General features: G+C 70.0%; 779 protein-coding genes, 5 tRNA genes, 14 pseudogenes and 1 riboswitch (2 of these 799 cut by a window edge). Of the genes and pseudogenes, 358 read left to right on the forward strand and 440 right to left on the reverse strand.

Translation table 11 applies throughout. From position 1 onward, the window contains the following. The 3 genes in view from ACQHII_RS05875 to ACQHII_RS05885 are tightly spaced (at most 36 nt apart) and all read right to left on the reverse strand, a layout consistent with a single transcriptional unit that may run on beyond the window. Nucleotides 1-1,038, reverse strand: the 5' portion of a protein-coding gene (locus ACQHII_RS05875) for a hypothetical protein (protein ID WP_427918218.1). The gene continues 357 nt to the left of window position 1, outside the view; only the first 1,038 of its 1,395 coding nucleotides appear in the window; it begins with the start codon at nt 1,036-1,038; its stop codon lies off the left edge, out of view. Nucleotides 1,039-1,059: 21 nt separating this feature from the next. Further along, nucleotides 1,060-2,334 carry an SGNH/GDSL hydrolase family protein gene (locus ACQHII_RS05880; RefSeq protein ID WP_427918219.1) on the reverse strand — a complete coding sequence of 425 codons (1,275 nt, stop codon included), beginning with the start codon at nt 2,332-2,334 and terminating at the stop codon, nt 1,060-1,062. A gap of 36 nt (nt 2,335-2,370) precedes the next feature. Beyond that, on the reverse strand, nt 2,371-3,699 hold the full coding sequence (locus ACQHII_RS05885; RefSeq protein ID WP_427918220.1) for an extracellular catalytic domain type 1 short-chain-length polyhydroxyalkanoate depolymerase: 1,329 nt from the start codon (nt 3,697-3,699) through the stop codon (nt 2,371-2,373). Between the two features lie 238 nt (nt 3,700-3,937). Between ACQHII_RS05885 and ACQHII_RS05890 the strand changes: the two genes are divergently transcribed. Then, nucleotides 3,938-4,888: a pectate lyase family protein gene (locus ACQHII_RS05890; RefSeq protein ID WP_427918221.1), complete on the forward strand. Its 951-nt coding sequence runs from the start codon at nt 3,938-3,940 to the stop codon at nt 4,886-4,888. 32 nt (nt 4,889-4,920) lie between these two features. After that, complete coding sequence (locus ACQHII_RS05895; RefSeq protein WP_427918222.1) at nt 4,921-5,715, forward strand: pectate lyase; 795 nt, start codon at nt 4,921-4,923, stop codon at nt 5,713-5,715. Nucleotides 5,716-5,835: 120 nt separating this feature from the next. Here the strand turns inward: ACQHII_RS05895 and ACQHII_RS05900 are convergent, their stop codons facing one another. Further along, the gene (locus ACQHII_RS05900; RefSeq protein ID WP_427918223.1) at nt 5,836-6,042 is read right to left on the reverse strand and encodes a hypothetical protein; all 207 of its coding nucleotides are present in this window, start codon (nt 6,040-6,042) and stop codon (nt 5,836-5,838) included. Between the two features lie 22 nt (nt 6,043-6,064). Then, entirely contained in the window at nt 6,065-6,904 is an 840-nt protein-coding gene (locus ACQHII_RS05905; protein ID WP_427918224.1) for a PaaX family transcriptional regulator C-terminal domain-containing protein, read from the reverse strand. A 74-nt stretch (nt 6,905-6,978) separates the two neighbouring features. Between ACQHII_RS05905 and ACQHII_RS05910 the strand changes: the two genes are divergently transcribed. Both ACQHII_RS05910 and ACQHII_RS05915 read left to right on the forward strand, forming a co-directional pair. Continuing rightward, nucleotides 6,979-8,646, forward strand: a complete 1,668-nt coding sequence (locus ACQHII_RS05910) for an acyl-CoA dehydrogenase family protein (protein WP_427918225.1) — start codon at nt 6,979-6,981, stop codon at nt 8,644-8,646. Between the two features lie 86 nt (nt 8,647-8,732). Further along, the gene (locus tag ACQHII_RS05915; protein ID WP_427918226.1) at nt 8,733-10,742 is read left to right on the forward strand and encodes a HEAT repeat domain-containing protein; all 2,010 of its coding nucleotides are present in this window, start codon (nt 8,733-8,735) and stop codon (nt 10,740-10,742) included. A gap of 310 nt (nt 10,743-11,052) precedes the next feature. Here ACQHII_RS05915 and ACQHII_RS05920 read toward each other — a convergent pair whose 3' ends face one another. Beyond that, nucleotides 11,053-11,637 carry an Rv1733c family protein gene (locus tag ACQHII_RS05920; protein WP_427918227.1) on the reverse strand — a complete coding sequence of 195 codons (585 nt, stop codon included), beginning with the start codon at nt 11,635-11,637 and terminating at the stop codon, nt 11,053-11,055. A gap of 215 nt (nt 11,638-11,852) precedes the next feature. Between ACQHII_RS05920 and ACQHII_RS05925 the strand changes: the two genes are divergently transcribed. From ACQHII_RS05925 to ACQHII_RS05940, 4 genes are all read left to right on the forward strand, one after another. After that, nucleotides 11,853-13,004: a WD40/YVTN/BNR-like repeat-containing protein gene (locus ACQHII_RS05925; protein ID WP_427918228.1), complete on the forward strand. Its 1,152-nt coding sequence runs from the start codon at nt 11,853-11,855 to the stop codon at nt 13,002-13,004. Between the two features lie 172 nt (nt 13,005-13,176). Beyond that, entirely contained in the window at nt 13,177-13,854 is a 678-nt protein-coding gene (locus tag ACQHII_RS05930) for a uracil-DNA glycosylase (protein WP_398997443.1), read from the forward strand. Between the two features lie 494 nt (nt 13,855-14,348). Further along, nucleotides 14,349-15,311: an N-acetylglucosamine kinase gene (locus tag ACQHII_RS05935; RefSeq protein WP_427918229.1), complete on the forward strand. Its 963-nt coding sequence runs from the start codon at nt 14,349-14,351 to the stop codon at nt 15,309-15,311. A gap of 95 nt (nt 15,312-15,406) precedes the next feature. Beyond that, nucleotides 15,407-16,330, forward strand: a complete 924-nt coding sequence (locus ACQHII_RS05940) for a sirohydrochlorin chelatase (RefSeq protein ID WP_427918230.1) — start codon at nt 15,407-15,409, stop codon at nt 16,328-16,330. Nucleotides 16,331-16,447: 117 nt separating this feature from the next. Here the strand turns inward: ACQHII_RS05940 and ACQHII_RS05945 are convergent, their stop codons facing one another. Next, nucleotides 16,448-17,485, reverse strand: coding sequence for a lactonase family protein (locus tag ACQHII_RS05945; protein ID WP_427918231.1), 1,038 nt, complete (start codon nt 17,483-17,485; stop codon nt 16,448-16,450). Between the two features lie 459 nt (nt 17,486-17,944). Further along, a complete protein-coding gene (locus ACQHII_RS05950; protein ID WP_427918232.1) occupies nt 17,945-19,438 on the reverse strand; it encodes an FUSC family protein in 1,494 nt (497 codons plus the stop codon). 169 nt (nt 19,439-19,607) lie between these two features. Between ACQHII_RS05950 and ACQHII_RS05955 the strand changes: the two genes are divergently transcribed. The 5 genes from ACQHII_RS05955 (at nt 19,608) to ACQHII_RS05975 (ending at nt 25,825) form a co-directional block, all read left to right on the forward strand. After that, complete coding sequence (locus tag ACQHII_RS05955; RefSeq protein ID WP_427918233.1) at nt 19,608-20,084, forward strand: Lrp/AsnC family transcriptional regulator; 477 nt, start codon at nt 19,608-19,610, stop codon at nt 20,082-20,084. Between the two features lie 50 nt (nt 20,085-20,134). Continuing rightward, a complete protein-coding gene (locus ACQHII_RS05960; protein ID WP_427918234.1) occupies nt 20,135-20,812 on the forward strand; it encodes an HAD family hydrolase in 678 nt (225 codons plus the stop codon). Between the two features lie 72 nt (nt 20,813-20,884). Further along, entirely contained in the window at nt 20,885-23,059 is a 2,175-nt protein-coding gene (locus tag ACQHII_RS05965; protein ID WP_427918235.1) for a hypothetical protein, read from the forward strand. Nucleotides 23,060-23,268: 209 nt separating this feature from the next. Further along, nucleotides 23,269-23,949: a class I SAM-dependent DNA methyltransferase gene (locus ACQHII_RS05970; protein WP_427918236.1), complete on the forward strand. Its 681-nt coding sequence runs from the start codon at nt 23,269-23,271 to the stop codon at nt 23,947-23,949. Nucleotides 23,950-24,001: 52 nt separating this feature from the next. Then, nucleotides 24,002-25,825: a SpoIIE family protein phosphatase gene (locus ACQHII_RS05975; protein ID WP_427918237.1), complete on the forward strand. Its 1,824-nt coding sequence runs from the start codon at nt 24,002-24,004 to the stop codon at nt 25,823-25,825. Between the two features lie 31 nt (nt 25,826-25,856). Here ACQHII_RS05975 and ACQHII_RS05980 read toward each other — a convergent pair whose 3' ends face one another. Then, the gene (locus tag ACQHII_RS05980) at nt 25,857-27,338 is read right to left on the reverse strand and encodes an MFS transporter (RefSeq protein WP_427925237.1); all 1,482 of its coding nucleotides are present in this window, start codon (nt 27,336-27,338) and stop codon (nt 25,857-25,859) included. 279 nt (nt 27,339-27,617) lie between these two features. Here ACQHII_RS05980 and ACQHII_RS05985 point away from each other — a divergent pair, with 279 nt between their 5' ends. Further along, nucleotides 27,618-28,517 (forward strand): amidohydrolase, encoded by a 900-nt coding sequence (locus ACQHII_RS05985; RefSeq protein ID WP_427918238.1) that lies wholly within the window; start codon nt 27,618-27,620, stop codon nt 28,515-28,517. 20 nt (nt 28,518-28,537) lie between these two features. Here the strand turns inward: ACQHII_RS05985 and ACQHII_RS05990 are convergent, their stop codons facing one another. Further along, nucleotides 28,538-31,966: a BTAD domain-containing putative transcriptional regulator gene (locus ACQHII_RS05990; protein WP_427918239.1), complete on the reverse strand. Its 3,429-nt coding sequence runs from the start codon at nt 31,964-31,966 to the stop codon at nt 28,538-28,540. Between the two features lie 167 nt (nt 31,967-32,133). On the opposite strand from ACQHII_RS05990, the gene ACQHII_RS05995 reads away from it, so the two are divergent. Beyond that, nucleotides 32,134-32,832 (forward strand): hemerythrin domain-containing protein, encoded by a 699-nt coding sequence (locus ACQHII_RS05995; RefSeq protein ID WP_427918240.1) that lies wholly within the window; start codon nt 32,134-32,136, stop codon nt 32,830-32,832. Further along, nucleotides 32,829-33,746: a pyridoxamine 5'-phosphate oxidase family protein gene (locus ACQHII_RS06000; protein ID WP_427918241.1), complete on the forward strand. Its 918-nt coding sequence runs from the start codon at nt 32,829-32,831 to the stop codon at nt 33,744-33,746. The genes ACQHII_RS05995 and ACQHII_RS06000 overlap by 4 nt, the downstream gene beginning before the upstream one ends. 7 nt (nt 33,747-33,753) lie before the next feature. On the opposite strand, the gene ACQHII_RS06005 is transcribed toward ACQHII_RS06000, so the two are convergent. Then, nucleotides 33,754-35,214 carry a glycoside hydrolase family 76 protein gene (locus ACQHII_RS06005; RefSeq protein WP_427918242.1) on the reverse strand — a complete coding sequence of 487 codons (1,461 nt, stop codon included), beginning with the start codon at nt 35,212-35,214 and terminating at the stop codon, nt 33,754-33,756. 33 nt (nt 35,215-35,247) lie between these two features. Further along, the gene (locus ACQHII_RS06010) at nt 35,248-36,861 is read right to left on the reverse strand and encodes a glycoside hydrolase family 27 protein (RefSeq protein ID WP_427918243.1); all 1,614 of its coding nucleotides are present in this window, start codon (nt 36,859-36,861) and stop codon (nt 35,248-35,250) included. 204 nt (nt 36,862-37,065) lie between these two features. Between ACQHII_RS06010 and ACQHII_RS06015 the strand changes: the two genes are divergently transcribed. After that, nucleotides 37,066-38,235 carry a glycoside hydrolase family 76 protein gene (locus tag ACQHII_RS06015; protein WP_427918244.1) on the forward strand — a complete coding sequence of 390 codons (1,170 nt, stop codon included), beginning with the start codon at nt 37,066-37,068 and terminating at the stop codon, nt 38,233-38,235. Nucleotides 38,236-38,237: 2 nt separating this feature from the next. Here ACQHII_RS06015 and ACQHII_RS06020 read toward each other — a convergent pair whose 3' ends face one another. Continuing rightward, nucleotides 38,238-39,725, reverse strand: a complete 1,488-nt coding sequence (locus ACQHII_RS06020; protein WP_427918245.1) for a substrate-binding domain-containing protein — start codon at nt 39,723-39,725, stop codon at nt 38,238-38,240. Between the two features lie 182 nt (nt 39,726-39,907). On the opposite strand from ACQHII_RS06020, the gene ACQHII_RS06025 reads away from it, so the two are divergent. Beyond that, nucleotides 39,908-40,474, forward strand: a complete 567-nt coding sequence (locus ACQHII_RS06025) for a dihydrofolate reductase family protein (RefSeq protein WP_427918246.1) — start codon at nt 39,908-39,910, stop codon at nt 40,472-40,474. 12 nt (nt 40,475-40,486) lie between these two features. Here ACQHII_RS06025 and ACQHII_RS06030 read toward each other — a convergent pair whose 3' ends face one another. Then, nucleotides 40,487-40,720: a hypothetical protein gene (locus tag ACQHII_RS06030; protein WP_427918247.1), complete on the reverse strand. Its 234-nt coding sequence runs from the start codon at nt 40,718-40,720 to the stop codon at nt 40,487-40,489. 146 nt (nt 40,721-40,866) lie between these two features. Here ACQHII_RS06030 and ACQHII_RS06035 point away from each other — a divergent pair, with 146 nt between their 5' ends. The 6 genes from ACQHII_RS06035 (at nt 40,867) to ACQHII_RS06060 (ending at nt 51,404) form a co-directional block, all read left to right on the forward strand. Next, entirely contained in the window at nt 40,867-42,441 is a 1,575-nt protein-coding gene (locus tag ACQHII_RS06035; protein WP_427918248.1) for an acyl-CoA carboxylase subunit beta, read from the forward strand. A 69-nt stretch (nt 42,442-42,510) separates the two neighbouring features. Next, a complete protein-coding gene (locus ACQHII_RS06040) occupies nt 42,511-44,253 on the forward strand; it encodes a fatty acyl-AMP ligase (protein WP_427918249.1) in 1,743 nt (580 codons plus the stop codon). Continuing rightward, nucleotides 44,250-48,254: an acyltransferase domain-containing protein gene (locus ACQHII_RS06045; protein WP_427918250.1), complete on the forward strand. Its 4,005-nt coding sequence runs from the start codon at nt 44,250-44,252 to the stop codon at nt 48,252-48,254. Before ACQHII_RS06040 ends, ACQHII_RS06045 begins: the two co-directional genes overlap by 4 nt. 113 nt (nt 48,255-48,367) lie before the next feature. Further along, nucleotides 48,368-49,291, forward strand: coding sequence for an alpha/beta hydrolase (locus ACQHII_RS06050; protein ID WP_427925238.1), 924 nt, complete (start codon nt 48,368-48,370; stop codon nt 49,289-49,291). A gap of 122 nt (nt 49,292-49,413) precedes the next feature. Further along, entirely contained in the window at nt 49,414-50,667 is a 1,254-nt protein-coding gene (locus tag ACQHII_RS06055; protein WP_427918251.1) for a PucR family transcriptional regulator, read from the forward strand. 95 nt (nt 50,668-50,762) lie between these two features. After that, the gene (locus ACQHII_RS06060) at nt 50,763-51,404 is read left to right on the forward strand and encodes a cutinase family protein (RefSeq protein WP_427918252.1); all 642 of its coding nucleotides are present in this window, start codon (nt 50,763-50,765) and stop codon (nt 51,402-51,404) included. Between the two features lie 58 nt (nt 51,405-51,462). Here ACQHII_RS06060 and ACQHII_RS06065 read toward each other — a convergent pair whose 3' ends face one another. The 4 genes from ACQHII_RS06065 to ACQHII_RS06080 form a co-directional block, all read right to left on the reverse strand. Next, nucleotides 51,463-53,196 (reverse strand): hypothetical protein, encoded by a 1,734-nt coding sequence (locus tag ACQHII_RS06065; protein ID WP_427918253.1) that lies wholly within the window; start codon nt 53,194-53,196, stop codon nt 51,463-51,465. Between the two features lie 113 nt (nt 53,197-53,309). Beyond that, entirely contained in the window at nt 53,310-53,744 is a 435-nt protein-coding gene (locus tag ACQHII_RS06070; protein WP_427918254.1) for an OsmC family protein, read from the reverse strand. 66 nt (nt 53,745-53,810) lie between these two features. Continuing rightward, nucleotides 53,811-55,721 (reverse strand): trypsin-like serine peptidase, encoded by a 1,911-nt coding sequence (locus tag ACQHII_RS06075; protein ID WP_427918255.1) that lies wholly within the window; start codon nt 55,719-55,721, stop codon nt 53,811-53,813. A 103-nt stretch (nt 55,722-55,824) separates the two neighbouring features. Beyond that, nucleotides 55,825-57,513 (reverse strand): peroxidase family protein, encoded by a 1,689-nt coding sequence (locus tag ACQHII_RS06080; RefSeq protein WP_427918256.1) that lies wholly within the window; start codon nt 57,511-57,513, stop codon nt 55,825-55,827. A 336-nt stretch (nt 57,514-57,849) separates the two neighbouring features. On the opposite strand from ACQHII_RS06080, the gene ACQHII_RS06085 reads away from it, so the two are divergent. Next, nucleotides 57,850-60,735 carry an AAA family ATPase gene (locus ACQHII_RS06085; protein ID WP_427918257.1) on the forward strand — a complete coding sequence of 962 codons (2,886 nt, stop codon included), beginning with the start codon at nt 57,850-57,852 and terminating at the stop codon, nt 60,733-60,735. A gap of 24 nt (nt 60,736-60,759) precedes the next feature. Here the strand turns inward: ACQHII_RS06085 and ACQHII_RS06090 are convergent, their stop codons facing one another. Continuing rightward, nucleotides 60,760-62,607, reverse strand: coding sequence for an N-acetylmuramoyl-L-alanine amidase (locus ACQHII_RS06090; RefSeq protein WP_427918258.1), 1,848 nt, complete (start codon nt 62,605-62,607; stop codon nt 60,760-60,762). A 419-nt stretch (nt 62,608-63,026) separates the two neighbouring features. On the opposite strand from ACQHII_RS06090, the gene ACQHII_RS06095 reads away from it, so the two are divergent. From ACQHII_RS06095 to ACQHII_RS06105, 3 genes are all read left to right on the forward strand, one after another. Next, nucleotides 63,027-63,680, forward strand: a complete 654-nt coding sequence (locus tag ACQHII_RS06095) for a DUF2975 domain-containing protein (protein WP_427918259.1) — start codon at nt 63,027-63,029, stop codon at nt 63,678-63,680. Then, nucleotides 63,680-63,913, forward strand: a complete 234-nt coding sequence (locus tag ACQHII_RS06100; protein ID WP_427918260.1) for a helix-turn-helix domain-containing protein — start codon at nt 63,680-63,682, stop codon at nt 63,911-63,913. Before ACQHII_RS06095 ends, ACQHII_RS06100 begins: the two co-directional genes overlap by 1 nt. A 344-nt stretch (nt 63,914-64,257) precedes the next feature. Next, nucleotides 64,258-68,529: a discoidin domain-containing protein gene (locus tag ACQHII_RS06105; protein WP_427918261.1), complete on the forward strand. Its 4,272-nt coding sequence runs from the start codon at nt 64,258-64,260 to the stop codon at nt 68,527-68,529. Between the two features lie 73 nt (nt 68,530-68,602). Here the strand turns inward: ACQHII_RS06105 and ACQHII_RS06110 are convergent, their stop codons facing one another. Beyond that, complete coding sequence (locus ACQHII_RS06110) at nt 68,603-69,955, reverse strand: beta-1,3-glucanase family protein (RefSeq protein ID WP_427918262.1); 1,353 nt, start codon at nt 69,953-69,955, stop codon at nt 68,603-68,605. A gap of 284 nt (nt 69,956-70,239) precedes the next feature. Here ACQHII_RS06110 and ACQHII_RS06115 point away from each other — a divergent pair, with 284 nt between their 5' ends. Beyond that, a complete protein-coding gene (locus ACQHII_RS06115) occupies nt 70,240-71,001 on the forward strand; it encodes a class I SAM-dependent methyltransferase (protein WP_427925239.1) in 762 nt (253 codons plus the stop codon). 53 nt (nt 71,002-71,054) lie between these two features. Here the strand turns inward: ACQHII_RS06115 and ACQHII_RS06120 are convergent. From ACQHII_RS06120 to ACQHII_RS06135, 4 genes and pseudogenes are all read right to left on the reverse strand, one after another. Continuing rightward, nucleotides 71,055-71,795 (reverse strand): annotated as a pseudogene (locus tag ACQHII_RS06120) (phosphotransferase family protein); the annotation flags it as partial. A gap of 57 nt (nt 71,796-71,852) precedes the next feature. Continuing rightward, complete coding sequence (locus ACQHII_RS06125; RefSeq protein WP_427918263.1) at nt 71,853-72,995, reverse strand: ARPP-2 domain-containing protein; 1,143 nt, start codon at nt 72,993-72,995, stop codon at nt 71,853-71,855. Then, nucleotides 72,992-74,416: a hypothetical protein gene (locus ACQHII_RS06130; protein WP_427918264.1), complete on the reverse strand. Its 1,425-nt coding sequence runs from the start codon at nt 74,414-74,416 to the stop codon at nt 72,992-72,994. Before ACQHII_RS06130 ends, ACQHII_RS06125 begins: the two co-directional genes overlap by 4 nt. 219 nt (nt 74,417-74,635) lie before the next feature. Continuing rightward, on the reverse strand, nt 74,636-75,058 hold the full coding sequence (locus tag ACQHII_RS06135) for a secondary thiamine-phosphate synthase enzyme YjbQ (RefSeq protein WP_019069363.1): 423 nt from the start codon (nt 75,056-75,058) through the stop codon (nt 74,636-74,638). A 122-nt stretch (nt 75,059-75,180) separates the two neighbouring features. Between ACQHII_RS06135 and ACQHII_RS06140 the strand changes: the two genes are divergently transcribed. From ACQHII_RS06140 to ACQHII_RS06165, 6 genes are all read left to right on the forward strand, one after another. Then, nucleotides 75,181-75,264 (forward strand): putative leader peptide, encoded by an 84-nt coding sequence (locus ACQHII_RS06140; RefSeq protein ID WP_315986669.1) that lies wholly within the window; start codon nt 75,181-75,183, stop codon nt 75,262-75,264. A 151-nt stretch (nt 75,265-75,415) separates the two neighbouring features. After that, the gene (locus ACQHII_RS06145) at nt 75,416-76,321 is read left to right on the forward strand and encodes an ABC transporter permease (protein ID WP_427918265.1); all 906 of its coding nucleotides are present in this window, start codon (nt 75,416-75,418) and stop codon (nt 76,319-76,321) included. Further along, nucleotides 76,294-77,046 (forward strand): ABC transporter ATP-binding protein, encoded by a 753-nt coding sequence (locus ACQHII_RS06150; RefSeq protein WP_427918266.1) that lies wholly within the window; start codon nt 76,294-76,296, stop codon nt 77,044-77,046. Before ACQHII_RS06145 ends, ACQHII_RS06150 begins: the two co-directional genes overlap by 28 nt. 42 nt (nt 77,047-77,088) lie before the next feature. Next, on the forward strand, nt 77,089-78,114 hold the full coding sequence (locus tag ACQHII_RS06155; RefSeq protein ID WP_427918267.1) for an ABC transporter substrate-binding protein: 1,026 nt from the start codon (nt 77,089-77,091) through the stop codon (nt 78,112-78,114). A 1-nt stretch (nt 78,115) separates the two neighbouring features. Beyond that, nucleotides 78,116-79,258, forward strand: a complete 1,143-nt coding sequence (locus tag ACQHII_RS06160) for an LLM class flavin-dependent oxidoreductase (RefSeq protein ID WP_427918268.1) — start codon at nt 78,116-78,118, stop codon at nt 79,256-79,258. Between the two features lie 42 nt (nt 79,259-79,300). After that, a complete protein-coding gene (locus ACQHII_RS06165) occupies nt 79,301-80,377 on the forward strand; it encodes an NAD(P)-binding domain-containing protein (RefSeq protein ID WP_427918269.1) in 1,077 nt (358 codons plus the stop codon). A 294-nt stretch (nt 80,378-80,671) separates the two neighbouring features. On the opposite strand, the gene mltG is transcribed toward ACQHII_RS06165, so the two are convergent. After that, entirely contained in the window at nt 80,672-81,517 is an 846-nt protein-coding gene (gene mltG, locus ACQHII_RS06170; RefSeq protein WP_427918270.1) for an endolytic transglycosylase MltG, read from the reverse strand. 43 nt (nt 81,518-81,560) lie between these two features. Beyond that, entirely contained in the window at nt 81,561-83,363 is a 1,803-nt protein-coding gene (locus tag ACQHII_RS06175) for an ABC transporter ATP-binding protein (protein WP_427918271.1), read from the reverse strand. 130 nt (nt 83,364-83,493) lie between these two features. Here ACQHII_RS06175 and ACQHII_RS06180 point away from each other — a divergent pair, with 130 nt between their 5' ends. Beyond that, nucleotides 83,494-83,961, forward strand: coding sequence for a MarR family winged helix-turn-helix transcriptional regulator (locus ACQHII_RS06180; RefSeq protein WP_427918272.1), 468 nt, complete (start codon nt 83,494-83,496; stop codon nt 83,959-83,961). 85 nt (nt 83,962-84,046) lie between these two features. Here ACQHII_RS06180 and ACQHII_RS06185 read toward each other — a convergent pair whose 3' ends face one another. Beyond that, nucleotides 84,047-84,685: an HD domain-containing protein gene (locus ACQHII_RS06185; RefSeq protein ID WP_427918273.1), complete on the reverse strand. Its 639-nt coding sequence runs from the start codon at nt 84,683-84,685 to the stop codon at nt 84,047-84,049. 96 nt (nt 84,686-84,781) lie between these two features. Between ACQHII_RS06185 and ACQHII_RS06190 the strand changes: the two genes are divergently transcribed. Beyond that, complete coding sequence (locus ACQHII_RS06190) at nt 84,782-85,762, forward strand: GlxA family transcriptional regulator (protein ID WP_427918274.1); 981 nt, start codon at nt 84,782-84,784, stop codon at nt 85,760-85,762. Between the two features lie 10 nt (nt 85,763-85,772). Here the strand turns inward: ACQHII_RS06190 and ACQHII_RS06195 are convergent, their stop codons facing one another. Beyond that, nucleotides 85,773-86,432: a TetR/AcrR family transcriptional regulator gene (locus tag ACQHII_RS06195; protein WP_427918275.1), complete on the reverse strand. Its 660-nt coding sequence runs from the start codon at nt 86,430-86,432 to the stop codon at nt 85,773-85,775. Nucleotides 86,433-86,491: 59 nt separating this feature from the next. On the opposite strand from ACQHII_RS06195, the gene ACQHII_RS06200 reads away from it, so the two are divergent. Next, nucleotides 86,492-87,352, forward strand: coding sequence for an SDR family NAD(P)-dependent oxidoreductase (locus ACQHII_RS06200; RefSeq protein ID WP_427918276.1), 861 nt, complete (start codon nt 86,492-86,494; stop codon nt 87,350-87,352). 64 nt (nt 87,353-87,416) lie between these two features. Here the strand turns inward: ACQHII_RS06200 and ACQHII_RS06205 are convergent, their stop codons facing one another. The 3 genes from ACQHII_RS06205 to ACQHII_RS06215 all read right to left on the reverse strand — a co-directional run bounded on the left by ACQHII_RS06205 (nt 87,417) and on the right by ACQHII_RS06215 (nt 91,357). Continuing rightward, complete coding sequence (locus ACQHII_RS06205) at nt 87,417-88,823, reverse strand: cation:dicarboxylate symporter family transporter (RefSeq protein ID WP_427918277.1); 1,407 nt, start codon at nt 88,821-88,823, stop codon at nt 87,417-87,419. 175 nt (nt 88,824-88,998) lie between these two features. Further along, entirely contained in the window at nt 88,999-90,618 is a 1,620-nt protein-coding gene (locus ACQHII_RS06210) for a peptide-N4-asparagine amidase (protein ID WP_427918278.1), read from the reverse strand. Nucleotides 90,619-90,628: 10 nt separating this feature from the next. Continuing rightward, a complete protein-coding gene (locus ACQHII_RS06215; RefSeq protein ID WP_427925240.1) occupies nt 90,629-91,357 on the reverse strand; it encodes a L,D-transpeptidase family protein in 729 nt (242 codons plus the stop codon). A 222-nt stretch (nt 91,358-91,579) separates the two neighbouring features. Here ACQHII_RS06215 and ACQHII_RS06220 point away from each other — a divergent pair, with 222 nt between their 5' ends. The 4 genes from ACQHII_RS06220 to ACQHII_RS06235 all read left to right on the forward strand — a co-directional run bounded on the left by ACQHII_RS06220 (nt 91,580) and on the right by ACQHII_RS06235 (nt 96,396). Continuing rightward, nucleotides 91,580-93,451 (forward strand): ABC transporter ATP-binding protein, encoded by a 1,872-nt coding sequence (locus tag ACQHII_RS06220; RefSeq protein ID WP_427918279.1) that lies wholly within the window; start codon nt 91,580-91,582, stop codon nt 93,449-93,451. After that, entirely contained in the window at nt 93,448-95,229 is a 1,782-nt protein-coding gene (locus tag ACQHII_RS06225; protein WP_427918280.1) for an ABC transporter ATP-binding protein, read from the forward strand. Before ACQHII_RS06220 ends, ACQHII_RS06225 begins: the two co-directional genes overlap by 4 nt. Nucleotides 95,230-95,595: 366 nt before the next feature. Further along, entirely contained in the window at nt 95,596-96,072 is a 477-nt protein-coding gene (locus ACQHII_RS06230) for a DUF5709 domain-containing protein (RefSeq protein WP_427918281.1), read from the forward strand. Between the two features lie 51 nt (nt 96,073-96,123). Further along, nucleotides 96,124-96,396, forward strand: a complete 273-nt coding sequence (locus tag ACQHII_RS06235) for a type B 50S ribosomal protein L31 (protein ID WP_427918282.1) — start codon at nt 96,124-96,126, stop codon at nt 96,394-96,396. A gap of 44 nt (nt 96,397-96,440) precedes the next feature. On the opposite strand, the gene ACQHII_RS06240 is transcribed toward ACQHII_RS06235, so the two are convergent. Then, nucleotides 96,441-97,232 (reverse strand): metal-dependent hydrolase, encoded by a 792-nt coding sequence (locus ACQHII_RS06240; RefSeq protein ID WP_359612795.1) that lies wholly within the window; start codon nt 97,230-97,232, stop codon nt 96,441-96,443. Nucleotides 97,233-97,377: 145 nt separating this feature from the next. On the opposite strand from ACQHII_RS06240, the gene ACQHII_RS06245 reads away from it, so the two are divergent. Then, a complete protein-coding gene (locus ACQHII_RS06245) occupies nt 97,378-99,891 on the forward strand; it encodes a DUF3516 domain-containing protein (protein WP_427918283.1) in 2,514 nt (837 codons plus the stop codon). Between the two features lie 19 nt (nt 99,892-99,910). Next, nucleotides 99,911-100,774 carry an acyl-CoA thioesterase gene (locus ACQHII_RS06250; protein WP_427918284.1) on the forward strand — a complete coding sequence of 288 codons (864 nt, stop codon included), beginning with the start codon at nt 99,911-99,913 and terminating at the stop codon, nt 100,772-100,774. Between the two features lie 21 nt (nt 100,775-100,795). Here ACQHII_RS06250 and ACQHII_RS06255 read toward each other — a convergent pair whose 3' ends face one another. Together ACQHII_RS06255 and ACQHII_RS06260 are read right to left on the reverse strand one after the other, a co-directional pair. Then, entirely contained in the window at nt 100,796-101,722 is a 927-nt protein-coding gene (locus ACQHII_RS06255; RefSeq protein ID WP_427918285.1) for a DUF6397 family protein, read from the reverse strand. Between the two features lie 126 nt (nt 101,723-101,848). Further along, the gene (locus ACQHII_RS06260; RefSeq protein WP_019062680.1) at nt 101,849-102,262 is read right to left on the reverse strand and encodes a roadblock/LC7 domain-containing protein; all 414 of its coding nucleotides are present in this window, start codon (nt 102,260-102,262) and stop codon (nt 101,849-101,851) included. Nucleotides 102,263-102,354: 92 nt separating this feature from the next. Between ACQHII_RS06260 and ACQHII_RS06265 the strand changes: the two genes are divergently transcribed. Further along, nucleotides 102,355-102,783 carry a PPOX class F420-dependent oxidoreductase gene (locus tag ACQHII_RS06265; RefSeq protein ID WP_200708986.1) on the forward strand — a complete coding sequence of 143 codons (429 nt, stop codon included), beginning with the start codon at nt 102,355-102,357 and terminating at the stop codon, nt 102,781-102,783. Between the two features lie 9 nt (nt 102,784-102,792). Here ACQHII_RS06265 and ACQHII_RS06270 read toward each other — a convergent pair whose 3' ends face one another. From ACQHII_RS06270 to ACQHII_RS06290, 5 genes are all read right to left on the reverse strand, one after another. Beyond that, the gene (locus ACQHII_RS06270) at nt 102,793-103,398 is read right to left on the reverse strand and encodes a GTP-binding protein (RefSeq protein ID WP_427918286.1); all 606 of its coding nucleotides are present in this window, start codon (nt 103,396-103,398) and stop codon (nt 102,793-102,795) included. 182 nt (nt 103,399-103,580) lie between these two features. Then, the gene (locus ACQHII_RS06275; protein WP_427918287.1) at nt 103,581-103,994 is read right to left on the reverse strand and encodes a DUF742 domain-containing protein; all 414 of its coding nucleotides are present in this window, start codon (nt 103,992-103,994) and stop codon (nt 103,581-103,583) included. 22 nt (nt 103,995-104,016) lie between these two features. After that, nucleotides 104,017-104,454, reverse strand: coding sequence for a roadblock/LC7 domain-containing protein (locus ACQHII_RS06280; protein WP_019069336.1), 438 nt, complete (start codon nt 104,452-104,454; stop codon nt 104,017-104,019). Next, nucleotides 104,451-106,979 (reverse strand): sensor histidine kinase, encoded by a 2,529-nt coding sequence (locus tag ACQHII_RS06285; protein WP_427918288.1) that lies wholly within the window; start codon nt 106,977-106,979, stop codon nt 104,451-104,453. The genes ACQHII_RS06280 and ACQHII_RS06285 overlap by 4 nt, the downstream gene beginning before the upstream one ends. A 63-nt stretch (nt 106,980-107,042) precedes the next feature. Then, on the reverse strand, nt 107,043-107,816 hold the full coding sequence (locus ACQHII_RS06290; RefSeq protein ID WP_427918289.1) for an MHYT domain-containing protein: 774 nt from the start codon (nt 107,814-107,816) through the stop codon (nt 107,043-107,045). Between the two features lie 152 nt (nt 107,817-107,968). On the opposite strand from ACQHII_RS06290, the gene ACQHII_RS06295 reads away from it, so the two are divergent. The 3 genes from ACQHII_RS06295 to ACQHII_RS06305 all read left to right on the forward strand — a co-directional run bounded on the left by ACQHII_RS06295 (nt 107,969) and on the right by ACQHII_RS06305 (nt 110,025). Beyond that, nucleotides 107,969-108,568 carry a class I SAM-dependent methyltransferase gene (locus tag ACQHII_RS06295; protein WP_427918290.1) on the forward strand — a complete coding sequence of 200 codons (600 nt, stop codon included), beginning with the start codon at nt 107,969-107,971 and terminating at the stop codon, nt 108,566-108,568. Between the two features lie 134 nt (nt 108,569-108,702). Continuing rightward, a complete protein-coding gene (locus tag ACQHII_RS06300) occupies nt 108,703-108,999 on the forward strand; it encodes a hypothetical protein (protein WP_427918291.1) in 297 nt (98 codons plus the stop codon). A 135-nt stretch (nt 109,000-109,134) separates the two neighbouring features. Next, a complete protein-coding gene (locus tag ACQHII_RS06305; protein WP_427918292.1) occupies nt 109,135-110,025 on the forward strand; it encodes a hypothetical protein in 891 nt (296 codons plus the stop codon). A gap of 131 nt (nt 110,026-110,156) precedes the next feature. Here the strand turns inward: ACQHII_RS06305 and ACQHII_RS06310 are convergent, their stop codons facing one another. Continuing rightward, nucleotides 110,157-110,339: a hypothetical protein gene (locus ACQHII_RS06310; protein WP_019069330.1), complete on the reverse strand. Its 183-nt coding sequence runs from the start codon at nt 110,337-110,339 to the stop codon at nt 110,157-110,159. Nucleotides 110,340-110,492: 153 nt separating this feature from the next. Further along, entirely contained in the window at nt 110,493-111,557 is a 1,065-nt protein-coding gene (locus ACQHII_RS06315; RefSeq protein WP_427918293.1) for a fatty acid desaturase family protein, read from the reverse strand. A gap of 377 nt (nt 111,558-111,934) precedes the next feature. Between ACQHII_RS06315 and rox the strand changes: the two genes are divergently transcribed. Continuing rightward, nucleotides 111,935-113,365 carry a rifampin monooxygenase gene (gene rox, locus ACQHII_RS06320; RefSeq protein ID WP_427925241.1) on the forward strand — a complete coding sequence of 477 codons (1,431 nt, stop codon included), beginning with the start codon at nt 111,935-111,937 and terminating at the stop codon, nt 113,363-113,365. 127 nt (nt 113,366-113,492) lie between these two features. Continuing rightward, a pseudogene (locus ACQHII_RS06325) lies at nt 113,493-114,838 on the forward strand (esterase-like activity of phytase family protein). Nucleotides 114,839-114,860: 22 nt separating this feature from the next. On the opposite strand, the gene ACQHII_RS06330 reads toward ACQHII_RS06325, so the two are convergent. Both ACQHII_RS06330 and xylA read right to left on the reverse strand, forming a co-directional pair. Beyond that, the gene (locus ACQHII_RS06330) at nt 114,861-115,280 is read right to left on the reverse strand and encodes a hypothetical protein (RefSeq protein WP_427918294.1); all 420 of its coding nucleotides are present in this window, start codon (nt 115,278-115,280) and stop codon (nt 114,861-114,863) included. A 187-nt stretch (nt 115,281-115,467) separates the two neighbouring features. Continuing rightward, nucleotides 115,468-116,634, reverse strand: coding sequence for a xylose isomerase (xylA, locus tag ACQHII_RS06335; RefSeq protein WP_427918295.1), 1,167 nt, complete (start codon nt 116,632-116,634; stop codon nt 115,468-115,470). A gap of 132 nt (nt 116,635-116,766) precedes the next feature. Here xylA and xylB point away from each other — a divergent pair, with 132 nt between their 5' ends. From xylB to exaC, 7 genes are all read left to right on the forward strand, one after another. Further along, on the forward strand, nt 116,767-118,212 hold the full coding sequence (xylB, locus tag ACQHII_RS06340; RefSeq protein WP_427918296.1) for a xylulokinase: 1,446 nt from the start codon (nt 116,767-116,769) through the stop codon (nt 118,210-118,212). A 42-nt stretch (nt 118,213-118,254) separates the two neighbouring features. After that, complete coding sequence (locus tag ACQHII_RS06345; protein WP_427918297.1) at nt 118,255-119,496, forward strand: ROK family protein; 1,242 nt, start codon at nt 118,255-118,257, stop codon at nt 119,494-119,496. Between the two features lie 187 nt (nt 119,497-119,683). Beyond that, on the forward strand, nt 119,684-121,168 hold the full coding sequence (locus tag ACQHII_RS06350; RefSeq protein ID WP_427918298.1) for an APC family permease: 1,485 nt from the start codon (nt 119,684-119,686) through the stop codon (nt 121,166-121,168). Further along, a complete protein-coding gene (locus tag ACQHII_RS06355) occupies nt 121,165-122,178 on the forward strand; it encodes an acetamidase/formamidase family protein (protein ID WP_427918299.1) in 1,014 nt (337 codons plus the stop codon). The genes ACQHII_RS06350 and ACQHII_RS06355 overlap by 4 nt, the downstream gene beginning before the upstream one ends. Before the next feature lie 19 nt (nt 122,179-122,197). Continuing rightward, nucleotides 122,198-122,797 carry an N-acetylmuramoyl-L-alanine amidase gene (locus tag ACQHII_RS06360; RefSeq protein WP_427918300.1) on the forward strand — a complete coding sequence of 200 codons (600 nt, stop codon included), beginning with the start codon at nt 122,198-122,200 and terminating at the stop codon, nt 122,795-122,797. Nucleotides 122,798-123,106: 309 nt separating this feature from the next. Continuing rightward, complete coding sequence (locus ACQHII_RS06365) at nt 123,107-124,384, forward strand: GAF domain-containing protein (protein WP_427918301.1); 1,278 nt, start codon at nt 123,107-123,109, stop codon at nt 124,382-124,384. Nucleotides 124,385-124,504: 120 nt separating this feature from the next. Further along, the gene (gene exaC, locus ACQHII_RS06370) at nt 124,505-126,028 is read left to right on the forward strand and encodes an acetaldehyde dehydrogenase ExaC (RefSeq protein WP_093630451.1); all 1,524 of its coding nucleotides are present in this window, start codon (nt 124,505-124,507) and stop codon (nt 126,026-126,028) included. Nucleotides 126,029-126,248: 220 nt separating this feature from the next. Here exaC and ACQHII_RS06375 read toward each other — a convergent pair. Next, nucleotides 126,249-126,996, reverse strand: a pseudogene (locus tag ACQHII_RS06375) (transposase family protein). Between the two features lie 234 nt (nt 126,997-127,230). Between ACQHII_RS06375 and ACQHII_RS06380 the strand changes: the two are divergent. The 4 genes and pseudogenes from ACQHII_RS06380 to ACQHII_RS06395 all read left to right on the forward strand — a co-directional run bounded on the left by ACQHII_RS06380 (nt 127,231) and on the right by ACQHII_RS06395 (nt 131,226). Beyond that, nucleotides 127,231-127,978: pseudogene (locus tag ACQHII_RS06380) on the forward strand (transposase). 286 nt (nt 127,979-128,264) lie between these two features. Next, nucleotides 128,265-129,179, forward strand: coding sequence for a helix-turn-helix domain-containing protein (locus tag ACQHII_RS06385; RefSeq protein WP_427918302.1), 915 nt, complete (start codon nt 128,265-128,267; stop codon nt 129,177-129,179). Nucleotides 129,180-129,805: 626 nt separating this feature from the next. After that, nucleotides 129,806-131,035, forward strand: coding sequence for a cytochrome P450 (locus ACQHII_RS06390; RefSeq protein WP_427918303.1), 1,230 nt, complete (start codon nt 129,806-129,808; stop codon nt 131,033-131,035). Further along, nucleotides 131,032-131,226 carry a ferredoxin gene (locus ACQHII_RS06395; protein ID WP_427918304.1) on the forward strand — a complete coding sequence of 65 codons (195 nt, stop codon included), beginning with the start codon at nt 131,032-131,034 and terminating at the stop codon, nt 131,224-131,226. The genes ACQHII_RS06390 and ACQHII_RS06395 overlap by 4 nt, the downstream gene beginning before the upstream one ends. Nucleotides 131,227-131,250: 24 nt before the next feature. Here ACQHII_RS06395 and ACQHII_RS06400 read toward each other — a convergent pair. Then, a pseudogene (locus tag ACQHII_RS06400) lies at nt 131,251-131,999 on the reverse strand (transposase family protein). A 373-nt stretch (nt 132,000-132,372) separates the two neighbouring features. Here ACQHII_RS06400 and ACQHII_RS06405 point away from each other — a divergent pair. From ACQHII_RS06405 to ACQHII_RS06430, 6 genes are read left to right on the forward strand one after another with little or no spacing between them, the layout of a single operon-like run. Beyond that, entirely contained in the window at nt 132,373-133,872 is a 1,500-nt protein-coding gene (locus ACQHII_RS06405; protein WP_427918305.1) for an NAD(P)/FAD-dependent oxidoreductase, read from the forward strand. Nucleotides 133,873-133,931: 59 nt separating this feature from the next. Further along, entirely contained in the window at nt 133,932-135,053 is a 1,122-nt protein-coding gene (locus ACQHII_RS06410) for an aminotransferase class I/II-fold pyridoxal phosphate-dependent enzyme (protein WP_427918306.1), read from the forward strand. Continuing rightward, nucleotides 135,050-136,132 carry a cupin domain-containing protein gene (locus ACQHII_RS06415; protein ID WP_427918307.1) on the forward strand — a complete coding sequence of 361 codons (1,083 nt, stop codon included), beginning with the start codon at nt 135,050-135,052 and terminating at the stop codon, nt 136,130-136,132. Before ACQHII_RS06410 ends, ACQHII_RS06415 begins: the two co-directional genes overlap by 4 nt. A 29-nt stretch (nt 136,133-136,161) precedes the next feature. Further along, nucleotides 136,162-138,006: a pyridoxal phosphate-dependent decarboxylase family protein gene (locus ACQHII_RS06420; RefSeq protein WP_427918308.1), complete on the forward strand. Its 1,845-nt coding sequence runs from the start codon at nt 136,162-136,164 to the stop codon at nt 138,004-138,006. Beyond that, on the forward strand, nt 138,003-138,833 hold the full coding sequence (locus tag ACQHII_RS06425) for a methyltransferase domain-containing protein (protein WP_427918309.1): 831 nt from the start codon (nt 138,003-138,005) through the stop codon (nt 138,831-138,833). Before ACQHII_RS06420 ends, ACQHII_RS06425 begins: the two co-directional genes overlap by 4 nt. 52 nt (nt 138,834-138,885) lie before the next feature. After that, nucleotides 138,886-140,373, forward strand: a complete 1,488-nt coding sequence (locus ACQHII_RS06430; protein WP_427918310.1) for an APC family permease — start codon at nt 138,886-138,888, stop codon at nt 140,371-140,373. A gap of 166 nt (nt 140,374-140,539) precedes the next feature. On the opposite strand, the pseudogene ACQHII_RS06435 reads toward ACQHII_RS06430, so the two are convergent. Then, nucleotides 140,540-141,619, reverse strand: a pseudogene (locus ACQHII_RS06435) (IS110 family transposase); the annotation flags it as partial. A gap of 58 nt (nt 141,620-141,677) precedes the next feature. Here ACQHII_RS06435 and ACQHII_RS06440 point away from each other — a divergent pair. Further along, nucleotides 141,678-141,968, forward strand: a complete 291-nt coding sequence (locus ACQHII_RS06440; protein WP_427918311.1) for a hypothetical protein — start codon at nt 141,678-141,680, stop codon at nt 141,966-141,968. A 17-nt stretch (nt 141,969-141,985) separates the two neighbouring features. Here the strand turns inward: ACQHII_RS06440 and dmpG are convergent, their stop codons facing one another. Genes dmpG through ACQHII_RS06465 form a run of 5 tightly spaced genes read right to left on the reverse strand, consistent with a single transcriptional unit; the run spans nt 141,986 to nt 146,785 of the window. After that, nucleotides 141,986-143,029, reverse strand: coding sequence for a 4-hydroxy-2-oxovalerate aldolase (gene dmpG, locus ACQHII_RS06445; RefSeq protein ID WP_427918312.1), 1,044 nt, complete (start codon nt 143,027-143,029; stop codon nt 141,986-141,988). Further along, entirely contained in the window at nt 143,026-143,994 is a 969-nt protein-coding gene (locus ACQHII_RS06450; protein ID WP_427918313.1) for an acetaldehyde dehydrogenase (acetylating), read from the reverse strand. Before ACQHII_RS06450 ends, dmpG begins: the two co-directional genes overlap by 4 nt. Next, the gene (locus tag ACQHII_RS06455) at nt 143,991-144,827 is read right to left on the reverse strand and encodes a 2-keto-4-pentenoate hydratase (RefSeq protein WP_427918314.1); all 837 of its coding nucleotides are present in this window, start codon (nt 144,825-144,827) and stop codon (nt 143,991-143,993) included. Before ACQHII_RS06455 ends, ACQHII_RS06450 begins: the two co-directional genes overlap by 4 nt. 8 nt (nt 144,828-144,835) lie before the next feature. Next, a complete protein-coding gene (locus tag ACQHII_RS06460) occupies nt 144,836-145,774 on the reverse strand; it encodes a 3-carboxyethylcatechol 2,3-dioxygenase (protein ID WP_427918315.1) in 939 nt (312 codons plus the stop codon). 9 nt (nt 145,775-145,783) lie between these two features. Continuing rightward, the gene (locus ACQHII_RS06465; RefSeq protein WP_427918316.1) at nt 145,784-146,785 is read right to left on the reverse strand and encodes a zinc-binding dehydrogenase; all 1,002 of its coding nucleotides are present in this window, start codon (nt 146,783-146,785) and stop codon (nt 145,784-145,786) included. A gap of 122 nt (nt 146,786-146,907) precedes the next feature. Here ACQHII_RS06465 and ACQHII_RS06470 point away from each other — a divergent pair, with 122 nt between their 5' ends. After that, a complete protein-coding gene (locus ACQHII_RS06470; protein WP_427918317.1) occupies nt 146,908-148,605 on the forward strand; it encodes a sigma-54-dependent Fis family transcriptional regulator in 1,698 nt (565 codons plus the stop codon). Between the two features lie 13 nt (nt 148,606-148,618). On the opposite strand, the gene ACQHII_RS06475 is transcribed toward ACQHII_RS06470, so the two are convergent. From ACQHII_RS06475 to ACQHII_RS06510, 8 genes are all read right to left on the reverse strand, one after another. Further along, nucleotides 148,619-149,083 (reverse strand): GNAT family N-acetyltransferase, encoded by a 465-nt coding sequence (locus ACQHII_RS06475; RefSeq protein ID WP_427918318.1) that lies wholly within the window; start codon nt 149,081-149,083, stop codon nt 148,619-148,621. A gap of 8 nt (nt 149,084-149,091) precedes the next feature. Beyond that, nucleotides 149,092-150,678 (reverse strand): acyl-CoA synthetase, encoded by a 1,587-nt coding sequence (locus ACQHII_RS06480; RefSeq protein ID WP_427918319.1) that lies wholly within the window; start codon nt 150,676-150,678, stop codon nt 149,092-149,094. Nucleotides 150,679-150,738: 60 nt separating this feature from the next. Further along, entirely contained in the window at nt 150,739-151,581 is an 843-nt protein-coding gene (hcaB, locus tag ACQHII_RS06485; protein WP_427918320.1) for a 3-(cis-5,6-dihydroxycyclohexa-1,3-dien-1-yl)propanoate dehydrogenase, read from the reverse strand. Next, nucleotides 151,581-152,432 (reverse strand): alpha/beta fold hydrolase, encoded by an 852-nt coding sequence (locus ACQHII_RS06490; RefSeq protein WP_427918321.1) that lies wholly within the window; start codon nt 152,430-152,432, stop codon nt 151,581-151,583. Before ACQHII_RS06490 ends, hcaB begins: the two co-directional genes overlap by 1 nt. 41 nt (nt 152,433-152,473) lie before the next feature. Further along, entirely contained in the window at nt 152,474-153,058 is a 585-nt protein-coding gene (locus tag ACQHII_RS06495; protein ID WP_427918322.1) for a 3-phenylpropionate/cinnamic acid dioxygenase subunit beta, read from the reverse strand. A 107-nt stretch (nt 153,059-153,165) separates the two neighbouring features. Next, a complete protein-coding gene (locus ACQHII_RS06500; protein ID WP_427918323.1) occupies nt 153,166-154,386 on the reverse strand; it encodes an NAD(P)/FAD-dependent oxidoreductase in 1,221 nt (406 codons plus the stop codon). Further along, nucleotides 154,383-154,730: a bifunctional 3-phenylpropionate/cinnamic acid dioxygenase ferredoxin subunit gene (locus tag ACQHII_RS06505; protein ID WP_427918324.1), complete on the reverse strand. Its 348-nt coding sequence runs from the start codon at nt 154,728-154,730 to the stop codon at nt 154,383-154,385. The genes ACQHII_RS06500 and ACQHII_RS06505 overlap by 4 nt, the downstream gene beginning before the upstream one ends. Further along, nucleotides 154,727-156,076, reverse strand: coding sequence for an aromatic ring-hydroxylating dioxygenase subunit alpha (locus ACQHII_RS06510; protein ID WP_427918325.1), 1,350 nt, complete (start codon nt 156,074-156,076; stop codon nt 154,727-154,729). The genes ACQHII_RS06505 and ACQHII_RS06510 overlap by 4 nt, the downstream gene beginning before the upstream one ends. 262 nt (nt 156,077-156,338) lie before the next feature. Between ACQHII_RS06510 and ACQHII_RS06515 the strand changes: the two genes are divergently transcribed. Beyond that, nucleotides 156,339-157,223, forward strand: coding sequence for an IclR family transcriptional regulator (locus tag ACQHII_RS06515; RefSeq protein WP_427918326.1), 885 nt, complete (start codon nt 156,339-156,341; stop codon nt 157,221-157,223). A gap of 192 nt (nt 157,224-157,415) precedes the next feature. Here ACQHII_RS06515 and ACQHII_RS06520 read toward each other — a convergent pair whose 3' ends face one another. Further along, entirely contained in the window at nt 157,416-158,354 is a 939-nt protein-coding gene (locus ACQHII_RS06520; protein WP_427918327.1) for a zinc-binding dehydrogenase, read from the reverse strand. A 124-nt stretch (nt 158,355-158,478) separates the two neighbouring features. On the opposite strand from ACQHII_RS06520, the gene ACQHII_RS06525 reads away from it, so the two are divergent. Further along, complete coding sequence (locus ACQHII_RS06525) at nt 158,479-159,102, forward strand: TetR family transcriptional regulator (RefSeq protein WP_427918328.1); 624 nt, start codon at nt 158,479-158,481, stop codon at nt 159,100-159,102. Nucleotides 159,103-159,196: 94 nt separating this feature from the next. On the opposite strand, the gene ACQHII_RS06530 is transcribed toward ACQHII_RS06525, so the two are convergent. Beyond that, complete coding sequence (locus tag ACQHII_RS06530) at nt 159,197-159,958, reverse strand: SDR family oxidoreductase (RefSeq protein WP_427918329.1); 762 nt, start codon at nt 159,956-159,958, stop codon at nt 159,197-159,199. Between the two features lie 232 nt (nt 159,959-160,190). On the opposite strand from ACQHII_RS06530, the gene ACQHII_RS06535 reads away from it, so the two are divergent. After that, on the forward strand, nt 160,191-161,093 hold the full coding sequence (locus ACQHII_RS06535) for a helix-turn-helix domain-containing protein (RefSeq protein WP_427918330.1): 903 nt from the start codon (nt 160,191-160,193) through the stop codon (nt 161,091-161,093). A 16-nt stretch (nt 161,094-161,109) separates the two neighbouring features. Here the strand turns inward: ACQHII_RS06535 and ACQHII_RS06540 are convergent, their stop codons facing one another. Continuing rightward, entirely contained in the window at nt 161,110-161,691 is a 582-nt protein-coding gene (locus ACQHII_RS06540) for a helix-turn-helix domain-containing protein (RefSeq protein WP_427918331.1), read from the reverse strand. 90 nt (nt 161,692-161,781) lie between these two features. Further along, nucleotides 161,782-162,198: a MarR family winged helix-turn-helix transcriptional regulator gene (locus tag ACQHII_RS06545; protein WP_427918332.1), complete on the reverse strand. Its 417-nt coding sequence runs from the start codon at nt 162,196-162,198 to the stop codon at nt 161,782-161,784. A gap of 239 nt (nt 162,199-162,437) precedes the next feature. Here ACQHII_RS06545 and ACQHII_RS06550 point away from each other — a divergent pair, with 239 nt between their 5' ends. The 3 genes from ACQHII_RS06550 to ACQHII_RS06560 all read left to right on the forward strand — a co-directional run bounded on the left by ACQHII_RS06550 (nt 162,438) and on the right by ACQHII_RS06560 (nt 166,122). Then, nucleotides 162,438-163,562, forward strand: coding sequence for an NAD(P)-dependent alcohol dehydrogenase (locus ACQHII_RS06550; protein WP_427918333.1), 1,125 nt, complete (start codon nt 162,438-162,440; stop codon nt 163,560-163,562). Continuing rightward, nucleotides 163,562-165,007, forward strand: coding sequence for an aldehyde dehydrogenase (locus ACQHII_RS06555; RefSeq protein ID WP_427918334.1), 1,446 nt, complete (start codon nt 163,562-163,564; stop codon nt 165,005-165,007). The genes ACQHII_RS06550 and ACQHII_RS06555 overlap by 1 nt, the downstream gene beginning before the upstream one ends. A gap of 128 nt (nt 165,008-165,135) precedes the next feature. Further along, nucleotides 165,136-166,122, forward strand: coding sequence for an aldo/keto reductase (locus ACQHII_RS06560; protein WP_427918335.1), 987 nt, complete (start codon nt 165,136-165,138; stop codon nt 166,120-166,122). An 18-nt stretch (nt 166,123-166,140) separates the two neighbouring features. On the opposite strand, the gene ACQHII_RS06565 is transcribed toward ACQHII_RS06560, so the two are convergent. From ACQHII_RS06565 to ACQHII_RS06625, 13 genes are all read right to left on the reverse strand, one after another. Beyond that, the gene (locus ACQHII_RS06565) at nt 166,141-167,049 is read right to left on the reverse strand and encodes an alpha/beta hydrolase (protein WP_427918336.1); all 909 of its coding nucleotides are present in this window, start codon (nt 167,047-167,049) and stop codon (nt 166,141-166,143) included. Between the two features lie 142 nt (nt 167,050-167,191). Next, the gene (locus ACQHII_RS06570) at nt 167,192-168,655 is read right to left on the reverse strand and encodes a UbiD family decarboxylase (protein WP_427918337.1); all 1,464 of its coding nucleotides are present in this window, start codon (nt 168,653-168,655) and stop codon (nt 167,192-167,194) included. Between the two features lie 78 nt (nt 168,656-168,733). Continuing rightward, nucleotides 168,734-169,387 (reverse strand): non-oxidative hydroxyarylic acid decarboxylases subunit B, encoded by a 654-nt coding sequence (locus tag ACQHII_RS06575; protein ID WP_427918338.1) that lies wholly within the window; start codon nt 169,385-169,387, stop codon nt 168,734-168,736. A 209-nt stretch (nt 169,388-169,596) separates the two neighbouring features. Then, nucleotides 169,597-171,192 carry a sodium:solute symporter family transporter gene (locus ACQHII_RS06580; RefSeq protein ID WP_427918339.1) on the reverse strand — a complete coding sequence of 532 codons (1,596 nt, stop codon included), beginning with the start codon at nt 171,190-171,192 and terminating at the stop codon, nt 169,597-169,599. Further along, on the reverse strand, nt 171,189-171,362 hold the full coding sequence (locus ACQHII_RS06585; protein ID WP_427918340.1) for a hypothetical protein: 174 nt from the start codon (nt 171,360-171,362) through the stop codon (nt 171,189-171,191). The genes ACQHII_RS06580 and ACQHII_RS06585 overlap by 4 nt, the downstream gene beginning before the upstream one ends. 1,530 nt (nt 171,363-172,892) lie before the next feature. Continuing rightward, entirely contained in the window at nt 172,893-173,981 is a 1,089-nt protein-coding gene (locus ACQHII_RS06590; protein ID WP_427918341.1) for an aldo/keto reductase, read from the reverse strand. Nucleotides 173,982-174,040: 59 nt separating this feature from the next. After that, entirely contained in the window at nt 174,041-175,012 is a 972-nt protein-coding gene (locus ACQHII_RS06595; protein WP_427918342.1) for an aldo/keto reductase, read from the reverse strand. Nucleotides 175,013-175,039: 27 nt separating this feature from the next. After that, nucleotides 175,040-175,414 carry a DUF2255 family protein gene (locus tag ACQHII_RS06600; RefSeq protein WP_427918343.1) on the reverse strand — a complete coding sequence of 125 codons (375 nt, stop codon included), beginning with the start codon at nt 175,412-175,414 and terminating at the stop codon, nt 175,040-175,042. A gap of 46 nt (nt 175,415-175,460) precedes the next feature. Then, nucleotides 175,461-176,858, reverse strand: coding sequence for an MFS transporter (locus ACQHII_RS06605; protein ID WP_427918344.1), 1,398 nt, complete (start codon nt 176,856-176,858; stop codon nt 175,461-175,463). 120 nt (nt 176,859-176,978) lie between these two features. Continuing rightward, a complete protein-coding gene (locus tag ACQHII_RS06610; RefSeq protein ID WP_427918345.1) occupies nt 176,979-177,746 on the reverse strand; it encodes a glucose 1-dehydrogenase in 768 nt (255 codons plus the stop codon). Nucleotides 177,747-177,783: 37 nt separating this feature from the next. Then, nucleotides 177,784-178,800, reverse strand: coding sequence for a zinc-dependent alcohol dehydrogenase family protein (locus tag ACQHII_RS06615; protein ID WP_427918346.1), 1,017 nt, complete (start codon nt 178,798-178,800; stop codon nt 177,784-177,786). A 267-nt stretch (nt 178,801-179,067) separates the two neighbouring features. Further along, nucleotides 179,068-179,475: a (R)-mandelonitrile lyase gene (locus ACQHII_RS06620; protein ID WP_427918347.1), complete on the reverse strand. Its 408-nt coding sequence runs from the start codon at nt 179,473-179,475 to the stop codon at nt 179,068-179,070. A gap of 64 nt (nt 179,476-179,539) precedes the next feature. Continuing rightward, the gene (locus ACQHII_RS06625; protein WP_427918348.1) at nt 179,540-179,866 is read right to left on the reverse strand and encodes a carboxymuconolactone decarboxylase family protein; all 327 of its coding nucleotides are present in this window, start codon (nt 179,864-179,866) and stop codon (nt 179,540-179,542) included. A gap of 150 nt (nt 179,867-180,016) precedes the next feature. Between ACQHII_RS06625 and ACQHII_RS06630 the strand changes: the two genes are divergently transcribed. Further along, nucleotides 180,017-180,901 carry a helix-turn-helix transcriptional regulator gene (locus ACQHII_RS06630; RefSeq protein ID WP_427918349.1) on the forward strand — a complete coding sequence of 295 codons (885 nt, stop codon included), beginning with the start codon at nt 180,017-180,019 and terminating at the stop codon, nt 180,899-180,901. Nucleotides 180,902-181,173: 272 nt separating this feature from the next. Next, entirely contained in the window at nt 181,174-182,784 is a 1,611-nt protein-coding gene (locus ACQHII_RS06635; RefSeq protein ID WP_427918350.1) for a tannase/feruloyl esterase family alpha/beta hydrolase, read from the forward strand. A 53-nt stretch (nt 182,785-182,837) separates the two neighbouring features. Here the strand turns inward: ACQHII_RS06635 and ACQHII_RS06640 are convergent, their stop codons facing one another. The 5 genes from ACQHII_RS06640 to benA form a co-directional block, all read right to left on the reverse strand. Beyond that, a complete protein-coding gene (locus ACQHII_RS06640; RefSeq protein ID WP_427918351.1) occupies nt 182,838-185,630 on the reverse strand; it encodes a helix-turn-helix transcriptional regulator in 2,793 nt (930 codons plus the stop codon). A gap of 93 nt (nt 185,631-185,723) precedes the next feature. Next, on the reverse strand, nt 185,724-186,497 hold the full coding sequence (locus ACQHII_RS06645) for a 1,6-dihydroxycyclohexa-2,4-diene-1-carboxylate dehydrogenase (RefSeq protein WP_427918352.1): 774 nt from the start codon (nt 186,495-186,497) through the stop codon (nt 185,724-185,726). After that, nucleotides 186,497-187,540, reverse strand: a complete 1,044-nt coding sequence (benC, locus tag ACQHII_RS06650; RefSeq protein ID WP_427918353.1) for a benzoate 1,2-dioxygenase electron transfer component BenC — start codon at nt 187,538-187,540, stop codon at nt 186,497-186,499. The genes ACQHII_RS06645 and benC overlap by 1 nt, the downstream gene beginning before the upstream one ends. A gap of 1 nt (nt 187,541) precedes the next feature. Next, the gene (gene benB, locus ACQHII_RS06655) at nt 187,542-188,048 is read right to left on the reverse strand and encodes a benzoate 1,2-dioxygenase small subunit (protein WP_427918354.1); all 507 of its coding nucleotides are present in this window, start codon (nt 188,046-188,048) and stop codon (nt 187,542-187,544) included. Next, the gene (gene benA / locus ACQHII_RS06660; protein WP_427918355.1) at nt 188,045-189,391 is read right to left on the reverse strand and encodes a benzoate 1,2-dioxygenase large subunit; all 1,347 of its coding nucleotides are present in this window, start codon (nt 189,389-189,391) and stop codon (nt 188,045-188,047) included. Before benA ends, benB begins: the two co-directional genes overlap by 4 nt. A gap of 235 nt (nt 189,392-189,626) precedes the next feature. Here benA and ACQHII_RS06665 point away from each other — a divergent pair, with 235 nt between their 5' ends. The 8 genes from ACQHII_RS06665 (at nt 189,627) to ACQHII_RS06700 (ending at nt 195,189) form a co-directional block, all read left to right on the forward strand. Continuing rightward, a complete protein-coding gene (locus ACQHII_RS06665) occupies nt 189,627-190,535 on the forward strand; it encodes a LysR substrate-binding domain-containing protein (protein WP_427918356.1) in 909 nt (302 codons plus the stop codon). After that, on the forward strand, nt 190,532-191,635 hold the full coding sequence (locus ACQHII_RS06670; protein ID WP_427918357.1) for a mandelate racemase/muconate lactonizing enzyme family protein: 1,104 nt from the start codon (nt 190,532-190,534) through the stop codon (nt 191,633-191,635). Before ACQHII_RS06665 ends, ACQHII_RS06670 begins: the two co-directional genes overlap by 4 nt. Nucleotides 191,636-191,686: 51 nt before the next feature. After that, nucleotides 191,687-192,541, forward strand: coding sequence for a catechol 1,2-dioxygenase (gene catA, locus ACQHII_RS06675; protein ID WP_427918358.1), 855 nt, complete (start codon nt 191,687-191,689; stop codon nt 192,539-192,541). A gap of 6 nt (nt 192,542-192,547) precedes the next feature. Beyond that, on the forward strand, nt 192,548-192,844 hold the full coding sequence (gene catC / locus ACQHII_RS06680; protein ID WP_427918359.1) for a muconolactone Delta-isomerase: 297 nt from the start codon (nt 192,548-192,550) through the stop codon (nt 192,842-192,844). Next, entirely contained in the window at nt 192,841-193,278 is a 438-nt protein-coding gene (locus tag ACQHII_RS06685; protein WP_427918360.1) for a hypothetical protein, read from the forward strand. The genes catC and ACQHII_RS06685 overlap by 4 nt, the downstream gene beginning before the upstream one ends. Nucleotides 193,279-193,915: 637 nt before the next feature. Further along, on the forward strand, nt 193,916-194,326 hold the full coding sequence (locus ACQHII_RS06690) for a hypothetical protein (RefSeq protein ID WP_427918361.1): 411 nt from the start codon (nt 193,916-193,918) through the stop codon (nt 194,324-194,326). Between the two features lie 75 nt (nt 194,327-194,401). Then, nucleotides 194,402-194,788, forward strand: coding sequence for a hypothetical protein (locus tag ACQHII_RS06695; RefSeq protein ID WP_427918362.1), 387 nt, complete (start codon nt 194,402-194,404; stop codon nt 194,786-194,788). A 29-nt stretch (nt 194,789-194,817) separates the two neighbouring features. Further along, nucleotides 194,818-195,189, forward strand: coding sequence for a hypothetical protein (locus ACQHII_RS06700; protein WP_427918363.1), 372 nt, complete (start codon nt 194,818-194,820; stop codon nt 195,187-195,189). A gap of 124 nt (nt 195,190-195,313) precedes the next feature. Here ACQHII_RS06700 and ACQHII_RS06705 read toward each other — a convergent pair whose 3' ends face one another. Both ACQHII_RS06705 and ACQHII_RS06710 read right to left on the reverse strand, forming a co-directional pair. Continuing rightward, nucleotides 195,314-196,483, reverse strand: a complete 1,170-nt coding sequence (locus ACQHII_RS06705) for a hypothetical protein (protein WP_427918364.1) — start codon at nt 196,481-196,483, stop codon at nt 195,314-195,316. 83 nt (nt 196,484-196,566) lie between these two features. Further along, a complete protein-coding gene (locus ACQHII_RS06710; protein WP_427918365.1) occupies nt 196,567-197,016 on the reverse strand; it encodes a hypothetical protein in 450 nt (149 codons plus the stop codon). A gap of 247 nt (nt 197,017-197,263) precedes the next feature. Between ACQHII_RS06710 and ACQHII_RS06715 the strand changes: the two genes are divergently transcribed. The 3 genes from ACQHII_RS06715 to ACQHII_RS06725 all read left to right on the forward strand — a co-directional run bounded on the left by ACQHII_RS06715 (nt 197,264) and on the right by ACQHII_RS06725 (nt 200,597). After that, nucleotides 197,264-197,749, forward strand: coding sequence for a hypothetical protein (locus ACQHII_RS06715; protein ID WP_427918366.1), 486 nt, complete (start codon nt 197,264-197,266; stop codon nt 197,747-197,749). Between the two features lie 464 nt (nt 197,750-198,213). After that, nucleotides 198,214-199,845, forward strand: a complete 1,632-nt coding sequence (locus ACQHII_RS06720; RefSeq protein ID WP_427918367.1) for a serine/threonine-protein kinase — start codon at nt 198,214-198,216, stop codon at nt 199,843-199,845. Beyond that, nucleotides 199,842-200,597 carry a hypothetical protein gene (locus ACQHII_RS06725; protein ID WP_427918368.1) on the forward strand — a complete coding sequence of 252 codons (756 nt, stop codon included), beginning with the start codon at nt 199,842-199,844 and terminating at the stop codon, nt 200,595-200,597. Before ACQHII_RS06720 ends, ACQHII_RS06725 begins: the two co-directional genes overlap by 4 nt. A 27-nt stretch (nt 200,598-200,624) precedes the next feature. On the opposite strand, the gene ACQHII_RS06730 is transcribed toward ACQHII_RS06725, so the two are convergent. Then, on the reverse strand, nt 200,625-201,110 hold the full coding sequence (locus ACQHII_RS06730; protein WP_427925242.1) for a cytochrome P450: 486 nt from the start codon (nt 201,108-201,110) through the stop codon (nt 200,625-200,627). 101 nt (nt 201,111-201,211) lie between these two features. Between ACQHII_RS06730 and ACQHII_RS06735 the strand changes: the two genes are divergently transcribed. The 4 genes from ACQHII_RS06735 to ACQHII_RS06750 all read left to right on the forward strand — a co-directional run bounded on the left by ACQHII_RS06735 (nt 201,212) and on the right by ACQHII_RS06750 (nt 204,390). After that, nucleotides 201,212-202,243 (forward strand): cation diffusion facilitator family transporter, encoded by a 1,032-nt coding sequence (locus ACQHII_RS06735; RefSeq protein ID WP_427918369.1) that lies wholly within the window; start codon nt 201,212-201,214, stop codon nt 202,241-202,243. 65 nt (nt 202,244-202,308) lie between these two features. Continuing rightward, complete coding sequence (locus ACQHII_RS06740; protein ID WP_427918370.1) at nt 202,309-202,644, forward strand: ArsR/SmtB family transcription factor; 336 nt, start codon at nt 202,309-202,311, stop codon at nt 202,642-202,644. Beyond that, nucleotides 202,644-203,366: a cation transporter gene (locus ACQHII_RS06745; protein ID WP_427918371.1), complete on the forward strand. Its 723-nt coding sequence runs from the start codon at nt 202,644-202,646 to the stop codon at nt 203,364-203,366. The genes ACQHII_RS06740 and ACQHII_RS06745 overlap by 1 nt, the downstream gene beginning before the upstream one ends. 73 nt (nt 203,367-203,439) lie before the next feature. Next, on the forward strand, nt 203,440-204,390 hold the full coding sequence (locus ACQHII_RS06750; RefSeq protein WP_427918372.1) for an alpha/beta hydrolase: 951 nt from the start codon (nt 203,440-203,442) through the stop codon (nt 204,388-204,390). Here the strand turns inward: ACQHII_RS06750 and ACQHII_RS06755 are convergent. After that, nucleotides 204,356-205,174: a helix-turn-helix domain-containing protein gene (locus ACQHII_RS06755; RefSeq protein WP_427918373.1), complete on the reverse strand. Its 819-nt coding sequence runs from the start codon at nt 205,172-205,174 to the stop codon at nt 204,356-204,358. The two genes, ACQHII_RS06750 and ACQHII_RS06755, sit on opposite strands and share 35 nt — an antisense overlap. Nucleotides 205,175-205,414: 240 nt before the next feature. On the opposite strand from ACQHII_RS06755, the gene ACQHII_RS06760 reads away from it, so the two are divergent. Beyond that, complete coding sequence (locus ACQHII_RS06760; protein WP_427918374.1) at nt 205,415-206,080, forward strand: DUF4097 family beta strand repeat-containing protein; 666 nt, start codon at nt 205,415-205,417, stop codon at nt 206,078-206,080. A 59-nt stretch (nt 206,081-206,139) separates the two neighbouring features. After that, nucleotides 206,140-206,958 carry an alpha/beta fold hydrolase gene (locus ACQHII_RS06765; RefSeq protein ID WP_427918375.1) on the forward strand — a complete coding sequence of 273 codons (819 nt, stop codon included), beginning with the start codon at nt 206,140-206,142 and terminating at the stop codon, nt 206,956-206,958. 54 nt (nt 206,959-207,012) lie between these two features. Here the strand turns inward: ACQHII_RS06765 and ACQHII_RS06770 are convergent, their stop codons facing one another. The 3 genes from ACQHII_RS06770 to ACQHII_RS06780 all read right to left on the reverse strand — a co-directional run bounded on the left by ACQHII_RS06770 (nt 207,013) and on the right by ACQHII_RS06780 (nt 210,010). Next, entirely contained in the window at nt 207,013-208,965 is a 1,953-nt protein-coding gene (locus ACQHII_RS06770) for a potassium transporter Kup (RefSeq protein ID WP_427918376.1), read from the reverse strand. A gap of 78 nt (nt 208,966-209,043) precedes the next feature. Then, nucleotides 209,044-209,577, reverse strand: coding sequence for a hypothetical protein (locus ACQHII_RS06775; RefSeq protein WP_427918377.1), 534 nt, complete (start codon nt 209,575-209,577; stop codon nt 209,044-209,046). A 199-nt stretch (nt 209,578-209,776) separates the two neighbouring features. After that, nucleotides 209,777-210,010 (reverse strand): hypothetical protein, encoded by a 234-nt coding sequence (locus tag ACQHII_RS06780; protein WP_427918378.1) that lies wholly within the window; start codon nt 210,008-210,010, stop codon nt 209,777-209,779. Nucleotides 210,011-210,263: 253 nt separating this feature from the next. Here ACQHII_RS06780 and ACQHII_RS06785 point away from each other — a divergent pair, with 253 nt between their 5' ends. After that, nucleotides 210,264-211,010 (forward strand): IclR family transcriptional regulator, encoded by a 747-nt coding sequence (locus ACQHII_RS06785; RefSeq protein ID WP_427925243.1) that lies wholly within the window; start codon nt 210,264-210,266, stop codon nt 211,008-211,010. A gap of 16 nt (nt 211,011-211,026) precedes the next feature. Here the strand turns inward: ACQHII_RS06785 and ACQHII_RS06790 are convergent, their stop codons facing one another. The 4 genes from ACQHII_RS06790 to ACQHII_RS06805 all read right to left on the reverse strand — a co-directional run bounded on the left by ACQHII_RS06790 (nt 211,027) and on the right by ACQHII_RS06805 (nt 214,865). After that, nucleotides 211,027-212,157, reverse strand: a complete 1,131-nt coding sequence (locus tag ACQHII_RS06790; protein ID WP_427918379.1) for an aromatic ring-hydroxylating oxygenase subunit alpha — start codon at nt 212,155-212,157, stop codon at nt 211,027-211,029. 77 nt (nt 212,158-212,234) lie between these two features. Then, complete coding sequence (locus tag ACQHII_RS06795) at nt 212,235-213,404, reverse strand: NAD(P)/FAD-dependent oxidoreductase (protein ID WP_427918380.1); 1,170 nt, start codon at nt 213,402-213,404, stop codon at nt 212,235-212,237. Beyond that, the gene (locus tag ACQHII_RS06800; RefSeq protein ID WP_427918381.1) at nt 213,401-213,763 is read right to left on the reverse strand and encodes a bifunctional 3-phenylpropionate/cinnamic acid dioxygenase ferredoxin subunit; all 363 of its coding nucleotides are present in this window, start codon (nt 213,761-213,763) and stop codon (nt 213,401-213,403) included. Before ACQHII_RS06800 ends, ACQHII_RS06795 begins: the two co-directional genes overlap by 4 nt. A gap of 481 nt (nt 213,764-214,244) precedes the next feature. Beyond that, nucleotides 214,245-214,865, reverse strand: a complete 621-nt coding sequence (locus ACQHII_RS06805; RefSeq protein WP_427918382.1) for a hypothetical protein — start codon at nt 214,863-214,865, stop codon at nt 214,245-214,247. Nucleotides 214,866-215,123: 258 nt separating this feature from the next. On the opposite strand from ACQHII_RS06805, the gene ACQHII_RS06810 reads away from it, so the two are divergent. Continuing rightward, nucleotides 215,124-215,825: a phosphatase PAP2 family protein gene (locus tag ACQHII_RS06810; protein ID WP_427918383.1), complete on the forward strand. Its 702-nt coding sequence runs from the start codon at nt 215,124-215,126 to the stop codon at nt 215,823-215,825. A 12-nt stretch (nt 215,826-215,837) separates the two neighbouring features. Here ACQHII_RS06810 and ACQHII_RS06815 read toward each other — a convergent pair whose 3' ends face one another. The 23 genes from ACQHII_RS06815 to ACQHII_RS06925 all read right to left on the reverse strand — a co-directional run bounded on the left by ACQHII_RS06815 (nt 215,838) and on the right by ACQHII_RS06925 (nt 245,342). Then, nucleotides 215,838-217,166 carry a glutamate-1-semialdehyde 2,1-aminomutase gene (locus ACQHII_RS06815; protein WP_427918384.1) on the reverse strand — a complete coding sequence of 443 codons (1,329 nt, stop codon included), beginning with the start codon at nt 217,164-217,166 and terminating at the stop codon, nt 215,838-215,840. 7 nt (nt 217,167-217,173) lie between these two features. After that, nucleotides 217,174-217,725 (reverse strand): dTDP-4-dehydrorhamnose 3,5-epimerase, encoded by a 552-nt coding sequence (gene rfbC, locus ACQHII_RS06820; RefSeq protein WP_427918385.1) that lies wholly within the window; start codon nt 217,723-217,725, stop codon nt 217,174-217,176. Continuing rightward, nucleotides 217,722-218,960 (reverse strand): polysaccharide pyruvyl transferase family protein, encoded by a 1,239-nt coding sequence (locus tag ACQHII_RS06825; protein ID WP_427918386.1) that lies wholly within the window; start codon nt 218,958-218,960, stop codon nt 217,722-217,724. The genes rfbC and ACQHII_RS06825 overlap by 4 nt, the downstream gene beginning before the upstream one ends. Then, on the reverse strand, nt 218,957-219,904 hold the full coding sequence (locus ACQHII_RS06830) for a glycosyltransferase family 2 protein (protein ID WP_427918387.1): 948 nt from the start codon (nt 219,902-219,904) through the stop codon (nt 218,957-218,959). Before ACQHII_RS06830 ends, ACQHII_RS06825 begins: the two co-directional genes overlap by 4 nt. Then, entirely contained in the window at nt 219,901-221,196 is a 1,296-nt protein-coding gene (locus ACQHII_RS06835; protein WP_427918388.1) for a hypothetical protein, read from the reverse strand. Before ACQHII_RS06835 ends, ACQHII_RS06830 begins: the two co-directional genes overlap by 4 nt. Further along, nucleotides 221,193-222,467, reverse strand: a complete 1,275-nt coding sequence (locus tag ACQHII_RS06840; RefSeq protein WP_427918389.1) for a DUF4910 domain-containing protein — start codon at nt 222,465-222,467, stop codon at nt 221,193-221,195. The genes ACQHII_RS06835 and ACQHII_RS06840 overlap by 4 nt, the downstream gene beginning before the upstream one ends. After that, nucleotides 222,464-223,489: an NAD-dependent epimerase/dehydratase family protein gene (locus ACQHII_RS06845; protein ID WP_201049288.1), complete on the reverse strand. Its 1,026-nt coding sequence runs from the start codon at nt 223,487-223,489 to the stop codon at nt 222,464-222,466. Before ACQHII_RS06845 ends, ACQHII_RS06840 begins: the two co-directional genes overlap by 4 nt. Before the next feature lie 5 nt (nt 223,490-223,494). After that, on the reverse strand, nt 223,495-224,142 hold the full coding sequence (locus ACQHII_RS06850; RefSeq protein ID WP_427918390.1) for a PIG-L deacetylase family protein: 648 nt from the start codon (nt 224,140-224,142) through the stop codon (nt 223,495-223,497). Then, on the reverse strand, nt 224,139-224,933 hold the full coding sequence (locus tag ACQHII_RS06855) for a sugar phosphate nucleotidyltransferase (RefSeq protein WP_427918391.1): 795 nt from the start codon (nt 224,931-224,933) through the stop codon (nt 224,139-224,141). Before ACQHII_RS06855 ends, ACQHII_RS06850 begins: the two co-directional genes overlap by 4 nt. Then, nucleotides 224,930-226,183, reverse strand: a complete 1,254-nt coding sequence (locus ACQHII_RS06860) for a class I SAM-dependent methyltransferase (RefSeq protein ID WP_427918392.1) — start codon at nt 226,181-226,183, stop codon at nt 224,930-224,932. Before ACQHII_RS06860 ends, ACQHII_RS06855 begins: the two co-directional genes overlap by 4 nt. Next, nucleotides 226,180-227,421: a glycosyltransferase family 4 protein gene (locus ACQHII_RS06865; protein ID WP_427918393.1), complete on the reverse strand. Its 1,242-nt coding sequence runs from the start codon at nt 227,419-227,421 to the stop codon at nt 226,180-226,182. Before ACQHII_RS06865 ends, ACQHII_RS06860 begins: the two co-directional genes overlap by 4 nt. Nucleotides 227,422-227,423: 2 nt before the next feature. After that, nucleotides 227,424-228,761, reverse strand: coding sequence for an O-antigen ligase domain-containing protein (locus tag ACQHII_RS06870; RefSeq protein WP_427918394.1), 1,338 nt, complete (start codon nt 228,759-228,761; stop codon nt 227,424-227,426). A gap of 1 nt (nt 228,762) precedes the next feature. Next, nucleotides 228,763-230,298 carry a right-handed parallel beta-helix repeat-containing protein gene (locus ACQHII_RS06875; RefSeq protein ID WP_427925244.1) on the reverse strand — a complete coding sequence of 512 codons (1,536 nt, stop codon included), beginning with the start codon at nt 230,296-230,298 and terminating at the stop codon, nt 228,763-228,765. Beyond that, nucleotides 230,295-232,262 (reverse strand): alginate lyase family protein, encoded by a 1,968-nt coding sequence (locus ACQHII_RS06880; RefSeq protein WP_427918395.1) that lies wholly within the window; start codon nt 232,260-232,262, stop codon nt 230,295-230,297. Before ACQHII_RS06880 ends, ACQHII_RS06875 begins: the two co-directional genes overlap by 4 nt. Next, a complete protein-coding gene (locus ACQHII_RS06885; RefSeq protein ID WP_427918396.1) occupies nt 232,259-234,448 on the reverse strand; it encodes a bi-domain-containing oxidoreductase in 2,190 nt (729 codons plus the stop codon). The genes ACQHII_RS06880 and ACQHII_RS06885 overlap by 4 nt, the downstream gene beginning before the upstream one ends. Before the next feature lie 15 nt (nt 234,449-234,463). Continuing rightward, entirely contained in the window at nt 234,464-236,398 is a 1,935-nt protein-coding gene (gene asnB / locus ACQHII_RS06890) for an asparagine synthase (glutamine-hydrolyzing) (RefSeq protein WP_427918397.1), read from the reverse strand. Between the two features lie 2 nt (nt 236,399-236,400). Further along, entirely contained in the window at nt 236,401-237,921 is a 1,521-nt protein-coding gene (locus ACQHII_RS06895) for a Wzz/FepE/Etk N-terminal domain-containing protein (protein WP_427918398.1), read from the reverse strand. After that, entirely contained in the window at nt 237,918-239,288 is a 1,371-nt protein-coding gene (locus ACQHII_RS06900; protein ID WP_427918399.1) for a Wzz/FepE/Etk N-terminal domain-containing protein, read from the reverse strand. The genes ACQHII_RS06895 and ACQHII_RS06900 overlap by 4 nt, the downstream gene beginning before the upstream one ends. Continuing rightward, a complete protein-coding gene (locus ACQHII_RS06905) occupies nt 239,285-240,550 on the reverse strand; it encodes a glycosyltransferase family 4 protein (protein WP_427918400.1) in 1,266 nt (421 codons plus the stop codon). The genes ACQHII_RS06900 and ACQHII_RS06905 overlap by 4 nt, the downstream gene beginning before the upstream one ends. Next, nucleotides 240,540-241,856 carry a nucleotide sugar dehydrogenase gene (locus ACQHII_RS06910; protein ID WP_427918401.1) on the reverse strand — a complete coding sequence of 439 codons (1,317 nt, stop codon included), beginning with the start codon at nt 241,854-241,856 and terminating at the stop codon, nt 240,540-240,542. The genes ACQHII_RS06905 and ACQHII_RS06910 overlap by 11 nt, the downstream gene beginning before the upstream one ends. Nucleotides 241,857-241,926: 70 nt before the next feature. Beyond that, complete coding sequence (locus ACQHII_RS06915) at nt 241,927-243,426, reverse strand: sugar transferase (RefSeq protein ID WP_427918402.1); 1,500 nt, start codon at nt 243,424-243,426, stop codon at nt 241,927-241,929. A gap of 785 nt (nt 243,427-244,211) precedes the next feature. Beyond that, a complete protein-coding gene (locus tag ACQHII_RS06920) occupies nt 244,212-245,165 on the reverse strand; it encodes an ornithine cyclodeaminase family protein (RefSeq protein WP_427918403.1) in 954 nt (317 codons plus the stop codon). Nucleotides 245,166-245,268: 103 nt separating this feature from the next. Continuing rightward, a tRNA-Pro gene (locus ACQHII_RS06925) sits at nt 245,269-245,342 on the reverse strand. A 158-nt stretch (nt 245,343-245,500) separates the two neighbouring features. Between ACQHII_RS06925 and ACQHII_RS06930 the strand changes: the two genes are divergently transcribed. Continuing rightward, a complete protein-coding gene (locus ACQHII_RS06930; RefSeq protein WP_427918404.1) occupies nt 245,501-246,208 on the forward strand; it encodes a transketolase in 708 nt (235 codons plus the stop codon). Nucleotides 246,209-246,263: 55 nt separating this feature from the next. Next, entirely contained in the window at nt 246,264-247,184 is a 921-nt protein-coding gene (locus ACQHII_RS06935; RefSeq protein ID WP_427918405.1) for a transketolase family protein, read from the forward strand. Between the two features lie 31 nt (nt 247,185-247,215). On the opposite strand, the gene ACQHII_RS06940 is transcribed toward ACQHII_RS06935, so the two are convergent. The 9 genes from ACQHII_RS06940 to ACQHII_RS06980 form a co-directional block, all read right to left on the reverse strand. Continuing rightward, nucleotides 247,216-247,575, reverse strand: a complete 360-nt coding sequence (locus tag ACQHII_RS06940; protein WP_427918406.1) for an MmcQ/YjbR family DNA-binding protein — start codon at nt 247,573-247,575, stop codon at nt 247,216-247,218. Between the two features lie 30 nt (nt 247,576-247,605). Then, a complete protein-coding gene (locus ACQHII_RS06945) occupies nt 247,606-248,145 on the reverse strand; it encodes an N-acetyltransferase family protein (RefSeq protein WP_427918407.1) in 540 nt (179 codons plus the stop codon). Continuing rightward, on the reverse strand, nt 248,142-248,720 hold the full coding sequence (locus tag ACQHII_RS06950) for a helix-turn-helix domain-containing protein (protein ID WP_427918408.1): 579 nt from the start codon (nt 248,718-248,720) through the stop codon (nt 248,142-248,144). Before ACQHII_RS06950 ends, ACQHII_RS06945 begins: the two co-directional genes overlap by 4 nt. A gap of 35 nt (nt 248,721-248,755) precedes the next feature. Continuing rightward, the gene (locus tag ACQHII_RS06955; protein WP_427918409.1) at nt 248,756-249,658 is read right to left on the reverse strand and encodes a LysR family transcriptional regulator; all 903 of its coding nucleotides are present in this window, start codon (nt 249,656-249,658) and stop codon (nt 248,756-248,758) included. 48 nt (nt 249,659-249,706) lie between these two features. Continuing rightward, on the reverse strand, nt 249,707-250,900 hold the full coding sequence (locus ACQHII_RS06960) for a glycine C-acetyltransferase (RefSeq protein ID WP_427918410.1): 1,194 nt from the start codon (nt 250,898-250,900) through the stop codon (nt 249,707-249,709). A gap of 11 nt (nt 250,901-250,911) precedes the next feature. Continuing rightward, nucleotides 250,912-251,943, reverse strand: a complete 1,032-nt coding sequence (gene tdh / locus ACQHII_RS06965) for an L-threonine 3-dehydrogenase (RefSeq protein ID WP_427918411.1) — start codon at nt 251,941-251,943, stop codon at nt 250,912-250,914. Between the two features lie 164 nt (nt 251,944-252,107). Beyond that, entirely contained in the window at nt 252,108-252,482 is a 375-nt protein-coding gene (locus tag ACQHII_RS06970) for a YybH family protein (protein ID WP_427918412.1), read from the reverse strand. Nucleotides 252,483-252,497: 15 nt separating this feature from the next. Further along, complete coding sequence (locus ACQHII_RS06975; protein WP_427918413.1) at nt 252,498-253,211, reverse strand: SDR family NAD(P)-dependent oxidoreductase; 714 nt, start codon at nt 253,209-253,211, stop codon at nt 252,498-252,500. A gap of 177 nt (nt 253,212-253,388) precedes the next feature. Further along, nucleotides 253,389-254,309, reverse strand: coding sequence for a LysR family transcriptional regulator (locus tag ACQHII_RS06980; RefSeq protein ID WP_427918415.1), 921 nt, complete (start codon nt 254,307-254,309; stop codon nt 253,389-253,391). Between the two features lie 138 nt (nt 254,310-254,447). On the opposite strand from ACQHII_RS06980, the gene ACQHII_RS06985 reads away from it, so the two are divergent. Beyond that, a complete protein-coding gene (locus ACQHII_RS06985) occupies nt 254,448-254,741 on the forward strand; it encodes a muconolactone Delta-isomerase family protein (RefSeq protein ID WP_427918416.1) in 294 nt (97 codons plus the stop codon). Between the two features lie 191 nt (nt 254,742-254,932). Then, entirely contained in the window at nt 254,933-256,318 is a 1,386-nt protein-coding gene (locus ACQHII_RS06990; protein WP_427918417.1) for a YbfB/YjiJ family MFS transporter, read from the forward strand. Nucleotides 256,319-256,644: 326 nt separating this feature from the next. On the opposite strand, the gene ACQHII_RS06995 is transcribed toward ACQHII_RS06990, so the two are convergent. From ACQHII_RS06995 to ACQHII_RS07020, 6 genes are all read right to left on the reverse strand, one after another. Then, complete coding sequence (locus ACQHII_RS06995) at nt 256,645-257,244, reverse strand: TetR/AcrR family transcriptional regulator (protein WP_427918418.1); 600 nt, start codon at nt 257,242-257,244, stop codon at nt 256,645-256,647. A gap of 23 nt (nt 257,245-257,267) precedes the next feature. Further along, the gene (locus tag ACQHII_RS07000) at nt 257,268-257,843 is read right to left on the reverse strand and encodes a GAF domain-containing protein (RefSeq protein ID WP_427918419.1); all 576 of its coding nucleotides are present in this window, start codon (nt 257,841-257,843) and stop codon (nt 257,268-257,270) included. A gap of 61 nt (nt 257,844-257,904) precedes the next feature. Continuing rightward, complete coding sequence (locus tag ACQHII_RS07005) at nt 257,905-258,522, reverse strand: GTP-binding protein (RefSeq protein ID WP_355920057.1); 618 nt, start codon at nt 258,520-258,522, stop codon at nt 257,905-257,907. Further along, nucleotides 258,500-258,871 carry a DUF742 domain-containing protein gene (locus ACQHII_RS07010; protein ID WP_019062160.1) on the reverse strand — a complete coding sequence of 124 codons (372 nt, stop codon included), beginning with the start codon at nt 258,869-258,871 and terminating at the stop codon, nt 258,500-258,502. The genes ACQHII_RS07005 and ACQHII_RS07010 overlap by 23 nt, the downstream gene beginning before the upstream one ends. A 2-nt stretch (nt 258,872-258,873) precedes the next feature. Beyond that, on the reverse strand, nt 258,874-259,308 hold the full coding sequence (locus tag ACQHII_RS07015; protein ID WP_019069670.1) for a roadblock/LC7 domain-containing protein: 435 nt from the start codon (nt 259,306-259,308) through the stop codon (nt 258,874-258,876). A gap of 119 nt (nt 259,309-259,427) precedes the next feature. Next, nucleotides 259,428-261,575: a sensor histidine kinase gene (locus tag ACQHII_RS07020; RefSeq protein ID WP_427918420.1), complete on the reverse strand. Its 2,148-nt coding sequence runs from the start codon at nt 261,573-261,575 to the stop codon at nt 259,428-259,430. A 530-nt stretch (nt 261,576-262,105) separates the two neighbouring features. Between ACQHII_RS07020 and ACQHII_RS07025 the strand changes: the two genes are divergently transcribed. Continuing rightward, nucleotides 262,106-262,510: a hypothetical protein gene (locus tag ACQHII_RS07025; RefSeq protein ID WP_427918421.1), complete on the forward strand. Its 405-nt coding sequence runs from the start codon at nt 262,106-262,108 to the stop codon at nt 262,508-262,510. Between the two features lie 63 nt (nt 262,511-262,573). Here the strand turns inward: ACQHII_RS07025 and ACQHII_RS07030 are convergent, their stop codons facing one another. Then, entirely contained in the window at nt 262,574-263,788 is a 1,215-nt protein-coding gene (locus tag ACQHII_RS07030; protein ID WP_427918422.1) for an MBL fold metallo-hydrolase, read from the reverse strand. A gap of 255 nt (nt 263,789-264,043) precedes the next feature. Between ACQHII_RS07030 and ACQHII_RS07035 the strand changes: the two genes are divergently transcribed. Beyond that, on the forward strand, nt 264,044-265,222 hold the full coding sequence (locus tag ACQHII_RS07035) for a Glu/Leu/Phe/Val dehydrogenase dimerization domain-containing protein (protein ID WP_427918423.1): 1,179 nt from the start codon (nt 264,044-264,046) through the stop codon (nt 265,220-265,222). 44 nt (nt 265,223-265,266) lie between these two features. After that, on the forward strand, nt 265,267-265,881 hold the full coding sequence (locus tag ACQHII_RS07040) for a TetR/AcrR family transcriptional regulator (protein WP_427918424.1): 615 nt from the start codon (nt 265,267-265,269) through the stop codon (nt 265,879-265,881). A 238-nt stretch (nt 265,882-266,119) separates the two neighbouring features. On the opposite strand, the gene ACQHII_RS07045 is transcribed toward ACQHII_RS07040, so the two are convergent. The 6 genes from ACQHII_RS07045 to ACQHII_RS07070 form a co-directional block, all read right to left on the reverse strand. Next, on the reverse strand, nt 266,120-266,905 hold the full coding sequence (locus ACQHII_RS07045; protein WP_427918425.1) for an SGNH/GDSL hydrolase family protein: 786 nt from the start codon (nt 266,903-266,905) through the stop codon (nt 266,120-266,122). Nucleotides 266,906-267,094: 189 nt separating this feature from the next. Beyond that, nucleotides 267,095-268,009 carry a M23 family metallopeptidase gene (locus ACQHII_RS07050; RefSeq protein WP_427918426.1) on the reverse strand — a complete coding sequence of 305 codons (915 nt, stop codon included), beginning with the start codon at nt 268,007-268,009 and terminating at the stop codon, nt 267,095-267,097. A gap of 4 nt (nt 268,010-268,013) precedes the next feature. After that, nucleotides 268,014-268,176: riboswitch (cyclic di-AMP (ydaO/yuaA leader) on the reverse strand. A 301-nt stretch (nt 268,177-268,477) separates the two neighbouring features. After that, nucleotides 268,478-270,550: an alpha-galactosidase gene (locus tag ACQHII_RS07055; protein WP_427918427.1), complete on the reverse strand. Its 2,073-nt coding sequence runs from the start codon at nt 270,548-270,550 to the stop codon at nt 268,478-268,480. 46 nt (nt 270,551-270,596) lie between these two features. Beyond that, entirely contained in the window at nt 270,597-271,283 is a 687-nt protein-coding gene (locus ACQHII_RS07060) for a hypothetical protein (RefSeq protein ID WP_427918428.1), read from the reverse strand. A gap of 114 nt (nt 271,284-271,397) precedes the next feature. After that, entirely contained in the window at nt 271,398-272,366 is a 969-nt protein-coding gene (locus ACQHII_RS07065; RefSeq protein WP_427918429.1) for an ISL3 family transposase, read from the reverse strand. Between the two features lie 120 nt (nt 272,367-272,486). Beyond that, on the reverse strand, nt 272,487-273,206 hold the full coding sequence (locus tag ACQHII_RS07070) for a TetR/AcrR family transcriptional regulator (protein WP_427918430.1): 720 nt from the start codon (nt 273,204-273,206) through the stop codon (nt 272,487-272,489). Nucleotides 273,207-273,320: 114 nt separating this feature from the next. Here ACQHII_RS07070 and ACQHII_RS07075 point away from each other — a divergent pair, with 114 nt between their 5' ends. The 5 genes from ACQHII_RS07075 to ACQHII_RS07095 all read left to right on the forward strand — a co-directional run bounded on the left by ACQHII_RS07075 (nt 273,321) and on the right by ACQHII_RS07095 (nt 277,303). Continuing rightward, complete coding sequence (locus tag ACQHII_RS07075; protein WP_427918431.1) at nt 273,321-274,022, forward strand: NAD(P)-dependent oxidoreductase; 702 nt, start codon at nt 273,321-273,323, stop codon at nt 274,020-274,022. A gap of 449 nt (nt 274,023-274,471) precedes the next feature. Next, on the forward strand, nt 274,472-274,765 hold the full coding sequence (locus ACQHII_RS07080; RefSeq protein ID WP_427925245.1) for a winged helix-turn-helix transcriptional regulator: 294 nt from the start codon (nt 274,472-274,474) through the stop codon (nt 274,763-274,765). Nucleotides 274,766-274,888: 123 nt separating this feature from the next. Further along, nucleotides 274,889-275,917, forward strand: a complete 1,029-nt coding sequence (locus ACQHII_RS07085) for a zinc-binding alcohol dehydrogenase family protein (protein WP_427918432.1) — start codon at nt 274,889-274,891, stop codon at nt 275,915-275,917. Nucleotides 275,918-276,003: 86 nt separating this feature from the next. Then, nucleotides 276,004-276,231, forward strand: a complete 228-nt coding sequence (locus ACQHII_RS07090; RefSeq protein WP_427918433.1) for a hypothetical protein — start codon at nt 276,004-276,006, stop codon at nt 276,229-276,231. Between the two features lie 274 nt (nt 276,232-276,505). Further along, nucleotides 276,506-277,303: a tyrosine-protein phosphatase gene (locus ACQHII_RS07095; RefSeq protein ID WP_427918434.1), complete on the forward strand. Its 798-nt coding sequence runs from the start codon at nt 276,506-276,508 to the stop codon at nt 277,301-277,303. 18 nt (nt 277,304-277,321) lie between these two features. Here the strand turns inward: ACQHII_RS07095 and ACQHII_RS07100 are convergent, their stop codons facing one another. From ACQHII_RS07100 to ACQHII_RS07195, 20 genes are all read right to left on the reverse strand, one after another. Further along, nucleotides 277,322-277,447 (reverse strand): DUF6126 family protein, encoded by a 126-nt coding sequence (locus tag ACQHII_RS07100; RefSeq protein WP_019069690.1) that lies wholly within the window; start codon nt 277,445-277,447, stop codon nt 277,322-277,324. Continuing rightward, nucleotides 277,444-278,088 (reverse strand): helix-turn-helix domain-containing protein, encoded by a 645-nt coding sequence (locus ACQHII_RS07105; RefSeq protein ID WP_427918435.1) that lies wholly within the window; start codon nt 278,086-278,088, stop codon nt 277,444-277,446. Before ACQHII_RS07105 ends, ACQHII_RS07100 begins: the two co-directional genes overlap by 4 nt. Before the next feature lie 74 nt (nt 278,089-278,162). Continuing rightward, nucleotides 278,163-279,548 carry an aspartate aminotransferase family protein gene (locus ACQHII_RS07110; protein ID WP_427918436.1) on the reverse strand — a complete coding sequence of 462 codons (1,386 nt, stop codon included), beginning with the start codon at nt 279,546-279,548 and terminating at the stop codon, nt 278,163-278,165. Further along, nucleotides 279,545-281,452 carry a 1-deoxy-D-xylulose-5-phosphate synthase gene (gene dxs, locus ACQHII_RS07115; protein WP_359613727.1) on the reverse strand — a complete coding sequence of 636 codons (1,908 nt, stop codon included), beginning with the start codon at nt 281,450-281,452 and terminating at the stop codon, nt 279,545-279,547. Before dxs ends, ACQHII_RS07110 begins: the two co-directional genes overlap by 4 nt. Before the next feature lie 26 nt (nt 281,453-281,478). Continuing rightward, nucleotides 281,479-282,636: a flavodoxin-dependent (E)-4-hydroxy-3-methylbut-2-enyl-diphosphate synthase gene (gene ispG, locus ACQHII_RS07120; RefSeq protein ID WP_427918437.1), complete on the reverse strand. Its 1,158-nt coding sequence runs from the start codon at nt 282,634-282,636 to the stop codon at nt 281,479-281,481. A gap of 4 nt (nt 282,637-282,640) precedes the next feature. Next, nucleotides 282,641-283,663 carry an adenosyl-hopene transferase HpnH gene (hpnH, locus tag ACQHII_RS07125; protein WP_427918438.1) on the reverse strand — a complete coding sequence of 341 codons (1,023 nt, stop codon included), beginning with the start codon at nt 283,661-283,663 and terminating at the stop codon, nt 282,641-282,643. A 5-nt stretch (nt 283,664-283,668) separates the two neighbouring features. Beyond that, a complete protein-coding gene (locus ACQHII_RS07130) occupies nt 283,669-284,310 on the reverse strand; it encodes a 1-hydroxy-2-methyl-2-butenyl 4-diphosphate reductase (protein WP_427918439.1) in 642 nt (213 codons plus the stop codon). Further along, nucleotides 284,310-286,325, reverse strand: coding sequence for a squalene--hopene cyclase (gene shc, locus ACQHII_RS07135; RefSeq protein WP_427918440.1), 2,016 nt, complete (start codon nt 286,323-286,325; stop codon nt 284,310-284,312). The genes ACQHII_RS07130 and shc overlap by 1 nt, the downstream gene beginning before the upstream one ends. 112 nt (nt 286,326-286,437) lie before the next feature. Continuing rightward, on the reverse strand, nt 286,438-287,571 hold the full coding sequence (locus tag ACQHII_RS07140) for a polyprenyl synthetase family protein (RefSeq protein ID WP_427918441.1): 1,134 nt from the start codon (nt 287,569-287,571) through the stop codon (nt 286,438-286,440). Further along, nucleotides 287,571-289,004: a hydroxysqualene dehydroxylase HpnE gene (gene hpnE / locus ACQHII_RS07145; protein ID WP_427918442.1), complete on the reverse strand. Its 1,434-nt coding sequence runs from the start codon at nt 289,002-289,004 to the stop codon at nt 287,571-287,573. The genes ACQHII_RS07140 and hpnE overlap by 1 nt, the downstream gene beginning before the upstream one ends. Next, nucleotides 289,001-289,123, reverse strand: a complete 123-nt coding sequence (locus ACQHII_RS07150) for a DUF6380 family protein (RefSeq protein ID WP_427918443.1) — start codon at nt 289,121-289,123, stop codon at nt 289,001-289,003. The genes hpnE and ACQHII_RS07150 overlap by 4 nt, the downstream gene beginning before the upstream one ends. Beyond that, nucleotides 289,123-290,073, reverse strand: a complete 951-nt coding sequence (hpnD, locus tag ACQHII_RS07155) for a presqualene diphosphate synthase HpnD (protein WP_427918444.1) — start codon at nt 290,071-290,073, stop codon at nt 289,123-289,125. The genes ACQHII_RS07150 and hpnD overlap by 1 nt, the downstream gene beginning before the upstream one ends. Then, nucleotides 290,070-290,972 (reverse strand): squalene synthase HpnC, encoded by a 903-nt coding sequence (hpnC, locus tag ACQHII_RS07160; RefSeq protein ID WP_427918445.1) that lies wholly within the window; start codon nt 290,970-290,972, stop codon nt 290,070-290,072. Before hpnC ends, hpnD begins: the two co-directional genes overlap by 4 nt. 386 nt (nt 290,973-291,358) lie before the next feature. Then, nucleotides 291,359-292,165 (reverse strand): ABC transporter ATP-binding protein, encoded by an 807-nt coding sequence (locus tag ACQHII_RS07165; protein ID WP_427918446.1) that lies wholly within the window; start codon nt 292,163-292,165, stop codon nt 291,359-291,361. Beyond that, a complete protein-coding gene (locus ACQHII_RS07170) occupies nt 292,158-293,087 on the reverse strand; it encodes an ABC transporter permease (protein WP_427918447.1) in 930 nt (309 codons plus the stop codon). The genes ACQHII_RS07165 and ACQHII_RS07170 overlap by 8 nt, the downstream gene beginning before the upstream one ends. A gap of 152 nt (nt 293,088-293,239) precedes the next feature. Further along, entirely contained in the window at nt 293,240-294,112 is an 873-nt protein-coding gene (locus tag ACQHII_RS07175) for a glycosyltransferase family 2 protein (protein WP_427925246.1), read from the reverse strand. Nucleotides 294,113-294,117: 5 nt separating this feature from the next. Then, a complete protein-coding gene (locus ACQHII_RS07180) occupies nt 294,118-294,897 on the reverse strand; it encodes a CDP-alcohol phosphatidyltransferase family protein (protein ID WP_427918448.1) in 780 nt (259 codons plus the stop codon). Continuing rightward, complete coding sequence (locus ACQHII_RS07185; protein ID WP_427918449.1) at nt 294,875-295,936, reverse strand: iron-containing alcohol dehydrogenase family protein; 1,062 nt, start codon at nt 295,934-295,936, stop codon at nt 294,875-294,877. Before ACQHII_RS07185 ends, ACQHII_RS07180 begins: the two co-directional genes overlap by 23 nt. Continuing rightward, nucleotides 295,924-296,676 carry a sugar phosphate nucleotidyltransferase gene (locus ACQHII_RS07190; RefSeq protein ID WP_427918450.1) on the reverse strand — a complete coding sequence of 251 codons (753 nt, stop codon included), beginning with the start codon at nt 296,674-296,676 and terminating at the stop codon, nt 295,924-295,926. Before ACQHII_RS07190 ends, ACQHII_RS07185 begins: the two co-directional genes overlap by 13 nt. Continuing rightward, nucleotides 296,673-298,457: a DUF5941 domain-containing protein gene (locus tag ACQHII_RS07195; RefSeq protein ID WP_427918451.1), complete on the reverse strand. Its 1,785-nt coding sequence runs from the start codon at nt 298,455-298,457 to the stop codon at nt 296,673-296,675. The genes ACQHII_RS07190 and ACQHII_RS07195 overlap by 4 nt, the downstream gene beginning before the upstream one ends. A 445-nt stretch (nt 298,458-298,902) precedes the next feature. Between ACQHII_RS07195 and ACQHII_RS07200 the strand changes: the two genes are divergently transcribed. Then, complete coding sequence (locus tag ACQHII_RS07200; protein WP_427918452.1) at nt 298,903-299,847, forward strand: cation diffusion facilitator family transporter; 945 nt, start codon at nt 298,903-298,905, stop codon at nt 299,845-299,847. A 200-nt stretch (nt 299,848-300,047) separates the two neighbouring features. Beyond that, nucleotides 300,048-300,641: an isopentenyl-diphosphate Delta-isomerase gene (idi, locus tag ACQHII_RS07205; protein ID WP_427918453.1), complete on the forward strand. Its 594-nt coding sequence runs from the start codon at nt 300,048-300,050 to the stop codon at nt 300,639-300,641. Nucleotides 300,642-300,650: 9 nt separating this feature from the next. Here idi and ACQHII_RS07210 read toward each other — a convergent pair whose 3' ends face one another. Further along, a complete protein-coding gene (locus ACQHII_RS07210) occupies nt 300,651-301,163 on the reverse strand; it encodes an ATP-binding protein (RefSeq protein ID WP_427925247.1) in 513 nt (170 codons plus the stop codon). 204 nt (nt 301,164-301,367) lie between these two features. Here ACQHII_RS07210 and ACQHII_RS07215 point away from each other — a divergent pair, with 204 nt between their 5' ends. Then, nucleotides 301,368-302,111 (forward strand): enoyl-CoA hydratase/isomerase family protein, encoded by a 744-nt coding sequence (locus tag ACQHII_RS07215; protein WP_427918454.1) that lies wholly within the window; start codon nt 301,368-301,370, stop codon nt 302,109-302,111. Here the strand turns inward: ACQHII_RS07215 and ACQHII_RS07220 are convergent. Together ACQHII_RS07220 and ACQHII_RS07225 are read right to left on the reverse strand one after the other, a co-directional pair. Beyond that, complete coding sequence (locus tag ACQHII_RS07220) at nt 302,104-302,739, reverse strand: DJ-1/PfpI family protein (RefSeq protein WP_427918455.1); 636 nt, start codon at nt 302,737-302,739, stop codon at nt 302,104-302,106. The genes ACQHII_RS07215 and ACQHII_RS07220 overlap by 8 nt on opposite strands. Before the next feature lie 19 nt (nt 302,740-302,758). Further along, entirely contained in the window at nt 302,759-303,715 is a 957-nt protein-coding gene (locus ACQHII_RS07225; RefSeq protein WP_427918456.1) for a GlxA family transcriptional regulator, read from the reverse strand. A 113-nt stretch (nt 303,716-303,828) separates the two neighbouring features. On the opposite strand from ACQHII_RS07225, the gene ACQHII_RS07230 reads away from it, so the two are divergent. Further along, a complete protein-coding gene (locus ACQHII_RS07230) occupies nt 303,829-304,698 on the forward strand; it encodes an SCO6745 family protein (protein ID WP_427918457.1) in 870 nt (289 codons plus the stop codon). 36 nt (nt 304,699-304,734) lie between these two features. Here the strand turns inward: ACQHII_RS07230 and ACQHII_RS07235 are convergent, their stop codons facing one another. Further along, a complete protein-coding gene (locus ACQHII_RS07235; protein ID WP_427918458.1) occupies nt 304,735-305,469 on the reverse strand; it encodes a DUF6585 family protein in 735 nt (244 codons plus the stop codon). Between the two features lie 197 nt (nt 305,470-305,666). On the opposite strand from ACQHII_RS07235, the gene ACQHII_RS07240 reads away from it, so the two are divergent. Then, nucleotides 305,667-308,054, forward strand: coding sequence for a Tex family protein (locus tag ACQHII_RS07240; protein ID WP_427918459.1), 2,388 nt, complete (start codon nt 305,667-305,669; stop codon nt 308,052-308,054). A gap of 92 nt (nt 308,055-308,146) precedes the next feature. Then, nucleotides 308,147-308,770, forward strand: coding sequence for a DinB family protein (locus tag ACQHII_RS07245; RefSeq protein WP_427918460.1), 624 nt, complete (start codon nt 308,147-308,149; stop codon nt 308,768-308,770). Nucleotides 308,771-308,786: 16 nt separating this feature from the next. On the opposite strand, the gene ACQHII_RS07250 is transcribed toward ACQHII_RS07245, so the two are convergent. Next, entirely contained in the window at nt 308,787-310,430 is a 1,644-nt protein-coding gene (locus tag ACQHII_RS07250) for an ABC-F family ATP-binding cassette domain-containing protein (RefSeq protein ID WP_427918461.1), read from the reverse strand. 48 nt (nt 310,431-310,478) lie between these two features. After that, nucleotides 310,479-311,504, reverse strand: coding sequence for an oxidoreductase (locus tag ACQHII_RS07255; RefSeq protein WP_427925248.1), 1,026 nt, complete (start codon nt 311,502-311,504; stop codon nt 310,479-310,481). Nucleotides 311,505-311,588: 84 nt separating this feature from the next. Between ACQHII_RS07255 and ACQHII_RS07260 the strand changes: the two genes are divergently transcribed. After that, nucleotides 311,589-312,542, forward strand: coding sequence for an FAD-dependent oxidoreductase (locus tag ACQHII_RS07260; RefSeq protein WP_427918462.1), 954 nt, complete (start codon nt 311,589-311,591; stop codon nt 312,540-312,542). A gap of 67 nt (nt 312,543-312,609) precedes the next feature. Here ACQHII_RS07260 and ACQHII_RS07265 read toward each other — a convergent pair whose 3' ends face one another. After that, entirely contained in the window at nt 312,610-314,562 is a 1,953-nt protein-coding gene (locus ACQHII_RS07265) for a Xaa-Pro dipeptidyl-peptidase (RefSeq protein ID WP_427918463.1), read from the reverse strand. Between the two features lie 249 nt (nt 314,563-314,811). Between ACQHII_RS07265 and ACQHII_RS07270 the strand changes: the two genes are divergently transcribed. After that, complete coding sequence (locus ACQHII_RS07270; protein ID WP_427918464.1) at nt 314,812-316,299, forward strand: M1 family metallopeptidase; 1,488 nt, start codon at nt 314,812-314,814, stop codon at nt 316,297-316,299. Between the two features lie 69 nt (nt 316,300-316,368). On the opposite strand, the gene ACQHII_RS07275 is transcribed toward ACQHII_RS07270, so the two are convergent. Then, nucleotides 316,369-317,280, reverse strand: a complete 912-nt coding sequence (locus ACQHII_RS07275) for a PfkB family carbohydrate kinase (protein WP_427918465.1) — start codon at nt 317,278-317,280, stop codon at nt 316,369-316,371. An 81-nt stretch (nt 317,281-317,361) separates the two neighbouring features. Next, on the reverse strand, nt 317,362-317,841 hold the full coding sequence (locus ACQHII_RS07280) for a macro domain-containing protein (protein ID WP_427918466.1): 480 nt from the start codon (nt 317,839-317,841) through the stop codon (nt 317,362-317,364). Nucleotides 317,842-317,938: 97 nt separating this feature from the next. Here ACQHII_RS07280 and ACQHII_RS07285 point away from each other — a divergent pair, with 97 nt between their 5' ends. Beyond that, nucleotides 317,939-318,652 (forward strand): MerR family transcriptional regulator, encoded by a 714-nt coding sequence (locus tag ACQHII_RS07285; RefSeq protein ID WP_427918467.1) that lies wholly within the window; start codon nt 317,939-317,941, stop codon nt 318,650-318,652. Here ACQHII_RS07285 and ACQHII_RS07290 read toward each other — a convergent pair. Then, nucleotides 318,629-319,354, reverse strand: coding sequence for an SDR family NAD(P)-dependent oxidoreductase (locus ACQHII_RS07290; RefSeq protein WP_427918468.1), 726 nt, complete (start codon nt 319,352-319,354; stop codon nt 318,629-318,631). The genes ACQHII_RS07285 and ACQHII_RS07290 overlap by 24 nt on opposite strands. Before the next feature lie 135 nt (nt 319,355-319,489). Here ACQHII_RS07290 and ACQHII_RS07295 point away from each other — a divergent pair, with 135 nt between their 5' ends. The 3 genes from ACQHII_RS07295 to ACQHII_RS07305 all read left to right on the forward strand — a co-directional run bounded on the left by ACQHII_RS07295 (nt 319,490) and on the right by ACQHII_RS07305 (nt 323,181). After that, a complete protein-coding gene (locus ACQHII_RS07295; protein WP_427918469.1) occupies nt 319,490-320,536 on the forward strand; it encodes an ABC transporter permease in 1,047 nt (348 codons plus the stop codon). 106 nt (nt 320,537-320,642) lie between these two features. Then, complete coding sequence (locus ACQHII_RS07300) at nt 320,643-321,707, forward strand: sugar ABC transporter substrate-binding protein (RefSeq protein ID WP_427918470.1); 1,065 nt, start codon at nt 320,643-320,645, stop codon at nt 321,705-321,707. 1 nt (nt 321,708) lies between these two features. Then, nucleotides 321,709-323,181 carry a sugar ABC transporter ATP-binding protein gene (locus ACQHII_RS07305; protein ID WP_427918471.1) on the forward strand — a complete coding sequence of 491 codons (1,473 nt, stop codon included), beginning with the start codon at nt 321,709-321,711 and terminating at the stop codon, nt 323,179-323,181. A 171-nt stretch (nt 323,182-323,352) separates the two neighbouring features. Here the strand turns inward: ACQHII_RS07305 and ACQHII_RS07310 are convergent, their stop codons facing one another. From ACQHII_RS07310 to ACQHII_RS07335, 6 genes and pseudogenes are all read right to left on the reverse strand, one after another. Continuing rightward, complete coding sequence (locus ACQHII_RS07310; RefSeq protein WP_427918472.1) at nt 323,353-324,093, reverse strand: IclR family transcriptional regulator; 741 nt, start codon at nt 324,091-324,093, stop codon at nt 323,353-323,355. Nucleotides 324,094-324,173: 80 nt separating this feature from the next. After that, nucleotides 324,174-325,805, reverse strand: coding sequence for a thiamine pyrophosphate-binding protein (locus tag ACQHII_RS07315; protein WP_427918473.1), 1,632 nt, complete (start codon nt 325,803-325,805; stop codon nt 324,174-324,176). Between the two features lie 105 nt (nt 325,806-325,910). Further along, the gene (locus ACQHII_RS07320; protein WP_427918474.1) at nt 325,911-328,088 is read right to left on the reverse strand and encodes a 3-hydroxyacyl-CoA dehydrogenase NAD-binding domain-containing protein; all 2,178 of its coding nucleotides are present in this window, start codon (nt 328,086-328,088) and stop codon (nt 325,911-325,913) included. Nucleotides 328,089-328,168: 80 nt separating this feature from the next. Next, on the reverse strand, nt 328,169-329,383 hold the full coding sequence (locus ACQHII_RS07325; protein WP_427918475.1) for an acetyl-CoA C-acetyltransferase: 1,215 nt from the start codon (nt 329,381-329,383) through the stop codon (nt 328,169-328,171). A gap of 11 nt (nt 329,384-329,394) precedes the next feature. Then, nucleotides 329,395-330,576, reverse strand: coding sequence for a CaiB/BaiF CoA transferase family protein (locus tag ACQHII_RS07330; RefSeq protein ID WP_427918476.1), 1,182 nt, complete (start codon nt 330,574-330,576; stop codon nt 329,395-329,397). Nucleotides 330,577-330,691: 115 nt separating this feature from the next. After that, a pseudogene (locus ACQHII_RS07335) lies at nt 330,692-330,984 on the reverse strand (hypothetical protein). A 91-nt stretch (nt 330,985-331,075) separates the two neighbouring features. Between ACQHII_RS07335 and ACQHII_RS07340 the strand changes: the two are divergent. Together ACQHII_RS07340 and ACQHII_RS07345 are read left to right on the forward strand one after the other, a co-directional pair. Continuing rightward, nucleotides 331,076-332,254 carry a saccharopine dehydrogenase family protein gene (locus tag ACQHII_RS07340; RefSeq protein ID WP_427918477.1) on the forward strand — a complete coding sequence of 393 codons (1,179 nt, stop codon included), beginning with the start codon at nt 331,076-331,078 and terminating at the stop codon, nt 332,252-332,254. A 146-nt stretch (nt 332,255-332,400) separates the two neighbouring features. After that, complete coding sequence (locus ACQHII_RS07345) at nt 332,401-332,616, forward strand: hypothetical protein (RefSeq protein WP_427918478.1); 216 nt, start codon at nt 332,401-332,403, stop codon at nt 332,614-332,616. Nucleotides 332,617-332,837: 221 nt separating this feature from the next. Here ACQHII_RS07345 and mmpA read toward each other — a convergent pair whose 3' ends face one another. The 3 genes from mmpA to ACQHII_RS07360 all read right to left on the reverse strand — a co-directional run bounded on the left by mmpA (nt 332,838) and on the right by ACQHII_RS07360 (nt 334,901). Next, on the reverse strand, nt 332,838-332,975 hold the full coding sequence (mmpA, locus tag ACQHII_RS07350; RefSeq protein ID WP_200709604.1) for a morphogenic membrane protein MmpA: 138 nt from the start codon (nt 332,973-332,975) through the stop codon (nt 332,838-332,840). 86 nt (nt 332,976-333,061) lie between these two features. Then, complete coding sequence (locus ACQHII_RS07355) at nt 333,062-333,751, reverse strand: endonuclease V (protein ID WP_427918479.1); 690 nt, start codon at nt 333,749-333,751, stop codon at nt 333,062-333,064. A 55-nt stretch (nt 333,752-333,806) separates the two neighbouring features. Then, nucleotides 333,807-334,901 carry a WD40/YVTN/BNR-like repeat-containing protein gene (locus tag ACQHII_RS07360; RefSeq protein WP_427918480.1) on the reverse strand — a complete coding sequence of 365 codons (1,095 nt, stop codon included), beginning with the start codon at nt 334,899-334,901 and terminating at the stop codon, nt 333,807-333,809. Nucleotides 334,902-335,143: 242 nt separating this feature from the next. Between ACQHII_RS07360 and ACQHII_RS07365 the strand changes: the two genes are divergently transcribed. Then, nucleotides 335,144-335,560, forward strand: a complete 417-nt coding sequence (locus ACQHII_RS07365; protein ID WP_427918481.1) for an SsgA family sporulation/cell division regulator — start codon at nt 335,144-335,146, stop codon at nt 335,558-335,560. A 10-nt stretch (nt 335,561-335,570) separates the two neighbouring features. On the opposite strand, the gene ACQHII_RS07370 is transcribed toward ACQHII_RS07365, so the two are convergent. Further along, a complete protein-coding gene (locus tag ACQHII_RS07370; RefSeq protein ID WP_427918482.1) occupies nt 335,571-336,395 on the reverse strand; it encodes an isocitrate lyase/PEP mutase family protein in 825 nt (274 codons plus the stop codon). Between the two features lie 338 nt (nt 336,396-336,733). Between ACQHII_RS07370 and ACQHII_RS07375 the strand changes: the two genes are divergently transcribed. From ACQHII_RS07375 to ACQHII_RS07390, 4 genes are all read left to right on the forward strand, one after another. Continuing rightward, nucleotides 336,734-338,356: an ABC-F family ATP-binding cassette domain-containing protein gene (locus ACQHII_RS07375; protein WP_427918483.1), complete on the forward strand. Its 1,623-nt coding sequence runs from the start codon at nt 336,734-336,736 to the stop codon at nt 338,354-338,356. A gap of 135 nt (nt 338,357-338,491) precedes the next feature. Continuing rightward, nucleotides 338,492-339,268 carry a dimethylargininase gene (ddaH, locus tag ACQHII_RS07380; protein WP_427918484.1) on the forward strand — a complete coding sequence of 259 codons (777 nt, stop codon included), beginning with the start codon at nt 338,492-338,494 and terminating at the stop codon, nt 339,266-339,268. A gap of 215 nt (nt 339,269-339,483) precedes the next feature. Beyond that, entirely contained in the window at nt 339,484-340,458 is a 975-nt protein-coding gene (locus ACQHII_RS07385; protein ID WP_427918485.1) for an acyl-ACP desaturase, read from the forward strand. A 69-nt stretch (nt 340,459-340,527) separates the two neighbouring features. After that, on the forward strand, nt 340,528-341,370 hold the full coding sequence (locus tag ACQHII_RS07390) for a hypothetical protein (protein ID WP_427918486.1): 843 nt from the start codon (nt 340,528-340,530) through the stop codon (nt 341,368-341,370). Nucleotides 341,371-341,386: 16 nt separating this feature from the next. Here the strand turns inward: ACQHII_RS07390 and ACQHII_RS07395 are convergent. Then, nucleotides 341,387-341,462, reverse strand: a tRNA-Trp gene (locus ACQHII_RS07395). Nucleotides 341,463-341,553: 91 nt separating this feature from the next. Between ACQHII_RS07395 and ACQHII_RS07400 the strand changes: the two genes are divergently transcribed. Continuing rightward, nucleotides 341,554-342,957 (forward strand): DUF2201 family putative metallopeptidase, encoded by a 1,404-nt coding sequence (locus tag ACQHII_RS07400; protein ID WP_427918487.1) that lies wholly within the window; start codon nt 341,554-341,556, stop codon nt 342,955-342,957. Continuing rightward, entirely contained in the window at nt 342,958-344,784 is a 1,827-nt protein-coding gene (locus ACQHII_RS07405; RefSeq protein ID WP_427918488.1) for an AAA family ATPase, read from the forward strand. It abuts the gene before it with no gap. On the opposite strand, the gene ACQHII_RS07410 is transcribed toward ACQHII_RS07405, so the two are convergent. From ACQHII_RS07410 to ACQHII_RS07430, 5 genes are all read right to left on the reverse strand, one after another. Next, nucleotides 344,762-345,985: a ribonuclease inhibitor gene (locus ACQHII_RS07410; protein WP_427918489.1), complete on the reverse strand. Its 1,224-nt coding sequence runs from the start codon at nt 345,983-345,985 to the stop codon at nt 344,762-344,764. The genes ACQHII_RS07405 and ACQHII_RS07410 overlap by 23 nt on opposite strands. After that, nucleotides 345,982-347,334: an SDR family NAD(P)-dependent oxidoreductase gene (locus ACQHII_RS07415; RefSeq protein ID WP_427918490.1), complete on the reverse strand. Its 1,353-nt coding sequence runs from the start codon at nt 347,332-347,334 to the stop codon at nt 345,982-345,984. The genes ACQHII_RS07410 and ACQHII_RS07415 overlap by 4 nt, the downstream gene beginning before the upstream one ends. Before the next feature lie 28 nt (nt 347,335-347,362). After that, a tRNA-Asp gene (locus tag ACQHII_RS07420) sits at nt 347,363-347,434 on the reverse strand. 10 nt (nt 347,435-347,444) lie between these two features. Further along, nucleotides 347,445-347,516 (reverse strand) — tRNA-Ala (locus ACQHII_RS07425). Nucleotides 347,517-347,580: 64 nt separating this feature from the next. Continuing rightward, the gene (locus ACQHII_RS07430) at nt 347,581-347,826 is read right to left on the reverse strand and encodes a WhiB family transcriptional regulator (protein WP_427918491.1); all 246 of its coding nucleotides are present in this window, start codon (nt 347,824-347,826) and stop codon (nt 347,581-347,583) included. Nucleotides 347,827-348,114: 288 nt separating this feature from the next. Here ACQHII_RS07430 and ACQHII_RS07435 point away from each other — a divergent pair, with 288 nt between their 5' ends. After that, nucleotides 348,115-348,906 (forward strand): VOC family protein, encoded by a 792-nt coding sequence (locus ACQHII_RS07435; RefSeq protein ID WP_427918492.1) that lies wholly within the window; start codon nt 348,115-348,117, stop codon nt 348,904-348,906. A gap of 21 nt (nt 348,907-348,927) precedes the next feature. Here the strand turns inward: ACQHII_RS07435 and ACQHII_RS07440 are convergent, their stop codons facing one another. The 3 genes from ACQHII_RS07440 to ligD all read right to left on the reverse strand — a co-directional run bounded on the left by ACQHII_RS07440 (nt 348,928) and on the right by ligD (nt 351,977). Beyond that, complete coding sequence (locus tag ACQHII_RS07440; protein WP_427918493.1) at nt 348,928-349,974, reverse strand: LacI family DNA-binding transcriptional regulator; 1,047 nt, start codon at nt 349,972-349,974, stop codon at nt 348,928-348,930. A gap of 89 nt (nt 349,975-350,063) precedes the next feature. Continuing rightward, on the reverse strand, nt 350,064-350,951 hold the full coding sequence (locus tag ACQHII_RS07445; protein WP_427918494.1) for an ornithine cyclodeaminase family protein: 888 nt from the start codon (nt 350,949-350,951) through the stop codon (nt 350,064-350,066). Nucleotides 350,952-350,954: 3 nt separating this feature from the next. Beyond that, complete coding sequence (gene ligD, locus ACQHII_RS07450) at nt 350,955-351,977, reverse strand: non-homologous end-joining DNA ligase (RefSeq protein ID WP_427918495.1); 1,023 nt, start codon at nt 351,975-351,977, stop codon at nt 350,955-350,957. A gap of 75 nt (nt 351,978-352,052) precedes the next feature. On the opposite strand from ligD, the gene ACQHII_RS07455 reads away from it, so the two are divergent. Next, nucleotides 352,053-353,123: an ATP-dependent DNA ligase gene (locus tag ACQHII_RS07455; protein ID WP_427918496.1), complete on the forward strand. Its 1,071-nt coding sequence runs from the start codon at nt 352,053-352,055 to the stop codon at nt 353,121-353,123. Between the two features lie 126 nt (nt 353,124-353,249). Further along, nucleotides 353,250-354,245: a DUF3048 domain-containing protein gene (locus ACQHII_RS07460; protein WP_427918497.1), complete on the forward strand. Its 996-nt coding sequence runs from the start codon at nt 353,250-353,252 to the stop codon at nt 354,243-354,245. 17 nt (nt 354,246-354,262) lie between these two features. On the opposite strand, the gene ACQHII_RS07465 is transcribed toward ACQHII_RS07460, so the two are convergent. Continuing rightward, complete coding sequence (locus tag ACQHII_RS07465) at nt 354,263-354,727, reverse strand: MarR family winged helix-turn-helix transcriptional regulator (RefSeq protein ID WP_427918498.1); 465 nt, start codon at nt 354,725-354,727, stop codon at nt 354,263-354,265. A 234-nt stretch (nt 354,728-354,961) separates the two neighbouring features. On the opposite strand from ACQHII_RS07465, the gene ACQHII_RS07470 reads away from it, so the two are divergent. The 7 genes from ACQHII_RS07470 to pcaD are packed head-to-tail and all read left to right on the forward strand — an operon-like array spanning nt 354,962 to nt 361,406. Then, nucleotides 354,962-355,723: a CoA transferase subunit A gene (locus ACQHII_RS07470; RefSeq protein ID WP_427918499.1), complete on the forward strand. Its 762-nt coding sequence runs from the start codon at nt 354,962-354,964 to the stop codon at nt 355,721-355,723. Then, nucleotides 355,723-356,367, forward strand: a complete 645-nt coding sequence (locus ACQHII_RS07475) for a CoA transferase subunit B (protein ID WP_427918500.1) — start codon at nt 355,723-355,725, stop codon at nt 356,365-356,367. Before ACQHII_RS07470 ends, ACQHII_RS07475 begins: the two co-directional genes overlap by 1 nt. Continuing rightward, nucleotides 356,364-357,566: a thiolase family protein gene (locus ACQHII_RS07480; RefSeq protein WP_427918501.1), complete on the forward strand. Its 1,203-nt coding sequence runs from the start codon at nt 356,364-356,366 to the stop codon at nt 357,564-357,566. The genes ACQHII_RS07475 and ACQHII_RS07480 overlap by 4 nt, the downstream gene beginning before the upstream one ends. A gap of 8 nt (nt 357,567-357,574) precedes the next feature. After that, nucleotides 357,575-358,348 (forward strand): protocatechuate 3,4-dioxygenase subunit beta, encoded by a 774-nt coding sequence (gene pcaH, locus ACQHII_RS07485; protein WP_093630328.1) that lies wholly within the window; start codon nt 357,575-357,577, stop codon nt 358,346-358,348. Nucleotides 358,349-358,354: 6 nt separating this feature from the next. Continuing rightward, nucleotides 358,355-358,960, forward strand: a complete 606-nt coding sequence (pcaG, locus tag ACQHII_RS07490) for a protocatechuate 3,4-dioxygenase subunit alpha (protein WP_427918502.1) — start codon at nt 358,355-358,357, stop codon at nt 358,958-358,960. Then, nucleotides 358,957-360,291: a 3-carboxy-cis,cis-muconate cycloisomerase gene (pcaB, locus tag ACQHII_RS07495; RefSeq protein WP_427918503.1), complete on the forward strand. Its 1,335-nt coding sequence runs from the start codon at nt 358,957-358,959 to the stop codon at nt 360,289-360,291. Before pcaG ends, pcaB begins: the two co-directional genes overlap by 4 nt. Then, complete coding sequence (gene pcaD / locus ACQHII_RS07500; RefSeq protein WP_427918504.1) at nt 360,288-361,406, forward strand: 3-oxoadipate enol-lactonase; 1,119 nt, start codon at nt 360,288-360,290, stop codon at nt 361,404-361,406. The genes pcaB and pcaD overlap by 4 nt, the downstream gene beginning before the upstream one ends. 193 nt (nt 361,407-361,599) lie before the next feature. Here the strand turns inward: pcaD and ACQHII_RS07505 are convergent, their stop codons facing one another. Next, nucleotides 361,600-364,284, reverse strand: a complete 2,685-nt coding sequence (locus ACQHII_RS07505) for an ATP-binding protein (RefSeq protein ID WP_427918505.1) — start codon at nt 364,282-364,284, stop codon at nt 361,600-361,602. A 331-nt stretch (nt 364,285-364,615) separates the two neighbouring features. Here ACQHII_RS07505 and ACQHII_RS07510 point away from each other — a divergent pair, with 331 nt between their 5' ends. Next, nucleotides 364,616-365,635, forward strand: a complete 1,020-nt coding sequence (locus ACQHII_RS07510; protein ID WP_427918506.1) for a DUF2510 domain-containing protein — start codon at nt 364,616-364,618, stop codon at nt 365,633-365,635. A 151-nt stretch (nt 365,636-365,786) separates the two neighbouring features. On the opposite strand, the gene ACQHII_RS07515 is transcribed toward ACQHII_RS07510, so the two are convergent. After that, on the reverse strand, nt 365,787-366,410 hold the full coding sequence (locus ACQHII_RS07515) for a TetR/AcrR family transcriptional regulator C-terminal ligand-binding domain-containing protein (protein WP_427918507.1): 624 nt from the start codon (nt 366,408-366,410) through the stop codon (nt 365,787-365,789). 224 nt (nt 366,411-366,634) lie between these two features. Here ACQHII_RS07515 and ACQHII_RS07520 point away from each other — a divergent pair, with 224 nt between their 5' ends. Continuing rightward, on the forward strand, nt 366,635-367,432 hold the full coding sequence (locus tag ACQHII_RS07520; RefSeq protein ID WP_427918508.1) for a phosphatase PAP2 family protein: 798 nt from the start codon (nt 366,635-366,637) through the stop codon (nt 367,430-367,432). After that, a complete protein-coding gene (locus tag ACQHII_RS07525; RefSeq protein WP_427918509.1) occupies nt 367,429-368,394 on the forward strand; it encodes a hypothetical protein in 966 nt (321 codons plus the stop codon). The genes ACQHII_RS07520 and ACQHII_RS07525 overlap by 4 nt, the downstream gene beginning before the upstream one ends. Before the next feature lie 6 nt (nt 368,395-368,400). Here the strand turns inward: ACQHII_RS07525 and ACQHII_RS07530 are convergent, their stop codons facing one another. The 6 genes from ACQHII_RS07530 to ACQHII_RS07555 form a co-directional block, all read right to left on the reverse strand. Then, nucleotides 368,401-369,219 (reverse strand): phospholipid scramblase-related protein, encoded by an 819-nt coding sequence (locus ACQHII_RS07530; RefSeq protein WP_427918510.1) that lies wholly within the window; start codon nt 369,217-369,219, stop codon nt 368,401-368,403. 52 nt (nt 369,220-369,271) lie between these two features. Beyond that, nucleotides 369,272-371,326, reverse strand: coding sequence for a phosphocholine-specific phospholipase C (locus tag ACQHII_RS07535; protein WP_427918511.1), 2,055 nt, complete (start codon nt 371,324-371,326; stop codon nt 369,272-369,274). A gap of 171 nt (nt 371,327-371,497) precedes the next feature. Further along, a complete protein-coding gene (locus ACQHII_RS07540; RefSeq protein ID WP_427918512.1) occupies nt 371,498-372,739 on the reverse strand; it encodes an ABC transporter permease in 1,242 nt (413 codons plus the stop codon). Continuing rightward, the gene (locus ACQHII_RS07545; protein ID WP_427925249.1) at nt 372,736-373,512 is read right to left on the reverse strand and encodes an ABC transporter ATP-binding protein; all 777 of its coding nucleotides are present in this window, start codon (nt 373,510-373,512) and stop codon (nt 372,736-372,738) included. Before ACQHII_RS07545 ends, ACQHII_RS07540 begins: the two co-directional genes overlap by 4 nt. 35 nt (nt 373,513-373,547) lie before the next feature. Next, nucleotides 373,548-374,789, reverse strand: coding sequence for a hypothetical protein (locus ACQHII_RS07550; protein ID WP_427918513.1), 1,242 nt, complete (start codon nt 374,787-374,789; stop codon nt 373,548-373,550). After that, nucleotides 374,786-375,376 (reverse strand): hypothetical protein, encoded by a 591-nt coding sequence (locus tag ACQHII_RS07555; protein ID WP_427918514.1) that lies wholly within the window; start codon nt 375,374-375,376, stop codon nt 374,786-374,788. The genes ACQHII_RS07550 and ACQHII_RS07555 overlap by 4 nt, the downstream gene beginning before the upstream one ends. A 91-nt stretch (nt 375,377-375,467) precedes the next feature. On the opposite strand from ACQHII_RS07555, the gene ACQHII_RS07560 reads away from it, so the two are divergent. Both ACQHII_RS07560 and ACQHII_RS07565 read left to right on the forward strand, forming a co-directional pair. After that, on the forward strand, nt 375,468-376,166 hold the full coding sequence (locus tag ACQHII_RS07560) for a response regulator transcription factor (RefSeq protein WP_427918515.1): 699 nt from the start codon (nt 375,468-375,470) through the stop codon (nt 376,164-376,166). 49 nt (nt 376,167-376,215) lie between these two features. Then, a complete protein-coding gene (locus tag ACQHII_RS07565; RefSeq protein WP_427918516.1) occupies nt 376,216-377,964 on the forward strand; it encodes a sensor histidine kinase in 1,749 nt (582 codons plus the stop codon). Between the two features lie 35 nt (nt 377,965-377,999). On the opposite strand, the gene ACQHII_RS07570 is transcribed toward ACQHII_RS07565, so the two are convergent. Together ACQHII_RS07570 and ACQHII_RS07575 are read right to left on the reverse strand one after the other, a co-directional pair. Next, entirely contained in the window at nt 378,000-379,064 is a 1,065-nt protein-coding gene (locus tag ACQHII_RS07570) for an NAD(+)/NADH kinase (protein WP_427918517.1), read from the reverse strand. A gap of 169 nt (nt 379,065-379,233) precedes the next feature. Further along, on the reverse strand, nt 379,234-379,524 hold the full coding sequence (locus ACQHII_RS07575; RefSeq protein ID WP_427918518.1) for a hypothetical protein: 291 nt from the start codon (nt 379,522-379,524) through the stop codon (nt 379,234-379,236). 183 nt (nt 379,525-379,707) lie between these two features. Between ACQHII_RS07575 and ACQHII_RS07580 the strand changes: the two genes are divergently transcribed. Further along, on the forward strand, nt 379,708-380,043 hold the full coding sequence (locus ACQHII_RS07580; protein WP_427918519.1) for a hypothetical protein: 336 nt from the start codon (nt 379,708-379,710) through the stop codon (nt 380,041-380,043). 53 nt (nt 380,044-380,096) lie between these two features. Here ACQHII_RS07580 and ACQHII_RS07585 read toward each other — a convergent pair whose 3' ends face one another. After that, nucleotides 380,097-382,979, reverse strand: coding sequence for an MGH1-like glycoside hydrolase domain-containing protein (locus tag ACQHII_RS07585; protein WP_427918520.1), 2,883 nt, complete (start codon nt 382,977-382,979; stop codon nt 380,097-380,099). Nucleotides 382,980-383,320: 341 nt separating this feature from the next. On the opposite strand from ACQHII_RS07585, the gene ACQHII_RS07590 reads away from it, so the two are divergent. The 4 genes from ACQHII_RS07590 (at nt 383,321) to ACQHII_RS07605 (ending at nt 388,047) form a co-directional block, all read left to right on the forward strand. Further along, entirely contained in the window at nt 383,321-385,195 is a 1,875-nt protein-coding gene (locus ACQHII_RS07590; protein ID WP_427918521.1) for a glycoside hydrolase family 76 protein, read from the forward strand. Between the two features lie 310 nt (nt 385,196-385,505). Beyond that, the gene (locus ACQHII_RS07595) at nt 385,506-386,450 is read left to right on the forward strand and encodes a LysR family transcriptional regulator (protein WP_427918522.1); all 945 of its coding nucleotides are present in this window, start codon (nt 385,506-385,508) and stop codon (nt 386,448-386,450) included. A 95-nt stretch (nt 386,451-386,545) separates the two neighbouring features. Then, a complete protein-coding gene (locus ACQHII_RS07600) occupies nt 386,546-387,283 on the forward strand; it encodes a YoaK family protein (RefSeq protein WP_427918523.1) in 738 nt (245 codons plus the stop codon). After that, nucleotides 387,280-388,047: an MIP/aquaporin family protein gene (locus ACQHII_RS07605; protein ID WP_427918524.1), complete on the forward strand. Its 768-nt coding sequence runs from the start codon at nt 387,280-387,282 to the stop codon at nt 388,045-388,047. Before ACQHII_RS07600 ends, ACQHII_RS07605 begins: the two co-directional genes overlap by 4 nt. Before the next feature lie 294 nt (nt 388,048-388,341). Here ACQHII_RS07605 and ACQHII_RS07610 read toward each other — a convergent pair whose 3' ends face one another. Continuing rightward, nucleotides 388,342-388,968: a TetR/AcrR family transcriptional regulator gene (locus ACQHII_RS07610; protein ID WP_427918525.1), complete on the reverse strand. Its 627-nt coding sequence runs from the start codon at nt 388,966-388,968 to the stop codon at nt 388,342-388,344. Nucleotides 388,969-389,080: 112 nt separating this feature from the next. Here ACQHII_RS07610 and ACQHII_RS07615 point away from each other — a divergent pair, with 112 nt between their 5' ends. The 3 genes and pseudogenes from ACQHII_RS07615 to ACQHII_RS07625 all read left to right on the forward strand — a co-directional run bounded on the left by ACQHII_RS07615 (nt 389,081) and on the right by ACQHII_RS07625 (nt 392,767). Then, complete coding sequence (locus tag ACQHII_RS07615) at nt 389,081-389,815, forward strand: SDR family NAD(P)-dependent oxidoreductase (RefSeq protein WP_427918526.1); 735 nt, start codon at nt 389,081-389,083, stop codon at nt 389,813-389,815. 476 nt (nt 389,816-390,291) lie between these two features. Continuing rightward, nucleotides 390,292-390,507: pseudogene (locus ACQHII_RS07620) on the forward strand (IS110 family transposase); the annotation flags it as partial. Nucleotides 390,508-390,667: 160 nt separating this feature from the next. After that, nucleotides 390,668-392,767, forward strand: coding sequence for a pentapeptide repeat-containing protein (locus tag ACQHII_RS07625; RefSeq protein ID WP_427918527.1), 2,100 nt, complete (start codon nt 390,668-390,670; stop codon nt 392,765-392,767). 510 nt (nt 392,768-393,277) lie between these two features. On the opposite strand, the gene ACQHII_RS07630 is transcribed toward ACQHII_RS07625, so the two are convergent. The 4 genes from ACQHII_RS07630 to ACQHII_RS07645 all read right to left on the reverse strand — a co-directional run bounded on the left by ACQHII_RS07630 (nt 393,278) and on the right by ACQHII_RS07645 (nt 397,873). Next, nucleotides 393,278-394,201: a hypothetical protein gene (locus tag ACQHII_RS07630; protein WP_427918528.1), complete on the reverse strand. Its 924-nt coding sequence runs from the start codon at nt 394,199-394,201 to the stop codon at nt 393,278-393,280. Nucleotides 394,202-394,256: 55 nt separating this feature from the next. Further along, complete coding sequence (locus ACQHII_RS07635; protein WP_427918529.1) at nt 394,257-394,619, reverse strand: hypothetical protein; 363 nt, start codon at nt 394,617-394,619, stop codon at nt 394,257-394,259. After that, on the reverse strand, nt 394,616-396,409 hold the full coding sequence (locus ACQHII_RS07640; protein WP_427918530.1) for a hypothetical protein: 1,794 nt from the start codon (nt 396,407-396,409) through the stop codon (nt 394,616-394,618). Before ACQHII_RS07640 ends, ACQHII_RS07635 begins: the two co-directional genes overlap by 4 nt. A gap of 765 nt (nt 396,410-397,174) precedes the next feature. Beyond that, entirely contained in the window at nt 397,175-397,873 is a 699-nt protein-coding gene (locus ACQHII_RS07645) for a TetR/AcrR family transcriptional regulator (RefSeq protein WP_427918531.1), read from the reverse strand. Nucleotides 397,874-397,976: 103 nt separating this feature from the next. Here ACQHII_RS07645 and ACQHII_RS07650 point away from each other — a divergent pair, with 103 nt between their 5' ends. The 4 genes from ACQHII_RS07650 (at nt 397,977) to ACQHII_RS07665 (ending at nt 401,432) form a co-directional block, all read left to right on the forward strand. Next, nucleotides 397,977-398,534 (forward strand): hypothetical protein, encoded by a 558-nt coding sequence (locus ACQHII_RS07650; RefSeq protein ID WP_427918532.1) that lies wholly within the window; start codon nt 397,977-397,979, stop codon nt 398,532-398,534. Nucleotides 398,535-399,220: 686 nt separating this feature from the next. Next, nucleotides 399,221-400,285, forward strand: a complete 1,065-nt coding sequence (locus ACQHII_RS07655) for a Rieske 2Fe-2S domain-containing protein (RefSeq protein ID WP_427918533.1) — start codon at nt 399,221-399,223, stop codon at nt 400,283-400,285. Next, nucleotides 400,282-400,461: a hypothetical protein gene (locus ACQHII_RS07660; RefSeq protein WP_200715902.1), complete on the forward strand. Its 180-nt coding sequence runs from the start codon at nt 400,282-400,284 to the stop codon at nt 400,459-400,461. The genes ACQHII_RS07655 and ACQHII_RS07660 overlap by 4 nt, the downstream gene beginning before the upstream one ends. After that, nucleotides 400,458-401,432 (forward strand): PDR/VanB family oxidoreductase, encoded by a 975-nt coding sequence (locus ACQHII_RS07665; RefSeq protein WP_427918534.1) that lies wholly within the window; start codon nt 400,458-400,460, stop codon nt 401,430-401,432. The genes ACQHII_RS07660 and ACQHII_RS07665 overlap by 4 nt, the downstream gene beginning before the upstream one ends. Here the strand turns inward: ACQHII_RS07665 and ACQHII_RS07670 are convergent. Beyond that, complete coding sequence (locus ACQHII_RS07670) at nt 401,383-402,156, reverse strand: IclR family transcriptional regulator domain-containing protein (RefSeq protein WP_427918535.1); 774 nt, start codon at nt 402,154-402,156, stop codon at nt 401,383-401,385. The two genes, ACQHII_RS07665 and ACQHII_RS07670, sit on opposite strands and share 50 nt — an antisense overlap. 202 nt (nt 402,157-402,358) lie before the next feature. On the opposite strand from ACQHII_RS07670, the gene ACQHII_RS07675 reads away from it, so the two are divergent. Genes ACQHII_RS07675 through ACQHII_RS07690 form a run of 4 tightly spaced genes read left to right on the forward strand, consistent with a single transcriptional unit; the run spans nt 402,359 to nt 405,712 of the window. Continuing rightward, on the forward strand, nt 402,359-403,327 hold the full coding sequence (locus tag ACQHII_RS07675; RefSeq protein ID WP_427918536.1) for an ABC transporter substrate-binding protein: 969 nt from the start codon (nt 402,359-402,361) through the stop codon (nt 403,325-403,327). After that, a complete protein-coding gene (locus ACQHII_RS07680; protein WP_427918537.1) occupies nt 403,324-404,097 on the forward strand; it encodes an ABC transporter permease in 774 nt (257 codons plus the stop codon). Before ACQHII_RS07675 ends, ACQHII_RS07680 begins: the two co-directional genes overlap by 4 nt. After that, nucleotides 404,094-404,873, forward strand: a complete 780-nt coding sequence (locus ACQHII_RS07685; RefSeq protein WP_427918538.1) for an ABC transporter permease — start codon at nt 404,094-404,096, stop codon at nt 404,871-404,873. The genes ACQHII_RS07680 and ACQHII_RS07685 overlap by 4 nt, the downstream gene beginning before the upstream one ends. Nucleotides 404,874-404,893: 20 nt before the next feature. Continuing rightward, nucleotides 404,894-405,712: an ABC transporter ATP-binding protein gene (locus ACQHII_RS07690; RefSeq protein WP_427918539.1), complete on the forward strand. Its 819-nt coding sequence runs from the start codon at nt 404,894-404,896 to the stop codon at nt 405,710-405,712. On the opposite strand, the pseudogene ACQHII_RS07695 reads toward ACQHII_RS07690, so the two are convergent. The 17 genes and pseudogenes from ACQHII_RS07695 to ACQHII_RS07775 form a co-directional block, all read right to left on the reverse strand. After that, nucleotides 405,681-406,148, reverse strand: a pseudogene (locus ACQHII_RS07695) (discoidin domain-containing protein); the annotation flags it as partial. The gene ACQHII_RS07690 and the pseudogene ACQHII_RS07695 overlap by 32 nt on opposite strands. Before the next feature lie 282 nt (nt 406,149-406,430). Then, on the reverse strand, nt 406,431-408,032 hold the full coding sequence (locus ACQHII_RS07700; protein WP_427918540.1) for a glycoside hydrolase family 13 protein: 1,602 nt from the start codon (nt 408,030-408,032) through the stop codon (nt 406,431-406,433). 39 nt (nt 408,033-408,071) lie between these two features. Then, nucleotides 408,072-408,947, reverse strand: a complete 876-nt coding sequence (locus ACQHII_RS07705) for a carbohydrate ABC transporter permease (RefSeq protein WP_427918541.1) — start codon at nt 408,945-408,947, stop codon at nt 408,072-408,074. Beyond that, nucleotides 408,944-409,900, reverse strand: coding sequence for a carbohydrate ABC transporter permease (locus tag ACQHII_RS07710; protein ID WP_427918542.1), 957 nt, complete (start codon nt 409,898-409,900; stop codon nt 408,944-408,946). The genes ACQHII_RS07705 and ACQHII_RS07710 overlap by 4 nt, the downstream gene beginning before the upstream one ends. Nucleotides 409,901-409,904: 4 nt before the next feature. Continuing rightward, nucleotides 409,905-411,251: an ABC transporter substrate-binding protein gene (locus ACQHII_RS07715; protein ID WP_427918543.1), complete on the reverse strand. Its 1,347-nt coding sequence runs from the start codon at nt 411,249-411,251 to the stop codon at nt 409,905-409,907. Between the two features lie 109 nt (nt 411,252-411,360). Beyond that, nucleotides 411,361-412,359: a LacI family DNA-binding transcriptional regulator gene (locus ACQHII_RS07720; protein WP_427918544.1), complete on the reverse strand. Its 999-nt coding sequence runs from the start codon at nt 412,357-412,359 to the stop codon at nt 411,361-411,363. A gap of 86 nt (nt 412,360-412,445) precedes the next feature. Continuing rightward, entirely contained in the window at nt 412,446-413,138 is a 693-nt protein-coding gene (locus ACQHII_RS07725) for a GntR family transcriptional regulator (RefSeq protein ID WP_427918545.1), read from the reverse strand. A gap of 58 nt (nt 413,139-413,196) precedes the next feature. After that, nucleotides 413,197-414,198: a proline racemase family protein gene (locus tag ACQHII_RS07730; protein ID WP_427918546.1), complete on the reverse strand. Its 1,002-nt coding sequence runs from the start codon at nt 414,196-414,198 to the stop codon at nt 413,197-413,199. 36 nt (nt 414,199-414,234) lie between these two features. Then, nucleotides 414,235-415,131 carry a dihydrodipicolinate synthase family protein gene (locus ACQHII_RS07735; protein ID WP_427918547.1) on the reverse strand — a complete coding sequence of 299 codons (897 nt, stop codon included), beginning with the start codon at nt 415,129-415,131 and terminating at the stop codon, nt 414,235-414,237. 31 nt (nt 415,132-415,162) lie between these two features. Then, nucleotides 415,163-416,569, reverse strand: a complete 1,407-nt coding sequence (locus ACQHII_RS07740; RefSeq protein ID WP_427918548.1) for an FAD-dependent oxidoreductase — start codon at nt 416,567-416,569, stop codon at nt 415,163-415,165. Further along, complete coding sequence (locus ACQHII_RS07745; protein ID WP_427918549.1) at nt 416,562-416,870, reverse strand: (2Fe-2S)-binding protein; 309 nt, start codon at nt 416,868-416,870, stop codon at nt 416,562-416,564. Before ACQHII_RS07745 ends, ACQHII_RS07740 begins: the two co-directional genes overlap by 8 nt. After that, complete coding sequence (locus ACQHII_RS07750; protein ID WP_427918550.1) at nt 416,867-418,027, reverse strand: NAD(P)/FAD-dependent oxidoreductase; 1,161 nt, start codon at nt 418,025-418,027, stop codon at nt 416,867-416,869. The genes ACQHII_RS07745 and ACQHII_RS07750 overlap by 4 nt, the downstream gene beginning before the upstream one ends. 109 nt (nt 418,028-418,136) lie before the next feature. Continuing rightward, entirely contained in the window at nt 418,137-418,490 is a 354-nt protein-coding gene (locus ACQHII_RS07755; RefSeq protein WP_427918551.1) for a VOC family protein, read from the reverse strand. Between the two features lie 49 nt (nt 418,491-418,539). Then, nucleotides 418,540-419,355, reverse strand: a complete 816-nt coding sequence (locus tag ACQHII_RS07760) for an ABC transporter permease (protein WP_427918552.1) — start codon at nt 419,353-419,355, stop codon at nt 418,540-418,542. A 36-nt stretch (nt 419,356-419,391) separates the two neighbouring features. Beyond that, on the reverse strand, nt 419,392-420,255 hold the full coding sequence (locus ACQHII_RS07765) for an ABC transporter permease (RefSeq protein ID WP_427918553.1): 864 nt from the start codon (nt 420,253-420,255) through the stop codon (nt 419,392-419,394). A 4-nt stretch (nt 420,256-420,259) separates the two neighbouring features. After that, entirely contained in the window at nt 420,260-421,453 is a 1,194-nt protein-coding gene (locus tag ACQHII_RS07770) for an ABC transporter substrate-binding protein (protein ID WP_427918554.1), read from the reverse strand. A 72-nt stretch (nt 421,454-421,525) separates the two neighbouring features. Continuing rightward, a complete protein-coding gene (locus ACQHII_RS07775; RefSeq protein ID WP_427918555.1) occupies nt 421,526-422,563 on the reverse strand; it encodes an ABC transporter ATP-binding protein in 1,038 nt (345 codons plus the stop codon). 113 nt (nt 422,564-422,676) lie between these two features. On the opposite strand from ACQHII_RS07775, the gene ACQHII_RS07780 reads away from it, so the two are divergent. Together ACQHII_RS07780 and ACQHII_RS07785 are read left to right on the forward strand one after the other, a co-directional pair. Next, nucleotides 422,677-423,420, forward strand: coding sequence for a FadR/GntR family transcriptional regulator (locus ACQHII_RS07780; RefSeq protein WP_427918556.1), 744 nt, complete (start codon nt 422,677-422,679; stop codon nt 423,418-423,420). 39 nt (nt 423,421-423,459) lie between these two features. Beyond that, entirely contained in the window at nt 423,460-424,221 is a 762-nt protein-coding gene (locus ACQHII_RS07785) for a cache domain-containing protein (protein WP_427918557.1), read from the forward strand. A gap of 190 nt (nt 424,222-424,411) precedes the next feature. Here the strand turns inward: ACQHII_RS07785 and ACQHII_RS07790 are convergent, their stop codons facing one another. Beyond that, nucleotides 424,412-425,074 (reverse strand): hypothetical protein, encoded by a 663-nt coding sequence (locus tag ACQHII_RS07790; RefSeq protein WP_427918558.1) that lies wholly within the window; start codon nt 425,072-425,074, stop codon nt 424,412-424,414. Between the two features lie 223 nt (nt 425,075-425,297). Here ACQHII_RS07790 and ACQHII_RS07795 point away from each other — a divergent pair, with 223 nt between their 5' ends. After that, nucleotides 425,298-425,954 (forward strand): helix-turn-helix domain-containing protein, encoded by a 657-nt coding sequence (locus ACQHII_RS07795; protein WP_427918559.1) that lies wholly within the window; start codon nt 425,298-425,300, stop codon nt 425,952-425,954. Nucleotides 425,955-425,987: 33 nt separating this feature from the next. Here ACQHII_RS07795 and ACQHII_RS07800 read toward each other — a convergent pair whose 3' ends face one another. Beyond that, nucleotides 425,988-427,013 (reverse strand): alpha/beta fold hydrolase, encoded by a 1,026-nt coding sequence (locus tag ACQHII_RS07800; RefSeq protein WP_427918560.1) that lies wholly within the window; start codon nt 427,011-427,013, stop codon nt 425,988-425,990. 218 nt (nt 427,014-427,231) lie between these two features. On the opposite strand from ACQHII_RS07800, the gene ACQHII_RS07805 reads away from it, so the two are divergent. Beyond that, a complete protein-coding gene (locus ACQHII_RS07805; RefSeq protein WP_427918561.1) occupies nt 427,232-427,459 on the forward strand; it encodes a hypothetical protein in 228 nt (75 codons plus the stop codon). 40 nt (nt 427,460-427,499) lie between these two features. On the opposite strand, the gene ACQHII_RS07810 is transcribed toward ACQHII_RS07805, so the two are convergent. Beyond that, nucleotides 427,500-428,180, reverse strand: coding sequence for a 4'-phosphopantetheinyl transferase family protein (locus ACQHII_RS07810; protein ID WP_427918562.1), 681 nt, complete (start codon nt 428,178-428,180; stop codon nt 427,500-427,502). Further along, complete coding sequence (locus ACQHII_RS07815) at nt 428,128-429,036, reverse strand: metallophosphoesterase family protein (RefSeq protein WP_427918563.1); 909 nt, start codon at nt 429,034-429,036, stop codon at nt 428,128-428,130. Before ACQHII_RS07815 ends, ACQHII_RS07810 begins: the two co-directional genes overlap by 53 nt. A gap of 325 nt (nt 429,037-429,361) precedes the next feature. Between ACQHII_RS07815 and ACQHII_RS07820 the strand changes: the two genes are divergently transcribed. After that, nucleotides 429,362-430,510 carry an ATP-grasp domain-containing protein gene (locus tag ACQHII_RS07820; protein ID WP_427918564.1) on the forward strand — a complete coding sequence of 383 codons (1,149 nt, stop codon included), beginning with the start codon at nt 429,362-429,364 and terminating at the stop codon, nt 430,508-430,510. Nucleotides 430,511-430,664: 154 nt separating this feature from the next. After that, on the forward strand, nt 430,665-432,350 hold the full coding sequence (locus ACQHII_RS07825; protein ID WP_427918565.1) for a carbohydrate binding domain-containing protein: 1,686 nt from the start codon (nt 430,665-430,667) through the stop codon (nt 432,348-432,350). Between the two features lie 3 nt (nt 432,351-432,353). Here the strand turns inward: ACQHII_RS07825 and ACQHII_RS07830 are convergent, their stop codons facing one another. The 5 genes from ACQHII_RS07830 to ACQHII_RS07850 form a co-directional block, all read right to left on the reverse strand. Next, on the reverse strand, nt 432,354-433,238 hold the full coding sequence (locus ACQHII_RS07830; RefSeq protein WP_427918566.1) for a sulfotransferase family protein: 885 nt from the start codon (nt 433,236-433,238) through the stop codon (nt 432,354-432,356). A gap of 177 nt (nt 433,239-433,415) precedes the next feature. Continuing rightward, complete coding sequence (locus ACQHII_RS07835; protein WP_427918567.1) at nt 433,416-434,666, reverse strand: alpha-L-fucosidase; 1,251 nt, start codon at nt 434,664-434,666, stop codon at nt 433,416-433,418. An 88-nt stretch (nt 434,667-434,754) separates the two neighbouring features. Next, nucleotides 434,755-437,814 (reverse strand): alpha-mannosidase, encoded by a 3,060-nt coding sequence (locus tag ACQHII_RS07840; protein ID WP_427918568.1) that lies wholly within the window; start codon nt 437,812-437,814, stop codon nt 434,755-434,757. A 102-nt stretch (nt 437,815-437,916) separates the two neighbouring features. Beyond that, nucleotides 437,917-439,254 (reverse strand): 6-phospho-beta-glucosidase, encoded by a 1,338-nt coding sequence (locus tag ACQHII_RS07845; protein WP_427918569.1) that lies wholly within the window; start codon nt 439,252-439,254, stop codon nt 437,917-437,919. Then, the gene (locus ACQHII_RS07850; protein ID WP_427918570.1) at nt 439,251-440,015 is read right to left on the reverse strand and encodes a DeoR/GlpR family DNA-binding transcription regulator; all 765 of its coding nucleotides are present in this window, start codon (nt 440,013-440,015) and stop codon (nt 439,251-439,253) included. Before ACQHII_RS07850 ends, ACQHII_RS07845 begins: the two co-directional genes overlap by 4 nt. Before the next feature lie 128 nt (nt 440,016-440,143). Between ACQHII_RS07850 and ACQHII_RS07855 the strand changes: the two genes are divergently transcribed. From ACQHII_RS07855 to ACQHII_RS07895, 9 genes are all read left to right on the forward strand, one after another. Then, entirely contained in the window at nt 440,144-441,163 is a 1,020-nt protein-coding gene (locus ACQHII_RS07855; protein WP_427918571.1) for a carbohydrate kinase family protein, read from the forward strand. Between the two features lie 107 nt (nt 441,164-441,270). Next, nucleotides 441,271-442,548, forward strand: a complete 1,278-nt coding sequence (locus ACQHII_RS07860) for an ABC transporter substrate-binding protein (protein ID WP_427918572.1) — start codon at nt 441,271-441,273, stop codon at nt 442,546-442,548. 124 nt (nt 442,549-442,672) lie between these two features. Next, nucleotides 442,673-443,557 (forward strand): carbohydrate ABC transporter permease, encoded by an 885-nt coding sequence (locus ACQHII_RS07865; RefSeq protein ID WP_427925250.1) that lies wholly within the window; start codon nt 442,673-442,675, stop codon nt 443,555-443,557. 104 nt (nt 443,558-443,661) lie between these two features. After that, a complete protein-coding gene (locus ACQHII_RS07870) occupies nt 443,662-444,447 on the forward strand; it encodes a carbohydrate ABC transporter permease (RefSeq protein ID WP_234469063.1) in 786 nt (261 codons plus the stop codon). A gap of 157 nt (nt 444,448-444,604) precedes the next feature. After that, complete coding sequence (locus tag ACQHII_RS07875; protein ID WP_427925251.1) at nt 444,605-445,531, forward strand: alkaline phosphatase family protein; 927 nt, start codon at nt 444,605-444,607, stop codon at nt 445,529-445,531. Continuing rightward, the gene (locus ACQHII_RS07880) at nt 445,528-448,479 is read left to right on the forward strand and encodes a glycoside hydrolase family 2 TIM barrel-domain containing protein (RefSeq protein ID WP_427918573.1); all 2,952 of its coding nucleotides are present in this window, start codon (nt 445,528-445,530) and stop codon (nt 448,477-448,479) included. Before ACQHII_RS07875 ends, ACQHII_RS07880 begins: the two co-directional genes overlap by 4 nt. Before the next feature lie 69 nt (nt 448,480-448,548). Continuing rightward, nucleotides 448,549-450,402 carry a LamG-like jellyroll fold domain-containing protein gene (locus ACQHII_RS07885; RefSeq protein WP_427918574.1) on the forward strand — a complete coding sequence of 618 codons (1,854 nt, stop codon included), beginning with the start codon at nt 448,549-448,551 and terminating at the stop codon, nt 450,400-450,402. 27 nt (nt 450,403-450,429) lie between these two features. After that, complete coding sequence (locus ACQHII_RS07890) at nt 450,430-452,103, forward strand: PHP domain-containing protein (RefSeq protein ID WP_427918575.1); 1,674 nt, start codon at nt 450,430-450,432, stop codon at nt 452,101-452,103. After that, a complete protein-coding gene (locus ACQHII_RS07895; RefSeq protein ID WP_427918576.1) occupies nt 452,103-452,945 on the forward strand; it encodes a hypothetical protein in 843 nt (280 codons plus the stop codon). The genes ACQHII_RS07890 and ACQHII_RS07895 overlap by 1 nt, the downstream gene beginning before the upstream one ends. Before the next feature lie 37 nt (nt 452,946-452,982). Here the strand turns inward: ACQHII_RS07895 and ACQHII_RS07900 are convergent, their stop codons facing one another. Genes ACQHII_RS07900 through ACQHII_RS07915 form a run of 4 tightly spaced genes read right to left on the reverse strand, consistent with a single transcriptional unit; the run spans nt 452,983 to nt 456,767 of the window. Then, on the reverse strand, nt 452,983-453,438 hold the full coding sequence (locus tag ACQHII_RS07900) for a MaoC family dehydratase (protein ID WP_427918577.1): 456 nt from the start codon (nt 453,436-453,438) through the stop codon (nt 452,983-452,985). Between the two features lie 14 nt (nt 453,439-453,452). Next, nucleotides 453,453-454,958, reverse strand: coding sequence for an acyl-CoA synthetase (locus tag ACQHII_RS07905; protein ID WP_427918578.1), 1,506 nt, complete (start codon nt 454,956-454,958; stop codon nt 453,453-453,455). 10 nt (nt 454,959-454,968) lie between these two features. Continuing rightward, complete coding sequence (locus tag ACQHII_RS07910; RefSeq protein ID WP_019069873.1) at nt 454,969-455,838, reverse strand: 4-hydroxyphenyl-beta-ketoacyl-CoA hydrolase; 870 nt, start codon at nt 455,836-455,838, stop codon at nt 454,969-454,971. An 11-nt stretch (nt 455,839-455,849) separates the two neighbouring features. Then, nucleotides 455,850-456,767 carry an SDR family NAD(P)-dependent oxidoreductase gene (locus ACQHII_RS07915; RefSeq protein ID WP_427918579.1) on the reverse strand — a complete coding sequence of 306 codons (918 nt, stop codon included), beginning with the start codon at nt 456,765-456,767 and terminating at the stop codon, nt 455,850-455,852. 252 nt (nt 456,768-457,019) lie between these two features. Between ACQHII_RS07915 and ACQHII_RS07920 the strand changes: the two genes are divergently transcribed. The 3 genes and pseudogenes from ACQHII_RS07920 to ACQHII_RS07930 form a co-directional block, all read left to right on the forward strand. After that, nucleotides 457,020-457,445, forward strand: coding sequence for a MarR family winged helix-turn-helix transcriptional regulator (locus ACQHII_RS07920; RefSeq protein ID WP_427918580.1), 426 nt, complete (start codon nt 457,020-457,022; stop codon nt 457,443-457,445). A gap of 22 nt (nt 457,446-457,467) precedes the next feature. Next, nucleotides 457,468-458,238 carry an IclR family transcriptional regulator gene (locus ACQHII_RS07925; RefSeq protein WP_427918581.1) on the forward strand — a complete coding sequence of 257 codons (771 nt, stop codon included), beginning with the start codon at nt 457,468-457,470 and terminating at the stop codon, nt 458,236-458,238. Between the two features lie 17 nt (nt 458,239-458,255). Next, nucleotides 458,256-458,540 (forward strand): annotated as a pseudogene (locus tag ACQHII_RS07930) (MMPL family transporter); the annotation flags it as partial. A 46-nt stretch (nt 458,541-458,586) separates the two neighbouring features. On the opposite strand, the gene ACQHII_RS07935 reads toward ACQHII_RS07930, so the two are convergent. Beyond that, entirely contained in the window at nt 458,587-461,289 is a 2,703-nt protein-coding gene (locus tag ACQHII_RS07935) for an FAD/NAD(P)-binding protein (RefSeq protein WP_427918582.1), read from the reverse strand. Nucleotides 461,290-461,630: 341 nt separating this feature from the next. Here ACQHII_RS07935 and ACQHII_RS07940 point away from each other — a divergent pair, with 341 nt between their 5' ends. Continuing rightward, entirely contained in the window at nt 461,631-462,875 is a 1,245-nt protein-coding gene (locus ACQHII_RS07940; protein WP_427918583.1) for a L,D-transpeptidase, read from the forward strand. Between the two features lie 19 nt (nt 462,876-462,894). Here ACQHII_RS07940 and ACQHII_RS07945 read toward each other — a convergent pair whose 3' ends face one another. Next, on the reverse strand, nt 462,895-463,047 hold the full coding sequence (locus tag ACQHII_RS07945; RefSeq protein ID WP_427918584.1) for a hypothetical protein: 153 nt from the start codon (nt 463,045-463,047) through the stop codon (nt 462,895-462,897). A 351-nt stretch (nt 463,048-463,398) separates the two neighbouring features. Between ACQHII_RS07945 and ACQHII_RS07950 the strand changes: the two genes are divergently transcribed. Continuing rightward, complete coding sequence (locus ACQHII_RS07950) at nt 463,399-464,802, forward strand: glycoside hydrolase family 16 protein (protein WP_427918585.1); 1,404 nt, start codon at nt 463,399-463,401, stop codon at nt 464,800-464,802. 29 nt (nt 464,803-464,831) lie between these two features. Here ACQHII_RS07950 and ACQHII_RS07955 read toward each other — a convergent pair whose 3' ends face one another. Together ACQHII_RS07955 and ACQHII_RS07960 are read right to left on the reverse strand one after the other, a co-directional pair. Then, nucleotides 464,832-465,941, reverse strand: a complete 1,110-nt coding sequence (locus ACQHII_RS07955; protein ID WP_427918586.1) for a hypothetical protein — start codon at nt 465,939-465,941, stop codon at nt 464,832-464,834. A 3-nt stretch (nt 465,942-465,944) separates the two neighbouring features. Continuing rightward, nucleotides 465,945-466,844, reverse strand: coding sequence for a helix-turn-helix domain-containing protein (locus ACQHII_RS07960; protein ID WP_427918587.1), 900 nt, complete (start codon nt 466,842-466,844; stop codon nt 465,945-465,947). Nucleotides 466,845-466,990: 146 nt separating this feature from the next. Here ACQHII_RS07960 and tkt point away from each other — a divergent pair, with 146 nt between their 5' ends. From tkt to ACQHII_RS08000, 8 genes are all read left to right on the forward strand, one after another. Next, nucleotides 466,991-469,084: a transketolase gene (gene tkt, locus ACQHII_RS07965; protein WP_427918588.1), complete on the forward strand. Its 2,094-nt coding sequence runs from the start codon at nt 466,991-466,993 to the stop codon at nt 469,082-469,084. Between the two features lie 19 nt (nt 469,085-469,103). Beyond that, nucleotides 469,104-470,249: a transaldolase gene (tal, locus tag ACQHII_RS07970; protein ID WP_427918589.1), complete on the forward strand. Its 1,146-nt coding sequence runs from the start codon at nt 469,104-469,106 to the stop codon at nt 470,247-470,249. Beyond that, nucleotides 470,246-471,859, forward strand: coding sequence for a glucose-6-phosphate dehydrogenase (gene zwf, locus ACQHII_RS07975; RefSeq protein ID WP_427918590.1), 1,614 nt, complete (start codon nt 470,246-470,248; stop codon nt 471,857-471,859). Before tal ends, zwf begins: the two co-directional genes overlap by 4 nt. Continuing rightward, nucleotides 471,856-472,791: a glucose-6-phosphate dehydrogenase assembly protein OpcA gene (gene opcA, locus ACQHII_RS07980; protein WP_427918591.1), complete on the forward strand. Its 936-nt coding sequence runs from the start codon at nt 471,856-471,858 to the stop codon at nt 472,789-472,791. Before zwf ends, opcA begins: the two co-directional genes overlap by 4 nt. Continuing rightward, a complete protein-coding gene (gene pgi / locus ACQHII_RS07985; RefSeq protein WP_427918592.1) occupies nt 472,784-474,430 on the forward strand; it encodes a glucose-6-phosphate isomerase in 1,647 nt (548 codons plus the stop codon). The genes opcA and pgi overlap by 8 nt, the downstream gene beginning before the upstream one ends. 6 nt (nt 474,431-474,436) lie before the next feature. Further along, nucleotides 474,437-475,312, forward strand: a complete 876-nt coding sequence (gene gnd / locus ACQHII_RS07990; protein WP_427918593.1) for a phosphogluconate dehydrogenase (NAD(+)-dependent, decarboxylating) — start codon at nt 474,437-474,439, stop codon at nt 475,310-475,312. A 7-nt stretch (nt 475,313-475,319) separates the two neighbouring features. Continuing rightward, nucleotides 475,320-475,907, forward strand: a complete 588-nt coding sequence (locus ACQHII_RS07995) for a histidine phosphatase family protein (RefSeq protein ID WP_427918594.1) — start codon at nt 475,320-475,322, stop codon at nt 475,905-475,907. Nucleotides 475,908-476,004: 97 nt separating this feature from the next. Then, nucleotides 476,005-477,468 (forward strand): membrane-associated oxidoreductase, encoded by a 1,464-nt coding sequence (locus ACQHII_RS08000; RefSeq protein WP_427918595.1) that lies wholly within the window; start codon nt 476,005-476,007, stop codon nt 477,466-477,468. Here ACQHII_RS08000 and ACQHII_RS08005 read toward each other — a convergent pair. Continuing rightward, on the reverse strand, nt 477,455-479,254 hold the full coding sequence (locus ACQHII_RS08005) for a bifunctional sugar phosphate isomerase/epimerase/4-hydroxyphenylpyruvate dioxygenase family protein (protein WP_427918596.1): 1,800 nt from the start codon (nt 479,252-479,254) through the stop codon (nt 477,455-477,457). The two genes, ACQHII_RS08000 and ACQHII_RS08005, sit on opposite strands and share 14 nt — an antisense overlap. A gap of 233 nt (nt 479,255-479,487) precedes the next feature. Further along, on the reverse strand, nt 479,488-480,411 hold the full coding sequence (locus ACQHII_RS08010) for a shikimate dehydrogenase (RefSeq protein ID WP_427918597.1): 924 nt from the start codon (nt 480,409-480,411) through the stop codon (nt 479,488-479,490). Nucleotides 480,412-480,588: 177 nt separating this feature from the next. On the opposite strand from ACQHII_RS08010, the gene ACQHII_RS08015 reads away from it, so the two are divergent. The 3 genes from ACQHII_RS08015 to ACQHII_RS08025 all read left to right on the forward strand — a co-directional run bounded on the left by ACQHII_RS08015 (nt 480,589) and on the right by ACQHII_RS08025 (nt 484,928). After that, complete coding sequence (locus ACQHII_RS08015; RefSeq protein ID WP_427918598.1) at nt 480,589-481,254, forward strand: TetR family transcriptional regulator; 666 nt, start codon at nt 480,589-480,591, stop codon at nt 481,252-481,254. A 217-nt stretch (nt 481,255-481,471) separates the two neighbouring features. Beyond that, entirely contained in the window at nt 481,472-482,812 is a 1,341-nt protein-coding gene (locus ACQHII_RS08020) for an MFS transporter (RefSeq protein WP_427918599.1), read from the forward strand. Nucleotides 482,813-483,773: 961 nt separating this feature from the next. Beyond that, nucleotides 483,774-484,928, forward strand: a complete 1,155-nt coding sequence (locus ACQHII_RS08025; RefSeq protein WP_427925252.1) for a hypothetical protein — start codon at nt 483,774-483,776, stop codon at nt 484,926-484,928. Here the strand turns inward: ACQHII_RS08025 and ACQHII_RS08030 are convergent. Continuing rightward, complete coding sequence (locus ACQHII_RS08030; RefSeq protein WP_427918600.1) at nt 484,925-487,009, reverse strand: tetratricopeptide repeat protein; 2,085 nt, start codon at nt 487,007-487,009, stop codon at nt 484,925-484,927. The genes ACQHII_RS08025 and ACQHII_RS08030 overlap by 4 nt on opposite strands. Nucleotides 487,010-487,087: 78 nt before the next feature. Beyond that, complete coding sequence (locus ACQHII_RS08035) at nt 487,088-487,531, reverse strand: PPOX class F420-dependent oxidoreductase (protein WP_427918601.1); 444 nt, start codon at nt 487,529-487,531, stop codon at nt 487,088-487,090. Between the two features lie 75 nt (nt 487,532-487,606). Here ACQHII_RS08035 and ACQHII_RS08040 point away from each other — a divergent pair, with 75 nt between their 5' ends. From ACQHII_RS08040 to ACQHII_RS08050, 3 genes are all read left to right on the forward strand, one after another. Then, complete coding sequence (locus ACQHII_RS08040) at nt 487,607-488,191, forward strand: TetR/AcrR family transcriptional regulator (protein WP_427918602.1); 585 nt, start codon at nt 487,607-487,609, stop codon at nt 488,189-488,191. Continuing rightward, complete coding sequence (locus ACQHII_RS08045) at nt 488,188-489,546, forward strand: MFS transporter (protein WP_427918603.1); 1,359 nt, start codon at nt 488,188-488,190, stop codon at nt 489,544-489,546. Before ACQHII_RS08040 ends, ACQHII_RS08045 begins: the two co-directional genes overlap by 4 nt. A gap of 65 nt (nt 489,547-489,611) precedes the next feature. Further along, nucleotides 489,612-490,841 (forward strand): serine hydrolase domain-containing protein, encoded by a 1,230-nt coding sequence (locus tag ACQHII_RS08050; protein WP_427918604.1) that lies wholly within the window; start codon nt 489,612-489,614, stop codon nt 490,839-490,841. Between the two features lie 15 nt (nt 490,842-490,856). Here the strand turns inward: ACQHII_RS08050 and ACQHII_RS08055 are convergent, their stop codons facing one another. From ACQHII_RS08055 to ribA, 5 genes are read right to left on the reverse strand one after another with little or no spacing between them, the layout of a single operon-like run. Then, nucleotides 490,857-492,011 carry a saccharopine dehydrogenase family protein gene (locus ACQHII_RS08055; RefSeq protein ID WP_427918605.1) on the reverse strand — a complete coding sequence of 385 codons (1,155 nt, stop codon included), beginning with the start codon at nt 492,009-492,011 and terminating at the stop codon, nt 490,857-490,859. Further along, nucleotides 492,004-493,071, reverse strand: coding sequence for a saccharopine dehydrogenase (locus ACQHII_RS08060; protein WP_427918606.1), 1,068 nt, complete (start codon nt 493,069-493,071; stop codon nt 492,004-492,006). Before ACQHII_RS08060 ends, ACQHII_RS08055 begins: the two co-directional genes overlap by 8 nt. After that, nucleotides 493,068-494,213 (reverse strand): NAD(P)/FAD-dependent oxidoreductase, encoded by a 1,146-nt coding sequence (locus ACQHII_RS08065; RefSeq protein WP_427918607.1) that lies wholly within the window; start codon nt 494,211-494,213, stop codon nt 493,068-493,070. The genes ACQHII_RS08060 and ACQHII_RS08065 overlap by 4 nt, the downstream gene beginning before the upstream one ends. Beyond that, nucleotides 494,210-494,347, reverse strand: coding sequence for a hypothetical protein (locus ACQHII_RS08070; protein ID WP_427918608.1), 138 nt, complete (start codon nt 494,345-494,347; stop codon nt 494,210-494,212). The genes ACQHII_RS08065 and ACQHII_RS08070 overlap by 4 nt, the downstream gene beginning before the upstream one ends. A gap of 33 nt (nt 494,348-494,380) precedes the next feature. Further along, a complete protein-coding gene (gene ribA, locus ACQHII_RS08075; protein ID WP_019073012.1) occupies nt 494,381-495,043 on the reverse strand; it encodes a GTP cyclohydrolase II in 663 nt (220 codons plus the stop codon). Nucleotides 495,044-495,081: 38 nt separating this feature from the next. Between ribA and ACQHII_RS08080 the strand changes: the two genes are divergently transcribed. Further along, nucleotides 495,082-495,837, forward strand: a complete 756-nt coding sequence (locus tag ACQHII_RS08080; RefSeq protein ID WP_026179207.1) for a creatininase family protein — start codon at nt 495,082-495,084, stop codon at nt 495,835-495,837. A 152-nt stretch (nt 495,838-495,989) separates the two neighbouring features. Here the strand turns inward: ACQHII_RS08080 and ACQHII_RS08085 are convergent. The 5 genes and pseudogenes from ACQHII_RS08085 to ACQHII_RS08105 all read right to left on the reverse strand — a co-directional run. Next, a pseudogene (locus ACQHII_RS08085) lies at nt 495,990-497,066 on the reverse strand (lysylphosphatidylglycerol synthase transmembrane domain-containing protein); the annotation flags it as partial. Further along, nucleotides 497,063-498,019 (reverse strand): trans-aconitate methyltransferase, encoded by a 957-nt coding sequence (locus ACQHII_RS08090; protein ID WP_427925253.1) that lies wholly within the window; start codon nt 498,017-498,019, stop codon nt 497,063-497,065. The gene ACQHII_RS08090 and the pseudogene ACQHII_RS08085, both read right to left, overlap by 4 nt. Before the next feature lie 116 nt (nt 498,020-498,135). Continuing rightward, nucleotides 498,136-499,320 carry a glycosyltransferase family 4 protein gene (locus ACQHII_RS08095; RefSeq protein WP_427918609.1) on the reverse strand — a complete coding sequence of 395 codons (1,185 nt, stop codon included), beginning with the start codon at nt 499,318-499,320 and terminating at the stop codon, nt 498,136-498,138. Continuing rightward, entirely contained in the window at nt 499,317-499,715 is a 399-nt protein-coding gene (locus tag ACQHII_RS08100) for a 6-pyruvoyl trahydropterin synthase family protein (protein WP_019073017.1), read from the reverse strand. Before ACQHII_RS08100 ends, ACQHII_RS08095 begins: the two co-directional genes overlap by 4 nt. Nucleotides 499,716-499,865: 150 nt before the next feature. Then, nucleotides 499,866-500,846 (reverse strand): zinc-dependent alcohol dehydrogenase, encoded by a 981-nt coding sequence (locus ACQHII_RS08105; protein WP_427918610.1) that lies wholly within the window; start codon nt 500,844-500,846, stop codon nt 499,866-499,868. 105 nt (nt 500,847-500,951) lie between these two features. Here ACQHII_RS08105 and ACQHII_RS08110 point away from each other — a divergent pair, with 105 nt between their 5' ends. Next, entirely contained in the window at nt 500,952-501,722 is a 771-nt protein-coding gene (locus ACQHII_RS08110) for a CDP-alcohol phosphatidyltransferase family protein (protein ID WP_093630208.1), read from the forward strand. A gap of 93 nt (nt 501,723-501,815) precedes the next feature. Here the strand turns inward: ACQHII_RS08110 and ACQHII_RS08115 are convergent, their stop codons facing one another. From ACQHII_RS08115 to ACQHII_RS08140, 6 genes are all read right to left on the reverse strand, one after another. Further along, on the reverse strand, nt 501,816-502,562 hold the full coding sequence (locus tag ACQHII_RS08115) for a YcnI family protein (protein ID WP_427918611.1): 747 nt from the start codon (nt 502,560-502,562) through the stop codon (nt 501,816-501,818). 39 nt (nt 502,563-502,601) lie between these two features. Then, nucleotides 502,602-503,204, reverse strand: a complete 603-nt coding sequence (locus ACQHII_RS08120; protein WP_427918612.1) for a hypothetical protein — start codon at nt 503,202-503,204, stop codon at nt 502,602-502,604. 172 nt (nt 503,205-503,376) lie between these two features. Next, a complete protein-coding gene (locus ACQHII_RS08125; protein ID WP_427918613.1) occupies nt 503,377-504,606 on the reverse strand; it encodes an MDR family MFS transporter in 1,230 nt (409 codons plus the stop codon). Next, entirely contained in the window at nt 504,603-506,681 is a 2,079-nt protein-coding gene (locus ACQHII_RS08130; protein ID WP_427918614.1) for an ABC transporter permease subunit, read from the reverse strand. Before ACQHII_RS08130 ends, ACQHII_RS08125 begins: the two co-directional genes overlap by 4 nt. A 3-nt stretch (nt 506,682-506,684) precedes the next feature. Continuing rightward, complete coding sequence (locus ACQHII_RS08135; protein ID WP_427918615.1) at nt 506,685-508,211, reverse strand: ABC transporter substrate-binding protein; 1,527 nt, start codon at nt 508,209-508,211, stop codon at nt 506,685-506,687. Beyond that, on the reverse strand, nt 508,208-508,744 hold the full coding sequence (locus ACQHII_RS08140) for a GNAT family N-acetyltransferase (RefSeq protein WP_427918616.1): 537 nt from the start codon (nt 508,742-508,744) through the stop codon (nt 508,208-508,210). Before ACQHII_RS08140 ends, ACQHII_RS08135 begins: the two co-directional genes overlap by 4 nt. 163 nt (nt 508,745-508,907) lie before the next feature. On the opposite strand from ACQHII_RS08140, the gene ACQHII_RS08145 reads away from it, so the two are divergent. Both ACQHII_RS08145 and ACQHII_RS08150 read left to right on the forward strand, forming a co-directional pair. Then, entirely contained in the window at nt 508,908-509,855 is a 948-nt protein-coding gene (locus ACQHII_RS08145) for an ATP-binding protein (protein ID WP_427918617.1), read from the forward strand. Between the two features lie 65 nt (nt 509,856-509,920). Next, nucleotides 509,921-510,313, forward strand: coding sequence for an SCO5389 family protein (locus ACQHII_RS08150; protein WP_427918618.1), 393 nt, complete (start codon nt 509,921-509,923; stop codon nt 510,311-510,313). On the opposite strand, the gene ACQHII_RS08155 is transcribed toward ACQHII_RS08150, so the two are convergent. From ACQHII_RS08155 to ACQHII_RS08180, 6 genes are all read right to left on the reverse strand, one after another. Continuing rightward, nucleotides 510,300-511,142 (reverse strand): alpha/beta fold hydrolase, encoded by an 843-nt coding sequence (locus tag ACQHII_RS08155; RefSeq protein ID WP_427918619.1) that lies wholly within the window; start codon nt 511,140-511,142, stop codon nt 510,300-510,302. The two genes, ACQHII_RS08150 and ACQHII_RS08155, sit on opposite strands and share 14 nt — an antisense overlap. Before the next feature lie 125 nt (nt 511,143-511,267). Continuing rightward, nucleotides 511,268-513,139: a discoidin domain-containing protein gene (locus tag ACQHII_RS08160; protein WP_427918620.1), complete on the reverse strand. Its 1,872-nt coding sequence runs from the start codon at nt 513,137-513,139 to the stop codon at nt 511,268-511,270. Nucleotides 513,140-513,294: 155 nt separating this feature from the next. Further along, entirely contained in the window at nt 513,295-514,653 is a 1,359-nt protein-coding gene (locus tag ACQHII_RS08165; protein ID WP_427918621.1) for a GH1 family beta-glucosidase, read from the reverse strand. Nucleotides 514,654-514,715: 62 nt separating this feature from the next. Further along, entirely contained in the window at nt 514,716-515,576 is an 861-nt protein-coding gene (locus ACQHII_RS08170; protein WP_078532652.1) for a carbohydrate ABC transporter permease, read from the reverse strand. Next, nucleotides 515,569-516,564: a carbohydrate ABC transporter permease gene (locus tag ACQHII_RS08175; protein WP_427918622.1), complete on the reverse strand. Its 996-nt coding sequence runs from the start codon at nt 516,562-516,564 to the stop codon at nt 515,569-515,571. Before ACQHII_RS08175 ends, ACQHII_RS08170 begins: the two co-directional genes overlap by 8 nt. An 8-nt stretch (nt 516,565-516,572) precedes the next feature. Beyond that, nucleotides 516,573-517,889 carry an ABC transporter substrate-binding protein gene (locus ACQHII_RS08180; RefSeq protein ID WP_427918623.1) on the reverse strand — a complete coding sequence of 439 codons (1,317 nt, stop codon included), beginning with the start codon at nt 517,887-517,889 and terminating at the stop codon, nt 516,573-516,575. 210 nt (nt 517,890-518,099) lie between these two features. Between ACQHII_RS08180 and ACQHII_RS08185 the strand changes: the two genes are divergently transcribed. After that, nucleotides 518,100-519,875: a coagulation factor 5/8 type domain-containing protein gene (locus tag ACQHII_RS08185; RefSeq protein ID WP_427918624.1), complete on the forward strand. Its 1,776-nt coding sequence runs from the start codon at nt 518,100-518,102 to the stop codon at nt 519,873-519,875. Nucleotides 519,876-519,927: 52 nt separating this feature from the next. Here ACQHII_RS08185 and ACQHII_RS08190 read toward each other — a convergent pair whose 3' ends face one another. The 7 genes from ACQHII_RS08190 to ACQHII_RS08220 all read right to left on the reverse strand — a co-directional run bounded on the left by ACQHII_RS08190 (nt 519,928) and on the right by ACQHII_RS08220 (nt 528,157). Continuing rightward, complete coding sequence (locus ACQHII_RS08190) at nt 519,928-520,254, reverse strand: putative quinol monooxygenase (RefSeq protein ID WP_427918625.1); 327 nt, start codon at nt 520,252-520,254, stop codon at nt 519,928-519,930. 305 nt (nt 520,255-520,559) lie between these two features. After that, nucleotides 520,560-522,617 carry an elongation factor G gene (fusA, locus tag ACQHII_RS08195; RefSeq protein WP_427918626.1) on the reverse strand — a complete coding sequence of 686 codons (2,058 nt, stop codon included), beginning with the start codon at nt 522,615-522,617 and terminating at the stop codon, nt 520,560-520,562. A gap of 360 nt (nt 522,618-522,977) precedes the next feature. Further along, a complete protein-coding gene (locus tag ACQHII_RS08200; protein ID WP_427918627.1) occupies nt 522,978-524,117 on the reverse strand; it encodes a lactonase family protein in 1,140 nt (379 codons plus the stop codon). A 153-nt stretch (nt 524,118-524,270) separates the two neighbouring features. After that, nucleotides 524,271-524,963, reverse strand: a complete 693-nt coding sequence (locus ACQHII_RS08205; RefSeq protein ID WP_427918628.1) for a response regulator — start codon at nt 524,961-524,963, stop codon at nt 524,271-524,273. Further along, the gene (locus tag ACQHII_RS08210) at nt 524,960-526,276 is read right to left on the reverse strand and encodes a sensor histidine kinase (RefSeq protein WP_427918629.1); all 1,317 of its coding nucleotides are present in this window, start codon (nt 526,274-526,276) and stop codon (nt 524,960-524,962) included. The genes ACQHII_RS08205 and ACQHII_RS08210 overlap by 4 nt, the downstream gene beginning before the upstream one ends. 103 nt (nt 526,277-526,379) lie before the next feature. Then, a complete protein-coding gene (locus ACQHII_RS08215) occupies nt 526,380-527,225 on the reverse strand; it encodes an ABC transporter permease (protein WP_427918630.1) in 846 nt (281 codons plus the stop codon). After that, nucleotides 527,222-528,157, reverse strand: a complete 936-nt coding sequence (locus ACQHII_RS08220; protein WP_427925254.1) for an ABC transporter ATP-binding protein — start codon at nt 528,155-528,157, stop codon at nt 527,222-527,224. Before ACQHII_RS08220 ends, ACQHII_RS08215 begins: the two co-directional genes overlap by 4 nt. A 300-nt stretch (nt 528,158-528,457) precedes the next feature. Between ACQHII_RS08220 and ACQHII_RS08225 the strand changes: the two genes are divergently transcribed. Next, nucleotides 528,458-529,570 (forward strand): glycoside hydrolase family 53 protein, encoded by a 1,113-nt coding sequence (locus tag ACQHII_RS08225; protein ID WP_427918631.1) that lies wholly within the window; start codon nt 528,458-528,460, stop codon nt 529,568-529,570. 110 nt (nt 529,571-529,680) lie between these two features. On the opposite strand, the gene ACQHII_RS08230 is transcribed toward ACQHII_RS08225, so the two are convergent. From ACQHII_RS08230 to ACQHII_RS08250, 5 genes are all read right to left on the reverse strand, one after another. Continuing rightward, nucleotides 529,681-530,694: a glycoside hydrolase family 26 protein gene (locus tag ACQHII_RS08230; RefSeq protein ID WP_427918632.1), complete on the reverse strand. Its 1,014-nt coding sequence runs from the start codon at nt 530,692-530,694 to the stop codon at nt 529,681-529,683. 182 nt (nt 530,695-530,876) lie between these two features. Beyond that, the gene (locus ACQHII_RS08235) at nt 530,877-531,332 is read right to left on the reverse strand and encodes an alpha/beta fold hydrolase (RefSeq protein WP_427918633.1); all 456 of its coding nucleotides are present in this window, start codon (nt 531,330-531,332) and stop codon (nt 530,877-530,879) included. Between the two features lie 13 nt (nt 531,333-531,345). Then, a complete protein-coding gene (locus tag ACQHII_RS08240; RefSeq protein WP_427918634.1) occupies nt 531,346-532,695 on the reverse strand; it encodes an MATE family efflux transporter in 1,350 nt (449 codons plus the stop codon). A gap of 43 nt (nt 532,696-532,738) precedes the next feature. Beyond that, nucleotides 532,739-533,725: a dipeptidase gene (locus tag ACQHII_RS08245; RefSeq protein ID WP_427918635.1), complete on the reverse strand. Its 987-nt coding sequence runs from the start codon at nt 533,723-533,725 to the stop codon at nt 532,739-532,741. A gap of 25 nt (nt 533,726-533,750) precedes the next feature. Then, complete coding sequence (locus ACQHII_RS08250) at nt 533,751-534,755, reverse strand: LacI family DNA-binding transcriptional regulator (protein ID WP_427918636.1); 1,005 nt, start codon at nt 534,753-534,755, stop codon at nt 533,751-533,753. A 150-nt stretch (nt 534,756-534,905) separates the two neighbouring features. Here ACQHII_RS08250 and ACQHII_RS08255 point away from each other — a divergent pair, with 150 nt between their 5' ends. Continuing rightward, nucleotides 534,906-536,060 carry a Gfo/Idh/MocA family protein gene (locus tag ACQHII_RS08255; RefSeq protein WP_427918637.1) on the forward strand — a complete coding sequence of 385 codons (1,155 nt, stop codon included), beginning with the start codon at nt 534,906-534,908 and terminating at the stop codon, nt 536,058-536,060. Between the two features lie 175 nt (nt 536,061-536,235). Beyond that, nucleotides 536,236-538,554 carry a LuxR C-terminal-related transcriptional regulator gene (locus ACQHII_RS08260; protein WP_427918638.1) on the forward strand — a complete coding sequence of 773 codons (2,319 nt, stop codon included), beginning with the start codon at nt 536,236-536,238 and terminating at the stop codon, nt 538,552-538,554. Nucleotides 538,555-539,090: 536 nt separating this feature from the next. Here the strand turns inward: ACQHII_RS08260 and ACQHII_RS08265 are convergent. The 5 genes from ACQHII_RS08265 to ACQHII_RS08285 all read right to left on the reverse strand — a co-directional run bounded on the left by ACQHII_RS08265 (nt 539,091) and on the right by ACQHII_RS08285 (nt 544,684). Then, a complete protein-coding gene (locus ACQHII_RS08265) occupies nt 539,091-539,981 on the reverse strand; it encodes a glycoside hydrolase family 19 protein (RefSeq protein WP_427918639.1) in 891 nt (296 codons plus the stop codon). Between the two features lie 228 nt (nt 539,982-540,209). Further along, the gene (locus ACQHII_RS08270) at nt 540,210-542,534 is read right to left on the reverse strand and encodes a penicillin acylase family protein (protein WP_427918640.1); all 2,325 of its coding nucleotides are present in this window, start codon (nt 542,532-542,534) and stop codon (nt 540,210-540,212) included. A gap of 246 nt (nt 542,535-542,780) precedes the next feature. After that, complete coding sequence (locus ACQHII_RS08275; protein WP_019073061.1) at nt 542,781-543,800, reverse strand: DNA-directed RNA polymerase subunit alpha; 1,020 nt, start codon at nt 543,798-543,800, stop codon at nt 542,781-542,783. Between the two features lie 174 nt (nt 543,801-543,974). Then, nucleotides 543,975-544,062 (reverse strand) — tRNA-Leu (locus ACQHII_RS08280). 157 nt (nt 544,063-544,219) lie between these two features. After that, complete coding sequence (locus ACQHII_RS08285) at nt 544,220-544,684, reverse strand: MarR family winged helix-turn-helix transcriptional regulator (RefSeq protein WP_427918641.1); 465 nt, start codon at nt 544,682-544,684, stop codon at nt 544,220-544,222. 73 nt (nt 544,685-544,757) lie between these two features. Here ACQHII_RS08285 and ACQHII_RS08290 point away from each other — a divergent pair, with 73 nt between their 5' ends. Then, entirely contained in the window at nt 544,758-545,705 is a 948-nt protein-coding gene (locus ACQHII_RS08290; protein WP_427918642.1) for an LLM class flavin-dependent oxidoreductase, read from the forward strand. A gap of 15 nt (nt 545,706-545,720) precedes the next feature. Here the strand turns inward: ACQHII_RS08290 and ACQHII_RS08295 are convergent, their stop codons facing one another. From ACQHII_RS08295 to sucC, 3 genes are all read right to left on the reverse strand, one after another. Then, a complete protein-coding gene (locus ACQHII_RS08295; protein ID WP_427918643.1) occupies nt 545,721-547,295 on the reverse strand; it encodes an aldehyde dehydrogenase family protein in 1,575 nt (524 codons plus the stop codon). A 118-nt stretch (nt 547,296-547,413) separates the two neighbouring features. Beyond that, nucleotides 547,414-548,325 (reverse strand): succinate--CoA ligase subunit alpha, encoded by a 912-nt coding sequence (gene sucD, locus ACQHII_RS08300; protein WP_427918644.1) that lies wholly within the window; start codon nt 548,323-548,325, stop codon nt 547,414-547,416. 11 nt (nt 548,326-548,336) lie between these two features. Continuing rightward, nucleotides 548,337-549,467, reverse strand: a complete 1,131-nt coding sequence (sucC, locus tag ACQHII_RS08305; protein ID WP_427918645.1) for an ADP-forming succinate--CoA ligase subunit beta — start codon at nt 549,465-549,467, stop codon at nt 548,337-548,339. A gap of 154 nt (nt 549,468-549,621) precedes the next feature. Here sucC and ACQHII_RS08310 point away from each other — a divergent pair, with 154 nt between their 5' ends. The 5 genes from ACQHII_RS08310 to ACQHII_RS08330 all read left to right on the forward strand — a co-directional run bounded on the left by ACQHII_RS08310 (nt 549,622) and on the right by ACQHII_RS08330 (nt 557,605). Continuing rightward, nucleotides 549,622-551,304, forward strand: a complete 1,683-nt coding sequence (locus ACQHII_RS08310) for a thiamine pyrophosphate-binding protein (RefSeq protein ID WP_427918646.1) — start codon at nt 549,622-549,624, stop codon at nt 551,302-551,304. 11 nt (nt 551,305-551,315) lie between these two features. Beyond that, complete coding sequence (gene frc / locus ACQHII_RS08315; RefSeq protein WP_427918647.1) at nt 551,316-552,548, forward strand: formyl-CoA transferase; 1,233 nt, start codon at nt 551,316-551,318, stop codon at nt 552,546-552,548. A gap of 4 nt (nt 552,549-552,552) precedes the next feature. Then, on the forward strand, nt 552,553-554,697 hold the full coding sequence (locus ACQHII_RS08320) for an acetate--CoA ligase family protein (RefSeq protein WP_427918648.1): 2,145 nt from the start codon (nt 552,553-552,555) through the stop codon (nt 554,695-554,697). Nucleotides 554,698-554,817: 120 nt separating this feature from the next. Beyond that, the gene (locus ACQHII_RS08325) at nt 554,818-556,206 is read left to right on the forward strand and encodes an OFA family MFS transporter (RefSeq protein ID WP_427918649.1); all 1,389 of its coding nucleotides are present in this window, start codon (nt 554,818-554,820) and stop codon (nt 556,204-556,206) included. Between the two features lies 1 nt (nt 556,207). Beyond that, on the forward strand, nt 556,208-557,605 hold the full coding sequence (locus ACQHII_RS08330) for an OFA family MFS transporter (RefSeq protein ID WP_427918650.1): 1,398 nt from the start codon (nt 556,208-556,210) through the stop codon (nt 557,603-557,605). Between the two features lie 111 nt (nt 557,606-557,716). On the opposite strand, the gene ACQHII_RS08335 is transcribed toward ACQHII_RS08330, so the two are convergent. From ACQHII_RS08335 to ACQHII_RS08350, 4 genes are all read right to left on the reverse strand, one after another. Continuing rightward, on the reverse strand, nt 557,717-558,394 hold the full coding sequence (locus ACQHII_RS08335) for a GntR family transcriptional regulator (protein ID WP_427918651.1): 678 nt from the start codon (nt 558,392-558,394) through the stop codon (nt 557,717-557,719). Between the two features lie 181 nt (nt 558,395-558,575). Then, on the reverse strand, nt 558,576-559,514 hold the full coding sequence (locus tag ACQHII_RS08340) for a beta-ketoacyl-ACP synthase III (protein WP_427918652.1): 939 nt from the start codon (nt 559,512-559,514) through the stop codon (nt 558,576-558,578). Nucleotides 559,515-559,663: 149 nt separating this feature from the next. Next, nucleotides 559,664-559,798 carry an MFS transporter small subunit gene (locus tag ACQHII_RS08345; RefSeq protein ID WP_019073074.1) on the reverse strand — a complete coding sequence of 45 codons (135 nt, stop codon included), beginning with the start codon at nt 559,796-559,798 and terminating at the stop codon, nt 559,664-559,666. Then, nucleotides 559,767-561,104, reverse strand: a complete 1,338-nt coding sequence (locus tag ACQHII_RS08350) for an OFA family MFS transporter (RefSeq protein WP_427918653.1) — start codon at nt 561,102-561,104, stop codon at nt 559,767-559,769. The genes ACQHII_RS08345 and ACQHII_RS08350 overlap by 32 nt, the downstream gene beginning before the upstream one ends. Nucleotides 561,105-561,383: 279 nt before the next feature. Between ACQHII_RS08350 and ACQHII_RS08355 the strand changes: the two genes are divergently transcribed. Further along, complete coding sequence (locus ACQHII_RS08355) at nt 561,384-562,355, forward strand: 2-dehydropantoate 2-reductase (protein WP_427918654.1); 972 nt, start codon at nt 561,384-561,386, stop codon at nt 562,353-562,355. A gap of 165 nt (nt 562,356-562,520) precedes the next feature. Further along, nucleotides 562,521-563,369 carry a formate dehydrogenase accessory sulfurtransferase FdhD gene (gene fdhD, locus ACQHII_RS08360; protein ID WP_427918655.1) on the forward strand — a complete coding sequence of 283 codons (849 nt, stop codon included), beginning with the start codon at nt 562,521-562,523 and terminating at the stop codon, nt 563,367-563,369. Between the two features lie 73 nt (nt 563,370-563,442). Here the strand turns inward: fdhD and ACQHII_RS08365 are convergent, their stop codons facing one another. Then, nucleotides 563,443-564,273, reverse strand: a complete 831-nt coding sequence (locus tag ACQHII_RS08365; protein ID WP_427918656.1) for a LysR family transcriptional regulator — start codon at nt 564,271-564,273, stop codon at nt 563,443-563,445. Between the two features lie 141 nt (nt 564,274-564,414). Here ACQHII_RS08365 and ACQHII_RS08370 point away from each other — a divergent pair, with 141 nt between their 5' ends. Beyond that, nucleotides 564,415-565,134 carry an SDR family oxidoreductase gene (locus ACQHII_RS08370; RefSeq protein WP_427918657.1) on the forward strand — a complete coding sequence of 240 codons (720 nt, stop codon included), beginning with the start codon at nt 564,415-564,417 and terminating at the stop codon, nt 565,132-565,134. 42 nt (nt 565,135-565,176) lie between these two features. Here the strand turns inward: ACQHII_RS08370 and ACQHII_RS08375 are convergent, their stop codons facing one another. Together ACQHII_RS08375 and ACQHII_RS08380 are read right to left on the reverse strand one after the other, a co-directional pair. Next, nucleotides 565,177-565,725: an isochorismatase family protein gene (locus ACQHII_RS08375; RefSeq protein ID WP_427918658.1), complete on the reverse strand. Its 549-nt coding sequence runs from the start codon at nt 565,723-565,725 to the stop codon at nt 565,177-565,179. 19 nt (nt 565,726-565,744) lie between these two features. Continuing rightward, nucleotides 565,745-566,182 (reverse strand): MarR family winged helix-turn-helix transcriptional regulator, encoded by a 438-nt coding sequence (locus tag ACQHII_RS08380; RefSeq protein ID WP_427918659.1) that lies wholly within the window; start codon nt 566,180-566,182, stop codon nt 565,745-565,747. Between the two features lie 83 nt (nt 566,183-566,265). Here ACQHII_RS08380 and ACQHII_RS08385 point away from each other — a divergent pair, with 83 nt between their 5' ends. From ACQHII_RS08385 to ACQHII_RS08395, 3 genes are all read left to right on the forward strand, one after another. Next, nucleotides 566,266-567,183 (forward strand): quinone oxidoreductase family protein, encoded by a 918-nt coding sequence (locus tag ACQHII_RS08385; protein WP_427918660.1) that lies wholly within the window; start codon nt 566,266-566,268, stop codon nt 567,181-567,183. 156 nt (nt 567,184-567,339) lie between these two features. Continuing rightward, nucleotides 567,340-569,211: an exo-alpha-sialidase gene (locus ACQHII_RS08390; RefSeq protein ID WP_427918661.1), complete on the forward strand. Its 1,872-nt coding sequence runs from the start codon at nt 567,340-567,342 to the stop codon at nt 569,209-569,211. Nucleotides 569,212-569,221: 10 nt separating this feature from the next. Then, nucleotides 569,222-570,460 (forward strand): DUF4185 domain-containing protein, encoded by a 1,239-nt coding sequence (locus tag ACQHII_RS08395; protein ID WP_427918662.1) that lies wholly within the window; start codon nt 569,222-569,224, stop codon nt 570,458-570,460. Here the strand turns inward: ACQHII_RS08395 and ACQHII_RS08400 are convergent. Beyond that, nucleotides 570,393-571,409 carry a bile acid:sodium symporter family protein gene (locus ACQHII_RS08400; RefSeq protein WP_200812202.1) on the reverse strand — a complete coding sequence of 339 codons (1,017 nt, stop codon included), beginning with the start codon at nt 571,407-571,409 and terminating at the stop codon, nt 570,393-570,395. The genes ACQHII_RS08395 and ACQHII_RS08400 overlap by 68 nt on opposite strands. A gap of 184 nt (nt 571,410-571,593) precedes the next feature. On the opposite strand from ACQHII_RS08400, the gene ACQHII_RS08405 reads away from it, so the two are divergent. Further along, nucleotides 571,594-572,463, forward strand: coding sequence for a LysR substrate-binding domain-containing protein (locus tag ACQHII_RS08405; RefSeq protein WP_427925255.1), 870 nt, complete (start codon nt 571,594-571,596; stop codon nt 572,461-572,463). Between the two features lie 134 nt (nt 572,464-572,597). On the opposite strand, the gene ACQHII_RS08410 is transcribed toward ACQHII_RS08405, so the two are convergent. Both ACQHII_RS08410 and ACQHII_RS08415 read right to left on the reverse strand, forming a co-directional pair. Then, nucleotides 572,598-573,752 (reverse strand): DUF3500 domain-containing protein, encoded by a 1,155-nt coding sequence (locus ACQHII_RS08410; protein WP_427918663.1) that lies wholly within the window; start codon nt 573,750-573,752, stop codon nt 572,598-572,600. Nucleotides 573,753-573,977: 225 nt separating this feature from the next. Continuing rightward, the gene (locus ACQHII_RS08415) at nt 573,978-574,982 is read right to left on the reverse strand and encodes an Lrp/AsnC family transcriptional regulator (protein WP_427925256.1); all 1,005 of its coding nucleotides are present in this window, start codon (nt 574,980-574,982) and stop codon (nt 573,978-573,980) included. Between the two features lie 117 nt (nt 574,983-575,099). On the opposite strand from ACQHII_RS08415, the gene ACQHII_RS08420 reads away from it, so the two are divergent. Both ACQHII_RS08420 and ACQHII_RS08425 read left to right on the forward strand, forming a co-directional pair. Beyond that, on the forward strand, nt 575,100-576,635 hold the full coding sequence (locus ACQHII_RS08420; RefSeq protein ID WP_427918664.1) for an MFS transporter: 1,536 nt from the start codon (nt 575,100-575,102) through the stop codon (nt 576,633-576,635). Between the two features lie 240 nt (nt 576,636-576,875). Beyond that, on the forward strand, nt 576,876-578,702 hold the full coding sequence (locus ACQHII_RS08425) for an AMP-dependent synthetase/ligase (RefSeq protein WP_427918665.1): 1,827 nt from the start codon (nt 576,876-576,878) through the stop codon (nt 578,700-578,702). 12 nt (nt 578,703-578,714) lie between these two features. Here the strand turns inward: ACQHII_RS08425 and ACQHII_RS08430 are convergent, their stop codons facing one another. Genes ACQHII_RS08430 through ACQHII_RS08445 form a run of 4 tightly spaced genes read right to left on the reverse strand, consistent with a single transcriptional unit; the run spans nt 578,715 to nt 587,426 of the window. Continuing rightward, nucleotides 578,715-580,781: a PQQ-dependent sugar dehydrogenase gene (locus ACQHII_RS08430; protein ID WP_427918666.1), complete on the reverse strand. Its 2,067-nt coding sequence runs from the start codon at nt 580,779-580,781 to the stop codon at nt 578,715-578,717. Then, nucleotides 580,781-585,391, reverse strand: a complete 4,611-nt coding sequence (locus tag ACQHII_RS08435) for a glycosyl hydrolase family 28 protein (RefSeq protein WP_427918667.1) — start codon at nt 585,389-585,391, stop codon at nt 580,781-580,783. The genes ACQHII_RS08430 and ACQHII_RS08435 overlap by 1 nt, the downstream gene beginning before the upstream one ends. Nucleotides 585,392-585,403: 12 nt before the next feature. Further along, nucleotides 585,404-586,246, reverse strand: a complete 843-nt coding sequence (locus ACQHII_RS08440; RefSeq protein WP_427918668.1) for a Tat pathway signal sequence domain protein — start codon at nt 586,244-586,246, stop codon at nt 585,404-585,406. Nucleotides 586,247-586,250: 4 nt separating this feature from the next. Further along, nucleotides 586,251-587,426, reverse strand: coding sequence for a glycoside hydrolase family 88/105 protein (locus tag ACQHII_RS08445; protein ID WP_427918669.1), 1,176 nt, complete (start codon nt 587,424-587,426; stop codon nt 586,251-586,253). A gap of 510 nt (nt 587,427-587,936) precedes the next feature. Between ACQHII_RS08445 and ACQHII_RS08450 the strand changes: the two genes are divergently transcribed. Together ACQHII_RS08450 and ACQHII_RS08455 are read left to right on the forward strand one after the other, a co-directional pair. After that, complete coding sequence (locus tag ACQHII_RS08450) at nt 587,937-588,773, forward strand: aldo/keto reductase (RefSeq protein WP_427918670.1); 837 nt, start codon at nt 587,937-587,939, stop codon at nt 588,771-588,773. Between the two features lie 232 nt (nt 588,774-589,005). Continuing rightward, entirely contained in the window at nt 589,006-589,701 is a 696-nt protein-coding gene (locus ACQHII_RS08455) for a glycoside hydrolase family 75 protein (RefSeq protein WP_427918671.1), read from the forward strand. 94 nt (nt 589,702-589,795) lie between these two features. On the opposite strand, the gene ACQHII_RS08460 is transcribed toward ACQHII_RS08455, so the two are convergent. Continuing rightward, nucleotides 589,796-590,500, reverse strand: a complete 705-nt coding sequence (locus ACQHII_RS08460; RefSeq protein WP_427918672.1) for an SDR family oxidoreductase — start codon at nt 590,498-590,500, stop codon at nt 589,796-589,798. 119 nt (nt 590,501-590,619) lie between these two features. After that, entirely contained in the window at nt 590,620-591,528 is a 909-nt protein-coding gene (locus ACQHII_RS08465) for a class I SAM-dependent methyltransferase (RefSeq protein ID WP_427918673.1), read from the reverse strand. A gap of 151 nt (nt 591,529-591,679) precedes the next feature. Between ACQHII_RS08465 and ACQHII_RS08470 the strand changes: the two genes are divergently transcribed. Continuing rightward, nucleotides 591,680-592,459: a phytanoyl-CoA dioxygenase family protein gene (locus tag ACQHII_RS08470; protein WP_427918674.1), complete on the forward strand. Its 780-nt coding sequence runs from the start codon at nt 591,680-591,682 to the stop codon at nt 592,457-592,459. 82 nt (nt 592,460-592,541) lie between these two features. Here ACQHII_RS08470 and ACQHII_RS08475 read toward each other — a convergent pair whose 3' ends face one another. Next, nucleotides 592,542-594,257 (reverse strand): glycoside hydrolase family 6 protein, encoded by a 1,716-nt coding sequence (locus tag ACQHII_RS08475; protein ID WP_427918675.1) that lies wholly within the window; start codon nt 594,255-594,257, stop codon nt 592,542-592,544. A gap of 85 nt (nt 594,258-594,342) precedes the next feature. Then, nucleotides 594,343-595,824: a cellulase family glycosylhydrolase gene (locus ACQHII_RS08480; RefSeq protein ID WP_427918676.1), complete on the reverse strand. Its 1,482-nt coding sequence runs from the start codon at nt 595,822-595,824 to the stop codon at nt 594,343-594,345. 277 nt (nt 595,825-596,101) lie between these two features. Between ACQHII_RS08480 and ACQHII_RS08485 the strand changes: the two genes are divergently transcribed. The 15 genes from ACQHII_RS08485 to ACQHII_RS08555 all read left to right on the forward strand — a co-directional run bounded on the left by ACQHII_RS08485 (nt 596,102) and on the right by ACQHII_RS08555 (nt 608,825). Continuing rightward, on the forward strand, nt 596,102-597,943 hold the full coding sequence (locus ACQHII_RS08485) for a glycoside hydrolase family 48 protein (protein WP_427918677.1): 1,842 nt from the start codon (nt 596,102-596,104) through the stop codon (nt 597,941-597,943). Between the two features lie 407 nt (nt 597,944-598,350). Further along, a complete protein-coding gene (locus ACQHII_RS08490) occupies nt 598,351-599,856 on the forward strand; it encodes a helix-turn-helix domain-containing protein (RefSeq protein WP_427918678.1) in 1,506 nt (501 codons plus the stop codon). Next, a complete protein-coding gene (locus ACQHII_RS08495; protein ID WP_427918679.1) occupies nt 599,853-600,422 on the forward strand; it encodes a helix-turn-helix domain-containing protein in 570 nt (189 codons plus the stop codon). The genes ACQHII_RS08490 and ACQHII_RS08495 overlap by 4 nt, the downstream gene beginning before the upstream one ends. A gap of 169 nt (nt 600,423-600,591) precedes the next feature. Then, nucleotides 600,592-601,308, forward strand: coding sequence for a ParA family protein (locus tag ACQHII_RS08500; RefSeq protein WP_427918680.1), 717 nt, complete (start codon nt 600,592-600,594; stop codon nt 601,306-601,308). Further along, nucleotides 601,305-602,156 (forward strand): hypothetical protein, encoded by an 852-nt coding sequence (locus ACQHII_RS08505; RefSeq protein ID WP_427918681.1) that lies wholly within the window; start codon nt 601,305-601,307, stop codon nt 602,154-602,156. The genes ACQHII_RS08500 and ACQHII_RS08505 overlap by 4 nt, the downstream gene beginning before the upstream one ends. A gap of 126 nt (nt 602,157-602,282) precedes the next feature. After that, the gene (locus tag ACQHII_RS08510; RefSeq protein ID WP_427918682.1) at nt 602,283-602,594 is read left to right on the forward strand and encodes a hypothetical protein; all 312 of its coding nucleotides are present in this window, start codon (nt 602,283-602,285) and stop codon (nt 602,592-602,594) included. 414 nt (nt 602,595-603,008) lie between these two features. Further along, nucleotides 603,009-603,248, forward strand: coding sequence for a hypothetical protein (locus ACQHII_RS08515; protein WP_427918683.1), 240 nt, complete (start codon nt 603,009-603,011; stop codon nt 603,246-603,248). Beyond that, on the forward strand, nt 603,226-603,801 hold the full coding sequence (locus ACQHII_RS08520; protein ID WP_427918684.1) for an RNA polymerase sigma factor: 576 nt from the start codon (nt 603,226-603,228) through the stop codon (nt 603,799-603,801). Before ACQHII_RS08515 ends, ACQHII_RS08520 begins: the two co-directional genes overlap by 23 nt. Next, the gene (locus ACQHII_RS08525) at nt 603,798-604,787 is read left to right on the forward strand and encodes a hypothetical protein (protein ID WP_427918685.1); all 990 of its coding nucleotides are present in this window, start codon (nt 603,798-603,800) and stop codon (nt 604,785-604,787) included. Before ACQHII_RS08520 ends, ACQHII_RS08525 begins: the two co-directional genes overlap by 4 nt. Nucleotides 604,788-605,097: 310 nt before the next feature. Continuing rightward, on the forward strand, nt 605,098-605,421 hold the full coding sequence (locus ACQHII_RS08530) for a helix-turn-helix domain-containing protein (protein WP_427918686.1): 324 nt from the start codon (nt 605,098-605,100) through the stop codon (nt 605,419-605,421). Further along, nucleotides 605,408-605,926 (forward strand): ImmA/IrrE family metallo-endopeptidase, encoded by a 519-nt coding sequence (locus ACQHII_RS08535; RefSeq protein ID WP_427918687.1) that lies wholly within the window; start codon nt 605,408-605,410, stop codon nt 605,924-605,926. The genes ACQHII_RS08530 and ACQHII_RS08535 overlap by 14 nt, the downstream gene beginning before the upstream one ends. Nucleotides 605,927-606,156: 230 nt before the next feature. Continuing rightward, a complete protein-coding gene (locus ACQHII_RS08540) occupies nt 606,157-606,450 on the forward strand; it encodes a hypothetical protein (protein WP_427918688.1) in 294 nt (97 codons plus the stop codon). Nucleotide 606,451: 1 nt separating this feature from the next. Beyond that, entirely contained in the window at nt 606,452-606,928 is a 477-nt protein-coding gene (locus ACQHII_RS08545; RefSeq protein ID WP_427918689.1) for a hypothetical protein, read from the forward strand. Continuing rightward, the gene (locus ACQHII_RS08550) at nt 606,925-607,455 is read left to right on the forward strand and encodes a Mov34/MPN/PAD-1 family protein (RefSeq protein WP_427918690.1); all 531 of its coding nucleotides are present in this window, start codon (nt 606,925-606,927) and stop codon (nt 607,453-607,455) included. The genes ACQHII_RS08545 and ACQHII_RS08550 overlap by 4 nt, the downstream gene beginning before the upstream one ends. Beyond that, nucleotides 607,452-608,825: a hypothetical protein gene (locus ACQHII_RS08555; protein WP_427918691.1), complete on the forward strand. Its 1,374-nt coding sequence runs from the start codon at nt 607,452-607,454 to the stop codon at nt 608,823-608,825. The genes ACQHII_RS08550 and ACQHII_RS08555 overlap by 4 nt, the downstream gene beginning before the upstream one ends. A gap of 31 nt (nt 608,826-608,856) precedes the next feature. Here the strand turns inward: ACQHII_RS08555 and ACQHII_RS08560 are convergent, their stop codons facing one another. The 10 genes and pseudogenes from ACQHII_RS08560 to ACQHII_RS08605 form a co-directional block, all read right to left on the reverse strand. Then, nucleotides 608,857-609,543: a citrate/2-methylcitrate synthase gene (locus ACQHII_RS08560; RefSeq protein WP_427918692.1), complete on the reverse strand. Its 687-nt coding sequence runs from the start codon at nt 609,541-609,543 to the stop codon at nt 608,857-608,859. A 53-nt stretch (nt 609,544-609,596) separates the two neighbouring features. Next, on the reverse strand, nt 609,597-609,791 hold the full coding sequence (locus ACQHII_RS08565; RefSeq protein WP_427918693.1) for a hypothetical protein: 195 nt from the start codon (nt 609,789-609,791) through the stop codon (nt 609,597-609,599). Next, entirely contained in the window at nt 609,788-610,576 is a 789-nt protein-coding gene (locus ACQHII_RS08570; RefSeq protein WP_427918694.1) for a hypothetical protein, read from the reverse strand. Before ACQHII_RS08570 ends, ACQHII_RS08565 begins: the two co-directional genes overlap by 4 nt. Beyond that, nucleotides 610,573-612,483, reverse strand: a complete 1,911-nt coding sequence (locus tag ACQHII_RS08575) for a hypothetical protein (RefSeq protein WP_427918695.1) — start codon at nt 612,481-612,483, stop codon at nt 610,573-610,575. The genes ACQHII_RS08570 and ACQHII_RS08575 overlap by 4 nt, the downstream gene beginning before the upstream one ends. 155 nt (nt 612,484-612,638) lie before the next feature. Continuing rightward, nucleotides 612,639-613,424: a hypothetical protein gene (locus ACQHII_RS08580; RefSeq protein ID WP_427918696.1), complete on the reverse strand. Its 786-nt coding sequence runs from the start codon at nt 613,422-613,424 to the stop codon at nt 612,639-612,641. Nucleotides 613,425-613,542: 118 nt separating this feature from the next. Continuing rightward, nucleotides 613,543-614,271, reverse strand: coding sequence for a Crp/Fnr family transcriptional regulator (locus ACQHII_RS08585; RefSeq protein ID WP_427918697.1), 729 nt, complete (start codon nt 614,269-614,271; stop codon nt 613,543-613,545). After that, nucleotides 614,268-614,762: a Pycsar system effector family protein gene (locus ACQHII_RS08590; RefSeq protein ID WP_427918698.1), complete on the reverse strand. Its 495-nt coding sequence runs from the start codon at nt 614,760-614,762 to the stop codon at nt 614,268-614,270. Before ACQHII_RS08590 ends, ACQHII_RS08585 begins: the two co-directional genes overlap by 4 nt. 311 nt (nt 614,763-615,073) lie before the next feature. After that, complete coding sequence (locus ACQHII_RS08595) at nt 615,074-615,643, reverse strand: hypothetical protein (protein WP_427918699.1); 570 nt, start codon at nt 615,641-615,643, stop codon at nt 615,074-615,076. Nucleotides 615,644-615,828: 185 nt separating this feature from the next. Beyond that, nucleotides 615,829-616,995, reverse strand: a pseudogene (locus tag ACQHII_RS08600) (citrate synthase). A 371-nt stretch (nt 616,996-617,366) separates the two neighbouring features. Then, on the reverse strand, nt 617,367-617,585 hold the full coding sequence (locus tag ACQHII_RS08605; RefSeq protein ID WP_427918700.1) for a helix-turn-helix domain-containing protein: 219 nt from the start codon (nt 617,583-617,585) through the stop codon (nt 617,367-617,369). A 529-nt stretch (nt 617,586-618,114) separates the two neighbouring features. On the opposite strand from ACQHII_RS08605, the gene ACQHII_RS08610 reads away from it, so the two are divergent. After that, nucleotides 618,115-619,071, forward strand: coding sequence for a tyrosine-type recombinase/integrase (locus ACQHII_RS08610; protein WP_427918701.1), 957 nt, complete (start codon nt 618,115-618,117; stop codon nt 619,069-619,071). A 48-nt stretch (nt 619,072-619,119) separates the two neighbouring features. On the opposite strand, the gene ACQHII_RS08615 is transcribed toward ACQHII_RS08610, so the two are convergent. Then, nucleotides 619,120-621,909 (reverse strand): transcriptional regulator, encoded by a 2,790-nt coding sequence (locus tag ACQHII_RS08615; RefSeq protein ID WP_427918702.1) that lies wholly within the window; start codon nt 621,907-621,909, stop codon nt 619,120-619,122. Between the two features lie 172 nt (nt 621,910-622,081). On the opposite strand from ACQHII_RS08615, the gene ACQHII_RS08620 reads away from it, so the two are divergent. Both ACQHII_RS08620 and ACQHII_RS08625 read left to right on the forward strand, forming a co-directional pair. Continuing rightward, entirely contained in the window at nt 622,082-622,246 is a 165-nt protein-coding gene (locus ACQHII_RS08620; protein WP_427918703.1) for a hypothetical protein, read from the forward strand. Between the two features lie 240 nt (nt 622,247-622,486). After that, a protein-coding gene (locus ACQHII_RS08625; RefSeq protein WP_427925257.1) for an IS5 family transposase occupies nt 622,487-623,316 on the forward strand; the annotation gives its coding sequence in 2 pieces (ribosomal slippage) (nt 622,487-622,792 and nt 622,795-623,316; 828 coding nt in all). Nucleotides 623,317-623,323: 7 nt separating this feature from the next. Here ACQHII_RS08625 and ACQHII_RS08630 read toward each other — a convergent pair. Further along, complete coding sequence (locus tag ACQHII_RS08630; RefSeq protein ID WP_307783011.1) at nt 623,324-623,701, reverse strand: hypothetical protein; 378 nt, start codon at nt 623,699-623,701, stop codon at nt 623,324-623,326. A 197-nt stretch (nt 623,702-623,898) separates the two neighbouring features. Then, nucleotides 623,899-624,129: a hypothetical protein gene (locus ACQHII_RS08635; protein WP_427918704.1), complete on the reverse strand. Its 231-nt coding sequence runs from the start codon at nt 624,127-624,129 to the stop codon at nt 623,899-623,901. Between the two features lie 259 nt (nt 624,130-624,388). Between ACQHII_RS08635 and ACQHII_RS08640 the strand changes: the two genes are divergently transcribed. Together ACQHII_RS08640 and ACQHII_RS08645 are read left to right on the forward strand one after the other, a co-directional pair. After that, on the forward strand, nt 624,389-624,736 hold the full coding sequence (locus ACQHII_RS08640) for a hypothetical protein (protein ID WP_427918705.1): 348 nt from the start codon (nt 624,389-624,391) through the stop codon (nt 624,734-624,736). A gap of 135 nt (nt 624,737-624,871) precedes the next feature. Next, nucleotides 624,872-625,468: a hypothetical protein gene (locus ACQHII_RS08645; RefSeq protein WP_427918706.1), complete on the forward strand. Its 597-nt coding sequence runs from the start codon at nt 624,872-624,874 to the stop codon at nt 625,466-625,468. 33 nt (nt 625,469-625,501) lie between these two features. Here the strand turns inward: ACQHII_RS08645 and istB are convergent, their stop codons facing one another. From istB to ACQHII_RS08690, 9 genes are all read right to left on the reverse strand, one after another. Then, on the reverse strand, nt 625,502-626,284 hold the full coding sequence (istB, locus tag ACQHII_RS08650; RefSeq protein WP_427918707.1) for an IS21-like element helper ATPase IstB: 783 nt from the start codon (nt 626,282-626,284) through the stop codon (nt 625,502-625,504). Further along, the gene (istA, locus tag ACQHII_RS08655) at nt 626,281-627,912 is read right to left on the reverse strand and encodes an IS21 family transposase (RefSeq protein WP_427925258.1); all 1,632 of its coding nucleotides are present in this window, start codon (nt 627,910-627,912) and stop codon (nt 626,281-626,283) included. Before istA ends, istB begins: the two co-directional genes overlap by 4 nt. Before the next feature lie 637 nt (nt 627,913-628,549). Further along, complete coding sequence (locus tag ACQHII_RS08660) at nt 628,550-629,584, reverse strand: LLM class flavin-dependent oxidoreductase (RefSeq protein ID WP_427918708.1); 1,035 nt, start codon at nt 629,582-629,584, stop codon at nt 628,550-628,552. Between the two features lie 59 nt (nt 629,585-629,643). Next, entirely contained in the window at nt 629,644-629,979 is a 336-nt protein-coding gene (locus ACQHII_RS08665; protein ID WP_427918709.1) for a hypothetical protein, read from the reverse strand. Nucleotides 629,980-629,983: 4 nt separating this feature from the next. Continuing rightward, on the reverse strand, nt 629,984-631,246 hold the full coding sequence (locus ACQHII_RS08670) for an aromatic ring-hydroxylating oxygenase subunit alpha (protein ID WP_427918710.1): 1,263 nt from the start codon (nt 631,244-631,246) through the stop codon (nt 629,984-629,986). A 32-nt stretch (nt 631,247-631,278) separates the two neighbouring features. Continuing rightward, on the reverse strand, nt 631,279-631,599 hold the full coding sequence (locus ACQHII_RS08675; RefSeq protein WP_427918711.1) for a hypothetical protein: 321 nt from the start codon (nt 631,597-631,599) through the stop codon (nt 631,279-631,281). Beyond that, nucleotides 631,586-632,848 carry an aromatic ring-hydroxylating oxygenase subunit alpha gene (locus tag ACQHII_RS08680; protein ID WP_427918712.1) on the reverse strand — a complete coding sequence of 421 codons (1,263 nt, stop codon included), beginning with the start codon at nt 632,846-632,848 and terminating at the stop codon, nt 631,586-631,588. The genes ACQHII_RS08675 and ACQHII_RS08680 overlap by 14 nt, the downstream gene beginning before the upstream one ends. A gap of 150 nt (nt 632,849-632,998) precedes the next feature. Further along, nucleotides 632,999-633,871 (reverse strand): hypothetical protein, encoded by an 873-nt coding sequence (locus ACQHII_RS08685; protein WP_427918713.1) that lies wholly within the window; start codon nt 633,869-633,871, stop codon nt 632,999-633,001. 125 nt (nt 633,872-633,996) lie between these two features. Further along, the gene (locus ACQHII_RS08690) at nt 633,997-634,950 is read right to left on the reverse strand and encodes a LysR family transcriptional regulator (protein ID WP_427918714.1); all 954 of its coding nucleotides are present in this window, start codon (nt 634,948-634,950) and stop codon (nt 633,997-633,999) included. A gap of 157 nt (nt 634,951-635,107) precedes the next feature. Here ACQHII_RS08690 and ACQHII_RS08695 point away from each other — a divergent pair, with 157 nt between their 5' ends. Further along, nucleotides 635,108-636,301, forward strand: coding sequence for a CaiB/BaiF CoA transferase family protein (locus tag ACQHII_RS08695; RefSeq protein WP_427918715.1), 1,194 nt, complete (start codon nt 635,108-635,110; stop codon nt 636,299-636,301). Nucleotides 636,302-636,352: 51 nt separating this feature from the next. Next, nucleotides 636,353-637,519 (forward strand): acyl-CoA dehydrogenase family protein, encoded by a 1,167-nt coding sequence (locus ACQHII_RS08700; protein WP_427918716.1) that lies wholly within the window; start codon nt 636,353-636,355, stop codon nt 637,517-637,519. 349 nt (nt 637,520-637,868) lie between these two features. Here ACQHII_RS08700 and ACQHII_RS08705 read toward each other — a convergent pair whose 3' ends face one another. Continuing rightward, nucleotides 637,869-638,117, reverse strand: coding sequence for a hypothetical protein (locus tag ACQHII_RS08705; RefSeq protein WP_427925259.1), 249 nt, complete (start codon nt 638,115-638,117; stop codon nt 637,869-637,871). A gap of 215 nt (nt 638,118-638,332) precedes the next feature. Between ACQHII_RS08705 and ACQHII_RS08710 the strand changes: the two genes are divergently transcribed. Beyond that, nucleotides 638,333-638,605, forward strand: a complete 273-nt coding sequence (locus ACQHII_RS08710; protein ID WP_427918717.1) for a TetR/AcrR family transcriptional regulator — start codon at nt 638,333-638,335, stop codon at nt 638,603-638,605. A gap of 859 nt (nt 638,606-639,464) precedes the next feature. On the opposite strand, the gene ACQHII_RS08715 is transcribed toward ACQHII_RS08710, so the two are convergent. The 10 genes from ACQHII_RS08715 to ACQHII_RS08760 all read right to left on the reverse strand — a co-directional run bounded on the left by ACQHII_RS08715 (nt 639,465) and on the right by ACQHII_RS08760 (nt 649,987). Further along, complete coding sequence (locus tag ACQHII_RS08715; protein WP_427918718.1) at nt 639,465-640,841, reverse strand: aldehyde dehydrogenase family protein; 1,377 nt, start codon at nt 640,839-640,841, stop codon at nt 639,465-639,467. After that, nucleotides 640,838-641,710 (reverse strand): fumarylacetoacetate hydrolase family protein, encoded by an 873-nt coding sequence (locus tag ACQHII_RS08720; protein ID WP_427918719.1) that lies wholly within the window; start codon nt 641,708-641,710, stop codon nt 640,838-640,840. The genes ACQHII_RS08715 and ACQHII_RS08720 overlap by 4 nt, the downstream gene beginning before the upstream one ends. A 120-nt stretch (nt 641,711-641,830) precedes the next feature. Next, nucleotides 641,831-642,121: a putative quinol monooxygenase gene (locus tag ACQHII_RS08725; RefSeq protein WP_427918720.1), complete on the reverse strand. Its 291-nt coding sequence runs from the start codon at nt 642,119-642,121 to the stop codon at nt 641,831-641,833. 41 nt (nt 642,122-642,162) lie between these two features. Beyond that, nucleotides 642,163-643,107 carry a 3-hydroxyacyl-CoA dehydrogenase NAD-binding domain-containing protein gene (locus ACQHII_RS08730; RefSeq protein ID WP_427918721.1) on the reverse strand — a complete coding sequence of 315 codons (945 nt, stop codon included), beginning with the start codon at nt 643,105-643,107 and terminating at the stop codon, nt 642,163-642,165. Then, nucleotides 643,104-645,056 (reverse strand): acetoacetate--CoA ligase, encoded by a 1,953-nt coding sequence (locus ACQHII_RS08735; protein WP_427918722.1) that lies wholly within the window; start codon nt 645,054-645,056, stop codon nt 643,104-643,106. The genes ACQHII_RS08730 and ACQHII_RS08735 overlap by 4 nt, the downstream gene beginning before the upstream one ends. A gap of 29 nt (nt 645,057-645,085) precedes the next feature. Further along, nucleotides 645,086-645,889, reverse strand: a complete 804-nt coding sequence (locus ACQHII_RS08740) for a crotonase/enoyl-CoA hydratase family protein (protein WP_427918723.1) — start codon at nt 645,887-645,889, stop codon at nt 645,086-645,088. A 2-nt stretch (nt 645,890-645,891) separates the two neighbouring features. Beyond that, nucleotides 645,892-647,280 (reverse strand): MFS transporter, encoded by a 1,389-nt coding sequence (locus ACQHII_RS08745; RefSeq protein ID WP_427918724.1) that lies wholly within the window; start codon nt 647,278-647,280, stop codon nt 645,892-645,894. Between the two features lie 11 nt (nt 647,281-647,291). Then, a complete protein-coding gene (locus ACQHII_RS08750) occupies nt 647,292-648,233 on the reverse strand; it encodes a VOC family protein (protein WP_427918725.1) in 942 nt (313 codons plus the stop codon). A gap of 14 nt (nt 648,234-648,247) precedes the next feature. Beyond that, nucleotides 648,248-649,108, reverse strand: a complete 861-nt coding sequence (locus tag ACQHII_RS08755; RefSeq protein WP_427918726.1) for a fumarylacetoacetate hydrolase family protein — start codon at nt 649,106-649,108, stop codon at nt 648,248-648,250. Between the two features lie 207 nt (nt 649,109-649,315). Beyond that, complete coding sequence (locus ACQHII_RS08760; RefSeq protein ID WP_427918727.1) at nt 649,316-649,987, reverse strand: GntR family transcriptional regulator; 672 nt, start codon at nt 649,985-649,987, stop codon at nt 649,316-649,318. Between the two features lie 145 nt (nt 649,988-650,132). On the opposite strand from ACQHII_RS08760, the gene ACQHII_RS08765 reads away from it, so the two are divergent. Further along, the gene (locus ACQHII_RS08765; protein WP_427918728.1) at nt 650,133-650,855 is read left to right on the forward strand and encodes an SDR family NAD(P)-dependent oxidoreductase; all 723 of its coding nucleotides are present in this window, start codon (nt 650,133-650,135) and stop codon (nt 650,853-650,855) included. A gap of 369 nt (nt 650,856-651,224) precedes the next feature. On the opposite strand, the gene ACQHII_RS08770 is transcribed toward ACQHII_RS08765, so the two are convergent. From ACQHII_RS08770 to ACQHII_RS08785, 4 genes are all read right to left on the reverse strand, one after another. Continuing rightward, nucleotides 651,225-651,917: an NADPH-dependent FMN reductase gene (locus tag ACQHII_RS08770; RefSeq protein WP_427918729.1), complete on the reverse strand. Its 693-nt coding sequence runs from the start codon at nt 651,915-651,917 to the stop codon at nt 651,225-651,227. Then, nucleotides 651,914-652,489 carry a flavin reductase family protein gene (locus ACQHII_RS08775; protein WP_427918730.1) on the reverse strand — a complete coding sequence of 192 codons (576 nt, stop codon included), beginning with the start codon at nt 652,487-652,489 and terminating at the stop codon, nt 651,914-651,916. Before ACQHII_RS08775 ends, ACQHII_RS08770 begins: the two co-directional genes overlap by 4 nt. Before the next feature lie 105 nt (nt 652,490-652,594). After that, entirely contained in the window at nt 652,595-653,254 is a 660-nt protein-coding gene (locus ACQHII_RS08780) for a nuclear transport factor 2 family protein (RefSeq protein WP_427918731.1), read from the reverse strand. A gap of 117 nt (nt 653,255-653,371) precedes the next feature. Next, complete coding sequence (locus tag ACQHII_RS08785; RefSeq protein WP_427918732.1) at nt 653,372-654,496, reverse strand: hypothetical protein; 1,125 nt, start codon at nt 654,494-654,496, stop codon at nt 653,372-653,374. Between the two features lie 493 nt (nt 654,497-654,989). Between ACQHII_RS08785 and ACQHII_RS08790 the strand changes: the two genes are divergently transcribed. The 8 genes from ACQHII_RS08790 (at nt 654,990) to ACQHII_RS08825 (ending at nt 663,634) form a co-directional block, all read left to right on the forward strand. Next, on the forward strand, nt 654,990-656,453 hold the full coding sequence (locus ACQHII_RS08790; protein WP_427918733.1) for an ABC transporter substrate-binding protein: 1,464 nt from the start codon (nt 654,990-654,992) through the stop codon (nt 656,451-656,453). Beyond that, a complete protein-coding gene (locus ACQHII_RS08795) occupies nt 656,446-657,288 on the forward strand; it encodes a nuclear transport factor 2 family protein (RefSeq protein ID WP_427918734.1) in 843 nt (280 codons plus the stop codon). The genes ACQHII_RS08790 and ACQHII_RS08795 overlap by 8 nt, the downstream gene beginning before the upstream one ends. Before the next feature lie 103 nt (nt 657,289-657,391). Beyond that, the gene (locus tag ACQHII_RS08800; protein WP_427918735.1) at nt 657,392-658,678 is read left to right on the forward strand and encodes an acyl-CoA dehydrogenase family protein; all 1,287 of its coding nucleotides are present in this window, start codon (nt 657,392-657,394) and stop codon (nt 658,676-658,678) included. Between the two features lie 17 nt (nt 658,679-658,695). Next, entirely contained in the window at nt 658,696-659,637 is a 942-nt protein-coding gene (locus tag ACQHII_RS08805) for an ABC transporter permease (protein WP_427918736.1), read from the forward strand. Next, nucleotides 659,634-661,580, forward strand: a complete 1,947-nt coding sequence (locus ACQHII_RS08810) for a dipeptide/oligopeptide/nickel ABC transporter permease/ATP-binding protein (RefSeq protein WP_427918737.1) — start codon at nt 659,634-659,636, stop codon at nt 661,578-661,580. Before ACQHII_RS08805 ends, ACQHII_RS08810 begins: the two co-directional genes overlap by 4 nt. Beyond that, nucleotides 661,573-662,526 carry an ABC transporter ATP-binding protein gene (locus ACQHII_RS08815; protein WP_427918738.1) on the forward strand — a complete coding sequence of 318 codons (954 nt, stop codon included), beginning with the start codon at nt 661,573-661,575 and terminating at the stop codon, nt 662,524-662,526. The genes ACQHII_RS08810 and ACQHII_RS08815 overlap by 8 nt, the downstream gene beginning before the upstream one ends. Nucleotides 662,527-662,588: 62 nt before the next feature. Next, a complete protein-coding gene (locus tag ACQHII_RS08820; protein ID WP_427918739.1) occupies nt 662,589-663,203 on the forward strand; it encodes a TetR/AcrR family transcriptional regulator in 615 nt (204 codons plus the stop codon). Between the two features lie 77 nt (nt 663,204-663,280). After that, nucleotides 663,281-663,634 (forward strand): hypothetical protein, encoded by a 354-nt coding sequence (locus ACQHII_RS08825; protein WP_427918740.1) that lies wholly within the window; start codon nt 663,281-663,283, stop codon nt 663,632-663,634. Nucleotides 663,635-663,936: 302 nt separating this feature from the next. On the opposite strand, the gene ACQHII_RS08830 is transcribed toward ACQHII_RS08825, so the two are convergent. Next, nucleotides 663,937-665,550, reverse strand: coding sequence for a subtype B tannase (locus ACQHII_RS08830; protein WP_427925260.1), 1,614 nt, complete (start codon nt 665,548-665,550; stop codon nt 663,937-663,939). 373 nt (nt 665,551-665,923) lie between these two features. Further along, the gene (locus ACQHII_RS08835) at nt 665,924-667,438 is read right to left on the reverse strand and encodes a carboxylesterase/lipase family protein (RefSeq protein ID WP_427918741.1); all 1,515 of its coding nucleotides are present in this window, start codon (nt 667,436-667,438) and stop codon (nt 665,924-665,926) included. 737 nt (nt 667,439-668,175) lie between these two features. On the opposite strand from ACQHII_RS08835, the gene ACQHII_RS08840 reads away from it, so the two are divergent. From ACQHII_RS08840 to ACQHII_RS08850, 3 genes are all read left to right on the forward strand, one after another. Next, nucleotides 668,176-669,450, forward strand: a complete 1,275-nt coding sequence (locus ACQHII_RS08840; RefSeq protein WP_427918742.1) for an MFS transporter — start codon at nt 668,176-668,178, stop codon at nt 669,448-669,450. Nucleotides 669,451-669,588: 138 nt separating this feature from the next. Next, nucleotides 669,589-672,036: a beta-glucosidase family protein gene (locus ACQHII_RS08845; RefSeq protein WP_427918743.1), complete on the forward strand. Its 2,448-nt coding sequence runs from the start codon at nt 669,589-669,591 to the stop codon at nt 672,034-672,036. Between the two features lie 121 nt (nt 672,037-672,157). Continuing rightward, nucleotides 672,158-672,979, forward strand: a complete 822-nt coding sequence (locus ACQHII_RS08850) for a GntR family transcriptional regulator (protein ID WP_427918744.1) — start codon at nt 672,158-672,160, stop codon at nt 672,977-672,979. Nucleotides 672,980-672,988: 9 nt separating this feature from the next. On the opposite strand, the gene ACQHII_RS08855 is transcribed toward ACQHII_RS08850, so the two are convergent. Genes ACQHII_RS08855 through ACQHII_RS08865 form a run of 3 tightly spaced genes read right to left on the reverse strand, consistent with a single transcriptional unit; the run spans nt 672,989 to nt 675,693 of the window. Next, a complete protein-coding gene (locus ACQHII_RS08855) occupies nt 672,989-674,221 on the reverse strand; it encodes a hypothetical protein (protein ID WP_427918745.1) in 1,233 nt (410 codons plus the stop codon). Beyond that, a complete protein-coding gene (locus ACQHII_RS08860) occupies nt 674,218-674,802 on the reverse strand; it encodes a carboxymuconolactone decarboxylase family protein (RefSeq protein ID WP_427918746.1) in 585 nt (194 codons plus the stop codon). Before ACQHII_RS08860 ends, ACQHII_RS08855 begins: the two co-directional genes overlap by 4 nt. A 39-nt stretch (nt 674,803-674,841) precedes the next feature. Beyond that, nucleotides 674,842-675,693 (reverse strand): alpha/beta hydrolase, encoded by an 852-nt coding sequence (locus ACQHII_RS08865; RefSeq protein ID WP_427918747.1) that lies wholly within the window; start codon nt 675,691-675,693, stop codon nt 674,842-674,844. A gap of 232 nt (nt 675,694-675,925) precedes the next feature. Here ACQHII_RS08865 and ACQHII_RS08870 point away from each other — a divergent pair, with 232 nt between their 5' ends. The 3 genes from ACQHII_RS08870 to ACQHII_RS08880 all read left to right on the forward strand — a co-directional run bounded on the left by ACQHII_RS08870 (nt 675,926) and on the right by ACQHII_RS08880 (nt 678,159). Then, complete coding sequence (locus tag ACQHII_RS08870) at nt 675,926-676,765, forward strand: alpha/beta hydrolase (RefSeq protein WP_427918748.1); 840 nt, start codon at nt 675,926-675,928, stop codon at nt 676,763-676,765. 77 nt (nt 676,766-676,842) lie between these two features. Then, nucleotides 676,843-677,262, forward strand: coding sequence for a GlcG/HbpS family heme-binding protein (locus ACQHII_RS08875; protein WP_427918749.1), 420 nt, complete (start codon nt 676,843-676,845; stop codon nt 677,260-677,262). 66 nt (nt 677,263-677,328) lie between these two features. Next, on the forward strand, nt 677,329-678,159 hold the full coding sequence (locus ACQHII_RS08880) for an aldo/keto reductase (protein WP_427925261.1): 831 nt from the start codon (nt 677,329-677,331) through the stop codon (nt 678,157-678,159). Nucleotides 678,160-678,452: 293 nt separating this feature from the next. Here the strand turns inward: ACQHII_RS08880 and ACQHII_RS08885 are convergent, their stop codons facing one another. Together ACQHII_RS08885 and ACQHII_RS08890 are read right to left on the reverse strand one after the other, a co-directional pair. Continuing rightward, nucleotides 678,453-679,241 carry a hypothetical protein gene (locus ACQHII_RS08885; protein WP_427918750.1) on the reverse strand — a complete coding sequence of 263 codons (789 nt, stop codon included), beginning with the start codon at nt 679,239-679,241 and terminating at the stop codon, nt 678,453-678,455. Between the two features lie 142 nt (nt 679,242-679,383). Next, nucleotides 679,384-679,764, reverse strand: a complete 381-nt coding sequence (locus ACQHII_RS08890; protein ID WP_427918751.1) for an iron-containing alcohol dehydrogenase — start codon at nt 679,762-679,764, stop codon at nt 679,384-679,386. 413 nt (nt 679,765-680,177) lie between these two features. Here ACQHII_RS08890 and ACQHII_RS08895 point away from each other — a divergent pair, with 413 nt between their 5' ends. Next, nucleotides 680,178-680,327, forward strand: coding sequence for a hypothetical protein (locus tag ACQHII_RS08895; protein WP_427925565.1), 150 nt, complete (start codon nt 680,178-680,180; stop codon nt 680,325-680,327). Nucleotides 680,328-680,353: 26 nt separating this feature from the next. On the opposite strand, the gene ACQHII_RS08900 is transcribed toward ACQHII_RS08895, so the two are convergent. The 11 genes from ACQHII_RS08900 to ACQHII_RS08950 all read right to left on the reverse strand — a co-directional run bounded on the left by ACQHII_RS08900 (nt 680,354) and on the right by ACQHII_RS08950 (nt 696,805). Beyond that, nucleotides 680,354-681,361: a ribosome-inactivating family protein gene (locus ACQHII_RS08900; RefSeq protein WP_427918752.1), complete on the reverse strand. Its 1,008-nt coding sequence runs from the start codon at nt 681,359-681,361 to the stop codon at nt 680,354-680,356. Nucleotides 681,362-681,506: 145 nt separating this feature from the next. Further along, complete coding sequence (locus ACQHII_RS08905; protein ID WP_427918753.1) at nt 681,507-682,712, reverse strand: ATP-binding protein; 1,206 nt, start codon at nt 682,710-682,712, stop codon at nt 681,507-681,509. Between the two features lie 4 nt (nt 682,713-682,716). Then, on the reverse strand, nt 682,717-683,394 hold the full coding sequence (cseB, locus tag ACQHII_RS08910) for a two-component system response regulator CseB (RefSeq protein ID WP_427918754.1): 678 nt from the start codon (nt 683,392-683,394) through the stop codon (nt 682,717-682,719). A gap of 32 nt (nt 683,395-683,426) precedes the next feature. Beyond that, nucleotides 683,427-683,888, reverse strand: a complete 462-nt coding sequence (locus ACQHII_RS08915) for a hypothetical protein (RefSeq protein ID WP_427918755.1) — start codon at nt 683,886-683,888, stop codon at nt 683,427-683,429. Between the two features lie 220 nt (nt 683,889-684,108). Next, nucleotides 684,109-685,044: a glycosyl hydrolase gene (locus ACQHII_RS08920; RefSeq protein WP_427918756.1), complete on the reverse strand. Its 936-nt coding sequence runs from the start codon at nt 685,042-685,044 to the stop codon at nt 684,109-684,111. A 127-nt stretch (nt 685,045-685,171) separates the two neighbouring features. Next, a complete protein-coding gene (locus tag ACQHII_RS08925; RefSeq protein ID WP_427918757.1) occupies nt 685,172-686,176 on the reverse strand; it encodes a LacI family DNA-binding transcriptional regulator in 1,005 nt (334 codons plus the stop codon). A gap of 107 nt (nt 686,177-686,283) precedes the next feature. Next, nucleotides 686,284-688,716, reverse strand: a complete 2,433-nt coding sequence (locus ACQHII_RS08930; protein ID WP_427918758.1) for an alpha-L-arabinofuranosidase C-terminal domain-containing protein — start codon at nt 688,714-688,716, stop codon at nt 686,284-686,286. A 52-nt stretch (nt 688,717-688,768) separates the two neighbouring features. After that, a complete protein-coding gene (locus ACQHII_RS08935) occupies nt 688,769-690,037 on the reverse strand; it encodes an alginate lyase family protein (protein WP_427918759.1) in 1,269 nt (422 codons plus the stop codon). 32 nt (nt 690,038-690,069) lie between these two features. Continuing rightward, the gene (locus ACQHII_RS08940) at nt 690,070-693,411 is read right to left on the reverse strand and encodes an alginate lyase family protein (protein WP_427918760.1); all 3,342 of its coding nucleotides are present in this window, start codon (nt 693,409-693,411) and stop codon (nt 690,070-690,072) included. Further along, nucleotides 693,408-694,937, reverse strand: coding sequence for a glycosyl hydrolase family 28 protein (locus tag ACQHII_RS08945; RefSeq protein ID WP_427918761.1), 1,530 nt, complete (start codon nt 694,935-694,937; stop codon nt 693,408-693,410). The genes ACQHII_RS08940 and ACQHII_RS08945 overlap by 4 nt, the downstream gene beginning before the upstream one ends. 350 nt (nt 694,938-695,287) lie before the next feature. Continuing rightward, nucleotides 695,288-696,805: an alpha-N-arabinofuranosidase gene (locus ACQHII_RS08950; protein ID WP_427918762.1), complete on the reverse strand. Its 1,518-nt coding sequence runs from the start codon at nt 696,803-696,805 to the stop codon at nt 695,288-695,290. Nucleotides 696,806-697,379: 574 nt separating this feature from the next. Here ACQHII_RS08950 and ACQHII_RS08955 point away from each other — a divergent pair. From ACQHII_RS08955 to ACQHII_RS08970, 4 genes are read left to right on the forward strand one after another with little or no spacing between them, the layout of a single operon-like run. Continuing rightward, nucleotides 697,380-698,729, forward strand: a complete 1,350-nt coding sequence (locus tag ACQHII_RS08955; RefSeq protein WP_427918763.1) for an extracellular solute-binding protein — start codon at nt 697,380-697,382, stop codon at nt 698,727-698,729. Then, nucleotides 698,726-699,766 carry a carbohydrate ABC transporter permease gene (locus tag ACQHII_RS08960; protein WP_427918764.1) on the forward strand — a complete coding sequence of 347 codons (1,041 nt, stop codon included), beginning with the start codon at nt 698,726-698,728 and terminating at the stop codon, nt 699,764-699,766. The genes ACQHII_RS08955 and ACQHII_RS08960 overlap by 4 nt, the downstream gene beginning before the upstream one ends. After that, nucleotides 699,766-700,587: a carbohydrate ABC transporter permease gene (locus ACQHII_RS08965; RefSeq protein ID WP_427918765.1), complete on the forward strand. Its 822-nt coding sequence runs from the start codon at nt 699,766-699,768 to the stop codon at nt 700,585-700,587. The genes ACQHII_RS08960 and ACQHII_RS08965 overlap by 1 nt, the downstream gene beginning before the upstream one ends. A 58-nt stretch (nt 700,588-700,645) precedes the next feature. Continuing rightward, a complete protein-coding gene (locus ACQHII_RS08970; protein ID WP_427918766.1) occupies nt 700,646-702,655 on the forward strand; it encodes a beta-galactosidase in 2,010 nt (669 codons plus the stop codon). 299 nt (nt 702,656-702,954) lie between these two features. Here ACQHII_RS08970 and ACQHII_RS08975 read toward each other — a convergent pair whose 3' ends face one another. After that, entirely contained in the window at nt 702,955-703,113 is a 159-nt protein-coding gene (locus ACQHII_RS08975) for an SDR family oxidoreductase (protein WP_427925262.1), read from the reverse strand. After that, nucleotides 703,077-703,592, reverse strand: a complete 516-nt coding sequence (locus tag ACQHII_RS08980; RefSeq protein ID WP_427925263.1) for an SDR family NAD(P)-dependent oxidoreductase — start codon at nt 703,590-703,592, stop codon at nt 703,077-703,079. The genes ACQHII_RS08975 and ACQHII_RS08980 overlap by 37 nt, the downstream gene beginning before the upstream one ends. Before the next feature lie 400 nt (nt 703,593-703,992). Here ACQHII_RS08980 and dctA point away from each other — a divergent pair, with 400 nt between their 5' ends. From dctA to ACQHII_RS09000, 4 genes are all read left to right on the forward strand, one after another. Next, nucleotides 703,993-705,393: a C4-dicarboxylate transporter DctA gene (gene dctA / locus ACQHII_RS08985; RefSeq protein ID WP_427918767.1), complete on the forward strand. Its 1,401-nt coding sequence runs from the start codon at nt 703,993-703,995 to the stop codon at nt 705,391-705,393. After that, a complete protein-coding gene (locus ACQHII_RS08990; protein WP_427918768.1) occupies nt 705,393-706,544 on the forward strand; it encodes a glycerate kinase in 1,152 nt (383 codons plus the stop codon). Before dctA ends, ACQHII_RS08990 begins: the two co-directional genes overlap by 1 nt. A 70-nt stretch (nt 706,545-706,614) precedes the next feature. Further along, nucleotides 706,615-707,514 carry a LysR family transcriptional regulator gene (locus tag ACQHII_RS08995; protein WP_427918769.1) on the forward strand — a complete coding sequence of 300 codons (900 nt, stop codon included), beginning with the start codon at nt 706,615-706,617 and terminating at the stop codon, nt 707,512-707,514. 119 nt (nt 707,515-707,633) lie between these two features. Continuing rightward, complete coding sequence (locus ACQHII_RS09000; RefSeq protein WP_427918770.1) at nt 707,634-708,716, forward strand: tartrate dehydrogenase; 1,083 nt, start codon at nt 707,634-707,636, stop codon at nt 708,714-708,716. An 806-nt stretch (nt 708,717-709,522) separates the two neighbouring features. Here ACQHII_RS09000 and ACQHII_RS09005 read toward each other — a convergent pair. The 4 genes from ACQHII_RS09005 to ACQHII_RS09020 form a co-directional block, all read right to left on the reverse strand. Next, nucleotides 709,523-709,651: a hypothetical protein gene (locus ACQHII_RS09005; protein ID WP_427918771.1), complete on the reverse strand. Its 129-nt coding sequence runs from the start codon at nt 709,649-709,651 to the stop codon at nt 709,523-709,525. 364 nt (nt 709,652-710,015) lie between these two features. Then, complete coding sequence (locus tag ACQHII_RS09010; RefSeq protein ID WP_427918772.1) at nt 710,016-711,410, reverse strand: MFS transporter; 1,395 nt, start codon at nt 711,408-711,410, stop codon at nt 710,016-710,018. 29 nt (nt 711,411-711,439) lie between these two features. After that, nucleotides 711,440-712,738: an acyl-CoA dehydrogenase family protein gene (locus ACQHII_RS09015; RefSeq protein WP_427918773.1), complete on the reverse strand. Its 1,299-nt coding sequence runs from the start codon at nt 712,736-712,738 to the stop codon at nt 711,440-711,442. A gap of 53 nt (nt 712,739-712,791) precedes the next feature. Then, nucleotides 712,792-713,298, reverse strand: coding sequence for a nuclear transport factor 2 family protein (locus tag ACQHII_RS09020; RefSeq protein WP_427918774.1), 507 nt, complete (start codon nt 713,296-713,298; stop codon nt 712,792-712,794). Between the two features lie 398 nt (nt 713,299-713,696). Here ACQHII_RS09020 and ACQHII_RS09025 point away from each other — a divergent pair, with 398 nt between their 5' ends. From ACQHII_RS09025 to ACQHII_RS09075, 11 genes are all read left to right on the forward strand, one after another. Further along, nucleotides 713,697-714,080, forward strand: coding sequence for a nuclear transport factor 2 family protein (locus ACQHII_RS09025; RefSeq protein WP_427918775.1), 384 nt, complete (start codon nt 713,697-713,699; stop codon nt 714,078-714,080). Nucleotides 714,081-714,972: 892 nt separating this feature from the next. Continuing rightward, nucleotides 714,973-716,493, forward strand: coding sequence for a carboxylesterase/lipase family protein (locus ACQHII_RS09030; protein WP_427918776.1), 1,521 nt, complete (start codon nt 714,973-714,975; stop codon nt 716,491-716,493). Between the two features lie 83 nt (nt 716,494-716,576). Then, nucleotides 716,577-717,953 carry an MFS transporter gene (locus ACQHII_RS09035; RefSeq protein ID WP_427918777.1) on the forward strand — a complete coding sequence of 459 codons (1,377 nt, stop codon included), beginning with the start codon at nt 716,577-716,579 and terminating at the stop codon, nt 717,951-717,953. Nucleotides 717,954-717,975: 22 nt separating this feature from the next. Then, complete coding sequence (locus ACQHII_RS09040; protein ID WP_427918778.1) at nt 717,976-718,911, forward strand: aldo/keto reductase; 936 nt, start codon at nt 717,976-717,978, stop codon at nt 718,909-718,911. Next, nucleotides 718,908-719,288 (forward strand): nuclear transport factor 2 family protein, encoded by a 381-nt coding sequence (locus ACQHII_RS09045; protein WP_427918779.1) that lies wholly within the window; start codon nt 718,908-718,910, stop codon nt 719,286-719,288. Before ACQHII_RS09040 ends, ACQHII_RS09045 begins: the two co-directional genes overlap by 4 nt. Nucleotides 719,289-719,323: 35 nt before the next feature. Continuing rightward, nucleotides 719,324-720,646: an ABC transporter substrate-binding protein gene (locus ACQHII_RS09050; protein ID WP_427918780.1), complete on the forward strand. Its 1,323-nt coding sequence runs from the start codon at nt 719,324-719,326 to the stop codon at nt 720,644-720,646. A gap of 20 nt (nt 720,647-720,666) precedes the next feature. Continuing rightward, nucleotides 720,667-721,641, forward strand: a complete 975-nt coding sequence (locus ACQHII_RS09055) for a carbohydrate ABC transporter permease (RefSeq protein WP_427918781.1) — start codon at nt 720,667-720,669, stop codon at nt 721,639-721,641. Beyond that, nucleotides 721,638-722,501: a carbohydrate ABC transporter permease gene (locus tag ACQHII_RS09060; protein WP_427918782.1), complete on the forward strand. Its 864-nt coding sequence runs from the start codon at nt 721,638-721,640 to the stop codon at nt 722,499-722,501. Before ACQHII_RS09055 ends, ACQHII_RS09060 begins: the two co-directional genes overlap by 4 nt. 65 nt (nt 722,502-722,566) lie before the next feature. Then, on the forward strand, nt 722,567-723,121 hold the full coding sequence (locus tag ACQHII_RS09065; protein WP_427918783.1) for an isochorismatase family protein: 555 nt from the start codon (nt 722,567-722,569) through the stop codon (nt 723,119-723,121). 94 nt (nt 723,122-723,215) lie between these two features. Next, a complete protein-coding gene (locus ACQHII_RS09070) occupies nt 723,216-723,782 on the forward strand; it encodes a carboxymuconolactone decarboxylase family protein (RefSeq protein WP_427918784.1) in 567 nt (188 codons plus the stop codon). Beyond that, nucleotides 723,779-725,092, forward strand: coding sequence for a hypothetical protein (locus tag ACQHII_RS09075; RefSeq protein WP_427918785.1), 1,314 nt, complete (start codon nt 723,779-723,781; stop codon nt 725,090-725,092). Before ACQHII_RS09070 ends, ACQHII_RS09075 begins: the two co-directional genes overlap by 4 nt. A gap of 21 nt (nt 725,093-725,113) precedes the next feature. Here the strand turns inward: ACQHII_RS09075 and ACQHII_RS09080 are convergent, their stop codons facing one another. From ACQHII_RS09080 to ACQHII_RS09095, 4 genes are read right to left on the reverse strand one after another with little or no spacing between them, the layout of a single operon-like run. After that, nucleotides 725,114-725,908 carry an IclR family transcriptional regulator gene (locus ACQHII_RS09080; protein ID WP_427918786.1) on the reverse strand — a complete coding sequence of 265 codons (795 nt, stop codon included), beginning with the start codon at nt 725,906-725,908 and terminating at the stop codon, nt 725,114-725,116. 51 nt (nt 725,909-725,959) lie between these two features. Next, on the reverse strand, nt 725,960-726,805 hold the full coding sequence (locus ACQHII_RS09085) for a fumarylacetoacetate hydrolase family protein (RefSeq protein ID WP_427918787.1): 846 nt from the start codon (nt 726,803-726,805) through the stop codon (nt 725,960-725,962). Continuing rightward, entirely contained in the window at nt 726,802-728,535 is a 1,734-nt protein-coding gene (locus ACQHII_RS09090; protein ID WP_427918788.1) for a bifunctional 3-(3-hydroxy-phenyl)propionate/3-hydroxycinnamic acid hydroxylase, read from the reverse strand. The genes ACQHII_RS09085 and ACQHII_RS09090 overlap by 4 nt, the downstream gene beginning before the upstream one ends. Nucleotides 728,536-728,580: 45 nt before the next feature. Continuing rightward, complete coding sequence (locus ACQHII_RS09095) at nt 728,581-729,075, reverse strand: VOC family protein (protein WP_427918789.1); 495 nt, start codon at nt 729,073-729,075, stop codon at nt 728,581-728,583. Nucleotides 729,076-729,285: 210 nt separating this feature from the next. Between ACQHII_RS09095 and ACQHII_RS09100 the strand changes: the two genes are divergently transcribed. Both ACQHII_RS09100 and ACQHII_RS09105 read left to right on the forward strand, forming a co-directional pair. Next, on the forward strand, nt 729,286-730,749 hold the full coding sequence (locus tag ACQHII_RS09100; RefSeq protein ID WP_427918790.1) for an aldehyde dehydrogenase family protein: 1,464 nt from the start codon (nt 729,286-729,288) through the stop codon (nt 730,747-730,749). Between the two features lie 104 nt (nt 730,750-730,853). Further along, complete coding sequence (locus ACQHII_RS09105) at nt 730,854-732,413, forward strand: carotenoid oxygenase family protein (RefSeq protein WP_427918791.1); 1,560 nt, start codon at nt 730,854-730,856, stop codon at nt 732,411-732,413. Nucleotides 732,414-732,492: 79 nt separating this feature from the next. On the opposite strand, the gene ACQHII_RS09110 is transcribed toward ACQHII_RS09105, so the two are convergent. The 4 genes from ACQHII_RS09110 to ACQHII_RS09125 all read right to left on the reverse strand — a co-directional run bounded on the left by ACQHII_RS09110 (nt 732,493) and on the right by ACQHII_RS09125 (nt 735,963). After that, complete coding sequence (locus tag ACQHII_RS09110) at nt 732,493-733,098, reverse strand: NADPH-dependent FMN reductase (protein ID WP_427918792.1); 606 nt, start codon at nt 733,096-733,098, stop codon at nt 732,493-732,495. A 51-nt stretch (nt 733,099-733,149) separates the two neighbouring features. Next, nucleotides 733,150-734,007, reverse strand: coding sequence for a nuclear transport factor 2 family protein (locus ACQHII_RS09115; protein ID WP_427918793.1), 858 nt, complete (start codon nt 734,005-734,007; stop codon nt 733,150-733,152). Between the two features lie 71 nt (nt 734,008-734,078). After that, entirely contained in the window at nt 734,079-734,651 is a 573-nt protein-coding gene (locus ACQHII_RS09120) for a flavin reductase family protein (RefSeq protein WP_427918794.1), read from the reverse strand. A 37-nt stretch (nt 734,652-734,688) separates the two neighbouring features. Beyond that, nucleotides 734,689-735,963 (reverse strand): acyl-CoA dehydrogenase family protein, encoded by a 1,275-nt coding sequence (locus ACQHII_RS09125; protein WP_427918795.1) that lies wholly within the window; start codon nt 735,961-735,963, stop codon nt 734,689-734,691. A gap of 158 nt (nt 735,964-736,121) precedes the next feature. Between ACQHII_RS09125 and ACQHII_RS09130 the strand changes: the two genes are divergently transcribed. From ACQHII_RS09130 to ACQHII_RS09145, 4 genes are all read left to right on the forward strand, one after another. Further along, entirely contained in the window at nt 736,122-736,832 is a 711-nt protein-coding gene (locus tag ACQHII_RS09130) for a TetR/AcrR family transcriptional regulator (RefSeq protein ID WP_427918796.1), read from the forward strand. Between the two features lie 456 nt (nt 736,833-737,288). After that, nucleotides 737,289-738,548 carry an MFS transporter gene (locus ACQHII_RS09135; RefSeq protein ID WP_427918797.1) on the forward strand — a complete coding sequence of 420 codons (1,260 nt, stop codon included), beginning with the start codon at nt 737,289-737,291 and terminating at the stop codon, nt 738,546-738,548. Nucleotides 738,549-738,628: 80 nt separating this feature from the next. Continuing rightward, entirely contained in the window at nt 738,629-738,991 is a 363-nt protein-coding gene (locus ACQHII_RS09140) for a hypothetical protein (protein WP_427918798.1), read from the forward strand. Between the two features lie 56 nt (nt 738,992-739,047). Beyond that, entirely contained in the window at nt 739,048-740,655 is a 1,608-nt protein-coding gene (locus ACQHII_RS09145) for a sodium:solute symporter family transporter (RefSeq protein ID WP_427918799.1), read from the forward strand. A 68-nt stretch (nt 740,656-740,723) separates the two neighbouring features. On the opposite strand, the gene ACQHII_RS09150 is transcribed toward ACQHII_RS09145, so the two are convergent. The 12 genes from ACQHII_RS09150 to ACQHII_RS09205 form a co-directional block, all read right to left on the reverse strand. Beyond that, complete coding sequence (locus ACQHII_RS09150) at nt 740,724-742,250, reverse strand: sensor histidine kinase (RefSeq protein ID WP_427918800.1); 1,527 nt, start codon at nt 742,248-742,250, stop codon at nt 740,724-740,726. An 8-nt stretch (nt 742,251-742,258) separates the two neighbouring features. Next, the gene (locus tag ACQHII_RS09155) at nt 742,259-743,002 is read right to left on the reverse strand and encodes a response regulator transcription factor (protein WP_427918801.1); all 744 of its coding nucleotides are present in this window, start codon (nt 743,000-743,002) and stop codon (nt 742,259-742,261) included. A gap of 53 nt (nt 743,003-743,055) precedes the next feature. Next, entirely contained in the window at nt 743,056-745,305 is a 2,250-nt protein-coding gene (locus ACQHII_RS09160) for a glycosyltransferase family 39 protein (protein WP_427918802.1), read from the reverse strand. Between the two features lie 17 nt (nt 745,306-745,322). After that, nucleotides 745,323-746,612 carry a glycosyltransferase gene (locus ACQHII_RS09165; RefSeq protein ID WP_427918803.1) on the reverse strand — a complete coding sequence of 430 codons (1,290 nt, stop codon included), beginning with the start codon at nt 746,610-746,612 and terminating at the stop codon, nt 745,323-745,325. A 152-nt stretch (nt 746,613-746,764) separates the two neighbouring features. After that, a complete protein-coding gene (locus tag ACQHII_RS09170; protein ID WP_427918804.1) occupies nt 746,765-747,601 on the reverse strand; it encodes a fumarylacetoacetate hydrolase family protein in 837 nt (278 codons plus the stop codon). Nucleotides 747,602-747,655: 54 nt separating this feature from the next. Further along, nucleotides 747,656-749,251, reverse strand: a complete 1,596-nt coding sequence (locus ACQHII_RS09175) for a sensor histidine kinase (protein WP_427918805.1) — start codon at nt 749,249-749,251, stop codon at nt 747,656-747,658. Next, a complete protein-coding gene (locus ACQHII_RS09180; RefSeq protein ID WP_427918806.1) occupies nt 749,248-749,994 on the reverse strand; it encodes a response regulator transcription factor in 747 nt (248 codons plus the stop codon). The genes ACQHII_RS09175 and ACQHII_RS09180 overlap by 4 nt, the downstream gene beginning before the upstream one ends. 87 nt (nt 749,995-750,081) lie before the next feature. Continuing rightward, nucleotides 750,082-751,773, reverse strand: coding sequence for a CotH kinase family protein (locus ACQHII_RS09185; RefSeq protein WP_427918807.1), 1,692 nt, complete (start codon nt 751,771-751,773; stop codon nt 750,082-750,084). Next, entirely contained in the window at nt 751,773-752,450 is a 678-nt protein-coding gene (locus ACQHII_RS09190; protein ID WP_427918808.1) for a DUF4956 domain-containing protein, read from the reverse strand. Before ACQHII_RS09190 ends, ACQHII_RS09185 begins: the two co-directional genes overlap by 1 nt. Next, nucleotides 752,447-753,286, reverse strand: coding sequence for a polyphosphate polymerase domain-containing protein (locus tag ACQHII_RS09195; protein WP_427925264.1), 840 nt, complete (start codon nt 753,284-753,286; stop codon nt 752,447-752,449). The genes ACQHII_RS09190 and ACQHII_RS09195 overlap by 4 nt, the downstream gene beginning before the upstream one ends. Before the next feature lie 767 nt (nt 753,287-754,053). Further along, nucleotides 754,054-755,664 (reverse strand): MDR family MFS transporter, encoded by a 1,611-nt coding sequence (locus ACQHII_RS09200; protein ID WP_427918809.1) that lies wholly within the window; start codon nt 755,662-755,664, stop codon nt 754,054-754,056. Between the two features lie 44 nt (nt 755,665-755,708). Further along, on the reverse strand, nt 755,709-756,299 hold the full coding sequence (locus ACQHII_RS09205; protein ID WP_427918810.1) for a TetR family transcriptional regulator: 591 nt from the start codon (nt 756,297-756,299) through the stop codon (nt 755,709-755,711). A 175-nt stretch (nt 756,300-756,474) separates the two neighbouring features. Between ACQHII_RS09205 and ACQHII_RS09210 the strand changes: the two genes are divergently transcribed. From ACQHII_RS09210 to ACQHII_RS09220, 3 genes are all read left to right on the forward strand, one after another. Next, the gene (locus ACQHII_RS09210; protein WP_427918811.1) at nt 756,475-757,692 is read left to right on the forward strand and encodes a sensor histidine kinase; all 1,218 of its coding nucleotides are present in this window, start codon (nt 756,475-756,477) and stop codon (nt 757,690-757,692) included. Then, nucleotides 757,689-758,363: a response regulator gene (locus tag ACQHII_RS09215; protein WP_427918812.1), complete on the forward strand. Its 675-nt coding sequence runs from the start codon at nt 757,689-757,691 to the stop codon at nt 758,361-758,363. The genes ACQHII_RS09210 and ACQHII_RS09215 overlap by 4 nt, the downstream gene beginning before the upstream one ends. Nucleotides 758,364-758,558: 195 nt before the next feature. Further along, on the forward strand, nt 758,559-761,768 hold the full coding sequence (locus ACQHII_RS09220) for an efflux RND transporter permease subunit (protein WP_427918813.1): 3,210 nt from the start codon (nt 758,559-758,561) through the stop codon (nt 761,766-761,768). Between the two features lie 407 nt (nt 761,769-762,175). On the opposite strand, the gene ACQHII_RS09225 is transcribed toward ACQHII_RS09220, so the two are convergent. Both ACQHII_RS09225 and ACQHII_RS09230 read right to left on the reverse strand, forming a co-directional pair. Next, on the reverse strand, nt 762,176-763,801 hold the full coding sequence (locus ACQHII_RS09225; protein ID WP_427918814.1) for an MFS transporter: 1,626 nt from the start codon (nt 763,799-763,801) through the stop codon (nt 762,176-762,178). 88 nt (nt 763,802-763,889) lie between these two features. Continuing rightward, the gene (locus tag ACQHII_RS09230; protein ID WP_427925265.1) at nt 763,890-765,776 is read right to left on the reverse strand and encodes an amidohydrolase; all 1,887 of its coding nucleotides are present in this window, start codon (nt 765,774-765,776) and stop codon (nt 763,890-763,892) included. A 143-nt stretch (nt 765,777-765,919) separates the two neighbouring features. Here ACQHII_RS09230 and ACQHII_RS09235 point away from each other — a divergent pair, with 143 nt between their 5' ends. The 3 genes from ACQHII_RS09235 to ACQHII_RS09245 all read left to right on the forward strand — a co-directional run bounded on the left by ACQHII_RS09235 (nt 765,920) and on the right by ACQHII_RS09245 (nt 768,500). Further along, nucleotides 765,920-766,846: a LysR family transcriptional regulator gene (locus ACQHII_RS09235; RefSeq protein ID WP_427918815.1), complete on the forward strand. Its 927-nt coding sequence runs from the start codon at nt 765,920-765,922 to the stop codon at nt 766,844-766,846. A gap of 143 nt (nt 766,847-766,989) precedes the next feature. Then, nucleotides 766,990-767,727, forward strand: coding sequence for a DUF1275 family protein (locus ACQHII_RS09240; RefSeq protein WP_427918816.1), 738 nt, complete (start codon nt 766,990-766,992; stop codon nt 767,725-767,727). Continuing rightward, nucleotides 767,724-768,500, forward strand: a complete 777-nt coding sequence (locus tag ACQHII_RS09245; protein WP_427918817.1) for an aquaporin — start codon at nt 767,724-767,726, stop codon at nt 768,498-768,500. The genes ACQHII_RS09240 and ACQHII_RS09245 overlap by 4 nt, the downstream gene beginning before the upstream one ends. 205 nt (nt 768,501-768,705) lie before the next feature. On the opposite strand, the gene ACQHII_RS09250 is transcribed toward ACQHII_RS09245, so the two are convergent. Together ACQHII_RS09250 and ACQHII_RS09255 are read right to left on the reverse strand one after the other, a co-directional pair. Further along, nucleotides 768,706-769,755 (reverse strand): LysR family transcriptional regulator, encoded by a 1,050-nt coding sequence (locus tag ACQHII_RS09250; protein WP_427918818.1) that lies wholly within the window; start codon nt 769,753-769,755, stop codon nt 768,706-768,708. Nucleotides 769,756-769,860: 105 nt separating this feature from the next. Beyond that, entirely contained in the window at nt 769,861-771,255 is a 1,395-nt protein-coding gene (locus ACQHII_RS09255; RefSeq protein WP_427918819.1) for a CapA family protein, read from the reverse strand. A gap of 416 nt (nt 771,256-771,671) precedes the next feature. On the opposite strand from ACQHII_RS09255, the gene ACQHII_RS09260 reads away from it, so the two are divergent. The 10 genes from ACQHII_RS09260 to ACQHII_RS09305 all read left to right on the forward strand — a co-directional run bounded on the left by ACQHII_RS09260 (nt 771,672) and on the right by ACQHII_RS09305 (nt 784,127). Continuing rightward, nucleotides 771,672-772,766: an ABC transporter substrate-binding protein gene (locus ACQHII_RS09260; protein ID WP_427918820.1), complete on the forward strand. Its 1,095-nt coding sequence runs from the start codon at nt 771,672-771,674 to the stop codon at nt 772,764-772,766. Next, on the forward strand, nt 772,763-774,505 hold the full coding sequence (locus ACQHII_RS09265; RefSeq protein WP_427918821.1) for an ABC transporter permease: 1,743 nt from the start codon (nt 772,763-772,765) through the stop codon (nt 774,503-774,505). Before ACQHII_RS09260 ends, ACQHII_RS09265 begins: the two co-directional genes overlap by 4 nt. Beyond that, nucleotides 774,502-775,641, forward strand: coding sequence for an ABC transporter ATP-binding protein (locus tag ACQHII_RS09270; protein WP_427918822.1), 1,140 nt, complete (start codon nt 774,502-774,504; stop codon nt 775,639-775,641). Before ACQHII_RS09265 ends, ACQHII_RS09270 begins: the two co-directional genes overlap by 4 nt. Nucleotides 775,642-775,690: 49 nt before the next feature. Further along, entirely contained in the window at nt 775,691-776,440 is a 750-nt protein-coding gene (locus ACQHII_RS09275) for an SDR family NAD(P)-dependent oxidoreductase (protein WP_427918823.1), read from the forward strand. Between the two features lie 49 nt (nt 776,441-776,489). Continuing rightward, nucleotides 776,490-778,178, forward strand: a complete 1,689-nt coding sequence (locus ACQHII_RS09280; RefSeq protein WP_427918824.1) for a thiamine pyrophosphate-binding protein — start codon at nt 776,490-776,492, stop codon at nt 778,176-778,178. Continuing rightward, nucleotides 778,168-778,650: a ribonuclease E activity regulator RraA gene (gene rraA, locus ACQHII_RS09285; RefSeq protein WP_427918825.1), complete on the forward strand. Its 483-nt coding sequence runs from the start codon at nt 778,168-778,170 to the stop codon at nt 778,648-778,650. The genes ACQHII_RS09280 and rraA overlap by 11 nt, the downstream gene beginning before the upstream one ends. Nucleotides 778,651-778,780: 130 nt before the next feature. After that, on the forward strand, nt 778,781-780,421 hold the full coding sequence (locus ACQHII_RS09290; RefSeq protein WP_427918826.1) for a carboxylesterase/lipase family protein: 1,641 nt from the start codon (nt 778,781-778,783) through the stop codon (nt 780,419-780,421). Between the two features lie 54 nt (nt 780,422-780,475). After that, the gene (locus ACQHII_RS09295) at nt 780,476-781,558 is read left to right on the forward strand and encodes a 4-oxalomesaconate tautomerase (RefSeq protein ID WP_427918827.1); all 1,083 of its coding nucleotides are present in this window, start codon (nt 780,476-780,478) and stop codon (nt 781,556-781,558) included. 180 nt (nt 781,559-781,738) lie between these two features. Then, entirely contained in the window at nt 781,739-782,785 is a 1,047-nt protein-coding gene (locus ACQHII_RS09300) for a hypothetical protein (protein WP_427918828.1), read from the forward strand. 127 nt (nt 782,786-782,912) lie between these two features. Next, nucleotides 782,913-784,127, forward strand: a complete 1,215-nt coding sequence (locus tag ACQHII_RS09305; RefSeq protein ID WP_427918829.1) for an MFS transporter — start codon at nt 782,913-782,915, stop codon at nt 784,125-784,127. Between the two features lie 293 nt (nt 784,128-784,420). Here ACQHII_RS09305 and ACQHII_RS09310 read toward each other — a convergent pair whose 3' ends face one another. The 3 genes from ACQHII_RS09310 to ACQHII_RS09320 all read right to left on the reverse strand — a co-directional run bounded on the left by ACQHII_RS09310 (nt 784,421) and on the right by ACQHII_RS09320 (nt 789,410). Further along, a complete protein-coding gene (locus ACQHII_RS09310) occupies nt 784,421-785,815 on the reverse strand; it encodes an alpha/beta hydrolase-fold protein (RefSeq protein WP_427918830.1) in 1,395 nt (464 codons plus the stop codon). Between the two features lie 106 nt (nt 785,816-785,921). Then, nucleotides 785,922-787,562 carry a carboxylesterase/lipase family protein gene (locus ACQHII_RS09315; protein ID WP_427918831.1) on the reverse strand — a complete coding sequence of 547 codons (1,641 nt, stop codon included), beginning with the start codon at nt 787,560-787,562 and terminating at the stop codon, nt 785,922-785,924. Between the two features lie 210 nt (nt 787,563-787,772). Next, nucleotides 787,773-789,410, reverse strand: coding sequence for a carboxylesterase/lipase family protein (locus tag ACQHII_RS09320; protein WP_427918832.1), 1,638 nt, complete (start codon nt 789,408-789,410; stop codon nt 787,773-787,775). A 775-nt stretch (nt 789,411-790,185) separates the two neighbouring features. On the opposite strand from ACQHII_RS09320, the gene ACQHII_RS09325 reads away from it, so the two are divergent. From ACQHII_RS09325 to ACQHII_RS09345, 5 genes and pseudogenes are all read left to right on the forward strand, one after another. After that, nucleotides 790,186-791,745 (forward strand): alpha/beta hydrolase-fold protein, encoded by a 1,560-nt coding sequence (locus tag ACQHII_RS09325; protein ID WP_427918833.1) that lies wholly within the window; start codon nt 790,186-790,188, stop codon nt 791,743-791,745. Between the two features lie 73 nt (nt 791,746-791,818). Beyond that, complete coding sequence (locus ACQHII_RS09330; protein WP_427918834.1) at nt 791,819-793,804, forward strand: hypothetical protein; 1,986 nt, start codon at nt 791,819-791,821, stop codon at nt 793,802-793,804. Nucleotides 793,805-793,881: 77 nt separating this feature from the next. Beyond that, nucleotides 793,882-794,751, forward strand: a pseudogene (locus tag ACQHII_RS09335) (IS5 family transposase). Nucleotides 794,752-795,114: 363 nt separating this feature from the next. Continuing rightward, nucleotides 795,115-796,200: pseudogene (locus ACQHII_RS09340) on the forward strand (glycoside hydrolase family 48 protein); the annotation flags it as partial. Between the two features lie 169 nt (nt 796,201-796,369). Beyond that, complete coding sequence (locus ACQHII_RS09345) at nt 796,370-799,036, forward strand: cellulose binding domain-containing protein (RefSeq protein WP_427918835.1); 2,667 nt, start codon at nt 796,370-796,372, stop codon at nt 799,034-799,036. A 78-nt stretch (nt 799,037-799,114) separates the two neighbouring features. Here ACQHII_RS09345 and ACQHII_RS09350 read toward each other — a convergent pair whose 3' ends face one another. Together ACQHII_RS09350 and ACQHII_RS09355 are read right to left on the reverse strand one after the other, a co-directional pair. Further along, complete coding sequence (locus ACQHII_RS09350) at nt 799,115-801,004, reverse strand: rhamnogalacturonan lyase (protein ID WP_427918836.1); 1,890 nt, start codon at nt 801,002-801,004, stop codon at nt 799,115-799,117. 38 nt (nt 801,005-801,042) lie between these two features. Then, nucleotides 801,043-802,023 carry a helix-turn-helix transcriptional regulator gene (locus ACQHII_RS09355; RefSeq protein WP_427918837.1) on the reverse strand — a complete coding sequence of 327 codons (981 nt, stop codon included), beginning with the start codon at nt 802,021-802,023 and terminating at the stop codon, nt 801,043-801,045. 39 nt (nt 802,024-802,062) lie between these two features. Between ACQHII_RS09355 and ACQHII_RS09360 the strand changes: the two genes are divergently transcribed. Both ACQHII_RS09360 and ACQHII_RS09365 read left to right on the forward strand, forming a co-directional pair. Then, a complete protein-coding gene (locus ACQHII_RS09360; protein WP_427918838.1) occupies nt 802,063-802,542 on the forward strand; it encodes a hypothetical protein in 480 nt (159 codons plus the stop codon). Next, on the forward strand, nt 802,539-803,006 hold the full coding sequence (locus ACQHII_RS09365; RefSeq protein WP_427918839.1) for a hypothetical protein: 468 nt from the start codon (nt 802,539-802,541) through the stop codon (nt 803,004-803,006). Before ACQHII_RS09360 ends, ACQHII_RS09365 begins: the two co-directional genes overlap by 4 nt. On the opposite strand, the gene ACQHII_RS09370 is transcribed toward ACQHII_RS09365, so the two are convergent. Both ACQHII_RS09370 and ACQHII_RS09375 read right to left on the reverse strand, forming a co-directional pair. Further along, nucleotides 802,984-803,733: a class I SAM-dependent methyltransferase gene (locus tag ACQHII_RS09370; protein WP_427918840.1), complete on the reverse strand. Its 750-nt coding sequence runs from the start codon at nt 803,731-803,733 to the stop codon at nt 802,984-802,986. The two genes, ACQHII_RS09365 and ACQHII_RS09370, sit on opposite strands and share 23 nt — an antisense overlap. 28 nt (nt 803,734-803,761) lie before the next feature. After that, nucleotides 803,762-804,067, reverse strand: coding sequence for a 4a-hydroxytetrahydrobiopterin dehydratase (locus ACQHII_RS09375; protein WP_427918841.1), 306 nt, complete (start codon nt 804,065-804,067; stop codon nt 803,762-803,764). A gap of 172 nt (nt 804,068-804,239) precedes the next feature. Here ACQHII_RS09375 and ACQHII_RS09380 point away from each other — a divergent pair, with 172 nt between their 5' ends. The 7 genes from ACQHII_RS09380 to narI all read left to right on the forward strand — a co-directional run bounded on the left by ACQHII_RS09380 (nt 804,240) and on the right by narI (nt 813,561). Then, nucleotides 804,240-805,061, forward strand: coding sequence for a helix-turn-helix domain-containing protein (locus ACQHII_RS09380; protein ID WP_427918842.1), 822 nt, complete (start codon nt 804,240-804,242; stop codon nt 805,059-805,061). Nucleotides 805,062-805,146: 85 nt separating this feature from the next. Further along, nucleotides 805,147-806,010 carry a helix-turn-helix domain-containing protein gene (locus ACQHII_RS09385; protein WP_427918843.1) on the forward strand — a complete coding sequence of 288 codons (864 nt, stop codon included), beginning with the start codon at nt 805,147-805,149 and terminating at the stop codon, nt 806,008-806,010. Between the two features lie 78 nt (nt 806,011-806,088). After that, nucleotides 806,089-806,904, forward strand: a complete 816-nt coding sequence (locus tag ACQHII_RS09390; protein ID WP_427918844.1) for an SAM-dependent methyltransferase — start codon at nt 806,089-806,091, stop codon at nt 806,902-806,904. Between the two features lie 141 nt (nt 806,905-807,045). Beyond that, nucleotides 807,046-810,732 (forward strand): nitrate reductase subunit alpha, encoded by a 3,687-nt coding sequence (locus ACQHII_RS09395; RefSeq protein ID WP_427918845.1) that lies wholly within the window; start codon nt 807,046-807,048, stop codon nt 810,730-810,732. After that, nucleotides 810,732-812,348 (forward strand): nitrate reductase subunit beta, encoded by a 1,617-nt coding sequence (gene narH, locus ACQHII_RS09400; RefSeq protein ID WP_427918846.1) that lies wholly within the window; start codon nt 810,732-810,734, stop codon nt 812,346-812,348. Before ACQHII_RS09395 ends, narH begins: the two co-directional genes overlap by 1 nt. Beyond that, nucleotides 812,348-812,842, forward strand: a complete 495-nt coding sequence (narJ, locus tag ACQHII_RS09405; protein WP_427918847.1) for a nitrate reductase molybdenum cofactor assembly chaperone — start codon at nt 812,348-812,350, stop codon at nt 812,840-812,842. The genes narH and narJ overlap by 1 nt, the downstream gene beginning before the upstream one ends. Next, the gene (gene narI, locus ACQHII_RS09410) at nt 812,839-813,561 is read left to right on the forward strand and encodes a respiratory nitrate reductase subunit gamma (protein WP_427918848.1); all 723 of its coding nucleotides are present in this window, start codon (nt 812,839-812,841) and stop codon (nt 813,559-813,561) included. Before narJ ends, narI begins: the two co-directional genes overlap by 4 nt. On the opposite strand, the gene dnaK is transcribed toward narI, so the two are convergent. From dnaK to ACQHII_RS09440, 6 genes are all read right to left on the reverse strand, one after another. Further along, nucleotides 813,558-815,432, reverse strand: coding sequence for a molecular chaperone DnaK (gene dnaK, locus ACQHII_RS09415; protein ID WP_427918849.1), 1,875 nt, complete (start codon nt 815,430-815,432; stop codon nt 813,558-813,560). The genes narI and dnaK overlap by 4 nt on opposite strands. 115 nt (nt 815,433-815,547) lie before the next feature. Then, complete coding sequence (locus tag ACQHII_RS09420; protein WP_200710184.1) at nt 815,548-815,973, reverse strand: OsmC family peroxiredoxin; 426 nt, start codon at nt 815,971-815,973, stop codon at nt 815,548-815,550. A 53-nt stretch (nt 815,974-816,026) separates the two neighbouring features. Next, a complete protein-coding gene (locus tag ACQHII_RS09425; RefSeq protein ID WP_427918850.1) occupies nt 816,027-817,832 on the reverse strand; it encodes a vWA domain-containing protein in 1,806 nt (601 codons plus the stop codon). Nucleotides 817,833-817,953: 121 nt separating this feature from the next. Further along, complete coding sequence (locus ACQHII_RS09430; protein WP_427918851.1) at nt 817,954-819,015, reverse strand: ATP-binding protein; 1,062 nt, start codon at nt 819,013-819,015, stop codon at nt 817,954-817,956. A gap of 79 nt (nt 819,016-819,094) precedes the next feature. After that, on the reverse strand, nt 819,095-821,170 hold the full coding sequence (locus ACQHII_RS09435) for a phage holin family protein (protein WP_427918852.1): 2,076 nt from the start codon (nt 821,168-821,170) through the stop codon (nt 819,095-819,097). Nucleotides 821,171-821,252: 82 nt separating this feature from the next. Next, nucleotides 821,253-821,684, reverse strand: coding sequence for a hypothetical protein (locus tag ACQHII_RS09440; protein ID WP_427918853.1), 432 nt, complete (start codon nt 821,682-821,684; stop codon nt 821,253-821,255). An 85-nt stretch (nt 821,685-821,769) separates the two neighbouring features. Between ACQHII_RS09440 and ACQHII_RS09445 the strand changes: the two genes are divergently transcribed. Both ACQHII_RS09445 and ACQHII_RS09450 read left to right on the forward strand, forming a co-directional pair. Next, complete coding sequence (locus ACQHII_RS09445) at nt 821,770-822,543, forward strand: MBL fold metallo-hydrolase (RefSeq protein WP_427918854.1); 774 nt, start codon at nt 821,770-821,772, stop codon at nt 822,541-822,543. Beyond that, nucleotides 822,540-823,175, forward strand: a complete 636-nt coding sequence (locus tag ACQHII_RS09450; protein WP_427918855.1) for a DedA family protein — start codon at nt 822,540-822,542, stop codon at nt 823,173-823,175. The genes ACQHII_RS09445 and ACQHII_RS09450 overlap by 4 nt, the downstream gene beginning before the upstream one ends. Here the strand turns inward: ACQHII_RS09450 and ACQHII_RS09455 are convergent. The 7 genes from ACQHII_RS09455 to ACQHII_RS09485 form a co-directional block, all read right to left on the reverse strand. Then, on the reverse strand, nt 823,172-824,230 hold the full coding sequence (locus tag ACQHII_RS09455) for an MBL fold metallo-hydrolase (protein WP_427918856.1): 1,059 nt from the start codon (nt 824,228-824,230) through the stop codon (nt 823,172-823,174). The genes ACQHII_RS09450 and ACQHII_RS09455 overlap by 4 nt on opposite strands. After that, nucleotides 824,227-825,474: an aminotransferase class I/II-fold pyridoxal phosphate-dependent enzyme gene (locus ACQHII_RS09460; RefSeq protein WP_427925266.1), complete on the reverse strand. Its 1,248-nt coding sequence runs from the start codon at nt 825,472-825,474 to the stop codon at nt 824,227-824,229. The genes ACQHII_RS09455 and ACQHII_RS09460 overlap by 4 nt, the downstream gene beginning before the upstream one ends. Nucleotides 825,475-825,542: 68 nt before the next feature. Continuing rightward, the gene (locus tag ACQHII_RS09465) at nt 825,543-826,130 is read right to left on the reverse strand and encodes a hypothetical protein (RefSeq protein WP_427918857.1); all 588 of its coding nucleotides are present in this window, start codon (nt 826,128-826,130) and stop codon (nt 825,543-825,545) included. A 182-nt stretch (nt 826,131-826,312) separates the two neighbouring features. Then, nucleotides 826,313-827,107, reverse strand: a complete 795-nt coding sequence (locus ACQHII_RS09470) for an RNA polymerase sigma factor SigF (protein ID WP_427918858.1) — start codon at nt 827,105-827,107, stop codon at nt 826,313-826,315. Nucleotides 827,108-827,221: 114 nt separating this feature from the next. Further along, the gene (locus ACQHII_RS09475) at nt 827,222-827,494 is read right to left on the reverse strand and encodes a DUF6158 family protein (protein WP_427918859.1); all 273 of its coding nucleotides are present in this window, start codon (nt 827,492-827,494) and stop codon (nt 827,222-827,224) included. 40 nt (nt 827,495-827,534) lie between these two features. After that, entirely contained in the window at nt 827,535-829,154 is a 1,620-nt protein-coding gene (locus ACQHII_RS09480) for an ABC-F family ATP-binding cassette domain-containing protein (RefSeq protein WP_427918860.1), read from the reverse strand. 65 nt (nt 829,155-829,219) lie between these two features. Beyond that, nucleotides 829,220-829,891, reverse strand: a complete 672-nt coding sequence (locus ACQHII_RS09485) for a histidine phosphatase family protein (RefSeq protein WP_427918861.1) — start codon at nt 829,889-829,891, stop codon at nt 829,220-829,222. A 310-nt stretch (nt 829,892-830,201) separates the two neighbouring features. On the opposite strand from ACQHII_RS09485, the gene ACQHII_RS09490 reads away from it, so the two are divergent. Both ACQHII_RS09490 and ACQHII_RS09495 read left to right on the forward strand, forming a co-directional pair. After that, nucleotides 830,202-831,023, forward strand: a complete 822-nt coding sequence (locus ACQHII_RS09490; RefSeq protein ID WP_427918862.1) for a class I SAM-dependent methyltransferase — start codon at nt 830,202-830,204, stop codon at nt 831,021-831,023. A gap of 81 nt (nt 831,024-831,104) precedes the next feature. Continuing rightward, nucleotides 831,105-831,452 carry a VOC family protein gene (locus tag ACQHII_RS09495; protein WP_019071338.1) on the forward strand — a complete coding sequence of 116 codons (348 nt, stop codon included), beginning with the start codon at nt 831,105-831,107 and terminating at the stop codon, nt 831,450-831,452. A 42-nt stretch (nt 831,453-831,494) separates the two neighbouring features. Here ACQHII_RS09495 and ACQHII_RS09500 read toward each other — a convergent pair whose 3' ends face one another. Further along, nucleotides 831,495-833,456 carry a DUF5107 domain-containing protein gene (locus tag ACQHII_RS09500; protein ID WP_427918863.1) on the reverse strand — a complete coding sequence of 654 codons (1,962 nt, stop codon included), beginning with the start codon at nt 833,454-833,456 and terminating at the stop codon, nt 831,495-831,497. A gap of 146 nt (nt 833,457-833,602) precedes the next feature. On the opposite strand from ACQHII_RS09500, the gene ACQHII_RS09505 reads away from it, so the two are divergent. After that, on the forward strand, nt 833,603-833,950 hold the full coding sequence (locus tag ACQHII_RS09505) for a DUF6204 family protein (protein ID WP_427918864.1): 348 nt from the start codon (nt 833,603-833,605) through the stop codon (nt 833,948-833,950). On the opposite strand, the gene ACQHII_RS09510 is transcribed toward ACQHII_RS09505, so the two are convergent. From ACQHII_RS09510 to ACQHII_RS09540, 7 genes are all read right to left on the reverse strand, one after another. Beyond that, on the reverse strand, nt 833,922-834,473 hold the full coding sequence (locus tag ACQHII_RS09510) for a GNAT family N-acetyltransferase (RefSeq protein ID WP_427918865.1): 552 nt from the start codon (nt 834,471-834,473) through the stop codon (nt 833,922-833,924). The genes ACQHII_RS09505 and ACQHII_RS09510 overlap by 29 nt on opposite strands. A 13-nt stretch (nt 834,474-834,486) precedes the next feature. After that, the gene (locus tag ACQHII_RS09515) at nt 834,487-834,735 is read right to left on the reverse strand and encodes a DUF1049 domain-containing protein (RefSeq protein WP_427918866.1); all 249 of its coding nucleotides are present in this window, start codon (nt 834,733-834,735) and stop codon (nt 834,487-834,489) included. Nucleotides 834,736-834,778: 43 nt separating this feature from the next. Further along, a complete protein-coding gene (locus ACQHII_RS09520; protein ID WP_427918867.1) occupies nt 834,779-836,560 on the reverse strand; it encodes a CocE/NonD family hydrolase in 1,782 nt (593 codons plus the stop codon). A 79-nt stretch (nt 836,561-836,639) separates the two neighbouring features. Further along, the gene (locus ACQHII_RS09525) at nt 836,640-837,572 is read right to left on the reverse strand and encodes a S66 peptidase family protein (RefSeq protein ID WP_427918868.1); all 933 of its coding nucleotides are present in this window, start codon (nt 837,570-837,572) and stop codon (nt 836,640-836,642) included. Continuing rightward, the gene (locus tag ACQHII_RS09530; RefSeq protein ID WP_427918869.1) at nt 837,569-839,521 is read right to left on the reverse strand and encodes a prolyl oligopeptidase family serine peptidase; all 1,953 of its coding nucleotides are present in this window, start codon (nt 839,519-839,521) and stop codon (nt 837,569-837,571) included. Before ACQHII_RS09530 ends, ACQHII_RS09525 begins: the two co-directional genes overlap by 4 nt. 15 nt (nt 839,522-839,536) lie before the next feature. Continuing rightward, entirely contained in the window at nt 839,537-840,856 is a 1,320-nt protein-coding gene (locus ACQHII_RS09535; RefSeq protein WP_427918870.1) for a M20/M25/M40 family metallo-hydrolase, read from the reverse strand. Continuing rightward, nucleotides 840,849-841,682 carry a M55 family metallopeptidase gene (locus tag ACQHII_RS09540; RefSeq protein ID WP_093630121.1) on the reverse strand — a complete coding sequence of 278 codons (834 nt, stop codon included), beginning with the start codon at nt 841,680-841,682 and terminating at the stop codon, nt 840,849-840,851. Before ACQHII_RS09540 ends, ACQHII_RS09535 begins: the two co-directional genes overlap by 8 nt. A gap of 200 nt (nt 841,683-841,882) precedes the next feature. Between ACQHII_RS09540 and ACQHII_RS09545 the strand changes: the two genes are divergently transcribed. Beyond that, nucleotides 841,883-842,284 carry a hypothetical protein gene (locus tag ACQHII_RS09545; protein ID WP_427918871.1) on the forward strand — a complete coding sequence of 134 codons (402 nt, stop codon included), beginning with the start codon at nt 841,883-841,885 and terminating at the stop codon, nt 842,282-842,284. A 49-nt stretch (nt 842,285-842,333) separates the two neighbouring features. Here the strand turns inward: ACQHII_RS09545 and ACQHII_RS09550 are convergent, their stop codons facing one another. The 3 genes from ACQHII_RS09550 to ACQHII_RS09560 all read right to left on the reverse strand — a co-directional run bounded on the left by ACQHII_RS09550 (nt 842,334) and on the right by ACQHII_RS09560 (nt 847,613). After that, a complete protein-coding gene (locus ACQHII_RS09550; RefSeq protein ID WP_427918872.1) occupies nt 842,334-845,099 on the reverse strand; it encodes a helix-turn-helix transcriptional regulator in 2,766 nt (921 codons plus the stop codon). A 195-nt stretch (nt 845,100-845,294) separates the two neighbouring features. Then, nucleotides 845,295-846,074 (reverse strand): SDR family NAD(P)-dependent oxidoreductase, encoded by a 780-nt coding sequence (locus ACQHII_RS09555; protein ID WP_427918873.1) that lies wholly within the window; start codon nt 846,072-846,074, stop codon nt 845,295-845,297. A gap of 3 nt (nt 846,075-846,077) precedes the next feature. Continuing rightward, complete coding sequence (locus ACQHII_RS09560) at nt 846,078-847,613, reverse strand: acyl-CoA synthetase (RefSeq protein ID WP_427918874.1); 1,536 nt, start codon at nt 847,611-847,613, stop codon at nt 846,078-846,080. A 231-nt stretch (nt 847,614-847,844) separates the two neighbouring features. Between ACQHII_RS09560 and ACQHII_RS09565 the strand changes: the two genes are divergently transcribed. The 3 genes from ACQHII_RS09565 (at nt 847,845) to ACQHII_RS09575 (ending at nt 850,900) form a co-directional block, all read left to right on the forward strand. Further along, nucleotides 847,845-848,600 (forward strand): enoyl-CoA hydratase/isomerase family protein, encoded by a 756-nt coding sequence (locus tag ACQHII_RS09565; RefSeq protein WP_427925267.1) that lies wholly within the window; start codon nt 847,845-847,847, stop codon nt 848,598-848,600. Between the two features lie 85 nt (nt 848,601-848,685). Beyond that, entirely contained in the window at nt 848,686-849,744 is a 1,059-nt protein-coding gene (locus ACQHII_RS09570; RefSeq protein ID WP_427918875.1) for a 2,3-butanediol dehydrogenase, read from the forward strand. Between the two features lies 1 nt (nt 849,745). Then, nucleotides 849,746-850,900, forward strand: coding sequence for an acyl-CoA dehydrogenase family protein (locus tag ACQHII_RS09575; RefSeq protein ID WP_427918876.1), 1,155 nt, complete (start codon nt 849,746-849,748; stop codon nt 850,898-850,900). A gap of 49 nt (nt 850,901-850,949) precedes the next feature. Here the strand turns inward: ACQHII_RS09575 and ACQHII_RS09580 are convergent, their stop codons facing one another. Next, a complete protein-coding gene (locus ACQHII_RS09580; protein ID WP_427918877.1) occupies nt 850,950-851,663 on the reverse strand; it encodes a TetR/AcrR family transcriptional regulator in 714 nt (237 codons plus the stop codon). 141 nt (nt 851,664-851,804) lie between these two features. On the opposite strand from ACQHII_RS09580, the gene ACQHII_RS09585 reads away from it, so the two are divergent. Next, nucleotides 851,805-853,793: an alpha-ketoacid dehydrogenase subunit alpha/beta gene (locus ACQHII_RS09585; protein ID WP_427918878.1), complete on the forward strand. Its 1,989-nt coding sequence runs from the start codon at nt 851,805-851,807 to the stop codon at nt 853,791-853,793. Nucleotides 853,794-853,859: 66 nt separating this feature from the next. On the opposite strand, the gene ACQHII_RS09590 is transcribed toward ACQHII_RS09585, so the two are convergent. After that, nucleotides 853,860-854,906, reverse strand: coding sequence for a cyclase family protein (locus ACQHII_RS09590; protein ID WP_427918879.1), 1,047 nt, complete (start codon nt 854,904-854,906; stop codon nt 853,860-853,862). Nucleotides 854,907-855,062: 156 nt separating this feature from the next. Here ACQHII_RS09590 and ACQHII_RS09595 point away from each other — a divergent pair, with 156 nt between their 5' ends. Together ACQHII_RS09595 and ACQHII_RS09600 are read left to right on the forward strand one after the other, a co-directional pair. Beyond that, nucleotides 855,063-855,461, forward strand: coding sequence for a nuclear transport factor 2 family protein (locus ACQHII_RS09595; protein WP_427918880.1), 399 nt, complete (start codon nt 855,063-855,065; stop codon nt 855,459-855,461). Between the two features lie 46 nt (nt 855,462-855,507). Then, nucleotides 855,508-855,906, forward strand: a complete 399-nt coding sequence (locus ACQHII_RS09600; protein ID WP_427918881.1) for a nuclear transport factor 2 family protein — start codon at nt 855,508-855,510, stop codon at nt 855,904-855,906. A gap of 60 nt (nt 855,907-855,966) precedes the next feature. Here the strand turns inward: ACQHII_RS09600 and ACQHII_RS09605 are convergent, their stop codons facing one another. Beyond that, nucleotides 855,967-857,595, reverse strand: coding sequence for a flavin-containing monooxygenase (locus tag ACQHII_RS09605; RefSeq protein WP_427918882.1), 1,629 nt, complete (start codon nt 857,593-857,595; stop codon nt 855,967-855,969). Nucleotides 857,596-857,823: 228 nt separating this feature from the next. Between ACQHII_RS09605 and ACQHII_RS09610 the strand changes: the two genes are divergently transcribed. The 6 genes from ACQHII_RS09610 to ACQHII_RS09635 are packed head-to-tail and all read left to right on the forward strand — an operon-like array spanning nt 857,824 to nt 862,758. Further along, nucleotides 857,824-858,234 carry a carboxymuconolactone decarboxylase family protein gene (locus ACQHII_RS09610; protein ID WP_427918883.1) on the forward strand — a complete coding sequence of 137 codons (411 nt, stop codon included), beginning with the start codon at nt 857,824-857,826 and terminating at the stop codon, nt 858,232-858,234. Between the two features lie 54 nt (nt 858,235-858,288). Beyond that, a complete protein-coding gene (locus tag ACQHII_RS09615) occupies nt 858,289-859,029 on the forward strand; it encodes an SDR family NAD(P)-dependent oxidoreductase (RefSeq protein WP_427918884.1) in 741 nt (246 codons plus the stop codon). Nucleotides 859,030-859,073: 44 nt separating this feature from the next. Further along, nucleotides 859,074-860,291 carry an NAD(P)/FAD-dependent oxidoreductase gene (locus tag ACQHII_RS09620; RefSeq protein WP_427918885.1) on the forward strand — a complete coding sequence of 406 codons (1,218 nt, stop codon included), beginning with the start codon at nt 859,074-859,076 and terminating at the stop codon, nt 860,289-860,291. Nucleotides 860,292-860,308: 17 nt separating this feature from the next. Beyond that, nucleotides 860,309-860,503: a ferredoxin gene (locus tag ACQHII_RS09625; RefSeq protein WP_427918886.1), complete on the forward strand. Its 195-nt coding sequence runs from the start codon at nt 860,309-860,311 to the stop codon at nt 860,501-860,503. A gap of 58 nt (nt 860,504-860,561) precedes the next feature. After that, nucleotides 860,562-861,803 carry a cytochrome P450 gene (locus ACQHII_RS09630; RefSeq protein WP_427918887.1) on the forward strand — a complete coding sequence of 414 codons (1,242 nt, stop codon included), beginning with the start codon at nt 860,562-860,564 and terminating at the stop codon, nt 861,801-861,803. Nucleotides 861,804-861,840: 37 nt separating this feature from the next. After that, nucleotides 861,841-862,758 (forward strand): SDR family NAD(P)-dependent oxidoreductase, encoded by a 918-nt coding sequence (locus tag ACQHII_RS09635; RefSeq protein ID WP_427918888.1) that lies wholly within the window; start codon nt 861,841-861,843, stop codon nt 862,756-862,758. A 46-nt stretch (nt 862,759-862,804) separates the two neighbouring features. Here the strand turns inward: ACQHII_RS09635 and ACQHII_RS09640 are convergent, their stop codons facing one another. The 4 genes from ACQHII_RS09640 to ACQHII_RS09655 all read right to left on the reverse strand — a co-directional run bounded on the left by ACQHII_RS09640 (nt 862,805) and on the right by ACQHII_RS09655 (nt 869,331). After that, nucleotides 862,805-863,533 (reverse strand): class I SAM-dependent methyltransferase, encoded by a 729-nt coding sequence (locus ACQHII_RS09640; protein ID WP_427918889.1) that lies wholly within the window; start codon nt 863,531-863,533, stop codon nt 862,805-862,807. Between the two features lie 181 nt (nt 863,534-863,714). Further along, nucleotides 863,715-866,180: a SpoIIE family protein phosphatase gene (locus ACQHII_RS09645; protein WP_427918890.1), complete on the reverse strand. Its 2,466-nt coding sequence runs from the start codon at nt 866,178-866,180 to the stop codon at nt 863,715-863,717. Nucleotides 866,181-866,330: 150 nt separating this feature from the next. Next, nucleotides 866,331-868,721, reverse strand: a complete 2,391-nt coding sequence (locus ACQHII_RS09650; protein WP_427918891.1) for an MFS transporter — start codon at nt 868,719-868,721, stop codon at nt 866,331-866,333. 166 nt (nt 868,722-868,887) lie between these two features. Continuing rightward, nucleotides 868,888-869,331 carry an SRPBCC family protein gene (locus tag ACQHII_RS09655; protein WP_200711535.1) on the reverse strand — a complete coding sequence of 148 codons (444 nt, stop codon included), beginning with the start codon at nt 869,329-869,331 and terminating at the stop codon, nt 868,888-868,890. A gap of 168 nt (nt 869,332-869,499) precedes the next feature. Between ACQHII_RS09655 and ACQHII_RS09660 the strand changes: the two genes are divergently transcribed. The 4 genes from ACQHII_RS09660 (at nt 869,500) to ACQHII_RS09675 (ending at nt 873,321) form a co-directional block, all read left to right on the forward strand. After that, the gene (locus ACQHII_RS09660) at nt 869,500-870,546 is read left to right on the forward strand and encodes an Rv2578c family radical SAM protein (protein ID WP_427918892.1); all 1,047 of its coding nucleotides are present in this window, start codon (nt 869,500-869,502) and stop codon (nt 870,544-870,546) included. A gap of 139 nt (nt 870,547-870,685) precedes the next feature. After that, a complete protein-coding gene (locus ACQHII_RS09665) occupies nt 870,686-872,266 on the forward strand; it encodes an alpha/beta hydrolase (protein WP_427918893.1) in 1,581 nt (526 codons plus the stop codon). A 66-nt stretch (nt 872,267-872,332) separates the two neighbouring features. After that, the gene (locus ACQHII_RS09670; protein ID WP_427918894.1) at nt 872,333-872,731 is read left to right on the forward strand and encodes a RidA family protein; all 399 of its coding nucleotides are present in this window, start codon (nt 872,333-872,335) and stop codon (nt 872,729-872,731) included. Between the two features lie 56 nt (nt 872,732-872,787). Continuing rightward, nucleotides 872,788-873,321 (forward strand): N-acetyltransferase family protein, encoded by a 534-nt coding sequence (locus ACQHII_RS09675; protein WP_427918895.1) that lies wholly within the window; start codon nt 872,788-872,790, stop codon nt 873,319-873,321. A gap of 18 nt (nt 873,322-873,339) precedes the next feature. Here the strand turns inward: ACQHII_RS09675 and ACQHII_RS09680 are convergent, their stop codons facing one another. Further along, nucleotides 873,340-873,915 (reverse strand): adenylosuccinate lyase, encoded by a 576-nt coding sequence (locus tag ACQHII_RS09680; RefSeq protein WP_427918896.1) that lies wholly within the window; start codon nt 873,913-873,915, stop codon nt 873,340-873,342. A gap of 339 nt (nt 873,916-874,254) precedes the next feature. Here ACQHII_RS09680 and ACQHII_RS09685 point away from each other — a divergent pair, with 339 nt between their 5' ends. From ACQHII_RS09685 to pssA, 9 genes are all read left to right on the forward strand, one after another. Then, nucleotides 874,255-876,060, forward strand: coding sequence for a 3-hydroxyacyl-CoA dehydrogenase family protein (locus ACQHII_RS09685; protein ID WP_427918897.1), 1,806 nt, complete (start codon nt 874,255-874,257; stop codon nt 876,058-876,060). Between the two features lie 136 nt (nt 876,061-876,196). Next, nucleotides 876,197-877,006, forward strand: a complete 810-nt coding sequence (locus ACQHII_RS09690; protein ID WP_200711542.1) for a TetR family transcriptional regulator — start codon at nt 876,197-876,199, stop codon at nt 877,004-877,006. 424 nt (nt 877,007-877,430) lie between these two features. Next, complete coding sequence (gene ccrA, locus ACQHII_RS09695) at nt 877,431-878,768, forward strand: crotonyl-CoA carboxylase/reductase (protein ID WP_427925268.1); 1,338 nt, start codon at nt 877,431-877,433, stop codon at nt 878,766-878,768. Nucleotides 878,769-878,778: 10 nt separating this feature from the next. Continuing rightward, the gene (locus ACQHII_RS09700) at nt 878,779-880,806 is read left to right on the forward strand and encodes a protein meaA (protein WP_427918898.1); all 2,028 of its coding nucleotides are present in this window, start codon (nt 878,779-878,781) and stop codon (nt 880,804-880,806) included. Further along, nucleotides 880,803-881,774 carry an HpcH/HpaI aldolase/citrate lyase family protein gene (locus tag ACQHII_RS09705; protein WP_427918899.1) on the forward strand — a complete coding sequence of 324 codons (972 nt, stop codon included), beginning with the start codon at nt 880,803-880,805 and terminating at the stop codon, nt 881,772-881,774. Before ACQHII_RS09700 ends, ACQHII_RS09705 begins: the two co-directional genes overlap by 4 nt. A gap of 2 nt (nt 881,775-881,776) precedes the next feature. Then, nucleotides 881,777-882,289 carry a MaoC family dehydratase gene (locus tag ACQHII_RS09710; RefSeq protein WP_319200831.1) on the forward strand — a complete coding sequence of 171 codons (513 nt, stop codon included), beginning with the start codon at nt 881,777-881,779 and terminating at the stop codon, nt 882,287-882,289. Between the two features lie 2 nt (nt 882,290-882,291). Beyond that, complete coding sequence (locus ACQHII_RS09715) at nt 882,292-883,497, forward strand: acyl-CoA dehydrogenase family protein (protein ID WP_427918900.1); 1,206 nt, start codon at nt 882,292-882,294, stop codon at nt 883,495-883,497. 169 nt (nt 883,498-883,666) lie between these two features. Then, complete coding sequence (locus ACQHII_RS09720; protein ID WP_427918901.1) at nt 883,667-884,323, forward strand: phosphatidylserine decarboxylase; 657 nt, start codon at nt 883,667-883,669, stop codon at nt 884,321-884,323. A gap of 22 nt (nt 884,324-884,345) precedes the next feature. Further along, nucleotides 884,346-885,167 (forward strand): CDP-diacylglycerol--serine O-phosphatidyltransferase, encoded by an 822-nt coding sequence (gene pssA, locus ACQHII_RS09725; RefSeq protein WP_362984266.1) that lies wholly within the window; start codon nt 884,346-884,348, stop codon nt 885,165-885,167. A 250-nt stretch (nt 885,168-885,417) separates the two neighbouring features. On the opposite strand, the gene ACQHII_RS09730 is transcribed toward pssA, so the two are convergent. Next, a complete protein-coding gene (locus tag ACQHII_RS09730; protein ID WP_427925269.1) occupies nt 885,418-886,536 on the reverse strand; it encodes a glycerate kinase in 1,119 nt (372 codons plus the stop codon). Nucleotides 886,537-886,734: 198 nt separating this feature from the next. Here ACQHII_RS09730 and ACQHII_RS09735 point away from each other — a divergent pair, with 198 nt between their 5' ends. Continuing rightward, on the forward strand, nt 886,735-887,808 hold the full coding sequence (locus ACQHII_RS09735; RefSeq protein WP_427918902.1) for an ADP-ribosylglycohydrolase family protein: 1,074 nt from the start codon (nt 886,735-886,737) through the stop codon (nt 887,806-887,808). 214 nt (nt 887,809-888,022) lie between these two features. Here ACQHII_RS09735 and ACQHII_RS09740 read toward each other — a convergent pair whose 3' ends face one another. Then, nucleotides 888,023-888,913 (reverse strand): SDR family NAD(P)-dependent oxidoreductase, encoded by an 891-nt coding sequence (locus tag ACQHII_RS09740; protein ID WP_427918903.1) that lies wholly within the window; start codon nt 888,911-888,913, stop codon nt 888,023-888,025. 101 nt (nt 888,914-889,014) lie between these two features. On the opposite strand from ACQHII_RS09740, the gene ACQHII_RS09745 reads away from it, so the two are divergent. From ACQHII_RS09745 to ACQHII_RS09760, 4 genes are all read left to right on the forward strand, one after another. Further along, nucleotides 889,015-889,872, forward strand: a complete 858-nt coding sequence (locus ACQHII_RS09745; protein ID WP_427918904.1) for a helix-turn-helix transcriptional regulator — start codon at nt 889,015-889,017, stop codon at nt 889,870-889,872. Continuing rightward, nucleotides 889,869-890,366, forward strand: coding sequence for an NUDIX domain-containing protein (locus ACQHII_RS09750; protein WP_427918905.1), 498 nt, complete (start codon nt 889,869-889,871; stop codon nt 890,364-890,366). Before ACQHII_RS09745 ends, ACQHII_RS09750 begins: the two co-directional genes overlap by 4 nt. Nucleotides 890,367-890,567: 201 nt before the next feature. Beyond that, nucleotides 890,568-890,879: a hypothetical protein gene (locus tag ACQHII_RS09755; RefSeq protein WP_427918906.1), complete on the forward strand. Its 312-nt coding sequence runs from the start codon at nt 890,568-890,570 to the stop codon at nt 890,877-890,879. 43 nt (nt 890,880-890,922) lie between these two features. Continuing rightward, complete coding sequence (locus tag ACQHII_RS09760) at nt 890,923-891,660, forward strand: SIR2 family NAD-dependent protein deacylase (protein ID WP_427918907.1); 738 nt, start codon at nt 890,923-890,925, stop codon at nt 891,658-891,660. Here the strand turns inward: ACQHII_RS09760 and ACQHII_RS09765 are convergent. From ACQHII_RS09765 to ACQHII_RS09775, 3 genes are all read right to left on the reverse strand, one after another. After that, nucleotides 891,657-892,448, reverse strand: a complete 792-nt coding sequence (locus ACQHII_RS09765) for a DeoR/GlpR family DNA-binding transcription regulator (protein WP_427918908.1) — start codon at nt 892,446-892,448, stop codon at nt 891,657-891,659. The genes ACQHII_RS09760 and ACQHII_RS09765 overlap by 4 nt on opposite strands. 95 nt (nt 892,449-892,543) lie before the next feature. Further along, the gene (locus tag ACQHII_RS09770) at nt 892,544-893,032 is read right to left on the reverse strand and encodes a methylated-DNA--[protein]-cysteine S-methyltransferase (protein ID WP_427918909.1); all 489 of its coding nucleotides are present in this window, start codon (nt 893,030-893,032) and stop codon (nt 892,544-892,546) included. Nucleotides 893,033-893,044: 12 nt separating this feature from the next. Beyond that, complete coding sequence (locus ACQHII_RS09775; RefSeq protein WP_427918910.1) at nt 893,045-894,523, reverse strand: AlkA N-terminal domain-containing protein; 1,479 nt, start codon at nt 894,521-894,523, stop codon at nt 893,045-893,047. 147 nt (nt 894,524-894,670) lie between these two features. On the opposite strand from ACQHII_RS09775, the gene ACQHII_RS09780 reads away from it, so the two are divergent. Both ACQHII_RS09780 and ACQHII_RS09785 read left to right on the forward strand, forming a co-directional pair. Then, nucleotides 894,671-895,957 (forward strand): aminotransferase class I/II-fold pyridoxal phosphate-dependent enzyme, encoded by a 1,287-nt coding sequence (locus ACQHII_RS09780; protein ID WP_427918911.1) that lies wholly within the window; start codon nt 894,671-894,673, stop codon nt 895,955-895,957. Nucleotides 895,958-896,070: 113 nt separating this feature from the next. Next, entirely contained in the window at nt 896,071-896,457 is a 387-nt protein-coding gene (locus ACQHII_RS09785) for a luciferase family protein (RefSeq protein ID WP_019071279.1), read from the forward strand. Nucleotides 896,458-896,481: 24 nt separating this feature from the next. Here ACQHII_RS09785 and ppk2 read toward each other — a convergent pair whose 3' ends face one another. The 3 genes from ppk2 to ACQHII_RS09800 are packed head-to-tail and all read right to left on the reverse strand — an operon-like array spanning nt 896,482 to nt 898,817. Continuing rightward, nucleotides 896,482-897,372 (reverse strand): polyphosphate kinase 2, encoded by an 891-nt coding sequence (gene ppk2, locus ACQHII_RS09790; RefSeq protein ID WP_427918912.1) that lies wholly within the window; start codon nt 897,370-897,372, stop codon nt 896,482-896,484. A 39-nt stretch (nt 897,373-897,411) separates the two neighbouring features. Further along, entirely contained in the window at nt 897,412-897,645 is a 234-nt protein-coding gene (locus tag ACQHII_RS09795) for a hypothetical protein (RefSeq protein WP_362984257.1), read from the reverse strand. Nucleotides 897,646-897,662: 17 nt separating this feature from the next. Then, entirely contained in the window at nt 897,663-898,817 is a 1,155-nt protein-coding gene (locus ACQHII_RS09800; protein WP_427918913.1) for an inorganic phosphate transporter, read from the reverse strand. A 293-nt stretch (nt 898,818-899,110) separates the two neighbouring features. Between ACQHII_RS09800 and ACQHII_RS09805 the strand changes: the two genes are divergently transcribed. Beyond that, nucleotides 899,111-900,973, forward strand: coding sequence for a M1 family aminopeptidase (locus tag ACQHII_RS09805; RefSeq protein ID WP_427918914.1), 1,863 nt, complete (start codon nt 899,111-899,113; stop codon nt 900,971-900,973). Between the two features lie 82 nt (nt 900,974-901,055). Here ACQHII_RS09805 and ACQHII_RS09810 read toward each other — a convergent pair whose 3' ends face one another. Both ACQHII_RS09810 and ACQHII_RS09815 read right to left on the reverse strand, forming a co-directional pair. Further along, nucleotides 901,056-906,968, reverse strand: coding sequence for an Hsp70 family protein (locus tag ACQHII_RS09810; protein ID WP_427918915.1), 5,913 nt, complete (start codon nt 906,966-906,968; stop codon nt 901,056-901,058). 207 nt (nt 906,969-907,175) lie between these two features. Next, nucleotides 907,176-908,321 (reverse strand): FHA domain-containing protein, encoded by a 1,146-nt coding sequence (locus ACQHII_RS09815; protein ID WP_427918916.1) that lies wholly within the window; start codon nt 908,319-908,321, stop codon nt 907,176-907,178. Nucleotides 908,322-908,523: 202 nt separating this feature from the next. Here ACQHII_RS09815 and ACQHII_RS09820 point away from each other — a divergent pair, with 202 nt between their 5' ends. The 5 genes from ACQHII_RS09820 (at nt 908,524) to ACQHII_RS09840 (ending at nt 915,670) form a co-directional block, all read left to right on the forward strand. Continuing rightward, nucleotides 908,524-910,251 (forward strand): serine/threonine-protein kinase, encoded by a 1,728-nt coding sequence (locus ACQHII_RS09820; protein WP_427925270.1) that lies wholly within the window; start codon nt 908,524-908,526, stop codon nt 910,249-910,251. A 109-nt stretch (nt 910,252-910,360) separates the two neighbouring features. Next, nucleotides 910,361-911,146, forward strand: coding sequence for an IclR family transcriptional regulator (locus ACQHII_RS09825; RefSeq protein WP_427918917.1), 786 nt, complete (start codon nt 910,361-910,363; stop codon nt 911,144-911,146). 134 nt (nt 911,147-911,280) lie between these two features. Then, nucleotides 911,281-913,335, forward strand: a complete 2,055-nt coding sequence (locus tag ACQHII_RS09830) for an FAD-dependent oxidoreductase (RefSeq protein WP_427918918.1) — start codon at nt 911,281-911,283, stop codon at nt 913,333-913,335. 50 nt (nt 913,336-913,385) lie between these two features. Beyond that, the gene (locus ACQHII_RS09835; protein WP_427918919.1) at nt 913,386-914,639 is read left to right on the forward strand and encodes an aromatic ring-hydroxylating oxygenase subunit alpha; all 1,254 of its coding nucleotides are present in this window, start codon (nt 913,386-913,388) and stop codon (nt 914,637-914,639) included. After that, nucleotides 914,636-915,670 (forward strand): 2Fe-2S iron-sulfur cluster-binding protein, encoded by a 1,035-nt coding sequence (locus ACQHII_RS09840; protein WP_427918920.1) that lies wholly within the window; start codon nt 914,636-914,638, stop codon nt 915,668-915,670. Before ACQHII_RS09835 ends, ACQHII_RS09840 begins: the two co-directional genes overlap by 4 nt. A 21-nt stretch (nt 915,671-915,691) precedes the next feature. Here ACQHII_RS09840 and ACQHII_RS09845 read toward each other — a convergent pair whose 3' ends face one another. From ACQHII_RS09845 to ACQHII_RS09860, 4 genes are all read right to left on the reverse strand, one after another. Continuing rightward, nucleotides 915,692-916,213 (reverse strand): O-acetyl-ADP-ribose deacetylase, encoded by a 522-nt coding sequence (locus ACQHII_RS09845; protein ID WP_427918921.1) that lies wholly within the window; start codon nt 916,211-916,213, stop codon nt 915,692-915,694. Next, nucleotides 916,210-917,619: a phytoene desaturase family protein gene (locus ACQHII_RS09850; RefSeq protein WP_427918922.1), complete on the reverse strand. Its 1,410-nt coding sequence runs from the start codon at nt 917,617-917,619 to the stop codon at nt 916,210-916,212. Before ACQHII_RS09850 ends, ACQHII_RS09845 begins: the two co-directional genes overlap by 4 nt. A 109-nt stretch (nt 917,620-917,728) precedes the next feature. Next, nucleotides 917,729-918,571, reverse strand: a complete 843-nt coding sequence (locus ACQHII_RS09855) for an inositol monophosphatase family protein (RefSeq protein ID WP_427918923.1) — start codon at nt 918,569-918,571, stop codon at nt 917,729-917,731. A gap of 121 nt (nt 918,572-918,692) precedes the next feature. Beyond that, a protein-coding gene (locus tag ACQHII_RS09860; RefSeq protein WP_427918924.1) for a gamma-glutamyltransferase family protein crosses the window boundary here: on the reverse strand, nt 918,693-920,040 show its 3' portion. Its footprint extends 455 nt past the window's final position; only the last 1,348 of its 1,803 coding nucleotides appear in the window; its start codon lies beyond the right edge, outside the window — the gene reads right to left on this strand; the stop codon is at nt 918,693-918,695.

The following is a 920,040-nucleotide window of genomic DNA, read 5'->3' on the forward strand; positions in this document are numbered from 1 at the left end:
CGCCGTGGCCCGGTCGGCTCGCAGCCCGTCCAGCGGTGTACCGACCTGGGTGACTTCGGTGGGAGTCACCAGCCGCCCGTGCAGAGCCGCCGTCGCCCCGCCCACGAGTCCCAGGGACAGGCCGAAGGAAAGACCGGTCAGGAGGGCACCCCCGAAGAGCACGCCGGGGGTGCCCCTCAGCAGCCACTCCCCGGCGGCGAGCGGCATTGCGTTCTCCGGATCGAAGCTCTCCGCGAAGGTGCCGCCCGGGAGCTTGACCAGCAGGTCCTCGTCGCCGGGGCGCAGCTCCAGCTCGACCGGGCTGTGAAAGGTCTCGCACCAGGCGTCGCACGGCTCGTCGAGGGTCTGGGCGTAGACGGAACCGTCGGACCGCCGGTCGACTCTCCAGTCCGTCGCCGCGGCGGCGATGGCGACGCGGGTCCCGTCCGGCAGCCGGGCGTGTTTCCAGCCGTCGGGCGTCACCAGTACGGAACGCCGGTCCGTGTTGACGTCCCACACCCCACCCGGCGGGGACTCCGGGGAGGCCGCCGAGCGACCCGCGAGGGTGACGGCGAGCGCGGTGCCGAACACCATGCCCCGCAGGAGTCCGGCCGCCAGTCCGCGCGCCATCGCCCGGCCCGGGACGCCGAACGGACGTGGCCCGCGCGGGCCACGGGTCGGCGCGTCCCGCCCCTGAGCATGACCGGCGACACCCGGGTACCGCCGGACCGCGAGCGCCGCGCCGAGTCCGCCGGCCACCCCGCACACAATGCTGACCTGGACGGGCAGCAAGAAGGCCACGGGAATCAGCACACCGAGCGCCGCAGCCAGGAGCACCAGCAGAATTCCCAGGACCCACCGCCAGGAACGGCCCCCTCGGCCGGCCCGCATCGGCACGATGACGGGTACCGGCCTGCCGAGCAGGCCCGGCACCGCGAGCACGGTGGCCAGTGCCGGCCCGCTGACCAGGGCGATCGCGATCGTCGACAGATGTTCGAACCGTATCGGCGTGGTGGTGAACTCCCGCCCGTCCAGGGTGCTGGAATCGACCCGGCACACGCGCGTCCGCGCCAGCGCTTTTCAGCGCGACAGCAGTCCTGTCGGCACCGCCCCCGCCAGCACCTTGTACCCCGCCGGATTCAGATGCAGCCAGTCGCCGACCTGGAGGGACGCGAGCAGGCGGCGCGGGTCGGCGGGGTCGCGTACGGCGCGGTCGAAGTCGAGGACCGCGTCGAAGTGGCCGGAGGTTCGGATCCAGGTGTTGACCGTCCGGCGGGAGGACTCTCGTACGCCGGCCGGGTCGTCGTAGGAGTTGCCGCCGAAGGGGAGCAGCGTCGCGCCGTAGACGCGGATGCCCTGCGCGTGGGCGCGGACCACGATCTGATCGTAGGCGGCCAACAGGTCTTCGGTGAGGCGGAGTTGGGCGGCGGGAGTCGCGTCGGCGGTGCCGATGTCGTTGACGCCCTCGAAGACGATGAGGCGGGTGACTCCGCTGCGGGAGAGGACGTCGCGGTCGAGGCGGGCGAGGACGTTGGGGCCGAGTCCGTCGTTGAGGACCCGGTTTCCGCCCGCCGCCTGGTTCAGGATCGCTACGGCGGCGGTCGCGGGGTGGGCCCGGAGGCGGTCGTGGAGCTGGTCGGGCCAGCGGTCGTTGCCGTTGGTCGTGGAGCCGCGCCCGTCGGTGAGCGAGTCGCCCAGGATCGCCACGGCCGTGGTGGTGCGCGGGGCCAGCACCTCGACGTCGCTCAGCAGGTACCAGTGGTCGACCGGGGTCGCACCGGGCAGGTCCTCGTCCCGTGTGTGGTCGCCGAGTTGGAGATACGACGTCGTGCGCGAGCCCGGGTGCGAGGTGAGCGCTAGTGATGGCTGGCCCGTCGCCAGGTAGGTCGTCACGGTCAGGACGGAGGCTGCGGGCAGGTCCAAGTCCAGCGGATCCGAGACCAGTTGGGCACCGACCGGCACGGCCGCCGAGCCGCGCCCGGCGAAGGTGACCGGCCTGCCGCTGCCGGGCACTATCGCGCTCGCGCCCGTCCTGCCGTCCAGCGGGAGAGCCACCGTCACCGCGGTGAGCGGCAGCGGGGTGTCGCCGTAGGCGTTGGAGAAGCGCAGGCGCAGGGTGCGGCCTCCGGTGGTGATGCGGAGCGTCTGACGGAGTGTGGTGTCGACCAGGACGGACCTGGTCCCGGTGAAGGGCGCGGGCGGCAGGTTGCCGGGCTCGGTGAGCTGGGGCATCGCCGTCCAGGTGTTCACCCAGTGCGAGCCGGGGCGGGCCGAACCGGCCTCGGCACGCAGCGAGTTGGGGGCTGTCAGCGCCGAGGTCGTGGCGCCGATCACGGTCCGTCTCGTGAGGTGCACGGAATCCGCCTTCCTCGAAAAGGAGTGGGGTGCGGGTCAACCGACCGTGCAGGCGGTCCCGTTGAGCGCGTAGGCGGTGGGCGCGGCGCTGTTGCCGGTGTGGTTCGCCTGGTAGCCGATGGTCACGCTCGCGTTCGGGGCGATCGTGCCGTCGTACGACGCGTTGGTGGCCGTCACCGTGCCCGAGGCCGGGGCGTAGGCGGCGCCCCAGCCGTTGGTGATGGTCTGGCCGGCGGGCAGGGTGAAGCCGAGCTGCCAGCCGTTCACCGTGCTCGTGCCGGTGTTGGTGATCGTCACGGAGGCGGTGAGGCCGGTGTTCCAGGCGCTGGTCGTGACCGTCACCTTGCAGGGACCGGTCGAGGGCGGGGGCGTGGTGCCGCCGCCGGACAGGCCGAAGAAGGTGAGGACGCGGGCACCCATGCCGTAGGTGTAGAGGTTGTGGGTGACGCCCTGGAGGCTGATCGCCTCGACGGGGGCCTGGTCACCGGTGGCGCCGTAGCGGGTGCGGGTCCAGCCGGTGGCCGGGGAGTCGGTGGCGGCCGGGGTCTGGCTGACGCCCAGCACGTTCGTCCACTGTTTGATCTCCTCGCCGAAGTTCGGGTAGCGCAGGGTGTCGTCGGCGGTGCCGTGCCAGAGCTGCATGCGGGGGCGGGGGCCGGTGTAGCCCGGGTCGGCGCCGCGCACCAAGTCGCCCCACTGCTGCGGGGTTTGGACGACCGTGCCATTGGCGCAGGCGGTGTTCCACTCGGAGCCGTCGGTGGTGGCGAAGCAGCCGAACGGCACACCGGCGAAGGCGGCGCCGGCCGCGAAGACGTCGGGATAGTCGCCGAGCAGGACGTTCGTCATCATCGCGCCGGAGGAGATGCCCAGGGCGAAGACGCGGCCCGGGTCGGCGGAGTAGGTGCTCTTCACCCAGTCGACCATGGACTTGATGCCGACCGGGTCGCTGCCGCCGTCGCGGTGCAGCGCCTGGGGCGAGGAGACGTCGAAGCATTTGCTGGCGCGGGTGACCGACGGGTAGACGACGATGAATCCCAACTGGTCGGCCAGCGAGGCGCATTCGGTGCCGGAGTACATCGCCGGGCCCGATCCCCCGCAGTAGTGCACGGCCACGACGACCGCCGGGTGGGCGGTGACGGCGGCCGGGACGTAGACGTACATCTGGAGGTTGCTGGGGTTGGTGCCGAAGCCGGTGACCTCGGTGAGGGTCGCGGTGGGGACGGCCTCGGCGCGGGCGGCGGCCGGGGGCGCCAGCAGGGTCAGGGCCGCGAGCAACGGCACCAGCGCTCCGAAGAGGGCGACGAGTACCGAACGGGGCTTCTTCCGGGCGGACTTGGGGGTGTGGGCGGCGGCTGTGGGGCGCACGTCATCGTCCCTTCCTGATCGCGGCTCGTGGGGCATCGTTCAGGGCGAACAATCGGCATCGTGACATGCACATGAGCGGCATGGAATCGCTCCCACACTCCGAATACTTTCGCGCGGGTCGTTGACTAGAAAGCGCTTGCACTCTACGTTCCGTTCAGAAGTGTGACCGCGCGGTCCTTCATGGCGTACATCGTTCACGTATCCGATCACCCATGCCCTCCCGAAGGGACGCACCCGCATGCGTACTCGTAGATCAGCCCTGACGGCGGTCGCGCTCGCCGCGACGGCCGTGCTCGCACTCCCCCACTCCGCCGCCGCGGCCGACACCTCACCGGTCGGCTTCGGCGCCGGCACGACCGGCGGCGGCAGCGCCACGGCGGTCACGGTGTCGACGCTGGACGCCTTCAAGTCGGCTGTCACCGGCAGCACTTCGAAGGTGGTGAAGGTCAACGGCCTGATCCCGCTGAGCGGTCAGGTCGACATCGGGTCCAACACGACCGTCCTGGGCGTGGGTTCGGCGTCCGGGTTCACCGGCGGCGGGCTGCGCCTGAAGAAGGTGACGAACGTCGTCGTGCGCAACCTGAACATCAGCAAGCCGGTCGCGCCCGCCGACGGCATCACCGTGCAGGCCTCGACGAAGGTATGGATCGACCACAACGCCTTCTCGTCCGACCTCGACCACGGCAAGGACTACTACGACGGCCTGCTCGACATCACGCACGCCTCCGACTACGTCACCGTCTCCTGGAACACCTTCAAGAACCACTACAAGGGTTCGCTCGTCGGCCACAGCGACAACAACGCGAGCGAGGACACCGGGCATCTGCGGGTGACGTACCACCACAACTGGTTCGACCAGGTCAACTCCCGTATCCCCAGCCTGCGTTTCGGCACCGGGCACTTCTACGACAACTACGTCGTCGGCGCCGAGACCGCCGTGCACTCGCGCATGGGCGCCCAGATGTTCGTCCAGAACAACGTCTTCCGCGACACGGAGGTCGCCGTCACCACGAACCGGGACAGCGACGTGGACGGCTACGCCAACCTCAGCGGCAACGACCTCGGCGGAGCCGCCACCGAGATCTCGCAGGTCGGCACGTTCACCAGCCCGCCGTACAGCTACACCGCCGAGCCCGCCTCGACCGTCGTCGCCTCGGTGACGTCCGGCGCGGGCACCGGAAAGCTCTGACCACCCCCCCAACTCGGAGAAGGAATCGGGACATGACTTCTTCCCTACGGCCACGCGCGCTCACCGGTGCGGCGACGGCCTTCGGACTCTCACTTGGCATGATCATGGCATCCGGCGCGCTCTCGCCGGCCAGTGCCGCCACCTGGCCCACCGCGAGCGGCAGCCAGGCCGTCACCTCGACCATCTCGGTCTCGGGCACCAAGGACTACGGGATGCTGCGCCTGTACGGCAGCGGTGACCTGGGCACGGGCAGCCAGGACGAGGACCAGGGGCCGATCCTGGAGCTGGCCGCCGGTGCCGTCGTCAAGAACGTCATCATCGGCTCCCCCGCCGCCGACGGCATCCACTGCCTGGGCGCCTGCACGCTGCAGAACGTGTGGTGGGAGGACGTCGGTGAGGACGCGGCGACCTTCCTGGGCTCCGCGTCGTCCAACGTGTACACCGTCAACGGCGGTGGCGCGAAGGAGGCCAGCGACAAGGTGTTCCAGTTCAACGGCGCCGGCACGCTGAACGTCTCCAACTTCGCGGCGCAGACCTTCGGCACGTTCGTCCGCTCGTGCGGCAACTGCAAGACGCAGTACAAGCGCACGATCAACCTCAACACCATCGAGGCGACCTACAAGGGCAGCCGGATCGTCGGCATCAACACCAACTACGGCGACAGCGCGACCCTGAAGGCGATCACGATCGTCGGGGACACCAGCAAGAAGATGATCCCCTGTCAGAAGTACATCGGGAACAACACGGGCGCGGAGCCGACGACCAACGGCACGGGCGCGGACGGCACTTACTGCAAGTACGCGACCTCGGACATCACCTACAAGTGAGCCCACCGCGGTGACGGCGGCCGCCCGAAGCGTCCCCGCACGGCGCTTCGCACGGCCGCCGTCACCGTACGGGCCGACCGGCAAGGTCACCGGTTCCGTCGCGGCGGCCGGGAACGAGGGCTACGGCCTGGCGATCTCTTGCCGGAGCCGATGCGTGAAGCGACGCAACAGGTCCGGCGTCTCCCGGAATTCGGCCCGATGGTCGGCCTTGCCGTCGGCGGGCCGGGTGCTCCAGACCCGACGTGCGAGAGCGTCGGCGAGATCGACGGTCTCGGCGGCACAGAGCGGGTGGAGGGCCGAGCGCGCCTCCTGCACCCGGTTCGCCAACTCGTCGGCTCCGGGACCGTCGTCACTCAGCTGTGGGTCCTTCAGATGGTCCGGCAGCTGAACCAGGGCTGTGTTGACGCGGATTCCGGCTTTCAGCTTCTTGTCGACTCCCCGGATTCCCCAGCACCGTCGCGATCAACTCCCGCCTGTGGCTGGTGTATCCGGCGCGCAGGGCGGGGCCCGGCCAGTCCGCGGGCAGGAGTTCGGGGGGCAGGACCGGGTCGGCGAGCAAGTGGCGTACGACGGCGGCGAGTACGGTGAATCGGTCGGCCGGACGGTCGGCGGTGGCGTCGATCCGGGCGAGCAGCGCCTCGGCCGTCTTCGCCCAGGGCTCAAGTGGCCACAGGTTCCCGGCCAGTTGGCGGGCCGACTCCTCCGGCCGGGTGGTGAAGTGCCGGGCGACCGCTCCGAGTTCGTCCGGTCGGGGTCGTAGCAGATTGGCCGGGCGGAGCCAGACTCCCTCGCGGAGTTCCGCGAGCCGCAGGGCGGTCAACCTGGCGCGCAGTTCGGCGCGTTCGGCGGGGCCGCGGCCGGTCGCGGTGACGACGGTCATCTCCCAGTCGCCGTCCCAGGGGCGGGTCTCGGGGTGTACGGCGATGTCCTGGCGGCGCTGGCGTTCCAGCAGGCGGTCACTGAGCCGGTAGACGGCGTCCGTGCTCCGCAGGTCTCCGGCCGCGACCATCCGGCTGAGCGCGGCCCGCAGGGTGGATCCGGCCACACCGAGCGGCTCGACGGCCCGCAGCAGATCCCGTACGGACAGCTCGGGCGGATGCGTGCCCAGCAGCAGACTGAGGACGACCGAGCGCGCGGACAACGGACGCAGGTCCACCTCACCGGGCCCTTCCGACTCGTTCATCCGCATGGCCTCGTACTCTACGGGGCAGCCATCGTGTTACATCATTGATGCGACCGCAGGAATAGTGCAACACTGCCCGTATGGCCCAGACACTCGCGCACACACCGCCGCAGCCCGGGAACGCCACGCACGACGTCACCAACCAGCCCCCGCCCCTGACCCCGTACGACGCCTCCCAGGACACGGCCCTGCTCGAAGGGCTGCGTCGGGAGGGCGCCGGCTGGGCCGAGGAGGACGTACGGCGGCTCGGCCGGGCGGCGGGCAGTGCGGAGGCGCAGGAGTGGGGTGAGCAGGCGAACCGGCACGAGCCGGAACTGCGCACGCACGACCGGTACGGCAACCGGATCGACGAGGTCGAGTTCCACCCGAGCTGGCACCGGCTGATGGGCGTCGCCGTCGCCGAGGGGCTGGCGGGCGCACCGTGGGCGGACGAGCGGCCCGGCGCCCATGTGGCCCGTACGGCGGGCGGGTTGGTGTGGGGACACACCGAGGCGGGCCATGGATGCCCGACGTCGATGACGTACGCCGCTGTTCCCGCACTGCGCGCCCAGCCCGAACTGGCCGCGGTCTACGAGCCGTTGCTCACCAGCCGGGTGTACGAACCGGGCCTGCGCGTCCCGACCGAGAAGCGCGGGCTGCTGGCCGGGATGGGGATGACGGAGAAGCAGGGCGGCTCCGACGTCCGTACGAACACCACGGCGGCCACCCCGACCGCCGAACCCGGGGTGTACACGCTGCGCGGGCACAAGTGGTTCACGTCGGCGCCGATGTGCGACGTGTTCCTCGTGCTGGCGCAGGCTCCGGGCGGGCTGTCGTGCTTCCTGGTGCCCCGCGTGCTGCCCGACGGCAGCCGGAACGCGTTCCGCATCCAGCGGCTGAAGGACAAGCTGGGCAACCGGTCCAACGCGTCCTCGGAGCCCGAGTTCGACGGGACCGTCGCCTGGCTGGTCGGCCCCGAGGGGCGTGGCGTCAAGACCATCATCGAGATGGTCAACTGCACGCGTCTGGACTGCGTGATGATGTCGGCGACGCTGATGCGCAAGACGCTCGTCGAGGCGGGCCACCATGTGCGCCACCGCAGTGCGTTCGGCGCGCGGCTGCTCGAACAGCCGCTGATGCGCAACGTGTTGGCCGATCTGGCGCTGGAGTCCGAGGCCGCGACGACCCTGACCCTGCGGCTGGCGGGAGCGGCGGACCGTGCGGTGCGCGGGGACGACGCCGAGTCCGCGTTCCGCCGGATCGCCACCGCCGTGGGCAAGTACTGGGTGACCAAGCGCGGCCCGGCCTACACGGCGGAGGCCCTGGAGTGCCTCGGCGGCAACGGCTACGTCGAGGACTCTGGCATGCCCCGCCACTACCGCGAGGCACCCCTCCTCTCCATCTGGGAGGGCTCGGGGAACGTCAACGCCCTTGACGTACTGCGGGCGTTGAGCCGGGACCCCGGCCCGGCGGAGGCCCTGTTCGCCGAACTCGCCCTGGCGCGGGGCGCGGACGCCCGCCTGGACGCGGCGGTGAGCCGGTTGAAGGGCACGTTGAGCGAGGCGACGGAGACGGGCGCGCGCCGCCTCGTCGAACAGATGGCGCTCACCCTCCAGGCGTCCCTCCTCGTGCGACACGCCCCGTCCGCCGTCGCCGACGCCTTCTGCGCGACCCGGCTGAGCGGCGACTGGGGGCACGCCTTCGGCACACTCCCCGACTCCGCCGACCTCGACGCGATCGTCGCCCGCGCCCTGCCCGACGGGGACTGACCCTCGGTCACCTCCCGATTCCGCTTCGTTGTCAGTGGCGTGGTGCAGACTCGCGATCAGTTGGCACTTCGTCTGGGGAGGGCAACGTGTTCACGGGGATCGACGAGGTCGACTGGGCCTCGCTGCGGCATGCGTACGGCAGTGCGGAGGACGTGCCCGCACTGCTCAGGGGACTGGCCTCCACGGACCCCGTCGAGCGGGCGGGAGCACTCGACGGGATGTACGGCGCGGTGCACCACCAGGGGACGGTGTACGACTCGACACTCGCCTGCGTTCCGTTTCTGTTCGCGCTCGCCGTCGAGGAAGGAGTCGCGGAGCGCGGCGAGTTGGTGGCGCTTCTGGTCAGCATCGGCCGGGGGCGCGGGCCGGCGGAAGCCGCCTTACGGGCGCTGTCCCAGGCCTTCGTCGTGCTCGTCGGCGACCGGGACCCCGGCGTGCGCCGGGCCGCGGCCGAGGGGCTGGTCCGGTTCCTCGACCAACCCGCGCGCGTGCTGGGCCTGTTGCGGGAGCGGATCACGGTCGAGCGCGACGACCGGGTTCTGCTCGCCCTCACCGAGAGCCTCGGTCTGTTCGTACGGCGGTATCCGGCCCACACCTCCGAGGCGCTGGACACCCTGCTGGCCCTCGGCGCTCCGCCGTACGACCCCGGGCTACGGCTCGCCGCACTCGGCCAACTGGCGTGCTGCGCACCGGATCTGCTCCCCGCCGACCTGGTCCCGAGGGTCGTGGGCCTGCTCGGGGAGCGGTCCGAGCTGCGGCGGTCGGCCCTCCGCGAACGGGACGACACCGACTGCGCGGACACGCTCGCCGGGCGGTTACGGCGACTTCGCCCCTCGGACGAGGAGGGCGCGCAGCTCGTGCGCACGCTGCACACCGCGCTGGGCGGGCGCCTGGCCAACCGGATCGCCCTGCTGGAAGGGCAGTTGGCCACTCCGGACCCCACGGACCGGTGCAACGGGGTGTGGATGTCGGCCGGACTGTTCCGCGAGTGGCGGGCCGACCACTCGGCGCTCGTCGCGCTGGTCGGTGAGCAACTGGGCACGGAGGCCGACCGGTTGCGCGATGCCGCGTCGTCTGTCCTGGGGGAACTCTTCCACCTGGCCGCGCCGGCCGCCGATCACCTGCACGCGCTGGTGATCGCGCGCCCCGACCTGTGGACGCAGCGCTGGGAGCCTGGGACGCCGGCCCTGGGCGGCGCGCTCAAGGCCCTTGCCCGCAGCGGCGATTCACGGGCGGTGACGGTACTGGCCGAGATGCTCGCGCGGCCGGTCGTACCCGACGACCTGGGCCGGGTGATCGTCCACCTTGGCCGCTCGGCCGCACCGCTCGCCCCGGCGTTGCGGCACCGGCTCGGCCGTCTGCCCCTCGACTCCCCCGAGATGTCCGACCGTGCCGTACCGCTGCTGTCTGCCCTGACCGCGCTCGCCGACCGGGAGGCCGTGCCGGAGGTGCTGCGGCTGTTGCGCGGGGTGCCGGACGGGATGCGGTCCGGGCAGCGGGTCGTGGCGTCGGCGGTGCGGGCGCTCGAAGCGTTCGGGGTCGGGGCGGAGGGCGTCGTACCGGTGCTGCGGGGGCTGTTGGAGTCCGAGTGTGCGGGCGTCGCGGCGGGTGCGTTGTGGTCGGTGGAGGGGGATGCGTCTGCCGTACTGCCTTCCCTGTTACGGGATTTGGCGAGTTCGGACGGAGAGCGGCGCCGGGTGGCGGCGGACGTGCTGGCGCGGGTGGGAGTGGCCGCGCGGGTCGCGGCGGACGTGCTGGCGCGGATGGTCGGGGCGGAGCGCGTGGAGGAGCGGGTCGCGGGGGCGCGGGCGCTGTGGCGGGTTACCGGGGATGCGGAGAGGGCGCTTCCTGCGCTGCGGTCGGCTTGGACCGGGCATCCGGGTGTGCGGGTCGCTGTCGCCGCGTGCCTGGCCGACATGGGGGCCGCCGGGGCACCCCTGCATGACCTGGTGACGGCGGAACTCGCCGCGCCACGACGGCACTTGGCACGGAGCGGCGGACATGGGAGCCGGGACGTACTGGAGGACGAGCGGCTGTTGGCGGTATGCCGGGAGACGGTGGCGAGTGGTGGCGCCGCGTGCGGCGGGGAGGCGTGACGTGCGGTCGTACGGCGTGCGGCGGGAAGCGGTGACGGGCGGTGACTCCGCGTCCGGTACGGAAAGGCGACGGGCGGTCGCACCGCGTACGGCGGGAGACGGCGACGGGCAGTCGCACCGCGTCCGGCGCCGAAAGGCGACGGACGGTCATGCGTGCGGCGCGGAAGGACGGCCGGCGGTGGCGCCGCTCGTGGCGCGGAGAGGTGACGGGCACAACGAGGGCCCCCGCAGCGGCCTGCGTGCTGGGGCGCTCATGTCGTGCGGGCGGTCGGGCCCGTCTTCCCTCAAGCGGGCGGTCGGCCCGTCCTGCTCAGCCTGTCTTGCGGCTCCACAGCGGGCCGAAACGTGCCCATTCCTCGTCCCACTGGTCCATGCGCCGGCGTTCCAGCCGGATGCGGAGGGCGCGCGCGCTGATGAAGGGGACGGCCGCCGCGCCCATTCCCAGCAGGGTGCCGATCAGTGCGGCCCGCAGCTGGGCCTGGGACGCGGTGGCGGGCTTGGTGACCAGATGGCCCCGCGGGTCGGTCCAGATCGTCACCGGAGTGCCGATGCCGCTGCCGGAGGGAACGCGGATCTGGCCGGTGTGCGAGGAGCCGTCCACGGCCGTCCAGCGGACCTTCGCCCAGACGAGCTCGCTGTTCGTTCTCCCGGAGTTGGCCGCGGAGGGGCCGGGCGCGTCCTGGGTCACCAGTGCCACCACGGGTTTCCACTCGACGCGCTCCTGGGCCAGTTCGTGTTCGACGGACCGGGTCGCCGTCAGACCGGCCAGCACGCCTGCCAGGACGGTGATCAGCCAGGCACCGAGCACGATCCACGACTCCACCGCATCGGCGCGGCGCTTGAGCGGATTGCGCCGCCACCGCCACAGCCACACCTTCGGACCTCGGAACGCCATCGAAGGCATCCTCCTCATGAACGCACTGACATGCCGAACCGACCTCCCATACGGGAGACGTCCCCTCGATGCTCACGACGAATACCCCGACTCGACAGTCCCATGGCGGACGAGGTGTGCGCGGGCTTTTCGTGAGAGGCGTCCCCGGCAGCTGCCCGTCGGGCCGGGATCATGGCTCTGAGCTGCGGTGATGCCAGCTCCAGGGGTGACTGTCAGTGGCGGGGTGCAGACTGGCGGGTGAGGGGGGCGAAGTGGCCAAAATCGTGGTGGAGGTGATCGTCATGACCGAGGTGCTGCTCGCGGTGGGCACGCGAAAAGGCCTGTTCATCGGGCGCAGGCGGGGTGGAGTCTGGGAGTTCGACGAGAGTCCGTACTTCAACGCGCAGGCGCTGTATTCGGTCGCCGTCGACACACGGGGCCACATTCCGAGACTGCTGGCCGGTGGTGACAGCGCCCACTGGGGTCCGTCCGTGTTCCACTCCGACGACCTGGGGCGTACGTGGGTCGAGCCGGAGCGGCCGGCCGTCAAGTTCCCCAAGGACACCGGGGCTTCGCTGGAGCGGGTGTGGCAGCTGCACCCGGCCGCGGCGGAACCGGACGTGGTGTACGCGGGTACGGAACCGGCCGCGCTGTACCGCTCCGAGGACCGCGGCGAGAGCTTCGACCTCGTCCGTCCCCTCTGGGAGCACCCCACCCGCTCGCGCTGGGTGCCGGGCGGCGGTGGAGAGGGGCTGCACACCGTCCTCACCGACGAGCGCGACCCGAAGGCGGTGACGGTCGCCGTCTCGACTGCGGGTGTTTTCCGCACCCGTGACGGGGGCGCGAGCTGGGAGCCGTCCAACTCCGGTGTCTCCGCGGTGTTCCTGCCGGATCCGAACCCGGAGTTCGGCCAGTGCGTGCACAAGATCGCGCAGGACGCGGCAACCCCGGACCGGCTGTATCTGCAGAACCACTGGGGGGTGTACCGAAGCGACGACGCGGGAGCGCACTGGACGGACATCGGCGAGGGACTGCCGTCCACGTTCGGCTTCGCGGCGGCGGCCCATCCCCATCGCGGAGACACCGCCTATGTGTTCCCGATCAACGCGGACGCGGACCGGGTGCCCGCCGGGCACCGGTGCCGGGTCTTCCGTACGGCCGACGCGGGCAGAAGCTGGGAGGGCCTGTCGGCGGGGCTGCCGGCCGAGGACCACTACGGCACGGTGCTGCGCGACGCGATGTGCACGGACGGCGCGGACCCGGCGGGCGTGTACTTCGGCAATCGCAACGGCGAGGTGTACGCGTCGGACGACGACGGGGACAGCTGGCGGCAGTTGGCGTCCCATCTCCCCGATGTGCTGTGCGTGCGGGCCGCGGTGGTCGCATGAGGACGGCAACTCCCCCGCGCGCGACGGCCGCTGCCCCGGGGGCCGGAACCGTCCGGTGGGCAACTGCCTTATGGGGAGGGTTCGTTCACGCGGGCCCACAGTCCGGTCGTTCTCGGTCGGGCTCGGGCCACCGGTTGATCGTCGAGCCGTTTGCGGCAGTAGGGTGACGCCCGTGGCACCACGACCGTTGCATGAGATTGTCGAACCGGGCTGGGCGAAAGCCCTGGAACCCGTGGCCGGACGCGTCGCCGGGATGGGGGACTTCCTGCGCGCGGAGATCGCCGCCGGACGCACCTATCTACCGGCCGGGCCGAATGTCCTGCGGGCCTTCCAGCAGCCCTTCGACGACGTCCGCGTCCTGATCGTCGGACAGGATCCGTACCCGACCCCGGGGCACGCCGTGGGGCTGTCCTTCTCGGTGGCCCCCGACGTACGTCCGCTGCCGCCGAGCCTGCTCAACATCTACCGCGAGCTGAACACGGACCTGGGGCTGCCCCAGCCGTCCAACGGCGATCTGACGCCGTGGAGTCAGCAGGGGGTGCTGCTGCTCAACAGAGCGCTGACCACTGCCCCGCGCAGCCCGGCCGCCCATCGCGGCAAGGGCTGGGAGGAGGTCACCGAGCAGGCGATACGGGCGCTGGCCGCGCGCGGCAAGCCGCTGGTGTCGATCCTGTGGGGCCGTGACGCCCGGAACCTGCGCCCGCTCCTCGGCGACCTGCCCTCGGTGGAGTCCTCCCACCCGTCCCCGATGTCGGCCGACCGCGGCTTCTTCGGCTCCCGCCCCTTCAGCCGCGCCAACGACCTGCTGGTCCGCCAGGGAGGACAACCGGTGGACTGGCGCCTGCCGTGACGACCGGTCCGGGGGACACCGGTTCGGCTGGGGCGGCGGAATCAGCGGGGGCGCCGCGCGGACCGGTTTCCGCGGGCGGGGCTGTCGGGTTCAGCGGTGCTGCCGGCATCAGAGGTAACGCCGAGGGGACTTCGGAGGGGCCGTTTTCCGTCGGCCCGTCCACCGAGACCAGAAACATCGCCACGAGAACTTCGGACGGATCGGTGTCCTTGGCCCGGTCCGCCGCGGCCGCCGGGGCCGGGGCCGGTGCTCCGGACGGGACCGTGACCTTCGGCCGGACCTCCGATGCCGGAAGTAGCGATGAGGGGATTCCCGGCGGTCAACTGTCCTCTCCCGACACGGCCGAGGCGGGCGCCGCCGAGGCCAGTACCGCCGCCGGGAGGTCGTCGGGCAGGCCCCCCGAGCCGGTTCGCTCCGCGATTCGCTCCGCGTTCCCTTCCGCGGTGCCTCCATCGGCACCCCCCGCACAGGACACCCGCGCCAGGTTTCTCGCCGTGGACTCCGGAGGTTCCGGGGTGCGGGTCGTCGTAGGGGAAGTCGGGCGTCCGGTGTCCGTGACGCTCGCGTCCGGGGAGCCGGTGCGGACCGGTGCGCGAGGGATCGATGCCGGGCATTTCATGGGGCAACTGGTGCCCATGGTGCGGGAGTTGGCCGGTGATGCCGGGCGTGCTGAGTGGGGTACGGCCGTGATCGGGGCCACCGGGCTCGCCACCCTCGGGGACGGGTTGCGGGAGGAGTTGCCGGGGGCGCTGGCGCGGGAGTTCGGGGTGCGGACGGTCGCGCTCGTCGCCGATGCCGTCACCGCCTATGTCGGCGCCCTCGGGATACGGCCCGGTGCCGTGGTCGCGGCCGGTACGGGACTCATCGCGGTCGGCACCGACCTCACCGGCTGGCGGCGGGCGGACGGCTGGGGACATCTGCTGGGCGACTGCGGCGGCGGGGCGTGGATCGGGCGGGCCGGGCTGGAGGCGGCGCTGCGGGCGTTCGACGGGCGGGACGGCGGTTCGGGGCCGCTGCTGGCCTGCGCGGAGGAGCAGTTCGGGCCGATGCCGGGACTGCCCGGCAAGCTGTATCCGCGGCCGGATCGGCCCGCCGTGCTCGCCTCCTTCGCGCCCCGTGTCGCCGAGTGCGCGCCGGACGACCCGGTGGCGGCGGGCATTCTTCGTGCCGCGGCGCGGCACATGGCCGAGTCGGCCGCCGCGGTCTGTCCGACGGCCGGCGAGCCGCAGATCGCGCTCACCGGTGGCCTGTTCCGGATGGGCGACCCGCTTCTCGTACCCGTGGGCGAGGAGTTGGCGAAACGGCTGCCGCACGCCCGACCGGTCGCGGCGGCGGGCGATCCGCTGGACGGTGCCGTGCGGATCGCGCGCGACCTCGCGGCGGGCGCGCTCGCCCTGCCGGCCGACGGCGTGATGGTGCACGTGGTGGACGTGGCGGACCCAGGTGATCACTTCTGATCCGTACGTAACTCATCCGACAAAACAGGACGGATACCGCTCACCTGCACCCTCCCCGAACAGGGGAGCCCAAGAAGCCAGTAACATGCGTCGCCATGAGCTCCCCCACTGGGCCCGCGTCCGGCCTGCCAGTACGAATGCCGCGACCTCGCCAGCCCGGGCGGCACCGCCGACCCGAGCCGCTGGCGGCTCCCGAGGGCGCGCCCGCGCTGGTGCTCGCCGTGCCGGGCACGCCCAGCGCCGCCACGCGCAGCCTCGCCGAGGAGGTCGTGAGCATCGCGCGCTCCGAGCTGCCCGGTCTGGACGGCCGCATCGGTTATCTCGACGGGGACGACGCCGAGTTCCCCACGCTGACCTCCGTGCTCGCGCACGCGGCCGAGGAACGCACCGCCCGCTTCGAGCAGGCCAGGGCCGCCGGTGCCGACGTCAAGGAGCCCGACGGTCCCGTGGCCGTCGTCGTGCCGCTGCTCGCCGGTCCGGACAGCGCGCTGCTGCGCCAGGTCCGCCAGGCCGTCATGGACAGCCGGGTCGCGGCCGACCTGACCGATTCGCTCGGCCCGCACCCGCTGCTCGCCGAGGCGCTGCACGTACGGCTCTCCGAGGCGGGTCTCGCCCGTGCCGACCGGGCCCGGCTGTTCACCGTGGCGACCGCCGCGGACGGCATCATCCTCGCGTCCGTGGGCGGCGAGGAGGCGGTGCAGGCGGCCGGTATCACGGGCATGCTGCTCGCCGCGCGTCTCGCCGTGCCGGTGATGGCGGCGGCGCTGGACCAGGAGGGTTCGATCGCGGCCATCGCGGAGCAGCTGCGCGGGTCCGGTTCGCAGCAGCTGGCGCTGGCGCCGTATCTGATCGGGCCCGAGATCGACCCGGGTCTGCTCCAGGCCGCGGCCGCCGAGGCGGGCTGTTCGGCCGCCGAGGCGCTCGGCCCGTACCCGGCGATCGGCAAGCTCGCGCTCGCCAAGTACACGACGGCGCTGGGTATCGCGCCGCCGCAGCAGCAGGGCGCACCGGTCCGCTGACCCGGTCCGGTCCGTACCGGCGTGGCCTGGCCTGGCACGTGTAACGCCGTAGCGCCGAAAGGGCCCCTCCTCACGCGGGAGCGGGCCCTTCGGCATGCCGTGGAAACGGCCGCGGGGTCAGTCGAACACCACGCAGGACGCGGCGGTCACATCGATCGAGCCGCCGGGGCGCGGGACGCCGGTGGCGGGGTCGACGGCGAACCAGGTCACGTCGCCCGACCGCTCGTTCGCCACATACAGGTACCCCCCGGCCTCGGCGAGGGCGCGCGGCCAGTGTCCCCCGCAGGGCACCGTCCCGATCAGGCGCAGCCCCTCCCCCTCGACGGCGAGCACGGACAGCACGTCCTCGCCGCGGGTCGCCGTCCAGACGAAGCGGCCGTCCGGTGAGGTCACGATGCCGGAGGGGTAGGCGGCGTCGCCGGCCGGGGCGCCCGGCAGTACCGGGGTCTCGGCCAGCGGTTTCAGTGCACCGCGCCCGGCGTCCCAGCGGCAGACGGTGACGGTCGGGGTGAGTTCGTTGAGGACGTACGCGCGGTCGCCGTCGGGATGGAAGGCCAGGTGACGGGGGCCCGAGCCGGGCCGGAGGGCGATCTCGCGGTGCAGTACGGGGCGTCCGTCGTCCAGCGTGCACACCAGCACGGAGTCGGTGCCGAGGTCGATGCCGACGGCCCAGCGGCCGCTGGGGTCGGGCTGGATCTGGTGGGCGTGCGGCCCCTGTTGACGTCGTTCGTGCGGGCCCGAGCCGGTGTGCCGGAGCTGTCCGGAGGGGCGGTCCGCCAGGGTGCCGTCGGGGCGGACCGGGACGGCGGTGACGCTGCCGGAGCCGTAGTCGGCGGTCAGGACGTGCCCCGCGTACAGGCTCAGGTACGTCGGTCCGGCGCTGCCGAGGCGCACCGGCGGACCGAGCGGTTCGGGCTTGTCGCCGTTGACGCGGTACGCGGCCACCGCGCCCTCGTCCGTCTCGCTGACCGCGTAGAGGGTGTCCCCCTCGGGCGCCAGGGCCAGATACGAGGGGTCGGGGACGCCGTCGACGCTGCTCAGGACGGTCAGCGCGCCGCTGTGCGCGTCCACGGCCGCCGCGACGACACCAGGACCGCCCGCCGCCGTGAACGACCCGATGAAGGCCCGCCGTTGCCGCCTGCCGCCGTCTGTCACCGCTGTCCCCTCTCGGTTCAGTGCTGTCCGGGGTGACGGTAGCAGTCGATCATGAACGGTCTAGACCAAAGTGCGGAGCCTGTTGCAGCGAGGTGTGCCGGACCGCGCGCAAGGCTGGGCAAGTCCCGCACGGGCCGTTCCAGCCGGTACCGATGGGCCGACGCGGGTTGGCCGGCCAGAGGCCTCGTGCCGCGGGCGCTACTCCCGCCGGGCCGAGCCCACTCAAACCCCGACGAGCCCCGAACCGGACCGCGCCCGCAGCGGGCCCGCGAGTTCCGCGAGCGCACGCTCCAGCCCCCGCAGATCGGCCGGCGCAGGTTCGCAGGTTCCACCGGCAGCCCGGCCGACGTGGCGCCGAGCGGCGACATCACGCCGTCAGCGAGGGCCTCAACCGTGCTCCCGACGCGGTGACCGGGCAAGCTCGGCGCGCAAGGCCCACCCCCGCCGGGCCCAACCCGCTCAAGCCCCCACGAGCCCCGAACCCGACCGCACCCGCAGCGGACCCGCCAGTTCCGCGAGCGCACGCTCCAACCCGTGGAGGTGAGCCAGCGCGGGTTCCGCCGGTGGACCGCCCGCAGTCGCCGTGAGCGGTGACGCCCCGCCTCCGGTGAGTGCCTCGACCGCGGTCTCGACGCGGTGGCAGGCGGTGGCGAGGCGGGTGTCGTGGGAGGCCTGCGGGTCGGCGGCCACCGTGGCCAGGCCGCGGATCTCGTGGGCGCAGTCGTCGAGCAGCGCCAGCACCCGGCGGGCCCGGCGCTTGCGGCCGAGCATCGGGTTCAACGGGTGCACGAGGGGTGCGACGGAGAGCCGTACCCGGCCCAGGAGTTGTTCGAGTTCGGTGATGCGTTCGGCGGGGTCTGCGCGGCCGGAGCCGGCGAGGCGGGCGGTGGCCTCGGCGGTGCAGGTGCGGACGCAGCGCAGGGCGCGTTGGATCCAGGCGTCCGTGGTGGTGTGGGTGGTCACGGGGAGCACCAGCAGGACGGCCAGTACGGCGCCGAGCGCGCCGACGCCGGTCTCCGCGAACCGCAGCGCCAGCAGGCCGGGGGTCAGGACGCCGAGGAGGCCGTAGAGGAGTTCTGCCATCAAGGTCACCGAGAGCATCATCCAGGTGTAGGAGACGGCGGCCGAGTAGAAGATCCCGAAGACGCACGCGGCCACCAGGATCGCGGTCACGACGGGGGCGCCCGCGACCGGCACGGCGACGAGCAGGCCCAGGCCGATGCCCAGGACCGTGCCGAGGACGCGGCGGAAGCCCCGGACCACGGTCTCGCCGCGTGAGGCGGTGTTGACGAAGATCCACCAGGTCGCGCCCACGGCCCAGTACCAGCGCTGGCCTGACACCAACTGGCCCACCACGAGCGCGAATCCGGCGCCCGTCGTCGCCTGGACCGCCTGGCGGGTGGTCACCCGGGCCAGGCCTCGGCCGGGCGGCGGGGCGGGTGCGGCGGGCGGGGGCAGCCGGCGTTCGTAGCACCACAGGCCGAAGCGGACCGTGGCCGCCGTGAGCACGGAGAGGGCCACGGCGGCGTAGAGCGCGGGCAGTTGGGCGGTGGTCGCGTGCAGGAACTGGGCCACGAAGAAGGTCATGAACGCGAACACACCGAGGCTGTGGCCGCGCGGTCCCCAGCGGCGGGCGTAGACGCCGGCGCCGACCACGGCGAGGAAGGTGAGGTCCCGGGCCACGGGGTGGGCGTGCAGTTCGGCGGCTGCGGTCAGCACCGGGAGGCCCACGCAGGGCAGGAGCGCGGTGGTGACGGCCTGTCCGCGCACCGTGGCGTCCGTGACCGTGAACAGGGTGAGCAGCGCGGCGAGGCCGCCGGTGACGGCGCCCGCGAGGGACTGCCCGGTCAGGCCGCAGACGACCACCGCCAGGCCGATGCCGAGGACGGCCCGCGCGGCGAACCGCAGCCGTATCCGCCCCGGGTCCGGAGCCACGAACATCCGCTTCAGCACTGCTTCCCCGCCCCTTGCGCACGCCCGCACGAAAAAGGCGCCGCGGAGGTCCGCAGCGCCATCGACGCGCCCATCACAACATCACCTGGGATGCTGGCTCAAGTGACCCCTGAACTGCTGGTCCATTGGCACAGGGCACTGCGATTGGGCCGTTGGTACAGTCGTGCCCATGAGCGTGGACGAACTCGACACCCGCATCCTGCGGCTCCTCCTGGAGCAGCCGCGTACCAGCGTGCGTGAGTACGCCCGGATTCTCGGCGTCGCCCGGGGCACCCTCCAGGCCAGGCTGGACCGGATGGAGCGGGACGGGGTGATCACCGGCACAGGGCCCTTCCTGTCCCCGGCCGCTCTCGGCCACCCGGTGCTCGCGTTCGTGCACATCGAGGTGACGCAGGGCCATCTCGACGAGGTGGGGGACGCGCTGGCCGCCGTACCGGAGATCGTGGAGGCGTTCTCGATCACCGGTGGCGGGGATCTGCTCACCCGGGTCGTGGCGCGGGACAACGGTCATCTGGAGGACGTGATCCAGCGGCTGATCAGCCTGCCGGGGGTGGTCCGCACGCGGACCGAGATGGTGTTGCGCGAGCGGGTCCCGCACCGGTTGCTTCCGCTGGTGGAGGCGGTCGGCCGTGCGGCCGGGAAGTGAGCACTCGGCGCCCCTCGGCATCCCTCGCCACCCCTTGGCATCCTGATCCCATGAGCAACCTCGGCGGCCTCTCGGTCATCTTCGATCTCGACGGAACGCTCGTGGACAGCGAGCCGAACTACTACGAAGCCACCCGGCAGACCCTCGCCGAGCACGGCGTCCCGGACTTCACCTGGGCGCAGCACGAGCGCTTCGTCGGGATCAGCACCCAGGAGACCCTCGCCCTCCTCAAGGAGCGCCACGGTCTGAAGGCGCCGGTGGAGGAGCTGCTCGCGGAGACGAACGGCCGCTATCTGGCGCTGGCCCGGACCGCCACGCACGCGTATCCGGAGATGCGGAAGTTCGTGGAGCTGCTGGCCGCCGAGGGGGTGCCGATGGCCGTGGCCTCGGGTTCGTCGCCGGAGGCGATCGAGGCGATCCTGACGGGGACCGGGCTCGACGCGGTGCTGCGGACGGTGGTCTCGGCGGACGAGGTGGCCCACGGCAAGCCCGCGCCGGACGTCTTCCTGGAGGCCGCGCGCAGGCTCGGGGCGGCTCCGGCCGACTGCGTGGTCCTGGAGGACGCGGCTCCGGGCGCGGCGGCGGCGCACGCGGCCGGTATGCGCTGCATCGCGATCCCGTACGTGACCGCGCAGGCCGACGCCCCCGAGTTCGCCACGGCGGGACTGCTACTGCGGGGCGGCCAGGCGGAGTTCAGCGCGCAGGGGGCGTACGACTGGCTGACCTGAGGCCAGGGCCGCACAAAAGGTCTGCGAGAAACCCGAATGCGCCCGCTTGTTCGGTTCTGGGAGCATGCCGGAATGATCGACCGACTCGAACCGCTGGTCATCCGGCACACGCTCCGCGTCCCCACGCCCACGGGTCCCGTGGGTGAAGGCGCCACCGTCGCGCGGCAGTTCGACGCCGCGCTGCTGTCCGTGGGCTTCAAGCTCTCCCCGGAGCTGCTGGAACGGCTGTCGGGGCTGTCCGGGGAGACGGTCGTCGGGATCGCCGGCCGCACCCTGCGGACCGTCCGCGCGATGGTCGGCGACCACGTTCAGCACAACGTCTACTTCATCAACTTCCCGGCCAATGTGCCCGACACCGTGGACTTCTGGATGTCGTGCGTCGCCGACGCGCTCCGCGACGAGGAGACCTCGTCCGCGACCCTCAAGCGGTTGCGGACCGGCGTGCTGAACCTGCTCGACCTGCCGGCCTACGGCCGGTACCAGCACACGTACGCCGAAATGCTGGCCGCCCAGGACGAGTTGATCGCGGCGGCGGGCGACCGGATCACGGTGCTGCACCCGGGCGGCGAGCCGGCCGACGAACTCACCGCGCTCTACCTGGCGTTGGCGGGCAGCGAGACACCGCTCGGCGAGGAGCACCGGCGTGATCTGCGGGCGCTGGCCGAGCGGTGCGCCGACGGGCCGCAGCCCGAGGCGATCCCGGTCCGGGAGAACCGGGCGATCGTCAACCAGGCCCGCCTGCAAGCGGGTTCGAGCCTGCTGCTGGACACCGTCACCGATGTGCTGCGGCTGGCCTGCGCGCTGTCGGACGGCGATGTGGCGCTGGCGGAGCCGACCCGCTTCCGGTCGCTGTCCCGGCCGGTACGGCGGGCGCTGCTCGCGGGTCTTGACTCGGTGGTCGCCGCGGCGCCCGCCAAGCTCGCCGACGTGGCCGCGCACCGCGAGGAGTGGAAGCGGCTCGGCGAGCGGCTGCACCCGCACGAGTACCCGCGGTGGCCGCACGCCGCCGACGTGTTCGCGGTCGCGCGGGGTGAGCTGAAGGTGCGGTCGTTCGACGGCCGGGTGGAGGAACTCCTCGCGGAGAACGACCTGTTGGGGGCGGTGAAGCTGCTGAGGTCCGCGCCCGGCAAGCTGTTCCGCGCGCTGGACCGGCTGCTGCGCACGGCGGTCACGCAGGAGGAGCGGGACGCCGTGGTGGCCGCCGCCGAGGAGGTCGCGCCCGAGGTGTCCGGCCGGGTGGTGCTGTCGGTGCGCGAGCATCTGCACAACAGGGCCCGGGAGACCGGGGAGTTGCGGGTGTTCGTGAACCGGCGCGGCCGTGCCTGGGTGACCGACGACGAGCGGACGGTCGTACGGCCGGCGGAGCGGGCGCGGTTGATCGCCGCGCTCGACGACGAGACGCGGCGCCGACTGCCTTCTCCGGAGCGGCTGTTGATCGACCCGGAGGTGCTCGACGTGGCGCTGCCGCTGAGCGGGAAGGCGACGGCGGCGGGGCTCGGGGTGCTGCCGCGCGGGTCCGTGTCGGCGGTGGAGGGCGAGTTGCTGCGCTTCTTCGTGTACTGGAAGGAGTCCGAGCGGCGGACCGACTTCGATCTGTCGGCGCTGATGCTCGACGCGGACTACTCGACGAACACCTGGTTGTCGTACACCTCGCTCAGCGGTGTCGAGGGTGAGCACTCCGGTGACATCACCGAAGCGCCGGACGGGGCCTCGGAGTTCATCAATCTGCGGCTGGGGGCCGTGCGCGGGGCGTTCGTCGTGCCGCAGGTCAACATCTTCGCGGGCGAGGGCTTCGAGGAGGTCGAGGAGTCGTTCTTCGGGTTCATGCTGCGCGAGGGCGAGCAGAAGGGGCGGCCGTTCGAGCCGCGTACCGTGCGGATGAAGTCGGAGCTGCGCGGCGCGGGGCGGGTGGCGCTGCCGCTGGTGTTCCTGCGCGGGGAGGACGACCGCTGGCGGGCGAAGTGGCTGCACCTGTACCTCAAGGGCAGCCCGTCGGCGAACCGGGTGGAGGAGAACCGGGTGACGGTGGCGAACCTGCTGCGCGGGATCGTGGAGCGCGATCAGCTCACCGTGTGGCATCTCGTGGACCTGATGAGCAGAGGGGCGACGGAGTTGACGTTCTGGGACGGCGGGGCGGTGCCGGACGACGGTCCGGTGACGTACATCGGTCTGCGCCGCCCGGACGGGCTGCCCGAGGGTTCGCGGATCGTGACCCTGGAAAATCTGCGCGACCTGATCCCCGCCTGACTGCTAACGTCAGCCGTGGCGAGGCCATGAACGGGCTTCCTTCTCCATCCTTTATTGCCTTCTGGCAAAGAATCCAGTCCGTTCGCTTTCCTCGCCCTCGACGTCCCATGAGGGGTGCCCCAGGGCACCCCTCATGGCGTTCTCCCACTTGAAACGCGCTTTCCCCACTTGTGGGACAATCCTCTATGCGCGGATGAAAGGCCACTTCAGTGAGCAGAGCGAACGACGGGGCCGACTACGGCAGCCTGCGGCTCGACCGCTCGGGTCAGGCCGAGGCCTTCGACGCCATCGGGGACCGCTACGACGAGGCCTTCCCGCACAAGGAGGGCCAGATCGCCGCCGGTGACTGGCTGGTCGAGTCCCTCGCCCCGGGCTCCCGGGTGCTGGACCTCGGCAGCGGTACGGGCGTGCCGACCGCCCGGCAGCTGACGGCGGCGGGTTTCGAGCTGGTGGGCGTGGACCTGTCCCGGCGGATGGTGGAGCTGGCCCGGAAGTACGTCCCGGACGGCACGTTCCACCAGCTGGACCTGGCCGACCTGCGCCCGGGCGGCCCCACCGACCTGGGCCGGTTCGACGCCGTCGCCGCGTTCTTCTCCCTGCTGATGCTGCCGCGCGCGGAGATCCCCCTCGCCCTGCGCACGATCCACCACCTGCTGACCCCGGGCGGGCTGTTCGCCCTGTCGATGGTGGAGGCGCATGTGGACGACTTCGCGATCCCCTTCCTCGGCAACACGATCAGGGTCTCCGGCTACCTCCTCGACGACCTGCGCAAGCTCCTGGACGACGCGGGCTTCGAGACCGTGAAGGAGACCTCCTACACCTACGCCCCGGCGGTCGCCGACGTGCCGCCCGAGGAACAGGTCTTCCTCTGCTGCCGACGGCGCGACTGACGCCGTAGCACCGACCCGGCGGCCCAGGCCGCACCAGTGGACGGGACGAAGCGTGACGGAGCCACACAGCCCCCGCGAAGGCCCCGCCGGAACCGCCCGGCGAGGCGGTCCGGCGAGCGGCCCGGCCCCCGTCCCGCCGCCGGACCCGGGATGGGACCGGGCGCCTCTCGCACCCGAGCCGCAGACCGACCGGCTCCAGTACCTGGACGTGGCGACCCGGCGGATCGCCCGCGGGATGGACCTGGACGAGACGCTGCGGGAGCTGCGGTGGGCGGCGGTGCCCGCGTTCGCCGACGCGATCGTCATCCACCTGCACGATCCGCTGCCCGTCGGGGACGAGAAGTCGGCCGCGCCCGTGGTCCTTCAGCTGCACAGCATCGACCGGGCGCCGGAGGCGCGGACCGCGCTGCTGATGCCGCACGCCGAGTACACGGACGTGACCGAGCGGGTGCAGCCGGTGCTCGACGGCCGGCTCGCGAAGCTGCTGCTGGCCGGGCAGCCGGCCTTCGGCGACGCGGACGACATCGGGCCCGCGGTGGCCGAGCTGCTGGGACCGGCGGCGAGCGCGCCGGGGACGCTGCCGCAGGGCCGGAGGCTGATCATCGCCCCGCTGCACGGCCGCCACCACGTCATGGGCACGGTCGTCCTGCTGCGCCGCCCCGAGCGTTCCGTGTTCACCGGCGACGACCTGCTCGTCGCCTCCCAGCTGGCCACCCACACCGCGATCGGCGTCCAGAAGGCGGTGATGTACGGCCACGAGGCCTCCGTCGCGGACACCCTCCAGCACACGATGCTCCCGTCCTCGCTGCCGGAGCCGACCGGTGTGCAGCTGGCCAGCCGCTATCTGCCCGCGTCGAAGACCGCGCAGGTCGGCGGCGACTGGTACGACGCGATACCGCTGCCCGGCAACCGGGTCGCGCTGATCGTCGGCGACGTCATGGGCCACTCCATGACCTCGGCCGCGATCATGGGCCAGCTGCGCACCATCGTGCAGACCCTCGCCGGTCTCGACCTGCCCCCGCACGAGGTGCTGCACCACCTCGACGAACAGGCCCAGCGGCTCGGCAGCGACCACATCGCGACCTGTCTGTACGCGATCTACGACCCGATCTCGCACCGTCTCCTCATGGCCAACGCCGGCCACCCGCCCGCCGTCCTGCTGCGCCCGAGCGGCCACGCGGAGGTCCTGCGGGTGCCGCCGGGCGCCCCGATCGGCGTCGGCGGAGTCGTCTTCGAGTCGGTGGAGATGCCCGCGCCCACCGGCACCACCCTGGTGCTCTACACCGACGGCCTGGTCGAGTCCCGGGACGTGGACGTGGGGACGGGCGTCGAGGCCCTGCGCACCCACCTCCAGTCGACCCGGCACGGACACCGCCTGTCCTCGCTGGAGCGCCTGTGCGACCGCATCCTCGCCGCACTGGCGCCGGGTCCGCGCGACGACGACATCGCGCTGCTCACCGCCCGCTTCGAGGGCTTCCCGCCGGACAGCGTCGGCTACTGGCACCTCGACCCGCACCCGCTCACCGCGGGCCAGGCCCGCCGGCTGACCCGCCGGGTGCTGCGCCGCTGGGGCCTGGACGCCCTGCTCGACTCCACGGAACTCATGGTCAGCGAGATCGTCACCAACGCCGTACGGTACGCCTCGCGCCCGATCTCCCTACGGCTGCTGCGCACCGACGTGCTGCGCTGCGAGGTGACCGACGACTCGCCGCAGGTGCCCCGGATGCGGGAGGCGGGGCCGGGCGACGAGGGCGGTCGGGGACTGTTCCTCGTGGACCGGCTCGCGCAGCGCTGGGGGGCGACGCGGCTGAGCACGGGCAAGGTGGTGTGGTTCGAGCAGCGGATCCCGAAGGAGCCGCCGTATCACGGGAGTTGACGAACAGCCGGACGGAGTAAGGGATTTGCTCTCAGACCGGCCCGACTCCCGTGCCGCCCTTGAGGCGTTCCAGGTCGGAGGGACGGACCTGGATGACGACCACGGCGATCAGCGCGGCGACCACGGTGAAGATCGCGGCCATCACGAAGGCGGCCGACGCTCCGGAGGTGAGGACCTGGTCGCCCCAGATGCCCGGGAGCTGCCCGGTGCGCTCGAAGCGGAGCCGCTCGGCCGGGGTCGCCTGGGACAGGAACGCGCTGATCTGGTCCTTCGCCTCGTTCCTGCTGGCCGTCCCGAACATCGTCACCAGGATGGACAGTCCGAGTGAACCGCCCACCTGCTGCATGGCGTTGAGGAGCCCGGAGGCCGCGCCGGTCTCCTGGACGGGCACGTCGGAGAGCGCCATCAGGGTCAGCGAGACGAACTCCATGCCCATGCCCAGGCTGAACACCAGCATCGGGCCGAGCACACTGCCCGCATAGGTGGAGTGGACGTCCGTCAGCGTCAGCCAGGACAGGCCGCCGGCGGCGAGGATCGCGCCCACCACCATGAACGGCTTGGGCCCGTACGTCGGCAGGAACCGCGAGGCCAGGCCCGCGCCGACCGCGATCACCGCGCTGACCGGCAGGAAGGCGATGCCGGCCATGAGCGGGCTGAAGCCCAGCACGTCCTGCACGAAGAGGGTGAGGAAGAAGAACATGCCGAAGATCGCCGCGGAGAGGCAGAGCATGATGCCGTACGTCCCGGCCCGGTTGCGGTCGCGGAACATGTGCAGCGGGGTGATCGGCTGCCGGGAGCGCCGCTCGACCAGGACGAACGCGGCGAGGACGACGACGGCCGCGCCGAACGAGGCCAGGGTGAGCCAGTCCCGCCAGCCCTCCTGCGCGGCCCGGATGAAGCCGTAGACCAGCAGCACCATGCCCACGGTGGAGGTCAGCGCGCCGGTGATGTCGAAGTGGCCGGGGTGGCGTTCGGACTCGCGGATCCAGCGCGGGGTGGCGAGGACGATGAGCAGTCCGATGGGCACGTTGACGAAGAGGACCCAGCGCCAGTTCAGCCACTCGACGAGGATCCCGCCCATCAGCAGCCCGATCGCGCCGCCGCCCGCCGAGACACCGGCGAAGACGCCGAACGCCCGGTTGCGCTCCGGCCCTTCGCGGAAGGTCGTACTGATGAGGGCGAGGGAGGTCGGCGAGGCGATGGCACCGCCGACGCCCTGGAGGGCACGGGCAGCGAGGAGTTCGCCGGAGTTCTGGGAGAGCCCGCCGAGCAGGGACGCGATCACGAAGAGCAGCACGCCGAACACGAACACGCGCCGCCGGCCGAGGATGTCGCCCGCCCTGCCGCCGAGGAGCAGCAGACCGCCGAAGGTGAGGGTGTAGGCGTTGACGACCCAGGCGAGGCTGGTGGTGGAGAACCCCAGCGCGCTCTGGATGTGCGGGAGCGCGATGTTCACGATGGTGATGTCGAGGACCACCATCAGCTGACAGGAGGCGATCACCAGCAGCGCCATGGTGCTTCCGCCACCGCCCGTGTCCCGGGTGGTGGCGGTCCGCGCTGGGGAGTCCTGCCGAGGGCCGCTGCTCATGGTGCTTCGCACTCGCGAGGGGTCGGTGGACGGTCACGCCCACCGGATGCTCACCGTTCGACGGTACGCCCGGCCCCCGCTCCCCACCACTCGATCATCGGCGGTCCAGCGGCTAGGTTCACACATGACAGGACATGGGGAGAGACCATGGGTGACCGTGGTCGTCGTCGACGGCACACCCAACGCCCCGGCGGGAGAAGCGACATGACCAACGTCGACGTGCACCAGCACCTGTGGACCCCTTCACTGGTGACGGCTCTGCGCGCCCGCCGCGAACCGCCGTATCTGGACGGCTGGACCCTGTTCCTGGACGGTGAACCGCCCTTCGGGATATCGCCGGCCGACCACGACATCGCCCGGCGCGCGGAACTCGCCGCCGCCGACGGTCTCGACCGGGTGCTCGTCTCGCTGTCGGCCCCGATCGGGGTGGAGTGGCTGCCCGCGGCCGAGGCCCGGCCGCTGCTCGACGCCTACCACGACGGCGCGGCGGCGCTGCCCGAGCCGTTCGGGGCCTGGGCCGCGGCCTGTGTGCGGGACATCGACGCGAGTGCGACCGCCAAGGACCTGGACCGCGGCTTCGCCGGCCTCCAACTGCCCGCCAACTCCCTTGGTGACGCGGCCGGTTACGACCGCTGCGCCCCGCTCCTCGACCTGCTCGAGGAACGCGACCTCCCACTCCTCGTCCACCCGGGGCCCGCGGTGGGTTCCCCGGCGGACCCCGGCTGGTGGCCCGCGATGGTGCCGTACGTCCAGCAGATGCACGCCGCCTGGTACGCCTTCCACGCCTTCGGCCGGCCGCGCCATCCGCGCCTGCGGGTGTGCTTCGCCCTGCTGGCCGGGCTCGCCCCGCTGCACGGGGAGCGGCTCGCCGCCCGGGGCGGCGGACCCGCACGGGCCGACCTCGGCGTGTTCGTCGAGACGTCGTCCTACGGCCCGACCGCCGTCGAGGCGACCGTCCGCGCGCTCGGTGTGAACGCCGTGGTCCAGGGCTCGGACCGGCCGTACGCCGAGCCGCCGCGGCATCCGGGGCACGGGCTGGGCGGAGCGGCGGCGTACGCCTTCCGCATCGCCAATCCGCGCAGGCTGCTGACCGGACAGGGGTGAAGGGCCCGCTCCTGGTCCCCCTAGGTCGCGAACGTCCGGCGGCGCGCCCGTGCCGCCGCCAGGGCCGCCGTCGCCTCGCGGGCCCGGTCCGCCAGGTGGGCCGAGCCCCAGGCGAGGGCGGTGTGCTCGGCCAGGGTGTAGTTGTCGGCCGCCTGATCGTCCTCGCCCAGGAGCCGGTACAGGTCGGCGAGGGCGTGGGCGAGGGGGCGGGTCGCGTAGGCGGCTCCGGCCGCGCCGGCCAGCTGGTCACGGACCGGCAGCAGCTGCGGGACCAATGCCGACGCCAGGTCCGAGTCGCCGTGCAGCACCGCGAGTTGGGAGCGGAAGTCGAGCTCAAGTCCGTACAGGTGGTCCGTCACGGGTTCCGGCGGGCAGCGCACCGCGAGTGACTCGTCGAGTCTGCCGAGGCGGGCCAGGATGAGGGCGAGCGCCACTCCGCAGGGCGCGCCGACGGTCTCGTACACCTTCCGCATCACCGGTTCGATCTCGGCCACCCGGTCCTGGGCGAGCCGGACGGTGGTCAGTCCCAGCGTGCCCAGGCCGCTGGCGTGGTGCGAGCCGACGCGGCGCAGCAGGACGTCGGCCTCGGCGTACCCGGCCTCGGCCGCGTCGAAGCGGCCGGCGACCGTCGCCAGCATGGCCGAGGTCGCGACGCCCAGGCCCTGCGCCCACACCATGCGGTAGCGGTGGGCGAGTTCGAGCCCCCGCTGGGTGTGCCGGCGTACCGCGGCGGGGTCGTTGAGCGTGCCTGCGGTCATGCCGTCGAGGTGTTCGGGGACCCAGCGGTAGGCGGGCAGGTCGTGGGCGTGGACGAGTCGGCGGAGTTCGGCGACCAGCGGGGTCCGCGCGGCGGCCTGGGTCTCCAGCGGCAGGAGCCTGGCCGAGGTCATCAACGCGGCGGCGAGCAGGCGTGGTTCGCCGTTGGCGCGGGCCAGCGCGAGTTGCGTGCGGGCCGCTTCCAGGGCCCGGGGCGCGTTCTCGGCCGCCACCGCTTCGACGCAGACCTGCAACACCCGTGCGCGGGTGGGGTCGTCGAGGCCGGGATCGGCCGCGAGCCGTTCCAGGCGCTCCAGGGTGGTCCGGTCACTGAAGCCCTCCAGTCTGCTGCGCCAGGGCGAGGGTTCGGTCCAGGCGCCGTAGACCGCGGCCACCAGGTCGCCCCGGTCGGCCTGTTCGGCGAGTTCGACGGCGCGCTGCCGGGTGCGGCGGGCCGCTTCGGTGGAACCGGCCCTGAGCTGCGCGCCCAGCAGTCGCACCAACAGGCTTACGGTGTCGTCGAGTTGGGTCGGTTCGGCGGCCGGTCCGGTGGCTGCGGCGCGGGCCTCGATCGCCTGCTGGATGAGGTCCACGGCGACGTCGTGGGCGTAGCGCCGTTCGGCCGCCTCGGCGGCGCGGAGCGCGTAGTCGACGGCGAGGGGTGCGTGCGCGGTGCTGCCGGAGTGGGCGAAGTGGTGGGCCAGCGCGGCGAGTTCGTGCGGCCGGTGGTGGCGCAGCGCGTGCGCGACGCGGGCGTGCAGCCGGGCCCGGCGTACGCCGGACAGGTCGGTGTACACGGTGTCGCGGACCAGCGCGTGCACGAACCGGACGCGTCCGGGGCCGGATTCGGTCAGCAGGTCCGCCGCGAGGGCCGCGTCGAGGCCCTCCAGCACCGTGTCCTCGTCGGTGTCGGCCGCGTCGACGAGGACGGCCGCGTCGGCCTCCAGGCCCACGACGGCCGTGAGCCGCAGGGCCGCGCGGGCGGTGGCGGGCAGCAGGGCGAGCCGTCTGCGCAGCACGTCGCGTACGCCCTGCGGGACCTCGGACACGGCGACGAGGGCGCCCTCGCTGGCCAGCAGCCGCGCACTCTCCAGGACGTAGAAGGGGTTGCCGCCGGTCCGTTCGGCGAGGGCCGTGACCGTCCAGGGGTCCACGGTTTCACCGCACACGGCGTCGACGACGGTGGCGACGTCGTGCGCGGCCAGGCCGCTCAGCGCGACGCGGCGCGGTGCGACGGGCGCGAGATGGGCGAGGGTCTTGCCCAGGTCCTCCCCCGCCTCGGCGGGCCGGTAGCTGGCGACGGTGAGCAGGGGTACGCCGGTGACGGCGGCCGCGGCTTCGAGCAGGGCGAGGGTCTCGCCGTCGGCCCGGTGCAGGTCCTCCAGGACGACGGCGAGGGGGAACTCACCGGCCGCCGCGCGGAGCCAGGCGGCGAAGGCGCGGTGCATCCGGAAACGGCCGGCGGTCGCCTCGTCCCGGGTCGTGACGGCCGCGCTGTCCTGTTCGCGCAGCAGTACGGCGAGTTCGGCGGGGCGGGTGGGCGGCAGTTCGCGGGCCAGCGCGCCGAGTGCCTCCGCCCAGGCCCAGGCGGGCGGCGCGCCCTCGTACTGGGGGCACCGCCCGACCACCACGGTCCATCCGGCCGAGCGCAGCCGTCCCTCGACCCGCCCGAGCAGTGCCGACTTGCCCACCCCGGCCTCGCCGGTGACCAGCACGACACCGCCCCGCCTCCGGGCGGCCCGCGCGGCGGTGTCCACCGCGTGCAGTTCGCTGTCCCGGCCCACGAAGAGGCCGGCTCCGGCGCGCGGTTCACCGCTGCGGCTCGGGACGAGGCCGGTTTCGCCGCCGAACCCGCCGGTCGCGGGCCGGTGTTCACTGTGCCTGGCGGCCAACGCGCCTGCGTCTGGGCGCAGTTCGACACGGCGCGGCGCCTGGGCGCGCAGTACGTCGAACCGTCCGTTCAGTACCGCCTGTTCCAGTTCGGCCAGTGCCGGGCCGGGGTCGCAGCCGAGTTCCTCGCGCAGCACCCGGGTCGCGCCCCGCAGCGCGGCGAGGGCGTCGGCCTGTCGTCCGCAGGCCCACTGGGCGAGGGCGAGCAGCCGCCAGCCCTCCTCCCGCAACGGGCTCTCCCGTACGAGGAGTTCGGCGGCCGGTACCGCCTCGGCCGGGCGGCCGGTGCCCAGGTCGGCGGCGACGGCGAGTTCGCGGGCCTCGGCGCGCAGAGCGGTCAGGCGGGTCACCTCCGGCTCGGCCCAGGCCTCGTCGGCGTGTTCCGCGAAGGCCGGGCCCTGCCACCAGGCGAGCGCCTCGGCGAGCAGTGCGCGGGCCTCCTCGGCCGGTGCCTGCCGGGCGCGGGCGACCGAGATCTCGAAGCGCCAGGCGTCCACCGCGTCCTCGGGCAGCCGCAGGGCGTAGCCGGGAGGCGAGGTGACCAGCACGGTCGCCGGGGTGCGTGGCGGCCGGCCCGGTTCGAGGGCGCGGCGCAGGTGGGACACGTAGGTGTGCAGGGAGACCATGGCGCGGTTCGGCGGTGCCCCGCGCCACAGCGCGTCCGTGATCCGGTCGACGGGCACGACGGTGCCGCGGGCCGCGATCAGCAGCGCCAGCACGGCCCGTTGGCGTGGAGCGCCGAGTTCCACCGGTCGCCCCTCGTCATCGGCGCCCAACGAACCCAGGACTCGAATACGCAGCACGGCGCGGGAATCTACCCGAGCCGTGTCGAAGCCCGGTCAACGGACGATAAACGCCCTTCCCACAGGCCTGCGGAGAGCACCGCGGCCGACCGCGCCAAGTGGACGCCAAGAGGGCCGCACCACCCTGGGAGGCTGTTGCCGATATCCGATCGTTGGAGCAAGCAAGCGTGTCACCCACCAGCACGACGGACGACCTTCCCACGGCCGAGCGTCCGTACACCCACGAGATGATCGTGGTCCACCGCGTCTTCCGCCGCGAGTCGGCGTATCTGCCCCGCCTGGTACGGGCCGTTCCCGACGGCGACACGGCCCGGGCCACGAAGGTCGCGGACCATCTGCGCGAGTACGTCGCGGGGCTGCACAGCCACCACTCCGTCGAGGACGACCTCATCTGGCCGCACCTCCAGAGCCGGGCGCCGGACGGCGAGTTGGTGGCCCGTATGGGGGAGCAGCACCAGCGCGTCGACGTGAGCCTGACGGTCGTGACGGAGTGGACGGCCGCGTGGGAGCGGGCGGCGGACACCGTCGCCGGCGAGGAGTTGGCGCTCGCGCTGGAGCAGCACGTGGCCGTGCTGCTCGAACACCTCGACGACGAGGAGCAGTCGGTGCTGCCCCTGGTCGCGGAACACCTCTCGGTCGAGGAATGGGACCTGGTCGGGCGCCGCGGTCTTGAACGGATCCCCAGGAACAGGCTGTTGATCGCGCTCGGCGCGATCCTGGAGGACGCCACACCCGAGGAGCAGGCGTACTTCCTCGACCGGACCCCGCTGGTCGGCCGGCTGCTCTGGAAGGCCGTCGGCCGCCGCCAGTACGCCGCCGCCTGCCGGGCGATACGCGCTCCGCTGGACGGGGAGCAGAGCCGATGACCCTTCTCGACTCCGCGCCGCTCGACGTCCTGGACGCCTACCGCACCTGCGAGTTCGTCACCCTCGGCCGCGACGGGACACCGCCGGCCTGGCCGACCGCCGTGCGGCGGCGGAAGGACGGCACGCTCCTGCTGAGCACGTCCCTGGCCTTCGCGCAGAAGGCGCTGAACATCCGCCGGGACGGCCGCGTCGCCCTCCTCTTCTCCGACCCCACCGGCAGCGGCCTCGACCACGCCCCGCAGATATTCGTCGGCGGCCGTGCCGAGTGCCCCGACGAGATCATGACGGGTCCTCAGGGAGCAGAGGACTACTGGCGGATGCTCTTCGAACGGCAGCCGCACAGCAGGGCGTACGTCTCTCCTCCCCTGCGACGGTTGATGGACTGGTACTACCTCCGGCTGCTGATCACCGTCACCCCGGACCAGATCGTCGTACGACCGCCGCTCCCCGCGGCGGACCAACAGGCCCCGGAGGCCTTGTCCTTGCTGCCGGGCGCGGCCCAACTCGCCCGTTTCTCCTCGGCGGTGCTCGCCGCGCGCGACGCGTCCGGGGCACCGGTGCTCGCCCGGACCCGGCCCGTACCGGCCGGGGACGGCTTCGCGGTGGAGGTGCCCGCCGACTGCGCGGCGACCGAGGGCCCGGCCTCGCTCCTGGTGCACCGGCACGACGAGCAGCTGAACAACATGCACAACACCCTTGTCCGGGGCACCCTGAAGGCCGCGGACGACGGCTGGCTGCTGATCCCCGTCAAGGTGGTGGAGCCCATGGGTACGGGCCGCCCGACCGACGCGATCCGCGTCCTGCGCGACACCCGCCGCGCCACCGCCCGCTATCTGGAACGGCGCGGCCTGACCCGTCCCCGGGTGCGCTGGGACGAGTTCAAGGCCTTGGCGGCATCCGCGAAACGGAAGTGACGGATCGTCAGTTCGCCGCGTTCATCAGGTCGAGCGCGCTCTGTTGCCGGGCCGCGTCGGTGGAGTCCGGCGGCCCGGCCCAGTGCAGCCCGTACGCGTCGAGGGCGTTGCGGTCGTTCGCGTAGGCGGTGGTGGCCTGCCGCGCGATGTAGGAGGCGTAAGGGCGGTCGGACAGACGGGAGTTGAAGGCACTCAGCCCCCGGATGTACGCCCCCTTGAACGACGGCCCGTCACCACCGCAGCCGCTCGCCTCGCACGGTTCCCGAAGAATCCCACCGGAGTTGAGGTCCGCCGACGTGGTCGAGGCGTCGCCGATCTGGCGGCCGGTGGCCAGGAGGGCGGAGTCACCGGTCGCCCGGTACAGCTCCGAGAGACCACCGAGCAGCACGCCCTGGTTGTACGACCACGTCGTGTCGCCGTTGTTGCCGCAGGTCGCCAGGTCGATGCCGTCGTTGACCAGGTGGGAGCCGTTGATCATGCCGGTGCCCTTGAACCAGGACCACTCGGCGTCGGCGCGCCCGAGGTACGTCGTGTCGCCCGCGATGCGGTTGTGCAGGGCCGCGTTCAGCTCCAGGTAGAGGGAGTTGGCGATCGCGTTCTTGTAGGTCCTGGCGGTGCTCCACCACACGCCACCACCGCAGGTGGAGTCCCAGTAGCGGGCCATGTAGTCGGCGTCCGCGCGGGCGGTGTCGAGGTAGCGGGAGTCGCCGGTGAGGTCGTACGCGTCGACCCAGGCCAGTCCCCACCAGCCGGTGTCGTCGATGTAGTCGTTGGTGAAGTTGCCGCCCTGGGCGGAGAGGTTGCGGTCGTAGGTGTTGGCGATGGCGTACTGGTAGCTGCCCATTCCGGTGACGCGGATGTTGTCGATGACGGCGGTCAGGGCGTTGGCGGAGTTCCACCAGCCGGTGGTGTCGAACAGGCCGGTGCCCAGGTTGTAGGACTGCATCAGCGCGGTGGCGGCGGCAGTTGCGCGGCTGCCGGCGTTCCAGGTCGTCCGGGCCCACTGCGTGCAGGCGATCTCGGCCCGGTCACCGGCCTTGCCGCAGGCGCGCAGGGCGCCGACGCCCAGGGCGTTCCAGTCGTCCACGTTGTACATCAGGGTGCGCCAACCCCCTTGCCCCGTAGGGATGGTGGTGTCGCCGAGCTTGCTGCCCGAGCTCCAGGTGCGGCCGCCGTCGAAGGAGCGGTCGAGCCAGACCTCGTCACCGGGGCTGCCGTTGGTGATCGAGGCCCAGCCCATCGCGTCGGTGTCGTCGAAGTGCAGGGTGAGGGTGCGGGAGTAGATGGTGGCCGAGACCGGCTGCCGGTCTCCCGGGGAGAGGGCGGGGTCGCGGGCGTCGCAGTACTTGTTGCAGATCGTCGCCTCGGCTGCGGCGCTCGCGACACCGGTGGAGACCGGCACGAACAGGGCCAGGGCGGCGATCAGACCGGTCCCGACCCGCCTGATTCGTCTAGCTGTTGATGTCATGCCGACTCCGTGGGTGTGGGGGGATGCGGGCGGTCAGCCCAGGCGCCACTGCTGGTTGGCGCCGCCGTTGCAGGACCAGAGTTCCAGGGCGATGCCGTTGACGTTGCCCGCGGGCTGGTCGCCGCCGGTGACGTCGAGGCAGAGGCCTGACTGGGTGCCGGTGACGGTGCCGTTGGGGTTGAGGCTCCACTTCTGGTTGGCGCCGCCGTTGCAGGTGTAGAGCTGCACCTTGGTGCCGTTGCCGGTCTGGTTGTTGTAGGCGTCCAGGCACTGGGTGCCGCCGTAGAGCCGGAGTTCACCGGCGGCGGTGATGGTCACGGCCTGGTTGGTGCCGCCGCCGCAGTCCCAGATCTCGATCTTGGTGCCGGGGGTGGTCTCGCCGTTGTAGGCGTCGAGACAGCGGTTGGAGGAGGCTCCGATCAGGGGGTGCGTGGTGCCGACGCTGGTGCCGCTGCCCGCGGAGACCCGGTACATGACCGAGCCGTGGCCGGGGACGCTCGCCGAGATGGTGCCGGTGGTGGAGCTGATCACGTGCGACCAGAGGTTGTTGAGCCGGTACGAGGACGCCGAGGGAAGGCCGGCGGCCGTCGCGGAGGTGGTGATGGTGGCGGCGGAGGAGTTCTCGTTGAAGAGGACCACCGAGACGTCACCGTTGGCGAGCGGCTTCGAAAGGACGTGCAGGCCACCGGAGTTGGAGATCTCGGTCCCCTGCTTGCCCAGGGAGTCCTGGTCGACGGCGACGACGTCCTTGTTGCCGTAGAGGGAGAGCGTGGCGGCGGTGGCCTTGCGCAGGTCGGTGCCGGCGATCAGGGGTGCGGCCATCTCCGACCAGAGGCTGAAGTGGGAGCGGTCCTCGGTGAACGACATGCCGTTGCCGACCTCCAGCATGTCGGGGTCGTTCCAGGCGCCCGGCTCGGCGTACGCGGCGAGTTTGACGTCGGCCTTGTAGATGGACACCACGGTCGAGAAGTTGACGTTGATGTCGCCGGTGGTGCGCCAGCTGTTGCCGACGCCCGCGCCCCAGGTCCACACGTCGGCGAGGCCCCAGCTGCAGAGGCTGTAGACGATCGGGCGGCCGGTTGCCGCGAGGGCGTCGCGCATCGCGGTGTAGCGCTGCTGGTCGGGCACGTTCTGGTGGTTGCAGTTGTCGTACTTGAGGTAGTCGACGCCCCAGGCGGCGAAGCTGTCGGCGTCGGTCTGCTCGTGGCCGAGGCTGCCGGGGTAGCCGGCGCAGGTGGCGGTGCCGGCGCTCTCGTAGATGCCGAGCTTGAGACCCCTGCTGTGGACGTAGGCGGCGGTACCGCTGATGCCGTCGGGAAACTTGACCGGATCGGGGACGAGTTGGCCCGCCGCGTTGCGGGCCGAGGTCATCCAGCAGTCGTCGATGTTGACGTACTGGTAGCCGGCATCCTTCAGCCCGGAGGAGACGAGGCGGTCGGCGGTCTGCTCGACGAGCTGCTCGGTCACGTCGCAACCGAAGGCGTTCCAGTCGTTCCAGCCCATCGGGGGCGTCCGGGCGAGGCCGTTGTCGAGGGCATGTGCGGGCGGTGCGGCGCGCAGTACCAGCAGGGCCGGGACGAGGGCCAGCAGCAGCGCCATGGTGAGGGCGGCGCTCAGACGTCTCCTGAACGGTGCCGGAACGGTCATGTCGAGGTCTCCTGCTTCGCCGTGGGGGGCTGCACGAACTCACCGTTGGAAACGTAACCATCGCGAGGGTTCCACCCGCCGGCTTCGGCCGTCAATGGTCCGGACCAGAATGAACCGGGAGTGAACTGCCCGTGCCGTCAGAGGCGTTGACGGTCTCCTGAGTCGATGACAACGTTTTCATCACCCGCACCCTTGGAGGCCATCATGTCCCTGCGCCCCTCCCGGCGAGTGATGATCGGTTCCGGTCTGGCCGCACTGACGGCGACGGCCGTCACACCGGCGGACGCGGCCGAACGGCCCGGCTCCGCAAAGGCGTTGTCCCGCGCGAGAAACGCGTACTCCGCGCTGAAAAGACACTTCGACACCACCGACGGCTCCGGGCTCGTCCGCGAGCAGCTCCCGGCGGCGGCCGGCGACAACCCGTACTCGTACGAATGGCCCTTCTCGCAGGTGCACATCGCCGCCCTCGATCTCGCCGCCGTGGATCGGGAGTTCGAGCCGGAACTGGCCCGACGGGCGGCAGCGCAGGAGCACTACTGGAAGCCCGGCGGAGGCACCACCGGCCTCCCCGGCTACGCCTCCTACCCGGTCGCGCCGTTCGGCTCGGGCGGGGACATGTTCTACGACGACAACGAATGGGTCGGCCTGGCCAAGATCCAGCGGTATCTCCAGACCGGGGACACCGCCGCGCTGGCCCGCGCGAAGGAGATCTTCACCCTGGTCAGGTCCGGCTGGGACACCGACAGCGGGCATGCCGCGCCGGGCGGGGTCTTCTGGACGCAGGCCGACTGGAGCCACGACCGCAACACCGTCTCGAACATGCCGGGCGCCCAACTCGCCCTGCGGCTGCACCAGATCACCGGCGAAGCCGACTACCTGGACTGGGCGAAGCGCTTCCACGACTGGACGAACACACACCTCCAGAGCCCAAGTGGCCTGTACTGGGACCACCTTGACCTCCAGGGGACCGTGGAGAAGACGTTCTGGTCCTACAACCAGGGCGTGCCGGTCGGTGTGGCGGTGCTGCTGTACCAGGTCACCCGGGACCGCGCCCATCTGCGCCGGGCGGAGCGGGTTGCCGCCGCCGCGTACGCCTACTACGTCACGCAGGGGCGGCTGTTCACGCAGCCCGTGTTCTTCAACTCGATCTTCTTCAAGAACCTGCTGCTCCTGGAGTCGGTGACCGGGAAGGACACCTACCACCGGGCGATGTCCGACTATGCCGACCAGGTGTGGGACACGATGCGCGATCCCGCCACCGGGCTCGTGCACTTCGACACGGCCGGTGGCACCCAGGCGATCCAGCAAGCGGCACTGGCGCAGCTCTACGCCGTGCTCGCCTGGCCGCGTGCCAAGTGGCGGACACTGTACTGACGTTACGGGTGCCCGATCTCCCCCGTGCCGCGCGCGATCAACTCGACCGGGAGGACGGTGCGTCGGGAGGGGGAGTCGTCGCCGTCGATACGGTCCAGCAGGATATGGGCGGCCCTGCGGCCGAGTTCCTCGGTGTCGGAGGTGACGACCGTGACCGGGGTGGGCAGCATGTCGGCGAGCTTGAAGTCGTCGAACCCCACTACCGCCGGAGAGACTTGGAGCTCACGGCAGGCGCGCAGGACGCCCTCGGTGAGGAAGCCCGTGGTGGAGAAGACCGCGGTGGGCGGGTTCGCGGAGGTGAGCAGGGTGCGGGTGGCGGCCTCGGCCTCCTCCGTGGTGCCGGCGCGCAGGGTGACGACCAGGTCCTTGCCGGGCTCGATGCCGCTGCGGCGCAGCGCCTTGCGGTAGCCGCGCAGCCGGCGTCCGGTGCTGTAGTAGGAGGGCGCGACGAGGATCGCGATCCGCTGGTGGCCCTGGTCGACGAGGTGCTGGGTGGCCCTGCGTCCGCCCTCCTCGTTGTCGACGAGGACGACATCGGCCTCGGCGCCGGTGGCCGGGCGGTCGACGAAGACGATGGGCACGTGGTCGTGGCCGTTGATCTCGTCGAGGAAGGCGTGGTCGCCCTGGTCGGGGACGATGATGAGCCCGGCGACCCGGCGTCCGATCAGCTCGCCGACGGCCCGGCGCTCCACCTCGGGGTCCTCGTCGGCGGTGCTCAACAGCACTGCGTAGCCAGCCTCGTTGGCGACCTCGACGGCGGCCTTGGCGAGGGAGGCGTAGAACGGGTTGGTGAGGTCGCCGAGCAGCAGACCGATGGTCATGGAGTTCTGGCCGGGGCGCAGGGAGCGCGCGATCTCGTTCCGCTGGTAGCCGATGGCGGTGATCGCCGCGTTCACGCGCTCGGCCGTCTCCTCCCGGACCGTGCCGACGCCGTTGACGACGCGGGAGACGGTGACGACGGCGACTCCGGCCCGCTCCGCGACGTCGCGCATCGTGGGCCTGGTGTTCTGGCTGTGCGGGGGACGACTTCTCACGTGGGTTGAAGACCAACCTTCCATCGCGTACCAGGGGCCGGGACCGCGCCCAGGATACGTTTCCGGTCCCGGCCCGCCGCTCGGCCTACGGCCCCAACCGTTGCTCCTGATCACATCGTTGATCTTGCCGGTCATCGTCTGAAGGTCGGACAGCGGCTCCTTGCCGTTGAGGATGTCCGGCCAGTAGGCGGTGATCAAGTCGTGCGAATAGCGGGAGAGTTGGGCCGGGGCCGCGACCGGGGAGTCGGGCAGTACCTTGCTCCACACGGTGGAGTCGAGGTGCTTGAGGACCTTGAAGGTGGCGTCCGCGTTCTGCCTGTACGACTGGGTGCAGATGCCGACCGCGTCGTAGAGGGTGGCCGCCTTGGTCTGCTGGGGAAGCGGGGCGAAGCCGTACTTGGTCTTCGGCTTGTCGCTGAGGAAGCCGGCGGCCAGCCACTGGCCGCTCCACAGCATCGGGATTTCTCGGCAGCGTGTCGATCTGCGGATCCCCCGTTCGACGGGTGGGTGGAGGCGCGGCCCGCGAGGCGGGATCCGGGCGGGCCGCGGCTCCGTGATCAGCAAGTACTGTCCATTCGTCGACGAGAGGTTCGGGGTGCCGAGCGTATGGCCGGCCGCCGGACGCCCGAGGAGAAGACATGCAGATCCGTGCCCGTATGAGCATGAGTGCCGATGGCTATGTGACCACGCCGAACGGGTGGCCCGCCCAGACCGCCGACCCCGCGTTCGTCTCCGGTGAGAGCCACGGGATCAGGGAGTTCCTCGAAGGCTGCGAGGCGGCGCTGATGGGCCGCACCACGTTCGAGCCCGCGCTCTCCAACAGCCGCTGGCCGTGGCCGGAGCTCGACGTGTTCGTGCTCGGCTCGCACCGTCCGGACGGCACCCCTGACCATGTCGTCGCCGACAGTGACCCGGCGCGGCTGCTGGCGAAGCTCCGCTCGGCCAACCGGGGCGGCGACGTCCACCTCATCGGGGGCCCGCGGACGATCGGGACGTTCCACGCCCTCGGGGCACTGGACACCCTCGAACTGGTCGTACTGCCGATGCTGTTCGGTGGTGGGATGCAGCTGACGCCCATGCTCAGTCCCGACACCGGGCTGGTCTTCGAACGCCAGCGTGCCCTCCCCGGTGGTTCGGTGGAGATCGTGTACTCGTGCAAGGGCAGTCGCGCCGAACTGCCCAGCAAGCCTGCCGGCCAACGCTGATCCCGGCCGGCCTCACGGCGTGATCGTCAGGCCGTCGTGGTCCGACAGGTCGGTGAGGTTGAGTTGGGTCGGGGGCGTTGCCCCGGTCGTCGTTCCCGGCATCACTATGTGGCTCAGGCTGATGTCTGAAATGGGGGCGCCCGGGAGGCCGTTGATGCGGGCGGCGGTCGTACCGGCGTTGCGGACGCGGACGTTGGAGATCGTGACGCCGGTGACCGGGCCGATGCCCGCCGTGTTGCCGGTCATCGGGGCGAGCCGGCTGCGGTTGCCGTCGCCGATCCGTTGTCACCTCAGGACGAACCTCCGTCGCCCGGGACTCAACTCCCGCAAACAGAACGGCGATCCTCCGGTCCCTCGCCGAATCGCTGCCATATTCGAGAACCACTTCGGAGGTGGCTGTGACGCTAGAGGCGACGACATCCCTGACGGCAGTGACACCCTCGGCGGACCGCACCGCCGGCCGCATCGCCGACCTGGAAGAGCGACGGGCGCGGGCGGTGGTCACGGGCGTGCCGAGAAGACACGGGGCGCTAGGTGCGCGGGAGCGGATCCAACGGCTGCTGGACGCGGGCTCGTTCGCGGAGACCGGTGTGTTCGTGCGGGCGAGATCGGTGGGGGACGGTGCCGGGCGGCCGTACGGCGACGGGGTCGTCACCGGGTACGGCACGGTCGACGGACGGCCGGTCTGTGTGTTCGCGCAGGACTCCACGGTCTTCGGCGGCAGCTTGGGCGAGGCCTTCGGCGAGAAGACCGTGGCGCTCATGGACCTCGCCCTGAAGACCGGGTGTCCGGTCGTGGGGCTCAACGACTCCGGGGGCGCCCGCATCCAGGAGGGCGTCAACTCCCTCGCTCTGTACGCCGAGTTGGTGCGGCGGAACGTCAAGGCGTCCGGGGTGATCCCGCAGATCTCCGTCGTCCTGGGCCCGTGTGCGGGCGGCGCCGCCTACTCCCCCGCCATCACCGACTTCACCGTCATGGTGGACGGCGCCTCGCACATGTTCGTCACCGGTCCCGACGTCATCGAGGCGGTCACCGGCGAACGCACCACCGCCGAGGAACTCGGCGGCGCCCGCACCAGCAACTCCGTGAACGGCAACGCCCACTTCCTCGCCGCCGACGAGGAGGACGCGCTCGACACCGTACGCGACCTGCTGTCGTACCTTCCCGCCAACAACCTGGAGCGGCCCCCGGAGTACGCGCCCGGAGCGGTCGCCGCCGGGGACCCGCTCGACGAGGTCGTCCCGGACCGGCTCGGGCACGCCTACGACATGCGGGACATCCTGCGCGCGGTCGTCGACGACGGTGAACTCCTCTACGTCCAGGAGCTGTTCGCGCCGAACATCGTCTGTGCGCTGGCCCGGGTCGAGGGGGCGAGTGTCGGGGTCGTCGCCAATCAGCCGCTGCACTCGGCGGGAGTCCTCGACATCGACGCCTCCGAGAAGGCCGCGCGGTTCGTGCGGTTCTGCGACGCGTTCGGCATCCCGCTGCTCACCTTCGCCGACGTCCCCGGCTATCTCTCGGGCGTGAGCCAGGAGCGGGGCGGCATCATCCGGCGCGGCGCCAAACTCCTGTACGCGTACGCCGAGGCGACCGTCCCCAAGGTCACCGTGGTGGTGCGCAAGGCGTACGGCGGCGGCTATGCGGTGATGGGCTCCAAGCATCTCGGCGCCGACCTGAACCTCGCGTGGCCGACCGCGCGGATCGCCGTCATGGGCGCGGAGGGCGCCGTGGGGGTGCTGCACCGGCGTCAACTCGCCGCGGCGGACGACCCGGAGGCGCTGCGGGCCGACCTGGTCGCCACGTACGAGGCCACGCACGGGACTCCGTACCTCGCCGCCGAGCGCGGGTACGTCGACGACGTCATCGCGCCGCGCGACACCCGCGTCCACGTCGGCCGGGCCCTGCGCGCGCTGCGGGGCAAGCGCGCCCCGATGCCGGAGCGGCGGCACGGCAACATCCCGCTCTGACCGCCGAGTTCAGCCCGTGCACACCACTCCCCCTGCCGCTCTCCCTGCTGTTCGTGAGGAGCCCGTCCGATGGACAGTCGCCGCCCGCCGCTCGCGCCCGCGTACCGGACCCTGCCCGAGTACGTGCGGCACTGGGCCGAACTCACCCCGCACCGACGGGCGTTCACCTTCGTCGACCATCCCACCCCCAACTCCCGTGGCGTACACCGCACGTTGACCTGGCAGCGCCTCGATCTGCGCGTACGGGCGCTGGCCGCCCAACTCGCCGAGCAGGCCGAACCCGGGGCGCGGGTCGCCCTGTTGTGCCCGCAGGGGACGGAGTACATCACCGGGTTCCTGGCGGCGCTGGCCGCCGGGATGGTCGCCGTACCGCTGTATCCGCCCGGTCTGCCGGGGCAGGGCGACCGGCTCGTCGGGGTGTTGGGGGACGCGCGCCCCGCGGTCGTGGTGACCACCGGCCGGGTGCTGACCGAGGTGACGGACTTCTGCGAGCGCGCGGAGGTGCCGGTCCTCGCGGCGGACCGGGTGCCCGACACCGCCGCCCTCGACTGGCGGGCGCCGGAGCCGGATTCGGACGCGACCGCCTATCTCCAGTACACCTCCGGGTCGACCCGGGCCCCGGCCGGCGTGGAGATCACCCACGCCAACGTCGTCGCCAACGCCCGCCAGGCGCTTGCCGCCTACGGCGCCGACGCGCATCCGGTGACCTGTGTGGGCTGGCTGCCGCTCTACCACGACATGGGGCTGGTGCTGAGCGTGGCGGCCCCCGTCGTACGCGGGCTGCCGTCGGTCCTCATGGACCCGGCCGCGTTCCTGCACGAACCGGCGCGCTGGCTCAGGCTGTTGGCCGCGCATCCGCGCGCGCTGAGTGCCGCGCCGAACTTCGCCTACGACTACTGCGCCTCCGCCGTCACCGAGGCGCAGAAGGAGGGGCTGCGGCTGGACGGGGTCGCCGCGCTGATCAACGGCAGCGAACCCGTCCGGCCCGGCACCGCCGACCGTTTCCACGCCGCGTTCGCCGCACAGGGGTTGGCGGCGGAGGCGCACTGTCCGTCGTACGGGCTCGCCGAGGCCACCGTGTTCGTCAGCGCCGCCCGGCCCGGCCGGCCGCTCGGCCGGTTCGCCCTCGACCGGGACGCCCTCGCCGCCGGGAAGGCGCTGCCCGCGCGCCCCGAGGATCCGCGCGCCGTGCTCCTCGCGGGGTGCGGAACTCCGGTCGGGCAGCGGGTGCGCATCGTCGATCCGGTCGCCCAAGCCCTGCTGGCCGAGGGGGAGGTCGGGGAGATCTGGGTGCAGGGCGCCAATGTGGGGCGCGGCTACTGGAACAACTCCGCACAGACCCGGCGGGTGTTCGGCGCCTCGCTCGGCGCGGACGCACCGGGCGGCTGGCTGCGCACGGGTGACCTCGGGACCGTCCTGGACGGGCAGTTGATCGTCACCGGCCGGCTCAAGGACCTCATCGTCGTCGACGGCCGCAACCACTATCCGCAGGACGTCGAGGCCACCGCCCAGGACGCGCACCAGGCCGTACGGCGGGACCGGCTCGCCGCGTTCGGGGTGCCGGGCGGCGCGGGCGAGCGGGTGGTGGTCGTCGCCGAACACACGCGCGCCACCAGCCTCGGCGACCTCGACGTACCGGCCCTGACGCGTGCCGTGCGCGCGGCCGTGTCCGCACGGCACGGGCTGCGGCTCGCCGATGTCGTCCTGGTCGCTCCCGGCACCGTGCCCCGCACCTCCAGCGGCAAGGTGTCACGGGCCCTGACCCGCGCCCGGTACCTGGAGGGCGACTACGCCACGGAGAGCGCGGGATGACGGCCGTCGACGGGAGCGGGACGGGGGAACGGACGACGGCCGCCGACGAGAACGCGCTGCGGCTGCGGATCGTGGAACGGGTGGCCGAGTGGTGCGGCACGCCGGCGCATGACGTGACGACGGACCGGCCGCTGGCCGAACTCGGCATGTCCTCGCGGGACGCGGTCGTATTGGCAGGCGAGTTGTCGCTGCTCACAGGGCACGACCTGCCGGCGACGCTGCTGTGGGAGGCACCGACGGTCGACGCCCTGGTGGCGCGGTTGTGCGGCACGGACTCCCGGCCCTCCCCGCTCGGCGTTCCCGCACCTGCCGTGCGGGCAGCGCCGGGTGAGCCCGTCGCGGTGATCGGCGTCGGCTGTCGGCTGCCCGGCGGAGTCCACGGCCCGGACGGCTACTGGCAGTTGCTGATCGACGGCGTCGACGCGATCAGACGAGTACCCGAGGACAGATGGGGCGACTTCACGCCGTTCCCGCCCGCCGAAACTCCTTTGTACGGCGGCTACTTGGACGACATCGCCGGGTTCGACGCCGACTTCTTCCGGATCAGTCCGCGCGAGGCCGCGGTGATGGACCCGCAGCAGCGGATCCTCCTTGAGGTCGTGCGCGAGACACTCGACCACGCCGCCGTCCCGGCCGCGGCCCTCGCGGGCACGGCCACCGGCATCTACGTGGGCGTCTCGGCCCCGGAGTACGGCCGCCTCACCGGTGCCGACCCGCACGCCGTCGACCCCTGGGCCCCGGCGGGCGCGGCGCTCAGTGTGGCGTCGGGCCGGCTGGCGTACGTCCTGGACACCCACGGTCCCAACATGGCGGTGGACACGGCCTGTTCGTCCTCCCTGGTCGCTCTTCACCAGGCCTGCGTGAGCCTGCGCGACGGCGAGACCGACACGGCGATCGCCGCCGGGGTGAACGTCCTGCTCTCCCCCGCCGTCGACGTCGCCTTCGCCCGGGCGGGGGCGCTCGCGCCGGACGGCCGCTGCAAGCCGTTCGCCACGACGGCCGACGGCATCGGACGCGGCGAGGGCTGCGCGGCGGTACTGCTGAAACGGCTGTCCGACGCCGAGCGCGACGGCGACCGCGTCCTCGCGGTGATCCGCGCCACCGCCGTCAACTCCGACGGCCGCTCGGGCGGCCTGCTGGCCCCCAACCCGGCCGCGCAGCAGGCCCTGTTGGCGACGGCGTACGGGCGCGCCGGACTCGCCCCGGCCCACGTGGACTACGTGGAGGCACACGGCACCGGCACTCCGCTGGGCGACCCGATCGAGGCGGGCGCGCTCGGCGCGGTGCTGGGCGACGGCCGTGACCGCGAACAGCCCTTGCTGCTCGGCTCGGTGAAGGGCAACCTCGGTCATCTGGAGTGCGCGGCCGGTCTCGCCGGTCTGGTGAAGACGGTCCTCGCCCTCCACCACGACCTCGTCCCGCCGTCGCTGCACGGGACCTCACTCCCCGACGCACGACTGCGCCTCGTCACCGAGCCCGAACCCTGGCCCCGCTACGGCGGCACGGCCACCGCAGGCGTCTCGGGCTTCGGCTTCGGTGGCACCAACGCCCATGCGGTGCTGGAGGAATGGCGGCCGACCGCGCCTCCGGCCCAGGGAGCCGGGGAGCCGGCCGCCCGCCTCCATCTCCTCTCCGACCTCGACACCGAGCGGGTCCGCGACACCGCCGCCCGGCTCGCCGCGTGGTTGCGCACGCCCGTCGGCAGCGCGGCCCGTCCCGCCGACGTGGCCCGCACGCTCGCGGGACGTACCGGGCGCGGGCCCGTGCGCGCCGCCGTCGTCGCCCGCGACGGACACGAACTGGCCGACGCGCTGGACGCGTTGGCGCAGGGCACCCCGGACCCTCGGGTGGTCACCGACGACCGCGACCGGGTGGGGCGCGGCGGTCCGGTGTGGGTGTTCTCCGGCTACGGCAGCCAGTGGACCGGCATGGGACGCCAACTTCTCGCGGAGGAACCGGCCTTCGCCGCCGCCGTCGAGAAACTCGACGCCCAGCTCGCCGACGTCTTCGGCTTCTCCCTCCGCGCACACCTCGCCTCGGCCGACCCCCTCGACCGCCTCGACGTGTCCCAACCCGTGCTCTTCGGAACCCAGTTGGCATTCGCTGAGCTGTGGCGGTCCTACGGCGTCGAACCCGCCGCCGTGATCGGTCACTCCCTGGGCGAGGTGGCCGCCGCGGTGTGCGCGGACGCGCTGGACGTGGTGGACGCGGCTCGGGTCGTCGCCGTACGGGCCCGGTTGCTTGGTGGGCTGCGCGGGGGCGCGATGGCCGTCGTGGACCTGGAGGACGGTGAACTGACCGACCTGGAAGGGGAGTTCCCCGGTGTGCAGGTCGCCGTGCACTCCTCGCCCCGGCAGAAGGTCGTCACCGGTGACGAGGTGGCGGTCGCCCGGCTGGTGCGGCGGCTTGAGCGGCGGGGGCGTGCCGCGCGGGCCATGCGGGTTGTCGGCGCCGGACATTCGCCCCAGGTGGACCCGCTGTTACCGGAACTGGTCGAGGCCCTCGCGGACCTCCGGGGACGGTCACCGCGCATCCCCGTCTACTCCACCGTCCTCGACGACCCGCGCGGCGCCTGCGAGTACGGCGCCGAGCACTGGGCCGCCAACCTGCGCCGGCCGGTGCGACTGGACCGGGCCCTCGCTGCGGCCGCGGCGGACGGTCGTACCGCCTTCGTCGAGATCTCGCCACATCCGGTCCTGGCCCGGGCCGTCGCCGACACCGTGCCCGGCGCACTCACCGTGGGCACGCTGCGTCGCTACGCGGCCGGATCCGCCGCGTTTCTCGGGGAGTTGGGCGCCTTGTACGCGGCGGGGCTGTCGTTGCCGGTACCGGCCGGCCGGGTCGTCGACCTTCCGCTGCCGCGCTGGCGGCATGCCCGGTACTGGTGGACGGACGGGCGGGGACGCGTAACACCTGATCGGTCGCCGGGACCCACCGCTGTCGTGGAGTCCCCACCCGCTTCGGTGGTCGCCCGCGTCGGTCACCACATCGCCGCCGTCACCGGCCATCCCACGGCCCGTATCACCCCCACCACCGCGTTGGCCGACCTCGGCCTGGATTCCCTGCTGGCCGTCCGGATCCGTACCGCCCTGGACCGCGAGTTCGGCATCGAGCTGCAACTGCGTGACTTGTTCGCCGCCACGACGATCGACGAAGTGGCGGACCGGATAAGGCAGTTGACCGATGAACCGCCCCCGCTCCGCACACTGCGCGCAGGCGGCTCGCACGCCCCGCTCTTCCTCTTCCACGCCGCCGGCGGCACCACCGACGTCTATCGCACACTCGCCCAACACCTGGGCGACGAACGACCGGTGCACGGTCTCGACCGGATCGAGGACGCCCGTACGGTGTCGGAGAAGGCGCGGCGCTACGCCGAGCAGATCACGGCTTTTCATCCCAACGGGCGCTGTGTGCTGGCCGGTTGGTCCTTCGGCGGGTTCCTCGCCCAGGAGACGGCACGGCTCCTCGTCGCCGCCGGGCTGGACGTCGAACTCGTCGCGCTCATCGATTCCGTACGCCCGCTCCACCGGCCCGGCCGTGTCCGCGCCCATCTCACCGGTTTCGCCCGGCACGTCGCCGATACGTACGGAGTACAACTGTCCTTGCCATACGACGAGTTGGTGGCCATGGACGACGACCGCGCACGCATCGACGCCGTGCTGCGCACTCTGCGCGGGGCCGCGCGGGTGCCGCCCGCCGTGCTGGAGCACCAGCGTGCCTCGTACCTGGATCTGCGGATCGGCGAGGCACACCGGCCGGGCCGGTACGAGGGCCCGGTGGTGCTGTACCGGGCCACGGAACCGGCGCCGCACACCGTGCGCGACCCGGCGTACGAACGGGACGACGACGCGCTCGGCTGGGACGAGGTGTGCCCGCGCCTGACGGTCGTACCGGTGTCGGGGCACCACCTCTCGCTGCTCGACCCGCCGCACGTCGACGAGATCGCCGCCCATCTGCGGCGGGTGCTGGCCTCACCGGGCGAATCCACCGCACCGGCCTGAGGACCCGCCGTTCCTACCGAGGAGCCGCCATGCCGCACCACCGCCCCGCCACACCGCAGCACCCCGTCGGAATCCCCCCACGCGCCGCCCTCCCGCAGCCCCCTTCCGGCGGGATGTCCCGCCGCGCCGCCACGCGGGTCGCCGCGGCCACCGGGCTCGCCGTCCTGTTCGGTGCGACGGGCGGCGTGGGACGGGCCAGGGCCGCGACGCGGCTCTCGGCGCGGACCTTCGACGTGTCCGTGTCCTCGCCCGCGTTGGGCCGCAGTGCTCCGGTGCGGCTGATCCTGCCGTCGGACTTCGCCGCGCAGCCCGGTCGGACGTATCCCGTGCTGTATCTGCTGCACGGGGCGCACGACGACTACACGTCCTGGACGCGGGAGACGGACATCGAGGCCTTCACCGAGGGGCGCGAGCTGATTGTCGCGATGCCGGACGCGGGGCCCACCGGCATCCCCAGTGTCTGGCGCGAGGGACCCGACTACGAGACGTTCCAACTCCTGGAGGTTCCGGCGCTGTTGGCCCGGGACTACCGGGCGTCCGGTGTGCGGGCGGTCGCCGGGGTATCCACCGGGGGCTACGGCGCGATGGCGCACGCGGCCCGCCATCCGGGCGCGTTCACCGCCGCCGCGTCCTACAGCGGGATCCTCGACACCACGGCGCCCGGAGTGCCCTCCCTGGTGGACACCATTGTGGCCCGCGAGAACCTGTCGCCCCTCACGCTGTGGGGCAACCCCCTGCTGAACGGGCTGACTTGGCGGGCCTTCAATCCGCGCGCCCAGGCCGGCGGGCTGCGCGGCACACCGCTGTACGTGTCCAACGGCAGTGGCGTGGCCGGGGGTTCGGGCGACTGGCTGCCCGAGGCGCTGGAGAGTCTGCTGTGGCCGTCCGCGCACAGTTTCACCGGTGTGCTCGCGCTGCTCGGCATTCCGGTCACCACCCACTTCTATCCGGGCGGAGGGCACAGCTGGGCCTACTGGAAAGGGGAGTTCACCGCCTCGTGGCCGATGCTCGCCGCCGCGCTGGGGCTGCCGGAGTGATGTCGGTGCAGCCGGGGCACGGAACGGAGCGCAGGGGACGGCCGTCCAACACGGGACGTCCCCCTCGTCCCACGGGCAACGGTCCGTGGGTGAGCCGCCTCCGGGGGAAAGGAGTGTCCGTCGTGGCCGTCCCCACCCCGCGCGGAGTACCCGCCGATCCCGCAGCCGCCCCGGTCCCGCCCGAACTGGCCGAGCTGCTGCGTGCCCAACTCCCGCGCGTGGCCGACGAGGTGGAGGAAGAGGTCCGCAGACAGGTGCCCGAGTACGGGCTGCCGTCGGGTGCCGTCTACCGCGAGAACCTGCGGGCCGGTGTGGTGCAGGCGCTCACCCTGTTCATCGACCACATCGCGGACCCGCGCGACCAGCGGTCCGCGATGGCCACGACGTACTACGAGATCGGGCGCGGTGTGGCGTTGGACGGCCGCAGCCTGGACGCGGTGCAGTCCGCGTTACGGGTCGGCGGGCTGCACGCCTGGCGGCTGATGGGGCGCACGGCGGAGGAACTCGGTCTGGATTCACAAGTCGTGGCCGTGCTGGGTGAGTTGGCGTTCCAGACCGTGCACGAGGTCGCCGAGGCGGCGGCCGCCGGTTACGCGGACGCACGGTCGCACAGCGCGGACGAGCTGGAGCGGCGGCGCGGACGGCTGCTCGATCTGCTGCTGGGCGACGGGCCGGTGTCCGCAGAGGAGGTGCAGGACCTGGCGCACGGCGCGCGGTGGCGGGTGCCTTCACGGGTCGCCGTCATCGCACTGGCCGCGCCCGCGGACCCGCGCGCCGAGGACCGGCCGCCGGCGATGCCCGGCGCGCTGGCCGACATGGAGTCACGGCCGCCGCGTGTGCTGGTACCGGACCCGGAGGGTTACGGCCGGTTCGGCGGGCGGTCGTTCGTGCTCGGCCTGGGCGGCCGTCCGGCGGCGGTCGGTCCCACGGTCCCGGTGTCGGAGGCCGCGCGGTCGCTGCGCTGGGCCACGCGGGCGCTGGGGCTGATGGGACGCGGAGTGCTGCCCCGGCAGGGCGTGGTGCTGTGCGCCGACCATCTCTCGACGCTGCTGCTGCACGGCGACGAGCCGCTGCTCGCGCAGTTGGAGACCCGGGTGCTGGCTCCGCTCGACGCGGCTTCCGAGGGCCAACGCGCCCGGCTGGCCGAGACCTTGCTCGCCTGGCTGCTCAGCGGCAGCAACGTCCCCGATGTGGCCGCCCGGCTCCATATCCACCCGCAGACGGTCCGCTACCGCCTGCGCCAGCTGGAGAAGCTCTTCGGTGAGTCCCTGCACGACCCGGGCGCTCGCCTGGATCTGATTCTCGCGCTGCGCTCGGCTGCGTCGCGGGAGGGCGAGCGCGACTCACGCGCCGACAAAAACAGGGACGGTTTCTGAATTCCCGTCCATAACACCCGGTGAAACAACGCGAATACCTTCGAGGTGTCCTTTCCACAGGCGCGTGGCACGCGCCCCACCCTCAAAGGATTCTCATGCGTATTCGCTTGTGCCTGGCCGCGCTCTCGCTGCTCGGCGGAGCCGGTCTCGCCACTCTCACCGCGCCCACGGCGTCGGCCGCCACCTGCGCGGACCTCGACGTCGTGGCGGCTCGCGGCACCTTCGAGCCGGGGACTCTCGGTCTGATCGTCGGCGACCCGGTGTTCTCCGCGCTCCAGCAGAAAATCACCGGAAAGACCCTCTCCAGCTATGCGGTGAACTATCCCGCCGACCTTTCCCCGACGTCCGCCGCGACGGGGAATCTCGATGTGGTGAACCACGTCGACGCGCAGGCGGCGGCCTGTCCTAATCAGCGTTTCATTCTCGTCGGCTATTCGCAGGGCGCGAATGTCGTCGACAATTCCATGGGGATCAGCAGCGACGGCGCGGTGGTCGGCAGCCCGATCGTGGCGACGATCCCGGCGGCCGTCGAGCCGAGGGTCGCCGCGGTGCTGCTGTTCGGCAACCCGATCCGTGCCCTCGGCAAGAGCGTCACCGGCATCTATCAGAGCCGCACCATCGACTTCTGCGCCGCCGGTGACCCGATCTGTCAGAACGGCGGGACGGACGTGCTGGCCCACCTCGGCTACACCTCGGACGCCGGTGCGGCGGCGACGTTCGCGGCGGGCAAGGTCTGAGCCGCAACAGCGCTGTGGGGCCCGGGAGTTGATACTCCCGGGCCCCTGTCGCCGTCGGCTACTTGGGCGACGCGGCGAACCCCGCGAGGCTGCTGGAGACGATCTCGGGCCTGCCGTTGTTCTGCGCGGGTGCCGCCGTCAGGACGTCCAAGTGCTGGTATCCGGGGGCGATCACCGGGTGCAGGTCGGTCGGGATGCGGCCCGCGAGGAGTCCGTCGCCCGCGAGCACGGTGAGCGTCGGGTTGGCCGTCAACCCGCCCGGGTGGACGACGAGTTGCTTGACCTGGGGTGAGGTGGCCAGCTCGATGTCGGTGACCAGCTTGGTCGGGAAGTACTGCTCGGTGAAGTCCAGCGGCTGCTCCCCCATGCTGCGGGCCAGCTCGTGGATGTCGGTGACCTCCTTGGAGGCGTTGGTGAAGGGGGTGCCGTCGGCCGAGCGGTACCCGGGGTCGTCGGCGGCGCCGGCCCGGTCGTAGTTCCGCCAGGTGTAGAGCGGGCCGTGCGGCTGTGCCGGAATCGCCTTGTACTCGACGCCGAACAGCTGCGACTGCCCCGAACTGCCGTTGGCGGCGGGGAAGTTCTTGTCGGTGAGGGGGCCGCCGTCGAAGAGGCCCACGCTGCTCTGCAGGAACGCCAGCGGTTCGGAGTTGTCGTCCATGAGCGCGCCGAGCACGGCGTCGTTGGTGAGCCGGAAGTCCTTCACGGCGGGTGAGCCGGTGAGGAAGGTGGCGGTGTCCTTGGAGAACAGGAACCGGTTCGTGGCCTCGATGTTGACGTTGGAGGGCAGATCGGCGGGCAGGTCCGACTCACCCTCCGGGTCGCGTGCGGCGCCCAGGCCCGCGATGGCGAGCAGGGTCATCGTCTCGGGGTTGAGCAGCACCGGCGCGGACAGCGAGCGCGACAGCACCCCGCTGTCGAGCCCCGCCTGCACGACGGCGTAACCGAGCCCGATATCAGGCAGGTTGGTGTCGTCGGGGATGCTGCCGCTCAGGTCGGCGAGCGAGGTGGAGATCGTGGTGTCGAGGGCGAAGTAGCCGGCGCACTGGTTCTGTCCGGCGTCGGCCAGGGTGGCGGGGTTGCCGTCGAAGTCGGCCGCCGCGAAGTACCCGGTGATCACCCCGCCGAGCGAGTGCCCGCCGCACAGCACCTTGCTCCTGCGCGTGCCCTGGTCGGGCAACTCGGCGACGAGCAGGTCGTATTCGTCCCGTACGGTCTGCTCGATACCGAGTCCCGCCATCCAGCCGAGCCGGTCGTTGCCGACGAACCCGGCGAAGGTCCGGCCGTCGACGGCCCTGCCGCGGTAGTAGTAGTCGACGGCCGTGTGCTGGTCGCCGGAGGCGATACCGGTGGGATCCTCAAGGCAGTTGGAGCGCCGGTCCAGGGCCCAGAACTCGACGTGCCGTCCCTGGGCGGCGGCTTGGGCGACCGTGTTACGGGCGACGCTGTCGAAGGCTCCGGCCCCTTCGAGGATGCCGGGCTGGGCCACGAGGATCCGGTCGGCGTCGGCCGAGGCGCGCGGCCCGTCGGCGGAGCGGTAGCGCAGATACGACAGCCAGTCGCACGCCGCCGGGCGGGCGCCGAACGACTGCGGTAACGGCACTTTCACCCGCACCACCGACTCGACCACCCCGTCGGCGGGATGCGTCGACGCGACCGGGGTCTCGGTGCGCGCGCTCTCGCCCTGCGCCTGCGGGGCGGCGGCGGTGACCGTCCCGGCGGTCACCAGTACCGCCAGCGCGGCACCGCGCCACGTCCTTGCCCTTGTCCGTCCTGTGCTGCGACTCGTCTTCATGGCCGGACCGTAGGGCGCTCGCGCCCCGGGGATCGGGCAGTGCTCACAAGAACGCAGCGCCCGGCGAGCCCCTTGTCACCGGCCCGCAGAGAACAGGGGGCCTTCCGTGTCCGTCAGGCGTCCTTGATCGTCGCGGTGACGGGCGTGCCGGTCTCCACCGTGCGGCTGACCGTGCACAGCCGGTCGTGGGAGACGGTGACCGCCCGGGGCAGGATGGCGCGGGCCCGGTCCCCCGCCTCGCCCTCCGGGAAGGACACGGCGAAGGTGACCGCGAGGTCGGTCATCCGGTTGCCGAGGTCGTCGCTGACCTTGTTGCCGGTCACCGTGACCGTGAAGCCGTCGGGCTCCGCGTGCCGGGTGGTGGCCACGTCGACGTCGGCCGCGGTGCAGCCCCCGATCGCGGCGAGCAGCAGCTCGACGGGGGTGAACTCGGTGCCGCCGCCGTTCGCGGTGCCGAACTCGACGGTGCCGCCGCGGGCGTTGGTGGCGGTGAACCGGCCGGGGCCGGTGCGGTCGACGGTGACGAGGCGCAGGGAGTTTTCGCTCATGCCGGAGATCCTTCCAGAGAACCCGGCCGGATCCCCCGCCGCGCGCCGCCGACCCGCGTCGCCGGACTACGGGCGGACCGCGTGGCCGATCTCGGCCGCGACGGGAGCGTGGGACAGGTACTGCGTGATGTCGTGCGCCCGGTCCTTGCGGTTGGGGCACACCACGTCGCGGACCTGAGGCCAGTCGTCGTGGAGCGGACAGCCGATGGCGACGGCGTCCGCGGCCGCCCACGCGTTGGTCCACACGTCGACCTGACCGGGGCGGACCGGTCCGCCGACGAGCAACCGCCTGTACACGGCGTCGAGTCCGAGCGGGCTGCCCGCGGTCACCAGCAGGGGGACCGAGGTCCGGGCGGGCAGCCTGGTGAACAGGTCGAGCGCGACGACGGTGCCGAGGCTGTGGCTGACCAGCACGAACTCGCCGTTCTCGGGCAGCCCGGCCAGCACCGCCTCCAGCACGGCGTCGCGTACCGACTTGTTGCCGAGGTAGGCCGCGACATCGCGGAACACCGTCGCGATCACGACGTCGTCGAGCCCGCTGCGCGCCGCGATCCAGGACAGCGGCCGTTGCAGCGCGGCGATCGCCCCGCCGAGCAGGCCCGACTCCTGCGCGGCGTCGGACGCCCGCTCCGACGCGGGCATCCCGGTGGTGTCGGCGGCTTCGGTCAGCAGCGCGGAGTACACCGCGCGGGCGGCCGAGTCGACGGGCACATACGCCTCGGCCGTGGTCGTCGCCGTACCGGGGGCGACGCTCTCGCGGGTGACCGAGGCGGCGGCCAGCGCGTCGCCGTAGAAGGGGAACCAGACGTCGGCGGGGTCCAGCGGCGCGAGGCCCGCCGCCGTGAGGCCGGTGGCCAGGCCGCCGCACCAACTGGTGCGCAGGTCGGCGGGGTTGTGGCCCTGCTGCCCGCGGCCGTGCAGGAACACGACGGGTCGGCCGTGGCCGGTCCGCCCGGTCACTCCGCTCCGCTCCTGGACGCCGGCGCCTCCGGCCGGCGGGACGGGGCGCTCGTCCGGCACCGCTTCCCTCGGCACCGCCTGGGGGCCCAACTCGGCGAGCAGCGCCCGCTGTTCGGGGGGCGGCTCCGCTGCGGCGAGGTGCCGCAGGATGGCGCTGACCCGGGTTCCTTCGTTGGCGATCCAGCCCGAGCCGTCGGGATCGGGCACCCCGGCGTGGTGCAGCGCGACGACTTCCCACTGGTCGTTGAACACGGGTGAGCCGGAGTTTCCGGGCTCAGTGTCCGTGCGGTAGTGGAGGAACTCCGGTAGCTGGTTGAGGAGTTCGTTGGCGCGGACCGCGATCTCCTTCGGCCGGCCGTCCGGGTGGCCGACGATGTTCACCGGCTCGCCGATGACGATCTTCCCCTGCTGCGCGATCAGCTTCAGCCGGCCGTGGGCCGTGCCGGGCCACGTCCCGGCGGCGCCCGATCCGACGGCGACGAGTGTGTAGTCGAGCGCGGGGTCCGTGACGAACAGGACGTCCGGGGCGAGATCGTAGGAGTCGACCGGTTTGGCCGTGCCGTCGACGTCGGATTCGAGGTCGAACTCCGCGAAGGACCCGGTCGCCGTGGCCGCGTCGGGCAGCACGTGGTTGTTGGTGAGCAACAGGCGCTCCCCCACGAGGAACCCGGTGCCGAACCCGGCCCTCCGGCCGTCCTCGATGATCGAGACACGTGCGACCGCACGGGCCGCGCGCTCCCCGCGGGCAAGGAAGTTGACGCTCTGCAGTTCGCTCGCGGCGCCGAGGATCCGTTCGAACACGACGGCCGGACGCACCGGCTCCCCGTCGGACGGCAGGGCACCCGGATCGACCTCCCCCTTCCGCAACAGCCGCTCCGCGCGGGCGCGCAGCTGCTCCTCGCTGTCGGCGGCGAAGGGCGTGCCGGTCTCCGCCTGCCGACGCCGGATGTCCTCGCGTTGGGCCACCGTGTCCCGGTAGCGCCGCGCCATGTTCTGCTGCTGTTGTCGTAGGTCCATGGGCGCATGCTCCGAGGAGGGGGACGCAGGACGCTTCGGGGAACTCCCTACGGCGCACGGCGCCCCCGCCGGAGCAACTGCCCGGCGGGGGCGTGTCATCGGGTCACAGGACGCCGGCGAACCGGAGGAAGTCCGGGATCGTGCGCACCGGCCGGCCGTTCGGGAGCAGAACACCCTGGGCGGGGCTCCAGCTCGTCCTGTTGACGTAGGAACCGGGGTCGTTGCGGAGCTGGCCGATGAGGGTCTCGGCGACGATGCGGCTGCCGACCTCGCCGAGGCGTCGGCCCAGCTCCCGCACCTCGGCCTCCTTCAGGATGTAGAACCACAGCGGGGTCCTGTCGAAGAGACCGCCCGCCTCCAGGGCGTCCTTGACCGGGTCGCTGCTGTCCTGCTCCAGTTCCGCGCGGGTGAGGGGCGCGACGCCGAGCGCTTCGGCGACCGCCTGCCCGGTGGGGGCGGCGAGGCGGTAGCCGCGCAGGAGGTTGCGCTGGGCCAGGTGCTTGAGCAGTTCCTTGATCCGCTCGGGCAGGCTCGGGTCGTTGCCCTCGTTGCGCAGGTCGGCGAGCGGGGGCGCGAGCCTGGTGTCGATGAGCCGTGCGAAGCGGTTGCCGAACGGGCTGTTCTTGTCGACCATCCGGTCCCATTCGGCCGGCCAGTTCGACGGGAGCGTCGTCAGCGGGCCGACGAAACCGCCCCTGCCGGTGAACTGGAAGAGCTGGTCGAGGGTGGACACGGGGGCCCGGTCGCCGGGGCGGCCGAAGTTGCGGTTCCAGTCGTAGGCGCCGCGCACCATGCTGTGGCCGAAGCGGAAGGCCGCCACCGAGAACTCGATCGGCATGTAGGTGCCGCGCCGGTCCAGGTCGAGCAGGTTCCCCTCGGAGGTGTCGACGAGATCGACGACGTCGGGGCGGGCCACGGTGCGCAGATAGTCGTGGACGCTCAGCCACTGGTAGGTCCACCGGGTGAGGTCCCTGGCCCGGCGGAAGACCTCGGCGTCCGACTCGAACTCGGGCTCGTTCTCGCGCACCCAGTCGACGGCCGCGTTGTGGAACCGCAGGAAGGCGACGTGCAGTTGGGCCACCACGAGGTTCTCGTCGTTGCGTGTGTCGCCGACGAGCGGGGTGCGGTCGGTCTTGCGCGGCAGGTCCCGCTGCGTGTCGTCGACCGGGGGGATGAGCGCGCCCACCGTGGCGGGAACCGGCGAGAGCAGGCCCAGCCGGAGCTTGATCCCGTCGTAGGGCACGGCGTCGGTGCCCGCCACCCGCGGTGCGAACGGCCCGTCGCCGTAGACCGAGTCGAGGTTCAGCGTCGGGATGCGCAGGTTCGCCAGCTTCTCGATCACCTCGTCCGGTGGCACGGGCGGCAGGGGATCGTCGGTGATGTTGATGACCAGGTCGCGGTCGGTCGCGGCCGTCAGATCGTGGTCGACGAACTGGCCCCAGTAGGTGTAGATCGGCGGAATGGGCGAGTTGAGATCCGGGTCGCGCACCTCGTCCGGGGTCTCCACCATCGCCGTGCCCAGTGCGAGCAGGGCTGTGGCGACCTTCACGACGTCGTCGTTCGGCAGGTGGTTGTCCGGGAACTTCTTCGCCAGGTCGGGGAACAGGTAGTCGAAATCAGTGGTACCCACGTGCGCCGCATCGTCGGTGGACTCCTGAACCACCGTGCCGCGCGTGCTGAGACTCTCCTGGGTCCGGGCGGCCTGCACCGCTCCGTCCGCACTGTCGAGAATCGCGTGTCCACCGTGCGTGAGGTTCGTGATCACTCGCCGGAACTGTCCCTGCTCAGTCATCCCGTGTCCCTTTCCGGTCTGGGAACACGCGAGCATTCCCGAACACCCGCAGCCCGGCTTCGGGGAACTCCCTGCCTCCGCCCGGGAGATACGGTCCCGCGACGCCGAGCAGCGTGGCCGCCGGAGCTCCTACGCCATCTGCCGCGCCGCCGGCGCCGGATGCACCCGGCAGGTCCTACGCCCTGTGCGTCCACCGCGGGGACGACGCCGTACGGAGGCCGTCGTAGGACCGTTCCAACCTCTGCCGCCGATCGCCCTTCCGGGGGCACCCTGGAGCCATGACGGACCGCCGCTGGGGAGTGGCGGAGGTACGGGGGCGTCATGGAGGAACCAGCGATGACGGGTATGCCGGCGGGTGCGGCGGCATGCGATCGGGTCCACGCGGCGGGCGGCTCGGAGGTGCGCGGGCCGTCGTCGGGCGCGGCGCACGAGCCGTACTGCGTCCTGACTCCCGACGAGGTGCCGGGACCCGCTGCCCTGGTCGGCCGGCGGGCCGAACAGGATCTGGTGAACGGCCTGGTGGACGATCTGCCGCAGCGGGGCGGCGCGCTGCTGCTGAGCGGTGAGCCGGGGATCGGCAAGACCATGGTGCTGCGGCACGCGGCCGAGCGCGGCCAGGGCGCCCGGGTGCTGTGGGCCTGCGGGGTCGAGTCGGAGGCCGTGCTGCCGTACGCGGTGATCGCCGATGTGCTGCTGCCGCTCCGCCACCACTTCGGCGATGTGCCGTCGGCGCAGCGCAGGGCCGTCGAGGGGTGTCTCGCGCTCACGGACGTGGCCGAGTCGAACCCGTACGCGGTGTGCGCGGGGGCGCTCGGCGTGCTGGCCGCGGCCGGGGAGGAGTGGCCGCTGCTGATTCTCGTCGACGACGTGCACTGGGCCGATCCCTCCTCGCGCCAGGTCCTTCAGTTCGTGGCGCGGCGGCTGGCGACGGAGCGGGTGGCCCTGATGATGGCGGCGCGCCGGGGGCATGAGGAGGACGGGATCCGGGAGAGCGTGCCGCACACCACGCTGGGGCCGCTGACGGACGACGAGTGCTGGACGCTGCTGCGCCGACAGGCACTCGACCGGGCGGACCGGGCGGCGGGCCGGATCGTGCGGCTGGCGCACGGCAACCCCCTGGTCCTGGTGGAGTACGCGGCGGCGCTCGCCCGGACCCGCGCCTGCGGGGCCGAGCCGTGGGACGACTCGTGGGAGGCACCCGGGCCGCTGGTGGAGCGGGCGTGGCGCGGAATGCTGCGTGTGCTGCCGCCCCGCAGCCGGGAGGCACTGGTGTACGTCGCCGCCAGCCGGACCCCTCAATGGCCGCTGCTGCAGAGGGCGTTGGCGTCCGACGGACTGACGACCGCCGATCTGGACGCGGCCGAGGCGGCCGGGCTGGTACGGATGCGGGACGGTGCCTGCGAGCTGCGGCATCCCGTGCTGCGGCCGGTGGTCCTCGGACAGTGCGCCACGGTCCGGCGGCTGGAGGTCTACCGGCGGCTGGCCACGCTGAGTTCGGGCGAACTCCAGACCTGGTACCTGGCCGCCGCCGCTCCCGGTCCCGACGAGTCGGTCGCCGAGCGGCTGGTGGCCGACGCCGGACAGGCGCGGCAGCGCGGGGCGTTGGCCGCCGCCGCACCCGCCTGGCGCCGTGCCGCCCAGCTGTCTCCGGACCCCGCGGACGCGGCCCGCCGACTGTTCGAGGCCGCGCACGACGCCTTCTACGGCGGTACGGCGCGCGACGCCGCCCAGTGGTGCGAACAGGCTCTGTCGCACAGCCGGGACCCGTTGCTCACCGCGGACATCGAGTTGCTGCGCGGCCAGGCCTGCACCTGGCTCGGGGATCCGGGCCGCGCGCACCAGTTGCTGGTCGGCGCCGCCCGGACGGTGGAGCCGGTGGACCGCTCGCGCGCCTCCCAGCTGTACGGGGCCGCGGTGGTGCCCGCGACGATGGACGGGCGGATCCGCGACGCGTGCGACATCGCCGCGCGCTGCGAGAAACTCGCGGCCGGCACCCACGGCATCCGGCGGAGGCAGGCCGCCGTCATGCGCGCCCGGGCGCAGGTGCTGGGCGGCGACGTGAGCGAGGGCCGTACGACGCTGCTCGCGCTGCTGGAGGAGTCGCGCGGCCGGACGGGTCCCGAGGAACGCCAGGTCACGATGGAGATCGCGCAGGGCCTGTCCTGGACCGACGAGGGAGATCTCGCCCGCCGCGTGCTGGACACGGTGATCGAGGGGATGCGCCGCGACCACTCCCCCGCCCTCCTGCCGTACGCGCTGCTCGCGCGGGGCCAGGTGGAGATGTGGTCACGCTGGCCCATGGCGCGCGCGGACGCCACCGAAGCCCTGCGCTGGGCTGAGGAGTTCGGACATCTGGCGATGACGGGATACGCGTTGGTGCAGCTGGCTCGACTGGACGCCCTGCGGGGCGACTTCGCGGAGTGCCGGGAGCGGGTGGCGCAGTACGAGCGCTGGTGCGGCGGCCGGCTGCGCGGCCTGGCCCTGTTCGCGCGCGGTGCGCTCGGTACGTCCGCGCTCGCGGCCGGTGATCCGGAGGCGGCGCGTGGGCATCTGGAGGCGGCGTTCGCCCTGGCGGACGAGATGGGGCTCGTCAATCCGTGTCTGATGCCGTGGGTGGCGGACCTCGCCGAAGCCTGTCTGCGGACGGGGGCGCGGGAGGGGGCCGTCGCCGTCGCGGACTGGCTGCGGGAGCGGGAGACGGCGACCGGTCTGGCGTGGCCGGCGGCGGCGCACGCCCGGTGCCGGGTGATGCTCGCGCGGTCCGCGGAGGAGGCGGCCGACTGGCTGGCCGTGGCCGAACGCGTCCATGCAGGCAAGGAGTTGGCCTTCGAGTCGGCCCGGACCCGGCTCGTCGCGGGCGAGGCGCTGCGCCGGTTCCGGCGCCCGTCGGCGGCACGGGAGCCGTTGCTGCTCGCGCGGCGGACGTTCACGGCGCTGGGCGCCGTGCCGTGGGCGGTCCGGGCCGAGGCGGAGGTCGCGGCGGCCGGGCACCGCTCCGCCGTCCACGGGAACGAACCGCCCGCGGTGGCCCTGCTCACCCCGCAGGAGCTCCAGGTGGCGCGCGCCATCGGCGAGGGCCTCAGCAACGTGGAGGCCGCCGCGTCGCTCTTCCTGTCCCGCAAGACGATCGAGGCCCATCTCACGCGTGTCTACCGCAAGTTGGGCGTTCGTTCCCGTTCGGACCTGGCCCGCTGCCTGGCTCATGCCGGGGTCACCGGGTAGCGGGCCGGGTCCGTACCGGTCGGTTCAGGAGACCTGCGAGGCGTCGACCAGGACCACTCGGTGGTTGTACTGGATGGTGTAGTACTTCGCCGCGCCGGTGACGTAGGTGTCGCCCGAGACGAAGAAGTCGTCGGCGCTGACCGGTGGTTGGGTGGCCACGTAGGCCTGGCCCGCCGGGAAGGTGTAGAGCGTCAGCGGCTTCTGCGTGGACGGGGACAGGCCGGAGGGGTACTCGGACGCCTGCGGGTAGCCGGAGCCGTACAGGGTGGCTGCCTGGTCGCCGGAGTGGAGGACGGTGGCGTCCGGCGCGGCACAGGTGTTGGCGCCGCCGGGGTTGTAGAACCACACCTTCGCACCGCTGAACCAGATGGCGGTCCAGTCGCCGTCGACGTCGGCGACCACGAACTGCTGACCGGCCTCCACGGTGCTGCCCCAGTCGTGGATCGAGTCGGTGCCCGCGCTCGCGCCGGGGTGGATGGCGGGGTCGGCGAACAGGGGTGCGTCGGCGCTTGCCGCGGTGCGCACGGGAAGGAAGTTGGAGGGCGCGGTGCTCTCGGTGCAGGCGGTGGTGGCGCCGGTGGGATCGTCGGCCGGGCAGACCTGGACGGTCTGTTCGTTGGCCGAGAACTCCGGGCTGATGGTGACCGCCGAACCCACCCTCGGGACGTGCCGGGCGGCACTCTCCGCGCGGGACGCCCGCGCCGGGGAGACCATGGCCATGAAGGCCGTCCAGTCCCAGTACGGACCCGGGTCCCAGTGCATGCCCGTGATGTAACTGTCCTGCGGGCCGGGCACGTTGTCGTGGCCGATGATGTGCTCGCGGTCGAGCGGGATGTCGAACCTGGCGGCGAGGTACTTCACCAGATCCGCCGTCGCCCGGTACTGCGTCTGCGAGTACCAGGTCGCGCCGTGCGCGGCGTAGCCCTCGTGCTCGATGCCGATGGAGTGCATGTTGAACCAGTAGTTGCCGGCGTGGAACGCGATGTTCTTGGTCGGCGTCATCTGCGTCACGGCCCCGTCCGAGGCCCGCATGACGTAGTGCGCCGAGTCGCCGCTGCCGGCTGTCTGGAAGATCTTGATCGCGGAGTCGTAGGACGACTCGGTGTCGTGCAGGACGATGTACTTGATCCCCACCCCGTCGTCCGGGCGGCCCGCCACCTGTCCGTTGGAGGCGGCCGCGGCGAGGAACGTGCAGTCCACCGTGGGCGGGCACTCGGTGTCGGTGTCCGTCGCGGCGGCTTTCAGGTCCAGTTCGGACAGCTGCGCCGTCTCGGGCCGGACCGTGCGCTGCGGTGCGAGTCCGACGTGCTGTCCGTCGACGGTGGTGCGCGAGGCGCCCGACGACACGGTCTTGAAGACGCGGTCGGCGAAGAGCTGCGCGGCCTTCCTGTCGGACGACTGGCTGTACTCGGCCACCGCTCCGTACCAGTCGGCCGGGTCGGCTGAGCCCTTCCCCGTCAACTTCCTCTGGTACGAGGCGAGTAGCGCGGCTCCGGCCCGGATGTTCTCGCCGTCGTCGGTGCGCACCTTCGCCACCGGGACGCCGGTCAGTTCGGCCGCCGCGTCGAGGGTGTGCAGGGCCGGGTCGGACGTCAGCTCGGCGAGGTCACCACGGCCGGCGGCGCCCGCCGCGCCCGCGGACACCATCTTGGCGGTGACGTCCGTCAGGTTCATCGGACCGTATCCGCCCGAGGTGTTGTACTGCCCGTCGTGGTCGTCCCACTGCGACTCCTGGTACGACACGGCCAGGAGCACCGGCAGCGGTACGCCGAACTCCTTCGCCGCGTCCGCGAAGTCGGACTGCCGGTCGGCGGTGGAGGTCTGGGTGGCCTGCGCCGTCGTCGGCAGCACGGCGAAACAGCCTGCGGCCACGAGGCCACCGGACAGGATCCCGGCCAGTAACGTCCGACGGGATCTTCTGCGCGAGGATTGCTGCACGGGCTTTCCTTAGTACGGGTCGATTGCTGCCTGCTGGAGCGTAGTTGGAGGGGCACCGACGAGAAGTGCCGACCGGGGTGAAAGTGATGTGTCAGGCACTCGCCAGTCGCCCTCCGGCTCGGCGAACTCACCACAGCGTCAAGGGCGTTGAGGACTCCGGCTGGTAACCCCCGCCCTGGTCGGCGGAGTTGGACGGCTCCCGCCGGTCGCGGTCTCGGCCGCGAGGTCGGCCCCGGTCACCCACCACACCGGATCGCCGGTTACCACGACGACGACCGGCTTGCCCCTCACACACTCGCCGCTGTATCGTTTTTCGATAACATCGATAAACGATATGCAGGGGGCGGTCCGCCATGACCGGAGAGCCGGCCGGAGCCAAGCGCGGCGACGGCAACCCGCTGGAGCCCATGGCCACTGTCGTCACCGTGCTGTGCGCGGTGCTCGCGGTGCTCCTGACGCTGAAGGCGTACGCGGCGGTCGGGATCGGCGGCATCTTCGGATGGGGCGACGGTTCGGTGTGCGTCACCGACACGCACACGCAGGCGGGCGGCGAGGACTGGCTGAGCCGGACCATGCGGCCCGGGGCCGGCGTCGACGTCACCTTCACACCGAGGTACTGCGACAACTCCCCGAGCGGTGGCGCCCGCCTGCTGAGCACACTGACCGAACTGCCGTCCTCCGCCCTCTGCATCGGCGCCCTGGTCCTGCTCTACGGGCTGATCCGCGCCGCCCGCCGGCACGGCCCGTACACCGTCCGCACCGCGGGCCGGCTCCGCACCCTCGGCTGGTACCTGGCCATCGGCAGCATCGTCTGCCACCTCACGGAGAGCGTCGCAGGCGCCGCCCTGCTCAACTCCCTGCGGGCGGCAGACCACAGGCCGCTGCTGTACGACGTCACCCGGGGCATGCCGTACTTCGCGCTGCTCACCGGCATCGGACTGCTCTCCCTGGCACGGATCATGCGGGTCGGCACGGCGATGCGCGAAGACCTCGAAGGCGTCATCTGATGTCCCCCGCCGAGGCCGACCCGCACGCCATCGAGGTCCACCTCGACCGGATCCTGGAAGAGCGGGGCATGACCCTGGCCGAACTGGCCGCCCAGGTGGGCGTCACCAACGTCAACCTGTCGATCCTCAAGAACGGCCGTGCGAAGGCCATTCGCTTCAGCACCCTCACCCGCATCTGCGAAGTCCTCGACTGCCAGCCCGGCGACCTGCTCACCTTCCGCCCGCAGCGCTAGCGAGATTCACGCAAGAAATTGCGCTCCTTGCGTCCACTTGCGCTCTCGAAGTGCAAGGCCGCAACCGGCATCGAGTCGCGGAGCGACCGCCCGCCAGACTCGACAGTGACGCACGCGCCGCCACCACGCCCGAGCCATGAGGGCTTCTGGTGAAAATTGTGCTGCTCAGGCTGTAGACCTGCCCATGTCACTCTGCAATATTTCGATGAAACAGCGCAAAAACCAGAGGACATGGCACTCCGCACCCTCAGTTCGTCCTGCACCTTTCTGCACCACTCCGCCAGGAACGAGCCGCCCTCGCCGCCCCCACCGGCGCGCGAGCCTCCGCAGGAAGCGACCCCCGCATGACTCGACACAAGCAGAGATCCCCCGGGCGGCGCGCAGCGACCGCCGCCCTCGCCGCCACCGTCATGGTCCTGGGCCTGCCCGCCGTCGCCGCGCACGCGGCCGGTGGCCCCAACGCCGCAGCGGACGCCCGGACTTCGGCGGGCAGCACGCGTGGAAAGCACACCGCCGCGAACATCACCGACGGCGACCTCGACACCTACTGGCAGGCCGGGAAGAAGTCCGCCCAGTGGGTGCAGACCGACCTCGGCAAGAGCAAGCGCGTCCGCCAGGTCGTGCTGCGACTGCCCGAGGGCTGGCAGTCCCGCAAGCAGACGTTCGCGCTCCAGGGCAGCGACGACGGCAAGAGCTTCGCCACCCTCAAGTCGTCGGCGCAGTACGTCTTCGGCCCCGCCAACGACAACACGGTGAAGGTCTCCATCCCTGCGACTCTCGCCCGCTACGTGCGCGCCGACTTCAGCGCCAACTCGGTCGCGGGCACCGCCCAGTTGGGCGAGATGCAGGTCCTCACAACCGCCGCCTCGACCCCCAACCTCGCCCAGGGCAGGCCCTTCAGCGAGAGCGGGCACGCGGACGTCTACGGCGCGGCCAACGCCGGCGACGGCAACCGCGACACCTACTGGGAGAGCACGAACAACGCCTTCCCGCAGTGGCTCCAGGTCGACCTGGGCTCGTCGGTGAAGATCAACCAGGTGACGCTGCGGCTGCCCGGCGGCTGGCCGAGCCGCAGCCAGACCTTCAAGATCCAGGGCTCGACCGACAACGCGAACTTCACCGACCTGACGGCCTCGAAGGCGTACACCTTCGACAGCTCCGACGACCAGTCGACGACGATCGGTTTCGACACGACCACCACCCGGTACGTGCGCGCGCTGTTCACCGCCAACACGGGCTGGCCCGCCGGGCAGGCGTCCGAGCTGGAGGTCTACGGGCCGGTCACCGGCGACACCCAGGCGCCCACCGCCCCGTCGAACCTGGCCTACACCGAACCCGCCACCGGTCAGATCAAGCTGACCTGGAGCGCGGCCACCGACGACACCACCGTGACGGGCTACGACGTCTACGCCAACGGGCAGTTGAGGGCGAGCGTCGCCGGGAACGTGCTGACCTACACCGACACCCAGCCCGCCGCGAGCGACATCACGTACTTCGTGCGGGCCAAGGACGCGGCGGGCAACGTCTCCGCGAACAGCAACAGCGTGACCCGCAAGGGGACGGACGGCGACACCCAGGCGCCCACCGCGCCGGGCAACCTCGCGTACACCCAGTCGGGCAGCGACGTGAAGCTGACCTGGCAGGCGTCGAGCGACAACGTCCAGGTGACCGGCTACGACGTGTACGCCAACGACCAGGTGATCAAGTCCCTTGCTGGTGACGTGACTTCGTACACCGACACCCCCTCGGCCACAGCCACGGTCACCTACTACGTGAAGGCGAAGGACGCGGCCGGGAACGTGTCGGTGGCGAGCAACAGCGTCACCCGGGCGGGCAACGGCGCGGGCTCCGACCTCGCGCAGGGCAAGCCCATCGAGGCCTCCTCGTACGTCTTCACCTACGTGGCCGCGAACGCCAACGACGGCCAGGTCGCGACCTATTGGGAGAGCGGGGGCGGCGCCTATCCGGCCACCCTCACCACCAAGCTGGGTGCCGACGCCGACCTCAGCCAGGTCGTCGTCAAGCTCAACCCCGACCCCGCGTGGTCGACGCGCACGCAGAACATCCAGGTGCTCGGCCGCGACCAGGACTCGACCGCGTTCACGAGTCTCGTCGCGGCGAAGGACTACACGTTCAACCCGGCCACCGGCAACACGGTGACCATCCCGGTCTCCGGCGCGGCGGCCGACATCCAGCTCAAGTTCGCCTCCAACACGGGCGCCCCGGGCGGACAGGTCGCCGAGTTCCAGGTGATCGGCACCCCGGCCGCGAACCCCGACCTTAAGGTCACCGGCATCACCAACTCCCCTGCCGCGCCTGTCGAGTCGGACGTGATCAGCCTCTCCGCGACCGTCACCAACAGCGGCAGCAAGGCGTCCAAGGCCACCGACCTGGACTTCACGCTGGGCGGCACGAAGGTCGCCACGGCCGACGTCCCGGTCCTCGCGGCCGGCGCGTCGACGACGGTCACCGCGAGCATCGGCGCCCAGGACGCGGGCAGTTACCCGGTCGGCGCCCAGGTGGACCCGTCGAACAAGGTCATCGAGCAGAACGAGGGGAACAACACCTTCACCCGCTCCGACGCCCTCGTCGTCAAGCCGGTCTCCAGCTCCGACCTGGTCGCCGCACCGGTGGCCTGGACCCCGTCCAGCCCCTCGGCGGGCGACAACGTCGCGTTCAGCGTGGCGATCAAGAACCAGGGCACGACCGACTCCGCCTCCGGCACCCACGGCGTCACACTCACGGTCCAGGACGCCAACGGCGCCACCGTCAAGACACTCACCGGCTCCTACAACGGCACCATCGCCTCCGGCCGGACGACCGCACCGGTCAGCCTCGGCTCGTGGACGGCAGTCAACGGCAAGTACACCGTCAAGACGGTCATCGCCGACGACGCCAACGAGGTCCCCGTCAAGCGGACCAACAACACCACCGCGCAACCCCTGTTCGTCGGCCGCGGCGCCGACATGCCGTACGACACGTACGAGGCCGAGGACGGCACGGTCGGCGGTGGCGCCACGGTCGTCGGCCCCAACCGGACCATCGGCGACGTCGCGGGCGAGGCGAGCGGCCGCAAGGCGGTGACCCTCAACTCGACCGGCCAGTACGTCGAGTGGACCACCCGCGCGGCGACCAACACCCTGGTCACCCGCTTCTCGATCCCCGACGGCACCGACTCCACCCTCGACGTCTATGTGGACGGCCAGTTCCTGAAGGCGATCGACCTCACCTCCAAGTACGCCTGGCTGTACGGCAACGAGACCGCGCCCGGCAACTCGCCGAGCGCCGGAACCCAACGCCACATCTACGACGAGGCAAATCTCCTGCTGGGCAGGACAGTTCCGGCAGGCTCGAAGATCCGGCTCCAGAAGGACGCGGCCAACTCCTCCACCTACGCGATCGACTTCATCAACCTCGAACAGGCGACGGCGATCCCGAACCCCGACCCGGCCGCCTACGCCGTCCCGGCCGGCTTCTCGCAGCAGGACGTGCAGAACGCCCTCGACAAGGTCCGCATGGACACCACGGGCAAGCTCGTCGGCGTCTATCTGCCGGCCGGCGACTACGAGACCTCCAGCAAGCTCCAGGTCTACGGCAAGGCGGTCAAGGTCGTCGGAGCGGGCCCGTGGTTCACCCGCTTCCGCGCCCCCTCCTCCCAGGAGAACACCGACATCGGCTTCCGCGCCGAGTCCACGGCCAACGGCTCGACGTTCTCCGGCTTCGCCTACTTCGGCAACTACACGTCCCGAATAGACGGCCCGGGCAAGGTGTTCGACTTCTCCAACGTCTCCGCCATCACCATCGACAACATCTGGGCCGAGCACATGGTGTGCCTCTACTGGGGCGCCAACACCGACAACATGACCATCTCGAACTCCCGCATCCGTGACACGTTCGCCGACGGCGTCAACATGACGAACGGCTCCACGGACAACCACGTCGTCAACAACGACGCCCGCGCCACGGGCGACGACAGCTTCGCCCTCTTCTCCGCGATCGACGCGGGCGGCGCCGACGAGAAGAACAACCTCTACGAGAACCTGACGTCGACGCTCACCTGGCGTGCGGCCGGTATCGCCGTCTACGGCGGCTACAACAACACCTTCCGCAACATCCGGGTCGCCGACACCCTGGTCTACTCCGGCATCACGATCTCCTCGCTGGACTTCGGCTATCCGATGAACGGCTTCGGGACCGATCCGACGACGATCGAGAACGTCTCCCTGGACAGAACGGGCGGCCACTTCTGGGGCTCCCAGGTCTTCCCGGCCATCTGGGCGTTCTCGGCCTCGAAGGTCTTCCAGGGCATCAGGGTCAACGACGTCGACATCGACAACTCCACCTACGGAGGGGTCATGTTCCAGACCAACTATGTAGGCGGACAAGCGCAGTTCCCAGTGAAGGACACGATCTTCACCGACATCTCCATCACCAACTCGAAGAAGAGCGGAGACGCGTTCGACGCCAAGTCCGGGTGGGGAATCTGGGCCAACGAGCTGCCCGAGCCCGGGCAGGGACCGGCCGTCGGTTCGGCCACCTTCGTCAACCTGCGGATGAGCGGCAACGCCCAGGACATCCGCAACACCACGTCCACCTTCACGATCAACGTCCAGTAGCTCAGGCCACCACCCCATGACGCGGGGCCGCCCTTCCTGACAAGGGCGGCCCCGTTTCGCTCTGTTGACGTCCCTACCAGCCGACGGCGACCAGGAGCCACTGCGGACCGGCGTGCGAGATGAAGGAGGACTGGCCCGCGACATCGTCGTAAGGGAAGCCGTAGGCAAGCTGGTTGATGGCGTTGTCGTGCCAGAACTTGGCGTAGTAGTTCGCCGGAGCCGCCTTGTAGAACTGCGCCGGGTCGGACTGCTGCGACGCCGGCAGGGTGGCCACATGGCGGTTGAGGGCGGCGCACATGTTCGGGTCGGCCGCCAGCGAGGCCGCGCAGCCGAAGATGTCGGAGGTCGCCGCGTTCACGCCGGCCGACTGGGCGTAGGACGTGAAGTAGTCGGCGTTGGCGCCGCCCGCGCGGAAGCTCGAGTCGCTGCCGGGCGCGATGATCCGGTACGGCGCCTGCGTCTGGGCCAGCACCTTGAACGGGGACGGCATCGCGTCGGTGAACCGCTGGAAGGTGGTCGCGCGGTCCTCGGCGAACGTCGCCCGGTTCTCGCCGACCTCGGTGTCGTAACCGTCCTTGCTGTGCAGGCGCATGGCGAGTTTGAGGCCGAAGGCGTCGACGCGGGTGGTGTTGCCGTTGAAGACGTTGCTGCCGACCGTGAACTCGATGAAGTCGTAGTACGAGCTGGTGGGCGAGCCGAGGTAGAAGTACATGCGGCCCGCGGAGTTGGCGGGCATGTCGAGGTAGGGCTGTTCGGCGATGGAGTGCGTCTGTCCGTTGAAGCTCCAATACACCTGGCTGTCGGGGTACTTGCCGTTGGTGCGGTTGAGGATCTTCACCTCCACCGCATTGTTGGCCGCCGGGATGTCGCTGGTGCTGCCCCAGAAGTCGTCGGGCGGGGTGGTGCTTCCGGGACCGTAGACCTGGAACTCCCAAAGGGAGTAGCCCCATTGGGTGGCCCGGGCGGTGCCGTACACGCGGACGTAGCGTCCGCTGCCGGTGAGGGTGATGTTCTGGGTGCCGCCGGTCGAGGTGGTGGTGGAGTAGACGGTGGTCCAGGTGGTGGCGTCGGTCGAGGTCAGGAGCTGGTAGCCGGTGGCGTAGGCGGTCTCCCAGTTCAGCGAGACGCGGGTGAGCTGCTGGACGGAGCCCAGGTCCACCTGTATCCACTGCGGATCGGCGAAGGCGGAGGACCAGCGGGTCCCGGTGTTCCCGTCGACGGCCGCGCTCGCGGGGAAGGACGCGTTCTCGGTCGAGGACGCGGTGGCGGGCCGTCCCTGGGACAGCAGTTGGTCGGCGGCGCGGGCGGGCGAGGGGGTCAGGGCGGCGAAGCAGGCGACGATCAGGACGACGACCAGACCGAGGGCCGTACGGGAGCGTACGGCGGCGGGTGAAGGTCTGCCGGATGTGCCGGCGGTGGTCTGCATGGGGGGTCTCCTCAGGGTTGGGAGCGCTCTCCCCGGGTTGTAGCCGCGCCACCGGATGACGTCAACAACTGAAGCCGAACTGGGGGCAGTTCGGGGTGATGCCGCGGGTTGTTACGACACTCCGTTCAGGATCCGACCGTATGGTTCGCCTCGGCTCGTCCTTTCCTTCCATGACTTGACGCATCTGGTATGGACCTATGTGTGACGTCGTGCGACGGAGCTCCTGCGGGGCTAGTGTCTGCCAGGTGAGCACAGACGATGCGAACCGGCGGTGGACACGGTCCATGCCCGAGGCCTACGAACGTCACCTGGTGCCGGTCTTCTTCCGGCCCTTCGCCGCCGACCTGGCCACCAGGGCGGCGGCGCTGCGGCCCCGCACGGTCCTGGAACTCGCCGCCGGGACAGGGGCGTTGACCTCGGCCCTACTCGGCGCGGTGCCCACAGCCTCGGTGGTGGCGACCGACCTCAACGAAGCGATGGTCACCGCGGGCTCGGCGCGCGAACCGCGTGCGGACTGGCGGCTGGCGGACGCCCAGGAGCTGCCGTTCGAGGACGGCGGCTTCGACCTCGTCGTGTGCCAGTTCGGGGTGATGTTCTTCCCCGACAGGCCCGCCGCCTACGCCGAGGTGCGCCGGGTGCTGGCCCCGCAGGGGCGGTTCCTGTTCAACAGCTGGGGCCCGCTCGCCTCGCACGGATTCGGGGCCGCCTTCCAGGCCGCCCTGGAACGGTCCATGCCCAACGGTGCACCCCCGTTCCTGAAGGACGTGCCACACGGCTACTCCGACCCGGCCGCGGTCACCGCGGACCTCACGGCCGCCGGACTGACCCTGGCAGGCGTCGAGGAGGTCACGCTGGAAGGCGTCGCGGAGTCCGCGGCCTCGGTCGCCACCGGGTTCCTCACGGGCACACCGGTGAGCGCCGCCGTGGAGGCCCGCGAGGACGCGGAAGCCCTCGGGGCCGCCGTCACGCAGAGGATGACGGACCAGCTCGGCACCGGCCCTGTGACGGCTCCGATGACCGCGACCGTCTATACGGCGCACCCGTGAGCCGAGGCCTCCCCATGAGGCGCAACGCGGTGGGGCCCGTGCGGCCTCACATTCCGGGATCTCAGTACGTCGACCTCGCAGCCCGGTGCGAACGGGTCGAAGCCGTGCCCGCTCAGCCAGCGCACCACCAGCAGGCTCCGCACCGACCACCACGCGCGGATCACGTCGAGGTCGACGTCGGCGCCGTAGCCGACGAGGAGGTCGCCGAGGCGCTCCTCGTGTCCGAGGGTGAAGGTGGCGAGGTCGTACAGGGGATCGCCCCGGCCCGCCTCCGACCAGTCGATGATGCCGGTGACCTCGTCGCGGTCGACGAAGACGTGCGCGATCTGTAGGTCGCCGTGCGTGAACGCCGGGGTCCACGGCCGCAGCGCGGCCTCCGCGACCTGCCGGTTGCGGGCGACCAGGTCGGCGGGCAGGAGGCCGTCCGTCACGAGGGACTCGCATTCGGTGTCGAGTTCCGCCGCCAGCGCGTCGATGTTCCGCCCGGCCCCGCCGGTCCGGGGCGGCAGGGGCGCGTCGTGCAGCTTGCGGATGGCGGCGCCCGCCGCGGCCCATGCCGCCGGTGACCCGGTCGCCGGTCCGCCCAGGAGCCCGAGCGTCGTCCCCGGGAGCGCGGCGAGCGCGAGCACGTGCGGCCTGCGCCACAGGACCTGCGGGGTCGGGACCGGCGCGAGGGACAACGCCTCGACCTCGGCGTCGATGCGCCCCTGGTCGCCGTCCACCTTCAGGAACACGTCACCGACGCGCAGCGTCGCACGCTCGGAATGGGCGACGACGACCTCGACCTCATCCATGGGCGACGAGTATCCCGGGGACGCTGGCCGACGTCGCCGGGTTTTCCCTCGGTGGCCTCAGGTCCGTCGCTGCTTCCGGTATCCGTCCAGGACGTCCTGGCGGAGCAGGAAACCGAAACCGGCGGACTCCAGCCGTAGACCCAACTGGGCTTCGCCGAGGCCGAGTTCGGCCGCCGTGTCCGCCAGGTGCCAGTCGTGGGCGGCGAGCCTGCTGAGAAGGTGTCCGCGGCGGACCTGGCTCTCCGAGAGGCGGAATGTCTTGAGGTAGGTGATCCGGCCCCGGTCGTCGGTGATGGCCTCGCCGATGTGGTTGCCCTGTTTGGGGCGGAAGTGCGGCAGGAAGCGGGAGAGGGTGAAACGGCCCATCCGGTAGACCGATTGCCAGGTGTGCTCCTGCTCCAGCAGTTCGGTCGCCATCGTGGTGTCGTGGAACTGCGCCCAGGCGTCCTCCTGTTCGGCGGCAGCGGTACGCAGCTGGGCCAGGGAGCGGATCTCCGTGTCGGGCACGCGGGCCCGGAAGTCCTGGACCGGCGGCATCAACAGGGCGTAATGGTGGATCAGTTCGCCGTACAGGTCCTGGAGGAGCGAGGAGTGCAGGGCCCGGTAGTCGTCGGGGTGCGGGACCACGAACGCGGCCGCCAGCGCGTCGGAGACATAGACCATCACGCCGCACTGGCCGGGGTGGATCTCGAAGACACGCAACGCGTCGGCGAGGCCGCGTACTTCGGCGCCCGCGTAGGCCTCCTCGACGCGCGGGGAGAGGCCTTGGCGGATCGCACGCTGGGACCATTCCTCCCAGGCGATCGTGGGGCCGCCGAAGTGCAGTGCCAGGTAGCCCTCCAGGGCGAGGTGCATGGGGAGGAAGCGCAGCCGGTCCTTGGCCTGGCGGCGGGCCATTCTGCGGTGGAGGCGCAGACCCATCGTGGCGGTGGGCACCGCGTCGGCGTCGGCGGAGAGCTGGGTGCCGTAGGCGGCCGCCGGTGTGCCGTCGCCGGTCCAGGTGGCGACGAAGCCGTGCGGGACGTAGGAGATGTAGGCCTGGCGCGGGCCGACCTCGACGAGGCCGACCGTGTCGCCGTAGAGCCGTGGGTTCAGGCGGAGGTCGACGACGGGCTCGTCGCGTACGAGCGGTACGAGGCGGACGCCTCCCCAGATCTGGGAGGGGCGGGTGGTCAGGCCGGTCAGGTCCAGGGTGGTCATCGCGCCTGCTCCTGCATGCGGGCCGCCCGGGTGTCCAGGTAGGCGATGAGTTCGGCCAGGCCGGTGCGGCCCTCCGCGAACTGGGCGAGTTCCACGGGGGCGGGCAGGTCCTCGGCGTCGCGGACACCGGCGGTGGGCACGGTCGGGGACAGTCGGCGTACGTCGAAGTCGGCGGCGTCGTATACCGGGTTGAGGTGCACGATGCTGGTGCGGCGCTCGGGGTCGAGCCGGGTCCTGAAGACGCGCAGCACCTCACCGGCCAGGCCGGGAGGGGCGTTGTCCCAGCCGTCGGAGACGATCACCAGTCGGACGGGGGCGGTGTCCAGCGCGTCCAGGATCCGGCGGCCCAGCGGCGTCGGACCGTGGGGACGGGCCAGCAGCGCGTCGGTCCGCCCGGACGTCCACAGCGCGGTGTAATCGTCGGCGAGGGCCGCGAGGAGATGGTGGCAGGCCAGGGCGACGGCCAGCGGCCGGCGTCGCTTGTGGACCGAGCCGAAGGTGGAGAAGCTGTCGTCCAGGACGGCGGTGACCTTGCCCCAGCTCCCCCGGTGCGGTCCGGCGACGCGGCCTGCGGCGGATTCCAGGGCATGGGTCAACTCGGCCCGGCGGCGCAGCCGTTCGTCGAACGGCAGTGAGAGTACGTAGGTCGCCAACCGGGTCAGCGGCATCCTGGCGAGGTCCGCCGGTGTCCCGTCGGCGCCGATCCGCTGCGCGGAGTCCCGCAGCCGCAGGGTCTCCAGGCGGGTCATCCGCGGGGCGATGCGCTCCAGGAACACCTTCCGGGGGATGCCGTGCTTGGCGGCGAAGCCCTCGGCGGCGGTGTAGGGCAGTTCGTACAGCGCGCCCTGCTCGTAGTGGGCGCGGCGCCAGGTCTCCAGGAGTGGTGTCTCGTAGTGCTTGCGGGTGTGCGGCGCGAACACGAACGCCCCCAACTCCTCGGTGGCGGGCGCGAGATGGGCGTGGCGGAGGGTGCGCTTGAGGCCGCCGCGGTACTTCACGGCGTCGAACGCCGCGTCCGGTCGGGCGGCCAGCCAGTCACGCATGATCGCGCGGGTGCGACGGTTGTTCACCCGGGCCCGGCGCAGGGCGTCGAACAGCCCGTACACGCGCTGCGGCGGCAGCATCGCCAGCCGGCCCGCGATCAACCGTCCCTCGCTGCGCCGCTGTTCGGGAGTGGCCTCACCGCTCGTCTCCAGCAGGCGCCGGACGACGAGGACCGCGTTGTGGTCGTTGATGTCGAGCGCGAGGACCCCCGCGTACAGGTCTCGGTAGTTGCCCAGCATGTACGCGTGGAGGAAGTCCAGGGACAGCCGCTGCTCGCCCGCGTCGCTGTGGAACTCGCGCTGGCCTGTGGAGGTGATCGCCGCGTTGACGAAGAGCAGGACGTCGTCGGCCGCGATGAGGTCCCCGTACGATTCCATCCGACTCTTCCCCCGTCGTCCCCCGCAGATGTGGACGCCGGCCGGGGAATGGGGGCACGAGCTGCGAATCATTGCTTCATAGGCAGGTTCCGGAAGTCGCACCGGAGTCCCGCGGCCGGCCCCAGGACCGTAACAGAGCAGGCCACAAGGCCTCCACCGACTTTGGGCGAGCGTCGACGCGGCGAAAGTCGGTGGGCGGGTCGCCGTACGAGCCGGGCCTCACCCGAGGAACGACAGCCGAACGGTCCTCTCGGGGTTGTCCCGGTTCGTGTCGACCAGGCACACCGACTGCCACGTCCCCAGCTCCAGCCGCCCGCCCAGCACCGGCAGCGTCGCGTGCGGTGGCACGAAGGCCGGGAGGACGTGGTCGCGGCCGTGGCCGGGGCTGCCGTGGCGGTGCTGCCAGCGGTCGTCGGCGGGGAGGAGGGTGTGCAGGGCGGCGAGGAGGTCGTCGTCGCTGCCTGCGCCGGTTTCGAGGATCGCGACGCCCGCGGTGGCGTGCGGGACGAAGACGTTGAGGAGGCCGTCGCGGCCGGCCGCCGCCTCCCGCAGGAAGGCCTCGCAGTCGCGGGTCAGATCCATGACGCGTTCCCGGGAGCCGGTGGCGACATGCAGAACTCGGGTGGTGAAGGCAGCTGACATGGTCCCATCCTGACCCATCCGCCGGGTCGTCCTCCCGGTCGGCCGACCGGCCCGTGATACGAGGGGTCCAGTCTGCGAGACACCGTTGACCGTGGCACGCCATCTGACCTAGTTTCGGCCGCATGTTGCGTTCAGTTCTGCTCACCACGCGCGGTCACATCGACCTGCTGCGGGTGGCCTCCGCCGCGTGTTGTCGCGGCTGCTGACGCCTTCCTCCGCCTCACCCCCTCCTTTCCCGCACTCCGTCGCGCCCGCGCACAGCGTCGTGACGCGGCGGCGTTGAGGCGTATCCCCTTCCGGACCTCCCTCCGAACCCCCTTCCTCACCGGACGCTCTCCCCCACTCCGTGGAGCACCCATGAGCATCAGCCATGCCCCACCCGACTCCTCCGGGCCCGACATTTCCCGTATATCCACCTCGACGACCGGCCCGGACACGCGCTCGGACGACCACGCGCCCCTCGATCTCGTCCCCCTCGTCCCGACCTCCTCTCGCCGCACCCGGGTCCCCCGCTGGCTGCGCCGCACCACCGGCCCGCTCGTGCTGCTCGCGCTGTGGCAACTCCTCAGCAGCACAGGCGCGTTGACCTCGGACGTGCTCGCCTCGCCGGGGCGGATCGCGCACGTCGGCTGGAACCTGATCGACGACGGTTCGCTGCCCTCGGCCATGGGCACCTCGCTCCAGCGGGTCGCGATCGGGCTGCTGCTCGGCACCCTCATCGGGACCGGACTCGCCCTGGTCTCCGGCCTGTTCAGGATCGGCGAGGACCTGGTCGACGCGCCCGTGCAGATGCTGCGGACCGTGCCGTTCGTGGGGTTGATCCCGCTGTTCATCATCTGGTTTGGCATCGGCGAGGCTCCGAAGGTCGCCATCATCACGCTCGGGGTGACCTTCCCGCTCTATCTCAACGTCTACGCCGGAATCCGGGGCGTGGACAGCCAGTTGATCGAGGCCGGGGAGTCGCTGGGGCTGTCCCGCTGGGGGCTGGTACGGCATGTGGTGCTGCCGGGGGCGCTGCCCAACGCGATGACCGGGCTGCGCTACTCCCTCGGGATCGCCTGGCTGGCGCTCGTCTTCGCCGAGCAGATCAACGCGGACGCCGGGATCGGCTTCCTCATGGTGCAGGCGCGGGACTTCCTCCAGACCGACGTGATCGTGGTGTGCCTGATCGTCTACGCCTTCCTCGGCCTGCTGGCCGACTTCGTCGTCCGAACCCTCGAAAGGCTGCTGCTGCAATGGCGACCGACGTTCACGGGCCGGTGACCGCACAGCCGGTCACCTCGCAGGCGGTGCGCGTCGAGGGGCTGACCCGCTCCTTCGACGGCCGCCCGGTCATCGACAAGCTGCAACTCGACGTACGGCAGGGCGAGTTCGTGGCACTCCTCGGCCGCAGCGGCTGCGGCAAGTCCACGCTGCTGCGCATCCTCGCCGGGCTCGACCGGGACATCGAGGGCACCGTCCTCGTACCGCGCCGCAAGGCCGTCGCCTTCCAGGCGCCCCGGCTCATGCCGTGGAAGAAGGTGTGGCGCAACGTCCTGCTCGGACTGCCCGGCAGGCCCGAACGGGCCGTGGCGGAGGGGGCGTTGGCGGAGGTCGGGCTCGGGGACCACGCCGACGCCTGGCCCAAGACGCTGTCCGGCGGCGAGGCGCAGCGTGCCTCGCTGGCCCGTGCCCTGGTGCGCGAGCCCGATCTGCTGCTGCTCGACGAGCCGTTCGGCGCGCTCGACGCGCTCACCCGCATCAAGGCCCAGCGGTTGGTGGGCGAGTTGTGGCAACGGCGGGGCTGCGCCGTCCTGTTGGTGACCCATGACGTCGAGGAGGCCGTGCTGCTCGCCGACCGTGTCCTGGTGATGGACGACGGCGTCATCGCGCACGAGCAGCGCATCGACCTCGACCGCCCGCGCGACATCACCGACCCCCGGTTCGCCGAACTCCGTGCCGGACTCCTGGAACGTCTCGGCGTCGACACCGCCGCCGAAGCCGCCTGAACTCCCCCCACCCACCGCTCACTTGCACAGAACGGATCCCCCATGCGACGTCGCCTCGTCCCCGCCGCACTGCTCCTCCCCTTCGCCCTCCTGCTCACCGCCTGCGGTGGCAACTCGTCCGCCAGCACGGGGACCGACACCGACGGCACGGGTTCCGTCACGCTGAACGTCGGTGACCAGAAGGGGGGTTCGGAGGCCATCCTGCGGGCCGCCGGTGAACTCAAGAACCTCGACTACAAGATCAAGTGGTCCACGTTCACCTCCGGCCCGCCCCTCCTGGAGGCCGTCAACGCCAAGGCCGTCGACATCGGCGGCGTCGGCAACACCCCGCCGGTGTTCGCCGCGGGCGCGGGCTCCAAGATCAAGGTAGTGGCCGCCTGGCACGGCAACTCCGAGGGCGAGGCCATCCTCGTGCCGAAGGACTCCAAGCTGACCTCTCCCGAGCAGCTCAAGGGCAAGTCCATTGCCGTGGCGCAGGGTTCGTCCGCGCACTACCAGCTGATCGCCTCCCTCAAGGCGGCCGGGCTCACCCTGAGCGACGTCAAGGTCAAGTACCTCCAGCCGGCCGACGCACTGGCCGCGTTCACCAGCGGCAAGGTCGACGCGTGGACGGTGTGGGACCCGTACACCTCCCAGGTCCTCGAAGCGAAGCAGGGCCGCATCCTGACGACCGGTCAGGGTCTGGTCAACGGGCTCAACTTCCAGGTGGCGGCGCCCTCCGCTCTGGCGGACGGCAAGAAGGCCGCGGCCATCAAGGACTATCTGGAGCGGCTGCGGCGCGCCCAGGACTGGGTCTACGACCACCCCGAGGCGTGGGCCAAGGTGTGGGCGAAGGACACCGGGCTGCCCTACGCGGTGGCGCTGGCCTCGGTGAAGCGCACCAACGCCTCCCGGATCGCGGTCGCCGTGGACAAACCGCTGATCGCCTCGGAGCAGGCGATCGCGGACCAGTTCACCTCACTGAAGCTGATCCCCTCCAAGGTCGACTTCGCCGACTTCGTCGACACCCGTTTCAACGGCAGCCTGCCAGGCTCGACTACCGCGCCGCGCGTCTACAAGGAGAAGTGACATGACCGTCCGTCTCCACTGGTTCCTGCCGACCGGCGGCGACGGCCGCACCCTCATCGACCGGCATGCCTACGGCCCCAACCGCACGGGGTCGGTGCGCGGGGTGCGTCCGCCGGACATCGAGTACCTGGCCCAAATCGCCAAGGCCGCCGAGCAGTTGGGCTTCGAGGCGGTGCTCACGCCGACCGGCACCTGGTGCGAGGACGCCTGGCTGACCACCGTGGCACTCGCGCAGCACACCGAGCGGCTGAAGTTCCTGGTGGCGTTCCGGCCGGGGGTGATCTCGCCGACGCTGGCCGCGCAGATGGCGGCGACCTATCAACGCCTCACGCGCGGGCGGCTGTTGCTCAACGTCGTCACCGGTGGCGACTCCGCCGAGCAGCGGCGGTTCGGCGACCATCTCGACCACGACCGGCGCTATGCCCGTACGGACGAGTTCCTGTCGGTCGTACGAGGCGTGTGGCGGGGAGAGCCGTTCGACTTCGACGGTGTCCACTACCAGGTCGAGGGCGGGCTCACCGCGCTGCCGCCCGATCCGGTGCCGCAGGTGTTCTTCGGTGGTTCGTCGGCGGCGGCCGGTCCGGTCGCCGCCCGGCATGCGGACGTGTATCTCACCTGGGGAGAACGGCCCGCGCAGGTCAAGGAGAAGATCGACTGGATTCGCGGGCTCGCCGAGCGGGAGGGGCGAGACGTGCGGTTCGGGGTGCGGCTGCACACCATCTCGCGTGACTCCTCCGCCGAGGCGTGGGCCACCGCGAACCGGCTGCTCGACGACCTCGACGCGGACACGATCGCGGCGGCGCAGACGGCGCTCGGGCGCAGTGAGTCGGTGGGCCAGCAGCGGATGCTGGCGCTGCACGGCGGTTCGCGGGCCGATCTGGAGATCCACCCGAACCTGTGGGCGGGGGTCGGTCTGGTCCGGGGCGGCGCGGGCACCGCGCTCGTGGGCAGTCACGCCGAGGTCGCCGATCTGATCGAGGAGTACCACTCGCTCGGCGTCGAGCACTTCGTGCTCTCCGGGTATCCGCATCTGAAGGAGGCGTACTGGTTCGGCGAGGGCGTGATTCCCGAGCTGGCGGCGCGCGGGCTGGTCGATGGCGCGGCGCGGGCGGGTGTGCCGTTCCTGGTGGGCAGCGGGCGCTGAGCACGCGGGAAGATCCACGGCTGCGGTGCTGTTCGTAGAAGCGTGAACAACACTCGAGAGGTCGACGTGGTCGTCATAGGCGCCGGGCAGGCAGGACTGGCCGGCGCCTATCACCTGCGGCGCACCGGTTTCGAGCCGGAGCGCGACTTCGTGGTGCTGGACCACGCGCCCGCGCCGGGCGGCGCCTGGCAGTTCCGGTGGCCGTCGCTGACGTACGGCAAGGTGCACGGGATGCACGCACTGCCGGGCATGGAACTCACCGACTCCGATCCGGCCCGCCCGTCCGCCGAGGTGATCGCCGAGTACTTCGCCGCCTACGAGCGGGCCTTCGACCTGCGGGTACGGCGGCCGGTGGATGTGAAGGCGGTGAGGGAGGGCGAGGGCGGGCGGCTGCTCGTCGAGACCTCCGACGGGGCCTGGTCGACGCGGGCGCTGATCAATGCGACCGGTACCTGGGACCGGCCGTTCTGGCCGCGTTATCCGGGCCAGGAGACCTTCCGGGGGCGGCAGTTGCACACCGCTCAGTACCCGGGGCCCGAGGAGTTCGCCGGGCTGCGGGTGGTCGTGGTGGGCGGCGGCGCCTCCGGTACGCAGCATCTGATGGAGCTGGCGCCGTACGCGGCGGCGACTACGTGGGTGACCCGGCGTCCGCCGGTTTTCCGTGAGGGTCCGTTCACCGAGGACGTGGGGCGGGCCGCCGTCGCGCTGGTGGAGGAGCGGGTGCGGCAGGGGCTGCCGCCGAGGAGCGTGGTCTCCGTGACCGGGCTGCCGCTGAACGACGCGATCCGGCAGGGCATCGCGGACGGAGTCCTGGACCGGCAGCCGATGTTCGACCGGATCACCCCCGACGGCGTGGCCTGGGACGACGGCCGGCATGTGGACGCCGATGTCATCCTGTGGGCGACCGGCTTCCGGGCCGCGATCGACCACCTGGCGCCTCTGAAGCTGCGCGGCCCGGGCGGCGGCATCCGCCTCGACGGTACCCGGGTGGCCGCGGATCCCCGCATCCATCTCGTCGGCTACGGGCCCTCCGCGAGCACCATCGGCGCCAACCGGGCTGGGCGCGCGGCCGTACGGGACATCAGACGGCTGCTGGCCGGGGAGCCGGCCGCGGTCTGAGGTTGTTGGGACGGGGGCGCTTCGTGGGCGTGGCCGAGGCGTCGAGGGCGCGCATTCCCTCGCCGGTCCCCGCCTCCGGCTCGTCGACCACGGGCCGCCCGCGAGCAGCGTCTACGACGCGGACCGCGCGGCCATGGGCGGCATCAGGCAACTCCGCGCCGGAGAAGCAGCAACCGCGGAACACCGATCCGCCCGTCGCGAAGACCGTCCGCGTACGCCTCCGCACGGCCCGGCGGGACATCAGACGGCTGCCGGCCGGGAAGCCGGTCGCCGTCTGACGCTGTCCCGGGCGGGTCACTTCGTCGGCTGTGAACTGCCGCTCTTCTGGGCCGCGTTGAACTCAGCGACGTTGCGCTGGTGTTCCTCGTAGGTGGCCGCGAAGCGGGTGTCGCCGGGCTTGACCGTGACGAAGTAGAGCCAGTCGCCGGGGGGCGGGTTGATCGCGGCGCGCATCGCGTCCTCGCCCGGGTTGTCGATGGGGGTGGGCGGAAGGCCCATGCGCTGGTAGGAGTTGTAGGGGCTGTCGACCCGGGTGTCGCTCGTGGTCGTCCTCAACGTGGTGCGGTTGAGGGCGTAGTTGACGGTCGAGTCCATCTGGAGGGGCATTCCGCGTTCGAGGCGGTTGAAGATGACCCGAGCCACCTTCCCCATGTCGGCCTTGGAGGCTGCCTCCGCCTGGACGATGCTCGCGATGGTGACCGCCTGGTAGACGTTCATCGCGTTGCGCTGGGCGCCGGCGGCGACCGGGGCGCCATTGAACTTCCGGTTCGCGATGTTGACCATGAACGAGAGCAGCGACTCCGGCGTGGCCTTCCCCTTCAGCGGATAGGTCGCCGGGAAGAGGTAGCCCTCGGGGTTGCCCTCCGCGTCGGTCGGCAGCTTGAGGCCGGCTTTCGGGATGGACTTCTTGGTGGTGCCGGCCGGGAGTGCGAGGGCCTTGTCGACGGCGTCGTAGATCTGGCCCGAGCGCCAGCCCTCCGGGATGACCAGTGAGGTGGGGCGCGCGTCCCCTTCGTCCTCCAGGCCGAGCAGCGGCACCGCCACGGCGGTGCCGGCCACGACGGCCCCGGTCGCGATGAGGGCGACCCGGCCCCGGCGGGTCAGTCGAATCGTGCTCCGTGGCGGAGTGTTCATCTGCATGCGGGCACGGTAACCCGCATATCGTCACAATCCCGGCATATCTTCAGCTTGTCGGTTCCAGTTGGGCGTCCCGGCGTACGAGGGCCGCGTACCGCCCGTCCAGTTCGAGCAGTTCTTCGTGCGTGCCCCGTTCCGCCACGTGCCCGGAGTCGAGGACCACGATCTGGTCGGCGCTGCGGATGGTGGACAGGCGGTGGGCGATGGTGAGCGTGGTGCGGTTGGCCGACAGGGCGTCGATGGCGTCCTGGACGGCGGCCTCGGTGCGGTTGTCGAGGGCGCTGGTCGCCTCGTCGAGGATGAGGACCGGCGGGTCGCGCAGGATCGTGCGCGCGATGGCCAGCCGCTGCTTCTCACCGCCGGAGAACCGGTGGCCGCGCTCACCGACGACCGTGTCGTACCCGTCGGGCAGGCCCGCGATGTGCTCGTGGATCTGCGCCGCGCGCGCCGCCGCGTACAGCTCCTCGTCGGTGGCGTCGGGCTTCGCGAAGCGGAGGTTGTCGGCGACCGTGGCGTGGAAGAGGTACGTCTCCTGGGAGACGACGCCGACGGCACGCGCGAGCGTGTCGAAGTCCAGGTCACGGACGTCGACCCCGTCGAGGGTGACCCGGCCGCCCGTCACGTCGTAGAGCCGGGGCGCGAGATAGCCGAGGGTCGACTTTCCGGCGCCGGTCGGTCCGACGATCGCGAGGCTGTTGCCGGCCGGGACGGTGATGTCGATGCCGTCGAGGATCGCGCCGCTCTTGTCGTCGTAGTGGAACTCGACCTGCTGGAAGGCGACTTCGCCCTTGATGCTGTCCAGGTGGACCGGGTTCTCGCGCTCGGTGATGTCGATCGGGAGGTCGAGGTACTCGAAGATGCGCGCGAAGAGCGCCAGCGAGGTCTGGATCTGGACGCCGGTCGACAGCAGGCTGACGGCCGGGCGGAACAGGCCCTGCTGGAGCGAGACGAAGGCGACGATGGTGCCGATGGAGACGTCCGGGCCGCCCATCTGGAGGGCGATTCCGGCGGTCCAGTAGATGACGGCGGGCATCGCGGCCATGACGATCGAGATGACGGCCATGCGCCAGCGCCCCGCCATGTTCGACCTGACCTCCAGGTCGACCAGGCCCTCGGACTCCTCCGAGAAGGACTGGGTGAGCGAGTCGGAGCGGCCCATGGTGCGGCCGAGCAGGATGCCGCTGACGGACAGCGACTCGGTGACCGTGGCGGCCATCGCGGCCATCTGCTTCTGGCGCTGGGTGGCGATCTTCTTGCGTTCGTTGCCGACCCGGCGGCTGATCCACACGAAGACCGGGAGCAGCAGCAGCGAGACGACGGTGAGCCGCCAGTCCAGGGCGATCATCGCGATGATCGTGGCGACCACACTGGTCAGGTTCGACACCAGGGAGGTGGCCGTGGAGGTGACGGTGGCCTGCATGCCGCCGATGTCGTTGGCTATCCGGGACTGGACCTCGCCGGTGCGGGTCCGGGTGAAGAAGGCGAGCGACATGCGCTGGAGCCGGCCGTAGACCGCCGTGCGCAGGTCGTGCATGACGCGCTGGCCGACCGTCGTGGAGATGAGGGTCTGGAGGACGCCGAAGATGCTGGTCAGGACGGCGCTCAGGATCATGCCGAGCGCGAGCAGGCTCAGCAGTCCGGTGCGGCCCTGCGGGATGGCGACGTCGAGTGTCTCCTTCAGCAGGAACGGGGTCGCCACGGTGACCAGGGACGCGGCGCCGACCAGGAGGCCGACGACCGTGAGCCGGGCGCGGTAGGGCTTGAAGAGCCGGAGGATGCGGCGCACCTGCCGAGGCTGGTCGGTCGAGGTGCCGGGGGACGGTGTCCAGTTGATGTCGTCGCGGGGCATGGTCTCCTACGGATGATGAGGCGATCAGGACTGGTCGGGCGCTCACGGCTCGTGGAGCGATGAGACCTCGTGGAGCATAGCTCATTGTTACCTATACTCACAATGAACCAGGTCCTGATATTGTTCCCGCATGACCACCCCCGATTCCGACGGCCTCCTCGCGGAGCAGCTGCTGCGGCTCACCCGCCGGGTGCACCGCATCCAGAAGCGCCATCTGGAGCAGCGCGACCTCGGCATCACCCCGGCCCAGTCCCGGCTGCTGCGCACCCTCGCGCACTTCGGCTCGCCGCCCCGCATGGCCGACCTCGCCGAGCGCCTGGAGGTGGTGCCGCGCGCCGTGACGACGCTGGTCGACGGCCTGGAGGCGAGCGGCAAGGTACGGCGGGTGCCCGACCTGTCCAACCGGCGGGTCATCCGGATCGAGATCACCGACGACGGCCGCAAGGCGCTCAGCGAGCTGCGCAGCGCCCGGCGGGGTGCCGCGGACGAGATCCTCGCGCCGCTCACGGACGTGGAGCGCGAGGTGCTGCGGACCTTGCTGGACACGCTGGTGGACGGAGCGCCCGGCGCCCATGAGGAGCACGGGCGGTCCTGCTGACGATCGGCGGTCGCCACGGCCGGCGGTCGCCACGGCCGGCGGTCGCCACGGCCGACGGTCACTACGGCCGGCGGTCGCCACGGCGTTACTCCGGCCAGTCCGAGTCCTTGATCTTCTCGACGAAGTCGCCGCGCACGAAGCCCGGGACAAAGTGGGCCAGGACATCCGCCTTGATGTTGCCGAAGGTGGTCTCGGGGCGGTCCTTGATGCCCTCGGTGAAGGCGGCGAGGATCCCGTTCTTGAAGTCCGGCCGGGGATGCGCCGCCACGACCGCCGCGCGCTGCTCGTCGGAGACGGCGTCGTAGCCGATGCCGACGACATCCAGCGACACACCCCGGTTGACCAGAGCGATCTCGGCCGACATGTGCAGTGGGATCTCCTGGGTGGTGTGCAGGGCGATGCTCGTCCAGACCCGGTCGGCCGGCTCTCCGGTGATGCCGTGCGCGTGCAGGAACCGGCGGGCCTCGTCGGCGCCGTCGATCTCGAAGCGCTGGTCGGTCCGGCGGAACTTCTCGGTGAGCCCGAGGTCGTGGAACATCGCGGCCACGTAGAGCAGTTCGGGGTCGTAGCCGAGCCCCTGCTCCCGCCCGCGCAGGGCGCCCCACAGGAACACCCGCCGGGAGTGGTCGAACAGCAGCGGTGACGCGGCCTCGCGCACCAGTTCGGTCGCCTCCCGCGCCAGAGCGGTGTCCGGGATCTCCACGCCTGCGATCACTTCACTCATCGTTCTTCCCTCTCCTCGGTGGCCCGTGCCTCCAGGATCTTCGGCGGCGTACGCTGGAGCCATGTCCTCAGAGCCACGAAAACCACGGATTCGGACATGACGGCGGTCTCGCCCCCTCTGGTCGGCTTCGTCGTCTTCGACGGTGTGACCATGCTCGACGTCAGCGGCCCGGCCGAGGTGCTGCACCAGTCGGGCAAACTCGGCCATCCCTACGAGCTGGTGCTGGTCTCTCCGCACGGCGGCCCGGTCACCACCGCCAACGGACTGGCCCTGACCGGCACGGTGACCGCGGCCGACGCCGGGCCGGTCGACACCGTGGTGGTCGCAGGGGGCGACCTGCTGGCCCGACATCCCGCCGAGGAAGGGCTGTTGAGTACGACCCGCGCCCTCACCGACCGTGCGGCACGGGTCGCGTCCGTCTGCACCGGTGCTTTCGTCCTCGCCGAACTCGGCCTGCTCGACGGCCGTTCGGCCACGACCCACTGGCGGCAGGCCGGGACGCTGGCCCGCCGTTACCCCCGGGTGCGCGTCGAGCCGGACGCCATCCATGTCCGCGACGGCCGCTTCGTCACCTCGGCGGGCATCAGCGCCGGGATAGACCTGGCGCTCGCTCTCGTGGAGGACGACCACGGAGCGGCCGTGGCCCGCGACGTCGCACGCGAGCTGGTCGTCTTCATGCAACGCCCGGGCGGGCAGTCGCAGTTCTCGGCGGCGACCACCACCCCGCCACCGCGCACCGATCCCCTGCGGTCACTGATCGCGTCCGTGCTGGCCGACCCCGCCGGCGACCACAGCCTGCCCGCCATGGCGGCGACCGCGGCCGTCAGCACCCGGCACCTGACCCGGCTCTTCCGCACCGAACTCGGGACCACACCCGCCCGTTGGGTGGAACGGGTCCGTCTCGACCGCGCCCAGCACCTGCTCCTCGAAGGCCACAGCGTCACTTCCGCGGCACATCACAGCGGGCTCGGCACCGACGAGACCCTCCGCCGTGCCTTCGCCCGTCATCTGGACACCACACCGACGCACTACCGCAGCCGTTTCGCGAGTACGCGCGGTCGTACGCCCACACCGTGAGCCCCCGGCCTCACGTCGCGGTCGACCGCATCCCTTCCAGCAACGCGCCCAGGATGCGGGCGAGTTGGGGTTCGACATCGACCACGGCGTGCGCCAACTCGGGGCGGGCCTCGTAGAGCGCGCGGAGGCCGGTGCCGGGGGCCGCCATCTGCCACAGCGCCCCGGCCATGCTCGTGGCCGTGGAGATCACGTCGACGGCGGCACGCTCGGTGATCTCGAACAGTCGGCACAACTCGCCGGCCACCGCTGCGACTTCACCGAGTACGACCGTCTTGAACTCGTACACGGCCTCCATGGAGACATTGCGTTCCAGGTTCAACGGGGCCTGAGCCAGCAGGTCGCAGAAGAGCGGCCGCGCGACGAGCGACTGGGCGAGGACGGCCGCGACCGCGCGGGGATCCCCTTCGGTGAACTCGCCGAGCCGCGCGCGGAGCGCTCCCGACCAGTCCTCCCAGCCCTCGGCGGTCAGCGCCAGGAAGATCTGCTCCCGCGTCTCGAAGTACCGCAGCATCGCGGACTTGTGCATGCCCACGGCCGCCGCGATGTCGGTGAGCGTGACCTCGCGCACGCTGCGGTCGGCGCCGAGCGCCCGGGCGGCGTCGAGGATCGCCCGCTCGCGCTGCTGCTTGGCCGCGGCGCTGCGGGCGCGTTGCGGGCTGGGCGTGGTCATGAGGCAGAGCATAGCGCAACACGGTTGCACTAATAACGAAACAGTGTTTTGCTAGAGCCATGACGCAGACATGGTTCATCACCGGTTCCTCCCGCGGCTTCGGCCGCAACCTCGCCGTCGCCGCCCTGGAGGCCGGCGACCGGGTCGTCGCCACGGCACGCAGGCCGGAGCAGTTGGACGACCTCGTGAAGGAGTACGGCGACCGCGTCCTGCCCGTCGCGCTCGACGTCACCGACCGAGCGGCGGCAACAGCGGCCCTACAGGCGGGAGTCGACCACTTCGGCCGCATCGACGTGGTCGTGAACAACGCCGGATACGCCAACCTCTCCGCGGTCGAGACGACCCCGGAGGACGACTTCCGCCGCCAGTTCGACACGAACTTCTGGGGGGTCTACAACGTCTCGACGGCGGCGCTCCCGATCCTCAAGGCACAGCGCGCGGGCACGGTCGTGCAGTTCTCGTCCATCGGCGGCCGGGTCGGCGGCACGCCCGGGCTCGGGTCGTACCAGGCGGCGAAGTTCGCGGTCGACGGCTTCACCCGCGTGCTCGCGGCCGAGACCGCGCCGTTCGGCATCAGGTACCTCGTCGTGGAACCGGGCGGCTTCGCGACGGACTGGTCCGGTTCGTCGATGCAGGTCCCGGAAGTGCCGCCGGAGTACGACGAGACCGTCGGCGCGCGTGTCCGCCTCTTCGACAGTCCGGTGGTCACCGCGGGCGACCCGAAGCGCGCCGGGGAGATCCTGGTCCGGGTCGTCAAGCAGCCGACCCTGCCCTCCCACCTCGTCCTGGGCGCTTTCGCCGTGGAGCTTGCGCAGAGCTACTCGCGCGACCAGATCGCACAGGCGGCGGCCTGGGAGCGGGTGAGCCAGTCCGCCGACTTCGACCAGCCCTACCCCGCGGACCTCGTCGACCACGCGTAGAAGAACGGGCCGCGCCCCCCCACCACCTGGGTGGATCGGGAGCCGCGACCCGTCACGACAGGGCTCAACCGGCCTCGGAGGCCGACTCCTTGACAAGCTGCGCGGGGACCTCCGCGCCCGCTTCCGCCTCGTTCGCCACGACACCGTCCTCCACGCCATCGTCTTCCGCTTCTACGACCGTGATCTCGCCGTCGAGGACCTTCTTCGCCCGCTCGATGTCCAGCGCGCCCTCCCAGCGGGAGACCGCGAAGACGGCGACGCAGTTGCCCAGGAGGTTGGTGACGACGCGCATCGAGTCCATGATGCGGTCCACGCCGAGGAGCAGGGCGACCGCGCCGGCCGGGATCGCGCCCAGCGAGGAGGCCGTCGCGGACAGGGCGAGGAAGGCCGAACCGGGGATGCCGGCCATGCCCTTGCTGGTGAGCATGAGCACCAGGATCACGGTGATCTGCTGGCCGAGACTGAGGTCGACGCCGACGGCCTGGGCGATGAACAGCGTGCCGATCGACAGGTAGAGGGAGGCGCCGTCGAGGTTGAAGGAGTAGCCGGTGGGCAGCACCAGGCCCACCGCGTCGTCACGGGCGCCGGCCTTGCGCAGCTTCTGCATCACGCGCGGCATGACGGACTCGGTGGACGCGGTGCCGAGGGCGAGGAGCATCTCCTCACGGATGTAGCGGAGGAACTTCCAGAGGCTGAGCCCCGTGACCAGCCGTAGCGCGACGGCGAGCAGGGCGACGAAGAGTGCGGCGGCGACATAGCAGAGGACGATCAGCTTGGCGTAGGTCTTGATCACGCCGAGCCCGTACTGGCCGACGAGGACGGCCATCGCGCCGAACACGGCGAGCGGGGCCAGGCGCATCACGAAGCCGACGATGGCGAAGATGATCTCCTGGGCCTGCTCAATGGCGGGCAGTACCTGCGGCACCTTGGTGTGGCCGAGGTGGAGCAGCGCGGCGCCCACCAGGCAGGCCAGGATGAGGACTTGGAGCAGGGAGTTCTCGGCGAAGGCGCCGATGAAACTGGTGGGCAGCGCGTTCACGATGAACTCGGTCGTCGAGGGCAGCGCGGCACCGCCCGTCTTCGCGTCCACCGCCGAGGTGTTGAGGGTGGACGGGTCGACGTGCATCCCGGAACCGGGCTGGACGACGTTGGCGAGGACCAGGCCGATGATCAGCGCCGCGGTGGACGCGACCTCGAACCAGATCAGCGCCTTGAGGCCGATCCGGCCGAAGGCCTTCAGGTCACCGGCCTTGGCGATGCCTACGACGACCACACAGAACACGAGCGGCGAGATGATCGTCTTGATGAGCCGGGTGAATCCGTCGCCCAGGGGCTGGAAGTCCGTGGCCACGTCGGGCCACAGCTTTCCGACGAGGATTCCGAGGACGAGCGCGCAGGCGACCTGCGCGAAGAGAGAGGTACGCAATATGCGTGCGACGCGTCGCGGCAGGGACGGGACGGACGGCGGCACGGGCACTCCTTTAGGGGGGGACGGTCGTTCGCGGAAGCCGAATGGGGTGACTTCTGCGATACGGAAAGCGGCTTCCGTAAGGATCACTTTGAAGCCGTTGTTGATCGCCCCGAAAACCTCCGTGTGACAGCCGTGTAAATCACGAACCCGAGTGACGCGTCGCACGCATGAGGACTCAGCAGCCGCTGCGGTCCTCGGTCAGCACCCCCTGCGCGGTGGCCAGCGAACGGTCGTAGCAGCCGCCCGAGCCGTACAGCCGGTAGCGCTCGCTCGACGTCCCGACGGCATGCCGCTGATCACGCGGCACGCCGAGCGTGTATGTCGCGTCGCCGCTGTAGGTGTCGTCGAGCCGCGACCACCCGGTCCGCCGGCCGTCCCGCGTGTCGACGACCGCCGCCCGGTCGCCGAGCGTGAGTACGGTACGCAGCCGGTCGTCCGTCCCGATCGTCGTCGCGCCGTTCATCGTGTACGTCCGATGCGTGGCCGTCGTCCGAGCAGGTCCCCGTCCGTCGACGGTCACGGACTCGTCGTCCGTCCAGGTCGCGTCGAGCCCGTCCATGTTCTCGCCGTCGGTCCAGCGGTGCACGGAGGTGTTCGTGAGCTTCCGGTCGACGGTGGTCGTCACCCGCCCGTGCGAGGTGTCGACGTAACCGGCGACGGTCAGCCGATGACCCGCGTCGGTGTCCACGCGTTCCTCCGAACCGGGTGTGTACGTCGAGGAGTTGGAGACCTCGCCCGCCCGGTCGAGCGTGAGCTTTCCGGTGACGTGGGCACGGTGCGCGTCCTGCCAGACGAGCACGTTCACCGGCGCGCTCCAGCCGCTCTGCCCCTCGGGCACGCCCACGACAGAGACGTCGACGTGGTGCGGGCGGCCGTCGTTGAGCAGCCCGGCGAAGGGGGTGAGGTCGTATTCGATCGGCTTGACGTCGAAGGCGCGCGGGCCCGGGATGACGTACCAGAGGAAGGGGTCGGACCAGCCGCCGGTCCACACGTTCGGGAACGGCGCGGCGATTCCGGCGAGTTGGCCGTCGACCTTGATCTGCACCTCGCGGTAGGGACCCTTGTCGGCCTGGCAGGAGTACGGCGCCGAGTCAGGGACCGCGAGATACCAGAACTCCTCGCAGCCGCCGCCCGATCCGGTGGCGTACACCTCGGCGACGATGCGTTCGCTGTTGCGCGGGGTGGTCAGCGTCGAGTCCGTGCCGAGGGTGAGCACGCGGTCGGGGGTCTGCGCCGCCGCGGTTCTCCCCTCGTAGAAGGTCAGCGTGGCCTTGACGCCGATGACTCCGGTGTAGGTGTCGTCGACGACGTTGCCGATGAGCATCTCGACGTTCTGCGTGTCGCGGAAGGTGGCGCTGTAGCGGGTGACGTCCTTCTCGACGGACCACGCGATGCCGTCGGGCGAGGGCTCCGGTGTCGAGGTGCGCAAAATCTCGACACCGCCGACGTGCAGATAGCCGAGCCGGTCGTACTGGCGGCCCTTGACCGTGCCGTCGAGGCGGAGCACGACCTTGCTCCAGTGGTCGCCGCAGCCCTTGGGGGGCGTATACGTCCCCTGGTAGGGGGTGAAGTCGCGGAACTCGGTGTCGGCGAGCGTGACCTGGCAGGACTTGGTGGCGGGTTTGGCGATCGGCGGGGCCGCGGTCAGGGGGTCGTGCCAGTCGGTGCCGAACTCGGCCGGTACATCGGCCGGTTGGGCCTTCACAACGACTGCCTGGGCAGGGCTCACGCCTAGAAGGGCGCTCGCCAGGAGGGTCGCCCCGGCGAGCATGGACATGACTATCCGGCTTCTCATGGGCGGTGTTCTACCCCTTGAGGTCCGCCCTGTCCCCCATCAGCACCACGGGATGCCGCTCCGGGTCGAGCGTGCGCAGCAGGTACTCCATCGCCTCCTTGGGCAGGCTGACGCAGGCCGACGTACCGCTGCCGTGGTCCAGATGCAGCCAGATCCCGCCGCCCTTGTCCTCGCCCTCTGGCTGCTCCGCGTCGTCGGGCGGGGTGCCCGGGACACGGTTGTAGTCGATGGCGATGACGTAGTCGAAGTCGTGCCAGTGGGACTCGTCCCAGTCGCGCGGCGCCGCGTACCCCTCGTCCTGCGTGTACGGCAGCGCCGTGCCGGGGTCGTCGAGCACACCGGCAGCGGCGGTCAGGGTGAACACGCCGACGGGACTGCGTTCGTCCCCGAGGTGGTGGTCGAGGGTCCAGCCCTTCTTGCCGTTGTGCGCGGGCCAGCTGCGGGTCCGGTTCCAGGTGGAGCCGTGCTTCGTGAACAGGACGGCGGTGGAGGTCGGGGAGTCCTTGCCGTCGCCGTAGACCGCGAGGACCTGGCGGGTACCGGCGGGGATGTCGCGGTGGAGCCGGTCGCCGACGTCCGGGATGCGGGTCGGGGCCGGGGCGGCGACCGCCTTTCTCGGGTGGGTCGCCTGCGGTCCAGGTCTCCCCTCCCGGCCGCCGGTGTGTCGTGTCTCCGTGCTTCCGCACGCGGACAGGGTCGTCATCGTCAGGAGGGAACCGAGAGCCGCCATCGCGACCATCGCACGTCGTGTGCCGCCACTCTGCATCGGGCCATGCTCACATCGCGTTCGGCGACATTGCGTGAGGTCACGGACATCTCGCCACGGATGGGTGAACGCCGGTTCTGGCCCCCGGCGGCGAAAACCCCTTGCTTCCGACCACGCTGCGAGGCGAACCTTTCACGGTTTGTTGCCGCACTCCGCGGTTCCTTCCGCCGCCCCGACCAGAGCCACTGGGACGTCATGCAGATTCAAGACCTTCCGTATCCCGACCCGGGCGTGCCGGACGCTCGCTCGGGGCCCCGATTCCTGTGGTGGCTCGGCCGGAACCAGCTCGGCGGACAGTTCAAGTCGCTCGCCTGGGGACTGCTGCACTTCGTGTCCGTCTGCGCGCTGCCGTTCTGCGTGGGACTCGCCGTCCAGGCCGTGGTCGACCGCTCCGGCACCCGGCTCGCCCTGACCGGTGGGCTGATGGCGCTGTGCGGAGCGGGTATCGCCGTGGGCGACACCTTCCTGCACCGGGCCGCCGTCACCAACTGGATCACGGCCGCCGCCCGCGTCCAGCAACTGCTGGCCCGGCAGGCCGCCCATCTCGGCTCGGCGCTGACCCGGCGGGTCGCGGCCGGGGAGGTGGTGGCCGTGTCCACGGGGGACGTCGAGAAGATCGGCTGGTTCGTCGAGGCGCTGTCCCGATTCCTGGCCGCCGCGCTGACCGTCGTCGTCGTGTGCGTCGGCCTGTTCGTGTACCAGCCGGCCCTCGGTGCCGTCGTCGCCGTGGGCATGCCCGTGCTGGCGGTCTCCGTGCTGCCGCTGCTGCCCCGTGCGACCCGGCGCGCCGACATACAGCGCGAGAAGGCGGGACGCGCCACCGAGCTGGCCTCCGACACGGTCGCCGGACTGCGGGTGCTGCGCGGCATCGGCGGCGAGGAACTGTTCCTCGACCGCTACCGCCGCGCCTCCCAGGAGGTGCGCCACGCGGCCGTGCGCAGTGCCCGGATGTGGTCGCTGATCTCCGCGATCCAGGTGCTGCTGCCGGGCCTGCTGCTGATCGTCGTCGTCTGGCACGGTGTGCACCTGGCCCGCGAGGGCCGGATCACGGTGGGTGAACTGGTCACCGTCTACAGCGCGGTGATGGTCATGTCCTACCCGCTGCGGCACTTCGAGGAGATCGCCATGGCGTACTCCTTCTCCCGCCCCTCGGCCCGACGCGCCGCGCGCGTGCTGTCCCTGGAGCGGGTCACCGACACCGTGGGAACGCGCGCGGCCGAGGTGCCGGCCGGGGATCTGTACGACCCGGCCACCGGTCTGCTCGTGCCGTCCGGCCGGTTCACCGCCGTGGTGTGCGGCGACCCCGACGCGGCCGGGCGACTCGCGGAACGCCTCGGCGGACACCCCGCCGAGGCGGGCACCTCTGTGCTCCTGGACGGTGTGGCGCTCGACGAACTCCCCCTCGCCTCGGCCCGCACCGCCGTCCTCGTCCAGGACAAGGACCCGGTGCTGCTGTCCGGTTCGCTGCGCGAACTGCTGGATGTGCCCTCCTCGGGCGCGGTCGGCGCGCAGGAGGCCCTGGCCGCCGCGCAGTGCGACGACGTGCTGGTGGCGCTGGCGCAGGGTTCGCTCGACACCGACGACCCGATGGACGCCCGCATCACCGAACGCGGACGCTCCCTCTCCGGCGGCCAGCGCCAGCGGCTCGCCCTGGCCCGGTCGCTGATCACCGATCCCGAGGTGCTCGTCCTGGACGAGCCGACCTCCGCCGTCGACTCCCACACCGAGGCCCGGATCGCGGACGGCGTAAGGAAGTTGAGGACCGGCCGGACCACGGCGGTGTTCACCTCCTCGCCCTTGCTCCTGGACCACGCGGACCGTGTGGTCCTCGTGCACGAGGACGAGGTCGTGGCGGTCGGCACCCATCGCGACCTGCTCCGCAGCGAGCCGCGGTACCGGGCAGTGGTGACCCGCGAGACGGAGGAGGAGACGGCCCTGCACAACGCCGTCAACAATGAGGCCGCTCTGCAGAACGCCGTCGACGACGAGGCCGCTCTGCGGAGCACCCTGGACGACCACGGCGTCGCGCTGCGCGGCGCGCTGGAAGAGATCGAGGAGAGCGCATGATCGGCGTGGTGCCCCCGGCGTACGACCCGGCGGCCCCGACCACGGCCAACACCCTGCCGGTCGGCGCCCCCGCGACCGTACGCGCCTACGTGTCCGAACTGTTCCACCGTCATCGCCGGGCCTTCCTTCTCCTGGTCACCGTGAACACGGTCGCCGTGGTCGCCTCGATGGTGGGCCCCTATCTGCTCGGCGACCTGGTCGAGCGGGTGTCGGACGGAGCGCGGGAACTTCATCTGGGCCTGACCATCGGGCTGTTCGGGACCGCGCTCGCCGTCCAGGCCGTGTTCATCCGGCAGGTACGGCTGCGGGGCGCGATGCTCGGCGAACGGATGCTGGCCGATCTGCGCGAGGACTTCCTCGTCCGGTCGGTCGGGCTGCCTCCGGGTGTCCTGGAACGGGCGGGCACCGGTGACCTCCTGTCCCGTATCACGACCGACATCGACCGGCTCGCCAACGCGATGCGCGAGGCCGTGCCGCAGCTGGCGATCGGCGTCGTGTGGGCGCTGCTGCTGCTCGGCGGCCTCGTCGTGACCGTGCCGGCGCTCGCACCCGCCGTGCTGATCGCGGTGCCGCTGCTGGTGGTCGGCTGCCGCTGGTACTACAGGCGCGCGCCCGCCGGCTACCGCTCCGAGGCCGCCGGGTACGCCGCCGTGGCCGCCGCCCTCGCCGAGACCGTGGACGCGGGACACACCGTCGAGGCGCACCGCCTCGGCGACCGGCGCATCGCCCTCTCGGAGCGCCGCGTCAAAGAGTGGACCGCCTGGGAGAACTACACGCTCTGGCTGCGGTCGGTGCTCTTCCCGGTCATCAACATCACCCATGTCACGGTGCTCTGCTCGGTCCTGATGCTCGGCGGTGTGTTCGTCCTCAACGGCTGGATCGGAGTGGGCGAACTGACGACGGGCGCCCTGCTCGCGCAGATGCTCGTCGACCCGGTGAACCTGATCCTGCGCTGGTACGACGAGCTCCAGGTCGCCCAGGTCTCGCTGGCCCGGCTGGTCGGCGTCCGGGACATCGAGCCGGATGCCGGGGACACCGGGCTGTCCCCCGAGGGCCGGGACGTCCACGCGGACCGGGTGCACTTCGGCTACCGCGAGGGCGTGGACGTGCTGCGCGAGGTGTCCCTGGAGGTCGCACCCGGCACCCGGCTGGCCCTGGTCGGCCCGTCCGGCGCGGGCAAGTCCACCCTGGGCAGGCTCCTCGCCGGCATCTACGCGCCCCGGGACGGCCGGATCACCCTCGGCGGCGCCGAACTCTCCCGGATGACCGCCGAGAACGTCCGCTCCCATGTGGCCCTCGTCAACCAGGAGCACCACGTCTTCGTGGGTTCCCTGCGTGACAACCTCCTGCTCGCCCGGACCGATGCGGCGGACGCGGAGCTGTGGGCGGCGCTGGGCGCGGTCGATGCGGACGGCTGGGCGCGGGCGCTGGACGAGGGCCTCGACACCGAGGTGGGCTCGGGCGGGCTGGCGCTCACCCCGGCCCAGGCCCAGCAGATCGCGCTGGCCCGGCTGGTGCTGGCCGATCCGCACACGCTGGTCCTGGACGAGGCGACCTCGCTCCTCGACCCGCGTGCGGCCCGCCATCTGGAACGGTCCCTGGCCCGTGTCCTCGACGGCCGCACGGTCGTCGCGATCGCCCACCGGCTGCACACCGCCCACGACGCGGACGTCATCGCCGTGGTGGAGAACGGCCGTATCAGCGAGTTGGGCAGTCATGACGAGTTGGTGGCGGCGGAGGGGGCGTACGCGGCGCTGTGGCGGTCGTGGCACGGGTAGCTCCGCCGGTGGAACGGTGGACCGGTCAGCGGGTCGGCGGTTTACCTGCGGGCCAGTGGGGGCTGGTCCTCGGTTCGGTCGTTTACCCGCGGGCCGGTGAGGGCTGGTCGCGCCCACGCGGCGGAGCCGCACACGTCGCGGCCCCGCGCCCCTGACGGGGCACGGTCCCGGCGTGCCGTCGCCCCTGCTCCGGGCCCGTGCCGTTGCGCGCGGGGGAAAAGGGGTGGAAGGCTGGGGAGCGGCACCGGTTCGGGGAGTGCCCGGGGACCATGTGGTCCGTGCCGGGCTCCGCCTGTGCCCCGCACAGCGGCGGCCCGCCGCCGAGCGCGGTGAGTACGGGCCGGTCCCCACCACCTGGAGGTACCCGTGAACAGCGTCGACGGATGGGGAGACGACGTCTACCAGCCCGACGGATCCGAGGTACAGGACGACGCGGGCCTGCTCGACGCGGAGGACACCCTCCTGGCCGACGGTGTCGAGGACCCCCTCGACCGCGGCTGGTCGCCACCGGACCGCCCCTGGGCGGTGGAACGCGCCGATGTCACGGCGGCCGAACGTCAGCACGGTGAGACGCTCGACCAGCGCCTCGCCGAGGAGGTCCCGGATCTCGTGGTGCCCGACGGCGACGGCCTCGGCGACTCCGAGGACACCGACGGCGAACTCCTGGACATCGAGGTCGGTGACCTCCGCTCCGGTCGGCTCGTGGCACCGAACGAAGGGGCGCACGAGGACGAGGAGAGCGGTCTGATCGCCACCGACGTGGGCATCGACGGCGCGGCGGCCTCGGCCGAGGAGGCCGCGATGCACATCGTCGACGAGGACGAGGGTTCGCTCTACGGCTGACCCCGCCGTCCCTCGGCCGCTGCCCACACACCCGGCACAGGAGGAACAGTCATGCAGCAGGACAAACAGCCCGACTACCACCCCGTGGTCTTCCGCGACCGCTCCGCCGGATACGCCTTCCTGACCCGGTCCACCGCGACCAGTGACCGGACCATCGACTGGGACGACGGCGAGACCTACCCGGTCGTGGACGTGGAGATCTCCTCGGAGAGCCACCCCTTCTACACCGGCAAGGCCAGGACGGTGGACTCGGAGGGCCGCGTCGCCCAGTTCGAGCGGCGCTACGGCGGCGGAGCGGCGGGCCAGGGTTCCGGCGGGGCGTGAGCCGCTGCCCGCACCGACGCCGGAACCGAGGTCGAGGCCGGGCCTCAGATCACGTTGAGGGCCGCCGCGCAGCCCACTCCCCCGAGCAGTATGAACACCGGCATCAGGACCTTGAGCTCGACCCAGCTGCCCGCGCGGAACCGCATCACCTTCGGCGGCCCGATGGGGTACCAGCGCTTGCGGCCCAGCGGGATCGGCCACAGGATCGGGCAGCCGGAGACGGTCAGCGCGTCCCCGATGTCGTGCACCAGCGCGCCCAGCACGACCGGCAGGCCCAGCCACAGGTACTGGTGCTGATCCGTGAACAGCCAGTCCGAACCGTTGCCCGGCTTGTCCAGCACTCCGGCCAGGATCCACGCGCTCGTCGCCGCCAGCAGCCACACCAGGATGTCGCTGCTGGAGCCGCGGGCCGCCCGCCACAGCAGGCCCTCGATGGCCAGCACCATGTGCACGAAGAGGATCGCCAGCACTCCCCAGCGACCGCCCAGGATCGCCACGCCCGCGCTCCCCGCCCCGATCAGGACCGCCCACAGCCAGGTGTGGGTGAGGGTGCGGTGCCCGCCGTTGCGGCGCGGGTCGCCCTGCTTCCTGGTCCCCTTGTAGACGGCGTACGAGAGCTTGTCGACGACCTCGCACACGGTCCGGGAGACGGGTCCGAAGGCCCGCGAGATGGTCGCCGCCTTGTGGTCGAGGTCCGGGGCGAGCGCGGCGCCGGCGCAGATCAGGGCGCCGACCAGGACCACCGGCCAGGGCATCGGATGCCCGGCCGCGGCGGTCGCCGCTCCGACGCCGAGCCAGGCCGCCGCTCCCGACAGTGAGTGTGCTGGTCCCATCATGGCCGTTCCCCGCCCCATTCCTCTTACGCCGCCGGTCAGTTGCTCGGGCGCCCTGACACTCCGTCGGCGACACAGCGTAGCGGTAGCGATCTTCGTCTCCGCAGCCGATTCCCCCATCGGCCACGGCGCCAGGCAAGATGGGGTCGTGACCCTCATCGACCAGTTGCCGCCGACCGCAGATCCCGACGCCCTCTACGAAGCCTTCGAGTCGTGGGCCCAGGAGCGCGGTCTCACGCTCTACCCCCATCAGGAGGAGGCGCTGATCGAGGTGGTCTCCGGTGCGAACGTGATCGTGTCGACGCCCACCGGCTCCGGCAAGAGCATGATCGCCGCCGGTGCGCACTTCGCCGCGCTGGCCCGGGACGAGGTCACCTTCTACACCGCCCCGATCAAGGCGCTGGTCTCGGAGAAGTTCTTCGAGCTGTGCAAGATGTTCGGCACCGAGAACGTCGGCATGCTGACCGGCGACGCGTCCGTCAACTCGGACGCCCCCATCATCTGCTGCACCGCGGAGGTCCTCGCGTCGATCGCGCTGCGCGACGGCAAGCACGCCGACGTCGGCCAGGTCGTCATGGACGAGTTCCACTTCTACGCGGAGGCGGACCGCGGCTGGGCCTGGCAGATCCCGATCCTTGAGCTGCCGCAGGCGCAATTCATCCTGATGTCGGCCACGCTCGGCGACGTCGCGATGTTCGAGAAGGACCTCACCCGGCGCACCGGGCGCCCCACCTCGGTGGTCCGCTCGGCGGTCCGGCCGGTGCCGCTGTCCTACGAGTACAAGCTGACTCCGCTCACCGAGACGCTGACCGAACTGCTGGAGACCCGGCAGGCGCCGGTCTACATCGTGCACTTCACCCAGGCGCAGGCCGTGGAGCGGGCGCAGGCGCTGATGAGCATCAACATGTCCTCGCGCGAGGAGAAGGACCAGATCGCCGAGCTGATCGGCAACTTCCGCTTCACCACCAAGTTCGGCCGCAATCTCTCCCGTTACGTGCGGCACGGCATCGGTGTGCACCACGCCGGCATGCTGCCCAAGTACCGGCGCCTGGTGGAAAAGCTCGCGCAGGCGGGCCTGTTGAAGGTCATCTGCGGTACGGACACGCTCGGGGTGGGCGTCAACGTGCCCATCCGCACAGTGCTGTTCACGGCGCTGGCCAAGTACGACGGCGTTCGGGTGCGCACGCTGCGCGCCCGTGAGTTCCACCAGATCGCGGGCCGCGCGGGCCGCGCCGGTTTCGACACGGCGGGGCTCGTCGTCGCCCAGGCTCCGGAACACGTCGTCGAGAACGAGAAGGCGCTCGCCAAGGCGGGCGACGACCCGAAGAAGCGCCGGAAGGTCGTGCGCAAGAAGGCGCCCGAGGGTTTCGTCGGGTGGACGGAAGGCACCTTCGAGAAGCTCATCACCTCGGAGCCCGAGCCGCTCACGTCCCGGTTCCGGGTCACCCACACGATGCTGCTGTCGGTCATCGCCCGTCCGGGCAACGCCTTCGAGGCGATGCGGCATCTCCTGGAGGACAACCACGAGCCGCGCAAGCAGCAGTTGCGGCACATCCGGCGCGCGATCGCGATCTACCGCTCGCTTCTGGACGGCGGCATCGTCGAGAAGCTCGACACCCCGGACGCCGAGGGCCGCATCGTGCGCCTCACGGTCGACCTGCAGCAGGACTTCGCCCTCAACCAGCCGCTGTCGACCTTCGCGCTCGCCGCGTTCGAGCTGCTCGACCCCGAGTCGCCGTCGTACGCGCTGGACATGGTGTCCGTCGTCGAGTCCACGCTGGACGACCCGCGGCAGATCCTGGCCGCCCAGCAGAACAAGGCGCGCGGTGAGGCCGTGGCGGCGATGAAGGCGGACGGCGTCGAGTACGAGGACCGCATGGAGCGCCTCCAGGACGTCAGTTACCCCAAGCCGCTGGAGGAGTTGCTCTTCCACGCGTACAACACGTACCGCAAGAGCCACCCCTGGGTAGGCGACCACCCGCTGTCGCCGAAGTCCGTGATCCGTGACATGTACGAACGGGCCATGTCCTTCACGGAGTTGACCTCCTACTACGAGCTGGCGCGCACCGAGGGCATCGTGCTGCGCTACCTCGCCGGCGCCTTCAAGGCCCTCGACCACACCGTCCCGGACGACCTCAAGTCCGAGGACCTGGAGGATCTGATCGCCTGGCTCGGCGAGATGGTGCGCCAGGTCGACTCCAGCCTGCTGGACGAGTGGGAGCAGCTGGCCAACCCGGAGGAGATGACCGCCGAGGAGGCCCAGGAGAAGGCCGACCAGGTCAAGCCGGTCACCGCGAACTCGCGCGCCTTCCGGGTCCTCGTCCGCAACGCGATGTTCCGCCGGGTCGAGCTGGCCGCCCTCGACCATGTCGCGGAACTGGGCGAGATGGACGCCGAGTCCGGCTGGGACGCGGACGCGTGGGGCGAGGCGATGGACAAGTACTGGGACGAGTACGAGGACCTCGGCACCGGCCCCGACGCCCGCGGGCCCAAGCTGCTGCTCATCGAGGAGGAGCCGCAGCACAACCTGTGGCGCGTTCGGCAGATCTTCGCCGACCCGAACGGCGATCATGACTGGGGCATCAGCGCGGAGATCGATCTCGCGGCCTCCGACGCGGAGGGCCGCGCGGTCGTCCGTGTCACCGACGTCGGCCAGCTGTGAGCACAGGAGAATCCCACCCATGACGAACCCGGCAGAGCGGCTCGTCGACCTGCTCGACCTGGAGCAGATCGAGGTCAACATCTTCCGTGGCCGCAGCCCGCACGAGTCCCTCCAGCGGGTCTTCGGCGGCCAGGTGGCCGGCCAGGCCCTGGTCGCCGCCGGGCGCACCACGGAGGGCGACCGGCCCGTGCACTCGCTGCACGCGTACTTCCTGCGCCCGGGCCGGCCGGGCGTGCCCATCGTGTACCAGGTCGAGCGGGTGCGGGACGGGCGGTCGTTCACCACCCGCCGGGTCACCGCCGTGCAGCAGGGCCGCACGATCTTCAATCTCACCGCCTCCTTCCACAAGCCTGAGCAAGGTCCTTTCGAGCACCAGCTGCCACCCCGGGAGGTCCCGGACCCGGAGTCCCTGCCGACGGTGTCGGAAGAGGTACGGGGCCATCTGGGCATGCTGCCGGAGCAGTTGGAGCGGATGGCACGCCGTCAGCCCTTCGACATCCGGTACGCGGACGGGCTGCGCTGGAGCGCCGAGGAGATCAAGGACGCCGAGCCGCGCAGCGCCGTGTGGATGCGCGCGGTGGGTCCGCTCGGCGATGATCCGCTGGTGCACACCTGTGCGTTGACGTACGCCAGCGACATGACGCTCTTGGACGCCGTCCGGATCCCCGTCGAACCCCTGTGGGGGCCGCGGAACTTCGACATGGCGTCGCTGGACCACGCCATGTGGTTCCACCGGCCGTTCCGCGCGGACGAGTGGTTCCTGTACGACCAGGAGTCCCCGATCGCGACGGGCGGCCTCGGTCTGGCCCGTGGGCGCATCTACGACAGGGAGGGACGCCTGCTCGTCTCGGTCGTCCAGGAAGGGCTGTTCAGAGCGCTGTAGTCGGTGGCCGTGCGCCGCGGCTCACGCGTTTCTGCGGCGCAGCCAGCTCAGCATGCCGCGTGATCGCCCGGGTTCCGGCGCCGGCTCGGTCGGGTGCTCGCTCGGGGTCGGAGGTGGTCCGGCCAGGCGCTCGCTCGGGGGCAGCGGTGTTCCGGCCGGTTGGGAGACGGGGCGCGGTGCCGGGCGATGGCGTCGCGCCTCCTCCAGTACCTGGGCCAGGTCCGCCCGCAGCCAGCTGATCTCGTCCGGATGGTCCGCCGTCATGATCCGCTCGGCGAGGTGGGCGGAGGGCGAGCCCGGAGCTCCGTGGGCGAGCGGGTCGGGCCGGAACCGGTTCAAGTGGGCGCGCTCGTAGGAGTCCGGGACGATCTCGGCCACTTGGACGGGGTCGAGCAAGGCGGACAGAGCACCTGCCCGTTCCCACGGGCCGTCCGCCTCGCGCAGCAGGAATCCGAGATGGCGTCCGCGCCAGTTGCGGGGCCGCAGGTCCAGTCCCTCCTGGAGCTGGTCGCGCAGCCCTTCGGGCGTACGGCCGTTCAGCAGTGAGGTGTGGTTCTTGTCGGTGGCGAACTGCCTTAGTTCTTCGGCGAGATAGAGCCAGACCACGGCCCTGTAGCGGTTCAGATAAAACCTCACCGGCACCACCAGTCCCAGCCGGGCGAGGCGGGTGAACCTGGCGGAGGTGACTTCCATGAGGGCCGCGCCGTCCGTGGTGCCCACGGTCCTGACGCTCTCCGCGAGCGATTCCGGGAATCCCTCCGCCGAGCGCAGCCGGTCGATCTCGGTGCGGGCGACGCGTCGGCCGCCGCCCCCTTCGTCGGGCACGGTGCGGATGCGTCCGAGATGGACGGCGAGGTCGAACTCGCCTCGTTTGAGGCCCAGTTCCCGTGCCGCGCGACTCGGCGTGCACGAGAGTTCCGTCGGTGTGGTGATGGTGTTGCCTGCCATGGTCGATCTCCCCCGTGGAGTCCGTTGCTCACGCTGTGTGCGTTCGCGATGAACAAACCGTAGCCGGTTCGGGGAATCTCGCGGCAAGCCTGTGGATAACTCTGCGGGAGCAGGCGGACTCGCAGGTCAGAGGTCTGTGACGGGAGTTCGCTCGGGCTGCCGGGCGTCCACGCCGAGGTGTTCGCCGACGCGGTTGACGAGCAGTGTCATCTCGTAGGCGATCTGGCCGATGTCCGCGTCCGCGCCGCTGAGGACGCACAGACAGCTGCCGCTGCCCGCGGCGGTGACGAAGAGGACGGCGTCGTCGAACTCGATCATCGTCTGTCGCACCCCGCCGGCGCCGAAGTGGCGTCCCGAACCCTTGGCCAGGCTGTGCAGTCCGGACGAGACGGCGGCGAGGTGTTCGGCGTCCTCACGGCGAAGTCCCGTGCTCGCGCCGGTCACCAGTCCGTCGTTGGACAGGACCAGAGCGTGGCGCACGTGCTCGACGCGCTCGGTCAGATCGTCCAGCAGCCAGCTCAGTCCCTGGTTCTGCGCCATGTTCCGGCCTTCCCGTGTCGCGTCTCCCCCTGGCCGGAGGATCTCCCGTCAGCCTTCACCACGCCCGACGCCCGGGCAAGGAGGATAGGGGCATGGCACAGAACATGACCGACGAGGAATGGCGGGCGTTCGTCTCGCACGGCACGCGCACGGGCAAGCTGTCGACCGTTCGCGCCGATGGGAGCCCACATGTGGCGCCGATCTGGTTCCTGCTCGACGGGGACGACGTGGTGTTCAACACCGCGAAAGGAACGGTAAAAGGGCGCAATCTGGCCCGTGATGGGCGAGTCGCCCTCTGCGTGGACGACGATCGGCCGCCGTTCGACTTCGTGGTGCTGCAGGGGCGCGCCGCATTGTCGGAGGAACCGGGCGAACTCCGGTACTGGGCAGCCCGGATCGGGGCCCGGTACATGGGCGAGGAGCGTGCCGAGGAGTTCGGCGCCCGCAATGGGGTACCGGGCGAACTCCTCGTTCGCGTCACGGTCGAGAAGGTGGTGGCCTTGAAGGGGATCTCGGAGTGAGCGCTCCGGTCAGCCCACCGAGTCGAGCATCCGGGCGGTGTGCATCCGTCCGGCGTACTCGACGAGCCGGATCAGCACCTCCTTACCCGAGTCGCGGTCCCGGGCGTCGCAGAGGACCACCGGCGTTCCCCGGTCGAGGTCCAGGGCGCGGGAGACGTCATGGGCGCCGTAACTGCGGGCGCCCGTGAAGCAGTTGACGGCCACCACGAACGGGATGTGCCGGTGCTCGAAGTAGTCGACCGCGGGGAAGCAGTCCTCCAGTCGCCGGGTGTCCGCGAGGACCACGGCTCCCAGGGCTCCCTGCGACAGTTCGTCCCACAGGAACCAGAAGCGGTCCTGGCCCGGTGTGCCGAACAGGTAGAGGGAGAGGCCGGACCTGATGGTGATGCGGCCGAAGTCCATGGCGACGGTCGTCGTGACCTTCTGGTCCACGCCGTCGGTGTCGTCCACCAACTGGCCGGCCTCGCTGAGGAGTTCCTCGGTGCGCAGCGGCCTGATCTCACTGACCGCGCCCACCATGGTGGTCTTGCCCACGCCGAATCCGCCGGCGACCAGGATCTTCAACGCGAGGGCGGTCGTCTCGCCGCCTTCGACGTCGGAGTGCTCGGAGACCATCGATCACTTCTCTCGGGAGTGCCGGCAACGGTCGACGTCCGTAGGTGTGCATCGTGGCAAGTACGGCCCTGTCCTGGGCGGTTGGACCGCTATTTGCCCGATGTGACCGTCTCGCGCCTGTTCGGTGTACGGAAGGGTGCACAAGTCGTCGTCGTACGCGTTCGAGTGGTGCTGAAGTTTCGTCACAGTGCCCGGAGTCCCTCGATCACCTCGCGCAGAATCCGTTCGTCAGGAAGCTGCGCGGGCGGCACGGGACGGCTGACGGTGACACAGCCGAGCTCCAGGAGGTCGCCCAGGAGCACCCTGACCACGCCCAGGGGGAGGTCCGCTCCGGCGGCCAGTTCGGCGACGGACTGGGTTTCCGTACGGCACAGGTCGACGAGGGCCCGGTGTTCCGGTCCGAGCCCGGTGTCGTCGTCGAAGCCGGGCGCGCCCGCGTCCAGCGTGACCAGCGCGATCAGGTCGAACCGCACTCCTGTGGGGCCCGGTTTGGTACGTCCGCCCGTCATGGCGTAGGGGCGGACAAGAGGCCCGGCCTCCTGGTCGTACCACTGGCTGCCCGGCTCGTGCGGGACACCGGTCATGTCTTCGGTCATCGGAGCGGACCGCCTTCTCGCCTCATCCGGCGGCGGGAGGCCGCGCACCGACGCGCGGCGGCGTGTACAGGTGCTCGCCGACGCGCTTGACCAGCCGTGCCATCTCGTACGCCACGAGGCCTATGTCGGCAGTCACAGAGGTGAGGACGGCGAGGCAGGAGCCGTCTCCGGCCGCCGCCACGAACAGGAAGCCGTCGTCCATCTCCACCATCGTCTGCCGCACTCCGCCGGCGCCGAAGTGCCGCCCCGCGCCCTTGGCCAGGCTGTTGAATCCGGAGGCGACCGCGGCGAGGTGTTCCGCGTCCTCGCGGTCGAGGTCGGTGGAGGCGCCGATGGCGAGGCCGTCGTTGGACAGCACCACGGCATGCCGCACCTCGCCGACGCGCATCACCAAGTCGTCCAGCAGCCAGTCGAGTTCGCCTGACCGCTGGGCGGCCCTCATGCTCGGGTCCTGGATCATGCGGGGTCTCCTTCGCTGCTGTCGCTGCCCGTTGCGGGTCCTGGGGTGGCGCCGCGGCCCGGCTGCCTGCCGCCGCCGCGCGTCCAGCCGTCGCGGTAGGCCGCCATCCGGTCCCGTACGACCTCCGGGCTGCGGTGGTCGTCGCGCGGTGCAGCCGGCGCCCGTTCCCGTTCCGCGGCGGGCTGTTCGCGGAGCTGGGGGGCGAGGTTCGCCTGCCGTACCCGGCGGGGGAGGTCGTCGCCCTCCTCGGGGCCCTCGGTGTCCTCGGGAGGTCGGTGCAGTCGCAAGGTGGTGACTCCAGGGGGCGGGGTGCCGTTCGCCGGTTCCGCCGCGGCCCGGGGCGGGGACACCAGGGCGGGTCGGTCGGCCGGTGCCGGGACGGACTCCTGGTGCGGGGTCGGGGACGGCACGCGCGCGTACTCGCGTTCCACGGCCCGCTGTCCGTCGTCCACCGCCGCGCGGGGCGCGCGTTCGGCCGCGCCGCCGTGCAGCAGGGCCGTCGGCAGCAGTACGACCGCTGTCGTTCCGCCGTAGGGCGAGGTTCTCAGGTGCACCTTGATGCCGTGGCGTGCGGCGAGCCTGCTGACCACGAAGAGGCCGAGCCGGTCGCTGTCGAAGAGGTCGAGGGCCTCGGACTGCTCGATGCGGCGGTTGGCCTCGGCCAGCGTCTCCGGGCCCATGCCCAGACCCCGGTCCTCGACCTCGACGGCATACCCGTTGCCGACGGGTTCGCCGGTGACCCGCACGCGCGTGTGCGGCGGCGAGAACTGGGCGGCGTTCTCGACGATCTCGGCGAGCAGGTGCGTGAGGTCGGCGACGGCCGTGCCGAGGACGGAGGCCTCGGGGAGTTGGCGTACCTCCACGCGCGCGTAGTCCTCGACTTCGGACACGGCGGCGCGCACGACGTTGGTCAGGGAGACCGGCATGCGCCAGGCCCGGCCGGGTGCCGCGCCGGAGAGGATGATCAGACTCTCGGCGTGCCGTCGCATACGGGTGGTGAGGTGGTCGAGGCGGAACAGGTCGCTCAGTTCGTTCGGGTCCTCGGAGCGGCGCTCCATGCTGTCCAGAAGGCTGAGCTGACGGTGCACCAGGACCTGGCTGCGGCGGGCGAGGTTGACGAAGACCCCGGAGATGCCGCTCGCGAGTTCGGCGCGTTCGACAGCGGCTCTCAGGGCGGCTCGGTGCACGGTGCCCAGGGCCTCGGCGACCTGCCCGGTCTCGTCCTCCGCAGCCGGTCCGGGCGGGGCCTCCGCGCGGACGTCGATCTCCTCCCCCGCGCGCAGTCTGCGCATGGCCTCGGGGAGTTTGTGGCGGGCGATCGCCAGGGCGTCGTTGCGCAGACTCACCAGCTCGACAACGAGACCGCGTCCGATGCGTACCGAGATGACGAGTGACGCGACGACGGCGGCGAGACCGAGCAGCACGGCGGCGCCGGCCGGGGTGAGCAGTCCTCGTGCGAACGGATCGGCGCGGTCCGCGACTCCGCCGCCCGCGTCCGCCTCGATGGCGCGCATGCCGTCCCGCACGCGTGCGTGCGCGTTGTTCCAGGTGCTCTCGGGGGCCGAGGCGATCGCACGGGTGGCCGAGTCGGCGGCGAGGACCTTGTCCTCGACCGCGCCGACCGCGGTGTACGCGCTGGAGTCGGCGAGGTTCCGCCAGGCGGTGCGTTCGGAGCCCCGCAGATCCGCGGTGGCGGAGTCGGTGAGGGTACGGCGTGTGTCGACGGCTCCGGTGAACAGGCGCAGCCGCTCCCCGTCGAGGCGTCCGTCGAGACGGGCACCGGCGAGCACCACGTCCTCCTGGGACAGCGATTCCTCGGCCCGGGAGAACTCCAGCAGCACGCGCGCGTCGGAGCCGAGGGCGGCGTCCTGGATTCCGGTGAGCGCCCCGCCCACGGCGAAGGCCGACGAGATGGTCCTCGTGTACTGCCCGTACGTCTCGTCCCAGCCCGCGCGGTGGGCGAGCACGTCGGCCCGCAGCGAGCGCAGTCGCTCTGCTCCGGTGACGAAGGTCTCCAGGCGTTGGGCGACTCCCGCCGGCAGTTCCTCGCCGTCGGCGACGGTGCTGGTGTCGCCGAGCCGCAGCCGGGCGACGGCCCGGTCCGTGTCCGCGGCCAGCCTCCTCAGGTCACCGCCCGGCTCGGCGCCGGGGTCGGTGGCGTAGCGCACCGCGGCCGACCGCTCGGCCTGCAGCGCGGCGACGGCGTCCGCGACGGGGCTGCGCACCGCCGAGTCCACGCGCTGCAACTGCCGCAGCCGCGCGACGTCCTGGGCGGTGCTGACGGTGGCGTACGCCCACAGGGCGAGCAAGGAGACGACCGGCACCATCAGCAGGCAGACGATCTTGGCCCGTACGGTGCGGGGACGCATCCGCCATCGTCCCGCGCGTGGGGGCACCTCGTCCTGCGGTGCGTCGAGGGGCTCGTCGAAGAGTTCGTCGGCGGGTGGTCCGGCGTGTGCGCGGCGACCGCGCACGGGTGGCGGCGTCTCGGCGCCGGCTCTGGGGGTCCTACGGGGGTTGCGCATGGCCTCCTCGCTCGGGAGTGGTTCGGGGCGTGCCGTTGCGGGCCCGGTCGGTCGGGCCGCTGGTCAGTGGGCGACGCTCTCGGCGGGCCGCTCAGCCGAGGCGGTCGCCTCGCGTTCTCCCGTCGTCGGCGACAGTGCGACGAACGCCGAGGTCAGGAACAGGTAGGACCCGAGTCCGACGGCGAGGGGGAAGATGAACTGCATCGCCGTGGCCCCGGGCAGGACCGAGCCGGAGGGGGTGACGTGCACGCGCACCGCGAACATCCCGGTGTAGTGCATGCTGGCGACGGCCGCCCCCATGACGAGCGATGCGACGGTGACCGCGATGGGCGACTTGATGTTGAGGGCCGCCCACAGGGCCGCGGTCGCCGCGACGACGGCGATCAAGACGGAGAGCCCGACGAGCATCGGGTCGTAGCTCACGTCGCCATGCAGGCGCACCGCAGCCATGCCCAGGTAGTGCATGCTCGCGACGCCCAGTCCGGTGGTGAGGCCGCCGAGGAAGAGCGCGCGGCCCCGGTCGCGGCCGTAGCCGACCGCGAAGACGCCGGCGCAGACGACGACGATGGCGACGAGGAGGCTGAGCACGGTCAGTGGTACGTCGTAGCGGATGTCGGTGCCGCTGACGCCGAAGCCGAGCATGGCCACGAAGTGCATGGTCCAGATGCCGGTGCCGAGCGCGGAGGCCGCGGTGACGAGCCAGTTGCGGCGCGAGCGGCCGGTGGCGCCGAGCGCGCGGACGGTGCAGCGCAGACCGAGTGCGGAGCCCATGCAGGCCATCACGTAGGACAGCACGGGGGTCAGCCAGCCGAAGGTCGCGTGGTCCAGGTGTCCCATGACCAGGGGACGCTAGTAGGGGCATGGGCGCACAAAGGGGGCGCATTTCGAAAGGTGTTGCAATATGACGCAGTCAGGCGCCTGAACGACCGCGTCACGCTCGAACGTGTGCACCGAAGCGTCATCCGTGTCGGTGAGGGATCATGCGGAACATGAACGACGACCACACGCATGTCCGGGAATTCTTCGGTGCACGCGCCGCGGACTGGGACAGCCGCTTCCCGGACGACGGTCCCGCCTACGCGGCAGCCGTCGCCGAACTCGCGCTGCGCGCCGGGGATCGCGTGCTCGACGCGGGCTGCGGGACCGGACGCGCCCTGCCGCCGCTCCGTGCGGCCGTGGGGCCCTCGGGAGTCGTGGTGGGGGCCGACCTGACCCCGGCCATGCTGGAGGCCGCCGTACGGGCCGGACGCGGCCGTGACGGGTGCCTGCTGCTCGCCGATGTGGCCGCGCTGCCGCTGCGGCCGGAGTCGCTCAATGCCGTGTTCGCGGCGGGACTGATCGCGCACCTGCCCCAACCGGAGGTGAATCTGCGGGAGTTGGGGCGTGTGGTGCGCCCGGGCGGCACGCTGGCCCTGTTCCACCCGATCGGCCGCGCGGCACTCGCGGCGCGCCAGGGACGGCAGATCACCCCGGACGACCTCCGCGCGGAGCCCAATCTCCGTCCGCTGCTCGCCCGTTCCGGGTGGGGCATGACGTCGTACACCGACGAGGACGACCGCTTCCTGGCGCTGGCCGTGCGCGAGGGCTGAGCCGCACCGCCGGGGGACGCCCGAAGCCCTTCACCGCAGCGACCCCCTTCTGTCGCCGCAACTCCAACTCTAGGTTGGGTAGCAGTAGATGGACGGTCGACGACGGAACACCACGCAGGGGGAAGGTGGTCAGCATGTTCGACAGGCCCCGCAAGACCTTCGCCAGACTTCTCGCCTCCACGCGCACGGAGCCCGGCGAGAGCCCCGAACGGCGGGGACACAACCTGTTCGAGGCCGCGGCCGTCTACGTCTCGGCACGCGCGGAGGACGACCAGGACCGGATCGACGAGGCCGCGGGCTGGGTGTCGCCGGAGGCGCTGTCCTTCGGAGTGAGTGAGCTGGCGTGCCGGGCCGTGGTCGCGCTTGCCAGGGAGCGCGACGAGTCGCCGCGGACGGTGGCCCGGGCCCTCCTCGGACTCCCTGCGGCCTGACACTTCGGGTCACCGGTGGTCGTTTCGCCCTGTCCAGACGGAAAACTGCAGCTCCGCGTGTACTTGGGAGTCGTGACAAGCGGCTTCCGGGCACACTAGGGTGCGCGCGGTTGGACGAACGATGGGGAGGCTGGGATGGCCGACACGGATGAAGAGGCCGTCGCCGCCGAGGACGACGCGCTCTATGTGCTCACGGCGGTGCTGCTGACGCCGGCGAAGTTCCCGAGTGTGCTGGGTGACGACTATCCGGAGGCCTGCGCCGCGCTCGGTATGGCGCCGCTCGCCGACGGCTACGGCCTGGTGCTCGGTCAGGACGGCGAAGGTGCGCGATGGACGGTCGTCATCGACGACGTGTCGCTGGTCGCGGTCGCCATCGCGTCCTGGGACTGCGGCATGGAGTACGACCTGTCGCCGAGCGAGCGCACGGTGGTCGCGGCGCTGCCGGGCTGGCCGCTCGCGGTCGCGGTCGCGGCCCCCAATGTGCCCGCGCCGCACGATCCGGACCCCGAACTCGTGGACCGGCCGCCGCTGACCCCGCCCGACACCACCACCTGGGGCCCGGCGCAGCGGCGGCTGGGCGCCGACGAGATCGCGCTCCAGTGGGCCGTGTGGCGGGAGCAGATCGACGACTCGGCCTTCCCGGCCCAGGACGAGGCGGGCGAGGCCTCGGAGCCGTCGCCGGGTGACGTCGCCTCCGAAGACCCGTCCGAAGCGGACGAGGTCGCTTCGGACGGCGGCGGAGAAGGGCCGCAGGCGGGCCACAGCGGGGTCCGCAGGGTGCTGACGGAGGCTCGGGCGTATGTGGACGCCCCGCCGCCCCTCGGTCGCGTCAGATCGTCCTTCGCGCCGGGTGAGGCGCGCACGCTGCGTGCCGACGGACCCGGGTGGTCGATGGTGGCCCGGACCGACGACATCGCGTTCGTCCTGCTCGACGAGGAGCCGGGCGAGGTGCTGCCGGTGGGCCGGGGCCCCGAGTTGCCGGGCCTCCTGGAGGCGCTGGACAAGCTTGCCGTGAGGCCCAGTTGAGCGGCCGTACGCGCCGCTCGTAGTCGGGTACCGTCCGCGAAGCTGCCGTCAGCAGCCCCGCGGACGGTGCTGTGCTGTTCTCTGCTCCCGCGCGCCGGACGGGGGCGCGGTGGGGCGTCGGTGTGTCGGTGTCAGCGGCCGATCTCCTTGCCCGCGACACGGCGCAGCCGGCGCCGCTGCGAGGGATCCAGCGTGAGATACGCGGCGGCCGGCACTCCCACGACTATCAGGAATGAGACCCACCAGGGCAGCCAGATCAACAGGATCAGTCCGACCGCCACACCTCCTACAACGATCTTCGTGTTCCTCGACATGTGTTGCCTCCTCCGCGGCCACGGCCGCTCTCTGATGTGAAAACGGGTCCACGCCTCCCACAGTTCCGGACCGCGACCCTGAGACATCCCTGAGACGTTTCCCCTACTGGTCCCCGATGGCAACCTGTCCTCGGGCCGTCGGCCGCTCCGTCGTCACTCCGTCCACTCCGGCCTCAGCGGCTCCCCCACCTCGTGGAGGTGGCGCAGGGCCTGTCGGTAGGAGTCGACGAGCCCGGTCTCCACGTAAGGGATACCCACATCCTCGCAGTGCGCGCGCACGAGCGGCTGGGCGAGCCGCAGACTGGGCCGCGGCATGCTCGGGAAGAGGTGGTGTTCGACCTGGTAGTTGAGCCCGCCGAGGAACCAGTCCGTCAGGGGGCCGCCCCGGATGTTCCGTGAGGTGAGCACCTGGCGACGCAGATGACCCCATCGCTCACCGTTCGGGTCCGGCATCTCCATGCCCTTGTGGTTGGGGGCGAAGGCCAGACCGAGGTGCAGTCCGAACAGGGCCTGGTGCAGCGCGGCGAACGCGAGCGCCTTACCCGGGGACATCGAGGTCAGCAGCAGCATGGCGTAGGCCGCGACATGGCCCACCAGGAGCGCGCCTTCGACCGTCCGTTCACGCCGGGGCTGCCGCCGCAGGTCCTGGAAACCGTGCACCTTGAGGGCGACGCCTTCGAGCAGGGTCAGCGGGAAGAACAGCCAGGCCTGGTTGCGGGTGAGCCAACGCCGGAAACCGGAACGGTCCTTGGCCTGCTCACCGGTGAACACGAGGATGTCGGCGACGACGTCCGGGTCCTTGTCGATGTGGTTGGGGTTGGCGTGGTGGCGGTTGTGCTTGTCGTTCCACCAGGAGTAGCTCATTCCCAGCAGCAGGTTGCCGTGGATCAGGCCGACGAGGCGGTTGGCGGCCCTGCCGCCGGCGATCTGGGAGTGCCCGGCGTCGTGGCCTATGAAGGCCGTCCGGGCGCCGAACACGGCGAGCAGCGGGGCCAGGAGAAGGGTTGTCCAGGAGTCGCCGATCAGGACGATGCCGGTCGCGATGCCGGCCAGTGCGAGGGCGTTGGCGGAGACGCAGAGCGCGTACCAGGCGCGTCGCCGCTCCAGTAGACCTCGGCTCCTGACCGTGCGCAGGAGGGGCGCGAACTCGCTTCCCGGGGAGGGCGCTACGGCATCCCCGGGATCATGCGCGCCGACGACTGCGGTGGTCTGGGACATGTCCGGTCTCCGGCTCTCTCAGGCAACGGGGTGACCTGAGCAAACGTACGAATCGGTGACCGGTCGCGACCATGGCGGCACCCCCCGTGTCCGCACGGGGGTCACCCGGGTCCTCCCAGGGGGGTTGACGACACCCCTGGCGACCCGGTCCCGAGAAAACGAGCGTCCGGAGAAGTGCGTCGGAAAAAGGCAATGGCAAGGAGGTCGTGCACTCCTTGCCATACCCAAGGTATAGCGCGGTACGGGGCTTGCGGCAAGGCCCCCGTAGTGCCGCAAAATGACCGACCGAGGCCCGGACCTGCGGAAACTCGGGGTCCGTGAAACGGATGCCCTCAGGGCGGCCGACCGGAGAGCAATCTCTTTGAATGGGCGTTTCGATGACGGACGTGATCGTGGTCGGTGGCGGACCGACCGGCTTGATGTTGGCCTGCGAATTGCGGCTGCACGGTGTGCGTGTGGTCGTACTGGAGAAGTTGACCGAGCCCACCGGGGAGTCCCGTGGACAGGGTCTGCACGCGCGCAGCGTCGAGATCATGGACCAGCGCGGTCTGCTCGACCGGTTTCTTGCGACGAGTGAGAAGTTCGCCGTCGGTGGTCTCTTCGGCGGCATCGTCAAGCCCTGGCCGGACCGGTTGGACACGGCGCACCCCTATGGGGTCGCCACCCCGCAGCCGGTCACCGAGCGGCTGCTCGACGAACGAGCCGTCGAACTCGGTACCGAGATCCGGCGCGGCCATGAAGTCGTCGGGCTGAGCCAGGACGCGGCCGGGGTGACCGCCGAGTTGGCGGACGGCACGCGGCTCCGCTCGCAATACCTCGTCGGGTGCGACGGTGGCCGCAGCGTGGTGCGCAAGTCGCTCGGCGTCGGTTTCCCCGGGGAGCCCGCCACGGTCGAGACACTGCTGGGCGAGATGATGGTGACCGAGGATCCGGCCACCATCGCCGCCGCCGTCGAGGACGTCCGCAGGACCCAACTGCGGTTCGGCGTCAGTCCCGGCGAGAACGGCATGTACCGCGTCGTGGTGCCCGCGGACGGCGTGGCCGAGGACCGTGCGAACCCGCCGACCCTGGAGGACTTCAAACGGCAACTGAGGGCCGTCGCGGGCAGCGACTTCGGTGTGCACTCGCCGCGCTGGATGTCGCGGTTCGGCGACGCCACGCGGCAGGCCGAGCGCTACCGGGTCGACCGGGTGTTCCTGGCCGGCGACGCGGCGCACGTCCATCCACCGACCGGCGGCCAGGGGCTCAACCTCGGTGTGCAGGACGCGTTCAACCTCGGCTGGAAACTGGCCGCCGCGGTCAACGGATGGGCTCCGGAAGGGCTGTTGGACAGCTACCACGTCGAACGGCATCCGGTGGGCGCCCGCGTTCTCGACAACACGCGCGCGCAGATCACCCTCCTGGGGACCGATCCGGGTGCGACCGCACTACGGGGGCTGTTCTCCACGCTGATGGACTTCGAGGAGGTGAACCGGTACGTGACCGGGATGATCACCGCGGTCGGTATCCGCTACGACTTCGGCGACGACCATGAACTCGTCGGCCGGAGGATGCGGGACGTGAAGTTGACGCAAGGGCACCTCTACAGGCTGATGCACGGCGGCCGGGGACTGCTGCTCGACCGGACCGGCCGGCTCGCGGTGACCGGCTGGGCGGATCGTGTCGACCACGTCGTCGATGTCGTGGAAGACCCCGAACTGGGCGTACCCGCCGCCCTCTTGCGGCCGGACGGCCACGTGGCCTGGGTCGGTCACGACCAGAAGGGCCTCCTAGAACGGCTGCCCAAGTGGTTCGGTCCCCCGCGCTGAGCGCGGCATTCAGACCCGCGCCTGCCCGACGAGCGGCCGACACCCTGGATTCATCCGGCCGTCGACCGCGGTTCCTCATGGGGCCCAACTCTGGCCGCTGTCAACGAATTTGCCCTCAGGAGGCCAGATGTCCCCGCATGCCCCGTCCGGCGCCGCGTCCGTCGTCCCGTCGCGGCGGGTGTTCCGCTCGCCGTAGCGGTCGCCCTGATGGCGGCCGGTACGGCCGCCGGAGCCCCCTCCGGGAGCGGGGCCGCCCATGTCACCCGCACGGCGACACTGGGCGACATCCCGCTCGGCGCGTTCAGCAACGCGCTGCTGCCCGGGTCGGTGGACAACGACCGGGGAGTGGACCTCGGCGGCATCGGCAGCGACATCTACCCGGCCGGCCGCAAGGGCGAGTACTGGACGATCACCGACCGCGGGCCCAACGGCCAGATCAAGGTGAGCGGGACGAAGCGCCGTACGTTCCCGGTGCCCGGTTTCGACCCGGCGATCGTGAAGATCCGTGTCTCCGGGGACACGATCAAGGTCCTGGACGCCATCCCGATCACCACGTCCTCCGGGAAGGGCGTCACAGGGCTGTCGAACCAGCAGGGACGCGACGAGGCGCCGTACTCCTACGACGCGCAGACGCCGCTGTCGTACAACCCGAACGGGCTGGACACGGAGGGCATTGTGCGGGCCGGGGACGGTTCGTTCTGGCTCGTCGACGAATACGGCCCTTCCCTGGTGCATGTCTCCGCGCGCGGGAAGGTGCTCACGCGGTACGTGCCCAAGGGGCTGCATCTGACCGGGGCCGACTACCCGGTGGTGGAGGCGCTGCCGGCCGTTCTGCTGCACCGGAAGATCAACCGGGGCTTCGAGGGGCTCGCCCAACTGCCCGGCGGTGACCTGGTGATGGCCCTGCAGAGCCCGCTGTCGCTGCCGGACGGGGACGCCGGGAACGCGTCGCTCAACACCCGTCTGCTGCGCTTCTCCACGAAGAGGAAGGCGGTCACGGCGGAGTACGCGTACCGCTTCGACCCGGTGAACGTGGTCGACCCCAGCGAGGACGACACCTCGGAGCTCAAGATCTCCTCAGTGGTCGCCGTGGGCGACGACCGACTCCTGGTCGAGGAGCGCACCGACAAGGCCGCCCGGCTCCAACTCGTCGAGCTGGACCGGAAGTCGAACATCCTCGGCGGTCGCTACGACGACGACACGACGTTCCCGTCCCTGGAGCAGTTGGACGATCCCGCCGCCGCGGGTGTCCCGGTGCTGGCCAAGAAGCTGGTCGTGGACCTGGGGACCGTCTCCGGGGTGCCGCAGAAGATCGAGGGCATCGCGCGCGTGGACCACGACACGCTCGCTCTCATCAATGACAACGACTTCGGGATGACGGACGGCGCGGGCGCGTTCGACGCGCAGGGGCGGCTGGTCGACAGCGGTATCGAGACGACCCTGGTGTACCTGAAGCTCCCCCACGGCGTCTAGGACACGTCGGCTCCCGAGGGAACTAGCCGAGCAGGGACGGCAGCAGCGACTGGATGTCGCTCGGGATCTCGCTCGGCAGTTCCGAGGGGAGTTTCGAGGGAAGCGCCGTCGGGAGCCTGGTCGGCAGGCTGGTGGGGAGTCTCGTCGGGAGGCTCAGCGACGGGGTCTTGCTCGAACTGCTCTCCGCCGGCTGCTTCTTGTCCGGTGAGTCGTGTCCCCCGAAGACCATCAGCGCGACGGCGACGACGGCTCCGGCCGCCACGATCACGGTGAGCAGGACGAACAGCGGTCGGGGGCGCCTGCGGGGCGGCGGTTCGTAGTCTCCGTAGCCCCCTCCGGATCCGTGCCCGAAGTCTCCGGGAGGTGGTCCGAAGCCCCCTCCTTGAGGCGGGGTGGCGTCCGGTGGCCCGGGCGGTCGAGGCGGTACGGGCGGCATGGCCATACCGACAAGGGTCGCCTCGTGGAGGTCATGACGCGACCCCCGCGCGGTGGTTGATACGGACTCATGCCATGGATCGCATGATTCCGGAGCATTCTGCACGGGGGTCGGTCACAAAGAGGACCTCATGAAAACCGAGGCGAACTCACGGGAACCGGCGGGCTCGTGAGTGACGCACGCGCGCGTGCCGTCAGCCGCGTGCTCCCAGGAGGTGGTCCATGGCGAGCTGGTCGAGCTGCTCGAAGGCCATCCCGCGCTTGGCGGCGGCCTCCACGTCGAAGTCCTCGAACGCCGAGCGGTCCGCGAGCAGCGCCTTGAGGCCGTCGGCCGCGGTCTGCTGCGCCAGCTCGTCCAGACGCGAGGCGCGCAGGGCCTCCTGGACCACCGGGTCGGCGCGGAAGGCGGCCGAACGCTCCTTCAGGATCAGGTAGTTGCGCATGCAGCCGGCCGCGGACGCCCACACGCCGTCGAGGTCCTCGGTGCGCGGCGGCTTGAAGTCGAAGTGCTTGGGGCCTGCGTAACCGGCGCTCTCCAGGAGGTCGACCAGCCAGAAGGCGGCACGCAGGTCGCCGTTGCCGAAGCGCAGGTCCTGGTCGTACTTGATGCCGGACTGGCCGTTGAGGTCGATGTGGAAGAGCTTGCCCGCCCACAGGGCCTGGGCGATGCCGTGCGGGAAGTTCAGCCCGGCCATCTGCTCGTGGCCGACCTCGGGGTTGACGCCGTAGAGCTCGGGGCGCTCCAGGCGCTCGATGAACGCCAGGGCGTGGCCGACGGTGGGGAGCAGGATGTCGCCGCGGGGCTCGTTCGGCTTGGGCTCGATCGCGAACTTCAGGTTGTAGCCCTGTTCGGTGACGTACTCGCCGAGGAGGTCGAAGGCCTCCTTCATGCGGTCGAGCGCGACGCGTACGTCCTTGGCGGCGCCGGACTCGGCACCCTCCCGGCCGCCCCAGGCGACGTAGGTCTCGGCGCCCAGCTCGGCGGCGAGGTCGATGTTGCGGATCGTCTTGCGCAGGGCGTAGCGGCGTACGTCGCGGTCGTTCGCGGTGAACGCGCCGTCCTTGAAGACGGGGTGCGTGAAGAGGTTGGTGGTCGCCATCGGCACCTTCATGCCGGTCGCGTCGAGGGCCTCGCGAAAGCGCTTGATGTGCGCCTCGCGCTCGGTGTCCGAGGACCCGAAGGGGATCAGGTCGTCGTCGTGGAAGGTCACACCGTGGGCGCCGAGCTCGGACAGTCGCTGCACCGTCTCGACCGGGTCGAGGGCGCGGCGGGTGGCGTCGCCGAACGGGTCCCTTCCCTGCCAGCCGACGGTCCACAGGCCGAAGGTGAACCTGTCCTCGGGGGTGGGCTGGTAGTTCATGACGCGGCTCCTTGCTGCTTCGCTCCGACTATTTCGTCATGGCGGTTTACAAATTAGTATGCCGGAGCGTCTCTGGGAAGGGACAATGTGTCTCCGGGCGGAGACACATGCCGCACACAAGGGAGAAACCCGATGTCAGCAGCCGAGGGTCCGCTCGTCGTCGGCGTGGATTCGTCCACGCAGTCCACCAAGGCACTGGTCGTCGACGTGTCCACCGGCCAGATCGTCGCGAGTGGCCAGGCGCCGCACACCGTCTCCTCCGGGGCGGGCCGGGAGAGCGACCCCCGGCAGTGGTGGGACGCCCTGTGCGAGGCCCTGCGCCAGTGCGGGGACGCGGCCCACGAAGCGGCGGCGGTGTCGATCGGCGGCCAGCAGCACGGCCTGGTCACCCTGGACGCCCGGGGCGAGCCGGTACGGCCCGCCATGCTGTGGAACGACGTGCGCTCGGCGCCGCAGGCCACCCGTCTGATCGAGGAACTGGGTGGTCCGAAGGCCTGGGCGGAGCGCACCGGCAGCGTGCCGGGCGCCTCCTTCACGGTCACGAAGTGGGCCTGGCTCGCCGAGCACGAGCCGGAGTCGGTGCGCGCCACGGCGGCCGTACGCCTCCCCCACGACTACCTCACCGAACGGCTCACGGGCCAGGGCACCACCGACCGGGGCGACGCCTCCGGCACAGGCTGGTGGGCGTCGGGCACCGAGTCGTACGACGAGGAGATCCTCCGGCATGTCGGGCTCGACCCGGCGCTGCTGCCCCGGGTGGTGCGGCCGGGCGAGGTGGCGGGCACGGTGCGCGACTGCCACGACCTGCCGTTCTCCAAGGGCACCCTGGTCGCCCCCGGCACCGGCGACAACGCGGCCGCCGCACTGGGCCTCGGCCTCCGCCCCGGCGCGCCCGTGCTCAGCCTCGGCACCTCGGGCACGGTGTACGCGGTGTCGAAGCACCGCCCCGCCGACCCGTCCGGCACGGTCGCGGGCTTCGCCGACGCGCACGGCGACTGGCTGCCCCTGGCCTGCACCCTGAACTGCACCCTCGCCGTCGACCGGATCGCGGCCCTGCTCGGCCTGGACCGGAATGCCGTGGAACCCGGCACGTCGGTCACCTTGCTCCCCTACCTGGACGGCGAGCGCACCCCGAACCTCCCCAACGCCTCGGGCCTCCTGCACGGCCTGCGTCACGACACCACCGGCGGCCAGCTCCTCCAGGCCGCCTACGACGGTGCCGTACACGCCCTGCTGGGCGCGCTCGACCTGGTCCTCGACGAGGACGCGGACCGCACCACGCCCCTGCTGCTGATCGGCGGGGGCGCGCGGGGCACGGCCTGGCAGGAGACGGTACGCCGGCTGTCGGGACGTCCCGTCCAGGTGCCCGAGGCGAAGGAGCTGGTCGCTCTCGGGGCCGCCGCGCAGGCCGCGGGCCTGCTGACCGGCGAGGACCCGGCCGCGGTGGCCCGGCGTTGGAACACGGCCGCCGGGCCGGTGCTGGACGCCGTGGAGCGGGACGAGGCGACGTTCGCCAGGATCTCCGGGGTACTCTCCGACGCGGCTCCGCTGCTCGAACGCGACCCGAGCGGCCGTTGACGCACACCGATCGAGGACTGCCGATCGAGGACTGAGGGAGGCATGACCGCACCGCTGCACGAGGCGCACCCCGCCGGGCCCGGACGTGCCCTGCCCGACACCCAGCAGGGTATGCGCCGCCGCAATCTCGCCCGGGTGATGCACACCGTGAGCGCCGAGGGTCCGCTCTCGCGCGCGGCCGTCGCCTCGCGCATCGGGCTGACCCGTGCGGCGGTGTCGACGCTGGTGGACGAGCTGATCCGGTCGGGTCTCCTCGAAGAACTGGGCCCCGAGCGGCCTGGCCGGGTGGGCCGCCCCGGATCGGCGCTCGCCGTCAGCGGGCGCGGTCCGGCCGGAATCGGCGCGGAGGTCGGCGTCGACCATCTCGCGGTCTGCGCGGTCGACCTGCGCGGTGAGATACGGGCCCGGGCGGTGCGGCACGGTGTCAACCGCGGCCGTTCCCCCGAGCCGGTCCTCGCCGAACTCACAGCGCTGGTACGGCAGGTCGTCGCCGAGGCGGACGCGGAGGGCCTGTGGCCGGCCGGGCTCGCGGTCGCCGTGCCCGGTCTGGTGGCACGCGACGGCCGTACGGTCGTCCGCGCCCCGAACCTCGACTGGCACGACACGGATCTCGGCGCCCTGCTGCCCGCCGAACTCCCGCCCACCGTGGACAACGAGGCCAACTTCGGCGGGCTCGCCGAACTCTGGCTGGGCGAGACCACCCCGCGTGACTTCCTGCATGTATCGGCCGAGATCGGTATCGGCGCGGCGGTCGTCGTGGACGGCGGACTGCTGCGCGGAACGCGCGGATTCGCGGGCGAGTTGGGGCATGTGCCGGTCCGCCCGGACGGGCCGGAGTGCGCGTGCGGCGGACGCGGGTGTCTCGAACAGTACGCGGGCGAGGAGGCGGTGCTGCGCGCCGCCGGTCTTGAGCCCGGCGGGGACCGGGTCGGTCTGCTGGCCACCCGCGCCGCCGACGGCGACGAGGCGGTAAGACGTGCCCTGCACGAGGCGGGTACGGCGCTCGGCATCGCGCTGACCGGCGCGGTCAACCTGCTCGATCCTCAACTGGTGGTGCTGGGCGGCGCGTTGTCCGGGCTCGCGCCCTGGCTGCTGCCGTCGCTGGAGGCCGAGTTGGCGCGGCGCAGCGCGGGCCCGGCCTGTCCGGTGTCGGTGTCGCGGCTGGGGCCCGAGGGTCCGCTGCTGGGAGCCGCGCACTCGGTGGTGCGGGCCGTGCTCGACGACCCGGCGGCGGTGGCCGGACGAGCTGAACGAGCCGTGGACATCGTGGCCGAACAGGCCTGAAACACAACCGACTTCACTCGGCCTTCGCTCGTTCGGGTGGCCGGGTTTTCCACAGCTCCGTCGTCGTCCACGGAAGCCCACCACGCCCTACTGCCCAACCCGCAAGCGCCGTACCGTGATTCACGCGAGGCGCAGCCGTCGTGATGTGAGAACGGCGGACAGGTGAGGGCGGACAGGGGGGATTCACGTGTCGGAGGCGACAGTTCAGGGACTGCGACGGGACGCCGTCGGGCTGCGCGAGGTCCTTTTCCAGAGCGTCACGGCGATGGCGCCGGCCGCCGCCGTCGCCGCGTCGATCCCCTCGGGCGCGGCCTTCGCGGGCGGCAGCCTGCCGCTGTCGGTGCTGATCGCATTGGCGGCCTGCCTGTTCACCGCGTCCTGCGTGGCGGAGCTGGCCCGGGAGTTGCCCGCCGCCGGTTCGGTGGCCACGTACGCGGCGCAGGGACTGCATCCGTCCGTCGGCTTCCTGGTCGGCTGGGGCTATGTCTTCGTGGAGGCACTGGTCCCACCGCTGCTGCTCCTCCAACTCGGCTTCACCACGGCGGGCACCCTGCACCAGGAGTGGTCCTCGTATCCGGAGAACCTGTGGTGGCCGTGGGCACTCGCGGGCGCCGCGATCATCGCGGCGGCGGGCTGGTTCGGAGCGCGCGCCTCCGCCCGCTTCGGCACGGTCCTCGGGGTCTTCGAGATCCTCGTCTTCCTGGTGTTCGCCGTCTGGCTGATCGGCAAGGCCGGCAGCGCCAACACCCTGTCGGTGTTCGGCACTTCGCATACAGCCGAGGGCTACTCGGGGCTCGGCGGAGTCTTCGCCGGCTCGGTCTACACGGTGCTCGCGTTCGCCGGGTTCGAGGCCGCGGCACCGCTCGCCGAGGAGACCCGGGACCCGCGCCGGACGATGCACCGCGCGGTGCTCGGCGCGGCCCTCGGCATCGGCCTCTTCTACGTGCTGACGACCTACGCCATGACGGTGTACTTCGGCCCGGACCGCTTCGCCGGCTTCGGGGCTTCGGGCGCGGCGTCCTGGGAGGGGGTGGCACGCGCGTCGTTCGGGCTGTTCTGGGTGCTGGTGTTCCTGGCCGTGGTCAACTCGACGATCGCCAACGCCAACGCGTGCGCCACCGTCTCGACCCGCACCGCCTTCGCCCTGGCCCGCATCCGGGTACTCCCCCGCGTCCTCGCGACGCTGCACCCCCGCCACCGCTCCCCCGTCGCCGGCATCACCGTGCAGACCGTCGTCGCGGTGGGCGCCGTACTGGGCCTCGGCCTCGGCTACGACCCGGTGACCGCGTTCCTCCTCCTGGCGACGGTGATCGTCACGGTCGTCATCGGCGTCTACATCGTCGTGAACCTGGCCTGCGCGGGCTACTTCCTGCGCCGCAGACGCGAGTTGCTCAAGCCGGTACGGCACCTGCTGGTGCCCCTCCTCGGGATCGTGGCCTTCGTCCCGGCCCTGCTCACCGCGGCAGGCCTCCCGGTCTTCGACTTCGTCACCGAGCTGACCGCTCCCGTCTCCTACGCCGGACCAATCGTCGGCGTCTGGATGGCGGCAGGGGTCGTGGTGCTGCTGGTCCTGCTGCGGCGCCACCCCGAGCGAATAGCCGAGACCGCCCGTGTCCATCTCGACGAACCCGCGTCCAGCGGTCCTTCTCAGAACGGAGCAGTACAGCCATGAACGACCCCCGGATCCTGACAGTGCGGCCCGAACCGGGCGAGTACGCCTGGACGTTCGGCGGCGCGCCGCCCGTGGCGCGCATCACGCCCGGCACGGTTCTCGACCTGTACACGGAGGACTGCTTCGCCGGGCGGGTACGGTCCGAGAAGGACCTGGTGTCCGAGGTGTGCGAGTTCCCGTTCCTCAACCCGCAGACCGGCCCCTTCCATGTGGAGGGCGCGGAGCCGGGCGACACGGTCGCCGTGCACTTCGTGTCGATCGAACCGGCCCGCGACTGGGCTGCCTCCACCACGGTGCCCCTCTTCGGCGCGCTCACGTCGACGCACACCACGGCGACACTGCAGCCGCCGCTCCCGGAGACCGTCTGGATCTGGCAGTTGGACCGCACCCGCCGTACGGCGTTGTTCCGCGCGCGGGACAGCGACATCGAGATCGAGCTGCCAATGGACCCGATGCACGGCACGGTGGGCGTGGCCCCGGCCAACCTGGAGGTGCGGTCGGCGCTGGTGCCCGACGCGCACGGCGGGAACATGGACACGCCCGAGATGCGGGCCGGGGTCACCTGCTATCTCGGGGTCAATGTCGAGGGCGCGCTCCTGAGTCTCGGTGACGGGCATGCCCGGCAGGGCGAGGGCGAGACCTGTGGTGTCGCGGTCGAGTGCGCGATGAACACCGTGGTGATCGTGGAACTGCTCAAGGGCGTCGCGACTCCCTGGCCGCGCATCGAGTCGGACACGCACATCATCTCGACGGGTTCGGCCCGTCCGTTGGAGGACGCGTTCCGCATCTCCCAGCTCGACCTGGTGCGCTGGCTGGTGCGGGACTACGGGTTCAGTGAACTGGACGCCTATCAATTCGCCACCCAGGCGGTCGAATCGCCGTTGGCCAACGTGTGCGACACCAACTACACGTGTGTGGCCAAGATCCGCAAAGAGTGGCTGCCCGCGCGCGAGACTCACCGGGGGCTGCACGCGCGGTTGCGTGAGACCGCTGCGGCCCTCCGGCACTGAACCGAAAGGCAACCCGACCATGGAACGGGCAACACCGCTCCCGAGCAGGCGATGGCTCCTGAAAGGCGCCGCCCTCGCCGCCGTCCCCTACGCGTTACTCCCCGCCCCACAGGCCGACGCACAGCCGCAGGCCGTCGACTATCCGTCGGCCGAGTGGCAGCCGGCGACCTCCTCCAACTACACGGCGTCCAGCCGCCCCAGCAGCTATCCCGTCGACTACGTGGTCATCCACGTCACCCAGGAGACGTACTCCTCGACGCTGTCCATCTTCCAGAACCCGAAGAAGAAGGTGTCCGCGCACTATCTCGTGCGGTCGGCCGACGGGCATGTCGCGCAGTGCGTCCGGGAGGCCAACATCGCCTGGCACGCGGGGAATTGGGACTACAACACCCGCAGCATCGGTATCGAGCACGAGGGCTGGGTGGATCAGCCCGCGTACTTCACCGACGCGCTCTACGAGCAGTCGGCCAGGCTCACGGCGGCGATCTGCGCGAAGTACGGGCTCCCGAAGGACCGATCCCACATCATCGGGCACTACGAGGTGCCGGGCACCGACCACACCGATCCGGGGCCGAACTGGGACTGGACCCGCTACATAAGGCTGGTCGCTTCGGCTTGATGAGGCTGGTCGCTTCGGCCTGACGAGGCTGGTCACTTCGGTTCGATGAGACTGATCGCTTCGGCCCGACCCGAACCGGGCCGGAGTCCGGACCGGGCCGAGATCCGGTCAACGCCGGAGTCCGAACCGTGCCTGCTCCACGCCTGATCCGACCGGGATGTGCCGCGTTCGGACCGGCCCGGTCGAAACGGTTGTCCGTACCCTTCCCCGGAGTGACGATGTCCGCAGGCGTTTCCCCGCCGTATCGCGGGCGTGTCACCGCCGTATCGCGGTACTCGCGACGCCGTATCGCCTTCCTGGGAGGCCGAGTTGACCGATCCATGGGTGGCCCTGGAGCCGGGGGCCGACCCTGCCGAGCGGGTGCGGGTGCTGCGCCGGGCGCACGAGACGTTCGCCGTGGCGGGCACGGTGCCGCAGCCGGTGCGCTCGGTGGTGGCGGACTCCTGGCGGCGTTCGGCACGGGCCGGTGTCGGTCCCGAGGGCACGGCGAACGTGGAGCTCACGGACGGCGACCTGGGCGTCTATCGCGCGCAGCATCCGCTGGCGCGGGTGATGCCGCTGATCCGGGAGCTGATGGGCACGTTCGCCGCGGACGGCGAGCATCTGCTCGCGGTGTGCGACGCGCAGGGCAGGCTGTTGTGGGTCGAGGGGCATCCGGCGACCCGGCGGAAGGCCGGCCGGATGAACTTCGTGCCGGGTGCGCGCTGGGCGGAGAGCGCGGTCGGGACGAACGCACCGGGTACGGCCGTCGCCGTGGACCGGCCGGTGCAGGTGTTCGCGGCCGAGCACTTCATCCGGCGAGTGCAGCCGTGGACGTGTGCGGCGGCTCCGGTGCACGATCCGCGCACCGGGCGGGTGCTGGGTGCCGTGGACATCACCGGCGGGGACGGGCTGGCGCATCCGCACAGCCTGGGCTTCGTGCAGGCGGTGGCGCGCGCCGCCGAGTCCCAGCTGGCGCTGCTCGCCCCGGAGCAGACGTCGGTGGACGGACCCGAGCTGACGGCGCTCGGCCGGGACGAGGCCCAACTGTGCGTCGACGGACGCAAGATGAGGCTGAGCCGTCGGCACAGCGAGATCCTGGTACTGCTGGCCCGGCATCCCGAGGGGCTGACCGGCGACGAGCTGCTGTGCGCGCTGTACGAGGACGAGTCGGTGCCGCCGGTGACACTGCGGGCCGAACTGGCCCGGCTGCGCAGGCTGTTGGGACCGGGTCTGCTCGCCTCGCGTCCCTACCGGCTCACGCTGCCGGTCGAGTCCGATGTGGCGATCGTCGAACGGCGCCTGGAAGGAGGCGCGGTGACGGGAGCCGCGGCGGCGTACACGGGTCCGCTGCTGCCGGGTTCGCAGGCCCCGGCGGTGGTTCGGCTCAGGGCGCGCCTGGCGGACGGCCTCCGTACGGCGTTGATCGCGCGCCGCGATCCCGATCTGCTGGCCGACTGGGCGCACGCGCCGTGGGGCGAGGACGACCTCGCCGTGTGGCGGGCGCTCGCGGCGATACGCCCGACGGCACCGGTGCGCTCCCGACTCACGGCCCTGGAGTCGGAGTTGGCGGCACCGGCTCCTTGGTCCCGCGGGACGGGCCGCTGACGTAACCCACCTGGCGTACCTCACGGGAGGCACCGCAACGTACATGCAACGTCCCGCTCCCTAGCCTCGCGCCGAGAGCTGCCCAACGGCGGGCAGCGCTGCTCCGGGAGGCACACCAGCATGACCCGTTACACGGCACCCGGCACCGAGGGCGCGATCGTCTCCTACCAGGCGCGCTACGACCACTTCATCGGCGGCGAGTACGTGCCGCCGGCTCGCGGGCAGTACTTCGAGAACCCGTCCCCGGTGAACGGACAGCCGTTCACGGAGATCGCGCGCGGCACCGCGGAGGACGTGGAACGGGCGCTGGACGCGGCGCACGCCGCCGCGCCGGGATGGGGGCGCACCTCGGTGACCGAGCGGTCCGACATCCTGCTCAAGATCGCCGACCGGATGGAGGCGCACCTGGAGCCGCTCGCGGTCGCGGAGAGCTGGGAGAACGGCAAGCCGATCCGCGAGACCCTCGCCGCCGACATCCCGCTCGCCATCGACCACTTCCGCTACTTCGCGGGGGCGATCCGGGCGCAGGAGGGTTCGCTGGGCGAGGTCGACGACGACACGGTGGCGTACCACTTCCACGAGCCGCTCGGGGTCGTGGCGCAGATCATCCCGTGGAACTTCCCCATCCTGATGGCGACCTGGAAACTCGCCCCGGCCCTCGCGGCGGGCAACGCGGTCGTCATCAAGCCCGCCGAGCAGACCCCGGCGTCCATCCACTACTGGATGAGCCTGATCGCGGACCTGCTGCCGCCGGGTGTGGTGAACATCGTCAACGGCTTCGGCGTCGAGGCGGGCAAGCCGCTCGCGTCCAGCCCGCGCGTGGCGAAGGTGGCCTTCACCGGTGAGACCACCACGGGGCGGCTGATCATGCAGTACGCCTCGGAGAACATCAAGCCGGTCACGCTGGAGCTCGGCGGGAAGTCGCCGAACATCTTCTTCGACGACGTGTCGTCGGCGAACGACGACTTCCTCGACAAGGCGCTCGAAGGCTTCACGATGTTCGCGCTCAACCAGGGCGAGGTGTGCACCTGCCCGTCCCGGGCGCTCGTCCAGCGCGGCCACTACTCCGACTTCCTCCAGGCGGCCGTCGCCCGCACGGAGTTGATCAAGCCGGGGCACCCCCTCGACACCGACACGATGATCGGCGCCCAGGCCTCCAACGACCAGCTGGAGAAGATCCTCTCCTACCTGGACATCGGCCGGCAGGAGGGCGCGAAGGTTCTCACGGGCGGCGAACGCCTCGACTACGACGGCGAGTTGAAGGGCGGCTACTACGTCCAGCCGACGATCTTCGAGGGCGACAACCGGATGCGGATCTTCCAGGAGGAGATCTTCGGGCCGGTGGTCTCGGTGACGTCGTTCGACGACTTCGACGACGCGATCAAGGTCGCCAACGACACGCTGTACGGTCTCGGTGCCGGTGTGTGGACCCGGGACATCAACACGGCGTACCGCGCGGGCCGGGCGATCCAGGCAGGCCGGGTGTGGACCAACTGCTACCACGCGTACCCCGCGCACGCGGCGTTCGGCGGCTACAAGCAGTCCGGCATCGGCCGCGAGAACCACAAGATGATGCTGGAGCACTACCAGCAGACCAAGAACCTCCTCGTCTCGTACTCGCCGAAGAAGCTTGGCTTCTTCTAGGGCCTCAAGTGGGTTGCCTGGAGGCACTGTTGCACTCCAGGCAACCCACCGCAGAGAATACCCACCGTAATCGATTAATTCCTTAAGGCTACATTCTGGCGCCTCAAGAGATTCCTGCCGGACGATTCGCGGAGCAAAAAAGCTCCGACGGACACGATCCATCAGCCACAAGCTCAGCAGTCCGTCGATACCGGCATGCTGCGCCGAACAGTGAGCTTCTTCAGCGTTGCCGCTCAAGGGTGAGGATGACCTTGGCGATTGACGTCATGCGGTCGGGCTGCACCGAGATCTGCGGAAGATGCGCCAGGACTTCAGGCGTGCGACGCCGCGTTCGACCGGTGCTCGCGCAGCGGCCAGGGCCCGGTTGAGGGTCCTTTCGGTTGAGGTGAGTTCCTGCAGCGGCCTGCGTTTGAGCCGGTGGTCACCCATGGGCCGCCGCCTTGGTAGGCGAGGTCGGCCAGGATGGGAACGCCCTGGCGCTCGCAGATCCGGATGATCCGGTGGGTGCGGGCCGCGGTCAGGTCGTGCGTGCGGCCCGGCAGGGCGGGTGAGAGCCACAGCAGCCGGCCGCCGGGGTCGGTGACGACCTGCACGTTCACGCCGTGGCGTCGGTGCTTGTGGGAGTAGTCGGCGCGTCCGTCGCCGACCCGGTCGCACCCGGCGAGCGTGCCGTCCAGCAGGACGAAGTCCGCACCACTCTCGCGCAGCACCTTCAGCAGACCCGGTGCTCGTTCGGCGAGCAGGTCGACGACCGCGGTGATGTAGGCGTGAGCGGTGGACTCGCCGATACCGAACCCGGCTGCGATCTTCGCCAGGGTGGTGTGTTCGCGCAGGTACACCAGTGCCACCATCGCGCGTTGGGACGGGCGCAGCTTGCATCGGCGGTCGCCCTCACAGGTGACGATCAGCATGGTGACCCACTCCACGAGCGCATGTGGCAGGTCAAGTGCGGCAGTATGGATGACCAACGAGGCCCCCGAGCAACGTGATTGAGACGTCAGACATCTCGATCAACAACCTGGGGGCCTCGGTCATTGCGCTTCACGGACCGTCCCCCGATCAGTGGCCAGCTCGAAGAAACTCAGTGAGGGTTTTCAGTCCGGGCACTGATTGGGTGACGCCGACGGGGTGCGCAACGCACGAGGCTCCCGTGCCGTTGGGGGAGGTGTTCGAAGTCTCAACCCACAGGCACAGGAGCCGCGTTGGTTGCGTATTCTGCCGCACTCGACCTGCCTCATGCCCTGGCTGAGTGGGTCACCATGCTCATGGTCGCCCGTGAGGGTGACCGCCGCTGCAAGCTTGCGCCGCACCAGCGTGCGCTGGTCGGCCTGGTGTACCTGCGGCGGCACGACACCCTCGCCCAACTCGCGGCCGGCCTCGGCATTTGTGTCGGTACCGCGCACGCCTACACCGCAGCCGTCGTCGACCTGCTCGCCGGCCGCGCGCCGGGCCTGCCGCGCGCCCTGCGCGAGGCCGACCCGGAGTACGTCCTGCTCGACGGCACCCTGGCGGAATGCGACCGGGTCGGTGACGGCCGGGCCGACTTCTCCCACAAGCACCGTCGGCACGGGGTGAACGTGCAGGTGGTGACCGACCCTGTCGGGCGGCTGGTGTGGATCTCGCCCGCCCTGCCCGGCCGCGCGCACGACCTCACCGCGGCCCGCACCCACAAGATCATCCGGATCTGCGAGCGCCAGGGCGTCCCCGTCCTCGCCGACCGCGCCTATAGGGAGCCGGCCCATGGGTGACAACGGCCCTCAGACGCCCGCCGGGCCGCGGGCTCACACCCACCCGGCAGACCGTCAACCGGGCGCTGTCCGCAGCCCGGGCACCGGTCGAGCGCGGCATCGCCCGACTGAAGTCCTGGCACATCTTCCGCCGATCCCGATGCAGCCCGACCGCATGACGTCAATCGCCGCCGCCGTCCTCACCCTGGAGCGCCAACACTGAAAACCCTCACTCTCCCTGTCGGGCTCATCGCCGACCACGTCGAAACCCGCGAAACTCTCAGGACTTTTTAATTCGCAACACGTTTACTTTCCGTGGGGCAACCATATGCGGGCAACAGGATGGGGCAACTTTTCCATGCGGTTGAACTCATGCGTAATCCTGAAGGATGGCCGAAAATCGGCTTCATGCTATCGACCCCACGCCGAAATGATTACTTCCTTGAAAGTTGGATGAAGTAAGAAAGTAAGAAGACGGGCTGAGCCCGCACATTGGGGGGTGACCCTTCGTGGTCAATCCTGAGAATTTTCCCTTCCTGGCCGGCGAGCATCCTTACGGCGGCTGTTTAGGCATGTCGACATCGCACATAGAAATAGACTCTATCGGTGCGGACGGCCTCGAAGTGGCTACCGTGGACTGCGGACCGGTCGCCATCAGATCCGAGAACGGATCCAGCGATTGCGTCACCCCGTCGCAATGTGTCATCTTCTACATGCTGTCGGGAATCGCATTCACGGTCCACGAGGGTCGTCGCGTGGAGATCGATGCGGGCGCTCTGATTGTCACCGATGACAGCATCGACTTCTCTTTTCACGCGCGGGGCGTCTCGCGACTGCTCGTCCTTCGCTTCATGGGAGAGCCGACGGACAGAATGCCGACCGCACGCCCAGGGACCTTCCACGTGGTACGGAGGCCCGAGAAGTCACAGGCGGGTTCGCTGTTGTTTCCGCTCCTCAGGACCCTGGCCACGGAGATCTGGAACGTCGACGGCGAAATCGGCCCCGGCCTGGAGCAGATCGTCTACTTCCTAGGTACGTCCATGGCGAGAATCGCGTACGTCGAGATGGGCGACCATCACCCGGCCGGCAGCATCCCCCTCCTGACCGACGTGAAGGAATCCATCGAAAGGCAGCTCGGCCTCTTCGGGGTCAGCCCGGCAACACTCGCAACCGAGCATCACATGTCATTACGACAGCTGCACCGACTGTTCGAGCCCACCGGCGAGAGTGTCATGCAGTACATCAAACGCCGACGCCTGGAGTGTTTCGCACACGACCTCACCAATCCAGATCTACGGCACAGGAAAATAAGCGAACTGGCCGCCGCCTGGGGAATGCCGGACGCGGCGATGCTCAGCAAGAATTTCCGGTCCGCCTACGGTGTACCGCCTAGGGAATACCGCAAAAAGTACTTACCCGAATGAGGCGCTGACGCTCGGAGACCAACGGAGCTGCTCCGCCTCGGTGGACTCCGCCAACTCCTCGATGTCGCCGCCGGGTTCACCACGGTGTCGACCGGATCGAAAAAGCCGGCGCCGACTTCGCATCGACCGCGTCACCGGGACCGCGGGCCGCGATCCGGAGATGGTCGAGGTCACCCGGCACCACGGCACGACCATACGCACTCGCCTGCCTGCGGCTGCGGAGACGAAGGGCAGGCAGTTCCGAGGCAACGGTCCGCGTCGCGAGGGCCACTTCGACAGAGGAGGTGGCCACCACCAGTTCGGTCCTGGGACAGCGCCCTGCCGGGAGGTTCGGGCCATCTCGACAACCGGAACCACCGCCGCCTCCGGCAACCTGGCACGTACCGACAGAAAATTGCGCGCTGGATGACAAGTATCAGGAAAAACAACCTGGCACCATACACGGAGTAGACACGAGCCGGTCTTTCACATAACCACGACCGGACTGGCATAATTGACCGAACCAGCATGACTCGCGTCCATGATCATTTCCTGTGCCCATATTCTCCGCGAGATCCGAGCCAGCAGATCGGCGCAGTCATCTGATTCCCTCCACTCCATTCGCATTCACCGGAAGGCGAACACACGTGACCAAAAAGAAAGCAACTCCGTTCACCCCGCACGACGCGGGTCACGTGGCCGACCCGGACGACGCCCTCGAAGCCGCGCGCCGCGAATGCCCCGTCAGCCAAGTCAGCGACGTCCTGTTCGTCGTGGCCGCCGACACTGACGTACGCGCGATGTTCAAGGACAGCGCGGTCTTGTCGAACAGAGGGAACTTCACGATTGGCCGCGAAGACCGGGATCACGCATTTTCTGGCATTACGAACCTCGATCCGCCAGTGCACACGGAACTACGGTCGAGGCTTCTTCGGAGCATGGCCCCCAAGAAACTGCGATCGCTCGCTCCGCACGTCGCTCGCGTCATAGCAAAGGCACTGGACGGGCTGCCGACGTCAGGTGAAGTGGAACTCCACAAGGACTACATAGCGCACATCCCGTCGGCCGTGACGTACTCCATGATCGGCCTTCCCGAGAAGCACTGGTCCGAGGTCGAGGTCCTGGCGGACGCCCTGGTCGAGGCGGTCCCCGCACCCGAGACGAGCATGCCGGAATACGACAGACTCATGGAAATAATGGGTCAAGTGGTACGCGGCCGACGCGACCATCCAGAGCAGCGCCGCGACGACGTCCTGGATAATCTCTGTTTCGCCGCTCCGGGGGAGCGCGAGATGGCGGACCTTGAGGTCGTCATGCACTTGAGGCAGCTCTTCGCGGCCGCGACAGACACGACCCGAGCGCTGATTGCGAATTGCATCTACCGACTCTTGGAGCACGGCGATTGGGCGCGCATCGCCGCTGACCGATCCTTGCTCAAAAACGCTATCGAAGAGTCTCTCCGGTTCGACTCGCCGGCGCAGTTCATGACGCGATCCGTAGTGCAGGACACCGTCATCGGCGAGTGTCCTGTATCTGCGGGCCACAAGGCTTACCTCAGTATCCAATCGGCCAATCACGACGAGGCGTCCTGGGGATCGACAGCTCGTCAGTTCGACATCACCCGACAGGTTGCCGTGCAGCATGTCGCCTTTGGACGCGGTATTCACAGCTGCCTCGGTGCGCCGCTGGCCCGCATGGAGGCGTATATGGCGATCGACATCCTCATGGATCACTATCCGCGCATGGCTGCCGGCCGCCGAGCGACGTGGGAGAAGTGCGACGGCCTGCTTCTGCGGCGCCCGAAGGAAGTATGGGCCCGACTCACGGGGGAAACGCCCGCAGCGACCGCCACCGACGCCGAGCAGGCATCCGAATGAAGCGGGTCGTACTGGACCGCACCAAATGCGAGGGCCACGGCATGTGTGAAGTCGCGGCACCGGCCTACTTCGAGCTTGATGCTGAAGGCAAGCTGGCCGTACTGGAGCCGCAGGTCGGCGCTGACGATGACTCGCGGGTCCAGGAGGCGGTTCGAAGCTGCCCGGTCGCCGCTCTGCGCATCGAAGCATGAGCCCGACAGGGAGAGTGAGGGTTTTCAGTGTTGGCGCTCCAGGGTGAGGACGGCGGCGGCGATTGACGTCATGCGGTCGGGCTGCATCGGGATCGGCGGAAGATGTGCCAGGACTTCAGTCGGGCGATGCCGCGCTCGACCGGTGCCCGGGCTGCGGACAGCGCCCGGTTGACGGTCTGCCGGGTGGGTGTGAGCCCGCGGCCCGGCGGGCGTCTGAGGGCCGTTGTCACCCATGGGCCGGCTCCCAGATAGGCGCGGTCGGCGAGGACCGGGACGCCCTGGCGCTCGCAGATCCGGATGATCTTGTGGGTGCGGGCCGCGGTGAGGTCGTGCGCGCGGCCGGGCAGAGCGGGCGAGATCCACACCAGCCGCCCGACAGGGTCGGTCACCACCTGCACATTCACCCCGTGCCGACGGTGCTTGTGGGAGAAGTCGGCCCGGCCGTCACCGACCCGGTCGCATTCCGCCAGGGTGCCGTCGAGCAGGACGTACTCCGGGTCGGCCTCGCGCAGGGCGCGCAACAGGCCCGGCGCGCGGCCGGCGAGCAGGTCGACGACGGCTGCCGTGTAGGCGTGCGCGGTACCGACACAAATGCCGAAGCCGGCCGCGAGTTGGGCAAGGGTGTCGTGCCGCCGCAGGTACACCAGGCCGACCAGCGCACGCTGGTGCGGCGCAAGCTTGCACCGGCGGTCACCCTCACGGGCGACCATGAGCATGGTGACCCACTCGACCAGGGCATGAGGCAGGTCGAGTGCGGCAGAATACGCAACCAACGCGGCTCCTGTGCCTGTGGGTTGAGACTTCGAACACCTCCCCCCAACGGCACGGGAGCCTCGTGCGTTGCGCACCCCGTCGGCGTCACCCAATCAGTGCCCGGACTGAAAACCCTCAGTGACTTGAGACGCGAGCACGCCGAACCCCGCTTTCACGGTGGCACGTACCGACAGAAAATTGCGCACGGGATGACAAGTATCAAGAAAAACAACCTGACACCATACACGGAGTAGACACGAACTGGTCGTTCACATAACCGCGAACGGACTGACGAGTGAGTCGCGCGACCTCGACCGGTCCGACACTCGCACCGCCGCGGCGCCCCGCTGGGCATTTGAATTCCGTCGTTCCACCACTTCCGGGAGATGCCTTATGGCTGCTCGAAGTAGCATGGATATCGCCGTCGTCGGGAATGGCGTACTCGGACTGTCGATCGCTGTCGAGATCGCACGCCGGGCGCCGAAGCTCAACATTGCGGTGATCGGCCCTCCGGATCGGACCCTCGCGGCATCCACGGCAGCCGGCGCGATGCTGAACTGCTTCGGCGAGGTGACGAAATACACCCACCAACACCCCGCCGCCGAAGCGAAATTCACCATCGCACGCCAAGCACTCGACGAGTGGCCCGCATGGCTGGACCGACTCTGCGACGACGTCGGCCCCGACGCCACGGCCCTGCGCGCCTCGCGGACCGAGGGCACGTTCGTGCTGCTCAGCGGCAGGTCGGGGCATCTCGCCCAGGAGAACTTCCAGGCGATGCGCGCAGCGCTCATCAAGTACGACGAGCCGCACGAGCAGGTCGACCCCCAGGACATCGAGGGCCTGGACCCCAGCCCCAGCGCCCGCCCCTCGCACGCCATGCACCTGCCCCGCGAAGGCGCCATCGACGCACGGGCCGTCATCACCGCGCTGGAGGCAGCGTCACGCCGCCACGGCGTCCACCTTCTTCCCGCCACGGTGCGGGCCCTCCTGGCCGACGCGGACACCGTCACCGGCGTGGGGTTCGACGACGGCGGCACGCTCAGGGCCGACACCGTCATCCTCGCGGCGGGCAGTACCAGCAGCGCTCTCGCCGACAGCGTCCTGCCTCCCGGTGAGACCCCACCCATGCTGCACGGCAACGGTCTGTCACTGCTCACCCGGCGCACCGCCCCCCACCGCGCCCGCGCGGTACTGCGCACACCCATTCGCGCCGGATCCTGCGGCCTCCACCTCGTGCCCCTGGCCGGAGAGGACCGGCAGTACCTCGGCGCCAACAACATGGTCACGCTCCATCCGGCGCACGGGCCCGGGGTCGGCGACGGCCATGCGTTCCTGCGCCAGATATGCGAGCACCTCGACCAGAAGCTCGCGTCCTCGCAGGTCACCCAATGGCTGCACGGAGCGCGCCCGATGCCCCTGGACTGCTTCCCGCTGATCGGTGAGAGCAGCCTCCGCGGGCTGCACTTCGCCACCGGCACCTATCGGGACGGCTTCCACTGCTCACCGGTCATCGCCCGCCATGTCGCAGACACCGTCCTGAACCAGGCCGCCACCCACCCGGACTTCGACTGGTTCACCCCGAAACGCCCGCCGATCGAGACAATGACCGTCGAGGAAGCCATCGCGGAATTCGCTTCGCACGAAGTGGACGCCGCCTACGAATACGGCCTGACCCTCCCCTTCTGGCTCGACAGCGAAACGGTCGCTCAGCACTCGAAGCAGCGGGCCCGACGCGTTCACGAGGAGCTGGACGAACTCGTCGCTCTGCCTCCGGACAACCTCATGGCTCTCCAGGGCCTCACCGCCTCGGAAGGTCTGGCGGACCTGCGCCTCTACCTGCACGCGGCGCGCGCCTACCACCAGAAACCGACACAGGCCACGGCGGTTTAGCCCCTCCCCGTCATGGGAGTCTCCCGTAAAGGCATAAAAGGTATAGAGGTATCGGACCAGTGCGAGAACGCCTTCAGTCCTGGGGATTGCCAGGCCCTTCAGGACAGCGCCCCGAGGAATCCGGATTCATCAACCTTCAATTCAATGAGAATCCCTTCGGCGGACAATATCTTCGCTACCCCGAGCACTCACCGGATTTCCTCGCTCCCGTATATCTGAGCGCACTGGAAATCCTCGATCCGCCTACCGAGGACAGCGGACACCACCCCCCGAATGCGGATGCAGACGCGGGCGCGGGCGCCGATGCGGTGATCACCCGCGGCGCCACGGAAGCCCTCGATCTGGCACTCCGGGCACTTTTCGAACCGGGAAAGGACGCCGTCGCGGTCACATGGCCGAGCTTCGGCTTCTTCGAGCGACTCGCGGCCCTGCACAACGTCGCCCAGTACCGCGTGCCGCTCGGCGGGGCACGGTATGACCGACTGGATATCGAACGCCTGCTGTCGCTCCCGGTGAAGGGGATTTTCCTGTGCGACCCCAACAATCCGACCAGTACCTGTCTGGACGCCGGCGACCTGGACCGCTTGCTGGATCGCTTTGACGGGGTCGTCATCATCGACGAGACCTACTCCGAGTTCAACTCTCGACCGTCCCACCGGCACAAGCTGGACGCCCACCCCAACCTGATCTCGGTGCGGTCGATGTCGAAGGCCCTGGGCATGGCGAATCTGCGGCTCGGAGCGTTGCTCGGAGCATCCGCCGTCCTTGACGCGGTACGCAAGGTGCGCATGCCCTTCCCCGTCCCGGGCCTGGTCACCGAGGCCGCCGCGGCGGAATTGGCCAGACCCGCACAACTCGCGTCCAGGATCGCCTCCTGCGTGGCGGAACGCGACCGGCTGGCGAAAGGCCTGACGGGCTGTCCCGGGGTGCTCGACGTCTTCGCGGACGCCGGATTCATCTCCGTCCGGATCACTGACCGGGATTCCGCGCTGGCGAGGCTGCACGACGCCCATATCGCCGTGGCACCCGAGCCGGAAGGCTGGCGCGACCATCTGCGGATCTCTGTCGGATCCCCGGCCGAGAACGCGCAGTTGCTCGCCTCCCTCCATCGGAACGCCCAACGGAACACTCCTCGACCTCCCCCGTCCCATTCGAGTTCACAGGAAGGTGAACGCACGTGAGCGAAGAACTCGCCATCAAGGAACCACAGGTGGACACCGCGGTCCTGACCGTCTCCCGCAACGACATCCGGCAGATCTCCTCCGTCGTCGTCGAGGGCAACACCCACCACCTCGGAGAGCAGCGGGACTTCCGGCGGAACGACCTCCTGGCCGGCTTTCTCCCGGAGACCGGCCGGCTCTCGGTCTCCTGGGTACGCCTTGCCGACGGCGAGCAACTGGACGTCCACCAACACCCGATCAAGTCGATGATCATCGTCTGCAAGGGCTCGGTCCGACTCCTCGGGGACAAGGAGCAGGAGCTGGCCGAGGGGGACACCGTCGCCGTTCCCCCGGGCGCCCGGCACGGTTTCGTGACCAGGCCGGGTGAGGAGTTCTGCGGACTCTCGGTGCAGTTCGAGGGAAGCGGGCTCTACGAGGACGAACACGCGGCACGAGTCGAGTTCAGCGGGGACTCCACACCACTGGCCAAGCTGGAGGAGTACAACGCCGAGCGGTTGCGCAAGTTCAGCGATCATCACTTCTTCGACCTGTTCGACGGCGGGCATGTGGGACGGGACCGCAGGATGCGCGACCGTTTCGTATCCGCTCTCTACGTCTGGTCGGTGTACTTCCAGCGCATGCTCTACGCACGGCAGGCGGCCTGCGCCGATCCGCTGCTGCGTGAGGTGTACGCGGGCCATCTGCGAGAGGAGTTCGGGCACGACCTCCTGCTCAAGGAGAGCCACGGCGTCAACGACACGGTGTACGACCCCATTCTGGAGGCCGTCGGCAACTGGTTCGTGATGCAGATGTACGGATCGGACGAGGCGTCGAGGATCGTCATCGTCCACATGGCCGTCGAGACCTGCTGCCAACTGTTCGGCGAACGCACCGGCGTGGTCTTCGCCGACGAGGGCTCGGACGGCACCTCGTACTTCGATCTCCATTTCGAAGTGGACGAGGACCACCGGGAATTGGGCCGCGACTACCTGAAGGGACTGTCGGCCGCGCAATTCCCGAAACTGATGCAGGTCTGCACCCAGGCGTGGGACCAGATCGATCTGCTCTTCGAACGCATCTCCGCCCACATGGTGCGCTGACGGGACGACGCGGGAAAGGAGGAGGGCCCATGCGGCACACGCGCTCGGGTGGGGGACTGTTTCCGCACCCGGAGAACCGTGAACTGTTCACGAGGCTGCTGCGGCAGGTCGTCGACGACTACTACCGATGGCACGCGCGGTGCGCGGAAGCCGCCGCACCGGCTCTCATCGCCCCCGCGGACGAGGCCGTGGCGCGGCACACGGCGGGGCCGGCGGGGGACATGGACGCCGTCGAGGGTCTGGTGCGCGAGTTGTCCGAGCGACTCGCGCACCGGGCGACGCCCGTCCCCTCGCCGTTGTATCTGGCCCACATGACGCCGGACATCCCGGTGGCGGCGAGCCTCGCCTACCTCTGCGCGATGCTCTACAACCCGAACAACGTCACACCGGAGACCGCTCCGGTGACCACCGAGCTGGAACACGAGGTCTCCGAAGACCTCTGCCGTCTGATCGGCTACCAGCCCGGCACCGGGTGGGCGCACCTGTCCTCGGGAGGCAGCTCGGCCAACTTCGAAGCCATGTGGATCGCCCGCAACCTGCGCAGCGTGCCCGCCGCGGCGGCGGCCCACCCCGCCACGGCCGACCTCGTCTCCGGTCGCTCCGCCTTGGTGCTCGCCAACATGCCGGTACCCCAGGTGCTGGATCTCGTCGAGGCCCTGTCCGCGCGCGGGCTGCTCCCCGAGGTGGCGCGGCTGGCCGCCGAGCAGCGGCGGGAGGCGAACACATCGGGCACGCTGCTCCTCGCCCGAAACGCGCACTACACCTGGGACAGATGCGCCGACCTGCTCGGGTTGGGCCCCGCCGACGTGGAGAAGACGGAGCTGACGCCGACACACCGGGTGGACGTGTCCGCGCTCGGCAGGCGCGTGCGCGCCCTGCTGGCGAACGGGCGGCCGATCCTGGCCGTGGTGGCGATGTGCGGCAGCAGCGGAGAAGGCGCGGTCGACGACCTCGACGCCATCCTGCGGTTGCGGGCCGATTGTGAGCGGCGTTTCGGCGCGTCGTTCTACGTCCACGTCGATGCCGCGTTCGGCGGGTACTGCCGCAGCCTGTGGCTACGACCCGACGGCACGATGGCTCCTTTCGAGGACCGCCCGTTGCACGGGAGCGGCGCCCGCATGAAACCCGAGGTCCACGCCGCTTTCCAGGCGCTGCCGCTCGCCGACTCGGTCACCGTGGATCCCCACAAGAGCGGCCACAGCCCCTACCCGGGAGGCAGCCTGGTGTTTCGCGACAGACGAGCCGTCTCCCTCGTGGCCCGGGAGTCGATGTACTTCGGTCAGGGCGATGGCAGTCGCATCCCCTTCGGTCCCCACACGCTCGAAGGGGGACGCCCCGGAGCCGCGGCTGCCGCCGTATGGGCCGCGCACCGACAGATCGGGCTGCATTCGCAGGGCTACGGCCGATTGCTGGGCGGCTGCGTCGCGACGGCTCAGAGTCTGCACAAGCGGTTCTCCGTGGCCGGCCGGACCGGGCCAACGGCAACCTACGGCGTGGATTCCGAGGTCATCAGCTGCTTCGCCCCGGACCTGAACATCCTCAATCTGTCCGTCGGACCGCAGGAAAGTGAATCCCGGCGCGTCGGTGGGGGCGCCTTCGGCCGCTTGGCGCTCGACTCGATCGTTGCCGAGGCGGCTGATGAACCGCTGACCAGCCTCTACGTGTCAGGAAACTCCCTCACCGGCCGTCCACTGCCCGGAGGTATGGAGCGGGTGCTGCGGTTGTGCACGATGAAAGAGCTCGGGCCGGCGGCCTTGGACGTCGTCGAGCGACAGCTACGGGCCGCCGTTTCCCGGTCCGTGGCCAAGGTGGGCACCGATGGCGTCGCCGCCCGACCGGTCTCCGTTCCTGCTTCAGCGAAGGAGTGGAAGTGACCCCCGCACACACGGACAGCAGTGACAGGCCGTCAAAGGTCAGCTGGGACCCCCAGTTGTACCTGCGTTTCCCGGAACACCGAATGCGCCCGGCGCTGGAGCTGCTGGACCGCGTCTCGTTCGACACGCCTCCCGCGGTTGTGTACGACCTCGGGTGCGGCCCCGGGACGCTCACGCGCGTGTTGACCGAACGCTTCCCCGCCGCCGAGGTTCACGGCGTCGACAGCTCGCCGGAGATGTTGCGGACCGCAGCCGAGGCCGCGCCGACGGCACATCTGCACCAGGTGGAGATCAGCTCTTGGCGCCCGCGGCAGCGTCCCGACCTGGTGTTCGCCAATTCGCTGTTCCACCTGGTCCCCGACCACGGCGACCTCCTGCGGCGCATGGTCCGCGACCTCGCTCCCCGCGGCGTACTGGCGGCGCAGATGCCGGTGTTCCACCGCACGCCGTGGTTCCGGCTGATGACCCAGACCCTGGAGGACGGTGGGCGGGGCGGCATGCCTCTGGGCGCCCCCGGGCTGCGTCGGACGCTGTACCGCCGGCACACGGTGGAAGCGATGGGCTACTACGACCTGCTGGCCGGCCCGAACGCGGAAGTGGACATCTGGAGCACCGAGTATCTACACGCCCTGGACGGTCCCGATCCGGTGTGGGCCTGGGTGGAGGCCGCCGGACTACGGCCCGTCATCGACGGGCTGACCGCTGCCGAGTTCGCCGAGTTCCGTACCACCTACCTGGAACGGCTGCGCGCGGCTTACCCACCCCTGCCGGACGGTCGCACTCTCTTTCCGTTCCAGCGGCTCTTCCTCGTCGTTCACCGCGCCTGAGCCCGGATCCACAGGATCATCTCTGTCTCTGCTCACAGGACAAGGTCATGACATGAGCGACGAAACCGCTTTCAAGCCGACAGAGCCGACGGCTGCAGTCTCCGGGGCTGGCACCCTCGACGGTGTGAGCCCCCAACTCCAAGGGCGCATGGGTGTCATGGAGGTCGCCTTCACCGTCCTGGCCTTCGCGGCTCCCCTGGCCAGCGTTGTGGGCGTGATACCGCTGGTCATCGGCTCCGCCGGCGCGGGAGCACCACTCGCCTTCGTCGCGGCGACCCTGGTGCTGGTGGTCTTCTCCGTCGGATACACCACGATGAGCCGCTATGTCCCCAACCCCGGCGCGTTCTACGCCTACATCACCGCCGGTCTGGGCCGTGTGGTCGGGATGGCCGCGAGTCTCCTCGCTGTCCTCGGGTATTTCATGATCGGTGTGGGCGCCTCCCTCTTCTTCGGGACCGTCGCCAACGACATGGTCGTCGACTCGCTCGGCGGCCCGTCGTCGCCCTGGTGGTCATACTCGCTGACTCTCGTCGTGGTCGTCGGGATCTTCGGATACTTCCGGATCGACGTGTCCGCCAAAGTGCTGTCGCTGGCGATGGTGCTGGAGATCGTGGTGATCCTGATCTTCGACCTGGCTGTCGCCCTCCGAGGGGGGCCGCAGGGGCGCTCGCTCACCCCGTTCGCCTTTGGCTCCTTCAGGTCAGGAGCCGTGGGGGTCGCCCTGCTCTTCGCCGTGACCACCTTCATAGGCTTCGAGGCCACGGCGGTCTTCCGTGAGGAGACCAGGGATCCACGGCGAACGATCCCTCGGGCGACCTATCTGGCTGTGCTCTCCATGGGTGTCTTCTACATCGTCGTCACGTGGCTGCTCGTGGTCGCCTACGGCACGGCGCATGCCACGCAGGCGGCTACGACCAACCCACCGGGCATGTTCTCGGACGCCATGGGGCGGTTCGTAGGAACGTGGGCACGGGATGTGATCTCGGTGCTGGTGGTGACCTCTGTGTTCGCAGGGGTGCTTTCGTGCCAGAACATCATCGCCCGGTACGGGTATTCCTTGGGTACCGACCGGGCGTTGCCCTCGCCCCTCAGCAGGGTGCACCCGCGTCACGGATCGCCCTACATAAGTTCCGTCTTGGTGAGCAGCGTCTTCGTCGTCTCTGTACTCGCGTTCACCGGAAGCGACCCGGCGACGGCGTACGCCTGGCTGACCGGTGCCGGCGGTTTCCCCATTCTCGTGCTCATGTTCCTGACCAGCCTGGCCGTTCTCGTGTTCTTCCACCGATCGCGCGGGAAGGTCGACGACGCGACGCGCTGGCACACCGTGATCGCTCCCGCACTGGCCACAGCGGCCCTGGGTGCGGCGCTCTACCTGGCCTTCACCAATTTCGTCCTCCTGACCGGAGGTAGCCGCGGGACGGCAGTCGCCTTGCAGGTGATCGTCTGGGGGGTCTTCCTCGCCGGGCTCGTCCTCGCCCTGGTGTTCCGGTCACGGCGTCCGGACGTGTATGCACGGATCGGCCGACAACCGATCACCTGATCTGGCTCGCAGGTGCGCACGGGGTGCCGCTCTTGCGGGACTTGCGGTCGTTCGCGCAGCCACTTCAGCACCGCTCAGGTCGGCGATCAGCTGCGATGCCGCCTCTACTGCACATCACATCGCCCGACCAGGAACGCTGCACGACAGTGATTCCCAATGCGGTTTGTCAAGCCGCGAGAGCGGTGGGCGGCGTGGGTTCGTAGCACCGTCGGTCGCGCAACAGGGCCCAGAGGACGTTGACTCGGCGGCGGGCGAGGGCGAGCACCGCCTGGGTGTGGCGCTTGCCCTCGGCTCGCTTGCGATCGTAGAACCGGCGGGATTCCTCGCAGTTTCGGATGCTGAACAGCGCGGAGATGTAGAGGACGCGCTGGAGTCGGCGGTTGTATCGCTGGGGACGTCCGAGATTTCCGCTGATCTTGCCGGAGTCGCGAGGCACTGGCGCCACGCCGCCGAAGCCGGCGAGGCGGTCGGCGGTGCCGAAGACGGTCATGTCGCCGCCGGTGGCGGCCAGGAACTCGGCTCCGAGGATGACAATCAGGCCGGGCATGCTGGTGATTACGTCGAAGGTGTGGTGCTCGCGAAACCGAGCTTCGATGGCCTTGTCGAGCTCGGCGATCTGCCGGGTGCGGCTGATCATCTCTGTCGCCGGCGTGCGTACCAGTTCGGCGGTCAGCTTCTCGCCGGGCAGGCTGGTGTGCTGGCGTTCGGCGGCCGGCGGGGCAGTCCCGGCGAGCTGGTTGGCACGGAGGACCTTGCGGTTGCGGAGTCAGGTGGCCAGGCGTTTCACGCCGAGCCGGCGAAGGGCGGCCGGGGTCTGGTAGCCCGTCGGCAACGTGAGGGGGCCGGTGTTGGTCAGATCCAACGCCCGTTCCAGGCCGGGGAAGATGCCTGTGAGGTGAGCGCGGAGGCGGTTGACGGTGCGGGTGCGGTCGCCGACCAGGTCCATGCGGCGGCCAGTGCGGAGCTTGAGGTCGGTGATCGTGTCGTCACTGGTGCGTACGGGGTGCAGGTCGCGTCGGACGCGGACCTGGTCGGCGATGACGGCGGCGTCCTTGGCATCGGTCTTGCCTTCACCGCGATAGCTCTCGGAGGTGCGGTGGATGGCCCGGCCGGAGAGGTAGTGCACCGGCTGGTCGTGATTGAGGAGGAGCGCGATGGTCAGGGCGGCTCCACCGTCGGCCTGGTCGATGCCCCAGGCCGCCTCATCGCCCAGAGCCAGGACGTCGGCGAGGAGTTCGAGCAGTTCACCGACGGGAGTTGGCTGCTCGGCGGGTGCCTCGCGCTACGGCACGACGCTCGGCACCGTGCTGATCTGGGCCGAAGCCACTGAATCCGACTACCTTCTCTGTCCCCTTCTCAGCGCTCCGCGCACGGCCGGGATCGATCCGAGGAGCCTCATCGACAAGCTCTCCCGGACCCTCACCCCGGATCATCGGAAAGGCGCGCGTCTGGAACTCCTCCACCGCATCGCCGACTACGCCAGCACTCTCGGCATGCAGTGCGACAAACGGCACGGCACCACCGCGAACGAGATTGTGCGTAGGGGCGGCAGCCTGGGCCGCGTGGCAGAGGCCGCCGCCGCGCCCACCCCTTGACCGGATCGCGCGAGTGCTCAGCTCACGGTGGCGGTTGCCCGCCCCGCCATCAGGTCGAGAGCGATGTCCACGATCATGTCCTCCTGGCCTCCGACCAGCCCGCGGCGCCCCACCTCCAGCAACAAGGCTCGCGCATCGACGCCGTAGCGTGCCGAGGCGGTTTCGGCGTGGCGGAGGAAGGAGGAGTAGACGCCCGCGTAGCCGAGGGTCAGGGTTTCGCGGTCGACCTGTACGGGGCGGTCGCGCAGGGGGCGGACCAGGTCGTCGGCGGCGTCCTGGAGGGCGAGCAGGTCGCAACCGTGCTTCCAGGCCTGGAGGTTGGCCACCGCGATGAAGGCCTCGATGGGGCAGTTGCCGGCGCCCGCGCCCTGGCCGGCGAGGGACGCGTCGACGCGGGTGACGCCCTCTTCCACCGCTACGACGCTGTTGGCGACCGAGAGGGAGAGGTTCTCGTGGGCGTGGACGCCGATCTCGGTCGACTCGTCGAGGACGTCGCGGTAGGCGCGGACGCGTTCGCGCATGTCGTCCATGGTCAGGCGGCCGCCGGAGTCGGTGACGTACACGCAGTGGGCGCCGTAGGACTCCATGAGCTTGGCCTGGGCGGCGAGTTCGGTGGCCGGGGCCATGTGGCTCATCATCAGGAAGCCGGAGACGTCCATGCCCAACTCTCGCGCCTTGGCGATGTGTTGGGCGGAGATGTCGGCCTCGGTGCAGTGGGTGGCGACGCGTACCGAGCGGACGCCGAGGGCGTGGGCGCGTTCGAGTTCGGCGATGGTGCCGATGCCGGGGAGGAGGAGGGTGGTGAGCACCGAGTTGGTGGTGTTCTCGGCCGCCGCCTCGATCCACTGCCAGTCGGTGTGGCTGCCGGGGCCGTAGTTGAGCGAGCCGCCTGCCAGGCCGTCGCCGTGGGCGACCTCGATGGCGTCGACGCCGGCCGCGTCGAGGGCGGCGACGATCCGGCCCACGTCGGCGGGGTCGATGCGGTGGCGGATGGCGTGCATTCCGTCCCGCAGGGTGACGTCCTGGATGTACAGCTTGCGGTCGACGTGGGTCGTCGTCATCGGGTGGCCTCCGCGGGTACGGCGTTGCGCCGGGCGATCGACTCGGCGACCCGGAGGGCGGCCGAGGTCATGATGTCGAGGTTGCCGGCGTAGGCGGGCAAGTAGTGGGCGGCGCCCTCTACTTCGAGGAACACCGAGACCCGGGTGGTCACCGGGCCCGCGCCGCCGTCCGGGAGCAGGGTGTGCACCGGCTCGGAGTCGTCCACGGGGGTGAACTGCACCTCCTGCTTGAGCCGGTATCCCGGCACGTACGTGGCCACCTGCTCGGCCATGGCCGCGACCGACTCCCGTACCGCGTCGTGGTCGGCGTCACCGATGAGGGCGAACACGGTGTCACGCATGATCAGCGGGGGTTCGGCCGGGTTGAGGACGATGATCGCCTTGCCGCGGGCCGCACCGCCGACCGCCTCGATGGCGTGGGAGGTGGTCTCGGTGAACTCGTCGATGTTGGCCCGGGTGCCCGGACCCGCCGACTTGGAGGCGATCGAAGCGACGATCTCCGCGTAGTGGACCGGGGTCACCGCCGAGATGGCCGCGACCATGGGGATCGTGGCCTGACCGCCGCACGTGACCATGTTGAGGTTGTCGGCGCCCGCGTCGAGGTGCTGGTCGAGGTTGACCGGCGGGACGACGAACGGGCCGATGGCGGCAGGCGTGAGGTCGATCAACTTCTTTCCGTACGGCGCCAGTTGGTGGGCGTTGGCGAGGTGCGCCTTGGCCGACGTGGCGTCGAAGACGATCTCGATGTCGTCGAAGTCCGACATCGCGATCAGGCCGTCGACACCCTCGTGGGTGGTGGGGACCTTCAGGCGGGCGGCCCTCGCCAAACCGTCGGACGCCGGGTCGATGCCGACCATGGCACCGACCTCAAGGGTGTCCGACAGGCGGAGAATCTTGATCATCAGGTCGGTGCCGATGTTGCCGGACCCGATGATGGCCACCTTCGTCTTCGCCGTCTTCGTCATGCGTCGCTCTTTTCCGGGTCTGAGAAGGCTGCCTTTTCGGAGAACGCGGCCGTGACCTCGCCGAGCGGGCCGATCTCGGCGCGGATCGTCGTGCCGGGCGGCGCCGGGACCATCGGTCCGAGGGCGCCGGACAGCACGACCTGGCCGGCGCGGAGCGGCTCGCCGTACGCCCGTGCCGTGCGGGCCAGCCAGGCGAGCGCGTTGAGCGGGTCGCCGAGGCAGGCGGCGCCAACGCCCTCGGAGACGAGGACGCCGTCGGCGTACAGGTGCATGGGGGTGTCGCGCGGCTCGAACTCGTCGAGGGTGAGGCGGCGTTCGGCGAGGACGAACAGTCCGCTGGAGGCGTTGTCGGCGACCGTGTCGGTGATGGTGATGTCCCAGTCGGCGATGCGGCTGTCGACGATCTCCAGGGCGGCGACCGCGTATGCCACGGCCTCCCGCACCTGCGGCAGGTCCAGGTCGCCGTCGGCGAGGTCCTGGCCGAGGACGAAGGCGATCTCGGCCTCCGCCTTGGGCTGGAGCAGGCATTGGGAGGGGACCTCGGGCAGCGCCGAGACGTCCATGCCGGCGAAGAGCACCCCGAAGTCGGGCTGGTCCACGCCGAGTTGGGCCTGTACGGCGGGAGCGGTCAGGCCGATCTTGCGGCCCACGACCACCGCGCCGTCCGCCAGTCGGCGGCGGGTGAGTTCCCGCTGCACCGCGTAGGCGGTCTCAATGTCGTGGGTGCCGAGCAGATCTCGTATGGGGGCGACCGGCCGGCCTTGCTCCTGCGCCTCGGTCAGTCGTGCGGCGGCCAGAGCGATCGCCCGACCGGCTTCTGCTGTGTGTCCCATGGCCGTCGTCACCGTCCCCGCGCCGTCGTCACCGCGAACCCGGCGATCCACGCGGGGATCGCCTCGTAGAAACGGGACGTCATCTCGTACGGCCCGGTGGCCGCCAGGGAGGCGTACGCGGCGATCCAGGTGCGGACCTCGTGGGCGGAGCCGCCGCCCTCCTTCGCCATGGCCTCAACGGTCCAGGAGTCGAACTCCGTCAGCTCGCCGTGGGCGAGGTGGTCGAGGAGGCGATTGTCCCAGGTGGGGTTGATCGGGACCATTGCGGTGGACCCGGCGACGTAGTCACGGCCCGCCTGAACCACGCGCAGTTCGCCCTTGGCACGCTGTTCGGGGGTCGGGGGCAGGCCCTCGATGAGGGCGTCGGCCACGCGGGGCGGTGCGCCGTCGAGCACCGGGACGGGCGGGTCGTGGGAGAGGCCTCCCGAGGCGAGGAAGAGGACCCGCTTGTCCAGTTCCGCGGCCGCCTCGCCGATCGCCGTGCCCAGGGCCCTGATCCTGGCGACCGGGCCGAGCGGTGTGGCCACGCCGTTGACGAAGACGGGGACCACCGGCACCCGGTCGATGCCGCCGAACAGCACCTCCAGCGGCTGGGCGAAGCCGTGGTCGACGGTCATCCGGGCCGAGATGGTGAGGTCGACGCCGCGGTCCAGCACGCCCTGGGCGAGGGACTTCGCGGCGGCGGTGTCGACCGAGAGCGGTCCGGACCGGGTACCGAAGTCGCCGACCGCGTGTGCCTCGGTGGCCAGGCAGAACGGCGGCATCTCCTTGTAGAAGAAGCCGTTGTAGTGGTCCGGCGCGTACAGCACGACCAGTTCGGGGTCGAAGTCGCGGATGAAGGCCTTGGCGGTGCCGACGGCCGCCTCGACACGGGCGAGGACTTCGGGTTCGGGGTCGTTCTTGCCGATGAGGGGCGAGTGGGACAGCCCGACGGCTGCTGCGGTCATGGGCATTCCTTACAACTCGGGCTGATGGGACTGCTGTTGGGCAGGCGGATGGACGACGAGCTTTCCGGTCAGCCCGCCGTCGATCATGAGCTGGAAGCCCTTGTGGATGTCCGCGAGCGGCAGCGTCCGGTCGATCACCGGGCGGACTCCGGTGGCCTCCATCATCCGGAGCATCGCGACCAGTTCGGCGCGGGTGCAGCCGGTGGAGCCGAGGATGCGCTGCTGGAGGTAGAAGACCCGGCCGAGGTCGGCGGGCGGGTTGGTGCCGCTGGTGGCTCCGGCGATCACGACGGTTCCGCCGGGACGGAGTGACTTCAGGGAGTGCGACCAGGTCGCCTCGCCGACCGTCTCGATGACGACGTCGACCCGTTCGGGCAGCCGTTCGCCGCTGGCTACGGCGGCGCGGGCACCCCAGGCCTCGGCCTCGGCGCGCTTGGACTCACTGCGGCTGGTGGCGTACACGACCGCGCCCGCCGCCACCGCGAGGCGGATCGCGGCGGAGGCGACCCCGCCGCCCGCGCCCTGCACCAGCACCCGGTCCCCGGCGGTGATCCCGGCCTGGGTGAACAGCATCCGGTACGCGGTGGTCCAGGCGACGGGCAGACAGGCGGCCTCGTCGAACGACAGCCAGGCGGGCTTGGGGACCAGGTTGCGGGTCGGGACGGTGAGGTACTCCGCGAAGGCTCCGTCGTGCTGCTCGGAGAGCAGGGCGCGGTTCGGGTCGAGGGTCTCGTCGCCTCGGCCGGCGTCCGGGTCGCCGAGGACCGGGTGGACGATGACCTCGTTGCCGTCCTCGTCGTACCCGGCCGCGTCGCAGCCGAGGATGATCGGCAGGCGCTCCGGCGGGTGCCCGACACCGCGCAGGGTCCACAGGTCGTGCATGTTCAGCGAGGAGGCCACGACCCGGACCCGCGACCAGCCGGGGCGCGGCTGCGGTTCCGGGACGTCGCGGAGCACCAGGCCGGACAGCGGGTCCTCGGCGCTCTGGGATTCGGCGATTGCAGCAAGCATGGAGCCACAGTCGCCCGGCACCGGCGTCGCGCCCCAGCGCGTGTGCCACGGTGCAGCACGCCTGCCTGGTGGGCGGGGTACCGGCGGAGCACCATGCTGCCGGTATGAGAGTGAGGTAGTCGATGGTGCAGCCGACGACGACGGCCACGAACTCCTTTCCCGATCCGGCTCCCGCAGCCGACAGGGCCGTACGGCCGGAGATCGCCCTGTCCTGGCACCGCTCCGCGATGAGCGGCCTCACCACGTCGACGCCGGACATCCCCGTGCACCCGGACGCGGCGGACCGGCGCAGCCGACTCGTCGTCGCGGCCGAACCCGTACTCGCCGAGCTCGCCGACCAGCTCGGTGACATGGCGGCTTTCTGCGTCCTCCTCGCCGACCGGGACGCACGGATCGTGAACGTCCCCGTCGGAGCCGGGTCCCTGCGCAGGCGGCTCGAAGGCCTGGGCGGGATCCCGGGCGGGCTGTTCCTGGAGGAGACGACGGGCACGAACGCCATCGCCACGGCACACGAACTACGGCGGGGCTTCGCCGTGCACGGCGAGGAGCACTATGTGGAGCCGTTCAAACAGCTGAGCTGCTACGGCCAGCCCGTCATCCACCCGGTGACCCACCGCCTCGAAGGCGTCCTCGACATCACCTGCCTGGCCCGTGACGACTCCCCGCTCCTCGGCCCCTTCATCGCCCGGGCGGCCCGGGACATCGAGGAGAACCTGCTGCGCACGGCCCGCCGTACCGAGCAGCGGATGCTGTCCGCGTTCCAGGCGACGGCCCGGCGGAACCGGCCGGTGCTGGTGATCGGCGAGGGCGTGGTGCTGGCGAACCCCGCGGCCACCGAACTCCTCGACCCGGTCGACCACGTGCGGTTGCGCGAACTGGCGAGCGATCTGGAACGCCGGGTCGGCGGATCTCGTGAGCCGTGCCCCGTCCGCTCGGTGGAGCTGTCGTCGGGACGGATCGTGTCCGTCCGCGTCCGGCTTGTCTCCCCCGGTTCGGACGGCGTGCTGTTCGAGTTCCCGGACCAGGATCAGGAGGAACGGGCCATCGTGCCCCGGCAAGTCCTTCGGCCGTCCGTACCCGTGCGAGGGACGCCCGCGTACGTCGGTGGCCCGCCCGGCACCGGGCGCTCGACGACGGCCCGCTCACTCGCCGGGGCCTGCCCGGCCGAGATCGTGACCCTCGACGCGTCGGACGTGGCCGCCCAGGGGGAGGAAGCATGGCTGTCCGCGCTGGAGCGGGCGGCCACGGGCGGGGCGCGCGTGCTGGTGGTCGAGGACATCCACTTGTTGCCCGAAGCCTGTTGCGTTCGCCTGCGGCGGCTCTTGGACGGGTACGACCCGTGGATCATCCTGACGGGAGCTCCGGTCACCGAACTCACGGGACACCACGCCGTGCTCGTCTCGGGCTGCCCCCACCGGACCGACCTGCCGCCTCTACGGAACCGATCCGCTGAACTGCCCCAGCTGATACGGGAGTTGCTGCACAGCATGGACGCCGCCGACCGGCTGCACTTCACGCCCGCCGCGCTCGGCGTACTGGCCGGCCACCCGTGGCCCGGCAACCTCCGGGAGCTGCACACGGTCGTACGGACGGTCGTCGACAGCCGCTCGGCCGGCGACGTCACGCCGCACGACCTGCCCGCGGACTACCGGACCAGTACCCGCCTGCGGGTCATGACGCCGCTGGAGCGGGCGGAGCACGACGCGATCGTCGCCGCTCTGCGCGAGTGCCGGGGCAACAAGGTGCACGCCGCGAAGCGGCTGGGCATCAGCCGTACGACGCTGTACAGCCGTATCCGCACCCTTCGCATCACCGCGTGACCGCGGAGCGGGGTCAGTGGGGCATGTCGTCCAGGGCCGTGGACAGACCGGCGACCTCGGGTCGCTCGGCCGCGAACAGCACCACGCTGCCACCGGGCAGATCCGCCTCGGTGACCTGCCGGAAGCCGCCTGCCTCCAGGACCGCCCGCGCGACCGCGTCGTCCTCGTCCGGGGCCGCGACCAGACGGCGGCAGCGCGGGTCGGCGGCGAAGAGCGCCGGGACGAGGGCGCCCAACAGCCGGGCGACCGGGGCGCCTTCCGGCGGGACGACGCTCAGGATGAGGTCGTGGGCCCCGAACGGGTAGCAGGCCCGCACCGGATCGCGCAGGACCCGCCGCAGGCGCAACAGGATCGGCGGGCCACCATCGGCGTCGATGGCGGTGCAGGCGACAGCAGGACCGTCGGTGAGCGCGCGCAGCACCCATCCGTCCCCCAACTCCGGGACGGGCGGCGCCGGTACCTGATCGACTACGGCCATGGCGGCGCTCACGCGGTCCCGGTGCTCTGCTCGACCTCGGCCTCGACCAGACGCCGCAGCTGGACCTTGGCGAGCTTGCCGCTGGCGTTGCGCGGCAGGTGCTCGACGAGCACGACCCGGGTGGGCAGCTTGTAGCGGGCGAGGTGCCGGCCGGTGAACTCGCGGACCTCCTCCACACTGAGCGTGGCACCGGGTTCGCAGGTGAGCAAGGCGAGCACGGTCTCGCCCCACTTGGGGTCGGGCACGCCGATCACCGCCGCCTCCACCACATCCGGGTGCTCGATGAGAACGCGCTCCACCTCGGCCGGATAGACGTTCTCACCACCGCTGATGATCATGTCCTTCAGCCGGTCGACGATGTAGTAGAAACCGTCCTTGTCCCGGTGCGCGATGTCGCCCGTGTGGAACCAGCCGGCGTCGTCGAAGGCGGCACCGGTCGCCTCGGGGTTGTTCCAGTAGCCGGGGGTGACGTTGGGCCCCCGGACGCAGATCTCACCGCGGGTCTCGGCTTCGTGGATCTTCGCACCGGTACCGGGGTGGGTCAGACAGATCTCGGTGTACGGCATCGGCGCCCCGGCCGATCCGGCCTTCTCCTCGGTCAGCGCGGCCGGGAGGTAGGTGGCGAAGGGCGAGGTCTCGGTCAGCCCCCAGGCCTGCTGGAGCAGGACGCCCTGAGCGGCGTAGTCTCTGATCAGCTGGGGTGGGACAGGTGCGCCCGCGACGATCGGGGCGCGCAGGGCGCTCAGGTCGGCGTCGGCGAAGCCGGGCACCCGGGCGAGCGCGGAGAACATGGCGGGGACCGCGAAGAGCGAGTTGACGCGGTGCTGGACCAGGTCCTCCAGGCACTGCGCCGGGTCGAACCCGCGGCGCAGGACCACGGTTCCGCCGCGCAGCAGGGCGCGCAGGGTGAGGGCGTTGAGGCCGCCGATGTGGAAGAGCGGGGCGACGGCGAGGTTCACGTCGTAGGGCCGGGTGTCGACGACGCTGTCCACGTTGGTGGCGTTCCACCAGAGGTTGCCGTGGGTGAGCGTGACGCCCTTGGGCCGGCCGGTGGTGCCGGAGGTGTACATCAGGACCGCGAGGTCGTCGTCGTGGGCGGGGACGGGGTCCCGTCGCGTCCCGCCGCGGACGAGCAGTTCGGACAGGGGGGTCCATACGGCGGCGGGTGCGGTCGCGGCGGGGCAGGCCGGGTCGGTGTCGATCAACACGTGGCGGCGGGTGGGCAGTTCGGTGAGGATCGACTCGGCCAGCTCACGGTGGCCCTCCTCGACGACAAGGGTGTGGGCGCCGCAGTCGGTCAGGATGTGCCGTACCTCGTCGGCGGCGAGGCGGAAGTTGACGGGCACGAAGACCGCGCCCAGGTGGGCCGCCGCGAACAGGGTCTCGAAGAAGGCGAGGCTGTTGAAGCCCAGGTAGGCGATGCGGTCGCCGCGGCGCAGACCGTGCTCGGCCAGCCCGGCGGCGAGCGCGGCCACCGTACGGCCGAGCCGCGCGGAGGAGACCTCGCGGCCCTCGTAGATCACGGCCGTGGTGGTCGGGGCGTACTGGGCTCTGCGGTACACCGCGGCTGCGGGGCTGATGTCGACGGCGGCCATGGCGTCGGCTCCTTCGATGGCTGTCGGACGAGGCGGGTGAACAGGGGCGAGGGGCTGGGGTCAGAGGGCGGTGCCGCCGGCGGGGTTGCGGAAGCCCCGTACGGCGATACCACCGTCGGCGGGGATCACCGCGCCGGTGACGGTGCCGCTGTTCGCACGGGAGGCGAGCAGGACGTACGGGCCGGTGAAGTCCTCCGGCTCGACGCTGGAGTCGTAGAGCGGGATGAGCGGGGGCTGCTCGGTGCCGGACGCCTCGTTCTTGGCGAAGGACGCGGCCAGGGTGCGGTTCTGCAGGCCCAGGCTCTGGGGGCCGCGCAGCTGGGTGCGCATGCCGCCGACGGCGACGCCGTTGACGCGGACCTTGGGCGCCAGCTCGTAGGCGAACTGGCGGAGCAGGCCCAGGCACGCGTGCTTGCTGGCGGTGTAGAGGGAGCCGCCGCCGTCGGTGTGGAAGGAGGCGTTGGACAGGGTCATCACGATGCTCCCCCGGGTGGCGACCAGCTCGCGCCAGGCCGCCTCCACGGCCAGGACGTACCCCTTGACGTTGATGCCGAAGAGTTCGTCGAAGGCCTCGGACAGCTCCTTGCCGGTGAGCCGGGTGACGCTGCGGTGATAGTCCCAGATACCGGCGTTGGGGACCAGGATGTCCAGTTTGCCGAATTCCGCGACCGTGGCTTCTACGGCCCGGTGCAGGTCGTCGGGGCTGCGTACGTCGCCGGTGAGGGGCAGCACGCGGTCGCCCAGCTCGCCGGCGGCCTCGACCACCTCCGCCAGCTGCGCCGCGGTGCGGCCGAGTACGGCGACACGCGCGCCCTCGGCGAGGTAGCGCAGGGCGACCGCACGGCCGATGCCGGAACCGCCGCCGGTGATCAGGGCGACGTCGCCCTCCAGCCAGCCCGCCATCACCGGGCTCCGAGGAAGTCGGTGACCAGGCGCTCGAACTCGGCCTGCCGCTCCAGCTGAACCCAGTGGCCGCATCCGCCGAAGACGTGCAATTGGACGTCGCGGATCTGCTTGAGCATGAGCTGGGCCCCGTCGAGGGTGATGGTGCGGTCGTCGCGGCCCCAGAGCAGCAGCGTCGGCGCCTTGATCCTGTGGACGCGCTGCCACAGCGGATCCATGCCGTGCCGCTTGGCGAAGGCCGCGTTGTAGGAGTGGTAGAAGGCGATGTGGGACTCGTCCAGGGAGGCCTCGTAGCGGGCCTGGACGGTGTCCTCCCAACGCTTGGGCTCGGCGGTCATGACGCGGATGAAGTCCCGCATCTTCTTCACGGTGGGGCCTTCGCCGCCGTAGTAGCGGAACATCGCCTTCTGACCCTCGGTGGGGGTCGGTCCGAAGGGCAGCCAGCCGCCGCCCGGCGCCATCAGCACCAGCTTCTCGACCCGCTCGGGGACTTCGAGCGCGGTGGCGATGGCCGCGGCACCGCCGAGGCTGTTGCCGAGCAGGTGGAAGCGGTCGATACCGAGGGCGTCCAGGGTCTGGAGCAGCGCGTCGACCGTGATCTGGGTGATGCTGCGGGCGTCGAGGTCCGCCTCGGTGGGGCGGTAACTGCCGCCGAAGCCCGGCTGGTCCGGGAGGACTACGCGGAAGTGCGGGGTGAGGGCGGCCAGGTTCTGGTGGTAGTTGGCCACCGCGCTGGCGCCGGGGCCGCCGCCGTGCAGCATCACCAGCACCGGGCCCTCGCCGGCTTCGCTCACGGCGATGGGGCCCAACGAGGTCTGCACGGTGTGCTCGACGAGCTTCGGCTCTTCCATCTCTTCAGTCCTCACGAGCGGGCTCCGGTCGGTCATGGTCATCACAGGAAGGTGCTGATGTTCTTGGCCAGCAGGACGTTCTGGTCCAGCAGGATCGTGCGGCGGGCGATCAGCAGGCCGCCGTCCTCGGTGCGGCGCAGGACGTCGGTGCGCCCGCCGGCGTAGAGGTCGACCTCGCGTTCCAGGCGGTTGCGGTAGCAGAGGAAGGCCGACTCGGCGATGTACTCGCCGGGTTCGTCGCCCGGCGCGACCATGACGTTGGTGATCAGGTGCCGGGTGCGGGAGGGCGGGTCCTCGGCCCACGCCATGCCGGAGTCGAAGCGGCGGATGCGCCAGGCCAGGCTGGCCTTGTTCTCGTCGAAGATCGCCACCTCGCCCGGTGAGCCGTCCGCCAGGGCCTGCTGCCGGCGGAGCCGGTTGGTCCGCACCGGTGCCCAGTAGTGCAGGTCCTCGGCGAACAGCTCCAGCCAGTCGGCGTAGCGGTGCTGGTCGAGCAGGTGTGCCTCGACCGTGTAGAGGCGCTGTACCTCGAAGTGGAGCCGGATGTCGTCGTCGAGCGTTCCGTCGCCGTCGGGTGTGCGGGGCGGGGTCGCGGCGACTTTCGCCTCCGGGGGATGAATGCTCATCGGTGGGTCCTCCTGCGGGCCGCGCCCGGTGCTGTCATTGCAGCGCGGTGAGGGTGGTTCGGGGAGCGCGTGTGCCAACGGGCGGCACACGCGCCGGTCAGAGCTGGTCAGCGTTTGAGAAGCGTGCGCAAGTCGGCGCTCTCGTCGGCGAGTTGAGCGGGGTCGGCCGTGACGCCGCGGTCGACGAGCCGGCGGGCGGCCTTGATGTCGCGAGCGCGGTCGATGGCGGCCGCCGCGACCACCTCGTCGCCGCGCAGACCGAAGACGGCGAAGGAGCCGTCGTCCGGTGTGCCCCGCAGGACGGTGCGCTCGGCGTCGGCCATGGTCCCGACCGCTTCGAGCCGCGAGCCGTGCCGGTCCGACCAGAACCAGGTGGCCCCCGGCTCCGGGGCCAGGCGGCCGAGGATGCCGTGGGCGGCGGCCTCGCCGTCGTGCTGGGCGGCCTCCCAGTGCTCGTGCCGGACGCGGTGACCGTCCAGGCGGGCCACGTCGCCGACGGCGAAGACGTTGGGGTGGGAGGTGCGCTGACCGGGCCGGACGACGATGCCGTTGTCCACGTGCAGGCCGGCGGCCTCGGCGAGTGCGGTGGCCGGGCGGATGCCGATACCGGCGACCACGGTGTCGGCGGCCACCGGGGCGCCGTACCCGTTCAGGTGCACGAGGACGCCGAGGCCGCCGGGCCGGTGTTCCACCCGCTCCACCCCCGCGGTGATCACCTCGATGCCCTCGGCGGAGTGCCGTCGGTGCAGCGCGCCCGCGATGTCGTCGCCGACCACGGCGGCCAGCGGCACCGGCACGGGGTCGATCAGGGTGACCCGGCAGCCCAACGCGCGGGCCACGGCCGCGGTCTCGGCACCGATCAGTCCGGCACCCACCACGGCCACCCGGGCACCGGGCAACAGCCGTTCCCTCAAACGCTCGGCGTCCTCCCAGGTGCGCAGCAGGTGTACGGCCGGGTCGTCGCCGCCGGGTACTGGCAGCGCACGCGGGATGCCTCCGGTCGCCAGGACGATCCGGTCGGCCGCGACCGTCCGGCCGTCGGCCAGCTCAAGCCCGCCCTCGTGCGGACGGATGGCCTGTACGGCCGCGCCCTCACGCAGGTCGACACGTGCCGCCTCGTACCAACTCTCGGGCCGCAGCAGGATGTCGGAGCGCCGGGCCTTGCCGAGCAACACGTCCTTGCTGAGCGGCGGACGGTCGTACGGCAGCCCGTGCTCGGCGGAGCACACGACGAGCTCTCCGTCGTATCCCTGGGCGCGCAGGGCGTCGCAGGCGGAGACGGCGGCCAGGCCCGCGCCGACGACGGCGATGCGCCGGAGGGAGGTCATGCTCCGGCCTCCTGACCGGGGTGCAACCACACGCCGCCGTCGCGGACTTCGACGCGGTGGGTGCGGATCGCGACCGTGGCCGGCATGCACTGCGGCTGGCCGGACTTGAGGCAGAAGCGGGCGCTGTGCAGCGGGCACTCGACCTCGCCGTCCTCGATCCAGCCCTCGGAGAGGGAGGCCTGGCCGTGGGAGCAGGTGTCGTCGAGGGCGTAGTAGGCGCCGCCGTCGTGGAAGACGGCGATGGTGTCGCCGTGGCCGGTGGTCTCGGCGGGGACCTGGAGCGCTTCGCCGTCTTCGATGTCGCCCACCTCGGCGACGCGGATACCGGTGCTGGTCGTGCTCATCGGGAGTCCTTCTCAGTGGCATTCTCGCCGGCCTTCTCGTGCCAGGCGGGCGTGTTCATCAGGTCGCGCCAGCGGGTGTAGAAGCCGCGGGCGGCGCCGTCGCTGTAGAGGCGGCCGGTGGTGCCGGGATGGATGCCGTCCTCGGCCTGAATGCCGAGCCCCATCTGGTAGTTGAGGGTCATGGAGCCGGCCACGAAGCCGTGGGCGGTGGCCTGGCACTCGCTCCAGTTCTCGCCGTCGTCCTGCTCGAAGATGCCCGTCGGCCCGAACGTCCGCAGGTTGTACAGGCGTTGGGCGTCCTTCACCTCGTCGGGCATGGACTTGTCGACGATGGTCCAGGCCCAGACCTCCATCTTGTCCGGGCCCTTGGGGTGCCAGACGCGGATGGAGCCGTTGACGGGGAGGTAGGAGAAGTTGGGGAAGGCGGTGCCGTGGCCGGTGGTCATCGGTCCCTCGACGCGGGTGTCGCCGAGGCGCTCGCGCAGCGCGTCGTAGTCGTACCAGTCGTGCACGACCCGGTCGTCGAAGCGGCTCTTGGGGTGGGTCGGGAAGCCGTGTCCGTGGCCGAGAGGGTCGGTGTACTGGCGGCCGGGTGTCTGCACGACGTCGGCCTTCGGTCCCTTGCCGGTCGGCGACATCACCATCAGCGCGGAGGCGTGCGAGATGTTGACGTGGTACCAGTCGGAGGCGAACTGCTCTGCGGCCAGCTTCCAGTTGCCCTCAAGTACCCACTTGTGTACGCCGCCCACGACCTCGGTCCCCTCCGGGTCGCGGTCGAGCATGGCGTCCAGGTACCAGGTCAGACCGCCCAACGCCTCGGTGAGCGGCGGGGCTTCGGGGTTCCAGGTCGCGAAGACGAGCCCCTTGTACGTGTCGAGCTGGGCGACCTCGATCAGTCCCCACCGGTCCTGCTCGAAGTGGTCCGGGTAGTCCTCGCCGTTGGGTACGTTGACCAGCTTGCCGGACATGTCGTACGACCAGCCGTGGTAGCTGCAGGTGAACGCCTTCGTGGCGCCCGCGTCGGCCCGGCAGACCCGCATGCCCCGGTGGCGGCAGGCGTTGAGGAACGCGCGCAGTTTCCGGTCCCGGCCCAGGGCGACGATGACCGGGTCCTCGCCCATGTACGTGGTGAAGAAGTCGCCGGGCTTGCTGAACTGGCTCTCGTGCGCGAGGAACAGCCAGCTCGGCGCGAAGACGCGGCGCAGCTCCTGCCGGTAGAGGGCGGGGTCACTGAAGATGGTCCGGTCGATCAGGCCGTGGTCCAGATCGAAGTGCGCGCCGACGTCGGCCGACGGCTCACCGACGCGGGCCAGGCGGTCGGCCGGGCGGACGGGTGCGGATGTCATCGCTGGGCCTCCGGGACGTCGTAGCACTGCATGCCCCCTAGGAGACGTGGCCGCCCGACGATCGGCCCAGGCCGCGTGCCGTGATGTGGCACGCGGCGGCACGAGGTCCGGGGCGGCGGGCCGGAGGCCGGGGCCTGCCGCGGAAGGGGACCGCGCCGGTGATGCCTGGCACAGCCACACGTCGTTTACAACACCGAAACTGTCACCTATGGTGGACGTGCGTCCATTTCAATGGCCGCCCCGAAGCATCCCGGAGCCCGCCATGCCAGTTCACCCGCCGCTCGCCGCCCTCACTGAGCCCGCCCCCACCGAGTCCGTCGTGGCCGAGTCCGCCGCCGACGGGGAGACGGCCGCCGCGCCGGAACGGCAGACGGCGGTGGACAAGGCGCTGATCCTGCTCAAGTCGCTCGCGGAGTACGACCACGAGATCGGCGTGAGCGAGCTGGCCCGGCACGCGCGGCTCACGAAGTCGACCGCCTTCCGGCTGCTCGGCATCCTCCAGCGCAACGACCTCGTCGAACGGGTCGGCAGCGACTACCGCCTGGGCTCCCAGCTCTTCGACATCGGCACCCGCGTCTACGGCCCCACGCCCCTCCTCTTGCAGGACCGGCTGCTGCCGTACCTCACGGACCTGTACGAGCTGACCCACGAGACCGTCCATCTCGCCGTCCTGCGCGACACCGACGTCGTGTACGTCAACAAGATCCACGGTCACCGTGCGGCCCGCTCCCCCTCCCGGATCGGCGCCCGCATCCCGGCGTACTGCACAGGAGTCGGCAAGGCCCTGCTCGCCTTCGACCACGACGCGGCCGAGTCCGCGATCGAGGCAGGTCTCACGGCCCGTACGGCCTACACCCTCACGGACGCGGACCGCTTCCGGGCCGAACTGCGGCGCATCCGCCAGGACGGCATCGCCCACGACCGCCAGGAGGCGGCCATCGGCCTCACCTGCGTCGCCGTCCCCGTCCTGGGACCCGGCGGACGCCCCGTCGCCGCCCTCTCGGTCGCGGGCGCGGACCAGCGCTTCGACCCGGCCCGCGTGGCACCGGCGCTGCGCCGGGTGGCCTACGAGGCGGGCCGCGCGATCACCGCGGCAGCGGCGCGACAGGCCGCGTCGTCCGGGCTGAGCGCTCTGCAGGCGAGCTGACCACCGGCGTACGGCGGCGGGAAGCGGGCCAGCGGCGCAGCCCGCCGCTTCCGGCGGGCCGACGCCCACCGGGGTCCCAGGGAAGTGCCACCGCTCGCGACCGACACGGTCGCGGCTGATCCAGCGGACCGTACGGCAAACAGCGCTGATGCGCTCGCGGCGCCACTTCCCGCCGTAGCGAACGAGCCGAGGTCAGCCGAATACGGCGACCAGTCGCCCGATGACCTCGCCGCGTTCGAGCCGGCCGATGCCGTCGCCGATCTCCTCGAACGTGATCGGGGTGATGCGCGAGGTGAGCCTGCCCTCGGCGACGAGGTCCAGCACCGCCGCGCAGTCCTCCTTCGTGCCGGCCTGCGAGCCGACGAGTTCGACCTCGTTGAGGGTGAGCGCCTGGAGGTCGATCTCGGCGCGGGCGCGGCCGAGGCCGACCTGGACTATGCGGCCGCCCCGGCGGACGGAGTGGATCGCGCCGTCGGTGGTCGTGCCGAAGCCGGCGAAGTCGATGACCACGTCGAGGTCCTCCCCGGCGAATTCGGTGATGTCGCTCGCGACCTTCGCGGCGCCGAGCGAGCGCGCGAAGTCGTGCACGAGCTCGTTCTTCTCCGCGACGAACAATGTCGCCCCGAGTGCCAGCGCGACCTGGGCGCCGAGCGAACCGAGCCCGCCGAGGCCGATGATCCCGACCCGGGTGCCGGCGGTGACCCTGCCCTGCACCGAGACCGCGTGGTAGGAGGTGAGGCCCGCGTCCGTGGCGGCTGCCGCCTGGTCGAACGGCACCCCGTCGGGCAGCGGTACGACGAGTCGTTCGAGGACCACGACCTCGTCCGCGAAGCCGCCGTTCTTCGATGTGCCCGGTCCTTCGATGGCCGCGGGGATGACGACGTTCTGGCCGACGGTGAACTGGGTGACGCCGGATCCCACGGCGGCGACGACCCCCGCGATCTCGTGGCCGAGGGTGATCGGGCGGAACGGCAGGAGCGACGTCAGCGTGCCGTCGAGGAATCCGACGTCGCTGTGGCAGAGCCCGGCGGCGCGGATGTGCACGACGAGTTCGTCCGCGGCCGGCGTGGGTGTGGGCACCTCGTTGAGGGTGAGGGGTGCTCCGACTTCGGTGAACTGCCATGCGCGCATCGTTGGCTCCTCGTGCGTACGTCTCCCGGCGGGTGACCGGAGTAGTGGGCGGAGTGGCGCGTGATCAGCCACTCCCGCATTAATGGTACTCCGTCCCAAAAATGCTCTGACCTAGGATCGGACGATGACCGCCGCCCCCTCCCGCCGAGGACGACCACCCGCTTCGTCCCGTGCGGCACTCGAAGAGGTCGCCTTCGAACTCCTCCTCCGCGACGGCTACGAGGCGACGACGATGCAGGCGATCATGACGGCGGGCGGCGTCGGACGCTCGACGCTGTTCCGCTACTTCGGCTCGAAGGCCGGGATCGTCTGGGGCGAGTTCGACCGCGCCGTGGAGCGGCTGCGCTCGGCGCTCCTCGACGCCGACGACGCGCCCGTCATGACGGCCGTGCGGTCCGCGGTCGTCCGGTCGACACGCCTCTCACAGGAGGCGGCACCGCACTCCTGGCTGGACCGTTTCCGGGTGCTCGACCAGGACGCCGCACTCGTCGCGGAGACCGCGGCGCACTGGCGTGTGTGGGCCGAGACGGTGAGCGGCTATGTGGGCGAGCGCACGGGGCTCGACGCGGGCGCCCCGGTTCCGGCCGCGGTCGGCGGGGCCGTGCAGGCCGCCTATGTCGCGGTGCTCCGGCAGTGGGCCGCGGCGGACAGTACGGCCGGGGCGGTCGACGTCGACGGACTCGACGACGCGCTCCGCCCGGTCACCGACGCGTTCCAGACGGTCCTCGACGCCGGGTGCCGCCCATGAGGCTCAGGACGGCGCCGGGACCGGTCGGGTGGCGCACGGCGGGAGCGCCGGTCGCGTCGGTGCCGCGTCTCCACGCCTCGGTCGGCCGACGTGCTCACCCCCGGCCGGGGAGCATCGCGAGCGCCTGTGACCGCTGGGCGACCAACTCGTCGTAGGTGCCGTCGCGTTCGGCCCAACGGTGCATCAGCACACCCTCGACCAGGATCTCGCGCGGAGTGGGGTCGGCGCCGAGCAGCTCCATCACCTCGGTGGCGAACGCGGTCAGTTCGAGCGCGCGGGGGTTGCGCAGCAGCTGCTCCGGCGTGGTGGCGACCGCCGGGGGGACCAGTTCGGTCACCTCGATGCCGGTGCCGTCCAGCTGTGCGCGCAACGCCTCGGAGTAGGCGTGCACTCCGGCCTTCGAAGCGGCGTACGTCGGCATGACCGGGAACGGCAGGAACCCGATGCCCGAGGTGACCGTGATGACGGTGCCGCTGCCGCGTCCGATCAGGTGCGGGGTGAACGCGTCGATGACACGGATGGTGCCGAGGAGGTTGGTGTCGATCGTCCGGTGTGCGGCATCGAAGTGCGCCGGATCGCGCAGGTCCTCCGGGACGCCGATGCCGGACATCGTCACGATCGTGTCGAGGCCGGGGTGGCTGTGAAGGATCGTGTCGCGGGCACCGTCGACGCTGTCCTGGTCGGTGACGTCGATGGGAACGGTGGCGAACCCCTCTGCGGCGAGCCGGTCGAGCAGGTCGGTTCGCCGGCCGCCGATGACGACGGTGCTGCCGGCCGCGGCGAAGCGGCGAGCGAGTTCGCGACCGATTCCGGAGGTGGCGCCGGCGATGAAGACGGTGCGGCGGGTGATGTCCATGGGTTGCTCCTGTTCAGGGCACGGCGGCGCCGGGCGCGCCGACGCGGTCGATGAGGGGGCGGGTCCCGGTTCGCGGGCGCGCTCGGCTCAGCCGAGGTGACCGCGTGGCTCCCCTCCCGTACGGCGACACCGTCAGTGTCGATCCGCTCGCCGGCCGGAGGCAGTACCCCCGTCTTCCGTGGTCCTGACAGGGCCCCCTCAGCCGAGCTGGCCCTGAATTACGCTGCCGACCATGAGCGACGACGGCCACGCCAACCTGCTCGGCGATTACCTCCGTGCCCGGCGGGCGCTGGTCACTCCGGAGCGGGCCGGACTTCCGGCCGGTGCGAACCGCCGCGTCACCGGACTGCGCCGTGAAGAGGTCGCCCTGCTCGCGGGCATCAGCGCCGACTACTACCTTCGGCTGGAGCGAGGCCGCGACCGCAACCCCTCACCGCAGGTCCTCCAGTCGCTGGCGCGGGTCCTGCACCTCGACGAGTTCGAACAGGAATACCTCCTCGGTCTGGCCGCTCCGCGCCAGAAACCTCGGCGGCGCCGCAAGCCGGAGCATGTGCCCGCGCGGCTGCATCAGCTCCTGAGCGGCGTCCAGGTTCCCGCGTTCGTCGAAGGGCGCGCGTACGACGTGCTGGCGTCCAACCGGCTCGCGGTCGCGCTCTCGCCGCGCCTGCGGCCCGGGTACAACCGTCTGCGGTCCCTGCTGCTCGATCCCGAGGAACAGGAGTTCCAGCAGGACTGGACGCGCTCCGCGGAAGGGTTCGTCGCCGCCTTCAGGAAGTCCGTCGGCGACGACGTCGACAACCCGCGGTTCGTCGAGCTGGTGGGCGAGTTGGCGCTGTCGAGCGAGCCGTTCCGGACTCTCTGGGCACGCCATGACGTCCGCGGCCTCGACGGCGGTACCACCACCGTGAACCATCCGGTCGTCGGTGCGCTGCGCCTGCACCGGGAAAAGCTCCCGGTCGACGGTCTGCTCCTGGTCCTCTACTACGCCGATCAGGGCAGCGAGAGCGACGAGAAACTGCGCCTCCTCGCGTCCATGGCCCAGGAAGCGCCCACCGGGAAGCGCGGCGGATCACCGACGGCCGAACCGGACAGCCGGCTCGAACCCCACCGCGACCCGACCGTCGAGCACGACTAGTCCCGCATCGCGGGGTTCACTCCGGGTCCCCGCCGTGGGTCCGCGCGAGGTTGGTGCCACCGGTGCCCGGCTGCACGCGCGGCACACTCACCACGATGTGGATCAGGCTCTCGCCGCCGTCGAGTGATTCGTAGATGTGCGGCCGGTCGCCCGGGTAGCGCACGAAGTCCCCGGCCGACAGCTCCACCGGACTGTCGACGGGCCCCACCCGCACCCGTCCGCTGATGACGTACAGGTGCTCCAGGGTGCCCACCGGATGCGGCTCCGAAGGCTTGCGCGTCCCCCGCGGGTCACTCGCGACGCGCACCAGGTAGTTCTCGATGACACCGGAGCCGTAGACGTGGTCCAGCGACCGGGACTCGTATCCCTCGTGCTGCCGCCAGACCACCTCGTCGGCCCGCTGCACGGCCATGACCTGCTCCCGCTCGGCCACCAGTCGCGTGACGGGCACGCCGAGGGCGGTCGCGATGGAGAAGAGTGTGTCGACGGTGGGGTTGCCCGTCCCCTGCTCCAGCTTCGACAGCGTCTGCTTGGCCAGTCCCGCCTGGCGGGCCAACTCGGCCAGGGACAGCCCCCGCTGCTCTCTGAGAAGGCGCACGTTACGCGCCACCACGCTGTTTCCTGAGGACACGCCACCACTCTATGTGACCGCCGCCCCGCCGATCACGGGCGAGGGGGCACCCGCTTCTCAGGCACCGGGCCGTTCCGCGGTGCTGATCCGCTGGAGGACCTCGATGAACGTGGCCCGCATCTCGGCGGGAATCCCGCCGAGGACATGCTCGTCCACCGACTCGCTCAGCGGCCCGATCCGTTCCACGGACGCCACCCCCGCCTCGGTGAGGGTGAGCAGTTTGCGGCGGCGGTTGGCGGGGTCGACCCGGCGGTCCAGCACCCCGCGCTGCTCCAGCCGGTGCACCAGCGGGGCCAGCGTGGCGAAGTCGATGCCGGTGATCTCGCCGAGCCGGGACTGGTCGATGCCGGGCCGCTCGCGGATTGTCATCAGCACCGCGTACTGCGGCGGGGTGACATCGCCCACGACGCTGTTCCACTGGGCGGCGTAGCTCTGCAGCGCGCGCCGGAGCAGGTGGAGCGGCGACTCCAGCAACGCCTGCGGTCGGTCCTGGTCGGTGATGACGGGCTCCCTGGGACGAGCGGGGTGGGGCCCGATTCTGTCAGAGGTGTGCCGCTGTCGCCGTACACGAACTGTTCGTGCGCGTATGACGGGCGAGGCGTCCCTCCGACGCCCCTCCCGCGTCCCTCCGAATGTCCAGGATCTGAACACTTCGCCACCTGCGCGCGGCCCTACCTTGCCGGTCAGGGACATACCGGCGAAGGAGCCGCACCATGCACATCACAGCCGCACTGACCGAGACGAAGGGCGCCCCCTTCACCCTCGCACCGCTCGACCTGGACGATCCACGGCCGGGAGAGGTCGTCGTCAGGCTGGTGAGTTCGGGCGTGTGCCACACCGATCTGATCGTCCGGGACCAGTGGTACCCGGTGCCGCTGCCCGCCGTGCTCGGCCACGAGGGCGCGGGCGTCGTGGAGACGGTCGGCGACGGCGTCACCTCCGTAGCACCCGGCGACCACGTCGTCCTGACGTTCAATTCCTGCGGCCGGTGCCGTATGTGCGTCCAGGGCCGCACCGCGTACTGCGACCAGTTCTTCGCCCGCAACTTCGCGGGCACCCGCGCCGACGGCAGCACTCCCCTGCACCGGGACTCGGGGGACGTGCACGGTGTCTTCTTCGGCCAGTCGTCGTTCGCCACCCACGCCCTCGCGGGCGAGGGCAACGTGGTGAAGGTGGACCCGGCCGCTCCGCTCGAACTGCTCGGCCCGCTGGGCTGCGGCGTCCAGACCGGCGCCGGTGGGGTTCTCAACACGCTCCGCCCGCCGGCTGGCAGCAGCATCGCCGTGTTCGGTGCCGGCTCGGTCGGCCTCAGCGCCGTCATGGCCGCCGTCGTCGCGGGCTGCACCACCATCGTCGCCGTCGACCTCAACGAGCAGCGGCTTGAGCTGGCGAAGGAGGTCGGCGCCACCCACGTCGTCAACGGCGCCGAGGGCGACACGGTGGAGCGCCTGCGCGAGATCACCGGCGGCCTGGGCGTGGACTACAGCCTGGAGACCACGGCCGTCCCGGCCGTGCTGCGCCAGGCCGTCGACGCCCTCAACCAGGGCGGCACCTGCGGCCTGATCGGCGCCGCAGCGCCCGGCACCGAGGCGTCGATCGACATGTCCGCGCTGCTGTTCGGCCGCAGCCTGCGCGGCATCGTCGAGGGCGACAGCGTGCCGCAGGTGTTCATCCCGAAGCTCGTCGACCTGTACCAGCAGGGGCGGTTCCCCTTCGACAAGCTGATCAGGACGTACGCCTTCGAGGACATCAACCAGGCCGTCGAGGACTCCGAGAAGGGCACGACCCTCAAGCCTGTCCTCACCTTCGAAGCCTTCGGCAACGGGGGAAGTCTGTGATGGACCTGCGCTACGACACCCTCTACATAGGCGGCGAGTGGATCCACCCCGCCACCGACCGCACGATCACCCCCGTCAACGCGAGCACCGAGGAGCCCCTCGGCCAGGTGCCCGAGGCCACTGAGGCGGACGTCGACACCGCGGTGTCCGCAGCCCGCGCGGCCTTCGACGCCCCCTCGGGCTGGGCGAGTTGGGAGCCCGCCCGGCGTGCCGAGGTGATGGACCGCCTCGCCGACGCCATCGACAAGCGGGCCGCCGGATTCGTCGAGCGAGTCAGCGCCCAGAACGGCATGCCGATCGCCGTGGCCGGCCAGCTGGAGGCCGGCTACCCGAGCGCCGTACTGCGCTACTACGCGGGACTGGCACGCCAGTTGACCGTGACGGAGACAAGGGCCGGTCTCTTCGGCGGCTCCGTCGAGGTCCGCAAGGCGCCGGTCGGCGTCGTCGCGGCCGTCGTACCGTGGAACTTCCCGCAGGTCCTGACCATGTTCAAGATCGCACCCGCGATGGCGGCCGGCTGCACCCTGGTCATCAAGCCCTCGCCCGAGACCGTGCTGGACGCCTACCTGTTGGCCGAGGCGGTGGAGGAAGCCGGGGTTCCGGCCGGGGTCATCAACATCGTCCCGGCGGGTCGCGAGGCCGGCGCGTACCTCGTCTCCCACCCGGCCGTCGACAAGGTCGCCTTCACCGGCTCCACCGCCGCCGGCCGGAACATCGCCGAGGTGTGCGGACGCCTCCTGCGCCCGGTCACCCTGGAACTGGGCGGCAAGTCCGCCGCGATCGTCCTGGACGACGCCGACCTGAACCTGGCCGAGATCGGCGAGGGGCTGTTCGGCGCCACCCTTCTCAACAACGGCCAGACCTGCTTCGCCGGCACCCGCGTCCTCGCTCCGCGCAGCCGCTACGCCGAGGTGGTCGACGTCTTCACCGCCTTCGCCGGCTCCCTGACGGTGGGCGACGCGAGCGACCCGGCGACGCAGATCGGACCGCTGGCCACCGCCCGCCAGCGCAAGCGCGTCGAGTCGTACATCGCCAAGGGAAGCGGCGAGGGCGCCCGCCTGACGACCGGCGGCGGACGCCCCGACGGCCTGACGCGGGGTTGGTTCGTGCAGCCGACGGTCTTCGCGGACGTCGACAACGACTCGACGATCGCCCAGGAGGAGATCTTCGGCCCGGTCCTGTCCCTCATCCCCTACGACGACATCGACGACGCCGTCCGTATCGCCAACCACTCCGCCTTCGGGCTCGGCGGCACGGTGTGGACGGCCGACCCGGAGCGCGGCGCGTCGGTCGCCCGCCGGGTCCATACCGGCACGATCGGCGTCAACCGTTACCTCCCCGACCCTGTCGCCCCGTTCGGCGGAGTCAAGGCGAGTGGGCTGGGCCGGGAGCTGGGCCCCGAGGGACTGGCGGCCTACCAGCAGACGCAGACCGTCTATCTGTGAGCGCCCCGTACGCAGGAGGGGTGTACTGCCGGTACACGTAACGATGCGGTCCTTCCACGCGCCGGTGAACCGGGTTTTCATCGGCGCGTGGCACCGCACCACCGCTACCGCTTCCGGGAGGACACACGATGCACACCCGCACGCTCGGCCAGGGTCTGAAGGTCTCCGCGATCGGCCTCGGCTGCATGGGCATGTCCCAGAGCTACGGCCCCAACCCCGGCGACCGCCAGAACATGATCGGCGTGCTCCGTGCCGCCGTGGACCACGGCATCACCTTCTTCGACACCGCCGAGGTCTACGGCCCGTACGTCAACGAGGAGTTGGTGGGCGAAGCCCTCGCCCCCGTCCGGGACCAGGTCGTCCTGGCGACGAAGTTCGGCTGGCGCATCGAGGACGGCAAGTCCACCGGGCTCGACAGCCGCCCCGAGCAGATCAAGCGCGTCGCCGACGCCTCCCTGCGCCGGCTGCGCAGCGAGACGATCGACCTCTTCTACCAGCACCGCGTCGACCCCGACGTGCCCATCGAGGAGGTCGCCGGCGCGGTCGGCGAGCTTGTACAGGCGGGCAAAGTACGCCACTTCGGCCTGTCCGAGGCCGCCGCGGACACGATCCGCAAGGCCCACGCCGTCCATCCCGTGACCGCCGTACAGAGCGAGTACTCCCTGTGGACCCGCGACCCGGAACCCGAGGTCCTGCCCACGCTCGCCGAACTCGGCATCGGGTTCGTGCCGTTCAGCCCGCTGGGCAAGGGCTTCCTCACCGGCACGGTCGACACCTCGACCGCGTTAGCCGAGGGCGACGTCCGCGCCACGATCCCCCGCTTCAGCGAGGAGAACCGGGCGGCCAACCAGGCTCTGGTCGAGCACGTCGCCGCGCTCGCCAAGGCCAAGGGCGCGAGCCCCGGGCAGGTCGCCCTGGCCTGGCTGCTCGCGCAGCAGCCGTGGATCGCCCCGATCCCCGGCACGCGACGCGTGGAACGCCTGGAGGAGAACGCTGGCGCCACCCAAGTCGCCCTGTCCGCCGACGAGATCGCCGACCTCGACACGGCGGCGGCCCGCCTCGGCGTGCACGGCGACCGCTACAACGCGCTGCACATGGGCCTGGTCGGCCGCTGACCCACCGCCCCGGAACCCCTACGCCGGGGCGGTGAAGGCCGCCCGGAGCTGCTCGGCCATCAGGTCGAAGACGGGACGGACCGTCTCGGGCGGTCCGTTGTGGGTGAAGAAGTGGTCGACGCCCTCCACCATGCGGTGCACGACGGGGACTCCGGCGGCGGCCAGCGCCTCGGCGTACGCGTCGCCCTCGTCCCGGAGCAGGTCGTACTCGGCGGTGATGACCAGGGCGGGTGGCAGGTCGGCCAGGTCGGTGGCGAGACCGGGTGACGCCAGTGGGTCGCGGCGGCGGGTCGCGTCGGGCAGGTAGGTACTGGTGAAGATGCGGGACAGCAGCGGCGAGATCAGCGGGCGTCGGGTGCGGGCGTGCTTGGTGGCGGGGTCCGCGGCCAGGTCGAGGGGGGCGTAGTCGATGATCTGGAGCAGCGGAGTGAAGGTGCCGTGCTCCCGGGCCGTACGGCACACCCCCGTCGCCAGTGCGCCGCCCGCGCTGTGGCCGCCCACCGCGAGCCGTCCGCCGTCCCAGCCGTGCTCGGCGGCCCCCTGCTTCGCCGCCCACTCGCAGGCCTCGTACGCCTGGACGGGTGCGGTCGGGAAGCGGTGCTGCGGCGCGGTCCAGTAGTCGATGTTGAGGACGACGCAGCCCGCCTCGGCCGCCAGGTGACGGCAGATGTGGTCGTCCTGCTCCGGGTGCCGGACCACGTAGCCGCTGCCGTGGAAGTTGACGAAGACCGGGGGCGCCTCTCCGGCCAGGGCGGGGTCGGGGCGGTAGATGTCGCACCGTGTGGATCCCACGGAGGTCGGGATCTGCACGGTCACGGGCGCGGGCAGGTCCTGGCCCGCGAAACGGAGGTCGTCCGACACTCTGACCATGCGGCTGCTCAGGAGCGTCTGGACGAGCCTCGCGGCGATGTCGTGCGTGATGGCCATGGAAGGTCGCCTTCAGGTCGGGGCGGGTGGTTCGGAACGGCACACGGTGGTGCTCCCACGCGCCCCGGCGCCACCGCGCGTGTCGCGGTGTGGCACGCGCGATGGCGTCGGCAGGGTGGGAGCACCACCGTTCTCCCTCTTCTCAGTTGGGCCAGTTCTCCAGCACCTGCTGCTGGACCTGCGCCGGGAAGAGGTGGGCGAAGGAGCTGCGCGGTTCGCGGCCTTCGTCGGCGGCGGGCAGCAGGGCGTCGTAGGTGACCTTGTCACCGGTCCACGCGTGCCGCTGGTCGAAGGGGTAGCAGGACAGCAGGGGGAGGATCTTGCCGGTGCGGACAATGCGCCGTTCGGTGGGGTGGACCCGGGTGGCCAGCGCCCACATCAGCTCGCCGACGTCCGAGGCCTCGACGTCGTCGTCGAGGACGAAGATGCGCGGGACCAGGTATTCGAAGCGCTGGGCGGCGATGACATCGGTGATGCGCTGGGCGAGTTCGCCGGTGCTCACGCCAGGCAGGGCCGTACGCCAGTCGGCGGCGACGCTGACGACGAGGAGGTGGGAGGCGCCTTCGAAGGGCTCCCAGGCCGTGGTGATCGGCAGTCCGGCGGCGCGAAGTTCGGCGAGGGCTTCGGCGGCGAGGGTGAGGCCGGTGGCCGTGTGGTACTCGTCGACGGGCTCGCCCTCGACGACGGTCGGCCAGATGGGGTCGTCGCGGTGAGTGATGGCCTCGATGGTGTAGACGGGCTGGAGAGAGGTCTCGTTGGGGCGGTAGCCGGAGAACTCGCCCATCGGGCCCTCCACGCCGGTGCGTTCGACGGACAGGTGCCCCTCGATCACGATCTCCGCGCTGGCCGGGACCTGAAGGTCGACGGTCTCGCACTGCACGAGTTCGAGCGGCTCGCCGAGCAGCGCGCCGAGGTAGCCGGACTCCTCCACGCCGTCCGGGAGCGGCATGCCGGAGATGAACGGCAGGGCCGGCTCGCCGCCCTGGACGAGGGCGAAGGGCATCGGCTCGCCGCGGTCGGCCCACTGCTGCCAGACGTGGGCGATGTGCTGCGGGTGGAGCACCAGGCCGGTCATGTGCTTGCCGTCGATCATCATGATCCGGGCGATCGACCAGTTGGTGAAGCTGCCGTCCGGGGTGCGGGCGATGATCGTGCCCCAGGTGTTGACGTAGGGGCCGCCGTCGCCCTCGTGCAGCAGGGGCGTCGGGAAGCGGTCGAGCGCGGCCTCCTCGCCGAGCAGGATGTTCTCCTTGCACGGCGCGGTGTCGACCAGCGTCGGCGGAATCGGCTCGCGGGTGCGGGCGGCGGCGAGGGCCTCGGTGATCTCACGGGCGGTCGCGTCGGCGGACAGCCCGAGGGACAGGGCGATCCGGGCGAGGGGCTTGCCCGGGGCCGAGCTGAGGGCGCCGGGGGCGCCGAGCAGCCGGTAGCCGGGGGCGGTGCCCTTGATGTTGGTGAACAGCGGGGCGGAGGCCGTGGTCTCGTACGAGTGGCGGATGATCGCGCCGACTTCGAGGTGGGGGTCGACCAGGCGGTCGACGGTGCGGACGTCGCCGAGTTCTTCCAGGGCGGCGAGGTAGGCGCGCAGGTCCTTGATACGGGGCACGGGAATCCTTTCGGTCGGTCCACCGGAGGTGGACGTCAGGGAGGAAGGAGGGGGGGAGGAAGGGAAGGGAGAGGGGGCTCAGCCGGCTGCCCGGTGCGGTCCGGATCCGAGGGTGCCCGGATCGGGGAGGGCACAGGCCGCCGGGCGGAGCGAACGGTCCGCGCGGGCCGTGGCGGGCCCCTGCCAGCGCACGGCGCGCTCGCTGTCGAGACCGAACTGGTCCATCACCCGGGCCACGATGTGGTCGACGATGTCGTCCACGCTCGCCGGCTTGTTGTAGAACGCCGGCATGGGCGGCAGGATCGTCACGCCCATGCGGGACAGGGCGAGCATGTTCTCCAGGTGGATCGTGGACAGCGGGGTCTCCCGGGCGACCAGGACCAGGCGGCGCTGCTCCTTGAGGACCACGTCCGCGGCCCGGGAGATCAGGTCGCTGCCGTAGCCCGCGCGGATGGCGGCCAGGGTCTTGGCGCTGCACGGCGTGATGACCATGCCGTCGGTGCGGAAGGACCCGCTGGAGATGGATGCCGCCTGGTCGTCCGGGCCGTGCACGGCGTCCGCCAGCTTGGCCACGTCGCGAGCCGTCCAGTCGGTCTCCAGCTCGATGGTGGCGCGGGCCCAGCGGCTCATCACCAGGTGGGTCTCCACATCGGGCTGGTCCCGCAGCTCCTGCAACAGCCGGATCCCGAGGACCGCCCCCGTGGCACCCGTCATACCGACGATGAGACGCATGGCGACGACCTTTCGTACACGAATCTTTCGTGTACGACAATACGCCTCATGCGCATGGAGTCAAAGCGCCCCGCCGCTTTCCGTCCGGGGACGCGGAACGGCCCGCCGCCTGTGAGGGCGACGGGCCGTGGAGACAGAAGTGTGCGGTTGTGGACCTTGGGGCCCGCCCGGGTCCGGTGACCCCGGGCTCGGGGCCGGACCCGGAGCCGTCAACCCCATTCCCTGGCGGCGCCCAGGGCTTCGGCGGTGCCTTCTTCGGCACGGGACGGCCAGGTCAGACGACTGCAGGCCCACCCGAGCAGGAAACCCACCGGAACGGACACCAGGGCTATGTGCTGCATCGGGAACCAGTGGAAGTCCTGGTTCGACAACAGCGCGCCCGGGCTTCCGGAGACGCTCGGGCTGAAGAGCTCCAGTACGAGGCAGAACGCGAAGGAACCGTAGAGGGTCGCGTACAGGCCCGCCCGTGTGAAGTCCTTCCAGAACAGGCTGTAGGCCAGCGCCGGCAACACCGTGGAGGCCGCGACAGCGAACCCGAACGAGGTCAGGGCGACGATGCTCCACGAACCCAGTTCCACCGCCAGGAGGAGTCCCAGGGCACCGGACCCGACGATGAACCAGCGGGCCAGCGAGATTTCCCGGAGCGTTTCGCCCTTGCCGCGCCATTTCGACGAGGAGTACAGGTCGTGGGCGAGCGATCCGATGGCGAGCGTGAGGCCGGAAGCCGTGCTCAAGGACGTCAGGAAGACCGCGCAGGAGACGAGACCGAGCAACGAGCGGCCGGTGCCGTCACCGCCCACGGCCTCCGCCAGTTGGAAGAGGGCGGCGACGTTGCGTTGTCCTTCCAGGGTGAGGGACCCGCTGGCGACCGTCGCGGCGGCGCCCAGTCCCGCCAGTGTGGCAAGAGCGGCGAACACTGCGAGGACGACCGTCGCGGTCGTAACTCCCTGACGAACGGCTCGCCCGTCGCGGAACACGTTCAGGCGCATGACCACATGGGGCAGGACGGCCGACCCGAAGGCCGCGGTGACACCCAACGACACCGTGTCCAACAGGCCTGCCGTCGAGTCCCCGTACAGCCGCCCGGGAGAGAAGTAGGACAGCGAGTCACCACTGTGCCGGCCCGCGCTCTCCGTGACCGCGCTCAGATCCCACTTCGCCCGGTTCAGCACGACGACGGCGAGCACCAGAAGGGCGGCCAGGACGAGGACGGTCTTGACCGCCTGGATCATGCTCGTGCCCCGCATACCGCCGATGGCCGCGAACATGATGATGAGCAGCCCGATGAGTATCGTGCAGAACTGGGACGCCGACCCGCCCTCCAGACCGAGGACGTACGCCGTGGCGTTCCCTGCGACGGTGAGCTGGATGACCGTCATCAGAATGCAGATCACGAGGGTGATGGTCCCTGCCGCGAGCCGGGTCCCGTCGCTCGGGAAGCGGCGCGCCAGGATGTCGCCGAGGGTGAACTCGCCCGCGGCCCGGAGCCGTTCCGCCATCAGCAGCAGAATGGGCGCCGTCATGGTCACGCTGGCCGCGATGACCATTCCGTCGAAACCGCCGATGGCGACCCCGCTGACGGTGGCGAGAAGGGCGCTCGTGGGAATCCAGTCGCCGCACAGGGCCAGCGTGTTACGGAAAGTCGAGATCTTCCTGTTGGCGACGAAGAACTCGGACGCGCTGTCGTCGTTCCCGATTCCCACGACGAGGCAGAGCAGGAACGAGAAGACCAGGACCAGCATGAACGCGGTGAGCGGTGAGAAGAACTCGCCGAGTTCCGCCGCGATGAACTGGGGAGAATTCATGCGCGCCCCACCGCCTCGCCCTCACCGGCGGACCTGTTGTAGCGCAGCACCGCGATGATCAGGGCCAGGTTCTGGAGGATCAGTACGAGCATGCCCAGTGTGATGGGGCCTGCCACGCCGCGTCCGAGCCGGTCCCCCAGAGCCAGAACGGCCAGGGGAATCGCGGCCACGGCTACGAGGATGACGACGAGGAGACGGATTCGCGGCCTTCCCGTCATCAGGGGAGTTCCAGGTGGCGCATGCGGATACTCCGACGGGCGGACCGGACCTTCGCCCGTGCCGGGTATGGACATTGCGTTGACTCCTTATGGCTGTGATCGTTCAGCAGTCACGGGAGGCCACGTTGCCGGAGGCTCGCCGAGCGGTGGCGGCCGACAGGTGGCGTCGTCGTGGTTTCTGCCGGTCGGCGACGCTCCGCCGGGGATGCGGAGGCCGCCCTTGCCGAGAATCGGCACGGCACGCCGTCGAGTTGTGGAGAGGCGCGGGCTCAGGAGATGCCGGCACCCGATCGCCGGCTGCGGTCGTGGCGTTCACTCCGTCCCGGTGTTGTGCTCGGCCCCGGCCACGCAGCGCGGTTCGACCTCGGCGAGCACGACCCCGGTGGGGAGTCTGTGATGAGCGGGGTGCCGGCCGGTGAGCGCGGTACGGGGTCACGGCGACTGAGGGCTCCGGGGACGACTGCTCATCGACGGGGCCTCCTGCGGGCCGCGCTCGGTGCCGTCATTCCAGCGTGGCGAGGGAGTTACGGGGAGTGCGTGTGCCAAGGGGCGGCACAATTACGGGTCAACGCCCGGGAAACGTGAGCAAAGCGGCGCTACGACCGCCTGTTCGCAGGGGGTCGATCGCCACACGAGAGGCGATGAGCCGTCGGGGGTCTGCCGTCAGGGGCACGGCCGACGGCGGACGCGGCAGCCTGCTGACCGGCCAACTGCACCTGCCGCGGGCCGGATGACCGCGCCGCGCGGATCAGGGGACCGCTCGAACCGGGTTCCGGCACGTCGCGGGCGCCGGGCGTGGACGACATCCCCGTCCCCGTCCCCGCGACCCGCCCTGTCCGCCCTGTCCGGTCGTCCTGGTCCCCGGGGAAACCCACGGGGTGGTCGACGTCCTGACAGATCGTCTGCCGCGGGGCCCGGGCCGGGCGGGTGCCTCAACACCCTCGACACCGTCAACACCGTCGTGCCGCGACACGTGCGTCGACCGTGCGTCGGACACCGGTAGAACGGTCTCCACGAGAAGCGGTGCCGACCCCGGCCCGGCCGGTCGGTCCGCCGCGTGCCTTGTCCGGAGCGGCAGTTCGCCGCAGGTCGCGGGAGTGTCACCGCGCCCGGGCCGCCGTCTCGTCCCCGTCGTCCCCGCGTGGACCGGCGCCATGGCTGCCGGGCTCCCCCGCGCTGGAATTCCAGCGGTGCGAAGCGCGTCGGGGAGACCGGACGGACGGTCTCTCCGCGGACGCGCGGGAATCGGCCCGACGGCGAACGCGTCAGCCGCCACCCCCAGCGGCCCTCCGCGGGCGCGCGGGAATCGGATGCCGCGCCGCCGTTCGCGGATGGCGCGGACGGATATCCCCTCGGACGCGCGGAAATTCGGGATGCGGCGTCAGAGGGGCGCCCACGTCGAGACGACACGACCCGGCCGTCCGGCTCTCGCGGAGCGGGACGGCCGGGTCGTGCACAGTGAGGGAGACGCGGAACCCCGGGCTACGGGCGCCCGGTGGTGTGGTCGGCGCCGTTGCCGATCAGGTCGCCGAGGGCCTGGGCACCACCCTGGAGTCGGCGGTCTCGCTGGCTGGTGCCGAACGCGCCGTAGGGGTAGCCGCCCGGGGTGGGTGCGCTGACCTTGTCGAGGGCGGCGGTGGCCTCGGCGTCCAGGGTGAGGGCGGCGGCGCCGACGCTGTCGTGGAACTGCTCCAGGGTGTGGGCGCCGAAGATGGGGGCAACCACGCCGGGGCGGTTGGCGATCCAGCTCAGAGCGACCCGGGCGGGGGTGCTGCCGCTCTCCTTGGCGATGCGGACGACCTCGTCGATGACGGCCCAGTTGCGGTCCAGGGACGCGTACTCGGCGGACACCCACTGGTACAGCTCGTTCGCGGACCCGGCGCGGGTGTTCGGGGCCGGTGCGACACCGCGCGTGTACTTCCCGGCGAGGAAGCCGCCGGCCAGCGGCGACCAGGGCAGCAGGCCGATGCCGTTGTGCAGGGCGGCGGGGACCATCTCGAACTCGCTCTCCCTGGACAGCAGGCTGTACTGCTGCTGGAGGGTGAGCGGGACATGGACGCCCATCGCCTTGGCCGTGGAGACGGTCAACTGGAGCTGCCAGCCGGTGAAGTTGGACAGACCCGCGTAGTGGATCTTCCCGGCGCGGGCGGCGTCGTCGAGGAAGGAGAGGGTCTCCTCGACCGGGGTGTGCGCGTCCCAGCCGTGCATCTGGTAGAGGTCGACGGTCTCCACGCCGAGGCGGCCCAGGGAGGCGTCCAGGGCGCGGGTGAGGTGGCGGCGGGAGAGGCCGAGGTCGTTGACGTCGGGGCCGGTGGTGAAGCGGCCCTTGGTCGTGAGGACGACGCGGTCGGTGATCTCGCGGGGGCGGGCGGCCAGCCAGCGGCCGATGATCTGCTCGGAGAGGCCGCCGCCGTAGACGTCGGAGGTGTCGATCATGTTGCCGCCGGCCTCGATGAAGGCGTCGAGCAGGGCGAACGACTCCTCCTCGGTGTTCTCGGTGCCGAAGTTCATGGTGCCGAAGGCCAGCTTGGAGACGGCGAGGCCGGAGTTGCCGAGGGTGCGGTACTGCATGGGTTTCTGAACGCCTTTCTGCTGTGCGGGAGTTGGGCCGCGGATCCGTGATGCTGTGTTCAGAACCAGGAAGGCCCGGCGTTGGTGTACGGCTCCTGAAGCGCTGCCGCTTCCTCGTCCGAGAGCCTCAACGCGAGGGCATCCACGGCCTGTTGGAGGTGGTGGGACTTGGTGGCTCCGACGATGGGCGCGGAGACGAGCGGGTTGCGCAGCACCCAGGCGAGGGCGATCTGCGCCATGGGAACGCCACGGGCTTCGGCGAGTTGCTCGACGGCGTTGATGACGGGCTCGTCGTATTCGCTGTCGAAGGCCTGTACGACATGGTCGGTGGAGGAGCGGGTGCTCTGTTCGCCGACGGGACGGGCGAGGCGTCCCTTGCCGTTCGGGGAGTAGGGCACGAGTCCCACGCCCATGTCGCCGCACATGGCCATGAGTTCGGGCTCGTCCTGGCGGCGCAGGAGGTTGTACTGGTTCTGCATGGACACGAAGCGGGTCCAGCCGCCGAGGTCGGCGGCGTGCTGGAGCTTGGCGAACTGCCAGCCGTACATCGACGAGGCGCCGAGGTAGCGGACCTTGCCCGCCTTGACGACGTCGTGCAGGGCCTCCATCGTCTCCTCGACCGGGACGTCGTCGTCGAAGCGGTGGATCTGGTAGAGGTCGATGTAGTCCGTGCCCAGGCGGGCCAGGGAGGCGTCGACCTGTTCGAGGATCGCCTTGCGGGAGAGGCCTTCACCGCCGGGACCGTCGTGCATCGGGCCGCGCACCTTCGTGGCCAGGACGATGTCCTCGCGCCGGGAGTACTCGCGGATCGCCCGGCCGACGAACTCCTCGGAGGTGCCCGCCTGGTAGACGTTCGCGGTGTCCCAGAAGGTGATGCCCAGCTCGACGGCCTGCCGGAAGAACGGCGCGGCCTTCTCCTCGGTCAGCGCCCACGGATGGGCTCGGGGGACGGTCGGGTCGCCGTAGCTCATGCAGCCGAGGGCGAGGCGGCTGACCTTCAGGCCGGTGGTACCCAGACGGGTGTACTCCATGGTGACGCTCCTTTGCGGCTACTGCGCCTACGCGGCAGGGGTGATGCGGACGGTGGTCGAGCGGGGGCCGCTGCGCAGCATCGGCTCCAGGTAGTCGCTGGCGGCGTACTTGGTGCGGTAGGCGTCGTCGACCGCGTCGAGGACGGTGTCGTCCGCCGGGGTGAAGGCGACCTCGTGTTCCGTGCCCGCGATGCGGATGCGGCCGGTTTTCCGGGACGACGCCGCTTGGTACCAACGGGAGTCGGGGCCGTTGTAGGGCCGGGCGTAGAGGTCGCCGCCCGCGACGACGGACCAGATCCAGGTCGGTGTGCCGTAGGTGCGGCCGTCCTCGCGGTACGGCGAGATGTGCAGGTCGTCGGCGGCTGCGAATGCGCGCAGTTGCGCTTGGTCCCAGGTGCTCATGGTGGGTTCTCCGTCCGCAATAGGGGGTGATGTGCCGGCGCCTGTGTCAGCGGTTCGCAGCTCCGCGCCGTTCGGGAAGCACGTTCGCGGTCGCGGTGGCCATGACGATCACCGCGGCGATGAACAGGCTCGCGCGGAGACCGGGCAGGGGGTCCGTCCGGCTCGCGAGAAGGGCTCCGAAGGCGGCCACGGCCAGGGCGCCGCCGATCTGGCGGCTGGTGTTGAACACCGCGCTCGCGACGCCGGAGCGGTGGGCGAGGACGTTCTCCAGGAGCAGGCCGGTGGTCGGCTGCATGGCCAGCGGCCCGCAGCAGCCGATCGGGATCATCACGAGAGCGATCAGCCAGACCGGCGCGGAGGCCGGGAGGACCGCCAGCACGGTCAGGCTCGCGCCCATCAGGAGGAAACCGCCGACGATGGGCACGCGCGGGCCGTACCGCTTCGTGAGCCGCGCCGTGGGCACGCCCAGGAAGGCGGAGAGCGCGGCCATGGGCAGGAAGGCGAGACCGACGGCGAGCGCGGACAGGCCCCGCTCCTGCTGGAGGTAGAGGCTGTAGAGGAAGACCGTGCCGTTCAGGGCGGCGATGAACGCGAAGCCGTTGGCGGAGGCGATCCGCATCGTGCGGGAGCGCAGGAGGTCCAGCGGGACCATGGGGTGCTTGCCGCGCACCTGGGCCGCGCCGAAGACGGCCGCCGCCACGACCGCCACTGCGAAGGCGACGAGCACCTTCGGGGCGCCGAAGCCGTCGGCGCCGGCCTCGATCGCGGCGAAGGTGAGCGCGCCCAGCGCGGCCACGGCGGCGACCTGCCCCGTCCAGTCGAACGGCACCGGCCGACGCGGGGAACGCACCGCACGCGCCAGCATCAGCAGTGCCACGAGCCCGACGGGCAGATTGACGAAGAAGATGATCCGCCAGCTGGCCAGGGACAGGGCGCCGCCCGAGACCGGTCCGGCCGCGGCGGCGACGGACCCGGTGATGGTCCACACCGCGATGGCCCGCGCGCGCCGGACCGGGCCCGGGAACGCCTCGCGGATCAGGGAGAGCGAGGCGGGCAGCATCGTCGCGGCACCCGCTCCCTGCACCGCGCGGGCGGCGATCAGCACGCCCACGCTCGGCGCCAGGCCGCACGCCGCCGAGGCGGCGACGAACACGGCCAGGCCGGTGCCGAAGGCACGGTGGGCGCCGATGCGGTCGCTGATGGATCCGGCGGACAGCAGCAGCGCGGCGAACATGAGCGTGTAGCTGTCCAGCACCCACTGGAGTCCGGTCATCCCGCCGCCGAAGTCGTCGCGGATCGCGGGCAGGGCGACGTTGACGATCGTGGCGTCCAGGGTGATGACGAAGAAGCCCAGCACGGCGGCCGCGAGCGCGGCGGTGGCCGCGCCGCGCGAACCTGCGACGTCACCGGTGGTGGACGACGACGTGGCGAGGGGGACGGACATGACGGGTGGTCTCCTGGAACGCGTGGGCGGGGAGAGAATCGTGCCGCGACCGGGCCGAGGCCCGGCGGCATGGAGAACGGGAGTGCGTTGGTGCCTCGGCAGCACGGAACGGCGGGCTGATCAGCTCGTGGTGTATCCGCCGTCGACGGGCAGCGCGACTCCGACGACCAGGCTCGCTGCGGGGCTGCACAGCCACAGCACGGCCGCGGCGACCTCGTCGGCCCGGCCGAGCCGTCCGATCGGCTGCTGCTTCATGATCTCTGCCATGGCCTCGGCCTGGCCTTCGAGCATGTCGGCGACCATCGGGGTGTCGATCACGCCGGGGCACACCGCGTTGATGCGGATGCCCTTGGGGGCGTACTCGACCGCGGCGCTCTTGGTCAGGCCGATCACACCGTGCTTGGACGCGTGGTAGGCGGCACGCTCCGGCAGGCCCACGAGGCCCCCCAGCGAGGAGCAGTTGACGATGGCGCCACTGCCCTGCTGCCGCATCCGGTGCAGTTCGTGCTTCTGGGCGGCCCAGACGCCGCGCAGGTTGACGGCGTTGACGCGGTCGAAGTTCTCGGCCGTCTCGTCGGCCGCGTCGCTGGGCGGGACCTGGATGCCGGCGTTGTTGAACGCCATGTCCAGACGGCCGTAGGCCGCGACCGCGCGGTCGACCATGGCGGCCGCCTGCGCTTCGTCCGTGACGTCGCAGGCGACACCGATCGCCCGGTGACCGGCCGCCGTCAGTTCCTCGGCAGCGTGCTGTACGGCCTTCTCGTCGATGTCGGCCAGGACGACGGCGGCACCGGCCTCGGCGAAGGCGCGGGCGGTGGCCAGCCCCATGCCGGAGGCCGCGCCGGTGACGAGGGCCACCTGGTCATGGAAGTCGTAGGTCGGGGTCATGGGAGGTGGTTCCAATCGTGGATCGTGGGCCGGCAGGTCAGGGGCGCAGCAGCGTCTTGATGGCGCGGCGCTCGTCCATGGCCAGGTAGCCCTCGGCGGCCTCGTCCAGCGGCAGGGTCAGGTCGAAGACCTTGCCGGGCTCGATACGGCCGTCGAGGACGCGGTCGACCAGGTCGGGCAGGAAGTGCCGTACCGGCGCGGGGCCGCCGCGCAGGGCGACGTGGGAGTAGAACAGCTCCTCGCCGTTGACGGCCACGCCGTGCGGGACGCCGACGAAGCCGACGTTGCCGCCGGGGCGGGTGGAGTGGAGGGCCTGGCTCATCGATTCCGGGGTGCCGACGCACTCCAGGACGGAGTCGGCGCCGATGCCGCCGGTGAGTTCCTTGATCCGGGCGACGCCCGCCTCGCCGCGCTCCACGACGATGTCGGTGGCACCGAACTCGGTCGCCAGCTGCTGCCGGGAGGCGTGCCGGCTCATCGCGACGATGCGCTCGGCGCCGAGTTCCCGGGCGGCGATGACGCCGGACAGGCCGACCGCGCCGTCCCCGACCACGACGACCGTGGAGCCGGGCTTGACCTCGGCGGCGACGGCCGCGTACCAGCCGGTGCCCATGACGTCGGAGAGGGTGAGCAGGCTCGGCACGAACTTCTCGTCTGGCTGCCCGTCCAGGGCGACCAGGGTGCCGTCGGCGAGCGGGATGCGGATGTACTCGGCCTGGCAGCCGCCCACGAACTCCCGGTGCGGGCAAGAGGTTTGATAGCCGGCACGGCAGATCGGACAGGTGTTGTCGGAGGCGAAGAAGGAGCCGATGACGAACTGGCCCGGCTTGATGTCCTTCACCTCGGCGCCGGTCTCCTCGACCACGCCGACGTACTCGTGGCCGATCGGCGTGGGCCGGGCGACCTCGTTGATGCCGCGGTAGTCCCACAGGTCGGAGCCGCACACACAGGCGGCGACGGTCCGGATGACCGCGTCGGTGGGGGCGAGGATCTTCGGTTCGGGGAGGTTCTCCACCCGGATGTCACCGGGGGCGTGGATCACGGTTGCGCGCATGGCTCATTCCAGAGTGAGGGGAAGGTCGAACGGGAGGGATGTCGGCTGCCGGAGCCGGGCGAGGGGAACGAGTCGGCGTTCCGTCGGCTCGCCCGGCGGCGTGGGCTGCATGTCGGGGTGAGGCGGCCGGTGGCACTCGGCGTCGTATCGGCCGTCACGGCGTTGTCGGGGTGGCAGACCGTGGTCCGGCGTGCGTGGTCGACGCCGTCGTGCAGGTCTGCCACCGGTCGCGTCCGGCTCCGAAGCCCGCGCTCCGGTCGGCTGTGATCAGTGCGGGGTGCGGGTGCTGGTGCGCGGGCCCCCGTACTCCGCGTCGGTGACGTGCTCCAGCCACTCGACCTCGTCGCCCTCCCACAACGCGAGGTGCTCCATGAACTGGTCCGGAGTGGCGCCGTGCCAGTGCTCCTCGCCGGGCGGGCAGCCGATGGTGTCGCCCGGGTGGGCCTCGATGACCACGCCGTCGCGGGTGCCGACCAGGGCGACGCCGGACACGACGTGCAGGGTCTGGCCCAGGCCGTGGCTGTGCCAGGCGGTGCGGGCACCGGGGGCGAAGCGGACCATGTTGGCCCGTGCCCGGGAGGGCTCCTCGCCCCGGAGGATCACGTCCGCCCAGACATCACCGGCGAACATGTGCGGGGGCAGCTTCATCGTCGCGGGCTGCTTGAGGATCTCCATGGTGGTACGTGCTCCTTGCGTCAGCGTATTGAGGATTGAGGGGGGACGTGCGAGTGAGAGTGGGTCAGGCCTTGCGGAACAGTTCCCGCGCCACGTTCAGGGCGGACATCGCCCGGGGCCAGCCGGCGTAGAACGCCATGTGGGTGATCGTCCCGATGATTTCCTCCTCGGTGACGCCGTTCTGCCTGGCCAGCGGGATGTGGAAGGTGAGCTGCTCGCTGCTGCCGCTGGTGATCAGGCTGGCCACGGTCACCAGGCTGCGGTCCCTCGGGGACAGCTCCGGGCTCTTCCACTCCTGCCCGAACAGCACGTCCTCGCTGTATCCGGCCAGCGCGGGAGCGATGTCCCCGAACAGCCGGCGCGGGCCCTGGGGCTGGGTGTTCTCCGTCATCGTGCATGTCCTTTCCAGCGCGGCGCATCCTGCGCCACCACCGATGAAACTGCAGGTCACACGCGCGTGGAAGGACTCGTTGATACGTGTACTGCCAGTACACCCCACGCCCGGAGACACCGCCCGGCCAGCCGACGTAGCCTCGAAGGCATGGACAACCGAAGCGAGGTACGCGAGTTCCTGACCAGCCGCCGCGCCAAGATCACGCCCCAGCAGGCGGGACTGCCCGCCCACACCGGCAACCGGCGCGTCAAGGGACTGCGCAGGGAAGAAGTCGCCCTGCTGGCCGGCGTCAGCGCCGAGTACTACGCCCGGCTGGAGCGCGGCAACCTCTCCGGTGTCTCCGAGACCGTCATCGACTCACTCGCCCGCGCCCTCCAGCTCGACGAGGCCGAGCGCGCCCACCTCGACGACCTGGCGCGTACCGCGAACACCACTCGACGCCCGCCGCGCCGCCGGGCCCAGCCCATCCGGGCCAGCCTGCAGCACCTGCTCGACGCGATGACCGAGGCCCCGGCCTTCATCCGCAACGGCCGCCTCGACATCCTGGCCACCAACCGGCTCGGCCGCGCCCTGTACGCCCCGGTCTTCGCCGACCCGGCCCGGCCCGTGAACCTCGCCCGGTACGAGTTCCTCAACCCCGGCGCGGCCGACTTCCTGCCCCAACTGGAGGCCCAGGCGGCCGGAGCGGTGGCGCTGCTGCGCACCGAGGCCGGACGCGACCCCTACAACCGGGACCTGACCGACCTCATCGGCGAACTCTCCACCCGCAGCGAGAAGTTCCGCACCCTGTGGGCCGCCCACGACGTACGGCTGCACCAGACCGGCGTCAAGCGCTTCCACCACCCCGCGGTCGGCGACCTCGCCCTCCCCTTCGAGGCGATGCCCATCCCCACCGAACCCGGCCTCACCCTCACCGCGCTCAGCGCCGAACCCGGCACCCCCGCCCACGACAGCCTCCAGCTCCTGGCCAGTTGGGCCGCGACCCTCGACCAGGACACCGCGGCCGTCGGCGACAGCGAACAGAGCGCATAACCGAGCCGCGCCAAGCCGCCACCGGCCCCTCCTCGGCGGAACCTTCATTCATGACGGCGTGCCTCCAATGAAAAGCCCTGTCCGAGCCGATTTCTGTTCCCGACCCGGCATTCAGTCACCGCGGCGAACCATTGGGACGTCGCCGATATCAATGACACCCCAGGCCAGTCCTGGGGGAATTACCGAGGCCGCGCGGGCAGGCGGTTGCTAGGTTCTCCGCGTTTTCTCACTCCCGTCAGGTCGTCGAACACGGCCTTCCAGTCTGGAGCACGATGAAACGCTCGCTCACCCTGTGCTGCGCCGTACTGGCCGCGTCCATGCTCACCGCGCCGGCTCGAGCCGGCTCCGACACCCCGGCCGGCACCTCTCCGGAGGCAGCGTGCCGCCACATCGCGGCGCCCACGGTGCCGGGTGCCGTCGTCGAGTCGGTCACCGCTCGCGTACAGCCGGCCGGTGACGTCTCCGGCGGGTCCGGCTCCGCGACCGTCACCTCGGTGCCGGCCGTGTGCGATGTGACCGTGGTGGTGTCGCACCCCGGCGTCGGTGACCATGTGAGTACTCGGGTGTGGTTGCCGTTGTCCTCGTGGAACGGCAGGTTCCAGGCGACCGGCGGTGGCGGCTACCTCGCGGGCGGCGGCGCGACGGCTCTCGCGGCGGCCGTGCAGACCCACTACGCGGCCGCGACCACCGATGCCGGGGTCGGCTCCGACAACAACGCCCTGAGCCCGGCCAGTTGGGCACTGAATGCCCAAGGCCAGGTCAACACAGGGCTGTTGGAGAACTTCGCCGGCCGTTCCCTGCACGACATGGCGGTCATCGGCAAGCAGCTGACGGCGGCGTTCTACGACCGCCACTCCTTCTACTCGTACTGGAACGGCTGCTCCACCGGCGGACGGCAGGGCCTGATGATGGCTCAGCGCTACCCGCACGACTTCGACGGGATATCGGCGGCGGCTCCCGCGATCAACTGGGACCGCTTCATTCCCGCGGAGCTCTGGCCCCAGGTCGTGATGAACCAGGAGCACGACCTCCTCAGCTCCTGCGAGCTGAACGCCTTCACCCAGGCTGCGATCAAGGCCTGCGACGCCGACGACGGGGTCACCGACGGCGTCGTCGACGATCCGGACCACTGCGGTTTCGACCCCCGCACGCTCATCGGCACGACGGTGGTGTGCGCCGGCAGGACGCTCGTGATCAGCGCCGAGGACGCGAAGGTCGTCTCCCTCATCTGGCAGGGCCCGGTCACCGGCAGGGGCCAACGCCTCTGGTACGGCCTCAACAGGAGCGCCCCGCTGACCAGCCTCGCCGGCACCACCGCGACGTCCGACGGAAGCCTCACCGGCGCCCCGTTCCCGATCAGCGACAACTGGTTCAAGTACTTCCTCGCCCGCGACCCGTCGTTCGACACGTCCACCCTCAGTTACGCGGACTTCGAGCGCTACTTCCGCCAGTCGCAGCGTGAGTACAACCGCGTCATCGGTACGGACTCCCCGGACCTGAGCGCGTTCAAGGCAGCCGGCGGGAAGATGGTCACCTGGCACGGCCTGGCCGACCCGCTGATCTTCGCCGAGGGAACGGTCGACTACCGCAAGCGCGTCGAGCAGGCCATGGGCGGCGCCCGGCAGGTCGACTCGTTCTACCGTGTCTTCCTCGCCCCCGGCGTCGGCCACTGCGGTGGCGGCAACGGCCCGGTGCCCACCGACCCGCTGGCCGCCGTCGTCGACTGGGTCGAGCACGGCAAGGCCCCGCAGACCCTGCCCGCGGCCACCACCACGGCCGGCGGCACGGTCGTCACCCGCAACCTGTGCCGTTACCCCCTGCACGCCCAGTACCGGGGAGAGGGGCCGACCACGTCGGCCGACAGCTACACCTGCCGCCGCTGAACCACGGCGCCGAAGGGCCTGCCGTACCTCCCCGGAGAGGTACGGCAGGCCCTTCACTCGTCCGGGTCCGGTGCCTCCCGGAACCCGGCCGCCAGCTCGCTGCGGGAGCGGATGCCGAGCTTGGAGTAGATGTGCGTCAGGTGGTACTGCACGGTCTTCACGGAGATGAACAGTTCGAGCGCCGCCTGTTTGTTGGTCGCTCCGGACGCGACGAGCTGGGCGACCGCCTGCTCCTGGGCCGTGAGCCGGGACATGGCGGAGGTGCCGCGACTGGTGTGCATGCCGCCCGCCTTCAGCTCGCGGTCGCACCGGTCGACGTAGGTGCGGGCGCCGAGGGCGAGGTAGGCGTCCCGCGCGTTGTGGAGGACCACGTCGGCCTCCCGGCGCTTGCCGGCCCGGCGCAGTGCCTGCCCGTAGGCGAAGCCGACGCGGGCACGGTCGTAGGGCAGCGGCAGTTGTTCCAGGTGGGCGAGGGACCGGTCGAACTCCTCGCGGGCCGCGTCGATGTCGCCCCGGGCGGCGGTGAGCCGGCCGCGGGCCAGGCCCAGTCGGGCCATGGCGGAACGGTGGCCGCGCAGGGCGGCGAGCTCCTCGTGCCGCGTCAGGAAGGCGTCGGCCTCGTCGAGACGGCCCGTCATCACCAGCGCGTTGGCGTACACGTCGGGCCACGGCCAGAACCCCGGCTCGTCCACGGCCCCGCGTGCGGGGAGGTGGACCACGGGGGACAGCGCCTCGATGACCCGCTCGTAGTCGCCCCGCGCCTCGGCGACCTGGGCGCGGGCCAGACAGGCGGGCACCAGCATCACCTCGTAGTGCTGAAGATCGGCACCCCCCTCGTTGAGGTGGTGCTCGGCCAGGTCCCAGTCGCCACGGAGCGCGTGGATCTGGGCCCCCGTCCAGTGCACCAGCGGGCGGACGATCTCGATCTGGGCCTCGGCGTTGCGTGCGACGGCCCGCTGCACGGTGTCCAGGGCCTCCGGCCAGGCACCGAGCACGAAGTGCGTGCGGGCCAGCCAGCCCTGGGCCCACAGGGAGATACGGGTGGAGCCCATGCGGTAGCCGGTGGGTACGGCGGCTTCGAGGCGTCGGCGGGCGGTCTCGGGGGCGTCCAGGGCGGCGAGGTCCACCCAGCCCCGGCCGAGCTGGAAACGCTGGGGCTGGGCTCCGCCGGGCACCTTGGCGGCGGCCGACTCGTACGCGGCGACGGCCTCCTCCGCGCGGCCCATCGCGGCGAGCCCCAGTCCCAGGACGGCCTCGGACTCGACGACCGAGGGGTCTCCCGTGGCCGTCGACTCCACGGCCCGGCCCGCCCAGGCCACCAGGTCACGGGCGTCCCAGCGGCTCAGGGCGTGCAGAACGCGCCGCTGGCAGATCTTCGCCGCGAGGTCCGGACGGCGCTCCGCGTCACAGCGCTCCCAGGCCTGGGTCAGGAACGTCTCCGCCTCCGCCGGGCGGCCCCGCATGATGGCCAGATAGCCGAGGACCACGTCCCGCAGGGTGTCCGCCGGAAAGCTCTCCAACTGGGCGGCGAAGAGGGCGGCCTGGGGCACGTCGCCCGCTCCGATCATCGCGTCCACGGCTCGCAGCAGCCTGTTCTCCCGGGCCGCCCGGTCGGGGCTCAGCCTGCTGGCGCGCACCAGGGTGTCGGCCACGGCCGCCCACTCCCCGCCGACCGCCCGCTCGACCGCGTAGCGGTCCAGTTCCGCGGCCAGCACGCCGTCGGACGCACTGGTGGCGGCCACTCGGTGGATCAGCCGCGCACCGCGGTCGGACGTCGACTCGGCCGCCCGGTGGTGCAGTTCGGCCCGTCGGGTCAGGTCGATCGAGGTGAGGACGGCGGCCCGGGTCAGCGGATGGGGGAAGGACAGCACCATCCGACCGGGGTTGTTGGCGGCCGTCAGCAGACCGGCCGCCCGTGCCTCGTCGACGGCGGGCAGCGGGTCGTCGGTGGCCGCGAGGCGCGCGGCCTCGGCGAGCGGTGTGTCCTGGCCCAGGACCGAGCAGGCCTCCACCAGGGCACGGGCCGCCTTGCCGCACCTGCCGATCCGGTGGCGTACGGCCGCCGCGTAGTGGGCCGGGGCGGGCAGTTCGGGCCGCCAGTCCTGCCATGTCTCGGGCGGGAGTTCGCGCAGCAGCTGCGTGACGTACCGGGGGTTGCCCAGGGTGTGGCGGCAGAGGTGCCGTGCCGTGGGCAGATCCAGGGAGAGGCCGCAGGACTCGCGCGCCAGAGTCCGTACGTCCTCGGGCCCCAGCGGGGCCGGCCGCAGGGCGCCGTCCCGGCAGTCGTCCAGCAGGTCCAGGGTGCGCAGGACCGGGAGCGGCGGCTCGAAGCCGGCTGCTCCGACCTCGTGCATGTCGCGCAGGTCGTCCCGCGCCACGAGGAGGACGAGCACCCTCTCGTGGACCAGCCCGCGCAGCGCCGAGCGGATCGCGCGCAGGCTTTCGACGTCGGCCCAGTGGGCGTCGTCGACGAGGACGACGAGGGGGTGCCGCTCCTGGAGGGCGGTCCACTGGCGTCGCAGGAGCAGGGCGGCGCCCGGCACGTCCCGCGGTACGTCCGCTTCGGTGTCCTGGGCCCGGACGAGCTGCTCCGCGATGCCGAACGGCAGGGCCGACTCCCAGGAGACACCGCAGGCGCGCAGCACCCGGGGTGCCGGCCGGCCCGTGTGCTCCGGGCGCGTGCGCAGGACCTCCTCGACGAGTGCCGTCTTGCCGATCCCGGCGGGCCCCTCGACGAGCAGCAGCGCAGGGCGGCCCGCGCACACGGTGCCGATCGCGTCGGTCAGCGCGGAGCTCTCGCCGATCCGTCCGACCAGGCTTCGTCGCAGCTCGGAGGGGTCACTCATGGACGAGGACGCTAGCACCGGGTGCTCTGAAAGCGACCGGTCGTGACGCATGCGTCCGCTGGGGAGGAGTGTGCCGGTGCGCGGGCAGCCGGGTCAGCCGAGGTCACCGCCGGCCACGGGCAGGACCGTGCCGGTGATGTAGGACGCCTCGTCCGAGGCCAGGAAGACGATCGCCGCGGCCTGTTCGTCGACCGAGCCGTACCGCTTCATGAGGGAGGAGTCGACGGTCTGGTCGACGATCTGCCGGTACCAGGCCTTCTCCTGGTCCGTCGCGGGCGCGGGTCCCCGGGCCACCCGGCGTGCGGGGGCGTCGGTCCCGCCGGGAGCGGTGGCGACGACCCGGATGCCGTACGGGGCGGCCTCCAGGGCGAGTGAGGCGGTGAGGGCGTTGATGCCGCCCTTCGCCGCCGCGTAGGGGATGCGGTTGATGCCGCGCGTCGCGACCGAGGAGACGTTGACGATGGTGCCCGAGCGCTGCTCGATGAGCGTGGGCAGGACGGCCCGGCAGGTCCAGAGGCTCGGGAACAGGGAGCGCTGGATCTCCGCCAGGATCTGCTCGGGCGTGTAGTGCTCGTAGGGCATCGCCCAGATGGTGCCGCCCACGTTGTTGACGAGGCAGTCGACGCGGCCGAGGTGTTCCCGGGCCTCCGTGACGGCGGCCCGGGCGCCCTCGTAGGTCTCCAGGTCGGCGATGACGGCGTGCGCCCCCAGGTCGCCGGCGGCCTCCTTGACCGTCTCGGAGCGGTCCACCAGGACGACGTCCGCGGACTCGCGCACGAGGCGGCGGGCGACCGCGAGGCCAATTCCCTGTGCCGCGCCGGTGACCACGGCCTTCTTGCCGGCGAACCGCTCGGCGTGCACGCCCATCACGCCGCTCCCGCGATCGCGGGCACCGCGGCCGGGGTGAACTTCTCGTAGTGGAAGTTCACCGGGGTGACCCCGAGGGCGGCGATGTGGCCGCGTACGGCCTCGACCATGGCGGGCGGTCCGCAGAGGTACACGTCGGTGTCCCCGCCGTGGAGGGTGCCGACGTCCATCAGGTTCGTCACGTACCCCTTGTGGGGCGCGGTGGACGTCGGGTCGGCGACGCAGTGCTCGACGGTGAGGCCGGGGATCTCCCGGGCGTAGTGGGCCAGGGTGTCGAGGTGGACGAGGTCCTGGTCGGTGGTGACTCCGTAGATCAGGCGGAGCGGGTAGGTCACCTGGCTCCGGGCCATGCGGTCCAGCATCGACAGCAGCGGGGCCAGTCCGGTTCCGCCGGCCAGCAGCAGGGCGGGCCGGGTGAGTTCGCGCAGGTAGAAGCTGCCGATCGGGCCGGTGAACTCCAGCCGGTCGCTTACCTCGGCCCGTCCGGTGAGGTACTCCGACATGGCGCCGCCCGGGACGATCCGCACCAGGAAGGAGATCCGCCGCTGGGCGGTACCGGAGCTGAAGGAGTACGAGCGGCTCTGGTCGGTGCCGGGGACGGCGATGTTGACGTACTGGCCGGGCAGGAAGTCCAGCGCGTCGCGGTCGTCCACGTCGAGCGCGAACTCGACGGTGGACGGCGAGTGCCGCCGGAGCTCGGCCAGCGTGGCGCCGTGGGTGGCGGCGGCGGTCTTGGCCGCGGCCGACGTGGAGGGGATGCGCAGCACGAGGTCGGTGTGCGGGGTCATCTGGCAGGGCAGGCAGTAGCCCTGCGCGGCCTCGTCGTCGGTCAGGGCCTCGTCGATGTAGTCGCCGCCGTCGTAACTGCCCGACTCGCACCGGGACTTGCAGGTGCCGCAGGCGCCGTCACGGCAGTCGAGGGGGATGTTGATGCGGGCTTTGTAGGAGGCCTCGGCAACCGTCTCGCCCGGTCGGCACTCGACGAAGCGGGTGATGCCGTCCTCGAAGTTCAGGGCGACCTGGAAGGACATGCTGCTGCTCATTTCAGACGTGGTAGATGTCGACGACGTGATGCACGTAGTCGTTCTTCAGGACGACCTTCTTGCGCGTGATCAACGGCTCCGGCCCCGAGACGTCCAACTGGTAGAAGGAGGTGCCGAAGTAGGTGTCGACCGTCTGGTAGCGGTAGTAGAGCGTGAACCAGTTGAAGCGCACCTCCGCCAAGTCGCCGTCCCTGCCGGTGAGTTCGACGTTGGTGATGTTGTGGCCGGTGCGCGGCTCGGGAAGGCTGGTGGCGGAGGAGCGGTCGGTGCGGATCCGGAAGACCCGGTCCTCCAGGCCCGCTCGGCTCGGGTAGTAGACGAGCGAGATCTCGCGCTGCGGATCACGGGTGAGTTGGTCGTCGTCGGCCCAGGCCGGCATCCAGAACTCGGCGTCCGGGTGGTAGCACTCCAGCCATTTCTCGAATTCCCGGTCGTCCAGGAAACGGGCCTCCCGATAGAGGAACTGCCGGATTCCTTCGAGCGTCAACTCGTCGATCGCCGTGGTCACTTGGTCACCTCCAGGGCATTGCGCAGCGACTGGAGCCAGTAGCCGTGCTGGATGGGATACAGCCCCTCGTCCTCGGTGCGCACCCCGCTCGCGACCGGATTGATGCCGATCTTCTTGGCGTCCTCGTCCGGGCCGGTGATCTGGTGCACGGCGCCGCGGCTGAGGTCGTTCCAGGGCATGGACCCGGCCTGGTACGTCTTCTGGCAGGAGCGGAACTCCTCGAGGTCGTCCGGGGTGGCCATGCCTGTGGCGTTGAAGAAGTCCTCGTACTGCCGGATACGGCGGGCGCGGTCCTCGGCGGGCTCGCCCTTGGGGGCGATGCAGTAGATCGTCACCTCGGTCCGGTCGACGGAGATGGGCCGGAAGTGCCGTATCTGGGAGCTGAACTGGTCCATCAGATAGACGTTCGGGTAGAGGCACAGATTGCGGGAGACCCCGATCATCCAGTCGGCCTTCTCCGCACCGAACTGCCGGGCTAGTTCGTCCCGTTTGTCGAACAGCGGCCGATTGGCGGGGTCGAGCCACTTGGTCCACAGCAGCAGATGGCCGTGGTCGAAGGAGTAGAACCCGCCCTGCTGCTTGGACCAGCCGCCGGCGTCCATGGTCTTGGTGTCGTTCTTGGACTCGCCTGAGGTGCGGCGGGCCTGGGTGGCCGCGTAGTTCCAGTGGGTGGCCGAGACGTGGTAGCCGTCGGCGCCGTTCTCCGCCTGGAGTTTCCAGTTTCCGTCGTAGTGGTACGTCGAGGAGCCGCGCAGCACCTCCAGGCCCTCCGGGGACTGGTCGACGACCATGTCGATCACGACGGCCGCGTCACCGAGGTGTTCGGTGAGCGGCTTGACGTCGGGGTTGAGGCTGCCGAAGAGGAAGCCCCGGTAGCTCTCGAAGCGGGCGACCTTCTTCAGGTCGTGCGAGCCGTCGGTGTTGAACTGCTCCGGATAGCCGGCGTCGCGTGGGTCCTTCACCTTCAGCAGCCTGCCGCTGTTGTTGAAGGTCCAGCCGTGGAACGGGCAGGTGAAGGTGGTGCGGTTGTCCGTCTTGCGCCGGCACAGCATCGCCCCGCGGTGGCTGCACGCGTTGATCAGGCAGTGCAACTCGCCTTGTTTGTCACGGGAGATGACGACGGGCTGGCGGCCCATGTAGGTCGTGAAGTAGTCACCGACCTCGGGGATCTGGCTCTCGTGCGCGAGGTAGACCCAGTTCCCCTCGAAGATGTACCGCATCTCCAGCTCGAAGAGTTCCTCGTCCGTGAAGACACTGCGCCGCACCCGGTACACACCGCTGTCCGGGTCCTCCACGAGCGCGTCTTCGAGGATCGTCCGTGCGCGGCTGAAGTCCTCGGCCATGGTCCCGTCCCCCTCTCCTCGAACGGGCCGCGAGCCGGCGGCCTCGTTGCCATTGCTTTTCAGCACCATGACAGCGCCGTGAAGAGTCGGCCCCAGACATTGCCCCAGGGTTGACCAAGGGGGCTATTGAGACCGTGGGCATATCAATAGCCTGCGATCAGATATTTGTGGGGTATGAGGTTCGCTCCCTACGCTGAGCGCAATTCGAGGGCCCCGGACGGACAGGGGCAGCCCGATGGAACTCAGGAATCTCCGCTATTTCATGGCCGTGGCCGAGACGCGTCATTTCGGCAGGGCCGCCGAACGTCTGCACATGGCCCAGCCCCCGCTCTCCCAGGCGATCCGTCGCCTGGAGCGCGAACTGGGCGTGGAGTTGTTCACCCGCACCACCCGGCAGGTCGCCCTCACCGGCGCCGGCGAGGTGTTCCGCACCGATGTGGAGCACATCCTCAAGGCCGTCGACGAGGCGGTGGCACGCGTCGGGCGCTTCTCCTCGGGGGTGGAGGGCGTTCTGCGGGTCGGTCTGACGGGCGCCGCCGCGTACCGCCAACTGCCCGCGCTGGCACGGCTTCTCAAGCACGAGATGCCCCACGTGATGATGGAGGTGCACACCGAGATGCTCACGCCCGCCCAGGAGTTCGGACTGATCGAGGGACGCCTCGACGTCGGTGTGCTGCGCCCGCCGATCCGCCGGGAAGGCATCACCCACCGCGGCCTCGCCGACGAACCCCTCGTCGTCGCCGTGCCCGAGGAGCACTGGCTGGCCGGGGCCGACACCGTACGGATCGAGCAGCTGCGGCACGAGGACTTCATCGTGTACGGCGCAGCGCTCGGCTCGGTCGTCGACGACGCGGTGACCCGCAGCTGCCTCTCCTCCGGTTTCTATCCGCACCGCGCCTACGAGGTCACCGAGACCTCGGCCGCCCTGGCCCTGGTCGCCGCCGGGCTCGGCATCGCCGTCCTGCCGGACTCCATCCGCTCAGCGCCCCGCGAGGGCGTGCTGTGCAAGGACCTCAAGGACGCGCTGTCCGTCCCGCTGGTGCTGGCCTGGCGCACGAACGACGACTCGCCGCTGCTCCGCAACCTGCTGACGGTGCTGGAGCGCAACGACGTGTTTCTGGAACCCCCGGGAGGAGTGGCATGAAGATCGTCGCGGTCGAGGCGATTCCCTTCGCCATCCCTTATGCCAAGCCGCTGACATTCGCGAGCGGCGAAGTGCGCACCGCCGACCACGTACTGGTGCGCGTGCACACGGACGAGGGCCTGACCGGGACCGCCGAGGCACCCCCGCGCCCGTACACCTACGGCGAGACCCAGGAGTCGATCATCGCGGTGATCGGCAGGATCTTCGCGCCGCAGATCCTCGGGCTGACGGCCCTGGAGCGGGAAACTGTGCACGCGTGTCTGGACCGGACGGTCGGCAACCCGACCGCGAAGGCGGCCCTCGACATGGCGCTGTGGGACATCCTCGGGCAGGCCGCCGGGATGCCGGTCTCCGGGCTGCTCGGCGGCTACACCGACCGTATGCGGGTCAGTCACATGGTCGGCTTCGCTCCCGCCGGGGAGATGGTCGCCGAGGCCGAACGGATCCGCGACACCCACGGCATCACCACCTTCAAGGTGAAGGTCGGGCGCCAGCCGTACCGCGAGGACGTCGTGGCCTGCCGTGCGCTGCGCGAGGCGCTGGGCGCGGACGTCGAGCTGTACATCGACGGGAACCGCGGCTGGTCGGCGTCCGACTCCGCCAGGGCCCTGCACGAGATGGCCGACCTCGGTCTGACCTTCGCCGAGGAACTCTGCCCCGCCGACGACGTGTTGGGCCGGCGCTGGCTGGTCGCCCGGAGCCCGGTCCCCTTCATCGCCGACGAGAGCGCCACCCGCGCCGCCGAGGTGACCCGTGAACTCCTCGGCGGCTCCGCCACCGCCATCAGCATCAAGACCGCCCGCACCGGCTTCACCGCCTCCCAGCGCGTGCTCCACCAGTGCGAGGGACTGGGCGTGGAAGTGGTGATGGGCAATCAGATCGACAGCCAGATCGGCACGTTGTGCTCGGTCGCCTTCGGAGCCGCGCACCGCGCCTCGGCCCAGCACGCCGGCGAACTGTCCAACTACCTCGGCATGACCGACGACCTTCTCACCGAGCCGCTGACCATCGAGAACGGCACCCTGCACATCCGCGAAGGCGCCGGACTCGGGATCGACATCGACCCCGCCAAACTGGCGCGCTACCGCCAGGACCGCTGACGCGCATCCACCTGACGCACCATCAAGAATCTTTCTAGGGACGGGAAGACCATGACCGACATCATCGCGGAACAGGCCACCGCCGCGGCCTCCGGCGCCGCCGCCACCGAGCGGTTCCGCAGCAGGCAACAGTCCGGCAGCACCGATGCCGACACCAAGCGCGTGGACACCCTCGCCACCGACATCATCAGCGCCGTCCACGACGTCGTCCGCCGCCACAAGGTGACCTACGCCGAGTACGACGCGCTCAAGGCATGGCTGATCCAGGTCGGCCAGGACGGCGAGTGGCCGCTGTTCCTGGACGTGTGGGTCGAGCACGTCGTGGAGGAGGTCGCGAACGAGAACCGCGCGGGCAGCAAGGGCACCATCGAGGGCCCGTACTACGTCCCCGACGCCCCGCGCCTGGCCGCCGAGGCGACCCTGCCGATGCGGGACGGCGAGGAGGGCACCCCGCTGCTGTTCCAGGGACAGGTGACGAGTGTGGACGGCACACCGCTGTCCGGTGCCGTGGTGGAGATCTGGCACGCGGACAACGACGGCTACTACTCCCAGTTCGCGCCCGGACTGCCCGAATGGAACCTGCGCGGCGCGGTCGCCGCCGACGAGACCGGCCACTTCTGGATCAACACCATCGAGCCGGCGCCGTACCAGATCCCGACCGACGGCTCCTGCGGCCGGCTCATCGCCGCCGCGGGCTGGCACGCCTGGCGCCCCGCGCACCTGCACCTGAAGGTGTCGGCGCCGGGCCACCAACTCATCACCACCCAGCTGTACTTCCAGGGCGGCAGCCACGTCGAGGACGACATCGCCCAGGCCGTGAAGCCCGAACTGATCCTGGCCCCCACCCCTGTCGCCGACGGCAAGGGCAACGAGGTCACCTACGACTTCGTCCTCGACAAGGAGTGACGCGCGGTGCTGTTCTCGGTACGGATGGACGTCGGGATTCCGCGCGACCTCGACCCCGAGGTCCGCGCGGACCTGGTGGCACGTGAGAAGGCGTACTGCCAGGAACTGCAGAAGTCGGGCGAGTGGGTGCACATCTGGCGGTGCGTCGGGCAGTACGCCAACATCAGCGTCTTCGACGTCGCCGACAACGAGGCGCTGCACGGCATCCTGTGGAACCTCCCCCTCTTCCCCTACATGAAGGTCGACGTGACACCACTCGCCCAGCACCCGTCCGACCTACGCGGCGGGGACCGAACACCATGACAGGTCTCCTCGAACGTGCCGGCCTGGGCAGTCGCCTGGTCCAGCGACTGCTGCGGCTCGGGCCTCCGCCCAGCCGGGATGTGACGGTCCATCGGGACCTGCCGGTGCCGTTGCCGGACGGGACGGTGCTGCTGGCCGACCGCTGGACGCCGCGCGAGGGCGGCGACGGTCTGCCGACGGCCCTGATCCGCACGCCGTACGGGCGTCGGGGTCCCCTGGTGGCGCTGTCGGCCCGGCCCCTGGCCGAACGCGGTTTCCAGGTGGTCGTCCTCCGCCACCAGGTTCCGCAGATCGATCCCGGAACCACTCGCCGCAGCGGGAATCAGATGGCCGTTGGCGGGTTTGTAGCCCTGTTGCGCGATCTCCGCCATGCCCGGGCGCCTTCCGGCCCTTGTTGTAGTCACTCTTGTCGAGCAGACCGTACACACGCCTGACCAGCAGCGCAGCCCGGCTGACACCTCATCAGAACGAGCGTCAAATGAGCGTCATTTCAGCGTCAAGATATCGCCCGTAACGCCCATGCCGCACATAACGCGCACGCACAAAACCGCAGGTCAGGACACCTTTGCCACCGGTTCAAGGATCGCGACGCACTCCACATGGTGCGTCATCGGAAAGAGGTCGAAGCGGAGTCGACCCTCGGCCCCCATGGCGCAATTGGACGACACCCTGCGGTCGCCTCGCTCCGATGCGCTTCAGCCGTCTCACCGAGGGAGTCGTGGCGCGTTCCAGTACATCGTCCCCGACTACTGGCGATCAAGATCCGGACCAGGAACGGACCAAGTCGGCCGTAGCGACTCAAGACACGCAAAAGGGCGTCCTGGCTGGGAAATCTCCAGCCAGGACGCCCTTTTCTGCCTCAACTGGTCGGCATGGTCGGCATGGTCGGCATGGTCGGCACCAGATCGTCGGCTCGACAGGAAGGGGCGGGGCGGCAGGCGACAAGGCGACCACCTCCACGCGGCGATGCAGGGCGAGCCTTTCGACCGTGGTCGAAAGGTGTGACCGGAGTGCGGCGAGCGCTCCAGACTCGGACGAACGGACTCAGCCCGTGAAACCGAGGGGGAGCACATGCGCAAGGAGAATCGGCCGGTCAGGGGCACGAGGGCCAGGAGGGTGGGCGCTCTGCTGGCGGCCACGGCGCTCACCGTGGGAGTCGCGGTGGCGACCGCGCCCTCCGCGGCTGCCGCCAGCCCGTGTTGGAACGACGGCTCCACCAAGTGGTGGTGCAACAACGTCTCCGGCGCACGGGTGTACGGCACGGTCGGGAACAACCACATCTACCCGGACCCGAACACCGTCGTCGGCTACATGTACTCCAACCCGAGCTGGTTCTGGTGCAAGGAGGACGACCAGGCATGGGTGGGCGGGCCGCACTCCACCCGCTGGGAGATGACGGTCGCGGACAACGGCCGGCTCGGCTTCATGAAGGACACGGCGATCTCCAGCGAGACGGACCCGCTCCCCGACTGCATCCAGTGACAGATGACAGCCGCGCCACTCCGGCGGCTGCTTTGCCATGGTCCACTGCCGCAACACACCCTGGAGCCCCTGCACATGCGTACACGGAAGACCCTTGCTGTCCTGTTCAGCGCCGCAGCACTGGCACTGGGGCTCGGTACCACCACCGCGCCCAGCGCCTCGGCGGCATCCGGCTGCTGGTACAGCGGCAGCCACTGGTGGTGCAACAACCGCTCGGGCGCGCCGGTCTACGGCTACAAGGACCTCGCCCGCTTCTACCCCGACTCCAGCCGCGTCGTCGGGTACATGTACTCCAACCCCAGCTGGTTCGACTGCCGCTACGACGGCGGTCTGCCCGACGAGTACGTGGGCGGACCACACCCCTACCGCTGGGAGTGGACCGAGGCCGACAACGGCCAGTGGGGCTGGATGAAGGACACCGCCGTCAGCAGCGAGACCAACACGCTGCCGGCCTGCTGGTAGACGACCGCCGACAACACACGGGGAGAGAGATGAAGTTCAGCAGGCGTGCCCTGACGGCCCTGGCGGCCGCCGCGTTCTCCGCCGCCCTCACGGTGGCGGCGGCGCCGTCCTCGTCCGCGGCCTCCGGCTGCTGGTACTCCGGCGGCGAGTGGTGGTGCAACAACGTGCGGGGAGCCGCCGTGTACGAGCCCTCGGAGACCAACGGATACCCGCACGCCGATGTCGTCGTCGGGTACATGTACTCCAATCCGAGCTGGTTCCGCTGCCGCCGCGACGACGGCCCCTACGTCGGCGGACCGCACCCGAACCGGTGGGTGTTCACCGAGGCCGACAACGGCGAGTGGGGCTACATGAAGGACACGTCCATCTCCAGCGAGACGAACCCGCTGCCCGTGTGCTGACGACGGCGCCGACGTAGCTCCTTCGACCCGTCACCGCGATGCCGGTGGCAGCGGGTCCGCGGACCGGACCTGGGCCGTCGTGGGCGGTTCCTGCTGGATCGCCCACGACGTGCCGGCCAGAACCTCAGCAGAGGGGAACGTCGGGCAGTCTGTTGTCCGGGTAGTCGATGTAGATGTTGGTGATGTAGCCGCCGTACAGGGGGAGATAGGCCCACCAGTCGTTCGTGTACTGCCCGACGGTGACCTCCTCGCCCTGCTTCTGGCAGGCGATCAGCGCGTCGACCCCGGCGGGCAGCCGGGTGAGCGACTGCGAGGTGGTGGTCGTGTCGGCGCGCACCTGAACGTGGGAGCCCCATGTGCCGTACCACGAGCCGGAACGCGGGACGGCGCCGGGGACGTTGAGCGAACGTACCAGCGTGTCGAGGGCGCTGTACGCGGCGCCGAACGTGGTGCCCTGCGGGTGCAGGGTGAAGACGGCGACGATCGAACGGTCGCCCGCGCCCACGGTTCCCGTGGTGTGCAGTGCGGGCCGGGCGAGGTCGACCGTCGCGCCGGATGCGGTCGTGACACCTCGGCCGGCGGTCGAGGCCGTCGAGTCGGCGCAGTCGCTGCTCTCGCCGAAGCCGGACCAGCCCTGCTTGACCGCCCACGGCTGCTGGAACGACGCCGGGATGCCGAACCGCTGGTCGAAACCGTCTACGCCGCACCGGGTGGAGGCGCGGAGGTCACCCATGACGATGTCCCGCAGGGCGGCGGGTGCGCTGTCCAGGATCCAGCGGTAGATCCGCACGGTGTCGGCCGCCGACAGGGCCGTGTAGCCCCAGTAGCCGGGGTAGTCCGCCGGCGGGCCCGCGGTGTCCGTCAGCCCCAGGCGGGGAATCATCCGGTCGATGATCGCCGAGCCGCCGTCCTGGGTCCAGTAGAAGTCCGCCGCGGAGTCGTCACTGGAGCGCAGCATGCTGTCGAGGCGGGCCCGGTCGTCCGACGGCAGGCCGTAGCCGGGGCCGCGGTCCCACAGGTGGTCCAGAGCGATCAGGAGCTTCACCACCGAGGCGGAGCGGAACTGCGTGTGGGCGTTGGACTGCTCGGTGAACGTCCCGGTCTGGCGGTCGTACACGGCGATTCCGGCGGTGACGCCCGGCGGTACGGTCACCGAGGTCGTGCGCGGTGCGGTGGGTGAGGTTGTCTGGGCGCGGGCGGGTGCGGCCGTGGCGAACAGGGCGGCCATCAGGACCAACCAGGCCGCCACGAGGGCGAATCCGCCTCGCGGTCCGTGTGACGAGAAGGGGGGCATGAACGACTCCCTGGTTCGGACGGGGCCGAAGAGGAACGCGTCGGGGCCGGCCACCGTTGGAGGGGCCGGCCGCGACTCGTGTGTCAGCAGTTGCGGACGGACCAGACGGGGTTCCAGTCCTGGTCACCCACCTGCGGCGGGGAGAAGGCGCGCAGCACGTTCCCGTTGGCGTCGTAGAGGTAGGAAGTGACCGAGCCGGTCTGCTTGTTGAGGTAGTAGCCGTTGCCGTACCAGTTGGACAGGTAGTAACGGTTGCAGTTGTAGAGGTAGAAGATCTTCCACTTGGACACGGTCGGATCCCACACCTCGAGGCAGAGGTTCCCCGGTCCACAGGTGAACGTCTGGTCGTCCGTGCGGTAGCTGACGGTGGTGGACGGAGAGATCGTCGGGGAGACGGCGGCCGCGATCTGTGCGTGGTCACTGGTACGAGGGCCGGAGGCGGTTGCCGCCTGTGCCGGACCGGTGGCGAGAACGGCCATGAGCATGCCGACCACCACGCCGATGATGCCGAGCAGCGAGCGCTTCGCGCGCATGGATGAGACCTCCGTCGAGACGGCAGCGGGACATCTGGGACAGCGGCACGGAACGTGCCCTGACGGCGACGATCGCCGACCGCACGGGCCCGGCAGAAGCCTTTCGAACCTCCTCGAAAGGCCGCTGCCACCGTGGTCCGACCACACACGATGGCCGTGCGCGACCCGGGGACGGTCATCGGACCGGGGACAACCACGACACGAGCATGCGCGAACACCGCCATGCCGGACGGGAGACTGCCGAACCGTGCCTACCAAGCGATCACTTGTCGGACTGTGCGCCGCCCTCGCGATGGGGGCGGCCCTCCTCGCCACCGGAACCGCGCAGGCCGCCCCGGCCTCGCACGGAACCTCCTCCGGTCGCGTCATGACCGTGCCCGCGGCACCGAAGACGGCCCGCCTCGCGCCGCTCCTGGCCGCGGCGCCCTCCACTTCTCCGGCCGTCCGCACGGCCTACGCCGGTGCCGGCGGGGGCGTCTACTGCCAGAGCGGCTACTTCTGCGCCTCGGTCTGGGACCCGACGGCCGGCAAGTTCAAGATCTTCTTCTTCTACACCTGCAACCGCTACACCCTCTCGAACTGGATCGACTGGGCCGAGGCCCAGAACAGCCAGACCGGAGGTGCCGTCGCCGGTCTCTACGGCTCCGGAGGCGGCCTGCTGCAGACCGTCCCGGCCGACAACGCGGTCTACGCCGTCAACTGGTCGCCGGTGTACTCGATCCGCAACTGCTGAACCGGACGGCCTCCGCAGCCCGGCGCACCGGGCAGGGTTCAGGGACCACAGGCCGACCGGTCTCCGTCCGTCGTCCGAGGTCCGCGCCCAGCAGTCGCTCCGGTCCACCGCCGTCGGGGGCCACCGTCTCCGACGGCCGTGCGGCGACCGGATGGACGAGGACCGACCCGAGGGTGGGCGCGGCGAGCACGGTGGGCGCAGCGCACGGCGCGCCTCCAGGTTCCGTACCGTCTGCTCGAAGACGCCGCGGCGCCACACCCCGGACCCGAGCGGCCCCTGATACGTGCCCAGCCCGCAGGCGCCGCGGACGAGTTCCCCCAGCGGACCGGACCGCTCACGCCGACGATCGGAACCGGCATTGTCCTGTTCCGCAACCGCCGTGGCTGAAAAGGTGTCTCTCAACGCATGGTCCAGCCGCTTCGGGAGTTGGTCAGGCAGGGCGGCACGCCGTCTGGGGGGATGACGTGAGCACATGGGTGGTGCCCGGATACACCGAGTCTCTGGAGCTCGGGTCGGGTGCGAGCGGTCGCGTCGTGCTGGCCGTGCACGCGGACACCGGCGTACGGGTCGCGGTGAAGTACCTCAGCGAGTCCCTGCGCACGCGGCCTGGTTTCGTGCACGATTTCCGGGCGGAGGCGCGCCTGCTCGGCGGACTGCGGAGCCTGTACGTGACCGGCCTGTACGAGTACGTGGAGAGCCCGCAGGGCGCCGCCATCGTCATGGAACTGGTGGACGGTGTCTCGTTGCGGACGCTGCTGACCCGTCAGGGGCCACTCCATCCCGAGGCCGCGCTCGTCCTTCTCAAGGGATCGCTGCTCGGTCTCGCCGACGCGCACCGCATCGGTGTCGTCCACCGCGACTACAAGCCGGAGAACGTCCTGGTCGAGACGGACGGATCGTCCAAGCTCGTCGACTTCGGTATCGCGGTGGACGCCGGCACCAGCGCGGGTGTGGCCGGAACCCCGTCCTACATGGCCCCCGAGCAGTGGACCGGCGCCCCCGCCTCGTGCGCCGCGGACGTGTACGCGGCAACGGCCACCTTCTTCGAGTGCCTGACGGGGCACAAGCCGTACGCGGGCGACAACATCGCCCAACTGGCCCTGCAACACGTCGACGCCCCCGTCCCCGTGGAGGAGGTCCCCGCGGCGGTGCGCGAGCTGGTCCGTCGCGGTCTGGCCAAGGAACCGGACCAACGGCCGGCACAGGCCGAGGCGTTCGTGGCGGAACTGGAGGCGGTCGCCGGCGCCGTGTACGGGGCCGACTGGGAGGAACGCGGTCGCGCCCGGCTCGCCGCGCTGGTGGCCCTGCTGGCGCTGCTGCTGCCCTCGGCCCGCTCCCCCCGATCCACCACGGACACCGCGCGTACGGTCCTGAGGCAGGCTCCGCGCCACGGCTGGGCCCGGTCGTGGCGACCCGGCCGAGCCGGCATGCTCGTCTCGGCCGCCGCCGTACTCCTGGGCCTCCTGCTCACCTACGGGATGCAGCACACTTCGGCGGGCGCCGCCGAGCGGACCGCCGATGCCCTGGCCACGACCACGGCCCGGGCCGGCACCGGAGCGGCGCCGCCCACCGCCCCGACCACGGCGCCCGCGCCGTCGAGCGACCTGTCGCCGACACCCGGTGTCTCCCCCTCGGGCCCGTCGGCCACCCCGACCGGTCAGCCGTCCGCCCCCGCCACCGACTCACCCGCGCAGTCGACGACGCCCGGCGAGGCGACCACGTCCGCGCCGGCGACACCGACGACCGCCACCTCCACCCCGCCCGTCGCTCCCGCCGTCAAGAACGTCGCGGTATCGGCCTTCAGCCAGACGGGCCCCACAACCTCCACCGCGACCATCACCGTCACCACGGACGGCAGCGGGCCGATCTCCGTCACCGTCTCGTGGTTCACGGGCGATGCGAGCGGAGGCGCCGGCACCCCCGACGGTGCGTCCCAGACCTTCGAGCGCAGCGGAGCCACGCAATACACGATCAGCGTCGACCACACCTTCCAGAACGACGGCTGCTACTGGACGGTCCAGGCCACGACCACTCCGGCAGCGGCCTCCGGCGGCGCCTCGCAGCAGATCCTGACCAGGCAGTGTGAGATCCGATGACCGCCCAGAGCGACGACACGCCCACGCCGGCGGTGAGGGGTGAAGAGCCGACGCGGGCGCTCGCACCCGCCGACGCGCACAGCACCACACTCCATCTCGGGCCCGCCGAGGGCCACGTCCCCGACGACCGGACCGCCGACCCCGACAGCGAGTACAGCGCCACCGTGCTGGGCAGCCACTGGATCCAGCGACCGGAGACGGACGACACGCTCGTCGAACCGGCCCCGGCGACCTCTCCCCCGACCCGGCCCGACCGCGTCGAGGGCAGCGTGCTGCGTTTCGGGCCCGGTGTGACGGCCGCCGTCGCGCACCGCACCGTCCAGACGTCTCCCACCACGTCGTCGGCTCCCGCGCCCTCCGGTCGGAGGCTGCGCAGGAACGCTCTGCCGACGCTGCTGGTGGTGGCCGTCCTCGTCCTCGTGGCCTGGCAGCGCTTCGGGCAGTCCGTGGCGGTCACCCGGGTTGCCGTCACGGCGGGGCCGACGGTTCTGGGGTGCGACGGCACCGTGGACATCGTCGGTCTGGTCACCACCAACGGCCGTCCCGGCACCCTCTCCTACCGATGGGTCCGAAGCGACGGCACGGCGTCCGGCGTCCTGCACGAGGTGATGGTCCAGGGGGAGCGGCACGCGCGCCTGCACCTCCGGTGGACCTACCGGGGACCGGGCCACCGCGCTGCACGGGCGGAACTGCGCATCCTGTCCCCCGGTCACCGGGCGGCCACCGCCCACTTCTCGTACGACTGCCCCTGACGGCCGCCCGGGATCGTCGGCGCCCCCTTACTCCCACTTCGCCGCGCAGCCGACCGGCTGGTCCGGCGCGGTCAGCAGGACCGGGACCTCCTGGTGGCCGTTGGACATGAAGGACTCCAGCGGACGCAGTTCGTCCAGGGGCACCGCGGGCCGCAGACCGGGGAAGCGCGCGAAGAGCGCGGAGAGCGCGATGGACGCTTCCAGCCGCGCCAGTTGGGCTCCGAGGCAGTAATGCACGCCGTGCCCGAAGGAGAGGTGCTCACCACGGGTGGCGCGGGTGACGTCGAAGCGGTCGGCGTCGTCCCTTCGGCCTCTCCTACGCCCCGGTCCGCAAGAGCCTGGACGCGCTGAGGAGGAACACGGCGGTGTGACCCCGGGCAGGTCGCCGCGATCCGCGCGAGGAGACGGTCGGCTTCGGTCGGAACCCGCGGTCGATCCACTCCTGACGGTGCGGCGACCGGGCGGCGGCGGGGTACGCCGGCTGCCGCCGAGTTGGCTCCGGCATCGCCGCAGGTGACAGTGGTAACGGTGCTCATTGCAGGCTTTGGAGAAACCCTCCGGGGCGCGGTTGACTTGCCCTCCGCCGACGCAGTACCGCGACCCTGGGAGCTCCCGTGTCCGACCATCACGACCACGAGCACGGCGGCCACGACCACGACAGCGGCGGCGGTCACTCCGGCCACTCCCACGGGGTGTCCGCGGACGCCGACCGGCGCTGGCTGACGATCGCTCTCACCCTGATCAGCGTGTTCATGCTCGCCGAGGTGGTGGTCGGGGTCGCGGCCAACTCGCTGGCGCTGATCTCGGACGCCGCGCACATGCTGACCGACGTCGCCTCCATCGTGCTGGCGCTGATCGCGATGCGACTGGCGGCCCGCCCGGCGAAGGGGCACTTCACCTACGGTCTCAAGCGCGTGGAGATCCTCTCCGCGCAGGCCAACGGCCTGACCCTGCTCCTGCTCTCGATCTGGCTGGCCTACGAGGCGGTACGGCGGCTCGTCTCCCCGCCGGAGGTCACCGGCGGCCTGGTCCTCGTCACCGCCCTGATCGGAGTGGCGGTCAACCTGGTGGCCACCTGGTGCATCTCCAGGGCCAACCGCACCTCGCTGAACGTCGAGGGCACCTACCAGCACATCCTCACCGACCTCTTCGGCTTCATCGCCACCGCCGTCGCCGGAGCCGTCGTCCTCACCACCGGCTTCGCCCGCGCGGACGCGATCGCCTCCCTGCTCGTGGTCGTCCTGATGCTCAAGGCCGGCTACGGCCTGGTCCGCGACTCCGGGCGGATCTTCCTCGAGGCCGCGCCCGCCGGGATCGACCCGGACGTCCTCGGTGACCGCCTGGCCGCGCAGGACACCGTGGTCGAGGTGCACGACCTGCACGTCTGGACGATCACCTCCGGCCAGAGCGCCCTGTCCGCCCACGTCCTGGTGGAGCCGGGCGGCGACTGCCACGCCGTGCGCCGCGGCCTGCAGAAGATGCTTCTGGACGAGTACCGCATCGGCCACGCCACGCTCCAGGTCGACCACCTGGGCGAGGACGCCCCCGACCTGCTCCAGATCACCAGCGCCACCGCCGACGACCGCGACGCGCACTGCGACGACGCCCACGGCCCCGTCCACCGCCCCGGCCCCCACGACCACTGAGCCGCCGACACCCCACCCGCCAGTACAGGATTTTCTGAATTCAGGATTTCCTGTACCGTCACCGTGTGCTGACTCTCGCCTCAGAGGTCGAGGCGCTGGCCCGTTTCGGCCGTGCCCTCGCCGACCCGATTCGCTGCCGTCTGCTGCTCGCCCTGCGCGAGGCCCCGGCCCACCCCTCCGACCTGGCCGAGGAGTTGGGCATCTCCCGGACCCGGCTCTCCAACCACCTGGCGTGTCTGCGCGACTGCGGTCTCGTCGTCGCCGTGCCGGTCGGCCGCCGCACCCGCTACGAACTCGCCGATCCCCGCCTCGGCCACGCGTTGCAGGACCTGCGCACAGCGGTGCTGGCGGTGGAGAGCGACCGCACCTGCCCGGACGCCGACGCGAAGGGCTGCTGCTGATGAGCGCCGGGACGCCCTCGGCCCCGCCGGGCCCCTCCCCGGTCCGCCGCGACGAACTGGCCCGCCGCATACGGCTGTTGGTGGGCGCGACCATCGCCTACAACGTGGTCGAGGCGGTCGTCGCCCTCGCTGCCGGGACGGCCGCTTCGTCCAGTGCGCTCATCGGCTTCGGCCTCGACTCCGTGGTGGAGGTGTCCTCCGCGGCGGCGGTCGCCTGGCAGTTCTCCGCGTCCGACCACGCGGTGCGCGAGGCCCGGGAGGCGAGGGCGCTGCGGATCATCGCCCTCTCGTTCTTCGCCCTGGCGGTCTACGTGGCGGTGGAGTCGCTGCGTGCCTTTGCCGGAGTCGGCGGGGCAGACCGTTCGTACGTCGGTATCGCCCTGGCCGCCGTGTCGCTCGCGGTGATGCCGTTCCTGTCCGCCGCCCAGCGCCGGGCCGGGCGCGAACTGGGTTCGGCCTCGGCGGTCGCCGACTCCAAGCAGACCCTGTTGTGCACCTACCTGTCGGCGGTGCTGCTGGCCGGTCTGCTCGCCAACGCCGTCCTCGGCTGGTCCTGGGCCGACCCGGCCGCCGCCCTGGTGATCGCGGCCGTCGCGCTCAAGGAGGGCCGCGACGCCTGGCAGGGCAAGGGGTGCTGCGCTCCAATTACCGCCGCCGTACCGCCCGTTGAGGCCGCGGCGGACCCGTGCGGCTGTCGGCCGGGCTGCGCGTGCTGTGCCTGAGCAGGACCCGGTGGCCGACGACAGCTCGACGCCGTCGGGGACTCGTACGGATCAGGATGGCATCCTGGCCCGCATGGCCGAACCGATCGACCCTCCGCTCGCCGATGCCCAACTGACCGCCTTCGTCAAGGCTGTTCGGGAGGAACCCGGGCCTCCCGCCCGGGCCGTGGGCGCGGCGGAGTTGCGGCGCGCGCAGCGGCTCCGTGCCGAAGTCCGGCCCCCGGGGCCCGAGATGGCGCACGTCGAGGATCTGACGGTCGGACCGGCCGCCGTAGGGGCGCGTCTCTACCGGCCTTCGGCGGGGGACGGGCCGCTCGTGGTGTTCCTGCACGGAGGGATGTGGACGATCGGGGATCTGGAGTCGCACGACCGGGCGTGCCGACGCTTGGCGGCCGGTACCGGGGCGGCCGTGCTGAGCGTCGACTTCCGGCGGGCTCCGGAGCACCCGTGGCCGGCCGCCGTGGACGACTGCGTGGAGGCCATCCGGTGGGCGGCGGCCGGCGGGGTCGCCGGGACGGCGGGGCCGATCGTCGTCATGGGTGACAGTTCCGGGGGCAACCTCGCCGCGCTCGCCTGTCTGCGCCTGCGGGACGAGGGCGGACCGCTGCCTGCCGCCCAGGTCCTGCTGTACCCCAACACCGATCTGACGCTCTCGTGTCCCAGCACGCGGTCGAAGGCCACGGGCTGGGGCCTGACGACCGACGACGTCGCGTGGGGAGCAGAGCAGTGGGTCCCCGACCCGGCGCGGCGCGCCGATCCCGAGGTCAGCCCGCTGCACGCCGTCGACCTCGGCGGCCTGCCGCCCGCCGTTGTCGTCACCGCCGAGCACGATCCGCTGCGGGACGAGGGCGACGCCTACGCCGCCCGGCTGGCCGCCGCGGACGTTCCCGTCGGACACCGCCGCGAGGCCGGGATGGTCCACGGCTTCCTCACCCTCGACACCCTTTCGCCGGCCGCGGCGGCAGCGGGTGAGCGGCTCTTCGCGGACGTCACCGACCTGCTCGGCGGCCGTCACGTCCGCTGACGTCTCGTCGAGCAGTGGCCGCCTGGAGCCGATCCGGACCGGCCGCGGTGGTGTCACCGGTGTCGTCCCGGTGTTCGGGTTTCGTGTAGAGGACCTCTCGGACCTGTTCCGCCGCGCGGAGGATGCTCTCGCTGATGAAGTCGCTGAAGCGGGCGATGTTCTCCAGGCGGGCGGCGGCCGGGCTCTCGCGGCCGAGGACACCGACGCCCTGCCGTGCGATGTCGGCGACCTGGGCGATGCCGCGGGCGCTGGCGATCGTCGACTTGTACCAGACGCCGTCGTCGACGTAGTAGCGCTCGCGCCGGCGTTCGTCGCGCGACCGGCTGACGAGGCCCTGCTCCTCCAGGAACGCGATCGCCTTGGAGACGGAGGCCGCGCTGACCCCGAGGCGCCGGACGAGTTCGGCCGCGGTGAGGCTCCCCGCGTCGGCGACGAAGAGGCAGGTCAGCACCCGGGCCGTCATCCTGGGCAGGCCCTGTTGCATCAGGAGGGTGGTGAAGGCCTCCTCGTACTCCCGCACGGCCTCGTCGTCGCGCCCGCTCCCCCGCACCGGCGCCCCCTGTCCCGGCGGCGGGGTGCGCCTGCGCCGGTGGGCGCGGCGTTCGGTGGCGCGGTGCGCCAGGTCGGCGCGGTAGGTGGTGGGGCCGCCGTTGCGCATCACCTCACGGGTGATCGTCGAGGTCGGACGGTCGAGGCGGCGGGCGATCTCGGCGTAGGGGAGGCTGTCGGCCAGTCCCAGCGCGATCTGCTGACGTTCCTGCTGGGTGAGCCTGCCTCCCGGCATCGCGGTCTCCTCGGTGGTTCTTCGTGGTGGTCGCTGGTCGCCTCACCATAGCGTTCACCCTTCATCCATTGCAATGAATGAGCCGCTCGGCGTTGCGTTATCTTCAAGTCCGTTGCAACGATATATAGCTACTGAGCTGCATAGATGCAGATTGGACGCAACAAGTTCGTTGTCGAATCACGAAAGGCAACGTAGCGTTTCCGGTGTCAGAAAACGACGAGCCGACACCTGGAGAACACGATGCAGAAGTTCGACACCTCCACCCCGATCTCCGTCGTCCTGGACGTCCCCGCCGGACGCCTCCAGTTCATCGCCGCCGACCGCGCCGACGCCACCGTCGAGGTCCGGCCCGCCGACCCGGCCAGGAGCCGCGACACCAAGGCCGCCGAGCGGACCGAGGTCGCCTACGCCGACGGTGTCCTGCGTGTCACGACCCAGGCCCCGGACAGCCGGCTCCTCGGCCCCTCCGGATCGGTGGAGGTCACGGTCCAGCTGCCCGCCGGCTCCCGTGTCGAGGCCACGGCCGCCGGTGCCGAGCTCCGTGGCGTGGGACGCCTCGGTGACGTCTCCTTCGAGGGCGCGTACCGCCGGATCAAGATCGACGAGGCCGCGAGTGTCCGGCTCACCGCCGTCGACGGCGATGTCGAGGTCGGCCGGCTGGGCGGCCCCGCCGAGATCAGCACTGCGCGGGGCGACATCCGGATCGGCGAGGCCGTGCGCGGCACGGTGGTGCTCCGCACCGAGTCCGGCGACATCACGGTCGGCGCCGCCACCGGCGTCTCTGCCGCCCTGGACGCCGGCACCGGCCACGGTCGCGTCAGCAACTCCCTCAAGAACGACGGCACCACCGCGCTCGACATCCGCGCCACCACCTCACGTGGCGACATCACCGCCCGCAGCCTCTGAACGAACAGCAGCGGCAACCGCCGTATCAGCAGCTCCCACGCGACCAGGAGGAACAGAAGATGACGAAGAACAGCACTTCCTCGGCCGGTTCGAAGTGGTCCGGCATGGTGCCGGTCGACGACACGGCGCTGGCCGTCACCGACACCGGCGGTCCCGGAATCCCCGTGGTCTACCTCAACGGGCAGTTCGCCACTCAGGGGTACTGGGGGCGGGTCGTCGCCGAACTGGGCGTGGAATGGCGGCACATCACCTACGACGAGCGGGCCCGCGGCAGGAAGTCGAAGCGGTCCGCGGACTACTCCTTCGAGGCCGCCGTCCGCGATGTCGACGCCGTCCTCGCGGCCCGTGGGGTGGAACGGGCGCTGGTGGTGGGCTGGTCCTACGGGGCGTTCGTCGGGGCGCACTGGGCCGCCCGCAATCCGGGCCGGGCGCTGGGCGCGGTCCTGGTCGAGGGCGCGCAGCCGCACGACTGGCTGGACGAGGCCATGGAGCGGCGGATCCGGAAGACCTTCCGGCGGTTGAACCTGTTCATGCCGCTGCTGCGTCCGACGGGCCTGACCCCGCGGATGAACGCCGAGCAGATGGCGGACAGCAACATCGAGCTCGGCAGGATCGCCCGCGCGCGGGAGTTGGGCCCCGTGCTGGACAGCATCACCGTCCCCACGCGGTACGTCGTCGCCTCGGGGGCGTCCCTCGGGAGCAAGGGCGACGAGCAGGAAGTGATCCGCGCCAGCCTGGACGGGGTCGTCGCCCGTAACCCGAACATCAGGATCAGCGCGAAGGTCGCCAGCAATCACGACGCGATCCTCAAGAAGGACGGCCCGGCCGTCGCCGACGCCGTACGCGAGGTGGCCTCCCTCGCCCGCGACCGGCACTGAGACGCACGGCCTCCGCATCGGTCCCGATCGCCGTCGACCGGGACCGGCCCGCCGCTACACCTCGATGTGCCAGCCCATGATGACCGTACGGTCGCGGGGCAGTCCGAAGTGTTCGGCGGCGTCGGCGGTGATGTGGGAGGTGGCGATGAACAGGCGTTTGCGCCAGGGCGCCATCGTCGGTGCCGGGCCTCGCCGGAGCTCGATCGTCGACAGGAAGTACGACGCCTCGTCGAGCAGCAGCGGGCCCTCGGTGTCGGCCGGGTCGAGGAGCGCGAGGGTGCCGGGGACGTCCGGAGTCTCCATGTAGCCGAAGCGGGCGGTGACATGGACGATGCCGTCGTCGGCGTAGCCGAGGCCGTCGACGACGATCCGCCGGTCGGCCGGGACGCGGGGCACGGGCTCGGTCTCGATGGAGAGGATCACGACCTGATCGTGCCGCACGTGGTTGCGTTCCACGTTGGCCCGCATGGCGAGCGGGGCCGTCTGCTTGCCCCGGTTGAGGAACACCGCCGTGCCGGGGACCTGGAGCACCGGCCGTTCCCCGCTGCGGAGTTGGTCGACGAACGCGCGCAACGACCCTTCGTGCTCGGCCCGTTCCGCGGTGACGACCTCACGGCCGCGCTGCCAGGTCGTCATGACGGTGAACGCGGTGACGCCGATCAGCAGCGGCAGCCACGCGCCGTGGACGAGTTTGGTCAGGTTGGCCGCCACGAAGAGGAGGTCGACGGAGAGCAGCAGGGTCGCGCCGGTGGCGATGAGCCACACGGGAGTGCCCCATTTCGCGCGGGCGATGTAGAAGAACAGCAGGGTGGTGATGGTGATGGTGCCGGTGACCGCCATGCCGAACGCGAAGGCCAGCGCGGCGGAGCTGCGGAACGCGAAGACCAGGGTGAGGACGGAGACCATCAGCAGCCAGTTGATCCAGGGGACGTAGATCTGGCCGATGGTGGACTCGGAGGTGTGCGCGATCCGCAGCCTCGGCAGATAGCCGAGCTGGGCGGCCTGGGAGGCGACCGAGTAGGCGCCGGTGATCACGGCCTGGGAGGCGATCACGGTGGCCGCCGTGGCGAGCAGGACCATCGGCCACCGGCCCCAGTGGGGTACGAGGAGGAAGAACGGGCTGCTGATGTTGTCCGGGTTGTCGAGGATCAGGGCGCCCTGGCCGAAGTAGCTCAGGACGCAGGCGGGGAAGACGAGGAACAGCCAGCCGCGGGTGATGGCCCGGCGGCCGAAGTGCCCCATGTCCGCGTAGAGCGCCTCCGCGCCGGTGACGGCGAGCACGACCGCGGCGAGCGCGAAGAAGGCGGTGCCGAAGTGGCCGAAGAGGAAGCCCAGCGCGTAACTCGGCCACAGCGCGCGGAGGATGGCCGGGTGGTCGACGATGCCTACGACCCCGCACGCGCCGATGGCCGTGAACCAGAGGATCATGATCGGCCCGAACACCCGGCCCACCGCGGCGGTTCCGCGCCGCTGCACGAGGAACAGCACCACGATGATCACCGCGGTGATCGGCACGACCGCGTCGTCCAGCGACGGTTCGACGACCTTGAGCCCCTCGACCGCCGACAGCACCGAGATCGCCGGCGTGATCATGCTGTCGCCGAAGAAGAGCGAGGCGCCGAAGATGCCAAGTCCGGCCAGGATCACGGTAGTTCGCCCGCCGTGCTGCGAACCCCACCGTCGCAGCAGGGTGATCAGCGCCATGATGCCGCCCTCGCCCTCGTTGTCGGCGCGCATCGCCAGCAGCACATAGGTGACCGTGACGATGACGGTCACCGACCAGAACACCAGCGACACCACCCCGTACACGTTCTGCGTGCTGACCGGGACCGGGTGCGGGTCGCTCGGGCTGAACACGGTCTGGAGGGTGTAGATCGGGCTGGTCCCGATGTCCCCGAAGACGACACCGAGCGCGCCGATCACGACCGCGAGCCGCACCGCGTCCCGTGCGCTGCCGTGCCGGGTCCCCGACGGTTCCGCCTCGACCTCCTGCCGGCCATCGGCCATGGTGATCCTCCTCCTCGCGGACCGCGGTGCGGCCGGGCCCAGTGCGTCGCAGCGGACACTACCGACGCCCCGGCGCGATCACCCGCAGGTGTGGCCCGCTCCACCTCGAATCGTGTCGGCGTGGGAGGCCGCGTCGACGGGTGGGACGTCCGATGCCGACCCGGCGTCGCCGGCCCAGAACAGTGCGCGACTGGAGACGACGCAGTCCGCGCCCGCTCGGAGGCATGCCGCGAGGTTGGCCGCGTCGACACAGGCCGGAAGTGCGGGTGGGATCCGCCCGGCCCTGGCCGTCAGGGTCAGGTCGGCGGTGCCGGTGCCGGTGCTGCCGGGTTCGATCAGCACGACCAGGAGTCCGTCGCGGAGTCCCAAGTACGGCCGGACGACGGCCGGTTCCGTCACCGGCGGGACCGCGGGCCAGGCGGCGGCACCCGAGGCACGGATCCGTTCGGCGGTGTCGACCACGGCCACGGCGTCGGGGCAGGACCCGAACGGGAAGGTCACGCGCTCGACCCGCCGTGCGCAGATCTCTTCGATCAGGCCGTCGAGTTCGGGTTCCGGTGCGATGACATGGACGTCGAGCGGCCCGATGCGCTGCCCGGCGAGCGTGTGCACCAGGGAGAGGTCGACGCCTCGATGCCCGCGGTCGTCCGTGATGACGTCGGCGTGAATCCACAGACCGGCGCGCCAACTGCCGTGCGGCGGCGAGCCGTTGCGTCTGCGCGACGGCGTAGATCGCTGACGGCGAGGGTCGCTTCGGGGTGGCGGGCGATCTCCGCGAGGATCACCGGGTTCAACTCCCGTTCGCGGGGCGTCATACGGTCGTCTCTCCGGACCCGGCGGTGTCGGTGTCCAGCGCGTCCCGGGCTGCCAACACCGCGTAGGCCGCCTCGCGTCCGCCGTTCGAGCCGGGGCGGGGAACGGCGACCAGCCGGGTGGCCGGTGCCCACGCGCGCAGGACGTCACCCTCCGCCCGGCCCGACGCGACGGCCGCCGCCTGTACGCAGGCGCCGCGCGCCGAGGCCTCCGGGGCGTCGGCGACGAGCACCTCGCGGCCGGTGAGATCGACCAGGAGCTGTGTGTACGCGGCCTAGCACCAGGTCGGACAGGCCTCGCTGATCGACATGGCCAAGTGCCTTTACTGTTCGGACGCGCTCCCCGGCCCCCGAATCAGCCGCTACCAGCCCAAAAGACCTGGTCAGAGTCCCCACAGTAAACACCTTGTAGCGTACTACGCGTATAGTTTCGCTGTGAGCAACTACAGTCCAGATACTGAAACGACAGGTTCGCAGTCCGGCGGGGTGCAGTCCGTGGACCGTGCGATCAGCGTGCTGGAGATTCTTGCCCAGCGTGGTGAGGCCGGGGTCAGCGAGGTGGCCGGCGAGATCGATGTGCACAAGTCGACCGCGTTCCGGCTGCTCGGGGCGCTGGAGGCGCGCGGGCTGGTGGAGCAGGCGGGTGAGCGCGGCAAGTACCGGCTCGGGTTCGGGATCGTGCGGCTGGCCGGTGCGGTCACCGGGCGGATCGACATCACCCAGCAGGGCCGCCCGGTCTGCGAGCGTCTCGCCGAGGAGATCGGCGAGACGGTCAACATCGCGGTGATGCAGGAGCAGTTCGCCATCAATCTGTACGAGGTGCGCGGCCCCGGCGCCGTCACCGCGCACAACTGGGTCGGTGAACTCACCCCGTTGCACGCCACCTCCAGCGGCAAGGTCCTGCTGGCGCACATGCCCGCGAAGGAGCGTGCCGCGCTGCTGTCGGAGGCCGGCCTGAAGAAGGTGACCCCGGGGACCATCACCTCGAAGACGAAACTGGAGAAGAACCTCGCCGAGGCCCGGGAGCGCGGATACGCCTGGACGCTGGAGGAGTTGGAGGTCGGGCTGCACGCCGTGGCCGCGCCGGTGCGCAACCGGGACGGCGAGGTCGTCGCGGCGGTCAGCGCCTCGGGACCGGCCTACCGGTTCACCGAGGAGCGGCTGCACGAACTCGCCCCGATCCTGGTCAAGGGCGCCGAGGAGATCAGCCACCGCATGGGTTACCTGGGCTGAGTCAGCCCGAGTCGGGTCACCCCGGGTTGATCCCCAGGCGCTCGTTCACCCAGTCGTGGAACGCGCCGATGTGATGCTCGCTGGGCACCAGCACTCCGCCCTTGGCGTACATCCGTGAGCTCATTCCGGGCTGTGTGCGCTCGCAGGCCTCGAAGTCCTGGCGGTTGACCCGGTCGAAGAGTTCCACGGACCGGCTGACGTCCTTGCCGCTCTCGACGACGTGCGGGAGGTAGAGCCAGTCGCACTCGACGATCGTGCGGTCGACGGCCACCGGGTACATCCGGTGGAAGATCACATGGTCGGGGACGAGGTTGATGAACACCTGCGGCTTGATGGTGATCGCGTAGTAGCGGCGGTCCTGGTCCTCGCTCACCCCCGGGATGCGGTCGAGCCCCTCCGAGCCGTCGACTGTGAAGCCCTGCACCTCCTCGCCGAACTCGGCGCCGTGGCCGACGTAGTACTGCGCGGCGTAGCCGTCGGCGAACTCCGGGAGCACTTCGGTGAGTTCGGGGTGGATCGTGGCGCAGTGGTAGCACTCCATGAAGTTCTCGATGATGAGCTTCCAGTTGGCCTTGACGTCGTAGACGATGCGCCGGCCCACCGAGAGGTGGTCGATGTCGTAGTGCTCCAGCGACTCCACGTCGCCCAGCCGCGTCACGACCTCGCTGATGACGTCCTCGTCGAACGACGGCGGGTTCTCCGCCAGGTTGACCCACACGTAGCCGAGCCATTCGCGGACGGCGACACTCACCAGCCCGAATTCGGTACGACCGACGTCCGGCATCTTCGTCAGGTTCGGCGCCGCGACCAGCTTGCCGTTCAGGTCGTACGTCCAGGCGTGGTACGGGCATTGGAAAGCCCGCTTGACCTCGCCGGCCTCCTCGGTGCAGAGCTTGGCGCCGCGATGGCGGCAGACGTTGAAGTAGGCGCGTATGGAGTTGTCGCGGGCGCGGGTGACGAGGATGCTCTCGCGGCCGACGTCCACGGTCCGGAAGGCGCCGGGTTTGGCCAGGTCGGAGGAGCGCACGACGCAGAACCACATCGTCTCGAAGATGTGCTCCTGTTCCTGGGCGAAGAGGGCCGGGTCCGTGTAGGAGGAGCCGGGCAGGGTGGCGATCAGGCTGTCCGGCAGGCTGGTCGAGGTCACAGTGCACTCCTCGGAGAACGTCGTGGATCGGTCGGTCGCGCGCCGGGAAGAGCGGCTCCGGACGGCGTGGGTACGGGTCAACTCACCGTCGCGGCAAGCTGCTTGCGCCACCGCATGAACAGTCGCGGCTGGTCCATCGCGAGCACGGCGACCGGCTGACCGCCGCACCGGTAGACGGCGAGGAAACTGCGGTCGCCCGGGGCGCCCTCCTCGACGGTCACACTGTCGGCACCGGCCGCGTGACCGGCGAACTGGATCTTCACGCCGTACTGGTCCGACCAGAAGTACGGCGGCCGGGGCACCCCCGGCTCCGCCGCCCCCCAGGACAGCAGCGTGGCCACCGCGGCGTCGGGCCGCTCCCGCGCCCCGGTCCAGTGCTCGACCCGACGGTGCGAACCCGCCCGCGGGTCGTACCAGTTGGCACAGTCTCCTACGGCGACCACCCCGGCGAGGCTGGTCCGGCCGTCCGCGCCGCACTTGACGCCGTTGTCGAGCTCGACGCCGGAGCCTTCGAGCCAGTCGACGCACGGGCGGGCACCGACGCCCACGACGACGATGTCGGCGGGGACGGTGCGCCCGTCCTCCAGCAGCACGGCGTCGACGCGGACCTCGCCGCTCAGCCCCTTCACCCCGACACCGCACAACAGCCGTACGCCGTGGGCCTCGTGGAGGGCGGAGACGATGCCGCCCATGGTCTCACCTAGGGGGCCGGCGAGGGGGGTCGGTGCCGCTTCGATCACCGTCACGTCGAGTCCGAGGGCGTACGCGGTGGAGGCGACCTCGGCGCCGATGAAGCCGCCGCCGATCACCACCAGCCGTCCGCCCAGGGCGAGTTCGTCGCGCAGGGCGCGGGCGTCGTCCAGAGTGCGCAGGGTGTGCACGCCGGCCAGGCCGTCGGTGCCCGGCAGGTTCCGCGCCACCGCGCCGGTCGCGAGGACGACTCCGTCGGCGCGGACCTCCCGGCCGTCGTCGAGGGTCAACACCCGTTCCGCACCGTCGGCTTGGAGGGCGACGGCACGGGCACCGAGCAGCCACTCCGCGCGCAGGTCCTCGTCGTCCGACTCCAGCGCGAGATCGGCCTCGGCGAGGGTGCCCGCCAGGAACTCCTTGGACAACGGCGGTCTGTCGTACGGGCGATGGGGTTCGTCGCCGATGACGACGAGCCGTCCGTCGTAGCCCTGTTTCCGCAGCGAGCGTGCCGCCGACAGCCCGGCCAGCGAGGCGCCGACCACGGCCACGGTCCTCACGCGGGTCCGCCGGCGAGCCGGGACGCGACGCAGGGCGGCAGGTTCGGGGCGTCCGTGGACGGCACGACGTAGATCATGCCGTCCTGGACGAGCACTTCGTGGGTACGCACCGGGCGCTTGGCCGGCGGGGCGTCGACCGCTCCCGTCCGCAGGTCGAACTTCGAGGCGTGCAGCGGGCATTCCACCTCGCAGCCCTCCAGCCAGCCGTCGGCGAGCGAGGCGTCCTGGTGGGTGCACGTGTCGTCGATGGCGAAGACCTCGCCGTCGTCGGTGTGGAACACCGAAACCGGCGGTTCGATGTCGAGCCGGAAGGCCTCGCCTCGCGGCAGATCCACGAGAAGGCACGCGGGAATCATCATGACACCTCGGTGCGTATAGCGAAACGGATTGCGGTAAGCGCAACGTCAGTTTGAGGGCGCCCCCAAACCCTTGTCAAGGCATCCAGAGGACAGGCGAACCCCGGACCCGACGTTGCCTCTCACGCAACGCGGCGCACAATAAGCAACTCCGCGCCGCCGCCGGTCCCCTGCCTCTCAGCCCCCGTGGCCTCCCCGCAGACGGGCCTCCCGGCGGGCGTGGGCACGGCGGCCGGACAGGCGCCAGAGGAGGCGGGCGGGGGGGCGGAGCCTTGGTGAGGAACGTTGACGTGTGTTCCTCCTTCTCCACGTGCGCGGTCAGCACCGAGCCCGGTTCGGTGAGCCGATCCACGACCTGCTGGGCGAGGGACGGCCGGGGGTCGGCGGCGAAGGCGGAGTCCGTTCTCGGATCACGGTGCCCGACGCGGATCGACATCCGGTCGGCGGCGGGTGGAAGCGGCGTCGACCCGGCGGGCGCGCGGGCTCAGCGCCCCGCCGCTTCCTTCCGCAGGCGGTCGCCGACCTCGTACACATGCTCGGCGGCGGAGATGTCGACCTCGGCCCGGTCCGAGCTCAGCGCGGTGAACAGGCGGGCCACCTCGTCGAGGAAGTAGGCCGGGCTGTTCGGGTCGTCCGGCGCGCCGCCGACGACCTCCGACTCGGCGAAGTACTCGACGGCCTCCGCTCTGCGCCCCTGGTCCACGAGCACGACCGACAGCAGCCGGGTGGACATGTAGAGCGTCAGCGCGTCGTCCCCGTCGCGGGACCGCCCGATCCCCTCGCGCGGATCGGTTTCCGTCGCCGTCGGATCACCGCGGATGAAGGCAAGCCAGGCCCTGATGTGCCGGGTCTGCGACGGCAGGTCCGGGTCGTCGCCCAGGTCGGCCGCGGCGACCGCGTGGTCCTTGACGCGCTCCAGTTCCCGCTGGTGCGCGGGCCCGGCGAAGAGCCCGCTCGACGCGATCACCGACAGCGCGGCGACGACGATCCGCGCGGCGTCCGGGATGTCGCGCAGCACCTGGGAGAACACCGCGACCAGCAGGGAGTGCTCGGCCGGCAGCCAGGAGCGCGCCTCGGCGGCGTCGGCGAACCGCAGTCCGGTCAAACGGCACGGAGAAGAGATGGACGCCGAGCGAGCCGGACCGCTCGGTCGCGCTCGCGGCCTGGAGCAGGGTGGTGTGCGGGAACATCGAGCCCGAACGCGTACCCCTCAACCGCCGTTGCCACCTGCCGGATTCCAGCGGCCTGAAACCCCCCTCATCTGCGCGTCCTCGATGCCCACGAGTTAGGGTGCTGATGGCTCGCGCAGGGGACACGAGGGGGGCTCGCGTTGGATCGTGCGGCAGGAGAGGACCTGGAAGCCGTGCCGGGCGAGAGCCTGGCCCGTGCGGTGCTGCCTCCGTCGCTGCGCTCCCGGCTAGGTGTGATCGGGGTGCTCGCCGCGCTGGTGGTCGTCGTGATCGGGGTCATGTACTCCGGGCACAGCGCATCCGGTGCCGTGGACCGGTGGATCTTCCCGCCGACGTCGGACAGCGTGCGGGCGCCGTGGCGCCAAGTCGCCCTGGTGCTGGACTTCTTGGGGGAACCCGTGGGGTCGGCGCTGGTGATCGTGGGCGGTGTGGTGGGCTGCCTGGTGCTTCGGCGCCCGCGTGCGGCCGTGCTCGTCCTCGCCGGGGCCGGCGCGACCGTGGGGACGACCACGGTGCTCAAGCACGTGGTGGGACGGACCATCCACGGGCCCGGCAACCTGTCGTACCCGAGCGGGCACACCGCCTTCGCCACCGCGCTCGCCCTCGTCGCGGCGCTGCTCGCGACGGACCGGCTCGGCCTCGGAAGGGCGGCCGGTACGTCACTCGTGCTCGCGGCGGGGCTGGTGGCCGGCGCGGTCATGGGGTGGGCGGAGGTCGGGCTGGGCGCGCACTACCCGACCGACGCCCTCGGCGGCTGGTGCACCGCGCTGGCGGTGATTCCCGCGACTGCCTGGCTGGTGGACCGGGCGGCCGACCGGCTGGGTGACCGGCCGTCCCGCGGGACGGCCGACGCCGGTCGGCGCGAGCGCCCCTGACCTCACGTCACCTCACGCCAGGCGGCGGAACACCGGCTTCACCGCCCGCCCGGCCAGCCAGGGGGTGGGGTCGGCGGCGTCCAGCGCCTTCCGGTACACCGCGCAGGCCTGGGCGACCACATCGACAGTGCGGTCGATGTCCTCGTCGTCGAGCGCGCTGCTCACCACGAAGGACGGGGCGAGCACCCCGCCCGCGAGAAGCCGGCGCAGGAACAGCGTGCGGTACTGCTGCGACGGTTGCAGGTTCTCGTCGAGGGTGGCGAAGACCAGGTTGCTGGCCCGGCCCCGGACGACGACGTGGTCGCCGACGCCCATGGCCTCCGCGGCGTCGCGGACACCGGCGGCCAGCCGCTCGCCGAGGGAGTGCAGCCGCGCGGTGATGCCCTCCTCGACGTAGGTGGTCTGCACGGCCATCGCGGCCGCCAGGGAGTGCGTCTCGGCGCCGTGCGTGGTGGACAGGAGGAACACCCGGTCGCTGGTGGAGTCGCGCAGCCCGCCGCGCTCCATCAGGTCGCGGCGCCCGGCCAGCGCGGAGACGGCGAATCCGTTGCCCAGCGCCTTGCCGAAGGTGGAGAGGTCGGGGACGACGCCGTAGAGGCCCTGGGCGCCCGCCTCGGACCAGCGGAAGCCGGTGATCATCTCGTCGAAGATCAGGACGCAGCCGCGCCGGTCGGCCAGTTCCCGCAGACCGGCGAGATACCCCTGGGGCGGCTCGGTGTGGGTGGCCGGTTCGAGGATCAGGCAGGCGATCTCGTCCGGGTAGCGCGCGAGCATCTCCTCCGTGGCGGCCAGGTCGCCGTAGGGGAAGGACGCGATGAGGTCGGTGGTCGTCGACGGGATGCCGGCGGACATCGGGGTGGTGCCGATGAACCAGTCGTCGACGGAGAAGAACGGGTGGTCGGAGCAGAGGGCCACCCGTGAGCGGCCGGTGGCGGCGCGGGCGAGGCGGACCGCGGCGGAGGTGGCGTCGGAGCCGTTCTTCGCGAACTTCACCATCTCGGCCGTCGGCACAGTGGCGAGGAAGCGCTCGGCGGCCTCGACCTCCACGATGGACGGCCGCACGAAGTTGCTGCCGCGGCCGAGTTCGCGCCGCACCGCCTCGATCACGCGCGGGTGGGCGTGGCCGAGGCTGACCGACCGCAGGCCGGAGCCGTACTCGATGTAGCGGTTGCCGTCGACGTCCCACACGTGGGCACCGCTGCCGTGGCTGATGACCGGGGCCAGGTTCTCGGGGTACTGGTCGTCGCCCTTGGCGTAGGTGTGAGCGCCCCCGGGGATCATGGCGTGCAGCCGCTCGTTGGCTGTCCGCGACAGGGGCAGGTCAAGCACTTCGGTGTCCACGAGGACCTCAACTTTCTCTGTGCTTCAGGACCTCTGCGAGGCTCGGTGCCTCTCGGTCCCGTTGGGACATCAGCGCAACCGGCAGCGGCCAGGGAATGGCCAGCTCCGGGTCGTCGTAGGCGATGGTCACGTCCTCGGTCGGATCGTGCGGTCGGTCGATCCGGTACGAGGTGTCGGCGATATCGGTCAGTGCCTGAAAACCGTGCGCGCATCCCGCGGGAATGTAAAGAGTTGGTTGTGATTCTCCTGTGAGTTCAAAGGACGTCCAATGGCGGTAAGTCGGGGAATCCGGCCGCAGATCCACGAGGACGTCGAAGATCCGGCCGTACGAGCAGCGCACCAACTTGGCCTCGCCCGCGCCGGATCGCAGGTGCAGACCGCGCACCACGCCGCGGACCGAGCGGGACAGGCTGTCCTGGACGAAGGCGTTCGGCTCGAGACCCACCGAGCGGACCACGTCGGCGTCGAACGTGCGGCAGAAGAAGCCGCGTTCGTCGGTGTACGGCGTCGGCTCGAAGAGGAACGCGCCGGAGATCTCCGGGACTTCGGTCGCTTTCATGGAGACTCCTGCGGTGCGGGTACGTGGGTGTGGTGGGTCGGCGGGAACACGGCCGCGGTCAACGAGCCGAACTGGTCCTGGAGTTGGCGGGCGGCGTCCTGGTTCCGCTCGGCGAGGGTCCCCCGCAGTTCGGGCGCCCGTTTCTCCAGCGCCCGGAATTGCTCCAGCAACCGGTCGGCGTCGACCTCGCGCGCCGGATGGCAGTACGCGCCGAGGCCCATCCGTTCCATCAGCGCGTCGCTCTTCGCCGCGTAGCTGAGCGCGAGCACCGGTGTGCCGGTCTTCAGCGCGCAGATCAGGTTGTGATACCTGACCGCCACCACGGTGTCGGCGGCCACCATCTCGTTCATCAGGTCGTCCAGCGAGGCCGGTTCGGCCGCGGTGACCAGCGGTGAGTCGACGGCGTCGAGGATCGCGGCGACCACCGTCGCGTCGCACTGGTCGCCGGTGAGCAGGCGGACCGGCCTGCCCTCCTCGACCAGGGTGCGGACGAACCGGATCGTCCCGTCGAGATAGCGTCCGTAGATCTCGTCGGCGCGGGCGCGGTCGTCGTTGCCGCCGTGGAAGTCCATGACGCCGACGCAGACCGTGCCGGGCGTGTCCGAGGGCGCGCTCGACCGCGGTGCCGGCAGGGAGAAGGCGAGGTCCGGGTAGACCTCGTCGCGCGCGGTGTCGACGCCCATCGCCCGCATCGCGTCCCGGGACTGGGCGTCCCGGTAGGACCGGTAGGCGGCCAGCCGCCCCGACCAGCGGACCAGGGCGCGGGTGGGCCGGTTGCGGATCTCGGCGGCGCCGACGCTCACCAGCGCGACCCGGGTACGCGTCAGCTTCCCGCTCGCGCAGAGCAGGAACAGGGAGTACGGGAAGCCCCAGGGCCGCAGCGGCAGGGTGGCTTCGAGGACGCCCATGCCGGGCACGATCACCACGTCGTGGCGGCGCACCCAGGCGGCGGTGCGGAAGATGTCGACGAACTTGCCCAGGCCCTTGGCCGCGATCGAGCCGAGGCGGGACGCGGTGCGGTACTCGGCGCGGTTCCAGTGCATCCGGGTGGCGGGGATCCCGAACCGGGCCGTCACGGCCTCGGGTCCGCCGCACAGGGCGTCCACGACCGCGTCCGGGTGGTCGGTACGGAGGTATGCGAGGACGGCTTCGAGCGAGCCGTCGTTGCCGAGGTTGCCGGAGCCGAGCAGGCCGAACACCCCGACACGCACCGGCAGTTGGGGCGCGGAGGTCATGCGTGCCTCCCCTCGCGGCCGGCGACCAGGGCGTCCACGGAGACCGTCAGCTGGGCGGGGTCGACCGGGGCGCGGTCCTCGACGCGCTCGCCGGCGCCCGGGCGGACCCGGCTGGTCATCCAGGAGGCCAGGTGGCGGTAGCAGGCGCGCCGGTCGGCCGGGGACAGCGGTGCCCGCCGGATCGCGGAGGCGAAGCCCCAGATGTACTCGGCGAGCAGCCGGGGCGCCGGGTGCAGCGCGCCCGCGCGGCGCGGGTCGAGGTTGACGCAGCGGGCACGCTTGGAGGGGTTGGCGCGTTCGGCGCGGGTGGGGTGGTCGCGGCGGAAGTAGAGGAGTTCCGGGACCTGGTGGAAGCGTCCGTGCAGGGTGATCTCGGCGACGAACGTGCGGTCCGCGTGGTGGTAGCTGTCCATCGGCTTCACCCGGCGCAGCATGTCGGCCCGCATCACGCCGTAGAAGTCGTCGCCGCCCGGCTCGAACAGCAGGCTGCGGAAGCGCTCCGGCGCGCTCGGGGAGCCGGTGGCGAGCGTGTACTCGTACGGGACCGTCACCTGGCCGTCGCCGTCGATGACCGCCTGGTCGGTGTGGGCGAGGATGACGTCCGGCCGCTCGTCCAGTGCTTCGATGCAGCGCGTCAGCAGGTCTCGGCCGTAGAGGTCGTCGTGCGAGGCCCACTTGAACAACTCGCCCCGGGACTCGGCGAAGACGTGGTTGTGGTTCGGGGTGGCGCCGATGTTGCGGGGCAGCCGGAGGTACCGGATGCGGGAGTCCTGCGCGGCGTACTTGCGGCAGATGGCCTCGGTGCCGTCGGTCGAGGCGTTGTCGGACACGACCAGTTCGAAGTCCTCGTAGGTCTGGCCGAGGAGGGCGTCGAACGACTCGGCCAGGTACTCCTCGCCGTTGTACACGGGCAGGCCGATGCTCAGCCGCGGTCGGTCGGTCATGAGGTCCTCACTTCGGGGATGGGTTCGCGGTGGTGCTCGCGCAGGGCGGAGCGCAGTTGCAGCCACCACACGGCCGAGCCGCTGATGGTCGCGGCGGCGACGCCCCAGGCCGAGCCGGCCGTACCGCCGAGGGCCGCGCCGCCGAGGCCGCCGCCGACGTAGCAGGCGGAGGCGAACAGCTGGCAGCGCAGGCTGCGCCTGGCGGCGCCGAGCGCGCGCAGTCCGGCCGCGGCGCCGGTGCCGAGGCCCGCTCCGGCGACGCTGAGGGTGATCTGCACGATGAGGTGCGAGGAGGAGTGCCAGACGTCGCCGAGCGCCAACTCGCCGAACCTGCCCGGCATCAGCAGCAGCGCGGAGCCCCAGAGCAGCGCACCGGTGGCCTGTCCCCCACCGAGGTAGAGGCAGAACCGGCCCAGTCGGTGCGGGGCCTGCCGCAGCACGCGGGCCGCCTCCGGGACGGTGACCAGCGAGAGCCCCATCAGTACGGCGAGGAAGGGGCCGAGGAGGAGTTCGGCGCCGCGCACCGCGCCCACCGCGCTCACTCCGACGATCACGCCGAGGCCGTACGCCCTCAGTTGGCTCGCGCCGCTGAGGCTGACGTTCTCGACCAGGTACCGGTAGCCGAGGTCGCGCTGTTCGCGCAGCCAGCCGCGGGCCTGGGTCATCCGGGGCCGGATGCCGGACTGGACGCAGCCGTATCCCGCCGCGACCGTGGCGGACGCGCCCCAGGCGAGCACGAAGGCGGCCACGGTGTCGACATGGGCCGCCACCACCATGGCGGGGATCAGCGCGACGCCCCACACGATGTCGTTGACGAACGCCTTCCGTCCGTCGCCCGCGGCGAAGAACGAGAAGCGCCAGGCGTCCTGGAGCAGCAGCCCCGGCATCATGAGGCCGAGGGCGGCGAAGGCGGGCCCGACCCGGCCGCCGAGGCCGAGTCCGGCCGCCAGGCAGAGCACTCCGAGGGCCGTGCCGACGCCGAGCGCGGTGCCCGTCGAGCGGGCCACCGCCCCGCGCCAGGACGCCTCCGGGACTCCGCTGAAGCGGACCACGAGCGGGTCGGTGGCCAGGCCCCGGGAGACGTTGAGCACCACGCCGTAGGTCACCCAGGCGAGGCTGAACACGCCGAACGCGGTGACCCCCAGCGAGCGGGCCACATAGATGCCCACCGCGAAGTTGCTGATGCTGGAGGCCGCCTGGTCGGCCAGCCCCCAGGAGAGCCGGCCGACGAGCGCCCGCTTGGCGGACCGCACCGGCACCGCTTTCTCCCCGTCGGTGGTCGTCGATGTCATGTCTTGATCAGTCCGGCCTCGTGCAGGGCGTCGGCCGCTGTGGCGACGCTGTCGAACGGGAGCCCGGACCGTTCGGCGACGTCCAGCAGACTGTGGTCGCCGTCGGAGAGGTTGAGCACCCAGAGCATGGCCATCTGGGCCTGCTTGGTGTCGCTGCGCCCGCCGAGCGCGTCGTACAGCCCGCGCCGGCCGAGCTGGGGTTCGCCGTAGGGGCTGAGGTTGAGGTAGCGCCGGTTGCGGTCGAGAACGGTGAACGCCTCGCGGCAGACCGCGAGGGTGTCGGCCATCGCCTCCGGGGAGACGAAGTCCGGGTTGTCCGCCGAGGTGTGGTACTCGGGATAGCCCGCGTACGGGGTCCGGCTGAGCGACCCGACTCCGAGGTTGAACCCGGGTGAGCAGTACTGCCGCTCGTCGTAGCCGTACGGCGTGAACTCGTTGATGTGGTGCGGCCGTTCGGACGCGGCGAGCACGTGCCGCAGCACGCGGTCGATCTCCGCGTCACCGCGTCGGCTTTGTTTGTACGTCAGTTGGCCCGTGTCCCCGGCGCAGGCCAGCACGAGCCCGTGCTTGACCCGCTCGATCCGCTCCGCGTTGCGGGCCAGCCAGGTGATCGCCCCGATGGTGCCGGGCGCGTAGATGAACCGGTAGGTGTAGTACGGCGATTGCTCCGCCAGCGCACGGGCCAGGAAGGTCGCGACCGCGATGCCGGCCAGGTTGTCGTTGGCCAGCGAGGGGTGGCAGGTGTGGCAGGAGACGATGACCTCGTCGGCCACCTGCCCGGGGACCACGTGCTCGGCGTAGGTGAGGTGCCCGTCCGCGAGGGTGGAGTCGATCCGCACCTCGTAGTCGCCCTCGGGCAGCGCGTCCAGAGTCTCCTGGGCCAGGCAGAAACCCCACTCCGGCTTGTAGTAACTCGTGCGGTACGGCACCCAGTCCGGGTGGTCCGGCAGCGTGTGCAGGTGTGCGCGCAGCTCGGAGAGCGGCATGGTCCGCGACACCGGGACGCTGTAACCGAGCACGTGCAGGCTGGACTCGGCGAAGTCGACGACCCGCCGCCCGGTGGCGTCGGCGATGTACGCGTCCCGGATGTTCCACTCCTGTGGAACGGTCCAGTCGAGCACCTGCGTCCCGGTCGGCACCTCGTGCACAGTCAGCGGGACGTACTCGCCGACGATGTCCAGGGTGGCGCGTACCCCGTCGCCGGTGATGCTCCGGCAGAGCGGGTACAGCCGCTCCACCAGTGCGTGCATCTCCTCGCCCACTGCGGTCATCGGCGCCACCGCAGGGTGTCGTCGACGGTGCCGGCCTCGGAGGCGGCCTTGAGCACGGCGAGGCGGGTGAAGCGCTGCTCGAAGTCCTCCCGGGTCAGGTCGAACTTGCGGTAGGCGTCGGCGAGTTCGAGGGCGCCCTGCTTGACCGTCCACTCGCAGTCGAAGTCGGGGATCGCGGTACGGAAGCGGGAGAAGTCCACGCGGTACGAGCGCGGGTCGGCGCCGTTCTCGCCGGTGATCACGACCTTCGCGCCGGACACCGCCTCGGCGACCTGCTCGGCGATCTCGGCGACGGTGACGTTGTTGACCTCGCTGCCGATGTTGAAGGCCCGGTCGTGGACCGCCTCGCGCGGCGCGGTGAGCGCGGCCGTGAAGGCGCGGGCGATGTCGGCCGCGTGGACGAGCGGGCGCCAGGGGGTGCCGTCGGAGAGGACCAGCACCTCGCCGGACAGGAGCGCGTGGCCGACCAGGTTGTTGAGCACGATGTCGGCGCGCAGCCGGGGCGAGTAGCCGAAGGCGGTGGCGTTGCGCATGAACACTGGGGTGAAGTCGTCGTCGGCCAGCGCGTGCACGTCGTCCTCGACCCGCACCTTCGACTCCGCGTACGGCGTCACGGGGCGCAGCGGGGCGTCCTCGGTCACGAGGTCGTCGCCGCCCGAGGCGCCGTAGACGGAGCAGGTCGACGCGTAGAGGAAGCGGCCGACTCCCGCGTCGCGGGCCAGCTTTGCCAGTCGTACGGACGCGTGGTGGTTGATGTCGTAGGTGAGTTCCGGGGCCAGCGAGCCGAGCGGGTCGTTGGAGAGCGCGGCCAGGTGGATCACCGCGTCGAACCCGGCCACGTGCTCGGCGGTGAGGTCGCGCAGGTCCACCCGCACGCCGGGCGGGTCGGCGGGCTGCGGGCCGAGGACGGAGTCGGCGAACAGGCCGGAGTCGAGGCCGAAGACCTCGTGTCCTGCGGCGGTGAGGACGGGTGCCATCACGGTGCCCAGATATCCCTGGTGTCCGGTCAGTAGTACGCGCAAGGTGTTCAACCCCCCAGGTTGAGCGTGAGTTTGGTGACGGCGAAGGCCTCGGCGTAGCGCGCGTGGCATTCGATACCGCGGATCCGGGCGAGGCCGAGGAAGGCCTCGCGGTCGTACCACGGGCGGTGCCGCTGCGAGGGGTAGTGCTCCTGCAGCAGCCGTACCTTCTCTTCGGCGGTCTCGGTCTCCAGCGGCTGGTAGGCCGCCGGCCGGCCGAGGTCGCCGTCCCACTTGACGATCTCGTAGCCGAGCACGAGGTGGTCACGGAACGCCGTGGTCATCAGTTGCGCCAGGCCGCGGTGGTCCTGGTGGGCGTCGTCGGTGCGGGGCGCGAGGACCAGTTCGGGCTCGGTCTGCGCGCGGAGTTCCTCGACGGCGGCCTTGGCCTCCTCCCAGTGCGCGGGGAGGCGGCCGTCCGGGAGTTTGTGCACGGTCAGGCGCAGGTCGGCGCCCGGGCAGAAGGCGGTGAGCGCGGCCTGTTCCTCCTGCTCGCGCTCGCTGCCGCCGCCGGAGAGCACCAGCGCGTCGACGCGGATGCCGGGGCGCGCCTGACAGAGCGTCAGCAGGGTGCCGCCGGCGCCGATGGCGATGTCGTCGCAGTGGGCGCCGACGACGACGATCCGGTCGAGCGGACCGGCTCCGAGCCTGATCACGCACGCACCCCCGCGCTGTCCCTCTCCCACAAGGCCCACGGGCGGTCGCCCCGGGTGTAGGACTCGTCGAGCGCGGCCCGCTCCTTGACCGTGTCGGTCGGCTTCCAGAAGCCGCGGTGCTGGTGTGCCACCAGCCGCCCCTGCTTGGCCAGTTGGGCACAGCCGTCGGCGACCAGGTCACCGTTCTCCGGTATGTGGTCGAAGACCTCCTGGCGGAGCACGAAGTAGCCGCCGTTCTCCCACAGCGGCATGTCGCTCACCGCGGTGATGCCGCCCACCAGTCCGTCCTCGCCCAACTCCACGCAGTGGAAGGAGGATTGGGGCGGTACGACCATCATCGACGCGCCCGCGTCGCGCTGGGCGAACCTGTCGATCATCTCCGGAAGCGGGGCGTCGGTGAGGACGTCGGCGTAGTTGGCGAGGAACATCTCGTCGCCGTCGAGGTGGTGGCGCACTCGGCGCAGCCGCTCCCCGATGGGCGACTCGATGCCGGTCTGCGCGAAGGTGATCGTCCAGTCGGCGATGTCGGTGGAGAGCAACTCGGTCCGGCCGCCGCGCAGGACGAAGTCGTTGGACACCGTCTCCTCGTAGTTGAGGAAGAAGTCCTTGATGTGGTGGGCGCCGTAGCCGAGGCAGAGGATGAACTCCTTGTGCCCGAAGTGCGCGTAGTAGCGCATGACATGCCAGATCAGGGGTCTCGGTCCGACCATCGCCATGGGCTTGGGGACGTCGTCGGAGGTTCCGTTGCGCATGCGCATCCCGTAACCGCCGCAGAACAGGACGACCTTCATGCTGTGACCTCTTTCGACCGCTCGACCTCGACGATGCTCAGTTCGGGGATGGGGAAGACGAGCCGGCCGCCCCACTCGTGGACGTAGGCGAGTTGCTCGACCAGTTCGGCCCGCAGGTTCCACGGAAGGACGAGGACGTAGTCCGGCTTGTCCGCGGCGATCTGCTCGGGCGGCAGGATCGGGATGCGGGTGCCGGGGGTGAACCGGCCGTGCTTGTACGGATTGCGGTCGACCGTGTACGCGAGCAGGTCGGGGCGGATGCCGCAGTGGTTGAGCAGGGTGTTGCCCTTGCCGGGGGCGCCGTAGCCGACCACGGTCTCGCCGCGCTCGGCCGCGTCGATGAGGAACCGGAGCAGGTCCCGGCGCACCTTGGCGACCCGGGCGGAGAACTCGGTGTAACCGGCCAACTCCTGGAGCCCGGCCGCCTTTTCGCGGGCCAGTACGTCGGCCACCCGCTGCGAGGGCTCCCCCGCGACCTCGGCCGGGCGGGACCACAGGCGGATGGAGCCGCCGTGCGTGGGCAGCAACTCGACGTCCACGAGCGTGAGTCCGCCGCTGGCGAGGGCCCGGATCGCGGAGGCGACCGTGTAGTACTGGAAGTGTTCGTGGTAGATCGTGTCGTACTGGTTGTCCTCGATCAGGGTCAGCAGGTGCTGCACCTCGATGGAGACCCAGCCGTCGTCGGCGACCAGGGCGCGCAGGCCCTGGGTGAAGCCGACCACGTCGGGGATGTGCGCGTACACGTTGTTGGCGACGACCAGGTTTGCCGGGCCGTGCTCGGCGCGGACGGCCGCGCCGGTCTCGGGGCTCAGGAAGTCGGTGAACGTGGGCACGCCCGCCTCGCGCGCGGCGGCGCCGACGTTGACCGAGGGCTCGATGCCCAGGCAGCGGATCCCCCGGTCCACCACGTGCCGCAGCAGGTAGCCGTCGTTGCTCGCGACCTCGACCACGAAGGAGTCGGAGTCGAGGCCGAGGCGGTCCACCGCGCCGTCGACGAAGGTGCGCGCGTGCTCCACCCAGGAGGTCGAGAAGGAGGAGAAGTACGCGTACTCCTTGAACGTCTCCTCCGGCGTGATCAGCGGCGGTATCTGCGCCAGCCAGCAGTCGGTGCAGACCCGCAGATGGAGCGGGTACGCCGGTTCCGGCAGGTCCAGTTGGTCCGCGGCGAGAAAGCTCTCACACGGCGGTGTCGCCCCCAGGTCGACGACGCTCGCCGTCGCTTCCGAGCCGCAGAGTCGGCATCGTGTCATGTGCTCTCCCCATCCCCCCTGCCCGCGTGGGTGTCCCCACCGCGAGCCAGTGCTGACCGCCCCGCGATCGCGGTGCGGTACTCCTCCAGCAGGCGCTCCAGGCCGACGGCCGGGCTGAATCCCTGCTCGTAGCGGTGCCGGGCCGCCTGCCCCATCTCCCGGTTGCGGTCCGGGTCGTTCGCGATCCGGCGGATTCCGGCCGCGAGCGAGGCGGCGTCGCCCGGCGTGTGCAGCAGCCCGGTGACACCGTCGTCGACGAGTTCGACGAAGGCGCCGTGCCCTGCGGCGACGGTCGGCACCCCGGCCGCCATCGCCTCCACGACCACCAGGCCGAACGCCTCCAGCCAGGTCGAGGGCGCGATCACGGCGACCGACCGCGCGATGGCCTTGCGGCACTCCGCCGGGTCCAGCAGGCCGACGTAGCGCACGTCGTCCCGGCCGGCCGCCCAGGCGACGACCTCTTTCTCCAGCGGCCCGGTGCCGGCGATCGCGAGCGGGACGCCCACGCCGCCGCCGGCCGCGACCTCGTCCCACGCGGCCATGAGCAGCCGTACGCCCTTGGCCTCCGCGAGCCGGCCGAGGTAGAGCAGTTGCTCGCCCCCGCCCTCGCGGCGGATGTCGGGTTCGGGGACGAAGTTGTGCTTCACCGCGAGGCGTTCGGCCGGCATGCCGGAGGTCACCAGGACGTCGCGCTGCGCGGCGGAGATGCACAGGAAGCGCTCGACGCCGGTCCACCAGCGCTTCCGGTTGGCCGAGAGGCTGACCGCGAGCGGCACGGTCGCGAGGCTGGAGTTGCGGTAGCAGCCGTGCCGGACCGCGGGCAGCGGGGTCGAGCCGACGCACTCGGTGCACGGGCGGCCGTCCCGCTGGAGGGTGCCGGGCGGGCAGACCTGGGTGTAGTTGTGCAGCGTGGCGACGGCGGGCACCGAGGCGTCGGCGCAGGCGGCGAGGACCGCGGGCGACAGGAGCGGGAACACGTTGTGGACGTGCACCACGTCCGGCCGCTCGGCGCGCAGCTTGGCGGCCAGCTCCTTGCGCACGGCCGGGTTCCACGGCACCAGGAGCGGCACCGCGGCTTTGCCGAGGAGGGAGCGTCCGCCGATGTCGTCGCTGCGCCGCTCGAACAGCTCGACCCGGTGGCCGGCCGCGCGCAGCAGCTCCACCTCCTGGTCGACGACGTTGTTCTCCCCGCTCGGCTGCGCCGAGTTGTAGCGGTTGTGCACCACGAGGACGTGCATGCTCAGTTCGCCTCCGATCCACGGGCCCAGCGCGGGACGTGCCGCCGAGCGGCGTCGGGCTTCGCGAAGGTCTTCGAGAGGGGCTTCGCGAGCGGCTTCCCGAGCTGCGTCGGGAGCGGAGCGGCCTGGGCGGGTGCCGCCAGCAGCGAGGCGGCCAGGGCCAGATGGAGCAGATACGGCGAGGCGTCGCCGAGGCCGGCCTCGGTGTACGAGGCGATCGCGCAGTAGCTGATCAGGAAGATCGCGCAGGCCCGCTGCAAGGACGGCGGGCGCAGCAGCGCGACACCGCCCAGCACGACGATGATGATCGCGACGAGGGTGACACCGATCAGGCCCTGCTCGTTGTAGACGGCCAGCCAGCTGTTGTCGATCGGCAGCCCGCCGAAGGACTTGTCGCCGAGGCCCACACCGAAGAGCTGCTGCGCGGTGGACCGGGGCTCGGCCAGCAGGGCGTTCCAGACCTTGGCCCGGCCGGTGAGGCTGGAGAAGTTCTCCTGGCTCTGGCCGCGCAGGAACCAGGTCTGGAGAGCGGAGGCGAAGCCGACCGCGGCCACCACGGAGATCAGCACCGACCAGCTGAAGAAGCGGCGGGCCGCGGCGCTGGTCAGGATGAGCGAGCCGATCGCCAGCGACAGCCCGAGCAGCAGGCCGAGCGTGGCCGTCCGGGTGTGGGTCAGCGCGAGCAGCACCAGCGACGGCACGATGACCAGCACGGCGCTGGTCCGGTCGGTCCGCTTGCCGATGACGAGCAGCGCGGTGAGCCCGATGATGACCGCCGCGTACTGCCCGATCTGCGGCGGGGTGAGCGGCCACAGCGCGCCGACGAGACGTCCGCCGTAGAGGTCGGGCAGGGCCTTGCCCGGGGAGACGACCAGGCCGAGGGCGACCGAGCCGAGGACCGCGAAGTAGGCCCGGATGTGGTACCGGACGAACGTCAGGCTGCCGTCCCACCAGCGGCTGAGGAGCCACAGCGTGCCGACGAAGAGCGTCAGCCGGAAGCAGCGGAACAGCGCGCCCATCCCGGACTCCAGGCTCGCGCTGGAGATCACGCTGGACACCAGCAGCAGGCTGAGCAGCAGCACGTAGGCGCTGGGCCGGATGCGTACCCGCTGGTTGACCAGGAGTGCCAGGCCGAACGCGGCGACCAGCGAGCCCATGGTGACCATCTGGATGAGGGAGCGGGGCAGCGGGACGATGGTCTTCGCCCCGGCGGAGCCGAGCGTGTTGAGGACCAGCAGCCCCCAGACGATCCCGACGATCTTCGGTGTGCCGGCCGGACGCGGCTCGGTCGCGGGCAGCGTTCCGACCGTGTCCGGTCCGCGTGTCGAGTCCTCGCTCATCTCAACCACCTGCCTGGAGGTCGAGGGTGCTGCCCTTGTCCTGCTGGTACGGCGCCGTCTGCCACTGCACGAAGTCGAGCACCTTGCTCTGGTCCTCGGCGACGAACTTCCACGGCCCGACGTAGACGTTGTCGTGCCAACTGTTGTGCTGGTTCTCGGTGATGGCGTCGGCCACCCCTTCGCCGTGGTACGGCGACCAGTCCGGGTAGGTGCCGTAGTTGGACAGCACCGCCATGCGGTCGCACATCTCCGTGCACTTGACGACGGACTCGTCCAGCACGAAGCGGTTGTCGTGGATGTCCACCCACTGGGTCTTCCACCGGCAGTCCGAGTACAGCGGCGCCTTGGTGATCGCCGGTCGTACACAGCTGCTGGTCTTCTTCACCAGCAGGGTGCAGTCACCGGATGAGGTGTTGGCCGGGCTGTTGCAGAACCGGTCGGCGTTCTCCCACAGGGTGATCCCGGACCAGTTGTTCTCCAGCACGTTCCCGTAGATCTCGATCTTGTGGGTGCGGGCCTTGACCCGCGGTTCGCCGCCGGACTCGGACAGATAGATCGTCGCGTACGGGAAGTTGTCGCCGCTGTCGGCGGCCTTGCGGCCCTCGACCCAGTTGTTGCGCCGGATCGTGTTGTCGCGGATGACCGCGTTGTAGCTCGTCTCGTAGATCAGTGCGGCACCGTCGTTGGCCTCGATCACGTTGTTCTCGATGAGGAAGTCGTTGTTGTTGGTGTCCGCCCACAGCCCGGTGCCACGGTTGTCGTGCACCCAGTTCCCGCTGATGTCGGCGCCGTTGACCTCCCAGAACTTGATGCCTCCGGTGCAGCCGCAGCCCTTCTGCTTCCGCTCCCAGTCACCGGTGTTGTTGCCGGTGATCTCGTTGCCCTGGACGACCAGGCCGGTGAGGGGTCCGTTGCCCTTGTAGGCGTTCATGCCGTACTGGCCGTTGTCGCGCAGGCAGTCGGCACGGACCTGCTGGCGGGCACCGGCCATCAGTCCGGCGCCGGAGTTGTCCTTGATCGTCGAGTGCTCGATGACCCATCCGTCGGCCGAGTCGTGGTTGACGACGCCCTCGTCCTGCGGTGCGACGAATCCCTGCACGGTGAGATAGCTGATGGTGACGTCGGCGGCGTTGCCGGTGAAGGCGTACTGGTTGACCTTCCGGCCGTCGAACACGGCGCCCGGCGCGCCGATGTAGCGGTCCCCCTTCTTGGGGATGACCTGGGCGTAGCGGTCCCGCTCAAGGCGGTGGGTGCCCGGCTTGAGCCAGAACGTGGTGTTCGGGGGGCTCTTCTTGGTCTTCGCCGCCAGGTCGCCGACCACCTTGGGGTCCACGGTGACCGCGCCCGCGGGCGCCTTCGCCGGTCCGGCGGCGGGGTTGGCGCACACCCGGGCCACGGACCGGGCGGCGGACGTGGCCGTGGACGGGGCGGCGTGCGGCTTCGTCGCGGCCGGGGCGCTCGACGTGCTGTCGCAGCCGGTGACCGTCAGGAGGAGCAGCGCCAGCGGTACGACCGCCGGCGCCCAGTGCCGTCTCATGTGGCCCACGCGCCCCCCTGGCCGCGGAACCCGAGCACGGTGGTGAAGCCGTCCGTGCCGTCTGAGGAGCCGGTGCCGATCAGCGTGGTGGTGGGTTCCTTGCGTCCGAATCCGGCGGAGTACCAGCCCAGCGGCGGTTCGCTCTCGCCGCGGTGCGCCCGCCAGGACAACTGCTCCGGCAGGTCGAGCACGGCGGAACGCCCCTCGCCGTCCCGGATCCAGGTGAGCACCGCGCGGTGCCCCACCAGGTCCGCGGCGACCGCCGGTCCGAGGTGGAACGCCAGCCGCACGTCCCGGCGCGGGCCGCGCACCTCGTCGACGATCCTCAACTCCTGGCTCTCGGCCGTGAGTTCCACCCGGCGGCGGTGCACCGAGCCCTGGTAGCCGTCGTGCTCGGCGGCCCAACGGGCCACCCCCGCGCCGGAGTTGTCCACGTCCAGGACGCGGGTGCGGGCATGCCTGGTCCACAGGAACGGGCCGCCGGAGACGGACTGGTCACCGCCGTCCAGTTCCAGGGTGTTGTGCCCGAGGGTCGACCGGAAGTACCGCCGCCACTCGGGCTGCCCGTGGTAGCAGTACGTCCCCGGGTCGGCGAGCACGTCGATGCCGTCGTGCCGGACCTCCACGGACAGCGCGTCCGCGTGGGCGTGCGCGGCGATGGACAGGAAGCCGTGCGGACCGCCGTCGCAGCGGCACCAGATCTCCTCCGGCCCGCGCAGGACGGTGAGCCCCGCGTCGGCGAAGCGGTCGGGCCTGGTCGCCGGGCGGGCGGCCGCGTCCTTCGCGTACGGCCTGATGAGCGCGGCCAGCAGCGGGGTGCGCACGTCGGTGCCGGTGACCGCCGGCCACCAGTCGAGCCGGCCGAACACGGCGTCGCCGGTGGTAAGGAGCGAGCCCCAGCGGTCGGTGCCCTCGCCGTCCAGGATCAGGCCGAAGCCGTCGTCCGCGTCTCCCTGGCGGGGCGGGCGCAGCCGGTTGTCCACCACGGCCGCCAGCGCGTCGGTCATCCGCAGCAGCACCAGCCGGAGCGACTCGGGCACCGGCACGTCGGCGGCGTCGGCCTCGGCGAGCGCGGCCAGGCCGAGTTCCAGGACGAGTCCGTGGTACTCGGTGGCCAGCTCGCGGTTGAGGCCGGAGTCGAAGGTGTTGGCCCGCAGCTCCCGGTCCAGCGAGCGCAGTGCGTCGGAGCGCCAACGCGCCGACGAGGGGAACCAGTTGAAGGCGCAGGCCGCGGCGAACTGTCCGGCGGTCTCGGCGATGACGTGGTTGTTCGCCGAGGAGCCCCGGCTGGGGAAGCCGGCCAGCCAGCGCTGGTGGTGCCAGATCTGGTTCAGCGCGACCGGGTTGTCCTCGAAGAGTTCGGCGGCGCCCGGCCAGCCGTCGAGCAGCCGGCGGACCCACACCCAGGACAGCAGCCGGATGCCGAGCTCGATGCCGCTGATCCAGTGCACGCCCCGCAGCGGCGGGTTGGCCGCCCACCAGGACCGCAGATGCGCGGCGACCCGCTCGGCGTACCGCTCGTCCCCGGTGACCGCGTAGGCGGCGGCGAGGACGGTGAGGTACTGGTGCCGGGACGGCTCCCAGATCTGCTTGATGTCACCGGCCACGTTCTCGTCGCGGTACGGCACGTCGAAGGCGTAGCCCGAGGGGGCCCGGCGCCCGGTCTTCGGGTCGTAGGACCAGTCCGGGTCGGTGAGGTCGTCGCGGTCCACGCCGAAGAACTCGGCGTGCCCGGCCATCAGCCGGTCCGCCTCGGCGACGAGCCGCTTCACGGCGTCCGGCGCCACCTCCGCGACCGTGCCCGCGGGCAGGACGGCGGTGAAGCGGGCGCCGGTGACGGTCGGGCAGTCGGGCGGGGTCGCCCGCCAGCGCCGTCTGCGCACGGTGTCGCCCGCCCGGCCCGCGATCTCGCGCGGGCCCATCCGGGAGAGCCGGCGCAGGTACCAGCCCGCGCTCATGGTCATGGCGTCCTCGCCAACGTGACCGGCGCGCCGCCCGCGAGGCCGGTCCCCACGGCGAGGGTGGCCGCCGTGGTGGCGACCAGCGACTCCAGCGGCACCGGCATGGGTCCGCCGGTCCGAACTGCCTTGATGAACGCGGCGAGTTCGGCGTTCTGCCCCTTGTCCCGGGCCTTGGGCAGCCGCGAACTGACCCACTTCTTGGGGCCGTGGACCGAGGCGCGGACGAAGTCGTCGAGCTTCAGCACCTTGCCGTCCCCGACCAGGTCCAGGGTCTCCTTGGGGAAGCCCGAGGCTCCGGAGGTGACGTAACTGATGGTGGCGGTGGAGCCGTCCGGGTAGCGCAGGACGACCTGGAGGTCCTCGTTGCCGGGCGCGGCCGTCGCGTACACGGAGACCGGGTCGGCGTCGAGGAGCCAGCTCGCCGTGTCGATGAAGTGGCCGCCCTCACCGGCGAACCGCGAGCCCTCGGCGGCCTGTTGGAGGTACCAGCTGCCGTGCTGGAGCTTGCCCGCGTTGACGAGGTAGCGCAGGCTCGCCGGACCGGTCCGGGCGCCGAACCGCTCCTTGGCCTCCGTCAGCAGCGGCGCGAAGCGGCGGTTGAAGCCCACCTGGAGGCGGTCGTTGCCGGACTCCTCCACTGCCGCGAGCACGCCGGCCAGCTCGTCCTCGGTGAGGGCCAGGGGCTTCTCCACGAACACGGTCTTGCCGGCCAGCAGGGCCTGCCGGGTCAGTTCGGCGTGCGAGCTGTGCCGGGTGACGACGAACACGGCGTCCACGGACTTGTCGCCGAGGACGGCGTCGAGGTCGGTGGTCGCCTTGGCGAAGCCGAACTTCCGCTGCGCGTTGGCCCCGGAGAGCGCCGTCGTGGTGACGACCGTCGACAGCTCGACACCCTCGCGCCGGGCCAGGTGCGGCAGCAGCATCGACGTCGCGTAGTTGCCCGCGCCGACGAACGCGAGCCGCACCGGAGTCTTCGCGGACCGGGCCGGGGCGGACGCCTGCTCGCCGCGGCGGACCGCGGGCACGGCCACCGAAGGAGCCTCCGGCTCCCCCGCTTCCTCCGTCTGCTCGGGGTAGCGGAACAGCACGGCGACGGCTTTCAACTCGCCGTCCTTCAGCCGCTGGTACGTCTCCACGGCGTCGTCGAAGTCGGCGATGTGGGAGACCAGCGGCTCCACGTCGACGCGGCCACGGGCGACGAGGTCGAGGAAGCAGGCCAGGTTGCGGCGCTCGGTCCAGCGGACGTAGCCGATCGGGTAGTCGCGGCCCTCCAGCTCGTACGACGGGTCGTAGCGACCGGGGCCGTAGGAGCGCGAGAAGCGGACGTCGAGTTCCTTCTCGTAGTACGCGTTCCACGGCAGGTCGAGGCGGCACTTGCCGATGTCGACGACCCGGCCGCGGTCCCGGGCGAGGCGGGCGGCCAGTTCGACGGGCTGGTTGCTGCCGCCGCCCGCGGCCAGGAACACCTGGTCCACGCCGTGGCCGTCGGTGAGTTCCGCGACGGCCGCCTCCACGGCGGCGGAGGCGGGGTCGCCGCAGGCCGCTGCGCCGAGGCGCTCGGCGAGTTCGCAGCGCGCCGGGTCCGGGTCGGCGCCGACGACGCGGACTCCGGCGGCGGTGAGGAGCTGGACCACCAGTTGCCCGATGAGGCCGAGGCCGATGACGAGGGCGACCTCGCCGAGCTGCGGCTCGCCCTGACGGACGCCCTGCATCGCGATCGAGCCGACCGTGCCGAACGCCGCGTGCTGCGGGGCGAGACCGTCGGGGACCGGGGCGTAGAGGTTCTTCGGCACCCAGTTCAACTCGGCGTGCAGCGCGTGCTCGTTGCCCGCGCAGGCGACCAGGTCGCCGACCTTCACGTCGTCGATCCCGGCGCCGACCTGCTCGACGACCCCGCACAGCGAGTAGCCCAGCGGGGTGTAGGAGTCCAGCTTGCCCATCACCTTGCGGTAGGTGGCGGGCAGTCCGTTGGTGGCCACGCTCTGCATGACCTTGGCCACCTGGTCCGGGCGCGAGCGGGCCTTGCCCAGCATCGACATGCCGGCCTCGGAGACCTTCATGAGCTCGGTGCCGGTGGATATCAGCGAGTAGGCGCTGCGCACCAGCACCCCGCCCGGCTTGCACCCCGGTACCGGAACGTCGAGCACCGCCAGCTCGCCGCTCTTGTAGTTCTGTACAACCTGCTTCACCAGAACTCCTGATTCCTAAGCCGTCGACCGAGTGCTCTGGGCGGAGCCAGAGGTCGCGTCGCGATACCAGTACTCGAGGGTCAGTACGTGCCACAGATGCTTGGAGTAGTCCGCCTGTCCGGCGGCGTCCTCGGCGACCATCCGGGCCAGCGCGTCACGGCGCAGCAGCCCGGACCGGACGAGCTCGCCGTCGTTGACCACCTCGCGCACCAGCGGTGCCAGGTCCCGGCTCATCCAGGCCCGCAGCGGGGCACTGAACAGGCCCTTGGGCCGGTAGACGATCTCCTTGGGCAGGATCGAGGTGGCCGCCTCCTTGAGGACGGCCTTGCCCTGCCGGCCGACGATCTTGCGGTTGCCGGGCACGGCGAACGCCGCCTTGACGACCTCGATGTCGACGTACGGCGTCCGGACCTCGGTGGAGGCGGCCATGCTGGAGCGGTCCGTGTACGTGAGGTTCAGGCCCGGCAGGAACATGCGGGAGTCGGTCAGGCACATGCGGTTGACGAAGTCGTCGAGGTCGTTGTCCTGGTAGACGTCCGTGTGCTCGGTGATCACGTCGTCGACCGTCCCGGCCAGGTCAGGATTGAGCAGCGCGAGTAGCTCGTCCTGGTCGTACATGGTGTAGCTGCGCCGGAACGCGGTCTCCTCCGGCAGACCGGCGAAGGAGAGGAACCGCTTCGCGAAACGCACCGACCGGTAGCCCCGGGTGGCCGAGGCGACCGGCAGCCGGTCCACGACCCCGGACACTCCTCGCCGCAGGGGTCGCGGGACGCGCTGGTAGCGCAGCGCGAGCAGGTTGGCGAAGTGCTTGCGGTACCCCGCGAACAGCTCGTCGGCGCCCATCCCCGAGAGCATCACCTTGACCCCGGCCTCCCGGGCGGCCATGCAGATCAGGTACGTGTTGATGGCGGCGGGGTCGCCGATCGGCTCGTCCAGGCTGTACGTCATCTGCGGCAGCAGATCGAGCACGTTCGGGGCGATCTCGATCTCGTGCAGGTCGACACCGAACTGCTGGGCGACCTGCCGGGCGTAGCGCAGGTCGTCCGGCATCGCCTCGAACTTGGCGTCCTCGGCGCGGAATCCGATCGTGTAGGCGGAGATCCCGGGCTGGTGGCGGGCCGCCAGCGCGGTCAGATAACTGGAGTCGAGGCCACCGGAGAGGAAGGTCGCCACCGGCACGTCGGACATCAGGTGGCGGCGGGTCGACTCCTCGACGATGGCGGCCAGGTCCGGCCGCTCACCGGCCAGGGCGCGGCCTTGGCCCTCGGCGGCGACGTCCTTCAGGTTCCAGAAGCTGCCGCGCTCCACCCGGCCGTCGGGCCGACAGCGCAGCCAGCTGCCCGGCGGCAGCTTCTCCGCCTCGCGGAACGCGCAACGCGAGTCCGGCACCCAGTAGTAGAGCAGGGAGGCCACGAGCGCCGCCTGGTCCACCTCCAGGGACTTGCCGGTCGCGGCGGCGAGCGCCTTGAGCTCGGAGGCGAACATCAGGCCCTCGCCGCGCCGGAGCAGGAACAGCGGCTTGATGCCGAGCTGGTCGCGGACGAGGACCAGGTCGCCGGTGCGCTCGTCGAAGATGCCGAACGCGAACATGCCGCGCAGCCGGGGCAGGCAGTCGGTGCCCCAGCGCCGCCACGCCTCCAGCAGCACCTCGGTGTCGGAGGTGCCGCGGAAGCGCACCCCGGTGGCCTCCAACTCGGCGCGGAGTTCAGGGGCGTTGTACAGCTCGCCGTTGTACGTCAGGGCGAGGCCGTCCGAGACCATCGGCTGGGCGCCGGTCTCGGACAGGTCGACGATGGCCAGTCTGCGGTGCCCGAGCTGCACCTCGCCGTCGCCCAGCGGGTGGCCGTAGCGGCCCGAGCCGTCGGGGCCGCGGTGGGCGAGGGTGTCGGTGAGCCGGTCGGTGACGGCCTTGCCGTCCGGCCATCGGTACGTGCCCGCGATGCCACACACGTCTACCGCACCTCCTGGTCGTTGTCCGGGACCCGTGCGGCCCGTATCGGCTGGCGCTCGGCCAGCCGCCTGCCGGTCGCGTTCTGCCAGGCCGGCGGCTCGGTCCGGCCGCGTAGCGCGTTGGCCAGCCCGTCCCACAGCGTGCCGTCGGTGCGGTCGCGCGGATCGGGGTCGATCAGCACCACACCGACGACCGGGATGCCCTGGTCGGCGAGCTGCCGGGCCACGGTGTGCAGCCAGGAGGCGCTGCCGTGCCCGGCACGGACGACGAGCACGGTGCGGGTGCCGAGGTACTGGAGGTCGGTCCACGCCGTGCCGGGTGCCACCGAGCCGACGCCGATGCGCTGGTCCTGCGGGGACACGGTGGCGGCCCTCTCGCCGCCGACCACGGTGGGGTCTCCCGGTTTCGGGCGGCGGCCCGAGAGCTGGGTGCCGGGGAGGCCGTCGACGACGGTCACCGGACCGTCCTCCCCCAGGGCCCGGGCGAGACCGAGGGCGATCCCGGCCGTGCTGCGGGCGCAGCCGAGTTCCAGCAGCGACAGCGGTTCCGCCGCGCCGCGCGCGGTGCGGGCCAGCGTGGTGGTCAGCCGTTCGCGGGCCACCCGGGTCCGTCGCCGCTGCCACAACCGGCCCGAGCGGCGCGGCAGTTCGGCGATGACCGAGGCGCCGAGGTTCGCCGCGACGTCGCGGCGCAGCACGGGCCGGTCCGCGACCACCACGCCGACCGCGGCGAGCGCGAGCCCGAGGAAGAGCCCGAGGACGAGGCCGACCACGCCGTCGGTGACGAGCGCCTTGGGCAGGGAGTGCGCCACCGCGCGCGGGGCGTCCACGATCTGCGTGCCCGCCACGAGCTGGGGCGCGCCGACCCGTGCTTCCTCGGCGCGCTGCCCGAAGTCGGAGATCTGCGAGGTGAGTTCGGCCCGCCGGGCGAACAGCGACTCCAGGTTCGCCGCGTCCTTGGGGTCGGTGTCGGGCGACCGGCCGCCGATCGACTTGTTGACGTCGGCGAGCTCCGCCTGCATCCGGGCCTGCTGATCGAGCAGGCCCTGGGCGTTGGCGTTCGCGATGTCGTTGATGCGCTTGGCATGGTCGGCGACGAACGCCTCGGCCAGTGCCTTGGCCCGGGCCACCGCTTCGGCGTCGGTCTTGCCCGACACATCGATCTCAAGGACGTTGTTGGTCAGTCCGGTGCCCCGGTAGTCCTTCATGAAGTCCTCGGGTTTCTCCGGGGACTTGAGGATCTTCAGGGCCGCACCGGCGATCCGCGAGGTCGCCAGCAGCTGGGCGTCGGTGCGGATCAGTGTTCCGGTGTCGTTCGGCTGGTCCTCCTGGTGCGCGACCAGCACCTTGGTCACGGCGGCCGGGGCCGGCGGCAGCAGCACCGCCACGGCCGCGCCGGCCAGCAGTCCGAGGAGCGCCATGGCACCCCACAGGCGGCGGCGTCTGCGCACCGCGACCACCAGCGCCTGGAGGTCGAGGAGCGGGGTGGCGGCCGACGACTCCGAAGTCGTGCTCGTCGTCACGCTGAATCTCCTGTCGCGTGGCCGTGTACCGCGAACGTCAATGTGGCGTCGTCGGACAGTCGGTCGGCGGATTTCTCCGTGGGCCGGGTGCGGACCGTGCCGGCGACGACGACGCCGACGAGCTCGTGGCCGCCGTCCGCGCAGGCCTCGGCGATGCCGGTGAGGTCGGCGGCGGTCCAGCTCCCCGCGCTGAGGACGGCGAGGGCACCGGACTCGGTGTCGCGGTCCGGCACGATCGGCCGGTCGACGGAGACCTCCACGACCCGCAGCCGGGGGTCGTTGGTGGCCTCGGCGACGAGCTGTCCGGCGGCCAGCCGGGCGACCTCGTCACCTTCCGGTACGACCACCAGCAGCCGCCGGGGGGCGGGCAGTTGGTCCCGGAGGCGGGCGCACACCCGCCGGTAGCGGAGCCGCCGCTCGGCCTCGTCGCCGGACCGCTGCGGGGCCGGTACGTCCCACCGGACGTCGGTGCCGAGCAGCCGGCGGAGCCGGGCCCGAGAGCCGTGGCTCTCGGGCCGGTGCCCGTGCCGTTCGCCGGGCACGTCGACGGTGCCGAGGAACGGCGAGCCGAGCGCCGCGGCGATCTCCGCTTCGGTGCGCAGCCGGCGGCTCACCCGTGCGGCGGCGAGGTGGCCGACGACCGCGAGCACGAGGAACAGCAGCGCCCCGCCGACGACGAGCTGCATCCTGGTCGGCGCCGCCGCCCCGGCCGGCCGGGGTGCCGGACCCATGACGACCATGTTGGCCTTGGCGCTCGCCGGGTTGGCCTCCTCCAGCTTCTTCATGGCGTCCTGCAGCCCGGTGCGCAGACCCTCCAGCTCGGTGCGGGCCTGCACGCCCTCCACGGTCTGCCCCGGATCGGCCGCCTCGGCCAGGTCGGTGATACGGCGGTTGGTCTCGGCCACCTGCTTGCGCAGCGCCTCGGTCGCCGTGTCCGCCGCGGGGTCGGTGTCGCCGCCCGCGATACGGGTGGCGAAGGTGACGAACTGCTGGGCCAGCTGGTCGGAGAGCCGCTGCGCGCGCTCCGGGGTGTCGGCCGTGCCGGAGACCTTGATGATGTTCCCGTCGTCCGCCTTGGCCGTCACGTCTTTCTGCAGTTCGGTGCCGTTGACGCCCCACTTCAGCGCGGCGGCCGCGCGGTCGACCACCGCCGAACTGGTGGCGATGTCCACCTGGGTGAGCAGTTCGCGCTCTTCCCACTGGCCCGGCAGCAGCACCGATGCCTCTGCCGTGTAGCGCGGCGGGAGCAGCAGCACCGAGGTGCCGTAGCCGAAGAGCGCGCCCACTACGGCGAGGACGGCCAGGAGCCGCCAGCGCCGGCGGAGAATCCGTCCGATCGTGGCCAGACGGATCGTGTCGTCATTCAATGGTGCGGCCTCTTCCCCGTACGGAGCGGCCCACCCGCGGACACCGGGGCTCGGTCCCGGCAGGCGGCGGTGTAGGCGGCGAGCAGTGACGCCTGCGAGTTCTCCCAGGACAGCGGTCCGCCGATCCGCTCCTGGCCGGTCTTCCCCATCCGGGCCCGCTTCTGCGGATCGTCGAGGAGCAGTGCGATCAGCTTCGCGAACTGGGCCTCGTCGTTGGCGGGCGCGTAGACGGCGGCGTCGCCGGCGGAGACGCGCGCCTCCCGGAGGTCGAACGAGACGATCGGCCGTCCCATCGCCATGTACTCCAGGACCTTGTTCATGGTCGACACGTCGTTGAGCGGATTGTGCGGGTCCGGGGAGAGGCACACGTCGGCGGTGCACAGGTAGCGCACCAGGTCGGCGTCCGGGATGCGTCCGGTGAACTGCACCTGGTCGGTCAGACCGAGCTGCCGGGACAGTTCGACCATCGCGTCGAAGGCGTCGCCGGCGCCGACGAAGACCGCGTGCCAGTCGGTGCGGCCGACCTCGTCGCGCAGTTTCGCCAGGGCCCGCAGGGCGTAGTCGACGCCGTCCTGGGGGCCCATCACGCCGAGGTAGCACAGCAGATGGGGCTTGCCGCGCTTCAACTCCGGCTCCGGCGGGACGGGTTGGAAGCGGTCGGTCGCGGGCGCGCTGCGCACCACGAAGACGTCCTCCGGCCGCTTGCCGCCGCGGCTCAGCGCGACGTCCTTGTAGCTCTCGTTGGTGGCGAGCACGATGTCGGCGGCCCGGTAGGTCCGCCGCTCCAGCGCGCACACCGCGCGGTAGAGCAGGTCCTCGCCGCGGTCGAACCGGGAGAGGTACAGCTCGGGCACCAGGTCGTGCTGGTCGAAGACGAAGCGCGCGCCGCGCCGCTTCATCCACAGGGCGGGCAGGAACAGCAGGTCGGGCGGGTTGCAGGCGTGCACCACGTCGACCGGGCCGACCTTGCGGGCCAGCCTGAGCGTGTGCCACAGCGCCGATCCGTACTCCCGCAGATAACCGGCGGGACCTCCGGTGGCCGCGCGCAACGGGTAGCGGTGGATCCGCACCCCGTCGATCACCGCCTCCGCCTCCGTGTCCCGCTTCTCGCCCCGGGGGCAGATGACGTGCACTTCCCAGCCCGCGTCGCGCAGCGTGGTGCACTCCTGCCACACCCGCCGGTCGAAGGGGACCGACAGGTTCTCCACCAGGATCAGTGCGCGACGTCTTGTGCCGTCGCCACTGGTCTCGTTACCAAGCAAGGCCCATGTATCCCGGTTCGGTCCGGCGCGCGTCGGCGTCGGGAAGGCGGATGAGGTCGATGATCGCCGGGTCGCCCGTGTGGGGCAGCGCCGACAGAACGGTCGCGTCCTTGGTGCCCACCAGGCACACCTCGGCGTGGTCCAGCACCTCGTCGACGGAGTCGGCGAGCAGCTGTGCGAGGTGCGGCAGGCGGCTCTCGATGTACTCGCGGTTCGCGCCGAGGAGCCGGGAGAGGCTCACGTTGGCGTCGTAGATCTTGAGGTCGTAGCCCTTGCCGAAGAGCCGTTCCGCGAGTTCGACGAGCGGGCTCTCGCGGAGGTCGTCGGTGCCGGGCTTGAACGAGAGGCCGAACAGGCCCACCTTGCGCCTGCCGCTGCGCTCGACCAGGTCCACCGCGCGCTGGAGGTGGTCGGAGTTGGAGGCGAGCACGTGGGAGAGGATCGGCACCGAGACGTCGGCCCGCTGCGCCGCGTGGACCAGGCTGCGCAGGTCCTTGGGCAGGCAGGAGCCGCCGAAGGCGAAGCCGGGGCGCAGATAGGCGGGGCTGATGTTCAGCTTGCGGTCGGCGAGGAAGACGTCCATCACCTGGTGCGAGTCGACGCCGAGGGCCTGGCACACGGCGCCCAGCTCGTTCGCGAAGCCGATCTTGAGTCCGTGGAAGGCGTTGTCCGCGTACTTGATGGCCTCGGCGGTCGGGATCGGCACCCGGAACACCTCGCCGGGCACGCCGTCGTAGAGCGCCGCCACCGCGTCGCCGCTGGCCGGGTCGAGTTCGCCGATGACGGTCTTCGGCGGGTCGAAGAAGTCCTTGACGCTGGTGCCCTCGCGCAGGAACTCCGGGTTGACCGCGACCCCGAAGTCCACTCCGGCGGTGCCGCCGACGTGCTTCTCCAGGATCGGCACCAGCAGGTTCAGGCAGGTGCCGGGAAGCATGGTGCTGCGGAACACGACGGTCTGCCGTCCGCCCCGCTCGGCGAGCGCGGCACCGATCTCCTCGGTGACCCGCTCCAAGTAGGTGGTGCACAGGCTGCCGTTGGGCTCCGACGGGGTGCCCACGCAGATCAGCGACACCTCGCTGTCCGCGATCGCCTCGCGGACGTCGCGGGTGGCGCGCAGCGCGCCGGTCCGTACGACCTCGGCGATGAGTTCGCCGATACGTTCCTCCACGACCGGGGCCTTGCCGTCGTTGACCAGGTCGACCTTCACCTGGTTGACGTCCACCCCGATGACCTCGTGGCCCATGCTCGCCAGGCACGCGGCCGACACACAGCCCACGTAGCCGAGCCCGAAGACGCTGACTCTCATGACCGCTCTCTCCCCCCACGCAGGCCCCTGCGGCCTGCGGTCCGCGCGCCGGTCGGACGACCCCCGCGCATCAGTAGGCCCCCTGCCCGTGGATCACGGCACGCAAGGTCTTCCACAAGATCACTGTGTCCAGGGCGAGCGACCAGTCCTCCACGTACCGGAGGTCCAGGCGGACGGCCTCCTCCCACGGCAGGTCGCTGCGCCCGCTGATCTGCCACAGGCCGGTGAGCCCGGGCTTGACCAGCAGCCGTCTTCGGATGTCCGGGTCGTACGCGGCGGACTCCTCCGGCAGCGGGGGCCGGGGTCCGACGAGCGACATGGATCCGGTCAGCACGTTGAAGAGCTGCGGGAGTTCGTCGATCGAGTACCGGCGCAGCACCGTGCCGACCCGGGTCACCCGGGGATCGCGGCGGAGCTTGAACAGCAGGCCCGCGCCCTCGTTGCGGTCGGCCAGCTCGGCGCGTGCCCGGTGGGCGTCGGCGACCATGCTGCGGAACTTGAGCATGGTGAACTCGTTGCCGTCCTTGCCGACCCTGCGCTGGCGGTAGAACACGCCGCCCCGGCTGTCCATGAGCACGAACAGCGCGACGAGGATCATCAGCGGCGCGAACACGATCAGCAGGATCGCGGCGCCCAGCCGGTCGACGACTCCCTTGATCGCCCGGCGGCCTCCGGTGAAGGTCGGCATGCTGACCCGCAGCAGGGGTATCCCGAGCACCGCGTCGACGTGCAGCCGCGGGCCGGCCACCTCCATGAGCACGGGGGCGACGATCATCTCGGCGTCGCTGCCTTCGAGGTTCCAGGCCAGCCGCTGCAACCGGTCCGGTGACCAGTGCGGGTCGGGCGTGACCGCGACGACCCGGTAGCCGTCGTGACGGACGTGCTTGGCGACGTCCTCCAGCTGACCGATGACCGGCACGCCGTCCAACTGGTCGCCGTCCAGGCCGCCTTGATCGCCGTCGACGCCGCGGCCGTCCGTCGTGCACACGGCCTCCACGCGCCAGCCGAGGTGCGGGAACTTGCGGGTCCGGCTGATCAGGTCGCGCACGGTCGCCGGGCTCCCGGCGGCGAGCACCGGTCTCAGGCAGCGTCCTTCGTTGCGCTGTTTGTGCAGCCAGAGGCGGAGCACATACCGCTCGGTCATGGTGACGATCGCGATCGCGGGGATCGCGACGAAGATCCAGAGCTTGATGTTGCGCGAGGTCAGAGCGATCCCGCCGAGCGCCAGCACGACCGTCGCCGTGAACAGCGAACGTCCCAACCGACGGAATTCCTCGGCCCCTTGACCGAGTACGGCCGGGGACCACGCGCGGCTCACCGCCAGCGCGCCCAGCACCAGCAGCTGGGTGCCGAACGCGAGAATGCCCCACTTCTCATGCCAGTTGGCCGCGTCCCGGGCCCCGAAGAAGTCACCGATCGACGCCACCACGCAAGCGGTGGCCACGGTGTCGCTGAAGATCACGGTACGTCTGTACCGCTGCTCCCATTCGAGAGCGGGCTGTCCGATCGCCCCGTCCGCCAGACGCCCGCGCGCCGACGGAAAAGGGCCGACTATTCCCCCCTGCCGCACAGAACCCCCCAAGGTCCCCAGTGGTTTGACGTGGTCGCCGCACACTGTTCGTCCCCTGCAGGAGGCCCCCGCCCCCCGCACTGCAGCTCCCCCACGGAAGCTCGCACTCCGCTGTTCCCCCTCGGGAAGTCCGCGCCCCCGGCGCACGACGTCCCGCCCACATCAGATCCTCGCGAACAACCCACCCTGGCAACACCGGACCCGCAGGTCCTGCCAGCCTCTTGAAGCGCACGGGAAACCGTCGCGACTTCGAATGTTCTCCATGCCCCAAGCCCCCCTCGGGCTAACAGAGTTGATCACCCCCACGTCCGGCGCAAGAGCCACAACTGCTGGCCATCCGCATCGCCGGACACATAGATCATCTTTTGTCGCCTGGTGTCACACCGTGCGAAGCAAGGTCAATCTAGACCATGTGTGCCCGCCTGGAGAGAGGTCTGTGTGGAATTTGTGCACAACATTTGACGCCGAGTCGATAGATCTCCGACTGCCCGCAGGTGCGTCGGGGACGCAAAACATGCCCTGCGCCCAGTGACGGCAGGAGTTCTCCGGACCGTTGGCACTGGCAACCCAGGTGCCCTGACACTGATCGACACTGATCGACTGTGCCAGGAAAGGGGAGTTGATCGCTCCGGGTACGGCTGAGGCAGTTGGCGCGAACACGTCGACCCGGCCGTCGCGGACGCGGTCGGCGATTGGCGGGAAATCGACGCAGGCAGCGGAGTCCGCGGCCGTAGGGGCGAGGACGGTCCACTCACCGGGGTCGTGGTGGTTCCGGCCCCGCCGGATCACCTGCCGCGCCGGTGCTGTTCGAGGAGTTCCTCGGCCACCACCAGGTCCTGCCAGGACATTCCCACGCTCTTGAAAACCGCGGTGCGGTCCGGGGGAAGCGTTCGCGTCCCCCTCACCACGTCCGCCATCGGGATCAGCTCGTCGGCGTGGAGGTGGCCTTCGCGAATCGCCAGGACGACGTCGCCGGCCTCGCGCAGCGCCGTCCGTACGTCTTCGACGACGACATGTGCGCGGGCCATCAACGGGCCGTCCAGCTCACGCACTTCGGGCTCGTGGGACCCGACCGCGATCACGACCGCGCCGTCCGCCAGCGGTGCGGAGTCGAACAGCGGGGTACGGGCGCCGGTGGCGCAGACCACGACCTGTGCCCGCCCGAGCCGCGCCGTCACCTCCGATGAGTCCGCGGCGACGACGGTGGCGTGGGGCGGCAACTGCTCGCGGGCCCGTTCGGGGTGGCGCACCACATAGGTGACGTCGGCCAGTTCGACCGGGCCGACGGCCCGGATCGCGTCCACGTGACCGACCGCCTGCGGACCCGCCCCGAACACCACCAGCTCGATCGGCTCGGTGAACCGTGTGAGCAGCGGAGCGGTCGCCGCCATGGAGACGGCCGGTGTCCGGAGGTTCGTCACCGCGATCCCGTCCATGATCGCCCGCAGTTCGAGCGTCCCGGCGGCGAACAGCAGGTAGGCGCCCTGGATCCGGGGCAGTCCGCGGCTCGGATTCCCCGCGGCGAGCGTCACCGTCTTCAGCCCCACGGCGGACGCCCCCGCCGACGGCATGAGCAGCAACTGGCCGCCGGTCACGTCGAGTACGGACCGTTCCAGGTCCTCGCCCGGCTCCAGTCCCGCCCGAAGCGCGCGGGTCAGGGCCGCTGCCGCCTGCTCCCGGGTCAGTGCCCGCTCGACGTCGTCGGCGGAGAGGATCGGAAGGTGCTCAAGGAATGTCATCGCAGGACGAATCCTGCCCCTGGAGGGCCCCGAGATCCCAGAAGTGACCAAAGGGCGGTACCGGATTTCTCCGGAACCGCCCTTTGCCTACGACTCTGCCGAGTCGGGACGACAGGATTTGAACCTGCGACCCCTTGACCCCCAGTCAAGTGCGCTACCAAGCTGCGCCACGTCCCGTTGCCCATCTGACCTGGGGTTTCCCCTGGTCGAACGCGCATGGAAACAATACCGCACTCGCGTCGGTGATCGCGCACGCCTTTATCGGGGGCCGACTTCCGGCCGCCTCCCGGGCCGCGCTTGACCTGAAGTTTGGTTGAGGTTGCACGATCGTCCGCATGACCACCACCACGGAACACAGCCGCCCGTACACGCACGGCGACCTGCACCGGCTCATGGGACTGATGACCGGCGACGAGAAGCACGGTCCGGCGGCGACCTCGACGCTGGACGTGCTGTGGGTGCTCTACGACCGGGTGCTGCGGGTCGGCCCGGAACGCATGGGCGACCCGGAACGGGACCGGTTCCTGCTCTCCAAGGGGCACGGGCCGATGGCGTACTACGCCGTGCTCGCCGCCAAGGGATTCGTCCCGGTGGAGTGGCTCCCGGACTTCGGTTCCTACGACTCCCCGCTCGGCCACCACCCCGACCGGGTGCTGGTGCCGGGCGCCGAGATCGGCAGCGGATCGCTCGGGCACGGGCTGCCGATCGCCGTCGGGACGGCACTGGGACTGCGCGCCCAGGGGCGGACCGAGCCCCGGGTCTGGGTGCTGGTCGGGGACGCCGAACTGGACGAGGGCAGCAACCACGAGGCCATCGCCTTCGCCGGTCCCGCCGGGCTGGACCGGCTGCACACCGTCGTCGTCGACAACTCCTCCGCCACTCACGCCCGGCCCGGCGGCATCGCCGCCCGCTTCGAGGCCGCGGGCTGGTCGACGGTGACGGTCGACGGCCGCGATCACGAAGCGCTGTACGCCGCCTTCACCGCGCCGCATCCGGGCCGGCCGCATGCGGTCGTGGCCCGGGTGGAACCCAAGTCCGCCTGATCGTCCGCCCGTTCACCAATCCAGTCGGCAATGGCTCAAGAAGGGCTTTCTCTCCATGGACACCATGCGTGACCGTTTCGCCCCTGTCGTCTCCCGGCTTCTCGACGAGGACCCGCGCGTCGCGGTCGTCCTCGCCGAGATCGGCGTGGCCACTCTCACCGAGGCGCAACTCCGCCACCCGGACCGGGTGATCAACGTCGGCATCCGTGAGCAGCTGCTCGTCGGGGCGGGTGCGGGACTCGCGCTGACCGGGATGCGCCCCGTGCTGCACACCTTCGCCAGTTTCCTCGTCGAGCGGCCCTTCGAGCAGGTCAAGCTGGACCTCGGACACCAGGGCGTCGGCGCGGTGCTGGTGAGTGCGGCGGCCTCGTTCGACTGGCCCGCCGGCGGGCCGACGCACATGGCTCCGGGCGATGTGGCGCTCCTCGACACCCTCGACGACTGGACCGTGCATGTGCCGGGCCACCCGGACGAGGCCGAGACCCTGCTGCGGCACGCGGTCGCCGCGGGCGACGACAAGGTGTACGTACGGCTCTCCGTCCAGTCGAACGCCGACGCCCGTCCGGTCGACGGCAAGCGCTTCCTCCCGGTCCGCGAGGGCCGCTCCGGTGTGGTCGTCGCGGTCGGGCCGATGCTCGACGCCGCACTCGACGCGACGGAGGGCCTCGACGTCACCGTCCTGTACGCCACGACCGTACGGCCCTTCGACGCGACCGCGCTGCGCCGTGCCACGCTGGCGGCCGGGACCGACGTCGTCCTCGTCGAGCCGTATCTCGCGGGCACCTCGACGGCCGCCGCGAACGACGCGCTCGCCGACGTGCCCCACCGGGTACTGGGTCTGGGCGTGGCCCGACCCGAACTGCGGCGCTACGGCACGGTCGAGGAACACCTGGCCGCCCACGGGCTCGACGCCCGGTCGCTGCGCGAACGCATCGCCGGTTTCGTCGGGGGCGGTCGCGCCGGTACGCGGGGCTGAGACCCGCCGACCGACTCCGCGCCGGGGCGGCTCAGTCGGCGGACGGCAGGCCCAACTCCGGGTAGGACTCCAGGAGTCGGGGCGGGGCCGCCTGGCGCCAAGAGTCGGCGAGGATGTCGCGCAGCTCCTCCTCGCTGTCCAGCGCGGCGAGCCGGGCCCTGACCCAGGCGAAGCCCGCCTCGTGATCGGCGACCCAGAACTTCTCGGGCTCGGCCAGGACCAGTTCGTCGCGCTCCTCCTTGGGACAGCGCACGGCGATGGAGGTCTCCTCCTCGGGCACGGTGACGAACATCTTCCCGGCGACCCGGAACGTGGGCATGTTCCAGGCGATCTTCTCCGTCGTGTCCGGGAGGGAGAGGGCGATACGGCGTACGTCTTCGGCATCCGGCATGACACGCAAGATAGCGTCCGGCACTGACAATCACCTGGTGGGAGTGTGTACCCCCGCCCCCACCCGCTTGTAGTAGAGCGTCGTCGGCCGCAGCTCCCCGCCCGGGCTCGCCGCGTAGTCGGGGATGACACCGGCCCGGGTCCAGCCGGCCGAGTCGTAGAGGTGCTCGGCGGCGCTGTCCGTCTCGGTGTCCAGGTGGAGGAGGGTGATGCCGGCCGCCACCGCCGCGTTCTCGGCGACGGTCAGGAGTCCGCGGCCGAGGCCCCGGCCGCGGGCGTCCCGGTGCACCATCAGCTTGACCAGTTCGGCGCGGTGGCGGCTGTTGGGCTTGTCGGCGAAGGCCAGGCTCACCGTGCCGACGACCCGTTCGCCGTCCCACGCCACCCACACGGCGAGCCGCCCCGCGCCCACTCCGTCGGCACGCTCCCGCCACCAGGCGACGGCCGCCGCCCGGTCGAGCGGCGCGAGGAATCCGATCGAGGCGCCGTCGTGCACGGTGTCGGTCAGCAGTTCCGCCAACTCCTCGACCGTGGCGAACAGTTGAGGTGCGCTCAACTGCTCCGTCCTCATGGCAGCACCACCGCCAGTACGTAGCGGACCCCGTCCGGACCCGGGCACCGGAACCGCGTCGGGCCCCACACCCGCAGCCGTAGGCAGTCGCCGGTGTCGAGGTGGTGGTCGGTGTCGCCGGCCGTCACGTCGAGGGTGCCTTCCAGGACCCAGATGTGCTGTTCGAGGCCCGGCACGGGTGGGCGGTCGTAGGCGAGGTCGGCGCCGGCCGTGAGCCGGCCCTCGACGAGTTCGCCGCGCAGGCCGGTGTGCGGGGGCGACACGGAACGTCGTACGAAACCGGAGGCGCGGTCCTCCCACCGGGGTTGGTCGGCGGCGCGCAGCAGCGGGGTGGGCTCGGCCTCGACCTCGCTGAGGAGCTGGGACATGGTGCGGCCGTAGACGCCGCACAGGCGGTTGAGGAGGGAGGCGGTGGGGCTGGTCTCGGCGCGTTCGGCGCGGGAGAGGGTCGAGCGGCTCACTCCGCTGCGGTCCGCCAACTCTCCCAGGGACCAGCCGCGTTGGGCCCGCAGTTCGGCCAGGCGGGCGCCGAGGCGGGCGTCCATGGGGTCGGGAGCCCCGTCTTCTTGCTTCATATCCGGGACAGTATCCCGGATATGAAACAGCGAGGTTACGTCCGGGCCACTTCCGCCAGCGCGTCCAGGACCGGGCGGATCAGCGGATGCTCCTCCGTGCCGCGTCGTACGGCCGCGAAGACCCGGCGGGTCGGTGCCACCCCGTCGACAGGCCGGACGACGACTCCCGTCAGGTCCATGCCGCGCAGGGCAGAGCGGGGGACGAGGGCGACTCCCGCGTCGGCAGACGCGAGAGCGACTACGGCTCTGAAGTCGTCGGAGGAGTGTTCGAGGCGGGGCTGGAATCCGGCGCTCTCGCAGGCCAGGACGACGACCTCGTGGCACGGGTTGCCGGGGTAGGGGCCGATCCAGGGGTCCTTGGCCAGTTCGGCGAGGGGGACCTCGTCGGCGCCGGCGAGGCGGTGGGCGAGCGGGACGACCGCGTCGAAGGGCTCGGCGTAGAGCGGGACGTGGATGAGGCGGGGGTCGTCGGCGGGCGGGGCGCCGCGGTACTCCACGGCGACCGCGACATCCACCTGCCGGTCCAGCACCATCGGCACACTCGCGTCGCCCTCGGCGTCCTGGACGCGGATCCGGATGCCGGGCGCGAGCGAGGAGAGTCGGACCACTGCCGGTGCCACGACCTGTGCGATACCCGTCGCGAACGCAGCCACCGTCACCGTGCCGGCCTCGCCCGAGCTGTAGGCGGCGAGCTCCGCCTCGGCCCGCTCCAGCTGGGCCAGGACCACGTTGGTGTGGCCGAGCAGGATCTCGCCGGCCGGGGTCAGCCGTACGCCCTTGGCGCCGCGCTCGACCAGGCGGTGGCCGGTCTCCTGCTCCAGGGCGGCGAGCTGCTGGGAGACCGCCGAGGGGGTGAGGTACAGCGCGGCGGCCGCCGCCGTCACGGTGCGGTGGTCTGCCACCGCACGGAGGATATGGAGCCGCCGCGCTTCGATCATGGGACCGATTATCGCAATATGTCCGTGGCGGTCACCGCCACGGCCCGCTCAGCCCGCCAGTTCGGCGCGCGCCGCGACGAACGCGTCCACCGCGCGGTTCACGTCCTCGGTGGAGTGCGCGGCGGACAGCTGGACCCGGATACGGGCCTTGTCCTGCGGGACGACCGGGTACGAGAAGCCGATCACGTACACGCCCCGCTCCAGCAGCAGCTCCGCCATCCGGCCGGCCACCGCCGCGTCGCCGATCATCACGGGCGCGATGGCGTGGTCGCCGGGGAGGATGTCGAAGCCCTCCTCGGCCATCCGGCGCCTGAACAAGGCGGTGTTCTCGGCGAGTTGGACGCGCAGGTCGTCCGCCGACTCCAGCAGGTCGAGCACCTTGAGCGACGCCGCGGCGATCACCGGGGCGAGGGTGTTCGAGAAGAGGTACGGCCGTGAGCGCTGGCGGAGCAGCGCGACGATCTCGGCGCGGGCGGCGACGTAACCGCCGGAGGCGCCGCCGAGCGCCTTGCCGAGGGTGCCGGTGATGATGTCGACGCGGTCCATGACGCCGTGGAGTTCGGGGGTCCCCCGGCCGCCGGGGCCGACGAAGCCGACGGCGTGGGAGTCGTCGACCATGACCATCGCGTCGTAGCGGTCGGCGAGGTCGCAGATCTCGCGCAGCGGGGCGACGTAGCCGTCCATGGAGAAGACGCCGTCGGTGACGATCAGCTTGCGCCGGGCGCCCGCGACTTCCTTCAACTGCTGTTCCAGGTCGGCCATGTCGCGGTTGGCGTACCGGTAACGGCGGGCCTTGGAGAGGCGGATGCCGTCGATGATCGACGCGTGGTTGAGGGCGTCGGAGATCACCGCGTCCTCGGGGCCCAACAGGGTTTCGAAGACACCGCCGTTGGCGTCGAAGCAGGAGGAGTAGAGGATCGTGTCCTCCTGACCGAGGAAGGAGGAAAGGCGCGCCTCCAACTCCTTGTGGACCTCCTGCGTACCGCAGATGAAGCGCACGGACGCCATGCCGTAGCCCCAGCGGTCGAGGGCCTCGTGGGCGGCGGCGACGACCTCGGGGTGGTCGGCCAGGCCGAGGTAGTTGTTGGCGCAGAAGTTGAGGACCTCGCCGGGGCGGCCGCCCGCGGTGACGTTCACCGTCGCGGACTGCGGGGAGCCGATCACGCGCTCGGGCTTGTGGAGTCCGGCGGCGCGGATCTCGTCGAGGGTGGTGCGGAGGTCGTCGCGCACGGAGTCGAACATCATCAATTCCCTTAACTCAGAGTCCAGTCGAGGATGACCTTGCCGCCGCGGCCGCTCGCCGCGTCCGCGAACGCCGCCTCGAAGTCGCGGTGCCCGTACCGGCCGGTGATCACGGGCGCGAGATCCAGACCGCCTTCCAGCAACACCGACATCGCGTACCAGGTCTCGAACATCTCACGGCCGTAGATGCCCTTGATGGTGAGCATCGAGGTGACGACGCGGGACCAGTCGACGGGGAACTCCTCGGAGGGCAGTCCCAGCATGGCGATGCGCCCGCCGTGGGTCATGTTGGCGATCATGTCGCGCATCGCCTCGGGGCGGCCGGACATCTCCAGGCCGATGTCGAAGCCCTCGCGCAGACCCAACTCCCGCTGCCCGTCCGTGATCTGAGCGTCAGTCACGTTGAGCGCGAGACTCACGCCGATCTTGCGGGCCAGGGCAAGGCGTTCCTCGCTGACGTCGGTCACCATGATGTTCCGCGCGCCGGCGTGCCGGGCAACTGCCGCCGCCATCAGGCCGATTGGCCCCGCACCGGTGATCAGAACGTCCTCGCCGACGAGCGGGAACGACAGCGCGGTGTGCACGGCGTTGCCGAACGGGTCGAAGATCGCGGCCACATCGAGGTCGACGGGGACGCGGTGCACCCACACGTTGGCGGCGGGCAGCGCGACGTACTCCGCGAAGGCACCGTCCCGGCCGACGCCGAGCCCGACCGTGGCCCGGCACAGGTGGCGGCGGCCGGCCAGGCAGTTGCGGCACTTTCCGCACACCAAGTGGCCCTCGCCGCTGACCAGTTCACCCACGGCGATGTCGGCGACGTCCCGGCCGGTGCCGACCACCTCGCCGACGAACTCGTGCCCGAGCACGAGCGGCGTGCTGATCGCCTGCCGCGCCCAGCCGTCCCAGGCCCGGATGTGCAGGTCGGTGCCGCAGATCCCGGTGCGCAGCACCTTGATCAGCACGTCGCCGGGTCCGACGGCGGGCTCCGGGACGTCCACGAGCCACAGCCCGGGCTCCGCCTTCTCCTTGACCAGCGCCTTCAACGCTACGGCTCCTGTGCGTGAGGCCCGGGGCCGGGCTCGGTCCGGGCATGCCGGACGAGCCCGTTCCGGGGTGAGGGGTGGATTCTGCTAGCAATCTGCCCTACCGGAACACCCTGGTCCATCGAGGTTTTCTTAAGCGGTGTCGCAGCTTTCCTTCACACCTGTCACCCGGGCAGCCGCGAGACCTGGTAGTGGGCGATGTGCCAGCCCTCCCCCAGCCGCCGGACCAGCACGGCGAGCTTGACGTCGACCGGCGGCCGGTCGGTGAACGTGAACTCCGTGTCCAGATAACCGAGTACGAGATCGTCGGCGTACCGGCGGGTCTCCAGGACCTGGTAGGCGGCCTTCATACCGAGGGGCTGGGAGGCGTAGTACTCGGCGACGCCCGCCCGGCCGACGGCGTAGGGGTGCAGCCCTTGGAAGATCGCGTCCTCGGTGAAGAGCCGGGCCACCTGCTCCGGCTCGTGGGCGTCCACGGCCGCTTTCCAGGGGTCCAGGACACCGCGCAGGACGAGTTCGTCGTCGTTGCCGCTGTTCATCTCCGTCGACCTTTCTCAGTGACCGGCGCTCATGCCGCCGTCGACATGGAGAATCTCGCCGGTGACGAAGGGAGCGTTCTCCAAGAAGAGCACGGCGTCGACGATGTCGCTCACCTCACCCATCCGGCCCACCGGGTGCAGGGCGGAGAGGAAGTCGTGGGTCTCCTCCGCGTGCATCGGGGTCCTGATGGTGCCCGGCGACACGGCGTTGACGCGGATGCCCCGGGTGGCGTACTCGACGGCGAGGGACTTGGTGGCGGACTGGATTCCGCCCTTGGTCAGCGAGGCCAGGACGGAGGGGACGCGGGCGTCCGCGTTGTCGACCAGGCTGGTGGTGACGCTGACGATGTGGCCGCCGCCCTGGGCGAGCAGGTGCGGAACGGCCAGTTGGGTGAGCCGGAAGAACCCGGCGAGGTTGATGCCGAGCACGCTCGCGTAGTCGTCGGCCGTGTAGTCCGTGAAGGGCTTGGCGACGAAGACGCCCGCGTTGTTGACGACGGTGTCGATCCGGCCGAACCGCTCGATCGCGGCGGCCACGACCCGCTCGGCGGTGGCCGGGTCGGCGATGTCGCCCCGGACGGTCAGGATGTCCGCGTCGTCGGCGGGGGCGATGGTGCGCGAGGTGGCGACGACGGCGTGACCGAGCTTGCGGTAGGCGTCGACGACGCCCGCTCCGATGCCCTGCGAGGCGCCGGTGACGATCGCGACCTTCTGGTTCCGAGTGCTCATGACGACCTTCTCCGAAGTGGTGGTGTTTGCCTTGGTGCTCCCGGTCGATCGATTCACTAGCCGACCGGTCGCCTATGTGTGAACGTAGGCGATCCGGAGATACAGAAGCAAAGGTCAGAGCAGCTTTTCCCAGGACCGGAATCCTCGCTGCTGGGAGGCCTGGCCTCCCAGTCCACGTCAGCGGTGCGGGTCGCCCGCGGGCAGCCAGGCGTCGGGGGCCCGGAGTCCGAGGTCGCCGACGCCGCCGCACAGCGCGTCCACGACGGCGAGGACGGCGGCACGCGTCTCGCCCTCGCGCCACACCAGGGACCAGGTCCAGTGGACCGACGGTTCGACGACCTCGCGTCGTACGAGGTCGGGCGGCAGCGGAGTGGTCTGCCCCTTGGGCGAGTTGACGACCGGGCGGCGACTGCGGCGGACGTGGTCGAAGAAGGCGGGGCCGGTGATCCCGCCGTCGGAGATCGCCACCGCGTGCGCCCCGGTGTCCTTGGCCAGTTCCTCGGCGTAGACGTTCCAGGACGACCAGGACTGGGTGTCGTCGTCGAGGAGGACGGAGGTGTCCCGGGCGCGCACGTCACCGGTGTCGGTGCCCGTGGCCACCGCGTACAGCCGGTCGGCGCCGAGCAGCCGGGCCCGCAGGCCGTGCCGCTTCAGGTCCTCGTCCCGCACCCAGCACACCGCGAGATCCAGGCTGCCGTCCGCGACCCGGGCGGCCTGCGTGTGCGAGGGCGCGATCCAGGCGTCCACATGGACCTGGGCCACACCCGCGGTGCGCGCGGTCAGGTCCGCGGGGAGCCAGTTGACGTAGCCGAGCCGGACCGCCTCCGAGCCCGCGAGCCGGCCGGCCCGGCGCCGCAGGTCGTCGGCGCGCTCCAGCAGGGCGCGGGTGTGCGGGAGCAGCGCGGCACCGGCCGGGGTGAGGGAGACCGAGCGGCGGTCGCGGTCGAAGAGCCGTACGCCCAGATCGCGTTCGAGGGCCTTGATCTGCTGCGAGAGGGAGGGTCCCGCGATCAGGAGGCGGTCGGCGGCCCGGCCGAAGTTCAGCTCCTCGGCGACGGCGACGAAGTACCTCAGTTGGCGCAGCTCCACGCCCGTCATGCTACGCGGGCTGGGAGGCCGGAACTCTCAGCAGGGAGCGAGCCCGTCGTGGCGCCCGCGCCGGTCCCGGGCCACGATGAGGGCATGGAGACCCGGCACCCTGTCGCCTTGCCGGGCGGGCCCGAACGGAGCGAGGTCATGCGAGAGTTCCTGGTCGAGATCACCACCACCGTCCCCGAGGGCACCCCGCCGGAGGAGGTCGACCGGCGCCGCGCCGCCGAGGGCGTCCGCTCCCGCGAGCTGGCCGCCGCCGGCCACCTGGGACGGCTGTGGCGCCCGGTCGGCGAACGGCGCAGCATCGGCATCTGGCTCGCCGACGACGAGGACCAGCTCCACGAGAAGGTGCTCGGCACGCTGCCCCTCGCCCCGTGGATGACCTTCGCCGTCACTCCGCTGGAACCGCACCCGAACGATCCCGGATCTGCGGAGTAGGCCGCCCTGGCTTCGAGGGATTTCACCGTCAGGAACTCGGGCGTTCCCGCCCCTCCGCCCCTCCGCCCCTGGCATGCGGAGCAACTCGCTTCGCATACAAGGGGATTCGGCGTCATGGGCCCCAGTGCACCGGTTCCCTCGACCCTGGACATGCGGAGTAACTCACCCCGCCTACAAGGGATTTCGCCGTCATGAACCCAAGCACCCCGGTCCCTTCGCACCCGGCGGACGGCCCCCTCCGGTCCCCCTGGGCGCATGTCGTCCGGGTCGCCGCGGCGCTCGCGGCGGGCATGGGGGTCGGCCGCTTCGTCTACACCCCGATCCTCCCGCTGATGCACGCCCAGGCCGGGCTGTCCACCGACACCGGCGCCCACCTGGCCACCGCCAACTACGTCGGCTACCTCGTCGGCGCGCTCGCGGGCACCCTCGCCCCCGCCCTGGTCCGCTCCCGCGCGACCCTGCGCGGCTCACTCGTCCTGCTGATCTGCACGCTGGCCGCGATGCCCGCCACGCACAGCACGGAAGTGTGGCTCGTACTGCGGCTGCTGGCGGGCGTGGCGAGCGCGCTGATCTTCGTCGTCGCGGTCAACTCGCTCCTCGGACACCTCCAGGACCACCCGCCGCACCTGCCCGGCTGGGGCTTCGGCGGTGTCGGCGCAGGCATCGCGCTCTCCGGCCTCCTGGTCCTCGCCCTGCGCCCGGTCGCGGACTGGCGCACCGCGTGGTGGGCATCGGCCGCGCTCGCCGCCGTCCTGGCGGCGGCCTCGTGGAATCTACGGCCGGAGGTGGTGGCCGCGCCTGTGTCGGCCGCGCCCATGTCGAAGGAGTCCATGTCGGCCACCCATGTGTCGGCCGAGCACATGTCGTCGGAGCACATGCCGTCGGCGCACATGCCGTCGGAGGACACGTCGACCGCGCATGTATCGGCAGACCACATGTCGGCCACGCACAGGTCGGAAGCCCCTGTCCCGACGGTCGACCGCCGTTTCGCCGCCCTGTTCATCAGCTACACCCTGGAGGGCGTCGGCTACATCGTCGCCGGGACCTTCCTGGTCGCGGCGATCGCACAAGGCTCCCCCGGCTGGATCGGCGGCGGCGCGTGGGTGCTCGTCGGACTGGCCGCCGTACCGTCCTCCGCGTTCTGGGCCCGGCTCGGCCGCCGCTGGTCGCGGCCCGGGCTGCTGCTGATGGCGCTGGTGATCCAGGCGGTCGGCATCGCGCTGCCCGCGCTGATCGGCGGGGTGGCCGCGGCCCTGCTCTCGGCGCTGCTGTTCGGCGCGACCTTCATCGGCGTCAGCACCCTCGCCCTGGCCACGGGGACCCAGCTGCGCTTCCCGCGCTCGGTGGCGCTGCTGACCGCCGGCTACTCCGTCGGCCAGATCCTCGGCCCGCTCGCCGTCGCCCCACTGCTGCGCCACGGCTACCGCCCGGCCCTGCTCCTGGCCGCCGCGGTGGTCCTCGCCGCGGCCGTCGCCGCGGCCGTCCTGCGCACCGGCTTCCCGCACCACGCGGTGGCGGTACGACAGTCCGTGCCGGAGCAGGCGCGGCGGACCGCACCCACCGACGCGGGCCGCTGATCAGGCGCGAGGTGGACCCGAGCAGAACACAGCAGTTGACCCACAGCAGAGGGCTCAGTCGCCCGATAGTCCTCGCCACCACCCTGTGGACCGACTTCTCGCACCGGACAGCGGCCGTACGACACGCACCCACAGATGCCGACCGCCGATCAGACGGACTCGGCCCGAGCAGAACACAGCAGTTGACGCACAACAGAGAGCTCAGTCGCCCGACAGTCCTCGCCACCACCCTGTGGACCGGCTCCCCGCACCAGGCCGTGGTCGTACGACACTCGGCGCCCGGCGCGATCGACGGACCGACCCCGCCCACCGGCACCGGCCGCCGTTCAAGCGGCGCTCGCGCCCAGCAGGGCGCGGCAGTTGGCCCAGAGGGGGCTCAGTCGTGCGGTGTTGTTGTAGAGCTTGGCGAACATCACCTGGCCCTCCAACTGCGCGACCACGGACCGCGCCGCCTCCCGGGTGTCGGTGACGGTGACGTCCCCGCGGTCGCGGGCCTCGGTGACGACGGTGTCGACCATCTCGACCTGGGCGTCGAAGATCTCCCGGAGCCGGATGCGGACGGCCTCGGTCTGATTGCTCATCTCCAGGCTGAGATTGCCGAACAGGCAGCCCAGTACGGTGCCGCAGCCCTGCTGTCCGGCGCTGAGTCCGGCCTCCGTCTCCTCGAACAGCCGCCGCAGCCGCTCCAGCGGTTCGGCATCCCCACCGAGGACTCGGGCCCACTCCCGCCGCTGCTCCGCCCAGTGCTCGTCGACGACGGCCAGGGCGAGGGCCTCCTTCGACTCGTAGAAGTAGTAGAAGCTGCCCTTGGGCACCCCGGCCGCGCGGCAGATCTCGGCCACTCCGAGCGCCGAGTAGCCGCGCGCCTCGAAAAGCGACCGCCCGGCGGCGAGGATCTTCTCTCCGGCATCACTTGTCCTGCCCATACGGCAACTATACGACCGGTCGGCTATGGACCGCCGAGGCGCTCCAGCCGGGCCACCAGTTCCGCCGCGGTCGACTTGATCGTCTCCAGCCCCGGCCGCCCCCAGGGCCGCGGTTCCGTGTCGACGACACACACTGTGCCCAGCACCATCCCCGTGGAGTCGATGAGCGGTGCCCCCAGATAGGCACGGATGCCGAACTCGTCGACGACCGGATTGCCCGCGAACCGCGGATAGTCGCAGACATCCTCAAGAACCAGCGCTTTACGTCTGACCACCACATGGGGGCAGAACCCATATTCACGCGCCATCTGTCGCCCCACCTCGGGCTTGGCGTGCTCGCCTCCCGTGGTGGGCCGGGCCGGGCCCGCACCTCCCGGGGTGTGCAGACCGGCGAAGAACTGCCGGTTCTCGTCAAGGAAGTTGACCATGGCGTACGGCGCCCCGGTCAGCTCGGCGAGCCGGTCCGCGAAGGCGTCCAGCGCCGGGTCGGGGTGCTCCCCCAGGCCCAACCCCCGCAGCCGTCGCACCCGTTGGGGCGCCTCCTTGTCCTCGGGCGTGAGCAGCAGACGACCGGCCGGACGCGGCGGGTCGTAACTCATGGGCGTACTCCGTCCCTGTGGACGCATGGCATAAAGGAACTCCGTGAAGGGTGTGCGGGGATCACATGTGGGCACCATGGCTCGGCGCGTGCGCCGGGGCGTGCTCGATGAGATGGCGTACGAGGGTCAGCAGGGTCTGCACCCCGGAACTGGAGATCCGCGCGTCGCAGCGCACGACCGGGATCCCGGGGTCGAGATCTATGGCGGCCCGCACCTCCTCGGGGTCGTAGCGGTAGGAGCCGTCGAACTCGTTGATCGCGACGATGAATCCGAGGCCGCGCTGCTCGAAGAAGTCGACGGCGGCGAAGCACTCCTCCAGGCGCCGGGTGTCGGCGAGGATGACCGCGCCGAGCGCGCCCTCGGACAGTTCGTCCCACATGAACCAGAACCGCTCCTGTCCGGGCGTGCCGAACAGATAGAGCACGTGTTCCGGGTCGAGGGTGATCCGGCCGAAGTCCATCGCCACGGTCGTCTCGACCTTGTTCTCGATGCCTTCGAGATCGTCGGTCGCGGCACTGACCGTGGTGAGCAGCTCCTCCGTGCTGAGCGGCGCGATCTCGCTCACCGCGCCGACGAAGGTCGTCTTGCCGACGCCGAAGCCGCCCGCCACCAGGATCTTCAGTGCGGTGGGGAAGGGATCGTGGCCGCTCTCGTAGTCAGAGCTGTCGTCGTAGTCCATCGAGCACTGCCTCCAGAAGAGACCGGTCAGTGGGGTTGTGGTGGAACTCGGGCGGCTTGGTGGTCAGCGCCCCGCAGTCGACCAGGTCCGACAGCAGCACCTTGGTGACCACCGCCGGCAGCTTCAGGTGGGCGGCGACCTCGGCGACCGAGACGGGCGCGCGGCACAGGTCGAGCGCCTGCGCGTGCTCGGGGCCGAGATAGCCGAGGGGGGTGGCGCCGGTGGCCATCACCTGCGACAGGAGGTCGAGCGCGACGGACGGCCGGGTACGGCCGTTGCTGACCGTGAAGGGGCGCACAAGACGTCCGGCCGCGTCGTCCAACCAGGGCCCGTCGCCGGCCGTCGCCACGCTCAAGGCCTCATCGCAGGGGATTCGACGGCGTGCTGGCGGGGCGCGGTCACGAGGTAGGGGCGGACGCTCTTGACCAGCATCGCCATCTCGTAGCCCAGCACGGCCGCGTCGGCCTCGCGGCCCGCCAGCACAGCGAGACACGTGCCGGAGCCGGCGGTGGTGACGAACAGCAGCGTCGAGTCGAGTTCGACGACGACCTGCCGGACGTCCCCGCCGTCACCGAAGCGGACACCCGCGCTCCGGCCGAGGGAGTACAGGCCGGAGGCCAGGGCCGCCATGTGGTCGGCGCTGTCGGGGTCGAGGCCGTGGACCGACTTCACGAGGCCGTCGCAGGAGAGCAGTACCGCGCTGGTGGTGTGCGGTACGCGCTGCACGAGGCCGCTCATCAGCCAGTCGAGATCGGATACATGGCCGGTCGGCGCGTCGCTCGCCATGGTGGATCGACTCCTTGGGGTACGAAGGTCTGCGGGAGCGCGGGTGGGGGTGGGGCGGTGGGACGCCGTGGTCGTGGGGGTGCGCGGGGGCGTGACGGTGGGGGTGGGGGCGTGCGTGGTCATCCGGCTGATGCGCTCCCGTCGTGCCGGGCGGTGAGGTCGTGACCGGGCGTGTGCGCGTGCGCTTCGGATATGGGCGCCGCGTCCATGTGGGGGGCGAGGGTGAGGGGCGGCACTTCCGTATGGGCTGCGGAGGTGTGGTCGGAGCCCATGGGAGGCGCGCTCATGTAGACCCCGCCCGTGTGCACCTCGGTCGACCGCGGGAAGTCCGTGTGGTTCGTCTCCATGTGGGCCGACTCCATATGGGCCGACTCCATATGGGCCGACTCCATGTGCGGGACATCAATGAGCCCCTCCGCATGCGGCACATCCACATGTGGTGACGCCATGTCGGCCCCCTCCGCCAACTCCGTTGCCTCCATGTGCTGTCGGGCCTCCGCGAGACCGATCCCGCGCTGGAAGGCCGCCATCAGCCCCGGGTCGTGGCCGGCGGCCTGTTCGGAGTCCTGGCGGGGTGCGGGGCCGCCGCGGAGCTGGGGTGCGATGTGCTCCTGGGCGCGGCGCCGGGGCAGTTGGGGCGGCTTGCCCATGGTGCCGCGGACCGCGCCGCCTCGCGGGACGGGCGGTGTGGCCGTGTTCGTCGCCACGGTGTGCCGGTCGTCGGGCCGGATGCCGGGTACGGCCTCCGCCGGATTGGCACGTTCCGTGTGCGCGCCGCGCACCGGCAGCGGCACCGGTCCGCTGCCGTTCGACACCGGCGCGACGGGCGGTGCGACGGGCGGTGCGGTGTCCCGCCGTTGATGCCGCCCCGGTGCCCCGGACTCACGCTGGGGCCGCCCCGGCGCGGCAGGCGCCGCCGCGGGTGCCCCCCGCCGGTCCGCGGCCCGCTGGCCGCCCTCGGCCCCGCCCGTCCCACCTTGCGGAGACTGCTGCGGAGGCAGCAGCGGCCGCCCCCCGCCCATGGTGTCCTCCGGCTGCCCTACGGCTCCGGGGGCACCCGCTGCCGTACCCAACAGTGCCTGCGGTACGACGAGTACGGCCTGTACGCCGCCGTAGATGTTGGTCTGGAGGCGGACGTGGATGCCGTGGCGGCGGGCGAGTTGGGAGACCACGAACAGGCCGATGCGGCCGTCGGCCAGCAGGCTGGCGACGTTGACCTGGTCGGGGTCGGTGAGCAGGGCGTTCATCCGGCTCTGTTCGCCTACGGGCATGCCGAGTCCGCGGTCCTCGACCTCGATGGCGAGCCCCGAGGTGACGAGGTTGGCGCGGAGCAGGACCTGGGTGTGCGGGGCGGAGAACACCGTGGCGTTCTCGACGAGTTCGGCCAGCAGGTGGATCACGTCGGCGACGGCGTGGCCGCGCAGGGTGCCGTCGATGGGCGGCACGAGTTTGACGCGGGAGTACTGCTCGACCTCGGCGATGGCGGAGCGCAGCACCTCGGTCATGGAGACCGGGTTGCTCCACTGTCTGCGCGAGACGGCGCCGCCGAGGACGGCGAGGTTCTCGGCGTGGCGGCGGATCCGGGTGGCGAGGTGGTCGACGTGGAAGAGGCCCTTGAGCAGGTCGGGGTCCTCGATCTCGTTCTCCAGTTCGTCGAGGATGGAGATCTCGCGGTGCACCAGGGACTGGAGGCGCCGGGCGAGATTGACGAAGACCTCGACCTTCTGTTCGCTGCCGGCCTGGCTGGAGAGCTGGGAGGCGGAGACGACGGCGGTGACGGCGCCGTCGTGGGCGCGTGCCAGGTCGGCGGCGAGCAGATCGAAGTCGTCGGCGTCCCCCGGCGGCCGGCTCCGCGGTTTGCGCTGGGGCGGGCCCTCGCCGCGGCGCAGCGCCTCGACCAGTTCGCGCAGATCGGCCTCGCCGCGCGCGCTGTCGCGGCGCAGGGCGCCGATGCGGTCGCTGACGGAACCGGCCGCACGGCCCGCGGCCACGGCGGCGATCAGGATGCCCGCGCAGGTCACGGCGGTGGCTCCGGCGAGGACGCTCCAGAGGGTGAGGCCGGTGCGTGCGCCGGTGGAGCGGACGGTGAACAGGACGGCCGCGCTGGCGCTCAGCGCGACCGCGACGGGCGGCAGCACGGCGAGACGCAGGAGCTGGGACCGTATGTGCGTCTCGGGCAGCGCGGGCACGGGGCGGGCGGCCGGTCGCCCGTGCCGGCCGCCCTCACGGCGGTCTGCGCGTGCGGCCGGTGCACGGAGTTGAGACATCGGCGTCCTCGTACTGGTGCGTCGGGCCTGTTTGCTCGCGCGGGGTGCGCGATTCGGGCATACGCCATCGCGGTGCCGGTCGGGAGAGCCGAAAAAATCGGCCCTGCGTCGCCCGGCGGACACTCACAGTAGTCGTCAACGCATCAGGTGCGGTGGGCAGTTGACAAAGTCCCCCGGGGAGCGTCCCGCTCTGGTATGAGGCCTCGCACGACAGACCGATAACTACGACGGCCGTGCACCAAAGAAGGACAAAGAATCGATCGCGCCTGATCGGAACCGGTCATGAACGGGCGCCGGGGGTCGGGGAGTTCGATGCGGTCCGGCTCGGCCGTTCGCCCGCCCTGAGCCCGGCGGCCGGGTCGGACGAGCGATTTCGGGGGACCCGTCCGGCCCTCTGCCGCAGCACCGGCACGTCACAGGCAGTGTCCGCGGGAGGGCGTCCGCTGAGCGTGCGGAACCGATCCTGTCCCTGTGCTGTCCGGACAGGAGTGGCGTCTCTTCTGTTTCTGATCCTGGTTCTCTCGCCGTTCGTGACACCGTTCGTGTTCGTGGCCGCGGCCGTGGGACTCGTCTGGCGGGCCTGCCATCGGCTGCCGGTCAGCGGGTGGTGGCGGCTGCCGAGCGCCGGGACCTGCGCGCTGGTGGCGGTGATGGCCGGCTCGGCGGCGCTCGGCGCGTACACGTGGGGCGCCATGTCGGGGTTCTACGTCCTGGACCCGGACCAGATGTGCGCGGCGAAGGGCGCGGCGGGCGATCATGTCGTGACGCGGCTGACGTTGCCGGTCAGTGCGCAGTGCGTCACGTCGGGCGGCGTGGGCACGGAGTTGGTGCCGGGCTGGGTGAATCCGGTGATCTTCCTGGGACTCCCCCTGCTGGTGCTCGCCCTCACGACGGGGACCTACACGGGGGTACGACAGCTCCGCGCCCTGCGGTGAGACGTCCCCTTCGACGACGCGGCGGACCCGCCGCCGACGCCGTCGAGGGGATCGCCGCCCGTGTCAGCGCTCGTTCGCCAGGTCGAGTTCCGCCTGGGTCGCCGCCGCCTTCGACTCCGGCTCGGACTCCGTCCCCACCGGCCCGGCACCCCGCCAGGGACGCGTGATGGTGCCCCCGTAGGGCAGCCACCAGCGGTCCGTCGTCAGTTCGGCGCCCGGTTCGAAGGGCTCGCCCGGCCTCGGGGTCGCCACCGCCTGGCCGGCCGCCTGTGCCGCGTCCGCGGTCCACTCGCCGGGCTCGGCCCATGCGTGCAGCGCCAGATTGAACGTGCCCCAGTGGATGGGCAGCAGCACCCCGTGCGCCTGACCGCCCTGGAGGTCGAGGTGGGCGCGCATGCCCTCCTCGGGCGTCATGTGGATGTCGGGCCAGAACTCGCTGTAGGCGCCGATCTGGATCATCGTCGCGTCGAACGGGCCGTGCGCGGCGCCGATGTCCTTGAAGCCCTCGAAGTAGCCGGTGTCACCGCTGTGGTAGATCCGGTGCTCGTCACCGGCGACGACCCAGGAGGCCCAGAGGGTGTGCTGGGTGTTGCGCAGGCCCCGGCCGCAGAAGTGGCGGGCCGGGGTCGCGGTCAGGGTGAGGCCGCCGACCTTGGTCTCCTCGTTCCAGTCCAGCTCGCGCAGCCGGTCCGGGGAGACACCCCAGTGCTCCAGGTGGGCGCCGACGCCCAGCGGCACGGCGAACAGGGTGTCCGTGTCGGCGAGCGCCTTGATCGAGGGCATGTCCAGGTGGTCGTAGTGGTCGTGCGAGATGACCACGACGTCGACCGGACCGAGGGCGGCCAGCGGCAGGGGCACCGGGTGCAGCCGCTTGGGGCCGGCGAACGGGAACGGGGAGCAGCGCTCGCCCCAGACCGGGTCGAAGAGGACCCGGTGGCCGTCGATCTCCGCGAGCACGCTGGAGTGGCCCATCCAGGTCAGGCGCAGCCCGGTGGCGGCGGGTTTGGCCAGGTCGGCGAGGGTGGTGGCGTGCACGGGCAGCGTACCGTCGGGGGCGCGGCGGCCACGCGCCTCCTTGTCCAGGTAGGCCTTGCCCATCTCGCGCATCGTGCCGCCGGACGGGCGGACGTTCGTGTTGCCCCCGGGGTTCTGGAACACCCCGTCCTTGAAGTGGGGCGATCTGCGGATGCGCGCCAGGCGCTCGCCGCTCGGGTCCGCGCCGAAGGCCGCGGGCTGCAGCGCGCGGAGCCCGGAGCTCAGGGTACGGATTCCGGTCACGATGCCTCCAGGTGGAGTCGGTCAGGCTTTCCATTATGGTCGACCCCTGTGACAACGCCGGTGCATCGGCTTCACGGGGCCGTCATTCCAAGGAAAGACCAAAGTTCCGCGCCCGTGGTTGACGCCGCGGGGTGGAATTCGATCTTCCGTTGACAGGACCCGGCCCCACTTCCCATACTGACTCGCCGTTCAGTACCCGCCGTCCGGTACGCGCTTCAGCACCTGCCCTGTCGGCCGTCGCCGCGAGGAGTCCGTATGACCGCCCCCTTGATGTCCCTCACCTGGACCGACCACGTCACCGGCCGCCAGGGCTTCCTGGTCGTCGACCGGCTGGTGCGCGGGGTGTCCAGCGGCGGACTGCGGATGCGGCCGGGCTGCACCCTCGACGAGGTGGCGGGCCTCGCCCGCGGCATGACCATGAAAGAGGCGCTGCACTACAACCCCGAGGGCCGATACATCCCCCTGGGCGGCGCCAAGGGCGGCATCGACTGCGACCCCCAGGACCCGGTGTCGTACGGCCTCCTTGTCCGCTATCTGCGGGCCATGCGGCCGTACGTCGAGAGTTTCTGGACGACGGGTGAGGACCTCGGGCTCAGCCAGGACCTGGTGGACCGGGCCGCCGCGGAGGCGGGGCTCGTGTCGTCGATCCAGGCCGTGTATCCGCTGCTCGACGACGAGGCCGCGGCGCGGCGGCGGCTCGCTGACGCGTTCGCGGTCGAGGTCGACGGGATCGGTCTCGACGAGCTGGTGGGCGGCTGCGGGGTCGCCGAGTCGGTGCTCGCGGCGCTGGACCGGGCGGGTGTGCCGTACGCGGGGACGCGGGTCGCCGTGCAGGGGCTGGGCACCATGGGCGGGGCCACGGCACGGTTCCTCGCGCGCGCGGGGCTGACGATCGTGGCCGTCGCCGACGTCAAGGGGACGATCGTGAACCCGGCCGGGCTCGACGTGGACGCGCTGCTCGCGGCGCGGGACGCGTACGGCACCGTGGACCGGTCCGTGCTGCGTCCCGGCGACCGTGAACTCCCGGGCGGGGACTGGCTGTCCGTCGAGGCGGAGGTGCTGGTTCCGGCGGCGGTGTCGTACGCGGTCGACACCGCGAACCAGGGGGCGGTCACCGCCCGCTGGATCGTCGAGGCGGCCAACATGCCCGTCCTTCCGGAGGCGGAGGAACTGCTCTCCGCGCGCGGGGTCGTCGTACTGCCGGACGTGGTCGTGAACTCCGGGACGAACGCCTGGTGGTGGTGGACCCTGTTCGGCGACATCGGTGCGGACGCGGACGAGGCGTTCGCCCACACCCGGCGTTCGATGCGCGCCCTGATCGAGCTGATGCTGGCCCGCGCGGAGGACGACGGCACGACACCGCGCGCCGCCGCGCACGCCATCGTCGCCGACCGGCTGCCGGTCATCGCGGAGCGGTTCGGCTGGTACCGGTGAGGCGGGGAGCCACGGCTTCGCGTGCCACGGAATAGGGTGGCCGGGTGGCGAGAGTGCGGTTGGGTGTGGCGGAGCGGCGGGCGGAGTTGCTGCGGGCCGCCGTGGAGCAGATCGAGGCGCGGGGTGTGGCGGCGGTCAGGATCGCCGACGTGGCCTCGGCGCTCGGGGTGAGCAACGCGCTGGTGCTCTATCACTTCTCGACCAAGGAGAAGCTGGTCGCCGCCGCGTTCACGTATGCCGCCGAGGACGATCTCGCGCATCTGCGCAAGCTGCTCGGCCGCCGGACGACCGCGCTGCGCCGGCTGCGGGCGGCGGTGCGCTGGTACGCGCCGACCGGGCAGGCCAAGGGCTGGCGGCTGTGGATCGAGGGCTGGGCGGCGGCGCTGCGCGAACCCGCGCTGCTGGAGGTGACGCGCGATCTCGACCGGCAGTGGAAGCGGGCGCTCGCGGAGGTCGTCGCCGAGGGAGTGATCGCCGGCGAGTTCCACTGCGCGGACCCGAACGCCACGGCCCTGCGCCTCACGGCCCTCCTGGACGGCCTGGCCGTACAGATGACGGCGTACGGGGGCACTGTGTCGCGGACGCGGGCCCTGGAGTGGGTCGACGAGGCGCTCGCGCGGGAACTGGGTCTGGAGCGGGCGGCGTTGACCGCGTCCTGAGTCGATCCTCCGCAGACGTGCGGTCCCGTTCGTGGACGGCGGGGAGCGCACGGCGAGCACGGCGGCGAGTCGGGGCGACAGGGCGGCCACGCGCGCGTGCGAACACCACGGCGAGGGCCGGATCCCCTCGTCCGGCAGAGCGGCCGCGCGCGGACCCACGGGTCCGTCCGCCTTCACCACTCCCGCGCGGCCACCTCACCGGCCACCTGCGCCGGCCCTCCCTCGGCCTCCCGCCCCGTCAGGCCACCCAATCGATCCGCATCTTGATGTCGTCGGGCGACAGCGCGCCCTTGGCCTCCACGTGGTCGCCGGAGGACTCGCCGCGCAGTCGGCGGCCGATCCACGGCACCAGGTACTCGCGCGCCCAGTGCACGTCGTCGCGGCGGATGTCGAGCGTGCCGCGCGGAGGCAGCGGCGGCCAGGGCTGGTCCGGGTCGGCCGGGACCTCGACGCCGAGGACCTGGCCGGCGCGCAGCGCCACGCGCGTGTGCCCCTCGGGAGAGAGGTGGAGCCGGTCGCCGTCCCAGGCCCGGCGGTCCTGGATCGTCTTGAGGGACCACAGGTCGAGCACCGGGCAGCCGTAGCGGTCGGCGATGGCCCGCACATGTCCGTTGTACGTGGCGATCTTGCCGCGCAGATGCTTGAGCACGGGCACATTGCGGGTGTCGAAGCCGGTCGTCACCAGGACGGTACCGACGGCAGAGGTGAGGTCGGCGACCGCGCGTTCGAAGCGCTCGGCGACCTCGTCCGGGTCGGTGCCGGGACGGATGATGTCGTTGCCGCCCGCGCAGAAGGAGACCAGGTCCGGGCCGATCTCCTTGGCCCGGGTGAGCTGGTCCGCCACGATCTGGTCGAGCAGTTTCCCGCGCACGGCGAGATTGGTGTACTCGAAGTCGCCCTCGGGCCGCCGGTCCGCGAGCAGTACCGCGAACCGGTCGGCCCAGCCGACCATCGCCCCGTCGGGCCCTGGGTCGCCCACGCCCTCGGTGAAGCTGTCCCCCACCGCCACGTACGACCCGATCACTGATCTGTTGTCACTCTTCGAATCGTTAGCCACGGCAACCATAGTTCACCCTGGAGTGTGACCTACGCGATCGTAATATGGGGTTGACGGACGGTGAGATAAGCCACTTGTAAAGGGTTGTCCAAAGTCGGAATAACCCCCTGGCCAGGGACGTTGACCCCGGGAACCGCCCTACGGCCGACCCCGGCGTCAGCCGACGGTGACGCCGTGCGAGCGGAGGTAGGCGACCGGGTCCACGTCCGAGCCGTAGTACGGCGTGGTCCGGATCTCGAAGTGCAGGTGCGGGCCGGTGACGTTGCCGGTCGCGCCGGAGAGGCCGATCTGCTGGCCCTCGGTCACGGTCTGGCCGGCCGAGACGGACAGCTGCGACATGTGGGCGTACTGCGAGTACTCGCCGTCCGCGTGCCGGATGACGACCTCGTTGCCGTAGGCGCCGTCGTAGGCGGCCGAGACGACCGTGCCCGCGGCGACCGCCTTGACGGTGGTGCCGGTCGGGACGACGAAGTCGACGCCCGTGTGATAACCGCTGGACCACATGCTGCCCGCCACGTGATAGCCGGTGCCGATGGTGCCGCCGGTCACGGGAAGGGTGTAGCCGCTGGAGGTGCTGGTGGTGTCGGCACTCTGGGTGGCGGTCGACTTCTTCGACGAGGAGGAGGACGAAGAGGACGAACCGGCGGACGAACCGGACGACTTGGTCGTGCTTGTCGTGCCGGTCGTGGCCTTCTTGCCGAGCGAGAGCTTCAGGCCCGGGTGGATCAGCGACGGGTCGGAGCCGATGGCCTCGCGGTTGTCCTGGTAGATCTTCTTCCAGCCGCCGGTGACGTCCTGGTCCTCGGCGATCTTCGCGAGCCAGTCGCCCGCCTTCACCGAATACGTCTTCACGCCCTCGGTCTTCGCGGTCGCCGCCTTCTCCGTCACCGTCTTCTCGGCCGCCGGAACCGACTGAACGGCCTTTTCCGGAGCGGAAGTCGAAGTGGCGGCATGGGCGCCGGTGGCCCCCATGAGCGGAAGGGCGAGCGCGGCGCCGCCGGTTCCGGCTACGGCTATGGAACGGCTCAGGCGCTGGGACTTGGGACGGCGGTGCTTACCCTTCGCGGGCATGACGAATTCCTCTCCGGCGCCTGCGAGGTGAGCTGTCGGGTGCGGGCTGGAGATGCCCGGCCGCGCGCTGGTCGCGGCTTTACCCCAAGCCCGTTCCGGAGACCGGAACAGGCGTCCTACCTGTGGGTCCCCCGCTCCTGCCGCATACGGGTGGGTGTGTGCGGAGTCCGGTCGGCGGCAGGATTGGGCGTCCGTCCGGATTGGTGGCGAACGTAAGCGAGGAAGACGCAAAGGGACAAGCAGGAGGTTCCACGGTTTTGGGTTTCTTGTGATCTCCTGTGGGAATTCACAGTCACCCTCCGTGAATTCCCACCCGACTTCGACCTCAATTCCCCTGGAAAAGCATGTCAATTACGTGAACATGACGAGCGACGTACGGTCACGGATATGACGCTGCTCACGTACAACCCCTCAGCTTCCCTTATTCCAGAGCGAGTTGTAACGAAGGCTGCAATTAGGACAGAAGGCTCAGATACGACGCAGCCGGAGAACCGTCGCATCGAGGTCACCACGCAGCCCGGTCCGCAGTCCGTGGTGCAACAGGACGGCACCCCGGTGGACTTCGCCCGTTTCGAGGCATTCGTACGACGCCGTCGGGTCGAGCCCACGCAGCCGGAGCGCCGGTACCGGCTCGCCGTAGTGCTGCGCCTGGAGCAGGGCGAGGACGACGCTCTCGTCACCGCGCGTGTACTGCACGGCGCTCAGTCCGCCGGTCGGCGGGCGCAGCCGGTGGAGGTCGCCGTGCTGCACGAGCGGCCGGATCTCCTTGTAGAGGGCGATCCACTCGCGGGCCTCGGCGAGCTCCTCCTCGGTCCACTCGGAGAGGTCGCCGCCCACGCCGAGTACCCCGGCCATGGCGCTGACGAACCGGAAGCGCAGACTGCTGACCCGGTCGTTGAGCTGGGTGTTGGGGCTGTCGGTGACCCAGGCGGCCATCACGCGCGCGGGGTGGATCTGGCTGAAGCCGTGCTGGATGGCGAGCCGGTCGAGCGGGTCGGTGTTGTCCGAGGTCCACACCTGGTCGGTACGGCTGAGAATGCCGAGGTCGATCCGGCCACCGCCGCCCGAGCAGGACTCGAAGGCCACGCCTGGGTGGGCCTCCCGCAGCCGGTCCAACAGGGCGTAGAGCGCGCGCACATGGTCGACCCAGAGGCGCTGCGGATAGGCGTCGCCGGGCCAGCCCGCGTCGGTGAAGCAGCGGTTGAAGTCCCACTTCACGTAGTCGATGGGGGCGCTGGAGAGGAGTCCGTCGAGCTGCTCCCAGAGGTACTCCTGGACGTCCTCGCGGGCGAGGTTGAGGACGAGCTGATTGCGGAACTCCGTCCGCTTTCGTCCCTCTTGGTACTGCACCCAGTCCGGGTGGGCGCGGTACAGGTCGCTGTCCGGGTTGATCATCTCGGGCTCGACCCAGATGCCGAACTGCATGCCCAGGGAGTGGACGCGGTCGGCGAGGGGCTTGAGGCCGGCGGGGAAGCGGTCCGGGTTGGGGGTCCAGTCGCCGAGTCCGGCGCGGTCGCTGGTGCGGGCGCCGAACCAGCCGTCGTCGACCACGAACAGCTCGACACCGGCCGCCGCGGCACGCTGTGCGAGCACCTCCTGCTGCTGCTCGGAGATGTCGAACTGGGTGGCCTCCCAGGAGTTGTAGAGCACCGGGCGGTCCTGGTCCGCGTCCGGGATCACGTGCGTCCGCTGGTAGTCGTGCCAGATGCGGCTGGCGCCGCCGAAGCCGGCGTCGCTCCACAGGGCGGCGAAGAGGGGTGTCGTGAAGGACTCCCCCGCGGCGAGGCTCAGCAGCCCGGACTCGTCGTACCCGGCGCCGCCGGTGATCTGCACGCACGCGTCCGGGAGTTGGGCCACGGCGATCCGCCAGGACCCCGACCAGCCGAGGGCGCAGCCGTAGACCTCGCCGCGTTCCTCGGTCGCGTCGGTGTCGAGGGCGACCCAGGGGAGGTACTGGTGTCCGGTGTGGCCGCGGCGGCTGCCGATGACCTTCTCACCGTAGGTGAGGGGGGAGCGCACCAGCCGTGACTCGGCGGCCCAGCGTCCGTGCACGTGCGACAGCTGCCACTCCTCCCGGTCGGGCAGCGTCCAGGTGGCGGAGTCGGCGCGCAGCAGCTCCAGCGTCTCGGTCCCCTCGTTGTCGAGGACCGTCCAGCGCTCCACGACGTCGCCGCGCGTGCGGTAGTGCAGGGTGATCGTGAGTCCCGCGTCGCGGAAGCGGAGCCGCAGTTCGTCGCCGTCGGTGTCGTAGCGGTCGAAGGTCCACTCCGTGCCGCGCCGCTCGGCCGTGCGCACCGACAGGGCAGGCCGGACGAAGCGGGGTCCACCCTCGACCGGGTACTCCTCGCGTCCGTCGAGCGGGGACTCGAAGGAGGAGCCGCCGGGGAGCGGACGGGCGGCGAGTTCCTCGGCGTCGGCGAGCGCGATACGGGGACCCCAGTGGAGATGGAGCAGTTCGTCGCGCTCGGTGAGATGGACGGCGTAACTGCTCGTGGGTCCGGACAGTACCCACGTACGGCCGTTCTCGGCGGTCTCCAGCATCAAGTCCCTCACAGATTCGAACAAGTCCACTCAAGCGCCAACATCATCAATGGTGCGGGACCTGCGAGGCAACGCCTGTGGAGAACTCGTAATCTGTGGAAACGGGTCTGGTCGGAATTTCGTGACGGTCACGATCGCAGCAGGACATGGGTGCGGAGGAGCCGGAAGGATCCTCGTCCGTACATCTGCCGCTTGATCGTCTTAAACGGTTGACGTGCCCTTCGACGACTCCGGAGCTGTAGTCGAGCGTCATGCCGGCGAGGACGGCGTCCCAGTCCTGGCGGAGGAATCCCGCGAAGCCCCGCACGGAACCAGGGCCGTTGGTCTCGGCCTCGCGGACCCAGTCGGCGAGGAGATGCCCTCGCCGATCGCGGACCAGGCCGGCGAAGACGCGGGCCAGGTCACAGACGGTGGCGATGTCCGGGCAGGCGATGCGCACCTCGTCGAGCTGGTCTTGTTCCTCACGGCTGAGCCCGTCGCGCGGTCTCATGATCCACGAGGTGATCTTGCGTGGTGTGGGGATGGGACGGGGAGGCTCGGTCGCGGCGGTGCCGCCGCGCATCGAGCGGACGTAGAGGCGGACGGCCTGATGGTTGCCGCAGTAGCCGTGCTCGTGGATCTCGCGGTAGAGCTGGGCGGCGATGGTGCAGCCGTCTGCGAACCGTTGTTGCAGGTAGGGCCGGTAGGGGTCGAGTTGGCGGGGGCGGCGGTCGCGGGCCGAGGCGATCAGCACCTCAAGATCGGTGGTCAGGTAGCGGCGGACGGTCTTGCGGTCCAGGCCGAACCGGCGGGCGATGGCGCTGATCGTCCACGTCGCCTCTCGTAATCGGTGGATCTCCGCATGCCGTTAAGTCACCCGCTGCACGAGCAGGGTGGCGGGGATGCTGTCGAGCGGCGGCGTCAGCGGCAGCAGTGCCGTGGGCGGCGTGGTCGGCGACGCCGGTGCGTCCACGTCGTCCAAGGCGTATTTGTGCAGGCAGGCGCGGTGCTGGTGGCAGGTCTTCTCGACCTCAGCGGACAGGTTTTGCAGCATGTGCCAGCGGTCGGCCACCTCGGTCGCGTCCGGTGCTGCCTCCTTGATCGCGCGACTGTAGCCGCTGTCGCGGTACCGACAGATGATCTCGGCGCCGGGGTGTGCGGCGAGCCAGGCGGCAAGCGTCTTGCTGGTGCGGTCGGGCAACAGGTCGATGGGGGTGGAGGTCTCAACGTTGACCAGGATGGTTCCGTAGGTACGCGAGCGGCGGAAGGCAAAGTCGTCGACTCCCAGCACCCGCGGGCTCCGGGCGGGAACATCGGGTGCGTGCAGCTGGCCGAGCAGCCGGGCCCGGCCGGTGGGCACAGCCAGCGAGCGGCACAGCCGCATACCCGGCCGCCCGCCCGCGGCGAGCGCAACGGACTTCCACAACGCCTTCACGCCGGGCCCGGCACGGGCGTAACGCGTGGTCAGGCCCTCCACCTGCTCGACGAACGTGCGCCGTCCGCAGCTGGCGGCGTCGCAGAAGAATCGTCGGACCTTCAGCTTCACCACCACGCGGCGCCCGCCGACCGGGTACTCGGCGAGCCGTCGTCCGTATCGGCTGTGCACCCGGCGCGAGACGGTGGCGCAGTCCGGACACGTCAACTCCGGTACGACGCTGTGGGCTTCGGCCACAACCACCCCGTCCACCTCGGCCAACCGGTCCAGCACCATCCCCACGGCATCCGGGAACAGCACGTCCTTCAACGCGGACAGAACCCCCATGGCCAGGGCATTCCCGCAGCCAAACACGACGCTGCCGAGGGCCAAGTATTTATCCATTGACGGCGGCTTGAGCATCCTGCAATTCCCCAGGGGGAGGCACCCCCGGCGGCGGCGCGCATGCTCTGGGATTGATGCCCCGGTTGCCCTACAGAGGCGAGTCAGCGGTCCTGTAGCTGGGGCGCTTGCGCAGGGCAGTCAGCTCTGCCGTGTGATGCCCAAGGACTGGATGAGCTGGGCCAGTTCTTCACGGAAGAGCTTTTCCGGGCTGAGGGCCTGAGTCTGCAGGTGGCCGTAGATCTCCAGTGACACCAGGCCGTGCAGGTGGCTCCAGATACGCAGGGCAAGGGCCACGGCGGCCGGGGGCAGGTCGGGGAAGGCCGGGCGGACCTTGTCCAACAGACCGAGGTCGAAGTCGGACCACTCGAAGTCGCTGTCCGAGTAACGGAGTTTGGCGTGCGGCCAGGCCGCGGCTGCGAGCGCGGTGATGCCGGTGCAGACGCGGCGGGCGGCTTCCGGAGCGGCGCCGCCCTCGGGCGGCTGGTAGCCGGGGACGGGGTCGCCGTAGATGAGGCGGAAGCCCTCGGGGTTGGCCATTGCCCAGTTCCTGAAGGCGCGGGCCCATGCCTGGATCCGGGCGGCCGGATCCTGAGCGGGGGCGGCGTCCCAGGCGGCATCCACGGTGTCGGCCAGCGAGGTGTAGACGTTGCTGATCAGCGTGGTGACCAGGTCGTCGCGGGTGGGGAAATAGCCGTAGATGGCGTTGGCCGTCATACCCATCTCGCGCGCGATGGCCCGCAGCGTGATCGCGTCCGGTCCCCCCGAGGCCATCAACTCCAGCGCAACCTTCTTGATCTCGGTGGTCGTCTCGGCCCTCAACCGCTCGCGGCGCCCCTTGGTGTTTCCCACGCTTCCCATGACCACTCACTCTACAGCGTCACAATACTGTGTGCCGTATTAATACTTCACGCCGTATAGTAACTGCATGCCGTGAAGGTAGGCGGCGGTACGAGCAACTACCCAGGGAGAGCCATGCACATCGGAGTCATCGGGGCCACAGGCGGCATCGGCAGTCGCGTCGTCACCGAAGCCCTCGACCGGGGGCATCACGTCACGGCCTTCAGCCGCGACGCCATGCGGATCGACGAGGACCGCAAGAACGTCGTCTGGAAGAGCGTCGACGTCCTCGACGCCGACGCCGTCGCCGCCGTCATACCTGGCCTCGACGTACTGATCAGCGGATTCCAGCCCGGAAACGCCGCCAGGGACATCGCCGACACCGTGGTCCGCTCGATCGCCGATCCCACGGTGTACGTCACCGCCGCGCGAGCGCTCCTGAAGGCGCTGGAAAGCCATCCACGGACCCGGCTCATCGTCATCGGCGGTGCGGGCAGCCTGGAGATCGAGCCCGGAGTCGTACGGGCCGACTCCGACGAACTCCTGCACGAAACCCTCGACGAGATCGGCCTGCCGAGGGAGTACGCCGCCGCGGTGCGTGGCCACCGCGACGCCCTGAACGTCCTGCGCACCTCCAACCGGCTGTGGACCTACTTCAGCCCCGCCGAGGGCATCGCACCCGGCGAACGCACGGGCCGGTTCCGAATAGGTGGCGACCAGCCGGTGCTCGACGCGGAAGGGCGCAGCCGTATCTCCATGGAGGACGCCGCCGTCGCCCTTGTCGACGAGGTCGAACTGCCGCGCTTCGTCCAACGCCGCTTCACCATCGGCTACTGACCGACGCCAACGGACCAAGGCTGCATCTGTCGGATGACCCCGAGTGTGCGCCGCCGCGCCGGTAGGACCGGAAAACCACGGAAGTGCGTTCGTATCCGCATGGGGAAGCCATGGACTTCCCCATGCGGAATATCGTGGCCGTTCACAGACGCCGAGAACTACGTGATCGTGACCGTCACGAAATGCCGACCAGACCCGTGGAAACCCGTGTCACGCGTCCGGGTCGGTCCCCCCGCAACCGTGTCCCGCCGGCCGCCGAGAGGGTGGGCGGGCCGAACCCCGTAACGACCGCCGAGCGGAGCGACGGCGCCCTTCCGGGCGGGCAGCGCAGTGGCGATCTCCCACGGGGGTTGTTGGTACCCGTTGGGTAGCATCGCTGGATGACGAAGACATCGGGCCTCTGCGACGACCCCAAGAGCGTCTATCTTGCCGCCTGCCCCTGCCGCGACATGCTGGACCTGCTGGCCAACAAGTGGAGTGCCCTCGCGCTGGGTGCCCTGGAAGACGGACCGCAGCGCTTCGGCGCACTGCGCACCCGGCTTCAGGGCGTGAGCCCCAAGGTTCTCACCCAGACACTCCGTCGCCTGGAGGACCACGGTCTCGTCGACCGCCGGATCTACGCCGAGGTGCCGCCGCGCGTCGAGTACAGCCTGACCCCGCTCGGCCTGGACGCCTGCGCGCCACTGGCGCAGCTGCGAACCTGGGTGGAGCAGAACATCGACCGTTTTCCCGACGCCGCCTAACCTGAGCTGGATACTTCCCGTTGGGAAGTAGGCTCCCTTGATGGTTACTACCTCCCGATGGATACCTTTCGGAGCGTGGCCGCGGCCCTTCACCGGCCACCGCACGAATCGAGGAGATCCATGATGAGCGTGACCCCGAAGTCGATGCCCGCCGTCGGCTACCTCAAGAGCCTGCCGATCGACGACGACGAGAGCCTGCTGGACCTCGAACTGCCCGTCCCACAGCCAGGACCGCACGATCTGCTGGTCCGGGTCGAGGCGATCGCGGTCAACCCCGTGGACTACAAGGTCCGCCAGGGCAACGACCCGGGCGGCGAGCCCAAGGTGCTGGGCTGGGACGCGGCCGGCACGGTGGTCGCGGTCGGCGACCGGGTGGAGCTGTTCGCGGTCGGCGACGAGGTCTTCTACGCCGGCGCGATCGACCGGCCGGGCACCAACTCCCGCTTCCACACCGTCGACGAACGCATCGTCGGCCGCAAGCCCGCCACGCTCTCCTTCGCCGACGCCGCGGCACTGCCGCTGACCTCGCTCACCGCCTGGGAGGGCCTGTTCGAACGCCTGGGGCTGCGGCGGAGTCCGGAACAGACCGGCACCCTGCTGGTGACGGCGGCGGCGGGCGGGGTCGGGGCCATGGTGTCCCAACTGGCCCGCGCCCTCACCGGTCTGACCGTGATCGGCACCGCCTCCCGCCCGGAGACCGTGGAGTTCGCCCGGAGTATGGGCGTGACACATGTGGTCGACCACCATCACCCCCTGCCCGCGCAGGTGGCAGAGGTGGCGCCCGGCGGCGTGGACCACATCTTCGGCACGGCCGGTACGGACCGGAACCTCGCCGCGTACGCCGAGATCCTCAAGCCCTTCGGATCGCTGCTCGCCATCGACGACTTCGGTGCCGTGGAGATCGGTCTGCTGAAGTCGAAGAGCATCTCCTTCCACTGGGAGCTCATGTTCACCCGCTCCCTGTACCGGACCCCGGACCTGGCGGCGCAGCACCACATCCTCGGCGAGATCGCCCGTCTGGTGGACGCGGGCAGCCTGCGGACCACGGCCACCCGGGACCTCGGCACGATCAACGCCGCCCATCTGCGCGAGGCGCACCGCGTCCTGGAATCCGGTGCCGCCATCGGCAAGGTGACGCTCACCGGATTCTGATCCGGGTGTGAACCTCCTCCTTCCTGATCCCGTTTACCAAGCGGAAGAGGAAACGGCTCTCTCGTAACCACTGAAAGGTGACGGGCATGCAGGTCATGAGGTTCACGCCGGAGCAGCGCATCGATCACCTGCTCCGCTGGGCGGCGGAATGGAACGGGACGCGACGCGGACGGAGCATGTGGGCCTACTCGCTCAGTCTGGGCGGCTCCCATGCCCTGCTGAACGACTGGGTCAACAACGAGCGGCTCATGGATCTCCTCACCTCCGAGGAGAGGAGATCCGTCGACGAGGCACGCGAGCGGGCGAGACAGTAGCCGTCCCCTGTGCCCGGCGGGATGCCGCAGCGGTGCGAGGGACGCCCGGGCCGCCGGCTCGGGGAGCAGCTCACGTGCCGACCGGACCACCGTCTCGAACGCGGTTACGTCGATCTCGTCGTCCGACTCGTTCCTGTCCTGACCACGGGATCCGCCCCTCACGAGAGGCGCAGGTCAGCGCTCGGACGCCTGCCGGGCCGCGGTACGCATGTCGTATCGTCGACAGGGTGCCCGCCGGTGAGCCGCGCCGTCGGGCCGAGCGGGAGGAGCCCTCGTGACGCAGCAGATTCCGTCGACCGAGCCGGAGTTGTCCGGAGTGCGCAATTTCCGGGACGTGGGCGGGCTTCCGACGGTGGACGGACGGCGGGTGCGGCACGGTGTGCTGTTCCGCAGCGGCCATCTCGCGCACGCGACCGACGAGGACGCCGAGTTCCTCGACTCACTGGGCCTGCACACGATCTTCGACTTCCGCAACGCGTCGGACCAGAAGCTGGAGGGCCCCGACGTCGAACTGCCCGGCGTGCGCAATGTGAACCTGCCGCTGAGCGACCCGGCGGACGGGTCCGAGTTCTGGAAGATGGTCCGCGACGGCGAGATCGACCAGCTGCGCGAGATCCTCGGCGGCGACAAGGGCGCCAACCGCATGATCGCCTCGTACCGCGCCATCGTCACCCAGCGCACCGCCGAGCACTCCCAGGTGCTGCACGCGCTCGCCGAGGACAGTGTCCCGGCGCTGATGCACTGCGCGGCGGGCAAGGACCGCGCGGGCCTCTCCATAGCCGTGACGCTGCTCGCCCTGGGCGTGGAGCGCGAGGCGATCGTCGCCGACTACCTGGAGTCGAACGCCAAGCACCGCCGCTACAAGGTGCGCCGCAGCGGCTCCTCCGCCGCGGCCTACTCCCCCGAGGTGATGGAGCTCCTCAGCCCCCTCTTCGACGCCCGCGCCGAGTATCTGACGGCGGCCTTCGACACGGTCGAGGAGACCTGGGGCGGCGTGGACGCCTATCTGGAACAGGGGCTCGGCATCACCCCGGAGATCCGGGAGCGGCTGCGCGAGCGCCTGCTCGACTGAACTCGCGCCCGCGGCGGGCTACTTGGCGCCCACGGAGAACAACAGGTAGATGAAGGCCGCGAAGAGATGGCCCACGGCGATGTAGATGAGCAGCCGTACCCACAGGGCGCGCGGGAACCTGTCCTCGATGTTGTTGCCGCTCATGCTGTGTCTCCGGTGATCGGGCCCAGGCACAGGGTGGCCGTGGGGCTCTGCAACAGGGTGTGGACGAAGAGCACCTCGACACCGTTCTCATCGGCGGCGGCGAGGCGGTGCGGGGTGAGCGAGTCGAAGTGGGCGCTGTCGCCGGGCGCGAGGAGGTGCGCGGTGTCGCCGAGCCGCAGCCGCAGCCGTCCCGTGAGGACATACAGCCATTCCTCGCCGGGGTGCACACGCACGATGTCGCCCTGGGAGCCGTGCGGGATACGGACCCGCAGCGACTGCATCCCGCGGCCGGGGGCGCCGGCCTGCCAGTACGTCCAGCCGCCCGCCCGGGTCGGTTCCATGTCGGCGGCTCGTACGACGGCTTCCCGGTCGGTGACCGTCTCGCCGAGCAGGTCCGAGACTGTCGTACCGTAGATGCGGGCGAGCGCGAGCAGCATCGGCAGCGAGGGCTGGCGCTGCCCGGTCTCCAGACGGGAGAGATGGGCGGGCGAGAGTCCGGCCGAGCGGGCGGCGACCTCGAGGGTGAGGGAGGCGCGGCGGCGCAGGGCGCGGAGCTGGGGTGCGACGGTGGCCGGCAGGTCGTCGGCCGGTCCGGCCGGCGGTTCCGGCCCGGTCTCGGTCTCGGTCTCGGAGGGGCTCATGCCTCCATTCAGCCGGACTTTTGCCTCTGCGGCAAATTTCTTGCCACAGAGGCAAAAATCTCGGTTCTCGCAGCTCAGCGGTTGGCGACCGCCTGCTTCACGAGCGTCCTGCTGAAGTCCCACATCAGCCCGCCACCGCTGTGCGCGTCGTCCATCACGGCCGTGAAGGCCTCGACGAACCGGTCCACCTCGCGCTCGCCGACGATCAGCGGCGGGATCAGCTTGATGACCTCCAGGTGGTCGCCGGAGACCTGGGTGAGGATCCGGTGCCGCTGGAGCAGCGGTACGACCACCATCTGCGCGAACAGCCCCTTGCGCGCCGCTTGCAGCATGGTCCAACGACTGCGCAGCTTCAGCGACTTGGGCTTGCCGAACTCGATGCCGATCATCAGGCCCCGGCCGCGCACGTCGGCGAGCAGCTCGTACTTGTCGACCAGCGCGGCGAGCCGGGTCCTCAACTGGTCCCCGGTGGCACGGGCGTTGGCGACGATCTGCTCGTTCTCCATGACCGACAGCACGGCGAGGCCGGCCGCCATGGCCTGGGCGTTGGACCCGAAGCTCGCCGAATGGACCAGCACGCGGTCCATGGACGAGTAGACCTTCTTGAAGATCCAGTCCTTGCCGAGGGTCGCGCCGACCGGCACATAGCCGCCGGACAGTGCCTTGGCCACACACACCAAGTCCGGTTCCACGCCGTCCTCGTGCTGGTAGGCGTAGAAGTCGCCGGTGCGGCCGAGCCCGGTCTGCACCTCGTCGGCGATGAGCAACGCCTTGTGCTTCCGCAGGAGTTCCTGCGCGGCGCGCAGATAACCGGGCGGTGCCTCGTGCACGCCCTTGCCCTGGATCGGCTCCACGACGAGGGCGGCGACGTCGCCCTTCTTCAACTCCCTTGCCAGGGCGTCGAGATCACCGAGCGGTACGGCGGTGTCGGGCAGCAGCGGGGCGAAGCCGTCCCGGAAGCCGTCCTCGCCGTTGACGGAGAGCGAGCCGGTGGTCAGGCCGTGGAAGGCGTGGTCGCAGTACAGGACGCGCGGCTTCCCGGTCGCGTACCGGGCGAACTTGAGCGCGGTCTCGACCGCCTCCGTACCGCTGTTGCCGAAGAACACCCGGTCCAGGTGCGGGCTGTGGGTGAGCAGCTTCTCGGCGAGCAGGCCGGGCAGCGGCTGGCAGTCGAAGCGGGTGAGGTCGGCGAGCTGGGCGTCGAGGACGTCGTGCAGCGCCTTGCGGACGACGGGGTGGTGACGGCCCAGGCCCATCACCCCGAACCCGGCGAGCATGTCGAGGTAGTCGTTGCCGTCCGCGTCCCAGAAGTAGGCGCCCTCGCCGCGCTCGTAGACCTTGTCGAAGCCGATGGTGTGCAGCATGCGCGGGAGCTGGTGGTTGAGGTACTTGGTGTGCAGCTCGTAGCGCTCGGCTCCGCGCTCGGCCAAGAGCGCGGTGAGGTCGAACTCCTTGGTCATTCGGGTTTCTCCTTGGCTGCGTGGCCGGTCGTGTCCTTGACCGCCAGGCTTGCGCTGATCCGTCCGGCGACCTCGACGGGTGTGAGGCCGATGTCGGCGAGCACCTCGCCGCGTTTGGCGTGCGCGAGGAACTGCTCCGGGATGCCGAACCGCCGTACGGGGACGTCGACTTCGGCGTCACCGAGGGCCAGCGCCACGGCGGCGCCGACGCCGGAGGCACGGCTGTTGTCCTCGACGACGGCGACGAGGCGGTGTTCGGCGGCGAGGCCGGGCAGCGCCGGGTCCACGGGTTTGACCCAACGGGGGTCCACGACCGTGCAGTTGATGCCGCGGGCTTCGAGGAGTTCGGCGGCCTGGAGGCAGACGGGCGCCATGACTCCTACGGCGACGAGCAGCACCTCGGGTGTCTCCGCGCCCCGGTGCAGGACGTCGAGGCCGCCGACGCGGTCGATCGCGGGGATCTCCGGTCCGACCGACTCCTTCGGGAAGCGGACGAGGGTCGGCGCGTCGTCTACCGCGACCGCTTCCCTCAGCTGGGCGCGGAGTTGGTCGGCGTCGCGCGGGGCGGCGATCCGCAGGCCGGGGACGACCTGGAGGATGGACATGTCCCACATGCCGTTGTGTGACGCTCCGTCAACTCCCGTGACCCCGGCGCGGTCCAGGACGAAGGTCACCCCGCAGCGGTGCAGCGCCACGTCCATCAGGAGCTGGTCGAAGGCGCGGTTGAGGAAGGTGGCGTAGACGGCGACGACGGGGTGCAGCCCGCCGGTCGCGAGCCCGGCCGCCGACACGGCCGCGTGCTGTTCGGCGATGCCGACGTCCCACACGCGGTCGGGGAACTTCGCGGCGAACTTGCCGAGGCCGACCGGGTGGAGCATGGCCGCCGTGATGGCCACGACGTCGTCGCGTTCCTCCCCGATGCGCAGGATCTCGTCGCCGAACACACTGGTCCAGGAAGGGCCGTTGGAGGGCACGAGGGGCTCGCAGGTGAGCGGGTCCATCACGCCGACGGTGTGGAAGTGGTCCTCCTCATGGGCGAGGGCGGGTTCGTAGCCACGCCCCTTCTCCGTGAGGCAGTGCACCAGGACCGGGCCGTGGAAGCGTTTCGCGCGGCGCAAGGCGGACTCGACGGCGCCGATGTCGTGTCCGTCGATCGGGCCGACGTACTTGAGGCCCAGGTCCTCGAACATGCCCTGCGGCGCGAACGCGTCCTTGAAGCCCTTCTTCGCGCCGTGCAGCGACTCGTAGACGGTGTTGCCGACGACCGGGGTGCGCAGCAGGACGTCCTTGCCCCAGGCGAGGACCTTCTCGTAGCTGTCGGTCGTGCGCAGGGTCGCCAGGTGGTTGGCGAGGCCACCGATCGTGGGCGAGTAGGAGCGCTCGTTGTCGTTGACCACGATGATCAGCGGGCGGTCCTTGGCGGCGGCGATGTTGTTCAGCGCCTCCCAGGCCATGCCGCCGGTGAGCGCGCCGTCACCGATGACCGCGACGACATGGCCCTTCTCGCCCTGCACCTGGCGGGCCTTGGCGAGGCCGTCGGCCCAGCCGAGCGCGGTGGAGGCGTGGCTGTTCTCGACGATGTCGTGCTCGGACTCCTCGCGGGAGGGGTAGCCGGAGAGGCCGCCCTTGCCGCGCAGCTTCGAGAAGTCCTGACGGCCCGTCAGGAGCTTGTGCACATAGCTCTGGTGGCCGGTGTCCCAGACGATGCGGTCGACCGGTGACTCGAAAACCCGGTGGAGCGCGATGGTCAGTTCCACCACGCCCAGGTTGGGCCCGAGGTGGCCGCCGGTCCTGGCCACCGCGTGCACCAGGAACTCCCTTATCTCTTCGGACAGTTCACCGAGTTCCGCCTCGGACAGCGCCTTCAGGTCGCGTGGTTGACGGATGCTCTCCAGAATCGTCACGTCGGGCCCCCTTCGGTCCGTGCTGTTCAGCTCACGGTGACGGCCGGCTCCCCCGCCGCGACGCCGTCCTGCTCCATCTGCTCGGCGATCTTCATCGCCTCCTCGATGAGGGTCTCCACGATCTTCGACTCCGGCACGGTCTTGATGACCTCGCCCTTGACGAAGATCTGCCCCTTGCCGTTGCCGGAAGCGACGCCGAGGTCCGCCTCCCGCGCCTCGCCGGGGCCGTTGACGACACAGCCCATGACCGCGACGCGCAACGGCACCTCCATGCCCTCAAGCCCTGCCGTGACCTCGTCGGCGAGCTTGTAGACGTCCACCTGGGCGCGCCCGCAGGACGGACACGACACGATCTCCAGCCGACGCGGCTTGAGGTTCAGCGACTCCAGGATCTGGAGGCCGACCTTGACCTCCTCCACCGGCGGGGCGGACAGCGACACCCGGATCGTGTCGCCGATGCCCTCGCTGAGCAGCGCCCCGAAGGCCACCGCCGACTTGATCGTGCCCTGGAAGGCGGGCCCGGCCTCGGTGACCCCGAGGTGCAGCGGATAGTCGCTCTGCGCGGCCAGCAGCCGGTAGGCGTTGACCATCACCACGGGGTCGTTGTGCTTGACGGAGATCTTGATGTCGCCGAAGCCGTGCTCCTCGAAGAGCGAGGCCTCCCACAGGGCCGACTCGACGAGCGCCTCGGGCGTCGCCCTGCCGTACTTCTGGAGCAACCGCCGGTCCAGGGAACCGGCGTTGACCCCGATGCGGATCGGCGTGCCGTGGTCCTTGGCGGCCCGCGCGATCTCCTTGACCTTGTCGTCGAACTGCTTGATGTTGCCCGGGTTCACGCGAACTGCCGCGCAACCGGCCTCGATTGCGGCGAAGACGTACTTCGGCTGGAAGTGGATGTCCGCGATCACCGGGATCTGCGACTTGCGCGCGATGGTCGCCAGCGCGTCCGCGTCGTCCTGCGTGGGGCAGGCAACGCGGACGATCTGGCAGCCGGACGCGGTGAGTTCGGCGATCTGCTGGAGGGTGGCGCCGATGTCCGACGTACGGGTCGTGGTCATCGACTGGACCGACACGGGGGCCCCGCCCCCGACCGCCACCGGTCCGACCTGGATGCGTCGCGACACACGTCGCTCGGCGATCGGCCGGACCGGCATCTCGGGGACGCCCAGGGACACTGCGGTCATGACGTCAGTCGCGGTTTCCGGCGACGGTCTCGCGCATGGCCCGCAGGGACTCCTTGAGGGAGCCCATGGTGGCGAGGACGGCGGTGGGCTCGTAGCCGCAGTGCGCCATGCAGTTGGCGCAGCGCGGGTCCTTGCCGCGGCCGTACTTGTCCCAGTCGGTCTCCTCGATCAGCTCCCGGTACGTGGGCACGTACCCGTCGCTCATCAGGTAGCAGGGGCGCTGCCAGCCGAAGAGCGAGTAGTTCGGGATCGCCCAGGCCGTGCACGGGAAGTCGACCTTGCCCTCCAGGAAGTCCAGGAAGAGCGGGGAGTGGTTGAGCCGCCACTTGCGGCGGTTGCCGCCCGCGAAGGCCTTCTTGAACAGCTCGTGGGTCTGCGCGACACCGAGGAAGTGCTCCTGGTCGGGCGCCTTCTCGTAGGCGTAGGCGGGCGAGATCATCATCTCGTCGACCTTGATGTCGTCGTTGAGGAAGTTCAGGACCTCGATGATGGTCTGCGGGGTGTCGGTGTTGAAGAAGGTGGAGTTGGTGGTGACCCGGAAGCCGCGTTTCTTGGCCTCCTTCATCGCCTCCACCGCCTCGTCGAACACACCCTCCTTCGCCACGGACTCGTCGTGCCGCTCGCGCAGCCCGTCGATGTGCACCGCGAAGGCGAAGTACGGGGAGGGCGTGAACTTGTCGAGCTTCTTGCGCAGCAGCATGGCGTTGGTGCAGAGGAAGACGTACTTCTTCTTCGCCACCAACTGCCGCACGATCTCATCGATCTGAGGGTGCATCAGGGGCTCGCCGCCCGCGATGGAGACCATCGGCGCACCTGATTCGAGTACCGCCCCGACGGCCTGCGCCACCGGCATGCGCTGCTTGAGCACGCCCGCCGGGTGCTGGATCTTGCCGCAGCCCTCGCACTTCAGATTGCACGCGAAGAGAGGTTCCAGCTCCACGATCAGGGGGAACTTGTCCCGCCTGCGGAGCTTCTGTTCAGCCAAGTATGTAGCGACCTTGATGGACTGGCGCAGCGGCATGGCCATCTGGCTCACCTCCGAGGGAGCAGCAAAGAACGGTGCCATTCGAAAAAAGCGGGAAGAACGGATCGAAGAACGCGGAAAGCCGATATTCCACCGCGCACCGTGCCGATCCGGACGAGTTCATGTTCAGGAGCGTCCACGACCACCCGTACGGCCGCAACCGGGCGCGCGCCCGTGCGCACGGCGCTCAGCAGCGTGGCCGCCGATTCCATGTCGACCGCGATTGCGCCGGTCGCGCGCAGATCCGACCGTTCCTGACCGCGGACGACGTGATCGGAGCCGGTGAGGGGGCCGGTGTGGACGGTGCGTCCGGGCAGGGCCCGCACCAGTTCCTTGACGAGCAGTTCGGTGGCTACGCACGGAACGGTTCCGCGCGGGTCCCGGGTCTCCTCGGCGACCACCAGGTCGCCGGGGTGCATCCCGGGGGCGAGTCCGGCGCAGAAGCCCGTGGCCAGTACGGCGGCCTCGGACAGCGCCGGGTCGGCGAGGCGCCGGGTGACGGCCGCTTCGGCCGCCGCGGGCCCCATGCCCGTCCTCAGGACGGTGACCTGCCCGCCGGCGCCTGAGCGGTCGCCGGTGCGCAGGGCGAGGTGCTCGATGCCGAGCGCGCAGGCGATCAGCAGCGGCGAAGCGGCGGGCCGGGTGCTCATCAGCCCCCCTTGGACGGGGAGACGGCCGGGGACACGTTCTGGCTGAACGGTTCTCCGTGCACGAAGCGCCCGAGCGCGGTGAGCGGGAAGACTTGCCGGTAGAGGTGGTAGTTGATGGAGAAGTCCCACGGGAAGCCGGTCCCCGTGAAGTAGGGCTCGTCCCAGGAGCCGTCCTCCCGCTGGGTGGTCGCGAGCCATTCGATGCCGCGCTCCACGGCCTTGGAGTCGTGCTCCCCCGCCGCCAGCAGGGCCATCAGCGCCCAGGCCGTCTGCGAGGCGGTCGAGGCGCCCCGGCCGCTCCACTCCTTGGCGTACTTGTAGGAGCGCAGGTCCTCGCCCCAGCCGCCGTCGTCGTTCTGCACGGTCTCCAGCCAGGTCACCGCGCGCCGGATCGCCGGGTGCGAGCCGGGGATCCCGGCCGCGGCGAGGGCGGGCACCACGGACCCGGTGCCGTAGACGTAGTTGACGCCCCAGCGGCCGAACCACGAGCCGTCCGGCTCCTGTTCGGCCAGCAGCCACTCGATGCCGCGCCGGGTGCGCGGGTCGTGGGCGAGACCCTCGACGGCGAGCATCTCGACGACGTGCGCGGTGACGTCCGCCGACGGCGGGTCGATCACCTCGCCGAAGTCGCAGAACGGCAGCCGGTTGGGGAAGGGGCTGGTGTTGTCGACGTCGAAGGCGCCCCAACCGCCGTTCTTGGACTGCATTCCGAGGTTCCAGCGGACCGCGCGTCCGGCGGCCCGGTCGAGGCGCTCCGGGTCGTGGTGTCTGACCCGGCGCAGCGCGAGCACGACCTCGGCGGTGTCGTCGATGTCGGGGTAGTTGTCGTTGTGGAACTCGAACGCCCAGCCGCCGGGCGGCAGTTGGGGCCGCTTCACCGCCCAGTCGCCGGGGCGGACGATCTCCTCCCCGAGCATCCAGTCGGCGGCCTTAACCAGTTGGGGGTGGTCGGCGGGCACGCCCGCGTCGGCGAGGGCGATGGTCGCGAGGCAGGTGTCCCACACCGGGGACTGGCAGGCCTCGATCATCCGGGCCCCGTCCTCGCGCCAGATCGCGAACCGGTCCAGCGACTCCAACCCCGCGCGCATCACCGGGTGTTCGAGGTCGTAGCCCAGCAGGTGCAGGGCGATCACGGAGTAGACGGCCGGCGGCTGGATGCCGCCCCAGCAGCCGTCGTTCTCCTGCCGCTCGATGATCCAGCGCGCCGCCGTGTTCATCGCTGATTTGCGCAGCTTGCGCGGGGCGACCTTGCGGTAGAGGTGCAGCGCCTTGTCGAGCCGCTGGAAGGCGCCGTCCCAACTCGCCACCTTGGCGAGGGGCTTGACCGGGTTCGGGTTGTCGGCGTCGGTGTGGAGTTCGTCGAGCGGGAAGGGCGCGGGCCGTACCGGCCGCTTCGCGGAGACCACCGTCAGCGGCACGATGGTCTGCCGGGCCCAGCATCCGAAGTCGTAGATGTTGAGGGGTACCCAGGTGGGGAAGTAGATGAGTTCCGGGGGGAGTTCGGGCAGGTCGTCCCACTTCCACCAGCCGAACAGCGCGAGCCAGATGCGGGTGAAGACGCGGGCCGAGGCGATGCCGCCGCGCTCGCGGACCCACGCGGAGGCCTTCGCCATGTGCGGGGCCTCCGGCGCGTCACCGGCCAGCCGGAGGGCGACGTACGCCTCGATGGTGGTGGAGAGTTCGCCGGGCCCGCCGTAGAAGCTGGCCCAGGTGCCGTCCTCGCGCTGCTCGCCGCGGATGAAGAGTGCGGCGGCCCTGGTCGTCGACTCGTCGCGGATGCCCAGGAACTGACGGAGCAACAGATCCTCGGCGTCCATCGTGACGTTCGTGTCGAGGTCGCCCTTCCACCAGCCCTGCGCGTCCTGGAGGGAGAGCAGGAAGTCGGTGGCGCGTTGCACGGCGAGTGCGGCGGCGTCGTGCACCCCGGCCGCCACGGGTGTGTTGATGTCGGTTTCGCTGGCCGCGGCAACACGGGGCCGCATGGCCCCGGTGCTTCCGTCGGTCGTCGCTGTCATGGCTTCCCCTTCGTGCAGTGGCATGTCTCTGCTGTGGGTCCGCCGTCGGCCGGTACTCGTATGTCCGCAAGCCCGGCCGGCGACTACGCGAGGGCTATTCGACCGATAGTGATCATCTCTTTCGTACGACGACGAAGTCGGCGAGCGCCGTGAACTGCGCCCGAACCCGGTCGGGCATGGTGATGGCGTCCAGGACCCCGATGGCGATGGTGTGCTGACGGCGTGCCTCTTCGGCGGTCCACTCGCGGCCGCCGGCCTCCTCGATGAGCGCGGCGCGGGCCGCGAACTCCTCCTCGGAGAAGTTCTCGAAGTCGCTGCTCTTGGCGTCGGCGGCGAGGATCTCGCCGAGCCGCTCGGAAGCGGGTCCGCCCGCCGCGAGCGCCGCCACCACGGGCAGGGACTTCTTGCGCTGGCGCAGATCGCTCCAGGTCTGCTTGCCTGTGGCCTCCGGGTCGCCCCAGATGCCGAGGAGGTCGTCGACGGCCTGGAAGGCCAGGCCGAGGTGGTGGCCGTACTTCTCCAGGACGTCGGCGGTGCGGTCGTCCGCACCGCCGAGCACGGCGCCGATGGAGGAGGCGCAGGCGAGCAGGGCGCCGGTCTTGTTGCCCTCCATCTCCAGGCACTCCTCGACGCTGACGCGGTCGCGGTGCTCGTAGGAGATGTCCTGCGCCTGGCCGTCGATGAGGGCGCGGGTCGCGGTGGTGAGGCGGCGGGTGGCGCGGCCGGCCTCGACGGTGCCGAGCTCCAGCAGGACCTCGTTGGCGAGCGCGAACAGGGCGTCGCCGACCAGGATGGCCTGCGCGGGGCCGTGCACCTTCCACACGGTGTCGCGGTGCCGGCGCTGTTCGTCACCGTCCATCAGGTCGTCGTGCAGCAGAGAGAAGTTGTGGACCAGCTCGACGGCGACGGCACCGGGGATGCCGACCTCGGGCGCGGCACCGGTGACCTCGGCGGAGAGCACGGCGAGCGCGGGGCGCACGGCCTTGCCGCCGTCGCCGGCGGCCGGGTTGCCCTCGGCGTCGATCCAGCCGAAGTGGTACGCGGAGACGGTGTCCATGGGCGGTGCCAGACGGTCAACGGCTGCGCGCAGCACCGGTGTGGCAAGGGTCCGGCCGCGCTCCAGGAGCGCGGACACGTCCACCGCGGTCCTCGCAGCGGCCGTCTCGGCCGGGGGCACAGTGGGCACAGTCTCTCCTCTTGTAGCGGTACCGGGGGTGCGGGGGCCTGCCGCGTGCTCGTCGAGCATCACGCCGCCTCCTCGAACTCGAAGAGCTGTCGGGGGCGGGGCCGGCCCAGGGCAGCGAGTGCGGCGTCCGCCGCGCTCACCCCACTGCGGACCGCACTTTCCATGGTCGCGGGCCACCCTGTGGCGGTCCACGCTCCGGCCAGGTACAGGCCGGGGGCCTTGGTGCGGGCGCCGGGCCGCAGCCGTCCGACGCCGGGGGCGGGAGCGAACGTCGCCGTGCGCTCCCTGGTCACGAAGAAGTCCCTCACCTCGGCGCCGCGCGCACCGGGCAGCAGCCGCTCCAGCTCGGGAAGGTAGCGCTCGCGCAGTTCGGCGACGGTCGCGTCGATCTCGTCGTGCGCGGCGGACTGGGACAGTGCCAGGTACTGGCCGTCCTTCAGCCCGGACGCCCCGGTCCGGTCGAACACCCACTGCACGGGGCTGCCCAGCGCGGCGAAGAAGGGCCGGGCGAGCACCTTGCGGTCGTAGACGACGTGGACGTTGAGGATCGGCGCGGTGTCGATGGCGAGCAGCTGCTCAGGGGCGTCGAGGGCCCCTGCGGGCAGCAGATCGTGGGCCTCGCGCTGCGGTACGGCGAGGACGACCGCGTCGGCCTCGATGCTCTCGCCGGGAACCTGAACGGTCCAACGCCCGTTCTCCTCAGTGGAGACGGAGGTGACGCGTGTACGGACTTCGGTGCGCACGCCCGCGGAGTCGAGCGCCTTGCGGGCCAGCCGGTCGTGCAGTTCGCCCAGCGGCACATGGGCCCAGCCGATGTCGGCCGCGCCCGGGTCGGAGAGCAGACCGGTCTTGAACACCATCGCGGCCAGCGCCAGCGAGGAATCGCCGGCCACCGCGTTGAGGGTGGCGACCCCCACGAGGTCCCACAGTGCCTCGACGGCACGCGCCGACTGACCGTGCGCGGCCAGCCAGCTGCCGAAGTCCTGCGCGTCCAGGGCCGGATCGTTGAGGTCGAGCCCCTTGAGCGCGAGAGCGGCACGCCCTACTTTGACGCGCTCGGCGAGCGAGAGATGCGGGTAGGTCGCGAGGCTGCGCCCCAGATGCAGCGGCACGGGCAGCGCGTCGCGCCGCAGTCTGCCGAGCCGGTGTCCCTCGGGGCGGTTCGCGTCGAGTACGGGCACGTCGAGACGATCCTGCAGCGGGGACAGCTCCGCGCCCTCGATGCGGTCGAGGAACCAGCGGTAGGCGGTGCAGCAGCGCAAGTACACGTGCTGTCCGTTGTCGACGGTCAGCTCACCGCGCTGGAAGGAGAAGGCGAGTCCGCCCAGGCGCGGGCGGCCTTCGAGCAGGGTGACGCGGACTCCGGCGTCGGCGAGCGCGAGGGCGGTGGTGACGCCGGCCAGCCCGCCGCCGACCACGACGGCATGCCGCGCGGCCCCGCCCGCCGATGGATCCGAGGGCAGCCCGTCGCCGCCCTGCGTCCCGTCGCTCATCGTGCACTCCCCCCTGTGCGCCCACCGTGGCAGGTCGTTGCACTCAGGGACGCGACTTCACACCGGAGGGTTGCGTGCCGCATTTCTCCGGAGACATCACCTTGGCCCACTTTGTCCATCAGGTGCGCCTCCTGAGGGTCCTGCGCGTGACGTGGCGGGTGTCCAGTCCGGACAGGCCGCGCACGGCGACGTAGGCCTTCTCGCGGCCGGGCAGCGAGACGCGGCCGCGCAGCACGGCCTCCGGCTCGCGCTCGATGCGGTCCAGGAGGCGGCGGTAGATGCCGGCCATGGCGGCGACACAGGCGCCGCTGCGGCGGTCGAGCATGGGGAGCAGCCGGTAGCCCTCGGCGAAAAGGGTGCGGGCCCGGCGCACCTCGAAGTGCACGAGACCCGCGAAGTCGGAGCCCTCCGGCGGCATCGGCCCGTTGAACCCGGCCGAGCAGCCGAATTTCGCGAGGTCGTCGGCGGGCAGATAGGTACGGCCACCCTCGGCGTCCTCGCGGACGTCTCTCAGGATGTTGGTGAGCTGGAGCGCGAGCCCCAGCGTGTCGGCGTACTCCGAGGCGCGTTCGGAGCCGCGCGCCCCCGACTCCGTGCCGAACACGCCGAGCGAGAGCCGCCCGATCGCGCCCGCGACACAGCGGCAGTAGACCTTCAGGTCGTCCCAGGTCTCGTAGACCTCGCCCTGGACGTCCATCAGGACGCCGTCGATCAGCTCGTCCAGGCCGCCGAGCGGGATCGGGAAGGCCTCGGCCGCGTGCGCCAGGGCGACCGCGACCGGGTCGGTGTCGTCCTCCTCGACCTTGCCCTCGCGCACCCGGGTCAGCAGCGCCCGGGTGTCCTCCAGCCGCGCCGCCTTCACCTCGGTCGCCAGCGTGCCGTCGCCGATGTCGTCGACACGCCGTGAGAACGCGTACAGCGCCGACATGGCGCGCCGCTTGGGCGTGGGCAACAGTCTGATGCCGTACGCGAAATTGCGCGCCTGTTGTCCGGTGACGGCCTCGCAGTAGCTGTAAGCGGCGAGTACCGGCGCGGACATGTGCGGTGCAGACTCCACGGTCCGGATCACCCCTCTCCTCGCAGAGTCACGCCCACCTCACGCAGCAACTGGATCTTGCCGGGTTTGGGCGGGCCGGGAAGTACGTCGTATTCGGCGGCGACGATCGCTTTGACCGCCGCCCGCCCCCCCGCCACGAACCCCGCGAGCAGCAACTTCAGTCTGCCGTGGACGCTACCCACCAGGGGGGCGCCTTCATTCAGGAGATCGCGGGCGCGTTCTGCTTCGTATGCAACCAGTGCGCGCACCGATGCGCCCGCGGAGGGCGTGGCGAGATCCGCTTCCTGGACGTGAAAGCGCTTCATGTCCTGGGCGGGCAGGTAGATGCGGTCGCGGCCGAGGTCCTCGGTCACGTCCTGAAGGTGTTCGACGATCTGCAGTGCGGTGCAGACCGCGTCGGAGAGCCGGACCCGCTCGGGGGTCTCGGTGCCGGTGACGCCGAGGACGAGGCGGCCGACCGGGTTCGCGGAGAGTTCACAGTAGGCAAGGAGATCGTCGTAGGTCTCGTAGCGCGTGACGACCTGGTCCTGGCGGTTGGCCGCGATCAGGCCGAGGAAGGGGTCCGGGGTGAGCGCGCACCGGCGGACGGTCGGCTGGAGGCGGCGCAGCAGGGGGTGGCTCGGGGTGCCGTCGAAGACCCGGCGCAGATCGGCCTCGAAGGCGTCGAGGAGGACTACGCGGTCCTCGGCGTCCTCGGGCGATACGCCGAGCAGCCGGGCGTCGGCGCCGCCGGGGGCGAGGTCGCCGTCGCCGATGTCGTCGACGAGGCGGGCGAATCCGTAGACCGCGATGAGGTCGGTGCGCCACGCCTTGGGCAGGAAGAAAGGCGCCACGGGGAAGTTCTCGCCCGCGGCCTTGTCGAGTGTGCCGCGCTCCGGATCACCGGTGGCGGCGGTGCCGCTCCCCGTCACCGCTCACTGCCAGGGGCGGGGACGGCGCGTGCTTCGGTGAGCTGGGGAGTTTCCGTAGCCATTGCCGTCACATCTCCCGTTCTACACTGCCGACCCAATACACACTATTTCGGACACGCCGCCCAGTCGTCCGCACGGTGACCCGGATTTGGGTGTCGCGCATTATCGCCCCACTTGCCGCTATTCGGCACCGGTACAGCTTACGTTGTACAACGCAGCGAGCTTCCTCGGGGTGTCCTGCACATCACAACAACACACCGATTGGCGTCAAGATTCCTTGGGCCGGGCCGAGTTGACGTTTCCTTTGCAGACGCGGGGCCCCGCCGGAGCAGTTCCGGCGGGGCCCTGGGAAGCGGTCCGGGCTTTTACGCCCATATGCGAGTGGACTACTTGCCGGTGAACTTCTCGTACTCCTTGAGGACCTCTTCGGTAGGCCCGTCCATCCGCAGTTCGCCGCGTTCCAGCCACAGCACCCGGTCGCAGGTGTCGCGGATCGACTTGTTGTTGTGGCTGACCAGGAACACCGTGCCCGCGGACTTCCGCAGCTCACGGATGCGCTGCTCGGAGCGGACCTGGAACTTGCGGTCGCCGGTGGCCAGCGCCTCGTCGATCATCAGGACGTCGTGGTCCTTGGCGGCGGCGATGGAGAAACGCAGCCGGGCCGCCATTCCGGAGGAATAGGTGCGCATGGGAAGGGTGATGAAGTCACCCTTCTCGTTGATCCCGGAGAAGTCGACGATGTCCTGGTAGCGCTCCTTGACCTGTTCGCGACTCATGCCCATGGCGAGACCGCCCAGGATGACGTTCCGCTCGCCGGTGAGGTCGTTCATGAGGGCCGCGTTCACACCCAGCAGCGAGGGCTGGCCGTTGGTGTAGACCCGGCCGCTCTCGGCCGGGAGCAGGCCGGCGATGGCGCGCAGCAGGGTCGACTTGCCGGAGCCGTTGGACCCGATCAGGCCGACGGCCTCGCCCCGGTAGGCGACGAAGGAGACGCCCCTGACGGCGTGCACCTTGCGCACCCCACGCTCCTCGCCGCGCTTGACTATGCGGCTGAGGGCCGAGGTGGCACTGCCCTTGCCGGTCTTGGCGCCGTGCACGCGGTAGACGATGTGCAGTTCGTCCGCGACGACGGTGGGGATCAGCGCCTGAGGCGTCCGGTCCACCGGGTTCTGCTCGGTGCTGGGCTCAGCCACGGCCGTACCTCTCCTCCGCCTGCCAGAAGTACACGAAACCGCCGACGAACAGGACCACGGCCCAGAAGGTGGCGATGGCCCAGACGTGCGGCGGGAGGTTCGAGGAGCCGTAGCCGTCGATGAGCGCGAAGCGCATCAGGTCCATGTAGATGGCGGCCGGGTTCACCTGGAGGAAGCGGATGAACACCTCGGAGCGGCCCTCCATCATCTTGCTGATGGAGAACATGACGCCGGAGGTGTACATCCAGGTGCGCAGGATGAACGGCATCAGCTGGGCGAGGTCCGGGGTCTTGGCGCCCATCCGCGCCACGATCAGCGCGAGCCCGGTGTTGAAGAGGAACTGCAGCAGCAGGACCGGGAGGATGAGCAGCCAGGACAGGCTCGGGTAGCTGCCGAAGCCGACCACGATGAGGAACAGCACGGTCATCGAGAACAGCAGCTGCTGGAGCTGCTGGAGCGCGAAGGAGATCGGCAGCGAGGCCCGCGGGAAGTGCAGCGCACGCACCAGGCCGAGGTTGCCGGAGATCGCGCGGACACCCGCCATGATCGAGCTCTGCGTGAAGGTGAACACGAAGACGCCCGTGACCAGGAACGGGATGTAGACGTCCCGCGACATGCCCCGGCTGGCCTTCAGGATGACGCCGAAGATGAAGAAGTAGACGGCCGCGTTCAGCAGCGGGGTGGCCACCTGCCAGAGCTGGCCCAGTTTCGCCTGGCTGTACTGGGCGGTCAGCTTCGCCTGGGAGAAGGCCAGGATGAAGTGACGTCGTCCCCAGAGCTGGCGGACGTAGTCGACGAGTCCGGGGCGGGCGCCGCTCACGGTCAGCCCGTACTTGGCGGCGAGCTGCGGCGCCGTGAGGCCTTCGTCGGGCGACGGGCGCGGGCTCACCGCGACCCCGCCGTCATGCGTTGTCTCACTCAAGGTCTGGAAGCCCTCATCTTCGGATGCGTCTTACGATCGTCTTGCGTTCGTCTTACGGAATTGTGCTACAGAACGCGACACGTATCCGCCGAGGGATACGGTCCGCAGGGCGTGCGCGCTTGAAGTGCGCGGTCAGACGCCTGCCGAGCTTGTCAGATCACGGGGGGACGGCCCAACCGGGTGAGCCGCCAGACCGTACGCCACTTCATGGGCCTGCGCGGTCCGCACGGAGTGGTCCAGCCCTCCCTGAACCCGCCGAACCAGGCCTGGAGAGCAGGACGCGACGGTCGGCGCAGGAGGGTGAGCAGCAGCCACACCCCGAGGTAGACGGGGACCAGGGGGGCGGGGAGGTTGCGGCGGGCCAGCCAGACGCGGTTGCGGGCGACCATGCGGTGGTAGACCGCGTGCCGCGAGGGCGCCGTGGTCGGGTGGTGGAGCACCATGTCGGACCGGTAGTCGATCATCCAGCCGGCGTCGAGGGCCCGCCAGGCGAGGTCGGTCTCCTCGTGGGCGTAGAAGAACTCGTCCGGGAGGGCGCCGACCTCGGCGAAGACCTTCGTGCGGACGGCGTTGGCGCCGCCGAGGAAGGTGGTGACCCGGGAGGAGCGCATCGGGTCGGAGGCGCGCAGCCGGGGGACGTGGCGGCGCTGGGTCACGCCGGTGTCCGGGTCGGCGATGCGGAAGCTGATGATGCCGAGCCGGGGGTCGGCGGCGAAGGCCTGGCGGCACAGCTCGGCGGTGTCGTGCTGGGCGAGCAGCCCGTCGTCGTCGAGGAACATCACTATGTCGACATCACGACCGCACGGCCCGAAGGCCTCCAGACCGATGTTGCGCCCGCCGGGGATGCCGAGGTTCTCGGGCAGCTCTATGGTCCGGACGCCGTCCGGTACGTCGGGGACGGGCGAGCCGTTGCCGACGACGACCGCCTCGACCCGGTCGCCGTCCTGCTTGGCGACCGAGTCGAGCAACGCCCGTAGTTCGTCGGGCCGGTTGCCCATGGTGATGATCACCGCGCCGACCTTCATGCCGCTCACTTCAGCCTGCTCGACGCGAGGATCGACACCAGGTGCAGCAGGGTCTGGAGCAGCGCGATGCCGGCGAGCACGGCGACGCCGAGCCGCGACCAGAAGAGGTCGCCGCGGACCTGGTCCGCGATCGCGAGGACCAGGATCAGCAAGGACGCCTCGATGCCGAGGATCAGCCGGTGGAACTTGAAGGCGGCGGCGGCACGGCGGGCGAGCGCCATCCCGGAGGACCGCATCTCGGCCGCGGACTCCTGCACCGGCTCCTTGCCGGTCTGGTGCCGGGCGACCCCGACCAGGTCGGTCTCGGCCTTGATCAGGATCGCGCCGAGCGCGGCCAGCGTCCCGAGGAAGGCCCACAGCCAGTCGATACGGCCGCTGCCCCACAGGTCGGCGGCGCGCAGCCCGAAGCCGACGAGCACGGCGGCGTCGGTGAGGTAGGCGCCGACCCGGTCGAGGTAGACGCCCGCGAGGGAGTACTGCTTGCGCCAGCGGGCGATCTCGCCGTCGACGCAGTCCAGCAGCAGATACATCTGGACGCACACCACGCCCAGCACGGCGCCCGTGATCCCCGGCACCAGCAGCGCCGGGGCGGCGAGTACGCCGAAGACGGTCATCAGGTACGTGAGCTGGTTGGGCGAGACCCTGGTGTTCACCAGGTAGCGGTCGACCCGCAGGGACACCTCACGCATGTAGAGGCGTCCCATCCAGTGCTCACCGCTGCGCCGGTCCTTCACCCCTGCGGGGTGGACGACGGGACGGAGTTCAGCTACCGATGGCCTTGACATAGTCGGCGTAGTTGTCCTTGATCTGGTCGGTTTTCAGGTCGAGGTGTTCGAGGATCGTGTAGCGGCCGGGGCGGGTCTCCGGAGCGAACTCCACGGCTCGGACGAACTCGTCCACCGTGAAGCCGATCTCCTCCGGCAGCACCGGCAGTCCGTGCCGGCGCAGCACCTCGGCCATGTACGCCGATTCCTCGTGGGCCCCGCGCAGGTACATCGCGAAGGCCGCGCCCAGTCCGCACTGCTCGCCGTGGGCGGCGGCGCGTTTGGGGAAGAGCAGGTCGAAGGCGTGGTTGATCTCGTGGCACGAGCCCGAGGCGGGCCGGGAGTCGCCCGAGATCGACATCGCGATCCCGGTGAGCACGAGCGCCTCGGCGAGCACCTGGAGGAAGTCGTTGTCACCGACCCCGCCGGGGTGCCGCAGCACGGCCTCGCCGGCCTGGCGGGCCATGGCGGCGGCGAGACCGTCGATCTTCTCGCCCTTGACCCGGTTGGCCAGCTCCCAGTCCGCGATCGAGTTGATGTTGGAGATGGCGTCACCGATGCCCGCCCGTACGAACCGCACCGGAGCCTCGCGAATGACGTCGAGGTCGATGACGGCGGCGATCGGGTTCGGGACTCCGTAGGAGCCGCGGCCGGCGTCGTTGTCGAGCGTGGCGACCGGTGAGCACAGGCCGTCGTGGGCGAGATTCGTGGGTACGGCGACCAGGGGCAGGCCGACCCGCGCCGCGGCGAACTTGGCGCAGTCGATGATCTTGCCGCCGCCTAGGCCCACGACAGCGTCGTAGTGGCCGGCCTTTATGTCGCCGGCCAGCCGGACCGCGTCGTCAAGGGTGCCGCCGTCGACCTCGTACCAGGTGGCGCCGGGCAGCGTCGGGGCGATCCGCGCCCGCAGCCGGGCACCGGAGCCGCCGCTGACAGCGACGGCGAGCCGGCCCGAAGTGGAGATGCGCTCGTCGGCGAGCACGGCCGCCAGGTCGTCGAGGGCACCTGGACGGATGTCCACGACGAGCGGCGAGGGAATCAACCGGGTCAGTACAGGCACGCGATCTCCCGCCCCTTGGCCAGATCGTCGTGGTTGTCGATCTCGACCCACTTGACGTCGCCGATCGGGGCCACGTCGATCCGGAAGCCGCGGTTGACCAGTTCCTGGTAGCCGTGCTCGTAGAACTGCTGCGGGTCGGTCTCCCACACGGTCTTGAGCGCGTCGGCCAGTTCGGGGGTGGCGTCGCCCTCGATGAGGGTTACGCCGATGTACTCGCCGGTGGCCTCGGCGGGGTCCATCAGCTTGGTGATCTTCGTCATGCCCTTGGCGGGGTCGACGACGACCTTCATCTCCTCGTCCGCCAGGGACTTGACGGTGTCCAGCGCGAGGATGATCCGCTTGCCGTCGCCGCGGGCGGCGAGCAGCGTCTTCTCGACGGAGACGGGGTGGACGGTGTCGCCGTTGGCGAGGATCACGCCGTCCTTGAGGGCGTCACGTCCGCACCACAGGGAGTAGGCGTTGTTCCACTCCTCGGCCTTGTCGTTGTCGATGAGGGTGAGCTTGAGGCCGTACTTCTGCTCCAGGGCCGCCTTGCGGTCGTAGACGGCCTCCTTGCGGTAGCCGACGATGATCGCGACCTCGGTCAGACCGATCTCGGCGAAGTTGCCGAGCGTCAGGTCCAGGACCGTCGGTTCGCCCTCTATGCCCGCGGGCCCCACCGGCACCAGAGCCTTGGGAAGGCTGTCGGTGTAGGGGCGCAGACGCCGTCCGGCGCCGGCCGCCAGCACGAGGCCGATCATGCGGGTTCTCCTTCATCGTGTACGGCGGGCGCCCCTGCGGACACCCAGAAGCGGATGCTCTCGACGAGCACCAGCAGGGCCACGGCCACGGCCAGGACCGTGAGCGCGACCGGGAACTGCGACGCGGTGAGCGCGGCGGCGAGAACGGTGACGAGCAGCGTCCGCCCCTCCTGCCCCCCGATGGCGCGCACCAGCCAGGCCGGGGGCGCCCCGGCGTTGCCGCGAATGCGGTACACCGTGTCGTAGTGATGGTAGGCGACGGCGGCCACCAGGCCGAAAGCCGCTGGAAGTGCTCCGTTTACCTCCGCTTTAGCGGCGAGCACCAGGACGGTGCAGTATTCGGCCGCCCGGAAGAGGGGCGGGACGAGCCAGTCGAGGGCGCCCTTGAGGGGGCGGGACAGGGCCTGGCCGGAGGTGAGCGCGTAGACGAGGGCGCCGGCCACGGGGGCCCAGGTGACGCCGGAGGAGAGGGAGACGGCGAGGATCGCGGTGCCCGCGAGTGCGATCAGGAGCGGGGCGCCGAGGCGGCCGGGGTTGACGCGGGCCACGAAGGACGCAAGGGGTCCGTTGTCGGCGAGGTCCGCGAGCGCCTGCGCCGCCCGGTCCGTGCGCCGGGCCTTGCGGGTCAGCGAGCGCAGCACCCGGCCCGCCGCCGTGTACGTCGCCGCGAAGGCACAGCCGACGAGCAGGACGTAGAAGGTGATGCGGGGTGTGGTCACGGCCGTGAGGACGGCGATCATCGCCCATCGTTCGCCGATGGGCAGCACTATCATCCGGCGCACCCAGACCGTCCAGCCGACGCTGTCGAGCTTGTCGGAGAGGGCGGCGGTGGGGCTGGTGTTGGCGGTGGCGTCGTGGTTGGCCTCGTTGAAGGAGAAGTCCACGACGTGCCGGCAGGTCTGGAGGACCATCGCGCCGAGCGCGAGCGCCCATACGTCGTCGCCGCCCCGGGCCGCTCCCAGCGCGAGGCCCGCGTAGTAGGCGTACTCCTTGGCGCGGTCGAAGGTGGCGTCGAGCCAGGCGCCGAGGGTGGAGTACTGGAGGGAGTAGCGGGCGAGCTGGCCGTCGGTGCAGTCCAGGACGAAGGACGCGATCAGCAGGACGCCGGCCGCGACGAACCCGGCACGGGTGCCGGTGGCCGCGCAGCCCGCCGCGATCAGCGCGGTGAGCAGGGAGGCGGTGGTGACCTGGTTCGGGGTGAGACCGCGGCGGGCGCACCAGCGGGCGATGTAGCGGGAGTACGGGCTGATGAAGTGCGTGGTGAAGAAGCCGTCGCGGGACTTCACGGCCGACTTCAGGCGTACGGCCTCGTCGTCCACGGCGGCGACGGCCTGCCGTGCCTCGTTGCGGGACTGCGGGTCCGCGGGGACCGTGGCGACGAGGCTGCCCAGCTCGGGGTGGTGCACGTCCGAGCCGTCGGCGTCGAGGGCGGTGACGATGCGGTCGGCGAGGTTGTCGAGGAGGGTCATTCCGCCGCCGGCCGAGTTCTCCCGGGCCATCGCGCGGGTCAGGGCCTGGCGGCCGGCCGGCTGCGCGGTGACGGCGCCCGGTACCGCGGCGAGCGGGAAGCGGGGGTCGGTGAGGCCGAGGCGCAGCGCGTGCAGATGGCCGACGAAGCGGGCGTCCACGACGGCGACGCGCCGGTCACCGGGAACGGCCGCCAGGAGCGTTTCCGCCTCGGTGGCGTCGGCGGCGATCCGGACGTCGAAGCCGAGCGAGCGCAGGTCGTCCTCGATCGACGATCCGGGGACCGGCTGACCGGTGAGGATGGCGGTCGACAACCGAACTCACTCCCTGGTGCCGACGCGTGGGCGCCGGTCATGTGCATGGTGGTGGCGCCCCTTGGGTGGCACCCGGGCGGCATGTCGGCAGAGGCTATCGGATGCTCTCAAGCCCGTGTTCACCGGCCGTTCATAGGCTGATCAACAGGATCTGCAGGCACCTCCGCCGAGATCATCATCAGGGATTCGGCCCCCGGCCGACAAACCGCACCCGACAGAGCGGGCACCGCCGGACATTCCGCGGAGCCTACGACGGCGGTCCACACGTGCGGCCGCAGGACCGGGCCGCCTTCCGCACTCTCCCGCAGGCACTCCGCGCCACCCCGACCTGCGATCCGTTTGCCCAGGTCAGGGCATATGACAACGGTGTTCAGTGCCGCGTTGCCGTATACCCCCTACCCGTAGTTCACTGGGGTTCCGGGCAGTCATCAGGAGGGCGGCTTTCATGGGGGCAGGGCACGACCACGGGCATTCCCGTCCGCACGGCGCTCCCGTCACCGGTACGGCCGCGGCGTCGTACCGGGGCAGGCTGCGCGTCGCGCTGGGGATCACGCTCACCGTGATGGTGGTCGAGGTGGTCGGCGGACTGCTCGCGGACTCCCTCGCGCTCGTCGCGGACGCGGCCCACATGGCGACGGACGCGCTCGGGCTCGGCATGGCGCTGCTCGCCGTCCACTTCGCGGGCCGCCCGGCGGCCGGCAACCGCACCTTCGGCTACGCCCGCGCGGAGATCCTCGCCGCGCTCGCCAACTGTCTGCTGCTGCTCGGCGTCGGCGGCTACGTCCTGTACGAGGCGGTCCAGCGGTTCGTCGTGCCCGCCGACACCGAGGGCGGGCCGACCATCGTGTTCGGGCTGGTCGGCCTGGTCGCGAACATGATCTCCCTCACGCTGCTGGCGCGCGACCGGAAGGAGAGCCTGAACGTGCGCGGCGCGTTCCTGGAGGTGGCCGCCGACGCGCTGGGCTCCCTCGCGGTGATCGTCTCGGCCGTGGTGATCCTGACCACGGGATGGCAGGCGGCCGACCCGATCGCCTCGCTCGTCATCGGGCTGATGATCGTGCCGCGCACACTGAAGCTGCTGCGCGAGACCCTGGACGTCCTGCTGGAGTCGGCGCCCAAGGACGTCGACATGCGGGAGGTGCGCGCCCACATCCTGGCCCTGGACGGTGTCGAGGACATCCACGATCTGCACGCCTGGACGATCACCTCGGGCCTGCCGGTGCTCTCCGCGCACGTGGTCGTCGGCCCGGACGCGCTGAACGCCATCGGCAACGAGAAGATGCTCCACGAACTCCAGGGCTGCCTCGGCGACCACTTCGACGTGGCGCACTGCACCTTCCAGCTGGAACCCGGCGGGCACGCGCGGCACGAGGCGAAGCTCTGCCACTGACGGCTGACGGAAACCGACCGAATCCGAGGGAAATCGACCGGGTCGGACGGAACGCAACCGTCCGGCGCACACCCGTGTCCACACTGCCGTGACCCCACCCCCGGGCGGTTCCCCCGTCGCCGCGCCGGGCACGATGAACTGCCGGGAGTGCCGGATTCGTACGGCAGACTTGGCTCTGAAGACCGATGTGAAGGATGGGTATGCCGATCACACCTGCCACCGCGACGCACAGCTCGTCGAACGGCACCGCCGAAGCGATCCTGCTCGAACTGGTCGACGAGAACGGCGTGACGATCGGCACCGCGGAGAAGCTCTCCGCCCACCAGCCACCGGGCCGGCTGCACCGCGCCTTCTCCGTCTTCCTCTTCGACGAGCAGGGCCGGCTCCTCCTCCAGCAGCGGGCGCTCGGCAAGTACCACTCCCCCGGCGTCTGGTCCAACACCTGCTGCGGTCACCCCTACCCGGGCGAGGCGCCCTTCGCGGCGGCCGCCCGGCGGACCCACGAGGAGCTCGGGGTGTCGCCGACGCTGCTCGCCGAGGCGGGCACGGTGCGCTACAACCACCCGGACCCGGACTCGGGCCTGGTGGAGCAGGAGTACAACCACCTCTTCGTCGGCATGGTGCAGTCCCCGCTGCGGCCGGACCCGGAGGAGGTGGGCACGACCGCGTTCGTGACCCCCGCCGAGCTGGCGGAGCGGCACGCGAAGGACACCTTCTCGTCCTGGTTCATGACGGTTCTGGACGCGGCCCGTCCCGCGGTCCGCGAGCTGACGGGCCCGGCCGCGGGCTGGTGACCGCCCTGCCTACGGCACTCGTGCGGCGGTGAGCGGCAGCGCGGCCCAGATCACCTTGCCGCCGCTCGCCGTGTGCTCGACGTCGCACACACCGCCCGCCTCCCGGGTCACCTCGCGCACCAGGAGCAGTCCCCGGCCACCGGTCTCGTCGTGGTCGGCCACCAGGGCGGTCGGGCGGTAGGGGTGGTTGTCCTCGACGGACACCCGCACCCACTCGGCGCCCACGGCGACCTCCACCGCGAGTATCGGCGACAGCAGTGCCGCGTGCTTGACCCCGTTGGTGACCAGCTCGGAGACGATCAGCAACAGCCCCTGCAACAGGTCGTCCGTCAGGGGCACGCCCTGGCGGAGGAGCAGGTCCCGCACGGCGTGCCGCGCCTGCGGGACGGAGGCGTCGACGGCGGAGGCGGTGAACCGCCAGACTCCCTCGTACGGCAGCGGACCCGGCGCGGCGGGGGCCGGAGGATCGTCCCCGACGCCGCCTTCTGGGCGGGGGCCTGACCCACGCCCATCGTTCTCCATCGTCCGGTCGCCACCCTTGCGCTCGATTGTCACCACCCGACGAGTGTTGGCAACGACCCGCTCCGCCCCCAACGACTGAACAGAAGTCAGCAGTTTTCGGGTGTATTACGACCGATTCCGCCCGGCACGGTCCCGTGTCGGACCGCTCGTGTTCCGATCATGCCGACTTCGCGAACTCTTCCGGTTGTACGTAGCATCCGGCGCATGGAGCCCCGACTGCTGCACGAGGTCGCCGACTCGGTCGCCACCGTCGTCGTCCACCACCCCGGCAAGCGCAACGCGATGACGGCCGCGATGTGGCGCGCGCTGCCGCCGCTGCTCGACACGCTGGCGGCCGATCCCGCCGTACGGGCGCTGGTGCTGACCGGTGAGGGCGGGACGTTCTGCGCCGGGGCCGACATCTCCACGCTGCGGGAGTCGGCGGCCGAGGCGCAGGGGCTCGCGGGGCTCGCGGAGGAGGCGCTGGCGGCATTTCCGAAGCCGACGCTGGCCGCGATCCGGGGTCACTGCGTGGGCGGCGGCGCGCAGTTGGCGGCGGCCTGCGATCTGCGGTTCGCGGAGCAGGGGGCGCTGTTCGGGGTGACTCCGGCGAAGCTCGGGATCGTGTATCCGGCGTCCTCCACCCGGCGGTTGGTGTCGCTGGTGGGTCCGGGAACCGCCAAGTACCTCCTCTTCTCGGGCGAGTTGATCGACGCGGAGCGGGCACTGCGCACCGGGTTCCTCGACGAGCTGCTGCCCGAGGGCGAACTCGCCAAGCGGGTCGCCGAGTTCACCCGGGTGCTGGCCGCCCGCTCGCGCCTGACGCAGGCCGCGGCGAAGGAGTTCGCCGACGGGCGTACGGACAGGGACGGCTACTGGGCCGAGCAGGCCCGCGGCAGCGACGACACCGCGGAGGGCGTCGCCGCGTTCCTGGAACGCCGCGAGGCGCGCTTCACCTGGACTACCTGAGAATGAACCGGCTCCTGGCCCGGAACTCCGCGACGAGATGCGCGGGCGCCTTCTCCGGAGAGCCCGCGTCGTAGGGCGGCTGCGGGTCGTACTCGGTCAACAGCTGTACGGCCTGCGCGTGTTCGTCGCCGGCGATCCGGCCGAGCAGGGTGAGCCCCATGTCGATGCCCGAGGACACACCGGCCGCGGTGACGTACTTCCCGTCGGTCACCACCCGCTCCCCCGTGGGCTCGACACCGAACCGCTCCAACTGCTCCAGGGCCAGCCAGTGCGAGGTCGCACGGCGGCCCTGAAGCAGTCCGGCGGCGGCCAGCAGCAGCGAGCCGGTGCACACCGAGGTCGTCCAGGCGCTGGTGGCGTCGGCCGTGCGCAGCCAGTCCAGAAGGGTCTCGTTCTCCATCTGCGGGGTCTGGCCGGGACCGCCCGGGACGACCACGATGTCCGGGCACGACACCTCGGCCAGCGTCCGGTCGGCGACGAGCGCGAGGTTCCCGCTCTCGTTCCGGACGGGACCGGCCTCCTCGGCGACGAACACGGTCTCCGCGTCGGGGAGACGGCCGAGGGTCTCGTAGGGGCCTACGGCGTCCAGGGCGGTGAAGCGGTCGAAGAGGACGATGGCGATCTGCATCGGGGGCCTTTCGGGACGGTCAGTGGGCGGATGGTGCCGGGCGGAAGCGGCGGCGGTATTCCGCCGGGGCCGTGCCGAGGGACTTGAGGAAGGCGCGGCGCATGGCCTCCGGGGTGCCGTAGCCGCTGGCGCGGGAGATCTCCTCGATGCCGTCGGCGGTGTCCTCCAGGAGGCGTCGGGCGTGTTCGAGGCGGACGCGGTCGACGTAGCGGCCGGGGGTCATGCCGGTCTCGGCCCGGAAGGCTCGGGCGAAGTGGCGGGGCGAGAGGCGGGCGCGGGCGGCCAGGGAGTCGACGCCCAGGTCGCCGTCCGGGTGCTCGGTGATCCACTGCTGGACCTCGCGGAGGGGTTCCCGGCAGGCCGTCTGGGCGGCGAGCTGGGCGCTGAACTGGGCCTGGTTCCCGGGCCTCCGCAGGAACACCACCAGGTGGCGGGCGATGGTCAGCGCCGCGTCCCGGCCGAGGTCCTCCTCGACCAGCGCGAGGGCGAGATCGATGCCCGAGGTGACACCGGCCGAGGTGGAGACGGGTCCGTCGCGGACGTAGATGGGGTCGGGGTCGACCGTCACGGCGGGATGGTCACGGGCGAACTCCGCGCAGTACGCCCAGTGCGTGGTGGCCCGCCGGCCGTCCAGCAGGCCCGCCCGGGCGAGCACGATCGCTCCCGTGCACACGGACACCAGCCGCTCGGCGCGCGGCCCGTGCTCGCGCAGCCAGGCGGTCAGCCGCGGTTCGGGGCCACGCGCGCCCGGGCCGCCGGGGACGAGCAGGGTGTGCGGGGCGGGCGCGTCCGCGAGGGTCGAGTCCGGTACGACGGTCAGGCCGCTGGAGGTGCGTACCGGGCCGCCGTCCAGGGAGGCCGTACGGATGCGGTAGGTCCCCGGTGCCAGCTTCTCGGCGCCCGCGAAGACCTCCAGCGGGCCGGTGACGTCGAGGCTCTGCACATCGTCGAAGAGGACCACCAGGACGGTTCGCATACGGTCGATTCTTCGCGTTCCGCTCGATGGCCGCAATGACGAGTACCCCACCTTTCCTGCCATCGGACGCCCGCCGCTGGAGCACGTACCGACCAGTCGGTAACGTGACCGTCATGACTACTGCCGCCGTCGACCTCCGTGCCGGGCGCCGCTGCCACAACGCGCTCAACTCCCTGCACGCCACGCTCTACTTCTCGCCCGACCTGGGGAGGGAACTGGCGGAGCTCGGAGTCACGGACTCCAGGGCCGTCAACTTCGCCGCCCGGGCGGCGGCGCTGGGACGGGTCGGGCCCGGCGTGGTGGCGGCGACCTTCTACAACTACAAGTACGAACTCGTGGCCCGGCACGTACCCGCCGTGTGGGAGACCGTCTCCCCGGAGCAGGCCCTGAAGGCACGCGCGCGTGCCGTCGACGCGACCTTGCGCCGCCTCCTGGGCGACGACGTCGTCGAGTCGGAGGAGATGGCGGAGGCCGCGCGGCTGGCACTGCGGGCCACCGAGGCGTGCACGCGTGCCGCGCGTCCCCTGTACGCCGCGCACGCCGATCTGCCGGTCCCCGAGGAGCCGCACCTCGCGTACTTCCACGCCGCCACCCTGCTGCGCGAGCACCGCGGCGACGGTCACCTGGCCGCCCTCATGTCCGCCGAACTCGACGGCCTGGAGGCGGTGGTGACCCACACCGCGACCGGCAAGGGCATGACCCCGAAGTGGGTGTTCGGCACGCGCGGCTGGAGCCAGGAGGAGTGGGACGCCGCCGCGGGACGGCTCCGGAAGCGCGGGCTGCTCGACGGGGACGGCGAGTTGACCGAGGCGGGCACAGCACTGCGGGCCGGGATCGAGACGGAGACCGACCGCCTGGACCGGGCACCCTACGAGCACCTGGGCGCCGAAGGAGTCGTACGGCTGACCGAGCTGGCGACCGGGTTCGCCCGGCGCGCGCTCGCCGCCGGGGCGTTCCCGTCGAACCTGCTGGGCAAGAGCTAGGGCCTGTCGGCGGATCAGGTCCCCGGCGGAGCGGGTTCACGCGCCGCGGTGCTTGTCCACCATGGCCAGGAACACCTGGAGATTCGGGACGCTCTTGGCCGTGGCGCGGGCCCAGCATGCCGATTCGCCGGTCTTCATCACCGCGACGGCGCCGCCACCGAGCTTTACCTGCCCCACCTGGGCCCAGGGCAGCAGCTGCTTGCGGTGGGCGACGCCGGCGGTGGAGAGGTCGAACTCGCCGAAGTCCAGGACCTCACCGGCCAGGAACGCCTGCTGCGCGGTGGCGCCCTGGGCCCGCAGTACCGCCGCCTGCATGGCCGGGGCCCAGGTGCGGGGGTTCTCGTAGAAGTTGGTGACCGTCACGCTCGCGCCCGGGCTCGTCGCCAGGCAGGTGTACAGGATCGGACCCGGTATGCCGTTGATGATCTTCTGTACCTGCTCCTCGTAGAGCCTGATCCGGTCCCACCGCACGGCCACCGCACCCGCGCCCGTCTCCTGGTCGGCGACCATGCCGTGCTCGAACAGGTGCAGCCGCTTGGCCGCCTGTCTGGGGTTGAAGTCCGGGGTGCGGCGCAGCGCCACGTAGTAGAAGATCACGGCCGGCACCACGAACATGAAGAACAGCACCGTGAGCGTCAGGTAGAACGACGACTTCACGAACCACCCGAACCGCTGGGGTCCGAAGGTGGCGACCAGCGCGCCCAGTTCGTGCTGTGCCGCCAGTTCGGCGACGGCGGGGGACGGGGGCGCAAGGGGGACTGTCGCGGGCATGAGCCTCAACTTCGCTGGAAGGGGTGTCAGTTGTCCGTTGCCTGCTCATACCAGGCGATACCCGCAGCCTGTCGTACTCCGCTCCCGCCGTCCAGAAGATCACGGAAAAACGGATCCGGGACGGCGCCCTGATCCCCGGGTGTCGGTGCCACCTGCCACAATTGCCGCGCAACCTCAGTGGAGAAGGCGGTACGGGCGTGACGACACCCCTCGTAGGGTCCATCGAAGGCAGGATCGCCGAGGAGCTCGGCGTACGGGAGCGGCAGGTGAAGGCCGCCGTCGAGCTGCTCGACGGCGGTTCGACGGTGCCCTTCATCGCCCGCTACCGCAAGGAAGCGACCGAGATGCTCGACGACGCGCAGCTGCGCACGCTCGAGGAGCGGCTGCGGTATCTGCGGGAGCTGGAGGAGCGGCGGACCGCGATCCTCGAATCGGTGCGCGAGCAGGGCAAGCTCACCGAGGAGCTGGAGGCGCAGATCCGGGCCGCCGAGACCAAGGCGCGTCTTGAGGACATCTACCTCCCCTTCAAGCCCAAGCGGCGCACCAAGGCGCAGATCGCGCGCGAGGCCGGTCTCGAACCGCTCGCGGAGGGCCTGTTGGGCGATCCGTCCGTGGAGCCGCTGGCCGCTGCCGCCGCGTTCGTCGACGCCGACAAGGGTGTCGCCGATCCGCAGGCCGCCCTGGACGGCGCCCGGGCGATCCTCACCGAGCGGTTCTCGGAGGACGCCGACCTGATCGGCGAGCTGCGCGAGCGGATGTGGGTGCGCGGACGGCTCGCGGCGAAGGTGCGGGACGGCAAGGAGGAGGCGGGCGCCAAGTTCGCCGACTACTTCGACTTCTCGGAGCCGTTCACCGCACTGCCCTCGCACCGCATCCTCGCGATGCTGCGCGGCGAGAAGGAGGACGTCCTCGATCTCGTCCTGGAGCCCGAGGAGGCCACCGAGGGACCTTCTTCCTACGAGGGGATGGTCGCCCACCGCTTCCAGATCCTCGACCGCGGCCGTCCCGGCGACAAGTGGCTCCAGGACACAGTCCGTTGGGCCTGGCGCACCCGCATCCTGGTGCACCTCGGCATCGACCTGCGGCTGCGGCTGCGTACGGCGGCCGAGGACGAGGCGGTGAACGTGTTCGCCTCGAACCTGCGCGACCTGCTGCTCGCCGCCCCCGCCGGCACCCGCGCGACGCTCGGCCTGGACCCCGGTTTCCGTACGGGCGTGAAGGTGGCGGTCGTCGACGCGACCGGCAAGGTCGTCGCCACGGACGTCATCTACCCGCACGTCCCGGCCAACAAGTGGGACGAGGCCCTCGCCAAGCTGGCCCGGCTGTCCGCGCAACACTCGGTCGACCTGATCGCTATCGGCAACGGCACGGCGTCCCGCGAGACCGACAAGCTCGCCGGTGAACTCATCACCAAGCACCCGGAGTTGAAGCTCACCAAGGTGATGGTGTCCGAGGCCGGCGCCTCCGTGTACTCGGCGTCCGCGTTCGCCTCGCAGGAACTGCCCGACATGGACGTCTCGTTGCGCGGCGCCGTCTCCATCGCGCGCCGACTCCAGGACCCCCTCGCGGAGTTGGTGAAGATCGACCCCAAGTCGATCGGTGTCGGCCAGTACCAGCACGACCTGTCCGAGGTGAAGCTGTCGCGCTCGCTGGACGCGGTGGTCGAGGACTGTGTGAACGGCGTCGGCGTGGACGTCAACACGGCCTCCGCGCCGCTCCTTTCACGCGTCTCCGGCATCACCTCGGGCCTCGCCGAGAACATCGTGTCGCACCGCGACGCCAACGGCCCCTTCACCTCCCGCACCCAGCTGAAGAACGTGGCCCGGCTCGGCCCGAAGGCCTACGAGCAGTGCGCGGGCTTCCTCCGCATCCGCGGCGGCGACGACCCGCTCGACGCGTCCAGCGTGCACCCCGAGGCGTATCCGGTCGTACGGCGGATGGTGAAGACGGCGGGCAGCGAGGTGGCGTCGCTGATCGGCAACACGGCGGTGCTGCGGTCGCTGAAGCCGACCGAGTTCGTCGACGACAAGTTCGGTCTGCCGACCGTGACCGACATCCTCAAGGAGCTGGAGAAGCCGGGGCGCGACCCGCGGCCCGCGTTCAAGACGGCGACCTTCAAGGACGGCGTCGAGAAGATCTCCGACCTGGCTCCCGGGATGGTCCTGGAGGGGGTCGTCACGAACGTCGCCGCGTTCGGGGCGTTCATCGACGTCGGTGTCCACCAGGACGGGCTGGCGCATGTCTCCGCGCTGTCGAAGACGTTCGTCAAGGACCCGCGGGACGTGGTGAAGCCGGGGGACATCGTCAAGGTGAAGGTGCTCGACGTCGACATTCCGCGGAAGCGGATCTCGTTGACCTTGCGGCTGGACGACCCCGCTGAGGCGCAGGCCTCCGGCGGGGAGCGGCGACAGCAGGGTGGGGGTGGCGAGCGTCGGCAGCGGGGCGGTGGGCGTCCGCCTCAGCAGCGGCAGCAGCAGGGCGGTGGTTCGGGTTCACGCCAGGCGGCTCCGCCGCCGGCCAACAGTGCGATGGCGGATGCTCTGCGCAAGGCGGGGTTGGTCGATCCGAAGAAGGGGCGCAGGTAGGAGGTCGTGGGGAGCTGCGGGCCGGTGGGGGCTGGTCGCGCAGTTCCCCGCGCCCCTACGGGGCGCTTGGCGCCCTACGACAGACTGGGCGCATGATCCCAACGGACTTCAAGGCCGGCCTCCGCGTCATCCTTCAGGACAGCCGTGACACGCTCCTCTGGAAGCTCGAAGGGCTGTCGGAGTACGACATCCGGCGGCCGATGACGCCGACCGGCACCAATCTGCTGGGACTGGTCAAGCATCTGGCCGGGGCAGAAGCCTTCTACTTCGGGACGGTGTTCGGACGGCCCGTCGACGCACCGGAGTTGTGGATCGCGGGAGACGCGGAGCCGAACGCGGATCTTTGGGCGACGCCCGACGAGACACGGGAGCAGATCGTCGGGGACTACCGGCGGATCTGCGCGCACTCGGACACGACGATCGAGGTGCTGCCCCTGGACGCGATCGGCCACCTGCCGGGTGAACCGGGGCGCGAGATCACGCTCCACCGCACCCTCGCCCACATGATCTACGAGACGTCTCGACACGCGGGCCACGCCGACGTCGTACGAGAACTCATCGACGGGGCGGCGGGCCAGCGGGCCGAGGGCGACAACATGGCGCCGGGCGACGCGAGTTGGTGGGCGGAGCATCGGGACAGGGTAGAGCGCGCCGCAAGGAGCGTCCCTTCAGGGGCGCGGGGAACTGCGCGACCAGCCCCCACCGACCCGCAGTGAACGCACTACCCGAACCTCACCGCTGCTCAGTCACCTTCCCGTCCGCCACTTCCAACCGCCGAGTCACCTGAACCGCGTCCAACATCCGCCGGTCATGCGTGACCAACAACAACGTGCCCTCGTACGCATCGAGCGCCGACTCCAACTGCTCAATGGCAGGCAGGTCCAGGTGGTTCGTCGGCTCGTCGAGGACCAAGAGGTTCACCCCCCGGCCCTGAAGCAGCGCCAGGGCCGAACGGGTCCGCTCCCCCGGTGACAGCGTCCCGGCCGACCGCATCACATGGTTCGCCTTGAGCCCGAACTTCGCGAGCAGCGTGCGGACTTCGGCCGGCTCGGTGTCCGGGACGGCCGCGCAGAACGCGTCGAGCAGCGACTCCGTACCGTGGAACAACTGCCGGGCCTGATCGACTTCGCCCACAAGAACACCCGAGCCCAGCGAAGCCTGACCCGCGTCCAGCGGAATACGGCCGAGCAGCGCAGCGAGCAGCGTCGACTTGCCCGCGCCGTTCGCGCCGGTCACCGCGACCCGGTCCGCCCAGTCGATCTGGAGGGAGACGGGGCCGAAGGTGAAGTCGCCGCGTCGTACCTCGGCGTCCCGCAGGGTCGCGACGACCGCGCCGGAGCGGGGCGCGGAGGCGATCTCCATGCGCAGCTCCCACTCCTTGCGGGGCTCCTCGACGACGTCGAGGCGTTCGATCATGCGCTGGGTCTGCCGGGCCTTCGCGGCCTGCTTCTCGCTGGCCTCGCTGCGGAACTTGCGGCCGATCTTGTCGTTGTCGTTGTTCGCCTTGCGGCGGGCGTTCTTGACGCCCTTGTCCATCCAGCCGCGCTGCATCTGGGCCCGGTCCTGGAGCGCGGAGCGCTTGTCGGCGTACTCCTCGAAGTCGTCGCGGGCGTGCCGGCGGGCCACCTCCCGCTCCTCCAGGTAGGCCTCGTAGCCGCCGCCGTAGAGGTTGATCTGGTTCTGGGCGAGGTCGAGTTCGAGGACCTTGGTGACGGTGCGGGTGAGGAACTCGCGGTCGTGCGAGACGACGACGGTGCCGGCGCGGAGGCCGGAGACGAAGCGTTCGAGGCGTTCCAGGCCGTCGAGGTCCAGGTCGTTGGTGGGCTCGTCGAGGAGGAAGACGTCGTAACGCGAAAGAAGCAGGGAAGCCAGGCCCGCTCGCGCTGCCTGGCCGCCGGAGAGGGAGGTCATCGGCTGGTCGAGGTCGATGGTGAGGCCGAGGGTGTCGGCGATCTCCTCGGCGCGTTCGTCGAGGTCGGCGCCGCCGAGGTCGAGCCAGCGCTCCAGGCTCGCGGAGTAGGCGTCGTCGGCGCCGGGTGCGCCGTCGACGAGTGCCTGGGTGGCCTCGTCCATCGTGCGCTGGGCCTCGGCGACGCCGGTGCGGCGGGCCAGGAACTCGCGCACGCTCTCGCCCGGGCGCCGCTCCGGCTCCTGCGGGAGGTGGCCCACGGTCGCGGCCGGCGGGGAGAGGCGCAGTTCGCCCTCCTCCGGTGCGAGGAGGCCGGCGAGCATCCGCAGGAGGGTGGACTTGCCGGCGCCGTTGGCACCGACAAGGCCGATCACATCGCCGGGGGCGACGACGAGGTCGAGCCCGGAGAAGAGGGCGCGGTCGCCGTGTCCGGCGGCGAGATTCTTGGCGACGAGAGTGGCAGTCATCAGACCGCCGATCCTAATCGGTCCCTTTGCCCGCCCGCGCCGCGGATTTCAGCGTGCCATCGGCTCCACCAGCACGCTTCCCGTGGTGCGGGCCACCACGAAGGACTCGCCCTTCACGGCCTTCGCGTCGAGGGCGATGCGGTGGCGGCCGGGTTCCAGGACGCCGTCGAAGACGTCCTGGGTGTGGCTGCGGTAGAGGCGGTCGAGGCGGTACGCGGTGACGCGTACCCGGCACGGGGAGGTGACCTCGATGCCCGCCTCGCCGTCGGCGGCGACCAGGCGGGTCAGCCGGTGCTGCTCCAACGGGCGGCGGTCCAGGGCGTGTTCGATCTGGGCGACGAGGAGCGGGACGATGGGGGCGAGTCCGTCGACGTAGGCCACGTCGACTCCGGCGCGGTCGAAGGCGGCCCGTACGGCGGCGCGGTCGTCCTGGGTGACGGCGCGGCCGAAGGCGACGGCGCCGTAGCCGCTCAGTTCGTCGGCGGGGACGTGGGTGGCGTCGCCGGTGATCTCGGCGCCGATGCCGATGGCGCGGAGGGCGGCGGCGAGCTTGTTGAGGACGGCGACGCGGGCGCCGATGAGGAGGACGCGGCGCTTGGCGGCCGGGGGTTCGGTGCCGTCGATGAGGGCGTCGAGGGCGGCGCGGTACTCGGTGCCGGCGAAGCGGAAGGGCCCTATGCCGTGGTAGCCGTTGCGTTCCAGGTCGGCGTGTTCGTCGGTCTGCCAGGCGAAGTCGCGCCAGATGTAGTCGGTGCCGTCGCGTTCGATGACGGCGGTGACGGCGCCGCAGGCCAGGTCCGCGCACTCGGGGCAGCCGTAGATGATGTGGCGTCCGCCCTCCAGGGGTGGGTCGGTCTCCAGGAGGAGGCTGCGGACCTGGGCGGTGAAGATCGCGGGCGGGACGTCGGAGGCGAGCGGGGAGACGGCGTCCAGGTCGGCGAGCCGAAAGAGCAGCGGGCGGCCGTCGACGAGGAAGTCGACGAAGTCGCGGTGCACCTGGTAGCCGCCGTCCGCGAGGACTTCACCGGCGCGCATCGCCGGTGCCAGGCCGAAGGCCGCGTACGCGGCGGACATCGCGTGTTCGGCAGACATGCTGTGAGTATCCCCAGCACGATGCCGGTGTGAGCACGGCATGGGGTATTCCGCTACCGTCCGCGCATGGAGAGCGGTGTGAGTGGCGAAGTCATCGTGGTCGGCGGGGGCGTCATCGGGCTGACGACGGCAGTCGTCCTGGCCGAGAGCGGCGCCCGGGTCCGGGTGTGGACGCGCGAGACCGTCGAGCTGACGACCTCGGCGGTCGCGGGCGCGCTGTGGTGGCCGTACCGGATCGAACCGGAGGCGCTCGTCGGTGAGTGGGCGCTCCAATCGCTGGGCGTGTACGAGGAGTTGGCGGCGCGGCCCGAGGAGACGGGCGTACGCATGGTCGAGGGTGTACAGGGCGGGTCCCGGCTGGACGAACTGGGGCCGTGGGCGCGCCGGGTGCCGGGGCTGCGTGAGGCACGGGCCGAGGAGTGCGCCGGCGGCGGGCTGTGGGCGCGCCTGCCGCTGATCGACATGTCGACCCATCTGCCGTGGCTGCGGGAACGGTTCCTGCGCGCGGGCGGGACGGTGGAGGAAGCCTCGGTGACGGACCTCACCGAGGTACCGGCGCCCGTCGTGGTCAACTGCACGGGCCTGGACTCCCTGGACCTGGTGCCCGACCGCTCGATGCGGCCGGTGCGCGGTCAGCTGGTCGTGGTCGAGAACCCGGGGATCACCACCTGGTTCACATCGGTCGACCACTCGGCGGACACGTCCACGTACTTCTTCCCACAGCCCGGCGGCCTGATCCTGGGCGGCACGGCCGAGGACGGCGCCTGGTCGATGACCCCCGACCCCGCGACCGCCGACGCGATCGTCGCCCGCTGCGCGGCGATCCGCCCGGAGATCGCCCACGCCCGGGTCCTGGAACACCGGGTGGGCCTGCGGCCGACACGGCCCGCCGTACGACTGGAGCGTCAAGTGCTGCCGGGCGGCCGGGTGTTGGTGCACAACTACGGCCACGGCGGGGCGGGGATCACGGTGGCGTGGGGGTGCGCGGAGGAGGCCGCGGAGTTGGTACGGCTGGGCTGAGCCTCGTCTGTCTGCCCGGAGCGGGCGGCGGAGTGTGTTCGCGCCGCCGTCCGCTCCGGGGCGGTGATCAGTTGCCGGGTACGCGCTGGGCGGCGGAACGGGGTGTCCGTACGCCGTCGAGGGTCGTGGCCGTGGGTGCCGTGGACCCGGCTCCCGCCGTGGCCTTGGCGAACGCCGACGCGCCGCCGACGAGGGGGAGTTGGGCCGCGGTGCGGGACAGGGCGAGGGTGAGGGTCGGGGTGGTGGACGGGGGGTCGATGAGGTCCTTGTCCGTGCCCGCGACGATCAGGGCGAGGCGGTGGCCGGCCGGGACGACGTGGTCGGTCGCCGCCAGGTCGAGGGTGATGGTGTACGCCTTGCCGGGGGTGAGCGGTACGCCCTTCGTGGCGGAGGCGTAGTTGCCGAGGTCGGCCCAGCCGCGGCTGAAGACGTTGTAGTCGACTGCCGTTGTTTTGGCCTGGGTTGCGAGGAAGCAGGCGCTGTCACCCGCCGTGCTCTCGCCCCAGCAGGTGCGGTTCGTGAGCGTGGTGATGCCCTCCGCCGAGTCGGCGTAGTCGCGGATGCTGTCGGGGCCCAGGTCGACCAGGACTGCGGACAGATGGGCCGTCGAGGTCGTGGGTGTCGCCGTGATCGTGACCTTCGACGAACCCGACAGGCGCAGGTCCTTCTTGAGCGGTCCGGTGACGAAACCGGCCTTGTCCGCCGTCGACTTGTCGATCGCGGCGGCCCAGTCGGTCTCGCTCTCTTGCGGGTTGTCGGTGAACGTCTCGGTCCCGGTGCCCTTGCCGAGGCCGAGTGTGCCGACTCCCGCCCGGGTGCCCTGCGCGGGGTGGAGGGTCGTGGTCGCGGTGCCGCTGGGCGGCCAGACCTTCGAGGTCTCCCACTGGTCGGGGTGGCGTTCGACGTCGGCCATCGGCTGGCGGTCGATTCCGTTGTCGTAGCCGAGGAGTTCGTGGTCGAACCAGCGGTGCAGGGTGTCGACCCAGGCGTCGCGGCGGTAGTCGAAGGGGTCGACGTGGCCGGTCTGGGAGAGCCAGATCTTGCGCTCGACGCCGTTCTTGGCGAGGGCGTCCCACCACTGGCCGAAGTTCTTGGTGCGGACGTTGAGGTCCTGGAGCCCGTGCACGACGAAGACGCTGGCCTTGACCTTGCTCGCGTCCTTCACGTAGTCGCGCTCGGTCCAGAACGGCGTCCAGTCACCGGTGCGCGGTGCCCCGTCGACGATCTTCTGCTGGACGGCGGCGCACTTGGCCTGTGCGTCGGGGCTGTCGACGTAGCCAGAGAGCCAGTCGGGGCCGGAGTCGTAGAGCGGGGCGCCCTTGGCGAAGTAGTAGTCGTACCAGGAGGAGATGGCGCTGATCGGGACGATCGTCTTCAGGCCCTTGACGCCGGTCGCGGCGACGCCGTTGGCGATGGTGCCGTCCCAGCTCTTGCCGATCATTCCGGTCTTGCCGTTGGTCCAACTCGCCTGCGTGCGAACGGTTCCGGTGCGGGTCGTGTACGCCTTCGCGCGGCCGTTCAGCCAGTCGACCACGGCCTTCGCGGACTGGATGTCGGAGCGGCCGCCGACGTCGACGCAGCCGTCGGAGCGGTTGGTGCCGGCGAGGTCGACGCCGACGAAGGCGTAGCCGCGGGGCACGAAGTAGTTGTCGTAGAACAGCGGCATCTGGACAACGTTGCCGCTCGCGTCGTAGGTCTTCAGCTGGCTCTCGTTGCCGCGTCCGCAGCAGGAGTAGTAGGGGCTGGCGTCCATGATGACCGGGACTTTGCGGCCCTCGCGGGCGGGTTCGCTGGGCCGGACGATGTCGACGGCGACCCGGTCCGGCTTCCCGTCTCCGTCGCCGTCGAGTCCGGTGTCCACCCAGACGGCCTCGCGGACCGCGTTCGCGTAGGAGTAGACGGGTTGGCTTTCCTGCGGGGCGCTCTGGGCCACTGCCGGGGTGAGGAAAGTGGCCAGGAGGGCGGCGGTCGCCGCCGTCGCGAGCGATCTCCAGATCGTGAAGCGCGTGCGTTTCGGCATGCGCGGACGGTACATCGGTCAACTCCCGTGCTGGAAGAGGCACTCGGAGTCATGTCGGCCGAATGGCGATCGTGTGACAGGGGGTGCCGTGGACAGGCACGGGAGCACAGGGACTGAATAGCCTTTGAACAGACTGAAGACCGAGTGGGCCTACGGCTCTTCGTTGCTCGTCGGCCTTTCGGCTCTTCGGTATTCGTGGACCCCCACGGCTCTTCGGCCCTCCGCGGAGCCCTACGACTTGGAGTTCTCGTGCACCGCAGAATCATCGCGCCGGGAGCGCTCGCGGCGGCCTCCCTGCTGCTGGCGATCCCGGCCTCGGCGGCAAGCTACTCCCCCGGCGCGCCGGGTATCGGCGACCCCTACTACCCGTACTACGGCAACGGCGGCTACGACGTCTCGCACTACGACCTCAGGCTTCAATACCAGCCCGCCACGGACGAGTTGGCGGGTACGGCGACCATCCTCGCCAGGACCACGCAGGATCTCTCGCGGTTCGATCTGGACTTCCTCCTCGACGTGAGCGAGGTGCGGGTCAACGGCGTGAAGGCGAGCTTCGCGACCTCCGGCCAGCACGAGCTGGAGATCACCCCGAAGACCCCGCTGCCGTCGGGCACACCGATCACGGTCGTGGTCCGCTACAGCGGGGTGCCGTCCACGAAGAGCGCCTACGGCTTCAACACCTGGCACCGCACCCCGGACGGCGCGGTCGCGGCGGACGAGCCCGAGTCGGCGTGGTGGTGGTTCCCGAGCAACGACCACCCGAGTGACAAGGCGACCTACGACGTGTCGGTGGCCGTACCGAACGGCACGCAGGTCATCTCCAACGGCACGCTCCAGTCGACGAGTTCGCAACTCGGCTGGACCCGCTACAACTGGCGGGAGAACAAGCCGCAGGCCACGTATCTGGCCACGCTCGCCGTCGGGAAGTTCGACATCACGACCAGCACCTCGGAGGGCGGGGTCCCGGTCGTCAACGCCTACAGCAAGGACCTCGGCGACAACGACGGGTCCGCGCGGGCGAGTGTCGAGCGGACCGGGGAGATCGTCGACTGGCTCAGTGGCTACTTCGGGCCGTATCCCTTCGGTTCGGCCGGCGGGTACGTGCCGAACACGACCACCGGGTACGCGCTGGAGACGCAGACGCGCGTCTACTACAGCCAGAAGCAGTTCGCGAACGGCGCCAACACCTCGGTCGTCGTGCACGAGTTGGCCCACCAGTGGTACGGCGACGACGTGTCGCTGAAGGGCTGGAAGGACATCTGGATCAACGAGGGGTTCGCCCGGTACGCGCAGTGGCTGTGGTCCGAGCACGAGGGCGAGGGGACGGCGCAGCAACTCGCCGACTACGTCTACGCCTTGCACCCGGCCGACGACGCGTTCTGGACGATCGCGCCCGGTGACCCCGGTCCGGACGACCAGTTCGAGCTTCCGGTCTACGACCGGGGGGCGTTGGCCATCCAGGCGTTGCGCAACGAGATCGGCGACGACGCGTTCTTCGCGATTCTGAAGGGGTGGCCGACGGAGCACGCGTACGGGAACGCGTCCGTCCAGGACTTCCAGGCCTACGCCGAGAAGGTGTCGGGGAAGTCGTTGTCGGCGCTCTTCGACACGTGGTTGTTCGAGCCGACGAAGCCGGCGGCGCCCGCTGCGCGGGCCGCTTCCATCGCGAAGGCTTCGGTGGCTCCGGTGCAGCCGAAGTCCTGGAAGAAGATCGCGGCTACCAACGACGTGCACTAAGCGTCTGCCAGGTTCTGTGGGATGGGGACTGCGGGCCGGATGTGGCTGGTCGCGCAGTTCCCCGCGCCCCTAACGGGGCGCTGTCCCTGCCCGGGTCAGCAGGTTGCCGCGAGTTATCGCCTCCGCCTCCGTCGACGGGATCGTGCAGGCGTGGGCGCCCGCGATTGTGCCGTAGAAGGCCGCACGCTGGGGTGTCTCCCTGTTGAGCCAGCCGTAGAGGAACGCGGCGGCGAAGGCGTCGCCCGCGCCGTTCGAGTCGATCAGGGGGGACGACGGGGTGACCGGTGGGACGTGGGTCACCTCGTCGTCGGCCAGGAGGTACGCGCCCTTGGCTCCGGCCGTCGCGACGACCAGTTCGGCGCGGCCGTGTTCGGCGATGGCGCGCATGGTGCGGGCGGGGTCGCCGGTCAGGGCGGTGGTGGACAGGAAGACGATGTCCGCCGCCAGAGCGAATTCCTCCTGGTACGGGTTCCTGCCGTCCCAGTTGTGCAGGTCCGTCGAGATCGTCACGCCGGACTCGCGCAGGGTGGGCAGGGCGTGGGCGCAGGGCTGGGTGATGGAGACGTGGGCGTGGCGGCTCCTCTCGGCGAGGGCGCGGACCGCGGGTTCGGGCAGGCGGTCGTCGGGGTGGGCGCGGGTCGAGTCGTAGAGGGAGAGGCGGCGGCCGTCCGGGCCGACGAGGTTGACCGCTCGCTTGGTGCCGGCGGGTCCGGGGACTTCGGTGAGCGGGATGCCGTGGTCGTGGTGGAACGCGCGGACCAGGTCGCCCTCGGGATCGGCGCCGAGCAGGTCGAGGTGGTGGGTGCGCAGGCCCAGCGCGCTCAGGCCGAGGGCCACGAAGTCGCCGGTCTGGCCCGCGCGGGTGGTGATGCCGGGGTCGATCATGTAGCTGTCGGCGTACGGGAGCGGCAGTTCGGGGACGTGGACGATGGTGTCCACGCCGGCGCCGCCCAGGACGAGGACGTCGATGTCACGGCTCATGATCACGGCCTTCCCTGTGGTTGCGCAAGATTCTGCAACTCCTTTCAGCGCGGGGCAAGTTGGATCGGGGATCGGCTTCGCTCAGTCCTCGTGGTCGTACACCGTCACCGCGATCCCCCGCCGTACCAGCCGCTCGGTGACGAGGGGTTCGACCCGGGACCACTTGCCGCCCGCGAGGCCGCAGCCGATGCGGGGCATGTGCACGGACGCGCCGAGCTCCGCCGCGCGGTCGGCCAGCAGGCCCAGGGCCGTGTCGATCGCCTCGTAGCGCACGGGTACACCCTTGCTGCCCGTGCGGGTCCCCCGCTGGCCGATCATGTTGGCCACCCAGACGTACCGCTCGACCCGGACGAACTGGACGGCACCCAGCCCGAAGTCGTTGCCCGCGCGGGCTCGGTGCCAGGCCCGGTACTCCTTCTCCGGCTCCGGCCAGCGGCGCGACACGGCCAGCACGAAGCCTTTCCCCCAGCCCCCGATGTCGTTGCAGACATGCGCGATCACCTTGACGCCCTTGACCGACGGGACGGTCGCGTCACCCCGGACATAGTTGATCTCCCCCATGCCACCCACCGTAGACGGCACCACTGACAACGGCCCTGGCGCCGACAACGGCCTTCCGTGGTTTCACAGCGTTGGTGGGACAGCGATACTGCTGCGCATGACGACCGACACCGGGGAGCCGACGCTCACGATCGACGAACTGGCCGCGCGGGCCGGCACCACGGTCCGCACGGTCCGGTTCTACGGCACGAAGGGGCTGCTGCCGCCGCCGGTGATCGGGGCCCGGCGGGTCGGGCACTACGGGCCGGAGCATCTGGCGCGGCTCGCGCTGATCGAGGAGTTGCAGCACCAGGGCATGACGCTGGCGGCGATCGAGCGGTACGTGGGTCAGCTGCCGCCGGATCTCGGCGCGCACGACCTCGCGATCCACCGGGCTGTGGTGGCGTCGTGGGCGCCGGAGGGTACGGAGACCCTGGACCGGCGGGACCTGGAGCGGCGGGCCGGGCGGGCGCTCACCGAGGAGGACGTGGAGCGGCTCGTCGCGATGGACGTGGTCCGGGTCGACGGCGACGCGTACCGCGTGGACGCGGGTCTGCTGCGGCTCGGGGTGGGGTTGCTCGACGTACCGCTGTCGCAGGAGGCGATCCTCGCGGCGCGCACCGTACTGATCGAGCATTCCCGCGCGGCGGCCCACGAGTTGTCGCGGGTGTTCCGCGAGGAGGTGTCCCAACGTGCCGCGCAGGACGTGAAGTCGCTGTCCGCGCACATGCAACCCCTCGTGCTGCAGGCTCTGCTGACGGCCTTTCAGCGCTCGTTGCGGGAGGAGCTCCAGCAGTGGCTCGGCGCCTCACAAGTAGGCGGATCCTCCTGACACGTTGAGGGTCTGCCCGGTCAGGAAGCCGCTGCCCTCGTCGACCACGTAGAGCAGCGTCGAGACCAGGTCGGACGGCTGCTGGGTGCGCGGCACCACCTGCTGGTCGCGGACGTGCTCGAAGCCGCCGCCGGCGCCGACCGTCCGCTCGGCGGTCGCGGTGCGCACCATGCTGGGCGCAATCGCGTTGACGGTGATGTCGTACGGCCCGAGCGCCGCCGCGAGCGAGCGCGTGAAGCCGATCAGGCCCATCTTCGAGGCCACGTACGGGACCATCGTGGGCGGTGCGGTCAGGACTGCCGCCGAGACGATGTTGACGACCCGGCCCCGGCCGGCGGCCTTCAGATACGGCAGGACCGCGCGGGTCAGCAGGAACGGCGCCTCCAGGTTGACGCTCATGACCCGGCGCCACTCCTCGGGGGTGATCTCCTCGAAGGGGCGCGACGGGTAGACGCCAGCGTTGTTCACCAGGACGTGCAGGGTGCCGAATTGGCCGATGAGGCGGTCCACCGCCCGCTGCACCTGGGCCTCGTCGGTGACGTCGCCGATCAACTCGACGTAGTCCAGCACCTTTTCGGCGGTCTCCGGCTGCGGGACGAGATCGAGTCCGGCCACCCGGTAACCGCGCCCGGCGAGCGCGACGGCGAACTCCTGCCCGAGGCCCTGCGCCGCTCCGGTCACCAGGGCGGTCCGCGTTTCCATGGGGCGAGTGTGGCGATGCGTCAGGCACCCGGCAAGAGCGCATTCCACTCGCTGAAACGCCCTTGTTGCCGCTCACGCCCGGCGGGCCCACCCTGCGTGACGACCCCAGCACCAGCCGTACGGGAGCCGTGCCCGATGACCGAGACCGAGCGTGCCGTGGACGACGCGGACGATGCGGACGACGCCGAGCGCGCCCGCGAACAGGGCGGCGGGCAGGGCCGGTTGAAGCCGGTTCCACGCCGGTGGGTCCGGGACGAGTTCGGTGTGCTGCTCGTGCTGGGGTTGCTGATCGCCGGGATCGGCATCCCGTACCCGGACTTCCTGGACACGAACAACCTCCTGTCCACCGCCCACAACTCCGTCTACATCTCCCTGATGGCCTGCGGGATGGTCTTCGCGCTGTCGATGCGCGAGGTCGATCTGTCGGTCGGCGGCAGCTACGCGATGTGCCTGGTCGTCGGGGCGCTGCTGGTGCGGGACGGCACCCCGCCGTGGCTGGCGGTGCCGGTGATGCTGGTCACCGGGATCGTGCTGGGGGTGTTCAACGCGCTGGTGACGACGCTGCTGGCGCTGCCGTCGTTCATCGTCACGCTCGGCACGCTGATGCTGTTCCGGGGTGTCGGGCTGGCGCTCGCCGACGGCAAGCAGATCACCGATCTCCCGCTGGACAACTCGTTCTTCACGTTCGCGGGAGGTGATCCGGGCGGGGTGCCGTTCGCGCTGTGGGTGCTCCTCGCGGTGATCGTCGTGCTGGCGGTCGTGCTGTCCCGGACGCGCTTCGGGGCCCGGGTGCGGGCGATCGGGTCCAACCCCGACGCCGCCGCGTTCAGCGGCATCCCGGTCGTCCGCACCCGAATCCAGGCACTGGCCCTGTCCGGCCTCACCACGGCCTGCGCCGCCGCCCTCGCGCTCGCCTTCTACGGCGCCGGAGATCCGACTCTGGGCCAGGGCTACGAGTTGCAGGCGATCGCCGCGTGCATCATCGGCGGCACTCCGCTGGCCGGCGGGCGCGGCTCGGTGGTCGGTGCGGTGGCCGGGGCGATGATCCTCTCGGTCGTCGCCTCCGGCCTGGTGTTCTTCGAAGTCCCCATCAACTGGACGTCGTTCGCGACCGGCGGGGTGATCCTCGTCGCCGTCGCGGCCGACAGCGCGCTGCGCCGCACCGGGCGCCGTCGCAAGTGAAGTCCCCCGTGGTCCGCCGAGTCCCCCTGGACCCAAGCCCCTGTTTGCTCCAAGCCACCCCCCTCCGATCCAAGTCCCCCTGTGGTCCAGCCTTTTGGAGGCCGTGATGCACCCCCGTTCGCGTACGTGGTCCGCGGCGCTCGGCGCCCTGGTCCTGCTGGCCGCCGCAGGCTGCGGCAGCGGTGGCTCCGGTGGCAGCGGCGGCCGGCTGAAGATGGGGATCTCGGTCGCCAACATCTCCCTGAACTTCGCCCACGAGATGGTGCTGGGCGCGCAGAGCGCGGCGAGCCACGCGGGCAAGGTCGACTTCAAGGCCGTAGGACCGCCCAACACGGACGGCCCGGCGGAGGTGCAGCTGTTCCAGAACCTCACCGCGGTCGCGAAGGACGGCATCGTCCTGGAGAACCTCGACCCGCCGATCTTCACCCGCCCCGCCGCGCGCGCCGTCGACCAGGGCATCCCGATCGTCGCCCTGGACACCTCGCCCACCGACGGCAGCAAGGTCAACTTCTATGTGGGGAACGACAATTACGCGCTCGGCGAGCTGATGGCGAAGGAGGCGCTGAAGCGGCTGGGCGCCAACCCCAAGGGCCAGATCGTCATCGGCGTGCCCAACCCTGGGACACCGGTGCTGGACAACCGGGCCAAGGGCATCTCCGACACGTTCAAGAAGGAGGCGCCCGGCGTCAAGGTCCTTGGACCGTTCCAGACGTACAGCGATCCCGGCCAGAACTACAGCTCCTGGTCGGCGCAGGTGAACGCGCACCCGGACGCGCTCGCCTTCCTCGGTGTCGGTGACGCGGACAGTTACAACCTCGCCAAGATCAAGAAGGCGGAGCACGGGAAGTGGCTGACGGCCGGCTTCGACGTCGACCCCAAGACCCTGGACGCGGTGAAGGACGGCTCCAACTTCGTGACCATCGACCCGCAGCACTTCCTGAAGGGCTATCTGTCGACGGCGATGCTGATCGAGGCCGTGCGCGACAAGAAGGGGAAGCTGCCGGACGGTTGGTTCCTCTCCCCCGGCGGGGTCGTCGACTCGTCCAACATCGACGAGATCATCGCCCGGCAGAAGTCGGCGCAGGCGGCCTACGACTGGTACAAGCCGACGATCGACAAGCTGCTCGGCGACGAGGCGGCCAACCTCAAGCCGCTGAAGGACGCCCGCTGAGATGGTCCACGACGACATGCTCGTGGCGGAGGGACTCGTCAAGTCCTACGGCGGTGTACGGGCGTTGGACTGCGCGTCGATCCGGCTGCGCGGCGGTGAGGTGCACGCGCTGGTCGGTGAGAACGGTGCCGGGAAGTCGACGCTCGTGCGCATCCTGTCGGGGACGCTGGGCGCGGACGGCGGGACGGTGCGGTCGGCCAAGGACACCCGGATCGCCGTCGTCTCCCAGGAGTTGAGCCTCTTCCCTGACCTCACCGTCCGCGAGAACCTCTTCCCGCAGCATCCGCCCCTGCGCCTGGGCCTGTTGGACCGGCGCGCGATGGACCGGGCGGCCCGGCCGGTCCTCGCGGAACTCGGGCTCGACGTGGACCCGCGCACCGAACTGGGTGAACTGTCGCTGGCCAACCAGCAGTTGACGGAGATCGCGCGCGCTCTGCTGCGCCGCCCCGGGCTGCTGATCCTCGACGAGCCAACGTCGGCGCTGCCGGCCGCGGCCGTCGACCGCCTCGAACGCGTCCTGCGGGCACTGACCGACCGGGGCATCGCCGTCCTGTACGTCTCGCACTTCCTGGACGAGGTGATGCGCTTCGCGCGGCGGGTGACGGTCCTGCGTGACGGGCGGGTCGTCCTGGCGGGCGTGGAGCGGGCCGAGGTCGACGTGCCGGAGCTGGTGTCGGCGATGCTGGGCGGCCGGCCGGAGCAACCGCCGCGCCGAGTACGGTCGTTGGTGGACCGGCCGCCGCCCGTGGTGCTCTCCGGCGTGACCGTGCCGGGGCGGCTGACCGATGTGACGTTCACCGTTCGGGCGGGTGAGGTGGTCGGGGTCGCGGGACTCCAAGGAGCGGGCCACCTCGACGCGTTGGCGGTGGTGTGCGGGCGTGCGGCGGTTGCCGCGGGCCGGGTGGACGTGGGCGGGCGGGGGCTGCCGCGCTCGCTGCGGGGCGCCGTGCGCGCGGGTGTCGCCTTCGTGCCGAGCGACCGCAAACGGTACGGGCTGATGGTGGACCGTACGGTGTGGGAGAACACGACGGCGGTCAGCTGGCTGGCCCTCGGCCGGGGCGGGATCGCCCCCACGCGTTCCGAACTCGTGCGCGTCACGACCGGGTTGACCGGGCGACTGCGGCTGCGCGGCGGGCCGTACGACCTGGTGGCCCGGCTGTCCGGCGGCAATCAGCAGAAGGTCGTCTTCGCCAAGTGGCTCGCGACCGAGCCGAAGATCGTCGTCCTGGACGATCCGACCCGGGGTGTCGACGTCGGCGTACGCGCCGAAATGCACCGCATCGTCGGCGAGTTGGCGGCGGGCGGCGCGGCCGTCCTGATCGCCTCGACCGACCTCGCGGAGCTGACGGAGGTGTGCGACCGGGTGCTGGTGTTCGTACGCGGGAAGGTCACCGAGGAGGTACGCGGGGAGCAACTGAACGAGCACGGGCTGGCGGTGGCGATGCAGCGGACGGAGGTGGCGGCGTCGGACTGACAGGGTCCGGAGGAGGCGGCGTCCGACCGGCGGAGTCCGGAGGTGGCCGCACCAGGCCAACAGGCTCGGGACGCGACCGCGTCAGACCGACAGAGTCCGGAGACGCCCGCCTCACGCCGACAGGTTCCCGATACGCCCGCGTCAGACCACCGAGCTCCCGAGACGCCCCCGTCAGACCGACAGGCTCCGCGTGATCGCCCGCGCCGCGGCGCACAGCCGGGCCCCGATGCGGTCCACGTCCAGGCGGCGGGTGCCGCCGGTGACGGAGATCGCGGCGATCGGGCGGGAGCCGCGGTCGGCGGCGTAGACGGGGGCCGCGACCGCCGAGATGCCGATCTCGGCCTCCTCCAGGTTGACGCCGTAGCCGCGGGCCCGGGTGAGGGCGAGGTCGCGGGCGAGCTGGCCGGGGAGGACCAGGGTGCGCGGGGTGAGGCGGGGCAGGGTGCGACGGGGCGGGCGGGGGTCCTGGGCGAGGAAGACCTTGCCGGTGGCGGTGCAGTGGGCGGGCAGCCGGCCGCCGGTGCGGGAGACGATCGGGGTGGCGCGGCGGCCGGTGATCTTCTCCAGGAAGAGGGTGTCGGTGCCGTCCGGGACGGCCAGGTGCACGTTCTCGTGGGTCGCCTCGTGCAGATCGCCCAGGTAGGGCAGCGCCACGTCCCGCAACTCCCGTACGGACGGCGAGGACTGACCGAGGACGAAGAGGGCGAGCCCGATGCGGTAGCTGCCGTCCGCCATGCGCTCGACCAGGCCGAGCCGGACCAGTTCGCCGATGAGCCGGTGCGCCGTCGGTTTGGGCAGGCCCGTGCGCACGGCCAGTTCGGCGAGGGAGAGCGCGGTCCCGGCCTCGCCGCAGACGCGGAGCAGCAACACCCCGCGTGCGAGCACCGACTTCGGCAACTGCCCGTCCGTCATGGACCGATGGTGGTCGCTTCCGCACACGGGTGACAAGGTGTGGGCCACGGTGAGTCGCGACCGCAATCGAAGCGGTATCTCTACGAGGTCCGTAGCGGTACGTCGACGAGCATCGGGCGCGTCAACTCGTCGACCCCGGCGACCAGTTCGCGCAGGTGGTCCGCGCTCTCCGCCCGGACCGCGTCGACGCCGAAGAAACGCGCGGCCAACGTGAAGTCCAGGGTGCCGAGTTCGGTGCCGGGGCAACTGCCGCTGCCGCCCATCGACTTGTAGGTGTCCTGGAGGGTGCGGTAGCTGCCGTTGCCCATCACCACGAACAGCACCGGCACCTGCTGCCGCGCCGCGCTCCACAGCCCCTGGAGTCCGAACAGCGCGCAGCCGTCCCCGAGGACCGAGACGACCGGCCGCCCCGGGTCGGCGAGCGAGCGGCCGACGGCGGCGCCGATGCCCCAGCCGAGGCCGCCGCCAACGGTGTGGGTGTAGCTGCCGGGGCGGTCGAGTCGTAGCAGCCGGCGGAGCAACAGGCCGACGGTGATGGCCTCTTCGACGACCACCGCATCCGGCGGCAGGCCTCGCGCGACGGCGTGGGCGGCGGCCCAGGGGGCGAGGGGCGCCGCCGAGTAGGCGGCACGCGCGGCGGACTCGGCACGGGCCCGCTCGGCCGTGTGCCGTTCACCGGCGCGCAGGACGCGGGCCTTCGCGGTGTGGTCGGGGACCTGTTCGCGCAGCAGCTCGGAGAGCCGGTGGAGCGAGGGTGCGAGGGCGCCGACCAGGCCCGCGTCGGCGGGGAAGTTGCGGCCGATCTCGTCGCCGTCCGAGTCGAGTTGGACGACGGTGATGCCGGGCGGCAGGGCGGGCCCCGGGCTGTAGTGGTGCGGCGTGAAGGCGTGGGCACCGACGATCAGGACGGTGTCGTACGGCGCGAGGGCGGCCCGGATCGCGTCGTGGCGAGGCGGCAGCATCCCGGCGTAAAGAGGGTGCGTGGCGGGGAAGTTGAGGCAGTCGGCCATCGGCTGGTGGTAAACGGTCGCCCCGCAGGCCTCGGCCGTACGGACGAGCGCGGCCACCGCGTCCTCCCGGCCCACGCCGTCCCCGGCGACGATCGCGGGACGGGCGGCGCCGCCGAGCAGGACGGCGGCCCGGTCGAGCCCGGCGGCGGGGCCCGGCCGGGGCGGCGCGGTGCGGGCGGGCACCTCGACCTCGGTGTCCTCGGTCAGCAGGTCCATGGGGAGGGAGAGGAACACCGGTCCCGCGGGTGGCCGCCTGGCCTGCGCGAAGGCCCGGCGCAGGGCGAGGGGCAGGTCGCGGGCGTGCTGGATGTCGTACGTCGCCTTCGCCGCGGGCCGGGCGAGGCCGAGGAGGTCGCCGGAGAGCATGGGGTCCTGCTGGAGGTGGCGGCGGTCCTGCTGGCCGGCCGTGACGACGAGCGGGGTGCGCGAACGGCGGGCGTTGAGCAGGCCGATGAGGCCGTTGGCGAGCCCGGCGGCGATGTGCAGGCTGACGAACGCGGGGCGGCCGGTGCCGCGCGCGTATCCGTCGGCCATGGAGACGACGGCGCCCTCGTGGACGCCGAGGACGTACTCGGGGGCGTCCTCGGCCTCCGACAGGGCGGCCAGGAAAGGGAGTTCGGTGGTGCCGGGGTTGCCGAAGATCCGGTCCACGCCCTCGCCGCGCAGGATGTCGAGGAGGGCGAGCGCGGGACGGTGACCCATGGGGGCTCCTCGGGGGACGGGACCGCTGACCGGTTCGCCGGTCAGCGTCGGGGTCCCGTCCCCGCGAGGCAAGGACAGCGTGTCGCTCAGCGATACGTCGGCGCGTCAGCGCGCGTCGGTGAACCGCTCGCCCTTCTCGGCCTTCTCCACGAGCAGCGCGGGCGGGGTGAACCGCTCCCCGTAGCGCTCGGCGAGCGCACGCGCGCGCGCCACGAAGCCGGGCAGGCCGCCCTCGTAGCCGTTGATGTACTGGAGGACCCCTCCGGTCCAACCCGGGAAGCCGATCCCGAAGATGGACCCGATGTTGGCGTCCGCGACGGACGTCAGCACGCCCTCCTCAAGGAGCTTGACGGTGTCGAGGGCCTCCGAGAACAGCATGCGTTCCTGCATGTCCGGGAACGGGATCTCGGCGCCCTCGCGCGTGAAGTGCTCGCGCAGGCCCGGCCACAGCCCGGCGCGCCTGCCGTCGTCGCCGTAGTCGTAGAAGCCCGCGCCACCGCTGCGCCCGGTGCGGCCGAACTCGTCGACCATGCGGTCGATGACGGCCTCGGCGGGGTGGCCCGGCCAGGTGCCGCCCGCCTCCTCGACGGCCCGTTTCGACTCGTTGCGGATCTTGCGCGGGAGGGTGAGCGTCAACTCGTCCATCAGGGAAAGGACCTTGGCCGGGTAGCCCGCCTGCGCGGCGGCCTGCTCGATGGACGCGGGCTCGATGCCCTCGCCGACCATCGCGACGCCCTCGTTGATGAACTGGCCGATCACCCGTGAGGTGAAGAAGCCGCGCGAGTCGTTGACGACGATCGGCGTCTTCTTGATCTGCCGGACCAGGTCGAAGGCGCGCGCGAGGGCCTCGTCGCCGGTGCGCTCGCCCTTGATGATCTCGACGAGGGGCATCTTGTCGACGGGCGAGAAGAAGTGCAGCCCGATGAAGTCGGCCTGGCGCTCGACGCCTTCGGCGAGGGCGGTGATGGGGAGGGTGGAGGTGTTGGAGCAGAGCAGCGCGTCGGGCTCGACGATGTGCTGGATCTCCTGGAACACCTTGTGCTTGAGCGAGGTGTCCTCGAAGACGGCCTCGATCACCGCGTCGCAGCCCGCGAGCCGCTGCGGGTCGGCGGTGGGGGTGATGCGGGCGAGCAGCGCGTCCGCCTTCTCCTGGGTCGTACGACCGCGGGAGACGGCCTTAGCGCAGAGCTTCTCGGAGTAGGCCTTGCCCTTGGCCGCCGCCTCCGCAGTGACGTCCTTCAGGACGACGTCGATGCCCGCGCGGGCGCACGAGTAGGCGATGCCGGCGCCCATCATCCCGGCTCCGAGGACGGCGACCCTGCGGACCGGGCGGGACTCGATGCCCTGGGGGCGGTTGGCGCCGGAGTTGACGGCCTGGAGGTCGAAGAAGAACGCCTGGATCATGTTCTTCGAGGTCTGCCCGGCGGCCAGTTCGACGAAGTAGCGGGCCTCGATGAGCTGCGCGGTCTCGAAGTCGACCTGGGCGCCCTCGACGGCGGCGGCGAGGATGTTGCGCGGGGCCGGGTAGGGGGCGCCGTTGGTCTGCTTGCGCAGGCTGGCCGGGAAGGCGGGCAGGTTGGCGGCGAACTTGGGGTTGGCCGGGGTGCCGCCCGGGATACGGTAGCCGGGCCTGTCCCAGGGCTGGGCCGACTCGGGGTTGGCGTCGATGAAGGCGCGGGCCTTGGCGATCAACTCGTCCGGGGTGGCGGCCACTTCGTGGACGAGGCCGTTGTCGAGGGCGCGTTGCGGGCTGTACTGGGTGCCCTGGAGCAGGACCTTCAGCAGGGCGTCGGTGATGCCCAGCAGGCGTACGGTGCGGACGACTCCGCCGCCTCCGGGGAGCAGGCCGAGGGTGACCTCCGGGCAGCCGATCTTCGAGCCGGGGGCGTCGAGGGCGACGCGGTGGTGGCAGGCGAGGGCGAGTTCGTAACCGCCGCCCAGGGCCGCGCCGTTGAGCGCCGCGACGACCGGCTTGCCGAGGGTCTCGATGCGACGCAGATTGCGCTTGATGGCGAGGCCGCCGTCGAGCAGCTCCTGCGCGGTGTCCGGGGTGACGCGGATCAGGTCGCGCAGGTCGCCGCCCGCGAAGAACGTCTTCTTGGCGGACGTGAAGATGATGCCCCGGACGGACTCCCGCTCGGTCTCCAGGCGGTCGGTGACCGCGGCGAGGGAGTCGCGGAATGCCGCGTTCATGGTGTTCGCGGACTGGTTCGGGTCGTCGAGGACGAGGGTGACGACGCCGGTGTCGTCCTGTTCCCAGCGGATGGTGGTGCTCTCGGTCATGAGGGGGTTCTCCGTAGAAGTCTCTGGTCGCCGCGGAAGCCTCGGGTGGCCGCAGAAATCCCTGTCGGCCGCTGGGGAGTTCAGATGCGCTCGACGATCGTGGCGATGCCCATGCCGCCGCCGACGCACAGCGTGGCGAGGCCGTAGCGCTTGTCCTGGCGCTCCAGTTCGTCGACGAGGGTGCCGAGGATGATCGCGCCGGTCGCGCCGAGCGGGTGGCCGAGCGCGATGGCGCCGCCGTTGACGTTGACCTTGTCCAGGGACAGGCCCATGTCCCGCACGAAGCGCAGGACGACCGCGGCGAAGGCCTCGTTGATCTCGACCAGGTCGATATCGTCGATGGTCAGCCCGGCCTTGGCGAGGGCCTTGCGGGTGGCCGGGGCGGGCCCGGTGAGCATGATGGTCGGCTCGGAGCCGGAGACGGCCGCGGAGACGATCCGCGCGCGCGGGGTGAGGCCGTAGCGCTCGCCGACCTCCTTGGAGCCGATGGCGACGAGGGAGGCGCCGTCGACGATGCCGGAGGAGTTGCCCGCGTGGTGGACGTGGTCGATCTTCTCCACCCAGTGGTACTTCTGCAGGGCCACGGCGTCGAAGCCGCCGAGTTCGCCGATGTCCGCGAAGGACGGCTTCAGTTTGGCGAGCGAATCAGCGGTGGTGCCGGGGCGCGGGAACTCGTCGTGGTCGAGGACGACGAGGCCGCTGCGGTCCAGGACCGGGACGACGGAACGCTCGAAGCGGCCCTCCTTGGCAGCCGTCGCCGCGCGCTCCTGCGAGAGGGCCGCGTACTCGTCCACATCACGACGCGAGAATCCCTCGATCGTGGCGATCAGGTCGGCGCCGATGCCCTGGGGCACGAAGTTGACGGCGAGGTTCGTCATCGGGTCGTTGAACCAGGCGCCGCCGTCCGAGGCCATCGGCACCCGGGACATCGACTCGACGCCACCGGCGAGGACGAGGTCCTCCCAGCCCGAACGCACCTTGGCGGCGGCCATGTTGACAGCCTCCAGACCCGAGGCACAGAAGCGGTTCTCCTGCACTCCGGCCACCGTGTCCGGGAGCCCGGCGGCCACGGCGGCGATCCGGGCGATGTCGGAGCCCTGGTCGCCGACCGGGCCGACGACACCGAGCACGATGTCGTCGATCGCGGCCGGGTCCAGGTCCGGGAAGCGGTCGCGGATCTCGTGGATCAGTCCGACGACCAGGTCGATGGGCTTCGTGCCGTGCAGGGATCCGTTCGCCTTGCCGCGCCCGCGCGGGGTGCGGATCGCGTCGTAGACATACGCTTCGGTGCTCACTGCCAAGCCTTTCACTGAGGGTTTTCGAGGACGCGTCGAGGTGTTCCCCGATCACCGTCCTCAACGACGTCGGCAAGCCGGGGGACGTCCCAGTCACGGGCCACGTCCGAGGTGTCGGCGCCCGGCAGGGCGGGCCCGCCGCGCACGGAGGTGGGCGTTCCGGAGAACCGGGGCGCGGGGGCGGGCTGGACGATCCCGCCGTGCTCGGTGAAGGTCCCGCGCGCGGCGAGATGCGGGTGCTTCGGGGCCTCACGGAGCGACAGCACGGGCGCCACGCACGCGTCCGTGCCCTCGAAGACGACGGTCCACTCGTCTCGCGTACGGCTGCGGAAGCGGGCCGCGACCGCCTCGCGCAGTTCGCCCCAACGCGCCCAGTCCCGGCGGGCGTCGGCGAAGTCGGCGAGGCCGAGGAGGCTCGTGAACTCGTCGTAGAACTGCGGTTCCAGGGCGCCGACCGCCATGTGCCCGCCGTCGGCGGTCGCGTAGGTGCCGTAGTACGGACAGCCGCCGTCGAGGAGGTTGGCGGCGCGCCGGTCCTGCCAGTGGCCGGCGGAGAGCATGCCGTGGATCATCGCGGAGAGGTGGGCGGTGCCGTCGACGATGGCGGCGTCGACGACCTGGCCGGTGCCCGTCACGCGCGCGTGGTGCAGCGCGGCGAGGACACCGACGACCAGGTAGAGCGAGCCGCCGGCGTAGTCGCCGAGCAGGTTGGCGGGGGCGGGCGGGGGCTCCCCCGGGCTGCCGATCATGCCGAGGGTGCCGGTCAGCGCGATGTAGGCGATGTCGTGCCCGGCGCGGTCGGCCAGGGGGCCGTCCTGGCCCCAGCCGGTCATTCGGCCGTAGACGAGTTTGGGGTTGCGGGCGTGGCAGGCCTCGGGGCCGACGCCGAGGCGTTCGGTGACGCCGGGGCGGTTGCCCTCGATGAGGATGTCGGCGCGTTCGACCAGGTCGAGGACGCGCGCGGGGCCGTCGGACGCCTTGAGGTCGACGAGGACCGAGCGCTTGTTGCGGTTGGTGATGTCGTGCTCGGGGGCGACGCCGAGTCCGGGGCCGCCGGGCCGGTCGACGCGGACGACGTCGGCGCCGAGGTCGGCGAGGAGCATGGCCGCGAAGGGGCCGGGGCCGATCCCGGCCAGCTCGACCACGCGCACGCCGGAGAGCGGGCCGTGCCCGGGCGTCGTTGCCGCTGTCATCCAGCCCCCAGCTGTGACACAACTGATGTAACACCGATGATGTTAGGAACGCGTTGCACTCGACACAAGGCCTCGGCGAGCAAGCGCTTAGTCAAAGTACCGCCGTCGGCCGCCCCTAGCCACGGCCGTCCGCGTCCAGTTCGGCCGTCAGGCGCTTCGGGGCGATCGCGCGGCAGCTCTCCTCCACCCAGTCGCAGAGCAGCCGGGACGCCCTGCGCGGCGAGGGGGTGGCTGCCGTCGTCGACGCCGAGGAGGACGAACACGTTCTCACTGACCTTCGCGACGCTCCCGCCCCAGGGGCGGTATCGATACCCGGCTCCGCCGCTCGGCCTCGACTACGCCCGGCAGCCCGAGGGCGAACTCTCGTACTTTCGCCCACTTCTTCAGGGCGTTCCTGGGCACGGCCACCTGATACCTCCGGGCTCGTCGTCGGGCTCCGCACTCTTCACGCTAGCCTCAGCCACCGACAGCGGCGCGGGCTGCGGGACCCAGGAGTGTCATGAGCAGGCTGAACAGGACGGACCGTCCCTACGACATCGTGCTCTTCGGAGCCACGGGCTTCGTCGGCGCGCTCACCGCGGAGTACCTCGCCGCCCACGCCCCCGCGGGACTGCGCTGGGCGATCGCCGGCCGCGACGAACTCAAACTGAAGCGGCTGCGCGAACGGCTGCCCGGCGGCACGGCGGTGGGCGTCCTGCGCGCCGACGTCGCAGACCCGGCCTCGCTGCGCGAACTCGCCGAGCACGCGCGCGTGGTGGCCACGACGGTCGGCCCCTACGTCAGCTACGGCGAGGACCTGGTCGCCGCCTGCGCGGACACGGGTGCCGACTATCTCGACCTCAGCGGCGAGCCGGAGTTCGTCGACCTGACGTACGTCCGCCACGACGCACGCGCGCGTGAGACCGGCGCCCGCCTGGTGCACGCGGCCGGCTTCGACTCGGTTCCGCACGACCTGGGCGCGTACTTCACCGTCCAGCAGCTGCCGGAGGGGGTGCCTCTGACGGTGGACGGCTTCGTGACCGCCGACGCGATGTTCTCCGGCGGTACGTTCGCCACGGCACTGACCCAACTCGGCCGCGGCAGGCAGGTGCTGGCCGCCGCGCGGGACCGGCGGCGCCACGAACCGCGACTGGTGGGACGCCGGGCCACCGCGCCCGCCGGGGCACCGCGGTTCGCCGGAGAGGTCGGCTCCTGGGCGGTGCCCCTGCCGACCATCGATCCGCAGATCGTCCAACGATCCGCGAAGGCCCTGGACCGCTACGGCCCCGACTTCCGCTACCGCCACTACGCGGCCGTACGGCACCTGCCCGTGGCGCTCGGCGGTGTCACGGCGGTCGGCGCCCTGGCCACGGCCGCTCAACTCCCGCCCGCCCGCCGCTGGTTGTCCGACCGACTCAAGCCCGGCGACGGACCAAGCCCGGAGAAGCGCGCCAAGAGCTGGTTCTCCGTGAAGTTCGTCGGCGAGGGCGGCGGCCGACGCGTCTTCACCGAGGTCGCGGGCGGCGACCCCGGCTACGACGAGACGGCCAAGATGTTCGCCGAAGCGGCCTTCTCCCTGTCCCTCGACGAACTCCCGCCCACCGCGGGCCAGGTGACAACGGCGACCGCAATGGGCAACGCCCTCATCGAGCGACTGCGCGCGGCGGGCATCGTGTTCCGGGTGGCGGCGATCCGGTGAGGATGCCGGCTCCCCGTGCCACGATGGACGCCATGGAGACGCCGAACACCGACTGGATCACCGTCGCGGCCTACGAGAACCTGCCCGGCCGCCCCTCTCCGTGGGCGGCCACGCGCGCTTGACTGCGTGAGCGCGGCATCGACTGGATGCCCTTCGCCGAGGACGAGTTGAGCTGGGGTCTGGCCTGCGGCATCGAGCCCGACGGCCACTGGCACGGCTGGTTCGACGTTCGGGTGCGCGCCGACGCGCTACGACACCTCGGACTGCATCCGGACCAACGCACGGCCAAGGCGGTCGGCCCGTCCCCGCCGGGCTGGTGGCACGCCGACGCGGAACGCCGAGCCCCGAAACGGCCCCGCTGATCGGGGAGTTCGAAGTGCCCCTCGGGATGGTCTATAGTTGATCACGAGCCGGTCGCCGGAACACCCGGAGCCTGGTTACGCGTTGGTGGTCCAAGGAAAGACGTCCCGCTTCCTGCGGGGAGATGCAGGTGCAAGGCCTGCCCGGCGCTCAAGTGCGAGCCCCACACCGGTTGTTGCGGTGTGGGGCTCGTTGGTTTCCCGCCCCGGTACGCCCGCCCGGCTCACGGCCACAGCGTGTAGATCATCCCGCCGATCCAGGCGAGGCCCGCTGCCACGGACAGGACGAGCGCGATCGTCACGGCACGCTCGATCGGCTGGCTCGGGTGGGCAACGGGCTTCGGGGAACGGTGAGTTGTCATGCGGCACAGCCTGCCGATCACCGGGGCGCGGCCACATCCGTACAAGTACTCAGAACAGGTACTCAGAAGCGACGAGCCCCACGTACTCAGGCGGTCGCCTCCCGCAGTGCCCGCCGGCACAGGGCGTCGGCCCTGCGGGTCGTCTCCGGGAGGCGGTACTCCGGGGTCAACGCGAGGGTGTGGGCGCAGGCGCTGTCGAGGGTCACCCGGTGGCCGACGGAGACGAAGACCGGCTTCACGCCCTCGCGGGTGCGCAGCGCGCGGCCGACCTCCTCGGCGTCCGCACGGAGCGGGGAGACGGAGCCGCGCGGGGCGCCCGGGTCGTCGTAGGTGAAGGTGAAGGGGTTCTTCGCGACGCCGATCGTGGGCAGGCCGGTGAGGACGCCGAGGTGGCTGGCGAGGCCGAAGCGGCGCGGGTGGGCCAGGCCGTAGCCGTCGCACACGACCAGGCCCGGCGGGCACGACAGTGCCTCCAACGCGGCCAGCACCGTGGGGATTTCACGGAAGGCGAGCAGGCCCGGCACGTACGGGAACCAGACCGTGCCGACGGCGGTGGCCTCGGCGACGACGGTGAGGTCCGCCGCGTCCAGCACGACCGCCGCTGCCGCCACCACGTCCCGCTCGTCGTCGTAGGCGACGTCGACTCCCGTGACGTGGCCGGTCCTTGGCGGCGGTCCCGCCTCGTCGGTCACCACCCGCTCGCGCAACTCGTCCTGGACTGCGCGGGCCTGCTCCTCGGTCGCGGGCCAGCCCGCGGGAATGCGTACGGTCGTCATGGTGGTGCCGAGCGTACGGGGATCTCCGGCGGCGGGACGTGCCGGCCGGGAACCGTCAGTCCTCCAGCCGCGCCACGCGCCCCTTCTCCCCCGCCGCCCAGCAGCCCAGGTCGGCAGCGCAGTCCACGGTGTCGTACGAGCCGGTGTCGACCGTCTTCCAGGTGCGGCCGGAGTCGGTCGTGACGTCCGTGCCGGTAGGGCCGACCGCGAGGGCGGTGGAGCGGCTGTGGGGCAGCCAGGTAGCGCCGGAGCGGTAGGCGGGCGGCGGGGTCGTGGCGGGAGCCCAGGTGCGGCCGCCGTCGCCGGTGACGGCCGCCGCGAGCGGTGACGGCTGGTCGGCGTTGTAGTCGCCGCCCACCGCGAGTCCGTGCGTACGGTCGCGGAAGGCGAGCGCGAAGACCCCGCGCGCGGGGTCGCCGCCCGGGATCGGTGTGTCGGTCGCCGTCCAGGTGAGGCCGCGGTCGGCGGAGTGCAGGACACGCGCGCGTGCACCCCCGCCGGTGGCCAGCCACACGTCCCGGGGACCGGAGCTCACCAGGCACTGGCCGCTGGCCGCGAAGCCCGCCTCGCCGTCGAGCGCGGCCGGCATCCCGGTGTTGGGCAGCACCTTCCAGGAACGGCCGCCGTCACCGGTCGACAGGATGCGGAACTTCCCGTCCACCGGGTCGCTCATCGCGAGGCCGAGGCGGCTGTCGAAGAAGGTCATGCAGTCGTAGAAGGCGTTCGCGTCGGTGTTGCGGAAGGACTCCGTCCAGGTCGTCCCGCCGTCGTCGGTGCGGTAGACGCGGGACGCCTCGCCCTCGCCGATCGCCAGCACCACCGCGCGGCGCGCGTCGAACGCCTCGATGTCCCGGAACTGGAGGTCGGCCGCGCCGGGCGGCGAGACGTTCCGCCAGTTCGCCCCGCCGTCGGTGGTGCGCAGCACGGTGCCCGCGGTACCGGCCACCCACGCGGTGTTCCGGCTGACCGCCGACAGTCCCCGGAAGCGCACACCGGCGGCCCCGCTGTCCTTGAGCTCCCAGTGCGGCGCCCGGTGCGCCGTCTCCCGTGCCTGCGCCGGTACGGCGGTCAGCGCGGCCAGCGCCGCCGCGCACATCACCCCGGCCGCAGCTCTGCGGTACGTACGTCCCACCCGTCGCGTGTTCCCCATGCGCCTCATGGCGGGCGAAGCTAGCCCACTCCCAGGAGGCCGTCCAGATGGCCCACGCCCACCTTGGGCGCATATGGGCGACGGTGACAGAGGTCACTGGAAATTCATGTGCACGGATTGGCTCGTTCCGGCGTCTCTTCCAGTGCGGACCCATCCACTCGGCGGTCCGCTCCGGAGTGTTTTCAGGAGTCCGTCCGGTCGTCACCGCAGTCCGCGCCACCGTCACCCGAGGGAGCAAGGCCTTGTCCATCGCAATCGAGCAGCCCGTAGAGGCCCGTCTCGTCGCCGCCGCACCGCGGATGCCGAGCATTCCAGCCACCCTGCACTACGACCGCCGCGACCCCTTCGCCGTCCGGATGACCTTCCCGGCGCCGGCCACCCTGGAGGGCGTCGAGGTCTGCTGGACCTTCGCCCGGGAACTCCTGGCGGCCGGTCTGCACGGCGCGGAGGGCCACGGCGACGTCCGGGTGCGGCCCTACGGCTTCGACCGCACCGTCCTGGAGTTCCACGCCCCCGAGGGCACCGCCGTCGTGCATGTCCGCTCGACCGAGATCCGCCGCTTCCTGCGGGCCACCGGCGAGCTGGTCCCGGTCGGTCTCGAACACCTCCAGCTCGACCTGGACCACGACCTCGCCGAGCTGATGCGGGACGCCTGCTGAGCCGACACCCCTACCCCAGCAGCGAGTTGAGCTCTCCGTAGTCCAGGCCTCCCGCCACCTCGTCGTAGGTACCCGTGTCCAGCAGCTCCCGCGCGGCACGGCGGACCACGGCGTACGCGGCCAGCGCGACGCTGGAGCCGGCGCTCACGCGGGCGACGCCCAGCGCGGCCAGTTCGGCGACCGGCGGTGCGCCGGGGCCGACCAGCACATTGAGCGGACCGACGATCCCGTCGGCGAGTTCCTTGACCGTTCCCGGTTCGACGACCCCGGGGACGAAGATCCCGTCCGCGCCCGCGGCCCGGAAGGCGTCGGCCCGTTCCAGGGTCGCGTCCATTCCCCCGGCGCCCCGCAGAAACGTGTCGATGCGCGCGTTGACGAACAGCGGCACCCTCGCCGCGTCGGCGGCCTCCCGGGCGGCGGCGATGCGCTCGGCCTGCTCCGCGACCGGGCGCAGGACGCCCTCACCGCCGTAGAGCGCGTCCTCGATGTTCACCCCCACGGCACCCGCCGCGAGCACCGCGCGGACCGTGTCGGCGACGCCCGCCGGGTCCTTCGCGAAGCCGGTCTCGATGTCGGCGCTCACCGGCACGGTCACGGCCGAGGTGATGCGGGCGACCGCTGCCATGGACCGGTCCAGGTCCAGCCGGTCGCCGTCCTGGACGCCCAGGGCCCAGGCGAGACCCGCGCTGGTGGTCGCCACGGCCGGCGCGCCCGCGTCCTCGACGATACGGGCGCTCGCGGCGTCCCAGGCGTTCGGCAGGACGAGCGGACGCCCCGGCACATGCAGCGCGCGGAAGGCCAGCGCCCGGTCACGGAGAGTGTTCTGGTTCGTCATACGGCCCACTCAAGCAGTCGCGGGCACCCGTCGGCTGGCAGGAATCCGACTTCGATGTGTCGGTCCGGGGCGCCGATTCAATTGCGTTGACAGGTACTGGCGGCCCTCCGTAGCGTTTCTCCCGGTCCTGTTGCCGTCGATTGGAGAAGGACGTTGCTCGTCTGAGGTTCTGAGACACCGCGTCACACACCCCTGGGGTGTGTCCGTCGTGTTCGACCTCGGCGTCCGAGCCGTCCTCCGGAACAGGGCCTTCTCCGTGCCCTCCGGGACCAGCCTCCCGCCCCGCGGTGTCTCGCAACGCGTCTGCCCCGACCCCATCGAGCACCCACGAGGCCCGCATGAGTTCTTCCGTCACCTGTACGTCCCTCTCCTTCGCCTGGTCCGACGGCACCCCCGTCCTCGAAGACCTCGACGTCGCCTTCGGACCCGGCAGGACCGGTCTCGTCGGCGTCAACGGATCAGGGAAATCAACCCTGTTGAAGCTGATCGCGGGCGAACTCGCCCCGGCCGACGGCACGGTGCGGGTCGCCGGCGAGGTCGGACACCTCCCGCAGAACGTCACCCTCGACACCGCCCTGCGCGTCGACGAGACCCTCGGCATCGCCGCGCGCCGGGCCGCCCTGCACGCCATCGAGGCCGGTGACGCCGCCGAGGAGCACTTCGAGACGCTCGGCGACGACTGGGACGTGGAGGAACGGGCCCTCGCCACACTCGGCGAACTCGGCCTGGGACACATCGACTTGGACCGCACCATCGGCGAGGTGTCCGGTGGCGAGTCTGTACTGCTGCGGCTGGCCGCGCTGCTGCTCGGCAGGCCCGACGTCCTGCTCCTCGACGAACCGACCAACAACCTCGACCTGTACGCCCGCAAGCGGCTGTACACGGCCGTCGCGTCCTGGCCGGGAGTGATGATCGTGGTCAGCCACGACCGCGAACTCCTCGACCTCGTCGACCAGATCGCCGATCTGCGCTCCGGCGGGATCACCTGGTACGGCGGGAACTTCTCCGCCTACGAGGAGGCCCTCGCCACCGAACAGGAGGCGGCCGAACGGATGGTGCGCGTCGCCGAGGCCGACTTCCGCAAACAGAAACGCGAACTGGTCGACGCCCAGGTCAAGTTGGCCCACCGCAAGCGGTACGGGCAGAAGATGTACGACCAGAAGCGCGAGCCGAAGATCGTCATGCAGGCGCGCAGGCGGTCGGCGCAGGAGTCCGCGGGCAAGCACCGCATCATGCACGAGGAGCGGCTCACCGAGGCGAGGGAACGGCTCGACGAGGCGGTGGAGGCCGTACGGGACGACGACGAGATCCGCGTCGACCTGCCGTACACGGCCGTACCGCCGGGCCGTACGGTCCTGACCCTCATGGACCTCGAACTCGCCCACGGCGCGCGGGTGTCCGGCGGGCTCGATCTGCGCGGCCCGGAGCGGATCGCGCTGATCGGGCGCAACGGCGCGGGCAAGACGACGCTGCTGCGGACGATCGCCGGGGAGCTGGAGCCGGTGTCGGGCGAGGCGAGCGCGCATGTCCCGCTGCGGTTCCTGCCGCAGCGGCTCGACGTCCTCGACGACGAACTGACCGTGGCGCAGAACGTGGCCCGGTTCGCGCCGGCCGCCACCAACAACCGGGTGCGGGCGCGGCTCGCCCGCTTCCTGTTCCGGGGCGCCCGCGCCGACCAGAAGGCGGCGACGCTGTCCGGCGGCGAACGCTTCCGGGCCGCGCTGGCCGCGCTGATGCTGGCGGAGCCCGCCCCGCAGCTGCTGATGCTGGACGAGCCGACGAACAACCTCGACATGGCCAGCGTCCGGCAGCTCACCACGGCGCTGGAGTCCTACGAGGGCGCGCTGATCGTGGCCAGTCACGATCTGCCGTTCCTGGAGTCCATCGGCGTCACCCGCTGGCTGCTGCTGGACGGGGAGCTGAAGACGATCACTCCGGAGGAGGTGGAACACCCGGTGTAGGACGGGGCGGCGCATCTCAGGAGGGCCACAGCCTCACGGCAGGGGTTTTGTCGGCACGGACGGGTGACGCATGATGGCCAACCGGCGCCGCGATGCCGGCACCGGAAACGATCCCGCCGATACGGAGTCCCGCTCGTGCCCAGCCACAAGGCCCTCGTCCGCCGCCCCAGCCCGCGCCTGGCCGAAGGGCTGGTCACGCACATCGAGCGGGAGAAGGTCGACGTCGAGCAAGCCGTCGAGCAGTGGGAGGCGTACGTCCAGGCGCTGCGCACGCACGGCTGGGAGACGATCGAGGTGGAGCCCGCCGACGACTTCCCCGACTCCGTGTTCGTCGAGGACGCGGTCGTCATGTACAAGAACGTGGCGCTGATCACCCGGCCCGGCGCCGAGTCCCGGCGCGAGGAGACCGGCGGGGTCGAGGAGGCGGTGGCCCGGCTCGGCTGCTCGGTGAACTGGGTCTGGGAACCGGGCACCCTGGAGGGCGGCGACGTCCTCAAGGTCGACGACACGATCTACGTCGGCCGGGGCGGGCGGACGAACGCGGCCGGTGTGCAGCAGCTGCGGGCCGTGTTCGAGCCGCTCGGGGCGCGTGTGGTCGCCGTCCCCGTGAGCAAGGTGCTGCACCTGAAGTCGGCGGTCACCGCGCTGCCCGACGGGACCGTGCTCGGGCACATCCCGAAGGTGGACCGGCCCGCGCTGTTCCCGCGCTTCCTGTCGGTGCCCGAGGAGGCCGGCGCGCATGTGGTGCAGCTCGGCGGCGACAAGCTGCTGATGGCGGCGAGCGCGCCCAAGACGGCCGACCTGCTCGCCGACCTCGGCCTGGAGCCGGTCGTCGTGGACATCAGCGAGTTCGAGAAACTCGAAGGCTGTGTGACGTGCCTCTCGGTCCGGCTCCGGGACCTGTACGCCTGACCGGGTGAACGGACCACCCGTTCGGCGCCGGGACCTGCGGTCCTGACGTGGTTCGGGATTCCCCGGTGACAGTGCCTGAACAGCGATCTTTACAGCACCCTTAACCTACGGTCTCGTAACCTACGGTTTCGTAGCCTACGATTCCGTAAGTTGCACAGACCCCGGCACCGCTCGCCGGTTTGTTCAGATTTGCACCACGTCCCCCTGGAGTCCCCGTGACGATCACTTCCCCGCACCTCGGCAGCCCCGCAGTCTGGACCGACGCCAAGCTGCTGTACGCGTTGGAGGAAGTCGTCGAGACGGAGCTCAACCGGCACCTCAAGGTCACCAAGGACTGGATGCCGCACGAGTACGTGCCCTGGAGCGACGGTCGCAACTTCCCCGGCTTCTTCGAGGACGGCGAGGCCTGGGACAAGGAGCAGTCCAAGGTCACCGAGATCGGCCGCATCGCCCTCGTGGTGAACCTCCTCACCGAGGACAACCTCCCCAGCTACCACCACGAGATCGCCTCCCTGTTCGGCCGCGACGGCGCCTGGGGCACCTGGGTGCACCGCTGGACAGCGGAGGAGGGCCGGCACGGCATCGTCATGCGGGACTACCTGCTCGCCTCCCGCGCGGTCGACCCGGACAAGCTCGAAGCGTTCCGTATGCAGCACATGAGCGAGGGCTTCGAGTCGGACAACCGGCACTCGATGCTGCACTCCGTGGCGTACGTCGCCTTCCAGGAGCTGGCCACGCGCGTCTCGCACCGCAACACCGGCCACCAGTCGGGCGACCCGGTCTGCGACCGCATGCTGGCCCGCATCGCGACCGACGAGAACCTCCACATGGTCTTCTACCGCAACCTCCTGAAGGCCGCGTTCGAGCTCGCCCCCGACCTCACCATGCAGGCCGTGCGCGACGTCCTCGTCAACTTCCGGATGCCCGGTCACGGCATGCCCGGCTTCGAGCGGTTCGCCGCCCAGATGGCCATCGGCGAGGTCTACAACCTGCGCATCCACCACGACGACGTCATCCAGCCCGTGCTGCGCTTCCTGAAGGTCATGGACATCGACGGTCTCGGCCCCGAGGGACAGCGCGCCCAGGAGGAGATCGGCCTCTACATGGGCGGCCTCGACTCCGAGGCGTCCAAGTTCGACGAGAAGCTGGCGACCCGCAAGGCCCGCATGGCGGCCCGCGCGAGCGCCTGACCGACCCGCGACCGCCCGGCGAGCGAATCGCCGGTGCGGGACCCGGCCCGGCTGCGGCATCATGCCGCCATGCGTGACAACAGCACGTCAGGGGCGGCGGTCGGCTTTCTGCTGGGCCTGATCGACAGCGGGGACGCCGAGCGGATACGGCGGCGGATCGGCCTGCCTGCGGAAGAGCGGCTTCCCGAGGCCCACGACACCACTTCGTTCTGGTCCTGGACGAGGACGGCGGTCCCGTCCTCCGTGCTGCTGTGGGTCCTGGAGGAGGACGATCCGGAGCTCAACGAGTGGGTCTGGCGGCACGTCTCCGCGGACAACGCGATGCTGCGCGCCATCGCACGGGGCGTGCCGTTCGGCCCCACCGCCAAGGGGCCGCTGACCATCGGCCGGAGCGTACGCCGGGAGGACGAACCACCGGTGCCCGAGGACTTCACCCGCTTCGGCCTGGTCGGCGCCCTGCGCGAGGGCACCTCCATGCAGGCCGCGCGGACGGCCGCGTCGATGGTCCTGGAGCGCTCCGACTGGCAGGCGGTCACCGAGGCGGACCGGGACCGTCCACTGCCCGGCTACGCGCGCTGGGCACTGGCGATACGCCCGGACTGCCCGCCCGCGCTGCGCGCGCAGTTCGGCACGCACCGCAAGTTCACCCACCGGGTCGAGCAGGCCGGAGTACTGGACGGCCCCGCCGACTACGCCACCGCATGGGGCCCCGCGTCACACGTGCTGAACATGCTCTCCACAGGTCAACTGCTGTTCCCCACGCGCCTGGGCGAGGCCGAGGACGCGCTACGGCCGCTGGTGCGCGACCACCTGGCCGACCGCGAGGACGCCTGGGCGGTGCTGGCGCAGCTGATCGACACGTTCCAGGGAAACGCGGCGGAACTGGTGGTGACGGCGGGCGCGATCGCCTGAGCCGGACCGTGAGGGGGGCGGGGTGGCTGGATTCGAACCAGCGTGCCCCGGTTCTGGAGACCGGTGCGCCTGCCTCTGCGCTACGACCCCGCCCTTGGGGCCAGAGCGTAATGCCTTGGCCCGATGTCAGTGCGGCCTGGTACCAATGAACCATCGGGGGAACTGCGGCGCGGGGGGCGTGGGATGGCGTACGGGGAGCGGGGTCGGCGTACCCCTGTGATCGATCTGTCCGACCGCAGGGCCCTGGAGCGGTACCGGCCGGCGGACCCGGCGGTGGTCGCCGAGGCGCGGCGGCTGAAGGAGGCCGCGCTGCTGGACTTCGGGCTGACCGAGTCGGCGGTGGCGTCCTGGCTGTACGCGAAGTGCCATCACCAGATCCCGACCACGGCGGTGGACACGGCGGCCGTGGTCGCCTCCGGCGACGGCTCCTGTCTGCTGCTCTTCAACCCGGACTTCTTCGTCCGACTCGGCCTGGACGGCGTGAAGTTCGTGCTCTTCCACGAGGCCCGGCACCTGGTGCAGCGGCACCTGTTCGCCGACCCCGAGCTGCGCGAGGACCCGGTGTTCGAACTGGCCGCCGAGGTCTCCATCAACCATGTCGCCCTGGTCCGGCTCGGCCGCCCGGGACTCCCCCTGCTGGACGGCCGCCCGACGGGCATCGACCCACGGCGGATCCACGCCCTCTACCAGGAGGATCTCACCGCGCACGGCCTGGAGCCCGTCCCCTACGAGGAGTTCGTCGCGACCGACATGAAGGTCTACGGCGAGCTGAAGCGCATGGCGCATCCCCCGGTCCCGGACCGTCACTTGTGCGAGCACCTGCTGGACGCGTGGGTACCGGCCGACCAGGAGACGGTGGACGCGGTGACCTCGTCGGCGCTGCTGAACTCTCTGCTGGCTGCCCGGCGCGGACACACGGGCGCGGAGCGGGAGTTGCTCGACCTGATGGGTCGTACGGAGGACGGCTCCGCGCGGGCCGCCCGGATCTGGGGGAAGCTGGGCGCGGGCGTCCTGCGCGGCGAGACGGCACGCACGCGTACCGTCCACTGGTGGCAGCGCTGGCTCGTCGACGTCCTCGGCTCGAAACTGCGCGACGGCGAGCGGCTGGTGTACCCGAAGAAGCGCGGCGCCCTGCTCGCGGCCCTCGGCCAGGACCCGATGCTCTCCCGGCGCGGCCCGGTCCGCGACAAGGTCCTGGTCATCGCCTACGACACCTCGGGCTCGATGCCCCAGCATGTGATCACCTGGCTCACCGACCTCGTCGGCCGCATTGACGGAGTCGAGGCCCACTGGCTGTCCTTCGACGCCGTGGTCATGCCGTTCAAGCCCGGCGAGCGGGTCTACGGAGGTGGCGGCACGAGCTTCCAGGTCGTCGCGGACTACGTGGAGGGGCGCACGGAGGTGAAGGGCCGCCGGTTCGACGTCGCCCCGGACGCGGTCGTGGTGCTCACCGACGGCTACGCGCCTCCGATCGCGCCCGCCGAGCCGGACAAGTGGATCTGGCTGATCACCGAGGGCGGCAGCGAGTGGCCCGAGACGCACACCCCTGCGATGGACTGCCATCGCGTCACGACAGGATCGCGGTAGATGAGCACGGAGACAGGGCAGTTGACGACCCCGGCGACCGGGCTCGGCGGGCGCGAGGTGTCCCGCCTGGAGTCCTTCATCGACGCGATGATCGACCTGGGGCAGACCGGGCAGATCTTCGGCGAGCACGGCATCGGCAAGACGGCGACGTTCTTCTCCCACATCGGCCGTGCCCACCCGGGGACCGCGCTGGTGTACGTCCCGGCGGCCAATCTGACGCCGGACGACCTGCTGATCAACGCGCCGGTCCGGGACCCGCGCACGGGTGAACTGGTGCTGCGGCAGCTGGTGATGAGCCAGCTGAAGCCGGGCACGCCGTTCGTGCTGCTCATCGACGACTCGCTCCAGGCCGGCGACACGATCCAGTCGCAGCTGATGCAGATCGCCTGCAACTGGACGCTGGGCGAGCACGATCTGCGCGCTCTGGGCTGCGTCGGTGTCTTCCTCACCGACAACGAGTCGCTGTCCGAGACCTCGGCCCGGCGCGGCGACCTCGCTCTGCTCGACCGCATGGTCACGATGCGGATCACGGCGAACGACACGTCCTGGCGCCGGCATCTCGCCGCCAAGTACCGCCCCTGGGACCTGAATCCGGTGTTCGCCGTGTGGGCGTCGCTCTCCCCCGCGCTGCGCGAGCTGCTGTCCCCGCGCACGCTGGACCATGTCCTGGCCAACGCGAAGGAGGGCTTCCCGCTGCGCTGGGGTCTGCCCCTGATCGACGGCGAGCGGCTGCGGCTGACCGAGCCGGGCCCCGACGGCAAGCCCGGGCAGAACCGTACGGCGGAGATCCTCGACCGCCTCGCCCAGGCCCTCGGCGTGCCCAACCCGGCCACCATCCCCGACCCGGTACGGCAGGTCGTGCGGGCCGCGCTGCGCAACCGCTGGACGGTGCTGCTTCAGGGGCCGCCCGGCTGCGGCAAGACGGAGCTGGTCCGGGAGACGGTCCGCGCGGGCCTGGGCCGGGAGCCGTTGTACTTCTCGCTGCCGGTGACGAACGTCGAGGACCTGTGCGCCCCGATCCCGTCGCCGGACGGCACCCTGGACAACCTGCTGGCCGCGAACTTCACCGGGCCGGACCCCAAGGCGATCGTGTGGGACGAGTACAACCGCCCCAAGGACAAGGCCGCGTTCGCCAAGCTCATGGAGATCACCCAGGAGTGGTCCCTCGCGGGCCGGCGCATCGAGAACCTGCGGGCGCAGATCGCCGTCCAGAACCCGCCGTACCACCTCGGCCGCAAGCTGCTGGTCTCGCGGAACAACATCGCCCAGGCGACCCGGTTCACGGCCTCGCTGACGGTGGAACCCGAGGACATCCCGGCCAACGAGTGGCTGCTCGCGCGGTACGGCGCGGACGCCGAGACGGTCCTGGAGTGGTGGAAGCACGACATCGACGACGAAGGCCGCGCCTGGATCACCAAGCGCACCCTGGAGCGGCTCGTCAAGCTGCACCGCAAGGGGCTGCCGCTGGAGATGGCGACGGTCTACCTCGGCGACGGCGAGTACGCGCCCGTGCCGCTCACCGCCCTGATCGACCGCTTCAAGGGCCGCCCGGTGACGGGCCTGCGCGAACTGGCCCGCGACGCGGACCACTGGGAGGCCCGGCTGCGCCGCGCCGCCGACCACACCGGCGAGGGCGGCGACGACAGCGACGTGGTCCACCAGATCCTCGCCAACGCGGAGCTGTCCCAGCTGAAGAAGCACCGCGCGGTGGTGGCCCGCATGGTCGCCCTGCTCCCGGCGAAGCTCCGGGCGACCTATCTGGTGGGCGCGTCGGCACAGCAACAGCGGTTCTGGACCGACATATTCACCGGGATGGCGCGTCGCTGACCCCGTGGTCGCCCTCCCCGGGGCGCGCCGTGCGGTGCACGCTGCGTACGGCGGCCACGTCGGGGGCGAGCGCCGGTGCCGGGAGGTGGGCGGTGAGGGTCTCCAGGCGGCGTTTGATGCTGGCGGCGACGCCCTGGCCGAGGACGAAGCGGGTGGGGGTGAGCGCGCGGGGTGCCGTGTCGAGGAGGCGGTGGGCCTCGCGGCTGCGCATCCCGGTGTGGGACAGGACGAGATGGGTGAGGCGGTGCTCGGCGGCCACGAGGGTGCGGGCGATGGTCTCGGCGGCGGACAGATCGACCTGGTTGTCGGCCGCGCCCAGCGCACCCGCCGCCCTGACCCGGCCGAGGTCCAGCAGGGCGACCCCGGCCCCGGTGGCCGCCGTCACCAATCGAGCCGCGGCTTCCGGCCCGATTCCGTTGCTGGCGACGGACAGCCGTGTCAGCCGCCCGTACGGCGCCCGTTCCAGGGCGTCGGCCAGGTGGAGGGCGCCAGTGTCACCCAACTGGGCGGCGGACACGTAGAGTTCGTCGATCGCGCCCGCCGCGACGACGGCGGCGAGGGGCACAGCGCCCGCCGCGCCGAGCGGGTTGCCGCCGACGAAGAGCCGCTCGATACGGCGCCCGTTGCCGACGGCGGCCAGCAGCGCGTCCGCGAGGACGGTCGCACCCGCCGGGTCGAGCCCGGTCTGCACGAGGTCCAGTGTGCGCAACGACCGCGCGGACTCGATGAGTTCGGCCGCCGCCCGCCCACCGCCGCTGCCCAGCGGATTGCGCTTGAGCCATACCCCGGTCACGACCTGCGGCGAGGCGCGCAGCTGGTCGGCGATCCGGCAGGCACCGCCGGCCGTGATGCCGTTGCAGCCGAGGTAGAGCGTCTCGACCTCACCGCTCCCGGCGGCCACGGCCTCGGCACCCTCGTCACCGAGCGCGTCCGTACCGAGCAGCAAGTGCCGTACGGGAGACGGGCCTTGGGCCAGTGCCTCGGCGACGCGTGCGGCGCCCTCCGCGCCCAGTCCCTGTTTGCACAGGTCGAGCCGCCCGTCCGGGAGCGCCGTCCCCACGGCGAAGTCCAGCCGCTCCCCGGCCGGCCGCCCGGCCCGCAACCAGTCGAGCAGCGGCCCGAGTTCGGCGACCGGACGCGGCGGGACGTACACCACCCCGGCGAAGCCGACCGCGTCCGTGTCCTCCGTGTCACCGTTCACCACGCCGCCTCCCGATAGTCCTTGAGGAACACCCCGGACACCGGGTCCCCCGACTCGCCGCGCACGATGGGGTCGTAGACGCGGGCCGCGCCGTCCACGATGTCCAGCGGGGTGCGGAAGCCGGCCCCGGCGATGCGGCTCTTCTTGGGGGCGGGGTTCTCGTCGGTGATCCAGCCCGTGTCGACGGCGCACATGTGGACGCCCTGCTCGGCGAGTTCGGCGGCGCTGGTGCGGGTGAGCATGTTGAGCGCGGCCTTGGCCATGTTGGTGTGCGGGTGTCCGGCCGTCTTGTTGCGGACGGCGAACCGGCCCTCCACGGCGGTCACGTTGACGACGTACCGGCGTGGATGCGGTGACGCGAGCAGCAGCGGGAGCAGCCGGTCGCAGAGCAGGGCGGGGGCGAGCGCGTTGACGAGCTGGGTCTCCAGGACCTCGGCCGGGTCGAGGGCGCCGAGCCGGGCCGACCAGGAGTTCTCCGGGGACGGGTCGGGCAGCAGTCCGGCCTCGTCGGCCTCGCGCAGGACGACGGGCAGCGCCGAGGCTCCGCCCGCGAGCATCCGCATGGGTGTGAACCCCGGTGCCCGCATGGCCCCTTCGGGCAGCGCGTCGCGCTCTCCGGCGGCGAGCAGGGCGTACGACTGAGGGGGCCTCCGTACGGTCTGGGCGGCGTTGTTGACGAGGATGTCCAGCGGTTCGCCCGTCTGCCGCAACTCCTCGCACAGGCCGAGGACCTGGCGCGGGTCGCGGAGGTCCACGGCGAGCACGGTCAGCCGGTCGAGCCACTTCTCGCTGCCGGGCTCCGCACGGAAGCGGCGCACGGTGTCGTGCGGGAACCGCGAGGTGACCTGTACCTCCGCGCCGTCCCGCAGCATCATCAGGGCCAGCTGGAAGCCGATCTTGACCCGCCCGCCGGTGAGCAGCGCCCGGCGTCCGCTCAGATCCGTACTCAGCGCGCGGCGGGCGGTGTTGTCGGCGGCACACTCGGGACACAGCCGGTGGTAGAAGGAATCCACCTGTCGATAGGGCGACTTGCAGACATAGCAACCGCGCGGCTTGCGGTAGACACCCTCGGTGTCCACCCGGGCGGGCTCGCCCGTCGGAGCCAGCGGAGCGTCCTCGCGCCGGTCCACCGCCCCCGTCGCCGTCGCGGCCATCGCCGCCGCGTCGGCCGCGGACACGTCGGCGCCACGCGCCTTGCGGCGCCGCAGCCGTCCGTCCCGTGCGAAGGACGCGGCGACCTGTTCCGCGCGCAGGCGCACCGGATCGTCGACGGGCAACTCCCGCAGCCTGCCCACCGCGCGGTGGAAGGCCGCCAGTTCCGCCTCGGTGATCCCGCCCTCGTCAGTCATCTTCCCGCCCCGGCCGTGCCCAGAAGTGGGGCCCCGGCCGGATTCGAACCGGCGTATCCACCTTGACAGGGTGGCGAGTCTGCCTCTGCTCTACAGGGCCCCCGAACGCAGCCCGGGGATCGGATTCGAACCGATGTGGTCGTCTTGCCAAGACGCGCGCCTGCCTCTGCGCTACGCCCGGGTGCGCCCCCGGATCCTAGTCGCACTCCCCGGCGCGAACCGCATCGACAAACGCGCTGGTCCCGGTCAGCGCGAGGTGCGCCTCAGCTCCAGCCGCTCCTTCTCCGAGAGGCCGCCCCACACGCCGAAGCGTTCGTCGTTGTCGAGGGCGTACTCCAGGCAGACGGAGCGGATGGGGCACATGCCGCAGATGCGTTTGGCCTCCCGGACGGAGCTGCCGGGCTCGGGGAAGAAGAAGTCCGCCCCGGTCTGCGCGCACAACGCCTCCTGCTGCCAGTCCAGGTCGGGCGCGGTGATCGTGTCGGTGTGCATGTCCAGGAGCGTGCCGTGCGGTGAAAAACGTTCGATCAACGCGGGATCAACGCCGCGCTCCGGGGCCTCCGGCCACCCCGATGGTGGCGCCGCGCCCGAACCGGCGCACGGCGGCGCGCGGAACCGGGGGAAAACACGGAGAACTTCCGCGGTCACCGAGGGTGAACAAAACGGTCGAGCCGACTCACCACGCCACACCGGCGGCGATTGTCAGTGGGCGGTGCAAGACTCGGCAGTGCAGAGAACGGGCCCCCTCAAGTACGGGACCCTTCAATGAGGAGGGCAAAGATGCTCACCACCCGTTTCGTCAACGGCGCTCCCAACTGGCTGGACGTCGGCTCGCCCGACATCGACGGCGCCATCTCCTTCTACGGCGGTCTCTTCGGCTGGCAGTTCCAGTCCGCGGGACCCGAGGCCGGCGGCTACGGCTTCTTCCAACTGGACGGCAAAACGGTCGCCGGCGGCATGCCACTGCCCCCGGAGCACGACTCGTCCGCGTGGACCGTCTACTTCCAGAGCCCGGACGCGGAGGCCACGGCCAAGGCGGTGGAGCAGGCGCACGGCGCGGTCCTGTTCCAGCCGATGGACGTGATGGGCGAGGGGCACATGGGGGTCCTCAGGGACCCGGCGGGCGCCGCGTTCGGCATCTGGCAGCCGGGCCGGACCAAGGGGGTCGACGTGGCGGGCGACCCCGGTTCGCTGACCTGGGTGGAGCTGTACACGCCGGACGTCGCCGCGGCTGCCGCGTTCTACTACTCCACGCTGGGCCTGGAGACCTCGGCCGCCCCCATGCCGGGCGGCGACTACACCTGCCTCAACCCGGCGGGTGCCGGTGAGGAGGCGATGTTCGGCGGTGTCGTCCCGCTCGACTTCGACGCGACCGGGGCGGCCTCGGGGGCGTACTGGCTGGCCTACTTCGAGGTCGCCGACGTGGACGCCACGGTGGCCAAGGCGGTGGAGACCGGCGGCAAGGTCGCCGTGCCCGCCGCCACCATGGAGGGCGTCGGCCGCATGGCCCAGCTCACCGACCCGCACGGCGCCCGCTTCGCCGTGATCACGAGCGCACCGCCGCAGAGCTGACGGAGCGATCCCGGGGCAGGCCTATGCGGAGGCGCGGTGGACCAGTGTGGTCGGCAGGATCACGCTGGACGGCGCGCCTCCGATGCCGTCGCTGACCCCGCGGCGGTCGAGGCCGCGCAGCAGCAGGCGGGTCATCAGCCGGCCCATCTCCTCTATGTCCTGACGGACCGTCGTGAGCGGCGGCTCGGTCTGCTCGGCGACCGGCAGCATGTCGTCGAAGCCGATCACGGCCACGTCCTCCGGCACCCGCAGCCCCTCCTCGCGCAGCACCTTCATGGCGCCGTAGGCGGTGAGGTCGTTGGCGGCGAACACCGCGTCCACGTCGGGGCAGCGGTCGAGGAGTTCCCGCATCGCGCGCTCACCGCCGCCCGGGGTGAAGTCGCTCTCCACGATCAGCCGGGGATCGACGTCGACCATGACGTCCCGGAACCCGTCGAGCCGGTCCACCGCGGACGTCTGGTCGAGCGCGCCGGTGATGTGCGCGATCCGGGTGCGGCCGAGTCCGACGAGATGGCGTACGGCCTCGCGGGCACCGCCCCGGTTGTCGCAGTCGACGTAGACGGTGGGTCCGGTCGCGCGGGTTCCCTCGCTCCAGGAGGGCCGGCCGCCGAACACCGTGGGGACACCGGCCCGTTGGATCAGTCCGGGCAGCGGGTCGTCGAGGTGGAGGGAGAAGACGAGCGCGCCGTCCACATGCCCGCCGGCGAGATACCGGCCGACGCGGGCATGGTCGGCGCGGCCCTCCGTGAGGAGCAGCACGAGTTGGGAGTCGTGGGCGGTCAATTCCTTGCTGATGCCGCGGAGTTGCATGGCGAAGAAGGGGTCGGCGAAGACCCGGGTCTCCGGTTCGGCGATCACCACGGCGATGGCGTCGTGCCGCCTGGTCACCAGGGAGCGGGCGGCCTGGTTGGGGACGTAGCCGAGTTCGTCCACGGCCTGCCGGACCCGTTCGACGAGCGATTCCCGCACCCCGTCCCCGCCGTTGACCACCCGGGACACGGTGGCCCGCGACACCCCCGCCCGCGCGGCCACGGCCTCCAGCGTGGGGCGCGGTGCTGTCTCGGTCACTTCTGGACCCCTCCTCGATGCTGCGGATCAGGATAGCCGCGGGTTCACCCGACCGTGAGAGCGCTCCCAACTCGACGGGAGCCCTTGGGTCACCCCAGCAGATCCACCCGCCGCCCGACCCCTTCCTCCTCCGCCCTCCGGTACGCCAGCCAGGCCAGCGCCAGGTCCTGCCAGGGCAGACCGACGGGGGCGTACACGGAGCGGGCGGCGGCGTCGGTGCGGCCCGGGTGGTCGCCGCGCAGGACGTCGCCGAGTGTCGTGTCGATGGCGGACAGCGCCAACATGCCCGTGCCCGGGACCAGTTGGCGGTCGTCCACGACGACGAGCGCCGCGTCGAGCAGGTCCGGGGCGAGTTCCCGTCTGCCCGCTTCGCCGGCGCCGAGGCTGGTGAGGTGCTGGCCCGCGCGGGTGTCCGCGAGGGACAGCGGCGGGGTGCGGGACCAGGTCGCGAGGAGCACGATGTCGGCGGCCGAGGCGATCTCCGCCGCCGAGCCCAGGACCTTGCCGCCGTGCCGCACGGCGAAGTCGGTCGCGCGGTCGAAGTCCGTGTCGTGGACGAGGAGTTGACCGTACGGCCGCAGGACGTCCAGCCCCCGCAGCATCAACTCGGCCTGCGGCCCGGCGCCGATCACCCCCACCACCGCGCCCTCCTCCGGGTGCGCGAGAACGTGGGTGCCGAGTGCCGCCGCCAGTCCGGTCCGCCACGCGGTCACCGTCGCCGCGTCGAGGAGGGCGAGCAACTCCCCGTTCGTGCCGCCGCGCAGGCACATCACGCTCCTCGACCCGGCCCCCGCGCACTTCACCACATGGAGGGAAGCGGTGGCGGTACCGGGGAACAACGGCGGTTCCGTGCGCGCCCGTTGAACCGGAACCGCCGTGGCCGCCCCCGTGGTGAGGAAGCCGTGCCGCAGCGCGGCGAGGCAAGCCGCGGGTTCGAAGAGGGCGTCGAGGTCCCCTCGCGTCAGCAGGCGGGGCATCCGTCAGGATCCCTCGGGGTCCTTCTTCGCGCGGCTCGGCTGCACCCGCTTGGGCTCCCCCGGCATCTTCGGGTACTCCGGCGGGTACGGCAGATCGCCGAGCCCGTGGTCGTGTTCGTCGCGGCGGGCCAGTTCGAGGAGGGCGTCGAGGGAGTAGCGGTGGTCGTCCATGTCGGCGTGCACGTCGCCGAGTTCGGCGAAACGGGCCGGCATGGTCGCAAGGTCGAAGTCGCGGGGGTGCGCGGTGCCGACCTCGTCCCAGCTCAGCGGGGCGGAGACGGGGGCGTGCGGGCGGGGACGTACTGAGTAGGCGGAGGCGATGGTGCGGTCGCGGGCGGTCTGGTTGTAGTCGACGAAGATGCGCTCACCACGCTCCTCCTTCCACCACTTGATCGTCACCTGCTCGGGCATCCGGCGTTCCAGCTCGCGGCCGACGGCGATGGCGGCGCGGCGGACCTGCGTGAAGGTCCACTTGGGTTCGATGGGGACGAAGACGTGCAGGCCGCGTCCGCCGGAGGTCTTGGGGAAGCCCTTGAGGCCGCCGAACTCGTCGAGTACGGCACGGAGTTCGTGGGCGGCGCGGACGGCGTCGTCGTAGTCGGTGCCGGGCTGCGGGTCGAGGTCGATGCGGAGTTCGTCGGGGCTGTCGACGTCGTCGCGGCGCACGGGCCAGGGGTGGAAGGTGAGCGTGCCGTACTGGGCGGCCCACAGCACGGCGGCCTCCTCGGTGGGGCACATCTCGTCGGCGCTGCGTCCGCTGGGGAAGGTGATGTGGGCGCGCGGGATCCAGTCGGGCATGTTCTTGGGCGCCCGTTTCTGGAAGAAGTTCTCGCCCTCGACCCCGTCCGGGTAGCGCTCCAGGGTGGTGGGGCGGTCGCGCAGGGCACGCAGGATTCCGGGGCCGACCGCGATGTAGTAGCGGGCGAGGTCCAGCTTGGTGAAGCCGCGCTCCGGGAAGAAGATCTTGTCGGGGCTGGACAGCCGTACGGTGCGGCCGCCCGCTTCCAGTTCCACCGCTTCGCCCATGCGAGCCACGGTAGGCCCGCCGTCCGAACCTCGCACACCGGGCGGCAGGCGACGTACGAGCGCAGAATCGGAAGCATGGATCTGCCGGTGATGCCGCCCGTGAAGCCGATGCTCGCCAAGTCGGTGGCGAGGATTCCGCCGGGCATGCACTACGAGGCGAAGTGGGACGGCTTCCGGGCGATCGTGTTCCGCGACGGCGCCGAGGTCGAGCTGGGCAGCCGTACCGGAAAGCCGTTGACCAGGTACTTTCCCGAGCTGGTCGAGGCGTTGAAGGAGCGGGTGCCCGAGCGCTGTGTGCTGGACGGCGAGATCGTGATCGCGCGCGAGGGGCGGCTCGACTTCGACGCGCTGACCGAGCGCATCCACCCGGCCGAGTCGCGGGTGCGGACGCTGGCCGAGCGGACGCCGGCCTCCTTCGTCGCCTTCGACCTGCTGGCCCTGGCCGACGAGTCGCTGCTCGACACACCGCTCGGCGACCGGCGTGCGCTGCTCGCGCGGGCGCTGTCCGGCGCGACCCCGCCCGTGCATCTCGCGCCCGCGACCACCGACATGGAGGTGGCGCGGCAGTGGTTCGAGCAGTACGAGGGGGCCGGGCTCGACGGTGTCGTGGCGAAGCCGCTCGATCTGCGCTACCGCCAGGACGAGCGCGCCATGTTCAAGATCAAGCACGAGCGGACGGCGGACGTGGTGGTCGCCGGGTACCGCCTCCACAAGAGCGGACCCGTCGTGGGTTCGCTCCTGCTCGGTCTCCACGACGGCCGGGGCACCCTCCAACACGTGGGTGTGTCGGCCGCCTTCACGATGAAGCGGCGCGCCGAGCTGATCGAGGAGCTGGAGCCGTTGCGCATGGACGATCCCGCCGGGCATCCGTGGGCGGCCTGGGCGGAGGAGGCCGCGCACGAGAGCGCCCGGCTGCCGGGGGCGCCGAGCCGCTGGTCGGGCAAGAAGGATCTGTCCTGGGTGCCGCTGCGGCCGGAGTGGGTGGCCGAGGTGGCGTACGACCACATGGAGAACGGCGCGCGCTTCCGGCACACGGCTCGTTTCCGCCGCTGGCGCCCGGACCGTACGCCCGAGAGCTGTACCTACGCACAGCTGGAGGAGCCGGTGCGCTACGACCTCGGGGAGATCCTCGGCACGCCGGACTGACTTCCTCCGGATCTTCCGGTGGGCCGATCGGCCCATTCGACGCGCACAAACACAACCGAGCGGGTATGGCCACCAATGAACTTATAAGAGCACAATCGAAAACACAGACTGGTGGCAACGGTGGGCATGGGACAGAAGGCGCCCCGGCGTCATGGCGCGAGACGAGCGGCGCTGCTGGCCGCCACGATGACGGCCTCCCTCGCGGTGGGCTGCACGGCGCATCACGGCGGCACCACCGACGACGGACGCGGACGGAGCCAGTCCCCCACGCAGAGCCCGGCCGAGAGCCCGAGCACGACCGCCCCCGCCGCCGGTCCGGTGCTCGCGGTGAAGATCGACAACGTGCCCGCGGCCCGGCCGCAGACGGGCCTGGACTCGGCGGACATCGTCTACGCCGAGCAGGTCGAGGGCGGACTGAGCCGGCTGATGGCGGTGTTCGCCACCAAGCTGCCCAAGTCCGTCGGACCGGTACGCAGCGCGCGCGTCTCCGACCTGGAACTGCTGCGCCAGTTCGACGACCCGACGCTCGCCTTCTCCGGGGCCCAGCACAAGCTGCTGCCGCTGATCGACAAGGCGCCGCTGCGGTCCGCGTCGCCCGACGAGGTGGCGAGCGCCTACTACCGGGGTGTCGACAAGTCCGCCCCGCACAACCTCTACCTGCGCCCGAACAAGCTGCTCTCCTCTGCCCCGGGTGCGGCGGCCCTGACGACCGGTTTCCGCTACGGCACCGCCCCCGCGGGCGGGAAGGCCACCGCCTCCCGCACCGTGCGCTATCCGGCGGCCCGCTTCACCTTCACCTGGTCCGGGTCGCAGCACCGCTGGCTGGTCACCGAGGACGACACGCCCGCCGTGACGACCGCCGGGAAGCGGCTGGCCCCGGCGACGGTCGTCGTCCAGTACGTGAAGATCCAGAAGTCCGTCTATCACGACGTCCTCGGCAACAACACGCCGTACACCGTGACCGTCGGCTCCGGGAAGGCGGACGTCCTGCGGGACGGCCGTACCTACAGCGTGGACTGGAAGCGGCCGACGGCGGCGGACGGGACGGAGTTCACCACCTCCGACGGCACACCCGTGAACTTCGCGAAGGGCCAGGTCTGGGTGGTGTTCGCGAAGGCCTGACGGCGGTGGCCCGAGGATCAGCGGCGGACGGCGAGGGGCTCCGTGGGGTTGCGGAGTCCCTCGGCCGCGTCCGAGACCCGTTGGATGAGGTCGAGGAAGACACCCTGCTCCTCGGCGGAGAGGGGAGCCAGGAAGACCTGGTTCATCCGGGCCGTGCGGACGGCGAGCTTGCGGTGGACGCGCCGCCCGTCGTCGGTGAGGCAGAGCAGGAAACGGCGGCCGTCACGCGTGTCACGTACCTTGTCGAGGAGACCGCGGGTGCTCAGCCGGCTGATCACCTCGGCGACGGTGGACCGGTCCAAACCCACCCGCTCGCCCACCGTGCGCTGGTCGAGTCCCGGTTCCTCGACGAGCGCGTTGAGCACCGCGAACTGCGGCGAGGTGATCTCCTCGGAGACCATCGCGTTCCACAGCAGGTAGTGCGCCTGCTGGAGCCGCCGGGCGAGATGCCCGGGGTGAAGGGTGAGGTCCACCGCGCCCATGTGCCCTCCCGAAGTCGAATTCGTCCGTGCACTGAACGATACCCGGGGACCCTGGGGCCGAGTCCAGCCCTGCGCACGGAGCCGACCTGGGGCTTCGCCCAGGTCTTGACGCGAGGGCCCCACAGTGGCAGCGTGAAGGAAACTTCACCGAAATGCTCAGTGCCCTGATGAAATGCGGCGATCCCCACCGCACGGACTGCTGACCGGGCGCTTTGACGGGACGGAGCTTCACGGATGGACAAGGTGGTCGCCACAGCCCTGGAGGCAGTGGCCGATGTGCCGGACGGAGCGACGCTGGCGGTCGGCGGCTTCGGGCTGAGCGGTGTGCCGAACGTGCTGATCCAGGCGCTGTACGAGCGCGGGGTCGGCTCCCTGGGCGTGGTCTCCAACAACTGCGGGGCGCTGGAGTCCGGCCTCGCCGTGCTGCTGGCCGCCGGCCGGATCGCCCGGGTGACCGGCTCCTACATCGGCGCCAACAAGGAGTTCGCCCGCCAGTACCTGGCCGGGGAACTGGAGGTCGAGCTGATCCCCCAGGGCACCCTCGCGGAGCGGCTGCGCGCGGGCGGGGCGGGCATCCCCGCCTTCTACACCCCTGCGGGGGTCGGCACCCAGGTCGCCGAGGGCGGACTGCCCTGGCGCTACGACGGCTCCGGCGGCGTCTCGCTCGCCTCGCCCCCGAAGGAGGTGCGGGACTTCGACGGCACCGAGTACGTGCTGGAGCACGGCATCCGCACCGACTTCGCCCTGGTGCGGGCCGCGAAGGGCGACCGGCACGGCAACCTCGTCTTCAACAAGTCCACCCGCAACTTCAACCCCCTCGCCGCCATGGCGGGCCGGGTGACGATCGCCGAGGTCGAGGAACTGGTGGAGCCCGGCGCGATCGACCCGGACGCGGTGCACCTGCCGGGGATCTTCGTGCAGCGGGTGGTGGCCCTCACCCCCGAACAGGCCGCCGACAAGCGGATCGAGCAGCGGACAGTGACGGTGAGCGGCTGATGGCCTGGACACGTGAGCAGATGGCGGCCCGCGCGGCCCTCGAACTTGCAGACGGGCAGTACGTCAATCTCGGCATCGGACTGCCGACCCTGATCCCCAACTACCTCCCGCCGGGCGTCGAGGTGATCCTCGAATCCGAGAACGGCATCCTGGGCACCGGCCCGTATCCGGCCGAGGACCAGGTCGACCCGGATCTGATCAACGCCGGCAAGGAGACCGTGACGGTCCTGCCCGGCGCCTCCTTCTTCGACTCCGCGCTCTCCTTCGGGATGATCCGGGGCGGTCACATAGACGTCGCCGTGCTGGGCGCGATGCAGGTCTCGGCCGGGGGCGACCTCGCGAACTGGGCGATCCCCGGCAAGCTGATCACCGGGATCGGCGGGGCGATGGACCTCGTCCACGGCGCCCGCACGGTCATCGTCGTGATGACCCATGTGGCCAAGGACGGCTCCCCGAAGATCCTCAAGGAGTGCGCGCTGCCCCTCACCGGGAAGGCGTGCGTGAACCGGGTCATCACCGACCTCGGCGTGATCGACGTGACGCCCGAGGGGCTGGTGCTCACCGAGACCGCGCCCGGTGTGACCGTCGAGGAGATCGTCGCCAGGACCGACGCCGAACTCACCATCACGGAGGGCCTGTTGTGAACACCGTCTACATCGTCGACGCCGTCCGCACCCCGTTCGGCAGGTACAGCGGAGGCCTCGCCTCGGTCCGCCCCGACGACCTGGCGGCCCACGCCATCCGCGAACTCCTCGCCCGCACACCGGACTTGGACCCGGCCCGCATCGGGGACGTCTTCTTCGGCAACGCCAACGGCGCCGGCGAGGAGAACCGCGACGTGGCCCGCATGGCCACGCTCCTCGCGGGCCTGCCCACCTCCGTGCCGGGCGTCACCGTCAACCGGCTGTGCGCCTCCGGCCTGGAGGCGGTGATCCAGGCGGCCCGCGCCATCGCCGTCGGGGACGCCTCGATCGCCGTGGCGGGCGGGGTGGAGTCGATGACCCGCGCGCCGTACGTGCTGCCCAAGTCGGACCGCCCCTTCCCGGCCGGGCACACCGAGCTGTACTCGACCACGCTCGGCTGGCGCATGGTCAACCCGGCCATGAACCCGCAGTGGACCGTTCCACTCGGCGAATCGGCAGAACTCATCGCCGACAAGCACAAGATCAGCCGCGAGCAGCAGGACGAGTTCGCGCTCGCCAGCCACAGGAAGGCGGCCGACGCGCAGGCCGCCGGGCTCTTCGACGGCGAGATCGCCGCTGTCCCGGTCCCGCAGCGCAAGGGCGACCCGGTCGCCTTCGCCGCCGACGAATGCGTACGGCCGGACGCCTCCCTGCCGGCGATGGCCAGGCTCAAGCCGTCGTTCCGCACGGAGAACGGGACGGTCACGGCCGGCAACGCCTCGCCGCTCAACGACGGTGCCGCCGCCCTGCTGCTGACCGACGAGGAGGGCCTCAGGGCCACCGGCCGTCAGCCCCTCGCCCGAGTCTCGGCGACCGGTGTGCACGCGCTCGACCCCGACTACTTCGGACTCGCCCCCGTCGAGGCCGTGAACCGCGCACTCGCCAAGGCGGGCAAGGGATTTGACGACCTGTCAGTTCTGGAACTCAACGAGGCCTTCGCCGCCCAGGTGCTCGGATGCGTCGCCGAATGGCCCGAGTTCGACCCCGCGATCCTCAACCCCCAAGGCGGCGCCATCGCGTTGGGCCACCCCCTCGGCGCCTCCGGTGCCCGCCTCGCCGGCACCGTCGCCCACCAACTCGCCCGCAAGGGAACAGGAGTTGGCGTCGCCACCCTCTGCATCGGCGTGGGCCAGGGCCTCGCCCTCGTCCTCGAACGGTAGGAACCCCCATGGCTCTCACCCAGCACGACATCGACCTCGAGATAGCGGCCGAGCACGCGACGTACGAGAAGCGGATCGCGGACGGCGCCCCGGTCGAGCACCACCCGCGCCGCGACTACGCCCCCTACCGCTCCTCGCTGCTGCGCCACCCGAAACAGCCGCCGGTCACCATCGACGTGTCGAAGGACCCGGAGCTGGTGGAGCTGGCCTCGCCCGCGTTCGGCGAGCGGGACATCACGGAGATCGACAACGACCTGACCCGGCAGCACAACGGCGAGCCGATCGGTGAACGGATCACCGTCTCCGGGCGGCTGTTGGACCGGTCCGGACGGCCGGTCCGCGGCCAGCTGGTCGAGATCTGGCAGGCCAACTCGGCCGGCCGCTACGCCCACCAGCGCGAGCAGCACGACGCCCCGCTGGACCCCAACTTCACCGGTGTGGGGCGGACGTTGACCGACGACGAGGGCACCTACCGCTTCACCACGATCCAGCCGGGCCCCTACCCCTGGCGCAACCACGTCAACGCCTGGCGTCCGGCGCACATCCACTTCTCGATGTTCGGCACGGCGTTCACCCAACGGCTCGTGACACAGATGTACTTCCCGAGCGATCCGCTGTTCCCCTACGACCCGATCATCCAGTCGGTGACGGACGACGCGGCCCGGCAGCGCCTCGTCGCGACCTACGACCACAGCCTGTCCGTGCCCGAGTTCTCGATGGGCTACCACTGGGACATCGTGCTCGACGGCCCGCACGCCACCTGGATCGAAGAAGGACGCTGACCCGCCATGACGAAGATCGACACGAGCCGCCCGGAGTCCGTGCTGCCGACCCCGTCGCACACGGTCGGCCCCTTCTACGGCTACGCGCTCCCGTTCCCCGGCGGCGGCGACATCGCACCGGTCGGCCACCCGGACACGATCACCGTCCAGGGGTACGTGTACGACGGCGAGGGCAATCCGCTGCCGGACGCGTTCGTGGAGCTGTGGGGCCCGGACCCCGACGGCAACCTGTCCACGACCGACGGCTCGATCCGCCGCGACCCGGCCAGCGGCGGCTATCTCGGCCGCAACGGCGTGGAGTTCACCGGCTGGGGCCGCATCCAGACCGATGCCAACGGCCACTGGTACGCGCGGACGCTGCGGCCGGGCGCACGCGGTTGGAACGCTCCATACCTGAGTGCCTGCGTCTTCGCGCGCGGGCTGCTGGTGCACCTGTTCACCCGGATCTACCTCCCGGGCGACGAGGCCGCGCTCGCGGGTGACCCGCTGCTGTCCGGGCTGGACCCGGCGCGGCGCGACACGCTGATCGCCCAGGACGAGGGCAGGGGCACCTACCGTTTCGACATCCGCCTTCAAGGCGAAGGCGAGACGGTCTTCCTGGAGTTCCAGTGACTTTTGCCGACCCGTCGGACACCGGCCTGCTCGCCCCCGGGTGGGCCGGCTCCCCCGCCGCGTCCGCGACCAGCGACACCGCGTACCTAGGAGCGCTGCTCGACGCGGAGGCCGCGCTCACCCGCGCCCAGGCCGCCCTGGGCCTCGCCCCCGCCGAAGCGGCGACCGCGGTGACGGCCGCGGCCGACGTGGACCGCTTCGACGTACGGTCCCTCGCTGAGCGCGCCCGCGGCGGCGGCAACCCGGTGATCCCACTGGTCGCGGACCTCACGAAGGCGGTCCGCGCGGAGTACGGCCCCTACGTCCACCGGGGCGCGACCAGCCAGGACATCATGGACACCGCGACGATGCTGGTCGCCGCCCGCACCCTGGACCCGGTCCTGGCCGACCTCACGCGCACGGAGGTCGCGCTGGCAGGGCTGGCCGCCGCCCACCGCGACACCGCGCTGCCGGGCCGCACGCTCACCCAGCACGCCGTTCCGACGACCTTCGGGCTGAAGGCGGCCGGGTGGCGTTCGCTGGTGCTCGACGCGCGGGACCGGGTGCGGGTGGTGCGGGACGGGCTGCCCGTCCAACTCGGGGGCGCTGCAGGCACGTTGGCGGCTTTCGTGGCGTACGGCACCGAGGATCCGCTCGCGCTCCCGGAGGCATACGCGCTTGAACTCGGCCTGGCCGTACCGCTGTTGCCCTGGCACACACTGCGGACACCGATCGCCGATCTCGCCGCGTGCCTCGCCTTCACGGCGGGCGCGCTGGGCAAGCTCGCCGCCGACGTGCTCGTGCTGGGCCGCACCGAGATCGCCGAGGTCTCGGAGGGCAGCGGCGGGGGTTCGTCGGCCATGCCGCACAAGGCGAATCCCGTACGGTCCACACTGATCGCCGCCGCCGCACGGCAGGCACCGCAGCTCGCGGCCGTCCTCCACGGCTCGCTGGTCGCCGAGGACGAGCGGCCGGCCGGGGCCTGGCACGCCGAGTGGGAGCCGTTGCGGGCATTGCTGCGACTGGTCGGCGGTGCGGCACGTGACGCCGCCGAACTGGCGGAGGGGCTGCGGGTGCACCCGGACGTGATGCGTGAACACCTCGATGTCACCCATGGGTTGATCGTCTCCGAGCGGCTGTCGGCCGAGCTGGCGCCGCTGCTCGGGCGGGCCCGGGCGAAGGAGCTGCTCACGGAGGTCGCGCGGCTTGCCCATGCCGAAGGCCGCCCGTTGGCCGAACTGCTCGCACAGGAGCCCGAGTTGAAGGACCTCGACCTCTCCGCACTCACCGACCCCGCCCGCTACACGGGTTCCGCCGGAGCCCTCACCGACCGTGCGCTGGAGCGACGTTGACCGAGAAGCTGCTCAACTTCCGTGCCGAGGGGCCCGCTTCGGGGCCCCCGCTGCTGCTCGGCCCCTCGCTGGGTACGTCGTACGCGCTCTGGGACAAGGTCGCGCCCGAGCTGTCCATCACCCACCGGGTGATCCGCTGGGATCTGCCGGGACACGGTGGTTCGGCGTCCGGGCTGATCGGTCCCGGGGCAACCGTCGGCGACCTCGCCGATCTGGTGCTCGCGCTCGCCGACTCCCTCGGGATCGGGCAATTCGCCTACGCGGGCGTGTCGTTGGGCGGTGCGGTCGGGCTGCACCTGGCCGTGCACCACCCGGAGCGGGTGTCGTCGCTCGCCGTCATCTGCTCCTCCGCGCACTTCAACGGGGCGCAGCCGTGGGAGGAACGGGCCGCGCGGGTACGGAGCGAGGGGCTGGACTGGCTGGCCGAGAACGCGAACTCCCGTTGGTTCACGCCCGGGTTCACCGTGCCGGAGCTGGTGGGCGACCAGCGGGCCGCCGACCCGGCCGCCTACGCCGCGTGCTGTGACGCGCTGGCCGCGTTCGACCTGCGGTCGCGGCTCTCCGAGATCGGCGCGCGCACGCTGGTGATCGCCGGGCGCGAGGATCCGGCGACCCCGCCGCCACATCTGCGGGAGATCGCCGACGCGGTGTCGGGCGCGGCCCTGGTCGAGATCCCGGGGGCCTCGCATCTGGCGCCCGCGCAGTGCCCGGAGGCCGTCCTCACGGCGCTGCGCGCGCACCTCGACGGAGGTGCGAGGCGGGGAATGGCGGTGCGGCGTGAGGTGCTCGGCGACGAGCACGTGGACCGGGCGCAGGCCCGGCAGACGCCGTTCACCGCGCGCTATCAGGACTTCATCTCGCGGTACGCGTGGGGGGAGATCTGGACCGACACGACGTTGTCGCGACGCGAGCGGAGCATGGTCACGCTGACGGCGTTGATTGCGCACGGGCACTACGACGAACTGGCGATGCACGTGCGTGCGGCTCGGCGCAATGGGCTGACGGCGGAGGAGATCGGCGCGGTGTTGTTGCAGAGTGCGGTGTATTGCGGGGTGCCTGCGGCGAACTCGGCGTTCGCCGTGGCTCAGCGGGTGTTGGAGGAGGACGGCGACTGAGGGGGTGGGGGTGAGGTTGTGAGTCGACTGCGGGTGCGCTGTGGCTGGTCGCGCAGTTCCCCGCGCCCCTTAAGAACCCGCGCCGCCCCACGTCTTCAGGGGCGCGGGGCTGTATCCGTCAGCGGCTCCGCCGCGGGGCGCGACCAGCCCCCACCGGCCCGCAGCCGAACAACGACTCAACGCACACAAGAACTCACCGCAACCCCCTCCCCGTCTCCAGCACCTCCCGCGCCTGCGCAACCAAACCGTCCGCGCCGCACGAACTCGCCAGCGTCAGACCCTTGTTGATCTCCGCCACCGACCGCACGGCGATCCCGTACTCCACCCGCGCCGCCGCGTGCTCGTACTGGCAGGGCGAGGACTCGAGGTAGGCAACGGCCTGCGCGGCGAGCCGGACCGCGCGCTGGCCGGTCTCCAGCGCGGCGGCGCAGCGCAGGGCCTCGCCGATGGCGGTGTCCGTGCCGAAGCGCTCGGCGCGGCGACGGGCGTCGGAGGCGAGCTGGGCCGCTCGGGTCGGGTCCTCGACGGCGAGGGCCCGGGCGAGGTCGACGGCCCACGGGACCAGGACCGGGTTGTGATGGCTGCGTGCGCTCGCGGCCTTCCCGGCCTCCTCCAGTTCGTTGATGCCCTCCTTGGTCCGGCCGACGGCGAGCAGCAACCGACCGCGCACACAGCGGGGGTCGGGCAGCACGATGGTGGACGGGTACGGCGGTGCGAATCCGTACTGTTCGGCGATCGCCCAGGCCTCGTCGACATGGCCGCGGGCGAGCAGCGTGTCGACCAGGTTGCAGGTCGCCGACCAGTACAGGGGCAGTCCGCGGCCGACCCGCTCGGCCAGCCGCAGGGACTCGCGCAGCGAGATCTCCGCCTCCCGGAGCCGGCCGCGCCTGCGCAGGCCGAGGCCGAGATAGGCGTGCGCGAGGGAGAGGTGGCCGCCGCTCCAGCCGGCCGTCTCGTAGGCGCGCAGGGCTTCGTTGTAGAGGCTCTCCGCGCGGTCCAGGCGGTCCGTGTAGGCGTAGGCGCTGGCCAGCATCATGAGGATCTCGAGGCCCCACTCGGTGTCGGTCCAGCCGAGGCCCGGGGCGAGCCGTCCGTTGACGAGGGCGCGGTCGCAGACCTCGACGACCTCCTCGGCGTTCTCGCCGTGGGTCATGGCGTCGAAGCCGCGCAGGATGAGCAGGGCGCGCTCGGAGTTGTCGCGGCCGGTGCAGGTGGCGGCGAGTTCGGCGAGCCGCTCGGAGCGTCCCGGGGAGGTGCCCTCGCCCGCGTGGATGCCCTCCCACATGTACTGCACGGCCTGGAGCCGCATCCGGGCGGTGCCCGGTTCGTGCCGGGCGGCCTCCGCCTCGACGGTGCGGACCGCCTCCTCCAGCTGGTTGTTGTGGGTCAGCGCCTGGGACAGCCGGAAGACGGCGTCCACGCGCGCGTGGCCGTCGAGGCCGGGCATGGCGAGGGCGCTCTGGATGTGGCCGATGGTGGTGGCGGGCGCGGTGAGCAGGGTGGCGCAGCCCAGTTCGTAGAGCACGCTCGCGTGGGTCTCGGCGAGCGGCGGCTCCACCAGGGCGCGTTCCAGACAGCGGCGGGCGGCGTCGGGGGCGCCGATGGAGAGGTGTTCCCTGGCGGCCTCGCGCAGCTGCTCGACGAGTTCCTGGTCCTCCTCGGGGTGTACCTGGAGGAGGTGCCGTGAGGCGGCCGCGGCCCCGCGCCCGGAGTCGGTGACGACCTGGGCGGCGATGCCGTGCATGGCCGTACGCCAGCCGCCCGGGATGGAGTCGTAGACGGCGCTGGCGATCAGCGGGTGGGCGAACTCCAGCTCGCCGACGTCTGCTTGGGAGGCGGCGGGGTCGGGGGCGGTGAGGATGCGTTCGCTGCGCAGCAGTTGGGCGCAGCGGTCGGCCTCGTCACCGGTGATGGTGGCGAGGCGGGCGACCAGTTTCACGGAGATGCCGGTGCCGAGGATGGCGGCGGCCCAGGCGAACCGGGTGGCCTCGGTGCCGAGGCCGTCGAGGCGGGCGACGAGTCCGTCACCGCGTGAGGAGGCGTTCAGGGCGCGCAGCTCGGCGGCCGAGGCCTCGACCGGTTGGAGTTGGCTGTCCCGCACCTTGGCGAGGAGTTCGACGGTTTCGTAGGGGTTGCCGCCGGTGACCGCCCACACCTCGCGGCAGAACGCGTCGTCGGCGTGCGGACCGACGGTGGCGCGGGTGAGGCCGGCCGTCGCCGCCGGGGTCAGGACGCTCAACTGGGCGACGGGGTGGCCGGTGAGGGCGGCGATCGCGTCCAGGTACCGGCCGCGTTCGCCGGGGATCTCGCCGGGCCTGCGGGCGACCACGACGAGGACGGACAGGTCGTCGAGGCGTTCGGCGAAGGCAACGAGCCAGCGCAGGGTCTCCTGGTCGGCCCAGTGGGCGTCGTCGATCAGCAGGACGAGGGGCCACTCGCGTTTGGCGAGCCTGCGGACGGCGGCGACCAGTCCGTCGCACACGCCCTGCGGGTCGGCCTGCCGCTCGCCGGGTTCGGCGATGCCGAGGGCGGGGCCCGCGATGTCGTACCAGTCGCCGAGGTACTCGCGCGCCTCCTCGGGCATCAGCGAGAGCAGGGCGGGCTGGAGCAGCTGCCGTACGACGTTGAAGGGGACGGACTTGAGGGTCTCGCCGCCGCGGGCCTGCCAGACCACGCAGTTGCGCTCCTCGGCGATGCGGCGGGTCTCCGCCAGCAGCGCGGTCTTCCCGAATCCCGCCTCGCCGCGCACGACCAGCAGACTGCCCGAGGACGACTGGTCCGCGCACAGGGCGTCGATCGCCTCCACGACACCGGCGACCTCTTCGTCGCGCTCCCACAGGGAGGCCGAGGTGGCCTCCGGGGGCCGGTCCTCCGTCATCCCGATTCCTCCCCGAGTAGGCCGAACGACGTACAGACTTCGAGCGTAGCCGTCCTGCTGCCACGGCGGAGGGCGGTCCGGGCAGCTGTTGCCGTATCGGGTGACGGCGGGGTGCGTGGGCGTGACGAACAGTCAGAAGGGGTCGAAATAAAGCCACTTCCGATCGATCTCGCACCACCATGAACAGCCTTGCCGCGCTGCCTGGCGGCGGCGCCGGACGCGGCCCGCGCGGCAGGTGGCGGGCGGGATCGCGATCGTCGGCGGGACCGGTGGCGCCGACGCGGCCGGATCCTCTCATCCCGCTTTCACCGACGCCTCATACGGTAGGGACATGACGCAGGTGACTCCCCCCGGGTGGTACCCCGATCCCGGGCAGACGAATGACGGTCCCGCCACCGAGCGCTGGTGGGACGGCAAGGCATGGACGGACCGGACCCGCCCGGCCGGGTCGGCCGCCGAATGGGGTCCCCCGACCGAGCCGCCGTACCCCGGGGCGTATCCGGCGTATCCCGCGCAGCCCCCGGCCGCGCCGCGCCGCAATCTGCGCACCGGCATAGCCGTGGCGGTGGCCGTCGCGGTCCTGACGGCCATCGGTGTCGGCGCCTACGCGCTGTCCGGCAACGGCAGCGGGAACGGCAACCAGGCCGGCAACCAGCAGGCGCCGAACGGACAGGGCGGTTTCGGCGGCCAGGGCGGCCCCGAGGGACAGGGCGGCACGGGCGGGCAGGGCAATCCCTTCGGCGGATCCGGCGGGACGGGCGGTTCCGGTGGCACGGGCGGTGCGACGCCCGCGCCCAGCCAGTCCGCGCAGCCGAAGGTCGAGGCCGGCGGCACGGTGACCGACTCGCTCGACGGCATCAGCTTCACCGTGCCGTCCGACTGGTACGGCCAGGTCATCGAGGTCGGCGCGCAGGTCACGTCGAACACCTCGTACAAGTGCCCCGGCAACACCGCGCAGACCTGCACCAACGGCGGGGCGTACTCGGCGCCCGCGGTGGTGCTGGGCACGAAGGGCACCACCGCCGAGGAGGTCGCGAAGGCGGACATCGCCGCCAACGCCAAGGAGTCCTACGGCGGTACGACCTACGGCAGCATCACCTCGCACCAGGTGCTCGCCTCCAAGGCCGTCACCGTGGCCGGGCAGAAGGGCTACCTGGTGCGCTGGAAGGCGGTCACCAGCAAGGGCGCGGACGGCTATGTCGAGTCGCTCGCGTTCCCCTCGCCCGCGAGCACCGGCCAGATGGTCGTGGTCCGGTTCGGCGTCGACGTCGGTCAGAAGGAGTCCGTGATCGACGAGATCACCGCGGGCATCAAGGTCGCCTCGGGCGGCGGCGACGGGCAGACGATCTGATCCCGTTCCCCCCGGCACACAGTCGGCCGGGTGGGGCGCCTCTCCGCTCAAGAGGAACCCCACCCGGCCGGGGGGTGCGCGCCGCCCCCGTCCCCACGGTGCGGCGCGGCCAGGTCACCGTCCAGTCATCCCATGGACGGCGGCCTGATTCTCAGGGCGACCCGGACAGGCCCAGTGCGGGCAGCACCGCGGCCTCCACGAATCGCACGAGGTAGTCGGGGTCGGCGTAGCAGCCCTCCAGGACGGGGCGGGCCCGCAGGACGCCGAAGATCTGGGCGGGGACGTACGGCAGCGCCGGGTGGTCGGACCGGATCTCGCCGCGTTCCACACCGCGGCGCAGGATGTCCTCCAGCGCGGTGATCTCGGGGTGGACGAGCGCCTCACGCAGTGCCTGGGCCAGTTCGCTGTCCTGGGTGACGGCGTGGCCGAGGGCCGCGACCAGTTTGGTGTCCTTCGCCGACCAGGCGCCCGCTGCCCGCGCGGCCTGGCGCAGGTCCTCCGCGAGGGAGCCGGTGTCGATGCCGGTGAAGTGCGCCCGACGGTTGGCGCGCAGCGCGGCGGCAACGAACTGGGGCTTGGTCCCCCACTGCCGGTACAGCGTGGACTTGCTGCACCGGGTGCTGCTGGCGACGCCCTCCATGCTGACGGAGTCGTAGCCGCATTCTCTTATCTGGTCGAGCACGGCGTCGAAGAACTCCCGCTCACGCTCGGGCGTGATCTTGGAGCGGCGCGAGGCGGCGACCGTGTCCGGTGCGTCCTCAGCCTGCGACGTCATGGCTCTTCTCCTCACTCGGCCCGCGGACCCGGCGTCCGCTCTCCAGTGTGTCTCGTTTCGCTATCGATACGCCAGTGTACCGGTACTCCACCGTATCGGTACCATCTCGTATCGGTACACTGGCGTATCGGAACGGACTCGTACCGATGAGTTCGGGCCGCCGGAAGGGTCACAAGCCCTGCCAGCACCACCACACGCACCACCGTCAGCGAAGGGGCCGGGGGATGAATGCCCGCACCGAGCCTGCAGAGCCGGGGACCAGCGCGATAGCGCGGCCCCCGCTCGTCCGTGAGCTCCTGCTCGTCGCAGGGCTCTTCCTCGTCTACAAGTTCGGCCGCCAGCTGGCGACGGGCCACACCACCGAGGCACTGCACAACGCCCGGCACGTGTGGGACCTGGAGCGGACCCTGCGTCTCCCGAACGAGGGCTCGGTGCAGTCGGTGCTGCTGCACAGCGACACCCTCGTGCACCTCGCGAACACCTTCTACGCGACCGTCCACTTCCCGGCCACCGTGGCCTTCCTGGTCTGGCTGTACCTGCGGCGCCCCGCGCACTACGTCTGGGCCCGCCGGGTCCTGGCGACACTCACCTCGGCCGCCCTGGTCCTGCCCTTCGTGTTCCCGCTGGCGCCCCCGCGCATGCTGGCCGCGACGGGCCTGGTCGACACCGCCAAGGTCTACGGCCCCTCGGTGTACGGCCCGCCGACCAGCGACCACCTCTCGAACCAGTTCGCGGCGATGCCCTCGCTGCACTTCGGCTGGGCCCTGATGGTCGCGATCGGCCTGATCGTCGCGACCCGCTCCCGCTGGCGCTGGCTGTGGCTGCTGCACCCGCTGGTCACCCTGGTCGTGATCGTGGGCACGGCGAACCACTACTGGCTCGACGCGATCGTCGCGACCGCCATGCTCGGCATCGCCCTCGCGCTGATCCACCCGCCGCACCGCACGGCGACCACGGCAGGCCGCGGTCAGCCGGAACCCGCCCCCGAGAAGCAGCCGGTGCTCGTCGGAGCCGGCCGATGAACGCCACGCTCGTCGCCGTCGTCCTGTCCCTCTTCTCGGCCGTCGCCTACGCGGCTGCCGCCGTGGCGCAGGAGCGGCTGGCGTCCCGCAACTCCGACGCGGGCATGCTGCGGCTCCTCGCCACGGGATCCTGGTGGTGGACGGTCGTCCTGAACGCGTCGGCCGCGCTGCTGCACGTCGTGGCCCTCAAGTACGGTCCGCTGACCGTCGTACAACCGCTGGGCGCGCTCACCCTGGTCGCCGCCGTGCCGATGGGCGCGCGGGTGGCCGGGCGGCGGGTCAGCGCGCGCGAATGGCGGGGCACCGCGCTCACGCTGCTCGGCCTGTCGGCCCTGCTGGTCACGGCGTCCGGCCCCCAGCCCGACCAAGTCCTCACCGTTCCCCAGGCGTTGGCGGTCGCGGGCGCGACGTCCGCGCTGATCGGCCTGCTGGCCCGGCGCGGCGCGAAGCCCGGTCTGCGGCACGCCTCGGCGTCCGGTGTCGCCTCGGGTGTCGCCTCCGCGCTCACGCAGACCGTGACGGTCGCGGCGACGGACCGCTCGGGTCCGCTGCTGAGCATGCAGGTGGTCGGAGTCGCCCTGCTGGTCGCGGTGTTCGCGGCGGGCGGGCTGCTGCTGTCGCAGACCGCCTACCGGGGCGGCCTGGGCGCCCCGCTCGCGGTGGTGACCCTGGCGAACCCGCTGGCCGCCGCCGCGATCGGCCTGGCCCTGCTCGGCGAACGCCTCCAGGGCGGCGCGGCCGGCGTCCTCCTCGCGCTGGCGGGAGCCGCACTCGCGTCGTGGGGTGTGGTGCTGCTGACCCGGGTGACCCCGGTCGTGGCACTGCCGAACGAGTACGGCGACCACGATCATCCCGTGGCCGCCGTGCTGGCGCTCCAGGCCGAATCGGCCTCCCTGGAACCGGCGTTGATGCCCCGGCAGCCGGACCGGCGGTCCGAGCCGGGGCATCTCACCGCGCTCTGAGAGGGGTCAGCCGAGGCCGCGCGAGTCCTGCTTGAGGGCGGTGTCGACGGTCAGCGCCGTCGCCACCACCAGGCTCAGCAGCGGCTCGGGCAGCTGGTAGTGGATCTGCAGGACGTAGTTGTCCGCGGTGGTGAACATCGTCTTGGCGAGGCCTTCCCAGGTCTTGGTGATCCGGGCGACCTCGTTGTCCGCGTGGTCGACGATCGCGAAGTTCCAGGCCCGCCAGTTCTCCGCCTTGATCGCGCCGATCTGCTGGCCGTTGACCATCAGCCCGAAGTTGATCTTCCCGATCATGTTCTGCTGGACGATCTCGCCCACCGGCGAACCGTCCGGGCGGGACACGATCACCCGGGACTTCATGAGCTTCGCGGGCCGGGTCAGCACCAGCTGCGGCTGCCCGTGGGCGTCCCGGATCTCCAGCCGGTGCGTCATGAACTGGTCGAGGCTGGAGACGAAACGTATGGCCTTCTTCAGCGCGCTCTGGCCGACCTCGGTGACGGTGCCTATCAGATTGCCGTTCTGATCCATGACCTTGTACTCGTTGGTCAGCTCGATCAGTTTGGCCTTCTGGTTCACCACGAGCACCGGCTCGCTGAACAGGCTGCCGCCACCGGGGCCGCCCGCGGCGACCCCGGCCTGCTGCTGCACCTGGCGCTGGACCCGCGGGTCCGGCCCCGCCTGCTGCTGGGGCACGGACTGCGGCTGCGCCTGCTGGTCCGGGTTGGTGTGCTCGGTCCACTTCGCGCCGTCCCAGTAGCGGAGGGTCTGGGGCGCTCCGTGCGGATCCGGGTACCAGCCTGCAGGTGTGTTCGAATGCGTGGTCACCGGGGCACACTACCGCGAGTGCCCCGGAATACAACCGGCTCTACGGCAGCGGTCACACCCGCCCGAGCGCCGGGTCGCTGACCCCCGGGCGGCCGTTCTCGACATGTCCGGCGAATCGCCGCAGGAAGCCCGCGTCGCCGTCCGAGGTGACCGTCAGGTCGTACCACCGCCTGCTCGCGCCCAGGTCGAAGGTGTGCCGGACGATCGCGCCCGCCCACACCTTCACAGTCTGCGTCTTGCCGCCGTAGCCGTTGACGACCCTCAACTGCACCGTGCCGGAGCCCTTGTTGGTGAAGGTCAGCTCGACGTCGTCGCCGCAGTCGCGGGCGGTGACCTCGGGTCCGGCGCTCCTGCCGGGGCCCTTGAAGACGCGCAGGAAGCCGTTCGGGCCGTGCACGGTGAGGTCGTACGAGCCGTTCGAGTACGCCGAGTTCCAGGTGTCCGAGACGGTCTTGCCGGCCTCGGTGGTGTAACTCCAGGGCCCGTCCGTGCGGTTGGCGGAGGTGACCAGGAAGTTGGCGCCGGCCTTGGCGCCGGAGGCGAAGGAGAGCGTGAACTTCCCGGCCGCCGTGTCCGCCGAACCGTCCACCACCGACGCGTACTTGAGCGGGCGGGCCGGGCGCAGTCCGCGCTCCTGCTTCGGCAGCACGGGGTTGGCGGGCGGGGTCGGGACGTAGTCCGGGTGGCGGTTCTTGTCCGGCGGCTGGTAGCCGTCGGTGTCCGGCAGCGGGACCTTCTTGACGTCCTTGCGGGAGAAGTCGAAGGCGGTGGTCAGGTCGCCGCAGATCGCGCGCCGCCACGGCGAGATGTTGGGCTCGTGCACACCGAAGCGGCGCTCCATGAAGCGGATCACCGAGGTGTGGTCGAAGGTCTCCGAGCAGACGTAACCACCCTTGCTCCAGGGCGAGACGACGATCATCGGGACCCGCTGGCCGAGACCGTAGGGACCGGCGGGGTGACTGGCGTTGCCCGCGAAGAGGTCGGGGCCCACGTCGACGGTCGACTTGCCCTGCGCGGCAGAGCCAGGCGCGAACGGCGGCACCAGGTGGTCGAAGAAGCCGTCGTTCTCGTCGTAGGTGATGAACAGGGCCGTCTTCGCCCACACCTTGGGGTCGGAGGTCAGCGCGTCCAGGACCTGGGAGACGTACCAGGCACCGTAGTTGGCGGGCCAGTTGGGGTGCTCGGTGAAGGCCTCGGGGGCGACGACCCAGGAGATCTTCGGCAGCTTGCCGCCCTTGACGTCGGCCTTCAACTGGTCGAAGAAGCCCTCGCCCTTGGTGGCGTCGGTGCCGGTGCGGGCCTTGTCGTAGAGCGGGTCGCCGGGCTGGGCATTCTGGAACTGCTTGAAGTAGAGCAGCGAGTTGTCGCCGTAGTTGCCCCGGTAGGCGTCCTGGATCCAGCCCCAGCCGCCGGCCGCGTCGAGACCGTCGCCGACGTCCTGGTAGATCTTCCAGGAGACCCCGGCCTTCTCCAGGCGCTCGGGGTACGTCGTCCAGCTGTAGCCGGCCTCGTCGTTGCCGAGGACCGGGCCGCCGCCCTGGCCGTCGTTTCCGGTGTAACCCGTCCACAGGTAGTAGCGGTTGGGGTCCGTGGAGCCGATGAACGAGCAGTGGTACGCGTCGCAGATGGTGAAGGAATCGGCGAGCGCGTAGTGGAACGGGATGTCCTCGCGGGTCAGGTACGCCATCGTCGTGGAGCCCTTGGACGGCACCCACTTGTCGTACTTGCCGCCGTCGAACGCGGCGTGCCCGTCGTTCCAGCCGTGCGGGAGGTCCTGGATGAACTGGAGGCCCAGGTCGTCCGCCTCGGGGCGGAACGGGAGGATGTCCTTCGTGCCGTCCGACTGGTACCAGACCGGTTTGCCGTCCTGCCGGGTCACGACCGGACGCGGGTCGCCGAAGCCCCGGACACCTCTGAGCGAACCGAAGTAGTGGTCGAAGGACCGGTTCTCCTGCATCAGGACGACGATGTGCTCGACGTCCTCGATGCTTCCGGAACTGTGGTTCGCCGGGAGTGCGGCGGCCCGCTCGATGCTGTTCGACAGCGCGGTGAACGCCGTTGTGGCGCCCGCGAGTTGCAGAAAGCGACGCCGGTTGACTTCGGACATGGGTGAGGCACCTCTCATCCTGACGCGCGGCCGGCCGGAACATGGCGAAATGCGCGCGGTGCGAGTGTTCCAAGAGCAACAAACGTCAGGGAAGGGTCTGGTGGCGCCCATGTGAAACTCGCCCGTACGTGCGGGGCGGACGAAAGGGAGCGGATGAGTGGGAGCGAATCGTCACGCGGTCGCGAGGGCTTCCGTCGGAGTGAGCCGGGAGGCCCTGACCGAGGGGTAGACACCTGCGGCCATACCGATCAGCACGGCGCCGCCGAAGCCGCCCGCCACCGCCGGCAGCGGGATCACCGGCGGCCAGCCCTGGTAGGCGGCGTAACCGACGGTCGCCAGGACACCGAGGACCGTGCCCGCCAGGCCGCCGAGGCAGGACAGGGCCACCGACTCGGTGAGGAACTGCCCGCGGATCTGGCCCCTGTTGGCGCCCAGTGCCCGCCGCAGTCCGATCTCCCTGCGGCGTTCGAGGACCGAGATGACCATGGTGTTGGCCACCCCGATCCCGCCCACCAGGAGGGCCACTCCGGCGAGGCCGAGGAAGAGCGCGGAGAACGTCGTCTGCGTGGCGCGTTTCGCGGCGAGGGCGTCGGAGGGGCGGCTGACCTGCACCATGCCGGGGAGTTCGGGGTAGATGGTCGGGGCGAGCACATTGCGGACGGCGTCGATGCCGTCCTCCCTGGCCTTGACGTAGATGACGGTCGGGTGGCCGGTGAAGCCCAGTTGGGTGCGCGCGGCATCCCAGCCGACGAGGACCGCGCGGTCGATGTCGGGCGAGAGCGGGGTCTGCGCGAGGATGCCGATGACCGTGAACCAGCGGTGGTTGATATAGATCTGCGGAGCGGGCTGCCCCGGCACCACTTTCGCGATGCCCATCCGGGTGGCGGCCACCGAGCCGAGCACGGCCGTGGGGAACCGCTCGGTGGACGCGCTGAGGTAACGCCCGGACTGGACCTGGGCGTTGATCGCCGTGAGCAGGTTCGTCCTGCCGGCCAGGACGGCCAACCCCGCGTAGTCGTCGGCGTCGACGCGGTCGTTGCGGAACACCTCCGCGTGGGTGTTGGCGACCGCGCTGGCCACGGTGACGGGGCCGATCCGGCGGACCATGTCCACGGACTGGGGCGGGAGTTCGACCGGCGGGGTCTGGTTGGGCACGGGGACCGCCTGGAGCATGTTGGTGCCCAGCGCGGAGAGCCGGCTCATCAGCGCCTTCTGGCTGGACGCCGGGATCCCGGTCACCACGATCATCGTGGCGATTCCGATCGAGATGCCCAGCGCGGACAGCGCCGCCCGCATCCGGCGGGTGTGGATGCCGAGCAGCCCCAGGCGCAGGACGTCCAGCGGGGCCAGCCGTACCGGCCTGGTGTCGGCGACGGCCGGGGTGGCGGTCGGCTTCGGTGCGGTGGTGGTCATGACCGGCGTTCCCCATGGAGGTCGGTGAAGGTGTCCGTGCGGATGGCGAGGGTGTCGTCGGTGAGTTCGGCCATGTCGACGGCCTGGGTGTCCTCTCCCACGTTCGCGCCACGGACGTCGGCGACGAGCCCACCGTCACGGACGTCTGCGACCAGCCGACCGTCGATGATCTCCACCCTGCGGGGCAGCCGTGCGGCGATGTCCCGGTCGTGGGTGATGATCGCGATGGTGGTGCCCTCGTCGTTCAGGGTGGTCAACAGGTCCAGTACGGCACGGCCGTTAGCGGTGTCGAGGGCGCCGGTGGGTTCGTCCGCGAGGACCAGGGCCGGGCGGTTGACCAACGCCCGCGCTATGGCGACCCGTTGGCGTTCACCGCCGGAGAGCCGGCTCGGCAGATGCCCGGCACGGCGCGCGAGGCCCACCCGGGCCAGCGCCTCCCGGGCCAGCGGAGCGCGCTGCCGGCGCGGAACTCCCGCGTAGAGCAGGCCTGTTGCGACGTTCTCGGCAGCGGTTAGTCCGTCGGTGAGGTGGAACTGCTGGAACACGAAGCCGAGTTGGCGTCCGCGCAGCGCGGACAGCCTGCGGTCGGAGAGGGTGGCCACGTCGTGGCCGCCGATCTCCACGGTGCCGCTGGTCGGCCGGTCCAGGGTGCCCATGATGTTCAGCAGGGTCGACTTGCCGGACCCGGACGGGCCGACGATGGCGAGGAGTTCGCCCTCCTCGATGGCGAGCGAGACACCGTCCAGGGCCTTCACCCCGCCTGGATACTCCATGCCCGCGTCGATCACGGCCAGCACCGGTCGGCTCTTCACGAGGTCGTCTCCACCTTCATTCCGGCCGTGACACCGGCGCCGCTGATCTCGACGAGTCCCTTGGCGAACATGCCGGTCCTCACCGCGAGCAGCCGGCCGCCGGGCAGCTGGACGGCGTAGCCGCCCTCGCTCAGCGCCAGCAGCGCGCCGACCGGTACGGCGAGCACACCCTTGTGGCTCTCCGAGGTGAACGCCACCTGCACCGGAGCGGAGGTCAGCTTCCGGACCGCCCCGGTGTCGGGCACCGAGACGGTGACCGTGAGCTGCACGGGGGCCGAACCGCCGGTGTCGCCCTGGGAGTTGTCGGCGGAGGCGGCGGAACCGACCACGTCGATCGTGCCTTTGACGGTGGAGTTGTCCGGCAGGGTCACCGTGACCCGGTCGCCCCGGGACATCGTGCCGACCTGGGTCGCGTCGACCGGCACGGACACCTTCTTGACGGTCGAACTCACCGTCAGCAGGGACCCGGTGGCGTCGTCGCCGCTCTGCGCCTGCACCGCGCCGACCCGCACCTCGCCGGGCTGCACGGTCACGTCCCCGATGCCGAGCACTCCGGTGGCGGGCATCCCGGCATGGGCCTGCCAGCGCCGGATCGCGGCGATCAGGTCGGCGGTGAGCACTCCGTCGCCCTCCTTGACCTCGACCGAGGTCGCGGTGGGCGTGGGGGCGGGACTGGGTGCGGCACTCGCCGAGGGAGCGGCCGTACCGTCCGATGTGCCGCCGGACGTGCCGGTGTCGGCCGGGTGCTGAGTGACCCAGGTCCCCGCCCCCGGCTGGACCCCGATGTCGTAGCCGAGCTTCTTGAGGTTGTCGGCTACCACCCGGACGTCGGGCCCGGTGGTGCCCCGCGCGTTCAGGGTGCGGTAGAGGGGGGTGCCGCCGTAGAACACCGGCACGGGGACGTTGTCCACCTTGTACAGGGTGCGGCCGCGGGAGACCGTGGCTCCGGGGGCGGGGAGCCAGGTGACCAGTCCGGGCCTGGCGCCCTTGACCGGGGCCGCCCTGCTGTAGCCGAGGGTTCCGCTGAGGGTCTGGGCGTTGGAGAGGTCGGTCCTCGTCACCGTCGCGGTGCCGACCCGGGCCGAGTCGGCGGCCGTCGTGCTCGGTTTCGCGTCGCCGTCCTGCCACACGGTGACGCCGAGCGCGGTCGCCGTGACGCCGGCCAGGGCCACGGCCCCGATCGTGAGGCGGCGCCTGCCGCGCCGGGGGCGGGTGTCGTCGTCGCTGGTCGTCGTCACTTGTAGGCCTTCAGCCGGCAGTCGTGGTCGAGCGTCCCCTGCTGGGCCTCGGTCAGGGTGGGGCGGCCCTCGTAGTTCCAGCCGGAGCCGTCGGACAGACCCTTGACCTTCAGGCCGCCGTCGTTGAGGCACCGGATGTAGGTGCGGAAGTCGTCCATGTAGCGCGGGTTCTTCGCCGGGTCCAACTCCGGTGGCTGGAGCGGGAGTTTCGGAAGACAGGCCTTGCGCGCGGCGGAGGTGGTCCGGTCGGAGCCGCCTCCGGGGTACCACTGCTTCGAACCCGGCTTGTAGCCGCCCGGGGCACCGTGGTCGCGCAGGCAGTCCAAGTAGACGCCGGTCAGCCGGGTCTGCTCCGCCTCGGAGGTGTCCAGCCGCAGCTGGGGCCGGCCCGACTCGGCGGCGGCGCTCTCCGACGCCGTCGCAGCACTCGCCTTCGGCGTCTCGATGGAGGCGACGCCCTTGTCCGCGGCCACCGGCTTCCCGTCCCCGCCCGAACCTCCGCCGCAGGCGGACAGGAAGGCCAGCGCGGCTGTCGCGACCACGCCTGCCACCGCGGCGGAGCGCCTTCGATGAGTCAGTTTCGCCATGACGGCACCGTGGCCGGAGCTTATGAAGATCCTGTCAGGCCACCGTCAGACTTCTGTCTGATGTCGCGGCGGCGACCTTAGGGTGAGCGGCGTGAACGCATATGTCCTGGTGGCCGAGGACGACGTCAAACAGGCCGAGGTGATCCGCCGTTACCTGGACCGCGAGGGCCACTCCGCCCTGGTCGTCCACGACGGGCGCGCGGCGATCGACGAGGTACGGCGCCGCCAGCCGGACCTCCTCGTCCTCGACGTCATGATGCCGCTCGTCGACGGCCTGGACGTGTGCCGGGTGCTGCGCCGGGAGTGCGAGGTGCCCGTGCTGATGCTGACCGCGCGCAGCACCGAGGAGGATCTGCTGCTCGGCCTCGATCTCGGCGCCGACGACTACATGACGAAGCCGTACAGCCCGCGCGAGCTGATGGCCCGCATCCGCACCCTGCTGCGGCGCACCCGGGCTCCCCTCTCCGTGGACGATCCGGTGATCCGGATCGGCGCTCTCGCCGTCGACCCGGTCCGCCGTACCGTCGACCTCAACGGGCGCGAAGTGGTGTGCACACCCGGGGAGTTCGAGATCCTCGCGGCGATGGCCGCCGAACCGGAACGGGTCTTCACCCGCCGCCAACTCCTCGCCCTGACAAGGGGGTTCGACCGCTACATCACCGAACGGACCATCGACGTACACATCCTGAACCTGCGCAAGAAGATAGAGGCGGTCCCCCGCCAACCCGCCTATCTGCAGACCGTGTACGGCGTCGGCTACAAACTCGTCGACGGCAGCCGTGCGCACTGAGACGGAGAGCGGCGGCGAGGGGAGGCCCAGAACCCGGGTCCGGGCCAAAGTGCCCCTGCGCAGAAGCCTGTTGGTCCGTCTGCTGGCCACCTCCGTACTGATCGCCGTCTGTTCCGTCGCGGCCACCACCTGGCTGGCGGCGCGCACCACGAGCAGCGCCATCCAGCAGGAACAGGGCCAACTCCTGTCCTCCGACACGCAGATCTACGACACTCTCGTCGGCTACGCGGCCACACACCGCGACTGGACCGGCGTCTCCCCCGCCCTGCGCCGGCTCGCCGAGCGCACCGGACGCCGGATCACCCTGACCACACAGGGCCACCGCCCGCTCGCCACCTCGGCCGTCTCGGTCGCCGCCCTCCCCACCAGGGCGTCGGCGGTCGTCGACCCCCTGCACACCGACGCGGCCCTGCTGCCCGGCACCGCGGCGGACCGTATCGACCCGCGCGCCGTCGGCCCTTACCGGCTGACCGCGGCCGAGCGGAAGTCCCTGCACATCATGGCGGAGAAGATCCGCTACTGCATGGGAGGCCCCAGTGGCGTCGGCACCCTCGTCGAGGCGCCGAGCGGCCGAACCTCCCTCAGGTTCCCGGACGGCATGCTGGGCGGGACCGACAAGGAGTACGGCTGCGGCGCCGACCAGCTCTCCGCCCCCGTCCGGTCCGAGATCGGGCCGCTCACCCGGCTCAACAGCATGGTCAACGACTGTCTGGCGCAGCGGAACCAGCAGCCCGTGAAGGTCGGTCTCGACTTCGTCCTCAGCGTGTCGGGCGACACCGCAGCCGCCCAGTCCTGTGTCGACACCGCCCGTCGCGACCAGCTCACCCCCTATGTGGCACCGGCCGCGCTGCTCTACGTCACCACCCCGGCCGGTTCGACCGCAGCCCCCGGCTTCCGCTTCACCTCCGCCAACACCGCCCGTCTCGCCGGGGTCGCGGGTCTGGTACTGCTGGTCACCGTGGCCGTCACCGTCGTGGTCGGCACCCGGCTGGTGCGGCCGCTGCGCGCGCTGGCCGACGCGGCCCGCCGGCCGGTGCAGGAACACCAGCGGGTGCCGGTGACGACCAACGACGAGATCGGCTATCTCGCCGCCGCGTTCAACGACCTCGCCCAGCGCCGCGAACGCGTCGAGGGCCGGCGCAAGGCGATGGTCAGCGATGTCGCCCATGAACTGCGCACCCCGCTGAGCACCATCCGCGGCTGGCTGGAGGCCGTCCAGGACGGCATCGCCACCTCCGACCAGGCCCTCGTCGACTCCCTGCTGGAAGAGGCGCTGCTGCTCCAGCACATCGTCGACGACCTCCAGGACCTCGCCGAGGCCGACGCGGGCCAGCTGCGCGTCCACCCCGAACCGCTGCGCGTCCGCGACCTCCTCGACCAGGTCGCCACCGCCCACCAGGCCCGCGCCGACACCGCGGGCGTCTCCCTCACCACCCGCGTCGACGGCGACCCCGAGCTGTCGGGCGATCCCGTACGGCTGCGGCAGGTGGTCGGCAACCTGGTGTCCAACGCGCTACGGCACACCCCGTCCGGCGGCACAGTCACCCTGCGGGCCCGCCGGACCGGGGACCAGGTGGCGATCGAGGTCGCCGACACCGGTACCGGCATCCCGGCCGAGGACCTGCCGCGCGTCTTCGACCGCTTCTGGCGCGCCGAGAAGTCCCGCAACCGCCGCACCGGCGGCAGCGGCCTCGGGCTGGCCATCGTCCGCCGCCTGACGGAGGCGCACGGCGGGACGGTGACGGTGGCCAGCACGGTCGGCGCCGGCACGGTCTTCACCGTCCGCCTGCCGGTGTGAGCCCCTGGTTCACGAACCCTTTTCCCCTACGACCCTCAGCGAGCGGCGGACGGGGGTGGCAGGCGCAGTCCGGCGAGGTCCGGCGGGACCGGGGTGTCGGGGCGGAAGAAGGGGGCCGCGGGGCCGTCCAGGGCGGTGGCGGGGGCGTCGGTGAGCCGGAACCGGTCGCGCAGCCTGCCGTAGAAGTCGGTGGGGCGCAGCCGGATCAGGCGGACGCGCTGCGGGGCGCGGAAGACGCCGATCCAGTCGCCGGGGTCCAGGACGCCGCGGAGTTGGCCGTCGACGCTGACGGCGGCCTGTCCGGAGTGGGGCAGCACCCGCAGGCCCACGGGTTCGTCGGGGGCGGCGACGACGCTGCGGTCGAAGGTCATGTGCGGGGCGATGGGCGTGAAGACGAGAGCGTCCATGTGCGGTGAGAGGACGGGTCCGCCGGCGGCGAAGCTGTAGGCCGTGGACCCGGTGGGGGTGGCGACGGCCAGGGCGTCGGCCGAGTAGCTCGCCAGCAGCCCGCCGGCCAGGTAGACGCCGACGCTGACCTGCCGGTCGCGGGCTAGTTTCTCCAGGACCACGTCGTTGAGGGCGGTGACGTCCAGCGCGCAGCCCCAGCCGCCGCCCTCCGTGGTCTCGGGCCTGACCTGCGGCGGCGGCAGCATCGGACCGCGGCCGTAGCGCAGCAGGGCCTCCATCTCCTCGGGGATGTCCAGGGGGCGGGAGGCGCGCATGGTCAGTGTCATGCGTTCCTCCACGATGGCCCGTCCCTCGTGCACGGCGTCGAGCGCGTCGCCGATGTCGCAGGCCGGCACCTCGGTGAGGAAGCCGACCTTGCCGAGGTCGACGCCGAGGACGTCGGCCCCGCTCCTGACGGCGATCCGGGCCCCGCGCAGGAAGGTGCCGTCGCCGCCGAGGGTGACGACGAGGTCGGGGCTGCCCGCGGCCTCGGACTCCTCGCGTCCGGCGCGACGGTGCTGGTCCTTGGCCCACACGTCGATCTCCGTGCAGCGGACGCCGTGCGCCTCGCTCCACGCGTGCACGTCACGCGCCGCGTCCCGGGCGGTGGACCGTCCCTGATGGACGACGAGACCGATACGACGTACGGGCATGGGGTCCTCCGTGCAGTGGGATCGGGCGTCAGCGATGCAGAGTTCGTCGGCAAGGTACTGCCAGCAGGCTCCGCCGCGCGGCGTGGCGCCCTGAAGGGGCGCGGGGCTGTATCGACATGCGGCTCCGCCGCGTGGGCGCGACCAGCCCCCACCGGCCCGCACCCAAGACTCAACGGATCGGCATCCTCGACCTGGGCTCGGCACCCAGCGCCCGCAGTGTCTCGAAGGCCGCCGCGGTCGGGCTCGCGGGTTCGGCCTGATAGACGACGAGCTGCTGGTGCGGAGCGCCGTTGACCGTGAACGTGGCGAACGCGATGTGCAGATCGCCGACGTCCGGGTGCCTGAGGTGCTTGCCGCCCTCCTGGGACTTGGACGGACCCACCGACTTGAACGGCTTCCCGACCATGAAGAAGTGCACCGCCGGTCCGCCATCAGGAGCCTGGAGCGATTTCGGCGGCAAGGGTTCGCGGTACATGGACGACGTGGGCGCCTGGCAGACGGTGGAACCCTTGCTCGACTTCGCCACGACGGCCCTGCCGGCCTTCGCCCTGACGGCGCAGGACGACGAGTGAGCAGGCCTTGAGTCTCTGAGTCTCCTCAAGTCGCTTGGCGGGCACGGGATGTGACGGCCATCCTGTCCCCCATGACAGGAATTATGGGACTGGGCAAGAAGAACACTGCCGTACTGACCGTCCGAGACGCGGACGTGATCGCGGCGGCCCTGCGTGAGGCACTGGTCGAGGCCTCGCCCGAGGAGCGCCCCGGCCTGGAACGCTCCATCGCGCTCGTCGAGTCCACGGCGGCCGCCGACGAAGGCCGACTGCGGGCTCGTTGGGTCCGGTCCCGACTGACCGCCGCCGGCTTCGCCGGGGACCTCGGCTCGGTCGCGGCGGTGCGGGCGCTGCGACAGGCGGAACCGGGGCTGAGCCTGCTGGCGGCGGTGCAGCTCCAGAAGGAGGCGGTGGCGCATCCGGAGTGATCCGGCGGCCCCGACACACGGTGAGGCGGAGGCCGCCGGAGGTGTCGGACCGCTCAGGACGTGAGGTAGCAGGATTTGCTCACGTTCGGCAGCGGATCGGAGCCGAAGGCCGCCGTCGTGCAGCTCGTACCGCCGCTGAAGGTCTTGTAGAGGAAGCGGCCCCGGGCGCCGTAGGCGACGGTCTGCTGTCCGCTGAAGGCACAAGTGCCGCCTTCCGCCGCGCAGTTGGTGGCGTAGCCGACCGGGCCGCCGATGGCGGTGTAACAGGCCTTCGACTCACCGGAGATGGGGTCGCCGAAGGTGCCGTCGGTGCACGCTGTGTCACCCGTCGCGGTGGCCGTGGTGAACGCTCCGTAGGCGCCGTACATCACCGGCTGTCCCGCCACCGCCGCACAAGTCCCGTTCTGGTCAGCGCACTTGGTCCAGCCACCGGCCGGGGCGCCGGCGGGCGGCAGATAGCAGGACTTGGCGACACCGTCGATGGGATCGCCGAAGTGGGCGTTGGAGCAGTCGACGGAGCCGTTGGTGACCTGGTGGACGAAGTTGCCGTTGGCTCCGTAGGCGACGTCACGGTTGTAGCCGGGCACGGAGCAGGTGCCGCCCTCGGCAGCGCAGGCGGTGTAGCCGGGCGGGCCGCCCGCATCGGCGACGTAGCAGGACTTGACGAGGTTCGCGGCCGGGTCGCCGCCGAAGGAGTCGTTGGAGCAGGCGGTGCTGCCGGTCGCGGTCTTGTAGGTGTACGTTCCGGCGCCGTAGGCCACCGAGCGGGTACCGCTGAAGGAGCAGGTGCCGCCCTCGCCCGCGCACCGGGTGTAGCCCGCGCGCAGGGCGCCGGTGCCGGGTTCGGCGGGCGGTGCCGGGTTGCCGAGGCCGGTGGCGGAGACGGTGTAGCTGCCGGGGGCGACGCCGGTGAGGTAGACGTAGGTGTCGTCCTGGCTGCCGCCGGTGATGCCGGAGGTCGGCGTGAAGGTTCCGTTGCTCCAGACGGTCGCGCCGTTCACGGTCACCGTGATGGTGCCACCGAGTTTCGGGACGCCGATCCGGCCGGTGCTGCCGGACGGGCTGGAGAGGGTGGCCGAGTAGGTGCCGGCCGACGGGTCGCGGGACCAGGAGGCGTTGATCGCGCCCTGGGGCGTGGTGATGCGGCCCTGGGCACTGGTCAGGTCGCCGGGGTGCGGCACGAAACGGTAGGCGCCTGTTGACGACTCGGGCGCGGTGCCGAGCACGTCGAAGGTGAGCGTGGAGGTGGGCGCGGTGGACCAGCCGTGGGCGAGGCTCATGAACGAACCGCCGTACGCGAGGCCTCCGTCGGCCTTGACGCCCTCCCAGAACGTGCTGTTGGTGCCGATGTCGCTGTCGAGCATGTGGCCCCAGGTGCGGCGGATCTGGTCCAGGGCGGTGTAGTCGTTATTGGCGGTGAAGCGCGCGTTCAGCTCCATGCCGCCGGCGAACGGCGAGACGTTGCCGCCCCATTCGGGCGTGGTGGGGCCGTAGCTGCCCCAGTTGTTGCCGAGCCCCGCGACGATGCTCTTCGACTTGGCCGTGGAGTCGCTCAACCCGTACCAGACGGCGAGGGAGTTGCCGTCCTGCGGGTGGAGGGCGCTGGTCGGGTTGTCCTTGTACATGCCCTTCGAGGCGTCCCACAGCAGGGAGTTGGCCGCGGCCTTGATGGCATCGGCTTTGCTGTTCCAGCTCGCGGCGAGCGCGCTGTCGCCCTCGACCGTGGCGAGGGTCGCGCCGCCCCTGAGGGCGCCGTACAGCAGCGCGTTGGCGGAGATGTTCTCGCCGCCCTGGCCGACCCGGGCCCAGTCCTGGGTGCGGGTCACGTCGAGCAGGTTGTTGCCGTCGATCTTGTCGGTGATGAAGGCCATCCCCCGCTTGTAGTTGGACCATTCGGAGTCCAGCCACGCCCGGTCGGCGGTGTACGTGTAGTACGTGGACGTCCCCAGCAGCGTCCAGGTGTGGTACGTGTCCGAGCCGGTGAGGTTGAACGGTGGCCCGGACCAAGGGATTTCACCCGCGGCCGACTGCGCGTCGTACATCGTGGTGAGCGCGTTGCGGGTCGAGGTGAGGTCGTTCGAGTACGCGTACTGCGTGGGGACGGCGATGCCCATGTCGCCGGGCCACACCGTACGGTCGCGCTTCGCGCCGTCGACCAGTACGGAGTCCCCGACGCCGACGGTGGCGCTGTTGTCCCACGCCGAGGTGGGCGGCGGCCAGGCGCGGCCCTGGTTGGAGGCGATGGTGTTCAACTGCACGGTGTACGCCCCGGCGTACCAGATGCGGTTGAGCAACTCGTCGCTTGACGTGAAGTAGTTGGCGTAGTCGGCCGGGTTGGTCTTCCCCGGGGCCGCGGTGAAGTCGAGGCTGACGCCCTTGAGGTCGACCCAGCCCGAGCTGTCCAGGAAGACGGTCAAGTAGCGGAAACCGCCCCGGAGTTGAGCGGTGGGCATGGTGTACGTGCCGTTCGCGCTCGGCGTGGCGTAGAGGGCGCCGTCCTCGCCGTCGCGGCCACTGCTGCGGTCGCTGTTGTTGCCCACGTACAGGGACGACTCGCTGAAGGCCAGTCCGACGCGTTGACCGGTGGAGCTGGCACTGCCGAATGACAACGTTACCAAGCCGCCGACCTCTTTCCCGAAGTCGAGCGTGACGGCGGACTGCGAGCCGGAGATCCGGGTCGCCTGTCCGTTCAGCACGTTCGTCGGGTTCGCGACGCTGCCGAAGGTGCGGTAGACGGCGGTCGGCGTGAGGGTGCGCGAGGTCGGCGAGTAGTTCACGGCGTCAAGTGCCGCCTTGGGGGCGGATGTTGCGGCCGTCGGTGCCGCCCCGGCGGACAGCGCCGGGGGCACGGCCAGCGCGGCGGCCACCACCACGGTGAGCCCGACTAGGCGCCCTGGTCTGGGCTTTCGGTTCAGCGCTGGCCTGCGACGGCGCATGAGTGCCTCCCGGATCGGTGGGGGAATCAGCCGCTCAACTGGACAACCAGGCTTGGTGAATCGATTCAATTCGATCGATCACGGAGGCCTGGAGCTGGAGGAGCGACGGGTGCGCGAGATGACTCGCCGAAGTTCGCACCGATGATGGGTGCCGGGAGAGCGGGTGTCAACCCATCGCGAGAGCCTTCAACTCCCCGCTAAAAAGCGCGCCTTACGACATTGACAGGGCCAGACCAAGCCGGTTCACTGCGTCGAGTGCGGGTAGAGGTATGGACCTTTAATCCAGGGCTGAATCCATTCACACCCGGCGTCCCCCATCGTGAAATCGAGGCGAGTTCCCGGTGTCCCTTCACGGCTTCGACATCGTTGTCAGACCACGGTTCTTCAACTTTCTCCTGAGCTTTCTCCTGACGGCCGCCCTGGCGTTCGTGGTGCTCGTCCCGGCCGCGACGCCGGCGTCCGCCGCAACGCAGGTGTGTGTCCTGGCCTGTGACACGCTGGACCCTTCGCAGGCCAGGCAGGAAACGTTTCCAGTGCCGGACAGGATTCTCAACGGCCGGCGTGTGCAACTCCATGTGTCCGACGCGGACGACATGGCGTGGGCCAGTATCGACAACGGCTCGACCGGTGACGCGGTCTGGTTGGACCGTTCCTGGGACGGCGGCGCCACCTGGGACGGACTGCTCGGCAAGGCGAGCATCCCGAGTACTTGGACCGGTACCAGGACGCTGATGTACAACATCACCGACCCGCGCAACCACAGGCGCGGCCTGGTCCGGGCCTGCGGCGACGCGGCCGGCGTGGGCTGCACGAACTGGGTCTACCCCACTGTCTGCGACACCCTCTGCGACGGCACGAGCGCGGACCGGGCGGCGGGCGACGACCAGCCGGTGCCGTCAACCACCTTGTACGGCCGCACGATCCGGCTGCACGTCGACCAGAAGAACGCGATGGCCTGGGCGAGCATCGACACGGGCGGCGCCGGCGACGAGATCTGGTTGGACCGTTCCTGGGACGGCGGCGCGACCTGGCCGGACGGCTCCTCACTCGGCCGTACCAGCACCCCGTCCGGGGCCACGACCACCCGCACCACGATGTACGCCACCCGCGATCCGCGCGGTCTCCTCTACGGCGGCGCGGTCCGCGCCTGCGGCCGGGAGGCGAGCCACAACGAGGGCAGCTGCACCGCGTGGTACCGGCCCGTGCCGAGCAGGGCACGCGCTGCGGCGGACGCGCTGATGACGTCGTACGACCCCTACAACGGCTGGTGGCCCAGCAGTTGGTGGAACTCGGCGGCCACCCTCACCTCCGTCATCGACTTCGCTAGGACGACCGGCACGCACGACTACGACTGGATCATCGCCCGCACCTTCGACCAGAACAAGGGTGTTTTCCCGGCCGGGACGCGCAGTTCGGACGCGATCGAGGGGGACTTCATCAGCCGGTCCATCGACGACTCGGGCTGGTGGGCCATCGCGTGGATCGACGCGTACGACTACACGCACGACGCGCGCTATCTCAACGAGGCCGTCACCATCGCCAACTACGTACAGCAGTACTGGGACACCAGCACCTGCGGCGGCGGGGTGTGGTGGGACCGTGAGAAGACCTACAAGAACGCGGTGACCAACGGGCAGTACCTGTGGCTGACCACCGCGCTGCACCAGCGGATCCCGGGGGACACCGTGTGGCTGCAGCGGGCGCAGACCTCGGCCGCCTGGTACAGGGCGAGCGGGATGATCAACTCCTCGGGTCTGGTCAACGACGGACTGTCCTCGTCCTGCGCCAACAACGGCTCCACCGTGTGGAGTTACAACCAGGGACTGGCCATCGGCGCCTTCACGGAGCTGTGGAAGTCGACCGGGGACAGCTCGCTGCTGACCACCGCGAAGACCCTGGCGGACGCCGCGATCAGCAGCTCGCAGCTGACCGTCGGCGGGGTGCTCACCGAGTCCTGCGACGTCGGCTCGGCGTCCTGCGACGACAACCAGAAGCAGTTCAAGGGCATCTTCATGCGGAACTTCGCCGACCTCGCGAACGTGACTGGATCCAGCACCTACCGCGCCTACATCCAGGAACAGGCCGACACGCTGTGGGCGCAGGACCGGTCCAACCTCAACGCGCTCGGGGAACGCTGGGCGGGCACCGGTCCGAACCAGACCGACTGGCGGACGCAGGCCGGCGCGCTCGGGGCGCTGACCGCCGCGGCGGGCTGAGCCGGCGCGCAGGGTGGGTGCGGGACACCTGGGTGACGGCGGCCTGGTTGCGTCCCTGGGGCGCGACCAGGCTTGCCACGCAGGAGCCACCCACGGGCATAGTGCTGCCCACGGGCTCGGTACTGCCCACGGGCATGGTGCTGCTGGACACGTCGGCTCCTGAAAGGTCGGTCGGCTGGTGGCGTCTCGACGCCAGGTTTGCGAGGATGGATCGGTCCAACACATGGTTCTACTCGAATCGATCGGCCAGACGGATGGATGGATGGATGGATGGACAAACGGATGGCTGGGCAGATGGACGGATGAGGCCATGGACCTGCGTCACCTGAAGTACTTCCTCGCCGTCGCCGAGACCCTCAACTTCACGCAGGCGGCGGCCAGTTGCTACGTCGCCCAGTCCGCGCTGAGCCAGCAGATCGCCCGGCTGGAGAAGGACGTGGGCGCCCAACTGTTCAGCCGCACCAGCCGTTCCGTACGGCTCACGGCCGCCGGGGAACTCCTGGAACCGCTGGCCCGTCGCGTCCTCGCCGACGTCGACAACGCTCAGGCCGCCCTCGACGCGCTGTCCGGGCTGCGGCGCGGGCGGCTGCGTCTTGGACTGGTCCAGACGCGCGCCTCCTCCGTCGACCTGGTCGAGGTGATGGCCGACTACCACGCCCGCTACCCGGGCATCGACTTCCATGTGACCAACGCGCCCAGCGCGCAGATGGCCACGTCGGTCCTGGCCGGTGACCTCGACATCGCGGTCGTGGGCCTTGGACCGCGCCAAGTACCGGAAGGGCTCGACCACCTGGTGGTGGCCGTGGACCCGCTGATGCTGATCGTGCCGGCCGGTCACGCCCTGGCCGACCGTGACACCGTCGACCTCGCGGACCTCCCGGAGAGCCACCAGCTGATCCAGTTCACCCGGGGCAGCGGGCTGCGCCGCCAGGTGGAGGCGGCCTTCGCGCGCGCCGGGGTGGAACCCGGCCAGCACTTCCAGGTCGGCCAGATCCACGACATGATCCGGCTGGCCGCGCGGGGCAACGGCGTGACCGTCGTACCGCGCTCGTCCGTGTTCACCGACGCCGCGCCGGGCAGTGACCCCCAGGACTCCCTGCCGTACGGCGCCCGCGCGCTCCGGGTCGCCGACGAGGCGGCCGTCCACACAATCTGCGCGGTCCACGACAGCAAGCGGCTGGCTCCGGCCGCCGCCGCGTTCCTCGAGGTGGTGGAGCGGCACGCGGTCAGCGGGCGGGGCGATCAATCGGCGTAGCAGATCGCTGCGTCCGCATCCACATGTTGGACGGAACGCTCCTGTCGGGCGAGGCTCGTGGGGAAGCCCGAGAGCCCGCGAAAGGGAGCACTGCCATGTCTGCCGTACTGCGGGACGCCTGGTCCACGATCGTCCCGGACATGAAGGACCGGCACGGTCCGCTCCCTCCGCTCATGCTCGCGCTGACCGTGGTGACCGGGCTCGTGGACGCTTTCAGCTATCTCGTCCTGGGCCATGTCTTCGTCGCCAATATGACCGGCAACGTCGTCTTCTCCGGCTTCGCGATCGCCGGCGCGGCCGGTTTCTCGCTGGTCGCCTCCCTCGCCGCGCTGGCCGCGTTCGCCGCCGGCGCCCTGCTCGGCGGCCGGCTCGCCCACTGGGCGGGTGCCCACCGGGGACGGGTCCTGCACCTGGCGCTGCTGCTGGAGACGGCCCTGGTCCTGGCGGCGTACGTCGTCGCGCAGACCACGGACACCGCGCACGCGAGTGGAACGGTCCAATACGCCTTGATCGCGCTCCTCGGCCTGGCGATGGGCGTGCAGAACGCCACCGCCCGCGCCCTGGCCGTACCCGACCTGACCACGACCGTGCTGACGCTCACCATCACCGGAGTGGCGGCGGACAGCCGGCTCGCGGGCGGCAAGGGCAGCAAGATCGGCCGTCGGCTGCTGTCGGCGGCGGCGATGTTCGCGGGCGGTCTGGCCGGCGCCGTGACGGTCGAGCACGGCGGCCGGGCCCTGCCTCTGCTGTTCGCCGCGCTGCTGCTGGTCGCGGCCTCCGCCACCGCGTTCGCGCTGACCCGCTCCGACGCCTCGTGGACGAAGCCGCTGTGAGCGCGAGCCGCCGCACGCTGCACTCGGCTCTTCTCGAACTCGCCCTGACAGCACTGATGTTGTTCATCGTGGCCACCACGGTCCGCTGGCTGCTGGGCACCCTCGACCCGGCGGCCGACGACTGGTGGAACGTTCCAGAGGGCCGCCTCCTCGCCGTGGCCCCGCTCTCCGGCTACACGGTCACCGCCGTCATGCTCTCCCCCTGGGGCAGGGTGACCGGAGGCCACGTCAACCCGGCGATCACCCTCGCGATGTGGCGCTACGGCCGCACATCGGGCCGCGATGTCGCGCCGTTCATCGCGGGACTACTGATCGGTTCCCTCCTCGGCATCGCGGCCGGACGACTGGTGTGGGGCCCGGTGTTCGCCTCCCCCGCCGTGGACTTCGCCGTCATCCGCCCGGCTCCCGGCTGGAGTTGGGCAGCAGTGACCGTCGTCGAGGCCGCCACGATGTTCGCCATCGTCGCCGTCGCCGGAATCGGTCTCTCCAGTCGAAGACTCGGCCCGTTCACCCCCTGGGCCGTCGGCACGATGATCACCGCCCAGATCCTCGCCTTCGGCACCCTGTCGGGCGGAATCGCCAATCCTGCAAGGGAGTTCGGCCCGGCGCTGTTCTCCGGAGACCTCTCCCTCCTGCCGGTCTACCTCCTCGCTCCGCCGTTCGGGGCTCTCACGGCGACGGTCGTGATCAACGGCATCGCCACCCACCGCCGTACGACAGCACAGACGCCGACCGCCGAGCCCCATCGCACTTCCCGCCCGTGATCCCGGTCCACAACCAACGCGAGCACGACGAACCGCTCGACCACTTGCGCCGGGGCGACACCACCCAGGCCCGTATCGCGCGGAGCACCATGTCCTCGACGCCGACGAGGCGTTGGCCGACTGGCTGCGCACCCCTGCCGGAGCCCGACCCTGAAACGTCCGGCCCGGCCCGCCGGCTCGGCCCCGGTCGAGCAGTGACACTGCGGCCAGGGCTCCGACCGGAAGATGCGCCGGGTTCGCGGGACAGCGGCAGCGGGCAGCGAACCGCGCCTCAAGGACTGGAACGGTCCCGCGTCACACCCGCCTCGTGCGGCCTTCGATGTGGTCGAGCATCGTGTCCAGCGCCACCTCCAACGGCCTGACCTGGCGTTGCAGTTGGGTGAGCAGCAGTCCGCCCTGGAGTGCGGCGAGCGTGGCGAGGGCGAGGTCGTCGGGATCGGCGTCGAGTTCACCGCGGTCGTACATCGCCCGGAGACCGCCGCGGATCGCCGACTCCCAGCGCAGGAAGCCGCTGGCCGCGGCGAGCCGCGCCTCGGGGTTGGTCTCGGCGATCTCGCTGCCGAGGGAGCCGATCGGGCAGCCGCCGCGGCACTGCATCCGGAGTTGGTACTCCACCAGCGCGTCCCGCCACTGCCGTAGCCCCTTCATGGTGTCGAGCCCGCCGAAGAGCGGTTTCTGCATGTCCAGCACCGCCTCGGTCTGGAACTCGATCACGGCCAGCAGCAGTTCCTGCTTGTCGGCGAAGTAGTGGTAGATCTGCGAGCCGCTCACCCCGGCGGCTGCCCGCACATCCTCCAGCGTCGCCTCGGTCACGCCCCGCTCGTACATGAGCTGCGCGGCGGCGGCGACGATCCGGCGCCGGGTCTCCTGTCCCTTGCGGGTGAGCTTCTTCTCGGCGGGCCGCCGCACCTCGGTACTCATACCCACGACGCTAGCAGATTCTGGATTGGACAACCCATTTTTCTCGAACCATTCTGGGTCACCCAATCCATTCCGGCCGCCACCTGCGGCCGGACTTCCGGAAGGACCCGGCATGGAACTCTCCGACAAGGTCGCCCTCGTCACCGGTTCGACGGGCGGCATCGGCGCCGAAACGGCGCGGTTGATGGCCGAGGCCGGCGCCGAGGTCGTCGTCTCCGGCCGCAACGCCGAGCGCGGGGCCGCGACCGTACGGTCGATCACGGACACCGGCGGCCGGGCGCGCTTCGTCGCCGCCGACCTCACCGACCCGGCCGCGCTGCGCCACCTCGCCGAAGCGGCCGGCCCCGTCGACATCCTGGTCAACAACGCCGCGATCTTCCCGGGTTCGCCGACCGTGGACCAGGACCCCGCGACGCTCGACGAGACCCTCGCGGCCAACGTCCGCGCCCCGTACCTCCTCACCGCGGCCCTGGTTCCCGCCATGATCGCCAAGGGCTCCGGCAGCATCGTCAACGTCAGCAGCATGGCTGCCAGGATCGGCATGCCCGGACTGTCCGTCTACGGCGCCACCAAGGCCGCGCTGGAGTCGCTGACGCGCACCTGGGCCGCCGAGTTCAGTCCGGCCGGCGTGCGCGTGAACGCCGTCGCACCAGGTCCCACGCGGACCGACATGGTCCTGGCCACCTTCGGCGAGGAGGGTGCCGAGCAGGTCGCGAAGACCACCGTGCTCGGCCGGCTCGCGAGCCCGCGCGAGATCGCCGAGGTCATCCTCTTCCTCGCCTCGGACCGCGCGAGCTACCTCACCGGCACCACCCTCGCGGCCGACGCCGGACGGACCGCCGTCTAGTACCGCGACCACGTTGGTCCACCGGGTTCGTGGAGTAGCGACTTCGAGAGGGCGTCCGGCCCAGCGGCCGCCCTCTCGCCGCGGATGCGAGCAGTTGGCGGCGTTGAGCAGCCAGTACGTCGGGACGGCGGGAGCACGGACCCGGCATCCCGGCGCTACGCCGCCCACCGAACCCCCGCCACTCGACAGCCGGGTGAACTGTCGGCCCGCGGTCCCGGGCGGCGATCGCTGTCATCGGACTGGCGGGCGTGTCTCGACAGGGGCCTTGCCGCACAGGGCACCGTCACCGTTCCGACCGCCCACCGGCCCGACATCGGCCATCAGCCCCGTGCCGAACGAGGAGCCGCGTGACCATCACCGGCCTGCCCCAGCCGATTCTGCCCGCACAGTCTGAAAAGCCACTGGCAGAGGAGGTGATCCTTGAGGTGGACACCCACAAGGACGTGCATGTCGCCGCCGTGGTCACCGTGCTGGAGGTGCTTCTGGCTCACCAGGAGTTCCCGGTCACCACTACCGGATACCGCCAACTTCTTGTCCGGGCAGGCTCGTTCGGCACCCTGAGCCGAGCCGGTGTGGAGTGCACCGGTTCCTACGGAGCCGCCCTGGCCGACTTCCTGAGCCGGGAGAACATCCACGTCGTCGAGGTCAACCAGCACGACCGCGCCCTGCGCCGCAGGCACGGCAAGACCGACGCCGTCGCCGCAGCGGCCGCGGCCCGCGCGCTGCGGGGCCGCCCCGTCACGGTCGGCCCGGGCGCCGTGAGGCAACCCCGGTCCGTCACCCCGGTGCGGCGTCAACCAGCCTGTGGAATGGCGCTGTTGGTGATCGACGCCCGACCCATATCGTTACCTCATGTGGTCATATGCGGTGTGGGGACTGGTCGGTGCCTCCCTGTACAGATGTCTCATCGTCCGGGCTGCCCTCCTGCGCGACGAAGACCCGTTCACACACCGGTACGGGCGGTGGGACTACCCCGACGGGCCCGGCGCCGGCGCCCTCGTCGCAGGCCTGTGCCTGCACGCGCTCCTGGGCGCGGCGGTCGGTTGCACGGCGGCGACTTGGGCCGGCGCGGCGGGGGCGGCGAATGCGGTCAGGTCCCTGATCGCACTGGTCCTGGGGGTCGTCACCCCGATCGTGCTCAAGCCGGCCGGCCGGCTCGCGCTCCGGATCCTGATACCCGATGCCCTGGACGGGGGAACGGAGATACGGCTGACCGACCGCCGGTACTGGTACACGCCGCCCGGTCACCCTCCCGTGGCCGCCGACGGACCGTACCCGTGGGCCGACGAACTGGCCCGGCGCATCCGCGCGCAGGAGGTGGCCCGGCCGGTCAACCTGAAAGGCGCCCACCTCAACGGGGCGGACCTGACCGGGGTGGACCTGCCCTGGGTCTACGCGCAACTGGGCACACTGCCGGGGGTGTGCCTTCGGGAGGCGAACCTGTCCCGGAGCTTCTTCTACGTGGCGAATCTGATCGGCGCCGACCTGACGCGGGCTCGTCTGGACCGCGCGGAGCTGGGCTCGGCGAGGCTGGTCCGGGCACGGTTGACGGAGGCCGACCTGACCGGAGCTCACCTGACGCACGCGAACCTGCTGGACGCGGACCTCGCGGGAGCACGGCTGCGCGGAGCGGACCTGGGCGGGGCGGTGCTCGTCCGGGCGAACCTCACCGGTGCCGACCTGACCGGGGCGTGTCTTGAACGGGCCGACCTGACGGGTGCCGACCTGAGCGGCGCGGAGCTGACGGGCGCGAACCTGGCCGGGGCGCGGTGGACCTCGGAGACCGTCTGGCCCATCGGGCCGGCCGCCCGGATACGGGACGATTCGGAGCAGCTCTTCGATGACGTGTACCGCGTGCACGGCTGGTCGCCCGGACCCTACAAGTCCAAGGAGAAGAGTCAACCTCCTTTCTTCCAACGGCTGTTGATCGCCTTCTGCGATGCCGCCCCGGCGTTCCGGCCGCTTCGCGCCGGTGACGTCGGCCACGGCAAGGAGACGCGGGCCGTCCGGCCCGCCAGACCCGTCGGGCGGGCTGGCCTCAGGAGTGCGCTGAAGTCCGGCACGGCCGTTTCCCTGTCAGGCGCGCAGCTGCACGGTATCGATCTCGTGGGCGTGAGCCTCGCCGGAACGGACCTCAGCCGGGCCGACCTCACGAAAGCGATCCTGACGGGCGCCGACCTGAGCCGGACCGACCTGACCCGGACACGCCTGACGCAGGCGAACCTGTCGGGAGCCAATCTGAAGGGCGCGAACCTGGCTGGAGCGAACACCGTGAGCGCGGACATGACGGGGGCGATCCTTACCGGCGCGAACCTGGCCGACGTCTATCTGATGGGCGCGAAACTGTCCGGCGCCCGCCTGACCCGTACGAACCTGACCGGCGCCCTGTTCTCGGGAACGAAGTTGACCGGGGCCGACCTGACCGACTCCGACCTCACCGATATCGCCCTGGACAAGGCGGACCTGCGCGGCGCGAAGCTCCTGCGGGCCCAGCTGACCTCCGCCAACCTGAGCGAGGCCGACCTGACCAAGGCCATCCTCACCGAAGCCGACCTGACCCGCGCCCATCTCTTCGCCGCGGACTTTTCCCAGGCCCGGATGATCAGGGCCAGGCTCACTCTGGCCTTTCTGTACAAAGCGAAGCTGACGGGCGCCGACCTCACCCACGCGGACCTGGCCGGAGCCGACCTGACCGGAGCGCGCCTCAGAGGGGCCAAGCTGGTTGGGGCCCGGCTGCGCGGCGCGGACCTGGCCGGGGCCGACCTGAGTGGAGCCCGCACCGACGGCGCCGACTTCGCAGAAGCGGTCTGGTCCAGCACGACCAAGTGGCCCGGCACAATCGCCGGGACTATCCGGGATCGCTCCGAAACGGCCCCCGACGGCACCTTCCGCGTACGCACCACCACCCCCGGCAAGCACCACTCCCCCCGCGCGGGAACCTCCGAACCGTAGACCGAAGCCGTCCAAGAACCTCCGCACCCAGTTCGACCCACTCCACTTCCCCACCGCGCCGGCTGCCACTCCGGCCCACCGTCGCGGTACCGACCGGCCGTCACGCCGATTTCCGGTACCCCGTGCGACACCCGTCTGTGATGTCGACGTGGTCGAAACGGCTGCGCGGATACGTGGGTTCTCGCGTCCGGAGGACGAAGACGGACGCTGGATGCTGCTCTGGCTGCCACCGGACGACACCGCGTGCGGCTTGCCTCAGCAGGTGATGGGTCTTGAAGCCGGCCAGGAATTCGGGCGTCATGATGATGCCACCTCGCGGGTCTCGCCGGTCAGCCGCAGGAGAAGCTCCCGAAGCAGCTGAAGCAAGGGACCGTCAACTGCGCACACGGCATGAGCGTGACGCTCCGACGAAACGGCAGTTGGGCCCTGCCCATGGTGCGTACGCGCCGCAGACAGGGCCCAACTCGCGAGAAATACAGCTCAGATCAAGCCGGCCGCCCGCACATCCGGCTAGTCCGCCTCGAAGCGGGCCAGGGCCACGCTCAACCTGCCCTTCTGCAACGGCCATTCGTCCGCCGAACCCGCCACCAGGACCGCGTACTGCGCGCCGTTGGGTGCCGTGAAGGCGTAATCCACCACCTGTCTGCGCTGGTTCAGCGTCTTGTTGTCGTAGGCGTAGACGAGTTCCGCCGCGTCCTGGCCCGGCGCGGTCGCCGACGCCGTGACCTGCTCCAGGCTCAACTCCTCGTAACCCGGCACCTCACCTCTGCGTCTCTTCGACGTGGACTGGAGCGCTTCGTACGGCGTGCCGGTCGGGTTGGCGACCTGGTAGATCTGGAGCAGGTCCCGGTCGCCGTCGATCGTGTAGAAGACGCCGGTCGTGCGCTCGTCGCGCTGCCAGTCGTCGGGCACGGCGATGGTGAAGCCCGCGGGGTCGTGGACCACCCGGTAGCCGACGGGCACGGTGGCTTCGACCGAGGGCGAGTCCGTGGCGGACGGCGACACGGAGGCCGTCGTGCTGTCATCGGTCGACGGCGAGCCACTCGGCACCACCGTCCCCTGACCGCTCTTGTCGTCATGGGAGTCCTGGGAGTTCCGGGAGCCCGACGTCATCTGGATCGTCACCAGGGTCACCACAACGGCGGCCACCAGGGCCCCGGCACCCGCCGTCCACCACGTGCGGTGACGGCGTCCGCCCCACTCCCGCGCCGGACGGCGGGCAGGCGGACATGACGGCGGCCATGCGCCGTCCGGGGCATCCGGATCGGTCACCGGCTGCCCGGCCGTGCCGGGGCCGCGGCCCAGTTCCACGACCGGCTCGTGCGCCGGGCGGACCGGAGGCGGCGCGGAGGTGCGGGCCGCGGACGTCTCGCTCTCACCGTCCTCCCAGTCCTGCGTGTCCTCGTTCCAGTACGGTTGTCCACCGCCCCTCATGGGCTGCTCCTCCCCCGCTCAACTGCCTTTCCCTACCGCTGAGTTCGCCGTCCGCTCACAGGCCGACCATCGTCGCCACCGCCCCGGCGGACGCGAGCACCGTCAGCAACGCCTGCGAGTCCGCGAGGAGTTCACGGAGCCGCTCACGGCGGGTGCGACCCGCCGTGCCCGTGCTGGTGATCTCCGCCTCCGTGTCCGCGAGTTCCGCGTCCAGCGCCGCGGTCGCCGCGTCGGACCGCACCACGCGGAGGTCTTCCCGCAACTTCCTTACCGCTGCGAGGAGTTCCTCCGTGGCCTCGTCACGGGCGGGCGCCGCATGCTGGTGGGTCTCCGCGTGCGCCTGGTGCCCGATGGCGAAGTTGCTGCCGTGCACGTCGCCGATCGTGACGCGCGGCTCGCCCGCGTCCGAGGTGGTCATGGGGTGTCCGGTCCCTTCTGCGGCACGGGGCCGCCGGTGGTCGTACTGGCCGTGGTCGTGCTGGCGGAGGCCCGGTCGCCGATGGCGAAGTTGGAACCTTCCACCGAGTCGATGTTCACGCCGCCGTTGCTGATGTTGACGATCTTCTGGACGAACTCACCGGTCTGGTAACCGGCTTCGGCCAGCGCGATGCGCACTCCGTGCGCGATCCGGTCCTGCACGCTCCTCAAGTACCGGTCCACGTCCATCTCCTGGAACAGCGAACCCGAGGGCGCCGATCCGAGTTCGCGCACCGACAGAGCGGGGCCCTCCGGCAGCGCGCCCGCGTAGCCACCGGTGAGCAGCCGCCAGCCGTACGCCGCGGTCCGGCCCAGCGTGACGACGGCGGTCACGATGGCGCGCGGCATCTGCGGCACCGTCGCGGCGGCCTTGCCGATCAGGTGGTTGTGGCGGAAGCGGTGGGCGACGCGGTCTGCGTCCTTGAAGTCCTCGCGGACCGGGTGCAGGACGTGCGGGGCGATCTCCAGCATGAGCATGCGCCCCTGGGTGTGGATGCGCACGAAGACCGTGACGACCAGTTCCTCGTCCCAGCCGCCGACCCGTACGCGCAGGAAGTGCCGTCGTTTCTCGGCGCCCTCCTCGACCGCGCGCTCCCGGTGCGTCGCGAAGACCTCGTCGCCGTAGGGGGCCGACTCGCGCCGCCGCAGCCCCTCGACGGGCAGGAACACGCACTCGTCGATCTCCAGGCGGCGCAGCCGGTCGCGCACCGGGTACTGCGCGAACTCCGAGGACTCCCGCAGCTGTTCGAGCAGGGGCCGGATCGTCTCCAGGACCGAGCGGTTGCCGATCGGGCGCTGTGTCTTCATACCGTCGGGCCGCAGTTCGACGGCGAGCACCCAGGTGTCGTGGGCGGTACCCGCGCCGCAGAAGGGGTGGGCCTCCTGGTACATGATCAGCGGCGCGTGCTGTTCGGTCCGGATCCGCTCGGCCAGCCGCTGGGAACGCCCGCTGCCGCCGCGGTAGGCGGGGTCGGCGACGGCGTCGGCGAAGCCCTTGCGGGACAGCTCCGCGCCCAGCGCCCGGGTGACCTGGCTGCGCTGTGCGGTGATGCTCGCGACGACGAGCACCAGGACGAGGATGGTCAGCCACGCGCGCAGGGCGCCGGGCCCGTCCGAAGTCGAGTTCACGCCGAAGAAGCCGCCCAGGAAACCGAGCGCCGGATTACTGATCGACGGCGCGCTCTGCGTCGGGTAGCCCTCGGAGTCGTACGTCGTCGTGCCGGCGGACGAGGAGGAGGCGGACTTGCCGGAGAAGGCGTCGGCGAGCGTCACGACCAGGATGCCGAGCAGGAAGAACCGGCCCGACCACCGCAGGTAGAAGGCGAACCAGCGGCGCAGCCACGACGGCCGTTCGGCCCGTCCCCTGACCCAACTGGCCATGGCCAGCATGAGGCTGGGCACGAGGAAGAGGAGCAACCAGGAGTCGGTGACCAGCATTCCGACCACCCACAGGCCGACGATCGCCCCGGACCAGGCCAGGTCCAGACGCCGGGCACGCAGGGCGTGGGCGAGGACGCGGGCGGCGTCGAATCCGGACGAAGGCGCCACGATCCGCTGTTCGTTGACATACAGCTCGTCGATCACGCGGTCGCGGTAGAGCGGGTCGAGATAGGTGCCCGCGCACAGCAGCCGGGTCGACTCGGTGGCGTACGACGGAGTGGCGGCGGGCGGCGTGGCGGCCCTCGACGGCTGTGGTTGGTGCGGCTGTTGCGGCACGAATGCGGTACTCACACCATCCCCCGATGGTAAAGCCGGGCGAACTCGCCCTCTGCGATCTGACAGGGCATCAGGATAGCGAACGCATCGACGCCGTAACCGATTTGCGCACATCCGGCCCTGGCGTACAAGCGTGCGGCCACGACCTGGGCGTATCCGTATCCACCGATCCGGCCACCGGCCGCGCAACGTGGGAGAGGCGCTCCGCAACGAGGGAATCGACCTGCAAGGCGGCGAACGCCGCTTCACGGAATCGGTCGATCTCTTCCGTAGCGTGGGCGACGACTACGGACTGAGCGATGCTCTGGGCAACTTGGGTATTCGCGGGCGCCAACAGGATCGGCAGCGTTGGGCGGCAACCCGTAACCAGGTTCCGGGGCCGTCAATGTTCCTCTGCTGGGAGGAAGTTGACGGCAGAGGAGTAGCTGGCGGGAGTGCGGGAGTCGCTGCTGTTTCATCGGCTGGATGTCGCGACGGTCGCGGGCGCCGTAGAGCCGGGCAAGGACCTCCAAGAGGCGGGCCGCGGGCAGGGGTCAGGGGGCCCACTCAGCCTCGGCGGCCACCTCGAGGAGCTGTCTTCCCCACGTACGTGGTGGTCCGTCCGGGCCTCCGGAAGTGGCGAAACCTGTGACCGGGGGGTCCGTTTCGCGTTGAGCCCGCCCAACCGGCCTCTGTGGTCCGCACCGCAGCCCCGGGACTCTCGCGCGCCTTCAACTCCGCCAGTTGACCGCGCCAAGGCCCGCTCGGCGCTCAACGCGGCCGGTCGCGCCCCGACCGCGGTTACGCGTTGGGCGGCGCGCAGTCGATGTCCGAGACCGTCGTGGCAGCCGATGATGCCTGGCCGGATGCGGACGTGGCATGCCCGTCGAGCCCACGGGCGGTGTGGATCCGCAGCAGTCCATCGATACCGCGCAGCAGGGTCTCGCCGGCCAGCACGGGATCGCCGAGGTAGCCGGCGCTCATCGCGCCGTCGCGGAGCATGACGAAGTGCCGCCCGGCGTGTTCGGCTTCCGCGATCGTGATGTCGGCGAACAGTCCGGTGATCGTCTCCAGGAACCACGCGCGGTGTTGCACGACGGCACGGTGGACCGGGTGGTCGGGGTCGGGGAATTCCGCTGCCGCGTTGAGGAAGGCGCATCCGCGGTAGCCGGGCGAGCGGATCTGCCCGACCAGGGACGCACCGATGCCCCGCAGAATGCCGTCGGCCGGCGCGTCCGCGGCCATCAGGGAGCCGATCTGGGTACGGATCGCCTGGTCGACGCTTCCGATGTAGGCGACGGCAAGATCCTCTTTGCTGGGGAAGTGGCGGTAGAACGTGGCGTTGGTGATCTTCGACTCGGCGACCAGCCGGTCGACACCCACCGTGTGGATGCCCTCCGCGTAGAAGAGCTGCCCGGCGGTCCTCAGGAGCCGCTCCCGGGCCTCGGAGACTCTCCTGCCGGTGCCTGTGCCGGCCTCCGTCTGCATCATGCCGCCCATGATAGCGGGTAGAACGCTCTCTCTTGTTTTCACGGAAGGGGTGTGCCAGGCTCCAAACCAGAGAGATCGTTCTCTCTATACTGCGCATTCACTGGAGAACCCCATGGCATCCACCGCCTCCGCCGAGCACGTCGGCGTCACGCCGGCCCTGCGTCGGCTGTACGTCATCCGCTTCGTCTTCGCCGCCGCGTGGGCGGTGCTCCTGCTGTTGTCCGGCTCGGACCTCACGGTCGCGACCAAGCTTCTGCTGTTCATCTATCCGGCTTTCGACGTGGTCGCGGCCGTCGTCGATACCAGGTCGGCGCGCGCTGACAGGCTGGTCAAGGGCCTGTACACCAACATCGCCACGAGCTCGCTGGCCGCCGTCGGCGTCGCGGTCGCCAGTGCCTCGGGCGTCGCCGACGTGCTGCGCGTCTGGGGCGCGTGGGCGGTCGTCTCCGGGCTGGTCCAGCTGCTCGTGGGCGTCGTGCGCCGCCCGATGGGCGGCCAGTGGGCCATGATCGTCAGCGGCGGCATCTCGGTGCTGGCCGGCGGGAGCTTCCTGCGAAGCGCCTCACAGGACGACCCCTCGCTGACCACCCTCGCCGGCTACGCCGCTCTCGGAGGGATCTTCTTCCTCGTCTCGGCGCTCCGCCTGTCCCGCTCGACCGGCAGGGGCTGACCGGCGGCGACCGAGCATCGCGGCTACCGGACGCGGCGCCAGAGTCGGGACGTGCCCGACAGGACCCGCCTCGGTGACAGGACGGTGCGGCGGATGGCGTACGGCGCCATGAGGCCGGCCGGGCCCCATCGACGCCGGTCGAATCCCCGGTCTTCCTGACGGGCCCCACCTCAGTGATCGGCGTCCGCTGCCCGGACTCCGCACAAGCTGCTTCCACAGGCGAGACCCACCAACGCCGATGAACCGCTCACGACCGAGATCCGGACCATTCCGGGCCCAGCGAATCGCTCCGAGTGCTGAGACGCACGATTTACGCTGGTCAGCGATCTGTGGCTCGTGTACCACCAGCAGACCAGGAATCTGCTGGTGGTACACCCTTCAAGGCCACAGCCTCAGGAATCGGTCTTGCACTGCCTGCCGTCACGCACTCTCACCCCGCTCCTGACCCGCAACTACGCGCTGGAGAGGAGAAAGAACGGCAAGTTCGCCAAGGTTGACGCGCCCCACCGACGGACACATTCAGCGAAGCCGCCGCGCCAGCGCGCTCCTGCTGTCACTCCCGCAGACGGGCATCCGCCCTGAACAGCCGTTTTCCCCTTCCCCTTCCGTGAGACGGAAGCGGTATTGCGGCCCCCCGACGCCCTTCCCGACGATGTCGCCATCACCCAACGACGGGAGCCGCAGCCATGCCGCACACGACCGCCTTCGCCAGGAACCAGTGGTACGTCGCCGCCTACAGCCACGAGGTCGGCCGTGATCTGCTCGGCCGGACGATCCTCGGCGAGCCCCTCGTCTTCTACCGCACCGAGGACGACGGCACCCCCGTGGCGCTGCACGACCGGTGCGTGCACCGGCGGTTCCCGCTCTCCGAGAGCCGGCTCGACGGGGACCGGATCGTGTGCGGGTACCACGGGTTCACGTACGACACGACGGGCAGTTGCGTGTACGTGCCGGGGCAGAAACGCATCCCCCGCACCGCCCGCGTCGCCTCCTACCCGGTGGTCGAGCAGGACGCGCTGGTCTGGGTGTGGATCGGCGACCCGGCCCTCGCCGACCCGCAGGTCATCCCGCGGGCCCCGCACCTCGCCTCCCCCGAGTGGGTCACCGTCAGCGGCATGGAACCGATCGACGCCGACTACGGCCTCCTCGTCGACAACCTCCTCGACCTCTCCCACGAGACGTATCTGCACGGCGGTTACATCGGCTCCCCCGAGGTCGCCGAGACACCGATCACCACGGAGGTCGACGAGGGCGCCGGAGTCGTACGGGTGAGCCGGCACATGGACGACGCCGAGTGCCCGCCGTTCTACGCCAAGTCCACCGGGATACGAGGGCGGATCACTCGCTGGCAGGACATCGAGTACCACGCGCCCTGCCTCTACCTCCTGCACAGCCGGATCGCCCCGGTCGGCGTACTCCCCGAGGCGGACGGCAGCGACCCCAACGGCTTCCACACGGAGATCACCTACGCCATCACGCCCTCCTCGGACGGCAAGGTGTACGACTTCTGGGCGGTCTCGCGCGACTGGGCCACGGACGACACCGAGGTCACCGAGTTCCTGCGGAGCAACAACCACACCGTCGTCATGCAGGACGTGGACGCCCTCAACCTCCTTCAGCGGACGCTGGGTTCGGAGCGCAGCGGCTACCAGGAGCTGAGCATCAACATCGACACCGGCGGTCTCGCCGCCCGCCGTATCCTCGCCCGGCTGGTCGAGGAGGGCGCCAAGCCGGTGGAGAAGGTCCAGTGACCGCTCCGACCGGCGAGGTCTACCGCATCGACTGGCTGCCGGGCACCGACATCCTGCACGGCACCTGTCACTGCGGTCGCGAGCACACGTCGCAGGATCCGATCGAGATGTGGGAGTGGATGCTCGCCCACCCCCGGGGCCACTCGGTCGACGAGCCGCAGGGAGCCGACGCATGACCACCTCCGAGGCCGAACTCGCCGCCGAGCGCCGGGAGTTCGCGGCCGACACCGAACTCGTCGTCGAACGGCGCGAGTTCGCGGCCGACGGCGTGCTCGCCCTCACCCTGCGCCACCCGCTCGGCGAGCAACTGCCGCTCTGGGAGCCGGGCGCGCACATCGACGTCGTGCTCGGCCCCGGCCTGGAGCGCCAGTACTCGCTGTGCGGCGACCCGGCGGACCGTACGGCATGGCGGATCGCGGTCCTGCGGGAGCCGGACGGGCGGGGCGGATCGGCCCTTGTGCACGAGCAGTTGGGGCAGGGCGACACGGTGCGGGTGCGCGGACCGCGCAACCACTTCCGTCTGGAGTCCGCCCCCCGCTACCGCTTCGTCGCGGGCGGCATCGGCATCACCCCGCTCCTGCCGATGCTCGCCTCGGTGGAGGCGGCGGGCGCGGAGTGGAGCCTGCTCTACGGCGGTCGCACCCGCAACTCCATAGCCTTCACGGAGGAGTTGAGCCGCTACGGCGACCGCGTCACCGTCGCTCCGCAGGACGAGATCGGACTGCTCGACCTGCCGTCCGTCCTGGACGACGTGACCGAGGGCACCCTCGTCTACTGCTGCGGTCCCGGTCCACTGCTGGACGCGGTCGAGGCCCGCTGTCCCGGAGGCGTCCTGCGCCTGGAGCGCTTCCAGCCGAAGGTCCAACAGGCGGGCGCCGACACCGAGTTCGAGGTGGTGCTGGAACAGAGCGGCAGGACACTCACCGTCCCGGTGGGCGTGTCCGTGCTCGACACCGTGCGCTCCGCCGGGGTCGAGGTGCTGTTCTCCTGCACCGAGGGCACCTGCGGGACCTGCGAGACCGACGTCCTCGAAGGCACCCCGGACCACCGGGACTCGGTGCTGAGCGAGGAGGAGCGGGAAGCGGGCGAGACCATGCTCATCTGTGTCTCGCGCTGCCTGGGGAAGCGGCTCGTGCTCGATCTGTGATCCGCAGGTCGTCGTCGATGAGGGCCACCGCCGCCAGTAGCTGGGGCAGCAGGTCCCGTCGTACGGCCTCGGCGGAGTGCCGGCCGGCGTGCGCCCCGACGCTCACGCCGGCGACCACCGCGCCGTCCCGGTCCCGCACCGGGGCGGCGACCGATCTGAGGCCCTCCTCCAGTTCCTCGTCGACGAGCGCGTACCCCTCGTGCCGTATCCGGTGAAGTTCCTTGCGCAGTACGTCGGTTGACGGACGGGCGTCCAATTCATCGGCCGGCAGGTGGGCGAGGAGCACCCGGCCCACCGCGGTGGTGCGGGCGGGGTGGCGGGTGCCCACGGTGATCGTGGCGGCCAGGACGCGGCGGGCCGGGAGACAGGCGATGTGGACGACGTCGTCGCCGTCGAGGACGCACAGGGACGCCGACTCCCCTGTCCGCGCGACGAGTTGCTCCAGATGCGGGGCCACGATCTGCGGCAGGGTGGAGCCCGCGAGGTAGGAGTAGCCGAGTTCCAGGACGCGCGGGGTGAGCCGGAAGAGGCGTCCGTCGGACTGGACGTAGCCGAGGTCGGCCAGGGTCAGGAGCAGTCGGCGGGCGGCGGCGCGGGTCAGCTCGCAGGCGCGGGCCACCTCGCTGAGCGTGCGGGCGGGATGCTCGGCGTCGAAGGAGCGGATGACCGCGAGGCCGCGCTCGAAGGACCTCACGAAGTGCGGTGCGCGGACTGCCGCAGGCATCGTCGCCTCCAGACGGACGCACGGGGTGCGCTCCGGGAGCACGGTAGAAGCGCGATTCGATAACTGTCAACAATTTTGTTAGCCAAACCATTGACCCGGTCGGACGCAGGGTTCTACGTTCCCGCTGAGCACCAAGAAGAGCACCACTGTGCGCTGTGCGCACAGCCTGTCGGAACACCGTTGTCTGCACAGGAGGAGCCGTATGCGTCGTCTGCTCGCCGGTCTCACGGTCGGCACGTTTCTGCTCGCCACCGCGGCCTGTGGCTCGTCCGACGGGTCGAGTTCGTCGAAGAGCACGTCCTCGGGGGCCACCACCACGGTCAAGGTGGGGGTCATCCCCATCGTCGATGTCGCCCCGCTGTACCTCGGCCAGAAGCAGGGCTTCTACACCAAGCACGGCCTGAAACTGACCATGACCCTCGCGCAGGGCGGCGCGGCCATCGTGCCGGGTGTGGTCAGCGGCCAGTTCCAGTTCGGCTTCTCGAACATGACCTCGCTGATGCTCGCCCAGTCCAACGACGTCCCGGTGAAGGCCATCGCCAACGGCGTCGCCTCAACCGGCGTGTCGGGCAAGGACTTTGGCGCCCTCGTCGTCAAGAAGGGCAGCACGCTGAAGTCGGCGAAGGAGCTGGAGGGCAAGAAGGTCGCGGTCAACACGCTGAAGAACATCAACGAGACGGCCGTACGCGAATCCGTCCGCAAGGCCGGCGGCGATCCGGACAAGGTGAAGTTCGTCGAGCTGGCCTTCGACCAGATGCCGGCCGCGCTCGACAAGGGTCAGATCGACGCGGCGATGGCCGTCGAACCCGCGCTCACCACCATGCTCAACCAGGGCGCCCAGCAGATCGCCTGGCCGCTGGTCGACGTCGCGCCGAACCTCACCGTCGCCATGTACTTCACGTCCTCGGCGTACGCGACGAAGAACCCTGACGTGGTCAAGAAGTTCCAGGAGGCCACCGCCGAGTCCCTGGCCTACGCCGACGCCCACCCGGACGAGGTCCGGCAGATCGTCGCCACGTACACCAAGGTCCCGGCCAGTGTGCTGGCCAAGGTGATCCTGCCCAAGTGGCCCGCCGATCCCAACCGTTCGTCGATCGAGGCGCTGGAGAAGCTGAGCGAGACCGACGGCCTCTTCAAGAAGACCCCCGACCTGAACACGCTGCTCCCGTGAAAGGACTGAACACCGCACTCGGTGCGGCCGGACTCGCGGCCTTCCTCGCCCTCGGCGAGGTCGTGCCGCGCGTCGGCATCGTCAAGGAGGCCTACTTCCCGCCGACCAGCAGGATCGCCTCCGCGTTGTGGACCGAGCTGAACGACGGCGCGTTCTGGTCGGCGCTCGGCGACACCCTCACCGGCTGGGCACTCGGCCTCGCGATCGCCGTCGGCGCGGGGATCGTCGCGGGCGTCCTGCTCTCCGTCGTCCCCCACCTCCGCGAGGCGACCGCCTCCACGATCGAGTTCCTGCGCCCGATCCCCTCGGTCGCCCTCATCCCCCTGGCAGTGCTGTTGTACGGCACCGAGCTCAAGTCGGTGCTGTTGCTCGTCGTCTACGCCTCCTTCTGGCAGATCCTCATCCAGGTCCTCTACGGCGTCCAGGACGTCGACCCGGTCGCCGAGGAGACGGCGCGGTCCTACGGTCTCGGCACCTGGGCGCGGGTGCGGCACGTGCTGTGGCCGAGCGCGCTGCCTTACGTCATGACCGGCGTACGGCTGGCGGCGGCCGTCGCGCTGATCCTCACCATCACGGCCGAACTGGTCATCGGCGCACCGGGGTTGGGCGCGACCATCATGGTCGCGCAGAGCTCGCAGGCCGTGCCCGAGATGTACGCGCTGATCGTGGTGACCGGTCTGCTGGGACTGATCATCAACGTGGGCGCGCGGACGGTGGAGCGGCGGGCGCTGGCCTGGCACCAGTCGGTGCGCGGGGAGGTGGCGGTGTGAGGCGCGTACTGCTCCGGCTGCTGTTCGTGGTCGCGCTCCCGGCGGTGCTGCTCACCGTCTGGTGGCTGGCGTCGGACGGCAGCACCAACGTCTTCTGGCCACCGCTGCGGACGATCCTCAAGACCTTCCCGAACGTGTGGACCGCGGACCGTTTCCGGACGGACGTGCTGCCAAGTGTCCTGCGTCTGACGGCCGGTTACGCCGCGGCGGCCGTCGCCGGCGTCGCGCTCGGCACAGTCATCGGCTCCTACCGGCGGGTCCGCGCGGTGTGCGAACCGGTCCTGGAGTTCCTGCGCGCGGTGCCGCCGCCGGTCCTGGTCCCGGTCATCATGCTGTTCGCGGGCATCGGCGACACCATGAAGATCGTGGTCATCGCGAGCGGCTGCGTCTGGCCGATCCTCCTCAACACCGTCGAGGGCGTCCGCGCGGTCGACCCGGTCATGAAGGAAACGGCCCTCTCCTACGGCATCACGGGCACCGCCCGCCTGCGGAGCCTGGTGCTGCGCTCGGCGAGCCCGCAGATCTTCACCGGGCTGCGCCAGGCGCTGTCCATCGGGATCATCCTCATGGTCATCAGCGAGATGTTCGCCGGCACCGACGGACTCGGTTACACCGTCGTCCAGTTCCAGCGCAGTTTCGCGGTGCCCGACATGTGGACGGGCATCCTCGTGCTCGGGATGCTGGGATTCCTGCTCTCCGTCGTCTTCCAGGTGGTCGAGCGGCGGGTGCTCGGCTGGTACCACGGCCTGCGCGCGGCCACCCGCCGGTCCCCGTGAACATCGTGAAAGGGCGGTCCATGCTCGACGTACGCGGCCTCAACAAGGTCTACGAGGGTTCCGGCCGCCGGGTGGAGGCGGTGCGGGACCTCACCTTCACCGTCGAAGCCGGCGAACTCGTCTGTCTCGTCGGCCCGTCGGGCTGCGGCAAGACCACTCTGCTCAAGTGCATGGGCGGACTGCTCACCCCGACCGCGGGCGAAGTCTTCCTGAACGGAAGGAAGGTGAGCGGTCCGCCGCCCGGGATGGCGTTCGTCTTCCAGGAGTACGGGCGCAGCCTGTTCCCCTGGATGCGGGTCGGCGAGAACGTCGAACTGCCCTTGAAACAGAAGGACTTGAGCAAGGCGCGCAGGCGTGAACTGGTCGCGGACGCGCTGGAGTCGGTGGGTCTGACGGAGGCGGCCGAGGCGTATCCGTGGCAGCTGTCCGGCGGAATGCAGCAGCGGGTCGCCATCGCCCGCGCACTCGCCTACGAACCCGAAGTCCTGCTGATGGACGAGCCGTTCGCGGCCGTCGACGCGCAGACCCGGGCCGATCTGGAGGACCTGGTACGGGGGTTGTGGCGGGAGCGCGGCATCACGATCCTCTTCGTGACCCACGACATCGACGAGGCCGTCTACCTGGGCGAGCGGGTGGTGGTTCTCTCCGCGTCACCGACCGTCGTGCAGGAGCAGCTGAAGGTCGATCTGCCCGTGGAGCGCGACCAGTTGCACACCCGGGTCGCCCCGCGCTTCGCCGAACTGCGAACCCATGTGTACGAGCAGATCCAGGCGGCGAAGCGCGGGACACTCCCGGTTCAGGACCGGCTCACGAAGTCCGATACGCCTCCACTTCGCTGAACTGGGCGCCCGGCCAGCCGGAGTTGGCGCTGACACTGAGCCGCAGACAGCGGAGGTTGGTGCCGCTGGGCAGGGCCACGGTGACCGTGTTTCCGGTCGCCGGGTCGAAGCGGTAGCCGGTGGCGCCGACGAGGGTCGAGTGGGTGGCGCCGTCGGTGCCGCCGAGCACGGTGACAGTCTGCGTGCGCGCGCTCCACGCGGACGCCGGCGGCAGCTTCAGGACCAGCCTGCGAACGGCCTGGGCCGAGCCGAGGTCGACCGCCCAGGCCTGTGTGAAGGCGTTGTTGGTGGACTCCCAGTAGGTGTTCGCGTCGCCGTCGACCGCCTTGCCGGGCGTGCAGACGTCCTGCGAGCCGGTCGTGGTGGCGGACTCGGCCTTGACGGAGGTGAACGGGAGGGAGGCACCGGAGGCCGCGTGGCGGCGCCGGGGGTCAGGGCGACGAGCATGCCCGCGGCGAGCGCGACCGCCGCACCGATAATTGGCATGCACCTGACATCTCCGAGCATGGTGCTGTGCATGTGCTGATCCCTTCGAGGTGGGGGTGCAGGGATAGCGGGATGCGGGATACGAGATGACGGGTGGCGGTCGGCCTGCGACCGGCCGCGGTCGGCTGTCTGCAGTCGGCTGTCCACGGTCGACCATTGACCACCGACCACCGACCACCGACAGTCGCCCGTCGCCCGTCGCCCGTCGCCCGTCGCCCGTCGCCCGTCGGCGTTACGCGGTGTGCAGCCAGGCCGCCGTGTCCTGCGGCAGTCGGCCCTGGTCGTCCAAGGGGCCGCTGGTGAGCAGAAGCCGGGTGTGCGGCAGGAGGTCGACGGGTGTGCCGGACAGGTTGACCAGGCACGTCGTGCCGTCGGCCCGGGCGAAGGCGAGGACGCCGTCGGGGGCGGGCAGCCAGGTGAGGGGGCCGTCACCGAAGGCCGGCCGGAGTCGGATCGCCTCGCGGTAGAGGTTGAGCATGGAGTCGGCAGTCTGCCGCTGAAGGTCGACCGCATACGATGTCCAGCCGTCCGGCTGCGGAAGCCAGGGCTCACCGCGCGAGCCGAAGCCCGCGTACGGCGCGTCGGCCACCCACGGGAGCGGTACACGGCAGCCGTCGCGGCCGGGGTCGGTGCCGCCCGACCTCAGGTACATCGGATCCTGGATGCGGTCGACCGGCAGCTCGACCTCGGGCAGCCCCAGCTCCTCCCCCTGGTAGAGGTAGACGACGCCGGGCAGGGCCAGCGACAGCAGCGCCGCCGCCCTGGCGCGCCGGGTGCCGAGGGCGAGGTCGGTCGGCGTGCCGAAGGCCTTGGTGGCGAAGTCGAAGCCGGTGTCGGCGCGGCCGTAGCGGGTGACCGTGCGGGTCACGTCGTGGTTGCAGAGGACCCAGGTGGCGGGGGCGCCGATCGGGGCGTGCTCGGCGAGGGTCTCGTCGATCGAGGTGCGCAGCCGGTCCGGGTCCCAGGGGCAGGACAGGAAGGAGAAGTTGAAGGCGGTGTGGAGTTCGTCGGGGCGGAGGTAGCGGGCGAAGCGTTCGGTGTCGGGGAGCCAGACCTCGCCGACGAAGACGGCGCCGTACTCGTCGGCGACGGCCCGCCAGGAGCGGTAGATGTCGTGAAGTTCGTCGCGGTCGACGAAGGGGTTGGGGTCGCGGCCCTCGACGAAGTCGGGCAGTGCGGGGTCCTTGGCAAGCAGCGCGGCCGAGTCGATACGGACCCCTTCGACCCCGCGCTCGAACCAGAAGCGCAGGATGTCCTCGTGCTCCTGGCGGACAGCCGGGTGGGCCCAGTTGAGGTCGGGCTGTTCGGGGGTGAACAGGTGGAGGTACCAGTCGCCGTCGGGGAGGCGGGTCCACACGGGTTCGGTGGAGGCGGCGAACTGGGACGGCCAGTCGTTGGGCGGGAGTTCACCGTGTGCGCCGCGTCCGGGGCGGAAGTGGAACAGGTCGCGTTCGGGACCGCCGGCGAGGGCGGCGCGGAACCACGGGTGCTGGTCGGAGACGTGGTTGGGCACGATGTCGACGATCGTGCGGATGCCCAACTCCCTTGCTTCGGCGATGAGTTTCTCGGCCTCGGCGAGCGAGCCGAAGGCCGGGTCGATGGCGCGGTAGTCGGCGACGTCGTAGCCGCCGTCCTTCATCGGCGACAGGTACCAGGGGGTGAACCACAGGGCGTCCACGCCGAGTTCGGCGAGATACGGCAGTCTGGAGCGGACGCCCGCGAGGTCGCCGGTGCCGTCGCCGTCGCCGTCCGCGAAGCTGCGGACGTACACCTGGTAGATGACGGCCGAGCGCCACCAGTCGTCGTGGCTCTGGGCATGGGTGGGCTGTCCCACTGTGCTGGCCTTTCTGTCGGAGGGCGTCGAGGGGCGGTGTCAGCCCTTCGTGCTGCCCGCGCTGATCCCGGCGATGATGTGGCGCTGGAAGACCAGGAACATGGCGACCATGGGGATGCTCGCGATCACCATCGCGGCGATGAGCACGGTCAGTTGGATGTTCTGCGACAGCTGGACGAGTGCCACGCTGATCGGCTGTTTGTCGGTGTCGGAGAAGACCATCAGCGGCCACAGGAAGTCCTGCCACACGGCGACCAGGGCGAAGATCGAGACGACGCCGAGGACGGGCCGGGACATGGGCAGCACGATGGACCACAGGATGCGGAGTTTTCCGGCGCCGTCGATCTCGGCGGCCTCCATGACGTCGCGCGGGAGTTGGTCGAAGAACCGTTTGAGGAGGTACAGGTTGAAGGCGTTGGCGACGGCCGGCAGCCAGATGCCGAGGGGGTCGTTGAGCAGGCTGGTGTGGATCAGCGGGAGGTCCGCGACGGTCAGGTACTTCGGTACGACCAGGGCCTGCGCGGGGACCATCAGCGTCGCGAGGATGCCGCCGAGGATCAACTTGCCGAAGGCGGGCTTGAGTTTGGACAGGGCGTAGGCGGCGGCCGTGCACAGGACCAGCTGGAACGCCCAGGCGCCGGCGGCCTGGACGACCGTGTTCCACAGGTGCTGCGGGAGCTGCATCAGGTCCCAGGCGTCCGTGTAGCCGCTGAGGTGCCAGTGCTTGGGGATGATCGTGGGCGGGGTCTGTGCGATCTCGTCCGGCGACTTCATCGCGCCGGTGACCATCCAGTAGACGGGGAAGAGGAAGGCGAGCGCGAAGAGCACGACGACACCGGTGAAGACGGTCCAGTAGACGGCCCTGCCGCGGGGCCGGGCGAGCGCGGCCGGGGAGAGCAGCGTGCGGGTGCTCACAGGTCGTCCTCTCCAGAGCGGGTCAGCCGCAGATAGAGGGCGGAGAAGACGCCGAGCAGCACGAGGAGCATGACGCTGAGGGCGCAGGCGCCGCCGAAGTCGTTGTAGAGGAAGGCGTATTTGTAGATGAGGTAGAGGACGGTGACGGTCGCGCTTTCCGGGCCGCCCCCGGTGATGACGAAGGGTTCGGTGAAGACCTGCATCGTGGCGATGATCTGAAGGAGCATCAGCATCAGGATGACGAAGCGGGTCTGAGGGATCGTCACATGGCGTACGCGCTGGAGGAGGCTCGCGCCGTCGAGTTCGGCGGCCTCGTACAGCTCGCCGGGGATGGACTGGAGCGCGGCCAGGTAGATGAGGACCGTGCCGCCCAGGTTGGCCCAAGTCGCCACGATCACCAGGGAGATGAGGGCGGTGTCGGTGCCGTTGGACCAGTTCGAGGTGGGCAGGTGCAGGAAGCGCAGCGTCTCGTTGGCGAGGCCGGCTCCGGGGTCGTAGAACCACTTCCACAGCAGGGCGGTGACCACCGGCGGGATCATCACGGGGAGGTAGACGACGACCCTGAAGAACGCCTTCCAGTGCCTCAACTCGTTGAGGACCAGGGCGAGTACGAAGGGGATCGCGAAGCCGATGAGCAGGGCGAGCAGGGTGAAGACGAGGGTGTTGCGCCAGGCGGCGGTGAACTCGGGGTCGTGCCAGACGCGGGTGAAGTTGGCGGTGCCGACCCACTCGGGCGAGGAGCCTGGCGTGTACTTCTGGAAGGCGATCACGACCGCGCGGATCGCCGGGTACCAGGAGAACAGGGCGAAGCAGATGAGGCCGCCGAGGAGGAAGGCGTAGGCGCGGGCCTGGTCGAGGAGGCGGCGCCGCCCCCGGCCCCCTACCGGGGGCGGCGCCTCGATCTGTCGTACCGCCGTCGTCTCGACGGGGATCCGGGTGGCCGTCCGGGTCATCGGGTCAGCCCCGGGCCAGGATGCCGTCGATCTTTCCGGAGGCGTCCCCCAGGAGTTGGTCGATGTTCGCGTCCTTCTTGGTGAGGACGGCGGAGACGGCCGAGTCGAGGACGGAGTAGATCTGCTGGGCGTCCGGCGGCTCGATCTTCTTCTGGAGGGGTGCGTTGCCGTCCAGGAAGGTCTGGTAGTTCTGCACCGGGACGTTGGAGTTGGCCTTCTTGACCTGCTGGTCCTTGGCGTCGGCGGCGCCGGTGAACAGGCGCGGTTCGGGCAGTCCGACGGGGGCGTCGGCCTTCTTGGCGCGGGCGTAGTCGCCGAGGAAGCCGCTGCCCGGGGTGAGGAACATGCTGTCGAGCCACTTGAGGCCGGCGCGGATCTGGGCGGGTGTGTCGTGCTTGTTGAACATGTAGCCGTCGCCGCCGATGAGCGTGCCCTGGCCGCCGGGCATCGGGCCGAGGGCGAGGTCGTCGTAGTTGCCGCCCTTCTCCTTGACCAGGATCGGGATGTTGTCCGGGGCGGAGAGGTACATGCCGAGCTTGCCCGAACCCATCAGCTGCTGCACGTCGTTGATGACGAGGAGCTGCTTGCTGCCCATGGAGTTGTCGGTCCAGCGCATGTCGTGCAGGTTCTGGAGGACGGCGTGGCCCTGCGGGGTGTCGATGGTGGCCTTCTTGCCGTCGGCGCTGACGACGTCGCCGCCCTGTGAGTACATCTCGGCGGTGAAGTGCCAACCCCCTTGGTTCTGGGCGCTGTAGTCGGCGTAGCCGATGGTGCCGTTGCCGAGCGCGGCTATCTTCTTTGCGTCGGCGCGGACTTCGGCCCAGGTCGTCGGCGGCTTGTCGGGGTCGAGGCCGGCCTGCTGGAAGAGCTTGCGGTTGTAGAGCAGGCCCATCGAGTAGCCGGTGCGCGGGATGCCGTAGATCTTGCCGTCGACGGTGTAGATGTCGCGCAGCTGCTGCTGAAGAGTGTCGTAGCTCTTCAACTCCTTGATGTACGGGGTGAGATCGGCCGCCTGGTTGATGTCGACGACGTGCTTGGCGTCGGTGAAGTACGTGTAGAACACGTCCTCCATCTGGCCGCCGGCGAGTTTGGCGTCGAAGGTCTTCGGGTCCTGGCAGGGGAACGCGTCGTGCGCGACGACGTCGATGTCGGGGTTCTTCTTCTCGAAGGCCGCGACGTCGGAGTCGAAGAACCCCCGGTCGACCTTGGCGCTCTTGGGCGGCTCGCAGTTGACCGTGATGCGTGTCTTGCCGCTCGCCGAGTCGTCGCCGGACCCGCAGGCGGCGGCGGTGAGCGCGAGAGAACAGACGCCGATCGCGGCGAAGGTACGGCGGAACCCGGTGCTTCTCATCGGTGGACCCCTCTGGGCAGGAGCGGTGGGCGCCCACACTCAAGCACCGCCGACATCTCTCCGCAAGATGTCGCGCAGAATCTGTAATTATTCGACAGCAGGGCGCCGGTCAGCTGCGCGGGGCTTGCGCGGTGGAACCCCTGACCACCAATTCCGGTTCGAAGAGAAGCTCTTCGGCGGGTACGACGGCGCCGCCGACCTGAGAGTTCAGGAGCTCGACGGCCGCCCGGCCCATGGCCTCGATGGGCTGGCGGACGGTGGTCAGCGGGGGCTCGGTGCAGTTCATGAACGCGGAGTCGTCGTAACCGACGACGGAAATCTGTGACGGGACATCAAGTCCCTTGCGGCGGGCGGCCCTTACCGCGCCGAGGGCGAGCGGGTCACTGGCACAGATGATGCCGGTGACACCCCGGTCGATCAGCCGAGAGGCAGCCGCGTGTCCGCCCTCGATGGAGAAGATGGCGCGCGCCACGAACTCGTCGGGCAGATCCCGGGACAGGGCCCGCGCGGCGGCCAGCTTCCGCGCCGAGGGCATGTGGTCGGCGGGGCCGAGGACCAGCCCGATGCGCTCGTGACCGAGGGAGGCGAGGTGGCGCCAGGCCTGCTCGACGGCGACCGCGTCGTCGCAGGAGACGGCCGGGAAACCGAGGTGGTCGATGGCCGCGTTGAGCAGGACGACCGGGATGTTGCGCTCGGCGAGCAGCCGGTAGTGGTCGTGCGGCGCGTCCGCCTGCGCGTAGAGGCCGCCGGCGAACACGACGCCGGAGACCTGCTGTTGGAGCAGCAGCGTCACGTAGTCGGCCTCGGAGACCCCGCCCTTGGTCTGGGTGCAGAGCACGGGGGTGAGGCCGAGTTGGGCGAGCGCGCCGCCGATCACCTCGGCGAAGGCGGGGAAGATGGGGTTCTGCAGCTCGGGCAGCACCAGGCCCACCAGTCGCGCGCGTTCACCGCGCAACTGGGTGGGCCGCTCGTAGCCGAGGACGTCCAGAGCCGACAGCACCGACTGCCGGGTGGAGTCGGAGACTCCGGGTTTGCCGTTGAGTACCCGGCTGACCGTGGCCTCGCTGACCCCGACCTTCTTCGCCACCTCAGCAAGTCGTCGCGTCATGCGCGCAAGAATAGCGCAAGTGACGCAAACGGTTTGCGCTATCGGGCAACTGACCGGAACTGGTTCATGGCATCACGGCCCCGACATCAGTCGTGTGCGGCCCACAGTCCGCGGACATGTCCCAGGTGGCGGGTCATGATCTCCCGCACGGCCCGCTTGTCACGGTCCAAAAGCGCGTCCAGGAGTTCCAGGTGCTCCTGGGCCGAGGCCAGCAGGCGTCCCTCCTTGACGAGGGCGGTGAGCCCGTAGAGGCGGGACCGCCCCCGCAGATCACCGACGACCTCGACGAGATGGGCGTTGCCGGCCAGGGCGAGCAGCCCGAGGTGGAAGCGGGTGTCGGCCTCGACGTACGCGATGAGGTCGCCGGCCACGGCCGCGTGGACGATCTCCCGGGCGGCGGGCCGCAGCGCCTCCAGCGAGACGGGGTCGGCGGTCCCGGCCAGCCCCACCATCGTGGGGATCTCGATCAGGGCGCGGACGTGGGTGTACTCGTCGAGCTGCTTCTCGGAGACCGCGGTGACCCGGAACCCCTTGTTCGGGACGGTGTCGACCAGCCCCTCCTTGGCGAGGTCGAGCATGGCCTCGCGCACCGGTGTGGCCGAGACGCCGAAGCGGGCGGCGAGCGTCGGCGCGGAGTACACCTCGCCGGGCCGCAGCTCCCCCGCGACCATCGCGGCCCTGAGCGCGTCGGCGACCCGCTCGCGGTAACTGCTCTTCCCGCCCAGCGCGGGCAGGTCCGGGGCAGCGGTGGGCGGGGCGCCGGTGCGCTGGACGGCCATCGGATCTCCTGGTGTACAAGTCGTGCAATGTCACGCGTGACCTGACATTATCCCCGGTCTAGAGGACGAACCCGCCCGGGAACGGGTCGGTGGGATCGAGCGAGTACTGCGCGGTGCCGGTGATCCAGGCACGGCCGGTGAAGCTGGGCAGAACGGCGGGGACACCGGCGACCTCGGTGGTGCCCAGGAGCCGCCCGGTGAACCGGGTGCCGATGAAGGACTCGTTCACGAACTCGGTGTGCAGCGGGAGTTCGCCGCGCGCGTGGAGCTGCGCCATGCGGGCGCTGGTGCCCGTGCCGCAGGGCGAGCGGTCGAACCAGCCGGGGTGGATCGCCATCGCGTGCCGCGAGAGCCGGGCGGTCGCACCGGGCGCGTACAGGTGGACGTGATGGCAACCGCGAATGGACCGGTCCACCGGGTGGACGGGCTCGTCCCGCTCGTTGATCGCCTCCATGAGGGACAGGCCCGCCTTGATGATGTCGTCCTTGCGGGACCGGTCCAAGGGCAGCTCGAACTGGTCCAGCGGCAGGATGGCGTAGAAGTTGCCGCCGTACGCCATGTCGTATGTCACCGTCCGCCCGTCGGCGAGGGTGGCCTTGCGGTCCAGACCCACGGAGAACGACGGGACGTTCTTGAGGGTGACGTTCTTCGCGGCGCCGTCCTCGACCTCGACCTCGGCGACGACCAGGCCGGCCGGGGTGTCGAGCCGGATCGTGGTGACCGGCTCGACGACCTCCACCATGCCCGTCTCGACGAGCACGGTCGCCACGCCGATCGTGCCGTGTCCGCACATGGGGAGATAGCCGGAGACCTCGATGTAGACGACGCCCCAGTCGCAGTCGGGGCGGGTGGGCGGCTGGAGGATCGCGCCGCTCATCGCGGAGTGGCCGCGCGGCTCGTTCATGAGGAACTGCCGGATGTGGTCGCGGTGTTCGCGGAAGTACAGCCGCCGCTCGTTCATCGTCGCGCCGGGGATGGTGCCGATGCCGCCGGTGATCACCCGGGTCGGCATGCCCTCGGTGTGGGAGTCGACGGCGTGCAGGACGAGTTTGCTGCGCATGACGCTCCTGGTGGATCGGTGCCGGTGCGAGGGTAGTTACGCGAGTCCGGCGGCGACCGCCCTCTCGGTGGCTGCGCGCACGACGGCCTCCTGCTCCGGCAGCAGCGGGACGCGCGGCGGGCGCACCGGGCCGCCGTACCGTCCGACGATGTCCATGGACAGCTTGATGGCCTGCACGAACTCGACCTTGGAGTCCCAGCGCAGCAGCGGGTGCAGCTGCTCGTAGAGCTTCTTCGCGGTGGCGAGGTCACCAGCGATGGCCGCGCGGTAGAGCTCGACGCTCGCGGCGGGCAGTGCGTTCGGGTAACCGGCCACCCAGCCCTTCGCACCCGCGAGCGCCAGCTCCAGCAGGACGTCGTCGGCGCCGATCAACAGGTCGAGTTCCGGGGCGAGTTCGGCGAGCTGGTAGGCGCGGCGGACATCGCCGGAGAACTCCTTGACGGCGTGGATGTACCCCTCGCCGTGCAGCTTGGCGAGGAGTTCCGGCACCAGGTCGACCTTGGTGTCGATGGGGTTGTTGTACGCCACGATCGGCAAGCCCGCCTTCGCGACCTCCGCGTAGTGCGCGAGGACCGAACGCTCGTCGGCGCGGTAGGCGTTGGGCGGCAGCAGCATCACGGAGGCGCAGCCGGCGTCTCGGGCCTGCTCGGCCCAGCGGCGGGACTCGGCGGAGCCGTAGGCGGCGACACCGGGCATCACCCGCGCGCCGCCGATCGCGGCGACGGCTGTCTCGACGACTTTGGACCGTTCCTCGGGGGTGAGCACCTGGTACTCGCCGAGCGAGCCGTTCGGTACGACACCGTCGCAGCCGTTGTCGACCAGCCAGGCGCAGTGTTCGGCGAACTTGTCGTAATCGACGTCGAGTTCGTCGGTCAGCGGGAGCGCGGTGGCGACGAGGACGCCGCGCCAGGGACGGTTCGGGGTGGTGGTCATGGAGCGCCTCATCTCAATGGGGTGTGACATGTCATCGATGCCCGTCGTCCTCGGTCTCACCGGCCCGCGCCAGCACGCCGAGCGGCACCGGCCGGGCGAACGGCCGCCGGGACGGGGTGAGTTCGCATCCGGCGAGCCCTGCGACGGCGGGCCCGCACATCCGCCCCTGGCACCAGCCCATCCCGGCCCGCGTCAGCAGCTTCACGGTGCGTACGTCACCGGCACCGAGCCCGGCCACGGCCTCGCGGACCGCGCCACCGGTGACCTCTTCGCAGCGGCACACGATCGTGTCGTCGGTGACGAGATCGGTCCAACAGACGGGCGGCGCGTACACGGTGTCGAGTGCGGCGGAGAACTCCCGCAGTCCCATACGGGACTTGGCTGCCTTAGCCCACGCTCGCGGGTCGGGTACGGCACCCGTCAGGCGGGCGGCGGCGGAGCGTCCCGCGATGTGTCCCTCGGCGAGGGCGAGGTCCGCGCCGCCGATGCCGGTGGCCTCGCCGGCCGCCCAGACGCCGGGGACGTCGGTGCGCTGTTCGTCGTCGACGTGGACGGCGAGCCCTTCGAGTCGGCAGCCGAGTGTCTCGGCGAGCTCGGTGTGCGGAAGCATGCCGTGACCGACGGCCAGGGTGTCGCAGGGAAGCCGCCGTTCGGTGCCGGTTCGGACCCGGCCGTCGGTGTCGAGCGCGGCGACGGTCACCGCCTCCAGCCGCTCCTCGCCGTGCGCCTCGACGACGGTGTGCCGGGTGCGCAACTTGACTCGGTGGCTCAGGAGTTGGGCCGCATACTGGGCTCCTTCGGCGAGCTTCCCGGGCTGTGCCACGAGGGCTCGGGTCCGTCGGAGGAACGCCTTGGGGTCGGCGGACTCGACGAGCGCGGCGACCTCCACACCTGCTGCGGCGAGGCCGGTCGCCACGGGGAGGAGAAGTGGACCGGTCCCGGCGACCACGGCGGTTCGTCCGGAGACAGCCAGGGAACCCTTGAGCATGGCCTGGGCGCCGCCCGCCGTGAGCACTCCGGGGAGGGTCCAACCGGGGAAGGGGAGGACCTTCTCGTAGCCGCCGGTGGCGAGGAGGACGGCGTCGGCGCGGACCTCGACCGGGTCCTCCTGTGCGGGACCGACCAGGGCGTGCACGGTGAAGCGGTCCAACCTGCGCTCCACGAACCAGACATGATGGTCCGTCACGTGTGTTGCGTGGCCCGCCTCCACGTGTCGCGCGAGGGAGTCACGAAGCCGCTCCCACGTCCGCCACTGGTGGTGCAGGGCCTGCGGGCGGCGGGCGTTCAGTTCGGCGGCGGGCTGGCGGTAGAACTGCCCGCCCGCCTGCGCGGCCGAGTCGAGCAGCGTGACGCGGACGCCGTGTGCCGCGGCGGCCACCGTGGCGGCGAGTCCCGCCGGGCCCGCGCCGATCACGGCGAGGTGCGGTCGCTCAGTCATCGTGGCCCGTTCCATGCTGCGTGCGGATGGCGTCACCCGGGTGCAACGGCACCAGGCAAGCCCGTTGGTTCGGGCGGTCGTTGACGGTGACGAGGCAGTCGTAGCAGACCCCGATGCCGCAGAAGACGCCACGCGGCGCTCCCCCGACCCGGGTGGTGCGCCAGGAGGTCACGCCCGCCGACCACAGTGCGGCGGCGACGGTCTGGCCGGGGGCTGCCTCGATCTCACGGCCGTCCAGGGTGACCGTGAAGGCCGGTCCCGGGTGGGCGTCGGCGAGGTCTCGTGGGGATCCGGATCTCACTCGGCCTCCTCGTCGTCGTCCTGGAAGCGGTCGGGGCGGAAGGGTGCGATGTCGAGGTCGGGGGTCTTGCCGCCGAGCAGTTGGGCGATCAAGTGCCCGGTGCCGGTGGCGAGTCCGATGCCGGCGCCCTCGTGTCCGCAGGCGTGGAAGAGGCCGGGGGCCCGGGGGTCGGGGCCGATGGCGGGGAGGTGGTCCGGCAGGTAGGGGCGGAAGCCGAGGTAGGAGCGCATGGCCCGCACGTCGGCGAGGAACGGGAACAGTCGGGTCGCGCCCGCCGCCAGCGCTCGTACGACCGGCAGCGAGAACTCCCGGTCGAATCCCACGCGTTCGCGGCTGGCGCCGATCAGGACGGGCCCGGCTGCCGTGCCCTCCACGACGGGTGAGGTCTGCAGTGCGGCCGAGTCGCTGGCCACGTCGGCCACGTAGTCGGCGGCGTACACCTTGTGGTGGATCAGGCGCGGGAGCGGTTCGGTGACGAGGACGAAGCCGCGGCGCGGGAGGACGGGGAGGGTGACGCCGGCGAGGGCGGCTAATTCACCGCCCCAGGTGCCGGCGGCATTGATCACGGTCGGGGCAAGGATGTCACCCGGGGCGGCGCGGACGCCTTGGACCGTTCCATCGGCGGCGCGGAGTACGGCCGTCACCGTGCGCCCGGTGAGCAGGCGGGCGCCGGAGGCCCGGACAAGGTGAGCGGCGGCCAGGGCGGGCATCACCTGGCGGTCCTGGGGGTAGCGCACGCCGCCCGGGAGGTCCGGGGCGAGACGAGGTTCGAGGCCGTACAGGGCCTCGGCGTCGACCAGTTCGGCGACGACTCCGGCAGTGCGCTGTTCCCCGGCGAAACGCTCCAGGGCGGTTAGCCCGTCGGGCGTGGAGGCCACGACGAGGCCGCCTTTGGCCTCGTACTCGATGAACTCGCCCAGTTCCTCGGCGAGTTGTGCCCACAGGCGGGCGGAGAGGAGGGCGAGGTCGAGTTCGGGGCCAGGTTCCTTGTCAGAAACGAGCAGGTTGCCCTCGCCGGCGCCGGTCGTGCCGCCGGACACCGGGCCGCGATCGACGATGACGACGTCGAGCCCGGCCCGGGCCGCGTAGAGGGCACAGGCCGCACCCACCACTCCGGCTCCGACGACCACGACATCGCAGGTCAGTCGCTTACTCACGCCAGTACTATGTCACATACCTCTCTGGCTGAGTATGTCCCCGCGCGAATGTCGCCGCCGCGAGGACGCTGAGCCGGAACGGACCGGGGACAACCCCGCTCGGGGGTGCCTACTGGTGCCGCTGCCCCAGAACGCAGAACTCGTTGCCCTCGGGGTCCACCAGGACGACCCACGACTGTTCGCCCTGGCCGATGTCGACGCGCCGGGCGCCGTGGGCCTCCAGACGGGCCACCTCGGCCGCCTGGTCGTCGGGCCTGAAGTCGAGGTGCAGTCGGCTCTTGGACTTCTTGCTCTCGGCGAGCCGTACGAAGTCGATGCCCGGCAGGCGGTCCGGTGCCGGGCGGATCTCGAACTCGTCGTCGGAGGAGTGGACGACCACCCAGCCGAGGGCCGTGGCCCACCACTGGCCCAGGGTCGCCGGGTCCTCCGCGTGCACGATTACCTGTTCCCATTCCAAGGCCATCCGCAGAGCTTAGACCGGTCCACGCCCCGGAAAACAGGTGCTCACGGCGTCAGACCCGGCTGGCCGTGGCCGTGTCGGCGGACAGCCGCTGTGCGACGTAGATCGGGAGGACCGAGAGGAGGACGAGCACGGCGGCCACCACGTTGACGACCGGCGCCTGTTGGGGGCGGGTCATGTTGTTGAAGATCCAGATCGGGAGGGTCTCGATGCCGGGTCCGGCGGTGAAGGTGGTCACCACGATCTCGTCGAAGGACAGCGCGAACGCGAGCAGCCCGCCGGCCAGGAGCGCCGAACGCACCAGCGGGAAGGTGACGTCGACGAAGGCGCGGAAGGTGTCGGCGCCCAGGTCCATCGCCGCTTCCTCGTACGACCCGGAGGTGCGCCTCAGGCGGGCGACGACGTTGTTGAAGACGACGACGATGCAGAAGGTGGCGTGTCCGACGATCACCGTGAAGAGGCCGAGGCCCACGCCGAGCGGCTCAAGTACCGTGCTGAACGCCGAGTTGAGGGCGATGCCCGTGACGATGCCGGGCAGGGCGATCGGCAGTACGACGACGAAGGAGATGGCGTCGCGGCCGAAGAAGCGGTACCGGGCGACCGCGAAGGCGATCAGGGTGCCGAGTACCAGGGCGATGGCGGTGGCGCCGAGGCCGGCCTTCACCGAGACCCAGAGGGCCGCGCGGGCGCCCGAGTTCTGCCAGGCGACGGACCACCAGTGCAGGGTCAGGCTGGAGGGCGGCCAGCTCGCGCTGCGGTCCGGGTTCAGGGAGTTCACGAGGACGAGCAGGAGCGGGACGTAGATCACCGCGAAGCCGAACCCGGCGGCCACGCGCAGGGCGATGCGCGCGGAACGGGAGAGTTGCATGACATGTCACCTCCTTCAGAGGCGGTCGGTGGTGTTCTACAGGCTGCTCAGGGCGCCCGTGCGGCGCATCGCGAGCAGGTACACGACGATGACGACGACCGGGACCGTTCCAAGAGCGGCGGCCATGGGCAGGTTGAGTTCGATGTTGGAGTAGACGAGGTTGCCGATGAGCTGGGTCTTGCCGCCGACGATCTGCACGGTGATGTAGTCGCCGAGGCTGAGCGAGAAGGTGAAGATCGACCCGGCGGCCACGGACGGCAGCACCATCGGCAGCACGACGGACCGGAAGGTGCGCCCGGCCCTCGCGCCCAAGTCGGCCGACGCGTCAAGGAGGTTGGCGGGCAGTTGCTCCAGTGCCGTGTGGATCGGCAGCACCATGTACGGCAGCCAGAGGTACGTGAGCGTGAGGACGGCCGCCGGCAGTCCGAAGCCGGGGCCGCTCAGTCCGAACGGCTTCAACATCCAGTCGGCCAGGCCGCCTTGGGAGAGGATGAGCCGCCACGCGTACACCTTGACCAGGTAACTGGCCCACAGCGGGGTGAGGATGGCGACCACGAGCAGCGGGCGCCACTTCGGCTTGGCGACTCGGGCCGTGTAGAAGGCGAGTGGGAACGCGATCACGGCGCACAGGACCGTGACGGCGAGTGCGACGCCGATGCTGCGCAGGACGACCTGCCGGTACACGGGCACCGTGAACAGCTCGTGGAAGTTGTCGGTCGAGAAGACCTTCACCACCTCGGAGGTGAAGGAGTCCGTCGTCCAGAACGCGGAGACGAACAGCACGCTCAGCGAGCCGAGATAGAGCACCGCGAGCCACAGGAGCGGTGCGGTGAGCAGCAGGGAGAGCCGCAGCCGGGGGCGCCGGTACAGCGCCCCCGCGGTCCGGTTGAGCAGGGACATTGGGTCAGCCCTTGATCTCGGTCCAGGCCTGGACCCACTTGGCGTACGGCACGCACTTGACGTCGGTGCGGCCGTCGAGGCACTGCTCGATGGGTGTGTTCCAGAAGGCGATGTTCTTCCAGTACGCCGTGTCGGCGGCGTGGTAGGTGGTGCAGAAGTTCTTGTCGCTGGTCTCCTCGCAGGCCTTGGCGTTGGCCGGGGCCTCGCCGAAGTACTCGGCGACCTGGGCGTTGACCTTCGGGGAGACGATCCAATTGAGCCACTTGTAGGCGCAGTTGGGGTGCTGGGCCTTGGCGGAGATCATCCAGGTGTCGGACCAGCCGGTCGAACCCTCTTTGGGTACGAAGGCCTTGATCCTGGTGCCTTCGTCGGCGGTGAGGTTGGCGATGACCTGCCAGGTGGTGCCGACGACGGAGTCGCCGCTCTTGAAGGCGGAGATCTCCTTGAGGTAGTCGCTCCAGTACTCGCCGATGTCCGCGTTCTGCTTCTTCAGCAGGGCGACGGCCGCGTCGAACTGCGTCTGGTCGAGCGCGTAGGGGTCCTTGATCTTCAACTCGGGCTTGGTGGCCTTGAGATAGAGGGCCGCGTCGGCGATGTAGATCGGCGAGTCGTAGGCGGTGACGTGGCCCTTGTACTTCGAGGCGTCGTCGAAGACCGCGGCCCAGGAGGTGGGGGCCGGGGAGACCTTCTGTGTGTTGTACATCAGCAGGTTGGCGCCGCGGCCGTGCGGGATGCCGTAGGCCTTGCCCTTGACCGAGTTCCAGGCCTGGAGCTTCAAGTCGGGGTAGATGTCCTTGTAGTTGGGGACCAGGCTGGTGTTGACGGGGGCGGCGTCGCCGGAGGCTATGAGGCGAAGCGAGGCATCGCCGGAGGCGGAGACGGCGTCGTACTCGCCGGTCTTCATCAGCTTGACCATCTCGTCGGAGCTGGCGGCGACCTTGGAGTTGACCTGGCAGCCGGTCTGCTTCTCGAAGTCGCTGACCCAGTTGACCTTGGGGTCGTTGGAGCCGTCCTCGACGTAGCCGGCCCAGGCGATCAGGTTGACCTCGCCCTCGCTCTTGCCGAGCTTCGACTGGGCTTTGAGGTCAGGGGGGTTGAGGCCGCCGCCCGACGAACTGCTGTCGGAGGAGCCGCAGGCGGTGGCGGCGAGCAGGACGGCGGCACAGGCCGTGACCTGGAGGGTTCGGGTGAGACGCACGGCGTTCTCCATGGGTGAAGGAGATGGGTGAGCGAGCGGACGGCGAAGGGACGGGCGGAGGAGCGAGCGGGGTCAGCGGGGGTCGGGGACGTGCACCGTGTGGCGCCGGTGCCATTGCAGTCGCACCCGGCTGCCGCGGTAGGCGGCCACGTCCTCGGCGGAGGTCTCCAGGTTCTGCTGGAGCGCGGTGAGCCGGCCGCCTGCGTCGAGGTCGACGAGGAAGCGGGTGGAGTCCCCGAGGTAGACGACCTCGGCGACGGTGCCGGCGGCGCTCTCGTGGTCCGGTTCGCCGGTCCCGTCGGAGTCCTTGAGGACGCGGATCTTCTCGGGCCGGATGCTGTAGGTGCCGGTGGTGCCGACGATGCGCTCGGCCGCCTCGCCCGCCAGCAGGTTGGAGGTGCCGACGAAGGACGCGACGAACGGGGTCGCGGGGCGTTCGTAGACCTCGGCGGGGGTGCCGACCTGCTGGATGCGGCCCTGGTCGAAGACGGCGATGCGGTCGCTCATCGTCAGGGCCTCCTCCTGGTCGTGGGTGACGAAGACGAAGGTGATGCCCACCTCCCGCTGGAGCGCCTTGAGTTCGACCTGCATCTGCTCGCGCAGTTTCAGGTCGAGGGCGCCGAGCGGTTCGTCGAGCAGCAGCAGCCGGGGGCGGCCCACGAGGGCGCGGGCGAGGGCGACGCGCTGGCGCTGGCCGCCGGAGAGCTGGGCGGGGCGGCGGGCGCCGTAGCCCTCGAGTCGTACTTCCGCGAGGGCTGTTCGGGCGCGGACGAGCCGTTCGGCCTTGGGGACCTTGCGGACCTTGAGGCCGTAGGCGACGTTCTGCTCGACGGTCATGTGCGGGAAGAGGGCGTAGTCCTGGAAGACGGTGTGGACGTCGCGCTCGAAGGGGGCGAGGCCGGTGACGTCCTGGCCGGCGAGTTCGATGGTGCCTCCGGTGGGGCTCTCGAAGCCGGCGATCATGCGCAGCACGGTCGTCTTGCCCGAGCCGGACGGGCCGAGCATCGAGAAGAACTCGCCGTCCCTGATCTCGAGGTCGACGCCGGCCACGGCGGTCGTCTCGCCGAACGACTTCCGCAGATCCCGCAGCCGGATCGCAATCCCCTCCATGGGCGGGAACCTTTCTGGTGCTCTGTGACGTTGCACGGAAACATATGAAGTCATAGTTCAAAGCTCAAGGCCCCCTTAGGGTAAAGCTTGAGTCAACGTGCAAGGTGGTGGCCGTGAACCAGCAGCAGCACCTCAACGGCGGCGCCCGAAAAGCCGTCTTCGCCCCGGTCGACAACCGGGCGCGGGTCGACGCCGTCGTCAGCCGGCTCGGGGACGCCATCGAGCTCGGCCTGCTCGCCGACGGCGAGCAGCTACCGGGCGAGAGCGAGCTCGCCGGGCAGCTCGGTGTGTCCACGGTGACCCTGCGGGAGGCGCTGATGGCGCTGCGCCAGCAGGGTCTGGTCACCACCCGGCGCGGGCGCGGCGGCGGCAGTTTCGTGTCGCTGCCCGAGGTCCCCGGCGAGGAGCGGCTGAAGGTCCGGCTGCGCGGCTGGAGCACCGAGGAACTGCGCGACCTCGGCGACCACTGGGCCGCCCTGTCCGGCACCGCGGCCCGGCTCGCCGCGGAGCGCACCGAGCCCGAGGATCTCGTCCAACTACGGCGTACGGCCGATGAGTTGACGCAGGCCGAGGATGCGGCGGCGCGCGGGCGGGTGTACGGCCGGTTCCATGTCGAGCTGGCCGCCGCCGCGCAGTCGGCCCGGCTCACCCGGGAGCAGGTCGCGTTGCAGACCGAGGTCGGGGCGCTGCTGTGTCTGGTGCTCGGCAGCGACGAATATCGTGAAGAAGCCGCAGACCGTCACCGCTCCGTAATCTCGGCCGTGCAAGATGGGGCCCACGATTCGGCCAGGGAGCTGGCCGAGCGGTGCGTGCAGGAATCGACGGCGCGGCTGATCGCCGAGCGGCTGGCCCTGTAGCCGGCACCGCGTCCGCTCCCCGTCTGCTGGAGGGCACGCATGAGCCTCGCGACGGCACCGCCGGCCACGGCACCCGAGCAGTCCGTCGCGGCCGGGGTGCGCTCGGCCCTGGAGTCCGTGTTCGACGCCGTGGCCGCCACCCGCGCCGACACGATGGCGCTGCTCGCCAAGGTGGCCGCACAGGGCCGCCGCCCCGCGACCGTCGACCTCGCCGCACTCCGCCCGGGCCTCCATCTCCGGCTGGCCCGGCACGAGTTGGTGTCCGGCGTCGGCTTCGTCGCCGCACCGGGACTGCTGAGCGACGTACCGGCGTGGCTGGAGTGGTGGCAGAGCACCGCCGACGGGGGCATCCGGCCGCTGCTGCTCGACCTCGATCCCGAGCACTCGGCGTACGCCGACTACACGCACTGGGACTGGTTCGCGCTGCCCCGCGACACCGGGGAGCGGGCGGTCGCCGGGCCGTACGTCGACTACCTCTGCTCGGACGAGTACAGCCTCACCCTGTCCGCGCCGGTGCACATGGAGGGACGGTTCGCGGGGGTGGCCGCGGCGGACGTGTATCTGCGGCACTTCGAGGCGGCCGTGATGCCGATGCTGCGTCAACTGCCCGGTGCGGCACGGCTGGTGAACGCGCGCGGCCGGGTCGCCGCGTCCACCGACCCGCGTCACCTGGTCGGTTCGCTCAGCAAGGGCCCGGACTTCGCGGAGGCGCTCGCGGCGGGCCGGGCCGGGTATGCGCGAGGGCTGCGGCTGGTGCCGTGCGACGGAGTGCCGCTGGTGCTGGTCGTCGCCGAGCGATGACCGAACCCGGCCGGTACAGGCGCAAGTTGAGATGGAGGCCGGACTCGCCCGGTGGTGGCGCCCGTCGAGGCGGTGACCGAACTCGCCCCGTGGTGACGCGAGTCGAAGCGGTGACCGAACTCCCCTCGTGGTGAAGCGAGTCCAAGCGGTGACCGAACTCACCTCATGATGAAGCGGGTCGGGGCGGTGCTCAGTCGGCCGCCGGGACCACCCTCAGGTGTCCCGCGCCGCGGCCCGGCCTGCGGGGCCTGGGCGGCGGGGTGCGGCGGGCCTCGCGCAGGACCAGCGTCAGTCGCGTATAGCCCATGTTCTCAAGGGTCTTGGGGGTCTCGCCGACGACCCGGCAGTCCGTGACGCCCCAACGCGGATCGGGGTGCAGCACGGGACGGACCGCGCCGTCGTGCTCCACGGCCTCCTCGCCCACCGCGCGGATCCAGTGCGGCAGGCCCTGCCGGTAGGCGGCCTCCATGATCGGGTCCTGGGCGATGTCGCGGCGGATCGCCTGGAGGCCGTGGTCGTGGCCGTGGCTCTCCACGGCGGAGGCGAAGCGGGCCAGCATCGGCAGGCACCAACTCGACTCGTGCTCACCCAGAACCGTGCTCGCGTCGGGGTGGAAGAGCACGAACCGGAGGAAGTTGTCGCCCGGCATGGCCGTCGGATGCGGACCGACCGCCCGGAAAAGTGACTTGAACGCACCGTTGGCCAGCACCACGTCCCAGCGGTGGTCCATGACGACGGAGGGAAAGGGGACGGCCTCCAGCAGCGTGGCGTAGTCCAGCAGATACGCCTGGGCCTCGGGACTCTCGGGGGCGGGCCGCGGTGCGGACCGCTGCCCACCTGCCTGGTACGCCATCGGGAGGTCACCCCTCTTGCCTATGCGGCCTTCTCGCGGCGCACTGATCCTGCTGCCCCGACTCTTGCCGTGTCAACTATCGTGGCATTTCATGCTTGTTGACGGCTGAAATTGGCCACAGTTGTGGCGAGACCTGGATGCGAGTTCGAACGAACCGCTACCCTCCGGGATGTTCACGGCCACCGTTTGTGAGAGGCCTGTGAGAGACGTGGGAGATCTGTCGGTGTCGGATGGCTTCGAGGTACCGGGCGCGACGGCAAGTGCCGTGCTGCCCGCCGTCGTCGACCGCGTCGCCACGCTGGCCGAGCGGCTCGACGTCCCGCAGGCCGAGGTCTTCCACGTGGGCCGGCTCTCCGTGGCCTCCGGTGTCCCGGACCCGGTGGTCAGGGCCCTGCTGAGCGGGCGTCCTGCGGGCGAGCCCGATGTGCAGGCCCGGTTCCTGCAGCGCCTCGACCTGTTGCGCCGCACCAGGCTCAAGCCCAACGGGCGCAAGTACACCCAGCAGGAGATCGCGGACGGCGCGGGCATGTCGCGCCAGCAGGCGGGCGCGCTGATCAACGGCGACCGGCGTCCCACGATGGAGCACTGCGACGCGCTCCAGCGCTTCTTCCGGGTGCACGCCGGATTCCTCACGGCCGAGGACCCCGAAGCCCTCGCGGGTGCCCTCCAGCGCACCGAGCAGGAGCTGTTGCAGAAGCTCGCCGACCGTGAGCGGGCGGCGGCCGAGGCCGCGGGCGACCCGCTGGAGCGGCTGCTCCAGGACCACGGGGTGCGTGGAATCGCCTGGCGCGCCGCGCAGTTGCCGACCGACCAGCACCGCGACAAGGTCGCCGAGTGGCTGGACATGCTCCTGGAGAGCGTGAAGCGCCCGGAGGCGTGATCCGGGGCCGCGGCAACGGGAATTGACGTCCCGTCAGGTCGCGCTGCGTTCGCTCGCCTCCCGCAGGTCCCGTTCCGTCGCGTCGCCCTGGGCCGTGACACCGGGCCGGCCCTCGCACAGGAGGTCGCGCCAGTGCTCGCGGCTCCAGTGGGCCGGGGTGGTGGTGGCGGTGAACTCCGTGACCAGGGCGAGGAATCGGGCCGGGTCGGTGTGGAACGGGAAGTGCCCCGCCCCCTCGAAGATCTCCAGCCGGCTGCCCGGCATCGCCTCGTGGGCGCCGTGGGCGTGCCGTACCGGCACCACGCTGTCGCGGTCGCCCCACAGCAGCATGGTCGGCATGCCCTCGGTGAGATAGCAGCGGTCGAGCATGGTCACCACCTGGCCGCGCCAGTCGACGACCGCGCGCAGGGTGCGGATGAAGGCGTTGCGGGCGGTCTCGTCGGGCAACGCGTCGACGAGGGTGAGGAGTTCGGGGGCGTCCCGGCCGAGGTCGGTGTCGAGGAGTCTCATCAGACCCACGGCGAGGCCGACCTGGAGGCGCATGCCGGGCAACCGGAGGGCGGACAGGGCGAGATGGGAACCCGGAAGGGTGACGAGCCGCAGCACGGGGTTGACCTCGCGGCCCACACCGCCGGCGCTGACCAGGACGAGCCGCTCGGTGCGTTCGGGGAACTGGTAGGCGAACTGCATCGCCACTCCCCCGCCCAGCGAGTGCCCGAGCAGCGTCGCCGACTCGATGCCGAGGGTGGTGAGCAGATCGCGCACGCCGTTGGCGTAGGCGGCGACCGAGTAGTCGGCCCGTGGTTTGTCGGAGGCGCCGTGGCCGAGGAGGTCGGGGGCGATCACCGTGTGGGTGCGGGCGAGCTGCGGGATCAGCTCCGCCCAGGTGGCCGAGGAGTCGCCGATGCCGTGGATGAGGACCAGCGCCGGGCCCTTGCCCGCCATGCGGAAGGCACGGCGGTATCCGTGCACGACGCGGTACTGGAGCTGGAGTTCCGCGTCGCCCACCGGGCGCAGCCGTGCGGCGCGCGCCGGGCGCCGTGCCGGTACGTCCTCCACCCACCCACCTCCCGTTCACCCGGCCGCCGGCGGACGGCCGAAAGCCCTTCCTCCCAGCGTAGGGCCGCTGTTCCACCGGGCGTTTCGAGGACGTTTCGCCTCCGCTAAGCGGGCGAACCCACGCTGGGGAAAACGGGATTGTCAGTGGCACGCGGCAAGCTGGAGTCGTGCCACCGCCGTGCGGGGGCGCACGACGCCGATCAGGGGAGAGCCGTCCTATGCAGACCGCAGTGATGACCGACCGCGAGCGCGCCGCCGTCCAGGCCTATCTACGACTGCTGCACACGGTCAGAGCCGCCTTCGACGGCCCCCCGGGCGACCCACGCCCCGTCCTGGTCCCACCCTCGGTGCTGGCCGAGGCGGACCAGGCCCTGACGGAGGCCGGACTCGCGGGCAACGAGGAGGCGTTCTTCAGGCTGCTGGCGAGCTGGTGCCCGGAGGGATGACGAGGGGTCGGGGAAGAGGAGGGGGCGGGGATGAAGTGGTTCACGGATGGGGGACCGTGATCGCCGTGGCGACCAGTCCCCGTCGTACGGTCCAGCGGCCCTCGAAGGTGTCGAGGCGCTCGCCGTCGACCACCGGGCCGGGGACGAGGAGACGGGCGCGCAGACCGCCGCGCGTCTCGTCGCCGGGGTCGGCGAAGAGCTCGATGTCGGCCTCCGAGAAGTCCAGCCACTTCCCGGTGAGGGGGAACCAGGCCTTGTAGACGGACTCCTTGGCGCTGAACAGGAGCCGGTCCCAGTGGACGGCGGGCAGTTGTGCCGCGAGCCGTGTCAGCCGTTCCTGTTCGGCGGGCAGGGAGACGGCGAGGAGGACGCCGTCGGGGAGCGGGGCGTGGGGTTCGGCGTCGATGCCGAGCGAGGCGAGGTCGGTGGCGCGGGCCAGCGCGGCGGCGCAGTAGCCGTCGCAGTGGGTCATGCTGCCGATGAGTCCGGCGGGCCAGGTCGGCGCGCCGTGGTCACCGGGCAGGATCGGCTGCGGGGGCACGCCGAGCTTCTCCATGGCGCGCCGGGCGCAGGCCCGTACGGCGGTGAACTCGCGCCGCCGCTTGGGCACCGCGCCGGCCACCCGGGCCTCTTCCCCGGGGTACAGCGGGGCGTCCTGGAACCCCTCGTCACCGTGTGTCTCCACGGTCACCACGGACTCCGGGAGCAGCTCCTCGATCACCGGCTCCGACCTCCATCGGCAGGATGCGGCGCAGTCGTCCCGGGGGTTCCGGGCGCTTCTGCCACTCGCGGGGGTATCCCACGGACACCTCTTCGAAGCGGACCCCCTCGTGGTGGGTGGTCCGCGGGATGTGGAGATGGCCGTAGACCATGGTGTCCACGCGGAATCTGCGGTGCCAGTCGGCGGTCAGGGTGGTGCCGCACCACATGGCGAACTCGGGGTACCACAGGACCTCGGTGGGGTGCCGGTCCAGCGGGTAGTGGTTGACCAGGACCGTGGGCAGGGTGTCGGGGATCCCGGTGAGTCTGCGTTCGGTCTCGGCGACCCGGGCCCGGCACCAGGCCTCGCGGCTGGGGTAGGGGTCGGGGTGCAGCAGGAACTCGTCGTTGCAGACGATGCCGGTGCCGTGCGCGTACGTCAGTCCCTCGTCCTTGGTGGCGCAGCCGGGCGGGAGGAACGAGTAGTCGTAGAGGAGGAAGAGCGGGGCGACGGCGACCGGGCCGCCGGGGCCCTCCCAGATCGGGTAGGGGTCCTCGGGGGTGAGGACGCCCAACTCCCGGCACAGGGCGACGAGATGGTCGTAGCGGGCGACGCCGCGCAGGGTGACTGGGTCCTTTGGGTGGGTCCACAGTTCGTGGTTGCCGGGGGACCACAGGACCTTGCGGAAGCGGCCGGCGAGGAGTTCGAGGACCCAGCGGATGTCGGCCACGGTCTCGGCGATGTCGCCGGCCACGATCAGCCAGTCCTCGTCCGTGCCGGGGCGCATGTTCTCGACCAGGGCGCGGTTCTCGGCGTACCCGATGTGCAGGTCGCTGATGGCCAGCAGCTGTCCGGCACCGCCGGCCGTCGACTCCACCCCTCGCCCCCTCCGCCTGTACGCGCACGAATGAGGTCACGAGATCACATCCCGCGGTTCCGCGACAAGACGGCGGGCGGGGGCGCCGGGGGATGAACGGGCCGGTCGGAGCGGGCCGACGGCGGGAGTTCACGCGCCGGGTGGGCAGGATCGGGAAATCCGTAACACGGGCGTTGCACGCGGCACCCCTTGAAAGCCGTATGATCGCCCCAACACCACCGCCACGAACGCCTCTTCGCCGAGGGCGGTTTGGTGTCCCTCCAACCACCCTGGCCGGGCACGGCCTCGCTCCGCCGTGCCCGCGAACCCGAAAGGACGGCCCTGCATGGTCTCTCGCGTACGCGTCTGGCTCAACCGCACGTACGCGGAGAACGTGTTCTTCATGGATCAGCTGCGGAGAAATCCCAGCGATCGGGCCGTCGAGATCCATGCCACGCACGGCGACGCGGACTCCCCCGTACTGGCCGCCGCCGACACCGCCGACCTGGAGCCCGAGGGCCTGTCCCCGGCCGGTTACGTCGAGTACGCCCTCGACCAGTGCGCCCGCCGCGGCATCGACGTGTTCGTGCCCCGCCTGCACCAGTCGGAGATCGTCGCGCACCGCGCGGACTTCGAGGCGGTGGGCACGGCACTGCTGGCGCCGACCCCCGAGGCCGTCGCCGTCTTCCACGACAAGGTGATCGCCTACGAGGCCGTCCAGGCGATCGGCGTGCCCGTGCCGCCGTGGTGGCGGGTCCGTACGGCGCCCGAACTCGTCGCGGCCGTCGAGGAGTTGGAGGCTGCCGGGCACAAGGCGTGCTTCAAGCCGGCGTCCGGCGCGGGCGGGGTGGGCTTCCGCGTGATCACGCGCGCCCCCTTCTCGCTCATGCACCTCAACGGCTTCCCGAGCCCCTACGTCCCGCTCGACACGGTCGTCGCGGCGCTGGAGCAGGCCGACGAGCAGGTCGACTGGCTGGTCATGCCGCGTCTTGAGGAGCCGGAGGTGTCGGTGGACTGCCTGACCGGTCCCGACAACCTGGTCCGGCTCGCCGTGGGCCGCACGAAGAACGGCCGCCGGCGCGGTTTCACCCTGCACGAGCAGTGGCTGGAGCCGGCCCGCCGGATCGCGGAGGGCTTCGGGCTGCACTACCTGTCCAACATCCAGTTCCGGATGTTCGGCGACAAGCCGGTGCTGATGGACGTCAACACCCGGCCCGCGGGCGGCCTGCACCAGCTGTCGCTGTGCGGGGTCAACGCCCCTTGGGCGGCGGTGCAGTTGGCGCTCGGTGAGGACCCGGGCACGATGGAGCCGCCGTTCCTGGGCGCGGACTACGCGGTGGTCTCAGGTCCGCGTCAGCTGCGTCCGGTGACGCTTCCGCACCAGCGCGCGGAGGAGTCGGAGCCGCTGCTCCCGACGGTGCCGGCGCAGACCGAGGCGGAGCCGGAGAGCGCCCTCGCACCGGAGCCGGTCAGCCGCGCGGCGGCCCGCGCCTAGGCCTCCCGGGTCTCCCCTTCCTCCCTCGCACCACAACTTCATACCGGTCCGGGCCAATCATGGAGCAGCGTCTTGACACCGTGATTGGTCCAGACCAAATTGGTTGCGCACCTTCCAGCACTCCCGAACACCCCCATTCCTTCAGGGAGATCGCGTGCGCGACACACTCAGACGTTCCAGACGTCGCCTCCTCGCCCTGCTCGGCACCGCAGCCCTGGCCATGGCCGGGGCCATCGCGCTGCCCGGTACCGCGCAGGCGGCCAACGTCCTGACCAACCCCGGCTTCGAGTCGGGTTCCCTGTCCCCCTGGTCCTGCACCGGAAACCTCGGCTCGGTGGTCTCCTCGCCGGTGCACGGCGGCTCCAAGGCCCTTGCGGGCGCGGTGAGTTCGAGCGACACCGCACAGTGCTCCCAGACGGTCGCCGTGCAACCGAACACGGCGTACTCGCTCAGCGGCTGGGTGCGCGGCAGTTACGTCTACCTCGGTGTCAACGGCGGTTCCTCGACGTGGACTTCGTCCCCGTCGTCGTACGCCCAGTTGACGACGTCGTTCACCACCGGCGCCTCGCAGACCAGCGCCACCATCTACGTCCACGGCTGGTACGCGCAGGGCACCTACTACGCGGACGACATCAGCCTCGACGGTCCCGGCGGTGGCGGCGGTGGCGACACCCAGGCCCCGACCGCGCCGACCGGACTGACCTCCACGGGCAAGACGTCCTCCAGCGTGTCCCTGTCGTGGGGCGCCTCGACCGACAACGTGGGCGTCACGGCGTACGACATCTACAGCGGCGGCAACCAGGTCCTCAGCGTCTCCGGTACGAGCGCCACGGTCAGCGGGCTCTCGTCCAGCACCGCCTACACGTTCACCGTGAAGGCGCGGGACGCGGCCGGGAACTCCTCCGCGGCCTCCAACTCCGTGAGCGTCACGACGGACGCGGGCACCGGCGGCGGCACCGGCTTCAAGCAGGCCGCGCCCTATCTGTACGAGGGCTGGGGCGATCCGCCGAGCCCGAGCACGGTGATGAGCGCGACCGGCATCAAGTGGTTCACGATGGCGTTCGTGCTGGACTCCGGCGGCTGCAACCCCGCGTGGGACGGCAGCCGGGCCCTGACGGGTGGAGTCGACCAGACCGCGATCAACCAGATCCGCGCGGCCGGCGGTGACATCGTGCCGTCGTTCGGCGGCTGGCAGGGCAGCAAGCTCGGCGCCAACTGCTCCTCCGCGAGCGCGCTCGCCGGGGCGCTCCAGAAGGTGATCAGCGCCTACGGTCTCAAGGCCATCGACATGGACATCGAGAACACGGACGAGTTCGAGAACGAGGCCGTCCAGGCGAAGATCCTGACCGCGCTGAAGACCGTCAAGGCCAACAACCCGGGCCTGAGGACGATCGTCACCTTCGGCACCTCGACCACCGGCCCGACGTACTACGGCAACCGGCTGATCGAGCAGGCGCAGTCTCTCAACGCCGGCATCGACGTCTTCACCATCATGCCGTTCGACTTCGGCGGCGGCGCCGACATGTACGGCAACACGGTCGCCGCGGCCGAGGGCCTGAAGACCAAGCTGAAGTCCACCTTCGGGTGGGACGACGCGACGGCCTACTCGCACATCGGGATCTCCGGCATGAACGGTCTCTCCGACCAGTCGGAGACAACCACCCCGGCGATCTGGACCTCGATCAAGGACTGGTCGAACTCGCACCACATCGCACGGCTCGCGTTCTGGTCGGTCAACCGTGACCGCGGGTGCGCCGGCGGCGGAGTGGTGAGCAACTGCTCCGGCATCAGCCAGAACACCTGGCAGTTCACATCCATCACGGCCGGTTTCACCGGCTGAGCGTCAGCGTGGGGGTACCTCGTCGGGGTACCCCCACGCCCGCGCCAACTCCGCGAGCCTGGACGGCAGTTCGACCGCCGGATCGGCGGTGCGGGCGGGCTGGACCCGGCCGGACCTGAGGGTGCTGCTCCAGTCGCCGAGCTGCGGCCGGTAGACGCCGTGGTCCTTGCTGCCGTAGTCGAGCATGCCGCTCTCCCAGGGGACACCGAGGTACTCGCACAGGCCGCGGGTCGCCTTCTCCGGTTCGGCGGTGAGGTCCTCGTACGTCATCACATGGGCGTCGAGGTTCTGCCGTGCCTCCTCCAACTTCTCGGCGTAGCCCAGGACTTCGGCGCGGATCGCCTCGTGGTCGGGGTCGTCCCGGCGGGCGGTGAGCGAGGCGACGACAGCGCCGGGGTGCCGCAGCAGCAGGATGTAGCGGGCGTGCGGCCAACATCGGTGCAGGCGCGGCCAGATGAGGGTGTTGGGCGGCGTCTTGTCGACGATGACGTCCTTGCCGCTGCGCTCCAGTTCGAGGTGGAGCACCCGGTCCCACAGGACGTGCTCCAACTCCTCCTTGTCGAGCGCGAGTTCCCGCATGGCGTCGTCGCTGAACTCGCGGGAGAGATGGACGTGCAGGGTACGCAGATGCATCTCGTGCGGGGCGCGGATCCGGCTGTGGCTGTTCATCAGCACCCGCAGCAGCGTGGAGCCGGAGCGCACGGAGGACAGCACGAACACCGGCGAGTCCACCAGGCGCGGGGCGCGCGGCGCGGTGTAGCCGTCGGCGGCCTGCCGGGGCGCGGGCAGCGCGTCGAGGTGACGGCGCGGCGGGCTGACCGCCTGCGCCATCAGCCTCCCCCGCCGCCGCAGCCCCTTGCCGATCGCGGACATCCGCGGGTCTCGCATGCTGACACCTTTCTCTCGCCGTTCCCCTCGGATCTCAGAGGGGGCAGGCGAACTCCAGGTGTCCCGGAGTCGAACGGAGCGGGCCGGAATCTGCGGAAAAGAGCCGCCGACCTGCCCGCTTACCGTTTTCTTAATTCTTGATGGGAACTCGTCCGCACCCCGAGAGGCGTGAGGGTCTCAGAAGCGGCCCGAGCCGCGGTACAGCTCCAGTTCCCCGTCGAGTTCCACGGCCAGCACGGTGGCGTGCGGGTCGAGGTCGGCGCCGGCGGGCGGGTCGATCCACAGCACGCCGACGGCCTCGTGCAGTCCGCCGATCACGCGGTGGGCGAGTTCGGTGCCGGTGCCGAGCACGGTGACCCGGCGGACCGGGGTGACCAGCCCTCGGACGCCGATCTCGGCGCGTGGGACGTCGAACAGGGTGAGGTAGAGGGTGCGGCCGTCGGCGGAGAGGGTGCTCGGCCCGTAGTGGTGCCCGGCCGGCAGACCGCGGACCGTGCCGTACACGGCCTCGGAGTGCTTGCGGATCCACTCCCCCAGACCTTCGAGGCGCTCGACCTGCGGCTGCGGGATCGTGCCGTCCTCCGTCGGGCCGACGTCGAGGAGGAGGTTGCCGCCCCCGCCGATCGTCTCCGTGAAGTAACGGATCAGCTGGCTCAGCGACTTGTGGTTGTCGTCGTGGTGCTGGTAGCCCCACGAGTCGTTGATGGTGAGGCACAACTCCCAGGGCCCGTCCGGGGGTTCGATGGGGGCGCCCTGTTCGGGTGTCGCGTAGTCGCCCTCGCTGAGCATGCGGGCGTTGAAGACGACATGGGGTGAGTACGAGCGGATCAGCGCGGCGAGTTCCTTGATGCGCCACTGCTCCTCGCTGCGGTCCCACTCGCCGTCGAACCACATGAGGTCGGGCCGGTAGCGGGAGGCCAACTCCCGTATCTGGCCGTCCCGGTAGGCGATGAACCGCTCCCAGGCCGCGAGGTCCTCGTCCTCGGCCGAGCACTCGGAGTACCGGTTGTCCTCCTGCTCCGGCGGGCGTCCCGGCTTGCGGGTGGTGGCGTAGTCGGGGTGGTTCCAGTCGGAGTGCGAGTAGTAGAGGCCGACCTTGAGGTCCTGCTCGCGGAGGGCGTCCGCGTAGCCGGTGAGGTAGTCCTTGCCGAGGTTGAGGTCACCGTACTCCGTGTCCCACAGGGCCACTCCGTCGTGGTGGCGGCTGGTGAGGACGGCGTACCTGGCACCCGCGCGGGCGAACAGACCGGCCCAGGCCCGCGGGTCGTACTTCGCGCCGGTGAACCGGTCGAGCTGGGACATGTACTCGTCGTGCGGCACGATGTCGTCGTAGAACGACCAGGACTCCTGGACGCCGTCGACGGCGTAGATCCCCCAGTGGACGAAGATCCCCAACTTGGCGTCGGTGAACCACGGTTGCATGGGCACGGCTGAACTCCGTTACGTACAAGGTCAGTTGAGGGATGGGCCAGGGGGCGGGCCCGGTGTGCGACGGCCGGGCCCACCCCCTGGGGTTCTACTGGCCCGCGTCCGACCGCTTCAGACGGAGCGTCAGGATCTGGAAGGGCCGCAGGGCGACGGCGACCGAGCCCTCGTCGAAGGAGACCTCCTCCTCCAGCGGGCGCTCCAGCAGGTCGGTGATCCGGGCGCCCGCAAGGGGGAAGCCCGTGCGCAGGGCGCCCTCGGCGCGACCGCCGTTCGACTCGTAGAGCCGGACCACGACGTCGCCGGACTCGTCGTCGGCGAGCTTGACCGCCTCGACGGTGATGCCGTCGCCGTCGACGGAGACGACCGGCTCCGGGGCGCCGCTCGAATCGGCCACCCGCAGCGGGAGGTTGAGGGCGTAGCCCTCGGCGACCGCGTCCTCGATGCTCGCGCCCGGCAGCAGCGAGTAGACGAAGCGGTGCCTGCCCTGGTCGGCGCCCGGGTCCGGGATGCGCGGGGCGCGCACCAGGCTCAGGCGGACCGTGGTCGTCGTACCGCCGTCCTCCCGGACGGTGCGGGAGACGTCGTGGCCGTACGTCGAGTCGTTGATGACGGCGACGCCGTAGCCGGGCTCGGCGAGGTGCACCCAGCGGTGACCGGAGACCTCGAAACGGGCCGCCTCCCAGCTGGTGTTCGTGTGCGTGGGCCGCTGGATGTGGCCGAACTGGATCTCCGCGGAGGAGTGCGCGGCCCGGATGTCGACCGGGAAGCCGGCCTTGAGGAACTTCTCGGCCTCGTGCCAGTCGATGTCGGTCTCGAAGTCGATCCGGGCGCTGCCGGCGCGGACGGTGATCGTCTGCACGATCTTCGAGCCCTTGCCGAAGGACCGTTCCACGCGGATCGCGCCGAGCAGCGGGTCCTGCTCGACGACCGTGATGGAGTCGGCGGTCAGGAGGTCGGTGAAGCGGTTCTTGTAGTGCTTGTCGACGTCCCAGGCGTCCCAGTAGTTCGGGAGGTCCGTGTGCAGACGCAGCAGGTTGCCCTGGTCCGCGAGGACTTCGCGGTTGCCGTGGCGCAGGTCGCGCACGGAGGCGAGGGTGCCGTCGTCGGCGAGTTCGACGCGGACGATGCCGTTGTCGAGGACGCGGTCGGTGACGGTGACCGCCTGCGGGACGTACTCGGCGGCCAGCGGGGCGCTGCCGTTCGCGGGGACCGACGCGTACATCGGCACACCGGTCGCGGTGCGGATGACCTCGGCGCGGTCGTAGGGGCTGGTGTTGAAGACGGTGGTGCCGCCACCCCCGAGCGCGGCCACGGCCGCCGCCGTCAGCTCCTCCAACTCCGTTGCCACACGCGCGTATTCGGCCTCGGCCTCGCGGTGCACCCAGGCGATCGAGGAACCCGGCAGGATGTCGTGGAACTGGTGCAGCAGCACCGTCTTCCACAGCCGGTCGAGCTTCTCGTACGGGTAGGCGTAGCCCGGTACGTGCAGCGCGGCCGTCGTCGCCCACAACTCGGCCTCGCGCAGCCGGTGTTCGCTGCGCCGGTTGCCCTGCTTGGTGCGGGCCTGGGAGGTGTAGGTGGCTCGGTGGAGTTCGAGGTAGAGCTCGCCGACCCAGACCGGGGCGTCGGGGTACTCGGCGCGGGCCTTGGCGAAGAACTCGTCCGGGTGCTCGACGACGACCTTGGGTGAACCCTCCAGGTCGGCCAGCCTGCGCGCCCGTTCCATGATCTCGCGGGTGGGGCCGCCACCGCCGTCGCCCCAGCCGAAGGGGGCCAGCGAGCGGGTGGCGCTGCCCTTCTCCTGGTAGTTGCGGACCGCGCGGGACATCTCCTCGCCGCTGAAGCGGGCGTTGTAGGTGTCGACCGGCGGGAAGTGGGTGAAGATGCGGGTGCCGTCGATGCCCTCCCACCAGAAGGTGTGGTGGGGGAACTTGTTGGTCTGGTTCCAGGAGATCTTCTGGGTGAGGAACCACTCGTTGCCGGCGAGCTTGGCGAGCTGCGGGTAGGCCGCGTTGTAGCCGAAGGAGTCCGGCAGCCAGACGCCCTTGGTCTCGACGCCGAAGTGCTCGATGAAGAACCGCTTGCCGTGGATCAGCTGGCGGGCGATGGCCTCGCCGCCGGGCAGGTTGCCGTCGGACTCGACCCACATGCCGCCGACCGGCGCCCACTGGCCGCGCTTGACGGACTCCTGGATACGGGCCCACACCTGCGGGTAGTTGTCGCGCACCCACTCGTACTGCTGGGCCTGCGAGCAGGCGAAGATGAAGTCCTCGTACTCGTCGGCGAGCGAGGTCACGTTCGAGAAGGTGCGGGACGTCTTGCGCTTGGTCTCGCGGATCGGCCACAGCCACGCGGAGTCGATGTGCGCGTGCCCGACACCGGAGACGATGTGCGCGCTGGCGTTGGCCGGCTTGGACAGTACCGGCTTGAGCGCGGCCCGGACGTCGGCGGCCGTACCGGAGACGTCGTCGAGGTCGAGGAGGTCCATGGCCCGGTCCAGGGCGTGCATGATCTCGTGCCGGCGGGGGTCGTGCTCGCCGAGTTCCAGCATCAGTTCGCGCAGCACCTGGACGTCGAGGTCGAGGTGGAAGACCTCCTCGTCGAGGACGGCGAGGTCGGCGCGGCGGAATGTGTACAGGGGACGGTCGCCCGCCGTCAGGACGTCGCCGAGCGGGGTCGGCTCCGAGAAGTTGTTGGCGAGGATGTCGGGGTTGGAGGCCGCCTCGACCAGGTAGTCGATCACCTCGCCGCCCTCCGCCGGGTTGGCGATGGCCACGTACTGGTTGAGCGGGTTGACCGCCTTCAGCGGTGTCCCGTCCACGAGGTGGACCAGCGCCTCGGCCTGGTTGCCCGGCCAGTCGCCCACGAAGCCGAGGTCGATGACGGCCTCGACGCGCTTCCCGGCCCACTCCGCGGGCACCTGTCCGCGCATCCGGAACCAGGTGGTGCCCCAGGGCGGACCCCACGGGGTGTCCATCGCGAACGGCGTGTACGGCGCCGCCGCGGCCTCCTCGAAGGAGACCGGCTCACCGGGGGCCTGCCAGGCCTCGACCGTGAAGGGCGCGGTGGCCGCGTAGACCGCGGGCTTGATCCGCTGGTCGTGGGCGCGCTGGACGCGCTCCTCGATCCGGCTGCGTTCGTCGTGCATGGGAGGTCTCCAGGGAACCAGGGAGCTGAGCTGCTGAGAGCTTGGGGAGCTGGTGAGAACTCGCTGCCGAGATCTCGGGGGAAAGCGCTTACCGAACGGTGCCTACTTAAGGTACGCCAGACCCGGGTGGACCTCGGTGTAGCCCTCCACCAGGCGGCGTGCGACGTTCACGGAGTCGACCAGCGGGTGCAGCGCGAACGCCTTCACCGCCGTCGTGCGGGAGCCGTTCTCGGCGGCCGCGAGGACCTCGCGCTCGACGCCCTTGACCGCGCAGACCAGGCCGGTGGCGTGGTCGGGCAGCGGGTCGACGGCGACGGGGTGGGCGCCGTTGGCGTCGACCAGGCACGGCACCTCGATGACGGCGTCCGCGTCGAGGACGGACAGCGCGCCCTGGTTGCGGACGTTGAGGATCAGGGTGGTGCGCTCGTCGCGGGCGATGGCCCGCATCAGGGCGAGGGCGACCTTCTCGTACCCGCCGGAGAGGTCGTCGGCGTCGCGCTCGCCCGCGCCGGCGGTCTCCCGGTTCTCCGACATGTAGGTCGCCTCGCGCTCGGCGCGGGTGCGGTCCCAGGCGGTCAGCGCGGACGCGTCGGGACGCTTCATCTCGTCGTAGAACTGCGCCTGCTGGTCGCGCAGGAACGCGCCGCGGGTCCGCTCGACCTCGCGGTAGGCGCGGACGGTCTCGCGGTTGAAGTAGTAGTAGTGCAGGTACTCGTTCGGGATGGCGCCCAGCGACTGGAGCCAGTCGGTGCCGAAGAGCTTGCCCTCCTCGAAGGAGCCGAGCAGGTCGGGGTCGGCGAGCAGGCGCGGGAGTTCGTCGCGTCCGGCGACGCGCAGACCGCGTACCCAGCCGAGGTGGTTGAGGCCGACGTAGTCGATGAAGGCCTCGCGCGGATTGGCGCCGAGCACCTTGGCGATCCGGCGGCCGAGGCCGACCGGGGAGTCGCAGATGCCGATGACGCGGTCGCCGAGGTGGCGGGACATGGCCTCGGTGACCAGGCCGGCCGGGTTGGTGAAGTTGATGACCCAGGCGTCGGGGGCGAGGCGGGCCACGCGCTGCGCGATGTCGACGGCGACGGGGACGGTTCGCAGACCATAGGCGATACCGCCGGCGCCGACCGTCTCCTGGCCGAGGACGCCCTGGGCGAGGGCCACCCGCTCGTCGTCCGCCCGGCCCTCCAGGCCGCCGACGCGGATCGCGGAGAAGACGAAGTCGGCGCCGCGCAGGGCTTCGTCGAGGTCGGTGGTGGCGGTGACCTCGGGGGCGTCGGGCACGGTGGCGGCCTGTTCGGCCAGTACACGGGCGACGGCATACAGTCGACTGTCGTCGAGATCGTGCAGCACCACCTCGGTGACCCGGCCCTCGCCGCGGTCCGTGAGCAGTGCCCCGTACACGAGCGGCACGCGGAACCCGCCGCCGCCCAGAATCGTCAGCTTCACGCTTTCACCTTTCCTGCCACGACGACCTCGACGCCCGCTTCCTCCAGGGAGGAGCGGGTCGCCGGGTCGACCGGGGCGTTCGTCACGACCGCGTCGAGGTCCTCGGGACCGCACACCTTCGCCATGCCCGTACCCGGGAACTTCTGTGCGTCGGCGAGCAGGACGACCTTCTCGCCGGCCTTGATCATGGCCCGTTTGACCGGCACCTCGACGACGGTCGTGTCCATCACCTGTCCGCCGGGCCGCACCCCGCTGGTGCCGAGGAAGAGCCAGTCGGCGTGCAGCTGGCGCAGGTTGTCCTCGGTGAGGAAACCCACCAGGGAGCGGTACTCGCGCCGGACCATGCCGCCGAGCAGCACCAGTTCGATGCCCTCGTCGTCGGCCAGCTCCTCGTAGACGACCAGGTTGCTGGTGATCACGGTGAGCCGGCGGCCGTGCAGCTGCCGGGCGAGCCGGTAGGCGGTGGTGCCGATGTCGAGGAGGACGGACTGGCCGTCGGCCACCATGGCGGCGGCGCGCGCGGCTATCGCGTCCTTCTCGGCCACCCGCACCTCGGCGACCTCGGCGAAGGGCTGGTCGCCCTCGTCGGCCACGGCGCCGCCGTGGACGCGGGTGAGCAGCCCGTCCTCCTCCAGCTTGAGGAGGTCGCGCCGGATGGTGGCCGGACTCACGCTCAGTTGCTCGGAGAGGTCGGTCACAGAGGCGGGGCCACCGGAACGCAGGGCCCGCAGGATGAGTTGGTGTCGTCGTTCTGCCAGCACGCGGTGCACACTACTCGTCATCTTCAATCATTTCCATGCTCAGTTCTGCTTGGGTATTGACCAATCTCCCCGAGCAGCGCACGATTCCGGCATCGAAAATGACGAGTTTTGACGAGAGGCGGCGCCGCGTGGACGACGACAGGCCCGATGTGCTGCTGACCGGACTGCTCTTCTACGACCTCGTCCTCACGGGACTGGGAAAGCCGCCGACACCGGGCGAGGAGATCTGGACGGCCGGCATGGGCTGCGGCCCCGGCGGCATCGCGAACCTCGCGGTGGCCACGGCCCGCTTCGGCCTGCGCACCTCGCTGGCCACGGTCTTCGGGGACGACTTCTACGGCGAGTACTGCCGGGACGTCCTGTGCGACCAGGAGAACATCGACCTCTCGCTCTCCCGCACCGCGGACGGCTGGCCCACCCCCGTCACCGTCTCGCTCGCGACCGGCCACGACCGGGCGCTGGTCACCCACGGCCAGGAACCCCCGTTCTCGCAGGACGCTCTGATGGGCGACCCGCCCGAGGCGCGCACGGCGCTGGTGCACATCGAGGCCGAGCCGCGCGAGTGGATCGCCAAGGCCGCCGCGAACGGCACCCACGTCTACGCGGACGTCGGCTGGGACCCCACCCAGGAGTGGTCCCGCGACCTCCTCGACCAGCTCGCGCTGTGCCACGCCTTCCTCCCGAACGAGACCGAGGCGATGGCCTACACCCGCACCGACAGCGCGGTGGCGGCCCTCGGTACGCTCGCCGAGCTGGTGCCGGTGGCGGTCGTCACCCGGGGCGGGGACGGCGCGATCGCCGTCGACCAGACCACCGGGGAGTACGCGGAGGTCCCGGCCCTCGCCGTGGACGTCCTGGACGCGACCGGCGCCGGGGACGTCTTCGGCGCGAGCTTCGTCACGGCCTCCCTCGGCGGCTGGCCGCTGGCGGAACGGCTGCGGTTCGCGGTCCTGGCGGCCGGACTGTCCGTACGGCACCACGGCGGCGCCCTCGCGGCCCCCGGCTGGTACGGCGTCGACCGCTGGTGGCGCTCCCTGACCGATCCCGAGCTGAAGCAGACCTACGGCTTCCTCGCCGACCGCCTGCCGGCGGACGCGGGCCCCCCGGTGCGCCACGCGCCCGTCACCCCGCCCGCCCGGCAGCACTGACCCGCACCCCGATCCACCTCACGATCCCAGAGCCCCACAGCACCCCCGCCCCACACCCACAGCACCACGCCCCTCAGTACCACGCACAGGAACAACAGGAGTGACCCGTGGACCTTTCACGCAGAGGCTTCCTCCAGGCCGCCGCGCTCACCGCGGCCGCGTCCGGCCTGACCGTCGCATGCGGCGGCTCCGGATCGGGCGGCACCAAGAACGGCAAGAACCTCACCCTGTGGTACTGGGGCGGCGCGCTCAGCGACAAGGTGGTGGCGGACGCGAAGACCCACTTCAGCGGTGCGGTCAAGCTGACGGCCTCCTCCATCGGCGGTGACTTCAAGCAGAAGCTCACCACCACCCTCGCCGCGGGCGGCTCCTCCGTGCCCGACATCACCGGCATCAAGGGCGAGGACATCGCGTCCTTCCTGCCCAACGCCTCCCGCTTCCTCGACCTGAACGACCTGGGCTTCAAGAAGATCTCCTCGCAGTACCTGGGCTGGAAGACGAAGCTCGCCCAGACCTCCGACGGCAAGCAGATCGGCTTCCCGATCGACATCGGCCCCACCGCGCTCTTCTACCGCGAGGACCTGTTCGCCAAGGCCGGCGTGGACACCGACCCCGACAAGGTCGCCGCCCTGGTCAAGACCTGGGACGACTACTTCGCGCTCGGCACCGAGCTGCAGAAGAAGAACCCCGGCACCTTCCTGGTGAACAACCTCGGCTCCATGTTCGACATGACCGTCGGCCAGGGCACCCAGCGGTTCATCGACAAGAACAACCACTTCATCGGCGACCAGGACCACATCCGCGCCGCATGGACCACGTCGGTGCGCCCCTACACCCTGGGCCTCGACGCCAAGATCAACGACAACTCCTGGAACGCCGCCGTCGGCAAGACCCTCCTCACCGAACTCGGCGCGGCGTGGCACGCGCTGGACATCGAGCAGGCGGCCCCGCAGACCAAGGGCAAGTGGCGGGTGTGCGCGATGCCCGTCGGACCGGCCAACCAGGGCGGCTCCTACCTGGCACTGCCCAAGCAGTGCCGGAATCCCGAAGAGGCGTTCAAGATCATCAGCTGGATCCTCAGCCCGGCCAACGACGCCCGCGGGTTCACCGACGCCGCCATCTTCCCCGCCGCCCCGGCCGCGTACACGATGCCGGCCATGACGGGCCCCGACGCCTTCTTCGGCGGACAGAAGATCATCGAGATCTTCGGACCTGCCGCCGAGGCCGTCCCGAACACCTACGAGGCCCCGGCCGACGCCGCCGTCATGGCCCCGTACAAGACGGAGCTGACCAACATCGAGGCCAAGGGCAAGAAGCCCGACGACGCCTGGAACGACGCGGTCAGCCAGGCCAAGCAGATCGCCCGCCGCCAGGGGGTGAACTGAGGTGACTTCCCCTCCGGTCGCCGGTCCCGCCGCGGTGTCCGAACACCGCGGCGGGCCGGGCCCGGCCCGCTTCCGTCCCCGGCGCGCCACGCCCGTCGGCACCGTCCGGCCCAAGCGGCGCGGCCTGCTGACGTACTGGCGGCAGTACCTGGCGATCTCGCCCTTCTACCTGATCTTCGCCGCCTTCTCCTTCTTCCCGGTCTTCTACTCGCTGTACCTGGCCTTCCAGCGCTGGGACGGCCTCGGCGACAAGCAGTTCGTGGGACTTCAGCAGTTCAAGTTCCTGTGGTCGGACCCGGTCTTCTGGCTGTCGATCCGCAACACCCTGGTGATCTGGGTGCTGTCCACGGTGCCCACCCTGCTGGGCGCCCTGGTGCTGGCCACGCTGCTGCACTCGGTGCGCCGCTTCAAGGGCTTCTACCGGATCGCCCTCTACGTGCCGAACGTCACCTCCATCGTCGCCGTGGCGATCTTCTTCGGCGCGGTGTTCAGCAACAACTTCGGCCTGGTCAACGCGATCCTCGGCACGGTCGGCATCTCGCCGGTGCCGTGGCTGAGCAACCCGTGGCTGATCAAGGTGGTCATCGCGCTGCTGATGACGTGGATGTGGACCGGCTACAACATGATCATCTACCTGGCCGGTCTCCAGGCGATCCCGGCCTCCATCTACGAGGCGGCGAAGGTGGACGGCGCCGGCCCGGTCCGCACGTTCTTCCAGATCACCGTCCCGATCCTGCGGCCGATCATCCTGTTCACCGTCATCATCTCGACCATCAACGGCCTCCAGAGCTTCAGCGAACCCCAGGTCCTGTTCGCCAACAACGCCGCCAACGCCAACCTCGGCGGCCCCGGACAGGCCGGTCTGACCACGCTGCTGTACTTCTACCAGTCGGCCTTCCTCAACAACGACTACGGCTACGGCGCCGCCATCGTGTGGGCCTTCTTCCTGCTGATCATCGTCCTCGTCGCCGTCAACTGGCGCATCACCCAACGAGGGAGGAAGCCGTGACCACAGCCGACACCGCGGCCGACCCGGCAGCCGAACCGACCCGGCCGGCCTCGCGCGCGAGGCGGCTGCGCCGCCCCAAGGGCCTCACCGCGCACATCTTCCTCATGGCCGCCGTCCTGCTCTCGGTCTTCCCCTTCGTGTGGACGATCGTCATGGCGACCAACACCACCCAGGACATCTACAAGAGCCCGCCGAAGTTCACCTTCGGCTCCCACCTGCTGGAGAACATCCGGCACGTGCTGAACACCATCGACTTCTTCGGGTCGATGCTCAACACGATCGTCGTCGCGACCGTGACGACCGTCCTGGTGCTGTTCGTCGACTCACTGGCGGCCTTCACCTTCGCCAAGTTCGACTTCCCCGGCCGCAAGGTGCTCTTCGGCACGCTGCTGCTGTTCATGATGCTGCCGCTGCAACTGGCGATCCTGCCGCAGTTCATCCTCATGTCGAACATCGGCTGGGTGGGCATGCTCAAGGCACTGATCCCGCCCGCCCTGGCCAACGCCTTCGGCATCTTCTGGCTGCGCCAGTACATCGAGAACGGCGTACCCGACGAACTCCTCGACGCCGCGCGCATCGACGGCGCCGGGTTCTTCCGCCAGTACTGGAACATCGCGCTGCCGATGATCAGGCCCGCGCTGTCCTTCCTCGCCATCTACGCCTTCGTCGGCGCCTGGAACGACTACGTCTGGCCGCTCATCGTGCTCACCAACCCGGACCACGTGACCCTCCAGGTGGAGCTGGCCCAGCTGAACGTCGGCCACACCACGGACTACAGCATGGTCATGGCCGGGGTGCTGATGGCCTCGCTCCCTCTGGTGCTGGTCTTCGCCGTCTTCGCCCGCGGCTTCATCGCGGGCGCCACCGAGGGCGCCGTGCAGGGCACCTGATCCGCGCGGGCCGCCCCGGCCCGCGCGGTACCCACGGACAGCGGTACGCGCAGGACAGAGGAGGGATCCGGTGACGGACACCGACGCCGACGCCGAGCGGACGCGGGCGGCGGAGAGCCAGGGGTCCGCCGGCCGGGACGGCACCCCGCGCGGCAAGGTGCTCGTGGTGGGCATGGACGGGCTGCGCCACGACCGGCTGGTCCGCTCCGCGGCCCACGCCCCCGTCCTGCACGGCCTGCTGACCGGGGGCGCCCACGGCACCAGCCTGCTGCCGTACGGCGAGGCCGACGGCCAGGCCGAGGGCGGGCCGTGGACGAGCATGGCCTACACCGACTCCGGGCCCGGCTGGTCCAGCGTGCTGACCGGGGTGTGGCCCGACCGGCACGGAGTCACCGGCAACGACTTCGCGGGCGCCGACTACGCCCGCCACCCCGACTTCCTCAGCCGCGCGGCCCTAGCCCGCCCCGGTCTGCGCACCGCGGCCGCGGTGTCCTGGCCGGAGCTGGTCCACCGCGGTGTCCTGGGCCCCGCCATCGGGCGGCGGGTGCACCACGACGGCGAGAGCGACGGCTACGCGAGAGCGGACGGCCTCGTCGCCCGCACCGCCCTGCGCTGGCTCACCGAGGACGACCCCGACCTGCTGTTCGTGTACTTCGGCGCCACCGACGAGGCAGGCCACGCCACGGGTCCCCTCTCCGCCGCCTACGACCACGCCCTTCTCACCCAGGACACCCACCTGGGGCGGCTGCTCGCGGCGCTCGACGCCCGGCCCTCCGCCGAGCGGTGGACCGTGCTGGTCACCACCGACCACGGGCACCTCGACACCGGCGGCCACGGCGGCGACACCCGCGCCGAGCGCGAGGTCTTCGTCGTCCTCGCCGAGCCCGGCACTCCCGCGGGCACCCGGCTGGACTCGCCCCGGCTCGTCGACATCGCGCCCACCGTCCTGGACCGGCTCGGCATCCCCGTCGACCCGGGCTGGGGCCTGGCCGGACGGGTTCTGCCCGGACCTGTCGCACAACCCACGCCACTCCCGTCACGCACGCCGCGGACACCGACCGAAAAGGAAGCGATCCGCCGATGAACGATCCGTCGATCCACGGGCCCCGGCCCGCCGATCCCCTGATCGCCCTCCGCCCCTGGGAGACACCCGAGCTGACCTCCTGGGCACGGCTTCCCATGAACGCCGTCGACCGGCGCACCGGGGCGCTCTCCCTCGACGGCGACTGGCGCTTCCGACTGCTGCCCGCGCCGGACGCCCCACTCGCGGACACATGGTCGTCCGCATACGTGCCGGGCGTATGGACCATGCAGGATACGGACGACCTTCCGCAGTACACGAACGTCCGTATGCCGTATGCAGAATTCCCTCCACTGTCGCCCGCGGACAATCCGACGGGTGTCTACGAGCGGGAGATCGACGTCCCCGCCGAGTGGGCCGGCCGACGCATCGTGCTCCAGGTCGGGGCCGCCGAGAGCGTGCTGCTCGTGCACGTGGACGGGCGGCCCGTCGGCGTCTCCAAGGACTCCCACCTCGCCGCCGACTTCGACCTCTCGGACGTCGTACGTCCCGGCGAACGGGCCACCGTACGGCTGACCGTGGTCAAGTGGTCGGACGCCTCGCACATCGAGGACCAGGACCAGTGGTGGCACGGCGGGATCACGCGGTCGGTGCTGCTGTACGCGACCGACCCGCTGCATCTCGCGGACGTGACCGTGCGGGCGCGCCACGACGGCGAGTTGCAGGTCGACTGCCAGGTGCGGGACGCGGGCGGCGCACTGCCCGCCGGGTGGTGGATCAGCGGCGATCTCGACGGTCGACTCCTCGCCCAGGACGCGGAGTTCGACCGGTTCAACACCGAGGACGACCGTGTCTCCGACTTCCTCGGGGAGGCCCGGATCAGGGCCACCGTCCCCGAAGTGCGCACCTGGAACGCCGAGACGCCCGAGTTGTACGGCCTGACCGTCCGGCTGCACCGGGCCGACGGAACGGTCGCGGACACCTCGCACCGGCGGATCGGGTTCCGTGACGTGGAGATCGTCGGGCGGGATCTGCTCGTCAACGGCGAGCGGGTGTTCATCCGGGGTGTCAACCGGCACGACTTCCATCCGCTGACCGGCCGCACGGTGTCGTACGACGACATGCGGGCGGATCTGGTGCTGCTGAAGCGGTTCGGGTTCAACGCGGTCCGCACCTCGCACTATCCGAACGACCCGGCGCTCTACGACCTCGCCGACGAGCTCGGACTGTATGTGGTCGACGAGGCGGACATCGAGTCGCACGACCACGCGCACGAGATCGCGGACGACCCGCGCTATCTGAACGCGTTCGTGGACCGGGTCTCGCGGATGGTGCTGCGGGACAAGAACCACCCGTCGATCATCGTCTGGTCGCTGGGCAACGAGTCCGACTACGGCGCCAATCACGACGCGGCGGCCGGCTGGGTGCGGCGGCACGATCCGACCCGGCCGATCCAGTACGAGGGCGCGGCCAAGCGCGGCTGGGCGGATCCGGACCTCGCGTCCGACATCGCGTGTCCGATGTACGCGTCGCTGGAGGACTGTGTCGCGCACGCGCTGTCCGGCGAGCAGACGAAGCCGTTGATCCAGTGCGAGTACTCGCACGCGATGGGCAACAGCAACGGCACGCTCGCGGACCACTGGGCTGCCATCGAGTCAACCCCGGGTCTTCAGGGCGGCTTCATCTGGGAGTTCTGGGACCACGGAATCCTTCAGCGTGTGAGCGACGGAAGACCCACCGGCCGCGCGGGCGCCGGACTGTATGACAACGGTGTCGCCGCGCCCGGTCAACGCTGGGCGTACGGCGGTGACTTCGGCGAGACGATCCACGACGGCGCGTTCATCGCGGACGGCGTGGTGTTTCCCGACCGCACGCCCAAGCCGGTGATGTTCGAGCACCGTGAGATCGCGGCGCCGGTGCGCATCGAGTGCTTCCGGCACGAGGGCATCGTCCTCGGCAACCACCAGCACTTCCGGGGCCTCGAATGGCTCGCCGGGACCTGGGAGTTGGCGCTCGCGGACGGTCGTACGCTGACCGCTCCGGCCGAACTGCCCGCGCTGTGCCCGGGCGAGACGGCGGCCGTACCGCTGCCGTTCGCGCTGCCGGAGGACGGCGGCGAGGCCTGGCTGACGCTGCGGGTGACCACGGCCGAGGACCAGGTGTGGGCGCCGCGCGGCACGGAGGTGTGCGCGCCCCAGGTGCTGCTGCGGGCGGCGGAGCCGGCGGCCGGCCATGCGGCGAACGGCGGTCGGATCGAGGTCGACGGCGAGGGTCTGCTGATCCACCCGCTGCTGACCGTTTCGCCGACCCTGTCGCTGTGGCGGGCGCCCACCGACAACGACGAGTTGGGCGGAATGGCGGCGCGCTGGCGGGCCTGGGGGCTCGACTCGCTGGTCCGCAAGGTCGTCTCGGTACGGCGGGACGGCGAGCGGGTGACGACGGTCGCCGAGTACGCCGGGGCCGTCGGTGTCGTCCGGCACTGTCAGGTGTTCACGCCGGTCGCGGGCGGGGTGCGGGTCGAGGAGTCGGCCGAGCTGCCCGAGGAGTTCGACGACGTGGCCCGGGTGGGCACCGTGTTCGAGACGGTGCCGGGTCTCGATCTGCTGGAGTGGTTCGGCCGGGGTCCGTGGGAGTCGTACCCCGACCGCGCCGCGGGCGCGCCCGTGGGCCACCACTCGGTCCCCGTCGACGAGTTGTTCACCCCGTATCTGCGCCCGCAGGAGAGCGGCGGCCGCAACGGGGTGCGGCGGTTCACGCTGTCGGCGCCGGACGCAACCGGTCTCACGGTCGACCTCGACGAGCCCCGCCAGGTCTCGGTGACCCGCCACCGCGCCGAGGACCTGACCGCCGTACGGCATCACGACGAACTGGTGCCGCGCACGTCCTGTGTGGTGCAACTCGACGCGGCCCACCGGGGGTTGGGCACGGCCTCGTGCGGGCCCGACACCACACCGCAGTACCTCGTCGCACCGGGTGTCCATCGCTGGAGCTGGACCCTGCGCGTTCTCTGAACCCACCGGTTCGGAACTTCCCGGCTTCGAACTCCCCAGCTTTCACGAGCACTTACCCACGGAGCACACGTGTGTACTTCGCATGACCACGAGGACGAGCAGTGCGAGAGCGCCCAGGCCGGTGCCGGGCGGCGCAACTTCCTGCGGGCCACCGCGCTGCTCGGTGCCGCCGCCACGGCCGGTGTCGCGCTGCCGGGCGTCGCCGAGGCGGCCACGGACTCGGCTTCCGCCAAGGCCGGTTGGCGGCCCGACACCGACAGCCGGCGCTTCACGCTCGCCGTGATGCCGGACACCCAGTACCTCTTCGACGGGCCGAGCATCGACAAGGCGCCGATCGAGGCCTCGCTGCGCTATCTCCTGGAGCACGGCAAGGACGACAACATCGTCTTCCTCTCGCATCTGGGCGACCTGACGCAGAACGGGGCCGTGCCCGAATTCGCCGCCATCGGGGAGGCGTTCGAGCTGCTGGACCGGCGGGGCGTCGGCTACAGCGTGCTGGCGGGCAACCACGACATCAAGTCGTCCACGGACGACCAGCGCGGGGCGTCGCCCTACCTGGACACGTTCGGCCCGCAGCGGTTCAAGAACAGGTCCACGTTCGGCGGGGCCTCTTCGGACGGCTACAACACGTACCACGTGTTCAGGGCGGCCGGGCGGGAGTGGCTCGTGCTGGCGCTGGACTGGCGGCTCTCGGCCAAGGGCTACGCCTGGGCGAAGGACGTCATCGCGCAGCACCCGAAGACTCCGGTGATCCTCACCACGCACGAACTGGTCGTGGACGACGACACGTTGTCGGACTACGGACAGCAGCTGTGGGACCAGCTCGTAGCGGACCACGACCAGATCTTCCTCACCCTCAACGGCCACTACTGGCCCGCCCGTCGGGCAACCCGCAAGAACACGGCGGGCAATGACGTCCACCTGCATCTGACGAACTATCAGAACCGGTATTTCGGCGGCGCGGCGATGATCCGCCTCTACCACTTCGACCTGGACCGCGACGTCATCGACGTGGAGACGGTGTCGCCGTGGATCCTGGGCCGGGCGGCGAAGGGCCTCAACGAGCTGGAGCGGCAGGAGATCCAACTCAGCGGCGACGCCGACCGGTTCTCCGTCGACATCGACTTCGCGGACCGCTTCGCGGGCTTCGACCCGGTGCCGGTCCGCGCGGCGCGCCCCGCGTCCAGGATGCTGATCCCCGGCACGGCCGCCTACTGGCGCTTCGAGTCCCCGGTCTCCGGCTCCGGCACCGTCCGTGACCTGTCCGGCCGCGGCAACGACCTCACCGTGGTGTCCGTGAACGGCGGCACCCTCGGCTGGTCGGCCGACCACCACCCCGACCAACCGGGCCACGGCAGCCTGGAGTTCACGGGCTACAAGTCCCCGCTGAAGGGCGCGTACCTGCGGACCGTGGACGGTGCGCCGCTCAACTCGGCGACGTTCGAGCGGGGTTACACGATCGAGGCGTTCTTCCGGCTGCCCGCCGACTGGGACCCCGACCACAACGCCTGGTCCGGGCTGGTGAGCCGGACCGGTACGGGCGGCGACGCGGGCAAGACCGCGGACGACCCCGACGAGCCCCTCGCCACGCTCTCCCTGTCCAACGACCGCGAGCCGCAGTGGGCGGTCCGCCCGCTCAACCAGGAGGGCATCGCCAGCAACTGGGGCCAGGAGACCCCGCTGGAGACCTGGTCGCACCTCGCCGTCGTCAACGACGGCAGGCACACCACGCTGTACGTCGACGGCTGCCCGGTCGTGCGCAATCCGAAGGCGGCCGCCGTGGGCCTCACCTCGGTCGGCCTGCCCTGGCTGCTCGGCGGCTACACCTACGCCGACAAGATCGACCAGATCCTGCACGGCCTCCTCGGCGACGTCCGGATCGTCTCCCGGGCGCTGCCCGTGACCTCCTTCATGACCCACTGACAGCCCTCCAGAGGACTCCCGAAGATCATGACCGAGCAGCAGCTGCCCACCTGGGCCGACCCGTCCGTCTCCCCCGCCGCCCTCGACGCACAGGGCGTCTCGCGCCGCCAACTCCTGCGCCGCGCGGGCCTGTTCGGCGCCGCGTTCACCCTCGGCGCGGGCCCGCTCGCCACCCCCGCGGTGGCGGCCGGGCGGGGCTGGGGCGGCAACGACCCGCGCCTCGCCTACCTCGTCGGCGACCACCACGTGCACTCCGTGTACAGCCACGACGCCAAGTACACGTTCTCCCAGCAGGCGAAGGCCGCGGCGCAGTACGGCCTCGACTGGATGGTGTTCAACGAGCACTCCAACTTCGGACACGCCAACTACGGCGCGAAGTTGGAGCACGCCGAGATTCTGAAGGCGCGCGCAGAGAACCCGCGCCAGCTGATCTTCCAGGGCCTGGAGTGGTACATCCCGGCCGCCGAGCACTGCACGATCTTCGCCGCGCCCGGCCGCCACGAGGTGGATCTGCTCACGCAGTTCGAACTCGCCTACGACGGCAAGCTGTTGGGCTACACCGAGGGTTCGGCCGGTGCGACGGACACCGCCCGCAACGAGGCCCACGCCGTGAAGGCCATCAAGTGGCTGGCGGAGCAGCGCCGTTCGGGCTACGTCGACGACGTCCTCGTCCTCGCCAACCACCCGCTGCGCCTCGGCATCGACTCCCCGCACGAGATGCGGGCCTGGCGCGACGCGGCCCCCGAGATCATGATCGGCATGGAGGGCGCACCGGGCGCCCAGGGCGCGGCCCTGCCCGGCTGGCGCGGTGCGACGTCGATCCGCGGCGAGTACGAGAACAAGCCGTCGGCGCAGTCCTGGGCGGGCTATCCGGCGGACGCGTATGTGACGTACGGCGGTTTCGACTGGGCGACGGCGACCGTCGGCGGGCTGTGGGACTCGATGCTGGCCGAGGGCCGGCTGTTCTCGATCACCACGAACTCCGACAACCACCGTACGGTCTACGACACTTGGGCCAACGGTGCCTGGCCCGCGGGGCAGAACTTCGACAACACCGGGAAGCTGCCCGACCCGGTGGACACCGGCACCCCGCAGCCCGGCAGCGACTTCTGGCCCGGCGAGTTCAGCCGCACCCATGTGGGCGTGACGCGGTACGGCTACGGCGCGGTGATGGCGGGGATGCGCGCGGGCCGGGTCTGGGTCGACCACGGGCATCTGCTGGACGGGCTCGACGTCCGGCTGAAGCGGGACTGCGACGGCGGCCGGGGGGTCACGCTGGGCGGCCGGCTGCGGGTCCGCAAGGGCGACAGGCTCACGCTGAGTGTCACCGTGACGACCGCCTCGCGCCCCAACGCCCAGGGAATTCTGCCGGAGTTGGCGCACGTGGACGTGATCCGGGGCGCGGTGCGCGGTGCGGTGGCCGACCAGGACGCGTGGCGGGCGCCGGACACGAAGGTCGTCCGTACGGCCGACGTGAGCGGCCGCAAGGGGACGTACACCCTGCACATCCCGGTGACCGCCGGGGACGAGTCCTTCTACCTGCGGCTGCGCGGCAGTGACGGAAAGCGGAACGGCGCGGGCTACCTCGGCGCCTCGATCGACCCGCACGGACCGATCCCCCACGAGCCCGGAAACGGTGACCCGTGGGCCGACACATGGTTCTATTCGAACCCCATCTTCGTCGACCTGGCAGGTAACTGATGAAGCGTCAACTCACTGTCCTCGCCGCCTTATTGGGTGCTTTCACGTTCGGCGTGAGCATCTCCTCGGCCGCCGCCGCGACCACCTGGGCGGAGACCGGAACGGCGTACACCGACAGTCTCGGCGGCGGTGAGGGCGTCGCGTCGCGCGCGGACGGCTCGCTGCTGTACCGCGGGCTCGCGTCCATCCCGCTGGATCTGCGCGTCCAGGGCTGGAACCACATCGGTGACCCGGACATCGCGAACGGCTACGTCTTCGACGCCTACCAGGCCGCCGACACGGGCACGTCCAAGATGTTCGCGGTCACCACGCCGTCCGGGACCCGGTACACGTACGTCCACCCGCTGGACTCGGGCGAGAAGATCAACAACTCGTTCGACGCGATCTCGCCGGACACGCAGTGGATGGTGTCGGGCGAGTGGGGCGACCAGACCAGACTCCAGGTCTTCCCCACTCCCCTGCTCAACCCGTCCACTCCGGCGACGGGCGGCACGCTGCCGCAGGCCGGGCAGATCACCCTGGACAAGACGGTGAACGACATCCAGGGCTGCGACTTCGTGACGGACACCCGGCTGGTGTGCGTCTCGGACGACGCGTCGGGGACCAAGTTCCCCGAGATCCGCCCGCTCCTCCAGGTCGACCTGCCGCACAAGCTGGACGGGCAGCCGATCACCGGCACGGTGACGAGCCTGTTCGCGCTGCCCCAACGCAGCATCTGCACGGGCACGTTCGAGGCCGAGGGCGTCGACTACGACGTGAACAGCGGGACGTTGCGCGCCGAGGTGGTCCAGCCGGGCGTGTGCGTGGTGTCGACCAGCGTGTACTCGTACAAGCAGCAGTAGACAAGCCGCAGTTGTAGCTGAAGGTCGCGGCCGAAGGTCAGGCGTAGAACCGCGAGAGACTCTGCAGGACGGCGGCGGGCTTCGGCCCGCCGTCGATCTCTATCGTCCCGTCGACGGCGATCTGCACCCCGCCCGGTACGTCCTCGACCGAGGCGAGCCTGGCGACCAGCCGGATGCGCGAGCCGACCTTGACCGGTGCGGGGAAACGCACCTTGTTCAGGCCGTAGTTGACCTTCGTGGACACGCCCTCGACGTCCAGCAGCTCGGTGAAGAGCGGGATGAAGAGGGAGAGGGTCAGATAGCCGTGGGCGATGGGCGCGCCGAAGGGGCCGGCCGCGGCCTTCTCCGGGTCGACGTGGATCCACTGGTGGTCGCCGGTCGCGTCGGCGAAGGTGTCGATGCGTTCCTGGGTGACCTCGATCCACTCGCTGCTGCCCAGGTCGCTGCCCGCGAGCTTCTTGAGTTCGTCGAGGCCGTTGACGGTGATGCCCATATCGCTTTCCCTACTTAAGAGTTGGTGCCGAAGCGCTTGCGCACCCGGGACTTGAGGAGCTTCCCCGAGGCGGTGCGCGGGAGTTCGTCCGCGACCACCACCGACTTGGGGATCTTGTACTTGGCCAGCCGGCCGGCCAGCGAGGCCAGTACCTCGTCGGGGTCGAGCGAGGCGCCTTCGCGCGGTACGACGACCGCCCGCGGCACCTCGCCCCACTTGTCGTCCGCGACCCCGATGACCGCGCACTCGACGATGTCGGGGTGGGCCAGCAGCAGGTCCTCGATCTCGGCGGGGTAGATGTTCTCCCCACCGGAGATGATCATGTCCTTCATGCGGTCGACGATGTACACGTAGCCGTCGCCGTCGGTGCGGGCCGCGTCCCCGCTGCGGAACCAGCCGTCGGCGAAGACCGCGGCCGTCTCCTCGGGCAGCCCCCAGTAACCGGGCATGACATGGGGCCCGCGCACCACGACCTCGCCGGTCTCGCCGACGTCGGTGGGGGTGAGGTCCGGCCGGACGACCCGTACGTCGCTGAAGAAGTGCGGCACGCCCGCCGAACCCGCCTTGCTCACCGCGTGTTCGGCGTCCAGGAACAGGGTTCCGGGCGCGGCCTCCGTCATACCGTAGCCCTGGAGGAAGGTCAGGCCCCGCTCCTGGTAGGCGGCGATCAGCGGGGACGGGACCGGGGAGCCGCCGCAGGTGAGGATGCGCAGCGAGGACAGGTCGGCGTCGGCCCAGCGGGGATGCCGGGCGATCTGGTCGAACATCGTCGGCACCCCGAACATGAAGGTGATCCGGTGCCGTTCGACCAGGTCGAAGGTGGCGTCCGGGTCGAAGGACCCGACCAGGACGCAGGTGCCGCCCTTGAGCAGCACCGGCAGGGTGAGCATGTTGAGTCCGGCCGTGTGGAACAACGGGGCGGAGACCAGGGCGCGTTCGTCGGCGATCAGGTCGGTGTCGACGAGGACGTTGAGCGCGTTCCAGGTCAGGTTGCCGTGCGTGAGCATGGCGCCCTTGGGGCGGCCGGTCGTGCCCGAGGTGTACATGATGATGCAGGTGTCGTCGGCGGTGACGGGCTCGTCGATCGGCTCGGTGGCCGCCGCATCGAGCAACTCCTCGTACTCGGGGCCGACTTCGACGTAGATGCGTACGTCGGTGCTGCCCGGCAGTCCGGCGACGAGGGCGGTGTGCGTCGGGCCGTAGACGAGGATCTTCGCGCCGGAGTCGGCGAGTTGGTAGGCGATCTCGGGGGCGGTGAGGCGGGTGTTGAGCGGGACGAAGACCGCGCCCAGCGTGCCGGCCGCGAACAGGGTCTCCAGGTAGGAGGGGTGGTTGGGGCCGAGGTAGGCGATGCGGTCGCCGCGGCGGACGCCCCGGGTGCGCAGGGCGTGGGCGAGGCGGGTGGTTCGTGTATGCAGTGTGCCGTAGTCGGTCGACCGTCCACCGTGGATCAGGGCCGTGCGGTGCGGGGTCTTGCGGGCCCGGCGTGCGGGCCATGACCCCAGTCCCTCGTTGCGCATCCGGTGCCCCTTACGTCAGCCCGAGCAGGCGGGCGGCGTTGTCCTTGAGGATCTTCGGTCTGACCTCGTCCTTGATGGGCAGTTTCTCGAAGTCGGCGAGCCAGCGGTCCGGGGTGAGGACGGGGTAGTCGGAGCCGAAGAGGACCTTGTCCTTGAGCAGGGTGTTCGCGTACTGCACGAGCTGCGGCGGGAAGTACTTCGGCGACCAGCCGGAGAGGTCGATGTGGACGCCGGGCTTGTGGGTGGCGACGGCGAGGGCCTCGTCCTGCCACGGGAAGGACGGATGCGCCAGGATGATCTTGAGGTGTGGGAAGTCCGCCGCCACGTCGTCCACGTGGAGGGGGTTGGAGTACTTCAGGCGGATGCCGCCGCCTCCGGGCACCCCCGCGCCGATGCCCGTCTGGCCGGTGTGGAAGAGGGCGATGGCGCCGGTCTCCTCGATGACCTCGTAGAGGTCGTAGGCCACGGCCCGGTCGTTGGGGAAGAAGCCCTGGATGCTGGGGTGGAACTTGAAGCCCTTGACGCCGTACTCCTCGACCAGCCGCCGGGCCCGCTTCACGCCCGCTCGGCCCCGGAACGGGTCGATGGACGCGAAGGGGATGAGGACGTCGGCGTTGGCGGCGGCGGCCTCGGCGACCTCCTCGTTCGGGACGGGCTCGGTGCCGGTCGCGGACTCGGCGTCGACCGTGAAGATCACGGCGGCCATCTTCCGCTCGCGGTAGTACGCGGCGGTCTCCTCCAGGGTCGGCTTCCGCTTGCCCTCGACCTTGAAGTAGGCGGAGGAGGCGTCGTGGAGGTCGTCGTCCAGGGAGGAGTGGCCCTTGGAGGACACCTCCGCGTGGGTGTGGACGTCGATCGCGACGAGTTCGCCGATGTCCATGGGGGGTGTCATCACGCCTCCGGCAGCTTCGGTGCGGGGATGCCGACCGACTGGAGTTCGGCGCCGACCGAGGTGGGGAAGGCGGTGGCCAGGGTGTCGGGGGTCCAGCCGCCGTCGGCGTAGGCCGTGCTGATCTCCTGCGGGTGGGACCAGAGTGCCACCTTGTCGCCGCCGATGCCGATGGCCTGGCCGGTGATCGAGCGCGCGGCCTCGGAGGCGAGGAAGGGGACGAGGGCTGCGCAGTCCTCGGGGGTGCCGAAGCCCTCGCCCTTGCGAAGGAAGTCGGGCAGCGCCTCGCCGTTCTTCATGGCCTCGACGTACGGGGCGAAGGCGGGGATCGTCTCGGTCATCGCGGTCGCGGCGACCGGCACGATCGCGTTGACGGTGATACCGGCGCGGCCCAGTTCCATCGACCAGGTGCGGGCGAAGGCGGCGATCCCGGCCTTGGCGGCGGAGTAGTTGGTCTGGCCGAAGTTGCCGCGCTGGCCGGCGGGCGAGCCGACCAGGATCAGGCTGCCGCCCTCGCCCTGTTCGCGCATCCGTACGGCGGCGGCGCGGGCGCAGGTGAAGGTGCCCTTGAGGTGGGTGGTGATCACCGCGTCGAAGTCGTCGTCGGTCATCTTCCACAGCACCTTGTCGCGCAGGATGCCCGCGTTGGTGACCAGGACGTCGAGCCGTCCGAACTCCTCGACGGCCCGGTTGACCAGCCGTTCGGCGGCCTCGGTCGTGCCGACCGGGACCACCTCGGCGACGGCCGTGCCGCCCGCCTCGGCGATCGACTTCACGGCCTGGTCGGCCACCGCCTCGTCGATGTCGTTGACGACCACGGACGCGCCGTGGGCGGCCAGGGCGTGGGCGTAGGCGAGGCCGAGGCCCCGGCCACTGCCGGTGACGACGGCGACCTTGCCGGTCAGATCGATGCTGGGCACGAGCGAGTCCCTTCACAAGGCGATGCGGTGGCCGGCCGCACCGGAGTACGGCTGCGAGCGGCACCGGCGCGGCTTCGAGATCGAAGCTAAGAGCAATAATTGTTGACGTCAATAGTTGTTGCCGACGGACCAGGTGCGTCACACTGACCCCGTACCACCGCACGCCCCACCCCGGGGCCTCGACCCAGGGAGCCCGCCATCGCCCGCCAGCAGCACGCCGCGAACCCCCCGATCGACGCGCACGAGCCGTGGATGCGCGGGCTGCACGCGGACACCGGTTACCTCCTGTACCGGCTGGGCCTGCGCTCCGGCCAGCTCTTCAACACGTTCCTCCAGGAGTCGGGCCTGCGCCTGCGCCACTACGCGCTGCTCCGCTTCCTGGCCACGTCCGAGGGCGCCCTCCAGCGCGAGCTGAGCACGCGGCTGGGCTACGACCCGAGCGCGATCGTCGGCCTGGTCGACGACCTGGAGAAGCTGGGATTCGCCGAGCGGCGCCCTTCCCCCGACGACCGGCGCAGCCGCATCGTGGTACTGACACAGGACGGCCGCGGCTTCCTGCGCGACACGGACGAGGCCGGTCTGCGGGTGACGAACGAACTGCTCGGCCCGCTGGACGCGGCCCAGCGGGAGACCCTGCACACGCTGTTGCAGCAGGTCGCCGAGGACGGACTCGCCTGACGCGGGACGAGGAGGTACGGCGATGACCACCACCCGGCCGGAGACGACCGCGCGCTCCGCTCCCGACCGGCTGCTCGCCGTGCTCGCCGCCTTCGACCACGAACACACCGCCCTGTCGCTGTCGGACATCGGCCGCCGGGCCGGACTCACCCTGACCACCGCGCACCGGCTCGCGGGCGCCCTCACCGAGTGGGGCGCGCTGGAGCGGGACGCGTCCGGCGTCTACCACGTGGGACTGCGGCTGTGGGAGATCGCGGCGCTGGCGCCCCGCGGCCTCGCCCTGCGCCAACTGGCCCTGCCCTACTTGGAGGACCTGTACGAATCGACGCACGAGAACGTGCAGTTGGCGGTGCGGGACGGCACGGAGGTCGTCTACACCGAGTGGATCTCGGGCCGTTCGGCGGTCGGCGTGCACATCCGGGTGGGCGCCCGCTGGCCGCTGCACGCCACCGGAGTGGGCCTCGCCCTGCTGGCCCACGACAACCCGAACGCCCAAGAGGCCTACTGCGCGGGCGAGTTGGCGTCCTTCACGCCGTACACGATCACCGATCCGGTACGGCTGCGGCGGGTGCTGGCCGAAGTGCGGCGCACCGGCGTGGCGGTGAGCGACCGTCAGGTCACGGACGACGCGCTGTCGGTGGCGGCTCCGGTGCGCGGGCCGGGCGGTGCGGTGGTGGCGGCCGTATCCGTCGTGGTACCCCAAGTGGACGCCCAGGTACCGGCGTTGATCCCGGCGGTACGGCTCGCGGCGCGCGGGATCTCGCGGGCGCTGGGATGGCTGCCGGAGCCGTGACGGGATCCGCCACGCCCGGTCTGCGCCGCTCGGGACGGGTGGTCACCTGCGCCGCCCTGCTGCTCGCGGTCGTCTTCGGCGCCTTCATGACGGGCGGTTTCTCCCCGATCCTCCAGATCGGCCTCGGCCTCACCCTCGCGGTGCTGATCGACGCAACTGTCGTACGGATGCCGCTGGTTCCGGCGACGATGGCGCTGCTCGGCCGACGGGCCTGGTGGGAGCCGAAGGTGTTGCGGCGGGCGCACGACCGGTTCGGGTTGCGTGGAGAGGCGCCTGTGGATCGGGAGTTGGCACGTCGCTGAGGTCGCCGCCCGCCCCCGCGCCTCACGAGTGCGGGGGCGGGTGCGCTCATCCCGGCTGCCCGATCGGGCGGCCCCCCTCACCCGCCAACCCAGCCAACCCTGCCAGCATCCGCCGGTCCCGAGGCGCCCCCTTCCGGTCCAGTCGCGCGTCCAGCAGTCGCCGGGCCGCGTCGCACCGCCCCGCTGACACGAGCGCGTACAGCAACGTCTCCTCCACGACCTCGCGTTGGGCTGCGCTGCCGCCCACCTTGCGCAGTACCGGAAGCAGTGCGTCCAGGCCGTGGGCCGCATCGTGGAAGCGGTGTTCCACGAGGGCGGCGAACGCCTCGCAGAGCGGGACGACGACCTCGCGCTGCACCGGGTCGGCCCCGGTCGCGTGGTCGCGGAGGCGGCGCAGCGCCGGGAGGTCACCGGCCGCGGTGAGGGCCACCGCCGCGTGCAGCGCGGTGAACGCGGTCGCGGGCCGTTCCAGGACCTCGCAGGCCACGGAGTCCAGTACGTCCGAAGTCGGCAGCTCCCCCTGCCAGTTGCCGCTGAGCCGGGCCCGCCACAGCAGCGACCCCGAGTCGACCAGCGCACGCACCCCGGTCACCCGGCCGGGCGCCAGTTGGGCGAACCAGCGCCTGCGGACGGCGGCCGGGTCGTCCAACGCGAGTTCGTGCAGGGCGATGTGCCAGGAGAAGTGGGCGCGGTGGACCGTTCCACGGCCCTGTCCCGACACCCAGCCGTCGAGCCAGTCCCGGCCCGCCTCATGGGCGCCGGACTCGTAGTGGACGTGGGCCAGCGCGTGCACGGCGTGACCGGAGGCGGGCTCGACCCCCAGGGCGCGGTGTGCGAGTTCGCCCGCCTCGTGCAGCCGGCCCTGCTCCTGGCGCAGGAAGGCGAGCAGCGAGGTGTGGAACCAGTGGCCGTCGTAGGCGGGGGACGTGCGCTCGACGAGGCGGAGCGCGTAGTCGTCGTCGAGGTCGGTGGCGCCGGAGAAGGCGATGGTGGGTACGGCGGCGGCGAGGGCGAGCGCGTCGGCGGGGTGGTCGTCGAGGTGCCGTATCAACGCGCGGTCCCCGTCGGTGGATTGGACCCGGCGGGTGACCACGTCCACGAAGGACCGCTCCCGTTCATCGGCCCGCTCCTGGGCGCAGCGCTGGGCGTCGGCGAGGGCGCGGGGTACATCGACGGCGGCCCCGCACTCGTGGCCGAGGAGAGCCAACGCGGCGTGGCCCAGGGCGAATCCGGGATCAAGGGCGATCGCGCGGGCGAAGGCGTCCTCGGCTCCGGCGCGCACCTTGAGGACGCGGTCGAGTCCGCTGCGGTAGGCGGTGGCGGCCTCGGCGTGGGTGGAGAGCGGGAGTCCGAGTCCGTCGACGGGCCTGCGGCGGGCGGTGCGGCGGGCCGGGGGTGCGAGCAGTTGGCGGGCCAGGGCGGCGGCCTGGACGCGGATCTCGGGGATCGCGGTGGTCTCCCAGAGTTCGCCGCGCCGTGGAGCGCCGAGGGTGAACAGAGGCCGTGCGCAACGACCTTGGGCATCCAGGAGTCGCCCGTCACGGGTGGCGACGCCCATGCCGAGCGGACCCGGCACCGCCGCTCCCGTCTCGAACAGGCTCCGCCACAGCGGGTCTTCGAGTCGCTGCCCGGGCCCGGTGCAGTCGATGACCCAACCGACGTGCAGAGTCCGGCCGTTGGAGAGAGTGATCGCCAACCCGCCGCCGTCCTCGACTACTTCGGCGATCGTGCCGGTGTGGACCTGGAGGCGTCGGGCGGTGCGGGCCCGGGTGACCGATTCGGCGGTGGTGGGGGCCATGCGGTGCCGGTGGGTGTTCCAGAGGGCGCTCTCGTGGGCGAGGAACTCCCCGCGTTCCTCGGGGGTGAGGCTGTGCCAGAGGCGCGCGGTGTGCGGGCGCAGGCTGTCGAGGGCGGGCCGCCAGTCGCCGTGGGTGCGCACGGAGCGGCTGACGTGCCGGTAGACGGTCCGGCGCAGTCCGCTCAGGGTCGGATCGTGCGGCCAGTCGGGCGCCTCCATCGGGCCGACCGGTCCCAACGCGTGCGGCTGCGGAAGGAGTCCGCTGCGGGAGGCGGCGTGCACGGTGCGTTCGGGGCGGTCGAGGGTGAGGGCGAGGTCGACGGCGGTGAGGCCGGTGCCGACGAGGAGGAGGTCGGCGGTGTCCTCGCGTACCGCGTCCAACGCCCCTGGTGTCCAGGGCGAGTTGACGAAGCGGAGGGAGGTGCGCAGCGCGGGCGGGGCCCAGGCGGCGGTGGGGGCGGCGGGGCCGGTGGCGAGGACGGCGTTGTCTGCGGTGAGGAGTCCCCCGTCGGCGAGGTGGAGTTCCACCGGGCCCCCCGGGGTGCCGGTACAGCTCTCCGCGCGGGTGCGCAGCCGGCGTACGGAGACGGTGCCGTGGGAGCGGACGACGGCCTGGCCGAGGGTGTCGGCGAGGTAGGCGCCGTAGCGGTAGCGGGTGGCGAAGTCGGCCGCGCCGACGGTGGGTTCGCCGTGGCGGCACAGCCAGCGGGTGAAGTGGCCGGGGTCGTCGGGGTAGCAACTCATGCCCCCTGCGGGGACGTTGAGGCGGTGGCGCGGGTCGGGTGTCGCGTAGGCGGTGCCGCGGCCGGCCTCCGGGGCCGGGTCGACCAGCACCAGGTCGAGGGGGGTCCGGCGGCGGGTGGCGCTCTCGCAGAGTTGGACGGCGGTCAGGGTGCCTGCCGCGCCTGCTCCGACGATCGCCGTGGTGGGCCGCTTGCGGACTTCGGTCACGAATGCCTCCGGCGTGGTCTGCCGCGGAGCCGCCGAAGCGGAACTCCGCCTTCAGTTCCTTCCTCACTATTCCGACCGGGTTGGTGGGGAAGCCATGGCGGGACGGGGATCTCACCGGATACTCAGGACGCCGGTCGGCGCGTTCATACTCTGTTCACACTCGCGGAGGCGCCGACAACCGTGGTTTCAGGCCTTCTTTCAGGCTCTCTTCACAGGAATCTCAGGTTGAGGCCCTGGGATTCAAAGAATCAACCCATGGAAGTGACGCAGGATGCAACGGCACTGGTGATCTCGTCGCGTACGGCCAGGGGGTGTGCGCGACATACGGAGGAAGGCCTGCCGTGGGCGTGTCGCACATATCCAACCGGTCCGAGAAGCCGTCGGAGAGGTGGTCCCGGCGCGGGATCCTCACCGTGCTCGGGGTGGTGCCGGCGGCTGTGCTGACCGGTTGCAGCGGCTCTGCGGGCGCCGCGGAGAGCGCCTCGTCCGGCGGTGTGTCGGCGACGGCGTCGGTGAAGGCCGCGAAGACGCCGACCGTGACGGTCTCGCCCGCCGACGGCACGAAGAAGGCCGATTTCTCGGCCCCGGTCACGGTGACGGTGGCCGACGGCACGTTCGCCACGGTGAAGGTGACCGGCAACGACGGCTCCACGCTCGCCGGAACCTTCAACGCCGCCAAGACGAAATGGACGTCCACGAAGAACCCGTACTCGGGCACGAAGTACACGGTCGACGCGCAGGCGCAGGGCGCCGCCGCGAAGACCGCGACCTTCACCACCAAGTCGCCCGGCGAGACCTTCGTCGGCTACTTCACCCCCGAGGCGAACTCCACCTCCGGCGTCGGCATGCCCGTGTCGATCAACTTCACGCACGCCGTCAAGGACCGCGCCGCCGTCCAGAAGGCGATCACGGTCACCGCCGAGCCCGCCGTCGAGGTGGTCGGCCACTGGTTCAGCGACACCCGTCTCGACTTCCGCCCCGAGACGTACTGGGCGGCCGGCACGAAGATCACACTCAGCCTGCGGCTCAAGGACGTCGAGGGCCAGGACGGCATCTACGGCATCCAGTCCAAGGACGTCACCTTCCACATCGGGCGCGCACAGATCAGCACGGTGGACCTGTCCAGCAAGGAGATGGTCGTCAAGCGGGACGGCAAGACCCTCGCCACCTACCCGGTCAGCGGCGGCAACGCCCAGCACACCACCTGGTCCGGGATCATGGTGATCAGCGAGCGGTTCAAGCAGACCCGCATGGAGTCCTCGACGGTCGGGCTCGGCGACGAGTACGACATCTCCGACGTCCCGCACGCCCAGCGGCTGACCACCTCCGGCACCTTCGTGCACGGCAACTACTGGGCGTCCACCGCGGTGTTCGGCCACGAGAACACCAGCCACGGCTGCGTGGGCCTGCACGACGCCAAGGGCGCGAACAACACGTCGGTGGCGGGCTACAAGTTCTACGACAGCTCGATGCTCGGCGACGTCGTCATCGTGAAGAACTCCGGCGACAAGACGGTGGCGGCCGACAACGGCCTCAACGGCTGGAACCTGTCCTGGGCGGACTGGAAGGCGGGCAGCGCGGTCTGAGGCCGTGCCGCAACGGGCCTCACCTGCCGCCGGAGCGGATCCACGGCCACTCGGCGAAGCAGACCACCACAGGCGCGACGAGCATGACCGGCGTCCACAGTCCCCCGCCGGCCGGCGGGGGGACGTAGTACTGCCGGCGCTCGGGCAGCGGGGCCGGCGCGAGCAGGAGCACGATCAGCGCGAGCCATGTGGCCGCACCGATGCCGCCAAGTGCACTGCCACCAGCATCACCGACCTCCCCGCGGCCACCCGGTTCCCGTGGTCGAACAACACGCCCCGCCGCCCGTCCGTCCACCGCACCCCCTCGCGTCCCGTCCGCCGGGGGCCGCTCGGAAACCTCCTCTTTCACCCGCATTCATCGCCTTCATCACCTGAACTCCCGCACAGCGAAAGGACTTTCCCGGCTTCACCTCTTGACGGCCGGGGTTGCGACGAGCACATTGACCGCGCACCCGCTGCGTGAGAGCGCTCTCAGGCAGCAGGCGCGGCACCCGCACCCCCACTCCGTATCCGAGAGGCACCCATGAGTGAAACCTCCGGCACGCAGCGCAGACCCCGTCCCCTCCGGCGCGTTCTGATCGCCGCCCTCAGCACACTCGGTCTGGCGATCGCCACCGCCACCGCCTTCACCCTGCCCGCGGACGCCTCCGCGCCCACGCCCCCCACGGGCTGGACGCAGGTCTTCCTGGACGACTTCAACGGCACCGCGGGCACCGGTGTCTCCACCACCAACTGGCAGTACGACACCGGGACTTCGTATCCGGGCGGCGCGGCCAACTGGGGCACCGGCGAGGTCGAGACGATGACCTCCTCCACCAACAATGTGGCGCTCGACGGCAACGGCAACCTGTTGATCACCCCGCGCCGGGACGCCTCGGGCAACTGGACCTCGGGCCGTATCGAGACCAACCGCACCGACTTCCAGCCACCGGCCGGCGGGAAGCTGCGGGTCGAGGCCCGTATCCAGATGCCGAACGTCACGGGTTCGTCGGCGCTCGGCTACTGGCCCGCGTTCTGGATGCTGGGCGCGCCCTACCGGGGCAACTACCAGAACTGGCCCGGCGTGGGCGAGTTGGACATCATGGAGAACGTCCAGGGTCTCAACACCGACTGGGCGACGATGCACTGCGGCACCAGCCCGGGCGGCCCCTGCAACGAGACGACGGGCATCGGCGGCAACACCGCCTGCACCGGCACCACTTGCCAGGCCGGCTTCCACACCTACGCCATGGAGTGGGACCGGTCCACCAGCCCCGAGCAGATCCGCTTCTACCTCGACGGCGTCAACTTCCACACGGTCAACGCCAGTCAGGTCGACGCGACCACCTGGGCCAACGCGACGAACCACGGCTTCTTCATCATCCTGAACGTGGCGATGGGCGGCGGCTTCCCGGCGGCGTACGGCGGCGGCCCCACCTCCGCCACCGACCCGAACCACCCGATGACGGTGGACTACGTCCAGGTGCTCCAGTCCACGGGCAGTGGGAGCGGTACCACGACCCCGCCGACCGGCAGCCGGGACGCCTACAGCGCCATCCAGGCCGAGTCCTACGACAGCCAGTCCGGCACGGTCGCCGAGACCACCACGGACACCGGCGGCGGTCAGGACCTCGGCTCGATCGCCAACGGCGACTGGGCGCTCTACAAGGGCGTCAACTTCGGCTCCACGGCGGCCACCCAGTTCTACGGCCGGGTCGCGAGCGGTGCGGCGAGCGGGGTGAGCGGTCTGGTCGAGGTACGCCTGGACAGCCCGACCGCGACCCCGATCGGCAGCTTCGCGCTGGCCAACACCGGGGGCTGGCAGTCGTGGAAGACGGTCCCGGCGAACATCAGCTCGGTCACCGGTACCCACGACGTCTATCTGACGTTCAGCAGCGGCCAGTCGGCGGACTTCGTGAACGTGAACTGGTTCGACTTCGGGCACTGATCCCCAACTCACCACGGGGGCAAGGGGCTTCACGCGGGTGCGTGGGGCCCCTTTACCCTGCCGTCTTGCGCCAGCGCGATCATGCGGTGCATGACGGTCACGGGGAGGGCAGGATTCCGGGCGGCATCCAGGGCGCTGCGTTCGTCGAGGAGCAGCGACACCAGGTACTCCGTGGGCAGGGCCGGGTTTCGCCGGGCCGGGTGGTACACCGCTTTGGCGGTGTCCTGGGTCAGCCTCACGGCGGAGTCGGGGGACAGCCGCGGATCCTCCGCCGCTCGCCCTCGCACCTCGCTGTCCGGATCGCGGCTGAACCGCTCGACGAGGTCGTCGCCCGACGCGGGATCGTCGAGCGCTAGAAGGCGTACGCGCGGTCGCGGATCATCGGCGTAGCGCAACAGGTTGTCCCGAGGGAAGTTGGGGTGGTTGCGGGGACGGCCGGGGAACGAGAAGCTGCCGGACCACCAGGCCCACACGTCCACGAGCACATCGGCAGGGGCGTCGTCGCAGGACTCGGCGAGAAAGAGACCCACGACGCGGTCCTCGTCGTGGGCCAGCAGGTCCACGACGTCGGGGGGAAGGTGTGCGGCACGGGCCACGCTGCGGCGGATCAACAGCTTGGCGGACGAGGCCAGTTGCCTCATGGCGGCCGGGTCCTCGTGGAGTGCCGCGACCCACCTCAGCGTGCTGCTGCGGGAGTCCGCCGTGATGTCCGGAACAGTGTCGGCCATGGCGGCGATCTCGGCCGGGCCGGCAGGCGGGCGTGACTCGGGGGACGGCGCGCGGTACACGCCGCCGGACGGCCGGCTGTTGAGTTGCTCCTCCGCCATCTCGGCCACGATCCGGTGACGGGGCAGCCCGGCGGCGGCAACCAGAAGCCGGTCCCACTGATCACGCGAGAGCCTCCCGCTCTCCGCGGCCCGGCCCCAGACGAACTTCGACGGATGGACCACGGCCGCGTCCAGCACACCGGCCGGAAGATCCGCACGGTAGAGAAAGCTCGTGTCTCCACCGGCATCGAAGAGGCTCACCAGCACCTCCACCGGAGCGCCCCGGTTCTGCCCCAGACCCGACAGCCACTCCCGGGCTACGCGCTCCGAGGGCGCGAGGTCTTCCGACAGTGCGGACCAGACATCACTCATACGTCACCGTAGCTCCGCCCGGAACCCCGCCGGCGTCACATCCGTGTGCTGCTGGAAGAACTTGGAGAAGTTGGCCGCGTCGGGGAAGCCGACTGCCGCTCCCACGCGCCCGATTGGGAGATCCGTGTGCGCCAACAGCCGTTTCGCCTCCAGGACGACCCGCTTGTCGATGAAGCCCTTGGGGGTCTCGCCGGTGGCGGCGCGGACCGCGCGGACGAGGGTGCGGCGGGAGTAGCCGAGGGCGTCGGCGTAGGCGCTGACGCTGTGGTTGGTGGCGAAGCCCTTCTCGACGGCGTTACGGAAGAGCGTGAACGTCGTGTCCGCCTGCTGCCGGGCCGCCTCCGCCGAGCTGGCCGCGAGATGCGCGAGCCGGAGCAGGAAGGCCGTCAGGGAGTGCCGTAGGACCGAGGTGTGGAGGCTCAGCGGGAGCGTCTCCGTGTCCTCGTACTCGCGCTGGAGCTGGCCCAACGAGGCGCGGAGGGCCGCCAGGCGGGGCTCGTCGGGGTGCAGGAGGGGCGGGAGGTCGTAGCGGTAGAGGCCTGTCGCCTCGACCGTGGCGCGGGGGAGGAAGCCGGGCTGCATGGTCAGGACCGTTCCAAAGTACTGGTCCATCCGCGAGAAGCGGTGCACCTGGCCGGGGCGGATCCACAGGATGTCGCCGGCCGCCGCCTCGTACTCGGCGAAATCGATCATGTGGCGGACCGGGCCCTCGTCGAAGAGCATCACCACATGGAAGTCGATGCGGTGGACGCGGTGCAGGGGTGCGTCCGCGTGCCAGGTGCGGCCCGTGCCCATCGGGCCGACCTGCATGCCGACGCCGCAGACACTCAGATCGACAGGGAAGGGAAACGTATCGATCACGTCGCCGTCACCGGCTGCGCCTTGGATGGTTCTGTCCGCCATGTCCTTCTCGTGCCGCCTCAGTACGGGTTCCGGTGTCCCACTTTCACCACAGGCTGGCACACCGACACCTTCCCTCTTAAAAGTCAGACTTTTAGATTTGAAGGCGTCCGAACAGTTCTGTCGCTCATATCGAGGACTTCTTGAAGATGAACGCGCACACACCTGACAGCTTCGAGTGGACCGATCTCGACCGTCGTGCCGTCGACACGGCCCGCGTTCTGGCCGCTGACGCGGTCCAGAAGGTCGGCAACGGGCACCCGGGCACGGCGATGAGCCTGGCCCCCGCCGCGTACACGATCTTTCAGAAGGTGATGCGTCACGACCCCGCGGATCCCGAGTGGACCGGCCGTGACCGCTTCGTCCTCTCCCCCGGCCACACCTCGCTGACGCTGTACACGCAGCTGTATCTCGCCGGGTACGAGCTGGAGCTCGACGACCTGAAGGCGTTCAGGACGCACGGCTCGAAGACGCCTGGTCACCCCGAGTACGGGCACACGGCCGGGGTGGAGACCACGACCGGACCGCTCGGACAGGGTGTGGCCAACGCCGTCGGGATGGCGATGGCCGCCCGCTACGAGCGCGGACTGTTCGACCCGGAGGCCCCCGAGGGCGAGTCGCCCTTCGACCACACGATCTGGGCGATCGTCTCCGACGGCGACCTGGAGGAGGGCATCTCCGCCGAGGCCTCCTCGCTGGCCGGCCACCAGCGGCTCGGCAACCTCGTCTTCGTCTACGACGACAACCACATCTCCATCGAGGGCGACACCGCGACCGCCTTCTCCGAGGACGTACTGAAGCGCTACGAGGCCTACGGCTGGCACACCCAGCGCATCGAGCCCGGCGCCGACGGCGACATCGACCCGCACGCGCTGTACACGGCGCTCAGGGCGGCGCAGGCCGAGACCGCACGCCCCTCGATCATCGCGATGCGCACGATCATCGCCTGGCCCGCCCCGAACGCGCAGAACACCGAGGCCGCCCACGGCTCCGCGCTCGGCGCCGACGAGGTCGCCGCCACCAAGCGCGTCCGCGGCTTCGACCCGGAGAAGTCCTTCGAGGTCGCGGGCGAGGTCCTCGCGCACAGCCGCATGGCCCTGGACCGGGGCGCCGAGGCGCACTCCGCCTGGGACAAGCAGCTCGACGAGTGGCGCGGCGCCCAGCCCGAGCGCGCGAAGCTCTTCGACCGGATCGTCGCCGGCCAGCTCCCCGAGGGCTGGGAGGACGCCCTTCCGGTGTTCGAGGAGGGTTCCTCCGTCGCCACCCGCGCCGCGTCCGGCAAGGTCCTCCAGTCCCTTGGACCGGTCCTGCCCGAGCTGTGGGGCGGCTCCGCCGACCTGGCCGGCTCGAACAACACCACCATCGACAAGACCTCGTCCTTCCTCCCGAAGGGCAATCCGCTCCCGGAGGCCGACCCGTACGGCCGTACGATCCACTTCGGCATCCGCGAGCACTCCATGGCGGCCGAGATGAACGGCATCGCCCTGCACGGCAACACGCGCGTCTACGGCGGCACCTTCCTGGTGTTCTCCGACTACATGCGCAACGCCGTCCGCCTCTCCGCGCTGATGCAGCTCCCGGTGACGTACGTCTGGACGCACGACTCGATCGGCCTGGGCGAGGACGGCCCCACCCACCAGCCGGTCGAGCACCTCGCCTCGCTGCGCGCGATCCCGGGCCTGAACATCGTCCGCCCGGCCGACGCCAACGAGACGGCGATCGCCTGGGCCGAGATCCTCAAGAGGCACGCCACGAACCCCGCTCCGCACGGCCTCGCGCTGACCCGCCAGGGTGTGCCGACGTACGCGCCCAACTCCGATGCGGCGCGCGGCGGTTACGTCCTCAAGGACTCCTCCACCGGGACCCCCGACGTCGTGCTGATCGCGACCGGCTCCGAGGTCCACCTCGCCGTCGAGGCGCGCGAGCAGTTGGAGGCGGAGGGCGTGGGCACCCGGGTGGTGTCGATGCCGTCCGTGGAGTGGTTCGAGGAGCAGTCGCGCGAGTACCGCGACAGCGTCCTTCCGCCGTCCGTGAAGGCCCGCGTTGCGGTCGAGGCCGGGATCGGTCTCACGTGGTACCGGTTCGTGGGTGACGCAGGACGCATCGTCTCCCTCGAACACTTCGGCGCCTCCGCCGATGCCAAGACCCTGTTCGCCGAGTTCGGTTTCACGGCCGAGAACGTCGCCGCCGCAGCACGGGCTGTATTCAATTCGACTACGGGCCTTGCCGCCGCGCGCGGTTGATCCGATCGCCAGAAAGAAGATGATCACAGTGACCGAAGTGACCGCCACCGCGGGAACACTCAAGCGCCTCTCCGACGAGGGCGTCTCCATCTGGCTGGACGACCTGTCGCGCAAGCGGATCGAGTCCGGCAACCTCGCCGAGCTCATCGACACCAAGAACGTCGTCGGCGTCACCACCAACCCCTCGATCTTCCAGGCCGCCATCGGCTCCGGAGAGGGGTACGAGGAGCAGCTGGCCGACCTCGCCGTACGCAAGGTGACGGTCGAGGAAGCCGTGCGGATGATGACCACGGCCGACGTCCGCGCCGCCGCCGACATCCTGCGCCCGGTCCACGAGGCGACCGGCGGCCGGGACGGCCGGGTCTCCATCGAGGTCGACCCGCGCCTGGCCCACCACACGGCGGCGACGATCGCCGAGGCCAAGCAGCTCTCCTGGCTGGTGGACCGTTCCAACGTGATGATCAAGATCCCGGCGACGAAGGCCGGTCTCCCGGCCATCACCGAGGTCATCGGCGCGGGCATCAGCGTCAACGTCACGCTGATCTTCTCCCTGGAGCGCTACCGCGAGGTCATGGACGCCTACCTGGCCGGCCTGGAGAAGGCGCAGGCCGCGGGCATCGACCTGGCGACCATCCACTCCGTCGCCTCCTTCTTCGTCTCCCGCGTCGACTCCGAGATCGACAAGCGCCTCACCGCGCTCGCCACGGACGAAGCCCTCGCTCTCAAGGGCAAGGCAGCCCTCGCCAACGCGCGGCTCGCCTACCAGGCCTACGAAGAGGTCTTCGCGGGCGACCGTTGGACCGTTCTCGCGGGCGCCGGGGCCAACAAGCAGCGCCCCCTGTGGGCCTCGACCGGCGTGAAGGACCCGTCCTACAAGGACACCCTCTACGTCGACGAGCTGGTCGCGCCCGGCACGGTCAACACCATGCCCGAGGCCACGCTGAACGCCACCGCCGACCACGGTGACATCCACGGCGACACGGTGACCGGCGGCTACGCGCAGGCGCGCGCCGACCTGGACGCCGTAGAACGTCTGGGGATCTCGTACGACACCGTCGTCAAGCAGTTGGAGGACGAGGGCGTCGCCAAGTTCGAGGTGGCCTGGCAGGACCTGCTGGACGCCGTCGCGAAGTCGCTGAGCGGGAAGGGGGTCGACGGGGAATGAGTGCGGACCTTCCCGAAACGACAACGACAACGGCCGCGCAGGCGCTCGGTGTTGAGGACGTCACGGACATCGCCGACGCCCTGGGCGCCGGCTGGGACAACCCGCTGCGGGACGCCCGGGACCGCCGACTGCCGCGCATCGCAGGGCCGTCCGGCCTGGTCATCTTCGGCGTCACCGGTGACCTGTCCCGCAAGAAGCTGATGCCGGCCGTCTACGACCTGGCCAACCGGGGCATGCTGCCGCCGGGCTTCTCGCTCGTCGGGTTCGCGCGGCGGGACTGGGAGGACCAGGACTTCGCGCAGGTGGTGCACGACTCGGTGCGCGAGCACTCCCGGACGGAGTTCCGCGAGGAGGTCTGGCAGCAGCTCGCCGAGGGGATGCGGTTCATCCCGGGCGACTTCGACGACGACACCGCGTTCAAGCAACTGCGCGCGGCCGTCGACGAGTTGGACACCTCGCGCGGTACCAGCGGCAACTACGCGTTCTATCTCTCCGTACCGCCGAAGTTCTTCCCGAAGGTCGTCAAGCAGCTCAAGAAGCACGGGCTGGCGGACGCTCCGGAGGGGGCATGGCGGCGGGCGGTCATCGAGAAGCCGTTCGGGCGCGACCTGAAGAGCGCGCGGGAGCTGAACAAGATCGTGCACGAGGTGTTCGACCCGGACCAGGTGTTCCGGATCGACCACTACCTCGGCAAGGAGACCGTCCAGAACATCCTGGCACTGCGCTTCGCCAACCAGATGTACGAACCGATCTGGAACCGGTCCTACGTCGACCACATCCAGATCACGATGGCCGAGGACATCGGCATCGGCGGCCGGGCCGGCTACTACGACGGCATCGGTTCGGCGCGTGACGTCATCCAGAACCACCTCCTCCAGCTGATGGCACTGACCGCCATGGAGGAACCGATCGCCTTCGACGAGGAGGCGCTGCTCACCGAGAAGCTCAAGGTACTCAAGTCGGTGCGCCTGCCACGGGAGTTGGGCGAGCACACGGTGTTCGGGCAGTACGCGGAGGGCTGGCAGGGCGGCGAGAAGGTCGTCGGCTACCTCCAGGAGGACGGCATCGACCCGCAGTCGAAGACCGACACCTACGCGGCCGTGAAGCTGGAGGTGGACAACCGCCGCTGGGCGGGCATCCCCTTCTACCTGCGCACCGGCAAGCGGCTCGGGCGGCGCGTCACGGAGATCGCGGTCGTCTTCAAGCGGGCCCCGCACTCCCCCTTCGACTCCACCGCCACCGAGGAACTCGGCCAGAACGCGATCGTCATCCGCGTGCAGCCCGACGAGGGCATGACGGTCCGCTTCGGTTCCAAGGTGCCGGGCACTTCGATGGAGATCCGGGACGTGTCCATGGACTTCGCCTACGGCGAGTCGTTCACGGAGTCGAGCCCCGAGGCGTACGAGCGGCTCATCCTGGACGTGCTGCTCGGCGACGCCAACCTGTTCCCGCGCCACCAGGAAGTGGAAGAGTCCTGGAAGATCCTCGACCCGATCGAGGAGTACTGGGCACAGAACGGCAGGCCCGCGCAGTACTCCTCGGGCAGTTGGGGCCCCGAGGAGGCGGACGAGATGCTCGCACGAGACGGACGGAGCTGGCGCAGGCCATGAAGATCGACCTGAGCGACACCACGGCAAGCAAGATCAACAAGGCGCTGGTACAGGGTCGCCGTGACATCGGCACTCCTGCCGTGGGCATGGTCCTGACGATGGTCATCGTCACGGACGAGGAGAACGCCTACGACTCGATCAAGGCGGCCGAAGAGGCCTCGCACGAGCACCCCTCGCGCACCCTGGTCGTCATCAAGCGGCACGCCCGCACCCCGCGGGACCGGACCAACTCGCACCTCGACGCCGAGGTCCGGGTGGGCGCCGACGCCGGCACCGGCGAGACGGTCGTGCTGCGGACCTACGGCGAGGTGTCCGACCACGCCGACTCCGTGGTGCTGCCGCTGCTGCTGCCGGACGCGCCGGTCGTCGTCTGGTGGCCGGGAGACGCGCCCGAGATCCCGGCGAAGGACCCGCTGGGCGCCCTCGCGCAGCGCCGGATCACCGACTTGTACGCGGCGACGAACCCGCTCGAAGAGCTGGGCGCCCGCGCCCGTGCCTACGCGCCCGGCGACACCGACCTCGCCTGGACCCGGCTGACCCCGTGGCGCTCGATGCTGGCGGCGGCTTTGGACCAGTCCAAGTCGAAGATCACCTCGGGCGCGGTGGAGAGCGAGGCCGAGAACCCGGCCGCCGAACTGCTGGCGCGCTGGCTGGAGGCCCGCCTCAAGGTGAAGATCGACCGCGTGGTCACCGACGGACCGGTCATCACGGCCGTCCGCCTCGGCACCGGCGCCGGCGACATCGTCATCGACCGCCCCGACGGCCCCCTCGCGACGCTGTCCCTGCCCGGGCAGCCCTCCCGCACCCTCGCGCTGAAGGTCCGCACCACCTCCGAACTCATCGCCGAGGAACTGCGGCGCCTCGACGCCGACGAGATGTACGCCATCGCCCTCCGGGCAGAGGGCACCAAGGAGACCCCCTCTCATGTCTGACTCCCCCCAGCTCGTGCGGCGGCCCGAGTGGACCGCGCTGGAGAACCACCGCGCGAGTCAACTGCACCCGCAGCTGCGTGAGTTGTTCACGGCGGACCCGGAGCGCGCGGAGCGGTACGTGGTCACCGTCGGCGACCTGCGCATCGACTACTCCAAGCACCTGATCACCGACGAGACCCTCGCCCTCCTCCAGGAACTCGCCACCGCCACCGGCGTGTTCGGCCTCCGGGACGCCATGTTCCGTGGCGAGAAGATCAACGTGACGGAGGACCGCGCGGTCCTGCACACCGCGCTGCGGGCCCCGCGCGACGCGGTGATCGAGGTCGACGGCGAGAACGTGGTGCCTCAAGTGCACGCGGTGCTCGACAAGATGGCGAACTTCGCCGACCGTGTCCGCTCCGGCGAGTGGACCGGGCACACCGGCCGCCGTATCCGCAATGTCGTCAACATCGGTATCGGCGGCTCGGACCTCGGTCCGGCGATGGCGTACGAAGCCCTCCGCGCCTTCACCGACCGCGAGTTGACGGTCCGCTTCGTGTCGAACGTGGACGGCGCCGACCTGCACGAGGCGACCCGCGACCTCGACCCGGCCGAGACGCTGTTCATCGTCGCCTCGAAGACGTTCACCACGATCGAGACGATCACCAACGCAACGTCCGCCCGGACATGGCTCCTTGAGGGGTTGGGCGGTGACGACAAGGCGGTCGCGAAGCACTTCGTGGCGCTGTCGACCAACGCCGGGAAGGTGTCGGACTTCGGTATCGACACGGACAACATGTTCGAGTTCTGGGACTGGGTCGGCGGGCGGTACTCGTACGACTCGGCGATCGGACTGTCGCTGATGATCGCCATCGGCCCGGACCGCTTCCGGGAGATGCTCGACGGTTTCCACCTCGTCGACGAGCACTTCCGCACCGCGCCCGCCGAATCCAACGCGCCGCTCCTCCTTGGCCTGTTGGGCGTCTGGTACGGCAACTTCCACGACGCGCAGTCGCACGCGGTACTCCCGTACAGCCACTACCTCTCCAAGTTCACCGCCTACTTGCAGCAGTTGGATATGGAGTCCAACGGCAAGTCGGTGGACCGGGACGGGAATCCGGTGGAGTGGCAGACAGGCCCCGTGGTGTGGGGCACGCCCGGCACGAACGGGCAGCACGCGTACTACCAACTCATCCACCAGGGCACGAAGTTGATCCCGGCGGACTTCATCGGCTTCGTCAACCCGGTGGCGGAGCTGAGCGACGGGCTGAAAGCGCAGCACGACCTGCTGATGGCCAACTTCTTCGCGCAGACGCAGGCGTTGGCGTTCGGCAAGACGCCCGACGAGGTGCGCGCCGAGGGTGTCGCGGAGGAACTGGTCCCGCACAAGACGTTCAAGGGCAACCACCCCACGACCACCATCCTGGCCCGCGAGCTGACCCCCTCCGTGCTCGGCCAGCTCATCGCGCTCTACGAGCACAAGGTGTTCGTGCAGGGCGCGGTCTGGAACATCGACTCCTTCGACCAGTGGGGCGTCGAGCTGGGCAAGGTCCTCGCCAAGCGCGTCGAACCCGCCCTCACCCAAGGCGCCGACGTGCCCGGCCTCGACTCCTCCACCGCTGCCCTCGTGGCCACCTACCGCACTCTCCGGAAGAAGTGAACTGACATGCAGCTCGGACTGATCGGCCTCGGCAAGATGGGCGGCAACATGCGCGAGCGCATCCGCCGCGCAGGCCACACCGTCATCGGCTACGACCGCAACCCCGAGATCTCCGACGTGAGCGACCTGGCCGAACTGGTCGAGAAGCTCGAAGCGCCGCGCACGGTCTGGGTGATGGTCCCGGCCGGCGCCCCGACCCAGTCGGTCGTCGACGAGCTGGGCGGACTGCTCCAGCCCGGCGACACGGTGGTCGACGGCGGCAACTCGCGTTGGACGGACGACGAGAAGCACGCCGAGGAGCTGGGCGCCAAGGGCATCGGCTTCGTCGACGCGGGCGTCTCCGGCGGTGTGTGGGGCCTGACGAACGGCTACGCGCTGATGGTCGGCGGCGACCCCGAGAACATCGCCAAGGTCCAGCCGGTCTTCGACGCCCTCAAGCCCGAGGGCGAGTTCGGGTTCGTGCACGCCGGCAAGGTCGGCGCCGGGCACTTCTCCAAGATGGTCCACAACGGCATCGAGTACGCCATGATGCAGGCCTACGCCGAGGGCTGGGAACTCCTGGAGAAGGTCCACTCCGTCACCGACGTCCGCGAGGTCTTCCGGTCCTGGCAGGAGGGCACGGTCATCCGCTCCTGGCTCCTCGACCTCGCCGTCAACGCCCTCGACGACGACGAGCACCTGGACAAGCTCAAGGGCTACGCCGAGGACTCCGGCGAGGGCCGCTGGACCGTGGAGGCCGCCATCGACAACGCCGTACCGCTGCCCGCCATCACCGCCTCCCTCTTCGCCCGGTTCGCCTCCCGCCAGGAGGACTCGCCCCAGATGAAGATGGTCGCGGCCCTGCGCAACCAGTTCGGCGGCCACGCCGTCGAGACCAAGTAGGCGCGCCGTGGGGGATCTTCTGCTGGTCCGCCACGGCGAGACGGAGTGGAGCGTGTCGGGCCGGCACACCAGCTGGACCGACCTGCCCCTCACCCGGCACGGCGAGGAAGAGGCCAAGTCCCTCGCCCCGCTCCTGGCCGGCCGGACCTTCGCACTCGCCCTGACCAGCCCGTTGGACCGTGCCATACGCACCGCCGAACTCGCGGGCATCACCGGGGCCGCCCCCGACCCCGACCTGCACGAGTGGGACTACGGCGGCTACGAGGGCGTCACCACCGTCGACATCCACCACACCCGCCCCGACTGGTACTTGTGGACCGACGGAGTACCGCCGGGCCCCGCCGGACACCCGGGCGAGTCCCCGGACGAGATCGGCGCCCGCGCCGACCGGGTGCTGAAGCGGGTGGACTCCGCGCTCGCCGACCGTGACGTGGTCCTGGTGGCGCACGCCCACTTCCTGCGCGTCCTCACGGCACGCAGGCTGGGCCTGCCGGCGGCGGACGGCCGGCTGTTCCAGCTGGCCACCGGCACCGTCAGCCGCCTGTCCACCGAGCACGACCGCCCGGTCATCGCGGAGTGGAACACCCGACCGTAACGGCACAACTCCCCGGCCCGGACCGCGCTTCGACGCTCGGTCCGGGCCGCGGTCGTCCTCTGTGCGCACGACAGCCGCCGGGCTAGAGTCGCTCTCGATGGAGATCAACGATCTGACACCGGCCGAGGAACAGGTGTGGCGGGCCTTCCCGTTGGGCGAGTCCGTGGACTTCCGTACGGCGGAGGACGAGGACATCGCCCTCGGTGGCGACTGGGGGCCCGAACGGACCGTGCGCGCCTCGGTGTTGCGGGCGCTGCTGCTCAACGGGCCGCAGGAAGCAGGGGAGATAGCGTCCCTCAGTCTGGCGGGCGCCCGGATCACCGGCCGGCTCGACCTGCAGTACGCGACGATCGACCACCCCGTGCGGCTGCGCTACTGCCACTTCGACGGGGTGCCCCGCTGCTACGCGGCCCGGCTGCGCGAACTCAATCTCGGCGACTCCGTCCTGCCCGGGCTGACCGCGCACGCGATGCGCGTGGACGGCGTACTGCGGCTGACCCGGGCCAAGTTCCGCGGACTCGTGCGGCTCGCGGAGGTGAAGGTCGCCGGGAGTCTGTTCATGGAGAGCGCGGAGATCATCGCCCCGGACGCCGAGGAACCGGTCCTCCAGCTCAACCAGGCCTCCGTCGGCGACGATCTCCGGGCGGCCGGGCTGCGCACCCAGGGGCAGATCCGGCTCAGCGGCGCGAGTGTCGCCGGGTCGGTCATCCTCAACGGCGCGCACCTCTCCCACCCCGGGCACTCCGCCATCGACGCCGAGGTGCTGGTCGTCGCGGGCAACATCCTGTTCCGGTACGCCCGGGTGGAGGGCTGGGTCGGGCTGCGCGGCGCCCGGATCGCAGGCCGACTCGACCTGTCGTACAGCTCCCTGTCGAATCCCGGCAGTTCCGTGCTGCTGGCGAGCAGCGCCAGCATCGGGGAACTCTGGCTGCGGGAGAGCCCGCCCGTCGAGGGCGGTGTCGTACTGCGCAGCGCCCAGATCGACGTGCTGCTGCTGGAGCCGCAGGTGGTACCGGGCCAGGTGCACCTCACCAGCCTCGTCTACACCTCGCTCATCCCGCACGAGCCCGCCGAGCGCCGGCTGACCATGCTGGAGCAGGACGGCGACGGCTATGTTCCGCACGCCTACGAGCAGTTGGCCCTCTCCTACCGCCGCACCGGCGACGACTACGCCGCCCGCCGCGTCCAACTCGCCAAGCAGCGCCGCCTGCGCGCCACCCTCCCCCGGTACAACCGGATCTGGGGCTACGTCCAGGACGTCACCGTCGGCTACGGCTTCCGCCCGCTGCGCGCCTGCGCCTGGCTGCTGTCGCTGCTGGCCATCGGCTCGATCGCCTACGGCCTGCACCACCCGGCCGCCCTCAAGCCGTCCGAGGCCCCGCACTTCAACCCGGTGTTCTACACCCTCGACCTGCTGCTGCCGGTGATCTCCTTCGGCCAGGAGGAGGCGTTCGCGCCGACCGGCTGGTACCAGTACCTCGGCTACGCCCTGATCATCACCGGCTGGATCCTGGCCACGACGGTCGTCACCGGTGTGACCAGGACCGTCAGCCGCCAGTGAGCCGCTTCGCGGTGTGCTGGGCGGCCAGTCGCACCGGCGCGTTCGGGGCTCCGTAGCCCCGGTAGTCGCCGTCGCGCTGGACCAGTTCGAAGAAGACCCGGCCGACGGTACGGGTGTAGCAGTGCCGGAACTCGCCGCCCGCGTCCCGGTCGTAGAGGATGCCGAGTTCGCGGTAGGTCTCCAACTCGCCCTCGGTGAAGTCGAATCGAGCCGCGAGGTCGTCGTAGTGGTTGGCGGGTATCGGCAGCAGTCGGCCACCCGCCTCCCGGAAGCGGCGGGCCGCGGCGACCACGTCGTCGACGGCGAGGGCGATGTGCTGGGCGTGGGCGCCGTCCTCGGTGGGAGCCGGGCCGACACTCAGTGCGATGCGGACGCTGCCGTCGGGCGTGGTGACGGCGCGGCTGCGCAGCAGGCCGTAGGGGTCGGCGACGTCGACGCTCTCCTGGGCGTGCAGTCCGAGGACGCTGCGGTGGAAGAGGGCCGCCTCGTCGAACTGGTGCCAGGGCTGGGTGAGGGCGAGGTGGTCGATGCGCAGGACGCCTGTTCCTGAGGGGAGTTGACCGGGGGTGTCGGTGAAGTCGGCGCGCCAACCGGGGTGTTGGGGGGTGGTCCGGGCGCAGAAGAAGAGTTCCGTGCCGTCGGGTGCGGCCACCGCGTCGAGTTGGGCGTCCTCGGGGGTCCGGCGGCGGGGCAGGACGGGGGCGAGGAGGGCTTCGGCGCGGCGGGCGGCGCCCTCCGGGTCGGGCGACTCCAGGCCGATCGCCGCGAGCGCGGTGCCGTCGCGTCGTACGGCGGGGCCGGTGTTGACCAGGATGCGGGCCTCGCCCTGCTGCCACAGGTCCACCGGTTTGCCGCGGTGGCGGGCCGTGCGGGCGAAGCCGAGGGCGCCGAGGAGCGCCGAGACGGGTTCCGCGTCGGGCGTGACGAGTTCGGCGAAGGCGATGCCCGTGGGGACGACGGGGGTGGGGGGCCGCGCGAGACCGACCGTCTCCTGGAGGTCCAGCAGCGAACGGTGGGCGTCGATCGCCGTCGGGCCCGCGTCCGCCTGCCGGAACACGTCGTTGAAGACCTCCAGCGACAGCGGGCCGTCGTAGCCCGCGATCAGGACGTGTCGCAGCAGTCCCGCGATGTCGAAGCCGCCCTGGCCGGGGAAACAGCGGTAGTGGCGGCTCCACTGGAGGACGTCCATCGCGAGCAGCGGGGCGTCGGCGAGCTGGAGGAAGAAGATCTTCTCGCCCGGGATGTCCGCGATGCCCTTGGGGTCGGAGCCGCGAGAGAGGATGTGAAAGCTGTCGAGGCAAGTACCGAGTGCCGGGTGACCGGCCCTCTCGACGATGCGCCAGGCATGGTCGTACGTACTGACGTGCCGCCCCCAGGCGAGCGCCTCGTAGGCGACCCGGACGCCGAACTCCTGGGCGAGGTCGGCCAGTTGGCTCAACTGCGCGGCGGCGAGGGCGTCGTCGTCCTCGGCGAGCGGCGAGACGCTGGAACAGACGAGGACGGTGTCGGTGCCGAGCCTGCGCATCAGCTCGAACTTGTGCCGGGCACGGCGCAGATTCCGCGCGAACTCGGCTTCGGGGACCGCCTCGATGTCCCGCAGGGGTTGATAAAGGTCGATGGTCAGACCGAGATCGGCACAGCGGGCCCGGATCTCCTCCGGGGTGAGGGGGCTGGCGAGGAGGTCGTTCTCGAAGATCTCGACCCCGTCGAAGCCGGCCCGGGCAGCGGCCGTGAGCTTCTCGGTGAGGGAACCGCTGAGGGAGACGGTGGCGATGGACGTACGCATCGGGGGTACCTCTCAATTCCGCTGTGGGCACGGGGGGTTCGGGGCGGGCAGGGCGGGTTCGGGGCGGGTGCAATCGCTTCGGCGCAGACCCACGTCTTGCGGTGCGGGCTCGACCGCCTCGGCACGGGCCCATCGCTTACGACGCGGGCACAGCCGCCTCGGCACAGGCCCACCCCTCGCAGTGCGGGCACGACCACCTCGACCCGACCATCTCTACTCCGGTGCGGCCAGCGCTACTTGGGCACAACCACCGCACCGGCCAGCTCCGCGATGTCCGCAAGCATCCGCGCGCTGTCGGGCTCGCGCCCCGTGAACAGACGGAACGCGTCGGCCGCCTGGAAGACCGCCATGCCGCCGCCGTCAAGGGTGGGGCAGCCCAACGCGCGGGCGGTGCGCAGGAGTTGGGTCTCCAGGGGGCGGTAGACGACCTCGGCGACCCAGAGTCCGGAGTGCAACAGGCTTGCGGGGAAGGGCAGTCCGGGGTGGGCGGCCATCCCGGTGGGCGTGGCGTGGACGACGCCGTCGGCACCCGCGAGCAGGCCGGGGAGCAGATCGGGGGTGGCACCTGCCGCGCGGCCCGCACCGAAGTGGCGGTTCAGGGAGTCGGCGAGGGCCGCCGCCCGCTCGGGCAGCGCGTCGACAACCGTGACGCGCCCGGCGCCCAGGGTGAGCGTGGCGTGCGCGACGGCCGCGCCCGCGCCGCCCGCGCCCAGCTGGACGACGCGTTCCATGGGCGCGTCGGGCAGTCCGCGCGCGAAGGAGGCGGCGAAGCCGGTGACGTCCGTGTTGTGGCCGATCGCGCTGCCGTCCGCCTCGAACACCACGGTGTTGACCGCGCCCAGCGCCTCGGCCTGCGGGGCGAGCCCGTCCAGGTGCCCGATGACGAGCTGCTTGCACGGGTGGGTGATGTTGAGCCCGTCGAAGCCCAGGTCGCGGGCGGCGCGCAGCAGGTCGCCCACCGCCTCCGGGGCGACGCCGAGCACGTCGATGTCGATGAGCCGGTACACGTAGCGCAGGCCCTGCCGGTCGGCCTCGCGTTCGTGCAGGGCCGGACTGAGGGAGGGACCGATGCCGGAACCGATCAGTCCGACGAGATACGAGTCCTTGAGGACCGTCGATTCCTTGAGGACCGTTGATTCCTTGAAGACGTCGGCCACGGTGGCCCTCCCGAGCGGCTCACTAATGTACGAACTAGTACGTTAGCTATATCAGGATCGCGAGCCCCGCGGAAGCCCCGGGAAGCCTCGAGCAAGCCCCGGACAGGAACGCGACGCCCCGCCACCCAGGCCCGGCTTCTACAATCACCGACACCGGCCCCCGCCCGAAGGAACCCGATGACCAGCGTCGAAGAACCGGCACGACCCAACGGGCGGATCCGCGACGCCGTCCGCACCAGGGCCGAGATCCTCGACGTGGCGACCCAGGAGTTCGCCCGGGCCGGCTACGACGGCGCCCGCGTCGACGAGATCGCCGCCCGCACCCGCACCACGAAGCGGATGATCTACTACTACTTCGGCGGCAAGGAGCAGCTGTTCACGGCCGTTCTGGAACGGTCCTACGGCGTGATCCGCGAGGCCGAACAGAGCCTGGACGTCGAGCACCTGGACCCCGTCGCGGCCATCCGGCGGCTCGCGGAGCTGACCTTGGACCACCACGAGCAGCACCCGGACTTCATCCGCCTGGTGAGCATCGAGAACATCCACGGGGCCGAGCACATCGCCGCCTCCGAGAAGCTCGGCAAGATCGGCTCGCCCGCCGTCGACGTGATCCGCCGCATCCTGGCGTCGGGGCAGGAGTCCGGCCTGTTCACCGCCGACGTGGACGCCGTCGACCTGCACGCGATGATCAGTTCCTTCTGCTTCTTCCGGGTCGCCAACCGGCACACCTTCGGCGCCCTGTTCGGCCGCGACCTGACCGCCCCGGATCGGCGCGAGCACTACCGGACCATGCTGGGCGACATGGTGATCGCCTATCTGACGGCGGAGCGCGCGACGGACTGAGACGGTCCGACGGCACCCCTTGACACCCGGGAAACGTGAGCGCAACATCCCTACCCACCGAGACTAACTACCCAGTGGGTTAATTAGCCGCGACCCGGCGCCACCACCCCGCTCCCGCCTCTCCCCCTCCCCCTCCCCCCAGGTCTCTCTCCCCCCCCCACATCTCCCCGTCTCCGCTCGCTCCGCCCACGGCGGAGCCTCCGCGAAGGAGCAAGCCGTGTCCGTCCCCGCCAAAGCCGTCGGGCAGCCGAAGAAGGCGGCAGCCGCCGCCTGGATCGGCAGTGCCCTGGAGTACTACGACTTCTTCATCTACGGCAGCGCCGCCGCACTGATCTTCCCCAAGGTCTTCTTCGACGACTCGGACCCGGCGACCGCGACCCTGCTCTCCCTCGCGACCTTCGGTGTCGCCTACGCGGCCCGTCCGGTCGGCGCGCTGTTCCTCGGGCACTTCGGCGACCGGGTCGGCCGCAAGCAGGTCATGATCTTCACGCTGCTGCTGATGGGCCTGTCGACGTTCCTCATCGGCTGTCTGCCCACCCGCGCCCAGGTCGGTTCCCTCGCCCCGGTCCTGCTCGTGCTGTGCCGGGTCCTCCAGGGGATCTCCGCGGCGGGCGAGCAGGCCAGCGCCAGTTCGATGACGCTGGAGCACGCACCGCCGGACCGGCGCGGTTTCTTCACCAGCTTCACCCTCAGCGGTACACAGGGCGGCCAGCTCGTCGCCACCCTCGTGTTCCTCGCCGTCGCCCAACTCCCCGACAAGCAGCTGCTGTCCTGGGGCTGGCGCGTCCCGTTCTGGGCGAGCGTGCTGGTCGCGGTGGCCGGCTGGTTCATCCGCCGCAGGCTCCAGGAGACCCCGGCCTTCGCCGAGCAGGCGGCGACCGAGGGTGTCGTGAAACTCCCGCTCGTGGTGCTGCTGCGCGAGCACTGGGCGGACGTCCTGCGGGTGATCGCGGGCGCGCTCATCGCCTCCGTCTCGACGATCTTCACAGTGTGGGCGCTGGCCTACGCCACCAGCGACTCGGTCGGCATGTCCCGCACCTCGATGCTGTGGGTGGGCGCGCTCGCCAACCTCGTCGCCCTCGCCGCGATCCCCCTGTGGGCCACCCTGTCCGACCGCATCGGGCGCCGCCCGGTGTACCTGATCGGCGCGATCGGCAGCGCGCTCACCATGTTCCTCTACCTCTGGGCGATCTCCACGGGCTCCTACGCCCTCACCCTGATCCTCGGCATCGTCGCCTTCGGCGTCGTCTACAGCGCCGCGAACGGCGTGTGGCCCTCCTTCTACGGCGAGATGTTCTCGACCCGGGTCCGGCTGTCCGGCATGGCCGTCGGCACGCAGATCGGCTTCGCGGTGGCCGGGTTCGCGGTGACCTTCGCCGCACGGATCGCGGGTCCGGACGGCACGGACTGGTCGTCGGTGGCCCTGTTCACGGCGGCTCTGTGCGTCCCGCCGGTCGTCGCCGCCCTGTCCGCCCGCGAAACCCACCGGGTCCCGACGGAACTGCTCGGCGCGCGCCCACCCCGGGAGACCTCCCGGCCGGAGACGGTGACGGCCTGACCGTCTGACCGTCTGACCGTCTGACCGTCTGACCGTCTGACCGACGAGGTCGACAGCCCACATTGACAGTTGACGTTTCCCGCAAGAACATCGGCCCGAACGAGCAGAAAAGAACAGCGCCGCCCCACGGCCATGTCATTGCTCCCCCGCCGCGCACGTGGCACGACCCCAACCGGGGTAGGACGGTCAGGAGGCCGGCGACCGGCCTTCGTGAACCTGCGCGCGCGGGGCGCCGACAAGGCATCACGGCCCCGCGCCGCCCGGAGGGTCTCCGCGTGTACCGGCCGATTTCAGGGGCGGCCGGTGCACGCGGGCCCGGGGCTGACTATCGTTGCCCGATCACAGGCGCGAAAGGTGGTCGAGGGCGTGGCGGGGGCCGAGTGGATACGGGTGCCGGTCGGCGACGACGCCGCCCGGTGGGCCACGCGGGGGCGCACGCGCAAGGTGCTGTTCGTCGTGCACAACGTGACCTCGGCGACCCGGCTCCTCGACGTACTGCCGCTCTTCCACGACGACTTCCGGGTGCAGCTGCTGGTCACCTGCACGGGATCGTCGGCGTTCGCGGCCGGCGTGGCCGAGTTGCTGGCGGAAACAGGGGTGCCGGTCCTGCCCTGGGAACAGGCGACGGCAACGCCGGTCGACTTGGCCGTCTCCGCGAGCTTCGGCGGTCAACTCCGGGCATTTTCAGGGGTATTGGCTGTGATGTCCCACGGTGTCGGATACACTAAGAGGCTGGGGACACCCAACACCCAACACCCAACACCCAACACCCGGCGGCAAGGTGGCGGAGGCCGAGGTTCCGGTGTTCGGGTTGTCGCCCGAGTGGTTGCTCGACGAAACCGGCCGGCCCGTCGCCGACGCGCTGGTGCTTTCACACCCGGAGCAGCTGGAACGGCTGCGCGCCGTCTGCCCCGAGGCCGCACCCACGGCCGTACTGGCCGGTGATCCCTGCTGGGACCGCATGCTCGCGGCGCGCCCGTACCGGGAACGCTACCGGAGGGCACTCGGCGTCGGCCGGTCGCAGCGCCTCGTGGTCCTCAACTCCACCTGGAACCCGGAGTCCCTGTTCGGCGACGGCCCGGCCTCCGGCGACGACGCACTCCCGTCCCTGCTCCCCCGGCTGACCTCCGAACTCCCCGTCGACGAGTACCGTCTCGCCGCCGTCCTGCATCCCAACATCTGGTACGGCCACGGCCCGGGCCAGCTCCGTGCCTGGTTGGACCGGTCCCGTCGCGCCGGTCTCACCCTCGTCGACCCGCTGCACGGCTGGCGCCAGGCGCTGCTGGCCGCCGACGCGGTCATCGGCGACCACGGCTCGGTGACCTACTACGCCGCCGCGCTCGGCACCCCCGTCCTCCTCGGCGCCGCACCCCTCGCGGGCCTCGCCCCCGACGCCCCGGTGCACGCCTTCGTCCGGACGGCACCCCTCCTGGACCCCGCGCTCCCGCTGCGCCCGCAACTGACCCAACTCATCGACACCCACAGCCCGTTGCCGACCCCGGCCGCCTTCACCAGCTCCGTCCCCGGCGAGTCGGCCATCCGCCTCCGGCGCCTCTTCTACGGCATCATCGGGCTCCCCGAACGGGACGCGCCCGCCCTGCTCGAACCCCTCCCGCTGCCGCCGTTCGAACCCGCGGCGCACACGGTCCCGTTGCGGGTGCTCACCCGGCTGCTGGGCAGCTCCGAGGTCTCGGTCGTCCGGTACGCGGGCCCGCACCCGGCGCCCGACGGCACGGGCGAGGCGCACACGGCGGTGCACGAGGACACCCGCGAGCAGGACCAACTCTCCCTGGCCGACGTGGTGTTCCGGTACGGCGCCGCGGACGATCCGCGCTTCGGGTCACCCGCGCTCTGGACCACGGAGGTCCTGGCCCGGCACCCGCGCTGCGCCCTCGCCGTCTACGTCACCGGCCCCGGCGCGTGCACGGCCCGCACCTCCGACGGCACCCTGCTGCTCCTGCGCACCGAACCGCCCGCCGACGCCGACCCGGTCGCCTGCGCCTCGGCCCTGCACGCCTGGCTGGCCTCTGGCAAGTCACTGCACGAGGCCGTGGCGCAGGGGCTGACCGTGCACACGGGCGGGGCCGTGCACCGGGTGCGGATCGTCCTCGGCTAACCCTCGCAGCGCTCCCGCAGGACGCGCAGATACGACAGGTGCTGTTCCGCCTTCTCGTCGCGCAGGGCGTCGGCCGCCTCGTCGATCAGGGCACGGGCGGCTGTGAACTCGCCCTCGGTCAGACGGGTTTCGGCCAGGTCGGTGAGGGTGCGGGCCGTGTTGTAGGCCTCGCCGCTCGCGCGGAAGAAGGCCAGCGCGTGTTCCAGGCGGGCGACAGCCTCGGCGGGACGGCCCATCCCGCGCAGCGCCCGGCCCCGGTGCCGCTCCAACAGGGCGCGGGCGCGCGGCAGATCGGCGGCGCCCTCGTCGCCGGGGCCGATGCCGTCGAGGATGCCGTAGGCCTCGTCGAAGGCCGAGTACGCCTCGTCGTACCGCCATTGGCGCAGCCTGAGCAGGCCGAGGAACTCGACGGCGGAGGCGTGGCCGCGCACGTGCCCGGCCGCCCGTTCGTCGCGCGCGGCGGCGAGCGCCTCGGGTTCCGCCTCGTCCCAGCGCCGCAACTCCATGAGGCTGTGGGCGAGTTGGACATGGAGAGAGGCCGCGCCACGGGTGCCGGGGAAGTGGGCGTCCGCCGTACGCGCCCCGGTGCGCAGCGCGGGCAGCAGGACGTCGTGGTGGCCGGCCTTGAGCTGGAGCGGCCACAGGGTCTGGCCCAGCAGGACGACGGTGTCCCAGTCCCCGAACTCCTCGGCGGCACGCACCGCTTGGACCAGGTTGGGGGCTTCGGCGGCCAGTGCGGCGACGCCCGCGCCCCGGTCCGGGTACGACAGCGGGGTGGGTGCGGACGGTACGCGCCAGCTCTCGGGCAGTGCCGCCTGCGCGGCGGCCAGGCCGAGGTGCACGTAGTACTGCACGGTGCGGGACACGGCGGCGGAGGACGCGGCGATGCCGTCCGTGGCGGCGGCGGTCCGTTCGGCGTGGGCGCGGACGGCCGGCCGGTAGCGGTGGCGGCCGTCGTCGGTGCGCTCGACGAGCAGGGCGTCGGCAAGTTCGCCGAGGAGGCGGGCGGCCTCGGGTTCGTCGATGTCGGCCGCGCGGGCCGCCGCTGCGGCGTCGAGGGCGGGCCAGTCGTGGAGGCCGGTCAGGCGGTAGAGGCGGGCCGCGCCGGGGATCAACAGGCGGTACGAGTCCTCGATGGCGGACGTCACCGGGTCGGTGTCCGGCCCGGCGGCCGGCTGCGGTGGGGCGGTGAGCCGGGGTGCGGCGGCGCGCAGGGCGTAGGGCGAGCCGGCGCAGCGGTCCAGTACGGCGGGCAGCGTGGCGCGGGCGGCGGTGACCGCGGGCCTGCCGACGAGCTCGGTGAGGAGTCGTCTCGCGTCCCGGTGGCTCAGCGGGCCTACCGGGACGCGTAACGCGTCGACGCCGATGAGGGGATCGCGCGCCACGACGAGGGTGACGACGTCCGGAGCCGAGGCGAGCAACGGCCGTACCTGGGCGCCGGATTGGGCGTGGTCGAGGACGACGAGGGCGCGGCGGTCGGCCAGGGAGGCCCGGAACAGGGTGGCCCGGTCGGCGGCCGAGGGCGGGATCTCCTCGTCGGGCAGGCCGAGTTGGCGCAGCAGGGTGGTCAGGACCGGCTCGGGGCCGAGGGTGCGCAGGTCGGCGTAGAGCTGTCCGTCGGGGAAGCGGGCCGCCTGCCGTGCGCCCCAGTGGTGGGCGAGGGTGCTGGTGCCGATGCCCTCGGGTCCGTGCAGGAGGGCCAGCCGCGGGCGTCCGTCGAAGGGGCGCGTCGCCTCCTTGTCCAGGAGTTTCAGGGCCTCCTGACGGTCCGTGAAGGAGCGGGGCGCCAGCGGGAGGCAGTGCCGTCCCGGGCCCGTGATCCGGCCCGGGGTGCGCACGCCGCGCGCGAACCGGGTCCAGATCAGGGCGAGTTCGGGGTCGTCGTGGACACGGTCGTGGATCATGCGGGCGACGGCGTCGAGTTCGTCGGGGGTCGCCGGTGCGGGCACCTCGCGGCCGGCCAGGCGGCGGACCAGTCCGCCGGCCGATTCCCAGGCCAGTTTGCCGGCCTCGCTCGCCATCCCGGAGCCGACGGCCCCGAACACCGCGGCGATGGCGCTCATCGACACCGGATCGATCACCTCGTGCACTCCCCCGTCGTCCGCACGCCGCCGTGTTGCGGATCAACCTTAGCGCCAGGGACGGGAGGTGACGATCGGTCACCCCAGGTTGGCGCCCTTCGGGATCCCGTACACCCGCTCCACCCGCAGCCGCAGCACGAGCCGCCGGTCCCGGACCATGGCGGCCCGGTAGTCGTCCCAGTCGGGGTGTTCGCCGAGGACGTCACGGTAGAGCCGGATCAGCTCCTCGACCGTGTCGTCGTGCGGGTCCGCCGCCACCGGTGTGAGGTCGGCCGTGCCCTCGGCGACCGTGTACGCCCACCGGTCTGCACTGGTCACGTGATAGGAGGCGCGGGGGTCGCGGCGCAGGTTGCGGGTCTTGGCGCGGTCGTCGGTGATCGAGACGCGGATGACGCGCTCGTCGGGGTAGTAGGCGTGGCTGACGTTCGAGAGCTGGGGCCGGCCGTCGCTCTTGAGGGTGACCAGCACCCCGCCGTGGCCGTCGGACAGCAGCTGAAGCAGTGGGGCGTCGTCCTGAGTCATATCGAGAACAACGAGTACGGAGCGTCCACCATTCCCCAGTAGACACTGTCTACGGCCAACTGGTAGACAGTATCTATGAGTGACTCGGAGGCAGCGGGGCTGCGAGAGCGGCTCGTCGAGGTCGGCGTGGACCTGGTGGCGAGCGAGGGTGCGCAGGCGCTCACCCTGCGGGAGATCGCCCGGCGGGCGGGTGTCTCGCACGGAGCGCCGCGCCGGTACTTCCCCACCCACCTGGACCTGCTGTCAGCCATCGCGCGGCGCGGTTTCACCGACCTGGGCGAGCGGGCCGCAGCGGTCATCGCAGACAGTACGGCGAGCCCGCGCGCGCAGGTGACAGCGCTGAGCCGCACCTATCTGGAGTTCGCGCTCGACAACCCCGGCATGTACGAGTTGATGTTCCGTCACGATCTGCTGGAGAGCGGGCACTTGGGGCTGCGCGACACCAGCCTGCCGCTGTTCGGCGTGCTGGTGGAGCTGGTCGGACGGGCCCGTCCCGAACTGGACGCCCGTCGGGTCGCGGGCGCGTTGTGGGCGAACCTGCACGGCCTCGCCCAGCTCTGGCGCTGGGGCAGTCTCCAACTCGCCACCGGCGACGACGACTTCGTACCCCTGCTGCGGTCGGCCCTCGACGCGCACCTCGGCCCGGAGGCCGCCCTGTGACGGCGCATCCGCGGCTCGTGCTGGCGAGCAGTGTGGCGGGCGCCGCGATCGTCGCCCTGGACGGAACCGTGCTCACCGTCGTACAGCCCACGCTGCAAAGGGAGTTGGGGGCGTCCCTGGCGCAGGTCCAATGGACGAGTACCGCCTATCTGCTGGCCGTCGCGAGTCTGTTGGTGTCGGCCGGGCGGATCGGGGACCGGTACGGGCATCAGCGGGTGTTCGCGCTCGGCATGCTCGGTTTCGGGGTCGCCTCGGCCGGGGTCGGGCTGGCGCCCGGGGTCGGCTGGGTGATCGGACTCCGGGTCGTGCAGGGGGTGTTCGGGGCGCTGCTCCAGCCGGCCACGCTCGGGATGCTGCGGGCCACGTTCCCGCCCGACCGCCTTGGCATGCCGATCGCCGTACGGACGAGTGTGATCGGGGTGGCCGCGGCGGCCGGACCCCTGGTGGGCGGGGCGTTGGTGGGCGCGGTGGGCTGGCGGGCGGTGTTCTTCCTGCATGTCGTGCCCTCGCTGGTGTTCGGCGTGCTCGCCCTCACCGCCCAGGGGCCCGAGCGGCCGGAGTCGCGGAACGTAAGGTTCGATCTGCCGGGGGCTCTGCTGCTCGCGCTGTCCCTCGCCGCGCTCGTCCAGGCGCTGGCGGATCCGAGCGGTGCGGCCGTCGGGCTGGTGGTGTCCGCGCTCGCCGGCTTCGCCTTCGTACGCCATGAGCGTCGTTCGGAGCATCCGCTGCTGCCGCCGGACGTCGTCGGGTCGGCGGCGATCCGTGGGGCGCTCGGTCTGCTGCTCGCAGCGTCGGCCGCGTTCTCCGGAGCGCTGTTCGTCGTCACCTATGTCCTCCAGGACGCGATGGGGCTGGGACCGTTCCAAAGCGCCCTGCGGGGGCTGCCGTTGGCGGCGGCGATGGCCCTCGCGGCGCCCGTGTGCCCGGCGGTGCTGCGCCGGGCCGGGGCGCGCCGTACGGCGGGAGCGGCGGCGGTGGTCGTGGCGGTGGCCGTGCTCGTGCTGTCGCGGGCCTCGGGGACGGTCGCGGTGTGCGGGGGATTCGCCCTGCTGGGGGCCGGGTTCGGGACGGTGATGGTGGCGGCCACACAGGTGGTGGTGCGGGCGGCGGCCGTGGAGTCCGCCGGGGTGGCGGGCGGGCTCAAGCAGACCGCGGTGAACGTGGGGCCCACGCTCGGGGTCGCCGCCGGGAGCGCGCTGCTGGCCGCGAGCGGGTCCGCAACAGCCCTCTCCGTCCTCGCCGGGGTGGCCCTGACCGGTGTTCTCGCGTGTCTCGTACTGCCCGGCCGGACAGTCGCGTCGCTCACACATCACGGCGTTACAGGAGACCGCGCAGGTGTTCCTGCGGGACGATGAGTTCCGAGGTGTCCGGGGCCGGGTATGCGGGACCCCACCTCGTGAACGCAATTCGGAGGAGAGCCATGGCACAGCTGCGACAAGAAGTCGACCCGGACGAGGTCGGACTGGATCACAAGGCGCTGGACCGCCTGGACCAGCACTTCGCCCACTACGTCGACGTGGAGCGCCTGCCGGGCTTCCTGGTGTCCGTGGCCCGTCACGGGCGTGTCGCCCACCTCACCGCCCACGGGCACCGCGACGTGGCGGCCGGGCTGCCCGTCACGCCGGACACGTTGTACCGGATCTACTCCATGACCAAACCGGTCACCGCCGTCGCCGCGCTGCTCCTGGTGGAGGAGGGCAAGCTCTCGTTGGACGACCCGGTCGCCGACCACCTCCCGGCCTTCGCGGACATGCGGGTCTACGACAGCGGTTCCGGCGCCGATCTGAAGACCCGGCCGGTCGAACAGCCGATGCTGGTCCGGCATCTGATGACCCACACCTCGGGGCTGACCTTCGCCTTCTACCACTCGCACCCCGTCGACGCCCTCTACCGGGAGGCGGGCCTGGAGTCGTCCGTACCGGCCGGTGCCAACCTGGCCGAGACGATCGACGTGTACGCGAGCCTGCCGCTCCAGTTCGAGCCGGGCACGCAGTGGAACTACTCCGTCTCCTCGAACGTGCTGGGCCGGATCGTGGAGGTGGTGTCCGGGCAGCGGCTCGACGAGTTCTTCGCCGAGCGGATCTTCCGCCCGCTCGGCATGCCGGACGCCGGCTTCCAGGTCCCCGACGAGAAGGCCGACCGGCTGGCCGAGTTGTACGGCGACGCCGAGGGCGGCGGGATCGAGCCGATCCTCGGGCTGCCGCTGCGCGGCGGCCGGCCGCGGTTCCTGTCGGGCAGCGGCGGGATGGCGGCGAGTCCGTACGACGTGCACCGGTTCGCGGAGTTCCTGCGGCGCCGGGGCGAACTCGACGGCGTCCGGCTGCTGGCCCCCGAGACCGTCGACCTGATGGCCAGCAACCACCTTCCCGGCGGCGCCGACATGCGCGCCTTCGGCAGCCCCGCCCACCAGGAGCCGGGCAACGACGGCATCGGCTTCGGCCTCAGTGTCTCGGTGGTCGTCGACCCCGAGCGCACCCAGGCCCCGGCGGGGCTGGGCACGTTCGGGTGGAGCGGGGTCGCGACGACGACGTTCTGGGTGGACCCGAGCCGGGACCTGACCGTGCAGTTCATGACCCAGCTGCGGCCGAAGTCCTCACTGAAGATCATGCCCGAGCTGAAGCACCTGGTGCACGAGGCGGTCACGGGCTGAGCCGCGACCGCCCGCTCATCGATCCACCCGCAGGGTGAACTCCAGCCCCTCCCCCGCCAGTTCGCTGAGCCACTCCCGTGACCGGTCCGCCGTCTCGGCGGCCCGGTTCAGGCCGGACGGCAGGTCGTCGCCGAGGATGTGCCGGACGGCGAGGGACAGGGGGCGCGAGACACAGCGGGCCATCGCGCTCTCCTCCTCGTCGCCCACCAGGTCGAGGAGGCAACTCCCGGACCAGGTACGGCCCGTGTCGCCGCGCACGTCGAGCGACACGGCGAGGACGACCCGGTCGTGATCGGCCTCCGTGGTGGGGTAGGTGGCCGCCAACTCCCTTGCCAGCGCGGCGATCCGGGTGTCGTCACCCGCCTTCAGCTCCTCGAACACCGGCTCCCAGGCCCGCAGCCAGCCCTCCAGCCGCAGCGTGCCCCGTACGAAGGTGCGCGGCTGCCAGGCCGTGGGCAGCCCGTACTGCTCGATGAAGGGCACGCTGTCCCGGTTGGGATAGACCTCGAAGGTCTCGCCGTCGACGACATGCGGCCGGGTGACCTCCCAGGGGCGCTCGGCGACGGTCTCCGTCCCGTCCTCCAGATAGCGCGCCGGTGAGCGCAGCGCGCCCAGGACTCCGGCGGGCGCCCAACTGAAGCGGTACCGGAAGTCGTTGGGCACCGCGGGGACCCCGCCGCAGTACGAGGTGAGGCTGTAGGAGGCCGCCGTGTCCGCGCCGATCGCCTCCTGCGCGCGGGCGACGAGGCTGTGCGCGAAGAGGTGGTCGATGCCGGGGTCCAGTCCGGCCTCCGTGAGGACGACGATGCCTGCCTGTTCGGCCGCCAGCACCTGTTCGAGGACGGCGTCCGACACATAGCTGGAGCAGGCGAAGTGGGCCCGCCGCCGGACACAGGCGGCCAGCAGCGCGGCGTGTTCGGGTGCGGGCAGCATGGAGACGACGACGTCTCCGGGGACCAACTCGGCGGTGAGCACGGCGAGATCGAAGGCGCGCGGCTCCGCGCGTCCCGTCAGCCCCAGCTGGTCGAGGGCCTGCGCCGCCCGGTCCTCGGTACGGTGCCACAGCCTTACCTGCTCGGCCGCGTCGCACAGCAGGCCGAGCCCGCTGCCCGTGGACAGCCCGGCGCCGATCCAGTGCACGGTGCCGCTCGCGCGCACCACGTCAGACATGGCCCAACTCCCCTTCCGCCACGGCGATTCCGAGTTCCCGGGCCTTCGTGCGGAACAGGTCCAGGCAGCGCCCCCACGCCCCGCCGGTCCCGAAGTCCTGGAGCTGGGGCAGCAGGGCGGCCGAGAAGTCGGTGCTGGACTCCCTGGGCAGGAGGGACGGCAGGTTGTCGATGGCGATGAGGTCCAGCGGGGGCTTCACGTGCAACTGCCGTACCGGGGCGTCCCATTCGGTGGTGCGGTCGTAGACCGGCAGGACGTTCAGCGGCGAGCCGACGTCGCAGGTGACGTCGGAGACCGTGCGGAGGCGGCGGCTCGGGTCGTCGAGGTCCGGCTCGCGGAGGAAGGGCGGGACGGGGGTGGTCGCCAGGACGCAGTTGACCAGGACGTCGCGGGCCAACAGGGCCGGGCGGTCCAGGTTCCGGGTCTCCGCCAGGTCCCAACTCGTCGGCTCGATCCCGGCCGCGGCGAACGCGGCCCGCGCTCCCCGGCCGCTGCGGCCCAGCGCGCCGATCACCAGCGCGGTGAACTCCTCGTCCCCGGCCGCGGGTTGGAGCGTCTCGTCCAGCTCCTCCTTCGACGTGGGTGTGAGAGGTGCGACCAGCCTGCCCCGGTGCTGGAGGACGGCGAGGGCGGCGCCCAGGTAGCCGGCCCAGAAGCCGAACGCGGCGAGGCGGCGGCCGGTGTCGTCCACCAGGTATTCGAGGTCGAGCAGCGCGCCGCCCCCGGTGCCGAAGCGGCGCAGCAGGTCGATCGCGCCCGGCTGGCCCTTGTAGGCGTGCCCGAAGAAGATATGACGGTGCGTCAACTCGACGGGATCGTCAGGGAGTTCCTTCAGGCCGAGGATCACCGCGTCCTTCGGCGCCGACACCCAGGAGCCCGCGGGTACCACTTTCGCGCCGACCGCCTCGTACTCCTGGATCGGGAAGATCCGCTGCGGGGACTCCTCGACCGTGAGGGTCACGCCCCTCTCGACGAGCCGGCGGGCGTCGGCGGGGACGACCGGGGTGCGGCGCTCGGTCGTGCGGGACTCGTGGCGCAGCCACAGATGCAGCTCGGTCATACCAGGTTGTCCTCCGGGCGCGGGGCGTCGGCCGCGAACCGGCCGGCGCTCAGGGGGCTGACGTCCACGAAGGGTACGCGGCCGAGGTACAGGTCGCGGATCACCTCGCCGACCGCCGGCGCCTGGAGGAAACCGTGGCCGGAGAAACCCGTCGCGTAGAGGAAGCGGGAGACCGAAGTCGCTTCGCCGATCAGGGCGTTGTGGTCCGGCGTGTTCTCGTAGAGGCCCGCCCAGCCGCCGGTGCGGCGCAGGTCGAGGAGGCCGGGGGCGCGCCGGCGCATGGCCTCGGTGAGGCGTGGGATCCAGCGGTCGTGGGTGTCGGTGGCGAAGCCGGGACGCTCGTCGGGGTCGGACATGCCGACGAGGAGGCCGGGGCCCTCGGTGTGGAAGTAGAGGCTCGTCGTGAAGTCGATCGTCATGGGGAGCACGGCCGGCAGCCCGGGGACGGGTTCCGTGACGGCGATCTGGCGGCGCAGCGGCCGCACGGGGAGGTCGACGCCGGCCATCGCGCCGACGGCCTTCGACCAGGCGCCGGCCGCGCAGATCACCGTGTCGGTGTCGATGCGGCCGAGGGTCGTGAGCACGGCGGTGACGTGGTCGCCGTAGGTCTCGATGCCGGTGACGTCGGTGTGGCGCAGGATCGTCGCGCCGTGTGCGCGGGCGGCGGAGGCGTAGCCGTGGACGACGGCCTCGGGGGTGCAGTGGCCGTCGTCGGGCGAGTACGCGGCGGCGATGAGGCCCTCGGTGTCGATCAGCGGGGAGAGGCGGCGGGCCTCGGCCGGGTCGATCAGGCGGCTGGGCACGCCGAGGGAGTTCTGGAGCCGGACGCCCGCCTCGAAGGAGGCGACGTCCTCGGGCCTCGACAGGAGGAACAGGTAGCCGACGCGATGTAACCCGATGTCGTGGCCGGTGTCCTCCTCGAAGCGGTCGAAGGCCTCCAGGCTGCGGGCGCCGAGCTGCACGTTGAGCACGTCGGAGAACTGGGCCCGTACCCCGCCGGCCGCCTTGGAGGTGGACCCGGCGGCGAGTTCGTCCCGTTCGACCAGGACCACGTCTCTGACGCCCGCCCGGGCCAGGTGGTAGGCGATGCTGGTTCCGATGACCCCGCCACCGACGACGACAACCTCGGCCTGACGTTTCACGGGCGCTCCTTCTGGGGCGCGCCGGTGACGGCCCGGGCCGCGGCAGGGTCCTGGATGCCGGGTCCGGCGCTGTTGTGGGGGACGTGCGGTTCAGCGACCCGGTCGCCGGAGAGGAAGAGGACGTCTTCGGTCATTCCCTCTTCCTGTCCGGATGCCGCTCACCGGAATCAGGACCAGTGCGCCACCGCGTCCAGATGGGGCAGGCGGTGGTCCAGGCGCTCGCGCTTGGTGCGCAGGTAGGTGATGTTGTTCTCGCAGGGCTCGATCAACAGCGGCACTTCTTCGGTGACTTTGATGCCGTGTTCCAGCAACGACTCTCGTTTGCGCGGGTTGTTGGAGAGCAGGCGGACGCTCGCCACACCCAGGTCGTGCAGGATCTCGGCGGCGACGCCGTAGTCGCGGGCGTCTACCGGCAGGCCGAGGGCGAGGTTCGCCTCGACGGTGTCGAGGCCCTCCGCCTGGAGCGCCATCGCGCGCAGCTTGGCGAGCAGTCCTATGCCGCGGCCCTCGTGACCCCTCAAGTAGACGACTATGCCCCGGCCTTCGGCGACCACGGCCCGCATCGCCGCGTCCAGCTGGTCGCCGCACTCGCAGTGCTGCGAGCCGAAGGCGTCGCCCGTCAGGCACTCCGAGTGGAGCCTGGTGAGTACGTCGTCCGTGCCGATGTCGCCGTAGACCAGGGCCACTTGCTCGTCACCGCGGTCGTGGTCCAGGTAACCGATCGCCTGGAATTTGCCGTACACGGTGGGCAACGGAGCATTCACGACGCGTTCCGCGCCCCTGGGCTGCGCGGACTTCTGCTTGCCGAGTACGCCAATGTTTTCTGTCATGATCTGGTTCCTAAGCAGAGACGAAAGGCCGTGAAACAATGAATGGTTCGGGCTCACGGACGGCGGCATACGGACTGGTGCCGGCGGACACCACGGAGGACGTACGGGCTAGGGGGGCAGGTGTCTCGGCACAGGTCGCGGTCCTTCCGGTCGGCAGTTTCGAGCAGCACGGCCCGTATCTTCCCCTGGCGACCGACACCCTCGTCGCCTGTGCCGTGGCCCGGGAGATCGCCGCGGCGTACCCGGTGCACCTGCTGCCGCCGGTGACGATCGCCTGCTCGCAGGAGCACGCGGCCTGGCCGGGGACCGTCAGCATCTCTTCCGTGACCCTTCATGCGGTGGTGCGGGACATCGCGGACTCGCTCCGCCGCTCGGGGGTGAAGGCCCTGGTGGTGGTCAACGGGCACGGCGGAAACTACGTACTGGGCAACGTCGTTCAGGAGTCCTCCGCCCGCGGTGAGCGGATGGCGCTGTTCCCGGCCGCCGAGGACTGGGAGGCGGCGCGGGAGCGGGCCGGGGTACTGACCTCGCTGCTCACCGATATGCACGCGGGGGAAATCGAGACCTCCATTCTTCTGCACGCTCATCCCGAATTGATCCGTCCCGGTTATGAGACCTCCGATTTCGTCGCCGACGACCGCCGTCATCTTCTGACGCTCGGTATGGCCGGCTATACCGAGTCGGGCGTCATCGGGCGCCCGTCGCTCGGCTCGGCGGAAAAGGGGAAGGCCTTGCTGGCGAGCCTCGCCGATTCCTTCGGCGCGTATTTCTCGGTGCTGACCGCGGACTCCTGAGCGGCTGCCGGGTCCGGTACGGCGGTGCCGGGCCCGGCGGTGCGCAGGCCGGTGTACCAGCGGGCGACCAGCACGAACAGGCCGGGCACGGCGGCGGCGAAGCTGAGGACGCCGTAGATGACGGCGACGGACAGTCCGCTGCTGGCGCCGAGGCCCGCGGCGCCGAACGCCCAGGCGGTGACGCCCTCGCGGGGGCCCCAGCCGCCGACGTTCAGCGGGAGGCCCATGGCGACCAGCGCGAGGACCGCGATGGGGAGCAGTTGGCCGACGGTGGCGGACGATCCGGCGGCGTGCGCGGCGACCACGAACATCGCGAGGTGGCCGGCCAGGATGACCAGCGAGGAGAGCGCGACGCCGGGCCAGTTGGCGCGGGAGAAGAGTCCGGCGCGCATCTCGTCGAGGGTGGTGCGCAGGGCGCGGCTCCGGCGGGTGGCGGTGGGCGGGCGGTTCATCCGTACGGCGGCCACGACGGCGAGCGTTCCGACGGCGCCGAGCAGGACGAGCGGGGCGATGCTGCGGGCGTCGGCCATCACCGGGGAGTCCAGGCCCAGCAGGACCCCGACCCCGACGACGGCCAGGGCGATCTGGCCGGCGACGCGTTCGAGGACGACGGCGCGGACGGCGCGGCCCATGTCGCCGGCGCTCTGTCCGTGCCGTACCGCGCGGTGCACGTCGCCGAGGATGCCGCCGGGCAGGGCGGCGTTGAGGAACAGGGCGCGGTAGTAGTCGGCGACGGCCGGACCGAGCGGCAGCTTGATGCGCAGTCCGCGCGCCACCAGCGCCCAGCGCCAGGCGCTGAACACCGTGGTGACGACCCCGATCGCGAGACCGATGAGCAGCGTCGGTGCGTCGATGCGGCGCAGGCCGTCCAGGAAGACGCCGGTGCCCAGGCGCCACAGCAGGACACCGAGGATGGCGAGACCGGCGACCGAGCCGAAGTGGGTGCGTACCGCACGGGAGTTGACCCGGGTCAGGATCGCGCGCAGGACGCGGCGGGCGCTCCGGGCGCGGTCGGTGCCGGGGCGGGGTGCGGCGACGATCACTCCGATACGGTCGCCGGAGACGGCCGCGCTGTGCAGCGGCGGGGTGTGCGCGGGCCGCCTGCGCACCTCCTCGACTGTGGCCGGGGCACGCAGTTCGAGGGCGACCGGCGCTGTCCGCTCGACGCGCACCCGGCGCCTGGTGGTGCCCGGTCGCGGTGCGACCGTCCTCATCGTCTCGACGCTCATGACGCTCCCCCTGTGGGCCGGGCCAGCGCCAGCAGGTCGCTGTGGTGGACCAGCACGGTCAACTCCCCCGCCGCGCAGGCCGCGAGACGGTCGCGCAGATAGCGGTCGGCGCGTTCCTTCAGTTCCGGTCGTTCCTCGACGGCCGCGCCCACCCAGCCGCGCAGCCACTCGGCGGTCAGCGCCAGGTCGTCGGCGCCCAGGCGCCAGGCGCTCGGGTGGACGCGGACCGTGGCGCCGTGCGCGGCGAAGGCCTCGCAGGTCACGGTGACGGCGTCCGGGCCGAGGAGTCCGTCGCGCCGCTGGTGGGCGTTGAACGCGTCGGCGATCTCGGCGTCCATCGGGTCGGCCGGGGTGAGTTCGACCCGTCCGGCGACGGAGAGGGTCAGCAGCGCGGGGCAGCCGGCGCCGACGCACGCGGTGACGAGCGCGTCGACCTCCTCGCGGGTGAGGACGTCCAGGAGCGCGGAGGCCGTCACCAGCGAGGCGCCGACCAGCGCGTCCGGGGTCAGCCGGGCCACGTCGCCGCGCCGGGTCTCGACCGTGACGCGGCTGCCGTCGGCGGCGGCGCGCGGGGAGGCGACGGCGGCGAAGTGCAGGAGGTAGGGGTCGCGGTCGTGCAGGATCCAGTGCTGGGCGCCGTCCAGGCGCGGGGCGAGCCAGCGTCCCATCGAGCCGGTGCCGCAGCCCAGGTCGTGGATGACGACCCCGGACTTTCCCGGCAGGTTGGCGAGCCGGATGCGCAGCGGGTCGAGGAGTTCGGGGGCCCGCGCGACGGCGTCGGCGCCCTCGCGCAGCTCCAGCCACTCGGGCGCGTAGCGCGGCGGGTCGTCGGGGCCGACGTCCCGCAGCCGTACGGTGGCCCGCTCGCCGGGGCGGGTCGCGGGTCCGGCGCCGGGGATCACACCGCCGTGCCCGGCCTGCTCGTCGGCATCCGCCGAAGCCGTTCCCGCCATCACGTCCTCCACTGCGGTCTGCGCCGGGGGCACGAGCATCCCCAGCGGTACGCCCCGGGGTCCCGGCTGCGCCGGGATGCGCTGTCCCGTCGCCGGTGAGGTGGTCGCCGTCTTCCTCATGCCGCCCTCCGGGATTCGCTGGGGAGCCGGGTGAGCACACCGGCGAGGCTGCGGGCCGTGGTGGCCCACCCGTCCAGGGCCGCGCGCCGGCCGCGCGCCGCCGCCTTCAACCGTCGGCGTACGTCCGCCTCGCCGAACCAGCCGCGCAGTTCGACGGCGAGGGCGGCCGGGTCCTCCGGCGGGACGAGGATGCCGGGCACCCCGCCGTCGGGGGCGCGGCCGACCGCCTCGGGCAGTCCGCCGACGTCCGTGGCCAGCACGGGGATGCCGCGCGCGAGGGCCTCGGTGACGGCCATGCCGTAGGTCTCGGCGTACGACATCAGCACCATGAGGTCGGCGCTCGCGTAGCTGGCGTCGAGCTGGGCGCCCGCCTGCGGGCCAGCGAGGTGCAGCCGGTCCTGGAGGCCGTACTGCCTGATGAGGCCGCGCAGATGGTCGACGTACTCGGGGTCGCTGCCGAGGCCGCCGACGCAGGTGCAGGTCCACGGCAGGTCGGCCGCGGCGGCGAGCGCCTCGATCAGCCGGTGCTGGCCCTTGCGCGGGGTGACAGCGGCGACGCACAGGAGCCGGGAGACGCCGTCGGTGCCGGAGGCGAGGGGGGCGATGTCGGCGCCGGGGGTGGCGACATGGACGCGGTCGGGGGCCAGGCCGTGGTGGGAGACAAGGCGGCGGACCGCCCAGTCGCTGGTGCCGATGACCGCCGACACCGCCCGCAGGACCGTGCGTTCCTTGGCGTCCAGCTCGGCTGCGACGGCGGCTTCGAGGCCGGTCTCGTCGCCGAGCGGGAGGTGGACGAGGACGGCGAGGCCGAGGCGGTCGGCCTCGGGGACGACGATCTCGGGGACTCCGCAGGCCACGAGCCCGTCGAGGAGTACGGCGGCGCCGTCCGGCAACTCGCGCAGCACCCGGGCGAGTTCCGCGCGGGCGGCGGCACCGGGCCGGGGCCACTCGCCGTCGACGGCGTGCTTGTGGACCTGCCAGCCGAAGCCGGGGAGGTCCAGGCTGACCCGCCGGTCGTAGGCGTTGCCGCCGCTCGGCGCGGCAAGGTCGTCGACGCCGCCCGGCATCACGAAGTGCACGGCGCGCAGGGACATGGGGATGATCTCGGCATTCCGGGAGGCCGCGCGCTGTGCGGGCAGGAATCCCAGCGAGGGGGCGCGGTCGATGGTCACGTCGCTCACAGGGCACGCTCGTAACTCGCCCAGGCGACGTGCGACTCGTGCAGGGTGACCTGGAGTGCGGCCAGGCCGCGGGCGCCCTCGCCCAGCGCGCCCTTCTCGATCCGCTCGGCGAGCCGGTCGGCGATGACCTTCGCCAGGAACTCGGTGGAGGTGTTGACGCCCGCGAAATCGGGCTCGTTGTCCAGGTTTCTGTAGTTCAACTCGCTGACGACGGCGCCCAGTTCCTGGGTGGCCAGTCCGATGTCGACAACGATGTTGTCGTCGTCCAGCTCTGCGCGCCGGAAGGTGGCGTCCACCAGGAACGTGGCTCCGTGCAAACGCTGCGCGGGGCCGAACACTTCGCCGTGGAAGCTGTGGGCGATCATGATGTGATCGCGGACGGTGATGCTGAACAACGGACGACCCTCCAGGTGCGGCGCGTCTGGTCCCCCGGCTGATCCCTGCCGGGGGATGCCGTGTAGTACGGCTGCACGCCTCCCCCTGTTCAGCCCTCTCTCACTCTTTTCTCAGGTCAGACGCGCTTGTCGTAACGGATTGAACGATTCTCAACCGATGTCGGTGTATCGCACCCGGTGACACAGGGCCGGAATCTCTCCGGAGGCGAGTCTCGGCAGCAGGTCCGGCAGCTCCTCGAAGTCGCTCTCCCCGGTGACCAACGCGTCGAGCGCCGGGTCGGCGAGGAGATCGAGGGCGAGGGCGAGACGGTCGGCGTAGCTGCGGTCGGCCCGGTTCGGGGAGACGGTACCGACCTGGCTGCTGCGGATGACCAGCCGGCGGGAGTGGAACGCCTCGCCGAGCGGGAGGCTCACCTTCCGGTCGCCGTACCAGCTGAGTTCGAGGACGGTGCCCTCGGGCGTGAGGAGTTCCAGCGCGCGGGCCAGGCCCTGTTCGGTGGCGCTGGCGTGCACGACGAGGTCGCACTCGCCGAGCGCGTCCGCCGGGAGCGCGAAGCCGACCCCCAACGCCTCGGCGGTCTTGGCGCGCGCCGGGTCGGCGTCCACCAACTGCACGCGTACGCCCGGGAAACGGGCCAGCAGCGCGGCCACCGAACACCCGACCATGCCGCCGCCGACCACCGCGATCCGGTCGCCGATCAGCGGCCTCGCGTCCCACAGGGCGTTGACTGCGGTCTCCACCGTCCCTGCGAGCACGGCCCGCCTGGCGGGCACCGAGTCCGGCACGGGTGTGACGGCGCTCGCGGGGACGACGTAGCGCGTCTGGTGCGGGTAGAGGCAGAAGACGGTACGACCGAGCAGCGCGGCCGGGCCCTCCTCGACGACCCCGACGTTGAGGTAGCCGTACTTCACCGGACCTGGGAAGTCGCCCTCTTGGAACGGTCCACGCATGGTCGCGTGCTGGCTCTCGGGGACGCCCCCGCGGAAGACCAGGGTCTCGGTGCCGCGGCTCACGCCCGACCACAGGGAACGGACCACCACCTCGTCCTCGGCGGGGTCCGGCAGAACGACGTCGCGTATCTCGCCGTGACCCGGTGCACCGATCCAAAACGCCCTGGCGGTGCGTTTCATCGGAATCCTCCTGAACGATCGGGAAGCTGTTCACGTACGGGTAACCACAGGCCGCGCACAGTACGCGGCGTTGATCGACTCTGTCATCTGGCCGGAGGGTGTGCGGTGGCCCTGAACAACACATACGAAGCAAGGCTGGTCCAGCAGGAGACCGCTGTGGGAGCGGGCGTTCAGATCCTGTTGCTGGCGTTGCTCGGTACGGCGATCGGGATGGGCCCGGCGGGCTGGCTGACCGGACTGGCGTTCGCGATCGCCACCTGGGCGGTGCTCTCCCAGGCCCTGCACAAGTCCCGGACGCGGACCTTCGGCCCGGCCAACCGGGTCACGCTCGGCCGCGCCATCCTGGTCGGCGGGGTGACCGCGCTGGTCGCGGACTCCTTCGAGAGCTCGCCCCCGGTCACCCTGCTGGTCGGGCTCACCGCGGTGGCCCTGATCCTGGACGGCGTCGACGGCAAGGTCGCCCGCCGCACGGGAACGTCCACCGCGCTGGGCGCGCGCTTCGACATGGAGGTCGACGCGTTCCTGATCCTCGTCCTCAGCGTGTACGTCTCGACGCAGCTCGGTCCGTGGGTCCTGCTGATCGGCGCCATGCGCTACGGCTTCGTGGCCGCCGCCCGCGTCTGGCTGTGGCTGAACGCCCCGCTGCCGCCGAGCACCGCCCGCAAGACGGTGGCCGCCACCCAGGGCATCCTCCTGCTGCTGGCGGGCTCGGACCTGCTCCCGCACACAGCCAACCTCGCCGTGGTGGCGCTCGCGCTCGGCACGCTGGTGTGGTCCTTCGGCCGCGACATCCTGTGGCTGTGGCGCACCTCCCGCACGGCCCTCGTCGAGGAGGCCCCGGCCGAGGAGAAGGTCCTAGAACTGGTCTCCCAGTAGCACCGGTCGTACCGAAAGGGCCCGGACCACCAGACGGTGGATCCGGGCCCTTCGGTTTGCCGTACTACCCGTACGACCTGAGCGCTACGGCGGCTACGACCGTGGCGCGCGGCTGCGGACGACCGCGAAGGCGCCGGCCGCGAGGCCGAGGACGCCCACGATCAGGCCGGCGATGCCGAGCCCGCGGGCGGTCGAGTCGCTGCTCGAACCGCTCGACGAGGAGGCGGACGTCGTCTTCGTGGCGGTGGCCGCCGTGGAGGTCGAGGCGGCCGGGGTGTCGTCGCCGTCCTCGCTCTCCTTGGCGGTGAGCTTGAGGACGGGCGCCGGGTTCTCCGGTTCGTCGTCGCCCGCGGCGGCTTCCTCGATCCAGCGCACGACATTGCCGTCCGAGTAGGTCTGGAGCGTCTTGAACGTCAACTGGTCGGTGTCGTCGGGCAGTTGACCGAAGGCGACGTTGAAGTCCTCGAACTGTCCGGCGCCGATCTTCCCGCCGGTCCAGGTGATCTCGGAGACGGCGTCGGTGATGGTGCCGTCGTCGGTCTTGACCGGCGTCTTGAGCTTGCTGGTGGTGACCTTCGCGGTCCAGCCGTTCTGCGGGGTGACCAGCACGCCGAGGACGGGGTGGTCGGTGGGCAGGTACACCTGGACCTTGGTGGTGCTGGCCTTGTCCTCCTCGTTGGGGACCCGGAAGGTGATGACACCGTCCGTGGCTCCCTTGGCGTAGCTCTCGGGGTGGACGGTCACATGCGCGGAGGCGACGCCCGCGGCGGCCAGGACTCCGGCGGTGGCGAGCGCGGCGACGGTGCCTGCGCGGCGCAGGGTGGTGCGGTATGCGGACATGGTGAGGCGATCTCCGTACGGGAAAAGGAAGTTGGCTGCTCAGACCGGGTACGGGATCGGGGCCGGTGGCCCTCTGCGGCTGACCGCGTGCCGCAGGAGGAGCTGACGGAAGGGAGCCGCGTCGGCGCCGGTGCGGCCGGGGCCCACCGTACGGGCGGGCAGGGGTGCGGGAGCGTTCCGCCACCAGGCGACCAGTCCGGGTACGAAGGCGACGGCCCAGCGCAGCAGCGACCACAGCGCGGCCTCCCCGCGCCGCAGCCACCAGGCCGCGACGAGAGCGGCGACCACATGCGCGGCCACGGCGTGCGGGGTCATCGCCTGTGTCTGCCGCATGGACGCCATGCCGTGCCCCGACATGTGCGCCATCCCGGCCATCGCCATCCCGGCCCGGGGCCGCGCGAGGTCGAAGCCGAAGTGCAGCCCCGCCTGAGTGGCGAGCATGGCGGCGCCGATGCCGGGCATGGACCGTTCCCGCCCGCCGAGCAGGAACCCCATGCCGAACACGGCGAGGAACCCGACGCCGTCCGCCCACGGCGGGGGCGTCGCGCCGGTGGCGAGCCCGTGCCCGGCGGCAGCCAGCAACACACACACCGCGGCGAACACCGCGGCGCGCAGGCTCCGTACCGCCGGGGATGCGCTCATGGTGACGGATCCTCCCACGGGCAGCTGCCGCCGTTGCCGTCGATGGCTGTTTAGGGGGCAGCTCATATCTGGTTCATGGCTTGGTACGGCGGTGACGCGTGGGGCGTTCAGTGCGGGTGGGCGGACTCGTGCGCGGATGCGTCGATTTACCGGGATACGGCGGCCGGGGCGCTTACCGGGACACGGCCGCCGGGGCTCCCGCGCGCGGCAGCAGCGTGATCGCCGCCATCGGTACGGCGGCCAGCACCAGCCACGGAACGGCCGCGGGCAACCCCGTGTCGAGGAGCGTGCCGGTGGCCGCGCTGCCGAGGAGGACGATCAGCCCGGAGACGGAGGACAGGGCCCCGGTGTAGAGACCGAGGCGGCCGGGTTCGGCGAGGTCCGGGACCCAGGCGCGGGCGACGGGCGCGATGAGCATCTGGCCGAGGGTGAGCAGCACGACGAGGACGGTGGCGGGCAACAGCCCTTTCGTGCCGTCGAGTTGGGCGGGCCGGGCCACCGCGACGGCCGCGAATCCTACGGCGATCAGCAACAGCCCGGCCGCCATGGACCGGCGCGGATCGAGCCGCTCCCCCGCCCACCGCGTGACCGGCAGCTGCGCGGTCACCACGAGCAGCGAGGACAGCGCGAACAGCCAGGCCAGCGGCGCCTGCGAGCCCGCCGCGCGCTCGACCTCCTCGGGGAGGGCCAGATAGAGCTGGTTGTAGGCGAGGAGATAGGCACCGTAGGCACAACACAGCGCCAGGAAGGGCCGGTTGCGTACGAGGGCCCGCGCACCGCCCTTCTCCGTGACGCGCGTCCGCCCGGGAATGTGCTGCGGCAGCAGCCAGGCGTGCCCCGCGAGCACGAGCACGAAGATCCCGGCCCCGGCGAGACACGCCACCCGGAAGTCCACCGAGAGCAGCAACGCACCGAGCAACGGCCCGGCGAACGCCCCGACTTGACCCGCGACGGTGAACAGCGCGAGCACGCGCGCCCGTTGACCACCGCCCGCCTTCTCCCACTCGACGGCTTGTCGCGCGACCTCCGACTCGACGGCGGGTGAGAACAGTGCGGCGGCGAACCCGATGAGCAGTACGGCCCCGAAGACCGCCAAGGTCCGTTCGGCATACGCAAGCCAGCTGAACCCGGCGATCCGCAGCACGCACCCGGCGAGCACCACGGGCCGCACCCCGTACCGGTCGGCCAGCGCCCCGCCCACCACGAACAGCCCCTGCTGACTGAAGGTCCGCAGCCCCAGCACCAGCCCCACGAGCCAGCCCGCCATGCCGATCACGTCCGCCAAGTGCTCGGCGAGAAACGGCAGCACGGCGAAGAAGCCGACGTTGAAGGCGAGTTGAGTGAGGATCAGCAGCCGGAGCAGCGGCGGAAGCGGAGTCCGTACGACGGCCGCCGTACTCACCGGGCCGTCAACTCCCCTTGCCCTACGGCTCGTAGGCTGCCCGCCGCCGTCACCGCGAGGGCTCCGAGGAGGGCGAGTGCGGCCGCGGGGGCGAGGACGGCCCAGGGGGCGCGTTCGGCGTAGGGCTGGTTCTCGGCGAGGAGCAAACCCCATTCCGGGGAGGGCGGTTGGGCACCGAGGCCGAGGAAGCCGAGCGAGGCGAGGGCGAGGGCGACACCGGGCAGACGGAGCAGGGCGTGCCTGATGACGGGCGGCAGGACCGCCGGCAGCAGCGAACGGCGCAGGAGATACCAACGGCCCGCGCCCAGGCCCCGGGTGGCGCTCACATGCAGGGCGGCGCGCTCCTGCCGCAGCAGTGCGGAGGTGTGCGCGGCGAGGGGAGTCCAGGCCAGGAGGGCGACGGCGAGGGCGGGCGTACCGCTCCCGCCACCGGCCACGGCGGTGACCAACAGGGCGGCGAGGACGGGCGGTACGGCGTTCACCGTGTCGACGAGCGGCCCGGACAGCCGGGGCAGCAGTCCGAGCAGCACGCCGGTGAGGAGCGCGACGGCACTGATCCCGAGGGCGAGCAGGAGCGTGTCGACGGCACCGTGGGCGATCCGCGCGAGGAGATCGCGGCCGAGCGCGTCGGTGCCGAACGGGTGCGCCCAGGTGGGGTGTTGGAGGCGCAGTCCGGTGTTCAGGACGAGGGGGTCGCGGGGCAGCCCGAGCGCGAGAACGCCGAGGAGGAGGGCGCCGTACACAAGTGGCGGAATCCGTCGGGGTGTTGGGGCGGGCCCGTGCAGGGAGGGTAGGGCCCCGGCTCGCAATGCCGGTCCGGAGAGGAGGCGGGTGGCAAGTCGGCAGAGTCCGGCGGCGAGGGCGGCGAGCAGGAGGAGGGCGAGGGTGCCGGCCTGGAGGACGGGCAGGTCCTGGGCCAAGGCGGCCTGGAGGGTGGTGCGCCCGAGGCCGGGGATGTCGAAGACCTGCTCGACGGCGACGGCCCCGCCGGTCAGCCCGACGACGAACAGTCCCAGGTTCGGCAGCAGTCCGGGCAGACACCGCCGCACGGCCTGCCGAGCGATCCGTCGCCCGGGCAGCCCACGCGCGACGGCGGCCCGCACCCACGGCTCGGCAAAGGCACCAGGCAGCAGATCGTCGAGCAGCCGCCCGAGCACGGCTCCGGCGGGCAGCCCGAGGGCGAGGGCGGGCAGCACGGTCCAACGCGGCCCGTACCACCCGAGCGCGGGCAGCCACCCGAGCTGCACCCCGACGACGGTGGCGAGCACGGACGCGGTGAGGAACTCGGGGAGGGCGGCCAGGGCGGCGGAGGCGGTGCCGGTGGGGTGACCTGCGGGACGACCGACGCGCCGCCGCACGGGACGCCCCGGCGGAGCGCTGAGAACGGCGCCACCGCCGCCACCATTGCCGCCGCCCTCGTCGGAGCGCCCCGCGGGCCGGCCACTGCGCTGCCCCGCGAGAACCCCGGTGAGCACAGGGAGCACAGGGAGCACAGGACGAACCACACCATCGGCACCGCCGGGCCGCTCTGCGACACGAGCTGCGCGTCCCCGCCCGAGAAGCCGCAGCAGGGCAGCACGTGGCGTGGCACCGCCGCCACCGAGTCGCCGCCCGAGAAACCCCGGCAGCGCAGTGCGCCCCGCCCCACCGCTGCCGCTGCCGCTGCCGCTGGACCGTTCCATCGCAATACCGCCGCGCCGCAGCGTGCCCGCGCACACCGCCCCTGCGGTCACCACGGCCACCGCGAGTGCCGCGCCCATCAACAGCAGGGACGCGCCCAGGGCTTGGAGTACTCCGGGCATGACCTCGGTGCCGGAGATCCACGATCGGCCGGCGTCGCCGCGCGGGAGGCCGCCGAGCCACTGGGCGAGCAGGCGCAACGGGCCGTTGTCGAGGCCGAGTTGCGCACGGATCGCGGTGAGGACCTCGGGGTCGGGGTCGCGGTCCGCCGAGCGTGCCTTGAGTACGGTGAGCGCCGGGTCGGTGTGCGAGAGCCAGGGCAACAGGCCCACGGCGCAGACGAGTCCGGCCGCGAGAAGGGCGCGCCACAGGAGCGCAGTCGTGCGGTGCGGCATGGTTCAGCGCCGGGTTCCGGTGCCGATGAGGGTGCGCTCGTACGGGTCGAGGAGGACACCCTCGACGGAGCTGCCGACTCCGGTGACGACCCGCTGATGGACCAGCGGCACGACCGCGTCGGTACCGAGGATCTCGGCCTCGGCCGCCATCGCGGCACGCCGGCGCGCGGAGGTGTCGGCGGCAGCCTCGGCCTTCACCACGGCCCGGTCGACGCTCCTGTCGCACAGCAGGGCCAGGTTGTAGCCGCCGTCGCAGGTGTAGTCACTGGCCAGCACGGCGACCGGATCCCCGGTGTCGACAAGGGTGTTGCGGGCCGCGACAACCGCGTCGAACTTCCCGGCCAGCGCGTCGCTCTCGATCCGCGAGTACTCGCGCACCTCCAACTCGACCCGGAATCCGGCCCTTTCCAGCTGCTGCTTCAACACCTGGGCGGCTTCCGGCAGTTCAGGCCGGTTGTCGTACGTGGCGAGGGTGATCGAGGTTCCGTCGGGCACCGCTGCCTTCGCCCGCCCGACGGGTCGATCGCGTTGGCCGGCGGCCCAGGTGACGGCGGGGCCGTAGATGCCCGTGCCCGCGTCGGCGTGACCTTCGTAGACGCCCTTGGCCAGCGCGCCGGTGTCGACGGCCCCGCGCGCGGCGGCCCGGAGCTTCGGATCCTTGAACGGGCCCGTACCGGTGTTGAGTTGGAGGCTCGTCGTGCGCGTGGTGGCGGTCTCGCGGCGCGTGTCCGTCTTGAGGGTCGCGGCCTGAGCGACGGGTATCGCCTCGGCTATGTCCACCTGCCCGGTGCGCAGCGCGTTGGTGCGGGCGGTGCCGTCCGCGATGAACCGCGCGTCGATGCCGGAGGCGTGCGCGAGGCGGCCCCAGTAGTCGTCGTAGCGGTCGAGGGTGGCGGCCGTGGAGCCGGTGACCTTGGTCAGCTCGAAGGGGCCCGTGGCGGTGCCGACCGGGTCGACCCGGCCCTTCGCGTTCACGTACGCCTTCGGGGAGAGGACGGCGAGGGCGGGACCGGCCAGCCTCAACGGCAGTACCGGATCCGGGGAGTTGGTGGTGACGCGCACGCGGTCGCCACCCGCGGGCTCGGCGGTGAGGGTGACGCCGGAGAGGGCGGCGGGGGCGGGCTTCACCTCGGTGGCGTGGGTGAGGGCGGCGGCCACGCGGGCCGGGGTGACGTCGGTGCCGTCCTGGAAGGTGGCCTCGCGCAGCGTGAATAGCCAGCTGCGGTCGCTCTCCCGCTGCCAGGACCGGGCCAGCGCGGGGGCGGCGGAGCCGTTGGCATCCAGGGACGTCAGGCCCTCCGTGACGCCGAGCCGGCTGAGGATGGTGGCGTCGGCGCCGTACGGGGAGAGGTTCTCGGCGGGCGGGAACGCGAGGGCGACGCGCAGCCGGGAACCGGACTTCCCGGCCGTCTCCCCGCCCTCCTCACCGGCGGACGCGAAACAGCCGGTGAGCAGCGGGGCGAGGGCGAGCCCAAGGAGCAGTGGGGCAGGGCGGGTTCGTCGGAATCGTCGCAGTCGCATCGCGGTCATCGCTCCATCGCCAGTTCGAAGTGCACGATCCCCTGCCCGCCGGCCGGGTCGTCGCGCTCGTCGTGCACGACCTTGCCGAGCGACCGCCAGAAGGCCTCGGCGCCGGGCACGGCGGGATCGGTGTGCAGGTATACGGCGCGGTAGCCGCCGTCGGCCTCGGCGAACGCGAGGAGTTCGGCGACGAGGTGCCGGGCGAGGCCGCGGCGGCGGTGCGCGGGGCGGACGTAGACGCGGCGCAGTTGCGCGGTCTCGCCGGAGGGGTAGCGCTCGGCGAGTTCGCGCGGGTTCGGCGGGTGGACCGGTCCACGGGAGTCGAGCGCGGCGGTGGCGACGACCGTGCCGTCGCCCGGGTCTAGCGCCACGAGGAGGGTATGGCGGGCCGGGGCGAGATAGGCGGCGTCCGGGTCGATGATGTCGGCGTGCCAGCGGGGTACGTAGCCGGTGGCGAAGTCGCGGTAGACGGTGTCGAGCATCACGGCACGCGCACCGTCGATATCGTCCGGGCCCGCCGCCCTGATGCAGTAATCAAGCACTTACATATCATATGCATTAAGACTCCGGTTCTTGATCGCGCCCGGCGATCACCCACGGCGGCCAACCCTGATGGCCGCTTCCGATTTGACAGCCCTGCAGCCGACCCCTAAAACCTAGCCACATGACATTCATTTTCAAAACTGCGAAAGCGGCGGACCGGTAGTGCGCGTCGCGTTCGTAGGCAAGGGCGGCAGCGGAAAGACCACGCTGTCGGCCCTCTTCGCCCGCCACTTGGAACGCTCCGGCGCCCCCGTGCTCGCCATCGACGGCGACATCAACCAGCACCTGGCCGAGGCCCTGTCCCCCGGCACCGAACCGGTTACCGCCCCGCCCCTGGCCGAGCACCTGACCGAACTCAAGGACTTCCTGCGCGGCACCAACCCGCGCATCGCCTCCCCCGAGGCCATGATCAAGACCACGCCGCCCGGACGCGGCTCACACCTGCTGCGACTGCTTGGCGACGACGAGGTGCACGCCCGGCACGTGGTCCAGGCGGGTGACGTGCCGCTGATGGCGACGGGCGAGTTCGCGGAGAGCGACCTCGGGGTGGCCTGCTATCACTCCAAACTCGGCGCGGTGGAGCTGTACTTGAACCACCTCGTCGACACCACCGGCGAGTACGTGGTGGTCGACATGACGGCGGGCGCCGACGCCTTCGCCTCCGGCCTGTTCACCCGCTTCGACCTCACCTTCCTGGTGGCCGAACCCACCCGCAAGGGCGTCTCCGTCTACCGCCAGTACCGGGACCACGCACGGGAGTTCGGGATCCGGCTCGCCGTGATCGGCAACAAGGTGACCGGCGAGGACGACCTGCTCTTCCTCAAACAGGAGGTGGGCGACGACCTGTTGACCCACCTGGTCCACTCCCCCGCCGTCCGCGCCGCCGAACAGGGCCGGTCGGAAGGCGAGTTGGAGCCGCACAACGCACACGCGCTGCGTCTGCTGCGCGAGGCCGTGGACTCCTGCTCCCGGGACTGGCCGACTCTGCACCGCCACGCCGTCGAGTTCCACCTGCGCAACGCCCGGGCCTGGGCGGACCGGGCGACGGGCCTGGACCTGGCCGCCCAGGTGGACCCGGGCTACGTACCGGGTCCGCCGGCACTGACCTGACGACCGCCGCACCCCGCCCTTCCCCTCCCCACCACTCCCAACTACCCGACAGGACACCCCTTTTCATGTCTCTCGACGTCTCCCCGAAGCTCCTCGCCGAAGCCGAGCACGGTGACATCCGCGAGGCGGACTTCGTGGACACGGTCCGCACGTCCCTGCCCTACGCCTACGACCTCGTCGCCGGCCTCGCCGCCGAACTCCACGACGGCACGGCCGACTTCACCGACAACCAGACCCCGCCGCCGTCCGAGAAGGAACGCGGCCAACTGCTGCGGGCGCTGGCCAGCGACGCGATCCGGGGCAGCCTGGAGCGCCACTTCGGGGTGGCCCTGGCCTTCCAGAACTGCCACCGGGTGGCGGCGTTCCGGCCGACGGCGCGGGACGGCGAGACGTATGCGAAGTTCACTTCACTGCGGTCCCAAGTGCTGAACCAGTCCCCGGAGTTCAGGGACTGCTGACCGGCAGCACCAGCGCGGTGAACCGCTCGGCGTCGTCCAGCCACGGCATGTGTCCGGCGCCGGGCTGGACCACGAACTCGGCGTTCGGGAACAGTTCCGCGTACCGGGCCAGCACCTGCGGCGGAGCGGAGATGTCGAACTCCCCGGCGAGAACACGCACCGGGGAGGTGAAGCCGGCCAGTGCCGCGCGGGTGTCGGCCGGACTGAAGACGCCTTCGGCGGCGTAGAGGGCCGCGGCCTCCGCGTTCTTCTCCTTCGCGTCGGCCTCCTCGAATGCCCGTGCCGCCTCGTCCCAACGGGCGTGGGCGAAGGGCGAGATGGCCTCCCAGGAGTCGGGCGTGGCCCGCCCGGCGGTGATCTCCTCCAGGGCGGCGAACGCGGGTCCGAACCACGGTTCGGACCCGCGCAGCCGCGCGACCCGCAGCCGGTCCTCGGCCGAGATCCGCAGGCCGACCGCGTAGACGCTGGGGGCGACCAGCGTCAGCCGGGCCACCCGGTCCGGGTGTCGGGCCGTGTACAGCGCGGCCAGGTTCGCGCCGGCCGAGTGCGCGAGCAGGTCGATCCGGTCCAGGCCGAGGTGTTCGCGCAGCGCCTCGACATCGTCCACGAGCCGGTCGCAGCGGTACGACGCCGGGTCCCGCGGCACCTCCGACGCGCCCGTGCCCCGGAGGTCCAGCCGGATCAGCCGCCGGTGCGCGGTCAGGCCGCCGAGGGTGCCGAGGTAGGCCGAGTCCCGCATCGGTCCACCGGGCAGGCAGACCACGGGCGGCCCGTCGCCGGAGGCGTGCGCGGCGAGGCGGGTTCCGTCGGGTGCGCTGAAGGTCGGCATGGGCGTGAGCGTGTCAGGGGGCGGGATGTGCGGCAACTCGATTGCGCGGCACGGTGCGTGCGGCCGCCGGATCGCCGTAGGACGAACGGGCCGGTCCGGTTCCGCGCTCCGGACCGGCCCAACTCTCACTTCTTCTGCTCGACCCGCACCCAGTCCACCTCTGCCTGCACTCCCCCGGCCGCGACCTTGTCGACGCTCGACTGCGGCAGGCCCCAGTACGGCGTGGTCACCTGGTTCCAGCCGGCCGGATACGCGCCGCCCAGGGCGAGGTTGAGGATGACGTACTGGTTGTGGTCGAAGACCCATTGCCCGCGGGTCGATTCGAGTTTGTTGCGGGTGGTCTCCTGGACGAGGTTGTCGTCGACGTAGAAGCGCATCGCGGTCGGGGTCCATTCGACGGCGTACGTGTGCCACTGGTCGATCGTGCCGGCGTTCGGGAAGGTCTGGCGGGCGCCGATGTTGCCGTCCGCCGAGTAGCCGGGACCGTGGAGCGAGGTGCTGGTCCAGTTGGAGTAGCCGATGTTCTCCATGATGTCGGTCTCGCCGGAGGCCGGCCAGGACACGGACGGGTTGTCGACGTTGCTGCCGAGCAGCCAGAAGGCGGGCCAGAATCCGTCGCCGACCGGGAGCTTCATGCGGGCGCTGACCTTGCCGTACGTGAAGTCGAAGTGGGTGTTGGTGTCGATGCGGCCCGACGTGAAGTCGTACGTCCCGCCGCCCGCCTGCGTGCAGCCCTTGCAGTACTTCGCCGCGAGGATCAACTCTCCGTTCTGCGTCCGGACGTTGTCCGTCGAGTCGACGTAGGCCTGGGACTCGCCGTTGACCGGGCCCATCTCGGTGCCGGTCCGCACGACCCGCCACTTGGAGCGGTCCAGAGCGGCGGACGTGAAGTCGTCGAAGAACATCGTCTGATACGTGCCCGACTGGTCGCCGGGGAGGGCCGGGTAGGCGGCGGACGCGTTGCCGCCGGTGCCCCAGACCTGGAACTCGTAGAGCGAGTAGCCGAATTGGGCCGTGTAGGGCGCCGGGTTGTAGAAGGAGCGGCGTTCCTTGCCGAGCATGCGGACGTAGCGGCCGGTCACGGGTTGGGGCAGCGTCACCGTGTCGTGGCGGCCCGTCGCGTCGGAGGGCGACTTCACATCGGCCCGCCGTGCGGCTATGTCGGCGGCCGACGGTTCGTAGACCGTGCGCCAGGTCGTGTTGTCGTCCGAGACCTGGAGCAAGTAGTCGACGGCGTAGGCGGATTCCCAGTAGAAGTCGACCGTGTCGATCGTCGAGGTCTCGCCGAGGTCGACCGAGACCCAGCGGTCGGCGTTCCAGTCGCTGGACCAGCGGGTCGCGTCGTCCTTGAGGTTGGCGGGCCAGCCGCCGTCGGTGACGTACGCCGGTGAATTGCCGTTGTGCTGGTAGTAGTTGGAGTACGCCGGGTGGTTCAGGGCGAGGTTGGTGCGGGTCGTGGACGCGGGGGCCGCCTCGCCACCGTAGACCTTGAAGGAGTAGAGCGAGTAGCCGTAGGGCGTGGACCGTTCCAGGCCGCGCAGGCGGATGTAGCGGCCCGTCACCTCCTGGGGGTACGTGCTCGTGGTGACCGAGCCACCGGTGCCCGCGGTCTCCGTGTAGAAGGGGGTCCAGTCGGTGCCGTTCTTCGAGATCTCCAGGACGTATCTCTTGCCGTACGCGGCCTCCCAGTCGAGGGTGACGCGGTCCACGCGGAGGGTGGTGCCGAGGTCGAGGCGGATCCAGGCGTCGTCGGCGAAGTTGCTGGACCAGCGGGTGGCGCCGTCGCCGTCGAAGGCGAGGCCGGGGGTGGTGCCGGCGTTCTCGCTGCCGGAGGCGGTGACGGCGGCCGGGTTCGCGGCGTAGGCGGCGGCCGCGCGGTCGGTGTCCCAGGTCGCCGCGGCGGGGGCCTGCGGGGCTGGGGCGGCGAGAGCCGGGGTGACACAGAGCAGGGTCAGCGCGGTGAGCGCCGTGAACAGGGTGCGGGTGCGGGTTCGCATGCGGCTCTCCTTGAGAGGCTGATCTCCTTCTGGGGGTGTTCACTCTGACGTGCGCATGACAGTCACAGGACTGAGGGGGTTGGAGCGGTCCATGGGGCCGTTGGTACCCCGGTGGGTGCGGGCTCCCCCGCCCGCGCCCACCGGGGCGGTATCGGTCAGGCCGCGCGCCGCGCCCGGCTGCGGTGGTCGCGGATGATCTCCGCGTACCGGTGGCCGGAGCCCTTGATCGTGCGGACCTGGGTGTCGTAGTCGACGTGGACCAGTCCAAAGCGCTTCTCGTAGCCGTACGCCCACTCGAAGTTGTCGAGCAGCGACCAGGCGAAGTAACCGGCCAGCGGGGCGCCCTTGCGGGCCGCGGAGGCGCAGGCGGCGAGGTGCTGGACCAGGTAGTCCTGGCGTTCCGGGTCGTCGACGGTGCCGTCGGGGCGTACGACGTCGGGGAACGCGGAGCCGTTCTCGGTGACGTAGATCCGGCGGGGGTCGTACTCCTCGGTGAGGCGGAGCAGCAGGGTCTCGATGCCGGAGGCGTCGATCTCCCAGTCCATGCCGGTGCGCGGGACGCCGAGGCGACGGACGGCGCGGGTGTAGGGGGCGGGGCCGGTGGGGTCGTCGGCGACGGTCGCCGGGAAGTAGTAGTTCAGGCCCAGCCAGTCCAGCGGAGCGGCGATGGTCGCCAAGTCGCCCGGCTGCTCGGGGAGTTCGACGCCGTACGTCTCCACCATGTCGGCCGGGAAGCCGCGGCCGTGGATCGGGTCGAGCCACCAGCGGTTGACGTGGCCGTCCTGCCGGCGGGCGGCCTGGACGTCCTCGTCGCGGTCGCTTGCGGGGTACACCGGGGAGAGGTTGTTGACGATGCCGACCTGGGCGTTCGGGGCGGCGGCGCGGATCGCCTGCGCGGCGAGGCCGTGGCCGAGGAGCAGGTGGTAGGAGGCGCGGACGGCCGCGGTTAGATCGGTCCAACCCGGCGCCATCTTGCCTTCCAGGTGGCCGATCCAGGCCGAGCAGGAGGGCTCGTTGAGGGTGGTCCAGTGGGTGACGCGGTCGCCGAGGCGTTCGGCGACGACCGAGGCGTAGGCGGCGAAATGCTCGGCGGTGGCGCGCTCGGGCCAGCCGCCGCGGTCCTGGAGCGCCTGGGGCAGGTCCCAGTGGTAGAGGGTGACGGACGGGGTGATGCCCGCTTCCAGGAGTCCGTCCACCAACTCGTCGTAGAACGCGAGGCCCTTGGCGTTGACCGGGCCGTCGCCGCCGGGGAGCACCCGGGGCCAGGCGATGGACAACCGGTAGGCGCTGGCGCCGAGTTGGCGCATCAGGCCGATGTCCTCGCGCCAGCGGTGGTAGTGGTCGCAGGCGACGTCGCCGTTGTCGTCATTGTCGATCTTTCCTGGGGTGTGCGAGAAGGTGTCCCAGATCGACGGCGAACGCCCGTCCTCGGCGACGGCTCCCTCGATCTGGTACGCCGCGGTGGCCGTGCCCCACAGGAAGTCGTGCGGGAGCGCGGCGAAGTCGATGGTCACTGAAGTCCCTTTACGGTCAGCAGAGTTGTCAGCGGTGTGGTCGGCGGAGTCGGTCGGGTCGGTCACTTGACGGCGCCCGCCGTCAGCCCGGCGACGAGATAGCGCTGGAGCAGCAGGAAGCCGGCGACCACGGGCACGCTGACGACCAGCGAGGCGGCCATGATCTGGTTCCAGTACACGTCGTTGAGCGTGGAGTAGCCCTGGAGTCCGACGGCGAGCGTGCGGGTGGAGTCGTTCGTCATGACGGAGGCGAAGAGGACTTCTCCCCACGCGGTCATGAAGGCGTAGACGGCGACCGCGACGATGCCGGGGATCGCGGCCGGTACGACGACCCGCAGCAGCGCGCCGAGCGGACCGCAGCCGTCGACCAGCGCGGCTTCGTCCAAGTCCTTTGGCACGGAGTCGAAGTAGCCGATCAGCATCCAGATGGAGAAAGGCAGGGAGAAGGTCAGATACGTCAGGATCAGGCCGCCGCGCGAGCCGAACAGGGCGATGCCCGTGGCGTTGCCGATGTTGACGTAGAGGAGGAACAGCGGGAGGAGGAAGAGGATGCCGGGGAACATCTGCGTCGACAGGACGGTGACCGTGAAGACGCGCTTGCCGCGGAACTCGTAGCGGCTGACGGCGTACGCGGCGAAGACCGCGATGACCACCGAGCAGACCGTCGCGGCGACGGACACGATCAGCGAGTTCATGAAGTACTTCGCGAGCGGGACCGTCGACCAGATGTCGATGTACGGGCGGATGGTGAGCCCGCTCGGCAGCCAGCGGAACTTGCCGGTGACGTCCGAGAGCGGTTTCAGGGAGCTGGAGAGCATGACGTACACCGGCACCAGGACGAAGCCGGTGAGCAGGGTGAGGAAGATCCGCCGCGACCAGATGAAGGAGCGGGGCGGGGCCATGGGCGAGGTGGGGCTAGACATCGGCGGTTTTCCGTCCGCGTGAGGTGAACACGAGATACACGCCGGTGACGACGAGCAGGAACAGCAGCAGCAGGACCGACATCGCCGAGCCGGTGCCGAAGTTCCAGGTGACGAACGAGGCTTGGTAGATGTGCACCGAGATGAGGTCCGCGGCTTCGGGTGCCGATCTGCCGAACAGGACGTACGGCGTGTTGAAGTCGTTGAACGTCCATAGGAAGAGGACGAGGACCAGCACCTGGTTGACCGGGCGCAGCGACGGCAGGGTGATCCGGCGGATCTGCTGGAGGCGTCCCGCGCCGTCGATCGAGGCGGCCTCGTACAGTTCCTTGGGGATGTTCTGCAAGCCGGCCATCACGATGAGGAAGGCGAACGGCCAGCCCTTCCAGACCGAGACGATCAGCAGCGCGTAGAAGCTGTTGTCGCCGATCAGCCAGAACGACGGCTTGTCGGTGAGGTGCAGCTGGTCGTGCAGGACGTGGTTCACCAGGCCGTTGTCGTGCTGGAACATGAACACCCAGGTGATGACGGCCGCGTAGACCGGCAGCGCGTACGGGATGAGAAAGAGCGCTCTCAGGAAGCCCCGGCCGCGGAAGGTGTCCTGCATGTAGATCGCGGCGACCGTGCCGATCAGCCAGCAGAAGCCGACGGAGAGCAGGGTGAAGCCGACGGTGACGAAGAAGGAGTGGAGGAGCGCCTTGCCCACGGGGGCGCTGAAGTCCACCGACACCTTGTAGTTGTCGAAGCCGGACCAGGGCGCGGTGCCCCAGTCGCGGATGTAGAACTGGGTGAGTTCCTTGAAGCTCATGACGATGCCGATGACCATCGGCACCAGGTGGACCAGGAGTTCGAGGACCAGGGCGGGCAGGAGCAGCAGGTAGGGCAGTCCTATACGGCGGATCCGTTCGCCGCGCCGCCGACGCGGGCCGGGGGCCGCCGGGTCGGAAGGGTTCTTCCGCACGGCGGCCTCCGGGGTGACAGTGCTCGTCACAGTCGCACTCACTTCGCCGGCATCTGCTGCTGGGCCTTTTCGAGTTCCGCCTTGACGGAGGCGGTGGTGACCGCGCGTCCGGCGGCGGCGTCGGCGAACAGGTTCTTGACGGCTGTACCGACCGCCGTCTCGAACTGCGACTCGTCGGCGACCTGCGGCAGCGCGGCGGCGCTGGTCGCGAGGGTGTTCTTCAGGACGGAGTTCGCGGGGGTGTTGAACGCCGTGTCCTCCTGCGCGGCCTTCACCGGCGGGATGGAGCTGTAGGCGGTGTTGAGGATCTTCTGCTCGGCGTCGCTCGTCATGAACTTCACGAACTTGGTGGACCCGTCCAAGTTGTTCGTGTTCTTGAAGACGGCCAGGTTGATGCCGGCCACCATCGAGTTGACCTGCGCTCCGGTGCCGGGGGTGCCGGACTGCACGGGTATCGGGGCGATGCCGTACGAACTGTCGCTCATACCCTGGGACTTGAGGTTGGCGGACGCCGACTGCCACATCAGCATCGCCGTCTTGCCCTTGGCGAAGTCGCTGACGGACTGGTTCTGCGCGTACTCGGCGTTGCCGACCGGGATGACCTTGTCCTTGGCCATCAGGTCGACGTACTGCTTGACGGCGGACACGACGCCGTCGTTGGTGAAGTCGGCCTTGCCGTCGGCGGTGAAGAAGTCGGCGCCGTGCTGCTTGGCGAAGACGAAGGTGTGGTGGATGTTCTCGGAGACGTTGGCGCCCTCGGCGCCGAGGACCTGCTTGCCCTTCGCCTGGATCTTCTTGCCGTCGGCGAGCAACTCGGCCCAGGTGGCCGGGGGTTGGGCGATGCCCGCGTCGGCGAAGATCTGCTTGTTGTAGTAGAGCGCGTACGCCATCGAGTACAGCGGGACCGCGGCCGGGTCCTTGCCCACGGCGCCGGTCGAGCCGAGCGCGGAGTCGACGAAGCGGTCCTTGCCGCCGATCTTCGCGAAGTTGGCCGCGTTCCACGGCAGGAAGGCGCCGGTGGCCTGGAGGGAGGCGCTCCAGGTGTTGCCGATGTTCAGGACGTCGGGGCCCTGGCCGGAAGTCGTCGCGGTCAGGATGCGGTTGAGCAGGTCGGACCAGGGCACGACCTCCAGCTTCACCGTGATGCCCGTCTGCTTCTTGAACTTGTCGAGCTCGGGCTGGAGGACCTTCTTGTCGATCGCGATGCTGGCGCCCTGGTTGGAGGCCCAGTAGGTGAGCGTCTTGGGCGAGTCGTTGGATCCCCCACCCGTGGACGAACCGCCTCCGCAGGCCGTGGCCGCAAGGGCGAGTGACATGGTGACGGCGCCTACGGCCGCGGCTCGGATGCTGCGCATACTCCGGGTGTCCCTTCAGGGAATGCACTCACGACTTAATTTAGGACGTGAGTTAAACCTCGGAAGTCAAAGGCGTCAAGAGTTTGGACGCCACTCGTCGAACTCGGTCGTACCTCTTGACGACCGCGTTCACGGACCTGAAGCATTCCCCCGCGAGAGAGCGCTCCCAACCCCACCGGCGTTCATTTCATGAACAAGGAGAGCCGCGACATGTCCTCAGTGCCCCGCAGAACCGTCCTCGGTGCGGCCGCCGCCGTGTCCGCCCTGGCCGGGCTGCCCGCAACCGCCTCCGCCGCCCCCGCAACTCCCGCAACTCCGCTTGCGAACAAGCCACTCGCCCTGCCGGGCGGCGGCGATCTCGGCCCCAACGTGATCGTCTTCGACCCGTCGACCGCAGGCATCCAGGCCAAGCTGGACCAGGTCTTCGCCCAGCAGGAGACCGCCCAGTTCGGCACCGGCCGCTACGCCTTCTTCTTCAAGCCCGGCACCTACTCCGGGCTCAACGCCCAGCTCGGCTTCTACACCTCGATCGCGGGCCTCGGACTCTCTCCCGACGACACCACCATCAACGGTGACGTCACCGTCGACGCGGGCTGGTTCAACGGCAACGCCACGCAGAACTTCTGGCGCTCGGCGGAGAACCTCGCGCTCGTCCCCGTCAGCGGAACCAACCGGTGGGCCGTGGCTCAGGCGGCCCCCTTCCGTCGTATGCATGTGCGCGGCAGCCTCAACCTCGCCCCGAACGGCTACGGTTGGGCCTCCGGCGGCTACATCGCCGACAGCCGGATCGACGGCCAGGTCCAGCCGTACTCGCAGCAGCAGTGGTACACCCGGGACAGCGTGATCGGCGGCTGGCTCAACGGCGTCTGGAACATGGTCTTTTCAGGCGTGCAGGGCGCTCCCGCGCAGGGCTTCCCGAACCCGGTGTACACCACCCTCGCCACGACCCCCGTCTCCCGCGAGAAGCCCTTCCTCTACCTCAACGGCACCGAGTACCGCGTCTTCCTCCCCGAGAAGCGCACCAACGCGAGCGGCGTGACCTGGGGCAACGGCACCCCGCGCGGCACCTCGCTGTCGCTGTCGCAGTTCTACGTCGCGAAGCCCGGCGTCACGGCGGCGACCCTCAACCAGGCGCTCACGCAGGGACTCCACCTCCTGCTGACGCCGGGGATCTACCATCTGGACCAGCCGATCCAGGTGAACCGGGCCAACACCGTTGTACTGGGCCTGGGTTACGCAACTCTCGTCCCCGACAACGGAGTTACGGCCCTGAAGACCGCCGATGTGGACGGTGTGCGACTGGCCGGGTTCCTGATCGACGCCGGAACGGTCAACTCGGCGACCCTGCTGGAAGTCGGGCCTGCCGGCACGACGACGGACCACTCGGCCAACCCGACCACCGTGCAGGACGTGTTCGTCCGGATCGGCGGCGCGGGCGCGGGCAAGGCCACGACCAGCATGGTCATCAACAACCGGCACACCATCGTCGACCACACCTGGCTCTGGCGCGCCGACCACGGGACGGGCATCGGCTGGGACGTCAACCGGGCCGACTACGGCCTCGTCGTGGGCGGCGCGGACGTACTGGCCACCGGCCTGTTCGTGGAGCACTTCAACAAGTACGACGTGCAGTGGAACGGCGAGCGGGGCCGCACGATCTTCTTCCAGAACGAGAAGGCGTACGACGCCCCGAACCAGGCGGCCATCCAGAACGGCTCGATCAAGGGGTACGCGGCCTACAAGGTCGGTGCCAATGTGACGGTGCACGAGGGTTGGGGCCTGGGCAGCTACTGCTACTACAACGTCGACCCGACGATCGTGCAGCACAACGGCTTCTCCGCGCCGAACCGTTCGGGCGTGAAGTTCCACGACCTGCTGGTCGTCTCGCTCGGCGGGCAGGGCCAGTACGAACACGTCATCAACGAGACGGGAGCGGCGACTTCGGGCACGTCGACGATCCCGTCCACCGTGGTGTCGTACCCCTGAGGTCGTGGTGGGTGCGGGCCGGAGCTCCCCCTCCGGTCCGCACCCGCCACCGTCACACCCGGGGCGTGATCTCCGCCATCGGCGACCAACCCCCGCCCTCCGCCTCGACGTTGATGATGTCGGGCGTCGCGGCGACGACGTCCGGCATCCACGCGATGGCCGTCCTGAAGTGCTCGGAGGCGACGTGGACCGCGCCCGCCTCCGGGGACGCGAACGCCTCCAGCAGCACGAAGCGGTTCGGATCGACCGCGTCGACGGACCACTCGAAGAACAGGTTGCCGGGCTCCGCCCGGGTCGCGGCGGTGAACTCGGCCACCCGGTCCAGCCATTCGTCCCGGTACTCGGGGCGGACGGGGAACCGTACGGCGATGAAGATCATGCGGTGCTCCTCGGTTGTCGGGTCGGCACGCGGAGACGTGCCGACCCGAGCGTGCCCCCCACGGGCGGGCGGCGGGAGGTGCCCCACCACGGACGCCTCCCCTACGGGGGCGGGCACGGGGCGGTTCACCACCGCGCCCGCGCCCGTCCCCGTCCGCGCGCCGCCAACGGGGCCACCGCCGCGCCACAGCCGAACGCACAACCACCCTGCGCGGGCCGCGAGTTCATCCCAGACCCGCCTCTCCGCGACCTGGGAACGGGAAGCGGAAGGCGCCCCGCACGGAGACGCCTCCCGCCCATTCGCCGCTACCGGGCCACCGCCACCCCGTCCGGCGCCGGGGCGTACCCCGTCGGCCGGGCCGTGAACGTGCCCCGGCCCTGGGTCCGGCTGCGCAACCTCGTCGCGTAGCCGAAGAGTTCGGCCAGCGGCACGGTCGCCGTGACGAGCGCGGAGCCCGAGCGGGTCGTCGAGCCGGTGACCCGGCCGCGGCGGGCGGACAGGTCGCCCAGGACCGTTCCAACCGCGTCCTCGGGGACGGTGACCGTGACCTCGGCGACCGGTTCGAGGAGGACCGTCTCGCAGGCACGCAGCGCTTCGCGCAGGCCGAGGCGGCCGGCCGTGCGGAACGCCTGCTCCGAGGAGTCCTTCACATGGGTCGCCCCGTCGGTCAGCGTGACGCGCAGCCCGGTCACCGGGAACCCGCCGACCGGCCCCTCGGTGAGGGCGTCGCGGCAGCCGGCCTCCACCGAGCGGATGTACTCCTGCGGCACCCGCCCGCCGACGACCGCCGAGCGGAACGCGAAATCGCCCCCTTCGAGCGGCTCGACGTCCAGCACCACGTGCGCGAACTGGCCCGAGCCACCGTCCTGTTTGACGTGCCGGAACACGAAACCGGACACCCCGCGCACGACCGTCTCCCGGTAGGCCACCCTCGGGCGACCGACGTCGACCTCGACCCCGGTGGCCAGGCGGATCTTCTCCACAGCGACCTCCAGGTGCAGTTCGCCCATGCCGGACAGGACCGTCTGGCCGGTCTCGGCGTCGGTCCGCACGACCAACGACGGGTCCTCTTCGGCCAGTCGGGCGAGCGCCGAGGTCAGCCGGTCGGTGTCGGTGCTCCGCCGCGCCTCGACCGCCACGGAGACCACGGGGTCGGCGACCGCGGGCGGCTCGAGGACGAGTGGCGCGTCGGGTGCGCACAGGGTCGAGCCGGCGCGGACGGACTTGAGTCCGGCCACGGCGACGATGTCCCCGGCGACCGCCCGTTCCAGCCGTTCGTGCCGGTCGGCCTGCACCCGCAGGATGCGACCGATCCGCTCGGTGCGGCGTGTGCCCGGATCCCACACCGTGTCTCCTCTCTCGATCGCGCCGGAATAGATCCGCAGGTACGTCAGCCGTCCGGTCCCCGCCGCGCTCACCTTGAACGCCAGGGCGGACAACGGCACTTGGGGATCGGCCGCCCGCTCCTGTTCGCCGCCGTCGTACGTTCCCCGTACCGGGGGCACGTCCAACGGCGAGGGCAGATACGCCACGACGGCGTCCAACAGTGGTTCGATGCCCCGGTTGCGGTAGGCCGAGCCGCACAGCACGACCACACCGTCGCCGGTGCGGGTCAGGTCGCGCAGTGCCGTGCTCAACGTCCCGGCGGACAGGGTGGATTCGGCGCAGAACTCCTCCAGCGCGCCCGGATGCAGTTCCGCCACCGCCTCCTCCAGCAGCCGCCTGCGTCGCCGCGCCTCCGCCAACAGGTCCTCCGGCACCGGGACTTCGGCCACCGGGCCGTCAACGTCCGCCCACACCAGGGCCCGTAGGCGCAGCAGGTCGACGACTCCGGTGAAGCCGTCCTCCGTGCCGATCGGCAACTGCACCACCAGCGGCGCCGGATGGAGCCGTTCCCTGATGGAGGCGACGGCCGTGTCGAGGTCGGCGCCCGCGCGGTCCAGCTTGTTGACGAAGGCGATGCGCGGCACGCCGTAGCGGTCGGCCTGGCGCCACACCGACTCGCTCTGCGGTTCCACGCCCGCGACGGCGTCGAACACGGCGATCGCGCCGTCGAGGACGCGCAGCGAGCGCTCCACCTCGTCGGCGAAGTCGACGTGTCCCGGGGTGTCGATGAGGTTGACGCGGTGGCCGTCCCAGGCGCAGCTGACGGCCGCGGCGAAGATGGTGATGCCGCGGTCGCGTTCCTGGGGGTCGAAGTCGGTGACGGTGGTGCCGTCGTGGACCTCGCCACGCTTGTGCGTGGAGCCGGTGAGGTAGAGGAACCGCTCGGTGACGGTGGTCTTGCCGGCGTCGACATGGGCGAGGATGCCCAGGTTGCGGACGGCGGTGAGCGGGTTGGTGACAGGGCGTTCGGTGCGCACGGCCCGTGGCCTTTCGAGAGTGTTTCCGTGCAGGGCGGCGCGATTCCCGTACGAGGAAAAAGAGTTGACGTGGAGTCAGGTGCTCAGCTGCTCGTCACGGGTGTCCGGTACCGGCCGCGCGGCGGGTACCGGAGGGACGAGGACAGGAGCAGAACGGCGGTGCGGTCACGCACGGCGGGCTCCTCTCACTCGTCTCACTCGTCAACGGTTGTGGCGAGTGTAGGGAAGCTCGGGGTGGTGGGGCACGGGATTTATCAGGGGTGGTCGGCGCCGTTCATGCCGCCGTCGCCGGTCCAGGCGAAGTGGGTGCGGATCATGCGGTCGCCAACGAGGACGCAGTTGACGTTGACGTGGTGGCCGTCAGGCTGGCATCAGGACGGCGATGCTGTCGGGGTTGGGCATGGGCAGGTAGTTCCCGGTGCCGATCAGGAGCCCGGAACGGGGGTCGACGGCGATGACGTCGACGGTGCTGCTCGCCTCGTTGGCGACCAGCAGCCAGCGCCCGCTCGGGTGCACGGTGAAACTCCAGGGCTTCAGGCCCCCACTGGGAATGCGCTGGAGGAAGGAGAGCAGCCCGGTGCGCCGCTCGACCTCGAACACAACGAGGGTGTTCTCGCCGCGACTTGAGGCATAGACGAAGCGGCCGTCGCGGCTGATGGCGAGTTCGGCGCCGCTCTTGGTGCCGGTGAAGTCGGGTGAGTCGATCGCGAGGTCCTGGCGGTGCGTCAGTTCGCCGGATCTGCCGTCCCAGTCGAGGAGTTGGAGTTCGGCGGTGAGTTCGGTCAGCAGGTAGGCCTGGCGTCCGTCGGGGTGGAAGACGAGCCGTCTGGGGCCCGCTCCGGCGTCGGTGGCGTAGGCGCCTGGACCGGTCCCGCCCACGGACAGCGCACCCGTCGTACCGTCGAAACCGTAGACGAAGACGCGGTCGGCGCCGAAGTCGGGGACCAGGGCGTGGCGGCGGCCGGGTGCGACAACTACCTGGTGCGGGTGCGGGCCCAACTGGCGTGGGCTGGGCCCCGAGCCGGTGTCCACGACGACCGACACGGGTGCGCCGAGTGTGCCGTCCCGGTGGATCGGGAGTGAAGTGGCCAGGCCCGCTTCGAAGTTGGCGACGAGGAGGGTGCGCGTGGACCGGTCCACGCCGATGTACGGCAGGCCGCCGCCATCCGTGGCTCCGCCGTCCGTGCTCACCTGGCCGAGCCGGGTCAGCGCGCCGGTCGTGCGGTCGGCGGCGAGGGCGGTGACGATTCCGCCGTTCAGCTGGCTGCCGACGTAGAGCAGCGGGCGGTCCGGATGCGCGGACACCCAGCCCGAACTGACCTGCGCAACCGATCCGTTGGACGTCAGGACTCCCTCAACGGGGTCGAACGCGACGCCGTAGACCTGTCCGCCGTTCCAGCTGCCGACATAGAGCAGATCGGGTCTCGCCTGTGGAGTGGCTTCGGCGCTCGCTGCTCCGAAAGTCAGCGGCACGGTCGCCGCGGTCACCGTCGCCGTCATGACGCCCAATAACGTTCTGCGGGACACAGCCCCTGTTCTCTCGGCCATGGGAAGCAACAGTTGTCGCGATGGGTGGAACCGTCCACAGCGCGTACCAGGCTTTGCGTGCGGGCCACGCAAGTTGAGCTTTCACGATCCGCACACTCAACTCGCCTACTGGTCGGGGGCGTTGGGGCGGGCGAGGCCGAGGTCGTAGGCGAGGATCACGGCCTGGATGCGGTCGCGGGCGCCGACCTTCGCCAGGACGCGGCCGACGTGGGTCTTCACCGTGGACTCGGAGACGAAGAGGCGCTCGGCGATCTCGCCGTTGGTCCAGCCCTGGCCGATGGCGAGGAGGATCTCGCGCTCGCGTTCGGTGAGGGAACGGATGCGGGGATCGTCCGTCGCCGAACCGGCGGCGGGGCCTTCGGGTGAGTGTTTCGGCAGGTGCTGGGCGTAGGCGTCGAGCAGACGGCGGGTGAGGGCGGGGGCGATGACGGCGTCGCCGGAGGCCACCGCGCGGATTCCGGCGAGGAGTTCCTCGGGGTGGGCGTCCTTGAGGAGGAAGCCGCTGGCTCCCGCGCGCAGCGCCTCGTGGGCGTACTCGTCGAGGTCGAAGGTGGTGAGGATGAGGACGCGGGAACGGTCGCCGGCCGCGACGACCCGGCGAGTGGCCTCGATGCCGTCCATGCCGGGCATCCGTACGTCCATCAGGATCACGTCGGGGCGCAGTTCGGCGGCCATCCGCACCGCCTCACCGCCGTGCCCGGCCTCGCCGACCACCTCGGTGTCGGGGTTGGCCTCCAACAGCATGCGGAATCCGAGGCGTTGGAGGGGCTGGTCGTCCACGATCAGCACGGTCGTCATGCCGCTCCCCCGATCGCGTCGAGCGGGGTGAGGTCGAGGGTGGCCCGTACCGTCCAGCCGCCGCCGGGGGCGGGGCCCGCGGTGACGGTGCCGTGGTAGAGGGCGGCGCGTTCTCTCATGCCGGCGAGTCCGTGTCCTTCGTCGTGGCTCGGTGCGGGTCCTGGAACGGTCCCGGCCGAGCCTGTGTCGTGGCAGTCGATGCGCACCCGGGCGTCCTCGACGTGCACGGTCAGTTCGACGCGGGTGTCGTGGCCCGCGTGCTTGAGGGCGTTGGTGAGGGCCTCCTGCACGATCCGGTACACGGTGAGCTGGACCCCCCGGTCCAGGGCGGCCGGATCGCCGCCGGTGCGGTAGACGACCTGCGGGCCGGCCGCGCGGATGCGGGCGCACAGGGCGTCGAGGTCGGCGACGCCCGGCTGCGGGCTGAGTTCGGGGGCGTCCGGGGTGGGGCTCTGCACGCGCAACACGCCCAGCATGCGCCGGAGTTCGCCGAGTGCCTGGCGGCCGGTGTCGCCGATGAGGAGCAGGGCCTGCTTTCCGCGTTCGGGGGCGAGGTCGGTGGCGTAGGCGCCGCCGTCGGCGAGGGTGATGATGACGGAGAGGTTGTGGCCGATGATGTCGTGCATCTCCCGTGCCACACGGGTGCGTTCGGCTGCGGCGGCGAGCTTGGACCGCTGGTCGCGCTCCACCTCCAGGCGGGCCGCGCGGTCGCGCAGTACGGCGAGCTGGGCGCGCCGGATGCGGACCACGAAGCCGAGCGCGACGGCCGCGGTGATCGTGCTGAACAGCACGAACAGGGCGTCCAGGACCGGGACTTCGGACGGCAGCCGCAGCGCGAAGAGACCCAGGGCGGCGAGGGTGACCGCGCAGGCGGCGGGCAGCCGCTTCAACTGCCCGTGCAGGACCAGGCTGTAGAGGGAGATCAGCAGGGCGACGTCCGCGCGCAGCCAGACCCCCAGCCCGGCCTGGACGAAGAACACCGCGGCGATCAGCGCGAAGGCCAGGGTCGGCCGGCGGCGCCGCCACAGCAGGGGCAGCACCAGGCCGAGCTGGAGGGCGACGGTCCCCGGCCACGGCAGGTGGATGAAGCTGTTGTCGAAGCCGCGCCGCCGGCCGTCGTCGCCGTCCAGCACGTCCGGCAGGCAGAACATCAGCACGACCAGGACGATCAGAGACGTGTCCAGCACCCAGGGGTGCCGCCGGTCGCCCTGCTTGATCCGGCGGCCGAACCGGGACAGCCGGCCGGCCACGGGGTGGCTCCACGGGAGGTCCGTCTCCGCGAACAGCACGTGGGCGGGGTCGTCGGGGCTCATCGGTGTCACTGGTCCGGGTCCATGGAGGTCACCTGTCCATTGTGGGGCCGCACGCCGATGCGGCATCCGACCATTGAGCGGGCCGGATGCCGCGTCGCACGGCTCAGGCGTCGGTCTTCACCAGCCGGTAGGCGGCACCGCCCAGCGTGAGAACGGTCCAAACGAGGAAGACCAGGAGTCCGGCGCCGGGCGAGAGGGTCGTCGAGTCGTGGGTCAGCGCGAACATGGCCTGGCCCGCGTTGCTCGGCAGATACGGGCTGATGTCGTCCTGCCAGGAGCTGGGCAGCAGCTCGATCAGTCCGGGCACCAGCATCAGCGAGGCGACCAGCACCGAGATGCCGCCGGCGACCGAGCGGAGCCACGCGCCCAGCGCGGTGCCGATCACGCCGACCAGGCCGAGGTAGAGACCGGCGCCGAGCAGGCTGCGGACGACTCCGGCGTGGGAGAAGGAGAGGGCCGCAGGGGTGCCGGAGACGATGCCGCTGACGATCGGGAACGCGACGAACACCCCGACGAGCGAGACGCCGAGCGCGACCACTCCGAACACGGCGGCCTTGGACCACAGCACCGGCAGGCGGCGCGGCACGGCGGCCAGCGTGGAGCGGATCATGCCGGTCGAGTACTCGCCCGCGGTGACCAGGACGCCGAGCACGCCAAGGGCGAGCTGCGCGAAGTTCGTGCCGAAGAGGGAGATGTCGAGCGCGGTGGAGTTGGCGTCGTCGGGCCTCAAGTGCCCGCCGTCGTATGACGACTTGTAGTGCGCGGCGGCGATCAGGCCGAACGCGATGAGGAACAGCAGGCCGAGGCCCAGGGTGATCCAGGTGGAGCGCAGGGACCACAGCTTGGCCCACTCGGAGCGCAGCACGCGGCGCCCGGTGACCTTGTACGGCGGCCGGGCCGGCCGCAGTGCTGCGGGTGCGGCGCTGTCGGTGGCGGTCGCGGTGCTCACGCGGCCCTCCCGGGGGTCTCGACGGTGGTGGTGCCGTGGTACTCGACGGCGTCCCGGGTCAGGTCCATGAACGCCTGCTCCAACGACACGGTCCGCGCGCTGAGTTCGAAGAGCGGGATGCGGTGCTCGGCGGCCCTGATGCCGATGGCGCGCGCGGTCAGCCCGGTGACATGCAGTTCCTCGGAGCCGACCTCGCCGGTGATCTCCACGCCGGGACCGGCGAGGACCTCGCGCAGCCGGGCGGGCTGCTCGGAGGCCACGGTGACGGTGTCGCCGCCGGCCGTGCGGACCAGGTCGCGCACGGTGGTGTCGGCCAGCAGCCGGCCCCGTCCGACGATGATCAGGTGGTCGGCGACCAGTGCCATCTCGCTCATCAGGTGCGAGGAGACGAAGACGGTACGGCCGTCCGCGGCGAGCCCGGTCAGCAGGTTGCGGATCCACAACACGCCTTCTGGATCAAGGCCGTTGACGGGTTCGTCGAGCATCACGGTCGCCGGGTCGCCGAGCAGCGCGGCGGCGATGCCGAGGCGCTGCCCCATGCCGAGGGAGAAGGCGCCGGCCCGCTTCTTGGCCACGGACTGGAGTCCGGTCAGTTCGATGACCTCGTCGACGCGGCGGCGCGGGATGCCGTGCGTGTACGCCTGTGCCATCAGGTGGTCGAACGCGGAGCGGCCCGGGTGGATCGACTTGGCCTCCAGGAGCGCGCCGACCTCTTGGAGCGGTGCAATGTGCTCGGCGTAGGGCCTGCCGTTGACCGTGACGGTGCCGGCGGTGGGCGCGTCCAGGCCGACGATCATGCGCATCGTGGTGGACTTCCCGGCACCGTTGGGACCCAGGAAGCCGGTGACCGTGCCCGGCTTGACGACGAAGTCCAGCCGGTCCACCGCCGTCTTCTCCCCGTACCGCTTCGTCAGCTGTTGCGCCTCGATCATCGTCATCCCTCACGCTCACGTGCCACTGCCCCGACTGGACACCGGCAACGCTAGGAGGGCGGGGGCCCGAAACCCGTCGTACCGAGGGGCCGTTGCGGGGGCGGGCGTAGTACCGCGGTACGACCGTGTGGTGTGTGTTGTGTACGTTCCCACTCCATTGACGCCGACTTCACGTCTACCAACTGCGGGAAATACAGCCGTCACACATATTTACAGTGCCTGTTACCTCTCATACTGTGAACGTTCTCAGAACCCAACCCGCATGCGCATGTCAGTCGACCCAAGGAGGTCGGGTACCCCGTGAAAATCCCGGGCCGCATAGTGAAGGCCGCCTTGCTGCTGGCCGCAGTCGCCCTGCCGGCGGCGATGCTCACCCCCACGGACGCCGCCGCCGCGAACTCGCTCACGATGCTCGGCGCCGACGTCTCGTCCGCACAGCGCGCGATCGACCTCGGCGCCAAGTACTACGACTCCAGCGGGACCGCCCAGGACCCCCTCGACATCCTGAAGGGCGCCGGCGTCAACTACGTCCGCCTGCGGATCTGGAACAACCCCGCCAGCGGCTACAACAACAAGGCGAAGGTGCTGGCCTACGCGAAGCAGGTCAAGGCCAAGGGCCTCAAGCTGCTGATCGACTTCCACTACTCCGACACCTGGGCCGACCCGGGCAAGCAGTACAAGCCGGCGGCCTGGTCCAGCCACGGCATCAGCGCGCTGCAGACCGACGTCTACAACTACACCTACGACGTCTGCAACAGCCTCAAGTCCCAGGGCACCACCCCGGACAGCGTGCAGATCGGCAACGAGATCAACGTCGGCATGCTGTGGGACGACGGCAAGGTCGTCAACAACAACTTCACCAACCTCGGTCTGCTGCTGAAGTCGGGCTACAACGCGACCAAGGCCTGCAACAGTTCCACCCAGGTGATCATCCACACCGCCGACGCGGACAGCGACTCCAACGCCCGCTGGTTCTACGACGGCATCAAGGCGCAGGGCGTCAACTGGGACATCACCGGGCTGAGTTACTACTGCATGTGGCACGGCACGCTGGCCAACATGGGCAGCGTCGTCTCGGACATGAAGTCCCGCTACGGCAAGGACGTCATCATCGCGGAGACGGCCTATCCGTTCACCTCGTCGGACGCGGACAGTACGGCGAACTCGGTGACGTCCGGGTGCTCGGGCTATCCGCTGACCTGGGCGGGCCAGGGAGCGGAGTTCACCGCCGTACAGAACACGGCGCGCAGCGCGGGCGCGATCGGTGTCTTCTACTGGGAGCCGACCTGGTACGCGGTCACGGGCAACGGCTGGGACCCGGCCAACATCGCGACCAGTGGGGACGGTTGGGACAACATGGCGATCTTCAACTGGACCGGCCAGGTCAATCCGAACGTGAAGTGGACGCCGTAGCCGGGTAGTTCGACGGCGCACACGAACGGCATCGCCCGCCTGCCCGGGCGGTGCCGTTCTCCGCGTTCAGGGCTTCAGGGCCTTCAGGGCCTTCAGGGCCTTCAGGGCCTTCAGGGCTGATGATCCGTCAGCGCACGGTATACGGCCGCGGACTTGGGGTTGGCGCGGCAGCGCCACACTCCGTGCGGGCAGTAGTCGCTGATGGTCTGGTAGAGCGGGTGCTGTCCTGCCATCCAGGTGAGCATGCCGCGCACGTAGGCGGGGTTGTCGCCGTTGTCGAACAGGCCCCACTCGGGGTAGGCGACGGGCTTGTGGTGGGCGCGGGCGAAGTCGGTCTGCGCCAACAGGCCGTACGGCTCCGTCAGTTGGCCGGAGAAGGAGAGGCCCCGGGGTGCGTCGTAGGCGTCCATGCCGATGACGTCGACGTAGGCGTCGCCGGGGTAGCAGTCGGTCCAGGGGATGGCGTCGTGGCCGCGGTTCGGGGTGAAGTCGAAGCGGAAACGCTGGCCGGGGACGGACCGCATCGCGGTGACGATGCGGGTCCAGTAGCGCTTCCAGGACGCGGGATCGGGCGCACAGCGGTGGGTGTAGGTGGTGCCGTTCATCTCCCAGCCGAGGACGATCTCGGTGTCGAGGGCGCCGAGTTGGACCAGACGATCGGCGAGCGCGCGGAAGTGGTCGTCGTAGCGGCCGCTCGCCCCGTCCCTCAACTCGGTGCGGACCACGTCGTCGGGCAGGTGGGCCTCGTTGCGGTCCAGCATCGGGACATTGAGGACCAGCAGGCGGTCCTGTCGGGCCCTGCGCCACTCGGCCCACTGGTCCAGGTCGCCGGTGGCGCCCTCGATACCGGTCCAGGTGTCGCCGGGCAGATACGCATGGCCGACCCGGGGTTCGGGCCGGCCGAGCCAGGCGCCGAACTCCGCGACCCGGCGGACGGCTTCGGGGCCGTAGCCGACGTAGGCGCCGTAGGCCGTCGGCGGACCGGACGTGTGTGCGGGGGCCGACCGTGCGGGCCGGGGCGGGGGCTCGCCGCCGGATACGCAGGCCGGCCCGGCCAGCAGGACGAGTGCGAGGGCGGCGGTGAACAGGGCCGACAGGCTGCGGCGCGTCCCGTGCGGGGCCACTGGACGCCTCTCCTTCTTCCCGGGTGCGTGGGCGGCGGATCGCCCCGACGCCCGAGCAACGTACCAGCGCGGGGCAGAGGATGACGTAGCGCGCGATTCATGACATGACCGGCGCGCCTCCGGTTCCTCCAGGTGCCCGAAGTGTCCGCTGTTCTCCAGGACGACCAGTTCCGAGCCCGGGATCAGCTCGTGGAGTTCCTCGGCACAGTGAGCGCGCCGAGGGTGGCGCGGTCGTCGACGACGTCCGGGGTGAGGTCCGCGTCCAGGCCGGAGATGAAGGTGCCGGTCACCGCGGCCCGCGCCGGACCGAACTCCGCCTCCCGGTCCCTGAATTCGGCGAAGTACGCGGGGAAGATCCCGCGGGCGACGGCGGTCATCCCCGCGTCGTCGGAGATGGCGGGGATGTTCTGGAACGCTTCGACGACCTCGGGGAGCCCGGGGTTGTCGGCGTGCCGGGCGGCGAACTCCTGCACCAGGCGCACGGCCTCGGGTCCGGTCACCGGCGCACTTTCGTAGAGGATCACGCCGGCGAGGCGGTCGGGGTGGTGCAGAGCGTGGTACTGGGCGACGAATCCGCCGTGCGAGTGTCCGAGCAGGGGCGCCTCGGGAACGCCGAGGTGATCGCTGGACCGGTCCAAGTTCAGGCCTCCGTCAGGCCTCCGTCAGGTCCCGGGCGGGCGCCGGTGCGGCTGCTGCCACGATCCGGGCGCTGTGCCGCCGGAAGGAGACGTACTTGGTGCCGGCCTGGAGCAGGTTCGCGCAGGCAAGAGCGGTCCAAAGCCCCCGCAGGCCAGTGGCGTCGGCGACCGGGACGGCCAGCGCCGCCAGCACGCCGAACCACACCGCCGTCGACACCAGGCTCGGCACGGTACGCCTGAGCCCGACGAGTCCGAAGCCCGCCACGGCCTGGAGGGCGTCGCCGACCACCACCGCCAGGACCAGCGGCAGCAGCTGGACGACCTGGTCGGCGAGGTCCGGGCTCCTGGTGAACCGGTCGATCACCGGTCCGCGCAGCACGACCAGGGCGGCGCCGAGGACGACGACCGCGCTCAGGGCGACCGCGAACCCGGCGTCCACAGCGCGCCGTACGCGGGCGAGGTCGCGTTCTTCGGCGTAGCCGGCGATCAGCGGCACCGTGGCCTGGCCGACCGCCACCGCGGCGGTGAAGACGACGTTCACCAGGGACTCGGCGACGCTGTGCACGGCGGCGCTGTCGGTGCCGATACGGGCGGCGGCGAAGGTCAGCACACCCAGCACCGAGAACTTCACCAGCACGGTGGCGCCGAGCGGCAGCCCAACCCCGGCCAGTCGCAGCACCTGGCGCGGATCGGGCCGCCCGGGCCGGATCGGGCGGCCGGCGAGCACCGTACGGCGGCGCAGCGCGTACTGGTTGAGACCGGCCGCGACCAGACTGGACGCGAGCATGGCCAGCCCCGCCCCTGTCAGTCCCAAGCTGGGCAGCGGTCCCGGTCCCCCGACCAGCAGCACCGACAGCGTGACGGACACGGCGGTGCCCACGAGCCCGGACCGCATCACCTGGGCCGAGCGGCCGAGCGCGACCAGGACGGACGAGGCCGAGGAGTTCACGGCGATCAGCAGCACGCTGCCCGCCAACATCCATGGAAACAGGCCCAGTTGGTCGAGGATGCCGTCCGGGACGCCGAACGCCCCGCCGAGCAGCGGCACCGCCGCGACCGCCGACGCGCAGACCCCGCCCACGGCGAACGCCAGCCACATCCCGGCGCGCACCAGCGGCAACAGGCCCTCGGGGTCGTCCCGGTGCGGTGCGACGAACGGCATCACCCCGCGCAGCGCGCCCGCCACGGTGGCGGTGGCCGGGCCGAACACCGCGATCGTCACGGCGAACGCGGCCAGCGACACGGTGGCGTGCCGACCGAGCAGCGCGGTGTCGACGAGCGAGCCGGCCGAGGAGGCGAGCATGGTCACGTACAGCGGTGCGGCGGCCCGGGCGATGGTCATGAATGCGCTGCGCTCGCTCACGTCCGCCCATCCTGCCACCCAACTGCCTTGTCCCGCAGGCCTGTTACGGCTGGCTCCACACCCGCTCCGCCACCCGCCGGAAGTTGCCGCCCAGGATCGCGGCGACGGCGCCCTCGGGATATCCCCGGGCACGCAGCGCGCCCTCGACGGTCAACAACCCTTCCGGTGGCATGAATTCGATGGCGCCCCAGCGGGTGTAGCACTCGGGGTACAGCTCCGGGCTCTGTTCGAGCATCGCGTTGAAGTCCCCTTCGTCGAAGGGGTAGTCGGTGGAGACCCCGACGTGTTCCGGCCCGACGAGGTCGACGGCGTGGTCGATGTGCCGTACGAGGGCGTCCACTGAGGCGTCGTTGGGGCCGAGGAAGATGCCGACGCCGGTGATGCCGACGACCCCGCCGGTGACGGCGCACTCCCTGGCCTGCTCGTCGGTGATGTTGCGGGGGTGGTCCCACACCGCGCGCATGTTGGAGTGGCTGTAGACGACGGGGAGTTGGGACGCCTCGCACAGGTCGAGGCCGGTACGGGCACCGCAGTGCGAGCCGTCCGCGACCATGCCGACGGCGTTCAACTCCCGTACCAGCGCCCGCCCGTAGCCGGTGAGTCCCTCGTCCACCGCGTCGAGGCAGCCGCCGCCGGCCGCGTTGCGGGTGTTGTAGCTCGGCAGCATGGTGCGCACCCCGAGGTCGTGGAAGTGCCGGACCCGGTCCAAGTCCCCTTCCAGCGGCCCGGAGTCCTCCAGGTCGAAGGCGACCGCCACGCTTCCCGCGCGCACCGCGTCGTCGATGTCGTCGACGGTCGCGACCAGCCGCAGCCGGTCGTCCGCCGCGATCCGCTCCCGCCAGTTCGTCACCAGGCCGGTGACGTCGTCGGCGCCGTGCGGCGCGTAGCCGACGTTCACCGAGACGAAACTGCCGCCGGGTCTGCGGTAGCGGGCCAACTCGCCGACGTCGGCGTGCCGTTCGAGCGGCAGGCAGCAGTGCTGTTCCCAGAGGAGGGGCGGGCGGTGCGCTTCCGCGGATTCGTTCGACACCGTACGGATCATGCCCGCGTCGGAGCTACTCCGTCGAGGGCGGCCCCGTGCTCCCTCGCACCTCGAGCCTCGGCTCCGACAGCACCGTCTCCTCCGCCCGCCTGGGGTCCTTCATCCGTTGGACGAGGAGCTGCGCGGCGCGGCGGCCGAGGTCGTGGCTGCCGTTGTCGACGGTGGTGAGCCAGAGGTGTCGTAGGCGCGCGAGGTACGTGTTGTCGTAGCCGACGAGGGACAGGTCCCGAGGCACCTGGAGGCCCAATTCCTCGGCCGCCGAGAGCGCGCCGACGCACGCGATGTCGTTGAAGGCGAAGACGGCCGTGGGGCGTTGCGGGGCGGTGAGCAGGCGGACCATCGCGCGGTAGCCGCCCTCCTCCGTGTGGTCGCCCTGTTCGACCGTAGCGAGGTCGGTCAGGCCGTGGGCGTGCATGACCTCTTCGAAGGAGGTGCAGCGCAGTGCGCCGGCGACGCCCGGGCCGGCGATGTGGGCGATACGGCGGTGGCCCAGGCCGATGAGGTGCTCGGTGGCCAGGATGGCGCCGTACGAGTCGTCGCCGGCCACGGTGTCGACGTTGGGCAGGACCGGTTCAATGGCGCCCGCGACCACCGTGGGGATGTGCGTCGCGGAGGCGAGGAGTTCCTCGGAGCCGGGGAGGGTGCCCACCACGACCAGGCCGTCGACGCGGAGTTCCGTGAAGATGCGGGTGAGGTCCTCGCCGAGGTGGCGGTTGAGGCGGCCGTCGGCCAGCATCATGTGCAGGCCGTTCTCGTGCAGGCGGGAGCCCAGGCCGTCGAGGAGTTCCACGAACCAGGGGTTGCGCAGGTCGTTCAGCAGGACGCCCACCGAGCGGGTACGGCGTTCGCTGAGGCTGCGGGCGGCGGCGTTCGGGCGGTAGCCGAGTTCCTCGACGGCGGCCAGCACGGCCTGCCGTTTCTCCGGCCGGACCTGCTCGGAGCCGCGCAGCACCAGGGAGACCAGGGATTTCGACACACCGGCCCGCGTGGCGACATCGCGGATGGTCGGAGCGCTCATAGCTGGACCGTTCCATGCGGTCGCGCGCCCTGTCAAAGGTGTGGTCACCTGGTGTTGACGCCCGGCACGGACGTCCAGGTATTGACATTAGGACGAACGGGTTCGAGTGTGGCTGAGACAGTTTTTGGACCGGTCCAAAGAAGGGCAGTCATGGTGACCACTCTCGGTGTAGCCGTCGTGGGCTTCGGATGGATGGGGCGGGTGCACACCCAGGCGTACGCCCGTGTCCCGCACCACTTTCCGCAGCTGACCGTGCGGCCACAGCTCGTGTCGGTCGCCGAGGACGTGCCCGGGCGGGCCGAGCAGGCCGCCGAGCAGTTCGGCTTCGCCTCCACCACCCGTGACTGGCGTGACGTGGTCGCCGACCCGCGCGTGCAGGCGGTGAGCATCACCGCACCGAACTTCCTGCACCGTGAGATCGGCGTCGCGATGGCCGAGGCCGGCAAGCACATCTGGATCGAGAAGCCGGTGGGCCTGTCGACGGCGGACGCCTCCGCCGTGTCCGACGCCGTCACCAAGGCGGGAGTCCAGGGCGCGGTCGGCTTCAACTACCGCAACGCGCCCGCCGTGGAGGCCGCCCGCGACCTGATCGCCTCCGGCGAGCTGGGCACGGTCACCCACATCCGCGTCCGCCTCTTCAGCGACTACGCGGCCCACCCGGACGGCGCCCTGACCTGGCGCTACGAGCTGGAGCGCGGCGGCCACGGAGTCCTCGGCGACCTGGCCTCGCACGGCGCCGACCTCGCCCGTTACCTGCTCGGCGACATCATCTCCCTCGCCGCCGACACCGCGATCTTCCTCCCGCAGCGGGCCCGCCCGACCGGCGCGACCGCGGGCCACGCGCTGGCCACCGGCGGCGAGTTGGGCCCGGTGGAGAACGAGGACTACGTCAACTGCCTGCTGCGTTTCGCCTCCGGCGCCCGGGGTGTCCTGGAGGCGTGCCGGGTCTCGGTCGGCGAGCAGAACAACTACGGCTTCGAGGTGCACGGCACCAAGGGCGCGGTGTTCTGGGACTTCCGCCGGATGAACGAGCTGGCGGTCAGCCGCGGCACCACGTACCAGGACCAGCCCGTCACCACGGTGTATGTCGGCCCGGGCGACGGCGAGTTTGGAGCGTTCCAACCCGGCGCGGCGAACGCGATGGGCTACGACGACCTCAAGGTGATCGAGGCGTACCGCTTCCTGCGTTCCGTCGCCGAGGGCAAGCCCTACGGCGCCACGCTCCCGGACGCCGTGCACAGCGCGGCGGTACTGGACGCCATGGTGCGCTCCGTCGAGAGCGGCGGCTGGGCGAGCCCCGCATAGGGAGGCTCCCGGGTGAGCCCGGCGCGAGGGGCGCACACTCGGGCCGACCCGTACGCCCCCGCACTGAGCCACCGGCGCGATCTCGCGTCCACCCGCCGGACTCGACTACCGTTCACGCTCGGGAGTCACTCGCCTACGCTGTGGTGACCGGTTGGCGGACGGGTATGGGGGCGGCATGGGATACGGCTTCGGACAGCGGCGCGGCGGTCAACTCCCCGTCGAGTTGACCAGCTTCGTCGGACGCACCGGCGAACTCGCCGCACTGCACGCCGAGTTGGCGCGTTCGCGGCTGGTCACTCTGGTCGGTCCGGGCGGTGTCGGCAAGAGCCGTACGGCACTGCGGGCGGCCCGCGCGGCCACCGACCGGTTCGCCGACGGGGTATGGCTGGTGGAGCTGTCCGCCCTGCACGACCCGGAGTTGGTGCCGCCGACCCTCGCGGGCGTACTCGAGCTGCCCGAGCAGTCCGGCATGACGCCGCTCGACGCGATCGTGGAACACCTGCGCGGGCGGCGGATGTTGATCGTCCTCGACACCTGCGAGCACCTGGTCGACGCCTGCGCGATGCTCTGCGACGTCCTGCTGCGCGAGGCTCCCGGGCTGAGCGTGCTCGCGACCAGCAGGCAGCCGCTCGACGTGCCCGGCGAGCGCTGTCTGCCGATCGCCCCGCTGGCCCGCGCCGACGCCGTCGACCTCTTCACCCAGCGCGCCGCCGCGGTGACCGGCGGCCCCGCCCTCGACGGCGCCGACCGGGAACACGCCCTCGCGCTCGTCGACCGCCTCGACGGCATCCCCCTCGCCCTCGAACTCGCGGCCGTACGACTGCGGGCCGTACCCCTCTCCGAACTCGTCGCCCGTCTGGACCGCCACTGCGAGGTCCTGACCGGCGGCCGGCGCACGGCCCTGACCCGGCACCAGACCCTGCGCGCGGCCATCGACTGGTCCTACGACCTGTGCACACCCCAGGAGCAACTGCTGTGGGCGCGGCTTTCGGTGTTCGCCGGCTCCTTCGGACTCACCGCCGCCGAGCGGGTGTGCGCGGGCGGTGCGGGCGGCACGGGCGACCTCGGCGGCGGGGAGGTCGTCGAGGCGCTGATCGGCCTGGTCGACAAGTCGGTCGTCCAGCGCCTCGGCGAGGACGGGACCCGCTACCGGCTCCTGGACACCATCCGCGAGTACGGCGCCGGACGGCTCGCGAAGACCGAGGACGCCGAGGCCGTACGGCGGCGGCACTTCGCCCACTACGAGGAACTCGTCGGCCGATTCTGGGACGGCCTGGTGGGCCCGGCGCAGGTCGCGCTGCACCACGCGGTGCGCGCGGAGATCGCCGATGTGCGGGCGGCCCTGGAGTACGGCTGCGCGACCGAGGGCCGGACCGCGGACGCGCTGTGGCTGGCGACCCGGCTCGGGGCGTACTGGCGGGCGGCGGGGACGCTGTCCGAGGGTCGGTACTGGATCGACAAGGGGCTTGGACCGGTCCAGCAGGACTCCCCCGTGCGGGCCTGGGCCCTGTTCATGACCGGCGTGTTCGGGGTGTGGACGGCGGACCTGGAGACGGCGTTGGACCGGTTCCCGCAGGCCCTCGACATGGCGCGGAGGGTCGGCGAGAGCCGGGTCGAGCTGTTCAGCGAGGGCTACCTGGCCGCCATGACCGTGCTCGGCGGCGCCGTCGAGGAGGGAATGGCGGCGCTCGACGCGGTCCGCGCACGGATGATCGCGGCGGACGACGCACTGGGCATCGGCGTCGTGCACTACGAAGGGGCCCTGCTGTACGGGGCGTTGGGCTTCACGGACCGCGCCCTGGAGTGGTGCGAGGCGGGTCTTGCGTATCTGGAGGGCCGGGGCGAGCGCCAGTTGTACGGGTCCACGCTCACCGTCCAGGGCGTCATCCTGTGGCTCGTCGGGCGGCCCGAGGAGAGCGCGGTGGCGTTGCGCCGGGGTCTGGAGGCGGCGAGCGAGATCGGCGAGGTCCTCGTCGCGGCGCTCGCGTCCCTCGGGCTCGCCTGGCACGCGGCCGGACAGAAGCGGTACGTCAGGGCCTGCTGGCTGTTGGGCTACGCGGAGCACGCACGCCGGCTGGGCGGCGACCCGGTCGGCATGCTTCCCCGGCTGCTGGAGGAGCAGGAGGCCCAGCAGCGGGCGGTGCGCGCGGCACTCGGCGACGAACCGTACGAGCGGTGGCGCGAGGCGGGGGCCCGCATGTCGGGCCGCGAACTCCTGGACGCCGTAAGGGCGGACGCCGACGAACCGCCCGGTCTCCCCGCGTCCCGCCCCGGCACCTCCGACGGCCGCCCCGCCGATCCCCTCACCCGCCGCGAACGCGAGGTCGCCGCTCTGGTGACCCGGGGCCTGTCCAACCGGGAGATCGCCGAACGCCTCGTCATCTCCAAACGCACCGTGGACGCCCACGTGGAGCACATCCTCGCCAAGCTGGGGATCACCTCCCGTACCGAGATCCTGGCCCCGGCACAGGCGGAGGGCACCTCGACGGCGTAGGTATCCCGGTGCCTCCGGGGGTCTCCGCATACCTAGGTATCCCCCGCGCAGCCCCTGCCCGCGACTGGGTGCACCGATCTCCCGGGGTTCGCGCCCCCCACTCCCGCCCGGCACCCCAGGCTGGTCCCACCGCCAGGGGAACGGAACGTCGCGGGCGCCGGCAGTGTTGGTCAACCCCACGGCTGTCATGGCAAGGCGCCCGCCACCGCACCTCCCCTGGCGGTACTCACATGGGGCTGCCCCTGTCGGCGGGGGCAGCCCTCGGACCCGGCCGGTCAGCCGCGCCCGGCCCGCTCGTACGTGGTCTGGAAGGCGAGCCACCCGGTTCATGGTGGGTCTCGCTGCGAACAACCGCAGCCTGCGCGGTGATCCGTCCCAGCCGCCAGAACAGTCGGGGGAAACGGGAAGCTGAAGCACTCCCGTAGGGGTTGACCTGCGGGAACGCACCCTCCCTGGAACGCGTGGACGGGACGGGCACCGGCCGTTGGAGCGGTCCAGCCGGTACCCGTGCCCGTGCCCGTGCCCGTGCCGCAAGCTCAGCAGTAGAGGTTGCCGCCGGGGCCGACCCCGAGGATGGAGGTGAAGCGGTTGTAGGCGTCGACGCGGCTCTGCACCTGGGCGGGGCTCTTGCCGTCGCACTCCACCGAGCCGTTGATGCTGCGGATGGTCTGGCCGAAGCCGGCGCCGTTGACGATCGCGTTGTGCGGGGTCATGGAGCCGGGCCCGCTCTGGGTGTTCCAGTACCAGAGTGCGGTCTTCCAGGCCACGGCCGAGTCGTTCTGCACCAGCCAGGGGTTGCCCAGGAGGTCGAGGCCCAACGCGTCCCCGGCGGCCTTGTAGTTGAAGTTCCAGCTGAGCTGCAGCGGGCCGCGCCCGTAGTAGGCGGACTGGCCGGCCGGGCAGCCGTAGGACTGGCTCCAGTCGCAGTACGTCGGGTAGTTGGCGGTGTTCTGCTCGACGATGTACACCAACCCGCCCGTCTCGTGGCTGACGTTGGCGAGGAAGGCGGCGGCCTCCTGCTTCTTCGTGGTGTCGCTGCCGGTGTTGGCGAAGCCCGGGTAGGCACTGAGCGCGGCGGTGAGACCGCTGTACGAGTAGAACGAGTTCCGGCTCGGGAACATCTGGTTGAACTGCGCCTCGCTGACGACGAAGGTGCCGACGGGCGTGCCCGATCCGCCGTCGCAGGCGTACGGCTCCCAGTACCAGGTGCTGATGACCGGGTCGTAGCCCGGGTTGTCGTGCTCGGCGATGTACGCCTTGCCGTCGGTGTAGCGGACGATGTTGCCGGTGACGTACGACTTGCCGGCCACCCAGTTGGGATAGCTGGAGCAGGACGCGGCGGACGCGCCGGCGGCGGGGAGGACCACGGGCGCAAGGCTACCGAGGACGAGTGCGGTCAGTACTGCGGCGATGCGGCGTCTCGACACAGGGTTCAACTCCTCTGTGGAGCACGGCCGTACCCCGTCAAGGGCAGGGCGGAGCGGAGCCTTTGTGCGCACGGGCCGGTTGGACCGGTCACGGCGTGGGGGGCGGCCGTGGTGGGGGATGACGCCCCTCACTGAACCGCATTGGTATGTACCAGTCAAGGGTATAGACCAGTCAACCCCGCACCCGGGCGGCCGAGTTGCGGCCGGCCCGTGCCGCGCGGACCCGCCTCACCTGCGCAGGGTCGTCACCTCCAGCCCCGGGGCGGCGGCGATCTCCGCCCCGGTGAAGCGTTCGGCGACCCACTGCTTGCGCGAGAACAGCCGGGTCTGGTCCGAGAAATGGGGCGACGTCGGGTCCGCGGACTCCCCGTAGGTGAGGAGGGTGTGGGCGCGGGGCCCCTCAGGGGTCAGCTCGACGGTCATCAGGAAGCTGCTGCCGAAGGCGCCGGCGGTCGGGGTACCAGTGCCCGAGTCGGGCCCCGCCTCCACGACGTCGAAACAGCCCGCGTCGCAGCCTGGCAGCGGGATCCCGGCCCACTTCTGTACGGCGCCGAGTTCGACGTCGACCGGGAGGTCACGGGCGGCGAACTCCTGGACCGCGTCGGCCAGGGCCCGCTGGACGCGCGGGTCGTCGCCGTTGAATCCCCTTGGTGTGGTGAGGGGTTGGGCGGGATCGTAGGGAACGCGGCGCCAGGTGTCGGGCGGGCCGCCGTCGAGGAGGCGGTTGTAGAACGTGCTCCAGAGCACGATGCCCCGACTGGTGGTGTCGGCGCGGGTGTCCCAGCGGGCGAGGGTCGCGCACGCCCGGGTCACGTCGACCTCCGTGCCGTCCGTGGCCGTGAGGCTCGGGTGGGCGCGGCACATGGCGACGATGTCGTCGCGGCCCGTCTCGGCAGACAGGACACGGTTGCCGAGCATCGACGCGCCGAGGGTGTCCTCGGTGAAGCCGGGAGCACCCAACCCGTCCGTTCCGTCCCGGCGTTGGGCGATCATGCTCAGTCCCAGCTGGGCCCGCCCGTCGAGATGGGGATCGGTGTCGTACACGCCCGGAAGTCCCGTGATCGGCGCCTCCGGATTGGTGTACTGGGGGCCGTTGTTGGAGTTGGCGACATAGTCGGTGCGCACCAACTTCGGCTGGTGGGAAGGGCCGTAGAGTCCGGGCACGAGCGCATCGGGGTCGCTGCCCCAGGCGCAGGCCGACGTCGAACCGTCCAGGGCGTCGGGCGCTCCTTCGGCCGCGACGGTGCAGCGCTTCAACTGCCCGTCGGTGAGGCGCGGTACGGCCGAGGAGTCGGTGAAGTACGTGGCGCCGCTGGTGTCGGCCGCGAGGGTGTAGGTCCAGGGGATGCCCTGGAACGTGTCCTGGGCGGCGCGGAGTTGACCGAGGGTGCGTGCCTCCCCCATGGCCAGCCAGGTGTTCATGGAACGCAGGTTGTCGGCGTTGGCGTCGCGGATCGCGTAGGCGGTGGTCGTGGTCCAGCCGGACGACAGAACGGGACCGAACCGCGAGGTGTACAAGGTCCGTTCCACGGTCGAGAGGCCGCCGTCCGCGCCCCGTACGGCGACCGGGACCGTACGGCGTTCCATCGGCACGACCTTGCCGTCGAGCAGATAGCTGGTCGGGTCGCCGGGCACCAGCTTGAGGGCGTAGAAGGAGCGGTGCTGTGCGTCGCTCGCGGTGTGCGTCCAGGCGAGGGTGCGGTTGTGGCCGATCTCCACCAGCGGGGTGCCGTAGAGGCCGGCGCCGGACACGTCCAGGGTGCCGGGGATCGTCAACTGCACTTGGTAGAAGCGGAAGTTGCCCTCGGCCCAGGGCAGGTGCGGGTTGGCGAGCACCATGGCGTTGCCGGTGCGGGTGGCGTTCCGGCCGAGCGCCCAGCCGTTGCTGCCGACGTCGGCGGAGGCGAGGCCGAGACCGAGACCGAGACCGAGACCGACGAGGCTGTTCCGGGAGGCGGTTGTCGGGGTCGCGGAGGTCGTCGGGGGCTGTGCGTTACCGATGTCCGGGGCCAACGGCGCTGTCCCGGTGAGCCTGTTGACGTCGTAGACGACGTTCCACAGGTCGAGCGCGGTGATCGGCCGCACCCAGGGTTTGCCCTTGCAGCGTGCGTCCGGCAGCCGGTCGACTCCGGTGTCGCGAAGGTAGCGGTTGTATCCGGCGGCGTACCCCTCGACCATCCGCCGCAGTTCCGTCGTCGGCCCCGACGGCGCCTTCTCGTCGAGCAGTTGGCGTACTTTCCCGGCGCGCAGTTGTCCGCCGTAGTAGGTGTCGCTCGCGAGGTTGGCGCCCGTGCCGGAGTCTCCGTCGGGCCCGAAGAACCGGGACCGCTCACCCCGCAACGTCACGACCTGGTCGGCGAGTTCGCACACGTTGTCCTGCGCGAACGCGTATCCGTAGCCGTAACCGAGCCCGTCGAAGTCCTGGGCCAGGATGTGCGGTACGCCGTACTCGGTCCGGCTGATCCGGACCGTGTGCCCGCCGTCGGCCACCGTCGTGGCGGCGGACGCGGGGGCGGGCAGCAGGGCCATGGTGGCCGAGGTGAGACAGAGCACGGCCCCTAGCGCGGCCGACCTGCCTGATAACAAACGTCTGTGACGCTTCGTCAGTTCTCCGGTTTCACGCATGCCCGCCACCCTGCTGTGCGAACGGCGGGGCAGCATCCCGCTCTTGGCGGATTTCCGGGCCGCGCTGTCAGCCTCGGGATGTAGACCCTGAGGCCCGGCACAGCACGGCGCCCCGGTCGGGCTGCTGCTCGACCGGGGCGCCGGGACTTACCGCTTACACCGTTCCAGTACCGCCTAGTACTGCTCGGTCTCCACGAACCGCGTGTCCGCGTCGTTGGTGGCGAACGTGTCGACCGCGGCGGTCGGGTCGAATCCGGGCGGGCTGTCCTTGAGGCCCAGACCCAGACCGGCCAGCTTCGCCTTGACCTCGTCGATGGACTTCGCACCGAAGTTGCGGATGTCCATCAGGTCGGCCTCGGAACGCGCCAGCAGCTCGCCCACGGAGTGGACGCCCTCGCGCTTGAGGCAGTTGTAGGAGCGGACGGTGAGCTCCAGCTCCTCGATCGGCAGCGCCAGGTCGGCGGCGAGGGCGGCGTCCGTGGGGGACGGGCCCATGTCGATGCCCTCGGCGTCGATGTTCAGCTCGCGCGCGAGTCCGAACAGCTCCACCAGGGTCTTACCGGCCGACGCCATGGCGTCACGCGGACGCATCGCCTGCTTGGTCTCGACGTCGACGATCAGCTTGTCGAAGTCGGTGCGCTGCTCGACACGCGTCGCCTCGACCTTGTAGGTGACCTTCAGCACGGGGCTGTAGATGGAGTCGACCGGGATCCGGCCGATCTCCTGGCCGACCTGCTTGTTCTGCACCGCGGAGACGTAGCCGCGACCGCGCTCGACGGTCAGCTCCATCTCCAGCTTGCCCTTGCCGTTGAGCGTGGCGAGGACGAGGTCGGGGTTGTGGACCTCGACACCGGCCGGGGGCGCGATGTCGGCGGCGGTGACCAGACCGGGGCCCTGCTTGCGCAGGTACATCACCACGGGCTCGTCCTGCTCGCTGCTGACCACGAGCTGCTTGATGTTGAGGATCAGGTCGGTGACGTCCTCCTTGACGCCCGGCACGGTGGTGAACTCGTGCAGGACACCGTCGATGCGGATGGACGTGACCGCCGCACCCGGGATCGAGGAGAGGAGCGTACGGCGGAGGGAGTTGCCGAGGGTGTAGCCGAAGCCGGGCTCCAGCGGCTCGATCACGAACCGGGAACGGAACTCGTCGACGACCTCTTCGGTCAGGGACGGACGCTGAGCAATGAGCACGGGGTGTTGCCTCCATTTTCGGCGCCCACTATTTGACGCCGTAGACCTCAAGAAGGATACGTCGACATCGCTGCAAACCTCGCCGGGGCTGCCCGGTAGGTGAGATGTCGTCTGCGGGCCGACCGCACGACGGCCCTGGCAAGCAGAAAACCCCACGTGAAGTGGGGTCTCAGCTGGTGTCCGAGGGGGGACTTGAACCCCCACGCCCGATAAAGGGCACTAGCACCTCAAGCTAGCGCGTCTGCCATTCCGCCACCCGGACGAGGTGTCCGCCGCCCGACCGGGGGTGTTCCCCGCGGCGACATGGACAACAATACCAAGCTTTCGGAGTGCCTTTCACCTGCATATCCGCCCCCGCGGAACCGGCCGCGCGGGGCCTGCCACCTGCGGGTACTCCGCCACGACGGGTGAACGCACCGCTACGGACGCGCACCGGATTCCGGCTCCCGCCCGTCGAGCACCAGGGCCTGCAGCGCCCGTACGAGCGCCACCGCCCCCGCCTCGTCCAGCGGTGCCAGAAATCGCCGTTCCGCCGCTCGACGGGCCGTCTCAGCCTGCCGCAGGCAGTCCTGCCCTTCGGGCGTCAGTTCGACGATGTTCTTGCGGCGGTCCTGCGGGCTGCGCCGCCGCACGACCAGGCCGTGGTCCTCCAGGCCGTCGATCAGCGACACCATCGTGGTGCGGTCGACCCCGAGCCGTCCGGCGGCTTCGACCTGCGACAACGGCTCCCCTGCGGCGAGCACCACCAGTACGGCCAGCTCATGACCGTCGACACCGTGCGGGGCGAGCGCCTCGGCCGACGCCCTGGCCAGCTTCGCCTGGGCGTGCTTGAGGAGGTAGCCGAGCCGGGACTCCAGGGGGCTGGGCGACTGATCGTTGGACATTCCCCGACTGTATCCCCACATGAATCCCTCCCCTGATCGTCAGTAGAGCTGATGATTTACTAGACTGACGGCCATGACGGACGAGACCACTGTGAGCTTCGGGATCAAGACCACACCCATGCATGTGTCGTACGAGGACATCCGGCGGGTCTGGCTGGAGGCGGACGCCGTGCCGGAGATCGCGGACGCCTGGCTGTGGGACCACCTGCTGCCGGTCGCCGGGCCGGCGGACGGACAGATACACGAAGGGTGGACGCTGCTCAGCGCGCTCGCCGCCCGGACGGAGCGGCTGCGGCTCGGCCTCCTCGTCACCAGCAACCGTGTCCGCCCGCCGGCCGTGCTCGGCAAGATGGCGTCGACCGTTGACGTGATCTCGGGCGGGCGTCTCGTGCTCGGGCTGGGCGTCGGCGGGACGCATCAGCCGGCCGGCGCCGGGGGAATCCCGGGTGCCAATCCGGCGATCGCGGAGTACGCGGCCTACGGCCTCTCGCTCGTCCCGCCGGGCGAGGGCGTCGAGCGGCTCGCGGAGACCGTCGCGATCCTGAAGGGGATGTGGACCCGGGACGTCTTCGACTTCGAGGGCCGTCACTACCAACTCCGGGGTACACGCTGCGAACCCAAGCCCGTCCAGCGGCCCGGCCCCCCGCTGCTGATCGGCGGCTGGGGCACCCGGCTGCTGCGGCTGGTCGCCGAGCACGCCGACATGTGGAACGTTCCAGGGCCGCCGCACAACACCGTCGAGTACGTCGCCGAGCGCGCCCGCGTCCTCGACGCGCACTGCGCCGAACTGGGCCGCGACCCGGCCGCGATCACGCGTTCGGTGCAGGTCCTGGTGTCGTACGACGAGCCGGCCGCGACCCGCGAGACGGTCGGGCGGCTCGTCGACGCCGGGATGAACCACATCGTGCTGAGCCTGCCCCGCCCGTATCCGCGGGGCGTGGCCCGTTGGCTGGCCGACGAGATCATCGCCGGGCGGCACTCGACGGACGCGAGTGCCGCCCGGCCGCGGATCACCGCGTGAGCCGACGGGGACCGGTCACGGCATGAGCTGGTACTCCGGGAAGTTGCCCGGCAGCCGCTCCCCCACCGGCCCGTGCGTCACCGCCCGGACGAGGAGTTCGCCGCCGACGAAGGCACCGCGCCAGGAGGCGCCGAACCCGCCGAACAACTCGTCGCGGTCACCGCGCGAACGCGGCTTGCCGTGCCCGACCTTGAACGCCCTTATCTGCGGGGCCAGTCGGTCGTAGGTCGCCCGGTCGTCGGTGGACAGGGTGGCGACCAGCGCACCGTTGGACGCGTTCATCGCGGCCAGCAGCTCCGCCTCCGTGTCGACCAGGACGATGGTGTCGACCGGGCCGAACGGCTCCGCGTGGTGCAGCGGGGACGACGACGGCGGGTTGAGGAGCGTGACGGGGCGGACGTACGCCGAAGTGTCCTGTCCGGGAAGGAAGTTGGCCTCGGACAGCGTGCCGCGGTGCAGCGGCACGGCGCCGCGGTCGATCGCCTCGGCCACCTGGTCGTGGAGTTCCTTGGCCTTGGCCGCGTTGATCACCGGGCCGAAGTCCAGCTCGGGGAAGGGGTCTTCGGCGTGCCGGACGGCAAGAGGGTGGCCGACGCGCAGAGTTCGGACCGCGGGGAGGTAGGCGGTGAGGAACTCGTCGAACAGCTCGCGCTGGACGACGAAGCGTGGATACGCGGTGCAGCGCTGCTTGCCGTAGTCGAAGAGCTTGGGGATCACGGCGGTGAGGGTGTCCCAGTCCGTGTGGTTCCAGATGCCCCAGGTGTTGAGTCCTTCCTGTTCCAGTACGTGGCGTTTGCCGAGGTCGGCGACGGCCGTGGCCACCGCGGCCCCGGTGTCGCGCCCGCCGACGAAGGAGACGCAGCCGATCTCGGGCGCCCGGACCAGCGCCTCCGACAGTTCGCCGCCGCTGCCGCTGACGAGGGTGACGGGGATGCCCTCGCGTGCGGCGAGCGCGCAGGCCAGGGTGAGGCAGGCGACGCCGCCGTCGGTCGGGGTCTTGGCGATGACCGCGTTGCCCGCCAGCGCCTGGACCAGCATCGCGTGGACGAGCACGCTCATCGGGTAGTTCCAGCTCGCGATGTTCGACACCGGGCCGTCGAGCGGGGTGCGGCCGGCGAGCATCGGTTCGATGCCGTCGACGTACCAGCGCACCCCGTCGATGGAACGGTCCACGTCGGCCTGCGCGAGCCGCCAGGGCTTGCCGATCTCCCAGACCAGCAGCAGCGCGAGGAGTTCGCGGTGCTCGGTGAGGGCGTCGAGCGTGGCGGCGACGCGGGCCCGCCGTTCGTCGAGCGGGACGTGCCGCCAGGCCCGGTGCTGGTCGAGGGAGGCGCGGACGGCCTGGTGGGCGGTGGACCGGTCCAGCCGGGGCGGTCCGGCGATGGGGCTGCCGTCGACGGGGGTGGTGGCGGGCAGGGCCCGGCCGTCCCGCTGCCAGGCGGCGTTCCAGAGGTTGAGGACACGGTCGTCCTGGAACGCCTCGGGCGCGACGGCGAGACAACGCCGCCAGGCGTCGTTCCAGGTCGTACCCGCCTTGAGGGTCGGGGGGCGATGGGTGGAGGTGGAACCGGGCGTGAGGGTTGATGCCATGCTTCTGCTCCGCTCTCGGTGCACAGTCGGGGCGGGGTGAGGCAGGAACGGTCCAAAGCGCGAACCGTCGTACGGCTGAAGCTAGTTGCACCCGAAGGAGCCCGACAGTCACGTCACATCAACTATGAGTGACGTCACCTGTCGCCTCCCGGGCCGCCTCCAGCCGGTCGAGCACCAGCCGGGCGGTCTCCGTGGGCGTACGCCCGACCCTGACCCCGACGGCTTCCAGTGCCTCCTTCTTCGCCGCGGCGGTACCGGAGGAGCCGGACACGATGGCGCCGGCGTGACCCATCGTCTTCCCCTCGGGCGCGGTGAAACCGGCGATGTAGCCGACGACCGGCTTGGTGACGTGGTCGCGGATGTACGCGGCCGCCCGCTCCTCCGCGTCGCCACCGATCTCCCCTATGAGCACCACGAGTTCGGTGTCGGGGTCGTCCTGGAACGCGGCGAGGCAGTCGATGTGGCTCGTGCCGACGACGGGATCTCCACCGATGCCGACGCAGGTGGAGAAGCCGATGTCCCGTAGTTCGTACATGAGTTGGTAGGTGAGCGTGCCGGACTTGGAGACCAGGCCGATGCGTCCCGGCTTGGTGATGTCGGCGGGGATGATGCCGGCGTTGGCCTGGCCGGGGGTGATGAGGCCGGGGCAGTTGGGGCCGATGATCCGGGTGCCCTTGGACCTGGCGTACGCCGTGAAGGCGACCGAGTCGTGGACGGGGATGCCCTCCGTGATGACGACGGCGAGGCCGATGCCCGCGTCGGCGGCCTCGGTCACGGCGGCCTTGGCGAAGGCGGGCGGTACGAACACGACGGTGACATCGGCTCCCGTCGACCGCATACCGTCGGCGACCGACCCGAAGACGGGGACGGCCCGGTCGTCGAAGTCGACGGTGCGGCCGGCCTTGCGCGGGTTGACGCCGCCGACGACGTTCGTGCCGGCGGCGAGCATCCGGCGGGTGTGCTTCATGCCCTCGCCGCCGGTCATGCCCTGGACGAGGACCTTGCTCTCCTTGGTGAGGTAGATCGCCATGTCCCAGCTCCTCAGCGTGCGTTGGCGAGATCGGCGGCGCGGCGGGCGGCGCCGTCCATGGTGGTGGCCTGCTGGACCAGTGGATGCGCGTGCCCGTCGAGGATCGCCCGCCCTCGGGCCGCGTTGTTTCCGTCGAGCCGGACGACCAGCGGCTTGGTCAACTGAACCGTGTCCAGGGCCCGCACGATCCCGTCGGCCACCGCGTCGCATGCGGTGATCCCGCCGAAGACGTTGACGAACACCGACTTCACGGCCGGGTCGGAGAGGATGACGGAGAGCCCGTCGGCCATGATCTGGGCCGAGGCCCCGCCCCCGATGTCGAGGAAGTTGGCAGGGCGGGCACCGCATCCGGCGACCACGTCGAGCGTCGACATGACCAGGCCCGCGCCGTTGCCGATGACGCCGACCTCGCCGTCGAGTTTGACGTAGTTGAGCCCCTTCGCGGCTGCCCCGGTCTCCAGCGGATCGTCGTGCGTCGCACCGTCGGCTCCCCAACGGGCCTGCCGGAAGCGGGCGTTGTCGTCGAGGGTGACCTTGCCGTCGAGGGCGAGGATCTGCCCCTGCCGGGTGCGCACGAGCGGGTTGACCTCGACGAGGACCGCGTCCTCGCGGACCAGCACCTCCCACAGTCGGACGAGGACGTCGACGGTCCGCGGCGGCAGCCCGGCCGCCTCGGCGATCTCGGCCGCCTTCGCCGAGGTCACGCCCTCGGCGGGGTCGATGTGCATACGGGCGACCGCATCCGGTCGACGGGCGGCGATCTCCTCGATCTCCATACCGCCCTCCGCGGACGCGATCACGAGGAAACGGCCGGCCGCGCGGTCGAGGACGTAGGAGACGTAGAACTCGCTCTCGATGTCGACGGGTTGGGCCAGCATCACCGTGCCGACCGTGTGGCCCTTGATGTCCATGCCGAGGATCTGCCGTGCGGTCAGCTCGGCGGCGGCCGGGTCGGCGGCGAACTTCACCCCGCCCGCTTTCCCCCGTCCACCGGTCTTCACCTGGGCTTTCACCACGACTCGGCCGCCCAGACGGCGGGCGATCCCGCGTGCCTCCCTGGACGAGGAGGTGACCTCGGCCCGGGGCACCAAGATGCCGTGTTCCTCGAAGAGTTCCCTTGCCTGGTGCTCGTACAGGTCCATCTCGGCTCCCTCTCGGCTCCCACTTAAAAGTGCCGCACGCCCCCTGGACACCACCCACTGGATGCGGGATAACAAGCTTCATACAGTATTCGTCGACTGTATGCAATGTACCGCGAGAGCCTTCCAAACCCCTACGAAGGGACAGGACTTCGCCATGCCCGACGACACCCAGGACGTGATTTCCGGTGGTCATCTCGTCGCCAAAGCCCTGAAGGCCGAGGGGGTCGACCGCATCTACACCCTGTGCGGCGGCCACATCATCGACATCTACGACGGCTGCGTCGACGAGGGCATAGAAGTCGTCGACGTACGCCACGAGCAGGTGGCAGCCCACGCGGCGGACGGCTACGCACGGATCACCGGCAGGCCCGGGTGCGCGGTCGTCACCGCGGGTCCCGGTACGACCGACGCCGTCACCGGTGTCGCCAACGCGTTCCGCGCGGAGTCCCCGATGCTGCTGATCGGCGGCCAAGGGGCCCTCACCCAGCACAAGATGGGGTCACTCCAGGACCTGCCGCACGTCGACATGATGACGCCGATCACCAAGTTCGCTGCGACCGTGCCGGACACGGCGCGCGCCGCGGACATGGTGTCGATGGCGTTCCGCGAGTGCTACCACGGCGCGCCCGGGCCCTCCTTCCTGGAGATCCCTCGCGACGTCCTCGACGCCAAGGTGCCGGTGAGCAAGGCGCGGGTGCCCAGGGCCGGCGCCTACCGCGCCTCGACGCGCTCGGCCGGCGACCCCGAGGCGATCGAGAAGCTCGCCGACCTGCTCGTGCACGCCGAGAAGCCGGCGATCCTGTTGGGCAGCCAGGTGTGGACAACTCGCGGCACCGAGGCGGCCATCGACCTCGTCCGCACCCTCAACATCCCCGCCTACATGAACGGCGCGGGCCGCGGCACGCTTCCGCCCGGCGACCCGCACCACTTCCAGCTCTCGCGCCGGTACGCCTTCTCCCACGCCGACGTCATCGTCATCGTCGGCACGCCCTTCGACTTCCGCATGGGCTACGGCAAGCGCCTCTCCCCCGACGCGACCGTCGTGCAGATCGACCTCGACTACCGCACCGTCGGCAAGAACCGCGACATCGACCTCGGCATCGTCGGCGACGCCGGGCTCGTACTGAAGTCGGTCGCGGACGCCGCCTCCGGACGGCTCAACGGCGGTGCGTCCAGGCGCAAGGAGTGGCTCGACGAGTTGCGCGCCGCCGAACAGGCCGCGATCGAGAAGCGGTTGCCCAGTCTCAAGTCGGACGCGTCACCGATCCATCCGTACCGTCTGGTCAGCGAGATCAACGACTTCCTCACCGAGGACTCCATCTACATCGGCGACGGCGGCGACATCGTCACGTTCTCCGGGCAGGTCGTCCAGCCCAAGTCGCCCGGCCACTGGATGGATCCGGGCCCGCTGGGCACCCTCGGCGTCGGCATCCCGTTCGTCCTCGCGGCGAAGCAGGCGCGACCGGACAAGGAGGTCGTCGCACTGTTCGGCGACGGCGCGTTCTCCCTCACCGGCTGGGACTTCGAGACCCTCGTCCGCTACGACCTCCCGTTCGTCGGCATCGTCGGCAACAACTCCTCGATGAACCAGATCCGTTACGGCCAGGCCGCCAAGTACGGCCTGGAACGCGAGCGGGTCGGCAACACCCTCGGGGACGTGCACTACGACAAGTTCGCCCAGATGCTGGGCGGTTACGGCGAGGAGGTCCGCGACCCCGCCGACATCGCCCCGGCCCTGCAACGTGCCCGCGAGTCGGGCAAGCCGTCACTGATCAACGTCTGGGTCGACCCGGACGCGTACGCCCCCGGAACCATGAACCAGACGATGTACAAGTGAGGTGAACGGCCATGACCGCCAGGGCACTTGAGGGCATCCGCGTCCTCGACATGACGCACGTCCAGTCCGGCCCCTCCGCCACCCAGCTGCTCGCCTGGCTCGGCGCCGACGTCGTCAAGCTGGAGGCACCGACCGGCGACATCACGCGCAAGCAACTGCGCGACCTCCCGGATGTCGACTCCCTCTACTTCACGATGCTCAACTGCAACAAACGCAGCATCACCCTCAACACCAAGACCGAGCGCGGCAAGGAGATCCTGACCGAGCTGATCCGGCGCTCGGACGTCATGGTCGAGAACTTCGGGCCGGGCGCGGTCGACCGTATGGGGTTCACCTGGGATCGCATACAGGAGATCAATCCCCGCATCGTGTATGCGTCCATCAAGGGCTTCGGGGACGGCCCGTACACCAACTTCAAGGCGTACGAGGTCGTCGCGCAGGCCATGGGCGGGTCGATGTCGACCACCGGCTTCGAGGACGGGCCACCACTGGCCACGGGCGCTCAGATCGGTGACTCCGGCACAGGAGTGCATACAGTAGCCGGGATACTGGCGGCACTCTTCCAGCGCGAGAGCACCGGCCGCGGCCAGCGCGTCAACGTGGCCATGCAGCACGCCGTGCTGAACCTGTGCCGGGTGAAGCTGCGCGACCAGCAGCGCCTCGCTCACGGTCCACTCGCCGAGTACCCGAACGAGGACTTCGGCGACGAGGTGCCCCGCTCGGGCAACGCGTCCGGCGGCGGCCAGCCCGGCTGGGCGGTGAAGTGCGCGCCGGGCGGCCCGAACGACTACGTGTACGTCATCGTGCAGCCCGTCGGCTGGGAGCCGCTCACCGAGCTGATCGGCCGGCCCGAACTGGCCGAGGATCCCGAGTGGGCCACGCCCGAGGCCCGGTTGCCGCAGCTGGCCAAGATGTTCCAGCTGATCGAGGAGTGGTCGGCCACGCTGCCCAAGTGGGAGGTACTGGAGAAGCTCAACGCCCACAACATCCCGTGCGGGCCGATCCTTTCGACCAGGGAGATCATCGAGGACGCCTCGCTGGTCGCCAACGAGATGGTCGTGACGGTGCCGCACCCCGAGCGCGGCGAGTTCGTCACCGTCGGCAGCCCGCTCAAGCTCTCCGACTCCCCCGTGGACGTGACCAGTTCACCGCTGCTCGGCGAGCACAACGAAGAGGTCTACATCGGCGAACTCGGTCTCGGCGACGAAGAGTTGCGCCTCCTCAAGTCGAACGGGGTGATCTGACGTGATGGCAGAGGACCGGGTGCTGAAGGTGCGCGCCCTGCTCGACTCCGTGCGGGCCGAGGGGCGGCTCGCGCTGACCGCGCCGGAGGGCAAGGTGATCGCCGACGCGTACGGGATCGCCGTACCGGGCGAGGAGTTGGCGACCGATGTCGACGAGGCCGTGGCGTACGCGGCGCGGTTCGGCGGACCGGTCGTGATGAAGATCGTCTCGCCCGACATCCTGCACAAGACCGACGCGGGTGGCGTGATCGTCGGGGTGGAGGGCGCGGCGGACGTACGGGCCGCGTTCCACCGGATCGTCGACAACGCGCGTGCGTACAGCGCCGACGCCCGTATCGAGGGCGTCCAGGTACAGGAGTTGCTGCCGCAGGGGCAGGAGGTCATCGTCGGGGCGGTCACCGATCCGACGTTCGGGAAGGTGGTCGCGTTCGGGCTCGGCGGGGTGCTGGTCGAGGTGCTGAAGGACGTGACGTTCCGGCTGGCGCCCGTGAGCGCGGACGAGGCGCTGTCCATGCTGGACTCGATCCGGGCGGCGGAGATCCTGCGCGGGGTGCGCGGCGCGCCGGCCGTCGACCGGTGGGCGATCGCCGAGCAGATCCGCCGGGTGTCCCAACTGGTCGCGGACTTCCCGGAGATCGCCGAGGTGGACCTGAACCCGGTGATCGCAACGCCCGAGGGCGCGGTCGCGGCGGACATCCGTGTCATCCTCGCCGAGTCGCAGCCGGTAGCCCGTCGACGGTATACACGCGACGAGATCCTGACGACCATGCGCCGTCTGATGGAGCCGGCCTCCGTCGCCGTGATCGGTGCCTCCAACGAGCAGGGCAAGATCGGCAATTCGGTGATGCGCAACCTCGTCGACGGTGGTTTCGCCGGCGAGATCCACCCGGTGAACCCCCGGGCCGATGACATCCTCGGCCGCAAGGCGTACAAGAGTGTCACGGACGTTCCCGGTGAGGTGGATGTGGCCGTCTTCGCCATTCCCGCCAAGTTCGTGGCAGCGGCGCTGGAGGAGGTGGGTCGCAAGCACATCCCCAACGCCGTCCTCATCCCCTCCGGGTTCGCCGAGACCGGGGAGGTCCAACTCCAGGAGGAGATAGTCGAGATCGCCGAGCGTTACGGCGTGCGGCTGCTCGGGCCGAACATCTACGGCTACTACTCGACCTGGCAGGACCTGTGCGCCACGTTCTGCACGCCGTACGACGTGAAGGGCGGGGTGGCGCTGACCTCGCAGTCCGGTGGCATCGGCATGGCCATCCTGGGGTTCGCGCGGACCACGAAGACCGGTGTGTCGGCGATCGTCGGGCTCGGCAACAAGTCGGACCTCGACGAGGACGACCTGCTGACCTGGTTCGGCGAGGACCCGCACACGGAGTGCATCGCGATGCACCTGGAGGACCTCAAGGACGGCCGCGCGTTCGTCGAGGCGGCCCGAAAGACCGTACCCCGTAAGCCGGTTGTGGTGCTGAAGGCCGGTCGTACGGCGGCGGGCGCGAAGGCCGCCGGGTCGCACACGGGCGCGCTGGCCGGCGACGACGCCGTGTACACGGACATCCTGAAGCAGGCCGGTGTCATCCGTGCCCCCGGGCTCAACGACATGCTGGAGTACGCGCGCGGGCTACCGGTGCTGCCAACTCCCAAAGGTGACAACGTCGTTGTCATCACGGGTGCCGGCGGCAGTGGTGTGCTGCTCTCGGACGCGGTGACCGACAACGGCCTGTCCCTGATGGAGATTCCGCCGGATCTGGACGCGGCCTTCCGGGAGTTCATCCCGCCCTTCGGGGCCGCCGGCAACCCGGTGGACATCACCGGGGGCGAGCCGCCGTCGACGTACGAGGCGACGATCCGGCTCGGGTTGGAGGATCCGCGCATCCACGCGCTGGTCCTCGGCTACTGGCACACCATCGTCACTCCCCCGATGGTCTTCGCGGAGCTCACCGCGCGCGTGGTCGCCGAGTTCAGGGAGCGCGGCATCGAGAAGCCGGTGGTGGCGTCGCTCGCGGGTGACGTGGAGGTCGAGGAGGCCTGCCAGTACCTGTACGAGCGCGGGGTCGTGGCGTACCCGTACACGACGGAGAAGCCGGTGGCCGTGCTCGGCGCGAAGTACCAATGGGCGCGTGCGGCGGGGCTGTTGGGCGGTGGTTCATGACGTGAGCCGACGCGGGGCCGGCCGACAGTGCGGTCGGCCGGCCCCGGGGACCCGTGCGCACACGAAAGGCAATGGACAGGGGGCGCTGGCCAGAACTTTCGACGCAAGGGGCACTGAGCGATGGCAACAACGGACTACTCGACGTCCGTCCCTTTCAGGGAGGTGACGGACCGTCACGGCCGCGTGTACCGCATCGGAGAATCCGATGTGGACATCATGGGCCGTACCCGCAAGTGGATGGTCGTCCTGCCCTGGGTGGGCATGATGGGCATCAGTTCCGCCGAGTACGCGTTCACGTCGGCGGAGGACACGCTCCACGACGCGCATCTGTGGAGCAGTGGGCACATCTTCTGGCTGATGGGCGTCTGGGTGTTCTTCCAGGCGGCCGTGGCCTTCCCGGCCGGGCAACTGCGGGAGAGCGGCAGACTGCCCGCCCGTACGGCCATGTTGATCGGCGCGCTCGGCACGCTGCTGGGCTATCTCGCGCTGGCGTTCGCACCGAACGTGCTCGTCGCGTACCTGGGATTCGGTATGTGCAGCGGTATCGGCGCCGGTCTTGTGTATGCGACGTGCGTGAACATGGTCGGCAAGTGGTATCCGGAGCGCAAGGGCGGCAAGACGGGCTTCGTGAACGGCGGATTCGCCTACGGGTCAGTGCCGTTCGTGTTCCTGTTCACCTCGGTGCTGGACCTGGGCAACTACAAGGTGCTGCTCAGCCTGGTCGGCATCGGGCTGTGTCTGGTGGTGGCGTCGGCGGGCTGGTTCTTCCGTGATCCGCCGAAGAACTGGTGGCCCGCGCACGTCGATCCGCTGACGGTGGCTCAGGACCCCAGGATCCGGCGGGCGTTGGAGAAGAACCCGCCGGCGGTCAAGCAGTACACACCGAGGGAGGCCGCTCGTACTCCGGTGCTCTGGATGATGTGGTTCTGTCTGCTGTGCACGGCCGGCATCAACATCTTCGGTATCGCCTTCCAGGTGCCGTTCGGCAAGGACATGGGCTTCGCGGGCGGGATCGTGGCCACGGCGATGTCCCTGAAGGCGATCGTGAACGGCACCGGGCGCGGGGTCATCGGCTGGATCTCGGACCGTTTCGGCCGCCGTCACACGCTGATCATCGTATGCATTGTGCTGGGTACCGCCCAGTTCGGTGTGCTGGTCTCGGGCCAGATGGGCAGCATGCCGTTCTTCCTGTTCTGCTCGATGGTCTCGGGTTTCGGCGGCGGGGCGATCTTCCCGCTGTTCGCGGCCATGACGGCGGACTACTTCGGTGAGAACAACAACGCCAGCAACTACGGGATGGTCTACAGCTCGAAGCTGATCTCGGGGCTCGTCGGCTCCGGTCTGGGCGCGGTCGTCGTCGGTGAGTGGGACTACCACGGCGCGTTCGTGCTGGCCGGTTCGGTGGGTCTGGCCTCCGCGGTGCTGGCGCTCTTCCTCAAGGCTCCGGGCAGGCCCAGCGCCCGGCGTATCGCCCCCAACCCGCAACCGCTCGGCGAGGAGATGGCGTGACATGACCGCAGATCCCATCACCACGAACGAATCCGGCGCCGCGAACCGTCCCTACCGTGAAGTGACCGACACCAACGGCCGTGTCTACCGCGTCGGTGAGACCGACCGGGACATCCTCGGCCACTCTCGCAAGATCATGATCTATCTGCCGTGGATCGCCATGATGGCGATCAGTGTCTTCGAGTACGCGTACGGCTCGGCGGAGGACACCCTGTCCAGCGCGCACGGCTGGACGCAGAGCAACACCTTCTGGATCCTGAGCGTCTGGGTCTTCTTCCAGGCCGGCATCGCCTTCCCGGCCGGCTGGCTGCGGGAGAAGGGCATCCTGACGGCCCGCAAGGCGATGTACACCGGCTCGGTGCTGTGCGTGATCGGTTTCCTCGCGCTGTCCCATCTGGACAACGTGTGGTTGGCGATCATCGGCTTCGGCGTGATCGGCGGCATCGGCGCCGGTCTGGTCTACGCGACGTGCATCAACATGGTCGGCAAGTGGTTCCCCGAACGGCGGGGCGCCCGCACCGGGTTCGTCAACGGCGGCTTCGCGTACGGTTCGCTGCCGTTCATCTTCATCTTCAACTACGCCTTCGACACCGGGAATTACCACCGGGTCCTGGATCTGATCGGCTGTTACATCCTGATCGTGGTGTTCGGGTGCGCGTTCTTCTTCAAGGACCCGCCGAAGAACTGGTGGCCCGCCGACATCGATCCGCTGACCTACGGCGGCAGCGGCAGGAGCGCCACGAGCCTCGCCAAGAACCCCCCTGCCGTACGGCAGTTCACGCCGAAGGAGGCAATCCGGACCGGCATGCTGCCGTTGATGTGGCTGTCGATCGTGCTGACCGCCGGGGTGTCGATCTTCGGGATCTCCTTCCAGGTCGACTTCGCGAAGGACGTCGGCTTCGGCCCGCTGGTGGCGGCCTCGTCGATGGGCGTCATGGCCGTCATCAACGGCATCGGCCGCGCGGTGGTCGGCTGGCTGTCCGACCTGTGGGGCCGCAAACTCACCCTGGTCTTCGTCATCGTCGTGCTGGGCCTGGCCCAGTTCGGTGTGATCTGGGCCGGCCATCTGCGCAGCGAGTGGCTGTTCCTGTTCTTCGCGTTCCTGTCCGGTTTCGGCGGCGGCGCCTTCTACCCGATGTTCGCCGCCCTCACCCCGGACTACTTCGGCGAGAACTTCAACGCCACCAACTACGGCCTGGTGTACAGCGGAAAGCTCATCAGCGGCCTGTTCGGCGGCGGCCTCGGCTCGATGGTGGTGGCGGCCTGGGGCTACAACGGGGCGTACGCCCTGGCCGGCGGCGTCTCGATGGTGGCGGCGGCGATCACACTGCTGCTGCGCCAACCGGGCCGCAGGGACAGGGAGTTGAGCACCGCTCCCCAACCACAGCCCGCGACCTGACAGTTCGTACGACGGCATCGCGCACCTGGACGTGCTGATGGCCCTCCCCGGGACGGGAGGGCCATCGGTTTCGCCTTCGTGCCTGTCTGCGCGTCGGAAGCCCTGTGGGGCTCAGGACTTCTCGCGCTCGTGGTACGACCGCCGGGTGTGCTCGGTGTGTTCACGCATCAGCAGGCTCGCGCGCAGCTCGTCGCGGGCCTCGATCGCGTCGATCAGGTGACGGTGCTCGATCCAGGACGTCAGGCCGCGCTGCCGGGCCACCGGTGTGTAGTACCAGCGGACCCGGCGGTCGACCTGTGCGGCGAGTTCGGCGAGGACCGCGTTGCCGGCCAGCTCCATGACCTTGGCGTGGAAGCGGGCGTTCATGGCGACGGCGGCGTCCACGTCGTCGGCGTCGACGGCTCGCTCGCCCTCCGCGCACAGTTCCCGCAGGACGGCGATACCGGCGCTGCCCGCGTCGGCGGCGGCGAGCCGGGCGGCCTCGGCCTCCAACAGGGTGCGTACGGTGAGGAGTTGGTCGGCCTCCTCCTCCGTCGGCTCGTGCACGAACGCGCCCTGGGCGGGCCGCAGATCGACCCAGCCCTCGGTGTTGAGCCGCTGCAGCGCCTCCCGCACGGGCTGCCGGGACACTCCGAGGTGCCCGGCGAGTTCGCTCTCGACGAGGTGCTGGCCGGGCCGCAGGGCGCGCGTGGTGATGAGTTCGAGCAGCGCCTCGTAGACACGGTCGCGCAGCGGGCCCGGGCGTTCGAGCTTGGGCACCGCCCCCTGCGGCAGTCCTTGCGACAACATCGCGGTCCCCCTCCTGGGCAACATCGGCATTTTGCAGACAGTAGCCAGCAGACAGTGGCTGTACGCGGCCGTACGACCAAGTATCGATTGTCTATCGTCTACAGTCTACGGCGCACAGTAGCCAGAGGGGGCGGGAGTCGACCTCGTCACATCCAAGGTCACACCTGGGCGTGTGCGCAGGTCACGGGCACCGTACGACCTGGCCGGCGTACGACAGATTCCCGCCGAAGCCGAACAGCAGGACGGGGTCGCCGGTGCGGACGGCACCCTGTTCGACGAGCTTCGAGAACGCGAGGGGGATGCTCGCGGCGGAGGTGTTGCCCGATTGGACGACATCGCGGGCGACGACCGCGTTGACGGCGCCGATCTTCTCGGCGAGGGGCTCGATGATGCGCAGGTTCGCCTGGTGGAGGACGACGCCGGCCAGGTCGGCGGGGGTGAGGCCGGCCTTCTCGCAGGCCTTGCGGGCGATGGGCGGGAGCTGGGTGGTGGCCCAGCGGTAGACGCTCTGCCCCTCCTGGGCGAAGCGCGGGGGCGTGCCCTCGATCCGTACCGCGTGACCCATCTCGGGCACGGATCCCCACAGGACCGGTCCGATGCCGGGTTCGTCGGCGGCCTCGACGACCGCGGCGCCAGCTCCGTCGCCGACGAGGACACAGGTCGTACGGTCGCTCCAGTCGGTGACCTCTGACATCTTGTCGGCGCCGATGACCAGGGCCCGTACGGCCGCTCCTGCGCGGACGGCGTGGTCGGCGGTGGCCAGGGCGTGGGTGAAGCCGGCGCACACGACGTTGACGTCCATGGCGGCGGGCGAGGGGATGCCGAGGCGGGCGGCGACGCGGGCGGCCATGTTCGGGGAGCGGTCGACGGCCGTGGAGGTGGCGACCAGGACGAGGTCGATGTCCCCGGGCGTCAGGCCGGCGGCGGCCAGTGCCTTGGCGGCGGCGTGCGCGGCCAGCTCGTCGACGGGTTCGTCGGGTCCGGCGATGTGACGGGTGCGGATGCCCACCCGGGAGGTGATCCACTCGTCACTGGTGTCGACCATGCCCGCCAGGTCCTTGTTGGTGAGTACCTTGGCGGGCTGGTAGTGGCCGACGGCGGCGATCCGCGTGCCGTTCATGGGTGGTTCCCCTCGGTGCCTTGGGTAGCGGGATCCACCAGTCTTGCCAGTGACTCGCGGGTACGACGGCAGGTGATGCCACAGGAAACCGTCGTCCGCGTTGTCGGCTTCTGTCATCCGTCCTGTGGTCGACGGTATGCACCGAACATTCAGCCGGTGAACAGCTGCTTCGCCTTGAGGATCAGTTCGTAGAGGCCGTAGACGAGGGGTGCGCCGACCCAGAGCCAGGCGAAGGCGATCAGCGGTCGTCGGTCAGGCGGGCTCTGACTGCTGTCGTTCGACATCGGCGGCCTCCCTCGGGGCGGGGATGTGGTGGCGGGCGTCGACGGGCCGGACGAGTTCGTTGGCGACGAACCCGATGACGAGCAGCCCGATCATGATGATGAAGGAGGTGTCGTAGAGGGAGGCGCCGTGCTTGCCGGCGTCCTTCTGGTGGTCGGCGATCCAGTTCACGATCAGCGGTCCGAGGACACCGGCCAGGGACCAGGCGGTGAGGAGCCGGCCGTGGATCGCGCCGACCTGGTAGGTCCCGAAGAGGTCCTTCAGGTACGCGGGGACGGTCGCGAAGCCGCCGCCGTAGAAGGAGAGGATGACCAGCGCGCACAGGATGAACAGGGGTTTCGAGGAGTCGCCGAACAGGGCGATGAGCGCGTACATGATGGCGCCGACGCCCAGGTAGACGCGGTAGATGTTCTTGCGTCCGATGAGGTCGGAGGTCGACGACCAGCCGATACGGCCCGCCATGTTGGCGGCGGAGAGCAGGGCGACGAAGCCGGCGGCGGCCGACAGGGAGACCGGTGTGGAGGTGTCCGCGAAGAAGTCCGTGATCATCGGGGCGGCCTTCTCCAGGATGCCGATGCCCGCGGTCACGTTCATGCACAGGACGACCCACAGGCACCAGAACTGCGGTGTCCGTATGGCGCTGTTGGCGGAGACCTGCACGCCGGAGAGGACGCTCGGCGTGCTCGGCGTCTCCTTGAGGTCCTCGGTGCGCGGTACCCGGACGAGCAGCACGCCGAGTGTCATGAATACCGCATACGAAAGACCGAGTACGAGGAACGCCTGGGCGATACCGGTGTTGTCGGAGCCGAACGACTTCAGCATCTGGGCCGTCCACGGGGAGGCGATGAGCGCGCCGCCGCCGAAGCCCATGATGGCGATGCCGGTGGCCATGCCGGGCCGGTCCGGGAACCACTTGATCAGGGTCGAGACCGGTGAGATGTAGCCGATGCCGAGGCCGATCCCGCCGACGAAGCCGTAGCCGAGGACGATCAGCCAGAACTGCTTCGTCTCCGCGCCCAGCGCGGAGATCAGGAAGCCGGAGGAGAAGCAGATCAGGGCGACGGTCATCGCCCAGCGCGGTCCGTTGCGTTCGACGAGGGTGCCGCCGAACGCGGCCGAGAGGCCGAGCATGACGATGGCGAGCTGGAAGGGCAGCGCGCTCTGCGTGCCGCTGAGGTTCAGTGAGGATTCGAGCGGCGGCTTGAAGACGCTCCAGGCGTAGGCCTGGCCGATGGAGAGATGCACCGAGAGGGCGGCGGGGGGAACCAGCCAGCGGCTCCACGCCGGGGGTGCTACTGGGGGACTCATGATCCCGGACGGTAGGGAGTGACAAGGGAGTTGAGAAGGCGGCGCGTCGACCGTATGCGATGAGCGGTATGCAGAGTGCGCCGAACGGTCGCCGCCGGAACGGTAGTTGACGCAACGGCCGCTGTCCGAACCCTTGCAGACCCCCAACTCCATACTGTAGACAATATTTCGTCGACACTGTTCGGCGGTGTTCGACGCCGCCCGCACTGGCCGGACGGCAGCCATTCCAGCCACAGCAGCCACCTCCGCGGTACTCCCTCGACCGAACGGAGAGTCCCAGTGAAAGTCGCAGTCCTCGGCGCCGGTGCGATCGGCGCCTATGTCGGTGCCGCGCTCCACCGTGCGGGCGCCGATGTGCATCTCGTCGCCCGTGGACCGCATCTCGCGGCCATGAGGCAGCACGGCGTCCAGGTCCTCAGCCCGCGCGGCGACTTCACCGCCCGCGTCCATGCCACCGACGACCCGGCGGAGATCGGCCCGGTCGACTTCGTCCTCCTCGGCCTGAAGGCCAACTCGTACGCGGCGTGCGGGCCGCTCATCGAGCCCCTGCTGCACGACACCACGGCGGTGGTGGCGGCCCAGAACGGCATCCCCTGGTGGTACTTCCACGCGCACGGCGGCCCCTACGACGGGCAGCGCGTCGAGAGTGTGGACCCCGGCGGCGCGGTCAGTGCGGTGCTCGCGCCCGAGCGGGCCGTCGGCTGTGTCGTCTACGCGGCGACGGAGCTCGCGGGACCGGGAGTCGTGCGCCATCTCGAAGGCACCCGGTTCTCGATCGGGGAGCCCGACCGGAGCGTCTCGGCGCGCTGTCTCGCGCTGAGCGAGGCGATGCGGGGCGGCGGGCTGAAGTGCCCGGTCGAGCCGGAGCTGCGCAACGACATCTGGCTCAAGCTGCTCGGCAACATCTCGTTCAACCCGATCAGCGCGCTGGCCCGCGCCACCATGCGGCAGATGTGTCTGCACGGCGGTACCCGCAGGGTCATCGAGATCATGATGACCGAGACGCTCTCGGTCGCCGAGGCGCTGGGCTGCGAGGTCGGTGTCTCCATCGAGCGGCGGCTCGCGGGCGCGGAGCGTGTCGGCGACCACCGCACCTCGACGCTCCAGGACCTGGAGCGCGGCAAGCCGCTCGAACTCGACGTACTGCTCGCGGCCGTGGTCGAGTTGGCGGAGATCACCGGCGTGGAGGTGCCCACCCTGCGCACCGTGCACGCCATCTCGGACCTGCTCGCGCTGGGGAGCGCGGCGTGAGGAGGAGCGGGTGGGCCACCGGCCCACCCGGCACGTGCAGGACAATGGGAGCGTGAAGGTCACCTCGCCGCACAGCGACCGGGTGACCTGGGGCGACTTTCGCAGCAAGGGCCGTTTCGGCCACCAGCACGTACCGACACGTACAGAACCGGGGCTGATCAGGACATGGGACGAGTCACGGAACGACGCAAGGTGATCCGGATCCGCGACGGCGCGGTCTCCAGCCGTCCGGACACGCTCGTCGCCGAGGAACCCCTGGAGATCAGGCTCAACGGCAAACCCCTCGCGATCACGATGCGGACTCCGGGCGACGACTTCGCGCTCGCGGCCGGATTCCTGGTCAGCGAAGGTGTACTGGCGACTGCATACGATCTGCGGAACATCGTGTACTGCGCGGGGGCGACGGTCGACGGGACGAACACGTACAACGTCGTCGACGTGCGGACCGCCCCGGACGTGGTGATTCCGGACATCACGCTGGAGCGGAACGTGTACACGACGTCGTCGTGCGGTCTGTGCGGCAAGGCGAGCCTGGACGCGGTCCGTACGACGACCCGCTGGCCGATCGCCGACACTCCCCCGGTCCGTGTCGAGCCCGCGCTGCTCGCGAGCCTCCCCGACCGGCTGCGCGCGGCCCAGCGGGTCTTCGACCGGACCGGGGGTCTGCACGCGGCGGCCCTGTTCAGCGAGGAGGGCGAGCTGCTGGACGTACGGGAGGACGTGGGCCGGCACAACGCGGTCGACAAGCTGGTCGGCCGTGCCCTGCAGAACGGGGACCTGCCGCTGTCCCGGGTGATCCTGCTGGTCTCCGGCCGGGCGTCGTTTGAGCTGGCGCAGAAGGCCGTGATGGCCGGGATCCCGGTGCTGGCGGCGGTGTCGGCGCCCTCGTCGCTGGCCGTGGACCTGGCGGCGGAGACCGGGCTGACCCTGGTGGGCTTCCTGCGCGGCAGCAACATGAACGTGTACGCGGGCAAGGACCGCATCGCCCTGACGGCCGCGGCCACCCAGGGCTGACGCCCCCGCCCCGCGGCACGGCGGCGGGGCCCCGGCCGGCGGGGAGCGCCCCCTGCGCCGCAGGGGCCCCGCCTCAGTCCCGGCCCTCGACGCCCTGTGCGGCCCGTACGAACTCCGTGACGAGAGGTGAGTGGCGTGCCGTCTCCCAGGCGAGGATCACCTCGTCGGGTTCGGCGTCGGTGACGGGGACGTAGGTGATGTCGGGGCGGGAGTACTGCTCGGCGACGGAGACGGGGACGAGGGTGATGCCCGCTCCGGAGGCGACGTTCTCGAACTTCTCCTCGATGCTGCGGATCGGTACGTCGTCGGGGTCGGGGTGGGGGTTGAGGTAGCGCAACCAGGTCTCGCCGTCGAGGTCGGCCAGGACGAGGTCCGGTTTGCCGGCGAGCCGGTGGTCGGCGGGGAGCATCGCCACCCGGGGCTCGGTGAACAGCGGGAGCAGGGTGAGGCCCTGTTCGCGGATCGGGCGGCGCAGATAGGCGAGGTCGACGGTGCCGTCGAGGATCAGCTGTTCCTGGTCGTCCCATTCGACCCGGCGGGCCTTGACCTCGGCGTCGGGACGGGCGGCGGCGAAGGCGCGCAGCGTGGGGGTGATCACGACACCGGCGCGGAAGCCGACGACGAGGCGGTGCGGCCCGTGGGCGGCGCGCTGCACCCTGCGGCGGGTGGCGTTCGCGGAGGCGAGCAAGGTCCGTCCCTCGTCGAGGAGTTGGCGTCCGGCGGCCGTCAAGGTCACGCCGTGGCTGTCGCGTTCGAAGAGGGTGGCGTCCAAGTCCTTTTCCAGGGACCGGATCTGACGGCTCAACACCGGCTGCGCGATGTGGAGCTGTTCCGCCGCGCGCCCGAAGTGGAGCAGCTCGGCCACCGCCACGAAGTAGCGGACCTTCCGCAGGTCGAGGTCCATGGGTCCCACCACCTCCCCGCTGTTGCCGTTACCGTCGGCGATGCCTTCAGGGTATCGCCGACGCCGGAAGAGGTCTTGGACGGCGGGGTCGCGGCGACCGCAGGCTGGAGGGCGTCACAGCGACACGGAGAGGGGCATGACATGGGACTGCGAGGACAGCGGATCGTCGTCATCGGCGGTACGGCGGGCATCGGGCTCGCGGTCGCGGAGGCCGCCGGGCGGGAGGGCGCCCGGGTAGTGGTCGCCTCACGCCGGCAGGAGAGCGTGGACGCGGCGCTGAAGCGGCTTCCCGAGGACGCGGAGGGCCGGGTGCTCGACGCGAGCGACGAGAACGCCGTACGGGACTTCTTCGCGGAGCTCGGCGACTACGACCACCTGGTGTACACGGCGGGTGAGGCGCTGCTGATGGAGAGCGTGGCGGAGTCCGACCTCGGGCGGTCCCGGGCGTTCCTGGACACCCGGTTGTGGGGTGCGTACACGGCGGTGAAGTACGGTGCCGGGTCGATCCGGGAGGGTGGTTCGGTGGTGCTGACCACGGGGACCGCCGGGCGCAGGCCGCTGCCCGGTACGTCCGTCGGCGCCGCGCTGTGCGGGGCGATGGAGTCGCTGACCCGGGCGCTGGCCCTGGAGCTGGCGCCGCTGCGGGTCAACGTGGTGGCACCCGGTGTGGTCCGCACCGGGCTGTGGCGGGAGTTGGGCGAGGAGGACCGGGACGGACTGTTCGAGTCCGTCGCCGGGTCGCTCCCGGTGGGCCGGATCGGCGAGCCGGCCGATGTCGCCGAGGCGTATCTGTATCTGATGCGCGGGGGCTACAGCACGGGTTCGACGGTGGTCGTGGACGGCGGCACCGTGCTCGTCTGACGGCCGGGCCGCACTTCTCGACCGCCTTGAGCACAGGGTGCGTCAGCCTCCCGGCGTGAAACCCACCTCCGCCGCCGTCACGACGGACCCCAGCCTCGGAAAGTCGAGCTTGACCGACGCCTGGTGCTCGGCCGCGGTGAACGCGCTCATCGCGTCCTCGACGAAGACGAGTTCGTAGCCGAGGTCGCCGGCGGCGCGGGCGGTGGACTCCACGCCGAGGTTGGTGGCGATCCCGCCGAACACCAGGGTGCCGACGCCCCGTTGGCGCAGGTGCTCGTCAAGTCCCGTGCCCTGGAAGCCGCCGATGGTCCGCTTCACGATCTCCAGGTCGCCGTCCCCGGCCAGTCCGGCGGCGAGTCCGCTGCCGGAGGGCTGTTCGGTGATGCCGGGGCGTTCGACCCGGATCAGTACGACGAGCGCTCCGGCGGAGCGGAAGGCGGCGGCCAACTCCTCGGCCACGGAGAGGACTTCGGTGCCCTTGTACGGCTCGAGCGGCAGCGCGACGATGCGGTCCATCAGGTCGACGAGGACCAGGGCGGTGCGCGCGGGGTCGAGGGCGAGCCGGGGTTCGGGAGTCTGCGGTGGGGTCATGACGGAACGTTAGCTCCCGTCAGCCCTCCGTACCGGAGATCCGGATCAACAGGTCCATGAACCGGTCGCGTTCGGCCGCCGTGAGCGGGGCGAGGAGCCGGTCATTGGCCTCGCGGGCCGCCTTCTCGCACCGCTTCAGCAGCCGTGCGCCCTCCACCGTGAGGGACACCGCGTTCTTGCGGCGGTCCTTCGGGTCCGGTTCACGGACGACCAGGTGTGCGGACTGGAGGTCGTTGAGGACGCCGACGAGGTCCTTGGGGTCGAGCCCGACGCCGCGGCCGAGGTCGGCCTGGGCGACGGGAGCGAGGTCGCGGACGGCGGAGAGGACCACGTGGTGCCACATCTTCAGGCCTTCGGCGGCCAGGGCGTCGGCGACGAGGGCCCGGCCGCGGGCGGCGGCTCGGCCGAGGAGCCAGCTGGGGAGGGAGCGGATCGCGGGGAGGGGTGCTTCGGCCATGTGCGCAGCCTAGCGAAAAGTCGTTGGGCGTCCCAATGAAATCGTGAATACCATTGGGACTCCCAACGATATCTGGAGGTGCGATGCGTCGCGTCCGGTACGAGTCCGCCGGCGGCCCGCTGTTCCTGGAGGAAGCCCCCGTCCCCGACCCCGGGCCAGGTGAACTCCTGGTCCGCACCGAGGCGGTCGGGGTCACCCTGCCCGTCGTCCGCAAGGTCACCGAGGCGGCCGAGCCGATCCCGCTGGGCGGCGAGATCGCGGGCGAGGTGGTCGCCGCAGGACAGGGCGTGACCCGCTTCGGGGTGGGCGAGCGGGTGACGGGGCTGTGCTTCGGGCACGGTTACGCCGACTTCGCCATCGTCCACGAGGCCATGGCCTCCCCCGTGCCCGACACCGCCTCCGCGGTCGACGCGGTCGTGCTCGTCCGCAGCGGCCTGGTGGCCCTCGGCGCGCTGGACGCGGCCCGGCCCGAGCCCGGCGAGGCCGTGCTGGTCACGGCCGCGGCGAGCGGAGTCGGCCATCTCGCCGTGCAGTTGGCCAGGGCGCGGGGTGCGGGGCGGGTGGTGGGCGGGGTCTCCGATCCGGCGAAGGGCGACTTCGTGCGCGCCCTGGGTGCCGACGAGGTGATCGCCTACGAGGAGTTGGGCTCGGTCGAGCCCGTCGACTGCGTACTCGACGCGGTGGGCGGCGAGTTGCTCACCCCGGCGGTCGCCGCGCTCGCCCCCGGCGGGCGGCTCGTGGCGTACAGCTCGGGCGGCGGGACGATCCGGGCGTACGACCTTCTCGTGGGCGCGAAGTCCGTGATCGGGTTCCAGATGGCGCGCATCGCGCGCGGGAGGCCGGAGTTGTACGAGCGGTGGCGGCGGGAGCTGTGGCGGCTGTTCGCCGAGGGTGCCCTGAAGCCCTTCGTGCACGGGGAGTTCGGGCTGGCGGAGGCCGCGAAGGCGCACGAGGTGATCGAGTCGCGGGGCAATCTGGGCAAGGTCGTGCTGCGGCCCTGAGACACCCCCCGTCTCCGACGCCACCGTCAACTTCCGTGACGCCGAACGCTGCACGCTTCTTGTGAGGCTCCGGATGCCCCAACTAACGTCTGTGACGCGCCCGTTGGACGTGGGATGTCCGGATGTCAAGACGAATGAAGGGCAGGTTGCACCACCATGCCGTCAAGTCTTCGCGCACGTCTGAGATCCACCCTCACCGCCGTACTCACCCTGGCAGCGCTGCTCATGCTCCCGGGCCCCGCGCACGCCGCCGCTCAAACCACCTCGCCCGCACCCGAGTTCGACCAGCAGGTCCTTTTCAAGGCGTCCCAGGATCCGGGCTACGCCTGCTTCCGGATCCCGGCCGTCGTGAGGACGAACGACGGGACGCTGCTCGCGTTCGCCGAGGGCCGCGTCCTCAACTGCGGTGACGCCGCCGACATAGACATCGTCGTCAAGCGCTCCACCGACGACGGCGCCACCTGGAGCCCGCTCCAGGTCGTCAACCACGGCGGCGGCGACACGCACGGCAACCCGGCGCCCGTCGTGGACCGGAGGACGGGCCGCATCCTGCTCGCCGAGACGTACAACACGGGCCGTACGGACAGCGCCAGTTGCTCGGTCCCCTGCGACCGCACCCCGCACCTCCAGTACAGCGACGACGACGGCCTCAGCTGGTCGCAGCCGCGCGACCTGAGCGACGAGATCCTGCCCCCGAACTGGAACTCCTGGTACGCCACGGGCCCCGTGCACGGCATCCAGCTCACCCGCGGCAAGCACAAAGGACGGCTCGTGTTCGGCGTCAACACCGAGACCTGGGACGGGAGTCGGGTCACCGCGAACAACGCGGCGCTGATCGTGAGCGACGACGGCGGCGACCACTGGAGGATCGGTGCCACCGACTCGTACCCGATCGCGGCCGACGGGACCTGGCGGCAGAAACCGTCCGAGCTGACCATGACCGAACGCACCGACGGCTCCATCCTGGTCAGCGGACGGGAACAGGACGGCACCGACCTCGGCCACCGCACCCAGGCGGTCAGCCGCGACGGCGGCGACAGCTTCACCGCGCCCTTCCGCGACCTGCCCGACCTGTACGCCCCGCAGGTCCAGTGCGCCACCCTCGGTCTCGGCTTCCGGATCCTGCTGTCCTGCGACGCGGACCCCGACCGCCGCCGGACGATGATGATCCGCTCCTCCTACGACGGCGGCCGCACGTGGGACAGCGTGGACCGCGGCACGGTGGTGACGAAGGACTGGTCCGGCTACTCGGACATGGCGCGGATCAACGGTGACACCGTGGGGCTGCTCTACGAGGGCGGCGCGGTGTCGGCGACCGACGAGATCCGTTTCGCCCGCTTCAACGAGGCCTGGCTGCAACCGCGTCGGGGCCCGGACCCGACGACCGCCGACCTCGCCCCGCACGCCAGGCGCGCGGCCGTGCTCGGTGGCGCCCAGGAGACGGACGGCGTGTCGGGCGGCGCGCTGTCCTTCGACGGTGTCGACGACGCCGTACGGCTGCCGTACAGCGACCGACTGCCCCTGGGGACAAAGGACTTCACCGTCTCCCTCTGGTTCCGCTACACCGCGACGACCGGCGACCAGCCGTTCCTGTGGATGGGCGGGGTCGGCACCAGTCAGCCGCAGGTGTGGCTGCGCGGTGAGCCCGCCGGCAACCGGGTGCGGGCGCTGATCACCACCCGGGACGGTGCGACGGCCGTCCACACCACCTCCGTGGTCACCGCCGGTGCCTACAACGACGGGCAGTGGCATCACGCCGTGGTGCGGCGCGGCGGCGGTCGGTTGACGCTGTCCGTGGACGGAACGACGGTGAGCACGGCGGACGTCGTGGGGTCCGTCAGCCGCAACTCGCCGTTCGGCGTGCACCTCGGCCAACGCGTGGACAGCCTGGTGTACTTCACCGGGTCCCTGGACGAAGTCCACGTCTGGGACCGGCTGTTGACGGACGACGAACTGGCCGCGCAGGATCCGCCCACCGCGGGGACCGTGCTGTGGCTGCCCATGGACCGGGTGAGCGGCAGCCACTAACGTCCCGGGCGTGCCCGAGGACCGGCGAGCACGACAGCGGACGGGAGCCGGGGTCGGCCTGCTGCTGACCCTGGCTCTCGCGGCCGTGCTGCTCACCGCCCTCCCGAAGGACCACGACCGGGAGGGCGGCGCCGCGTGCCCGGCCCGTACGGTGCGCTCCTGGTCGGCCGACGCGTTGCTCACCAACTCCTTTGCCGCGTACGGCGACGACGCGACCCGCACCGACGACTGGACCGGCGGCGACGGCACCCACTCGGTGCGGCTGCCGGACGGGCGGGTGCTGTGGCTGTTCTCCGACACCTATCTCGGCCAGGTGCACGGCCCGCCCAACCCGGTCGGCGAGTCCTACGCCTGGCGGGACACCACCGCGCCGCTGGTGCGCAACTCGGCGGTGGTGATGCGCGACGGACACCCCCAACTCACCCTCCCCGCACCGCTGTTCCCCGATCCCGCCCCGAACGAGTGGCGTTGGCCGGTGGCGGCCCGCGTCGAGCCCCGCTCCCCCGGCTCGGCCGAGTCCGTCGTACGGGTGCTGCTGTGGACGCGGACGGCGGGGGCGTATCCGTGGATCTACGGGGTGCCGACCGCGACCGAGGTGGCCACGCTGTCGCTGCCTGACCTGCGGGTCGAGTCGATCGTGAAGGTCTTCGACCAGCAGCTGGTCCAAGACCCTTCCCGGCGGGTGCAGTTCGGGACGACGTCGGTCGCGGTGGGCGGGTGGACGTATGTCTTCGGCGGGAACGACGCGCAGGCGGCGGCCCGGCCGACGTCCTCGGCGTATGTGGCGCGGGTGCCGGAGGGACGGCTCGGGGAGCCGGGGGCCTGGGAGTACTGGGGCGGTTCGACGTGGACGGGGCGGGCCGGGCCGCGGGCGGTGCTCGGGGACGGCCGGCACACCGGTGTGGGGAGCGCGTTCTCGGTGGTGCGGGACGGGGGGACGTACGTCCTGTTCACGATGGCGGCGGGGAGCCGGGGGCTGACCACCGTGACCTCGTACTGGGCCTGTTCACCCGTCGGGCCGTGGCACGGGCCGGCCCGGGGGTTCAGTCCGCCGCTGCCGGCCGGGCAGGTCGCCGCCTACAACCCGCAGGTGCATCCGGCGCTCGGCGGCGACGGGCGGATCGTGCTCAGCTACGACGTCAACTGGCTGGACGCCACGGCCGCTTCGGCCGCCTGGAACCTCAGCCGGAACGTGTCGCTGTACCGACCGCGGTTCGTGACCCTGCGGTTGGGGCCGCCGCCTCGGTGACCTCGGGCTGCGGGTCGCGGGCGCGGCGCTTGGCGATGACCGCGCACACCATCAGCTGCATCTGGTGGAAGAGCATCAGCGGAAGGACGGCGAGTGAGGCGTGGGCGCCGAACAGGACGCTGGCCATGGGGAGTCCGGAGGCAAGGGACTTCTTCGAGCCGGCGAACTGGATGGCGATCCGGTCCTCCCGGTCGAAGCGCAGCGCCTTGCCGCCGTACCAGGTCAGGGTGAGCATCACGGCCAGGACGACCGCTTCGACGGCCAGCAGTCCGGCGAGGCGCAGGGCGCTGACCTGGTGCCAGATGCCCTGGACCATGCCTTCGCTGAACGCGGTGTAGACGACGAGGAGGATCGAGGCGCGGTCGACGTAGCCGAGGACCTTCTTGTGCCGGGTGATGAAGCCGCCGACCCAGCGTCGCAGCAGCTGTCCGGCGAGGAACGGCACGAGGAGCTGCAGCACGATCTTGACGACGGAGTCGGCGGAGAAGCCGCCCGCGTTGCCGCCGAGCAGGGCGGCGGCGAGCAGCGGGGTGATGACGATGCCGGCCAGGGAGGAGAAGGAGCCGGCGCAGATCGCGGCGGGCACGTTGCCGCGCGCGATCGAGGTGAACGCGATCGAGGACTGCACGGTCGAGGGGACGAGGGTGAGGAAGAGCAGGCCCTGGTAGAGGGGGTGGGTCAGGAGTACCGGGACGAGGCCGCGGGCGGCCAGGCCGAGCAGCGGGAAGACGACGAAGGTGCAGGCCAGGACGGTGGTGTGCAGGCGCCAGTGCTTGAGGCCGTCCAGTGCCTCGCGGGTGGAGAGGCGGGCGCCGTAGAGGAAGAAGAGGAAGGCGATGGCGGCCGTGGAGGCGCCCGAGGCGACATCGGCGCCGGTGCCCCGGGCGGGGAGGAGTGCGGCGACGCCGACCGTCCCGAGGAGCAGCAGGATGTAGGGGTCGATCGGCATCCGACTCGGCCATCGCAGGCGTTTCACTGTGCTCCACTGTCTCGCTGTACGTCCGCCCGTCCGGGCACGGACCGGTGCCCTCCCCATCGTCCTCTTCCGCCTCTTGATCGGGAATCCGTCATACCGCTCTGACTGCCATCACGTTTCATGATGACCGACTGCCGTGTATGCCATGGTGTATGCCATGTACGACCTCTCCCACCTGCGGACTTTCCTCGCGGTGTCCCAGACGCTGAGTTTCACGCAGGCCGCGCGGCGGCTCGGGCTGCGCCAGTCGACGGTGAGCCAGCACGTGCGGCGGCTGGAGGACTCGACGGGGCGGCAGCTGTTCACCCGGGACACGCACTCCGTGGAGCTGACGGAGGACGGCGAGGCGATGCTCGGCTTCGCGCGCCGGATCCTGGAGGTGCAGGAGCAGGCGTCGGCGTTCTTCACCGGCACCCGGCTGCGCGGCCGACTGCGTTTCGGGGCGTCCGAGGACTTCGTCCTCACCCGGCTGCCGGAGATCCTGGAGGGCTTCCGCTACGACCATCCCGAGGTCGACCTGGAGCTGACGGTCGAGCTGTCCGGGACGCTGCACGAACAACTGGCGGCCGGGAAGCTGGACCTGGTGCTGGCGAAACGGCGCGCCGAGGACCCGCGGGGCGAACTGGTCTGGCACGACAAGCTGGTGTGGATCGGAGCGGAGCGACTGCGCCTGGACGCGGACCGTCCGGTGCCGCTGATCGTCTATCCGCCGCCGGGGATCACCCGGGCGCTGGCCATGGAGGCGCTGCAGCGGCAGGGGCGTGCCTGGCGGATCGCCTGTACGAGCGGGAGTCTGAACGGGCTGATCGCCGCCGCCCGGGCGGGACTCGGAGTGATGGCGCACTCGAAGGGGCTGGTGCCGCCGGGACTCGTACGGGTGCCGGAGCGGGCGGGGCTGCCGGAATTGGGCGAGGTCGATTTCGTGCTGGTGCACGGACGGCGGCGGGTTTCCGCACAGGGGGCGGCGGACGCGCTGGCGGCGGCTATTTTGGCGGGTGGGGATCGACTGCATCGACGCGGTCCGTAATACCGGCCGTATTGGCGTTCCATTGCGGGGAAATGCAGATACCGAATTCCGCGAGGGCGCGAAATAAAGCCGTACAGGAAATACCGACTGCGGGCGGCGCCGTCGGTCAGGAGCAGCGCCGCCCGTTGTCCGGATCAGGAGAACGAGAACTCTCCTCCGTAGTCGGTGTCGTGGTCGCGGTAGACGCTGTTGTAGCCGAGTTGGCTGGTGTCGACGACGCCGTCCTCGACCGAGAACTCGATCCAGACGCCGGGTCCGTCGATGCGTACGTAGTCGCCTGCGGTGTCCAGGTCGGTGGTGCCGGAGTAGGAGATGTAGGTGTCGTCGAGTTCCGACTTGTAGGTGCTCAGAGTGGCCGCGGCGGTCGTGTCGTCGGCGGCCTCGACCCAGGGGGTGATGGCGTCGAGGATCAACTGCTGCTGATCGTCGGTGAGTTCGCTGCCCGCGATGCCTTCCTTGGTGGTGGGGAAGTCGCCGTCGTCGTCCGGGCCGAGCACGACGTCGGTGGTGGTGTCGGAGAGCTTCGCCTCGGTCAGCTCGTCGTCGGTCAGGCCTTCGAGCATCGAGACCAGGCCGTCGTGCATGCCGGACAGGGGTGCGTAGGTGGTGTCGTCGTCGGTCCAGCTGACGGGTTCGACGCCGGCGAAGTACGGGGTGGTCCCGACGACCTCGCCGTCCTTGTAGGTGAGGTTGACGGCCAACTGGTCGCCCCCGAAGTGGAGTTGCCAGGTGCCGGTGGTGCTCGGGGTACCGAGGAAGGCGAGGTAGTAGTTGCCGCTGCTGTAGCTGCTGTCGGTCTCGCCGAGGACGTCGTCGGCCGCGAGGATCTGGGAGATCTGGTCGTAGCCGGTGTCGCTGCCGGTGCCCGTGGCGGCCTCGACCACGGCCTTGGCGGCGGCGAGCTGGGTGTCGCTGAGTGAGCTGAGTTCGATGCCGACCCGGCAGGTCGCGCCGCACGAGAGGTTCGACCAGGCAACGGCGTTGGCCTGGGTGAAGTCGAGGAGTACGTCGGCCTGTTGGTCGTCGTCGAGGGTGTCGAGGAAGGTGTTGGCGGCGTCGACGACGTCCGAGAGGGAAGTGCCGGTCCCGGCGGAGTTCGAGGGCACGATCGAGGACGGGCGGGCGGATCCGGGAGTGGACGGGGAGGTGGATCCGGGACTGGTCCGGGACTGCGATCCGGGGTCCGACGCGGAGGCGCTGCTGGAGGGGTCGGACTGGACGGAGGCGGCGTTCGCGTTGGCGTAGAGCCCGCCGCCGAGGAGGGCCGTCGCTGCCGCTAAGGCGCCCACCACCTTCCTGTGGCGTCCCAGGGACCTGCGGTGAGCGTTTTTGGTCTTCAATTCGGTATTCCCTTCAGGGGTCTCGCCCTGAGGACTTCCCATGATTCTTTCCGGCACCGGAAAAGATCTTCGGGAAAATCCCCGCGGCATCGCTTTGGACGAGCCACATTCGATCGCCGGACACTGTGATTCACGCCTCCGAGTGCTTGGTATTCAGCATGATTTATCTTGGACTTACTTTGAGGGAGCGGGAGTTGCGGGCGAGTTGAGCGGAAGCGTCCGGTACGTGAGTTGTTTGACCCGACGCAGGAACGGGCTCGCTTCCACGTGCCGCACTCCGTCGAGCTGTCCGAGGGGTCCGCCGAGGTAGTCGTAGAGCCCCGCCGTGTCCTTGACGACGGCCGTCACGACGATGTTGGACGGGCCGGCCGAAGCGGACGCGTAGGCGATCTGGTCGTGTGTGGCCAGTGCCTCGCCGACCGAGTGCAGGGCCGCGGGGGTCGCGGTGATCCACAGCACGGCGGCACGCGCGTAGCCGAAGACCTCGGAGTCGTACTCGATGTCGATGTACACCGCTCCGGAGCCGATCAGTGTGGCGAGGCGGCGTTTGACGGCGGACTCGGAGCGGCCGGTGGCGCGCTGGAGTTCGGGATACGTGGCGCGGCCGTCGCGTTCGAGTACGGCGATCAGTGCCTCGTCGTCCGGTTCGATGCGGGCGGGGCCCGGTGTGGGCGCCGGTTCGGGGAGCAGGGCGGCGATCTGGTCGTCCGCCAGCACTTTGAAGCGGCGGAGCCAGCCTGTCGGGCCGCCGTAGAAGCGGTGCAGCATCTGGTGGGCGCGGATGTCCAGGACGCTGGGGGTGCGCGGGAGTTTGCCGAGCAGGAGGTCGTCGTAGTCGCCGGGGGTGCGCGGGCGGGTCAGGCAGACGATCTCGGTGCCGCCGGAGGCCAGGCCGATCCACGCGGTGTCGGGGCGTCTGGCGAGGGCGTCGGCGATGTTGAGGGCGTTGTCGGGGGCGCAGCGCAGGCGCAGCATCCACTGGTCCTGGCCGAGGCGTTCGGCGTCGCGGATGGCGACGACGCGGAGGCCGGCCTCTGCGGTGAGCCGGCGGTAGCGGCGGGCGATCGTCTGGTCGGAGACGCCGAGGACCGCGCCGAGGCGGGCGAAGGAGGCGCGGCCGTTGATCTCCAGGGCGGTGAGGAGTTCCATGTCGAGCCGGTCGAGGGTGTCGGATTCCATCTCCAGCACGGCTGCTCCTGTCGGATTCCGGCGACGAGGTGCCCGGTTCGGCGGTGATCGTCCGGGAGGAGCTCATCGTACGGAGAACCGATGGTCCGGGACAGGGGAGTTGAGGGCATGCGTACATGGGGGCCGCTGACGGCGGTGTGTCTGGGCACGTTCATGTTGTTGCTGGACGTGACGATCGTGGTGGTGGCACTGCCGGACATGGCGCGGTCGCTGCACGCGTCGTCGAGTGATCTGCAGTGGGTGGTCGACGGGTACGCGCTGGCGCTCGCCGCGCTGCTGCTGGGGTTCGGGGCCGCCGCCGACATTCTGGGGCGGCGGCGGGTGCATGCGGCGGGTCTGGTGGTGTTCGCTACGGCGTCGCTGCTGTGCGGGCTCGCGGGCGGGCCGGGCGCGCTGGTGGCGGCGCGGGCCGTGCAGGGGGTGGGGGCGGCGGCGATGCTGGCGACCACGCTGCCGTTGCTCGGCTCGGTGTATCAGGGGCGGCGGCGGTCGGTGGCGCTCGGGGTGTGGGGCGCGGTCAGCGGCGGGGCCGCGGCGGTCGGGCCGGTGCTGGGCGGGGTGCTCACCGAGGGGCCGGGCTGGCGGTGGATCTTCTTCGTGAACCTGCCGGTGAGCGTGGCCGCGGTGTGGCTCACGCTGCGGGTGGTGCCGGAGTCGAGGGAGCCGCGCGGGGTGGGGGTCCCCCCGCGCGAGCGAAGCCGAGCGTGGGGGAGGATCGACTGGGCGGGGACGGTGGCGTTCGCCGGGTTCGCGGGCGGGGTGACGTACGCGGTGGTGCGGGCCGGGGAGGACGGCTGGGGGGCGACGCCGACGCTGGTGTCCTTCGCGCTGGCGGCGCTCGCGCTGGTCTGTTTCGTGCTGGTGGAGCGGCGGGTGGCGCATCCGCTGCTCGATCTGGCGCTGCTGCGCAAGCCCGCGTTCGTGGGGGTGATGGCGGGCGGGCTGGCCTTCAACGGGGTGGCGTTCGGCGGGATGCCGTATCTGTCGATCTGGCTGCAGACGGTGCTGGGGATGAGCCCGGTGCGCGGCGGGCTGACCCTGCTGCCGCTGACGGGGGCGGCGGTCGTGGTGTCGGTGCTCGCCGGGAAGCTGCTGCACGGGGTGCCGGCCCGGCTGACGGTCGGCGGCGGACTGCTGCTGATCGGTACGGGGTGCTTCTGCCAGGCCGTGCTGGGCGCCGCTTCGGGCTGGACGACGCTGGTGCCGGGGCTGGTCCTGGTGGGGGTCGGTACGGGGCTGGTGGCGCCGGGGCTCGCGGGGGCGGCGCTCGCCGCGGTGCCGGCCGAGCGGGCGGGGATGGCGGGCGGGGCGGTGAACACCGTACGGCAGCTGGGGTACGCGCTCGGTGTCGCCGTGTCCGGGACCGTACTCACCTCACGGATGCGGGACACGCTCCCGCACGACGCGGCGCACACGCTCGCGGGCGGCGGGGCGGGGGCGCTCCGCGCGGCGTTCTCCGAGCACGCGCTGCGGGCCGCGTTCGCGTCGGGGCTCGACTCGGCGTTCGTGACGGCCGGGTTCGCCGGTACGGCGGCGGGCGCGCTGGTTCTCCTGCTGGTCGGGGCCGGTCGCGCGGAGCGTGGCGGAGTGACGGAATCGGCCGCGCGGGCGCTGAGTGAGGAGGAGACGGCGTCGTCCGGGTGACGTCGTACGAGCGGGACGACGGGGGTAATCGGGTCGTACAGATTCGGTGGAGATTACGGGGCCGAAACCTACGGAACCGTAAGGATTTCTGTCCGACCCTTCCCCTTGTGAGGGCATTTTCCGGCGCTGACCTGTGCGGACGTGAGGACTGCTCTGGTTCCAGCCCCCTCCCGCCCTTCCGTCCGGTGGGGTAGCTTTCACCGCGCTGTGGGGAGCGTCGACGAGAGCGGGGAGCGGGGTTTGCGCGAGTTCACCAACCCTCCTTCGGCGTTGGCGCCGCCGGTGGGCGGTCTGGCCGACGTCGTGTTCGAGCGTGCCCAGGACGACCCCCTCCATGTGTCCCTCGGCCGCAAGGACGAGCAGGACCGGTGGCGGGACGTGACCGCCGCCGAGTTCCGCGACGAGGTCCTCGCCCTCGCCAAGGGGCTGCTGGCCCGGGGCGTCCGCTTCGGCGACCGGGTCGCGATCATGTCCCGCACCCGCTACGAGTGGACGCTCTTCGACTTCGCGCTGTGGACGATCGGCGCCCAGGTCGTGCCGGTCTACCCCACCTCGTCGGCCGAGCAGTGCTTCTGGATGCTGCACGACGCGCAGGTCTCGGCGGCCATGGTCGAGCACGAGGACCACGCGATGACCATCGCCACCGTCATCGACCGCCTCCCCGCACTGCACCAGCTGTGGCAGCTGGACACGGGCGCCGTGCAGGAGCTGTACGACGCCGGCGCGCACATCGAGGACGAGGTGGTGCACCGGCACCGCCAGGCCGTCACCCCGGACTCGACCGCGACGATCATCTACACCTCGGGCACCACGGGCCGCCCCAAGGGCTGCGTCATCTCGCACGGCAACTTCATGTACGAGGCGGACACCGTCATCGACCGCTGGGAGTCCGTCTTCCACTCGAAGAAGGGCGACGAGGCGGCGACCCTGCTGTTCCTGCCGCTGGCGCACGTCTTCGGGCGGATGGTGCAGGTCGCGGCGATCCGCGGCGGGGTGCGTTTCGGCCACCAGCCGCAGCTCAACGCCGCCGCCCTGCTGCCCGACCTGGTCGCCTTCAGACCGACGTTCATCCTGGCCGTGCCGTACATCTTCGAGAAGGTCTTCAACGCGGCCCGCCGCAAGGCGGAGAAGGACGGCAAGTCCGGGCCGTTCGAGAAGGCCGTCGACATCGCGGTGAAGTACGCGGACGCCGTCGAGGAGAAGGCCTGGGGCATCGGCCCGGGCCCGTCCGCCGGGCTGCGGATGCAGCACCAGCTGTTCGACAAACTCGTCTACTCAAAGGTGCGGGCCGCCATGGGCGGCCGGATCCGCAACGCCATGTCCGGCGGATCGGCCATGGATCGCCGGCTCGGACTGTTCTTCGCCGGTGCGGGCGTGCAGATCTACGAGGGCTACGGCCTCACCGAGTCGACGGCCGCCGCGACCGCCAACCCGCCCGAGCGCACCCGCTACGGCACCGTCGGCCAGGCGGTCCCGGGTGTGACCGTGCACATCGCGGACGACGGCGAGATCTGGCTGAACGGCCCCAACGTCTTCCAGGGCTACCTCAACAACCAGAAGGCCACCGACGAGACCCTGCACGACGGCTGGCTCGCCACCGGCGACCTCGGTTCCCTCGACGAGGACGGCTATCTCACCATCACCGGGCGGAAGAAGGAGATCCTGGTGACCTCCGGCGGCAAGAGCGTCGCGCCGGGTCTCCTGGAGGAGCGGGTGCGGGACCATCCGCTGGTCTCGCAGTGCATCGTCGTCGGCAACGACCGCCCCTACATCGCCGCCCTCGTCACCCTCGACCACGAGGCCGTCGAGCACTGGCTCACCATGCGCGGCAAACCGCCGATGACTCCAGCGCAGTTGGTGCGGGACACCGACCTGGAGACCGAGGTGCGGCGCGCGGTGGTCGCCGCCAACACCCTGGTCTCGCAGGCCGAGTCGATCCGCACCTTCCGTATCCTGGCCCAGCCCTTCACCGAGGAACACGGGCTGCTGACCCCGTCCCTGAAGCTGAAGCGCAAGGCCATCGAGAACGCCTACGCCAACGAGGTCGAGGCGCTGTACCGGGCCTGAACTCCCCTTTCCCTAACCGATGTTGACGCGGAAGAGCTTGTCGGAGCCGTCCGGCTGGTTGCCGTTGTTGTCGCAGTTGGTGGTGGACAGCCACAACTGGTCGGCTCCGGGGACCTTGGTGACGGTGCGCAGGCGGCCGTACGTTCCGACGTAGTACGCGGTCGGGGTGCCGACGTTCTCGGTGTCGCCGTTGATCGGGATGCGCCACAGGCGTTCGCCGCGCAGGGACGCCATGTAGACGACGTTGCGGACGATCGCGATACCGCTGGGCGAGGCCTCGTTGACGTTCCAGGTGGCCTTGGGGTTGGTCATGCCGGCGACGCTGCACGTCCCTTCGCAGGTGGGCCAGCCGTAGTTCGCGCCCGGCTTGATGAGGTTGAGTTCGTCCTTGGAGCTGTTGCCGAACTCCGCTTCCCACAGACGGCCGTTGCGATCGAAGGCGAGCCCCTGCGGGTTGCGATGGCCGTACGAGTAGACGTAGTTGCCGAACGGGTTGCCGGGGGCCGGTTTCCCGTCCGTCGTCATGCGCAGGATCTTGCCGTTGAGGGAGGTCTTGTCCTGGGCGAGGTCGGGGGTCTGGGCCTCGCCGGTGGAGACGTAGAGATAGCCGTCGGGGCCGAAGGCGAGGCGGCCGCCGTTGTGGTAGCGGTTCTTCTTGATGCCCTGGAGGAGGACCGTGTAGCCGGTGAGGGTGGTGCCGTCGTACGTCATACGGACGACGCGGTTGCCCTCGGACGCGGTGTGCATGAAGTACACGTAGTGGTTGGTGGCCCACTTCGGGTCGACGGCGACGCCGAGGAGACCGCCCTCGCCGTTGGTGGTGACCGCGTTGGGCACCGTGCCGACCTGGGTCCGGGTGCCGTCCTTGGTCGTCTTCCAGACCCGGAAGTCGTCCCGCTCGGTGACGAGTGCGCTCTGGCCGTCGGGCATCCAGTACGTGCCCCACGGGATGGTCCAGCCGGTGGAGAGCGTCGCGATGGAGGACGGGACACCGCCGTCGGTCGCGCAGGCCTTCGTGGTGAAGGTGACGGTGTTGCTCGGCTCGGAGAGGTTGCCGGCCGCGTCCCGGGCCACGACGTTCAGCGTGTACGGGCTGTTGCAGGCGAGGCCGGTGAGGGTGGTCGTGGTGCCGGTGGTGACCGTCTTGTACACGGTGTCCCCGCTGCGGATGTCGTATGCAATCACCGCGCGGTCGTCGGTGGAGGCGCCCCAGGCGAGGTCGACCGTATTCGATGTGATGTCGGCGGTCGACAAAGTACCGGGCCGGGTGGGTGGAGTGGTGTCGGAGCTGGGTTTCGTCGTGCAGTCGACCACCGGGCTCGCGGGCGAGGTGTTGCCGGCCGCGTCCCGGGCGATGACGGTGAGGTCGTAGGTGGTGTTCGGGGCGAGCCCGGTGAGCGCCTTGCTCGTCGAACTCCCGGGCGCCTCACCGATCTTGTTGCCGTGCTCGTAGAGGTCGTACGCCGTGACGCCCACGTTGTCGGTCGAGGCGCCCCAGCTCAGCGTGAGGCCGTCCTCGCCGATGTCGGAGCAACTCGGCTGGCCGGGGCGGGTCGGAGCCTGTGTGTCGGCCGCGGTGCCGACGGTGATGCGGTCGAGGTTGGGGCCTCCGTTCGCGGTGGTCGCGGTCGCCCGGATCTTGTCGGTGCCGGCCGTCAGCGGGACGTTCACGGTCTTCGTGGCCCAGGTGTTCCAGTCGGCGGTGGCCGGGAAGGAGACGGCGGGCGCGACGACCGTGCCGTTGACGGAGATGTCCAACGGGCGGTCCACGGCGGTGCCGTTGGCGTAGCGCAGGGCGACCGACGCGGTGCCGGTGGCGGTCGCGCTCACCGTGAACTCCACATACGAACCGGTGACGTTGGTGTAGTCGACGAAGCCGGTGCCCGTGTAGCCGGTGTGGTTGGTGGCCACGGCGCCCTGGACGACGGTGGCGTCCTCGGCCTGGTAGTCGGTGGTCGCCGCGTGGGCGGCGGGGCCGGTGAGTCCGGCGAGCGGCACGGCGAGCGCCAGGGTAAGAGCGAGGGAGAGGGCCGGGGGGAGACCCCGCGCTCCCCGCGCCGGTGTTCTGTCGCGTTTCATCACTGCCCCCTCAGGGTGCTGTTGACCGGGTTCACACGGATCAGACGGGTCTCGCCCGGCCGTAGCGTCGCGCTGTACGAGTCCGCGATCGTGCCCTTGTGGGAGCCGGACCAGAGGTCGGTGACATCACCGGAGCCGGTGAAGCCGACCTGCGACCAGTTCACGGAGACCGTCGCGCTGCCGGACGTACCGGTGTTGAACAGCGCGACCACGTAGGCGCCATTGCTCTCACGCTTGCTCCAGACCTGCTTCACACCGCTGTTCACCACGCGTTTCGCGGCGACGCCGTCCTGGTCGACGCCGATGAGACGGTCGTTGGTGAGCATGGCCTTGTCGACGGTGTCGAGGTGGGTGAGGTCGGTGCCGAGCAGCAGGGGCGAGCCCGCCATCGCCCACAGGGTGAAGTGCGAGCGCCGCTGGTCTGCCGTCAGACCCACCTGGTCGCCGTTGCCGACCTCCAGGGAGTCCAGGTCGTTCCAGCCGCCCGGCCCGGCGTACGGCTGCCAGGACGCGGCGGTGTTGAAGCGGGCGGAGACGTGCGACCAGTCGGTGAGCGGATAGCCGCTGCCGTTGGCGCCGGGTCCGCAGTAGCACTCGACGTCGCCTTGAGTGCGCCAACTGTTCGCCAGCGAACGCCAGGTGGCGGCGTCGGCGATCGGAAGGTTGTTGGAGAGCGCGAAGTTGACGGTCCGTCCGCTCGCCCGCAGCGCCTTGTCCCAGGCCTGGACGTCGGGGATGTCGGCGCTGCCCACCCCGTCGATCTTCAGGTAGTCGACGCCCCACGAAGCGAACTGTTTCGCCCACGAGTTGACGAACTCCTGCGCGCCCGGCTTCCCGTAGTCGATGTAGTACATGTTCTTGCAGTTGTAGTTCTTCTCGGTCCTGGTCGTGTCCGCGATGTCCTTCGCGTGGTACGAGGTGCCCTCGATCGGGGTGTTCGCGGTGACCGCGTTCTTGGCGATGCCCGGCGTGACGTAGAAGCCGAACTTCAGTCCCTTGGAGTGGATGTAGTCGGCCAACGCCTTGATCCCGGAAGGGAACTTGGCCGGGTCGACGGCCCAGCGGCCGTAGGAGTCGACGGTGAAGCCGTTGGCGTCGCACTTCTGCCAGAAGTCGTCGAGGTTGACGTACACGAAGCCGTGGTTGTCGAGGCCGCTCGACACGAGAGCGTCGGCCTGGGCCTTGATCTTGGCCTCGGTGGGGGTTCGGCGGACGTAGCTCCAACTGCTCCAGCCCATGGCGGGGCGCAGGGACTGGCCGTTGTCCGACATGGGGGTGAGGGTCGCGGGGGTCGCGTAGGAGGTGCCGATCCAGGCCTCGTCGATCCGCAGCCTCTTGTAGCGGGTGGTGTCGGTCGACGCGGCCCAGGTGGAGTCGACTTCGAGGCGGACGTAGCGGGCGTTGGCGGCGGTGAGGTCAATGCCCTGGATTCCGCGGCGACTTGGCAGCTCTCCGGTCTTGACCGCGCTCCCCCAGGTGGTGCCGTCGTTGCTGAGGAACACCTTGTACGCCTTGATCCGCGCCGACTGCTCGGTGTCGGAGCGGGCGTAGGCCACGGAGTCCTCGCGCTGGTTGAGCCCGATGTACTGCACCTTCCTCGAACTGCCCAGGTCGAAGGTGAGGTTGACGGGCAGCGTCTTGTTGTTGTCCCAGTAGGTGAGGTAACTCCCGTCCCCCGCGGCCGATCCCGCGTGTCCGCTCGCCGAGGCGCTCGCGCTCACGGTGACGCCGGACAGGATGCCCTGGCGGTCGGCGGTCGTGACCTTGAAGACGGTGTCGTACGGGTCCCAGCCGCCGAGCCCGTTGAGCGTGAGCACTCCGCCGGACTGGGACCACGAAATCGGCGCCCCGGTACGGAGGTTGGTGACGGAGGCGATGCGGTAGCCGTTGTCGCGGACGCGCAGGGTGCTGGTGGTGGGCGGGGTCAGGACGTGGATGTACTGGAGGTCGGGGTTCGTGCGGCTGATGGTGGTGACGCCGTGGGCGCCGTCGTTCCAGAAGCCGGGTTTGAGGCCGCCGTACATGTAGCCGCCGCCCTCGGTGCCGTGCAGGGATTCCCAGATGGGGTCGAGATAGGAGTTCGCGAAGTTGTTGAAGGCGGCCTGGTTGGCCGGGAACTTGCCGTTGACCTGGGCGGTCTCCGCCATCAGCGCCTTGACCGAGGAGCCGGCGTTGGTGACGAGCCGGCCGAGGGTGAGCGCCCGGTCGACGGCCGGGTCGGAGCCGTCGTACCACCAGGCGCCGGTGGACGGGAGCTTGAAGTCGGCTTCCGTCAGGCGGGGTTGTGCGGTGTATACAGCCTGCGGGTAATCGTATGCGGGCGACATTCCCGTCTTCTGCTCGTTGCTGATCATGTCCATGATCGGCGTGTCTTCGTTGTTGTTGCTGAGCGTGTAGTTCGGACGCTTCTGGTAGATCTGCTGATAGAGGTCGTGGCTCTCCCAGTACGCGTTGTCGTTGTCGATCCAGAAGCCGCCGAGGTCGGGATAACGGTCCATGACCTCGAAGAAGTTGTCGTAACTGAACTGTCCGAAGCCGTCGCGGGTGGTCAGGTCGACGTTCTGGCCCTTGTAGGCGGAGTAGGCGGCCGAGTCGAGCCACTCGTGGCCGCCGTCGGCGTGCCACTGCGGGTCGTCGGTCATGTAGAGGACGACCTTCATGCCCTTGGCCTTGGCGGCGGTGATCAGTTCACCGAGGAAGTCCCGCTTGGTGGAGCAGGAACCGGGGATCTTCGAGGGCCAGGGACGGGCGTAGCCGAGCCGACTGTGGAACGTAGCCAGTACGAGGTATTGCGTATGCAGTTTCCGGGCCTCGTTGATCCAGTAGTCGGGGGTCCAGCCGCCGTTCGTGACGTCGTTCTCCCAGGCGGTGCAGCTGGTGTGGGCGGGCGCGGTGCGCAGGCCCCAGTGCAGGAAGAGGCCGCCGACCGAGCCCCGTAGGAAGTCCTGGCGGGGGTTCTCCAGGTCGCGCGGGCGGGCGACGGCACCGGGCGTGCGGGCGCTCGTGGTCGTACCGACCCCGCTGGTCGCGCCGGTCGCACCGGCTGCACTGGTCGCACTGGCCGCGCAGTTCTCGGTGGAGCCGGTGCTGGAGACGCGTGGCGCGCCGGCGCCGCTGACGCAGTAGCCGGTCACGTCCTGGAAGCCCAGGTCGTAGGGCGAGTTGGTGCCCCGCTGGGCGGTGAAGCCGGTGAAGCGGATGCCGCTCGCCGCGTTGGCGATGACCGCGGGTCGGCCGTCGTTCGCGGTGAACTTCACGGAGCTGTCGGTGAATTGGACGTTGTCGGCGTTGTGCAGGTACCAGCCGTAGGCCGGGCGGGTGCCGATGGCCTTCGGGTTGTAGTCCTTGGGGTCGTTGTCCGGTACCCCGGTGGACATGGTGCCGTTGCCGCCGGGGACGGTGATGTCGACGTTCGTGAAGGTGATCCCGCTGATCCGGTGACCGGTCTCGCCCCACAGGGTCGGGCTGAAGGAGGGGCTGTTGCCGGTGGCCGTGATGTTGTCGTAGGTGACGTCGCTGATCGAACCGACGCCCGGACTGTTGCCGCAGCGCTTCCGCGTGCCGATCTTCTCCATGATCGGTGAGTGGACGCCGGTCATGGTGATGTCGCGGTAGTGGACGTCGGAGATCTTCGCGCCGTCCATGGAGACCATGCCGAGGCCGGACTTGTCGGCGCCCTCGATCCGGATCTTCTGGAACTGGTAGTCCGAGAAGTCGCCGCAGGTCTCGGAGCCGAACATGAGCGCGTTGCAGCACTTGGCCGACAGATACGAATCGCTCACGCGCACATGGCCGTTGGGGAGTTTGGCGCCGAGCGCGTAGTCGCTCTTGAAGACGAGGGCGTCGTCGTTCGCCTTGATGCTGGCGTTGGTGACGGTGACGTTCGTGGTGGAGATGATGTTCCAGCCGTCGCGGTCGCTCGCGGTGTCGATGGTCAGGTGGTCCGAGGTGACGTTGGTGCAGCCGTTGATGAGCGCGGCGAAGTGGCCGCCCCGGCGCAGGGTCAGCCCGTCGCCGATCCGGAGTCCGTCGCAGCGCGTCAGCGACAGGATCTTGTCGGCCTCGCCCGACTTGGGGTTGCCAGTGATCAGGTTGCCGAGCCCGTCGATGACCCCGCCGCCGACGAAGCCGATGTTCGTGAGCCGGTCGCCGTAGATCATCGCGTTGTGGAAGTGGCTGTGCCCGTAGTCCTGGTACTGGTCGTACGGGTTGGCCTCGGGGGCGTCGTAGGTGTCGGCGGACGAACCCTGGATCGTGGCGCCGGTGTCGACCTGGAGCGTCACGTTGCTCTTCATGTGAATGGTGTTCTTGGACTTGTACGTGCCGGCGGGGAAGCGGACCGTGCCGCCGCCGGCCGAATTGGCCGCCGTGATGGCCTTGTTGACGGCCGGGGTGTCATTGGCGGAACCGTCACCCTTGGCGCCGTAGTCGCGTACGTCGTAGACGGCGGCGGGGTGGCTCTGCGTCGCGGGATGGGCCGCCGCGAGGGCCGAGGGGTGGGCGAGGCCGAGCACGACGGCGAACGCGAAGAACACGCTCGCCGCCCAACTCCGTTTGTACATCGGGGGTTTCATACGGGACTTCATGCAGGACTTCGTGGGGGGTTTCACGGAACGGGCTCCTCACACGAGTTGGTAGCCGCGGAGATCGGTGAGCAGGAGGTAGGTGTCCTGAAGGGACCCGGAGGTGTCGCCGAGGGAGCGGTAGATGCCCCACTTGGGGCGGACCCGGTCGGCGAGGAAGGTGTCGACACCGGTCCTCGACTCGTCGATCACGGTCGTGGAACCGGACTTGAGGATCCAGCGGACCGAACCGGCCATGCCGTTGCCGACCTTGATCTGGAAGTCGACGTCGGTCCACCGGTCGTGCAGCGGATCGAGGTCGGTACGGCCGACCAGGACACCGGCGATCGGCAGGTTCAGCTCGATGGTCTGCACGCCGTTCACCCGCCGCAGGGACTGCACGACGATCGGCGAGGTGCCGTTGCCGGGCTGCTTCATCTGCATGATGTGCGTGAAGGTCGTGGTCGCCTTCAGGGAGCTGGGGATGTACATCGAGTACGTGATCCGCCAGGTCTGCCCCTGGGTCCACTTGAGGTAGCTGCTGCCGCCGGTGCGCAGCCCGGTGACCTCTTGCCGCTGCCGGTCGGTCGACGTGTCGCGGTCGACCGTATGCATGGTGAAGCGCCAGTTGTTCCCGGTGGCGTAGATGTGCGGGTGCCCGGCCGGATGCGAGTCGGCGCGGTCGTCCTCGACGGTCTCGAAGGCGCCGAGGCCGTCGCCGCTCGCGGTCGGCGCCCACTTCTGCTGCCAGGAGGCGGCGGGAGTGGCCGAACCGGAAGTGGCATGCGCGGAGTTGGCGTGCGCGGGAGTGGCATGCGCGGGGCCGCCGGCCGACAGGCCGCCCGCCGCGCCGGCCGCACCGCCGAGAGCGGCTCCGAGAACCGCCCTCCTGGACGTGCTCATGACACTAATCACCTCGTAGTTGTTCGTTCATGATCAGAAAGGCACCCAGGCCGTGGAAGTCGTTCACGGCCCGGGTGCGGGCGACGTAGTAGGCGTAGTCGCCGACGTTCGTGCCGATGGAGATGTCACTCAGATCGGTGCGGCCGTCGGTGCCGACCGACAGACGCGCGAGGACGCCCTCGTAGCCGCGCCGGGCGACGTCGGCGAAGTGCCGGTCGAGGTAGCCCTGTTGGGCGCCGCGCGAGAGGGCGTAGGTGAACATGCTGGAGCAGGACGTCTCGGTCCAGTTGTCGCTGCGGGCGCCCTTGTCCATGACCTGGAACCAGCGGCCGGTCGCCGGGTCCTGGTACTTCTCCAGTCCGGCCGCCAACCGGCGGAAGATGGCCAGGAGTTGAGGCCGTCGCGGGTGGTCGGCGGGAAGTGCGTCGAGGACGTTCGTGATGGCCATCGCGTACCAGCCGACCGCGCGGCACCAGTGCTCCGGCGCGAGTCCGGTCGTGGGGTCGGCCCAGCTCGCGGTGCGGGACTCGTCGTAGGCGTGCTTCAACAGGCCGTTGGCCACCTGGAGATGACTGCCGTAGACGTAGAGCTGCTTGGACGCCTCGTCGTTCGTGTAGGCGCTGTCGCCGAACTCCTTGCCGTACTCGACGAGGAACGGGTTCACCATGTAGACGCCGTCCGCCCAGAGTTGATGGGCGCGGCTGCTGCTGTCGGCGTGCCAGAAGCCGCCGTCGCTCGTGCGCGGGTAGGTGTCGAGGCGGTCGCGGATCTTCTTGGCCGCCTTGCGGTAGCGGTCCTGGCCGGTCTCGTGGTGCAGGATCACCAGGAGGCGGCCGGCCTGCATGCTGTCGAGGCTGTTGAAGGACTGGTCGATCGAGCCGTCGCTCTTCACGAAGCGGTCTACGTAGCTCTTGATGTAGGCCAGGTAGCGGGCGTCGTGGGTGCGCTTGTACGTGAGGTACTGGCCGTAGAGGTAGAGGCCGACGGGGTAGGACCAGCCGCCGATGGTGCTCGGTGTGTAGCGGGCCGTCGTGGAGTCGACCACGGCCGTGGACCAGTCGGGCGCGGCGGCCGGGCGGTTCGCCGCCACCGCCGTTTCGAGCGGCGGGGCCGCTCCGGTCAGGGTGGCGGTGGCGAGGGCTGCCGCGGTCAGGGCCGCGCGCAGTCGTCGGCGTCTCATGTTCCTCCCTTTGCTGGGCTGTTGACCAACCGATCGGTTCGTGGTCTATTGACCGACTGATCAGTTGGTTCGAGCGAAGAGGCACCCGCCCGCCGTCGCCGGTCCGGGTGTCGTACGCGGCCGTGGTCGGCGAGGCCTTCACCACACCTTTTCATCCGATGTTTCCTGCATACGAAGCACTGTCTACAGAAACCTGGGGAGTGGACTGCTGCTGTGCGCATACCTGCTCTCCTGAGGAGTGGGGGGTCTCGGAGTCCCGACAGGTGCCAGCGTTCACATGTACGTATCACGTTCACGGACTCGTCCGGCGGCGTGTTTCAGGGTTGCGGCACGACGGTCCGGGGTCAATGGTCCGGACCGAAAAAGGTCGGATGCATTTCTCGCCATTCTTCGGCCGACCGCACCGATCCACCGGTAGGTCCGGACGGATTTCGCGGTCAGGAATGCACCACGGCCCGTGATCGTTGACGATGGACAGTACCCACCCGACGACTGAAGGATCGAGAGCTCGTGAGCAGCAAGGTCCCCCCGATCATCCTCAACAACGGTGTCGAGATGCCCCAGCTGGGCTTCGGCGTCTGGCAGGTGCCGGACGACGAGGCGGAGCGGGCGGTGGCGACGGCACTGGAGGCCGGGTACCGCAGCATCGACACGGCTGCGATCTACGGCAACGAAGAGGGCACCGGAAAGGCCGTCGCCTCCTCCGGCGTCCCGCGCGAGGAGCTCTTCGTCACCACCAAGCTCTGGAACGCCGACCAGGGGTACGACGCCACCCTGCGCGCCTTCGACGTGTCGCTGGCGAAGCTCGGCCTGGAGTACCTGGATCTGTATCTGATCCACTGGCCGACGCCGGCCCGGGACAAGTACGTCGACAGCTACAAGGCGTTCGAGAAGCTGCACGCGGACGGCCGGGTGCGCGCCATCGGCGTCTCCAACTTCGAGCCCGACCACCTGGAGCGGCTGATCTCGGAGACCTCGGTCATCCCGGCGGTCGACCAGATCGAGCTGCACCCGCAGCTCCAGCAGCGGGCCGGGCGCGAGTACCAGGCGGAGCAGGGCATCGCGACCGAGGCCTGGTCGCCGCTCGGCTCGGGCCGGGGCCTGCTGGAGGTGCCGGCGATCGTCGCCATCGCGCAGAAGCACGGCCGCACTCCGGCCCAGATCGTGCTGCGCTGGCACATCCAGCTGGGCAACGTGGTGATCCCCAAGTCCGTGACGCCGTCGCGGATCAAGGAGAACATCGAGGTCTTCGACTTCAGCCTGGACACCGAGGACCTCGCGGCGATCAGCGCGCTGAACGAGGACCGGCGCCTGGGGCCCGACCCCTCGACGTTCAACGCGGCCTGAGACCAGGGAACTTGGCCTGAGCCGCAGCTGGGCGGCCTGAACCGCAGGCAGTACGAAGCGCCCCGGAGTCCAACTCCGGGGCGCTTCGCGGTACTTGGTCCGGAGCTTCGCGTCGCTTGGTCCGGAGCTTCGCGTCACTTGGTTCGGACCAGGGTCTTGACGCGGGCATGCCTATGGGCCACCTTGTTGCGCATCTAGTAAGGAAACTTTCCTAACAGAAGGGTCCCCCACAGTGCGCATTCGAACACTGACCCTCGCCGCGGCCTCGGGCGCCGCCCTGCTCGCCGCCGGAGTGCTCCCCGCGAGCGCCACCTCCGGCGTCACCCCCAAGTCGGCTCAGGAGGGCACGGTCAGCGCGGCCGCCCTGCTCGCCAAGGTGACGTCCTGCTCGCAGATATCGAACGGCAAGTACCGCACCGACGACGAGACCTCGGCCACCATTCCGGTCTGCGGCAAGAACGGCGCCGTGTTCTGGAAGGCCGACATGGACATCGACTGCGACGGCCAGCGCACCTCGAACTGCAACGAGAACGCCGACCCCTGGTACCAGGACGACACGGCGTTCCACCAGTCCAACGGCAAGCCCCTGAAGGCGGATTCACTGCCCTACATCGTGGTGCCCAGCTCCAGCAGCATCTGGAAGTACTCCAGCTACGGCATCAAGGGCGGCGGTGTGGTCGCCGTGATCTACAACAACAAGGTCGAGTACGCCGTCGTCGGCGACACCGGCCCCACCAACATCATCGGCGAGGCCTCCTACGCCACCGCCAAGGCCCTCGGCATCGACCCCGACCCTGCGACCGGCGGCGCCGACTCCGGCGTGACGTACATCCTGTTCAAGAACTCGACGGTGTCCCCCATCGAGAGCCACAGCGCGGCGGTCTCGCTCGGCGACCAGCTGGCGAAGACGTTCCTGCAGAACAACTAGCGTGCGGGTGAGGCCCGTTGCCACGAGGCCCGTCGTCGCGATCGGTCGGGTCGCGGCAACGGGCCTTGCTCGTGGGCGGGTTGAGGCGGCTACGTCAGTTGGGCTGCCCGATCGGCCGTACGACCACGGTGTTGATGTCGACGCCGGCGGGCTGGCGGATCGCCCACAGGATCGTGTCGGCGATGTGGTCGGCGGTGAGCAGACGGCCGGGCGGCGGGCTGCCGTTGCCGTCCCAGAACGGGGTCTCCACCCGGCCCGGGGCGATCAGTGTCACCCCGATGCCGAACTCCGTGACCTCGCGCCGGGTGTTCTCGGCGAGACCGGTCATCGCCCACTTGGTCGCGCCGTAGATGTTGCCGGGTGTGTGCACGAACCCGGCGACGCTGCCGATCAGCACGATCCGGCCGTGTGTCTGCTTCAGCGCGTCGACGGACGCCCGGATGAGCAGCGCGGGACCGAGGACGTTGGTCAGCACCATCTCGGTCCACCCGGACGGGTCGCCCTCCGCGACCGAATCGTGCGTGGCGACACCGGCGTTGGCGACGACCGCGTCGAGCCGCCCGAACTGTTTCAGCGTCGTCTCCACGGCGGCCTGCACCTGGTCGTACTCGGAGGCGCTGCCGGGAATCGTCAACAGGCCCGCGGGATGTCCCAGTTGACCGGCGAAGGCGTGCAGCCGCTGCTCGCTGCGGCCGGTGACGGCCACCCGGCCGCCCGCGCCGAGGAGTTGTCTCGCGACGGCCGCGCCGATCCCGCTGCCGCCGCCGGTTATGAGCGCGACGTGAGAGTTGTCGTTCATGGTGATGTGGTCCCCCCGTGGGTCGGTGAACTCCGCGTTTCCGGAAGGGCAGTGTTTCCGGAAGGGCAGTTCATCACCTTGAGCACTCTTGAAGTCAAGCCGCCGAGATCACAGGCCGTTCACACCGGCCGCACCGCCGTGTGCACGGTGTGCGCGGCGAGCACGAACACGTCGGCGCGCCGGTGCACACCGGCCGGGTCCTGCGGGTCGACCAGCCGGTCGAGGGTGGCCCGGTCCTCGGCACCCAGGGCGTCGCCGTAGACGTCACGGACCCGGGTCAGCCAGGTCGCCACGTAGGCGCGGACGCGGTCCGGGGCCGGGGCGGGCAGGTCGAGGAGGAAGCTGCGGCTGCCGGCGTACTTCAGACCCGCCGAGGTCAGCAGGGCGGACCAGTCCTCGGTCTCGGTGACGGCGCCGGGGAGGTCGGCGCGCATCCGCGCGAACCACTCGGCCTCGATCGCGTCGATCCGCGCCTCCAGGCCCGGGCGGCCGATGCCGAAGTCGCGCGGCAGGAACCGGGAGGGCAGCCCGCCCTCCATGATGGCCAGGGTGCCGCCCGGGGCGAGCCGCTGCGCGAACGCGGCCAGCCCGGCGCGCTGGTCACCGAGGTGATGCAGGCTGCGGCTGGCCCACAGCAGATCGGCCGGGTACTCCAACTCGCCCAGCACATCGGGCAGTTCACCGGTCAGCGTGCCGAAGCGGTCACTGTAGCCCAGCCGCTCGGCGCGGGCCTTGGACCGTTCCAGAAGCGGTCCGGAACCGTCCACCGCGACGACCCGCGCGCCCGGGAACGTCTCCGCGAACAGGCACGCGACCACACCCGGCCCGCTGCCCGCGTCGACGATCAGCCCCGGATCGGTCCGCTCCTTCGCCAGCCAGGCCATGGCCCGCTCGTACAACGGCGCGAACAACTCGGCCTGGGTCTCCAGCAGGGGGCCCATGACGGCCCAGTCGATGTCGGTGTGGTCGTGGTGGTGGGCGTGCTTCTCGTCGTGATGGGCGTGCTTCTCGCTGTGCTCGTGCGCCATGGTGGTCAGCCTCTCGTCCGCGTGCCGCCAGCCTGCGCCGACGCACCGTCCGGGGGCCACTTCCGTTGCCGAAGCGGCAAAAAAAGGGGCGGCAAAAGGCGCAGCAAAAAATGGGGTGCGGCGGGGGCCGCCGGTCGCCGAGCATGCCCGTATGGGCGACACGGACGACGTGATGGTGGAACGCTTCCTCGAAGACGGATTCGTGAAGGTCGAGGGGGCCTTCCCGCCGCGGGTCGCCGAGCACTGCGCCCGACTGCTGTGGCGGGAGACGGGCTACGACGCGGAGGATCCCGGCACCTGGAAGGACCCCGTGGTCTGGGTACCGGGCATGGGGCAGGGCCCGTTCGCCGCGGCCGCCAACTCCCCCGCCCTGCACGAGGCGTTCGACCTCCTGGTCGGCGAGGGACGCTGGGCGTCGCGCTACGGCCTGGGCGCCTTCCCACTGCGCTTCCCGCACGAGGACGAACCCGACGACGCCGGCTGGCACATCGACGGGAGTTACACGCCCGAGGGCGAGACCTGGCCGTTCGCCAACCTGCGCTCGCGGGACCGGGCACTGCTGATGCTGTTCCTGTTCACCGAGGTGACCGAGGACAACGCCCCCACCCGCATCCGCGTCGGCTCCCACCTCGACGTGCCACCGCTCCTGGAACCGTACGGCGAGGCGGGGGTGTCCGGCCTGGAGATCGCCCCGCAACTGGTCGAGGCCACCGCCCACCGCCCGCTCGCGTACGCCACCGGCAGCCCCGGTGACGTGTACCTGTGCCATCCCTTCCTGGTCCACGCGGCCCAGCCGAACCACGGCACCCGGCCCCGTTTCCTCGCGCAGCCACCATTGATGCCGGCGGTCCCCTTCGAGCTGGACCGTCCGGACGGCGACTACTCGGCGGTGGAGTTCGCGATCCGCCGGGGGCTGGCAGGGAAGGGCTGACGCCGACGGACCCCCGCGCCTTGAGGGGCGGGCGCGGGGGTGTATGCCATGTGCGATGCGGTACGCGATTACTGTCTGCGATCTACAGAGGCGGGTACGCGTTGGCCATCAGCTGCTGGAACTGCGCCGAGAACCAGTGCCCGGACAGCGGGGCGTTCGGCAGCGCGCCCGACATGTTGTTGCCGTTGCGGGCGTTGCCCGTGTACGTCGGGTCGCACATGCGGTCGAAGCCCTTGCCCTCGTCGTTGGCGATGGCGGTGCTGGAGCCGTCGGACTCACCCGGCGGCTTCATCCACACATAGGCGTCGATCCCGGTCGCGGGGGCGGCCTGCGGACGTTCACCGAGGCCGGCTCCGGACTGGTTGCACCAGTTCCCGACCTGGATGCGGCGGTCGTAACGTCCGCCGTCGACGTACGTGTCCACACTGGTAGTTGCGCCCGGACCCGTCGGCCGGGCCGAGCCGCCCCAGCCGTTCCTGGACGTGTCGATCAGCATGCCGATACCGGAGTTGAAGCCGACCGACACCAACTGGTTGCGGAACGCCTGGGCGTACGACAGCTCGTCCACGTAGCGGTTCCAGTCGACCCACTTGGACTGGCGTACGGAGACGCCGTTCACGCTGTCGTTGATGGTGAAGTTGTTCTCCTTCAGGGCGCTGTAGTTGGCCGTGTTGGTGATGAAGCCGGCGACGTCGTTGACGGTCGCGCCCTCGGCGTTGGCGGCCTGGTACATGAGAGTCGCGGCGGGCGCGAAGTTGTCGTCCCAGCCGAGCCAGCCGTGGTGGCCTGCGTCGATGTAGTTGTAGACGTTGGGGATCGCGCCGAGCTTGTTCAGCGCGTAGCCGACGCCCTTCACGTAGTTGCCGTTGGCGAGCATCGTGTCGCACTGCGGGGTGGCGGTGGCCTTGCTGCCGGTGTTGGTCACGAGGTTGGGCAGCGAGTCGATCTCGATCGTGGTGACGATCCGCAGCGAGGCGTACTTGCTGTCGGCGAGGATCGCGGCGATCGGGTCGATGAACTCGCTTTCGTAGCGGCCGATTTCGGTCGGGCCGAGTTCGCCGTTGGAGGCGAGGGCCGCGCAGTCGCGTCCGGGCAGGTCGTAGACGACGAGCTGGACGACCTCTTCGCCGCTGCCCTTCTGGGCGAGCGCCGCGTCGAGGTGGGCGCGCAGGCCCATGCCGCCGTTGACTCCGTTGATGGCGGCGATGCGGTCGAGCCAGACGCCGGTGGGCTGGTTGGAGATCCGGCTGCCGCCGGTCTCGGCGGCGGCCTTCGCCGACCACTCCGGGTTCACATAGACCTTGGCGTCCGCGTACGGGTTGTCGACCCGGGTGCCGGGATCGGTACCGCCACCGCCGCCTCCCCCGCCGCTGCCGTCGTCGACGTTGCAGGTCACGCCGTCGAGGGTGAACGTGGTCGGGAGCGCGTTGGTGCCGCTGTAGGAGGCGTTGAAGCCGAAGCTGACCGAACTCCCGGTCGGCAGGCTCGCGTTGTAGGTCTCGTTGGCCGCCGTGACGGCGGTCCCGCTCTGGTTGATCTTCGCGTTCCAGCCGCTGGTGACCTTCTGGTTGCCGGCGTACGACCACTTCACGGCCCAACTCGACTTGGCGGCCGAGTTGTTGGTGACCGTGACGGCGGCGGTGAAGCCGGTGTCCCACTGGTTCTGCACCTTGTAGTCGACGCTGCACGGAATCGCGGCGATGCCGACGTCCGCGGCGGGGATGGCGGCGACCGCCGTCCCCGAGGCCCCGGCGACGAGCACCAAGGCAGCGAGCAACGCTGTTCTGGTACGGCTCATGAGTGCGGGTTTCCTTGTCTGGTAAGGAAGTTGGTTGCGGGTGCTGTGATGTGCGGGTGGTGCGCAGTTCGCTGTGCGGGGGCGCCTATCCGTTGAGGGCGCGCAGATGGTCGCGCAGCCCGATGCCGTACGCGGTGGGCGTACCGGTGTAGTCGGAGATCAGCGACGGACCGGCGGAACAGTCCCAGGTGTTCCAGGTCCAGCCGAGATACGAGAGCCCGCGGTCGTCGAACCACTTCATGACCTGGTCGACGAAGCCGTGCGAGCAGGTGTTCTCACCCATCTCCCCTGCCACCAGCGGCACTTGGGCCGCGACGGGGGCGAGTTGGGAGTTCCAGCAGCTCTCGGTCGCGCAGGTGTTGAAGTTGTAGACGTGGTACGCGGCGACGAGATTGCCGGTCGGGTCGGTGGGCCGGTAGGTCAGCCACTGGCTGAGGTCGTTCGAGTACGCGAGTCCGCCGGCCATGATCACGTTCTGGGCGCCGGTCGACCGTACGGCGTCGACGAGATCCTGCATACCGGCGACCTCGTACCCGATGCCGGGGCAGGTACCGCCGTCCCGCCAGCACTGCCACGCCTGGGTGTTCGTGGAGGTCGCGCGGTCCGGATACGGCTCGTTGAACAGGTCGAACGCGACGGCCTGGTCCGCCTTGAAGGTGCTGGCGACCGAGGACCAGAACGACGGGGTGTACTGCGCGTCCGGCATCGGCTTCTGGCAGGTGGCGTGCACGTCGGAGCAGCCCGCCGAGTTGCCGGTGTACTGGCCGTAGGTCCAGTGCAGTTCGACGATCGGTGTCATGCCGTGCGCCTCGACCTTCGCCACCAGGTCCTTGACGGCGGCGATGTAGTTGGCGCCCGCGTACTCGGGTTTGATGTTCGAAAGGCCCAGCCAGCACTCCTCGTTGAGCGGAATGCGGACGACGTTGGCCTTCCAGTCGGCGATCGCCGCGACGGCCGCGTCGTCGACGGGACCGTCCCAAATGCCGTAGCCCTGAACGCACATGAACTCGCCGCCGGACCGATTGACGCCGAGCAGACGCCGGTTGGTGCCGTTGGCGTCCACGAGTTTGTTCCCGGAGACGTGCAGCGCGGGCGCGCCGCCGCTCGGTGGCGGTGAGGTCGGAGGCGGCGAGGTCGGTGGTGTCGGCTCCGAATCGACGTTGCAGGTCGTGCCGTTGAGCTTGAACGCGGACGGTACGGCGTTGCTCCCGGACCAGTTGGCGAGGAAGCCGGCACTCACGCTCGCGCCGGTGCCGAGCGAGCCGTTCCAGCTCTCGTTGGCCGCGGTGACCGTCGTGCCGGACTGGGACCACTTGGCGTTCCAGCCCTGGGTGACCTTCTGGCCGCCGGCGAAGTCGAAGCTCAGGCTCCAACTGGTCACCGGTGCCATGTTGTTGGTGATCTGCACTGCGCCCTGGAATCCGGTGTCCCACTGGCTGGTGACCGAGTACGCCACCGTGCACGCGGGGGTCGCGCCGGACGCCGTGACCACCGGAACGACCATGGCCCCGACAAGGGCGGTCGCGCCGGCGACGGCTAAAAGGATTGAACGCGGGGGGTGTCGCATGAGCGACTCCTTGCAGCTCGGGCGCGTCGTACGGACGCGTCGACTGACGGAATCGCTCCCACTGGTGTCCAGGAAGGTAGCGCCAAGTGACGGTAAAGGACAGGGGAGTCACAGACTTTCGCCGACTTTCCCTCACCCCACGCCTGTCGAATCTTTTCGACTCCGTAAGCACCTTGACGGCTCTCACCCCCGTCCCCACGATGGGAGCGCTCCCACTGGTTCAAGGCTTGTTGCTGCTCCGCCCCCACCCCTCCGAGCCGCAAGGAGGAACCAGCACATGCACCCCAGAAGGAGACGCCGTTTGACGCGGCGACTGTGGACCGCTGTCGTGGCGGCCCTCGCGCTTCCCGTCTCGATGCTCGCGACGGGCACAACTCCCGCCCAGGCGGCGACAGTTCAGTGCAGCGTGGACTACAGGACGAACGACTGGGGCTCCGGCTTCACCGCGGATCTGACCCTCACCAACCGGGGTACGGACGCGATCAACGGCTGGACCCTGACGTACGCCTATACGGGCAACCAGAAACTCAGCAACGGCTGGAACGGCACCTGGTCCCAGTCCGGCAGCTCGGTCACGGTGACGAACGCGTCGTACAACGGGACGATCGCCGCGGGCGCGGCCGTTTCCACCGGCGCGCAGTTCGCCTACAGCGGCACCAACACCGCGCCCGCCTCGTTCGCGATCAACGGCACCACCTGCGTCGGCGCGCATCAGCCGCCGATCACCGTGCTGACCAGCCCGAGCGCGGGCGCGATCTACAGCCAGGGGGCCGCGATCCCGCTCGCGGCGACCGCGGCGGCGGCCGACAACGCGACGATCAGCAAGGTCGAGTTCTACGACGACACCACGCTGCTCGGCACGGACACGACCTCGCCGTACTCGCTCTCGGCCTCTGGTTTGACCGTGGGCAGTCATTCGCTGGTGGCGAAGGCGTACGACAGTCTGGGTGCGTCCGGCACGTCCGCGCCGGTCGGCATCACCGTCGCCTCGGGACCCGCGATCGTGGCCTCGCCGACCCAACTGGGCGTCCAGCAGGGGAAGTCGGGCACGTTCGCCGTGTCGCTGTCCTCGCAGCCGACGTCGAACGTGACCGTTACGACGGCCCGCGCGAGCGGCAACACGGGTCTGTCGGTCACGGGTGGCGCGTCGCTCACCTTCACGCCGTCGAACTGGAGCACCGCGCAGACGGTGACCGTCACGGCCGACGCGTCCGGCACCGGTTCGGCGTCCTTCGACTCGACGGCGACGGGCTTGACCAAGGCGACGGTCACGGTGACGGAGCTGGCGGCGGCGAACGCGTACGACGCCCGCTTCCTGGACCTCTACGGGAAGATCACCAACCCGGCGAACGGCTACTTCTCGCCCCAGGGCATCCCCTACCACTCGGTGGAGACCCTGATCGTCGAGGCGCCGGACCAGGGGCACGAGACGACGTCGGAGGCATACAGCTATCTGCTGTGGCTGCAGGCGATGTACGGCAAGGTGACGGGCGACTGGTCGAAGTTCAACGGCGCCTGGGCCCTCATGGAGAAGTACATGATCCCGACCCACGCCGACCAGCCGACGAACTCCTTCTACAACGCCTCGAAGCCGGCGACCTACGCGCCCGAACTGGACACGCCGAACGAGTATCCGGCGAAGCTCGACACCTCGGTGCCGGTGGGATCGGATCCGATCGCCGGTGAACTGAAAACCGCATACGGTACGGACGATGTCTACGGTATGCACTGGCTGGAGGATGTCGACAACACCTACGGCTACGGCGACACGCCGGGCGGCGGGTGCGAGGCGGGGCCGACGGCGAGCGGGCCGTCGTACATCAACACCTTCCAGCGCGGACCGCAGGAGTCCGTGTGGGAGACGGTGCCGCAGCCGACCTGTGACGCCTTCAAGTACGGTGGTACGAACGGGTACTTGGACCTCTTCACCGGTGATTCTTCGTACGCCAGGCAGTGGAAGTACACGGATGCCCCGGACGCCGACGCGCGGGCCGTGCAGGCCGCGTACTGGGCGGACACCTGGGCCAAGGAGCAGGGCAAGGGTGCCGACGTCTCCGCGACCGTCGGCAAGGCCGCGAAGATGGGCGACTATCTGCGGTACGCCATGTACGACAAGTAAATCTGCCGCACCTTTTCTGACCTGGGCTTATGAGGGTTAAAGCGGCTGTGGCCTGCTAGGACGGGTTACAGAGGCGATCGGAGGCAGTCAGAGGAAAACGCTCTGATTCGACCCCGGTACGACCCGGGTCGCTCGGAGGCAGTCAGAGGCGGTGCCTCTGCAATCTGCTTCTGGGAGACACGAGTTGGCCGGATGGATCAGGAGCGGTGGCCTCGACGGCTTTCTGTTTCTGCCTTGGTCGAGTTGCGATGGGGACGCCTGCCTCCGGAGCGGGGCCAGGCATACGAATGCCTCCAGGACGGCAATCCTGGAGGCATCGCTGGCACCGATCGGAGGTCGGTTCCGGGCATCACCCGTGGTTTTAGCGGGCCTGGGTGGCGCCCTTGTCTTTGCGAGACGACCTCACCGTGCCACACCACAGTCATCAGGCAGAACCACAGCGGCAGATCCCTCACCCGTTCGGCCGACTGGGCCTTCACCACCTTCGTCCGGCTGCGGCCGAACTGGTCCTGCTCGGGGATCTCACCGGCCGGTACGCGACGGGCAGTTACAGCAGGCTCGGCTCCGACGGCCACACCGTGGCCGTGCGCCCCAACCGGGCGGCCGCCGCCGAGCACGGACACCGTGTCACAGCGGCCATCGCCTGCCATGTCGCTCGCGCCGGCGGCACCATCGACGATCTGACCCAGCTGCTGCTGCACCCCGACCACGAGGGTGGCCGACACGCCCGGCACATCGCGCTGCGCTCGGGGCAGGCGCGGGCCCTGGACTACATCCGCCGGGTGTGGGCCAGCGCGACGGCGGTGGTCGCCGGAACGCGAGTGCTGGACTCACGTCACGATGTGTACGAGGTTCTCGCCGCGCTGCGGGACCGCATCGAGTCCACGCCCTGGCGCGGCGAGCGGGGACGGACCGCGCTGCGGGTGCTGCGGGCCCATCTGAACTTCGCCGAGACCGCCGGTGGCCCGCTGCACCACGCCAGCGAGCGGCAGACCGCGGAGGAAGCGGGTATCTCGCGGACGACGCTGCGTGTGGTCTACGAGACCGTTCTCAAGCCTGGGGGCTGGCTGCGTCGGCTGCGGGTCGGGCATGGTCGGGAAGGTTCCACCTGGTATCTCGACCATGGCACCGGCGGTGGCCCTCGTGGCTACGTTTCGCTGTCTCGTTTCTGGACCACTCAGTACCCCCCCGACCTGGCACTTGAGGAGTGGACCACCCCTGAGACGGCCATGACGGCCGACATCGACTCCACCGTCATCGCCCGCCTGATGGGCCACGACGCCTTCGCCCACCGCGGCCTCGGCAGCTCCGCCTTGATGATCATCGGGGCGCTGCACGTCCGGCCCGCTCAGACGGTCGGCGATCTTGTCGGTACGGCTTCCGTGTCCCGTGCCACTGCCTACCGGACCTTGCGGCGCCTGGCCGACCACGGTCTCGTGCACCACGACGGTGAGACCTGGACCCTCGCTCCCAGCGCCGTGGAGGGCTTCGGCAACGGCTCTCAGGGCGCCGCTACGGAACCGGGCACACGGCCGGCACAGGGCTGGGACGCCATCGCCCAGTGCTACGCCACGGCGGGCGTCGCGGTCCGGCGCAGGACTCTGCACGCGGTCGAGCGAGCTGCGTACCAGGAGGCGCTGGACCGGTTCGCGGAGCACCGCAGCAAGGCCATGGTGATCGTCCGCGACGAGCACCAGGTCCTGGTCCCGGCACCCCGGCCTGATGAGATCCCGTCCGCGTGGCGGACCCCGGGCGGCAGCGTCCTCGACCCGGTCACCGGTCGGCCTGCCGCCGATTGGCGCCTTGCCACCGACGGGCGACTGATCCTCATCACCCCTGCCGACCAGCGCAGTTACGACGAGCTGGCCGCTGCCCATGCCGAAGCACTCAAGGAATGGAACTCCGCCGCGTGACTCCACAACCTCCACCCGCCGATGCCGAGAGTGAATCGGTCACTCCTCAAGGCCTCCGCGAGAAGTACGAGTTGGGCGCCACGGTCGCCGAACTCGTCGCCACGAGCGGGCTGTCGTACGGCACGGTCCTCAACCGTCTGCACGAGGCCGAGACCGTGATGCGCACGTCGTGGCAGACGCGCAGGTTGCGAGACGGGCAAGCGCGCCGCAATCTCGCGGCTCGTCTGCGCCGTCTCTACGAGCAACAGGGCGCCACGCTCGCGGAGTTGGCCGTGGCCGGGTCCGTGACGCGGCGTGCCGCCAAGCGGCTGCTGATCGAGGCCGGGGGCACGCCCCGCACCACTCAGCAGACGCTGCGCATCCGTTCCGCAGCCAGCGCAGCGCGGCGAAAGAGGCTCGCGATGTCCCTGCGGGCGCGGTACGAGGCCGGCGCCACGGTGCCGGACCTCGCCGCAGAGTGCAGCTACTCCGTCGGCACCGTCTATCGGCTCCTGCACCAGGCAGGCACCCGCATGCGGCCCAAGCACAACCACGGCCCTGCCCGCACATCGAGGAAACGGTCATGAGCGCCCCCACACGTGTTCATGGCTACCAGGACGGGACGGTGTGCCATCCCGGACACGGCACAGCAGCACGGGCCCCTCCGCCGTCAGCTGACCCCACCGCCGAACGTCGGCCTTCTGGCCGATGCAAGTACGTCAACGCACCTTTCCCGATTCAGGAGATCAAGCACACGTGAGTGAGAACACCCGTACCAAGACCCTGGCCGCTGCTGCGGCGAGCGCCTGGGACGCCTTCGTCATCGTGGTCGGCATGCTCAAGGGCGGCACCGGCAAGACCACCTCCGCCTGGTTCATCGCCCTCTACTACGCCGTCGCCCTCGACGTGCCGACGCTCTTGCTGGACGCGGACGCCACCAGCCAGTCCGCCTACGACTGGTTCAAGGTCGCCCAGGCCGCCGGCTTCGAGATCCCCGCCAACCTGGTCATCAAGCGCTACCCCTTCGACGACATCGCCGAGTACATCCGGGCCAAGCGCGGCGAGTTCGGGGCGATCGTGGTCGACGCCGGCGGCGGCAGCGCCCGGATCTTCCACGAGGCTGTTACCGAGGCGAACCTGCTGCTCGTGCCGGTCGCCCCCACCAAGATCGAGCGTCGCAAGCTCGTGGCCACCTTCGACGAGACCGAGCGCGCCGCCGCCCGCAACCCCCACGGCGTCACCGCTCACGTCGTCATGGTCAAGGCCGACGACCGCACCACCCTGCCCCGCACTGCGAAGGAGCAGCTGCTGGATCCCGCCGAGGGCGGGGGTATCGGCCCGGACCGCGACGAGCCGTTCCCGCTCGCCGAGACCGTTATCCACTCCTGGGTGCACTACATGGAGGCCTTCGGCGAGATCCCCACCGAACTGAGCGAGTACGCCAACCTGATGAAGGAGCTGACCGAAGCATGAGCGAGCAGAACGAGAGGCCGAGGCCCCCGGCCCGCCGCACGGGCGGTCGCCCCCTGGGCGCCGCCAGGAAGACGACCCCGCCGCCCCCGCCGCCGGCCCCAGAGCTCACGCACGAGCAGTTCGCCGCCGAGCAGGTGTCCGGCCAGGAAGAAGACCGTCCGGCTTTTGCCGAGACCGAGGTCCAGCAGCCTTCCTCGGCCCCGGTTGAGATGGGGGCGCACGGTGAGCCAACCGGGATGCTCGCCGAGGTTCCGGAGCCTCAGGCCCCGCCGACCGCCAACACCGTACCGAGCGGCCCCGTCCAGGCCCCCGCTGCAGGAGCGCCCGAGATGCACTCTGTTCCCCGTGGACATTCGACGCATGGGCACGAGCAGTTCGCGGCCCGTACCGGCGAGGTCGCGGCGCCGGCGGCTCAGCCCACGCAGGTGAGCGAGCAGGATCCGCAGGCCGGTCTCTCTCACGCCATCCCCACGACCGCTGGGGTACCGCCGACCGCCGAGGTCGCCGTACGGCACGCCGTTTCTCCGGTCCCGGGTGGTACGGCCTTCCCGGTGAGGAGCGATGTTCCGGCATCGCACCACGAGCAGAACACGCGATCGGAGGCAGCACCCAGCGAGGGAACCCCGTGGGCTCAGGGACCCGGTCGTCCCAAGGACATTCCCGAGACGGCGGCCGTCCTCAACCAGCGCATCATCACGCGCGAGAGCCTCGACTCCTCGGTCCCTGCCGCGCTGAAGCTGAAGAAGCGCATCAAGCGGTTCGCCCTGGACAACGAACTCGACCACCTGCCCATCGGCGACATCGTCTCGGTCGCCCTGGACGAATGGCTCACCGCCCGCGGCTTCTAACGCGCGCCTCCCGGGTGGCCGCGCGATCTCCGCTCTCGCGGCCACCCGCCCGCCCGACTATTCCACTAGCCCAGTAGGCGGATAGCTATCCGCCTAGCCCGACCGAGTGGAGCTGGAGCAGCTCTCGTGGCCGATCACTCTCTATACGCCCGCCGGCTGCGTGAAATCGCAGACGCGCTGGATGCCGAGTTCCCACCAACCAGCGACACACGTACACCGCATCCGGACACTCTGGACATCATCAGAAACCGACACACCAAACGCGGACAGTTCAACCACGCCGTTCCCGAAGTCCTCCAACTCCAACGCAGGATCCGCCGCTGCAACGCCGACACCGGCGTACCGCACGGAGACATCGTCGCTCTGGCCGTCGACACCTGGCTCCGCGCCAACGGCTACCCGCCTGACCTCACGCGCCCCCAGGGCGAAGCGCAATGATCGGGCAGCCCGGAGAACTCTGGGGCGCCGGGCTACGACATGGTCCGTGCGAGCCGTCTGGAGCGGGACACAGGGTCTCACCGTCAGCGATGTGCACCACCAGGTTGACCTAGAACGACTATGCCCGCACTCACCTCGAACTGCAGCGGTTTACGGCGCTGGCTCGCCGTCTGCTCGGGCCGTCCGTGCAGATCTTCGGTGATGGCCCCTTCACATGGAGCCGCGCACCCCTCAGTCGGCCCCGGGAGGAATCGAATGGTCGCTGCCGGGCGCGCCTCGGTGCGCTCGGCGGTCGAGGTGACGCAGTCTCGTGACCAGCCACATGTCACAACTCCCGGCGGAATCACCACTGTTGCGGTGCGTACCACGCGTGGGCGGTACGTGAATGAGGCATTCGGAAGGGGAAGCAGCGACATGGATCCTGTGATCGTTGGAGCGGTGGTCACTGTGGCCGTCAGCCTCGTCAACGGCATAGTGAAGATCACTCAGCGGCGGGTGACCGCCGCCGTGGAGATTGCCCGCATCACCGAGGCCGGCCAGACGGACAGGATCCGCTGCACCACGGCGCAGGAATCCGGCCTCAGCCGGAACCGTGGCCCACTCCCGGCCGGCGGGAACGGGGGTGGCCGTGATGGAGGACGCACTGAGCAGTGACATCGACCTCGTCGAGCACGTCGAATCCAGTCCGGTCCCGCTGCCCGGCATCGAACTTGCCGAGGCCCTCCATCACGAGCAGTATCCGGCGCTGGTCCGCTTCCTGCTTCTGAACGGAGCGTCCTGGGCAGAAGCCCAGGACGCCGTCCAGGACGCGTTCACCCAGATGTGTGCGCCCGGTCTGTCGGTGACCCACCCTCGCGCATGGCTGCGCACCGTGGCCTGGCGGTCATGGGTGAGCCAGCAGGTGAAACCCGAGGACTCCTGCGCCGAGATACCTGAGCCGCCCACCAGCCTGCGCTGGCAGACCCCGGCCCACGCGGCCGAACTCGGGGAGGAAGAGCGGCGGGTGCTGTCCCTGCTGCTCCAGCTGCCGACCAAGCAGCGCGCGGCCATGGCCTGGCACCTCGACGGTTTCACCACCGCGGAAAGCGCCCGCGCCATGCGCACCACGCAGGCAGCCGTACGCCAGAACCTCGCCAGAGCCCGAGCTGCCCTGCGGGAAGGCCTGGGACTGGAAGGCCGCTTCAACGATGAGAGGAGGACGACGTGACGGACCGCGATCCGCGTATCCAGGCGGAAGGCCGCTGTAAAGACGACCTCGACATGCTGCTGGCGACAACGCACACGCAGCTGGGGACCGCCATCTCCGACCGCATCAACGCTCACGGCGGGCCGCCCGAGCTGCGCACCCCGGACTTGGCGTTGGACCGTCTCCTGGCTGCCACTCACCGATCCATCGGGAGTGCCGTCGCCTGCCGCCATTCCCGTGAGGCTCGTGCTGCCCAGGCCCAAAGAGATCTGGCGCTCGAAGCCCGCCTGGCAGAACGCGGCCCGCTCGCCAACCGGCCCTCGTCAGTGCGGGTGAAGTACCGTCAAGAAGCCCTGCGTCTTGCCCGCCGCTACTGGCCCAGCGACCTGGCCGAGGGCATGCGGGCTGCTGTCCGCCTCGTCCACAACCTGATCTACCTTCTGGAGAACCCCTCTCAGCCTGTTGCTGACGTGGACGCGGTGGTCGAACAACTCCGGGAACACCTCGACGCAATGGCCCGGCTGCCGGAGCCAAAACGGGCTCCGGTCACGCTCACCGGACTCGACTACCTGGTGGCTGTTGAATGGGTCCTCGCCGATCCGGCCGAGCGGTTGATGCACGATCTTCATCGAATTCGTCAGCTGCTCGATGAAGAACTGGCACCGGCGATCGACACCCTGACGTCTCCTCCGGCCGACCTGTTCGGTGTCGATGCAGTCGCCCAGGACCTCGTCGACGATCTGATCCAGGGCTGTGAGCAGGCCAATGCTCTGGCCAAGGCGGTCGGCGAAGTCGAACGGGCCAGCAGCGACTTCGTCGGAGCAGACCTCAGCGACGCCAAGCTGGAGGGCGTACTCCTGGAGGGGATTCTGTGGGATGCCGCGACTATATGGCCAGGAGGATGGGAATCCCTCGTCAGGCGTGCCTCGCTGCCTTCCACCGAAGACCAAGGAGTCCTCGTTATCGCCGCCGAACCGTCCAGCACCATGCTCCACGTCGAAGCGTGACCAGCCCACACAGGCCCTCGCCACCGGTACGGGCACAGCGGAAGGCTGTAGGCGGGACGAACTCACGGCCGGAAAGCGCAGTCTCGCGTGCGACTCCCCAGCATCAAGGTGCCGGCCCACGTGATCTTGCCGTCGTGCCAACCGAGCAATGATGTGAGTACGAAGCGGCCGCCTGCTGGCCCCCAAATCAGCGAAAGGCTGGCTGATTCAACCAGTCCAAAATGCAGGTGAAAGGGGAGGCCGATTGAATGGATCCCGGTAGTAGCGTGGTAGAGATGTCAGCGTGACTGACCTTACTGGAGGCTTCGGGATGGACGAGCAGGCGTTCAACAAGGAAGTGGGGGCGCGGGTTCGTGCTGCTCGCGAGGAGGCAGAACTGACTCAGAGCGCGCTGGCGCGTCTGGCTGGGCTGACGCGGGGATCAATCACGAATATCGAGTCCGGCACCCAGTCCACCTCGCTGTTCCGGTTGGCCAAGATCGCGGCGGCGGTGCGAGTGCAGTCAGCGGAACTCATCCCGGATCTGTCCCAGACTCCGACTGCGAGCGACCTCCCCGTTCACCTCGCGGACGCTGTTGCCGCCGTTACGCAGGCCGCCCAGCAAGTCATGGAGGCGAATCATGGCAAGGGCTGATGCTGCGGCCAAGGCGCTGCTGGAGAAGTTCAGTCTCGACAAGCCGCCGATCGATCCTTACGGGCTGGCCAAGCAGCTCGGAGTGACGGTTGTCCCACAGGATCTGGCGTCCGATGTTTCCGGCATGCTGCTGCGCAACGACGGGCAGCAGGTGATCGGCATCAACCAGACTCATACGAAGAACCGCCGGAAGTTCACGGTGGCGCACGAACTCGGCCATCTCCTGCTACATCGCGGTCGTCCGCTGATTCTGGATTCCGACCTGCGCATCAACTATCGCGACTCCGTGTCGAGTATGGCGACCGACCGGGAAGAGATCGAGGCCAACCGCTTCGCCGCAGCGCTGCTCGCGCCGGAGGTCATGGTCCGGGCCGGCGCGGCCAGAGTGTCGGCGCCATCCGCCGACGACCTCGTGGATGCACTGGCTCGCGAGTTCGAGATCAGCACGCAGGCGATGAGCTTCCGCCTGATGAACCTCGGCATCATCTCCGGCTCGGGCCACTAGCACCTCCGCGCGGACGCCCCGCCTCGACTTTGAGGTCCTCGGGGTAGCGCATCATCATCCCTTGCGAGGATAGTTTGGCTGACATAGAAGGCATGCTTGCGAAACTAGTCTGGGGTGTGCATCCTGGGACAGGCGACAACTGCCGAGGCGCGAACCGCACCACGGCGGCAGCCACTCGGAGCACGCATGGCGCGCGACTCCGCTCTGCCGTCTCCTGTAAGGAGCACTTCATGACCGAGCACGTCACCACTCCCGATCATGCCGAGGCCGGATCGCAGCACAGCCAGCTCACCGTCATCGTCTACGCTCCCCGCGACCCTGACCCGAGGACCTTCCACTTCCCGCGGACCCAGACCGTCGGCGCCGCTGCCGCCTACGCAGCCCAGCAGTTCGGCTACGCCGGCGGCACGCCCTCGTTCCAGAACAGTGAGGGTGAGGTCCTCAACCGCGACCTCAGCCTGGTCGCCGCCCACGTCCACAACGGTGACACCCTGGAACTCGTCGACATCGGCGGCGGGGTCTGACGTGCTCCCTGAGCAGGTGACCCGTGCGGTGATGGTCAGCGAGACTCCGGCCATCACCGCCTGGGCCGATCGCCACCGTTGGACAGTCTGTGTTGACCCCGACAACCAGACGCTGACCGCGGAAACACGCCACCCGGTCACGGACACGCAGGTGCGCTTCGAGGCAGACCTCACCGATTACCCGGCCTTCCCGCCTGCCTGGACCTGCCGCGACGACCAGGGGGCCAACCCCCGCAGCGCCTTTCCGCTCGCCGGCACTGGCCCGATGATCGCCGGATCGGTCTTCCACTCGAACCTGGTCATCTGCGCTCCCTGGAACCGGCTCGCGTACAGCGAGCACAGCGGCCCGCACGGTGACTGGGGTGGCCCCGGCCAGTGGAAGACGGCAGCTTCCGCCTACACCCGGGCCCACACGCTCGCCGACATGCTCAATACGCTGCGTCTGCACCTCGCCGTCAGCCCCGGGATGGCGTCATGACGGTCCACCGACGCACCCCGCTGCCCACCGGCCCGGCCCGCGGGCGGCTCCTGGTGGCGGAAAGCGTTCTCGCTCCGACCCGTGCAGCCCTTCAGGTAAGCAGCGGCTCCGACGGGCGCCGCCACGAAGGAGTGGTCCTGTGGCTTGGCCGCATCCAGGACGCTACGGCCCTGGTACTTGCCGCCGCCACACCGCCCGCCGTCACCAGCCCCGGCCGTGTCCACCTCGATGAGAACACCGTAGGAGCCGTCGCCCGCACCGCTCGTGCCAGAGGTCTCGGCGTCATCGCCCAGGTGCACTCACACCCTGGCCAAGACACCCGCCACTCCGACGGTGACGACCAGCTAGTCCTCATGCCCTTCGCGGGCATGTTCTCCCTCGTCGTCGCCGCTTATGGCACCGGGGCACTCCAGCCTGGACAAGGCGCGGGACTCCACCAGTACCAAGACGGACGCTGGGTCCTCGTCACCGACCCGGGCGCGATGATCAGCATCCCCGCCCACCTCAGCATCCAGGAGCTCGGGTGAACGACATCGCCAGACGCTTCTACGCCGAGCGTGATGCCCGTACCCTTCAATACGGGGCGGACACAGATGCTCTGACCCGCCCTATCGCTGTCCTCGTCGCCTCCGACGCAACAAGCCGCCCGGCACAGGTTGCGGCCCTCGCCTTGGTGAACATGCTCGCCCGGGTGCACCGTCGGCTTCACCTCGTCGTGCCGACGGATGACTTGTGGGCCCAGGCACTCGTGGACGCCCCCACGCTGGCTGACGCCATGGTCGCCACGGTCACCAGCATCAACCCGGTCCTGGCGCTCACGACCGCCCGAACCCCCGCCTCTATCCCGGCCGATGCGATCACCATCGGCATCGGAACGAAGCTGCCACAACGGCTCGACCTCTACCTGGGCTGGCACGGCGGCCGCGGAGAAATCGCCACCGCGCCCTGCCCCGCATCCTCGACGCCTGAGGAGGAGCACCTCCTCGGCGCCGCTACCGCAGCATGCCTGGCCGCCACCATGGCCTTCCGCGCAGCTCACGGCAACGCGATCCGTCCCACACGCCTGAACCCACTCGAACGCACCGCTGATGCAGACGCCGGCACCACAAGCCAGACCGGACCCGTCGATGCCGGGAACACTCTCGTTGTCGGAGCCGGAGCCGTCAGTCAGGCACTCTTCTACTGGCTGCGCGAGATCGGTGTCGTCGGCCAATGGGACGTAGTCGACGGTGACCTCGCCGAGCTGCACAACACCAACCGCTGCCTGGGCATGACAGCGGCCGACGCAGGCTGGCCGAACGCACTGCCACACGGAGAACCCCGGCACAAGGCGAGCATCACCGCCGAGCTCATCGGTGCACACCCGCACCCCTACTGGTACGACACGTGGCCCGACTTGGCAGACTTTCCCCGTTACGACCTCGTCCTGCCCCTTGCCAACGAGCGCGACGTTCGCGCACAGATCGCGGCGCTCGGACAGCCAGTCCTCCTACACGCCACAACCTCCCCCAACTGGACTGCAGAACTTCATCGCCACATCCCCGATCGCGACGACTGCCCGGCATGCCGCATCCCCACCGCCCAAACCAGCAGCTTCCTCTGCAGTACCGGCCCCGCGAACCCCACCACTCCGGGCAGCGCGGACGCGGCTCTACCGTTCCTCTCCGCCACCGCTGGCCTCCTCCTCGCGGCAAGCCTCCTTGAACTCCACGAAGAGAGGCAGCTCATCACGGGGCGTCAGAATCACTGGCGCCTCCACCTCGAACTCGGCTACCGCCTGTGGCAGTCGATCATCCATCTGAACAACGGCTGCCCCCACACGCTTCCGCCCGCTGCACGCCAGAACCTGCACGCCTCTGTCCCCGGACGATGGAGCATCATCGACCCCGCATTGTGACCCACAGCGGGCCCCGTGGTTCGGACCGGCGCTACCGTGCCATCGGCCGGATGATCTTCGAGTCTTCTGCCTGTTCGAGGATGTTCGCTCCCCAGCCGATCACTCGGGCCGCCGCGAACGTCAGGGTGCACATCTGCCGCGGCAGGCCGCACAGTTCCATGACCACGCCCGCGTAGAACTCGACGTTCGTGTGGAGTTCGCGGCCGGGCTTGAGTTCCAACAGTATTGCCTCCACGCGCTGCTCGACCTCGATCGCGAAGTTGACCAGCGGGCCTCCGAACTGTTCCGCGATGCAGCGCAGCATGCGGGAACGGGGATCCTCGATGCGGTAGACGGGGTGGCCAAAGCCCATCATGCGATCCCCGGCAAGGACGTGTTGCCGGATCCACGGATCGATACAGTCCCGGCTGCCGATCACATCCAGCGTGTCCAGCGCACGGCCCGCGGCACCGCCGTGGAGGGGACCGGAGAGACGGAGAGTGCCCCACCGCGCCAGCCAGCGCGGCCGCCACGTCCGTCCGGTTGGTGCGATCACTCTCGCCGTGTGATCGCGCACGCAGGTCCCGTGCTCGGCGCGCAGAACGCTGCCGCGTGCTTGCGTGAGCCGAGGCCAGTCCAGCGCTCGGTGCGAGCCGACTGGCCGCAGCAGCAGTGGTGAAGCGTGATGCCGCCACGCTCGGACGGCGCAGCGCGGGTGCGCCGAGCGGTAGTTGCGCATCCAGCATCAGGTCTCCGCCAGAGAGCGGATGGATTCCCGTACCTGTAGTTCGCCTACGGTGTTTGGTCGGGAGAGTCCTCGCCGAGGTGTCCATGGTGGCGGTACACCATTTCGTCGGGATGCCGGGTGACCCGCGCGAGCCGCCAGGCCGCGTCGTAGGACATGCGGCGTGGTTCTTGAGCACGTAACCGCAGGGCCAGGAGGCTGGTTGCCGGGTCGAGCAGCCAGCGCAGGGCGATCAGTTTCATCGTCCTGCGCCCATCCCGGCGAGGGGGTCGGACGTGCCCGGGTCGCCACCGCTGCCAGGTGCGTCGGTGGCGGCCGGGTCGTCCGACGACGCCCAGGGGGCATCGGCCCATCCCATCTGCTCGGCGATGGTGCGCACGGTGGTGGTGAACCGTGCGTGCTGTCCGGGGTCGTTGCCCAGTTTTTCCCAGACGTACAGGACGGTCCGGGCGATGCGTTCGGCCTTGGACTGGATGTCGTCCGCTGCACCGACCAGCGGAAGGATCTTCTCGTTGAAGTCGCCCCAGTCGAGGGTCTCCAGCTGGTCCAGGTGGCGTTCGAGCCACCACATCCGTGTGGTGTCCGGGGCGTTGAAGACTGCCTGGCGGAACAGGTCGCGGCGCTCCTGCTCCTGTTCGAGCTGAAGTGTCACGTCACGCAACGCGTCCTGGAATCTCTGTGCCCGGCCGGCGTCCTGCTCGGTGAGCATCAGGGTGATGCGTGCTTTCAACCAGAGTCCCGGGGTGTCCTCCGTGGTGTGCCAGTGGGCAGCCGCGAGCGTGAGGTTTTCCTGGGCGGTGTCGAGTTGTTCGGGACGGTGATCTTGGGTGATGCCGCGTCCGAGTTGGTCCATGGCAAGTCGTGCTGCAGCTTGGGCGGAGGCGGTTCCCTTGGCTCTGATGTGGGCGGGGGCCTGGTAGGTGAGGGTGCCGCGGGCGCAGAAACGGATACCGGGCAGAGAGGTGGGCCACTGCGATCTGATCCGGCAGCGCCGCCTGCTCCACCAGGGGGCGGGTCCGTGGCTCAAGGAGACGATTCCTCCTTGGACGCCTCGTAGCGGTTGACTGCTTGCACCAGGACGTCCGTCCAGAACGGATGGATGGCCGCTTCCTCCGTCACCATGAGGCGGTCCAGACGGGGGCGCAGGCTCGGTGGGGTAAGGATGTCGGCGAGCACGTCCAGCAGGTGTTCCCTGCGCTCGGGGTCGTCCTCGAAGCGCTGGTGCCACTGCTTCAGTTGCGAGAGAGCCACGTCCACGGCGTCATCGGTCAGCAGCAGGCTCTGCCACGCGTGGACGATGCGCAGTCGGGTCTCGGGGCTGTAGGTGTTGAGGACCAGGTCCGTTCCCTCGCCGCTGGAGACGAGGGCCAGGAAGGCGCCGAGGGTCTGCCTGCGCAGGTTCGCATCGGTCTGGCGGCGTTCCATGTCGCTGAGCCATTGGTCGATGGCCTTGTGTACCTCCGTCGGCCGGTGCACGGTCAGCTCGCGGAAGGCGTTGGCCAGGGTGACGGAACCGTAGCCGGCGCGGCCTGCCGCCTTGCCCAGCCTCGTCAGGGCGAGCGCTGGGTACTCAACACCCCAGGCGCCGCCGCAGATCTCGATGACGAGCTCGACCTTGGCCTCGGACGGGTTCTTGGCATCCATCCACGTACGCAGACGATCCCTGACGTAGCGGCCGAGTTCGGCATCGCCGGCGGCTTCGGTCAGCGCCTCCACGGCCAGCCAGCGTCGGGCGCCGACGAGGCCGTCGGCCAGGCCGTCGAGGATGGTCCGGTCGTGGCGGTCCACCGCGAGGCGCAGCAGGGCCTTGGCGACAAGGCGGGCATCTTCTTCCGGGATGATCCGGTCCGCGGCGATGCCGGTGACCCAGGACCGAAGCAACTCATGCTGGGTGGGGAACTCGTCCCACAGGTGCCGCAGGATGGCAGAGGGCAGGCCGTCCTTCTTCTCGTCGTGGAGGGCCAGGCTTCCGTTGCTGGTGATTTGCGCGGCGGCCAACCGGCTTGAGGTCGTGGCGTCCGTCAGGACGTTGGCCGGGGTGCGGGCAAGTCCCAGTCGGGTCAGGAGATCGTCGGCTGCACGGATGACGGAACTGCGCTGTCCTCCGTGCAGGAGGGCACCGGCCCAGACCGTGACCCGGATGGACAGCAGTTGGGCGTCGCTCTGGTTGGTCCGGTCTTTGCGCAGGAGCCTTTCGACGTCGGTGTGCCAGTCGCCGAACTCGGTGATGATGTCCTGGATCTGCTCAGGGCCCGACGCCTGGATGAGTTTTCCGGCCAGAAGCCACGCCGCGCGCGCGGACGGATTGGCCTCCCAGATGCCGGTAAAGGCGGTTTCGTTCAGCCAGGTCACCCGCTCGCCTCGGTGGCGGGCGGTGAGTTCCGCCGTCACGAGTGCCTTCGCGTCGGGTGATTCCAGGCGGACGGTGAACGGCAAGGTGGGTTCGGCCCAGTGGCCGAACCAGTCCGCGGGGGTGGCCAGGATGACGAGGAAGGAGCCCTTCTTGCGGAGGTCCTCCCCGTGGCGGACGAGGTCACTGCCCAGGTGTTCCTCGGGTTCCTCGGGGAGATCGGAGAGATCGAGGACGTATCCGGCCTCACTGTCTTTCGGCAGCGGCTGCACCGACGGCTTGGACCACTCCGGGTCGAGTTCGAACAGGGCCAGCGGACGGTTCGTCACGGTGCGCAACAGGCGTACCGCGGCCGTGCGGCGACCCGTGCCGGGGGGTGCGCACAGGACGACGATGCCGTACTCGTCCAAGTGCTTGGAGGCGGCTGCCCAGGGTTGCGCGGTCCGCGGTGGAACAAACCGGCCCTCCTGGCTCGCCTTGTAGGCCGGGTCGGTCTCGGTGATGGGGACGGGGATGACCTGCTCACCGTTGAGGTGCAGGTTGTAGGCCTGGATGCCGTGTTCACCGGACTGACTGAAGCTCACTGAGCCGGACTGAGGCTGGCCGATCGGCTCGCCGGCCTCTGGCGATGGAGGGGCGCCTGCGGGCTGGTTCGGCTCGACGGGCTCCACCGATGGGGTTTCCGCCGACGGCGACGTGGTCTCCGTGACTGCTTGCTGGCCTTGTTCGTTGTCGATCATCACTGCCCCCGCCCGGAGCCGAAGTGGTTGTAGGCCTGGATGCCGTGCTTGCCCGTTTGGCTGAAGCTCACCGTGCCCGGGGCCGGGGGTACCGGCTGAGGGGATGCTCCGGACGCGGGGGCCGGCGGCTCTGCGGGCGCGTCCGTGGTGTCGAGGGGTTCGAAGATGTCGGGATCCGCGAGCCGCCAGTCGAAGCCGGGGATGTGGACATAGGCCGGCTGCTGGAACTTCTTCACTTTCACCAGGTGGCGCATGAACTGGTCGGGCAGGACGTCGCCGTTGACGCAGCCGCTTTCGAAAACGTCCTCGTAGACGCGTTGCGAAATGATCACTGCGGTGTTGGTGATCTCCGGATTCGCACGGTTCAGCAGGGTGCGCAGTGCGTCGTCGTCCAGGAGCCGGTGGGTGTGCACCATCGGTACGCCCAGCCCGGTGTGCGGCAGCGGGCCGACATGGATGCTGACCCTGAGCTGCAGGGGCGTACTGGCGGGAGTATCCGCGCGGCGGCGGCCCAGTGCCTGCCTCAGGGCACTGGGGAAGCAGCCCACCAGCGCGGGCAACACCTCCGGGTCCATGCCGGCGACGTAGCTGTCGCCGGCATGCTGGCCGAACACCCGCAGCTGCCACTGAGCGCTCACGTTGCTGGCGCTGAGCGCCTCGGACAGCAACGGCAGGATGTCGGCGTTCACTTGCTGCATGCCTTTGCTGTCCAGCGCACTGAAGTTCCGGGCGTCCACGGCCAGGACGGCCCGGTAGGGCCACAACGGCTCCCAGGTCGGCAACATGTGCCGCTCCTCTCTCACATGACGGTGTGTGTCGCCGCGCAAATCGCGGCGAAGGCCACCCTCGTGGAGAGGCGAAAACGCAATAGTCCAGCGTTGGACGGTACGGGGGTGCGGTGAGTCACATCGCGGGAGTGGCGTCCTTGCGGCTCTTGCCGGCGGGCGGCTCCTCGCCCCGGGCGACCGCCCTGAGACGGTCCGCGTCGGTGATGATCAGGCGCCGACGGCCGAGTGTGAGGATGCCGGCGGCCTGAAGCTCGCCCAGGGCTGCGAGTGCGGACGAGCGGCGCATCGCCGCCATCGTGGCCAGCTCTGCACGGGGCATGCCCAGTTCCACCAGCGTGCCGGTCGTCCCCTGGGGGTGGCCGACTTCGTCCGCGAGGTGGCTTACCACGCGGGCCACCCGGGCGAGGGTGGGCAGGTGCACCAGGTCAGCCCGTAAGCGTTCGTGGCTGTTGAGCCGTTCGACGGTCAGTTGGTAGATGACCGTCTCCAGACGGTGGCGTTCCACGTAGCCGCGGAAGGCATGTGCGGGCAGAACGACACCGGTACAGCGTCGTGTCGCTGTGACGGTGGCTGAGCGGGGGCGGCCGAGCAAGGCGCCCATTTCCCCGAGGACTTCGCCCGGTCCACGCAGCATCAGAGTCAACTCGTCGCCGCACTCGTTGCTCTGCGTGACCTTCACCAGACCGTCGGCCAGTGCGATCACGCAGTCGGGTGACTCGCCCTGGGCGAGGAGCACGGCGTTGGACGGGTAGGTCCGTCGTCGTCCTCGCTCGATCAAGTCACGCCATACGTCGGCGGATACCAGGGAGCGGAAGTTCATCACGGTGCCCTCCCGGTGTGTCATGCGACCACGGTTGCCAGGCCGAAGGCGGCGCAGCCCGCGACCGCCAACATCAGCGACCACTGCACGCGGCGGTGCTTGGTCCAGGCGATTTCGCTCATCACCACCACTTGCCGGGACAGTGAGGGCAAGGGGTCTTTGTCTCTCAGCGCGGCTTCCAGCACTGCCGGGTCCAGGTGCCGGACGTGCCCGAAGTACAGGAAGTCGTCGCCGCTCTCCGGCCCTCGTCGCTCCTTACGGAGGTTGGGTGAGATCGCCCAAGCCGCGCAGCTGACTCCGGCCACCATGAGCAGGACCCCGACCCACAACAACAGCCGCGGCACAGGGGAGTCGAGATCACCTGCCGCTCGTTTGGAAGTTGTAAGCAGCCCCAAGACAGCCAACGCCGTGGATTGCGTCGTCAGGGCGAACGACGCTTTCGCATCAGCCTTGGCTGTCCAATCCGCAACAGCTGCCTGGATACGCCAAGCGGTCTCCGTCGGCTCATCCGCCATTCAGCCATCCCCCTAGCTGCCGACCGGGCGTTCATCCGCCGGTCCCCGGGCTGAAGTCTGAGCACAGCAAGCGGGCGGAAAACCTGCTTATGGCACTATGGCCGAGAATGGGCATTTGCCGGAGCGGAGCGCGAAGCCAGGTCCTGGCGAGCGATTTCGAACTGGATCCGGCTCAGGCTGTCCAGCTCCGTATGCGCCAAGACCTGACAGCACAAGGGCAGGACGGCAATCCTGACCAGTTCGGAAGGTGGGGGTTCCGACCCCGCTAAACGGCTCCCGGCGGTGGCTCGCCGTTCACCGTTCCGTGCGAGTTAGGACCGCACGACCCGCAGGGCCGGCACTGAAGTAGAGCTGTCGCGTGTCGTGCAGCGTCCGGCCGGCCTCAGCGGGGCGCCTGGCACGTCGCTCTCGTCCCAGCCCAGGAACTTCGCGATGGCGGGAGAGCGAACGAGGGATTCGTACAGTTCCACCGCCGTCGCGCGGTTATCGCTGTAGGCCCAGAAACTCCGGCAGCCCTCGTGGCTGTACATGATGTTGTACGACATGTCGATGCCGTAGAAGAGCCGGCTGAGGTCGTCAGGGTGCTCAAAGAGGGCGAGATGAGCCCAGAACATCGACTCCCCGAGGTGGTCGAAGGCAACGCTCTCCGCAAGTAGGGGCTGACTGCTCCCGATGAACGCATCACGCACGAGATACCGCTCGTCGGAGCAACCGTCGCACTCACAGTCCGGGTCGGTGCAGGGGCGTTCACAGATGATGTCCGGGAAGTCGTCCTCGGTGACATCGTCCAGGACGTAGCAGTCGATGGGCGGCGAAGAGAATGGGAGCGGCACGCTACCGTCGTCACGGCCGTCGTCGGCGACGACCCAGGTCTCGGACATACGGGGATTGTGTCAGCGCCGACCGGGAAGCGGCCAGTTCTGAGTGCGGCGAGGTCACGGTGCCCGATCATGACGTGCGGGAATCCGATGGACCGCCGGAGCGCCGGCGACGTAGATCTTCAAGGATCCGCGCCTGGCGGCAGGATTTCCTGGATATTCCACGGAGGCGTATGCGCGAGCCAGGATCAGGCGATGGTCGGTACCGCCACTGGCGGTTGCGGTCCGACGTACCGCGCCGCTGGACGGATGATCTTCGAATCGGCTGCCTGTTCCAGGATGTTCGCTCCCCAGCCGACCACGCGCGCCGCCGCGAACGTCGGGGTGAACATCTCCCGCGGCAGGCCGCACAGTTCCATGACCACGCCCGCGTAGAACTCGACATTCGTGTGGAGTTCGCGGCCGGGCTTGAGTTCCGCCAGGATTGCCTCCACGCACTGTTCGACCTCGACCGCGAAGTCGACCAGCGAGCCGCCGAACTGTTCCGCGATGCCACGCAGCATGCGGGAACGGGGATCCTCGGTCCGGTAGACGGGGTGGCCGAAGCCCATGATGCGATCCCCGGCAAGGACGTGCTGCCGGATCCACGGATCGATACGGTCCCGGCTGCCGATCGCATCCAGCGTGTCCAGCGCACGGCTCGGAGCACCGCCGTGGAGGGGACCGGAGAGCGCCCCCACCGCGCCGGCCAGAGCGGCCGCCACGTCCGCCCCGGTCGATGCGATCACTCTCGCCGTGAACGTTGATGCGTTGAATCCATGGTCAATGGTCGAGATCAAGTACTGCTAGATCGCCCTCGCCCGGTCCGCGTCCGGTTCCGAACCCGTCAGCATGTAGAGGTAGTTCGCGGCGTACGGCAGATCCGTCCGCGGCTCCACCGGTTCGAGGCCCTGCCCGAGCCGGTACAGCGCCGTCAGCAGCGTGGGTACGGCCGCCGCGGCCACGACCGTGTCCGCGCACCGTTGGTCGGCGTCGATGTCGTACACCGGCCGGAACCCCTTCGAGGCCCCGAGAAGGGACAGCGCAGTCCGTAGACCGGCAAGCGGGCCCGAGGCGCCGGTCGCTGCGGCGAGGGCGGGCAGTACAGCGCGCGCGTCCTCGGGCAGACGGCGGAGTTCCGCTGTCTGCGCGGCGAACGCGGACAGGTGCGCAGCCTCCGGCAGCTCGCCGTGGACCATCAGGTACCAGACGTCCTCGAAGCCTCGGGTCCGCGCAAGATCGACGGCTGAGTATTGGCGATAGTGATAAAAGCCTTCCAGTCCTCTGACGTCACCGAGTGCGGTGTCGGTGACGATGACGCCCGCGAGGCCTTGCGGTACGTCGATCGAGTTGGACGCGGCTGGGTTGGTAGGCATGTTCCCTCTTTCGACTTGATTCAGCTGTCCATGATTGACGAAATGCACGTCGATATTGATCGAATCAATATCGGGGACGGAGCGGCGTCCGTAAGGAGTCGAGGGCGTGCTCCCCCGCAGGACGGAGTGGCTCGACACCCGGGAACAGTCGTAGTGCCCGTGCCGGAGGCGGGCCTCCAGCAGTGTCGGCAGTCGGCCCCTTCAATCAGGCGCAGGGCAGGCGTCAACGAGGTTCCTGCGCCGGCGGGTTGGGATCTTTGCCTGCCGATCCACAGGCTCTGAGCACTGCATGAGCCATCGGCCTACTACTCGAAGACGGCCAGGCCCGCGTCGGCAAGCACTGGCCATTACCTGCATGCGGCTTGATGTTGCTACCGCGGGGCGGATTCGGTAGAGCGACCGTCCGCCAGGTGATTGATGAGCTCACCGGGTGCGACACCGAGCGCAACAGCAATGTCGACGAGAGTCAGAGCACTGGGATTGCGCTGCCCGTGCTCAATGTAGATGAGGCCGCGAAAACTCAGCCCGCTGCGCTCTGCGAGCTCCTCCAGGCTGTAGTCACGTTCCTCTCTGAGGCGGCGGATCTGCATACCGAGGGACAGGAGTCGCGGGTCTGGTGACGGTTCACGATCTGACACTCAGCGACACCACCGGGATGCCACACCAGACACCATGAACAGCTGTGCATAATCGATCCCCGCCTGGGAAATGCTGGTGACATACAGCCCGCAGGCAACAACCCGTGGCCAGCAGGCATCGGAGTCAAATCATCGCCGTGGCCGAATCGGCCCAGCCGAGTGGCCTTGCCCAACGAGAGACATGATGAGACCAGCACTGCCGTTTGACCGTTGGCATAAGTCCTACCCGAAACCACATCGCGGTGACACCCCGTGTAAATGCGGTACCAGGAATCGACCTCTGTACCCTTCGGCCGATCACGGGCGAGGCCTCCGGTGGCAAGCGCGCTACCTCGATCACGCCGGGCAGGAACGTCGCGTTTCGTTCGGAGAATGGCATGAAGCGCAGACCCGCTTGAACGAGGTGCGACTGCACAGCAACGAAGAACGCACAGAGGGCCCGCCGTACGCCAGCCGTAAGGTATCTTTCTACGCCGCACAGATGATCAAGAGGAAGAAGGAGAGAGGGAAGAGGCAGAACACGGTAAGTGCCTACGAGGGACATCTCCGCAACCACATCCTGCCGTTTGTCGGCAATCGACCGGCTGCATCTCTGCGCCGCGGTGACTCCACAGCATTCGTTGACCATCTGCTGTCCACGCCGAGCCTTCAGTCACCTCGCTCGGTGATCCAGGTGTTCAAGACATGGCGCATTCTCATGCACTACCTGCTGGACGAGGATGTTCCACTGCCCACCAACATGGTGTCCCGCATCGAACTACCCGAGGTCCAAAGGCGCATCGAGATCGCCCTCAGTCCCGAGCAGGTTGCCGCAGCAGCTGTGGCCATGCGGCAGGTCGAGCCGCGCTTCGAAGTCGTAGTGTGGCTGGGCGCCTGTGCCGGGCTGCGCCGCGGCGAAGCCCTCGGATTGAAATGGGATCACATCGATTGGGCACGGAATCTTCTGTTCATCAAAGAGCAACAGCAGCATGGGCGGGCTGCGCCACTCAAGACGAAGTCGAGCAATGCAAAACTGCCGGTTGACCCTTTCCTCATCAGTCAACTGGCAAGACACAGGGAGCAGTTTGGCCCACTCGGATCTGGCCTGATCCCCTCTGGTCTCACCGCCGGAACGGAGGAAAACCTCGGCCTTGTCGTTGCGAACGTTGACGGCCAGCCTGTAAAGGTGAACTACCTTTATCGCAAATGGCGTCAATCTCTTGATAGAGCAGGTCTTTCTCCAGGGACTCGATTCCATTATCTGAAGCGCTTCTACACCTCTACGCTGGGGATGTCAGGAGAGCACGATCCCAAAACGGTCCAAGCTCTCTCCCGGCATGCCAGGTTTGCCGAGACCTGGGACACCTACGCTCACCCTCCCATGGCCGTGGAGGGAGTCACGGTCGACGTATTCCAAACCGTGTTTTCGCACATCGACGGACCGCTGGCTGCACCCTGAACCGGCGCCACCCACACTGCCTGCAGTGGGAAGTTGGCGAGCAGCTGATCAGGAATCTGCCCCGTCGCGCAGTTGCGCAAGGCGGGTGAGCGCACTGGGATTACCTGCATCCGCTGCGATCCACGCGAGGCGGTCGGCTTGACGTCTGTCTCCTGCCATTTCGCGCATGATCGCGACCCGTGCCATAGCGTGGGTGTCTCCTGCATCGGCGGCAAGCCGGGCCAGTTCCTCCGCTCCGTCATGGTCGCCTGCTGCTTCTCGCAGGTCGGCCAGGCGCACCAGGGCAGAAGTGCTCCCTCGTTGAGCAGCCTGATACGCGAGACGAGCGGCCTCTTCCTGATGTCCGGCGAGTTCACGCATCTCGGCGAGACGGTTGAGAGCACTGGTGTCGCCCGCGTCTGCTGACAGCCACGCCAGGTCCTCCGCTCCCGCTGGGTCTCCGGATGCTTCCCTCAGGTCGGCCAGGCGGGCTGCCGCGCTCGGGTTTCCATCCGCCGCAGCCTGTCGGGCCAGGCGCTCTGCCTCCTCCAGATCTCCGGCGTCCGCCATCATTTCAGCGAGGCGCGCCACGGCGGTGGGATTTCCGGCTGCGGCGGCTTGCTGAACAAGTCTTTCGGCGCCTTGTCGGTCCCCGGCCGCGTAGCGGATGGCGGCGATGCGAATCAGGGCGAATCGGTGGCCGGCGTCGATGGCCTGCTGCGCGAGTTTCTCGGCTTCCTGGTGCGCGCCTGCTGCCTCGCGCATCTCAGCGAGCCGGACCAGAGCGAAGGACTGGCCGGCACGTGCGGCCCGCCGGGCGAGTTGTTCGGCTTCGTCTCGGTGTCCCGCCTTTTCCCGCTCAGCGGCGAGACGGGCGAGCGCGCTGGTGTTTCCTACACGTCCGGCACGTTGGTAGAGACGCTGTGCTTCGTGGCGGGCCGTCGGGCCGCCCGACTCTCGGATGGCGGCGATCCGTACCAACGCCGTCGTGTCGCCGGCTTTGGCGGCCAGTTGTCCCAGCCGTTCGGCCCCTTGAGTGGCTCCTTCGAGCTCTCTCCTCTCGGCCAGGCGGACGAGCGGCCCGGTGTCTCCTGCTGCCGCGGCTCGCAGGGCGAGTGCTTCGGCCTGTTTACGGTCACCGTAGGTTTCACAGATCTCGGCGAGTTGGCTCAGTCCCCTGGTATCGCCCGCATCGGCGGCCCGCTGTGCGAGGGCCTCGGCCTCGTCAGGGTGTCCGGCCCCGTGACGTATGAGGGACAGGCGGATGAGGGCAGTGATGCTGCCGGAGTCGGCGGCCTGTTGAAGGAGCCGGTCGGCTTCCTTGTCGGCGCCGTTTGCGCGTCGGATTTCGGCGAGACGTGCGATGGCGTCGGTGTTGCCCAAGTCGGCGGCTTGTTGGGCAAGTTGTCTGGCCCAGTGGAAACGGTGGCGGATCCGGGCGGCCTCGGCGAGATTCATGAGGCTTTCTGCGGTGAGGTGGTCGTAGGCTGCCTGCCAGAACGATCCCGGGGGGCACCAGCGCGCGCGGCTGCGTCGTCCGTGTTGTTCCAGGTAGTCGGCAAGCCGGCATGAGGACACGGTTGCGGTCTGCGTCGGGGAGGACCTCTGTATGGGGCGAGGCCGGGTGCGCCGCAGGGGAGCAAGGCGTCCGAGAACCGGCCGTGTGACGTCATCGAGGGCCTGCTCTAGCCAGTTGTCGGCGAGATCGTCGTATTCGTCGTCGTTGAGGTAGTCGTCAACGGCCTGTTCGAGGAAGTTGACGGGCAGGTGGAGTCCGGCTCCGAGACGTCGTGCGTCCATGGCGACTTCCAGCAGAGCGCGAACGGGTGGGTCGGCTGTCTCGTAGCGGCGCAGGAGTTCCGGTGCTCCGGCGAGGAACTGGGTCAGCCGACCGCTGTCGGTGTGCTGCAGCGCGTGGTCGAGTTGGCGGTCTCCGGCGGCGGCGAGGGCGCTGGCCTTGTTGATGGCGATGTGGTCGAAGCGGTCCGGCAGGGTGATAAGTCGTCCGGCCAGTAGTGCGCGAGCCTGTGGATGCGGGTCGGGTTCGCCATGACGCGGCAGAGCCAGGTAGTCGTCTTGGTATTCGGGCCACAGGGTTCCCAGGACCAGCACCGGGCTGGACGATACGTCGGTGAGCAGCCGGTGGACGGCGGCGGCGATCCGCTCACCGCTCGTGTCACCGAGGTAGTGCTGAGCATCGTTCAGCCAGACGACGGTCCGCGGCTCGACGCGGTGCAGATCAGCGAGTGCTGCTTCGGCCCGGATGGGATCGGAGGGATGCCACAGCCGCCATCCCAGAGCAGCCAACGGCTGGATGGCCTCCCAGCAGGCACGCGTCTTGCCCGTCGAAGACGACCCCACCAGTACAGCCATCCCGCTGTGCCCGTCGACGGCCGCCTCGACGACAATGCTCAGGTGCTCGTCGTGCGGGCGGCGTACATAGGCAGGCATTCTCCCCGTCCGGCCCGGTCTGCTCCGGTCCCGGGCACCACTGGAGACGTAGCCCGGGGCCGGCGCCTCTACCGCGAAATGAATTTCGAGGTCATACGGGTCCCACAACGGGATCGGCCTGCCCAACACTCGGCTGTCGGCCCTGCCGGCGGAACCGCGCCCATAGGCGGTGTCGAGGAGCCCCAGCAGCACCGTCACGTCCAGACGCAAGGCGCGTCCCAGCGCTCCCACCGTGTCCGCAGAGGGTCCCGGAGCGCCCGGGCTCAGCGCCCGACTGACGGTTGTACGCCCCAGTCCCGCCAAACCGGCGAGGTCGGTCTGGTTGATCCCCCGGGCTATCCGTCCCGATTCAAGTCGAGACCGCAACTCGGCCAAGGCCGCTGCATCGCGCACCTCGTCGATCCCCACGCGGAGCCCCCCTGGCCGTGCTCGATTGTTCGCCCGTGTTCATCTTCGACCAGCGCACCATGATGAACACGCCAGCCCCGAAAGTCAGTGACGCGACAGCAGTCACACCGACCTGTAGGGGTGTTCAACCGTGTCCGACCATCACGCTGTAGTCCTTCTCACCTGCGCTCTCGTGACCTTGACTGCGGTCCTCATTGCAGCGGCAGCCGGCTATCTCGCCCGCCGCGACCACGCCTCGTATCCAACAGCCATAACCCGAGCGGCAGTTGCCTTCACCGCCACCCTGACGCTGGCTGCGGGACTGGTGACGGCTCTCGCCAACCTGACCCGCCGGTGACGGAACCCCTCCCCCGGTGGGCAACCACCGCTGACCCGACCCGATGGGCAGTGGATCCCCCAGGCCGGTATGGCTGGAACGGACGTTCAGTCAGGGCCTTCGGCAATCCGCGACGCATGGCCGCACTGCCCGTCTGACATGAGAACCGCTCCCGCTACTGAGGGCGGGCCTAGAGCGTGTCTCCTTGATCGGTTCGTCAGTTGATCGGATGTGCCTGTCCGATTAGTGATCACTGATGCGATGTGGGGCCGGATCGAGCCGCTGATGCCGGCCGATCCGGTCCGCGGTCGGCGGTGGGCCGATCACCGCCGAACCTTGGAGGCCATCGCCTGGAAGTACCGCACCTGCTCTCCCTGGCGGGACCTGCCAGACGAGCTAGGCTCGTTCCAGACCGCCCACAAACGCCTGATCAGGTGGGCCATGGACGGTACCTGGGAGCGAATCCTCGCCGCACTCCTGTCAGCAGCGGACGGCAGCGATGATGTCGGCTGGACCGTGTCGGTGGATTCCACCGTCTGCCGGGCTCACCAGCATTCCGCTGGGGCCAGGAAAAAAGGGCTCCAGGCCGGGCCGAGCCCGACGATCACGCGCTCGGACGGTCCCGAGGCGGCTTGAGCACGAAGGTCCACCTCGCCAGCGACGGCCATGCACGGCCGCTGGCTCTCCGCGTCACCGCAGGTCAAGCTGGCGATGCTCCGGTCTTCGAGGCCGTCATGGCTGCCATCCGTGTTCCGAGAGGTCGGCCCGGACGACCAAGGACCCGGCCGGACACCGTCCTGGCGGAACGTGCGTACTCATCCCGCTCGATCCGAAGTCACCTCCGCCGACGCGGGATCCGCGCTGTCATCCCCCAGCCCTCCGACCAGATCGGCCACCGTCTGCGGCGAGGTCGCGTCGGCGGCCGCCCGCCTGCCTTCGACGCCGAGGCGTACAAGCAGCGCAACACGGTCGAACGGTGCATCAACCGGCTCAAGCAATGGCGCGGCCTGGCCATGCGAACGGACAAGCTCGCCATCGTCTACCAGGCCGCACTCCACCTCGCCGCCATCCTCATCTGGGCCCGGCGATAGACCGCTGTCAGCGATCGACGACCCAATGCGCGTCCGCGGGCCACGAGCCCGTGCCGACGATGTGCTCCACGAGTCTGAATGCCTCACCGATAGGCACGGTGTCCTGGTCCGGATACTCGTCTTGCTGCCCGTTGGACAGGACAAACCCGTCGCTCGACCCCTCGGATTCCGGGTCCACGGCATGCTCGCCGGGATCGCCCTCCTCTTCGAGCAGCATCACCATCGCGCGCTCGGTGTTCGTCGTGAAGGCCAGCAACCGTCCGGACGAACTGATCAGCCACGTCTCAAGCTGTCCCCTGTCGATCCTCGACCGAAGAGCCTCCAGCACCACCCCGGACGACACCGGGACAGAACTGTCGTCATTGATCACCCAGGACTCGATCACGAGCACGACAATCTCACGGACGGATCTAAGAGACAGTGCCTAGCGCTCAGGGCTTCGACACGGCGTACAGCATTGCGATAGTGACGTCTGTCGCCACGGCACGATGCCGTACGCAGCGGACGCCCTGCCGGCCTTCGCTCGATGCGCAAGAAGAACCGGCGGACAGCTGCCTCCCGCAGGCGCCGCTGCCAGTTTCCTCAACGCGAGCAGGTGTGCCCGTCGGACAGTTCCGCGACGCCGGGTCCCGCCTGGTGGCTGGCGCGGAGCAGAGCGCTGACGCGGCGGGCGAAGTCCGGTCCTGGCAGGGGGATTTCGAAGTCGTGGCGGAGGTAGCCGACGTCAACGGCAGTGGGCAGGTAGGCCATCAGGTCGGTGACGGCGGGGGCCCTGCGGCGGCTTCTGGCGAGTTGGCGCAGGACGCGGAGCATCGTGCTGGGGGTCGCGCTGAAGGGGTGGTTGGCAGGTGCCCATTCCCCTTCATGCGCCTGAGGGAGGGGGACGTCTGGCTAGGGCGGGCGTCGGCGGCCCCATCCGGGCGACTCCAACTGGCCCCGATTCGTGGACAATTCGCGAAGATCAGGCGCCTTGGGGTGGCCCCGGAGAGCGGCTTGATCTGGGACCAGTGACCTGATGCAAAGTGCCGAAAGTGCAGCCGGCCGTGAGGGGAGGTCGGGCATGATGACCTTTATGTCGACGGACACCGAAGGCTTGTATGAGGACGACACCGTGTCCTGCCCGGTCGCCGATGAGGCGACCGGTGAGGTGCGGGTGCTGTCCGAGCGGTGTTCGACATGCATCTTTCGGCCGGGCAACCCGTTCAGGTCCACGATGCCGACGACGATCCGCGACATGATCGCTGAAGCTGTGGCAGTCGAAGGGCATGTGACCTGTCACGCGACTCTGCCCGGTTCCAGGCCCGCAGGCATTGAGCCGGCGATCTGCCGTGGGTTTGCGGATATGTATGGTCACCGGTCGCTGGCCTTGCGGTTCGGAGACGCCCTGGGAATGATCCGGGAGATTCCTCCGCCCGCCTAAGGACTTGCAGGGAAGCAACACCTTGATTCCCTGCAAGTCCTTAGGCAGGACTGGAGCCTGAACCTGCTGACGCGAAGTCTGTTGATCTCCAGGCGGAATTAGCACCCCGAGCTGTCTCCGGGGCATAATCTCGCTGTGACCGATCTCGCCGCCGATGGACCAGTACTGCTATCACCGACAGAGGCGCGGTCCCTGACGGATCAGATTCGCCGCACGCTAGAAGATGTCTGGGAACTGGTCCGTCGGGCATACGCCTCGCGAGCGTGGGAGGCACTCGACTATGTCTCTTGGGACGCGTACTGCACCGCTGAATTTGGTGAGGTGAGGTCAACCAAGATCGGCCGCGATGAGCGATCCGGGGTTGTCGCGTCCATGCGGAAGGTGGGCATGAGCAACCGCGCCATCTCGTCGGCGACCGGGCTGAGCGAACCAACCGTGCGGCGGTCAGGTGCGTCATCTGACGCACCTGTGGCGATCACCGGAACCGATGGCAAGCACTACACGGTCAATGGTTTGCCCATTGGCGTCGCAGCCGGTGCCCCCGCTAATAGCCCCGGCAAGCGTTCAGGGAAGAACTCTCCGGAACTGACCGAGCAGGCCCAGCGGGCGGTGAACATGTTGGAGGGTGTGCTTATGGGGCTTCAGGAGATGCCCCTTGACGGCTGGCCCCTGGATGAGCGGCGCAAATTGGCAGCTGTGGTCCGCAAGATCGCAAAAATCACCGCGCTGTAGCACTCTGAACTGCTTTCACCTTAGGGGCGTCGGTTACTTCGTCCCGGCGTTCTTGGCCTTGGCGCGGGCCAGGCGGTATGACTCGGTGCCGGTCTCGATGAGGGCGGCGTTGAAAGTGAGCCGGTCCACAATCGCCGCGCAGAGTCGAGGATCGCTGAAGGTCTTGCTCCAGCCCGTGAACGCCTCGTTGGAGGCGATCGCGATGCTGTTCTTCTCCTCACGTTCCGTGAGAACTTGGAAGAGCATCTCCGCCCCGCGGCGGTCCAGTTCGAGGTAGCCGAGTTCGTCGATTTCGAGGAGGTCGACGCGCCCGTAGCGGGCGATGGTCTTGCCGAGCTGCTTGTCATCGGCGGCTTCGACCAGCTCGTTCACCAGAGCCGCGGCGGTGGTGTAGCGGACGCGGTAGCCGGCCATCGCGGCCGCCATGCCCAGCCCGATCAGCAGGTGGGACTTGCCGGTGCCGGAATCTCCGATCAGACACAGCGGGTAGCCCTTGGTGATCCACTCGCAGGTGGCGAGACTGTGGATGACCGCCGGATCGACGTTGGGATTCGCGCGGTAGTCGAAGTCGCGCAGGGACTTCTCCCGGGGGAAGTGGGCGGCCCGGATGCGGCGTTCGGCCCGGCGGCGGTCGCGGTCCTCGCACTCGGCCAGCAGCAGTTCGGCGAGGAATCCAGCGTAGGAGAGCCCTTCGCGTTCGGCGCGGGCGATGGTGTCGGTGGCCTGGGCCCGCATGGTGGGCAGCCGGAGCATGCGGCAGGCGGTGTCGATCGCGGCGTCGGATGCCTGTGCGGTGAGCGCGTGGTGGGCGGTCATGGCGACTCCTTGCGGTGAAGGTGCAGCAGCTCGTCCCACTGCTCAAGGCGGGGCAGGGGCCGGACATCATCGGGCAGGGGCTTGGCCAAGCGGCGCGAGGTGAGATGGCTGACCTGCGGCAGCTCCGGGGGCTCCGGCCGGTCCGGCACCGGCGTCGCGGTGACGGTCGGAGCCCGGCCGGCAATCTGAGCGGCCTTGCGGGCCTCCAGCGCGACGACGTCCTCGCTGCAGATGCCCAGCTCGACAGCGGCTCGAAGCCCGGCGATCATGTCTGCATGCTGCTGATGGCGGTGCAGCAGCAACACCCTGACCAGGGCTGTCGTTCCGTCGTCCTCGCCCAACTGCTGCTTGGCCATGGCCCAGAACGCCTCGTGCGCGGCGGTGAAGGTGCCCTCGGCGCGGGCCTGGTGCAGGGCCTCGGAGCGATCGAGCGCGCCGGGCTTGCGCAGCAGCACCTCCAGGTAGTGGTCCAGGAGCAGGTGTTCCAGACCGCGGCCGGCGAGCCGCGGATGCCGGGCGATCTCGCGACGGTTGTCGAACACGACAAGGGTGTCGCCGGTCAGATGAACAGTGACCTTGCGGTCGATGAAGCGGACCGGGACGGAGTACGAGCACATCCTGACCGTGATCCGGCTGTAGCGGTCGACCCGGGGCTCAAAGGTCATCGCCGTCTCGAACGGCTCGGCTGGCAGAGGCAGCAGATGCGGCGCCTCCCGCGCGAAGTCCTGGCCGATCGTCCGGATCCGCGATCCGATACGGCCGCCCGTCTCGCGATCCTCGAACTCGGCGATCCGGCAGTTGAGTTCCTCCAGCGTCTCCACCCGTGGAACCGGGGTGAGATAGTTACGGCGGAAGTAACCGACCTGGCCCTCCACCCCGCCCTTCTCATGGGCCCCGCGAAGTCCCGGCTCGCAGTAGAACGCGGTGAATCCGTAGAACTCCCGCATCGCGGTCCACCTTGGGTTCTCCTCCCGCAGCCGGCTGCGGAAGACGACCTTGCGGACAGCCGGGGTGAGGTTGTCGTAGCGCACCTGGCCCGCCGGCACCCCGCCCAGCACCTGCAGGGCGTGGACGTGCCCCTCGAAGAACGCCTGCTGTCCGCACGATCGGGAAATGCGGTGTACCGACCGGCCCGAGTAGGCCAGCCGGAACGCGAACAGGAAGCACTTCACCCGCTCTCCGGCGAGATCGACCCAGACCTCTCCGAAGTCGACCTCGGCATCGGCGCCCGGCACATTGTGTCGGGTCAAGTAGCCCTCGGCCGGGACACCTTCCTGCGCCGCGATCGCCCGTCGGCGGGCCGTGACGAAGTCCCGCACCGTGGTGTACGGAAGCGTGACCCCGAACTCCTCCTCCAACCACGTGCCGATCCGCTTGGCGGTGTGCCGCTGCTTGCGCGGCGCCTCCAGATCCGCCCGCAGCCACTCATCCACCGTCTTCTTGTACGGCTCCATCCGCGGAGAGATCCGCACCGGACGCTTCCGGGGATTGGCCACCGGCGAGGCCAGAGCCTCACGTACCAGACGCCGGTGCACCCCGTACTTCCGCGACAACGCCCGGATCGACAGCTTCAGCTGCCAGCTGTCCCGGCGAATCCGGTCGAACAACTCCTGCTTGGACAAGGCCATGCGCAGCACCCACCCCCGGCGGACCACATCCACCGTTCCACCGCAAGGCCCAAGGTGGGGCCACTTCGCCTCGCCACCACCCCTCAGTACCCCCGAACGCCCCCGCCGGTGGGGCCCATTGGGCTCGCCTCGGTGGAGCCGCTGACACCCGCCCCAGCCAGGGACGTCGGTGGGGATCGGGGTGGCAGTGGCGTCGGTCTGCTGCTGCCACCAGTCGGCGATGTCGTCCTCCCCGTTGGAGAGGTGGTGCAGGTAGAGGCAATAGGCGGCCGCGCTCTGGCCGGCGCCGGCGGCGTACTGCCACCAGCAGCGGGCGCCGTCGTCGGTGTCGGTCAGCTGCAGGACGCAGGCCAGCGCGAGGGCGCTGCGGGGGCCGGGGAGGTGGTCGGTGACGAAGTCGGCGACGTCGGCGGGCGAGGTGCGTGAGAGGACGGTTTCGCACAGTGCCCGCAGGTCTTTGGCGGCCTCGGCAGCCAAACTCCCTACGAACGCCTCAAGCAGAAGACCGCACCCCAGGCGTAAACAATCATCGTCGGTTGCACATAGCCACAATGGCATCAGTTCGGCTATGCGCCGGCGCCTCGCATAACGGAGTGGGGCTCGGGACGCCGGTCAACTACCGGCGTCTCCGGACGCATCAATGAACTTGGTGCACCGCGGCGTTCCCGGTTGTCGCCTGTGAGTGGTGTGCCTCGGCGAAGGTGCGCAGTTCGCGGGGCACGTCGAGACCGGTCGGGGTGTAGATGATCTCGTGGAAGCCGGCTCCGGCGAGCCGTGAGAGCTGTCTGCCGATGCGGTGCGGGTCGCCGACCATGGTCTTGAGGTCGATGTGGTCAAGGAGTGGGCGATCGCGGTCGGGCAGGTGAGTGACGTGCCCTTCGAAGGTCAGCAGATGGCGTTCGCTCTCCGGGGCGAGCGCTTCGAGCGACTCCCGCCAGGTCTTGCCGCCGGGCAGAGCGTCGACGGTCTCCGCACCGCCCTTGGCATACGCGTTGTGCCAGTCGACCACCCGCCACGCTCCGATAGCGTCCCGGACGCGGCTCGACTCCTGGTCCTCATCCGGGTTGAGCACTGTGCCGGACATGATGACCGCGGTGGGAAGTGTGGCGTGCGGGGGACCGATGATTCCGTCGGCTACCCCTTCGGCCAGTGCGGTGCCCCTGGGGCCGAAGACGCTGATCCACAGGGGCACCTCGATCGGCCTTGCCACGGTCAGGCCGTCCGCGTGCAGCATCCGGACGGGTTCACCGTCCACCGTCGCGGTCCGGCCGGCGAGGAGTTGACGCAGGGCCGTGACGTAGTCCATGAGATCGACCAGCTTCATCGGGCGTTGGCCCACGGCCAGATGCGCCGTGAAACCCGTGCCGAAGCAAGCCCGGAAGCGTCCACCGGAGATGCGGGCGATGGCGGCGATCCCGGACGCCATGGTCATCACCGATCGTTGGCTGGGGATGAGGACAGCGGTGGCGAGTCCAATGCGGGTCGTGCGCTCAGCGGCGAGGGCGAGGTGGACGAAGGGGTCCTCCCACAGCGGTGCCGAGTCGTAGATCCACACCCGGCTGTAGCCGAGTTCCTCGGCCAGTACGCTCAGTTCGGCGAAATCCGGGCCCGGCGGGAGCCCGCAGGACAGTTCGAGGTCGGCCACGTCCGTGTTGTGCCTCACCGATCGCATCACGCGATCACCTCTCGTTCTCGGCGCCTGGGCGGCGCCGCGGCCGTCGTCGGACAGGGTCAGGGAGCAGGTTCTGCGATTCGGTGGATCTCTGCGTTGCCGCCGTCGACGACCTTGGGCTGGTGCCAGATCTCCACGCACATCGACACCAGGACGATCGAGTGCACGAGCTGGAGCAGATGTCGCGCGTCGTCGGGCAGTTCGTGCAGTGGGAACTTGTCGCAGTGGGCGAGAGCTTCCCCGATCCTGGGGAAGCCGGCGTCGTAGAACGGCTGGAGGTCGCTCATGGTGCTCGCCATGCGCTGTGCCCAGCGCTCGGATTCGGTGGCCAGGCACCATGTTGCCGCGAAGGGTTCCAGGTCTGTGAACTCGACCGGGAGGAGGGTGTCTGACATGCGGTCACACTCCCACGATCTTGTGTTCGTATTCCTCGACCCAGTCGGCGACCGACTTGTGGAAGTGCCGGACCAGGAGTTCCTGGTCGTTCAGGGGAAAGTCGTCGCGGGCCGCCCGTGATTCCAGCGCCCGCTGGGTGCCCACCAGAGTGCCGGCGTCCTGGAGTGCGAACTCCTTGAACATCACGACCGCGCACTCGTTGGCTGCACGTTGGCTGGCGGTCGTGGCGGGAGGGAAGAACAAGGTTCCGTCGAACCTGTGGGTGTTGTACGAGGTGGGCCAGTAGCGATAGGTGAGGTACCAGCCATTGGCCCAGATCAGGATCTCCGTGTTCGGGAAGATCTGGAAGTTGTCCATGGACCACTTCCTGACCCCGCCGGGGTTGGTGCCGGGGAGGGCCTCGCCGAGGTCCGGTTCGTCCCACGGGCCGAACAGGCCGCTTCGGGTGGCGATCTCGATGGGGTACTGGTAGTCGGCTGGCCACAGGCGCCGCGGCACGCTGGACGTGCTGACCATCCGGTGCGGGCCGTCGAGTTGGTAGTGCGGTGCCTCGAAGCCGTTCATCTTGGGCCGGGCTGCGGGGGTTGCCTCCTGCGAGTGGAGCACGGGTACGTGGTAGTACTCCTGGAACGCGTCCAGGAAGACCTTCCAGTTGCAGTTGACGTCGGCGCGGAAGTCGTAGCGTTCGGTCATCCGGCCGAACGGGTAGCCGTCGAGTGCCGAGATCATCGGGCCGAGGAACTCCCGCAGGGACTGGGACGGTTCCTGTGCCAGGTTGACGAAGACGAATCCGGCCCACACCTCGCAGTGCACTGGGGCCAGTCCGTAGTCGGTTTTGTCGAGGTTGAAGAACTCGCTCTCCTGCTGCACGAAGGTGCATGATCCGTCCAGCGCGTAGCGCCACCCGTGGTACTTGCAGGTGAACGCCCGGCAGGAGCCCTTGGTCTCCTCGCGAGGGAAGTCGTTCCACATCAGCTTGTTGCCGCGGTGCCGGCAGATGTTGTGGAACGCCCGGACCTGGCCCTCCAGGTCACGTACGACGATGATCGATGTCTTTGCGACCTCGATCTCTCTCGTGAAGTAGGTTCCCTTGCGGGGCAGGTCCTCGACGCGTCCGACGTTCAGCCATGCGCGTTTGAAGATTGCCTCACGCTCTACCTCGTAGAACTCGGGCGAGATGCAGTCCTCGTAGGACACCACCCCCGTCCCGACGTCCGCGTAGTGCTCCGTCCAACTGCCCTCGGGTGGCTTCGGGTAAAGGGCCACAGGGTCAATCCTCCAATCGAGGTTCGGCGACGTCAGATCGCAGGCTCCGCCATGACGTCCAGGTAGGCGGCTCCGGCGTCGGGGACGCGTGGCTGCTTCCACACCTCGACCGGGAACGACACCGTGATGAGGGAGAGCATCATCAGCATCAGGTTGCGTTCGGGCTCGGGGAGTTCATCGAGCGGGAACCGGTCGAGGTGGGTCCCGACGGAGTCGATCAGGGGGAACGCGGCGTCGTAGAAGGCCTGCATCTCCGGCATGGAGCTGGCCAGACGCTTGGCGTAGCGCTCAGGTTCGCTGTTGAGAATCCAGTCGCTGAACGGCTCCAGTTCGGCGAACTCAGCTGGCAGCATCGGCGTGCTCCTCGACGTAGTCCCCGACCACCTTGTGCAGATGGCGGAGCAGGATCTCCTGATCGTTCAGGGGGAATTCGGTGATCACTCGCGACGCGAGCATGGTCTGGGTCGCTTCCAGGGTGTTGCCGTCCTGGAGCGCGTACTCCTTGAAGGTCACAGCAGCGAGTTCGTGGGCCAGCCGCTCGCGTGCCGTCTTGGCGGGCACGAAGCAGAGCTTGGCCTCAAAAACGTGCCGGTCGACCGCGGTCGGCCAGTAGTGGTACGTCAAGTACCAGCCGGGGGCCCAGATCAGCAGCATGAAGTTGGGGAACAGCACGAAGGAGTCGGTACCCCAGGACTTGTGCCCGGCGGGGTTGATGCCGGGCGGCAGTGGGTCGAGGCCATCGATGGCGGGTCGGTCCCACGGGCCGAACAGACCGCTGCGCAGGGCGCGTTCGATGGGTTTCACCATCGAGAGGTCCTTCGGCGGCGCCATTCCGCCCCAGGAGGAGATCATCGAATGCGGGCTGTGCAACTCGTAGTGGAGCGCCTCGTAGCCGTGGCCGAGCAGCTTCTCCGCTTCCTCCTTGGTGGCCTGCTTCTGATGGAGGACGGGCGCGTGGTAGAACTCGGCGAACGCGTCGATGAACAGCTTCCAGTTGCTGCCGACCTCCGCCTTGTACGAGAAGACCTCCGTCATCTCGTGGAACGGGTAGCCCTCCAGGCCCTTGGCCATGTCGCCGAGGTACTCCGACAGCGTCTCCTGCGGGTCCAGGTTGACGAAGACGAAGCCCTCCCAGACGTCGCAGGCGACCTCCTTGAGGCCGTAGTCGGCCTTGTCGAGGTCGAAGAACTCGCCCTCCTGCTGAACGAAGGTGAGCTTGCCGGTGAGGTCGTAGCGCCAGGCGTGGTACTTGCAGACGAACTGGCGGCAGGTACCGGCCATTTCCTCGTCAGGGAAGTCGTTCCACATCAGCTTGTTGCCGCGGTGCCGGCAGACGTTGTGGAACGCCCGGATCTTCTGGTCGGTTCCCCTGACGATCACCAATGAGGTTCCGGCAGCGGCCACTTCCTTCGTGAAGTAGCTTCCCGTCCGCGGAAGGGATTCCACGCGCCCGACGTTCAGCCAAGTCCGCATGAAGATCGCTTCTCGCTCGGCCTCGTAATACGCAGGGTCGATCGAGTCGGTGTAGCTGACGGGGGCGGTTCCCAGCTCGGGATGCTGCTCGGTCCAGCTTCCGGCAGCGGGCTTCGCGAAGTGTGGCACAGCTCCACCTCTCCTCTTGAGGGCTCTGAGCCCCAGATCTCGAAGCATCATTCACTCTGAACGAGAATGACATTCTCAAATACGCGTATTAGATTTCCATCGCGGGGCTGTCACGTCAACAGGCGGGAGTTCAGTCGGATGAAGGCTGCATCACGCGAAGGACACCTCGGCGGCGGCCGATCGCGCGTCCCGGCCCGTCGAGATGTGGAGGTCCGCATGACCCTGCGAGGGTGTCCCGCCCGCCAGCAGGTGCTCGCCCGCGAACACGGGCTTCCTCAACTGGTAGGTGAGTGCCTTGATCCGCCGCAAGGGAGCGTTGCGGCGCGGGAGTTCAAGCATCAGGAGAGCCAGTAGCGGACCGTGGACGAGAAGGCCGGGATGGCCTTCCTGGCCCCGGGCGTAGGGCATGTCGTAGTGGATGCGGTGTGCGTTCGCGGTGAGTGCGCTGAAGCGGAAGAGCAGTGTCGGATCCGGAAGCAGAGACAGTTGCCAGGGTTCGCCGGACGGCAGCCCGGTGATGCTGCCGGGCGCGGCGGAACGGTCCTGGCGGGGGCTGCCCCCCGAGCGGTACACGATGTCCTGCTCTTCAACCAGGCAGGTGCGTCCGCGCTGGCGGAACTCGTGGCGCAGCGTCACGAAGAGGAGCTCTCCCGTGCTGCCGTACTTGGCCGTCGCCTTCTCCAGACTGCTGATGCGCAGGGTCCGCTCGCCAAGACGCAGTGGTTCGTTGACCTCACAGCGTCCTCCCGCGAACATCCTTTGCCGATGCGGGAGAGGCGGGAGGAAGTGCCCGGACCGCGGATGGCCGTCGGCTCCGAGCTCGTTCTGCGCCGGCCAGTGAAGGAAGTACAGCCAATGCCACAGCGGCGGCAGCGGCCTGTCGTCGGTCGCAACGGCTTCCGACTGGTCGAGGAGCGCCGACATCGCCGCGACGGGGGCGGCGGAAAGGTCGTCCTCGTCGGTGATGGGGCAGGGCGTCCACGACTCGATGTACGTGGCGAGCGGGCTCGGGGGGTACGCCATGAGACATGAGTCTCCCTGGCGGACAGCGCCAACGGCCGGGATCGGACGATAGAAAGACGTGATGCCCCCATGCCCGCACGGCATGAAACCCGAACGGACGCTGTTCTTGCATGAAGAGGGTTCGGTTACGTCTTTTGCGCAGCCGTGCCGGGCGTCTGAGGCCTGGCGGACGGCCATCTTCCCGCCCGTACGGCCGAGTCGATCTGGCCGGCCAGCGCCTGGGCAACCACCTCGACGGCGGGCGGGGTACGGCCTGCGCGGGGTGTGCCGAGGACAATCGAGCGCCACACCTCCGGCTCGCACAGAGGCGCGGCGCTCAGCCGCCCATCGGCGACATCCCGGGCAATACCCACACCGGGCAGGATCGTCCAGCCGTGGCCGGCCATGACGAGCTGCTTCTGCACTCCCATCGAATTGGTCTGCACGGCGATGTCCATCGCGGATTCAGCGCGCACGGCGGCGCCGTCGATCAGGGTCCGCAGAGCATGCCCGGAAGCGGGCAGGATCAACGGATGCCCGGCTGCCTGCGCGAACGTGACGGGGCAGTCGGCGCGCAGGCCGGCAGGCGGAGGCGCGACCACCCACAGGTTCTCCCGGACGAGCGGACGTGCATTCAGCGATGTTGTGCTGTCCAGGTTGTAGAGCAGGCTGAGGTCGAGATCCCCGTTGTCCAGCCACTGCTGCAGATGACCCGAGTACGCAGTCATCAGGCGCAGTTCCACTCCGGGGTGGTCGCGCGCTATGGCCGACACGAGGGGTTCTGCCAGCAAATCGGTCGCGCTTTCGAGCAGTCCGACTGTCACGATGCCGGTCACCACGCCGGGAGACGGCCGGACCTCCGCACGGGCCCGTTCGAGTTCATTGAGGGCACGCCGGGCGTGGCCGACCACGATCGCGCCCGCCTCCGTGGGCCGCATTCCCTGTCGGGTGCGCTCGAACAGGGCGACGCCCAGCTCGCGTTCCAGAGTACGGATCTGTCGGGTGACGGCCGGCTGGACGAGGTGCAGCAACTCGGCTGCGTGCGTCACACTGCCCACCTCGGCCACCGTGACGACGGCTTTGAGCTGTTTGATGTCCAACGCTTCCTCCGGCCGTCGGCCCCATGCCCGCAAGGCATGGGGCCATCACGACTTGCTATTTCACCGCGCCTGTCATGAACGGCCATGATGGGGTTTCCCCACACGAGATGGAAGGGGCGGAGAGGGAAGAGTGGAAAACGGGAGGCACCGCAACAGCATGGCCGAATTCCACCAACTACCGCTCTCCGGTGTCACCGTTGTCAGCATCGAGCAAGCAGTGGCTGCTCCTTTTGCCACTCGACAGCTTGCCGATCTCGGCGCTCGGGTAATCAAAGTCGAGCGTCCCGGCTCAGGCGATTTCGCCCGCCAATACGACACCGCTGTGCATGGGCAGTCCAGCTATTTCGTGTGGCTCAACCGGTCCAAAGAGTCACTGACTCTTGACGTGAAATCGAGACAGGGCCGAGCCATCCTTGGGCGCCTGCTCGCCCAGGCGGACGTCTTCGTCGAGAATCTGGCCCCCGGAGCCGCCGCCAGGCTTGGCCTGGCTCCCTCAGAGCTGCGGGATGAATTCCCCTCACTGATCCCGTGTTCCATTTCCGGATACGGGTCCAGCGGACCGTGGTCCGACCGCAAGGCATACGACCTGATCGTGCAGTGCCAGACAGGTCTGGTCTCGCTCACAGGAAGCGGGCAGGAGACCGCCCGGGTCGGTGTGTCGGTCGCCGACATCGCCGCTGGGATGTACGCGTACTCGGGGCTGCTCACCGCCCTCTACGTTCGGGCGACCACCGGTGTGGTGCGCGCTGTGGAGGTATCGCTGTTCGAGGCACTGGCCGAATGGATGAGTCAGCCCGCCTACTACACACGCCACAGCGGAACACAGCCGCCCCGGATCGGCACCCAGCACGCCACCATTGCTCCGTACGGTGCCTACGCCACAGCCGACGGCAAGGAGATTCTGTTCTCCGTCCAGAACGAACGCGAGTGGACCGCGCTGTGCGAGCAGGTCCTGGAACGTCCCGACCTCGTGGACGACCCGCGCTTCGCCAGGGGCCCCGACCGCGTGTCGCACCGCGCGGAGCTCAACGCGATCGTCTCCGAGCGGTTCGGGCGATCGGACAGCCGGCAGGTGACGAAGGTGCTGGACGGCGCTGGTATCGCTAACGCCGGCGTCAACGACGTCGAAGACTTCCTCGCCCACCCTGTGCTCCGGGAGCGGGGACGGTGGCGCGAGGTGAGTATTCCCGGCGCCGTCGTACCCGCTCTCGTGCCGCCCGTCGACCTGTCAGGCACCAGCCCGCGCATGGACGCCGTTCCGGACATCGGCGGGCACACTGACACGGTTCTGGCTGAACTCGGTTTCACCACCGCCGAGATCGCCGCCCTCCATGCGGGCCGTGTGGTCTGAAGCGCCCGTCCTGAACCAGCCCCGGAGTCGTCCAGCGAGGAGTACCAAGACATGAGCCCCCTGGGCATGCTGCCGGAGGACGAGCAGTTCGTCGTGGGCACCGTGCACGACTTCGTCGACAAGCACGTCAAGCCCGTTGTCCGGGAACTCGAACATACCGATACCTACCCCGAGGCCCTGATCGAGCAGATGAAACAGCTCGGCATCTTCGGGCTGGCCATTCCGGAGGAGTACGGCGGCACACCCGTGTCCATGTCCTGCTACGTATGGGTGACGGAGGAACTTGCCCGCGGCTGGATGAGCCTGGCGGGCGCGATGGGCGGCCACACCGTGGTCTCCAAACTGCTGCTGCACTTCGGCACCGAGGAGCAGAAGAACCGCTGGCTCCCTCGCATGGCAACCGGCGAGACGCGGGCCACCATGGCCCTCACCGAACCGGGCGGCGGCTCCGACCTACAGGCTATGCGCACCGTCGCGCACAAGGACGCGGACGGCTACCTGGTCAACGGGTCCAAGACCTGGATCACCAACTCGCGGCGGTCCCGTCTGATCGCCCTGCTGTGCAAGACCAACCCGGATGCCACGCCCGCCCGCCACGGCATGTCGATTCTGCTTGTCGAGCACGGTCCGGGTCTCACGGTCTCCCGCGACCTGCCCAAACTCGGCTACAAGGGCGTGGAGAGCTGCGAATTGTCCTTCGAGGACTACCGGGCCCCAGCCGATGCCCTCCTCGGCGGAGTCGAGGGTGAAGGGTTCTCGCAGATGATGAAGGGGCTGGAAACGGGGCGGCTCCAGGTCGCCGCCCGAGCCCTCGGCGTCGGCCGGGCGGCCTTCGAGGACGCGCTGGCCTACGCACAGGAGCGTGAGTCGTTCGGCAGGCCGATCTGGCAGCATCAGTCGATCGGCAACTACCTGGCGGACATGGCCACTTCGCTCTCGGCCGCACGCCAGCTCACGCTTCACGCGGCACGCGAGGCCGACGCCGGGCGACGGGTGGACATGGAGGCCGGCATGGCCAAGCTGTTCGCTTCGGAGACGGCCATGGAGATCGCCCTCAAAGCCGTCCGTATCCACGGCGGCTACGGCTACTCCACGGAATTCGACGTCGAGCGGTACTTCCGCGACGCACCGCTGATGATTGTCGGTGAGGGTACCAACGAGATCCAGCGCAACGTCATTGCGCGTCAGCTCATCAGACGTGGTGGCCTCGACACGTGACTGTCATTCCACCATGCCGACCAGGTGGTGTGTGGTCGACGGCCGCAGTGTGGCGGCCGCCAGACGCTGCTGATGTCTCCTCACACAGGAGCCAGGTCTGTAAGGAACCGGAGACGCCCCTGTGTTTCCGGTTCAGGTCACGCGCGGGCAGCTCACTCCGGCGTCGCGCCCTCCGCATGCGACTACTTCGCGGGCTCCTGATACTCCGAAGCCCCCGAAGATTTTGAGGACCGCGGTGGACCAACAGGCGCATGGGCCGATGGGTGAAGGAATCAGCGCAGCCATTGAAGGTCGCACGCATGGAGGAGACGACGCCGTCCCGGCATAGTGCGGCCGGTCGTTGCCGTAGTCAGTCGGGCAGCCCTTGAGCCGCCGTTGTCAATGCGGAACGCAAAGCCCGCTGGAGCCCGTCCACGACGTCCTCGCCGGGAATATGATGCTCCGTGAAGTGTTCCGCGGCGGCCCATAGCGAGCCGTTGAGCATGACCGCCCCAGCCTTCACGCGCACGTCGTCGGCGGACAACTCGTAGCGGTCGGCGATCAGCTGTGCAAACAACGGCTCCGCATCGTCGTGTGTTTGCAGCCATACCGCACGCAGTCACGGCTCGGTCCGGGTGAGCTGGATCAAAGACAGCACCGTGGGGGCATCCTCGTCGAACCCGAGGAGATCGCGTCTGCCATCACCTTCCTCCTGTCCGACGCCGCGGCCAGCACAAGGTGGTCTGAGCGCCGCCGCTGCGTGCGGCCGACGCGTGGCCCCCCGCACGTCCGCACGGCCTGAGACCGGCCCTTCCGCCAGAGCGCACGATTGACTTGCATTCAGTCATTCGGTCGCGCAGACAGGGCGCGACGGCAAAAGGAGCGCCGACGGGAACCCCCGCCACCGCCAAGCGGAAACGGGGCGCCAAGCCGCCGGAGGAACACCGCAAGGACATCCTCGACGCCGCGGCCGAGGTGTTCGCCCGTAAGGGCATCGCCGACGCCCGGATCGAGGACATCACGACCCTCGCCGAGGTCTCCAAGGGCACGTTCTACCTCTGCTTCAGCCGCGCCTACGTCCGGCAGGGACGCCGCATCCGACAGTAGGGCCGCTGAGATCTACGGCACAGGCCTCTACATCACAATGATGGGGCGCCGACATGACGACACCCCATCGATTCTCGCGGCCGCCTCCGATGTCATACATCGTATGGCGGGCCCTGTGTGTCCTCACTCTGAGGGTCGGAGCCTCGGAACTCGTCGCGTACGGCGCGAAGAGCCTTGATGGCTTCGATCACAGGGTCTTTGGCGTCCACGATCTTGCGTGCGACTGCCATAACACCCCAGACAAGGGCCCCGATCAGGGACACGGACGCCGCGACCCATCAGTACGCTTCCATCCGGCGGGCGAACCTTCGTCTGAAGGTCGGGCCGGTGTAGGGCGTACTCGGCCCGACCACCTGTCAACTAACAGAGGTCGAAGCCGAGATGCGCGCCCAACGATGCTTGATCCAGAATTCCTGTTACTGATCCGGGGTGATCAAGCGTCCTACGAATCTCGTGCGGTCATGCAGTGGTTCACGAGCGCGAGTAGATCCCCCATCGAGCCAACGGCGGTGTTTGGTCACGTCGTTGGTCCGGTACCCGGCCTTCTCCGCCGGGCAGACACGGTCGGTAAACTCTACGATCGCAGGCGCACCGTTCTCGTCGAGGCCGAGCGAGTCGATACGGCCCCGTGCACGGGGCCGGTGTGGTGCCCATCGCGCCGCGAGCGATCGCCGTCGTACGGGAACCACAGCGAAGCTGACACGACGTGCCCTTCGGTGACCTCCTAACCTTCCTCGGCCGAGCTCGGAACATGGTCGGGCCCGTCGTTCCCAGCGCCTGCCCGTGGTGGAGTTTCCTGTCGGGCTCCAGCACGTCCCTCGCCTTGTCAGGGGACCGGACAAGGGACACCGTGCGACGGTCAGGCCACCACCATCGTGCGGACGTTGGTGAACTCGCGCACGCCCTCCGCCGACAGTTCCCTGCCGTATCCGCTTCGGCCTGTGCCGCCGAACGGCAGGCGCGGGTCCGAGGCAACCACCGCGTTGACGAAGAGGGCACCCGACCTGATCCGGCGGCCGACCGCCAGTGCGTGTTCCGCGCTGCCCCAGACCGAGGCCCCCAAGCCGAACACGGTGTCGTTCGCAAGCCGGACGGCATGGTCGTCGTCCCTGGCACGGGTCACCGCGGCCACGGGGCCGAAGGTTTCCTCCGCGAACACCGCCATTCCCGGCTCCACCCCGTCCAGCACGGTGGGCTCGACGTACGAACCGGGCCCCTTGACGGCGTGGCCACCCACGACAAGGCGGGCGCCCTCCGTGAGACTCCCTTGGATCTGCCGGAGGATTCCGTCACGCAGATCGGCGCGCGCCATCGGGCCGATGGTCGTCGCCGGGTCCGTGGGGTCGCCCAGCCGCAACTCCCCGACGCCTGCGACGAGGCGTTCGGTGAACTCGTCGGCCACGTCCTCGTGCACGATGAACCGCTTGGCACACACACAGCTCTGACCGGTGTTGTTGAAGCGCGCCTTGACCGCGGCGGTTGCGGCCGCCACCACGTCGGCGTCGGCGAGGACCACGAACGGGTCCGAGCCGCCGAGCTCCAGGACCGACTTCTTGACCGCCGCGCCGGCGACCGCGGCGATCGACGAGCCGGCGCGCTCACTACCGGTAAAGGTCACCGCGGCGACGCGCGGGTCCTCGACGACGCGGCGCGAGACCGCGGGCACGTCCTCGGCCGCAACGACGAGACTGCGGAACAGTCCCTCCGGCGCGCCGGCGCCGACGAAGAGCTTTTCGATCGCCAGCGCGCACCCTGTCACATCCGGACTGTGCTTCAGCAACGCCGCGTTTCCGGCGGCCAGTGCGGCGCAGGCGAACCGCAGCACCTGCCAGAACGGGAAGTTCCACGGCATCACGGCGAAGACTACGCCAAGCGGCTCGTAGGAGAGCCACGAGCGGGATGCACCCGAAGCGATCCCATGATCGGCGAGCCACTCCGGAGCGCGGTCGGCGACCACCTCGCAGTTCCAGGCGCACTTGTCGATCTCACCGAGCGACTCCGTGATCGGTTTGCCCATCTCTGCGGTGATCAGCGCTGCATACCGCTCCTTTCGCTCCGTCAGAACCTTGCCGACACCACGCAGCAGGGCAAGCCGCTCGTCGAGGGGCGTGTTGCGCCAGACCACGGAGGCGGCGTGGACATCGGCCAGCGCTTGATCGACGCCCGCTTCGTCATGTGTCTCGTACGACGCGAGTTCTCTTCCGGTAGCGGGGCTGCGGGTGATCAGGATGCTCATGCGGAGGTCTCCAACCTTGTACGTCGTCGGGCCGGCGCGACCGCCGCCACGCTCTCTTTCCGCGGTGCGACAACGTTGCGAAGGGTGCCGATCCCCTGAATCGTCATCTCGACTACGTCGCCGGTCCGCAGGGGCGGCGGGACAAGCGCACCGTTCCGGCCCCACGACTCGGCGAGCGAGCCCGTGGCACAGGTGCCTGACGCGAGTACCTCGCCCGCCTTGACCCACGAGGCCTGAGAGGCGTGCGAGACCAGTTGCTCGAACGACCAGCCCATGTGGCCGGACCGGTCTCTGCCGATTTCGGTGTCGTTGACCTTGACGCTCATCTCCAGGTCGAGGAAGCCGTCGGCGTCGCGGAGGGCGTCAAGCTCGTCCGGAGTGACAACCCATGGACCGATCGTGGTCGCGAAGTCCTTGCCCTTCGACGGCCCGAGTTTGAGTTTCATCTCCTTCCTCTGCACATCACGTGCCGACCAGTCGTTCATCACGCAATAGCCGCCGATCGCTTCGCGCGCCTGGGCGGGGGTGACGTCTCGGACATCCCGGCAGACGATCGCCGCGATCTCCAGCTCGAAGTCCAGGCGTTCCGTACCGGGCGGCATGGGTACGGCGTCGTAAGGCCCCGTGACGGCGTGCGGCGCCATGAACAGGAAGACGGGCGCCTCGTACCACTCCGTCGGTGGACCGGGGTTGCCCTGCCCGCGCTCCATCCCATCGACGTGCGCCTCGAAGGTGAGGAAGTCGCGCATCGCCACGGGATAGACCGGGGGAAGGAGAACGACATCGCCTGAGCGCAGTCCGGTATTCCGGGTAGCGGACCGCGCCCGGGCCGCGCGGTCGGCGGACGGAAGGGCGAGCACGGTGACCATGTCGACATCGCCGTCGAACGGGTGCAGCGTCCAAACTGAGCCGTCCTCGACGATCAGCCCGACTCGGCGGGTCCCCTCGGGCTCCTCGGTACGGCGGAAGGCCGCCAGCTTCATCGTGCGTCAGCCGATCGTCTCGTAGAAGGCACGTTCGCGGCCGGCGAGAACGGGGATCGCGACGCCGTGGCCGTACTCGGCGAAGTGCTCCGATGCCCCGTGAGCGAGGTAGGCGTCCTCGTCGTCGTAGATCTCGAAGAGGCGGAAGACGAGCGGTTCGGCCGGGTCCTGGAAGGCCTGGTAGAAGCGGTTGCCCGGCTCCTGGCGAGAGGGCGGGGTCAGCTTTTCGATCGCGTCGCGGACGATGTGCTCCTTGCCCGGTTGGGCGGTCCAGGTGGCGGTGACGACGTAGGCCATGGTGTGGCTCCTGTCTGGGGGTGGTGTTGTCTGTCGGGGCGTCACGGCAGTGCCGTGAGCCCGCGCTTCTGCAGAATGAGGTGGATGAGCAGTTCGTCGCGCTGGGCGACGAGAGCGGTCTCGTCGGTGCATCTGAGTTCAGCGCCCATGCCGGCGACCAGGAGGTCGACGAGCGCCGGTGTGAGGTGGACGCGGCCGAGGTCGGCCATCCACTCCTGGGCGGGTGGTCCGAGATGCTCGAGCGTGTGGGCCAGACCGCCCGCGCCTCCGGAGAGGTGCTGGTTCGCGAAGGGCCCGAGGAGGGCCCACCGAAGGCCGGGGCCGTTGGTGATCGCGGCGTCGATGTCCGCGACGGTGGCTACTCCTCGCGCGACCAACGAGTAGGCCTCCTGCCACAGGGCGGCTTGGAGCCGGTTCGTGATGTGGCCCGGGACCTCGTGTCTGACCAGGACCGGGCGCTTGCCGAGAGAGAAGTAGAAGGCCGACGTGGAGTGGGTCACCGACGGCGTGGTGAGCTTTCCTGGGACCACCTCGACGAGCGGGATCAGGTGCGCCGGGTTGAAGGGGTGGCCTACCAATATCCGCTCGGGGTGCTGGTCGGTCATCTCCTGCAGCTGGGACGGCATGAGCCCCGAAGAACTGCTCGCGATCGGCACGTCGGCGAGTGCGGCCGCGTCGAGTTCCGCGAGGAGGCTCTGTTTGAGCTCGGGGTTCTCGGGGCCGCTCTCCTGGACGAAGTCTGCTTGTTCAACGGCGTCGGCCGCGGAGGACGCGAAGGCCAGACGGTCTCGCGACGCGCCGTCGGCGAGCCCGAGTCGGGTCAGCGCCGGCCATGCCGCGTCGATCGCTACTCGCAGTCTCCGCTCGGCGTATGGCGCCGGATCGTAGGCGCTCACGTCGAGTCCGCGTGCCAGGCACAGTGCGGCCCAACCTGCACCGATGACACCGGTCCCGACGATCGCGACGGTCTCGATGCGCCGGGTCACTGCGATCCCGTGCCTGGCTCAGAAGCGAATTTCGCGTAGGCGTCGAGCGCCGCCGGATCGCTCAGCGCGCCGGGCGAGGCCACATCCTGTGGCCTCGCCCCTTGCAGGATTCGCTTGACCGGGACCTCGAGTTTCTTGCCTGTCCGGCTGTACGGCACCGTCGGGACAGCGATGATCTCGTCCGGCACGTGACGCGGGGACAACGCGGTCCGCAGTTCACGCGCGAGCTTGTGGCGCAGGTCGTCGTCCAGCTCGGAGGTGTCCCGTAGCACGACGAACAGGATCAGACGCCCCATGCCGCCCTCGGAGTCCTCCAGGTGCACCACGACGCTGTCGGTGACCTCCTCGATGTCCTGGAGGACGCGGTAGAACTCGGCGGTTCCTAGACGTACGCCGCCGCGGTTGAGCGTGGCGTCGGAGCGACCGGTGATGAGGCAGGAACCCACCGTGCTGAAACGGCACCAGTCACCGAAGCGGAACACCCCCGGGTACCGGTCGAAATACGCGGCACGGAACCGCTCGCCGTCCACGTCGCCCCAGAAGCCGAGCGGCATCGAGGGCATCGGCGAGGTGATGACCAACTCGCCGACATGGCCGACGACTTCACTGCCGGACTCGTCGAAGGCCTTGACGTCGACTCCGAGACTCGGTCCGGTCATCTCCCCCGCCCAGACGGACTGCAGCGGCGAGCCCTGTACCAGCCCCGTGCACACGTCCGTGCCTCCGCTGCCGACGTTGAGAAGCACCGAGTCGCCGAACTGCTCGGCTACCCACTCGAAGCCCTCGGCGGGGAAGGGACTGCCGGCCGCGCCCAGCTGGCGCACCCGTGACAGATCGAACTCCTTGGCAGGCTCGACGCCCTCCTTCCGGCAGGCCATCAAGTAGCCGGGACTCGCCCCGATGAGGGTGGCCCCGGTCTCCGCTGCCAGGCGCCACTGCTCCCGCAGGTCGGGGTAGAGCGGATCGCCGTCGATCATCACCAGGGACGAGCGCACCAACAGGGCGGAAACCAGCGTGTTCCACATCATCCACGCTGTGGTGGTGAACCACAGGAGCCGGTCCTCCGGTCCCATGTCCCAGTGCAGCGCGTGATTCTTCAGGTGTTCGAGCAGGATCCCGCCGTGGCCGTGCACGATCGCCTTGGGCTTGCCAGTGGTCCCCGACGAGAACAGCACGTAGAGCGGATGATCGAAGGGCACCGGCGCGAAGTCGAGCGGTTCCTCGGTCTCCGCCGACAGGTCGTCCCACGAGGTGGCGTCGGGAAGGACGAGAGGGCCGTAGGGGACGTGGACGACGTGCTCCAACGAAGGCAGCGCCGCGCGAATCTCCCCGATCTCCTTCCGTCGGTCGATGGGCTTCTCGCCGTAGGTGTAACCCGCGACGGCAAGCAGCACCTTCGGCCCGACCTGGCTGAATCGGTCGATGACGCTGACCGAGCCGAACTCGGGGGCGCAGCTGGCCCAGACCGCTCCCAGGCTGGCCGTGGCGAGGAATGCGACCAATGTTTCCGGTGTGTTGGGCAGGTAGCCGACCACCCGGTCGCCTCGCCCGACACCGAGCTTCCGCAACCCGGCGCGCACGCGGCGCACCTCTTCCCTCAGCTCGTCGAAGGTGAGTCGACGCGGTTCGCGGGTCTGCGAGTAGGCCAGGACCGCGGGCCTTCCGCCGTCCTCGGGCCGGCCGAAGCAGTGCTCCGCGTAGTTCAGGCGAGCGCCGCAGAACCATCGCGCACCCGGCATCTCACGACTGTCCAGCACCCGCTCGTACGGCGAGTGGGCCTTGACCTCGAAGTAGTCCCACACCGATTCCCAGAACTCCGCGAGTTCCCGCACGGACCAGGCGTAGAGCTCGTCCCACGACCCGAGGTCGATGCCCCTCTCGGCGGAGAGCCAGCGCAGAAAGCCCTGGACCTTGGCGTTCTCGGAGGCTTGCGAGTCGGGACCGTACAAGAGGCGCGGCTCGGAAACGCTCCGGCCGCTCACCGCGGAGCCCCCGCACCGTTCACCTTGGCCGCGCGGCCGGTGAGGAAGGCGTTCATCCGCTCTTTGGCATCGCTGCCGCTCTGTGCCACGGCCGACATCAGTGACTCCATCAGCAGCCCCGTCTCGGGACTCGTCTCGGCGATCCGGGGCAGCGCCTGAAGTACCGCGTAGTTGACGAAGGGTGAGTTGGCGGCGATCCGCCGGGCGTGCTCGGAGGCCGAGGCGAGTCCCGCGCCCTCGTCCACGAGGTAGTGCACAAGGCCGAACTGGGCGGCTTCCGTCGCGGACAGCACGCGCCCGGTCAGCATCATGTCGGTCATCCGGTGCACGCCGATGAGCCGCGGCACCCGGACGGACCCGCCGCCACCGACGAACAGGCCCCGCTGGCCTTCGGGCAGGGCGAAGAAGGCCGACGGCTCCGCGACGCGGATGTGGGTGGCCGCGGCGAGTTCGAGTCCTCCGCCCACCACCGCGCCCTTGAGGACCGAGATCACCGGAACGGCACCGGCCTCGATCCGTGTGAAGGCGTCGTGCCATGCGCGCGAGTGGTGGAAGCCTCCGACAGCATCCCGTTCGCCCAACTCGGCGAGATCGAGGCCGGCGGAGAAGTGCTCGCCGTCGGCGGTCAGGACGACTGCGCGAGCCCATGTCGGCGGCCGGTGGAAGAAGCCGCCGAGGCCGTCGACGGTGGCGTCGTCGAGGGCGTTGCGCTTGTGCTGCCGCGAGATGGTCAGGACGGCGATGTCGCCCTCCCGCTCCAGCCGCAGCGAGGACGGCAGTCCCGGATCGGTCGTGGTCACGATCAACTCCGATGGTCGAGAAGCTCGATGGTTCGGTCCGGCGCCACGGGCGCGCGTCCAGGTGCACGCGCGGTCGGTCCGTCGGCAGTCGGATAGCCGGGCAGGAGGAAGACCATCGCGACGGCGATCCCGCTGGCGATGGCCAGTGCCGTCAGCAACGCGCCGGAGCCGAGGCCGCGACTGAGCTCAGCGGCGGCCAGCACCGGGGCCAGCGTGTTCGCCGTGGTGGTCAACGCCATGGTGAGTCCCTGGATCTGTCCGAAGGAGCGGAGCCCGAAGTACCGAGCGCTCAGGAACGGGCCCATCGAGCTCTCCGCGCCGGTGGCGAGACCCAGCAGGCACATCCCCACGAACAGCAGCCACAGTTCTTGGCCGCCTGCGGCGACGAGCAGCAACCCGAGTGCAGTGCAGAGGACGAACGGCGCGATCACACGCGAACTCCGAGAGCGGTCCAGGGAAAAGCCGACCAGGGCCTGACCCACGATCGAGGAGACCAGCAGCGCCGACAGCGACAGGGCGATGACGTTCGTCGAAACGCCGTGCGGGGTCAGCAGCGCCTCGGCGTTCGATCGGACCGCCATGGTCGCGCCACCGCTGAGTGCGAGCAGCGCCGTGTAGAGGACCCAGGAGCGGCTGCGCACGGCGGTGGACAGAGCTGCTGACGGGCCGTCGTCACGCGCCTCGTCGGCGCCGAGCAGGATGCTGTCCGCTCCGCGCGGGTGAAGCACCGCCGGAGCTTCACGCAGCAGTAAGATCTGCGCGGGCAGTCCCACCAGCAGGATGACAAGGCCGATCAGGAGATACGTCGCCCTCCAGCCCACCGATTCGACCAGCACGTTCCCGACCGGTGCCAGTACCGCGCTGAACAGCCCGACCGCGGAGCCGAGCAGGAGCGAGAAACCGGCTCCTCGGTGATCGGTGAACCAGGCCGCGACCACTTTGAAGCCCACGCCCAGCGAGGCCGAGAAACCGGCGGTCGCCGAGATGATCAACGCGGTCTGCAGCAGGGCGCGATGCGTGCCCGAAGCCCAGATCGCCACGGTGGCCAGGCCATAGAGCGTCATCATGGGGAAGGCGACGCGGCGGGCTCCCCAGCGGTCGACGAACCTGCCCGTCACGGGCAGCGTCAGTGCCCCGATCAGCATGGGCAGACTGAACATCGACATCACGGACGACCTCGACCAGCCCGTCTGCTGGGATATCGGGGCCACGACGAAGGTGACAAGCGTCATGAGGACGACCGGGCTGAGGCCCATGGAGATCAGAACGGCGAACGCGGCCCGCCTCGCGGCCTTCGGATAGCCGCCCATCGAAATGAAGTAGGCGCCGAGTGAAAGGGGGGCTGCAGGCGGCGCTGCCTGCTCAGCGGGTGTGCCCGACGTGGCGGACATGCCGATCCTCTCTAGCGGTGTCCCACGTGTGCCCCGGCCATGTGGCCGGCGAGGTCCTCTGGACGGAAGAAGTAGTCCGGCGGTGTCGGGCCCCAGCTGAAGAGGGACTTGACGCCCTCCCACACACCCGGTTCCCACAACTCGTCGTCGACGACGCAGTCCATGTCGGAGTAGTACTCACTGAAGTTGCCTGCCGGGTCCTTCAGGTACCAGAAGAAGTTCGAACCGATGTGGTGCCGCCCCAGTCCCCAGACATGACGGTCCGGGTCCTCCTCGAGCATCGACATGGCGCCACGGCCGATCTCGTCCACGTCGTCCACGTGCCACGACGTGTGGTGAAGCAGCGTGATGGGTGCGGCCTGGACAAGGACGTTGTGGTGGTCGGTGCTGCAGCGCATGAAGGCCGCCTCGTCCTTGACCACATCACTGATCTTGAAGCCGAGGCCCTCGGTGAAGAACTTCTGGCTGCTCGGCTGATCGATGGAGCCGAGCACGACGTGACCGAGTTTGCGGGGCCGGACCCGGTTGGTCCGCTCGATACCCGGCGCGCGTTGGTTGAGGCGCACCGGCCGGCCCGGACCGTTGTAGGCCACGGGCTCGTTGGGCGGCGTCTCGATGTGCGGGAGCACCTCGACGTCGACCGCGACGTCCGTGCCGGGGTCACGAGTCGTCAGTGAGGTCTCTCTCCGGTCGACCGGAAGCCCCAGTCGCGCCAGGTTCGACGCGATGCGGTCAAGGTCGTCGGTGTCCTCAGCGGCTACGGTCATGGCCAGGAGCCGACGACGGTCCGCACGAGCGATGTGCAGTTGCTCGCCGCCGTTGACAGTAGCCAGGTGCGTGACGCCGTCGGCGTCGGTACGGGTGATGTCGAGGCCAAAATCCTCGTAGTACGAGGCGACCGCGGGGATGTTCGGCACTCCGAACGTGAGTGATGAGAGACCGTGCAGTGACATCGGGACGCTCCTTCTCAGGCGGAGGTCGGGCAGCCCTGCTCGAGCGGGATCTCGAGGCGCCCCAGGCCCTCGATCTCCGTCATGAGTGTCTCGCCGGGCCGCAGGAAGCGCTGGGGCACGCGCCCCATGCCGACGCCGGCAGGGGTGCCGGTGAAGATCAGGTCCCCGGGGTAGAGGGTGCAGACGCCGGAGAGGTAGGCGACAAGCTCCGGGACCGAGAAGATGAGCTCCTTCGTCCGACTCTCCTGGAGAACTTCGTCGCCGATCCAGCCGCGAATGGCGAGGTCGTCAGGGTGGGGGACCTCGTCGAGCGACACCACCGCCGGGCCGCACGGCGAGAACCCCGGAAACGACTTGCCGAGCGAGAACTGCGGAACCGGTCCGCGGCCTTGAACCGCACGCTCGGACAGGTCCTGTCCGACAGTCAGTCCGGCGACGCAGGACCAGGCGTCCGACTCGGCAACCTGATATGTCTCCTTGCCGATCACCACCACGAGCTCGGCCTCGAAGTCGACGCCCTCCGACGGAAGCGAGACCGGAGTGGCCGGGCCGGCGAGTGAGCTCTGGAACTTCGTGAAGATCAGTGGGAACTCGGGCGCCGGCACGTTGGACTCGGCGGCATGGTCGGCGTAGTTCAGGCCCACCGCGAAGATCTGGCGGGGCTCGGGCACCGGCGTGCCGAGGTCGGCCGGCCCGTACGGGGTCCGCTCGGCCCGGTCGATCGCGACGTCGGCCACCTCGGCGCGGAAAACGGCCCAGTTGTCGAGGACGGAGCGGATGTCAGGCCCGAACTTCCCGTCCGTCAGCCGCTCCACGTCCACAGCGCCGCCATCGACGAGCAGGACGGCTCGGCCGGCAAGGTTTGCAAGTCGCATCGGTTCAGCCCTTCAGATCGCCAGGACCGCACAGCTGAGGTCCTTCAACAGAGCCTGCGACTGCTCACATCGATATGGCAAGAGAAAATCGAAATTTTCTCTTGAAGTCGCTTCTCCGGATCAGAGGAACGGTAGGAATGCTAATAAATCGTCCTCACATTTGGGCAAGTGAGGACGACTCGGATCTCCGACGCCAGCTACCGCCGGTCAGGGCACGTCGACATCCGGCATCGATTCGAGGAGAAGGTCGGTCGTCAGCTGCACGTGCGCCGCCATGAGTTCGCAAGCGCGGTCCGCGTCCCGGTCAAGGACGGCTTCGCAGATCTGCCGGTGTTCTTGGACCACATCCCGGCCCCCACTCACCTTCACCGCCCACGCGCGGTAGAGCTCAGCCTTGTCGTAGAGCCCGGCCCGGATGTTCTGCAGCAGCGGACTGGCGCACCCCGAGGCGACAGCGCCGTGGAACTCCGCGTGAGCAGCACGCCAGGCGGGGTTCATGGCGCCGCCCGACTCCGGAGAAGTGCCGGCGAGGCGATGGTGGGCGGCGAGGACTCCCGCCTCCCAGTCGAGATCGCCCTCGACAGTGGCACGACGGATCATCATCGTCTCGATGTCGATGCGCACCCGGGTCAGATCATTCAGGTGGTCGACCGACAGCGGCATCACGGTGAAGCCCAACTGGGGCGCCGACCCCACCAGCCCCTGCTCCGCGAGCCGGGTGAGCGCTTCGCGTACGACGGAGAGGCTGACGTCGAGCCGCTTCGACAACGGCTGCACCAACAGGCGTTCGCCCGGCTGACGGACACCCGAGAGGATCTCTTCCCGTAGCTCCGCCTGCACGTCTTCCACGAGCGAGGACCCGACCCGTTGCCGCTTCATGCCCGCAGTCTAGCCAGAAAATCGATACTGCTGCCGCTGCTCGATCGAGGGTATGGAAGCGACCACTTACCGAACATGGACTGATGGTCGATTTCATGCCAGAATATCGATTCTCGTGGGATCCGAGCCGAAAAGAGGAACCCGCATGAAGATGAGCCACGTCCCCAGCAACGTCGCAATCGTGACCGGCGGCGGCAGTGGCATCGGCCGGGCATGCGCAGACGCCCTCGCCATCGCGGGACACCAGGTCGCCCTCCTGGACATCGACCCCCACTCCCCCGACCCCCACTTCCCCGTCGTCACGGACGTCACGTCCACCGAGTCGCTGGCGGCAGGGGTCGCGACCGTTGAGCGCGAACTCGGGCCCGTCTCCGTCTTCGTCCACGCCGCAGGCATCAGTGGACCCTGGACGCGCCTGCTCGACCTGTCCGAGTCGACCTGGAACCAGGTCATGGACATCAATGCCGCGGGAACGTTCCGGGCCTGCAAGGCGATACTCCCCGGCATGGTGGAACGCGGCTACGGCCGTGTGGTTCTGGTCGCGTCGGTCGCTGGCAAGGAAGGTTCCGCGCTGCTCCCGGCCTACAGCGCCTCGAAGGCCGCAGTGATCGCAATCGCCAAAGCGCTCGGCAAGGACCTCGCCAAGACCGGTGTTCTCGTCAACGCGATCACACCGGCCGGGATCGACGCGGGCATGACGCATGAGAACAGCTCGGAGATCCAGGCCAAGATGCGAGCGGCCATCCCGATGGGCCGCCTGGGCACCACTGACGAAGTGGCCGCGCTCGTGACCTGGATGGCAAGCCCTGCGTGCAGCTTCTCCACGGGCGCGGTGTTCGACCTGTCGGGCGGACGAAGCACCTACTGATTCCGACCGGCCGACAGCCACCCGATCGGACGCGAGCCACCGCAGGAGCGAGCACGGTGGATCACGTTGGCCTCGCGCTCGGCAGCCTGAAAGCGACTCCCGAGCGGCGGAAGAGCACGCTCGGCCCAGTGCTCGACCGCGCGGTCGCACAGCCGGCGTCTGCCCTCCACACCAACGCCTTCACCGACAGACGTGGAGGGCACCCCTAAATGCCGTGCAGGAGGGGGCAGGCGGCGCGCTCGTGCGTGGTGGATGACTCCAGGTCATCGCTCGTTGCCGCCCGCACACGGTCGGTCGCATGTGGGGGCGCCCCCTCCCATGAAGCCCGGTCACGAAGTCGGCCGGGCGTGACGGTCGCCTTTGTAACCGTTACGGCTTGACCCCCGGCGGTGACGTGACACCGGGAGGGAGCTTCGGGGCACCAGGCGGGAGCAGGCGGCGGAGCTGCGGGACCTGAGCGCGTAGGTCTGCGAGCGCGTTGGTCCAGCGCAGCACCTCGTCCAGGTGGAACGGCAGCGTCTCCTCCACAATCGGTGTCGGGGTGAAGACGCCGTCCTGGACATGCGGCATCACGAAGGGAATGGCGACACCGTCCTGGACGGGCATCATCCGGACCGTCGTCACGATCTGCTTGAGCACCTGTACCGCGCGCAGCCCGGCGCTGATGCCGCCGTAGCTCACGAAACCGACCGGCTTGTACGCCCACTCCCAGAACAGGTACGAGATGGCGTTGAGCAGGCTCGGCGGTGGGCCGTAGTTGTACTCGGGGGTCACGAACAGGAAGGCGTCCGCCGACTCAACCGCACGGCTCCACGCAAGGGTGTGCTCCTGGCTGTACTTTCCGGTGCGCGGGTGGGCGGGCTCGTCGAGCAGGGGCAGGTCGAACTCTGCCAGATCGGCGACCTCGATGTCGAAGCCGCCGTGCCTCTTGGCTGCGTCAGCCGCCCAGCTGCCGATCGGGAAACCTAGTCGCCCGGGTCGGGTGCTCGCGATGATGATCAGAAGTTTTGGAGTCATTGTTCCTTCAAAAGCCGTGTCGGCGAGCGCGGATTGCCCGGTCATGCCGGGAGCATCGAGTGGTCACCGAGCTGGTGCCACGTACGGTTGTGGTAGACGAGCGGTGCGTCGTCAGCCGCCAGCGCGATGTGGGACTGGAGCGCGTGCACGGTGACCACCATCGATCCGCCGGCCTCCATGCGGCCGACTATGCGGCCACGGATCCAGACGGGGACCTCATGGAGATAGGGTTCGCCCGTCGCCAGTCGCCCCCAGCTCTCGGGGTCCGCAAAGCGGTCGACGCCACTCGTCGCGAACAGCCGGGCGGCCGCGAGCTGGCGCACGCTGAGCAGGTGGATGACCACGGTGTCGGCCTTCGCGATCGTCGGCGCACTCGATGACGCGCACGACAACGAGAAGCCGAACAGCGGAGGCTCGGCGCTGACGGAGAACACTGAGGTCGCGGTAAGGCCGGCGGGACCCTCACCCGCGTCTGCGGTGATCACGGCGACGCCTGCGGCGTGGTTGCGGGACACCAGCTTGAACTCTTCGGTCGGCAGTCCGCCGACCAGTGACGTATTGCGCCTGCCGGAGGCTGCGTCGGGGGAAGCCCCGGCTCGCGCGAAGATCGAGCCCATCTCAACTCCTCTGTCGAAATGCATCCATGCCTGAGCACGGGGAAACGGCTTCGTAGGCCGCGAACTGGGCCGAGTCGGAGGCCCAACGCGACCCGCCGCCCCCTCTCACGTCACGTAGTCGTGTTCCACATAGCTGTCGTACGGCTCCGGCGGGACCGGGATCAGTTCCGGCTCCTTCTCGGCGCTGTACTTCGTGACGAGGGTCAGCGCCTCGTCGGGGGCCGCCCAGCCGTTCGGCGTCGGTGGCTCGGTCGGCGGCTCGCTCGAGACAACGCTCGAGTTCACCTCAGAGGCCCAGGTCTGATACACGTGCAGGTGCCAGATCCGCCAGCCCTCGTCGGTCTTGACGAAGTCCACGGAGTAGCGGCACCAGTACCAGAAGGCAATGCGCGGCTTGTCCGGGAGCCAGAAGAACGTGTGCGCCTCGTGCCCCGGCGAGTTCCACACCGCTTTCGCCGTCTGCCCGTCCTTCGCCACCTCGATCACCGGCGTCGTCAGCGTGTGCTCGGCCAGTTCTCCACGGCGGTCCCGTGCCGTCAGTTCCTCTTCGAACATGACGCCGAAACAGCGTCGCGCGGCGTCCCGTCCATTCCATCGCCCGAAGGGCATGTCGATGACGATGTCGTCGCGTTCAGCGAAGAGCTTGACGATCTCCGCATTCTGGTACGCCGAATGCAGGTACTCGTACTTGCCCATCAGATTCTGAACCGCCTGCGCCGCCTCAAGGCGATCGATACGCAGTGCAAGATCCGCGGAGATATCCATTTCGTCCCTTCTTCGTGAATTCAGGCCTTGCCTAATTCGGGCGGATGCCCGGTCCTGGCTCTTGGACCTCAGCGGCATCCGAGACCGTCGGCCGCCCGGACCGCTTGTGCCGACGAGTCAGAAGAGCGCCTCGGCATGCTCTCCGAGGCTGAGGCCGAGCAACGCCCGGCCACCGACGGACGAGACGTAGCGCCAGTCGAGCATGCCGTGGTTGCGCATGACCTGGGTGTCCCGGCAGATCCGGTCCAGCGGATGGCCGGTGCGGTGGATGCTCGCACCCGACGCACGTACCAGCAGGTCGACGGCCTCGAACGCGATGACGCCTGCCGCTGTGACACCGAGGTTGATCTCGGCTCGGCGCTCGAGCGACGGCTCCTCCTGCTTGCCGGCCCCGTAACTGAACACGATGCGATCGAGCGCGTCGTCGAGTACCAGTTCCGCGGTACGCACGCGATGGAACGCCTCGCCGTAGAGCTGGTGGGTCATCGGCTCTTCGATCACCCGGCCGCCGGTCTGCGGACGGATTCGGGATCCGATCCCGTCCCGGAACAACTCGAGTGCCGCGTCAGCGGTCCCCAGCGCGACCAACGGGTGGATCAACGGCAGAACCCGGTGCATGGGATAGCGCAGCATCGGATAGTCGAAGGCCTTGGCTCCGGGGCAGTCGGCGGCTGCGGCTTCGGCGAAGCCGACGGCGAGGTGCTCGGGGACGAAAAGGCCATCGGCCTCCACGTCGTTGCTACCGGTCGCCTCCATACCGGGAACGTCCCATGTCTTGTGGATGGTCACCAAATCGACCCGGACGACACAGGACAACGGCCCGTCCTCGCTCATCGCCATCAGCACCACCCACTCGGAGTGCATGATCCCGGACGCGAACCGCCAGCGCCCCGAGATCCGATAGCCACCCGCAACACGCTCGGCACGTCCGGGAGGCGCCGCGGCTGCCGCGGCGAGCACCCAGGGGCGCCCGGCGAAGATGTCACGCTGCGCTTCCAGACTCAGCTTCGACAGCATCCAGGAGTGGGTCATGAGGAAGCCGCCGATCCAGCCGGCGGACGCGTCACCGCGTGCCAGCGTGCGCGTGATGGCGGCGAAGGACTTGAGGCCGATCTGCAGACCTCCTACCTCGGCGGGTCGCATGGCTCCGAAGAACTCCGCGGCCTCGAAGTCGGCGAGCGTGGCAGGCGGCAACTGGCCGAGCCGCTCACCTTCCGGACCGCGCTCCCGCAGAACAGGCACGAGCTCCTCCGCTCGCGCAAGTAGGTCGTACTCGGTGACTACGGCTGATCGAGTCATGTGTCTGCCCTTCTTTGGACGACCTCTGGTTCGGTCCTGCCAACGAACCGAAGAGAGCGAACGGTACGGTATCGTACCGTCCAGGTGAGAGCAAGAGGGGTGACTCCGGTGCAGTAGTGATTTGCGTCCGTTACACTCCACAATCCGGCGTTTTCGCAACGTGACACCCTCATCACCTGCACCAAGGGGGTGAAGTTGGGATGGTGAGCCGTTGACACCCCCGTAACAGGACAGTACGGTATCGTACTACATTCCGGGCAGAGCCGGGCGATGGCGCCCGGGGAGGTCAACGATGACAACACCTGCTCACGAGAAGCGATGGACACGAAGAGTCTCCGTCGCTGCGGCGGCATCCACCGCCCTCGTCACACTTGCCGCCTGCGGCGGCTCCACCAGTCACAGCGGCAATGGCAACGACAGTACGCTCGCCATCGGGATGGCGAGCGACACCCTGAGCCTGGATCCGACGTCATGCGCTCCGCCGACCTATTGCTTCCCGGCCTACGACTCCCTGGTGCACCAGACCTCGGCCGGAGAGTACGCGGCGGACCTGGCGACGTCGTGGAAGTTCCTCGACTCCGGTCACCAGACGCTGCGGCTCACCCTCCGCCAGGACGCGCACTTCACCGACGGCACCGAACTCGACGCGAAGGCGGTCGTGGCGTCGATGGACAACTTCCTGAAGACGCCCGGCCCGAACCAGTCCAACGCGGTTCCGGTCGACAAAATAACGGCGGCCGACACCTACAGCGTCGATGTCCACTACAGCACACCCGTGACCTACGACTTCGCCCTGTGGCAGCTCAGCGGGCAGAACGGCCTCGGGACGATCATCGGCCCCAAGGGTTTGGCAAACCCCAAGTCGCTGAACACCACGAGCGACGGAATCGGCCCGTACAAACTCGACGCCGCCTCGACCTTGAAGGGCAGCGTTTACACGTACGTGCCGAACCGCGCGTACTTCAACCAATCAGCGATCAAATACAAAAAGGTCACACTCAAGCCGATGCAGAATGCCCGATCGCGCCTGAGCGCCGTTGAATCCGGGCAGATCGACTGGGCCCAGGCCATCCCTTCGACCGACGTGGACACGGCCAAGTCGTCCGGCCTCCGAATCTCCTCGGGCAAGCTGGGAGCGGCGCCCGACGGAATGCCGATGCTGGTGCTGGCGCAGCGCAACAGCGGGCCGCTGGCGAACGTGAAGGTGCGTCAGGCGATCTCCTACGCGATTCCCCGCACGCAGATCACGAAGGCGGTCTTCGGCAGCTCCGCCACACCGACCAGCTCCATGGTCCCCGTCGGCGAACAGGGCTACAACGAAGCCGACACGAACCTCTACGCGTACGACACCGCGAAGGCGAAGCAGCTCCTGGCCGAGGCCGGTTATCCTCACGGCTTCACGCTGACCGTGTTCGACCCCACCGTCTTCGACGCCAACAACACCCTGGGGCAGGCGCTCGTCAACGCTCTCGCGGCGATCGGCGTCAAGGTCGACCTGGTCAGCAGCGACGCGTCCGCCGGCACCGTCGCGCAGCAGGTGGGCAGCGGAAAGTACCCGGCATACGTCTGGAACGCGGGCGCGACCAGCACGTTCTCCCTGGCAGAGGTCAACTTCTCGGCCGGGGCCTACATGAACCCGTTCAAGGTCGCTGCGGACCCGACCCTGGAGAAGCTCGTCAAGCAGGCCGGGCTCGCTGCGACACAGAGCAAGCAGAACACCTTGATGAAGGCGGCCACCGCCCGGCTCGACGAACTCGAATGGGCCGTCCCGGTGGCCTCCGTACCGACGCTGCAGGCGACGGGCAAGGACATCACGAACGTGCCATCGTCGTACCTGACCCGGGAGCTGGATCCGTTCAGCCCCGTCACGAGCGAGAACTGGTACCCGTCCCATGGGTGAACACGAGCCGCAGGTGAAAAAGGCCCTCATCCTCGACTTCTACCGGCAGGTGTTCTGGGGACAGGACATGGCGGCGGTGAGGGAGTTCTGCGACGCGAACGTCCGGGTGCACGCCCCCGATGGCGGCCAGGGACTGGCCGCCATGGAGCAATCGGTCCGCGAGACGTTCGCACCGTCCGCGCTTCCGACACCCGGCACAGGGACGATGCCGGAGCCGGCCCTCGCCGTGGCCGACGAAGACCTCGTGGTCGTCTGTTTCTCCATGCCGCAGCCGGAGCCCGATGACCCCGGCGCCGCGTTCGACTTCTTCAGTTTCGACGCCTATCGCGTCCGGGAAGGCAGGATCACCGAACGGTGGCCCAGCATCAACCGGGCGGCACCGACCCGGTTGTCATGGTCTACCTGGGGTGACGGGACGGCCCGGCCGCGGCCCTCAGCACCCGGGCCAAATCCCGACCGTGCCAAGCACCTGGCCGTGGACTTCTACCGACAGGTCTTCGACGGCCAGGACGTCGGGGCCGCCAAGCGCTTTGTCACCGACGACTACCGGCAGCACGGTCGGCACTACCCACAAGGGCGGACCGGGCTCGAGAACCTGTTGAGCCTGGTCTTTCCCGACGGGCCCCGGCCGGTGCCGGAGAGCATGACATTGCCACACGTCCTGCTCGCCGCCGAAGGAGACATCGTCGTCACGGCCGGACTGTTGCCTCAACCCGACCCAAACGAGCCCGACCGGCGGTATCCCTATTATGCTTTCACTGCCTATTCCATTAGGGACGGCATGCTCGCCGAACACTGGAGCGGCGTGAACAAGGCATCTCCTCCGCGGCATTAAAAGACTGGAAAATCGCGTTCAGCGGAAAACTGGCTCCCGGAAGAACGGGACGATTCAGCATTCACATTCCTCCCTCAGTCGAGGAGGATCCAGGAGGTCAATGATGACGACAACTGCCGGTGAGAACAGGACGACGCCCGACGTGTCCAGTCAGTACGTTCCAGAATTTCTGAGCGAGACCGGCCAGCGGATTGCTCAGGAGGTTTCGAAACTCATTCCGTTGATGCGTGAGGCCGCTCCTGAGGCAGAGCGCCTCGGTGCACTCACTCCGGAAACGGTCCGCGCGCTCTCCGAGACGGGTGTCTTCCATCTGACGACCCCGATCGAGCTCGGCGGCCACGCGGTGGGTGCCCGTGACATGCTCGAGGCCATCGCCACCGTGGGCCGTGGTGACGGTTCGGCCGCCTGGCTCGTCTCCGCCGCGACGGGCAACAACGTGATGGCTCTCGCGTATCCGCAGCAGGCCATTGACGAGGTCTACGACGTATCGGAGGGCTGGGAGGGGCCCCTGCTCGTCGGTGCCTCGCTGTTCGCCACCCGGGTCGGATCGGCGCGCAAAGTGGACGGCGGATGGCTGGTGCGCGGGAAGTGGGGGTTCGGCAGCGGCTGCAAGCATGCCGCCTGGGCGATGGTCGGCGTGGAGTTCGAGGACGACAACGGTCCCGGCCGCGGCCAGGTGATCCTCTCGCGCGACCAGTACACGATCCTCGACGACTGGAACGTCATGGGCATGTGCGCCACCTCCAGCAACACGCTCGTGGCCGAGACCGAGGTGCTCGTCCCCGCCCACCGCTTCATCAAGATGTCCGATCTCCCGATGTTGATGGACGGTCTGCGCGGCAAGTACCAGGGCGTCGGGTTCACGTGGGGATCGCAGGGCAGGGTGCTGGCGATCACGCTGAGCAGCGCTGGGAACGCCCTCGGCATGGCCAGGGGTGCCCTGGAGTGCTTTGCCGAGCAGGCACCGGCCCGTAAGCCGTTCAACCTGCCCTATCCGACCGTCGCCGACACGCCGTCGACGCAGGTGACGGCGGGCAGGACGCGGGCGATGATCAACGCTGCCCAGGCAGTGATGGAGCGCCACGCCGACGCTGTCGACCGGCGGAGCCTGGCGGGCGGGGACTTCACCGAGGATGAGGCCAGCGAGTTGCACATGGACCTCATCTACGCGATCCGGCTCTGCGCCGACGCGGTCGACATGATGCAGATCGCGCTCGGCTCCTCCACCGTCAGTCTGAAGAACCCGATCCAGCGGTTCGCTCGCGACCTGCGAGTGCTGAGCACGCACGGAGCCATCCGCTTCGACCCGATGGCCGAGATCAACGGTCGCGATGTGTTCGGCCTCGAGTCCGTCGGCATGTTCGCCGGCGGACTGCCCAACGTCGGCTGACAGGACGGTGAGTTGCGATGATGCGACTGGTGGTCCGTCGGCTGTTGCTGGCGATCCCCTTGCTGCTCGTGGTCTCCGTACTGTCCTTCGTGCTGACCTCGTTGGCGCCGGGGAACGCGGCGGAAACAATTCTCGGGTCCTCGGCCACACCTGACAGTGTGGCCGCACTCGAACGGCAACTCGGGCTGACCCAGCCGTTGTGGGAGCAGTACTGGCATTGGCTCTCGCATGCGGTTACGGGGAATCTGGGCACGTCGCTGACAACCTCCGAGCCCGTGGGCTCGACGTTGTCAGCGCGGTTGCCGGTGACGCTGGCGCTGGTGATCGCGGGGACGCTGGCGTCAGCGATTCTGGGGGTGGCGCTGGGCACCGTGAGCGCGCTGCGCGAGGGCGTGGTGGGCCGGGTGATCGACGGCCTGGCAATGCTCGGCTTCTCCATCCCCAACTTCTGGCTGGGTCTCGTACTGGTCGACCTGCTGGCGGTGAAGCTGCACTGGTTCCCGGCCACGGGCTACGTGGACCTGTCTCAGTCGGCGTCGGGGTGGGCACGGTCGCTGGTGCTCCCGGTCGCGGCACTCGCGGCGGTGGGACTGACCGGGATCGCCAAACAGACCCGGGATTCGCTGCGTGAGGTGATGGGGCGTGAGTTCATCACGGCGCTGCGGGCCGACGGCATGCCCGAGCGCCGGATCGTGTTCGGCCACGGACTGCGCAACGCGGCGATCCCTGTGGTGACGCTGGTCGGCGTGTTCTTCGTCGGCATGCTGGGCGGGACGGTGCTGGTGGAGTCGGTGTTCGTGCTGCCGGGTCTGGGCAGCCTGGCCGTCTCCTCGGCTCAGTCCGGGGATCTGACAACGCTGCAGGGGATCGTCGTGGTGTTCTGCGTCATCGTCGTCCTGGTGAACCTGCTGATCGATCTGGCCTATGGCTGGCTGAACCCGAAAGCGAGGCTGTCATGACCGGAACGGTGGCGGGGCTGATCCGCAGGCCGGCGACGCTGTTGGCGCTGATCCTGTTGGCACTGATCCTGGTCGCCTGCGTGGCCGCACCACTGGTCGCGCCACATCAGCCGAACCAGGTGGACTACTCGGCGAGCCTGCAGGGACCGAGCACTGCGCACTGGCTGGGCACCGACCAACTCGGACGCGACACGTACAGCCGTCTGCTGTACGGAGGCAGGGTCTCGCTCATGTACGCCGCGGTGGTCGCGGCGGTGACGCTGGCGGTGGGCCTGGCGGCCGGGTTGCTCTCGGGGTATCTCGGCGGCTGGACCGACCGCGTGATCATGTCGATCACCGACGTGGGGCTGGCCATCCCGGTACTGGTCGTGGTCATCGTCGTACTCTCGGTCTTCCAGCAGAACTTCCTCGCCGTGATGATCGCACTGGGCCTGCTGTTGGCACCTTTCACCGTCCGAAGCGTCCGTGCTCCGGTGCTGGCGGTTCGCGAGGAGTTGTTCGTCGACGCGGCGCGGGTGTCCGGGCTCCCGGCGCTGAGGATCATGGTCCGGCACGTACTGCCGCGCGTGGCCGGGCCGGTGCTCGTACAGGCGACGCTCGTCTCGGCGATGGCGCTGCAGATGTCGGTGGGACTGGCGTACCTGGGCTTCGGCCCGAAGCCGCCCAACCCCACCTGGGGATCGATGATCTCCGAAGGGTCACAGGTGCTCGCGTCGAACGGCTGGCTGCTGCTGGCCTCCGGTGGCACGGTGGCACTGGTCACGGTATGCCTGGGCTTTGTCGGGGACGGACTGCGGGATGCGACGGTGCAGGCGTGGACCGGAGAGGTCACCGGTACAGCCAGGCGACGCCGCAGGCCCGTACCGACCGCGATCAGGACCCGGCTACCCCAAGAATCCCGGGCCACGAGCCAGACCGACGGGCCGGATCTGCTGGTGGCCCACGGCCTGTCGATCGGATTCGGCGAGGCCGGTCGGGAAACGCCGACGGTCAGCGGGCTGGAGTTCGCCATCGGGCCGGGAGAAGCAGTGGGCCTGGTGGGTGAATCAGGATGCGGCAAAACCTCGGTGGCCCGGGCCGTGCTCGCGTTGTTGCCCGACGGGGGCCGGGTGACCGGGGGTGAGATCTGGTTCGACGATCAGGACGTGACCGGCTTGTCCGCCCGTCAGATGGCCGCGTACCGGGGAAAGTCCGTGGGTTACGTCGGTCAGGAGCCGATGGCAGCACTGGACCCCGCTGTGCGCGTGGGGACACTGCTTCGCCAGGTCGTCCGTACGCACAGCGACCTGACACGAGCGCAGGCGCACGACCGGGTGATCGAGCTGCTGGAGATGGTCCATATCCCCGACCCTGCCGCCGTGGCACGTCGGTATCCGCACCAGCTGTCCGGCGGCATGGCACAGCGGGTCGCCATCGCCCGCGCGATCGCCTCCGGACCCAGACTCCTGATCGCCGACGAGCCGACCACCGCGTTGGACGTCACCGTGCAGGCCCAGATCCTGGCTCTGCTCCGCGAACTGCAACAGCGGCTCGGCATGGCGGTGCTGCTGGTCAGTCACGACTGGGCAGTCGTCGCCCAGGTGTGCCAGCGCGCCATGGTGATGTACGCCGGACAACTACTCGAAGAGGGAACAGTCGAGCAGCTCGTCTCCGCGCCCGCCCACCCCTACACCCGGGCGCTGCTGGCCTGTCGGCCCGCCTCGGCCACGGAAGGTCAGCGTCTTCCCGCCATTCCCGGTCAGGTGCCGGCCCCCGGGACCTGGCCCGCCGGATGTCGGTTCGCAGCCCGCTGCGCGCACAGCCTGCCCAAGTGCACCGCAGGCCCCGTCGGCTGGGAATCTCTCGACGACGGCCACGCCAGCCGTTGCTTGCGGACCGGCGAGTTGGCCAAGGCGTCGGACCTTTCGACCGCGATCACGACCAAGGAGGGAAGTGATGTCTAGCAGCCGGGTTCTGGAGGTGACGGATCTGGCCGTGGACTACCGCGTCGGCCGGCGAACGGTCCGGGCGGTCTCCGGCGTGGCCCTCACCATCGACCATGGGAAGACCCTGGGTCTCGTCGGCGAGAGCGGTTCCGGCAAGACCACCATCGGGCGCGCGATCCTCGGCCTGGCACCTACCGCGGCCGGCCGGATCGTGTTCAACGGCCAGGACCTCACCGGCGCGACCCCGCGGCAGCGGCACCGGACCGCCGGGCGGATCCGGGCGGTGTTCCAGGACCCGTACAGCTCGCTGAATCCGGCCCTGTCCATCGCCGCGAGCCTCCTCGAAGCCCTGCCCGACCGACGGCAGTTGCGCCGTGCCGACGCCCGGCGGCACCTCGACGGGCTGCTGGAGCAGGTCGGCCTCGACCCTGCGATCGCCACCCGGTACCCGGGACGGCTCTCCGGCGGGCAGCGGCAGCGCGTCGCGATCGCCCGAGCCCTGGTCAGCAGTCCCGAGCTGATCATCTGCGACGAACCGGTCAGCGCGCTCGACGTGTCCATCCAGGCGCAGATCCTCAACCTGCTCCGCGACGTACAACGCGACACGGGCGTCAGCTATCTGTTCATCGGTCACGACCTGGACGTGGTCCGCTACATGTCCGACCATGTCGCCGTTCTCTACCGCGGCCAACTGATGGAGACTGGTCCTGTCGAGGTCGTCACCCGGCACCCCCGTCATCCCTACACCCAGACACTGGTTGCCGCCACACCCACACTGCACCCTGATCCCATCGGCATGCGACGCATCGGTACGACCGATGCGCAGCCGACCAGAAGTGAAGGATGCAAATACGCGGACCACTGCCCGATGGTCGTCGATACCTGCCGCACTCTACGGCCCACGCCGCAGCAGGCCGCCGACGGTGGCCACGTCTTCTGCCACCGCTATCCCGACGTCGCTTAGCGGTGTGCATTCTTCGTTACCCTCAATGTTGCCCAGAATGCTTTGGAAGGATGAACTCAGACATGGTGAACGCACGATCGCGGCGCCGTTCGGAGGGATCGACTCCCTGGAAACCCGAAGCCGACGATCCCCGTTCGGCCGAGATCCGCGACGTCGCCCTCGATCTGGTCGCCCGTAGGGGATACGACAGCGTGACGATCGACGACATCGCCGCCGAGGCCAGGGCGTCCAAGGGCACGCTCTACCGACGCTGGGACTCGAAGGCCGCCATGGTCGTCGACGCCGTCCGGCACAACACCAAGCAACTCGAGGACTCGGGCGACACCGGCACGCTGCGGGGCGACCTCCTGGCACTGTTGAGCCTGGTCGCCAAGGAACTGACCAGGGACGCCGACCTCGTGGTCGCGCTGCTCGCCGCGGCCCGGCGGAACGACGAACTGATGCGCACGGTCGCGTCGCAGGTCCGCGAACCCGGACAGGCGGTCGGACGACTCCCCCTGGAACGGGCCATCGCACGGGGCGAACTCCCGGCACGCACGGACATGACGCTGGTGGACGAGATCGCGATGCCGATGCTCCTGCATCGCGTGCTGTGGCAGGAGCCTGTCGACGACACGTTCGTCACTCATATCGTGGACGACGTACTGCTCCGGCTCCTGCCCGTGGCACGCCTTTAGTGAGGCGTTTGGTTGTCCCGTCTGCTGGTTTGGCTGTCGCGCCAGTCGGGATGGTCTCGTGGGTGAGACGGCAGGTCATGAAGTTGCTGGCGACTAGTTGGATCACGGTGGCTGAGCGACAGGGTTGGACGTGGAAACCGCAGGTGACGGCTGCGTTGGACGATTTCCAGGTCGATGCCGCGGCGGTCGGCGTGTTCGACGGCCTTGGCTTTGTAGCCGTCGTCGGACCAGTCGGACCAGGCCTTGGTGATGGCGATGTCGCGTGCGGCCTTGGCTGGTCAAGGGGGGCGGAGGTCGTGATGCTCACGCTGCCGATCGGGCAGGCGCCGGGCTCGCTCCTGCGGCCTTCGGCCTGGCGGTCTCTGCCGCATAGGAGCCTGGTCAGCTGGTCGAAGATGCCGTCGGCTTCCCAGCGTGCGAAGTTGCTGTAGACGCTCCGAGTGAAGCGCGGGACTACCGCCAGCACCCGCTCGCGACCAAGTGCTTCGTGCCGGCCTTCGCGTCTGGGCATCATCCGTACAGCGTACGGAGATTTCGATGACCCCGATTCGACAGGCACGGCACGACAACTCCTGCCAGACCCAAGATACTTGGGGTTGACAGTCCAGCGCGCCCAGACCGACGTCCGGCACAGCCCGGCCGCCCGCCTCGAACCCTCACGACCACATGCGCACCCGCCACCTCGCCCGAGCAGCACGCCGTCCTCGCCACGACGGGCTCCACCACAGCTAGGTCAGCCCCTGTAGCCCGTCACCTCGGCGATCCACTTCATGAACTCCCCCGGGTCGATGTTGGTGGCGTGGCCCTGGTCCCAGTACATGGTGTGGTTCACGTCGTCGCCGAGTCCGTGGGCGGTGGCCGCGAGGTTCGCGGAGACCGTCAGCGACGTGTATGTGTCGATGGTGCCAAGGCGGATCCACCAGTGCCTGGACCGGCTCGGATTGCCCTTCCGAAGGTGGTACATCGGGTTCATCAGCCTGAGTTTCCCGGGGATGTCACTCTCGAGGCGCTTGCCGGCGGTGCCCGACGCGTCGCGCTTTTGGCTGTACTCGGTGAAGTGCCGCGCCACGGTGGTGCCCAGACCGAACTCGTTGTTGGTGTCCAGCGCGTTGATGTCCACCGAGAGGTCGAAACCGTCGAACGCGGGGAGGCTCTTCTTCCGGGAGCCCACGTGCGCGAGGTAACCGTCCCAGGTGAAGGTCGCTTGCCCGTTGTTCCAGGTGATGAAGGTGTTGTCGGCGAGGTAGGCCGTTCGCTCGGCCGCCGAGAGTCCCTTGAGGTAGGTGGTGGCCGCGGGCTGGAGGTAGGTCTGCAGCAGGTACTGATCGTAGTTGCGGGCGGTCAGCGGGCCGAAACCGTTCAGGCCCTTGAGACGGAGGGAGGCCTGGTAGTCGACGAACTGACTGATCAGTTCCCTGGACTCGGTCTCGTCGACCCTCTCGCCGGTGCTCTCCGCCGCCAGGTCGCCCCAGTTCCATTCGTAGGCGCCGTCGGCGTTCTCCAAGTCGACGATGGCGCACCAGGCACCGGTAGCGAAGACCGCGTCGGATACGTCGGCGGCGCCCAGCTCCTTGAGGTAGGAGTCGTACAGGGGGCTGTCGCCGGACGCGCCGAGCAGGGCGGACACCTCACCGCCCGCGCTGCTGCCGGTCGAGATGATCCGCTCGGTGTCGCCGGGGATGCGGCCCTTGTTGAAGCGGACATAGCGGACCGCGGCCTTGAGGTCCACGATGACCGCGGGTGCAGTGCCGTAGTAGACGCCTTCGGAGTTCTTCAGAGTGCGGCCGCGGGATCCGGGCTGTACGACCACATACCCGGCCGCGAGGCCGAGTTCGGGCAGGTTGTCATTCGGCTTCCCGCCACTGCCGGAGGTCGCCCCGCCGGTGCCGCCGGACGTCGAGGCGCTCGCACTCGGTGCGACACTCGCGGAAGAGCCCGGCGAGGTGCCGAGACCCCCCGTGCCGCTCCCTCCCATGAGGTTCACGCCGGTAGCGTCCTTCACGCTCACCGGCAGGAAGCCAGCCACCGAGTTGGCGAAGAGAATCGGCGCGTCGGTTGCGTCCACGGCCTTGCCGTCGATCTCGACCGGGACGCTCACGGTCAGGCTCTGGTAGGCCTCGTCGACCGGGTTGGTGACGTAGGTAATGGCCTTGTAGAAGCGGTACTTGACCTCCTTGTCGCCGTCCTCGGTACTGATCGTCGTGGTCAAGACCGCGTAGTCGTCCTTGTCGAAGACCAGAGCGCCGGAGGCACTCGCGCCGCCGTCCTCACCTGCAGATGTCCCCTCCTCGGCCTGCGCGCTCCACGCGACACCGCCGATTCCTGCAACGCCCGCCGCGGCCCCCATCCCCACGACCACGTTCCTGCGCTTGATGCCCCTGTACTTCACAGTTTCTTTCTCCTTAACACGGCATAGTGGTGCCGCAGTTCTCATGCAATGCTCTGGGTGCGCGCAAGTCACTCATTCCGACCTGTCGGCACAGCTACCCGAAGGCATGCGGCCACTCAATTGCCGATTGACAAGAGCAGTGTCGCCGCTGGTGACGGAAATTGTGGCGCGCCGACCGTTGAACGGCGAATTCCGCCGTCCCTGTGCGGGGCAGCGGCACCCGTGCGGAATGCGCAGCGGTATTCCGCAGGTACGCTGCTCATCGCCCGTGCCGGGCGATTCATGGCCGGCAAGCGCGCAAGGAACTTCTCTCTTCCCGGCCGGACTGGCTCTACCAGGGATTCCGGCCGGCGAAGAATCGCCCGATGAAGTCAAGTCGCGGGTCGTCGGTCAAGGTCATCCTCGCCCACGAGTCGCCGATACGCAGTGTGGTCGGGGAGTCGGGGTCCACCGGAAGCCACCGGCCCTGGCCGGGCCCGTCCGGATGTCCGTGAGCGACGAAGTTGACCACGTGGTCGGAGAAGGTGGTGGCGATCTGCCGGTCCGTTGCGGTGTACGGCCTGTCGTCCACGTGCAGGTTGTCAAAGATGTAGTCGATCTCCGAGCCGTGGTACGCCCCGCGATCCTCCTCACCCGCCGGCGCATGGGTCCAGTAGTAGGTGAACACGGGGCTGGCCGCCGTTTCGCCGTACTTCCCCGCCCACAGGTACGTCGACACGCGCGTGGCTTCGCGGAGGGAGGCGTTGAGCTGGTCCCCTGCCTCGGCATCGGTCGTTGCGGGGTAGAGGCGGAGGAACTCGTCGGCCAGATCGCCGTACTTCTCCCTGGCCCTGGATTCGTAGTCGGCCAGAGTGATCTCCTGGCGCGGTTTCGCGCCGCTCTCGTCCAGGTTGTTGCCGGTCAGGATCGGGACGTCGTTCTGCGAACCGCTGTCGAGGGTCTCCCAGTAGTTCTTCGGGAGTACCCATCCGTCGATGACGGGGCGGAACAGGGGCGGGGGAGGATTCCCCGGAACGTCGGTGTCGTCGGCGCCGCTTCCCTCCAGCAGCTTCTCCACGGGGAGCGCGCGGAGTTCCTGGAGCGTCGTGGCGCCCCGCTCCGCGGCGTAGGCGACGCCGCCGCGCTCCGCTCCGTCCTTGGTCCGGTGCGAGGGGCACAGTGTGCCGATCGCCGGGTCCCTCGGGAACAGGGCCGCGCTCTGGACCAGGGCCTGATCGAAGAGTCCCTTCGCGAGGGGCGAGTAGACGAGGTCCATCACAGTCGCGCCACCGGACGAGTGTCCGGCGACGGTCACGCGGGCGGGATCCCCGCCGAAGGCGGCGATGTTGGTCCGCACCCATCGCAGCGCGGCCATGACGTCGAGCAGCCCGTAGTTCCCCGACGCGTCGTGGCCGGACTCCCGGCTGAGCTCCGGGTGGGCCAGGAAGCCGAAGACGCCTGTGCGGAAGTTGATGGTGACGACGACGATGCCCTTGCCGGCCATGGAGGAGCCGTCGTAGTGGGAACTCGAGCCGTGTCCGAAAAGGAACCGCCCACCGTGTACCCAGACCAGTACCGGACGGCGCTCACCCGGGTCGGTCGCGGCTGTCCAGACGTTCAGGTTCAGGCAGTCCTCGCTCTTGGCCACCCCTTCGGTGTCCTCCGCCTGCGGAGAGACGTCGCCGAAGGTGTCCGCCAGCCGCACGCCCTCCCAACGCGCTGTGGGCAGCGGGGGGCGCCAGCGGCCGTCTCCCGCGGTCGACGCGGCATAGGGAATCCCTTTGAAGACGGTCACCGAGGGAAGGCGCGCGGGCACACCTTTCACCGTTCCGTCGGCCGTCCGTACAGTTTCCAGCACCGCGCTCATTAATTTCTCCTGAAAAAACAGTCAAGTCCTGCAGCCTGCTTCAATTCCATCCCGTGCGGGATGGAATTCAGAACAGTCGGATGCTCTCTCGAAGACACCTAGGTGCTCTGCTCAGCCAGTACGGGAAGCATTAACTCCGTCGAGTCTGCAACTGTCGCGAGCCAGATGCAAGCCTACCAAGCAGGCCCAAGCGCGATGCATGCCGCAGTTCCACTCCGGGTGGCCGGCAGTTCTGATTCCGGAGCAAGCGTGCGACTGTACGAGGTCGAATGCGGTGCCCTATTTCCATCGCTGCAGTTCCTCCGGATCAGGTGCGCAGTTCCAGCGGGTGCTTGATCCGAAATCTCGCACACGCGACTGCATCTTGCCAGGTCAGAGGCTTCATCCAGATGAGCAACCCGCGTTGGCGTGAAACCTTAGAGTTCGCGAAACATCCCCCTCCGGACGCTGGACGTAAACGTGGTGTCTCCGCAGAGTTGAGCGACACCAGAGTCATCCGCACGTGAATCACTCAACCCCGAAGAAGCCACGCTCCCCGGAACCAGACCCGGAACCATGAATACGGAATGCGGGACTGCCGTATCGGACTACGGGAGATTTTCTCCGACTGGTCACTCGGATAAGGCAGCCTGTCGCCCACGAAGCACTCCACCGTCTTCCGCCCGTAGGTCTGGTGTGCCGACGCAAGGCGCTCTACTTTGAACCGTTCGACTCACAAAGAAGTGAAGGCCTGAGAAATGACAGATTCTCCGCCGCTGCCCCGCCGGAAGTACACCGCCACTCTCGGCGGCATGGCTTCCTACATCGATGGCACCACCCTGGTCAGTCTCGGCACCGCAGTCGTGCTCTTCCGGGACCAACTGCACATCAGCGCCTGGGGAATCGGCGCGCTGGTCGCTGCCCTGCAACTGAGCTTCGCAACCGGCGCCGTCATCGGCGGACGGCTCGGCGACCTCTTCGGTCGGCGGGCGGTGTACTCGGTGGACCTTCTCGTGTACGCGGCCGGCGCGCTGATCATCGTGCTCTCCCCGAATCAGGCGACCTTGTTCACGGGCGTCATCGTCACCGGACTGGCCATGGGTGCCGACGTCCCGACATCACTGGCTCTGGTCTTCGAGGAGGCTGACGACGGCCAGGGCGGTTCGGCGGTCGCCTACTGCCAGACACTGCTCCTGGCGGGCGTCGTCGTCACGCAGATCATCGGATTCGTCGTCGCGGACATGGGTGCGCTGGGCGCCCGTCTGCTGTTCGTCCACCCGCTGGTCGTCGCGATAGTGGTGTGGATCCTGCGCCGCAAGGTGGACGAGTCGGCTGCCTGGGAGAAGGCATGTGCACTGCCCCGGGCGGCGGAGCGGCGGAACCTCAAGGCCGTCTTCAGCCAGACGTCCGGCGTCGCGATGGTGGCCACCGCCCTGTTCTACGTGGCGACCGCCATGACGCCCAACACGGTCGGCCAGTTCAGTACCTACCTGATCACCACGCTGTCGCACTCGACGACCCGCACCGCGACCGTGGTGGGTCTGCTGGGCGTGCTCGTCTCGGTGGCCGCCGCCCTGCTGTTCCAACGGCTGGTCGACACTCCGGGGCGCGGCGCGGTGTTCGCGCTCGGTCTGGTGACGCTGGTGCTCGGCCCCCTGGTCTGCGTGATCGCCGGTTTCAGCCTCTGGTCCGTGGTCGTGATGATGGTCATCATCAGCATCGGCAGCCCCTGCGCGGGCGAGGGTATCTACAAGGTGTGGACGCAGGAGATCTTTCCCACCGAGATCAGGGGCACCGCTCAGGGACTCACGTACGGGGTGGCGCGGTTCGCAACGGCGGGTTTCAGCCTGTTGACTCCGGCGCTGGCCACCGGATCGCCGACCACGCTCATGCTTGTCCTGTCCGGGCTCAGCGTGCTGGCGGCCGCTGTCGGTCTGCTGTGGATTCCCCGTCTCACGCGCCACGGCGATTCCGGGAGCGGGGCCGAGGCGGCCACGCTGTCCGCGGCCACGCCACCGCTTGAGAAGGCGTGAGTGATTCGTTCCCTGCTCCGCTGCGTGGCCCGGTCTGCTCCACACCACACGGTGTGGAGCAGACCGGGCCACGCGAACACCGCCACGAACAGCACGAAGGCAGGGCCGCCCCATGCCCTGCCGAAAGGAGAAACTGCCATGGGACAGCGGACAGCGGTCAACGAGCAGGACGACAGGCGCGAGGCCGCCGTCGAACAGGCTCTCGCCGAACTCGATCTGGACGACAAGGCGCGCCTTCTCGCCGGCGAGGACATGTGGAGTCTGCCGGCACTGCCCGCGATCGGCCTGAAGCCGGTCGTCATGTCCGACGGCCCGATCGGTGTGCGCGGCGTGCGCTGGAGTGCCGACGATCCGTCCGTGGCCCTGCCCTCGCCCACCGCTCTCGCGGCGACGTGGGACCCCGCTCTGGCCGAGCGCGCCGGAGCGGTGCTGGCACAGGAGGCCCGCCGCAAGCACGTCCACGTGCTGCTCGCCCCGACGGTGAACATGCAGCGTTCCCCGCTGGGCGGCCGTCATTTCGAGCTGTACAGCGAGGATCCGCGCCTCGCGGGCCTCATCGGCGCGGGCTACGTCCGTGGCGTGCAGTCCGGAGGCGTCGCGACCGTGCTGAAGCACTTCGTGGCCAACGACGCCGAGACGGACCGGTTCACCGTTGACAACATCGTGTCCGAGCGGGCGTTGCGCGAGCTCTACCTGGCACCGTTCGAGGTCATCGTGGCCGCCGCCCGCCCCTGGGGGCTCATGACCGCCTACAACGCGGTGAACGGGACCCGGATGATCGAGAACGGCCGTCTGGTCAACGACGTCCTGCGCGGTGAGTGGGGTTTCGACGGCGTCAACATCTCGGACTGGACCGGTGCGCTCGACACCGTGGGCTCCATCGAGGCCGGCCTGGACATCGCCATGCCTGGGCCGCGCACGGTGTACGGCGAGGCCCTGGCCCGTGCCGTCCGTGACGGGCGGGTCGGCGAGGAGACGGTGGACGCGGCCGTCCGCAACGTCCTGCGGCTCGCGGCTCGCGTCGGAGTGCTGGAGGGCGTCGAGTCGGCGGTACCTACGCCGCCGGCCCAGGTGGACGGGCGGCGGGTCGCGCGCGAGATCGCCCGCCGCTCCTTCGTGCTGCTCCGCAACGAGGGCGGTGTGCTCCCGCTGCGGCAGGGCTCGGTCGCCCTGATCGGCGCCGCTGCCCGGGAGCCGCGGATACTCGGCGGCGGTTCCGCGACGGTGTTTCCCGCCGACATCATCTCCCCGCTCGACGCCCTGGCCTCGGTGCTCCCCGAGGGGGCGCTGAGCTACACGGTAGGCGCCGATCCCCATCAGGACGTCACCGTCGGCGGCCAGGGGATCGAGCTGCGCGCGGTGTGCCACGACGCCGACGGCCGGGTGATCGGCACCGGTTCGGCCCCGGGCGGTTCGATCCAGTGGATGGGCTCGGACCTCCCCGCCGGGGTGAGCTACGAGACCCTTCACTCGGTCACGCTGACGGGCACCCTCACCCCTCGTGAGACCGGGCTCCACGCCTTCGGTGTCAGAGGACTCGGCGCCTTCACGCTCACGGTCGACGGAACCATCTGCTTCGACGGCGTGCAGCACAGCGCCGGAGACGACCCGTTCGAAGCCTTCTTCGGTGCGCCCGTTCGCCACGCGGACGTGGCGCTGACCGCGGGCCGTGCGGTGCAGGTCCGTCTTGTCCACACCGTCTCGGTCCCCGACGACCTGCCCGGCAAGGCCGTCGGCTTCGCCCTGGCCCACCAGGAACCGCGGCGGGACGAGGAAGAACTCATCGCGGAGGCGGTCGCAGCTGCACGGGCCGCGGACACGGCCGTCGTCGTGGTCGCCACCACGGACCGGATCGAGTCCGAGGGTTTCGACCGGAGCGACCTGCGCCTTCCCGGACGGCAGGACGACCTGGTCAGGGCCGTCGCCGCGGCGAATCCGAACACCGTGGTGGTGGTCAACGCGGGTGCCCCTGTCGAACTCCCCTGGAGAGAGGATGTCCCGGCCGTACTGCTGAGCTGGTTCCCCGGCCAGGAGGGCGGCCCGGCGCTGGCCGACGTGCTGACCGGTGTCCACGAACCCGGCGGCCGTCTGCCCACCACCTGGGGCTCCCTGGCCGACGCCCCCGTCACCGCGGTGGTGCCGGAGAACGGTCGGCTCACCTACGCCGAGGACGTCTTCATCGGCTACCGGGCGTGGGAACGGGCAGGAGCCGAGCCGTCGTACGCGTTCGGCCACGGTCTCGGCTACACGGACTGGGCGTACGAGTCCGTCGAGGCCGACGGCACCGGCGTCACCGTCTCCGTGCGCAACACAGGCAGCCGTCCCGGCCGGGAGGTGGTGCAGGTCTACGCCGCTCCGGCCGAGGCGGACAGCGGCCGGCCCGCACAGTGGCTCGCGGGGTTCGCCACCGCCGAGGCGGCCCCGGGCGCCCGTGCCACCGTCACCGTCGAACTCCCGCGGCGCACCTTTGAGATCTGGGACGAGGCAACCGGCTCCTGGACCGTGGCCAAGGGCAGCTACGTGATCCGGGCCGGACGATCGATCGCGGACTGCCGACTGGTCACGACCGTCGAGGTAGCGGAGTAGCCGCTCCGGCGTCGCGAGGCAGTGCCCGTAGCGGTACTGCCTCAAAGCGTCCCGACAGTTCCGGAACTACGAGGCTCTGTGCTTCAATCGAGGCCACGGAACGCATCGTGGGGAGGACCAGATGACGCCGAAATGGCGCCGGCTCGCCAACGAGCTGGCGGAGCGTATCCGGGATGGCGAGTGGGTCGAGGAACAGGCCCTTCCGCAGATCCGCGAGCTGACCGCCCAGGGAGCAGGCTCCACCACCACCGTCCAGGCGGCCTTCAGGGCGCTGGAGACCGAGGGGCTCGTGCGGATCGTGCGAGGTCGCGGCACCTACGTCAGACGCCTGCGCCGGTCGATCATGCGCGAGCCCCAGGCCCGCTACCAGTGGGAGAAGGACCGGGCCCGGCTCCCCGAGGCGCAGCGGGCGGCGGACGGCATCGTCGAGCACGAGACGGGGATGCGGAAACCCCAGATCGACTTCAACGCACAGTTCGAGGTGGTCGAGGCACCTCAGGAGATCGCCGGCCACTTCGGGGTACCGCAGGCGACACGGATGCTGCACCGCCACTACTGGACGAGTTCCAGGAACGAGGGCGCGGCGATCAGCGTCATCGACTCCTGGATGCTGTACGACGTCGCCTCACGCAATCCCGCCATGCTGGACAGCGGACGGGAACCGTGGCCCGGCGGCGTCATGCACCAGCTGTACGTCCTCGGCATCGAGGTGAAGGAGATCGTCGACCGGGTGACCGCCCGGCCGCCGACCGCCGCGGAAGCGGAACTCCTCGACCTGGACCCCGGAACATCGGTGATCGTCGTGAAGAAGTCCACCTACAGCACCAAGGACGAGCTGGTGGAGTTCTCCAACGTGGTACTGCCGGGCGACCGATACGAACTGCGCTACCGCATCCCGCTGGTCCTGTGGCCCTCACCGGCCCCCGGTCCGGCACAGCGGTGAGGCCCGGCGTCACAGCCCCGAGCGCAGTGCCGTCAGCAGATGGTCCATCCGGGCGGCGACGGTCTCGGCGGCTCCCCGGGCGTACCGGGAGTTCATCGCCTCGTAGGTGATCCGGTCGTAGCCCGTGACGTCGGCCATGTACTTGGCCGCGCCGTTGACCATGGTCGCCACCAGGGTGTGCGCGAACGGGGAGCGTTCTCTGACGCCGGTGCCGGTCGTGCTCGACAGCTCGGCCTGGAGACCGGCGATCGCGATGTCGCCGATGCGCACGACGACGAGCGGTACGTCCGCCGTGCCGTCGGGGCGGAAGGGGTGGTCGGTGCTGGGCCGCAGGTCCCGCATGCTCGCGGGAGGCACCTGTGCCGGCACCTCGACGCGATCGTGGACCACGCGCACCGGAGTCCGCGCGTCGGTGCACCTGACGGTCTCGCACACCCGCACCGCCTCCGCCCCGAGCTGCGCGCCGAGCAGGTCCACGCGGGCGTACGCGTCGATGTCTCCGGCAGGGCGGGGTGCCTGATCGCCCGCCGCGCCGGTGAGGAAGAAGGCGACCGAGCCGCCGCCGTACCGGCTCTCCACATGACGGCAGGCGGCGCCCGCCAGATCCGCCGAGACCAGCCGCCCTCCGCCCGGCGCGCGGGCTTCGAGGGTCACGGAGGACTGGACGGCATGGTTCACGATGATCGCGACGGGGCGTCCGTCCGGTTCCTCGACACGGACGACCTGCACGGTCTTGTCGGACGGCCCGGCCTCGTCGGCGCCGAGCCACCAGCCCCCGGCCGTCGGCACGTCACGGTTGACGTTGACGTCGCACCGGCCGCGTCCGGCGCCCACGCGCGCGGGCCGCATGGTCCGCCGGGCATCCGAAACCGAGCGCAGCACGGCGTCGAGGACGGCCGCACGCACCAGCTCGTTGCGTCGCTCGTCGTGGTCCGCGGAGCGGGCAGCCTGCGCGACGGGGAACACGTGCGGTGCGGAGAAGGTGTGACTCGCGGCGACGACGACATTGCCCCGCTCCACGCCGGCCTCTTCAGCGACCGTGTCCCGTACGGCGTCAACGAGATCGTCGAAGACGGACGTCAGCTCCAGCGCGACGAGCGCCACGCGCACCAGGCCGTCGTCGAGGACGAGGGTACGGGCATGGAGGGGATCGTGTCCGGCGGTGAAGCCTTCCACGGGGAACGCCTCCGGGGACAGGCCGATCTCCGAACGGCCCGCGCCAGCCGTGCAGGGCGCCGTCATCGCCGTACCTCCGATTCCTCCGCCGCGCCGCGGGTTGCACCGGGTTCCTGGAATGCCGGTGGTCCGCTGTCCGGCTGGTCCACCTGGAAGGCGTTCAGGGCGAGCGCGAACAGGGTGAACGTGCCCACGGATGCCACGAGGTCGATCAGGCCGCCCTCCCCGAACCGCTCCAGCGCGGCCGCGTAGACGTCGTCCTCGACGGCGTGCCCGGCGAGCAGGTCCGTGACGAATCGGTGCACGAGCCGGTCCGAGGGATCGCTGAAGTCCGGTTCCCGGCGGCGGGCCAGGCGTCGCAGTGCGGCCGGCTCCGTCCCGGCGGCCACCGCGGCGTCCACATGCGCGTTCCACGAGTGGGGGGTGTCGAAGTGCCGTGCGGTCACGAGCAATGTCACTTCCCGCACGCGTGGCGGCAGCGCGGACTCCGAGGTGCAGTACGTGCCGAGGCGTTCCATGACATCGGACAGCCCCGGCCTGCGCACCCACACGGCGAAGGGCCCGCGGATCGCCCCTCGGCGGCTCATCAGCCGCTCGATCGCCGCCGTCCGTTCGGGACCCGTCTCGCTCAGCGGTCCAAGCCGCATGCCCACCTCCTGTTGTTCGTACGGGGACTGGTATCGCGGTCAGCTGTTCCAGAAGGTGACATACCGGTCGCCTAGGGCGTCCACGATGTCCTCGTAGTCGTGCCCGGCCCCGGCGCTCTCGTGGAACTCGTGCCGGACCCCCAGCTCCGTCGCTTCGGCGCCCAGCTCACGCAGCGCCGCCGCCGGCCGTGCGTCCTCCGCGCCCCCCAGCAGCCGGATCTTCTGGTGTTTGCGGATCTCCGAGACGTTGGCGCGCAGCAGGGTCCAGGGTGCGACGGCGTCGTAGTACGCCTGGTCACCGAAGAACGTGTCGGCGATCCGTTCCTCGGGCTCCTGCGAGAGCCGGCGCAGCACCGTGGGGGCCACCGCCGACACCTGCCCGAACAGCTTGGGGTACTTGAAGCCGAGGTGGAGGGCGCCGAAGCCGCCCATGGAGAAACCCTCGATCGCGCGCGAGCCCGGTCCGGACACGGTCCGGTAGGTGGCGTCCACATGCCGCACCAGGTCGCCGGCGATGACCTGTTCGACAGGGCGGGCGCCGTCCCTGGAGTCGACGTACCACCCCGTCGGCAGCGCCTGGGGCGAGACGACGATGACGGGGTCCATCAGTCCCGACCGAATGGCCCGGTCGATGCGCGCCACCGCCGGGCCGCACTGGCGGGAGTGGGCGAAGCCGCCGTGCAGCCAGTACAGGACACGGAACCGCCGCCCGGGCTGCGAGGCGTAGGTGGGCGGGAGGTAGATCTGGTAGCTCCCCTCAGCCCCCTCCTCGTCCCGCGAAGGCTGGCGGTAGACCCTGAAGCGGGTCAGCTCCTGGTCCTCCTGGACGGGATCGATCCACTCCTCCTCGAAGACGGACACCTGCGGGCCGATCTGCGACACGGTCGCCATTCTTTCTCCTGGTGACATCGACGGGATATGTCCCTACCTAATCGTGTTCCTCTTTCCCTGTCATCGATTTTCCGCGATATCTCCGCAGTTCCGGTCGAGAACAACGGCAGTTCCATTACCCAGAGTTCCCCATTGGTGAATCTAAGGTTTCGCAAGCTGTGACCACTGAAACGGTGGACGAAAAGAAGGCGGTTATGCAGAGTTACCGAGAAGGGATCACAGCGCGACGGAGATGAAATTGGACAGAATCGCGATCTTCGAGCAGCAGTGGATCGATCCGGTCCGGGAGGACCAGGAACTGACGACGTTCGGTACCTACACGCAGTTCTCGCGAAGCTTCGACGGCTCGTCGCGGGGCAGTTACCAGATCTATCTACCGCCTGATTACGCCGAGGAGCCGGAGCGGCGCTTCCCGGTGCTCTACTGGCTGCACGGCGGCTTCGCCCATTCCCGTGAGGGGCTGCCCGTCGTGGCCCGCATCGACAGAGCGATCAGGTCCGGTGCCCTCCCGCCGGTCATCGTCGTCCTGCCGCAGTCCCTCCCGGTCGGCTGGTACGTCGACTCCCGGGACGGGATCCGCCCGGTCGAGCAGAGCGTCGCCAACTGCCTGGTGCAGCACGTCGACACCACCTACCGGACCGTGGCCCACCGCGACGCCCGCTTCCTGGAGGGCTTCTCCATGGGCGGCTACGGAGCCCTGCACCTCGGGCTGAAGTACCCCAAGCTGTTCGGGCGGATCTCCGCGATCGCCCCCTCGATCCTCAGGGACATGGCGCAGGAACCCGAGGAGCGGATCGCCAACACCTTCTTCGGAGACCGGAAGTACTACGACGCCGTGGGCCCCTGGACACTCGCCCTCGGCAACGCCCCCGAGGTCAGGCGGACATGCCGGATCCGTGTGTTGTCCGGCACCCGGGACGACCGTCTCGCGCCCACCCTGCGCGACTTCTCCGCCCATCTGACCTCGCTCGCCGTGCCCCACGAGTTCCACGAGGTCGACGGCGTCGGCCACGAGTTCGACGACATCATCGGCGGCCTGGGCGAGACCTACTTCACGTTCTGGCGCGACTGAGCCGGCTCACGGACCGTCCTTTCCTTCCCCGCGCCGGCCAAGCCGCATCGCACACCGACCCCGGAGGAACCACCCTCATGACACTCACCGCCGCAGCCGCCGACGACATCATCGCTGCCGCGATCAAGCGGGCCGAGGCCATCGGCAAGGAGATCGGCATCGCCGTCGTCGACGCCGACGGCGCCGTGCTCAGCGCCCGCCGCTCCGAGGACGTCCGGTCCCTCACGCTGCATCTCGCGACGGCGAAGGCGTACTCCGCCGCCGTGATGGAGACCCCGACCCGCAGGCTCGACGCCTGGCAGCAGACCAGGCCCGTCCTTCTCATGCAGCTCTCCCAGCTCGGTCCCCACCCGGTCGTACCCGGTGACGGCGGCATCCCCGTCCGGCGGGACGGCCGGGTGATCGGAGGCGTCGGCATGTCGGGGGCCCGGGGCGAGGAGGACCGCATCTGCGAAGAGGTCCTCGACAGCCTCGGCTACGAGCTGGACCGTGACTGAAACCGGCGGGCGGCTCATCACCCCAGCGGACCGACAATCGTGCACGACAACAGGAAGGCCGACCTCGTGGCCACCGCCCCCCACCGCATACTCAACGACGGCGGCTCGCTTCCCGCCCTCGGCCTGGGCACCGCCCCCATGGACGACGCACAGACCGAGCGGGCCGTGACCGAGGCGCTGCGCACCGGCTACCGCCTGGTCGACACGGGTGCCAGCTACGGCAATGAGGGCGGCGTCGGCCGGGCCGTGGCCGCCTCCGACGTGCCCCGCGACGAGGTGGCCGTCATGACCAAGCTGCGCGGCCGCGACCACGGCTACGAGGAGACGCTCGCCGCCTTCGAGGAGTCCCGCCGCCGACTGCGCCTGGAATACGTCGACTTCTACCTCATCCACTGGCCACTGCCGCGTCTGGACCGCTACATCGAGTCCTGGAAGGCGATGATCAGGCTCCGCGACGACGGCCTGGTCCGCTCGATCGGCGTCTCGAACTTCACCGCCGACCAGCTCACTCGTCTCGAAAGGGAGACCGGCGTACTGCCCGCCGTCAACCAGATCGAGATGCACCCGGGGTTCCCGCAGGACAAGCTGCGCGCCCTGCATGCCGAGCGCGACATCGCCACCGTCTGCTACAGCCCGCTGGGCCGCGGCAACGGCCTGGTGAACGACCGTGGTGTCATCGGTGTCGCCCGAACCCACAGTGTCACCCCGGCCCAGGTGATCCTTCGCTGGCACGTCCAGCTCGGCACCGTCCCGGTGCCGCGGTCGGGCAACCCCCAGCGCCGGCGCGACAACCTGGACGTGTTCGGCTTCGCCCTCACCGAGGAGGAGATCAGCCTCGTCGGCGACGGATGCCATCAGCGTATCGGGCACGATCCGGAGGTTCACGAGGAGTTCTGACCACGCCAGAGCAACGGCCGAGCGCCTATGAGGACTTGCACGGCATACACGGCACGACGTGAGCTGACTCGCGTCGGACGCGGCGCCTCGGAGCCCGGGTGGCGCCCTCCCACAGGGTGCCCCGCTCTTCGTTGGTGCCGGGGCTGCCGTCCATCGGTCTTGAGGGGCGGGGCCGCACAGCGGTCCCGTGGTTCGACGGAGGCCGAGGATAACGCCGGTCACCGTGTCGGCTTCCTGCCGGGAGACGTCAGGGGTGATCGCTGCACGCCGACTGCGTCGCCGTTCGGCCCGCTTCAGGCAACCCACCGAGATGGGGAACGGCGAGGCGGGGACGTGGCCGTGGCTTGCCTCGTGGAGGAAGTGGACCGGCTCCGGGTCCCCGTCGTACTCGCCGAGCTTGAGGTCGGGGCCGATCTCGCGGCTGGCCTCGCCACCGCCACGAGTGGGCCAATGCCTTCCCTGTCGATCGTCTCGAAGGGCGACACTCCGAGGTTGCCCTTCTCCAGGTACACCCTTGGGAACAAGGCCTCCACGTCGCCATGGCTGACGCCCCGGACTGTATGCGTCAGGTCGTTCGTGCACAAGGAGAAGAACTCCGCGGACCCCGTGCACGGGTGCGCCGGCTCGTCGAGGCGCGGAAGGGTGGTCGTGGCCAGGTCGACGAGTTCGACGTCGAAGCCGCCGTGCCCCTCGGCCGCCTTCGCCGTCCGCTGTGCGATGGGCAGCGCAAGGCGGCCCGAACGGGTGCTGCCGAACAGGACATGCAATTGGGGTACGGAAAAACCCTTCTCGTCAGTGAAAGTCCTGGTGACGGGGCGGGACCCCTTCGTGACTCCGCTCCAGTCATCGGCGAGCAACTTCCCGCATGTCCGGAAGGCGTCATAGACGTAGTACGGATACTCGGCGCCGCTGTCGTCGGGCTCGAGCTGAGGCAGCAGCCCGGCGCACACAACGATGTCGTCTTCCGCCAGGAGGAGCGCTGGAGGGTTGAGCTGCTCGGCCAGCGTCGGTACGGGCCCGTCGGAGAAGCTACTGCACACGAGTCGCTCCGGCTCCTCTCTCCCGGACGGGTCGTAGGCCATGTGCGCCTGGTAGTCCTCCGTACAGCGCCTCCACGGCGTGCGCGAGAGCGTGGACGCCGCTCGTCACCCACATCGCGAAGGGCAGTTGTGCGCATGAAGTCGACGTCGTAGACGACGCTCTCGGGCAGGACCGCGGTGACGACTACGTGGTTTTCCGCCCGTCATGGGTCTCGCCGAGCACGGAGGTCACCCCCGAACTCGCGTACCTGGTCGGCACGATCACCTGCGGCAGGTCCGTGCGGAAAGCCAGCGTCTTCGACAGACCCATCGTCGAGCCACCGCCCACGGCCACGATGCAGTCCACGTCCGCCGCCCGCAGCAAGGTGAGCGCCCGTTCCGTCACGTCCAAGGCCGTGTGCATGGTGGCGCCGTCGAACTCCGCCGCCACCATGCCCCGCAACGCGTCCCGTACCCTCGCGGAAGCCGCCGCGAGAGGCGGGCTGGACAGCAACAGCACTCGGGAGCCGCCGAGCCGACGCACCTCTTCGAGGAGCCGGTCGGCGGTGCCGGAGCCGAATGTCACCCGTGCGGGATGGGATACATTGGCGAACGTCCGCATGGAACCACGCCTCCGCTTGTCGGTCAGGTCGCGGCTGTGCCGCCGCACCGAGTGCGCTGTGCTCCGGTATGGGGACTCCTGCACGATCGACGCATGCTCCTGCACTAACAACGCGTGGGCATCGGGTAGATCGGCCAGGCCCGACCACTCTCCGGCTTCAGTTCCGCCTCGCCACCGCTTTCTGACTGGAATCAGGCCCCGCGTCACCGGCGCTTGGAGTCGCCGGATCCGTTTCGGGGCGTTGCCGTCGGCCGGCTTCTCCTCCGGGAGGAAGAGAGCTGGTGCGAGGCCTATGGGGAACAGAGCGAGCACATCCCGGAACACCGGGGTCAAGGCCTGCTGGTAGACGGGGATCACGGCGTCCTGCGCACTACTCCGTGCTGACGTCGGTGATGCAGCGGACGACGTCGGTCGGCCTGGGCGCGACGATCGGCACCCTGCTCTTCAAGGAACGGTTCGGGGCCCCGCGGATCGCGGCCGCAGGGCCCCATGTCGTCGGGATCAGATCGATGAGGGACGCCAGGTAGGCGTTACAGCCGTACCGAGGGCCGGGTCACAGCTCGGTCTTGGGGAAGGTCATCGATCCCGCGCCCATGGCCGCCAGAAGCAGGGCCGCGGCGGTGGCTACGCTGTTGACGCTGCCCCAGCCCTGGAGGGTGTGGCCCGTGGTGTCGCTCGGGTTGTCCAGGTGGTTGCGGTAGACCGTACTGATGCTGTCCCAATCACGGATCAGGGCGACATACCGGTCGCCTGTGGTGAAGGTCCCGCCGTTGTTGATGGCCCCCGCCACCTGGGTTGCCAGCGGGCGGAAGCGGGTGCCCTCGGAGACCGCGATGATCAGGCGCAGCAGCGCGCGGGCGGTGCTCTGGGTCATCGCGCGGTTCGAGCCGCCGGTGGCGAGGTCGCGGACGGACTGTTCCAGGCTGCTGGCGCTGATGCCCACCGCGTTGAGCGCGATGTTCCCTCGCCTGGCCAGGTCGTTGTAGTTCTCCATGCCGAGCATGGTGGTCTCGGTGGTGACGCTGGACCAGGTCTCGACCACGCCCGAGGACGGGAACGCCGGGGCAGTGCCCGTGGGAGCGATCGGGTAGTAGTGGAAGGTCCGTGCGTTGGTCGGGGACGGGTACCAAAACCCGACCACGTAGAGGTCGCTCAGCCGGATGGCGAGGGTGACGTGGGTGTTGCCCGTGACGACCCGAAGGGCTACGTACTGGCTGCTCGCCGTGTTGCTGAGAGTGTCGACCCGGACCGTCCGGCTGCTGCTCGACGCGACGTTCCGGCTGTTGCCACCGGCCTGGATGCCCCTGTCGCGCAGTTCGGAGATGAGCGTCTGGTAGGCGGACACGCCGCTGTCCACGTTCCAGGTCAGCGAGTGCCAGGTGTCCTTGGTGTTCGCGGCCAGCTCGATACTGTGCTGTGCCAGGTGGGTGGTCGCCGTGGCCGCACCGGCCTGAGCGGTGTGCGGCTGCGCCGGGTTCGCGGTGGCGACCAGGATCGCTCCGGCCAGCAGGGTGGGCAGCGCGGCGGACGCGGCCAGGCGGCGGAAGGTGATGACACTCATGGGGCGTTCGTTCCTTTTCTCTCCGAACAGGGCCCTCGTTCGGGCTGACACGGAAATTAGGGAGCAAACGTCTCGGTGGTCCCTCGGCTCTGTAACGACCCTCCATCGTCAACGAGATTGTTCACAGTCATCGGACCGGACGTCCTCAGCCCTTGTCCGGAAGCGTGAGCACCGCCTCCGCGCCGCCGTCCGTGTGGTTGCGAAAGACCAACTCGGCGCCCAACAGACGGGCTTGGCCGGCCGCGATCGTCAGGCCGAGCCCGGTCCCGGTGCCCGGGACGGTCGTACGGAAGCGCTGAGGGCCAGAGGTGTGCAGGACCGCGAGGACATCGGCCGGGAAACCCCCGCCGTGGTCACGGACGCGGACTTCCCGGCCGTCCACCTCGACCACGCCCGGCGGGTCGCCGTGGCGCAGCGCGTTCGAGGCCAGATTGGCGAGGATGCGCTCGACGCGGCGCGGGTCCGTCGTCACCACCGCGTCGGCCCACACCCGCACCTCCACCTGGTCCAACCCGGCTACCGCCCGCCGAGCCATCGCGCTCATCTGCCGCTCCTCGGTCTCCAGTGCGACCACCTGGGCGTCCATGCGGGCGACTTCCAGCACGTCCTCGACCAGCCCGCGCAGGCTCTGCACCGAGCGCTGGATCAGCTCGGTGGCGGGACCCGGTGGCAGCAGCCCGGCCGCCGTCGTCATGCCCGCGACCGGGGTGCGCAGTTCGTGCGCGATGTCCGCCGTGACCCGGCGTTCGGCCTCCAACCGGGCGCCGAGCGCGTCCGCCATGACGTTGACGGAGGCCGCGAGGCGGGCGATCTCGTCGCGGCCGCACGGGTCGACGCGCGCATCGAGCTCACCGTCCGCGATGCGCTCCGCCGTCCGCGCGGCGGCCGTGGCACGGCGGCCCACCCGTACTCCGAGGAGCAGCCCGGCCAGGGAGACCACGAGCGTCGCGGTCCCGCCCACGGAGACCAGTGTCCGGTCCAGTGAGGCCAGGGCCCGCGCCTCGGGGCGGTACGAACGCGACAACGCGAGCACGTCGCGGTCCGAGACGCGGGTCGCCGCCCACAGCACGGGGTGCCGGCCGCTTTGGAGATAGGTCACACGCACGTTCGCGCGTACGGCCCGGGTCACCGGGCCGGGCAGGCCCGCGGGGTTGATCCGGGCCGGCGACTGGCGGCCGGCCGCGTAGTCGTAGGCGTCGTTCAGCAGTCGGCCGTCCAGGTCGGTGCGGGCTGTGGCGAGTTGGTCGGAGGCAGTGAGGTGGTGCACCAGAAGACCGATCGCGATCGACACCACCAGGGCCGTGGTGGCGACGACGAGAGCGGCCTTCGCCCCCAGGTTCGGACGGATCATCCGCTCAGTCCCGCAGCTTGTAGCCGAAGCCGCGGACCGTCTCGATGCGCTCCCGGCCGATCTTGGCACGCAGTCGCTGCACATGGACGTCCACGACCCGGGTGTCGCCGGACCATGCGTAGTCCCAGACCCGCTCCAGGAGCAGATCGCGGGTGAACACGGTCCCCGGTGAGGCTGCGAACTCGCGCAGCAGCTTCAGTTCGGTCGTGGTGAGGGACACCTCCTCGGCGCCACGCCACACGGCCATCGTCACGGGGCAGAAGGCCAGGTCCCCGAAGCGCAGGGGCTCGGGCCGCGCTTCCCGGGGCTGTGGCCCGGCGGGCGTCGCGCGGCGCAGCAGGGAGCGAATGCGGGCGACCAGGACCGGGCCGTCGAACGGCTTGGTCACGTAGTCGTCGGCACCGGCCTCCAGCCCCATCACCACGTCCACCGGGTCGTTTCGGGCCGAGATCAGCAGCACCGGCACCCCGGACTCCTCGCGGATCCGCCCCGCCAGGCTCACCCCGTTGAGCCCCGGCAGCATGATGTCGAGCACGGCCACATCCGGGGCGCTCTCCCGGAAGAGGGCGAGTCCGGTCACACCGTCGGCCGCCGTACGGACGCGGTAGCCGCGCTCCTCCAGCGTGAGCCGGGTGGCCTCGCGGATCAGCTCGTCGTCCTCGACAAGGAGAACGTCGTACATGGGAGTCCTCTCAAGGGTGTGCAACAACGTTGTCAAGCCTTGGGGACGTGGAGCGACACAGCACTCACGTCCTCCGCCCAGTCGGGCGCCGGCGGGTGGACCGGGGTCACGGCGGCCCTGCTGTAGTAGGCCGCGTACTGGCGTTTCACCAGACCGCTGAAGACGATCGCGACCCGATAACTGGGCAGCGTCCCGTGCGGGCAGCCCGAGGCGCAGGGCAGGTCGATCACCCAGCCCTTGGCGGTGGCCCGTGACATGCCCCAGCCGTGCCAGGTCATCCGGTCCAGAACAGTGGAGTCCGTGAGGTCCATCAGATCCGGGCGTTGCCAGGTCGCAGACCGCCAGTCAAGGACGTACACCGGTCCGGTCCACGGAATCCGGGTCGGAGCCGGACCCTCGACGCGCAGGCCGGCGTTCGCCGCACCACAGCCGGTGAGGCAGGCCAGCAGGCAGGCGGTGAGCGACGAGCACAGCACGGAGCGGCGCAGAGTCAAATCTGTCTCCCGAGCAAAGGATCCTTCCGACTGCTTCATGCATGTCGTGACATGGAATTCCAGCAAGAACGGTACGTGATGGCAGCTCGTGGATGCCGAATCCAACCGGGCAGCGAGAGAGGCACTCCTGCCACGCCAGTTGCCGGTCGGCTTCGGGCCCACCGCGGCACCGGGCGGCATGGCCACCGCCGAAGAGATCACAAAGTGCTGATCGACGCTCTCAGTTCCTGACCGGCTCCAGTTCGAGCAGGACGGGCTCGTCGCGATCACAACACAGCACACCGTCCACCACCCGCGCAGCGGCAACCTGGAGCGAGGACCGGCGGGTGGCCGTCGTGCCTTCGTCCTCGGTGTCCGTGCGGCCCGGGTGCGTGAAGTAGAGGATGTAGGCCGTCTCCCCCTGGACGACCACGTCGGCATGCAGACCGATAGTGCCGTCGTCAGATCGGTTGCCCGGACCGTCCAGGATCAACCCTTGGCGTTCCCAAGTGGTCAGATCGTCAGACCGGAGCACACCCTGACCACGCCACTCGTCGACGAGCATCCAGTAATGACCGCCGAGTTCGAAGACGTTCGGGCCCTCATGCGGACGATGGTCGATCGTCGGGCCGATGGGCTCCCAGTGGTACAGGTCGGCGCTGTCGGCGGCGCAGGTGATCGAGCCCAGGGTCTCGTCCTTGAACCACATCCGCCAGCCACCGCCCGGCAGCGGGAAGACGCACGCGTCGATGACACGGTCTGAGGCGAGGTCCAGGGCGCCGTGATGCGTCCAGTCCAGTAGGTCGGGGCTGGTGTAGTGCCGGATGTGGGCGGGGGCAGACCAGGAGTCCGGTACGCCGCGGATGTAGCTGACGTACATGTGGTAGGTGCCGTCGTGCCAGATGATCTCGGGTGCCCAGAAGGTGTTCCTCCCCCACTCGGTGTCCAGGCCGGTGAGGATGCCGCGATACGTCCAGGTTAGGCCGCCGTCCGCCGACGCGGCCACGCCGAGGTCGGTGCCGTGCACCCAGGCGACTCCGGGGCCGGGGGCTGTCGTGCGGCGGTTGGTGTAGACGATCCACCATTCGCGGGCGTGCCGGTTCCACACGGCAACCGGGTCGGCGGCGCCGTCATATATCGGGTCCCGGAAAAGCGGGGCGCTGGAAGTTGGGTTCATAGGGGTCGTCCTTATAGGCAGGGTTTCGAGCGCCGCGGAGTGATGCGACGGACGGAAGTAAGCGATCGGGCCGGGCGAGCGGTTCAGGGAGGAGCGGCACCGGAACAGGCGCCTCTCCACGGTGGGCTCAGCCGCCGGTCGACTCCCGGATCACCAGCGTGAAGTCGCTGACCGGCTCTTCGTGCCGGGTCGGGGGCTCGGTCTGCTCGATGCGTTTGACCAGAAGAGCGACGGCGCGTTCGGCCATGGCGTCGTGGTCGGGGTCGACGGTGGAGAGCGAGGGGATGAAGAACTCGCTCTCCGTGACGTTGTCGAAGCCGATCACCTTCACCTGCTCGGGCACCGGGATCCCGGCGTCGGCAAGGCCCCGCAGCACGCCCATGGCCAGGGAGTCGGTCACGCAGAACACACCGTCGAATTCGAGTCCGCTCTCCGCCATCTCCCGGGCACGTTGCGCGCCCTCGTGCAGACCGAGCCTGTCCACTTGCTGGATCAGCGCGGGGTCCGCCGGCAGGCCTGCCTCCTCCAGTGCCTGCCGGTAGCCGGTGAGCCGGAGGCTGGAGGTGTCGACCTCCTCCACCGCCCCGCACAGAATTGCGATGCGCCGGCAGTCTCGTTCGATCAGGTGCTGGGTGGCTGCCCGGGAAGCCTCTTGGTTGGGCATGGCGACGTGGTCCACGGGGCCGCCGAAGATGCGGTCGCCGAGGATGACGACCGGGTGGTCCACCCGGAGCCGCTCGGCGTCCGCCTGGCCCAGGCCCGCGGCGCTGAGGATGAGTCCGTCGTACAACAGGTTGCGCGAGAGGGAGAGTGCGTCCAGCTCGTTCTCGCGTGAGGCACCGGTCTGTTCGATGCTCACCCGGAGGTTGTGCCGCTCGGCGGCAGCGATGATGGTCGTGGCCAGTCGCCCGTAGTAGGGGGTTCCCACTTCGGGGACGGCGAGTCCGATGGTTCCGGTACGGCCCTTGCGCAGGTTGCGGGCGGCGACGTTGACCCGGTAGTCGAGCCGTGCCATCGCGTCCAGGACCTTCTCCCGTGTCGCCTTGCGCACGTTCGGATGATCGTTGATCACGTTCGACACCGTCATAGGCGAGACTCCGGCCGCCTTCGCCACGTCCTGGATCGTTGCCACGCTCGCCCCTGCTCTGCGGTTCGGAACCCACTCGCATGCTAGTCCCGTGTCCTCGGCCACACTCTGCTCCACGGAAAGCCGACTCCCCTCCCCTGCCACCCGTCGCCTCATCGCTGGCCGGGTGCGACGCAAGTGCGGAGCACGGTGAAGGAGTGAGGCGGGACGTCACAGACCGTCCCGCTGAGTCGGCCATTGACAGGAACGGCGGGGGCGGGTCCGAACCGGCTGGTGGCGTCCGGAGGGACGGTGAGAGTGGTGCGCGTAATGACTGTGTCACCGTCGAATCCGGTCAGGCGGAGACGAACCGGTACGGGTTCCGTCATAGTGTTCGCGATCTTGACGATCACGTCGCCGGAGGCGCTGTCCCGTACGGACGAGACGGCGAAGACCTCCGGGTCCGGCCGGACGTCCTCCACGTCGTGGACCAACTCCCCGTCGCGGTAACAGCGGATCCGTCTGCCGTCCACCTCGATCCGCAGGTCGTACCAGCGGCCCGTCTCGATCCCCACGGGCAGCCGCTCACTGAGGTCGTCCGCCACACCGTCGTCCACCCGCTGGAGCAAGGTCGACCGGTTCCCCCACCCGCCGAGCGTCCACTGACATCTGTTGCCGGGCGACGTTCCGCCGAAGCCCAGCACGAATCCCTCGGTGCCATCCAGCTTCCTGGCCCGCACCGAGAAGGCGTACGACGGTCCCGGTGCCGCGTCCGCCGACAGCAGCACGGCGTCTGTGTCGTTAGCCGCCGTCTGCCGGATCCGGTCCACGCCCGCCAGCTCCCAAGTGCCTGACTCCGCGTGCCAGGCACCGAAGCCCGGACCCAGCACGGACTCGCCGTCCGGAGGACCGAGGAAGACGTTGGTGAACTCGGCGCTCGTCTCGGAGCCGGTACCAAGGTTGACGGTGTATCGGCCAGTACGACCGACCGGTGGCCGGCCATCTGGCGCGCCAGAAACGGTGACCGGCAGGGCGGTGTCGCCCCAGTTCACCGAATGCATCCGCTGGACGTGGTAGTTGAGGGTGGGCCAGATGTGCGTGTTGTCGAAGTAGATGAGATCGGGCAGCCACTGCGTGTGGCCGCGCTTGGCGAGGAGCGGGGCATAGGAGGCGAGGCGTACGACGTCGCCGTTCCGTTCCATGGCGATCATGTAGGCCGCCTCGGCGACAGCACTGCGGCCGTCGTTGCGCCAGCTGCCGTACTCGCCGATGTACAGGTGCGGTCCCTCGCGGTCCATCGTGTCGAAGCGACGGGTGTTCTCCAGCATCCAGCGCGGCGACTTGTAGGCGTGCTCGTCGACGACCGGGAGGCCTCGCTCGCAGGCGAAGGCCCAGCCCTTCTCCCAGTCCTCGCCGAAGGTGGTCGGGCCGAGGGTGCCGACTACCGTGATCTCGGGGTGGCGCTCGCGCAGGGCGTCGTGGATGCGGGCGAAGCGGTCGCGGAAGGTGTCGGTGAGGGTGTCCTCGTTGCCGACGCCCAGATACTGGAGACCGAACGGTTCCGGGTGTCCGGCCGCGGCGCGCAGCGCGCCCCAGGGCGAGTCAGCCGGGCCGTTGGCCCACTCCACGAGGGCGAGCACCTCGTCGACGTACGCGGGCATCTCCCCTTCCGGTAGGCCGACTTGGCCAGTCCCTTCGCTGTTCTGGCAGCAGACCGCGGCCGGGACGACGGGCAGGGGCTTGGCGCCGATGTCCTCGCAGAACTGGAAGTACTCGTAATAGCCGAGACCCATCGACTGGTGGTAGTGCCAGATGTTGGGCTGTTGGCGACGCTCGTGCAGCGGCCCGATGGTCTCGGGCCAGCGGTACATGTTCCCGAGCCCTTGCCCATGGGCGAGGCACCCCCCCGGAAAGCGGAGGAACTTCGGCTTCAGGTCGGCGATCGCCTGTGCCAGGTCGGCGCGAAGACCGTTCGGCCGACCCTTGAACGTGGCCTGCGGAAAGAGCGAGACCAGGTCGAGGTGGACGGTGCCGGCTCCGGTGGCCGTGAGGGTGAACCGGGCATCTGGGTCGGTAGTCGTGCAGGTGATGACGGCTGTATGCCGCTGCCAGGAAGCGTCGATCGGCCCCAACTCCGCTTGGCCGTGGATGCGTTCACCGTCCCGGCTCTCGACGCGGGCCAGCAGCCGGTCCGCGGTGCCGGCGGCCAGGCGGGCGAAGAAGCTGACGTCGTAGCTCTCACCCGCCTGGACGGGTATGCCGTCGAAGCCCTCGTTGCGCAGGCCCACGCCGACGGAGGTGGTGGTTGTCAGGACCGCGTAGTGCGGGTTGTCCGGGTGCAGCGGGTCGTCATCGCGAACAGTGAGCGATCCGGCGGCCCCGTCCCGTTCCAGCAGTTCCCACGCGGTGAGCGGGTGCCAGTCGTGGTGGTCGGCAGGTCCGTATTCGAAAGACCGGTTCTGGACGAGTTCGGCGTAGAGTCCGCCGTCCGCCGCGTAGTTGAGGTCCTCGAAGAACACGCCGAACAGATCGGGTGAGATGGGGGTCCCCGATCCCTGGGTGTTTACCTCCACGACCGTCTCGACAGGGCGGCCGGATGCGCTCACGATCGTCAACTCTCCTTGTCTCTCGAGTACTTGGGTCTTCTGGGTCGTTCGGCTACTTGGCGTACATCAGCTGACCGAAACCGAACTGGTCGAATCCGCCGCTGGTGGTGCCGTAGTCACCGCCGCCGCCCTCGATGCCGACGAAGTCGTTGGACATGGACCAGATGTACTTGTCGTCGAGGTGCTTGATCCGGTTGTAGTGGTAGTGGAGCATCGCCCACACCGGCCGGATCTGCCCGCGGCTGGCGTCGGAGATCACGGTCTGCTCGTTGTAGGCGCAGTTGGTGCCGCTGCCCCAGCTGTACGTCGTGTACGGCACGTCCAGGCCCGTGTTGTACTTCGCGACGTACTGGGCCGCTTTGAAGAACCGGCTGTCGTCGTAGCCGTACAGGTCGACGCCCTGGTTGTAGGCCATCTCGCAGATCACGCCCGCCTGGCCCATGCCCATGATGGTGTGGCCCTGGTCGCGGCCGGACTCCTGCCACTGGCCGAGCGCGTAGCCGTCGTCGTCCGTGTAGAGGAACGGGACCGCGTTCTCGATGGCGCCGTTGCCCGCGCCGCTCTGGAAGTACGTGACGGCCTCGTCGAACTTGTCGCCGTCCTCGCACAGGATGGCGATGGCCAGGATCGACGCGATGTTGCACAGGTCCCAGTTGGCCCAGTAGTGGGTGATGCAGGTGAAGTTGTGGTCCCGCAGGAACCCGTGGTTCCACGGGTAGAACACGTTGAGCATCATCTGCTGGAAGGCCGCGAGGTCGAAGCCGTCGTAGTCGCGCAGCAGTTCGCCGACGTTCGCGAACTGCCAGCCGTAGATGCCCGCGGCCAGGCAGGCGTCCGAATTGCCGTTGAGCTCCGTCAGGGTGCTCGACCAGGCGTTGCAGATGGCCGCAGCGCAGTCGGCGTGGGCCGTGTCACCGGTGATCAGCCAGCGCAGGGCGTTCTGGTACGCGGCGGCGATGTCGTTGTACAGGATCGGGTAGTTCTGGGTGTAGCTCCCTCCCCTGTACACGATGGCCTGGGGGTTGGCCGTCCAGGTGGACGCGGAGTGGGCGTTGGCGACGAGGACCTGCCAGTCCGAGTACCACGGGTCGAGGCCCGCCGCTACCTTGACCTTGGCGCGGTTGATGTCGCCGGGGTGGTGTATCCCGCCGGGGTGGTTCCAGACGGTTGGCGCAGCGCCGGCGGAGCGGGCGGTGAAGGCACCGAGCGCCCCGGCGAGCGTGAGCCCGCCGACGGCTCGCAGCATCCCGCGTCTGCTGAGCCCAGTACGGAGGAACGACGGTGTGGTGGGGGTGGTTGGGGGGAGATCGTTGCGGCTCATCTGTGGGGCGTCTCCAATCAAGCGGTGTCCGGTCAGCTCTGACCGGCAGTGATGGTGACTTGATCGAACTGAGCGGTGCCGAGGGCCAGGGGGCTGCGGGAGCAGACCACGAGACCCACGTGGTAGGGGGCGTCACCGAAGGCAGGGATCTCGCCGGAGGCGAGGTCCGTCCAGGTGACACCGTCGTCGGTGGACAGGGAGGCGGTGAAGGCGGTCCCGGCGCGCTTCAGCCGCAGTAGGTTGGGGAGTTGGACGCTGCCGTTGCCGGAAAAGGCGGAGGCGCCGGCGACAGTTTTGCGCAGCATGAGCTGCGCGGTGGAGCCTCCGGTGACGATCGCCCCGGCAGCCTGGTCGAAGGGCGACAGCGACTTCGCCATCAGCAGTCCGACCCGGTCGGCGGTGGCTCCGGTGCGGAAGACCAGTCGCGCGGTGACCGTGCAGTCGCCGGTGACGGGCTGGCGTACGAACTGCCCGGTCATTCCTTGGTTGTTGACGGTCAGGTCGGTCCCGGCGCCCCGCACCACGAAGGTCCCGTCTTCGTGTGAGGTACTGCCGACGGTACGGATGGCGACGACACCCACCGTTCCGAAGGCACGGTCGTCGAGGACCACATCGCCGAGGTCGGAGTAGTTCCAGGGGGCCGGCGGGGGTGTGCCGACTGTGAGCGTGAGAGTGCCAGTGCCCTCGCCGGCCGCGTTGCCCGCGGTGGTCGTGACGGTGAAGTCGCCGGTCTCGGTGGGAGTTCCTGAGATCAGCCCGGTGCGCTTGTCGAGACGGAGGCCGTCGGGCAGACCGGCGGCCGTGAAGCACAAGGGTTCGTGCGACCCGCGCAGCAGAAACCGGAAGGCGGTGCCCTTGTTGGCGAACGCGCTGGTGGCAGAGGCGAGTTGAGGAACGGACGGTGTCGGCATCTGCGCAGCGGCGGAGTCGGAGAGTGGGCCGCGTCCGGCGGCGTTGGTCTTGGCGACGGCGTAGTGATAGGTCACCCCGGGGGTGCCGGTGGCGTCCGCGTACCGGATACGGGTGCCGGACCCGACCGGGCCGATGCCGGTCGCGAGGGTCACGTACGGGCCGTGGGCGTCCGGAGCGCGGAGCACGGTGTAGCGGGCGGAGAGGTCCGGATCGGTCCAGGCCAGTTCGATGGAGTCCTCGCCGCCCAGGGCTTTCAGGTCACCGGCAGTCCGGGTCGGCTTCGGCACAGACCAGACCTCACTGTAGGTCGACGTCACAGTGACGTTGTCGAGGGCGCCGGTGCCGGTCTCGGCGTAGTCCTCGTCAATGCCGAGGCAGGAGGTGAGGACAAGTGCCGCGTAGGCCGTGTGCCCCAACTTCACCTCGGTGGTGCCGACTTCGGTCCAGCGGATCCCGTCCGGAGAGATGGCACCCGTGCAGCGGCGGCCCTTGCGGGTCACCCGCACCCAATATGGTGTCCGGAGCCGGTAGCCGTCGCCCGCGCCCTCGACATGAGGGGCTTCCAGCGGGGTGGCCGAGGCGGGCAGGTCGCCGAGGTTGGAGATCGGGAAGGCGGCGTTCACAGTGATCGCCGCCTGTTGCGTGGGCGGGACGGGCGTGCTGCCGGTCGCGGAGACGTCCGCCCCGGCCTCGGGGCGTACGGTCCACACTCCGCTCCAGGTGTGCAGCGGCAGCCCCTGGATGATCATGCCGGCATGCGCGGCATCGGGGTCGAGCGAGGCCCGGAGACTGACGCCGATCTTGGAATACTGGGAGCTGAGCGGCCACACGATCCGCGCGGTGACTGTGCCGTTGCCCCGCAACGGAAGGTGAACGACACGATAGGTGTCGGCGGTGCCGGAGGCCTCCAGCACGAACCGCTCGCCGTCGAAGGCGGCTGAACCGGGGATCTTCACGTCCCCGACGTCCTGGGTGGACCAGGGTGCAGGGAGACCGGCGGTGCCCGTGGCGGCCACCGAACACCCGCTGCCACCCTGCGAGTTGGAGGCGCTGACGGCGTAGTGATACGTCCGTCCCCCGCGTACTTCACCGTCCTCGTAGGTCGGCTTGTCAATGCCGGTGGCGATCACCTTGTACGGGCCCGCGGGCTTGGTGGCCCGGTGGACGGTGTACGCGGTCGCCCACGCGGACGGCAGCCAGCTCACGGTCACCGACGCCCCGTCGCCGACTGCCGTGACCCCTGTCGGCGCGGTGGGCGCCGTGACCGTTGGGACGGCCGCGTCGGCGTAGGCGAAGGTGCCCCAGCTGGGCAGGTCGTCGTTGCTGCCCTCGACGACCCGGGTGCCGCCGGTGCCGCGGAAGACGGCGTTCTTCGTGTACGGGGCGTCGAGGCCGCGCACGCCCGCGTAGTGCGCGTACGCCATCTCGTAGATGGGCGGCAGGTTGCCGCGCGAAGTGGCCGAGACGGCCGGCTTGATGTACTTGCCCGTGCGGTCGAGGTCGGGGACGAAGGGGACATCGCCGCCGAGGTTGTAGCGGGCGGCGTACTCGACGTTGGCGAGGATGCGGTTGTCGTCGAAGCCCCACAGGTCGACGCCCTGGTTCCAGGCGACCTGCGCGGCGTCGCCCATCAGGCCGACCGCGAGTTGTTCGTGGCCCTGGTCCCGGCCGCTTTCCTGTCCCTGGCCGGCGGCGGTGACGATGCGGTGGAGGACGCTGCCGTTGCCGGCGCCGGCCGCGGCGAAGCGCAGGGCGTCCTCGAAGAGGGCGGGCTCGTCACAGAACACCCCTATGGCCAGGATGGTCTGAAGGGCCGTCAGGTCCCAGTTGCCGTTTGCGTAGAGCGTGTATCCGGAGACCGCCGGATACCAGACGTTCAGGAAGGAGTCCTCGCAGCGGGCGATGTCGGCCTCGCTCCAGCCGTCGTAGCCGGTGTGGCGGAGGAGTTCGGCGGCGTTGACGAATTTGAAGGCTTGCAGGCCGGCGCCGAGGGGGCCGTCGGCGCCGGTGATCGCGGTGAGGGACGCGGACCAGGCGTTGAGGATGTCGCGGGCCTTGTCGGCGTGCGCGGTGTCGCCGGTGACCGCCCAGATGAGGGCGTTCTGGTAGGCGGCGGCCGAGTCGGCGACGGCCTGATTCTGGTAGTTGGCGGGGCCGCGGCCCCAGGTGGTGATCTGGCCGGTGTTCTGGATGGCGTACGTAGACTGCGAGCGGGCGTGCGCGGCCAAGGCGAGGTAACCGTCGTAGATCGGGGACTGCTTGGAGGTCACCGCGGCCCTCATCCGGGCCAGGTCGTCAGCGCTGTGCAGGAGCCCAGGGTGGGCGAAGGCTCGCGCGCCGGTGTCGTCCTGTTCCGTGGCCCGGGCGGTGGTGGGTACGAGCAGTCCGCTCGCGCCCGCCACCGTCAGCAGGGCCACGGCGCCGCCGAGGAAACCCCGGCGGCTCGTGGCGGGAGTGATCATGACGCGGCGGCCGCCTGGGCCTCGGCCGTGGTCAGGAACTTCATGTTGATCACGTGCTCGTTGGCGTACCACTGGATCTCGTCGGTGGTGTAGTACCAACTGGGCTTGCGCATCGTGTCGGCGACGACCACACCGTTGACCACGAGGTTCTCGAACGTGACGTTCTTGATGGCGTGGTCGGCGTCGTATCCCAGGAAGAGCGACGGGTTGGCGTGGGTGCCCGTGTAGGTGAGGTTCTTGATGTAGACGTCCTCGATGCCGCGGCCGACCGAGGTGTTGTACTTCGTGTTGAACATGACCCGCATGTTGACGACCTGGCCCCAGCGGAAGTCCTCGATCCTGACGTCCTCGACGCGCACGTTCCTGATCAGGTTGGAGTCGCCGGCGTTGAGGGAGATGCAGCCCTGGTAGTTCATCTGGGGCTCGCGGTGGTCGAGGATGTCGACGTTCTTGATGAACAGGTTCTCGATGACCTCGGGGTCGTCGGTGTTGCCGTGGGTGCCGACCTGGATCGCGTGCGCGACGTCCGCCCACAGGGTGCAGTTCTTGATGGTGAGGTTGCGGGTGTCGCCGTAGAAGTCGTCCCGGTGGTCGTAGATGGAGAAGCAGTCGTCGGAGGTCCGGGCGAAGCAGCCGTCGAAGGTGATGTCCTTGGAGCAGTACATGGAGTAGCCGTCACCCCACGCTCCCCACGTGAACACTCGGCCCTTCTTGACCTGGACGTGCTCCGCCTCCCCGAGGTTCACGCCGGCGCCGAACATGATGATGTCCTCGACTCGGATGTGCTTGCTTCGCTGGATGTGCACGCCGCCGACCGTGGAGGTCGGCGCCAGCAGCAGGCCCCGCCCCTTGACGGTCACCTTCTCCGTGTCCATGACGTCGATCTCCGCCTTGAGGACGGCGCCGCCGGCCAGGTAGACGGTCTTGCCGCTCGGGACGGTGAGGACGTTGCCGGTGACGGTGTGCAGACCGGGACCGAAGTAAAGGACGTCCGGGTCGTCGGCGGATGGCGCGCGCTTCTCGACACGGTTGGTGACGACATGCAGGCAGTCGAAGATCTCGTCGTTGATCTGAACGACGACGTCCTTGGGCTCGTCGAGGGTGAACCGCAGGGTGTCGCCGAGGAGTTCCGGCGTGATGCCCAGTGCGTCCGGTCTCACCCGGGCCTTGGTGGTGCCGCCCTTCAGGTACGTCACCTCGATCTCTACCGAGCCGCAGAAGTCGAAGTACACCATCGACGAGCCCCAGACCTTGCCGGAGCCGGTGACGGGGTTGATCTCCTTGGCCCCGGGCGCGTAGCAGGAGAGGGTCTGCCACTCACCGTCGGGGGCGGTGCGCACCCGCACCTTGAAGCTGGCCTGCGTAGCCACGCCGGACGGTATCGGGTAGGTGACCAGTTGGGGCGCGGACGTGTCCTCCGTCCCGTCGGCCCGGGCCGACGTGGCGGTCAGGTTGGTGAGTCCGGCAGCGAGCGCGGCGGCGCCGGCGGCCTGGAGCGCGTTGCGGCGGGACAGGGACGAAGACATACGTGACTCCTTGCGGGTGCGGAAGAGAGGGATGAGAGGAACCGGGACCTGTCGGCAGAGCTGTGGTGCGGGTCCGGGTGGTGAAGCCGCGTGGGGGGAGTCAGAGAGGACGACGCGGAGTCCTGATAGGTCACCCCGTCGAATCGACCGTTGCAGCGGTCGGTGGGGTTCAAGAGCAGCGAACTCCGTGGAGGAGGCAGCCAACCCGGCTGAGAGCGCTGCCACTTCGGGTTGGCAACCGACTTCACCGAGAGGCTGACCAGCGTCTGCTTGTCCCGTTTGCCGCTGGATACCGGCCCGTGCCGCGTGGGGAGAGACGCAGCGGGCAGGACGGCCGGCGAACGTACAGGTCAGACCAGAGGCGTCTGGAGCGTGAGGAAGGAATGGGGCGGCAGGGTCAAGGCCAGACCCCGCTCGGTGACCTTCAGGTCATCGAAGACTCGGGGGCTGACCGCTTCGGGGGCCTGTGCGGTGTTGTGCGACTGGAGCCGGTCCCCCGTCAGCAGGCGTCCGGCAACCTCGCCGACCAGGCCGCCGCGCAGGTCGAGCGTCACCTCGGCCGGCTCCTCGGCGTCCAGGTTGGACAGCGAGACGAGGAGCTGCCCGTCCTTGACGCTGGCAGAGACGGACAGTGTGTCCAGTTCGGTGTCTTCCACCTGGCGACGGGCTTCCTCCGCAGTGAGGTGCACCGCGAGCGAAGTGGCGTCCTGGTGGCCCTTGTTCATCTCGAACACGTGATAGGTCGGCGTCAGGACCAGTTCGTCACCGTCGGCGAGAAGCATTGCCTGGAGGACGTTGACGGTCTGCGCGATGTTGGCCATGTACAGGCGTGCGGCGTGCTTGTGGAAGATGTCGAAGTGGGTGGAAGCCACGAGCGCGTCGCGGAGGGTGTTCTGCTGGTACAGGAACCCGGGGTTGGTGCCGGGCTCGACGTCCCACCAGGTGCCCCACTCGTCCAGGACCAGGCCGACCGTACGGCCCGGGTCGTAGACGTCCATGACCGCGGAGTGGCCGGTGAGTATGCGGTCGACCCGTCGGGCCTGGACCATGGTCCGATAGTGGTCGTCGGTGTCGAAGTCGGTGGCGCTGCCCTTGGCCTCCCAGGGGCCCGCCATCGTGTAGTAGTGCACGGACAGGGCCTGGAAGAAGTTCTTCGGGGTCGCCTCGCAGCCGAAACAGCTGATCTGCTGCATCAGCGTCTCGGTCCACTTGTAGTCGTCGTCGGACGCGCCCGAGGCGATGCGGTAGAGCTTGTTGTCTCCGTGGTCGCGGCAGTAGGTGGCGTACTGGCGGGACAGGTCGGCAGAGTACTCGGCGCGCATGTTGCCGCCGCAGCCCCAGGTCTCGTTGCCGATGCCCCAGAACTTCACGCGCCAGGGCTCGTCGCGGCCGTGGGCCCTGCGCAGCCGCGCCATGGGGCTGTCCCCGTCGCGGGTGAGGTACTCGACCCACTCGCTCATCTCCTGCACGGTGCCGGAGCCGACGTTGCCGCTGATGTACGGCTCCGCCCCCAGGAGTTCGCACAGGGCCATGAACTCGTGGGTGCCGAAGTGGTTGTTCTCCTCGACGTCGCCCCAGTGGGTGTTGACCATCCGGGGCCGCAGCTCGCGCGGCCCGATGCCGTCCTTCCAGTGGTACTCGTCGGCGAAACAGCCGCCCGGCCAGCGCAGATTGGGGATGTTCAAGTCCCGAAGGGCCTGCACGACGTCGAGCCGGATGCCTCCTTCGTTGGGTATGGGTGAGTCCTCTCCGACCCAGAAGCCGCCGTAGATGCAGCGGCCGAGGTGCTCGGCAAAGTGGCCGTAGAGGTGGCGGCTGATCCTCGGGCCCTCGATGTCGAGGTTGATGACCGCGGTGGCGTTGGGCACGGACGTACTCCTGCAGTGAGGTGGTGGTCGTGAGAGGTGTGGCAGGGGCGCGGGGCACGGGGTTGCGGAGCGCACGCGGGAGTGGTGCGGCGATCCTTGTCCGTCGACGCCTCGTTCAAGACGTCATGAAGGATTAACAACCGGTTTCTTGTAGCGATACAAAGACGCTGCCACCGAGAGACTGGATGCGTCAAGAGTGTTGCGTCAAGGTTGTTCCAGACGAACTCGGGGGACGGACCGACCCTGCGATTACAGGACGTTCCGCCCCCTTGACACCGCCCTTGGGGCCGCTCTAGCGTTCGCCGAAGTTTTTCACGGCCGGTTTCCGCAGGCGAGCGTTTCGGGGCGCGACGCCACGCGGCCGAAGAACCGGTCCATCAACCCTCGACACCTACACCTGTGTGCCATCGGCACTCCGCGGTGGGCGAGGCACGCCGTGAAGCGCTCGGGGAGATCCCCGGCAGCCGAGTGCGGACCAGCACCCCCATCTCCTTGTCTCACACACTCCCCTTTCTTGGCCCACCTGTCTTCGCGCACCTCCCTGTACGCACACCGCACGAAAGGCTTCACAGTCATGTCCGATTCAGCCAGAGGCTCTCTCGACCGGCGCCGTTTCCTCACCGCATCGGCCGGTGCCGCGCTCACTGCCGCCGTCCTGCCCGGCTGTGCCACCTCCGTCGACTCCGGAAGTGGCGCCGGCGGCAGTGGAAAGACCCTCACCGTCATGACGTTGGTGAACGAGTGGGACGCGAAGACCAAGAAGACCATCGAGAAGCTGCTGGACGTGAAGCTCCGGATCGTCACCTACGACGTGACCAAGCTCAACGCGATGCTGGCCAGCAAGAACCCGCCGGACGTGGTCCGTAGCATCGGTGCGACGGACACGCCCTACTTCGCCGCCCGCGGGCTGATGACCGACCTCGACCCGTACCTCGCCAAGAGTGACGCCCTCAAGGCTTCCGACCTCGCCCCGGCCAACGACGTATGGCGCTTCGACGGCAAGAAGCAGGGCACCGGTCCCCGATACGGCCTGGCCAAGGACTACTCACAGGACTCCATGTTCTGGTACCGCACCGACCAGTTCGAGGCAGCCGGCCTGCAACTGCCCAGTGCCACCAAGCCGTTGTCCATGGACGAGTGGCTGGACCTCGGCAAGCAACTGACCAAGCGCAGGCTCGGCAAGGTGAAGGTGTACGGCCTGAGCGCCACGAGCCTGGGACTCTTCTCCCAGCTGATGTCGTGGACGGCCTCCGCCGGTGGGAGCCTGTTCGCCGACGACATGGCCTCGGTCGACTTCTCCTCCCCCGAAGCGCTCAAGGCACTGCAGTGGTACATCGACTACACCAAGGCCGACATCGGCCCGAGCGTCCTCAACCCCAACCCGGACGGCTGGGACGGGCCGACCTACCAGGCGTCCCGGATGGCGATGAGCTGCAACGGCTTCTGGTTCGGCGGGGTGATCGGCGGCGACGCGAAGCTCTCGGCGGTCTCGCGGTTCGCGCCCGCCCCGCAGCTCGGCAGCCACCGCGTCAGCCCCTGTTTCAGCGGCACCGGCTTCTGGATCCCGAAGGAGGCCAAGAACAAGGACGCCGCCTGGAAGCTCTTCGAGTGGTACTTCGCCGGCCAGCCGGCCAAAGACCGGGCGGCCTCGGGCTGGGGCCTGCCCTCACTGAACTCGCTGCGGTCGCTGGTCCCCCAGGACAACGCCTTCCACAAGCAGGCGTACCAAGTCCAGGAACAGGACACACCGTACTTCTCGGTCCTGCCGGTCAGCCCGTACGCGCAGGTGGACGCCTTGAGTGGAATCCTCAGCAAGGTGCTGCCGGACGCGATCAAGTCCGGCACCAAGGCCGGAAAGATCGCCGACACCTTGAACTCCCGTATGAACGACCAGCTCGCGCAGGGCAAGGAGCTGCTGGGGTGAGTACGGATCAGCTCACGGGACCAGACGCCGAGCCGACCGCGCCCACCACGGCACGGTCGGCGGGCGGCCCGCCCAGCCCGCACCGGGCACCCCGGTTCCGTTCGCCGCAGGCCCGCCGCAACGGCGCCTTCTACGTCTTTGTCGGTCCCTGGATTCTCGGCTTCCTGGCCCTGACGGCCTACCCGCTGGGCTACGCCCTGTGGCTGAGCTTCACCAACTCCGACGGTCTGTCCCCCAACGCCCGCTTCGTGGGGCTGGCCAACTACAGGGAGGTGTTCTCCGACCCGGACACGCTGGCGTCCCTGGCCCGCACCGGTCTGTTCGCCGCGATCACTGTGCCGCTGACGATCATCGCGGGACTCATCCTCGCGCTGCTGCTGAACCAGCCGATCCGCGCCCGCGGCCTCTTCCGGACTCTGCTCTACCTACCCGCCGTGGTGCCGCCGGTCGGCGCAGCTCTCACCTTCAAGCTCATCTTCGACCGCGACTCCGGTTCGGCCAACGGCATCTTGGACTTCTTCGGCATCGACGGGCTTACGTGGCTGGGGGATCCGTACGCCCGCTACGTGCTGATCATGCTGACGGTGTGGGGCTGCGGGAACGTCATGATCATCTCGCTGGCGGGGCTGCAGGACATTCCTCGGGAACTCCTCGACGCGGCCCGGGTGGACGGGGCGAGCCAGTGGCAGTCCCTCACCCGGATCATCCTGCCTCTGCTCTCCCCCGTGCTGTTCTTCCAGGTCGTCACCGGGATCATCGCCGCGCTGCAGACCTTCGTTCCACTGCTCATCTCTCTCGACGCCAGCCCCAAAGGCGTTGGGGCGGTACCGGAGAGCAACTACCTGATCATGATCGACGTCTTCGCCCAGTACTTCGCCAACAGCCGCTACGGCTACGCTTCCGCGCTGCTGTGGGTGCTCTTCCTGTTCATCATGCTCATCACCCTCCTCGTCTTCCGCCTCGGAAAGGGCGCGGTCTTCTACTCCGTGGACCCCGAACAGGCGAAGTCCAAGACGCGGACGATCGGAGACAAGTGATGGTGCTGGCCCGCCGCAAAGTCGTCTACATGCTCCTGATCGCGGCCCTCGTGCTGTTCCTCAGCCCCTTCGGCTGGCTCGTGATCACCGCGTTCAAAGCCCAGTCCGAACTGCGCGCCGTCCCCATCCACTGGTGGCCGCACCACCCCACCCTCGACAACTTCAAACAGGCACTGACCCTGTTCGACTACCTCGGCTACGCCCGCAACTCCCTGACGATCGCCGTCATCTACTCGACCCTGATCACCCTCGCCTCGGCGTGGGCCGGCTACGGCTTCGCCCGGCTCAACGGCCCCGGCAAGAAGCTCGTCTTCGGTGTCCTGCTGTCGACGTTGATGACACCGCAGATCATCACCCTCATCCCGACCTACCTGCTGTTCGCGAAGGCCGACCTGCTCAACACGTATGTGCCCTGGGTGCTGTGGGGACTGGCCGGGGCGCCGTATCTGATCTTCCTGTTCCGACAGTTCTTCACCAACATGCCCAAGGAACTGGAAGAGGCCGCGATCGTCGACGGCTGCGGCCAGATCCGCATCTTCTGGCGGATCTTCCTCCCGCAGTCCTGGCCCGTCATCGCCACCAGTCTGATTCTCTCCTTCAGTTGGAGCTGGGGCGACTACATCACTCCCGCTCTGCTGCTGGACGACGACCGCACCACGCTGTCCGTCAAGATCGCCACCGGCTACGTCAACGAACACGGCACCGGCCTCTACACCTTCGTCGCTGCAGGCTCCGTTATGTACATCGTCCCAGTGCTCGCCCTCTTCCTGATCCTGCAACGCGGCTTCATCACCGGTACCGCCACGACCGGCCTCAAATGACCGCCCGTGAGCAGGCCGTGACCATGACCAACCGACCGATTCCATCCGGAGCCACACAGTGACCACCAAGCCTGCCCTCGACGTCCCCGGCATCGCCTACGGTGGGGACTACAACCCCGAGCAGTGGCCCGAGGAGGTCTGGGCCGAAGACGTACGCCTCATGCGCGAGGCCGGTGTGAACCTGGTCAGCGTCGGCATCTTCTCCTGGGCGCTGCTGGAACCGTCCGAAGGTGTCTACGACTTCTCGCGCCTGGACCGGGTCCTGGACCTGCTGCACCAGAACGGCATCGCCGTCGACCTCGCCACTCCCACGGCGGCCCCGCCTGCCTGGTTCTTCAAGGCCCACCCCGACGCTCTGCCGGTGGACCGCGACGGACGAACCCTCTCGTACGGCAGCCGCCAGACGTTCTGCCCATCGAGCCCCGCGTACCGCGAGGCCGCTCTGCGCATCACGGGTCAACTGGCGCGGCGCTACGCCGACCACCCCGCGGTCGTCATGTGGCACGTACACAACGAATACGGGTGTCACAACGCGGCCTGCTACTGCGTCACCAGCGCGGCGGCATTCCAGGGCTGGCTGCGGACGAAGTACAAGAACCTGGCCGCGCTGAACGAAGCCTGGGGCACGACCTTCTGGAGCCAGTGGTACTACAACTGGGACGAGATCCTGCCCCCGCGGGCGACCGGCGCCGGCCCCAACCCGACCCATCTCCTCGACTGGCGCCGATTCTGCTCGGACGAGCTGCTGTGGCTGTACCGGGTCGAGCGAGGCGTGCTGCGTGCGGCGGCCCCATCCATCCCCGCGACCACCAACTTCATGGTCATGCAGGGCGCCGACAAGGTGGACTATTGGCGCTGGGCGCCGGATCTGGACGTCGTGGCCAACGACCACTACCTGATGTACGACGACCCCGAGCCTGAGATCGACGTCGCGCTGAACGGTGACCTGATGCGATCGCTGGCGGGCGGCCCGTGGTTCCTGATGGAGCATTCCACAGGTGCGCTGAACTGGCAGCATGTCAACAGGGCGAAGAAGCCAGGCGAGTTGCGCCGCAACGCGCTTGCGCACGTGGCACACGGCGCGGACGGCATCGCCTACTTTCAGTGGCGGCAGTCAAAGGCCGGCGCCGAGCAGTGGCACTCCGCCATGGTTCCGCACGCCGGCACGGACAGCCAGATCTGGCGGGACGTGGTGCGGCTCGGCGCAGACCTCAAGGCGCTCGCGGAGGTACGGGGCAGCACCGGCACCGCCGAAGTGGCCATCGCCTGGGACTGGAACGCCCGTTGGGCCCTGGAGGCCCCCGCACAGCCGAGCGCCGAACTCCGCTACGAGGACCTGGTCCGATCCTGGTACGAGCCGTTGTGGCGGTCCGGCGTCGCGGTGGACTTCGTACGCCCGGACGCCGACCTGTCGGCCTACCGAGTGGTGTTGGTCCCCGCGCTCTATCTGGTCGACGACGAAGGCGCCTCCAATCTCACCTCCTTCGCGGAAAGAGGCGGCACACTGGCCGTCGGCTTCCACAGCGGGATCGTGGACGAGAACTGCCATGTGCGGCTGGGTGGTTACCCCGGGGCGTTCCGGGAAGCACTGGGGATCAGGTCGGAAGAGTACTTCCCCCTCACCGAGGGTGAGTCTCTCGGCCTGAGCGGGGGCGGCACGGCATCGCTGTGGTCTGAGCGCCTGCGGCTCGAAGGAGCGGAGGCGGTGCTGTCGTACACGGAGGGCCCACTGGCAGACGTACCCGCCGTGACACGCCACGCCTACGGCCGGGGCACGGCGTGGTACCTGGCCACCCGTCCGGACGCCACGACCCTCGCTTCCCTCCTGGCCTGCATCCGCACCGAGGCCGACGTGGAACCGGTCCGCATCGCACCGGAAGGAGTAGAGGTCGTACGCCGACGGTCTCCGTCCGCCGACTATCTGTTCCTGATCGACCACGTCGGCAAAGGCGCGGAGGTGGCCGTCGCCGAGGACGCCGTGGAACTTCTCACCAGCAAGCCCACGAACGGTGCGGTGGTACTCGCACCGGGAGAGATCGCCGTGGTGAGGGAACCACGACGAAGCTGACACCGGACCACTGGTGTCCCCCCAACAAGGGGAGCGTCGTGGGTGAAACTGCTCCCACAATTCTGACGGGTGTTGTTGAAGCGCGCCTCGACCGAATTGGCGGCACCGCGGCGCCGGTGTCGGCCGCGAGGACGGACGGTTCGGAGCCTCCGAGTCCGAGCACCGACTTCTTGACCGCCGCAACGGCGATCGCGGCGAGAGATGAGCCGCACACTCGCTGCCGACCAGTGCCCGTGCCGTAGACAACCTCCGCTTGCGTTTCTGTTCCCTGGCCGTCCACACCGTTCCTGCGGGCCGGCTCACATGTACCAGCCGCCGTTGACGCCGATCTGCTGGCCGGTTATGAATCCGGCTTGGTCGGAGCAGAGGAAGGCACAAGCGGCTGCGAGGCCGTCCAACGTTCCGGCGCGGCGCACCGAAGTCATGGCAGCAACGGTGTCGACGATCTCTGGCGGGATGGTGGGGCAGTGATTCCTTCTGCGGCCAGTTCGACCGCGAGAGCCTTTGACAGGGCAATGACGCCGCCTTTGGTGGCGAAGTGGTGGGCCATGTTCGGGGCGCCGTGCTGCGCGCTGGAGGACCAGATGGTGACGATGCGCCCCACTTCTCGGCCCGCATGTCGGGGATGACAGCCCGGACACAGGTGAACATGCCGGTGAGGTTGGCCGGCATCGCCCGATCCCAGACATCGGGCGGGCTGTCGGTGACGGAGGCGAACGTCTCGACGCCCGCGCTCGTGACGATGATGCTGACGGACCGTACGCCTCGCGGATCGCGTGGATCGCCGTGGCGACCGCACCGCGGTCAGAGACGTCGCAGGCGTGGGCCGTCGCCTCCGCGCCGGTCTCACGGAGCTGGACGGCAACCGACTCGGCGGCTTCGGCTCGCCGGTCGAGCAGGGCCACGCAGTGCCCCGTGCCGTCAGACTGACAGTCACTCGGTGCAGACCGACTCTGCCGGTCTGAAGGGACCATCCAGCGAGTCTGTCCTGACCTGTGGGGCAAGATCGGCCAACCGCAATGCCACCTTGACCGGGGGCTGCGGTCGATCTCCAGATCCGTCGCCTGAAGCGCCTTGCCGTGCCGGTTCTCCTAGGTTTCGCTCACGAACAGAGCTGGAGCAACGGCGAACGGTGGGTGGACCGTGATGGCCGCAGCCACGGCTGTCCGAGCATCGCCGATGATCAACCCTCGATTCCCCAGCGGGAACACATAGGCCAGGCCTATACAGGGCATCGATTTTTGGTCGTGGACCCCCCTGCACAGCGCCCGGTTCACTGTGGCGCAAAGCACGCGCGGACCGATCGGGCTCGGTGCCGCGCGATCAGGGAGGCTGCAATGACGCATACCCCAAGCCACGGACGGGCCGAGCAAGCCGCGCGTATCGCGGCGAAGCCGTGGTACCGGCAGCTGTACGTCCAGGTGCTGGTGGCGATCGTGATCGGCATCGTGCTGGGCTGGCAGTGGCCGGACCTGGCCACCGACATGGAGCCGATCGGCACGACGTTCATCACCGCGATGAAGATGCTCATCGGCCCGATCGTCTTCCTGACGATCATCGGTGGCATCGCCGGCGTCGCGGACCTGAAGAAGGTCGGACGCACCGGGATCAAGGCACTGACCTATTTCCAGGTCGGCACGATCGTCGCCCTGCTGACCGGCCTGGTGGCGATCAACGTCTTCCGGCTCGGCGACGGCGTGCACGCCGATCCGTCGACGCTGAAGACGTCGGGCGACGCAAGCCAGTACATCTCGCAGGGCGAGCACCAGCACTGGTGGGAATTCCTCACCAACATCGTGCCGAACAGCTTCTTCGGCCCGTTCGTCGAGGGCAACATCCTCCAGGTCATCTTCCTGGCCGTTGTCTTCGGCATCGCCGTCAAGATGGTCGGCAAGACGGGCGAGCCGATCATCGCCGGCGTGGGGCGGCTGACCGATGTCGTCTTCAAGGTGCTCTCCTTCGTCATGAAGGCAGCGCCGCTGGGCGCCTTCGGCGCGATGTCGTACGCCATCGGAAAGTTCGGCCTGTCCACGCTGACCAGCCTCGGCTCCCTGATCGTCCTCTTCTACGTCACCTCCGCCCTGTTCGTCGTGGTCGTCCTCGGGGCCGTGCTCGCCCTGTACGTACGGCTGAACATCTTCCAGCTCTTCCGCTACTTCAAGGAGGAGTTCTGGCTGATCCTCGGCACCTCGACCGCCGAGCCCGCGCTGCCGGGGCTGATGCGCAAGCTCCAGTTCATGGGCGCGGAGCGGTCCACGGTCGGCCTGGTCGTACCGACCGGCTACAGCTTCAACCTGGACGGCGCGGCGATCTACCTCTCCCTGGCCACCCTCTACATCGCCCAGGCCACCGACACGTCCTTGTCCATCGGGCAGCAACTCGGGCTGCTGGCGGTCATGCTGCTCACGTCCAAGGGCGCTGCGGGTGTCGCGGGCGGCGGATTCATCGCGCTCACCGCGACCCTGTCGACGGTCGGGTCCGTGCCGGCCGCGGGCATCATGCTCATCTTCGGCATCGACAAGTTCATGTCGGAGTGCCGGGCACTGGTGAACTTCTTCGGCAACGCCGTCGCCACCTTGTTCGTCGCCAAGTGGGAGAACGGCCTGGACCTGGAGCGGGCCCGAGCGGTGCTGGCCGGCAAGGTGGGCGAGGTGCCGCTGACCACCGAGGCCGAGGCCGAGGACGTGCGTCCGGTCGCTGCGTCCCTCACCCCTCAGACCGCCGAGGTGGCGCCCTGATGGTGTCCGTACTGATCGCCCCGGACAAGTTCAAGGGCTCCCTCAGCGCGGACGAGGTCGCCCGCGCACTGGAACGCGGGCTGCTGGAGGGCGCCCCGGATGCCCGCGTGGACCGCCTCGCACTCGCGGACGGGGGCGAGGGGAGCGTGGCCGCCGCCTGCGCGGGACAGTTCAGCGCGGAGGAGATCACGGTAGCAGGGCCGACCGGGCAGCCCGTCACGGCCTGCATCGCGGTGCGCGGCCGCACCGTCCTCATCGAGGCGGCTGCCATCTGCGGACTCGGCATCCTGCCGGGCGGGCACAAGGCGCCGCTCACGGCCACCAGCCGGGGAATCGGTCAGGCCCTCCAGTACGCGCTGGCGGGCGAGCCGGACACCATCGTCCTCGCTCTGGGCGGGGTCGCCACCACGGACGGCGGGGCGGGCCTGCTGCAGTCCCTCGGCGCGGTGCTGGCCCGGAAGCACGGCAGCCCGATCGGTCCGGGCGGCGCGGGACTCGCCGAACTCCATACGGTCGACCTCGCCGATGCCCGCGCCGCGCTGGCCGGGGTCGACCTCGTCCTCGCCACCGACGTGGACAACCCGCTGCTCGGGGCGTCGGGCACGGCCGCCGTCTACGGCCCGCAGAAAGGCGCGACCCCGAGCGAGGTGCGGGAACTGGACGCCGCGCTCGCCGGCTTCGTACGGCGACTGGAGGCTGCGGGCACCACGGAGGCCGCCCATCTTGCCGACGCCCCCGGTGCCGGGGCGGCCGGCGGGCTGGGGTATGCCGGGATGCTGCTGGGCGGGAGGGTGCAGTCGGGGGCCGACTACTTCCTCACCCTGCTCGGTGCCGACGAGCTGCTGGCCGGCTGCGACTTCGTCGTCACCGGCGAGGGCAGCCTCGACGAGCAGTCCCTGTCGGGCAAGCTGCCGGTCGCACTCGCCCGACGGGCCCACCGACATGGCACATCGGTGCACGCGGTGGCAGGCCGCTGCGCTCTGCCCGCCGACACAACCGCAGCCCACTTCCGCTCCGTTCAGGCCCTGACGGACCTGACCGACCAGGACTGCGCGAGCGACAGGGCGCTGTCCACGCGGCTGCTCGTCCGGTGCGGTCGGACCCTGGCCGACCGCTGGTTGGAACACGCAGGGAGGGAAACCGGCAGGTAGAGCGTGCCGGGCCGCTCCTGCCGACGGATAGATTGAGCCTGCCGCAGCCCAAGAAAACCGCGGAGGCAGCATGGACGCCCGGCAGCTCGAGTACTTCCTCGCCATCGTCGAGCACGGCGGCTTCAGCAAGGCCGCCGCCGCCCTGCACGTGGCCCAGCCGTCGCTGTCCCAGGCGATGGCCAACCTGGAGGCCGATCTAGGGGTGGCGCTCTTCCACCGGGTGGGCCGGGGCGTCGTACTGAGCGAAGCCGGCCAGGAACTGCTGGAGCCGAGCCGCCGCGTGCTGCGGGACCTGGCCGCCGTACGGGACACCGCCGCCGTGCTCGCCGGGCTGCACGGCGGCACCGTCGAGGTCGCCACCATGCCCTCGCCCGGCATCGAGCCGCTCACCACTCTCATCCACCGGTTCGCCGAGCTGCACCCGTCGGTGACGGTGAGCACGCAGGCCGCCTTCACCCCGGACGAGGTCGTCTCCCTGGTCCGTAGCGGCGCCTGCGAACTGGGCCTGCTGGGCAGCGCCGCCCCTGTACACCCGTCGGGGCTGGACGTCCTGCACGTCGAGGACCAGCCGTTCGTGGTCGTCGCCGCGCCCGGCGGAGCGATCGAGGACGACGTCACGATCCGGCCAGAGGACCTCGCCGGGCAGAAACTCATCGCGTCCCGGACGGGCAGTCTGATGCGCAGCATCGTGGACGACGTCACCGCGGGCGGCACCGGCACGGAGATCGTGACGGTCGTGGACCACCGCACGTCGATCCTGCCGCTGGTCCTCACCGGCGTGGGCGTCGCGGTGCTGCCCTCCTCCTGGACCCGGCTGGCCCGCCGCTGCGGTGCCGTGGTCGCACCCATCGAGCCCACCGCCCACCTCCACGTGGCGATGGTCAGCCTGCCCGCGCACCTCACGCCCGCCGCGCGGGCGTTCCTCGCGCTCACCGGATCGCTGGCGGACAGGCGGGCCCGGGACACCTGACGGCTGACGCAGGACCGATCGGCCACGCCTATACGTCGTATCGAAAGCAGGTCTTGGACGCGCCACCACCGCCCTGTGTTGACTCGGACCGACCGCACCACAGCGAGCCGGAGGCACCCATGACCGCACCCCGCACGTTCCGCATCGCCGCCATCCCCGCCGACGGGGTCGGCAAGGAAGTCGTCGCCGCCGGACGGGCCGTACTGGACGCGCTCGCCGCCGACTCCGACGGAGCCTTCGCCTTCGAATGGCAGGAGTTCCCCTGGGGCTGCGAGTACTACGAGCGCACCGGCACGATGATGGACGACGACGGCCTCGACCAGCTCAAGCACTTCGACGCCATCTACTTCGGCGCCGTCGGCTGGCCGAACATCCCCGACCACATCAGCCTGTGGGGCCTGCGTCTGAAGATCTGCCAGAACTTCGACCAGTGGGCCAACGTCCGCCCCGTGCACTTCCTGCCCGGCGTGCGGAGCCCATTGCGCAAGGCCGACGACACCGAACTGGACTGGGTCGTCGTCCGCGAGAACAGCGAGGGCGAGTACGCCGGCCTCGGCGGCCGCAACCTCTCCGCACGGGGACAGGGCGGCGAAGTCGCCGTGCAGTCGGCCCTGTTCACCGAGGTCGGCTGCGAACGCATCATGCGCTTCGCCTTCGACCTGGCACGGACCCGGACCCGCCGGAAGGTCTCCTCGGTGACGAAGAGCAACGCGCAGCAGTACGGCATGGTCCTGTGGGACGACGTCTTCAAGCGCGTCGCGCTCGACTACCCGGACGTGGAGACCGAGAGCGTCCTGGTCGACGCCATGTCCGCGAAGTTCGTGCTCAAGCCCGAAGACCTCTCCGTCGTCGTCGCCTCCAACCTCAACGCCGACATCCTCTCCGACCTCGGCAGCGCGCTGGCCGGCAGCCTCGGCCTCGCCGCCAGCGCCAACCTCAATCCCGAGCGCCGTTTCCCGAGCATGTTCGAGCCGGTCCACGGCTCCGCGCCGGACATCGCCGGCCAGGGCCTGGCCAACCCGATCGGCGCGGTCGGCAGCGCGGCGCTGATGCTGGACCACTTCGGCCTGCCCGACCAGGCGGCCCGCCTGGAGAAGGCGATCGAGGCCACGACCGCCGCCGGCATCCTCACCCGCGACGTCGGCGGCACCGCCTCCACCGAGGACGTCACCAAGGCCCTGATCGACGCGCTCAACAGCTGAGGGCGGACAGCACGCAACATTCAGCGACCGCAGGTCTGGCAGACCGACGTGTCTGCCAGACCTGCGGCCGAGTCAGTCCCTGGGCTGCCGGTTCTCTGCCGCATCACGCCGCAGATGTCGGTGGAGCCGTGGTGGGAGAAAGAGGAGATGTACGCCGCCTCATCCTGGACAACCGGGGCGGCCTAAAGGTCGGTGGAACCGCCGCCAGGACGCACCAACTAGGCCGCGCATCGATTCGTGATCAATCTACGCAATCAGTCGCCTCGGCAGCTCTGGACCGGTGGCCCACACTCCCTGACGAAAGTGCAACTGGCCTACCATGAGCGGGAGTTCATCGAGTGTGCCTGCTAATCGGCGAGTACGGACCGTACCCCGAGGAACTGCGCCAGCAGTTCGAGGGTCGTCACCTGACGGTTCAAGACCGGCGGCCGGGAACCGAGCCGCCGACGGCCACAAGCGCACCCTGGCCCTGACCGAGCACGGGCAGGGCCACGAACTCTGGGATGCGCCGAGATCCCGGCTGCACGCCTCCGGCCTCTTCGCCGTCCTCGACGCAGAGGAACAGGGAACCCTGCTCGCGCCACCCACGAAAATGGAACCGCCGCAGTGCGAGGGTGCCACCTCGACTCGCAACTCCCGCGCGATCTCCGCGTTCGACTCACCAGGCGAGAACCGCTCCGCCACCTCCAGCTGCTCGAGCCGCTCCCGCTCGGCCGGTCGGCTGTCACGGCGGAGCCATCGCCCAGAACTCCCATGACCAGCTGGGTGGTTGCCTCGGAGCGTTCCGCGTGGCGCTACGCACCGGGTCAGGCGAACGACGTCAACTCCAGCACGGTGAGACGGTCGTGGCAAGCGCACGCTGCGCCGAAGACGAAGTACACCGACAGGTCGCTCGCGGAACCCACCGCGACACGGCTCTTGTGCAGCGAAGGCACGACCGGGTGCCGTAGCACGCGCCTGGACGCAACCACTGTCACGTCCGGTACCCCGCCGACCTCCGTTCCCGAACTGTCCGTTCCTGATCGCCCACCGGATCTCGCCACTGCCATGACGGTCACCGAACGCCATCGAACCCCTCACCGGCAAGCCGGCGCTGAGCTCGGTGGCGCCGGTACGCCGAGACGACTCGGGCCCCGGCCGTTCATCGGCCGGGGCCCCACCAAGGCCTGAACACGTCCACACCTTGGTTCGGGATGCACTGCGCTGATTCGTGGTCGCCCGAGGGCGGGAGCGATCGTGCAGTTAACTGCTCTTCCCAATGTCGTCGGTCGGCTCAACGGCAGGCCGTGGAACCGGTGTTCATGCGTCCGAGACGCTGTCGGCAACGAGCCCGTGGGCGGGGGGAGTCGCCGACTCCCCGGCGTCGAGCGCGGGATACCGCGGCAGGAAGAAGGCCATCACGAGGGCGACAGCGCAGGCGACGATCAGAACCAGGAGAGGGCCGTTGTAGCTCGACGTCTGCTCCGCCGCAGTCTGCACGATGACGGGTATCACGCCCATTGCCAGGATAGTGATCCCCAAGGTCAAGCCCTGCAGTTGCGCGAAGTCCCGTGGGCCGAAGTACCGGGCGATCAGGTAGGGGCCGATCGTCGATTCCGCGCCCCTTACGACCCCCAACAGGCACATCGCGAGGAACAGCACCGGCACCGTGTCATAGACGCTGATCACGAGCACCAGGGCGACCAGGACGCACGCGACGAACGGCACGATCACCCACGGCGACCTCGCACGGTCGAGGATCACTCCGGCAAGGATCAGGCCAACGACCGACGAGATGAACTGTGCCGACAGCGACAGCGACACGGTCCCGGAGGAGTATCCGTGGTCTCCGAGTAGCGAGACGGCATTCTGCGACACGCTCAGTACCGCGCCCCCTGCGAGCATGAAGATCACAGTGCTGAGCAGCCACGTACGGCTGCGGATGGCCTTCCGCAACGGCACACCTGGCAACTCTGCGGGCACTGGCATCGTGTCCGGCACGCCCTCGGGGAAAGCAGGAACGCTGCCCTCCTGCTGGACCTTGTCCGGTTCGGACAGCAGGAACATCTGGGCCGGCGCGACGATCAGGAGAATAGCCACGCCCAACAGGACGAATGTCGCCCGCCAGCCGACGGCACTGATCAGTTGCTCGGACAAGGGGGAGAACACGGAGCCCGCCAAACTCGCCACCACACCGACCGAGGCGAACCCGATGCCCCTGTGATGGGGGAACCACACCAGCACCACCTTGAAGACGACTACTACACAGCCGATGTAGCCGAATCCCATAGCGATGACCAAGATGGCGCCCAAGGCGAGCCGACTCGCCCCCACGAGGGCCGCAGCGGCCATGGCGAGCCCATAGAGGACAACAGCCGGAACAGCGACCTTTTTCACACCCCATCGGTCCACCCAGCGGCCCCCGAACGGCAGCACGAAGGGCACGACCAGCAGCGGCAGTGAGAACAAGGTCAGGGTCGCTGACTCCTTCCAGCCGAATTCCTTGGAGATAGGCCCGACAAAGAAAGTCGTGGTTGCGGCCAATACCCCGGCGGGGCTCAGCATCATCGCGACACCGCAGGCGATCATGGCCTTCCACGCCTGCTTTGGATACATGCGCATTGACGAGAAGTACGTGGATATCGAGCGCGAACTCGGCACGGTGGAAGCGGCGAAGGAAGAAGTTTCCGGGTTCGGTGAGCTTTCGGACATCATTGTCCTCTTTTGCTTTTCGACGTTCGCCGTCAGCCGGCGGTGGGCGGCTCGAAGGCTGCGAGCAGGGGGAAGGGCGCGAGCCCGAGAACGTTCCGGCCGTTGATCTCCGCCATGGGGTCGAGCCGGAGGGCACCGTGTGTGGCGAGGACACGCATATCGCGCACGAAGCGCTGAATCGGGTTCTTCAGAGCCACCGTGGACGACCCCAGCGCGAGCTGGAGCATGTCGACCACCTGACCGCACTGGTAGATGGCATGGATGAGATCCATGGTGATTTCGGGTTCCTCGGCGGGGCTGAAGTCCTGGCCCGCCAGTACCCGGCGGTCCACCTCGTCCGCATGCATGTGGACAACGGCCGCGGCGGCGTTGATCATCGCGCGCGCCTTGCCTGCGGTGACCTGGGCCGACGGCATGTCCGCGACCGTCGGATATGGCAGGTTGAACGGCTTACGGGCCTTGGCCTGCTCGACGAAACACTCGAGGGTACCCTGCGCCATCCCCAGCGCCAGCGCGCCGAAGCTTGCCGTCGTGGTCACCATCACGGCCACCGCGCCACCGAAGGTCCGCCCGCCGTAGCGCTTCCGCAGGCTGTCCATGATTTTCGGCAGGTCGGAGGTGTGTACGAAACGGTGTTCGGGCACGAAGACTTCGCCATCCACGGTGACGCTGTTGCTGGAGGTGGCCTTGAGACCCATGACCTTCCAGTCGTCCAGAATCCGGTACTGGTCCTGCGACAGGACGGCCATTCCGCGGCGAGGTCGGCCGGCTTCGTCCTCGTACTCCACCCCCACCGCCGCCCAGGCTGCGTGCTTGCAGCCGCTGCCGAAGAACCACTTGCCGCTGACCATCAACCCGCCGTCCACGCGACGCCCCGAGCCGACACTGGTGGAGAGCACCGACGCGCCGAACATCAACGGCCCGACCCAGGTGTCGCGCATACCGAATATCTCGTCGACGGCTTGTTGCGGAAATCCGAGAGAGTTACGGATGGCACTCGACACGATGGCGGTCCAGCCGGCCGCACCGTCTCCCTTGCCGAGCGCGGTGACGACCTCGACGATGTCCCGCGCACCCAGCGCGTAGCCGCCCACCTCCTCCGGGAGGGTGATCTTGAAGACGCCGGCGTCATGGAGAGCCTCAAGCGTCTCCGGTGCCAGCGCCCCGAGCTCCTCGCCCTCCAGGGCGTTGCGTCGGAGCAATGGAATCATCCCCGTAATCTCGTCGCGGATCTTCTTCCCTGCCGGACTCAGGAACTCAGATTCGCGCTCCTCTCCTCCCCCTGCCCAAGGTGCGGCGTCAACGGAAAAGGGCGGAAAATCGTTGGACATGCTACTCCTCGATGTTTAGTGGAATACCGCGCAGGGGCTCGGACGGGCAACCTTTACGGCGCACCCTTCTTGAAAGCTCCCCAGTGCTCGGTGAGCTTTCCGTCCCGGACGCGGAATACCGTCGGGATGAACCAGTCGTACGTCGAGCTGGGGTCGGCCGGATCAGGCATCGGCTTCTGCATGAGGAGACAGACCAGGTCTTCTTCGACCATTACACCGACCGGCGGAGCAGGTACGTCGGCGACCGGCGGCGTCGGCATCGCGCGGAAGGAGGCGGCCAGCGCGGCCCGGCCATTACCCGGGAAATTGGGATCGTGCTGGATGTAGTCGTCAGCTATGAAGCGTTCGAGCACGGCATCGATTTCCTTGTCGATCCTGCCCGACACGACGAGACGAGCCAGCTCGGCTTCGAAGTCGATGACCAGCCTCTTCTTCGCAGTGACTGCCGGATCGGGTGACGCCGCGAGCGCCTCGAAGTAATCCGGGCGGTCCAGCCAATTCGAGAAGAAGGCCGGGTCGGTGATAGTCGCGACTCCAGCCGCAACGATGAAATCGTCCATAAAATCACTCACTCCAGTATTGGTGGCCGGGATCAGCCGCGACTCGGCGCGGCGCGGCGCCCGATCGTCTCGACCGGCCAGCTCGACCTCAGGCGTCCACGTGACCGAACAGGCAAGGCCAGTCGAAGGTGACGCACCCGCAGTGCGACCGCCCCACAGTCTGCACTGTACGGTCCAGTGCAGTTATTCGTAAAGAGGTAGGCCCGTTCCTTCCTGGGTCCCGACCGGCCAGCCTCCGCAGGCCGCCCGTCGCCCAGATTCCCTCCGGATACGGGAGGTGCACCGATCGGGCTACGCTGCGCGTCTGCCGCGACGTCATTCACCTGCTGCTCCGGGTCAGGAGCCGCCCGCTACAGGTCGGGCCGCGCGGCGAAGAAACTTCGAAGGAGAGGTTGCGTATGGCCATGTCCCTGAAAGCGGTCCGCGTGCTCGAAGTACGGCGGATACAGGCCATGTTGGCCGGAGACGACGAGGTTCTGCGCGGGCTCATAAGTCCGGACTGCAGCTACGTGCACAGCAATGGCAGTACCGACACAGGCGACTCCTATACCGACAAAGTGGGGCGCGGAGTGTTCCGCTATGTCGACGGAGCCGTCGACGAACAGTCCGTGGCACTGCACGACGGCACAGCCGTCGTGGTGTACCGCTTCGCGGCCCACCTGCTCATCGGGGGCGAGGAGGTGACATCCGTCAACCGATGCACCGCGGTCTGGGGAGAGCGGGCCGGCGAACCACGGTTGATCGCCTTCCACTCCAGCCCGTTGCCGAACAACCAGCGGTAGCGGGACACTCCAGCGCGACTCGTCCGGCCTCCTCGCTGTCGACCAGCGGGACCCCACCAGCTTGCACGGCGGACCTTGCGTGAATCCTAAGGTTGCTCACGCGTGCGCCTATGTTCTGCACGAACTCTGGACATGTCCCTCGGATTTCGTCACCGTTAAGCCCCTGAACCCGCAGCCCGAGACTCAGGAACACCGGGGAGGTGCCGTGAAGCCAATGCTGTCGACCGCAGCCGTTCTGGGAACGGCCGCCCCGGGTCGCCGGACGCGTGACGTCTCCGTACGCCGCCGTGACGCCGCGTACGCCGTGCGCTGGACGGGTTCCGCCGGTTCCTCCTTCGGCGCTGTGGTCGTCTCCGGCTCTGACTTACAGGGCCCTGGTGCGGGAGTACCAGCAACCGGACGCAGCGAGTGAAGGCTGATCCAGTCGTTCCGTCACTGACGAGGACTGTTCAGTAACCATTCTGTAAGGCCTCTTTGCCGCACGCGTCACGCCGCCCGACAAGCACTGAGTCGACGCGGAGGCCAGACGTTTCCTCCCCACCGCGAACTTCGTGCCAGAAGTTCCCCGAAGCCGGGTCACAGCGTGTGCAGAGGGTGCGTGAGGCCACTGAGCCCTGTCCTGCCTATCCCATTCTGGCCGACGCGGAAGGGGAGCCACGGTGTCCGGCATCCTCCACTCCTCGGACGACAACGCGAGCGGTTTACGTCGCGGTGGCGGTAGATCGCATCTTCGGACCCGACCGAACCATGTGACCTGCCGCTGCCGAATCCCCCAGGCGAAGCGAGCGCCGCATGGCGCTCTCCGCGCCCTCGCTCCAGCCCACAACCGCGCGCGAGCGCTGCTGCGTTCCGTGCCGCTGTCCGTCCCCTCCGCCTTTCAGGAGACACATCCATGAGCAGCGCACGTAGGGTCGTACTCACCAAATCAGGCCCGTTGTCCGGCGTCCCAGCCACATTGCCGGGCGTTGAAGTGTTCCGAGGGATCCCGTACGGGGCCCCGACAGCAGGGGCACATCGTTTCCGTCCAGCGCTCCCACCTCAACCGTGGGAGGGCGTACGCGTCGCAGACACGTTCGGCGACATTGCGCCGCAGGACGCCGACACCGCGCTCCCACAGAGCGAGGACTGCCTCAATCTGAACGTCTGGACCCCTGCCGACGCCTCCCCGGACGACAGGCGGGCCGTCCTGGTGTGGATCCACGGCGGACGCTTCCTCTTCGGGGCAGGCTCGGAGCCGGTCTACGACGGATCACGACTGGCCGCCAAGGGGTTGGTCGTGGTGACACTCAACTACCGCACCGGCGTGCTGGGGTTCCTGGCCACACCCGAGTTGAGCGCGGAGTCTCCGCATCGCGCGTCCGGCAACATCGGCCTGCTCGACATCATCACGGCTCTGCACTGGGTGCGCGACACCATCGGAGCGTTCGGCGGCGATCCCACCCGGGTGACGATCGCGGGCCAGTCCTCCGGCGCCGCCTGTGTACTCGACCTGGTGTACTCCCCGCTCGCTCGTGGCCTGTTCCACGGCGCGATCGCTGAGAGCGCCGCGCTGTACCCGAAGGATCCCTCCATCAGCACGCTGGCCCCCTCCCACCGGACCCTGGAACACGCCGAGTCGGACGGTCGCGCCTTCGCGAAGGCGCGCGGGGCCGAAACGCCGGCGCAGCTTCGGGCACTTCCGCTCCGCACGCTCATCGAAGGCAGCTCGGGGAACGATCCGCGTATCCGCGCCGGCCATCCGCCACCGCTCTTCCGGCCCGTCGTCGACGGCCACGTACTGCCACGCACCTACTGGCAGACGCTCACCGAGGGCGCGCAGGCCGATGTCCCGATGCTGATCGGCGGGAACAAGGACGAGAGCGGCGTCCGTCTCTCCCCCGACACCACGGTGGCCCGCTACGAGCAGGCGGCACAGCAGAAGTTCGGTGATCTGGCCGGGGAGTACCTGCGGCTGTACCCGGCCACAACCGACCTTGAGGCCGGCGAGCAGGCCAACGCCTTTGTACGGGACACCCTCCGCGTGTCGCACCACTTGTGGGCTCTCGCCTGGGGCAGCACGGCCAAGAGCCCTGCCTACACCTACTTCTGGACGCACGTGCCACCGGGCGAGGCCGGTGCGGAGCGGGGTGCTCACCATGGCTCCGAGATCCCCTACGTCTTCGGCACCTTGGGTGCCGCGGGCCTGCCCTACAACACCGAGGACGTCCGTATCAACGAGGTCCTGTCCTCGTACGTCGTGAACTTCGCCGCCACCGGCGACCCCAACGGCTCCGGCCTCCCGCGCTGGAACCCGGCCGCGGCCGACGCTCCGGTGATCCATGAGATCGGCGCCCGGTGGGGTCGCCTGGACATCGCGGAGCCGGCGAAGGCCGACTTCATCCGACGGTATTTCGACCGTCAGCAGCCGTGGTAAGCCGCTTGGCCGACGCGGGCCCTACCAGTTTGTTCCTGTCCGGCGCGGACCGGCTCAACCTCCCTACACCGACAGGGGTGTTCATGTGCACCGACTGCGGACCCGCCGGCCACGAGGCCGGCGAACCGCCAGGCTCGAAGACCGGCGCGCCACGGAGATTCGCGGCGCTCGTCGACAAGGACTGCCGCGCATATCTCCTCGGGGCCGCGGTCGCCATGATGGGCGACAACATCGAGCATGTCATCACGTACTGGGTGCTGTGGCAGACCTTCCACTCCCCTGTCCTCGTGGGCTTCCAGGTCATCAGCCACTGGGTGCCTTTCCTGCTGTTGTCGGTCCCTTTTGGCTCACTCGCCGACCGCTACGACTGCCGCCGGGTCATCCAAGCCGCGCAGGCATTGTTCATGGCTGTCTCCGTGGGGTGGGGGGTGCTTTTCCTCACCGGAACACTCAACGTCTGGGAAGCGTGCGTACTTCTGGTGCTGCACGGCTGTGCCGGAGCGCTATGGGGCCCTGCTGAACAGCTGCTGCTCCACGACCTGGTCGGACGGAACGAACTGCCCAGCGCCGTCCGCCTGAACGCGACCTTCCGCAGCCTTGGTGTGTTGCTCGGCCCGGTCGTCGGCGCGGCCCTGTTGCTGGGCCTCGGAGCAACGGGCGGCATTTTCGCCAACATCGGGTTCTACCTGCCGCTCACACTGTTCTGCTTCCGCACCCGGTCCACTGGTCACAACCGGGACCAAGGCGCCCCTCGAGCGCCCCGGCAGAGGAGCGACTCGTTGCGTGCCCTCGGTGCGGTGCGGTCCGATCACATCCTGGTCGGCATGATCATCCTCGCTGGTCTCGGCTCCCTCTTCGTCGGCTCGTCCGTCCAGTCCTCGATGCCGGCCTTCGCCCAGGATCTCGCGGGCGGCAGCACGGGCGCGTACACAGTGCTGCTCACCGCCAACGGGGCGGGCGGCGTGATCGGCGGCGTCCTGCTGGAACTCAGCGGCCGGGTCAGGCCCAACGTCTCGGCGGCCGTCTGCGCCACCGCCCTGTATGGCGGGTCCACCCTGTTGTTCGCGGTCACCCACAGCTACACGGTCGCCCTGCTGACCCTGCTCGTGGGCGGCATCGCGGGCCTGGCCTCCATGTCGATCACTCAGACGGTTGTCCAACTACAGGCACCGGCACAGGACCGCGGTCGGATCATGGGCTTGTACGGCATGTCCTTCGGTGGGCTACGGGCGGGCAGCGGCGTGACGATCGGCTTCCTCGGAGCGACGCTCGGCCTGCACGGCGCGCTCGCGCTGAACGCCACCGCCCTCTGCCTAGGCACAGCGGTAGGCGGCTGGTACGCGTCCGTCGGCAGGATTCCACGACCCGACCCTGACGGCGACGAACGTCCGGGCACCGCATGGCGCGACGCATCACCGGGCGAGGAGGTGAGGTCGGATGGACTTCCGCCGACTCGGTGACTCAGGCCTGATGGTATCCGCGGTGGGGCTGGGTACGAGCAGTCTCGGCTTCGGGCTCGACCTCGACGGCTGCCGGACAGTCGTACACGCGGCACTGGACGCGGGCATCACCTTCTTCGACTCCGCCGATTCCTACGGCGTCTCCGAGGAGCGACTCGGACAGCTCCTGCACGGACACCGCGACGACGTGGTCATCGCCACGAAGTTCGGTGAGGACGTACGGCGCCATGGTCTGTCCAACGGTGAGGACTGGGGTGTGCGCGGCAGCCGTCGCTACATCACCCGAGCCGTCGAGAACTCCCTGCGGAGGTTGCGTACCGACTGGATCGACCTCTACCAGTTGCATCGGCCGGACCCGGCCACACCGATCGAGGAGACACTCGGCGCGCTCACCGATCTCGTCCGGGACGGCAAGATCCGTTACCTGGGCTCGTCCAACCTGGCCGGGTGGCAACTCGCCGACGCCGAGTGGACCGCACGTGCCCGTGGCCTGGAGCGCTTCGTCAGCGCCCAGAACGAGTACAGCTGGCTCAACCGTGATGCCGATGCGGACATCGTCCCCGCCCTGGAGCACTACCGGATCGGACTGCTCCCCTACTTCCCTTTGGCCGGCGGCCTCCTGACCGGCAAGTACCGGCGTGGCGCGGGCGTACCCGATGGCAGTCGCATCCAGCAGTGGGGGCTCGAATCCACGCTTACCGACGAGACGTTCGACGTCCTGGAGCGGTTGGACCAGTTCGCCCTCGACCGAGGTCTCACCTTGCTCGACATCGCGATCGGGGGCCTGGCGGCGAAGCCTTTCGTGGCCAGTGTGATCAGCGGTGCGACCTCCGCCGAGCAGGTGGCCCGCAACGCGGCGGCCGCCCGGTGGCGGCCGACGTCCCAGGACCTCTCCGAACTGGATGCCATCACCGCCTCCTCCCCCGCAACTCCCGTCGCATCGAAAGGCAAGCCATGACCGAATTGAGCGCCATCGTCGGAGAACTGTCCCGGGCTCTGCGCACAGCGATCGTGCAAGGCGACGCCGACGCACTCGACGGACTGCTCACCCACGACTTCGTGTGGATCCATGCCAACGCCGAGGTCGATTCCAAGCAGAGCCTGGTCGGCTCGGCCCGGGCCGGCGCTCTCAGGCACATCGAGTTCGAGGCCTCCGACGAGACCGCGCGTCGCTACGGCGACGTGCTGGTGCACAACGGTGTCGCCTCGGTCCAGGTACAGGTCGACGCGGACCTCATGAGACTCGCGAATCGCTTCTCGATCGTCTGGACGCTGGAAGACGACGGAGCTTGGCGCATCACCAACTGGCAGTCCACCTCGATGCGTTCGAACTGAACACTGCACGCCCAAACACATGAAAGGAGCTGGGAATGAGAACCCTCACTCGCAACAGGTACGCGGTGGTCACGGTCTTGGCCCTGGGCCTCGCCCTGTCCGGCTGCGGAACCGGCAGCGGCAGCGATTCGTCCCAGGCGGCGGACACCACGGGACCGGCGCCCACGGGCGTGACCCTGACCATGTGGCACAACACCGCGGATTCCACCGCCCTCACGAACCTGTACAAGGCCTATGAGAAGGCCTCGGGAAACAAGATCTCGTTCGTGGACATCCCGCCCGCCACCTTCCCCATGACCGTCCAGTCGAAGTGGGCCACGGGGGCACGGCCGGACATCCTCGAATGGCACGGCAACAAGATGGACCTGCTCTCGCTCAACGGTTCGAAGAACATGATCGACCTGAGCAGTCTGCCCTTCGTCAAGAAGGAGGGCACACTGGCCAAGACCTCGGGCAGTCTCAACGGCAAGACCTATGCCGCGACCCTCGGTACTCCGTCGGTGTACGGCGTCTTCTACAACAAGAAGGTGCTGGCCGACGCGGGCCTCAAACCGCCCACGTCGTACGCCGACCTCGTCGGCATGTGCTCGACCCTGAAGTCCAAGGCGTCCGCTGTCACCCCGATCTACGAATCTGGAGGATCCGGCTGGTCACCCGCAGTCCTCAGTGGGTTCGACTACATGGGCCAGTACAACAAGGACAACGCCTACAGCCAGTCGATCGTCGACAAGAAGGCCAAGTTGAACGACCCCAAGGGGCCGTTCGTCGCGGCCCTGAAGGCATACGACTCGCTGCGCACCTCTCACTGCTTCAACTCCGACGCGGCCACGGCGAGTTGGGAGAATTCCCTCAAGGCCGTCCTCAACGGCAAGGCCGCAATGGTGGCCAGCAGCACGGACAGCATCGGAATGCTGAACGGCTTCGCGAACGGCGACACCAAGAAGGTCGACGACACGATCGGTTTCGTCGGGCTGTCCGCCACCGACTCCACGGCCAACTACGCGCCCACCCCTCTCGGCACCTACTACGTGCCCAAGACCGGTGACTCCAAGAAGGAACGCGCCGCGGTCGACTTCATCCAATGGATCACCGGTGCCGGATACGCCGACTACGTCAAGGAGTCAAAGGCTCCGCCGACGCTGTCCGGCACCGCCGCACCCGACGTACAGGAACTGTTGTCAACGGCCTACGACGCCTATCAGGGCGGCGCCACTTTGACCATCAACTCGGTCATCCCCGGCTTCGGCACCTTCGGCACCGAAGCCGACAAGCTCCTGGCCGGCCAGCAGAGTCCCCAGGACGTCGCCGACAAGATGCAGAAGTACTTCCTTCAGGCCTCCGCGGCCTCGGGCCAGTGAGCCGAGAGGATCCGCGACCGATGATCTCGCTCAGCGCCACCGCGCCCCCGCCCGAACAAACCGAACCCGTCAGGGACAGCGTGTCCTCCTCCGAGGTCCCGATCCCAGGCACCAGTTCACGGCGGCGGCGTGGATCCCGCCTCCACCAGGCGCTCTTCGCGGGCCCCTCGATCCTCCTGGTGGCCGTCTTCTTCGTCGTGCCTTTCCTGGCCAGTGTCGTGTTCGCCTTCACACGCTGGACCGGGTTCAGCGACACCATCACCTGGTCCGGACTGGACAACTTCAAGCTGTTGAACGACCTCGGCATCCTGACCCACGCCATCAAGGTCACGGTGATCTACGCGATCACCTCCATGGTCGTGCAGAACATCATCAGTCTCACCCTGGCGGTCGCGCTTGCGGACACTAACCGGGTCAACACCTTGTTCCGTTCGCTCTTCTTCATCCCTGTACTCGTCTCACCGCTCGCGGCGGGATACATCTGGGCCGCGGTGCTGGACCCTTCCGGCCCGTTCAACAGCTTCCTGTCAGCTCTGCTGCCAGGACAGGTGCACTACTCCTGGCTCGGTCACAGCACCTCGGCCCTACTGACGGTGGCGTCGATCGACGCCTGGAAGTGGAGCGGCCTGGTCACCCTCGTGTACATCGCCGGGCTGAACCGCGTTCCGCGCCAAGTGATCGAGGCGGCGACGATCGACGGGGCCGGACCCTGGCGCCGGTTCTGGTCGATCCGCTTCCGACTGCTCGCGCCGGCCTTCACATTCAACGTCGTTCTCACTCTGGTGGGTGCCTTCAGCGCGCTGGACGTCGTGTTCTCGACCACCAACGGAGGCCCGGGCGACGCGACGTCCGTGCTCAATGTCGCCGTCTACAACCAGTACGCCCAGGGCTACTTCGGCTCCGCGAGCGCCCTGGGCCTGGTGATCACCCTCATGGTCATCCTGACGGCCGTGCCGCTGATCGGATGGCTGCGCCGACGGGAGGTACAGATGTGAGCACCACGACCGCCCTACGCCGAGCCAGGACCCGCACCCGCACCCGCGGTGGGGTCCGCTACCTCCTCCTGACACTCTTCGCCGTCCCCTGGATTCTCGTCCCGTTCTGGATGCTGCTCGTCAACTCCTTCAAGACCGACGCCGAGTCGAGCACTCTGTCCCTGAGCTGGCCTCACCACTGGAACGCGGGTGCCAACTATGCGGCCGTCATCCATCAGGGTTCCTACTTCACGGGACTGCGCAACAGCCTCTTGGTGGCGGTTCCGACCATCCTCGCCGTGCTGCTGTTCGGCTCGATGGCCGCCTGGGTCTACGCGAGAAGCACATCCGTATCCCTGCGGATCGCGTACTACGGCACGGCTCTGTCCATCGTCCTGCCACCCGCCATCATCCCGACCGTCTACGTACTGACCCAACTAGGCCTCAACGGATCACAGTTGGGCTACATGCTGACGATCGCCGGTACTCGGCTCGGGATCGTGGTCTTCCTGGCCACCGGGTTCGTGCGGACGTTGCCGACAAACTTCGAAGAGGCCGCCGAACTCGACGGCGCCTCCAAGTGGCAGACGTACCGCTGGATGATCATGCCGATGCTGACCCCGGTTCTGGCAACGGGCGCGGTCATGCTCGTGATCGGCGTCTGGAACGACTTCTACTTCGCGCTCTTCCTGCTGCGGGACGCAAGTGAGAACACCCTGCCACTGACCCTGTATCAGTTCGCGAACTCCTCGGTGCACGGCATGCGTTGGAACCTGGTCTTCGCGCATGTGGTCCTCACCAGCCTGCCGTTGCTGTTGGTCTACGCGATCCTCCAGCGTCGCGTCCTGTCCGGGCTCACCGAGGGGTCGACCACCGGCTGACATGGCCCGACCGGTCCCAGAACGCGACACCTCCATCACCCGTTCCCAGAAAGAGAAGGCCGGCCATGCCTGTCACCCAACTTGACCCGCGTACCGCACTCGTCCTCATCGACCTGCAAAGGAGCGTCGTCGACCTCACTGCCGGCCCGCACACCACCGCCGAGGTCGTCGCCCGCTGCGCACGCCTCGCCAACGCCTTCCGCGCCGCTGACCTGCCCGTCGTCCTGGTCAACGTCACCGGCGGAGCACCGGGACGTGTCGAAAAGGGCTTCGCTGGTGGCGATCCCCAGCCCGGCTGGACCGAGCTGGTGCCCGAGCTCGACCACCAGCCCGACGACATCCTGGTCACCAAGCAGCGTTGGAACGCCTTCCACGGCACAGCGCTGGACAGCGAACTGCGTCGGCACCAGGTCACCCAGGTCGTCGTGGCGGGCATCAGCACGAGCAGCGGCGTGGAGTCGACTGCGCGAGCCGCTCACGATCACGGCTACCACGTGATCGTCCCCGTCGACGCCATCACCGACGTTGTGCCCGACGCCCACGACAACAGCGTCGCGTTCGTCTTCCCACGCATGAGCGAGACCGGCACCACGGAGGAGGTACTGGCTCACCTTCACTGATCCGCATCCGTCGTGCGGTGGTGTCCATCCGCTCGGGAGGACACCACCCCACCCCCGCGGCACCCTCAGCCGATCACGAACACCAGGAGGATCCGTGCGCCTCACGCCGCTGCCCCACTTGACCAAGCCGCAGAACGCCTTCCAGGACGATCTCGTCGCCCGACGCGGAGGAGTGCACGGCCCGTTCGCGGTACTGCTGCGCAGCCCCCATCTCGGCACACCCCTGGAGGAACTCGCCGCCCGCTGCTCTGGAGACTCCGCGCTGCCCGCTCGCCTGCGGGAACTCGCCCTGCTCGTCACCGCCCGCGCCTTCGACGCACAGCACTCGTGGAACGCGCACATCGGCAAGGCAGTCGCTGCCGGACTCGACCCGGCAGCACTGGGACGGCTGGCTCGACGCGAAGATCCCGCCTTCACGCGCGACGACGAGTCGACCGTTCACCTCTTCATCACGCAGTTGCTCTCGGACCACTCTGTGGATGACGACACGTACGCGGCCGCAGTCGATCGGCTCGGAGAGACCGCGCTGGTGGACCTCGTGATATCCGTGGGCACCTTTACTACGCTTGCCCTGCTGCTCAACAGCTTCGAAGTCGATCTGCAGCCCGACCAGGCCCCGCCGTTTCCCGATGTCGCAAGTCTCGGCAAGCAGGCCTCATGACCAGCCGCGATTCCGGCCTGTCGTACTCGGGCGAGGGCACCACCGTGTCCTTCGGCCCCTTGCGCGCGGGAGCCGGCCGGGCCGAAGTCCTGCTGCCGGCTTCTCTGTTCCCCGTGGACGGGTTCACCGGCATCCACGACTCCCTCCACGTCCGCGTGCTCGTCCTTGACGACGCCGTGACGAGACTGGCCGTGGCAGTGCTCGACCAGACCTCGATCCTCGACGACCAACTCGCTCGCGCCCAAAGCATCCTGCGTGACGTCACCGAGGTCGACCCGGCCCACGCACTGATCATCGCCAGTCATACGTTCTCGGCACCACACATCCGGCCCGAGTCGGTGGTGCCTGAAGCCGAGCGGGACAAGAACTCCGCGCTGGCGGCGGCCTTCGATGACGCGCTGGCCGAAGCCGCAGCCCGGGCCGTGAATCGACTGCGCCCGGCAAGGACCGGCTTCGCTACGGGCCACTGCCGCGCCAACGTCCAGCGAGACGTACCCACACCGCACGGATGGTGGCTGGGGGCCGACGACGGCGGGCCGGTCGACGACAGCGTGGGAGTGCTACGCGTCGACGGCCCTGACGAACAGCCGCTGGCCCTCCTGGTCAACTATGCCGTCCAGTCGTCCGTCATGAACGGATCGCGCACCCGACGCGGAGACCGGCAGGTGACGGCGGACCTCGCGGGAGCCACCGTACGACTGCTGGAACAGCGGTACGCCGCCCACGGCACCGTGGTGCTGTTCCTCGTCGGCGCGGCTGGAGACCAGGCTCCGTTCATGACCGCCGTCCGCAGCTCAACCACCGCGGACAGTAGGCTCGTTCACACCGACCTCGGGGAACAGGGCCACTTCCTGGTGGAGTTGCTGGGAGAGAGGTTGGCCGACGAGGTCGCCCGGGTCACCGAGCGAACAGTGACCGGGCCTTTGACCGTACCGCTGAAGGTGAAGGTCGACGAGGTGGAAGTCCCCGCGCAAGTGGCGCCGGCCGGCCTGGAATCACTCCGTCCCTGCCACAGCTACGAATTTCGCCCGGCCGGCACCTCTCACGCCCCGGTCGTTCTGGTCCGTGTCGGCGCCACCGCGTTCGTGGGGGTCCAGGCCGAACTGACCGTCCGCACAAGTCTCGCGCTGAAAGCGGTCTCGACATTCGCGGCGACATGCGTGATCACCATGGTCAACGGTGCCGCGAAGTACATGGCCGACGCGACCGCCTACGACCGCATCACCTACGCGGCGATGAATTCCCGCTATGCCAGAGGGGCGGCCGAGGCGGTGTCGACGCGCATCGAGAGACTCCTGCGGGAACTGTGACCGAACCAGACCTCGCACCGGTCATCCGGCGACCGCGGCCATACGGTCGGCGATTTCCCGCGCCGCGGTGAGCACGTGGCCCACGATGTCGGCTTCCGCCTCGCGCGTGACCCGCGAGGCCAAAGCGGCCACGCTCACGGCCGCCACGACCTGTCCGGTGTCGTCCTGGATCGGCGCGGCGATACCGACGATGTCGGGATCGAGCTCGGCGCGGGAGATCGCGTACCCGGCTTGTCGGATCCCCTTCAGCCGCTCCATCAGTTCGTCGACATCGACAAGCGTCGAGGGCGTGAACCGACGAAGCGTCGCGGCCTGCAGCATGCCGCGTGTCTCGTCCGGAGAACTCCAGGCGAGGAGCACATGCGCAGAGGCACCGGCGTTGATCGGCAGCGCGCTGCCCCGTTCGTACGAGATACGGACGGGGCGTCGTCCGGGTTCGGCCGTTTCGACACACACCACCAGGTCGCCCACTCGGCGGGTCAGGAGTACGGTCTCCGCGGTCCGCTCCGAGAGCGACACCATGGCCGGCAGAGCGAGTTCGGGCAGCCCGTAGCTGTGCCGGGCCAGCCGGGCGATCTCCATCACCCGAAGACCGAGCCGGAAGCCCCCTCCAGGCGCCTCTTCCAGGAAGCGGCTCGACACGAGGGACTGCAGGTAACGGTAGGCGGTCGACCGCGCGACCCCCAACCGGCCGGCGACCGCCGTCGCGGAAACGACCAACTCGGTCTCGTCGAACATGGTGAGGATGTCGAGCGCCCTGTCGGCGGTCGTGTTGCGCTCACGGTAGGTACGACCATTGGACGCTGTTCCTGACATGCGGGACACCCTAACGGACGATGTACGGACCGACAGGGTCCTTGACCCAGGTCATGCGGGATCGTCCCTGACCACGCGGTTGCTCGTCTCACCTATCCCCTCGACATACGTGACCAGTCTCTGTCCTGGGCGCAGGAAGACCTTCGGGTCCCGCCCCGCCCCGACGCCGCCCGGAGTGCCGGTGGCGATCAGGTCACCCGGAAGCAAAGTGATGATCGTGCTGACGTAGGACACGATGTGCGCAACGTCGAAGAGCAGGTCGGCGGTGTTCGACTCCTGCATGGCATGACCGTCGACACTGCATCCGATGTTCAGCCCCGACGCTCCGGGCGGAAGCTCGTCCGACGTCACCAGAGCGGGCCCCACCGGGGTCGTTGCCTCGAAGGTCTTGCCCGAGAGGAACTCCCGTGTGCGGTGCTGCCAGTCCCGTACGGTCACGTCGTTGAGGATCGTGTATCCGGCCACGGCCTTCAGGGCGTCCTTCGCTCCGACATGCCGGGTGCGCCGACCGATCACGGCGCACAATTCGGCCTCCCAGTCGAGGTCATTGCTCACCGGCGGCATGTGAATGTCGTCGTAGGCGCCGACGAGCGCTCCGTCGTACTTGGCGAACAGCGTGGGGTGGGCGGGCGTCTGGCGGCCCATCTCCTTGATGTGCGTGGCGTAGTTCAGGCCGAGGCAGACGATCTTGTTGGGGTGGGGCACCACGGGGGCGTACCACGCCTTGTCCGCCGCGATGCGACGGCCGTCGGTCTTGGCCGCACGCCGCGCCCAGTCCTCGCCCGAAGCCAGCAGGGCCGCGACGTCCGCGTGGGGCAGTACCACCAACTCGTCGCCTTCGTGGCGCACGGCGACGGTGCCTTCGTCGGCCACACTTCGGATCGTGCTCAGTCTCACTTGTGGGCTCCTTGTGTGTCGTGTTCCGGTGTGGATGTGTCGGCCGACGCCGAACCGGTGACAGTCACCGAACCGTCTGACCCCGATTCCTTGCTTTCCGTCGGAGAAGGCGCACGGTGACAGTCCGCGGGCAGGAACCGACCGAATGCCCGAGTCACGTCACCGACCCGGCTCGGGGTGAAGACAGCTGCTATCAGCCGGTCAGGACGGACCAGCAGCAGACGCCCCCGGAGCGGCGCGAGGTACGCCTCGACCGTGCCGTCCGCATCGGCCACCGCGGCCCGTCCGTTTCGCCTACGCGGTGCGCGGTCGCCGAGGACCACGTCCACACGCCGTGCTTCGGGCAGACCCGATACCGCCACCGCCTGCCAGTCGTCGTCGGACAGGCCGATGCCCAGCAGGCTCCAGCCGGAGCCGAGAACATCGTCGAGACGAGTGGTCGTGTACGCGGGGCCGTGCAGCACGACGGGCTGGTGCAGCAACGTGCCGGTCAGTGACCGTCCGGGGCCGTCAGTGAGTGCGACTGCTCCAGCCCGCACTCGCGTGTCAGGCCGGTACCTCATCTCTGTGAGGTACCGGCGCCCATGTCGGCTCAGCATCGCCGCGCGAACCCACAGGTCTCTTCTCAGCGCCCGTCCGCGGTCGGTCGTCATCACCACACGGCCCAGCCGCACAGACAGTTCGATCATCGCCTGCGCGTGCGGACGACGCTCGGTGTCATAGGTGTCGAGCAGCGCATCCGCAGCCCGTCCGGCGAGCACTTCGGCCACCTTCCAACAGAGGTTGGCGGCGTCCCTGACACCGGAGTTGAGTCCCTGGCCAGCGAATGGCGGCATCATGTGCGCGGCGTCGCCGAGCAGGAAACAGCGATCGTCGCGCAGTCGGTCCGCGAGCAGGGCGTGGAAGGTGTAGGCGACCGAGCGCTCCACCTGACGCGGTGCGATGTCTCGGTACGGGCGCAGCAGATCCCGTACCAAGCCGAAGGACACCACGTCGCCGGGAGCGCATTCATCGGGCCGCAGCCGGAACTCGTAGCGACACCTTCCTTCCCGCCCGGGCACGATGACGAGGGGCCGGTCGGGGTCCCCGATGTGCATGCCGTAACGCTCGTCGTGCGGATCCTCGACCGTGTCGACGACAAGCCAGACGTCGTCCGGGAAGCTGCGTCCGCGCATAGGAATGGACAGTTGATCCCGTACGGTACTGCGGCCGCCGTCGCATCCCAGGACGTAGGCGGCCTCGATCCGCTGTGTCACTTCGTCATCGGACGCCAGGGTCGCCAACACTCGGCCGGGAAACTGGCGCAGTTCCACGAGGCGAGTCCCGAAACTCACGTCCACGTGCGGGAACCGGTCGAGAGCGGAGCGCAGGACACGCTCGAGATCGGGCTGGGCGAAGGGGTTCTTGAACGGATGCCCGAACCGACGCTCCCCAGTGCCGCGGGCGTGGACGAGCGGCCGTCCGCCGACTCCGTAGTACCTGGTGCCCGTTCCGGGCACGATGATCGGGTAGACGACCTGGTCCAGGCCGGCCAGTTGCAGCGTGCGCAACGACTCGTCGTCCAGACTGATCGCCTTGGCGTCGTCGCTGGTGTTCGTGTGCTGCTCGACGAGCAGGACCCGGACGCCGAGCGCGCCCAGAAGGTTGGCCGCTGTCAGCCCGACCGGCCCCGCGCCGACGACGAGTACCTGAGGCTCATCGCCGAAGGGCACCGGGGGTGGTGTAGCCATGGATCACCCTTTCGGCAGTGGTGAGCTGGGCATGGGGTGGCAGGACTACTGCACGGGCTGGTACACCGGGCCGCCTTCGGCCAGCAGCCGCTCTGCCTGAGCGAGGATCTGTTCGGGGGCCTGATCGAGGTCGAGCGTCTTCCGGAAGGGCTGGCGGACGTCGCGTTCGATCCTCAGGTAGACCTCGTTGCGGTTTCCCTCCGGATCGAAGAAGTAGATCCCGATCGCGTTGCCGTGGGTCACTTCCTGCTGAACCTCGATGCCTTCGGCGCGGAAACGCCGGTGGAAGTCGATGATCGTCTCCAGCGAGTCGACCCGCCACGACACCTGGTGGGTGAGCTTGGCTCCAGCCGGTGCCGTCCGCCCCCGTTGGAGCACGAACTCGTGGTGCTCTTCGTCGGGACGAGCCGAGTAGAAGACGATTCCCAGCTTGTCGTCCTCGTCGGTGACGACCAATCCCATGATCCGCTCGTAGAAGTCACGCATCTTCTCCAGGTCTTCGACCCAGAAGCCGGTGTGTCCCAGACCGGTGATACCCACATTGCCTCCTTATTCAGGACTGCCGTATCGCCTAACGAGACATTAAGCGCCTTCGCTCCCTCTTGACAACCCCGAATCCGAGCGAGTGTCCTGTTTGACAAGTATCGAGTCCGACGAAACAGGACTTAGCTATGGCCGACCCGAGCCTGGCGCAAGTCGCGAGACAAGAACTAAACTGCACGGTGCAGTTCAGTCTATGGATGGAGCATCATGGCGTTTCTCGAAGATCACAACTGGCAGGGGCAGATCTTTTCCGGTGGGTGGGTCGAAGGCTCCGGTGAGCCCTACGACTCGATCGAGCCGGCCACCGGCAAGGTGCTGGGTCGGGTGGGAAGCGCCACGCCTGCCGACCTCGACCGAGCTGTGGCACAGGCCACGCGGGCCCAGCGCTCATGGGCGGCACTTCCGTACAGCGAGCGCGCCAAGGTGCTCCGGCGCGCCGGATCCCTGTTCGAAGAGCACCAGGCCGAAATCGCCGACTGGATCGTGCGGGAGTCGGGAGCCTTGCGCCCGTTCGCGGAGTTCCAGACGTCGAACGGCGCCTCCGAGGAGTGCTTCGAGGCCGCAGCCCTGTCGGGGGCTCCCTTCGGCGAGGTGCTTCGTTCGATCGAAGACCGGCTCTCCTTCTCGCGACGCAGGCCCGTGGGCGTCGTAGGCGTGATCTCGCCGTTCAACGCACCGATGGTGCTGGCCATGCGCGCCGTGGCACCAGCTCTGGCGCTGGGCAACGCCGTCGTCCTCAAGCCCGATCCGCGCACGGCGGTCTGCGGAGGTGTCACGATCGCCCGGGTCTTCGAGGAGGCAGGTCTTCCCGAAGGCGTGCTGCACGTGCTGCCGGGCGGCGCCGACGTCGGCGCGGCACTGGTCGACGATCCCCGGGTACCGGTCATCGCGTTCACCGGGTCGACCCGGGCAGGCAAGGCCATCGCCGCTGCCGCGGCACAGCGCCTGAAGCGGGTGCACCTGGAACTGGGCGGCAACTCGGCGCTGATCGTGCTGGAGGACGCCGACCTGGACAAGGCGGTGTCGGCCGGCGCGTTCGGCTCGTTCCACCACGCCGGGCAGATCTGCATGGCCTCCAGCCGACACCTGGTGCACGCGTCCATCGTCGACGAGTACACCGCTCGCCTCGCCGAGCGCGCTGCCGCGGCGCCCGCCGGCGACCCGGCGACGAACGCGGTCGCCGTCGGCCCCATGATCGACGAGAGGCAACTGCAAGCCGCCCACTCCGTGGTCACCGACAGCCTGGCGGCCGGAGCGCGACTGGCCGCGGGCGGTACGTACGAGGGGCTGATCTACCGCCCCACCGTCCTTGCCGACGTACCGCTGACGGCGCGTGCGTACACCGAGGAGATCTTCGGCCCCGTCGCTCCGGTCGTCGCCTTCCAAGATCTGGACGAGGCCGTTCAGCTCGCCACCGACAGCGAGTACGGACTCTCCCTCGGCATCCTGACAGGCAACCCGGTCAAGGGGCTGGCACTGGCCGACCGCATCCCCACAGGACTGGTCCACATCAATGACCAGACCGTCAACGACGAGGCCACCGTGCCCTTCGGCGGGGTCGGAGAGTCGGGTAACGGCTCCCGTCACGGAGGCGCGACGGCCAATCTTGAGGCCTTCACAGAGCAGCAGTGGGTCACGGTCCGTGGTGAGATCCCCGGTTACCCGTTCTGATCCAGGCCACCGGCCGGGACTCCTCCTTCCTCCGGGGGTCCCGGCCGCTCCGTGCCCTGTACGCCCTCCGGAACGCCATCCCGCCACTCGCATTGGACACATCCATGAGCACAACCCCCCTTCGGCCCGGCCTGGTTCCGCCGGACCCGATGACGATCGCACCGCGCGCCGCGGCGACACCGCCAGTCCCGCACCGGACCGAAGACGCGGCCGACTGGGCCCCCGGCAACAAATTCCTGGGCGGGCCCTTCAGGCCCTGGACGGAGGAAGACGCCGCCTACGACCTGGAAGTGGTCGGCGAGATTCCCGCAGACCTCGCCGGAGCGTTGTTCCGCATCTCCTCCAACCCCCGCTTCCAACCGCGCGATCCGGAGCGGTACCACTGGTGGGAAGGCGACGGCATGGTGTGCGGCGTCTACCTGCGCGACGGCCGGGCCGCCTACCGCACCCGCTGGGTGATGACCGACTCCATGAAGTTCGAAGTCGAACAAGGGCACGCCGTCTACAGCGGTTTCGCCAACGGCGGCAGCACTGCGCCGCTCCCCCAGGGCGCTCCGCCCGCCAAGAACGTCGCCAACACCAACGTCGGCATCTTCGACGACCACCTGCTGGTCTACTTCGAGGGAGGCCTGCCCTACTCCATGCACCCGGAAACGCTGGAGACGTACGGCACTTACGACTTCCACGGCGGCATCGACGTACTGTGCACGGCTCACTTCAAGACCGACCCGGCCACCGGCGACCTGCTGTTCTTCGCCGCGACCGGCCCGACCATCACCTGGTACCGGGCAGACGTGAAGACGGGCGATATCGTCGACAGCCACACCTTCGACATCAAGGTGCCCGTGCTCATGCACGACTTCGCCGTCACTGAGAACTACGCGGTCTTCTTCGTCACCCCGGCCCAGTTCCGGCTCGACCACATCATGCAGGGCAAGCCAGGTGTCGTCTGGGACGAGGGCTCGCTTCCCCACGGTGTGCAGATCGTGCTCATGCACCGCGGCACCCATCAGGTCACCTGGCACGAGGCGGGCGGCCACTGGGCCAACACCCACTTCTACAACGCCTACGAGCGCGACGGGCAGGTCGTCGTCGACGGGCACCGCATCACCCGGCTGGGCACCCCCGCCGACCAGTTGGACACCCCCGTCACCTCGCACTCCTGGTTTCCGCCGTCCCTGCCGCACCGCTGGAGTGTGGATCTGACCACCGGCAAGGCAACCGAGGAGATGCTCAGCGGCCTCGCCGGCGAGTTTCCCCGCATCAACGACGCTCGCACCGGCCTGGAACATCGCTACGGCTACTTCGTCACCACCCGCTCACTCGCCGCGGACACCATGAGCGACGGCCTGGCCAAGCATGACTTCCTGCGTGGCACGACCAGCGTCGTCGAAGGCCCCGCAGGGCTGACCAACCCCGGCGAACCGGTCTTCGTCGCCCGGGAGAACGCCCGTTCCGAAGACGACGGCTATCTGCTGTCCCTGTGGTGGAACCGCCTCACGGGACTGTCCGAACTCCTCGTCCACGACGCCTCCGACCTGGTCCGCACCCCATTGGCCCGGGTCAAGCTGCCCAGTCGAGTCCCGTTCGGTTTCCACGGCAACTGGGCGGATCGCAGCGTCCTCGACCAGGCGGTCGCAGCGCTCGGCGAAGAAGCCGGCTGATCCACTTCCCGCCCATGACAAGGGGCCGACAGCGGATTCCGCTGTCGGCCCCTTTCACAACGATGCGCGCGTCCCGAGATTACGGAGCGATAGGAGGAACCGCCTTGCTCGGCGCTTCCGCAGCGCTCTTGCGCAGAATCTGCAGCGGTTCCGTCCAGCGCAGCAGTTCGTCGAGCATGTCCGTGGCCGCCGCTTCCAGCGGCGGGGTGGGCACGAAGCGACCCTCCTTGATGAGCTGGAACACGAAGGGAATCGCGACGGCCTCCGGGATCGGCATCACCTTCAGCGTCGTGACTATCTGCTTGAGCACCTGCACCGAGCGCAGGCCGGCTGCCACGCCGCCGTAGCTGACGAAGGCAGCGGGCTTGTACAGCCACTCCTGGTGCAGGTACGAAATCGCGTTCAGCAGCGCGGCCGGGGGGCCGTAGTTGTACTCGGGCGTCACGAAGACGAAGGCGTCCGCCTCGTCCACCGTGGCGCTCCAGACACGGGTGTGCTCGTGGGCGTACTTGCCCGTGCGCGGATGGGCGGGCTCGTCGAGGAGCGGAAGTCCGATCTCGGCCAGGTCGACGAGTTCGACGTCGAAGCCGCCGTGCTGCTCGGCGGCCTTCGCGGCCCACTGGGCGATGGGCAGCGCGAGACGGCCGGGGCGAGTACTGCCGACCACGACGTGCAGTTTGGGCATGGTGGGGCCTTTCTTGTCAGTGAGGAGCGGGCAACGCTGGAAAGGTGAAGGTCAGCCGCGCGAGCGCGGAGGCGGCACGGGATGCTGGGGCGGAGCCGCCTTGTTGACGCCGCTCCAGTGTTCGGCAAGCAGCCCGTCGCGCACCCTGAAGGCGTCGTAGACAAAGTACGGATACATCCCACCGCTGACGTCGGGGTCCGGTTGGGGCATGAGCCCGGCGCACACCACGATGTCTCCTTCCGCAAGGAGCAACACCGGAGGGTTGAGCGGCTCGGCCGGCGTCGGTAGAGGACCGTTGGGGAATTGGTTGCGCACGAACTTCTCCAGCCCTGCGCGGCCGGCCGGGTACAGGGAGCTGTGCTGCCGGTAGTCCTCCGTGACGAAGTCCTTGACGGCGCCGGGGTTCTGGGCATCGAAAATGCAGCGGTAGAAATCGCGCACCAGGCGTTTGTGTGCGTCGGTGTCGCTCTGAGAGGACGTCCCCACGACGACCGCGCGTGAGGGCGTGTCCGATGCCGGCGGCTGCGGAAGGGCAATCTTGTTGACGGAGGGCCACCGCTCGGTGATCCGCCCGTCGCGGACTCGGAAGGTAGTGAACGTGTAGTAGTCGAACGTGGCTCCGGCAAGGTCGGGGTCGGGCTGCGGCAGGTAGCGGCAAACGCAGACCAGGTCGTCGTCAGCAATCGTGAAGACAGGTGTCGGCGGCAAGGTGACACCCACCCCCGAGGACCCGGTCTCACCGCGAAGGCGATCGCTCAGATATGCGGTATAGGCCTGCACACCGTCCGAGACGTCCGCGCCGTGTTGCACCAAGTCTTCGGCGACGTATTCACGGACCGCGTCGACATTTCGAGTGGCGACAACGGTATTGAAGAAGTCGGCCACCAGGCGCTTGTTGGCGGCGGTCACGGAATCGGGTGACGGAGGCATGGGGGTACTCCATTTCGTCAAGGTCATCTTCAAGGCGTCCGGGGGGCACGTCAGGCAGGCACCGCTGACCGCTCACCGCTGTCCAGACGCCGGAACCTACTGGCGTGGAAGACCAACGGGTTGGCTGCCGGCACCGTCCACAGGTGCCCCACCTCCAACAGGGCGATCGCGTGGTCACCGGCAGGCACTTCCGCGCGCAGTGTGCAGTCGAACCAGGTGACGGCCCCATGGACGAACACCGCGCCCTGCTCCTCCTCCCAGCCAACCTCCGAGAAGCGGTCCTCGTCCCTGCCCGCCAGCGCGCGGCACACATCGTCCTGTCCCTCGCCCAGTACGCTCAGCCCCAGCCGGGACAATGTCCTGAGCCTGGGCCAGGTACGCGACGAGGTCTGGAGGCAGACCGAGACCAGCGGGGGCGCGAGAGATACCGAGGTGAAAGAGCTCACGGCCATGCCCACCGGGTCGCCGCCCTCCATCCCGCATATCGCGATCACCCCGCTGGGGAAGCAGCCGAACGCCTCTCGCAGTGTCTTCTCATCCAGGGACGTCGCCGACTTCAGGCGCCGCTCGCCACCGTTGGCCTCGCCCCGCAGCAGGCGGTCGCCTCGCTGACTGTGCACCATTGAGATCACTTCCTTTCTGTCGGTCACCGTGCCGGACTCAGCCGACCTGCGGCACGCCACCCGCGAACATGGACAACGGCTCCAGCCCCAGGACCTGACGGCCGCTGATCTCCGCCATCGGATCGAACCGGATGGCTCCGTGGGTCGCCAGCACACGCACGTCCCGTGCGAAGCGCTGGATGGGGTTCTTCAGGCTCACCGTGGAGGAGCCGAGGGTGAGTTGGAGTCGGTCGATCGCCTCCGCGCACAGCCGGACGGCGTACACGAGATCCATGGTGATCTCGGACTCCTCCGCAGCAGTGAAATCCTCCCCCGCCAGCGCCCGGCGATCCACCTCATCGGCATGGCGGAGGATCACCGCTTCGGCGGCGTTGATCATCGCGCGGGCCGTTCCCGCGGAGACCTGGGTCGACGGCATGTCCGCCACCGTCGGGTAGGGCAGGTTGAACGGCTTGCGCACCCTGGCCTGCTCGGCGAAACACTCCAGCGTGCCACGCGCCATGCCGAGGGCGATCGCGACGTTGCTGAGACAGGTGACGAGCATCAGCGCCCGCGCGCCGTTGAGGAATCCCAGACCCGAGTAGCGCTCACGGACGCCGTTCATGGTGGCGGGGAGATCCGCCATGTCGAGGCAGCGGTGCTCCGGGACGAACACCTCACCCTCGACGGCGATGCCGTTGCTCGACGAGCCCTTCAGGCCCATGACATGCCAGTCGTCCAGGATCGTGAACTGCTCGCGCCGCAAGAGCGCCATCGCACGGCGCGGATGCCCCTTGGCGTCCTCGTATCCCACACCGACGACCGCCCAGGCGGCATGCTTGCAGCCGCTGCCGAACGCCCACTTTCCGGAGACCATGAAGCCCCCTTCCACCGCCCGGGCCGAGCCCACGACGGGCGAGAACACCGAGGCACCCACCGCCAGGGGCCCGACCCAGGTGTCGACCTCCTTGAACACTTCCTCGACGGTCTGCTCAGGGAAACCGAGCAGGTTGCGGATGCCGCCGGCCACGAACACGGTCCATGCCGCCGCACCGTCCCCCTCTGCCAGGGCAGCGACGACCTCGACGGTGTCCCGTGCCCCGAGGGCGTCGCCACCGAGTTCCGGAGGGAGCATGATCTTGAAAACGTCGGCCTCGTGCATCGCTTGTAGCGTTTCGGGAGCCAGAGCGCCGATCCCCTCTCCCTCCAAGGCGTTCCTCCGCAGGAGTGGGCCAAGGCCGCGCGCCGCGTCTCGGATCACCCGCCCGCGGCCACCCGGCGATGCCTCGACCTGCCGCGATACCACGGAAGACAACGGATGCTGGTCACTCATAGGACTGCTCCTTCGGGGTTCAGTGGCTGGTGTGCTCATACGCAATTAACTGCACTGCACCGTCCAGTACACCATTGACCGTACGGTAGGGTCACACGCAGGTCAACAGGCGAGGCAATACGGGCACATGCCGGGTCAGCAGCCCCAGGAGGAGCGAAATGACGGTCAAGGGACGCCCCGGAAAGACGACGGGATCCCGGGGCAAGAGGGAGGCCGTACTCGACGCGGCCGTGGAGGTGTTCCTCGCCCGCGGCTTCGACCAGACGTCGATGGACGTCGTGGCAGCCCAGGCAGGCGTCTCGAAGACCACCGTCTACGCCCACTTCGGCGACAAAGTGGAGCTCTTCCGTGCCGTTATCGAGCGCGGCAGCTCATCTCTGGACTTCGACCTGGACCAAGCAATGCTTTCGTCCGTCGACGACCCGCAGGAGAGACTGACGCACATCATCACCAAACTCCTCGAGGCTACGACCGCCCCGCAGTACCTCGCCCTGATCCGCGTTCAGGCCACCGAGACGACCCGGCGCCCCGAACTGGCCGAGGCGATGCGCGCGCTCGGGGTGCCACACATCGTCGATGTCGTGGCCGCAACGCTCCTGGAGGACGCCCAGCAGCACGGGTACACCGTGCCGGACGTCCACGCGTACGCCGCGTTGTTCGTGCGCATGGCGGCAGCCGGTCTGCAGATGGACGCCCTCCTGAGCCCGGAGCCCTGCCGCGACACGGCCCGACTCACCGCGCACGCCCGCTGGACGACGACCCTCTTCCTGCGCGCCCTGCGATCCCAGGACTCCGCCGCCCTGCCCGAAGCACCGCTCCGCGCAGCCGGCGACGTCTTTCCATGGACCGCACAGCCAGAGACACGCTGACACATTCGGCCGCTCACTCCGCTGCCGGATCGCAGACTCCCGGCAGCGGATTCTTGGTCATGCCCTCGAATGCGCACTCCTCCTCGGTCTCCGGGTGACTCAGGCGCTTCTCCCCGTCCCGCCGCGCGCCGACCGCGGCGGGAGCTGACGGATTCGCGAAAGAACCATGGCGCAGAGGTATTGACGCACCGACTGCACTGAACCGTACAGTGCAGCATCTGGCGCATCCCGTGCCTCCGCGCAGCCGTCCAGGACCTTGGCCGAGTTCCAGGCCGACGGCGGGCGCCCCCGCCCATCCGAGGAAGGACGCCGATGTCCGTCACCCGGTCCGGCCCGAACCCCTTGCGGCCCATCGATGAACCCGTTTCCGCGAAGACAGCCTTGCGCGACTACCTCACGACCCTGCGCCGCTACCCACCATCGGCCTGGAAGGCGGCTGCGGCGTGCACTTTGGCCATGGCCCTCAGCCCCGCCGCCCTTGTCACGACCACCACGTTCCTCGTCGAACCGGTTGCCCGGGACTTCGGCTGGTCACAGTCGCAGACCCTGACGGTCTTCAACGTCCCGACGATGCTCGCGCCCCTCGTCCTCCCTCTCGCCGGACGCTGGGTCGACCGATGGGGCGCCCGCCGCATCGCCATACCGGGCACCGCGCTGTACGCCCTTGCCACCGCGGTCGTCGCCGTCGTCGGAGCGAGTACCGCTCAACTGCTCCTGGCCCTGCTGGCGTTCACGCTCCTCGGGTACGTCGCCATTCTCGGCGTTGTCTACAAGGTCGTCTCCGAGTGGTTCCCGGCACACCGCGGCTCGGGTTACTCCCTGTTCATCGGCGCCGCGTCCAGCCTGGGTGGCGCCATCCTCGCGCCGCTGTGCCAGCTCTCCGTCGACGGTCTCGGCTGGCGGACGACCTATCTGCTCCTGGCGGCGAGCATCCTGCTGATCGTCTTTCCGGCCCAGCTCTTCCTGCTCTCCGAACCCGTACCGGCTCCGCGCGAGGCCGGCGGAGAAACCGATGCGGAACAGCCGCCTCTGCGCGAGCAGTTGCCCGGCATACCTTTCACCACCGCCCTGCGCACGCGGGCATGGCTCGTCCTGGCGGCCGTGCTCGTCCTTGTCGCCGGCGTGGGGATGAGCGTGCGACTGAACGCCGTATCCCTCTTCCACGACCGCGGTTACTCGGCCGCGGACGTCTCTCTGTCGGTGTCGGTCCTGCTGGTGGCGTCGATCGCCGGACAGATCCTCGCCGGTGTGGTCCTTGACCGTTCGAAGGCCCCGCGCGCCTTCGCTCCCTTCGTCCTGTGCCTCGTGGTGGGCACCGCCGTGGTCTTCGCCGCGAGGGGAGGGCAGTGGGCGCTGTTCCTCTCCATGGGACTTCTCGGCGCGGTGATCGGCGCCGAATCCACCATCGGCCCCTATTTGGTGGGGCGTTACTTCGGACTGCGGGACTTCGGACAAATCCAGGGCATGACGCTCGGGCTGGTCACTCTGGTGGGTGTCGGACTGATCCCGGTCCTGGCACAACGCACGGCAGAACAGACCGGCGGGTACGACACGACTCTGTTCGCCCTGCTCGGCGCGGGTCTGCTCGGCCTTCTGCTGACCTTCGCTCTGCCTCGCTACCCGCGTCCTGAGCAGACCGCGGACACGGCCAAGGACGAGACCCAGACCTCGGTTCCGGCGGCGGACCAACCGCATCAGCCCGTCATGGACGCGTGACAGCCAACTACGCGCATCACCCCTGGGGCGTTCGCCCCCGGTATTCCTCCAACGCTCGCCCACCGATCAGGAGAAGACCGATGCCTCACAGACCCCGCCCACCCGCGCCCGGGGCCCATCGCGACAGCTCGCCGGCACTGCGGCAGGCGCGGCAGCAGGCGTTCCGACTGGACCGGGTCTTCCTGACGTCCAACGTGATCGTGCTTGCCGTCACGATCGTCCTGGGCGCGACGGCCGGTGATCTGCTGGCCCGTCGGCTGCCCGGAACCCAAGTGACAGTGGGGCTGTTGCTCTACCTCGTCCAGGCGGCCGTCCTGCTGGGCTCGGCCCGCCGCTTCGACCGTCGCTGCGCACGCATCCTGGATCCCTGGCAGTGGGCCTACGCACGGTACGAGGCAGAGGCGATGGACGCCGACGGGTCGGTCAGGGGAGTCGCGAGATGACTCACGGAACCCTGCACGCGGCCGCCACCGGGGACACGAATGTCCTGCTCGGATTCATGCTGTTCATGATGCTGACGCTCTTCCTGACGGTCTTCTCCAGTCTGGACGAACACTCCGCGCGAGAGTTCTACACCGGCGATCGGACGTTGCCGGCGTGGAAGAGCGGACTGGCACTGGCCGGCAGTTTCACGTCGACCTCGCTGCTGCTCACCGTCACCGGCGTGGTGGCGACCGCGGGATTCGACGGCATCACCCTGGCGACCAGTATGTTCCTTTCCCTCGGAATGCTCCTTCTCCTGGCCCGGCCCATCCGGCTGAGCGGCGCCTGTACTTTGGGGGACCTCTTCGCACTGCGGGCCTCTGGAACAGCCCCCCGGATCGCCGCCGCGGTGGCCACTCTCGCCGTCACAGCTCCGTTCCTGATCGTCCAGCTGATGGCTGCGGGCAGTGTCACCGCTTCTCTGCTCGGTTTCACTGGTATCGGCATCCAGAAGCTGTGCACCGTGCTGGTCGGCTGTTTGGTCGTCACCTGCGGTGTGCTCAGCGGTGCCAAGGGGCTCACCTCGGTACAGGTACTGGCGGCCACGGTGATCGGGGCGGCAATGCTCGTGCTCTGCGCTTCCGTCGTCTGGACCTTCCACGGAGACGTCGATGCCCTGATCGAGGCCGCTGCCAAAGGCAGCACCCATCCGAACAACTACCTGCGTACTGGCGGCATGATCGGCGTCGGGAGCTCTTCACGTCTCGACTTCGCGGGAGGTCAGCTCGCGCTGATTCTGGGCAGCGCCTGCATGCCCCATGTCCTCAACCGGGTCTATGCGATGAAGGACACCGCCACAGCACGACGTTCCATTCGGTACGCAGCCGGTGTCGTCGCCTTCCTGTGCGCCGCCGTGGTGCTGCTGGGGTTCGCGGCCGCGGCACGGATCGGCGCCGGCCAGATCTTCGGCGACCAGGCAAATGGCGACGGCGCGCTGATGCTCCTGACACGCAGCCTGACAGGCAGTGCGAACGACGGCCTCGGCGGCCTCCTCTTCACTGCAGTCGCCTGTGCGCTGTTCCTGTGCATTCTGTCGGTGGTGGGCGGCACCACGTTGGCCGCAGCCGGCGCCCTCGCGCGCGACGCCCACCAGCACATCACGCGGAACAGGCAGTCGGGCCCGCCGAACGAACTGATCACCGCTCGCCTCGCCGTGGCCCTCTTCGGCGCCTTGGGCATCACACTCGCGGTGATCGCCCAGGGGCACTCCGCCAGCTTCCTTGCCCAGCTCGCTACGACCGTGGCCGCGTCGACCGTGGCACCCGCCCTCCTGTACACCTTCTACTGGAGCCGGTTCAACAAGACAGGACTCCTGTGGACGATCTACGGCGGAACATCGCTGACCATCGGGTTGTACCTGTTCTCTCCCGCCGTGTCGGGTGGTCCAACAGCGCTCGTCCCGACGGTCGACTTCGCATGGTTCAGCCAGAGCAACCCCGCCATGGTCTCCGTACCCGCAGCCTTCCTGCTGGGGTGGGCAGGGAGCATGGCGGGACGGCACCGTGCCAGACGGGCCCTCGCTGCCGGTGCGGATCCGTTCGCCGTCGACGTACTGCTCTTGACCGGACGGCTCCCCCCGTCAAGGCCTGCCGCCGTCCGTCCCCCTTCCGCTCCCCTCCGTTGAGGGACGCCGGTCACACACTCGCCACGAGCCGTCCTTCCCTGCATAGCCCGACACACGAGACATGTACGTCAGCGACGCTCCCGACAGGAGTCGGCTGAGGGGAGGACCAGTCGAAAGGTGCAGCCTCGGCCCGGGGCGGTGTCGAGTTCGAGGCGGCCGCCGTGACCCTCGGCAATGGTCGCGGCGATGGCCAGGCCGAGGCCGCTGCCGCCGTGGATGCGTGAGCGGGCGGGGTCGGCACGGTAGAAGCGCTCGAAAACGAGCGCGGCTTCGACGGGGTCGAGGCCCGGCCCTTCGTCGACCACCTCGATCACGCTGATCGGGAGGCTCTCCGGCAGGGGCGCTGAGGCCGTGAAACGTCCGGGACGGTCGGTTCCGCCGGTGCGTGGGCCTGCCCGGGTCGTGCCTACTCGTACGTGGACGCGAGTACCGGGTGGGGTGTGGGTGCGGGCGTTCGACAGAAGGTTCTCGAGGATCTGACGCAATCGGTGCGGGTCTCCGACGGTCTCCGCAAGGTCGAGTTCGTCGGAGCCGGTGGGATCGGCCGGGGTCAGCAGCGGGCCGAGGTCGACGCGGTGGGACTCGCTGTGGACTGCGACCGCGCTGACAGCGTCCGCCGCAAGGGACAACAGGTCGACCGGCTCTCGCCGGTACGAAGGTTCCTTGTCCAGTGTGGCGAGCAGTTGGAGGTCGTCGACGAGCAGACTCATGCGTTCCGCATTCTGTGCGATGAACCGGTTGGCCTCCTGCCGTTCCTCGTCCGGGCGCTGCTCCGGGCGAAGGGCGAGCTGGGCGTAGCCCTGGATCGCCGTGAGCGGAGTGCGCAGTTCGTGCCCGGCGTCCGCGACGAAGCGGCGCAGTCGGGCCTCCGAGGCCTCTCGCGCCAACAACGCCTTCTGCAGGCGGTCCAGCATGGAATTCAGCACCCGGCCAAGCCGTCCGATCTCGCTCCGTACATCGGTGTCGGCCAACCTCAGATCAAGCTGGCCTGCGGTGATGTCCTGTGCCGTCCGTTCCATTCTGGTCAATGGCAGCAGACCCAGACGAACCACCCACCGGCCCAGGGCAATCAGGGCGACGACCGTGACCGCGAGCAACACGGCGTTCAGCCACAGGAGCTTCGACATGGCGCCGTCGACGGTGTCGAGAGGAAGGGTGACCACCGCGCTCGTGCCGTCCGGACCGGGGTTCAGCAGCACCCGCCAACGGCCGTCACCACTGATGGCGCCCACGGTCTCGGGGTGGCCGTCCCGCAGTCCCAAATCCTGCGCCTTGTCGGCCAACCGAGGTCCTGGCTTGGCCTCAGTGCCCAGGGAGTCGTTCAGTCGGCGCCCGGTGGAGTCGTAGAAGTAGACATGGAAGTCCGAGGGCAGCACCTCCGAGCTTTCCCCCGGGTCCGGGAGCGTGCCGGCGAGCGCGTCGTAGAAAGCGGGTGCCGGAGGATGGAACTCGACGAGTTGCTCGTCCACCCGGTCCACCAGCCAGGATCGAAGGACCACATAACCGATGGCCTGGGAGGTCAGGACTGCCGCAGTGGCGAGCACGGTGACGCCCAGGACGAGACGCCGTCGCAGCGACTTGGGCAGTCTGGGCAAAAATCCTGTCACTGGTCCGACGGCCCGGGCTGGTCGCGGGGAAGCCTCAGGCAGTATCCGACACCACGCACGGTATGGATCAGTGGAGGATCGAAGCAGTCGATCTTCCTGCGCAGGTACCTGACGTACGTTTCGATGATCCGGGAGTCGCCTGCGAAGTCGTAGCTCCAGACGTGGTCGAGGATCTGAACCTTGCTCACCACCTGGCCCGCGTTCGACAGGAGGTAGGCGAGGAGCTTGAACTCGGTCGGTGACAGGGCGATGTACTGACCCGCGCGGTGCACCTCGTGGGCGCCCTCGTCGAGTTCGAGGTCGGCATACCGCAGAACACTCTGCACCACCTGCCATTCGGTGGCCGACGCCGTGCGACGCAGAATGGCCTCGATGCGCAACAGCACCTCCTCGATGCTGAATGGTTTGGCGACGTAGTCGTCCCCGCCGGCGCTCAGACCGGTGATGCGATCGTCTGTGCCGGTGCGGGCGGTCAGGAACAGGATCGGACAGTCGTTGCCTGCCGCCCGCAGTCTGCGGGTCACCTCGAAGCCGTCCAGATCGGGCAGCATCACATCCAGCAACACCAGGTGCGGCTCCAGGCGTTCGACCTCAAGGAGGGCCGCCTGTCCGGTGTCGGCGCTGCTCACCTCGTATCCGGTCAGACGAAGTGTCGCCTCCAGCAAGGTACGGATGCTGGGCTCGTCCTCAACCACGAGGAGCCGACGTTGCGGCCTCGCTGCTGCGGGCTGCTCGGTCATGACGTGTGCTGGTCCCATTCTGCTGTGTGATGGCCGCGACTTGGCTGCGTCCGTTATTTGGCGGCGCAGTCATAGAGCACGTTGGCTCCCCCGAATCCCATCGCACCTCCGCCGTTGTTCTGCGACGACGTGCCGGAGGTGCCGCCGTATGCCGACGCCGGCACCTTTGTGCAGTGGTCGGCGATCCAGTCGGAGCGCTGCTTGGTATACCCGCCGGACAGGGCCGGCAGACCACCGCCGTTTGTGTCGGAGCCCAGGATGTAGCGTAGTTCGCCGTCCTTGGTCCACTTCTCCAATTGGGCCACTGACGGCGCGTTGTCGCTGTTCGTGAAGCCACCCATGCCGATCACGGTCTCGTCGGTCCCCAGGATGAAAGCGCTGGCGACGGTGGCTCCGCCCTCGATCGCCAGCTTGATACGTGCATCGGGTGCGTGCTCGGCGGCGTACTGAACGATCTTGCGTTGGTCAGCGGTGAGTTCCGTATCGCCACCGAAACCGCCACGTCCGCTCGGCGCTCCCCCTGAGCCTTCGCTCGGCAAAGAAGGTATGTCGCTGGTGTCCGAGCCCGATCCTCCGGGCACGCCGTTCGCTCCCTGCGTGGGCATGCCCGAAGGCATCCCGGATGGCATTCCTCCCGACGAAGGCTCGCCGGACTGTCCCGAAGAGGCGTCACCGCCGACGAGCCCAGGCATGTTCGACGGCATCCCTGACGGCATGCCCGACGGAAGGTTCCCGCCGTTCGAGCCCTGCTGGGGCATACGGCCGCCTCCGCCGAAGCCGAACGTCAATGGGCCGGCCGTCGGATTGGAGCCCCCCATGTTGGTCGAGCCGGGCACGGTCACCGCCCACGCTCCCGGGGCCAGCAAGACCGATACGATCGCTGCGCCCACGGCAGCAATGAGCAGTCGGGCACGGCGTCGCGAGAGCAACAGCAGCGCAACCGCAGCGCAGCCGGCGAGAAGTACAGGCCACATCAGCCAGCCGTTCCAGTCGGGCTCGCGGCGGATGAGCGCCACGGCCCAGGCCGCGCTCGCCACTACCGCCGCCACGCCGACCAACGGCACCCAGCGCGGAAATTCGCGGCGGACGCGGATCAGGGCGGCCATGAGCCCGCCGCACAAGGCAGCGATCGCCGGGGCAAGTTGGGTGGTGTAGTAGGGGTGGAAGATGCCCTTCTGCGTCGAGAACACGGCCGCGCAGACGACCAGCCAGGTCCCCCACAGCAGCCAGCCGGAGGACGGCAGCACGGCGGAGTCGGTCAGCCTGCCCCGGCGGCGCAGGACCGCGCAGGCGACAGCAACAGCCAGAGCCAGCACGCAGACCGGCAGCAGCCAACTGATCTGACCGCCCACCTGCGCGTTGAACAACCGGCCCAGGCCCGACTGACCGCCGAATCCACCGGCGAATCCGCCCATCGTCTGGGACGTTCCGTCGCTTGAGCCGAAGACTCGGCCCAGCCCGTTGTAGCCGATCACGAGATCCCAGGCAGAGCCGTCCTTGCTGCCGCCGATGTACGGGCGGTCGCCAGGCCACAGCGCGACCATGACGACCCACCACAAGGAGGACGCCGCCAGGATGGCCCCCGCGCCGAGCAGACGCCGCACTCGCGGTATCCAGGCGCCGCTTCCTCCCACGAGCCAGGCGACGGCGAACGCGGGAATGACCATCCAGGCGGCGAGCATTTTGGTGAGGAAGCCGCACCCGATCAGGAACCCGCTCGCGCACAGCCACCAGGTCGCGGCCCGCCCTTCGGCCTGCAGTGCCCGGGTGAGCGCGTACGCCGCCGACACCAGCAGCAGGACCAGCAGTGTGTCGGGGTTGTTGTCCCGGTTGATGGCCACGGTGATGGGTGTCAGGGTGAACACCAGAGCGGCGAGCAGTGCCGCGCCCTCTCCTGCCCAACGACGCACGGTGCGGTGCAGTACCAGCACCCCGGCCACGCCTTCGAGGACCTGGGGCAGGATCAGCGCCCAGCCGTGCAGCCCGAAGATCTTGCTGCTGATCACCTGCGGCCACAGCGCGGCCGGCGGCTTGTCGACCGTGACCACGCCCGCCGGGTCGAAGGAGCCGAAGAGGAAGTTGGTCCAGCTCTGCCCCATCGACTTCACGGCCGCCGAGTAGTAGCTGTTGCCCCACCCCAGGGAACCCAGTGCCCATGCGTACAGGACGGTCGCGAGCACGAGGACGGCTGCGAGAGCCGCGGGTGCCGCCCAGCCGGGCAGCAAGCGGACAGACTTACCCGTGGTGTTCCCGTCGTCCGCTGACGCCGTAGGGACGGGCATGATGTGCGCGGAATTGCTCATGTCGGGATTCGCTCTCATCAGCGGGTACGGCGGCCGGGGCCGCGGAAGACGGCCAGCCGCAGCACGGCGAAGCGGACACAGGTGACGACGACGGACGCCGCGGCGAGGACCGCGGTCTCCGCGGCCGGTGAGGCACCGGGGGCGAGCTGTTTGAACCACAGCACCGCCCCTGAGGTGACCAGGTAGCCGAGGACGAACAGGCCCCCGGCACCGAGGTGCACACGGGCGGGCGGAGCCGCGGAGTGGCGGAAGGTGAGCCGTCGGTTCGCCTCGGTGTTGAGGACGGTGAGGAAGAGCAGGGAGACCAGGTTGGCGACAGCAGGTGACCACCAGCCGCGCAACAGCCAGTACAGAAGGGCCTGCCCGATCGTGGAAGCAATGCCGATCGCGACGAAACATCCCACCTCCCACGAGAGCACACCGCGTCGCGTCGAAGGGGCGAGGACGGCGTCGGGGTGCTCGGCGGCCGGGTCGGGGCGAGGGCGTATGTCGGCCCGGGCGTCGCCGGAGGCCTTGAGCCGCGCCATGCGCCACAGGCCACGCAGGTCGTCCGTGGCGGTGCTCACCACGTCCACCCGCGTGTCGACGTCCTCGACCCAGTCGACCGGCACCTCGTGGATCCGCAGTCCGTTGTGCTCGGCAAGCAGGAGCAGCTCCGTGTCGAAGAACCATGCCTCGTCACGGGTCACCTGCAGCAGCGGACGGAGCACCTCCGTACGGGCGGCCTTGAATCCGCACTGTGCGTCGGTGAAACGGACTCCGTGCGTGAGCCGGATGATGCCGTTGTAGCAGCGGGAGACGAACTCACGGCGCGGGCCGCGCACCGTGCGTGCTCCGGGAGCCAGCCGGGAGCCGATCGCGAGGTCCGAGTGGCCGCTGGCCAACGGCGCGATCAGCGGAAGCAACCCGTCCAAGCCGGTGGACAGGTCCACGTCCATGTACGCGACGATGTCGGCGTCGCTGGCGCCCCAGACGGTGCGCAGGGCGAGCCCGCGGCCCTTGCGATCCAGGTGGACGACGCTGACACCGGGCAGCTCGTCCGCGAGGCGGCGTGCGGTGGCGAGGGTGGCGTCGGTGCTGGCGTTGTCCGCGACCGTGATCCGCCAGGGAAAGGGGAAGCCCCGGGAAAGGCGCGCGTGGAGCGTGCGCAGGCATCCGGGCAGGGCGCGTTCCTCGTTGTAGACAGGCACGACGATGTCCACTGTCGCGGTCCCGGTGTACGGGAGCTGGGATTGCTCGACGTGCTGGAACTGGGCCGGACGCTCGGTGCGGACATCGGACGTGGTGAGGTGGGGGGTGGGAGTCATGGCTTCCTCAGGCATGAGGGGACGGCAGACTGCGGCTCGGGGCCCTGGTCCAGGGCCGCGGCTCCACTGTTGCCGTCTCGCCTGTGGGGGTGGGGAGAGAAGACAGGGAACTGACGGGGAGTCAGATCAATGGCCGAAACTGCTCCCACGGTTCACTGCGAGAACGACCGCACCACTGTGTTCCGGAGTTCGCCCACGCCTTTTATCGCGGTGACCACTTCCATTCCCGGGCGAAGGCTCGCCCCGGATGCGCGGCCCGTCAACGATCCGGCCGGCGTTCCGGTCGTGATCAGGTCGCCCGGCAGCAGGGTGACGACAGTGCTGGCATGAGCGATGACCGTGGCAACGTCGAAGATCAGTTCCGAGGTGTTCGCCTTCTGCCTGACTCTTCCGTCGACCAGGCCGTTCATCGTCAGCCCCCGACCGCCCGTCGGCACGTCCTCGACCGTGATCAGGGCAGGCCCCACCGCGGTGGCCACGGCTGCGGAAGGCCCGGATCCAAGATCGGCGTCCGGGCCACTACGTACGGTGACATCGTTGAGCACGGTGTAGCCCGCGACGTGGCTCAGGGCGGTCTCGGCCGTCACCCCACAGGCCCGGCGCCCGATCACCAGGGCCAGCTCCACGCCCCAGTCGAGTTCCTTCTCAACGGTCGGCAGGCGGATGTCGTCGTGGGCGCCGACAGTACTCGCGCCCTCCCGCACGGAGAGCACGGGGACGGTTGGGAGAGGCTGCCCCGTCTCCCGTACACGGGCAGCGAAGTTGGAGCCGACGCTGACGATCTTGCCCGGCTGGACGATGAGCGGCCCGTAGGAGATGTCGTCCAGCCTGTGCCGCTCTCCGGACTCGGCGGCAGCTCGGTCCTGCCAGCCGTCACCGGACGCGATCAGCGCCCCGACGTCCCGGTAGGGCAGCACCACACAGTGCTTCTTCTGCAGACGCGCGGCGGCCGTACGGTCTCGTCCCAGTCGTACGGTGCTGAGTTTCACCGGTGGAACTCCTTCGCTCGATGAGGACGATGCCGGAAACGCGGTCGGTCATCGTCAGGTGCTGGGAGTTGGCACGGGCAGCGGTGGACGTGCCCGTCCCTGGGGGTGCTGTGCGGACCTGGCGGCGGGCTGGTGCGGCAGCAGCAGCCGGAACGTGCAGCCCCCACCCGGCCGGGTGTCGAGCTCCAGACGCCCGCCGTTGGCCTCCGCGGCGCTGGAGGCGATCGCCAGCCCCAGGCCGGAACCCGCCGTGGCCCGCTCGGCGGAGGCCGCGCGATAGAAGCGCTCGAAGACCCGCCGCGCGTCCGCCCCGGCAAGTCCGGTCCCGTCATCGGCGACCTCGACGACACACACACGGGTACCGGGGCTCAGTGGCGGGTTGGCGCTGATACGGCCCGGCAGATCCGTGCCCTCAGCGTTCGGCCGGACATGGAGAGTGCCGACGCGGACCTGGATCCGCGTCCCCGGCGGGGTATGGGCGCATGCGTTGGTGAGGAGATTCGACAGGATCTGCGCAAGCTGATGGGGGTCGCCGACGGCGTCGACGATGTCCAGCTCGGCGTCGCGGGAATCGTCCCCCGGGGCCCCAAGGGCGCCGAGGGCGATGCTGCGGTCGGGATGGCGCACGGCGACGGCAGCGATGCTGTCGGCAGCCAGAGAGAGCAGGTCGACGGACTGCCACTGCGCCGCGGGCACGTCACCCAACCTCGCCAACTGGATCAGGCTGTCGACAAGATGGCTCATGCGTTCGGCATTCCGCACGATCAGTTGCTGTGCCTCCTGGCGCCTTGTCGCACTCATCCCCGGCTCCTGTTCGAGGAGTTCGGCGAAGCCCTGCAGTGAGGTGAGCGGTGTGCGCAGCTCATGGCCGGCGTCCGCCAGAAATCGGCGGAGCCGTTGCTCGGACGTCTCGGCGCGGTGCAGTGCGGTGCGCAGCCGGTCGAGCATGGTGTTCAACGCGCGGCTGAGGTGGCCGACCTCGGTAACCGCGTGACGGTCCGGAACGCTCAATTGCAACTCGCCGTCGGCGATACGCCGGGCGGTCTGCTCGACCCGAGCCAGTGGCAGCAGCCCCAAGCGCACCACGAGGCTGCCGAAAAGGATGACGCCTGCCGCGACGGCCACCCCTACGACGATGCTGAACCACAGCATCCTGGAGGTCGCTTCGTCCACCTCGTTCAGAGGCAGTGCCACGACCACCCTGGTGCCGTCGACGCCTGACCGGGCGATCACCCGCCACGTGCTGCCGCCGTCGGTCGCGGCAACCGTGGCGGGCCGGCCGTTCTTCAGGCCGAGTGCCGATTCCGCCCAGGGCAGCCGGGGCCCGGCGCTGCCTCCGTCGCCATTCAGCGACAGGGCCAGCCTGTGCCCGCCGCTGTCATAGAAGTACACCCGGTAGTCCGACGGCAGATCGTCGCTCCCGGCAGCCTCCCCTGTCGCCGTACGGCCGTCGACCACGTCCCGGTAGAGCCTCGTCAACGGTTGGAAGCGGGTGAGCCGCCCGTCGACCTGGTCCGTCAGCCAGGTATGGAGCAGGGCGAGCCCCGCAGCCTGGCAGAGCAGGACCGCCGAAGTGGCCAGCAGCGTGGTGCCGAGAACCAGCCGGGCACGCAGCGAGCGCGGCTTCAACCGTCGCGGCCATCGGCTCATAGCGCCGCCGCTCCCCGTGTGTCGTGAGCGGCCCGCAGGCAGTACCCGACACCCCGTATCGTCTGGATGAGGTGGGGTTCGAACCGGTCTATCTTGCGTCGCAGATTGCGTACGTACGTGTCGACGATGCGGGCGTCGCCCGCGAAGTCGTAGTGCCAGACCTGGGAAAGGATCTCCTTCTTGCCCACGACTCGCTCCGGCTGTGCCAGCAGACAGACCAGCAGACGGAACTCGGTAGGCGACAGCTGGATGAGCAGGCCGGCCCGCCGCACCTCGTGCGTCTCCTCGTCCAGCACCAGATCCTCGTATCGCAACGGGGGCCGTCTGGGCGCGCCGCCCGGCGGCATGTCGCTGCGCCGCAGGATGGCGCGGATGCGCAGCAGCACTTCCTGCACATGGAACGGTTTGGTGACGTAGTCGTCGCCGCCGGAACTGAGGCCGATGATGCGGTCCTCGATGTCGGTACGGGCCGTCAGGAACAGCACGGGCGTGTAGACGCCCTCCGCGCGCAGGTGACGGGTCACCGCAAAGCCGTCGAGGTCCGGGAGACCCACGTCCAGCACGATCAGGTCAGGCTGGCCGCGGCCCGCTTCGAACATGGCGGCCTGACCGGTTTCAGCGGTGCTCACCGCATATCCGGCGGCATGCAGGGCGGAAGTGAGCAGGGTACGAATACTGGCGTCGTCCTCGACGACGAGCACGGTGTGTCTGGACAGCGCGGGCCCTGGCGGCACGACGGGCATGGCAATTCCTTCTCTGGTACCGGATCCGGGGGTACACCGAACGCCCGGACGGCGTCCCACGGGGAACGGCCGTCCGGGCGCCGGAGATCAGCCGGTCACCTCCTTGTTCTCCGCCAGCGCCGCGGTGCGCTCGGTGACCGTCTTGCGCAGCTTCTCCACGGCGGAGTCCAACTCCTCGCCGTCGGCACCGGCCTGCCGGACCTGTTCGGCGATGCCGTCCAGCGCCTTCAGAGCGGTTCCGGAGCCGTAGAACTTCTCGTACAGCGTCGTGTACGCCTTCTTGTAGACGGAATCGAAGGCGTCCGAGTCCAGGAAGCGCTCCTTCAACGGGTGGCCCATCATGTTGCCGAACCCACCGGCTTCTGCCTGACCGCCTTGGTCGCCCTGGACCTTCTGATCACTGCCTGCCCCGTCCGGCATGCCCGAAGGCATTCCCTCCGGCTTCCCTGACGGCATTCCCTCCGGCAGGTTGTCGGGCATCCCCGACGGCGCCACGGAGGGCAGGCTCTGTTCGCCCTGGCCGCCTGTGCCCTGACGGTTCTGCTCGCTCTGCCTGCCTTCGCCACCGCCGAAGGCACCCGAAATGCTTACCTCGTCGTCCGGGCCCGACGTCGCGTCACCGGTGAAGGTGAGGTTGTAGTCCCAGCCCAGGACCGAGAACTTCTTGGTGTCGAGGTCGTACCACAGCAGGTAGTTCTTGCCGGGTCCGGCCATGTCGTCGAAGTTCAACAGCAGGTTCTGCGCGGCGAGATAGGTGGCCAGTGACTCGACATCCACGTGCTGGTCGAGTTCCTCTTCGAACTCCTTGTCCGATGCCTGGTCGGCCCACTTGATCAGCTTCATGACCGGCTCCAGGTCCTGGCTACCGACCTTGTTGAGCTGTTCAAAGGAGGATTCGTAGTCGGTGGGGTCGTCTCCGCGGTAGGTGAAGTCACCGCCGGCCCGGGCCTTGTAGAGCACCCCGTTGCCGTCCCCGATGGACTCCGCGTACTCGGTGTCAGGGCTTTCCACCATCAGCCGGGTGGTGACCGGGCGGTTGTTGACCTTGAGGGAGGCCAAGGCATATCGCTCGTTCTTCTGCCCCGTGGTGTCCGTCAGGCTCAGCGAAAGCGCCTCGTTCACCGGCACCTGGCCACCGCTGCCGGGCCGCAGCGAGATCTCTCGTTCGCCCTGGTAGGCGCGGCCCTCGACATATTCGTCGATCTTGATGAGCCAGGGCAGTTCCTCCGGCTTCTTCTCGGAGAGGTTGTACTGCGTGATCCCGCCCATGCCCGCGGTCATGCCCCCGGTCCCGGCGCCCTGCAACTGGCCCGGGGCGCTCTGCGCGCCTCCATCGGGCACGTCCCGGCCACCGCCGGGCATGCCCTGACCGCCGCCGCGAAGGGACATCAGCGTGGAGTTCCCTTTCAGGCGGATTCCGACGTCCTCCAGATATACGCCGTCGATGGTGAGGTCGGCCTCGATGTACTCCTTGGTACCGTCCTCCCGGAACTCCTTCATCATCTTGTCGAACTCTGTCTGGTTGTAGTCGAGAAGGACGGAGTGGGACACGGATGTGTCATACATATCGACCGCGCCCTGGACGTCGTCCGTGATCGTGTCGGCCTCCACTACGGAGGACGAGGTGACGTACGGCGATATCCGGGCGTCGCCGAAGAAATAGACCATCACCACCAGACCCGCGCACAGGGCTGCGGCAGGCTTCCAGTGGTGCCGCAACCGAACGGGGACGCGGTCCCGCAGCCGCTGCGACTTGCGTGCCGTCGCGCCGTCGCTCATCACAGGTCGGTCGTGTCGTAACCGGTCAGGACGGTCACCCGCTGACCAGAGGTGCGTTCCTGCAGCGCGATCACCAAGTCGCCGGGCTCGGTGCCCTTCTTCATGCGCACCGTGTAGAACACCTCGGTCAGCGCCCCGCCGCGGATCGTCTCCGTGCTCACCAGCTCGAACTCGCTGGTGTAGCGGATGAGGACATCGCGGATGTCCAGCGAGTAGTCCTCGCCGGCCGGAACCTGGACCTTGACGACCTGGCGCTGGACGTTGAGCGCGAACCAGTCGAACTTGTACATCATGATGACGACGACGCAGATCACTACTGCGGCAACCGCGGCGAGGGTGTAAAAGCGGGCGCCGACGGCCATGCCCACGGCCATGGCCATGAAGATGAAGCCGACGTCCCTGGTCTCCTTGACCGCGTTCCGGAAGCGGACGACGGACAGTGCACCGACGAGCGAGAACGCCCGGGCCAGGTTGGATCCGACGACCAGCATGATCAGCGCCACGATCATGCCGACTATGACGAGGGTCTGGACGTAGGACTGGCTGTAGGAGACGTTGCGGTGCGTGTACCGGTACACGTAACCGATCATCGTGCTCAGGAGGAACGACAGCACCATGGCCGCGACCACGTCGGTGACGCTGAACGTACCGCTGAGTTCCTGCAGATCGAAGTTCACTGTGCTCCTGCTTTCCAGGGCGCCTCGGGCGCCGATCGCTGCTGGGGCAGCGACTGCTCGGTGGGGGTGGGCGGCGGGTAGTCCGCCTCGTTGACGTGGAAGACGGATCGGGGTGCCAGGCCGAACGCCTCGACGGACTGCACGTACTTGGAGACACGGATGAGGCTGAGGTTCCGCCGTGCGGCGAGGTCCGTGATCCAGTGCGGGGTGCGCTCGTTGACCTTGATCTCCATCACCGACATGTGGGGTGGGATGGTGAACCGGTTCTCGGGTGTGGTGATGCCGAAGTGGAAGTCCCGGTCCCGGCCGCGGATGCGCCGGTCGAAGGTCACCCGCAGTCCGGTGTCCGCGTCACGGCCGACCAGGGCTTCGCGCTGATAGCCCGTGATCGCGGTGGGCTGCAGGTCCAGCCGCACGACCAGTTCGAGCACCTCGTGGATGAAAGCCCGTTCATTGGGCGAGTGCTCCACCAGCTGCCGACCGTCGCACAGTTGCCGGGCGACGCCGTACGGAAGGGTGATACGACGCTTCTGCGTCACCCGGTTGACGCGTTGTTTGATCTCCACGCACACCGGGGACTCGTCGGTGACGCCGTCCAGGTTCCCGTAGTGGCGGAGCCGCAACTTGCGCCGGAACTTCAGGCCTTCGATCTTCTCCCAGTAGAAGCGCAACTGCGGGGTGTCGTAGTAGAGACTCCATACGCCGTAGCCACCGACGGGGCTGTTCAGATCGCGGTCCATCCGCTCGGCCAACTCGTCCCGGATCTCGGCCGCCTGCTCGACCGGCACGAGGTACTTCAACTCGAACCGGTTGAACGCATGCAGCCTGCTGGCCACATGCAACGGCTGATCCCCCGCCTGCTCCTGGTCCTCCTCCTGACTCTGGGACTTCCGCCGCGTGGTCACCGGTAGTGCCTCCATGCGCCTCCTTCGTCGTATGGCCCGGTCGGGCGACGCAGCACACGAAACCGGCGGGACGTGAGAAGCCGCTGAGAATTGCGGGGTAATTCCAGGAGTATTCAAGATGTCCAAGAGATGAACTACGCACGTTGACACTATGGCGTCAACGTGCAGGATCTTCGCATTGGGTGATGAATCACTCCCGAGCTGCTGCTGGTCTAGTTGTCACGAGCATCGAGACTGCGGCCACACCGTCGTTCGTCGGCAAGGAGTCAGCTGCTGTGCCCCGCACGAATGGCGTCGCTGCACTCCTCGCCATCGGAAGGGCGCACGCACTCCGCACCCGTGGACCCGCCGGCACGTCGGCGCTCAGCCGTTCGCCCTCCTTCTCGGCGAGAGTCCAACGATCGCGCGAGACCCTGTTCGGCGAGATACCTGACCTCCACGACCGTTGCGCGGCCGTGGAGGAAACCGGGAACGAGAGCGTCGTCCACGTCGCGTCACCGGGCGAGCCGAGAGCCCTCGGCCGAGGACGCGCCAACCACCTACGCGGTCATCGGCCGGCACGCCCTCGGTCCCGCGGTCTACCGGACCAGGGCTACGAACTCGTGGGCCGACTCAAGGAGCTCGTTGCAGGATTCAAGGGCCGCGGCGCCCCCGAAACACGAGCCGCGCCGTCCGCCTACCTGAGATTTACCCCGGCTTCACTTCCGCGTCAGCACGGCTGCTTCACTGCCGTCAGGCCCTGCGCCACCGGCACTTGGAGCTGTCGGATCCGTCTCGGGTCCATTGCCGTCGGCCAGCTTCTTCTCCGGGAGGAGGAAGGCGAGTGCGAGGCCGATGGCGAACAGCGGGGTCATATAACGGAACACCGGGGTGAGGGCCTGCTGGTAGGCGAGGATCACGGCGTCCTGGATCCTGTCCGGAAGGGCATGGACGAGGGCTGGGGTCAGCGAGTTGGTCGACCCCACGACCTTGGCGTCGGCGGTCGAGAGTCGGGTGGCGAGCTGATCGGTGAGGCGGTGTGTGAACACCGCGCCGACCGCGGCAGTACCCAGAGTGGCACCGATCTCGCGGAAGAAGTTGTTGGCGGAGGTCGCGGTGCCGACATCACTCGCCGGGAAGGCGTTCTGGACAGCAAGGACGAGGTTCTGCATGATCAAACCGACGCCCGCGCCCAGCAGGAACACGTATGCGCAGACGACCACGATCGAGGTGCCGGTGTCGAGGGTGGACATCAGCAACGCGGTGACCCCGACGACCGCGGTGCCGAGTATCGGGTAGAGCTTGTAACGGCCGGTCCTGCTGATCAGCCGGCCGGAGGTGAGAGCCGTGGCCATGAGGCCTACGACCATGGGGATGAGCAACAGACCGGACTCGGTCGCACTCTTGCCGTACACCATCTGCAGATACGTCGGCAAATAGCCGATGACCGCGAACATCCCCACACCGATCACGACCATGCCGAGCAGTGTGGCGATATTGAAGATCCGGCTGCGGAACAGCCGCAGAGGGATGATCGGTTCCGCGGCTCGGCTCTGGGCGAACAGGAACAGCACCCATGCGACGACAGCGCCGACAGCAAGGCCGAGGACGAGCGGGTCGGTCCAGGAATAGTCGGTGCCGCCCCAGTCGGCGACAAGCACGGTGCAGGTGACAGCGGTGGCCATCAGGGTGATGCCGAGGTAGTCGACGGAGACCTTGACACTCCGGCGGGGCAGACGCAGCGCGAACGCGGCGACCGCTAGGGCGAGTACGCCCAAGGGCAGGTTGATCCAGAAAGCCCAGCGCCAGCCGATGCCGTCGGTGAACCAACCGCCGAGCAGCGGTCCGGCTACGGAGGCGAGGCCGAAGACGGCACCCATCGGGGCCATGTACTTGGCACGCTGCCGCGGTGGGACCAGGTCCGCGATGATGGCCTGCGCGGTGATCATCAGGCCTCCCCCGCCGAGGCCCTGCACGGCACGACCGACGATCAGAAGGGACATGTCCTGTGCCACGGCTGCGGTCGCGGACCCGGCGACGAACACGGCGATGGCGCCGAGGAAGAGCGCCTTGCGACCCATCAGGTCGCCGAGGCGGCCGTACACGGGCATGGCGATGGTGGCGGCGAGGATGTACGCGGTGGTCACCCAGGCCATGTGATTCACACCGTGCAGTTCGCCGACGATGGTCGGCAGCGCGGTACTGACGATGGTCTGATCGAGTGCGGCCAGCAGCATCGCGGTCATCAGGCCCGCGAATATCAGGCCGAAACGGTGCGGAATCCCGGCTGAGTCCTGCTCCTCCGTCTCCTCCGGGGTCAGTCCGCTCATTACAGCTCCTTAGGTCGTAGAGGATGCGCGGGCCGGGTCGGTGATCAGCCCACGGAAAGGGAGCGCAGCAATTCCAGGGCGCGCTCGACGTACGGGACCGGAGAGTCGTCGTCGCTCTGCGGGGCCACGCGCGACCAGCGCTCCATGCCGGTGCGCACGGCGGTCAGCGCGAGTGCGGCGATCATGCTCGGCAGCTCGTCCTCCGGCCCCTGCCCCATTCGCTGGGCGACCGCCTCGGCGATAGACCTCTCGAAGTCTCCGATGCGGGCGAGCAGCACGGCCTGGACGGGGGGATGACTGTCAGCCAGCGCGAAGACGTCGTGCATCGTCGTGCGCTCAGGTGGGTTGTCGGTCATTTCCCTCACGAGCAGCCCGATCACGCCCTCCAGCACCTCCCCGGGCGAGGCGGGGCCTGCCGCCACGAACTCCGTGGCCAGCGCCGGGGGCACCTCCGCCGGCCCCGGCAACAGGGCTCCCTCCTTGTTCGGGAAGTAGTTGAAGAAGGTACGGGGCGAGATGCCGGCCTCCGCACTGATCATGTCCACGGTGACCTTGTCGAAGCCATGCTTCCTGGTCAGCCGCAGCGCGGCCGTGTGGATCTCACGCCGCGTCTCGCGACGCCGTCGGTCGCGCAAGCCTTCACCCTGGGACGCCATGGACCTATTCTTGCATAGTCTGCAAATATTGCCGACTATGCAAAATATGCAATGGCCGCAATCCTGCCGTGCTTGGATGTACCGCAGCCGCGGTAGGGACGATTGCCGCAGCTGGGTGACGAGTCGCTGTGGTGTCGCCGCCTACGCTGGCGCCATGCGAACCATCGGCCGACGTGGTGGCGCGGCGGTCCGTCGCCGGCTCGGGAAGGTTCGCCTCGTCGGATATGTGGGGTTGACGTCCCTGCTGTCGGCGTGCGGCGATCCGACCCGGTTCCCCCGATGGCCCACGGTGCTGGACATCACCTTCGCGTCCCTGGCCAGCGCCGTGCTGCTCGCCCGCGCACGCAGACCGGTCATGGTGCTCGCGGCGGTCAGCGCCTTGTCCGTGGCCCACCAGGCGGGTGGAGGTCCGTTCTTCCCCTCGCTGCCGCCGCTCATGGTCGCCCTGTACACGGTCGCCCTGTGTTCTGGTCGGCGCCAGGCCTGGACTGCGGCCGCCCTCACCATGACGGCCATGTCCCTGGCGGCCACGTTCTTCCAGCCTGGCCCTCTGCTGGGTCCACAGCGTGTGGGGGCCGTTGCCTGGATGGGGCTGGCCACGGCCGTCGGCGACTCGGTCCGCAACCGTCGTGCCTACGTCCGGGCCCTGGAGGAACGGGCCGAGCGGGCCGAACGGACCCGCGAGGAGGAAGCCGCCCGCCGAGTGGCCGGGGAACGGATGCGGATCGCCAGGGAGTTGCACGATGTCGTCGCGCACGAGCTCACACTGATCAACGCCCAGGCCGGCATCGGAGTCCACGTGGGACGGGACGATCCGGTGCAGATGGCCGATCTCCTCGAAGCCATCAGAGAGGGTTCGAAGGGGGCGCTCGGCGAACTGCGTTCCATCGTGGGGCTCCTGGGCCAGCCCGGGGATCCTGTCGCCCCACGCGAGCCGAGCCCGGGTCTTGGCCGGCTGGAAGACCTCGTGGTCTCCTTCGACCGGGCCGGACTGCAGGTTGACGTCGGCCTTGAGGGACAGGAACGGCCGACACCGTCGGCGGTGGACCTGGCGGCGTACCGGATCATCCAGGAAGCGCTGACCAACGTCCGCAAGCACGCGGGCGTGAACACCGCGGCGGTACGGCTCCGTTACGGCCATGACGTACTGCACGTCACTGTGGAGAACCACGGCAACCCCCTTCGGCGCCCGGGCGAGGGGGGCGGCACGGGACACGGCCTGATCGGCATACGCGAACGCGCGGCCGCGGTAGGCGGGAGCACGGCGACCGGTCCGCGCCCCGGTGGCGGATTCACCGTGCAGGCGTGGCTGCCGTTGACCGCCGCTCGGAGCACGGAACGTGAACGAGTGAGGAACGAGGGAACCCTGTGACGATCCGGGTCCTGCTGGCGGACGACCAGGCCCTGCTGCGCAGCATGCTCAGACGGCTCGTCGACAACACTCCGGGCATGGACGTGGCCGGCGAAGCCGCGGACGGTGCGGAGGCGATCGAGCTCGTACGGGAGAGGGGCGCCGACGTGGTCCTCATGGACATCCGGATGCCCGGAACAGACGGCATCGAGGCCACCAGGGCCATCACCGCGGATCCCGCTCTCGCCGACGTGAAGGTCCTCATCCTGACCACGTTCGAGATCGACGAGTACGTTGCCGAGGCGGTGCGGGCGGGAGCACGGGGTTTCATCGGCAAAGGAGCCGACCCCGAGGATCTGCTGGCCGCGATCGAGACCGTTGCGGCAGGCGAGCCCATGCTGTCGGCGACGGCGACGGCCGCCCTCATGGCACGCTTCCAGACCCATGCCCTGCCCCACTGGGCGAAGGAGACCGAGCGGCTGGCAGAACTCACCCCCAGGGAGCGCGAGGTACTGGTTCTGGTGGCAAGCGGCCTGACCAATGACGGCATCTCCCAGCGTCTCCAGCTGAGCAGACACACCGTCAAGACACACGTCAACCGGGCCATGACCAAAGTTGGCGTCAGCGAGCGCGCACAACTCGTGACGATCGCCTACGAAAGTGGTCTGGTGAAGCCGGGGGACATGCTCTAGGAGTGCATGGGTCTTCGGACGCAGTAAGGCACCACGGGGATAACGCGTCCGCGGTAGGCGGAAAGCACCGCGAGAGGCTGACGACCGTAGGACCGGCTCCGGGACAGGCTGGGGCGCGCCGCCCCAAGGCCAGGCGAATCCGGTCAGGGCGGCTCGTACCACTCCGTGCCGTTCCCAGAAAAGAGACCCGTCTCGATGTCCTGGCTGTCCCGGATCAGTCTTGCCAACCGCAAGTTGGCCGCGCTGATCACGATCATCGTCGTCGCCTTCGGGGCGTACGCCGCCTCGTCACTCAAACAGCAGCTCATCCCCAACATCTCCTTCCCCGCGGTCACCGTGACCGCGACGTATGCGGGGGCCTCGCCACAGGTGGTGGAGGACCAGGTCGTCAAACCGATCGAGGACGCCGTCAAGAGCGTCGACGGGGTAGAGACGGTGACCTCCACATCGCGGCAGGGCTCGGCCTCCGTTCAGCTGCAGTTCGACTACGACGCCGACGTCGACACCAAGACGAACGAGGTCCAGCAGGCTCTGTCGAAGAGCTCGGCGAGCCTGCCCGCTGCCGTCGATCCCCAGGTCCAGGAAGGCAGCAGCGACGACCAGCCGACCATGACGCTGGCCGTCACCTCCGGCGAGGACCAGCAGGACCTGGCGAAGGCACTCGATGACAAGGTGGTGCCCGAGCTCAAGGCCGTCGACGGGGTCAACCAGGCCACGGTCACCGGTGAACGCGATCGGGTCGTCGTCATCACTCCGGACTCCGCCAAGCTCCAGGACGCCGGTCTCACCGTCCAGTCGATCAAGAACGCACTGACCTCCAACAGCTCCGCCTCGCCCGGTGGGTCCGTGAACTCCGACGACAAGTCGCTCAGCATCCAGATCGGCGGTGCCCTGACCTCGGTACAGCAGATCGACGACCTCTGGCTGAGCGCGGACTCCGGCACTGCCGACGCGTCCGGCTCCGGCGGTACACCGTCGAGCGGCGCCGCCTCCACCGGCAGTTCCGTCTCACGGAGCCCTGTCCAGCTGAAGGACGTGGCGACGGTCAAGTTGAAGGACACCGATGCCACCACGCTGACCAGGACCAACGGCAAGGAGAGCCTCGGCATCTCCATCACGATGGATCAGAACGGCAGCTCGTCCTCCATCTCCCAGGACGTCCGAGGGAAGCTGACGGGTCTGGAGAGGAACCTGGGCCATGATGCCCGGATCACCGTCGTCTCCGACAACGGCCCGCAGGTGCGGCAGTCCGTCGTCGGCCTGTTCGAGGAGGGTCTGCTCGGGCTGCTGATGGCGGTCGTCGTCATCGTCCTCTTCCTGCGTTCCGTCCGCTCCACCCTGGTCACAGCCGTCTCGATCCCGCTCTCCCTCCTGATCGCGCTGATCGCGCTGTGGATGAAGGACTACTCGCTGAACGTCCTGACGCTCGGAGGTCTCACCCTGGCGGTCGGCCGGGTCGTCGACGACTCGATCGTGGTCCTGGAGAACATCAAACGACACCTCGGCTACGGCGAGGACAAACGCACCGCCATCCTCAGCGCGGTGCGCGAGGTGTCCACCGCGGTCACCCTCTCCACCCTCACCACAGTGGCGGTGTTCGTCCCCATAGCGCTGGTCAGCGGACTCGTCGGGGAGCTGTTCGGGCCGTTCTCGGTCACCGTCGTGGCGGCCATGCTCGCATCATTGCTGGTGTCCCTCACCCTCGTGCCCGCGCTCGCCTACTGGTTCCTCAAACCCCCGAAGGAGGCAGCGGGCGTCGACCCGGAAGAGTTCCGCAGGAAGGTCGAGGAAGAGGAGCGAAGCGGTGTGCTGCAGCGGGCGTACGTCCCCGTCATCGACTGGGCCGTCGGCCACCGCAAGTCGGTCCTCGGCATCGCGGCCGTCCTGCTCGTCTTCACCTTCAGCCTGACCGCCGGCCTCAAGACCAGCTTCCTCGGCGACTCCGGCTCGGACTCCGTGAGCATCACCCAGACCCTGCCCGAAGGCACCAGTCTGCAGGCCACGGATGCGGCGGCGAAGAAGGTCGAGAAGGTCATATCCGCTGTCGCCGGAGTCGACTCATACCAGGTGACCATCGGTTCCTCGGGCGGTTTCGCCGTCATGGGCGGCGGCAGCAGCGCCAACAGCGCGTCCTACAGCATCGCCCTCAAGGACAGCGCCGACTCCTCCGCGGTCGAGGACACGCTGCGGGACAGGCTCGACGACCTCAAGGGCGCTGGAGACCTGACGGTCGGCTCCAACACCGGCTTCGGGTCCAACAACGACATCGAGGTCGACGTCAAGTCCGACGACGACACCAACCTCAAGACAGCCACGGACGAGATCGAGAACGCGCTCAAGGGCCTCAAGGAGGTCACGGACGTCAGCAGCGACCTCTCCACCCAGTCACCACAGATCGCCATCCGGGCCAAGGGTGAGGCAGCCGCATCGCACGGCCTGACCGAGACAAGCATCGCCTCGGCCGTCAGTGAGGCCGTCCAGGGCAGCACCATCACGCAGATCACCGCCGACGGCTCGGCACGCGACGTACTCGTCAAGACCACTTCCGCCACGCCGAACAGCGTCAGCAGCCTCAAGGCTCTGATGATCTCGACATCGCAGGGAGACGTCCGGCTGGACAAGGTCGCCACAGTCACCCAGACCGAGGCTCCGACGAAGCGTCAGCGGGTCGACGGCTCCGGGTCGGCCTCCGTCACAGCCACTCCGGTCGGCGACAGCACCGGCACCGCGAGTACGAAGGTGCAGCAGGCGGTCGACAAGCTGAAGCTGCCGTCCGGCGTGACGTACGAGATGGGCGGCGTGACAGCCAATCAGGGTGACGCCTTCAGTCAGCTCGCTCTGGCGATCCTGGCCGCGATCGCGATCGTCTTCCTGTTGCTCGTCGGGGTCTTCCGCAGCATCCGCCAGACGCTGGTGCTGCTGGTCTCCATCCCGTTCGCCTTCACCGGCGCGTTCGCCCTGTTGCGCATCACCAACACCCCGCTCGGCGTGGCTGCGTTGATCGGCATGCTGATGCTCATCGGGATCGTGGTCACCAACGCCATCGTGCTGATGGACCTCGTCAACCAGTACCGAGCCCAGGGGATGAGCATTCAGGAGGCGGTCCGTGAGGGCGGCCGCCGCAGGCTCCGACCCATCCTGATGACCGCACTCGCGACCATCTTCGCGCTCCTGCCGATGGCTCTCGGCATCACCGACTCGGGCGGCTTCATCTCCACACCGCTCGCCGTGGTGGTCATCGGCGGCCTCTTCAGCTCCACCCTGCTCACGCTGGTCCTCATCCCGACCCTCTACACGATGGTCGAGACCCGGCGCGAGCGCCGCGCACAACGCCGTTCCCGCCGGGCTGGAGGTACGAAGGTTCCAGCGGCTACGGGCGATCCCACGCTGCAACCCCAGCCATAGACGGCTCCTCGCAGAACACCGTGTCCTGCGGTCCTGGTCCGCCAGGCCGCAGGACACGCCTGTCCATGGGGCGAGTCACGGTCGTTCTGCCGGTTACACCGGGATGAGGCCCGCACATGCGGACGGCCACCGGCTGGTCTTCGAAGGAGCGGAGTCTGAAGGAGATCACCACGATGACCGCACCCGGCAGTCCGCTCCTGCGCGCCCTCGCCGAGAACAACCTCGCCACAGCACGACCCGGTCTGCTGCGCGCGGTGGTCAAGACCTTCACCAACGCCCTCACGTCTGCACAGGCCGAAGCCCACTGCAACGCAGAGTACGTCGAGGTACAAGGCATTTCTCCACGACCCCGGGACGCGCCTCTTGCTGTCCGACAGGCGACCGCACCGCCACGCCTGTCACAAGCCCTACTCCGGTCCGGCCACCACAGGCCCGGCAGAAGCATCGAATGCGTGAGTCACCTCGGGCCGGGTTCCGGGCAGCAGGAGAGCGCGGGCGCGTTCCTCGAAGGCTCGGTCGGTGGCGGTGAGGCGCCCATGGTGCTGGGCGAGGTGTTCCGCCCAGGAACCCACCAGGTAGTTCTCGATGAACCGGCCGGGTTCGTTTCCGTCCTCGAAAAGCCCCCACGTGAGCGCGCCGGTCCGGCGTCGGGAACGGGCGACGTGCTCCGTGGCATCGACGAATGCGACCCGGTCGCCCGGCGCGACTCGGTAGACCACGGAGACCAGCACCGGCCCGTCGTTCGGCCCCGGCTCGAAGACCAGGGGCGGGGTGGGCCAGTGGTCGGAGGGGGTGGGGTCGATGCCCTCCATGCCGTACAGCCGCCAGCGCGCCAAGGTGGCCGCGCTCACCAGCATCAGAACCCCACCCGTGAGCAAGGCGGCCGTCAGGCCCAGCCACTGCACGAGCGCACCCCCCAGCGGGGCAGCGACCGCCTGGCCGCCCTGGAAGACCAACAGATAGAAGGCCAGTCCGCGGGCCCTGACCCAGCCGGGCAGTCGCGTCTGCACCGCGGCATTGAGGGTGGACAGGACACTGATCCAGGCCACTCCCGCGGGCAGCAGCGCAAGCACCGCGACCCAGGTGACATGGACGATGGCGAGGACCACCAGCACGAGAGCGATTCCAAGGGCACCAGCACCCAACATGCCGTTGATGCCGAGGAGTTGGCGCAGGCGCGGCAGCGCGACGGCTCCGGCCACCGCGCCCACGCCGACCGCTGCGAGCAGCAGACCGTAACCTCCGGAACCCAGGCCGAGGGAGTCGGCGGCGATGAGCGGAAGCAGGGACCACAGGGCAGCCGCTCCGGGGATGAACAAGGCGGTGCGCAGCAGAACGCGCCGGATGCCGGGGGCGTTCCAGACGTAGCGGCGACCCGCGTACAGCGCCGTGCGCAGACGCTCCCGCTCAGCGGCGGGCACGGCCGTCTTCGGGCGGCGCCAGAAAACCAGTACGGCCGCGATACCCAGGAACGACATGGCGTTGAAGGCGAAGACCCAGCCCGCGCCGGCCACGGCGACCACAACGCCGCCCAGTGCCGGGCCGACCGCGCGGGCGAGGTTCATGTTCACCGCGCCCAGCGCGGATGCCTGCCCCAGTTGCTCTCGCTCCACCAGTTCCGGCTGGATGGCCTGCCACGACGGCCCCATCAGAGCGGTGCCGCAGCCGAGCAGGAAGGTGAGTGCGAGCAAGGGCACGGGTGACAGGGTGTTCTCGAAGGCCAGGGCGGTGAGTACGGCGGAGACCGCGAACATCGCGAACTGCGCCGCCAACAGCAGCCCCCGCCGATCGAACCGGTCAGCGAGAACGCCTGAGGGCAGGGCCAGCAGCACGATGGGCAGGCTCGACGCGGTCTGGACGAGTGTGACCATGGTCGCTCCGTGCCCGAGGAGCAGCCACTGCGCGCCGACTGTCTGCATCCACGTACCTGTGTTGGACACGAACTGGGCGATCCACAGGGCCCGGAAAACCGGAGCGGCCAGCGGCGCCCAGGCCGAGGCGGAACGGGTCGGACTCGAGGTGCTGACACTCATACGGTTGCTCCCGGTCCATGCAAGGGATCAAGGACGTTCGCATGCCCGAAGGATGCTCCTGACAAAGGCGTGCGGCTGAGGACGTACGTCAGAAGCAGCCGTCCAGCGGGTCGAGCACGCCGCCGAGTTGCCGCGGTACGCGGTCGAATTCGCCGCGGCGTTCGCGCCAGGCGCGCTGTTCCTCGGAGTCGGCGGCGGCCTCGGTGAAGGCATGGGCCTGCCGCGCACCCGAGCCGCCGTCACGGGCGAAGCCGCCGAAGCGGGCGACCGGGCTCCAGGCCGGGCTGATCTCCGGCAGCGGGGCGGCGATGCCCTCGTACTCCCCGGCCGCGTACACGATCTTGCCGCCGGCCACGGTGAGCAGGGCCTCGATGCGGTCGATGTCCTCGTCGGCCACGGAGAAGTAGTCGGCGGACAGGACCACAAGGTCGCCGTACTTGCCCTCGGTGATGGTGCCCTTGACGTCGGCCTCGCCGGTGAGGTGGGCGCCCGCGCTGGTGTACATCTCCAGTGCGGTGGCGCGGTCGACGCGGTTCTCGATCGGGTAGAGGAGGGTGTCACCGATGGTGCGGCCGGTGACCAGCCACGCCAGTGACAGCCAGGGGTTGTAGCTGGAGACGCGGGTGGCGTCCGTGCCGGCAGCGACCAGCAGGCCGGTGTCGCGCATGGCGCGGATCGGGGGTGCGGTCGCGGCGCGCTCGGCGCCGTAGCGGTCGATGAACGCCTTGCCCTGGAACATCATCCGGTTCTGCACGGAGACGGCTCCGCCCAGGGCCTTGATCCGGTCCAGGCTCTCCTGGCCGACGGTCTCGGCGTGGTCGAACAGCCAGCGCGTCCCGGGCGGGAAGCCCCCGTCCGCGGCGATCTTCTCGAAGACGTCGAGGTCCTGGCGAATGGTCTCGTCGTAGGTGGCGTGGAGGCGGAAGCCCCAGCCGTTGCCGAGCAGCAGGCGAGCCGCCGCCTCCAGTTCGTCCTTGGCGCGGGCAGTGAGTTCGGGGCGGGGTTCGGCGAAGTTCTCGAAGTCGGCCGGGGACCAGGCGAGGTTTTCGCCGGCGCCGTTGCAGCGCAGCCATGCGTCGCCGTCGCCGGGGCTGACCATGCCGATCCAGCGGCGCAGGTCGTCGAGTTCCTGTCCCGCGGTCTGCGGGAAGAGGTGGTAGGCGATACGGACCGTGAGTTCGCCGCGCTCGGCGAGTTCGGTGACGGCCGCGTAGTTGTCGGGGAAGTTCTGGAAACCGCCGGCGGCGTCGATGGCGCTGGTGATGCCGAAGCGGTTCAGTTCGCGCAAGTAGTGGCGGGTGGAGCCGAGTTGGTCCTCGGGGGCGAGGACGGGGCCCTTGGCGAGGGTGGAGTAGAGCAGTCCGGCGGCGGGCGCGGCGAGCAGGACGCCGGTGGGGTTGCCGGCGAAGTCGCGGACGATCTCACCGCCGGGCGGGTTCGGCGAGTCACGCGTGAAGCCGACGGCCTCCAGCGCGGCCCGGTTGAGGATCGCCGACTGGTACAAGTGCAGCACGAACACAGGGGTGTCGGGGGCGGCGGCGTTCAGCTCGGAGACGGTCGGCAGGCGCTTCTCCGCGAACTGCTCGCCGGTCCACCCGCCGACGACACGAACCCACTGCCCCTTCGGCGTGCGCTCGGCCTGCTCGCGGAGCATCCGCAGCGCGGTGCGCAGCGACCGTACGCCGTCCCACCGCAGTTCCAGCAGATAGTTGAGGCCTCCTCGGATGACGTGCAGGTGGGAGTCGTTGAGGCCGGGGATCACACGTCGGCCGAGCGCGTCGACGACGCGGGTGGCAGGGCCTATGTGCGGGGCCACGGTCGAGTCGTCGCCCACGGCGGTGAACACCCCGTCGGTGATGGCCACGGCGGACACCGCCGGGCGCACAGGGTCACCGGTGTGGATACGGGCGTTGCGGACGACGAGCTCGGCGGGGTGCTGGACCCCGTCGTACGGGCGTATGCCACCCACGGGCATGGTGCTGCTGGACAAGAGGGGCTCCTTGACGCGGAAGCGGAAAATGGTCGTCGGGCGACTCCTCGACGCTAGGTCTGCCACAATGAATCGGTCCAACACATGATTTCGCTCGAATCAATCGATACAAGAGATCGGCTGGTGGGATGGACCTGCGGCATCTGAAGTACTTCCTCGCCGTCGCCGAAACCCGCAATTTCACGCAGGCCGCGGCCATTTGCTACGTCGCCCAGTCCGCCCTCAGCCAACAGGTCGCCCGCCTGGAGAAGGACGTGGGCGCCCAGCTGTTCAGCCGCACCAGCCGTTCCGTACGGCTCACGGCCGCCGGGGAACTCCTCGAACCACTGGCCCGCCGCATCCTCGCCGACGTCGACAACGCCCAGGCCGCCCTCGACGCCCTGTCCGGGCTACGGCGCGGGCGACTGCGCCTCGGCCTCGTCCAGACCCGCGCCTCCTCGGTCGACCTGGTCGAGGTGATGGCCGACTATCACGCCCGCTACCCGGGCATCGACTTCCACGTGACCAACGCACCGAGTTCGGAGATGGCCGCCGCGGTCCTGGCCGGAGACCTCGACATCGCGATCGTCGGCCTCGGCCCGCGACAGATCCCGGACGGACTCGACCATCGCGTCCTGGCCAGCGACCCACTCGTGCTGATCGTGCCCGCGGACCACCCTCTCGCCGACCGGGAAGTGGCCGACCTCGCCGACCTGCCGGAGAGCCACCAGCTCATCCAGTTCACCCAGGGCAGCGGACTGCGCCGCCAGGTCGAGGCCGCCTTCGCCCGCGCCGGAGTGGAAGCGGGTCAGCACTTCCAGGTCGGCCAGATCCACGACATGATCCGACTGGCCGCACGGGGCATCGGCGTGACGGTCGTACCGCGCTCGTCCATCATCGATGGTGGCTCCGTTGCGGGTGCGGCCCCCGAGGCCCGCCTCCCCTTCGGCGCTCGCGCGCTCCGCCTCGCGGACGACGCCGCCGTCCACATCGTCTGCGCGGTCCACGACAGCAGGCGGCTAGCCCCGGCCGCAGCGGCGTTCCTCGACGTGACGGAACGACACACCACGAAATAACGATCGGCATTACCGATCACTGAACCCGTATCCACATGTTGGACGGAACGCTCGCTCGGGCCGGAGACTGAACACCGGTTCCCGGCAGCCGCGCACCTGCGGGGAACCGCCCTGCTCCCCTGCCTGCGATTCGGAGTACCGCCATGCCTGCCGCGCTACGGGACGCCTGGGCCACCGTCGTCCCCGACATGAAGGACCGCCACGGCCCGCTTCCCCCGCTCATGCTCACCCTGACGGTGGTGACCGGCCTCGTGGACGCGTTCAGCTACCTGGTCCTGGGCCACGTCTTCGTGGCCAACATGACCGGCAACGTCGTCTTCTCCGGCTTCGCGATCGCCGGCGCGCCCGGCTTCTCCCTCACCGCGTCGCTCGCGGCACTCGCCGCGTTCGCCACGGGCGCTCTGTTCGGCGGCCGCCTCGCGCACAGTGCCCGCGCCCACCGTGGCCGGGTACTGCACCTGGCCATGCTGCTGGAGACCGCTCTGGTCCTGGCGGCGTACATCGTCGCCGCGGCCTCCGACATGCCGAACGCCGGCACCGCCCGGTACGCCCTGATCGCGCTCCTCGGTCTTGCCATGGGCGTACAGAACGCCGCGGCCCGCGCCCTGGCCGTACCCGACCTGACCACGACCGTCCTGACGCTCACCATCACCGGCGTCGCCGCGGACAGCCGCGCCGCAGGCGGGGCGGGCGGCAAGACGGGCCGCCGCTCGCTCTCGGCGGCGGCCATGTTCACCGGCGGCCTCGTCGGAGCGATCGTCGTCCTGCATGGCGGCAACCCGGCTCTACCCCTGCTGTTCGCCACGCTGCTCCTGGCAGCGGCCACGGTCACCACGTTCACGCTGACCCGCTCCGACGCCACCTGGACGCAACCGCTATGACCACGAACCCCGTCCAGGCGGCCCCCAGCATCCGGCGGCACACACGAGAGCCCTCCCGGAGGGGCATTCTCCGCTCCGCGCTCCTCGAACTCGCCCTGACCACGCTCATGATGTTCGTCGTGGTCACCACGGTCCGCTGGCTGATGGGCACCCTCGCCCCAGGCGCCGACGGCTGGTGGAACACCCCCGAGGGCAGACTGCTTGCCCTCGCCCCTGTCTCCGGCTACACCATCACCGCCGTCATGCTCTCGCCCTGGGGCAGAGTGACCGGCGGCCACGTCAACCCGGCCATCACCCTGGCGATGTGGCGCTACGGTCGAACGCCGGGCAGTGCCGTCGCCCCTTTCATGGCCGGGCAGTTGGTGGGCTCGGTCCTCGGGGTCGCGGTCGGCCGGCTGGTGTGGGGACCGGTGATCGGCGCCCCGGCCGTGAACTACGCCGCCGTCCAACCGGCCGCGGGCTGGTCCTGGGCCGCCGTCGCCGCCGCCGAGGCCGGCACGATGTTCGTCATCGTCGCCATTGCCGGCATCGGTGTTTCCAGCAGCAGACTCGGCCCGTTCACCCCCTGGGCGGTGGGCACCATGATCGCCGCTCAGATCATCGCCTTCGGTAGCCTCTCCGGCGGAGTCGCCAACCCTGCCCGTGAGTTCGGCCCCGCCCTGTTCTCGGGCGCCTTCTCACTCCTGCCGGCCTATCTCCTCGCCCCGCTCGCGGGAGCGTACGCCGCGACCTTCGTGATCCGGCGGATCGGGACCCGCCGTCGAAATGCGTAACAGCCACCTCTGGCCTGGCACCTCGTCAGAACCGGCGTGAGATGAGCCGACGAGACGACCTCGCGGGCCTTCCATGACCTCACCGTTCTGATGCGGCCGTCGGCACCGTAGGCGGACGCCATTGGGGCCGAGGCCCGCCACAGAACGGGCTTGGACTTCCTCGCGAAGGTCTTCTTCCAGCCAGCCACGTCGGATATGGACGGCATCACCGATTCGCTGCCGATACACCCCCCACAGGAACAGGCAGCGGGATCGCGTTTCCCGCGACCTTCGAGTCATGGCTCCAGCGGACCTCTGGGGTAGCGTCATCCGAAGCTGCGCGTCCGACGCGGACGAGGAGTTCGATGAACTCGCGGATGACCGGGCGTTGTTCGTCGCCCGGGCGGACCACGATCGCGGTGGCCCGTACCAGCGGCATCCCGTCGATCTCGACGATCGCGAGACGGCCCTCCTTCAGCTCGTCTCCGATGGCGGGCCCGGAGAGCACTGTGATCGCGGAGCCGCTGACGGCCGCCTGCTTCATCACGTCGAGGCTCTGGGATTCGATGTCGACGCGCAGCCTGGCACCCGCCTTGAGCGCCCACCTCTCCACGAGCTGCCGCGACCGCATGGACGCGACGTAGGTGGCGAAGGGGTAGGCCCCCAGCGCACCGGCCCGTTCCCCGACCGGGATGCGGAGAATCTCATGGCCGGGCGCGGCCACCAGGTGCAGCTTCTCGTCCATGAGGGCGACCGTGCTGAGCTGCGGATCTGCGGGTACGCGGTAGAACCCCAGGTCGGCGGCGCCGCTCTTCACCATTCCAAGGCTTTCGCTGCGCGATCCCGCCTGGGTGACGCGCAGTTGCCGGTGCGGGAACCGCGCGCGTAGCAGGGGGAGGAGCCGGATGATGAAGTACTGGATGCTGTCCGATGGAGCGGTGATGCTCAACGTGGTCTCGGCATCGCCGCCGTCGTCCTGCGCTATGTCGGCGTGCAGTTCGTCCAAGACGCCCATCGCCCGGTCGCAGAAGGCCAGGAACGCTCGGCCGACGTCGGTGAGAGTGACTCCGATACCGGAATGCCGGTCGAAAATGGGTGATCCCAGGATGTGCTCGATGTGATGGACCCGCTGGGAAACGGCCGGCTGGCTCAGGCAAAGGATCTTGGCCGCTTCGCGGAACGATCCGGCACTTGCCACCGTCCGGACCGCGAACAGGTGATCGAATGACAGGCCGCGCAGCAACTGCTGGCGGTGGGGACCTGAGCTCTCGGTCATTGTCGCCCTCCTGGCCGAAAGACTACGTGGTCCTTGTCGATCAGACGAGCCTGGTTCACGCAGTGCGTGTACACGCGGCGTGAACCAGATCGCCACCGTCGTGCCTCAGAGCTTGATACGGCCGACCCCGTTGTCGATGACGACCTCGGTGCCGAAGTCGGCGGACAAGCGCTGGTACCGCTCAAGGATCCTTTCGGCGTCCGGTCCGGTCACGGCCAGGGGGCGGCCGTCGGTGAGGGAGCGGTCACTGCCTCCGACCGGGCGGCGCAGCGGGGCCTCCTTGCTGACCTCACGCCCGAGCTCCACCGGGTGCAGCTCGATCTCGCGTACCTCCCCGTCCTCCATGACGAGATTGATCACGGCCGAGCTCCACCAGGTCTCGTTCCCCGCGGTGAGGCCCGGGTGCAGCGGATGCGCCGCCGGCGTGAGCGTCGGAAGCCGGTCCGTGTCGTGGTTCCACGACTCATAGGCGTCGAAGGGGACGCGGCGGACGAACTCGGACTGCGCGAAGAAGTTGCCGACGCCGTAGAAGATCGGCTTGCTGCGGTAGATCTCGATGCCGAGGGTCTTGTGCCAGCCGTGGCCGATGAAGATGTCCGCTCCGGCGTCGATCGCGGCATGTGCGAAGTCGCGCATGAAGGCGGGCGGCTTGTTGCCTCGTCCGCCTTCGGAGACGCTGCAGTGGTGGGCGACCAGCACCAGGTCGGCCATGATCCGGGCCTCCTCGATGGTCCGGAGGTTGCCGGCGACGTCCCGCTCGTCACCGCTCGTGACGACACCGAAGTGGTCGGAGACCGTGAAGAGGTTGGATCCGGTCGTCGACTGGTCGCTCGGCATGGCCAGGCTGAACTCCCCCTCCCGGGCCTTCATGAGGAGGCCGCTGCTCCCCTCGACGTTCATCCCGGTCTCCCGCAGAATCCCGAGCTTGCCGCCGATGTCGCGCAGCTTGGCGGCGGCGTCCTCGTCGATGACGAAGCGGGTGATCGGCCGCAGCGAGTTCACGCCCGGGCGGCCGGGGAGGCTGGCCTTGGGGAGGCTCGCCCACTCGTGGGACTTGTTGCCCGAACTCGTGGAGACGAGTGCGACGCGACCCTTGCGCGTCTCCAGGTAGGCGGGTTCCCGGGCCTCTTCCAGGTCCCGGCCGGTGCCCGCGTGGGCGATTCCCGCGGCGTCGCAGTGGCTGATGGTGGAGAGGATTCCCTTCGCCCCGAAGTCGAAGCTGTGGTTGTTGGCCAGTGACGCGATGTCGACGCCGGCCCATCGGAGGTCGTGGGCGACCTGCGGGTCGGTGAGGAAGTAGCTGCCGATCTGATCACCCCGCGACGGTGCGTCGACCTCGCTGAAGTGGCCGAAGTTGGTCTCCACGTGGGCGTAGGTGAGGTCGCTGGACCGGAGCTTCTCCACGACGGCCAGGAACTCGGGCTCGTCGTGCATGGCGAAGGGGCGGGTCACCATGCACTCTCCGGCGAGCGCGACGGACCACTTGCTGCTGCGTGACATAGGAGACCTCATAGCCCTTGAGACGAATCGGTGCGGGATGCCGCCCCGGCGTCAACGGCGAGACCTGGTGCGAATGGCTCGGAGCCCGGCGGCTGAATCAGTCAACGACCGTCGCGAAGAGAGCGTCAAGCAGCAGTTCTCAATGGGGTGAAAGGCTCCGCTGATCGCCCTCCCCTCGTTCCGCACGCTTCGTACCTGTGAATACAGCGTGCGGATGAGAGAGGTCACGTCGTCGCCCCCAGGCGATCAGCGAGGCTTTTCACCCCCCTCGCTTTTCTTGGTTGACTCCCCCACGAACCCGGCTGTTTCGTTCCTCGCAGTACTCCGCCGTAACAGGGGGAGAACACTCCCGAAATCTTGCCGGATGGGAAGTAGCGCTCGTGACCACATTCCGCAGAAGAAGCGCCCTCACGGCCATGACAGTGCTGATGTGCTCCACGGCCCTGGCCGCGTGCGGCGGCTCGGGGCTGTCGGCGACGTCGGAGAAGGCCGCGAAGCAGACGTCGACGACCGACCTGACCGCGCTCGTCAAGAGCGCCAAGTCCGAGGGAACCCTCACCATCTACACCGCTCTCCAGACGGACCAGATGAAGGGCTGGACGGCCGACTTCACCAAGAAGTACGGCGTCAAGGTCAAGATACTGCGGCTGTCGAGTGCGACGCTCGGCACGACGTTCCAGACCCAGCAGCAGGCCGGCCGCAACCAGGCCGATCTGCTGGAGACCAGCAACTACTCCCAGTTGCAGGGTTTCGTGCAGAAGAAGTGGATCGCCAAGTACACACCACAGGCCGCGGACCTCTACCCGAACGACCGCGTCGTCGCCGGTTACATGTACCCGCTCCTCCAGTCCACCGGCGGCATCGCCTGGAACACCAAGGTCACCCCGGCCGCGGTGCAGAAGAAGCTCGCCGCGGACCCGTGGAACGCGCTGCTCGACCCGGCGCTCAAGGGCAAGATCGTGCTGATCTCCCCCTCCAACGGCGGCTCCGGCATGGCCTATTACGCCAACCTGGTCTACAGACTCGGTGACCAGTACGGCTGGTCATACCTGGAGAAGCTCGCCAAGCAGAAGCCCGCCATCACCGACAGCGTCGCCTCCATCTCCCAGCAGATCTCGGCCGGCACCTACTACGCGACCGACTTCGGTGAGGAGTCCATCTTCGGCGCTGCCGCCGTCGAGGGGGCGCCCGTCCAGTTCTCGTCCCTGGCCGAGATGAACGCGACGCAGTTCATGCAGGCGATACCGAGCTCAGCGCCCCATCCCGCCGCGGCCCGGCTCTGGAGCGAATGGACGGCGACGCTCGCCGGACAACAGGCCATGACGAAGTCCGCCGGCGGTGAGTCGTCGGCCAAGGGCTGGACGGACAACACCAGTTACGCCGACAAGTTCTCCTGGTACAAGCAGGTGGCCGACCCCTGGGTCGGCTGGCGCACCGACCCACGTCTCCAGGGCGACAACCTGCAGAAGTTCCTCGCCAAGTGGAACTCCGTCTTCGGGGTGCGGTCGTGAGCTCCGTAACCGACTTCGCCGGCCCCACCACGTCGGTGCAGGACGACCACCTGCCCCCGGTGAGCAACCGGCGCGCGGGCATCGTCCTCCTTCCGGTGACCTGGGCCGTGCTCGCCGTGCTCATCCTGGCTCCGGTCGCCTATGTCGTGGTGGCCTCCGTGCTCTCCGAACCCACGGACCTCGGCTCGGGGTTCGACTTCTCAGCGGTCCGCGAGGTCTTCGCCACCGCCCACATGCTGAAGCTGCTCGGGCAGACGATTGTCTTCGCACTCGTCGTCGCCGCTCTGACAACGGTGATAGGCACCGCGCTCGCGTGGACCACCACCAGGCTGCAGATGCGGGGCAGCCGCCTGCGGGAAGTGCTGTGCATCGGGTCGCTGTTCGTCGCCCCCTTCGTCACCGCGGTGGCGTGGATCTGGCTCGCCACCCCGCAGACCGGCGTCCTGAACCGAGCACTGCACGACCTTCACGTCCCCAGCGCGCTCCAGCCCAACATCCTCACCGCCGGCGGCATGGTCTTCGTGCTCGTCACGCACTACGTGCCCTACTCGTACCTGTTCATCTCGGCCGCGATGCGCGGACTGGACCCCACCTTGGAAGAGGCGTCGCTGGTCAACGGGCGGAACATCTTCTCCACGACCCTGCGCATCTCGATCCCGATGCTCCGCCCCTCGATCCTCTCCTCCGCGCTGTTCGTCACGATCCTCTCGATGGGCGAGTTCACCGTACCGAGCATCCTCGGCCAGGCCGGAGCCTTCCAGCCGCTGTCCGTCGACGTCTACAAGTCCCTCTACGGTGACGTGCAGAACATCCCCCTCGGCGCCGCGATCAGCGCGGAACTGCTGATCACCTGTCTCGTCGGCCTGTACCTCTACCAGCGGACGATTCGCAGCAGCGGCCGATACGTGTCCGTCAGCGGGCGCGGACACCGCAACAGCCGGATCAGCGTCAACCGCGCGACGGCGGCCGTCGTATGGATCGTGACCATCGGCTACGGCCTGGTCGCCTTCGCCGTGCCGTTCGCGGCCCTGGTGCTCATGTCGCTCTCGAAGTACCTCGCGCCGTCGATCGCCGACATGCACCTCTCCTTCGCCAACATGTGGAACACGATCGACACGACCGAGGTCCGTACGGCGACGATCCACTCCCTGATCCTGGCCGTGGTGGTGCCGACCGTCTGCATCGTGATCGGCCTCGCGATCGTCTACCTCTCCGACCGGCTGCACATGCCGACCAGCGGCGCGATGGTGTACATCGCCACGGCACCGCTCGCGCTTCCCGGCCTCGTCATGGGCATGGGCATCCTGCTGCTGTTCATCCGGACGCCCCTCTATCTGACGATGACGATCATCGGTATCGGGCTCGTCTCGATCTCGGTGACCCACGCGGTACGGCTCATCTCCAACGGGTTCCACCAGATCGACCCGACCCTGGAGGAGGCCTCGCTCGTCTGCGGCGCCTCACGCCTGAGGACGGTGTGGTCGGTGCTGCTGCCGCTGATCCGTCCGTCGGTCTTCTCGGCGTTCATCCTCATCTTCGTGCTGGCCCTGCGCGAGCTCAACGTCGCCGTGGTCCTGTACGCGCCCGACTCCAACGTGCTCTCGGTCGTCGCCTGGAACTACTCCGAGAGCGCGCTGACCAAGGCCGCCTCCGTCGGCGTTCTGCAAGTCGTCGTCATGTTCATCGGAATGGGCCTGCTGCGGCTCGTCCTCAACCCCGACAGGAAAAAGGACTCATGAACCCTGAGCTCCTGGAGCCGACAGCCCCCACGCGCCCGGTGATCCTCGACGTCAACGGGCTCATCGCCGAGCACGGCACGAACCGCGTGGTCAACGGGGTCTCCTTCCGGATCGAAGAGGGCGAGTTCGTGACCCTGCTCGGTCCGAGCGGCTGCGGCAAGACCACGACACTGCGCTGCGTGGCGGGCCTGCACCGGGCCGCCGGCGGCTCGATCTCCATCGACAACCGACTCGTCGCCGACGCCCGCACCCATGTACGGCCCGAGCACCGCGCCCTCAACATGGTGTTCCAGTCGTACGCCCTGTGGCCCCACATGACGGTGTCGCAGAACATCGCCTACGGCCTGAAGGCGCAGAAGGTGGCCAAGGCGGAGATCGGCCCCCGGGTCGAGGAAGTCCTGGACCTCGTCGGTCTCTCCGGATTCGGCAAGCGCTCGGCCAGCCAGCTCAGCGGCGGCCAGCAGCAGCGCGTCGTACTCGCCCGCGGCCTGGCCACCCGTCCGCGTCTGCTCCTCCTCGACGAACCGCTGAGCAACCTGGACTCCGAACTGCGCAGCCGCATGCGCACCGAGATCCACACACTCCAGCGCAGCCTCGGCCTGACCACCCTGTACGTCACCCACGACCGCGCCGAGGCACTCGCCCTGTCGGACCGGGTGATCGTGCTGCGCGAAGGCGTCGTACAGCAGGTGGGACCGCCCGGCGTCCTCTACGACGCGCCGGTCAACCGCTTCGTCGCCGAAGCCCTCGGCCCCGTGAACGTCCTGCGTGCCGTCGTGACCGAAGCCGGCCGCTCTCCCGCCGCCCAGCTCACCGGCGTCGAAGGAGCGCCCACGATCCCCATCGCGGCGGGAGTGCACGCCGTGACGGCCGGTCAGGAGATCGAGGTCCTCCTGCGGCCGGAAGCGATGACCCTGACCCCGGCCGGACTGCCCGGCACCGACGAGTTCCCCGCGACCGTCAAGGTCGTGGAGTTCCTCGGCAACCGCACCGAGGTGACCTGCACCGCGGGCGGCAGCGACTTCAAGATCGATCTGGACGGCCGGGCCGCCGGCATCGAGCGGGGCGACATGGTGAACGTCTCCCTGCGCAAGGAGCGCGCCGTGTCGGCTCCCGGCTGGCAGCCGATCGGCTGACCAACTCCCGTACCAGGGAAGCGAATCGAAGCACGAACAGAAGGACGACATGGACCACCTCCTCAAGGGAAAGACCGCGATCGTCACGGGCGCGAGCGCCGGTATCGGCCGCGCGATCGCCACCCTCCTCGCAGCCGAGGGCGTGCGGCTCGCGCTCGTCGCCCGCCGCCGCGCATCGCTGGAACTCCTCGCCGAGGAACTGGCGCCCCTCGGCGGCGACCGACCGATGATCATCACCCAGGACGTCATGGAGAACGACGCCGCCGAGCGGATCGCCGAACAGGCCGGCAACGGCCTGGGCCCGGTCGACATCCTCGTGAACAGCGCCGGCGGCCACGCGCCGAGCGGCACACACGGCGCCGAGGAGCACTGGGACATCGCCATGCGGCTCAACTTCACCCAGCAGCGCCGACTCGCCGGACAACTGGTCCCTGCCATGGTCGCGCAGGGCTGGGGCCGCGTAGTCAACATCACCGGCAAATCCGAACCGACCCGGATGAGCCCCGAGTTCTCCGCCAAGGCCGCGATCCACGCCTGGTCGAAGGGACTCTCGCGCGACGTCGCCGCACACGGAGTCACCGTGAACTGCATCGCGCCGGGCCGCATCCTCACCGAGCAGATGTCCCGCAACTACACCCCCGAGGAACGGGCCGAGCACGCGCGCGAGATCCCGGTCGGACGCTACGGCCGCCCGGAGGAGCTCGCCGCACTGGCCGTCTTCCTCTGCTCGCCGCTCGCGTCGTACGTCACCGGCACGCTGATCGCCTGCGACGGCGGCCTGCGGCGCTACCAATTCTGACCCGGCCCGAGCGCCCGGATCCTCGCCCTACAACAAGAAGGAACGCACTGTGCCGACCCATGCCCATTCCGTCTCCCGCGTCCTCACCGAACACGGCTGCACGCACCTGTTCACCCTCATGGGTGACGGAAACATGCACCTCGTACTCGCCCTGGCACAAGCGGGTGTCGAGATCGTCGAGGTGCGCCACGAAAGCGCCGCGGTCGCGATGGCCGAGGGCTATGGCTGGTCGTCGGGGCGGGTGGGCCTCTGTTCGGTGACCCACGGTCCGGGCCTGAGCCACACGGCCACGTCACTGCTCGTTGCCGCCCGCAACCGCTCACCGCTCGTCCTGATCGCGGGAGAGACCCCGACCCGCTACACCGGAGCGCAACGGTTCGACCAACGCCGGCTGGTCGAGTCGTGCGAGGCCGTCTATCGGCCGGTGACGGTGCACGACGACGCCGGAGCCGTCGTGGCGGCGGCGATCGCCGAAGCCGCCCGTGACCGACGGCCCGTCGTCGTCGGCATCCCCGCCGACCTCATCGACGCCTCCGCCGCAGTGCCCCACGCCGTCGTGTCCGAGCCCGTACCCGCCGGGCTCGATGACGAGGTCAACACCGCCGCCGCGGCACAACTCGTGAAGGAGCTGCGAGACGCGAAGCGACCTGTGCTGCTCGCCGGGCGCGGGGTGATGGCGAGCGGCTCGTCCGCCCTCGTCCGCGAACTCGCTGAGCTGTCCGGCTCGGCGCTGTCCACGACCCTGCCGGCCAAGGGCATGTTCGACGGCCATCCCCTCGACCTCGGCATCGCCGGCGGTCTGACCCACCCGGACGCCGAGCCGGTCTTCCGCGACGCCGACCTCGTCATCGCGCTCGGCGCGGGTGTCGGCGCGAGCACGACCCGATCGGGGCAGCTCTTTCCCGACGCCAGGTTGGTGCGGCTCGATACAGCACTCGATCGCGACCAGACCACCGCCGACAACTCGGGCGTGCGGGGCGAGGCACACGCGACGCTCACCTTGATCCTCGAAACTCTCCGCCCCCAGGGGCCGACCGAGCCGTGGTTCCGCCTCGCGCGTCCACTGCCGGACTGCTGGAGCGCCGAACTGACGGACTACCGACCGCAGTTGGCACCCGGAACCGTGGATCCGCGGCACGCCGTGCTCGCCATCGACCAAGCGCTGCCGGAAGACGCGGTGATCGTGGTCAGCAACGGCCACTGCTCCGGCTTCGCGTCGGCACTGCTGAGGACCCCGGCCCCACGCGGCTTCCACCTCGCCCAGGGTTTCGGCTCGATCGGTCAGGGACTCACCACCGCCGTCGGCGTCGCCCTCGGCGCACCCGACCGACACGTCGTGGTCATCGAGGGCGACGCCGGATTCATGATGCACGCCCAGGACCTCGACACCGCCGTGCGCGCCGGAGCACATCTCACCGCCTTCGTCCTCAACGACGAGGCGCTGGGCACCGAATACCACCGGCTCAACGCAGGCCCGGACACCGGCGAGCTCGCCGTCGTACCCACGCCACGGATCGCCGACGTCGCCAAGGCGATGGGAGCCGTCGGCCGCCAGGTGACCGACCTCGCCGAACTCGGCGACGCCACGCGTGACGCGCTCGCGGCCCGTACCGCCGTCGTCGAGATCCGTACCTCGCGCACCGTCGAGAGCCGACACCTGCGCTGGCGCCGCATCCCTGTACCGGCCGGTGGCGGGGTGCGGGCGACCGCTTCTGAAGGAGACGCCCATGGCCGCTGAGCTGACGACCTGGTCCACAGCCGACCTCTGTGACGAGCACGAAGGATCCATCGACGCCTGCGCAGCCCAGTTCACACTGTACAGCGGCCTGCGCGCGTTCCGCGGGAGCATCGCGACGGTGCTGTGCGACGAGGACAACGTCCTGGCCCGCCAGGCGTTGTCCGAGCCCGGCGCGGGCCGGGTACTCGTCGTCGACGGCGGCGGCTCCTTGAACTGTGCCCTCATGGGCGACCAGATGGCGGAGCTCGCGGTCGGAAACGGCTGGGCCGGTGTCGTCGTGAACGGCGCGGTCCGCGACGTCCTTGCCCTGGGCCAACTCCCGTTCGGGGTAGCCGCCTTGGGCTCCAACCCGTTCAGGAGCGACAAGCAGGGCGCCGGCCGACGCGACATCGACGTGACGTTCGGCGGTGTCACCTTCCGGCCCGGCGACACCGTGTACGTCGACGACGACGGCCTCGTCGTCCTCCCCTGACCGCCTCGACCACCTGATTCGCATTCTGCCCGGACTCCTCGCCCGGGCCTCATGAGAAGAGGTTCGTTCCATGAGTCGCGCGAAAAAGACCAACAACAGCCTCCCACCAGCAGATGGACTCCGGAGTTCCGTGGCCACTGTCTGCGCGCTCATCCTGGCCATCGCCGGATTGCTCGGCATGAGCGTGAGCAGCGCCGCGGCAAGCACTCCAACTACAGGCTCGGTCACGGGAGACAGGATCGTTCACACAGCGAACGGCGCCGTCGCCGGCACCACGACCGACACCTACCGCTCCTTCCAGGACATTCCCCTCGCCAAAGCTCCTGTCGGCCAGTTGCGCTGGAAGCCGCCCCAGCCGGCCGCTTCCTGGTCCGGCGTACGGGACGCCACCGCGCCCGGGCCCGCCTGCACGCAGACCGGAGCCAGTGGCACGGGCAGCAGCGAGGACTGCCTCAACCTCAACGTGTGGACGCCGTCCGACGCACATGCCAGCTCGAAACTGCCGGTCGCGGTATGGATCTACGGCGGCGCCTATCGAAGCGGCTCAAGCAACGAGTACCAACCCGTCTCCATGGTGGACCAGGGCAACATGCTCGTCGTCACCATCAACTACCGCCTGGGTGCGATGGGCTTCCTGACGCTTCCGCAACTGGACAAGGACAACGGAGCCGCCTCGGGCGACTACGGTCTGCTCGACCAGATCCAGGCCCTTCGCTGGGTCAGGCAGAACATCGCCCGGTTCGGCGGCGATCCGAGCCGCGTGATGATCGCGGGCCAGTCCGCCGGCGGTGAGTCCGTCTGCACGCTCCTGGCCTCCCCGAAAGCCGCAGGACTGTTCAGCCGCGCGGTCGTCGAAAGCGGCCTCACCTGCCTTGAGGCCGACCGCAAGAATGCCCAGCGGAACGACGCCGCCTTCGTCACTGCCATCGGCTGCGACAACTCCGCATCGGCTACGACCGTGATGACGTGCCTGCGGAACAAGTCGCCCGCCGAAGTCCTCGCGGCGCAGTCGGCGGCCGGACAGATCTGGTACCCCACCACGCAGGTACCCGCGCTGCCCAGGCAGGCACCGGTCGCATTCGCCACGGGCGCGTTCAACCATGTGCCGGTGCTGATCGGCACCACCGACGACGAGGGGGCGTTCTTCATCTACTCCGCCACGGACGCCGCCGGCCGACCGGTGACGCCCGCCACGTACCAGAGCGACATCCAGGCGTCGTTCGCCACCACCGCCTCACAGGTGCTGGATCACTATCCTCTGAGCGATTACAGCGTGCCGGGCGCTGCCGAGGCCCAGATCAAGACGGACGTCGCCTTCACGTGCCCCATGCTCTCCAACGCGGCTTCGCTCAGCGCGTCCGTTCCGACCTACGTGTACGAATTCCGTGACACCACCGCCGCGGGCAACATCGACGGCGGCCCGGAGCACTCGGCCGAACTGCCGTACCTGTGGGGGACGAAGGGCTCCGCCACCCTGACGGTCGAACAGCAGCGCCTGTCCCGCGACATGATCGCCTACTGGGCCGCATTCGCCCGGACCGGAAAGCCAGCCGTCCAGGGGCTGCCGACAGTCCCGCGCTACTCCCCCACCACACCGCACGAGATCGCCTTCAACAGCGACGGCCCGGCCCTGGTCTCCGACACCGCCACGAACCACCAGTGCGGGTACTGGGACACCTACTTCGCCCACGGATTCCCCTTCCACTTCTCGCCCGGGAATGCGCTGGCGTTCCCGTCGAACGGTCAACTGCCGTCGCGCAAAAGCCAGTAGTCCTGCCGGCTGCGCCCACTCGCCCACTGCCGCCCCTCCACGAAGGGCAAGGTCATGTCGTCCACCCCCACCACTGGGATCCGTTGCATGCTGATGCGCGGCGGTACCTCCAAGGGTGCCTACTTCCTCGCCGGAGACCTGCCAACCGACCCGCACGAACGCGACCAACTCCTCATGCGGGTCATGGGCACCCCCGACCCCCGCCAGATAGACGGTGTCGGCGGCGCGAACCCGCTCGCGAGCAAGGTCGCCGTCGTCTCCCGATCCACCGACCCCGAATCCGACATCGACTACCTGTTCCTCCAGGTGGGAGTGGAAGCGGCCACCGTCTCCGACCGGCAGAACTGTGGAAACCTCCTGGCCGGAGTGGGGCCCTTCGCGGTGGAGCGCGGCCTGGTTCCGGCGGGCGACGTACAAACCCGGGTACGAATTCGCATGGTCAACTCCGACAGCCTGGCAACCGCCACGTTCTCCACTCCTGGTGGCGTCGTCGACTACAGCGGGGAGACCGCGATCAGCGGTGTCCCCGGCACGGCGGCTCCCGTGGTGCTGGACTTCGCCGACACCGAAGGCGCCGCGTGCGGGAGCCTGCTGCCCACCGGCAACGTCCGGGACGAGATCGACGGCATCGCCGTGACCTGTATCGACAACGGGATGCCCGTGGTCGTCGCCGCCGCCGTCGACCTGAGCGTCTCCGGCTACGAGACGCCCGCCGAACTCGCCGCCGACCCCGGCCTGCGCGAACGCGTCCAGTCGCTGCGGCTCGCCGCCGGCAAGCTCATGGGCCTGGGCGATGTAACGGACGCCCCCGTCCCCAAGACCACCCTGGTCGCGCCACCACGCGAGGGCGGCGCCATCAGTACACGCACCTTCATCCCTCTACATCCGCACGACTCCATAGGTGTGCTCGGCGCAGTCACGGTGGCGACCGCGGTCCTCCTGGAGGGTGCCGTCGGACACGACCTCGCCCAACTCCCCGCCCCCGGAGCCTCCTTGAGCGTCGAACACCCCACCGGCCGACTCGACATCGGCATCGATCTGGATACCGCCACCACACCTCCGCGCGTTCGCCGCTCCAGCCTGGTGCGGACCGCCCGGAAACTCTTCGACGGAACCGTCTTCCCTCGGACGTACTGAAATCCGCAGCCGAGACCAGGGAATTCAATGGACATCGCACGGCGACGTTTCCTTTCCACAACTGGCGCCATTGCCATGGGCACAGCTGGGGCATTCGCCACAAGCGGCTGCGGGACCGATTCTCATTCCGCCGCAACCGAACCAGAGTTGAAACTCACGATCGCGGTCAGTTCACCCTGGATGGCCAATCAAGTGGCACTGACCAGTACACATGAACTCTTCCTCGGTCTGCCCCGCTTCCCCGGCCACGAGACGACCCCGTCGCTCGCCCACAGGACCACCGACGGCACCGTCGCCGCCTTCCCCGGTACTTCCTGGAACGACTGGAAACGTGGCGACAGCGGCCGGGACGCCTTCGTCTACGTCAACAGCGTGCACGCCTTCGCCGACGACACCGTGTGGTGCGTCGACCAGGGAGGGCTACGTCCCGACTCGGCACCGAAGAACCTCTCGACGCCGAAACCGGGAGCGCAGAAGATCGTCCGACTCGACGCCCGGACGGGCGCGATCCTCGACGTCCTCCGATTCGACGACGACATCCTGCCCGCCGGAGCCCGGCTCAACGACCTGCGGATGCACGGCAGCACGCTCTACGTCACCGACTCGGGGCTCGGCGCCATCATCGTGCACGACACGACGACCGGCAAAACCCTTCGACGCCTCTCGGGGCGCAAGGAAATGCTGGGTACCTCGACGCCAACCACAGCCTCCCCCACGGCCTCCGCATCGTCCGGGAAGACAGTGAACGGGCACAAGACGCCGAAGAGCGACCTCATCGAGATCAGTCCGGACGGCACCTGGCTCTACTGGGGCTCCCCGACCGGCCCCCTCCGCCGCGCCTCCACCCGGCTGCTGCGCGACCCCGGCATCGCCGACGAGCAACTCGCCGCCCACGTCGAGCACGTGGCCGACATCCCGCTCTCCGGCGGCTGCGCCATGGACACGCGCGGCAACCTGTACCTCTCCGACATCGACAACCATCGCATCGTGCTCCTGCCCCCGTCGGGCGAACGAAAGATCCTCGCCTCGAACCCGGGACTCATCAGCCCCGACGGCTCCTTCATCAGCCGCGACCGTCATCTCTACGTCCCCGCCCCGCAGACGGAACGCACCGAGCTCTTCGGCAACCCGAAGGACCTGACCAGCAAACCCTTCCACATCTACGCCCTGGCCCTGCCCACCGCCTTCGACGGCATCGCGCTGGGCGCCGCCGTCACAGGCGCATGAGACGAAGCGGCTGCGCTGCCGACGGCACGACACGATGGGCCCGCCGTCCGGAGCCGTGGGTGACCGAGTGACGCCCCGCCGCCTGGAACGGTTCTCTCCGAGGCTCCGGCCGGCTTCGGACGAAGGCGTGCCGCGCATCGGCAGTTTCGCCTCTCTGCGGCTCAGGAACTACCGGCTGTACGCGGTCGGGCAGACCATATCCGTGATCGGGAACTGGGTTCAGAACATCGCCGTCGGGTGGTTGACCCTCCAGTTGTCACACAGCGGCACCATGCTCGGGATCGTCACCGGGTCCCGCTACCTGCCCGTCCTGCTGCTCGGTGTCTGGGGTGGCCTGGTGGTGGACCGGCACGACACTCGCGCACTCCTCACGGCAACGCAGATCTGCTTCGCCGTTCAGGCCGCAGTACTCACGGCACTGTGCTGGGCCCACGTCATGAACCTGCCCCTGCTCGTCATCATCATGCTGCTGCTGGGACTTACCAACGTGTTCGACAACCCCGCGAGGCAGAGCCTGATCAGCGAACTCGTCGACCGCGAACATCTGGCGAACGCGATCGCCATCAACTCCACCTTCATCAACACAGCCAAGCTGATCGGGCCCGGGGTCGCCGGAGTCGTCATCGCCGGACTGGGCGTCACCCCGTGCTTCGCCCTGGACACCGTCTCGTTCGTCGCGGTCATCGTCAGTCTGCTCATGCTGCGGACAGCGGAGATGTACCCGGCGGACCGCGAGGTCCGGGCCAAGGGCCAGATCCGTGCCGCGATCGCCAACGTGTGCCGGACGCCCGAACTGCTCCACCCCATGGCGATGGTGTACGTGACAGGCATCCTCACCTGGGAGTTCCCCGTCACCCTCCCGCTGTTGACGACCTCGGCCTTCAGTGGAGGTCCCTCCGGCTACGGCTCCGCCATGGCCGTAATGAGCGCCGGCGCGGTTCTCGGCGGCTTCGTCGCCGTGCGTCGCAGTCGGTTCAACTCTCGGTCGCTGTCGGTCTCCGCCGTCATCTGGGGAGCGCTGATCTGCGCGGCTGCCCTGGCCCCCACGTTCACAGTGGCCCTGATCGCTCTGGCGTTGGTCGGGTCGGCCTCCATCACCTTCAATTCATCGGCGAAGACGCTGCTGCAACTCGGCTCGACTCCGCACATGCGAGGGCGAGTTCTGTCCATCTGGTCGATCGGCTGGCTGGGGGGAACGGTCGTCGGAGCACCGACTGTGGGAGCGATCGCTTCCCATTGGGGAGCCCGAAGCGCGCTGTTCGTGGGAGGCGTCGGCGCGGCGGGAATCGGCGTCCTGATGCTGACGCTGTCCAGCGTGGGGAAACGCAGCCGGCCGAGCTAGGCCTGCACAACGGTATTTGCTCCGCGCCAGGCCACCCGACGCTGAGGGCGGCAACGGCTGGAGACGGGCGCACGGTCTCTGTCGGCGACCACGTCGACGTCCTGGTCCGCCCCTACGCGACCTCCGCCCCCGGCAACAAGATCGTGACGCGGCTCCAGGCATCGTGGTCGTTTCCACGGCCGGTTGACTCAAGCTGCGCAGCTGAGGAGCCGGTCCATGACGCAAGGACCCGGGCCAGCCCCCTGATCGTCGGGCCGGACCGAGTCCTCGTGAGCATTGGGGCCGGACCCCAGCTACATGCCCCAGTCGGCCGGGGCGGAAGTCTGGGGCAGGAAGGCCACCCGAGTCAGGAAGTCCCTCAGCAGGACACGCCACACGAACCACTCGTGACCGCCGTCGAGGAAGTCGCTCTGCACGTGAATGCCCGCGCTGTTCAGGTCACGGACAGCCCGCAGAGGTCCACGGTGGTTCGTGCGATACCCCTGGTTGATCGGGTCCTGCCAGCCGCCGCCGACGAAGACGGAGACCTTCTTGAGGGCGGTCGTGAGCGCGTCGGGGAACGTGGTCCCAGCCGGCAGACCGGCACTCATGACGCCGTAGTAGCCGAACTGTTCGGTGTTGTTCAGCATGAGGTAGACGGTGCGCATGCCGCCGGCGGACAGCCCGGTGTAGGCCCTGCGAGAGGCGTCCGGAGAGACGTTGTAGTGCTTCTCCATCCAGGGAAAGACCTGGGTGATGAGGTCGGTGCGGTGCAGTTGCTCGTTGGTCGAGCTCGCGTAACCGGTGGCGTTGGGCATGACCACCACCATGGGCTCCACCTCGCCGTCGGTGATGAGGTTGTCCAGGATGTCGGCCATCGCGCCCTGGGTACTCCAGGCCATCTCGTCGTCCCCACCGCCGTGGCTGAGATACAGGGTCGGGTAGGGCAGGCGTCGCTCGGCGTCGTAGCTCGGAGGCGTGTAGACCACCATGTAGTTCTTGTCGACGGGAGTGACGTGACCGGGCGAGTCGTAGGTGACCTGCCGCAGGGCGCCACGGCGACCTGCGGCAGGTCCCTGCCAGGAGAGGTCGCGCGTGCCGAACTCGGGATCACCGGGCACGTAGATCTGGCTCCGGTCGACGGCCCTGCCCAGGACCGTGCCCTCCACCACGTTCCAGGCCGGGTTGCCGGGATCGGCCAACTGGCCCGACGTCGTCGCGTCGTCGGCGTTCGCATCGACGAAGAACCCGTAGGTGAACACTCCCGAGGGCAGCGGCGTGGTGTGGGTCCACACGCCGTCGCGCCCCTTCTTCAGGTCGACCACCGGCCAGTTGGGGCTCGTCGAGTTGGGGTGGGCGATCGGTACGTCCCCTGACTCCCACTGTCGGGGCAACAGCCCCTGGCCCTCGACTACTTGATCGGGCGTGGTGAGCCGCTGCGGAAGGGTGCTCGGCCGCTCGAAGTACCACTCGCCCTTGAGCTGGACCCGGGATGCCTTCGGCGCGTAGTAGCGAAAGGTGACCTCGTAACCGGTGGGGCCTTTGCGCGTGTGCTTGATGCTCGGCCCGGCCTCGCCTCGGGAGGCCGGACTTGAGGAGTGGGTGGGGCCGTCCGAGGCCGCCGAAGTACCGGCGCCGGTGCCTGCGAAGGCTGCGGCACCGGCGGTGGCGGCGATGGCCCGGGTCAGAAAGCGTCTGGAGACGGACATGTCTGCGTGCCCTTCTTTTCGTGCACGGAGGTTCCGCACGTGGCCCGGTCGAGCCCCGAAAGTGTCGGACCGGGCCACAGCGCGCGGCTGGGGGGAAGTGGCCTGTTCAGGCGAGGGTGTCCCAGAAGGAGCACTGGTGCGCCGCGGCCTCGTCGGTGACGGCTCGGGGACCGTTGGGAGTGAGTGCCAGTTCCGTGGCGCTGGTGGAGTGATAGGGCGCGATCTTCGGCAGGGAGGGCGCGGAGAGGTTGCCGGTCGCCGCGAAGTGCTGCCAGTAGGCGATCATCCGCGTGGCCAGGGCCTGTTGCTTCGTGGTGAGCGGGGTCAACGTCGGGGCTCCCCAGAGGTAGAGGAGGTCGGCGGAGTGCTGGGCCCCGACGTTGAAGGAGGGCGGGACGAGTTGGTAGGAGCGCAACGGAGCAGTGGTGTCCTGGAACTCGTAGACGTAGGTGGTGGTCGCGGCGGAGAGAGACCCGGCGTGGATCAGCGCCGGGCAGGAGAAGCCGCTGTCGGTGCGTACGGCTGCGAGGGCCTGGCTGCCGTTGACGTAGCGGGAGTAGGGGTAACGGGCCAGAACCGCCGGGGCGTTGGTCCCGTACGAATTGGTGACAGCCGCGATGTACTGAGCCTCCGTGGCGGGGTGGGTCACCATGTCGTACTGCTCGTAGATGAAGGCACCCCCCTCGTTCTGGGTGGATCCGATGATCACCGGGACCTTGTTGAAGTCACCCGACGCGAAGGCGTCGGTCGGGGACTTCGGCAGGATCGTGCCGTCCACGGCGGGCCGCCAGGCACCCGCTGTCTTCTGCGCATCGAGAAGCTCGGCAGGTGGTGTGTCACGCAGGCAGGCGACGATTTCGGAGTCGGAGCCGGTGCAGCCGGCGGCCTTGGCGAAGTTGGCGTCCGCGGTCTGGGCTGCCGCGCGCGTGTTGACCGCGCACCTGAGGCTGCTCTCCATGATGGCCCGCTGGAAGAGACCGGCGGCCGACGGGGCGGCCAGCAGGGAGCAGATGGATTCGGCTCCGGCCGACTGACCTGTCACCATCACCTTCGAGGCGTCACCGCCGAAGGCGGAGGCGTTTGCCTTGATCCACTTCAGGGCGAGTTCTTGGTCGAGCAGGCCGTAGTTGCCCGAGGTCGCCTCCTTGTTCTCGGCGTCGAGGCCGGGGAGGGTGAGCCAGCCGAGTGAGCCGAGCCGGTAGTTGACCGTGACGACGATGCCGCCCTGCTTCACGTAGTCGGCCGGAGCGACGTCCGTGCCGGCTCCGTTGACGAAACCGCCGCCGTGGAAGAAGACCGTCACCGGGAGCTTGGCGTCCTGAGTCTGCCGGGTCGGGGTCCACACGTTGAGGAAGAGGCAGTCCTCATTGGTACTCGCGGCGGCGGGACGCCATGCCGCGGCCGTCTGTACGCACGCCGAACCGGGGGACTGCGCGTTCTTCACCCCGCTCCAGGCCTTCGCCGCCACCGGCGCCTTCCAGCGGAGGGCGCCGACCGGCGCCTGGCCGTACCGGATTCCGTTGAACTGCCGGACACCCTGCGCGGCCTTGCCCCGCACGGCGCCTCCGGTCGTCTTGACGACCGTCGGCGACGCCTGACTGGCTCCGGTCTGCGCCGAACCGGAGCGTGCCTCCCACCCGGTGAAGGCCATCACCGAGAACAGGGTCGCGCACACAACGGGCAGAACCAGCGCCCTGCGCCTGCTCCACCCGCCCGATCTCGAACCACCGCGCCGGATACGAAACATGAGATGTCCCTTCTTCGCCGTGCAACGGATGCTGGACCTGCGGCTGCGGGCCTGTCGGGCGGCCCCAAGGGGATCTGTCGACAGGCGCTGGAGCCGGGACCGCAGAAGGTGCTGTTCGGAAGGCGCCGTCACGCAGGCAGCCGAAGGCCCTTGAATGAACTCGCTTGGTCGGGGCTCGGCCGGCGAACGGGCATCCAGGAGTGACAGGTATCAGGCCTGAAGGCTTGCCCAGAAGCCGCACTGGTGCACGGCGGGGAAGTCCGTCGTGGAGACCGTGATCCCCGTGGGCGAGAGCTTGGTGACCGGGTGACGCGCATTGGTGACCGCTTGCCAGCGGGGCTGACCTTGGGTGTTGGGGCTGGCCGAAGCCGCGAACTCCGCCCAGTAGGTGTCCATCTTGTCGCCGAGTGCTCGCTCCGTGGACGTCAGCGGCCTTGTCGCCAGGGTGAAGTTCCACAGGTAGGCGAGTTCGGCACTGTGCCCGTTCGACATGTCGACGCCGGGCGGCTGCAGCCCACGCAGTGTCGGAGAGGTGGGATCGTCGAACTCGTACTCCCACGTGGGTACTTGGGACCCCAGTTCACTGGCGAGCTGGTAGCTGAGGCAGGCCTTCCCCGAGTCGGTCAGGAGCGCTGAGTACGCGTAGAAGGGCGACTTGTAGCTGCTGAGCGGGTAGTGGGACAGCACCGCCGCCGCGTTCAACCCGAAGCTGCTCTCGATCGTCGTCCTGTACCCGCTGGCGGTCATGTTCAGGTTGGCCAGGTTGAGGGCCCGGTTCTCGGACCGGACGTTGCCGATCAGCACGGGCACCTTGTTCCAGTTGCCGGAGCTGATCGCCTGGACGGGTGCGACGGGAAGGACCGGTGTGCCGTACACGTCCGAGCGGACCAGTGCCTGCTGCCCGGCCGTCACGAGACTGCCGGTCCACGCCGTCGTCTTCGCGCCGGGAGTGATCTCGCGCAGGCAGGACAGTACGTCGGCGGTCGCGTCGCATCCGTCGGCCGCCGCGAACTTCTCGCCCGCCGCGTACGCGTCCGAAAGGGACATCGGCTGGACCTGGTTGCAGGGCGAACTCTGCAGGACCGCTCGTTGGAAGAGGCCCTTGGCGAACGGGGAGGCCAGGAGGTTGCACACGGCCACCGAGCCGGCGGACTGTCCGGCGACGGTGATGTTGCGCGCGTTGCCGCCGAACGCCGAGATGTTGTGCGTGACCCACTTGAGGGCCGCGATCTGGTCGAGCAGACCGTAGTTGCCCGAGCCGTTCTCGGGGTCTTCCTTCGTCAGTTCAGGCAGCGCGAGGTAACCGAGCGCGCCCAGCCGGTAGTTGATGGACACGAAGATCGACCCGGTGCGGTCGGCGTACCGTTGGCCGCCGAACTCCGTACCGCTGCCTTCCTGAGCGCCCCCGCCATGAAGCCACACGGTGACGGGAAGCTGTTGCCCGGAGCGCGCGTTCGCGGGGGTGTAGACATCCAGGTTCAGGCAGTCCTCAGAGGTGGCCCTGCCGTCGCTGATGCCGCCGGCCCCGCCGATGAACTGGATGCACGCCGGGCCTTCCTTCTCGGCGCCGCGCACGCCCTTCCACGCGGCCGGGGCCTGCGGAGCCGCGAACCGGAGTGTGCCCGTCGGGGCCGCGGCGTAAGGGATCTGACGGAACGCGCGAGCGCCGGAGTCCAGCGTGCCGCGCAACTGCCCCTGGGCGACGCGCACCGTCAGGGAAGGGCTCGGGCTACCGCTGCCGCCCGCTGACGTCCGAGCAGCGGATCCCATCCCCACGGTCATGGTGACCAGCAGGCAGGCGCCGACAGCAACTGCCAACGTCCTGAAGCGTTTTACGACGGATCTCACGTCTGGGTCCTTCCGGCTCGGCAGGGCGTGCCGACCGGCCCGCACGGTCGGTGTCCCCGCATGTGAAGCACGACTTGTGCCCGTGAAGAACGAGATGGTTTCCGCGGTTCGCGATGAAGGAGCCCCTGCGGGGGTCGCTCTCACGGCGCTGTCCCGGCGACGTGTGTGGGAGCGGAGTCATGCAAGCAGCCCGCGTTTGCCCGGGTCAATCAACAACTTTTTATCGGTCATCAGTCCGCGCTTATCACCCGCTCCGACAAGCGCGCGATGCCGCGGGGAGCGTCCCCTGCCGCCTGCTCGCGAGCCGCCTTCGTGTACTAGTCGAAGGCGGAGAAGACCCTTTCATTGCACGACTGTTGACAGGTTGGTTACATGCTGGCTAATAATCTCTGGGTAGACAGGCTTGACTTCATCTTGTGAACACACTGCGGACTCCCGATCCTCGGTGTGCAGGCGTGCCGCGGTCATCGCTTCGAGGAGCTCGTCCCGGAAGCTGGGCTCCTCCACAAGCTCTCCCGCTTCACGGCCCTCCCCTGCGGCGACCACGTCAACGACAGCCAGGACTCGACGGCAACCCGTTTCGCCGACCCAGTGACCACGCCCGACCCGGGTGCCTCCCTCGAAGGGGCCTGCTCCCCAACAGGCTTTCTGGGTAAGTCACTTGCCCCCTCTCCCCCTCGGTTCCATCCCCGATGGCAAGGCCGGAGCACTTGTACGTGCCGCGTCGCTTCACGAGCGCCGTTCGCACCACCTCGCCCCCCTCAGGAGATCCCTCATGCCCAACACCCCGTCCCGCAGCGCCCTCGCGCTGGCGATCTCCGGTGCACTGGCGGCTGCCGCACTGGTCACGACGTCCGCCAACGCCTCCGGAGCGCCCGCCACTTCTTCCACTGCTCTCGGTCCGACCGTGACCCACACCGGAAAGGGGCCGACGGGTTACTCAGTGACCTTCCGCATCAAGGCGGCTACGGCGACCTCCATGAGCATCAGAGGCAGTTGGGTCTTCGCATCCACCGCGACCACCAGTGTCGATCCGACGAACGCCGATCCGATCAGTCCCGCCGAGTGGAGCGCGGGGGACTTCCCGTTGCAGTCCCCGAACCTGCCCAGCGAGAACTGGGCCGTCTCGGCGATGACGAAGGACGCCAAGTCCGGGATCTGGTCGTATACCGTCCCGCTGCCTTCCGGGACCTTCGACTACCAGTTCTACGCGAACTGCGCCTCGGCCACGCTCAGCGGCTGTACCGCGCAGACCGACCCCGCCAAACCCGCCTGGAACACGACCGGTTCGGCTCCCACCTACAGTCAGGTCTACGTCCCCTCGGACGCGAAGTTCGGCACCACCGACTACTCCTGGCAGGCCGACGTACCTGCGTCCAAGCGCGGAAAACTGACCGAGGTCACCTACCCCACGTCGGCGTCGGGGACCAACCAACTGGCCGTCTACACCCCGCCCGGCTACGACGCCGAACGATCCACTCCCTACCCCGTGTTCGTGCTCAGCCACGGTGGCGGTGAGAACGAGGTCGCCTGGTCCACGCGCGGCCGCCTGGAACAGATCGTCGACAACCTGATCGCCCAGGGGAAGATGCAGCCCGCGATCATCGTCATGCCCAACGGAAGCGGCATACCCACGGCGAGCTACACCAGCGAGATCACCGACACCGTGCTGCCGTACGTCACCGCGCACTATCACGTGGGCACCGCGGCGTCCGACCGAGCCTTCGCCGGCACCAGCGCCTACGGAACCCAGGCGAACAACCTCCTCTTCAGGGACACCGACTCCTTCGGCTACTACGGCGTGTGGTCTCCGGCGGCAGGCGCCCCCGCCGTCACCGTCACAGGTCAGGGCAACACTCCGATCGACAGCGCGTACAAGGCCGCCGACCTGAAGAAGGTGCTGGGCATCCATCTCGCCATCGGCCAGGAGGACCTCGGTGGCAACGCGCCCATGATGACCGCGACCACCGAGCGCGAGGGCCTCATCAACGCGGGAGTCCCCTTCACCTACTACTCCGTAGGCGGCGGACACACCTGGTCGTTCTGGCAGGACTCGCTCTACGACTTCCTCACCCGGGTCGGCTTCCGAGCCACGACGACGGTCCTGACCACCTCCGCCCGAAGCCTCAACGCCACGGTCGCGCCTGCCGGTTCGGAGCCCGCGGTACCGACGGGCACCGTGCAGTTCAAGGCCGACGGGGTCACGATCGGAAAGCCGGTCAAGCTCACCAAGGGCAAGGCCGAACTCACTGGCAACGCCGCCGCCTGGAGCGGCAGGACCATCACCGCGGAGTACAGCGGCAACACCCTCTACAACGCGAGCGTCGGCAGCTGATCTGCTTCGCGATGCGTCAGTTCGCATCCTCAGCCGTATCCCCCGCACGGAACGCGCAGACAGGGAGCACTCAATGACCTCGAACCAGACTCCGGACACCGACCTCCGACACCACACCTGTGACGACTGCCTGGACTCGCTGCCGTCGACGTTGTCGCGGCGCAACATACTGGCCGCCGCTTCCGCTCTTCCCGCCGCCGCGGTGGGCGTCGGGGCCGCGCCGGCGTCCGCCTCCTCGGCGAAGGCCACATCGAAGGCAGCGCCGAAGTCGAAGCTCGAGTGGTACCGCCTGGTGCCCGGTTTTGTGGGCGTGTCCACCGACGATTACGGCAGACCGAAGGGCACCGGGTTCGTCGCGGCCAACCCGTGGGGTGCGTACACCGCCTACCTGATCACCACGAACTCGCGCGGACAGCGCACGTGGCGGATCGAGAACATGATGCAGCTCGCACCCCATCCCGACGGGGGCGTCTACTCCCAGGGGTCCACGATGTGGCTGTTCGAGGGAGACGAGCGCGCGCTCCTCGTCGACACCGCGCAGAACACTCCCGAGACCATCGGCACCAACGACCTGAAGACCGTGTGCCGTCACCTGCTCGGACACGAGAACGACGGCCGGGCGCGGCACAGTCCGGTCGACTTCGACGTCGCCATCACGCACCTCCACGGCGACCACACCGGCAAGGTCCCGCAGATGACCGACCGGACCGTCTATTACCCCGACCTCGACTGGGGGTCCAAGGCGACGGCGAACTGGGTTCCGGTCCGCCAGGACGGCGGAGCCACCACCAACGGTTCGACGGGAACCACGGTGAACCGCATCGAACTCGGCAACCGGCGGATCGACGTGGTGGCCATGTACGGCCACACCCCTGGCTCGACGGGATACCTCGACGCCCGGGAACTCCTCATGGCCACCGGCGACGCCATCGGATCGGCCTACGTCTGGGCCCACTTCGCCTCCGCGACGACCGAACCGTACGCGGCGATGCTGGACGGACTACGCAAGGAACTAAGGCCGCTGAAGGGTCTCACGCTGCTGCCGGCGCACTTCTACCAGCTACGCCAGTTCTCCCGCGCCGAACCGCCGATCAACGGCCGTGTCCCGGACCTGTCCTACCTCGACGACATGGCCAGCGCGGCGCACGGTGCGCTCGACGGCTCCATCCTCGCCGACCCCTATCACGAGATCGGCCGCGAGGCGGTGTGGATCAGCGGTGGTACCGCGAGGATGGTCTACTCGCTCACCAACCTCTATCCGGGCGGTCCGACGGGCGGCCAGGGCGATCCGCGCGCCTTCCACGGGGTCAACATCCCCTCCCACTACCCGATGGACCCCTACCTCGACACACCGTACGCGTTCCTGAACAACATCAGGACAGGGCTGGTCCTCATACGCGACAGCGCGAACGAGACCTCGTTCCTCATGCACGGCACCCGGCGGACCCTGCTGATCACCTCCGGGCGCAGCAGGCCCGGGGTGGCCCAGTACGCCGCCCGGATCGCCCGCTGCGGTGGAAAGCTCAGCGTCCTCGTCACGGACGGCGACCCCGCCGGTCTGGCGGGCCTGGGCCAGTTCGACGGCTACGACCTGTACGCCCCCAAGGGCGTGGCCGTCCCACGCCGCCGCGGCAGCGTCACCTACGTCCGAGCCGGCGACACGATCGACCTCGGCAAGGACTCCGCGAAGCGCAGGGTGGAACTCCGCATCGACACGGTGCCCGGCCGACGCGGTGACGCGATCACGGTCCTCGACCCGGTCTCCCGGGCACTGTTCGCCGGGGAGAGCCTGGGCACACAGGGCACGGCCGGCCTGACGCTCGGCACCACCCTGACCGTGTTCGCCGACGCGCTCGCCGTCTGGCGAACCCGCACGGACGGCCACTACGACACCATCTACACCGCGCACAACCACCAGTGGGTCACGAAGCCGGCGTACGTCGACTCCCTCCAAGCGGCGGTGGCTGCGGCTCCCGTAACCACCTCTCCCGTTCCTGGATACCAGGCCCGCACGTCGGGGACTGGCGAACTGCTCGCCTGGCTGTTCACGGCGGTCTGAGCTAGGGGGTGTCTGAAAAGCCTGCCCAGCGGGCAAGTTGCCTGGTAGCGGGGCGGTGCGCACTTTCGGGGGCTGGGATGTGCGGGCTGCGTACCCGTTACTCGACGGATCTGTCCGATCCGGAGTGGAGATCCTCTGTCCGTTGGTTCCGACAGTCAAGTCCGGTGGTCGGCCGGCGAAACATACCCGGAGGGAGATCCTCAACGCGCTGGCGTACTGGCTGCGGGCCGGCTGCGCCTGGAGACTGCTGCCGCATGACCTGCCGCCGTGGCAGACGGTCTATCACTACTGGCGGCGATGGCAGCAAGAAGGCGTGTGGGAGCGGATGTTGACGGCGTTGCGCGAACGCGAGCGGGTGCAGCTCGGCCGTGAACCCACCCCCAGCGCTGCCATCGTGGACAGTCAGAGCGTCCGGGCCAGTGAGCGCGGTGGCCTGCACGGGTACGACGGCGGCAAGAAGGTCAGCGGCGTCAAGCGTCACCTGCTCGTCGACACCCGCGGCACCGTCCTGGTCACCTGCGTGAGCCCAGCGAGCGTCGGCGACCGCGACGGTGCCGTGGTGCTGTTCTCTCGGGCCGCCGACGCCTTTTTCGCGCCTGCAACACGTGTGGGCGGACCAGGGCTACCGCGGCGCCGACTTCCACAGCTGGGCCCGAGAAGCCACCGGCATCACCGTGGAGGTCGTGCAGCGCCGCGACGGTGGATTGCGCTCGACCTGGGCGAAGGTAGGGGAACCGCCTCCGGCAGTGCCCCTTTTCGCGGTGGTCCCGCGGCGTTGGGTGGTGGAGCGGACATTCGCCTGGCTGGGCCGGTGCCGCCGCCTGTCGAAGGACTACGAGTACCTGCGCGCCTGCTCGGAGAACGCCATCTACCTCACCATGGCCTTGCTCCTCGTGCGCCGCCTCGCAAGACCAGCCCGCTGGGCAGGCTTTTCAGACGCCCTCTAGCCACCGAGCCTGGAGCCCAAACGGTGGGGCAGGTCAACCTGTCACCCAAACCTGCATCAGACCCCGACGAGCGCGGTCGCGGTGGTGATGGATCGACTGAGAGTCGGGATCCACGAATCCACCTACCGCCGAGGCGCACCCGAGCCGTTGACCGGAGACGTCTGGACCGACGGCATCACCACCGTCACCCCACCGTCCCGGCTCACCGCAGCCACAGCGCGAGTGGCCTGCCGAGCGAAACGTCGATTACTAAAGTAATCCGAAATCAAATTCGACCCCGAATCGACCCCGACGCCCCAGCTGGATCTACATCATAGCCCTGACCTGCAGAAATGTCACTGAACGAGAGTCAAGACCTAAAACGACAAGTACTTCAAGAAAATCGGCAACTGCGTCGGGCCGTCCACCTGCCCGGCCGGGACCGGCAAGGACGCCTCGGACTATCTGCTGTCCTGGTACTACGCGTGGGGCGGCGCGAACGACAGCAGCGCGGGCTGGGCGTGGCGCATCGGGTCCAGCCATGTGCACGGCGGCTATCAAAACCCCCTGGCCGCCTACGCGTTGAGTTCGTACGCCGACCTGAAGCCCAAGTCGGCGACGGGCGCGGCGGATTGGGGTACCTCACTGACCCGGCAGTTGGAGTTCTACCGCTGGCTCCAGTCGAGCGAGGGTGCCATCGCCGGTGGGGCGACGAACAGTTGGCAGGGGCGGTACGCGAGTCCGCCGGCCGGGACGTCGACGTTCTACGGCATGTACTACGACCAGCAGCCCGTCTACCACGACCCGCCGTCCAACCAGTGGTTCGGCTTCCAGGCGTGGTCGATGGAACGGGTCGCCGAGTACTACCAGCAGACGGGGAACGCGAGCGCGAAGGCGGTCCTCGACAAGTGGGTGGCGTGGGCGCTGTCCAAGACCACGATCAATCCCGACGGCACTTATCTGATCCCCTCGACGTTGCAGTGGTCGGGGCAGCCCGACACCTGGAACGCGTCAAGTCCCGGTGCGAACACGGGACTTCATGTCACCGTCGCCGATTACACCAATGACGTGGGCGTGGCCGCCGCGTATGCCAAGACGTTGACGTACTACGCCGCGAAGTCCGGTTCCGCCGCGGCGAAGACGACGGCGAAGGCGCTGTTGGACGGCATGTGGAGCAACTACCAGGACAGTCTGGGCATCGCCGTTCCGGAGACCCGCGCGGACTACAACCGGTTCGACGACAGTGTGTATGTGCCGAGCGGGTGGAGCGGGACCATGCCGAACGGGGACGTGGTCAACTCCGCTTCCACGTTCGCCTCGTTGAGGTCCTTCTACAAGAACGATCCGGCGTGGTCGAAGATCCAGAGCTATCTGGCGGGCGGGGCCGCGCCTGTCTTCACGTATCACCGGTTCTGGGCGCAGGCGGATGTCGCGTTGGCCATGGGGTCGTATGCGGAGCTGCTCGAGTAACCGCGCGTTGCGCTCCGCGGGCTGGGCGGTTCTTTGGCTGCGGGCCCGTTGTGGCTGGTCGCGCAGTTCCCCGCGCCCCTGAAGGGGCGCTGCCGCCGGGCGGCCTCCACCCGCACTGGAGGTCGCCCGGTTCTCGTGCCTTTGCTCCTCCTCAGGAGAGGACTCCCTCGTGCGAAGAACCCGTATCCTCACGGCCGTACTCGCCCTCGCCGCCGTCCTGTTGGCGGGCAGTCCGTCCGCCCTTGCCGCGAGTGCGCCGAAGACCGTACTCGCCGCCGACACCTACACCTGGCACAACGCCCGCATCGACGGCGGCGGGTTCGTGCCCGGCATCGTCTTCAACCGGAAGGAGAAGAACCTCGCCTACGCCCGGACCGACATCGGCGGTGCCTACCGGTGGCAGGAGGCGACGAAGACCTGGACGCCGTTGCTGGACTCGGTCGGGTGGGACGAGTGGGGGCACACCGGGGTGGTGAGTCTCGCGTCCGACCCGGTCGCCCCGGACAAGGTGTACGCGGCCGTCGGCACGTATACGAACAGCTGGGATCCGACGAACGGGGCGGTGCTCAGGTCGGCGGACCGGGGCGCGAGTTGGCAGAAGACCGATCTGCCGTTCAAGCTCGGCGGGAACATGCCGGGGCGCGGTATGGGTGAGCGGCTGGCCGTCGATCCCAACAAGGACAGCGTGCTGTATCTGGGCGCGCCCAGCGGGAAGGGTCTGTGGCGGTCGACGGACTCCGGGGTGACCTGGTCGCAGGTGACGAACTTCCCGAATGTCGGCAACTATGTGCAGGATCCGACCGACACGAGCGGCTACGCCAGCGACAACCAGGGCATCGTGTGGGTCACCTTCGACGAGTCCACGGGTACGTCCGGCAGCGCGACGAAGACGATCTACGTCGGTGTCGCCGACCAGGCCAACGCCGTCTACCGGTCGACGGACGCGGGGGCGACCTGGTCGCGGGTGGCCGGGCAGCCGACCGGTTATCTGGCCCACAAGGGCGTACTGGATGCCGTCAACGGTTATCTGTACATCGCATACAGCGACAAGGGCGGTCCGTACGACGGCGGGAAGGGTCAGCTGTGGCGGTACGCGACCGCGACCGGCACCTGGACGAACATCAGCCCGGTCGCGGAGGCCGACACCTACTACGGCTTCAGCGGGCTGACCGTCGACCGGCAGCATCCGGGGACCGTGATGGCTACGGCGTACAGCTCCTGGTGGCCGGACACGCAGATCTTCCGCTCCACGAACAGCGGGGGCACCTGGACGAAGGCCTGGGACTACACCTCGTATCCCAACCGTGCGAACCGCTACACCATGGACGTGTCCTCCTCGCCCTGGCTGACCTTCGGCGCGAATCCGTCGCCGCCCGAACAGGCCCCGAAACTGGGCTGGATGACCGAGTCGCTGGAGATCGACCCGTTCGACTCGAACCGGATGATGTACGGGACGGGCGCGACGCTCTACGGCACGGAGAACCTGACGAACTGGGACAGCGGCGGCCAGTTCACCGTGAAGCCGATGGTGCAGGGGCTGGAGGAGACGGCCGTCAACGACCTCGCCGCTCCCCCGTCGGGTGGGGCCCAACTCCTCAGCGCGCTGGGCGACATCGGCGGCTTCCGGCACACCGACCTGACCAAGGTCCCCTCGATGATGTTCACTTCGCCGAACTTCACCACGACCACGAGCCTCGACTTCGCGGAGTCCAACCCCGACACGGTGGTGCGCGTGGGCAATCTGGACTCGGGGCCGCACATCGCGTTCTCGACGGACAACGGCGCCAACTGGTTCGCGGGCACGGATCCTTCGGGCGTGAGCGGCGGCGGGACGGTGGCCGCGGCGGCGGACGGGAGCCGGTTCGTGTGGAGTCCGGCGGGTGCCGGGGTTCAGTACACGACCGGGTTCGGTTCGTCGTGGTCGGCGTCCAGCGGGATTCCGGCGGGCGCGGCCGTCGAGTCGGACCGGGTCGACGCGAAGACCTTCTACGGCTTCAAGTCCGGGAAGTTCTACGTCAGTTCGGACGGCGGCGCGACCTTCACCGCGTCCTCGGCGACCGGGCTGCCCAGTGGTGACAGCGTGCGGTTCAAGGCGCTGCCCGGGACGAAGGGGGACGTCTGGCTGGCGGGTGGGGCGAGCGACGGGGCGTACGGGCTGTGGCATTCCACCGATGGCGGCGCCACCTTCGGCAAGCTCGCGAACGTCGAGCAGGCCGACACCATCGGCTTCGGGAAGGCGGCGACGGGTGCCTCGTATCAGACGCTCTACACGAGCGCGAAGATCGGCGGTGTCCGCGGCATCTTCCGTTCGACCGACAAGGGCGTGAGCTGGACGCGGATCAACGACGATACGCACCAGTGGGGTTGGACGGGTGCGGCGATCACCGGTGACCCGCGGGTGTACGGCCGGGTGTATGTGTCGACGAACGGCCGCGGGGTGATCTACGGCGACTCCTCCGACGCCGGTGACGGAGGCGGCGGGGGTGGCGGCACCGATCCGACACCCCCCACAGGCTCCGTCTGCTCGGTCGCGTACAAGATCACCAACCAGTGGGCGGGTGGCTTCCAGGCCGATGTCCAGGTGACCAACACCGGCTCAACCACCTGGAACGGTTGGGCACTTGGGTGGGCCTTCGCGGACGGGCAACAGATCGCCCAGCTCTGGAACGCAGACTGGACCCAGTCGGGCGCGACCGTGACGGCGAGGAACGTGAGTTGGAACGGGACGGTGGCGGCGGGTTCGTCGGTGGGGTTCGGGTTCACGGGGAGCTGGTCGGGGGTGAACACGAAGCCGGCGTCGTTCAAGGTGGGGGATCAGGCCTGCACGGTCTCCTGAGCGGGGCGGAGAGGGCGGCTGCGCGCACCCGGCGCGCAGCCGCCTGTCTGTCTCGGGGAGTGCGGTCAGAGACTGCGGTCAGGGTGTGTAGACAGTCGGCCGAGGTGCCGTCGCCATCCCGTCGCCGATGTAGAAGCTCGGGTGGGGCGGTTGGTTGTATGCAGTATTTTGCCAGGCCAGGGCCGTGCGGTACTGGGTGTCGTGGAGCAGGGTCGTGATCCTGGTGGTCGTCTCGTAGGGCGTGGAGTAGATCCGTAGCGCCGTGTTGTCGGTGGTGGGCCAGACGACCTCTTCCCGCCAGTCGCCGAGGATGTCCCCGGAGAGGGTCGGGGTGGCCTTGGTGCCGTTGTCGGAGTGGACGTCGGCGCCGGTCAGGAGGCGGGTGTCGGCGGTCGTGCCGTACTTGTCGATGTGGGTGGAGTCGAGGAGTTCGCGTACCGGGTCGGCGTCCCACCAGGACAGGAAGTTGGTGCTGGAGGGCTTGCGGGTGGACACCACCGTGCCCTGGGGGTTGCGGACGCCACTCTCCGACGCCGACCAGGACTCGGCGCCGGGGCTGCCCGCCCAGATGTCGCCGGAGACGCCCCGGCCGTTGTCGCCGTTGGCGGGTGTGGACCAGATGATCGCGCCGGTCCTCGCGTCCGCCATCCACGAGGACGGTTTCGAGGAGTCCTCGTCGACCTTGAACTCCTCCAGGCCCGGGCGGGACGGGTCGAGGTCGCCGACGTGCATCGCGTCGCCGTGGCCGTTCTTCGTGGTCCACAGGCCGGCGCCGTTGTCGTCGACGGCCATCGAGCCGTACACGATCTCGTCCTTGCCGTCCCCGTCGACGTCGGCGATCGCCAACTGGTGGTTGCCCTGGGCGTCGTAGCCCTTGCCGGTGTTGGTCGAGGAGTTGGTGTCGAAGGTCCAGCGGCGGGTGAAGGCGCCGCCCCGCCAGTCCCAGGCGGCGATCACGGTACGGGTGTAGTAGCCGCGGGCCATGATCAGGGAGGGGCGGCTGCCGTCCAAGTAGGCCGTTCCGGCGAGGAATCGGTCGACGCGGTTGCCGTAGGAGTCGCCCCAGGAGGAGACCGTGCCGCGGGCCGGGACGTAGTCGACGGTGCTCATCGCTTTGCCGGTCCGGCCGTCGAACATGGTCAGGTACTCGGGTCCGGACAGGACGTAGCCGCTCGAATTGCGGTAGTCCGCGGCCGAGTTGCCGATGACGGTGCCGGTTCCGTCGACGGTGGCGTCGGCGGTCTTCATGGCGACCTCGGCCTTGCCGTCGCCGTCGTAGTCGTACACCTGGAACTGTGTGTAGTGCGCGCCGGAGCGGATGTTGCGGCCGAGGTCGATGCGCCACAGGCGGGTGCCGTCGAGTCTTATGCCGTCGAGGACGGTGTTTCCGGTGTAGCCGGACTGGGAGTTGTCCTTGGCGTTCGTGGGCTGCCACTTGAGGACGAAGTCGAGTTGTCCGTCGCCGTCGAGGTCGCCGACGGAGGCGTCGTTGGCCTCGTAGGTGTAGGCGACGCCGTCGGGGGTGGTGCCGCCGGCGGGCGGGGTGATCGGGACGTCCTTGTAGCCGGTGCGGAACTGGATCGCGTGGACGGAGTCGGCCTGTTCGACGCCGCCCACGATCGCGCGGACCGTGTAGTCGGCCTGGGCGGGCGCGCCGGCGTGGAAGTAGTTCGTGGAGCCGGTGATCGGGGCGGAGTTGACCTTCGTACCGGCGCGGTAGACGTTGAAGGAGACGGTGTCGGGGTCGGTGCCGAGCCAGCGCCAGCCGACCAGGTTGCCGCTGTCGGTGTGGACGCTGACGACACCGCGGTCGAGGGCCTCGACCTGGCGGGCGGTGGCGGCCTGGGCGGTGCCGCCGGTGGTGAGTCCGGCGAGGACCAGGGCCGCGGCGCCGGTGAGTGCGGAGAGTACGGCCCTTCGTCTGGGGTGTCGGTACGGCGGGCGCACTTGCGGGTGCGGGTAGCTCACGTGACGTACCTCCTGGGAGGACGGACGGGTTCCGTGCCTCAGTCGCCGCTGCCGGTGAGCAAGTTGCCGTATCTTTCGGCCAGTTCGGCGACCGTGCGGGTGATCCGGTCGCGGAGTTCGGGTGGTGAGAGGACCTCGATGTCCGTGCCTAGGCGCAGGAACTCGCCGTGTGCGTGGTCGACGGACTCGATGGGGACCGACATCAGGGTCCAACCGTCCGGTTCCGGCCGCCCGTTGAGGGGGACCGCCCGGGCGAGGGTCGCGCCGGGTGCGAGCCGGACCACCGCCTCGCCGCGGTAGAGGCGATCGTGGAAGTCGCGTTGGTGGGCGGTCCAGTACGCGGCGAGGTCGAAGTCGTCGGGGCGGGTGAACCTCTCGTCGGAGTCGGAGTCGGAGTCAGGGGCGGAGGTGGTGAGCGCGAGGATCTGGTCGACGCGGAAGGTGCGCGGGCCGGGACCGGCTACGACGTACCAGCGGCCCGCCTTCAGGACGAGTCCGTACGGTTCCAGTCGGCGTTCCACGTCGGTCGGCTCGCGCCAGCGGCGGTAGATCGCATACAGAACACGGTTGTGCCATACCGCGTCAGCGACTGTATGCAAGAACGGTGCCTCGTCGGCGTCCGCGTACCAGCCCGGCGCGTCCAGGTGGAAGCGGCCGCTGATCCGGTCGGCGTGCTCGCGCAGCTCGGCCGGCAGGGCCGCGCGCACCTTCAGCTGGGCGGCGGCCAGGACCGGGCCGAGGCCCAGCTCGGCGGCCGGTCCCGGCACCCCGGCGAGGAACAGGGCCTCGGCCTCGTCCGTGGTGAGGCCGGTCAGGCGGGTGCGGTAGCCGTCGAGGAGGCGGTAGCCGCCGGCGTGGCCCGCGTCGCCGTACAGCGGGACACCGGCCGCGCTCAAGGCCTCGACGTCCCGGTAGACCGTGCGGACCGAGACCTCCAGTGCCTCGGCGAGCTGGGCGGCGGTCATCCTCCCCCGGGTCTGGAGCAGGAGCAGGATCGAGAGGAGTCTGCTGGACTTCACTGACACAGGATGTCAGTGAAGCGGTCCTAGCGTCCTGTCATGCCATTCACGGAGAAACTGCTGACCGTGCCGCCGCCGATCGAGGTGGCCGGGCGACGCGTCAAGCGCTACCACGTCACCGCCGACCCGGCCGGGATCGCGCCCGAGGTGGAGGCGGCGGCGTACGCGATCCTGCCGGAGCTGCTGCCCGAGCCGGACGGCACTCCGCCGGCCACGTTCGTGGTGCTGCACCGGGGCGGTGACGACGGTGCCTATCTGAACGCGTACAGCTGGGTGTGGGACAACGTCCTGCACTTCCGGGGCGCGTCGGCGGGCCAGCCGGTGCTCGGCTGTCCCGACCTCGACCCGACCCACTTCGTCACTCCCGATCTGCCGTGGATCGGCTGTGTCTGGGAGCTGCCGCCGATCCTGCACGAACGGGACGCCTGGGTACGGCATCTGCTCGCGCCCGAAGTCCCGGACCTCGACGCCTACTTGGCGGACTCCCTGTCCGCCGGAACCACGGGAGACCGCTCATGAGCAGCCCGCGCGACTTCGACTTCCTGCACGGCGAGTGGGAGGTCGTGAACCGTCGTCTCACCGACTTCCTCCAACCCGGCAGCGGCTGGGAGGAGTTCACCGGGTTCAGTCGTTGCGTGCCCTTCTTCGACGGCGCGGCGAACGTCGACGAGATCGACATGCCGTATCTGGGGTCGAAGGGGCTGACCCTGCGGCTCTTCGACCGGGAGACCGAACTGTGGTCCCTGAACTGGTCGTCGAGCCGCAGCGGAAAGCTGTTCCCGCCGGTGACGGGCCGGTTCGAGGGCGGCCGGGGCGAGTTCTACGGCGACGACACGCACGACGGGAAGGAGGTGCGGGTGCGGTTCGTGTGGTCGGGGGTCTCCGCGCGCGGCGCCCGTTGGGAGCAGGCGTTCTCGGTGAACGACGGGGCGAGTTGGGTGACGAACTGGACGATGGACTTCAGCCGCCCGGGGGCTTCCTGAAGGCCAGGACGGTGAACTCGGGGTCCGGGCGCGGCCGTTCCTGGTCGGGCAGCGACCGCAGTCGCTCGGCGAACCGTTCGGTGAGCGGTTCGCCGGGCGGCAGCATGGTGAACCAGCCGCGTCGCAGGTCCGCGGTGGTGCTGCGGGGGCTGCGGCCCTGGCCGTGGCCACGGAAGCGGGCTGTGCCGGCCGGGTGCAGGCCCTGCTCGGCGGCGTGGGCGCTGACCTGGTTGGACCGGTCCTGGGCGGGGCGGCGCGGGCGTGGGGCGAGGACGGCGTCGATGTCGCTGCCGACGTCGTGGGCGGCGGCCTTGTCGACCGTGGTGATGTACACCCCGCCCGGTCGCAGGACCCGCGCGCACTCCGCGATGATCGCCCCGGCGTCCTCGGGGCCCGCCACGAGGTGCAGCAGCCAGATGGTCGTCACGGCGTCGAACACCCCGTCGGGGAAGGGGAGTCGGCGGCTGTCGGCGAGGAGTACGGCGCCGGGGAGCCGGGTCGCCGCCGTGCGGGTCATGGCGGGCGCGGCGTCCAGGCCGGTGACCCGCAGGGCGGGGCGGGCGGCGGCCAGGCGGCGGGTGACGATGCCGGTGCCGCAGGCCACGTCGAGCAGGGTGCGGGCGCCTGGCGGGACGAGGCCGAGTACGGCTTCGGCCGCGGCGGCGGCGCGGGGCTCACCGCCGCGGGTCGCGTCGTAGGCGCCGGCTTCCTTGTCGTAGTCGAGCACGCGCTGTCACCCCCACCCGTCCGTGCGGTCAGGCCGCGCCGTGGCCCGGAGCCAAGTCCTCGACCCTGTGGGCGAGTTGGAAGTCGAGGTCGGTGATCGCGCCGCCGACGCTGTGGGTGTTCACGGCGAGGGAGACGGTGTTGTAGCCGAGGGTGAGGTCGGAGTGGTGGTCGAGTTCCTCCTGGACCTGGGCGATGTGGACGACCAGGGCGGTGGCCGCGAAGTGGCTGCCGAGCCGGTAGGTGCGGGTGAGACGGTCGGCGTCGGCGGTCCAGCCCGGGAGTTCCGCGAGGCGGTCCTCGATCTCCTTCTGCGACAGCGGTGCGACGGCCATGGCCTCGGTCCTTCCTCGGGGTCGGGTCCCTCTTCGGCCACTTCAGCGTGCCACAGGCGGTGGGCCGAGTGCCTGGTCGGAAGAGTGCCCCCGGGTGAGTCCGGTACGCGGCTCCCCCGGACGGGTTCCCTGGTCCGTTCACGGGCGGGCCGCTTCGACTACGGTCGTGCGTATGACCATCGTCGCGACCGGTACCGGCACCTCCGCGGGCAGGGGTGTCGGCCCGCTGCTGCGTGCCTGGCGGGAGCGGCGGCGGGTCAGCCAGCTGGAGCTGGCGCTGCGGGCCGACTCCTCGGCCCGGCACATCAGCTTCGTGGAGACGGGGCGGTCGCGGCCGAGCGAGGAGATGGTGCTGCGGCTGGCCGAGCATCTGGAGGTGCCGGTGCGGGAGCGCAACTCCCTGCTGCTGGCGGCCGGTTACGCCCCGCGCTATCCCGAAACCCCCTTGGACGACCCGGCGTTGGGGGCGTTGCGCGAGGGTCTGGAGCGGCTGATCCAGGGCTACGAGCCGTATCCGGCGCTGGTGGTCGACGGCGTCTACACCGTGGTCGCGGCGAACCGGGGCATCACCATGCTGCTGGACGGCGTGCCGGAGTCGCTGCTCCAACCGCCGCTGAACGCGATGCGGTTGACGCTGCACCCCGAGGGTCTGGCGCCGCGCATCCGCAATCTGGGTGAGTGGCGCGGGCATCTCCTCGCGCAGATGGAGCGCCAGATCGCGCTGCACCGGTCCGAGCCGCTGCGGGCGCTGTACGAGGAGGTCGCCGCGTATCCGGTGCCTCAGGCGGCCGGTGACGAGACCGAACCGGTCGCTTCCGTACCGTACTTCGCGCTGCCGATGCGGATCGAGCACGAGGGGCGGGTGCTGTCGTTCGTCTCCTCGATCTCCACGTTCAACACTCCGATGGACGTGACGGTGTCGGAGCTGGCGATCGAGACGTTCCTCCCGGCCGATCCGGCGACCGCCAAGTACCTGCGCGCGCGGGGAGGCTGACGGATGATCATCCCCGAACCGCTGAGACAATGGCCGGAACATGGCACACTGCCCCCAGACTTCGGCGCGTATGGGGAGGCGTGGCGTGAGTGAGCGGCGGCCCGCGCCCACCGTGGGCCAAGTAGTGCTGGGCAGAAGGCTCCAGGAGCTGCGCGAGGCGGCCGGCATCAAACGCGAGGAGGCCGCGCAGGTCCTGCGGGTGGCTCCGGCGACCGTACGGCGGATGGAGATGGCCGAGGTCGCGCTGAAAGTCCCTTATGTACAGGTGCTGTTGAGCACGTACGGGGTCTCCGACGAGGAAGCGGACTCGTTCGTCGCGCTCACCGAGGAGGCGAACCAGCCGGGTTGGTGGCAGCGCTTCCACGACGTGCTGCCGGAGTGGTTCAGCCTCTACGTCAGCCTGGAGGGCGCGGCCGGGCTGATCCGTTCGTACGAACCGCACTTCGTACCGGGCCTCTTGCAGACCGAGGACTACGCGCGTGCCGTGATGGAGGCCGGGACGGTCGGGCAGACCGGTCCGGAGGCCATCGAGCGGCATGTGTCCCTGCGGATGGCGCGCCAGGGCCTGTTGGAACGGGACAATCCCCCGCACCTGTGGGTGATCATGGACGAGACGGTGCTGCGGCGTCCGGTGAGCATGCGCGGCGAGGTGATGCGCGAACAGCTGGACAGACTCCTGGAGTTCGGTGAGCGCGACCGGGTCACGCTCCAGGTCGCGGAGTTCGGGAACGGCCCGCACCCGGGGACGTACGCCCCGTTCTCACTGTTCCGTTTCGCCGAACCGGAGCTGCCCGACATGGTGTTCACCGAGTACCTGACCGGCGCCCTGTATCTGGACTCCCGTACCGAGGTCTCCGCACATCTGGAGGTCCTCGACCACATGACGGCGCACGCCGCGTCCGCACAGCGCACCAAGAAGATCCTGCGGGACTACCGCGAGACCTTCTGAGCACGGCCCGCACACAGCAGGTTCCCGGCACAGCACGGCCCGGCACACCGACCCGAACTCCCGAGGAGACGACACCGCATGACCGGATCCGAAGCCGCGCCCACCCGTATCGACACCAGCCGGCCGCATCCGGCGCGGGTGTACGACTGGTGGCTCGGCGGCAAGGACAACTACCCGGTGGACGAGGAGCTGGCGCGCCGGATCCTCGCCTCGGACGGCACGGCGGTGCGCGGGGCGCGGGCCAACCGCCGGTTCATGCACCGGGCGACGCGGACCGCCGCCGAGGCCGGGATACGCCAGTTCCTGGACATCGGCACCGGCATCCCCACCGAGCCGAACCTCCACCAGGTGGCGCAGAGCATCTCCCCGGACGCGAAGGTCGTGTACGCGGACAACGACCCGATCGTGCTGCGGCACGCGGAGGCGCTGCTGATCGGCGCGCCCGAGGGCAGCACCGAGTACGTGCACGCCGACGTCCGTGACCCCGACACGATTCTGCGGCTGGCCGGCGAGACCCTCGACTTCACCCAGCCGGTGGCGCTGTCGCTGGTCGCGCTCACCCACTACCTGGGGGAGGACCCCGACGGCGACGACGTGTACGGCCTGATCGAGCGGTACGTCGACGTCCTCGCCCCGGGCAGCTACCTGACCCTTTCGCAGGTCACCCCGGATCTCAGCCCCGAGGCTATCGCCAAGGCGGCCGAGCACTTCCGGCGCAGCGGCACCCCGTTCTACCCGCGCTCGCTGGCGGAGTTCTCGCGCTTCTTCGACGGCCTGGAGCTGCTCGGCCCGGGCGTGATCGCCGTCTACGGCTGGCGTCCGGAGCCTGAGGACGTGGCCGCCCAGGCGGAGGGCATCGTCCCGGTCTACGGCGGGGTCGCCCGCAAGGCCTGACCCGTACGACCCGCACGACCCGTACCACCTGAGAGCCACGGCCCGTACGCCCGCGCACTCTGACCCGTACGGGTGCCGTGAACGGGTGCGCTCCCCTGCCCCGCCCTAGGTTCGACACCACGGGCGAGCAAGGGAGCGCAGGTGACGGACACGCGGACACCGCCCACCGAGCCGGGAGCGGCGCTGCTGCGGGCCGGACGGTTCTTCCGCCCGGGCACGGCGGCGCCGGACCTGCACAGCATCGGGCTCGCGGGCGGCCGGGAGGCGGACGCCTTCTACCGGGACCGCTGGAGCCACGACAAGGTCGTGAACTCCACCCACGGCGTGAACTGCACGGGCTCCTGCCGGTGGAAGGTGTACGTCAAGGACGGCATCATCACCTGGGAGACCCAGCAGACGGACTACCCGTCGGTGGGCCCCGACCGCCCCGAGTACGAGCCCCGCGGCTGCCCGCGCGGCGCCGCCTTCTCCTGGTACACGTACTCCCCCACCCGCGTGCGCTACCCGTACGTCCGGGGCGTACTGCTGGAGATGTACCGGGAGGCGAAAAACCGTATACAGGATCCTGTAGCCGCCTGGGCGGACATCCAGAGCGCCCCCGAGCGCCGCCGCCGCTACCAGCAGGCGCGCGGCAAGGGCGGACTGGTCCGGGCGAGCTGGGACGAGGCGGTCGAGATCGTCGCCGCCGCACACGTCCACACGATCAAGACCTACGGCCCCGACCGCATCGCCGGCTTCTCCCCCATCCCGGCGATGTCGATGGTGTCGCACGCGGCGGGCGCCCGCTTCCACTCCCTCATCGGCGCCCCGATGCTGTCCTTCTACGACTGGTACGCCGACCTTCCGGTGGCCTCGCCGCAGGTGTTCGGCGATCAGACGGACGTGCCGGAGTCGGGCGACTGGTGGGACGCCGCGTATCTGATGATGTGGGGCTCCAACGTCCCGGTGACCCGCACGCCCGACGCGCACTGGATGGCGGAGGCCCGCTACCGGGGCCAGAAGGTCGTGGTCGTCGCCCCCGACTACGCGGACAACGCCAAGTTCGCCGACGAGTGGCTGCACCCGCACCCCGGCACGGACGGTGCACTGGCCCTCGCGATGGGGCACGTGATCCTCAAGGAGTTCTTCGTCGACCGCGAGACCCCCTTCTTCGCGGACTACGTACGGCAGTTCACCGACCTCCCCTTCCTGGTCACCCTCACGGAACGCGACGGCGCCTACGTCCCGTCGAAGTTCCTGCGCGCCGCCGACCTCGGCCAGTCCGACGAGGGCGCCGACTGGAAGACGGTCGTCCTCGACACGGTCACGGGCCGCGCGGTCGCCCCGAACGGCTCCCTCGGCTTCCGCTGGACCGAGTCCGGCAAGGGCAAGTGGAACCTCGAACTCGGTGACGTCCAGCCCCTGTTGAGCCTCTACGGCAGTGAGGTGTCGGCGGGCGTCGAGGTGCTGCTCCCGAGGTTCGACACCGAGGGCGGCGAGCACGGCCAGGGACGCGGCGAGGTCCTGAGCCGAGGCGTCCCGGCGACCCGGCTCGGCGGTCCCGACGGCCCCCTCGTGACGACTGTCTACGATCTACTGCTGCCACAGTACGGCGTGTTCCGGCACGGCCTGCCGGGCACCTGGCCCGCCTCCTACGACGACGCGCGCACCCCGGGCACGCCCGCCTGGCAGGAGGCGCACACCTCCGTCCCGGCCGCCAAGTGCGTCAAGATCGCGAGGGAGTTCGCGCGCACGGCGGAACGGTCCAAAGGCCGCTGCATGATCCTGATGGGCGCCGGCACCAACCACTGGTTCCACTCGGAGACGATCTACCGCGCCTTCCTCGCCCTGCTCCAGCTCACCGGCTGCCAGGGCCGCAACGGCGGCGGTTGGGCACACTACGTCGGCCAGGAGAAGTGCCGCCCCTCCACCGGCTGGGCCACCTTGGCCGCCGCCTCCGACTGGTCCCGGCCGCCCCGGCAGATGATCGGCACCGCGTACTGGTTCCTCAACACCGACCAGTGGCGCTACGACCGGTTCGCCGCCGACGTCCTCGCCTCACCGCTCGGCGAGGGCCGGTTCACGGGGATGACGGGCGCGGACTGCCTCGCCCTGTCGGCGCGCACGGGCTGGATGCCGTCGTACCCGACCTTCGACCGCAACCCCCTCGACCTGGGCGAGGCGTTCGGCGACCCGGTGGCCACGGCGGTGGCCCAACTCCGTTCCGGGGACCTGAAGTTCGCGTGCGAGGACCCGGACGCTCCGGAGAACTGGCCCCGGGTGCTGACCCTCTGGCGGGCCAATCTGCTGGGCTCGTCGGCGAAGGGCGCCGAGTACTTCACCAAGCATCTCCTGGGCACGCACTCGTCGTTGCGGGCCGAGGAGGCGCCCGAGGACGTTCGGCCGCGGGACGTGACGTGGCGCGAGGAGGTGCCGGAGGGGAAGCTCGACCTGCTGCTGTCGCTGGACTTCCGGCAGACCTCGTCGACGCTGCTGTCGGACGTGGTGCTGCCCGCCGCGACCTGGTACGAGAAGCACGACCTGTCCAGCACGGACATGCATCCCTACGTGCACTCCTTCACACCGGCAGTGGATCCGCCGTGGCAGGCGCGGACGGACTTCGACACGTTCAAGGCGCTGGCGGAGCGGCTGAGCGAGCTGGCCGTGGACCATCTGGGCGTCCGCAAGGACCTGGTGGCCACCCCGCTCCAACACGACACTCCGGGTGAGGTCGCCCAGCCCGGCGGGGTCGTCCTGGACTGGCGGCGCGGGGAGTGCGAACCGGTGCCCGGGAAGACCATGCCGACGCTGACGGTGGTGGAGCGGGACTACACGGCGATCGGCGAGAAGTTCGCCGCGCTGGGTCCGCTGGTGGAGCAACTCGGCATGCCCGCGAAGGGGATCGCCCTCAAGCCGGACCAAGAGGTCGAGCAGCTACGGGAGTTGAACGGCGTCGGATACCAGGGGCGCCCCTCCCTCGACACGGCGGTGAAGGCCGCCAACACCATCCTCGCGCTCTCCGGCACCACCAACGGCCGTCTCGCCGTGCAGGGCTTCCGCACCCTGGAGGCGCGCACCGGACGGGAGTTGGCGCACCTGGCCGCCGAGCACGAGGGCAAGCGCGTCACCTACGCCGACACCCAGGCGGCCCCCGTCCCGGTGATCACCTCGCCCGAGTGGTCGGGCAGCGAGTCCGGCGGCCGGCGCTACACGGCGTTCACGCAGAACACCGAGCAGCTCAAGCCGTGGCACACGCTCACCGGGCGCCAGCACTTCTTCCTGGACCACGACTGGATCCACGAACTCGGCGAGGCGCTGCCGGTGTACCGGCCACCGCTCGACATGCACCGCCTCTTCGGCGAACCGGCCCTCGGACCGGACGGACAACGGGAGGTGACGGTCCGTTACCTCACCCCGCACAACAAGTGGTCCATCCACTCCGAGTACCAGGACAACCTGTTCATGCTGGCCCTGTCCCGGGGCGGCCAGAACATCTGGATGTCCCCGCAGGACGCGGACGCGATCGGCGTCGTCGACAACGACTGGATCGAGGCCGTCAACCGCAACGGCGTGGTGGTGGCCCGCGCGGTCGTCTCGCACCGGATGCCGGCCGGCACGGTCTACATGCACCACGCGCAGGAACGCACGGTCAACGTCCCGGTGACGGAGACCACCGGCATGCGCGGCGGCATCCACAACTCACTCACCCGGCTCATCCTCAAACCGTCCCATCTCATCGGCGGCTACGCCCAGTTGAGCTGGGCCTTCAATTATCTGGGCCCGACGGGCAACCAGCGTGACGAGGTGACGGTGATCCGCCGTCGCAGCAGCCAGGAGGTCGAGTACTGATGCGTCCGATGGCCCAGATCGCCATGGTGATGAACCTCGACAAGTGCATCGGCTGCCATACGTGTTCGGTGACCTGCAAGCAGACGTGGACCAACCGGCGGGGCATGGAGTACGTCTGGTTCAACAACGTGGAGACCCGCCCCGGACAGGGGTATCCGCGCCGCTACGAGGACCAGGAACGCTGGCGCGGCGGCTGGGAGTTGAACCGGCGCGGCGCGCTCAGACTGAAGGCGGGCGGGCGGTTCAGGAAGCTCGCCGGGATCTTCTCCAACCCCGAACTCCCGGAGATCAAGGACTACTACGAGCCCTGGACCTACGACTACAAGAACCTCACCGACGCCCCGCTCGGCGACGACTACCCGGTGGCCCGGCCCATCTCACAGCTCGACGGCAAGCCGATGAAGATCGAGTGGTCGGCGAACTGGGACGACAACCTCGCGGGCGCCCCGGCCTACGGCGACTTCGACCCGATGGTGGAACGTACCCGCCAACAGGCCTCGGACAAGGTGAAGTTCGAGTTCGAGCAGGCCTTCATGTTCTACCTCCCGCGCATCTGCGAGCACTGCCTCAACCCGGCGTGTGTGGCGTCCTGTCCGTCCGGCGCGATGTACAAGCGGGCCGAGGACGGCATCGTCCTGGTCGACCAGGACCGCTGCCGGGGCTGGCGGATGTGCGTGACCGGATGCCCGTACAAGAAGGTGTACTTCAACCACCGCACCGGCAAGGCCGAGAAGTGCACGCTCTGCTATCCGCGCCTCGAAGTGGGCCTGCCCACCGTGTGCTCGGAGACGTGCGTGGGGCGGCTGCGCTATCTCGGGGTGATGCTCTACGACGCCGACAAGGTGACGGCGGCGGCCGAGGTGCGGGACGAAAAGGCCCTGTACGAGGCCCAGTTGGGGGTGTTCCTCGACCCCGAGGATCCGGCGGTGCGGCGGGCGTGCGAGGACGCGGGAATCCCGTACGACTGGATGGAGGCGGCCCGCCGCTCCCCCGTGCGCAGGCTGATCAGCGAGTACCGGGTGGCGCTGCCGCTGCATCCGGAGTACCGGACGATGCCGATGGTCTGGTACATCCCGCCGCTGTCACCGGTGGTCGACGCGCTGACGGAGACCGGGCACGACGGGGAGGACGCGGGCAATCTGTTCGGCGCGATCGACACACTCCGTATCCCCCTCGAATATCTGGCGGAGCTGTTCACCGCCGGTGAAGTCGGCCCTGTCCGGGCGGCGTTGGAGAAGCTGGCGGCGATGCGGTCCCACATGCGGGCCATCAACCTCGGCGAGGAACCCGACCCGGAGACCGGGGCGGCCGTAGGAATGGAACCGGACGGGATCGAGGCGATGTACCGGCTGCTGGCGATCGCCAAGTACGAGGACCGGTACGTCATTCCGACGGCGGCGGTCGGGGACGCGCGGCGGCTGGAGGAGTCCGCGCTGCCCGACGGATGCGGCGTCGGCCACCAGGACGGTCCCGGGACGGTCGGCGACGGGCCGTTCGGCCGGGACTCGGGGCGCAAACTGCTGCCGATCGTGTCCGTGGAGAACTTCCACGCGCTGCGCGAGCGACAGACCGCGGACCACCCTGACCGGCCCGACCACGAAGCGAAGGATGCCTGATGCCCTCGGACGCCGTGCTGTACCAAGGGGCCGCGCTCTGCCTGACCTACCCCGACGACGACTTCCGCGCCCGGCTCCCCCTGCTGCGCGAAGCCGCCCCTCAGCTGCGGGAGTTCGTCGACCACGCGGCCCTGACCCCGCCCCAGGAGCTCGCCGCGCACTATGTGCAGGTCTTCGACTTCAAGAACCGGCACAGCCTGTACCTGAGTTGGTGGCACGACGGCGACACCCGGCGGCGCGGGATGTCCCTGGTCCGCTTCAAAGAGCTGTACAGGGCGCACGAATTGGAGTTCACCGGCGAGGAACTGCCTGACTTCCTGCCCGCCGTCCTGGAGTTCACGGCCCGCACCGGCAACCTCGACCTCCTCCGCGAGTACCGCGGCGCCCTGGACCAACTCCGCGCCCGGCTCGCCGACTTCGGCACGCCGTACGCGTCCGTCCTGGACGCCGTCTGCGCCACCCTGCCGCCCGCACCCACGGAGGCACGCCGATGAGCACGTTCCTGTGGGGCGCCCTGCCCTACCTCTCCTTCGTCCTCCTCGTCGCCGGCCTGTTCTGGCGCCACCGCTACGACAGGTTCGGCTGGACGACACGTTCCTCCCAGGTCTACGAGTCGAGACTCCTCAACATCGCCTCCCCTGCCTTCCATTACGGCATCCTCTTCGTCCTGGCGGGCCACTTGGTGGGCCTGTTCGTCCCCGAGTCGTGGACGCGCTCGGCCGGCATCAGCGAGCACGTCTACCACCTGTTCTCCCTCTACGGCGGCACCGCGGCCGGTGTCCTCGCGGTCGGCGGGATCCTGCTGCTGCTCTACCGGCGCCGTACGAACGCACCCGTATTCCGGGCGACCACGGTCAACGACAAGCTGATGTACGTCGTGCTGCTCGCGGCGATCGCGATGGGCATGGTGGCGAAACTGACCCACGCCTCCGGCGACGGCTACAACTACCGCCGGTCCATTGCCCCTTGGGCCCGCAGTCTGTTCACGCTCCGGCCGCGGACCGAGCTGATGGCGGGCGTGCCGGTGCTGTACCAGGTGCACGCGGTGATCGGCATGGTGCTGATCGCGCTGGTGCCGTACACCCGGCTGGTGCACATGTTCAGCGTGCCGGTGCAGTACCTGTTCCGCCCGTACGTGGTCTATCGCAGCCGCGACCCCAGGGAGTTGGGGCCGCGGCCGGAACGGCGGGGGTGGGAGCGGACCGGCAGTTAGGCCGCGCCGCCCTTCGGCTCGCGTTCGTCGTCGACGATCTCCGCGTCGACGACGCCTTCCTCCTCCTGGGGCGAGGCGTGTTCCGTGGGGGTCTCCGTCTGCTCCGTCGGGGACTGCTGGCCGGCCTGGGCGTACATCGCCTGGCCCATGCGCTGGCTGACGGTGGCGAGGTTCTCGACGGCGGCGCGCAGCTCGGCGGTGTCGGACTCGCCTTCGAGGAGGGTCTTGACCTGCGTGGCCGCCGCCGCGACCTCGGTCCGGGTGTCGGCCGGGATGCGTTCCTCGTTCTCGCGGACGAACTTCTCAGTCTGGTAGACGAGTTGTTCGGCCTGGTTGCGGGTCTCGGCGGCCTCGCGGCGCCTGCGGTCCTCGTCGGCGTACTGTTCGGCTTCGCGCATCATGCGGTCGATGTCGTCCTTGGGGAGCGCGGAGCCGCCGGTGACGGTCATCTTCTGTTCGCGGCCGGTGGCGAGGTCCTTGGCGGAGACGTGCATGATTCCGTTGGCGTCGATGTCGAAGGCGACCTCGATCTGCGGGACGCCGCGCGGGGCGGGCGGCAGGCCGGTGAGGTCGAAGACGCCCAACTTCTTGTTGTACGCGGCGATTTCGCGCTCACCTTGGTAGACCTGGATGCCGACCGAGGGCTGGTTGTCGGTGGCGGTGGTGAAGATCTCCGAACGCCGGGTCGGGATGGTCGTGTTGCGTTCGATGAGCTTGGTCATGATGCCGCCCTTGGTCTCGATGCCCAGGGACAGCGGGGTGACGTCGAGGAGGAGGACGTCCTTGACGTCGCCGCGGATGACGCCGGCCTGGAGGGCGGCGCCGACGGCCACGACCTCGTCGGGGTTGACGCCCTTGTGCGGGTCCTTGCCGGTGAGTTCCTTGACGAGGTCGGTGACGGCGGGCATGCGGGTCGAGCCGCCGACGAGGATGACGTGGTCGACGGCGGAGAGCTTGACGCCGGCGTCCTTGACCGCCTGGTGGAAGGGGGTCTTGCAACGGTCCAAAAGATCGGCGGTGAGTTCCTGGAACTGGGCGCGGGTGAGCTTCTCGTCGAGGTGCAGCGGGCCGTCGGCGGAGGCGGTGATGTAGGGCAGGTTGATCGTCGTCTCGGCGGCCGAGGAGAGTTCGATCTTGGCCTTCTCGGCGCCCTCGCGCAGCCGCTGGAGCGCCATCTTGTCCTTGCCGAGGTCGATGCCGTACTGGCCCTGGAACTTCTTGGCCAGGTACTCCATGACCCGCTGGTCCCAGTCGTCGCCGCCGAGGTGGGTGTCGCCGTTGGTGGCCTTGACCTCGATGACGCCGTCGCCGATCTCCAGGAGGGAGACGTCGAAGGTGCCGCCGCCGAGGTCGAAGACGAGGACGGTCTGTTCCTCGCCGCGGTCGAGGCCGTAGGCGAGGGCGGCGGCGGTCGGTTCGTTGATGATCCGCAGGACCTTGAGGCCCGCGATCTCGCCGGCCTCCTTGGTGGCCTGGCGCTGGGAGTCGTCGAAGTAGGCGGGGACGGTGATCACCGCGTCGGTGACGTCCTCACCGAGGTAGGCCTCCGTGTCCCGCTTCAGTTTCTGCAGCACGCGCGCGGACAACTCCTGGGCGCGGTACCGCGTTCCGTCGATGGCGCCCGTGTCGGGGAACCGCCAGTCGGTGTTGCCCATGTGCCGTTTCACCGAGCGCGCGGTGCGCTCGATGTTGGTCACGGCCTGCCGTTTGGCGACCTCGCCGACCAGTACCTCGCCGTTCTTGGCGAAGGCCACGACCGAGGGTGTGGTCCTCGCCCCCTCGGCGTTGGCGACGACCGTCGCCTCCCCGCCCTCCAGCACCGCGACCACCGAGTTCGTGGTCCCCAGATCGATCCCGACCGCTCGTCCCATAGCCGTCCCCTTCCGCCAGGCGCTGCCCGATCTCCAGCACAAAACTTGAGTGGCGGAAAGTCAATGCCGCACCCGTTTTCCGAGTGCGGCATCGAGGTACGAGCGCGGGCCGGGGTCAGGCGGATTCGACCGTCAGTGTGATCGTCGTACCCGCGAGCGCCTGGCTGACCGGGCAGTTCTTCTTGGCGTCCTCGGCGGCGGCCGCGAAGCCGGCCGCGTCCAGGCCGGGGACCTCGCCGCGGACGGTGAGGTGGATGCCGGTGATGCCCTCGCCGGGCTGGAAGGTCACGTCGGCCTTGGTCTCCAGGCGAGTGGGCGGGGTGCCCGCGCCGGTGAGGCCGTGCGACAGCGCCATGGAGAAGCAGCTGGAGTGGGCGGCCGCGATCAGTTCCTCGGGGCTGGTCTTGCCGTTGGCCTCCTCGGCGCGCGACGCCCACGTCACCGGCTGCACCCCGATGCCTGACGAGTCGAACGTGACCTCGCCGCTGCCCTTGATGAGTTCGCCTTCCCAGACGGTGTGTGCGGTGCGCGTGGTAGCCACGGTGATTCCTTTCGACGCGGATGTCGTTCGGAGCCATCCGATCACATTCCGGTTCAACGCACCCGGAAGACCGGCCCACGCGGGGTGAACGGCAGGCGAGCGCCTTGTGGAATCAGATAGGCGTGCTCGCGCCGCACCCGCAGTACGTCGCACCAGCCGTCGGTGATGACGAGGACGGGCGCGCCCGGCGGGAAGTCGTTGGACCGGTGCAAAAGGTCGATCCCGGGCTGGAGCACGGTGCCGCCGCGCCCGTGCACCCGTACCCGGCCGGCGATGTCGGTGACCGGGACGTAGCCCGCGTCGTGCGGGGCCGCGTCGCAGAACACGACCCGGGCGGCCGGTACGTCACGGGCCTCCGCGTACGAGGCGATCGCGCCCAGTGCTTTGCCGAGGAGGGTGCGGTCCATGGAGCCGGAGGTGTCGAGGACGACGCCGAAGGTGCAGCGGGCGACCTCCTCGGGCGGGAACCAGTGCCCGGCGCGCGGGATGTCGGGGGTGGAGGACTGGCGGCGCGAGGGACGGGCGTACGACCGTACGGGCTCCGGTCTGGGTACGAACTCGTCGAACCAGCGGGCGAGTTGGGCGTCCCAGGACAGGGGCGGATGGCTGAGGGCGCGGATCTCCTCGACCAACCCGCCCGGCAGGAAGCCGCGTTCGTGCTGCTGGTGCAGGTCCAGGCCGCGGGCGAGGCCGCGCCGGTAGAACTCGTCGAGGTCGACGTAGTCGCGCGGGCTGCCGAGCGGGCCGCCGAGGATGTCGCCGACGCCCTTGCCGCGCAGGGTGGCCAGGCGGCGGGTGCGGCGCAGGTCGGCGGTGATCCGGTCGTAGACCTCCTCGGCGGAAAGGTCCTTCAACTCCGGGTCGTACAGCAGGCCTTCGGGCATGGTGCCGATGTCCATCTCGCGCAGCCAGCCGTTGATGACGTAGTCGGCGGCGACGTTGAAGAGGAACGGGTCGCGGGTGCCGCAGCGGTCGCCGTGGCGCAGGGCGGCGTGCAGCATCTCGTGGGCGAGGACGAACCGCCATTCCTCGTCGTCGAACTGACGCAGCGGGTTGATGTAGACCTCGGCGGCCTCGGTGTCGACGGCGGCGACGGAGATGCCGTGGGCACGGGCGAGTTCGGCGTCGGCGACGACGGTGATGCCGGCAGCGATGCCGCCCAGCAGCGGGTAGTTGGAGACGAACCAGCTCAACGCCCGTTCCCAGGGCTGGAGTCGGGTGGGGCCGCCGTACATCGAGTCGCGGCGGCCGCCGGCGAGGTCCATGGCGACGGACATGGTGCGGGTGAGGGCGCTCGCGAAGGCGATCTGCCAGTCGACGGGGGTCCCGGGCCAGCCCGTCCACGGTACGAGCCGCTGGTCGGGGGCGCTGCCCGCCGTACCGCAGTGTTCGTAGACGGCCGGGATGCCGCCCTGGCGCCAGCGGGCCGCGAGTTGTTCCTCGTCGCCCGAGGGGTAGGTGGCGGGGAGGTCTTCGGGGGTGCGGCCGATGGGGAAGGTGAGCAGGAAGCGGTTGACGACGACGCAGCGGGCGGCGAGGTCGAAGCGGTCGGGCTGTTCGCGCTCGCCCTTGGCGCCGGGTACGTGTCCGAAGCCGAGGTGGATGAGCGCGTGCGCGATCGCCCAGGCCCATTCGGCGGGTTCGGCGAGCCGGGTGGGGTGCGCGTGGAGATACCCGTTGGAGTTGACGAGGACGAGCCCGTCGAGCGGCGCGGCCCGGCAGTCCTCCTCCCGGCACAGCTCGAAGTCGATCGCGGCGAGCGCGGGGTTGGCCCACACGAGCCTCAACCCGGCCGTGAACGCCTCGGTCGCCGGGTCGGGCTTCTTCTTCTCGGGGTCCTTCTTGCGGGTACGGCTCACGGGCGGACCTCCGGGACGGATCCGGGCGGGAGCGGCGCCCGCGCGGAGCCGAGCGGCAGTGTCGCCCGCGCCCGAGCTGCGCCGAACTCCCCTGCCATGACGGCCCGTTCACTTCCCCCGCTCACCGGCGCGCCTCTACCAGCCGGGGCATGTCGCGGGCGGCCTCCACCAGGAACCAGGCGGGGAGGACCGGGTTGCCGTCGTCGTCCGAGGCGATGACGCTCTGGGCCACCTCGACGGAGATCTCAGCGAGTTGGACGAGGAGGGACTTGGCGCGGTAGGCGGTCTGGCGGCCGTTGGCCGACAAGTGGTCCTTACTGGCGGGAAGTTCCTTGATGAGCCGGCCCCGGAAGGACTCGGCGAGGTAGTACAGCAGGTCGCGGTCCTCGGTGCGGTTGGGCCAGCGGGCGTCGCCCTTGAGGACCGCCTCGATGCCGAAGCGGCTGCGCACGATCTTGACGTAGCCGCAGAACGCGACCGCGTGGGCGGGAGTCAGCGTGCCGTGCGCGATCACCTTGAGGGTGTTCTCGTCGAGGTCGGGCCCGAAGGAGCCCAGCGCGTCGGAGAGCATGTGCCAGGAGCGGGGCGTGGAGAAGGGCTCCTCGGTCTTCGGCGGCTTGGACCACAGGTGGTCGGGGCGGTCGGTGAGGTGGTCCAGGATCCACGGGTGGATGCCGTTGGCGGCGGCCCACTTGAGCCAGTCCTTCGGGGACGCCTCCAGGTGGACATGGGTGAGCCGGTTGATCAGCGCGGAGGCGATCGGGCGGGCCAGCGCGTTGTCGGTCGCGCGGTTGCCGGCGCCGATCACGATGGAGCCCTTGGGGAGTTCGTAGTTCCCGATGCGGCGGTCCAGGATCAGCGAGTAGAACGCCTTCTGCACATCCGGTGTGGCCGCGTTGAGTTCGTCCAGGAACAGGCAGTACGGCTCGTCGCGCGCGATGGCCTCCGGCGGACAGAACACCGACCGCCCGTCGCGGATCTGCGGTACGCCGATCAAGTCCTCGGGCGCGAGCTGCGTACCGAGCAGACTGACGCACTCCAGCCCCAGTGACTGGGAGAACTCCCTTACCAGGGACGACTTTCCGATGCCGGGCGCGCCCCAGAGGAAGACGGGGCGGACGGTCGCGAGACCCAGCAGCAGTTCGGGGATCCGGGCAGGAGTGACGGTGACGGCAGCCTGCAAAGCAGCAGCTCCTGAAGGAGGTTCGAGGTGGGGAGACTCGAACAGTGTGGGCGCACGAACCGCCCACCGCAGCCCATTTTCAGGCGGCCCGCTCCTCCGGCTCCGCCGGCAGCGGCACCTGCGGGCCGTTCAACTCCCGCAGCCAGCGCCGCAGTACGCGGTGGATGTGCTCGGCGCCGACGAGGTCCTCGCCGTCCTCGACCGGTACGGAGAGGGCACGCGGCGACAGCAGGAACGGCCTGCCCTGGCAGCCGCCGAGGCCGCCGTGCGAGCCGATCTGCTCCTCGAAGGCGAGGACTTCGCCCTCGGCCGGGTCGTACCAGGAGTTGACCATGATGTCGGCGGTGTGCGGGAAGGAGTGCGTGCGCCGCACGGCGTCCGCGACACCGGGGCCGAAGTCCGCCAACGGGCCCTGTTTGTCGTCGAGTTCGGCCACCGGCAGCTCCGCGCCGTGCGCGCCGAGGACGAGCCCGCCGTGCTCCTCGCTGCGGACGAGGACGAAGCCGACGCCCGGGTGGTTGGCGAGCGTGGTGAGGAGGGCCGGGTGGCGGGCGTCGATCTCCTCCTTGGTCATGCGGTGCGGCACGTCCGGGAAGGAGATCAGGCCGAGGTTGCCGGAGGCCAGCACGATCGGCTCCGAGTGCCGGCCGGAGTGGGCCTGCCGCTCGTCGCCGTTCTTGGCGGGCCTGCGCAGCGCCGCGCGGACGGCGGCACGGGCCTCGGCGCCGCTGTGGGTGCGGCGGGCCCGGCGCGGCACGGGCAGCCCGCAGCCCGCCCGTACGAGGTCGCCGAGCGTGAGGCCGTAGCGGCCCTGGAAGGTCTCGCCCGGGCTCTGCCCGTGGTCGGAGAGGACGACGATGCGGTACGGCCGCGGGGCGTGCTCGGCGACGTTCTCGATCAGCGCGATGGAACGGTCCAAGCGCCCGAGGACCTTGGCGGCGTCGCGGCTGCGCGGGCCCGAGTGGTGGGCGACCTCGTCGTAGGCCACGAGGTCGGCGTAGACGGCGGTACGGCCGGCCAGCATGTCGCCCATGACCGCGGCGACGACGACGTCCCGTTCCACGACGGTCGCGAAGGCGCGGACCAGAGGGTAGAGGCCACCGCGCTTGACCCGCGGGCGCTGTCTGGTGAGGCGGGAGCGGGTCGACTGGCCGATCTCGCGGCCGACCTCGGCGACGAAGGACATCGCGGTGCGGACGGCGTTGGCGGGGTCGGAGAAGTAGGCGAAGTAGCCCGCGCGGGAACGGTTCTCCCGGCCCCGGCGGCGGATCGCGATGGACAGCACGAGGGCCTGTTCGTCGGCGCCGCCGCTGAACAGGTTGCCGCGGCTGGCGCCGTCCACGGTGAGGAGGCCGCCGTCACCGGTGTGCTCGATGGCACGGCGCTGGAGCTCGGCGGCGCTGGTCGGGCGGTTGCAGACCATCACCTCACCGGTGTCCTTCTCGTACCAGCGGAACGCGGGGATGTCGTGGTTGGAGCCGTGCAGGATGCCGAGCTGGCTGGCGCCGGTCTGGCTGGACCAGTCGGTGCGCCACGGGGTGAGGCGGTGGGTGGGGCGGTCGCCGCCGAGGAGTCGCGCGACCGTGGGCATCAGCCCCTTCTCCATCGCGTCCAGCAGGACGTCGTGGCCGACGCCGTCGAGCTGGAGGAAGACGGTGCCGGGCGAGGACGGGCCCGGCGGGAGGGCCCTGCGGCGGCGGTCGGCGAGGCGGTAGAGGCGGCGGCGGTACGCGTCGTCGTCGCGGACGGCCAGGGCACCGCCGGTCGCCGAAGCCACGGCGGACATCACGGCGGCGACGACCACGGCGGTCTCGGGGGCGACCTGGCCGCGCAGCCCGCCGTCCGGATTGATGCGCAGGGCGATCAGCAGCAGCGACCCGTTGAGGACGAAGACCAGGAGGCCGAGGACGAGGGCGGGCACCAGCAGCAACAGCCGTACCAGCAGCGGCCAGACCAGGGCCGACAGCACACCGAAGGCGCCGGCGCCGAGCGCGGCCGTGACCGCGATCCGGGTGGCGCTGTCGCCGTCCGCGGACTGGAGCTGGAAGTCCGGCAGGATCCCGGCGAGCACCAGCATGGTCACCGTGGAGACGGCCCACACCGCGATGCTCCGCCCGACCTGACTGGCGAGCCGCCGCCAACGCCCTCCGCCCACGCCCCGTACACCTCACGTCCCGGGCCCGTCGACCTGGCGGGCCTGTCCCCAGCCTGTCATACGGGACGTGGGAACCCCGGAGCTAGCGGCCGTCGTAGCCGGCCGTGGGCATCGACAGCCGCCGGTGAACGCGGGCCTTGGCCTGGGCGTCGTAGAACGGTTCCGCGCGGCCCACCGTCTCGATGCGCACCCCGCGGCGCGCGCACTCGTCGGTGAACTCCTCGACGGAGGACAGCGCGCTCTCCAGGACCCGGCGGCTGGGGGCGACGAACAGGTCGAGGCCGGGGCGGACGCCGTCCCACAGGGCGCTGTGGTCGGGGCGCAGTCCCCGTACGAGGAGTTCGCGGGCGATCACATAGCCGTGGTCGGCTGCCCAGCGGGCGCACATGGCGTGCTGACTGCGCGAGTCGACCAGGAAGGGGTCCTCGTCCAGCTCCTCCAGCGGTGTCAGGCTGGCGATCGCCGTGACCCTGACCCGCGAGGGCATACCGGAGGCACCGCGTACCTGTCCCATGGCGTCCCCCTCACCTCCGGGTTTCGCCGCCGACCCTACTCCTGCCCGTAGGCTTCGGGGGAGTCGCGCGAAGGAGGCAAAGAAGGTGCCGGTGGAGATCACCTGGTGGGGTCACGCCACCTGCACGATCGAGGACTCGGGCGTGCGTGTCCTCACCGACCCCCTGTTCGCCCGCCGGCTCGCGCACCTACGACGCCGCCGGGGCGCGGTGCCGCCGCCCGAGGCCCACCGTGCGGACCTGGCGCTCGTCTCCCATCTGCACGCCGACCACCTGCACCTTCCCTCGCTCGGCGCCCTCGCCCCGGGCACGCGCCTGCTCGTGCCCCGGGGCGCACTCCGCGCGGTGCCGGGGTTGCGCCGGCTCCGGCAGCTGCGGATCGACGAGGTGTCGCCCGGCGACCGGGCGATGGTCGGTGACCTGGTGGTACGGGCCGTGCCCGCACGCCATGACGGGCGGCGGCTGCCGGTCGGACCGCACCGCTCCCCCGCGCTGGGTTACGTCGTCGAGGGCGAGGCGCGCACCTACTTCGCCGGGGACACGGGGCTGTTCGACGACATGGCCAAGGAGGTCGGGCCGGTCGACGTGGCGCTGCTGCCGGTCGGCGGCTGGGGTCCGTACCTCGGCGAGGAGCATCTGGACGCGGGGCGCGCGGCGCAGGCGCTGGCCAGGCTCGCGCCGCGCAGCGCTGTGCCGGTGCACTACGGCACGTACTGGCCGATCGGGATGGACGCGGTGCGCCCGCACGAATTCCACACGCCTGGCGACGAGTTCGCGCGCATCGCGGCCCAACTCGCGCCCTCGGTGGCCGTGCACCGGCTCGGGCACGGCGAGAGCGTACGGCCGGAGGTCGCGCGGTGAGCTGGATCGCCCAGGCGGTGTCCGCGACGGCGACCACGTCACCCGAGTCCACTCAACAGGCCATCGGTTACCCGACGTTGTTCCTGCTGGTGCTGTTCGGGGCGCTGGTGCCGGTGATTCCCACGGGGGCTCTGGTGAGTTCGGCGGCCGTGGTCGCGTTCCACCAGACGGCGCCGTTCGCGCTGGCGCTGGTGTTCGTGACGGCGTCGCTGGCCGCGTTCCTCGGGGACATCGCGCTGTACTGGCTGGGGCGGCGCGGGATGGGGTCGAAGAACGGCTCGCGCTGGCTGGCGGCGATCCGCGCGCGGGCACCGGAGGACCGTCTTGAGCAGGCCCAGAAGAAGCTGGCCGACCACGGGGTGACGGTGCTGGTGCTGTCCCGGATGGTGCCGGCGGGCCGCATCCCGGTGATGCTGGCCTGTCTGCTGGCGGAGTGGCCGATCCGCCGGTTCGCCCGGGGGAACGCGCCGGCCTGTCTGGCCTGGGCCGTGACGTACCAGCTGATCGGCATCCTCGGCGGTTCGCTGTTCCCCGAGCCGTGGGAGGGCGTGGTGGCCGCGGTCGCGCTGACCGTCGTGATCAGCGCGGCCCCGACCGTATGGCGCAGGGTGCGGAAGACAACTCCCGCCTAGGCAAGCACTCTTGAGGCTCCCACCGGTAGATCCCACAGGTCTTCCCGGGCCAACTCGGCTTTCTCCCAGGCCGCCCTGACCCGCGTCAGCGGCTCCAGCACCGGCTCCGCCGACAGGACGAACGTGCCCCAGTGCATCGGAGCCATCCGCCGCGCGCCCAGGTCCTGGGCCGCCCGCACCGCCTCCTCCGGGTCGCAGTGGACGTCGCTCAGCCACCAGCGCGGGTCGTAGGCCCCGATGGGCAGCAGGGCCAGGTCGATTCCCGGATAGCGGGCGCCGATACGCGAGAACCAGTGGCCGTAGCCCGTGTCGCCCGCGAAGTAGACGCGCTGTCCGTCCGGTGCCGTCATCACCCAGCCGCCCCACAGGGAGTGGCAGGTGTCGGTGAGGCTGCGCTTGGACCAGTGGTGGGCGGGTACGAAGTCGAGCCGGACGCCGTCGAGTCGGGCCGCCTCCCACCAGTCGAGTTCGGTGACACGGGTGAATCTGCGGCGGCGGAACCAGCCGCCGAGGCCGGCCGGGGCGAACACCGGGGTGTGGCGCGGGAGTCGGCGCAGGGTGGGGGCGTCGAGGTGGTCGTAGTGGTTGTGGCTGATGACGACGGCGTCGATCGGCGGGAGTGATTCCCAGGCGACGCCCACGGGGGTGATCCGGGCCGGGGTGCCGAGGATGCGGCGGGACCAGACCGGGTCGGTGAGGATCGTCAGCCCGCCGATCTGCACCACCCAACTGGCATGCCCCGCCCAGGTGACGGCGACGGTCAGGGAGTCGGCCCGGGGCAACGGCTCGGGGGCGAAGGGGAGTCGGGGGATGTCGGCGAGCCCCTCGGGGCGGGGTCGTACGGAGCCCTCGCGGGCGAAGCGGGCGATCGCCTTGAGGCCGGGGAGCGGGGCGGTGAGCCGGTCGTGGAAGGTCCGGGGCCATACGCGCCGCTCGCCGAGGGGGCGGGGCTCGGCGAGCGGCGGGGACGAGGGGATGAAGGGGGACAGGGGCGCCGTGCGGCCGGCGTCCGGGGTCGTCGTACTCGTCGTGGTCGACTCGGACTGCTGCGTCATCGAGGAGGCTCCCATCGCTGAGCGTCGTCGCGGAGATCGTCGAAGATCGACCTCAAGGACATCAACGCGCGTTGCACGTGTGGCAGTTCCAACGGCACGGGTGACATGAGGCATTCCGCGCGTTCCTCGTCGGTTCGGCCCAGCAGGGGTCCGGTGGACAGCCGTACCCGCAGCGCGCCCAGGTCGTCGCCGAAGCGGTGGCCGCCCGGCGCGGGCATGCCGAGCCGGGCGGTGAGGAACTCCTCCAGGTCCTGCGCGTCGCCCACCCCCTGTGGGGTGAGCGCGTGGCGCAACGGCCCGAGATCGACGTACAGATGACGTCCCGCCTGCGGCGGCCGGGCGAACGCGCCCGCCCCGGTGACGGCCGCGTGCGCGGCGGCGGCCACGCGCGCGTGCAGGGCTACGGCGGTGTCGCGGCGGGCGACGACGGGCGCGGGTTCGCCGAGGGCGTGGCCGGCCGCGGCGGCGACCGGTGCCGCGACGCGGGCGCCGAGCGCGGTGAGGACGTCGAGCACGCGCGCGTGGAGCGCGATTCCGGCGCGGCCTGCGGGGAAGCGGGCGACGGCGGCGGGCCAGCCGGACGGGAGGAGCGCACCCGCCAGGTCGGTGACGACGGTGACCCTCTCGGGCAGCATCTCGGCGGGGCTGAGCAGCATGGTGCGCCGGGGCGCGTGCAGGGTGTCTCGCCAGGTCTCGTCGCTGACCAGATGCAGGCCCTCGCCCGCGGCGGCCTCGACGGTCTCGTGCATGACCTCGGGCGGCACCACGGTCGCGGTGGGATCGTCGGCGACCGACAGCACCAGCAGCCGCGGGTCACCACCCTCGTCGCGGACCCTGCGCACGGTCTCCAGCAAGGCGTACGGGTCGGGCACCCCGCCGCACTCGGCCGGAGTGCCCACATGGAACACGGGTCTGCCCAGCAGCCGCGCGTACGGCGCCCACCAGGCGGCGCACGGTCTGGGGACCAGGACGTCACCGCCGAGCGCGGCGGTCAGCGCGACCAGCAGCGCGGGGGCACCCGGGGCGGCGGCCACGCGGGCGGGCTCGGCGGGCAGCCCCCGGCGTTCGAAGTAGCCGCTCGCGGCCTCCAGCAGCACAGGGGCGCCGCCGACCGGCTGCTCCTCGGTGCGGCTCGCGGCGGCGGCGAGGACGGCGGCCAGCTCCGGCAGGACGGGCAGTCCGTCGTCGGGGAACACCGGCCCGTAGCGGACGGGTCCCTGGCCTACCGCGTCCGCCTGCCGCATGGTGCCTCCGCGCAGTCCCTGGTGCAGTGCAGTGCACTGCACTGCAGTGCCGTGTCCTGGTCGTGTCCTCAGTGTCCCGGAGTCCGCCTGCGCAGCCGGTACACGGCACCGCCGAGCGCGCCCGCGATCAGCACACCGCCGGCGACCAGCGCCGGTACGGAGTCGGTGAAGGTGCCGCCCTCCCCGGCCCGCACCCCGCGCTCGATCACGGCGGCACCGGCACAGGACTCGGCCCGGGGTTCCTGACACGGCCGCTGCCCGCCTCCGCTCGCGCGTTCCACGCTGAAGGTCGCACTCCACGGCCTGCCCTGACCGCCGGGCGGCGCCGGACAGGTCCCGTCGACGGTCCACGCGGCGTCGCGCTCGACCCCGTCCGCGGAGATCCTCGCGGTCCCCCGGTAAGCGGATCCGGCGGCGCGGTCGTCGTTGCCGGGCACGCGTTGCAGTTGGACCGTTCCATCGTCGAAGGCCTGGGAGGTGGCGTCCAGGGTCTCGGGCGCGGTCCCCCCGGCCACCTCGCAGGAGACGGACACGGTCACGCTCCCGCCCGCCTGTGCGGTACTCGGGCTGACCTCGGCGGCGGAATCGACGGCCACAGCCGGACCGGCGACGCCGACCAGGGCGACGACGGACAGCACAAGGGCGGTGCGACGCATGAGCAGGTCTCCTTAGACCGAGGACGGCGGCAACACCATCGAAGCCCGGTCAGGAGAGGGGCGCGCGCGGCGAGACCCGAGCGAGTGAAACCCAGGCCGGCCGGAGCGCCCCACAGGGGCGCGGGGCTGTGTCCATGTGCGGCTCCGCCGCGTGGGCGCGCCCAGCCCCCACAGACGCCCACTCAGGCAACTTCCTGCAGAACCTCTTCCCGAATCCGCCGACAACACCGACTGATCAGCCGGGACACATGCATCTGCGAAATCCCGAACCGCTCGGCGATCCGACTCTGCGTCATGTCCCCGAAGAACCTGAGATACAGAATCTCCCGCTCCCGCGCGGGAAGCGCGGCCAACCGCGGCTTCACCGCCTCCCGGTCCACCACGACGTCCAACGCCGGATCAGCGGCCCCGAGTACGTCCCCCAACGCCCACCCGTCCTCGCCGCCGGGCAACTCCGCGTCCAGCGACAACGCGCTGAAACTCTCCAGCGCCTCCAGACCGGCCCGCACGTCCTCCTCGGAGAGGCACGTGTGCGCGGCGAGCTCCGCCACGGTCGGCCGCCGCCCGGGCACCGTCTGGGCCAGCTCCTGCCCGGCGACCCGCACCCGGTTCCGCAGCTCCTGCACCCGGCGCGGCACGTGCAGTGTCCACATGTGGTCGCGGAAGTGCCGTTTGATCTCGCCCGTGATGGTCGGTACGGCGTAGCTCTCGAAGGCGTTGCCGCGCCCGGGGTCGTAGCGGTCGACGGCCTTGACCAGGCCGAGGGCGGCGACCTGGCGTAAGTCCTCGGTGCTCTCGCCCCGGTTTCGGAACCGTCCGGCGAGCCGGTCGGCCATGGGCAGCCAGGCCTCCACTATGTGGTCGCGGACGGTGTCGTGCCGCGGTCCGGGCGGCAGCGCGACCAGCGTGCGGAACGCCTCCGCGGTGTCGGGGGTGTCAGGGTGGGAACGTCGCCTGCTGTCGGTGCGAGTGGGCATGGTGCGTCACAACTCCCTTGAGCATGCTCCGGGTTGGACGGTCACCGGTGGGAACGCGTCTGCGATCCAGCGCTGTTGGTTCGCCTGCCCCCGACCCCGGGGGACAAACACGCGTCAGCCCCGCTCGCGTGCCCCCTGCCGGGTGCGGCCGGGGGCCACGAGGCGCCGTGGATGGCGGCGCAGGTACTCGCCCTCCAGCCGGGCCATGCGGTCGTTGTGGGCGCGCAGCGCGTCGTTCGAGCCGTACAACAGGGTGTCGTGGCGCGTGCGGTGGATGGTCTCCAGCTCCTTCATGAGCTGGGAGTCGTCCAGGCGCGCAGGGTCGACTCCGGTCATGGTGTGCCCCGCTCGTCGAGTCTCACGGTCCTGAGACCACTCTACGAACATTCGGGCCCCACGGCCTCCGCACTGCACGGAGCTATCGCGGCTATCGCGCGCGCTCCACCCGCCGCTCGTCCCACACGGGCTCGGTGCTCTCTCGGACCCGGCCGTCGCTGCCGAAGACCAGGTAGCGGTCGAAGGAGCGGGCGAACCAGCGGTCGTGCGTGACGGAGAGCACGGTCCCGTCGAACGCCTCAAGGCCTTCCTGGAGGGCTTCCGCGGACTCCAGGTCGAGGTTGTCGGTGGGCTCGTCGAGGAGCAGGGCGGTGACGCCCTGGAGTTCCAGGAGCAGGATCTGGAAGCGGGCCTGCTGGCCGCCGGAGAGCCGGTCGAAGCTCTGCTCGGCCTGGCCGGTCAGCTCGTAGCGGCGCAGCCGGGACATGGCGGGTCCCTGGGCCTGCGCGTGCTCCTTCCACAGGATGTCGAGGAGGGTGCGGCCCTGGAGTTCGGGGTGCGCGTGGGTCTGCGCGAAGTGGCCCGCCACGACGCGTGCGCCGAGCTTCCACTCCCCCGTGTGCTTCACGTCGTCGCCGGCGAGGAGGCGCAGGAAGTGCGACTTGCCCGAGCCGTTCGAGCCGAGGACGGCGACGCGTTCGCCGTAGAAGACCTCCAGGTCGAAGGGTTTCATCAGGCCGGTGAGTTCAAGTCCCTTGCAGGTGAAGGCCCTTACTCCGGTGCGGCCGCCCTTGATGCGCATGGTGATGTCCTGTTCGCGGGGCGGCTCGGGCGGCGGGCCGGCCTCCTCGAACTTGCGCAGGCGGGTCTGGGCGGCCTGGTAGCGGGAGGCCAACTCGTGGGAGATGGAGGCGGCCTGACGGAGGTTCAGGACGAGTTTCTTCAGCTGGGCGTGCTTCTCGTCCCAGCGGCGGCGCAACTCCTCGAAGCGGGCGAAGCGTTCACGCCGGGCCTCGTGGTAGGTCGCGAAACCGCCGCCGTGCACCCAGGCGTCGGCGCCGGTCGGCGAGGGCTCCACGGAGACGATCTTCTCGGCGGCGCGGGCGAGGAGTTCGCGGTCGTGGGAGACGAACAGGACAGTCTTGCGGGTCTCCTTGAGCCGCTCCTCCAGCCACCGCTTGCCGGGCACGTCGAGGTAGTTGTCGGGCTCGTCGAGCAGCAGCACCTCGTCGCTCCCGCGCAGCAGCGCCTCCAGGACGAGCCGCTTCTGCTCACCGCCGGAGAGCGTACCGACCTGCCGGAACTGCGCCTTGTCGTACGGCACTCCGAGCGCGGCCGTGGTGCACATGTCCCAGAGGGTCTCGAACTCGTAGCCGTGCACCTCGGCCCAGTCGGACAGGGCCTGGGCGTAGGCGAGTTGGGCCGCTTCGTCGTCGACGGTCATGATCGCGTGCTCGGCCTTGTCGACCTCGGCGGCGACCGCGCGGATGCGGGGCGGGGCGACCGACACCAGCAGATCCCGTACGGTGCTCTCGTCGCGTACGGAGCCCACGAACTGGCGCATCACGCCCAGGCCGCCACTCACGGTGACCGTGCCGCCGTGCGGTTTCAGCTCGCCGGAGATCAGGCGCAGGAGGGTCGTCTTGCCGGCGCCATTGGGCCCGACCAGGGCGACCACGGCGCCTTCGCCGACCCGGAAGGACACATCGCCGAGGAGCGGCCTCCCGTCGGGGAGGTAGTACTCGAGGTGTGCGGCTTCCAGATGTCCCATGACCACGCATTCTGTGGGGCGGCCTCACGGCCGGGCAAACCCTTATTGTGCCCGCCGGGGCCTCGCTACGGCTTCTGGTCCTCGTCGAGCGGCTGCCCGGTCGGGCCCGCGTCCGTGCCCGGTCCGGGGGCATCCACCGCCGCGCCCTGCCAGGACAGCACCTTCCAGCCGTCGGCCGGTGAGCCGTCCAGGACGACGATGCCGGTGTTGTCGAGGGGGCGGGCGGCGGCGAAGGTCACGTCGACGTTGTCGGCGCGGGCGGCCGTCCACATCCGGATCGCGGCGCCGTGGCTGATCATGGCGACGGTACGGGCGCCGCTGTCGGCGGCCTCCGCGATCACGCCGTCGTAGCGGGCGAGGGCCTCCACGCCGTTCTCGCCGCCGGGCATCCGCAACTCCGTGTCACCGGATGCCCACGCGAACACGATCCGCATGTACTCGTGGCCGGGTTCCCGGTCGCCGGGCAGCATCTCCAGGTCACCGGCGGTCAGCTCGCGGATGCCGTCCCGGACGCGGACGTCGAGGCCGCGGGCGGCGGCGAGCGGGGCCGCGGTGTGCTGGGTGCGGATCAGGGTGGAGGCGTAGAGGGCCTCGATGTCCTCGTCGGCCACGGCCTCGGGGAGGGCGGCGGCCTGGCGGCGGCCGAGGTCGGTCAGCTCGGCGCCCGGGATCGCCGTATCGAGGAGGAAGTCCACGTTGGCCGTGGTCTGGCCGTGGCGGATGAGGAGCAGACGCATGCGGGGATTCCTCCGATGGAACGGTCCGCCGACGGTGCAATCGGTTCGCCGGCGGTCCGCCGGGCAGCGAACGGCCGCTTCAGGGTACCCGGCACCGCACGAGCCCCGACGTCGGCCTCACGGTCCCCCGTCCCGGCCGCCAGGCCCTGCGCGAGTGGCCGCTCTCCTCGCAGGAGTGACGGTGCACCGCCCGCCGACGGATTTCCTGATCACCCGTCAGTCCACATTGTAAAACGCAGGTCTCATCATTCGACATGCGCGCGTACCGTTCTGCTTACGCCGAAGAAGACGCGAAGGGGTAGGTAGAGCCATGCCGAAACAGCAGGAGACCGCCGTCTACACGCACGGGCACCACGAGTCCGTACTGCGCTCGCACACCCAGCGAACCGCCGCCAACTCCGCGTCCTATCTGCTCGGTTCGCTGAAGCCCCACATGAAGATCCTGGACATCGGCTGCGGGCCCGGCACCATCACCGCCGACCTGGCGGCCCTGGTCCCGGACGGCTCCGTGACCGGTGTCGACCGCGAGCCGGGCATCCTGGACCAGGCCCGGGCCACCGCCGAAGGACGCGGCCTGACGAACCTCGACTTCGCGGTCGCCGACGTCCACTCCCTGGACTACCCGGACAACACCTTCTGCGTGGTCCACGCCCATCAGGTCCTCCAGCACGTGGGCGATCCGGTGCAGGCGCTGCGGGAGATGGTGCGGGTGACCAAGCCGGGCGGGTTCATCGCCGCCCGCGACGGGGACTACGCGGTGATGACCTGGCACCCGGAGGTGCCGGGGCTGGACGACTGGCTGGAGCTGTACCGGCGGGTGGCCCGCGCCAACGGCGGCGAGCCGGATGCCGGACGCCGTCTCAAATCGTGGGCGATGCAGGCGGGGCTGAGCGACATCACGGCCACCTCCGGCACCTGGACGTTCCACACTCCGGACGAGCGGGCCTGGTGGAGCGGTCTGTGGGCGGACCGCACGGTCGCGTCCTCGTACGCGGCGGTCGCGACCGGGGGCGGCCACGCGACCGCCGAACAGCTGCGTGCCATCGCGGACGCCTGGCGGGAGTGGGGGAAGCGGGACGACGGCTGGTTCGCCGTGCTGCACGGCGAGATCCTGTGCCGCAAGGCCGTCTGAGGACGACGCCGGCGACGCCGCCGGGCCGGGATCGTCCGAAAGGATCACCTCGGCCCGGCCGTCCCAACTAGGCTCGTCCGTATGGACATTCTGGGAGCCACGCTGCGGATCTGCGTCGACGACCTGGAGACCGCCGTCCCCTTCTACGAACGCCTCACGGGCGCCTCGGCGCTCCGTTTCGAGCGCGGCGGGGTGTCGGTGGCCGCGGTCGGTTTCTTCCTGCTGATGAGCGGGCCCGAGGCGGAGTTGGAGGTGTTGCGCAAGGTCTCGGCGACCATCGCCGTCAAGGACGTCGACGAGGCGCACACACTCCTCACCGAACTCGGCGCCCGGGTCGTCGCGGGCCCGCTGGCGACACCGGTGGGCCGCAATCTGATCGCGGTGCATCCCGATGGAACGGTCTACGAGTACGTGGACCGGCGCGGCTGACGGCCAGCCGCCGGCCCACGTCTCACCTCATCTCACCGCGCCTCAGGGCGTTTCCGGCCGCATCCGGAAGTCGTAGCGCGCGGGCAGCGGTTCGTCGGTGAGGCGGGCCCAGAGCCGGCCGATCGACTCGGCGCCCTCGCACAGGTCGGCGACCTCGAAGCCGTCGGCGAAGACCGCCCACGCGTCGTCGCGCCGCCCTTCCGCGAGCAGCAACTCGGCCTGGAGCAGCAGGAATCGGCCGCGTTCGCGGGTGGCGGGGTGCAGCATCTCCCAGACGGCGCGGGCGTCCGCCACCCGCCGCACCCGCAGCAGCGCCTCGACGGCCTCACGGCCGAGCGCGGCCGTGGCCGCGGTCCAGCCCTCGCCGGCGTCGCGCCGCTCGTGGCACAGGTCGGTGAAGGCCTCGGTGTAGCGGTCCGCGGCCCGCTCGTGGTTGCCCGACTCCTGGTCCGCGACGGCGAGACAGCGCAGCAACGGCCAGAGGGACGGGGCAAGTTCGAGGGCCCGCTCCCAGCTGCGCACCGCCTGCGCCCGGTCGCCGGCATGCCATTGCGCGACGCCGAGGTGGTACTCGGCGAGCGGGGTGGCGGGCGCCGTCTCCAGCATGTCCCGCCAGTGCGGGGCGACGAGCGTCTCGCCGGGCGGCCGCACCCGGCGCGGCTCGGGCAGGGCACCGCTGCGCAGCAGCGCCGCCCAGGGCGCCTGGGCCTCGCCGAGCGTGGACTCGTCGAAGGGGGTGCCGGGCAACTTCCAGTCGGTGCGCAGGACTTCGAGGGCGCCCCAGCCGGAGCCGGTGGCGAGGAGCTCGCCGGGTTCGGTGTCGGCGTACGGCTTCCAGGCGGCGTAGGCGGCGTCCAGATCCGCTCGGGGCAGGGCGGTTTCGAGCCGGGCCTCGGCACCGTCCACCACGGCGGGCCACTCCCCCTCCGCCTCGGCGTCGAGCGGGCCGTAGGCCTCCAGCCAGGACACCTCGCTCTCCGGGTCGAGCCGTACGTGCTCCAACTGGGTGCGCGCCAGGCCCGCTTGGATCTCGCAGTAGCCGCCCGTGCCCGGTTCGGTGAGCCACTCCTGCCAGCGGCGGCCACCGCTGCCGGCGCCCCACACGAAGAGTTTGCGGCCCCGGAGTGCGTCGGTGGACGTGTGCACCAGCCCGTGACCGTCCGCGTCGAGCGCGGCGATCCAGCGGCGCCGCGCGTCCGGAATCTCGTAGAAGTAGTCGGCTGCGTAAGGGCTGTTCAGGGGATGGGACCGGTCCACTCCGTCGTACGACGGCACGGGCACCCGGCGCAGCCGTCGGTCGTAGCCGAAGTGCCAGGCCTCCGACGCCGGTGCGAGGACCCGGCGTTGCTCCGGTACCGCGATGTTGGACCACCAGTAGGTGGGCGCGGGCCGCTCGTGCGGGTTGCGGATGCGGACGCCGACGTGGAGGAAGTCGGAGCCGTCCGGGAGCCAGAGGTCGACCTGGAACGGGAGGTCGCGCAGCCGTTCCCACTCCCACAGGCGGAGCATCTCGCCGCCGTCGGGGGCGGGGACGCGGGCGGCGTGCACGGGTGCGCAGGAGAGGGTGGTGTGGCCGGTGGCGCCGATGTTCCACTCGATGCCGCCGGAGAACCAGGCGCCGTTGAGGGCGAAGTTGGCGGGCTGCAACACCGGGTTGCGGTACAGGAGTTCACGGTCGGCGGGCTTGTGGACGAGGGAGGCGATCCGGCCGCCGAGGGCGGGGAGCACGGTGGCGCGCAGCCGGTCGTTCTCGATCACGAGGGCGTCCAGTTCGCGGGGCGCGCGGTCTCTGTCGTAGCCGTCGCGGACGCGGGTGGGGAGCAGGCTGCGGAGGGGTTCGTAGCCGATCTGGCGGGCCATGTCCCGGGGCAGGTCCTCGCGGTCGCGGTCGTCTATGCGGTGTGTCTCGTCGAGCGGACGCAGTGGGGGCAGCGGGTTGTCCGGACCCAACTCCGCGGTGGGCAGGGTCAGTACCTCACGTCGGATCGTCGTCACGATCACCATGGAACCCGGCAACCGGTGCGGTGGCCAGGGGCGCCGCCGGTCAGGATTCCGCAAAGGCGAGGGCGCCGGAAAATTCCGCGTGAGGTTCGTCCGGGTCGACGTAGAGTCGGGCGATCGACGGCACGGACCGAGGAGTGGAACGGCGGATGAGCGAGCAGCACACGTACCGGGTGATCGTCCGGGGCACCTGGGACGCGCTGACGGACGAGGCGCGGCAGCGGCTGCTGGGCGAGGCCCCGGAGCACGGGATGCTGAGCATGCGGTTCACCGAGGAGGGCTCGCTCAGTTACGAACCGTCGCCGCTCAAGCACTTCTCGTGGCGGTATGTGGTGGTGTCGGACTCGGCGGACGGCGAGGAGATGGCGGCGGCGCTCGCGGAGGACCGCGCCGAGACCGCTCTGCGGGGCCTCGGCTACGGCTTCCGGGATCTGAAGTCGACGGTCACGGACCTGGACACCATGAAGGTCAACCGGAAGTCCGCATCTCGACGGTGATCGCCCAGCGCTCGTGGTCGCGCCACGCCCCGTCGATGTAGATCATCTTCGGCGAGAGGCCTTCGAGCCGGAATCCGCAGCTGCGGGCGAGACCGATCGACCCGGCGTTGCCGGGCTGCGCGTTGATCTCCAGCCGGTGCAGCCGCATCGGCCCGAAGGCGTGGTCCACCACGAGGTTCATCCCCTCGCGCATCAGCCCGCGCCCGGCCGCGTGCGCGAAGGCGCCGTATCCCAGCGCACCGCACTGGAAGCCGCCCTGCACGATGTTGTTGATGTTGATGAACCCGGCGATGCCCCCGCCGTCGAGCTCGCACACGAGGAAACCCGCCTTGGTCGGATCCTGGATCAGCCGTCCCGCGTAGGCGGTGTACGCGTCGCCGCTCGCCGGCGGGAACAGCCACGGCTGGTGCAGATCCTTGCTCTCCCGGGCCCGCGCGGTGAACTCGGCACCGTCCTCGTAGCTGAAGTGACGTATCCCCACGCGGGGGCCCTGGGCGAGATAGCGGGAAGCAGAATGCGGCATCCCGCCACCCTAGTCAGGGTCGGCGGCGCCGTCGCATGAAATAGGCCCCGCACAGGGCGCCGATGACCGCCGTGGCCAGCAGTGCCATCCAGAGCGGCATGGTGACCTCGGGGATCAGCAGGCGGATCTTCGTGTCGTGGGTGTTCTCGAAGATGAAGATCAGGGCCAGGACGGCGAGCAGCAGAACGGTGGTCCGGGCGGGCGTCAGCAGCCGTTCGCGCTGGCCGGTGCCAGTGCCGCTCTCGGTGGTCTTCGGGCTCATGTCTCCAGGGTGAGCCCGAATCGGCCATCACGCACGGTGAGACTCAGTCCGCGACGACGGGCAGCTCCAGCACCCCGGTGTCCCGCGGCGAGCTGACCACCGTGACCGGTTTGATCCCCCGGTTCCCGGTGTACGCGTCGTCGCTCGCCGCGATCACGAACCGCAGCCGGTGTCCCTTGTCGAACCGGTGCACGATCCCCGGCAGGGTGACCGTGAAGCTCTTCGTGACGTCCGGGATCCGGACCGGGGCGACCAGCCGGTGGACGAGGGTCGCGGTGCCGTCGGGCGCGAGATCGTAGAGCTTGGCGAAGAGGACGAGCTTGTCGGCGGCGTCGCCGGAGTCCTGCACGCGCCGCGCGGCCGACGAGACGACCTTGAGGGTCGCCCTCGGGGCGCCCACGACGTCCGTCGTGCCGTTCAGGGGTGGACCGGTCCAACCGAGGTAGGTACCACGGGTGTCGTACGGTGCCGGGTCCGGCAGGCCGGTCATGCCGCTCAGCGAGTTCTCCGAATGGCTCGTGGGGACAGGCCAGTTGGTGTACTCGCGGCTGCCGCGCGCCACCTTCGCCCGGTCGTCCACCAGCTTGCCGTCGCCGGAAAGATACAACTTCTCGTCCAGAGGCGGGAGTTGGTCCGCCCTGGCGTAGGTGGTGGCCGGGTCCGTGATCCAGTCGCGGTAGTAGGCGAAGGCCGGTCCGGTGTCCGCGGTCGTCCGCCCGCGCAGATAGCGGTCGAACCAGGCCGCGATCCGCCGCCCGACATAGCTCGACTCCAAGTCGCCCCGGCTCAGGTCGAGTTCACCGGCGGTCGCGCCACCGCTGTGCCCCCACGACTGCCAGATCATCTTCGCCGTGGTCCCCTGGGCCTTCAGCGTCTTGTACGTCGCGGTCGCCTCGTTGAGGTTGAACAGGCTGTCGGCCTGCCCCTGGACGAGGAGCGTCGGCGCCTCGACCCGGTTGAGATACGACACCGGCGAGACGCTGTGCGCGTATCCGAGCACGTCCGCCGTCGCCTTCGCGGGATAGCTCCCGGAGTTCAGCCCGCGGATCAGGGCACAGGCCTCGCTGACGAAGTGCACACAGGCGAGGGAGTTGATCCGGGTCGGGTCGAGGCCTGGTACGGTCAGCGGCTGGGTCTCGCCCATGAGGTAGAAGCCGTTGGTCCACTGCCGCTTGAAGACTCCGGGCACGCTCCCGCCGACCGCGTTGTTGGGGTCGAGGGAGTAGGCGAGGTCGTGCCAGGTGACCATGGGGACGAGGGCGTCCACCCGGTGGTCCACTGCGGCCGTCGCCAACTGGACGGCGCCGCCGTACGACCCGCCGATCATCCCGACCCGGGGGTCACCCTTCGCGTCGAGTGTCACGAAGTCCGCCCGGGTCCCGTCGTCCGCGGCGCGTGTGCCCGCGAGGAAGTCGACCAGTCCCGACGCGGCCGCCGCGTCGATGTCCGGGTCGTCGAGCGAGATGAGACAGCCCGACTTCCCGAAGCCCAGCCCGGAGTAGACGAGCCCGACGTAGCCGCGCCGCGCGAAGGTCCTGCCGATGGCGTCCGTGGAACCGTCGGACTTGCTGCCGCCGAAGCCGTTGGTAGCCAGTACGGCGGGCGCGGGATGGGAACGGTCCACGTCCGCCGGTCGGTACAGGTCGGCGTCGACAGCACAGTCCCGTCCGCCCGCGCGGACGGTGAACTCCAGTGCGGTGACGGTGTATTGGTCCGTGGCGGCGGCACGGCCGGCGAGGGCGAGCGGGCCGGAGAGGGCGAACGGGGCGGTGAGGGTGAGCGCGAGGGCAAGCGCGGCGCCAATTCCGGGCACACGACGGGACAAAGGGGACCTCCACAGTGAGGACAACCCGGCGGAGAACGAAGGGAGTTCGCAGGAAGCGGTACGACAGGCGGGTGAGCGGCTACCGCAGCGCGGGCTCGTCCAGCGTCAACGTGCCCGCGTCCGCGTCCAGTTCGGCCGCCACCCCGAGCGGTATCGTGAGCGCCCCTTCGCAGTGCCCGAACCCGAACTCCTCGACGACGGGCACACCGAGCCCGCCCAGCCGGTCGACGAAGACCGGGCGCAGTCTCTCGTAGGGTCCGCAGCCGGACCAGGAGCCGAGCGCGATGCCCGCGACGCCGTCCAGCCAGCCGCTGCGCAGGAGTTGGGTGAGCATCCGGTCGACGCGGTACGCCTGTTCGCCGACGTCCTCGATGACCAGCAGCCCGCCGCGCGCGCCGGCCGGTGCGTGCGGGGTTCCGAGGTCGCCGGCGAGCAGCGCCAGGCAACCGCCGAGCGTGACGCCCCGGGCCCGCCCGGGCACCAGCGCACCGCCGCCGTCCGGGAGGGCCCGGATGCTCTGCACTGACTCCGGGTCGAACAGGGTCGCCCTCAAGTGCTCCTGGGTACTGGTGTTCTTGACGAAGTCGGCGCCGGCCGCGGCGGGCCCGTACAGGGTGACCAGGCCGAGCCGGGTGGCGAAGGCCTGGTGCAGGACGGTGGGGTCGCTGAAGCCGACGAACACCTTCGGTCCGGCGGCGCGCATCGCGTCCCAGTCGAGGAGGTCGACGATGCGCTGCACGCCGTAGCCGCCGCGGGCGCACAGGACAGCGTCCACGGACGGATCGCACCAGGCGTTCTGCAGATCGGCCGCACGGTCCGTGTCCCTACCGGCCAGATAGCCCAACTCGCCGTGCCGGTCGAGGACATGGGGTGACACGACGGGGTCGAGGTCCCAGCCGCGCAGGATGTCCAGGCCCGCCTCCAGCCGTTCCTCGGACACCGGCCCGCTGGGCGCCACGACGGCCACGCGGGCGCCGGGGGCGAGTCGGTACGGCCTGACGAGTGCGGTCACTTGCTGAGCTCCAGGGTGGGGATGCCGGGCGGGTCGATGCCGAAGACCTGTGCGTACAGGGAGAGTTCGGCCTCCAGGGCGCGGACCATGGTGTCGGCGCGGCGGAATCCGTGGCCCTCGCCTTCGAACGCGAGGTAGGCGTGCGGCACTTGGCGTCCGCGCATCCGTTCCAGGAGGCGTTCGCACTGGACGGGCGGGCAGATCACGTCGGCCAGACCCTGCATCAGCAGGAAGGGCGCGGTGATGCGGTCGGCGTGCTCGACGGGTGAGCGTTCCGTGTATCGGGCGGGAACGTCGGCGAGGGGTCCGACCAGGGTCTCCAGGTACCGGGACTCGAAGTCGTGGGTCTCCCCCGAGGCCCAATTGGCCAGGTCGAGGACCGGATAGATGATGGTGCCGCAGGCGTAGACGTCGGTCGTCACCAGGGACGCGGCGCTGGTCCAGCCGCCCGCGCTGCCGCCCCGGACGGCGAGCCGGGCGCGGTCGGCGGTGCCCTCGTCGGCGAGGGCGAGGGCCACGGCGGCGCAGTCCTCCACGTCCACGACGCCCCACTGTTCGCGCAGCCGGTTGCGGTACTCCCGGCCGTGCCCGGTGGAGCCGCCGTAGTTGACCTCGGCGACGCCGATGCCCCGGGAGGTGAAGTAGGCGATCTCCAGGTCGAGGACGAGCGCCGACCTGCTGGTGGGTCCGCCGTGCGCCCAGATGACGTACGGCGGCAGTTCGTTGCCTGGAGCGGTCCAACCCGGACTGTGGGGCGGGTAGATGTGGGCATGGATCTCGCGTCCGGCGGGGCCGGTGAAGGTGCGGATCTGCGGTTCGGGGTAGTGCGCGGGGTCCACCGGGTCGTCGTGGGCGGCGCCGATGACTCGTGCTCTGCCGGTGCGGGTGTCGAGTTCGACGACCTCGTGGGCGCTGCGCGGGCTGGCCCCGACGCCGACGATCCGGTCGCCGTGCACCGCGAGCGTGGACGTGAACTCGGTCCAGGGTCCGGCCGCGTCGACGACCTCGCCGGTGTCCGGGTCCAGCACGCCGAGCAGGGCGGCGCCCCGGCCGTGCACGACGGCGATCAGGCCGCTCTCCAGCGGTGCGAACCAGCGCTGGCCGAGCTTCCACAGCGGCCCGCCGAACTCCTCCTCGCGCGGGCACACCGGCTCGTGGTCGCGGTAGAGGTTCCACCAGCCGGTACGGTCGCTGGCGTACAGCAGCGAGCCGTCGAACCCCCAGTCGACCTGCGCGACCGACTCCTCGGGCCCGCCGGCCACGACCCGTGGCTCGCCGAACGTGCCGTCGTCCGCCACCTCGGCCAGCAGCAGCTCCGTGCCGTCCCACGGCATCCGGGGATGGTCCCAGGCGAGCCACGCGGCCTTCCGCCCGTCGGGCGAGACACGCGGCCCGGACACGAACCGGTGCCGGTCGTCGGTGAGTTCGCGTACGGCATGCCGGTCCTCGGCGGCGGACCGGTCCAACGGTACGGCGGCCAGGACGCGCCGTACATCACCGGGCCCCTCGCCGGTGAACTCCTCAAGCACGCACCACACTTCACCCAGGTCCGGGCGTACCCGCGGTTCCGCCCAGCGGAGTCCGCCGCCCACGGAAGAGACCGGTGTCAGAGGCTCCGGTTCGCTCCCCGGCTGGTAGCGGTAGAGCCGCTGGTCGGTGAAGTTGACGAACACCACGAGGGGTCGGCCGTTTTGGACCGTTCCATCCCAGGGCCGTCCGCCGTACTCGATGACCCTGCTGCGGACGTTCCAAGGCGCGGGCAGCACCGACTCCTGGGAGCCGTCCGCGCGCAGACGCACCAGGGTGCGGCGGCCGCCCTCGGTGGGCCGTGGTTCGGTCCACCAGGCCTCGTCGCCGACGAATCCGACGAACTCGGGATGTCCGTCGTGGGCGGCGGCGAGCGCCGCGTCGATGGGCGAGGGCCACGAGCCGTACGCCAACGTCCGCATGTTGTCCCCCACTTGCTAGGCCGACCTCAGGAAGCGGTCCAGTACACGGACGCCGAAGTGGAGTGCCTCGACGGGGACCCGTTCGTCGACTCCGTGGAACAGCGCCTGGTAGTCGAAGCCCTCGGGGAGCTTCAGTGGTGCGAAGCCGTAGCCGGTGATGCCGAGGCGGGAGAACTGCTTGGCGTCGGTGCCGCCGGACATGCAGTACGGCACCACATGTCCCTCGGGCGCGAACTCCTCGACGGCGGCCCGCATCCGGGCGTACGTCGGGGAGTCGACCGGTGCTTGGAGGGCGACCTCGCGGTGGTGGAACTCCCACTCGACGTCGGGCCCGGTGAGACGGTCCAAGGTGGTGCGGAACTCGTCCTCGCCGCCCGGCAGACAGCGTCCGTCGACGTAGGCCACGGCCTCGCCCGGGATCACGTTGACCTTGTAACCGGCGTTCAGCATGGTCGGGTTGGCGCTGTTGCGGACGACGGGCTCGACGAGTCTCGCCGCCGGGCCGAGCTTGGCGAGGAGGCCGTCGATTCCGTCGGCGGCGTCCAGGTCGGGGTCGATGCCGTACAGGGCGGCGAGTTCGGTGAGGGCAGCACGGACGGTCGGGGTGAGCCGCAGCGGCCAATCGTGTTCGCCGATGCGGGTGATCGCGGCGGCGAGACGGGTCACCGCGTTCTCGTGGTTGACCTTGGAGCCGTGGCCGGCCCGGCCGTGCGCGGTCAACTTGAGCCAGGCGGTGCCGCGTTCGCCGGCCGCGATGGGGTAGATCTCCCGGCCGCCGCCGTCGTGGAAGGTGAACGCCCCTGATTCGCTGATGCCTTCGGTGCAGCCCTCGAAGAGCCCGGGGTGCCGGTCGGCGAGGAATCCGGAGCCGTCCTCGGCGCTGGCCTCCTCGTCGGCGGTGAACGCGACGACGAGATCGCGGCGCGGCCGTACGCCCGCTCTGGCCCAGGACCGCACGACGGCGAGGATCATCGCGTCCATGTTCTTCATGTCCACCGCGCCGCGCCCCCACACGACGCCGTCGCGGATCTCGCCGGAGAAGGGGTGCACGGTCCAGTCCTCGGCCTGTGCCGGTACGACGTCCAGGTGACCGTGGACGAGCAGCGCGTCCGCCGAGGGGTCGGTGCCCTCAATGCGGGCGACGACGTTGGTGCGGCCCTTGGAACGTTCCAGAAGGGTCGGTTCGAGCCCGGCACCGGCCAGTTGCCCGGCCGCGTACTCGGCCGCGGGTCTCTCCTGGCAGTCGCCGCCGCCCCGGTTGGTCGTGTCGATGCGGATGAGGTCCGAGGTGAAGGCGACGACCTCGTCCAGGGCCCGCGCGTCGATGTCAGCCATACTGCTCCTCCACCGCGGCCGAGACGATCGTGGTGACCGCCTTGAAGGTCCGGATCCCCTCGTACATGGTGTCGCCGGTGTAGGCGACCTTCCGCTCCCCGACCCGCTCGACACCGGGCACGACGGTGGCGGCCATCGCGAGATGCTCGGCGTCGAATTCGAGGGCGACGGTGAACGGCCCTCCCCGCACCGGTTCCTGACGGACCGCCAGCTTCGCCGCCTCCTTCGCGGCCGCGCGGATGTCGGCGGCCGTCCTCGCCGGTGTCCGGCACACGGCCGCGTACCGCGACACATGGTCCTTGACGGCGACCTTCAGCGCCCCGGGCGCGTACCCGAGGGCGTCCTCGCAGGCCACGTCGTCACCCGTGACCAGGATCACCGGTACCCCGTACTCGGCGACGACATGCGCGTTGAGCAGTCCCTCGCTCGCGCGGACGTCGTTCAGCCACACACCGGTGATCGAGTTGGCGAGGTAGGTGTGGGCGAGAACGCCCTCCATGCCGGCGCCCGCGTGGTAGCCGACGAACGCGATGCCGTCGACGTCGCCGTGCTGCACGCCCTCCACCATGGACAGCGACTTGTGCCGCCCGGTCAGCATCTGCGTCCGCTCGTCCAGCCGCTCCAGCAGCAGATTGCGCATCGTCCAGTGCGCCTCGTTGACGAGCACCTCGTCGGCGCCGCCGTCGTAGAAGCCGAGGACGGCGGCGTTCACGTCCGAGGTGAACAGCGAACGGCACCGCTCCCACTGCGGTGTCCCCGGCAACACGTCGGCGGGCCAGGTGACGCCGGTGGCACCCTCCATGTCGGCGCTGATCAGGATCTTCATGCTGCGTCACGTTACGCGCCGAGGATGCGGCCGACCAGGAAGCGCCGCACCCCCTGGTGTCCCGGCGCCAGGGTTATCCCCGACCTCGCCTCTGGGGCGCGGCACCCTGGACCGTTCCTAGAGTCCGCGTGCAGGTGACGGTCGAAGCCGCTCCATCCGCGAGCGGCTCGCCGTCTTCGGGGAACGCGAGGGAGACGACCATGGGACCAAACGACGTCGAGCTGGTACGGGTGTTCACCCGACGGCCGAAGAGCACGATCGCGGACGTGACGTTCGAGGCCACCGGGGAGATCGAGATCGTGCTGGAGGCCGAGTGCGGGTCGACGCTCCTGGGGGAAGGCGCCAAGTACCAGGCGGAGATCATCGTGCGTGACATCACCGCGAACAACAACATTCCGTTCAAGACGGCGGGCCCCACGAAGGGCTCCTTCATGGACGCCAACTGGCCGCACGAGGACCAGAGGTTCGTGTACCACGTGGAGCCGTCCGCGCTGAAGGGGCGCGGTGGGCACCTGTGCCAGGTGTACGCCTACCTCCTCGTCGGTGTGCGGAACTTCGACGCCGACTTCAAGGTCAGCGAACTGTTCCTGATCGAGCCGTAGGTACGAGGGCATCGCTGTGGGCCGGCCCGGGATCACCCCGGGCCGGCTCTCAGGTGGAGGGGGCCAGGACGGCGACGAGGCCCACGCGCGAAGTGAGGCCGAGCTTCGCGTAGATGTGGCCGAGGTGGTACTCGATGGTCTTGATGCTGAGGGCCAGCTCACGGGCGATCTGCCGGTTGCTCAGGCCCTGGGCGGCGAGGCTGCCCACGGTGAGTTCCTGTGGGGTGAGCACCGAGTGCGAGGCGGTGCGCGGGCGGGCCGAGACGCGTCCGCAGGCGGCGAGTTCCGTACGGCACTGCTCCAGGAACGGCACGGCGTCCAGCCGGGTGAACGCGGCCCAGGCGACGTCGAGTTCGACGGCGGCGGCACCGCGTTTGGAGCCGCGGCGCAGGAACGCGCCGTAGGCGAGGTGCAGCAGTGCCCGCTCCCAGCAGGTGGTGTCCTCGCCGCAGTGGCGCAGTCCGGCCCGGAAAGCGCGCTCGGCCGCGTCGGTGTCGCCGCGGGCCCCTTCGACCATGCCGCGGCAGCGGGCAGCGGCGGCCATGTCGGGCCAGCGGCCACGGGCCTCGGCCAGCGTCTCGTACGGCACGAGCACCGCCTCGGCCTCGCGGGTGCGGCCGGTGCGGACCAGGCTCTCGACCAGGAGATGGCGCCAGGGGAAGACCCCGGGCTCGTCGATGGCGTCGCGGTAGGCGAGTTCCGGGCCCAGCAGCGGGCTCAGCGCCTCGACCACGCCCGCGTGGTCGCTCTCGGCGGCCCGCAGCAGGGCCAGTGCGCTCATCGCGTACGCCAGGTCGTTGGCGTCGGCGAGCCGGTTGGCGTACTCGATGGCGCACCGGACGTGCTCCCGTGCGGCGGGGAAGTCGCCGCGGCCGGCGAGCGGATACGCGGCGACCGCGTGGGCCAGGGCCAGCATCGACTTGTGGTCGGTGTCCTCGGCCAGGGACACGGCCTGGGTGCTGTGCGCGATCGCCTCGTCCCAGCGTCCGGCGCGGTACTCGGCGTCGGCGAGATAGCCCAGCGAGGGCGCGACCACCGACGGCAGGCCGCCCCCGCGATGCGCGGCGCACGACTCGCTCAGATTGCGGCAGGCGGCGTCGTACTCGCCGTTCCACATGCGCAGCGCGCCGCGGGCGAACAGTCCGTCGAGTTCCTTGGTGCCCGAGTAGGGACCGTGTTCGGGCAGGTCCGCGACGGCTTCGAGCCCTTCGCCGAACCGCCCGGTCAGCGCCAGGCCGAGGGCGAGTTCGTCGCGCAGGAGCGAGGCCCGCTCGCCGGGTCCGGTGTCGAGTCCCCGGCGGGCCCAGCCGACCGCGCCGTGTCCGTCACTCTGGATGAGGCACAGCCAGGCCATCTGTTCGGCGACGCAGCGCACGGTCTCCGGTTCGGTGTCGGCGCTCCGGCTGCGCCAGGCGGCGGTCAGTTCCCGGCGGGCCTCGTCCTGGTGGCCGGACTCCAGGGCGAGGCGTCCGAGCACATACTGCTGCTGCGCGGTCCGCGGCAACCTCCGTACGGTGTCGGTGAGTTCGACGGCCTGGCCGACGTCTCCCGCGAGCAGCAGGTACTCCACCGCCTGGACGGTGCGTTCCTCGGCGCGGGTGCGGTCGGCGGTGAGCCGGGCGCCCGACATGAGGAAGGTGGCCGCCGCCGACCAGGCGCCCTCGTCGGCCTGCCGGGCGGCGTACGCGGCGAGTTCGTCGGCGAGGCCGGTGTCGGGCTGGACGGCGGCGCGGGCCCGGTGGCGGAGCGCCTCGGCGGGCTCGTCCGCGAGCCGGGCCGCCGCCTCGTGCAGATGCGAGCGCCTGCGCGGCCCCAACCCCTGGTAGACGGCGGCCCGTTGGAGCGGGTGGGCGAAGGTGGCCCGGGGCAGGTCGACGGCCGGTTCCTCGGCCAGCAGTCCCGCGGCCACCGCCTCCTCCAGGGCGTCCAGCGGGGTGGCCACCTCCCCGACCCGCGCGGCCTTGTGGAGCGGGCTGGACATGCCGAGCACGCTGGCCGCGGCCACCAGCCGCCGGGCGGGAGCGGTGCACGCGGCGAGTCCGTCGTTGACGAGACGCGCGTAACTGCGCGGGGCCGGCAGTGCCGCGTCGCCGGCCGCGAGGACGTCATGGGGAACCTGGTCGAGGAGGGCGCGGGTGTGCAGCGGGTTGCCGTGAGTGTGCTCCTGAAGCCGGGTGGCAGCCCGCCGCGAGAGCGGGGCGGTGCCCAACGCGCGGCCGAATTCGGCCAGTTCGTCGACGCCGAGCCCGTCCAGGGTCAGCCGGAGTGTGCCGTCCTCGGCCAGGACGCGGCGCAGTCCGGCGGGCAGGCGCGGGTCGACGGTGTCGCGGGCCGCCAGCAGGGTCAGCACCCGGTCCACGCGCAGCCTGCGCAGGACGAAGGTGAGCGCGTGCAGCGAGGGCGTGTCGGCCCAGTTCATGTCGTCGATCACCAGGACGACCGGGGACCGGTCCTGGGCCCGGCCGAGGGCGTCGATCAGCGCGGAGCCGACGCCGATCGGATCCGGCAGCGCGGAGCCGGCCCGCCCGCAGCCGTTCAAGTCCCGCAGTGGAGCGTCCGGTTCGTCGGCGAGACCCGCAACCAGCTGGGCCAGCACGCCGTACGGCAGGTCCGCCTCGCCCTCCGAGCCGCTGGCCCGCAGCACCCGGTACGCCGCCCCCAGATCCTTCAGGAACCGGCGCACCAGCGAGGTCTTGCCGATCCCCGCGGGTCCGTCCACGACGACGACCTGGGGTTCGCTGTGCCCGGCGCGGCGCAACCGGTCGGCCATCCGCGCGAGTTCGTCCTCACGGCCCAGGAACACCGTTTCCGGCATGCGGATCCCTCCCCCTTGAGCACCGCGCCAACGGAAGAGTTCAGGCCGCGAAGTCGCGACGTCACCAACGATTCGGACCGCGTCCCCCGGCTTCACGATGCCGGGACACCCCGGCTTCTTCAAGCGACTTCACGGACAGGACGACTCACGGACGACCGCCTCCGCGCCCGGTGTCATCAGCGTGGCGGACCTCAACTACCGCGCGGTCCACCCGCCGTCCACCGTGAGCGTCGTCCCGGTGACGAACCGCGACGCGTCCGAGGCGAGGAAGACGGCGGCGCCGCCGAGCTCCTCCACATCTCCCACGCGGCCCAACGGCGTGCTGTCGACGATGCGTTCGCCCCAGCGGCTGGCCAGCAGGCCGGAGCTCAGGTCGGTGTGGAAGTAGCCGGGCGCGAGGGCGTTGACCCGTACCCCGCGGTCGGCCCACTCGACGGCGAGGGCCTTGGTCAGGGCCTCGACCCCGCCCTTGCTGGCAGCGTAGGCGGCGATCCGCTCGAAGCCGGTACGGGCGTGTACCGAGGAGACGTTGACGATCGAGCCCGAGCGCTGCTCCAGCATCACCTTGCCGGCCTCGCGGCAGCAGTAGAAGGTGCCCTGGAGATTGACGTCGATCACCTGCTGCCAGTCTTCGTCGGTGACCCGCTCGCTGCGGGTGAAGTGGGGGCTCGTACCGGCGCAGTTGACGACCGCGTCGAGGCGCCCGGTGTCGTCGGTGATGCGCTCGACGATGGCCCGCACGGCACCGGAGTCGGCGACCGAGCCGGGCAGCACCAGCACCTTGCCGCCGTGCGCGGCGAGTTCGGCCTCCAGGCTCTCGAGGTCCGCCGCGGTGCGGGCGGTTGCGGCCACGGTGGCACCGGCCTGGGACACGGCGACGGCGATCGCCCGCCCGAGCCCCTTCCCCGCACCCGTCACCCACACCGTCCGCCCGTCGAGCCGGAGTTGGGCATTCACGTCTTTCAGGTCGCTCATCGCTCAGCCCTCCGCGGGGATGTCGCGCAGGGTCCGCTTGAGGACCTTGCCGGACGGGGTGCGGGGCAGCTCGTCGACGATGTCGAAGCGGGCCGGCACCTTGAACTTGGCGAGCCGGGCCCGGCAGAACTCCCGCAGCTCCTCCGCGCCGGCGTCCTCGCCGGGCCTGAACACCACGAAGGCGCGCGGCACTTCGCCCCACCGGGGATGGTTGAGCCCGACCACGGCGGCCTCCAGCACCGCCGGGTGCTCGTACAGCACGCGCTCCACCTCGGGCGTGGCGATGTTCTCGCCGCCCGAGACGATCATGTCCTTCTTGCGGTCGTCGATGTAGAGGAAGCCGTCCTCGTCGACGTGCCCGATGTCGCCGGTGTGGAACCAGCCGTCCTTCAGGGCCGCCGCCGTGGCCTTCTCGTCCCGCCAGTACCCGGCGAAGACCTTCGGCCCGCGCAGCGTGATCTCGCCGAGCTCACCGGCCGGAACCTCGACGCCCGTGTCGTCGACGATCCGCACCCGCGTCTGCGGCACGGGCCGCCCGACCGAGCCCAGCTTGGACAGCGCGTGCTGACGGTCGAGGAAGGTGTCGCCGGAGACGGTCTCGGTCAGACCGTAGGCGTCGGCGAACCAGGCGTTGGGGAAGGCGGTCATGATCCGCCGCAGCACGGGCTCGGGGGTCTTCTCGCCACCGCCGAGGATGAAGCGCACGGAGCTGGTGTCGTACTCCTCACGGTCGGGGACCTCGAGCACCGCGTTGACCATGGCGGGCGCCAGCCACACATTGGTGACCCGGTGCTTCTCGATCGCGTCCAGCACGCCCTGCGGATCGAACTTCCGCTGGAGTACGACGCTCCCGCCCGCGTGCAGCACCCCGAGGGCCGGCATGTCGAGTCCACCCACGTGGTAGAGCGGCCCGCACACCAGCGTGGTGTCCGCCGCCGTAAGACCGAAGTGGACGATGTGCGCGAGGTTCTTCGCCTCGAGGTTGCCGTAGGTGATCCGGACACCCTTGGGCCGTGACGTCGTCCCCGAGGTGTACATGAGCCGCTGAAGATCGTCGAGTCCGACGTCCACGGGCTCCACCCGCTCCCCCTTGTGCCGGGCCAGCAACTCCTCGTAACCGGTCCACGGCTCCTCGGGCGGCTCACCTCCGCCGATCAGCACCCGGTGCTCAAGATCGGTCAGACACCCGGCGCTGCGCTCCACCGCCCGGACGAACTCCGGCTCGGTGACGATCACCTTGGCCTGGGCGTGCCCGAGGATGTACTGCCACTCCTCTTCGGAGAGGCGGTAGTTGAGCGGCAGGAAGACCGCGCCGAGCCGGTTGACGGCGTACACCAGCTCCAGGAACTCCGGCTGGTTGTAGAGCAGCAGACCTACGACATCGCCGCGCCCGACGCCCAGCTCGGCCAGGCCGGCCGCCAACTGGTTCACGCGCTCGTGCAGTTGACGGACGGTCAGAGAACGCTCGTCCTGGACGACGGCGACGGCCTCGGGCCGCTGCGCCAGGTGGTAATCGAGGATGCTCGCGAAATTGTGCACGGCTCACTCTCGCTCTGTGGTGTTCGGCGCTGAACACGGCTCGACCACGGCTCATGGGGCAAACCGGATCCCGACCGGTCGGTTGCCCACTCACATAATTTAGTGTACCCCTTGGTCTATAAAACCTATGAGCCGCACTTTACGACGGCACGTGCGCATCGACAACCATCCGGGCGCACGTGCCGCCGCTTCCGCCGCAAACGCCGACGAGGAGGGTTCTACGTGCCACGTATCCGGCTCGACACCCACGGTCCGGTCGTCACGCTCCGCCTCGACAACCCGCCGATGAACGCCTTCGACTCCCTCCAGCGGGAGGAGCTGTCCGCCCGCGTGCGCGAGCTGGCCGACTCCCCCGCGGTACGGGCCGTGGTCCTCTACGGCGGCGAACGCCTCTTCGCCGCGGGCGCCGACATCAAGGCCCTGGCCGCGATGGGCCCGGAGGAGATACGCGGCTGGAACCGCGCGTTGCAACGCACCTTCGACGAGGTGGCCCACCTCCCGATGCCGGTGATCGCGGCGGTCACCGGCTACGCCCTCGGCGGCGGCATGGAACTGGCCCTGGCCGCCGACTACCGCGTGGCGGCGGAGGACGCGGTCTTCGCCCAGCCGGAGGTCCAGCTCGGCATCATGCCGGGTTCGGGCGGCACGCAACGCCTGTCCCGCCTGATCGGCCCGTCCCGCGCGAAGAACCTCCTGATGACCGGCCGCAGGGTGAAGGCGGAGGAGGCGCTACGGCTGGGGTTGGTGGACGAGGTCGTCCCGGCAGGCTCCGTTCTGGAGGCCGCCCTGACCTACGCCCGCCAACTCTCCGAGGGGCCACCGGCAGCCCTGGAGGCGATCAAGGAGGCGGTGGACCACGGCACGGACGCGGGCATGGCGGCAGGGCTCGCGCTCGAACGGTCCCTGTTCACAGGGGTGTTCGGCACGGAAGACGCGAGCACCGGTCTCCGCTCATTTCTGAACCGCGGTAAGAACAGCGCCCCTTAGGGGCGCGGGACTGTATCAATTTGCGGCTCCGCCGCGTGGGCGCGACCAGCCACAACGAACCCGCAGACGAAAGGGGTGGACAAACATGGAGGCACTCGTCTGGCACGGTGCACAAGACCTACGTCTCGAAGAGGTACCCGAACCACCCGACCCAGCCCCACACGAGGCCGTCGTAGAAGTGTCCTGGTGCGGAGTCTGCGGCACAGACCTGCACGAATACCTAGAGGGCCCCCACATGATCCGAGAGGGCCCCCACCCCCTCACCGGCACCAAGCCACCCCTGGCCCTCGGCCACGAACTCAGCGGCACGGTAGTCGCGTTGGGCACCCCCGTACCCGGGATCGGCATCGGCGACCGCGTAACCGCAGACCCGGTCTGGCGCTGCGGCACCTGCTTCTGGTGCACGCGCGGCGAGTACCACATCTGCCCCAAGAGCGGCTCGGTGGGCCTCGCCTCCCCCGGCGGCTTCGCGGAACGCGTCACCGTCCCCCTCGCCGGCCTGACCCGCCTCCCGGACAACGTCAGCGACGAACTGGCCGCCGTGGCGGAGCCGTTGGCGGTAGGCCTGCACGCGGTCACCCGCGCCGGTGTCAAACCGGGCGACAACGTCCTGGTGGTCGGCGGCGGCCCGATCGGCGTGGCAGTCGTCCTGGCCGCCCAAATCGCGGGCGCCGCGGGCCTGTTCGTGAGCGAACCCCTGGCCGGCCGCCGCGAGATGCTGCTCGGCATCGGTGTCACCGAGGCCTTCGACCCGCGCGCGAGCGACGTACGGCGCGAGGTGTTCCTGCGCACGAACCGCATCGGCCCGGACGTCGTGATCGACGCGACCGGTGTGCCCGCGCTCGCGGGCCAGGCCGTGTCGATCGTGCGGCGCGGCGGACGGGTCGTACTGGCCGGGGTCGGGCACGGCAGCGTCGAGTTCGACATGGGCCAACTCGTGTTCTACGAGCGGTCGGTGGTCGGCACACTCGGCTACAACTTCGACATCCCGCGGGTGATCGATCTGATGAGCACCGGACGGCTGGACGCCTCCGCCCTGATCACCGGCCGTTTTCCGCTCTCGGGAGGAGCCGGTGTCTTCGAGGACCTGGCCGCCGACCGGGCCAAGCACCTGAAGGTGCTGCTGACCCCGAAGGGACTGTGACATGGACTTCGACCTGCCCGAGGAGACCCTCGCTCTGAAGGACATGGTCCGCGAGTTCGCGGCCAACGAGATCACGCCCCACGCGGCCGAGTGGTCCGAGAACGAGGTCTTCCCCACCAAGATCTTCACCAAGCTCGGCGAACTCGGCCTGATGGGCATGCTCGTGCCGGAGGAGTACGGCGGAGCGGGCTCGGACACGGTCACCTATGTCGCGGTGATGGAGGAACTCGGCGCCGCCGACCAGTCGGTGGCCTCCTCGTGGAACGCGCACTCGACGATCGGCACGCTGCCGTTGCTCGCGTACGGCACCGAGGAGCAGAAGCACTGCTGGCTGACCCCGCTGGCGAAGGGCGAGGCGATCGGCGCGTTCGGGCTGACCGAGCCGGACGCCGGCTCCGACGCGGCCGGGATCGCGACCACCGCCCGCCGCGCGGACGGGGGTTGGGTGATCAACGGCACGAAGATGTTCATCACCAACGCGGGCACCGACATCAGCCAGGGCGTCACCCTGCTGGCCACGACCGGCAAGGGCGCGGACGGCCGCAAGGGGTACGCGACCTTCTACGTGCCGACGGGCACGCCCGGTTACACGGTCGGCGCGAAGCTGAAGAAGCTGGGCTGGCACGCCATGGACACAAGGGAGTTGGTGTTCACCGACTGCTGGGTCTCCGACGACCATCTGATCGGCGAGGAGGGCAACGGGCTGCGGCAGTTCCTGTCCGTGCTCGACGGCGGCCGGATCAGCGTGGCCGCGCTCGGCCTCTCACTGGCCAAGGCCGCGCTGGCCCTCGCGGTCAAACACGCCAAGGAACGGCACCAGTTCGGGCGTCCGCTCTCCGACTTCCAGGCCGTGGCCCACAAGATCGCGGACATCGGTACGGAGTACCAGGCGGCCCGCTGGATGGTGTACCGAGCCGCGTGGCTCGCCGACCAGGGCCGCCCGCACAGCACGGAGGCCGCGATGGCCAAGCTGTACGCCTCCGAGGTCGCCAACCGGGCCGCCTCGCAGGCGGTTCAGATCCACGGCGGCTACGGGTACGTACGCGAGTCGGAGATCTCCCGTTTCTACGCCGACGCCAAGATCCTGGAGATCGGCGAGGGCACGAACGAGATCCAGCGCAATGTCATCGCCAAGGCCCTCGTCAAGGGCGCGTGAGGCGACGGGTCCCGTGGTGCGCCGAAGCGGCGGCGCACCACGGATCCGGTCAGCTCGCGACGGAGACCGACTCCGACTCCCACAACGCCTCGGGATCGAGGGGCAGTTCGGGCCGGGCCCGCTTGAACTCGGCGGACAGGGCCTCCATGTCCGGGAGTTCGCCCACGTCGGCGGCGAAACCGCGGAAGAGGGTCGCGCAGTACTCGCCGGACAGGAACGAGGCGTCCCAGCTGCCGCCCGGCCGCACCCACTGGTAGGTGTGGTTGTGCAGGTTGAGGAACTGGAGGGTGGCCAGGTGCGGTTCGACCGCGCGGAAGGTCCCCTCCTCGACGGCCTCGGTGAGCAGCCCGGTGATCAGGTGCTCGAAGTCGGCGCGCTGCCGCAGCACGATCTCCAGCTCGTCGCCGCTGAGGCTGCGGTAGTCGTGCTCGTAGACCCAGATGTGGTCGAGCCGGCGGAAGATGATCGTCAGCAGCGACTCGGACAGCAGCCGCAGCCGCAGCAGCGGCACCTCGTCGAGGGCCGCGATCTCCTTGGCGCGGGCCAGCAGCGGGCCGAGCACCCGCGACTGGATCTCGATCAGCAGGTTCTCCTTGGAGCCGATGTAGTAGTACAGGGCACCCTTGGCGAGCCCGACCGCGCGGCCCAGGTCGTTGATGGAGGTCGCCGCGTAGCCCTGTTGCGCGAACAGGGACGCCGCGGTGTCGATGATCTTCTGGCGTCTGACTTCGAAGCCCGGCCCATGACCCGGCGGTCGTGGCATGTCTTCTCTCCCCTGGCTGTGACGACGTGCGTGCTGTCCCGGGCCCGCACAGGCGGCGCGCTGCGGCACGCCTGGGGGAAGCGGCCCCGGGGACGTCGCTCTAGTTTGCTAGACCAAACGGTACATTAAAGCGAGGACCGTATGACTCAGGCATCGCACCACATCGGAACCGGCACCGGCATCGCACAGACGGACCAGCTCCTGGAGATGTACCGGCGGATGCGCCGCATCCGCCGCTTCGAGGAGCGGGCCTCCGACCTCTACAAGGCGACGGAGATCCCGGGCTTCCTGCATCTGTCGATCGGCCAGGAGGCGAGCGCCGTCGGCGCCTGCTGGCCACTGGGCCCGCGCGACGGCATCACCTCCACCCACCGCGGCCACGGCCACGTCCTGGCCAAGGGCCTGGACTCGGCGTCGATGATGGCCGAGCTGATGGGCAAGGACGCGGGCACCTGCCACGGCCGCGGCGGCTCGATGCACATCGCGGACCCCGGCCTCGGGATCTACGGCGCGAACGGCATCGTCGGCGCCGGCCTCCCGATCGCCGCCGGGGTCGCCACCGCCGCGAAACTCCGGGCGGCCGGTGACGTGGTGGTGGCCTTCTTCGGGGACGGGGCGGTGGCCCAGGGCATGTTCCACGAGGCCGTGAACCTGGCCGCCGTATGGGATCTGCCGGTCGTCTTCCTCTGTGAGAACAACCACTACTCCGAGTTCTCCCCGGAGTCCGAGCAGCACCGCGCCCCGCTCTCCGCGCGCGCCGCCGGATACGGCATCGAGTACCAACACGTGGACGGCAACGACGTGTTGGCGGTGGCGCAGACCATGACCGGGCTGGTCGCGCGGCTGCGCGCGGGCGGCGGTCCGGTCCTGCTCGAAGCCGAGACCTACCGCTGGCACGGCCACTACGAGGGCGACCCCGAGCGCTACCGCCCCGCCGAGGAGGTCGCCGCCGCCAAGGAGCGCGACCCGCTGCTGATCGCCCGCCGCCAGCTCGACGCGGCGGCGGCCGACGCCGTGGACGAGGAGATCGACAAGGAGATCGAGGCGGCGATCGACTGGGCGCGGAGCCTGCCGGAGCCCGCCCCCGAGACCCTGCACGACTACGTCTCCGCGCCCCGTCCCGCCGTCGCCGAGCCCGCGCCGCTCCCGGCCGACGCCGAGATCTTCCGGTCCATGGACGCCGTACGACTGGCCCTGGAGCACGAACTCACCACGGATCCAAGCGTGTTCGTGGCCGGCATCGACGTCGGCGCGGGCGGCAACGTCTTCGGGCTCACCCGCGGACTCGCCCAGGCCTTCCCCGGCCGGGTGCGGGACACCCCGATCAGCGAGAGCGCCATCGTCGGTACGGCGGTGGGGGCGGCCATGGCCGGGATGAAGCCGGTGGTGGAGATCATGTACATGGACTTCATCGGCGTCTGCCTCGACATGCTCCTCAACCAGGCCGCCAAACTCCGCTTCATGACCGGCGGCCGGGCCTCCATGCCGCTGGTCGTCCGCACCCAGTTCGGGGCCGGCCGCTCCTCGGGCAGCCAGCACTCGCAGAGCCTGGAGGCCATCCTCGCGCACATCCCCGGCCTGACGGTCGTGATGCCGTCCAACCCGGCTGACACGTATGGCCTGTTGCGCGCCGCGATCCAGGACCCCAACCCGGTGGTGTTCGTCGAGAACCGCCTCCAGTACGGCCTCAAGGGCCCCAAGCCTCCCGTCGACCACCTCATCCCGCTCGGCAAGGCGAAGGTGATCCGCGAGGGCACCGACCTCACGCTCGTCTCCTGGTCGCGGATGGTCCAGGACGCCCTGGCCGCCGCCGAGTTGCTCGCGGGCGAGGGCATCAGCGTCGAGGTGATCGACCTGCGTACGATCGCCCCGCTGGACCGCGAGACCGTCCTCGCCTCCCTCGCCAAGACCAACCGCCTGGTCATCGCGCACGAGGCGGTACGGGACTTCGGCGTCGGCGCGGAACTCTCCGCGATGGCCGTGGACGAGGGCTTCTGGCACCTGGACGCCCCGGTCACGCGCGTGGCCCCGCCGTCCGTCCCGGCGCCGTACGCCCCCTCGCTGGAGCACGTCTGGCTGCCCTCTCGGGACACAATCGCGGACACGGTGCGCAGGATCGCCGCGGTATGACGAGGCGCACGGGAAGGGCCCCCAGAATCTCTGGGGGCCCTTCCCGTCGTAGCGGCTGTCAGGCGGTCAGACGGTCGCGACCGGTGTCAGCGGACTGCCCTGGGTGCCGGGCAGGTTGAGCGGGGGCGCGGTGAGCAGGAAGCGGCTGCGGTTGTGCTCGCGGAGCCAGGCCGCGAGCTTCTCCAGGTACCACAACTCGCCCAGCGGGACGCCGAGTTTGAAGAGGCAGAGGTGGTGGATCGGCAGCAGCGTGTGCCGGCCCTCGGCCTTGGTGACGCCGACGCCCTCGACCGCGTAGTTGTCCGAGATCAGGGCCGACATCTGCGACTCGGTGATCCAGTTCAGGATCTCCGGGTCGTCCGCGTCGAGGTAGGCGGCGGTCTGGTGGATGGCCACCGGGTCCGGGTTCTTCTCCCAGGCGAGGATCTGGGTGGCGAATCCGGTGTGCAGCAGGACCATGTCGCCGGGCTCCACGACCACGTTGTCCGCGGTCATGATGTCCTGCAACTGCTTGAAGCCGACCGGCTGGTAGCCGGTGCCGAGGTGGTGGGCGATGTCGATGAGGACACCGCGGCCCTGCACGCCCTGCTCGGCCATCTTCTCCAGACCGAGGTGCCGGGCGAAGCTGACGCTGCCGCTGCCGTCGCCCTTGGCGTCCTCCTGCGGGCCCACGAGGTGCTCGCCGGGACGGAACCCGTTGTAGTAGACCGGCTCGGCGATCCCGTCGCCGTCCGCGTCGAACTCGGCGCCCTGGTGCGCGAGGGAGTCCCACTGGGTCGAGTACTGGAGCCACAGGGTCACCACGTCGTCCGACCACACGTCGATCAGCGAGGGGTCGATCTGCTCGCGGGCGACGACGTTGTAGAAGGTGTCCTGCTTGTGGGCCAGGTCCTCGGTGGGCCTGAGGATCGGCGGGTAGCGCCGCTGGTTCAGGGCGGTCCCGCCCGGATAGTCGAGCGGCAGGCTCAGGCTGAAACTGACCCCGGCCTCCACCTCGCGGACCCCTTGCAGAACCTTCTCGGGGGTGAGCAGGTTGATGCGGCCCAGTTCGTCGTCCTCGCCCCAATCGCCCCACGTCGAGCCCGGCGGACGCTGCTTCCAACGCTTCGTCATGATCACGCCTCCTTCGGCGACAGTCCCCGTTGACCAGCCGCCCGCATGTTATTTGTGATTGTACCGATCGGTCAACGAATCCTGCGCAACCCCCTCCCTTTATCTTCGACTCATCAATAGACTGAGTGGTCGAAACACCCGACCTTGGAGCGAAGAATGAGCGAATCCACACAGGCGTGGGTCGTGGCGGGCGTACGGGCCGTGCTCGGCGCGCACACCCAGGCCCAGGACGCCGGCCGTACCGACGAGATCGCCGCGCTGTACACGCCCGACGCCGTCCTGGAGATCCCCGGGATGGACCCCGTCGAGGGGCGCGACGCGATCCACGCGGCCTTCAAGGGCTGGGAGCCGGTCCAGCCGCAGCTCCACCTGGTGACCAACACCGTCGTGACGTCCACGGGCGAGGACGAGGCCCGCGCGCTGAGCGACGTGGTCTTCCTCCAGCGCGGCGAGGCGGGCTGGGCGATCGGCGTGGTCGGGCACTACGACGACACCCTGCGCCGTCAGGACGGTACGTGGCTGCTGCAGCGCCGGAAGACGACGTACCAGGCGTAACAGCCGTCACCCGCAAGTCTGTTGACCTTCTCGACCTTGGAGTGAGATGACCACCACGATCAACGCGTCCGTCACGGCCGCCGTGCAGACCGCCATCGCCGCCTACGCCCAGGCCCTGGACGCCGGACGGACCGACGACATCGCCGCCCTGTACACCGCCGACGGCGTCGCCGAGATAGTCGGCATGGCCAGGTTCGAGGGCCGGGAGGCGATCCGGCAGGGCTTCGGCGGCTTCTCGCCCCAGGCACCGCAGCTGCACCTGATCGCCAACACCGTCGTCACCTCCGCGACCGAGGACGAGGCGACGGCCACCAGCAACCTGGCGTTCTTCGCGCGCGGCGAGGCGGGCTGGACCGTACAGATGGTCGGACGCTACGACGACGTCCTGCGCCGCGAGGACGGCACCTGGCTCTTCAAGCAGCGGGTCACGACCTTCGCGGAGTAGCGCGCGGGGACCCGTATGCCCGTGCCGCCCACGTCCAGGGCGGCACGGGCATACGGGCGTTCAGGCGTCCGGATTCTCGGCCTTGGAGAGCACGAAGGTCGGGAAGCCGTTCTGCTTGACGGCGCTGACCGCCTCCTGGAGCGCCCACCGGCCCGTCGGGTTGAGGAGCTGCTTGACCGGCTTGCCGGGGATGTTGCCGCCGGAGAAGTAGGTGCTCTCCAGGAAGGAGGACATGGTGCTGGTGTTCATGGTGTGCGTCCACTCCTCCTCGGCGGCCTCGGTGACCTCGACGATGTCGTAGCCGCTGTCGCGCGTGTGGACGATGGTGTCGACGACGAAGTCCACCTGGTCGCCCGCGTAGCGCGGGTTGTTGCCCGTCGCACCGTGCGGGCCGCCGGGGAAGAAGAAGTTGGGGAAGCCGGCCGTCACGGTCCCGAGGTAGGTGCGCGGGCCGTCCGACCAGTACTCCTTCAGCGGGAGGCCCTGACGGCCCTGCACACCAAGCCTGTTGAGGGCGCCGGTGCCGAAGTCGTAGCCGGTGGCCCAGATGATGATGTCGAACTCCTCGACACCGTCGGCGGTTTCGATGCCGTCCTCGGTGATGCGGGTGATCGGCGTCGTGTTGATGTCGACGAGGGAGACGTTCGGCTTGTTGTACGTCTCGTAGTAGCCGGTGCCGAAGGGGGGCCGACGGCCGCCGTAGCCGTGCCCCTTGGGGATCAACTTGTCGGCGGTCTCCGGGTCCTTGACGATGCTGCGGATCTTGTCGGCCATGAACGCGCACCACTCGGCGTTGACGGTCTCGTTCGACAGCATGTCCATGTAGTGCTCGGTCAGCTTGGTGAAGCCTGGACCGTTCCACCGCTCCTCGTAGAACGCCTGGCGGTCCTCGGGGCTGTCGTCGAGGCCGGAGCGCATGACGATCTGGTGCAGGAAGCCGCTCGGCGAGGTGTTCAGCGTGTCCCGGATGGACTCGAAGTTGGCCTTCAGCTCGGCCTGTTCCTCGGACGGGATCGGCCCGTTGTTGAGCGGGGTGAGCCAGTCGGCGTCCTTCTGATACACCGTCAACTGTGCTACGTCGTCGGCGATCGCGGAGATGATCTGCACCCCGCTGGAGCCGGTGCCGATCTGGGCGACCCGCTTGCCGGTGAAGTCGACGGGCGTCTTCGGCCAGCGCGAGGTGTGGTGCTGCTCGCCGCGGAAGTCCTCGCGTCCGGGGATGCCGGGGATGAACGGCACCGAGAGGTTGCCGGTGGCCGCGACGACGTAGCGGGCCCGGACCTCGGTACCGTCGCTGGCCCGGACGGTCCAGGTGCCGGAGGGCTCGTCGAAGACGGCCGAGGTGACCTTGGCGCCGGTGCGGATGTCGCGGCGCAGGTCGAACCTGTCGACCACGTGGTTGAAGTAGCGCTCGATCTCGGGCTGGCCCGCGAACCGCTCCGACCACTCCCACTCCTCCCACAGCTCCTTCGAGAAGAGGTAGCCGTAGGTGTAGCTCTCGGAGTCGAAGCGCGCCTCGGGGTAGCGGTTCCAGTACCAGACGCCGCCCACGCCGGTACCGGCCTCCAGGAGCCGCACCGAGAACCCGGCCTCGCGGGCGGTGTACAGCTGGTAGATGCCGGTGACGCCGGCCCCGATGACGAGGACGTCGACCCGGTCCTGGACCGCCGGCTTCGAAGTTTCGCTCATTTGCGCTCCATGGTGACTGGGGCTGCGGCTCCCACATGAGCCTGGTTTGATAGTTCGACCAGTCGGTCGAATATTCAGACCGAGAGTAGATGAGGGACTTGGCCCGATCAATGGCGATGACGGAGAGAGCTTGGACCAGCCATATCCGCGACAGGCATTGATTGTACCGACCGTTTGATCTAACTTTCGTTTGGGACGAATGCAATCCGCATGCACCGGGAGTCGCGCATGAGCGCCGAAGACGTCAAGGAAACCACCGATCTGCGCGTGGCGGGGCTGAAAGCCCTCCGTGCCGCACTGCCCGGGGTGGTGCCCGCCGAGGGCGATCTCGACATGCGGGACGGCAAGCTCGGCGAGGACCTCGTCGAGATCGGCCTGTCCACCGTGTGGGGCGCGCTGTGGGGGCGCGAGGGTCTGACCCCGCGTGACCGCAGCCTCGTCACCCTCGGCATCCTGATCGCGCTCGGCGCCGAGACCGAGCTGAAGACCCACGTCCGGATCGCCCTGACCAACGGGGTGACCAGGGACGAGCTGGCCGAGATCATCTACCACTCGGCCGGGTACACCGGTTTCCCCCGGGCGGTGGCGGCCCGCAGCGCAGCCCGTGAGGCCCTGGGCGAGGCACTGAGCGAGTACTGAACGAACCACCGGTGCCCGTTCTCCGGCACCGCGCACGAGCGCAAGGGAGCGCACATGTCACTGCAGGGAAAGGTCGCGGTCGTCACCGGCGGCGGCCGGGGCATCGGCCAGGCGATCGCCAAGGTGCTCGCGGCCAGGGGAGCCGCGGTCGCGGTGTGGGACCTCAACACCGAGGGCGCCGAGAAGACCGCGGCGGCCATCCAGGAGGCGGGCGGCACGGCGATCGCCGTCTCCGGCGACGCGGCCGAGGCCGGCGCCGTGGCAGCCGCCGCGGCCCGCACCCGCGAGGACCTCGGTCCGGTCACGATCCTCGTCAACAACGCCGGCATCACCGCCTACGAGCCGTTCACCAGCATCTCCGAGGCCTCCTGGGACCGCATGATCGGGATCAACCTCAAGGGCCCCTTCCTGGTCACCAAGGAGATCGTGCCCGACATGCTCGACGCGGGCTGGGGCCGGATCGTCAACATCTCCTCGTCCTCCGCGCAGACCGGCGCGCCCGCGATGGCCCACTACGCGTCGTCCAAGGGCGGCATCATCGCCCTCACCCGTGCCCTCGCCGTCGAGTACATCGAGAAGGGCATCACGGTCAACCACGTGCCGCCCGGCTTCATCGACACCCCCCTGGTCCGCGAGGGCCCGGTCGACGTCGAGGCCGCCGCCGCCACCATGCCGATGAAGCGTGCCGGAGCACCGGACGACATCGCCTACGCGGTCGCGTACCTCGCCTCCGAGGAGGCCGCCTACGTCACCGGCCAGACCCTCAGCGTCAACGGCGGCCGCTACCTCGTGTGAGCACCCGCAAAGTACATCGCGACAACGCTGCAACGGAGCAGAACATGAGCATCGAGGACGACACCGGGGCCGTGGCCCACGTGCTGGTGGTGGGCGCCTCCGCGTCCGGGCTGACCACGGTGGAGGCCCTCCGCCGCAAGGGGTACACCGGCCGGATCACGGTGCTCGGCGCCGAGCCGCACGCCCCGTACGACCGTCCGCCGCTGTCCAAGCAGATCCTCTCCGGTGCCTGGGAGCCCGACCGGGCCTCGCTGCGCACCGAGGAGATGCTGACCGGCCTGGACACCGAGTTCGTGTACGGCGATCCGGCGGTCGGTCTCGACACCTCGACCCGGACCGTGCGCACCGAGTCCGGGCGGGAGCTGAGCGCCGACGCGATCGTGATCGCGACCGGAGTGCGGCCCCGAGTGCTGCCCGGACAGGGCGAGTTGACGGGTGTGCATGTGCTGCGCACCCTCGACGACGCGCTCGCCCTGCGCGCGGATCTGCTCGCCGGGTCACGACTCGTGGTCGTGGGCGAAGGGGTCCTCGGCTCCGAAATCGCCGCCACGGCACGGACGTTGGGCCTGGACGTCACCCTCGCCGGGCCGCTCGCCGGACCGCTGGCCCTTCAGGTGGGCCCGCTGGTGTCGGGGCTGCTGGCGGAACTGCACACCGAGCGGGGCGTACGGCTCCGGCTCGGGAACGGTGTCTCGGGGTTCACCAGCGCCCAAGGCCGCGTCTCCGGCGTCGAGTTGAGCACCGGCGAGGTGCTGCCCGCCGATGTGGTCGTCGTCGCGATCGGGGCGAGCCCGGCGACGGAGTGGCTGGCCGACAGCGGACTGAAACTCGACAACGGCGTGGTGTGCGACGCACGTTGCCAGGCCGCGCCCGGGATCTACGCCGTCGGTGACGTGGCCCGCTGGCACCACGAAGGACTCGGCCGGCTGATCCGGCTGGAGAACCGGACCAACGCCACCGAGCAGGCCATGGCGGTCGCCGGCGCGATCCTCGGGGAGGACCGGCCCTACGAACCGGTGCCGTACTTCTGGACCGACCAGTTCGACGCCAAGCTCCAGGTGCACGGCTTCCTGCCGGCCGATGCCGAAGTTGACGTCGTGGACGGCGAGTTGGCGGCCCGCCGGTTCGTCGCCCGCTACCGCAGCGGCGGCCGGGTCACCGGGATCCTCGGCTGGAACATGCCCAAGCAGGCCAGGCAGCGCCGTCAGGAGATCGTCGACTCGGTCCCCTCCCCCACCCCCGTCTCCTCCCCGGCCCACTGAACGATCAGGAGAGTCCCATGAAGGTTGTCGTCGACGAGGACAAATGCGTCGCCGCCGGGCAGTGCGTCGCCGCGTCCATGGACGTGTTCGACCAGCGTGACGAGGACGGCATCGTCGTCCTGCTCAACGAGAACCCCGGCCCCGAGCTGGCCGACGAGGTGCGCAACGCGGCGGCCGTGTGTCCCGCGCTGGCGATCCGCATCGAGGAATGACCGAGCTTCCCCCAGCTTCCCTCTCGCCTTCCCCCCACCCCCACCTGGAGGAATGACCATGTCCGAGACCGAGACGGATCTCGCCGCGCCGGACGCGGAGATCTTCGACTACCCGGGCGCACGCGACCGGACCTGTCCGTTCGCCCCGCCGGCCGGGCTGCGCGCCCTGAACGAGAAGGGGCCCGTGTCCCGGGGCCGGATCTGGGACGGCTCCACCCCGTGGCTGGTGACGGGGCACGCGGCGCAGCGCGTGATCCTGTCCGATCCGCGGGTGAGTTCGAACGACAAACAGGCCGGGTTCCCGCTGCCGAACGAGGCCATGGCGGAGAACGTCCAGCACCACCCGCTGACCATCTTCAACGCCGACGGCGCCGACCACACCCGCATCCGCCGCATGATGACGGCACCGTTCACCCGCAACCGCATGGAGAAGCTGCGGCCGGAGATCCAGCGCTTCACCGACGAGCTGATCGACAAGATGCTGGCGGGCCCGAAGCCGGCGAACCTGGTGACCGAGCTGTCGCTGCCGCTGCCCTCGATGATGATCTGCGCGCTGCTCGGCGTGCCGTACGAGGACCACGAGTTCTTCCAGGAGTGGGCCTCCTTCGCGACCAGGAGCGACAAGACCGCCGAGGAGGACCGCACCGCCAACGAGAAGCTGGGCGGCTACCTCGCCAAGATGATCCACGCCAAGATGGAGGAGCCGGCCGAGGACGTCATCTCGGACTTCGGCGCGCGGATCAAGGCGGGCGAACTCACCCTCCCCGACGCCACGTTGCTCTGCATGATCCTGCTGATCGCCGGCCACGAGACCAGCGCCAGCATGATCACCATGGGCACCGCCCTGCTGCTCCAGAACCCCGATCAGCTGAAGGTGCTCCAGGAGACGGAGGACCCGAAGGTCGTCGCGAACGCGGTCGAGGAGATCCTGCGCTACACCACGATCCCGGCGCTCGGGCAGCGGCGGATCGCCGCCGAGGACATCGAGATCGAGGGCGTCACCATCAAGGCCGGCGAGGGCATCATCGCCCCGCTGCCGGCCGGCAACTGGGACCCGGCCGCCTTCCCCGAGCCGGAGAAGTTCGACATCAGCCGCGAGGCCCGGCACCACCACGCCTTCGCCTGGGGCATCCACCAGTGCCTCGGCCAGCAGCTCGCCCGTATCGAGCTCCAGGTCGTCTACGGCACCCTCTACCGGCGCATCCCGTCGTTGCAACTCGCGGTGGACTTCAGCGAGTTGCAGTTCCGCCGGGACGACGCGCTGGCCTACGGAATTCAAGAGCTGCCGGTCACCTGGTAGCGGAGCCGCTTCCACCCGCACACAACTGGAGTCACCCATGAGCGAGTTCGGCTTCGAAGGACGCGTCGCCGTCGTCACCGGCGCGGGCCGTGGCCTCGGCCGCGCCTACGCCCGTCTGCTGGCGGAGCGCGGGGCGAAGGTCGTCGTCAACGACCTGGGCGGGTCGATGGAGGGCGAGGGCTCGGACGCCGGACCCGCGCAGAAGGTCGTCGACGGGATCGTCGCCGCCGGTGGCGAGGCCGTGGCCGACACCCACGACGTGTCGACGACCGCGGGCGGTGAAGCGATCATCGGCACCGCGATCGAGAACTTCGGCCGGATCGACGTCCTCGTCAACAACGCCGGGATCATCCGCTACGCGGGCCTGCCGGACATCGAACTCGACAACCTGGAACGGCACTTGGCCGTCCACCTGCTCGGTTCCTTCAACACGATGCGGGCCGCCTGGCCGCACTTCGTGGAGCAGTCCTACGGCCGGGTCGTGCTGACCACCTCCAGCGGCATGTTCGGCATGGACAACAACCTGTCCTACGCCGCCGCGAAGGCGGGCACGGTCGGCATGGCCCGCAGCGCGAAGCTGGCCGGCGAGCCGCACAACATCAAGGTCAACCTGATCGCGCCGGCCGCGATGACCCGGATGGGTGGCGGCCCCGAGGAGGAACCCGCCGAGACGGCCGAGGGCATGCCGTACATGCCGTCGTCGGCCGTGGCACCGATGGTGGCCTACCTCGCGCACGAGAGCGTCCCGGTGAGCGGGGAGATCTACACGGCCGGCGCGGGCCGCTTCGCGCGGCTCTTCCTGGCCTCGACGGAGGGGTACGCGCACGAGGGGGGCGATGCCTCCGTCGAGGACGTCGCCAAGAACTGGGACGCGATCAACGACGAGAAGGGGTACTACGTGCCCGCGGACCTGATGGCGTGGTCCGGGTCGTTCCTCAAGCACCAGTTCGGTTAGGACGGGCAGGGGGAGGCGGTGAGCCGCCCCGCCTCCCCCTGTCGCCTCAGGTGGTCGCGCGGCCCGCGATGTGCCACTTCGACGGCAGCTCGATGCGGGCGCCGTCTGGCCTGAACTCGGTGGTGATCAGGGGGAGTTCACCGCTCGCGAGGATGGTGAGGCCGGCCGCGCGGAGGAGTTCGGGCACCTCGTCGTCGGCCACCTCGCCGGGGGCGATGCCGTGGCGGAGGATCGGGGCGAGCTTCGCGGGCGGTCCCTCCGGATCCTGGGCCAGGCTTCCGATGACCGGACGGGCGGACTCGGCGAGTTCGACGAGGAAGACATGGCCGCGCTCCCCGACGAGCGTGGCGATCCCCTCCACCAGCGGCTGCCGGTCGTCGGGGTCGACCTGGTGCAGCACGCCCCGCATGTAGACGTTGGCGTCGCCGAGTTCGGCGTGCAGCGTCTCGACCTCGGTCTTGTCGGTGGCGTCCAGCAGCCGGTAGGTCGCCTGCCCCGCCGGGTCCGCGTGCCGGGCGTGGTCGATGGCAGCCGCGGACAGGTCGACGCCCACGACGTGGTTGAAGCGGTCGGCGAGGAACCGGGTCTGCGTGCCGTTGCCGCAGCCGAGGTCGATCATCTGCAGGCCCGGGTCCCGCAACTTCGGTTCGAACAGGGCGAGATGGAGTCCCACCGTCTGGGTGGGCGACGCGTCCCAGAAGACGGCTCCCTGTTCCTCGGGCGCCTCGCGCCAGAAACCCTCCCAGGCCTCCCGGTACCGACTGGTCACGCTCATGCCCAACTCCCCAGGATGCAAGGCCGTTCCGCCGTAAGTGACGGGCCAGTACGGTTTATCGCGCCGGGGTCCCGCTCACAAGCAGGCGGCGCATTCCTTCACCGCTCATTCGACACGTGTACGCCGATGTGCGCCCCGCGCGCCCCCACGGTCACCCGCGCTTCAGCGGCGAGGAGGGGCTTCAGCGGCGGGGCAGGGTGAGTTCGAACCAGACGGTCTTGCCGGCGGTGGTACGGCTGGCGCCCCACTCGCGGGCGAGTGTGCCGACCACATGCAGTCCGCGCCCGAACTCGTCGCCGGGGCCGGCGCTGAGCAGGGTCGGCAGGGTGGGATCGTCGTCGTCCACCTCGCACAGCAGGGTGTCGCCGCGCACCAGGCGCAGTTCGATCCGGCGGCCGTGGGAGTGCCGTACGGCGTTGGTGACCAGTTCGTCGGCCAACAGGGCGGCGGTGTCGGCCAGTTTGGCGAGGCCCCACTCATGGAGCTGTTCGCGGACCACCGCGCGGGCCCGGCCGACCTCGGCCGGGTCGAGGGCGAGCCGCCATTCGGCGACGTCGTCCGGCTCGATGCCGTTCAGACGGGCCATCAGGAGGGCCACGTCGTCCTTGCGGCCGCCGCGCGTGTTGAGGGAGCGGATGATCGTGTCGCAGGCGTCGTCCATGGACGCGGCCGGATGCGCGGCCGACTCGCTCAGCGTCGCGAGTCCTACGCCGATGTCCTCGCCGCGCACCTCGACCAGACCGTCGGTGCACATCACCAGCCGGTCGCCGGGCTCCACGCGTACGCGGACCGCCTCGAAGGGCACCCCGCCGACGCCGATGGGCGCGCCCGTGGGCAGGTCCAGGAGCTCGCTGCGGCCGTCCCGGGCCCGCACGATCACCGGCGGGATGTGGCCCGCGTTGCCGATGTGGAGTTCGCCCGCGATCGGGTCGTAGACGACGTACAGGCAGGTCGCGAGGTAGGTGTCGCCGAGGCGCTGCGCCAGGTCGTCGAGGTTGCGCAGGAGTTGGGCGGGCGGGAGGTCCATGGCGGCCATGGTCTGCACGGCGGTGCGCAACTGGCCCATCATCGCTGCCGAGTTGAGGCCGTGGCCCATGACGTCGCCGACGACGAGGGCGGTACGGGCGCCGGGCAGTTTCACCGAGTCGAACCAGTCGCCGCCGACCCGCCCCAGCAGTGTGCCGGGCAGATAGCGGGTGGCGATGTCGCAGCCCGCCATGCGTGCCGGGATGTGCGGCAGCATGCTGTCCTGGAGGGTCTCGGCGACGGACTCCTGGTAGGTGTACATGCGCGCGTTGTCGAGCACGAGGCCCGCGCGGGCGGCGAGTTCGGCGCCGGTGACGCGGTCCATGTCGTTGAACTCGACGCGCTCCGGGTGACGCAGCAGGATCATGAAGCCGAGGACGACATTGCGCGCCTTGAGCGGGACGACCAGCATCGAGCGGCCGGTGATCAGCGGCCGGATGTCGCGCTTCTCGAACTGCGAGGCGATCATGTGCCCCATCTGCTCGCTGATGCGCGGCACGAGGACGGGTTCGCCGGTGGTCATGCACTGGAAGAACGGGGTGTGCGCCGGGAACGGCATGGCCTCGCCGACCGGAACGACGTCGTCCCAGCGGCCGGGTTCGTCGGTGTGCTCCAGGGCAACCCGGTGCCACATGGTGGTGGTGTCCGGCACACCGTCGGGGAACCCCTCGCCGGCGACGACCTGTTCGCGCAGATAGGTGCCCGCGACATCCGTGAAGCGGGGGACGACGGCCCGGCTGACTTCGACGATGGTGGTGGCGAGGTCGAGCGAGGTGCCGATGCGGCCGCTGACCTCGTTCAGGAACTCCAGCCGCTCGCGTACGGCGACGTATTCGAGGTCCTCACGCTCGTCCACGACCTCCTCGGGCACGGGCAGGCCCTCGGCGACCGCGAGGGCGACCCGCTCGCGGCGCGCCTTGCGCTCGGCACGGCGGGCGACGCCCCAGTCGGGGGTCACGGGCACCCGCTCGTTCTGGCTGAACTCCAGGACGGGGTAGCCCAGTTCGAGGACCTGGGCGACGATGCGGGCGCTTTCGTCGACGCTCATGCTGGGCAGGATCTCGGGGAGCCTGCGGGCGAGTTCGTCGGCGCCGGGGAAGTCGGTGTGGTGGGCGAAGGCGGGTGCTATGCGCTCGAAGGCGCCGTCCGCCTCGGGGAGGTCCTGGCGCAGTCCGTCCGCGTCGGCGGCGAGCACGAGCAGCCGCTCGCGCCCGGGGCCGACCAGCGGGTACGCCCACCACAGGACGTCCACGCGGTCGCCACGCTCGGGCACGGTGAGGCGGGCGCGTCCGGCGGAGGGGTACGACAGCTGACCGTCGAGCGAGGACTCCAGGTCGGGGCCGAGTCCGTCGTAGGACGCGGACGCGCCGTAGGGACCGGTCTCCTCCTCGTCGGGCAGGGCGCCGGAGACGGGGAGCAGGTCGACGGCCGTCTGGCCGATCGCCTCCTCCTTGGTGGTGCCGAAGAGCCGGCGGGCGCCCCGGCTCCAGTGCGAGACGAGTCCGTCGCGGTCGATCAGGATCACAGCCAGCGGGATACGGCCCGCCGCGGTGTGCTCGCTCACCACGTCGTCCCCGGCTCCGCGGCCGGGAGGTGCCTCCCGCTCGGTGCCACGGTCCATGGCCCAGGCCCTCTCTCCCCACGGCTCCGCAAGATCTGTGCCGCCTCCCACCACGCTACGGGGGCGGCCGGTTGCCATGTGCGGCATTCCTGGAATTGGTTCCATCCAATCCGCACCGGCGTGCGCCTGTGCGCCCCGTGGGGCCGGTGATCAGTCCTCGTGGCCGAGTTGCAGATCGCGTTCGGTGCGTCCCCCGCCCGCCACTTGGAGAACGGTGGCCACGGGCGGATACCCGGCGGCGATCACCGTGTACTCGCCGGAGGACAGGTCGACGAACCGGAAGGTGCCGTCGGGGCCGGTGGTGAGCGTGTCGACGACGTTGCCGGCCGCGTCCAGGAGCGTCACGCGCGCGTCCTCGACGGGCCGCCCGCCGCTCGCCCTGACGGTGCCGCGCAGCACGGCGCCGCCGGCGAGTTCGACGTCCTGCCGGGTCTCGCGGGACGCCTGCACGCTGACGGGGAGCGCGGCCGGCCGGAACGCCGGCGCGCTGGCCGCGAGGGTGTACTCCCCGGCCACCAACTCGCTGATCACATAGCCGCCTTCGCGCCCGCTGCGGGTACTGGCGACGACCTCGCCGTGCACGTTGGTGAGCGTCACGGCGGCCTCCCGCACCGGGGTGCCGTCCGCGGTCAGCACACTCCCGGCGAGGCGTCCGGCACCGCCGAGGACGACGTCGAGCTCGACGGGCCGCTCCCCCACGGTCACGGACACCGCCTGCGGCTGGTGCCCGCCGGCCGCCGCGATCAGGACGTACGACCCGGAGCCGGGCGTCGACAGCGCGTACCGCCCGTCCGCGCCGCTGGCGCCGCGTCCGATCTGCTGCCCGGAGACGTCGATGAGGGTGAGGGCGGCCCGGGGCACGACGGTCCCGTCCGGGTGCTGGACCGTTCCACAGACGGGGATTCCGGGGGTGTACGCCGAACGGGCCTGCGGGATCGGGGAGTTGAGGGGTGCGGTCTCCGACGTCTCGGCGGGGGCGTTGTGGGACACCAGTGGTTTCTCCTTGAGGAAGAAGGCGATGAGCAGGCCGAGGGCGAGCACCGGGACGAGGTAGAGGAAGATCCGGGGCATGGCGTCGGCGTAGGCCCGGATGTAGCTGTCGCGCAGCGTCGGGGGCAGCGCGTGGACGAGCTGCGGGGTGATGGACTCGGGGTCGGGGAGGCCCGCCCCCGCGCGCGTGGGGAGGCGGTCGCGCAGGGCGTCGGTGAGCCGGTCGGCGAAGAGGGTGCCGAAGACGGCGGCGCCGACGCTGCCGCCGATCTGCCGGAAGTAGTTGTTGGCGCTGGTGGCGGTGCCGAGGTCGGCGGGCCGTACGGAGTTCTGCACGGCGAGGACGAGGACGGGCATCACCAGGCCGATGCCGGCGCCGAGGACGGCCATCCAGAGGCTGTACTGAAGCCGGGAGGTGTCGACTTCGAGCCGGGACAGCAGCCACATACCGAGGACGGAGAGGGCACTCCCGAGGATCGGGTAGATCTTGTACCGGCCGGTGTGGCTGATGAGCTGGCCGGAGACGATGGACGCGCCGACGATGCCGCCCATCATGGGCAGCATCAGCAGTCCGGACTCGGTGGCGCTCGCCCCGTCCACCATCTGGAGGAAGGTCGGCAGATAGCTGGCGGCCCCGAAGAGCGCGACCCCGATCACCAGGCCCACCAGGGCGGTGACGTTGAAGACGGCGTCCCTGAACAGCCTTAGCGGGATGAGGGGTTCGGGCGCGAACCGCTCGGCGACCAGGAAGAGGACCGCGGCGGCCACCGCTCCCGCGCCGAGACCGAGGATGACGCGTGATCCCCAGGCGTACTCGGTGCCGCCCCAACTGGTCAGCAGGACAAGGCACGTCGAGGCGGCGGCGAGCAGCAGTGCGCCGAGCAGGTCGAGGCGCGCCTTCGCCGTCGGCTTCGGCAGTTTCAGTACGACGGTCACGACGGCGAACGTGACCACGCCGAAGGGCACGTTGACGTAGAAGCACCACCGCCAGGAGAGGTGGTCCGTGAAGTAGCCGCCGAGCAACGGGCCCGCCACGGAGGCCAGTCCGAAGGTGGCGCCGATCAGGCCCATGAAGCGGCCGCGCTGCCGGGGCGGCACGATGTCCGCGATGATCGCCTGCACGCCGATCATGAGTCCGCCGGCGCCGATGCCCTGCACCGCGCGGAACGCGATGAGTTGGTCCATGGACTGGGCGCGGCCCGCGAGGGCGGAGCCGATCACGAAGACCGCGATCGCGAACTGGAACACGCTCTTGCGGCCGAGGAGGTCGCCGAGTTTGCCGTAGACCGGCAGTCCGACCGTGGAGGTGAGGAGGTAGGCGGTGATCGCCCAGGACATCTTCTCCAGGCCGTGCAGTTCGCCGACGATCTTCGGGAGCGCGGTGGCGACGATCATCTGGTCGAGCGCCGCGAGGAGCAGCGCGAGCATCAGGCCGAGGAAGACCAACCGCACGCGGCGCGGGCTGAGTTCGGCCCTCTCGACGGGTGCGGGGACCGGGGTCTCCGGTGGCGTCGAGGGCCGTTCGTCCTGCACCAGAGTCGTCCCGCCCACGTACCGCTCCCCTCGTCGCGCCTGCCGCACAATTCCCGCTTTAGGCGACAACTGTGAGCAAGCGTGACGAGTTACGGCGTACGCCCGGCTCGAACGGAGATCCACTCGAACCGGTGAGGGAGGCACTCAGGACGTCAACGCGCCCTGGGCGCTTGGCCCTTGGGGGCTACTTCTCGACCTCGGTGGCGAGCTTGTCGAGGACCAGGTCGTAGATGCGGCCGAGGCCCTTGGGGGCGAAGGTGCGCTCGAAGAAGCCGCCGATGCCGGTGGCGCCGTTCCAGGTGCTGGTCACGACGACGCGGGACTTGCCCTCGCCGGCCGGGGTGACCCGCCAGGTGGTGACCATGGTGGAGTTGCGGTCCTTCTCGACCAGTTCGCCGTCGGTCGGCTCGCTGACCTCCAGGAGGCAGTCGCGGACGCGCTTGCTGGTGGCCTGGAGCTTCCAGTGGACGAGGGTGCCCTCGCCGTCGCCTCCCTCGCGCACCTCGTACTCGCTGAACTGCTCGGGCAGCAGGTTCGCGCGCGTGCCGGTGTAGTCGGCGAGGGCGTCGAACACCTTCTCCGCGTCGGCTGCGACGACCCGCTCGGTGGTGGCCTCGACCTGCGCCATTTCGTTCCTCCAGGACTTGCGTTCTCGGGGTCGGGGCAAGCCAACCACCCCCGCACTCGCTCGCCCAAATCGGGGTGCCCCAGGGCGTCGGAAGCGGTAGGGAATGACACTTGCACAGTAATTCGAACAAGTGTTTCACTCGGGGGGCAGGCCTACCTAGGAGGCGTCATGCGCTGGGAGAACCTCACCCTGGAGTCCGACGGCCACAGCCGGACGGCCGACGTAGCGCTGTTCGGCGCGGACGCGGTGACCACCCGTACCTTCGACACGCCCGAGTTCCGCGGAATCACCTTCCACGAGGTGCGGGCCCGCTCGATCATCAACCGGGTGCCCGGGGCGTCCCGCATGCCCTTCGAGTGGACGGTCAACCCGTACCGGGGCTGCTCGCACGCGTGCGTGTACTGCTTCGCCCGCAAGTCGCACAGCTATCTGGACCTCGACACCGGCCTCGGCTTCGACTCGCAGATCGTGGTCAAGGTGAACGCGCCGGACCTGCTGCGCCGCCAGCTCGGCTCCCGGCGCTGGCTCGGCGAGCACATCGCGATGGGCACGAACGTCGACTGCTACCAGCGCGCGGAGGGCCGCTACCGGCTGATGCCGGGCATCCTGAGCGCCCTGCGCGACCACGCGAACCCCTTCTCGATCCTGACGAAGGGCACCCTGATCCTGCGCGACCTGGACCTCCTGGTGCAGGCCTCCGAGGTCACCGACGTCGGCATCTCGGTCTCGGTCGGCTTCACCGACCCCGCGCTGTGGCGCACGGTGGAGCCCGGCACGCCCTCCCCGGAGCGGCGCCTGGACGCCGTAAGGACGCTGACCGAGCACGGCATCGACGTCGGCGTCCTGATGGCCCCGGTGATCCCCTTCCTGAGCGACCACCCGGCCCAACTGCGCGCCACCGTGAGGGCGATAGCCGCCTCCGGGGCCACCTCGGTGACTCCCCTGGTGCTGCATCTGCGGCCCGGTGCCCGGGAGTGGTTCATGGCCTGGCTCGGGCAGCACCACCCGCATCTGGTGCGCCGTTACGAGCGGCTGTACGCGGAGGGCGCGTACGCCCCGAAGTGGTACCAGCGCCGGATCACCCGTCAGGTGCACGACCTGGCGCAGGAGTACGGCATCGGTCCCGCGCGCGCGGGGATGCCGCGCCGGATTCCCGAGCCGGTGGAGCAGGCCGGCGAGCCGGTGGGCGAACCGACGCAGCTCTCGTTCATCTGAGGGCGTTCGAGCGCATCCGGCGGCCCAATTGGGTCAAGTATCGGCTGAACAGGTTCTTCCGCCCCGGCTTTTCGGGACTATGCGGCGAGGACCGGCCGCGAGAACCGCGGTCGGCCGCCTCTCCGTCCTGGGAGGACTCATGAGAAAAAGCGCAGCCGTACTGTGCGGTGCCGCCGTCGTCGTGGCCGGGACGGTCACCGCTCTCCCCGCCGACGCGAGCACCACGCATTCCGCGGCCACCGTCCGGACGGCGAAGCTCGGCTGGAAGAGCTGCGCCACCACCAACTACCCGACGCTCCAGTGCGCGAGCGTCAAGGTGCCGCTGGACCACGCGAACCCGCACGGCACGCAGATCACACTCGCCCTCTCCCGGGTCCCGCACACCGCGAAGACGTACCAGGGCCCGCTGCTGGTCAACCCCGGCGGCCCCGGCGGCAGCGGACTGACCCTCGCGGGCTTCGTGGCCTCCTCGCTGCCCAAGGCGGTGGCCTCCCAGTACGACGTCATCGGCTTCGACCCGCGCGGCGTCGGCAAGAGCACCCCGGCCCTGGACTGCAAGCCCGGTTACTTCGACCCGGTGCGCCCCGACTCGGTGCCGAGCACCCCGGCGCTGGAGAAGGCCAACCTCACGCGCGTGAAGTCCTTCGCCGCCGCCTGCGGCAAGAAGTACGCGAGCGTGCTGCCGTACATCAACACGGTCAGTGCCGTGCGGGACATGGACTCGATCCGGGCCGCGCTCGGCGCGAAGAAGATCAACTACTTCGGCTACTCGTACGGCACCTACCTCGGCGCCGTGTACGCCAAGCTCTTCCCGGAGCGCGTGCGCCGCCTGGTCCTGGACTCGATCGTCGACCCCACGGGCGTCTGGTACGACGACAACATCGGGCAGGACTACGCCTTCAACGACCGCCAGCAGGCGCTCATGGCGTGGATCGCGAAGTACAACTCCACGTACAAGCTCGGCACCGACCCGGCCAGGATCGAGGCCAAGTGGTACGCGATGCGGAAGGCGCTGGCCAAGAAGCCGGCGGGTGGCAAGGTGGGGGCCTCCGAACTGGAGGACACCTTCATCCCGGGCGGCTACTACAACGGCTACTGGCCCTATCTCGCCGAGGCGTTCGCCGCGTACGTGAACGACAAGAACGCCGATCCCCTGGTCGAGGCCTACGACAACTTCGCCGCGATCGACGCCTCCGGGGACAACGGGTACAGCGTCTACACCTCGGTGCAGTGCCGTGACGCGTCCTGGCCGCGCGACTGGAACCAGTGGCGCAAGGACAACTGGGCGGTCTACGAGAAGGCGCCCCTGATGGCCTGGAACAACGCCTGGTACAACGCGCCGTGCGCGTTCTGGCCGACCAAGTCCGAGCAGCCGGTCAACATCGCCAACGGCAAGCTGCCGCCCACGCTGCTCTTCCAGGCGACGAACGACGCGGCGACCCCCTACGAGGGCGGCGCGACGGTCCACCAGCTGCTGGCCGACTCCAGCTTCGTGGTCGAGCAGGGCGGCGGGAACCACGGCATCACGCTGAGCGGGAACGCCTGCCTGGACAAGTACCTGGCGACGTACCTGACCGACGGCACGGTGCCGCGCAGCGGCGGCGAGGTCGACGCGGTGTGCCAGAAGACGCCCGACCCGAAACCGCTGACCACGGCGAAGTCGGCGACGAGCACGGCACACGGTTCGACGCTGCACGGGTTGCTGGGCTTCCGCGGCTGAGCACACCCCGACGGCCTCTCGGGGGCGGGAATCCTCGTTGTCAGACCCATGGTCCACCATGGACGCATGAGTGAACTGACGAGGATTCCCGCCCCCGACGGCGTCGCAGCGGCCGCGGCCTACACGCACGTCGTCATGGGCACCGGCCGCTTCGTCGCGATCTCCGGCCAGCTCGCCCTGGACGAGGACGGCAAGCTCGTGGGCGAGGGCGACGCGGCGGCCCAGGCCCGCCAGGTCTTCGAGAACCTCCGCCGCTGCCTCGCCGCAGCGGGCGCCGGCTTCGACGACGTGGTCAAACTGACCTACTTCGTCACGGACATGGCCCACATGCCGGCGATCCGAGCGGCCCGCGCCGCCCACATACCCGACGACCGGCTCCCCGCCGCCTCGGCCGTGCAGGTCGCCGCGCTGGTGCGACCGGAGTTCCTGATGGAGATCGAGGCGTTCGCGGTCATCGGCGAATAGGCGAATGGGCGAATAATCGGGGGCGGCCCGGCAGCAGAGTCCATAAGGTGCCCGCCATGGACGATGCCGAGCGCCTCCAGATCCGCCCCATGGTCCTCGCCGACTGCGACCGCGTCTCCGAAATCCGCGTCCTCGGCTGGCAGTTCGCGTACCGGGGCCTCATGCCGCAGTCCTTCCTGGACGCCCTCAGCGCGAAGGACGACGCCGAGCGCCGCCGGGCCCGGCTCGCGCGGGGCGACGACAGCGTGGTGAACCTGGTCGCCCAGCGGGGCGGGGAGATCATCGGCTGGGCCGCGCTCGGCCCCTACCGGGACGGCGAAGTCCGCACCGGGGAGGCAGAGTTGTACGCCATCTACCTCGACCCGCACCACCTGAACACCGGCACCGGCCGGGCCCTGATGCAGGAGGCGCTACGGCGGTGCGCCGCCCTCGGTCACGACCGCGTGTACCTCTGGGTGGTCCGGGGCAACGCCCGCGCCCGCCGCTTCTACGAGCGGGCGGGCTTCCGGGCGGACGGGGCGGAGGAGCCGTACGAGGTGGACGGGGTGCTGGTGCCGGAGATGCGGTACGTCAGGGAGCTGACGGACTGAGGTCGTGACGCGTGGGGCTCACCGCTGCCGCGGGATCCGCCCCAGCGCGTGCACCGCCGCCTCCGCCAGTGTCGGGTGGGCGAGGGCCTCGGTCAGGACGGGTCTGGCGCGGGGGTCGCCCAGTTCGCCGAGGCCCTGTACGCAGGCGAGGGCCACGCGGCGGTACGGGTCGTGGGGGCGCAGGCGGCGCTCCAGGGTGGTGATGAGGGCGGGGACGGACTCGGGGGCGCGCAGGTCGGCCAGGAGCCGGACGGGGTGGAGGGCGTAGGCGACGCGGAGTTCGTTGGTGGCGAGGGCGGCTGCCGCGCGGGCGGTGCGGGGGTCGTCGAGGCGGGCCAGGGCGTACGCGGCGGACGCGCAGCGCGATGGGTCGCGGTGGTTGAGGAACAGGACGAGGGACTCGAAGGCCCGCCGGTCGCCCGCCAGGCCGAGCCGGAACGCGGCCAACTCCCGGGCCCAGAGCGGCTGTCCGACGGCCGTGAGCACCTCCGCCAGTTCGTCGAGGTCGTCGGTCGACACGAGTCGCTCGTACGGCGCCGCTCCTCCCGATTCCTGCCGTAAGCGCTCCGTGAGTGATCGCAACTCTTCGTCCATGAAACCGAGCCTATGGGGGTCGCGGGACAGACGGGACCTACATCACAAACTCCGGGGGCTGGCGCGCTCGTTACCCACCGGTTAAGCTCAGGTGAGCGAGTTACCCACTCGCGTATCTCCTCGCGGTGGCCTGGTGACGCAGCCATCGCGAGTGCAGTCGGTTCGGTACCTCGTGTGCCGCAGTACGACACGGCTTGGGACAGGGCCGGTCGGAACTCTCAACTCGCCGGGCGTGTGCGCTCGTTGCCCGGCACCACCCGCACTCCTTCTCGCGCCCCGTGCGCCCCTCGGCGTACGGCGCGCGCTCCCAGTCGTCACCCTCATTCCAGGAGTCCCGCGATGGCAGCTCCCCTGTCCGACGCTCCCCTGTCCCCGTTCAAGACCATTGCCGTCGTCGGTCTCGGCACGATGGGCACCGGTATCACCGAGGTCCTCGCCCGGGCCGGCCGCGAGGTCGTCGGCATCGACGTCAGCGAGGCCGCGACCGCGCACGCCGTCGCCGCCCTGGAGACCGCGACCGCCCACGCCGTGCGGCGCGGCCGGCTGACCGAGCAGGAGCGCACCGACGCCCTGGCCCGGGTCCGCACCTCCACCGACCTGGGCGCGGCGGCCGACGCCGACCTGGTCATCGAGGTGGCCCCGGAGTCGTACGAGATCAAGCACCAGATCTTCCGTGAGCTGGACGGGATCGTGCGCCCCGGGACGATTCTCGCGACCGGCACGAACGCCCTGTCCGTCACCCGGCTCGCCGCCGACTCGGCCCGGCCGGAGCGGGTGCTCGGGCTGCACTTCTTCAACCCGGCGCCCGCGATGAAGCTGGTCGAGGTGGTCTCCTCGGTGCTGACCGCGCCCACCGCCGTCGCCGCCGTCACCGAGCTGGCGATCGAGCTGGGCAAGGAGCCCGTCGCGGTCGGCGACCGCCCAGGCTTCGTCGCGGACGGCCTGCTGTTCGGCTATCTGAACCAGGCGGCCGCGATGTACGAGGCGAAGTACGCCTCCCGCGAGGACATCGACGCGGCGATGCGACTCGGCTGCGGACTGCCCATGGGCCCCCTCGCACTGCTCGACCTGATCGGCATCGACACCGCGCGCACGGTCCTGGAGGCCATGTACGCCGAGTCCCACGACCGTCTGCACGCCCCCGCGCCGATCCTCAAGCAGCTCAGCGAGGCGGGCCTGACCGGCCGCAAGACGGGCCGCGGCTTCTACTCCTACGAGGCGCCCGGCAGCGCGACCGTCGTGCGCGACGCGCTCACCCCGCCGGAGGGCGCGCGGCCCGCACCGGGTCGTACGGTCCGCTCGGTCGGGGTCGCGGGTTCCGGGACCATGGCGTCCGGTATCGCCGAGGTCTTCGCCAAGGCCGGCTACGACGTGGTCCTCGCCGCCCGCAGCGAGGAGAAGGCGCAGTTCGCCAAGTCCCGTATCGGCAAGTCGCTCTCGCGCTCCGTCGACCGGGGGCGGATGACCGCCGAGGCCGCCGCCGGGACCCTGGAGCGGATCACTCCGGCGGGCTCCTACGACGCGTTCGCGGACGTCGACCTGGCCGTCGAGGCGGTCGCCGAGGACCTGGAGGTCAAGCAGCAGCTGTTCGCGACGCTGGACAAGGTCTGCAAGCCGGGCGCGGTCCTGGCCACCACGACCTCGTCGCTGCCGGTCGTCGCGTGCGCCCGCGCCACCTCGCGCCCGCAGGACGTGATCGGCATGCACTTCTTCAACCCCGCACCGGCGATGAAGCTGGTCGAGGTCGTCCGTACGGTGTTGACGGACGCGAACGTCCACTCAACGGTTCACGAGGTCTGCGTCAAGATCAAGAAGCATGCGGTCGACTGTGGCGACCGAGCAGGATTCATCGTCAATGCACTGCTTTTCCCGTACCTCAACAACGCGATCAAGATGGTGCAGGAGCACTATGCGTCTCTTGACGACATTGATGCCGCGATGAAGCTGGGCGGCGGTTACCCGATGGGCCCCTTCGAGCTGCTGGACGTCGTCGGGCTCGACGTCTCCCTTGCGATCGAGAAGGTCCTGCACCGCGAGTTCCGCGACCCGGGCCTCGCTCCCGCGCCGCTCCTGGAGCACCTGGTGGCCGCGGGCTGCCTCGGCCGCAAGACGGGCCGCGGCTTCCGCGAATATGCCCGCCGCTGAGCGTTACGGCGACGGGTCCGCAGCCGAAGGAGAGTGGGGCGGGCTGCTCGACCCCACCGGAGGACCCCTGCCCGTGGTGGGCGGGGGAAACCCCCGACGTGCGCGGCAGGCTGCGCACATGCAGTACGTTCGGGTCATGCCCCAGCCCGCCAAGCCCTCACGTACCGCAGCCGCGCCCGACGCACCGGAGAGTGCCGCGGGGAGTCGCGCCGCCGCCCAGCGCCTCAAGATGCGGCGCGAACTGGCGGCGGCGGCGATGGAGCTGTTCGCGACGAAGGGGTACGAGGCGACCACCGTCGACGAGATCGCCGCCGCGGCCGGGGTCGCGCGCCGGACGTTCTTCCGCCACTTCCGCTCCAAGGAAGAGGCGATCTTCCCGGACCACGACGACACCTTGATCCGGGCCGAGGCGGTGCTCAACGCGGCCCCCGCGCACGAGCACCCGCTCGACACGGTGTGCCGGGGCATCAAGGAAGTCATGCGGATGTACGCGGCGCAGCCGGAGATCTCGGTCGCCCGCTACAAGCTGACGCGCGAGGTGCCCACCCTGCGCGAGGCGGAGATCGCGTCGGTGGCCCGCTACGAGCGGCTGTTCACGCGCTATCTGCTGGGCCACTTCGACGAGCACGCGCACGACGACGACGCCAACGACGACCCGCTGCTCGCCGAGGTCGCCGCCTCGGCCGTGGTGACCGCCCACAACCACGTGCTGCGGCGCTGGCTGCGGGCCGGCGGCCAGGGCGACGTCGAGGCACAGCTCGACCACGCCTTCGGGATCGTACGGAAGACGTTCGGCAGCGGCATCGGCGCCGGCCGCACCACGACCCCCAAGCCGGCCACGGCGATGGTGCACCAGCAGGGCGAGGTCCTGGTGACGGTCGCCCGCACCGACGCGCCGCTGGACGAGGTCATGCGGACCATCGAAGAGGCACTCAGGGACCGCTGACCCCTTCCGCACCATGTGATGACGGCCACCCTCCGGGGTGGCCGTTTTGGCATGCCAGAGCCCCTTTTCACGCACCTTTCAGGCCCCGTTCGATCGATCATCGCTCATTTGTTACGTAAAGATTTCACCTGAGAGCGATTCATGGCACTCGGTGCCTTGCGGGGTGACACGCAGTGTCATACGTTGAAGGTGTCCGGGCGGCCGGCGTACAGAGATCTCCCGTACGCCGGCTGTCCCCGCAACCCACCACTGGGCTGCGCGCCCGGACGCCTGCGTCACAGGCACCCTCCCGCGCCACAAAGCGCTGCCGAAGCACCACCCGCCGAACCGACGGCACCTCTCCACCCACCCTCAGCAGCAGCACCGACGTAACCATCTGCGCCCCTCCCTCAGGGCGCACTTCGCCGGAGGCAACACCGTGACCGTGAAGGACATCCTCGCCGCGATCCAGTCGCCGGACTCGACTCCGGCCGACTTCGCCGCCCTGCCGCTCCCCGAGTCGTACCGCGCGATCACCGTGCACAAGGACGAGACGGACATGTTCGCGGGCCTCAGCACCCGCGACAAGGACCCCCGCAAGTCGATCCACCTGGACGACGTCCCGGTGCCCGAACTCGGCCCGGGCGAAGCCCTGGTGGCCGTCATGGCATCGAGTGTCAACTACAACTCCGTGTGGACCTCGATCTTCGAGCCGCTGTCGACCTTCGGCTTCCTGGAGCGCTACGGCAAGCTCAGCGAGCTGACCAAGCGGCACGACCTGCCGTACCACATCATCGGCTCCGACCTCGCGGGCGTCGTCCTGCGCACCGGCCCCGGCGTCAACGCCTGGAAGCCCGGTGACGAGGTCGTCGCGCACTGCCTGTCCGTCGAGCTGGAGTCGAGCGACGGCCACAACGACACGATGCTCGACCCCGAGCAGCGGATCTGGGGCTTCGAGACCAACTTCGGCGGGCTCGCCGAGATCGCGCTCGTCAAGTCCAACCAGCTGATGCCCAAGCCGGACCACCTGTCGTGGGAGGAGGCCGCCGCCCCCGGGCTGGTGAACTCCACCGCCTACCGGCAGCTGGTCTCCCGCAACGGCGCCGGCATGAAGCAGGGCGACAACGTCCTGATCTGGGGCGCGAGCGGCGGACTCGGCTCGTACGCAACGCAGTTCGCGCTCGCGGGCGGCGCCAACCCGATCTGCGTCGTGTCCTCGCCCCAGAAGGCGGACATCTGCCGGTCGATGGGCGCCGAGGCGATCATCGACCGCAACGCCGAGGACTACCGGTTCTGGAAGGACGAGCACAACCAGGACCCGCGCGAGTGGAAGCGGTTCGGCAAGCGCATCCGTGAGCTCACCGGCGGCGAGGACGTGGACATCGTCTTCGAGCACCCAGGTCGCGAGACCTTCGGCGCAAGCGTCTACGTCACCCGCAAGGGCGGCACGATCGTCACCTGCGCCTCGACCTCCGGGTTCAACCACGAGTACGACAACCGCTATCTGTGGATGTCCCTGAAGCGCATCATCGGCTCGCACTTCGCCAACTACCGCGAGGCCTGGGAGGCCAACCGGCTGGTCGCCAAGGGCAAGATCCACCCGACGCTCTCCAAGGTGTACTCCCTGGAGGAGACCGGCCAGGCCGCCTACGACGTCCACCGCAACCTCCACCAGGGCAAGGTCGGCGTCCTGTGCCTCGCCCCCGAGGAGGGTCTCGGTGTGCGCGACGAGGAGAAGCGCGCCCAGCACATCGACGCCATCAACCGCTTCCGGAACATCTGAGGTCACGTAGATGACTGAGCGCCAGAAAGACCGGCCGTGGCTGATGCGCACGTACGCCGGTCACTCCACGGCAGAGGCGTCCAACGAGTTGTACCGGCGCAACCTCGCCAAGGGCCAGACCGGCCTGTCGGTCGCGTTCGACCTGCCGACGCAGACCGGCTACGACTCCGACCACATCCTCGCCCGCGGCGAGGTCGGCCGGGTCGGCGTGCCGATCGCACACCTCGGTGACATGCGCCGGCTGTTCCAGGACATCCCCCTGGACCAGATGAACACCTCGATGACGATCAACGCCACCGCCATGTGGCTGCTGGCGCTCTATCAGGTCGTCGCCGAGGAGCAGGGCGTCGACATCACCCGGCTCCAGGGGACGACCCAGAACGACATCGTCAAGGAGTACCTGTCGCGGGGCACGCACGTGTTCCCGCCGGTCCCCTCGCTCCGGCTGACGACCGACATGATCTGCTACACGGTCAACCACATCCCCAAGTGGAACCCGATCAACATCTGCAGCTACCACCTCCAGGAGGCGGGAGCCACCCCGGTCCAGGAGATCGCGTACGCGATGTCCACGGCGATCGCCGTCCTGGACGCGGTGTTCGCGTCCGGGCAGATCCCCGAGGACCGCAGGGGCGATGTCGTCGCCCGTATCTCCTTCTTCGTGAACGCGGGCGTCCGCTTCATCGAGGAGATGTGCAAGATGCGCGCCTTCGGCCGCATCTGGGACGAGATCACGCGCGAGCGCTACGGCATCGAGGACCCGAAGCAGCGCCGGTTCCGCTACGGCGTCCAGGTCAACTCGCTCGGTCTGACCGAGGCGCAGCCGGAGAACAACGTCCAGCGGATCGTCCTGGAGATGCTGGCCGTGACGCTGTCGAAGGACGCCCGCGCGCGTGCCGTCCAACTCCCGGCGTGGAACGAGGCGTTGGGGCTCCCCCGGCCCTGGGACCAGCAGTGGTCGCTGCGCATCCAGCAGGTGCTGGCGCACGAGAGCGACCTGCTGGAGTACGCGGACATCTTCGACGGCTCGCACGTCATCGAGGCGAAGGTGGCCTCGCTGGTCGAGGAGTCCCTCGCGGAGATCGACCGCATCGAGGAGATGGGCGGCGCGATGGCCGCCGTCGAGTCGGGCTATCTGAAGTCGCAGCTCGTGTCCTCGCACGCGGAGCGCAGGGGTCGTATCGAGTCCGGTCAAGAGAAGATCGTCGGAGTCAACATCTTCAACACGACCGAGCCGAATCCACTCACCGCCGACCTCGATCAAGCGATCCAGACGGTCGACCCCGCCGTCGAGGCCCGGGTCATCGCGTCCTTGCAGCACTGGCGGGACACGCGCTACCAGCCGCCGTTCAACCACCCGCGCCCGTGCAAGGCGCTGGAGCGGCTGAAGGAGGCCGCCAAGGGCACCGACAACCTCATGGAGGCCACCCTGGAGTGCGCCCGCGCCGGTGTCACGACCGGCGAGTGGGCCGGGGCCCTGCGCGAGGTGTTCGGCGAGTTCCGGGCGCCCACGGGCGTCTCGTCGGCGCCGGTCGCGGTGCCCGCCGAGGAGGGCTCGGCGATGGCCGGGGTCCGCCGCAAGGTGGACGTGACGGCACGCGAGATGGGTGTCGGCAAGCTGCGGTTCCTGGTCGGCAAGCCGGGCCTGGACGGGCACTCCAACGGCGCCGAGCAGATCGCCGTCCGCGCGCGTGACGCCGGCTTCGAGGTGGTGTACCAAGGCATCCGGCTCACCCCGGAGCAGATCGTGGACGCGGCCCTCGCCGAGGACGTGCACGCGGTCGGCCTGTCCATCCTGTCCGGCTCGCACGCCCAGCTGGTGCCGGACGTGCTCGAACGGCTCCGTGTGGCCGGTGCCACAGACATACCTGTCATCGCCGGTGGGATCATCCCCAATGGCGACGCCGAGCAGCTCAGGGCTGCCGGGGTCGCCGCGGTCTTCACCCCGAAGGACTTCGACATCACCGGAATCATCGGCCGCATCGTCGACGAGATCCGGAAGGCGAACAAGCTCGACCCCCTGGAGGTCCCCGCATGACCACGCCCGCCCCCGTGAACCGGCTCCGTCCGCGACGCTCCTGTCTCGCGGTCCCCGGAAGCAACCCGCGCTTCCTGGAGAAGGCGCAGGGCCTCCCGGCCGACCAGGTCTTCCTGGACCTGGAGGACGCGTGCGCTCCGCTGGCCAAGCCCGACGCGCGGCACACCATCGTCAAGTTCCTCAACGAGGGCGACTGGACGGGCAAGACGCGGGTCGTGCGCGTCAACGACTGGACGACCGAGTGGACGTACCGCGATGTCGTCACGGTCGTCGAGGGCGCGGGCCAGAACCTCGACTGCATCATGCTGCCGAAGGTGCAGACCGCCCAGCAGGTCGTCGCCCTCGACCTGTTGCTGACGCAGATCGAGAAGACGATGGGCTTCGAGGTCGGCAAGATCGGCATCGAGGCGCAGATCGAGAACGCGCAGGGACTCAACAACGTCAACGAGATCGCGACCGCGTCCCAGCGCGTCGAGACGATCATCTTCGGACCGGCCGACTTCATGGCGTCGATCAACATGAAGTCGCTTGTGGTGGGTGAGCAGCCGCCCGGCTACCCGGCGGACGCCTACCACTACATCCTGATGAAGATCCTGATGGCCGCCCGCGCCAACAACCTCCAGGCGATCGACGGTCCTTACCTCCAGATCCGCAACATCGACGGCTACCGCGCGGTCGCCCAGCGGGCCGCCGCGCTCGGCTTCGACGGCAAGTGGGTGCTGCACCCGGGCCAGGTCGAGGCGTCCAACGAGATCTTCTCGCCGTCCCAGGAGGACTTCGACCACGCCGAGTTGATCCTCGACGCGTACGACTACTACACGTCCGAGGCCGGCGGCAAGAAGGGCTCGGCGATGCTCGGCGACGAGATGATCGACGAGGCCAGCCGCAAGATGGCGCTGGTCATCTCCGGCAAGGGCCGCGCGGCGGGCATGAAGCGCACCACCGAGTTCGAGATTCCGGAGGCGTGACCATGCAGTTCGGACGCACCTACGAGGAGTTCGAGGTCGGCGCGGTCTACAAGCACTGGCCCGGGAAGACGGTCACGGAGTACGACGACCACCTCTTCTGCCTCCTGACGATGAACCACCACCCGCTCCACATGGACGTCAACTACGCCGAGAACACGACGGACTTCGGCAAGAACGTGGTGGTCGGCAACTACATCTACTCGTTGCTGCTGGGCATGTCGGTGCCGGACGTGTCGGGCAAGGCGATCGCCAACCTGGAGATCGAGTCGCTGAAGCACGTGGCGCCGACCTTCCACGGGGACACGATCTACGGCGAGACGACGGTCCTCGACAAGACGCCGTCCCGCTCGAAGAACGACCGCGGGATCGTCTACGTCGAGACCAAGGGCTACAAGCAGGACGGCACGCTGGTCTGTGTGTTCCGCCGCAAGGTGATGGTGCCGACCGAGACGTACATCAAGGAGCGCGGCGGCGAGCAGCCCGGCCGCCCCCAGCTCAAGGAGCAGGAGAAGTAGCCATGGCGCGACTCGCCCAGACCGCCGGTCTCACCGACATCCAGCGGGAAATCCTGTCCACCGTCCGCGACTTCGTGGACAAGGAGATCCTCCCGGTCGCCACCGAGCTGGAGCACCGCGACGAGTACCCCCAGCAGATCGTCGACGGGCTCAAGGAGTTGGGCCTCTTCGGCCTGATGATCCCGGAGGAGTACGGCGGCCTGGGCGAGTCGCTGCTGACGTACGCCCTGTGCGTGGAGGAGATCGCGCGCGGGTGGATGTCGGTCTCCGGGATCGTCAACACGCACTTCATCGTGGCGTACATGCTCAAGCAGCACGGCACGCAGGAGCAGAAGGACCACTTCCTGCCGCGCATGGCGGCGGGCGACATCCGGGGCGCGTTCTCGATGTCGGAGCCGGCGCTCGGTTCGGACGTCTCGGCGATCACGTCGAAGGCGGTGAAGGACGGTGACGAGTACGTCCTGAACGGCCAGAAGATGTGGCTGACGAACGGCGGTACGTCGTCCCTCGTGGCCGTCCTGGTGCGCAGTGACGAAGGGCACCCTGAGGGCACCGCGCCGCACAAGTCGATGACGACCTTCCTGGTGGAGAAGGAGCCCGGTTTCGGTGAGGTCCGGCCCGGCCTCACCATCCCCGGGAAGATCGACAAGATGGGCTACAAGGGCGTCGACACCACCGAGTTGATCATGGACGGTCTGCGCATTCCGGCCGACCGGGTGCTCGGCGGCGAGACCGGCCGAGGTTTTTACCAAATGATGGACGGAGTCGAGGTGGGCCGCGTGAATGTGGCGGCGCGTGGCTGCGGCGTCGCTCAGCGTGCCTTCGAACTGGGCGTCTCCTACGCGCAGCAGCGCCACACGTTCGGGAAGCCGATCGCCCAGCACCAGGCGATCCAGTTCAAGCTGGCGGAGATGGCCACCAAGGTCGAGGCCGCCCATGCGATGATGGTGAATGCGGCACGCAAAAAGGACTCCGGCGAACGAAACGACCTTGAGGCAGGGATGGCGAAGTACCTCGCCTCCGAGTACTGCAAGGAGGTCGTGGAGGACGCCTTCCGGATCCACGGCGGGTACGGATTCTCCAAGGAGTACGAGATCGAACGCCTTTACCGCGAGGCGCCGATGCTGCTGATCGGCGAAGGTACCGCCGAAATCCAGAAAATGATCATCGGGCGCAGGCTGCTCGAAGAGTATCGATTCCAGGGCTGATTGTCCGTTTCGGGGTGTTTTCTTCGAGAAGAAGATCACACCCCGTCAACGCTCTTCAGCCGCCGACTCGACTTACTGGCTTAGCCAGTTGTGGCCCACGACCGGTACGATCCCGGGAAAGCCGCCGTCCCCCGTTACAGTGCGGCATCATCCGCTACGAAGGTCATCCATGCCCCACAGCCAAACCTCTGCACCACGCGACAGCCTGGCAGGCGTACGCCTCGCGCGCGGAGCATCGCCGTGGCTCCTGCCGACCGTCGCCACCGCAGCCCTCAGCCTGGTACGTGCGCGCAAGTCCGGCGCCGCCAAGGCCGTGGCCGTACCCGCCACCGCGCTCGCGGCGGGCATGCTGTGGTTCTTCCGCGACCCCGAGCGCGAGATCACCCCGGGCCGGGTCATCTCGCCCGCCGACGGAGTGGTGCAGAGCATCATGCCGTGGAAGGACGGTCGCACCCGCGTCGCCATCTTCATGAGCCCGGTGAACGTCCACGTCAACCGCGCGCCGCTCTCCGGCACGGTGACGTCGGTCGAGCACATCCCGGGCGGTTTCGTTCCCGCGTTCAACAAGGAGAGCGAGAACAACGAGCGGGTCGTCTGGCACTTCGACACCGAGCTCGGTGACATCGAGATGATCCAGATCGCCGGCGCCGTCGCCCGCCGCATCGTCCCCTACGTCCCGCAGGGCACGAAGGTCGAGCAGGGCGAGCGCATCGGACTGATCCGCTTCGGTTCGCGTGTCGACATCTACCTCCCCGAGGGTGTCGAGGTGGACGTGGAGGTCGGTCAGAAGACGGTGGCTGGGGTGACTCGCATTGACCGTGATTGATCCGGAGACACAGGCGGGCTGGGTGCCCGAGGCCGATGACGTGGACGACGAGGAGGAGATGCCTCTTTCTCTCCGCCTCTCAATAGCGGACACCCTCACCCTCGGCAACGCCACCTGCGGCTTCATGGCGGTGTACTTCACCACCACCGGCATCCTGATCCCGCACCTGACCGGCAACGACGAGTCGACCGGCATGGCCCGCCACAGCGCGGCCACCGCGGTCATCCTGATGCTGTGCGCGGCGGTCTTCGACCTCTTCGACGGCCTCGTCGCCCGCAAGCTGCGCTCCTCCCCCATGGGCGCGGAGCTGGACAACCTGTCGGACCTGATCAGCTTCGGCCTCGCACCGGCGTACTTCGTCCTCGTCTACGGCATGGTCGCGGACGACGCGCACCAGAGAGTGGCCGCGGTCGGCGCGATCGTGGTGCTGCTGGCCGTGGTGCTGAGACTCGCGCGCTTCTCGTGCGTGACCCCGCCGAACGGCATGTTCCAGGGCATGCCCTCCCCGTTCGGCGCGCTGACGGTGGTCTCGATCGTGCTCCTCGAGCTGCCCTTCGTGGCTACGCTCATGGCGATCCTGGGCACCGCCTGGCTGATGGTGAGCCGGGTCGAGTACCCGAAGCCGCGCGGTCGCCTCGCGGTCGCGATGCTCGCCTGGATCGTCCTGTCGATGGGCCTGCTGGCGGCCTGGGCGTTCGACGCCCCGAGCGGCCAGCTCCTCCTCCAGACGGGCTGCGCGCTCCAGCTGGTCATGGGCGCGGTCATCCCCCTGTTCGCCACGGCCCGCCGGGTGAACACCTTCCGCGGCAACAGGCGTGAGGCACGAGCCGCACAGCTGCCGTAGCGGTCGTAGCAGACGAAACGAAGGGCCCCGAGCCGCTTGGCTCGGGGCCCTTCGTCCTGTTGGCGCCCGGCATTGGTGCGGGCCCTGCTGGGGGCTGCGCCCCCAGACCGCCTCGGCCCTGCACGGGCCTCGTCCTCACACGCCGGACGGGCTGAGAGTGACCGGCGTGGAGCAGTAGCCGCGGCGTTCGTACGACGTGTCGGGACCCAGGCCACTTGGCCGGGGCCCTTCGCCGTTCCTCGTGCGGGACTCAGACCAGGAAGTCGCGGGCGATGTTCTCCGCCACCCGCTCCAGGATCGGGCCCGCGTCGGCGATGCACTTCACGACGTCGGGTTCGACCGAGGTCAGTGGGTAGGCGCGGCGGATGCCGGCGTGGCCCAGGGACTGTGGAGGCAGCGCCAGGCGGCCGCAGACGGCGACGACCTCCTTGCCCTCCGCGCGGGCCGCCGCGGCGACGCCGGCCGGGGCCTTGCCGTGCAGGGTCTGTTCGTCGAGGGAGCCCTCGCCGGTGATGACGAGGGTGGCGCCCTCCAGGGCGGAGGCGAAGCCGAGGACGTCGAGCATGACCTCGATGCCGGGGCGGAAGCGGGCGCCGAGGAGGAGCGCGCCGTAGCCGATGCCGCCGGCCGCGCCCGCGCCGGGGGCGACGGCGTACTCGGCGGCCCTGGTGCCGGTCGTCTCCTCAAGGATCTTCGCGTAGTGGCCGAGGGCCGCGTCGAGGGCGTCCACGTCGTCCGGTGCGGCGCCCTTCTGGGGGCCGTAGACCGCGGCGGCGCCCTTGGGGCCGGTGAGCGGGTTGTCGACGTCGCTGGCGAGGACGAGGGCGACGGAGGCGAGGCGCGGGTCGAGGCCGGAGAGGTCGGCCGAGGCCAGCTCGATCAGGGCGCCGCCGCCCGGGGGCACCGGTTCGCCGTCCGCGTCCAGGAAGCGCGCGCCGAGCGCGGAGAGCATGCCCGCGCCGCCGTCGGTCGTGGCGCTGCCGCCGACGCCGAACACGATCGTCCGGGCGCCCGCGTCGAGCGCGGCCCGCAGCAGTTCGCCGGAGCCGTACGTCGAGGAGGTGAGCGGGGCGAAGACGCCCTTGGGCAGGCGTTGCAGCCCGCTCGCCTCGGCCATCTCCACCACGGCCGTGTCGCCGCGGACCGCGAAGGCCGCGGTGACCTCGTCGCCGAGGGGCCCGGCGACCCGTATCTCCCGTCGCTCGAACCCGGCCGCGACGGCCGCGTCCACCGTGCCGTCGCCGCCGTCGGCGACCGGCATCGCCGCGACCTCCAGATCGGGTACGACCCGGCGCAGCCCGGCCGTCACCCGCTCGGCGACCTGCACGGCCGTCAGCGACCCCTTGAACTTGTCCGCGGCGATGAGCACCCTGTGGGTGCCCCTCTGTGCAGCGTCCGCCACCTTGCGATCCCCTTGCTCTACGGGCCCCGCACACTTCAGGGCCAGTCGCGCCGCTTGCGACCCTAACCGGCCGACGCCCCCGCCGTCATGCCCCGCCCGAACGCTGGGACCGGGCTGAGCGTCCCCTGTGCCGCCGCCGGGCCCGGAATCGGGTAGACCGGAGACATGACCCCAGTAGGTACTGAGCAGGCGCTCACGGACCGTGTCCTCGGGGGCTGGCTGGGCCGGATCGCGGGCAACATGCTCGGCAAGCCGGTCGAGCAGGGCGACCTGTGGACCCGCGACCGCATCGACCGCTATCTCCGGCGGGCCGCCGCCCTGCCGCTCACCGACTACCTGCCCGAGCCGCCCGGCGAGGACGACGGCTTCGAGCTGCGCCCCGAGTGGCAGCGGTGCGTGCGCGGCCGGATCCACGGCAGCTGCCGGGACGACGACGTCGACTACTCCGTTCTCGGCCTCGGCCTCCTGGAGACCCACGGCTTCGGCTTCAGCACCGAGCAGGTCGGCGAACTGTGGCTGCTGCGCCTCCCGTACCTCCAGACCTACACGGCCGAGCGCGCCGTCTACCGCAATCTCGCCAACGGCCTCAAGCCACCGCTGACGGCGACGTACGACAACCCGTACCAGGAGTGGATCGGCGCCCTGATCCGCGCCGACATCCACGGCTGGACCAACCCGGGGGCCCCGCGCCGCGCGGCCCAACTGGCGCGCAGGGACGCCGTGTTGTCCCACACCGGGAACGGTGTCTACGGCGCGATGTGGGCCGCCGCCCTGATCTCGGCGGCGTTCACCGCACCGACCGTGCGGCACGCGCTGGACACGGCGCTGACCGTGATCCCGCCGGGCTGCCGCCTCGCACGCACCGTGCGCCGGGTGCTCACCCTGCACGAGACCCGCATGACCTGGGAGGACACGCTCACCACACTGTCCGAGGAGACGGCGGGCCTCGGCTGGATCCACACGATCCCGAACGCGGCGGTCCTGACGGCCGGACTCCTGTACGGCGACGGCGACTTCACCCGCACCATCACACTCACCGTCCGCGGCGGCCTCGACACCGACTCGAACGGCGCGACCGCGGGTTCGGTCGCCGGGGTGCTGAACGGCGCCGCCGCGATCCCGGGGCAGTGGAAGGACCCGCTCGAAGACACCGTGCGCAGTGCGGTGTACGGGTTCGACGGAGTACGGATCAGTGAACTGGCCGAGCGCACAGTGCAGTTGGCGGTCGCGGACGGCTAGACGGCCCCGTGCTCGGTGAGACTCCGGGCGCGGTCGAGGACGGCCTCCCGGGCCGGGCCCGGTCCCCGGCCGTGCTGTGGCGGTTGCGGCGGCCGGGCGCGGGGGTGATCTCGTGCGGCGACGGGTCCCGGTGGCCGGGAAGCGCTGACCGGCAGCCTCCGGTGACGTCATCGCCCGGATGTGGACGTCGGCCGGGTCGGGCGGATCCTCGGTCTCATCGTCGACGGGATGCGGGCGACTCCGTGAGGGGCGTGTCGTCGAAGGCGTCCGCCGTCACTCCGAACGCCTTCAGCACCAGCCGGTCGCGCAGGCCGTCCGGCAGGAACCGCAGCAGCGCGAGGGCGCGGCCGTCGCGGCCGGTGGTGGCCAGGGTGGCCGGGTGGCGGGTGGTCAGGGCGCGTACGACGGCGTCGACCGCGGGGGTGACCGGGCCGAGCGGTTGGCGGGCGGCCGTCGCCCGTACGGCGTCCAGGGCGCGGGCGTAGTGCTGCTGGGTCTGGGCCGAGCCCGCCCGGCCGAGGTCCGCGCTCGCCTTGTCCGCCGTCGCGAAGATCGGGGTGTCCATGGCGCCGGGTTCGACGAGGGTGACCTTGACTCCCTGGTGGCGGAGTTCCGCGCGCAGGGAGTGGGTGAGTGCGGCGAGCGCGGCCTTGGAGGCGGCGATGGGGCCGAAGAAGGGGGGCGGGACACGGGCCGAGACGGCGCCGATGTTGACGATCCGGCCGCCGGAGGCCCGGAGTGCGGGCAGGAAGGCGCGGATCACCGTGGCCTGGCCGATCACGTTGATCTCGAACTGGCGGCGCCAGGCCTCGGTGGGCGTCAGCTCGACGGGGCCCTGGCCCATGATCGCGGCGCTGTTGACCAGTCCGTCGAGCCGCGACCCGATCTGCTCCGCCGCCGCGAACACGGAGTCCTCGTCGGTGAGTTCGAGCCGGACGGGGGTGAAGCCGGCGTCCCGCAGTGCCTCCGCGTCCTCGGGGCGGCGGTGGGTGGCGTACACGGTCCAGCCGGCGGTGCGCAGGGCGCGCGCGACTGCGGAGCCGACGCCGCCGGTGGCGCCGGTGACCAGGACGGTGCGGGGAGTGGACAGGGGAAGCTCAGCCACAAGGGCCGCCTTTCACAAGGGAGTTCAGAACACCGTGGAGTCCGGTGTCCCTCTCACCCTGCGCCCGGCCGCCGCCCGCTTGAAGAGTGCAGAATTAACTGGTGCCAGCGACACCACCACCAGAATCCGGGGATCACGGCCGCAAGGCCCTCGCCGCCTTCCTGCGCTCCCGGCGTGAGCGCGCCGATCCGGACGGGACGGGGCTGCCCGCGGGTGGCCGGCGCCGAACTCCCGGTCTGCGCCGCGAAGAAGTCTCCCTCCTCTCGGGTGTCAGCCTGACCTGGTACACGTGGCTTGAGCAGGGGCGTGACATCAATGTCTCCCCGCAGATCCTGCTCGCCCTGGCCCGGGCGCTGCAGTTGGACGAGGTGGAGCGCGCGCACCTGTTCCGGCTGGCGGGCAGGACCGCGCCCGAGCCGGCCGAGCGGTCCCTCCAAGTGCCGGGCGCCGTACGGGCGTTCCTCGACACGCTGATGCCGAACCCGGCGTTCGTCATCGACCGCTGCTTCGACGTCCTGGCCTGGAACCGGGCCCAGGAGGCCGTCCTCGGCGCCGCACTCCTCGACCGGCCGCGCCGTGAACTCAACAGCGCCTGGCTGCTGTTCAGGGAGCCCGGCGTCCGCGCCCTGATGCCCGAGTGGGAGGCGGAGACGGAATGGATGGCGGGCCTGCTGCGCCAACAGGCGGCATACGAACTGGACAACCCGCGCTTCGCCGAGCTGATCGACGAACTGACCACCACCAGCCCTCACTTCGCGCGCCTGTGGGAAGCACACGAAGTGGTGGAGTTCCGCTCCTCCGTGCGCCACTACCGCCACCCCTCCGCGGGTGACATCGAGGTGTCGTTCGTACGGCTCGCGGTGCAGGAGGCGCCCTGGCTGAGCCTGGTCTGTCACTTCCCGGAGCCGGGCAGCGAGTCGGAGAGGCGGCTGCGCGGGCTGGTTACGCTTCCTCAATGACCACCACGCCAGACTTCGCCACGTACCTCGCCGGACTCCCCCGCATCCTCGCCGGGGCCGCCGCGCTCTTCCGCGACACCGAGGGCAACGTCCTGCTCGTCGAGCCCAACTACCGTGAGGGCTGGGCCCTTCCGGGCGGCACCATCGAGTCGGACGACGGCGAGACACCTCGCCAGGGCGCGCGCCGGGAGACGCTGGAGGAGATCGGCCTCGACGTCGAACTCGGCCGGCTGCTCGCCGTGGACTGGATCTACCACGGGCCGGACTACCCGCCGCTGGTGGCCTACCTCTACGACGGCGGAGTCCTCACGGCGAACGACCTCAAGTCGATCCGGCTCCAGGAGGAGGAACTCCTGTCCTGGCGCCTCGTCCCGCGCGACGAACTCACCGAGTACCTGCCGGGTTCCCTGGGACTCCGCGTCCTGGTCGGCCTCGACGTACTGGCGGAGGGGTCGGGAACGGCGGAGTTGGAGAACGGACGGCGGGTGGGCTGAGCCCCTGCCCGACGGCCCCGCCGGCACTCAGCCCTCGACCTCGCGGCGTTTCACGGCCACCTCGCGCCGCGCTTCGTCGCGGGCCTCGGCCCTGGCCCCGGTGCGGTGGCCGCGCTGAATGTGGTCGCGGACGACGAGTCACGGCGTCCTGCGGTGCACCCCGAACATCCGTCCGGACGAGGCAAGGAGCCCACCGCACCGATGACCGGCCCTTCCCCCGTGGACGACGACCGCGGTTGTCTGCGTCTGGTCCTCGCCGTACCGCTCGTCCTGCTCACCCTCGTCGCCGCGCTGTGCTGCTGGACGGCGCTGGCCATCCGCCCGTCGGGGCCCTGGGACGACGACGCGTACGCCGGGATCGTGCTCTCGTGCGTCCTCGCGATCGGTGCCGCCGGTGCGGTGGTGGGGGTGTGCCTGCTGCCGTCCGTGCGGCGGATCATGGGCTGGTGGTGGACCGGCCCGGCCGTTCTGGCCGGCGCGGTCGCGGCGATCCGCTGGGCGACGGGCGGCTGATATCCGTTCGCCTCCCGGCGCCCGGGCGACCTACCCTCGGCCCATGAACAAGCCTCTCGTCGCCCTCCTGAGTGGCGCGGGCATCTCCACCGACTCCGGGATCCCCGACTACCGCGGTCCGGGCGGGGTGTGGCGGCGGGATCCCGAGGCCGAGAAACTCGTGACGTACGAGTACTACATGGGCGACCCCGAGATCCGGCGCCGGTCGTGGCAGCTGCGGCGGAAGAACCGCACGCTCCAGGCCGAACCGAACGCCGCGCACCGGGCCGTCGCCGAGCTGGAGAAGTCCGGCGTACCCGTGCGGGTCCTCACCCAGAACGTCGACGGGCTGCACCAGCTCGCCGGCCTGCCCGCCCGCAAGGTGCTCGAACTGCACGGCACCGCACGGGAGTTCAGCTGCACCGGATGTCATGCGCGCGGGCCGATGCAGGACGCCCTCGCCCGGGTCGCGGCCGGCGAGGCGGATCCGCCGTGTCTGGAGTGCGGCGGCATCCTGAAGTCGGCGACCGTCTTCTTCGGCGAACGGCTCGACCCCGTCGTCCTCGGCGAGGCCGTCGCCATCACCAAGGCCTGCCAGGTCTTCATCGCCGTCGGCAGCAGCCTCCAGGTCCAGCCCGCCGCCGGACTCGCCGGCGTCGCAGCCGACCACGGAGCCCGGCTGATCATCGTCAACGCCGAGCCGACGCCCTACGACGAACTGGCCGACGAGGTCGTACGGGAGCCGATCGGGACGGCGCTGCCCGACTTGCTGCACCGGCTCAGCCAGGAGCAGGACTCCTAGCCTCCGACGGCATCGACGGTCTGGACCGCTCCGACGAAATTCGCCCGGATCACGTCCACGCCCGCTTCCTCGAAAGCCGTCCAGGCCGCGGCGCCGGGCACCGCGTTGGTCACGACGACATCCAGGTCCTCCGGACCGCAGATCTTCACCATGCCGGTTCCGGGGAACTTGGTGTCGTCGACGAGCAGCGCCACCTTGTCGCTGGCGGCGATCATGGCTCGTCTGGCCGGCACTTCGGCGACCGTGGTGTCCATGACCTGAGCACTCGCGCGGACCCCGCAGGCTCCCATGAAGAGCCAGTCGGCGTGCACCTGGCGAAGGTTGTCCTCCGCCATGAAGCCGTCCAGCATGCGCGACTCCCGTACGACCATGCCGCCGAGCAGCATGAGCTGGACGTGCTCGTCCTGGACGAGTTCCTCGTACACCGCCAGGTTGTTGGTGACCACGGTGATCCGGCGCCCGTGCAACCGACGGGACAGCCGGTGAACCGTCGAGCCGGAGTCCAGGATGATCGACTGGCCGTCCTCGATCATCCTGGCCGCCTCGGCGGCTATGGCGTCCTTGGCGTCCACCTGGGCCTCGGCAGCCTCGGTGAACGGCGCGGGGGCCTCCTCCACGACCGCTCCGCCATGAACCCGTGTGAGCAACCCGTCCGCTTCCAGCTTGAGGAGGTCACGACGGATTGTCGCGGGACTGACGTCCAGGTGGTCGGCGAGACCCGTCACGGTGACAGTGCCGCCGGATCTCAGGGCCCGCAGGATGAGTTGATGTCGTTGTTCGGCCAGCACGCGACAGGACACTACACGGACCGGTCGAGCGACCCCTTCCAACTCCTTTGCCCGCAAAGCACTTTGGCGGGATCGGGCGCCCTTCGGGTGAACGCTCAGAAAAGCGCCGCCCCGCTCTCGAAGTCCAGCAGCCGCTGTTTGCGGTCCAGGCCGCCGCCGTAGCCCGTGAGGCTGCCGTTGGCGCCGACGACGCGGTGGCAGGGGACGATGATGCCAATGGGGTTCTTGCCGTTGGCGAGGCCGACCGCACGGGAGGCGCCCGGGTTGCCGAGGGCGTCGGCGAGGTCGCCGTAGGAGCGGGTCTCGCCGTAGGGGATGCGGCGGAGCTGGTCCCAGACCGTGCGCTGGAACGGGGTTCCGTGCAGGCGCAGTTCGAGGGTGAACTCCTTCAACTCGCCCGCGAAGTACGCCTGTAGTTGGGCGGTCGTTTCGGTGAAGGCGGTGTCGTCGGGGGTGCCGAAGGACTCCTCCGGGGGACGGTGGCGCTGGTCGACCATGTAGAGGCCGCAGAGGGCGCCGTCGTCGTCCGCGACGAGGGTCAGTGGGCCGTAGGGGCTGTCGACCACGGTGTGGTGCTTGGTCATTTCTGTTTTCCCTTACGCAGGAAGGAAGTTGATCGGGTGGGTGTCCGTCGCCCACAGGTACTGGACCGCGTACGCCCGCCACGGCCGCCAGGCCGCCGCCCGGGCGGTGAGCGCGGCCGGGGTCGACGGGAGGCCCAACTCCTGGGCGGCGCGGCGGATTCCGAGGTCGGTGGGGAGGAAGGCGTCGGGGTCGCCGAGGGCGCGCATGGCGATGACGTCGACCGTCCAGGGGCCGAAGCCGGGGAGATTCAACAGTCGGACGCGCGTCTCCGACCAGTCGCTCTCCACTCCCAAGTGGAGTGTGCCGTCGGCCAGTTGGGCGATCAGGGTGGTGAAGGTGGTGCGGCGGGTGAGCGGCATCGCCAGGGACTCCGGGTTCACCGCCGCCAGTGCCTCGGGGGAGGGGAAGAGGTGGGTCAGGCCGCCCTCGGGGTCGTCGAGCGGTTCGCCGTGGGCGGTGACCAGGCGGGCCGCGTGGGTGCGGGCCGCCGCCGTGGAGACCTGCTGGCCGAGTACGGCTCGTACAGCGAACTCGGCCTCGTCGACCGTGCGCGGGACGCGTCGTCCCGGTGCCTTGTCCACCAGTGGTGCCAGTACGGGATCGGTTCGCAGCTGCTCGTCCACCGCGACCGGGTCCGCGTCCAGGTCGAGCATGCGGCGGCAGCGGCTGATGGCCACGGGCAGGTCGCGCAGGTCGCTGAGGGTGAGGCGGCAGGCGATGTGGTCGGAGCGGGGGGTGAGGGACGCGATGCCGTGGCCGTAGGGGAGGCGGAGGGTGCGGCGGTAGGCGCCGGCCCGCCACTCCTCCACGCCCGGTACGGCGGTCGCCGCCAGGTGGCCGAAGAGGTTGTCGGGGTTGAGCGGGGCGCGGAACGGCAGGCGGAGGGTGAGTGTGCCCGGGGTGAGGACGGTCGTCCTCGGGCGCCTGTTGCGCAGCTCGCTCGGTGTCAGGGCGAAGACCTCGCGCACGGTGTCGTTGAAGGTGCGGATGGAGGAGAAGCCGGCGGCGAAGGCGATCTCTGCCATCGGGAGCGCGGTCGTCTCGATCAACAGTCTTGCCGTCTGGGCGCGTTGGGCGCGGGCCAGGGCGAGGGGGCCGGCGCCGAGTTCGGCGAGGAGCTGGCGTTCGATCTGCCGGGTGCTGTAGCCGAGGCGGGCGGCGAGGCCGGGGACGCCCTCGCGGTCCACGGTGCCGTCGGCGATCAGGCGCATCGCGCGGGCCACCAGGTCGGCCCGCTGGTTCCACTCCGGGGAGCCGGGGCTGGTGTCCGGGCGGCAGCGCTTGCAGGCGCGGAACCCCGCCTGCTGGCAGGCCGCCGCGCTCGGGTAGAACGTCATGTTCTCCGGCTTGGGCGGTACGACCGGGCAGCTGGGCCGGCAGTAGATGCGGGTGGTCAGGACGGCGGTGAAGAACCAGCCGTCGAAGCGCGCGTCCTTGGACTGGACGGCGCGCACGCAGCGCTCCGTGTCGGTGTGCATCCCGTTCTGCATGTGTCCAGCATCCGATACGGGGTGGGCCGGGGCTGGCGGGAATCCGACATCGACGTCGCGTGGCCTGCTCCTCGCCCGGGCCCGTGCCGGTGAGGGCCGCGCTTATCGGTTTGTGGTGCGAGACGCGGCTTTGTAGCGTCGACCTCCGTGACCCCTCCCTCACCCTCGCACAGCGCCGACTCCCTCCCGGCCCGCCTCGACGCGGCCCGGAGCGACTACGAAGCCCTCCTCGCGAAGAAGCTGTCCCTCGACCTGACCCGCGGCAAGCCCTCCGCACGGCAGCTCGACCTGTCCGCCGAACTGCTCTCGCTGCCAGGCGACCGCTACACCGCCGCCGACGGCACGGACTGCCGCAACTACGGGGGCGCGGAAGGGCTGTCGGAGCTCCGGGAGATCTTCTCCGGGTTCCTCCAGGTACCGGCCGGACAGCTGCTCGCCGTGGGCAACTCCAGCCTGGAGCTGATGCACGACTGCCTGGTGCACGCGCTGCTCGGCACGCTGCCCGGGGCGGCGGGCCGCTGGGCCGACGAGGAGCGGGTCGCGTTCCTGTGCCCGGTCCCCGGCTACGACCGGCACTTCGCGCTGTGCGAGCGGTTCGGCATCGAGATGATCCCGGTGCCGATGACCGCCGAGGGTCCCGACATGGACGTGGTGGAGCGCCTGGTCGCCGACGATCCGGCGGTCAAGGGCATCTGGTGCGTGCCCAAGTACAGCAACCCGGACGGGACTTGCTACAGCGACGAGACCGTACGACGGCTCGCCGCGATGCCGACGGCGGCGCCCGACTTCCGGATCTTCTGGGACAACGCCTACGCCGTGCACCACCTCACCGAGGAGGAGGTGGAGATCGCCGACCTGTTGGCGGCCTGCGCCGAACACGGCAGCCCCGACCGGGTCTTCGTCTTCGGGTCCACCTCGAAGATCACGCTCGGCGGTGCGGGCGTGGCGTTCTTCGGCTCGTCCCCGGCCAACGTGGCCTGGCTGCGCGGCTACAGCGCCAAGCGCTCCATCGGACCCGACAAGGTCAACCAGCTTCGGCACGCGATGTTCCTGCGCGATCCGGACGGGGTGCGCGCCCATATGCGCAAGCACCGCGAGCTGCTGCGGCCGAAGTTCGACACCGTGCTGCGCATCCTCGCCGACCGGCTGGGAGACACCTCTCTCGCCACCTGGTCGACGCCCAGGGGCGGTTACTTCATCACCCTCGACGTCCCCGAGGGCTGCGCCCGCGAGGTGGTGCGCCGCGCGGCGGACGCCGGTCTCGCCCTGACCCCGGCGGGCGCCACCCATCCGTACGGCGACGACCCCCAGGACCGTACGATCCGGATCGCCCCCTCCTTCCCGGACGCCTCGGAGATCGAGGAGATCATCGACGGGGTGGCCACCTGCGTACGGCTCGTCGGCTACGAAAAGCTGCTGGCGGACGCGAGTTGACCCGACGCGGGACACCGCACACCGGACGGTCCGGAGGTGTGCGGTACCTCACGCCACGGTTACAAATCGCTCAACCTCTGGTTGCGAGGCGGTGAGCAGTCCACGATGGGGACATGACCCTGGCCGAGAGAGCCATGCAGCGACTGACAGGCTGGCCCGACCTCAGTCCGGGCCCGGCCAGCTGTGGCACGGGGCGGGCGCTGCGGTCCGTCCACAGCGAGATCGTGCATTTCCACTCCGACCACGATGTGGACCTGCATCTCACCGTCGGGGCCATCCTCCGGTTCCACCATGATCTCAGCGAGTCGACGGCGATCCGGATCATCCCGGGCTCCCGCTGGGTGACCGTCCACCTGGACTGCGAGACGGACGTCGACCTGCTGCTGAGCCTGGTCAGCGTCGCCCTCAAAGCACATGCGGGCGGGCCCCCTTCCGGGAACCCGCCCATGACCGGCTGCAACTTCCACCGGGTGACGCTGGTGCCGCGCGACGGCGACTAGGACCGGTCCAAAAGGGCCTCGCCCCTAGAACACCGCCGCCGTGTCGTCCTCCCCCGCCTCCAGGAGCGTGGCCGCCGCGCCCACGATGCGCGGGTCGGGGCTGCCGACGACCTCCTCGTCCTTGTCGGCGTAGTCGAAGCGGGCCAGGACGCTGCGCATGGCCTCGACGCGGGCCCGCTTCTTGTCGTTGCTCTTCACCACGGTCCAGGGCGCCTGCTCGGTGTCGGTCTCCCGGAACATGGCGACCTTGGCGGCGGTGTAGTCGTCCCAGCGGTCCAGCGAGGCCAGATCCATCGGGCTGAGCTTCCACTGCCGTACGGGATCCACCTGGCGGATCGTGAAACGGGTGCGCTGTTCACCTTGTGAGACGGAGAACCAGAGCTTGATCAGGTCGACGCCGTCGTCCGTCAGCATCCGCTCGAACAGCGGGGCCTGGCGCATGAAGCGGCGGTACTCGTCCTCCGAGCAGAACCCCATCACGCGCTCCACTCCGGCCCGGTTGTACCAGGACCGGTCGAACAGCACGATCTCGCCCGCGGTCGGCAGGTGCTGGACGTAGCGCTGGAAGTACCACTGACCGCTCTCGCGCTCGCTCGGCTTCTCCAGGGCGACCACGCGGGCGCCGCGCGGGTTGAGGTGCTCGGTGAACCGTTTGATCGTGCCGCCCTTGCCGGCCGCGTCCCGTCCCTCGCAGACGATGACGAGCCGGCGTCCGGTCTCCTTGATCCAGCGCTGGAGCTTCAGCAGTTCGATCTGCTGGAGCCGCTTGTGCCAGTCGTACTCCTTGCGCTCCATGCGCTGTGCGTACGGGTAGTTCTCGCGCCAGGTGTCCACCGGGCTGCCGTCGGGCCGGATCAGCACCGGGTCGTCCTGGTCCGTGTAGTCGACGCGCAGCCCCGACAACAGTTCGGTCATCCCGGCCTCCTCTCGATGCGGTTCAGTGATCAGCGGTGTTCAGTGGAACTGCGGCACGATGAGATATATGCCGTATGCCACGACAGCCGCACAGGCGAGAAAGCACAACCCCGCCTGGGCGAGTCCGAGGGCATGGGTGCCGCCGTCCTGTTCGCGGGCGGTCTCGACCTGGGCGATGCCGAGCACCCCCAGCGCGAAGACGACGACCACACCGACGGTCACTCCGACACTCACCGCGAAGACCTCGCCGAGGGCGTTCCAGTCCAGGCTCATGGCTCAACTCCCTTGATTCAGGCGGCCGTACGGACGTCGGTGGACGCGCCGCCGCGGATGGTGACCTCGTGGGTCTCGTTGACGTTGTCGGCGTGCACGGGGTTGCGGCGCGAGGCGATCACGATGAATCCGGCCACGGCGGCGGCGATCAGCGCGATCAGGGCCGTACCGAGGTTGCCGCCGTGCTTGACGACGGTCGCGGACAGACCGCCGACCGCGGCGGCGGCCGGAAGGGTGACCAGCCAGGCGATGACCATGCGGCCGGCGGTGCCCCAGCGCACCTCGGCGAGGCGGCGGCCGAGGCCCGCGCCCAGGATGCCGCCGGAGCAGACCTGGGTGGTGGAGAGCGCGAAGCCGAGGTGGGCGGAGGTGAGGATGACGGTGGTGGAGGCGGCCTCGGCCGCGAAGCCCTGCGGGGACTGGATGTCGGTGAGGCCCTTGCCCATCGTGCGGATGATGCGCCAGCCGCCGATGTAGGTGCCGAGGCCGATCGCGAGGCCCGCCGAGGCGATGACCCACACCGGCGGACCGGCGTCGTGGCCGAGCGCGCCGACAGAGATCAGGGTCAGGGTGATGACGCCCATCGTCTTCTGCGCGTCGTTCGTGCCGTGCGCGAGGGAGACCAGCGAGGCCGAGGCGATCTGGCCGAGCCGGAAGCCCTTGGTGACCGATTCCCTGCGGGCCCGGGCGGTGATCCTGTAGGCCAGGTAGGTGGCGAGGAGAGCGGCGATTCCGGCCACGAGCGGGGAGGCCACCGCGGGGATCAGGATCTTCTCCACGACCTTGTCGAAGTGGACCCCGTTGCTGCCCGCGCCGACCCAGACGGCACCGATCAGGCCACCGAAGAGGGCGTGCGAGGAGCTGGACGGCAGCCCGAGCAGCCAGGTCAGGAGATTCCAGAGGATCGCCCCGACGAGCCCCGCGAAGATCATCCCCGGCGTGACCAGGGTGTCGTCGACGATGCCGCCGGAGATCGTCTTGGCGACTTCCGTGGAGAGGAAGGCGCCGACGATGTTGAGAGCTCCACTGATCAGAACCGCCGTCTTGGGCTTCAGCGCCCCGGTGGCGATGGACGTGGCCATCGCGTTGGCGGTGTCGTGGAATCCGTTGGTGAAGTCGAAGGCCAAGGCCGTGACGATGACGACCGCCACGAGGAACGTGATGTGGTCCATCGCTCGATGGAAGCAATCGAAGGCGTACATTCGGCCAACCGGAGGCCAAATCCAGGCATGGCCCGGTCAACGTAGACCTACGCACGGGCCCACTCCGACCCTCGTTCGCACCTTCCTCCACTTCATCCGCACACTTCCTTCTTTTTATGGCATGGCCCGGTCAAATCTGCGAAGCTTCCCCCGCGATCACGCACCAGCTACGCGCGTTCCCGAGGCCACCCACCGGCACACCCAGTCCGGCCGGGCGGCCACCGAGCAGGCCGGGATCCCGGCCGCCGTATAAGGAGTTCCGTGTGAGACCGACCCCCCACAAGGCCCTCGCAGCCGGCGTCTTCACCGTCGCCGCGGTGGCCGCCCTCTCGCTCCCCGTCACCCCGGCCGCCGCCTCCGCACCGTCCGCGGCCCCCGTGGCCGCCGCCTGCGCCCCGGCGCAGGTGGTCGCCAACGGCGGCTTCGAGAGCGGCACTTCGTCCTGGACCCAGTCCTCGACGACCGTCATCACCAGCCGCACCGGGCAGAGCGCCCACGGCGGCACCAGCTTCGCCTGGCTGGACGGCACCGGCGGCACGCACACCGACACGCTCTCCCAGAGCGTGACGATCCCGTCGGGCTGCGCCAGCGCCACGCTCACCTTCTGGCTGCACATCGACACCGCCGAGACGACCTCGTCCACCGCGTACGACAAGCTCACGGCGAAGATCGGCAGCACGACGCTGGCGACCTACTCGAACCTGAACAAGGCCACCGGGTACGTCCAGAAGTCGTTCGACGTGTCGTCGTTCGCGGGCCAGACCGTGAGCCTCGCCTTCTCCGGCGTCGAGGACTCCAGCCTCCAGACCAGCTTCGTCCTGGACGACATCGCCCTCAACACCTCGGGCGACACGGCCCCGCCGGCCGACTCGACACGCACACCGGCCGCCCCGGCGTACACCGTGAGCCTGAGCAGCAACACCGCCGGAACGGTCTGGACCGGTCACGAGAGCACGACCTTCACCAACGCCTCGGCGACCCCGCTCACCGAGGTGTACCTGCGGCTGTGGGACAACTACCACGGCACCTGCTCCGCCCCGCCGATCACGGTCACGAACGTCACCGGCGGCACCGCGGGCGCCCTCTCGGTCGCCTGCACAGCCCTCCAGATCGCGCTGCCGACCCCGCTCGCACAGGGTCAATCGACCACGATCGGCTTCGACTTGGGGATCACCGTCCCGAGCGGCGCGGACCGGTTCGGCTACGACGGCGCGTTCAGCATGATCGGCAACGCGCTGCCGGTCCTCGCGATCAAGGACGGCTCGGGCTGGCACCTGGACCCGTACACGAACAACGGCGAGTCCTTCTACTCCCTGGCCGCCGACTTCAAGGTGACCCTGGACCACCCGAGCACCCTGCTGGTCCCGGCCACCGGCACCTCGGTCGACACCCCCGGCACCAGCGGCCGTACGGTGACCACGGCCACCGCGTCCAAGGTCCGCGACTTCGCCTGGGCGGCGGGCCCGTTCACCAAGATCTCGGGTACGTCGACGGCGGGCACCCCGATCAACATCTACTCGGTGACGGGCATCAGTTCGGCCAACGCCCAGTCGATGCTCACCACGGCCAAGTCGGCAGTCGACGCCCACGCGGGACGCTTCGGCGCCTACCCGTACGGCGAGTTGGACGCCGTCATCGACAACAACTTCTGGTTCGGCGGCATGGAGTACCCCGGCTTCGTCCTCGACCTGGTCAGCACCACGGCGCTCACCCATGAGATCGGCCACCAGTGGTTCTACGGCATCGTCGGCGACGACGAGTACAACAGCCCGTGGCTGGACGAGGCGTTCACCGACTACGCCACCGACCTGGCCCAGGGCCTGACCGGCACCAACTGCTGGAACAACGTCTCCTGGGCGTCCTCGGCGGAGAACATCACCAACTCCATGGCGTACTGGGACGCCCACTCGTCCCGCTACTCCACCGTCGTCTACGGCTACGGCAAGTGCGCCCTGCACGACCTGCGCCGCACCCTCGGTGACACCGTGATGGCCAAACTCCTGAAGGACTACGCCACTTCGCACTGGTACGGCGTCTCGACCACGGCCGAGTTCAAGGCGGCGGCCCAGGCCGCGACGACCACGGACCTGACGTCGTTCTGGACTACGCACCGCATCGTCGGCTGACCTGACTCACGGTTCGGACCGGTTCGCCGCGGTGGGTGCTCTCCGGCGCCTCCCGCGGCGAACCTCCGACACCTACCGGCGGCTAGCGGTATCGGTGATGGCCCGCCCGAGCCAGCAAAGGCGTCAAAGCGTCGACGCCCACGGCGAAACCCCCGCGAGTGGCCGGTGCCCCGTCGCTGACGCAGAGCAGGCCTATGACCTCGCCGAGGTCATTGAGGAGCGGCGCCCCGGCCTGCTCCGGAGACGGCCGCAAGGTGGTCCTGACAAGGCGGAGTTGTCGTTCCGGAACATTTTCGAGGCTGTCGACGGCTGCAGACAGAAGCGAGCCGGACATATCGGAAACGTCCGGCGAGGCGGAGACGTTGACCACCGGCGCCCACACCGGGTCACCGAGACGGATGAGCGCGGGGTGGCCGAGGCGCAGGGAAGCCGGCGAGACGGGAGCGGAGAGTCGTAGGACTGCCACGAAGGCGGACTCCGGGCCGTGGGGAACGACCTCGGCGACAGTGGCCTCGAACCCTTCACCCCGAACGGTGATCCGGTCTGCGGACACGGGGTTTCGCAAGGTGGTGGCGACCAGCCCGTCGGCCAGGAGGAAGCCGCTCCTCCGGGTCCGGACGGCGTCCTTCCCGACGATGAGAACGCTCACCAGGGCCGACCTGATCTGGGGCGGACACTCGTCGGGACGTGCCGGAGGCAGGGGGCAGACCTGCAGGTGGCCGACGAAGCCGTGGAGCATTGCCCGATAGTTGTCGGAGCGAGTGCGGACGTCATCGGCTTCGGCGATGCAGTGGAGCAGGCGCTCCATGTCGTTCGCCTGATCGAGGCGTAGCGACAGCCCGTCGAGCACTGACAGCGCACCCGCGAAGTCGCCCTCGTCATGGCAGTCCCGGAAGCGGGTAAGTACGTCCTGGCGGCTGACGGCCGAGTGGATGAGCACGCTGTTCCAGGCCGCCAACCGGACTCGCAGGTCGGCGAGTTCGCCGTGGACGCGTTCCAGACGCGTGCCGAACTCCTCGGCAGCTCGCACCAATTCGACGGTTGGTCCCCCGTTCGAGAGTTCGTCGAAGAGGGCACGCACGGTCCCGCTCAGTCGGCGCAACGCACCGCGGGCCGCGACGAATTCGAGTTCCACCGGTCCGGCCTCGGTGTGCATCGCAGCGAGCGCTTCCTGGGTGGCCGGGTCCAGCAACTCCGGCGGAGTTCGGAACCTGTCCAGCCGGTGCCGGAACTCGTCCCACTCCACGCTGCCGTCACCGTCATCGACGGCGGCGAGCAGGCGACGGAGCCGCTCACGCACCTCGTCACGCTCTCGGCGCAGCCGCTCGCGTGTATCGAACTGCCGGAGGTGTTCCGCCATCCGGGCAACCTGGTCGGAGGTGAGCAGGGTGGCGTCGAGCACCTGGATCGACTTCCTGCGGCCGGTGTCGAGGTCGTGGGCCGTGACCTCCAGCACAGAACTGGCGTTCAAGTCGAACGACACCTCGATGCGGGGCTTGCCCTTTTCTGCGGGCCTGATCTCGTCGAGTTTGAACTCACCGATCTTGGTGTCGGGGCTGAGCACTCCGCTGAAGACCTCGATCAGGACGTTGGTCTGGTTGTCCTCTCCCGTGGTGAAGATCTGCGAACGGCTGGTGGGAATGTTGGAGTTGGGCCCGATCAGAACCTCGAGCCCGTCGTCCTCCGCCTGCCCGTGGGCCCTGATCCCCAGGGCGAACGGCGTCACGTCGACGATCAAAGTCTCGGGCAGCTTCTTGTCGAGTTGGGCAGCGTGCAGCGCGGCTCCGAGCGACACCGCGGTACGCGGATCGCCCGGCGCGGTCCTTGTCCGGCCGAAGGCCCGCTCGAAGACATCCGTCACGAGCGGGGCCAGCATGGGGCCGCCGATGAGGACGAGATGATCCGGCTTGTCGGAGAGGCTGCCACACTTCTCCACGCAGAACCGGCGCAGGGCGTCCAGGGGTTCGGCGACGATGTCGGCCAGCTGTTCCCGGGTCAGTGACACCCGCACGTCCTGGCCGTCGACGAAGGACCGGAGGTGGTGCTCGGCCTCCAGCCGTGTGGAGAGGGTGATCTTGATCTCCTCGGCGGCCGCCTCCAGACGCCGGCGGGCCGTGGCGGTCTGCGGCACCCGGAGGCCGAGATCCGCTATCTGCCGGGCGAGGGCTTGGCAGATCAGGGGGTCGAAATCCCGGCTCCCACAGGCGTTGTCCCCGATTACCTGCTCCACGTGGTAGATGCCGCCACCGATGTCCATCTCACTGACATCGAGAGTGCCCGCCCCAAGGTCGACGACGATCACCGAGTCCTCCAGCGCGCCCTGTCGCTGGAAGTTCACCGCGACACAGGCCGCGGTCGGCTCGTGAATCATCCGTACCAGTTCAACTCCCGCGATGGTGCAGGCGTCACGCGTCGCGCTGCGAGCCTTGCTGGGAAAGTTGGCCGGCACGGTGACGATCGCCCTGGGTCGTGGCACTCGGTAACTGTGCTGCTGCTCGGCCCAGTTGAGCCAATCGGGGACTACGTGGTCCAACTCGGCGCGGGCCAGTTCGGCGACGCGCTCCCGTACGTGGGCTGCGAGGAAGTTCTCCACCGTCTGGCGCGCATGGCGGACCAGGTGTGCGGCGACCTCCTCCGGACGATAGCTGTAACGACCTGAGAAAGCCCGATAGTTGGTTGCCGTTCCCATCTTGCGCTTGGTATCGCGGATCAGGGCCATTGCCTTGCGGGTCTGCATCTCCTCGATGGTCAGGCCGACCAGTTCAGCGCCCTCCGCGTCCACGCACAGGGTCGAGGGGAAGTGGGCCCGGCCCTTCCAGAGGCAGGCGACGGGTTGTTGGGCGGCGGTGTCATAGATGGCGGCGGCGCACTGCGAGGTGCCGAGGTCCAGCCCCCAGATGCGCGCGAACCGCTCGTCGGTCTCGCGGCGGGCCTGAGCGATCCAGACCGACACCCGGTCCTCGAACCCCCTGCGCGCGACGGCGTCCAGTGCGTCGAGCGCTTCGCGAATCCGGGCGACCAGCTCCGGTGCCAGGCCCGACCTGCCCACGAGGTCACGGAGTTCGGCAACGGCGCGGGTGCGGCTCCCCTTGCGTTCGACCGTCGCCAGGCAGAGCCGTACCAGTTCCTCGATCTCCCCGATGGCCCGCAACCACTCGGCGAACCGGGGGTCCTCCAGTGCCTCGGCGCCCAGCTTCCGGCGGAGACACCGCACGGCATCGGCCAGATTTTTCTCCCCGACCCAGAGAGCGATGGCCTCCTCCCATTCCTCCGCCTCCTCACGCAGTTGGGCGGCACGAGGCAGATCACCGCCGGCGGTGAGGGCGGCGGCCCGGGCGTTCTTCCCCCGGCCCGTCCGGTCGCCGTGCAGCACTCGGTCGGCCTCGCCGTACCGTGCGGCGCGCCGAAACAGCTCGTGGGCGTGGTAGACCTTGCCTGCGGCCTCCGCACAGCGTGCGGCCTCGGACAGTTCTCCGGCCGCTTCCTCGAAGTCGCTCCAGTCGACGAGGACTTTCGACCGATCGTTCTCGGCCGCGCCGCGCAGCCGCCGTTCGAAGTCGGTCCGGGCCTCCTTCAGCACGGCATCGCGGCGCGCCGTGATCTCCTCCCGGCAGGCCGTCACCGCCGGTGTCGCGTCCCCCAACCTCCGGACGGCCGCGGCCAGTTGCTGTGCCTGTCGCGCCGCGTCGGCGTACCTGCGCCGGGCGACCAGGTCACCGAGGGGAAGGAGACACGCGTCGACCAACCTGAGCAGGTGGTCGGGGTCGTCGTCCGGGCAGTTGGCGAGTGCCTCGAAGGGGCGGCCCAGCAGTTCATGGCATTCGCCGGCCTGCTTCAGCAAACCTCTGTCCTGGAAGTGCGGCAGTGCCTCGCGGTAGCGGCCCGCCCTGAACAGCAGGTCGCCGAGGCGTTGTTGCAGGTCGTGCGCCGCCACGTCGTCGCCCAGCGCACGGGCCAGGCCGAGGCCTTCGCGCAGTCCGCGCTCGTCGTGCAACGTCAAACAGCACTCGAGAGCCCGCCGTTGCTCCTCCCGAGTGCCGGCGAGTGCGGCGGCGTCGGCTCCCCGGCCGAGGAGGAGGTGGACGCTGAACATCCTGGGCAGGAGATCGTGCGGCAGTTCGCCGAGGAATCCGGCCCACAGCTGCGGATGATGCTCCAACGGCACCCGGGTCGCGTGCTGTTGGAGCGCCCAGCCCCACCCTTCACCTTCCAGAAGGCCCCATGCCCGCCAGTGCACGAAGTGCCGCACCAACGACTCCGCGTCGTAGCTCTCTGCGAGGTGCCGGATCAACACGTCCCGCGCGAGCTGTTGCAGGCTGGCCAGTCCTAGTCGGCCGGCCAGTTTGATCAGCACGGTCAGCGCGTCGTCGTCCCCGCGTGCGGCGAAGGAGGTCAGCCATGGTTCGTCCTGCGGTCGGAAGGCCCCCGCGTAATAGGCGTCGGGGATGCGCCGGTCGTAGGTGTCGAAGAGCCGGTCCGCTTCGGCGGGTGCATGACGCAGCGCAAGGCGGAGTGCCTGGCGGTAGTACCGTGCGGCCCGGTCGAATTCCGCGGCGCTCAACGTCGAGAAGTCCAGGGTGGCGGCCAGTCGGTCGGCGGCCCGGCGCCTTCGCCGCCCGCCGCCGCCCCGCAGCCAGTCGGCGAGCACTGCGGTACCCCGGGTCAGCGGGCCGGTCCGCCGGACGCGAGCGGGTGCCGGCGCCATCAGCGCCACCGGCTCCGGTTCATGGCGTCGTGGGACCGGAGCCTGGGCTTTTCCCGGGAAGCCGGGGAACGGGGGGAGTTCGTCGTCGCCTGGGAGCTCGGTGGTGGACGGGACGAAGCCGTCGAGCCACGCGAGTCTCATTGTCGGCGCCCCTGCCTCGGCCTCCCTGACCCCCTTGAGAAGCGCCTCGCGTGCCTCTTCCACAGCGAGGTCACGCAGGTCCACCGTCCGTACCAGGCCCAGCTCGGACGGCGGCTCATGGTCGTCCGTGCGCACCGGAATCACCTTGCTCACGAGTCCCTGTGCATCCGCCTGCTTGGCGGCCTGCCATTCTCTCTGTCCGTAGGCGGAACTCGCGTACTCGTCCGACATGACTGCCAGAATCCGGTCGGCTCTGGCCACTCCGTCCCACAGGTGGAATGCGCGGTACTCGCTCTCGGTGCTCGGACACGGCCGGAGCAATACGCGGCACGCGCGGCCCTCGGCCCTTCGCAGTTCCCATGCGATCCACTCGGCCCAGGAGCGGTCGCCAGGCGCATAGGAGACGCAATAGCTCGACCGATGCACTTCGTTGGCCAGGACCCGCAGCATGGCCATGGCGGCCTGTGCCGCGTTCCGTGCCGCGGTCTCCTGCGAACCGCCCGCGTCGGCCGCACTCTTGTTTCCGTCGGCCCGGTCGCTGATGCCTCGGATGACGAGGGCGGGCCGCCCGCCGGCGAGGTGTGCCGCGTGGGCGAGGCCGGCACCCTCCATCTCGATGGCCACAGCGTTGTTGTAGTACTTCCGCAGCCGCTGCCGGAGCGGGTCGTCGGCGGCGGCGTCGAGAACCACGTCGCCTGTCGCGACCGGCTCGAAGTGGAGGGTGTCCAGGCGCGAACCGAGCGCCAGGCGAGCGGCCTCAAGCAGTCCGTTGTCCGCCTGCCAACTTTCGGGCCGGGCCAACAACCCGTCCTCGGTCTGCCGACCGCCCTGGTAGGCGTGCACCCAGGTGGCGACCACGACGTGCCCGAGTGCCACATCGGGCTTGAGACTGCCGGCGATGCCGACGAACAGCATCGCTCGCGGCCGGAACATGCCCCCGGCTCGCTCTGCGATGACTGCGGCGCTGTCGTTGCCCCGGCCCACTGCGGCGATGACGATCCGCCAGGGCGTGCCTTTGAGGAATCCCTCTTCGAACAGGGTGCCGCTGTCGTGTCTGAAGATCCGGACGCAGACGAGTTCGGCCTTCACCGCCTCGTATTCCACCTGAAGTGCGGTGAGGATGACGATGGTGGCGTTGGTGTCTGGCATCGACCCGCATCCGAACGCGTAGGCACCGAGAACGAATTACCACGGTAGAGCACCGATTAACGCGTTGTGACCCGTAAGCGCGAAAATCGTCACATCGCATACAAGTGGAACGCATCGTCCGCGGAAAGGGCCCGCACGCGGCTCAGGCCCGGACGGCTTCGCGCCGCACGGTCTCCTGTCACCGGAGGCCGCCGCCCGGGGCCGCCGTCAGACCCGGCGCGTAGGTGCCGTCGCAGTCGGCGGTACGACGACCCCGCCGGCCTCGGTACGCCAGGCGTCGGCGAGTTCGGCGGGGAAACGCCGACCGCTGCGGGTGAGGACGACACCGGGGGCGAGTTCGACCTCGTCGCCCGGGCGGAAGGACCGGTCGGTCCCCGGCGGCAGGGTCTCCCACGGGCCGGGCACACCCTGGCGACCGGCCCTGCGCATCCGCGTCCCGTAGGTGCTGACGTCACGCACGAGGACCGCCCCGCCCCGCGCCGAGACCGTCACATGCCGACGGCTGACCTGGGCGGCGACCTCGGGCGACAGGAGACTGTGCAGAGCGATGCCCTCCGGTCCCGGCAGCCGTCCGACGTGCGCCTCGGAACCCTCGTCCGGGGTGTAACGGGCCACGCAGACACGGTCGATGACGACCTTGAGCTGGGCGGCGGCGGGCCTCGGCCCCTCGTCGGTCAACGGGGCGCCGTGCAGCTCGCAGGTGGGGACGCCGCGCCGCATGCGGGGCAGCAGGACGCGGTCGCCCCGGTGGACGTCGTAGAGCGTGCAACGGGGTTCCGGGCAGCGCCAGTTCCGCATGATGACCTGGGTCAGCGGGGTACGGGCCGGACCGAGCAGTCCCTGCTTCTTGAGGGCGGCGAGTTCCATGCGGTAGGAGATCTCGGCCTCCGTGCGCACGCCCATGTCCATGGGGACGACGGCGACCGAGCCGTCGGGGCGGGACTCGGGTCTGAGGAACTGCCTGGTGTTCCCCTGGATCCACGGGTGTTCGACGCGATGGTCGACGTACTGGTCGCCGGTGACGACCCGGGTGCCGGTCATCCGCGCCAGGTCCAGGATCCGCTCGTCGGCGTCGTCCACCTCCTCGACCAGCCCGCCGGCGACCCATCGGCGCAGTCGGCGGACCTCGGCCGGATCACCGAACTCCCGGTGCCCGCCCAGCAGACTGGTGTCGGCGACGAGGTAGACGGAGACATCCGGGTCCCCGGTGAGTTCCGTCAACGCCCGCAGAACGAGGCCCAGTCGGCGCAGCGAGCGCGGCCCCCGGGGGCCGATGGAGGTCTGGCGTACGACGTTGGAGAGTTCCAGCAGATAATCGGCGTCCTCCGCCGAAGGGACCAGATGGTGTTCCATGCACGCCTCACAGTCCGACGAGACCCGTCAACCGCTTTGATTTTTCCCGCACTTCACCGTTCTTCCTTGATCTCCTCGGATACTTCCGGATGACCGGGTTGCGCCGGTACGATCACTCGCCTGGCGAGGGGGGACGAACATCTTGAACAACGCTGGAAACGGTGGCCACTTGAGACCGCTGGGCCCCGACGACCCACGGGACGTGGCAGGTTACCGGCTGCTCGCCCGGATCGGCGAGGGCGGCATGGGGTCCGTCTACCTCTCGCGCACGCGCGGCAACCAGCCGGTCGCCCTCAAGGTGATCCGCCGGGAGTACGCCCGGGACGAGGAGTTCCGCCGCCGCTTCGAGCAGGAGGCGACCTCGGCCCGACGGGTACAGGGTTACCACATCGTCCCGGTCGTCGACCACGACACCACCGGCCCGCAACCCTGGCTCGCCACCGTCTATGTCCCCGGCCCCGCCCTGGACCGGGTGCTCGCCCTGCACGGGCCGCTCCCGCTGCCCACGGTGCTCCAGTTGACCGGCTGCGCGGCCGAGGCGCTGCACGCCGTACACAAGGCCGGTGTGATCCATCGGGACCTGAAGCCGAGCAACATCCTCATCGGCTCCGACGGCCCCTGGATCATCGACTTCGGCATCGCGCGGGCCGCCGACGCCACCCAGCTCACCCGCAGCGGCGGGCTGATCGGCACCCCGCAGTTCATGTCGCCGGAGCACGCGAACGGCCAGGAGCAGACCCCGGCCGCGGACGTCTTCTCGCTCGGCCTGATCGCCGCCGTGGCCGCGACCGGCCGACACCCCTACGGCGACTCCGGGGCCATCACGCTGGCCACGAAGATCGCCAATACCGAGTTCCGGCCGCCGGACCTGACGTCGTACCCAGAGCCTCTGCGCACGGTCCTGGAACGCACCCTGGCCGCCGACCCCGCCACCCGTCCCGCCCCTTCCGAACTGGCCGCCCTGTGCCAGGAGTTGACCGAGCACCCGTTGCGGGACTTCACCGACTGGCTACCTGCGCCGGTCGCGGCGGACATCGCCCGGCAGGAGCAACTCGCCCATGAGCAGGGGGAGTCGGAGGGCGCGGCGGGCCTCGCGAGTGCCGCCGCGGGTGCGACGACCGTGCCTCCGGGCGGCGGGCCTCACGGTGCCGTGGCACCCAACCCCTCGGCGTCCGGAGGGTACACGCCCACCCAGACGTCCGGACCCGATCAGCCGACGCAGCACGCCCCGGCGCGACCATCGCAGTCGCCGGCCTCCGGCCCCGCCGCACCGCCCCCACCCGGAACACCACCCCCGGCCGCGCCGGCCCGCAGCCGGACCCCGCTGACGATCGGCGCGGCGGCGCTGGCCGTGGTGGTCGTGGCCACGGCGGCCTGGGTCTTCACCCGCGACGACGACAAGGACACCGCCGCCCAAGGAAAGGGAAGCGGCGGACAGGCCGCCTCGTCGTCCCCCACCGGCACCTCCGCGTCGCCGACGAGCGCGACGGCGACCGCCTACACGGCGGTCTTCAAGGACAAGCCGCTCACCCTGCGCGCCCAGTTCACGACGGGCCGCAGCTCGTACACCAACGTCGACCTGGACTCACCACGGATCGACACGCACGCCTCCAGCTCGACGACCGGGGCCGAGCTGCAGTACGCGGAGTGGGGCACCGCCCACACGCTGAACTTCGTGACGACGACGGGAAAGAGCGCGGGTCCCACCCCCGAGGAGTGCGCCGAGGGTGCGGCGGCCAACGCGCTGCCCTCTCAACTCGCCGACGCCGACCAGGGAAAGGAACTGACCAAGGGCACGCTGCTGTGCACCGTCACCGACGAGAAGAACCTCGCGATGCTCGAAATCAAGGACGTCGTCGTCCAGAAGGACGCATCGGGTGTCAAGGCGCGTGACTACGTCACCGAGCTGACGCTCTGGAAGACGGGCTGACGGTCGGGTGGCGGCCTGACGGTCGAATCGGGCACCCGCGCGCGACGGCGCCCGGAACCAGCCGCCCGGGACCCGCGGCCCGTTTCCGCCGCTCGATTACCCTTCCGCCATGACCAGCAGCGGAAGCCGCCCACGTGATCACTCGGTGCAGTCCGTCGACCGGGCGGTGTCGATCCTCCAGGTGCTGGCGACGCGAGGTCCCAGTGGGGTGACCGAGATCGCCGAGGAACTGGGTATCCACAAGTCGACCGTGTTCCGGCTGCTGGCGACCCTGGAGTCACGGGGCCTGGTCGAGCAGGACAGCGAGCGCGGGCGGTACCGCATCGGGTACACGATGGTCGAACTGGCCGCCGGGGCGAGCAAGGTGAACGACCTGTCCCTGCTGAGCCGTCCCGTCTGCCAGGAACTGGCCGCCGCGGTGGGCGACACGGTGAACGTGGCGATCCACGACGGACACGACGTGATCACCATCGACCAGGCGATCGGCGCGGCGGCGATCAAGAGCGTCGACTGGGTCGGCCGGCGCGCCCCGCTGCACGCCACCGCCGCGGGCAAGCTCTTCCTGGCGCACATGGCCCCCGACCAGGTCGCGGAGATCTTCGCGAGGGGGGCGGAGAAGTACACCCCGCACACGATCGTCGACCCGACGACCCTCGCGGCGGCGCTGGAGACGGTCCGGGAGCGGGGCTACGCCACCACCAGCGAGGAGCACGAGATCGGACTGGCCGCCATCGCCGCCCCGATCCGCGCCCTGGACGGCAAGGTCATCGCGGCCGTGACCCTGTCCGGCCCGACCTTCCGCATCGACGAGGACACCGTGCCCGCTCTCGCGGAACAACTGCTGGCCGCCGCCGCGAAGATCTCCTGGCGCCGGGGCCACGTGAAACGCGGATGAGCGCCGCGCGCACGGCGAGTTAACACGGCGGGCTATTGACGGCCGGGGATTCCCAGCTCCACCATTTGTCTCGTATGGCGATGCTGTTCTGCATCGCGAAACAGACGCGCCACAGCATCCTCCGAGGAGCAGCCGTGCCCTCAGTCATCCTGGATCCCCTGCTCCAGCCCTTCCGGCTCAAGCACCTCACCCTGCGCAACCGCGTGGTCAGCACCTCCCACGAGCCGGCGTTCGGCGAGGACGGCCTGCCCAAGGACCGTTATCGGGCCTACCACGTGGAGAAGGCGCGGGGCGGGGTCGGTCTCACGATGATCGGCGGCTCGGCGGTCGTCTCGCCCGACAGCCCGCCGGCGTTCGGCAACCTGCTCCTGTACCGCGACGAGATCGTCCCGTGGCTGCGCCGGCTCGCCGACGACGTGCACGAGGCCGGGGCCGCCGTCATGTGCCAGGTCACCCATCTCGGCCGCCGTACCAGCAACTTCACCGGCGACTGGCTCCCGGTGGTGTCCGCCTCACCGCTGCGCGAACCCGCGCACCGTGCCTTCCCGAAGGCCGCCGAGCCCTGGGACCTGGACCGGATCGTCGCCGACTACGCCTCCGCGGCGGTCCGTTGCCGGGAGGGCGGTCTCGACGGCATCGAACTGGAGGCGTACGGCCACCTGTTGGACAGCTTCCTCTCCCCCGCGACCAACCACCGCGACGACGAGTGGGGCGGCGGCCTCGAGAAACGCATGGCGCTTCCGCGTCGGGTGATCCGGGCCGTCCGCGAAGCCGTCGGCCCGGACTTCGTCGTCGGGATCCGGATGTCGCTGGACGAGGCACGACCCGGCGGCCTCACCTTCGACGAGGCGATCACCGCCGCCCGGCAGTACGCCGCCGACGGCATCGACTTCATCAGCACCATCCACGGCTCCATCGAGCGGGACGCGTCGCTGGCGAAGGCCATCCCGTCCATCGGCACCCCGCTCGGCCCGTACCTGGAGTTCACCGGCGAGATCAAGCGACGCCTCCCCATACCCGTGATGCACGCGGCCCGCGTCGCCGACGTCGCCACCGCGCGGCACGCCCTGCGCGAGGGACTGCTCGACCTGGTCGGCATGACCCGTGCGCAGATCGCCGATCCGCACCTGGTCGCCAAGGTGCGGGCCGGCCAGGAGGACCGCATCCGGCCCTGCGTCGGGGCGAGTTACTGCCTCGACGCGATCTACGACTCCGGCGACACCAAGTGCGTCCACAACCCGTCCACCGGCCGCGAACTCCACCTGCCCCACCTGGTCCCCCGCACAACCGGCCATCGCAGGAAGGCAGTTGTCGTCGGAGCGGGACCGGCCGGGTTGGAAGCTGCGCGGGTGCTGGGCGAACGCGGCCACGACGTCGTCCTGTTCGAGGCGAGCGACCAGCCCGGCGGGCAGATCAGGCTCGCCGCGTCGAACCCGCGCCGGGCCGATCTGATCCAGATCATCGACTGGCGCCTCGCCGAGTGCAAACACCTCGGCGTCGGCCTGCGCCTGGGGACGTACGCCGAGACCAACGAGGTCCTCGCCGAACACCCCGACCTCGTGATCGTCGCCACCGGAGGCATGCCCAACCGCAGCTTCCTCACCGCCGGCGAGGACCTGGTGTCCGACACCTGGGACGTGATGACGGGCTCGCTACGGCGCCCGCGCGGCGAGATCCTGGTCTACGACGACCACGGCGGCTACCCGGCCATGGACGCCGTGGAGGTCCTCACCGCGTCGCCCGGCCTCCGGATCGAGTACGTCACCCCGGAGCGCGCCCTCGCCCCCGACGTCGGCAGCATGAACTCCCCCGCCTACCTACGGGCGTTCACCACGCACGACGTCACCATCACGCTCGCCCGGCGGCTGCGCTCCGTGCGCCGCACCGGGGACGGACGGCTGGCCGCGACCCTCTACAGCGAGTACACCGAGGCCGAGACCGAGCGGATCGTGGACCACGTGGTCGTGGAGCACGGGACCTTGCCGGCGGACGAGCTGTACGTCGAACTCCTCCCCGGATCCAGCAACTTGGGCGAGGTCGACCACCGCGCCCTGCTGGCCGACGAGCGGCAGTCCGTGGTCCGCAACGAGGCGGGCCGCTACCAGCTCTTCCGCGTCGGCGACGCCGTCGCCTCCCGCAACATCCACGCCGCGATCCATGACGCGCTGCGGCTGTGCCTGCCGGTCTGAGCGTCACCCCCGTCCGCACGTCAACTCCCCAGTCGTACCGGAGAGATGAGATGAAGCAAGCGACCTCCGACGTCGGCGACCTCGTCGCCCGACGTCCCGCGGGCCAGAGCCTCGAAGCCCCGTTCTACGTCGGCGAGGAGTTCTTCGACCTCGACATCGAGGCCGTCTTCGCCCGGAGTTGGCTGTTCGTGGCCGCCGAGGCGGAGCTTCCCGAGCCCGGCGACTACGTGACGGTCGACCTCGGGTCGTACTCGGTCATCGTCGTGCGCGACGACGACGAGGACGTCCGGGCCTTCCACAACGTCTGCCGCCACCGCGGGGCACGCATCCTCAACGAGGAGCGCGGCTCAGTGGGCAACATCGTCTGCGGGTACCACCGCTGGACGTACGGCGTGGACGGCAAGCTGCTGTACGCCGAGTCCCAGGCGCCCGGCTTCGACCCGTCCTACTTCGGGCTGCGGTCCGTGCACGCGCGCACGGTGGCCGGGCTGGTCTTCGTCTGCCTCGCCCAGGAGCCGCCGGAGGACTTCGACGAGGTCGCCGCCCGCATCGAGCCGTACCTCGCACCGCACCGGCTGGCCGAGGCGAAGGTCGCCACACAGATCGACCTGGTCGAGAACGGCAACTGGAAGCTGACCATGGAGAACAACCGGGAGTGCTACCACTGCGTCGGCCATCCCGAGCTCCAGGCCTGCTACTTCCCCATCTACGGCTACCAGGAGAAGGACATCCCGCCCGCGCTGCGCCCCGCCTACGAGCGCTTCCTCGTGGCCGACGCCGAGGCCCGCACCGCCTACGACTCGCTGGGCCTGCCGTACGCCGAGATCGAGGAACTGGACACCCGGCCCACCGGTTTCCGCATCCAGCGCGAACCCCTCGACCTGGCCGGGGAGTCGTACACCCCGGACGGCACGGCCGCGTGCAAACGCCTGCTGGCGGACTTCCCCACAGCCCGCCTGGGCCGGCTGTCCATGCACGTCCAGCCCAACTCCTGGTTCCACTTCATGGCCGACCACGCGATCACGTTCTCCGTGATCCCGCTCGGCCCGGACCGCACCCTCGTCCGCACCACCTGGCTCGTGCACGCCGACGCCGTCGAGGGGATCGACTACGACCTCGACACCCTCACCAAGGTGTGGCAGGCCACGAACGACCAGGACGCGGTGCTGGTCGCCCGCGCCCACCGGGGCATCAGCAGCCCGGCCTACCTGCCGGGCCCGTACGGTCCGACGGAGGAGCAGGTCGAGGCGTTCGTCAACTGGTACGTGACCAGGCTCAAGGCCCACCTGGAGCGCCGGCCGTGAGCGAGACGGAAGAGCTGCTCGTGTGCCGTCAGGTGCACCCGCTCACGCACGACGTGTCCACGTTCGTGTTCGAGTACGCCGAACCCAGGCCGTTCCGGCACGACCCGGGCCAGTTCCTGACACTGACCCTCGACATCGACGGCCGGCCGGTGCAGCGCTGCTACACCATCTCCTCACCGCCCACCCGCCCCTTCCTGCTCTCGATCACGGTGAAGCGCGTACCGGGCGGGCTCGCGTCGAACTGGCTGCACGACCACCTCGGGCCGGGCGACACCGTACGGGCGCACGGACCGCTCGGCGACTTCTCCACGGCCCAGCATCCGGCACCCAAGTACCTTTTCCTCTCCGGGGGCGTCGGTGTGACGCCGTCGATGGCGATGACCAGGACGCTGTACGACCTCGCGGACCCCGCCGACGTCGTGTTCGTACACAGCGCGCGCACCCCGGCGGACATCGTCTTCCGCCATGAACTCGACCTCATCGCCGCGACCGCGCCCAACATCCGGATCGTCCACATCTGCGAGGAGGACCGCCCGTACGCCCCCTGGGGCGGACACCGCGGCCGGCTCACGTTCGAGACACTCCGGCAGATCGCGCCGGACTTCCTCGAACGGGAAGTCTTCACCTGCGGCCCCGCCCCCTACATGGCCGCGGTACGGCGGATGCTGTCGGAGGCGGGCCTCGACATGGACCGCTACCACGAGGAGAGCTTCACCTTCGGGACACCGACCGGGCAGGCCGACAGCTCGTCCGTCGCCGCCGCGGACACCGGTTTCAAGGTCGAGTTCGTGCGGAGCGGACGCACCGTGGAGTGCGACTCCGACACCTCGCTCCTCGCCGCCGCGTCCAGGGCAGGCCTCAGCCTTCCGGCCTCGTGCGCGCAGGGCATGTGCGGTACCTGCAAGACGACGCTGCTCTCCGGCTCCGTCGACATGCGGCACAACGGGGGCATCCGGCCGCGCGAGATCGACCGGAACAAGATCCTGCTCTGCTGCTCGAAGCCGTTGGAGGACGTCGTGATCGACGCGTGAGGACAGTCCCGCCGAGCCCGGTCAGCGGACCTGCCGGCCGAACGCCTCGTACGCCGCCTCGTCGAAGAGCACGAACGTGACCTCCTCGACCGATGTCTCCGCCGCCCGCACGGTTTCTACGGCGATCCGCGCCGCGTCGTCCATCGGCCAGCCGTAGATCCCGGCGGAGACGGCGGGGAACGCGACCGTGCGGGCGCCGAGTTCGTCGGCGACGCGCAGCGACTCGCGGTAGCAGGAGGCGAGTTGGGCCGAGCGGTCCTCCTCGCGGGAGTGGACGGGGCCCACGGTGTGGATCACCCACTGGGCGTCGAGTTCGCCCGCCGTCGTCGCGACCGCCTGGCCGGTGCGCAGGCCCTTGCCGTAGTGCGAGGCGCGGAGTTTGCGGCAGGCCTCCAGGATCGCGGGGCCGCCCCGGCGGTGGATCGCGCCGTCGACTCCTCCGCCGCCCAGGAGGGAGGAGTTGGCCGCGTTGACGATCGCGTCGGCGGTCTGACGGGTGATGTCGCCCTGGACGAGCTTGATGGTGATGTTGTTGGGAGTCATGACTGCCGCAGCCTGCGCCAGACGGCCTTCGCCGCGTTGTGTCCCGACATGCCGTGCACGCCGGGTCCCGGCGGGGTTGCCGAGGAGCAGATGAAGACGGCCGGGTGCGGGGTGCCGTAGGGGGAGAGGGAGAGTTTGGGGCGCAGCAGGATCTGGAGACCGGAGACCGCGCCGGTGCCGATGTCGCCGCCCACGTAGTTGGCGTTGCGGGCGGCGAGCTCGGGCGGACCGGCGGTCGCGCGGGCGAGGACGCGGTCGCGGAAACCCGGGGCGAAGCGCTCCAGTTGGCGTTCCAGGGCGTCCGTGAGGTCGCCGGTCCAGCCGCTGGGGACATGGCCGTAGGCCCAGAAGACCTGCTTGCCGGCCGGTGCCCGGGTGGGGTCGACGACGCTGGGCTGCACGGTGATCATGAACGGCCGGTCGGGGGCGCGGTTCTCGCGGGACGCGGCGCGCAGGGCGTTGCCGATCTCCGTGCTGTCGGCGCCGATCTGTACGGTGCCGGCGGTGCGCGCCTCCTTGGCGGTCCAGGGCACCGGGCCGTCCAGCGCGTAGTCGATCTTGAAGACACCGGGGCCGTAGCGGAAGCTCTCGTAGTGGTTGCCGAAGCCCGCGATCCTCGCCAGGGCGGTGGGTGAGGTGTCGAAGACGTAGGCGCGGGCCGGGGGGAGGTCGTCGAGGCGCTTGACTTCGTAGTCGGTGTGGATCTCGCCGCCGAGGTCCTTCAGGTAGGCGGCCAGGGAGTCCGAGATGGACTGGGAGCCGCCGCGGGCCACCGGCCAGCCGCGCGCGTGTGCCGCGAGGGCGAAGACCAGGCCGATGGCGCCGGTGGCGAAGCCGCCCAGCGGAGCCATGACGTGGCCGACCAGTCCGGCGAACAAGGTCTTGGCGCGCTCGTCCCGGAAGCGGCCGGTCAGCCAGGTCGACGGGGGCAGTCCGGCCAGGCCGAAGCGGGCGAGGGTGACCGGGTCGCGGGGCAGCGAGGTGGACGGCAGGGACATGAAGTCGCGGACCAGGGTGTCCCACTTGGGGAGGAAGGGCTCGACCAGCCTCCGGTACGTCCCCGCGTCACGCGGTCCGAAGGAGGCGGCCGTCTCCGCGACGGAACGCGACAGCACGGCCGCGCTGCCGTCCGTGAACGGGTGCGCCATGGGCAGCTCGGCGTGCAGCCACTCCAGGCCGTATTGCTCCAAGGGCAGGGCGCGGAACGCGGGTGAGTTGATTCCGAGAGGGTGCGCCGCGGCGCAGGGGTCGTGCCGGAAGCCGGGGAGGGTGAGTTCCTCGGTGCGGGCGCCGCCGCCGACGGTGTCCCGGGCCTCGAACACGGCCACAGAGAAGCCGCGCCGGGCCAGCTCCACGGCAGCCGTCAGTCCGTTCGGCCCCGCACCCACTACGACCGCATCGAGCATCGACGGCACCTTCGGACCCCTTCGTCAGCCGATGGCCACTCGGGGTCAGGATATGCCGCGGGACCGACATCCCCGGGGCCGGTCCGTCCAGTGTGCGGAACCCGTGACCCTACGACGCCCTCAGCAGCTCGTGCACCCGCCGGGCCGTCGCCGCGTCCCGGGCCGCCGTGAACGGCAGTGCGTTGCCGCCCGTGATGCGGAAGGGCTCTCCGGTGAGCGTGAGGTGGGCGCCGCCCGCCTCCTCGACGAGGAGCAGGCCCGCCGCGTGGTCCCAGGCGGCCTCCCAGGAGAAGGCCGTGGCGTCCAACTCGCCCCGGGCGATGGCGAGATACTCAAGGCCGGCCGAGCCGCACGGGCGCGTGCGCACTCCGTCCGCCCAGAGGCCGAGCAGGGAGCGCTTCTGGGCGTCCGTCGTGTAGTCCGGGTGGGAGGTGGCCACTTCGAGGTCCCGGCCGGGGTCCGGGGCTCCGGAGCGCAGCCGGACGCCGTCGAGGAAGGCGCCGCCGCCCTTCACCGCCGTGGCCAGTTGGTCGCGGGCGGGGGCGTAGGTCCAGGACGCGAGCAGTTCGCCCTGGCGGGCGAGTGCGACCAGCGTGCAGAAGCCGGTCTCGCCGCGCACGAACTGGCGGGTCCCGTCGACCGGGTCGACTATCCAGACCGGGGCGTCGCCCTGGAGCGCCTCGTACGTCTCCGGGTCGGCGTGCACCGCTTCCTCGCCGACCACGACCGAGCCGGGCAGGAGGGCGCCGAGCACCTGCGTGAGGTGCCGCTCGGCGTTGCGGTCGGCGTCCGTGACCAGGTCGTGCGGGCCGCTCTTCTGGTCTATCTCGTGCGCGGCGAGCTGCCGGAAGCGGGGCATGATCTCGGCCGCCGCCGCCTTGCGTATCGCGTCCTCGACGTCGGCCGTGTGCTGTACGAGAAACTCGTCGATGGTTTCGGTGTCTTCGATCATGTCTCCATAAGAGCACGGGCCACTGACAATCCCCACCCGCCCGGTGCACTCCGGGTGGAATCACCATGAACACCCGGATTCACGAGCCCCGTCCGCATCACCGGGCACAGCGGTGTCCGCGTCAGCGTCCGACGGCGTACCCCTGCATGCCCCGTGGGTTCGCCGCCGCCGAGAGGATCCCGGCCGCCGGGTCCCGGGCGACCGCGCACAGCCGTCCCTCCGACCAGGCGTCCCCGACGGTCACGTCGTGGCCGCGCCGGCGCAGTTCCTCGACCACTGTCGCGTCCATGCGCGACTCGACGGTCACGCTGCCCGGTCGCATGCCGCGCGGGTAGAAGGAGCCGGGGAAGCTGTCGTTGTGCCAGTTCGGGGCGTCGATCGCGCCCTGGAGGTCGAGACCGCCGCGCGCCTTCGCGCGCGTGGCGACCGCCAGGAAGAAGTGCAGCTGCCACTGGTCCTGCTGGTCCCCTCCAGGTGTCCCGAAGGCCAGCACCGGTACTCCGTCGCGCAGGGCGATCGACGGGGTGAGCGTGGTGCGCGGACGGCGGCCCGGGGCAAGGGAGTTGGGCAGCCCCGGCTCCAGCCAGGCCATCTGCAACCGGGTGCCCAGGGGGAAGCCCAGCTCGGGCACCACCGGGTTGGACTGGAGCCAGCCGCCGCTCGGCGTGGCCGCGATCATGTTGCCCCAGCGGTCGACGACGTCCAGGTGGCAGGTGTCGCCCCGGGTACCGCCGTCGGCCGCGACCCGCGCGACGGTCGGCTCCCCCGCCCCCATCGGATCGAACCCGGACTCCGCGGGCGCCACCACGCGCGCGTGCCCGCTCAGCCGCGGAACGCGCCCTCCGGGACTGCCGGGCCGCAGCTCGTACGACGCCTTGTCGCCGATCAGCTGCCGCCGCTCCGCGTTGTAGTCCGCCGAGAGCAACTCCCTCAGCGGTACGGCCTCTTCGCCCGCGTCCCCGTACCAGGCCTCCCGGTCGGCCATCGCGAGCTTGCAGCCCTCGATCAGGAGGTGGACGTAGTCGGCCGACCCGTAGGCGGGCAACTCGGGCGGGAGGAGGGCGAGTTGCTGGAGGAAGGCCGGGCCCTGGCTCCAGGGGCCGGCCTTGCAGAGGGTCCAGCCGTTCCAGTCGTACGTCGCCGGGGCCTCGTAGGACGCGGACCAGGAGGCGAGGTCGGCGGCTGTGAGGGTGCCGGTGTGGCGCTCGCCGCTGGTGTCCATGGTGGGCCGCCCGGACTGGCGTACCAGGGCCTCGGCGATGAACCCGGACCGCCACACCTCCCGGGCCGCCTCGATCTCTGCCTCCCGGTCCCCCACCCCGGAGACCTCGGCGAGGAGTCGCTTCCAGGTGGCGGCGAGGGCGGGGTTGCGGAACAGCTCGCCGGGGCGGGGCGCCTTCCCGCCGGGGAGGTACACCTCCGCCGACGAGGTCCACTCGGTCTCGAAGAGCCGTCGTACGGTCTCGACG

It is taken from the genome of Streptomyces sp. cg40, from assembly GCF_050320165.1.
Classification (GTDB): Bacteria; Actinomycetota; Actinomycetes; order Streptomycetales; family Streptomycetaceae; genus Streptomyces; species Streptomyces hokutonensis.

What these genes read in the sequence shown, in the direction of transcription:
- ACQHII_RS09545 (WP_427918871.1), top strand. Translation starts at nt 841,883, where the DNA reads ATGGGACCAAACGACGTCGAGCTGGTACGGGTGTTCACCCGACGGCCG.
- ACQHII_RS07300 (WP_427918470.1), top strand. Translation starts at nt 320,643, where the DNA reads ATGCACCCCCGTTCGCGTACGTGGTCCGCGGCGCTCGGCGCCCTGGTC.
- ACQHII_RS06930 (WP_427918404.1), top strand. Translation starts at nt 245,501, where the DNA reads ATGACCACCACCACGGAACACAGCCGCCCGTACACGCACGGCGACCTG.
- ACQHII_RS08345 (WP_019073074.1), bottom strand. Translation starts at nt 559,798, where the DNA reads ATGTCGAACGACAGCAGTCAGAGCCCGCCTGACCGACGACCGCTGATC.
- ACQHII_RS08765 (WP_427918728.1), top strand. Translation starts at nt 650,133, where the DNA reads ATGAAGATGAGCCACGTCCCCAGCAACGTCGCAATCGTGACCGGCGGC.
- ACQHII_RS09810 (WP_427918915.1), bottom strand. Translation starts at nt 906,968, where the DNA reads ATGCCAGACACCAACGCCACCATCGTCATCCTCACCGCACTTCAGGTG.
- ACQHII_RS08565 (WP_427918693.1), bottom strand. Translation starts at nt 609,791, where the DNA reads ATGAAACTGATCGCCCTGCGCTGGCTGCTCGACCCGGCAACCAGCCTC.
- ACQHII_RS07895 (WP_427918576.1), top strand. Translation starts at nt 452,103, where the DNA reads ATGAAGCGTCAACTCACTGTCCTCGCCGCCTTATTGGGTGCTTTCACG.
- ACQHII_RS07730 (WP_427918546.1), bottom strand. Translation starts at nt 414,198, where the DNA reads ATGCGCAGCAAACTCGTCCTGCACGCCGTCGACTCCCACACCGAGGGC.
- ACQHII_RS06535 (WP_427918330.1), top strand. Translation starts at nt 160,191, where the DNA reads ATGAGCGACGACGGCCACGCCAACCTGCTCGGCGATTACCTCCGTGCC.
- ACQHII_RS06075 (WP_427918255.1), bottom strand. Translation starts at nt 55,721, where the DNA reads ATGGACCTACGACAACAGCAGCAGAACATGGCGCGGCGCTACCGGGAC.
- ACQHII_RS06760 (WP_427918374.1), top strand. Translation starts at nt 205,415, where the DNA reads ATGCAGAAGTTCGACACCTCCACCCCGATCTCCGTCGTCCTGGACGTC.
- ACQHII_RS06575 (WP_427918338.1), bottom strand. Translation starts at nt 169,387, where the DNA reads ATGCGTCTCATCGTCGGTATGACGGGTGCCACGGGGGCGGTCCTCGGG.
- ACQHII_RS06285 (WP_427918288.1), bottom strand. Translation starts at nt 106,979, where the DNA reads ATGCGCAACCCCCGTAGGACCCCCAGAGCCGGCGCCGAGACGCCGCCA.
- ACQHII_RS07905 (WP_427918578.1), bottom strand. Translation starts at nt 454,958, where the DNA reads ATGCGCAACGAGGGACTGGGGTCATGGCCCGCACGCCGGGCCCGCAAG.
- istB (WP_427918707.1), bottom strand. Translation starts at nt 626,284, where the DNA reads ATGACCGCCCACCACGCGCTCACCGCACAGGCATCCGACGCCGCGATC.
- ACQHII_RS07430 (WP_427918491.1), bottom strand. Translation starts at nt 347,826, where the DNA reads ATGCACACCGACACGATCACCGCGCCCGACCTGGACTGGCAGCAGGAG.
- ACQHII_RS07555 (WP_427918514.1), bottom strand. Translation starts at nt 375,376, where the DNA reads ATGGCGAAACTGACTCATCGAAGGCGCTCCGCCGCGGTGGCAGGCGTG.
- ACQHII_RS08940 (WP_427918760.1), bottom strand. Translation starts at nt 693,411, where the DNA reads ATGATCACTCCCGCCACGAGCCGCCGGGGTTTCCTCGGCGGCGCCGTG.
- ACQHII_RS07630 (WP_427918528.1), bottom strand. Translation starts at nt 394,201, where the DNA reads ATGAGGGGCGGTGGACAACCGTACTGGAACGAGGACACGCAGGACTGG.
- ACQHII_RS08850 (WP_427918744.1), top strand. Translation starts at nt 672,158, where the DNA reads ATGACGCCGAAATGGCGCCGGCTCGCCAACGAGCTGGCGGAGCGTATC.
- ACQHII_RS07225 (WP_427918456.1), bottom strand. Translation starts at nt 303,715, where the DNA reads ATGCGAACCGTCCTGGTGGTCCTCTTCGACGATGTGCAGAGCCTCGAC.
- ACQHII_RS09175 (WP_427918805.1), bottom strand. Translation starts at nt 749,251, where the DNA reads ATGAGCCGATGGCCGCGACGGTTGAAGCCGCGCTCGCTGCGTGCCCGG.
- ACQHII_RS09470 (WP_427918858.1), bottom strand. Translation starts at nt 827,107, where the DNA reads ATGCCCACTCGCACCGACAGCAGGCGACGTTCCCACCCTGACACCCCC.
- ACQHII_RS08580 (WP_427918696.1), bottom strand. Translation starts at nt 613,424, where the DNA reads ATGTTGCCGACCTGGGAGCCGTTGTGGCCCTACCGGGCCGTCCTGGCC.
- ACQHII_RS06855 (WP_427918391.1), bottom strand. Translation starts at nt 224,933, where the DNA reads ATGAAGGTCGTCCTGTTCTGCGGCGGTTACGGGATGCGCATGCGCAAC.
- ACQHII_RS06800 (WP_427918381.1), bottom strand. Translation starts at nt 213,763, where the DNA reads ATGATGATTCCCGCGTGCCTTCTCGTGGATCTGCCGCGAGGCGAGGCC.
- ACQHII_RS09200 (WP_427918809.1), bottom strand. Translation starts at nt 755,664, where the DNA reads ATGAGCGGACTGACCCCGGAGGAGACGGAGGAGCAGGACTCAGCCGGG.
- ACQHII_RS09735 (WP_427918902.1), top strand. Translation starts at nt 886,735, where the DNA reads ATGACCCCAGTAGGTACTGAGCAGGCGCTCACGGACCGTGTCCTCGGG.
- ACQHII_RS08365 (WP_427918656.1), bottom strand. Translation starts at nt 564,273, where the DNA reads ATGGACCTCGACCTGCGGAAGGTCCGCTACTTCGTGGCGGTGGCCGAG.
- ACQHII_RS06490 (WP_427918321.1), bottom strand. Translation starts at nt 152,432, where the DNA reads ATGGAAGAGCCGAAGCTCGTCGAGCACACCGTGCAGACCTCGTTGGGC.
- ACQHII_RS06345 (WP_427918297.1), top strand. Translation starts at nt 118,255, where the DNA reads ATGACCGCACCGCTGCACGAGGCGCACCCCGCCGGGCCCGGACGTGCC.
- ACQHII_RS06450 (WP_427918313.1), bottom strand. Translation starts at nt 143,994, where the DNA reads ATGACGAAGACGGCGAAGACGAAGGTGGCCATCATCGGGTCCGGCAAC.
- ACQHII_RS06265 (WP_200708986.1), top strand. Translation starts at nt 102,355, where the DNA reads ATGGCACAGAACATGACCGACGAGGAATGGCGGGCGTTCGTCTCGCAC.
- ACQHII_RS08745 (WP_427918724.1), bottom strand. Translation starts at nt 647,280, where the DNA reads ATGTCCGCCACGTCGGGCACACCCGCTGAGCAGGCAGCGCCGCCTGCA.
- ACQHII_RS09845 (WP_427918921.1), bottom strand. Translation starts at nt 916,213, where the DNA reads ATGACTCCCAACAACATCACCATCAAGCTCGTCCAGGGCGACATCACC.
- ACQHII_RS06300 (WP_427918291.1), top strand. Translation starts at nt 108,703, where the DNA reads ATGTTCGACAGGCCCCGCAAGACCTTCGCCAGACTTCTCGCCTCCACG.
- ACQHII_RS07655 (WP_427918533.1), top strand. Translation starts at nt 399,221, where the DNA reads ATGCCGCACACGACCGCCTTCGCCAGGAACCAGTGGTACGTCGCCGCC.
- ACQHII_RS08170 (WP_078532652.1), bottom strand. Translation starts at nt 515,576, where the DNA reads ATGTCTAGCCCCACCTCGCCCATGGCCCCGCCCCGCTCCTTCATCTGG.
- ACQHII_RS07230 (WP_427918457.1), top strand. Translation starts at nt 303,829, where the DNA reads ATGACTACTGCCGCCGTCGACCTCCGTGCCGGGCGCCGCTGCCACAAC.
- hpnE (WP_427918442.1), bottom strand. Translation starts at nt 289,004, where the DNA reads ATGAGCGACGGGACGCAGGGCGGCGACGGGCTGCCCTCGGATCCATCG.
- ACQHII_RS09235 (WP_427918815.1), top strand. Translation starts at nt 765,920, where the DNA reads ATGGACCTGCGGCATCTGAAGTACTTCCTCGCCGTCGCCGAAACCCGC.
- ACQHII_RS09785 (WP_019071279.1), top strand. Translation starts at nt 896,071, where the DNA reads ATGACCCTGGCCGAGAGAGCCATGCAGCGACTGACAGGCTGGCCCGAC.
- ACQHII_RS09225 (WP_427918814.1), bottom strand. Translation starts at nt 763,801, where the DNA reads ATGAGTGTCAGCACCTCGAGTCCGACCCGTTCCGCCTCGGCCTGGGCG.
- ACQHII_RS06280 (WP_019069336.1), bottom strand. Translation starts at nt 104,454, where the DNA reads ATGATCCAGGACCCGAGCATGAGGGCCGCCCAGCGGTCAGGCGAACTC.
- ACQHII_RS09680 (WP_427918896.1), bottom strand. Translation starts at nt 873,915, where the DNA reads ATGGACGAAGAGTTGCGATCACTCACGGAGCGCTTACGGCAGGAATCG.
- ACQHII_RS07015 (WP_019069670.1), bottom strand. Translation starts at nt 259,308, where the DNA reads ATGGCGAGCGACGCGCCGACCGGCCATGTATCCGATCTCGACTGGCTG.
- mltG (WP_427918270.1), bottom strand. Translation starts at nt 81,517, where the DNA reads ATGCAGATGAACACTCCGCCACGGAGCACGATTCGACTGACCCGCCGG.
- ACQHII_RS09570 (WP_427918875.1), top strand. Translation starts at nt 848,686, where the DNA reads ATGGAGGCACTCGTCTGGCACGGTGCACAAGACCTACGTCTCGAAGAG.
- ACQHII_RS08540 (WP_427918688.1), top strand. Translation starts at nt 606,157, where the DNA reads ATGACCGAGCACGTCACCACTCCCGATCATGCCGAGGCCGGATCGCAG.
- ACQHII_RS07005 (WP_355920057.1), bottom strand. Translation starts at nt 258,522, where the DNA reads ATGGACTACGACGACAGCTCTGACTACGAGAGCGGCCACGATCCCTTC.
- ACQHII_RS08965 (WP_427918765.1), top strand. Translation starts at nt 699,766, where the DNA reads ATGGTGCTGGCCCGCCGCAAAGTCGTCTACATGCTCCTGATCGCGGCC.
- ACQHII_RS07085 (WP_427918432.1), top strand. Translation starts at nt 274,889, where the DNA reads ATGAGCGTGACCCCGAAGTCGATGCCCGCCGTCGGCTACCTCAAGAGC.
- ACQHII_RS08390 (WP_427918661.1), top strand. Translation starts at nt 567,340, where the DNA reads ATGCCGTCAAGTCTTCGCGCACGTCTGAGATCCACCCTCACCGCCGTA.
- ACQHII_RS09185 (WP_427918807.1), bottom strand. Translation starts at nt 751,773, where the DNA reads ATGAGCGACGGCGCGACGGCACGCAAGTCGCAGCGGCTGCGGGACCGC.
- ACQHII_RS06430 (WP_427918310.1), top strand. Translation starts at nt 138,886, where the DNA reads ATGAGCGACGAAACCGCTTTCAAGCCGACAGAGCCGACGGCTGCAGTC.
- ACQHII_RS06970 (WP_427918412.1), bottom strand. Translation starts at nt 252,482, where the DNA reads ATGAACAGCGGCAACGACGACGAACTCGTCCTGCGCGGTGTCCTGGAC.
- ACQHII_RS08090 (WP_427925253.1), bottom strand. Translation starts at nt 498,019, where the DNA reads ATGGCGGGAACGGCTTCGGCGGATGCCGACGAGCAGGCCGGGCACGGC.
- tal (WP_427918589.1), top strand. Translation starts at nt 469,104, where the DNA reads ATGATCACAGTGACCGAAGTGACCGCCACCGCGGGAACACTCAAGCGC.
- ACQHII_RS06840 (WP_427918389.1), bottom strand. Translation starts at nt 222,467, where the DNA reads ATGACCGCAGTGGGCGAGGAGATGCACGCACTGGTGGAGCGGCTGTAC.
- benC (WP_427918353.1), bottom strand. Translation starts at nt 187,540, where the DNA reads ATGAGCAGCAGCATGTCCTTCCAGGTCGCCCTGAACTTCGAGGACGGC.
- ACQHII_RS06530 (WP_427918329.1), bottom strand. Translation starts at nt 159,958, where the DNA reads ATGGACATCACCCGCCGCACCGTCTTCATCGCCGGCGCCACCTCCGGA.
- ACQHII_RS08190 (WP_427918625.1), bottom strand. Translation starts at nt 520,254, where the DNA reads ATGATCTTCATCGCCGTACGGTTCCCCGTCCGCCCCGAGTACCGGGAC.
- ACQHII_RS06705 (WP_427918364.1), bottom strand. Translation starts at nt 196,483, where the DNA reads ATGCCCCCCTTCTCGTCACACGGACCGCGAGGCGGATTCGCCCTCGTG.
- ACQHII_RS08780 (WP_427918731.1), bottom strand. Translation starts at nt 653,254, where the DNA reads ATGGATATCTCCGCGGATCTTGCACTGCGTATCGATCGCCTTGAGGCG.
- fdhD (WP_427918655.1), top strand. Translation starts at nt 562,521, where the DNA reads ATGGGACGAGTCACGGAACGACGCAAGGTGATCCGGATCCGCGACGGC.
- ACQHII_RS07880 (WP_427918573.1), top strand. Translation starts at nt 445,528, where the DNA reads ATGAACGATCCGTCGATCCACGGGCCCCGGCCCGCCGATCCCCTGATC.
- ACQHII_RS07525 (WP_427918509.1), top strand. Translation starts at nt 367,429, where the DNA reads ATGAACGCCACGCTCGTCGCCGTCGTCCTGTCCCTCTTCTCGGCCGTC.
- ACQHII_RS07100 (WP_019069690.1), bottom strand. Translation starts at nt 277,447, where the DNA reads ATGAGCGGCAACAACATCGAGGACAGGTTCCCGCGCGCCCTGTGGGTA.
- ACQHII_RS09660 (WP_427918892.1), top strand. Translation starts at nt 869,500, where the DNA reads ATGCGCTGGGAGAACCTCACCCTGGAGTCCGACGGCCACAGCCGGACG.
- ACQHII_RS06935 (WP_427918405.1), top strand. Translation starts at nt 246,264, where the DNA reads ATGGACACCATGCGTGACCGTTTCGCCCCTGTCGTCTCCCGGCTTCTC.
- ACQHII_RS07375 (WP_427918483.1), top strand. Translation starts at nt 336,734, where the DNA reads ATGAGTTCTTCCGTCACCTGTACGTCCCTCTCCTTCGCCTGGTCCGAC.
- ACQHII_RS09000 (WP_427918770.1), top strand. Translation starts at nt 707,634, where the DNA reads ATGACCGCACCCCGCACGTTCCGCATCGCCGCCATCCCCGCCGACGGG.
- ACQHII_RS07260 (WP_427918462.1), top strand. Translation starts at nt 311,589, where the DNA reads ATGGAGAGCGGTGTGAGTGGCGAAGTCATCGTGGTCGGCGGGGGCGTC.
- ACQHII_RS07920 (WP_427918580.1), top strand. Translation starts at nt 457,020, where the DNA reads ATGCGCGGGCTGCACGCGGACACCGGTTACCTCCTGTACCGGCTGGGC.
- ACQHII_RS08905 (WP_427918753.1), bottom strand. Translation starts at nt 682,712, where the DNA reads ATGATCCGTCCGAACCTGGGGGCGAAGGCCGCTCTCGTCGTCGCCACC.
- ACQHII_RS06255 (WP_427918285.1), bottom strand. Translation starts at nt 101,722, where the DNA reads ATGGCAGGCAACACCATCACCACACCGACGGAACTCTCGTGCACGCCG.
- ACQHII_RS07615 (WP_427918526.1), top strand. Translation starts at nt 389,081, where the DNA reads ATGGAACTCTCCGACAAGGTCGCCCTCGTCACCGGTTCGACGGGCGGC.
- ACQHII_RS08805 (WP_427918736.1), top strand. Translation starts at nt 658,696, where the DNA reads ATGATGCGACTGGTGGTCCGTCGGCTGTTGCTGGCGATCCCCTTGCTG.
- ACQHII_RS07600 (WP_427918523.1), top strand. Translation starts at nt 386,546, where the DNA reads ATGTCTGCCGTACTGCGGGACGCCTGGTCCACGATCGTCCCGGACATG.
- ACQHII_RS08870 (WP_427918748.1), top strand. Translation starts at nt 675,926, where the DNA reads ATGAAATTGGACAGAATCGCGATCTTCGAGCAGCAGTGGATCGATCCG.
- ACQHII_RS08055 (WP_427918605.1), bottom strand. Translation starts at nt 492,011, where the DNA reads ATGTCTGACGTGGTGCGCGCGAGCGGCACCGTGCACTGGATCGGCGCC.
- ACQHII_RS07190 (WP_427918450.1), bottom strand. Translation starts at nt 296,676, where the DNA reads ATGATCGGCCTCGTGCTGGCGGCCGGCGCCGGACGGCGTCTGCGCCCC.
- ACQHII_RS07870 (WP_234469063.1), top strand. Translation starts at nt 443,662, where the DNA reads ATGGCCGCCGTCCTGCTCTCGGTCTTCCCCTTCGTGTGGACGATCGTC.
- ACQHII_RS06025 (WP_427918246.1), top strand. Translation starts at nt 39,908, where the DNA reads ATGCAGATCCGTGCCCGTATGAGCATGAGTGCCGATGGCTATGTGACC.
- ACQHII_RS06770 (WP_427918376.1), bottom strand. Translation starts at nt 208,965, where the DNA reads ATGGCCGATGGCCGGCAGGAGGTCGAGGCGGAACCGTCGGGGACCCGG.
- ACQHII_RS07725 (WP_427918545.1), bottom strand. Translation starts at nt 413,138, where the DNA reads ATGGCCGTCCAGCGCACCGGCGCCCCGCCCACCGCTGCCCCGGACCTG.
- ACQHII_RS06135 (WP_019069363.1), bottom strand. Translation starts at nt 75,058, where the DNA reads ATGTCAGCTGCCTTCACCACCCGAGTTCTGCATGTCGCCACCGGCTCC.
- ACQHII_RS08135 (WP_427918615.1), bottom strand. Translation starts at nt 508,211, where the DNA reads ATGACCGCGATGCGACTGCGACGATTCCGACGAACCCGCCCTGCCCCA.
- ACQHII_RS08900 (WP_427918752.1), bottom strand. Translation starts at nt 681,361, where the DNA reads ATGAGTGTCATCACCTTCCGCCGCCTGGCCGCGTCCGCCGCGCTGCCC.
- ACQHII_RS08350 (WP_427918653.1), bottom strand. Translation starts at nt 561,104, where the DNA reads ATGAGTCCCCCAGTAGCACCCCCGGCGTGGAGCCGCTGGCTGGTTCCC.
- ACQHII_RS08205 (WP_427918628.1), bottom strand. Translation starts at nt 524,963, where the DNA reads ATGACGACCGTGCTGATCGTGGACGACCAGCCCCTCCAACGCCTCGGA.
- ACQHII_RS09625 (WP_427918886.1), top strand. Translation starts at nt 860,309, where the DNA reads ATGAAGGTTGTCGTCGACGAGGACAAATGCGTCGCCGCCGGGCAGTGC.
- ACQHII_RS06565 (WP_427918336.1), bottom strand. Translation starts at nt 167,049, where the DNA reads ATGGCCATCACGCACGACATCGCCGCGAGGCTCGTCCAGACGCTCCTG.
- ACQHII_RS09595 (WP_427918880.1), top strand. Translation starts at nt 855,063, where the DNA reads ATGAGCGAATCCACACAGGCGTGGGTCGTGGCGGGCGTACGGGCCGTG.
- ACQHII_RS06455 (WP_427918314.1), bottom strand. Translation starts at nt 144,827, where the DNA reads ATGGGACACACAGCAGAAGCCGGTCGGGCGATCGCTCTGGCCGCCGCA.
- ACQHII_RS06355 (WP_427918299.1), top strand. Translation starts at nt 121,165, where the DNA reads ATGAACGACCCCCGGATCCTGACAGTGCGGCCCGAACCGGGCGAGTAC.
- ACQHII_RS06860 (WP_427918392.1), bottom strand. Translation starts at nt 226,183, where the DNA reads ATGACACGATGCCGACTCTGCGGCTCGGAAGCGACGGCGAGCGTCGTC.
- ACQHII_RS09260 (WP_427918820.1), top strand. Translation starts at nt 771,672, where the DNA reads ATGACAGTGCTGATGTGCTCCACGGCCCTGGCCGCGTGCGGCGGCTCG.
- ACQHII_RS09210 (WP_427918811.1), top strand. Translation starts at nt 756,475, where the DNA reads ATGCGAACCATCGGCCGACGTGGTGGCGCGGCGGTCCGTCGCCGGCTC.
- ACQHII_RS08660 (WP_427918708.1), bottom strand. Translation starts at nt 629,584, where the DNA reads ATGCGATCGGTGAGGCACAACACGGACGTGGCCGACCTCGAACTGTCC.
- ACQHII_RS06580 (WP_427918339.1), bottom strand. Translation starts at nt 171,192, where the DNA reads ATGAATTCTCCCCAGTTCATCGCGGCGGAACTCGGCGAGTTCTTCTCA.
- ACQHII_RS08400 (WP_200812202.1), bottom strand. Translation starts at nt 571,409, where the DNA reads ATGCCGATCGACCCCTACATCCTGCTGCTCCTCGGGACGGTCGGCGTC.
- ACQHII_RS08830 (WP_427925260.1), bottom strand. Translation starts at nt 665,550, where the DNA reads ATGGGGGCCGCGGCGGGCGTTGCAGGAATCGGCGGTGTCGCGTGGAGC.
- ACQHII_RS06190 (WP_427918274.1), top strand. Translation starts at nt 84,782, where the DNA reads ATGACGGCGGTCTCGCCCCCTCTGGTCGGCTTCGTCGTCTTCGACGGT.
- ACQHII_RS06480 (WP_427918319.1), bottom strand. Translation starts at nt 150,678, where the DNA reads ATGGCCGCCGTCGACATCAGCCCCGCAGCCGCGGTGTACCGCAGAGCC.
- ACQHII_RS08665 (WP_427918709.1), bottom strand. Translation starts at nt 629,979, where the DNA reads ATGTCAGACACCCTCCTCCCGGTCGAGTTCACAGACCTGGAACCCTTC.
- ACQHII_RS09270 (WP_427918822.1), top strand. Translation starts at nt 774,502, where the DNA reads ATGAACCCTGAGCTCCTGGAGCCGACAGCCCCCACGCGCCCGGTGATC.
- ACQHII_RS06920 (WP_427918403.1), bottom strand. Translation starts at nt 245,165, where the DNA reads ATGACATTCCTTGAGCACCTTCCGATCCTCTCCGCCGACGACGTCGAG.
- ACQHII_RS09515 (WP_427918866.1), bottom strand. Translation starts at nt 834,735, where the DNA reads ATGAGCCCGAAGACCACCGAGAGCGGCACTGGCACCGGCCAGCGCGAA.
- ACQHII_RS07545 (WP_427925249.1), bottom strand. Translation starts at nt 373,512, where the DNA reads ATGGAGTATCCAGGCGGGGTGAAGGCCCTGGACGGTGTCTCGCTCGCC.
- ACQHII_RS06980 (WP_427918415.1), bottom strand. Translation starts at nt 254,309, where the DNA reads ATGACGGGCGTGGAGCTGCGCCAACTGAGGTACTTCGTCGCCGTCGCC.
- ACQHII_RS06100 (WP_427918260.1), top strand. Translation starts at nt 63,680, where the DNA reads ATGTCCCCCGCCGAGGCCGACCCGCACGCCATCGAGGTCCACCTCGAC.
- ACQHII_RS07130 (WP_427918439.1), bottom strand. Translation starts at nt 284,310, where the DNA reads ATGAGCACCCGGCCCGCCGCTTCGCCGCTGCTGATCGCCTGCGCGCTC.
- ACQHII_RS06160 (WP_427918268.1), top strand. Translation starts at nt 78,116, where the DNA reads ATGACCGTCCGTCTCCACTGGTTCCTGCCGACCGGCGGCGACGGCCGC.
- ACQHII_RS06330 (WP_427918294.1), bottom strand. Translation starts at nt 115,280, where the DNA reads ATGGCCATGCCGCCCGTACCGCCTCGACCGCCCGGGCCACCGGACGCC.
- ACQHII_RS06145 (WP_427918265.1), top strand. Translation starts at nt 75,416, where the DNA reads ATGAGCATCAGCCATGCCCCACCCGACTCCTCCGGGCCCGACATTTCC.
- ACQHII_RS08380 (WP_427918659.1), bottom strand. Translation starts at nt 566,182, where the DNA reads ATGGCCGAAGCACCCCTCCCCGCGATCCGCTCCCTCCCCAGCTGGCTC.
- ACQHII_RS08040 (WP_427918602.1), top strand. Translation starts at nt 487,607, where the DNA reads ATGAGTGACTCGGAGGCAGCGGGGCTGCGAGAGCGGCTCGTCGAGGTC.
- ACQHII_RS06095 (WP_427918259.1), top strand. Translation starts at nt 63,027, where the DNA reads ATGACCGGAGAGCCGGCCGGAGCCAAGCGCGGCGACGGCAACCCGCTG.
- ACQHII_RS06015 (WP_427918244.1), top strand. Translation starts at nt 37,066, where the DNA reads ATGTCCCTGCGCCCCTCCCGGCGAGTGATGATCGGTTCCGGTCTGGCC.
- ACQHII_RS06105 (WP_427918261.1), top strand. Translation starts at nt 64,258, where the DNA reads ATGACTCGACACAAGCAGAGATCCCCCGGGCGGCGCGCAGCGACCGCC.
- ACQHII_RS08260 (WP_427918638.1), top strand. Translation starts at nt 536,236, where the DNA reads ATGGGATACGGCTTCGGACAGCGGCGCGGCGGTCAACTCCCCGTCGAG.
- ACQHII_RS06250 (WP_427918284.1), top strand. Translation starts at nt 99,911, where the DNA reads ATGACGAACCCGGCAGAGCGGCTCGTCGACCTGCTCGACCTGGAGCAG.
- ACQHII_RS06955 (WP_427918409.1), bottom strand. Translation starts at nt 249,658, where the DNA reads ATGATCGAAGCGCGGCGGCTCCATATCCTCCGTGCGGTGGCAGACCAC.
- ACQHII_RS06830 (WP_427918387.1), bottom strand. Translation starts at nt 219,904, where the DNA reads ATGACCGACCGACCGCGGCTGAGCATCGGCCTGCCCGTGTACAACGGC.
- ACQHII_RS07330 (WP_427918476.1), bottom strand. Translation starts at nt 330,576, where the DNA reads ATGACAGCGGCAACGACGCCCGGGCACGGCCCGCTCTCCGGCGTGCGC.
- ACQHII_RS08845 (WP_427918743.1), top strand. Translation starts at nt 669,589, where the DNA reads ATGGGACAGCGGACAGCGGTCAACGAGCAGGACGACAGGCGCGAGGCC.
- ACQHII_RS09365 (WP_427918839.1), top strand. Translation starts at nt 802,539, where the DNA reads ATGAGCAGCCCGCGCGACTTCGACTTCCTGCACGGCGAGTGGGAGGTC.
- ACQHII_RS08790 (WP_427918733.1), top strand. Translation starts at nt 654,990, where the DNA reads ATGGCGAGCGACACCCTGAGCCTGGATCCGACGTCATGCGCTCCGCCG.
- ACQHII_RS09295 (WP_427918827.1), top strand. Translation starts at nt 780,476, where the DNA reads ATGTCGTCCACCCCCACCACTGGGATCCGTTGCATGCTGATGCGCGGC.
- ACQHII_RS09475 (WP_427918859.1), bottom strand. Translation starts at nt 827,494, where the DNA reads ATGTTCGTAGAGTGGTCTCAGGACCGTGAGACTCGACGAGCGGGGCAC.
- ACQHII_RS09710 (WP_319200831.1), top strand. Translation starts at nt 881,777, where the DNA reads ATGCAGTTCGGACGCACCTACGAGGAGTTCGAGGTCGGCGCGGTCTAC.
- ACQHII_RS06475 (WP_427918318.1), bottom strand. Translation starts at nt 149,083, where the DNA reads ATGGCCGTAGTCGATCAGGTACCGGCGCCGCCCGTCCCGGAGTTGGGG.
- ACQHII_RS07090 (WP_427918433.1), top strand. Translation starts at nt 276,004, where the DNA reads ATGCAGGTCATGAGGTTCACGCCGGAGCAGCGCATCGATCACCTGCTC.
- ACQHII_RS07340 (WP_427918477.1), top strand. Translation starts at nt 331,076, where the DNA reads ATGAGCAGGCTGAACAGGACGGACCGTCCCTACGACATCGTGCTCTTC.
- ACQHII_RS06985 (WP_427918416.1), top strand. Translation starts at nt 254,448, where the DNA reads ATGCGAGAGTTCCTGGTCGAGATCACCACCACCGTCCCCGAGGGCACC.
- ACQHII_RS09535 (WP_427918870.1), bottom strand. Translation starts at nt 840,856, where the DNA reads ATGGCTGACATCGACGCGCGGGCCCTGGACGAGGTCGTCGCCTTCACC.
- ACQHII_RS09220 (WP_427918813.1), top strand. Translation starts at nt 758,559, where the DNA reads ATGTCCTGGCTGTCCCGGATCAGTCTTGCCAACCGCAAGTTGGCCGCG.
- zwf (WP_427918590.1), top strand. Translation starts at nt 470,246, where the DNA reads ATGAGTGCGGACCTTCCCGAAACGACAACGACAACGGCCGCGCAGGCG.
- ACQHII_RS07755 (WP_427918551.1), bottom strand. Translation starts at nt 418,490, where the DNA reads ATGGCCTTGGAATGGGAACAGGTAATCGTGCACGCGGAGGACCCGGCG.
- ACQHII_RS09250 (WP_427918818.1), bottom strand. Translation starts at nt 769,755, where the DNA reads ATGACCGAGAGCTCAGGTCCCCACCGCCAGCAGTTGCTGCGCGGCCTG.
- ACQHII_RS09505 (WP_427918864.1), top strand. Translation starts at nt 833,603, where the DNA reads ATGAGCGAGCAGCACACGTACCGGGTGATCGTCCGGGGCACCTGGGAC.
- ACQHII_RS06880 (WP_427918395.1), bottom strand. Translation starts at nt 232,262, where the DNA reads ATGACCATGAGCGCGGGCTGGTACCTGCGCCGGCTCTCCCGGATGGGC.
- ACQHII_RS08460 (WP_427918672.1), bottom strand. Translation starts at nt 590,500, where the DNA reads ATGAACGACAACTCTCACGTCGCGCTCATAACCGGCGGCGGCAGCGGG.
- ACQHII_RS08610 (WP_427918701.1), top strand. Translation starts at nt 618,115, where the DNA reads ATGATCAAGAGGAAGAAGGAGAGAGGGAAGAGGCAGAACACGGTAAGT.
- ACQHII_RS07820 (WP_427918564.1), top strand. Translation starts at nt 429,362, where the DNA reads ATGGTCTCTCGCGTACGCGTCTGGCTCAACCGCACGTACGCGGAGAAC.
- ACQHII_RS07255 (WP_427925248.1), bottom strand. Translation starts at nt 311,504, where the DNA reads ATGTCCGCCGCGTACGCGGCCTTCGGCCTGGCACCGGCGATGCGCGCC.
- ACQHII_RS09630 (WP_427918887.1), top strand. Translation starts at nt 860,562, where the DNA reads ATGTCCGAGACCGAGACGGATCTCGCCGCGCCGGACGCGGAGATCTTC.
- ACQHII_RS07520 (WP_427918508.1), top strand. Translation starts at nt 366,635, where the DNA reads ATGAATGCCCGCACCGAGCCTGCAGAGCCGGGGACCAGCGCGATAGCG.
- ACQHII_RS06045 (WP_427918250.1), top strand. Translation starts at nt 44,250, where the DNA reads ATGACGGCCGTCGACGGGAGCGGGACGGGGGAACGGACGACGGCCGCC.
- ACQHII_RS05905 (WP_427918224.1), bottom strand. Translation starts at nt 6,904, where the DNA reads ATGCGGATGAACGAGTCGGAAGGGCCCGGTGAGGTGGACCTGCGTCCG.
- ACQHII_RS06550 (WP_427918333.1), top strand. Translation starts at nt 162,438, where the DNA reads ATGCACATCACAGCCGCACTGACCGAGACGAAGGGCGCCCCCTTCACC.
- ACQHII_RS08000 (WP_427918595.1), top strand. Translation starts at nt 476,005, where the DNA reads ATGGAGATCAACGATCTGACACCGGCCGAGGAACAGGTGTGGCGGGCC.
- ACQHII_RS08595 (WP_427918699.1), bottom strand. Translation starts at nt 615,643, where the DNA reads ATGTCCGAGACCTGGGTCGTCGCCGACGACGGCCGTGACGACGGTAGC.
- ACQHII_RS06040 (WP_427918249.1), top strand. Translation starts at nt 42,511, where the DNA reads ATGGACAGTCGCCGCCCGCCGCTCGCGCCCGCGTACCGGACCCTGCCC.
- ACQHII_RS08855 (WP_427918745.1), bottom strand. Translation starts at nt 674,221, where the DNA reads ATGACGGCGCCCTGCACGGCTGGCGCGGGCCGTTCGGAGATCGGCCTG.
- ACQHII_RS08060 (WP_427918606.1), bottom strand. Translation starts at nt 493,071, where the DNA reads ATGACCGAGCTGCATCTGTGGCTGCGCCACGAGTCCCGCACGACCGAG.
- ACQHII_RS06500 (WP_427918323.1), bottom strand. Translation starts at nt 154,386, where the DNA reads ATGACCTCCCTCCGGCGCATCGCCGTCGTCGGCGCGGGCCTGGCCGCC.
- ACQHII_RS06700 (WP_427918363.1), top strand. Translation starts at nt 194,818, where the DNA reads ATGAAGTTCAGCAGGCGTGCCCTGACGGCCCTGGCGGCCGCCGCGTTC.
- ACQHII_RS09245 (WP_427918817.1), top strand. Translation starts at nt 767,724, where the DNA reads ATGACCACGAACCCCGTCCAGGCGGCCCCCAGCATCCGGCGGCACACA.
- ACQHII_RS07535 (WP_427918511.1), bottom strand. Translation starts at nt 371,326, where the DNA reads ATGTCCGAAGTCAACCGGCGTCGCTTTCTGCAACTCGCGGGCGCCACA.
- dmpG (WP_427918312.1), bottom strand. Translation starts at nt 143,029, where the DNA reads ATGACGACGACCCACGTCGACCGCAAGCTGTACATCCAGGACGTCACC.
- ACQHII_RS08255 (WP_427918637.1), top strand. Translation starts at nt 534,906, where the DNA reads ATGGTGACCACTCTCGGTGTAGCCGTCGTGGGCTTCGGATGGATGGGG.
- ACQHII_RS09155 (WP_427918801.1), bottom strand. Translation starts at nt 743,002, where the DNA reads ATGACCGAGCAGCCCGCAGCAGCGAGGCCGCAACGTCGGCTCCTCGTG.
- ACQHII_RS08840 (WP_427918742.1), top strand. Translation starts at nt 668,176, where the DNA reads ATGACAGATTCTCCGCCGCTGCCCCGCCGGAAGTACACCGCCACTCTC.
- idi (WP_427918453.1), top strand. Translation starts at nt 300,048, where the DNA reads ATGCCGATCACACCTGCCACCGCGACGCACAGCTCGTCGAACGGCACC.
- ACQHII_RS08995 (WP_427918769.1), top strand. Translation starts at nt 706,615, where the DNA reads ATGGACGCCCGGCAGCTCGAGTACTTCCTCGCCATCGTCGAGCACGGC.
- ACQHII_RS08825 (WP_427918740.1), top strand. Translation starts at nt 663,281, where the DNA reads ATGAAGTTGCTGGCGACTAGTTGGATCACGGTGGCTGAGCGACAGGGT.
- ACQHII_RS09090 (WP_427918788.1), bottom strand. Translation starts at nt 728,535, where the DNA reads ATGGCTACACCACCCCCGGTGCCCTTCGGCGATGAGCCTCAGGTACTC.
- ACQHII_RS09600 (WP_427918881.1), top strand. Translation starts at nt 855,508, where the DNA reads ATGACCACCACGATCAACGCGTCCGTCACGGCCGCCGTGCAGACCGCC.
- ACQHII_RS08770 (WP_427918729.1), bottom strand. Translation starts at nt 651,917, where the DNA reads ATGACCGGGCAATCCGCGCTCGCCGACACGGCTTTTGAAGGAACAATG.
- ACQHII_RS06495 (WP_427918322.1), bottom strand. Translation starts at nt 153,058, where the DNA reads ATGAGCATTCATCCCCCGGAGGCGAAAGTCGCCGCGACCCCGCCCCGC.
- ACQHII_RS09760 (WP_427918907.1), top strand. Translation starts at nt 890,923, where the DNA reads ATGAACAAGCCTCTCGTCGCCCTCCTGAGTGGCGCGGGCATCTCCACC.
- ACQHII_RS07775 (WP_427918555.1), bottom strand. Translation starts at nt 422,563, where the DNA reads ATGGAGGGGATTGCGATCCGGCTGCGGGATCTGCGGAAGTCGTTCGGC.
- ACQHII_RS07220 (WP_427918455.1), bottom strand. Translation starts at nt 302,739, where the DNA reads ATGCAGATCGCCATCGTCCTCTTCGACCGCTTCACCGCCCTGGACGCC.
- ACQHII_RS08025 (WP_427925252.1), top strand. Translation starts at nt 483,774, where the DNA reads ATGCTCGCGGCGCGCCCGTACCGGGAACGCTACCGGAGGGCACTCGGC.
- ACQHII_RS07890 (WP_427918575.1), top strand. Translation starts at nt 450,430, where the DNA reads ATGACCGAGCAGCAGCTGCCCACCTGGGCCGACCCGTCCGTCTCCCCC.
- ACQHII_RS09585 (WP_427918878.1), top strand. Translation starts at nt 851,805, where the DNA reads ATGACTCAGGCATCGCACCACATCGGAACCGGCACCGGCATCGCACAG.
- gnd (WP_427918593.1), top strand. Translation starts at nt 474,437, where the DNA reads ATGCAGCTCGGACTGATCGGCCTCGGCAAGATGGGCGGCAACATGCGC.
- ACQHII_RS07900 (WP_427918577.1), bottom strand. Translation starts at nt 453,438, where the DNA reads ATGGGCATCACCGTCAACGGCCTCGACGAACTCAAGAAGCTCGCGGGC.
- ACQHII_RS08385 (WP_427918660.1), top strand. Translation starts at nt 566,266, where the DNA reads ATGCGTCGCGTCCGGTACGAGTCCGCCGGCGGCCCGCTGTTCCTGGAG.
- ACQHII_RS08835 (WP_427918741.1), bottom strand. Translation starts at nt 667,438, where the DNA reads ATGAGCGCGGTGCTGGAAACTGTACGGACGGCCGACGGAACGGTGAAA.
- rox (WP_427925241.1), top strand. Translation starts at nt 111,935, where the DNA reads ATGACGGACGTGATCGTGGTCGGTGGCGGACCGACCGGCTTGATGTTG.
- ACQHII_RS06995 (WP_427918418.1), bottom strand. Translation starts at nt 257,244, where the DNA reads ATGGGCAGGACAAGTGATGCCGGAGAGAAGATCCTCGCCGCCGGGCGG.
- ACQHII_RS07295 (WP_427918469.1), top strand. Translation starts at nt 319,490, where the DNA reads ATGACCGAGACCGAGCGTGCCGTGGACGACGCGGACGATGCGGACGAC.
- ACQHII_RS08535 (WP_427918687.1), top strand. Translation starts at nt 605,408, where the DNA reads ATGGCAAGGGCTGATGCTGCGGCCAAGGCGCTGCTGGAGAAGTTCAGT.
- ACQHII_RS07175 (WP_427925246.1), bottom strand. Translation starts at nt 294,112, where the DNA reads ATGAAGGTCGGCGCGGTGATCATCACCATGGGCAACCGGCCCGACGAA.
- ACQHII_RS08800 (WP_427918735.1), top strand. Translation starts at nt 657,392, where the DNA reads ATGACGACAACTGCCGGTGAGAACAGGACGACGCCCGACGTGTCCAGT.
- hcaB (WP_427918320.1), bottom strand. Translation starts at nt 151,581, where the DNA reads ATGGCGGGCTGGCTGGAGGGCGACGTCGCCCTGATCACCGGCGGCGGT.
- ACQHII_RS08515 (WP_427918683.1), top strand. Translation starts at nt 603,009, where the DNA reads ATGGATCCTGTGATCGTTGGAGCGGTGGTCACTGTGGCCGTCAGCCTC.
- ACQHII_RS09800 (WP_427918913.1), bottom strand. Translation starts at nt 898,817, where the DNA reads ATGGACCACATCACGTTCCTCGTGGCGGTCGTCATCGTCACGGCCTTG.
- ACQHII_RS09605 (WP_427918882.1), bottom strand. Translation starts at nt 857,595, where the DNA reads ATGAGCGAAACTTCGAAGCCGGCGGTCCAGGACCGGGTCGACGTCCTC.
- ACQHII_RS06510 (WP_427918325.1), bottom strand. Translation starts at nt 156,076, where the DNA reads ATGACATCCGCACCCGTCCGCCCGGCCGACCGCCTGGCCCGCGTCGGT.
- ACQHII_RS09300 (WP_427918828.1), top strand. Translation starts at nt 781,739, where the DNA reads ATGGCCAATCAAGTGGCACTGACCAGTACACATGAACTCTTCCTCGGT.
- ACQHII_RS08865 (WP_427918747.1), bottom strand. Translation starts at nt 675,693, where the DNA reads ATGGCGACCGTGTCGCAGATCGGCCCGCAGGTGTCCGTCTTCGAGGAG.
- ACQHII_RS05940 (WP_427918230.1), top strand. Translation starts at nt 15,407, where the DNA reads ATGAGCTCCCCCACTGGGCCCGCGTCCGGCCTGCCAGTACGAATGCCG.
- ACQHII_RS07400 (WP_427918487.1), top strand. Translation starts at nt 341,554, where the DNA reads ATGGCGTACGGGGAGCGGGGTCGGCGTACCCCTGTGATCGATCTGTCC.
- ACQHII_RS07370 (WP_427918482.1), bottom strand. Translation starts at nt 336,395, where the DNA reads ATGACGAACCAGAACACTCTCCGTGACCGGGCGCTGGCCTTCCGCGCG.
- ACQHII_RS09015 (WP_427918773.1), bottom strand. Translation starts at nt 712,738, where the DNA reads ATGTCCAACGATTTTCCGCCCTTTTCCGTTGACGCCGCACCTTGGGCA.
- ACQHII_RS08115 (WP_427918611.1), bottom strand. Translation starts at nt 502,562, where the DNA reads ATGTCCGCATACCGCACCACCCTGCGCCGCGCAGGCACCGTCGCCGCG.
- sucC (WP_427918645.1), bottom strand. Translation starts at nt 549,467, where the DNA reads ATGGACCTGTACGAGCACCAGGCAAGGGAACTCTTCGAGGAACACGGC.
- ACQHII_RS06275 (WP_427918287.1), bottom strand. Translation starts at nt 103,994, where the DNA reads ATGACCGAAGACATGACCGGTGTCCCGCACGAGCCGGGCAGCCAGTGG.
- narI (WP_427918848.1), top strand. Translation starts at nt 812,839, where the DNA reads ATGAGCACGTTCCTGTGGGGCGCCCTGCCCTACCTCTCCTTCGTCCTC.
- ACQHII_RS08585 (WP_427918697.1), bottom strand. Translation starts at nt 614,271, where the DNA reads ATGACACACCGGGAGGGCACCGTGATGAACTTCCGCTCCCTGGTATCC.
- ACQHII_RS09665 (WP_427918893.1), top strand. Translation starts at nt 870,686, where the DNA reads ATGAGAAAAAGCGCAGCCGTACTGTGCGGTGCCGCCGTCGTCGTGGCC.
- ACQHII_RS09325 (WP_427918833.1), top strand. Translation starts at nt 790,186, where the DNA reads ATGCCCAACACCCCGTCCCGCAGCGCCCTCGCGCTGGCGATCTCCGGT.
- ACQHII_RS06295 (WP_427918290.1), top strand. Translation starts at nt 107,969, where the DNA reads ATGAACGACGACCACACGCATGTCCGGGAATTCTTCGGTGCACGCGCC.
- ACQHII_RS06610 (WP_427918345.1), bottom strand. Translation starts at nt 177,746, where the DNA reads ATGACCCCGACCTACGACTTCCATGACCAGGTGGCCCTCGTCACCGGC.
- ACQHII_RS07765 (WP_427918553.1), bottom strand. Translation starts at nt 420,255, where the DNA reads ATGTCCCTGCTCAACCGGACCGCGGGGGCGCTGTACCGGCGCCCCCGG.
- ACQHII_RS09670 (WP_427918894.1), top strand. Translation starts at nt 872,333, where the DNA reads ATGAGTGAACTGACGAGGATTCCCGCCCCCGACGGCGTCGCAGCGGCC.
- ACQHII_RS06665 (WP_427918356.1), top strand. Translation starts at nt 189,627, where the DNA reads ATGGAACTCAGGAATCTCCGCTATTTCATGGCCGTGGCCGAGACGCGT.
- hpnH (WP_427918438.1), bottom strand. Translation starts at nt 283,663, where the DNA reads ATGGCCATGCCGCTGCGCCAGTCCATCAAGGTCGCTACATACTTGGCT.
- dnaK (WP_427918849.1), bottom strand. Translation starts at nt 815,432, where the DNA reads ATGGGACGAGCGGTCGGGATCGATCTGGGGACCACGAACTCGGTGGTC.
- ACQHII_RS09310 (WP_427918830.1), bottom strand. Translation starts at nt 785,815, where the DNA reads ATGTCCGTCTCCAGACGCTTTCTGACCCGGGCCATCGCCGCCACCGCC.
- ACQHII_RS06225 (WP_427918280.1), top strand. Translation starts at nt 93,448, where the DNA reads ATGATCGGCGTGGTGCCCCCGGCGTACGACCCGGCGGCCCCGACCACG.
- ACQHII_RS05955 (WP_427918233.1), top strand. Translation starts at nt 19,608, where the DNA reads ATGAGCGTGGACGAACTCGACACCCGCATCCTGCGGCTCCTCCTGGAG.
- ACQHII_RS09750 (WP_427918905.1), top strand. Translation starts at nt 889,869, where the DNA reads ATGACCACCACGCCAGACTTCGCCACGTACCTCGCCGGACTCCCCCGC.
- ACQHII_RS07415 (WP_427918490.1), bottom strand. Translation starts at nt 347,334, where the DNA reads ATGACTGACGAGGGCGGGATCACCGAGGCGGAACTGGCGGCCTTCCAC.
- ACQHII_RS08605 (WP_427918700.1), bottom strand. Translation starts at nt 617,585, where the DNA reads ATGCAGATCCGCCGCCTCAGAGAGGAACGTGACTACAGCCTGGAGGAG.
- ACQHII_RS09675 (WP_427918895.1), top strand. Translation starts at nt 872,788, where the DNA reads ATGGACGATGCCGAGCGCCTCCAGATCCGCCCCATGGTCCTCGCCGAC.
- ACQHII_RS06645 (WP_427918352.1), bottom strand. Translation starts at nt 186,497, where the DNA reads ATGGGCGTGCACGCCGAGCGGTTCGCCGGCAAGAAGGCCGTGGTCACC.
- ACQHII_RS08440 (WP_427918668.1), bottom strand. Translation starts at nt 586,246, where the DNA reads ATGAGCACGTCCAGGAGGGCGGTTCTCGGAGCCGCTCTCGGCGGTGCG.
- ACQHII_RS07320 (WP_427918474.1), bottom strand. Translation starts at nt 328,088, where the DNA reads ATGACCGAGAGCACCACCATCCGCTGGGAACAGGACGACACCGGCGTC.
- ACQHII_RS08815 (WP_427918738.1), top strand. Translation starts at nt 661,573, where the DNA reads ATGTCTAGCAGCCGGGTTCTGGAGGTGACGGATCTGGCCGTGGACTAC.
- ACQHII_RS06270 (WP_427918286.1), bottom strand. Translation starts at nt 103,398, where the DNA reads ATGGTCTCCGAGCACTCCGACGTCGAAGGCGGCGAGACGACCGCCCTC.
- ACQHII_RS09390 (WP_427918844.1), top strand. Translation starts at nt 806,089, where the DNA reads ATGACCGGATCCGAAGCCGCGCCCACCCGTATCGACACCAGCCGGCCG.
- ACQHII_RS09715 (WP_427918900.1), top strand. Translation starts at nt 882,292, where the DNA reads ATGGCGCGACTCGCCCAGACCGCCGGTCTCACCGACATCCAGCGGGAA.
- ACQHII_RS09610 (WP_427918883.1), top strand. Translation starts at nt 857,824, where the DNA reads ATGAGCGCCGAAGACGTCAAGGAAACCACCGATCTGCGCGTGGCGGGG.
- ACQHII_RS09100 (WP_427918790.1), top strand. Translation starts at nt 729,286, where the DNA reads ATGGCGTTTCTCGAAGATCACAACTGGCAGGGGCAGATCTTTTCCGGT.
- ACQHII_RS06960 (WP_427918410.1), bottom strand. Translation starts at nt 250,900, where the DNA reads ATGTTCGACTCCGTGCGCGACGACCTCCGCACCACCCTCGACGAGATC.
- ACQHII_RS07210 (WP_427925247.1), bottom strand. Translation starts at nt 301,163, where the DNA reads ATGGAGAACGATGGGCGTGGGTCAGGCCCCCGCCCAGAAGGCGGCGTC.
- ACQHII_RS09480 (WP_427918860.1), bottom strand. Translation starts at nt 829,154, where the DNA reads ATGGGACATCTGGAAGCCGCACACCTCGAGTACTACCTCCCCGACGGG.
- ACQHII_RS09620 (WP_427918885.1), top strand. Translation starts at nt 859,074, where the DNA reads ATGAGCATCGAGGACGACACCGGGGCCGTGGCCCACGTGCTGGTGGTG.
- ACQHII_RS06310 (WP_019069330.1), bottom strand. Translation starts at nt 110,339, where the DNA reads ATGTCGAGGAACACGAAGATCGTTGTAGGAGGTGTGGCGGTCGGACTG.
- ACQHII_RS06560 (WP_427918335.1), top strand. Translation starts at nt 165,136, where the DNA reads ATGCACACCCGCACGCTCGGCCAGGGTCTGAAGGTCTCCGCGATCGGC.
- ACQHII_RS07405 (WP_427918488.1), top strand. Translation starts at nt 342,958, where the DNA reads ATGAGCACGGAGACAGGGCAGTTGACGACCCCGGCGACCGGGCTCGGC.
- exaC (WP_093630451.1), top strand. Translation starts at nt 124,505, where the DNA reads ATGACCCGTTACACGGCACCCGGCACCGAGGGCGCGATCGTCTCCTAC.
- ACQHII_RS06155 (WP_427918267.1), top strand. Translation starts at nt 77,089, where the DNA reads ATGCGACGTCGCCTCGTCCCCGCCGCACTGCTCCTCCCCTTCGCCCTC.
- ACQHII_RS06065 (WP_427918253.1), bottom strand. Translation starts at nt 53,196, where the DNA reads ATGAAGACGAGTCGCAGCACAGGACGGACAAGGGCAAGGACGTGGCGC.
- ACQHII_RS07830 (WP_427918566.1), bottom strand. Translation starts at nt 433,238, where the DNA reads ATGCGAGACCCGCGGATGTCCGCGATCGGCAAGGGGCTGCGGCGGCGG.
- ACQHII_RS07050 (WP_427918426.1), bottom strand. Translation starts at nt 268,009, where the DNA reads ATGCCCGCGAAGGGTAAGCACCGCCGTCCCAAGTCCCAGCGCCTGAGC.
- ACQHII_RS09775 (WP_427918910.1), bottom strand. Translation starts at nt 894,523, where the DNA reads ATGCAGAACGGGATGCACACCGACACGGAGCGCTGCGTGCGCGCCGTC.
- ACQHII_RS07390 (WP_427918486.1), top strand. Translation starts at nt 340,528, where the DNA reads ATGCGTGACAACAGCACGTCAGGGGCGGCGGTCGGCTTTCTGCTGGGC.
- ACQHII_RS07020 (WP_427918420.1), bottom strand. Translation starts at nt 261,575, where the DNA reads ATGTCTCAACTCCGTGCACCGGCCGCACGCGCAGACCGCCGTGAGGGC.
- ACQHII_RS09495 (WP_019071338.1), top strand. Translation starts at nt 831,105, where the DNA reads ATGGACATTCTGGGAGCCACGCTGCGGATCTGCGTCGACGACCTGGAG.
- ACQHII_RS08250 (WP_427918636.1), bottom strand. Translation starts at nt 534,755, where the DNA reads ATGAGCGCTCCGACCATCCGCGATGTCGCCACGCGGGCCGGTGTGTCG.
- ACQHII_RS06670 (WP_427918357.1), top strand. Translation starts at nt 190,532, where the DNA reads ATGAAGATCGTCGCGGTCGAGGCGATTCCCTTCGCCATCCCTTATGCC.
- ACQHII_RS09080 (WP_427918786.1), bottom strand. Translation starts at nt 725,908, where the DNA reads ATGTCAGGAACAGCGTCCAATGGTCGTACCTACCGTGAGCGCAACACG.
- ACQHII_RS08755 (WP_427918726.1), bottom strand. Translation starts at nt 649,108, where the DNA reads ATGCGACTTGCAAACCTTGCCGGCCGAGCCGTCCTGCTCGTCGATGGC.
- istA (WP_427925258.1), bottom strand. Translation starts at nt 627,912, where the DNA reads ATGGCCTTGTCCAAGCAGGAGTTGTTCGACCGGATTCGCCGGGACAGC.
- ACQHII_RS09360 (WP_427918838.1), top strand. Translation starts at nt 802,063, where the DNA reads ATGCCATTCACGGAGAAACTGCTGACCGTGCCGCCGCCGATCGAGGTG.
- ACQHII_RS08325 (WP_427918649.1), top strand. Translation starts at nt 554,818, where the DNA reads ATGGCAACAACGGACTACTCGACGTCCGTCCCTTTCAGGGAGGTGACG.
- ACQHII_RS07805 (WP_427918561.1), top strand. Translation starts at nt 427,232, where the DNA reads ATGCAGACCGCAGTGATGACCGACCGCGAGCGCGCCGCCGTCCAGGCC.
- ACQHII_RS07080 (WP_427925245.1), top strand. Translation starts at nt 274,472, where the DNA reads ATGCTGGACCTGCTGGCCAACAAGTGGAGTGCCCTCGCGCTGGGTGCC.
- ACQHII_RS05910 (WP_427918225.1), top strand. Translation starts at nt 6,979, where the DNA reads ATGGCCCAGACACTCGCGCACACACCGCCGCAGCCCGGGAACGCCACG.
- ACQHII_RS09485 (WP_427918861.1), bottom strand. Translation starts at nt 829,891, where the DNA reads ATGCGTCTGCTCCTCATCCGCCACGGCCAGACCACGGCCAACGTGGAC.
- ACQHII_RS07720 (WP_427918544.1), bottom strand. Translation starts at nt 412,359, where the DNA reads ATGACGCGACGACTTGCTGAGGTGGCGAAGAAGGTCGGGGTCAGCGAG.
- ACQHII_RS08210 (WP_427918629.1), bottom strand. Translation starts at nt 526,276, where the DNA reads ATGAGCCCCGACGACCCCGCCCACGTGCTGTTCGCGGAGACGGACCTC.
- ACQHII_RS08420 (WP_427918664.1), top strand. Translation starts at nt 575,100, where the DNA reads ATGCGTACATGGGGGCCGCTGACGGCGGTGTGTCTGGGCACGTTCATG.
- ACQHII_RS06745 (WP_427918371.1), top strand. Translation starts at nt 202,644, where the DNA reads ATGAGCGCCGGGACGCCCTCGGCCCCGCCGGGCCCCTCCCCGGTCCGC.
- ACQHII_RS09045 (WP_427918779.1), top strand. Translation starts at nt 718,908, where the DNA reads ATGACCGAATTGAGCGCCATCGTCGGAGAACTGTCCCGGGCTCTGCGC.
- ACQHII_RS07035 (WP_427918423.1), top strand. Translation starts at nt 264,044, where the DNA reads ATGACCGCCCCCTTGATGTCCCTCACCTGGACCGACCACGTCACCGGC.
- ACQHII_RS08080 (WP_026179207.1), top strand. Translation starts at nt 495,082, where the DNA reads ATGAATGGTTCGGGCTCACGGACGGCGGCATACGGACTGGTGCCGGCG.
- ACQHII_RS08675 (WP_427918711.1), bottom strand. Translation starts at nt 631,599, where the DNA reads ATGCTGCCAGCTGAGTTCGCCGAACTGGAGCCGTTCAGCGACTGGATT.
- dctA (WP_427918767.1), top strand. Translation starts at nt 703,993, where the DNA reads ATGACGCATACCCCAAGCCACGGACGGGCCGAGCAAGCCGCGCGTATC.
- ACQHII_RS06825 (WP_427918386.1), bottom strand. Translation starts at nt 218,960, where the DNA reads ATGACCTCCGCGCCCCAACTGCCGGTGCGTGTCGGGGTGTTCGGCCTG.
- ACQHII_RS09145 (WP_427918799.1), top strand. Translation starts at nt 739,048, where the DNA reads ATGCTGTTCATGATGCTGACGCTCTTCCTGACGGTCTTCTCCAGTCTG.
- ACQHII_RS06000 (WP_427918241.1), top strand. Translation starts at nt 32,829, where the DNA reads ATGACCCTTCTCGACTCCGCGCCGCTCGACGTCCTGGACGCCTACCGC.
- ACQHII_RS08405 (WP_427925255.1), top strand. Translation starts at nt 571,594, where the DNA reads ATGTACGACCTCTCCCACCTGCGGACTTTCCTCGCGGTGTCCCAGACG.
- ACQHII_RS08310 (WP_427918646.1), top strand. Translation starts at nt 549,622, where the DNA reads ATGCCCGACGACACCCAGGACGTGATTTCCGGTGGTCATCTCGTCGCC.
- narH (WP_427918846.1), top strand. Translation starts at nt 810,732, where the DNA reads ATGCGTCCGATGGCCCAGATCGCCATGGTGATGAACCTCGACAAGTGC.
- ACQHII_RS09020 (WP_427918774.1), bottom strand. Translation starts at nt 713,298, where the DNA reads ATGGACGATTTCATCGTTGCGGCTGGAGTCGCGACTATCACCGACCCG.
- ACQHII_RS06600 (WP_427918343.1), bottom strand. Translation starts at nt 175,414, where the DNA reads ATGAGCACCTGGGACCAAGCGCAACTGCGCGCATTCGCAGCCGCCGAC.
- ACQHII_RS08875 (WP_427918749.1), top strand. Translation starts at nt 676,843, where the DNA reads ATGACACTCACCGCCGCAGCCGCCGACGACATCATCGCTGCCGCGATC.
- ACQHII_RS07345 (WP_427918478.1), top strand. Translation starts at nt 332,401, where the DNA reads ATGCCCTTCGCCGAGGACGAGTTGAGCTGGGGTCTGGCCTGCGGCATC.
- ACQHII_RS07280 (WP_427918466.1), bottom strand. Translation starts at nt 317,841, where the DNA reads ATGGGGGAGATCAACTATGTCCGGGGTGACGCGACCGTCCCGTCGGTC.
- ACQHII_RS06525 (WP_427918328.1), top strand. Translation starts at nt 158,479, where the DNA reads ATGACCGCCGCCCCCTCCCGCCGAGGACGACCACCCGCTTCGTCCCGT.
- ACQHII_RS06115 (WP_427925239.1), top strand. Translation starts at nt 70,240, where the DNA reads ATGCCCGAGGCCTACGAACGTCACCTGGTGCCGGTCTTCTTCCGGCCC.
- ACQHII_RS06130 (WP_427918264.1), bottom strand. Translation starts at nt 74,416, where the DNA reads ATGGAATCGTACGGGGACCTCATCGCGGCCGACGACGTCCTGCTCTTC.
- ACQHII_RS07200 (WP_427918452.1), top strand. Translation starts at nt 298,903, where the DNA reads ATGGGGGCAGGGCACGACCACGGGCATTCCCGTCCGCACGGCGCTCCC.
- ACQHII_RS08335 (WP_427918651.1), bottom strand. Translation starts at nt 558,394, where the DNA reads ATGTTGTCGCAAGGACTGCCGCAGGGGGCGGTGCCCAAGCTCGAACGC.
- ACQHII_RS06990 (WP_427918417.1), top strand. Translation starts at nt 254,933, where the DNA reads ATGAACCCAAGCACCCCGGTCCCTTCGCACCCGGCGGACGGCCCCCTC.
- ACQHII_RS06240 (WP_359612795.1), bottom strand. Translation starts at nt 97,232, where the DNA reads ATGATGGGACCAGCACACTCACTGTCGGGAGCGGCGGCCTGGCTCGGC.
- ACQHII_RS09645 (WP_427918890.1), bottom strand. Translation starts at nt 866,180, where the DNA reads ATGGACCGTGGCACCGAGCGGGAGGCACCTCCCGGCCGCGGAGCCGGG.
- ACQHII_RS08295 (WP_427918643.1), bottom strand. Translation starts at nt 547,295, where the DNA reads ATGGCATCAACCCTCACGCCCGGTTCCACCTCCACCCATCGCCCCCCG.
- ACQHII_RS06200 (WP_427918276.1), top strand. Translation starts at nt 86,492, where the DNA reads ATGACGCAGACATGGTTCATCACCGGTTCCTCCCGCGGCTTCGGCCGC.
- ACQHII_RS07955 (WP_427918586.1), bottom strand. Translation starts at nt 465,941, where the DNA reads ATGAGTGATGTCTGGTCCGCACTGTCGGAAGACCTCGCGCCCTCGGAG.
- ACQHII_RS08330 (WP_427918650.1), top strand. Translation starts at nt 556,208, where the DNA reads ATGACCGCAGATCCCATCACCACGAACGAATCCGGCGCCGCGAACCGT.
- ACQHII_RS08180 (WP_427918623.1), bottom strand. Translation starts at nt 517,889, where the DNA reads ATGCGCAGCATCCGAGCCGCGGCCGTAGGCGCCGTCACCATGTCACTC.
- ACQHII_RS07140 (WP_427918441.1), bottom strand. Translation starts at nt 287,571, where the DNA reads ATGCTCGACGAGCACGCGGCAGGCCCCCGCACCCCCGGTACCGCTACA.
- ACQHII_RS09795 (WP_362984257.1), bottom strand. Translation starts at nt 897,645, where the DNA reads ATGAGCCTGGACTGGAACGCCCTCGGCGAGGTCTTCGCGGTGAGTGTC.
- ACQHII_RS07760 (WP_427918552.1), bottom strand. Translation starts at nt 419,355, where the DNA reads ATGCAACTCTCCCGTTCCGCGCGCATCGCCCTGCGCGTGGCCGCCGGG.
- ACQHII_RS06835 (WP_427918388.1), bottom strand. Translation starts at nt 221,196, where the DNA reads ATGACATCGACGACCACCGACGGGGAGAAAGCGGTGCCGGTGCGGTCC.
- ACQHII_RS07515 (WP_427918507.1), bottom strand. Translation starts at nt 366,410, where the DNA reads ATGACGTCGCAGGCTGAGGACGCACCGGACACGGTCGCCGCCTCGCGC.
- ACQHII_RS09380 (WP_427918842.1), top strand. Translation starts at nt 804,240, where the DNA reads ATGACCATCGTCGCGACCGGTACCGGCACCTCCGCGGGCAGGGGTGTC.
- ACQHII_RS06020 (WP_427918245.1), bottom strand. Translation starts at nt 39,725, where the DNA reads ATGCTGTGGAGCGGCCAGTGGCTGGCCGCCGGCTTCCTCAGCGACAAG.
- ACQHII_RS09575 (WP_427918876.1), top strand. Translation starts at nt 849,746, where the DNA reads ATGGACTTCGACCTGCCCGAGGAGACCCTCGCTCTGAAGGACATGGTC.
- ACQHII_RS07290 (WP_427918468.1), bottom strand. Translation starts at nt 319,354, where the DNA reads ATGGAAACGCGGACCGCCCTGGTGACCGGAGCGGCGCAGGGCCTCGGG.
- ACQHII_RS09275 (WP_427918823.1), top strand. Translation starts at nt 775,691, where the DNA reads ATGGACCACCTCCTCAAGGGAAAGACCGCGATCGTCACGGGCGCGAGC.
- ACQHII_RS06220 (WP_427918279.1), top strand. Translation starts at nt 91,580, where the DNA reads ATGCAGATTCAAGACCTTCCGTATCCCGACCCGGGCGTGCCGGACGCT.
- ACQHII_RS08050 (WP_427918604.1), top strand. Translation starts at nt 489,612, where the DNA reads ATGGCACAGCTGCGACAAGAAGTCGACCCGGACGAGGTCGGACTGGAT.
- ACQHII_RS08475 (WP_427918675.1), bottom strand. Translation starts at nt 594,257, where the DNA reads ATGAGCCGTACCAGAACAGCGTTGCTCGCTGCCTTGGTGCTCGTCGCC.
- ACQHII_RS06050 (WP_427925238.1), top strand. Translation starts at nt 48,368, where the DNA reads ATGTCCCGCCGCGCCGCCACGCGGGTCGCCGCGGCCACCGGGCTCGCC.
- ACQHII_RS09440 (WP_427918853.1), bottom strand. Translation starts at nt 821,684, where the DNA reads ATGGGACAGGTACGCGGTGCCTCCGGTATGCCCTCGCGGGTCAGGGTC.
- ACQHII_RS08820 (WP_427918739.1), top strand. Translation starts at nt 662,589, where the DNA reads ATGGTGAACGCACGATCGCGGCGCCGTTCGGAGGGATCGACTCCCTGG.
- ACQHII_RS08005 (WP_427918596.1), bottom strand. Translation starts at nt 479,254, where the DNA reads ATGCGTACGTCCATCGCCACCGTCTCCCTCAGCGGTTCCCTCACCGAG.
- ACQHII_RS08185 (WP_427918624.1), top strand. Translation starts at nt 518,100, where the DNA reads ATGTCCTCAGTGCCCCGCAGAACCGTCCTCGGTGCGGCCGCCGCCGTG.
- ACQHII_RS08220 (WP_427925254.1), bottom strand. Translation starts at nt 528,157, where the DNA reads ATGATCGAGGCGCAACAGCTGACGAAGCGGTACGGGGAGAAGACGGCG.
- ACQHII_RS05965 (WP_427918235.1), top strand. Translation starts at nt 20,885, where the DNA reads ATGATCGACCGACTCGAACCGCTGGTCATCCGGCACACGCTCCGCGTC.
- ACQHII_RS07910 (WP_019069873.1), bottom strand. Translation starts at nt 455,838, where the DNA reads ATGGACATCGGCGAACTCGTCGCGATCGACGTCCACACCCACGCGGAG.
- ACQHII_RS08415 (WP_427925256.1), bottom strand. Translation starts at nt 574,982, where the DNA reads ATGGAATCCGACACCCTCGACCGGCTCGACATGGAACTCCTCACCGCC.
- ACQHII_RS08640 (WP_427918705.1), top strand. Translation starts at nt 624,389, where the DNA reads ATGTCGACGGACACCGAAGGCTTGTATGAGGACGACACCGTGTCCTGC.
- ACQHII_RS06945 (WP_427918407.1), bottom strand. Translation starts at nt 248,145, where the DNA reads ATGAGGACGGAGCAGTTGAGCGCACCTCAACTGTTCGCCACGGTCGAG.
- ACQHII_RS09455 (WP_427918856.1), bottom strand. Translation starts at nt 824,230, where the DNA reads ATGACGCAGCAGTCCGAGTCGACCACGACGAGTACGACGACCCCGGAC.
- ACQHII_RS06080 (WP_427918256.1), bottom strand. Translation starts at nt 57,513, where the DNA reads ATGACTGAGCAGGGACAGTTCCGGCGAGTGATCACGAACCTCACGCAC.
- ACQHII_RS09065 (WP_427918783.1), top strand. Translation starts at nt 722,567, where the DNA reads ATGCCTGTCACCCAACTTGACCCGCGTACCGCACTCGTCCTCATCGAC.
- ACQHII_RS07105 (WP_427918435.1), bottom strand. Translation starts at nt 278,088, where the DNA reads ATGAGCCCCTCCGAGACCGAGACCGAGACCGGGCCGGAACCGCCGGCC.
- ACQHII_RS08470 (WP_427918674.1), top strand. Translation starts at nt 591,680, where the DNA reads ATGGGCGACACGGACGACGTGATGGTGGAACGCTTCCTCGAAGACGGA.
- ACQHII_RS09655 (WP_200711535.1), bottom strand. Translation starts at nt 869,331, where the DNA reads ATGGCGCAGGTCGAGGCCACCACCGAGCGGGTCGTCGCAGCCGACGCG.
- ACQHII_RS07265 (WP_427918463.1), bottom strand. Translation starts at nt 314,562, where the DNA reads ATGCCGAAACGCACGCGCTTCACGATCTGGAGATCGCTCGCGACGGCG.
- ACQHII_RS07435 (WP_427918492.1), top strand. Translation starts at nt 348,115, where the DNA reads ATGCTCACCACCCGTTTCGTCAACGGCGCTCCCAACTGGCTGGACGTC.
- ACQHII_RS08990 (WP_427918768.1), top strand. Translation starts at nt 705,393, where the DNA reads ATGGTGTCCGTACTGATCGCCCCGGACAAGTTCAAGGGCTCCCTCAGC.
- narJ (WP_427918847.1), top strand. Translation starts at nt 812,348, where the DNA reads ATGCCCTCGGACGCCGTGCTGTACCAAGGGGCCGCGCTCTGCCTGACC.
- catA (WP_427918358.1), top strand. Translation starts at nt 191,687, where the DNA reads ATGACCGACATCATCGCGGAACAGGCCACCGCCGCGGCCTCCGGCGCC.
- ACQHII_RS08505 (WP_427918681.1), top strand. Translation starts at nt 601,305, where the DNA reads ATGAGCGAGCAGAACGAGAGGCCGAGGCCCCCGGCCCGCCGCACGGGC.
- ACQHII_RS07000 (WP_427918419.1), bottom strand. Translation starts at nt 257,843, where the DNA reads ATGAGTTACGACCCGCCGCGTCCGGCCGGTCGTCTGCTGCTCACGCCC.
- ACQHII_RS08430 (WP_427918666.1), bottom strand. Translation starts at nt 580,781, where the DNA reads ATGAAACGCGACAGAACACCGGCGCGGGGAGCGCGGGGTCTCCCCCCG.
- ACQHII_RS07465 (WP_427918498.1), bottom strand. Translation starts at nt 354,727, where the DNA reads ATGGGCGCGGTGGACCTCACCCTTCACCCCGGGCATCTCGCCCGGCGG.
- ACQHII_RS08375 (WP_427918658.1), bottom strand. Translation starts at nt 565,725, where the DNA reads ATGACCCCACCGCAGACTCCCGAACCCCGGCTCGCCCTCGACCCCGCG.
- ACQHII_RS07510 (WP_427918506.1), top strand. Translation starts at nt 364,616, where the DNA reads ATGACGCAGGTGACTCCCCCCGGGTGGTACCCCGATCCCGGGCAGACG.
- ACQHII_RS09110 (WP_427918792.1), bottom strand. Translation starts at nt 733,098, where the DNA reads ATGCCCAAACTGCACGTCGTGGTCGGCAGTACTCGCCCCGGCCGTCTC.
- ACQHII_RS09105 (WP_427918791.1), top strand. Translation starts at nt 730,854, where the DNA reads ATGAGCACAACCCCCCTTCGGCCCGGCCTGGTTCCGCCGGACCCGATG.
- ACQHII_RS07840 (WP_427918568.1), bottom strand. Translation starts at nt 437,814, where the DNA reads ATGCACGACGAACGCAGCCGGATCGAGGAGCGCGTCCAGCGCGCCCAC.
- ACQHII_RS08720 (WP_427918719.1), bottom strand. Translation starts at nt 641,710, where the DNA reads ATGGTCACCGTGCTCGCCCTTCCGTCCGCCGACCGCGCGGCCCGGGCG.
- opcA (WP_427918591.1), top strand. Translation starts at nt 471,856, where the DNA reads ATGAAGATCGACCTGAGCGACACCACGGCAAGCAAGATCAACAAGGCG.
- ACQHII_RS05920 (WP_427918227.1), bottom strand. Translation starts at nt 11,637, where the DNA reads ATGGCGTTCCGAGGTCCGAAGGTGTGGCTGTGGCGGTGGCGGCGCAAT.
- ACQHII_RS06180 (WP_427918272.1), top strand. Translation starts at nt 83,494, where the DNA reads ATGACCACCCCCGATTCCGACGGCCTCCTCGCGGAGCAGCTGCTGCGG.
- ACQHII_RS08935 (WP_427918759.1), bottom strand. Translation starts at nt 690,037, where the DNA reads ATGAGCCGCAACGATCTCCCCCCAACCACCCCCACCACACCGTCGTTC.
- benA (WP_427918355.1), bottom strand. Translation starts at nt 189,391, where the DNA reads ATGGCCGAGGACTTCAGCCGCGCACGGACGATCCTCGAAGACGCGCTC.
- ppk2 (WP_427918912.1), bottom strand. Translation starts at nt 897,372, where the DNA reads ATGACCGAACTGTTGTCGGGGCTGCGCGTCGACTACACGGACCAGGAC.
- ACQHII_RS07275 (WP_427918465.1), bottom strand. Translation starts at nt 317,280, where the DNA reads ATGAGCCGTGACATCGACGTCCTCGTCCTGGGCGGCGCCGGCGTGGAC.
- sucD (WP_427918644.1), bottom strand. Translation starts at nt 548,325, where the DNA reads ATGGCGATCTACCTCACCAAGGAGAGCAAGGTCCTCGTCCAGGGCATG.
- ACQHII_RS08485 (WP_427918677.1), top strand. Translation starts at nt 596,102, where the DNA reads ATGCACCCCAGAAGGAGACGCCGTTTGACGCGGCGACTGTGGACCGCT.
- ACQHII_RS07285 (WP_427918467.1), top strand. Translation starts at nt 317,939, where the DNA reads ATGACGACCGACACCGGGGAGCCGACGCTCACGATCGACGAACTGGCC.
- ACQHII_RS08035 (WP_427918601.1), bottom strand. Translation starts at nt 487,531, where the DNA reads ATGACTCAGGACGACGCCCCACTGCTTCAGCTGCTGTCCGACGGCCAC.
- ACQHII_RS06910 (WP_427918401.1), bottom strand. Translation starts at nt 241,856, where the DNA reads ATGAGAGTCAGCGTCTTCGGGCTCGGCTACGTGGGCTGTGTGTCGGCC.
- ACQHII_RS07075 (WP_427918431.1), top strand. Translation starts at nt 273,321, where the DNA reads ATGCACATCGGAGTCATCGGGGCCACAGGCGGCATCGGCAGTCGCGTC.
- ACQHII_RS07710 (WP_427918542.1), bottom strand. Translation starts at nt 409,900, where the DNA reads ATGACCCGGACGGCCACCCGGATCCCCGTCGAGACGACGGCGGTACGA.
- ACQHII_RS08885 (WP_427918750.1), bottom strand. Translation starts at nt 679,241, where the DNA reads ATGGCCTACGACCCGTCCGGGAGAGAGGAGCCGGAGCGACTCGTGTGC.
- ACQHII_RS08715 (WP_427918718.1), bottom strand. Translation starts at nt 640,841, where the DNA reads ATGAGCATCCTGATCACCCGCAGCCCCGCTACCGGAAGAGAACTCGCG.
- ACQHII_RS08150 (WP_427918618.1), top strand. Translation starts at nt 509,921, where the DNA reads ATGTCTCTCGACGTCTCCCCGAAGCTCCTCGCCGAAGCCGAGCACGGT.
- ACQHII_RS07215 (WP_427918454.1), top strand. Translation starts at nt 301,368, where the DNA reads ATGGAGCCCCGACTGCTGCACGAGGTCGCCGACTCGGTCGCCACCGTC.
- ACQHII_RS08445 (WP_427918669.1), bottom strand. Translation starts at nt 587,426, where the DNA reads ATGAGACGCCGACGACTGCGCGCGGCCCTGACCGCGGCAGCCCTCGCC.
- ACQHII_RS06590 (WP_427918341.1), bottom strand. Translation starts at nt 173,981, where the DNA reads ATGCAGTACCGCACCCTCGGCAACTCCGGCCTCGCCGTCTCCAAGCTG.
- ACQHII_RS07690 (WP_427918539.1), top strand. Translation starts at nt 404,894, where the DNA reads ATGCTCGACGTACGCGGCCTCAACAAGGTCTACGAGGGTTCCGGCCGC.
- xylA (WP_427918295.1), bottom strand. Translation starts at nt 116,634, where the DNA reads ATGAACTACCAGCCCACCCCCGAGGACAGGTTCACCTTCGGCCTGTGG.
- ACQHII_RS09160 (WP_427918802.1), bottom strand. Translation starts at nt 745,305, where the DNA reads ATGAGCAATTCCGCGCACATCATGCCCGTCCCTACGGCGTCAGCGGAC.
- ACQHII_RS08015 (WP_427918598.1), top strand. Translation starts at nt 480,589, where the DNA reads ATGACCAGCGTCGAAGAACCGGCACGACCCAACGGGCGGATCCGCGAC.
- ACQHII_RS07150 (WP_427918443.1), bottom strand. Translation starts at nt 289,123, where the DNA reads ATGGACAAAGTGGGCCAAGGTGATGTCTCCGGAGAAATGCGGCACGCA.
- ACQHII_RS09490 (WP_427918862.1), top strand. Translation starts at nt 830,202, where the DNA reads ATGCCGAAACAGCAGGAGACCGCCGTCTACACGCACGGGCACCACGAG.
- ACQHII_RS06185 (WP_427918273.1), bottom strand. Translation starts at nt 84,685, where the DNA reads ATGAGTGAAGTGATCGCAGGCGTGGAGATCCCGGACACCGCTCTGGCG.
- ACQHII_RS06685 (WP_427918360.1), top strand. Translation starts at nt 192,841, where the DNA reads ATGACAGGTCTCCTCGAACGTGCCGGCCTGGGCAGTCGCCTGGTCCAG.
- rraA (WP_427918825.1), top strand. Translation starts at nt 778,168, where the DNA reads ATGGCCGCTGAGCTGACGACCTGGTCCACAGCCGACCTCTGTGACGAG.
- ACQHII_RS07310 (WP_427918472.1), bottom strand. Translation starts at nt 324,093, where the DNA reads ATGACGGACGGGCAGTTGCCGAAGTCGGTGCTCGCACGCGGGGTGTTG.
- ACQHII_RS07785 (WP_427918557.1), top strand. Translation starts at nt 423,460, where the DNA reads ATGAGCCTCGCGACGGCACCGCCGGCCACGGCACCCGAGCAGTCCGTC.
- ACQHII_RS09125 (WP_427918795.1), bottom strand. Translation starts at nt 735,963, where the DNA reads ATGAGTGACCAGCATCCGTTGTCTTCCGTGGTATCGCGGCAGGTCGAG.
- ACQHII_RS09055 (WP_427918781.1), top strand. Translation starts at nt 720,667, where the DNA reads ATGATCTCGCTCAGCGCCACCGCGCCCCCGCCCGAACAAACCGAACCC.
- ACQHII_RS09540 (WP_093630121.1), bottom strand. Translation starts at nt 841,682, where the DNA reads ATGAAGATCCTGATCAGCGCCGACATGGAGGGTGCCACCGGCGTCACC.
- ACQHII_RS07355 (WP_427918479.1), bottom strand. Translation starts at nt 333,751, where the DNA reads ATGACGACCGTACGCATTCCCGCGGGCTGGCCCGCGACCGAGGAGCAG.
- ACQHII_RS06010 (WP_427918243.1), bottom strand. Translation starts at nt 36,861, where the DNA reads ATGACCGTTCCGGCACCGTTCAGGAGACGTCTGAGCGCCGCCCTCACC.
- ACQHII_RS07585 (WP_427918520.1), bottom strand. Translation starts at nt 382,979, where the DNA reads ATGCGCCGTCGCAGGCCAGCGCTGAACCGAAAGCCCAGACCAGGGCGC.
- ACQHII_RS09555 (WP_427918873.1), bottom strand. Translation starts at nt 846,074, where the DNA reads ATGAGCGACCTGAAAGACGTGAATGCCCAACTCCGGCTCGACGGGCGG.
- ACQHII_RS08775 (WP_427918730.1), bottom strand. Translation starts at nt 652,489, where the DNA reads ATGGGCTCGATCTTCGCGCGAGCCGGGGCTTCCCCCGACGCAGCCTCC.
- ACQHII_RS09375 (WP_427918841.1), bottom strand. Translation starts at nt 804,067, where the DNA reads ATGGCCGTCGCACCGCTGTCGCAGAAGGAGATCGAGGACCGCCTCGCG.
- ACQHII_RS09230 (WP_427925265.1), bottom strand. Translation starts at nt 765,776, where the DNA reads ATGCCCGTGGGTGGCATACGCCCGTACGACGGGGTCCAGCACCCCGCC.
- ACQHII_RS06595 (WP_427918342.1), bottom strand. Translation starts at nt 175,012, where the DNA reads ATGGAGTACACCCGTCTGGGTACCACCGGCCTGAAGGTCAGCCGCCTC.
- ACQHII_RS05890 (WP_427918221.1), top strand. Translation starts at nt 3,938, where the DNA reads ATGCGTACTCGTAGATCAGCCCTGACGGCGGTCGCGCTCGCCGCGACG.
- ACQHII_RS06315 (WP_427918293.1), bottom strand. Translation starts at nt 111,557, where the DNA reads ATGTCCCAGACCACCGCAGTCGTCGGCGCGCATGATCCCGGGGATGCC.
- ACQHII_RS06210 (WP_427918278.1), bottom strand. Translation starts at nt 90,618, where the DNA reads ATGAGAAGCCGGATAGTCATGTCCATGCTCGCCGGGGCGACCCTCCTG.
- ACQHII_RS09705 (WP_427918899.1), top strand. Translation starts at nt 880,803, where the DNA reads ATGACCACGCCCGCCCCCGTGAACCGGCTCCGTCCGCGACGCTCCTGT.
- ACQHII_RS07180 (WP_427918448.1), bottom strand. Translation starts at nt 294,897, where the DNA reads ATGTCAAGGCCATCGGTAGCTGAACTCCGTCCCGTCGTCCACCCCGCA.
- ACQHII_RS07505 (WP_427918505.1), bottom strand. Translation starts at nt 364,284, where the DNA reads ATGACGGAGGACCGGCCCCCGGAGGCCACCTCGGCCTCCCTGTGGGAG.
- ACQHII_RS05895 (WP_427918222.1), top strand. Translation starts at nt 4,921, where the DNA reads ATGACTTCTTCCCTACGGCCACGCGCGCTCACCGGTGCGGCGACGGCC.
- ACQHII_RS09850 (WP_427918922.1), bottom strand. Translation starts at nt 917,619, where the DNA reads ATGCTCGATGCGGTCGTAGTGGGTGCGGGGCCGAACGGACTGACGGCT.
- ACQHII_RS08725 (WP_427918720.1), bottom strand. Translation starts at nt 642,121, where the DNA reads ATGGCCTACGTCGTCACCGCCACCTGGACCGCCCAACCGGGCAAGGAG.
- ACQHII_RS07610 (WP_427918525.1), bottom strand. Translation starts at nt 388,968, where the DNA reads ATGAGTACCGAGGTGCGGCGGCCCGCCGAGAAGAAGCTCACCCGCAAG.
- ACQHII_RS08320 (WP_427918648.1), top strand. Translation starts at nt 552,553, where the DNA reads ATGGCAGAGGACCGGGTGCTGAAGGTGCGCGCCCTGCTCGACTCCGTG.
- ACQHII_RS09855 (WP_427918923.1), bottom strand. Translation starts at nt 918,571, where the DNA reads ATGATCGAAGACACCGAAACCATCGACGAGTTTCTCGTACAGCACACG.
- ACQHII_RS09465 (WP_427918857.1), bottom strand. Translation starts at nt 826,130, where the DNA reads ATGCGTCGCACCGCCCTTGTGCTGTCCGTCGTCGCCCTGGTCGGCGTC.
- ACQHII_RS09035 (WP_427918777.1), top strand. Translation starts at nt 716,577, where the DNA reads ATGTGCACCGACTGCGGACCCGCCGGCCACGAGGCCGGCGAACCGCCA.
- ACQHII_RS06950 (WP_427918408.1), bottom strand. Translation starts at nt 248,720, where the DNA reads ATGAAGCAAGAAGACGGGGCTCCCGACCCCATGGACGCCCGCCTCGGC.
- ACQHII_RS09240 (WP_427918816.1), top strand. Translation starts at nt 766,990, where the DNA reads ATGCCTGCCGCGCTACGGGACGCCTGGGCCACCGTCGTCCCCGACATG.
- ACQHII_RS08760 (WP_427918727.1), bottom strand. Translation starts at nt 649,987, where the DNA reads ATGAAGCGGCAACGGGTCGGGTCCTCGCTCGTGGAAGACGTGCAGGCG.
- ACQHII_RS08955 (WP_427918763.1), top strand. Translation starts at nt 697,380, where the DNA reads ATGTCCGATTCAGCCAGAGGCTCTCTCGACCGGCGCCGTTTCCTCACC.
- ACQHII_RS09835 (WP_427918919.1), top strand. Translation starts at nt 913,386, where the DNA reads ATGAAGCAAGCGACCTCCGACGTCGGCGACCTCGTCGCCCGACGTCCC.
- ACQHII_RS06635 (WP_427918350.1), top strand. Translation starts at nt 181,174, where the DNA reads ATGAAACGCTCGCTCACCCTGTGCTGCGCCGTACTGGCCGCGTCCATG.
- ACQHII_RS06110 (WP_427918262.1), bottom strand. Translation starts at nt 69,955, where the DNA reads ATGCAGACCACCGCCGGCACATCCGGCAGACCTTCACCCGCCGCCGTA.
- ACQHII_RS05985 (WP_427918238.1), top strand. Translation starts at nt 27,618, where the DNA reads ATGACCAACGTCGACGTGCACCAGCACCTGTGGACCCCTTCACTGGTG.
- ligD (WP_427918495.1), bottom strand. Translation starts at nt 351,977, where the DNA reads ATGGGCGAAGCGGTGGAACTGGAAGCGGGCGGCCGCACCGTACGGCTG.
- pgi (WP_427918592.1), top strand. Translation starts at nt 472,784, where the DNA reads ATGTCTGACTCCCCCCAGCTCGTGCGGCGGCCCGAGTGGACCGCGCTG.
- ACQHII_RS07360 (WP_427918480.1), bottom strand. Translation starts at nt 334,901, where the DNA reads ATGGGGAACACGCGACGGGTGGGACGTACGTACCGCAGAGCTGCGGCC.
- ACQHII_RS07670 (WP_427918535.1), bottom strand. Translation starts at nt 402,156, where the DNA reads ATGCCTGCGGCAGTCCGCGCACCGCACTTCGTGAGGTCCTTCGAGCGC.
- ACQHII_RS08810 (WP_427918737.1), top strand. Translation starts at nt 659,634, where the DNA reads ATGACCGGAACGGTGGCGGGGCTGATCCGCAGGCCGGCGACGCTGTTG.
- ispG (WP_427918437.1), bottom strand. Translation starts at nt 282,636, where the DNA reads ATGACCGCAGTGTCCCTGGGCGTCCCCGAGATGCCGGTCCGGCCGATC.
- ACQHII_RS09590 (WP_427918879.1), bottom strand. Translation starts at nt 854,906, where the DNA reads ATGACGAAGCGTTGGAAGCAGCGTCCGCCGGGCTCGACGTGGGGCGAT.
- ACQHII_RS09330 (WP_427918834.1), top strand. Translation starts at nt 791,819, where the DNA reads ATGACCTCGAACCAGACTCCGGACACCGACCTCCGACACCACACCTGT.
- ACQHII_RS06260 (WP_019062680.1), bottom strand. Translation starts at nt 102,262, where the DNA reads ATGGCGCAGAACCAGGGACTGAGCTGGCTGCTGGACGATCTGACCGAG.
- ACQHII_RS07475 (WP_427918500.1), top strand. Translation starts at nt 355,723, where the DNA reads ATGGCCTGGACACGTGAGCAGATGGCGGCCCGCGCGGCCCTCGAACTT.
- ACQHII_RS09030 (WP_427918776.1), top strand. Translation starts at nt 714,973, where the DNA reads ATGAGCAGCGCACGTAGGGTCGTACTCACCAAATCAGGCCCGTTGTCC.
- ACQHII_RS08550 (WP_427918690.1), top strand. Translation starts at nt 606,925, where the DNA reads ATGACGGTCCACCGACGCACCCCGCTGCCCACCGGCCCGGCCCGCGGG.
- ACQHII_RS07070 (WP_427918430.1), bottom strand. Translation starts at nt 273,206, where the DNA reads ATGGGAAGCGTGGGAAACACCAAGGGGCGCCGCGAGCGGTTGAGGGCC.
- pcaH (WP_093630328.1), top strand. Translation starts at nt 357,575, where the DNA reads ATGGCTCTCACCCAGCACGACATCGACCTCGAGATAGCGGCCGAGCAC.
- ACQHII_RS06940 (WP_427918406.1), bottom strand. Translation starts at nt 247,575, where the DNA reads ATGCCGGATGCCGAAGACGTACGCCGTATCGCCCTCTCCCTCCCGGAC.
- ACQHII_RS08370 (WP_427918657.1), top strand. Translation starts at nt 564,415, where the DNA reads ATGGGACTGCGAGGACAGCGGATCGTCGTCATCGGCGGTACGGCGGGC.
- ACQHII_RS07960 (WP_427918587.1), bottom strand. Translation starts at nt 466,844, where the DNA reads ATGGCGGACAGAACCATCCAAGGCGCAGCCGGTGACGGCGACGTGATC.
- ACQHII_RS06290 (WP_427918289.1), bottom strand. Translation starts at nt 107,816, where the DNA reads ATGGGACACCTGGACCACGCGACCTTCGGCTGGCTGACCCCCGTGCTG.
- ACQHII_RS06605 (WP_427918344.1), bottom strand. Translation starts at nt 176,858, where the DNA reads ATGTCCGTCCCCCTCGCCACGTCGTCGTCCACCACCGGTGACGTCGCA.
- ACQHII_RS06175 (WP_427918271.1), bottom strand. Translation starts at nt 83,363, where the DNA reads ATGCCCCGCGACGACATCAACTGGACACCGTCCCCCGGCACCTCGACC.
- ACQHII_RS07740 (WP_427918548.1), bottom strand. Translation starts at nt 416,569, where the DNA reads ATGACTGAGCGACCGCACCTCGCCGTGATCGGCGCGGGCCCGGCGGGA.
- ACQHII_RS07925 (WP_427918581.1), top strand. Translation starts at nt 457,468, where the DNA reads ATGACCACCACCCGGCCGGAGACGACCGCGCGCTCCGCTCCCGACCGG.
- ACQHII_RS09690 (WP_200711542.1), top strand. Translation starts at nt 876,197, where the DNA reads ATGCCCCAGCCCGCCAAGCCCTCACGTACCGCAGCCGCGCCCGACGCA.
- ACQHII_RS08920 (WP_427918756.1), bottom strand. Translation starts at nt 685,044, where the DNA reads ATGAACCCAACTTCCAGCGCCCCGCTTTTCCGGGACCCGATATATGAC.
- ACQHII_RS07245 (WP_427918460.1), top strand. Translation starts at nt 308,147, where the DNA reads ATGATCCCAACGGACTTCAAGGCCGGCCTCCGCGTCATCCTTCAGGAC.
- ACQHII_RS07580 (WP_427918519.1), top strand. Translation starts at nt 379,708, where the DNA reads ATGACAGGAATTATGGGACTGGGCAAGAAGAACACTGCCGTACTGACC.
- ACQHII_RS06235 (WP_427918282.1), top strand. Translation starts at nt 96,124, where the DNA reads ATGCAGCAGGACAAACAGCCCGACTACCACCCCGTGGTCTTCCGCGAC.
- ACQHII_RS06515 (WP_427918326.1), top strand. Translation starts at nt 156,339, where the DNA reads ATGCCAGTTCACCCGCCGCTCGCCGCCCTCACTGAGCCCGCCCCCACC.
- ACQHII_RS08105 (WP_427918610.1), bottom strand. Translation starts at nt 500,846, where the DNA reads ATGAAACGCACCGCCAGGGCGTTTTGGATCGGTGCACCGGGTCACGGC.
- ACQHII_RS06420 (WP_427918308.1), top strand. Translation starts at nt 136,162, where the DNA reads ATGCGGCACACGCGCTCGGGTGGGGGACTGTTTCCGCACCCGGAGAAC.
- ACQHII_RS08685 (WP_427918713.1), bottom strand. Translation starts at nt 633,871, where the DNA reads ATGGCGTACCCCCCGAGCCCGCTCGCCACGTACATCGAGTCGTGGACG.
- ACQHII_RS09255 (WP_427918819.1), bottom strand. Translation starts at nt 771,255, where the DNA reads ATGTCACGCAGCAGCAAGTGGTCCGTCGCGCTCGCCGGAGAGTGCATG.
- ACQHII_RS06750 (WP_427918372.1), top strand. Translation starts at nt 203,440, where the DNA reads ATGGCCGAACCGATCGACCCTCCGCTCGCCGATGCCCAACTGACCGCC.
- ACQHII_RS06875 (WP_427925244.1), bottom strand. Translation starts at nt 230,298, where the DNA reads ATGAGACGGCACTGGGCGCCGGCGGTCGTACCGCTGGCGCTGCTCCTC.
- ACQHII_RS06695 (WP_427918362.1), top strand. Translation starts at nt 194,402, where the DNA reads ATGCGTACACGGAAGACCCTTGCTGTCCTGTTCAGCGCCGCAGCACTG.
- ACQHII_RS06305 (WP_427918292.1), top strand. Translation starts at nt 109,135, where the DNA reads ATGGCCGACACGGATGAAGAGGCCGTCGCCGCCGAGGACGACGCGCTC.
- ACQHII_RS07645 (WP_427918531.1), bottom strand. Translation starts at nt 397,873, where the DNA reads ATGGGCGGCATGATGCAGACGGAGGCCGGCACAGGCACCGGCAGGAGA.
- ACQHII_RS08285 (WP_427918641.1), bottom strand. Translation starts at nt 544,684, where the DNA reads ATGTCCAACGATCAGTCGCCCAGCCCCCTGGAGTCCCGGCTCGGCTAC.
- ACQHII_RS06615 (WP_427918346.1), bottom strand. Translation starts at nt 178,800, where the DNA reads ATGCGCGCAACCGTGATCCACGCCCCCGGTGACATCCGGGTGGAGAAC.
- ACQHII_RS06755 (WP_427918373.1), bottom strand. Translation starts at nt 205,174, where the DNA reads ATGCCGGGAGGCAGGCTCACCCAGCAGGAACGTCAGCAGATCGCGCTG.
- ACQHII_RS05980 (WP_427925237.1), bottom strand. Translation starts at nt 27,338, where the DNA reads ATGGCGCTGCTGGTGATCGCCTCCTGTCAGCTGATGGTGGTCCTCGAC.
- ACQHII_RS06505 (WP_427918324.1), bottom strand. Translation starts at nt 154,730, where the DNA reads ATGAGCACGACCAGCACCGGTATCCGCGTCGCCGAGGTGGGCGACATC.
- ACQHII_RS08480 (WP_427918676.1), bottom strand. Translation starts at nt 595,824, where the DNA reads ATGCGACACCCCCCGCGTTCAATCCTTTTAGCCGTCGCCGGCGCGACC.
- ACQHII_RS08560 (WP_427918692.1), bottom strand. Translation starts at nt 609,543, where the DNA reads ATGCGCAACTACCGCTCGGCGCACCCGCGCTGCGCCGTCCGAGCGTGG.
- ACQHII_RS07110 (WP_427918436.1), bottom strand. Translation starts at nt 279,548, where the DNA reads ATGACCAAGGAGTTCGACCTCACCGCGCTCTTGGCCGAGCGCGGAGCC.
- ACQHII_RS07065 (WP_427918429.1), bottom strand. Translation starts at nt 272,366, where the DNA reads ATGCTCAAGCCGCCGTCAATGGATAAATACTTGGCCCTCGGCAGCGTC.
- ACQHII_RS09550 (WP_427918872.1), bottom strand. Translation starts at nt 845,099, where the DNA reads ATGCCGGAAACGGTGTTCCTGGGCCGTGAGGACGAACTCGCGCGGATG.
- ACQHII_RS09140 (WP_427918798.1), top strand. Translation starts at nt 738,629, where the DNA reads ATGCCTCACAGACCCCGCCCACCCGCGCCCGGGGCCCATCGCGACAGC.
- ACQHII_RS06465 (WP_427918316.1), bottom strand. Translation starts at nt 146,785, where the DNA reads ATGCTTGCTGCAATCGCCGAATCCCAGAGCGCCGAGGACCCGCTGTCC.
- ACQHII_RS09580 (WP_427918877.1), bottom strand. Translation starts at nt 851,663, where the DNA reads ATGCCACGACCGCCGGGTCATGGGCCGGGCTTCGAAGTCAGACGCCAG.
- ACQHII_RS06725 (WP_427918368.1), top strand. Translation starts at nt 199,842, where the DNA reads ATGACCGCCCAGAGCGACGACACGCCCACGCCGGCGGTGAGGGGTGAA.
- ACQHII_RS06030 (WP_427918247.1), bottom strand. Translation starts at nt 40,720, where the DNA reads ATGACCGGCAACACGGCGGGCATCGGCCCGGTCACCGGCGTCACGATC.
- ACQHII_RS09755 (WP_427918906.1), top strand. Translation starts at nt 890,568, where the DNA reads ATGACCGGCCCTTCCCCCGTGGACGACGACCGCGGTTGTCTGCGTCTG.
- ACQHII_RS08160 (WP_427918620.1), bottom strand. Translation starts at nt 513,139, where the DNA reads ATGCGAACCCGCACCCGCACCCTGTTCACGGCGCTCACCGCGCTGACC.
- ACQHII_RS06620 (WP_427918347.1), bottom strand. Translation starts at nt 179,475, where the DNA reads ATGGAGATCCTCAAGCAGCCCGCGACGATGAAGCTGCCCCCGCACATG.
- ACQHII_RS06555 (WP_427918334.1), top strand. Translation starts at nt 163,562, where the DNA reads ATGGACCTGCGCTACGACACCCTCTACATAGGCGGCGAGTGGATCCAC.
- ACQHII_RS07250 (WP_427918461.1), bottom strand. Translation starts at nt 310,430, where the DNA reads ATGACTGCCACTCTCGTCGCCAAGAATCTCGCCGCCGGACACGGCGAC.
- ACQHII_RS09025 (WP_427918775.1), top strand. Translation starts at nt 713,697, where the DNA reads ATGGCCATGTCCCTGAAAGCGGTCCGCGTGCTCGAAGTACGGCGGATA.
- ACQHII_RS06060 (WP_427918252.1), top strand. Translation starts at nt 50,763, where the DNA reads ATGCGTATTCGCTTGTGCCTGGCCGCGCTCTCGCTGCTCGGCGGAGCC.
- shc (WP_427918440.1), bottom strand. Translation starts at nt 286,325, where the DNA reads ATGACAGCGACGACCGACGGAAGCACCGGGGCCATGCGGCCCCGTGTT.
- ACQHII_RS09815 (WP_427918916.1), bottom strand. Translation starts at nt 908,321, where the DNA reads ATGGAACACCATCTGGTCCCTTCGGCGGAGGACGCCGATTATCTGCTG.
- ACQHII_RS08155 (WP_427918619.1), bottom strand. Translation starts at nt 511,142, where the DNA reads ATGCCGACCTTCAGCGCACCCGACGGAACCCGCCTCGCCGCGCACGCC.
- ACQHII_RS07445 (WP_427918494.1), bottom strand. Translation starts at nt 350,951, where the DNA reads ATGCCCCGCCTGCTGACGCGAGGGGACCTCGACGCCCTCTTCGAACCC.
- ACQHII_RS07735 (WP_427918547.1), bottom strand. Translation starts at nt 415,131, where the DNA reads ATGACCACCACCCCGAACCGTCCCTGGCGCGGCGTCCTCGTCGCCACC.
- ACQHII_RS09700 (WP_427918898.1), top strand. Translation starts at nt 878,779, where the DNA reads ATGACTGAGCGCCAGAAAGACCGGCCGTGGCTGATGCGCACGTACGCC.
- ACQHII_RS08130 (WP_427918614.1), bottom strand. Translation starts at nt 506,681, where the DNA reads ATGCCGCACCGCACGACTGCGCTCCTGTGGCGCGCCCTTCTCGCGGCC.
- ACQHII_RS06360 (WP_427918300.1), top strand. Translation starts at nt 122,198, where the DNA reads ATGGAACGGGCAACACCGCTCCCGAGCAGGCGATGGCTCCTGAAAGGC.
- ACQHII_RS09165 (WP_427918803.1), bottom strand. Translation starts at nt 746,612, where the DNA reads ATGACTCCCACCCCCCACCTCACCACGTCCGATGTCCGCACCGAGCGT.
- ACQHII_RS09770 (WP_427918909.1), bottom strand. Translation starts at nt 893,032, where the DNA reads ATGACCAAGCACCACACCGTGGTCGACAGCCCCTACGGCCCACTGACC.
- ACQHII_RS09120 (WP_427918794.1), bottom strand. Translation starts at nt 734,651, where the DNA reads ATGGTGCACAGTCAGCGAGGCGACCGCCTGCTGCGGGGCGAGGCCAAC.
- ACQHII_RS09685 (WP_427918897.1), top strand. Translation starts at nt 874,255, where the DNA reads ATGGCAGCTCCCCTGTCCGACGCTCCCCTGTCCCCGTTCAAGACCATT.
- ACQHII_RS08070 (WP_427918608.1), bottom strand. Translation starts at nt 494,347, where the DNA reads ATGACCGAAGACGTCCTCTTCCTCTCCGGCGACCGGGTCGCTGAACCG.
- ACQHII_RS07235 (WP_427918458.1), bottom strand. Translation starts at nt 305,469, where the DNA reads ATGCCCGCGACAGTCCCCCTTGCGCCCCCGTCCCCCGCCGTCGCCGAA.
- ACQHII_RS07055 (WP_427918427.1), bottom strand. Translation starts at nt 270,550, where the DNA reads ATGCTGGAGACCGCCGAGAACGGCCGTACGTGGGTACTGTCCGGACCC.
- ACQHII_RS06710 (WP_427918365.1), bottom strand. Translation starts at nt 197,016, where the DNA reads ATGCGCGCGAAGCGCTCGCTGCTCGGCATCATCGGCGTGGTGGTCGGC.
- ACQHII_RS07315 (WP_427918473.1), bottom strand. Translation starts at nt 325,805, where the DNA reads ATGGGTCACCGTCCCGCGCTCGCCCTCCTCGACATCCTGCGCGGCGAG.
- ACQHII_RS06975 (WP_427918413.1), bottom strand. Translation starts at nt 253,211, where the DNA reads ATGAGCACTCGGAACCAGAAGGTCGCGATCGTCACCGGCGCCTCGCAG.
- ACQHII_RS06395 (WP_427918304.1), top strand. Translation starts at nt 131,032, where the DNA reads ATGAAGCGGGTCGTACTGGACCGCACCAAATGCGAGGGCCACGGCATG.
- ACQHII_RS08520 (WP_427918684.1), top strand. Translation starts at nt 603,226, where the DNA reads ATGGAGGACGCACTGAGCAGTGACATCGACCTCGTCGAGCACGTCGAA.
- ACQHII_RS07675 (WP_427918536.1), top strand. Translation starts at nt 402,359, where the DNA reads ATGCGTCGTCTGCTCGCCGGTCTCACGGTCGGCACGTTTCTGCTCGCC.
- ACQHII_RS08750 (WP_427918725.1), bottom strand. Translation starts at nt 648,233, where the DNA reads ATGTCACTGCACGGTCTCTCATCACTCACGTTCGGAGTGCCGAACATC.
- ACQHII_RS06070 (WP_427918254.1), bottom strand. Translation starts at nt 53,744, where the DNA reads ATGAGCGAAAACTCCCTGCGCCTCGTCACCGTCGACCGCACCGGCCCC.
- ACQHII_RS07570 (WP_427918517.1), bottom strand. Translation starts at nt 379,064, where the DNA reads ATGCCCGTACGTCGTATCGGTCTCGTCGTCCATCAGGGACGGTCCACC.
- frc (WP_427918647.1), top strand. Translation starts at nt 551,316, where the DNA reads ATGACCGCCAGGGCACTTGAGGGCATCCGCGTCCTCGACATGACGCAC.
- ACQHII_RS08120 (WP_427918612.1), bottom strand. Translation starts at nt 503,204, where the DNA reads ATGAGCGCATCCCCGGCGGTACGGAGCCTGCGCGCCGCGGTGTTCGCC.
- ACQHII_RS08695 (WP_427918715.1), top strand. Translation starts at nt 635,108, where the DNA reads ATGGCCGAATTCCACCAACTACCGCTCTCCGGTGTCACCGTTGTCAGC.
- ACQHII_RS07650 (WP_427918532.1), top strand. Translation starts at nt 397,977, where the DNA reads ATGGCATCCACCGCCTCCGCCGAGCACGTCGGCGTCACGCCGGCCCTG.
- ACQHII_RS09530 (WP_427918869.1), bottom strand. Translation starts at nt 839,521, where the DNA reads ATGCGGACGTTGGCGTACGGCTCGTGGCCCTCGCCCATCGACGCGGCG.
- ACQHII_RS06765 (WP_427918375.1), top strand. Translation starts at nt 206,140, where the DNA reads ATGACGAAGAACAGCACTTCCTCGGCCGGTTCGAAGTGGTCCGGCATG.
- ACQHII_RS06085 (WP_427918257.1), top strand. Translation starts at nt 57,850, where the DNA reads ATGACGGGTATGCCGGCGGGTGCGGCGGCATGCGATCGGGTCCACGCG.
- mmpA (WP_200709604.1), bottom strand. Translation starts at nt 332,975, where the DNA reads ATGACAACTCACCGTTCCCCGAAGCCCGTTGCCCACCCGAGCCAGCCG.
- ACQHII_RS09825 (WP_427918917.1), top strand. Translation starts at nt 910,361, where the DNA reads ATGACCAGCAGCGGAAGCCGCCCACGTGATCACTCGGTGCAGTCCGTC.
- ACQHII_RS07665 (WP_427918534.1), top strand. Translation starts at nt 400,458, where the DNA reads ATGACCACCTCCGAGGCCGAACTCGCCGCCGAGCGCCGGGAGTTCGCG.
- ACQHII_RS07460 (WP_427918497.1), top strand. Translation starts at nt 353,250, where the DNA reads ATGGGACAGAAGGCGCCCCGGCGTCATGGCGCGAGACGAGCGGCGCTG.
- rfbC (WP_427918385.1), bottom strand. Translation starts at nt 217,725, where the DNA reads ATGAAAGCGACCGAAGTCCCGGAGATCTCCGGCGCGTTCCTCTTCGAG.
- ACQHII_RS07455 (WP_427918496.1), top strand. Translation starts at nt 352,053, where the DNA reads ATGGATCTGCCGGTGATGCCGCCCGTGAAGCCGATGCTCGCCAAGTCG.
- ACQHII_RS09460 (WP_427925266.1), bottom strand. Translation starts at nt 825,474, where the DNA reads ATGCGGCAGGCGGACGCGGTAGGCCAGGGACCCGTCCGCTACGGGCCG.
- tkt (WP_427918588.1), top strand. Translation starts at nt 466,991, where the DNA reads ATGAACGCGCACACACCTGACAGCTTCGAGTGGACCGATCTCGACCGT.
- ACQHII_RS09615 (WP_427918884.1), top strand. Translation starts at nt 858,289, where the DNA reads ATGTCACTGCAGGGAAAGGTCGCGGTCGTCACCGGCGGCGGCCGGGGC.
- ACQHII_RS06870 (WP_427918394.1), bottom strand. Translation starts at nt 228,761, where the DNA reads ATGAGCGAGGACTCGACACGCGGACCGGACACGGTCGGAACGCTGCCC.
- ACQHII_RS07595 (WP_427918522.1), top strand. Translation starts at nt 385,506, where the DNA reads ATGGACCTGCGTCACCTGAAGTACTTCCTCGCCGTCGCCGAGACCCTC.
- ACQHII_RS06150 (WP_427918266.1), top strand. Translation starts at nt 76,294, where the DNA reads ATGGCGACCGACGTTCACGGGCCGGTGACCGCACAGCCGGTCACCTCG.
- ACQHII_RS06195 (WP_427918275.1), bottom strand. Translation starts at nt 86,432, where the DNA reads ATGACCACGCCCAGCCCGCAACGCGCCCGCAGCGCCGCGGCCAAGCAG.
- ACQHII_RS06640 (WP_427918351.1), bottom strand. Translation starts at nt 185,630, where the DNA reads ATGAGTGACCCCTCCGAGCTGCGACGAAGCCTGGTCGGACGGATCGGC.
- ACQHII_RS06690 (WP_427918361.1), top strand. Translation starts at nt 193,916, where the DNA reads ATGCGCAAGGAGAATCGGCCGGTCAGGGGCACGAGGGCCAGGAGGGTG.
- ACQHII_RS07790 (WP_427918558.1), bottom strand. Translation starts at nt 425,074, where the DNA reads ATGGCGTACCAGGCAGGTGGGCAGCGGTCCGCACCGCGGCCCGCCCCC.
- ACQHII_RS09075 (WP_427918785.1), top strand. Translation starts at nt 723,779, where the DNA reads ATGACCAGCCGCGATTCCGGCCTGTCGTACTCGGGCGAGGGCACCACC.
- ACQHII_RS06630 (WP_427918349.1), top strand. Translation starts at nt 180,017, where the DNA reads ATGGACAACCGAAGCGAGGTACGCGAGTTCCTGACCAGCCGCCGCGCC.
- ACQHII_RS06470 (WP_427918317.1), top strand. Translation starts at nt 146,908, where the DNA reads ATGGTGCAGCCGACGACGACGGCCACGAACTCCTTTCCCGATCCGGCT.
- ACQHII_RS08340 (WP_427918652.1), bottom strand. Translation starts at nt 559,514, where the DNA reads ATGAACGGCACGCGGATCGCCGCCGTCGGCCACTACCAGCCCGCCAAG.
- ACQHII_RS07540 (WP_427918512.1), bottom strand. Translation starts at nt 372,739, where the DNA reads ATGACCACCACCGCACCGAAGCCGACCGCCACCCCGGCCGTCGCCGAC.
- ACQHII_RS07950 (WP_427918585.1), top strand. Translation starts at nt 463,399, where the DNA reads ATGAGTGAAACCTCCGGCACGCAGCGCAGACCCCGTCCCCTCCGGCGC.
- xylB (WP_427918296.1), top strand. Translation starts at nt 116,767, where the DNA reads ATGTCAGCAGCCGAGGGTCCGCTCGTCGTCGGCGTGGATTCGTCCACG.
- ACQHII_RS07635 (WP_427918529.1), bottom strand. Translation starts at nt 394,619, where the DNA reads ATGACCACCTCGGACGCGGGCGAGCCGCGCGTCACGATCGGCGACGTG.
- ACQHII_RS09500 (WP_427918863.1), bottom strand. Translation starts at nt 833,456, where the DNA reads ATGGTGATCGTGACGACGATCCGACGTGAGGTACTGACCCTGCCCACC.
- ACQHII_RS06625 (WP_427918348.1), bottom strand. Translation starts at nt 179,866, where the DNA reads ATGACGGAGAACACCCAGCCCCAGGGCCCGCGCCGGCTGTTCGGGGAC.
- ribA (WP_019073012.1), bottom strand. Translation starts at nt 495,043, where the DNA reads ATGACAGAAAACATTGGCGTACTCGGCAAGCAGAAGTCCGCGCAGCCC.
- ACQHII_RS09510 (WP_427918865.1), bottom strand. Translation starts at nt 834,473, where the DNA reads ATGCCGCATTCTGCTTCCCGCTATCTCGCCCAGGGCCCCCGCGTGGGG.
- ACQHII_RS09720 (WP_427918901.1), top strand. Translation starts at nt 883,667, where the DNA reads ATGCCCCACAGCCAAACCTCTGCACCACGCGACAGCCTGGCAGGCGTA.
- pcaG (WP_427918502.1), top strand. Translation starts at nt 358,355, where the DNA reads ATGACGAAGATCGACACGAGCCGCCCGGAGTCCGTGCTGCCGACCCCG.
- ACQHII_RS08200 (WP_427918627.1), bottom strand. Translation starts at nt 524,117, where the DNA reads ATGACGGCGACGGTGACCGCGGCGACCGTGCCGCTGACTTTCGGAGCA.
- ACQHII_RS06125 (WP_427918263.1), bottom strand. Translation starts at nt 72,995, where the DNA reads ATGACCACCCTGGACCTGACCGGCCTGACCACCCGCCCCTCCCAGATC.
- ACQHII_RS09635 (WP_427918888.1), top strand. Translation starts at nt 861,841, where the DNA reads ATGAGCGAGTTCGGCTTCGAAGGACGCGTCGCCGTCGTCACCGGCGCG.
- ACQHII_RS08795 (WP_427918734.1), top strand. Translation starts at nt 656,446, where the DNA reads ATGGGTGAACACGAGCCGCAGGTGAAAAAGGCCCTCATCCTCGACTTC.
- ACQHII_RS08700 (WP_427918716.1), top strand. Translation starts at nt 636,353, where the DNA reads ATGAGCCCCCTGGGCATGCTGCCGGAGGACGAGCAGTTCGTCGTGGGC.
- ACQHII_RS08590 (WP_427918698.1), bottom strand. Translation starts at nt 614,762, where the DNA reads ATGGCGGATGAGCCGACGGAGACCGCTTGGCGTATCCAGGCAGCTGTT.
- ACQHII_RS09130 (WP_427918796.1), top strand. Translation starts at nt 736,122, where the DNA reads ATGACGGTCAAGGGACGCCCCGGAAAGACGACGGGATCCCGGGGCAAG.
- ACQHII_RS07470 (WP_427918499.1), top strand. Translation starts at nt 354,962, where the DNA reads ATGGACAAGGTGGTCGCCACAGCCCTGGAGGCAGTGGCCGATGTGCCG.
- ACQHII_RS09050 (WP_427918780.1), top strand. Translation starts at nt 719,324, where the DNA reads ATGAGAACCCTCACTCGCAACAGGTACGCGGTGGTCACGGTCTTGGCC.
- ACQHII_RS08945 (WP_427918761.1), bottom strand. Translation starts at nt 694,937, where the DNA reads ATGTCTTCGTCCCTGTCCCGCCGCAACGCGCTCCAGGCCGCCGGCGCC.
- ACQHII_RS07305 (WP_427918471.1), top strand. Translation starts at nt 321,709, where the DNA reads ATGGTCCACGACGACATGCTCGTGGCGGAGGGACTCGTCAAGTCCTAC.
- ACQHII_RS09315 (WP_427918831.1), bottom strand. Translation starts at nt 787,562, where the DNA reads ATGTTTCGTATCCGGCGCGGTGGTTCGAGATCGGGCGGGTGGAGCAGG.
- ACQHII_RS06005 (WP_427918242.1), bottom strand. Translation starts at nt 35,214, where the DNA reads ATGACATCAACAGCTAGACGAATCAGGCGGGTCGGGACCGGTCTGATC.
- ACQHII_RS08530 (WP_427918686.1), top strand. Translation starts at nt 605,098, where the DNA reads ATGGACGAGCAGGCGTTCAACAAGGAAGTGGGGGCGCGGGTTCGTGCT.
- ACQHII_RS06520 (WP_427918327.1), bottom strand. Translation starts at nt 158,354, where the DNA reads ATGCGCGCATGGCAGTTCACCGAAGTCGGAGCACCCCTCACCCTCAAC.
- ACQHII_RS07625 (WP_427918527.1), top strand. Translation starts at nt 390,668, where the DNA reads ATGTGGTCATATGCGGTGTGGGGACTGGTCGGTGCCTCCCTGTACAGA.
- ACQHII_RS09135 (WP_427918797.1), top strand. Translation starts at nt 737,289, where the DNA reads ATGGCCCTCAGCCCCGCCGCCCTTGTCACGACCACCACGTTCCTCGTC.
- ACQHII_RS09010 (WP_427918772.1), bottom strand. Translation starts at nt 711,410, where the DNA reads ATGATGTCCGAAAGCTCACCGAACCCGGAAACTTCTTCCTTCGCCGCT.
- ACQHII_RS09180 (WP_427918806.1), bottom strand. Translation starts at nt 749,994, where the DNA reads ATGCCCGTCGTGCCGCCAGGGCCCGCGCTGTCCAGACACACCGTGCTC.
- ACQHII_RS06405 (WP_427918305.1), top strand. Translation starts at nt 132,373, where the DNA reads ATGGCTGCTCGAAGTAGCATGGATATCGCCGTCGTCGGGAATGGCGTA.
- ACQHII_RS06215 (WP_427925240.1), bottom strand. Translation starts at nt 91,357, where the DNA reads ATGGTCGCGATGGCGGCTCTCGGTTCCCTCCTGACGATGACGACCCTG.
- ACQHII_RS07715 (WP_427918543.1), bottom strand. Translation starts at nt 411,251, where the DNA reads ATGAGAAGCACCGGGTTCCGCCGTACCTTCGCCGCGATCGGCGTCTGT.
- ACQHII_RS06460 (WP_427918315.1), bottom strand. Translation starts at nt 145,774, where the DNA reads ATGACCGCAGCAGCCGTCGGGCTGTCCCACTCGCCCCTCATCGGCAAG.
- ACQHII_RS08635 (WP_427918704.1), bottom strand. Translation starts at nt 624,129, where the DNA reads ATGCTCCGCGTCCTGCGCCAACTCGCCAGAAGCCGCCGCAGGGCCCCC.
- ACQHII_RS08465 (WP_427918673.1), bottom strand. Translation starts at nt 591,528, where the DNA reads ATGGCGCACGAGCACAGCGAGAAGCACGCCCATCACGACGAGAAGCAC.
- ACQHII_RS08860 (WP_427918746.1), bottom strand. Translation starts at nt 674,802, where the DNA reads ATGCGGCTTGGACCGCTGAGCGAGACGGGTCCCGAACGGACGGCGGCG.
- ACQHII_RS06865 (WP_427918393.1), bottom strand. Translation starts at nt 227,421, where the DNA reads ATGCACGTCCTCGTGGTGCACAACCGCTACAACTCGGCGCAGCCGAGC.
- ACQHII_RS08290 (WP_427918642.1), top strand. Translation starts at nt 544,758, where the DNA reads ATGACGGACGAGACCACTGTGAGCTTCGGGATCAAGACCACACCCATG.
- ACQHII_RS05960 (WP_427918234.1), top strand. Translation starts at nt 20,135, where the DNA reads ATGAGCAACCTCGGCGGCCTCTCGGTCATCTTCGATCTCGACGGAACG.
- ACQHII_RS09640 (WP_427918889.1), bottom strand. Translation starts at nt 863,533, where the DNA reads ATGAGCGTGACCAGTCGGTACCGGGAGGCCTGGGAGGGTTTCTGGCGC.
- ACQHII_RS06140 (WP_315986669.1), top strand. Translation starts at nt 75,181, where the DNA reads ATGTTGCGTTCAGTTCTGCTCACCACGCGCGGTCACATCGACCTGCTG.
- cseB (WP_427918754.1), bottom strand. Translation starts at nt 683,394, where the DNA reads ATGTACGACGTTCTCCTTGTCGAGGACGACGAGCTGATCCGCGAGGCC.